This is a genomic window from Kitasatospora acidiphila, from assembly GCF_006636205.1.
In the GTDB taxonomy this organism is placed as follows: domain Bacteria; phylum Actinomycetota; class Actinomycetes; order Streptomycetales; family Streptomycetaceae; genus Kitasatospora; species Kitasatospora acidiphila.
Window position 1 is genome coordinate 6,570,441 of the sequence record NZ_VIGB01000003.1, and the last position, 910,501, is coordinate 7,480,941.

A 910,501-nucleotide genomic window follows, 5' to 3' on the forward strand; every position below is an offset into this window, starting at 1 on the left:
TCGCTCACCAAGGACATGCTGCGCGAGTGCATGCAGCTGTCGCTGCGCCCGGAGGGCCGGATCCTGCCGTCGCCGGTGGACGGCAAGGAGAACCGGGTCTACCGGCTGCCGGTCGGCGTGGTCGGCGTGATCAGCCCGTTCAACTTCCCGCTCTTCCTCTCCACCAAGGCGGTCGCCCCGGCGCTGGCGCTCGGCAACGGCGTGGTGCTCAAGCCGCACCAGGACGCGCCGATCACCGGCGGCACCCTGCTCGCCAAGCTCTTCGAGGACGCCGGACTGCCCGCCGGCCTGTTCAACGTGGTCGTCACCGACATCGCCGAGATCGGTGACGCGCTGCTGGAGCACCCGGTGCCCAAAGCCATCGCCTTCACCGGTTCGGACCGGGTCGGCCGGCACGTCGCCACCGTCGCCGCCTCGCACTTCAAGCGCTCGGTGCTGGAGCTGGGCGGCAACAGCGCGCTGATCGTGCTGGACGACGCCGACGTCGACTACGCGGTGGACGCGGCCGTGTTCAGCCGGTTCGCACACCAGGGGCAGGTCTGCATGGCCGCCAACCGGGTGCTGGTGGACCGCACGGTCCTGGCCGAGTTCACCGAGAAGTTCGTGGCCAAGGTCGCCTCGCTCACGGTCGGCGACCCCAAGGACCCGAACACCCAGATCGGCCCGCTGATCAACTCCACCCAGGCCGACGCGATCAACGCCGAGGTGGACCGCGTGGTGGCCGCCGGCGCCACCGTGCTGCTGCGCGGCAGCTCCGTCGGCACCCTGGTGTCGCCGGTGGTGCTCACCGACATCCCGGCCGAATCACCGCTGCTGCAGCGCGAGTTGTTCGGTCCGGTAGTGATGCTGATCCCGTTCGACGGCGAGGACGAGGCGATCGAGATCGCCAACGACACCCCGTTCGGGCTGAGCGGCGCGGTGCACAGCGCCTCGGTGGAGCGCGGCGTCCGGGTGGCGCAGCGGATCGACAGCGGCATGATCCACGTCAATGACGGGACCATCGCCGACGAGGCGATCGTGCCGTTCGGCGGCGAGAAGAACTCGGGCGTGGGCCGCCTCAACGGCGAGTCCACCGTGGAGGCCTTCACCACCCAGAAGTGGATCTCCATCCAGCACGGGCGGTCGCCCTTCCCGTTTTAGACAAGAGGGGTCCGTTCTGAGGAACGAGCCGTTCTGAGGCTGAGCATGGCTGGGCCTACCATCACAGAAGAGGTATGGATGGGAGGCCCAGCCATGACCAAGCGACCGAAGCCCAGCAGCAGGCTCCGCCAAGGCACCCAGGCCCTGCTGGAGCGGCGCGGCATGATGGCCGCCGCCCCCGGCGGCAAGCCCCGCCCGATCGGGCCGGAGCTGCACACCCAGCTGTCCGCCGCCCAGGGGAAGACCGCCGGCTACGGCAGCTATGCCGCGCTGGCCGGCCAGGCCGGCCGCCGGGTGCCCGAGGAGCGCGCCCACACCGGGGCCCAGCCCGCGCACGTCGAGCTCAAGGGCCACCGGCACCGCGGCGCCGAGCGGCACTCCGCGCACTGAACCCGCGCACGGCTCGGCCCCCGCAGCCCTTCGGGGCGGCGGGGGCCGACGCACGTGTGACTACGGGAAGACCGGCGCGCCGGCCCGCACCAGCCGCCAGGAAACCGCCGCGAAGTCGGCCGGGTCGATCACGCCCTTGGCCTTCACCCAGGCGATCATCGTGTTGCGGATCTCGTCCGAGCTGGTCCACACCTGCTTGGCGGCGGCGACGTGCGGGAAGTTGCCGCCGCCGTTGGCCCGGTAGTTGTTGACGGCCAGCACGAACTGCCCGGCCGGGTCGACCGGCTTGCCCGCGTACGACAGGTTGACGATCCGCGAACCGACCGGCTGCGAGATGTCGATGTCGTAGCCCAGTCCGTAGATCGAGTCGAAGTTGTAGTCCGGGATGCCGTTCTGGTTGGTCAGGGTGTCCGGGTTGACCGGCGCGCCCGGGGCCAGCTGGGCGAAGTACGTCATCGAGAACTCGAGGTAGTCCTTGAGCTGGCTGCCCGTCATCAGTCGGGCCTCCAGGGTGTTCTCGTAGATGTAGAGGCCCGCGACATCGCGCAGCTTCAGCGTGCCGGCCGGGATGTCGGCGGTCCGGTTGAACGGCGCGGCCTGGGCCACCACCGGCAGGTTGGCGTAACTCGTGCCCGCCAGCGCCGCCTTGACGGTGTCCTGCTGCACCCTGCCGATCAGGTCGATGATCGGGGTGTCCTTGAACCGCGCCTGGGCGATCGACAGGTCCACCTTGCTGGTGCCGATCACCTGGTTGACGTAGGCGACCACCTTGTCGTGCTGCTCCTTCAGCAGCATGACGATCTCCTGGTCCTCGTCCACGGTGTTGGAGTTGAGCACCCGGGAGCTGAGCGAGCTGACCGACCAGACGCCCTTCTCGAACTGCACCTCGAAGTCGAACCGGCTCAGCCGCTGACCCCAGCAGAGCGGCTCGGAGAGCACCACGGTCTTGCCGGTCTGCTTGTTGACGACCAGGCGCTGCGGCACCTCCTTGTGGGTGTGGCCGACCAGCACCGCGTCGATCCCGGGCACCTCGGCGGCCATCTCGCCGGAGGCGTCCTCGGGGAACGGGAGCTGGGTGCCGTAGGAGGAGGGCTCGTCGATCCCGGAGTGCGCGGACACGATCACGATGTCGGCGCCCGCGGCCTTCAGCTTGGGCACGTAGATCTTGGCCGCCTCGACGATGCCGTTGAAGGTCATCTGGCCCTGCACGTTGGCCTTGTCCCAGATCGCGATGCCCGGGTTGGTCAGGCCCAGGATGCCCACCTTCAGCGGCCGGCCGCCGCCCAGGTGCAGCGTCTGGATCACGTAGGGCTGGAAGGCGGGCTTCTCGTCCTTGGCGTGCAGCGCGTTGGCGCCCAGCAGCGGGAAGTCCAGCTGCTCCTCGAAGGCCTTGACGGTGGGGATGCCGTAGTTGAACTCGTGGTTGCCCAGCGCCGCCGCGTCGTAGCCGATGACGTTCATCGCGGTGGCCATCGGGTGCTCGGGGGCGTCGTCGCCGGTGATCGGCTCGACCCGGGCGAAGTAGTAGCTGAGCTGGGTGCCCTGGATGATGTCGCCGGCGTCGATCAGCAGGGTGCGGTCCCAACCCACCTCGTCACGCACCTGGTTGACCAGGGTGGAGATCTTGGCCAGGCCGACCGCGTTGTGCTGCGCGTCGGTGTAGACGGCGTCGGTGAAGTAGTCCCAGTTGACGGCGTGGCCGTGCACATCGGTGGTGCCCATCACGGTGAACTTCGCCTTGTGCGGCCCGGGCGGCGGTGCTGCGGCTCGGCCTCGGCCGCCGCAGGCTCGGCGGCGGCCACCGACACCCCCGACACCAGGGCGGCGCCGGCCGCGGTGGCGGCGGTCCGGGTGACGAAGTCGCGGCGGTTCAAGGGCATGGGGTCACTCCAGTGGGGTCGAACGGGTGGTGACACGTGATGACGCGCGTAGAGATACGCGCGTAGAAGTGTGCCCTGAAACCACCCGCCGCGAACAGACCCCAAATATGGACTGGAGGTGACGAGTTCCCGACATCGGGGTGCCGGGAGTTTGACGGTGGCTCAGATCGAGCTGCGGCTAACAGTGCGTCAAGCGGGCCAGCGCATGGTCCACCCGGGACAGGAACTCGTCCGTCGGATCGGTCGCCTGCGGCTCCATCCGCTGCCACAGCAGCGCCCGTTCGTACCAGTCCAGGGTGCTGGTCAGCTGCCGTGCGACGGTGTCCGCGACCTCGTCGGTCGCCGGTACGGCCAGCCGGGCGCCGCACACGGCCAGCAACTGCTGGGCGGCCCGGGCGGCCTCGCTCGGCCAGCCGCCGGGCGCCGGCTCGGCCGAGCGCTCCAGGACCTCGGCACGCAGCACCTCGACGGGAGTGGGGACCAAGAGCCGCTCCTCGACGCCCGGTTGCCGGGTGCCGCCGTCCTGCCCGACCGGAGGCGGGGGCGGTGGCGGGGGCGGGGGCTGCGTGCCGCCCGCGAAGCTCCACCCGAGCACCGCCCCCGCGCCGTACAGCCCCACCGCCATCGCCGCCGTCCAGACCCCCACTCCGGCGGCCAGCCCGCTCACCACGCCGATCGCGGCGCCCCCGCTGCCCAGGTAGTGCGCGCGGCTGCCGAACCAGGAGGCGAGCCGCCCGCCGCCCGGCTCACTGGTAGCCACGGATCTCCTCGAACACGCCGTCCAGCGAACTCGTCAGGGCGTCGAACAGCCGCCCGCCGGTCAGGTCCGCGATGCCCTGCAACTGGTCCTTGGCACCCTCGCCGAACAGGATCGGAAAGACCGGGATCGCCTGCCGGCCCGCTGGCAGCGCCTTGTAGAACGCGGAGAAGTCGCCCGCCGTGGCGCCCTCGTTGCTCTCCCCGTCGGTCATCAGCACGATCGAGGTGAACCGGTCGTCGCCGGCCTGCGCCTGCTGGCCGGCGAGCTCGCGGTAGGCGGTCTCCAGGGTGTCGTAGATGGCGGTGCCGCCGCCGGCCGACAGGCTCCGCACATCGGAGTCGATCGCGGCCAGCTCGTTCTGCGGGTTGTCGGCCGGGACTTGGTGGACCTTCTCCCACTTCACCGCGTCGGCGAAGGAGATCAGGGTGACCTGCTCGCGGTCGCGGAACCCGTCCACGCTGTGGCTGCCGTCCGCGCCGGTGAGCAGGCCGAGCGCCTTCTTCAGGTTCGCCAGCCGATCGCCCGCCATCGAGCCCGAGGTGTCCAGCACGTAGAGCGTGCGGGACGGCCGGCGCAGCTGGTTCTGGTAGGCCGCCAGCAGCCCGTCCGCCACTGGACGGCTGCCGGGGAACGGGAGTTCGGGCCGCCGGTCGGTGCTCAGGCCGGCGCCCGGCTGCACCCCGGCGACCACCGGGCGGCGCTCGGTGGTGTCGGTGATCTTGCGCTGGGTGTCCTGGCGCAGGAGGTAGGCCGTCAGCCGGCTGAACGCGTCCTTGGCCTGCGACGGTGCCGAAGCCAGCAGGGTCAGCGGGTAGTCCGCGGAGACCACGCCGTCGGTCGGGCGGATCACGGTCAGCTGGGCGTCGCCCGGCAGCGTCCGGTTGAGCTCCAGCAGCACCGACTCGTAGTTGACCAGCGCGCCGACCTGGGCGCCGGTGCCGCCCGTCGCGGTGCGCTGGTAGGACTGGGCCAGCCAGCCGGAGGAGCCCGAGGTGAGCTTCTGCCCGGCGAAGAAGGTGCGCAGCGCGGGGGAGGCCTTGGCCACGTCGGCGTCGGTCAGCGCGGCCTGGGCGCCGGAGAACGCCGAGGCCAGCCCGATCAGCGCGGACAGCCCGGAGTTGGACTGGGCGGGGTCGGTCATCCCGAAGGTCAGCTTGCCCTGGCCGACCGCGTCGCCGATCTGCGACCAGCTGACCTTGGCCGGATCCCAGCCGAGGCCGGAGAGCACCGAGGATCGCACCCCGAACGCCACCGGCGAGTCCATCACCGGTGTCTCCGAGAGCAGCTTGCCGGCCGCCGCCTGGTCGAGCCGCAGGTAGCGGTTGGACGGGAACCAGAGCGCGTCGTACGTCCCGTCCGCCCGGCCGGCACTGACCGTGTTCGCGCCGTCCAGGGTGCCGGTGTAGCTGAGCTTGACGGTGACCCCGGTGGCCTTCTGGGCGTCGTCCAGGATCGGCTGCATGTCCTGCAGTTCGCTGCCGCCCAGCACCCGCAGGGTGTACGGCGCGCCGCTCGGCGCGGGGGCGGCGCTGCCGCTGGCGCTGGCGGTCGGGGCCGGCTCGGGCGCGGAGCCGCTGCTGCAGCCGGTGACGGCGGTCAGCAGCACCGCCAGGGCACCGAGGGCGGCGCGGCGCGGCAGGTGGCGGACCATCGGTCGGCTCCTCATCACTGGCCGCTGGGGACGGCGCGGTTGACCAGCTGCTGCAGCAGATCGCTGGTCGGGGGCGGTGGCTGGGAGGTGCCCAGCGACTTCAGGTCGGCCGGGAACTGCTGGTTGTCCTTCTGCTGCAGGTCCTTGGCGAGCAGGCCCGGGTCGCTCTCCGGGCGGAAGCCGAACCGCGCCTCCAGCTTGACCAGGTCGGGGTCGGTCGCCAGCGCGGCGGAGACCCGGGCCGCCTTGGCCGTCAACTCCACGACGGTGTGGTCACTCTGGATGTCGTAGTCCGGATAGATGACGGTGCTGCCGGCCGGCAGGGTGCCGGCCAGTGCCTGCTCGGCGACCTCGGACTCGTATGTCCAGCTGAGCGGGCGTTCGGTGCCGGCCACGAAGTCGCGGAACAACTGGTCACTACTGGACAGCATGGCGCCCTGGTAGCCCATCAGCTTCTGCAGAGCCGGTCCGACCCGGTCGATGTCGCTCTGACTGGCCACCACCTTCTGGCCGTTGCCCAGGTAGGACATCAGCGCCAGGTAGAGCGAGGCCGAGGAGGAGCTGCGCGGATCGGTGGTGGCGATGTAGATCTGGCCGGACAGGCCGGCCGGCCGGTTCTCCTGGCGCGGCAGGCCGGTCCAGGCCGTGCCGGCGGACGCGGCCGCCCAGTAGGCCTGCATGTCCATCACCCACACCTTGTCCTTCTGGGAGGCCAGCCCGTTCTGCTTCATGAAGGCGGCCACATCGGGCGTGGTCAGCACCACCAGCGGGGAGTAGAACGGCCGCACCTTGGTGGTGGTGATCGCGGTGGGGATCGAGTCGGCTGCCACCGAGCTGGCCGGGATGGCGAAGTCGTAGCTGCCGCCCTTGAGTTCGTTCTTCATCTGCCAGGATCCGGCATGCTGCACGCTGACGGTGAGGCCGAGCTTGCTGAAGGCCCGCTGCACCTCGGGGCTGGCGAAGAAGTCCGCCTTCTCGGAGCCGATCAACCCGGTGACGGTGGTCTGCGCGGCAGGCGTCGGCGACGATCCGCAGCAGGTCTTGGTGATCACGATGGCGGCCACGGCGGCCACCAGGGCGAACGCCACCAGGATCCCCACCAACTGCTGCCGACGCATCGGCTCCCCCAAGGTCCGTCGGCCCACGGCCGGTTGTCGGACCCAGAGCGTCCCGCCGGGCGCCGAGCGGCGCCCGTACCGGCGGTGAACCGGAGGTGAACAGCCCTTCACGGATCCGCATCGGACGCCCCTGCTCGCACGCTCAATTCCGGCTGGCGGAAACGGAACTTACCATTCGTCAGAAAGTTCAACGAAGCTTTCAGGTTCGGTCATGTGACCGACCGTCGGAACGTGGTTGTTACGCGCGGGTAGTGCATACTCTCGGAACCATGCGCCGAGCAAAAATCGTCTGCACACTCGGGCCCGCCACGGATTCGTACGACCAGATCAAGGCCCTGGTCGACGCCGGGATGGACATCGCCCGACTCAATCTGAGCCACGGCTCCCACGCCGAACACGAGGAGCGGTACCGCAGGGTCCGCAAGGCCGCCGACGAGGCCGGCCGAAGTGTCGGCATCCTGGTCGATCTTCAAGGCCCGAAGATCCGACTCGACACCTTCGCCGAGGGGCCGGTACTCCTCGAACGTGGCGATGAGTTCACCATCACCGTGGAGGACGTCCCCGGCGACCGCTTCAGCTGCGGCACCACCTACAAGGGCCTCGCCGCGGACGTCGGCCGCGGCGAGCGGATCCTGGTCGACGACGGCCGGGTCAGCCTGGAGGTCACCCAGGTGGACGGGCCGCGGGTCCGCTGCCTCGTCATCGAAGGGGGCCTGGTCTCCGACCACAAGGGCCTCAACCTGCCCGGAGTCGCCGTCTCGGTGCCCGCGCTCAGCGACAAGGACGTCGCCGACCTGCGCTGGGCCCTGCGGACCGGCGCCGACCTGATCGCCCTCTCGTTCGTCCGCAGCGGCAAGGACATCGAGGATGTGCACAGCGTGATGGCCGAGGAGGGGCGCTTCCTCCCGGTCATCGCCAAGGTGGAGAAGCCGCAGGCCGTGGACGCCCTGGACGGCATCGTGGCCGCCTTCGACGGCATCATGGTGGCCCGCGGCGACCTGGGCGTGGAAATGCCGCTGGAACAGGTCCCGCTGGTCCAGAAGCAGGCCATCAAGCTCGCCAGGCGGAACGCCAAGCCGGTCATCGTCGCCACCCAGATGCTCGACTCGATGATCAACGCCTCCCGGCCCACCCGCGCCGAGGCCTCCGACGTGGCCAACGCCGTGCTCGACGGCACCGACGCCGTGATGCTCTCCGGGGAGACCTCGGTCGGCAAGTACCCCATCGAGACCGTCAAGACCATGGGCCGGATCATCGAGGCGGTCGAGGACGACGTGCTGGCCGCCGGCCTGCCGCCGCTGACCACCGGCACCAAGCCGCGCACCCAGGGCGGCGCGGTGGCCCGGGCGGCCGCCGAGATCGGGGACTTCCTGCACGCCAAGTACCTGATCGCCTTCACCCAGTCCGGCGACACCGCCCGCCGGCTGACCCGCTACCGCAGCCCGATCCCGGTGCTCGCCTTCACCTACGAGCAGGCGGTGCGCAGCCAGTTGGCACTCACCTGGGGCGTGGAGACCTTCCTCGGCCCGTTCGTGCCCACCACCGATGAGATGGTCGCCCAGGTCGACGCCCAACTGCTCAGCCTGGGGCGCTGCCAGCGCGGCGACATCGTGATCATCACCGCCGGCTCCCCGCCCGGTGTGGCCGGCTCCACCAACCTGGTGCGGGTGCACCACGTGGGCGAGTTGGACAACTGACCGAACGGCAAAAGGTGTTGGGGCAGTGCGCCGCGCACTGCCCCAACACCCGCTAGCGGCCCGTCAGATGCGCCACGGCCTCCTCCCAGCTGCCGGTGTGCACGGGCAGCGGCCGCAGAGCGGCGGCCAGCGCGTGGACGGCGTCCCCGGCGGCCGGGCGGGCGATCCAGTTGACGATCGACGCCAGCAGCCAGGCCCTGGTCGGCGCGGCGCCCGTCTGGGGCGGCTGGGTCAGCACCGCGGTGACCGCGGCGCCCGGTTGGCCGGGCAGCTGCAGGGCCTCGGGGGCGGCCCGCAGCGTGGTGTAGGGCTCGGGCCGCAACCGCCAGCCGGCCCGCTCCAGTTGCCGGGCGCGTTTGACCAGGTCGGACATCCAGCTGCGGGGGAAGAGCACCGCCTGCCCGCCCTCGCGCACGGCCGCACCGCACAGCAGCGCGATGTCGCCCTGGGGCGCGGCCGCCTGGCGGGCGTAGCCGGCCAGCACGGCCGCCAGGGCCTGGTGCAGGGCCTCGGGGGTGCGGGCGCGGGCCAGCAGCTCGCCGCCGCGGAACAGCAGGTGGAGGGTGCCCGGGCGGTCCACGGTGAGGGTGACCGGCGTGTAGCCGTGGTCGAGGACGCCGCCGGCGGCGGCTTCGGCGATCCGGCGGGCCTCGGCGCCACGCACCGCGATGCCCAGGCGGGTGCCGGCGACCCGGGCGGTGAGGACCGCGTCGACCGGCTCGGCGGCCACGCTGACCGAGCAACTGGTCGGCGCCTCAACGGTGGTGGCGCCAGGATCGGCGCCGCTGAGCGCGACCAGGGCGCGGCTGACCTCGTCGAAGCCGGTGCGGATCCGGGGCGGTCGGCCGGGCGCGAGGTGCACGGCGGTGGGGGTGCCCCGGCTCGCGGCGCGCCGGCCGAGGCGGGTGAGGTGCTCGCGCGCGGGGTGGCGACCGGGCGGCCGAGGAGCCTGGTGTGGTCGGTGGCGGCGCTGGCGCCGGCGATGTCGGCGATGTCGGCGGCGTCTTCGGTGTCGACCAGGAGTACCGAGGCGTCAAGCTGCGTCAGGCTGTGGGCGTTTGCCGCCAGGTCGGCGCCCAGCTGGGTGCAGAAGGCGCAGCCGGCTGCCATCGCCACCACGAGCACCTGATGCGGCACCAGGGTGGCGCAATCGGCGGCGGCCGCCTCCAGGTCGTCCTGGGCGGCGGGGGTGCTGGGCTCATCGCCTCGGGTGACGAAGCCGGCGGCGCGCCACTGGGAGAAGCAGCTCTCGTGCTGGGCGCGGTGTTCGGCAGCGGGGGCCGGCCGCGGAGCCAGCCCAGGGCGGTCGGGCTGAGGAAGGCCGCGGCGGGTCTGCCGGTGTCCAGCAGGACGCCGCCGCTGCCCAACTCGGCCACGACCACCCCGGGTAGCAACTTCATCTACGGCTGCTGACAGAAGCCGCTGAAGCCGTTCTGCGACACGCACACGAGGCCTGGGCAGCAGCCCACGCTCCCCGTGCAGCCTTCTCCTTGGATCCGGCAGGCGGTGGGGGCGATGAAGGAGTCGGTGAAGACCTCCTCGATCGCAGCGATCAGGTCAGCGTCGGGCGCGTCAATGCGCGCCTCTTCCACGTAAGTGAGCATACGTACAGTCTGCTGGACGGCCGCTGGCCAGGTCGATCGCCCACCCGGGTGAAGCGGGTTACTGAGAAGTCAACTCGCCTGTGAGGAAAGCGTGATGATGGTTACTCACGAGAAGTCGGCGTCCTGGTACGCGTCGGCCTGGGCGCGGAACAGGGTCGCGTAGTGGGCGCCCGCCCGCAGCAACTCCCCATGGCTGCCCTCCTCGACCACCCGGCCGCCCGCCAGCACGTAGATCCGGTCGGCCTGCCGAACGCTGCGCAGCCGGTGGGAGATCAGCACCACCGTGCGGCCCGCGAACAACTGCCGCAGCTGCGAGAAGAGTTGGTCCTCGGCCTGGGCATCGAGCGCCGCCGTGGGCTCGTCCAGGATGACCAGCGGGGCATCGCGGTAGAAGGCGCGGGCCAGCGCCAGCCGCTGCCACTGCCCGCCGGACAGGTCCGCGCCCCCGGTGAACTCCTTGCCCAACGGCGTCAGCAGGCCGCCCGGGAGCCCCCTGAGGAAGTCCAGCGCCCCGGCCTGCCGCGCCGCCTCGTGCACGCGATCCAGGTCGGCGGCGGCATGCGGACGGCCGAAGGCGATGTTGTCCAGCGCCGCGAGCCGGTAGCGGGTGAAGTCCTGGAAGACCACCGCCGTCCGCTCGCGATGCGCCGCGAGGTCCGTGACCGCCGTGCCGCCCAGCAGCAGCCGCCCGCTGTCCGGCGGATACAGCCCCGCCAGCAGATTGGCGAGCGTCGACTTGCCCGAACCGTTCACCCCGACCAGGGCCACCACCTGCCCGGGCCGCAGCTCCAGGCTCACCTCCCGCACCGCCGGGCCGTCCGCGCCGGGATAGCCGAAGCACAGCCGCTCGGCGCTCAACGTGCCGAACTCGGCTGCCGGGTCCTGCGGTTGGCGAGGCGTGACCACCCGCGCGACCGCCGGAGCCGTGAAGCTCCGCAGATCGGTCAGGCGCAGCAGGTTCTCGCCGATGCCGGAGAGCATGCCCGCGAAGGTGTTGAGCCGCGCCGACAGCAGCCACACGCCCGCCACCGCCGCCCCGGCCACCGACAGCGGCAGCAGACGACGGCCGGCCGCCCACCACAGGCACCCGACCGCCAGACAGGTCAGCACCGCCCCGACCGCCTGGGCCGCCATCCGGCGCCGGGCGTGCGCCGTCAGCAGCGCCTCGGTGTCGCGGACCTCCCGCGCGTACTCCGCCTGCCAGCGCCCGGTCAGGACCTCGCCCAGATCCAGCGCCCGGATCTCCCTGGCCTCGCCGCGCCCGGTGAGCAGCCGCTCCAGGTACTCCCGAAGCCGCCGGCTCTCCGACAGTCCGTGGTGCAGCTCGTGGTGGGCGCTGCGCTCCCGACCCGCCGCCCTGACTGTCGGCACCGCGCTGACCAGCACCAGCGGCAGCAGCCACCACGCCATGACCACGAACGCACCGCCCACCGCCAGCACCGTCAGGACCGCCTGGAACGCGGTGACCAGCAGGACGACGGCCATGGCCGGCTGGCGGCGCGAGGCGAAGACCGCCCGCTGCAGCCGATCGTGGAAATCCGGCTCCTCGAAGCGCGGCAACTCGGCCGCCACCGCGGCCTCCAGCACCATCCCCGCCACCAGGCGGTCCACCTTGACCGTCAGCACCGCCATCCGCGCCGCCCCCGACAGCCGCAGGGCACCGAACGCGCCCCCCGCCACCAGCAGCACCACCACGGCGGGCACCAGGCCCGGCGACCTCCCCGCCGCCCCCGGACCGTGCGCCAGCACCGACCCCAGCGCCCCCTGCACCAGCACCAGCCCACCGGCCATCGCGCCCGCCAGCAGCACCTGCACCAGCACCACGTGGACCAGGGCCCGCCGGTCGGCCAGCCAGGCCAGCCGGACCGCGAAGGCCGCCGAGGAGACCAGGGTGCCAACCCGCCGTTCAGCCGCCATCGGCCCGCCACCGTTCCGTCCTTCGACCACTGACCACTCGGCCACGCGATCAGAGCAACGACGGGTGCGGGGCCGGGGAAACGGCCTGCGGTTACGAGGAGGTGCGGCCGACCACCGCGGTGCGGGCTATCTGGGTCAGCTTCGCCACCTCGAAGGCGCTGTAGAACCGCCGGCCAGCAGCGAGAACTTCACGCCCTCCCGGCCGCCCGGGCGGCGGAACCCCTCGGGCAGCAGCCGGCGGTAGTGCTCGGCCGCCCGGTGGAAGAACTGCGGCCGCTCGCCCCGGCTGACGCAACCGGCCAGGTCGACACGGACAGGCACCTCCCGGCTGCCGACTCTTGCTGCACTGAACGCGACGGAGCCCGGTCACTCCGGAAGGAGGACGGCGGGGCTCCAGGCGATCACAGCGATGCAATCCGGGCGAGCCGTGTCAGTCGTCCCAGCGCATCAGGACAGGCCGGCCATCACTGAGGTAGCGCGCATGTCCATCCGCCAGTGCCAGGAGTGCGGCGTCATAGCGGTTCTGGAGGCGGGTCCGCAGGCGGCCGCGAACGTGTTCAGCGGGCAGCATGGCGACCTCCGACAACTCGGCGTCGTGGGGCCGGAGCCCGGCGACAGCCTCGGCGCTAATCCGGCCGCCGTCGAATATGAACGCCAGCTGGTCGTCCCAAGGGCCGTGTGGCGGCACCCAGTCCACCACGAGCAGACCCCGCAGCACGACATCGAGCCCAAGTTCCTCCCGCAGCTCCCGCCGCGCTGCCTCCTCCGGCGCTTCATTCGCCTCGACCATGCCGCCGGGAAGGTCCCAACCCTTCTTGTACACCGGGTTCACGACCAGGACCCTCCCTTCTGCGTCCCTGATGATCACATCAGCCGCCGCCCGCTTCCTGGCCTGCTTGGCGTTCCCCTCAGCCAGGTACGCGTACCACGCGTCCGGATCGTCAGGTGTCGGCGCTGGCTTCATGCTCGGCTCCTCCCCGCGACGGCGGCATGATGTCGGCAAGCAGCAGCATGCGTGCTGCGCGTGCTTCACCGAATCGTGCCAGGTGCTCACCTACGGGCCGGTACGCGCGGTGACCAGCCACTCAGGTTGAACCCGCTTGCCGAGGGCGCCGACGGACCTTGACCCCGCGATGTCCTGGCGTTCACCGGACAAGCGCGACTCAAGCGCGTCACGGCTCACCTGACGAGTTGCCCTTCAGCGCTGTCTGCATCGAACGTCTTGAGCAACACGAAGCCCCTGCTGAATCGTTGGGCGATCGCACAGGGGCTTGGTGTCGTGGGGAGTTCGTCAGGCGGCGAAGTCGCCGTCCTTGAGGCCCGCGACGAAGGCGGCGAAGCCGGTGGGGGTGAAGGTGAGGGATGGGCCCTCGGGGTCCTTGGAGTCGCGGACGGGGATGACGCCGGGGAGGTTGGCGGCGACCTCGACGCACTGGCCGCCGTTGTCGCTGTAGCTGGACTTGAACCACTCGGGGTTGGTCAACGGAGTTCCCTTCGTACCTTGCATACGAGCGCTACGGACGCTGCCTGTGACAACGCTTCCGCTTGCAGCTGATGATAGGCCGTCAGTAGCGGTAGCACGGTGTCCGTTTCCCGCTCGAACTGTCCTCGCAGCGCCGACTCCGCGTAGGCGGCCACGGACCGGTCCGGCATGGTCAGCAGACTGACCGGGAGGCTAAGGCTGCGCGCTTCCCCTATGTCGTACGGGGCCACCTGGAAGACCGTGTTAGGCAAATCGGCGAAGGCGAGCAGGTGGTCCAGCTGTTTGGCCATCACGGTAGGACCGCCAACCACTCGACGGATGCAGCTCTCGTCCAGCACCGTATGCACCAAAGGGGCCGGCTGGGCGGTGATCCGGGCCTGTCGCTGCGCAAGCACCGCGAGGCGCTCGTCGGCCTGTGCCTGGGTGATGCTGCCCCGGCGAACCGCCCCGGTTGCGAGCGCCACTGCATACTCCGTTGTCTGCAGCGAGCCGTAAATGACGCCCAGCTCGAAGAGCCGCAGCTCGACCGCCCTCGCCTCGTGCTCCAGGTACTCCGGGAAGCCTCGCAGCAGTGACGTTCGACGGATGTCCCAGAGCATGTCCCGGAACTTGGTTCCCGTGCCAAAAACCTCGTCAACTCTCCGGGCAAAACGGGGAGTTGGAGGCTTCCTGCCAGTTTCCACGGCCGAGATATGTGTCCCCGAGTACCCCAACCGTACGGCCGCCTCATCCTGGGTCCAGCCTCGCTCCTCGCGTGCCCGCCGAAGCTCGGCACCGAAGGCGGCGCGCGGAGACCTGGTCGGATCGAGTTCCAAGCGATTCAAGATCCAATCCCCCTTCATTTCTGACAAGTTGAAGCTGCTCCGACCCTACGGGACAGTGGTTGTCCTCGGTAGCGGAACAACTACGGAGAGGGATCAATTTCGTGCTGCGGCGTGTCGGCCTGCCGACCACAGATATTTCTCAACTCGCTTGATTGACCGCCGATTTGGTGGGAGATCGCGCGCACGGGGCTGCCCGAGCCAGCAGTCCGATCAGGCCTTCGTTCACTCGGACGGCGGAGCGTGTGATCAGGATGGCGATCCCGCCGAGTTCGAACATGTGACTAATTCTCACAAGTTGAAGACCGCACGGCATAGATACCGGCCCCCCAACCTCCTTGCAGTGAAAGGACGTCGTCATGAGCAACCCCACCCCGCCCTTGTCACCCGCCCAGGCCGCCGCCCTGTCCGAGCTGCGCTCCCTCGGGCGCACCCTGGACCGCCAGGTGACCGGGCGCACCGGCGCCACCGCCCCCGAGGTGGATGCCACGCTCCGCCTGATGAAGCAGCTGCACACCGAGATCGTGACCGGGGTCCACAGCGACGCCTAACGGTCGGCAGACTCCCGCAGGGCAGGGCGTCTCTGCGGGTCCGGCCCCTCGCCGGTGGCGTGGGAGGGGTCCAACCCCGCCTCGCGCAATGGGCGTTGACGCGCGGCGGAACCCCGGTCCCGCCCGCAGGCGCCCCCCGTCGCCGGCGGGTGGGACCAATCACCACCACACCGACTCCCGCGTGACCGAGCTTGGGGAAGCAGCCGCGCGGGCCGCCCGCCCCGGTCGCCGCCCCGTGCACGGCGACCGACCGGGGCGGGCTACCACACCCACAGGGGGCGATCCACCACCACTGGAGCAGCACATGCGTCTTGTTCCCATGCCCACCGCGACCGTTGACCACCAGGCCGACGCCACCGGCGAAGGCGGCCTGCTCGCGCTCGTCGTGCGATCCACCTTGCGAACGGCCCGCCACCGCCTGCGTGACCACCTCACCGCTCACGGCCTGGCCTCCGACGACGCCTGCCTGGTGCTTTCCGAGCTCGTCGGAAACTCGCTGCTGCACGGCGGCGAGACCGCCGCCGTCGCCTGGCGCCTGTGCGGCGACCGCCTCCACATCGGGGTCGCCGACGCCGCCGCCCACAGCCTCCCGGTCATCGAGGATGCCTGCACACGTGAGGGGGGCCGAGGCCTCCTCCTCGTCGACCAGCTCACCGAGGCGTGGGGCGTCCGCCCTCTCGGCGCGCTCGGTAAGGAGACCTGGTGCCGTCTGCCGGTCAAAGCGGCTTGAGCGGGCAGCGAGCGGGCCGACCGACCTGGCACGCTTCACCAACCGGGTGCGGATGCACCGCGTTGGTCAGTAGGGGAACTGGGCGAGCTGCCCGGGGCGGGTGCGGAGCACTGCCCCGGGCCGTGGTCAGGACGCGTTTCGGCCGGTCACCGCGGTGCGGGCTATCTGGGTCAGCTTCGCCACCTCGAAGGCGCTGTACGAACCGCCGGCCAGCAGCGAGAACTTCACGCCCTCCCGGCCGCCCGGGCGGCGGAACCCCTCGGGCAGCAGCCGGCGGTAGTGCTCGGCCGCCCGATGGAAGAACTGCGGCCGCTCGGCCCGGCTGACACAACCCGCCAGGTCCAGCACGAACAGGTAGTGCTGGACCATCCGCCGGAACAGGAACGGGCGCACCAGGTCCGCCGCGGTCAGCGACAGCCCGTTCAGCAACTCGAAACTGCGCTCGTACTGGTCGAAGAGGTCGAACTCGCTGGCCCCCGGAGAAGCGGTCGGATGCACCGTCTGGCGGCGCCGCAACTGCACCAGTTCATCCGCCAGCGCCACCGCCCGGCGGGCCCGCAGCAGCGCCTGGTGCACCACCGATATCTCCTCGTAGCGCCCGTCCGGGAACGCCAGCTGGGCATCCATCCACAGCTCGCGGCTGATCAACCGGTCCCAGGCCTGCGCGGGCACCCCGAACACCTCCGGGCGCTCCACTGGCGTGAACGCCGCCGCCCCCAGCCCGCCGAGCACCGCCTGCGCCGCACCCGGCCAGACCCGCTCCCGGTGCAGCCGGGTGTGCCCGAACAGCACCACCTCGGCCTCCGGCTCCGCGCGCAGCCGGTCGGCCAGGGTCAGGAACGCCCCCGGCGTCACCAGGTGGTCGGCGTCCAGGAACAGCAGGTACCGCCCCTGCGCCCGCGCCGCCCCCGCGTTCCGCGCCCGCCCCACCCCGACCGCCGCGTTCAACCGCAGCACCGACACCCGGTCGTCCGCCGTCTGCGCGACCGCCGCCGGCGACTGCGCCGACCGGTCCGCCACCACGATCACCTCGAACCCCCCGAAGGACTGGTCGAGGATCGAATCCAGGCACTCGGCCAGCTGTCCCTGCTGGTCATAGGCGGGAACGACGACGGAGAGGAGCGGCTGCGGCATGAGGCCAGAAGGTAGGTCGCCCCTTGGGCGGTGGCAAGCCGCGCGGGTGCCTAAAACGGGCGCATGGTGACGAACCGTCTGCCCTGCACACGACATCCTCACTTTGCGGGTGGGGAGTCGGCACAGGCTGGGGGATTGCTGGGGGTGGAGATGCGGTGATGCGGGATCGGGTGCGGGACGTCACTCGTCGGGGTGGCGCCGGAGGGAGACCAGAGTGCGCGCGACGACAGGGCGCTTCACTGGCGATTGTGAGTGAGAACAACCGGACCGCGCACGTGCCGTGGAAGCAGCTGCGGCAGGAGATTCTTGGCCGTGCTGGAGCGGGTGTGGAGTACGAGGCCACGAGGGTCCGGGCCGGGACTCCGGCTGGATCAGTACTTGGGGTCGATGTGGCGGTCCAGCAGGGCCACGGAGTCGCGGTGGGCGATGGAGATGTCTGTGCTGCCCGTGGGGCGGTCGCGGGCCTTCCACAGGACGCCGACGGCATCGAGGGTCGCGGTGAACAGGCGCAGGATGTCGGGGGACTTGTTGGTGAGGAAGTAGCGCGGGTACTCGTGGCACCGGGTGATGCCGTTGGTGGTGCAGGTGGCCCAGTTGACGATCCGGCAGCCATCCGCGTGGATCAGGCCGCGGAGCAGGCCCCAGGGATGGGAGTCCACGATGGCTTGCTGCCAAGGGATGAGTGAGACATCGCGCTCGTGCTTGGGGCCCGGCCGTGCTGGGGGAAGAGGCAGGGGAGGTGCTGCGAATAGACCTTGACGTCCTGGCAGCCAGATCGACGGACTCGGCAGGGCGTGTTGTTCGGAAGGACTTCCCGAACTGCTTGTTCGACCGCCTCGATGATGCCCGGCCACTTGTTGTCGCAGGTGATGGTCAGGTGATAAGTCCGCTGCTGCTTGGGACGGAGGATGTGGCCGCCACCCAGGTAGAGACCGAGCAGGTACGCATAAGCACGCTCGTTGAGTTGGTCTCCGTGGCAGACGGGGCAGGTCGAACGCTTGCGCCCGGGAAGCTCGCCGCGCTTTGCTCGGTCACCGTGCTTCCATGAGCCGACCGTGCCGTACGGCACGGCGAGCCGACGTGCGACTTCGGCATTCTTGACGCCGCCGCGGAGAAGCAGAACGGCCTCATCCCGGACCGAGCGATTGGTCATGGGACCAGTGTGGAGCGATGTCGGCCCACGATTCTCGGGAATGATCGAAAATCACCCGAGGCAGTGAACTCCTCGCACTCGGGAATTAAAGGAAAAGTGCCCCGGGTGGGATTCGAACCCACGCTGTCGGTGGTTTGAGCACCGTGTCTCTTCCGCTGGACTACCGAGGCATCCTCAGAATCGAAGGTTTCCCTTGACCCTGTGCGATCCAAACATACCGTGTCTCGGTACCCTCGTGCATGCACCCCCGGCCCGGAACGAGGAGTCACGTGAGCACCGCCGACGAGCAGCCCCAGGCGCTGGAGACCGATTCGTCCCAGATCACCCGGATTGTGATCGCGGAGGACGAGGCGCTGATCCGGCTCGACCTCAAGGAGATGCTGGAGGAGGAGGGCTACACCGTGGTCGGCGAGGCCGGCGACGGGGAGACGGCGGTGCGGCTGGTGGAGGAGCTGCGGCCGGATCTGGCGATCTTCGATGTGAAGATGCCGGTTCTGGACGGGCTCTCGGCGGCCGAGCGGATCCATGAGGCGCACCTGGCTCCGGTGCTGATGCTGACCGCCTTCTCGCAGCGGGAGCTGGTGGAGCGGGCGCGGGATGCGGGGGCGATGGCGTACATCGTCAAGCCGTTCTCCAAGAGCGACCTGGTGCCGGCTATCGAGATGGCGGTCTCGCGCTACACCGAGATGCGGGCGCTGGAGGGCGAGGTCGCGGATCTGACCAAGCGGTTGGAGACGCGCAAGCTGGTGGACCGGGCGAAGAGCGTGCTGCAGACCAAGTTCGGGCTGAGCGAGCCGGACGCGTTCCGGTGGATCCAGAAGACCTCGATGGACCGGCGGATGACGATGGCCGCGGTGGCCGAGGCCGTGATCGAGGAGGGCGCGGCCCAGGACCGCAAGAAGGCCGACGAACAGCAGTAGCAGGAGCGGGAGTTGTCGGCCGGTCGGCGCGGGAGCGCCGGCCGGCCGACGGTTCTCAGTCCTCCCCGAGGTACGACTTGCGCACCGACTCGTCCTGCAGCAGCGCCGCGCCCGTGCCGCTGAGCACGATCCGGCCGGTCTGCATCACATAGCCCTGGTCGGAGAGCGAGAGCGCGGCCTGCGCGTTCTGCTCGACCAGCAGGACGGTGGTGCCGGCGGACTTGAGCTCCACGATGGTCGCCATGATCTTCTGCATCATGAGCGGGGACAGGCCATGGAGGGCTCGTCGAGCATGAGCAGCTTGGGGCGGGACATCAGCGCCCTGCCCATGGCGAGCATCTGCTGCTCACCGCCGGAGAGGGTGCCGGCGGCCTGCTTCCGGCGTTCGCCGAGGATCGGGAAGAGCGTGTAGGCGCGTTCGATGTCCTCGGTGATGCCGGCCTGGTCCTTGCGCAGGAACGCGCCGAGCAGCAGGTTCTCCTCGATGGTCATGCGCGGGAAGATGTGCCGGCCCTCGGGGGAGTGGGCCAGTCCGAGCGAGACGATCCGGTGGGCGGGGATGCCGCCGAGGGCCTGCCCGTCGAATCGGATGCTGCCCGCGGTGGGGCGGAGCAGGCCGGAGAGGGTGCGCAGGGTGGTGGTCTTGCCGGCGCCGTTGGTGCCGATCAGGGTGGTGACCGAGCCCTGGGCGACGGTGAAGCTGATGCCCTTGACGGCTTCGATCTTGCCGTAGGCGACGCGGAGGTCCTCGACCTCGAGGAGTGCGGTGGTCATGCGGAGGGCTCCGTGGATTGTGCGTCCGTGGGCTGTGCGTCCGTGGCTTGAGCGCCTGCGGGTTGCTCGGCGGTCGGCTGCCCGGCAGGTGGCTGCCCGGCGGTCGGCTGCTCGAGGGGCTCGCCGAGGTAGGCGGTGATGACCCGTTCGTCGTTCTGCACGGTCTCCCGGTCGCCCTCGACGATCTTCTGGCCCTGCACCAGCACGGCGGTGCGGTCGCAGAGGTTGAAGATGAACCGCATGTCGTGCTCGATGACCAGGATGGCGATCCCGCGGTCGCGGATGGCGAAGACCAACTCCTCGGCGGCCCTGGTCTCCTGGGGGTTCATGCCGGCGGTGGGTTCGTCGAGCAGCAGCAGTCCGGGTTCGCTGGCCAGGGCGCGGGCGATCTCCAGTTTCCGCTGCTCGCCGTAGGGCAGGTTGCGGGCCAGGTGGTCGGCCTTGTCGGCGAGGCCGGTGAACTCCAGGAGGGCCATGGCCCTTTCGCGGTTGTCCGCCTCGGAGCGGCGGTAGCCGGGGCCGCGGATCAGGGCCGCGAGCAGGCCCTCCTTGGTGCGGGTGTGCCGGCCGACCAGGACGTTCTCCAGCACGGTCATGTTGGCGAACAACCGGATGTTCTGGAAGGTGCGGGCGATGCCGGCCTGGGTGACCAGGTGCGGCTTGGGCGGCAGTACCCGGTCGCGGTAGCTGACGGTGCCCTCGGTGGGGACGTAGAGCCCGGTGAGGCAGTTGAAGAAGGTGGTCTTGCCGGCGCCGTTGGGGCCGATCAGCCCGATGATCTCGCCTTCGCGGACGGTCAGGTCGACGTTGTTGACGGCGGTGAGGCCGCCGAAGCGCATGGTGACGCCGCGGGCGTCGAGGAGCGGGGTGCTACCGGTGCTCATGGGTCACGCCCCTGCCTTGCTGAGGCCGACGGTGTCGGTGGCGGTGCCCTGGGCGGGCAGGTCGGTGTCGTGGAACTCGGCCTGGCGGCGGCGGTTGGCGATGATGCCCTCGGGCGGAAGCGCATCAGCAGGACCAGGGCGACGCCGAAGGCGAGCAGTTGGTAGTTCTGCAGGAAGACGAGCTTGTCCGGGATCAGGTAGAGCAGGGCGGCGCCGAGCAGCGGGCCGGTGACGGTGCCCATGCCGCCGAGGACCACGGCGGCCAGCAGGAAGGCGGAGTTGGGCGGGGCGGAGCCGGCGAAGACGTAGGGGTCGGGGACCACGTTGTAGGTGACGTGGGCGCTGACGGTGCCGGCGAGTCCGGCCAGGGTGGCGCCGAGCGCGAAGGCGATCAGCTTGGTGCGGAACCCGTTGATGCCCATGGCCTCGGCGGCGGTCTCGTCCTCGCGGATGGCGATCCAGGCGCGCCCGATCCGGGAGTTGCCGGCCCGGCTGAAGACGGCCACCACGATCAGGGTGACGATCAGCATCAGGTAGAAGTAGTTGGCGAACCGTCCGATGGTGATCGAGGTGTGGCCGATGTGGTGGACGTTGCCGAGGTTGATGCCGAAGAGGTTGATGTCGGGGATCTGCGGGATGCCGTTGGGTCCGTTGGTCAGCTTGGGTCCTGACGATCCGTCAAGGTTCTGTACGGTGATGTGGAAGATCTCACCGAAGCCGATGGTGACGATGGCCAGGTAGTCGCCGCGCAGTCGCAGGGTGGGGGCGCCGATCAGCACGCCGAACACCAGCGAGACCGCTCCGCCGAGCAACGCGGCCGCCCAGAACGGGAATTGGGTGTGGATGGTGGAGAACTGCGACCCGGAGACCAGGGCGGCCGTGTAGGCGCCGACGCCGAGGAAGGCCACGTAGCCGAGGTCGAGCAGGCCGGTGAGGCCGACCACGATGTTCAGGCCGAGCGCCACGGTGGCGAAGATCAGGATGTTGACGCCGACGTTGGCGTTGTGGTCGTTGCTCTGGGTGAGCGGGAACAGCGCGGCCGCGACGAAGGCGGCGGCCGAGGCGAACGGGCGGTGCCGGCCGAGGAGTTGGGAGAGCCGCTGGGTGGCACCGGAGCGGGCGTAGCTGCCCGCCGCGCAGCCGGCGGCGATCAGGAAGCCGACGAACAGCTCGCCGTAGTCGGTGTCGATCGCGTAGGTGAAGACGCCCAGGCCGATGGCGGCGGTGACGACGATCGCGGCGCGTTCCACCCAGGGGTTGGTGTCGGCCACGGGCGGTGCGGGCCGGCGGTCGGTGGGCAGCGCGAGCGCCCCGAACAGGGCCGGGAGCACGGCGAGTCCGGCGATCACGCCTCCGATGGTGAGGTTGACCAGGCCGCCCAGTTCGTAGCAGATGGCGATCAGGGTGAACCAGGTGGTGGCGAAGGCGGTGAGGGCCAGGCCGCGCAGCGGGCCGGTGTGGCCGGTGGGTGCGAGCACCTTGAGGCCGGGCACGCCGTAGGCGGCGAGGGCCTGGAGGAGCAGCAGGAGCCCGGTGGCGACGGTGAGCCACTGCAGGCCGCCGGGGTAGCCGATGACGGTGAGGTTGCCGGGGAAGCGTTCGGTCCAGGTCCAGTCGAGGAAGGCCGAGGCGGCGGTGAGGACGGCTCCGCCGGCCACCAGGGCGCGGGCCACAGGTGCGGGGACGGTGCCTTCGAGGCGGGCCAGCAGGCCGGCGATGGCGCCGGCGGTGCTGCGCGGGAGGTCGGACAGGCGGCTGCCGGATGCGGTGTTGGTGGTCATCTCTGGTTCTCCTTCGGCCTCAGGCCCGGTCCGCTACGCGTTCGCCGAGTAGCCCTTGCGGCCGCAGCAGCAGGACCAGGATGAGCAGCACGAAGGCCCAGACCGAGGCCCAACTGCCGCCGCCCAGCTGGTGCATGCCGGGGATGTCGGAGATGTAGGCGGTGGCCATGGCCTCGGCCAGGCCGAGCACCAGGCCGCCGAGCATCGCGCCGTAGATGTTGCCGATCCCGCCGAGCACGGCCGCGGTGAAGGCCTTGAGGCCGGCCTGGAAGCCCATGCTGTAGTCGACTTCGCCGTAGCGCAGGCCGTAGCAGACGGCGGCGACGGCGGCGAACAGGGCGCCGATGGCGAACGCGGCGGCGATGATCCGGTTGGTGTCGATGCCCATCAGCTGGGCGGTGTCCGGGTCCTGGGCGGTGGCCTGCATGGCGCGCCCGGTGCGGGACTTCTGCACGAAGACGGCAAGGATGATCATGCAGATGGGGGCGGCGACGATGGTGAACAGGTCACCGGACTGGATGTGGATGCTGCCCAGGTTCCATGGCCCGGCCTGCAGTTGCGGGAAGACCCGGGGGCTGGTGGCCTTGGGGTAGAGGTTGTGCACGGCCTGCTGCAGGCCGAGTGACAGGCCGATGGCGGCGATCAGCGGGGCCAGCCGGGGCGCGGTGCGCAGCGGGCGGTAGGCGAACCGCTCGGCACCGAGGGCGATCAGCACCGATGTGATGGCGCCGCCGATCAGCATCAGCGGCAGGGCGAGCCAGAGGCTGGTGCCGTGGGGTAGTGCGAGATAGACGGTGAGGGCGCCGAAGCCACCGGTCATGAAGATCTCGCCGTGGGCGAAGTTGATGAGCTGCACGATGCCGTACACCATCGTGTAGCCGATGGCGATGAGCCCGTAAGTCGCGCCAAGGAAAAGGCCGTTGGCGAGTTGTTGCGGCAGGGTGTGCACCGCGGCCTCCATGTCGCTGTGGTGGCGTCTCGGGTGGATGAAGGGACGAGGGGCCGCCCGCGCGGGGTGGCGTGGGCGGCCCCGGTGCCGGAGCTGTGGGTCAGCCGCTGTAGGTGCCGGTCTTGACCGCCGCCCACTGGCCGCTCTTGACCTGGTAGACGGTCAGCTGCTTGTTGGTGGTGTCGCCGTACTGGTCGAAGGAGACGTGGCCGGCGATGCCGTTGAAGTCGGCGCCCTGCACGCCCTTGACGACCTGGTTGCGGGCGTCCGCGGGCAGCTTGCCGCTGTTCTGGCTGACGGTCTGGCCGACGGCCTTGATGATGGCGGTGGCCGCGTCGTAGGAGTAGCCGCCGTAGGTGTCGTAGTCGCCGGGGTAGCCGGCGGCCTTGTACTTGGCGATGAAGTCCTTGGCGCTGTCCAGGCTGTTCACCGGCACACCGACCGAGGTGACCAGGTCGCCTTCGGCGCCGGTGCCGGCGGTGGTGATGTACGTCTGGGAGTACATGCCGTCGCCGCCCATCAGCGGGATGTTGTCGCCGGCCGCCTTGAGCTGCTTGGTGATCAGCTCGGACTCGTCGTACTGGCCGCCGTAGTAGAGCAGGTCGGCGCCGGACGACTTGATCTTGGTGACCAGGGCGGAGAAGTCCTTGTCGCCGGTGTTGACGTGGTCGGTGCCGACCACCTGGCCGCCGTCCTTGGTGAAGGAGTCCTGGAAGATGCCGGCCAGGCCGGCGCCGTAGGTCTGCTTGTCGTCCACCACGAAGGCCTTCTTCTTGCCCGCGGGACCGCTGGCGTACTGCGCGGCGAAGGCGCCCTGCAGCGCGTCGGTGGTGGCGGTGCGGAAGTAGGTCGGGAACTGGCGCTTCTTGTCGTTCTTGGCCCAGTTGGGGCCCTGGGTGAGCGCCGGGTTGGTGTTGGACGGCGAGATCTCCACCAGGTTGGCGGTCGCGAAGACCTGCTGCATCGACTGCGCCACACCGGAGTTGAGCGGGCCGACGACGCCGAGCACGCTGCTGTCGCCGACCAGCGCGGTGGCGTTCTGCTGGCCGATGGTCGGCTGCGCCTGGTCGTCCAGTGCCTTGACCTTGAAGGTCACACCGGGGACGGTCTTGTTCTTGTTGGCGTCGTCGACGGCGATCTGCACGCCGTACTGGATGCCGAGGCCGGTTGCGGAGTTCTGACCGGACAGCGGGGCGTCCACCCCGATGGTGACAGTGAGGCCGTTGCCCGACGTGTCACCACCGCTCTTGCTGCCGCCGCGCGAGCCGCAGGCGGTGACGGTGAGGGCGCCGGTCAGGGCGATGCTGAGGACGAGCAGTGAACGATGGCGCACGAGTGGTCCCCTTCAAAGGCTGGCGGTGACTGGCCGTGACTCTAGAGCTCCCCGGCCGACGGGGGCAGGCCTGTGCTACTGCTGTGATTCTTCTGTTATGAGAGACACATGCCCGACGTCTCGAATCGTGATCAATCGGCTGTGGCTCAAGCCGGGCCGAATCATGCGGACCGTTACAAGATCACTCAAGTCGCAAAAAATAAGAGGCAGTAGACGATCCGTCCGATGGCCGGACGATCATGTCCGCCGTGAGTCGACCGGGCACCGCTGTCCGCAATGCGGACATGACGCCGTGCCGGGGGAGTGGTCGAGGGAGGAGCGGGGTACTCGACGGCCGGAGGTGCATTGCCCGAATGTTACGCAGCGTTACGGCTGAGGTATGCGGCTTGCGCTCGGCGCGCATCGGCTGCGGTGTCGTCGCCGGTTCGTGTGAGCCAGTCCCGCGAGCCCCGGACATGCGAAGCGCCCCTTCGTCGGCCAGACCTGCCCAGTGCGGGCGGCGGGCAAACGAAGGGGCGCAGGAAGGTTCGTGTGACGTGCGGTGGGGCTGTTACAGGTCGCGCAGCGCGCAGGTGAGGCGGCAGCTGGTGATCCGGCGGCCGGTGTCGTCGGTGATCGCGATCTCGTAGGTCGCGGCGGTGCGGCCCTTGAAGACCGCGGTCGCCACACCGGTCACCAGGCCGGAGGTGGCCGAGCGGTGGTGGGTGACATTGAGGTCCACGCCCACCGCGTAGCGGCCGGGGCCGGCGTGCACCATCGCCCCTATCGACCCGAGGGTCTCCGCCAGCGCCGCCGAGGCGCCGCCGTGCAGCAGGCCGTACGGCTGCTGGTTGCCCTCGACCGGCATGGTGCCGACCACCCGGTCCGCCGAGGCCTCCACGATCCGGATGTCCATCTTGTCGCCCAGGGTGCCGCCGGTGAACGTGCTGGGCTCGACGCCGAGCTTGGCGAAGTGGTCGAGCACGTCCTGCGGCACGTCCAGCTTCAGGGGGGCGCGGCTGTCGTGCGCGGCGGAGCTCGCGGCGTCGGGCAGCTCGGTCATGGGGGGCACTCCGGGGGTCGAGGGTCCGGCCGCGGGGCACGGCCATTCGTGATCGTAGCTTTCGTGATCGACAGCATTCCATGGTCATGGGGGCGGGACGGCCCGACCGACACCGCCGGCCGGCCGGCCCGGTGGGCCGTGGCTGGTCGGCGATGTCAGTCGGGCCGCCTAGGATCGATGGCGGCAGTTGGAGTCGGCAGGAACGGACGTTGACGTGGCTACGCAGAGTGCGGTGCAGGGCGCGGGCGGTGCTGGAAAGGCGGCCCGGCCCCGGCTGATGCTGCTCGACGGGCATTCGCTCGCCTACCGGGCGTTCTACGCGCTGCCGGTGGAGAACTTCAACACCTCGACCGGCCAGCCGACCAACGCCGTCTACGGCTTCGCCTCCATGGTGGCCAACACGGTGCGGGACGAGGCGCCCAGCCACCTCGCGGTCGCCTTCGACGTCTCCCGCAAGACCTTCCGCTCCGAGCAGTTCCCCGACTACAAGGCCAACCGGGCCACCACGCCCGACGAGTTCCGCAGCCAGGTCGGCCTGATCGGCGAGCTGCTGGACGCGATGAAGGTGCAGCGGCTGGCCATCGAGGGCTTCGAGGCCGACGACATCATCGCCACCCTGGCCACCGCCGCCGAGGCGGCCGGCTTCGAGGTGCTGATCGTCACCGGCGACCGGGATTCGCTGCAGCTGGTCACCGACCACATCACGGTGCTCTACCCCACCAAGGGCGTCTCCGAGCTCACCCGCTACACCCCCGAGAAGGTCGGCGAGAAGTACGGGGTGACGCCCCGTCAGTACCCCGACCTGGCCGCGCTGCGCGGCGACCCGTCGGACAACCTGCCCGGCATCCCCGGCGTCGGTGAGAAGACCGCCGCCAAGTGGGTCAACCAGTTCGGCTCCTTCGACGAACTGGTCGCCCGGGCCGACGAGGTGAAGGGCAAGATCGGCGAGAAGCTGCGCGACAACCTGGAGTCGGTCAAGCGCAACCGGGTGCTCACCGAGCTGATCCGGGACGTCGAACTGCCGCTCGGCGTGGACGACTTGTCCCGTGAGCCGTTCGACCGGGAGGCCGTCGGCCGGCTGATGGAGGCGCTGGAGTTCCGCAACCCCAACTTCCGCGAGCGCCTCTTCAACCTCGACCCGGGAGCCGCCGAGCCGGCCGCCGCGGCCGCCGCCGCCCCCGGCGTCGAGGTCGAGGGCGACCTGCTCACCGAGCCGGGCGCGCTCGCCGCCTGGCTCGCCGAGCACGCCTCGGCCGGGGAGAGGATCGCCCTGGCCTCCGTCTACGACTGGGCGCTGGGCAGCGGCGAGGTGCGCGAGGTGGCGCTGGCCACCGCCGAGGCCGCCGCCTGGTTCGACCCGGCCCAGCTCGCCGAGGAGGACGAGCAGGCCTTCGCCGCTTTCCTCGCCGACCCCAAGCAGCCCAAGGCCCTGCACATCGCCAAGCAGGTGATGCGCGCCTTCGCCGAGCGCGGCTGGACGGTCAGCGGGGTCGCCGCCGACACCGCGCTCGCCGCCTACCTGGAGAAGCCCGGCCGCCGCACCTTCACCCTGGAGGTGCTCGCCGAGGAGTACCTGGGCCGCTCGCTCGCCCCGGCCGCCGCCGCCGAGACCGGCCAACTCGCCTTCGACGCACCGGAGGAGGACGCAACCGCCGGCGCCCAGGCGCTGATGGTGCAGGCCCGCACCGTGCTCGACCTCGCCGAGCTGTTCGACAGCCGCCTCGCCGACGTCGGCGCCGTCGAGCTGATGCACGAGATGGAGCTCCCGATCGCGGCCCTGCTGGCCCGGATGGAGCGCACCGGCATCGCCGCCGACCGGGAGTGGCTGAACTCGCTGGAGCAGCAGTTCGCCACCGAGATCCAGCGCGTCGTCGAGGAGGCGCACGCCGCCGCCGGGCACCCGTTCAACCTGGGCTCGCCCAAGCAGCTGCAGGAGATCCTGTTCGGCGAGCTCAACCTGCCCAAGACCAAGAAGATCAAGACCGGCTACACCACCGACGCCGACGCCCTCACCTGGCTGGCCACCCAGACCGACAACGAACTGCCGGTCATCCTGCTGCGCCACCGTGACCAGGCCAAGCTGCGCACCACGGTCGAGGGCCTGCTCAAGACCGTCTCCCCGCAGGGTCGGATCCACACCACCTTCAACCAGATGGTCGCCGCCACCGGCCGGCTCTCCTCGCAGGACCCGAACCTGCAGAACATCCCGGTGCGCACCGAGGAGGGCCGGCTGATCCGCCGCGCCTTCGTGGTCGGCGAGGGCTACGAGTCGCTGCTGACCGCCGACTACTCGCAGATCGAGCTGCGGATCATGGCCCACCTCTCCGAGGACGAGGCGCTGATCGAGGCCTTCGCCAGCGGCGAGGACCTGCACACCACGGTCGCCTCCTCGGTCTTCCAGGTCGCCCCGACCGAGGTCGACGCCGAGATGCGCCGCAAGATCAAGGCGATGTCCTACGGGCTGGCCTACGGGCTCTCCGCCTACGGCCTCTCCCAGCAGCTCGGCATCAAGCCGAACGAGGCGCAGGGCCTGATGGACACCTACTTCGAGCGGTTCGGCGGCGTGCGCGACTACCTGCACCGCGTCGTCGAGGAGGCCCGCGCCACCGGCTACACCGAGACCCTGCTCGGCCGCCGCCGCTACCTGCCCGACCTGACCAGCGACAACCGCCAGCGCCGCGAGATGGCCGAGCGGATGGCCCTCAACGCCCCGGTCCAGGGCTCGGCCGCCGACATCGTCAAGATCGCCATGCTGCACGTCGACGAGGCCCTGACCAAGGCCGGGTTGAAGTCCCGGATGCTCCTCCAGGTGCACGACGAAATCGTCCTGGAGCTGGCCCCCGGCGAGCGCGACCAGGTCGAGTCCATCGTCCGCGAGCAGATGGCCGGCGCCTACGACCTGCGTGCCCCGCTGGACGTCTCGGTCGGCGTGGGCGCCAACTGGGAGGCGGCGGCGCACTGACGGCACTGTGACGACGGGCCGGGCTCCCTGGGGAGCCCGGCCCGTTTCGCGTGTCGGTAGCGTCAGTAGGGGAGCAGGGCACGGTTTCGTGCAGCTCGTGGTACCGGGGACCCATCTGTCCTCCAGGGGTGCTACTTGCGCGGGTTGGCCCGCCGGGTCGGCTCCGCCGTGGTCGGGTCCTCGGGCCAGGGGTGGCGGGGGTAGCGGCCGCGGAGGTCGGCGCGGACGGCTCGGTAGCCGGTGTGCCAGAAGGAGGCGAGGTCGCCCGTGACGGCGGCGGGGCGGCCGGCGGGGGAGAGCAGGTGGACGGTCAGCGGGGCGCGGCCGCCGGCCAGGGCCGGGGCGGCCTGCCAGCCGAAGAGCTCCTGGAGTTTGACCGCGAGAACCGGATGGTCGCCCGAGTAGTCGACTCTGATCCGTGAGCCGCTGGGCACGGTGATCCGCTCCGGGGCCAGCTCCTCCAGCCGGCCGGCCTCGCCGGTGGCCCAGGGGAGCAGGCGGTTCAGGGCGGCGGCGGTGTCGATCCGCTCCAGGCCGGCGCGGCCGCGGGCCCGGGAGAGCTCCGGCTCCAGCCACTGGTCGGCCGCGGCCAGCAGCGCGGCGTCGTCCACCGCGGGCCACGGGGCGCCGAGTTCGCGGTGCAGGAAGGCCAGCCGCAGGCGCAGCGAGCGGCCGGCCTCGGTCCAGCGCAGCAGCTCGCTGGCGCCCTCCCGGGCCAGGCCCTCCAGCAGCGCGGTCCGCACCAGCGCCGGATCGGGCTTCGGCAGCGCGGCCGCATCCAGCTCCAGTGCGCCGAGCGCCGTCACCCGGCGGGCCGTCAGGTCGCCGCGCCGACTGCCGGGCGGGGTGGCCCAGTGCACCTCCTCGCGGTCCGTCAGCAGGTGGGCGGCGGCGGTGCGGGCGGTCTGCTCGTCGATCACCGCCGCACGCTGGATCCGGGCACTCGGCGCACCCGCCGGACGGTCGGCCACCGCCACCGCCAGCCACGGCGCACCGCCCAGCGCCGACCCCGGCGCCGTCTCGCCCGCCGTGCCCGAGACCATCAAGTACCCAGCGCGGGCGCCGGGTTCGGGACGCGGCGAGCGGGCCCGGGCCACCCGCTCGGGATAGGCGAGCGCCACCACCAGGCCGGCCGCCGAGGCATCGTCAGCCGTGCCGCCGCCGGGAACGCCGTCCAACTGGCTGCGCAGCCGGCGGGTCTCGTCGCGCCAGCGGGCCCGGTAGCCCGCCGGCAGCTCGCCGCCGTCGGCCCGCACCGAGCGCCAGATGCCCGCCAGGTCGTCGCCGAGCGTGCGGGGAGGCTCCTCGGAGAGCAGCGCCACCAGCTCCGCCGCGCGCCGGGCGCCCACCAGTGGTGCGCCGTCGTGCAACGCCCGCGCCAGGCGCGGGTGCAGGCCGGTGCGGGCCAGCAGGCGCCCGCGCTCGGTGGCGCGTCCGGTCGCGTCCACCGCGCCGAGCGCCGTCAGGGTCTGCCGGGCCGCCGTCATGGCGCCCGTCGGCGGCGGGTCGAGCAGCGCGAGGTCGCCGGCGTCCGGGGAGCCCCAGCAGGCAGCCTGGAGGGCGAACGGGGTCAGGTCGGCGAGCGCGATCTCCGGGGTGGGGAAGCGCGCGGCGAGTGCGTCGGCCGCCTCCGGCCAGCAGCGGTACACCACCCCGGGCCCTTCGCGTCCCGCGCGGCCGGCGCGCTGCCGTCCGGCCGCCAGCGAGGCCCGCACCGTCACCAGGGCGCTCAGCCCGCGTGCGTGGTCGGTGCGCGGCTCCCGGGCCAGCCCGGCGTCGACCACGATCCGCACCCCGGGCACGGTCAGCGAGGACTCCGCCACCGAGGTGGAGAGGATCACCCGGCGCCGCTCGCCGGCGGTCAGCGCCGCGTCCTGCACGGCCGCCGGCGCCTGCCCGTGCAGCTGCAGCAGCTCGGCCGGCACCGTGCCGTCCAGCAGCCGGGCCACTCGGGTGATCTCGCCGACCCCAGGCAGGAAGCAGAGCAGATCGCCCTGATGCTCACCGAGCGCCCGCCGCACGGTGGCCGCGACGTGCTCCAGCAGTACGGGGTCGGTGCGGGTGCCCTGCGGCGGCCGCACCGGGCGCGGCGGCGGCGCCCACACCACCTCGACCGGGTACGACACCGCCTCGGCGGTCACCACCGGTGCGCCGCCCAGCAGTTCGGCCCAGGCCGAGGTGTCCGAGGTGGCCGAGGCGACCAGCAGCCGCAGCTCGGGACGGAGCGCCGCGCGGACGTCCAGCAGGAAGGCGAGCGCGGTGTCCGCGTCCAAGTGCCGCTCATGGCACTCGTCCAGCAGTACCACGTCCACCCCGGGCAGCTCCGGATCCCGCTGCAACCGCTGCAGCAGCACCCCGGTGGTGACCACCTCGACCACCGTGCGCGGCCCCACCACCCGGTCGCCGCGCACCGTGTACCCGACGCGGTCGCCCGCCTTCTCGCCGAGCAGCCAGGCCATCCGCCGGGCCGCCGCCCGCACCGCCAGCCGGCGCGGCTCGGCGACCAGTACCCGGCGTGCGGGCGTGCCGTCGTCCAGCAGCCCGGCCAGCGCCAGCGGCACCAGGGTGGTCTTGCCGGTCCCGGGCGGGGCGGCGAGCACGGCCGCACCCTGCTCGTCGAGGGCGGCGGCCAGCGCGGGCAGCGCGGTGCGGACGGGGAGGTCGAGGTTCTTCCGGGCGACGGGACTCACCCGACCAGTATTCAGCCCCGCTGCGTGACGAAGATCGCGGTGCCCGGGATGTGCCGCCCCCGCAGCGGGCTCCAGCCGCCCCAGGTGCTGGTCAGCCGGGCCGGCCACTCCGGCTCCACCAGGTCGAGCAGCGTGAAGCCGGCGCCGACCAGCTCGCGCACCCGGTCGCCCAGGGTGCGGTGGTGCTCGACGTAGCTGGCCCGCCCGGTCACGTCCTGTTCGACGTAGGGCGTGCGGTCGAAGTAGGAGGCGCTCGCGGTCAGCCCTTCGATGCCGGGCTCGTCGCTGAAGGCCCAGCGGATCGGGTGGGTCACCGAGAACACCCACCGCCCGCCCGGCCGCAGCACCCGGTGCACCTCGCGCATCAGCTTGGCGGTGTCGGCGCTGAACGGCACCGCGCCGTAGGCGGAGCAGGCCAGGTCGAAGGAGGCGTCGGCGAACGGCAGCACCGCCGCGTCGGCCTGCACCACCGGTATCCGGGCGGTGCCGCGCTGCTCGTCGATCCGCCGGGAGTGCTGCAGCTGGCGGTGCGAGATGTCCAGCGCCACCGGCCTGGCACCCCGCCCGGCCAGCCAGCGCGAGCACTGCGCGGCACCCGCGCCGATCTCCAGCACGGCCAGCCCGCGCAGTGCGGCGGTCGGGCCGAGCAACTGGGCGTCGGCCTCGTCCAGCCCCTCCGGGCACCAGGTGAAGCGGTCGTCGCCGAGGAAGGCGCCGTGCTCGTCCTGGTACTCGTCGGCGTTGCGGTCCCACCACTGGCGGCTGGCCCGGCTGCTCTCGCCGGCCGCGGCGGGGCGGCGCACGGCGAGGTCGTCGTCGAGCTCGTCGTCGGGGGTGGTGTGAAGGGTCATGGTGGGCCTCGCGTAGGCTATGGGTGCGGAAAGCGCCGCTGCTCGGCACAGCCCCTCGGGGCCGGGTCGGCGGTGGCATCCGGGGTGACTGGGCCCCGAGAGCTGCCCCGCGCATCACGACCTGCCGGTCGGATACGGGCGCAGTTGGAGGATATGGCCTGATCCGTACCGGCCTGGACGGTCTCGTGAACTTCGACGTTGACCGTGCCCGGCTGTCCCCGTATGCTACAAGTTGCGCTGCGGGCCTGCGCGCCTCGGACGGAGCAGGTCGCGCTCGCATCTGTCGAAGACCCCACGGGCTTTTCGGTGGGAGCGAATACGGGCCCCGCGTGGCATTACCTACGACTTCATGTCCGTACCGGAGCCCTTTTCCTAATGACGAGCCCCACCGACACCTCTGTCAGCACCACCCCGCAGGTCGCGGTCAACGACATCGGCGACGCGGAAGCGTTCCTCGCGGCGATCGACGAGACCATCAAGTACTTCAACGATGGCGACATCGTCGAGGGCATCATCGTGAAGGTCGACCGTGACGAGGTGCTCCTCGACATCGGTTACAAGACCGAGGGCGTCATTCCGTCCCGCGAGCTCTCGATCAAGCACGACGTCGACCCGCACGAGGTCGTCTCCGTCGGTGACGAGATCGAGGCCCTGGTTCTCCAGAAGGAGGACAAGGAGGGTCGTCTGATCCTGTCCAAGAAGCGCGCCCAGTACGAGCGCGCCTGGGGCACGATCGAGAAGATCAAGGAAGAGGACGGCATCGTCACCGGTACCGTCATCGAGGTCGTCAAGGGTGGTCTCATCCTCGACATCGGCCTCCGTGGCTTCCTCCCGGCTTCGCTGGTCGAGATGCGCCGCGTGCGCGACCTCCAGCCCTACGTGGGCAAGGAGCTCGAGGCCAAGATCATCGAGCTGGACAAGAACCGCAACAACGTGGTCCTGTCCCGCCGTGCCTGGCTGGAGCAGACCCAGAGCGAGGTCCGCCAGACCTTCCTCACCACCCTGCAGAAGGGCCAGGTGCGCTCCGGCGTCGTCTCCTCGATCGTCAACTTCGGTGCCTTCGTGGACCTGGGTGGCGTCGACGGCCTGGTGCACGTCTCCGAGCTGTCCTGGAAGCACATCGACCACCCGTCCGAGGTTGTCGAGGTCGGCCAGGAGGTCACCGTCGAGGTTCTCGACGTTGACATGGACCGCGAGCGCGTCTCCCTGTCGCTGAAGGCGACCCAGGAGGACCCGTGGCAGCAGTTCGCCCGTACCCACCAGATCGGCCAGGTCGTTCCGGGTAAGGTCACCAAGCTGGTTCCGTTCGGTGCGTTCGTCCGCGTGGACGAGGGCATCGAGGGTCTGGTCCACATCTCCGAGCTGGCCGAGCGCCACGTGGAGATCCCGGAGCAGGTCGTCCAGGTCGGCGACGAGATCTTCGTCAAGGTCATCGACATCGACCTCGAGCGTCGTCGCATCAGCCTCTCGCTGAAGCAGGCCAACGAGTCGCTCGGTGCCGACCCGGCGTCGGTCGAGTTCGACCCGACCCTGTACGGCATGGCTGCGTCCTACGACGACCAGGGCAACTACATCTACCCGGAGGGCTTCGACCCCGAGGCGAACGACTGGCTGCCCGGCTTCGAGAAGCAGCGTGAGGAGTGGGAGCGCCAGTACGCCGAGGCGCAGGCCCGCTTCGAGCAGCACCAGGCCCAGGTCATCAAGAGCCGCGAGGCCGATGCCGAGGCCGCTGCCGAGGGTGGCGACGCGGTTGCCGCCGCTGCCGGTGGCAACTACTCCTCCTCCAGCGACGAGGGCGCCGGCGCCCTCGCCTCGGACGAGGCGCTGGCTGCCCTGCGCGAGAAGCTGGCCGGCGGCCAGAGCTGAACCGCGTAGCTAGCCTGCTCTAGCCCTGTGGGCCCCACCCGGATTCCGGGTGGGGCCCACATGCGTTTCCCGGCGACCGCCTCCGTATTTCAACGGTCATCAGCTCAGCGGTCATCATTTCAGTGACAGGCATTTCGGTGATCATTTTTATGATCATTTCGGGGCTGCTATTCATGCCCGCAGGCCCCGCCCATGATCGTGTTCGTGTGCGGATCGTCCCTGTTCAACTGCGGATTGTGCTGTGACCAGGGGCTCATTGCGTTTTTATGGGTCTTTTAGGGGTGACCACCTAGCTTGGGGGGAGTTACCCGACGGGTTTCCCGCCCCGAAATGCTTAGGCAGACCCGCTTGATGCGCCTCAATGCCACCACCGAGCACCACCTGGCCACGGCGGCCCCAGGCCGCCTGGCCGCCCTCGGCCGCTTCTGCCACCGGCACCGGCGGTGGGTGCTGGCGTTCTGGGTGGCGGTGCTCGCGCTCGGTGTGCTGATCGGCGGCCGGGTCTTCGAGGGCTCGGTCACCCACACCTCCGCCGGCGGGGCCGAGTCGGCTCGCGGGGACGCGATCGTCGCCGCCGCGGATCCGTCGGCGGGCTCCATCACCGCCGTGGTGGGCGGCCGACCGGTGGACGACCAGGCGGTGCGCACGGCCGTCACGGCTGCCGCCCAGGACATCACCAAGCTGCCCGGCGTGCTCTCGGTCGCCGACGCCTACCAGGGCGGCCAGCCGAGTGCGCTGACCGCCGTGGACGGCAACGGCAGCCTGGTGGACGTCCGGATGACCGACAGCGCCACCACGGCGCAGCAGCAGGCGGTCAGCCAGCGGCTGGCGCAGATCCAGGCCCCCGGCACCCAGGTCAAGGTCGGCGGCGACCTGGTGGTGCAGCAGGAGGTCAAGAGCCAGACCCAGTCCGACACCACCTTCGGCGAGATCGTCACCCTGCCGCTGACCCTGGTGGTGATGGTGCTGGTCTTCGGCGGCCTGGCAGCCGCCAGCCTGCCGGTGATCGGGGCCGTCGCCTCGGTGGGCGGCGCGCTGCTGGCGATGTTCGGCTTCAGCCACCTGATGGACCTGGACACCTCGGTGCTGCCGATCGCCACCGTGCTGGGCCTGGGCCTCTCCATCGACTACGCGCTGCTGATGGTCAACCGGTTCCGGGAGGAACGCGGCCAGGGCTCCCCGCCGGCTGTCGCGATCGAACGCACCGCCGCCACCGCCGGCCGCACCGTGGCGTTCTCCGGCCTGACCGTCGCCGTCGCGCTCAGCGGACTCTTCGTCTTCACCAGCCCGGTCTTCTCGGCCGTGGCCGCCGCCGGGGTCAGTGTGGTGGTGATCGCGGTGCTGGCCGCGCTCACCCTGGTGCCGGCGCTGCTCGGGTTCGCCGGGCACCGGATCAAGCCGCCCAAGCACAGCGAGCCGGACGAGGGGTTCTTCGCCCGCACCGTGCGCAAGGTGCAGCGCCGGGCGGTGCCCGTGGCACTGGTGTGCGTCGCTCTGCTGATGGCCGCCGGTGCGCCGTTCCTGGGCGCGAACATGCGCAGCACCGGTGCCGCCGCGCTGCCCAGCGGCTCGGCCGGGCGCCAGGTGGCCGACATCGTCAAGGCGGACTATCCGCAGGCCGCGCCGGCGCCGGTCACCGTGGTGGTGCAGGGCAGTGAGCAGGCCGCCGCGCAGTACGCGGACCAGGTGGTGGCCAAGCTGCCGGGCGTGGCCGGCGTCCGCGCGGTGCAGCCGGTCGACGCGCAGCTCAGCACCGTGGAGGTGCTGGTGCACGGCGATCCGCAGGGCGCGGCGGCCAAGCAGGTGGTCAACGAGCTGCGGGACCACCGCGGCGGCCTGGAGACCTATGTCACCGGGGACGCCGCCAGCGTGGTCGACTTCCAGCACGAGCTGACCAATCGCGGGCCGTGGGCGTTCGGGCTGGTCGCGGTCGGCACCCTGGTGCTGCTCTTCCTGATGACCGGCTCGGTGGTGATGCCGGTCAAGGCCCTGCTGATGAACGTGCTCTCGCTGGGCTGCTCGCTCGGCGCGCTGACCCTGGTGTTCCAGCACGGCTGGTTCGCGAGCACGCTCGGCTTCACCCCGACCGGGGGCTGGAAACCTTCATCCCGGTGCTGGTCTTCGCCTTCGCCTTCGGGCTGTCGATGGACTACGAGGTCTTCCTGCTCGCGCGGATCAAGGAGCTGAAGGACCGGGGGTACGACTGTCGGCGGGCGGTGCAGCTGGGCCTGCAGCGCAGCGGTCGGATCATCACCTCGGCCGCGTTGCTGATGGTGATCGTCTTCGCCGGGTTCGCGGCCGGGCAGATGCTGATGGTCAAGGAGATGGGCATCGCGCTCGCCGTGGCCGTGGCGGTGGATGCCACGCTGGTGCGGTGCCTGCTGGTGCCGGCCGCGATGAGTCTGTTCGGCGAGTTCAACTGGTGGGCGCCGGCCCCGCTGAAGCGGCTGTACCGCCGGTTCGGGCTGCGCGAGCATGTGGAGCTGCCGCCGGTGGAGGCGGGGGAGGGGGCTCCAGGCGAGGCGGGCGTGGCTGCTCCAGTGGTGCAGGGCGCTCGGGTGCCCGCGCCGCGTGGGGCGGTGGCGAGGGCGACGACAGCAGGGTGACCGAGCGCTTGCTCAGCTGGCGGGTGCGGCTGGCGGCCGATCGTGACCAAGCGCCTACTCAGGGCTTCGGGTAGCGGGAGATGCGGCGCAGCAGAGCCATCGCCTGACGGAGCACCAACTGCTCCTCCTCGGACATCTCGCTCTCGATCGCGGCAGCCATCCGGTCCTCGCGCCGCCGCCGCTGCTCCTGCAGCATGGCGATGCCCTCCTCGGTGGCGTGCAGCACCACCTTGCGGCCGTCGGTCGGGTGCGGCTCCTGGCGGATCAGCCCGGCCTCGCGCAACTGGGTCACCGTGCGGGCCATCGACTGGTGCCGCACGTGCTGGTGCTCGGCCAACTCGGCGGTGGTGCGCGACCCCTCGCGCACCAGCAGGCCGAGCGCGGCGGCCTGCGGCTGCGGCAGCGCGGACTCCTCGTCCCGCAGTCGGCGGGCCAGCTCACCGATGGTGCTGCGCACGTCGAAGGCAAGCTGCTGCGGGTCGATCTGGTCGGTCTGGCTGCTCATGGGGGTCACTCTAGGGCGTGCGGTACCGCCGGGTACCTCCTGGCGACCGGGCGACGGCTACGGGCGAGTAGTCTGCCGCTATGCGGAAGATCGGACTGACGGGCGGGATCGGAGCCGGCAAGAGCGCGGTCTCCCAGCTGCTGGCCTCCCATGGCGCGGTGCTGGTGGACTCCGACCTGATCGCGCGCGAGGTGGTGGCCCCTGGCACCCCTGGACTCGCCGCCGTGGTCGAGGAGTTCGGCCCGAGGTGCTGGCGGCGGACGGCTCGCTGGACCGCCCGGCCCTCGGCACCATCGTCTTCGCCGACCCGCAGCGGCTCCAGGCCCTGAACGCCATCGTCCACCCCCTGGTCCGGGCCCGCTCCGCCGAACTCGAGGCGGCCGCCGCCGATGACACGATCGTCGTGCACGACATCCCGCTGCTCGCCGAGAACGGCCTGGAGTCCCTGTTCGAGCAGGTGATCGTGGTCGACGCCGGCGAGGACGTCCGCCTCGACCGCCTGGTCCGCCTGCGCGGCATGTCCGAGGCCGAGGCCCGCTCCCGCATGGCCGCCCAGGCCACCCGCGAACAGCGCCTCGCCATCGCCGACCTGGTGGTGGAGAACAACGGCACCCTGGCCGAGCTGGAGCAGCGGGTCAACGCGGTGTGGGAGCAGCTGACTTCCGGGTGACGGCCAGCTGACTTCAAGCTGGAGGCTGCTCAGCCGGCCGGCTCCAGCAGATCCCAGCGGTTCCCGTACAGGTCCTCGAACACCGCCACTGTCCCGTACGGCTCCTCGCGCGGCTCCTCCAGGAACCGCACACCGGCCGCGCGCATCCGGGCGTACGCGGCGGCGAAGTCGTCCGTGTACAGGAACCAGCCCACCCGGCCGCCCGTCTGGTCGCCGATCCGCGCCACCTGCTCGGGCTTCGACGGCCGCGCCAGCAGCAACCCGCTCTCCGCCCCCTCCGGCGCGACCACGACCCAACGGCCGCCATCGGCACGCGGGGAATCCTCGCGCAGCTCGAAACCGAGCGTGTTGACGTAGAAGGCGATGGCCTCGTCGTAGTCGCGGACGAGGAGCGAAGTCAGGGCGATCACGAGGGTGAGCGTAGAGGAACGACGAGAAGGGCGGCGGCCCGGCGTCGGAGGTTTGCGGCTGGGGGAGCCTAGGCCGGCCAGCCGGCGGTGCCGATGCATGCCTCGTTGCCCTCGGGGTCGGCCAGCACCCAGTGGGACGGTGCGTGGGCGTCGGTCACCAGGCGGCCGCCGGCGGCGATCGCCGCGGCGATCCGGGCCTCGGCCTGGTCGTACGGGAGCCAGACGTCCACGTGGACCCGGTTGCGCTGCGGGCGTGGGGCGTCCAACTGCTGGAAGTAGAAGGGCGCACCACGACGGCGCGGGTCGATCAGGTCCTCGATGCTGCCGGCGCGGTCCTGGTAGCCGAGCAGGGCGCGCCAGAACGGCACCACGGCGGGGAGGGCCAGGGCGTCGACGGTGACCTGGACGGTCTGCACGGCGGACGGCTCGGGCGGGATGCCGAGCCTGCGGGCGATCGCGGAGACCCGCCGGGCCAGCTCGACATGGCGCTCGGTCAGCCCGTAGTAGTCGTCCGCGACCGTGATCAGCCGCACCGTCACGCCGTCGTTCCGCAGGTCGACGTCGGGGTACTGGCCCTCCAGGCCGGCCAACTCGCCGATCTCCTGAACCAGTCGGCTGCCGGCCGCGAACGAGCCGGTGCGGAAGTACGCGCATGCTCCCTCGCCCAGCACGCGCCAGTCCTCAAGACCGGCCCTCTGGTGGAACTCCTGCGGCCTGATGCGCGTGGTCTTGCCCTCGACATGGCTCATGCGGCGACCGTAGCGGTCGGCGCCGACAACGCAGAGCGCCCGGGAGTGGGGTCAGCCTTTGCGCGCCACGCCCGCCCAGATGCCCACCTGGGCGTCCGTGTCGCTCGGCGGCTGCTCGGGGTGCCACAGGGGTGCGGTGACCACGCCGGGGGCGAGGAGGTCCAGGCCGTCGAAGAAGCGGGTGACCCGGGCCTTGGTGCGCAGGGTGAGTTGGGCGGTGGCGGTGCGGTAGATGGCGGGTCCGCGGCTGGTTTCGGGGGCGGGGATGAAGTCGCCGGTGCCGTGGGAGAGGGCCAGGTAGCTGCCCGGGGGCAGGGCGTCGACCAGGGTGCGGACGATGCGGTACGGGTCGTCGGCCTCGTCGATGAAGTGCAGGACCGCGAAGAGCAGCAGGGCGACCGGCTCGCCCGCGGAGAGCAGCTGCCGCACGGTCGGGTCGGCGAGGATGGCGGCCGGCTCGCGCAGGTCGGCCTGGACCACGCTGGTGCTGCCGGGGGCCCGGGAGGAGAGCAGGGCTCGGCTGTGCACCAGCACGATCGGGTCGTTGTCCAGATAGGCGACCTGCGCATCCGGGTGCACCTGCTGGGCGACCTCGTGGGTGTTGCCCGCCGTGGGGATGCCGGTGCCGATGTCGATGAACCGCCGCACCCCGAGCCCGGCCAGCTGCCGCACCGCCCGCTGCAGGAACGCCCGGTTGGCGCGGGCGCTGAGCCGCACCATCGGTCCGAGGGCGAGCACCTTCTCGGCGGCCTCCCGGTCGGCCGGGAAGTTGTCCTTGCCGCCCAGGTAGTAGTCGTACATCCGGGCCGGGTGGGGGATCTCCGGGTAGAGCTCGGCGGGCGGAGGGGCGTCCTCGTCCCAGGACATCCAGCGCTGATCGACGGTCATGGCGGAGTCCCCCCACAGTTGATGACGGTGCGGCGACAGGATACTGGGGGTGGTCAGCGGGACGCCAGTGCCTGTGCCTGTGCCCGGGTCAACCGCCAGACCCGGTCCTCGCCGCTCTCGTTCGGGGCGAGCGGCTCGGTGGCCGGGCGCCGGTGGTGCTCGGTGTAGCCGAGGCGGGCCGGGACGGCGCCGCTCGCCTGGTTGGCCTTGTCGTGGATGATCTCGACGTAGTCGACGCCGGGCAGTTGGAAGGCCTGCTCGGTCAGCGCCCGGGCGGCCCGGGTGGCCACCCCGCGCCCGGTGGCGGCGGGGTGCAGCCAGTATCCGATCTCGCGTGCGTTCTCCGGGGTGTCCTCGCGCCGGAACAGCCCGCAGGCGCCCACGATTTCGCCGTCCAGTGTGATGGCGTAGCTGAACTCCCGCCCGCTGTCCCACTGTTCCGCGCGGCCGGCGAGCCACTCGCCCTGCGCGGCCAGGCTGTGCTCGGCGGCCCAGGGCATCCACGGGCGCAGGTGGTCCAGTGACTCCTCGATGACCCGGTAGAACTCCGGCAGGTCGGCCTGGCCGGCGAACCGGCGCAGCGTCAGGGTGTCGTCCAACTCGATCAGCGCCTGGGTGTGTTCCATGAAGGAGGGGTCCATGCGGGAGGATCGTATACGGGCGGCCCCGGTGGCAACAGGGTCAGCGGGATGCGTACTCAGCGCACGGCGGTCGCGAACACGCCCCGGCCGGTGCTTCCGTCGGGCCAGGTCCACTCGGCGACCAGCTGCGCGGCGTCGCCCGCCGCCTCGCCGGCCCGCAGCACCCGGGTGAGCCGCAGCTCGAACTCCTGGGCGTCGGCGGTGCCGTGCACGGCGACCGTCAAGTCCGGGGTGTCGTCCTCGTCCTGGTCCTGCGGCACCGCCGCACCGTTCAGCAGCGCGCGCAACTGCGCCTGCACCACCGGGTCGTGCGCGCCGTCGTAGAGCCAGCGGGTGCCGAGCACGCCGTGCTCGGAGGTGCCGACCAGAGCCGCCTCGGGCACGCCGTCCAGCGGCTCGCCGCGGTAGCCCATCGGCACCAGGTAGGCGACCGGCTCGGCGCCCGCGGTGTCCACGACCACCACGAACTCGATGCCGATCTCGCCGGCCGGGTCGTCGAGGCGGAACCCGCCCGCCTTGGCCAGCACGGGCGCGCCGGCGCCGGCGAGGTACCAACTCTGCTTCGGCAGCCAGTCGGTGAGCAGCTCCAGCTTGGTGGGCTCCATGCTGGTCTGGTGGATGATCGCCATACGGGTTCCCTCGCGAAAACGGACCACGGCCCACCAGTCGACGGGCCGTGGCCGAACTTATCCCAGGAGCCTGGTCCCGGTGGTCACCAGCTGTCGTTGTTCGTCGCGTTGCCCGAACCGCCGGTGGTGAAGTACTTGTTGCTGCCGGGCTCCCAGACCACCGAGCCGTCCGGGTTCTTGATGAGGTACTTGTACTCGACGTAGGTGTTGGCCGGCAGCGTGACGGTGCCGTTCCAGACCGGGTAGCCGGCCGAGGAGAGCGGGATCGCCTGGCTGGTGTTCCAACTGCCGAGGGCCGGGACCGAGCCGACCACGAAGACGTTCTGGCCGTACGTGGTGGTCTCGTTGACCTTGAAGGTCTGGCCCACCGTGCCCGCGGCGGCGCTCGGGCTGTACAGCGCCACGGCGTCCATGGCCGGGACGGTGACGGTCGCCGTGCCGTTGGCGGCCACGGTGACGGTCGAGCCGGAGCAGGCGCCGGTGGACGGGGTCAGGTCGCCGTGGATGACGTCGCAGTAGCTGCCCGCGGGCAGGCCGGTCGTCACGGTGACGGTCTTGGCGCTGCTCTCGTTGTTGATCGCGATCCAGCCCCGGTTGCCCCGGCTGAACGCGATCAGGTTGCTGCCGTCGTCGTACCAGTTGCCGACCGACTGGCCGGCCGTGGCGTTGTGCCAGCCGACCATGTTGGAAATGCCCTGGTTGCGGTGGGTGCAGAACCAGCCGTTGGAGCAGTCGGTGTTGGTGACGAACCCGTTGGCGTCAGCCGGCGGCGAGTCGTCGCTGTTGGTCCAGGTGAAGCTGGAGTACACCTGCGGGACGTCGTAACCCCAGGCCAGTTCGAAGAGGTTGGCCAGGATGTAGGGCGCGCCGCTCTTGTAGTTGAGGGTGCTGCCGTTGCGCTCGGTGTCGTGGTTGGTCACCATCGAGGTCGAGCTGCCGGGCGGCTCCAGGCCCCAACTCTGGCCGAAGCTCTTGAGGTTGGCGATGCTGCCGGTGAACTGGGCCTTCAGGTCGTCGGCGTAGGTGAACTCGATCACGCTGCCGTTGGACTCGAACGCGCCGGGTGCCAGCGAGCCCGAGCTGCCCGGGATGACCTCCTGGTAGACGTACGGCCGGCTGTTGGTCCAGGAGGTGTTGTGCACCTGGGAGAGGATCGCCGCCATGTCGGCCTGCGCGATGTGCTTGGCCGCGTCCATCCGGAAGCCGTCAGCGCCCGCGGAAACCAGGCTGTTGAGGTAGCCGGCCTCGGCCTGGCGGACGTGGCCGCTCTCGGTGTAGAGGTCCTCCAGGTTGGACAGGTCGCATTCCTGCACCTGCTGGACGTTGTTCCAGTCGTTGATCGACAGGTCCGAATCGGGGCAGTTCGCCGGGTAGGCATGGAAGTCGGAGGAGCTGTAACCCGGCTGGGAGTAGCTGTAGTTGGCGGAGTTGAAGGTGTCGCCGCCGTAGGAGTCGGTGCTGGTGTTGTTGTTGCCGGCCATGTGGTTCAGCACGGCGTCCGCGTACACCTTGACCCCGGCGTTGTGGCAGGCCGTCACCATGGACGCGAACTGCGCGGCGGTGCCCATCCGGCTGTTGAGGTCGTACCCGATCGGCTGGTACACCTCCCACCACGGGTGGCTGCTCTGGTTGAGCCGGATCGAGTCCTGGGGCGGCGCGACCTCGACCGCGCCGTAGCCCTTGGGGCCGAGGACGGTGGTGCACTCGTTGGCCACGGACGGCCAGTTCCACTCGAAGAGGTTGGCGATCACATCGCCGCCGTTGGGGGCAGTGGTCGCATGGGCGGCGGTCGGGGTGCTGAGCGGCAGTACCGCGCCGCTGAGCAGGGCGCCTGCCACCATCAGGGCGGCTCGACCGCGTCGGCGGGCTCGCTTCATGTGGGGGTCTCTCCTGGGCTGGCGGCCCGGCCACGGGCACCGGGTTGCCGGGCAGCGCGAAGCGTCGGCGCAGCGTCGCGCGAGCACACCAGGAGGCCGTGGGGAGCCGAGGGGTGGGGGGTGCCCCGGGCAGGCTTGGGGGACCGCCCGGAGCGTGGCAGGCCGTGCGCCGCGCCGAGGTCCCGCCCGGCGCCGGCGACCGACCGGGAGTCGCACGGCCCGTGGACCGCCCGGCTCCCTCGCCAGTGCGGCGAGCCACCCCGCTGGGGAGGGCAGCCGCCGCGCAGCAGACCTTCTCGCGTGCCGGTGTGGGCGTCAAGGGGGAGTGCAGGTACTTGCCGAAAGTTGCTGCAAATAGTTACACGGCGCCGAGGTGGCCCGAGGCCGGCCCGGAGGGGGGTAGGCGCGTCAGGCGTCGTGCTCCGCATGGTCCAGGCCGGCGGCGCGGGCGGCGAGTTCGAAGAGCGAGGCGTAGTCGGACTCGCCGTGGCCGTGGGCGATGGCGGTCTGGATCAGCTGCTGCACCATCGCGCCGAGCGGCATCGGGACCTCCAGGGCGCGGGCGGCGGCGAGGCCCAGGTCGAAGTCCTTGCGCAGCATGGTGGTGGTGACGGTGGGGGTGTAGTCGCGCTCGGCGAGCGCCCTGCCCTTGTGGCGGGTCACGGTCGAGCCCAGTACGGAGCCGTTGATGAAGTCGATGAAGTCCGCGCGGCTGACCCCGCCCTTCTCGGCGAGCGCCGTCACCTCCACCAGTGATTGGGTGACCATGCCGAGCATCAGGTTGTGGCACAGCTTGACCAGCAGGCTGGTCTGGCCGGGCCCGGTGTACGTCACGGTCGGGGCGATCCGGTCGAGGTGCGGGCGCACCCGCTCGAAGGCCTCGGCCGCCCCTGACGCCACGATGGCCGCCCGCCCCTCCGCCACCATGTCCGGGTTGCCGCTGACCGGTGCGGCCAGGAACGCCACGCCGGCCTCGGCGGCCGCCGTGCTCGCCCGGGCCGACGCCTCGGCGGAGACCGTGGAGAAGTCGACGATGACGGCCGGGCGGTGACCTTCGCGCCCCCGTGCAGCAGGCCGGCGGGCCCGGTGACCACCTCCAGTAGGTCGGCGGAGGCCGTCACCACGACGAAGACGATGTCGGCCTGTTCGGTTAACTCGCCTATGGTGTCGGCGACTTCGGCGCCCTTGTCGGCCAGCGGTGCGGTCTTGGCCCGGGTCCGGTTCCAGACGGTGAGCTTCTCGCCGGCGTCGAGCAGGCGTTCACTCATCGCCACGCCCATCCGGCCGGTGCCGAGCCAGCCGAGGCGGGGCTGCGGGTGGTGCTCCACGGTGGGGCCTCCTTCTCGATGATCTTCTGCGAGGGTGCCCCTATCCAATGCCCGCTCCGAGCAGTCCGACTGACTGATCGTCAATCCGTCGCGCCGTTGCGGGTGACGGCGGGCGCTCGAAGAAGGTTTCCAGGGAGACCGTTGCCTGGGTGCCGTTGACCCCCTCGATCGCGTACAACCGCCGGAGTACGTCCTGGAGTTGCTCGGTGGTGGCGGTGCGCACCTTGACGAGGACGGAGGCGCTGCCCGCGATGATGTGCGCCTCCTCGATCTCCGGGATGGCGGCGAAGGCCTCGGCCGACTCCCCCATCCAGGCCGACGACTCGACCATCACGAAGGCGAGTACGCCGAGCCCGAGTGCCTTCGGATCGACCTCGACGGTCGTGCGCCGGATGACCCCGCGCTCGCGCAGCTTGCGGACCCGCTCGTGGGTCGCACCGGCGGACAGCCCGATCGCCTTGCCCAGGGTCGCGTACGCCTGCCCGGCGTCCTGCTGCAGCAGGGCTATCAGCGCGCGGTCGATCTCGTCGAGGTTCTCCGATGCCATGGGAAAACCATACCGACTTCTGCCATACTCGCCCCGCGTCGAATCACATTCGGCAAACGGCATCAAGGGGTGGACTGTGTCTGGCACGATCAAGCATGGACTGTACGAGATCCTGGACGAGCGCTTCCGTGCCGGGCGGTGCGCCAACGGCGACCACCGCCTGGAGAAGCTCCACGGGGACTGCCGATGGGCGGAGGGCCCGGTCTACCTGCCCGCCTGGCGCCAGCTGATCTGGAGCGACATCCCCAACGACCGGATGCTGCGCTGGGACGAGGCCACCGGCACGGTCGGCGTCTTCCGCATCTCGGCCGGCCACACCAACGGCAACACGCTGGACCGCGAGGGCCGCCTCATCACCTGCGAGCAGGGCAACCGCCGGGTGACCCGCACCGAGCACGACGGCTCGATCACCGTGCTCGCCGACCGCTACCAGGGCAAGCGGCTAAACTCGCCCAACGACGCGGTCGTCCACACCGACGGCTCGATCTACTTCTCCGACCCGGACTTCGGTATCACCAGCGACTACGAGGGCTACCGCGCCGAGAGCGAGATCGGCGCGTGCAACGTCTACCGCATCGACCCGGCCGACGGCGGGGTGCGGCTCGTCGCGGACGGCTTCAGCGGTCCCAACGGGCTCGTCTTCTCGCTCGACGAGCGGCAGTTGTACGTGTCGGACAGCACGGCGGGGCAGATCCGCGTCTTCGACGTGCGCGACGACGGCACCCTCTCGGACGGCGAGGTCTTCGTCCAGGCGCGGGACGGCAGCTTCGACAACATCCGCTTCGACGACGGCGGGCGCCTGTGGGCGGGCGCCTTCAGCGATGGCGTGCACTGCTACGACCCGGACGGCACGCTGATCGGGCGACTGCTCGTCCCGGAGCCCGTCTCCAACCTCACCTTCGGCGGACCGAAGAACAATCGCCTCTTCATCACCGCGTCGACCTCGGTGTACTCCCTGGTCATGGCGGTGACGGGAACCCACCGCGTCGGCAGGCGCCGTTCCTGACGTCCGACGCGGTGGGCCGGTGTTGCCTTACTCCCGATGCTCGCGATTGCTCCCTCTTACTCCCGTCCGGTTCCGTGTTCGCGTGCCGATGCCTGCTCCTGCAGCAGCGCGGAGATCTGGTTGACGTCGCCGACCACGTTGAAGAAGCCCTCGATGTTGGGGGTCGACGCACCGGTGACGCCGATGAAGAAGGTGTGCAGGCAGCCGCCGTCCGTCTTCAAGTAGCCGGCCAGGGTCTGGGTGCCCACGGCGACCTGCTGGTTGAGCTGGTCGAAGCCGACCGCGCTGCCCGGCTTGGAGAAGACCTTGCCCTTCGCGGGGCAGTCGTGGGTGCAGAACATCGCGCCCGAGCCGTCCACGCCCAGGATCGGCAGCGACAGGCGGAAGGCGTCCGCGTCAGGGGTCTTCAGCCAGTAGGCGAGGATCTCGTTGAGGCCGATCGGGGTGGCCCGGTCCGCCGGGTCGCCGCCGCGCCCGTCGGCGAGCTGGAACTGCGTCGGGTCCACGTGCGCGACCTGGCTGAGGAAGTCGTGCTCGATCTTGAAGGCGTCGAAGCAGTCCTTGCTGCCGCGCGAGACCGCCATGTTGCAAAGGGCCAGGTTGGCGCCGAGGTTGTGACTGACCTTCAGGATCAGCTTGGCGTACTGCTGGTAGGGCGGGGAGACGAACGCGGCGACCCGGGGGTCGTTGCCGTACGAAGCGGGCAGCGAGCCCTGCGGGTTGGGGCCGGTCGGCGTAGCGGTGACGGTGACCCCGGCCCGGGCGAGCGCCTCGATCAGCGCGGTGCGGCCGAACGCGTTCGGGTCCTGGACGGGGGAGACCTTGAGGGCCGGCTTCGCATCTGCGGCGATCGTGCCGGACAGGGTGATCCGGGTGCCGTCGGGGGAGGCGGCGACCCGGATGTCCGTCGGCCCGCCGGCTGCCACCGTCCTTACGGTGGAGGTCACTTGGTACGGCGCGACCTGCGGGCGCCAGCTCAGCTCGGCGGGCTGCCCAGCGGCGGTGGGCGTGGTCAGCAGGTCGATCAGGTTGTCGTTGATGATCAGCGGGGTGGGCTGCGGGTCCAGCGCCGGGGGCGTGAACAAGCGCGGGTCGACGATCACATCGCCGTCCACCCGGGTGATGCCCGCGTCGCGCACCTGGCGGGCGAGCTGGTCCAGGCCGGCCAGCGGGTCCTCGGGGGTGAGGGTGGCGCCGGGCAGGTCGTTGGCGTAGGTGTGGTCGATGTCGGTGAAGGCCACCGAGCCGTCCGGCTTGGTGCGCCCACCCATCGTCAGGTCGCCCTGGGCGACCAGCGCCAAGTTCCCGTTGAGCGTTGACCCGTCGCGCGCGCCGACCGCGATGAGGGGCGTGGTGAAGCGGTGGTCCGGGCCCAGGGTGTGCCAGGCGGCCGAGATGGTGACCAGCTTGGCGGTCGAGCCCGGGATGAAGAACTGGTTGGCGAAGCGGGAGTGGACGACCTTGCCGGTCGAGGTGTCGACCTCCAACAGGCCCCACTGCGCGTGCTCGTAGCCGGGCTTGTGCATGATCGCCTCGATGGCCGGCCCGAGGTCGTCGTCCGCTACCGCCGTAGGGGCGGTGGCGGACGCGCCCGCTACCGCCACGAGTGTCGCTGCGGCACCGGCAGCGGCCCAGGCCCGCAGCCGGCCGCGGATCATTGCTCTCATGCGTTCCGCCGTTCCTGAAGTGGAGTCGAGCAAGCCCGGGGCCGGGCGCTCACGGCGGCATGCTACGAACCGGAGTCGCTCACTTTCCGCTGCTGGTAGGTGAACTGACGGTGTGTGGGACGAATGTCATCCGGTCGGTCGAACGGTGCCGGGGTGGCTGGTGCTGCGATACGGCGGCGATATGGCAGCGATCGGGCTGCCGTCAGACTCTCCGCCCGGTGCGACGCGTTGGGGCACGCACCGGTTGGTGGGCGCCTCACGGCAAGTCGAGCTCCTCGCGGGCTGCCGCCACCCAGCGCAGCACGCCGTGGGCTTCGGAGCTTTCGGCCAACTCCGTCGCTTCCTTGAGTAGCGCTGCCGCGTCGTCCCGCCGCTCCTGCTGGGTGGCCAGATAGGCCAGCCCGATCAGATTCGCCGCGACTCCCGGCAGGAATCCCAGATCCCGGCGCAGACCAGTGGACTCCTCAAAGTGCGCACGGGCCTCGTCCAGGCGGCCGGCCATGTGGGCGGCGAAGCCGAGGTGCCGCAGGGCGTAGGACATCGTCAGCCGGTCGCCGGCCCGGGTGGCGAGTTCGAGGGCGCGCTCGAAGGCGGGTACCGCGGTCTTGGCGTCGTCGTGGACCACTTGGTGGAAGGCGCCGACCCAGAACACCGCCTCGCCCTCGCCCCGCACGTCGCCGAGCCGCCCGTACAGCTCTGCCGCACGCTCGAAGAGCTCCAGCTCCCGCGCCTCCTCGACCCGCTCCTCCAGGAAGCGGGCGTGGATCACCCGGCCGCGGGCCAGTGCAAGGTCCGCCTCTACCTCGTCGAGGCTCCGGTCGGCAGACTCCAGCGCACCGCCGTCGCCGCCGAACACGGCACGTTCGTAGAGGAGTCCGGCCTGCTTGATTCGCTCGTCCGCAGTCATGCCGTGATCGTATCGGGCGCAGGTAAGGGAGTTGACGATAAGTCAAGCATGGTAAGGGGTGGAGCAATGGAGCCTTCCATCATCGCGTCGGGCTAGAACAAGAGCCGGTACACCCGGGCAGTCGCGGCCAGCGGTAGCGAGCCCACCCATGCCGACCTCAGGGACCCCTCCCGGTAAACCCCTAAGGGCCCAGTCCTACTCCGTCCATCCCTGAGTGGACGTCAACTCCGTTCGCTGGAGCCTACGTTGTGGTCATGACCGGAATTCGTCGCGCCGCTGCACCAGCCGCGCTCGCACTCGTCCTGGCCCTGCCTGTCGCCGCGGCGGGAACCGCCTCCGCGACCTCCAGCACCACCCCGTCGGTCGCCTCCCCGACGGCCGCCTCGCCGGGAGTCGGCGTCCAGTTGGCGCTGCCCCGCCCGACCGGCCCGCACGCGGTCGGACTCAGCCTCCTGCGCCTGGTGGACGCGGACCGACCGGACCCCTGGGTGCCCGCTGCCGGTCCACGCCAGCTCATGGTGTCGGTCTACTATCCCGCGCGGCCCGGCACCGGCGAGCCGGCACAGTACATGACCCCTGAGGAAGCACGACTACTGCTGCAGCGGCAGGCGCCAGGAGCCGGCATCCCGCCCCAGGCGGTCAGCGACACCCGCACCTGGGCACGGACCGACGCCCGCCCGGCGCCCGGCCACTTCCCGCTGGTGCTGCTCTCCCCCGGCTACACCATGCCGCGCTCCACCCTCACCAGCCTGGCCGAGGACCTGGCCAGTCGCGGCTACGTGGTCGCCCTGGTCAACCACACCTACCAGGACTCGGGAACCACCTTCCCCGACGGCCAGACCCTCACCTGCGGCACCTTCTGCGACCGCCTCCCCGAAGGGTGGCCGCAGGTGAACCAGATCCGGGCCACGGACATGTCGTTCGTCATCGATCAACTGACGGAGCATCACTCGCCCTGGCGCTACGCCCACATGATCGACCCGCAGCGGATCGGCATGGCGGGCCACTCCGTCGGCGGCAGCGCCGCCGCCTCGGCGATGGCGGCCGACCAGCGCGTGCGTGCCGGGGTCGACATGGATGGGACCTTCGACATCCTCATCCCCGCCACCGGCCTGGACCACCGCCCCTTCCTGCTGCTCGGCACCCAGTCCGGACACGCCCCCGGCATTGACCCCGCCTGGGATCGCTCCTGGGCGAACCTGGACGGCTGGAAGCGCTGGCTGACCGTCAGCGGCACCGACCACATCAGCTTCACCGACCTGACCGTCCTCGCCTCCGAGACGAACACCCCCATCCCGGGCGCGACCCTCCCCGGCCAGCGCGCGGCGGAGCTCACCCGGGCCTATGTCGCGGCCTTCTTCGACCTCCAGTTGAAGGGCATCCCCCAGCCCCTGCTCGACGGCCCGTCACCGGCGAACCCGGAGGTCACCTTCCAGCACCCCTGAACGCGGCCGAGCGTGACAGCGCGATCGCGGCGCTACTGGCTCCGGCTTGTCGGGGTGAGACAACCCAACAGCCCCAGCCTGCCCCGCCAACCCCAAGCCTCATGCCTCACCTGCGAAAACCCACCGCTCAAGTCCGGTACGGCAACGGGTTCCGAGAGGATCAGTCAGGCGGGGCGCCGACTGGCCAGCTCCTTCGCCTCCAGGGGGAGCGCGTCGGCGGGCCGCAGCCGCGGCAGCAGGTCCGGCTCCAGGGTCAGGGCGCGGAAGGTGAGTTCGACCGTTACGTCGTGGTCGGGCCGGTGGACGACGGCGATGCGGTCGCCCGCCCGGATCTCGCCGGGGTGGAGTACACGCAGATACGGGCCGGGGCGGGCGGCGGCGGTGAACTGCTTGAGCCAGCCGTCGCGGTCCAGCCAGCCCTGGAACGTCGAACAGGGGATCCGCGGGCAGGACACCTCCAGGACCACGTCCGACCCGATCCGCCAACGTTCGCCGATCAGGCTGTTGTTGACGTCGATGCCCAGAGTGGTGAGGTTCTCCCCGAAAACGCCGTTGGGTAGTGGCCGCCCCAACTCGGCTTCCCAGTCGTCGAGATCCTCACGGGCGTAGGCGTAGACGGCCTGATCGGCGCCGCCGTGGTTCTTCACGTCGTACGCTCGATCGCCGGCGAGACCGACCTCGCCGGTGCCCTTGGGGCCCGGTGCGTGGACGGCGACCGGGCCGTGGACGGGCCGCTTGTCGATGCCCGTGGTGCTGGGGCCCCTCTTCCACGGATTGGACCGGGGCCTGCCGACGTTGAGGGAGAGCAGCATCATCATGGGGTGTGACGGTAGGCGGCCGGCTCAGGTGCCGCGACTGATTTCGGGCGGCCCTCCGAGGGGCGAGTGGGGAGCAGTGGTGGGCGCCTGCACGATGGAAACGTGGAGTGCCCCACGACCTTGTCGTGTGGCCCGGGCTCCTCTGTGTAGCACCCAACATCACGTCGCCGCCATCGTCGCCGCGATGAGCTCGCGCGCCTGCTGGCCGTACACGGCCGAGGACTGGAGCAGGCCGAACGCCTTGCGGAACACCGCCAGCCTGGGCGGCTCCGTGATCGTCTCGGATCCGCGGAAGCCCTCGACTTCGATGCGGCAGTCGTCGAAGAAGGAGAAGCCCTCGGCCGGATAGATCAGGAGCCGGGCGCGGGCCGGGATGATCCCCAGGGTGAGCCCCGGCAGGGTGGTGGCGTCGAGCAGCCGCTGCAGTTGGCCGCGCATGACGTCGGCGCCGCCGATGTTGGTCAGCAGAGCCTGTTCGCCCAGGAGTACGTGGTAGGTGCGTCCTTCCTGGCCGATGTACTGCGCCCGGGCGGTCCGGGCGGCGACGCCGGCCTCGATGTCGTCGGGGATCTCGTGGAAGTCGACCACGAGTCGCAGCATGGCGGCGGCGTACTCCGGGGTCTGGAGGTTGCCCCAGACGACATCCGGGCTATAGCCGACGAAGTCGTGGGTGTTCTTGGCCAGGTCGAGGAAGCCCTGCTGCACGGGACCGGTTCCGGATTGGAGCAAGTTGTCCCAGATGGCGTTCGTGGTAGGGGAGTTTTGCATGTGGGTCATCCTTCTCTGTTGTCTGGTCCACCGCTGCCTCGCACACGGGTGGGACGTCGATAGGGTCGACTTTTCACCGCGCGAGTTCGGCGGCGCGACGGTGGGTTTGGCGCCCGGGCGGCGGTCGGGTTCGGTTTTTGTGGAGCCGGGTTCGGAGGTGGGGCGTTGGTTAGGGTCTCTGTCGTCCCGTGGCCTCGGCACTGCCTTGCAGATCCGTCGGTGGGACTCGGCGAGGGACTGTCAGGCCTCATGGAGTAGTGCGACGGTCCTCTGGATCTCCAGGATGGTGTTGGTGAAGTCGTCAGGGCCGCCGCCCCAGGGGTCGGCTATGCCCGGGGCGAGGGTGTGGACGGGTCGGTTGGGCCCGGCCAGGTACTGCACGGCTTGGGCGGTCTCCTCGTCCACGGCGATCAGGTCGTCGGCCCATGCGAGGAGTCCCTCGTCGAGGATTTGGCCCCGGTGGTGGGTGAGGTCGTAGCCGAGGGCGGCAGCTGCCTCGATCATCAGGGGGTGTGCGGGTTTGCCGACGTGCCAGTTGCGGAGTCCGGCGGAGCGGACGTCGAGGGTGCTGCCGGATTGCTCGGCGATGACGAGGGCAGCGATGGGGGATCGGCAGTGGTTGCCCTTGCAGATCACGAGAACTCTGCGGCGGCGGCTACTCATCGGAGTTCATCCTGGTGATCTCAAAGGTGATGACGCCGAGGGCTTCTTTGTGGGGTGGAAAGATCGCCTGGATGGTGCGCAGTTGCTCGGCTTCTGTGGCATGGGGATTGACGTCCTTGGGGTCCTCGGTGCCGAACATCTCCTTGAAGGTGGGGTAGCGGCCGACTCGGGTGACCCGGGTCAGGCATTCCTCGCCTCGGCAGGTGAAGTTGAGCAGGTCACCGATGCGGATCCGCTTCATGGAGTCGTAGGCGACGCGCACCTCGACGGTCTTCTCGCCGGAGGCGATCAGGTCGAAGTACTGCTTGTAGATCTGGATGTTGCGGGGGCGGCCGTGCGTCTGGAGTTGGTGCTTGGCCGGTTGGCGGGTGGTCATAAGGGATTCCAATGCGGTGGTGGTGTAGGACCGGTAGAAGTGCCTGGGGCTGCTGAGCATCAGCTCGCCGAGCCCCGAGAGCGCTGCCAGGTAGTCCGCTTGCGTGCCGGGCCACGTCGCGGGGTCGAGGAGCCAGCCCGACTGACCGGGGTCCGCAGCGGGCCCGTGACTGGCGGCTTCGCGAAGCAGACTCTTGGAGAGCTTTCCGCCGTCGCTGCCGAGGACCTGCGGGGTGAAGAGCCGCAACGGCAGTGAGCCCGACGGGATGCCAATCGAAACGTGTGCGCCGTCGACGAGTTGGCAGCCGAACGCCCAGTCGCCGCCTTTGACCATGACGTGCAGTGTGCCGTCATCGGGCGGGTACGAGCGCTCCTTGACCACGTTGCGGTACAGCGTCGCCAGGTCCAGGTAGCCGCCGCCGAGCGGGGTGATGTCCGCCTCGTAGCGCCCGTGCTCATGGCACATCGCCTCGAACAGCGCGCCCGAGCCGTCGAGTTCCAGCAGCCGCGTACGGTCGGCATACTTCTCGGTCCACCCGCACACCGGGCAGGGCAGCCGGATGTGCGCGGTGCCGCTGGCCGGAGCGAGCCAGTAGCGGATCTCCTCCAGGTACTCCAGCGTGCGGAGGAACTCGGCGCGGAACTCCGGGGTCGCCTGCTGCTCGGTGTATGTGCTGATGCCGTACTCGACGCCGGTTCGTTGGGTCATCGTGTCGAACAGCGGCGAGTAGTGCTCGGTCACCAGGGCGCGGATGCCATCGTCGGCAAGCTGGTGATGGTATGTCAGCTGGTACTTGCGGCCGTCGGATGTGATGGTTCGTGCCGGGGCGTTGTCGAGCGCAGTGAAGGCGACTGCGACATCGACGCCGAACTCGTCGCGGGCTCGCTCGGCGATTAGGAACGACAGACTCTGCACCAGATGTGTGCCGATGTGCGGACGCCCGTTGATCTGAGTGCCAACGGCGAACTCGATCCGCTCCACCACCGTATCCAGGAGGCGAGGCCGCATGATGTCCAGGGCATCGTTAACGGCGTTGGCCAGCACGGTGTTCGGTGATCTGAGAAGGTCGGCAGTATTCAAGTCGTGCCTCCGCTCTACTCGTGAGCTGACTGGCAGACGGCTCAGTGCTCGTGTCGGTGGCGCATGCACTTTGCATGCACGTGCTGCAAGGCGGTCAATGGCGGCGTTCGGCCCTCCTTATCCGCCAGAGCCCCAGCATGACATCGGGGACACGCATTTGGACACGGCTGGCTCCCCTGTTCGACTCTGCGGGCGAGAAGCCACATTAGGGGTATCGTAGGCCACATTCCATTCCTATTCGCGTATCCGCATAAACTCGTCCGCTCGATCCAGAAGGAAGGCAGTAGCCTCCGCATCTCGCAATGCATGCTCCATGAACAATTCGAACAGTTCGATGTGATAACCGACGTCCTGCGGCGTGCGTAGAACAACCTCCCCGGAGAACAACTCAACGGTCACCAGTCTGTCGTCATAGATAACGAAGATGTTCATGGGGGTGGCGGGGACCTGGACTGTCTGCGGGATGATCGCAATATCCACATTGGCCTTCTCGGATACCTGGGCCAAGTGGGTGGCCTGAGCGGCCATGACCTCTGCTGGTGCGCGGCGCCATCTGATGGCTTGCTCAGTCATGAGGAAGACGAATCTGCGGCGCAGGTCGTCCAAGATGGCTTGACGGTCCATGCGGGCCCGTACGACGCGGGCCACGTCTCGGGCCGGCTCGCTCCTCACCCCAGGTCGGAGCGTTGCAGCGGCGTACTCCGACACGTGCAGCAGCCCGGTTGGGATGGCCGGGAGGAAGTGCCGCATCAAGGTCGATGACTCTTCAAGGGCCTTCAGCTCGGCTTGCTTCTGATGCAACCCGAGACGTGCGTAAGCGCGCCACGCCTTGTAGTCCATATTCGCAGCACGAGCGAGTTCAAGAAGCTCTCGCGCGACTTCCTCAGGAACGTCCAGTGCTGCGAGAATCCGTTCGACGTCGATGACACTCGGGAGTGTATTCCCCGTTTCTATCCGACTGATCTTCGCTTGGCTCATCTGGCAGCGAACGGCTAGGCGGCTACCAGATAGGCCAGACGCCAAGCGGAGGCTCCGAAGAGCCTCCGCTAGGTCTTTCCGCTGGCGTCCTTGGTGTTCAGGATCGAGCACTGTTCCACTCTGCGAAGGAGACGGATTCAGCCAGCGCGAGGTCACGCCAGCGAAGGTATTTCGGGATGTCCGGGTTCTCGATCAGCGTCCGATTGATCTGTGTTCCATCTGGCCGATAGTTCATGTGGACGACAACGGACTCATCGAACATCCAGAAGTCTTGCTCAGGCAGGTCGAGGCTCCGCCTCGTCAAGTCCACGATGCGGTAGTCCTCACCGGCTGCGACGTTGCCCGGGATGCACCACTCGAACAGGTACCGGCTGTAGTCGGTGAGCGGCAGCCGAACCAGCTTGGCGCGGGTCATCACCCGGCCCTTGGCCCGGTGATCCCGGATGCGATCGTGCCAATCGGCATTGAAGCCTTCGGGCAGCGGGTCGCCAGAGAGGAAGCTCGCGAGCGTCTCAGCCTCGAACGGCATCGTGTAAATCTGGTGAGCCTCCAGCCGAAAGGCGGAGTGCTTGAAGTCCCGTAGGTAGCTCTGCCACTCGTCACCGTCCAAGAGCACGGGCAGCCTCCCACAGCACGTTCTCGGGGATGGTCACGATCGCCTCGCCGCCGGGCGTGGTGTGGCCAGTCGTATAGCCCTGGACCGCCAGGGTCCCCGGCTTGTTCGTGGTGAAGATCGTCGGGCAATCGCCGTTGCCGCACTTGTCGTCACCGGACGTCCCACACGGCCCACCGGCGATCACGGTCAGCTTCAGTTCGTCCTCCACTGGCTTCCCCTCCTGTAGTCGTGACAGCACGCTACGGACCGTCCATGCCCTGTTACAAGGGCGGCGTGCTCGTATTCGCGTTCTCGCATAATTCCGTGTCCGGTCAGGAGGAGGCCCCCGCTCGACAGTCGATGCTCTGTCGAGATCGCTGAGTTCGCCGAGTCCCTTGCGAGCGGCGCGCTGCTCGCCAAGGCACGCCTACGCGAGCTGGCGGTGACCGATGGCGGCATAGAGGTCTACTGGTACAACACGTTGCCCGTCGAGCGCATCATCAGGCTGGACACCACCCTCTATGTGGCAGCTTCTCGGCCGCGTGGAAGGGGCACGAGTTCGCTACGTACAAGCTGGTTTGATGGGACGTTGATGGACGCGCACCGAGTCATTTGAGGAGGAGACATTGGCGATCGAGGCCGAGTTGAAGGCGGTCGTGCGAGACCCTGAGGGCGTGATGGAGGCTCTGGAGAAGACCCATGGGTACGGCCGGCCTGAGGTCTACAAGGACACCTACTACGATGCCAGCGACAGTGCGCTCTCGACTGGCGATCGCGAACTGCGGATTCGCACCGTGCACTCGGCAGGCGACACCCGGACCGTGCTGACTTACAAGGGTGCACGGCTGGATGAGGCCTCTGGGTCGAAGCCGGAGCACGAGACCCGTGTCGAGGATGCCGCCGCGGCGCACGCGATCCTGCGAGGGCTCGGCTATCGTCCGGCGATCGAGTTCGAGAAGCGCTGCCGGAACTACACCTTCGACCATGCGGGCCGGCGGATGCTCGCCACGCTCGTGCGAGTGCCTGAGCTGGACGGCACGTTCATCGAGGTAGAGACAGCCGCCGAGACCGAGGTTGAGCTGCCGGAGGCGCTGGCCGCGGTTTGGACCGTGCTTGAGGGTCTAGGGATCGCTGAAGCGGACCTGACGACCGAGCTCTATACGGATGCGGTAGCCGCAGCGCGCTGAGGCGGAGCAGCCTGGCGGATTCGTCTAGAGCTTTGAGTTGCTGCTGGTTGCGATGATGGCCCAGGCGCCTGATCAAGGGCCACGCTGTCGTCTCGGTGGCCTGTTCGCGTGCCGCGGCCATGTACTCGGCCTTGATCTCAACAGACACGCCTACGGCCGTCAGACGTTCCCGCTGCGCTGCCCCGAGCTGTGTTCTGTTCACTCGCCGTACTTGGCCCACCAGTCCGCGAACGGCTCGGCACGCGCCAGGGCGGTGTTCCGATAGGCCAGAAACTCCGCGAGCTGTCCAGGGCCAAGGAACTCGACGCCGAGGTACTTGCCGTTGCCGTCGTAGCTCATTGCGGCCACGGTCTCGTCATCGAACAGCCAGAAGTCCGGTGCCTCGGGGATCGGGTTCTCGCGATCGGTGGTATCGAGAATGAAGAACTCTTCACCGGCCGCCATGTTCCGCTGGTACCCCCACGCGAGTTCGAACCGGAGGTAGTCGGTGAGCGGGCGCGACACGATGTGGACGCGGTACATGCGTTTGCCGGATTGTGTGGCGTTGCTGACGGTCCTGACCCATCCGGCGCTCTTGTACTCGTCCGGCTGCTCCTCGCCGGCGAGGAAAGCGTGGTACGCCTCGATGCCGCCGGACTGGCTGTAGTCGTCCAGGGTTTCCAGGCGGAACGCCTCCCGGTTGAACTCCGAGAACCAGTCCCCGAGGGTTCTAGATGAGGTTGTCACGAACAGCCTTTCGGATGAGCTCGATCGGGATCTCGACCAGCTTCTCGTGTGACGGGATCTGGAGGCCGTGCTCCGTCACCTGCTCGCCCTGCACCGCGAGCGTGCCCCGGTCGGTCAGGTACAGGGTCGGGCACTCGCCGTCATCGCAGGAACCTACAAGCCGTGTCAGTTGCACCGGTGCTCCCTCTGTCGGGTTGCGATGTCGGGTTCGATCCTCTCGGGCTCACTCAGCGAGAGGCAAGGACCCTGAGTTTCCGTTACTGGAAACTGAGTTCTGTTCCGCGTTTGGACGATTCACAAGAAACTCTGGCCAAATGACCACGCAGGACCGACGGGATCGTCGAGGTCGGGTGGGACGTCACCTGGTCCGAAGGTTGGCGATAAACGCCTGCCAGGAGTCAGCCGGGATGACGAGGGCGGGGCCGTTGGGGTCCTTGGAGTCGCGGACGGGGACGTGGCCGGTGATGTTGTCGGCCACCTCGACGCAGTTGCCCTGGTTGGTGCTGTGAGAGCTCTTGCGCCAGGAGAGGTGGCTCAGGTCGATACCGGTCCGATCCGTCTGCATCACTCAAGTTCCTTTGCAATCCGCGTGATCAGCCGTCGCGATGGTTCGATGTCAAGCGCGGCCGCTCGGAGTCGATCGAACACCTCGTTGTACGCCGCGACGTCGACATCTCGCTCAAGGTAGAGGCTACTCGTTTGGTTCTCGGTGTACACCACGTCGAGATCGTTTCGGACGGGGAACTCCAGGATGACGAAGGACCCGTGGACTCCCGGATGCGCGCCGGCGGTGAACGGCGCGACCTGAACGGTGACATGGGGTTGCCTTGAACTGCTGACCAGGCTGTGGAGTTGCTTGGCGGTGATCGTGGGACTGCCGACAATGCGACGGAGGGCGGCCTCATCCACGATCGCCCAAAGCTTCAGCGGATCTTCGCGCCGGAGCGTCGCGTTCTGACGTGCCAGGCGTACGTCGACCAGCGCGTTGATCTCCTCGGTGGAGGTGTCCGGTTGGAGCTGGCGAGTCAACGCCCGTGCGTAGTCGGCGGTCTGCAGAAGTCCCGGCACGAGTGACGAGTCGTAGCTTCGGACTGACGCAGCTTCAGCCTCGAAGCTGATGAACGACGCGTACCGCTGCGACAGCACGTCTGAGTACGGCTGCCACCACATCCGTCGCTTGTTGTCCCGGGCGAGGGCGGCGAGTGCTTCGCGGGTCTCCTGGTCCGTGACCTGGTAGACGTCGAGCAGCTTCTCGATCTCATGGGCGCGGACGCCGGAGCGGCCGGTTTCGACGCGGCTGACCTTGGACTGGTGCCAGTCGAGGCGGGCGGCGATCTCGTCGACGGTGAGTTTGAGTTGGTCGCGGATCTTGCGGAGCTCCGCGCCCAGCATCCGACGACGCACAGTCGGTGTAGCTACCACGTCCGTACCTCCGGGACATCGGTGTGTTGCGTGGGCGGGGCAGTGGCTTGGCTCGAATCGGAAAGTGCATATGACTTTTGACGATGGAGTTGCACGTCACTGTCCGCAGGGAGCATGCTACGTCATGTAGCCGAGGCTGCGGCGGACAGTGACGTTTGTGATCCGTCTGGGGAGTCTTTTTGCCCGGATCCAGTCGCCAGTGGGGGCATGCCCGCGTCCAAATCCCTTCACCTGCACAACTGTTAGGGAGCACCACCATGTCTGAAACCCTGATCCAGCCCGCCCAGGACCCGCAGACCGCAGAGGGGTGGCTCCCCTGTACCGGGCGCGCTCCGTTGCTTGCGCGCCGGGTGTTGCGGGAGTTGCTGGCCAGGGTTGACGGGGGTGGGCGGTTCCTTGAGGACGGGGAGCTGTTGGTGAGTGAGTTGGTGACGAACGCGCTGGAGCACGGCATGCAGGCGGCCGGACAGCGGATCGGGTACACGTTCCGTGTGGAGGGCGACGTCCTGCATCTCGTCGTCGAGGACGAGAGCGAGCAGAAGCCGATTCCGCGTCAGGTGGACGGCAGCCAGGAGTCCGGGCGGGGGCTGCTCCTGGTGGAGGTGCTGGCTGCGGAGTGGGGGTTCGAGCCGCGGAAGGGTGGAGGGAAGCGCGTGTGGGTGAAGGTTCGCTGCGTCAGCTGACCCGCTCGCGCTTGGGTAGCAGCCGCCGCGCCCCCGGTCCCTCCTGGCCCTGCACGTCGTGCGGGTTGTAGAGCGCGCACCGCCCGAGCGACAGACACCCGCACCCCACGCAGCCCGTCAGGTGGTTCCGGAGGCGCTGGAGGTCGGCGATCTGCTCGTCGATGCGGGACTGCCAGGCTGTCGCGACTGGGCGCCACTCCGCGAGGGTGGGGGAGCGGTCTGCTGGGAGGTCGGCCATGGCGTCGCGGGCCTCTTCCAGTGAGAGGCCCACCGTCTGGGCCGCCTTGATGAAGGCGAGCCGCCTGAGGGTCTGCCGGGCGTAGTGGCGGCGGCCGCCCGCCGTGCGTTCGGCGTGGATCAGGCCGAGGTCCTCGTAGTAGCGCAGGGCGGAGTGGGCGATGCCGCTGCGGGCGGCGAGTTCGCCGATGGTGAGGCGGTCACGAGGTGGGACGGTCATGGAAGTGATCTTACTGCTTGACCTCAAGTCGGCTTGAGGTTGCAGAGTTACAGCCATGACCACGACGTACGCGGAGCTCCCCCGCCTGATGGGACGCATGACCGGTGCCGAGAAGCACGGCCCGGCAGCCACCTCGACCCTGGACGCGCTCTGGGTGCTCTACGACCGGGTGCTGCGCGGCACCCCCGGTGACCCCGACCGGGACCGCTTCCTCCTCTCCAAGGGCCACGGCCCGATGGCCTACTACGCCGTGCTCGCCGCCAAGGACCTGATGCCCGAGGAGTGGCTCGACGGCTTCGGCGGCTATGACTCGCCGCTCGGCCACCACCCGGACCGGGTGCTGATCCCGGCTGCCGAGATCGCTTCCGGGTCGCTCGGGCACGGGTTGCCGCTCGCCGTCGGCACTGCGCTCGGCCTCCGGGCCCAGGGGAACCGGGCCGCCATCTGGACCCTGATCGGTGACGCCGAGTTCGACGAGGGCTCCAACCACGAGGCGCTCGCCTACGCCGGCGCGCTCGGCCTGGACCGCCTGCACACCATCGTCATCGACAACTCCTCGGCCAGCCACGCCTGGTCGGGCGGTATCGCGGCCCGGTTCGCGGCTCACGGGTGGTCAGCGGAGACCGTCGACGGCCACGATCACGAAGCTCTGTACGCCGCTTACACCACCCCGCACCCCGGGCGGCCGCACGCCGTCATCGCTCAGGTCGAGCCGAAGAACTAAGGAGCAGAACCAATGGACACCATGCGCGAGCGCTTCATCACCGTCACCACCGAACTGCTCACCGAAGACCCCCGAACCGCCCTGGTGCTGGCCGACATCAGCGCCGCCTCCTTCGGCCAGGCCCAGCAGGCGCACCCCGACCGCGTGCTCAACGTCGGCATCCGCGAGCAACTGCTGATCGGGGTGGCCGGCGGGCTGGCGCTCACCGGGATGCGCCCGATCGCCCACACCTTCGCCAGCTTTCTGGTCGAACGGCCCTTCGAGCAGATCAAGTTGGACCTGACCCACCAGGGCGTGGGAGCCGTCCTGGTCAGCGCGCTGGGCTCCTACGACTGGCCGGCCGGCGGCCGCACCCACATGTCACCCGGCGACGTCGCCCTCCTCGACACCCTCCCCGACTGGACGATCCACGTCCCCGGCCACCCGGATGAGGCCGAGGCTCTGCTCCGCCACGCCGTGGCCGACGGCGACCGCAACGTCTACGTTCGCCTGTCGAACCACAGCAACCACGCCCCGCACCACGCAGAGCCCGGCCGCTTCCTGACGATGCGCCAGGGCTCCGAGGCCACCGTCATCGCCGTCGGCCCGATGCTGGACGCCGTTCTCGCCGCGACCGCCGACCTGGACGTCACCGTGCTCTACGCCAGCACCGTCCGCCCGTTCGACGCGAAGACCCTCCGCGCCACCGGGCACACCGACGTGGTCATCGTCGAGCCCTACCTGGCCGGAACCTCCAACAACGAGGTGCACCAGGCGCTCGCCGATCTGCCGCACCGGGTGCTCGGCCTGGGCGTGCCGAAGGCCGAGCACCGCCACTACGGCAGCATGGACGAGCACCTGCACGCCTACGGCCTGGACGCCGCCGGGATCCGCGAGCAGATCCTCAAGTTCACGACGAAGCAGCAGCCGAAGCAGCAGCCGAAGCAGCAGTCGAAGCAGCAGTCGAGGTGATGACGCAGGAGCGCGGCCCCAGCCAACTCCTGGATACCTCGCCCCAGCTGAGCACCACCTCGCCCGCCGGTAGGTCCACCGGCTTCTCGCCGAAGTTGACCGCGATCCGGAACCGCCCCCGGTGCACGGTGAGCCGGCCGGCCTCCTCGTCGAAGTCGACCCGCACCCGGCTCAGGTCCGGGTCGGCCAGCTCCGGCGAGGACTTCCGCAGCCGGATCAACTCCCGGTACCACTGGAGCAGTTCGGCATGGAGCCCGGTCCGGGTCTCGCTCCAGTCCAGGACGGAGGCCCGCACGGTGGCCGGGTCCTGCGGATCGGGGACCTCCTCCGCCGTCCAGCCGTACGCCTCGAACTCCCGCCGCCGCCCCTGCCGGACGGCCTCCGCCAGCCCGGGGTCGGTGTGGTCGGTGAAGTACTGCCACGGTGTGCTCGCCCCCCACTCCTCACCCATGAACAGCATCGGTGTGAACGGCGAGGTGAACACCAGCGGCGCGGTCAAGGCCAGTTGGCGAGGAAGCAACCGGTCTCCGATCGCCCGGTTCCCCACCTGGTCATGGGTCTGCGCGTACCCGAGCAGCCGCTGTCCGTACGCCACCGGGAACGGCCGCCCGTGGTGCCGCCCGCGGAACGACGACCACGTCCCGTCATGGAACCACCCCCGGGTGAGCACTCGTGCCAGCGCGGCCATCGGCGCCCGCCCGAAGTCGGCGTAGTACCCCTGCGATTCACCGCTCGCCGCCGCGTGCAGCGCATGGTGGAAGTCGTCGCTCCACTGCGCGGTGAGGCCGTAGCCGCCGGCCTGCCGGGGCGAGGTGTGCCGGGGGTTGTTGAGGTCCGACTCGCCGATCAGGAACAGCGGCCGCCCCACCGACGCCGCAAGGACATCCACAGCGGTCGACAGTTCCTCCAGGAAGTGCACCGCGCGGTCGTCGACCAGCGCGTGCACCGCGTCCAGCCGCAACCCGTCGATCCGGTAGTCGCGCAGCCAGGTGAGCGCGCTCTCCCGCAGGTAGGCGCGCACCTCGTCCGAACCCGGCGCGTCCAGGTTCACCGCCGAACCCCACGGCGTCTGGTGCCGCTCGGTGAAGTACGGGCCGTACGCGGGCAGGTAGTTGCCGCTCGGCCCCAGGTGGTTGTGCACCACGTCCAGGATCACCCCGAGCCCCAGCCCGTGCGCCGCGTCCACGAAGTGCTTCAGCCCGTCCGGCCCGCCGTACGGCTCGTGCACCGCCCATGGCGCGACCCCGTCGTAGCCCCACCCGCTGCGCCCGGGGAACGGGCAGACCGGCAGCAACTCGACGAAGTCCACGCCCAGTTCGACCAGATGCCGCAGCCGCTGCTCCGCCGCCGCGAAGGTGCCCTCCCCGGTGAAGGTGCCGACATGCAGCTCGTACACCACCGCACCGGCCAGCGGCCGCCCCCGCCACGTGGACGACGACCACCGGTAGGCGCCGTGGTCCACCAGCCGGCTCAACCCGTCGGGGCCGTACGGCTGGCGGGCCGACCGCGGATCGGGCAGCGCCCGCCCGCCGTCCAGCCGGAAGCCGTAGTCGAGCCCGGCCGGGGCCTCGCCGCGCCACCAGCCGCCCTCGCCGCAGGTCAGCGGATGGGCGGTGCCGTCGACCTCGACGTCGACGCGGCCCGCGGACGGGGCCCAGACCTGGTATTCCACGGTTACTCCTGGATGAGCAGGGCGGCGGCGGTGACCTCGCCGGTGAACTGACGGTCCGTCAACAGATCGCGCCACTGCCCCGGCAGATCGAGCGTAACCGGAGTGGCGCGCTGGGCGAGGGTGTACGGAAGTCGCGGGGCGACGATCGTCAGGTTGGACCCGCGCTGGTACACCACCAGGTGCGGGTCGGCTTCCACCGGCCGGTACGGACCGAGCGGTCTGGGAAGGTGCAGTGCCATCCGGGTCAGCGCCAGCTTGCGGCGGTCGAACTCGGAGAGCTCCGACTCCGGCCGGTCGAACACCACGGGCGCCCGGTTGTCCGGGTCGACCAGGGTGTGCAGCGGCAGCTCCGAACCCTGGTAGAGGTCCGGCACCCCCGGCATGGTCAGGTGCAGCAGCGCCGCCGACAGCGAGTTGGACTGCGCGTAGGGCTCCAGGAGCGCGACGAACTCGCCGATCCGGCTGACGAGTTCGGGCGAGGCCAGAACGGCGCGGGCGTAGCCGGTGACGGCGGCCTCGTAATCGCCCTCCGGGGAGCGCCAGTTGGTGGCCTGCTTTGCCTCGCGCAGCGACTTCAGCAGCACGCCGACCAGCCGGTCAGGCTCGATCGGCCAGGCCGCCACCAGGGTTTGCCAGAGCAGCCATTCGGCGTTGCGGTCGGGCAGACCGCCGGCCAGCTCGGACCAGGCGGCGCACTCCGCCGCCCAGCGGTCGGGCAGCTCGGAGAGCACGGCGAGCCGGCAGCGGGCGTCGGCGCTGCGCTTGGTGTCATGGGTGGAGAGCACCGTCATGGTGTGCGGCCAGTGCTGCTCCATCCACTTGGCCCAGCAGTGGAAGTCGGCCGGGTCCAGGCCGGGGTGGGCCGGGTCGCCGCCGACCTCGTTGAGGCTGAGCAGCGGGTGGTAGCGGTAGAAGGCGGTGTCCTCCACGCCCTTGGCGGCCACCGCCGAGGCGGTCTGGGCGAACCGGGTGCGGAACTCGTCCTTGGCCGGGCTGGAGCCCAAGTGGCCCTGGGTGAGCAGCTCGACGAACTGCTTGGTGGTCTCCGGCACCGTTATGGTCCGCTCGGCGGGGAACGGGTAGGGCCGGTAGACGGTGTAGTGGGTGAACAGGTCGCACAGTGCGGTGCGCACCGCGAGCGGCGTGTGGTCGGCCAACTCCGGTTCCTCGGTGCCGATCCGCTCGGCGAGCCGCACCAGGCGGTTGATCTCGGCGGCCAACTCGCCGTGCGCCACCGTCATTTCGGCCCGGCCCAGGCGGGCTGCCTCGGCCGCGTTGGTGTGCACGTCGGTGTACTGGGCGTAGCGCTCGGCGAGTCGGGCGACGCCCGCGCGGTCGGTCAGCACGCCGTCGATGTGACGCAGTGCGTCATAGCCGGTGGTGCCCGCGCAGGCCCAGTCCGGCGGGAGGTGCTCCAGGCCGCTGAGGATCTTCTCCACCACGGTGTAGGCGCCGTTGCTGCCCTCGGCCAGCCTGGCCAGGTAGCCGCGCGGATCGGCCAGGCCGTCCGGGTGGTCCACCCGGAAGCCGTCGATCACGCCCTCGGAGTGCAGCCGCAGCAGCACCGCGTGGGTGGCCTGGAAGACCTCGGGGTCCTCGACCCGCAGCGCGATCAGGGTGTTGATGGTGAAGAAGCGGCGGTAGTTGAGCTGGCTGTCGGCCAGCTTCCACCAGGCCAGCCGGTAGTGCTGGCGGTTCAGCAGCTCGGTCAGCGGCAGGTGCTCGGTGCCCGGCCGCAGCGGGAAGACGTGGTCGTAGTAGCGCAGGGTGTCCCCGTCGACCTTCAGCTGGTCCAGCACCGCGCCGAGCCGGTCGCCCAGCACCGGCAGCAGGATCCGGCCGTTGTGCGCCGCCCAGTCGATGTCGAACCAGCGCGCGTACGGCGACCGGGGACCGTGCCGCAGCACGTGCCAGAGCGGGGAGTTGAGGGATTCGGGGACCGGCACCGCCATGTGGTTGGGCACGATGTCGGCGATCAGCTTGAGACCGTGCTGCCGGGCGGTGGCGGCGAGCGCGCGCAGGGCGCGCTCGCCGCCGAGCTGCTCGCTGATCCGGGTGTGGTCGACCGTGTCGTAGCCGTGGGTCGACCCCGGGGCGGCCTCCAGCAGCGGGGAGAGGTGCAGATGGGACACGCCGAGCCCGGCCAGGTACGGGACGGCGGCGGCGGCATCCGCAAGCGTGAACGAGGGTTGGAGCTGCAGCCGGTAGCTAGCAGTTGGTGGTGAGATCACAACCCATTGCTACCCGGTCGGCAGGTGCGGCACGACCGGTTTCGCCCGACCGGGTTCAATGACGTCGCTTGACCGGTCGTTGAAGCACCAGCAAGGAGCGGTCGGTCAGCTTGATCTCCTCGCCGGCGTTGAACCGAACCCCGGTACCCGGAGTCGGGAGTGTCGCAAGCGTGGTGTCGACCACGACTTGCCACAGTTCACCGAGATCCCGGGGAACGGTGAATTTCAGCGACTCGTAGTGCGCGTTGAACAGCAGCAGGAACGAGTCGTCGGTGATCCGCCCGCCGCGCCGGTCCGGTTCGGAGATCGCCGCGCCGTTCAGGAAGACCGTCAGCGACTTGGCGTAGCTGGTGGACCAGTCCTGCTCGGTCATCTCCTCGCCGCCCGGGGTGAACCAGGCGATGTCGGTGAGCGCGTCGTTCGCGCTGGCCACCGGCCGGCCGCGGAAGAACCGGCGGCGGCGGAAGACCGGGTGGTTGCGGCGCAGCCAGACCATGCCCTGGGTGAACTCCAGCAGCGGGCAGTCGTGCGGCCAGTGCACCCAGGAGAGCTCGTTGTCCTGGCAGTAGGCGTTGTTGTTGCCCAGCTGGGTGCGGGCCAACTCGTCGCCGTGCGAGAGCATCGGCACTCCCTGGGAGAGCAGCAGGGTGGCGATGAAGTTGCGCTGCTGGCGGTTGCGCAGCTCGTTGACGGCCGGATCGCCGGTCGGGCCCTCGACGCCGCAGTTCCAGGACCGGTTGAACGATTCGCCGTCCCGATTCTGCTCGCCGTTGGCCTCGTTGTGCTTGTCGTTGTACGAGACCAGGTCGTGCAGCGTGAAACCGTCGTGGCAGGTGACGAAGTTGATGGAGGCGATGGGCCGCCGGCCGTCGTGCTGGTAGAGGTCGGAGGAGCCGGTCAACCGGGAGCCGAACTCGGCGAGCGTGGCGTTCTCCCCGCGCCACAGGTCGCGCACGGTGTCCCGGTACTTGCCGTTCCACTCCGTCCACAGCGGTGGGAAGTTGCCCACCTGGTAGCCGCCCTCGCCGACGTCCCAGGGCTCGGCGATCAGCTTCACCTGGGAGACCACCGGGTCCTGCTGGACCAGGTCGAAGAACGAGGACAGCCGGTCCACCTCGTGGAACTGCCGTGCCAGGGTTGCCGCGAGGTCGAACCGGAACCCGTCGACGTGCATCTCGGTGACCCAGTACCGCAGCGAGTCCATGATGAGCTGCAGCACGTGCGGCGAGCGCATCAGCAGGCTGTTGCCGGTGCCGGTGGTGTCCATGTAGTACCGGCGGTCGGCGGCCAGCCGGTAGTACGAGGTGTTGTCCAGGCCGCGCATCGACAGCGTCGGGCCCAGGTGGTTGCCCTCGGCGGTGTGGTTGTAGACCACGTCGAGGATCACCTCGATCCCGGCCGCGTGCAGCGACTTGACCATCGACTTGAACTCCTGCACCTGCTGGCCGCGATCGCCGGACGAGCAGTAGGAGCCGTGCGGGGCGAAGAAGCCGACGGTGTTGTAGCCCCAGTAGTTGGACAGCCCCAGGTCGCGCAGCCGGTGGTCGCGGACGAACTGGTGCACCGGCATCAGTTCGATCGCGGTGATGCCCAGCTTGCACAGGTGCTCGATCAGCGCCGGGTGCGCCAGTGCCGCGTAACTGCCGCGGATGTCCTCGGGGATGCCGGGATGCAGCTGCGTCAGCCCCCTGACGTGCGCCTCGTAGATCACCGACCGGTGGTAGTCGGTGCGCGGCGGACGGTCGTTGCCCCAGTCGAAGTAGGGGTTGATGACCACCGAGTGCATGGTGTGCGGGCCCGAGTCCAGGTCGTTGCGACGGTCGGGCGCGCCGAAGTGGTAGCCGTAGACCGACTCGTCCCAGTCGATGGTCCCGCTCATCGCCTTGGCGTACGGGTCGAGCAGCAGCTTGGCACCGTTGTGGCGGTGACCGCGCGCCGGGTCGTAGGGACCGTGCACCCGGAACCCGTAGCGCTGGCCGGGCTGGATGCCCGGCAGGTACGCATGTCGCACGAACGCGTCGGTCTCACGCAGTTCGACGATCTCCTCGGAGCCGTCGGGCTGCAGCAGGCACAACTCGATGCGATCGGCGCTCTCGGAGAACACCGCGAAGTTGGTGCCCACCCCGTCGTAGGTGGCACCAAGGGGTACGGCTGCCCCGGCCAGACCTGCATATAGCCTCAACTTCCCTGATGTCGAGGGGAGCTGACGCTCCCTCGGGAGTCGGCGCACCGCTGGCTGCGGTATGCCCGGGTGGCGCACGTCACATGTCCGCGCCCCGCCCAGCGTGACGCACGGCACACTGCCGACTGACACACTGTCATTGGCATGGATGCCGCTCCGAGCGCATTCTGACGCCCTTTCGGGGCGCATTAACCCGAACGAGCGGCCAGCCGGAGGGGTTGCCCAGGTCTGCGCCCGTGCTGTCGCAGACCCGTCCTGACGCTCTATCGAGTCGCCCGGCAGCCGGCCGCAACCCGGGCTCGCACTGGGCTGCCCGGCTGCCCGGCCGGGCAGTACCCTTGATCGTCACGTCGCCTCCAGCCGGGGAGGGGCGGCCGAGAGGTGAGGTAGCGCATGGGGTTCCCCGCCGACGACTGGCCGGACGGGCCCCCGCTCGGCTCGGGTTCGAGAGCCGAGGCGCCGACCGTGGTGCTCGGTTCCCCGGGCGGCGGGCGCCTACTGCCTGGTCAGGGGAGCACCGAGGCCGCCGCGCCCGGCTGGACCGGCGAGCAGTGGCAGCGCGCCTACCAGCGGGTCCGGCTCACCGGCCGCGCCTACGTCTGGCTCAACCTCGTCGAGCAGCGGCTGCGCGCCCTGCTCGACCAACTGCTGCGCCCGGTGTACGCCCCCGCGCACGGCGCGGACTGGGTGACCGCCGCCGCCGGGCCGGTCGGCGAGGAGTGGGTGCGCCGGGCCGCCGCGGTGCGCGAGGTCAGCCGGCGCAAGGGGTACCTGCTGGACCCGGCCGACGACGACCCGCTGGTCTTCCTCACCCTGCCGCAGCTGCGCGAACTGATGGTGCAGCACTGGCCGTGCTTCGAGCCGTACCTCGACGACCGGCGCGAGATCGAACTCGCGCTGGACGAACTGGAGGTGGCGCGTCACGTCGTCTCCCGCAACCGCAGCCTGTCGGCCACCGTGCTGGCGCAGACCGAGCGGGCCGCCGCCCGGGTGCTCGGCCTGCTGGACGGGCGGCCGGCGGCATCCGCCGCACCGCCCTCCGACGTCATCGAGGAACTGGTGGCCGGCCGGTTCGCCGATGTCGCCGCGGTGCACGCCGACCGGGTGCGGCTGCAGCGCGACCTACCGGTGGAGGACCTGCTGGAGGGCGCCCGGCGGCTGGACGCGATCGGCATCGGGCTCGGCATGCTCTGTCAGAACTTCACCGGCAAGCGGCTGGTGCGCCTCGCCTCCGACGGCTGCCGGGCCCGGCTGCTCTTCCTCAACCCGGCGAGCAGCGCGGTCCGCCGCCGGGAGCGGGAACTCGGGCTCGGCCGCGGCGAGCTGTCCCGCTCGATCGAGATGAACATCATGCACGTCCGCCGGGTCCGGGCCCGGCTGCGCGACCCGGGCGGCTTCGAGATCCGGGTCTTCGACGAGACCCCGCGGTTCACCGCCTACCTGGTGGAGGGCGCCCGGGTGCCCGGCTCACGGCGGCGCACCGGCGACCTCGGGGTGGTGCAGCCGTACCTGCGCCGGGCGCGCGGGATCGAGTCGCCGGCGCTGGTGCTGCGCGCGGCGGCCGGCGGCGGGGAGGACGGCGAGCAGGGGCTGCTGGACGTCTACCGCGAGGAGTTCGAGGGGGTGTGGACCGACTCCCGGCCCATCAACTGAGGCTCGCACCGGACCCCCCTCTCGTGCCGCGACTAAGGTATGCCTAAGCTAACCTTGGTCGCAGTCGCGGCCCACGCACGCCTAGGGGAGTTCACCACCGATGTGGGACGACGCGTTTCCAAGCTTTCTGATCGGGCTTCGGGAGGGCCTGGAAGCGGGACTCATCGTCTCGATCCTGGTCGCCACCCTGGTCCGCTCCGGTCAGAAGGGCCGGCTGCCGCAGGTCTGGACGGGTGTGCTGGCCGCGATCGCGCTGGCGCTCAGCTTCGGCGCCGTCCTCACCTTCACCGCGGCCAACCTCTCCGGCACCGCGCAGGAGGCCTTCGGCGGCGCCCTCAGCCTGATCGCCGTCGCCTTCGTCACCGCGATGGTGTTCTGGATGCGCAAGTCGGCGCGCAACCTCTCCACGCAGATCCGCGAGAAGGTCACCGCGGCGCTCGGGATGGGCGCCGGCATGCTGGTCGTCACCAGCTTCCTGGCCGTGGGCCGGGAGGGCCTGGAGACCTCGCTCTTCCTGTGGACCACCGCCCGCTCCGCCGGTGAGGCCACCGGCCCGGCGATCGGCGCCGGGATCGGCCTGGTGCTCGCCGCCGGCCTCTGCTGGGGCCTGTACCGCCGGGTGCTGAAGATCAACCTGACCAGGTTCTTCACCTACACCGGCATGGTCCTGATCGTGATCGCCGCCGGGGTGCTCAGCTACGGGCTGCGCGACCTGCAGGAGGGCGGCGTGCTGCCCGGCGGGCACGCCTACGCCTTCGACCTGAGCGGCACGCTGGACGCCGGCTCCTGGTACGCGACGCTGGTGCAGGGCGTCTTCAACATCACCGTCACCATGACCTGGCTGCAGGTGGTCGCCTACGCGGTCTACCTGGCCGTGGTGATGACGTTCTTCGTCCGCGGGGTGCGGGCGGCGGCGCCCAAGGCCGAGGCCAAGCCCGAGCCGGAGGCCGCAGTTGAGGCTGCCGCTGAAATCAAGACAGTTGACGCCACCCCGACCCGCAACCGCTGGCTGCTGCCGGCCGCGCTGGTCACCGTCCCGGCCGTGGCGGCCGGCGTGGTGATCGCGGCCAGCGGCGGCAAGCCGGCCGCCGCCGCCACCGTGACCGTCTCCGACGACAAGACCCAGTGCGGCAAGGGCTTCACCACCCCGCAGCCCGGCCGGCAGACCTTCCAGATGCACAACGCCGGCTCCAAGACCTCCGAGGTCTACCTGGTCAACCCGGCCACCAACGCCGTCTACGGCGAGATCGAGGGCCTGGCCCCCGGCACCACCCGCCCGCTCACCGCCACCATCGGCAGCGGCGACCTGGCCTGGCGCTGCGTGCCCACCGGCGGCGACGCGGTCACCTCGGCGGCCGTCCACGTCACCGGTGGCGGGCAGGACGTCAAGGCGGTGCTGCCGGTCTCCGAGGACGACCTCAAGGGCCCGCTCGACCAGTACAAGGCCTACGTCAACTCCGGCCTGGCCGACCTGCTGACGCTGACCCAGAAGCTGCAGTCCGACGTGCACGGCGGCAACCTCGACGCGGCCCGCGCCGACTGGCCCACCGCCCACCTCAAGTACTCCTCGCTGGGCGCCGCCTACGGCACCTTCGCCGACCTGGACAAGAAGATCAACGGCCGCGCCGACGGCCTGCCGGACGGCGTCAACGACAAGGACTTCACCGGCTTCCACCGCGTCGAGTACGGCCTGTGGCACAACCAGAGCGCCGCCGACCTCACTCCGGCCGTCGACCAACTGACGGGTGACGTTGCCGCCTTGATCAAGGCGTTCCCGACCCAGGACTTCGACCCCGGTGACCTGCCGCTGCGCACCCACGAAATCCTGGAGAACACCCTGCAGTTCGAGCTCACCGGCGACACCGACGAGGGCAGCGGCACCAACCTGGCCACCGCCGAGGCCAATGCCGCCGGCACCCGCGAACTGCTCACCGTGCTGCAGCCGTTGATCCAGGCGCGCAGCCCGCAGCTGCTCGACACCGTCAATGCCGGAATGAAGCGGGTCGGCGACCTGCTGGCCGCCGCCCACCGCCCGGACGGCAGTTGGACCCCGGTGCAGCAGCTCGACCAGCCGACCCGGATGCAACTCAACGGCGCCACCGGCCAGTTGCTCGAAGACCTCGCCCCGATTCCCGACCTGCTTGAGATCCGGAAGTCCGCCTGATGACCAGCCAGCCCAGCTCCACCGGTTCCTGCCCGTTCCCGCACGCGGCCGCCGCCCCCGAGGCCGCCTGCCCGGCCGGTCCCGCGCGCCGCAGCTTCCTGGGCGCCGCGCTCGGCGTCGGCGCGGCCGGCGCGGCGCTGGCCGGCGGTGCCTTCGCGCTCGGCGGCGGCTCGCAGCCGGCCGAGGCGGCGGACGCCGGCGGCGCCAACGGCGTGGTGCCGTTCCACGGCGAGCACCAGGCCGGGGTGCTCACCCCGCAGCCGATGGCCGCGGCCTTCATCTCCTTCGACGTGATCGCACAGGACCGGCCCGCCCTGGAGCAGCTGTTCCACACCCTGACCGAGCGGATCCGGTTCCTCACCGCCGGCGGCACCCCGCCGGACCTGGGCGTCGGCGCACCGCCGGCCGACAACGGGATCCTCGGCCCCACCGTGCCCAGCGACAACCTGACCGTCACGGTCGGCGTGGGCGCCTCGCTCTTCGACGGCCGCTACGGCCTGGCCAAGGCCAAGCCGGTCAAGCTCGCCCCGATGAAGACCTTCCCCAACGACAACCTGCAGCCCGACGAGCTGCACGGCGACCTGTCGCTGCAGATCTGCGCCAACAGCCAGGACACCGTGCTGCACGCGCTGCGCGACATCGCCCGGCACACCCGCGGCGCGATGCAGGTCAAGTGGCGGATCGACGGCTTCCAGAACGCCCCCCGCCCGGCCGGCGCCCAGCGCAACCTGCTCGGCTTCAAGGACGGCATCGTCAACCCCGATGTGAAGTCAGGGCGCGAGATGGACCGCCTCGTCTGGGTCAAGGACGGCATGGGCGAGCCGGCCTGGGCCACCGGCGGCAGCTACCAGGTGATACGGATCATCCGGATGCTGGTGGAGTTCTGGGACCGGGTCTCGCTGGCCGAGCAGGAAAAGATGTTCGGCCGCCGCAAGGACACCGGCGCCCCGCTCGACGGCGCCAACGAGAACGACGCCCCCGACTACGCCAAGGACCCGGACGGCAAGGCGATCCCGCTGGACGCCCACATCCGCCTTGCCAACCCGCGCACCGACAAGACCGACGACACCCGCATCCTGCGCCGCGGCTACAACTACGACCGCGGCATCGACAAGGTCGGCAACCTCGACATGGGCCTGGCCTTCTGCTGCTACCAGCAGGACGTGGTCCGCCAGTTCGAGGCCACCCAGACCCGCCTGATCGACGAGCCCCTGGTCGACTACATCTCCCCGACCGGCGGCGGCTACTTCTTCGTCCTGCCCGGCGTGCGGGATGCCGGGGACTGGCTGGGGCGGGGGATGTTCGCGGCGGCGTGACGGGACGTCAGGAGCCGGTCAGATGCCGGGCAGCTGGCCGGCGCCCGGTGCGTCGACCACTTGGTCGGCGGGGGGTTCCGTGATGGTGACGGGGGAGTTGAAGGCGCTGAGGGTGAGAGTCGTGGTGCCCTTCTTCTCCTGCAGGACATAGGGCCCGGAGTCCACCGAGACGAGGATGGTCGACGTGCTGCCGTCGGCCGAGGTGTCGGTGATCCAGACCGCCTGGTGGCCGTCGGCGGATATCGTGTCGCCCTTGGTCATGGTGCCGCGCCCGTCGATCAGCTTGGAGATCATCGGGTCGAGCTGACACGTACGAAGCATGTCCTTGAGACCCGGAGAGCTGTTCGGGGTCTTGAAGTAGTGGCCTCTCAACCGGTCGGTAGCGGGGTGGAGGGGTACCCGGCCTCCAGCCGCTCCCAGTTCTGGCCGGCCTTGATGACGAAGCTGAGGTAGGGCGCGCCCCCGATGGCCATCGTTCCCGCGCAGTTCCCGGCGAGCTGATCGACGTCCAGGTGCTCGACATCCCCCTTGTCAGCGGGATTGGTGGCGTCCACCTTGAGGGTCTGGATCTTGTCCGTCGCGGTCACAGCGTCGCTGAGCAGGTCGCTGGCCGACAACCCTGCCCAACCTGTCCAGCCCTGCGGCGAGTCCGAGGACGAAGCAACCGGCGTGCCGCTCACGGCGGGTGAGGCGGCGGCCGGTGTGCTCACCGTCGGGCTCGCCGCCTTCTGGCTGCCCGACCCGCAGGCGGCGAGGACGGTTATCAGCGGCAGGCAGAGCAGGGGACGCGGCAGGCGCACGGACAGCACTCCTTCATCGGGCGGACAGCGCACCGGACGCTAGCAGCACCATCACATCTGTGAAGGCGAAATTCGTTCGAACAGGGCCTACCAGCCGGGTTGTCACAGGCAGCCGTGATGATGGACCCCGACGAACCGAGAGACGGGACGAAAGGGGCGCTGGTGATGGGCGAGCTTGACGCGGGGCCGGTGGCGGCGCCGTGGTGGCAGGGGCCGCTGGTGGGCTTCGACCTGGAGACGACCGGGACGGAGCCGGCCGAGTCGCGGATCGTCACGGCCGCGCTGGTGGAGGCGGTCGGCGGGGTGCCGGTGCGCACCACCCGTTGGCTGCTGGATCCGGGGGTGCCGATACCCGAGCAGGCGCGGGCGATCCACGGCATCAGTGACGAGCAGGCCCGCACCCGGGGGCGCCCGGCCGCCGAGGCGGTCGAGGAGATCGCGGCGGCGCTCTGCGAGAAGCTCGGCCGGGGCACCCCGGTGGTGGCGTTCAACGCGCCGTTCGACCTGTCGCTGCTGGACGCCGAGTTGCGGCGCCATCAACTGCCGTCGCTAGCGGAGCGGTTGGCGGGGGAGTTGGTGGCGCCGGTGCTGGACGCGCTGGTGATCGACCGGGCGGTGGACCGCTACCGCAAGGGCTCCCGGGGGCTGCAGCGGGTCTGCGAGGTCTACGGGGTGGAGCTGGCCCACGCGCATGATGCGGCCAGCGATGCGCTCGCCGCCGTGCGGGTGGCGGTGGCGCTGGGCCGCCGCTATCCCGCCGAGGTCGGTGAACTCACCCTGGCCGCGCTGCACGAGCAGCAGGTGCACTGGTACCGCGAGTGGGCCGAGGGCCTGCAGTCCTGGTTGCGTGCCGGCAAGGACCCGCAGGCCGTGGTGGATGCCCGCTGGCCGCTGCGCTGATCCTCGAACAGCCGGTCAGCTGGCCGGGAAGTCGAAGGTGTAGCCCTGCTGGACCAGCCACGGCAGCAGCTGGGACAGCGCCGCGACGCTCTGGGAGCGGTCGCCGCCGCCGTCGTGCATCAGGATGATGCCGCCGGGCTTCAGCTCCGACTTGGCATTGGCCAGGATCTGGTCCACGCCGGGCCGGGCCCAGTCGCGGGTGTCCACGGTCCAGCCGACCGGGCGCAGCCCGTCCTGGGCGGCGATCTGGCGGTTCGCCTTGCTGAAGTCGCCGCCGGGCGCGCGGAACCAGCTGACCTGGGTGCCCGGGCCGCCGGCCGCGACGATCATGTCCTTGGCGGCGGTTATCTCGTAGGTCTGCTTGTCGAGCGAGAGCGTGTGCATCGGCTGCGGGTGGTGCACGGTGTGGTCGCACAGCCGGTGGCCGTCGGCCACGATCCGCTTCACCAGCGCCGGGTTGGCACTGGCCTGCGGGCCGATCTCGCAGAAGGTCGCCTTGACGTGGTACTGGTCGAGCAGGTCGAGGATCTGGCCGGTGTACGGGCCCGGGCCGTCGTCGAAGGTGAGCGCGACGGTCTTGCCGCTGGTCGTGCTGCTCGCGGTGTTGTAGACGATCGAGGTGCCCGGGGCGTCGGGCGCCGGGCGCGGGGCGGCGGCCGTGGTGGCGGGGGCCGGGTCGGCGGAGGGCGATGCCGGGGCGGTGCGGCCGCCGGTGCTCGCCGAGCCGGAGGGAGTCGAGCCGGCGGACGCCGAGCCGCTGGGCGAGCCGCTGGGCGAGCCGCTGGGACTGCCGCTGGTCGGACCCGCCGTGGGCGTGGGGTCGCCGGTGCCCGCCGAGCTCGACGGGTCCACGCCGGCCGAAGCCGTGCCGGCGGACGCCGAGCTCGAAGGGCCCGCGGCCGGAGTGCCGGCGGCCTGGCCGGACCCACCCGAGGTCGGGCCGCATGCGCAGGCCAGGGCGAGCGTGAGGGCTGCCACGCCTCCGGCGGCGGCGCGGCGGAGCACGGTGCGGTGGGTGCGGACCGGCATGCGGCGACTCCTGACGTCATGGGATGGGTTCGGCCGCACCGGAAGTGGTGGCGGCCGCTCCCTACGACGATGACGGCGCGGTCCGCAGTTCCGAAACGCTGAGAGGATTGTGAGAGCTATGTCACCCATCCTGGGAGTTCGCTCAGGATTCGGGTCGGGGTGGTTCCGCAAAACACCTCTTCGGCGCGCCTGCGCGCCGTTCAGAACGCGTGCCAGCGCACCGACCGGTCCGCCTCGCGCAGCGAGGCCACCCGGCGGCGGAATTCGGCCAGCGCGGCCGGATTGCCCGGCACCCGCTGGGCCAGCCAGGCGGTGCCGGCGGTCTCCCGGGCGCCGCGGAGCACCGGGTAGCCGGCCCAGTCCCGCACGTCCCAGCCGTAACTGCGGGTGAACGCGACGTAGTCGGCCTCGGGCAGGCCGTAGCGGTGGTGGCTGACCGACAGCACCACCAGGTCGTGCTCCCGCAGGTCGTCGGCGACCGTCTCCAGGTCCAGCAGGATCGGCCCGTGCGGACCCAGGTGGACGTTGCGTGGCAGCGCGTCGCCGTGGATCACCCCGGTGCGCAGCATCGGCACCAGCTCGGCCACCGCCGGCTGCTGCTCGTCGCGGCGCCGCAGCAGGAACGCCACGTCGGCCGGATCCAGTGCGCTGCCACCGGCCCGCAGCCACCGCTCGACCGGCGCCAGCAGCTCCCGGTGGGGCAGCTGCTGCGGGGCCGGGCCGGGCGGGCCGGGCAGCAGGTGCAGCGCCCGCAGCAGCGGCCCGAGGTCGGCCGCGGCGGCCGGCCGCACCGCCGGCGCCAGGCGGTGCCAGAAGCTGACCGGGTGGCCGTCCGCCGGCTGGTCGACCAGTCCGTCGGCCGGCCGCACCACCGGGATGCCCGCTCCGTCCAGCCAGCGGGCGACGGCCAGCTCGCGCGCGGTGCGCTCGGCCAGCGCCGGGTCCCTGGCCACCTTGGCGACCACGGCGGGGGTGCCGAGGTCGAAGACCGCGTTCTCGCCCAGCGCGAGCAGCCGGGCGCCGGCCGGGTCGGGTAGGCCGGCGGTGGCGCAGGCCTGCGCGAGCAGGGTGCGGGCCCGCGCCTCGTCGAATGGCGGTTCTTGGAGGACGTGCATGCCCACGAACTTACCGGCCGCTCCCAAGATCGAGCACGGCCGGTTGCAGCCGTACTGAAGGTTCGTCAGTTGATCGCGGCCGGCTCCGGGTGCGCTCAGGGGAGGGTTCGAGTCGGTTCGGCCAGCGCAGGTCTTCAACTGAACGCAGCGGGGTGGGAGTTGACCGTTGATCCGGGCGGCGGGCGAGTCCCGCCCGGGTTCCCCTCGGGGAGTGAGGTGGGGTTTTCCCTGGTGTCCGCTCCACCTTGGGTACGGGGAGAACTCCACCCTGAGGGGGAGGGATCTCCACCCGAGGGACGAGGTCCGGGGCGCGGACGGCAGGCCAGGATGGTTGCGGGGCAGTAAGCGGGCCCCTGGGGGAAACGTCACGACGCGGTTCAGGGACGGCACCGGCGCTGGTCATAACTCACTTGCCGGGCGGCCAGTAAGTTCTCGTATGATGCTTCTCCTGATTATCACTTACCTGCCGACCGGCTAAGGTCCGCGACCTCAGCCACAACCCGTCGCCCGGCGTCCCCGTCCCCCAGGGCTGCGGTGAACCCATGCCAGGAGGCATCGGAAGCCATGTTTCACCGAATCGGACAATTCGTCGTCAAGCGCGCCTGGTGGGTGATAGCCGCCTGGGTGGTCGCCGCCATCGCGATCATCGCCACGGCGCCCCAGCTGACCAGCTCCAACGATGAGAGCGACTTCCTGCCGAAGAGCTCCGAGTCGATCCAGGCGGCGAACCTGCAGCAGCAGGCCTTCCCGGCCGCGTTCACGCCCAGCGCCCTGCTGCTCTTCGAGCGCACCGACGGCGGCCAGCTGACCGACCAGGACAAGCAGGCGATCAACAAGGTCACCGACGGCCTGACGGCGGACAACATCCCGTACCTCAAGACCGTCACGCCGGTCTCCGCGAGGGCCGTCTCCAAGGACGGCAAGTTCGGGCTGTCCCAGGTGGCCTTCGACAAGAACACGCCGCAGGCGAAGTACATCGACACCGCCACCAAGGTGCGGGACGGGGCCAGGTCGCTCGCCAACGGCAGTGATGTGAAGGTGCTGTTCGGCGGTCAGGCCGGTCAGAACCTGGACCAGCAGGACTCCTCCAACACCGCCAACACGCTGATCTTCCTCGGCAGCTTCGTGCTGATCGTGGCCATCCTGGCGATCATCTTCCGCAGCGTGATCATCTCGGTGCTGCCGCTGCTGGTCATCATGGCCGTGATCATGCCGACCGCCAAGGCGCTGATCTCCGACGCCGTCAAGCTCTTCGGGCTCAAGGCGAACGACACCATGTCCGCGATCCTGATCGTGGTGCTGCTCGGCGTCGGTACGGACTACTTCCTCTTCCTGATGTTCCGCTACCGCGAGCGGCTGCGAGCCGGGGAGCCGCGCAAGGAGGCCATGGTCAACGCGATCGGCCGGGTCGGCGAGGCCATCGCGTCCGCCGCAGGTGCGGTCACCGTCGCCTTCGCCGTCCTCATCATCTCCAGCCTCGGCATGTTCAAGGCGATCGGCCCGGCGCTGGCCATCGCGGTGGTCACCACCGCCATCGCCTCGCTCACCCTGGTGCCCGCGGTCTTCTCGGTGATCCCGGAGCGAGCGCTGTTCTGGCCCGGCAAGAAGTGGATGCACGAGAAGGACGGGGCCCGCTTCGCCGCCCTCGGTCGCGTCACCCAGCGCCGCCCCGGCATGGTCGCCCTGGTCTCCGGCGGCATCCTGGTCGCGCTCACGCTGGCCGGGCTCGGCTACAAGGGCACCTTCGACCTGGCCTCCGGCTCGATGCCGAAGAACAAGGAGTCGATGGTCGTCCAGAACAGCCTGATGACCGCCTACTCGGCCGGTGCCGCCGATCCGTCGCAGGTGTACGTGACCTCGACCAACGGCTCCCCGCTCGACGCGAGCCAGTTCCCGGCCTACGCCCAGGCGCTGGCCAAGGTCAAGGGCGTCGCCGACGTCTCGCCGCAGCCGCAGGTCAGCGGGGACAAGCTGACCGCCGACTTCACGGTCACGCTCACCGACGACCCGACCTCCAACAAGGCGCTGGACACCATGGACGGCCTGCGCCACACCGCGCACTCGGCCGCCCCGGCCGGCACCAAGGCCCTGGCCGGCGGCATGACCGCGGTCGAGGCGGACATCAACTCGGCGATGGACCACGACTACAAGACGGTCTTCCCGATCGCCGCGCTGCTGATCATGATCATCCTCGGCCTGCTGCTGCGCAGCGCCGTGGCCCCGTGGTACCTGATGGCTTCGGTCGGCCTGGGCTTCGGTGCCACCCTCGGTGCCACCAGCCTGGTCTTCCAGCACATGGCCCACCAGTCCGGCATCATGTTCATGCTGCCGATGTTCATCTACCTGTTCGTGGTCGCGATCGGCACCGACTACAACATCCTGATGATCGCCCGACTGCGGGAGGAAGCCCGCGAGGGTCGCGACGCGCGCACGGCGGCGTACGAAGCGGTCAAGCACGGCGGCCCGACCGTCGGCTCGGCCGGCGCCATCCTGGCGGCTTCCTTCGCCACCTTCATGCTGGCCGGCAACGTGCTGTTCAGCGAGATCGGCTTCTCGCTGGCCTTCGGCATCATCGTCTCGGCCTTCGTGATGGCGATGTTCTTCACCCCATCGCTCACTGCGCTGCTCGGCCGCGCCGCCTGGTGGCCCGGCCACCAGGAGCCGACGCCGGTCGCGCCGGGCGAGTGGACCGAGCGGGACGAGATGGTCCCGGCCCGCTACCGCACCCCGCAGTAGCAGGGGAGCAGCCGGCGCCGCGCACTGGCGCCGCGCCGGCTGCCCCTCGCAGCACCGCTCATGCACGGCGGACGGGCCGCCCCGGGTACTCCCGGGGCGGCCCGTCCGTCTGCGTCACCGGCGGTCCGCCGACCGTCCACCCGGGCGTTGCGCGGCGGACGAACGGCCGCTGACCTGCAGACTTGCCATGGTGCGGATCGAGGGTCCCGGGTGAAAAATTATCCGATCATTTTGACCCGCACCGTGCTACAGTCGAACCAGTTGCAGTTTTGGTTCCCATGAACGTTTGTGTGCGCCTGCTGGTAATCAACCAACAGGCGCATTTGTTTTGTCCGGTGGGTCATCTCCGGATGGGGATCGCGGCGACGCGAGGCACACGCCGTGTGTGCCTCGTTGCCCCAGGTATGTAGAGGAAATCGGTTATGGCTACCGGCACCGTGAAGTGGTTCAACAGCGAGAAGGGCTTCGGCTTCATCGAGCAGGAGGGTGGCGGCCCGGACGTGTTCGCCCACTACTCCAACATCAGCGCCAACGGCTTCCGCGAGCTGTTCGAGGGCCAGAAGGTCGAGTTCGACGTCACCCAGGGCCAGAAGGGCCCGCAGGCCGAGAACATCACCATCGTCGGCTGACCAGCGGCTTCGCTGGAATCGCTTGACACAGCGAAGGCCCGCACCGCTAGGTGCGGGCCTTCGTCCATGCCGCCGCATCGGCCGGGGCGGCGCACTCACTCCTGGCGGCCGAACCATGGGTCAACCCACCGCGGTGACCACGCAGGACGGAGTACTCCCGTATGACCGATCAGGCACGCCCGGCCACCGGCCGTCGGCCCCGCAGCCGACAGGCGCAGGCGCCCCGCAGCGGCCAGGCCACCCGTAACCCGGGCCAGGGCCGCCCCCGCAACTCCGGCACCGCCGCCCGCACCCGCCCGGTGCCCGCCGCCGCCGACTTCACCACCGTGACCGGCACCCCGGCCCGCCCGCCGGCGGCCAGCTTCGCCGAGCTCGACATGCCCAAGGGCCTGCTGTCCGCGCTCACCCGGGAGGGCGTCACCGAGCCCTTCCCGATCCAGTCCGCGACCCTGCCCGACTCGCTGGCCGGCCGCGACGTGCTCGGCCGCGGCCGCACCGGCTCCGGCAAGACCCTGGCCTTCGGCCTGTCGCTGCTGGCCCGGATCGCCGGCGAGCGGGCCGACGCCCGCCGCCCGCTCGCCATGGTGCTGGTCCCCACCCGCGAGCTGGCCCAGCAGGTCACCGACGCGCTCACCCCCTACGCCACCGCCGTCAACGTGCGGATCGCCACCGTGGTCGGCGGCATGTCGATCACCCGGCAGGCCAACGCGCTGCGCCGCGGCGCCGAGCTGCTGGTCGCCACCCCGGGCCGGCTGGACGACCTGATCGCCCGCCAGGACGTGCGCCTCGACGAGGTGCGGATCACCGTGCTCGACGAGGCCGACCAGATGGCCGACATGGGCTTCCTGCCGCAGGTCAGCAAGCTGCTGGAGCAGGTCGCCGAGGGTGGCCAGCGGATGCTCTTCTCCGCCACCCTGGACAAGAACATCGACCGGCTGGTGCAGCGCTTCCTGACCGACCCGGTGGTGCACTCGGTCGACCCGTCGGCCGGCGCGGTGACCACCATGGACCACCACGTGCTGCAGCTGGAGCCGGCCGACAAGGCCTCCGCCACCGCGCACATCGCCTCCCGGGACGGCCGGGTGATCATGTTCGTGCACACCAAGCACGGCGCCGACCGCCTCGCCAAGCAGCTGCTGGCCAACGGCGTCCGGGCGGCCGCGCTGCACGGCGGCAAGTCCCAGCCGCAGCGCAACCGCACCCTGGAGCAGTTCCGCGACGGCCGGGTCAACGCCCTGATCGCCACCAACGTCGCCGCCCGCGGCATCCACATCGACGGCCTGGACCTGGTGGTCAACGTCGACCCGCCGATCGACCACAAGGACTACCTGCACCGCGGCGGCCGCACCGCCCGGGCCGGCGAGTCCGGCACCGTGGTCACCCTGGTGCTGCCCGAACAGCGGCGCGACGTCTCCAAGTTGATGACCGTCGCGGGCATCCGGCCGACCACCACCAAGGTCCGCCCGGGCGATGCCGAGCTGGCCCGGATCACCGGCGCGCGCACGCCCAGCGGGGTCGCGGTCACCATCGCCCCGGCGGTGGCGCCGGAGGCGGCCGCATCCGCGCCCAAGGCGGGCGGCAGCGCCGGCAACAGCGGCAACCGCCGCCGCTCCGGCGCGCGCAGCAAGCTCCCCACCGATGTGGACATCAACGGCAACGCCAAGCAGCGGCGCCCCAAGCAGCGCCTCGGGGGCACCGCGAGCACCCCGAGCACCGGTGGCGGCGGTCGCCGGATGGCGTCCGGCTTCATCGGCAAGGCCAGCGGGTCGCCGGCGCCGGGCAGCGGCTCGAAGAGCGGCTCCAACTACGGCACCGGGCGGCAGCGCCGCAAGGCGAACTGAGGTCGCGAGGCCGATGCGGCTGCCGAGGCCCCTTGTCGAGGCCTCGCTGCCGTCGCACTGAGTCGCACTGAGTAGAACGCCCTGCCTCGCCGTCTTCTGGACGGGGAGGCAGGGCGTTCTGCGTGGGTCGGGGCTGTCAGACGGCGGCCGGGGAGCCCAGCGCGGCCCCCGTGGCGGCCAGCAGCGGGAGGCGGTCCGCCGTCGCCAGGTCACGCGGCGACAGCACCACCAACTGCAGCTCGTCCGGGGCCCGCAGCACGATCTGGTCGAAGCGCAGCGGGCCGAGGCGCTCGTGCTCCATGTCCTTGTAGGCGCCCTTGCGGTCCTGCACCTCGTGCTCGTCCAACCAGGCGGCGGCCTCCGGGAAGTGCTCCCGCAGCCGCGCCAGCAGCGCGGCCATCCGCCGGCCGCCCGCCGTGGCCTCGCCGCCGCGCTCCGCGTAGGCGGACCGCAGATGGGCCAGCGTCCGGCGGCCGTGCCGCTCCCAGTCCACCGTGCGGGCCCGGCCCGGCCGGTGCGCGAACGCCACCCAGGCGAGGTTGCGGTCCTCCAACTCCCAGGCGGAGAAGTCGAACAGCGCCTCGGCTTCCGGGTTCCAGGCGCGCACCGTCCAGTCCGCGTCCATCAGGAACGCCGGGGCCGGGGACTGCGCCTGCACCAGCCGGACCAGTGCGGCCGACAGCTCGGGCGGGGCTGAAAGCGGGTGCGGGGCGGGCTGGTTGCCGGCCAGCCGGAACAGGTAGTCGGTCTCGGCGGCGTCGAGCCGCAGGGTGCGGGCCAGGCTGCCGAGCACCTCGGGGGAGGGGTTGATCTCGCGCCCCTGCTCCAGCCAGGTGTACCAAGTCACCCCGACCCCGGCGAGTACCGCGATCTCCTCCCGGCGCAGCCCCGGCGTGCGGCGCCGCACCCCGGGCGCCATCCCCACCTCGGCCGGCGTCAGCCGGGCCCGCCTGCTGCGCAAGAAGTCGGCGAGCGCGTCCCTGCGCACCTGCCGCCGCTGCTGATCGATCGTCACCACGACCTCCCCCTGGTATCCGACCACCAGTATCCCCGCGCGCCGGGCCGCGCGGCTGCCGCCGGCCCGCCCGATCGAGGCCGTCGAGGCCCTGATCGGCCGAAACCCGGACCGTGCCCCGCAGACCGTCGTTAACCATGGCGACGCTCGGCGGCCCGCCACCGGGACCGCCGAAGCGCCCACCGAAACCGCCACCAAGGAAGCCAGCTGATGACAACTCAGGACAACGCCCGGCCCGCCGAGGCCTCCGGCACCTTCGCCCTCGGCGGCGACCTCACCGTCAACCGCCTCGGCTACGGCGCCATGCAGCTCACCGGCCCCGGCATCTGGGGCGACCCGAAGGACCCGGAGGAGGCGGTGCGGGTGCTGCGCCGCGCCGTCGAGCTGGGGGTGAACCTCATCGACACCGCCGACTCCTACGGCCCGTTCGTCAGCGAGCAGTTGATCCGCAAGGCGCTGCACCCCTACACCGACGGCCTGGTGATCGCCACCAAGGCCGGCCTGACCCGCCAAGGCCCGGACCAGTGGCTGCCCGTCGGCCGACCCGAATACCTGCGCCAGCAGCTGGAGCTGAGCCTGCGCAACCTCGGAGTCGAGCGGATCGACCTCCACCAGCTGCACCGGATCGACCCGCAGGTGCCGCTCGCGGAGCAACTCGGTGCGCTGACCGACCTGCAGCGGCAGGGCAAGATCCGCCACATCGGACTCTCCGAAGTCACCGTGGCGCAGCTGACCGAGGCCCGGCAGTACGCCGATATCGTCTCCGTGCAGAACCTCTACAACCTGGCCGACCGCTCCGCCGAAGCGGTGCTGGAACACGCCGAGGCCCAGGGCATCGCCTTCATCCCGTGGTTCCCCATGGCCACCGGCGAACTCGCCCGCCCCGGCGGCCCGTTGGACGCCGCCGCCAAGCAGCGCGGCGCCACCCCGGCGCAGCTGGCACTGGCCTGGCTGCTGCGCCGCTCCCCGGTGCTGCTGCCCATCCCCGGCACCTCCAGCGTCGCCCACGTCGAGGAGAACACCGCCGCCGCGCTGCTGACGCTGACCGACGCCGAGTTCCAGGCGCTCGCCGACGCCGTCTGAGCCACCCGGCCAGGGGCGGCTCCCCTGGTTCCCATGGATCCCCTGGCTCCCCTGGCTCCCTTGGCTCCCTTGGCTCCCCTGGTGGTGCGACTACCAGTATCCCCACGCACTGCTGCGCCCGCCCGAACCGCACGAGGCTTGGGGAAGCCAAGTGACAAGGGGAGCAAGCATCATGACGAAGAACGTTGTACGCGCCGCGCTGGCCGCCACCCTGGCGGTCACCGGCCTGCTGGCCACCGCGGGGAGCGCCGCCGCCGCGGGGACCGCTACTGCTGCGGCGCCGGCCTCCGTGACGACGGCCTCTGCAACGGTCGGTCAGTACGCCGCAGTGATCAGCGGGCACGGCGACGCGCTGCACCCGGAGAGCGCGAGTTGGGACCCGATCCACCGCCAGTTCGTCGTCAGCTCGATCCACCAGGGCGTGGTGAGCAGGGTCGGAGCGGACGGCACCGCCCGGCCGCTGGTGACCGACCCGCGGCTGGTCTCGGCCCTCGGCGTCAAGGTGGATGCGGCACACGGCCGGGTGCTGGTCTGCAACGCCGACCCGGCGGGCCTGTCGGTGCGCAGCACCGCGCAGACTCCGGGGCACGTCGCGGGGCTGGGCAGCTACGACCTGACCACCGGGCGGCCGCTCTGGTACGTCGACCTGGCCGCGGTCGCCGGTGACGGCGGCCGGCACCTGGCCAACGACGTCGTCTCCGACGCCGACGGCACCGCCTATGTGACCGACTCCTTCGCGCCGATCGTCTACCGGGTCACGGCGGACGGGCACGCATCCGTGCTGCTGCGGGACGACCGGATCGGCGCCGGGCCCGGCCAGTTCGGTCTGAACGGGATCGTGCTGCGCGGTGGGCGGCTCTTCCTGGGCAACTACGCGACCGGCGCCGTCTGGGAGTTGCCGCTGCACCGTCCGCAGGCGCTCCGGCTGCTGGTCGCGGACCCGCGCCTGGCCGGCCTGGACGGGCTGGCGGCCGGGCCGGACGGCAGCCTGGTCGGCGTGACCAACCGGATCGGGGTGGATTCCTCGGGCACGGTGGTGACGGTCCGTCCTGGTGCCGACCGCGGGCCCGCCACGGTCACCGCCCGCCCGTCGGCCGACCCGGCGCCGACCGCCGTCACCCGGGGCCGGGCGGTGCGCTGTGGGTGCTGTCGGGGCGGATGGACATCCTGTTCGGGGGCGGGGTGTCGGACGCGTTCACGCTGCGGCGGGTGTGACGACGGGGTGGCTCGGCGGGGGACCGGGCCGTTCCGAAAATAGTAGCCATGGACATGGTAGCCATGTACTGTATTTGGTGTGAGTACAGCAGCTGAGCGCGCCACGGCGGGGTTCCTGGTGTGGCGCCTGTCGATGAAGTGGCGGGTGGCCGTCGACCGGGCGGTCGCACCCCTGGGCCTGACCCATGCGCAGTACGCGCTGCTGGGGTCGCTGTACGGCATGTCGCGCGCCGGGCTGCAGCCCAGCCAGCGCCGGCTCGCCGACCACACCGGGCTCGAACCGCTGTACGTCTCCAAGCTCGCCCGCGCCCTGGAGGCCGCCGGACTCGTCGCCCGCACCCGGGATCCGAACGACCCGCGCGCCATGCGGCTGGCACTCACCGAGCAAGGGCGCGACGTCACCCGCCGCGCCATCACGGTGGTCCAGGGGCTCCTGGACCAGCTGCTGGCGCCGCTCGGGGGACAGGACGGCCCGCGCGCCCGGCAGTTCACCCACGAGCTGGCGGCCCTGCTCGACGCACCCCTTGATGCACCTCTTGATGCACCTCTTGATCCACACACCGAGAACGACGAGGAGCAGTCATGACCACCACCGCACCCACCACGGTCAACGGCCGGGTCATCGCCCTGGCCCACAACGCCGCGCGAGCCCTCCTGGAGGGCGTGCTGACCCGCCACGGCGCGACCTTCCACCAGAGCGTGACGTTGCGCGTCGTCGTGGTCGCGGGCGGGTCCATCGGCCGCGATGAGCTCGTCGCCGATGTCACCGGCTCGCTGAAGACGGACGAGTCCGTCGTGCTCGGCGTCATCGCGGAGCTGGCAGCCGCGAAGCTGCTGGAAGTGGACCCGGCGCAGGAATCCCGGCTGCAACTCACGGACGCCGGGCGGGAGCTGTACGAGCGCACCACCGCCGAGACCGCCGAGATCACCGCCCGGCTGTACGACGGCATTCCGGCCGAGGACTTGGCCGTCGCCGGCCGCGTGCTGACCCTGATCACCGAGCGCGCGAACGCCGAGCCGGCCGGCGCCTGACCGGGGTGCCGGCCGCGGACCACATCTTCGCGCCGCCCGGCGAGGGCCTGCTCCCGAGCCCGGGGCACCGACTCCCGACCCCCGAGCCGCCGGCGCTGATCACCGCCACGGTCACCGGCTGGCTCGCGAGCGTGACGTTCTAGTGCTGCCGATGCCCTGGTGACCGTGTTTGGCGGTGCGCCACCGGCCGTCGTACAACTGTCGGGTGCCATCGAACGCCCTGCGCCGCCGCTACCTGTCCGCTTGCGCCGCCGCGCCCAGCTACCCGGAGGTCGGCGCCACCGGGTCGGCCGCGCTGCCGCCCGGCTACGCGTGGTTGCGCCGCCGGATCCACCTCGGCCGCGGCGCCGCGGTGCTGGACCGCGCCGGTGCCTATGTACTGGGCTGGGGAGCCCAGTTGGGCTCGGGCTTCGCGGTCTACCCGCCGCCCGCGCGGATCGCGGCCGGCGGCACCGTACTGCTGCGGATCGGTCTGCCCGGGCTGCGGCTGCCCCGGCTGGTGATTCCGTGCCGGGTGGTCTGGACCGTCGAGGAGCCCGACCGGATCGGCTTCGCCTACGGCACGCTGCCCGGGCACCCGGAGTGCGGCGAGGAGTCGTTCGTGGTGAGCATGGACGCGGCCGGCGACGTGTGGTTCGAGGTGGCCGCGTTCTCCCGGCTGGCGGCCTGGTACGCGCGGCTCGGTCGACCGGTGGCGGCCGTGCTGCAGCACCTGGCGATCGAACGCTACTTGCGGGTGGTGGCCCGCGCGGCCGCCGCGGCCTGAAGCACCGGGGGCAGCAGCGGGCCACCCACCGTGTGCGGCACGCGAGTTGAGCCCGGGACCGGGCACGGTCCCGGCCTTAGGACAGCATGTTGATCTTGTACTGCATGATCCGGTAGTTCTTCGGGTCGTACCACTGGCTGACGACGATGTGGAAGTTGCCGAACGTCGAGCCGGGGATGACGAAGCCGCCGTACGGGCTGGCGACGAGGTTGGCGCCCTCCTGGCCCGGGTTACCGGGGAGGATCATGGCCTGCTCCAGCGTCGTGGTCAGGTCCGAGGTCGGGAGGGGGAAGACCATCGCCCTGATCGACAGCGGGTTCATGTTCAGCCAGGTGAGGACGTACTTGCCGTCCATCGCGCGGAAGCACATCTCGCCCCACTTGCGGGTGCCGAACACCGTCGTCGGGGCGGGCGCGTTCCACCGCCAGCCGCCGTTGGCGTAGCCCCACGGCTCGTAGGCGGCCGGATTGCCGAGGCTCTCCTTCCGTACCCGGTGCAGCAGCATGCCCGACTCCACGTCGCGGTTGAAGACCGTGGACAGGACGTAGCAGTAGCCGTCGTCGGCCACGGCGTACGTCTTCTGCTGGAACTGGCCGCCGTGCAGGTCGCCCGGCCACTGGCACAGGTACTCCCAGGTCTCACCGTTGTCGGTGGAGCGCCAGAAGTCGGTGTGGTGGGTGTCGTAGATGACGCCGCGCATGAGGTGCATGTACATCACGCCGTCGACCACGAACGCATCGGACGGGATCGCCGTCGTGGCCTTTTTGCCGACCGGGTTGTGCGGTTCGTCGACGAGGCTCTTGGCGTGGCCGCCGCCGACGCTGCCGTCGATGCGCAGGTTGTTCACGTCCGCGCTGCTGGAGCGCAGGCCGACCGGGGCGTGCCAGTCGCCGGCGCCCACCTGGTCGCCGGCGAAGGTGTCGCCGCAGACGAAGAGCATGGTGCCGTCCGGGCACCGCACGGGGATGCCGAGGTCGGTCCACGGCGAGGCGAACGGACCGGTCTCGACCGGGCCGCTGAGGTTCTTCACCTTGGTGGCGATCGTCGGGCCGGGCGGGTCGTTCGGGCCGCCGGCGAACGCCGCAGGGGCACCCGAACCGATGGCCCCAGCCCCCACGGCGACGCCGAGGCCGATCTTGAGGAGCTTGCGGCGCGAGGGCCCGCCGGTCGTCGCGTCGTTCCCGCCGAACGTCGCGTCATTCCCGCCGAACGTCGCGTCATTCCCGCCGGTCGTAGCGTCGTTCCGGCCCGATGAGTGTGTCATTCTGTCGATGGCCCTTCCGAGTTGAACGAAGTCCTGTGACTTCGAGGCTTCGAATGGATCGCGCACCTCAGTGGCGACGGGGCGCCAATCGAGGCTACGGCGACCCGCTGCCGTGCCGTCGGTCGGTGGACAAACCTTCACTCAAATGAGGTAAGCCTCACGGAAGTTCACGATCCTGACGCCGGGTGGGGACAGCACTCGCCCGCACTCCTGACCAGCGCCCCAAGGGCTGGATGGGCCCCGCGCTGTTACCATCGGCGGCGATTCCATTGGGAGGGGGCGGGCATGGCCGAGACCGACATCCGTAGCGCCGAGGCGGCGATGATCGCGGAGGCGCGCAAGGCGTTCTTCGTGGTGTTCGGGCTACTCGCGCTGGTCTGGGTGGTGCAGTTGGCCAACTGGTCGGAAGGCAACGCCATGGCCCGGCAACTCGGCATCCGCCCGCTGGAGATCGACTCGCTCGGGAAGATCTTCACCGCCCCGCTGCTGCACTTCGGATGGGACCACCTGGAGGCCAACTCCGGCCCGCTGTTCGTCTTCGCCTTCCTGGCCGCCTACCGCGGGGTGGCCCGGTTCCTGGCGCTCACCGCGCTGCTCGCGGTGACCAGCGGCCTGACGGTGTGGATCTTCCAGAACCCGCAGACCGACACGGTGGGCGCAAGCGGGCTGGTCTTCGGCTACTTCGCCTACGTGGTGCTGCGCGGGATCTTCGACCGGCACCTGATCGACAGCCTGATCGGGCTGGTGATGGCGGCCAGCTTCGCCTACCTGGTGTTCGGCGCACTGCCCAGCGCCCCGGGCGGGGTGAGCTGGCTGGGCCACCTGGGCGGGCTGATCGGCGGCTGCCTGGGCGCCTGGCTGCTGCGCGACCGCCGCACGAGTGCCACCGCCGGCCCCGCTGCGGCAACTGGGCCCGCCGCCCGACCTTCGCCCGCCACCTCCGAGCGCTCGGCGCTGCTCAAGGAACTCGACGACCTGGGCCTCTAGGCAGCATCCGGTCGATCAGCGATACCCCCGACTGCTCGGCTGCCTCCGCCGGTTGACCCACCGGACCCGGCCGTTGTGTTTGGCTGCAGACCCCCTGTACACGAGGTCTTCGCAAGGGTGTATGAATGTCCTCCTCGAGCTCAACATACGAGGGGGGAATTCCTCATCATGCGCAAGCGCATGCTCATGCGTGCCGTCGGCATGCTGGCCGGTGCGGGCCTTGCGGCCACCGTCGCTCCTGCGGCCATGGCCGCCCCGGCCCCGCAGCTCCAGAAGGCTCCGGTCACCAAGGACCAGGTCCGCGTCCAGGCACCCCGGACAGCCAAGGTCACCGGGAATGCCACCACCAACGGGCAGCTGACCGCAGGCCAGCAGCTGCTGCCGGGCTCCAAGATCGTCGATAACGACGCGACCCTGGAGATGCAGGCCGACGGCAACCTGGTCATCTACCTGAACACCCCCAGCGGCCAGCACTTCCAGGTGGCCTGGAGTACCCGCACCTGGGGCAACACGGGCGCCTACCTGGTCATGCAGGCCGACGGCAACCTGGTGCTCTACAAGCAGGGCGGTGGCCCGACCACCGGCGGCGCCCTGTGGAGCAGCGGCACCTGGGGTCACGCAGGCGCCCTCGCCGACTTCGTCACCGGAGAGCTGGCGGTCCACATGGCGGGGGCGAACGCCCTCTGGGCCACTGGCACCGGGTACCTGCCGGCGAAGGACGCCGCCGGCCACTACATCGACAGCCCGAGCGACGCCCTCTACAGCAACTGGTCGCTCATCCCCGGCAGCTGGATCGAGTCCACCAACGCCTGGGTGCTGATGCAGGGCGACGGCAACGTGGTGCTCTACCGCAAGCGGGACGGCAAGGCGCTGTGGAGCTCCGGCACCTGGAACAAGTCCAACGTGCGGACCGTGATGGACCCCAGGGGCGTGCTCGCCGTCATCGACAAGAACACGGGCTTCCCCTACTGGGACACCAATACCTGGAACAGCCCGGGCGCCAGCGCGAAGATTCAGTCCGACCTGAACTTCGTGCTCTACACGCCGGGCGGCAGCGCGGTCTGGAACTCCCAGACCTGGGCGCAGTACTGATGGGCAGCAGCGATCGGTAACGCTCCGAGCAGGGCATGACGTGCCCGGGTGCAGCGGCTTCGGCCGCCGCACCCGGGCACGTGCGCTTCTGCGATGCCGTTGAGTCCTTCGATCAGTAGCAGGCGCCACGTAGCTGTCTCCACTGCCATCTGACACCCGATCGGGTGGTCGTACGATCGTCGCCATGACCGCCGCATTGATCCTCATCGACCTGATGCCGCGCATCGTCGCTCTCCCGCTCGCCCCGCACTCCGGGGACGAAGTGCTCATGCGCTGCCGGGAGTTGGCCGAGTCGTTCAGGGCGAGCGGGCGGCTGGTGGTGCTGGTCCGGGTGGAGCGGCCCAACGTCGCCGAGCAGCCGCCGGGCAGCGACTTCGCCGACGGCCTGGTGCAGGACGGCGATGTCGTGGTGGTGAAGCGCACCATCGGAGCGTTCTACGGCACAGGCCTCGACGAGCAGTTGCGCGCGCTGGGCGTGGACACCGTGGTGCTCGCCGGGCTGGTCACCACGATGGGTGTGGAGTCCACCGCCCGGGCCGCGGCTGACCACGGGTACCAGCTGGAGTTCGTCGCCGACGCGATGTCCGGACTGGCTGCTGACGAGCACGAGTTCGCCGTGCAGCGGACCTTCCCGCGCTTCGGCGAGGTGCAAAAGGCCGCGGACTACAGCTGACGGACGCCCACTCAGCACCCGCGCGCGGGTCTCCAGCAGGGAACATCCGGCCCGGTGAACCTTCCGCGCCGGGCCTGCGTCTTACCTGGCGACCGCCACTACATGCCCAGGAGAACAGACCATGGCCGACAGCGACGTTGAGCAGACCGGGGAGCGGGGTTACGCCCCGGGGGCCTGGTGGGCGGAGCTCGGGACGTGGGGGGCCGTCGCACTGATCGTCTTCGGGGCAGTCGCGGCTGTGTGGGTCTTTTTCAGGCTGCCCGGCACCCCAGTGGAACTGGCGTCCGGCTACTACCAGGCCGCCAGGGTCGTCGCCATCGGCCTGGTGACTGTGGGATGCACCTTGCTGGCCCGCCGTCGCGCCCGGGCCGCAGCCATCGAGGATGTGAGCGAGCAGGAACGCGTCTGACGCCACCGGCCGGTGAGCAACGTCGCTGGATCAGCCACGGCAGACAGACCACAGAAGTTGAGGGTGACCGGGCGGCAGTCACCGAGGAGAATCGCTCCATGCGCATTCTGATCATCACCGCCGGATCGCGGGGAGACGTCGCGCCCTTCACCGGCCTGGGGCGCCGCCTGCTGGACGCGGGCCATCAGGTCGCCGTGGCCGCTCACCCGTCCCATGCCGCACTCGTCGGCGGGTGCGGTCTCGACTTCCGGCCGGTGCCCGGAGACCCGCAGGGGCTGATCCGGGACTGGTCCCGGGCGGCGTCGCAGGAGGAGGCCCGGGCACTGAGAAAGGCGTACGCGGACGGGCTCGCCGATGGGGTGGCGGATGCCGTGGCGGGCGGAGCCGACCTGCTGCTCACCGCCTTCGGCCCGGCACCGCTCAGCCGGACGGCCGGCGAAGCGCTCGGCGTCCCCGTCATCGGCACCTATCTCGCACCGTCGTTCGCCACCCGACAGTTCCCGCTGCCCAACACACGGAACACCGACGACCTGGGGCCGGAGGGCAACCTCGCTGCGGGGCGTGACGTGCTGAGGCGCGCGGAAGGGTTCTTCGCGGACGGCGTGACCCGGCTGCGCGCCCGCCTCGGGCTGCCCGCCGACGCGCCCTCGGCAGCGGCGGACATCCGGCCGGTCTTCCACGGCTTCAGCCCACTGGTGGTGTCGCGCCCCGAGGACTGGCCGTCCAGGGTCGAAGTGGCGGGCTACTGGTGGCCGGCGCGGCCGGACCGCTGGCAGCCCCCGACCGAACTGGTCGACTTCCTCCAGGCCGGCCCGCCGCCGGTGTTCATCGGATTCGGCAGCATGGCGGTGGGGGAGGGGGAACGGCTCAGTGAGCTGGTGGCCGCGGCGGTGAAGCGGGCAGGCGTGCGCGCGGTGGTACAGGCGGGGTGGGCCGAGCTGAGCGGCTGCGGCGACGACGTCCTGGCCATCGGCGACGTCCCGCACGACTGGCTGTTCCCCCGCACCGCCGCCGTCGTCCACCACGCCGGGGCGGGTACCACCGCCGCCGGGCTTCGGGCCGGCGTACCCGCCGTGCCCGTACCCGTCATGGCCGACCAGCCGTTCTGGGCGTCCCGGCTGCACCGGCTGGGAGCCGCACCCCGGCCCCTGCCGTACCAGGACCTCACCGCCGAAGCCCTCGGCGACGCGATCACCGCCTGCCTGTCCGACCCGGCCCACCGCCACCGCGCAGCCGAACTCGCCCACGGGATCGCCGCAGAGGACGGCGCCGCTCCGCTGCTCGCCCACGTCGGGTCCTAGGGCGGCGGGTGAACCCGGGGAAACAGGCAGTTCGACCCGGAAGTGGACCTGGTGGGCGCCGACCGGAGCCCCGTGGCACGGCGGGTCTCGTTCGTCGGCTCCATCAAGTGGCTGCTCTCCCCGTTCGACCGCCATGACCTCGCGGCGTTGGTCCGCTCCGCACCGGAGGTGCCCGGCTACACGGAGGACGGGACTGGGCTGGTGGTGGCCTCCCTGTCGGGGACTGCGGAGGACGTCGATTCGGGGGCCGTCGGGCTGCTCTGGGGGCCTGAGCAAGTGATCGGGGCGTGGGGCTGAGTGCGAGAGGGTGAGCGCCTAGCAGGCGAACTCGCCGGTGGCACTGACGAATTCAGGGGGCGGAGTGGGGTCGCGTGCGGAACTGCTGCCGCAACCACCGGGTGTTGTGGACGGCCGCGATGTTCCAAACGGCCTGACCCTCGCCGTAGGGGTCGCCGAGTTCGCGGTGGATGGCGGCGGCTTGGGTGAGGGCCTCGATGGCCTCGTCGAACCGACCCACGGCTCGGAGCGCCACGCCTAGGTTGTTCAGCGCCATGGCTTCGCGGTGGTGGTCGCCGAGTCTGCGGTGAGTGATGGCGGCCCTGCCATGGGCGTCGATGGCTCCGGCGAAGCGGCGAAGCGACTGCAAGGCGCCGCCGAGGTTGTTCAGTGCCATGGCTTCGCGGTGGTGGTCGTTGAGTGCTTGGTGGATGGCGACGGCTCGGGTGAGGGCGTAGACGGCCTCGTCGAACCGACCCACCGCTCTCAGGGCGGGTCCGAGGTTGTTCAGTGCGGTACCTTCACCTTGCCAGTTGTCGAATGCTTGGTGGATGGTGGCGGCTTCGATGTGGGCCTTGACGGCCTCGTCGAACCGATCCACCGATTGCAGGACAATGCCGAGGTTGTCCAGTGTGATGGCCAAGCGGTGGAAGTCCTCGAGTTCGCGGGAGATGGCCAGGTCCCGGGCGTGGACTTCGATGGCCTCGTCGAACCTGTGTGCCTTCCGCAGCGCAACGCCGAGGTTGTTCAGCGCCGCGCCCTCGCCGTCCTGGTCGCCGAGCTCGTGGAAGAGGGCGGCGGCTCTGGTGTGGGCGTCGATGGCTTCGTCGAACCGACGCACCTCCTGCCTGGCGCTGCCCAGGTTGTTCAGCGCTGCGGCTTCGCTGTTCCGGTCGCCGAGTTCACGGTGGATGGCGGCGGCCCTGGTGTGGGCGTCGATGGCCTCGTCGAACCGGCGCGCTGCTGTGAACGTCAGGCCAAGAGCACCCCAAGCGATGCCCTCGCCTTGGCGGTCGCCGAGTTCGCCGCAGACGGCCAGGTCTCTTGTGTGGGCTTCGATGGCTTCGTCGAACCGACGTGCTTCCCGCAGGGCGGCTCCGAGGTAGAGCAGTGCCCTGCCTTGGCCCTCCCGGTCGCCGAACTCGCGGAAGATGGCGACGGCTTCGGTGTGGGCTTCGATGGCTTCGTCGAACTGACGCACTTCCGACAGGGCGTCTCCGAGGTCGTTCAACGCCAACGCCAGAACGGGCTGGTCGCCCAGATCGCGTGAGACGGTCACAGCGGTGGCGGCGACAGTGACCAAGTCCTTGAAGTAGCGGCGGAAGTGCAGGAAACGGCCGAGGAGAAAAGCGAGAGAGACAGCGGTCCGCGGCCGCCCGAGCGCGTCGGCTGTGGTGACGGTGGCGATCAGGTTGAGGCGCTCCTCGCCGAGCCAGGTCAAAGCGTCGGTGCGGTTGGTGAAGCGGGGCGAGGTGGGGCTGGGCAGGGACTTCAGGTGGGTGGTGGCGGCCTCGGTGGTGGTGAGGTAGTGGCTGAGGAGGGCGGTGAGGGCGTCGGCGCGGTGGTCGGTGGTGGCGTGGGCGTGGCCCAGGTCGTTGGCGTAGAGGCGGACGAGGTCGTGGAAGCGCCAGCGGCCCCAGGTGGGGGCGGCGTGGATGAGGTGGGTGAGGGCGAGGTCTTGGAGGAGTTCTTCGGTCTCGTAGGGGTCTGCGGCGGCGAGGTGGGTGGCGGCCTCGGTGGAGATGTCGGGGCCCGGATTGAGGGGGAGGAGGCGGAAGAGGCGGGCCTGCTGATCGGTGAGGCGGCGGTAGGAGAGGTCGAAGGCGGCGCGGACGGCGCGGTCCTTGCGGCGCAGGCGCTTGAGGCGGGTGTGTTCGTCGCTGAGGGCCTGGGCGATGGAGGAGAGGGGGCGGGTAGGGGAGTCGGCGAGCAGGGCGGCGACGATGCGCAGGGCGAGGGGGAGGCCGGCGCAGAGCGTGGCGATGGTGGCGGCGTGCTCGGGGGCGTCGTGGACGCGGGTGTCGGTGGGGCCGTGGGCGTGCTGGAGGGCCTGGGCGAGGAGGGCGACGGAGGCAGTCCCGGTGAGGACGTCGAGGTCGTGGAGGCGGGCGTCGAGGTCGAGGGTGTCGCGGGAGGTGACCAGGGCGCAGGTGGTGCCGTCGGTGGGGAGGAGCGGGCGGGCCTGGTCCTCGCTGGAGGCGTTGTCGATGATGACGAGGATGCGGCGGCCTTGGTCGGCGAAGGCGCTGAGCACACTGCGGTAGAGGCGGGAGAGGTCCTGGAGTTGGGTGGGGATGTGCTCTGGCGGCATGGCGAGGGCGCGTAGCAGGCCGTCGAGGGCGCGCTCGGGGGCGAGGGAGCGCTCCGGGTCGTAACCGAGCAGGTCGACGAAGAGGACCCCGCCGGGGAACCAGTCGGGCTCGCGGAGTGCGCGGGTGGCGGTCTGGACGACGAGTTCGGTCTTGCCGACCCCGGCCAGGCCTGCCACGGCGGTGATGAGGATGGGCGCTGATCGTCCGACTGATGGGGCGTCAGGGCGGCTAGCAGGTCGGCTAGGTGCTGGTCGCGACCGGTGAAGGTGGGGGAGGCGGGCGGCAGCCCGGAGAGGGCCGGGGTGACCTTGGGTGGCAGGGTCACGCTGACATTCTGGCCCTGGATCACCGCGTGGAAGAAGACGCCACCGGTGATGCTGTTCGATATCGACTCCGGCACGGGAACACATTACGGCGGGAGCGGCGCTACGGGCCGCTCCTTACGCGATGGTGAGTCAGATGGCTGTCACAGAACCCGACTTGAGGGCGCCAACGAAGCCGCTGAACGCGCGGGTGGGGAAGGTGAGGGCGGGGCCGTCGGGGTTCTTGGAGTCGCGGAGGGGGACGAGGCCGGCGGGGAGGAGGTCCCGGGAGGCCTCGACGCAGTCGCCGCCGTTCTCGCCGCTGTGGGTGGACTTGAACCAGGTGAGCTGCTTCATGCCCGGAGTCGTTCCAGCGTCAGATGCCGTCGAAACCGGTCAACTTGACGCCGTTGACGAAGGCAGTGAAGGAGGTGGTGGGGAAGGTGAGGGCCGGGCCGTCGGGGTTCTTGGAGTCCCGGATCGGCATCAGGCCGAGGGGGCGCAAGTCGTGCGAGGTCTGGACGCACTGGCCGCCGTTCTCGCCTGTGTAGCTGGACTTGAACCAGGACATGGCGGTCGGCAGTGGCTGGAGTTCGGGGGACACGTTCAGCAGTGCTTCCATGGTGCGGCGGATCAAGTCGACTGACTCGGACGCCGAGAGGGCATCCGCTCGCAGTCGATCATAGGCCCGCGAGAGCCGCTCGATCGCGTCTGGACGACGCGAAAAGTGGCCGCGGTCAACGCTCTCCGAGTAGATCACCTCGGTACCGTTGGGCAGCTCCAGAAGCGTGAAGCCCATGGTGGCGGCCACGCGTTCACCGAGCTCGTCCGGAGCGATCTGCACCACGATGTTGGGGAAGCGCCGGATCACGTCGAGGGTGTGCTTCAACTGACGGATCATCACCAGGCGGCCACCCACCATCCGACGCAGGACGACTTCGTCGATGATGAAGATGGCCAGCGGGCCGTCCTCCAGGAAGAAGCGTGCCTGGCGACTCATTCGAGCTGCTACACGCTGGTCCAGGGTTGGTCCATCCTTGCGGGACGGTCCTCTCGCAAGAAGCGCTCGGGCGTATTCCGGAGCCTGCAGCAGGCCAGGGAACACTGGCGTGGTGCTGGTCGAGCTCGGCCGGGCCCGGCCGGATGTGGTGCGCCGGATCGCGGAGTTGCTGCGTGATGGGCTTGCTGCTCGCGCCCAGCAGCCGAGTTGAGCCTGCCGAGGGCCGCGAGGGCTGAGCAGTGCGCCCGGCCGCCGGGCGCGCAGCCGGTGGCCAGGCAGACGCCGGTGCGGTGGCTGGACGGCTTGCGTGGTCTGGCCTGGTCGACCGGCACGGCGAGAACGGCGGGTGCGGCGTTCGGGTGTCCGAAGCACTCACCCGGTACAACCCTGATCATGCGCGCGTCTGCGGCGGAGGCCTGCCCGCTCGGCTGGCCGAACTGTCCGGTGTGCGCGAGGAAGTGAGCAACCCATGAGCGACCCCAAGTGCGCCCCTGCGCGCGACCCCGAGCCCGAGCCGCAGCCCGGGGCCAGCCCCGACCCCAGCCCCACCCCGAACCCGAGGCCAGCCGGATGACGCTGCAGGTGTTCCGGGTGACCAGTTCGGGCGCCCTGGTCGAGGTCATCCGCAAGAAGGTCTGGCGCGGCGAGTCCTACTGGAAGAGCCCGATCGGCGGCGAGTGGCCGCCGTGCCGCAGCCCGGGGCCAGCCCCGACCCCAGCCCCACCCCGAACCCGAGGCCAGCCGGATGACGCTGCAGGTGTTCCGGGTGACCAGTTCGGGCGCCCTGGTCGAGGTCATCCGCAAGAAGGTCTGGCGCGGCGAGTCCTACTGGAAGAGCCCGATCGGCGGCGAGTGGCCGCCGTGCCGCTGCCCCCGCTGCCTGCCGATGCTGCGCTCCCGGCTGCGCCGCGCGGGGCTGTGCTGACTCGGAGCTGTGCTGAATCGAGGGGTGTGGAGCTGACAGAAGTAGCCGCCCGGCCAAAATGGTTGGGTCGACCGGCATGAGCCAGTGGCTGGTGCCGGTCGGCCCGGACATCGATCGACGGCCAGGTTCTGTCCTGCCGATCACTGGTCGGCGCGTACGCCTTCAACACACCCAGGTCGCGTCAGCTCGTAGACTGTGATGTCTTGGCCAACTCCTCCTTCAACGCCTCAACTTGCGCGCTGAGCTCAGTGACCTGCTGAGATAGGTTGGTTATCGTTCGATGACGAGCGCATCGGCTTCCGCCCGGGTCCTGGCCTGCTTCTCGAGTTCCCAATCGAATTCGATCTTTGTCACGTAAAGGCCCGTAGCCATCTCTACTCCTTTGGGGCTTACTGGTTGTCCGGTCCACCCGGCACGGGGTGCAGGCCCTCCAACGATGGCCGAGGAGCGGTGACCACCTACTCAGATTGAACTCGCCGTGTCGTAGATGCCGAGAGCCGTTGCTCAGAGTGAGCACGCGGCCGGAATAGGCAGTACCCACGGCGCGGGGGCTGCCGAAGCCATCACAGCTGGCTTCGGCAGCCCGGGGACTCTAGACGCGAGCAGGACACGATCGACCGGGGATTCGCTTGCCTCGCGCCTGCCCCGGTTCTTCAGTGAGCCGGGGCCTGGCGTTGGGTCACTCGATGCTGAAGTCGCCCTTGAAGTCGGCGTCCTTCAGACCGCCAGCCGGGAGGCCGACGGTGCAGGCGGCGGCGCCGCCGAGCAGGCTGGTCTTGAGCGTGGCGGTGAAGCTGTGGCCCTTGAACCGGCCCTTGCTCACAACGCCTGACAGATGCCCGGTGTTGAGGCTGGAGCCGTCGATCTGCAGGTTGAGGATGCTGCGGTCCGTCTCGCCGGACTTGTCCGTCCATTCGATCGCGCCGCTGCCCTTGCCTGCGCCCGAGCCAGGGCTCGTCACGCACCCGAGGGGGACGCCGATGAAGCTGGCGGTGAGCTTCGCGCTGCGGATGTCGAATTTGCTGAAGTCGTTGCACTGGCCTTCTTGGCCCTGGTAGCTGACGTCCTGGTCACTGGTGAAGAGCTTCACGCCGGGGTTGAAGTGGATCTGGCCGGAGGCTTCGCAAGAGACTTTCACGTTCGGCGGTGCGGCGCTGGCCGTAGCGGGCGCGGCAAGGGCTGCGCCGATGGACAGCGTGGCGCAGGCAGCGGCGAGGGCGACAAGGCGCGTACGGGAGCGGGGAGTGCGCAGCATGGGTGTTCCTTTCCGGAATGGAGGGAGGTCAGTCGTACAGCCGACCGAGACTCATAATGTGCATACGAACGAGATTTCGGCTGGGTGTTGTTGGGCCAACTGCATTACTCGGGACCGACGGACTCTGAGTAACAGGACATGGCGAGTTCAAGCTGAGTAACAAGCACTACTAGGCCGTGTGTCGAAAGTGGATCTTGAGGCGGTGCATGATCACCGTTCATGGGGCGGGGAGATCTCACGGACAAGCAGTGGGCGGCGCTGGAGCCGTTGCTGCCGAAGGGCGTGAAGGCAGGTCGGCCGCCTGTCTGGTCTCGGCGGCAGTTGATCGACGGCATACGGTTCCGGGCCCGGACCGGTGTTCCGTGGCGGGACGTACCCGTCGAGTACGGGCCGTGGGGCCGGATCTACGACCTGTTCCGCCGGTGGCAACGGGATGGTACCTGGCACCGGGTCCTCATCCAGCTTCAGTCCCTGGCTGACGCGAAGGGTGCGATCACGTGGGGCCTGAGCGTCGACTCCACGGTGTGCCGTGCCCATCAGCATGCGGCCGGGGCCCGGAAGCGGGGTGACCTGCAGAAGGAGTCACCGGGTGGTGTCTTGCCGAGCCCGGTGATCACGGGCTGGGGCGTTCGCGCGGTGGGTTCACCACCAAGCTGCACCTGGCCGTTGAGCAGGGGCAGAAGCCCATGTCGATCGTGGTGACGGCCGGGCAGCGTGGAGACTCGCCGCAGTTCGAACCGGCGCCGGAGAAGGTTCGCGTGCCCCGCATCGGACCGGGCCGGCCACGCGTCTGCCCCGATCGCGTGCGGGCCGACAATGCGTACGCCTCCCGCAGAAACCGCGCCTACCTGCGCCGACGTGGCATTCGCTGCACCATCCCGGACAAGGCCGACCAGGCTCGCAACCGCAAGAGACTCGGCGCTCGCAGCGGCCGGCCACCCAAGTTCGACGCCGAGGACTACAAGGCTCGGCATGCGGTCGAATGTGGCATCAATCGTCTCAGAAGGCATCGCGCCGTGGCCACGAGATACGACGAGCTCGCGGTCCGCTCTGAGGCGACCGTCCTCGTCGCGGCCATCGACGAGTGGCTGTGACCACAAACCCGCACCGCCTTTTCGTTAATCCGTTGCCCAGGGGTCCGGCGGCCAGCTAGGTTCGCCCAGCCGCCCGCATCGGTGCAGGCCGGCGCTGTCGACCAGGAGGTGTGGAGCACATGCGCACGAGTGCCCAGGAGTTGAGCTCGCGTACTGATCCTTGCCACCTCCTCTCGACGGAGACACCTTGTCCCTTCGCATCACCCCACTGACCGACCCCGCTCACGGGCCGCACGGCCGGCGTCTCGCCTGGCTGGCCTCGGACGCGGACTCCATCCCTGCCGGGACCGCCTTCTTGCGCCTGCTCGACGGCGGACAAGAGCACCTCGCCGAGCTCGACCTCCGCGTTCATCCCGCGGAGCGCCGCAAGGGCGTCGGCTCCCGGCTCCTCAACACCGCCGTGGCCACCGCCCGGGACAACGCCCGACGCCGCGTCGTCGCGCAGGCCGAAGCCGGGTCGCCCGGCGACCACTTCCTGGCGGCACGCGGCTTCCGGAAGGTCCTCACCTTCAGGTACACCCGCCTGGCGATGGCCGACGTGGACACCACCGTCCTCGCCGGAATCGTCGAGCGTCCGCACCCCGGCTACCGGCTGACGTCATGGCAGGGAACCGTCCCCGACGACCTCGCCCGGACGTTCGCCGCCTCACGCCGCGCCATGGACGACATGCCCATGGACGACGCCGAGTACGGCACCGTGGCCTGGGACGTGGACCGCGTGCGGGCCGCGGCGAAGGCCGTCGAACAGCGCGGCGACCACCTGCACACCGTCGTCGCCATCGACGCCTCCAACGGCTCGATCGCCGGGTTCACCGAACTCGTCATCCCCGGCAACGGCGCCGGTGACGGCCAGCACTACGGCACGGGCGTGCTGCCCGAGCACCGTGGTCACGGCCTCGGCCGATGGATGAAGGCCGAGTCGATCCGACAAGCCCATAGGGACTATCCGGACCTCGATGGCCTCCTGACCGACACCGCCGACAGCAACGCGCACATGCGACGGATCAACGACGATCTCGGCTACACACCCACGCACACGACACACCAGCATCAGCTCGACCTTTAGCAGAGAACGGACGGGCCGGACCGGGGCATCACCCCGCCCGGCCTGTCCGTGCTTTCGATACACGCCCTAGGACCTGTCCGCCCGATCGTGTGACTATCAAGCGCCCGGGCCGTCTACGAGCGCCACCGGTTGTGGTCGGCCGACGGGACCTGGGAACGGTTGCTCCAGCAGGTGCAGGCCGAAGCGGACACGGCAGGCGACATCGACCGGGACGTTCCGTCGACTCCATGATCGTGCGGGCCTACCAGCACGCGGTCGGCGCCCGCACCGATCCGCCGCCGGCCCTGGCCTCAAAGGGGGCTGGGCAGAGAGAACGCCAGAACGAGACGCCATGGCAGAGCCTCGTCGCCCGCCTGGTGGAGGTGGTGCTGGAGGCGAGGGCCTGGGCGGCTCGCGGGGTGGGTTCACCACGAAGCCGCAGCTGAGCGCAGACGGCCGCTGCCGCCCGCTGTCCCTGGTCGTCACGCCAGGGCAGCAAGGCCGACTGCACGCAGTTCGAGCCCGCGCTGGAGAAGATCCGGGTCCCGCGGACCGGACCGGGAAGGCCCCGCAAGAAGCCCGACAGCCTGGCCGCCGATAAGGCCTACAGCAACGGGCCGTGCCGCGCTTGCCTGCGCGAGCGGGGCATCCGGCATGCGATCCCGGAGAAGACCGACAGCCAGGGCGCCCGCCGTCGCAAGGGCTCACGCGGCGGCCGGCCACCGGGCTTCGACGAAGAGCGGTACAAGAGTCGCAACACCGTCGAACGGGCCATCAACAAGCCCAAGAACGCCAGAGGGGTGGCCACTAGGTCCGCTGCCCTGTCCCGACCTGCCGGGTCGGGACAGGGCCCAAGGCGTCGGGTGTGTGCCTATTACCTCGGTGTGTGCCAGGAGAACTCGAGGATGGCGTCGTTGTAGTCGCTGTCGTCGCCGTTCTCGGCGACGATCACCATCAGGTGGTAGCTGCCGATGTCGTAGGGGCCACCGCTGTTGAGCTTGCTCGGCTTGAAGACACCTGCGCTGTCGCTGTACTCGAAGGTGGCACTGAGCTGGCTCGGCCCGGTGAAGGTCTCCTGCCCACTGACGGTGTTGCGTTCCCCGGTGCCGGTGAACTGGTAGTCAACCGCACGGTCCTTGCTGGTGACCGACACCTTCTGGACGAGACTCGAGTTGGTCTTCGCCTTGACGGTGATCCGTGCGCCGGCGGGGAGGCTGATCTCGGCCTTGTTGCCGTTGACGTAGACGTAGGCGTCGGACACTGGGACTCCTTGGATGTATATCGATGGAAGCCTCTTGGGTGAGGCGTCCTGGGGATGCCCTCGCACCAGCGCGGGCACGGTATCGGCCGGGCCACGGGAGGCCCGAAGAAGGTCGGCCCCGACTGCTTCAGCCGGCTGTGCCCGGAGGCATCACATGCTGACCGGCGCGTACTCACCGACGTAGGCGTCGCGCATGGTCAGCCGCACCTCGGTGAGCCGCGCCTTGACCTCACCGCTCGGGGTCTTCAGCGGAGTGGCGGCGCCCTCGGTGCGCAGCTCGGTGCCGGTGGGCTCCAGGCCCGACAGCTTGCCCGCGAGGCGCATGGATGTGTCCGCGTAGAGCGTCCCGCTCGGCGTGCACAGCTCGAAGTTGGTGTCGAGGTGCAGCTCCGAGGGGAACGCGACGCGGGTCAGGCTGTCCTCGCTGCCCGAGCCCAGCGTGCCGCCGGACGGTCGCGACCAGCTGACCCGCAGCATGACCCGGCCGCCCAGCTCCGCGCACTGGCCCGTGACCGCCAGACGTGCCAACTGGGCCTTCACACCGGCGCCTTCGTCGTGCTTGTCAGGGCCGAACAGCAGGATCTCCGCTCCGGCAGCCAGGTTGTGGTCGCCCGCCAGGTCGACCCGCACGGTCTTGCCACCCACCTCCAGCTCCAGCGTGCCCTCCAGCGTGGTCTGCATGATCAAGGAGGGGTCGACCATGATGGCCATGAAGGGACTCGCGCTCGCGGCGAAGAACAACTTCGGTGTGTCACCTGTGGGTTGGTTCTCGTCGTCGGCCGGGTACCAGGCTTCGGGCAGGGTGGTGGCGCGGAGCACGCCCGGCGCCGCCTGGACGTCGAGTGGTCCGTCACCGGCCGGGCTGCCGAGGTAGGGGACGGACGACGGCTGCAGGAACGGCGGCAGGCCGGAGAAGGTGCCGGACATGTCGATGGCGTTGCGATGGGCCAGCCGCAGCGTGCTGGTCTCCAGGATCCCGAACCGGCGGAGGGAGAGCTCCGCGGGGAAGTTCTTCCCGGGGGAGGCCTGCCTGATGCGGCCCGTGTTGGTCAGGAACGGGTTGGTCAGGACCTGGATGCGGTCGTTCAGCTCGTAGCTGTAGCCCTTGATGCCGACCTCGGGCGCGCTGATCAGCTCGAGGTCGAACTCGGCGTGCCCCTTGTCGTCGACGCGGTGCTCGAAGCCGGGCATGGGCCAGTGGTTCAACTGAGTGAATCCGGAGAGCGGGATCGTCTCCCGGCGCCCTGAGCTGAGGTCCTCGCCGAAGACGACCGTCGCGGCGGCGAGGACATGCGGGCGGTCGGGCTTCGGCCGGACATCCAGCGACTCGTACGTTTCGTTGCCACCGCTCATTGCGGAACCTCCACCATCTGTACGGGCCAGCCGCGAACGAAGCGGGGTCACTGGCGCGCCTTTGGGTCCCAGCAAGGATCATGTGTTGCAGCCGCACGGCGCATGGACACGCCAGGCGAAACCACTCGATCGGGTGATCTTGGAGAGCTGGAGGTTCTGGTCTGACGATCCGTCAGGCAGCTGCTGCCGCCGGGATTCTCGCTTGGTCGTAGCGGGTCAGCAGCAGTCGGGCGACCTCGGGGGCGGCGCCCAGGACGGGCGCGAGCACGTCGGCCCCGGCCTCGGCGGCGGCTGCGGCTATGCGGTCCGGGAGCACACCCGGGGCGAGCAGGTACGGCGCGACGGCGGTGCGCTCCACGCCGCCCCGGGCGCGGAGTTCGGCGAGGGCGTCGGGCACCCGGGGGCCGTTCGCCGACGCGTACGCCACCGCCACCGCACCCCAGCCGTGGCGGCGCTGCCAGTCGGCGGCCAGCGCGCGGGTGGCGGCGTCGGCGGCCGGGTCGGAGGAGCCGGCGGCGGCCAACACCACGCCGGTGGCGGCCCGTCGGGCGAGGTCCAGTCCGGCCTGCGCCAACCGTCGCTCCAGCGCGGCCAGTAGCAGCGGAGAGGGCCCGAGGACATCGGCCACCGGCATCCCCGCCGCGCCCGCGGAGCGCAGCGCGGCGGGGATGTCGTGCTTGGCGTGGTAGGCGCGGTTGAGGAGCAGGGGGACTGCAACGGCCGAGCCGAGCCGCGCCACCACCTGCGACAGGCGCGGCGCGCAGTGGTCCAGGTAGGCGGTGGCCACCTCCAGGCCGGGCCGCTGCGCCCGCACCTCGCTGACCAGGGCGTCGACCGTCGCCGCATGCCGGGGGTCGCGGCTGCCGTGGGCGATCAGGAGGAGCGAGGCGGACATCAGCGCCCGCTCTGCAGCAGGCCGCGGCTGCGCAGCACGCGGTTCTCGATCGGTGTGAAGACCAGCAGATCGATCGCCACGCCGACGACCAGGATGAGGATGATGCCGAGCAGCACACCGGACATGTCGGAGGCGTCGCGCTGGTTCTCCAGGTAGCGGCCCAGGCCGATGCCGAGGTCGGGGGAGGAGGCGATCAGCTCGGCGGCCATCAGGGAGCGCCAGGAGAAGGCCCAGCCCTGCTTGAGGCCGGCCAGGTAGCCGGGCAGGGCGGCCGGCAGCAGCACGTGGCGGGCGCTGGTGAGGCCGCGGGCGCCCAGGGTGCGGCCGGCGCGCAGGAAGAGCGGCGGCACCTGGTCGATGCCGGAGATCAGGCCGTTGGCGATGGACGGGACGGCGCCGAGCAGGATGACGGCGTACATGGCCTGGTCGTTGATGCCGAGCCAGATGACGGCGGCCGGCACCCAGGCGACCGACGGCAGCGACTGCAAGCCGGAGAGCACCGGGCCGACGGCGGCGCGCACGAACTTCACCCGGGCGACGATCAGGCCGATCGGAGTGCCGATGACGACGGCTGCCAGGAACCCGGAGATGCCCCGCCACAGGCTGGTCCAGATGATCGAGAAGAGTGTTCCCTGGTACCAGAGGTCGGTCAGGGAGTGCCAGACGTCCAGCGGGCTGGGCAGCTTGTAGGCCGGGGTGACGTGCAGGCTGTAGACGAGCTGCCACACCGCCAGTACCAGCAGCACGCCCAGCAGCGGCGGCAGCACCTTCTCGCGCAGCGCCTGGGTGAGCGGCACGCGCTGGGTGGTGACGGTCTCCAGGGCGTCCAGGCCCTGCAGTTCGTCGTCCACGCGGGTGGTGGGGGTGGTGTCAGTGCTGGACATGGCGGCGGATCTCCCCACGCAGGTGCTCGGTGATCTCGACGGACAGGTCCGCGACGGCGGCGCTCTCGATCCGGCGCGGCTGCGGCAGGTCGATCCGCCACTCGCGGGCGATCCGGCCGGGGCGGGAGGAGAGCAGTACGACGCGCTGGGCGAGCCGGACGGCCTCGCGGACGTTGTGGGTGACGAACAGGACGGTCAACTGCCGTTCCTGCCAGATCCGGACGAGCTCCTCGTGCAGCAGGTCGCGGGTGATGGCGTCCAGCGCGGCGAACGGCTCGTCCATCAGCAGCACTTGGCTGCCCTGCGCCAACGCCCGGGCCAGCGCGACCCGTTGGCGCATGCCGCCGGAGAGCTCGTGGACCCGCTTGCGGTGCGCGCCGCCCAGGCGGACCAGCTCGAGCAGGCGTTCGGCCTCGGCCTTGCGCTGGTCGCGCGGGGTGCCGTTGAGGCGCAGCGCGAGCTCGATGTTGCGGCCGGCGGTCAACCAGGGGAACAGCGCGTGGTCCTGGAACATCAGGGCGGGCCGGCCGGCCGGGACCTCGATGCTGCCGCTGCTGGGCCGGTCGAGTCCGGCGACCAGGTTGAGCAGTGTGGACTTGCCGCAGCCGGAGGCGCCGAGCAGGCAGAGGAACTCGCCCGGCGCGGCGGTGAGGTTGATGTCGTCCAGGACGGGCGTGGTGCCGTAGGTCTTGTGCACGCCGGCCAGGCGCACGGCGGTGTCGGCAGTGGTGACGGTGGCGTCGGGAGTGGTCAGTGCCGTGCTCATCGCGGGCACCTCCTGGCGTGTGGATGGCGAGCGGGAAGCTGTGCGGGGCCGGAGTCCGGCCCCCGCCCGGCCCCTGTCAGCAGTGGGGGCATCGACGCGGGGCGGGGCGGGGGACGGACGCCGGAGCTACCGGTGCGGTGCGGTCGGCTAGTTGGTGCCGAGGCCGGCGTCGGCGACGGCGGGCCTGCCCGCTTCCTTGAGCACCTTGTCGAGCAGCGTCAAGTCGTAGATCCCGGCGATGTTCGGCTTCTTCAACAGGCCTGCGGTGACGGCGTGGTCGGCTTCGGCCTGCAGGGTCGAGGCCAGCGGGTCGTCGGTGAAGTCGATGCTCTGGAAAGCCGGGGCCAGGATCGCGGCCGGCAGGGCGTTGCCGCCGGCCGTCTTGATCGCGTCATTGGCGTCCTGCTCGGCCTTGGCCGGGTTCTGCTTGATGAAGGCGTTGGCCTTCACCGAGCCGCGCAGCACCGCCTCGACCACGTCGGGGTGCGCCTTGAGGAACTTCTGCGACACGATGATGTTGGTGATCACGAACTGCCGGTCAGGCCACAGGTCCTTCTCGTCGAGCAGGACCTTCGCTCCCTTGGCGACCAGGGTGGAGGCGGTCGGCTCGGGCACCCAGGCGCCGTCGATGGAGCCCGAGCTGTAGGCGTCGGGGGTGACCTTGTTGTCGGTGCGGACCACCGAGACGTCACCGGCGCCGGACTGGGCGTCCTCCTTGAAGCCCTTGGTGGCCAGGTAGTCGAGCAGCGCCACGTCCTGGGTGTTGCCCAGCTGCGGGGTGGCGATCTTCTTGCCCTTGAGGTCGTCCAGCGACTTCACCTTGGCGGGGTTGACGACCAGTTCGACGCCGCCGGAGGCCGAGCCGCCGATGATCCGCAGGTTGGCACCACCGGACTGGGTGTAGCCGTTGATCGCCGGAGACGGGCCGATCCAACCGATGTCGATCGAACCGGCGTTGAGCGCCTCGATCTCGGACGGGCCGGCGTTGAAGACCTGCGTCTTGATCCCGGTGCCGCCCAACTCCTTCTGGAACAGGCCCTCTTGCAGGCCGACCAGCGCGGTGCCATGGGTCAGGTTGGCGAAGTAGCCGATCTTCACCGTGTCGGCCGACAGCTTGGCGCCCGAGGCCGCGGCGGCCGGGGCGGCGTCGTTCTTGGGCGCCTTGGAGCCGTAGCTGCACGCGGTCAGCAGGCTGACGGCGGTCAGGCCGGCCAGGGCGGCGGGCAGTGCGCGTCTGGCGCGGCCGACGCCCAGGCGGGGCCGGGTATGCGTCGTATGCGTCGGGGAGGAGGCCACAGGAGGAGTCCTTCGCTGGAAAAGGGATGAGGGCGGTGGTGCCAGGCACGCCGGATGTCGTCCGTCTGGTGCTCACGGAACAGTCAGGTGCTCCGGTGACGGGGTGTCAGCGACCCCGTCCGGACCCACATCGGCCGATGCCGCCCTGCCCGCTGCCGCGGACACCGCTGCCGATGCGGCCGCCCTCCTTGTCCATGCGCGAGAACGCCTCGCCGGACATCAGACCCAGTCCTCCTCTTGCGCTGCCGGGGCGGTGAGGGCGCCGTCGAAGGCTTCGCCCACCATGCCCGCGGTGAGGGTGCTGCCGTCGGCCGGATCGATCAGCAGGAACGAGCCGGTGCGGCGGTTGTCGGCGTACGCGTCCAGGGCCAGCGGCTCGGCGGTGCGAAGCGTGATGCGGCCGATCTCGTTGACGTTCAACTCGGTTGCGCCCGTGTGCTGTTCGAGTGTGTCGATGTCCAGCTGGTAGGCGACGTCCTTCACCAGGGCGCGCACCGTGCGGGTGGTGTGCTTCAGCAGCACCTTGTCGCCGGCCTTGAGCGCGCGCTCGTTCAGGTGGCAGACGGTGGCCTCGATGTCCTTGGTGGGCACCGGAGTCGGGCCCGCCGCGATCAGGTCGCCGCGCGAGATGTCGATGTCGTCGGTGAGGCGCACGGTGATCGACTGCGGGGCCCAGGCGATGTCGGTCTCCACGCCCAGCACGTCGATGCCGGCCACGGTGGTGGTGTGCCCGGAGGGGAGCACCGTCACGGGGTCGCCGGTGCGCAGCACGCCGGACGCCAACTGGCCTGCGTAGCCGCGGTAGTCGGGGTGCTCGGCGGTCTGCGGGCGGATGACGTACTGCACGGGGAAGCGGGCGGGCTCGTCGCTGGGGTCGCTGCCGACCGGAACGGTCTCCAGGTGCTCCAGCAGGGTCGGGCCCGGGTACCAGTCCATGTGCGCGGACGGCTCGACCACGTTGTCCCCGGCCAGCGCCGAGATGGGGATCGCGATGATGTCGGTGACGCCCAGGGAGGCCGCGTAGCCGGTGAACTCGTCGGCGATGCGCGCGAAGACGTCCTCGGCGTAGTCGACCAGGTCCATCTTGTTGACCGCGAGCACGACGTGCGGGACACGCAGCAGGGCGGCGACGGCGGCATGGCGGCGGGTCTGCTCGACGACGCCGTTGCGGGCGTCGACCAGGACGACGGCGAGCTCGGCGGTGGAGGCGCCGGTGACCATGTTGCGGGTGTACTGCACGTGGCCGGGAGTGTCGGCGAGGATGAACCGGCGCCGGGTGGTGGCGAAGTAGCGGTAGGCGACGTCGATGGTGATGCCCTGCTCGCGCTCCGCCCGCAGTCCGTCGGTGAGCAGGGCGAGGTCGGGGGCGTCCTGGCCACGGCGGCGGGAGGCGTGCTCGACGGCCTCCAACTGGTCGGCCAGCACCGACTTGGAGTCGTGGAGCAGGCGGCCGACCAGGGTGGACTTGCCGTCGTCGACGGAGCCGGCGGTGGCGAAGCGCAGCAGCGAAGTGGCCGTCAGCTCGTGGGTGGTGGTGGTCATGGTTAGAAGTACCCCTCGCGCTTGCGGTCTTCCATGGCGGCCTCGGAGAGCTTGTCGTCGGCCCTGGTGGCGCCGCGTTCGGTGAGGCGGGAGGCGGCGATCTCCGCGATCACCTGGGCGATGGTGGCGGCGTCGGAGTCGACGGCGCCGGTGCAGGACATGTCGCCGACCGTGCGGTAGCGGATCAGGCGCCGCTCGACGGTCTCGCCCTCGCGCGGGCCGCCCCAGTCACCGGCGGTCAGCCACATGCCGTCGCGCTTGAAGACGTCGCGCTGGTGGGCGTAGTAGATCTCGGGCAGGTCGATGTTCTCGCGCTCGATGTACTGCCAGACGTCCAGCTCGGTCCAGTTGGAGAGCGGGAAGACGCGCACGTGCTCGCCGGGGGCGTGGCGGCCGTTGTAGAGCGCCCACAGTTCGGGGCGTTGGCGGCGCGGGTCCCACGCCCCGAACTCGTCGCGCAGGGAGAAGACGCGCTCCTTGGCGCGGGCCTTCTCCTCGTCGCGGCGGCCGCCGCCGAAGACGGCGTCGAACTTGTTGGAGTCGATCGCGTCCAGCAGCGGCACGGTCTGCAGCGGGTTGCGGGTGCCGTCCGGGCGCTCACGCAGCCGGCCCTCGTCGATGAACTGCTGGACGGAGGCGACGTGCAGACGCAGGTTGTGCTCGGCCGCCACGCGGTCGCGGTAGGCGATGACCTCGGGGAAGTTGTGCCCGGTGTCCACGTGCAGCAGCGAGAAGGGGATGGCCGCCGGCGCGAACGCCTTGAGCGCCAGGTGCAGCATCACGATCGAGTCCTTGCCGCCGGAGAACAGGATCACCGGCCGCTCGAACTCACCCGCCACCTCACGGAAGATGTGCACCGCCTCCGCCTCCAGGGCGTCCAGGTGCGAGAGGGCGAAAGGACTGTCGCTGTGCTCGATCGGCTGTGTGGTCGCGGTCGTCACGCGAGGCCCCTCTCGGTCAGGAAGGCGTGCAGCTCGGCGGCGGACTCGGCCACCGAGCGGCCCTGGGTCCGCAGGCGCAACTCCGGCTGCTCCGGCGCCTCGTAAGGGTCGTCGACTCCGGTCAGGCCGGAGATCTCGCCTGCCGCCTGCTTGGCGTACAGGCCCTTGACGTCGCGCTCGGAGCAGAGCCCGACGGGAGTGGCGACGTGGATCTCCAGGAACTCGGCGCCCTGCTCCGCGTGCCGGGCCCGCACCGCGGCCCGGGAGCGGGCGTAGGGCGCGATCACCGGGGCGAGCACCTTGACGCCGTTGCGGGCCAACTTCTCGGCCACGAACCCGATCCGGGTCACGTTGGTGTGCCGGTCCTCCTCGGAGAAGCCCAGGCCCTTGGAGAGGAACTCGCGGATCTCGTCCCCGTCGAGCACCTCCACCCGGTGGCCCTCGGCGCGCAGCCGCTCGGCCAGCGCGAAGGCCAGGGTGGTCTTGCCGGCGCTCGGCAGCCCGGTCAGCCACACCGTGGCGCCGCGCTCACACGGAGCGGCCGAACGGGCCGCCTCCGCGGCGGCCAGGGTGTCGGCTGTGGTCACTTTCACTCCTAAATTAAGTAACGGAAAGAAAGAAAGGCGCAGATCAGTACGGGTGAACGGATGGTGTCGGCCGATCGACCACCATCAGAGACGGCAGTCCATCCACCATCAAAGATGGATGCCGCACTCCTGCTTGCCCGACCCCGCCCAGCGCCCGGCGCGGCCCTCCTCGCCCTCGCCCGGCATGCGGGTGCAGGAGAGCGGCGAGCAGCCCACCGAGGTGTAGCCCTCCCACAGCAGCGGGTTGAGCAGCACGCCGTGCTCCTGGACGTAGGCGTCCACGTCCGCCTGGGTCCAGCGGGCGATCGGCGCGATCTTCACCTTGCGCCGCTTGGCGTCCCAGGCCACCACCGGGGTGTTGGCCCGGGTCGGCGACTCGTCGCGGCGCAGGCCGGTGGCCCAGGCGTCGTAGGCCGTCAGCCCGCGCTGCAGCGGCTCGACCTTGCGCAGCGAGCAGCACAGGTCCGGGTCGCGGTCGTGCAGGGCGGGGCCGTACTCGGCGTCCTGCTCGGCCACGGTCTGGCGCGGCGTCAGGGTGATCACGTTGACCGGCATGGTCGCCGCGACCGCGTCCCGGGTGCCGATGGTCTCCGGGAAGTGGTAGCCGGTGTCCAGGAAGACCACGTCGATCCCGGGCGCTGCGGTGGACGCCAGGTGGGCCACCACCGCGTCCTCCATCGAGGAGGTCACGCACAGCTTGCTGCCGAAGGTGTCGGCGGCCCAGCGCATGATCTCCTGCGCCGAGGCGTCCTCCAGCTCGCGGCCGGCCGCGGTGGCCAGCTTCTCCAGGTCAGTCATCGGTCGTTCCCCCAGTCGAAGGTGCCAGCAGGCCAAGGAACTTGACCTGGAACGCCCGGCGGCAGCCGGCGCACTCCCAGGCACCGTGCCCGCCCTCGGCGGACGGGCGCAGGTCCTCGTCCCCGCAGTAGGGGCAGTAGAACGGCGCGGCTCGCTCGCTCATGCGGCCGCCTCGCAGAGCTCGGCGGTCGCTTCGCGAGACACGCACCTCTTAATGGCTCTCCCCCAGCCTTCGGCCGGGGGGACCCCCATGCTTCGCTCGCTCACGACAGCTGCTCCTCGCCGGCCCGGGCCGCCCACTGGGCGAACCGCTCGCCGTCCGCGCGGTCGGCCTGGAAGCGGGTCAGCAGCCGCTCGATGTAGTCCGCCAGGCCGTCCTTGGTCACTTTGAGCCCGCGCACCTTGCGGCCGAACCCGGCCTCCAGGCCGAGCGCGCCGCCGAGGTGCACCTGGTAGCCCTCGACCTGGTTGCCGTGCTCGTCGGTGACCAACTGGCCCTTGAGGCCGATGTCGCCGACCTGGATCCGGGCGCAGGAGTTCGGGCAGCCGTTGATGTTGATGGACAGCGGCTCGTCGAAGTCCGGCAGCCGGGACTCCAGTTCGTCGATCAGGGTGCGCCCGCGCTCCTTGGTCTCGACGATGGCGAGCTTGCAGTACTCCAGGCCGGTGCAGGCCATGGTGCCGCGCCGGAACGGGGACGGGCTGACCCGCAGGTCCAGCGCCTCCAGACCGGCCACCAGCGCGTCGATCCGGTCCTCGGGCACGTCGAGCACCAGCATCTTCTGCTCGGCGGTGGTGCGCAGCCGGTCGGAGCCGTGCGCGGCGGCCAGTTCGGCGACCTTGCCGAGCAGCGCGCCGTCCATCCGGCCGACCCGGGGGGCGAAGCCGACGTAGTACCGGCCGTCGTTCTGCCGGTGCACGCCGACGTGGTCGCGCCACACGCCGGCGGGCTGCTCGGGCGCCGGGCCGTCGACCAGCTGGTACTTGAGGTACTCGTCCTCCAGCACCTGGCGGAACTTGGCCGCGCCCCAGTCGGCGACCAGGAACTTCAGCCGGGCCCGGTTGCGCAGCCGGCGGTAGCCGTAGTCGCGGAAGATGCCGATCACGCCGCCGAAGACGTCCGGCACCTCGTCCAGTGGGACCCAGGCGCCCAGCCGCACGCCCAACTTGGGGTTGGTGGACAGGCCGCCGCCGACCCAGAGGTCGAAGCCCGGGCCGTGTTCGGGGTGGACCACGCCGACGAACGCCACGTCGTTGATCTCGTGCGCCACGTCCAGCAGCGGGGAGCCGGAGACCGCGCTCTTGAACTTGCGCGGCAGGTTGGAGAAGGCCGGGTTGCCGATGAAGCGGCGCTGGATCTCCTCGATGGCGGGCGTGCCGTCGATGATCTCGTCCGCGGCGATGCCGGCCACCGGGGAGCCGAGGATGACCCGCGGGGTGTCGCCGCACGCCTCGGTGGTGGACAGGCCGACGGCCTCCAGCTTCTGCCAGATCGCGGGCACGTCCTCGATCCGGATCCAGTGGAACTGGATGTTCTGGCGGTCGGTCAGGTCGGCGGTGCCGCGCGCGTACTGCTGCGAGACCTCGGCGATCGCGTTCAGCTGGGCCACCGTCAGCCGGCCGCCGTCGATCCGGACCCGGAGCATGAAGTACTCGGCGTCCAGCTCGTGCGGGTCGAGGATGGCGGTCTTGCCGCCGTCGATGCCCTCCTTGCGCTGGGTGTACAGGCCCCACCAGCGCATCCGGCCGCGCAGGTCGGACGGGTCGATCGAGTCGAAGCCGCGGTGCGCGTAGATCGTCTCAATGCGTGTCCGCACATTGAGACCGTCGTCGTCCTTCTTGAACTGCTCATTGGCGTTCAGCGGGGTGTGGTGACCCATGCCCCACTGGCCCTCGCCGCGATGCCGGGTCACCTTGCGGGCGGCGCGCGGCGCCGGTTCGCTCGCGGGCTGGGCCTCGACCGAGTCGGAAGTGGTGGCCATGTGAACGTCCTTCGGGCAGCAGGCTGATGATCCGATGGCTGCCGGTACTCACGGCTCCGACCTGCGGCGACCAGCGCATACCCGCAGGTGGGCGGGTATCCGGGGCGGCGATCGGGAGCCCTGGGCGCCGGGCGTGACCACGGGCGGCTGGGCTGGCGGCGCGGTGGCGCCGGTGCGGTGCTGGCGGGCTTGGGTCGTGCTCTCAGATCACCGGACAGATGGCGCTGGACACGCGAAGGAGATCGACGTGGAGTCGACCGACCAAGGTGGTTCCGGCGCTGGGCATGGCAAGAGACTCGCATGCCGAACTATCCCCGGTCCACCACCATCCATTATCTGGACTCAAGTGTTCCGAATAGCGGGACGAGTACCCATCTGCCCAGGCAGCGGCGGGTGCCGGGGCGGTCCCGGCGGCGCGAGGGCCGCCGGAGGGGCGGGGGGTGCGGCTGGGGGCGTGCGTTTGGACCCGCCCGATACCTTAGGGGTGTGCAGTCACCAGGTGAGATCAGCAAAACGGCCGCCGAACGGCCCACCCGGCGCAGGGGCAGGGGCGGCCGCCGAGCCGCCCGCCGGTCGACCTGGCGGGCGACCGTCTGGGCGCTGATCAAGGACACCACCAACACCTGCGTCGAGTACCGGGTGACCGGGCTCGCCGCCGAGGCGGCGTTCTTCACCCTGCTGTCGATCCCGCCGCTGCTGCTCTGCCTGGCCGGCACCCTCGGCTACCTCGACGACCTGCTCGGCGCCGGCACCATCCAGAAGCTCCAGGCGGACATCCTCTCGGCCGCCGGGACCGTGCTGTCGCAGTCCTCGATCCACCAGACCGTGCAGCCGCTGCTGAACAGCGTCTTCGCCAACGGCCGGCCCGACCTGATCTCGATCGGCTTCCTGTTCTCGCTCTGGTCCGGCTCCCGCGCGCTCTACATCTTCATCGACACCATCACCGTGATGTACGGGCTGGACGGCAAGCGCGGCATCGTCAAGACCCGGGCGATGTCACTCGGCCTCTACATGGGCGCGCTGGTGATCGGCTCGCTGGTGCTGCCGCTGCTGGTCGCCGGCCCCGGCCTGGTGGTGAACGCGGTGCCCGGCATCGCGGGCGCGGTCAGCGCGCTCTACTGGCCGGTCGCGATCCTGCTGCTGATCGTCTTCCTCACCACGCTCTACCACCTGGCCGTGCCCGTCAGGACGCCCTGGCGCGAGGACATCCCCGGCGCGCTGGTGGCGCTCGGCGTGCTGGTGATCTGCAGCCTGGTGCTGCGGCTCTACCTGGTGCACTCGGTCGAGGGGCCGAGCGTCTACGGCTCACTGGCGGCGCCGATCGCCGTGCTGCTGTGGATCTTCGTGGTCGCGATCGCGGTGCTGATCGGCGCCGCGATGAACGCCGCGATCGACCGCCGGTGGCCCACCGTGGAGACCGCCGACGCCCGCGCCGAGCACGACCGGGCCGCCGAGCAGGCCGCCGCCGCCCTGGTCCGCGAGGCCGGTGCCCGGCGGGCTGCCGAGCGGGCCGAGCTGGCCCGGGTGCTCGGGCTGGCCGACGGCTACGAGGACGGCGAAGGGGACGCCGACGAGGACGAGGGCGACGACGAGGTGCCCAGCGAGTACCCCGAGCGCTGGGCCGACATGTTGGCGCCGACCAACGTCCGCGGCCGCCTGCTCGCCGGCTCCAAGCGCCGCCGCACACCGCCGCCGCCCCCCGACAGTGACCGCCCGAGCCCGGTGGCCCCGGCTGCGCCGCCGCGGCCGGTGCACCCGCCGCAGCAGCAGCCCCAGCCGCCGCAGCACCGGGTGCACGGTGCGGCCGGCACCGCGATGCCCGGACCGGCGGCGCCCGGGCCCTCGTCCGTCCCGCCGGCCGGTCCCGCGCCCGCCGGTGCGCAGGGTGCCCCCGCCCGGCCGTGCCGGCCGCACCCGTCCAGGGCGGCACCGGGGAGCCGGTGGTGGAGCGGCCGGAGCAGCCCTGGGGGTCGGACGGCCGGTTCCCCGGCGAGCGCGGGCCGGTGGACTCGGCGCTGCCCGGGTACCCGCCGCGGCCGCCGTGGGAGGGGCACTGAGACGCGCTGCGGGGTGGCCCGGGAAAGCCGAGCGCAGTGCGGGGTGGCCCGGCTGGGCGCGGTGCCAGGTGTCCTCGGAAAAATCGGATGCGTTCGCGCGGCGCGTGCTCTAAGCTGCCGTCCGCAAGCGATCACCGTACAGGTGATCCACCGTCAGGGCCGGTCCTCGGTCCGGGAGCAGAAACAGGAGGTGGGCCCGATGGCTGTCACCGCGTTCGCCGCTGCCCAGCGCAGCACTCGCCTTCACCTCCACCTCCTCCCGGTTGCCGGCTGACGATCGCTCAGCCCCCGGGAATCTCAGCTCCCGAAGGGCTCACCGCGTTGTTCAACGCACTCTCCACTTCTGCACGTTCCACTTCTGCACGTTCCACCTCTGAAGACCTGCTCGCCGCCTACGGCTGGACCGACCGGCTGACCGAGCAGTTCGCCCCACTCGCCGACGCCGGCCTGGTCGCCGGCCGGCTGGCCCGGGTCGACCGCGGCCAGGCCGATGTGGTGATCGCCGACCCCGAGACCGGCGCCCTCACCACCGTGCGCGCCGACACCCGACCGGTCAGCGGCGGCGAGACCATCGACAACCCGTGCACCGGCGACTGGGTGGCCGTCGACCCGCACGCCGAACCGATGGCCACCCTCGCCGCCCTGCTGCCGCGCAGCACCGCGATCGTCCGCAAGGGCGCCGGCAAGAGCTCCGACGGCCAGGTGCTCGCCGCCAACGTCGACACCGTGGTGATCGCCGTCTCGCTCGCCACCGAGCCCGACCTCGGCCGCGTCGAGCGGTTCCTCGCCCTCGCCTACGAGAGCGGCGCCCAACCGCTGATCGTGCTCACCAAGGCCGACCTGGTCGACGACGCCGAGTACATCCGGGCGGACGTCGAGCAGGTCGCCCCCGGCGCCACCGTGCTGGTGGTCAGCGCCGAGACCGGCGACGGCCTCGATGTGCTGCGCGCCTGCCTGGGCGGCACCGCCGCGCTGATCGGCCAGTCCGGCGCCGGCAAGTCCACCCTGACCAACGCGCTGCTGGGCAGCGAGGTGATGACCGTCCAGCAGACCCGCGACAGCGACAACAAGGGCCGCCACACCACGACCACCCGCGAGATGTTCCCGCTGCCCGGCGGCGGCGTGCTGATCGACACCCCCGGTCTGCGCGGCGTCGGCCTCTACGGCGGCGAAGGCCTCCAGCAGGCGTTCGCCGAGATCGAGGAGCTGGCCGAGACCTGCCGGTTCCCGGACTGCTCGCACCACAGCGAGCCCGGCTGCGCCGTCCGGGCGGCGCTCGAGGACGGCACGCTGGCGCACCGCCGCTGGGACAGCTACCTCAAGCTGCAGCGCGAGAACGAGTGGATCGCGTCCCGCAGCGACGCACGGCTGGCCGCCGAGCGGGAGCGCGTCTGGAAGACGCGCTCCAAGAACGCCCGGGGCAACATCCGCCCCTGGCACGGCAGCCGCGCGCCGAAGTAGGGCCTCGGCCTGCGCGACCCCGGGCGGGGACGGACCTGACGGTGATGTCCGATTCCCGCCAGTCCGGCCCGCCCGGGAGGCGCAGACTGGAGGACGTGATCGACGACGAGACCCGCTACCGGGCAGTGGACAGCAGGGACGCCAGGTTCGACGGCGTGTTCTTCACGGCCGTCACCACCACCGGCATCTACTGCCGCCCGAGCTGCCCCGCAGTCACCCCCAAACGGGTCAACTGCACGTTCTACCCGACCGCGGCCGCCGCCCAGGGCGCCGGATTCCGGGCCTGCCGCCGCTGCCGGCCCGACTCGGTGCCCGGCTCGCCGGAGTGGAACCACCGCGCCGACCTGGTCGGCCGCGCGATGCGGCTGATCGGCGACGGAGTGGTGGACCGCGAGGGCGTCGCCGGCCTCGCCACCCGGCTCGGCTACAGCGCCCGCCAACTGCAGCGCCAGCTCACCGCGGAGCTCGGCGCCGGGCCGATCGCGCTGGCCCGCGCACAACGGGCCCAGACCGCCCGGCTGTTGCTGCAGACCACCGAACTGCCCGTCACCGAGGTCGCGTTCGCGGCCGGCTTCGCGTCCGTGCGGCAGTTCAACGACACCGTCCGCGAGGTGTACGACCGCACACCGAGCGCGCTGCGCACCGAGAGCGGCACCAGACTCGCCACCACCGCCACCCCCGGCGCGCTCAGCCTGCGCCTCGCCTACCGGGGCGCGATCGACGCCGAGCACCTGATGGACTTCCTCGCCCTGCGTGCCGTCCCCGGCGTCGAGGAGGTGGTGGCAGGCAAGCGCGGCATCCGCACCTACCGGCGGACCCTCGCGCTGCCGCACGGCCCGGGCATCGCCGAGGTCGACTCTCCCGCTGAGAGCGGTTCGGCCGCGCGGGGCTGGCTGGACTGCCGGCTGCGGCTGGCCGACCTGCGCGACCTGACCACCGCCGTGCACCGGCTGCGCGCGCTCTTCGACCTGGACGCCGACCCGGAGGCGGTCGCCGAGCAACTCGGTGCCGACCCGCTGCTCGGACCGGCCGTGGCCGCGCGCCCCGGACTGCGCTCGCCCGGCCACGTCGATCCGCATGAACTCGCGGTCCGGGCCGTACTCGGCCAGCAGGTCACCGTCGCCGCCGCCCGCACCCTGGCCGGCCGGCTCGCCGCCCGCTACGGCACCCCGCTGTCCGAACCGAGCGGCGGCCTGACCGCCCTCTTCCCGACCGCCGCCGCCCTCGCCGAGGCCGACTCGGCGGACCTGGCGATGCCCACGGCCCGGCAGAACGCGCTGCGCGGCCTGTGCGCCGCACTCGCCGACGGCAGCGTCCGGCTGGACGCCGGCGTGGACCGCGAGCAGGCGGCCGAGCAACTGCTGGCGCTGCGCGGGATCGGCCCGTGGACGGTCGGCTACCTGCGGATGCGGGCGCTCGGCGACCCGGACGTCTTCCTGCCCAGCGACATCGGCATCCGCGACGGCCTGCGGCGGCTCGGCGCCGCCTCCGACCCGAAGGCCGCAGCCGAGGCCGCCCGCGCCTGGGCGCCGTGGCGGTCCTACGCGGTGCACCAGCTGTGGGCGCTGGCGTCGGCGGGCTGAGCGACAGTCATTGAGCGGGGCAATCAGGGGTGCCGAACCCCGTTCCCGGCAACCGAGTTGGGATCAGGGATCCCGAGTAGCGTTTCCGGTAACCGAGTTGGCCTCAGGGCTCCCGAGTGCCGTTCCCGGCGAGCGCCTTGGCGAGCTGCTCCAGGCCGGGCAGGGCCGCCATCACCGCGTCGTGGTCGGCGGGGGAGAGGGTGGCCAGCGCGGCGGCGATCCGGCGCTCATGGGCGTGCTGCCAATCCGCCAGCTGCTGGTGACCGGCCGCGGTGAGCGCGATCCGCGCGGTGCGGCGGTCGCCCGGATCGGCCTGCCGGTCGACGAACCCGGCCTCCAGCAGCTTGCCGACCAGCCCGCTGACCGTGTTCGGCGCCAGCCGCTGGCGGGCCGCCAACTCGCCCACCCGCAGCGGCGCGACCGCCAGCGTCTGCAGCAGCTCCACCTGCGCCATCGGCAGCGACTCCCACGGGTAGTCGGTGCGGATGCTGCTGCGCAGGGCCCGGCGCAACCGGGTGACCACATCGGTCAGCCGCTGGGCGCGTTCGATCGCGAGCGCCTCGCCGGGGGTTCCGGCGGAGTCGGGGTCATCGGTGGGTGTGCGGTGGGGCGCGGCTGACATGGCCGACAGCGTATCCCGGGAACAGACGGGGTCTCAGTCGGCGTTCCGCCAGCTGAGACCCCGTCTCACGATCGCCGTCCGGTGATCACGTATCGGCTGATCACATGTTGGGTGATCACATGTTGGTCGAGTCCGGGAGCGGCTTGGCCCCGCGCGCGGCCAGCATGTCCGTCATCAGCTGGATCTCCGAGCTCTGCGCCGTCACCATGGACTGCGCCAGCCGCTTCTCAGCCGCGTTCTGCGCCACGTCCACATAGCCCTGGGCCATCTCGACCCCGCCCCTGTGGTGCTGGATCATCAGCTGCAGGAAGAGGACCTCCGCGTCCTTGCCGCTGAGCGAACGCAGCTGGTCCATCTGGGCGTTGGTGGCCATGCCGGGCATCAGCGAGCCGTCGTGCGCCTGGTAGCTCATCGGCATCTTCATCCAGGACATCGGCTGGGCTGCCGAGTTCTGGGTCAGACCCCACTGGTCCAGCCAACCCATCATCATGCCGCGCTGGTTGGCCTGGGTGTTGATGATGTCGAACGCGAAGTTGCGCACCTCGTCGTTACTGGTGCGGTCCCGGACGATGAACGACAGGTCGATCGCCTGCTGGTGGTGCGTCGCCATGTCGCGGGCGAAGCCGGCCTCGGGCGAGTCCGTGGCCGGGGCGGACGCCACCGTGCCGGAGGCCGTGGAGCCGCCCGCCACCAGGGCCGGCACACCGAGGCAGAGCGCGACCGTCGCCGCCAGCGCGGCCGGCCACCAGAGCGTGCGGCGCCGCTTGACCGGCGCCGCCGCCGGCTCCTCGACGGACGCGTCGAGCTCCGCGAGCCCCTCGGGCGTCAGGCCGTCGCCGTCGCTCATCACATCGCCCCCGCACTGCAGGACGCACCGGGCTCCTGGGTCTGCGGGCCCTCCACGTACTTGGTGAAGAACTTCTCGACCCGCGGGTCGGTGGCGCTGTCCACCACCAGCTGGGTGCCCCAGGCGCTGAGCGTGATGGTGCCCGACTCGGTCGGGTACGGGCTCATCATCGAGTACGGGGTCGCCTTGACCTTGTCCGAGAGGACCTTGATGTCGTTCGGGGTGGCCTTGCCGTTGTACGTCACCCAGACCGCGCCGTGCTCCAGCGAGTGAACCGCGTGCTCGTTCTGCAGCGGCTGGGTGTAGACGTTGCCCATGCAGGTCTGCCAGACCGAGTTGTGGTCACCGCCGACCGGCGGGGTCATCGGGTAGTTCACCGTGCCCTGCACGTGGTTGCGGGTCAGGTTGTCCCAGGTCTTCACGCCCGGGATCGGCGCCTTGGCGGCCTCCGCCTTGGCGTGCTGCTTGTTCTGCGCGTCGACGATGATGTACGTGCCGCCGGCGATGGTGCCCGCGACCAGCACACCGGCGATCGAGAAGGCTATGACCTTCATCCGCTTCTCGCGGCGCTGCTCGTCGGCACGCAGCTTGGCGATCCGGTCGCGGCGGTCCGCGGCGGCCTGCTTGCCCGGCCGCACCTTGTTGGAACCGGACGAGTTGGTCTGCTGGGAGGCGGAACCCACGGAAATCTTCCTTGTCCCCGCCGGCGGTAGGGCGCGCGGCGGCATGAGAGGTAAACAGGGCAGGGCAAGACCGCAGGTCAGCCGCGTGGGCCGGGGCGCCGACGGGAGCCGGTGCCACGGCCGCAGGGGCCGGCTGCGGGGGTTCCGCTCAGGGCCGATTGACCTGGAGCAGGTGAAGATCAGGAGTGGGGGCCGGCCAGGCCGCCGCGATCACCGGCACCGCCACGGGCGCCGGGCGGGGCGGGACCAGCCGGGGCAGCGCGGCCGCGACCGGCTGCGGCGGGGCGTTCGGCAGCTGCGCCTGCCGGCCGCACCACGAATCGCCGGAGCAGCCGTGGCCCGGGCCGGGCAGCGGGGCCTCCTTGGAGCACCAGGCCTTCTCGAACGGCACGGAGAGGGTCCGGGCCGGAGCGGCTGCGGGGGCGCTCTGGGTGACAGTGCTCCGAGCGGCGCTGCTCTGGGCGACAGTGCTCCGAGCGGTGCGGCTTCCGGCCGTCCCCGGGGTGGTCCCGGCGGCGGGGCTCCCGGCGGCGGAGCCCGGGGCGGGCGGTACGGCGGCCAGGGCCGAGCCGGCGCAGGGTAGCGCCACCAGCAGGGCGGCCAGCAGACCGATCAGGGACAGGGCCCATGTCACACCACCCGGGCGGCGCGCGAAAGCGGCGCTCCCCGGGGCGGGTTCGACAGGTCCTGGCGCGGTCATGCGCACATATTAGTCAGCCGAATGGGTGAAATGGTCCCCCTGTTAGGGAGCCAGTTTCGGTTTAATCCGATGCTCCGGCTGTTGGCCTGATCCCTATGAAACCCCGGACAGCGCGCCTGCCGGTGGGCAGAATGACCACTGCCCGCCACCCGTTGCCCGTGAGGAGTCGCCAGATGACCGACCAGGGTGGTCCCACCTCGACGAGCTCGGCGGACGCCTGGTGGGGGCGGGTCTACGACGGACCGGCCGGCCGGCTGCCCGACACCCCGAGGCGCAGGGCGGGAACGAGAGCGTCGACGAGTGGTTCGACTCGATCGCCTCGGTCGTCGGGCTGATCGGCCGTCAGCGGGACAGGGACACGGTCGACGCGGCGGAGGCGGTGGAAGCAGTCGAACCCGCTGAGCCCGCCGAGTCTGCTGAGCCCGCTCCTCGGGTGTCCCTCGCCCCCGCTCCTCGGGTCTCCCTCGTCAAGCCGCCCCGCACCCCCAGCACGGCACCGCCGCCACCCGCGGCCCAACCGCCGGCCCCCGCCCCTGCCCCCGCCCCGCACGTCGGAACCCGCCCGCCCACCTACAGCCCCGAACCCACCCTGCTCCCCGCCGCCCCCGAGCAGCTCGCCGCCGTCGTCCCGGACACCGCCCTCGACGGCGCCCAGTACCCGGGGCTCACCCTGCGCGCGGCCTCGATCCGCGGCGACTCCGCCCGCTACCGGGGCGAACCGCGCACCGACGCCCTGCTGCTGACCCGGTTCGGCGACGACCCCGACGGCCTGCTGCTCGCCGTCCTCGGCAGCCGGGCCCGCCTGCCGGCCACCGTCGACCCGCGCACCGCGCCGCCGGCGGGCACCGGACCCGAGCTCGACCTCGGTGCTGCCCCGGCCTCCCACGCCGTCCACCAGGCAGCCACCCATCTCGCCGAGGCAATCGGCCGCAGCCGCACCGAACTCGCCGCCGACCTGCGCACCGGCGCCCGCGACCGGCTCCGCTACGGCCTGCAGCGCCTCACCGCCGGCGCCGCGGCCGGCCTGCGCGGCCCGGCCCCGCACACCGCCGGCGCCCTGCACTGCCTGCTGATCTCCCTCGACCCGCAGGCCACCCACCGCGCCGCCTTCGGCCTCGGCCCGGGCGGCCTCTACCTGCTGCGCTCCGGCCACTGGATCGACGCCTACGCCGCCCGGCTGCTCCACCACCCCGACGGGCAGGACGACCCGGCCCCCGTGCCGCCCGGGCCGCGCCCGTTCCGGTTCCGCCTGGTCCCGGCCACCCCCGGGGACATCCTGCTGCTCTGCTCCCCGGGCCTGGCCGACCCCGTCGCGGAGGAGCCCGCCGTCGGCCACTTCCTCGCCACCCACTGGTCGCACCCCCACCCACCGGGCACCGTGGACTTCCTGCGCCAGATCCAGGTCCGCGCCAAGGGCTACGCGGACGACCGCACGGCCGTCGCCCTCTGGGCCGACTGACGGTGCGTCAACTCTCCCCGTCCACGCCGGTCTCCCCGTCCACACTGATCTCCTCGTCCACGCCGAGCAGCGCCGCCGCCACTGCCCGCACCCGGCTGAGCGACTGCTCCCGGTCCACCCCCGGCAGTCCGATCGCCAGCGGCACCGAGTACCCGTCCAGCACCGCCCGCAACTGCTCGGCCCGCTCCGCCGCCGGCCCGCCCCGGAACGCGCCGGCCGCCACCCCCTCCTCGATCAGCGCCTCAAGATCGGCCTGCCACGGCGCCTCGATCTCCAACTGCCCGGCCCGCAACTCCGCACTCGCGGGCGACCGCCCCCACACCTCCACCCACAGGATCCACCGCGGATCCCCCGGCCCGTCCGCCAGATACAGCTCCGCATACGCCCCGAACCGCTCCCAGGCGCTCACCCCGGCCCGCCCGAGCTCCGCCCGCCGCCGCTCGCCGAGCTGCTCCTCGCTCCACCGCAGCGTCTCCAGCAGCAACTGGTCCTTGCTGCCGAAGTAGTAGAGCAGGTGCCCCGCACTCATCCCCACCTGCTTGCCCAGCCCCGCCATGGTGAGCTTCGCCAGCCCGTGCTCCGCGATCGCCGCCATCGCCACGGCCAGCACCTCCTCCCGCGGTCTCGCGGGCCGCCGAAGACGTGGCGCGGTCATGGTGGGGGCTCCTCGGGGTGGACCTGTGGGGGACTGCCCAGCTTACGGCGCGGGCGTGGAGCTTCCGTTCCGACGTCCGTTCCGACTTCCTGTGGGAGGACGGCCCGACTTCCCACGAGAGGACGACACCCGTTCGGCCTAACGTTGCGCCAAGAGGGTTCGGTCCGTCGGTGATTCGGCTTACCTTGCTGGTGGATCTGGTGGTCCGTCAGGGGAGGAGGCTTCCGTGAAACTGGTGACCCGTGCCGAATGGGGCGCCCAACCGCCCAAGCAGCCCTGGACGTATGTCGCGGGCACTCAGGGCGTGAAGGTCCACTACGAGGGTGATCCGGTGCCTGCGGATCTGGTGAGCCATCACGAGTGGTGCGCGGGCCGGATGCGCGGCATCCAGGCGGCCCACATGGCTGACACCAGCCAGGGCTGGATCGACATCGCGTACACCGCGGTCGCGTGCCCGCACGGCTACGTCTTCGAGGGCCGCGGCCTGCACCACGAGACCGGCGCCAACGGCAACCAGCCGCTCAACCTCGCCCACTACGCGGTCTGCGGGATGGTGGGGAACTCGGGCCTCACCCAGCCGAGCGACGACATGCTCAACGGTCTGCGGGATGCCATCGAGTGGCTGCAGCAGCAGGGCGGTGCCGGGCCCGAGATCAAGGGGCACCGGGACGGGTATCCGACCGACTGCCCGGGCGGCCCGCTCTATGCCTGGGTGCAGCGCGGTGCCCCGCGGCCGGGTGGGGGCGGCGGATCCAGGGGTGGGGCGGCCGCGCCGCCCTGGCCCGGGGAGTACCTGCGGCTGCAGAGCCCGCTGCTCAACGACGACAACGTTCGCACCTGGCAGCAGCGGATGGCGGAGCGCGGCTGGCCGATCAGCGTCGACGGCTGGTACGGCGCGGAGAGTCAGAGCATCTGCGAGCAGTTCCAGCAGGACTGCACCGCGCACGGGTGGCCGCTGACCGTGGACGGCATCGTGGGTGAGCAGACCTGGAACGCGGCCTGGCAGCGCCCGGTGTCCTGAGCCGTCGGCAGGGGAGTTGACGCTCCATCCGGTGATTGTCAGAGGTGGGCCGTAGGGTGCCGCCATGACCAACGCACCTGTTCACAGCGTCGACCTCGAGCTCTGGGGTGAGGGCGACTTCTGGCTGCTCGAGCGCAACAACACCCCCGAGATGACCGAGCACCTGGGCGGTCCGGAGACTGCGGAGCAGCTGGCCGCCCGGCACCAGCGGTATCTTGCGCTCGGGGAGCGGGGGCAGATCTACCGGGTGGTGCTGCCCGGTACGGGGGAGACGGCCGGTTCGATCGGCTTCTGGGAGCACGAGTCGAACGGTGCCATGGCCTGGGAGGCCGGCTGGTCGGTGCTGCCCGAGTTCCAGGGGCGGGGGGTCGCCGTCGCGGCCGCGCGCGCCGCTGTTGAGGCGGCGCGCGCCATCGGGACGCACCGCTATCTGCACGCGTTCCCGAGCGTCGACCACGCGGCGTCGAACGCGGTCTGCCGCAAGGCCGGGTTCGAGCTGGTGGAGACCATCAAGTTCGAGTACCCCAAGGGAAGTTGGATAACGTCGAACGACTGGCGGCTGGACCTGTTGGGGGAGTGAGGCGACCGCAGGCAGGTCCAGCCGCCGCTACCCCTAGCCCTTGCCGCGCGGCCTCGCCTTGCCGCGCGGCCTCGCCTGGCCGCGCGGCCTCGCCTGGCCGCGCGGCCTCGCCTGGGTCAGGGCCGCACCCGCCAGGACGATCACCGCGCCGATCGGGGTCGACCAGCTCATGCGCTCGCCGAGGATGGCGACGCCTGCGACGGCGGCGATGACCGGGATGAAGTAGGTGACCATCTGGCCGGTCGTCGGGCCGACCTCGGCGACCAGGCCGTACTGGACGAGGACGGCCAGCCCGGTGCCGAGCGCGCCCAGGGCGGCGATGGCCAGCAGCGGGAGCACGGCGACGTGGCTCGGCAGCTTGCTGAACAGCGGTGTGACAACGGCCAGTTGGATGGTGGCCAGGAGCAGCTGGGTGCCGGTCAGGGAAAGGTGGGAGTGGCTGGAACCGGCCAGGGTGCGGCGGACGTAGATCCAGCCGATCGGGTAGCTGAGCGAGGCCAGCAGGGCCAGCGCCGTGCCAGCGGCGTTCAGGCCGTGGAAGCCCTGCCAGGCGCCGAGCACGGTCAGCACGCCGAGGAAGCCCAGGCCGAGGCCGGCCACCCGGATGCGCGTCGGACGGTCCTCGGAGAGGGCGACCAGGGACAGGACCATGCCCCACAGCGGTGAGGTCGCGTTGCAGATGCCCGCCAGCGTCGACGGGATGGTCAGCTCCGAATAGGCGAAGAGTGAGAACGGCAGGGCGTTCAGCAGGAACGCGGCAACCGCGAGGTGCCCCCAGGTGCGTGCGCCGCGCGGGAGCCGCTCACGCTTCACCGCCATGGTGGCCGCCAGCACCACGGTGCCGAAGAACAGCCGCCCGAACGCGACCTGCAGGGGCGGGTACCCCTCCGTCCCGATCTTCATGAAGAGGAAGCTGAAGCCCCAGATCAGCGACAGGGCGCCGAAGCGCAGCCGCCAGTCGAGGCGCGGACGGGGGCGCGCAGGGGCGCTGACCTGGGGTCGGGTAGCGGTGGCGGGGCTGGTGCTGCTCATACAGGCAACGATGCTTGCGCCGATCTCGTAGCACAAGCGAGAATTCGAAACCAGTACCTCGTAGTATTGCTAACGTATAGCGGTCGTTGTATGGAACCCGGCCCGTCGCGAGCCATCTGTAGCGAGCCGGACCTCCATGGAGCTGGACCTGTGTGGAGCCGAACCGGGAGCGGGCATGTTGAACCTCGAGCGACTGCGCACCCTTGACGCCCTCGCCCGGCACGGCTCGGTCAGCGGCGCGGCCGATGCGCTGCACGTCACGACGTCGGCGGTGTCGCAGCAGATGTCCAAGCTGGAGCGCGAGGTGGGCCAGCAACTGCTGGCCAAGAACGGGCGGGGCGTGCGGCTGACGGACGCCGGGCGGCTGCTGGCCGAGCACTCGGCGCGCATCCTCTCGCAGGTGGAGCTCGCCGAGTCCGATCTGGACGCGCACCGCGGCCAGGTCATCGGCGAGCTGCGGCTCTCGGCGTTCCCGACCGCCGCGCGCGGGCTGTTCCCCGCCGCGCTGAGCATCCTGCGCGCCCAGCATCCGGCGCTGCGGGTGCGCTCCAGCGAGCTGGAGCCGGAGTCCGGCATCGCGGGCGTGATCCGCGGCGACCTCGATCTCGCAGTCGTGCTCGACTGGTACAACAAGCCGATGCCGCTGCCCGACGGCCTGGTGAAGGCGCCGCTCCTCGACGACCCGGCCGATGTGGCCATGCACGAGGGCCATCCGCTCGCCGGCCGCGACGAGGTGGACTTGGGCGAGTTCGCCGACGATGAGTGGATCACCTGGGGGGAGGGCGAGTTCTGCCACGAGTGGCTGCTGTTCACCCTGCGCTCGCGGGGCGTGGAGCCGGTCATCGGCCACCGCGCCGCCGAGACGCACACCCAGCTCGGGCTGGTCGCGGCCGGGTTGGGCGTGTGCGTCGCGCCCGTGCTCGGGCGCCAGCCGATCCCGCCCGGCGTGGTGACCGTTCCGCTCAAGCAGCGTGTCCGGCGGCACGTCTATGTCGTCTGGCGAGCGGACGCCGACCGCCGCCCGTCGATCCGCGCGGCGGTCGAGGCACTGCGGGCGGCGGCGGAGAAGGTCCCCGCCGGCTAGAGAGCCCATCTGCAGAGCCCGTCCACAGGTCCAATCGTCGCCGGATCGTGTCGAACGCGGGGTGAGCAGCTCATGGCGATCCGTCAACCGGGCGTCCGCGCAAGGGACGGCCGGTCCATCATGGAATCCCGCAGGCCGTACGGAGAAGGGCATGGAGCGCCATGAGCCAGACCCCACCACCCGCTTCCCCCGGTCCGTCCTGGCCCGGCGGGCGGCGCGGTTCGCGGGGGCCGACGCGCCGAACGCAGCGGCCGCACCCGCCGTTCCCGTTGGTGCCGCCGACCCTCCCCGGTGCCAACCCGTGGGGCGATTCGCAGCAGGAGGACGGAGAGATCATGAGCCCGCAGAAGGAGCCCTCCGGGGGCCCGACCAGCCTCCCCGGCGCGCCGCCCCCGCCGCCCGGCCCCCGCAACCCGCCCACGCCGGGTGGCAACCCCAACCCGCCGTCCGAACCACCGAAGGGGTAGCGGGAGCTGATGCCGCCGACCTGCTCCTGCCGTACGTCGGGCATCCGGACTTCGGCGCGGGGTGGCCGACGGAGCCGCAAGTGCCGTAGCGCGGCTGGGCCGAGGGCATAGGAAGCAGGAGAGGCACCACGTGCCTACGTCGCTTCGGAAGACGCCCCGGTCTGCTGGTTGCTGAAGGGCTTTGAAGTGCCTTGTCGCGGCCTCTGACGACTTGCTGCAGCCTGCCGGATAGCCGTGCCTTCTCGGGTCAGGTAATTGGCTGCAGCGAGAAGAACATGTGCATCGTCGCGAGCTTGTCCCAAGAGCCGATTGCATCTCGCACACAGTAGCCCTCGGACACATGCGCCACACGAGGTATTCCCCGGGCAACAGGAGTGGTCGTGGTCGACCTGCAGCCGACACTCGGCATCGGGGAGCTCGCGGCATATCGCACACACTCCGGCCTGACTCGCCAGTAGGTTCTCAAACTCCTGTTGCGTCAAGCCGTACTGACGCTCCAACCAACGTTGCTTCTGCCGGAGGCTGTTTCGACTCGCGTAGTCAGGGTTGTTAGCCCGGTGCTTCTTCGAGTACGCGGCAGCGCAGGGCCTGCATCTGGCTGCAACTCCCCGACTCCTGCCGGCGCATGTGCCGTACTCCGACAGCGGCTTGACCTCTTTGCAGGCAGGGCATCGCTTATGCTGATCGTCTGGGAAGACACTACTTCCCCAGCGCGAGCGTTTCTGAGTCAGATCAGCTGCTGACCCGTGCCGCCTCCATCGCTGCCAGTGCATGGAGCACATGTTTCGTGCCATCGCAGGACGCTCGCACTCATCGATTGTGCAGGTGCTCAATCTATCTTCCAGTCGCAGCCTCAAACTTGAACCGGATGGCCCATCATATTCGTATCTGCGCCTGCCTGTTGTGCCAATCAGTACGTTGACTATCGGCTTGGCCGCCTCGATCAGGCTGAAACCCCAGGATCCCGCGCCGCTCATGGCCGACCTGCATGGCCTGGATCCCGATGAGCAGGTCACACACCGATAGGCACTGTGACCGGCACGACTGCGCTGGAGCTCACGAGACGCCGTGTCAGTGGCCGTGTCAGGACGGTGTCAGACGGGTGACAGGCCCGGCCTGGACAGTAGTGGGCATGAAGAGTTCAGCGATCGCGGTTGCAGGACTGCGGAAGACACACGGGACCAAGGTCGTGCTCGACGGCATCGACTTCGAGGTTGCCGAGGGATCGGTCTTCTCCATGCTCGGCCCCAACGGGGCGGGCAAGACGACCACGGTGAACGTCCTGGCGACGTTGACGAAGGCCGACGCCGGCACGGTGCGCGTCGCCGGGCACGACGTGGTGACCGGGACCAAGCAGGTGCGCAAGGCCATCGGCGTGACCGGTCAGTTCGCCGCGGTGGACGAGCTGCTGTCGGGCCGGGAGAACCTGCAGCTGATGGCGGAGCTGAAGCGCGTGCGCTCCGCCGACCGGGTGGTCACCCAACTGCTGGAGCGGTTCGAGCTGGTGGAGTCGGCGCAGAAGATGGCGGCGACCTACTCCGGCGGCATGCGCCGGAAGCTGGACCTGGCGATGACGCTGGTCGGCAGTCCGCAGATCATCTTCCTGGACGAGCCGACGACGGGCCTGGACCCGCGCAGCCGACGCACGATGTGGCAGATCGTCCGCGAGTTGGTGGCCGACGGCACCACCGTCTTCCTCACCACCCAGTACCTCGAGGAAGCCGACCAGCTCGCCGACCGGATCGCGGTGCTCGACCAGGGCCACATCGTCGCCCAGGGCACACCGGAGGAGCTCAAGCGGCAGGTCCCCGGCGGCCATGTCCGGCTCCGCTTCACCGATCTGTTCGAACTCGACGTGGCGGCGCGGGCCTTGGCCGGAGCCACCCGGGACGACCAGGAGCTGACCCTGCGGGTGCCCAGCGACGGCGGGCCCAGGTCGCTGCGGGCCCTGCTGGACAGGCTCGACGAACACATGATCAACGCCGAGGAGTTCTCCGTGCACACGCCGGACCTCGACGACGTCTTCTTTGCGCTGACCGGTCAGACCACCACGGAGGCGAACGCACGATGAGCACTCTCTCCACGTCGCTCGGCGACTCGGCGATCATGATGCGCCGCAACTTCAAGCACACACTGCGGAATCCGGTCACCGTGTTCCAGGCGGTCCTGTTCCCGATCGTGATCATGCTGATGTTCGTCTACGTCTTCGGCGGTGCTTTCAGAGTCGAGGGCAGGTACATCGACTACGCGGTGCCGGGTCTGCTCGTGATGGCCATCAGCTACGGCCTCGGGCCGACCGCGGCGGCCGTGAACGGTGACATGACGAAGGGCATCATCAACCGCTTCAAGGCCATGGACGTCTCGCACGGTGCCGTGCTGGCCGGGCATGTCGTCTCCACGACGCTGCGCAGTCTGATCGCCGACGCGGCCATCGTCGGCGTCGGCTTCGCGATGGGGTTCCGCCCGCACGCGAGCTTCCTCCAGTGGCTCGCCGCGATCGGCATCCTGCTGCTGCTCGCCTTCGCGACCAGCTGGCTCACCGTCGCCATGGGGCTGGGCGCGAAGACCGTCGAATCGGCGGGCATGGCCACCGTGCCGCTGATCATGCTGCCGTTCCTGAGCAGCGCTTTCGTCCCCGCCAGCTCGATGGGGCCCGGCATCCGGCAGTTCGCGGAGTACCAGCCGTTCACCCCGATCATCGAAACGCTGCGCGGACTGCTGGCCGGCCACCCGGCGACCGGCACCGCCCTGACCGCCGTCGCCTGGTGCGTCGGGCTCGCGATCGTCGGGTACGCGTGGGCGGTCTCGACCTTCAAGAAGCGGGCCTGAGCGCTCAGGCAGCGAGTGTGATCACTCGACAAGAGTGCCTGACCGCTCAAGCAGCGAGCCTGACCGCTCAGGTAGCGAGCCTGACCCTCAACAAGAGAGCGTGACCGCGACCAGCTCGGACCAGCTGGCCTGCTCCCCCTCCCGAGCCGCCTCGGCGAACTTCGCGTCGCCGAGGCGGCGTCGTGCGGTCTGCGTGACCCGGGCCACGTCCGGGTGGGAGCGGTCCGGCAGCCCGCGCACGCCGACGCTCGCCGCGAGCAGCCGCGCGGCCTGCGCGTACTGCTCGCAGCGCAGTGCCAGATCCGCCACCCCGACGAGCGCCTGCGCGATCATCGGCGCGTGCCCCGCCTCGGTCGCCGCCTCGCAGGCCGCCGCGCGGTGCGCCCGGACCTCGTCGAGGTCGTCGGTGAGGTAGCCGAGCAGGTCGTGCCGCATCGCGCGGACGTGCACCCCCTCCGCCTCGTCGCCCATCAGGCCCGTCGCGACCGCGAGTTGCCGGCGCGCCTCCCCGGCGTCGCCGCCCCAACGGGCGAGTTCCGCCTTCGCGAGGGCCAGTTCGGCCAGCGCGTCGGGCCAGGCGACCCGCTCCGCGTACCGCTGCGCCTCGGCGATGGCGGCCGCGCTGGCGTCCTCGTCGCCCAGCAGCCAGTACAGCTGGGCCTGCCGCGACCGCATCCGGATGAGGTCCTCGGTGGCACCGACCTCGGTGACGACCGCGACCGCCTGCTCGTAGTGCTCGCACGCCTCGGCCAACTCGCCGCGCACGGTGATCCGGTCCGCCAGTTCGGTCAGGGCGAACGAGATCCCGAACCGCTCGCCGATCGCCCGGAACTCGGCGAGCGCCGTCTCCAGGTACACGTCCGCGTCCCGCCCCTGCCGGCCGAGCACGATCCGCATCTTGCCCGTCTGCAGCCGGGCCAGTGCACGCACCCAGGGGTCCGCGTCGTCCAGCAGCTCTTCGAACGCGGACAGGACCGACTCGGGTGCCTGCAGCATCCGCTCCAGCGGGACGACGAGCCGCAGCGCCGGGTGGTAGCCCTGACCGCTGAGGCTGAGCCGGTACGCCTGGTGGATCCACTCCGCGACCTGGTGCTGATCACCCCGCCCGGAGCTCGCGAACATCACGATGAGGGCGTACACCGTGGCCCGGACCTGGTCGGTCACCTCGCCGGGCACCTCGGCGGCCGCGGTGAGCAGCTCCATGCCCTCGGCCCGGTGCCCGCCGAGCCACCAGTACCAGCCGGAGCCCGCCGCCAGCCGCATCGCCGCCTGCGCCTCACCCGCCGCGAGCGCGCCGCGCATGGCGGCCCCGATGTTGTCGTGCTCGGCCTCGAGCACGGCCAGCCACTCCAACTGCTCGGCGCGGCGAAGATGCGGCTCCGCGGTCTCGGCGAGCTCGGTGACGTAGGCGAGGTGCGCCCGGCGCGCCGACTCGGCTTCGCCTGCCTCCGCGAGCCGGTGCCCGGCGTACTCCTTGATCGTGCCGAGCATCCGGTAGCGCGGCGCGGCGTGGTCCGCCGTGCGCAGCAGCGACTTCTCGGCCAGCGAGGTGAGCAGTTCGAGCACCTCCTCCGGCTCGACCCCGTCGCCTGCACAGACCCGCTCGGCAGCCTCCAGGCTCGCCCCGCCCGCGAACACCGAGAGCCTGCGCAGCACCGCCCGCTCGGCGTCGGTGAGCAGCTCCCAGCTCCAGTCGACCACCGCGCGCAGCGTCTTGTGCCGGGGCAGCGCCGTCCGGCTGCCGCTGGTCAGCAGGCGGAACCGGTCGTCCAGCCGGTTGGCGAGCTGCTCGATGGACATGGTGCGCAGCCTGGCCGCGGCCAGTTCGATCGCCAGCGGCATCCCGTCCAGCGCGCGGCAGACGCGCACCATGGTCGCCAAGGTGTGGGCGTCGGCGGGCGCGTGGGCGTCGACCGCGAGATCCTTGCGCACCGCGCCCGCCCGGTCCCGCAGCAACCGGACGGCCGGGGAGGACTCCATCGCGGCGGCGTCGGCGTACGCGTCCGGCAGGGCCAGCGGCTCGACCGGCCACAGCGCCTCGCCGGTGATGCCGAGCGGCTCCCGGCTCGTCGCCAGGATCCGCAGCCGCCGGCACTCCCCGAGCACCCGGTGCGCGAACACCGCCGCGGACTCGATCACATGCTCGCAGTTGTCCAGGATCAGCAGCGCCTCCCGCTCGCGGACCGCGGCGATGAGACGGTCCGTCAACTCCGCGTTCGAGGCGCCGCCGAGCAGGGCGTCCCGCAGGCCGAGCCCGGCGAGCGCCGGCTGCGCCACGTCGCTGTCCGCGCCGATGGCGGCGAGCTCCACCAGCCAGGCCCCGTCCGGCAGGTCGCCGGCGCCGAGCAGCGTCCGCGCGGTCTCCGTGGCCAGCCTGGTCTTTCCCGAGCCGCCCGGCCCGACCAGGGTGGTGAGCCGGTGCTCGGCGATCAGCTCGCGGACGGCGGCGACATCGGCGTCCTTGCCGACGAAGGTGGTCAACTCGGCGCGCAGGTTGGTCCTGGGCTCTCCTCGCGGGGCCGCTCCAACTCGCCGCGCAGCAGGGCGACATGCAGCGCGGCCAGCTCCGGTGAGGGGTCGGCGCCCAGCTCGTCGGCCAGCACCTCCCGGGTGCGCTGGTACACCTGCAGCGCCTCGCTGTCCCGCCCGGCCGCGACCAGGGCGCGCATCAGCGCGGCGACGAGCCGCTCGCGCACCGGGTAGGCGGCCACCAGGTCGGTCAACTCCGTGACCAGGGCCGCACCGTGCCCGAGGGCGACCTCCGCGTCGAACCGCTCCTCCCGGGCGGTCAGGCGCAACCCCTCCAGCCGGACCACCGCCGCGTCGAACGCCTCGCTCTCCTGCAGACCGACATCCTGCATGGCCGCGCCGCGCCACAGTTCGAGCGCCTCGCGCAGCAGCCCCACCCGCCCGGAAACGTCCTCGGCGCGGGCCTGGCCGGCTATGACCAGCCGTTCGAACCGCACGGCGTCGACGGCCTCCGGCGCCACCGCCAACCGGTAGCCGTCCGGCTGCCCTCGATCACCCCGTCCGGCAGCACCTTCCGCAACCGGGAAACCAAGCGCTGCAGCGCGTTCGTCGCATCGGCGGGCGGCTGCTCCCCCCAGATCCAGTCGACGAGCGACGCCTTCGTCACCACCTGCCCCGCCCTGAGCGCCAGCGCCACCAGCAGCCCGCGCAACCGCGCGCCCGGCACGTCGGACAGCCCCCCGTCGTCCGTGCGAATCTCCAATGGCCCCAGCATCTTGATCTGCACCCGCCGATTCTGTCACGCCGCGCCCGCCAGGCACCCAGCCGGTAACGGGCTCATCGCCGCACAGCACGACCGATCAGCGTCCCGATGTGCCCCGGGGTGGGAGCGTGGACCACGCGCACGTCCACGCGGACGAAGCCAGCCTCGGTCAAGTACCGCGCCCAGTCCTGTGGTTCGTAGCTGTAGCGGTAGGAGCTCGCAGAGGGCGAAGTAGACGGGGGTGTCGAGGATGACCTGGTGCACGCCGATGTCCACGACCTTGCCCACGCCAAGGTGGACATCGGGGTGTTCCATGGACGCGATCACGTACATCACGGCGTTGCCGAGGATCCGCTCGGCGAGGTCCCGGACCATGACCTCGTCGCGGAGCAGCAGTGCGACCTCGCGGTCCCAGATGGTCATACCGGAGTCGAGGACGTTGACGCTCAGGTGCTGGATGCGGGGCTGCACGGCGTTCAGCAACTCGCGGGGGTCCCGGGTTCGCGTGGTGCCGGGGCTCTGCAGGGTGACGGTCACGATGGTGCTCCTCTGTGAGCGTGGGAGTGGTGTGTTTGGTGTTGCTGGCTCTGACCGTCGGCTGGGCGGCCTGTGGCCAGGGACAATCCGTCACGGAACCGGACGGAGGCGAGGGGGCGTCAGGCGGTCTACGCCTGCGCCTTGGTGGTTACGCGGAGGTCGGCGTGGACGACCTTGCCGAACGGCAGCAGCTCCGCGCCCCAGCGGCCGCGGGTGAGGTGGTTGACCAGGGCAAGCCCGCGGCCGCCTTCGGCGTCGTCGCAGCGGTCCTGGACGAGGACGGGCATCGCGCGAGAACCGTCGCGGACCGAGATCCGGACGCCGGCCTCGGTGGTGCGGTGGATGGCGACGGTCATGTGCTGCCGACAACCGGTCTTCACCGCGTTGCCCACCAGCTCGCTGACGATCAGCTCGGCCGCCTCAACCAGGTCCGGCAAACCCCAGCCGCGCAGGGCGGATCGGATGAGCTGCCGTGCGGCGCGGGCGGACTGCGGTTCGTAGGGGAGGTGAACGCGAAGGTGGTCCGCAGGCAGCGCTGCTGTCAGAGGCGCGGTAGCTTCCGGGGCGCTCGTGGCTCGGGTGAGCATCCCAGACTGCCCGGTCATCCGTCGCTCCCGTACCGGGCCTTCAGCGGCGCCAAGCAGCTCGGGAAAAGGAAATTGTGAGGGCCCCTCAGGGGCGCCGGGCCGTTCATGGACCAGGGATGCGGCGGGCGGGTGGAATCGGCACTGCTCACCAGGGACTCCGGAGGACGGGATGAGTTGGGCTTGGCGACGGATCGCCTTGGAAGGCCGCATTGGAGGCCCGGGGCTGTGCTCGATGCGGACGCGTGCACAAGGGCACTCGACCAGGCCGAGCGCGTTCACGACCTGGGTGGCGAGGTCCACAACGGTGGGTGGCTGCGCTTCGACGGCTCCCGGCTGGCTGAACAGCGGGGGTTGTGCCATCTCGCCCTTGGGCAGATCGACTCGGCGGAGCAGTACCTGTCGATGGCCGTCCGCCAGGGTCTGTCGGCCCGGCGGCAGGGTGCGGTGCTCGCGGATCCGGCGGAGCTGGGAGCCCGTCACGGCGACGCGGACCGGGTGGTGCACTACTGCTCAGCCGCGCTCGTTTTGGCGGAGCGAACCGGCTCCGGCTATATCGCGCGCAGACTGGATGGGCTGCGGGTCCCCTTGCGCCGCTTATGTCCGACCCGCGAATCTCGAATCTCAGCGAGCAGATCACCTATCGAGGAGCGTCATGACTGACACGACTGCGCTGGAGCCCGGCGAGTTCTTCCGTGAGGCGTGGGTGGCTGGAGTGAAGAAGTACTTCCCTGGTGAGCCGAAGGCCGGTTACGTCGCACCGTGGGCCCAGACTCCGGAGTGGGAGCGGCAGGCTGCGGCAGCGGTGTACCGGCAGGTGGCCGAGTTCGTCCGTGTCTCGGGCGGCAGCACCGCCAAGCTGTCCCGCGAGCAGAAGGGGCGTTTCGTCGCGCTGTGCTGGATCGCCCAGATCTTCAAGCACTTTGACAGCCCGAAGCCGGGCTATGTCGCCGACTGGGACGAACTGCCGCAGTGGCAGCGGGAGACGGACAGCGACATCTTCGAGCGGATCGAGCAGGTCATCTGAGTGCCGGGCCAGCTGTGCTGCATCGTGGATCCGGAAGTCGGCCTGACCGACGTTGACTATCTGGCCCTCGCATCCTGGCCGGGGCAGCGCTGATCGTCAGAGCAATGTGGGTGGGCGGAGTTTGCCGCGGCTGATGGCCGGTCAGAACGTTTTTGTTCGGCGGATAGGGCACGGGGGAGCCCTTCACGTCACCCCCTCCGGCCCTCCTCTCCATCCTCACGAAGGGGAACTCCTGATGGGTATCTTCGGGCAGGACTGGGCGTCGTACCAGTCGGCCGCACCAGGCACCAACGGGCTCAGCTTCGCGTTCATCAAGGTCACCGAGGGCCTCACGTACACCAACCCGGAGTGGGCCAGTCAGCGGGACGCGGCGCGCAACGCGGGTCTGGTGGTCGGCTACTACCACTACCCGGACATGCGGAACTCGGCGCAGAGCGAGGCGGATCACTTCCTCTCGATCGCGCAGCCGGCGGTCGGTGAGCTGCTCTGCCTGGACTGGGAGGGCTACGACTCCGCCAACTCGGGTGTCTCGCACGGGAACCAGCTGGCGTACAAGGAGGCCTTCCTGCGGCACCTGAAGGCGTCGGCGCCGCAGCGGCCGGTCGGCATGTACTGCAACGCCGACTACTGGAACAACGTCGACACCACCGGCTACTACCAGGACTACCTGTGGATCGCCACCGAAGGCCGGCCGGCCGGCCAGCCCGGGGTCGGCGCCAACTGGCTGTTCCACCAGTACAACAGCGCCAGCGGTGTCGACCAGGACTTCTGCCACCTCGGCAGCACCGCAGAACTGCGCTCCTGGGCCTCATCGTTCGCGCCCACGCCCACGCCCGCCGGGCACCAGCCGTGGCCCGGCTACGACTTCAAACTCCAGTCGAACGAGATGCACGACGGCAACATCTACAACTGGCAGCAGCAGATGGCCCGCCGCGGCTGGCAGATCACCGCAGACGGCTGGTACGGCCCCGCGTCCGCGAGCATCTGCCGGCAGTTCCAGCAGGACAGCACCGACCACGGCTGGCCGCTGGCGGTGGACGGCATCGTCGGGGCGCACACCTGGGACGCCGCCTGGGAGCGGCCCATCAGCCACTGATCGGAGGGCGGCCGTGGCGGGCGGGTGATCTGGCGCTTGGCGCTATGGCCGGTCGGCGTACCAGTCGACGCGGGTCCGGGGGGTGACCGGCAGGGCCTCGAGTTCGTCGTCGCCCAGGAGCCGCTCAGCGGTCTCCGCAGAGCAGCCGACATAGGTGGACAGCAGGTCGTAGTCGCTGGTGACCACCCAGCTCCGGTCCTGCGGCCACCAGAACTCCGGCCCGCTGGTCCCCACCGCGTCCGCCACCGCCGCCCGCACGGTCTCCAGGTCGGCCAAGGTGGCACGGCGAACGAGCGGCTCCTCCTCGCCCCAGCAGAGGGCCGCGAGGTCGTAGGCGAAGAAGACGGCCTGGTCGCCGGTCACCCCGGCGAGGCAGCGTGACAGCGCCCGCCGACTGCGGTCATCGAGGGCGCCCTCCTCGGTCTGCCACAGCGGGCCGTCACCGTCGCGGTCCTCGGCACGCAGCGACAGGTGGGACAGCTCGGCGTGGAAGGGGACGGCCGTGTCGTCGGCCCACGCCTGCCAGGTGCGACTACGGCCGGACCCGTCCGAGGCCTCGAAACGGTGGAAGATCCGCACGTACGCCTCGAAGCCGCTCGGCACGAGCTCGGCCACCACATGGCCGGGCCCGGTGCCGGACTGTCCCAGCCGATCCTGGAGCCACGCCAACTCCGTCCCGTCGTAGGTCCATTCGCGGGTCTTCGGCACGGCGCCCATTCTGTCGGATCCTGCGGGAGCTGAAGCTCACGCCCTCGGCTGCTGCTGGGTGATGCAGTGGATGCCGCCGCCGTTGGCGAAGATCTCGCGGGCGTCGACGAGTTCGACGGTCCGGCCCGGGTAGGCCTTGCCGAGGATGGTGGCGGCTTCCTGGTCGCGGGGGTCGTCGAAGGCGCAGAGGATGACCGCGCCGTTGGCGACGTAGTGGTTGATGTAGGAGTAGTCGACCGGTTCGCCGTCCGCGTCGTGGATGACGGTGGGGGCCGGGACCTCGATGACCTCAAGGGGGCGGCCTGCGGCGTCCATTGAGGCGCGCAGCAGGGCGACGAGGTCCTGGCAGACGGTGTGGTCCGGGTGGGCCGGGTCGGGCTGGACGTGGGCGAGGACGACGCCCGGGCGGGCGAAGGAGGCGACGATGTCGATGTGGCCGCGGGTGCCGAACTCGTCGTAGTCGCGGGTGAGTCCGCGCGGCAGCCAGATGGCCTTGGTGGTGCCGAGGTGGGCGTGGAGCTCGGCCTCGACCTCTTCCTTGGTCCAGTCGGCGTTGCGGCCCTCGCCGAGCTGGACGGTCTCGGTGACCAGCACGGTGCCCTCGCCGTCGACGTGGATGCCGCCGCCCTCGTTGATCAGGCGGGAGGCGAACCGCTGGACCCCGGTGAGGCCGATGATCTCCTCCGCGATGTGCTGGTCGTTCTCCCAGCGGGCCCAGGACTGGGCGCCCCAGCCGTTGAAGATCCAGTCTGCCGCGGCCAGGCGGCCGCCCGGGCCGAGCAGGAAGGTGGGGCCGATGTCGCGCATCCAGGCGTCGTCCAGCGGGCGTTCGACGATCTCGACGTCCGCGGAGACGTAGTCGCGCGCCGCCTCGGCCTCGCCCACGTTGACGACCAGCGTCACCGGCTCGTAGCGGACGATGGTGTCGGCGACCTTGGCCCAGGCGAGCCGGGCGGCGTGCAGGTCCTCGGCGGAGGAGAAGGTGGGGTTGTCGGTGGGGAAGGCCATCCAGGTGCGCTCGTGCGGGTGCCATTCGGCGGGCATCGAGTAGCCGAGCGAGGCGGGAGCGGTCATCGCAGTGAAGTCCTAAGCGGGGAGGGGAAGTCAGAGGAAGTAGAGGCGGCTGAGCGAGACGCTCTCGGAGGGTTCGGAGCGCAGCGGGGTGCCGTCGAGCGAGACCAGGCCGCTGGCGGCGTCCACGCCGACCTGGCCGGTACGGGCGTTGCGCACCATGTCGCGCGGGCCGATGCCGCGGGTGCCGCGCACGCCCACTCGCCGTCGCCGGGTGGGGAGTTGGTCGCCGTTCTGGACCGCTGCCTCGGCGACGAACGCCACCGAGAGGTCGGCCGCGGTGGCACCGTGGGCGCCGAACTGCGGGCCGAGCACCAGGGGTTCGCAGCGGTCGGTGGAGGCGTTGGGGTCGCCGACCACGCCGTAGGCGGGGAACCCGGCCTTGAGGACCAGCTGCGGCTTGGCGCCGAAGTGGTCGGGCCGCCAGAGCACGAGGTCGCCCAGCTTGCCGACCTCGATCGAGCCGACCTCGTGCGAAAGCCCGTGCGCGATGGCCGGGTTGATGGTCAGCTTGGCGATGTAGCGGAGCACCCGCTCGTTGTCGTCGCCGCTCTCCCGGGTGCCGTAGCCACCGTCGGGGCCGTCCAGCGGGCCGCGTTCGGCCTTCATCTTGCCGGCCATCGCGAAGGTGCGGCGCACGGTCTCACCGGCCCGGCCCATGCCCTGGGCGTCGGAGGAGGTGATGCCGATCAGGCCGAGGTCGTGCAGCACGCCTTCGGCGCCCATGGTGCCGTGCCGGATCCGGTCGCGGGCCATGGCGGCGTCACCGGGCAGGTCGAGCTTGAGGTCGTGGGCCGAGACGATCATGCCGGCGGCCTCGGCCAGCGCGTCCCGGCCGAACGGCAGCGTCGGGTTGGTGGAGGAGCCGATGACGTTGGCGACGCCGGCCATCTTCAGCACGTTGGGCACGTGGCCGCCGCCGCAGCCCTCGATGTGGAAGGCGTGGATGGTGCGGCCTTCGAGCACCGCGAGGGTGTCCTCGACCGACAGGCACTCGTTCAACCCGTCAGTGTGCAGGGCGACTTGGACGTCGTACTCCTCGGCGACCCTGAGGGCGGTGTCCAGCGCGCGGGTGTGCGCGCCCATGTCCTCGTGCACCTTGAACCCGCTGGCGCCGCCCTCGGCCAGCGCCTCGACCAGCGGGCCGGGGTCGGAGGACGAACCACGGGCCAGGAAGCCGATGTTGACCGGCCAGGCGTCGAAGGCGTTGAACGCGTGCCGCAGCGCCCAGGGGGAGTTGACGCCGACGCCCCAGACCGGGCCGAACTCCTGGCCGATGATGGTGGTCACGCCGGAGGCCAGCGAGGCCTCCATGATCCGCGGCGACAGCAGGTGGACGTGGGTGTCGATGGCGCCGGCGGTGGCGATCAGGCCCTCGCCGGAGACGATCGTGGTGCCGGTGCCGACCACCACGTCGACGCCGTCCATGGTGTCGGGGTTGCCGGCCCGGCCGATCGCGGCGATCCGGCCGTTGATCAGGCCGATCGAGGTCTTGACGATGCCCTGGACGGCGTCGATCACCAGCACGTTGCTCACCACGACGTCGCAGGTGTCGCGCACGGTGGCGGCCTTGAGGTGCAGGCCGTCGCGGGCCGTCTTGCCGAAGCCGGCCAGGAACTCGTCGCCGGGGGCCTGGGAGTCGTGCTCGACCCGGACGATCAGGCCGGAGTCGCCGAGCCGGACCCGGTCGCCGGCCCGGGGCCGTGCACGGAGATGTAGTCGTGCGGGGAGATCGCAGTCATGACTCCACCTCCGTGTCATCGAAGTTGATCAGGTAGCCGGTGGCGCGGGCCTTCTCCAGGGCGGCCTCACGGGCGCCGGGCGCGTCCAGCGGGCCGTCCACCAGTCCGGCGAAGCCGATCGCCACCCGCTCGCCGCCGATCGGGGCCAGGCCGACCTCGACGACCTCGCCCGGGTCGAACCGGACCGAGGAGCCGGCCGGGACGGCCAGCCGGGTGCCGTAGGCGGCGGCGCGGTCGAACGCCAGGCGCGGGTTGACCTCGAAGAAGTGGTAGTGCGAGGTGACCGAGATCGGCACCGGCGAGGTGTTGTGGACGGGCAGCACCACGGTCTCCTCCACCGGGTCGTAGCCGGCGCCGGAGCCGGGCAGAGCGGCTCCCGGGCCGTCCTCGCCGAGTGAACCGGCGCCCTGGAAGGGGTCGTTGATCACGGCCAGCCGGGTGCCGTCGTCGAAGACGGCCTCCACCTGGATCACGGTGACCACGTCCGGTACGCCGGGCAGCACGTCGGCGGCGGTCAGCACGGAGCGGCCGGCCTCGATCGCCTCGGCCAGTCGCTTGCCGTCGCGGGCGGCCTCGCAGACGGTGTCGGCGATCAGTGCGGTGGCCTCCGGCACGTTGAGCCGCAGGCCCCGGGCGCGCCGGGCCCGGGCCAGTTCGGCGGCTGTGAAGATCAGCAGCCGGTCCCGTTCGGTGGGGGTGAGTCGCACGGTGCCTCGCTGAGGTCTGAGGTCGGAGGGGCGGGTGGGGAGAGTGGGGCGAATGGGTGTTTAGAACGGCGTTCAAACGTAATGCTGGTCATTGAACCCAAATCGGGTCGCCATGTCCAGCCTTGCCCGGCGCGGCCGGTTCCGCCCGCTGCGATGACCGCTCGGCGTGTCGTCCGGCCCCGACAGGGCTGCGTCCGGCCCGAGTGGGCTGCGTCCGGCCCCGACGGGGCGGGCGCGCGGCCACGGGCGCGACGGAGATCGCGGCGGGGGCGTAGTTGACGAACTGTCAGCAGTACGTCACCTCGCGAGCCCCCGCGCGCACCGTTGCGGCCCAGGGCGGCGGCGCTCACGATGGACGGGAACGAACCGGGCGTAGCTGGGGGGCGTGCCTGATGGACCGTCAGCAGCAGTGGGACACCCCGCACACCGCGTGCGCGCTCCAATGCGCCGTGGCCCCCGCCGACCTGGCCGCGCTGGCCCCGCTGCGGGCCCGGCTGCGCGAGGCGCTGGCCGACTGGGGCCTGGCCGAGCTGGCCGACACCGCCGAACTGCTGGCCAGCGAGCTGGTCACCAACGCCCTGCTGCACACCGGCACCGGTGCCCGGCTGGCGGCCGCCGTCACCTCCGGGAACCGGCTGCGGATCGAGGTCAGCGACGGGGGCACCGGCCTGCCCCGGCCCCGAGCGGCCGACGCGGACGCCACCGGTGGCCGCGGCCTGCTGCTGGTCGACGCACTGGCCGACGACTGGGGGGTGCGGCTGCGCGCCAGCGGCAAGGTCACCTGGTTCGAGCTGGGCGGTTAGCCGGTGCGGGCCCGGTGGCGCCGGCCGCCGCTGCCGGTCGCCATTGCTCCCGCGCCGAACATTCGACAGGATAGTGAGAATGTGTGCTCGGACCTGGCGTCCCGCACCACCACCACTGGACCTGGCATGGGCAGGAGAACCATGGCGACTGAGCCCGAGCCGCAAGGGCCCGCAGGTCGTCGGATCGGCCCGCCGACCCAGGGCGGCCGCCGCCCCGGGCCCCGAGCCACCGGCCACACCGCGGGCCTGACTACCGTCCCCACCACGCTGCCGGCCGTGCAGCCGCTCCCCACCAAGGGCGGCGACTCCACCCCGGAGTGGCTGGAGCCGGCGATGGCCGCCAACGGCATCGGCTCGTTCGACTGGGACATCCGGCGCGACCTGATCGAGGCCGACCATCGCGCCGCCACCATCCTCGGCGTGGCAGGACCCAACCTCAGCCTGAGCTCCGAGGCCTTCCTCGCACTGCTCCACCCCGAGGACGCGCCGGTGGTGCGCCGGCGGGTCGAGCGCGCGGTGGCCGAGCTCGGCCAGTGCGGCGCCTACTACCGCACCGTCTTCCCGGGCGGCGCGCTGCACGCGGTCCGGTTCCGGGGCCGGGTGCTCGCCGACGCGTTCGGCCGGCCCTCCCGGATGGTCGGCTTCATCTGGGACGCCACCGCCGAACTGCACAAGCGCGAGGACGCCGACCGGCTCGCCGCGCTGCGCGAGGACCGCTCGCGGTTCATCAAGGAGGCCGCCCGGGCGCTCTCCGAGGCGGTGACGGTCCGCGACGTGGCGCGGGTCTTCGCCGAGCTGCCGCTGCCCGGCCTGCCACCGGACGGCCTGGTGCTGGCCGCCTTCGAGACCGGCCGACTGCAGGTGCTCGGCGCCACCGGCTACCCCCGGGAGACGGTCGCCAACTACGACCGGATGCCGCTGGAACCGTTCCAGCCGGCCGCCGAGGCGATCCGCAACCGCCTGCCGATCTTCCTGGCCAGCCGCGCCGAGTACCAGGAGCGCTACCCGGAGGCCTGGCCCAAGGCGGCCGCCGCCGGCCGCAGCGCCTGGGCCTTCCTGCCGCTGGTGGCGAGCGGGCGGACCATCGGCCTGTGCGTGGTGAGCTTTGACGAGGCCCGCGAACTGGACGCCGACGAGCGCACCCTGCTCTCCACCCTGGGCGGCCTGGTCGCCCAGTCGCTGGCCCGGGCCCGGCTGCACGACGCCGAGCACGAGCTGGCCGCCGGCCTGCAGCGGGTGATGCTGCCCCGCACCGTGCCCAGCGTCCCCGGGGTGACCACGGCGGTGCGCTACCTGCCGGCCGGCTCCGGGCTGCAGATCGGCGGCGACTGGTACGACGTGGTGCCGCTGCCCGGCGGCCACGTCGGGCTGGTGATCGGCGACGTGCAGGGGCACGACGTGCACGCGGCCGGGATCATGGGCCAGCTGCGGATCGCGCTGCGCGCCTACGCTGCCGAGGGCCACCCGCCGGCCGCCGTGATGGCCCGCGCCTCCCGCTTCCTGGCCGACCTGGACACCGACCACTTCGCCACCTGCACCTACGCCGAGGTCAACGTCGACTACGGCGTCGTCTACGCCGTCCGGGCCGGCCACCTGGACCCGGTGGTGCGCCGCGCGGACGGCAGCAGCGCTGTGCAGAGCGTGGTCGGCGGGCTGCCGCTCGGCCTCTCCGCCGACCAGGAGTACCAGGTCACCCGGTTCAGCCTGGACCCGGGCGAGACCGTGGTGCTCTGCACCGACGGGCTGGTGGAGTCCCGCGCGATGGACCTGGACACCGGGATGAGCCGGCTCTGCGACTCGGTCGCCGGGGACCTGCCGTTCGCCGACGGCGACCCGATTGAGGCGCTGGCCGACCGGATCGCGAACCGCGCCGCCGACTCGGCCGAGCGCGAGGACGACATCGCACTGCTGCTGCTGCGCTGGGACGGCCCCGAGGGCGGGCTCGCGGCCCAGCAGCTGCGCCGCCGGATCGGCCAGGCCGACCTGGCCCGGGTCTCCGAGCTGCGCGGCGAGCTGCGGGACGCGCTGCGCCGCTGGGGCGTCGCCGAACTGATCGACACCGCCGAGCTGCTCGCCTCCGAGCTGGTCACCAACGCGATCCGGCACACCGACCGGGACGCGATGTTCACCGCCCGCCTCTACCGCGAGGACGGCCGCGAACCACGGCTGCGGATCGAGGTCGAGGACGAGTCCGACCTGTGGCCCAAGCGCCGCACACCCGGTGAGCAGGCCTCCTCGGGGCGCGGGTTGATGCTGGTCGAGGCACTGGCCGACTCCTGGGGCGTGGAGCCGCGCGGCTCGGGCAAGCGGATGTGGTTCGAGCTGACGGCGGGCGGCGAGGGGAACTGACGCTGCGTCAGTCGCCGCCCGTCAGCTGTCGGTTGGCTCCGGGCTGGCGGCAGTTGCGTGGGCAGCCGGCGCAGGGGCGGTCCGGGCGCAGCGTGTAGAAGAGGCAGCAACTCACCCGGGAGCGCCGCAGGTCCGGGCCGTCGGCGCGGAAGGAGGCCGCGCCGGCGAAGGGCTCGGCGGGCAGCAGTCCGGTGAGCGCCGCCACGGCCCGCGCCTCCTCGCCCAGCAGCCCGGCGGCGAACCAGAGCCCCTCCACCAGCTCATCGGTGGCCAGCCCCCACAGGGTGCGCGGGCCGCGCCGCAGCTCGGGGCCGAACGCGGCGAAGAGCGGGCCGAGTTGGGCTGCGACGGTGCGGCGCAGGGCTGCGTCCAGGGCGCGCTGGTTCGGTAGCACCAGGGCGCCCGGGTGGCCGGTCGACGGATCGTCCGGCAGGCAGGCGAAGCGCGTCGAGCCACTGCCCAGCACGGCCAACTCGGCAGGGCCGCCCCGAGGTTGGTGACGGCACGCCAGGCGCTCCGGCCCGAGCAGCGGCACCCGCCGCTGCAGCAGCCAGGGCAGCGTGAACAGCAGGCAGAGCGGCCAGGCGTACCGGTGCAGCCAGAAGCCGGCGGCCACGTCCGGGCGCGGCGCGCGGCCGTAGCGGCGCTCGGCGGCGCACAGCTCGGCGGCGATCAGCCGGGCCCGCAGCGCAGGTGAGCCCAGCAGTCGGCGGACGGGCACCCAGCCGTGCTCCAGCCGTCCGTCCAGCCGCACCCGCAGATCCGGGAAGACCCGGGTGAACGCCGGGTAGGCCGTCGCCCAGGGGGCGGGCGGGGCGGCGCTGCGCACGGTCATGGCGAGGCCCCCAACGGGTCGGCCGGTGCTCAGCGCGAGCCCGGGTGCGGCGGAAAACCGATCGGGTGAGGCGCGCACGCCTCACCCGATCAAGTAAGCCTCACCTTACCTGACAGGGCGTCCGATCTCCGCTGGGTCTGGTCCGTCCGGGTGGCCCGCAGCGCGGCCACACGGCGCTGTGGCGCGTGGGTCGCTGCGGGTGGGGCGGCCGGCCGGCCGGGGCGGTGCTGTGCCGAGTGGTCGGGCCGGCCGCGTGGCTCCTCAGTTCGTCCTGCGGCCGCGTGGGGCGCCGGGGCGGGCTCGGGGTGGGGCGCCCAGGGGGGCGCCTGGTGGGCCGCTGGGGGGTGGGGCGGTGTCGCCGAGGCGGCCGACCAGCCAGACCGGCACCCCGCCGAGCGACTGGACCAGCCGCCCGGCTTCGGCGCGCAGTTGCTGGGCCTCGTCCGGCTCGCTGACCTCGGCGAGCGCCGCCAGCGCCGGCGCCACCCCGACCATGAAGCCCAGCTCCTCGCGCAGCCGCAGCGAGGCGGCGAACCCCTCGCGCGCCCGCACCCGGTCGCCGCCGGCCAGCGCCAGCGCGGCCAGGTGCCGCCAGGTCGAGGAGGCCAGCAGGGTGTCGCCGTGGGCCAGCGCGCCGTCATGCGCCCGGCGGTAGGCGATCCAGGCGGCGGTCTGGTCGCGCAGCAGGTTCTCCGCGACCAGCCCCCGTCTGAAGTCCAGCAGCGGCCGGCCGGCCGCGTGCGGCGGCAGCAGCGCCGAGGTGCGCCCGAGTGCGGCCTGTGCTTCGTCCAGCCGGTCGCGCGGGCCGAGCACACTGCCCAGATAGGCGAGGAACCCCCGGGCGCAGGCGGCTGCGGCCCGCTGCTCGGTGCTGGTCACCCCGGCCTCGGCCAGCCGCAGCGCGGCCTCCGCCTCCTCCCAGTGGTCGGCGGTGAACAGGCATTGCTCGATGAGGAGTTCGGCTCGGCATAACGCCGCCCTCGGGTCCCGGTCGGCGGTCGGCGTCAGCAGTTCGGCGGCCTCCTGCCAGCAGGCGCGGGATCTCAGCCGCCAGACCGTGCCGCTGGTGATCTCGTCCAGATGGCCGGCCGTGCCCGGATGAAGCCCCCACCGTGCGGTGGCACCCCTGGCGGCCCGTGATGTTCCGCCCCGGTGCCTCTTCCGCGCGTCTCCCCGCTCAGCGGGGCTGTTCCGTGCTCCGACAACGCCACCTCCTTGTGTGCGTGTCCCACGGGCCTGCGGTGCGCCACGGCGTGGCCGTGGAGCATCGCAATTCAACACGCGACCGAGCTTGTGCACCAGATCACGAGCGCGACGGGTTTTTTCCCGATTCCCGGGCCGCACGGCGTTTACGGAGGTAGATGGCCTGTCAGCGGAGCCGGATTGACGATGGATCAGGAGCTCAACCGGTCAGGACACCCATCCGGCCAGGACGCCCAACCGGTCAGGACGTCATCCGGCCTGGACACCCAACCGGTCAGGACGTCCAACGAGTCAGGACGTCCAGCCGGTCTCCAACAGCGCCTCGGCAGCGCCGTTGATCGGGTGCGGCACCCCGCCCTCGTCCAAGGTGAAGAGGGCGACCAGCAGTTGCTCGCCGCGGACGGTGGCCTGGTGCGAGTAGCCGGACATGGTGAACATGGCGGCGGCCATCTCCTCGGCGTGCAGGGTCTGCAGCCACAGGCACTCCACCGAGCGCAGGTCGGCCTGCTCGGGCCAGGTGTCGACCTGGGCCACCATGCGGCCGGTGAGCAGCGTGACCGCCTCGCGTTCGGTGCCCTCGGCCAGCTCGACCTCCCCGAAGCCGAGCCACTCCAGGTAGCGGGCGGTGGCCAGCACGGCGTCCTGGTTGGAGCGGATCGGATGCGGGCGGAACGGCTGGCGCTGCTGGTGCCGCTCCCGCGAGGTGCCGGACCCCGGGTGGGTCGGCGGGCGCCGGTCCGGTCCGCCGGCGGGGCCGGGCTGCGGGCCGCCCTCGGCGTAGAACGGCGCGGTCGGGGCGTCGGGGCGGGGGCTGCCGAGCGGGCGGGAGGCCGCACCGCGGCGGGGTGCGCGGTCCACCGGCAGCCGCACCGTGGCACCGCAGTTGCAGGTGAACTCGGGCTGCGGCCGCTGGTCGGAGCGGCCGCACTGGGGGCAGCGCATGCTCAGCCAGGAGTCCTCCCAGGAGCGGAACCGCACCTGCACCGGCACCCCGCCGCGCAGCAGCGGCACCTTGAGCGCCGCCCCGCACGGACACGGGAAGGTCGGCGGCTCGTAGACGTGCTCGCGGCGGCAGGCCGGGCAGCGGATGGCTCGCGCGGCGGCCGGGCTGGTGGCCGCCTCCGGTAGGTCCGGAGTGCCGGAACCGGTGAAGTCGTCGGGCAGTTGGTAACCGGACAAGGCACACCGTCCGTTCTGGTGGAGTGGGCGGGTCGCCTCCATCGTCCCCGATCCGGGGCCGCCGCGGCAGTGATTAACGTAATGATCAGGGTGCAATCAGGGTCAAATAGCCCACGTGTTCACGGGCGGCAGCGCGGCCCGAGGTTTCGTCAGCCGCCCCCCTCTTGGACCGCTTCAGTCGACGCCCCAGCGCTCCAGGTCCTCGGGCGTGTCCAGGTCGTCGGGGACGGCGACGTCGCCGCACTCGACCAGCCGCAGCTCGGCCCGGTGGGCGGCCAGCAGCGCGCGGGCGCCGGCGTCGCCGGTGGCCCCGGCGGCGGCCTCGGCGAAGTGGCGGGCGCCGATCAGCACAGGGTGGCCGCGGCGGCCCGCGTAGCCGGCGGCGGCCAGCTGGGCGCCGTCCCGGTGGGCGGCGAGCAGTCGGGCCACCGCGGCCGGGGTGACCCCGGGGGTGTCGACCAGGGTCACCAGGACGGCCGGGCTGCCGGGCGGCAGAGCGGCCAGGCCGGCGCGCAGCGAACCGCCCATGCCGGCGGCCCAGTCGGGGTTGGCGACCACCGTGCAGTCCGTCAGGTCGGCGGCGGCCGCCACCTGGTCGCGGGCCGCGCCGAGCACCACCACGACCGGGGCGCAGCCGCCCTCCCGGACCACCCGGACGGCGTGCTCGACCAGGGGCCGACCGTGCAGGCCGAGGAGCGCCTTGGGGCGGCCGCCGAGCCGCCGCCCGCCGCCGGCGGCCAGCACCAGGGCGGGGACGGCGGGTACGTCGCCGAGTTCGGGCATGCCGCTACTCCGTCCCGCTTCGCCGGGCCGGTCCGGGCATCCGCTGCTCCGTCCCGTCCTGCTGGTCCAGGTAGTCCTCGTAGCAGTGCACCTTGTGGGTGATCACGTCCATGCAGCGGCCCAGCTCGGCCAGTTGGTCGCGCAGCCGCTGCCGGTGCTCCCGCAGCAGCTCCAGGCGCTCCCGCTCGGTGCCGGCGCCGGCACGGGCCAGTTCGGTGTAGCGGCGGATCTCCGGTAGCGGCATGCCCGAACCGCGCAGCACCACGCAGAGGTTGAGCCACTCCACGTCGTGCTCGGCGTAGAGCCGGTGGCCGCCCGCGGCGCGGCGCGGCGGTGTGGCGAGCACGCCTTCCTTCTCGTAGAAGCGCAGCGTGTGGACGCTCAGCCCGGTGCGCTCGGCCACCTGCCCGATGGTCAGATCCATGCTGGTCAGGATAGGCGCCCAGGGCAGGGGCCTTGATCTAGAGCCGACTCTAGTTCCTACAGTTCCCAGGCAGTGAGCGACGCCGGCAAGCAGGGCGACGCCGGCAACAAGGGGGCACCACCATGCGTTACCGCACTCTCGGCGGCACCGGGATCGAGGTCAGCAGCTACGGCCTGGGCACCATGATGTTCGGGTACATCGGCAACGGCGACCAGCAGGAGTGCGCACGGATCGTGCACACCGCGCTGGACGCGGGGATCAACTTCGTGGACACCGCGGACATGTACTCGGCCGGGGAGTCGGAGGAGATCGTCGGCAAGGCGCTGCGCGGGCGCCGGGACGACGTGGTGCTGGCCACCAAGGTGCACTTCCCGCTGACCGAGGGCCCCAACCGGGGCGGCAACTCGCGCCGCTGGATCACCCGGGCGGTGGAGGACAGCCTGCGCCGCCTGGACACCGACTGGATCGACCTCTACCAGGTGCACCGGCCGGACCACACCACGGACATCGAGGAGACCCTCGGGGTGCTCGGCGACCTGGTCCGGGCCGGCAAGATCCGGGCGTTCGGCCACTCCACCTTCCCGGCGGAGCAGATCGTCGAGGCGCAGCACACCGCCGAGCGCCGGGCGCTGCCCCGGTTCCGCACCGAGCAGCCGCCCTACTCGCTGCTGGCGCGCGGCATCGAGGCCTCGGTGCTGCCGGTCTGCCAGCGGTACGGGATGGGCGTGCTGACCTGGAGCCCACTCGCCTTCGGCTTCCTGACCGGCCGCTACCGCAAGGACCAGCCGATCGACCTGACCCGGGGCGGGCCGCGCTCGCCCCGGCCCGGTTCGACCCCGAACTGCCCGTCACGGCCGCCAAGCTGGACGCCGTGGAGCAGTTCACCGAGCTCGCCGAGCAACTCGGCTGCACGCTGCCGGAGCTGGCGATCGCCTTCCCGCTGGCGCACCCCGCCGTGACCTCGGTGATCGTCGGTCCGCGCACCCCGGAGCAGCTGGACGCGCTGCTCAAGGGCGCCGAACTGGAGCTGGACGATGCGGCGTTGGACCGGATCGACGAGATCGTGCCGCCCGGCACCAACCTCTACCACCCGGACGGCGCCTGGACCCACCCCGCCCTGACCGACCCGGCGCAGCGGCGGCGCCTGCCGGGGCAGCGCGCGGCCGCCTGAGCCGGAGCACTGCGGCCGCCTGCACCCGGAGTACCGCGAATTCCTTATAGTGCCGGCGGGGCCTTAGGTGAAAGAGTGTTCGAAGTGACGGAACAATCCACTTCGAGCGGCTCCCTGACCCTGGTGCAGGGCACCGCCATGTACGTCGGCGCGGTGCTCGGCACCGGCGTGATCGCCCTGCCCGCGCTGGCCGCCAAGGTCGCGGGCCGGCCTCGCTGCTCGCCTGGGTGGCCCTGGTGGTGCTCTCCGCGCCGCTGGCGGCGGTCTTCGCGGCGCTCGGCTCCCGCTACCCGGACGCGGGCGGGGTCTCCTACTACGCCCGGCTGGCGTTCGGGCCGCGCGCCGCCGCGGTGACCGGCTGGTGCTTCTACTTCGCCATCCCGTGCGGCGCGGCGGCGGCCGGCCTGTTCGGCGGGGCCTACGTGGCCGCCGCGGTGGGCGGCGGCCAGCTGACCACCGGGGTGACCGCGGCCGTGCTGATGGTGCTGGTCGGGCTCGGCAACACCTATGGCGTCAAGGTCTCCGGGCGGTTCCAACTCGGGCTGGCCGGCCTGCTGGTGGCCCTGCTGGTGGCGGCCGTGGCGACCTCGCTGCCGCACGCCGACCTGGCCCGGCTGCACCCGTTCGCACCGCACGGCTGGGGCGCGGTCGGCTCGGCGGCGGCGCTGCTGGTGTGGAGCTTCGCCGGCTGGGAGGCGATCACCCACCTGGCGGGGGAGTTCCGCTCGCCGCGCCGCGACCTGCCCCGGGCCACCGCGCTCGCGGTGGTGCTCGTCGGTGCGCTCTACCTGGCCCTGGCGTTCGCGGTGATCGTGGTGCTCGGGCCGGGCGCCGCCGGCTCCTCGGCGCCGCTGGGCGATCTGATGGCCACCGGCCTCGGCGGCAACGCCCGCTGGCTGGCGGCCGGGTCGGCGCTGCTGCTCACGCTGGGGGCGATGAACGCCTACTGGGCGGGCGCGGCCAAGCTCGGCGCGGCGCTCGGCCGGGACGGGCAGCTGCCGGCCGGGCTGGCCCGGGGGAGCATGGCGGGGGAGGTGCCGCGGCGCAGCCTGGCCGTGATCACGGTGCTCTCCGGGCTGTCGCTGGGCGCGGTGGAACTGGCGGGCGTCGGGCCGCAGCCGCTGGTGCTGCTCACCACCGGCTGCTTCACCGCGGTCTACGTCATGGGTGTGGCGGCCGCCGTGCGGCTGCTGCCGCGCCGCAGCCCGGCCTGGTGGCTGGCGCTGGTGGCGCTGGCCGCGGTGGCGGTGCTGCTGGTGATGTCGGGCCCGTACCTGCTGTGGCCGCTGCTGCTGGCGGTCGGCGCGCTGGGCTACCAGCGGTACCGGGGACGGGAGATCAAGCCGGGAGTCGGCGAACTCGCCTGAGCGCGGCCAGGTTTGCCGCCGCAGGCGTGGGAAGGTGCCGCGCCCTCGGCCTGCGTTCGTGATCCGCTGACCCGACGCAGCGGCCCGGGACATCTCGTCCCGGGCCGCTGCGTCGGGTGCGTCGTTACTTGGTGGCGACCGGGAGAGCCGTCAGGGCGCGCATCAACGTGCTGTTCCGGTAGCGGAGTTCCTGCGGCTGCCGAGCCAGTCGCAGCTGCGGGAAGCGCTCGAAGAGCCGGCGCAGCGCGATCTCGATCTCCACCCGGGCCAGCGGCGCCCCGACGCAGTAGTGCACGCCGTGGCCGAAGCCCAGCACGCCGGCGTGCTTGCGGGTGACGTCCAGGACCTCGGGCTGCTCGAACTTGTGCGGGTCCCGGCCGGCCGAGCCCAGCGAGAGGACCAGGATCTCCTCGGCGGGGATGGTCACGCCGTCGCTCAGCGGGATCGGCTCCTTGGTGAACCGGAAGCTGGCAATGCTGACCGTGCTGTCGTAGCGCATCAACTCGTCGAAGGCCGACCCGTACAGCTCCGGGGCGCCGGTCAGCTTGGCCAACTGATCCGGGTTGCGCAGCAGCGCCAGGATGGAGTTGCCGATCATGTGCGTCGACGCCTCCTGGCTGGCGACCACCAGCAGGAAGAACATCGCGACCAGTTCCGCCTCGGACAGCGACTCGCCGTCCTCGGTGGCGTGCACCAGGCCGCTGAGCAGGTCGTCCTGGGGCTGTGCGCGCTTGCGCTCCAGCAGCTGCTTGGCGTACTCGATGACCGCGTTGGAGGCGGCCTCCACCTCCTCGGGCGCGTGGTCGGCCCCGACCAGCGTGGTGGCCCAGCCCTGGAACGGCGCCCGGTCCTCGGCCGGGATCCCCAGCAGTTCCGCGATCACGGTGATGGGGATCGGGACCGCGTAGTCGGCCACCAGGTCGATCTCGTCGCGCCCTTCCATCCGGTCCAGCAACTCGTCCACCACCGCGACGATCTGCGACCGGATCTGCTCCACCCGGCGGGTGGTGAACTCCCGGGCCACCAGCTTGCGCAGCCTGGTGTGCTTGGGCGGGTCCGAGTTGAGCATGTGGGCCGTCAGGTCGTCGTTGAAGCTGGTCGACGACTCGTCGGCCCCGAGTGCCTCGCGTAGAGCTGGTTGACCCGTCTTCCGTCCTTGCTGACCCGATCGTCGGCCAGCAGCATCCGCACGTCGTCGTAGCGCGTGACGATCCAGACCTTGACGCCGTGCGGCATCACGATCTCCTTGGCCGGGCCCTCGGCACGCAGCCTGCCGTAGAGCTCGTAGGGCTGGTGAATGAAATCGGCGGCCAGGCGCTCGATCGCCTCTGGACTGCTCATCACTGTGGTCCTTTCCGGACTTACTGAACTCACTTGTCCACGTGGCTGATTGACAGATTCACGGTTCATGCACAGGACCGTCAAGAGGATCGACAGGTGTACGGATACGAACTCATGCAGCGGCCGGACTTGGGTGATTTCGTCCCGGTCGAGGCTGTCGGGTGAAGGGCACTGTATTGACAATGGGCATTCAATTTTGTCATTGACAATGGGCACTCAACTTTTTCCGGTAGTCAATTCGGCCAACAGGAGCTCCAAAAGCGACAGGTGGCCCCGGAGATGCGCGATTGCTGCGAAAAATGCCGGACTGCGGTGCTTTCGCCCGCCCCGCGGTATTCCGATCTCGGTCGGCAAACCCGCCCAAGTGCGCCCGCGTTCGCCCTGACGGGCGCCACAACCCGGGTTCGCCTGCTACGACGGGGAGATGAGCGGATCTCAATTCGTGGCGGCCGGTGCGCCCCTGGCGCCGATCGGCGCCCACTCGATGCTCCTGCTGCTGCTCCAACTCGCGGCGCTGCTGGGCCTGGCACTGCTGCTCGGCCGGCTCGCAGTGCGCCTGGGCTGGCCGGCGGTGGTGGGCGAGCTGGCCGCCGGGGTGCTGCTCGGGCCCTCGCTGCTCGGCGCGCTCGCGCCCGGGGCGGCCGGCTGGCTGTTCCCGCAGCACAGCGAACAGGTCCACATGCTCGACGCGGTGGCCCAGTTGGGCGTGCTGCTACTGGTCGGGATCAGCGGCAGCCACCTGGACGTCGACCTGGTGCGCCACCAGAGCGGCGCCGCCCTGCGGGTGAGCCTCTTCGGGCTGGCGCTGCCGCTGGTCCTCGGCGTCGGGCTGGGGCTGCTGCTGCCCGCGAGCGGCCACACCGATCACGCCGTCTACGCCGCCTTCCTCGGCGTGGCGATGTGCGTCAGCGCCATTCCGGTGATCGCCAAGACCCTGCTGGACATGGACCTGCTCCACCGCGACATCGGCCAACTCACCCTCACCGCGGGGATGATGGACGACGCGGTGGGCTGGGTGCTGCTCTCGCTGGTGACCGCGATGGCCACCACCGGGGTGACCGGCGGCGCCGTGCTGCATGCGGTGCTGGCCCTGCTGGTGGTGCTGGCCGCCGCGGTGCCACTCGCCCGCTGGGTGATCCCGCCGCTGTTCCGCCGGGCCGAACGGACGGGCGGCGCGGGCGTGTTGTCGGCGACCGCCACCGTGCTGATGCTGCTGGCCGCCGCCGGCACCCAGGCACTCGGCCTGGAGCCGATCTTCGGCGCCTTCGTGGCGGGGGTGGCGATCGCCGCCTCCCGCTCGGTCGGGCCGATGGCCCTGGCGCCGCTGCGCACCGTGGTCACCGCGGTGCTGGCGCCGCTCTTCCTGGCCTCGGCCGGACTGCGGATGGACCTGACGGCGCTGGGGCGCCCGATGGTCGCACTGACCGCCGCGGCCGCCCTGCTGGTCGCGGTGGCGGGCAAGTTCGGCGGGGCGTTCCTGGGTGCCAGGGCCAGCCGGCTGAACCGCTGGGAGGCGCTGGCGCTGGGGGCCGGGATGAACGCGCGCGGCGTGGTGCAGGTGGTGATCGCGATGGTCGGGCTGCGCCTCGGGGTGCTGGACTCGGCCGGCTACACGGTGATCGTGCTGGTCGCCGTGGTCACCTCCACCATGGCGCCGCCGGTGCTGCGCGCCGCGATGGCCAGGATCGTCCAAACGCCCGCCGAACTGCGGCGCCGGGAGCGGCAGTTCGGGCAGGCGAAGGAGGTGGAACGGGTGTAGCGCCGGTCAGCGGACCCGCAGGAGCCCGCAGAAGGCCCTCAGGAGGCGGTCAGTGCGGCCGGCACGGACAGCTGGTGGCCCAGCCACTCCAGGGCCGGCGGGATCTCCCGGGACCAGGTGTGGAAGTTGTGGCCGCCGCTGTTCAGCGTGATCGTGGAGAGCTTGGTGGGCGCCTTGAACGCGCCCACCATCTCCTGGGTGGCCTTGTAGTTGTCCTCGTTGTAGCTGGTCGCCAGCAGCAGCGAGACCGGGGCCGCCGGGGCGTTGCGCAGCCGCCAGACCAGGTCGTTCTCCTGCTTCAACTGGGCGCTGCCGCCGAACAGGTCGCCGGTGGTCGGGTCGTTGCTGACCGAGTAGTCGGCGGACAGCGCGACCGCCGCGCCGTAGGCGTCCGGCTTGCGCAGCGCGAACTTCAGCGCGCAGTAGCCGCCGGTGGAGTCGCCCATCGCGGCGTGCGCGGAGGCGGCCGGCAGGATCCGGTAGCCGGTGGCCAGCGCCTTGGGCAGGTCCTCGGTGAAGAAGGTCTCCACCTGCGGGCCGTGCGGCACGTCCATGCACTCGGTGTCCCGGTTGCTCACCAGGGTCGGCCGCATCATCACCAGTACGGTCGGCGGCAGCTTCTTGTCCTGGATCGCCTGGAGCGTGGTGGTCGGCCACTGCATCAGCGTGATCAGCTTCTCCGCCGTGCCCGGGTAGCCGGTGAGCACCAGGGCCATCGGGAACTGCTGCTTGGCGTAGCCGGCCTGGAAGTACTGCGGCGGCAGGTAGACGTAGCCCGAGGTGCTCAGTCCGGACTGCGCGCCGGTCAGGTTGATCTTCTGGATCAGCCCGGAGCGCTCCGGGGCCGAGCCCTGGGTGCTGTAGACCTTCTGCTCGCCGGTGACCGACAGGGCGTTGCTCGGCTTGTGGTCCACCACCGTGCCGGGCCCGCCGGCGGTGCCGAGCAGATCGGTCCAGGAGGTGTAGAACCCGAAGTAGGAGTTGGCGATCAGGCCCATCGCGACCAGCACCAGCACCTGGGTGCCGAAGAACGCGCCGAGTCGGCCGAGCAGCGCCTTCCAGCCCTTGCCGCTCAGCTTCGGCCAGAGCCAGATGGTGGCGACGAAGGCCAGCAGGGCGAGCACGCAGGCAATGATCTGCAAGGGGGTTCCGGTCAGCGCGAGCACCCGGCGATCCTAGTTGACCTTCTGTACCGGCTGCGTCGGGGCTCCTCCCGAGCGGCCGACCAGCCGTGTTGACCGGCCGAACCGGACTGCGGGAGGCTGATCGCGCACGCGCACGCGAGGGCTGCGCACGCGAGGAGTCTTGGGGGGCTGGCTGTCTTGCCCGGTTCACACATGTCCCGTTCACTGCCGCACGCCGCGCTGCTGGTCGGCGCGGTGCTCCTGGTCACGAGCTGCAGTTCCACGCCCGGTCCGCCGCCGAAGCACAGCGGCAACGGCGGCGACGCGATCGGCACCATCACCTCGCCGAGCCCCGATCCCTACGGCTCGACGCTGACCACCTACGTCGGCCCGGTCGACGACGCGCTGGGCAAGCTGACCTCGGCCGGCGGCATGGACGACCTGAACACCGCGCTCGCCGCCCTGCAGCGGGCGGCGGACAGCGGCGCCACCGGACTGCAGGACGCCTCGGTGCCGCCGGCGGTCAGCGACTCCAACCGGCAGCTGGCCGGCGCGCTCACCACCTTGAGCACCAACGTCGACACCGTGCAGGGCGACATGAAGAGCAGCAAGGTCTGCGCGACCTCCTCCGCGCTGGCCGAGGTGGGCGGCATGCAGGGCCTCAAGGACGTGCAGTCGGCGCTGCAGACCATCTCCGGCTCCGGCTACAGCTTCACCTTCACCGTGCCGCAGACCCCCGCCGCGCAGCACCGCGCCCTGGACAACGGCACCGCCGTCCACCAGGGCCAGAACGACGGCAGCGGCGAACTGACCGTCGACAACGGCAACGGCGACGGGGACGCGGTGCTCACGCTCGCGCAGAACGGTCAGTCCGCGTACTCCTTCTACGTGCAGAAGGGCCAGACCGCGAAGATGAACGGGATTCGCGACGGCCACTACGACATCTACTTCGCGGGCGGCGGCGACTGGGATTCGGGCACCAAGAAGTTCACCCAGAACTGCAGCTACACCAAGTTCGACCAGGGCGCCGACTTCACCACCACCGACACCACCTACTCGACGCTCACCCTCACCCTGAAGGCCACCGTCGGCGGCAACGCCACCACCAGCGACGTGCCGCCCGGCCAGTACCCGCAGCCGTAAGCACCACGGCCCCCGCGCACCGCCGTCAGCCGCCGGTGCGCGGGATCCGCCGCTCCCAGTCGCGTTCGAAGAGCACCGCGCCGCCCTCCCAGGCGGTGAGGCGGCTGCGCGCCGTGAAGGCGTCGGCGTCGCAGTCCAGCTCGGTGCCGGCCCGCACGGTGACGTCCCAGCCCAGCTCGGGCCGTTCCAGCCGGATGCTCCAGTCGCAGTGGACGGCGGCGGCCAGCGGGTCGTGCTGCTGGATCCGGTAGTACTCCCGGGCCTCCTCGGCGCGCACCAGGCCGTCCGGCAGGGTCACCGCGCCGCCCTGGTGCGGCGCCAGTTCGATCCGCCACTGCCCGGTCGCCGTGAACTGCTTCAGCACCCGCTCGGGGCGCGGCGCCACCGGGCTGGTGCGCCGCACCGGCGGCGGCGCGGCCTGCTCGGGCTCGGCGAAGACCACCGGGGGCCGGCCGACGTCGGCGGCCAGATGGCGAACCGGCAGGGTGAGCATGCCGTGGCCGGGGTCGACCAGCACGCCCTGGGTGGCCGGCTGCGGCCAGACCAGCGGCCAGTAGGCCGAGGAGAGGGCGAGCCGGAGCCGGTGGCCGACCGCGAGGGCGTGCCCCGTCGCGGCGAGGTCGAACGCCACCTCCTCGACCGCGTCCGGCGGCCACGCCACCGCGAGATCGGTGCCGCGCCGCGCCGCGAGGTTGAGCGCGCCCCGGGTGATCGGCACCGAGCTGCCGTCCGGCGCCACATCGCAGAGCCGGGCCGCGAGTTGGCCCCCGGTGACGCCGCCGGGCAGCCGCACCCGCAGGCGCACAGCGGGCCGGCCCAGCAGCACCAGCGGTTCGGAGAGCGGCGCGCTGTCGAAGCAAACCGAGCGGCCGTCCTCGGCCCGCTGGTCGACCGGCCGGCCGTGCCACGGTGCGTCGGCCCCGGTCTGCTGCGGTGAGCGGACGGTGACGAAGCGCTCCCCGGCGGGGGTGCCGGCGGTGCGCAGCGCCTCGGTCAGGTCGTAGTGGATCTCCCGGACGTCGTCGGACGGCCAGGACTCGTCGCCGATCCAGCGGCCGGCGTCGCGCTCACCGGGTGTGGCCAGCCAGCTGCGCAGCCGGGGCTCGGCCGGCATGCCGGTGTCCTGCCGCCGCAGCCAGTGGTCCCACCAGCGCAGGGTCTCCTGGAGGAACCCGATCGCCGGCCCCGGGTCGCCCTGGTCGGGGTAGCCGGGCCGCCAGGGGCCGATGATGCCGAAGGCCGGCGCGGTCAGCCGCTCCAGCAGCCGCAGCACGGTGTCGGCGCCGGGGCCGGCCCAGCCGGCGACGGCCAGCACCGGCGCGGTGATGGCGGTGAGCGGCGCCTCGGCCCAGAAGGCGTCCCGGGTCTGGTGGGCCAGCCGGCCGTGCAGCGGCGGCTGCAACTCGGCCAGCCGCTCCAGCCACTGGCGGCGCCAGTCCTCGCCGACCCGGACCGGGTCGGGCGGGCAGGCGGCGGCGGCCAGCCGGGCGGTGGCCGCGGCGGGCAGTTCGGCGGCGCGCACCGAGCCGCCGAGGTAGTGGTCGCCGTACCGGTCGTCGCTCGGGCACACGGCGACCACGGCGGCCACCGCGGCCGGTCCCTGGGCGGCCAGTCGCAGCGCGGTGGTGGCGCCGTCGCCCAGCCCGAGCAGGCCGATCCGCCCGTCGCACCACGGCTGGGCGGCCAGCCAGTCGAGCACCGCCAGCCCGTCGGCCGGTTCGGTCTCGCCGCCCTCGGGGCCGGGAACCCCGCCGGAGCTGCCCCAGCCCCGGGCGTCCACCCGCAGCGACGCATAGCCGTGCCCCGCGTACCAGGGGTGGCGCTGGGTGTCGCGCTCCACCGTGGCGTCGCCGAGCCGGTCGGCGCAGTACTCCAGCACCGCCGGCACCGGCTGCTTGGTCACCGGGCGCCAGAGCCGGCCGGACAGCTCCGCCCCGTCCGGCAGTGGGATCCGCACGTCCGCGCGAGTGACCTGGTGGGGGTAGGAGGCGGGGTGGTGCACGGCTGCCTCTCTCCGTTGTCGAAGGTGTCGAAGCACACGGCAGTAAGCCGACCATAGCGGACATACCCCCTCACTACCTGACGAATCGGTAGCAGCCTGCCGGCCAGGGTTGGCCGCTTATTGCGAGAGGCTTGCAAATGCACATGCTCTCGGGGAAGGATGACCCGGTTCCAATCCGTCCCAGAGAGAGCAGAGGCCCGCGCCGATGAGCAGCGCACCCCGTTGGACGGCACGGCTGACCAGGCAGGAGTGGCTGCGCCTGGGCGGCATGGGCGGCTTCATCCTGGCCCTGCACGTGATCGGCTGGTTCACCCTGCTCGCCGTGATCGCCCCGCACCACTACCACGTGGGCACCGAGGTGTTCGGCGCCGGCATGGGCCTGACCGCCTACACCCTGGGCATGCGGCACGCCTTCGACGCCGACCACATCGCGGCCATCGACAACACCACCCGCAAGCTGATGGGCCAGGGCAAGCGGCCGCTCTCGGTCGGCTTCTGGTTCTCGCTCGGCCACTCGTCGATCGTCTTCGGCCTCTGCGCGCTGCTCGCCTTCGGCATCCGCTCGCTGGCCGGCTCTGTGGAGGACGACGGCTCCAGCCTGCACCAGACGACCTCGCTGATCGGCACCGCGGTCTCCGGCACCTTCCTGCTGCTGATCGGCCTGATCAACCTGGGCGCCTTCAACGGGATCCTGCGGGTCTTCCGGAAGATGCGCACCGGCGAGTTCGACGAGGCCGAGCTGGAGGAGCAGCTCGACAAGCGCGGTCTGCTCAACCGGATCCTCGGGCGGGCCACCCGGGCGGTGACCAAGCCCTGGCACATGTACCTGGTGGGCCTGCTGTTCGGCCTCGGCTTCGACACCGCCACCGAGGTCTCGCTGCTGGTGCTGGCCGGCGGCGCGGCGGCCTTCTCGCTGCCCTGGTACGCGCTGCTGGTGCTGCCGGTGCTGTTCGCGGCCGGGATGAGCCTGCTGGACACCATCGACGGCTCGTTCATGAACTTCGCCTACGAGTGGGCGTTCTCCCGCCCGGTCCGCAAGATCTACTACAACCTCACGGTGACCGGCCTGTCCGTGCTGGTCGCGCTGGTGATCGGCCTGATCGAGCTGATCGGGCTGCTGGCCGACAAGTTCGGCATCACCGGCGGTCCGCTCGGCTGGATCGCCTCGCTGGACCTGAACAACGTGGGCTTCGCGATCGTCGGCCTGTTCGTGCTCACCTGGGCCGGGGCGCTGGCCTTCTGGAAGTTCGGCAAGGTGGAGCAGAAGTGGGGGGCCGCACTGCGCGAGCGGGCGCTGCCGGAGGCGGCTGAGGCGTCGACCTCCGGCAGCTGAAACCCCCGCTAGTGCAGGGAGTTGAGCACTGCCTGCGCCATGGCCTGCTCGCCGGTCGCGTTCGGATGGAACGGGACGGCCGGCGAGCCGGGCAGCGCGCCCTCGATCCAGCGGTCGTCGGAGCAGACGTCATGCCCGGCGGTCGGCGTCCGGGTGTCCACGTACGTTGCGCCGTTGGCTGCCGCGGTGCTCGCCAGCATGGCGTTCAACTTGCCCAGGACGCCGTACAGATAGGACACATCGCCCACCGTCACCGGCTGCCTGCCGGCGCAGCTCGCCGCGTCGGCCGGCAGCACCGACGGGTAACCGACCAGCAGCACCCGGGCGCCCGGTGACTTGGCGTGGATCTGCTGGAGGTCGGCGGCCAGTCGGGGCGCGGCACCGTTGATCCGGTCGACCAGGTCGTCCCCGTTGTAGGTCCACTGCCAGTGGAACGAGGACCAGTCCCAGGCCCAATGCCCGTGCTCGTACACGTCCTTGCACGGGGTGCCGCCCGGGTTCACCACCGCGCCGGCGATGCAGGTGGCGATCACGTCGGCGATGCCGAGCGATGAGGTGCCCAGGTCGTTGCCGCCGATCCCCAGAGTGACCAGCGTGGTGCTGGGGGTGAGGGCGTTGAACTGCGGGTCGTTGACCGGGATGCCGAAGTCGGTCTGGGTGCCGGTCAGATCCTTCACCTTGGCGGCCGAGCAGGTCACATCGGTGTAGGAGGCGGCGCCGAGGGCCGCGGCGACCAGGTGGCCGTAGTTGTGGTCGGAGCGCAGGCAGAGCCCGGCCGACTGGTCCGGCACCCCGGCGCCGGCCGCGTAGGAGTCGCCGAGCGCGACGTACGACGGGCCGGCCGAGGCGGCGGCGGGGGTGACGGCGACCGTGGTGGTCAGGGCGGTGGCCAACAGCAGGCCGCCGGCGAGCTTTTGGGCACGTCGCGGCAGTTGGGCACGGCGCGGCTTTTGGGCACGCCGCAGTTTCCGGGCAGGGCGGAGCACAGTTCCTCCTGGGGGAGAGAAACGGGGTCGGTGGGGGTGTGCGGAGCCGCGGCTGCTACCGCAAAGTAAGTTACCGCCAGGTTTCCAAAGCGTCTACAGAACGGCACACGGCATCTACGATCGGAGCACCCGCGAGCCTGGAGGACGCCGCATGGCACTGGACGCCGACGTGATCGTGATCGGAGCCGGCCTGGCCGGACTCGTCGCCACCGCCGAACTGGCCGACGCCGGACGCAAGGTGATCCTGCTCGACCAGGAGCCCGCGGCCTGCCTCGGCGGCCAGGCGCACTGGTCGTTCGGCGGCCTCTTCCTGGTCGACTCGCCCGAGCAGCGCCGGATGCGGATCCGCGACTCCCGCGAACTCGCCTGGCAGGACTGGCTCGGCACGGCCGGCTTCGACCGCCCCGAGGACCGCTGGCCGCGCGCCTGGGCCGAGGCCTACGTGGACTTCGCCGCCGGGGAGAAGCGGGCCTGGCTGCGGGCCCAGGGGGTGCGGTTCTTCCCGGTGGTCGGCTGGGCCGAGCGCGGCGGACTGCTGGCCGACGGACCGGGCAACTCGGTGCCCCGCTTCCACATCACCTGGGGCACCGGGCCGGGCCTGGTCGAGCCGTTCGCCCGCCGGGTGCGCACCGCCGCCGCAAAGGGCTTGGTGGAGCTGCGGTTCCGGCACCGGGTCACCGAACTCGCTGCCACTGCGGGCAGCTTGGACACGGTGCGCGGCGAGGTGCTGGCACCCAGCGCCGTGCAGCGCGGCCAGGCCAGCTCGCGCAGCGCCGTCGGCGCCTTCGAACTGCGAGCCCAGGCCGTCATCACGGCCTCCGGCGGGATCGGCGGCAACCACGAACTGGTCCGCAAGGCCTGGCCGGCCCGGCTCGGCACCCCGCCCACCCGGCTGCTCAGCGGCGTGCCCGCCCACGTCGACGGGCTGATGCAGCAGGTGGCCGGCGCGGCGGGCGGCCACCTGATCAACGGCGACCGGATGTGGCACTACACCGAGGGCATCGAGAACTGGAACCCGATCTGGGAGCGCCACGGCATCCGCATCCTGCCCGGCCCGTCCTCGCTCTGGCTGGACGCCCGCGGCAACCGGCTGCCCGTCCCGCTCTTCCCCGGCTTCGACACGCTGGGCACCCTGGAGCACATCATGCGCACCGGGTACGAGCACACCTGGTTCGTGCTCACCCAGAAGATCATCGAGAAGGAGTTCGCGCTCTCCGGCTCCGAACAGAACCCCGACCTGACCGGCCGTGACATCCGCCAGGTGCTCGGCCGCGCGCTGCCCGGCGCGCCCGCCCCGGTGGAGGCGTTCAAGAAGTACGGCGCCGACTTCGTGGTCGCCGACCGGCTGGACGAGCTGGTGGCCGGCATGAACCGGGTCACCGGGGACTCGCACACCGGTGAGCCGCTGGTCGACGCCGCCGCGCTGCGCCGCCAGATCGAGGACCGCGACCGGGAGCTGGCCAACCCGTTCAGCAAGGACCTCCAGGTCACCGCGATCCACGGCGCCCGCCGCTACCTGGGCGACCGCCTGGTGCGCACCGCCACGCCGCACCGGCTGCTCGACCCCAAGGCCGGCCCGCTGATCGCGGTGCGGCTGCACATCCTCACCCGCAAGTCGCTCGGCGGCCTGGAGACCGACCTGTCGGGTCGCGTGCTGCGCGCCGACGGCTCGGTGCTGGACGGGCTCTACGCGGCCGGCGAGGTGGCCGGCTTCGGCGGCGGCGGGGTGCACGGCTACCGCTCCCTGGAGGGCACCTTCCTGGGCGGCTGCCTGTTCTCGGGGCGCGCGGCGGGGCGGGCGGCGGCCGCGGCCACGGCCTGACGCGCCGGGGAGCTGGAGCCGTGGTGGCGGTCTGATGCGCCCGGGGCTGGGGCGGCGGCCACGGCCTGATGCGTCGGGAGCTGCTGCCCGGGTGGCGGCCTGACGCGTTGTGAGTGGTTCCTCGGGAGAGAATCGTTTTGGAGACCGTTCGGGATCCATCCGTTTGAGAAAGGTCAGGGCCGTATGTCACAGCAGGTCAGGGGCGTCATCGCACCGGGCAAGGGTGAGCCGGTACGGGTCGAGACGATCGTGGTGCCCGACCCGGGGCCGGGCGAGGCGGTGGTCCGGGTGCAGGCCTGCGGTGTCTGCCACACCGACCTGCACTACCGCGAGGGCGGGATCAACGACGAGTTCCCGTTCCTGCTCGGGCACGAGGCCGCGGGCATCGTCGAGCAGGTCGGCGAGGGCGTCACCGAGGTCGCCCCCGGCGACTTCGTGATCCTCAACTGGCGTGCCGTCTGCGGACAGTGCCGCGCCTGCCGCCGGGGCCGGCCGCAGTACTGCTTCGCCACCCACAACGCCAAGCAGCCGATGACGCTGCTGGACGGCACCAAGCTGTCGCCCGCCCTGGGGATCGGCGCCTTCGCCGAGAAGACCCTGGTCGCCGCCGGCCAGTGCACCAAGGTCGACCCGGCCGCCTCCCCGGCCGCCGCCGGCCTGCTCGGCTGCGGTGTGATGGCCGGCCTCGGTGCCGCCGTCAACACCGGTGCGGTCGGCCGCGGCGACAGCGTCGCGGTGATCGGCTGCGGCGGCGTCGGCAACGCCGCCGTGCTGGGCGCCCGGCTGGCCGGCGCCGCCAAGATCATCGCCGTCGACCTGGACCCGCGCAAGCTGGAGCGCGCCCGCGGCCTCGGCGCCACCCACACCCTGGACGCCGGTGACGGCGACGTGGTGGAGGCCATCCGCGAGCTCACGGGCGGTTTCGGCGCGGACGTGGTGATCGACGCGGTCGGCCGCCCCGAGACCTACAAGCAGGCCTTCTACGCCCGCGACCTGGCCGGCACCGTGGTCCTGGTCGGCGTGCCCACCCCCGAGATGACCCTCGAACTGCCGCTGCTCGACGTGTTCGGCCGCGGCGGCGCGCTGAAGTCCTCCTGGTACGGCGACTGCCTGCCGTCCCGCGACTTCCCGATGCTGATCGACCTCTACCTGCAGGGCCGCCTGGACCTGGACGCCTTCGTCACCGAGACCATCGGCCTGGACGACGTCGAGGCCGCCTTCGAGAAGATGCACGGCGGCGACGTGCTCCGTTCGGTGGTGCTGCTCTGATGCGTCAGCTGCCCCCCGAGCCCGAGATCGAGCACCTCGTCACTGCCGGCACCTTCGAACTGGACGGCGGCAGTTGGGAGGTGGAGAACAACGTCTGGATCATCGCCAACGAGGACGAGGCGGTGGTGATCGACCCCGCGCACGACCCCGTCGCCATCGCCGATGTCCTCGGCGAGCGCCAGGTGCTGGCCATCATCTGCACCCACGCCCACAACGACCACGTCAACGCGGCCCCCGAGCTGGCCGCGATCACGGGTGCCCCGATCTACCTGCACCCCGAAGACCTGCCGCTGTGGAAGCAGGCCCACCCCGACGACACCCCGGACGAGGAGCTGACGGACGGTCAGCGCATCGTCGTCGGCGGCCTCTACCTGCACATCCGCCACACCCCGGGCCACACCCCGGGCGGCGTGAGCGTCTACGTCCCGGCGCTGGGCGCGGTGTTCACGGGCGACACCCTCTTCCAGGGCGGCCCGGGCGCCACCGGGCGGTCGTTCTCCGACTTCCCGACCATCATCCGCTCGATCGAGACCCGGCTCTTCGACCTGCCGGGTGAGACGGTCGTGCACACCGGCCACGGGCCGACCACGACCATCGGCGAGGAGCGCCCGCACCTGGGGGAGTGGGTGGCGCGCGGATACTGAAGTAGTTATGACGGGCCGTCAACTCGGTTGAGTTGACGGCCCGTTGGATTTCCTGCGGACGGATCGCGGTCAGGTGGAGCGGACCGCCGTTGGCCGCGGCGTGGTCGACGGCGTCATTCAGTCCTGTTCTCCGGCTGTCCTGGCGCCGGGGCCAGTTGACTCGATGCGCGGGCCAGCAGGTCGATCAGCAGGGCGCGTTCCTCGGGGCTGAAGCCGTCCGCGATCCGCTGCTCGATGGCGACGGCCTTCGCGTCGGCCTGTGCGAGCAGTCGGCGTCCGTCGTCGGTGAGGCGCAGCTCGGCCACCTTGCGGTGCCAAGGGTGCGGCTGGCGGATGATCAGCCCCTTCGCCTCCAGGTTGGTGAGCACGGTGGCGATGGTCTGCGGGGTGACCAGGCAGGCGCGGGCGAGCGCGGCGGCGGAGAGCCCCGGCTGGTCGTCCAGCGTGTACAGCGCGACGTACTGCGGGACCGTCAGCCCGAGCGGCCGGAGCGCCGCGTGCTTGGCCGCCATCAGCTCCTGTTCCACCCGCTTGATGTGCAGCCCGATGCGTTCGGTGAGCGGCATCTCCATGAGGTCGATCGTACGCCACTCGCTCGAACCCTGGCTTGTGACAGAGCTCTGATACATGACAGAGTTCTGCTATCTTTCCGGCATCGCCTGGAATAGCCCGGCATCGCCCGACATCACTCAGCCACGCATCCCTGGAGGCACCCCTTGGCCAGCTGTGAACCGCTTGATCACGTCGTCGCCGGGTCCGGCCCGGGCCTGGTCCTGATCCACGGCACCGGTGCTGACGCGACCTCGAACTGGGGACCGCTCATCGACGCGGTGCGCGACCGGTACACCGTCGTCGCCCCGAACCTGCCCGGCGCCGGCGCCACCCCCGTCGACCTCGCACCGCTCGACCTGGACTCACTCGCCGACCGCGTCGTCGCCACCGCCCGGGCCGCCGGACTGGAACGGTTCCACCTGGTCGGCCACTCGGTGGGCGCCGTCACCGCCACGGCCGTGGCCGCCCGCCACCCCGACGCCGTCACCTCGCTCGTCCTGCACGCCGGCTGGGTCAGGACCACCCAGCGCGAGGCGTTCATGTTCGACCTGTGGGCACGCCTGCTGCGTACCGACCCGGCGCTGCTGGCCCGCCAGTTGATCCTCAGCGCGATGGGCCCCGGCCTCCTCGGCGCCCTCGACGACGCGCAGTTCGCCGAACTGGCCGCGGGCTTCACGGCCATGCTCGACGAGCGCATCCTCGGGCAGATCGAACTCGACACCCGCATCGACCTGCGCGACGCGGTCGGCCGGATCACCGCGCCCACCCTCGTGCTGTCGAGCGCCGACGACCAGATCATCCCGCCCCACCACCAACGCGAACTGGCCGCCGCCATCCAGCAGGTCGACCACCTCCAGGTCCCCGGCGGCCACGGCCTGCCGTTCGAGGACCCGGCGCGGTTCTTCTCGATCATCACCGAGTACGTCGACAAGCAGCAGGCGCAGGGCCAGGTTTGACGCCGCGCGTCGAGGCCTCCACCTGCGCATCCGGGCCATGCCGAGGGTGCCTGCGGGGGCGCTGCTAGCCTGTTCCGCGTGATCGGGAAGGGCACCAGACTGCGGATATCCGGCTTACTGGCGCCAAGCGGTCCGCAGCGGGCCCTCATCGCCGCGAGCTTCGTCAACCGGGTGGGCAACGGGCTGTTCAACACCGCCGCGGTGCTCTACTTCACGCTGGTGGTGCACCTGCCCGCCGCACGGGTCGGTGTCGGCCTCACGATCGCCGGGCTGGTCGGGCTGCTGGCCGGGATCCCGGCCGGGAACCTGGCCGACCGGTACGGGCCGCGCACGGTCTGGCTGACGGCCCTCGCGATGCAGGCCGCGACGATGGCCGCATTCGTCTTCATCCACGGCTGGGTCACGTTCACGCTCATCGCCGCCCTGGACCGGCTGGCGGCAACGGCGAGCGGCGCCGCAGGCGGTGCGCTCATCGCCCGTGCCGGCGGCGAACGCCCGGCCGCCTTCAGGGCGAAACTCCGCACGTTCGTCAACCTCGGCGTGGTTCTGGGCACCCTCGGCGCTGCCTTCGCCGTCTCGGTCGGCACCCGCACGGCATACACCGCGCTCATCCTCGCCAATGCCGCCAGCTTCGCCTGCGCCGGCCTGATCGCCCTGGTCGGCGTCCCCAACTACCAGCCCCTGCCCCGGCCCAAGGAACACCACCGCGGGGCCGTCCTCTCCGACCGGCCGTTCGTCTCCTTCGTCGCGCTCTACGGTGCGATGGGCCTGCAGTACCAGACCGTCTCCCTGCTGCTGCCGATCTGGCTCTCCGCCCACACCGGCGCGCCCCGCTGGACCGTGGCGGCGGTCAACGCCGTCAACAGCGGGGTGTGCGTGCTGCTCCAGAGCAGGATCGGCTCCCGGGTGGAGAGCCCGCGCCAGGGCGGCCGGGCGTTCCGCCTCGCGGGGCTGCTCTTCCTGGTCAGCTGCCCGTTGATGGCCCTGACCGCGGACGTTCCGGTCTGGGTCGCGCCAGTGCTCGCCGTCCTCGCCGTCGGCGTGCACAGTCTCGGAGAGGTGTGGGAGTCATCCGGCGGCTACGCGCTCGGCTTCGGTCTCGCCCCCGACCACGCCCAGGGGCAGTACCAGGGCCTCTTCGGCGCCGGCTTCGACGCCGGCCAGGCCCTGGCTCCGGTGGTCCTCACCACAGCAGTCCTCGGACTCGGACACGCCGGCTGGCTGCTGCTCGGCGCGTTCTTCGCGGCCCTGGGCGCGGCGGGCCCGCCGGTGGCCGCCTGGGCGGAGCGCACCCGCCGCCCGAGCCCTTCGCCGACTCCGGTCGCGCCGACCGCCCGGTGAACCACGCCCGCTGGTCTTCCTGTCGACCTACGGCTGGTGGCCCGGGCAGAGCCCAAGTCCAACTTCGCCTCGGGCTCGCCGATCCGCAGTTGGACCGAGTATCCAGCCATGGCCGCGTAGCGCTTCACGTGTCGGCTTGGTCTCGGGGCGGCCGGACCCGCGGCAGGCCGAAGCCCGCCATCTTTTTCTCCTCGTAGGAGAGGAACCCCAGCTGCCGGTAGAAGGCGTGGTTCCTCCTCCCCTCCGGTGTCGACTCATGGTCGGTGGACAACAGGTCTCCTTACCGACTCGGGCGTCAGGAACGCAAGCGTACTGGCGGCGCTGGTCGACCTCCTGGGCAAGCCGATCGCCGAGGCCAGCGCGCTCTGCATCCCCACCGCGGGGTACGGGGGTCCGGGCGGGCCGTGGCGCTTCATCAGTGGACAGTCCCCCTGCCCCATGACCGGGTTGGGGTGGAAGTCGGTGGGCGTGCTGGAGCTCACCGCGCTGCCCAGTATCGACAAGGAACGCTGGGTCTCCTGGGTCCGAGAGGCAGACGCCCTGCTGGTGAACGGCGGCGACGCGCTGTACCCGTGCCACTGGATGCGGGAGTCCGGACTGGCCGACCTGCTCCCCTCGCTGCGCGACACGGTCTACGTAGGGCTCAGCGCCGGGAGCATGGTGCTGACTCCCCGCATCGGGGAGGAGTTCGTCGGCCGGCAGCCGCCCACCGGTGACGACACCACGCTGGGAGTCGTCGATTTCTCCATCTTCCCGCACCTCGACAGCCCGGATTGTCCGGAGAACACGATGGCCGAGGCGGAACGCTGGGCCGCGAAGATAAACGGCCCGGCGTACGTCATCGACGCTCAGACCGCCATCAAGGTGACGGACGGCGACATCGAGGTCGTCTCCGAGGGCCACTGGAAGCTGCTCAACCCGGCATCATGATGCGGCGGCTGGTCGATTCGAGATGGGATGGTTGGTCGGGAACCGTCTTCCCATCAACACGCGGATCAATAAAGGGATATGAGTAGCAGACTCGCCCTGCTATGGTGCGCCAATGTCATTGATCAAGAAGTTCCAGGTCACCTTTGACTGTGCAGAACCTGAGCGCGTCGGCCGCTTCTGGTGTGAGGTGTTGGGGTACGTCCCACCGCCGGCGCCGGAGGGGTTCGCCACTTGGGAGGATTACGACCGCTCCCAGTCTCCTGAAAAGCAGGGTTCATGGTTCGCCTGCAGTGATCCCACGGGTGAGGGCCCGCGACTGTACTTCCAGCGCGTTCCCGAAGGGAAGGTCGCCAAGAACCGGGTGCACCTTGACGTGAGGGTCGGCACCGGGCTCGTGGGTGAGGAGCGCCTCGCCAAGCTCGAAGCCGAGTGCACACGACTGCTCGCGCTCGGCGCGGTGCGCGTGGAGCTGCTGTATGACGGCCACGATTCGTGCATCGTGATGCAGGACATCGAGGGCAACGAGTTCTGCGTGGACTGAGCATCCTCCGAGCCGGCGAGGTGGGGAGCCGGGCCACACGGTGTGAGGGCCGTTGCCCTTCGGGCGGCAGTCGCGAAGGATCATGCTATGACGCTCACCCCAGCGTGATCCACCGGATGCCCAGGCCGTTGGTGTCGGGGGCGAAGCGGGCGTCGGGCCGGTAGTACTCGGTTGCCGACACCTCGGCGCGGGGCGGTGCCGAGGCGGCCAGCATGCCGGGCAACCAGGCGATCACTACCCGGACATGGGCCAGGAGTTCGCCAACCGTCCATGGCGTACACCGCGTTGGCAGCCGCCACTCGGCCTGCGCCACCCCGGTCATGGCCTGGGTGAGCCGCCCGGCCTCCAGGCGAAACGCCTCAACTACCCGTTCCTGGTTCATGCTGGTCGAGCTACCCGGTGCTGACTCGTGCGCCCTGCGCGCTGGCGGAGCGGCGGCGCCCTTCGGGGCATGGAATTGCTGCCTCTTGGGGAACTCTTTGTCTTTGTCAGGCTTTTGCATTGCTTGGCTGGTTACCGTTCACCACAAGCGGGTTGCGAATGCGACCCACCGGAGACGGAGGTTCAGGTATGCGACGAACCATCAGCAAGCTCGGCGGTATCACCGCTGTCGCGATGCTCGCCGTGGCGTTGGCCCAGCCCGCGCAGGCGGCTCAGAGCAGCAGTGTCACCGCCCGCCCCGCGGACGCCACGGCGCCGGCCTACTTCGAGTTCACCGACGGCACGGACACCTTCGTCATCCAGCTGACCGACCCGACGAGGATCCAGCAGGCCCGGAACGTCCTGGCCGGCGTGGACACCGAGAACGTCAGCGTGATGGGGACGGTCGTCAAGAGCCCGGCTCCGTACAACCAGCAGTGGAACTACCAACTCGACCCGAACTCGGTGAAGTTCTTCAGCATGGCCACCGAGGTGTGCGACGCGAGCATCGCGTACGTCAACGACCACCTGAACGAGGTCGGTGGCGCGTTCCTGCCCAACTCCACCTGGTGCCCTGGCATTCGAAGCTGACGCGCGAGGTCACGGCGCCGTAAGCCGGTACCGTCCGTAGGGCTGAGCGCCCCGGTGGCTGGAGCGGCAGGCGTGTGTGCCGCTCCCTCCGCTGGGGTGCCGCCGTTCGGGTGGCACTTGGGCCGGCCCGGCATGGCTGGGATCCCGCCCTGGAACACCTGCCGGTGAACCCCGACCCCAGCCCCCGGTAGGTCCTCATGCCCGAGAACGAGCTTCCGCGCTTCCTCGCCGCTCTCAGCCCCGCCAGCCTTGAGAAGGTGCGGCAGCAGACTCCCGAGAAGCAGGCGCAGTTGGCCTCGGCCTGGGAGACCGAGCTCGTCGAGGACACCGATCTGGACACGCTCAGCGAGCTGTCCCCGCCGGCGGCGGAGGAGGAGGCGGCCGAGCGGGTGGTGAGGGCCTACTTCCAGGAGTGACCATCTAGGAGTGACCCCGGCCCCGGTTCGACCCCCGCGCCCGGCCGCCCCTAACCTCTGAACCCTGGTCCGAGGGAGGCGGGAGGGCGCGGGTAGTGAGTGGTGTCGAATCCGTCGCCGCCCTGGTGCGACTGCTGCGGGCACACCCGGACACCTGCCGGTGGACCGGCGGCCTCGGCCCTGCGGACCTCGCACGTGCCGAGCGGGAACTCGGCTCCCCCTTCCGCCCTCCTACCGCTACTTCCTTGCGGAGCTCGGCAGTTGCGAGGCCGACGGTACGGACTTCCTCGGCGTCTACCGGACGGCGGCCATGGGGGACACGCTGCTCGGGACGGTCGAGGCGACCCTTGACGCCCGCACCGACGAGCGCTTTCCGCGTGAACTCCTGGTCATCCAGTACGACGGCATGGGCGGCCTGGTGTCACTCGACACCGCACAGCACGACGCGGACGGCGAACACCCGGTCGTCGTCTGGGATCCGGGCTCGGGTGACCGCGGCGGCCCCGAGCGGCTCGCCGACGACTTCGGCAGCTACGCGCTACGGCAGTGCGGCAGGTCGTTGCCCGACGGGTGACCAGGCTGTCATGGCGTCGCTGTCATGGCGTCACCGATGACAGCTGTCATACCGGATTGCTGCTTGCGGACACTGAGGCGCGATCGGCTCCCCGGCCTACCGTTGGGGCCATGGAGATCAGCAAGAACCTCAGCGTCCCGGCCGTCCGCGGTACCCAGTGGAGCGTCGCCCTGCTCGGCGGGCTCAAGCAGGCGGGCGCCTTCCGGGCCAAGGAGCGGACCGTGCACGTCTCGGGGGTGGGCGGCGCCAAGCTGGACCACTCCGACGCCCAGCTGCCCGCCGGTCCGACCCACCTGGTGAAGGCGAGCCTGGTCGGTGGTGCGGAGCTGACCTACCCGGCCGGCGCCTCCGCCGAGGTCGACGCCTTCTCGCTGGTCGGCGGCGTCGACCTCGCCGTCCCGGCGGGCACCACGGTCGAGGTGAGCGGCTTCTCGCTCTTCGGCCCGCGCAGCACGGGCGTGGCCGGCGAGGTGGACGGCCCGGTGGTCAAGGTGCGGTCCTACTCGCTGATCGGCGGCGTCAAGGTCCGCCAGGCGTGACCCCGAGCGGCCGGAGGGCGGCTCAGAGCGTCGCGAGCTGCTCGGTCAGGGTGTCGGTCTGCTGGAAGGTCAGGCCGGCCAGGGCGATGTGGCGCCAGCGGACGGCGCCGTCGGCGTCGAGGATGAAGACGGAGCGGCGCAGGCCGAGGCCGGGGACGGCGATGCCGTAGGCCTTGGCGACGCTGCGCTCGGGGTCGGCGAGCAGCGGGAAGCGCAGGTCGTACTGGCGGGCGAAGGCCTCGTGGCTCTCCAGGCCCTGCGGGCTGATGCCCCAGACGGTGGCGCCGAGGTCGCGGAAGCGGTCCAGGTCCGAGGTGTAGGAGCAGAGCTGCTTGGTGCAGACGGGGTGTTGTCGCCCGGGTAGAAGACCAGGACCAACGGGCTGCCCTTGGCGTCGGCGAGGCGGTAGTCGCGGTGCTCGGCGGTGCCGTCGGTGCTGAGCAGCAGGCCGGGGAGGGTGAAGTCCGGGGCGGGGGAACCGACTTCGGGGGACTTGGCCATCGGAGAATCCTTCGGCAGGCAGGAGAGAGAACGTTCGTTCTCCCAGCGCATGGTAGTACGGTCGCAGCTGTGAGTACACCTTCCCCTGCCCGTGAGCGCCTCCTCGCCACCGCCACCCGCCTGTTCTACGCCGAGGGGATCCACGCGGTCGGGGTGGACCGGATCGTGACCGAGGCCGGGGTCACCCGGGCCACCTTCTACCGGCACTTCCCGAGCAAGGAGGACCTGGTCCGCAGCTACATCCAGGCGTGGGACGCCGGAGTGCGGGCCGAGGCAGCGGCGGCGATGGCCGGCGGGCTGACGGGGGAGCAGGGGCTGGCGTTGCTGGTGAGCCGGCTGGGGCAGGAGATGTGCGGGTCGGGGTTCCGTGGGTGCCCGTTCATCAACGCGGCGGCGGAGTACCCGGATCCGGCGCACCCGGTGGCGCAGGCGATCGTGGCGCACCGGGAGTGGCTGCTCGGGGTGTTCGAGGAGTGGCTGCGGTCCGCCGGGGTGCCCGAGCCGCAGCAGCGGGCCGGGGTGCTGATGCTGCTGCGGGACGGCGCGATGGTGGGGGCCGCGCTCGGGGAGCCGCAGGCGGTCGCGGAGCGGCTGGCGGCGGGGGTGACGGCGCTGGTCGCGGGAGGCTGACGGGCGCCGGTGGGGCGGGCCGTGCGCCTCAGCGGTCGGGACGGCGTCAGCCGCCCGTGCGCCGCAGCAGCCCGCGCACTTCAGCGACGCGGGCGGCACATGCGGTACAGCGTCAGCCGCGCAGGTGTTACGGCGTCAGCGGCGCGGCCCGTACATGATGACGGCGACCCCGGCCAGGCAGATCGCGGCGCCGATCAGGTCGTAGCGGGTCGGCCGGAAGCCGTCGGCGACCACGCCCCAGGCGAGCGAGCCCGCCACGAAGACGCCGCCGTACGCGGCCAGCACCCGGCCGAAGTGGCTGTCCGGCTGCAGGGTGGCCACGAAGCCGTACGCCCGAGCGTCACCACGCCGGCCCCGATCCAGGCCCAGCCCCGGTGCTCCCGGACGCCCTGCCACACCAACCAGGCGCCACCGATCTCCAGCAGGGCGGAGAGCAGGAACAGCACGATGGAGCGGGCGACGGTCATGACCAGCGAGTTTACGGTGTGCCCCGGGGCGGGACGGCGGGACGGCGAGGGGCGGTACGCCCGGACAGGCGGACGGGCCCGGTCGGGTCGGGGGGCTCATGCGGTCGGGACGCGGGCGCACGGACGGTGAGAGGGCAACCAGTTCCGCACCGACGCGGGAGGTTCCCCCATGCGGGCGTCCGCACTGCCGCAGGCGTTCAGCCGACGGCACCAGGCCGACCAGCCGGCCGCGTTCGATCGCGCGGTCCAGATCGGCCCGTGCCACTATCCGGCCCTGGTGCGGGTCGGCCGAAGCGCGGGGGACAGCCTGACCGAGGCCGTCTGCGGCCTGGGTGGGGAGCGCTTCCTGGTGGTCGCGGCGAGCGGGGCACCGGCACGGCAGGTCGCCGAGACGGTGGCCGCGCTGGCCCCGGTCGGCAAGGTGCTGGTGCTGTGCGGTGAGCAGGCGGCGCTGCGGCTGCCCGCGCCGACGGCGGACACGGTGGTGGTCGCGGTCGGCGGTCGGCGGACCGTGCTCTCGGTGCTCGGGTGGGCCCGCCGGAGCCGAGTGGTGTCCGTGCCGACCACGCTCGCGGCGATGTGCGACGCGTCCGTGCTGGACGCGGGCGGCCCGAGCGGCCCGGGTAGCCGGCGCGGCCCGAGCGGCCCGGACGGACCTCGGGCGCCCGCGCTGCTGTGGTGTCGGCCCGACCTGCTGGAAGGCCCGCAGCACGCGGGGCTGTACCCGCTGCTGCGCGATGTGCTGGCCATCTGCCCCTACCACTACGAGTCGGTGGCCCGGCGGCTGCGTGCGGACGGACGGTATGAGCCGGCCGTGCTCGCCTCGTTCGTGGCGCTCTGCCTGGAGGCACAGGCCGGGGTGCTCACCTTCGACCCGTTCGGCCGGGGCCCGGGCTCCGTGCTCCGCTACGGGCAGGGCACCGCGCAGGGTCTGCTGCTGGCGGCGCGGCTGGCCGAGCGGCTCGGGCTGCTGGACGCCGCCGGGGCGGCCGCCCACCTGCGGTTGCTGGCCGCGGCGGGGCTGCCCACCGAGCTCGGGCGAAAGGCCGCGGCAGCACGGGAGTTGGTGTTGCTGCGGGCGCTCGGGAACCCCGGGTGGCCGGCGGATCGATGCTGACCGCCGTCTCGCCGGACGACGTCGACGCGCTGCGCCCGATCGAGCAGCCCGCGGTCCCGGTGGCACGGGCCGCGCTGGTGGCATAACCGGGAGCCCTCGCGCAACCCGGAGCCCTCCCGCCGGCGGGGCTCCCAGCGCGCGGGCCCCTGTGACCGCCGCCCCAGGACCCGGGCATGGCCGTACTCCCGTGCGATTGGGACATCAGGACGGCGACCGTGGACACCACGAGAACCCGACCCCCGTCCCAGCTTGGAGGGCACCGTGCCCACCCTGTGCAAGCCCGCCGTCGCAGTGCCGGAGAACGTCATCACCGTCGAGCAGACGCTGGAGTTCGCCGAGCGCATGCACGCCGACAACCCCCAACTGCCCCTGGCACTGCGCCTCATCCGCAACACCGGCGTCCAGAAGCGCCACATCGTCCAGCCGATCGAGCAGACGCTGGCGCACCCGGGCTTCGAGGAGCGCAACCGCGTCTACGAGGTGGAGTCCAAGAAGCGCACCCCGGCCGTGATCACGTCGGCGCTCGCCAACGCGGACCTGACCGTTCGCGACATCGACGCCATCATCTACGTGTCGTGCACCGGCTTCATGATGCCCTCGCTCACCGCCTGGCTCATCAACGAGCTCGGTTTCCGCTCCGACACCCGGCAGATCCCGATCGCCCAACTCGGCTGCGCCGCAGGCGGTGCCGCCATCAACCGGGCGCATGACTTCTGCCGGGCCTACCCGGACAAGAACGTCCTGATCGTCTCCTGCGAGCTGTGCTCGCTGTGCTACCAGCCCGCCGACGCCGGCGTCGGCAACCTGCTGTCGGACGGCCTGTTCGGCGATGCGGTGGCGGCCGCCGTGGTGCGCGGCAGCGGCGGCACCGGGATGTCCCTGGAGCACAACGGCTCCTACCTGATCCCGCACACCGAGGACTGGATCTCCTACGCGGTGCGCGCCACCGGCTTCCACTTCCAACTGGACCGCCGGGTGCCCGGCACCATGGAGCCGCTCGCCCCGGTGATGCGCGAGCTGGCCGCCGGGCACGGCTGGGACGCCGGTGACCTGGGCTTCTACATCATCCACGCCGGTGGGCCCCGCATCCTGGACGACCTGAGCAAGTACCTCGGCGTCGACCCCGAGGCGTTCTTCACCGACGCCTTCGGAACCGAAGTCGCCTACCGCACCGGCCCGTTCAGCGACCCTGACGGCGACTGGACGGCCCGGCAGCTCGGCGTGCACCCGCGCGCCGAACTGCGGATCGCGATGCTGCGCCTCGGCGGCGGCCTGCAACTGGAACTCTTCGAGTACCAGGCCCCGGGCCAGCGCCGGGAGTGGCCGAAGAACAGCGACTGGGGCGGCCACCACCTGGCCTTCCAGGTCGCGGACATCGACGCCGAGGTGGCCCGGCTGGCCGCCCACCCGGGCGTGCGGGTGCTCGGTGAGGTGGACACCGTCTCCGAGGGCCCGATCAAGGGCACCCGCTGGGTCTACCTCACCGCCCCTGGGGGATGCAGCTCGAACTGGTAACCCCGACAAGCGTGTCGAACGGAGGAGAGGAACCGTGACCGACATCTGGGCCGCCAACGCCCCGCCGCTGGTGACCGCTCGCCGGGACCGCTACGACGCCGACGTCGTGATCATCGGCTCCGGGGCCGGCGGCGCCACCACGGCCTGGGCGCTGGCCGGCAGCGGCGCCCGCGTCCTGGTCCTGGAGCGCGGCGGATTCCTGCCGCGCGAGCCGGAGAACTGGTCGCCGCAGGCCGTCTTCGGCGAGCAGCTCTACCACAACGCCGAACCCTGGCGCACCCCGCGCGGCAAGCGCTTCGTCTCCGCCGCGCACTACTACGTCGGCGGCACCACCAAGGTCTACGGCGCGAGCCTGCCCCGGCTGCGGGAGAGCGACTTCGGCGCGGTCGAGCACTACGAAGGCACCTCGCCCGCCTGGCCGTTCGGCTACGCGGAACTGGAGCCGTTCTACGCCGAGGCCGAGCGGCTCTACCGGGTGCACGGCCACCAGCACGGCGCCGAGCGGCCGGGCGACCCGACCGCGCCGCCGCGCTCCGGCCCGTTCCCGCACCCGCCCGTCGAGCACGAGCCCTATGTGGCCGACCTGGAGCGGCGGCTGCGCCGGCAGGGCCTGCACCCCTTCCCGCTGGAACTCGGCATCGACCTCGCCCCCGGCCGCTCCTGCCTGCGCTGCGGCACCTGCGACGGGTTCCCGTGCCGGGTCGGCGCCAAGAGCGACGCCGAGACCCGGGCACTGCGCCCCGCGCTGCGCCGCGGCAACGTCCGCCTGCTGACCCACACCCGGGTCACCCGGCTGGACACCGACCGGGCCGGCCGGGCCGTGACCACCGTGCACGCCCTGCGCGAGGGCCGCCCGGTGACGGTGACCGCCGGCCGGGTGGTGCTCTCCGCCGGCGCGATCAACTCGGCCGCCCTGATGCTGCGTTCGGCGAACGAGCAGTATCCGGACGGCCTGGCGAACGGCTCCGGCCTGGTGGGCCGCAACCTGATGCTGCACAACAGCAGTGTGGTGGTGGCGGTGGATCCGCGCCGACGCAACCCGGTCACCTTCCAGAAGACGCTGGCCGTCAACGACTACTACCACTCCGGCCCCAGCGGCCGGTATCCGCTCGGCAACCTGCAACTGATGGGCAAGGTGCGCCCCGAGATGCTGCCCGGCGCCTGCCCCCACGGGCTGCGGGCCGGGCTCACCGCGCATAGCCTCGACTGGTGGGTGATGTCGGAGGACCTGCCCGACCCGGACAACCGGGTCACCCTGGCGCCCGACGGCCAGATCGTGCTGCGCCGCGAGCCGACCAACCGGCGCGCCCACCGCGAACTGCTGCGGGCCGCCCGGCGGATGCTGCACCGAGCCGGTTATCCGCTGGTGCTCGCCCACCGGATGGGCATCGACGCGACCGGCCACCAGTGCGGCACCACGGTCGCCGGGCTGGACGAGGCACGCTCGGTGCTCGACCCGCTCTGCCGCAGCCACCAGCTGCGCAACCTCTATGTGGTGGACGGCGGATTCTTCCCGTCCTCCGCCGCCGTCAACCCGACCCTGACCATCGCGGCCCAAGCCCTGCGCGCCGCCCGACTGGGTGGACTGCTCGACTGATGCATCGTCAATAGTCAAGAAGAGCAAGAGAGTTAGCTAGAGATCTAGGAGAGTCATGGCTACCGCAACCGCCGCCGTCGCCCGGTCCGCCGGGCAGGCGTTCGGCATCGAGCGGATCCAGCTCGACGCCCCCCGCCCGCACGAGGTGCTGGTGGAACTGGAGGCCGTCGGAATCTGCCACACCGACCTGAGCGTGCGGGCCGGTCACACTCCGTTCCCGCTGCCCGGCGTGCTCGGCCACGAGGGCGTCGGCACGGTCGCCGCCGTGGGAGACGCGGTCACCTCGACCACCCGCGGTGAGCGGGTGCTGCTCAGCTTCGACTCCTGCGGTGCCTGCCGTGCCTGCCGGGAGCTGCGCCCGGTGCAGTGCCTGCACTGGCAGGCGCTCAACCTGTTCGGCGGCCGCCGCCTGGACGGCTCGGCGGTGCTCTGGGACGACACCGGCCGGTCGCTGCACGGCAAGTTCTTCGGGCAGTCGTCCTTCGCCACCCTGGCACTGGCCTCCGACCGCAACGTGGTGCCGGTGCCCAAGGATCTGCCCGCCGAGGCGCTGACCCCGTTCGGCTGCGGAGTGCAGACCGGCGCCGGCGCGGTGCTGAACGTGCTGTGCCCCGAACCCGGCCACACGCTCGCCGTCTTCGGAGCCGGCGGCGTGGGCCTTGCCGCAGTGATGGCCGCCCGGCTCACCGCCGCCACCCGGATCATCGCCGTCGACCTCCACCCCGCCCGCCTGGAGCTGGCCCGCGAACTGGGCGCCACCGACACCGTCGACGCCCATGAGCAGGATGCCGTGGCGGCGATCGAGGAGCTGACGGACGGTCATGGCGCCGACCGCGCACTGGAGGCCAGCGGCGCCCTCCCGGCGCTGCGGCAGGCGGTCACCGCGCTGGCCGTCGGCGGCGTGCTCGGCGTGGCCGGCGCACCGCCGCAGGGCACCGAGCTCGGCATCGACATCCCGCAGCTGCTGGACCGGGGTCCGCGGATCGTCGGCATCAACCAGGGCGCCAGCCTGCCGCAGCGGTTCCTGCCCGCGCTGGTGGAGCTGTTCCGCACCGGCCGACTGCCGGTGGACAAGCTGGTCCGCGGCTATCCCTTCGACCAGATCGAACGGGCCGCCGAGGACGCATTGTCCGGAGCGGTCGTCAAACCCGTGCTGCAGATGAGCGGATAGTTGCCACTTCGTTACTGATAGTGTTCGACCGTGGACGAGTCGCACGAAGAACAGCAGTCGCACCAGCAGCCGGGCGGCGTCGTCCGGGTGCTGCTCGTCGACGACCACCCGCTCTTCCGCGCGGGTCTGCGGGCCGCGCTGGAGAGCGACCCCGGCGTGCTGGTGGTGGGCGAGGCGGAGTCGGCGGGCGAGGTGCCGGACGCCGTCAAGGCCAACGGGCCCGATGTCGTGATCATGGACATCTCGCTGCCCGACTCCTCCGGACTGGACGCTGCCCGCAGGCTCGCCGAACTGTCCCCGCAACTGCCCGTCCTGATGCTGACCATGGCCGACGACGACGGCAGCCTGCTCGCCGCCCTCCAGGCCGGCGCCCGCGGCTACCTGGTCAAGGGCGCCGGGCGCGAGGAGGTGCTGCACGCGGTGCGCACCGTCGCGGCCGGCGGAGCCGTGTTCGGCGCTGACATCGCCGCCCGGATCACCACGCTGCTCTCCGGCAGCCGGCTGCGCGACGCCGGACAGCTCTTCCCCTCGCTGACCGCCCGCGAGGCCGAGGTGCTCGACCTGGTCGCCCGGGGCCACGACAACCACCGGATCGCCCGCGAGCTGTTCCTCGCCGAGAAGACGGTCCGCAACCACGTCACGCACATCTTCGAGAAGCTCAACGTGGCCACCCGCGCCGAGGCCGTCGCGCGGGCCCGGGACATGGGCTCGGGGACGCCGGAAACGGCCACTGAGGCAGCTCACTGCGTGTCGTGCGCGCTACTCCCGGTCAGGATCGGGACCGCGACCTCATGCGGTCGGGACCGCCGGCCACCGAGGATGGGCCCATACCAGCCAGGGGACCCTTTGGAGGGCGGATGTGTGCGGCGACCAGGACATCGACCGGGCAGAGCGCGGGACCTCGCAACGGCGCAGTGCCACCCGGCACCGGCGGGACCGGTAGCGCGGCGCCGCCCGGCGCGCCCGCCGGAGCCTACGGCGTCTTCGGGCTGACCCTGCTGCTGGGGCTCGGCTGGGTGGTGCTGGCGCTCACCCACCTCGACGACCACGCGCGCAACGCCGACCTCCCCTACTCCTGGGGAACGCTGCTGCTCAGCTTCGGCCTGGGGCTGTCCGGGCTGTTCATCCTCGCCCACCGCTCCGGCCACCCGCTGGGACGGCTGCTGTCGGCCGTCGGCCTGCTCACCATCGCGGGCCGGTTCCTGCTCTTCCTGTTCTCGGTCACCCGGGCCGGCTCCGGCTGGCTCGACCTCGGCATGCTGGTGCTGATCACCAGCGCCGCCGCGCTGATCTTCGCACTGCTGGCCCTGCCGCTCTGGTTTCCCGACGGGCGGCTGCCCGGCGGCCGGATCGGCCGCGGCTACCTGGCGCTGCTGGCCCTGTGGAGCATCGTCCAGGGCTACTACGACCACGCAGGCACCCGCGCCTTCTACGGCGCGCACAACCCGCTGCGGCACGGCGACTGGGCCCGGCTGCACACCCGGCTCGCCGATGCGCTGGACGGCCGGGTCTTCTGGATCGACCTGGCGCTGGTCCTGCTCGGCCTGCTGGTGGCCGCGGTCCGCTGGTGGCGCTCGCCCGGCGCCCGACCCCAGCAGTGGCTGGTGCTGCTGCCCTGGGGCATCTGGGTGACCCTCACCTTCGTCTACAGCAAGCTGAACCCCACCACCCTCGGGTACTTCATCCTCTACTCGGTGGTCGCCGCCATCTGGCCGCTGGCCCCGGCCCTCGGCTTCGCCAGGGACCGCTCCTGGCAACTCGACCGGCAGACCAGGCGGGTCCTCACCAGCTTCACCCTGCTCGCGCTGCTGATCTTCGGATACTTCGTCCTCGCACTCGAACTGCCAAAGATGCTGCCGCGCGCCGACAGCGCCGACGCCCAGCTGATGGCGGGGTGCGCGCTGCTCGTCGGCGTACTGCTGCGGCCCACCACCCGCCTGGTCAGCCGGGCGGTGGAGCGCTTCTACTACGGAGAGCGGGCCCGCCCGTACCAGGTGGCCCGCAAGCTCGCCGAGCGGCTCAGCCAGGCGGCCGGCACCACCGAGGCACCGTCCCTGCTCTGCCAGACGGCGGTGGGCAACCTGGGCCTGCCGGGCGCCCGGGTCACAGTGGCGACCCGTGGCGGGCCGCGCGAACTGGCCGCCCTCGGGGCGACCGGCCCTGGCGCCGAGGTCTTCCCGATCGCCTTCGAGGGCGCGGAGATCGGCGAACTGCACGCCCAGCCCCGCTCCGGGCAGCCGCTGCTCGACCGCCAGGACCGCGTGGTGCTGCGCTTCCTGGTCGACGAGTCGGCACCCGCGATCGCCTCGCTGCGCCTCACCGAGGAACTGCAGAGCAGCCGCAAGCAGCTGGTGCTGGCCCGTGAGGAGGAGCGCAAGCGGCTGCGCCACGACCTGCACGACGGCCTGGGGCCGGCGCTGTCCGGACTGCGGCTGCAGATCGACACGGCCCGCAGCGGGCTGCCGCCCGAGGGGCGGTGGCGGCCTCGCTGCGGACCGCCTCGCTGGGCATCGGCACCGCGATCGACGAGCTGCGCCGGATCACCGACGGCCTGGCGCCCGCCGACCTCGGCCGGGTCGGCCTGACCGGGGCGCTGCGCGAGCTGGCGGGCCGGCTGGACGGCCGCCGGGTGCAGGTGACCATCGAGCTGGCGCCCGACCCGCTGCCGCCGCTGCCGGCCGCCGTGGAGGTCGCCGCCTACCGGATCAGCGGCGAGGCGCTCAACAACGTGCTGCGGCACTCGGGGCCTCGCGGGCCCGGCTGGCGCTGACGGTGACCGACCAGGAGGTCTCGGTGGAGGCCAGCGACGACGGCGAGGGCTTCCCGTCGCACAGCACCTCGACGGGGGTGGGACTGCGCTCGATGGCGGAGCGGGCCGAGGAGCTGGGCGGGAGCTTCACCGCCGCCAATGACGCGCGCGGTGCCGTGGTCCGCGCGGTCTTCCCGCGCGGCACCCCGGCTGAGCGCTTCATCTTTCCCCGGCTTTCCCCGGCTGTCCCCGGCTGTCACATTCCTGCCCCGATCCAGGACCAGGGGCTCATGCCTTCGGGACGCCGCTGCCGCGATAGTCGACGTATCGGCCTTGGTCCGACCCCCAAGGACCAAGGTGCGAGGCAAGGAGGAACGTGATGACATCCACTGCTGCCGGCCCGATTCAGGTGCCGACCAACAAGGCCGACCAGGCCGACGAGCAGTCGCTCCGGACCATGCCGGGCCGCACCGACCCCCAGGGCCCGCAAGAGCCGGTGAAGGAGGGCCAGGCGCCCTCCGGCGGCAGCCCGGTGGCCGAGGACTGCGAGCCGCTCGAAGGCTGCTGACCGCTGCTGACCGACCTGACATCCGAGTCCAGGAGCATTCACACCACAAGAGCATTGCCGAGTCGGCCCCCGCGCTCCCAGCACCGCGGGGGCCGACCCATGCCCGCGCCGCGCACGCTGCCGCCAGCCGGCATCGGTGCTCAATGGGCGGACCCGGAGGGTCCGTTCACTACATCGCGTTTCGGGGTGCTGGCCAGCAGGTCCATAACCGCGCCCGGGAGGACCGTGAACGGCCGCATCATGCCGTCGTCCTCGTCCTCGTCCTCGTGCTCCAGGCAGGTGGCAGTGGTACTTGACATCGTCCCGCTCCCGGGGAGGGGGTCCCTCAGCCTCGCGGCTGAGCCGCTGCGCGCGTGTGCGCTGCGGTGGGACTACTCCCTGCTTCACCGACGACCGCCCGCCCGGGGTGCTCCGTTGAGGTCTTATACCGTCTCCACAGGCTGCAACCGCCAGCCCGGCGGCCAGGATATTGCGTGCTGCGTTCACGTCCCGGTCGTGGTGTGCGCCGCAGGCGCAGTCCCATGCGCGGATGTTGAGCGGCACACTGTCGGCGATAGTGCCGCAGTGCGAGCACAGCTTGGAATGTGAGCTTGTGGAGGAAGTCCCTGCGCCGGTAGGCGATCCGCGCGTGCACGCGGGCTACCTTGACGCGGGCCTTCTCCCGGTTCTTCGACCCCTTGGTCTTACGCGCATGTTCCCGCTGCGCCTTGGCCAGCCGAGCGCGGTCCTCGCGCTCGCACTTCGGGTTGGCGACCTTGCCGTCGGGGTCGGTCAGGCCCTCGATCGGCCGGGACGCGGTCACCAGGCTGGTAATCCCCACGTCGATCCCGACCGCCCCGTCAACAGTCGGCAGAGGCTGGATGCGGAGGTCCTTGCATAGGATCGACACGAACCAGCGCCCCGCGGCATCCCGCCTGACGGTCACAGTGGACGGCCGCGCCCCCCGCGGAATCGGCCTCGACCACACGATGGTCAGCGGCTCGGCCATCTTGGCCAGCGTCAGCTGCCCGTCCCGCCAGCGGAACGCGCTGGTGGTGTACTCGGCTGAGTCACCGGACTTCTTGCGCGATTTGAAACGCGGGTACTTCGCCCGCTTCGCGAAGAAGTTCGTAAAGGCACCCTGCAGGTGCCGCAGCGCCTGCTGCAACGGAACCGACGACACCTCGCACAGGAACGCCAGCTCCTCTGACTTCTTGCACCCGGTCAGCATCGCCGACGTGGCGTTGTAGTTGACCCGCTCACCCCGCTGCCACGCGGCCGTGCGGGCCTCTAACGCCATGTTGTAGACCTTTCTCACATATCCGAACGTGCGCGACAGCTCCGCTGTCTGCGCATCCGTCGGATAGAAGCGGTACTTGAACGCCCGCTTCACGTGAGTCGCCGTCATGGTTCACATGATAACCCTCAGTTTGCGATCAACTACGAACCGTTGGCGGTGGATGCCGGCTTGCCTTGACGGCGAAGCGGCTATCCCTGATCTGCTCCGCAGAAGCCTCGCTTCTCCCCGCAGGCGGGAGGTACCCCCACCCCGGCTGAAGCCGGCGGTATCCACGAAGAACCCAGATGAACCGCCCGGGTAGCGCAGCTGAGTTGGTCGGCCATCCGGACGAGCTGGCCGACGGCTACCTGGACGACGTACTACCAGCCGTGCAGCCATATCGCCCCTCCTTGTGTCGGGTCCCTCCACCCTGCGTCACCGGTTGTCCCTGGTGCATGAGGCGCTGGTCCCAAGGGGTGACCCCGGCGGCCCGGCCGCTCGGTGGTCAGCGGCCCAGCCGTCCGGGGGTCAGCGCCCCGGCCGTCCGGTGTTTCAGCGCCGGGCGGCGACCGCGAGCCGGGCGGCGGAGGTGCCCAGCCCGGTGAGCTCGCCCGCCCAGCCGGCCGTCGGCGCCTCGGCGGCGGCCGCTGCCGGAGCGACGGCGGCCGGGCGGCGCGGCAGCGGCGGATGGGGCACGGCCGGTACCCGGACGGGTGCCGCCTCGGGCACGGCCGCTGCCGCCCTGAGCGCCGGTGCCGCAGCGGGTGCCGTCGCGGCGGTCGGGCTGCCTGCCGCCTCGGCCAGCCGGGCCTGGTAGGCGGCCGGTTGGTGCTCCAGCTCGGACTCCCGGTACCGGAGGATGTCGCGGTGCCAGACGTGGATACCGCTCATCCAGTTGCGCAGATCCTGCACATAGGCCTCCATTTCGGCCCGCTGACCGTCCGTCAGCTGGAAGTCCTGGTAGAGCTGCGGCAGTTCGTTGGTCACCAGGTGCTGGAACTGCTCCAGCCGCGAGTGCTGCAGGTCGCTGACCACCGACAGGGCGTGCGGCAGATCGCAGTTGAGGAAGTTCTGCACCACCAGGACGGCGTTGTGCATGTCGCCCTCGTACTGGATCTCCTTGCGGTGCGAGTAGAGGTCGTTGATCAGCCAGGCGAAGTCGGCGGCCGCGTGCTCCAGGGCCCGGACGGTGCCGGACTCGAAGACCTCGTCCGGCACGGTGCGCTGGTGGGCGAACCGGTTGAGCGCCATGGTCAGGTCGGTGCCGAAGGTGTCCCGGCGCATCTCGATGAAGTCCACCGGATCGGGGATCCGGTTCTCGGCGAGGTTGGCGATCTCCCAGACCCAGCTGCGCAGCATCGAGTTGATGGCGCCTTGGAAGGTGCGACGGGCCTTCTCGTCCATCGGCCCTGCGGTCTTCGCCCACAGCTCGGCGAGACCGCGCTCGATGGCGGTGGCGGGCTCAGGGCCGGCCGCCGGGTCGTCCAGCGGCATGAAGCCGGCCAGCCGCTCGACGCAGGCCTGGGCGCCGGTCACATCGCCGGTGTAGCCGAAGGCGAGCGGGAACCAGTCGTCCCCATAGGTGCCCCAGATCAGCCACTGGGCGGAGAGCAGCAGCTCCTCGGGCGTGGCGTCCGGGTCGAGGCCGGCCGAGCAGAGCGCCAGGTCGTAGTCGCGGAACTTCTTCTCGCTCCACACCCCGGAGTCGGGCACGCCCGGGACCACGTCCAGGTATCCCAGCTCGCGGGCCCAGGTGGTGGAGTCGCGCCGGGCCGACTCCAGATGGGGGCTGCGGCCCGGGGTGAACGGCATCGGGATCTCGGGGCGCTCGTAGGGCGGCAGCACCTGGTAGCGCCGGTGGTCGAACTGCCGCAGCGCGGGCAGGTGGATCAGCTTGCGCAGATCGGCGGCGGCGGTGCCCAGGCCGGTCGGGACCGCCGAGAAGCCCGGCAGCTCGCTGCCGCCGACCAGGCCCTTGTTCATGTAGCGGCTGGACCGCATGTGCCACTCGTGGCCGCCGGACTGCCAGTCCTGCAGACCCTTGGCATAGGCCAGCACCCGGCCCATCTCCGCCATGTCCAGCTGGTGCTGGGCGAACAGCGGCGGCAGCTCGGTGAAGAAGGTGTTCTCGAACTGGTGCAGCCGGGAGCTGAGCATCTCGTTGACCGCGTCGGCGGCCTCCTGGGTGGAGTAGTCGAGGAACCGCTCCAGCACCAGCACGCCGTTGCTCAGCTCGCCCTCGGAGCCGATCTCGCGCTCGTAGGAGAAGAGGTCGTTGCGCAGGTGGACGCCGTCGGAGAAGGTGTCGCGCAGCACCCGCAGCGGGCGGCTGCCGGCCACCCGGGCGGGCACCTCGGCGTTGGCCGCGAACTCCACCAGCCCGGCGGACCAGGGCGCGCCGCCGACCTTGCGGCGCATCTCGATGTACTCCACCGGGTTGGCGACCCGGCCCTTGTTGATGTTGGAGAGCTCCCAGAGCGACTCGTTGAGCAGGTGCTCGGTGGACTCGCGGAACCGGGCCCGCCAGTCAAGCGACATGTGCGGCACGGTGCGCGCCCACAGATCGGCGAGGCCGGCCTCGACCGGGTTGGTCGGCTCCGGGAAGCCGTCGGTCAGGTCCATCGGCATGAAGAGCGGCAGCCGGTCCAGGTACGCCTTGCCGCCGACCCGGTCCAGGGTGCGCTTGAAGATCTCCAGGAAGTGGTCGTCGAAGAAGAACACCCAGACGTACCAGTCGGTGACCAGGTCGAGCGTCTCGGCATCGCAGTCGGGATGGGTGTAGGCGCAGAGCAGGGCGTAGTCGTGGTCCTCCAAGTCCTGGAGCTCCCAGACGCCGCTGCCCTCCAGCATGCCCATCCGGCGGGCCCACGCCCTGGTGTGCTCGCGCGCGCCCTCCAGGTGCGGGTTGAGCCTGGCCGGGTGCGGCAGGTAGAAGTCTGGTAGCTGGAACGGCTGCGCCATCGGAAGATCCCCCCACCGGGAAGTCGGAACGTCGATCTTCCTCATCTTCGGCGGAAGATCGACGTCCGTTAAGCCGCGCACAGCAGCGCGGACCCGGCGTGCGGTTCTCGGTGCACGTGTTCTTTCGAGTGAATTTCCGTCAGATCGGCATGGCCCAGTGAGGAGCCCCCGTGCGGCCTACTGCTTGTAGGTCGTCAGGAACCGGCCGATCCGGCTGATCGCGGTCTCCAGATCGTCGGCCCGCGGCAGCGTGACGAACCGGAAGTGGTCCGGGCGCGGCCAGTTGAAGCCGGTGCCCTGGACGATGTGGATCTTCTCGCGGAGCAGCAGGTCCAGCGCGAACTGCTCGTCGTCCTTGATCCTGTGCACCGCCGGGTCCAGCCTGGCGAATGCGTAGAGGGCGCCCTTGGGCTTGACGCAGCTCACCCGGGCAGCTCGTTGAGCGCCCGCCAGGTGACGTCGCGCTGCTCGGTCAGCCGGCCGTTCGGCAGGGTCAGGTCGTGGATCGACTGGTGGCCGCCGAGCGCCGCCTGCACCGCGTACTGGGCCGGCACATTGGGGCAGAGCCGCATGCCGGCCAGCATGGTCAGCCCCTCCAGGTAGTCCCTGGCGTGCTGCTTGGGGCCGGACACCACCAGCCAGCCGCTGCGGAAGCCGGCCACCCGGTAGGCCTTGGAGAGGCCGTTGAAGGTCAGGGTCACCACGTCGTCGGCGAGCGCGGCCAGGCAGTGGTGCTCGGCACCGTCGTAGAGGATCTTGTCGTAGATCTCGTCGGCCAGCACCATCAGGCCGTGCCGGCGGGCGAGTTCGAGGATGCCGGTGAGCAGTTCCCTGGGGTAGACCGCGCCGGTCGGGTTGTTGGGGTTGATCACCACGATGGCCTTGGTGCGAGAGGTGATCTTGGTGGCGATGTCGTCCAGGTCCGGGTACCAGTCGGCCTCCTCGTCGCACAGGTAGTGCACCGCCTTGCCGCCGGCGAGGCGGACCACGGCCGTCCACAGCGGGAAGTCGGGGGCCGGGACCAGCACCTCGTCGCCGTCGTCGACCAGCGCCTGGACGGCCATCTGGATCAGCTCGGAGGCGCCGTTGCCCAGGAAGACGTCGTTGACGTCGACGCCGGTCACGCCGCGCTGCTGGTAGTACTGCACCACCGCGCGGCGGGCCGGCAGGATCCCGCGGGCGTCGCTGTAGCCGTGCGCCCTGGGGAGGTTGCGGATGATGTCCTGCAGGATCTCCTCGGGCGCCTCGAAGCCGAACGGCGCCGGGTTGCCGGTGTTCAGCCGCAGCACGCTGTGCCCGGCCTCCTCCAGGGCGTTGGCCTGGTCGACCACCGGGCCGCGGATCTCGTAGCACACGCCTGCGAGCTTGCTGGACTGCCGGAACTCCATGACTGAGCCTCCACACCGCCGAACCTGGTTGCTTTGTTCTACCAAGCGAGCACTTGGAAAGTCCAACCTCTTGGCTATGCTGATGCCATGTCACGCCGAAGCTACGACCAGTACTGCGCGATCGCCCGGGCTCTGGACGCGGTGGGAGAGCGCTGGAGCCTCCTGATCGTCCGTGAGCTGCTCGGCGGGCCGCGCCGCTACACCGACCTGCACGCCGACCTGCCCGGGGTGTCCACCGACATCCTGGCCGCCCGGCTCAAGCAACTGGAGGCCGAGGGCCTGGTGGTCCGCCGCCGCCTGGAGCGGCCGGCCAACGCCACTGTCTACGAGCTGACCGAGCGCGGCGCCGCGCTGCACCCGGTGCTGACCGCCCTGGGCGACTGGGGGCTGCCGGCGCTGGGGGAGCAGCGGCCGACCGACGCGGTGCGCGGGCACTGGGTCACGGGCGGCGCGCCGATCGACGGGGTCAGCCCGGCAGGCGCAGCGCCGAGTTGATCCACTCGTGGGCGTCGCCCATGGTCGGGCCCGGGTGCAGGGCGCGGGCCAGCTGCCAGTAGCGGGCGATCACCGGGTGGGTCAGCTCGAAGGCCGCCAGTTCGCGACGGAACGCGGCGTCGTCGACCCGCCCGGCGCCGCGGGCGAACGCCGCGACATAGGCGTCCAGTGCCTCCCCGGGGCCCGGCTCGGCGCCCCGGGCCAGCTCGGCCAGGGCGAGCTGGTAGGCCTCGCTGGTGCCCTCGTAGGTCAGGCTGAGGCTGGGCGTGTCCTTCGCGGCCGGGGTCCGGGCGGCGGCGGCCAGCTTGCGATCACTGCTGAGCGCGTGCAACCGGGCATAGGCAAGCGCCTGTTGAGGCGTCGGCTCGGCGGGCAGCTCCGGCAGCACGGCGTCCACGATCGCGCGCTTCAGTCCGGCCGGCAGCCGCACCGGCAGCACCCGGCGCCAGAAGGCCGCGAAGACATCCATCCTGGGCGCCTCGCGCAGCGCCTCGCCCAGCGTCAGCAACTCCTCGGGGTGCTCCGCCAGAGCGGCCAACGCGGCCTCGCGCCAGCGCAGTTCGGTGAGCTGCCGGGCCAGCTCGGCCCGCTCCCGGGCCAGCGCCTGGTCAAGCGCCACCTCACCGGCCGCCACCTCCCCGGCCGTCGGCAGCGACAGCCCCAGCGCCCGCAACCCGCGAAGCTGCCGCAACCGGGCCAGCGCCGGAGTACCGTAACGCCGGTGGCCGCCCGCGCTGCGCTGCGCGGCGGGCAGCAGCCCCTGGTCCGAGTAGTAGCGCACGGTCTTGACGCTGACCCCCGCCGCCTCGGCCAGCATCCCGATGCTCAGGCTGGTTTCTCCCCCTGGGGGAGTTCCTACGGTCACGCCCATGAGCATATTCGTACTGATTCCCGGGCCTGGCTGGACGGCTGGGCCTGGCAGCAGGTGGCGGCCCAGCTGACTGCCGCCGGACATCGCGCGATCCCCGTCACCCTCGGCACCGCGTCGAGCGACGGACTTGCCGAGCACACTGCCCAGGTCTCCAGGGTGCTGGCCGAGCAGGACGAGCCGGTGGTGCTGGTCGGCCACAGCTACGGCAGCTTTCCGATGCTGGCCGCCGCCGATGCCGCGCCGGAGCGGGTGGCCCGCACGGTGCTGATCGACGCGCCGCTGCCGGAGGACGGCGAGTCGCTGGTGGACATGGTGCCGGAGCAGCGGGCCACCGTGACCGGTGAGTTGGTGCGCTACCCCGAGGTGGCCTGGCTCGACGGCGGCGATCTGCCGGCCGAGATCGCCGAACAGCTGCCCCAGCGGGTGCCGTTCTGGCCCGCCCGCAGCATGACCGAGCCGATCCGGCTCACCGGCGCCTTCAAGAACCTGCCGATGACCGGCATCTTCTGCACCCTCAGCGGCGCCGACCTGCCCCTGGTGCGCGGCCTGCACGCCACCGGCGCGCCCCGGTTCGCCTGGTTGGCCAACCCCGCCAACCGCTACTTCGAACTCCCCAGCGGCCACTGCCCGATGTTCTCGATGCCCGAGCGGCTGGCCGAGGTGCTGGCCGCAGCCGCCCGGGGTGAGGGCGAGCCGCTGCTCGGCGAATAGCGCACGGGTGCTGACGGGCCCGGCGAGGGGAGGGCCCGTCAGCACCCGGTGGCTACTTGATCGAGCAGCCGCCGGCCCGGTTGCTCCACAGCGGCTGCATCGCGAAGGTGCCGGTGGGGAGTGCCACCTTCTGGAAGTTGCTCTCGCAGGTGTCGCCGATCTCCTGGCCCGAGGAGTTGACCCAGCCGGAGCTGGGCTGCGGGTCGCTGATCGACTCGGCGTACTCGTGGCCCTCGACGATGCTGAAGGCGTCCAGCTTGCCGCCGAGTGCGCTGTTCGGGCAGCGGCTGCCGGCCGGGGCGTCCAGCTGGTACGGCATGTTGGTGTAGGAGACGCTGCCGGAGTAGTCGTGGTAGGCGCAGAAGCCCGAGCCGGGCCAGCCGTCGGGAGAGGTGCCGTGCGGGCTGAGCACCACGATCTGCGCATCCGTGTCGCCGGCCACCCCGAAGTGGCTCGCGGCGCGGTCGGCCTCGGCGGCGATGCCGCTCTGCGAGGAGGCGGCGGGGGCCGGGGCCGCGTTGTCCGACCAACTGCCGCCCAGCACCGGGCCGGTGAAGGCGGGTCCGGTGCCGGAAGAGTCGGTGTACTGCGAGGTGATGGCGGACCAGGTGTCCTGGCTGGTGCCCAGGCCCTGGAAGAGCTTGGTCAGATACGTCTGGATGCCGTTGGTGTCGGTGTTCCACTGGCTTCCCCAGAAGTCCAGGTAGACCACCGGGTGGTGCTGTACGGGCCCGCCGTGGTAGCGCATCTGCGAAGTGCTCCGGGTCGGGCTCTGCGGCGCGTAGGCGGCGTGGTGGGCGGGGGAGGCGATCGCACCGGGGGCGGCGGCCAGCTGGGCGGCGGGCACGGCGGTGACGGCCAGGGCGGCCGTGACGGCGGCCAGGGCGCGGCGGACGGAGGACGTGCGACGGAGAGTCATGGGGGCGCTCGCATTCGCGGATCGGGAAAGCACGTGTGGGGGGTGTGCTGCGGCGACTCGGTCCAGATACTGGTGGCCGGCCGCGCGTTGCTCAAGCGCGCGGAGTCGACGTATACACGCCAAGGCGGGAAACCGTCCCGAGGGAGTCGCCGTGACCAACCCCACCCCGACCGACCGCTATCGCGCCGCGCGGGACCTGCTGCTGCGTCAGGAGCCGTTCGCCTGGCCCGAGCTCGGCGAGCGGTTCAACTGGGCCGTCGACTGGTTCGACGCGATCGCCCGGGGCAACGAGCGCACCGCGCTGTGGATCGTCGAGGAGGACGGGCGGGAGCGGCGCCAAAGTTTCGACGAGCTGGCCCGCCGCTCCGACCAGGTCGCCCACCACCTGGCCGGCCTCGGGGTGCGCAAGGGCGATCGGGTGCTGCTGATGCTCGGCAACCAGGTCGAGCTGTGGGAGGCGATGCTGGCGGTGATGAAGCTCGGCGCGGTGATCATGCCGACCACCACCGCGCTCGGCCCCGCCGACCTGGCCGACCGGATCGAACGCGGCCGGGCCCGCCATGTCGTGGCCAACGCCGCCGACACGGCGAAGTTCACCGGAGGCGGCTGCACCAGGATCGTGGTCGGCGGCCCGGTCGAGGGCTGGACCCCGTTCGAGGACGCCTACCGGATCGCCGAGCCGGCGCCGCTGCCCGCCGTCACCGCGCCCGAGGACCCGCTGCTGGTCTACTTCACCAGCGGCACCACCAGCCGCCCCAAGCTGGTGCAGCACACCCAGGTCTCCTACCCCGTCGGCCACTTGACCACGATGGCCTGGTCCGGCCTGCGCCCCGGCGACGTGCACCTCAACATCAGCTCACCGGGCTGGGCCAAGCACGCCTGGAGCTGCTTCTTCGCGCCGTGGATCGCCGAGGCCACCATCTTCGTGCACAACTACACCCGCTTCGACCCGGTGCGGCTGCTGGCCGAGCTGCGCCGGGCCGAGGTGACGACCTTCTGCGCGCCGCCCACGGTCTGGCGGATGCTCATCCAGAGCGACCTGTCGGCCGGTCCGGGCACGCTGCGCGAGCTGTTCGCGGCCGGCGAGCCGCTCAACCCGGAGGTGATCGCCCAGATCGAGCGGCAATGGGGGCTCACCATCCGGGACGGGTTCGGGCAGACCGAGACCACCCTGCTGATCGGCAACCCCCCGGGCGGCACGGTCAAGCCCGGCTCGATGGGCCGTCCGCTGCCCGGCGTGCCGGTGGTGCTGGTCGACCCGGTCAGCGGCAAGCCCGCCGACGAGGGCGAGATCTGCCTCGACCTGGCGCAGCGCCCGGTCAACCTGATGACCGGCTACCTGGACGACGAAGAGCGCAACGCCGCCGCGATGGCCGGTGGTTACTACCACACCGGCGATGTGGCCGCCCGGGACGCCGACGGCTACATCACCTACATCGGCCGCACCGACGACGTCTTCAAGGCCTCCGACTACAAGATCTCCCCGTTCGAGCTGGAGAGCGTGCTGATCGAGCACCCGGCGGTCGCAGAGGCGGCGGTCGTCCCGGCACCCGATCCCACCCGCCTGGCGGTGCCCAAGGCCTATGTCGCGCTGGCGCCCGGCTGGGAGCCGACCCGGGAGACCGCGCTGGCGATCCTGCGGCACGCCCGCGAGAACCTGGCTCCCTATCTGCGGGTGCGCCGGCTGGAGTTCTTCGAGCTGCCGAAGACCATCTCCGGCAAGATCCGCCGGGTCGAGCTGCGCACCCGCGAGGAGCAGGGCGGCGAGCTGTCCGCCGAGTGGCGCGACGACCAGTTCCCGGAGCTCAGGAGCTGAGGACGATCCGGATCCCGACCGTCCCCCCGGTGCCGCGACGCAGTCGGCTGCCCAGCAGCGTCAGCCGCCCGAGCAGGCCGTACTTGCGGGCCAGCAGGGGACGGTACGGGGCCGCGTCGACGATCTCGGCGGTGGCCGGCACCGGTTCGCCGCTCGGGTTGCCGCGCATGTCGCACGGCCCGACCAGCACCTCGGGCCGGCGCCGGATCCGCTTGACCTTCCAGCTGTCGGCGGCCGTCCACACCCCCAGCGCCTGCCCGTCGCGCACCACCCACACCGGGGTGGCCACCGGCGTGCCGTCCTTCTTGCAGGAGGTGATCAGCAGGTACTTGCCGTTCCCCAGCCGGTCCAGCAGCGCGTCATCCATATGCGGACTGTACAGCTGACACAATGCCCTGCGTACCTGCAGCGACACACTGGAGAAGGTGACCGGCTTCGTGACCACACCAGCCGAAGTAGCAGTCGGGCGGCGGATCGCCGAGGAGCTCGGGGTCCGGGAGGGGCAGGTGAAGGCGGCGGTCGAGCTGCTGGACGGCGGGTCGACCGTGCCGTTCATCGCCCGCTACCGCAAGGAGGTCACCGGCGAGCTGGACGACGCCCAGCTGCGCACCCTGGAGGAGCGGCTGCGCTACCTGCGGGAGCTGGAGGAGCGCCGGGCCGCCGTGCTGGAGTCGATCGAGGCCCAGGGCAAGCTGGACGACCCGCTGCGCGCGCAGATCCTGGCCGCCGACTCCAAGGCCCGCCTGGAGGACATCTACCTGCCCTTCAAGCCCAAGCGCCGCACCAAGGCGCAGGCGGCCCGGGAGGCCGGCCTGGAGCCGCTGGCGGACACCCTGCTGGCCGACCCGTCGCAGGACCCGGCCGCGCTGGCCGCGACCTTCGCCAACGAGCAGGTCGCGGACGCCGCGGCCGCGCTGGACGGCGCCCGGTCGATCCTGGTCGAGCGGTTCGCCGAGGACGCCGACCTGATCGGCTCGCTGCGCGAGCGGATGTGGACCCGCGGTCGGCTGGTCGCCAAGGTCCGCGACGGCAAGGAGCAGGACGGCGCCAAGTTCGCCGACTACTTCGACTTCGCCGAGCCCTACACCAAGCTGCCCTCGCACCGGATCCTGGCGATGCTGCGCGGCGAGAAGGAGGAGGTGCTCGACCTCGACCTGTCGCCCTACGAGGGCGAGGAGGCCGACCTGCCGGACGAGCGCGACTACGAGCAGCGGATCGCCGCCCGGTTCGGCGTCGCCGACCACGGCCGCCCGGCCGACAAGTGGCTCGGCGACACGGTCCGTTGGGCCTGGCGCACCCGGATCCTGGTGCGGCTCGGCCTGGACCTGCGCGGCCGGCTGCGCCAGGAGGCCGAGGACGAGGCGGTCAAGGTGTTCGCCGCCAACCTGCGCGACCTGCTGCTGGCCGCGCCCGCCGGCACCCGGGCCACCATGGGCCTGGACCCGGGCTTCCGCACCGGCGTCAAGGTCGCCGTGGTGGACGCCACCGGCAAGGTGGTCGCGCACGACACCATCTACCCGCACCAGCCGGCCAACAAGTGGGACGCGGCGCTGGCCACCCTGGCCAAGCTGGCCAAGGCGCACGACGTCGAGCTGGTGGCGATCGGCAACGGCACCGCCTCCCGGGAGACCGACAAGCTCGCCGAGGACCTGATCAAGCGCCACCCGGAGCTGAAGCTGACCAAGGCGATGGTCTCCGAGGCCGGCGCCTCGGTCTACTCCGCCTCGGCCTTCGCCTCCCAGGAGCTGCCGGAGCTCAACGTCTCGATCCGCGGCGCGGTTTCGATCGCCCGCCGGCTTCAGGACCCGCTGGCCGAGCTGGTGAAGATCGACCCCAAGTCGATCGGCGTCGGCCAGTACCAGCACGACCTCAGCGAGGTGAAGCTGTCCCGCTCGCTGGACGCCGTGGTCGAGGACTGCGTCAACGCGGTCGGAGTGGACGTCAACACCGCCTCCGCGCCGCTGCTCACCCGGGTCTCCGGGGTGACCTCGACGCTGGCCGACAACATCGTGGCGCACCGCGACGCCAACGGCCCCTTCCGCACCCGCAAGTCGCTCAAGGACGTGACCCGGCTGGGTCCGAAGGCCTTCGAGCAGTGCGCGGGCTTCCTGCGGATCCCGGGTGGTGACGACCCGTTGGACGCCTCCGCGGTGCACCCCGAGGCCTACCCTGTGGTGCGGCGGATCCTGGCGAAGACCGGCGGCACCGTCAAGGAGCTGATCGGCAACGGGTCGGCGCTGCGGGCCCTGAAGCCGGCCGAGTTCGCCGACGAGACCTTCGGCATCCCGACGGTCACCGACATCCTGGGCGAGTTGGACAAGCCGGGCCGCGACCCGCGCCCCGCGTTCCGCACCGCGACCTTCAAGGAGGGCGTGGACACCATCGGCGACCTGGTGGTCGGCATGGTGCTGGAGGGCGTGGTGACCAATGTCGCCGCGTTCGGCGCCTTCGTCGACGTGGGCGTCCACCAGGACGGCCTGGTGCACGTCTCGGCGCTGTCCACGAAGTTCGTCAAGGACCCGCGCGAGGTGGTCAAGCCGGGCGACGTGGTGACCTGCAAGGTGGTCTCGGTCGACGTGCCGCGCAAGCGGATCGGCCTGTCGCTGCGGCTGGACGACGAGGCGCAGCCGGCCCGCGGCGGCGGCCAGGGTGGCCAGGGCGGCGGTCAGGGCGGTGGCGGTCGGGAGCGCGGGTCGCGCCCGCCGCGCCAGGACCGGCGCGGCGGCTCGGCGCCGGCGCCCGTGGTGAACAGCGCGATGGCGGACGCGCTGCGCCGCGCCGGGCTGAGCCGTTGAGTCAGCCCGGCCGTTGAGTCAGGCCAGTGACGCGGGGCGGGGCGGTGACCCGCCCCGCTCCGTCATGCCCGGCGCAGTTCGGCGGCGAGCTGGATCAGTTCGGCCCGCCAGGGCTCGGCGCCCATCAGCGCGGCGGCCTCGGCGACCGGCAGGGCCCGGACCTGGACGACCTGTTCGCCGTCGTCCGGGTTGGTCGGCGCGCCGTCCAGCTCCACCTCGGCCCAGCCCCAGAGCCAGGCCTTCTCGGGGTGCGGCTGCCACGGCCGGTAGGGGGCGGGCCGGTCGGTCACCGCGCGGTGCGCGCCGATCCAGACCGGCTCGCCGCACAGCCGCGCGCCGGCTTCCTCGCGCAGTTCGCGGACCAGGCAGTCACGCACCGTCTCGTCGGCCTCGCGGGTGCCGCCGGGCAGGAACCAGTGGCCCCGGTTGTCCTCGCAGACCACCACCCGGTCGCCGATGAAGCCGATCAGGTGAATGTTGGTGATCAGTCCGTCAGGCGGCACGGCGAGGCTGAACTGGGCGTCGATGCCGCCCCACTCCCACCGCTGGGGCGCGAACAGCGCCGGATACCGGTCCTGCGGCGGGCTGATGAGCTCAGGGCTGTTGGTCACCGCTGGATCCTAGTCGCGGCTACCCGTGTGGCGTGAGCGACTACGTACCGTATTTACAACGTATGGTTTCGGTGACGGGTCAGTTGTGGACAGGTGCTGGGAGGCGGAAGACATGGCGGTGCTCTGCAGGCCGGCGACCGAAGTGCCGGAACACGTCATCACCATGGACGACACCCTGGCGATCGCCCGCGACAAGCACCGGGACCACCCGGACCTGGGGCTGGTGCTGCGGCTGATCAAGAACACCGGGGTGCGCAAGCGGCACATCGTCCAGCCGATCGAGCGGACCCTGGCGCATCCGGGCTTCGAGAGCCGCAACCTGCTGTTCTTCGAGGAGGCGCGCAAGCGTGTGCCACGGGTCGTCCAGCAGGCCCTGGACCACGCCGAGCTGACGGCCAGGCAGATCGACCTGATCGTCTTCGTCTCCTGCACCGGCTTCAGCATGCCGTCGCTGACCGCCTGGCTGATCAACGAGATGGGCTTCAACGCGCAGACCAGGCAGCTGCCGATCGCCCAACTCGGCTGCGCGGCAGGCGGCGCGGCGATCAACCGGGCGCATGACTTCTGCACCGCCTACCCGCAGCGCAACGCCCTGGTCGTGGCCTGCGAGTTCTGCTCGCTCTGCTACCAGCCGACCGACCTCGGAGTCGGCCAGCTGCTCTCCGACGGCCTGTTCGGGGACGCGGTCGCGGCCGCGGTGGTGCGCGGCGGGGACCAGGGCTGGGGGGTGCGGCTGGAGCGCAACGGCTCCTACCTGATCCCCGGGACCCAGGACTGGATCTCCTACGCGGTGCGGTCCACCGGCTTCCACTTCCAGCTGGACAAGCGGGTGCCCGGCACCATGGAGCCGCTGGCCCCGGCGCTGGAGGCGCTCGCCGACGAGCACGCCTGGAAGGCCGCCAACCTGGACTTCTACATCATCCACGCGGGCGGCCCACGGATCCTGGACGACCTCAGCCGGTTCCTGGAGGTGCCCGGCGAGGCCTTCCGGCACAGCCGGGCCACCCTCACCGAGTACGGCAACATCGCCAGCGGCGTGGTCCTGGACGCACTCGGCCGGCTCTTCGACGAGGGCACGGCGATCAGCGGGCACCGCGGCATCCTGGCCGGGTTCGGTCCCGGCATCACCGCCGAGATGTCGCTCGGCACCTGGATCGACCGCCGTAGCGAGCGACTGAACTGAACCGAACGGAAAGGCTTTTCGGATGTCCGAAACCGAGCCGGTCTTCTGGACCGTCGACGAGCTGGACGAGTTGGAGTTCGACCCGGTGCTGCACGGCGCGGTGTCCCGGGAGGACCTGGGCCGGATCCGGCTGCCGCACGGCACCGGCCAGGCCTGGCTGGCCGGCAAGTACGCCGACGTCACCAAGGTCACCTCGGACGCGCGGTTCAGCCGGGCCCGGCTGCTGCACCAGGACGTCACCAGGCTGGCGCCCAACCCGATCCCGCTGAACGACGCGGTGGGCTTCGCCGACCCGCCCGAGCACACCAAGCTGCGCCGCGCCGCCTCAAGGGCCTTCACCAGCAAGCAGACCGAGGCCCGGCGGCCGCACTCCGAGGCGCTGGCCGACCGGCTGCTGGACGCGATGGTCCAACACGGCTCGCCGGCCGACCTGATGGAGCACTACTACACCCCGTTCGCACTGCACGGCATGAGCGACCTGATGGGCATCCCGGAGGCGGGCCGCGCGCAGGTCGCCGACTGGACGGTGCAGATCATCACCGCCGCGCGCAGCCCCGAGGAGAGCGAGCGGGCCAAGCAGGAGATCGGCGCCTACCTCGACGGCCTGGCCGAGCAGCGGCACACCGAACCGCGGGACGACCTGCTCAGCCACCTGGTCCAGGGCGAGAAGGACGGCGAGCTGACCCGCGAGCAACTGGTGGCCTTCGCGGTGCTGATGCAGATCAGCGGCATGAACTCGGTGCGCTTCAACAGCAGCACCATGGCCTACATCCTGCTCACCCGCCCGCACTTGTGGCAGCGGCTGCTCGACGAGCCGCAGCTGCTGCCGCAGGCGGTGGAGGAGCTGCTGCGCTGGCTGCCGCACCGCAACGCCACCGGGCAGGCCCGGATCGCCACCGAGGACGTCGAGTTGGGCGGGGTCACGGTCCGCGAGGGCGAGGCGGTGCACTCCTCCTACCTGGCGGCCAACCGCGACCCGGCGGTCTTCGCCGATCCCGACGAGCTGGACTTCGACCGGCAGCCCAACCCGCACCTGGCCTTCGGGCACGGCCCGCACTACTGCGTCGGCGCGACCTTCGCCCGGATGGAGACCCAGACCATGCTGCGCGCCCTGCTGAACCGGCTGCCAGGGCTGCGACTTGCCGTGCCCGCCGACCAGGTGCCGTGGCGCAAGGGCGAGTTGATCCGGGGCCCGCGCGCCCTGCCGGTCACCTGGTGAGCCTCCCGTTGAGCGGGCTGATGCTGCCGCCCGGCGGCGGACGTTCGCTGATCGGGCCGGCCCAGCACGTCACCTTCAAGATCACGGGGGAGCGCAGCACCGTCGGCTCGCTCTTCGAGGTGGTGGTGCCGGTGGGCTTCGACGTCGGCGCCCACCGGCACACCAGGACCGAGGAGTTCTTCTACGTGCTGGACGGCGAGGTGGACATGTTCGCCTTCGAGCCCGAGGTGCGCACCGCCGGCGGCTGGCAGAACTGGCGCTCCGCGAACGGCGAGACGGTGCGGCGCGGCACCCCCGGCGCCCTGATCCACATTCCGCCCGGCTGCCCGCACGGCTTCGCCAACCCCGGGCCCGCTCCCGCCCGGATGCTCTTCCAGGCCGCCCCGCCGCCCGACCACGAGCGCTACTTCGAGGAGCTCTTCGAGCTGCTGGCCGACGGGGCACCCGCGCCCGGCGCCGTGGAGGAACTGCGCCGCCGCTGGGACGTCGAGCAGTTCACCCCGCTGAAGCCGGGGCAGCCGCTGCCCACCGAGCCGCTCGGGCCCGATCCGGCCGGGGCCGGTTCGACTGGAGCTGGCCCAACCGGCGCGGGATGAGGCAGGCTGGGACTGACACTTACTCACGAGTAGGGAGCAGGCCGTGCCGCACACCCACGAGGTCACCAACCAGGTTCCGCTGCCGTACGGGCACAACACCGCCGAGGACCCGGCCATGCTCGCCGCGCTGCACCGGGCCGGGGCCGACTGGGTGCTGCCGGAGCTGCACGAGCTGGGCCGGCTGGCCGGCACCGAGCAGGCCGCCGAGTGGGGGCGCCTCGCCAACGAGAACGAGCCGGTGCTGCACACCCACGACCGGTTCGGCCACCGGATCGACGAGGTCGAGTTCCACCCGGCCTGGCACGAGCTGATGACCATCGCCGTCGAGCACGGCCTGCACGCCGCGCCCTGGCAGGACGCCCGCCCCGGCGCGCACACCGCCCGGGCCGCCAAGTTCTACCTGTGGAGCCAGGTCGAGGCCGGGCACGGCTGCCCGATCTCGATGACCTACGCCGCCGTCCCGGCCCTGCGCACCACCCCCGAGCTGGCCGGCTGGCTGGAGCCGCTGCTGGCCGCCCGGCACTACGACTTCGGCCTGCGCGAGCCGCACGGCAAGCGCGGCCTGATCGCCGGCATGTCGATGACCGAGAAGCAGGGCGGCTCGGACGTGCGCACCAACACCACGGTGGCGCTGCCGGCCGGCGACGGCACCTACCACCTCACCGGGCACAAGTGGTTCACCTCGGCGCCGATGTCCGACGTCTTCCTGACCCTGGCCCAGGCGCCGGGCGGGCTGAGCTGCTTCGTGCTGCCCCGGGTGCTGCCGGACGGCACCCGCAACGCCCTGCGGATCCAGCGGCTCAAGGACAAGCTCGGCAACCGCTCCAACGCCTCCTGTGAGCTGGAGTACGAGGAGGCGGTCGGCTGGCTGGTCGGCGAGGAGGGGCGCGGGGTGCGGACCATCATCGAGATGGTCAACATGACCCGCCTGGACTGCACTCTGGGCGCCGCGGCCGGCATGCGGGTGGCCGTCCAGCGGGCCGTGCAGCACGCCACCCACCGCAAGGCCTTCGGCGCCGAGCTGATCCACCAGCCGCTGATGCGCAACGTGCTGGCCGACCTGTCCCTGGAGTCGGAGGCGGCCACCACCGTCGCGCTGCGCCTCGCCGAGGCCACCGACCGGTCGCTGGGCGGCGACGAGGACGAGGCCGACTTCCGCCGGCTGGCGCTGGCCGTCACCAAGTACTGGACCTGCAAGCGCGGTCCGGCGCACGCCGCCGAGGCGCTGGAGTGCCTGGGCGGCAACGGCTACGCGGAGGAGTCCGGCATGCCCCGGATCTACCGGGAGGCGCCGCTGGTCTCGATCTGGGAGGGCTCGGGCAATGTCGCGGCGCTTGACGCGCTGCGCGCGATGGCCCGCAACCCGCGCTCGGTGGACGCCTACTTCGCCGAGCTGGAGGCGGCAGCCGGGGCCGACCGCCATCTGGACGCGGCCGTCGCCGGGCTGCGCAAGCAGCTCGGCGACACCAGCGAGCTGGAGTACCGCACCCGGCGGGTGGTGGAGCAGATGGCCGTCACGCTGCAGGCCGCGCTGCTGGTCCGGCACGCCCCGGCTGCGGTGGCCGACGCGTTCTGCGCCTCCCGGCTGGGCGGCGACCACGGCGCCGCCTTCGGCACGCTGCCGACCGGGGTGGACACCGAGACGCTGATCAGCCGGGCCGCGATGGTCCAGGCGTGATCGTGCCTTCTGGGGTGGCGGGCCGTCAGCAGGCGGCCCGCTCCTTGATCCAGATCAGCTTCTTGCCGGTCTCGGCCGGGGTGGTGGGGGCCTCCTCGTGCACCCGGTCGAGCCGGTAGCCGAGCTTGCGCGGCACCGCGGCGCTGGCGGCGTTCGCCTGGTCGCAGTGGATCTCCACCCGCTCGACGTCGGGGAGCGCCAGGGCGGCCTCGGTCAGCGCGGCGGCGCCGTTGGTGGCCAGGGAACGGCCGGTGTACTCGCGGGCCACCCAGTAGCCGATCTCGATCGCGCCCGGCCCGATCCGCCGGTGCAGGCCGAACATGCCCAGCACGCTGCCGGGTTGGTCGGCCCGGCCCAGCACGTACATGAAGTCCGTGCCGTCCTCCCAGAGCTGCCAGCCGATCTTGGTCATCTCCCGGGAGCGCTCCAGGGTCGGGGCGGTGGTGGCCCAGGCCATCCAGGGGCGCAGATGCTCCAGGTCGCGGACGATCACCTCGTTGACCGTGTCGGCGTCCGCCAGGGTGCGGCGGCGCAGCACGAAACCGTCGGACAGCTCGAGGAGCTCGGGCGGGCGGGAGGGGGCCTGGGCGATGGTCTGCGTGGTGGTCGGCGCCGCGAGACTGACAGGGCCGTCGTCAGTGTGGTTCATGTCAAGCATCATGGCAGCCGGATCCCCTCGCCGACCACGGAATTCGGGCGGTCGCTCGGCGCCGTCACAGCCGGACCAGCACCTCGTCCAGCTCCTTGCGGTGCAGGTCCGGCACCCGGGCGCCGTCGGCCGGGTAGCCGACCGGGATCACATAGGCGGCGCGCTCCTCGGGCGGGCGCTCGCAGATCTCGTTGAGGAACCGCATGGGGCTCGGCGTGTGGGTGAGGGTCGCCAGGCCGGCCTGGTGCAGGGTGGCCAGCAGCAGGCCGACCGCGATGCCGACCGACTCCTTGGTGTAGTACGGGCGCGGCGTGTCGGGGCCCTTGTGCACCTCGAACACCACGACCACGGCCGGCGCGTCCTCCAGGAACGGCTTGTGCCAGTCGGTGCCGATCGGGGCGAGCGCGGCCAGCCACTCCTCGGAGGCGCGGCGGTCGTAGAACTCGCGCTCCTCGGCCTCCGCCGCCTTCCGCAGCCGCCGCTTGCGCTCCGGGTCGGTGACGACGACGAACCGCCACGGCTGGACGTGCGCACCGCTGGGCGCCGTCGCCGCCGTACGGATCGCCCACTCCAGCACCCCGTCCGGCAGCGGGCGCGGCGAGTAGTCGCGAACGGTCCGCCGCCGGGCCATGACGTCGTGGAAGCTCCGGGCGCGCGCCTCGGCCTGGTCGGCCGGCACGTGCATCGGGGCGAGCGGGACGGTGGGGTGGGACGTCGTCATACCAGCAAGTATGAGAAGCCCCGATGTGGTCTAAACCTCCGTCAAGTTCCCGTCCGCCATGGAGATCCGGCGGTTCACCGCGACCGACTCCAGCATCCGGCGGTCATGGGTGACCAGCAGCAGGGTGCCGGTGTAGGAGGCGAGCGCCGACTCCAACTGCTCGATGGCCGGCAGGTCGAGGTGGTTGGTCGGCTCGTCCAGCACCAGCAGGTTCACCCCGCGCGCCTGCAGCAGCGCCAGCGCGGCCCGGGTGCGCTCGCCGGGGGAGAGGGTGTCGGCCGGGCGCAGGACATGCACCGCCTTGAGGCCGAACTTGGCCAGCAGGGTGCGGACATCGGCCTCGTTCAGCTCCGGCACGGCGGCCCCGAAAGCGGCCATCAGGGTCTCCGGGCCGAAGAACAGCCCGCGCGCCTGGTCCACCTCGCCGACCACGACGCCCGAACCCAGCGACGCCTGGCCGGAGTCCAGCGCCAGCCGGCCCAACAGCGCTGCCAGCAGAGTGGACTTGCCGGAGCCGTTGGCCCCGGTGATCGCCACCCGGTCCGCCCAGTCGATCTGCAGGTCCACCGGCCCGAAGCCGAACTCGCCGCGCTTCAGGACGGCTTGGCGCAGCGTCGCCACCACCGAGCCGGAGCGCGGGGCGACGGCGATCTCCATCCGCAGCTCCCACTCCTTGCGCGGCTCCTCGACCACCTCCAGGCGCTCGATCATCCGCTGGGTCTGCTTGGCCTTGGCGGCCTGCTTCTCGGAGGAGGAGACCGAGGCGGCCTTGCGGATCTTGTCGTTGTCCGGGCTCTTCTTGAGTGCGTTGCGCGTGCCCTTGTCCGCCCAAGACTTCTGCATCCGGGACCGGGCCTCCAGCGAGGCCTTGGTGTCCGCGTACTCCTCGTACTCCTCGCGGGCGTGCCGGCGGGCCCGGGCGCGCTCGTCCAGGTACGACTGGTAGCCGCCGCCGTAGAGGTTGACCTGCTGCTGGGCCAGGTCGAGCTCCAGCACCCGGGTCACGGTGCGGGCCAGGAACTCGCGGTCGTGGCTGATCAGCACGGTGCCGGCGCGCAGGTTCTTGACGAACGCCTCAAGCCGCTCCAGACCGTCCAGGTCCAGGTCGTTGGTCGGCTCGTCCAGCAGGAAGACGTCGTAGCGGGAGAGCAGCAGCGAGGCCAGCCCCGCGCGGGCCGCCTGGCCACCGGAGAGCGAGGTCATCTCCTGGTCCAGGCTGACGGTCAGGCCGAGCGAACCGGCCACCTGCTCGGCCCGCTCCGCGAGGTCCGCGCCGCCCAGGTCCAGCCAGCGGTCCAGGGCGTTGGCGTAGGCGTCGTCGGACCCGGGCGCCTCGGCCACCAGCGCCTCGGTGGCCGCGTCCAGCGCCGCCTGGGCGGCGGCCACCCCGGTGCGCCGCTCCAGGAACTCCCGCACCGACTCGCCGGGGCGCCGCTCGGGCTCCTGCGGCAGGTGGCCCACGGTGGCGGTCGGCGGGCTGAGCGTGATGCTCCCGTGCTCCGGCCGGTCCAGCCCCGCCAGCAGCCGCAGCAGCGTCGACTTGCCGGCGCCGTTCACGCCGACCAGTCCGATCACCTCGCCGGGGGCGACGACGAGGTCGAGTCCGCTGAACAGGGTCCGCTCGCCGTGTCCGGCAGCCAGGTCTTTGGTGACGAGAGTTGCGCTCATGATGGTGTCGATCCTATTGGCTGCCCGGCGAAGTACCGCAGCACCATCGTGACCAGGGCGTCGACGTCGGCATCGGCCATCGGTTCGCCGGTCATGCCCATCCGGTGGAGCAGGGTGCCGACGACGACGTCGATGAAGAAGAGGACCCGCTGCGAGGGCTCGTCGAGCGCGCTCAGCAGGGCCAGCCGGTAGGGCTCCTGCAGTCGCGCGGCCAGGATCTCGCGCAGCGCCGGATCGCTGACGGCGTCGCTGAACACGCCGGCGAACGCGTCGCCCACCCCGGGCTCGCTGATCTTCGCCGCGATCCAGCGGATGGTCGTGGCCAGCAGCTCGGCTCGGCCGGCGCCCTCTCTGAGGGGCGCCGGCCCGAACGCGTCGAGCAAGCAGTCCACGATCAGCTCGCCCTTCGACGGCCAGCGGCGGTAGACCGTCGTCTTCGCCACGCCGGCCCGGGCGGCGATGCGTTCCACGGTGGCACGGGCGTAGCCGAGCTCCTGGACGGTGCGCAGGGTGGCGGTGAAGACCTCGGTGGTGACGCCGGTGCGCGGGCGGCCGGGAGGTCGGGGCGAAGAGGGCATTCCCATACGGTAGCTGGTTTCGCTACCTTGAGTATCGATACCTGAGGTAGCGAAACTACGGGCACCGAGGAGAGACGGCATGAGCCAGGCGATAGCGGCACAGCAGGACTGGGCGACGATGACGGACGAGGAACTGGCCGCCTACCGGGAGGATGAGAACCGCAGGCGCGCGGCGCCCCAGGCGCAGGCGATCACCGGGGTGCCGGATCCAGGTGCGGCGATCGAGTGGCAGGAGCTGGCGCTGCCGGGGCGCCGCCTGCCGGTGCGGGTCTACCGGCCGGTGTCGCTCGGGCACGGCGACCTGCCCCTGGTGCTCCATGTGCACGGCGGCGGGTTCGTGGGCACGGCGGTGCAGAGCGACTGGGTCAACAGCCACCTCGCCGCCCGACTGCCCGCGCTCGTCGTCTCGGTGGAGCACCGCCTGCTCGCCCCGGACACCGCACTGGCGGCCGCGGTCGACGACGGCTGGGACGCGCTTGAGCATGTGGTGCGCCACGCCCACGAGTTGGGCATCGACCCGGCGCGCGTCGCCGTCTTCGGCGAGAGCTGCGGCGGCCTGATCACCGCCCTGACCGCCATCCGGGCCCGCGCGGCCGGCCTCGAGGTGCGGGCACAGGTCCTGGTCAACCCCGCCGTCGATGTCACCGCGACGATGCTCGACCACCCCTCGATCACCGAGCACGCGGTCAGCCCGACCCTCACCCTGCCCCAACTGCGCCTGATGCAGCGGCTCGCCGTCCCGGCGGGAAGCGACCCGCGCACCCTGTCACCGCTGTACGCCGACGACTTGAGCGGCCTCGCCCCGGCGCTGGTCGTGGTGCCGACCCACGACCCGCTCGCCGACCACGGCCGCCGCTACGCGGAACGCCTGCGCGAGGCCGGGACGTCGGTGCGGCTCACCGAGTACCCCGGCGCCGGGCACGCGTTCCTCAGCATGCCGGGCGTGGTGGGCCAGGTCGCCGAGGCCGCACGGGCGGAGGTCACCGAGTTCCTCCGCATGTAGTGGCGGTTCGCCGTGCAGCAGCGGGAGCCGTCACAGCGTCAGGTCGAGCCGTCGGCATGCGTGTTGAGGTGGCTCCCGCAGCCGGTCAGGAGGGATCGGGCCGCACGGTCGGGGCGCCGATCAGTGGCAGCACCATTCGGAAGTGGCCTGGCGTCTCCTGGATCACCTCGAACTCCACGCCGGCCGGGAACTGCACCTGCAGGAAGGCCTCGAGGGTCGCCTTGGGCTCCTTCACCAACGCGCGCAGGAAGACGGGGTCCGCTTGCGCCCGTTCGATCACACGGCGCTCGATGGCCTGCCGGTCGGTGCGCTCGAACAGGGCGTGCCACTGCTTGGCCTTCTGCCGTTCCGCCTCGAGATCGACGACCGCCACGTCGTCCGACGCGGGCTCTGAATCGCAGTTCGGGGCCGTCGCCGGAAGACTGCCCTGGAGGCCCCAGTTGCAGAAGACGTCATGGCGGGTCGCCAGCCCGTCCGGGTTGGTCGTCCGGCCGTAGCCGTCGTCCTGGAACAGCCAGGCGCAGAAATCGGCGGGAGCCTGGCCCGCGAGGTAGTAGTCGGTCGACCCGGTCCCGAGGAAGTTCTCGTAAACGGTCATCCCCGACGCAGTGCACATCCCGCTCGTCGCGGATTCCCAGGTGAAGTAGTAGGAAACGAAGGTACCCGCGCTCCAGGTCTGGCTGAGCCAGTTCTCGATGTACTCGGACGGCGAAGAGTAGTCCCGGCTGTCGACGAACACGCCTTTGGGGTCGCCGAGCACGAGCCACCGCAGCGGCAGCAGGGTCTTGGTGAGCGAGAGCGTGAATTCCGCATCCGCAGCCGTGAGCGCGTCCTCGTAAGGTTTGCTGTGCTTGACGGGCACGGAATACTCCGGGGAGGCCATCGTATAAACCGCGGCCGCCTCCCCGGTCACCGGATTCGTCCAGGTAGTGGTCCAGTTCCCCGGGATGTCATCGTTGATTGCGCCCAGATCGTCCTGGGCTTGCAAGAAGCTCTTGTGGAACCGGTTCCACACGCCGGCCGCCGCACCCTGGAGGCTCGGCGGCGTGTCGGTGACGTAGCTCCAGAACAGGTTCGCCACGGCTGCGGAGAAGAAAGCATTGCCGGGGAAATCGACACCGCCGATACCCCAGGCGGCGTCGTCGAGCAGGTTGGCGACGAAGGTCTGCTCGGGGTCGATGGACGGATCCTCGGACACGAAGTCGTAGACGGTGTTGATGTCGTCCTGCAGGTCGTCGTGGAGGTCCTGAAGCCAATCCATCTGGTTGTCGATGTTCGCCTTCACCGCCGCCAGCTGCTCCGGAGTCGGCGGCGGTGGCGGCTCCTCCTGGAACTCCGTCGTGGTGTTGTCGTCCAGCGTGCCGACGAGAGCGGCCGGCTGCATGTCGCATCCCTGCGTCTGCGAGCGCCGGTAGATGTTGCGTTGAGTCGCCGTCCCATCGGGATCCAGCGGCAGATCGATGAGATCGCGGTGGCCACTGCCGCCTCGCCGCGGATCTCGGGGAGGAAGCCGTGGTGCGCCAGCTGTATCTACCGGACACACCAGTGCTCATGACCCGGTTCGTGGCCCCGGAGGGTGTCGGAGAAGTCATCGACTTCATGGTGCCCATCGCCTCGAACGCCCCTGCCGCCCGGCACCGGCTCACCCGGGTTGCCCGGGTGGTCCGCGGCAGCCTGCCCTTCGAGCTGCTGTGCCGGCCCCGCTTCGACTACGGCCGCGCCTCGCACACGCTCAGCCGCCTCGATGACGGCAGCATCGTCTTCCACGGTCCCGACACCGATCTGCACGTGCAGGCGACCGCGCCGGTTCGACTCCACGCCGACGGCTCGGATGTCTCCGCCCGCTTCACCCTGGACGCCGGTGAGAGCGCCGCGGTGCTCCTCACCGCCGAGACGGGCGAGCGCGGCGGGCAACCGGGCGGGTCGCCGCCGACCACCGAGGAGGTGGCGGCGGCGTTCGACGCATGCCGTGACTTCTGGCTCACCTGGCTGCGGTCCTGCCGCTACAAGGGCCGCTGGCACGAGATGGTCATCCGGTCCGCCATCACCCTCAAGCTGCTCACCTACGCCCCGACCGGTGCCCCGATCGCGGCAGCCACCATGGGTCTGCCCGAGCAGGTCGGAGGCGAGCGCAACTGGGACTACCGCTACACCTGGGTGCGGGACGGCTCCCTGTCGGTGCGTGCGCTCATCGACCTCGGATTCACCGCCGAGGCGAACGCGTTCCGCCGCTGGCTGCGCGAGCGGCTGGAGGCCGACGGCACCGCTACCGGCGAGCTCCTGCAGATCATGTACCGGGTGGACGGCGAGCCGCAGCTGGCCGAGGAGGTCATCGAGCACTTGGAGGGCTATCGGCGCTCCGCCCCGGTCCGGGCCGGCAATGCGGCGGCCGACCAGCTCCAGCTCGACATCTACGGTGAGGCGGCCTACGCCATCGCCCAGTCCGAGGACATCGGGGACGTCCGGGGCTGGCACGTGCTCGCCGAGCTCATCGACTGGCTGTGCGAGCACTGGGACCGCCCGGACGAGGGCATTTGGGAGACCCGCGGGGGCCGCCACAACTTCACCTACAGCCGCCTGATGACCTGGGTCGCCTTCGACCGGGCGATCCGCATGGCCGCCACCCATGCCCGGCCCGCCGACCTCGTTCGCTGGCGCGAAGCCCGCGACGCCGTCTTCCGGCAGATCATCGAGCGGGGCTGGAGCGACAAGCGCGCGGCCTTCGTCCAGCACTACGACACCGACGTGCTCGACGCCTCATTGCTGCTGATGCCCCGCGTCGGGTTCCTGTCCCCGACCGACCGGGACTGGCTCAGCACCCTTGACGCCATGGGCGAGGAACTCGTCAGCGACAGCCTGGTCTACCGCTACGACCCCGCCGCCTCACCCGACGGTCTGCGGGGCTCCGAGGGCACCTTCAGCCTGTGCAGCTTCCTGTACGTCGAGGCCCTGGCCCGCTCAGGGCGCGTCCACCAGGCCCGCTACGCGTTCGACAAGATGCTCACCTACGCCAACCATGTCGGCCTGTTCGCCGAGGAGATCGGCCCCTCTGGTGAGCAACTCGGCAACTTCCCCCAGGCGTTCACCCATCTCGCACTCGTCGCCGCGGCCCTCGCCCTCGACGAGGAACTCGACCGCGCCGAGCGGTCGAGGGCTTAGGGAGTGCGGGTCCCGTGACCGAGGATGCCGCCGTCAGCGGCCACCGCCGTCCAGCGGGAGCGAGTGCCGGCTCGCGGCTGCTGGCGCCGCTCGCGCTGGCGCAGTTCATCTGCAGCTTCGCCGGCTCCAACATGAACGTGATGATCCACGACATCAGCCACGACCTGGACACCAGCGTCCAGGGTGTGCAGGTCGCGATCACCCTGTTCCTGCTCGTCATGGCAGCCCTCATGATCCCGGGCGGCAAGGCCACCGATCGGTTCGGCCGCAAGCGCTGCTTCGTCGCGGGCCTCACCGTCTACGGCATCGGCACCATCCTCAGTGCTGCGGCGCCCGGACTCGGCGTGCTGATCCTCGGCAACTCCATCTTCCAGGGCGTCGGTACGGCCCTGCTCATTCCCCCGGTCTACATCCTCGCCACCCTGCACTTCCCCGATCTGACCTCCCGCGCGCGGGCGTTCGGCGTCATCATGGCCGCCGGCGGGGTCGGCGCGGCCGCGGGTCCGCTGATCGGCGGGCTGATCACTTCCGCGATCAGCTGGCGGGCCGCGTTCGTCTTCCAGGCCCTGATCATCGCGCTGATCATCGCGCTGAGCCGCACCATCGACGACCCGCTGCCGCCGGACCCCACGCGCGCGTTCGACGTCCGCGGGCCGTCCTGTCGGCCGGCGGGCTGGTCCTGATCGTCATGGGCATCCTCGCCGCGGACAACAACCTGTGGCTGACGCTCGGCCTGATCGCCGGCGGCGTCCTCGTGCTGGCCTGGTTCATGCACTGGATCCGCAGTGAGGAGCGCGCCGGAGCGGAACCGCTGCTGTCCACCGACCTCTTCCGCAACCGCACCGCCAACCTCGGCCTGGTCACCCAGAACGCCCAGTGGCTGCTGCTCATGGGCACCTCGTTCACCGTCGCCACCTACCTGCAGGTGGTGCGGGGCTACAACGCCATCCAGACCGGCGTCATCTTCACCGCCGCCACCCTCGGGCTGCTCGCCTCCTCACTCGCCGCGGAACGCCTCGCCAAGCGCCTGCCGCAACGGACCCTGATCACGGCCGGGTTCGCGCTCGCCGTCGTCGGCATCGGGGTCCTGATCGGGTTGGTCGCCGGCTCGCCCAGCCCCTGGGCGTTCGCCCCCGGCCTGCTGCTGATCGGCCTCGGCCTGGGGGTGATGCTCACCCCGTCCGTGAACGTGGTCCAGTCCGCCTTCCCCGAGGAGCAGCAGGGCGAGATCTCCGGTCTCTCCCGGAGCATCTCCAACCTCGGCTCGACCTTCGGCACCGCCATCGCCGGCACCATCCTCGTCGCCAACCTCGGCAAGCACGCCTACGCCGCCGCCATGGCCGTTCTCGCCGTCGCAGCCCTCATCGGCCTCGCCACCGCCACCCGGCTCCCGCGCACCACCCCGACCGCGCACGACCCGGCCGACACCCCGCCGCCCCGACCACGGGCATGAGCGACCGGATCGGCGCACGGCTGGCGGGGGAGCGGCGGGCCGATCGTCCAGGGCCCCTGTCGAACATGGTCTACTTCGACGTCGACCGCCCGATTGACCAACCGGAAGCCGAGGCCATGACGCGACACTGCTGCGACCAGATGACGGACCAGGTCAACTGGCAGTGCGACCAGCACGACGAGCCGTTCTCCTGTCCCGATGCCCTGGTGTACTTCGCGGCCAAGTACCAGGAGTACGGGCTGATCATCCACGATGGCGGTGCTTCGGTCATCGGGATCGAGTTCTGCCCGTGGTGCGGAGGGCGGCTCCCCGAGTCCCAACGGGACCGGTGGTTCCAGGAGTTGGAGAGCCGCGGCATCGATCCGTGGGAGGACGAGGTGCCCGCCGAGTTCGAGGACGAGCGGTGGCTCGCGCTGTAGGTCGGCGCCTTCGGTGACTGCGGTGACTGCGGCGGCTTCGGTGACTTCGCTGACTTCGGTGCGCAGCGGTTCCGGTGCTCAGAGGAGGCGGCGCAGGAGGCGGGACTTGACGGCAGTGAAGGGCGGGTAGGCGAGGCGCAGGGGGTCGGCGAGGAGGGGCTTGTCCAGCACGGACTTGGTGTGGCTGAAGGTGTCGATGGAGTGGGCGCCGTGGTAGCCGCCGAGGCCGCTCTCGCCGACGCCGCCGAACGGGAACCCGGGGACGGCGATGTGGGCGTTGGGGACGCCGAAGGCGAGGGCGCCGGAAGAGGTCTCAGCGGCGAGGCGGCGCTTGGTGGCGGGGGATGAGGTGAAGGCATACAGCGCGAGGGGCTTGTCGCGGGCGGTGATGAACGCGATCGCGGCATCCAGGTCGGGCACGCGGACGATCGGCAGGACGGGGCCGAAGATCTCCTCCCGCATCACCGGAGCCTCCGGGTCGACGTCGGCGAGGACGGTCGGGGCGAGGTAGCGGTCGGCGCGGTCGTGATCGCCGCCGGTGACGATCCGGCCGTCGGAGAGCAGGGCGGTCAGGCGCTCGAAGTGGCGCTCGTTGACGATGCGGCCGTAGTCGGGGCTCTTCGCCGGGTCGGTGCCGTACATCTCGCGGATCGCGGCGGTCAGTTGCCGTTCGAGTGCGGTGGCGGTGTCACCGATGGCGAGGACGTAGTCGGGGGCGACGCAGGTCTGGCCGGCGTTCATGAACTTGCCCCAGGCGATCCGGCGGGCCGCCGTCGCGAGGTCGGTGCCGGGCTCCACGACGACGGGGCTCTTGCCGCCCAACTCCAGGGTGACCGGGGTGAGATGACGGGCGGCGGCGGTCATCACGATGCGGCCGACGGTGCCGTTGCCGGTGTAGAAGACGTGGTCGAAGCGCTGCTCCAGCAGGGCGGTGGTCTCCGGCACCCCGCCCTCGACCACGGCCGCGGCCTGCCGGTCCAGCGTGCGGGGCAGCCAGTGGGCGAGCGCCGCCGAGGTGGCCGGGGCGAGTTCGCTGGGCTTGACCACCGCGCAGTTGCCCGCCGCGAGCGCGCCCACCAGCGGGGCCAGTGCCAGCTGCAGCGGGTAGTTCCACGGGCTGATGATCAGCACGGTGCCCAGCGGCTCGCGCACCGTGCGGGCCCGGGCCGGCTGCAACGCCAGCGGCACCGGGATGCGGCGCGGGCGCACCCAGCGGTCGAGGTGGCGCAGGGTGTGGTCGATCTCGGTGATCGTGAAGCCGATCTCGGTGGTGTACGCCTCGGCGGCGCTCTTGCCGAGGTCGGCGCGCAGGGCAGCGGTGAAGGCGGCCTCCTGCTCGACCAACAGGCGCCGCAGGGCGCGCAGTTGGGCCTTGCGCCAGGCGAGCGGCTTGGTGCGGCCGGTGGCGAAGGCGGCATGCAGGCGGGAGACGGTCGCGGCGGCGTCGGTGGTCGCTGCGGTGTCCGTGGTCGCGGCGGGGCGAGTGTCAGCGCTCATGCTTCGAGCATAAACGAAACGAAACGATTTCGTTTCTGGTTTTGAGTAAACTCTGTGGCATGACCCGCAGCACGTTCCCGTCACAGCCCGCCGAGCCCGAGGCCGAGGCCGGTTCCGCGCCGCGTCGGGGCCGCCCCCGCGACGCCGGCCGGGACCGGGCGCTGCTGGACGCCACGCTGGCCGTCCTGGCGGAGAGTGGCTACGGCGGGTTGACCACCGCCGCCGTGGCGGCCCGGGCGGGCGTGTCGACGGCGACCCTCTACCGGCGCTGGGCGTCCAAGGAGGAGCTGGTGATCGCCGCCGCCGCGCTGCACGGGGAGGGATCGTACGAGCAGCCGGACACCGGCAGCCTCGAAGGCGACCTGCGGGTCGTCCTGCACGACAAGGCCGCCAGCATGACGGGTGAGGGGGGTCGGCTGATCCGGGCCCTGATCGGCGAGGCGGCCCACAACAGCACCCTCGCCGGGGCGCTGGTCACGGCATTCCTCCAGCCGCTGTACGGGAGGGTGGCGGAGGTGGTCCGGCGGGCGGTCGAGCGCGGGGAGATCCCGCCGCTCGAGGATGTTGACCTGCTCGGCGAGGTGGTGGCCGGCCCGGTGATGACGCACTTCCTGCTGACCCCGCAGCTGCCGGAGGACGTCGACGAGACCACGGCCCGCGAGACCGCCGACCGGCTGCTCCCCTTCGCCCTGCGGGCCGTGGGCGGTCGGCCGGCCTGAAGGGCGATCGCCCAGCGCGGACGCGAATGCCCAGAGGGTGACGTGTGAAATACCGGCCTAGGAGTCCGCCGGCCACGACAGCAAACGGCCCTGCGACCAGCAGCGGCCAAGGGCCTCGGCGCGCAGAGCCGACTGCTCGAACACCGCCAGGCCGATGATGCTGTGGCCAGAGGCGCGGCGATCGCCGAATGTCGGAATCGCCGGCGCGACTCCCACTCCCTCCGCCGACACCCACGCCACCGGCCGGCCGCTCGCCGCTTCGTCGAGGCGGTGCAGGAAGCGCAGGCGACTCTCGAGCGAGAAGCGCGACAGCGCCCATGTGGTGGTGACGACGGGCAGGGCGTCCGCAGGCACCTGGGCGAAGGCGTCGGGCAGCACGTCGACGGCATCACCCGTCAGCAGCAGCGGAGGGGCTGTCGCCGCCAAGGCCAGCTCCGCGTCGAGCTTCGCGGCCCGCTCCGGCTGATCGGGCCACACGCAGGCGCGCAACCATCGAGCTTCATCAGGGTCGGTCACGTCCACCGGATCAAGGTCGACACCGACCCGGGCGACCACCTCGGGCATCGCCCGCGTCGGGACGGGCCGGTCTCCCACGATCGAACACGACAACTGCACCGGAGACGATGAGTCGCCCAGTGATTGGCCGTTGCCGTAGGTGATGCCAACGCGATCGACATTGAGATTGAGCCCAGCCGAACAGCCCACGTCGATCAGCCCGACCGTCTTCGCACCCACCCGACGCGCCGCCTCGGCAATGGCCGGATACAGCACGGCGCAGTGTCCGGTCTCGTTCGCCCGGATCCGGCGCCGCGCGGCGATGGCCACGACCGAGTCGGTCATCTCCAGCAGCGTGTCGATCGCCGCGCGGGCGGCAGCGTCGCCATCCGCAGCGGCATAGGCCGCAGCAAGATCCGGGGCACGTCCGGCGAGGGCGAGATCGTGCAGCGCCGCGAGAATCACGGTGGGTTGCCGCTTGCGCGCCGGCGCCGTCTCGATCGCGCGCAGCGCCTCGCCGGACTCACTGATGGCGAGGGCGACGCGCGCGTACAGCGGCGGTGCATCGGCGGCGTCGACCTCACCGAAATGCCGGTACACCTGAGCGAGCGTGCGAGCCCCACGCCCGGGAACGGGGTCTCCTGCGGCAGACTTTGGCATCCGACGACTCTAGCCCCCGTTCACGTCCAGCAGTTGACGCTCCGCCTCACCCCGAGAAGTCGGACCAGAAGATGCCGACGCCCGCCCCGCTCTCGTCCCGTCCGACCAGGATGCTGTCCGAGTTGTACTGGCAGGTGGGGAACACCAAGGTGTTCGCCCCGTTCGCCGGGTCGACCACCACATCGAGCACCGGGGTCCGCGAGCCGGCCTCCTGCTGAGCCTCGAACTGGGCCACGGCGTGTGCCTCCACGTCCTCGGCGTCCGCGAATTCGGCGGTCCGCCGGAGCGCCCAGCCGACCACCAGGTTGTCAGGAGTGCTGGAGGAGATCGCCGAGGCCCGGTCGCTCAGCGCGTTGACGTCTTCCGCCGCCTCCTCCCAAGTCGCCCCCGCCAGGGCCTCCGGCGTCGTCCCGCTCGCCACCAGTGCGACGGCGGAGACGGTGGCGCCCTGCTCGTCGTCCCAGTCGTACGCCAGATACACCTCGTGCAAGCCGTCGGCGACCTCGTCGAACGTGAAGAAGTCACCACCCTCCAGCCCGCACACCGTGATGTTCCCACGGCTCAACAGCCGCCCGGCCAGCGTGAACTCACCCTGGTAGCCGAGGCGTTCCTCGCCCGTCCCCCAGAACGACGGCTTGCTGTTGGCCTTCAGAACCGCTTCGATCGCGTCGATCATCTTCATGGCGGCGAGTCTGGCATCCCCCTCCGACAACCCGGTCGTCACCCCCCGAGGGAACGTGCGATGCGGAATCCCACGTCGTCGACCTGGAAGGTCGGGTGGCTGCGGCGCCGCGCGGAGGCCCGGCAACTCCAGTGTTCATCGAACCAACCGCCGCCACGGAGCACCCGGTAGCTGCCGTAGACCTCGGCGTCGTAGACGTCCCAGCACCAGTCCCACACGTTTCCGAGCATGTCGTAAATCCCCCACGAGTTGGGGAGTTTGCCGCCCACGTCGTGGGGGCGCTCGGCCGAGTTAGCGCGATACCAGGCGATCTCGTCGAGGTCCCCGTAGCGCGGTCCTTCCGTACCGGCACGGCAGGCGTGCTCCCACTCGGCTTCGGTCGGCAGTCGGTACCCGTCGGCGGACGCATCCCACTCGACAGCTTCGCCGTCCGCGCCGAAGTGGTACGCGGGCGTGAATCCCTCGCGCAGGGACAGGGCGTTGCAGAACCGCGCCGCGTCCCACCAGGAGACGCACTCGACGGGCAGTTGGTCCCCTTGGGCGGCACTCGGCCGCCGGCCTGTGATCCGCGCGTACAACGCCTGGGTGACCGGGAACGCCGCGAGTCGGTACGGGGCGAGCTCGACCGACCAACTGCGCTGCGTCCGCCGGTCCGACAGCGTCACCTGCCCCGGTGGGATGGCGATCATCTCGTTGCCCGTCATGACGTCCATGATCATGAGATCCTAGCGAGACCCGCCAGTGCGGAGCGGCAGAACTGTGATTGCCGGCAGCCGGGTGTCTCAACCGTGGCGGGCCGGGGGCAGCGGGAGGTAGGCGACCTCGACGATCTTGCCGCCGGGGATCCGACGCCAGTTCATGCTGGTGGCGGTGGCCTTGACGAGTGCGAGCCCACGGCCGCCCTCGGCGAGGTTCAACCAGTCGTCGTCCTGGGGGAGTTCACCTGCGGCGGGCGGCTCGTCGGAGGAGTCCACCTTCGTCACCGGCCTCACCACCGGCGCGGCGCCCTCCAGCGTCACCGAGTAAGCCCGGATCGTGGCTGGTGGGCGGCCTTGGGGCACAGCGGTACAGCGGTTAACGCTAAGAAGTCATCGTCCAGCGGTGGCGGCCCAGTCGCGTGGAGGAATCGATGCCCCTGCGGGCGATGCGGCGCCGGATGCCTCAGCTGCGTAACCACCGGCGCAGGTGGTCGTAGTCGTAGTCCTTGTCGCCGTGGAGTTCGGCGGGACGTCTTCGGCGTGGTCCGCGGCGGGAGCGGATGGGCGGGATGCCCCGCGCGAGCGGTTCGAGGGCGGCACCGCGGCAGTCGGCTGCAGCCCCCACGACGGCATGCGGTGACGGACTGTCAGTCTCCTTGAGTAGGTACTCGTCATGCGGCGCCGGTTAGGGATACGTATTTCAGCTTTCCCTTATTGGCCAGGTGAGGCCACGTCAGGTTTTCTCGGAGTTGTCAGGTGTGCCTCACATGCAGCACTCATCAGAGCCGGCCTCTCTCGTTCCTTCCCGCCCGGCCGGTTCGCGCTCAACCTGCTCGACACGCGTGTGGAGTCACCTGGTTCACGTGCCGACCCACGCCGCCGAGGCGTCGGATCCCCCTACCCACGAATGGAAGCGCGTTGACCCTGCTGCGCAAGATGCTCACGCCCAGACGAGCGTTGGCCACCGGCGCCGTCGCCCTCGCGGCCTTCTCCCTCCAGCCGACCGCTCCGGCCGCCGCCCAGCCGGTGCCCTTCACCGGCCCCGGTCGGGTGGTCGGCGGAAACCGGGCCGCCGAGGGCGAGTTCCCGTTCGTGGTCCGGTTGTCGACGGGCTGCGATGGTGCCCTCTACAAGAAGGACGTTGTGCTCACCGCCGCGCACTGCGTAGGCGAGACCCGCAACGAGACCAGGATCACCGTCACCGCAGGCAGCGTCGACCTCCAGTCGAGCAAGGCCGTCTCCACCCATTCCACCAAGGTGTTCGAGGCCCCGGGCTACTGGGGCTGGGGCAAGGACTGGGCACTGATCAAGCTCGCGAAGCCCTTCGACCTGCCCACCCTGCCCATCGTCACCAACGGGAACTACGACAAGGGCAATTTCACCATCGTCGGATGGGGCGACGACGGGAGCGGCGACCAGCAGCGTTACCTGCGCAAGGCGACCGTCCCGTTCATCGACGACGCGACCTGCAAGAAAGAGTACGGGGTCAACTTCGTACCCAGCGACGAGATCTGCGCCGGTTTCCTGGGAGGCCATGTCAACACCTGCCCGGGCGACTCGGGCGGGCCGATGTTCCGCAAGGACGACTCCGGCAAGTGGATCGAGGTCGGCATCGTCAGCTGGGGCTCGGGCTGCTCCGCTCCGGGCTACCCGGGCGTGTACACCCAGGTGTCCCATTTCGCCGCCGACATAGCGCGCGCGGCCAGCAGTTTCTGAGCTGCCCGCCCGGGCGCGGCTCCGGGTCGGGCTGGGCGTCGCCGCCGGCCTTCGCGGCGTCGGCCTGGTCGTGTGAGGCCCGGAGTCGGGCCGGCCTGGGCTACAGGCCGATGCCGATCAGGGGGAGTGCCGCGATCCGAACTCCCCCGCCCCCGGCCCCGCCCCGGGGGCAGGCCGGCCTGCCTGGCACGCCGGCGCGATGACCGGGCCCAGGCTCGGGAATTGCGCCGGCGGATGGTCAGCCTGCCCAGCGCGGATCCGAACGATCCGGGCTGTCGCAGGCTTCGCCATGTCCGCTATGCAGACGACCACCTCCTTGGCTTCACCGGACCGAAGGCCGAGGCCGAGCAGATCAAACGGCGCCTGGCCGAGTTCCTGCGCGATGAGATCATTCTGAAACGATCAATAAGGCAAGCAGGGCGACCGTCCGTGCCCGCCGACCCAGCCTTGGGGCGGCGGACACGGTGCTGAAGGCCTGGGGAACCTCACCAGTGGACCGGGTCTCCCGCGTCAACCATCGATCCTGTCAAGCCACTTCGCAGCCGGTTGTGTTAACTTCGCCCAATTATCTTTCCCATGCGATCAGTTGGGGGCATGATGAAACTTCTCCTTACCGACTCGGGCGTCAGGAACGCAAGCATTCTGGCGGCGCTGGTCGATCTGCTGGGCAAACCGATCGCCGAGGCCAACGCCCTCTGCATTCCCACCGCGGGGTACGGGGGCCCGTACGGGGATCCGGGCGGGCCGTGGCGTTTCATCAGTGGCCAGACCCCCAGTCCCATGACCGAGTTGGGGTGGAAGTCGGTGGGTGTGCTGGAGCTCACCGCCCTGCCCAGCATCGACAAGGAACGCTGGGTCTCCTGGGTCCAGGAGGCAGACGTTCTCCTCGTGAACGGCGGCGACGCGCTGTACCTGAGCCACTGGATGCGGGAGTCCGGGTTGGCCGACCTCTTCCCGTCGCTGCGCGACACCGTCTATGTCGGTCTCAGCGCCGGAAGCATGGCGCTGACCCCCCGAATCGGTGAGTATCTCGTCGGCTGGAAGCCGCCCACCGGTGACGACAGCGCGCTGGGAGTCGTCGACTTCTCCATCTTCCCGCACCTCGACAGCGATCCGGAGCGCAGCATGGCCGAGGCGGAGCGGTGGGCCGCCGGGATCAACGGTCCGGCGTACGCCATGGACGCCCAGACCGCCATCAAGGTGACCGACGGCGACGTCGAGGTCGTTTCCGAGGGCCACTGGAGGCTGTTCGACCCGGCATCATGAACGCTCACCCACTTGTCAGTTGGCGTGAGAAGCGTCGGCGGCTCGTGGCCGGACTGAGCCCACGTACCGGTGAGCCAGAAAAGACAGCGGCCGAGTGGCGGCTTGTCCCTGCAGTGGCGTCCACCAGTCGAGGGCTGTGCTCCATCACAGCCTGGTGGCCAGCCAGATGGTCACAGCCGCGGTGGTGGTGAGCCCGAGGTTGAGTGCGATCCGGCGGTCTTCGCCGGTCAGGTGGACGGCGATCGCACCGGCCTGGAGGAGTACGAAGCCGCCGGCCGCGGCCAGTGCCAGCGGGGGCGCGATGCCCGTCAGCGGCGGCAGGATCAGGCCGGTCGCGCCGAGTACCTCGACCGTCCCCAGCGCCCTGAGGGCGGGCAAGGGTATGCGGTCGACCCAGGCCATCATCGGTCGGAGCTGATCGCGGCTGCGGGTCACCTTCAGCGTGCCCGCGTAGAGGTAGAAGAGGGCGAGCAGTCCCGCCACGATCCAGTAGGCGATGTTCATAATTCCCGTTCATGGGTCATCGGTTCACAAGGACCCGTCGGCTGCTTCAGGCGAGGTCGGTGGCAGGCTCGGTCGCGTAGCGGCTCATTGCGTCGACATTGGCCTGCGGCGTCAACGGCCGGCCGCCGGCGAGCCCCGCCGCGAGGTCTCGGAAGTACTGCACGTACAGGTCGGGGGTGAACGTGCTGAGCATGACGGCGGGTTGGTCGGTCAGGTTGGCGAAGGTGTGCGGGGTGCCGGGCGGGACCATCACGAGCGTGCCCGCGGTGGCGTCGTACTCCTCGTCCCCGACGGTGAACCGCACGGTGCCGGAGAGGATGTAGAAGCCCTCGTCGTGCCGGCCGTGGCGGTGCTGCGGCGGTCCCTGGGTGTGCGGGGCGAGGACGGACTCGGCGATCGCGAGGCGGTGCCCGGTGTGGCTGCCGTCCTCCAGGACGCGCATGCGCGTGGTGCCCAGAACGATCGTCTCGCCGTCGCCGGGACCCACCACCGATACGGCGGGGGCGGCCTGCGGCGCGTTGGCCGCTGCTTCTTCGGTCATGCCACAAGTGCACCGCCGGGGGCCTGCCAGTGTCCAAGACCCATCCCGCGGCGCCGATACCCCGTGGGTATCGTTGCAGCGTGGAGCTACGGACCTTGACAGTCAGTCCGTTCTGGACTCTTGGAATTCCACCACGGCCGCGCCGTGCTCGTGAGCCCACTCGGTCAGCACGGCGATCGGCTTCACCAGCGTCCGGCCCAAGTCCGTCAGCACGTACTCGATCTTCCCGGTCTCGGCGTGGCGGTCGACCAGGCCGTACCCCTGCAACCGCCGCAGCGTCTGGGTCAGCACCTTCCGCGAGACTCCGCCGATCAGGTCGACCAACTCGCCGTGCCTGCACGGTTTCCGGCTCAACGCGAACAGCACGACCACCGCCCACTTGTCGGCGATGATCTCGATCGCCAGCCGAGCCGGGCAGTCGGCGAGGAAGACGCTGCCGGGGTACTCACGCATACCCCGACGGTAGCCCGCTGCCAGGAACCCGGAGGTACCTGCCGCCTCACTAGCGTCCAAAGAGTCGACAGCGTCCAAAGCGTCCACGGCGGAAGCTACCGAGCGGGGGAACCGAATGAGGGCAGTAACCGAATGGCCGGGCGGGCGGAAGGTCGTCGCGCTGATCACCGTCGCGTTGGAGCTGTGGTCACCAGGGCACTGGCCCGCCTACGCGCCGATGGCCGCGGCGTGGCCGCTGCCCGGCATCGACGACACCCACAGCACCTCCTGGGCGGACTACGGCGTCACCACCGGCATCTGGCGGCTGCTCGACGTCCTCGGTGACCTGCCCGCCACCGTCGGCGTCAACGGACTGGTGGCCGAGCGGCACCCCGAGACCGTCATGGCGGTCCACGAGGCGGGCCATGAGATCGCCGCACACTCCTGGGCCCAGGACGTGGTGCCCGCGCTGCTCGACGTCGATGCCGAGCGGACCAACATCCGTCGCTGCACCGACATCCTCCGCCGAGTCACCGGCGTTCGCCCGACGGGGTGGATGAGCCCACGCGCCACCGGTTCGAGGCACACCGACGACCTGCTCACCGAGGCCGGCTACCGCTGGACCGGCGACCACGGCGACCACGACCTCCCGCAGATCCTGTCCACCGCTCACGGTCCGCTGGTCTCCCTCATGCACAGCGACCACTCCGACGTCCGCGACGCCGCGGCCGGCCCGTACGCCTACCGCGACCTGCACCGTGAGCTACTGGACCAGCTGCTCGCCGCCCCCGGGCCAGGCGTCTTCCGCCTGACCGTCCACGCCCACGTCGGCGGCCGACCGCCTCCTCGCAGGCATGGTCGGCCGGATCCTCGACCACATCCGTGAGTCCGGCGACGTCTGGGTCGCCACCCACGCCCAAGCGGCCGAACACGTCCTGACACACCAGGGATGAACGCCATGACCCACGTCCTCGTCGTCGGCGGCACCGGAGCCATGGGCAGCCACGTGATCCGCCACCTGCTGGCCACCACCGACGCCACCGTCACCGTCCCCACCCGCCACCCGGAGTCCGCCCACGCCACCGAACTCACCGCCAGCGCGCCCGACCGCGTGCGACTGGTCCACTCCGACCCGGCGGCCCTCGAGGTCCTGCTCGGGACGGCCGACCGCGTGTTCGCCAACACCGACTTCTTCGCGACGGGCAGCGCCGTGGGTGAGTACCGGCAAGGTCTGCACTTGCTGGCCGCCGCGGAGCGGGCCGGCGTGGAGCGTTTCATCTGGTCCTCGTTGGACAGTGCGGTGTCCCTGACCGGCCACCCCGTCCCGCACTTCGACAGCAAAGCCGCCGTCGCCGCCCACATCGACCTGATGCGGTCGGAGGAAATGCTCCGCAAGGAGACCGACGGCTGGTACACGGACCACGTCTCGGTACTGACCACGGCGCCGTACTTCGAGAACCTGCGGGACCGACTCACCCCCCGACCGGACGACCGGGGCGGCCTGACCTTCAGGCTCCCCCTCGGCACCGCCCACTACCCACTCGTCGCCCTCGACGACATCGCCTGGTTCGCCTGCCACATCTTCGACAACTGGCAGTCCTGGGGCGCCCGCGACCTCGCGGTGATCGGCGACAGCCTCACCGGCGACGAGATCGCCGCCACCTTCGCTCGGGTCACGGGCACCCCCAGCACCTACATCCCGATGCCGCACGACGACCTGCGCGCCGCCGTACCCGACTTCGGCCACGACTACGCAGCGATGTTCCAGTTCTTCGCCGACCGTGATCTCTACGCCCGAGACCGGGACATCAACCTCCTGCGCCGCCTGCACCCCGACTTGATGACCTTCGAGGACTGGCTGCACCACACCGGATGGACGGGACGACCACCCACGGTTTGAGACCGATCACGACGGCAGCGCGGAGAGTTGCAAAGAGTCCTTGCAAATGTCATTTGCAACTCGTAGCCTTCGGGCATGGCCGAACAACCGCCTGCCCAAGAGATCACCGATGTCGAGGCGCTGCGCGCCTTCGCGCACCCGATGCGGCAGAAGATCGAGCAATGCCTGCGCCGGGGACCGGCCAACTCGGCCGCTCTCGCACGCGAGTTGGGCGAGAGCACGGGGTTGGTCAGCTACCACCTGCGGCAGCTGGCCAAGCACGGCTTCGTCGAGGAGGTACCGGAGCTGGCGAAGGGGCGGGAGCGGTGGTGGCGGGCGGTGCCGGGGGACCGGCGGTTCCCGCCGTACAGCCGGCAGACGCCGCAGATGCGCGAGGCGCTGACCGAGATGCACCGGCTGAACCTCGCCGAACTGATCGACTCCGCCCGGCGGTTCGAGGAGGCGCGCGACACGCTGGGGCCCTGGGCCGACGCGGCGCTCTTCTCGCGCGCCACGCTCCGGGTCGACCCCGGCCAACTCCGCGCGTTCTTCGAGGAGTACATCGCGCTCCTCTACCGGTACTCGGTCCCGGAGGGCAAGGCAGCGCCCGAGGCGCGGGCCGTGCTCGTCCGGCTGCTCGGCATTCCCGAGATCAACTGACCGCCAGGCCCGAGCGACTGCGAAGGGGGACGCACACCGTGCTGGTCTCGACTCGTTCCGCATTACCGATACGCGCCGTACTGGCCGTCCTGTCCGGGGCGTTGACCGGCGCCCTCCTGCTGCTGGCCGCGCCGGTGGCGTACGCCGGTGGCGACGGGCTGGTCCGCCAGGAGGTCACCTTCCGGGGCGGCGGTGGGCTCCTCCTGCACGGCACCGTCCTCAGCAAGGACGGAGCACCCGGCCCGCGGCCCGGCATCGTGCTCGTCGGCGGCTCGGGTGCCGGGCCCCGGGAGGAGTACCGGCAGGAGGCCGAGGCGTTCGCGCAGGCCGGGATCACCACGCTCGTCTACGACAAGCGGACCGTCGGCTACTCCCGGCTCCACGTGGACTTCGGTCTGCTCGCCGACGACGCACTCGCCGGAGTGCGGCTGCTGCAGTCCAGGAACACGGTGAACCCGCGCCAGGTCGGCCTGTGGGGGTTCAGCGAGGGGGGCTGGGTGGCGCCGCTGGCCGCGTCGCGCTCGGCCGACGTAGCGTTCGTCGTCACCATCGGCGGCTCCGGCTACGACCCGCTGCGCACCCAGGCCTGGAACCTCGCCACACACCTGCGCCACCAGGGGGTGGACGGACCGTTCCGACGCACCGTGGCCGACGCGACCGCTCAACTCCTGGGCTCGGCCGGGCTGTTCCCCGAGGGGGGCTACGACCCCGTGCCGGTGCTCGAACAGCTGCACCGAACGCCGGTGCTGGCGCTGTGGGGTGAGCACGACACGCAGGTGCCGCCCCAGGAGAGCTCGCGGATCTTCCGCGAGACACTGGCCCGCGCGGGCAACCAGCACGCCGTCATCGGCTTCGTCGCCGGCGGTGCGCACAACGGGCACCGTACGACGGACGGGTTCGACCGGATCGGCGGCCCGCTCTTCGACGGCAGGCACCTGGGCGAGCTGGCGCCCGGCTATGCGCAGACCATGACCTCATGGGTGCAGGCCGTGGCCGCCGGCCACCCCCCGGCGTCGAGTGCCGCCCCCGCACCCGGGCAGGCGATCGCCACGACCCCCGTACCGAGCCATGCCTGGTACACCTGGCTTGCCCCGGCGTTGCTGCTTCTCGGCTTCGCCGCCTATCCGGCGAGTGCCGTCCTGCGCCGGGGCCCAGTCCTGCGCCCGGTACGGTGGTTGGCCGTGTTCGGCCTGCTGGCGGTCGTGGCGGCGGTGGCCTGCCCGCTCGCCGTCTTCGTGGCGGGGGACGGTACGGCGGCGCCCGTCGTGTGGGGCCGTCCGGCGATGTGGCTGGTGGTGCAGGGGCTCGCCGTCGCCGTGGTGGTGTCCGCCTGCGTCTCGGCAGCCGCACTCCGGCGCCGACGGGTGGCGCCGAGCCGGGCGCTCTGGCTGCGCCTGGCCCCAGTGGGGCTGGCCGCGGTCGGGTTCGTGCCGTGGGCGGTGTGGTGGGGCGTTGCTCCGTGACGGCCATTGCGGTGAACAGGGGCGCCGAACTGTGCGAGGAAGGAGATCCGCTCACCGCAGCATGAATGACGATCCGTCACCTGGTCGACTCTGGTGCAACGGGCAGGTGGATGGTGTCGCCGGCCGGATCGGAAATAACCCTTTGCGCTTGCGGCGGACCGGGGCGTACCGTTGTTGTCGTTGGTTCGCCGGAAGTCTGGAGAAGGCCGTTGCTCTACTGAGGTCCTGAGACACTGCTCTCGCGCTGAGGATTCGCGCGATTCATGGAGCGTGCCTGCGATCTCGGTATGAGCTGTCCCCGTGCGGACGCCTTCCGTTGCTCTCGCTTCGCCCTCCTGGCGGTGTCTCCCGTGTTGCTCGTTCCCACATTCGCGCAACCTCGCAGGAGGCCCCTATGGCATCACCTACCACCGCGATCCTCTGCACTGACCTCAGCTTCGAGTGGCCCGATGGCAAGCCCGTGCTGGAGAACTTCCACCTGGTCGTCGGGCCCGGCCGGACCGGGCTGATCGGCCTCAACGGGGCCGGCAAGTCCACCCTGCTGCGGCTGCTCGCCGGTGAGCTCACCCCGACTGGCGGAACCGTCCGGATCGGGGGCGAACTCGGTTATCTGCCGCAGGACTTGGCGCTGGACATCGGCCTGCGGGTGGACGAGGCGCTCGGCATCCGGGCGCGGCGGGAGGCATTGCGGGCAATCGAGTCCGGGGACGTCGCCGAGGAGCACTTCGCCGTGATCGGCGACGACTGGGACGTCGAGGAGCGGGCCGAGGCCACCCTCGACAAGCTCGGCCTCGGTGCGCTGGGGCTGGACCGCACCGTCGGCGAACTGTCCGGCGGCGAAGCGGTGTTGCTCCGGTTGGCGGCCCTGCTGCTGGACCGACCCGACGTGCTGCTGCTCGACGAGCCGACCAACAACCTGGACCGCGCCGCCCGCGAACGCCTGTACGAGGCGGTGGAGAGCTACTCCGGTGTGATGGTGATCGTGAGCCACGACCGGGAGTTGCTCTCCTATGTGGACCAGATCGCCGACCTGCGGGACGGCGAAGTCCACTTCTACGGCGGCAACTTCGAGGACTATGAGGCTGCGCTCGCCGTGGAGCAGGAGGCCGCCGAGCGGATGGTCCGGGTCGCCGAGAGCGATGTGCAGCGACAGAAGCGCGAACTCGCCGAGGCCCAGGTGAAGTTGGCTCGCCGGGTGCGCTACGGCAAGAAGATGTACGAGAACAAGCGGGAGCCCAAGATCGTGATGGGCGAACGCAAGCGGCAGGCCCAGGTCTCCGCAGGCAAGCACCGCACCCTGCACGCCGACCGGTTGGCCGACGCCCAGGAGCGGCTGGTCGCCGCGGAGGAGGCGTTCCGCGAGGACGCCGAGATCCGGATCGACCTGCCGCGCACCGAAGTTCCGGAGGGGCGCACCGTGGTGCGGATGACGGACGTCGCGCTGGCGCACGGCGGCACCGTCAACCTGACCCTGCGCGGCCCCGAGCGGGTCGGCCTGGTCGGCGGCAACGGCGCCGGCAAGACCACGCTGCTGCGCACCATCGCCGGTGAACTCGCACCGCTCAGCGGTGAGTTGCTGACACCAGTGACCATCCGCTACCTGCCGCAGCGACTCGACCTGCTGGACGACAAGCTCAGCGTGGTGGACAACGTCAAGGCGCTGGCGCCCGGGATCAGCGACAACCTGGTGCGGGCCCGGCTGGCGCGGTTCCTGTTCCGGGGGCGGCGTGCCGACCGGCCGGCCGGCACGCTCTCCGGCGGCGAGCGGTTCCGCGCCACCCTGGCGGCGCTGCTACTCGCAGACCCGCCACCGCAGTTGCTGCTGCTCGACGAGCCCAGCAACAACCTCGACCTGGCCAGCATGCGCCAGCTCACCGAGGCGCTGGAGTCGTACCGCGGTGCGTTCGTGGTGGTCAGCCACGACGTGCGGTTCCTGCGGCGGCTCGGGCTGACCCGCTGGTTGCAGCTGGACGGTGAGGGGCTGCGGCAGGTGGATCCGATGTAGGAGGCGTAGGAGATGCAGGAGTGGTGATCGGTGCGCCGATCCGTCCCCCGGGCGGATCGGCGCACCGTCCGTTCCGGCGCGGCTACTTGGTGGGTCCGTGCCAGGTCGGGCTGGTCGCGATCGCCTTGACCTGGTCGAGGGTGAGTGCGGGCAGGCTGCGGGTGATCCCGTCGCCCTTGAAGTCGGTGCCGTTGAACGACTCGATCAGGACCATGAGGTGGTTCGGCGTCAGGACCTGGGCCCAGTTGCGGGTCACGCCCTTGTTGTTGAAGGCCGGGTTGTCGGCGCCGGAGTTCAGCTTGTCGCCGTTCGGCAGGACGGTGGCCTTGGTGAACTCGGTGTCGATCGGCGGGCCGCTGTACCGGGTCTGCTGGAAGCCGCTCCAGTCCTCGACGGTCACCCGGACCAGGCTCACCCCGGAGCCGTCGTCGACGGTGAAGGAGGCGAATCCGTCGTCCTTCGCGGGAGCCGCCGCCCCCGTGATCTGCTTCTCGGTCAGGCCGGCCGGCAGCAGCGGGGCGGCGATCCGCAGGATGTCGTCGGTCGGCAGTCCTGCCCACTGGGGATGAGGCGAGTGGTTCTCGGGGGCGTCGTGCGGTGCGGCAAGTGCGGCGCCCACTTGCAGCCAGACCGGGTCAAGGGCGATGGCCTTCAGCTGATCGGCTGTCAGTACCGGCGCGTCGCGGGTCGGGTCGGGGCTCATGGGTGCGCCGGGGCCGGGGAGGTCGCTGGAGCTGGCCGTCACCACGATGCCGTCGGGCCGCTGCAGTTGGACGGCCCAGAGCTGCTCGCCGCCGACGGCCTTGGGGGGCAGGTCGAGGCGCAGATAGCTGCCATCGGGCTGGGCGGTCCGAGTGCAGTTGGTCCAGGCGGGGGAGCAGAGCATGTCCGCCGAGTTGAGGTCCGCCCTCTGGTGGGTGACGGTGATCTCCACCCCGCCCGAGCCCTTGCTGTCCACGACCGTGTAACCGGCCATCGCCTCCTGGATGCCGGACTGGCTGTTGGTCTCGGTGCCCTGGCCGAGCGGCCTGGTCAGTTGGAGGCCGCTCGGCAGTTTCGACTTGAACAGGGCCAGCATCTGATCGTCGGTCATCGGCTTGGGGTCGACGGAGTCGGCCTGCGCAGCGGGGTGGGAGGCGCTGACGGAGGCCGCCGCGTTCAGGTCGGTGGTCGCGCGGTGCGAAGCGGCCGGGCGCAGTTGGACGGCCAGGGTGCCGGCGACGGCCAGCACCGCAACCGAGGCGGTCGCGGCGAGCACGGCGCGGCGGCGCTTGGTGCGCCGGCCGCGCTGGGCGGCGCCGGTGGCCATCAGCTGCACCGGCGGTGCCTCGGAGGCGTCGGCCGCCTCTCGTAGGGCGTTGCTGAAGTCATCCTCAAAAGGCATGGCTAAGGCCTGCTTTCTGATCAGATCTGACAGGACGTGGTCGAAGTCCGCTGGAGCGGAGGGGAGCCGCGCTCAGCGCGGTCCGCCGCTCCCGGTCTGCTCGGCGAGACTGTCGCCGAGCAGGGCCCGCATCCGGTTGAGCGCGCGGTGGGCGCGCGACCGGACGGCGGTGGGGCTCAACTGCAGTGCGGCTGCCGTCTCCTCGACGCTGCGGTCCTCCCAGTACCGCAGCACCAGGACCGCGCGGTCCGAGGCGGAGACGTCCTGCAGCGCGCGCAGCAGGGTGAGCCGGAGGGTCGGATCGGTGTCGCTGACGGCCACTTCGGGGAACTCGAAGGTCACCCGCTCGGTGCTGCTGCGCCGGCGGCGCAGCGAGAGAAAGGTGTTGACCAGCACCGTCTGCGCGTAGCCGGCCGGGTTCTCCACCTTGCACACCCGCCGCCAGCGCACGAACAGACGGCTGAGTGCCTCCTGTACGAGGTCCTCGGCCAAGTGGCGGTCCCCGCCGGTGAGCAGGTACGCCGTCTTGAAGAGGTGACCGCCGCGGGCCGTGGCGAACTCCAGGAAGTCAGGCGGGCCTGGAGTGGCCGGTCCGGTCGTCGGTGAGTGCTTCATGCCTGGCTAACGCGATGGGCTGGTGGGCCTGTTGCAGCCGTTCGCGAGAAAGTTCGATCGCCCTCGCGGGCCGGTACCTCTCCGGTACCCTGAGCGCATGCCAGCACTCAACATCGAGTACACCGAGGCAGAACTGGCCGCGATCCGCGAGGCCGCCGCGGCAGACGGCAAGACCGTCAAAGCGTATGTGCACGATCTGAGCGTGCGTGAGCAGCAGCGCCGAACCTTCGTCAACCATGCGGTGGCGTTCTGGAACGCGCACCTGGAGGAGTTCGACGCCGCCTTCCCCGAGGACGCCCCGGCGGCAAGGCGCACCGCGGCGTGAGCATGCTGCGCGTCGACATCCGGTGGCTGCTCGACGTCCAGGAGCAGGCCTCGCCCGAGGATCTGAGCGTGCGGGACTACTCCGCGCTGCAGGCCGCCGTCGCGCGGCACCGGGTGAACACCGCTCAACTCGGCCATGACGCCGACCCGGCCTGGTGCGCGGCCGCCCTGATGCACACCATCGTGCTGCTGCGCCCGCTGCCGGTGCGCAACAACCTCTACGCCTGCATGGCGACGGCGGCCTACATGCACGCCGCGAAGGAGGGCATCGACCCGCCGTACGGTGCGCTGGTGGAGCTGGCCCGGGACGTGGCCGCCGCCGAGGCCGACATCTTCGCGGCGGCCGACCGGATCCGCTCCTGGCGGATCTGAGACGGGCAACCGGGCAAACGGCCAGGCGGCCAGACGGGCAAACGGCCAGGCGGCCAGACGGCGTTCAGGCGCTCGGGGCGGCTGCCGCTGCCCGTTCCGGCTCGGCGATGGCCGCGGCGGTGTCGCTCACGCCGAGGCGGAGATGGTCGACGTGGTACAGGGCCTGGTCGAGCAGTTCGCAGACGTGGTCGTCGTAGAGGGAGTACACCACCGAGCGGCCCTTGCGGGTGCCGACCACCAGGTCGAGGTTGCGCAGCAGGCGCAGCTGGTGGGAGCAGGCGGACTGCTCCATGCCGACCTCGGCGGCCAACTCGGTTGCCGGGAGCGGGCCCTCGCGCAGGCGGGCGAGGATCAGCAGCCGTGACGGAGTGGCCAGCGCCTGCAGCGTGGCGGCCACCTTCGCGGCGTTGTCCGCCGTGAGGCGGGTGCGCGGGACGCGGCTGGCGGGAGGTGCTCCATGACCCATGCGACTATCGTACGCTGCCTGCTTATGAACACATGAATCGGTGTTCATGTATTCCTGTTACGGTGGTGGGGTTGGACGCTGCCCGCCCACATCCGCGTAAGGACCCCGTCTCGATGTCTTCCACCCTCACCCGCCCGGCGCCCGTCGGCGACGCAGCCGTGCGCGACGCGGCCGCGCCCAGGCGCCGCACGCGGATCTTCGCGCTCCCCGAGGCCCGCTGGGCGGCGGCCGCCCTGGTGCTGTTCCTGATCGGACTGCCGCTGCACCTCCTCGGGGCGCCGGCGTGGGCGTGGGGGCCGCTTTTCGCCCTGGCCTACGCCGCCGGCGGCTGGGAGCCCGGCTGGGCGGGCCTGCAGGCCCTGCGGGAGAAGACCCTGGACGTGGACCTGCTGATGGTCGTCGCGGCCCTGGGGGCGGCGGCGATCGGGCAGGTGCTGGACGGCGCTCTGCTGATCGTCATCTTCGCCACCTCCGGCGCCCTGGAGGCGGTCGCCACCGCCCGCACCGCGGACTCGGTCCGCGGCCTGCTCGACCTCGCCCCGACCACCGCCGCCCGCCTGCTGGACGACGGCAGCGAGGAGACGGTGCCCACCGGGCAACTGGTCGTGGGCGACACCATCCTGGTGCGCCCGGGCGAGCGGGTCGGCGCCGACGGCCGCGTCGTGGACGGCGCCAGCGAGGTTGACCAGGCGACCATCACGGGTGAGCCGCTGCCGGTGGCCAAGGAGGCCGGGGACGAGGTGTTCGCCGGCACCCTGAACGGCACCGGCGTCCTGCGGGTGAAGGTCGAGCGCGACCCGGCCGATTCGGTGATCGCCCGGATCGTGGCCATGGTGGAGGAGGCCTCCGGGACCAAGGCGCCGACGCAGCTGTTCATCGAGAAGGTCGAGCAGCGCTACAGCCTCGGCATGGTCGCGGCGACGATCGCGCTGTTCGCGCTGCCGCTGCTCTTCGGCGCCGCGCTGCAGCCCACCCTGCTGCGGGCGATGACCTTCATGATCGTCGCCTCGCCGTGCGCGGTGGTGCTGGCCACCATGCCGCCGCTGCTGTCGGCGATCGCCAACGCGGGTCGCCACGGTGTCCTGGTCAAGTCCGCCGTGGTGATGGAACAGCTCGGCCAGATCGACGCGGTGGCGCTGGACAAGACCGGCACCCTGACCGAGGGCACCCCGCAGGTGACCGACCTGCGCCCGCTGGCCGCCGCCGGTCTGAGCGAGGAGGAGCTGCTGCGGGTCGCGGCGGCGGCCGAGCATCCCAGTGAGCACCCGCTGGCCCGCGCGATCGTGGACGCAGCCCGCGCCCGCGACCTGGAGATCGCGCCGGCGGAGGACTTCAACTCCGCCCCGGGCACCGGTGTGACCGCCACCGTCGAGGGCAAGGCGGTCGCGGTCGGCAGCCCCGCCCGGCTGTTGGCCGGGCGCACCGACCATCCGGCCGCCGCGGTGGCCGCCCAGCTGGAACAGGAGGGCCGCACCGCGGTCCTGGTGGAGGTCGAGGACAGCCCGGTAGGCGTGCTGGGAATCGCGGACCGGCTGCGCGAGGAGGCCGCCGCCACCGTCACCGCCCTCACCGGCCTGACCGGTGGCACTCCGGTCCTGGTCACCGGCGACAACCCGCGCGCCGCCGCCCGCCTCGCGCAGGAAGTCGGCATCACCGACGTCCGCGCGGGACTGCTGCCCCAGGACAAGGTCAACGCCGTACGGGAGTTGGAGAAGGCCGGGCGCAAGGTGCTGGTGGTGGGCGACGGCGTCAACGACGCCCCCGCGCTGGCCGCCGCCCACACCGGCATCGCCATGGGACGGGCCGGATCCGACCTCGCATTGGAAACCGCTGACGCCGTGGTGGTGCGCGACGAGCTGGCCAGCATCCCCGCGGTCGTGGCGCTCTCGCGCCGGGCCCGGCGCCTGGTGGTGCAGAACCTGGCCATCGCCGCGTTCTTCATCACCGGCCTGGTCGTCTGGGACCTGGTCGGCACCCTGCCGCTGCCGCTCGGTGTCGCCGGGCACGAGGGGTCCACCGTCATCGTCGGCCTCAACGGCTTGCGCCTGCTGGCCGATTCCGCCTGGCGCCGCGCCCGCAACGCGAACGGGAACGGGAACGGGCGCTGAGACGGTGGGTGGTACGGCTGGCCGTGCCACCCACCACGCGCTGGTCACTTCGGTAGCACGAAGCCGGAGTCGTAGGCCGTGATCACCGCCTGCGTCCGGTCACGGGCGCCCAGTTTGGCGAGGATGCCGGCCACATGGGACTTGACCGTCTCCGGGCTCACCACCAGCTCGGTGGCGATCTCCCCGTTGTTCAGGCCGGTCGCCATCAGCCGCAGCACCTGGCCCTCGCGGTCGGTCAGCCGGCGGATCGGTCCGCCGCCGTCCTTGCCGGCGCGGCGCGGGCCGTCCGCAGCGGCGGATGCGGCCCGGTGGGAGGCCAGATCGCGGATGGCGGCCGGGTAGAGGAGGGAGTCGGTGCGGGCCACCAGGCGCACCGCCTGCACCATCTCCTCCGCACTGGAGCGCTTCAGCAGGAACCCGGCGGCCCCGGCCTGCAGTGCCTGGTAGACGTAGTCGTCGTGCTCGAACGTGGTGACCACCAGGATCCGCGGCGGCTCCGGCATCGCGGCCAGGATCAGCTCGGTGGCCCGGATACCGTCGACCTGGGGCATCCGGACGTCCATGAGCACCACGTCCGGTGCGGTTTCGCGCACCAGCGGCACCACCTCGCTGCCGTCGGCCGCCTCGCCGACCACGGTGAGGTCGGGCTCCGAGTCGATCACCACCCGCAGGCCGAGCCGGACCAGCCGCTCATCGTCGGCGATGACCACGCGCAGGGCGGGGGCGGCCGTGTCCGGTGCGCCCGTGCCGATCCCGGTCATGCCGCCCCCACCGGCAGCCAGACCGCGAGCCGCCAGCCGCTGCCGTCGGCCGTGCGGCCGCTCTCGCAGCCGCCGCCGCGCGCCGCCGCGCGCTCGGCCACTCCGCGCAGCCCGCGCCCGCCGCCGGGCCGGCTCGGGCGCGCCGCGCCTATCGGGTTGGTCAGTTCCACGGTCAGCCGTCCTTGGTCGATGTCGAGCGTCAGCGTGGCCGGCACCGAGCCGGCATGGCGCAACACATTGGTCAGCCCCTCCTGCACGATCCGGTACGCCTCCCGGGAGAGCGCATCGGGCAGCGCAGTCACCCCGGGGCCGGTCCGCGCCGCCACCGACACCCCGGCCAGGCTCAGCTGACGGATCAGCAGGTCGAGCGCGGCCAGCGTCGGCCCGCTGGCGTCATGGGCGCCGCCGGTCGGGCGGGCGGTGCCGTCGTCGACGTCCTCGCGCAGGATGCCGAGCACGGTGTCCAGCTCGCCGACCGCGGCCCGGGCCACCTCCTCGATGGCGAGCAGCGCCTCCTCGGCGAACGCGGGATCACGATGCAGCACCCGGCGGGCCGCACCGGCCTGGATCGTCACCGCGGTGAGCGCGTGCCCCACCGAATCGTGCAGCTCCCGGGCCAGCCGGTTGCGCTGCGCCAGCACCAGGGAACGACGCTCCGCGGCGGCCAGCTGCTCGGCCGGCGTCGGGCCGAGCAGCACCGGGGCGCAGCGGGCCAGCAGCGCACCGGCGCCCGCGTTGATCAGCAGCAGCCCGAGCAGCACCGCCAGGCCCAACGGGGGAGTGGGCGGCGGGTGCGCGCCGAGCGCCTGGTGGATCAGCGTGCGCCCGGGGTGGCCCAGGAACCCCAGCGGCGAGACGCAGAGCATCAGAACCAGCGGTGGCACCGCCAGCGACAGCCCGCTGACCACCCCGCCGACCAGCAGGTGCAGCACGAACCAGTGCGCGGTGCGCCGCCGGGCCGCCCAGCTGTGGGCCGGCGTGTGGGCGAACTCCCCGGCGTGGCTGCCCGCCAGTGCCCGGGAGGCGGTGGCCAGCAGCACCCGGGCGACCGGCAGCAGCGCCACCACCCAGGCCATCGGCAGCGCCACCAGCACCGCCAGCAGCTGGGCCACCATGGTGCGCTGCGGATCGGCCTGGCCGTTGACCCCCGGGTTGACGTAGGCCGTGGACACCAGCACCGTGCCGAGCATCCAGAACGGCATCAGCAGCGCGCCGCCCAGCACCAGGTGCACCCAGCGCACCCAGGCCGTGCGGCCCACCAGAAATGCCGTCAACGTTCGCATGGGACCGACCCTACGGCGCCGCAGTTGACCATGCGTCAATCATTTGGTTGATCTCCGCATCCCCCATGCGAGGGAGGGGTTCGAACAGAGCGCGGAGGAGGCTCAGGCCGGCGGCGACCAGCGGTACTGGGTCGCCGTGGTGATCGCCTGGAAGCCGAGCCGGCGCAGGATCGGCGCGCTGTGGTCGGAGGCCTCCACATGCAGATAGCGGTAGCCGTGCTGCTCGGCGATGCGGGCCCGGTGGGCGACCAGCGCACGGTAGATGCCGCGGCCCCGCCAGGCCTTGAGCGTGGACCCGCCGAGCAGGGTGGCGAAGTCGCTGTCCTCGCGCAGCAGCATCCAGGCGCTGCACACCAGGGTGCCGTCGGCGGCCTCGGCCAGCAGGATCGGGATGCCGTCCGGCCGGTCGGCCAGCCGGTCCTTGAGGAGCTTGGCGAGGAAGCCCAGATCCTCGCCCCAGACCTCGGTGTGCTGGTCGGCGATCCGGTCGGCGTCCGCCGGGTCGGTGGTCCGACGGATCGTCACGCCGGCCGGCAGCGGCACGTCGGCAGGCAGCGGCACCCCGGTCGGCAGTGCCACCCCGGCCGGCGGCGCCAAGTCGGCCTGCGGCGTCACGTCGGTCGGCGGCGCCAACTCGGCCGTCACGGCCGCCGTCTCGCCGACCAGCACGGTGCCGCTGCGCCTGGCGGTGAACCCGGCGGCCAGCAGCCGGTCGCCCAACTCGCCAGGCCGGTCGTGGCCGTGGACCCGCCAGTCCACCGCCGTACCGCCCGCGATCTGGCGGTGGATCAACTCGTCCAGCGCGGCCCCCGTCACACCGAGATCGGGCTGCCGGCTGGTGAGGATGCCGCCCGCGCCGCCCCGCACCAACGGGCCGCTTTCGTCTGCCAGCAGCCTGCCCCGGGCATCGGAACTGCGGCGGAACTGGCGGTCGTACAACTCCAGGAGTGCTTCGGGTGTCGTCACCCGAAGGAGCCTACGGGCGGCTGCAACCAGTTTTGCGGACGCGGCAGTTGCTCCGAGACCAGCAGCGCCGCGCCGGCCACCGCGCCGGGCATCAGCAGCACGGTGGCGAACGGGACCAGGAAGGCCAGGACCAGCGGCAGCCCGAAGCCGATCGCCAGCAGCCGGCGACCGCGCAGCCGGTCCCGGGGCGGCACGCCGTGCAGGTCGAAGACGATGCCGGTGAGCTCCACGGTGAGGAAGTACCCGGCGACGCAGAACCCGAGCGCCGGCGCCAGCAACTGGCCGAGCACCGGCACGCAGCCGATCGCGAACAGCCCGACCGAGCACAGTGCGGTGCGCAGCCCGATCCGCACCGCGGCGGCCAGCGCATCGCCGATCCCGATCTCCGGCCCACCGGCCGGCGGCGGCGCCACCGCGCGCACCAACCGCTCGTAGAACGGCTGCCCGATGGCCAGGGTGAGACCGGTGAACGCGACGATAGCGATCAGCACCCCGACGCCGATCAGCAGCGCGGTGGCCACGTCGCGGAACAGCACCCGCTCCCCGGAGCTCCAGTGCGCGGCGAACGGAGTGGCCCAGTTGACGATGTCGCCCGCCCACCAGGCGAGCACACTCAGCGCCACACCGATCAGCACCATCGCGATCAGCGCCGGGAGCAGCCCGAAGAACCACCAGCGCGGCCGCCGTGCGACCCACGCTTGCCCGCGCCACAGCGCGCTCACACCCGTCAGCAGATCAGACATGCGGCTTAGCCTATGGGGCGCCGCTGACCGGCTGCGATGCCAGGACCACGGTTGTTGCGGTTCCGGCACAGTGGCCGGTCCGCGCACCTCCGGGCGCGGCCGCCCGGGCACCCGGGGCACCGTCGCCCGGGTACCCCGGGCGCCGCAGCCCGGGCACTTCGGTCCGGGTATCCCCGGCTCTTGTTACTCGCCGGTCACCGGCATACCATCCGCAGTGTTACAGCTTCACTGTCACGCTCGCGAGGAGGCGATCGCGTGGTCGGTTCCGGGACGGCCGGGACAGCCGGCGCGGCCGGGCCGCTGGCCGGTGTCCGGGTGGTCGAGCTCGCGGGCATCGGTCCCGGGCCGTTCGCCGCGATGCTGCTCGGCGACCTGGGTGCCGATGTGGTGCGGGTCGACCGGCCGAACGGCTCGCCGCTGGCGCAGGATCCGGTGCACGACCTCACCAACCGCAACAAGCGCTCGGTGCTGGTCGACCTCAAGACCCCCGAGGGGGTGCAGCAGGTGCTGGCGCTGGTGGAGCGGGCCGACCTGCTGATCGAGGGCTACCGGCCGGGCGTCGCCGAACGGTTGGGCGTCGGCCCCGAGGCCTGCCTGGCCCGCAACCCGGCGCTGGTCTACGGCCGGATGACCGGCTGGGGCCAGGACGGGCCGCTCGCCACCACCGCCGGCCACGACATCGACTACGTCGCCCTCACCGGCGTGCTCGGCATGATCGGCCCGCCCGACGGCCCGCCGTCGATCCCCGCCAACCTGCTCGGCGACTTCGCAGGCGGCTCGCTCTACCTGGTGGTCGGCCTGCTCGCCGCCCTGCACCACGCCCGCGCGACCGGCGCCGGCCAGGTGGTGGACGCCGCCATCGTGGACGGCACCGCCCATCTGGCCACCCTGATCTGGGGGTTGCTCGCCCAGGGCAGCTGGCACGATGACCGCGGCGTCAACCTGCTGGACGGCGGCGCCCCGTGCTACGACGTCTACCAGGCGAGCGACGGCGGGCACTTCGCGGTCGGCGCGCTGGAGCCGCAGTTCTACGCCGAGTTCGCCCGCCTGCTGGAGTTGCCTGCTGACGCGCCCGGCCAGTACGAGATGAACCGCTGGCCCGAACTGCGCGCGCTGATCGCCACCCGCTTCGCCTCACGCACCAGCGCCGAGTGGCGGACCGCCTTCGCCGGCTCCGACGCCTGCGTCACCGAGGTCCTGACGCTGCGGCAAGCCGCCGCAGATCCGCACCTGGTGGCCCGTGGCACCTATCCGACGTGGCACGGCGTCACCCAACCCGCCCCCGCCCCGCGGTTCTCCGCCACCCCCGGCGCACTGCGGCGCCCGCCCAGCCGGCCCGGCGCCGACACCGCCGAAGTCGCCCGCGACTGGGGCGTTCCCGCACTTGGTCCCGCAGACCGTCCTGGCCCTGCCGAGCGTCATGACCCGCCGACCGTCGTGACTCCGCCCGACCATCCTGACCCGCCGACCGTCGTGACTCCGCCCGACCGTCCTGACCCTTCAGAGAGGCCATCGTGAGCACCGAAGCGTACGTCTACGAGGCGATCCGCACCCCGCGCGGGCGCGGCAAGGCAGGCGGCGCCCTGCACGGCACCAAGCCGATCGACCTGGTGGTCGGGCTGATCCGCGAGATGCGCCACCGGCTGCCCGACCTCGACCCGGCCGCGATCGACGACATCGTGCTCGGCGTGGTCAGCCCGCACGGCGACCAGGGCTCCGACATCGCCCGGATCGCCGCCATCGCCGCCGGCCTGCCCGACACCGTGGCCGGCGTGCAGGAGAACCGCTTCTGCGCGTCCGGCCTGGAGTCGGTCAACATGGCTGCGGCCAAGGTCCGTTCGGGCTTCGAGGACCTGGTGCTGGCCGGTGGCGTCGAGTCGATGTCCCGGGTGCCGATGGGCTCCGACGGCGGCGCCTGGATGATGGACCCGATGACGTCCTTCGACGTCAACTTCGTGCCGCAGGGCATCGGCGCCGACCTGATCGCCACCATCGGCGGCTTCTCCCGTACCGACGTGGACAGTTACGCGGCCGAGTCCCAGGCCCGCGCCGCCAAGGCCCAGGCCGACGGCCTCTTCGACCGCTCGGTGGTGCCGGTGCGCGACCGCAACGGCCTGGTGGTGCTGGAGCGTGACGAGTACCTGCGCCCGGGCACCACGGTGGAGACCCTGGCCGCCCTCAAGCCCGCCTTCGCCACCATCGGCGAGATGGGCGGCTTCGACGCGGTGACGCTGCAGAAGTACCACTGGGTCGAGCAGATCGACCACGTGCACACCGCCGGAAACTCCTCCGGCATCGTCGACGGCGCCTCGCTGGTGGCGATCGGCAACCGTGAGATCGGCGAGCGCTACGGGCTGCGTCCGCGCGCCCGGATCGTCTCGGCGGCGGTCTCCGGCTCCGAGCCCACCATCATGCTGACCGGCCCGGCCCCCGCCACCCGCAAGGCGCTGGCCAAGGCCGGCCTGACCGCCGCCGACATCGACCTGGTCGAGATCAACGAGGCGTTCGCGTCGGTGGTGCTGCGCTTCATGGGCGAACTCGGCTTCTCGCACGAGCAGGTGAACGTCAACGGCGGTGCGATCGCGCTGGGCCACCCGCTGGGCGCGACCGGCGCGATGATCCTCGGCACCCTGATCGACGAGCTGGAGCGCCGCGAGCTCCGCTACGGCCTGGCCACTCTCTGCGTGGGCGGCGGCATGGGCATCGCCACCATCGTCGAGCGCATCTGACCGCCCCCTCACTGGAGTTACTGGAGCTACCTGTTATGAGCGAGCTGACCGTGATCCGCTGGGAGCAGGACCAGGAGGGCATCGTCACCCTCGTCCTCGACGACCCGGACCAGTCCGTCAACACCATGAACTCCCGCTTCACCGAGCAGTTCCAGGAGGTCGTGGCGCGCCTGGCCGCGACCGAGGGCCTGCGCGGCGTGATCCTCACCTCCGCCAAGAAGACCTTCTTCGCCGGCGGTGACCTGCGGATGCTCTCCGCCGTCCAGCCCGAGCACGCCGAGGAGTTCCTCGCCGGCTCGTTGACGCTGAAGCAGGCCATGCGCACCCTGGAGACCCTCGGTGTTCCGGTGGTCGCCGCGATCAACGGCAGTGCCCTGGGCGGCGGTCTGGAACTGGCGCTGGCCTGCCACCACCGGATCGCGCTGAACACGCCGAAGAGCAAGATCGGGTTCCCCGAGGTGACGCTGGGCCTGCTGCCGGGCGGTGGTGGCGTGGTGCGCACCGTGCGGCTGCTCGGCCTGGCCGACGCGCTGCTGAAGTGGCTGCTGACCGGCCGCCAGTACCGCCCGGCGGCCGCGGTCGAGGCCGGCCTGGTCCATGAACTGGCGGACACCCAGGAGGAGTTGCTCGCCAAGGCGCGGGCCTGGGTGCTTGCGAACGAGACCGCTCAGCAGCCGTGGGACGTCAAGGGCTACAAGATCCCGGGCGGCACTCCTGCGACGCCCGCGCTGGCCGCCCAACTCCCGGCCTACCCCGCGAACCTGCGCAAGCAGCTGAACGGCGCCCCGTACCCCGCGCCGCGCAACGTGCTGGCGGCGGCGGTGGAGAGCAGCCAGGTCGACGTCGACACCGCGATGGTCATCGAGGCCCGCTACTTCACCGAGTTGGCGACCGGCCAGACCGCCAAGAACATGATCCAGGCCCTGTTCTTCGACATGCAGGCGGTCAACGCCGGCGCCTCCCGTCCGGCCGGGGTACCGGAGCGGCCGGTGTCCAAGGTCGCCGTGCTGGGCGCCGGCATGATGGGTGCGGGCATCGCCTATGCCTGCGCCAAGGCCGGGCTGCAGGTGGTGCTCAAGGACATGACCGTCGAGGCCGCCGAGCACGGCAAGGCGTACTCCGCCGGGCTGTTGGACAAGGCGGTCGCGCGCGGGCGGAGCACGGCGGAGCAGCGCGACGAACTGCTCGGCCGGATCACGGCCACGGCGGACGTCGCCGACCTGGCGGGCTGCGACGCGGTGATCGAGGCCGTCTTCGAGAACGTCGAGCTCAAGCACAAGGTCTTCCAGGAGGTGCAGGGCGTCGTCGCGCCGGACGCGCTGCTCTGCTCCAACACCTCCACCCTGCCGATCAGCCTGCTGGCGGAGGGAGTCGAGCGGGACGCCGACTTCATCGGCCTGCACTTCTTCTCGCCGGTCGACAAGATGCCGCTGGTCGAGATCATCCGCGGCGTGCGGACCGGTGAGGAGGCGGTGGCCCGCGCCTTCGACCTGGTCCGGAAGTTGGGCAAGACCCCGATCGTGGTCAACGACTCGCGCGGGTTCTTCACCTCGCGGGTGATCGGCCAGTTCATCAACGAGGGCGTCGCGATGGTGGCGGAGGGCGTGGAGCCGGCCTCCATCGAGCAGGCGGCCGCCCAGGCCGGGTACCCCGCGAAGGTGCTCTCCCTGCTGGACGAGTTGACGCTGACGCTGCCCCGCAAGATCCGCGGCGAGGCGCGCCGCGCGGTCGAGGAGGCCGGCAGGGCGTGGGAGCCGCACCCGGCGGACGTCGTCTTCGACCGGATGGTCGAGGAGTTCAACCGGCCCGGGCGCAGCGGCGGCGCCGGCTTCTACGAGTACGACGAGGACGGCCGGCGCGGTCGCCTCTGGCCGGGCCTGCGCGAGCACTTCGCCCGTCCGGACGCCGAGGTCCCGTTCGAGGACATGAAGGAGCGGATGCTCTTCGCGGAGGCGCTGGACAGCGTGCGGTGCCTGGAGGAGGGCGTGTTGACCTCGGTCGCCGATGCGAACGTCGGCTCCATCCTGGGCATCGGCTACCCGGCCTGGACCGGTGGCGTGCTGCAGTACATCAACGGCTACCAGGGTGGACCGGCCGGATTCGCCGCACGGGCCCGGGAGTTGGCCGCCAAGTACGGCGAGCGGTTCGCCCCGCCGGCGATGCTGGAGCGGATCGCCGCCGAGGGCGGGACGTTCAAGGACTGAGCGGGTCGGGCTAGGCATGACGCCATGACGCCGCGGGCGCCCACCGGCATGGTCGGTGGGCGCCCGCGGCGTCGGTGCTCGAGCCAAGAGGTCACGGTGGCACGGGGTCACCGAGTCACGCGGTGTACCCGCCGTCCACGGCGAGGGCGGTGCCCGTGATGTAGCGGCCGCCGGGGCCCGCCAGGTAGGCCACCGCGTTGGCGATGTCGTCGGCCTCGCCGTACTGACCAAGGGCCGTGAGGTCGCGCTGGACCTCGGCACTGTCGCCGTCGGCCGGGTTCATGTCGGTGTCGATCGGGCCCGGGTCCACGATGGTGGCGGTGATGCCGCGCGGCCCCAGCTCCCGGGCAAGTCCCTTGGTCAGCCCGATGAGTGCGGACTTGGCCGTCGCCTGCAGCACGAAGTTCGGGAACGGCACCCGCCCGTTGAAGCACGAGCCGATGCTGATGATCCGCCCGCCGTCGGTCATGTGGTTGGCGGCGGCCTGGGCGGCCAGGAACACCGAGCGGACGTCCACCGCCAGCACCCGGTCCAGTTCCTCGGCGGACACCTCGGCCAGCGGGCCGTAGGTGAGGAAGCCCGCGTTGTTCACCAGGATGTCGAGGCGGCCCAACTCCCGCACCGTCTGCTCCACCGCTTCCGCCGCGGCGTTCGGCCGGGTCAGGTCGGCCTGGATGGCAACGGCCGTGCCGCCGGCCGCCTCGATCCGCTTGACGACCTGGCGTGCCCCGTCCGCCGCCTGCACGTAGGTGAGTGCGACCGCCGCGCCCTCGTCGGCCAGTCGCCTCGCTATCGCCGCACCGATCCCGCGGCTGCCACCGGTCACCAGTGCCACCTTGCCAGTCAGGTCACTCATCGCTTTCTCCTCCGTTGACGCGGGCGTTGACGTGAGCGGTGCGCTCGTTCACACCGGCATGGTAGAAGTTGCCATCAGTGTCAGATTCAAGGTCGAGTGGCGGTTTCAAGCTCAAGCGTCAGTGTCAGACTCGAGTTGAAGTGGCATCAGGTGAGGGGGAGGACATGCGGATCGGTGAGCTGGCCCGGCGCAGCGGGGTGAGTGAGCGCTCCCTGCGCTACTACGAAACCCAGGAACTGCTGCGCGCCGAGCGCACGCCAGGCGGCCACCGGGACTACGGGGAGTGGGCGGTGGACCGCGTGGTCCGGATCCAGACGCTCTACGCGGCGGGCCTCAACAGCAAGAAGATCGCCCAACTGCTGCCCTGCATGAGGGACACGGACGGCCGCCCGAACGAGATCGCCACCCCGGAGCTGGTCGAGGAGCTCTCCGCGGAGCGCGACCGCATCAACCGCATGATCACCGAACTGGTGCGCTCCCGCGATGTGCTGGACGAAGTGATCGACACGGCCTCGGAGACCGCGACCATCGGGGCGGCGTAGCCCGCCTCGGAGTCGCCAGCCACCAGCGGGGAGGAGAACCCGGATGGAGTTGAGGATCAGCCGGATCGTGGGCGCCGCCGTCGTGTTGGCGGTGGCGGGCGCCGCGCTCGTCGGCTGCGACGGCAAGCAGGCGGTGAGCTGCGGCAAGACGGCCATCACCATCACCGGTGACGTGCAGGACTTGACGGATTCGGCCACCAACGTCGGCCAGTTGACCGACCAGGCGCGTCGTCAACGCACCGCCGACGCGCTCAAGAAGCTGAACGACGATGCCAAGAAGATCCACGCCGGCAGGGACAGCGCCAAGGCGGCCGACAGCCTCTCCAAGGCCGTGCAGAACGCCCAACAGGCCGTGGCGGACGGCAAGCAGCCCGATCTCGGGCCGATAGCTTCTGCGGCAGGTGACTTGAGCAAGGCCTGTGCTTCAGCAGGCTGATGCTGGTGACGATGCGTCAGTCGATGTGATCGGGAAGGGTACTGGACACGGTGAACATGTTGGACGAGGTGCTGAGGGGCAACCGCTACCCCGGGCGCGGTGTGCTGTGGTGCCGGACCGGCGACGGCAGCACGCTCGGCGCCTACTTCCTCACCGGACGCAGCCCCGCATCCCAGGCCCGCACCCTCCATCGCACTCCGCGGGGTGAACTCATCGTCGCCCCATCGGACGACTCACGCGCCCAGGACCACCTGCGCCACTACGTCGCCGCCCGCCAGACCGGAGACTGGCTGGTCTTCGGCAACGGAGAGCAGATCGCCATAGTCGCCAACCGCCTCACCGTGGGCCAGACTCCCACCCTGGCCCTGGACGGCCTGGACTACGAGCCGGACCCGCCGATCTTCACCCCGCGCCTGACCGTCATCGCCGACGGACGTGGCGGCGGCCCGGTCTGGTTCGGCGCTGCGCGGCGCAGCGGCGGTGACCGCGCGGCCACCAACCGGATGACCCTGCAAATCAGCGACCTCCAGCCGGGCCAGGGCGTGCTGATGACCACCTACCGCTCGGACGGGCAGGAGATCGCCACCGGCGAGCCGTTCACCGAAGTGTGTACGGGTGCGGAGAACCGCGGTGCGCTGCTGGAGGAGCTGTGGTCCGCCTGGCGCCGCAGCTGCGGGTCGCCGCAGCCGTCTTCGCGCCGGGCGGGCTGGCGCAGGCCGACATCCGGCAGGCGGAGCCGGGGCCGAGCTGACAGGCCGACCCCCTGCCACCGGCGGACTCCCCGGCCTGGACCCTGCCCCGAGGCGGGTGAAGGCGCCCGTTTAAAAAAAATTCGGTCGATCTCCGGCTACCGTGTCGATCTGCGCCCGCGCCGTTCGACCTGGGGTAGAGAGGGTCGAGAGGCGACCCCCGATCAAGGAGAAGGACGATGGCGAAGTACATGCTGATCATGCGAGGCACGGACGAATCCGTCGCGAAGATGATGGAGACGCCCTTCGAGGAGATGCTCGAGACGGTGGGCCGTTTCAACGAGGAGTTGATCCGGGCGGGCGTGCTCGTCGCCGCCGAGGGCCTGGACGATCCGTCGCAGGGCGTGGTGGTCGACTTCAGCGGGGAGACCCCGGTTGTCACCGACGGCCCGTACGGTGAGACGAAGGAGCTGTTCGGCGGCTTCTACGTGCTCGACGTCGCCTCGAAGGAGGAGGCCGTCGAGTGGGCCAAGCGGCTCCCGTTCTTCCCCGGCTCGAAGGTCGAGGTCCGCCGGGTGCCGGGCATCGAGGAGTTCCCGCAGGACAACGAGTGGATCATCAAGGAGCGGGCGTGGCGCGAGCGGACGGGCCAGCTCTGACACCCGGGGCCTGCGACGGCCCGCCGATCGCCGAGTCGGCGCGGCGGGCCGTCGAGGCGGTCTGGCGGATCGAGTCCGCGCGGATCGTCGGCGCGCTGGCCCGCTACACGGGGGACTTCGCGCTCGCCGAGGACGTCGCGCAGGAGGCGCTGGCGGAGGCACTCGTCTCCTGGTCGCGCGACGGTGCGCCGGCCAACCCGGTGGGCTGGCTGCTGGCGACGGCACGGCGGCGGGCCATCGACGCCTTCCGCCGCAGGTCGGCGCTGGACGAGCGGTACGCCATGCTCGCCGGCCAACTGGCCGACGGTGAGTTCAGCTCGGGCGCGGTGGCCTCGCGGGGCGGGTCCGACGACCTGCCGTGGGATCCCGACCGGGTCGACGACGACGTCCTCGCGCTGATGTTCACGGCCTGCCATCCGGTGCTCGCGCCCGAGGCCCGGGTGGCGCTCACGCTGCGCGTGGTGGGCGGCCTGTCCAGCGAGGAGATCGCCCGGGCGTTCCTGGTGCCCGTGCCGACCGTCCAGGCCCGGATCACCCGGGCCAAGAAGACGATCGCCGCGGCGCACGTGCCGTTCGAACTGCCGCCGTCCGAGGAGCGGCGGGAGCGGCTCGGCGGTGTCCTGAGCGTCCTGTACGTGATCTTCACGGAGGGCTCGACGGCGTCGACCGGCGACCGCCTGCTGCGTACCGACCTCGCGTACGAGGCCGTCCGGTTGGCCCGGATGCTGGCCGCCCTGCTGCCCGGTGAGCCGGAGCTGTCCGGGCTGCTCGCGCTGTTCGAGCTCACCGCCGCGCGCTTTCCGGCGCGTACCGGGCCGGACGGGGAGGCGGTGCTCCTGGAGGACCAGGACCGGCGGCTGTGGGACCGCTCCGCGATCCGTCGTGGTCTGGCCGCGCTCGGCCGGGCCGCGGCGGTCGGGCGGGGCCTCGGACCGTACGGTCTGCAGGCCGCGATCGCCGCCTGCCACGCGGCGGCGCCCTCGGTGGGGGAGACCGACTGGGAGCGGGTCGTGCTCCTCTACGAGGCGCTCGGCCGGGTGGCTCCGTCACCAGTCGTCGAGCTCAACCGGGCCGTGGCCGTCGCGATGGCGAGCGGACCGCAGCAGGCGCTGTCCATGGTCGACGAACTGGTCGCCTCCGGCCGCCTGTCGGGGTCGCACCTGCTCCCGAGTGTGCGCGGCGAGCTCCTGGTCCGCCTCGGCCGGACCGCCGAGGCCCGGGCCGAGCTGGAGCTCGCCGCCCGGCTGTGCGGCAACGCCCGCGAGCGGTCGGTGCTGCTGCGCAAGGCGGCGGAGCTGGGGTGACGGCCTGACGTCTGGCGCCTGGCGTCTGACGCCTGACGCTTGATCAGGACGAGGCGCTGGAGCGGGAACTGTGGCGGCGGTTTCGTGGTTGGCGGGAGTGGACCAGGCCGTGCCGCCCAGAGGCGGGGCCACCCCTCGACGGAGAGTGAACGCCGTGCCTTCCAGCTCCAGTTCCAGTTCCAGTTCCACGAACTCGACCGCGCGTGCCACGAGTGTGCTGGCCCGCCCCTTCACCCTGGGCGGCCTCACGCTCCGGAATCGCATCGTGATGGCGCCGATGACCCGCGAGTTCTCGCCCGGCGGGGTGCCGGGCGCCGATGTGGCGGAGTACTACGCCCGCCGGGCGGCAGGCGGGGCGGGCCTGATCGTCACCGAGGGGACGTACATCGGCCACGACTCGGCGGGGACCAGCGACCGCGTCCCCCGGTTCCACGGCGAGGACGCGCTCGCCGGCTGGAGCGAGGTGGCGCAGGCGGTCCACCGTGCGGGCGGGAAGATCGTGCCGCAGCTGTGGCACGTGGGCATGGCGCGCGCCGCCGGTGCGCCGCCCGTCCCGCAGGCTCCGCAGCTCGGCCCCTCGGGGATCTCCATCGACGGCTCGGCGGCGGGCAAGGCGATGACCTCGCAGGACGTCGACGACGTGATCGCGGCCTTCGCCGCCGGCGCGGCCGCCGCCGAAGCCCGCGGCTTCGACGGCGTCGAACTGCACGGGGCGCACGGCTACCTCATCGACCAGTTCCTGTGGGCCCGGACGAACCAGCGCAGCGACGGCTACGGTGGCGACACCGCCTCCCGGGCCCGGTTCGCCGCCGAGATCGTGGCCGCCTGCCGCCAGGCCGTATCGCCGGACTTCCCGATCATCTTCCGGTTCTCCCAGTGGAAGATGGGCGCCTACGAGGCGAAGATCGCCGAATCGCCGCAGGAGCTCGACGCGCTCCTCACCCCACTCGCCGAGGCGGGCGCCGACGCCTTCCACTGCTCGACCCGCCGGTTCTGGCTGCCGGAGTTCGACGGCTCGGACCTCAACCTCGCGGGCTGGGCGAAGAAGGTCTCCGGCAAGGCGACGATCAGCGTCGGCTCGGTCGGCCTCGACGTCGACTTCACCAAGGCGCTGTTCCAGGGTGAGCGCTCCAGCGCCACGGACATCGCGGCACTGCTGGACCGGCTGGAGCGCGACGAGTTCGACCTCGTCGCGGTCGGCCGCTCCATGCTGGGCGACCCCGAGTGGGCCGCGAAGATCCTCAGCGGCCGCGCCGACGAGCTCAAGCCCTTCGACCTGCGGGCACTCGGCACCCTGTACTGAGTCGACGGTCCCGGTCCGCGTCGGCTACGTCCCCACCCCACTCGGCCAGTTCGGCGCCTCGACGACGGTTGCGGTGCTATGGCGAGACCAAGCCGGTCTCGTACGCCGTGATCACCAGATGCACCCGGTCCCGCACCCCCAACTTCGTCATCAACCGGGCCACGTGGATCTTCGCGGTGCCCGGCGCGATGCCCAGTCGCGTCGCGATCTCCTGGTTGGACAAGCCGCGCCCGACGAGCGTCAGCACCTCGCACTCCCGCTCGGTGATGGCGTCCAGCCGTGGCCCGTGCCTTCGGCGCCGCCCCGCGAACTCCTCGATCAACTGCCGCGTCACGCTCGGCGCGATCAGGCCGTCGCCCGCCGCGACCAGCCGGATCGCACCGAGCAGCTCCGGCACCGGCATGTCCTTCACCAGGAATCCGCTGGCCCCGGCTCGCAGCGAACCGAACACGTTCTCGTCGTCGTCGAACGTGGTCAGGACCAGCACTCGGGTGTCGGTCGCCTGACTCGTGATCAGCCGGGTTGCCTCGATGCCGTCGACGCCCGGCATCCGGAGATCCATCAGCACCACATCCGGTGCGAGTTCACGCACCACCCGCACCGCCTCCGCGCCGGTGCCAGCCTCGCCCACCACCTCCAGGTCCGGCGTCCGCGAGATCGCCAACTTCAGGCCCGCGCGGACCAGTTCCTGATCGTCCACCAGGACCGTCCGCACCCTCATACCGGCAGCCTCGCGCTCACCCGGAAGCCGCCCTCCGGCCGCACCTCCGCGCTGAACCGGCCCGCCAGCAGCTCGACCCGCTCGCGCATCCCCGCGATGCCGTAGCCGCCGCCGTCCCCGTCCCCATCCCCGGAAGGCGCCCCGCCCCGCCCGTCGTCCAGCACCTCGATCGCCAACTCCGCCTCCCCGTAGTCCACCGACACCCAGCAGCGCCGCGTGTTCGCGTGCCGCACCACGTTGGTCACCGACTCCTGCACGATCCGGAAGGCGGAGAGCTCGACCTCCGGCGCCAGCGCCCGCCGCCGGCCCTGCCAGCGCACGTCCACCCGCACACCGGACTGCGCCGCGGTCTTCGCCAGCCGGTCCAGGTCCGCCAACCCCGTTGCCGGGCCGGCCTCGTCATGCCGCAGCGTGCCGAGCATCCGACGCAACCCGGCCAGCGTCTGCCGGCTGGTCGCCTCGATCACGCCCAGTGCCTTGTCGACCTCCGCCGGGTCGTCCCCGGCCAGCCGGGCCGCCCCGGACTGGATCGCGATCACGCCGATGCTGTGGGCCACCTCGTCGTGCAACTCCCGTGCGATCCGCAGCCGTTCGCCCTGGACGGCCTGGACGCGCAGACTCTGCGCGTACTGGCGGCGCTGCCGCAGCGAGTTGCCGATCGCCCAGGAGACCACCGTGGCCGAGGCGATCGGAATCGCCGTGTGCGGCGGCGCCAACCAGGTGCCCGTGGCTCCGCGCCAGCCGCACACCTCCACGGCCAGCGCTCCCAGGACCAGCGCGGCCGTGCGCAGTCGGAGCGGGGTGATGGCCGCGATGTGGAGCAGCAGGAGGTCGGTGATCCCGAGGAAGAGCGGCCAAGGCGACCGCCCGAGCGCCACGGTGACCAACGAGGCGGTCAACACCACGCCCAGCACCGGCTCCGGCCACCGGCGGGCGAATCCAAGCGGCGCAGCCATCACGCACGACAGCACCGTCCAGAGCCACCCCGCCCCCCGGAACGCCGCCGGTTGCCGGACGGCGATCTCCACGGCGAGCGCGGCGGCCGCACACCACAGGAGCGCGCTCCACGCCCAGAACGGGACGCGTTCGAGCAGCGGGGGACGCGGCATGGTTCGATCCACGCCGCTGATCGTAGCCACCCGCCCGGCGACCGCCATCGGCGCGCAGACGTATGCCCGCGGGCATACGCCGGGCCCGCAAGATCGGCTCCGCGCGGGACGCCGACCCGCCCTGCAGCGCGGGACCTTGGAGGCACAACCCGTCAACTCCCAACAGGAGCACTTGTGCACCCGAGCACGTCCGCCGCCCGGTCGGTCGGCCTGAACAAGGTCTACGGCGCGGGGGAGACCAGGGTGGTCGCCCTGGACAACGTCAGCGTCGAGTTCCGGCACGGCGAGTTCGCCGCGATCATGGGCCCCTCCGGCTCCGGCAAGTCCACCCTGATGTACTGCATGGCCGGCCTGGACTCGGTCAGTTCCGGCTCCGCCGCCATCGGCGAAACCGAGATCACCACTCTCAAGGAGGCGCAGCTGACCCGCCTGCGCCGGGACCGGATCGGCTTCGTCTTCCAGGCCTTCAACCTGCTGCCGACCCTGACCGCGCTGGAGAACATCACGCTGCCGCTGGACATCGCCGGTCGCGAGCCCGACCAGGAGTGGCTGGCCAAGGTGGTGGCGGCCGTCGGCCTGGGCGAGCGGCTGGAGCACCGGCCGAGCCAGCTGTCCGGCGGCCAGCAGCAGCGCGTGGCGGTGGCCAGGGCGCTCGCCACCCGACCCGAGATCATCTTCGCCGATGAACCCACCGGCAACCTGGACTCCCGCTCCGGTGCCGAGATCCTCACCTTCCTGCGCAACTCGGTCCGCGAACTCGGCCAGACCGTTGTGATGGTCACCCACGACCCGGTCGCGGCGGGCTACGCGGACCGGGTGGTCTTCCTGGCCGACGGCCGGGTCGTCGACGAGCTGACCGCACCGACGGCCGACGCCGTGCTGGACCGGATGCGCCGCTTCGAGGCGAAGGGCCGGACCAGCTGATGTACCGCATCGCACTGCGCAATGTGCTCGCGCACAAGGGCCGGCTGCTGATGACCGCGCTGGCCGTGCTGCTCAGCACCGCCTTCGTGGCCGGCACCATGATCTTCGCCGACTCGGTCGGGGCCTCCTTCAAGAACAGCATCTCGGTGAGCTACACGGGCATTGCGGTCCAGGTCACCGACACCGCCACCGGTCCGGGCTCGGGACCGAAGGACCGCATCGGCGCAACCGCCCCGCTCACCGACGCCACCCTGCGGGCGCTGGCCGACCTGCCGGGCACCGCGACCGCACGCGGCATCGTCACCGGGTTCGCCGGACTCGCCGATCCGCACGGCGGCCTGATCGGCCGTCGGGGCGACACCTACGGCACCAACTGGTCGCCGGGGCCGGGCGGTCTGGACGCCAGGTACCCGATGCTCCAGGGCGCCGGGCCGACCGACGCGCACGGCATCGCCATCGACCGGACGACGGCCGCCAAGCAGCACTTCAAGGTCGGCGACACCCTCCGGCTGGCCGTCACCGGCCCGGTCACGCAGGTGACGGTGACCGGGATCTTCAGCACCGACGACCCCGAAGTGACGGCGGGCGGCTCCCTGGTGCTCCTCGACACCGGCACCGCGCAGCTCTACTACGGCCAACCGGGCCGGTACGGGGCCATCGCGCTCACCGCCAAACCCGGCATCAGCGAGGACCAGTTGGCCGCCCAGGCCGCCCGCGCGGTTCCGCACGGCCGCAACATCAAGACCGAGACCGTCAGCCAACTCCGCTCCGACCAGAGCACGTTGGTGGAGAAAGCGAGCAAAACCCTGGAGATCGTGCTGCTCTGCTTCGCAGGAATCGCGCTCTTCGTCGGGATCTTCCTGATCGCCAACACCTTCAGCATGCTGATCGCCCAGCGCACCCGGGAGTTGGCGCTGCTGCGGGCGCTCGGTGCGAGCCGGCGCCAGGTGCGCCGCTCGGTGCTGATCGAGGCGCTGCTGGTGGGCGGCGCTACCTCGGCACTGGGCCTGCTGCTCGGCATCGGCGTCGGCAGTGTGGGATCCTGGGGCAGCCAGGTGATGACCGGCACGCTGGTGGTCTCGCCCACGACCGTGCTGACCACCCTGCTCACCGGTGTGCTGGTGACCGTGGTCTCCGCCCTGCTGCCGGCCGTGCGGGCCTCCCGGGTCGCCCCGGTGGCCGCGCTCAACGGCATCGAGGCGCCGGCCACCCAGCGCAGCCTGGTGCTGCGCAACGGCGTCGGCCTGGCACTGGCCGGGCTCGGACTGACGGCCCTACTGCTAGGGAGCGCCTGGCACGGCAGGAATGCGTTGTACCTGGTTGCGCTGGGTGCGGTGGTGTTGATGATCGGCGTGCTGGTGCTGACGCCGCTGCTCTCCCGACCGGCGATCGCGCTGGTCGGGCCGCTCTGCGGACGGCTGTTCGGGATCAGCGGCCGACTGGCCCGGCGGAACGCGGTGCGCAACCCCCGCCGCACCGCCGCCACCGCCTCCGCGCTCACCATCGGGATCGCCCTGATCAGCGGGCTGACGGTGATCGGCGGCTCGATGACCAGCGCCATCGACCAGCAGGTGACCGAGGGCATGCGAGCCGACTACCGGGTCAACGCGTCGTTCGGCCAGCCGCTTTCGCCCGCCGCCCTCGCCGCGGTCGCCTCGGCGCCCGGGGTCGCGGCCACCGAGCCGTTGGACGCGGAGATGCTGAAACTGCCGGGCGGAGGCTCCGACCCGCTGGCGGTCACCGGGGTGGACCCGGCAGGGCTGGACCGGCAGATGGTTCCCAAGATGGTGAGCGGATCGACGGCGGCCCTCGGGCAGGGGCAGCTGCTGGTCGAGCAGGCCTCCGCGAGCCGGTCCGGCTGGACGGTCGGCAGCAGCCTCCATGTGGTCTACCCGGACGGCACACCAGGGGAGTTGACGATCGGCGGCATCTACCGGACCTCCGACCTGGAGGGTCCGAGCCTGGTGAGCGAGGCGGTGCTGAGCCCGCACCTCGCGCAGCCGTCCTATGCCGCCGTGCTGGTGAGGGGCACGGGCGGAGCCACCGCGCAGCTGCAGCAGGCTCTGCGGGACGCCACCGGCGACAATCCGCTGATCCAGGTGCAGTCCCGCCACGACCTCCAAGAAGCGTACGCCTCGCGGATGTCCCTGCTGATCGATGTGATGTACGGGCTGCTGGGGATGGCCGTGGTGATCGCCGTGCTGGGCGTGGTCAACACGCTGACCATGTCGGTCTTCGAGCGCCGCCGCGAGATCGGCCTGCTCCGGGCCGTCGGCCTGGACCGGCGCGGGATCCGGCGGATGCTACGGCTGGAGTCGGTGGCCATCGGTACCTTCGGTGCGGTGCTCGGCATCACGATGGGTGTGCTGATGGCCTGGGTGGTGGTGCGGATGTCCAAGGACGCGGTGAGCGATCTGACCACCGTGGTGCCGTACGGCCGGCTCGCCGCCTACGTCCTCGGCGCGGGCGCGGTGAGCCTGCTGGCGGCCCTCTGGCCGGCCCGGCAGGCGACCCGGCCGAGCGTCCTCGACGGGATCGCGACCGACTGACGGGGCGTCGGCTTGCACGTCGTCAGTCACTGGACTTCGGGGGACGTCTGCGACCGGGCCGCCCGCCGGGCTACGGGTGCGCGGCGGGTGCGGCACCGCTGCTGCGCATGCCGAGCCGGCGGGCCAGCTCGTCCTCACCGGCCGAAGTCAGGTGCAGAGCACGGGTATTGGCTGCCCGGGTGATCCATCCGGCGGTGCTGAAGACATCGAGCAGGTCCGCGCCGAGACGCCCGGCCAGGTGGTGCCGTTGCTCGGTCCAGTCCAGGCAGAAGCTCAGCAGCGGGCGCTCCTGATCGTCGGCGAGGTGGCTCTCCGGCACCCCGAGGCCGGTCAGCACCGGTATCGCGGCCGGGCCGAGCCGATACGGGTGCTCCGACTCCGCGGTCTGATCGGCAGTCGGCTCGGTGCCACCCACGGGGACCAGCGCGCCGCTGTTCAGCAGGGCCTCGGTGATGGTGACCCCGAGCAGCCCGGCGGTGTGGTCGTAGCAGACGCGAGCCCGCCGCAGCGCCGCACTGCGGCTGCTGGCGCGGAGCGTCCGCGCCACCGGCTGGGCAGGGGCGAGCGCGGCCAGGCTCTCCATCAGCTCGGCGATCCGGCGGTCGGCGAGCTCGTAGTAGCGGTTCCGCCCCGACGGCCGGACGGTGATCAGCCCGGCCCGGCTGAGCCGGTTCAGCTGGGTGCTGGCGGCCTGGGGAGTGACGCCCGCGTGCTCCGCCAGCACGCTCGCGGGCAGGCTGCCGCCTCCGGCGAGCGCCATGAGGATGCGGGCACGGGTGCCGTTGGCGAACAAGCCCGCCACCCGGGCGATGTCGGGTTCGCCGGTGCGCGCGGGGGAGGTCATGCGGTCATTGTCACCCGGGCACACTTCCACCGGCATGGAGGTGATTCGCTGCCATGGTCGGGGCATGAACGAGACAGTCCACGCCGTGCCGCCACCCGGGAGGCCGACGCCGCAGCCCGCGACGTCGGGCGCCCGGCTTCGTCGACGCGTGCTGGCGGCGACCGGTGTCAGCTATGTCGTCGTCCTGCTGGACGCGTCGATCGTGAACGTCGCACTGAACGGCATCTCCGGCAGCCTAGGCACCGGAATCGACGGCCTGCAGTGGGTGGTGAACGCCTACACGCTCGCCTTCGCCGGCCTGCTGCTGACCGGCGGCACCCTGGCGGACCGCTGGGGCGCCCGCCGGGCCTATCTGGCGGGCCTGCTGCTGTTCACCGCCGCATCCGCCGGCTGCGGCCTGGCGACCGGCCTTCCGATGCTGGCCGCCGGCCGGGCGGTACAGGGCCTTGGCGCAGCGGTCCTGGTACCGGCCGCCCTCAAACTGATCAACCAGGCCCATCCCGAGCCCGAGCTGCGAGCCCGGGCGATCGGGATCTGGATGTCGCTCGGCGCAGTCGCCATGGCCGCGGGGCCGTTGATCGGCGGCGGCCTGATCAGCTGGCTCGGCTGGCGCAGCATCTTCTTCGTCAATGTGCCCATCGGGCTGGCCGGAGTGTGGCTGGCGCGGACCCTTGCCGACCAGCCGGCCCGGTCGCTGCCGCAGCGCCTGGACCTGGTCGGGCAGGGGAGCGCGGTCGTAGCGCTCGGCCTGCCGATCGCCGCGCTCATCCAGGGCCGCGACTGGAGCCCGCCGCTGCTGTGGGCAGCCGTGGCGGCGGCCGCCGTGGCCGCGGCCGCCTTCATCGTCACCGAGAGCCGCAGTCCGCACCCGATGCTCCCGCTGTCGCTGTTCCGCGGCCGCGTGTTCGCGGGTTCCACGGTGGTCTCCGCGACCTCGGCGCTGGTCTTCTACGGTCTGCTGTTCGTCTGCGGCCTCTACTTCCAGCAGATCCGCGGCTACTCGCCGTTCCAGGCCGGGCTGGCGCTGCTGCCGCTGACCGCCACGGTCGCCGTCGGCGGCTTCGGCTCCGCCCGGGCGGCGCGGCTGCTCGGTCCGCGCTGGTCCATGTGCGCGGCCTTCGGCGGTTACGCGCTCGGGGCGCTGGGGCTGCTCGGCGCCACCCGCAGCTCGCCGTACTGGTTGGCGCTCGCGCCGATGGCGGTGATCGGGCTGGCCGGCGGATTCATCTCCCCGGCCGCCACCGCACCGGCCCTGGGCACCGTCGACACGGACCGCGCGGGCATCGCCGCGGCCGCGCTCAACACCGCCCGGCAGTCCGGATCGGCGGTCGGCGTCGCCGCCTTCGGCACACTCGTCACCATCGTCCACCCCTTCACCCGTGGACTGCACGCCGTTCTCTGCGCGATCACCTTCGCTTCCATCGCCGCGGCGGCCGTATGGGCGTACACCTGGCGGCGGTCACGCTAGGCCCAGGAACTCACCCGGCTCACCGAGCATTCCAGGCAGCACGGTTGCGTGGGCGTGGTCGGGTTAACCCCCAACGGCCCAGGGTGGCTTCCCCATTGGCCCGGACCGGAGCGCCCGGTGAGACTGGCGCTTGCGCGCCCCGCCCGCGCGATTCCGTCCTCACACCGAGCCGATCGGGCCACCATGACCACCACCGCAGCCGCTCCCACCACCCCCGTCACGCGAGCCAGGAACGGCGCACGGGTGAGCTGGAGCGTCGTCCTGCTGACCTCCCTCGCAGTAGTCGGGTACGCCGTTGGAAGCTACGCCGATGTCGAACTCCCCATCAGAGCGGGGCACCAGGGGTTGGCCGCGACCTACGCCGAGCGCCCGATCGCCATCCAGGCCGCCTTCTACCTCCACATCGGGATGGCCGCGCTCGCGCTGCTGGTCGGCCCGTTCCAGTTCTTTACCGTGCTGCGCGAACGGTTCCCGGCCGTGCACCGCTGGAGCGGCCGGCTCTACGTCCTCGGGGTCGGTGTCGGATCGGTGGCCGCGTTCGTCATGTCCTTCTTCAACTCGGCGGCCTTCGACGGCTTCTTCGGGTTCGGCGGCCTCGCCGTGCTCTGGGCCTGGACCACCTGGCGCGGATACCGGGCCATCCGCGAGCGCGACGTGCCCAACCACCGTGCCTGGATGATCCGCAGCTTCGCCATCACCTACGCCGCCGTGACGCTCCGAGCCTGGCTCGGTGTCCTCATCGCCCTCCAACTGGCCACCGCGCACGGAACCGTCGACGGCACGCGCGTCTTCGACAACGCCTACGCCCCGCTGCCCTTCCTGGCCTGGCTGCCCAATCTCGTCGTCGCCGAGTTCCTCATCCGCCGGCGCGGACTTCCCTCCTACCGGCTCACCCCGTCTGAGGTCTGACACGCCGTCATGCGGGCTGCGCCGGTGAGCGCACACGTCGTTCTGCCAGCCCGCCGAGAAAAGCCGTTGCGAGTGACCCGTACCGGATGTCTGACTTGATCAGCCACCGATCATGGGACGGAACATGAGCATCTCGCTGCCAACCCCCTCGTTGCACACCGCTCGTCTTCGACTGCGTGCCTTCGAAGACGCGGACGCGGACGACCTCTTCGCACTCCACAGCAACGCCTACGTGCTGCGCTACTGGGACTCGCCGCCGTGGAGCGAACGCGGGCGTGCCGAGAAGTTCATCACGGCCTGCCGGCAGATGGCACAGGAGGGCACCGGGGCACGGCTGGCCGTGGATCGTGTCTCCGACGGGGCGTTCATCGGCTGGTGCAGCCTGAGCGGGTGGAATCCGGACTACCGCAGCGCGTCGCTCGGCTACGTATTCAACGAGGCAGCGTGGGGCCACGGCTACGCGACCGAGGTCGCGCGCGCTCTGCTGCGGTGGGCATTCGACACGCTGGACCTCAACCGCGTCCAAGCCGAGGCCGATACACGCAACGTGGCATCCGCCCGCGTGCTGGAGAAGCTCGGCTTCGTGCGTGAAGGGACGCTGCGGGAGGACTGCGTCGTCAACGGCGAGGTCTCAGACTCGTGGGTCTACGGGCTGCTCAGGCGGGAGTGGCAGCCGTCGTCCGAGCCGGCTCCCGCCCACTGAGTTGCCGCTCGCTCAGTTGACCTGGCCGGCAGGCCGCACGACGAGGCTGCTGATGTCCACGCCTTCGGGTTGGTTGACAGCGAAGAGGATCGTCTCGGCGACCTGCTCGGGGTCAGTGACGGTGCCGCCTCGGGGCAGCCACCGCGCTCGTCCCAGAACGGGGTGTCCACGACCCCCGGGGCCACGAGGGTGACGCCAACGCCGTCCTTGGCCACCAGGAGCCGGACGTTCTCGACCAGGGCGTGCGCGGCCCACTTGGTGACGGAGTACAGGTTGCCGGGCGTGTTCCTGATGCCCGCGACCGAACCGACGATCACGATCCGGCCCTTGGACTCCCTGAGGTGCGGCAGTGTCTCCCGCACCAGCAGAGCCGGGCCGAGGACGTTGGTGAGGACCATGGCACGCATCGCCTGAGGGTCGTGGTCCTCGAGGGTGCCGGGCAGGGAGAACCCGGCGTTGGCGATCACCGTGTCCAATCGGCCCCAGTGGCTCGTGACTTGACGAACGGCCGAGGCGACATGGCTCTCGTCACTGGTGTCACCGCTGATGGTCAGCAGTCGCTCCCCCGCTCCGGTGGAGGCAGCGAAAGCGGCCAGCCGATCAGCATCGCGGCCGGTGATCGCCACGCGGTGACCCTGCTTGATCAGAGCACGGGTCGTGGCCGCACCGATTCCACTCGAACCACCGGTGATCAACGTGACAGGTTCCATGGGACGGCTCCTCACTGGTGACGGCATCGGCGACGCGTCGGGCTGCTGGGACAGACGAAAGCCGGCTGTGAGGTCGGTCGGAGGACACCTCAGCCGTGCCACCGACGGTCAACTGCTGTTGTCGGCCCCGATGCTACTACGCTGCGGAAACCTGTCGACGGAGCCAGTGTGCTGTCGTCGAACGGGCCCACAGCGGACTCGTCGGCCTGGCTGGGGAGTTGAGCACGGTGAGTGGATCGCTGCCCTGTCCGGTCTGACAGGGCAGCGGAGTTCGGATGGGGCGGGAATGACTGGGTATCACGAGTAGCTCTCTGTGGCTGGGATGTGGACGCGGACCTGTGGGATGCCGAGCTCGACCTTGCGGCGGTCGAAGTGCTCCTCGAACTCGGCCCACTCATCGCGCGTGGTCTCGCGGTATTCGTCCTCCGGGCGGACCTGGCGCCGCTGTGCCAGGTGCTCCTGGTAGTGCCGAATGACGTCCTCGTCGAACACCGCCAATGGCGGAGTCGGGTATTGGAACTGTCCGAATGCCTGCCCCATCCGACTTCCCGGGACGGCTGGTTCGCGGCGTAGACGGCCCGGTCGCCGGCTGATGCCTTCTGGGCAACCGGGAAACCCACGCGACCGCTGTCGGCAGGTGATGCGAGACTCGGCCGCATGAAGCCCAATGATCCTAAAGACGACCTGCACCGCTACCTCAAGGCGGCCCGCGAAGCCATCATCTGGAAGCTGGACGGATTGTCCGAGTACGACGTCCGCCGCCCCCTGACGCCGACTGGCACCAACCTCCTCGGCCTCGTCAAGCACCTCGCCAGTGTCGAGCTCGGGTACTTCGGCCCGACTTTCGGCCGTCCGCACAACGAATCCCTCCCCTGGCACGAGGAGGACTCCGAGCCCAACTCGGACATGTGGGCACCCGCCGACGAGTCGCGCGAGGATATCCTCAGCCTCTACTACCGCGCCTGGGCGCACGCGGACGCGACGATCGAGGCGCTGCCGCTCGATGCGATGGGCCACGTCGCGTGGTGGGGCGACGACGGCGACGTGACGCTTCAGCGGATCATGCTGCACATGACGGCCGAGACGAACCGTCACGCCGGCCACGCCGACATCGTCCGCGAGCTGATCGACGGCAAGGTCGGCATGCGGGAGACCAACAGCAACATGGACGGCGGCGACGAGGCCTGGTACCAGGAGTACTGGAACAGGCTGGAGGCGTCCGCCAAGGAGGCCCAGGCCAAGCCGAGCTGAGTTCGTCGCAACGAGAAGAGGAAGTGCAGATAACGGTGCAAGGTCGCCCGGACAGTCCCTAGTCGTCCGCTCGGACCGGGAGCAGCCAGCGGACGGGCCGTATCTGCCGGAGGCCTTCACCGCCAGCCGAGGCCCGATCGTGGCGGATCTCCGCGAAGGGCCTCATCCGCCAGTGCGAGGACGACCTGATCGAAGCAAGGTTCGCCGGGTAGCGGACTCACCTCGGTGTCGCAGAACACCACCGGAATGCCGCGCTGCTCGGCATGTTCGGCGACGACGTCGATGGCGGCCGCCTTGAGCTCCACCAGGTACACGTCCGCGTCCACTTCCGCGAGTTCGGCCTGCAGCCGGTTCCGGTCCGCAAGGGCACCTGTGGCGTGGACCACACAGGTGCCGTATCTCGTCCGCAGGTGGTCGATCATTCCAGGCAGCAGGTGTGGTGCGGCAGTTGTGAAGAATGCGACGCGACGCCCCGACACGTCCGAGACCGGTCGCGGACGAAGTGCGGCCGCGATCAGCGGAACGTCCCGGATCTGGCGGAGGGCCGTGCGCATGGCCCGGACATCGAGCTGCGGATCCGGCAGGGTGAGAACCACCAGGTCGGACACCAGGAGGCGGTACGCGCCCAGATAGCCGAGCACCCGGTCGGGGTCCTGCTCGCCCCCGACCACCAGGATCCGCCGGCGCACCTCCACCGGTGGCAGGACGGTCCCGCTGCCCTCGAACAGAACGAGATCCGGCGAGAGCTGCGCCGCCATCTCGGCCGCCGCCTCGACGTTCGAGGCGAACGGAGCGGCCGCGAAGCCGCCGCCGCAACGTCGTGCCCCTACAGTGGCCACTCCGGCGAGTACCGCGTCCTCAATGTAGTCGGACGCGGCGTGTCGGCCAGAGCGGGACAGCGCCAGGAGGTCGGTCAGGCCCGGTGGAGCGGTCACCACCTCGGGGGCGGCAGGGCCGCCGCGGCCCATGGCGACGACCACGACGTTCCACCGCCCGGCCAGCAAGCGCGCGGTGTGCCCGCTCACGGCGGTCTTACCGATGCGCTTGCCCGTGCCGGCGATGCCGATGGACGGGAGCGCGAACGGAGCCAGCCGTGGCGGTTCGAAGTAGAAGTCCGCTCCCATGTACGCGACTCCGCACGCCATCGCGCGAACCGCGTACGCCATCCGCTCCGGACCGCCGACCACCGGCTCGTCCGACAAGTCGAGGACCAGATCGGCCCCGCAGGCTGACACGGCGTCCGCGATGGTCCCGGTCAGGAGCGGCGCGCCGAAGTCCGGTGTCCCCCGCAGCTTTTCGGCCCCGCCGACGAGCATGGCACCCACTACCCGGCAGGGCAGTGTGCTCAGCGTTTCCCGGACCACCTCGGGATAGTGCTCCCCGTCAACCAGGGCGAGGACCCGCTTTCCCGCCAGGGGTGACGTCAGTCCGCCGATCATGTGACCTCCGGGGAGCGGGCCGTGGCCAGGGTGATCGGCGACTACTATCTCGCCGTTGACGTCGCGCTCCACGGCTGGAGGCGCACAGTGTGGCGCGGCCGAGCCGGGTGGTCAAGGACACTGACCCGAACGAGGGTTGTCGCGGCCTACGATCGGGCTCGCCAGTCACGTCCAGGTCCTGCCACGAGTGAGGCTGCGGCGCGGCGAGCTGGCCCAGCTGCTCTTGGCCGGGTCAGCTCACCATGCTCGCTGACCGCTCGTCAGTTCTGGCTCAAGCGGATGCCGGCGATGACGGACTTGCCGCGGGTGGGGCGGGACTTGACGCCCCAGGCGTCGCTGAGGGATTCGACGAGGAGGAGGCCGCGGCCGGTTTCGGTGTCGGGGGCGGGGCGCTTGAGCGTGGGGTGGGTGGGGGAGGGGTCGGAGACGGCGAGCCAGTAGTGGCCGTCGGCGGTCCAGAAGGAGAGCTCGATCAGCTCGTCCTCGTCGGGGTCGGCGCCGTGGCGGATGGCGTTGGTGACGAGCTCGGTGGTGAGGAGGCGGAGCTCGTAGGAGAGTTGCGTGGGGCAGTGGTCGGGGAGCGCGTCGGCGATCGCGCGCCGGGCGCGCGGGACGGACGCGGGCTCGGAGGGGAAGCGCCAGTGGCGGGGAGGGCGGGGACGGCGACCGTGGCGGTGGGTGCGGTGAGCGAGGTTCCGGGCATGGCTGACTCCTGGTCAGGGCGCGGGGGTGGTTGTGCTGTTGGTTGCGACGGCGCTGCCGGTGGCCTGCCTCCCTGGGCGCGGGCATACCGCTCCCAGGGAGGGCGGGCATGCTCGCGCGGTGCACTTCCGGCGTAGCCGTATGTGACTTGCGTGATACTTACGGTAGAGCATCGGGGAAACATGTTCCACCGGATCCGCCGAGATGGACCAGTGATCCGGAATCGGGGCACACTGGGCGCCATGCACGGAGAGGGGACACATGCCACCCAGGAGTAATCCGACGGCCCGTCAGCAACGCCTCGGAGTCGAGCTTCGCAAGCTGCGTGAGGCTGCAGGGATGTCCACGGAGCAGGCAGCCGCGGTGCTGGCCACGAACCGGACCGTGATCACGAACACCGAGGCGGGTCGACACGGCATCAGCCCCGAGCGGGTACGGCGATTGGCGTGCAACTACGACTGCACGGACTCGGCGTTGGTCGAGGCGCTCGTGCGAATGGCTAGCGATCGCACGGTTGGATGGTGGGAGGAGTACCGGGGGATCCTGCCGCCGACGTTCCTGGACATCGCCGAACTTGAGTGGTTCGCGCGGCGGCTCCGGATGAGCACCATGACTCACATCCCGGGTCCATTCCAGACGGAGGCGTACGCACGCGCCCTGTTCGCGGCGGCGATTCCAGAGCTTCCGCCAGAGGAGTTCGATACTCGGGTGGCGCACCGAGTTCAACGGCGCCAGGTGCTTGATCGAGTCGACCCACCATCGTACGTGGCCATAATTCATGAGGCAGCGCTGCGCATTGAGGTTGGTGGCCGGAAGGCACTGCGCGATCAGTTGTGGAACATCTTGGAACTGTCTGAGCGGGACACCGTTACGATTCAGGTCATCCCGTTCTCGGCGGGAGCGTTCCCCGGCTCGGGGCAGACCATTCTCTATGCCGCAGCTGATGTACCGAGTCTGGACGTCGTGCAACTTGACCGTGCGATCGTCGCAGAGTTCCTGCATGTTGAAGCGCAACTGCGAAAGTTCGCGCTCCAGTTGGATCAGATGGAGCGGGTTGCGTTGTCGCCTGAGGAGACCCGTAGCCTGATCCACAGCATCGCACGCGAGCTATAGGAGACACACCAATGTCCGACATCACTTGGGAGCCCCCGTTCTGCCAGGACTCTGGCAACTGTTTCCGCCTCGGTACCGACACCGACGGCAACGCCTTCATCGCCGTCAACGGCCAGGAGCAGCACGCCATCTCCGACTCCCTCGGCGCCCTCCGTACCCTCATCCTGGACATCAAGGCGGGCAAGGCAGACCATCTGCTGTAGCTGTCAGCAGCAAGCCGGGGCGGGCGTCTATGCCGTAGCCCCGGCTCGTCCCAATGGAGGCGCACTGATGCCCGACATCACGTGGGAAGACCCGTTCTGTGCCGAAGGCAACTCCTGCTTCCGCCTCGGCACCGACCCCGCCGGCAACGCCTACATCGCCGTCAACGGCCAAGAGCAGCACACCATCTCCGACTCCCTCGCCGCCCTGCGCACCCTCATCCTGGACATCAAGGCAGGCAAGGCGGACCACCTCCTCTAGCATCCGCCCTTCAGTTGGATCCGACTGAGCCGGGTTGATCGAGGTTTGTGGTGGGTCATGGTCGTGTGTGGCTCTGGGCGAGCCAGCTCTGTCCGGGTCCGCTCCGCGAGCTGCGGCCGATCAGGTGCTGCGCGAGATGACCATGATGTATTCGCAGGGAGCGTTCGTTCGGTTGGCGAAGCCGTGGTCTGCGTCGGCTCGGAGGAACAGGGAGTCGCCTGCGTTCAGGGTCTCGCTGATCCCGCCGACCGCGACGGTGAGGGTGCCTTCGAGTACCACGAGTTGTTTCTCCGTGCCTGGCGGATACGCGGGCAGGAGCCCGGTGGAGACCTGCGCGGGAAGGTAGTGGACGACCATCTCGGCTCGTCCCGCACCCGGGGCCGCTGACACGATGTGCCGCTCGAAGCCGGTTTCCGGGTCACGGAAAACGGGGCGATCGTTCTTGCGCATGACAATGGCCACGCCGGACGTGGCAGCGGCCGGCGCGCCGATCAGGTCCGAGAGCGACACCTCGAGCGCGTGGGCGATCCTGGACGCGACGCCGATCGTCGGGCTTTTCTCGCCGCGTTCGACCTTGGACAGCATCGCCCGGCTGACCGACGACCGTGTGGACAGCTGCTCCAGTGTCAGACCCGCCTCCTCGCGGTGCCGCCGCACGTTACCGCCGAACGCGCCGGCCAGATCGTCACCTTGCTGCTGTCCGGCGGTGTTTCCGTCTTGCTCGACCACCGTGCTCCTCGATCGATGGGTACCTCGCTGCCCACAAGTGTATGGTTTCTTCTAAAGGAGATCTGATCTTCTATCGGAGATGCACGATGTGCGCCCGACATGACGGAGGGGTTCCATGCGTTTGATCTCAAGTGGCCGGCACCATGCCACGTTCGAGTTCGGCGATCTGCAGGTGGTCTCGTTACGAGACGGGTACATCGACATGCCGCCGACACGGCTCCGCGACGAGGACGGGTGCCCGCTCGATGAGCTGCCGGCCGCCGTCCCGCTTGTCGGCGACAACTTGCGGCTGTCGGTCAACGCCTTCTTCGTCACCGACGGCACGCGGTCGCTCCTCATCGACACCGGCGCGTCCAACGCCTGGCACGACCCCACCATGGGGCTGATCTACGACGCGCTCGACGAAGCGGGGATCGACCGCGCGCATGTCACCGATGTGGCCATCACCCACAAGCACGAAGACCACGTGAGCGGCCTGATCGCGCCGGACGGTTCAGAGGCGTTCACCAAACTGGAGCGCGTGTGGATCGGCGCGGGCGACACCTCGGTGTTCACGGGGCGGCTGGAGCCGATCCGCGACCGGGTCGTACCCGTGTCGGAGAAGGTCGCGATCAACGACTGGACCACCGCGATCCCGACACCGGGCCACACGCCCGGTCACACCGTCTACCACGTCAGGAGCGGCGCCGGCCACCTTCTCGCCTGGGGCGACACCGTTCACGTTCCCACGCTCCAGTTCGATCAGCCGAACGTGTCCTGGGAGCTCGACGGCAACCAGTCCCAGGCCCGCGCCGCGCGAGCAGCCCTCCTCGAACAACTGACCCAGCCACACCACTTCGTAGCCGGCGCCCACCTCGACTCACCCGGCATCGCCCGCGTGACCGCCTCCGGCGACGGTTATGCGCTGGAGTACCTTGCACCACCGATCGGCTGATCGGCTGATAGGGCGGGAACGGCACCACCACGGCGAGCCAGGCGACCAGCTTCGGGACAGCAACGTCGGAGCCGGATCCGTGCCGGAACGGGTGGTGAACGCAGGTCGGTGACACGAGGCTGAACCGTCCAGTCACCGGGAAGCATGTAGTGCCAGCCCGGGCGCTAGGCGGGTGGGGCTGCGACGACGTCCTCCAGTCAGGCGCCGGTGAGCAAGCAGTCCAGGGCCCATCGGTTGGCCGAGTGGGCGATCACCAGGATCCGGCTGCGGTCCCAGCGGGTGGCCAGGTCATGGAGGAACGCGTCGGTGGCTGCGAGGACTTGGCGTTGACTTCCGCTCCCCGCCCTAGGGGGCGGGGATTCCTACCATGGTCGTCTGACCGTCTCGGTGGGTTCCTGCTTCAACGCGCCGTGCCGGAACATGTTCCGGTCTTACCTGCGCTCCACAGGCTGTCACCGCCAGTCCGGCGGCCTTGGCGACGTTGACCGCCGCGTTGATGTCCCGGTCGAGGACGGCCCCGCATGCCCCACAGGTCCACTCCCGGATGTGGAGGGGCTTGGGGCCGTCCTGGACACTGCAGTTGGAGCAGACCTGCGAGGTCGGCTCGAAACGGCCTACGCGGTGGAAGGCGCGCCCGTACCGGGCGGCCTTGTACTCCAGCATCGTCACGAACGCCGACCATCCGGCATCGTGGACGGACTTGGCCAGACGAGTGCGGGCGAGTCCCTTCACCGCCAGGTCTTCCACGGCGACCGCTTGGTTATCGCGGATCAATTCGGTGGAGAGCTGGTGGTGGAACTCGCGCCGCGCATCGGCTACCCGGGCGTGTGCGCGGGCGACCTTGATACGGGCCTTGTCCCGGTTCTTCGACCCTTTCGCCTTGCGGCTCAGGGCCTGCTGCGCCCGCTTGAGCTTCTTCTCCGCGCGGCGCAGGAACTTCGGGCTGTCGATCTTCCGGCCGTCCGAAAGGACGGCGAAGTGGGTGAGCCCCAGGTCGATGCCGACCACGGCGTCCGTCTCCGGCATCCGGGTCAGGTCGTCAGCCGGGTCGGTCTCCACCACGAACGAGCAGAAGTACCGCCCTGAGGCGTCCTTGACCGCGGTCACCGTGGACGGCACCGACGGCAGTCGCCGGGACCACTTCACCCGCACGTCGCCGATCTTCGGCAACGACAGGTCACCGCCCGGCGTGATCGACCAGCGGGCATTGGCGGTGAACCGGATGGCCTGCCGGTTGTCCTTGCGGGACTTGAACCGGGGTGCGCCCATGCGCGGGCGTTTGCCCTTGAGGCCGTCGAAGAAGTTCCGGTAGGCGGCGTCCAGGTCCCGCAGCGACTGTTGCAGCACCACCGCCGATACCTCACCGAGCCAGGAACGGGCCTCGGTCTTCTTCGCCTCTGTCAGGGCCTTCGACAGCACCGCGGGCGGGACGAACGGCAGCCCCGACGCACGCGCGTCCTCGCGGGTACGCAAGGCATCGTTGTACGCCACCCGCGCGCACCCGAACGCTCGGGCCAGTGCGGAACGCTGAGGCCCGTTCGGGTAGAGGCGGAAGGAGTACCGAAGCTGCACGGTGAGCAACCTAGCGGAGGGTACTGACAACAGCACGGACCGTGCTCGTGCGCGGGTCAAAGCACCACTCAGAATCGCTTCACCGCTGGGCCGAAGCTCGGCGCACTGCGATTAGTTCCGGTAGCTCTGGCCGCCGGGGAAGGGATCGTCGATGCGGCGGGTCCGTTGGGCGGCGATCCTGGCGACCGGGGTTCCGTTGAGGTCGCCGTAGTTGCACTCGCGCAGCCGGACGTCCTGGTGGAGCGGTGGCTGGCCATCCGGGAACGCGATCCGTGCTGTCTCCACGGCCCGGTCGAGGTCGGAGGTGAAGACTGCGGCGAAGCCGCCGGTGCGTCGGCGTTCGCCGAGTTCCGCGGCCTGGCGGCGGCCGAGTGCCGAGAGCCGGCCGGGGAGCCAGCCGGTGGCGATGCCCGCCTCGTTGTCGACGGTGGTGGAGTGTGTCTCGTAGACGATCTCTACGGCCATTGCGGCGCTCCCGGGTGCCTCAGTGGGTCAGACCGCTTCGGTGAGCGGCCGACCTCCCCGGTACATGCCCCTTTCGCTGCTGATGCAGGCACGCTGCAGACTCCGCGAAAACCTGTTGGCGAACCGCGGCGGCCGCCTGCTACCTTTCTGGAGGCCGTGCAAGAGACCGAGGAGGTGGTACCCGTGAACGCAGTATCGACATGGGTGCTCCCCTCTGGGGCCACGGTCGGGCGATAGGTCGTCCGGGAGCGCCGTTCAAGAGCACTCCCGAAAGGTACGACCATGAACTTCACTTCCGAGCAGCGCCACGACGACGGCGTCCTCGAACGCGAATTCACCCTCGGCGAGATCCCCGGCACCCTGTGGATGCCCGGATCCGCGTCCGCATCCGCACCGGTCCCGCTGATCCTGATGGCCCACAACAACGGCCTGCCCAAGGCGGAACCCCGGCTGGTGGCCCGGGCCCGGTACACCGCCGCGTGCGGCTACGCGGTGGCCGCCATCGACGCCCCCGGGGGCGGTGACCGGCCCCGTTCCGCCGCCGACGACAAGGCCCGCGCCGACATCCGCCGGGCGATGCAGGCCGGCGAGCCGGTCGATGAGATCTTCGAGTCCTTCGTCGGCCCGCTGGTCGAAAAGGCGGTCCCGGAATGGCAGACCACCCTGGACGCCCTCCTTGCGCTGCCCGAGATCGGCGGCCCGGTCGGGTACTCGGGGTGGACCGCCGTCGGCATCCGGCTGGCGGCGGTCGAGCCGCGCATCGCGGCGGCCGGTCTCTTCGCCGGGGGTTACGTGCCCCGCGCCCAGCGCGAGGAGGCCCGGCAGGTCACCATCCCGCTGCTGTTCCTGCTGCAGTGGGACGACGAAGGGAACCCCCGCCAGCGGGCCCTGGACCTGTTCGACGCCTTCGGCAGCAAGCAGAAGACGCTGCACGCCAACCTGGGCGGGCACACCGGCACCCCGTGGTTCGAGATGGAGGACGGGGACCGGTTCTTCGGCCGGCACCTGAAGTGAGGCCACGCCGGCAGTAGGCAGTAGCCGGCAGATGCACAGCCGCCCCGATCGCGACGGTGCCGCCCATCGGCGGTACCGGCTGGTCGGGGCGGCGCTCGGCCACCAGCACCACCGTCAGCTGGGCCCAGCCATCGGCTGGGCCCAGCCTGCGTGGGCCGCTAGCGCAACTCTGTGGCTGCCGCGCGGAGTTCGTCGAATGCGGCTCGGGTGTGGGTGGCCAACTCGCCGGGGTTCTCGTCGCGGCTGGGGTCGGCCCACTGGCTGAAGCCGAGCCTGAACGCGAGCACGCCGAGTTCGGCGGCCACGTGTGCCGTGGGCTCCGGGACGTCCCGTCGCTTCAATGCCTCGACCATCGCCGCGGCCATGCCGATGCTCTTCAACGCGTTGCGCTCCTGCAACTCCGCGTTCGCCTCGATCGCCGCGTGCAGCAGCGGGCTGATCTCGCGGTTGAACGACGTCATCTCACCGGATGCGCGCTCCAGGCCGGCCGCGACGGCCGTCATCGGTGTCGCGTCCGCGGGGGCGGCATCGATGCCCTCGGCCAGCAGGCGGCTGAGGGCCTTCTGCCCTGCGGTGAGGATCTCCCGCTTGTCGGCGAAGTGGCGGAAGAAGGTGCTCCGCGTGAGCCCTGCCCGTTCGGAGATCTGAGCGACCGTCGTTTCGTCGTATCCCTGCTCGGCGAACAGGCCGAGCGCCGCCACGACCAAGCGCTGTCGGGCATCGGGCTTCCATCTCGGCATATGACCATCCTAGACGATGCGACATGTGTCGCATCAGATGTACAGTGATGGGACACTAGTCGCATCACTCTTTGGAGCTCGCCATGCGCGTCTTCATCACCGGCGGAACGGGCCTGATCGGCTCGGCGGTCGTCGCCGAACTGCTCACCGCAGGCCATTCCGTCACCGCTCTCGCTCGTTCCGACGCCTCTGCGGCGCGCGCCGAAGCCGCCGGCGCCGACGTGCTCCGCGGCGGTCTCACCGACCTCGATGTGTTGCGAACCGGCGCGCAGCAGACAGACGGCGTCATCCACCTCGCCTTCAGCAACGACTTCAGCTCGCCCGAGGCACTCGCGCGAGGGGTCGCCGAAGAAGCCGCCGCACTCGCGGCGCTCGGCGACGCCCTCGTCGGCACGGACCGGCCGCTCGTCACCGTGTCCGGAACGCCCCGGGTGGCGGGTCGCGCATCGACCGAGGAGGACCCGCTGCCGGCGGACGGACCCGTCGCCGGACGCAGCCGGTCGGTGATGGGCGCACTCGCTCTCGCCTCACGCGGCGTGCGCAGCTCGGCGGTACGGCTGCCGCGCACGGTCCACAACCAGGGCCAGGGCGGGTTCGCCGGGCTGCTCACCGGGATCGCCCGCCGCACCGGCGTCGCCGGCTACCCCGGGACGGCGTGCAGCGCTGGCCGGCCGTCCACGCACTCGACGCCGCCGTCCTGTTCCGGCTCGCATTGGAGAAGGCTCCGGCCGGAAGCTCGTGGCACGCCGTCGCCGACGAAGGCGACGCGGTGCGCGACATCGTCGCGGTCATCGGTCGGCGGCTCGACCTCCCGGTCGAGTCGGTGCCGCCGGAGAGCTTCGGTGCCCTCGGCCCGATCTTCGCGACCGACCAGCCCGCATCCAGCAGTCACACCCGCACCGCCCTCGGCTGGGAGCCGACGCACCCGAGCCTGCTCGACGACCTGGAGAACATCGAAGCCTGACACGGCTGACGGGTTGACGGGCCGACGGGCCGACGGGACTTCGCCGGGCGAGGCGGTCAGTGCCGGCGAAGGCCCATCAGGGCCCGGCCGCCGCCAGCCCGGTGAACGTTGCAGGTCAAAGCGCCACCCGTGGGAACGTCATCGCTCGGCGGCCGATGGCGGCAAGGGCGAAGAGCAGCCCGCCCGCCATGAAGAACGGCTCGTACAGCAAGGTCGCGAACCGGTCCATCGCGTCAAGACCGGAGGCCGTACGAGCACCGACGGCCAAGGCCGCCCAGTCCGGAACGGACGGTGCGGCGTGGAGGAGCAGCAGTGCCGCAGTGCCCCACGCGCCGACGGTGAGCAGTCCGCCCGGCACTCGTCCGCCCCAGGGCCGGACGAGTGCCAGGGCCAGCGCAGCGGCCACGGCGCACAGGGGGATGGCAATGATGTCGATGACGAGCAGCGGAGTGTTGCCGCGCACCGAGAGGCCGGCCGGCAGGCCGATCCGGCCGCCGAGGAGCCAGTACAGGTGGACCGCGGAGAAGGCGGCGGCCCAGGTGGCGGCCGCATAGGCGGCGACCCGGGAGAGCGAGCGGGGAAGGCCGATTGCCCGGGTGTCGGCGGTGGCGTGGGTCGCGGTGTCCATGCGGTTCACCCTCGCCGGTCGAGCATGCCGTGCACGTCATCCAGCCGGTGTGTTCCGCTCCCCCGCCAGGGGGAGTCGGACGCATCCGGGGGCGCGACCGCTCGGCGGTAGCAGCTGGGACGCATGCTTGATGACGTCGCCTCGGCGCGGGGCGGCGGTGATGGCCGACGGATGCTCAGGAAACCCGGCGAACCTGGTCGGCCAAGGCACTAGGTACCCGCACGAGCCGTGGCACCCAAGGGCACCTGAGGGCAGCCGCCCCCGCCCCCGCCCTGCCCCAACGTCCCTACCCCGCCCCGCAGTCCGGCTCGTAGCCTGCTTCCATGTACGCCCGCGAGTCCCGTAAGCAGGAAGCCGCCCCCGCCCAGCGCACCGAGGCAGCCGGTACCGTGCGTCGGGGGAGCGGCCCGCCGGATCTCCGCTCCCTCCAGCGCACCGCCGGGAACGCCGCCGTGGTCCAGTTGATGGCCACCTCCAGTGCACCCGTCACGGTGGCCCGGGTGATGGACGAGAAGACGTTCAAGGGGCAGACCGGCGCCCCCGGGCTGCGGTCCAAGTCGGCGATCACCAACGTCGACCAGGCCCTGCGCAGCTTCCACGCCCTGCAGAACCCGTCCCAGCAGCAGCAGGTGACCGCGCTGGGCGCCATCGTGGACGCCTGCCTGACCTACCTCAACGCCAAGCCCAACGGGCAGCGCAGCGCGGGAGTTGAGAACCTGCGCGACCAGGCTGACAGCGAGCGCAGCAATCTGGTGCTGGGCCCGAAGCAGCAGATCCTGTCGCAGGGCGAGCAGCGGTTCCGGGACGTGCTGGCCCAGATCGACGCCGGCCTCGCGATCATCCGGCAACACGACTTCGCCCTGGGCGAGTTCCACCGGCGCAACCTGCCCGAGGACGCGCGGCGCGAGGGGCAGGCCCTCAGTCCGGTGGACTTCCAGCAAATGATCCGCAGCTACATCGACGAACTGAAGGCCCTGCTCGACGACCAGGACCTGCCTGCCGAGACCCACGATGTCATCGAGGAAGTCGTCGGTGTGGCCGACCTGGTGACCACCATGCGGTACCCGACCGGGATGCCCGGCATGTCGGTGAACCAGCCGGCACCGGAGGAACTGGCCGACACCGAGTACTCGTTCAACGTCGACACCCAGGCCCGGGGCGGCACGCCGTTCCTGCTGGGCCACATCACCCATGAGCTGACGCACGTCTCCGCACACCAGGCGTTCAACAGCAGCTCCGTGATGGCCCTGGCGCCTGTCGACACCACCCCGCCGCAGATCGCCCGACTCGCCCAGCAGCGCGCCCAGACCATGAGGGAGCTCCTGGCGCTCCTGAACGCGGACACCACGTTCCACCCCGACCAGCACGACCTGCTGGTGGAGAAGCTCGACTACGGGAAGCAGGGCGGCAAGCTCGGTCGCTACGCGACTACCTTCCGCCAAGCCAACAAGATCAACGATGAGGAGAAGGCCAGGTTGCTGGCCTGGGAGGAGGCGGCCGGCGAGAACTCCGGAACGCTGGTCGAGTACGACACCGTGCTCAACCAGATGCTGGTCTACCTGCACCTGTGGCGGATCGACCAGGCCAACCCGTTCTACGTCCGCCTGCGGTCGGCGGCCGCCGAGGCGACCGCCCGCCGGGCCACCGCGACGCAGTAGCTCCCCGGGTCCCCCAAGCAACCTTCCTCAACCCTGCCGCCGCAACCGCCTGAACGCGGCCGCGAACGACAGTTCGTGCTCCTGCCACACGATGCCCGTCACCGCGCCCAGGATGATCACCACTCCGAGGGCGATCAGCCAGGACATCAGCGAGAAGACCACCCCGATGGGGCCGTACTCCCTCGAGTCCGAGGTGACCATGTCGGAGGCGAAGAACGAGAGCACCACCACCATGCCCAGGTAGTACAGGCCGGTGGCGCAGGCGGACGGGAACAGCTCCCGCCAAGGGATCCGCCCCGCCAGGAGCAGCCACATCGTGAGCCACCAGTACGCCGTGACCCCGACCGTGCCGATGATGCCGAGCAGCACCGGTCCGCCGGCGTGGTGCAACACCGGGGAGGCCCAGGCGGACAGGGCGACGCCCGCCACCAGGACGGCCAGCGCGAGCAGTTGGTGGGGCATGTCCCTGACTCCCCGGCCCTGGAGGCCGAAGATCTGCTGGTAGAGCTCCTGCAGTGCCGCCGCTGCGGCGATGCCGCCCACGACGAAGAACACCGAGGCCGCCCCGGCGACGGCGTTGTTGGTGGCAGTCGAGGAGGCGAACAGGCCCTGGACGTCGGTGGCGGCCTGGTGGTTGAGGCCGAGGCGCCGGGACATCCTGCTCACGGCCGACCGGCCGGCCAGTGCGTCCGCCACGATCATGAACGGGAAGAAGCACAGCAGCAGGGTGGCGGCGAAGAGCATGCCCCGGTTGATGAACCCGAGCGACTGCAGTCGGTTCCAGAGCGTCTCGATCCATGAATCGGCGAACCACTCCTGGGCCGACTCGGCGATCCGGCGCACCTGCCGTACGCCCCAGTGGTCCTCGAACCTCATGACACCGGGTCAGCCCGCTTCGGGCCTTCCGCCGCAGGCTGGCTCCCGCCCCGCGCGGAGCGAGTCGGAGCGTCAGGACGTAGGCGACGACCACCGCGATGATCACCAGCGGCATGACGGTGAGACCGTTGACGCCGAGCAGCAGCGTGGCCAGGAGCACCGAGGTCATCGGGAGCCGCAACATCGCGACCGACATGGCGCCGATGCCCATCGCGAACGCCGCCGTGAGGGGCAACCCGGGCAGGTGGGAGAGCGCCATCCCGCCCGCCGCACCCACGAACATCGCCGGGAAGATCGGGCCGCCGCGGAAGGCGCTCAGTGAGGCGGCGTACGCCAGCGCCTTGCACGCGACGAGCAGGGTCAGCGCACCGGCCGTGTAGTCGGCGTGGTGCGCCAGCAGCGGGCCCATGGCGTTCTGCCCCGAGTAGAGCACCCCGGACGCGCCCTTGCCGGTGCCCTCGGCGTAGGCGATGGCGAGTCCGGCGACCGCCAGGCCCAGCAGCACGGTCACCGGCATCCGGTGCCGCTCCGCCCGCGCCTGCAGCAGGAGGGCCAGCCGCCGGATCCCGGTGCCGAGGAGGGTGGCCGCCACTCCGATCACCAGCGCCCAGCCGAAGCCGGCGATGTCCGGTCGATCGGCGTGCGGCACGCTCGGCAGCATCAGGGAGTAGGTGCCCAGACCGGTCCAGGTGCCCAGGCCGATGAAGATGAGCGAGCCGATGCCGGCGGCGAGCAGGCCGGGAACCAGGACCAGGCCCAGCCTCGGACCGCCGAGTCCGGAAGCCTCCATCAGGAGGAAGGCGCCGAGCAGCGGCGACCCCAGCAGTGTGCTGACGCCCGCGAAGGCTCCGGCGGCGCCGACCACGCCCAGAACCTGTGCGGGGAAGTCCTTGCGCGTCAGCTTGACGGCCAGCACGGCCAGTCCGCTGCTGAGCGCGATCAGCGGGGCCTCGGGGCCGAGGACGGGGCCGAGGGCCAGGGTGGTCAGCGCCGCGACGAACACGCCCGGGAGCTCGATCGGTGCGGGTGCGCCGGACGTCTTCAAGCCCTCGGCCGGCCGGTGGCCACCGGTCCCGGGGAGGTACCGGATGGTCGCGGCGACCAGCACGCCGGCGACGCCGAGCAGCGGCAGCGGCCACCAGGGCGGCGTGCCGTGGAAGCCCAGCCCCCTGGGCAGATCGGTGTAGGTCAGCGACTGCAGCCTGGAGACCAGGGCGAGGAAGCCGTAGGCCGCCGCGGAGATCGGGACCCCGAGGACGGCTGCCAGCACCAGCAGCTTCAGGTAGCCGGCGGTCCGGACCATGGCGAAGGGGTCGGGGGCCGCCGCCCCGACCGCCGGGGAACCGCCGTCGGCCGCCAAGCGAATCGCCTCCTCGCCACCGCTCTCGGGTCTCAGGTCGCCGGTCTCGGGCCGGACGGTCCCAGGTCGCCGTTCTAAGGGCTCAGGGCTCGGGTCGCCGGTCTCCGGTCTCCGGTCTCCGCGAAGGACGCGACGGGCCCGTGCCCACGACGTGCCATCACAGAGCAGCCACCAGCATCCATGGCCACCGGGCGAGCCGACCGCGACGGCCCAGCGATGCGGGGAAGCGTCACGCGAACGGCCCACGCCCGCAGCCAGCTGGCCCACCACCCGAAGGGGAGGCCGCCCGCCCCCGATCGGCCCCCTTCGACTCCGTCACCGTGCGCCGCACCCGCCACTACCCTGAGTGCCATGCCTGCCACCGGAACAGCGGCCACCGCCCGCCCGAACCGCCTGCTCGCCCTCGGCACCCTGCCCGTCGCCGCCGCCGTGCTGACCGCCACGGTCGCGCTCTACCTGCTCCTCGTCGTCTTCGGGAACACCACCGACTTCGGGACCAACCAGCAGTTCGTCCACCACGTCCTCGCGATGGACACCACCTTCCGTGACCGGCACCTGATGTGGCGGGCCATCACCTCGCGCACCCTGCAGGACGTCGCGTATGTCGCGATCATCGTCTGGGAGGCGGCCACCGCCCTGATCCTGATCGCCGCGACGGCCTACTGGCTCCCGGCCCTGCGCCGCCGGCGCGGCTACGCGAGGGCACGCCAGGCCGCCACCCTCGGGCTGGTGATGATGCTGCTGCTGTTCGGGGCCGGGTTCATCGCGATCGGCGGTGAGTGGTTCGCGATGTGGCAGTCCAAGGCGTGGAACGGGCTGGACGCGGCGATCCGCAACATCACCCTGGCGGGGATCACCCTCCTGGTGGTCCAACTGCCGTCCCGCCACTGGGGCGAGACCGACTGAACCCCAGCGCCGAGCGAGCCCCAGCGCCGAGCGAGCCCCAGCGCCGACTGACCCCGCAACCGACTGAACCCGCGCGCCCTTGGGTAGGCCTCCGCACATCCACAACGGGAGGGACGGAGGGAGTCGGCGTGTCGCTGCCGCTGGCGGGTGTCACGGTGATCGCGGTGGAGCAGGCGGTGGCCGCGCCGCTGGCGACCAGGCACCTGGCCGACCTGGGGGCCAGGGTGGTGAAGGTGGAGCGGCCCGACGGCGGCGACTTCGCCCGCTGCTACGACCACAGCGTCAACGGGCTGGCGAGCCACTTCGTCTGGCTCAACCGCGGCAAGGAGTCGGTCACCCTCGACCTCAAGACGGCCGAAGGCCGAGCCGTGCTGGCCGACTTGGTGGCGGACGCCGACGTCTTCCTGCAGAACCTGGCCCCAGGAGCCGCCGCCCGCCTGGGCTTCGGCGCCGCAGAGCTGCGAGCCCGGCACCCCCGGCTCACCACGGTCGACATGTCCGGCTACGGCTCCGGCGGCCCTTACCAGGACAAGCGCGCCTACGACATGCTGATCCAGGCCGAGTCGGGCCTCGCCTCGGTGACCGGTCCGCCGGAGCGGCCGGCCAAGACCGGCGTGCCGACCTCGGACATCGCCGCCGGGATGTACGCCCTGACGGCGACCCTGGCCGCGCTGGTCGGCCGCGCGACCACCGGGCAGGGCAGCGGGATCGAGGTCTCGATGTTCGAGGCGACCGCCGAGTGGCTGGGCCACCAACTGCACTACACCCAGGGCACCGGCCGCTCCCCGGGCCGCGCGGGCCTCTCGCACCCGGCCATCACCCCGTACGACGCCTATCCGACCGCCGACGGCCGCGAGGTACTGATCGGCATCCAGAACGACCGCGAGTGGGCCAGGTTCGCCGCCGGATTCCTGGACCGCCCGGATCTCGCCGACGACCCCGCGTGGTCGACCAACGTGGCCCGGGTGCGCCGCCGCCGGCTGGTCGACGCCCTGGTGGGCGGGCGGACGGCGACGATGACGGCGGACGAGGCGATCAAACGCCTCGACACGCTCGCCATCGCCGCCGCCCGCCTGAACGAGGTCGGCGACCTCCTCCAGCACCCGCAACTCGCCACCCGCGCCCGCTGGCGCACCGTCGCCACCCCCGTGGGCGACGTACGCGCCCTGCTGCCGCCGTTCACCTTCACCGGCGTCGACCTCCCGATGGGCCCGGTCCCGGCGTTGGGCGAGCACACCGACTCGGTGCTGCGGGGGCTCGGGTACGCGGACGAGCGGGTGGCGCAGCTGCGCGGGCGCGGGGTGCTGGGGGAGTAGGGGCGGCGAGGGGGCGGGGCGCGGCAGAGCGTGACAGGCGGCGCCTCCTGGGACTGTGTGGGGTTGTGCGGAAAACGGGACTTCATCAAGTCCGTTCGGCCACTCTTGCGTTGGCGCTGGCGGGCGCGACCTCACGGGGGTGGGCCGCGCCCGCTCACAAGCTCCGACAGGCCCCGCCGACCGGGGCCCGCGAGAACGCCGTTCCTTCAGCAGAGGAGTCACCGTGAGGTTTCGGATCGCCGCGTCGGCCGGTGTGCTGGCGCTCGCCGCGACCAGCAGCCTGTTCAGCGCCGGCAGCGCATCGGCGCTCGCCACGGGCGGCGGGTGCCGCGCCCCGTACTACGCCGACGGCGTGAACACCCAGGCCTGCATCACCTACGACGGCGGGAACAACATCCACGCCGCCGCGTACACCGGCGATGCCGTCCACAACACCATCGACCTGTGTATCAAGATCGTCAACAGCGGAGGCGGGCAGATGGGCCCGACCACCTGCCGTGAGGTCGATGCCTACTACGGGTCGGTGGTGGGCCCGTCCATCACCGCGCCTCCCGGAAACTACTACGGTGTGGCGTGGTTCACCTCGCCCACCTACTACTACGCGGGTGAGTCCCCGGCGGTCAACGTCTCCTGATCCCCGGCGGTAGCTTGCGGGACGTCACCACAACGGCGTGGGGCGCCCGCGTGTTGCGCTGACCTGCACAGCCCTTGACGGCCCACCCGAGCCCCGGTGGGCCGTCAAGGCATCGGTTCCCCGCGGCCCGCACGCCGTCCGAGGCCGGCGGCGGAAGGCCCTCCCGCCTGCCGCCGCCGGCCTCGCAGCGCCGGGCCGCGGGGTGGCCGGCTCGGCGTCGCAGGTTCAGGATGTTCGACTGCCGCCTGCGTGGTCACGTACTCCACACACATCCACACGCGCATAGACTCCAGACGAACCGACAGGCGGCCGCGTGGAGGTGACGGGGCAAGTGCCAAGGCCACAGCAGAGGGGCGGGCCGGATCCGGGGAAGGCCGCGGATCTCGCCGAATTCATCGGCCTGCTGGGAGAGTTGCGGATCTGGGCCGGCCAGCCCTCCTACCGGGAGCTGGCCAAGCGGGTCGGGCCGCTGCTGCGGCCGGCCCGCACAGTCTCGCCGTTCACCGTCGTGGACGCCTTCAAGGTCGCCCGCCGCCGTCTGGACCTGGACCTGGTGGTCGGGATCGTCCGGGCCCTGGGACTGGGTGAGGACGAGGTGGACCGCTGGCGGCAGGCGTGCGTCCGGGTGCACGCCCGGGCCAAGACCGGCGGGCCGACCGGGGTGCTGCGCCAACTCCCGGCCGACCTGGCCACGTTCACCGGTCGCGGCAAGGAGTTGGACGCGCTGCTCGCGGTGGTCGGCAGGGTCGGCACCGCTGGCGCGGCGGCGGTGGTGATTTCGGCGATCGAGGGGATGGCCGGGGTCGGCAAGACCCAGCTGGCGATCCATGCCGCACACCGGTTGGTGCGCGACGGCCACTACCAGGACATGCAGCTGTATGTGAACCTGCGGGGCTTCGACCCGGAGTTGCCGCCCATCGATCCGGCGGCGGTCCTGGACACCTTCTTGCGGCATCTGAAGGTGCCGGCCCAGCAGATCCCCGACGGCCTGGACGAGCGCGCGGCCATGTTCCGCGACCGGATCGACGGCAAGCACGCGCTGATCATCCTGGACAACGCCGCCGACGCGCAGCAGGTGCGCCCGCTTGTCCCGTCCTCGCCGTCGTGCCTGGTGATGATCACCACTCGGCGCAGCCTGATCGAGCTCGATGACGCGGTCGTGACCCAGCTGGATCTGTTCGAGCCCCGGGACGCGGTCTCGTTGCTCGCCCGGATCGTCGGCGCGGAGCGGGTGGCGGCCGAGCCGGAGGCGGCGGAGGCGGTCGTCGAGGCGTGCGGCTACCTGCCGTTGGCGGTCGCACTGGCCGCGGGCCGGCTGCGGTCCCGCCCGTCCTGGAGTCTGGCGTACCTGCTGAGCCGGCTGCGCAAGCACGGCGTGGACGCGGTCAGCACACCGGAGCGGTCGCTCCAGGACGTCTTCAACCTGTCCTACGAGGAGTTGGACCCCCGAACGCAGCGCCTGTTCCGGTTGCTGGCGCTGCACCCGGGGCCGGACTTCACCCCGCCGGCGGTCGCGGCGCTGGCCGAACTGAGCGAGACCGAGGCTGAGTTGCTGCTGGAACACCTTCAGGACGAGCACCTGGTCCAGCAGCAGTCCCCCGGCCGCTACGCCCTGCACGACCTGCTCCACGCTTACGCCGCCGCACGCGCCCGCCAGCACCCGGACGAGGAACGCGCCGCCACGGAACGGGTCTTGAGCTGGTACCTGGCGTCCGTCGATGCCGCCACCCGGCGGATCACACCGGCACGCTACGTACTGCCGCCGGAGCTCGCCCCGAGGGCAACCGCCCCTGCGGAGTTCGACGGCAGCGCCGAGGCGATGGCCTGGTGCGACCAGGAGTACGCGAACCTGCTGGCCGCTGCCGAGCGAGCGGCCGGCATCTCCAGCGGCGACCTCGCCTGGCAGTTGGCGACGTCGACGTCCAAGTACCTGTTCCTGCGCTGCCACTGGCAGGAGAGCCTGCGCGTCCATGAACTGGGACTGGAGGCGGCCGCGGCAACGCACCACTTGGCCGTTGAGGCGTGGGTGCGCGGCACTTTGGGGATGTCCTTGGCCGCGCTGGGTGAACCTGGCCTGGCGGCACCGCAGTTGACCCGGGCCCTTGAGCTGCGGCGCGAGCCCGGCGAGGTGAGCGCTGAGGCGGCGGGCTTCCGCAGCCCGGCCCGAGTCCTCGTCGAGTCACAGGAGTTGGAGGCAAGCCTCGACGGCTCGCTGCAGGCCCTGGAGACGGCCGTCCGCACCGGTGACCGCCAGCGGGAGGGCGCGGCGCTGAACGGCGTCGCCATTTGCCTGTGGGAGCTGAAGCGGCCGCTGGAGGCCATCGACTACCTGCGTCGGAAGTCGGCGCTGCACCGCGCCGACGGCGACCCGATCGGGCTCGGGCTGGCCCTGCACAACATCGCTGAATTCCATGAGACCGTCCAGCGCTACGACGAGGCCCTGGAGGCGCTCCAGGAGGCGCAGGAGATCGCCAGGGCCTGCGGTGACCCGCACGCCGAGGCCGGTGCGCTCTTCGGCATCGCCCGGTGCCTTTCCGCCACCGGGCAGCACCAGGCGGCCCGTCCGGACCTTGAGCGGGCGCTCGCCGTCTTCGAGAGGCTGAGAGCGCAAGAAGCCGGTGATGCTCGTGAACTACTCACCCCTATAACCAAGTTGGCCGATGATGATGAATGATGAAGCGCCGCTGCGGACCGGCGGCACGGCTCAGGTGCCGCCGTTCGACCCGGAGTTGGCCGCCGTGCTGGCCACCGTCGGCCCGGGGGAGCCGCTCACCCTGGCGGGGCTTGAGGCCCGGCAGCAGCGGGACGCCGCGGCGCGGCCCAGGCCGACGATCGGCGAACTCCAGGACGACGGCCGGTTCGAGGTGGTCGAGCTGCGCGCGCCGGCGGCGGACGGGAGCGAGGTCGCCCTGGTGAGCGCCCGGCCCGCCGGAGTCGCCGGACCGCTGCCGCTCCTCTACTACCTGCACGGCGGCGGCATGATCATGGGCAATGCCTGGTCCGTGCTGCCGAGGCTGCTTCGCGAGTGGGCCCTCCCGCTGCAACTCGCCGTCATCTCCGTCGAGTACCGGTTGGCCCCGAAGGCGCGGTACCTCGAACCGGTCGAGGACTGCTACGCCGGCCTGGTCTGGGCGGCCGAGCACGCGGCCGCACTCGGCCTGGACATGGACCGCGTCATCCTCGGCGGCAAGAGCGCCGGCGGTGGACTCGCCGCCGCACTGGCCCTGTTGACCCGCGACCGCGGCGGGCCGGCGCCGATCGGCCAGCTGCTGCTGAGCCCGATGCTCGACGACCGGGGCGACACCTTCTCCAGCCACCAGCTGGCCGACCACGACCCGTGGGACCGGGCCGCCAACGCGGTTGCCTGGCAGGCCCTGCTGGGCGACCGGTACGGAGCCGCCGACCTGTCGCCCTACGCGGCCCCGGCGCGCGCCACCGAGCTGTCCTCGCTCCCCCCGGCCTACCTGGAGGTCGGCTCGGCCGAGACCTTCAGGGACGAGGCCGTGGCCTACGCCAACGCGATCTGGCAGGCCGGCGGCGATGCCGAACTGCACGTCTGGCCCGGCGCGTTCCACGGCTTCGACACCATCGCACCGCAGGCGGCCATCAGCCGGGACGCCCGCGACGCCCGCTCCCGCTGGCTGCGGCGGATCCTCGGACGGTGAACGGTATTAGAGCCGTCACCAGAGCTTGTCGATCTCCCCGGGGTAGAGCTCGATGCGGCTGTGCGGGAACGACGGCCCCGCTTGCCGGCCGGCCGGGGAGAAGAAGTCGGCCATGGTGACTTTGTCGAACCCCGGCCGGTCGCTGGGGAAGGGGGCCCGCGCCGTGCCGCCGATCAGCACGGCGCCGGGCAGCAGCTGCCAGCCCGCGCTCTCATAGAACTCCTGGAGCGGGCGGTCGCAGCTGAACAGGCCGAGGTCGAGCCCCTGGCTGATCATCAACTTACGTGCTGCTGCCACCAGTTGACGGCCGTGTCCGAGACCGCGCGCGGACCGCCGGGTCACCACCGTGCTGAGCCCGCCCGCCCGCAGACGCCAGCGGGCGTGGACGATCTCCTTCGACAGGATGTCCAGCGCGGCCAGCACCACGGGCCCGTCCACCAGCAGCACCGAGTACGGCCGCAGCACGGGGTCGTGCGTCAACGCACCCGCGCCCTGGCCCTCGCCGTCGTCGGACGGCCAGGCCTCGTTCTGCAGCTCCAGCACCTGGGCACGCAACTGCCGGGGCGCGGCCTCCTCCGGGAATGACACGATCTCCATGCGCCAAGTCTGCCTGCCGCCGGGTACGGGCCCGCAGCCGGTCCCGCGCGGCGGGCTCAGACCAGCAGCGGCGAGGTCGCTGCCGCCGCGACCCGCTCCAGGGTGCGGCGTGCGTGCCAGCGGCGAGGAGGACGGTGGCCGCCGGGTCGTTCGACATCCACGGCGCCACCTTCGGGACAGCCTCGGGATCACCCTTCCCGGCGGCGAGGCCGCCCACACCGCCTGCGTGGGCATCGGGCTGGAGCGCCTCGGCTGTGCGTTCTTCTGCCGGCACGGCACCGACCCCGAGCGCTGGCCCGCCACGGTCCGGAGCCTGCTCACGCCATGACGCACCCCGCCCCGCCGGATCCGGTGATCCGGCGGGGCGGGGCGGGCGCTGCGTGGGTCAGGAGGTGCTCAGGCAGGCCTTGAGGCTCACTCCTCGGGCCGGCCGTGATGGTGGTGGTGCTTCTTCTCCAGGCACACCGTGATGGTGAACTCGGCCTCGTCGCTGCGAACCTGGTTGCCGGACGGATCGGTTGCCGTGGCCACCGCAGTGTTGGTGACGTGGCAGGTGTCGGACTGGCCCTTGTCCGCCCGGTCCGCCCGGTCCGTCTTGTCGCAGACGAGGTCGTGCTTGGTGACCCGGTACGTCCCGTGGCAGGTGGTGCTCTGGCCGGGGGCGAGGTGGGTTGCGCTGCAGGTGATCTCGCTGACGTGGTCGTCCTGGACCGTCACGTTGTGCAGCTCGGTGGTTCCGGTGTTCTGCACGTGGTACGTGTAGTGGACGGTGTCACCGACGAAGAACGGGCCGGGCTCGTCGGCCTTCTTGGCCAGGGTGAGGTGCGGCGCCTCGTGCTCGCGCACCCGGATGGTGAACTCGGCCTCGTCGCTGTTGATCTGGTTGCCCGACGGGTCGGTGGCCCCGGCCACGGCGAGGTTGGTGATGTGGCAGGTGTCGGGGTGCGCCGTTTCGCAGCTGAGGTCGTGCTCGGCGATCGTGTAGGTGCCGTGGCAGGTGGTGCTGGCGCCGGGGGCGAGGTCGGTGGTGTCGCAGCTGATGCCGGTGACGTGGTTGTCGGTGATCTGCAGGTTGTGCAGCTTGGTGTTGCCGGTGTTGTGGACGGTGTAGGTGTAGTGGACGGTGTCGCCGACCACGAACGGGCCGGGCTCGTCGGCCTTCTTGGTCAGGGTGAGGGCCGGCGCGTGCTGACGCACCTCGATCGTGTGGGTGGCCTCCTCGCTCTGGACCTGGTTGCCCGAGGGGTCGGTCGCGGTCGCCACGGCGGTGTTGGTGACGTGGCAGCGGCTCGCCTGATCGCAGATGAGGTCGTGCTCGGTGATCGTGTAGGTGCCGTGGCAGGTGGTGCCGGCGCCGGGGGCGAGGTCGGTGGTGTCGCACCTGATGTCGGCGATGTGGTCGTCCGTGACCAGCACGCCGTGCAGTTCGGTGTTGCCGGTGTTGCGGACGGTGTACGTGTAGCGGACGGTGTCACCGACCACGAAAGGCCCGGGCTCGTCCGCCGCCTTGGCGAGGGTGAGGGCCGACGCCTGGCGCTCGCGCACCTCGACGGTGGCCACGGCCTCCTCGCTCTGGGTCTGGTTGCCCGACGGGTCGGTGGCGTGCGCCGTGGCGATGTTGGTGACGTGGCAGACCGCGTCGCCGTTGGTGTCGCAGACGTCGAGGTCGTGCTGGGTGACCGTGTAGCTGCCGTGGCAGGTGGTGCTGGCGCCGGGGGCGAGGTCGGTCGCGTCGCAGCTGATGCCGGTGACGTGGTCGTCGGTGATCTGCAGGTTGTGCAGCTCGGTGTTGCCGGTGTTGCGGGCGGTGTAGGTGTAGTGGACGGTGTCGCCGACGAGGAACGGCCCGGGCTCGTCCGCCCGCTTGGCGAGGCTGAGCTCCGGCGCGTGCTCGCGCACCTCGACGGTGGCCGTGGCCTGGTCGCTGCTGGCCTGGTTGCCACCCGGGTCGGTGCCCGACGCCACCGCGATGTTGGTGACGTGGCACGGGGCGCCGGGCGGGTTGGTCTGGTGGCAGACGTCGACATCGGCTTGGGTGACCGTGTAGGTGCCGTGGCAGGTGGTGCTCGCGCCGGCGGTGAGGTCGGTCGTGCCGCAGCTGATGCCGCCGACCCGGTCGTCGGTGACCAGCACGCCGTGCAGCTCGGTGGTTCCGGTGTTCTGCACGGTGTAGGAGTAGTGCACGGTGTCGCCGACGAAGAACGGGCCGGGCTCGTCCGCGCTCTTGGTCAGGGTGACGTGCGGTGTTCCGACCGGCAGGGTCGCGTCGGTCTCCGGGGAGGTGACGCTCTGGCCGTCCTCGGTGAGACCGGTGGCGGTGGCCGTGTTGGTCACGAAGCCGGCCGTGCCGTCGTCCTGGGTGATCGTGTAGCTGCCGGTGCAGGTGGTGCTGTCACCCGGGGAGCCCACCGGCTGCAGGGTGGTCGACTGGCAGCTGATGCCGGTGACGTGGTCGTCGTTCACCTTGACGTCGTGGAGCACCGCACCACCGGTGTTGCGGACGGTGTAGTCGAAGGCGACCGTCTGGCCGACATGGTAGGGGCCGGAGGTCCGGGTCGCCTTCTCGACTTCCAGACCCGGCGGCTGGTCGAGCGGCACGCTCTCCGAGGACGGCAGCGAGGTGACCGTCTCACCGTCCGAGGTGCCGGTCGCGGTGGCCGTGTTGTCGATGGACCCGTGCCTCACATCGGCGGCCGTGACGGTGTAGGTGGCGGTACAGGTGACCGTCTCGTTGGGTGCCAGCGTCGTGGTGGGGCAGCTCACCGGGCCGATCTTCGGATCGTTGACGGTGAGCCCGTTGATGGTCGTGCCACCGGAGTTGGTCACCACGAACTGGTAGGGCACCCGGGAACCGGCCACCAGGTCACCCGGCAGCGGCTTGACCACCTGCTTGACCAGGTTCAGCCGGGGCAGCGGCTGGTCGGAGGTGACGACCACGTGGCGGATCAGGTGCTCGTCGGTGAACAGGCCGGTGGAGGCGGCGAAGCCGAACTTGTAGGTGGGCGGCACCGGCATCGGGGCCGGGGTGTGGAGCACCTGCTGGAACCCGTGGCCGTCGTTGAAGTCGATGGACACGGTCAGGACCGGGTTGGGCGCCGGGCTGAGCTCGATGTGCACCCGGCGGCGGGACTCCTCCAGCGCGGCCTCGGCCTCCTGCGGGGTGGCACCCGGGGGCAGCGCGGTGGTCGGGCCCTGCAGGCGGCCGGGCAACGTGCTGGGCCAGGGGCTGCTGGTGCTGAAGTTGCTGCTGGTGGCGGTCATGAAGCAGTAGCCCTCGAGACCGTCACCCGGGCCGCGCACCGTGACCATGTTGGCGCCGGGTGCGGGGATGCGGAACCCGGTTCCGGCGGGCGACCTGGGGTTGCAGCCGTTGCCGCGGTGCTCCCAGTCGCCGAAGTAGTTCCCGAGGACGTCGAGGCCGACGCCCAGGTAGCCGCGGTCGACGCCGGGCAGGAACGTGTTGCTGGGGACGTCGTCGGGAAGCTTCTGCGCGTATCCGAGGCTGCCGCCGAAGGCACCCGGGTGGGTCAGCGCGCCATCGCCGTTGACCAGGAAGAACGAGATCCCGTCGGCCGGGGTGTTGGGGGTGGTGCTCCCGTACTGCCACTGGTCGAAGGTGACGTTGAGACCCTCGTTGGCCGGGACCGGGTTGTTGTAGAGGACGGCACCCGACTGGTCGTTCCTGGAGTCCGTCAGCCGCAGGTAGCCGTAGGGGGCGGCGTTGTTGGGCGGCACCGGGCCGATGCCCGGGTCGCAACCGCCGAGCGGGTGATCCCCGGGGGCCGGCGGTGAGGGAACCTCGGCCGCGCCGGTGAGGCAGGCCGACCCGACGCCGGTGAAGTCCGGGGCGTCGACTCCCGTGAAGGTCTCGTTGACCAGGGTGGAGCCGGCGGCCCGGGTCTGGCGCCCGGCGTTCGGCTCGGTCTTCACCAGGTCACGGGTCTTGGGCAGCGCGTGCGCGGTGCCGGTGGCGCCGAACGACAGGCCGATGCCCAGGACCATCGTGAGGGCCGCCGCAGCGAACCGGGATCGGGACCTCCGGACCCGGGGACCGGGCGGGGGTGGGTTCTCTACAGGTCTCATGCCCACTATCGATAGCAGTGACGCCATGTATCGGACACCGCTACAGACCGCTAATGGTTCGTGGGCACCCGGTTGGCGGACAGTCAGCCGTTCAAGCGGCCAGCAGCCCTGACGGCGGATCGGACCGCGACGATTGCCGATCCACCGTCAGACACGCCCGGCCGAGTGCCCTCAGGCGGTGCGGCGCCGGTGGCGCAGCTGCTGGACCAGCGCCCACAGGCCACCGCAGGCGACGAGCAGGGTGGCCGCGGCGCCGACGTAGAAGCCGAAGTCCAGGCCCGTCGAGCTGAGGCAGCGGCGGGCCAGTGCGGCCCGCATGGGACTCGAGGCGTGTGCGGCGCCGCAGGCGCTGGTCCCGAGGTCGACCGCCAGCATGCCCAGTACCACCGCCGAGGCGGTGGCGAGCAGGCCGATGGGTATCGCCGCCCAGCAGACGCCGGTACCGAGGCGGGACCGGCGGGGCCAGGCCGTGGCCAGAGCCAGCACGGTGAGCAGCGCCATCGCCACGGTGGGCGGCCAGATCCACGGTGCCGCCTCCCAGGAGGTCTTGCCGAGCAGCAGGTCCAAGCCCGTGATGGCCTCGCTCTCCCGCCACTGGTCCCACAAGGGCAGTGCCAGCAGCGACACCAGCGAGAGCACTCCGGCCGCCGCGACGGTGATGCGCGGACCGCGATGGGTGGGAGCCGCGCCGGCCGCCGCGCCGAGGGGGACGGTGGCCGCCGGGAACCCCGGCGGGGGGAACTGCGGTGCGTCGTGGACGATGCTGGCCATCACCACGGGGGTCGGGGGCGGCCCGGCGGTCGCCGCTGCGGTCGGAGTGGGCGCTGCGATGGGCGCGGGAGTGGGCGCTGCAGTGGCTGTGGGCGCGGCCCCCGCGGCGACCGCCCGCAGCACGGCCTGGACCTCGTACGTCGAACTCGGCCGCGCGGCCGGGTCCTTGGCGAGCAGCCGCATCACCAGGGCGTCGAGGGCGGCGGGGACGTCGGGGCGGAGCGCACTCGGGGCGACGGGAGTGCGTCGCAGGTGCGCGTTCATCATGGCGAGCGGGCCGGTCTCCTGGAACGGCGGGGCGCCGGTGAGGAACTCGTGCAGCACGCAGCCCAGCGCGTACAGGTCGGAGCGGGCGTCGCCCGGTGCGCCGTCGAACCGCTCCGGGGCCATGTAGGCCAGGGTGCCCATGACTTGGCTGGACTGGTTGGTGCCTTCCATGTAGCGGGCGATCCCGAAGTCCAGCACCTTGACCTCGCCGCCGGCGGTCAGCATCAGGTTCGCCGGCTTGAGGTCGCGGTGCACCACGTTCGCCTGGTGTGCGGCGCCCAAGGCGGCGGCCGTCTGGTCCGCCCAGTCCACCGCCGTCGGCACCGGTGGCGGGCCGTCCGCGCGAAGCCGCGCCGCCAGATTGCTCCCGGCCACGAACTCCATCACCAGGAAGAGCGTGCCGTCGGCCGGGTCCTGCCCGATGTCGTGCACGGTCACCACACTGCGGTGGTTCAGGCCACCGGCCGTGCGGGCCTCCCGGAAGAACAGGTCCACCGAGCCAGGACTCACCTGGTGCGGCAGCAACTTGACGGCCACCGGGCGGCCGATGACCTGGTCCCGGCCCTCCCAGACTTCACCCATACCGCCTCGGCCGATGAACCTCACCAGCTCGTACCGGTCCGCCAGAACCCGCACCCCGCCCGCACCTCCCCGTTTGCGCGGGGCGTTGGGCCCCGCTACGCGAGCCATTCAACCGCACCGGCTCGGTGGGCCGCCGGTTCACGGCCCGCGAGTGGCCACCTTTTTGTGGGTACTTGGCGGTCGATCACGGGTGGGTGAAGCTGATTGCGCGCAGGCGGTGATCAGTTCAGGTGGGAGTCGGGGTGGCGAGGCGTCAGGTGGCCGACCGGGCGGCCGCGAGCTGCTCCAGGCGGCGGTGGCCCCAATCGGAGAGCGGGGCCAGCGCGGTGGCGAGGTCACGGCCGAAACCGGTCAGCGAATAGACGGTCTTGAGCGGCAGCACGTCGTGCACCTCGCGGTGCACCAGGCCGTCCTCCGCCATCTCGCGGAGCGCCTGCGTCAGCACCTTCTCGCTGAGACCCGGCAGCTTCCGGCGCAGCTCGCCGGGGCGCTGCGGGCCGGATTCCAGCAGCCAGAGCAGCACCGTCTTCCACTTGCCGTCGATCACGGCGATCGCGGCGGTCACTCCGCAGACATTCGGGTCCTGAGCTCGACTGCGCGTCACTGTCCATCCTCATATGGGAGTTGAAGCATGTCCGAAAACCTTGACCAGTCTGCCGTCACCGTGCTCGGCCTGGGGCCGATGGGGCGGGCACTGGCCGGCGCGTTCCTCGACGCGGGGCTGCGGACCACGGTGTGGAACCGGACGCCGGGCCGGGACGGGGAGTTGGCCGCGCGGGGTGCGGCCGCTGCGGGATCGGCGGAAGAAGCAGCTGCGGCAGCCGAGTTGATCGTGGTCTGCGTGGTGAACGACGACGCGGTGGACGCCATCGTGCGCCGGCCGGAGGTGGCCGACGCACTGCGCGGCCGCACGGTGGTCAACCTGACGGCCGATACTCCGGGCCGGGCCCGGGAGTCGGCACGGTGGGCGGCCGAGCAGGGGATCCGCTACCTGGACGGTGCGATCATGACGCCGACCACCTCCATCGGCACGCCTGCCGCGGTGATCAACTACGCCGGCCCGGCGGAGCTGCACCAGGAGCTGCGGCCGACCCTGGCCGCGCTGGGCGGGACGCAGACCCACCTCGGCGAGGAGGTCGGGCGCGCCGCTGCCTACGAGATCGCGCTGCTCGACATCTTCTGGACCGCGATGGCGGGTTATGCGCACGCCTTGGCGATCGCGCGGGCGGAAGGCATCGGCGCGCGGGAGCTGCTGCCGTTCGCGAAGGGCATCGGTGCGATCCTGCCGCCGCTCTTCGAACAGGGCGCGGCGGACCTGGACGGCGGCGCCTTCTCCGGTGCGGGCAACCCGATGACCTCGGCGGTGTCATCGATGGCCCATGTCGTGCACGTCAGTGAGGAGCACGGCATCGACGCCGGTGTGATGCGTGCCGCCGAGGCCATGGCCCGTCGCGCCATCGAGCTGGGGCACGGCGCGGACGGCTTCCTGCGGACCGCGGAGGTGCTCGGGCACCGGTAAAGGAGAGGTGGGCCGGCGGTCCGGCCCACCTTCAGCCAGCGGCTAGCAGGTCGGGCACGGCTTGCAGGGCAGCACCTGGACGTTGTCGATCACCGGGCCGGCGTAGCCGGTGGTGGCGCTGGCGAACGAGAGGGTGGTGGTGGCGTTGGCGGCGACGAAGGTGAACTGGCGGCCCACGTAGCCCATGGTGGTGGTGGACTTGCCGGTGATGTTGAAGCTGAAGTCCTGGAAGTCCTGGCCGTCGATGTCGGCGTGGCCGGTCTTGACCGTCGGGCCGACCACCGGGTTGCCGGCCAGGGAATAGGTCACCGTGTAGGTGGTGCCCGGGGTGGTGGTGAAGGTCTGGGCGATGGTGCCGGCGGTGCTGCCGTTCAGGTCCACGGACTGGTCGCCCTCGGCGGCCTGCCAGAAGCCGGCGCCGATCAGGTCGACGTTGCCGCTGGTGACCTGCCACGGGCCGATGCTCTGGCCGGTGCCGGGCTCGGTGAACGAGTTGGCGGGGGCGGTCGGGAACTCGAAGCTGCCGTCGTCGAAGCGGCTGGGGGTGGCGGCCTGGCCCGGGGCGGCCAGCGCGGTGGCGCTGCCGAGCAGCAGGGTGGCGACGGCGAGGGTGGTGCTGGTGCGCGAGAACTTCATGAGTTCCTCCCCAAGGTGTCGCGCTGCGGCGGCCGCTGACCGGCCGCATGCAGAGCATCTACCGTCAGCTCGGGTGATGCCAAGACGGGCGCGGTGGCGCGATGCGGTCGCGCCCTGCGGCCGAGCGCTGGTTGCGCCGGACGGGGTGGTGAATTCAGACGTACACGCCCGTTCGTGCTGCCCGGCACGCCCCCGCACCAGATATCAGTCCGGTACTGATCACGGTCAATCCGCCGACGGAAAGCGGGACTTCATGGCACCATGAGTGCTCGCCATGCGGCGTGATCACCTTCGAGGGGAGGGGAACGGCAGCGTGCCCGACACACCAAGACGCCTGCTGGGCGTCGAGGCCATCGAGGATCTGGTGCGCGACTGCTGGGTGCGCGCCCGGACGCCGGGGGAGCGGCGGCCGGACCGGGAGCTGCCGGTGATCGCCCTGCTCGGCCGGCACGGCAGCGGCAAGACCTCGGTGCTGCGCTACCTGGCGCACCGCGCGTCCACCGCGCCGCAGGCCGGGCACGACTTCGCCGCCGGCACGCTGCGCCCGCACGAGGTGGCGGCGCGGCTGGCGTTCCGGCTCTCGCTCAGCCCCAAGGGGCCGCGCTTCCCCAGGCTGACGCACGGACTGGTGGCCGTCGACCCCGACCTGAGGCTGGACGTGACCAGCCCGGACCGCGCGCGCCGCCAGTTGGAGAAGCGGATGCGGGAGGCCCGGGCCCGCGGCGCCGGCCTGCTGGCCGACGCGCTCTCCGAAGGCGTCGGCCTGCTCAACGACTTCGGCGTGATCCCGGTGCCGGGAGCCGGGCTGCTGGCCGCGCTGCTGCTGCGCGGGCTGGGTCCGCGGCTGCTGAACGCCTCCTCCCGGGCCGGCCTGGAGTGGTACGGCGGCGACCGCGGCCAGCCCGCGCTGGACGCCCTGGTCGCCCTCAACGAGCGGAGCAAGAGCGAGCACCAGGCCGACCAGAACCGGGTGGACCGGCTGCTCTGCGAGGCGTTCCTGGCCGATCTGCGGGCCGCCTACCAACGGCCCGGCGGCGCCGGCCGGGAGCGCAACTGCCTGGTGGTGCTGGACAACATCGACCGCGGTGGCGGCACCCGGTTCCTGGCGCTGCTGCTGGAGGTGCGGGATTCGCTGATGCAGCGCGACGGCGGCGGCTGCGATCCGCTGCTGGCGGTCGCCGCCGCCTCCACCGCGCGGGCCGTGCCGGGGCCGTTCGACCCCGGGCCGGCCGGGCTGCGGATCAGGGACGCCCACCAGGCGTCGTACGCCGACTGGCGGTCCGGCATCCCGCAGTTCCCGGCGGACTCCTCCTGGTGGTGGTACGCCGTCCAGCTGCCGGATCTGACGGCGGGCCAGGTGTCGCGGCTGGCGGCCGCGATCGACCCGCAGCTGCCGGAGGCCACCCCGCTGGTCCACCGCCTGACCTACGGCCACCCGTGGAGCGTGCTGCGGATGCAGCAGGCCGCCGCCCGCATGATCGACCACCAGGACGCCGACAACCGGCTGCGCGGCATCCTGGACTCCGGGCCGGTCGGTCCGGAGGTCACCACCGCCAGGCCGGCGGATGACAACAGGCTGACGCTCCGTCAGGAGTCGCTGCGCTACCTGCTGCAGGACATGGAGGCGGAGCAGCTGGCGGCGCTGGCCACCTGCGCGGCCTCCCGGGACATCGCGTCGGCGGTCAACTCCCCGCTGCTGACCGGGTTCCCGGACCGGATCAGGGAGACCCTGCTGGAGGAGACGGCGGAGCGGCTATGGCTGGTGCCGTCGCTGACCGAGGACGCGGGCACCCGGGGCGGCCGCGGCTCCGGCTATCTGCCGACCACCGGCCGCACCGCCCACCCGCAGCCGCTGCCCGACACCCTGATGCTGCAACCCTGGCTCTGGCTGCTGCTGCTCCGGGAGTTGGCCGCCCGCGGCCCGGGCGGCCCGTATCCGGACTGGGACACCGCACACCAGCGCCTGCACGACTGGCACGCCGACCGCGAGGGCCACCAGGTGAGCGCCCTGTCCCACCAACTCTCGCTCGGGCAGGTCGAGTCGGTCGTCGCGCACCTGGAGGCCGGCCTGAGCAGCCTGCCCACCGAGGCCTGGCTCTACGAGCTGTACGCGATCACCGCGGCGCCGATGCGCGAGCCGGTGGACGCCACGGTCTCCGCCTCGCACCGGGCCGACCAACTCGCCCGCCGGCTGGCCCCCGAGGCCTTCCGCCGGCACCGCGCGCTGGCCCTGCTGGTCACCGCGCTGTGGCTGGCCGTCGACCCGCGCAACCGGCTGCCCAGCGCCCGGCCGGAGCTCAACTTCACCATCAGCGCCTCCTTCCGGGACCTCGCCCTGCACACCCCCGACGCGAACGGCGCCGTGCTGCGCTCCGAGGCCGCCCGCTACGAGAGCCACTCGTTCTGAAGCAGTGAGCAGTCTGGAGGTCCACCGCGATGACACCGCTTTCCTCGAACGACCTCACCGAACCGGAGCCCTGGGACCCGCCGAAGCCCTGGTGGCGGCGGCGCACCGGGGGCACGGCGATGGCGGCGGCGCTCGTCATGCTCGGCACCGGGCTCTACGTGGGGCTGCGCCCGGCGAGCACCAGCTGCGGCGAGGGCCTGGCCAAGCGCGGCGCGAACCACGAGTGCGTCGGACTGACCGACGGGAGCCGCCACTTCAGCTTCACCCCCGACCTGACGAAGGTCTCCGGGCTGATCGCCGCCGAGAACCAGGGGGTGACGTCCGGCAGCACCCCCTGGGTAGGCGTGGTCTACCTGCTGCCCGCCGTCCCCAGCGCGGACGGCACCAGCACCGCCGACTCGATCCGGCATGAGCTCGAGGGCGCCTACATCGCCCAGTACCTCGCCAACCACCGGAACACCAACGGCGACGCACCGAAGATCCGGCTGCTACTGGCGAATCCCGGACACGACGAGGGGCAGCGGGACTACACGCTCGGCCAGATCGAGGCGCACCGCGCCCAGGACCACATCGTCGCGGTCGCGGGGCTGGGCACCAGCACCACGGGCACCAAGGGCACCATCGACCGGATCACCCAGGACGGCCTGGCCGCCTTCGGCTCGGTGATCACCGCGGACGAACTCACCCCGACGCACGGCCTGGTGCGGGTGGCGCCGCCCAACTCCGACGAGGCGGCTGCCGCCGGGGCGTTCCTGCAGTCGTACCTCAAGGACAAGCCGAACGCCAAGGTCCAGCTGGTCAGGGACGCCGTGAAGGGAGACCTCTACAGCAGCTCGCTCGCCGACCAGTTCAAGAAGAACTACCACGCGCAACTGCTGCCGCACGACATGGTCTTCGACTCCGGCGAGCAGGGGGTCTCCACCAACTTCGCCAACCAGATGGCCGGCCTGTGCCAGAACCGGCCCGCCGCGGTGTTCTTCGCCGGCCGTGGCATCGACCTGCCCCAGTTCCTCGCACCGCTCTCGCAACGCCAGTGCGTCGACCAGCAGTTGATCGTGATCGCGGGGGACGACGCGTCACAGGTGACGCAGTCGGCGGGCCGGGAGGAGGTGAAGAAGGCGCTGAGCGTGGGCAACATCCGGCTGCTGTACACCGGCCTGGCGCACCCGGACGCCTGGAAGCTGGCGCCGCAGGTCTACTCGGCCGCCGCCATCGAGCCGTTCACCGCCGGCGGCGAGTTCACCCGGCAGTTCTCCAACGAGGAGCTCTTCGACGGCCAGGCCATCATGGGCCATGACGCGCTGCTGGCCGCCGTGGTGGCGATCCGGGCCGCCGTCTCCGCCAGCACCCCGCCCGACCAGGTCACCGGCTCCACCGTCATCCAGATGCTCACCGCCCTCTACGGGCCGACCGCGATCGAGGGGGCCAGCGGCCTGATCTCGCTGGACAACAACGGCAATCCGGTGAACAAGGCGATACCGATCGTCGAGTTCAAGCCGAACGGGCAGGTCGTCGCGCTCGACGTGTCGTCCAGCACCGGCCAGCCGCCGCAGGCGCAGTAGGCCTCAGCCGTCGCCGGTGCGGGCCGAGCTCTCGGCCAGCGCCTCGGCCAGCGAGCGGTGGAAGGCCGTCACCAGGGCCTGGGTCAGCAGTGGTTCGACCTCGGCGGTGAGCTCCCGCATCCGGTCCAACTCGGCCGGGTCCGACTCGCGTTCGCGCAGCGGCTTCCAGACCGTCTCGCGGAACAGCCGGTGCAGTTCCCGGGCGGTGGCCTGGCTGTGCAGCCGGACCGCCGCCCGGGTGGCCATGATGGTCTCCAGCGGTATCGGCAGGTCCAACACCCGGGCGCCGAGCGGCAGCAGGCCCGGGTCGACCCGGAACACCTCGGGCCGGTCGGTGCGGTGCAGCGCGCCCATCGCCACCAGGCGGTCGAGGTCGGCGCCGCTCAACTGCCGGCCGACCCGCTGCGAGAGCCGCTCGACATCGGCCTCCTCGGCCGACTCCGGAGTCCAGGCGGCCACCAGGGCGCGGTGGATGGCCAGGTCCAGGGAGCCGATGTCCTTCGGGAGTTGCGCGAGGTAGCGCTCGATCGCGGCGAGGGTGAGGCCCTGCCGCTGCAGCTCCTCGATCAGTTCCAGGCGGTCCAGGTGCGCCGCGCCGTACCAGCCGACCCGGCGCGGCCCCAGCTCCGGCGGCGGCAGCAGGCCGCGACCGCTGTAGAAGCGCAGCGTGCGCACCGTGACCCCGGCGCGGGCGGCGAGTTCGTCAACGGTGAGCCGAAGCGGCGCGGTCGGCGGGGTCGCGGGCATCAACGCTCCTGGTGGGACAGTCCTGCTGTGACACTAGCAGTGCCACCCCACCAGGAGTCCGGGCTCAGGCGTGCGCGTAGTACCGCTCGGCGACCTCGGGGTGAGCGCGGCGGTACCCCTTCAACTCGTTCTCGCCGAACTCCGCGAAGAGCGGGTTGGCCGGGTCCTCGGTGGCGCCCGGGGCGGTGTGGGCGTGCGGGAACTCCAGCGGGGCGATGTGGGCGTCCAGGCGCGGGTTGTAGAAGAACGGCACCGAGTAGCGCTCGCGGGCACCGGGCGGGCTGACCACGCGGTGGTTGGTGGCCTTCAGGTAGCCGTCGGTGGCCACCTCCAGCAGCTCGCCCAGGTTGACCACGAAGGCGCCCGGCTTCGGCGGCACGTCCAGGAAGCTGCCGTCCGGCATCTCCACCTGGAGGCCGGGCACCCGGTCGGTGAGCAGCAGGGTCAGGAAGCCGTAGTCCTTGTGGGTGCCGACGCCCTGGCCGCCGCCGTCCGGGGCGCTGCCGGGGTAGCGGACCAGCTTGAGGTGGTGCGCGGGGTGGCCAGCGAAGGCGGTGTCGTAGAAGTCCGGGCGGGCGCCGATCGCGGTGAGCAGCTCGCGCAGCAGCCGGGCGGCCACCTGGTCGAGCCGGTCGATCCAGTGCAGGGCGGCGGTGCGCAGCTCGGGCAGCCGCTCCGGCCACTGGTTGGGGCCCTCCAGCCACCAGTAGGCCGGCTCGCCGGGGCCGGGCCGGTGCTCCGGCAGTTCGGTGCCGATGTCCAGCTGGTCGCGCCAGTCGCTCCGGCCGCCGGTGCGCTCGGCGCCTATCCGCGTGTAGCCGCGGAACTGCGGGGACTTGAGGTTGCTGATCGCCAACCGGTCGGCCTCGGGGAGGGCGAAGAAGGCGTGCATCGCCTCGGTCAGCCGGCTGGTCTCCGCCTCGGTGACGCCGTGGCCGACCAGGTGGAAGAAGCCCACCTCGGTGGCGGCGTACAGCAGGTCCGCGTGGAGTGCGGCGCGCTGCGCGGGGGTGCCGGAGGCGGCGGCGAGGTCGATGACGGGGAGGGTGTTGGTGTGCTGCTGCGACATGAGGGTGCCATCCGCTGGGTGTCGGCCCGGCGGGTCCGGCGGGTGGCCGGTCGGGGTCGGGGGCGCAGCCGTGATGGTGCGGCGCCCCCGGAGCCGGGGTCCTGGAAGAGGAACGGTCTGGGTCAGTGCGAGCAGCGACAGGACATGCTCGTGACGCGGAGCAGGTCCACATGGCGGCGACTGACGAGAAGAGGCACGTTCACCACACTAGACGAGGCAGGGGATAGGGAAGCTTGCGACTTGCATAACATACGCTTATACGGGTGCGTTTTCCAGGTCGTTGATGACCAGATCTGAAAGCCGCAGCTGGTACCAGACTTGGAGGCTGGAGCCGTCCCCGAACTCCTCCGTGAGGATCACCGTGGTGTGCCCGGCGCCACTGCCGCCGTAGCCGACCGTCCAGTCGGTCGGGACGTTCTCGGCCCGGAAGACCGGGTCGGCGTCATGGGTGGCGGCCCACTGGTCGAGCTTCTGGTTGAGCTGGGGGGTCATGTACGCGTGGCGGGCCCGCCGGGCATCCCCGAAGTTGCCGTCGATGACGTCCTGCCGGTACCGGGCGAAGAAGGTGTCGACCTTCTGCTCGGCCGGGGTCAGGGCGCGCTGCCCGGCGGCCGCCGACGGCCGGTGTGGCGGTACGGCGGCGAGGGCCGGCGCGGGGGCCAGCAGGGCGGCCAGGGTCAGGGCGAGGGCCGCCGTGGCGGCGGTGCGAAGTCTCATGCGCACCAGTCTGCGAGCGCCTGGTTACACTCCGTAGGCGGCGCGCTGGCTCTGCGTCGGAAGTCGGCGGGGCCGACTTCCGACACAGGGAGCCACGGCTCAGCTGTTGCCCGACTCCGCGGCGATCTTGCTGCGCACCTCGTTCATGTCCAGGGACTTGGCCTGCTGGATCAGATCCTCGAGCACCGGCGCGGGCAGCGCACCGGGCTGGGCGAAGACCAGGACGTTCTCCCGGACGATCGCCAGGGTCGGGATCGAGCTGATGCCGAAGGCCGCCGCCAGCTCCGTCTGCGCCTCGGTGTCGACCTTGCCGAAGACCAGATCGGGGTGGTCCTCGGCCGCCTTGTCATACACCGGGGCGAACTGCTTGCACGGGCCGCACCAGGACGCCCAGAAGTCGATCAGCACGAACGAGTCCTCGTTCACGACCTCGTCGAAGTTGTCCTTGGTGAGTTCCACGGTAGTCATGGTCGGCCCAACCACCTGGCCGCCGCCGCTATTCCGCGTCCCGGTAGGTCTCCAGCAGCCGCAGCCAGATCTCGCTGACCGTCGGATACGCCGGCACCGCGTGCCAGAGCCGCGCGATCGGCACCTGGCCGACCACGGCGACGGTCGCCGCCTGCAGCAGCTCGCCGACGCCCGGGCCCACGAAGGTGGCCCCGAGCAGCACCCCGCGGTCCTGGTCCACCACCATCCGGGCCCGGCCCCGGTAGTCGTCCGCGTACAGCGAGGCGCCCGCCACCCTGCCCAGATCGTAGTCGACCACCTTGATCGAGTGACCGGCCGCGCGGGCCTCCTCCTCGCTCAGGCCGACCGCCGCCACCTCCGGCTCGGTGAAGACCACCTGCGGCACCGCCGCGTGGTCCGCGGTCGCCGCGTGCGCGCCCCACGGCTCGGTGTCCACAGGGCGGCCCAGCGCACGCGCGGCGATCGCGGCCCCGGCGATCCGGGCCTGGTACTTGCCCTGGTGGGTCAGCAGCGCCCGGTGGTTGACGTCCCCGGCGGCGTAGAGCCAGCCGCCCGGCACGCCCTTCACCAGGCAGCTGTCGTCCACGTCCAGCCAGTCGCCGTCCCGCAGGCCGACGCTGCCCAGGCCCAGGTGGTCGGTGCGCGGCGCCCGCCCGGTCGCGAACAGCGCCTCCTCGGCGAGCAGCTTCCCGCCGTCGGACAGCTCCACCGTCACCTGCGGCCCGTCCCGCCGCACCTCCCGCACCGCGGTGCCGAACCGCACGTCCACCCCGGCGGCCCGCAGCCCGGCGGTCACCAGCTCGCCGGCGAACGGCTCCAGGCGCGGCAGCAGCGCCGAGCCGCGCACCAGCAGCGTCACCGCCGACCCCAGTGCCTGCCAGGCGGTGGCCATCTCCACCCCGACCACGCCGCCGCCGACCACCACCAGCCGGGCCGGCACGGTCCGCGAGCTGGTCGCCTCCCGGCTGGTCCACGGCCGGGCGTCGGCCAGCCCCGGCAGCTCCGGCACCGCCGCCCGGGTGCCGGTGCACACCGCCACCGCGTGCCGCGCCGTCAGCGTCAGCTCGCCGCCCTCCAGGGTGCGCACCAGCACCCGGCGCTCGCCGTCCAGCCGGCCCAGCCGCGGACCAGCTCCGCGCCGGTCCCGTCCAGCCAGGCGACCTGGCCGTCGTCCTTCCAGTGCGAGGCGAAGCCGTCCCGGCGGGCCAGCACCGCCTCGGCGTCCAGCGTGCCGCCGGCCGCCTCCCGGGAGCCGGCCACCGCCCTGGCGGCGGTCAGCGCGGCGGGCGGGCGCAGCAGCGCCTTGCTCGGCATGCAGGCCCAGTACGAGCACTCACCGCCGACCAGCTCGCGCTCGATCACCGCGGTGCTCAGCCCCGCGGCCCGGGTGCGGTCCGCCAGGTTCTCGCCGGTCGGTCCGGCGCCCAGCACGATCACGTCGTACTCGGTGGTCATCCGTTGCTCCCCAGGGGGTCGTTGACGTTATGACCCAATCATCCTCGGCCAGCCGGAGCCTGACGATGACTCAGAGTGCCCTGTGTCGCTGACTCAGAGTGCCTTGTGTCGCTGCAGGATCCCGAAGGCCAGCCAGCCGGGCAGCACCGGCAGCAGCACGGTGATCAGCCGGAACAGCACCACCGCGTTGAGGTTGTTCACGCCGGTGGTCTCCGCCAGCAGCGCCGTGGTGGCCAGCTCCACGCCGCCCACCCCGGCCGGCGTGGGCACCGCCGAGCCGAGCGCGTTGCCCAGCAGGAACGCCACCGCGACCGCCGCGAACTTCGGATGGCCGCCGCAGGCCCGCACGCAGCAGTACAGCGTCCAGGCGTAGGTGATCGAGATCAGCAGCTGGCCGAGCATGCCGAACGCCAGGTGCCCCGGGTGCCGGGCCAGCTGCCGCAGCCGGCCCAGCGAGCCCTCGGTGAGCGGCACCACCTTGCGCAGCGCCCACCGGCGCAGCGTCGGCGCCACCACCAGGGCCACCGCGAGCAGCGCCAGCACCACCAGGCAGGCCATGATCGTCCAGCCCAGCACGGTGTCGTCCTTGGACGAGGTCGGGTCCGGCCGGAAGCCGGTGAGCCAGAGGAAGAAGGCGAGCTGGCCCAGGTGCAGACCAAGCCCGATCAGCTGGCCCGCGCCCACGCTGGAGGCGGCCGGCCCGGGCGCTATCCCGGCCCGCAGCAGCAGCCGGGTGTTCAGCGCCATCCCGCCGAAGCCGCCCGGCGCCACCAGTCGCACGAAGGAGCCGGCCAGCTGCGCCAACCCGGCTCTCGCGAAACCTATCCGCTCCGGCACGAAGCCGAGGAAGCCCATGGTGGCGGCCAGGTAGCTGGCGGCCATGCCCACCACCGACAGCGCCGTCCACCCCGGGTCGACGCCCTCCACCAGGCGGATCGGATCGACCGAGGAGTGCGTGCCCTCCAGGTAGAGCATGACGGCGAAGACCAGCACTCCCGCCACGGTGATCATCGTCCGTGGGCGGAGCCAGGCCGGCCTGCGGACCGATTGCGTCTGCGGTGTCCCCCTTGTCACCGATGCATGGTTTCACGGAGGTAACAGCGTCCGCTTACTCCTCAGGTATGACTTGCGGATAGCCCTGAGGGGTACCTGGGATGGATTCCGGCGCCCCGGGGTGGACTCCGACTTAGCCCCGGGGTGGACTCCGACGCCTCACGCCGCCCTTACCCAGGGGCATGACATACTCCGATCCGTGACCACCTGCCTGACCACCCGGACGCTGCGCGCGCTGTTCTTCGCCGCGCTGGCCGTTCCGCTGGCCGCGGCCGGGCAGGTAGTGGTCACCGGGCGCCCGCTGCCGCTGAACCTGCTGGCCGGCGCCGCCGTGGTGGTCTTCGGCGCCGCGCTGCTGCCGGCCGGGGTCGAGCGGGGCTTCCTGCAGATCGCGGCCCTGCTGCTGCCGGTCGAGCTGCTCCTCAACACCACCTTCAACCTGGGCCAGGACACCTGTGCCCCAGCGCCCGGTGCCGCGCTGCGCGGGCCGTCCCACGGCCTCGACCTGATGGTCTGCGGCGGCGGCTCGGTCGGCGGCGGCGCCGACGGGTTCCTCAACCTGGCGCCCGCCGTGCTGGAGCTGCTGCTGCTCGCCGTGCACGTCACGGTCACCCTGGTCGCCGCGTGCTGCCTGCGGCTGGCCGACGCCGCCCTGGTGCGGCTGCCAGAGCTGGTCGCCGCGCTGGCCCGGCTGGCGGCCCCCGCGCTGCGCGCCCTGCTGCTGCTCGCCCCGCTGCCGGTCCGCCCGGCCCCGGGCGTGCCGCTGCCGGAACCGCGCCCCGAGCACGCCCCGACCGAGGACCTGCCGCTCTCCCCGTCCCGTCGCCGCGGTCCGCCGGCGTCGTTCGCGCTCGCCTGCTGACGCCTCCCCCTGAGCGGGGGAATGCCGCGGGCGTGCGATGCCGACCGCCGCAGCAACCAGCGCTGGTGAACACCACCCCGCGCACAGCTGCCGGCTCCCGACATCCCGCAGCGAACCAGCGCCGGCGCACCCGAGGCCCGGCGCGGACTGGACATCTCCCATGAGCAGCAACGCGAAGAAGAAGCCCACCCACGCCGAGCAGCAGGCCGCCCGCCGGGAGCGGCTGCAGCAGGCCATGCTCGCCGAGAAGCGTGCCCAGCGGACCCGCCGCCAGGTGACGATCGGCGTGTCCGGCGCGCTCGCCCTGCTGCTGGTCGGCGGCGTGGCGATAGCCGTCAACAGCGCCGGCTCCTCGCACTCCGCGTCGACCGCGGCCGCCAGCAGCGGGCCGCTGGTCACCCCGGCCAACACCAGCGGCGACGGCACCGTGATCACCTACGGCAAGCCGGACGCCGCGCACACCCTGGCCGTCTACGAGGACTTCCGCTGCCCGATCTGCGAGAAGTTCGAGACCACCAACGGCGCGACCGTGCAGCAGCTCGCCGACAACGGCGACTACAAGATCGATTACCACCTGGCCGCCTTCCTGGACGACAACCTGGGCGGCAAGGGCTCGATCACCGCGCTGGCCGCGGCCGGCGCGGCGCTCAACCAGAGCGTGGCCGACTTCAAGAAGTTCCACGACGTGCTCTACGCGAACCAGCCGAACGAGCGCACCGACGGCTTCGGCGACGTCAACAAGATCCTCGACCTGGCCGGCAAGGTGCCCGGCCTGAAGACCGACGCCTTCACGGCCGCGGTCAAGGACGGCACCTACCTGCCGTGGGCGCAGAAGGTGGCCGCCGCCTTCGACAGCAGCGGCGTCACCGGCACCCCGACCATGAAGTTCGACGGCAAGCAGCTGAACCTGTTCGACAACCAGGGCACCCCGGTCAGCGCCGACACCTTCAAGCAGCAGGTCGGCGCGAAATGACCAGGGCCTACGGCTGGCTGCTGGCGGTGGCCGGGGCACTGGGCCTGGCCGCCTCCGCCGAACTCACCCTGGACAAGATCCGGCTGCTGGAGAACCCGAACTACGTCCCCGGCTGCAACATCAACCCGATCATCAGCTGCGGGTCCGTGATGCGGACCGAGCAGGCCTCGGTGTTCGGGTTCCCCAACCCGCTGCTCGGGCTGGTCGGCTTCGCCGTGGTGCTGGCCACCGCGGCGGGGCTGGCGGCCGGGGCCAGGTACCGGCGGTGGTACTGGCTGGGCCTGCAGGCGGGCACGCTGCTCGGGGTGGTGATGGTGCACTGGCTGATCGGGCAGTCGCTCTACTCGATCGGCGCGCTCTGCCCGTACTGCATGGTGGTGTGGGCGGTGACCATCCTGCTGTTCTGGTACACCACGCTGGCCAACCTGCGTACCGGAGCCATTCCGGTCTCGGGCCGACTGCGGCCGGTGGTACGGGAGTTGGACCGCTACCACTGGGTGGTGCCGGTGCTCTGGTACGGGGTGATCGCACTCATGGTGCTCAACCGGTTCTGGTACTACTGGCGGACGCTGCTCTGACGGCGGGCGGGCGGCGGTGAACCGTGCGCATACGGTGGGCCGTCCGCCGAGGGCGGGCCGGTTGCCGGTGGTTGCGTCGATTGCGTCGACGCGGCAATTCGTCAACGCGTCAATTCGTCATGGAATTGCGCGGGTTCGGCAACAGGCCCGTCCCGGCGGGAGTGCGAACCGCGGCCCAGGGCATCTGGGTCAGTACCGGAAGGAGTACCCGCCATGCCCCCGAAGTCGCTTCCCAAGCTCACCGCCGTCGCCCTGCTGGCCGGGCTGGCGCTGACCGCCTGCTCGTCCTCGTCCTCGTCAGGCTCGACGCACACCTCCAGCCCCAGCGCTCCGTCGACCGGAACCGGCGGTTCGTCCACGCCGACCGGCGAGGCCTCACAGGTACCGACGCCGGGACGCGGGGCGACCGGAAGCATCAGCTCGCCGGCGGCCCACCCGTCGATCCCGGCCACCGGCGGCAGCCCGGTGGCGGCGAGCGGCCAGCAGTGCACCAGCGCGCAGCTCACCGTCGCCCAGACCGACGAGAACGCCGGCGCAGGCCAGATGGGCTTCACCATCACCTTCACCAACACCTCCGACCGGTCCTGCACCATGGACGGCTACCCGGGCGTCTCCTACGAGGCGGTGGCCGGCAAGCCCACCGGGGCTCCGGCAGCACGCAGTGGCGCCTCGTACCACACCGTGACGCTGGCCCCGCACGGCACGGCCGGCGCCACCTTCCAGGACGCCAACGGCCAGAGCGGCTACGACCCCGGCACCTGCCAGCTCACCGACGCCACCGGCCTCAAGGTCTACCCGCCGGGCGAGCGCACCGCGCTCTTCCTGCCCTGGAAGACCCAGCACTGCACGGGATCGGGGGTGCATCCGGCCACGATCGGCCCGGTCACCCAGGGATGACCGGGTGAGCGCAGACGGCTCCGCGTGTGGTTGAACGCGACCTGGGGTAGACGCGTACCCCAGGTTGGAGCGGCTGGGCAGCCGCGCCACACACGGACGGAGCAATACCATGTCCACCATCCGCCGGGTCGGATTGCTGGCGGCCTCCGGGGCCGCCGCCGTCGCCTTCGCCACCGCCTGCGGCTCCAGCGGGTACCACAGCAGCACCACGCCGCCGCCGAGCGGGCCCAGCAGCACCGCGCCCATGACGCCGTCGCCCGGGCAATCGGCGACCACGGTCAAGGTGACCAACAACGGCAGCCTGAGCCAGATCCTCACCGACTCCAACGGCTTCACGCTGTACCGCTTCGACGTCGACAGCAACAACCCGCCCACCTCCAACTGCAACACCGGCTGCATCGACACCTGGTCGCCCGCCACCGTGACCGGCCAGCCGACCGGCACCGGCGTGGACGCCTCGCAGCTGTCCACCATCACCCGGCCCGACGGCACCAAGCAGCTGACCTTCCACGGCTGGCCGCTCTACCGCTACTCCGGGGACAGCAAGGCTGGCCAGACCAACGGGCAGGCCATCGGCGGCACTTGGTGGGCCGTGACGCCGAGCGGCGGCAAGGCGATGGCGGCCTCCAGCAGTCCGACGGCACCGCCCAGCACCGGCGGCGGCTACTGACGAGCCGTCAGGAAGCGTGAGATGAGGTCGACGTGCGCCAGGACGGGCTCATGACCGAGGAGCGCGGGCAGGCTCCCGGGGGCCGCACCGACGAGGAGCTGATGCGGGCCCTCTACCGGGAGCACGCCGGCCCGCTGCTCGGGTTCGTGATCCACCTGGTCGGCGGCGACCGGCAGCGGGCCGAGGACGTGGTACAGGAGACGCTGGTCCGGGCCTGGCGGCACGCGGACCAGCTGCAGACGGCGACCGGGTCGGTGCGGCCCTGGCTGGTCACGGTGGCGCGGCGGATCGTCATCGACAGCCACCGGCGCACCTTGGCCCGGCCGCCCGAGACCGACGCGGCGCCGCTCGAACTGCTCCCGGCCCCGGACGAGACCGAGCGGGCGCTGAAGATGATGGCGATCACCGACGCACTGGGCGCGCTCACCCGGGCCCACCGCGAGGTGATCGTGGAGACGTACCTCAGGGGCCGCTCGGTCGCCGAGGCGGCGGCCGAACTCGGCATCCCGGAAGGTACCGTGAAGTCGCGGGTGTACTACGCACTGCGATCCCTGCGGGTCGCACTGGAGGAACGAGGGGTGACGTCATGACCGAGTACCGGTCCTGGGCGGACCCCAACGGCCCGGACGATCCCCACCTGGACGTCGGCGCCTATGTGCTCGGCCTGCTGGACGGCGCCGACCGGACGACGTTCGAGACGCACCTCGCCGACTGCCCGCGCTGCCAGGCGGAGGTGACGCGCCTCGGCGCCCTGGAGCCGCTGCTCGCCGAGTACGCGGCCGGCGGCGCGGAGCCCGTGGAGCCCAGCGCGCGGCTGCTGGACGGGCTGCTCGACGAGGTCGCGGCGGGCCGCCGGCGACAGACCGTGCGGCGGCGCTGGCTGGTCGCGGTGGCGGCCGCCCTGGTGCTCGGCGGCCCCGCCGCGACCGCCGTGGTGATGGACGCGACCGTGGCGACCACCGCTACCGCGCCCGCCAGCCCGTCGGCCACCGCGCCCGCCACCGGGCCCCTCGCCACCAGCAGCGCCACCGGCCCCGGCGGGGCCAAGGCCACCGTGGGCGTGGCCCCCAGCGCCTGGGGCAGCACCATCAGCCTGACGCTCTCCGGCGTGACCGGGCCGCGCACCTGCGACCTGGTCGCCGTCTCCGACTACGGCACCCACCAGACCGTCAGCACCTGGACAGTCCCGGGGGGCGGGTACGGAAGCTCCGCCCCGCAGCTCCACATCACGGGCGGCACCGGCTTCGCACCCGGCGACCTGACCCACTTCGAGGTGCGGGATCTGACGACCGGACAGCTCTTGGTCTCCGTCCCCGCGCCGGCTCGCTGACCGATTGTCAGTGCCGACTGCCATGATCGGCGGATGACCACCTTGCGCGCCAACATCAGCGAGTACTGGGACGCCGCCGCTCCCTCCTTCGACCAGGAGCCCGACCACGGGCTCGGCTCGGCCGAGACCAGGGCCGCCTGGGCCGCGCGGCTGACCGACTGGCTGCCCGCCACCCCCGGCGAGGTGCTGGACGCGGGCTGCGGCACCGGCTCGCTGGCACTGCTCGCCGCCGCGGCCGGGCACCGGGTGACCGGAGTGGACTGCGCGCCCGCCATGGTCGCGCGGGCCCGCGCCAAGTTCGCCGCCGCCGGGCTCAGTGGCACCTTCCTGATCGGGGACGCCGCAGAGCCGCCCACCGGAGACGCGAAGTTCGACGTGGTGCTGGCCCGCCACCTGCTCTGGACGCTGCCCGACCCGGCCGCCGCACTGCGCTCCTGGGCCGAACGGCTGCGCCCCGGCGGCCGGTTGGTGCTGGTCGAGGGCCGCTGGCGGCAGAGCGCCGACCCGAAGCCGTATGTGCCGGGTGCCGGCGAGCTGCCCTGGGCCGGTGGCGTCGGAGCGGCCCAACTGGGCGCGTCGGTGGCCGAGTTGGGCCTGCCGGTCCGGGTGGTGGACCTGTCGGGTGACGACGTGCTGTGGGGGCGGGCCGTGGACGACGAGCGGTACGCACTGATCGCGGGGTAGCTGCTCGGGGGCGGCTGGGCGCCCCGAGGCGCTGACCTACCGCTGGTGAGTCATCAGTGGTAGGTCCAGCTCTGGTTGGTCCAGCCGTTGCAGGCCCAGAGCTGGACCTTGGCGCCGTTCTTGCCGATGGTGTTGGTGTCGCCGTCCAAGCACTCCCCCTGGTCGGAGTTCCGCAGGATGGAGCCGTTCCAGGTCCAGGTCTGGTTGGTCCAGCCGTTGCAGCCCCAGAGCTGGACCTTGGCGCCGTTCTTGGGGATGGTGTTGGTGTCGCCGTCCAGGCACTGCATGGCCTCGCCGTTCTGCAGCGTGTAGTACCCGGCCGGCTGGCCCGCGACCGGCGTCCAGTACCAGCTCTGGTTGTCCCAGCCGTTGCAGCCCCACAGCTGCACGACGGCGCCGTTGTTGGGGATCGTGTTGCGGTCGCCGTCCAGACACTGGCCGCCGTCGTTGTTGGTGAACGCCTTGGTGCGGTAGGTGATCTTCGCCGAGTCGGTCCCGGCCGGGAGGGTGCTCGCGTGCGACCCGACGCCGGGGATCTGGTTGGGCGAGGCGACGTCGATGACGGTCCGGCCGGCGGCCGGGTCGGACGACGGCCGGGCGGCGGGCTGCGCCGGAGCGGGGGAGGCGCCCCGACCGCCGGCCTGGGCCGGCTGGCCGGCGGCGGCCAGGGTCAGGGCGCTGGTCGCGACCAGAAGGGCGAGGGAGAGCCGGTTGATGCGCATGGGAGGTCCTTAGCTAGACCCGGAGCGGAGCGGCAATCGATCCGCATACGGTGTTATACGGGTCGGTCAGGACGCGAATCAAGCGAGTCAGAAATAGCATGACGATATGAAAACGACTGGGGTGGCGATGCCGGAAGCACCGCCACCCCAGTGGAGTTGACGCCCGATCAGCCCTGGTCGTCGCCCTCCAGGTCACCCTCCGACTCCAGGAAGGCGGCCTGCAGTTCGGCCAGCAGAGCCGGGTCCGGCTCGGCCCACAGGCCGCGCTCGGCGGCCTCCAGCAGCCGCTCGCTGATGCCGTGCAGGGCCCAGGGGTTGGCGTCGGTGAGGAACTCGCGGTTCACCGGGTCGAGCACGTACTCCTGGGTCAGCCGCTCGTACATCCAGTCCGCCACCACGCCGGTGGTGGCGTCGTAGCCGAACAGGTAGTCCACGGTGGCGGCCATCTCGAAGGCGCCCTTGTAGCCGTGCCGCCGCATCGCCTCCAGCCAGCGCGGGTTGACCACCCGGGCGCGGAACACCCGGGCCGCCTCCTCGGTCAGGGTGCGGGTGCGCACCGTCTCCGGGCGGGTCGAGTCGCCGATGTAGGCGGCCGGCGCCGAGCCGGTGAGCGCGCGGACGGTCGCCACCATGCCGCCGTGGTACTGGAAGTAGTCGTCCGAGTCGGCGATGTCGTGCTCGCGGGTGTCGGTGTTCTTGGCCGCCACCGTGATCCGCCGGTAGGCGGTCTCCATCTCCTCCCGGGCCGGCCGCCCGTTCAGCCCGCGCCCGTAGGCGTAACCGCCCCACACCGTGTAGACCTCGGCCAGGTCGGCGTCGGTGCGCCAGTCCCGGCTGTCGATCAGCTGCAGCAGACCGGCCCCGTAGGTGCCCGGGCGGGAGCCGAACACCCGGACCGTGGCCCGCCGTTCGTCACCGTGCTCGGCCAGGTCGGCCTGCACGTGGGCGCGGACGAAGTTGTCCGTCTCCGCCTCCTCCTGGCCCGCGGCCAACCGCACCGCGTCGTCCAGCAGTGCCACCACGTGCGGGAAGGCGTCCCGGAAGAAGCCGGAGATGCGCAGCGTCACGTCAATCCGGGGACGGCCCAACTCGGCCAGCGGGATGGCCTCCAGGCCGGTCACCCGGCGCGAGGCCTCGTCCCAGACCGGCCGGACGCCGAGCAGCGCGAAGGCCTCGGCGATGTCGTCGCCGGCGGTGCGCATCGCGCTGGTGCCCCAGAGCGAGAGGCCCACCGAGGGCGGGAACGCGCCGTCGTTGTCGGCCTGGTAGCGCTCGACGAGCGAGGCCGCCAGCGCCTGGCCGGTCTCCCAGGCGAGCCGGCTGGGCACCGCCTTCGGGTCCACCGAGTAGAAGTTGCGGCCGGTCGGCAGCACATTGACCAGGCCGCGCAGCGGCGAACCGGACGGCCCGGCCGGCACGAAGCCGCCGCCCAGGGCGTGGATCACGGCATCCAACTCGTCGGTGGTGGAGGCGAGTCGGGGCACCACCTGGCGGGCGGCGAAGTCCAGCACCCGGGCGACATCGGCCGGCAGGCCCTCGGCGGCCTTCTCGACGGCCTCCGGCGCCCAGTCGGCCGCCTCCATCGCCTCGACCAGCTCCCGGGCCTTGGCCTCGGCCGCGTCGGTGGCACCGAGCTTCAGCGCCGCCTCGTCCAGGCCCAGCGCCTCCCGCAGACCCGGCAACGCGCTGACACCGCCCCAAATCTGACGGGCCCTCAGGATCGACAGAACCAGGTTGACGCGCTCCTGGCCGGTCGGCGCCTGCCCCAATACGTGCAGTCCGTCGCGGATCTGAGCGTCCTTCACCTCGCAGAGCCAGCCGTCGACATGCAGCAGGAAGTCGTCGAAGCCGTCGTCCTCCGGGCGCTCGTCCAGGCCCAGGTCGTGGTCCAGCTTGGCGGCCTGGATCAGGGTCCAGATCTGGGCCCGGATCGCGGGGAGCTTGGCCGGGTCCATCGCGGCGATGTTGGAGTGCTCGTCGAGGAGTTGCTCAAGCCTGGCGATGTCGCCGTAGGAGTCGGCGCGGGCCATCGGCGGCACCAGGTGGTCCACCAGGGTGGCGTGCGCGCGCCGCTTCGCCTGGGTGCCCTCGCCCGGGTCGTTCACCAGGAACGGGTAGATCAGCGGCACATCGCCGAGCGCCGCGTCCGGGCCGCACTCGGCGGACAGCGCGGCCGTCTTGCCCGGCAGCCACTCCAGGTTGCCGTGCTTGCCCAGGTGCACGATCGCGTCGGCGCCGAAGCCGCCGTCCGACTGCGCGGCGGCGATCCAGCGGTAGGCGGCCAGGTAGTGGTGGCTGGGCGGAAGGTCCGGATCGTGGTAGATGGCCACCGGGTTGGCGCCGAAGCCGCGCGGCGGCTGCACCAGCACCAGCAGGTTGCCGGCCCGCATGGCGGCCAACACGATGTCGCCGTCCGGGTTGTGGGTGCGGTCCACATAGAGCTCGCCGGGCGCCGGGCCCCAGTGCTCCTCGACCTGCTCGCGCAGCGCGGCGGGCAGCGTGGCGTACCAGCGGCGGTAGTCGGCGGCCGGGATGCGCACCGGGTTGCGGGCCAACTGGTCCTCGGTCAGCCAGTCCTGGTCGTAACCACCGGCGTCGATCAGGGCCTTGATGAGGGCGTCGCCCTCGTGCTCGTCCTCGACGGGATCCATGCCGGGGAACCCGTCCCCGAGGTCCCAGCCTTCCGCCTTCAGGCGGTTGAGCAGCCGGGAGGCGCTCGCCGGGGTGTCCAGGCCGACCGCGTTGCCGACCCGGGCGTGCTTGGTCGGGTAGGCGGACAGGACCAGCGCCAACCGGCGCTCGGCGGGCGGGACATGGCGCAGCCGGGCGTGCCGGACCGCTATACCGGCCACCCGGGCGGACCGCTCCGGGTCGGCGACGTAGACGGTCAGCCCGTCCTCGTCCAACTCCTTGAAGGAGAACGGCACGGTGATCAGCCGGCCGTCGAACTCCGGCACCGCGATCTGGGTGGCGGTGTCCAGCGGGGACAGGCCGTCGTCACTGCCCTCCCACTGCTCGCGCGACCAGGTCAGGCAGAGCGCCTGCAGGATCGGGCGGTCCAGGGCGGCCAGCGCGCCGGCGTCCCAGGCCTCCTCGTCGCCGCCGGCCTGCGCCTCGGCCGGCCGGGTGCCGCCGGCCGCCAGCACGGTCGTCACGATCGCGTCGGCCCGGCCCAGTTCGGCCAGCAACTCCTCCGGAGCCCCGCGCAGCGAGGCACAGAAGTACGGACGGGCCTGGCCGCCGGCCTCCTCGATCGCCGTGCACAGCGCCTCGACGAAGGCCGTGTTGCCGCTCATGTGGTGCGCGCGGTAGTAGAGGACGGCGACCGTCGGACCCTCGGTGCGGGCCGCGGCGCGTTCCAGCGGACCCCAGTCCGGCGCCGACGCCGGCGGGGCGAAGCCGTGGCCGGTGAGGAGCACCGTGTCGGAGAGGAACGCGCCCAGCTCGGCCAGGTTGGCCGCGCCGCCGTGCGCCAGGTAGGCGTGCGCCTCGGCGGCCAGACCGGCGGGCACCGTGGACAGCTCCATCAACTGGGCGTCCGGCGCCTGCTCACCGCTGAGCACGATGACCGGGCGCGGGCCGGCCAGCAGGGCGTCCAGCCCCTCCTGCCAGGCGCGCCGGCCGCCGAGCAGCCGGACCACCACCAGGTCGGTGCCCTCCAGCAGCTCCGGCAGGTCGGCGGGGGCCAGGCGGGCCGGGTTGCCGAGCCGGTAGCCGACCGGGCCGTTGGCGGCCCGGGCGGAGAGCAGGTCGGTGTCGGAGGTGGACAGGAGCAGGATCATGCGGCGGCCTTCCTCGGGGTCCGCGCCCCGGGTGGGAGGGGAGGACGGCGGGAGTTCCTGACTCCCGCGAGCTCAGTGAGCCGCGGTCACAGTGGCGGGACCGCACCGGTTTCGCACCGGTTTCCTCCCCTTGCGCCGTCCATGGCGTGGCCGGACCTGGCGGTCCGTCCGGGCGTCATCCTAGTGGGCCGCCTCCGGGGCCGGGCCAGAGTGGCGAGAAGGCGCTGTCCGGGGGGATATCGCGCCCGGTGCGGCGAGTGGTGCGGCGCCCGGTGCGGCGCCTGGCGTGGCGCCCGATAGCCCGGTTGGTAACCCCGCCCGATATCGCGGCTGGTGGGCCGCCTGGCATGGCGCCCGATATCCCGCCCGGATCCCGGCTGGTGCCCCGCCTGGATCCCGCTTGGACTCCGCCCGGATTGCCAACCTGGGTTGATAACCTGCGGATATGGTCCAGCCCGTGAATGTCGATGACCTGAGCGCGGCGCTCTACGACGGCATCGCCCTGCTCGCTCGGCGGCTTCGCCAGGCGCCCATCCCGGGCGACCTCACGCTTCCCGAACGCTCCGCGCTGTCCCGCCTGGCCCGCGGCGGCCCGGCCACCGCCGCCGCGCTCGCCCGGGCCGAGCAGATCACCCCGCAGGCGATGGGGACCACCCTGAGCGGGCTGGAGGCGCGCGGCCTCGTCGAGCGGCACCCCGATCCGGACGACCGGCGGCGGGTCGTCATGTCGTTGACCGGGGAGGGTGAGGCGATGCTGCTGCGGCGACGGGGTGCACGGTCCCGGCAGCTCGGTGAGGTGCTTGAACGGGGGTTCACCGCAGGGGAGTTGGAGGCGCTGGCGGTGGCGGCGCCGCTGATCGAGCGGCTGGCTGAGGGTATGTGAGCTGCGCGGGGCGCATCCGAGCCGAGCTACGCGGGGTGTATATGACCTACGCGGCGCATATGAGATGTGCGGGGTGTAAGCGAGATGTGCGGGGCGTATGTGATCAACGCTGCCCGCCGGGACGTAAGGATGCTGCGTGGAACCCGACACGATTGACCTCGACGGCCATCGGATCGCCTACCGCCAGAGCGCGGGCCGGGGGCGGGCGGTGGTGCTGGTGCACGGCAACTCCTCGTCCTCCCGGGCCTGGCAGGCGCTGCTGGACGGCCCGTTCGGGCAGCGGTACCGCTGCCTCGCGCTCGACCTGCCGGGGCACGGCGATCGGCACCCGCGTCGTCGGCCGGCACCTACTCGCTGCCCGGCTACGCCGAGGTGCTCGTCCGGTTCGCCGCGGCCCTGGACGCCCGGGACGCCCTGGTGGGCGGGCACAGCCTCGGCGGGCACATCGCGCTGGAGGCGGCCCCGGCGCTGACCGATTGCGCCGGCTTCGCCGTGTTCGGCACGCCGCCGATGGCCACCCTGGAGGCGATGCCGAGCGCCTTCCTCCCCAACCCCCTGGTGAGCGTGGGCTTCACCGCCGAGGTGACCCCGGCCGACGCCCGGGCGTACGCGGCGAGCCAACTCGCACCCGGCTCCGCGCTGCCGGTGGCGCCGATGGCCGAGCAGATCCTCGCCACCGACGGCGCCGCCCGGGCCGGGCTGGCGGCGAGCCTCGCCGCCGGTGCGTTCACCGACGAGGTGGCCATCGCCGCCGGCCTCGACCGCCCGCTGGCCGTCCTGCACGGCCGGGACGAGCAACTGGTCAGCCTTGCCTACCTGGAGTCGCTGCACCTGCCGCCGCTGTGGCGCGGCGCCGTCCAGGTGATCGAGGGTTCCGGCCACTCACCGCAGTTGGAGGCACCGGAGGCGTTGGCGAAGCTGCTCACGGAGTTCGCCGAGTTCGTCGAGTAGCCGTCATCGACACTGTGGACACCATGCCCGGATCCGGTGCGAGCCGTGAGAACCGCGTGGGACACCCGGGCGGGGTGCGGGATGACCCAACAGCGTCGCGCAGCACGGCGCCCCTCGGCCGATCGGGACGCGATCGGCCGAGGGGCGCCGTGTGTTGCTGCGGAACGTGTGGAGCGGAGCCCGCGCCCTACGCGGTGACCTTCTCGCGCTCGGCAGTGGCCGGGGCCGGCTCGGCAACAGCGGTCGGGACGTTCTCGCGCGGCGTCGGGAGGACGGCCATGATCGCGGCGGAGACCACGATGGTGGCCATCCAACCGAGGCCGTACTTGCCGATCGGGGTACCGGCCAGCGGGCCGGAGAACCAGTCGCAGCTGGTGAAGCTGAGACCGGCGAGCAGCGCGACGCCCCAGGCCGTCATCGCCTGCCAGCAGAAGCCGCCGACGTACCAGTAGCGGCTGGTACGGCCGGTGTCCATCAGGGCCTCGGCGTCGTAGCGCACCGCGCGGGAGCGGCGGCGGAACATGTCGACCGCGTAGACGCCGATCCAGGCGGAGAAGGAGACCGCGAGCAGGATCAGGAAGGTGATGAAGGAGCCGAGGAAGCTGGAGGCGACCAGCATCAGCAGGCCACCGGCGACCAGCGAGATCACGGCGTTGATGCTCACGGCCATGGCGCGCGGCAGCTTCACACCCATGGTCTGGGCGGTGAAACCGGCCGAGTACATCGACAGGCTGTTGATCAGCAGCATGCCCACGATCGCGGTGAGCAGGTACGGCACCGCCAGCCAGGTCGGCAGCAGGTCACCGAGGAAGGAGACCGGGTCCTGCGCCTTGGCCAGCCCCGGGGTGGCGACCGCCATCACGGCGCCCATCAGCACCATGGGAACCATCACCAGGCCGGCGCCGGAGACCGTCGCGCCGACGATCCGCTTGCCGGACGCCTGGTGCGGCAGGTAGCGGGCGAAGTCGGGGCCGGTGGGCACCCAGCTGATGCCGCCGGCCGCGATCGTGCCGACACCGGCGACCATCATCGCGGTGGTCCCGGCGGGCTTGGCGAAGACGTCGCTCCAGTGGATGGTGGCCACCAGGTAGGCGAGCACCAGCATGCTGAACAGGCCGAACAGGTAGGTCGACCACTTGTTGCAGATGTTCAGCACCTTGCGGCCCATGCCGCTGACCAGGAAGGTGCAGGCGACGAAGAGCAGCAGGGTGATCACGATGAGTGCGTCATTGCTCTTGATGCCGAAGAGCAGCTTGAGCACGGTCAGCACGGCGTAGGCGCCGGTGACCGCGTTGATCGTCTCCCAGCCGAACCGGGCGATCCAGAGGATCGCGCCGGGGAACAGGTTGCCGCGCACCCCGAAGGTCGCCCGGGAGAGCGTCGCACCCGGTGCGCCGCCCCACTTGCCGGAGACCGAGAGCACTCCGACCAGGCCGAACGACACGACCGCGGCGCACACGGCGACGATCAGGACCTGCCAGAAGTTCAGCGAGTTGAAGACCACCAGGGCCGCACCCATGGTGAGCAGCAGGACGCTGATGTTGGCTGCGACCCAGGTCGGGAAGAGCTCTCTGACCCGGCCGTGGCGCTCATGGTCCGGCACGGGCTCGATGCCGCGGGTTTCGATGGCGCCGCTGGAGTCGGCGGAGGACAGACTGTCCATAGGTGGTTCTCCGGCGAGGGAAACGGGGAATTGGGCCAAAACGGACGTTCTAGGAACTCTACGCGGGTTGCGCAGTAGCGGTCATCGTACTTTCATCCAATCTCGTGGCAAATTCGGTGTTGGTGATGTCACGGTTGGCGACCGTTTGGCCTGCAGCGCCCGCGTGTTGTGCACTCTCCGTGATGGCGGCTATCGCACCTTGTCGCGGCACAGCTCCCGGTCCACGAGGGTGCTCATCGCCTGCTGGGTGTTCTCGTCCCCGTCGTCGGTGGCGAACACCACGGCCGTGCGAGTTCCATCCGGGGTGGCGCCGACCCAGGTCCGGTAGCCGGGCACTCCGCCCGGGTGGGCGAAGCAACTGCCGCCGCAGGACAACGGGAGCTCGCCCAGCCCGAGCCCGTAGTCCGCGCCCAGTTGCGGCGCGGGCACCGTGGTCTTCGTCGCGTCGAGTTGGGCGGGGGCCAGCAGTCGGCCGCTGAGCAGGGCGCTGTAGAACCGGCCGAGGTCGTGCGCGGTGCTGATGATGGATCCTGAGGCATCGAGCACGCTCGGGTTGAGCTGTGTGACGTCGAGGGGGGTGGCGGTCCCGAACGCGGAGTAGCCATGAGCGGGCGGGCCCGGGATGGACGGGTCGGTGCCGGGCGTGGTGGTGGCCGTCAGCCCCAGCGGGCGGATGAGGATGCGGACCGGACAAGGCAGTCCTGGGTGAGGTTGCCGATGTCGCGCCGTGTCCGCTCAGGCGGTGCCAGCGGGGTTCCGCCCGAAGGCAGCCTCGAGAACGGCGGGGACGTCGGCCTCGGGGATGGCGGCGCGTACCTTCGCGAGGACGGCGGGCACGTCGGCGTCGTCGATGACCCCCAGATACTCCTGCCGCAACTGGTGGATCAACTCGACCAGTTCGGGTCGCAACCGCATCCAGGCGCGGGACGTCCGGATCTCGTCCTCGACCTCGTCCATGAACCAGCGCATGACGTCGTACGGGATGTCCACGTGCTGCCCTTGGGAGTTGAAGCAGACCGTCGGCTCCCGGGCCGGGTCCTCATCGGGGACGATCCCGATGATGAGGGCCTGCCGATCCGCGACCAGCCCGAGCTCCAAGTACCAGGCGTCATCGGGGACGGAGTACAACACGGTGAGCGCGTATTCGCCGTTCGGGTGCGTGGTGGGCATGGCCGCATGCTGCCATGCCCGTTGAAGTGGCTGACCCGGAGGGGAGTTGGCCAACTCCGGGATTGGGGGCCGGGCGATGCCGAGCGGGCGCGGTGGACGGCGCTGCCGGCCTCCGTGTCCGGCCAGGGAAATCGGGGTCAGCGAAGTCAGTGGGGGTCGGCTGGTACAGCGCTCCACTTGGCCAGTCGGAGATTGGCCATATCGAATAGACCAGTGGCCAATCTTCGCATGGCATTTGGTTGTTCACGGCCGTCTCGGCCGGCGCCGCGGCTGGGTCAGCCTGGCTTGACCGCCAGCGTCGCAAAATAGTTCGACATGTATTGGGCGGATGCGTTGGATCGGTCCGGTGCTTCTGCGAAGCCGGTGAGGACGAACCCCGCGGCGAGTTGCCCGCCGATCTGGTCGGTGAGGGTGTGGCTGTATTCAAGAGGGGCATCCGCGCCGAACTTCGTGGCGCGTTCCTCGGCGGAGTAATGCGTGACATCGCTGTAGGGCAGCTTGTGCACGACGACCAGCTCGCCACGCTCGTCGAGGGCCTCGTGGTCGAACAAGTACGCATCAGGGTTGAGGAAGCCCGCGAGCAGAGTTCCGCCCGGTCGCAGGACGCGGAAGCACTCATGCCACACCGGTGCCAAGTCGGGTACAAACAAGTTCGAGACCGGGTGGAACACAACATCGAATGCTGCGTCGCCGAAGGCGCCGAGGTCGCGCATGTCACCCAGGACGGTGCGCAGCTCGAGTCCGTCGCGTACCGCCACCATCTGGTCCTGGCCGAGCTGGCGGGGCGAGTTGTCGAACACGGTGACCCGCGCCCCTGCGGCGGCGAGGATCGGACCCTGCTGGCCACCGCCGGAGGCCAGGCACAACACGTCCTTGCCGGTCAGGTCCGTCGGCAGCCACGCGCGGTCGACTGGCTCACGCCCGATGAGAACAATCGACCAGTCGCCCATGCGGGCGCGCTCGACGTCCTCGGCACTCACCGGCCTCGACCACTCGTTGCCCTCCTGGACATACTTGTCCCAGGCTGCCCGATTATGGGCACCGGGGTCGACGACAAGGTCCTGCACGTTTAACTCCCTGCTACAGCCAAGCGGACACCAGCGGTACTGACAGTTCGGTACGGCCAGCCAACACGATCACAGGTGCGGGAAACGGGCAACCCACATCGGGCCGACGAGTCAGAAGCCGCTTTCGCTGTAAGTCCCTTGAGGTTTGTACCCGGTGGGCTTGCGATAGGTTGCCCGACATGACTGGAACCGGATCCGTCCCCTGGCCGCCTGCCCCGATACGGACCGAGCGGCTCGTGCTCCGTGAGTCCGAGGCCCGGGACCGTGCGGCGTTCATCGAGCTGTTCGCTTCACCAGAGGTGGGCACCTACGTCGGTGGCTCCCGACCGCGTGACGAGCTCGAGCGCGCGATGCCCGAGGTGCCCGGGCGGCGCTTCGGCTTCTTCGCGGTCGAGCTCGACGGAACAACGATCGGGATGATCACGCTCGATGGGCGCGACCCGGAGCGTAAGGGACACATCCGTCCGGACGGCGGGGAGCCCGAGCTCGGCTACATGTTCCTGCCGCAGGCATGGGGACGCGGGTACGCCACCGAGGCGTGCGCAGCGGCGCTCGACTGGTTCGCCGACGCGCATCCCGGCGAGCCGGTGGTGCTCTCCACCCAGACCGCCAACGACGCCTCGATGCGCATCGCGGCGAAGCTGGGGTTCACCGAGGTGGAGCGGTTCGAGGAGTACGGCGCCGAGCAGTGGTTCGGCATGTGGTCCCCGGTCACGCCGTCCTGACGCTCCAGGGGTCTGAGGGCTTGGGGGAGCACCACGGTGGCCGACCCGGAGGCGAGTCGGCCACCGTGGTGCTCGGCCGGCTCAGGCCTTGGCAGTGACCCTCGTGTCGAGAGCCTTCGCGTCGAGCTCGGCGAAGAACTCGTCGGCGATGTCGCGCACACGCGGTACGTCGCCCAGCGGCTCGCCCACTATGCGGCCGGCGAGTTCGGTGGCCACGGCGATGACGTCCTCCCGCAGCTCCGCCTCCGCCATGACCCGATCGGCCTCCAACTGCACCTTGGCCGCTGCGACCAACTGCTCCCGCTGCCGCTGCCCCTCGGCTCGCACGGCGGCGATGCGGGCAGCGCCTTCCTCTGCGGCGGCCTGGCGTATCTGGGCCGCCTCATGGCGAGCGGCGTTCAGCTCGGCTTGGTACTGCTCGTAGGTGGCCAGCGCTTCGGCGCGAGCGGCGTCCGCGCGTTCGGTGCCGCCGCCGATGGCGTCCTCACGGGCGGCGAGGGTCTTTTCGATCCGGGGCAGGAGGATCCCGCCGAGCACGGCGAAGATCGCGAAGAAGCAGACAAGGCCGACGACGAAGTCGGCGAGATGAGGCTGCAAGGGTCCCATGGAATTGCATGGTAGTAGTCATCAGTTGGTAAAGGAAGACCGGTGCGTGGTGCCCATCTCTGTTGGGTGGCAAGGTGGCTGACGGAGCGTCATCAGTCGTCAACGTGCGCCGGCGCAGTCGCCGCTGATCAGCAGGCCCTCGCGGCGGCTGACCGGCCGCCCGGCCTCGCCGAACAGCTCCGCACACTGCCCGTGCAGCAGAACCCGTTGCCCGCTGTCGAGCCCCGTGAGAGCATCAAGGGTTCAACGGTCCGTCTCCTTTCCTTTGCGCTTCGCAACGCAAATGAAAGAGTGCGGGCCATTGCCATGCCAACGCTTTTGAGAAATCCACCGAGATCTGCGAACGGCAGGTACCGTTTGATGTACACGCCAGAGTTAACAGAAGCCTGCATCGAGGATGCGAGCAACGTCTTGGTTGCGCCTTCGATGCTGCAAGACAATGACTTGGTCAGGGACTTCTTCGGATCCACGATCACGCCAGAGGAGCTTGCTTCCGGTTCGCCCGACCTCGCGCAGAAGACCGTCTACCTGTGTGGCGATATATCCGGGATCAGCGGCCGCCAACTGCATGCGGCTGCCCGGGTGTTCGTTGTCCGGGAGCTGTCACACGGTTACCGCGAGGACGTCGAAGAACCCTGGACCCTCGTCGACCTCGGCCGAGTCCCCGTCCGTGTACACGGCGTCGGCGTGTACTACCGCCGCTTTTTCGGACTCGGCGCCGATCACTTCGGACGGATCCGTGCCGAGCACGCGTTCCAGTCCCTGACGGAGTCCACCAAGCCCGGAACGGCCCATCGCAGCGGAATCTATCTGACGCCCGTCACGCGAAGCGGTGACGAACTGCATTTCCGCCTGCTCCGGTGCTCCACGAATCTCTCGGGGCCGACCGAGGGCTTTCGCCCGACCGACACGCGCATCGTCGAGGCCCTGAACCGCGAGGCCGCCGCCGTCTTCCGGAACCAGGCACCGCTGAATCACGTCCTCGCTCAGATCTACCACAACACCCGTGCCACGGCCGAGCGCAAGCAGTCCAAGGCAAAGATCTCGGCCCATGCCGACAAGACCAAGGACATGCCCGTCAATGGCGTCATGGCCTTCTGCACCTTCTATGACGGGCTCGACAAGCTGCAGCCGCTGGCCGAAGACGCCTTCGACTACGGTGTGAAGGGTGCCAGCGGGCTGACCAAACTCCACTTTCGCCTCAAGGAGCGGACCGAAGAACCCGACGGGGTCGCGCTCCCTGCGCAGTTCACCCTGACCCTCTATCCGGGCTCCGTGTTCTTCATGCCGCTGTCCACCAACCGCCTCTATACGCACGAAATCCGGCCGGCAGCGTTGGACGCCGAGTTGCTCCCGACCCGCCTGGGATACGTGGTGCGCTGTTCGAGCGCCGAAGCCGTTCACAAGAACGGCCACACGTTCCTCAAAGTGGCCGGAGACCTGGTGGAGCTGGGGCCACCCACGCCGGATGGCATGAACGAGCTGCGCAGGCTGTACGCCGAGGAGAACAGGACTTCGTCCTTCATCGACTACGGCGATGAACTTCTCTTCAGCATGAACACGGGAGACTACATTGCCCCCCGAGTCTAGGATCTCGGATGAGATCCTCTCGTGCACCTTGCCGGCCGAGGATGATCTCTTTGCGGAGCTGTCGGCGTCGGCTCGTTTGGAAGACGTGGGAAAGGGCCGGCGAGGCGCCGTGCTCACCAGGACCGACGAGGCGGGTGGTGTGCCTCTCGTACGTACGACCACTCGGTACGGCAGCCCGACGCAGCGTTTCCAGGCGGTGCACGAGCGGCTGGCGCAACGGGTTCAAGAGCGTGCGGCGCTCCCGGTCGGCTTCAACAACGCTCTCATCGAGAGCTACACGAACGCCTACACGACCATGGGCAGCCATTCCGACCAAGCCCTCGATCTGGCCGACGAGTCGTTCATCGCCGTCTTCTCCTGCTACCGGCATCCCGAAGCGGGCCCGCCGAGGAAGCTGATCTTCGAATCAAAGGGGTCCGGTGGCGAGAAGTTCGAGGTCCCCCTCGCCCACAACAGTGTCGTCGCCTTTTCCGTCGACTCGAATCGGCGACTCAGGCACAAGATCGTATTGGACGCGCCCGCCCAGGCGGCGGACAACCAATGGCTGGGTGTGACTTTTCGAACGTCAAAAACCTTCGTTCGGTTTCGCGACGGACACGCATACCTCCCGCAGGGTGCGCGCCTCATGTCGGCCGACGATGAGCAGAGGCGCGAGTTCTACCGACTGCGGCGCCGTGAGAACCATGAAACGGACTTCGGCTACCCCCTGCTGACGTACACCATCAGCGAGAGCGATCTGATGCCGCCCGTCTGACCTGGATCGCGGGGTGGAGCGGGTGAGCGTACCGGGCCCCCGGAGCGGGGAGGCTCCGAGGGCCCGGGGGTGGGGGTGTCAGCCGCAGTGGGACCAGCCGCTGGTCCAGGAGGTGCTGCCGTAGGAGCCGCCCCACTCCACGCAGGTGCTCGGGGCGTACTCGCGTACCGGGCCGGCGTAGTAGGTGAAGTTGCCCGGGTTGCCGGCGGACGGGCCGCCCTGGACGGCGAGGGTGGCGTTCATGGCGACGGCGCCGCTGGGGTTGGCGGCGAGGGTGGTGGTGCAGTTGGTGCCGGTCGAGGTGTTGTAGAGGAGGTAGACGGTGGCGTCGCCCAGGCTGTGGGTGTCGATCACCGAGTAGCCGCTGCCGCAGACCTGGCCCGCCGTGTACGGGTTGCCGGTGGCGGGGGAGGGGGTGGGCGAGCCGGTGCCGCAGTGGCTCCAGCTGCTGGTCCAGGAGCTGCCCGCGTAGGAACCGCCCCACTGGACGCAGGAGTTGGGGGCGTAGGCGGTCACCGGGCCCGCGTAGTAGGTGTAGTTGCCGGAGTCGCCGGCCGGACTGCCGCCCTGCACGGTCAGGTTGGCGCTCATCGCCGCGCTGCCGCTGGGGCTGTGGGCGAGGGTGGTGACGCAGTTGCGGCCGGTGGCGCCGTTGTACAGCAGGTAGGTGGTGGCGCTGCCGAGGTCATGCGAGTCGATCACGCCGTAGCCGCTGCCGCAGACCTGGACCGGGGTGTAGATGTTGCTGCCCACCGGGCCGGGTGCACCGGAGCCGCCGCCGCAGTGCGACCAGCCGCTGGTCCAGGAGCTGCCCGCGTAGGAACCGCCCCACTGGACGCAGGAGTTGGGGGCGGATTCGGTCACCGGGCCCGCGTAGTAGGTGTAGTTGCCGGAGTCACTGGTCGAGGGGCCGCCCTGGACGGCGAGGGTGGAGCTCATCGCGGTCGCGCCGCTCGGGTTGCCGGCCAGGGTGGTCACGCAGTTGCGGCCGGTGGAGGAGTTGTAGAGCAGGAAGATGACCGCGCTGCCCAGGCTGTGGGAGTCGATCACGCCGTAGCCGCTGCCGCAGATCGTGCTCGGGCTGTACGGGTTGCCGCCCGGGACCGGCGGCGGGTTGTTGCCGGTGCCGCTGGCGACGGGGGTGGTGTAGCCGACGATGTAGTAGCCGTCGCCGGGGTCCACGCTGCTCGGTTCGTCGCCGACCGCCTTCTGGCCCGCGGATATGGTGATGGACGCCACGTGGGAGCTCACCGCGAATCCGGCCATCGAGCCGGTGCCGGTGGTGCCGTCCCAGTCGCCGTTGGCGGTGGTGATCGAGCCGTCGGAGTTCGCCGCGGTCACGATGCCGACGTGGTGGATCGAGGAGTCGTAGATGCTGCCGTACTCGACGGCGTCACCCGGCTGCGGGTTGTAGGTGGTCGAGGTGTGCTGGGTGCCGTTGTTGAACCCGTAGGTCTGGAAGCTCGCGGCGGCGGCGTCCAGGCCGCCCGTGTAGAAGCCGGAGTTCTCCCAGACCCACATGGCGAAGTCGGCGCACCAGTACTCGGGGCCGCCCGAGTAGCCGCCGGAGCAGCTGTGCTCGTACTGGGAGCCGCCGAGGCTGTTGTAGGTCGGGTTGTTGGCACACGTACCGGCGCTCTTGCCGATGTTGGCGGCGGCGAGCGAGGCCGCGTTGCCGCCGGCCGCCGCGGTGGCGGCCGGGGAGTCGAAGAAGGCGAGCAGGCCGGCCACCAGGATGGCGGCGGCCAGCGCGGCTAAGCGGCGGGCGAATTGCTTGAGCTTCACTGTTCGTTCTCCTTGTGGTCCTCGGCTGGAGCCGCGTCGAGGTGTGGGCTCGACGTCTGCGTCGATCGGGCACGGGTGGTGCGAAGGAGTTGCGGGAAGGAGCTGTGCGAAGTGGAGCTGTGGGCAGAGCGCGGGGTTGTAGGCAGAGCGCGGAGCTGAGGCAGCACGTGGAGCTGAGGCAGCACGTGGAACTGGGGCAGCACGTGGAACTGGGGGCGCTCGAGGTGCGATTGGAGCGCGCGCCGGTGGGATTATCGGCACAGGGAATATGAGAAATCGATAGGGCGGCATGTGGAGATATGGATCACGCCGGGTGGAGGGCATACGTCTGGTCGGATGATCGGTATGCTCGCGGCCATGTCACCCTCACTCGCCGCCCCGGAGCCTGCCCGCGAACGCGCAGGTCGGGGCCGTGACGACGCCTGCCCCGGGGCGCTGCGACTGCACGCGGCGGATGACGGGGCGTTGGCGCGGATCCGGGTGCCGGGTGGGCTGCTGACGGCCGAACAAGCGCTTGCTCTGGCGACGGCTGCCGAGGAACTGGGCGACGGGGCGCTGGAGACCACCTCGCGCGGCAACGTCCAACTGCGCGGCCTGGCGGCGGATGCCGGTGCGGAGCTGGCGGCGCGGCTGACCGAGGCCGCCCTCCTGCCGTCGCTGAGCCACGACCGGGTGCGCAACATCGTCGCCACCCCGCTGGCCGGCCTCGACGGCGGCACCGAAGGCGGCATCGACCTGCGGCCGTGGATCCGCGAGCTGGACGCGCTGCTCTGCGCCAGCGACACCGCCCGTGCGCTCTCCGGCCGGTTCCTGTTCGCCCTGGACGACGGGCGCGGTGACGTCGCCGCGCTGGACGCCGACGTGACGCTGATCGCCCGCCCCGACGGCAGCGCCCTGCTGCGGCTCGGCCGCGCCGACTGGTGCGCGGAGGCGGTGGACGGCCCACGGGCCGCCCTGCGGGCCGCCGAGGAGTTCGTCGGCCTGGCCGACGGCGCCTGGCGGGTGCGCGAGGCCGACCCGGACGGCACCCGGCTGGCGGCCCGGCTCGGCCTGACGCCCCGCCCGCTGCCCGAGCTGACCGGCCGTCGGCCCGTGGTCGGCGTCCAGGCGGGCGCGATCGGCGTGGGCCTGCGGTTCGGCCGGGCCACCGCCGACCAGTGGCGAGCCCTGGCAGGCGCGGCTTCGGCGGCCGCGAACGAGCTGCGGGTCACCCCTGGCGCACCGTCCTGCTGCCCGGTGTCGCCCCGGGCATGGCACCCCGGCTCGCCGCCTGGGGCCTGCGCACCGACCCCCGCTCGCCCTGGGAGGGCGCCACCGCCTGCACCGGCGCCCCCGGCTGCGCCAAGTCGCTCGCCGATGTGCGCGCCGACGCGGCCGCAGCGCTGGAGGCCACCCACGAGCCCGGTGCCCTGCCCGTCCACTGGTCCGGCTGCGCGCGCCGCTGCGGCCACCCCGCCGGCGCCTGGGTGGACGTGCTCGCCACCGGACCGAGCGGCTACCTGATCTCCCAACCGACCGGCAGCACAACCGAAGTGACGAATCAACAGATGGCAGCGGCGGTCGCCGCGGCCCGGAGGACCCCGTGATCGAGTACGAGAAGGACGGTGCGGCGATCTACCGCGAGTCCTTTGCCACCATCCGCGCCGAGGCCGACCTCGCCGCCCTCCCGGCCGACGTGGCACAGGTCGCGGTGCGCATGATCCACGCCTGCGGCATGACCGACCTGGTCAAGGACCTGCTCTGGACCCCCAACGTGGTGGCCGACGCGCGCGCCGCGCTGCGCGCCGGTGCGCCGATCCTGTGCGACGTCTCGATGGTGGCCAGCGGGGTGACCCGCAAGCGGCTGCCCGCCGACAACGAGGTGATCTGCACCCTCTCCGACCCGTCCGTGCCGGCACTCGCCGCCGAACTGGGCACCACCCGCAGCGCCGCCGCCATGGAACTGTGGCGGGACAAGCTGGCGGGCTCGGTGGTGGCCGTCGGCAATGCGCCGACCTCGCTGTTCCGCCTGCTGGAGATGATCGAGGACGGCGCGCCCCGCCCGGCCGCGGTGATCGGTGTGCCGGTCGGCTTCGTCGGCGCGGCCGAGTCCAAGCAGGCGCTCGCCGAGCACCCGTCCGGCCTGGAGCACATCGTGGTGACCGGTCGGCGCGGCGGCAGCGCGATCGCCGCCGCAGCCCTCAACGCGATTGCGAGTGAGGTCGAGTGACGGACCGTCAAAGCCCCCAAGGGGCGAGGCTGTACGGGGTCGGGCTCGGCCCCGGCGACCCCGACCTGCTGACCCTGCGGGCCGCCCAGGTGATCGCGAAGGCCGACGTCATCGCCTACCACAGCGCCCGGCACGGCCGTTCGATCGCCCGCTCGATCGCGGCGCCGCACCTGACCGGCGAGCAGATCGAGGAGAAGCTGGTCTACCCGATCACCGTGGAGACCACCGACCACCCGGGCGGCTACCGGGGCGCGTTGGAGGAGTTCTACGAGGAGGCCGCCGCCCGGCTGGCCGTCCACCTGGACGCCGGCCGGACCGTCGCCGTGCTGGCGGAGGGCGACCCGCTCTTCTACGGCTCCTACCAGCACATGCACAAGCGCCTGGCGCACCGCTACCCGACCGAGGTGATCCCCGGGGTGACCTCGATCAGCGCGGCCGCCGCCCGACTGGGCGAGCCGCTGGTGGAGGCGGAGGAGGTGCTGACGGTGATACCGGGCACGCTGCCCGAGGAGGAGCTGACGGCCCGCCTGGCCGCCACCGACTCCGCCGTGGTGATGAAGCTCGGCCGCACCTTCCCGACCGTGCGGCGGGCGCTGGAGCGGGCGGGCCGGCTGGACGAGGCCCGGTACGTCGAGCGGGCCACCATGCCGGGCGAGCGCACCGGCAAGCTGGCGGAGATCGACCCGGACGGCGTGCCGTACTTCTCGGTCGCCGTGCTGCCCAGCCGCATCAACCACCCCAAACCGGAGCCCGAGCAGGGCGAGGTGGTGGTGGTCGGCACCGGTCCGGCCGGGCCGCTCTGGCTCACCGCCGAGGCGCGCGGGGTGCTGGCCGCCGCCACCGACCTGGTCGGCTACACCACCTACCTGGACCGGGTGCCGGTCCGCCCCGGGCAGGTGCGGCACGGTTCGGACAACAAGGTGGAGTCCGAGCGCGCCGAGTTCGCCCTCGACCTGGCCCGCCGCGGCCGCCGGGTCGCGGTGGTCTCCTCCGGCGACCCGGGCGTCTTCGCGATGGCCACGGCCGTGCTGGAGGTCGCCTGCCAGGAGCCGTACCGCGAGGTCCCGGTGCGGATCGTGCCGGGCATGACCGCCGCCCATGCCGCCGCCTCCCGGGCCGGTGCGCCGCTGGGGCACGACTACGCCGTGGTCTCGCTATCCGACCGGCTCAAGCCGTGGACCGTGGTGGCCGAGCGGCTGCGGGCCGCAGCGGCCGCCGACCTGGTGCTGGCGCTGTACAACCCGGGCTCCAAGAGCCGCACCACGCAGGTCGGCCTGGCCCGCGACGTGCTGCTGGAGCACCGTGCCCCGGACACCCCCGTGGTGATGGCCCGGGACGTCGGCGGGCCGACCGAGCGGGTGCGGACGGTGAAGCTGGGCGAGCTGGACCCGGCCGAGGTGGACATGCGGACCATCCTGCTGATCGGCTCCTCGCAGACCCAGGCGGTGCAGCGCGGCAACGGCACCGAGGTGGTGTGGACACCGCGCCGCTACCCGGAGCCGTCGTCGGAGCGGGAGGGCTGAGCAAGCGCTTGGTTGAGGTGCGGCGGTGGCTGAGCGCTTGGTCATCGCCGCGGCGCTGAGCGGACGTTCGGCGCGAGCCCGGCCGGGTGGGGGCCGGCCGGGCTCGGCCCGGAAGCATCCCAAGCGTGGTAGAAACCCATGCCTAGGACGCCCGGCTGCCCTCCCCTGTATGGCAGCCGGATCTGCCCCCTGCCCCTGAGCGTACGGATGGGTGACCACCTGCGGATACCTCATCCGTGCACTCTCACCGCCGCCGGACGCTCACCACTGCACAGCCCACCGCACAGCCGCACCACCGAGATGACGCCGGACCCAGGGGCCCTGAAGGGGCGGCAGCCGAGACCGGATCAGGAGGACCGCAGATGTCCGTGGGGTCGAGGTCCATGGCCGACGAACCGCGGCCGGGGAGTGGCCGGCCCGACGATGGATCGGAGGCCGCCCGCCACAGCGACCGGGTGGACGCCCTGTTCGACCAACTGCGGTTGCAGGCCGACCGGCCCGACGGTCCGGCCCGGCTGGTCGGTTGGCTGGCCCGGCAGTTGGCCGCCGACGTCACCCTCACCGTGCGCGCCCCCGGCACCCCTGCCACCCCCACCCGCCCCGCCCCGCCACCGCACCCCCCGCCCCCGAGGCCTCAGCACCCGCCGGCGCCGCCGAGCGGCTCGCACCGGCCGCCGCAGCGGTGGGCCGCCTACTGAACGGCGCCCCGCTGCCTCCCACCCCCGCAGCACCCGCCACCCCCGACCCCACCGTGCGGCTCTTCCCGATCGGCGGCCGGCACCCCGACGCGGTGCTGGCGCTGCGCCGGAAGGAACCGCTCACCGCCCTCGACGTCCGGCTGATCACCCACACCGAGACGGTGCTGGCCCGTCTGCTCGCCGCCCGCGAGTCCGCCGCCGAGCGCGCCACCCTGCACCAGGTGTCCGCCTCCCTCCGGGTCGCCGCCTTCCAGTTGCTGATGGGCGGCCAGATCACCCTGGCCCGGCGCATCGCGTCGCCGCTGCTCCCCGGTGTCCTGGTGCACGAGCGTGCCCGGGTCTACCTGGTCGACTGCACCACCACCGACCGCAACGTCACCGCCCGGGTGCTCGCCGGCAGCCTCGCCGGCCGGGCGCTCCTGGCGCGCTGCCCGGCCTACGACACCCACCTGGTCGTGCTCGCCCCGCTCCCGCTGGACGCGTCGCTGGACGAGCAAGGCTGGTGCCCCACCGGGCTGGCCCTGCGCGGCGTGGTCGAGCCGCGCCCCGACCACCACCTGGGCGGCAGCACCACGGTGGACCTCGCCCAGACCGCCGACGCCTACCGCGAGGCGTTCAACGCGCTCACCGTGGCCCGCAACCTGCCGCACCGGCACGCCCTTTACCAAGCGCAGACCCAACTCGCCCAGCTGGTCGGCGAACCGGCCGCGGGCTGGGCGGAGCGGCTGCTCGGCCCGGTGCTGGAGCTGCCCCGGAACCAGCGCGACGAGGTGATCGAGACCACCCGCCTGGCGCTCGCCTTCAGCCATGCGCAGACCGGCAAGATACTGGACGTGCACCGCAACACGGTGGCCCGTCGGATCGAACGGGGCGTCGGCCTGCTCGGCCTGGACTGGGGATCGTTCCAGGACCGGGCGCTGCTGGACCTGGCACTGCAACTGCTCACCGAGGCAACCGGGGCAAGCGAGGCAACGGACCAGCGGAGCGCCGGCCGGCGGGTCGGGCTGCCCGAGATCCTCTCCAGCGAGGCGGCCCGGGCCTGGGCGCAGGCGTTCCTGGCCCCGCTGGCCGAGGACCGGCGCCCGCTGCTGCGCACCCTGGCCGGCTGGGTGGCGGCGGGGGCCAACGCCCGCGACACCCAGACCGCGCTGGGGCTGCACCAGCAGACCGTGCTGGACCACCTGCGCACCGCCGAGCGGCTGCTGCAGCGGGAGTTGACGGTGGGCCGGAGCGGCGCGTACGAACTGGCCTGGGCACTGTGGATCAGTGGAGCGGCCGCGCTGCCGAGGTAGCCGCTCCAGTAGACCCTCAGGCCCTCAGGCCCTCAGGCCCTCAGGCCCTCAGGCTGGGAACCCCACCCCGGTCAGCTGCTCGGAAGCGGTCCAGAGCCGGGCCGCCATCGCCAGGTCGGTGGCCGCTCGCGGCAGCCGCGCCGTGCTCGGCGCACCGACGATCTCGAACGGCCCGCCGGGCCCGTAGTACCCGCCGCCGACCACCCGCGCACCGGTCGCCGCCAGCAGGCTGGGCAGCGCGCCCTGTTCCGCGCTCTGCGAACCCACTGGGAGCCGCAGCAGCAGACCGGCGGCTCTGTTCGACTGACGACCGAGGCTCCACTGCCGACCAGAGCTCGACCGGCGACCAGGGCTCGCCTGCCGACCGAGCCGAGGGCCCGAGTTGACCAGATTGGTCCGGGAGAGGCCCGGGTGCGCGGCGGCGCTGAGGATGCCCCAGCGCTGGCGGTCGCTCAGCCGCTGCAGTTCCTGGGCGAACAGCAGGTTGGCCAGCTTGGAGGCGTTGTAGGCGGGCCAAGGGCGGTAGGAGTGCTCGGCGTTCAGATTGCCCAGGTCGATCCGGCCCAGCCGGGCGGCCAGGCTGCTCACGGTGACCACCCGGGGCGTGGTGGCGGCCCGCAGCAGCGGCAGCAGTCGGCCGGTGAGCGCGAAGTGGCCCAGGTGGTTGGTGCCGAACTGGAGCTCGAAGCCGTCCTTGGTGGTGTGCCGGGTCGGCACCGCCATCACCCCGGCGTTGTTGACCAGCAGGTCGACCGGCCGGCCGCGCTCCAACAGGACGTCGGCGAACGAGGCGACCGACTCCAGGTTGGCCAGGTCGACGGTGGCCACCGAGACCGGCCCGGTGGTCGGGGCGTTGGCGCGGATCCGGTCCGCCGCCGCCTCGCCCTGGGCGCCGTTGCGCACCGCCAGCACCACTTCGGCGCCGGCCAGCGCCAGCAGCCGCGCGGTGTGGTAGCCGATGCCGCTGTTCGCTCCTGTGACGACGGCCAGCCGGCCGCTCTGGTCGGGGATCGCGATGTTCCGCCCCCGTGGTCCGGCGCTTTGCTGGGGCGTGGTCCGACGGGCCATCGCAGGCTCCCTTCAGGGCCGAGTGGTAGTTCGAGCAGGACGGTACCTCACCAAAGCCCCAACTCGCCTAGAGCTTCCGACACATCAGTCACCACTTGGACACCGGTGGGCGCGTCGGGGCGCCGTACGAGTACCACCGGCAGGCCCAGTTCACGGGCCACCGCCAGCTTGGGGGCGGTCGCCGCGCCGCCGCTGTCCTTGCTCACCAGCAGGTCGATGCGGTGCTCCCGGAACACCGCCCGCTCGCCGTCCAGCGTGAACGGGCCGCGCTCCAGCAGCACCGTCAGGTCGGCCGGGAGCGGCGGCTCGGGCGGCTCCACCGAGCGGGCCACCAGGTGCACGCCGCTGACCTGAGCGAACTCCGACAACCCGAGCCGCCCGGTGGTCAGCAGCGCCCGCCGTCCCAGCCTCGGCAGCAGGGCCGCGGCGGCGGCCAGCGAATCCACCGAATGCCACCGATCACCCGGGACCGGGACCCAGCTGGGCCGGCGCAGCGCCAGCAGGGGAGTATGGGTCGCGGCGGCCGCCTCGGCCGCGTTCCGGCTGATCACCTGGGCGAAGGGATGCGTGGCGTCGATGAGGGTGTGCACCTGCTGCTCGCGCAGCCAGGCGGCGAGGCCGGCGGCCCCGCCGAAGCCGCCCACCCGCACCTCGCCGGCCGGCAGCCGCGGCTCGGCCACCCGGCCCGCCAGCGAACTGGTCACCCGCACCGACGGCTCGGCCGCCAGTGCCGCGGCCAGCTGCCGCCCCTCGGTGGTGCCGCCGAGGATCAGGATGTGCTTCACGGGTGTCTCCTCGGGGCTTGCTGACGGGCCCTTCGCGGCGGGCCCGGACGAACGAAGGGGTTGGCGTGGCTGAGAGTACGGGTACCGGTGTGGGCGGACGCAGCGGGCAGCTGCGCAGCAGCGGACTGCGCCCCGGGTGGACCACCGGGGCCTGCGCCACCGCTGCCACCACCGCCGCCTACACCGCCCTGCTCAGCGGAGCCTTCCCGGACCCGGTCCGGATCACCCTGCCCAAGGGCCAGCAGCCCGCCTTCGCCCTGGCCGGCGAGCGACTGGCGGACGGCAGCGCGATGGCCGCCGTGGTCAAGGACGCCGGGGACGACCCGGACGTCACCCACGGCGCCGTGGTGCGCTCCACCGTGCGGCACGGCGCGCCCGGCAGCGGCGTGGTGTTCCGGGGCGGCGACGGCGTCGGCACGGTCACCAAGCCCGGCCTGCCGCTGGCCGTCGGCGAGCCGGCGATCAACCCCGTGCCGCGCGAGATGATGCGCACCGCGATCGCCACGGTCGCGGCCGCGCACGGCGGCAGCGGCGATGTGGAGATCGAGATCGCCATCGACAACGGCGCCGAACTCGCCCGCTCCACCTGGAACCCGCGGCTGGGCATCCTCGGCGGGCTCTCGGTGCTGGGCACCACCGGCGTGGTGGTGCCGTACTCCTGCTCGGCGTGGATCGAGTCGATCCGGCGCGGTGTGGACGTGGCCCGGGCCGCCGGACGCACCCATGTGGCCGGCTGCACCGGCTCCACCTCGGAGAAGGTCGCGATCGCCGAGTACGGGCTGCCCGAGGACGCGCTGCTCGACATGGGCGACTTCGCCGGCGCCGTGCTCAAGTACCTGCGCCGCCACCCGGTGCCGCGGCTGACCATCGCCGGCGGCTTCGCCAAGCTCTCCAAGCTCGCCGCCGGCCACCTCGACCTGCACTCCGCCCGCTCCCAGGTGGACAAGGGCTACCTCGCGGGGCTGGCCCGGATCGGCGGCGCCGACCCAGAGCTGGTGGCCGCCGTGGCCGACGCCAACACCGGCTTGCAGGCGGTGCAGTTGTGCCGGGCGGCCGGGGTGCCGCTCGGCGACCTGGTCGCCGAGGCGGCCCGCGCCACCGCCCTCGAGGTGCTGCGCGAGGCACCGGTCGCGGTCGACGTCATCTGCATCGACCGCGCCGGCACCGTCGTGGGCCGCTGCGCACCGGCCGCCAACCGCGCAGCGCACTAGGGCTGGAGGGACCGGTCGCGGTCGCAGGAGTACAGGTGGCTGTCCTGGAACTGCTCCGCGGCCAGCGTGCGGCCCACCATGATGACGGCGGTGCGCAGCACCCCCGCCGCCTTCACCTGGTCCGCGATGTCCGCCAGGCTGCCGCGCAGTACCAGCTCGTCCGGGCGGCTGGCCATCGCCACCACCGCGGCCGGGCAGTCGGCGCCGTAGTGCGGCAGCAGCTCGGCCACCACCCGGTCCACGTAGCGGGCCGCCAGGTGCAGCACCAGCAGCGCGCCGCTGCGCCCCAGGGTGGCCAGGTCCTCGCCCGGCGGCATCGGGGTGGCCTGCTGGGCGATCCGGGTCAGGATCACCGTCTGGCCGACCGTCGGCACGGTCAACTCCCGCTTCAGCGCTGCCGCGGCCGCCGCGAAGGCCGGTACGCCGGGCACCACCTCGTAGGGCACGCCCGCCGCGTCCAGCCGGCGCATCTGCTCGGCGACCGCGCTGAACACCGAAGGGTCGCCCGAGTGCAGCCGGGCCACGTCCTGGCCGGCCCGGTGGGCGGCGACCAACTCCTCGGTGATCTGGTCCAGGTTGAGCTTCGCGGTGTCCACCAGGCGGGCGCCGGGCGGGCATTCGGCCAGCAGCTCGGCGGGGACCAGGCTGCCCGCGTACAGGCACACCTGGCAGCGGGCCAGGGTCCGGGCCCCGCGCACGGTGATCAGATCGGCGGCCCCGGGGCCGGCACCGATGAAGTAGACGGTCACAGGGTTTCTCCTCGCTCCGACCCTCGCTTGACGACGGACCACTGGGTGACCGGCATCGCCTGCCGCCACCCGGTGAACCCGCCCACCGGCACCGCATGTGCGACCGCCAGCTTCACCAACTCTCCACCGTGGCGCCGGTACCACTCGGCCAGCAGGGCCTCCGACTCCAGCGTCACGGTGTTGGCCACCAGCCGCCCGCCCACCGGCAGCGCCGCCCAGCAGGCCTCGAGCAGCCCCGGCGCGGTCAGCCCGCCGCCGATGAACACCGCGTCCGGCGCCGGCAGTTCGGCCAGCGCGGCGGGCGCCGGGCCGGTCACCACGCGCAGCCGCGGCACGCCGAGGGCACGGGCGTTGCGCTCGATCCTGGCGGCCCGGGTCTCGTCCTTCTCCACACTGACCGCCTGGCAACTCGGGTGCGTCCGCAGCCATTCGATGCCGATGCTGCCGGAGCCGCCGCCGATGTCCCAGAGCAGCTCGCCAGGGGTCGGCGCCAGTGCGGCCAGGGTGACGGCCCTAATATGACGCTTCGTCAACTGACCGTCATGTTCGAACAGTTCATCGGGAAGTCCGGGGGTCAGACCGCGGCGCGAAGTGCCGTCGGCGGCCCGGCAGTCCACGGCCACCAGGTTGAGGTTCTCGCCGGCCGGGTGCGGCCAGTCGGCGGCCGTGCCGTCCAGGTGGTGTTCCCGCTCCGCGCCGAGCTGCTCCAGCACCCGCAGCCGGCTGGGCCCGTAGCCGTGCTGGGTCAGCAGCGCCGCCACCAGCGCCGGGGTGTCCGCGTCCGCGCTCAGCACCAGCAGCCGCCGCCCGTCGTGCAGCGCACCGAGCAGGCCCGCCGGGTCGCGGCCCACCAGGCTCACCACCGCGGTCTCCTCCACCGGCCAGCCGAGCCGGGCGCAGGCCAGCGACACGGACGAGGGATGCGGCAGCACCCGCAGCCGCTCGGCGCCCAGCTCCTCGGCGAGGGTCCGCCCGATCCCGTAGAACATCGGGTCCCCGCTGGCCAGCACCGCCACCCGGCGCCCGGCCAGCCCGGCGAACAGGCCCGCCACGGCCGGTCGCAGCGGGGACGGCCAGGCGACCCGCTCGGCCGTCACGTCGGCCGGCAGCAGGGCCAGCTGGCGGCCCCCGCCGACGATCGCCTCGGCCGCGAGCAGCGCCTCCCGCGCCGCGGTGCTCAGACCCGGCCAGCCGTCCGCGCCGATCCCGACCACGGTGATCGGCGGGCGCGCGGTGGGGCTGCTCAACGGGACTCCTCGCAGGTCAGCAGGACGAAGGGGGTGGACCCGGGCAGCCTATCGCCCGGCCGGAATCCATGGCGGGCTGCGTATAGTTGCCCAGGTCACAGTTATCGCCGCGCGAAACACCAGGTGCCTGCCCGTGTTGAGGATCAGCTCCCGCAATGCCCGCTTCCAGCAGTGGCAGTCGCTGCTGACCAACCGGAACAAGCGGCAGCGCGCCCACGAGTTCCTGGTCCAGGGCGTGCGGCCGATCTCGCTGGCCGTCGAGTACGGCTGGCCGATCCACGCCCTGATCCACGACGCCGACCGCAAGCCCTCCGAGTGGGCGGCCAACCTGCTGCGCACCGTGCCGGGGGCCGAGCGGATCGCCATGGCCCCCGATCTCATGGCCGAGCTGGGGGAGAAGAACGAGGCCGCGCCCGAACTGATCGCCGTGGTCGAGCTGCCCGCCGACGACCTGGCCCGGATCCCGGTCTCCCACGACTTCCTGGGCGTCCTCTTCGACCGCCCCACCAGCCCCGGCAACATCGGCAGCATCATCCGCTCCGCCGATGCCTTCGGCGCCCACGGCGTGCTGGTGAGCGGCCACGCGGCCGACGTCTACGACACCAAGTCGGTGCGGGCCAGCACCGGTTCGCTCTTCGCCCTGCCCGCCGTGCGGGTGCCGTCGCCGCGCGAGGTGATGGACTGGGTGACCGCCGAGCGTGCGGCCGGGCACCCGATCGTGCTGGTCGGCACCGACGAGCACGGCGACTGCGACGTCTTCGACTTCGACTTCACCCAGCCCACCCTGCTGCTGGTCGGCAATGAGACGGTCGGCCTCAGCAACGCCTGGCGCGAGCTGTGCGACTACACGGTGGCCATCCCGATGAGCGGGTCGGCGAGCTCGCTGAACGCGGCCAACGCGGCGACGGCGGTGCTGTACGAAGCGTCCCGGCAGCGGCTGGCGGCGAAGCGGGCGGCGCGCACCGAGCGGACCTGAAAGGTCTCCGCGACGGCTTGATCGGCAGATTCCGCCTCGCCCGGGGGCGGGTGGCAGCAGCGCAGCCACCCGCCCCCACGGCTTTCATCAGCCGGTGTTGATGGTCCAGCCCTTGTCGTGGAGGATGATGCCGATCGGCACGTAGTAGACCCCGTGGAAGCACCAGGGCTTCCGCTGCCAGGCATCCGCCGTGGTGAAACCGCCGCAGTCCATGGTGTTGTCGAGAGCGGTGATCACCCCGCGAGCCTGGTCCTTGGTCCAGCCGTTCGACCCCGTGAACACCGGGCCGCCACTGTCGCCGTTGCCCGCGGCTATGCCGTTGGAGTAGGCGAAGTCCACATCCGGCCTGGTGATGCCGTTCTCACCGGTCACGCTGATGTCCGTCTGCCGGATGGAGAGTCCGCAGTGGGCGCCGGAGTTGGCACCGGACGTGCACACCTGGTCGCCGACGTTGTTGCTCCCCCAGCCCGAAACAGGCTTCGAGTAGCCGTTCGTGGCGTTCCACGGTCCGTCGTAGACGCGATTCCCGGAGGGGCTGTTGCCGGGGTCCAGACCGGTGACGTCGTCGGTGGCCGACTCGTTCTCGCTCTTGGCGGTGCCGACGAACGCCTGGCTGCCACCCCAGGTGTAGAAGTTGCCCTTGTCACCGCAGTGGTAGGCGGTGGTGATGAGCTTCTTCCCGTCCGACTTCCTCGTGACCGCGAAGCCGGTCGAGCAGATCGTGCCGGCGAACGTCTTCAGGCCGGCGCCGCCCTGCCACGGAGCCGCGTCAGCCTCACGGGTCGCCGAGGCGTCGATGCTCAGCAGCTGGTACCGGACGTGCGTGTCGACACCGGTGATGCCTTCCGTCGTCGCCTGGACCTCGCGCGTCTTGTCCTGCCGTGTGGCGGAGGACAACGCATCACGCGCATCGAACTTGCCCTGGCCGCGGTCCTCGTCATAGGTCACGTCGAGCCCGCTGCCGTCAACCGCGGGGGCGATGCTGGTTATTCGGGTGGCGGCCGGGGTCACCTTCGACGCCAGGTCGTTCTGCTTCCCGTTCGGCATGAGCTTGTCCCGGGCGGCGTGGAGTTCCGCCTTCGAGTACTTGGCCGGCACTACCTCCGCAGAAATGCCGGTCGGGAGCTTCGCCAGAACTGCCGCCACCGGGGCCGGGACCGCGCCCTTCCAGTGGAGGCGAATGTGCATGTGGGCGGGGTCGACCTCCACCTCGGTGAAGCCCGGTATCTGGGCCCGGTCCGATTCGGACCGTCCGCCGGTGATCTGGTCGACGACCTTGTCGAGCTTCTCCTGGTTGCTCATCAGCTGAGCGTCCTGCAGGGTCACTCCGCGTGCGGGGCTGCCGCTCTGATCATCCGTGAACCCTGTCGCTCCGGCGGGGGAACTCGACGGGGACGCGTCGGCGAGAGCCGGCGACAGGATCGGGGCAGCGGTGAGAATTGCGATGGCGAGAGCCAGTTGTGTCCGGCGCCGTGAAGCTCCGTGATTCATGATTTCCTCCCCAGGCGAACCGTGTCGATTCCATGAAGGAGTCGAGTGGGTGCGACGTTACCAACTGCAATGGAGTGACGACACATTGGGCTCCAAGGTTGCAGGGGCGGCGGCGGAAGCGGAGACGGATGGGGCGACAGGCCGGTTCGAGCGGGCCCTGGTGGGATCGGCGCGCACGGCGGGAAAGTTTTCCGGGACCACCTGATCGGCAGGCTCCGCCGTCGTCCGGAAACAGCCCGTGCGGGGTCTTGAGTCGGGTGCGGCAGGGCGTACAAGCGGACCCTGGAGGGGGAGTCGATCGGCTCCGCCAGAGCCCCGCAGCGCCCCCACTCCGGCCCCCGGCACCCCCGCTGACCAGCACTAAGCTCCAAAGCGCCGACATCGCGAGGAGTTTGCTGATGAACCGTCAGATACGCACCGTCGAGGACGTCCTGATTCTGCTCGACGGCCTCTTCACCCCCGACGCCGACCGCTGGACCCCCAAGGGCGCCGACTGGTGGGACCGCTTCTACGCCGACCGCGACCGGGGCGTCCCGTTCTTCGTCGACAAGCCCGACGAGAGCCTGGTCGGCCACCTGGAGCGCGGCCTGCTCACCGGCGGCCGCGCCCTCGACCTCGGCTGCGGGCCCGGCCGCAACGCCCTCCACCTGGCCGCCCACGGCTACGAGGTGGACGCCGTCGACCTCTCCCCAGCCGCCCTGGCCTGGGCCGAGGACCGCGCCGCCGACCACGCCACCCCGCCCCGCTTCCACCAGGGCGACATCTTCACCGTCGACCTCCCGCACGAGCAGTACGACCTGATCTACGACTCCGGCTGCCTGCACCACCTCCCGCCGCACCGCCGGATCTCCTACCTGGCCCTGCTCGCCCGCCGCCTCGCCCCGGCGGCCACTTCGCCCTCACCGCCTTCGCCACCGGCCACGGCTGTGAGCTCTCCGACGCCGAGTTCTACCGCCGGGGCCGGCTGGAGGGCGGACTCGCCTACACCGCAGACGACTTGCGCCACCTCTTCGCCGACCTGGAGGAGGTCGAGATCCGCCCGATGCGCGAGCAGCCGGCCGAGTCCCCGCTGTTCGGGGTGGACTTCCTGCTGACCGGCCTGTTCCGCCGGGTGCGCTAGTCGGCGTCCGCAGGCCCTGAAGGGAGCCGGCCGGCCTGCCCCGCGGCCGCCAGCAGGGTGGCGGTGAGGCGCTCGGCGGTCGGGGCGTCCAGCGGGCCGTGGCCCAGTACGAAGCGGTACCAGAAGAGGCCGTAGACCTGATCGACCATGAGGTCGAGGTCCGCGCCCGTGGCCAGCTCGCCACGGGCGCGGCCGCGCTCCAGGAGGGCATGGAGGACGGCGCGGCGGGTGGCGGTGTAGCGCTGCAGCAGGTCCGCGAGGTGCGGATCGCGGGCCGACTCGCGCAGCAGCGCTCGCAGGACTGCGCTGGTGGGGTCCTGCTGGGCGGCCTCGAAGGTGGTGGCGACGAAGGAGCGCAGCTCGTCGTGGAGGGTGCCGGCGTCGGGGACGGTGACGTCCTGGCCGGCCCGGTCGATCAGGGCGTCCAGCAGGACGGCGCCCTTGGAGGGCCACCAGCGGTAGACGGTCTGCTTGCCGACGCCGGCCGCGCGGGCGATCGCGTCGATGGTGACCGAGGCGCCGTCGGCGGCCCCGGCCAGGCGCAGCGCCGCGTCGAGGATCGCTTGGCGCGCCGCCTCGTTGCGGCGGCGGCCGGTGTGCGGGCGGGGCTCCGGTGTGTCCATGGGTGGGTCCCTTCTGTCGGTGGCTCGGTGGCTCGGTGGCTCGGTGACTCGCTGGCTTGCGGTGGCTCGGTTGTTCGGTCGCTCGGTGGCTCGGTTGTTCGCTGGCTCGCCGTGGCTCGGTATCTCGGTGGCTCGGTATGGCGGCGGCTCGGCGTCGAGCAGCTTGACAAGACTATAGGTCTCGACAATCATCATTGCCGGGACCAACGGTCTCGACAATTGGGAGGGAACACGATGAGCACTTTCACCGGTCAGCGCGTGGTCGTCATGGGTGGCAGCTCCGGGATCGGGGAGGCGGCCGCAGCGGGCTTCGCCGCCGACGGCGCCGAGGTCGTGATCACCGGGCGCAACCAGCAGCGGCTGCAGGAGGCGGTGGCCCGGATCGGCCACGGTGCCACCGGGCGGGCCGTGGACGCGGTGGACCAGGCTGCGGTGGCGGCCCTCTTCGCCGAACTGGGCGCGGTGGACCACCTGGTGCTGTCGGTCAGCGGTTCGGCGGGCGGCGGTGCCTTCGCCGACCTCGACCTGGCCGAGCTGGCTCGGGGCTTCGACGGCAAGTTCTGGCCGCAGATCCGCTCATTGCAGGCCGCGGTGCCGCACCTGCGCAAGGACGGCTCCGTCACCTTCATCACCGCGGGCTCCTCCCGCTCGGCCTTCCCCGGTACGGCCGGCCTGGCCGCGATCAACGGTGCGCTGGACGCGATGGTCCCGCCCCTGGCCGTGGAGCTGGCACCGCTGCGGGTGAACGCGGTCTCCCCGGGTGTGATCGACACTCCTTGGTGGGACCGGGTGCCCCAGGAGCAGCGCGAGCAGCTCTTCCAGGGGCTCGCCGCCGCCACCCCCGTCGGCCGCGTCGGCCGGCCCCAGGACGTCGCCCAGGCGATCCACATGCTGGCTGCCAACGGCTTCATCACGGGCATCGTGATCGACTGCAACGGCGGCAGCAGTCTGGCGACCGGACGCTGAACCGGCCTCCTCCGGCCTCGTCCGAGCCCGCCGTTCGGCTGGGCCGGGACGCCCATCCACCGCCACCCCCGAACTCCTGTGCTTCATTGACGGCGGGAGGTGTGTCAGGGAACCTTGACGCACATTCCGACTGTGGAAGGGGGCGGCACAGTGGTCTGGGGCGATGAGACCGGCCGTCATGAGGGCTATCTGGCAGCGGTGTTGGCGGACGGCAGCGAGCCGGGGCCGATCGCCGACGGGCGCACCACCTGGTGGCTGTACAACGGTGCGGACGGTCCGCGGGCCGTCGCGGTCCGGGGCGCCTGCAGCTGCGGCTGGCGCGGCACCGACACGCATCCGATCGACTTCGGCAACGACGAGAAGACCGAGGGGACCGGCCGCCGCACCGGCCCGTACGCGGACTGGGAGTACCACATCGACCAGGCCGAGGGCGGGATCCCGCGCGACGTCGAGCAGTTGCTCGCCACCCTGGCGCAGCGCGTCGAGCAACTCTCCACGGCGGGCCAGTCGATGGCGGCGCTGCGGATCACGGCCCAGATGGAGCAGGCCAGTTCGCGCTGCACCTTGGACGCGGTCCGCCTCGCCCGCGCCAACCTCCTCTCCTGGCAGGCGATCGGCAAGTCGCTCGGCTGCAGCCGGCAGGCCGCCCATGAGCGGTTCTCCCGCCGCCTCGGATCCCTTGAGGCCATGCCGGACCCGGAGGACTTCGAGGACTGCGACGACTGAGGGCTGACGACTGAGGGCTGAGGGCTGAGGGCTGAGGACTACCGAGGACTGAGGTCCACCGAGGCGACAACGCACAACCGGGCCCTGGATGATGTCCAGGGCCCGGCCACGGCATTTACCGACTAGCAGTCAGATCAGTTGTGCTGCCCGGCAGTCGGCGCGGCGTTCGGGGTGGAGACCGTCACGATGGGCCACTCGTTCTGGTAGACCTTGAACGGCAGGTCCTTCTCCAGGAGCGGGGTGCCGAGAATGGCGATGCGGGCCAGCACCGCCCCGTTGACGTCGAGTCCGGCGTAGAGGCCGGCCTTGCCGGTGAGGGTGGGCTTGCCGGCGCTGGAGTCGATGGTGACGCTGCCGTTCACCGCCGCGCGCAGGTAGGGCTCGATGGTCGCCTTCACGCCCACCGTGTCGTACAGCGCCACCGAGCCGTCGGCCACCAGGCCGGCCCGGACATTGGCGTTGCCCGCGAACGCGGCCTTGACCGGGGAGACTTCGGTCTTGACCGGCTCGGTGGCGGAGGTCCAGCCGGCGCCCTTGGCGTAGTCGGCGTGGATGCCCCAGTCGCCGTCGACGCTCTGCCCGAGGTCGACGGTGACGGTGCCGTCGGCGGACACCTCGGCGTAGACGGTCAGGTTGAGGACGATCACCACCGGCACCGCGCCGACCATGACGGTGGGGGTGGCGGTGAGGTTGGCGATCGGGATCTTCACCGGGCCGGTGGCGGCGCTGAGCGCGCCGCTGACATGCCAGTTGGCGTGCGCGCCGAGCTCGAAGCCGACCTTGGCCTGGTCGGTGCTGAGGATGCCGTTGGTGCCGTGGTAGCTGAAGTCGACGCTCGGGTCGAGGGCGATCGAGCCCGAGAGGTTGATGGAGCCGCCGCCGGGCAGCGGGACGCTGTCGTTGGCGTCGAGCTGCAGCACGGCCGAGGCGGAGCCGCTGCCGCCGTCGGGCTTCGGCACGTAGGAGGCCTTGACGTCCTTGAGCTGCGGGGTGACCTGGATCTGGTGCGGGTCGAGGGCGGTGCTGATCGCGGCCTTGGCCTGGCCCAGCAGCTCGGAGATGGTGGCGGGCCGGGTGGCGGCCTCCACCTTGCCGTCGCCGGTCGGCTTGACGTCCGTGACGGCGAGCAGCGCGCCGTGCGGGGCGGCCGCCGTGGGCGGGCTGTCGATGATCTGGCCGGGCTTGACCGCTGCCGTGGCGGCGGCCGAGGCCGACGGGCTCGGGGTGCTGCCGGAGCTGGTGACGGCGGCGAGGACGACCGTGCCGGTCTGCTTGTTGTAGGCGTCCAGCTTGAGCGCGGAGCCGCCCGTCGCGACGGGCTTGCCCGAAGGGGACGGGTCGGCCGAGGCGCTCTTCGCGGGCGTGCCGGCGGCGACCGCACGGGACGGGGCCGACGGCGTGGACGCGGCCGGGGTGGCCGGCGACGACGTGGCCGGGTCGGCCGAGGTGGTCGTGGCGGCAGTCGGGTCGACCAGGGTCACGTCCGACGGGCCGGTGATGGCGGACAGCGTGGTGGCGGTCGAGCCGGCCGCGGCCTGGGCGGCGGCCCCGCTGGTGGGGCCGGCGGGCTGGCCGGTCGACGCGGTCGGGTCGCAGGCGCTCAGCGAGAGCACCACGGATGCGGCGAGCGCGGGCAGGGCGATGGTGCGCATGTGCATGCGGAGGGTCACCTTCGGCGTAAGAACAAAGCAGGGAAGAAGAACCGATTCGGCAACCTGGCTCGGGGGTTGGTGGTGGCCGAAACCCGCCGTCGGCCGCCAAGCACACGCCACCAGGCCCGTTGTAAAACTAGAGCCAGTAGTTTTGCCTAAGCGAGAACGTACACTAGCCCGAACCCACAGCTCAAACCCGGGGGAACAGCGCGATCTGACGGGGCGACGAAGTCAGAAGCCGAACGAGAGGACGGGCCGATGGGCAGACCGCCCAGACCGCTGGTGACCAAGGAGCGGATCATGCGGACGGCACTCGCCCTGGTCGACGACGAGGGTCCTGAGGCCCTGTCGACCACCCGGATCGCCGCCCGGCTCGGCGTCAAGGGCCCCTCGCTCTACAACCACATCTCCGGGCGCGACGAGATCCTCGACGGGATCAGCGAGCTCATCGTCGCCGAGATGGACCTCGATCTGAGCATCCGCCCCTGGACCACCGCGCTGGTCACCTGGGCGCGCCGCTACCGTGCCGTCCTCGCCACCCACCCGCACGCCGTGCCGCTGTTCCGCACCCGGCCGGCGCGGTCACCCTCGGCCCTGCACATCTACGCTGAGGCCTTCGCCACCCTGCGCGCGGCCGGCTGGCCCGAGGACCACCTGCTCGCGGTCGTGCACTCGATCGAGAACCTGATCATCGGCTCGCTGCCCGTGCTGACCGCACCGCAGCACCTCCCGCTGCCCGCCGAGGAGTTGCCGCCCGGCCTCGGCCCCCTCCTCGACCCGCCCCCCGACCAGCAGGCCCGCACCTTCGAACTCGGCCTGTCCGCCCTGCTCCGCGGCTTCGAACACACCCTGAAGCGCCTGGACGGCGCTGCCGGGGTCGAACTCCTCGTGCGCCAGGGATAGTTCGGCCGACGATCAGCTCCCGGGCCGGCCACCTATACTGACGGGCATGGCATGCCGCATCAGTGAGCTGGTCATCGACTGCGCCGACCCCGAGCGGCTCGCCGCGTTCTGGAGCGAAGTCCTCGGCTACGTCGAGCTCGACCGGGAGGACGACGGAAGCATCGAGATCGGGCCGCCCGACACCGGCTTCGGCGGCCCCCAGCCCACCCTCATCCTCAGCCCCAGCAGCGACCCTCGGGCCGGGAAGCTGCGGCTGCACATCGACGTCAACGCCACCGACCGCGACCAGGGCGCCGAGTTGGAGCGGCTGCTCGCCCTCGGCGCCAAGCCCGTCGACGTCGGCCAGACCGGCACCGAGAACTGGCACGTCCTGGCCGACCCGGAAGGCAACGAGTTCTGCCTCCTGCACGCCCGGCTCCTGCCCGTCTGAGGCGACGAGCAGACGAGCATCCGGGTCACGCCCGCTGCCTGCGCGGGGCACTGTCCCAGCGCTGATCGTGGCCGTCGCAGGATTTTCGGACAATGGCCACGCGCGGTTCGCCCCGGTCACGGTAGGGCGGCGAACCGAGCGGGAAGACAGCCCTCATGACCTCGCAGACCCCCGACCGTGAGTACCGCGCGCTCATCCTCGACTTCGGGGGTGTGCTGACCGACAACGCCAGCCTGGCGATCCGCGAATGGTGCGTCAGTGAAGGGCTGGACCAGGAGGCCTGGCGCCGAACCCTCGGCCAGAATCCGGATGTTGGCGCCTGGTACCGGCAGCTGGAGCGCGGCACGATGAGCCAGGCCGAGTGGAACCGGCGCACCGCGCCGATCCTCGGCGTCGCCCAACACGAGAACCTGATGGGCCGCGCCTGGGCCGGAGTGAAGCCCTCCACCGGCATGGTCGCCTTGGCGAAGGCCGCACGGGCGGCCGGATACCGGCTCGCGATGCTGTCCAACTCCTTCGGCCTCGACCCCTACGACCCGTACGCGGCCTGCGGCGTATGGGAGTTGTTCGACGTCACGGTGGTCTCCGAACTCGAGGGCATGGCCAAGCCCGACCCGGAGATCTACCAACTCGCCCTGGACCGCCTCGACCTGCCGGGCGAGGCCTGCATCTTCGTCGACGACTATCCGGGCAACCTCCCACCCGCCGAGGCACTGGGCATCACCACCGTGCTGGCCGCCAAGCCCCACCAGGGGACCGTCAGCCGGCTCGGCGCACTGCTGGGACTGGACGCCGCGCTGGCGTGATGTCCGCGGAGGTGCACAACACCCCACCCACTGCCAGGCGTTCGGGTGCTTTGTGCAAAACTCTTCGCATGGATGGCACGAAGCGCTCTCGGATCCTCCTCGCCGCAGCGGCCACCGGCGTCGCGTGTGCTCTCGCGGGCTGCTCCTCGCCCGGATCACCCGCCGGCGGCGGAAACCAGGGCGGCTTCGTCTCCGCCAAGGGCAGTGCCATCGCGACCGTCCCGCTCGGCCAACGCAAGGACGCCCCGGCCATATCCGGCAGCACTCTTGACGGTCCATCGGTCAGCATGGCCGATTACCGGGGCAAGGTGGTCGTCCTGAACATCTGGGGTTCCTGGTGCGACCCCTGCCGCGGTGAGGCCAAGGGCCTGGAGTCACTGTGGGAGAAGTACCGGAGCCAGGGCGTCCAGTTCCTCGGCATCAACACCCGCGACACCAGCCCGGCCAACGCGGTCGCATTCGAGAAGGACAAGGGCGTCACCTTCCCGAGCATCTACGATCCGGATGGCATCCAGATCCTCAAGTTCCCCAAGGGCAGCCTCAATCCGCAGTTCATCCCGACCACACTCGTGGTGGACCGTGACGGAAAACTGGCCGCCCGGGTATTCGGCGGCCAAACCGCCGACACCATCGAGTCGATGCTCCGGCCCGTTCTCACGGAGAAAGGCCAATAGCGCCGGCCGCGCCCATCCACCTGCGGCAACAGGGGTTCAATCCGCTCCCGGGCCGCGTCCGCCGCCTCGCCTCGACCTGCCACGAGATCAATTATCAGACCGGCTTAGAGTCCTTCCTGTGGCGGATCATCAGGATGAGACCAGGGCGGCCTATGACGGGGTCGTCGAGCTGTACGCGTCGCTGTTCGCAGACCGGCTGGAGAAGCAGCCGTTCGGCCGGGCCATGATCGGCACCTTCGCCGAACTGGTGCGCGCGACGGGCAACCCGCGGGCAGCGGACGTCGGATGCGGGCCTGGACATCTGACGGCCATGCTGCACGAACTGGGCCTGGACGCCTTCGGACTCGACCTCTCCCCGGGCATGGTCGACCACGCCCGGCGGGCCCATCCGGCGCTGCGCTTCCAGGAGGCGCGGATGGAGTCCCTGCCGGTCGAGGACGGCGCGCTCGGCGGCGTACTGGCCCACTACTCGATGATCCACACCCCGCCGGGGGAACTGCCGGAGCTGCTCGCCGAGCAGGGGCGCGTCCTGGCGCCGGGCGGTCTGCTCCTGGTCTCCTTCTTCGGGACCGACGGACCGGAACCGGTCCGCTTCGACCACAAGGTGACGCCTGCCTACAGCTGGCCGGTGGACCGCCTCGCCGAACTGCTGGCCGGCGCCGGGCTCGTTCCCTTCGCCCGGCTGCTCCACGACCCGGCCTCCGAACGCGGCTTCGTCGACGCCCACCTGCTGGCCCGCCGTTCGTAGGTCCTGGCCGACCATGCCCGCCGGGCGGTCGACGCACCCCCAGGCGGCCGGCGCGGTCACGGGTGCTGGAAGTCGACCTCCGGGTAGGTCTGCGACGGTCCGTCGAGCAGGGGCTGCGGGGTGCCCTTCAGCTGCTGGTCGAAGAAGGCCGCGACGTAGGTGTGGGTGATCTCCAGGGCTCGGAGCGCGGAGATCGAGCCGTTGGCGCCGGGGATGCCGGCCTCCGTGGCGAGGAGGGGTACGTCGGTGAAGCTGACGTGGGTGGTGCCGGCGATGGTCAGCCAGCGCTTCCAGCCGTCCAGTTGCGGCCAGGCGACACTCCAACTGTGTTCGTCGCCGCCCACGTCGTGGTTGACCGGGTTGCCCAGCAGCAGGAACGGGCGACCGTTGAGGCCGGTGGGCGGTATCGAGGTGTCGATGCTCCCGTCCAGGTCGATCCCGGCCCGCACCCGCTGGTCGGCCACCATGGTGGGGACGGCGGCCGCGCCGCCGATGGAGTGGCCGGCCATGCCGATCCGCTTCGGGTCGATCATGTGCGCGTACGGCCAGGCCGGGTGGCGGCCGACCAGTTGGTCAAGCACGAACGAGACGTCCTCGGCCCGGCTCGACTCGATCGCGGCGGGGTCGTTGGTGGGATGGGTGCAGAGCTCGCAGCCGAGTGTCTGCCCGTCGGGGAAGGTCGTCCCGGAGTCCTCGTAGGTGTGGTCGACGAGGGCGACGACGTAGCCGCGGCTGGCCAGGTCCACGGCCAGACCGGTGAGGGTGGCGCGCGGCAGCTTGAAGCCGGGGGAGAGCACGACCAGGGGGTACTTTCCTTGCTCGGGGCGGGCGTTGTCGTAGGCGTAGGTGCGGGTGTCGACCAGTTCCCGGGCCGGGACGGCGCTGTCGGGAATGTCCTCCATGGCCAGGAACAGCCGGGCCTCCTCGGTGGTCATGTAGGGGGCGGGTTCGCCGCTGTGCGGCCGGGCGGGGTAGTACATCGACACCATCAACTGCCGCGGGCCCGCGGCCGGTACCCAGGGGTCCTGGCGGTGCTCGTCGACGAGGTGCAGGGTGCTGCGGCCGACCGCGTGCGGGCCCGTCGGGCGGGGGAGTTGCAGCTGGACGCTGGACCCGGCAGGGGCCGTCGAGGGGGTGGCAGCGGAGGTCTCGGGGGCGGCGGCGAACGCCGTTCCCGCCGCGGCGACCGGCAGCGGGAGGAGGAGCGCGATCACGGCGGTCGCGGCAGTGCGACGGATTCGAGTCATGATGTGAACGCTAGGGCGGGGAGCGGATTCTGACGTCACCTCAGAGTCGCACAGCGACCCTAGGGAACACGGGATCGGCAGCGGCTGCGGCCCTTAGGGGGCCACTTCTGTTCGTCGATTTCTTTGATCCGCAGCCCACTTGCGTCTCGGCGGATACTGCTGGTTAATGGTCGTCACACACTCGGCCCGCGCCCGGAATCCCGTCGTCCTGCCGCGCCGCACGGCGCCCGCGCCAGGTTGAGCTGTGACCGACAGCCTTGGGGGGCGCCGATGCAACCGACCGATCCGTCGGAACCGGCCGGGGACGGGCCCGCCGCGCCTGGCCCGCGGCCCCCGTCATCGGCCGCACCGCCGATTCCGCCCAAGCCCTGGTTCGCCCCGCACACGCTGAATGTCGCGGTGACCAGGCGCATCCTCTGGATCGGGAACGCGGCCTACCCGCTCGCGGGAATCACCCGGGTCAGCGTCACCGTGATCGTGCCGGCCTACGGCGAGGCGATGCGGCGATTCATGAAGTTCGCGGGGCGCCTCCTGCTCTCCGGGTTCGGCCTCGCCGCGGCGGTGGCCGTCGTGGACCTGGCGAGCCCGAGCCGCTCCAGTGACGACCCGGGACGGCCCGTAGGGTGGATCATCGGTGTGTCCCTGATCCTGCTGGTGCTCTACTTCCTCCTCGACACGTTGCCGGTTCTGCTCAGACGCACGCTCTACGCACTGGCCGTCGACACGGCGGGACCGCCGACCGCGCTGGTCGCCTGGAAGAAGGCGGAGCCCGCGTTCGACTTGGCGCAGGCGATCATCGACGCGATCGAGAACCCGCAGACGGAGTTCCGGCAGTTCATCCACAACACCGTGGTGGACCTGCGGCAGTACCAGTACGGCGACAACGTCAACATCTATGGCGGCCAGGGGAATACGGGGATCATCAAATGAGCAGCGACAACCGCGACGACGGCCCGCGCGTCCACTACGGCGACCAGGTCAGCATCCACGGTGGCAGCAAGCACATCGGCATCCAGCACAACCACGGGCGGGGCGGCGATGAGGGGATGCCGCCCGAGATCGCTGCCATGTTCGCCCAACTCGCCACCCTGGTCACCCAGCTGGCCGCCGACTCCCGGGTCGGCGACGAGGACCGGCAGAGCCTGACCGAGACCCTGCCCGTACTCAGCCAGCCCGCCAGGGCCGAGCGCCGCCACTGGCGCAACACCCTCTACCTGTTGACCAACCTGGCCCGCGACATCGGCGATGCCGCCGCTCCCATGCTGGGCCTGGCCACCCAGCTGATCTCACTGATCCGCGCCTGAGACCGGGCTGCCGCACGGCAGTTCGCCGCTGCGCTCCAGTGCCGGCGCCCGTGTGCTCCAGCCCCAGTGCCGGCTCCAGTGCCAGTGCCGGCGCCGGCGCCGGCGCCAGCGCCCGTGCCTGGCTCCAGCGCCAGTACGAGTCTGCAAGGCGTTGCCAAACGCCGGCGGGGCGGGCCCGAAGGCCCGCCCCGCCGTTGTCAGTTGTGGACCGGTAGCGGCCGGCTAGCGGCCGCTACCAAGCCGGGTCAGTGCAGGATCGCGTGCGAGATGGCGCAGCTGTTGGTGTCGTTGGACCAGCTGGCCTGCTCGGCGTAGGTGCCGAAGGTGCCGAACTTGACGTTGGCGGCGCCGCCCGTGGTGCCGGGGGAGAGCCAGGCGCACTCGTCGGAGTTCTCCTGGCCGTAGTAGGAGCTGCTGCTCTGGTTGTTGGTCCAGCCACCGGCCGGGTTCTGGTCGGACATCATCTCGTGCCACTCGTGGCCGAGGGTCATCGTCCAACCGTCAAGGGTTCCGGGGGAGTTGACGAAGCCGACGCCGCAGCCCGCGCCCGAGTCCATGTTGTAGGGCTGGTTGCTGAACGCGATGTCGCCGTAGGGCGAGTTGACCGCGCCGCCGGTGAGCGTGGTGTCACCGGTGTAGTCGTGCCAGGCGCAGTACTGGCCCTGGTAGCTGTCCGGGTTGGTGCCGTGCGGCGACATGATCACGTAGTAGGCGTCGCGGTTGGCCGCGGCGGTGGTGTTGCCGAAGTGGGAGGCGGCCTTGACGGCCTCCTGGCCCAGCGCGTGGCCCGAAGCGGCGGACGGCGACTTGGCCGAGTTGTCGTACCAGACGCCGGCCAGCACGCCACCGGACTGGTACGGGATGAAGTTGGCGTTCGACGGGCAACTGGTCGCGCCGGCCGAGACGTTCGGGCCGTCACACCACTGGGTCAGGTCGGCCGACCAGGTCTCGCCGCCGGTGCCGATGCCCTTGAACATCTGCTGGGCCGCGCCGGCTCCGCCCTTGCTGTCGTTGGTGAACTTGGCGTTGCCGTTGGAGTCGGTGCTCTTGGTGCCCCACTGGCTGCCGTAGAAGACCAGGTAAACCTTGGAGTGGCCGCTCTGCACGCCGATGCCGTCGATGCCGCCGCCGTAGGACAGCGTCTGGGACCGGTCGCCGCCGTCGCCGTCTTCGCCGCGTTGGCGTGGCCGAGCGTGGGGAACTCACCGTGCCGGGTGTGCTGGCCGGCCGAGCTCGCCTGCGAGGCGTCCTGCGGGGTGCTCGCCGAGGCCGGGGCCTGGGCCGCGATGAAGGCGGCACCGGTGATCATGGTGAGCGAGGCGATTCCGGCAAGGAGCTTGTGGCTCGCACGGCGCTGCTGGGGGTGACCCATGGAATGGTGTCCTCTCTGCGTTGCGCTGACTCTGGGGGAGTCGGCGCAGTCGGCCAGCGTGATCCCCCGTGCGGCTGTCACAGGCGCACGGGGGATCACCAACCGGCGTGGGGGAAAACGTGCTTGAGGAAGTTCACGGTGGATCAGACGAGCGGTGCACCACTTGGCCTCAGGTAGAGAACCAGACTTGTTCAGACCAGGTCAATGCCTTGTACGAAAGACGGAGGCGCCATTACGCATTGCGTTCGCGCCTTCACTGAATCCCACCAAGCACCTAACGAAGCGACGGGCTCTCCTTGGCAGTTGGCGTCGCCGGGTTTGCCGAGCCCGTGACCTGGGAGTGCGACGCCGACGGGCTCGGCGCGGCCGGCGAGCCGCTGGGCGACGGGGAGTCGCAGCCCGGTGCGGGGGAGCCCGAGGGCGGCGCGGACGGGCCGGTCGCACTGGGCGAGGGCGACGGCGTGCCGGTCGGGGTGGCGGACGGGGACGGCGTGGTCGTCGGGGAGGGCGTGGCCGTCGGGGACGGCGTACCGGTCGGCGAGGGCGTGCCGGTCGGCGTGGCCGAGGTGCTCGCCGTGGGCGACGGGCAGCCGGTTGGCGTCGGCGTCGGCGTCGGCGCCGGAGTGGAGGGCGACGGCGAGGCGGCCGTCGGGCTCGCGAACGGCGAAGGGGTGGCGGTGGCCGTGGGCTTCGGCTTGGGCGTGGCCGGCGGAGTGGCGAACGGCGAAGGGCTGGCCGTCGGCGTCGGCGTCGGCGCCGGAGTGGAAGGCGACGGCGACGCCCCGACCACCGGGCCGGGTACGACCGGTGACACCGGTCCGGTCGGCAGCAGCACCGGGCCGGGCAGCGCGGGGCTGTCCGGGCTCGTCGAGACGCCCGTCTGGAAGAACGTCATCCAGGACTTGACGGTGCGAAGGTAGTCGTCGGAGTGGTTGTAGCCGAGGACGGCCTGGTCGAGCTGGGCCGGCACGGCCAGGTCGCGCCCGTCCGCGCACAGGTACCGGCCGGCGGCCAGCGCCGCGTCCCAGATGTTGTTGGGGTCCGCCACACCGTCACCGTTGCCGTCGGCACCCCAGGTCGCCCAGGTGGAGGGGATGAACTGCATCGGCCCGACGGCCTGCGCCCACACCGTGCTCTCGCCGTACTTGCCGCCGTCGCTGTCGGGGATCGCGGCGTTGCCGCCGGTGCCGTCGAGCAGCGGGCCCAGGATCGGCGTGTAGGTGGTGCCGTTGGCGTCGACCCGGCCGCCGTCGGCCTGCCCGGACTCCACCTGGCCGATGCCGGCCAGCAGTTGCCAGGGCAGGTGGCAGTCGGGGGACGAAAGGGCGAGGGACGCCTCGGCCTTGTGGTAGGCGGCGAACACGGTCGCCGGGAGTTGGGCCCCGCCCACGACCGGGACCACCGGCTGCACCGGGCCGGGGCTCGGCGCGCTGCCGGCCGGAGTCGGAGCCGGAGCCGGCGGCTGGGGCAGGCTGCGGTGCGCACCACCGTCCAGCGCCTGCCCGGGTGGCAGGGCCACCGCGCCCACCGGGGATTCGGCACCCAGCGGCGGCGGCGGCGCCGCGGCCAAGGGTGCCGTGGGTGCGGCTACTGCGGCGAAGGTGACGACCGCCCCCGCTGCCCGTAGCACGCGCTTCCGTATCCGCCCAGCCATTCGGTAGTTCCCCTCTCGACGATCACGCGGTCTGTACATGGACGAACCAACGGCACATCAGGTTCCACCCTAGGCGGGCACGGCGACGGCGAGGGCGCCATTGCGCATCCTCGTCCCGGACCGGCACCGCCGGTGAGCTGCTGAGCGGCCCCGGCCTTACGGGGAGGTAAATAAGATTTGGATGCTACTTTCTGCGGATGCTCTTGGATGCCCGTCAGGCTGGCCCCGCTACGGCGGGAGCGCACCCGGACCGCCGCCTTCGCACCCGGTGGGCGCTGGCGACCGCCGTCGTCGGCGGCGCGCTGCTGTTCTGCGCGTTCCCCCCGATCAACGCGTGGCCGCTCGCCCCGGTCGGTGTCGCCCTGCTGGTCGTGGCGGTGGCGGGGCAGCGGATGCGCACGGCCGCAGGCATCGCCCTCGTCTTCTCGCTGGTCTTCTTCGGCCTGCTGGTCCGCTGGCTGTCCGGCAACATCGGCCTGCTGCCCTGGGTGGCGCTGAGCGTCGCCGAGTCGCTGCTGCTGGCCGCGATGACCGCGCCGCTGCCGCTGCTGCTGCGGCTGCGCGGCCGGGTACCGCTGATCGCCCTGTGGTGGACGGCGACCGAGGCGGTGCGCAGCCGCCTGCCGCTCGGCGGGTTCCCGTGGGGGCGGCTGGCGTTCAGTCAGGCCGACTCGCCCGCGCTGGGGTGGGCCCGGGTGGCCGGGGCGCCGGCCGTCACGTTCGTCGTCGCGCTCGTGGGCGCCGCGCTCGCCGGGCTGGTGCTGGCGCCGCCCACGACCCGGCGGCGGCTGTTCGCCGCCGGCTGGTGCCTCGTCGCTCTCGCGGTGTCGCCCGCGATCCCGCTGCCGAGCGCGACCGCCGGCAGTTCGACGGCAGCGGACAAGACCGCGGCCGGCAACTCGAACGCGGCAGACAAGTCCACTGCGGTGCTCTCCCTGGTGCAGGGCAACGTGCCGCGTGAGCGCTCGCTCGCCGAGCAGGCCCGCATCCAGCAGGTGACGAGCAACCACGCCGACGCGACCCTGAAGCTGGCCCAGGACATCCACACCGGCAAGGTCCCGCAGCCGGATCTGGTGCTCTGGCCGGAGAACTCCACCGACTCCGAGCCGCGCACCGACCCGGCCCTGAGCTTCCTGATCGACAAGTCGGTGGCCGCCGTCAACCGGCCGATCCTGGTGGGGGCCATCCTCGACGGCCCGCAGGACCAGACCTACAACGCCGGCCTGCTCTGGGACCCGCTCAACGGCCCCGGCCCCTGGTACGCCAAGCGCCAACTGGTCCCGTTCGGCGAGTACATCCCGCTGCGCAGCCTGTTCGGCGGCCTCGGCGACCTGCAGCTGATCCCGCGCAACTTCACCCCGGGCAGCCAGACGGTCATCTTCAACACCGGCAACATCCACCTGAGCGACGTGATCTGCTACGAGATCGGCTACGACGGGCTGGTCCGGGACGGCGTGCGAGCCGGTGCCAACCTGCTGGTCGAGCAGACCAACGACGCCGCCTTCACCCGCGACGGCAGCCCCGACGAGACCGACCAGCAACTCGCGATGGCCAGGCTGCGCGCCGTCGAGCACAACCGCTCGGTCGCCGTGGTCTCCACCACCGGTGTCAGCGCGGTGATCCGGCCGGACGGCACGGTCGCCGCCCAGACCGGGCTGTGGCAGCAGCAGGCCCTCACCGAGCGCGTGCCGCTGCGGACCGGCCTCACCCTGGCCGACCGGGTCGGCGCCTGGCCGGAGGCGGGGGCGCTCGCCGCGACCGTCACCGCCCTCGCGTGGGCTGGCTACCGCAGCCGTAAGGGCCGCCGCAGCACGGCAGCGGGCTCGGCCGAGGCCGGCGCGCAGGGGTAGGGTGGAACGCATGCCGACGAGTCTTGTCCTCCCACCGCCAGCCGCCTGAGCGGGCGGCCAGGCCACGGATGACGTGAACCCCCGGGTGTCCCGGGGCGGTCGGTGCTGCCCGCAGACGAGAGCACGCGACCATTTCTCGTCCCTGTGGGAGACCTCCTTGTCTGCGACACCCCTGTCGGCTCCGCGTACCCTCACCGTCGGGCGCGGCGTTTGCTACCTGCTCGTCTCCGCCACCTCCTGGGGCACCGCCGGTGCCGCCGCCGCGCTGCTCTACGGGCGCAGCGGCCTGGGCCCGGTGGCGCTCACCTTCTGGCGCTCGGCGGGCGGGGTGGCACTGCTGCTGCTCGCCTGCGCGGTGCGCGGACGGCGGCTGCCGAAGCGGCCACCGTTCAGCCAACTATCCATCAACGGACTTGGATTGACGCTCTTTCAGATCGCCTACTTCGAGGCCGTGGCCGGCACGGGGCTTGCCGTCGCCACCGTGGTGACGCTGGGCGCGGCGCCGGTCCTGGTGGCCCTCGGGGCCCGGGTACTGCTGCGGGAGCGGCTGGGCCTGGCCGGGGCGACGGCGGTGGCCGGGGCGGTCACCGGCCTGGCGGTACTGATGCTGGGCGGCGCGGGCAGCGGGGCGGTGCGGCCGGGCGGGGTCGCCTGGTCGCTGGCCTCGGCCGCCGGGTACGCCTGCATGACGCTGTACGGGCGGCGGTCGGCGCAACGCGGCGTCACCGCCGACCCGTTGGCCAGCACGCTCTACTCCTTCCTGGTCTGCGCGGTGCTGCTGCTCCCGTTCGCGGCCGGCAGCGGACTGCTGCCGCAGGCCGAGGGGTTGGGCCGGACGGTGCTGCTGCTGGTCTACATCGCCGCCGTGCCGACCGCGCTCGGCTACGGCCTGTACTTCGCGGGCATGGCCGTGGTCCGCGCCACGACGGCGTCGGTGATCGCGTTGATCGAACCGGTGAGCGCGGCAGTGATCGCCGTGGCGCTGCTCGGTGAGCACCTGGCGCCGGCCACGGTGGCCGGGACCGGGGTGCTGCTGCTGTCGGTTACGGGGCTGGCGCTCGCGGAGGCACGCCAGGCCGGCGACGGCCGGGCGTAGCACGGGGGTTGTGCCCCGGCGGGCCCGCCGGGGCGCCGTGCTGCCGGGGCGCCGTGCCGCCGGCCCGCCGTGCCGCCGGGGCGCAACCCCGACAGGACTTGCTCGTGGACGGCGGACGATCTGATTTTTGAAATGGGCCGCGGTGCAGGGCTTTGAGTCTCGGATGGATAGTCGGGATGCGCCTCTGGATGGTCGGGATACGCCTCGTGAATGCCGCCGCCCCCCTCCACGACCTGTCACAATGGGTTGCAGCGGCCCTGGGAGGAGATCCGACCTCCAGGGCGACGGGGAAAGCATGGGGATACATGAGCGACATCAGCGTTCACCCGGGTACGCTGCGGACTTCGGCAGACAACCTGCAGACCACGGCCGGACAGGTCGGGCCGGCCGCCGGGCACTGGCTCGACGCCAGTTCGACCGCCGCGGCCTCCATGGCCGGCTGGCAGTCCGGACCCGCGCTCAAAGCCTGCGCGGACAATTGGCAGACGCACATCAAGTCGATCGTCGACCAACTTCATACCTATGCCGGACAGTTGCGTGATTCGGCGCAGTCCTACGACGCGGCCGAGCAGGAGGCCAACCGTCGCATCGCCGAGGCTCTGACCGACCTGAATTCGACGGAGAGCTGATCGTGGACATCGCAACTCTCAAGGCCGCCAACAGCGGTGACGTCGATGCCGCCGCCGGCGGCTGGATGTCCCTCTCCAAGGAGTGCTGGCAGGCCGTCAACGACATCCACGACAACGGTGTCGACCCGCTCAAGGCGAACTGGAAGGACCGCGTCGGCGCCGCCGCCGGTCAGAAGCTCGAGGAGCAGGCCCGCGCCCTGGAGGCCGGTGCCGACATCATGCGCGGTGTCGCCATGGTTCTCGACGGTCTCGGCGCCGAGATCAACCGGGCCCAGCAGCTGCTGAACTCCGCGCTCTCCATGGCCAACGGCTACGGGCTGACCGTCGACGAGGCGTCCGGAACGGTCCACGCGGCCTCCGGCGGCGCGGACTCCTCCCTGGACTCCGTCGTCCAGGAGGTCAACGCCATGGTGCAGGAGGCGCTGCGCGAGGCCACCCAGGCCGACCAGCAGGCGGCCGCCGAACTCCAGAAGCTCGGCAACGCCACCTGCGAGACCGACCCGGACAAGGCGCTGAACGACCTCCAGAACGAGGCCTCCCAGGTTGAGATCAACGAGTACAAGGGCGGCATCCCCGACGGCCAGGACCCGCGCCTGGTCGCCGACTGGTGGAAGGCCCTGCCCGACGACCAGCGCCAGCAGCTGATGCTCTCCAACCCGGTGGAGCTGGCCAACCTCCCCGGCATCCCCGACGACGTGAAGCTGCAGCTGCGCGGTGGCCCCGACGCCAAGTACGACCGGGTCAAGATGGTGCAGTGGGCGCTCGACCACTGGAACGACCACAGCGTCGACAGGTTCGACGACAACTGCACCGACTTCGCCTCCGAGGCGCTGCTCCAAGGCGGCCTCAAGCCCAAGTGGGACTCCTGGTGGGGCTGGCGCGGTGACGACACCTGGGGCCGCAGCGACGACCCGGGCAGCGACTGGCTCTCCCAGCGGACCGACTACTCGAAGAGCTGGGCCGGTGCGCAGAACATGCACGACTTCATGATGCGCCACGGCAGTCAGGAGATCCCGCCGGACCAGGTGAAGCCCGGCGACCTCGTCTACTACGAGGAGGACTCCAGCCAGGACTCGCAGGACGGCAAGGGCGTCATCCACCACACGGCGGTCGTCACGGCCGTGACCCCGGACGGCGACATCCGCTACACCCAGCACAGCGGCGACCAGCGGGACGTCAGCATCGGTGGTCGCATGGACGCCTTCCAGGAGGGGCGCGGCCACCAGAAGCTGCACTTCGTGCGCGTGAATCCGGACTGGTGAGAGACAGTGATCGACGTCGATGTCAATCGGACACCGGGGTGGCTCAAGGCCCGGTACTCCCTGGCCCTGGTCGTTGCGGCCTGGGCATGCACCGTTCCCACGCTGCTGGCGGACGATGACATAGGAGCGCTGCTGCGCAAGTGCCAGAACAGCCCTGGTGCACCGGGCTACGTCCTGCCCCTCGCCTGGGCCGGTCTGGTGCTGGGCATCGGTGCTGTCGGCTGGGGCGGCTGGCAGTTGGTCGCCGTGATGCGGGCCAAGTCGCGCCAGTTCAGCGGCGGGCACGCCCTGCTCTACGCCGTCCTGCCGGTGGCGGCCATCGCCGCGCTGCTCCAAACGGCGGTGCTGCAGACGGCGATCAAGGACTCCCACCCGCGGCCGAGCCCCTGCTTCGGCAGCGCGCGACTGGCGACGGATTGGACTGCGTCGACAACGGGGCTGCCGGGCGCGGTAGTTAGGAATGTGAAGCAGTTGCCGGGGTTGTAGAGGTCGATGGCGCGGCTGCCGTCTCAGGTCATGCCTGGTGATCTGTGCGCTGCCGCGCCAGCGCTGAATCCGCTGTCGTGGACGATGGCAAGCCTGTCGTCCATGCGTCGATGCATCCGCGGTTCAGTCGCCGAGCAGTAGTGCGGCGACCGCCTCCGGGGCCTCGTGCATGGCGTCGTGGCCGGTCGGGAGGTCGTGGACCTGCCACTCGGGATCGGCTTGGAGACGGGTGCGGAGTTCAGCGAACGGCGTCCGGTCCTCCCACCCCGAACAGTAGATGAACTCCCGACGGGGGATCGCGGCGAGCGTGCCGGTGAGCCGGATCGTCTGCAGGAACGAGGCGAAGGGATGCGGGCGGCGGCGGGGATCGCCGCCGCCCGGCGGTCGGACGGCGTAGCCGGTGGCCGCAGCGCCGGTAGCGAACACTTCCCGGAAGTGCTCGTTCGTCGCCGACCAGCACGACTCGCCATCGCGCGGCACGTAGGCGTCGAGATGCACCAGTCGTGAGATCCGGCCGCCGGCGCGATCGGCTGCGGCGGCGACCACCATCCCGGCGTAGCTGTGGCCGACCAGGGTCGCGTCGGTGATGTGGTTGCGATCGAGGTGCCGCAACACGTCGTCGGCGTGCGTGTCGAGGTTGGCGGTCGCGACCGTCGCGTTGTCGTCGTCGGGCCCTAGACCGGTCAGGGTCAGGGCGTGAACGGTGTGACCGGCACGCTCCAGCAGCGGAACCACCGCCTCGAACGACCAGGAGCCCTTCCAAGCGCCGGGCACAAGGACGAACGTCGCCATGAGCTTCTCCTTCTCTCTCAGGTTCTCTCGCAAGCCGCGGCATCGAGGCACGCTGCCTCGATGCCATGTGGTCCGGTCAATCCGGTCGGGCGCTGTGCGCGACCGAAGGCCACGCGGCATGGAAGTAGTGTCACCAGATCAAGGTGTGGCTTGTTACCGATAGGACGCCAACTGATGCCTGTTCACGGCCAACCTCGCCGCAACGCCGGTGTGACGTCGCAAATGTGGCCGACTGGCGGGCGCCACCTCTGGCCGTCCGGCGGAGCAAGCGCACTGCAGTCGCACGCACGGGGACACCTGGTCTACGCAGCCAGCGGCGTCCTGGCAGTTCACACCGAGCGCGGCACGTCGATCGTTCCCGCCAACCGGGTCGCCTGGACCCCCGCCGAGTTCACGCACCACCACCGCGCCCACGGCGACACCGATATGCGGATCGTCTTCCTCGCGCCATCCCTCGCCCGGCTCATACCGGACCATCCCGCCGTGTTCCTGGCCTCCGGCCTCGCCCGCGAGGTCCTGCTCGCCCTGACCAGGCCCCGCGCTTGCGGGGATGCCGCGCCTGACTACAGCCGCTCCGCGCGCTCCCGCCTCCATCGCGTCCTCGTCGATGAACTCCGCGAAGCACCCGAACAGCCACTGCACCTGCCGGAGCCACGGGACGACCGACTGCAAGCCATCGCCCGGATGCTGCACGAGACGCCGGCAGACAACGCCACGCTGGCCGAACTCGGGAAGACGATCGGAGCCAGCAGCCGCACCCTCAGCCGGCTGTTCCGCAGCGAACTCGGCATGACCTTCTACGAGTGGCGCACGCAACTACGCATCCACCACGCACTCGTGCTCCTCGCCGACGGCCACGACACCACCCGAACCGCCTACGCCTGCGGATGGGCCAACCCCAGCAGCTTCATCGCGGCGTTCACCAACATCATCGGCACGACACCGGGCCGTTACCGAACCGGTCCTGGGCCACTGCCCACGCATCTCAACTCCCGGCGGTGGTTGGGTCGTCGGGGTGATGCGCAGTGGTGCGCACGCGCACCCGGACCGATGTGGTCCGCGAGCGGCGGACAGGAGATGACCCCCGGCGTGCCTCGCGATTTCCGCGCAAGGACAGAGTCGAAAAGCGGCCCGGAGCAGTCTGCTCCGGGCCGTTTTCTCGTAGCGGTGACGGGAGTTGAACCTGTGATCGCTGGGTAACCGCGCGGCAGGTCACGACTGGTGAGGCGGTGGTCTCAGGTCGAGACCGGCAAGCGGATGGGGTACTCGAACACCCTCATCTCGTACCTCGAAAGAGGACAGCGTTCCCCAACAAGGCCGTTCGCTGTTAAAGCTGATGAGGTGTTCGGTACGGGCGACCTGTTCCTCGAACTGTGGCGGCGCTACACGCGTGCCGCTCAACTGGAGGGCTTCGCCGAGTTCGCTGACGCCGAGGCTCGGTGTCGGCGGCTGCGGGCGCTGGCGCTGACGGTAGTTACGGGACTTTTCCAAGTGCCGGACTACGCCTGGGCGCTAGCGCTAGCTGCCGTGGAACGTGGTGCCATCACGCGCGCAGCGGCTGAGCAGCGGGTGGAATTCCTGCTGACGCGCCAACAACTTCTGCTGCAGAAGTCGCCACCCATCGTCCATGCCGTGTTGGACGAGAGCTGCCTGGCGCGACCGATTGGCGGTCCAGTCGTGATGGGCAAGCAGTTCGACCACCTGGCTGAGCTAGCAGCCCGACCGAACATCACCATCCAGGTGGCGCCCTTCTCGCTCGCTGAGAACCTACCGTTCACGTTGCCAGTGATCCTCCTCGATCTGCCGGACGGCACCGTAATCGGGTATGCCGAATCGCAGACTCAGGGTCATCTTGAGCGTAGGCGCCAGACCGTAGCGGGATGGGAGAGAGAGTACGATCAGCTACTGGTGGAAGCGCTGCCCAAGGCGCCCTCCCTGGCACTGATTCGCAAAGCTCGAAGGGAGCTTGCTCCATGATCCCTGACCTGTCCAACGCTTCCTGGTTCAAGTCGTCTCACAGCAACAATGGCGGTGAGTGCGTAGAGGTCTCCGCCAGCCTCCCCAGTGCCGTCCCGGTCCGCGACTCCAAGAACCCCGATGGCCCCGCCCTGATGTTCACTCCCGAGGGCTTCGCCGCCTTCGTCCTGGGCGTGAAGCGTGGTGCCTTCGCCGCCACTGTGTGACAGATCGTCAATCTGACTAATCGTCCCCCATGCACGTCACCACGGACCCCAACTCGCCAAATCCGCGACAGACTCCGCCCGTTGAGTTCCACGAGGCGGGGGCATCCCGGGTGGGCGGTGGGAGTCGGCCACCCGGGCGTTCCGGGACGCTCATCAGAACTCCCGACGCCGCCGTGACCCCGCGGCGCCAATACGATGTCGGTGATCACCGTCCGACCAATACCCACGGGGGAACTGATGACGGGTCAGTGGCAGGAACTCAACACACCGGGTGGCATCGAGGCGTACGTCCAGCGGCCGGCGGGCGAGCCGCGGGGTGCGGTGGTGGTCTGCTCGGAGTTGTACGGGGTGAACGAGTACGTGCGCGGGATCTGTGCCGAGCTGGCCGGGCTCGGGTACCTGGCGATCGCGCCGGACTACTACTGGCGCGACGCCCGGCGCACCGAGCTCGGCTACTCGGCCGAGGAGCGCGACACCGGCATGGTGCTGATGCGCGCGTTGGGCCGCGACCAGCTGGTGGCGGACGCCGGCGAGGCACTCGCGTTCGCCCGGGCGGAGGCCGGCGGGCACGGCGTGGCCTTCCTCGGGCTGAGCATGGGCGGGCACATCGCGGTGCGGGCGGCCACCGAGCTGCGGTTCGAGCTGGCGGCCGTCTTCTACCCGGGCTGGCTGCTCAACTCCGGGATGCCGCTGGTCGGTCCGGTGCCGCCGCTGGAGACCGCGGAGCGGATCGCCGGGAACGGCGTCTTCGTGCTGGGCTTCTGCGGCGATCTGGACCACATCCTCCCGCCGGCGGAGTGGCAGGCCGCCGAGCAGCGGCTGACCGAGGCGAAGGTGGCGCACGAGCTGGTCACCTACCCCGGCGCCCGCCACGGCTTCGCCTGTGCCGACCGGCCCGCCGACCACGACCCCGCCAGCGCCGAGGATGCCTGGCAGCGGGTGCGCCGGGCGCTGGCCGAGCACCTGTAGCCCGCCGGTCGGCCGCTCACCGAGTGGGGGTCGTACGCAGACCCCGCCCGCGCGGGGCTGGAGCGCTGGTTGCTCCGGTGCTCCTCGATGGACGATCACCATCTGATGACCCATCGGCTCGCCGGCGGAGAACACCCTACCTGGCGCGGAACGTGACCTCCGGAATCAACGATGGAACGCCCCGTCAGGGGTGTGCGAGCACGTAAGGCCGATCGATCAGCGCCCGGCCGTTGCGATGAGGCGCCGCAGCGCAGCGTGGCCGGGTGGGCCCCAGGTGGGCTTGCCGCCGGGGCGGCCGTGGTCGCCGGCGTCTCCGATGAGGATGCAGGAGAGGGCCTTCAGTACCGCGTAGCCGCGGGCGCGGCGCAGGGTCGCCGCGTCCGGGGTCGGCTGGTACGCGGCGTGGAAGCGGTCGGCGGCGCCGTCCGGCAGCAGGAGCCACGCGGCGGCGAGGTCGCAGGCGGGATCGCCCGCACAGAGGTCGCCGAAGTCGATCACGCCGCAGAAAGTGCCGTCCGCGGTGAGGACGTTGGCCGGATGCAGGTCGGCGTGGAGCCACAGTGCGGGGCCGGCCCAGTCGGGCGCCGCGGCGGCGTCCTCCCATACGGCGCGCACCGCGTCCGGGTCGGGGAGCAGCCCCAGCTCGGTGGCCGAGGCGAGCTGCGCGGCGAACCCCTCGGCGTACTCGGCCAGCGGTCCGCCCCGGTAGCGACCGGCGGGCGCCCCGGTGGGAGCGGGCTGGTGAAGTTCCGTCAGGAAGGCGGCCAAGGTGTCGGCCGCCTCCGCAGCGCGCGTGGCGGGGGCGCGGTCGGCGGGCTCGCCCTGCACCCAGGTGGTGACGATCCAGGGCCGTGGAAACCGCTCGGAGGGCTCACCGAGGCGCTGCGGGACGGGGACCGGCAGCGGAAGCCGCGGAGCGAGGGCCGGCAGCCAGGCGTGCTCTTTGCGCAGCAGTGCATCGGCGGACTCCGTCGCCCAGGGCAGCCGCACGGCGAGGTCGTCGCCGAGCCGCCACAGCTGGTTGTCCCAACCGCGCGCGCCGAGCTGCACGGGGTGGTCGGCCAGGTCGGGGTGCTGGTCGCGCAGCAGCTCCCGGACCAACTCCGCGGTGATGTCCATCTCGGTGTGGGTCATGCGGAGCAACGGTAGTCGGCTGTTGGTAACGAGCGTGTCACAAGCTCAGGCGGGGTGATCCCGCTGATCAGCCTCTTGCATACGAGGTATGCATACTCGGTATGCTGCTTCACAGGGCTCGACGAGTCCCCGCCGACGGCGCGCGCAACCTCCTGTGCCCGCCCATGCCCCGTGATGCCCCGAACCACTGGGACGCGTCCGAGCGAGGTTCCTGATGCAACGTCATCTTCCGCTATCTGCTGACTGGTTGGTGAACACACAATGAGTGGCACTCTCTCCGTGCCGGAGACGGCACCGACCGCCCCGAGACCCCCCGCCGGCAAGGCGGCCCGACCGAACAGCGCTCGGCTCGGCTGGCTGGACGGCCTGCGCGGGATCGCGGCGCTGCTGGTGGCGATCCACCACTTCGGACTGGCGGACTGGATCCCCGGGGGAAAGGACTTCGAGAAGCACTTCGATCTCGGCCTCTATCCGGTGATGCTGTTCTTCCTGGTCAGCGGCTACATCGTGCCCGCCTCGCTGGAACGGCGCGGTGACGTCCGGGGGTTCTGGGTGGGCCGCATCTTCCGGATCTACCCGCTGGTCATCATCGCCGTCACGCTGGCGGCCGTGCTGCTCCCCAAGGACTACTCGGCCGTGCCGTCGCAGGTCACCGACCGCCCGTTCTGGGCGTACCTGGCGAACCTCACGCTGCTGCACGAAATGACCAACATCGCCAGCGCGTTGGGCTCGATGTGGACGCTCTGCTACGAGATGGTCTTCTACTTCTTCGTCAGCGCGCTCTTCGTCAACGGCCGCCACCGCCAGAGCGCCCCGATCTCGCTCTTCTTCGCCGGCGCCGCGCTGCTGCTCGGCGCCTGGTGGAAGCCGCAGTTGATCACGCCCAAGGCGGCGTGGGTGGCTCCCGGCCCGACGCACCACATCATCGCGGCCACCGGGCTGCTGATGCTCACCGGCCTGGTCCTGATCACGCTCGGCCGCCCGCAGCTGATCCGGATCGGCGCCATGCTGCTCGGCGGTCTCGGCGCGGCGCTGCTCTTCATCAACGCCCGCTCCACCTTCTTCGAGAGCATGACGATCCTGGCCACGATGTTCGCCGGCACCGTCATCTTCCGCGCCGAGCAGCGCCAGATCGACCGCAGCCTGGCCTGGATCTGCTGCGCGTTCGTGCTGACCACCGGCTTCCTGGTCGGCTACTTCTACGACAACCCGGATGCCCAGAAGATCACCTGGACCGGCAGCTGGCAGGGCTTCTCCCTCGCCTACGTGGGGGCGTGGGCGACCTTCGGGCTGGGGATGCTGCTGCGCAACCGGCGCTGGCCCCGGGTGCTGACCTGGCTCGGCAAGATCAGCTACTCGGTGTACCTGGTGCACCTGCCGGTCCTCTGGGCCACCTGGTGGTTCAAGGACAAGGTCGTCCACTTCCCGGACAACGGCGCCGGCCGCTGGCTGCTGCCCGCGTTCTTCATCGCGATGGTCCTGCTGTTCAGCGAACTCACGTACCGGCTGGTCGAGATACCCGGCCAGAAGCTCGGCAAGCGGATCGCCGCCGCCCTGAACCGCCGCACCGGCGACAGCGCGGAGGTTTGAACGGGCGCCGATCACCGTTCGGTCAGCACGGATCCGGCCAGACGCCCCGCTCGGACAGGTGGAGCACGAGGGCGGCGATGTTCCAGGCGTCATCCTCGCCGCGGTGGTGACGGCCTTCGAGTCGCCGCCCGGCGATCTCCAAGGCCTGTGCCATACCTGGGCGTTTGCGAAGCCCGTATGCCTCGGTGAAGGCCGCTTTGGCGTTGGTGTGGTGCCGGCCGAAGGGGTAGGGCGTGCGGGTGTCCTGGCACTGCCGGGTGAACTGCTTGCGGTCGTAGTCTCCCCAACTGGCCCACGGGCGGGACCCGGCGTGGTGTTCGGCCGCCAGCAGCCGGCACGCCTCGGCGAAACTCACCCCTTGGTCCACCTCGTGCTGCGTGAGGCCGGTCAACTCGGTGCAGAACTCGCTGACCGTGGACCGGGCGGGACGCACCAGGATCCGATGCCGGCCGAGGCGCTCGGCGGTGGTCAAGTCGACGACGGTCAGCCCGATCTCGATGATCTCGCTGACCGCGCCCGGCGGTTGGGCGCCGGCCCAGCAGGTGGCTTCGACATCCACGACGTTCAGGAGGCGCTCGGCCCCGGTGCTGTCCATGGCGGGAAGCGTAGGGACGAGTGGCGGGCGGGGCACCTGGGTTTTCTGCTGCGGTGCGGATGTGCGCGACCCCCAGGGCACTACGACCTCATGGGTGCCGATCGTGCCGATCGACATGAGTCGAACGTCTGTTCTAGGATCCCTGTCGATCGTGCGGCCAACCGAGGCCGACATCGAGGGGCGGGAGCGACTCGGGCATGGCAGAGATCGTCTTGTTTCACCACGCGCAGGGGCTGACTCCCGGCGTGGTCGGCTTCGCCGACCAGCTGCGGGCGGCCGGGCACGTCGCCCACACCCCGGACCTGTTCGACGGGCGCACGTTCAACTCCATTGACGAGGGCGTCGGTTACGCACGGCAGGTCGGCTTCGACGAGATCACCGAGCGCGGCGTCCGCGCGGCCGAGGGCCTGCCCGGGGGGATCGTCTACGGAGGCTTCTCGCTCGGCGTGCTCCCCGCCCAGAGGCTGGCGCAGACCCGGCCGGGCGCCCGAGGTGCGCTGCTGTTCTCCGCCTGCCTCCCGGTCTCCGAGTTCAGCGCGGCCTGGCCCGGTGGTGTGCCGGTCCAGGTGCACGCGATGGAGGGCGATCCGTTCTTCGTCGAGGACATCGACGCCGCCCGCGCGCTCGTCGCCGGTGCCGCCGACGCGGAGCTGTTGCTGTACCCCGGAGACCAGCACCTGTTCGCGGACGGCTCGCTGCCCTCCCATGACCCGGGCGCCTCCGCGCTCCTGACCCAGCGCGTGATCGAGTTCCTCGACTCCGTCGACGCGCAGTGACTCCCTCTGTTGTGGCGGTCAGTCAGGCGCAGGCGCGCCGGCTGGCCATCTCACGGCAGTTGCTGTCCGGGGCCCGGCCGCCGGCCGGCGCCGAGGGGGTGCGCGCCGTGTGCCGGTCGCTGCGCTTCCTCCAGCTGGATCCGATCAGCGTCGTCGCCCGCAGCCACGAGCTCGTGCTGTGGAGTCGGCTCGGCGCGCAGGGTGTGGCCGCCTTCGACGAGGTGTGCTGGCGCGACCGCTGGCTGTTCGAGTACTGGGCGCACGCCGCGGCCATCGTCCTGTCCGAGGACTACCCCCAGCACCGGGTGGTGATGGACGCCTACCCCCAGCGCGGCGGTGAGAAGATCGACGCCTGGATCGCGGCCAACGACCGGCTCCGCAGGCATGTGCTGGACCACCTCGGCGAAGGCGAGCCCCTGCCCACCGACGCGTTCGAGGACTGCGCGGTGGTCGACTGGCCGTCGAGCGGCTGGACGAACGGCCGCAACGTCGAACGGATGCTGGGGTTCCTCTGGCGTCAGGGCAAGGTGATGATCGCGGCACGGGCCGGCGGGCGGCGGCTGTGGGGGCTCCCCGACGCCTGCCTGCCGCCCGACGTCGTCCGCGAGCCGCTGGCGCCGCGCGCGATGGTGACCGCCGCCGTCGAGCACTCGCTGCGCGCCCGTGGGCTCGCCCGTGCACTGGACGTCAAGCAGTACTTCCTGCCCGATCAGTACGTCGATCTGCCCGGCGTTCTCGACGAGTTGACGAAGCAGGGCCGCATCCAGCCGGTGCGGATCGAGGGCGCCCCGGCGTCCGAGACCTGGTACGTGCACGCCGACTCGCTGAGCCGGCTGGAGGCGATCCGGGTCGGCGACTGGGAGGGGCGCACGGCGCTGCTCTCGCCCTTCGACAACATGATCAACGATCGGCGGCTGACCGGGCGACTGTGGTCGTTCGACTTCCGCAACGAGATGTATGTGCCCAAGGCGCAGCGGAAGTTCGGCTACTACGTGCTGCCCGTGCTGCACGGCGACCAGTTGGTCGGCCGGGTCGCTCCCCGGATCGACCGGCGCCGGCGGGTCCTGGCCATCGAGGGCCTGTGGCTGGAGCCGGAGGTCAAGCCGACCGCGGCGCTGCGCCGGGCGATCACCGCGGAACTCACGGACCTGGCGGCGTTCGCGGGCGCCGATGCCGTCGAGTTCGGTGACCGTGACACGGTGCCCGATCGCTGGCGCTCCACGCTGCTCGGATGACCTGACCGCGTTGCGGCATGAAAGGTCTTCGCCCGTACGGCTGAACCAGTGCATCCCATGGCCTCGTCGGCCGTTAACCAGGCCATGGAGACCAGGACTTGGGCCGGGCTGCTCGCGGGTGTCGCCGTGCTGGTGACGGGGGCGACCCTTGCCCCCGTCGCCGGCGCGGCCGATGCGCCGACCGCGCCGCGCGACCCGTACACCCGCACCGAGCTGTTCTTCGGCACTGAGCGGCCCAATGGCGGTACTGCCGTCACCGACCAGGAGTTCCAGGACTTCATCGACTCCCAGGTCACGCCGCGCTTCCCCGACGGCCTCACCGTCGAGCAGGCGCGCGGCCAGTACCGGGACAGCCACGGCGTGATCGAGCATGAACGGTCTTACGTGATCACGCTGTTGTACCCGACTTCCAAGGGGAGGACGGCCGGCGCCGCAGTCGAGGAGATCCGCCGCGACTACGACCAGCGGTTCCAGCAGGAGTCGGTGGGACGGGTGGACGAGCCGGTCAAGGCGTCCTTCTGAGGCGTCGTTCCAGCGTCCCGGCGTCGTGATCAGAACACGTTGATCGCCCCCGGCGCCCGCTCCGCCCGAGTCAGCGCCCGCAGCATCGCGCCCTGACCGTGGCGCCGAGTGGCCAGGCGGGACAGCAGCGCGAGCACCGGGTCGTAGGCGTCGTCGGCGAACTCGGGCGTGGCCCAGCCGAGGCTGGCCGCCAAGTCGTCCTGATGCACCACCAGTTCCACCAGCCTGGTGGCCAGGAAGTCCTCAAGTCGCAGCGCCCATCCCGTCTGCGGCAGGAACAGCACCTCCGCACCGGTCCGCTTCGCCAACTCGCCGTGCTGCTCGGCAAGTGCGGCGCGGGCCCGGACAACCAGGGGCGCCGGGCCCTCGGTGCCGTGCTGCTCGGCGTGCGCCCGGATGCCCGCATTGGCTTCGCTGTCGAGCGGGGCGCCGATCCAGGCGGCGCGCTCGTAGTGGTCCAGCAGCGGGATCGGCGGCTCGGCGGACTCGGGGGCGGCCAACAAGGCCGAGACGCTGAGGATTTGGTAAGCGAGGTGGCCGGCGAGGGCGCCGACCGTCATCTCCGGCAGCGCGCTTGGTTGCTGCCAGGCTGCGGCAACATCCGGGTGAGCCACGAGAGCTACCGCTTGCTCGGCGGCGCTCAGGTAGCCGGTGATGACGGTCATCGGTCCTCCAGGCTGGTCCGGGTCAACGCAAGGTGGGTACGTCGCCGCCATGTTGCCACTCGACGGTGACTCCGGGCAGGCCGGCGACCCAGGGGGCGACGAGTTCGGCGAGGCGGGCGGGGTCGGGCGGGGTCTGGCCGAGGCCGATCGCGAACCGGGCCGACGTCGGGCCGGCTTCGAAGGGGCGCGGCCAGGCGTGCAGGTCGGGGGAGTCCTCGGCGAGGGCGGCGAGCAGGGTCAGCAGCCGACCGCGCATCCGGCCGAGCAGCTTCTCGAACGCCTCGGGGTCGGCGGCCCGCAGGGAGACGGTCGCCCAGCCCGCGTGGCGGCGGTGCAGTGGCGGGCCGGCCAGCGGCTGGTCGGCAGGATCACCACCGCCTTCCGTCAACTCCCAAGCGCGGTACAGCTCCTGGCCCAGCAGCTCCAGCCCGCCCGGCAGCAGCTGACCCGTGCAGCTGCGGACCGGCTCGGACGGCGTCAGCACGGTGCCGGGCGGGTACGAACCGCCGTCCCCCGCCCCGAGGCTCACCGGCCGCTGCCAGTCCCAGGCCGCCCAGTCGGCGAAGAAGGCGCACCGCAGGGCGTCGCCGTCCAGCTCCGGATGCGCGAGCACCGTGCGGGCCGCCAGCACGGCCCAGGCCACCCCGGGCAGTCCGCCGAACGGCGCGCTGTCCAGGCCGCGTGCCTTGGCCCAGGCCTTCACCTCGCGGGCCAGCCGGGCGAACGCCGGGTGGCGGTCGCCGACGGCCGCGCGCACCGCGTCCGCATCGCTCACCGCACTCAACGCGAGCGCGGCCGACTCCCCGAGCTCGGCGCGCCGGTCCACCGCCTCGGCGGGCGGCAGCGCCCCAGCACTCACCAGCACCAGATCGACGCCGAGCCCGCCCAGCCGGAACCGCAGCCCGGGGACCCGGGCACCGACCACCTCGCGCACGGCGGTGCCCGCAGGCAGGACGGCGGTGAGGCGCTGCTCGATGTCGGCAGGCCGTTCCTCACCCGGCAGCACGGCCGCCAAGTCCAGGTCGGACCCGTCCAGCGCGCACCCCATCCGGCGCGAGCCGACGACCTCCAGCACGGCGCCCGTTGCCGCCAGCGCCCGTGTCACCAGCTCCAGCGCCGCGTCGACCGCCTCCGCATCGGGCTCCCCGCCCGACGGCGGCCAGCCGCCCCGCGCCTCCGGCAGCCACCGCAGCTCGCCCGTGCCCAGCGCGACCACGGCACGCGGACGCATCGGTCCGGCGCCCCGGCGGGACAGCAGCACCACGGCGCCGACATCAGCCCACATGGTGTCAAGATGCCGATCCGCAAAAGAGATCACGGCCTGCGGGTCGCTACTGCGCCCAAGGCTCAGATGCGGGGTGAATCCCGGCGCGCGCCCCCGGCAGCGCGGGAACCGCCGCAGCAGCTCGTCCCGCAGGGCGGCCCACGGCTCCTCGCTGTCGGCCGCCGGGTCGAGCCAGACCGTCGCATCGCCGTGGTGCTTGAAGCTGTGCACACCCGCCAGCCGGGCCGTGAACGGCGCGACCTCGGCGGCGGCCGCCGCGACCAGCGGTGCCGCGCGGTCGAACGCGGACTCCGGGACGAAGCCGAAGAGCAGGTTGACGTGCGGCGGCCAGCGGTGGATCTGGCGGTCGTGCCGGCGGCGCACCTCCTGGATGGCGGGCCACAACTCGTCCGGCGGGAGCCAGGCCACCGCCGTGCGCGCCGTGGGCGCGATGTCGAGCGCGCCGCCCGGCGGGTCGTCCAGATCGAGTTGGCTCGCCACACCGTAATGGTCCGACACGAACAGCCCGTCCGGACCGGCGACGCGCCCGAGCAACTCGGCGGCGACCACGCGCGGGCCGCCGGGGCGCACCAGGATCCGGTCCAGGCGCGCTGCCCGCCCGGTCAGCGAGGAGATCGCGGCGAGCGGGTTGGCGGTCGGGTCGAAGGTCGGGGTGTGTGAGGCCGCGCCGTGCACCTCGGTCCACGCGTCGCGCATCCCCAGCGCCGCTCCTGGTCCCTGAGCTCCCTCGCGGCCGTCATTGAAGTCGCCGAGCAGCAGCAGGTCGCCCGGGGCTCCGGCCAACCCATCGGCCAGCTCGGCTAGTTCACGCTCGCGCTTGGCCGCGCCGTGGTCCGAGTGGTCGCTGCTCAGGTGGGTCGCCGCGACCACCAGCGGGCCGGCGGCGGTCTCCACGGTCAGCGCGGCGACGGCCTTGTGCGGGCCGAGGCTGTGCAGCGCCGCCTCACGCACCGGCAGTCGGCTCAACAGCAGCAGGCCGTGCTCGGTGACGTCCCGACCGTCCGGGGCGCAGCTCACCGTGTAGTCGGCGCGCACCCAGGGCGTGCGGAGGAGGAGGTCGAGCAGGGCGGGCTCGACCTCCTGCAGGGCGATCACATCGGCGTCGGCGGCGGCGAGGGCGGCGAGCAGCAGCGGCCGGCGCTGCGCGGTGGCGATCCGGTTGCTGTCGTAGCGGTCCCACAGGACGTTCCAGGTGACCACCCGTGGACGCAACCCGGCTGTGCCACTTGGGAGTTCGGGAGCCGCCTCGGCCGCACGCCAGGCACCGGCCGCGTCGTCCCACCGGTAGGCCGGGCGGGCGCTGAAGAACGGCGCGCCCAGTCGGCGCGGTTCGCGGGCCCGGCCGGCCGTGCCGCGGTCCAGCACGTCGAGGCCGGTCGCCCGGTCCCACACCAACTCCCCGTCGGCCTCCACGAACAGCACCCGGTGCCAGGGGATGTCGCCGCCCGGCACGAAGGCCGGCAGCGCTATCCGCTTGGGCTCGGCCTGCCGCCGGCTCACCCCGAGCACGAAGCGGGCCGGGTCGAACCGCGGGTCCCAGCGGACCTGGTGGTAGATCTGCTCGCTGGTGCGCATCAGTACTCCTCGGTGAGCTGGGCGTCGCCGAGCGGCCCACCGTCGAGCGGCGCCTCGGCGGATCGCGCGCCACCGATCCGCCCGTCGCAGGACCACCCGTGATCGAACCGCGCGCCGCCGGGCCACCCGTGGTCGAACCGCACGTCACTGAGGGGCCCGTCGTCGATCTGCGCGTCGTCCGTGTCCTCGACCGTGCCGCCCGGCCCGATGTACCAGGTGCGGTGGGCCTCGCCGGGGTAGGGCGGGGTGAACCGGCGTAGTTGGGTGGTGAGGACGCTCTCGGGCACCGGGTGCTCGCGGACGGCGTTGCGGCGGCGCAGCTTGGCCTCGTCGGCGAGCAGCACCGCGTGGGTGGTCAGCGCGTCGCGGCGCTGCGCCACCGCGTGCACCTGGGCGCGCTGGTGCCGGTTGAGCGAGGTGGCGTCCCAGACGACCGTGCCACCGGCCGCCAACGCGGCGTCCAGCCGGGCCAGTCCGTCGCGCAGCACCTCGCCGTTGGCGCGCTGGTCGGCGCGGTCACCCCGGTCGGTCCGCAGTTCGTCCAGTGCGACGAAGCAGTCAACTCCCTTGAGATGCCGGGCGAAGACGCTCTTGCCGCTGCCGGACGGGCCGACCAGCTGGATCAGCCGGGGGAACCGGCCATCCCGCCAGCGCCAGGTGGCGGCCACCGCCTCCGCCGCCGTGCTGAGCCGCCCGGCCGCGAACGCCTCCCGGGCCTGCGCCCAGCAGCGGTCCACCACCTCGGCGTCCAGCCCGGCCAACTCCGCGCGCAGCTCGGTGCGCAGCGGTGCCAGCGGTGCGGGGCCGAGCAGCCCGGCGTCCTCGGCGTGCAGCGCGGACCACTCGACCTGCTCGCGTTCCTCATCGGTTGCCGCGACGGCCGCCGCCACCGCGTGCAGCACTCCGAGGTCGGCCGCGATCGCCAAGCGCCGCAGGCCGGTCGGGCGATCCTGGTCGGGGTACGGCCGCAGCACCCGGTCGTGCAGCCCGACCAGATCGGCGACCCGCCGGGCCAGCGGCATGCCGACGACCGGGGCCAGCCGCCCGGCCAGTCGACTCCGAGGGGTGCCGTGCAGCAGCGCGGCGAGCACGCCGGCGAGCCGGGCGTCTCCCGTGCACCCCAGCACGTCGAGCCGCTCGGCGACCGCGGCCACCCGGCGCTCCGGCGAACCGAGTTCGAGGCCCCCGGTCACTCCGAGTGCCGCCAGCAGCTGGCCCGGCTCGGCCGCCGCGCCGGAGCGGACCGCCCAGAGTGCGGCGGCCGGGCCCAGCTCGTTGGGCACCACGGCCGCGTGCATCCAGTGCGTGCTGGTCTGCACATGGCCGGCCCGGACCCACTTGGCGACCCGCCGCCCGAACTCGGCCCGGGCGAACCCCGCGACGCTGCGCACCACATAGCCCTCCTGGCGGTCCAGGTCGAGCTTCAGGGCCCGCAGTGCCCGTTCGTCCAGCACCCCGCGCCACAGCACCGGCGGCACCGGTATGCCCCGAGCGCGCAGCCAACGAACCGTCAGATCCCAGTCCAGACAGCGGTCCTGACCGTTCCAGACGGAGAACCCGTAGAAGAAGCCGGCCAGTTCGCGGTACGGGATCGAGTGCCGGGCGTACAGGTTCTCGCCGCAGATCCGCCAACCGGCCGGGATGCTCGGGCCGATCCGCCCCTGCAGCGCCTTGACCCAGGTGCGGGACGGGTGGTGCGCGGAGTCCAGCGAACGGGCGTGCAGGCCGTCCTGGTAGAGGGTGGTGTTCTCACCGTCGAGCTTCTCGGTGACCACCACCTCCAGGCCGCGCAGGCCGGACAGGTCACCGGTGCGGACGTCGTCCCCGGAAGCGCCCGGCGACCAGGGCAGGTGGGGCGTCCGGGGATAGTGCGTGCGCATGATCGACTCCGTGAATGGGCGTGGGTGCCACTGTAGGAGCGGACGGAAGGCCGGGCCATCGAAATAACGGGTCCGCCGATCAGTGGTGACGGACCTGTCGAGAGCCCGGCCCGCTCCCCGGGTCAGTCGGCGAGCGGCTCTCCGAACCAGCTGGTGAGCGCCTCGTGAAGCGCCTTCGGGTCCCCGTCGTGGTCGTCGGCTGCCCAAGCCACGTACCCGTCGGGCCGGATCAGCAGCGCCGCGGTCGACTCGCCCGGGCAGTCGGCCCGTTGCACCGCCACGCGGTTCCGCCAGCCGTGCGCCGCCGGTGCGAACCGGCCCTCGGCGCTCAGGTCGAGCAGCAACGGCCGGGCGCTGCGCAGCAGTTCGGCGACTCGTGGGCCGTTCAGCGGCAGCTCGGTGACGAACCGCCCGGCCAACGGGTGTGCGCAGTCGACCGGATAGCGCAGATCGGAGCCCGCCAGCAGCTCGGCGATGCGGCGCGTGTTGGCCGGGTCGGTCAGCAGTTCGCCGAAGAGCGTCCGCAGCGCGGTGACGGCGTGCCCGGGGCCATCAGCGCGAGTTGCGCCTGGGAGTGCATGAAGACCCGCTCGCCGACCGGGCGGCGCTCGCTCTGGTAGCTGTCCAGCAGGCCGGGCGGCGCCCAGCCGTGCACCTCGGCGGCCAGCTTCCAGCCGAGGTTGGCGATGTCCTGCAGGCCGAGGTTGAGGCCGGGGCCGCCGACCGCCGAGTGCACATGGGCGGCGTCGCCGGCCAGCAGCACCCGCCCGCTGCGGTAGCGCTCGGCCAGGCGGGTGTTTCCGCCGCGGTGGCGGCGCAGCAGGTGCGGGCCCGGGCTGGTCGGTGCGGCGAGCGGAAGTTCGGCGCCCAGCACCCGCCCGGCGGCCTCGCTCAACTCCTCGAAGGTCAAGGGTGGTTCGGGAATCTGCTGGGCCTTGGGGGCCTCCTCCCACTCCAGGACGGCGACCAGCGGTTTGCCCGGCTCGACGGCGGCGAAGACGAAGACGCCGCGCTCGGTGCGGTGGTAGCCGGCCGGTGCGATCCGGCCGTGGCCCGGGACGTCCAATGCGCCGGTCCGCTCGTCCACCCAGCCGGCGGGCAGCGTGACATGGGCGGCGCGGTGGACCACCTCGGGCCCGCTCACCCCCGGGAAGGCGATGCCCGCCAGCTTGCGCACGGTGCTGCGCCCGCCGTCGCAGCCGACCAGGTAGCGGGCCCGCAGCCGGTACGGGCCGTCGGGGCCTGCCAGTTGAAGGTCGACTCCCTCCGCGTCCTGCTCGAAGGAGTCGAGCCGATGCCCGCGCCGCACCTCGACGCCCAGCTCCTCGGCCCGCTCGGCGAGCCGGGCTTCCAGCTCGCGCTGCTGCACCGGCAGGATGTGGAGCGGGTTGGGGTCGAGGCCGGTGAGGTCCAGCGGGAACGCGCCGAACATGTAGCCGGGCCTCGGTGTCGGTGCGTCCGGGCACCCGGTGATCCGCTGGTGGAGGCCGCGGTGGTCGAGCAGCCGGACCACCTGACCGACCAGCCCGTTGGCCTTGGGCTCCCTGCTGGGTTCGGTGAGTTGCTCCAGCACCACGGGCCGCACGCCGGCCAGGGCGAGTTCGCAGGCGAGCATCAGACCGTTCGGTCCGCCGCCCGCGATGGCCACGTCGATGATCATTGAATTGTCCCCCAGGGAATTGCTGACGCTTCGTCAGATCAGTGTGGATGACGACGGATCGGGCAAGCCGGCCGCGAGCAGCGCCAGTGCCTCGCGCAGCAGCGCCGTGATCGGCACCGGCGGGTCGCAGCGCAACCACTGGTCGCCGGCCGCCTGCTGGGCGGTGAGCACGGCGGACGCCGTCAGGCTCGGGTAGAGGTCCCGGTCGGCGTCGGTGCCGGTGCGCTCGGCGATCGCCCGGGCGAGCTCGGCCCGCGCGGTGACCGCGACCCTGGCGAACTCGCCCTGCAGGGCGGGCTCGGCCAGCATCCGGCGGACACCGGCGGTCCACTCGGGGCCCGGCTCCTGGTCCGGCGGACCGTACGGCGCCAGCACGGCCTCGGTGATCGCCGCCCAGAGCGGCTCGTCGGCCGGGCGCTCGCGCAGGGCGGCGGCGGCCTGCCGGGTGCGGTCCAGGTGGCGGAAGAGGATCGCCTCGTACTTGCTGGAGAAGTAGTTGTTGAAGGTCCGCGGCGACACCCCGGCCGCCGTGGCGATCTCCTCGACCCGCACGTTCTCCAGGCCGCGCTCGACGGCGAGCCGCAGGGCGGCCCAGCTCAGCGCATCACGAGTGGCCTGCTTCTTGCGCTCGCGCAGCCCGCTCGGGGTGCCGGCGGCGGGATCCGTCGTCATGGCACCACTCTAACGATTCTTGCGAGGAACGCAAGAATGCTCGTCACGCAAGATTGCGGGGTGCGCAAAGTTTGCTCAACCTGACGATCGGTCAGCAGAGTGAAGGCATGGATCAGATCAGCCACTTCCGCCGCGAGAGCGCGGCCTTCGAGCAAGCGATCCGTCGGTCGGCCGAGGCCGAGGCGGCGCCTCTGGTGCCGTCCTGCCCCGATTGGTCGGCCGCCGACCTGGTGCTCCACCTAGGTGCGGTGCACCGCTTGGTGAGCCAGGTGATCACCGAGCGGTCGGCCGTGCCGCCCCAGCCTGACCAGCGCGCCGCCCACATCCCGGCCGACGCCGTCGGGTGGCCGTCCCCGGATCCGGCCGAGCAGCCGTTCCGCGGTCCGGTGGCGCCGGGCCTGGCCGACTGGTTCGCCGCAGGGGCGGCCGAGTTGGCCGAGGTGTTCGCCACCACGCCGCTGGACACCGAGGTGTGGACGTACGGCAACGACCGGACCGTCGCCTTCTGGCTGCGCGTGCAGTGCATCGAGCTGTCGCTTCACCGCTGGGACGCGGAACGGGCGTTGGGCGAGCCGGGCGGCCCGATCGCGGCCGACATCGCCACCGACGCGATCACGCAGAACTTCGAGGTGATGGCGCCGGCCCGCCGGATGATGAAGCAGGCCCCGCCCGGGGCCGGTGAGCGCTACCGGTTCCGGCGCACCGACGGCCCGGAGAGCTGGTCGGTGGAGTTCACCGGCAACGAGGTGCGGCTGGCTCGTCCGGCGGGCGAGGCTGAGGCGGAACTCGCAGGCACAGCAAGCGACTTGCTGCTCCACCTGTGGGGGCGCAGCCCCGCCGAGGAGTTGGCGGTCAGCGGCGACAAGGCCCTGCTGGAGCGCTACTTCACGCTGGTGCCGCACGTCTGAGCTGACACGTGGGCGCCGCCGCCCTTCCTGACCGCAGAGCAGGAAGGGCGGCGGCGCCGTGTGGATCACCCGCGATCGATCGTCAGTTGACGAAGATCGATGGGCTGCCGGCCTGGCTGGAGTCCACGAACGGTCCGTAGACGCCGCTGAAGTAGGCCGTCGAGAAACACGCGCTCGGGCCGGTCAGCTTGTTGAACTGCTGGTTGCTGAAGGTGAGCGAGGAGTTGGAGTTGTTGCCGTTCGAGGACAAGTTGCCGGCCGCCTGGTAGGTGCAGGTCACCGTGCCCAGCAGGGTGTTGAGCACCACGGTCGCCCCGATCGGGCCGGACGAGCCGGCGGAGACGGTGTTGGGGAGGCCGCTGGAGTCACTCATGCTGTCGTTGTACGGCAGGTGGCTGAGGGTCAGGCTCTTCACACCGGTGACGCCCGGGGTGTTCACCACCTTGCAGCTGCCGAGGGTGAAGCCGGTGAGCGAGCCGGAGGCCGTGCCGGGCGCGGTCGGGTTGCTGCCGACCGTGCCGGAGAAGGTGGAGCTGGCACACTGCAGGCCGGTACCGCCCGCGGTGGTGGAGTAGAGGGTCGCGTTGGTGCCGGAGAGCAGCGAGGCGGTCATGGTGTCGCCGACGGCGACCGCGCTGCCGCCCAGGCTGCCGTAGGTCAGCACCGGACCGGCCGCCGAGGCGGGGATCGCGGTCAGGGCCGTGACGGCGGCGGCCGCCAGGGCCACGCCGCCGAGAACCAGGTGGTTTCGCACGAGGGTTACCTCAATTTCTGGGTGGGGGTGGTGTTTCTGTGTGGGGGAGTGGTCTCAGTGGGCCGCGGACGCGTTGAGCGCCGACGACAGGTCGGACACACTGGTGTCCAGGGCCAGTGAGGTGTCGGTCTGGTCGAAGGTCACCGAACCCTTGCCGGCGCCGGCGGGCAGCCCCATCGCCAGGTCGATGATCCAGTCCAGGCTGCCGCCCAGTCCGCAGCCGCTGGCGCCCGGCACGCTGAAGGTGTTGTCCACCAACTCGGCATTGGTGAACGAGGCTTCGAAGGCGCTGTAGCCGTTGGGGTCGCTGTTCAGCGCCAGTGTGCCGGGGTTGCCGGTCATCGGCGTGGCCGGGGCCGGCGGTGCGGTGGTGCCGGTGGTGGGGGAGAGCACGATCGGCGAGCTGTTGGAGCCGATGTAGCAGTCGTCGCCGAAGAGCAGGTTGGAGAGGTGCAGCTTGATCGGCATCTTGAACACCGGGTACGACTCACCGGTTGCCAGCGGGGTGAAGTTCGTTATCGGGCCCGCCGGTTCGACCTGGGCGAAGATGCTGGTGATGCCCGGCAGGAAGTTGATGATCCCCGGGATGGTGATCTGGGCCGCCTGGGCGGTCATCAGCGGGGCGCCGGTCGGGGCCACGGTCGTGTACTGGTTGGCGGTGCTGCCGTCGGGGAAGTTGACCTGGGGAGCGGACTTGTCCCAGTACGCTCCGAACTGCAGCTTGATCGGCGAGGTGAGCGGCACCGTGGTGCTGCCGATGGTGAAGCTTCCGGCGTTGGTCACCGCGACCACGCAGCCGACCTGCAGGTTGCTCGGGTCCTGCATCGCCGGCGCGCTGATCGGGCAGTTGCCCATGCCGGAGTAGATGCCGCCGGGGGTCGCGGCCTCGGCCGGGGTGACGGTGGCGGCCAGCAGGGCGGCCGAGAGCCCCGCCACCACGGCGGCGAGCCGCCGGCGCGTCGGGTGGGGTTTGCGGAGCTGGTGCGGTGCGGAGTGCGGCAGTTCGGTGCGGGGCATGGCAGCGCTCCTCGGGCACGGCGGGTGGGCCGGCGCGGCAGCCGGACCGTCCCGGCGCCACGGGGGTCCGACCACTCAGCCGGGGGATGAGGTTTCGGTCATCGGGTTCGGCGGCTGCCACCGCTTTTCGGCACTTCCTGCGCCATACTGTGTCATCGGCTATTCGACCGCCAACTCACAGGCAGATCTTGCTAGTTGAAGCCCTGGCTCGATTGGAAACCTGGGAAGGTTTTAAACCTGGTCCACGCCAGCGTCAAGGGATGGAGCGGAAGTTGCGGAAGAATCTTGAACTAGACGTTACATCAGGGGACTTGATCCTTCCGGGAGTTCGCAGTGGTCGGGATCCGGCCCGCTCGATCCGACGTGGACCGAGCCGGGTGCCGCCCGAGGTGGTCGCCGCCACCCAGCGCGAGCGGCTGCTGGACGGGGTGGTCCACACGGTGGCCGCCTGCGGCTACGCCGGGGCCCGGGTGAGCGACATCTGCCAGGCCGCCGGGGTGACCAGGCCGGTCTTCTACGAGCAGTTCAGCGGCAAGGAGGAGGCCTTCCTGGCTGCTCACCGGCATGGCTGCGCGGTGGTGATCCGGCGCATGGAGGAGGCCTTCGCGGCCCAGCTGGACTGGTGTGCCGGTGTGCACGCCGCGCTGCGGGTGATGCTGGCGATCCTCGCCGAGGTGCCTGCGTTCGCCACCATGGCGGTGGTGGAGATCGAAGCCGTGGGGCCGGCTGGACGGCTGGCACGGGAGCAACTGCGGGTGCGGCTAAGGCGGTTGTTCTCCGGCTGCCCGCTGGTGCCGGCCGGGATCTCGCGCGAGCTGCTGGTGGACAGCGTGGTCGGCGGCGCCTACTCGACCGTCTACCGCTACATCGCGACCGGTCGACAGGACGAACTCCCGGATCTGCTACCGACGTTGTCGTTCGCGGCAATGGCTCCGTTCCTCGGTCCCGAGGAGGCGGCCGAGCAGGTGGCCGCAGCACAGGCGGCCGGCGTCGGCTGGCGGCGACCGCTGCTACCCTGCACGGACTCTTGACCCTCTGCTTACCCCGAGGTAACTTCTCGGCAGCTGTCTTACCGCCTGATTGATCATCAATTCCTCTGCCAGGGAGGGTGGTTGATCACACGGTGGGAGCGCTGTCCGCGCCAGGGCAACGCGCGCTGTCCATCACAGGTCCTTCACCAACTCCCTGGAGCAGCCATGGCCGAGTCCGTCGAGCCGACCCCCGAATCCGCAGAGCCAACCAGCCCGGCATCCGGTCGAGGCCGAGTTCGTTTGAAGCGAGCCGCCCTGCTGGGGATCCCCGCCTGCCTGGCGGGTGGAGTGCTGATGGCGCTGACCGCGCAGGGCGTCATCGGCGCCCAGTTCGCCATCTCCGGCATGGCCTTCACCGTCACCGCCGACCAGTTGCAGGGCAACGGGTTCGAGCAGTTCGGCGGCCTGGACAACATGATCCCCAACAGCCCGAACGCCGGTAACACCGGCGGCCAGGTGATCGTCGCGGTCTCCGCGATCAAGTCCGCCTCGCTGACCAACCTGTGCCAGAGCGTCAACCTCGGCGGCACCAACCTGAAGATCACCGCGGGCGACAACGGCACACCGGTGACCGCGGACGGCCTGACCACCGACTCCGACCTGCTCTCCGGCGACGCCTCGTTCAACAACATCGAGGTCGGCCGCGACGCCAGCACCTTCGACAAGGCCGGCGTCCAAGGCCCGGAGGGCGTCTTCGGCCAGCAAGCGGACTCGGTGACCATCAACCACCTGCGGCAGGACAACTACGCCACCACCGCCGCCACCTTCAAGCTGCCCAACCTGCACCTCAGCTTCAGCGACACGGGCTGCTGACGAATGGCCGAGCAGACACCGACACCCGAGCCGAGACCGACCGCCGAGGAGGCTCCTGAGCCGATCCTGGGTGCAGGGGAGGCTCGGGGATCCGAGGAGACCGCCTGGATCGCGGCGCCGCCGACCGCCGCGCCGGGCGGAACCGGTGCGGACCCGCAGGCCGCCGCGGCATCGGAGGCCACCGTTCCCCGCCCCGCCTCGGCGGGCGGGGCGGCGGTTGCCGCGAGCACGGCCGACGGGCCCGCACCGGTCGGCGGCCCCGCCGCCCCCGAGGGCGAGCGGAGCTGGGCCGAGGTGCCGACGAGCAAGCAGCGGCGCACCTTCAAGGAGTGGCGCGGCGCCCGCCCGTTCTGGGGCGGGTTGCTGGTCCTCCTCGGCGGGGCCGAGATCCTCTTCACCGAGAAGATGCCGCTGCCGGTGATCATGCACATCGGCATGCAGGGCCTGGCCGGCCTCGCGGTGCCGTCCGTGATGGTCCTGTGCGGCGTGCTGCTGATCTTCAGTCCGGGTCAGCGGGTCTTCTACTCGATCCTGTCGGTGCTGCTCACCCTGGCCAGTTGGATCACATCCAACCTGGGCGGGTTCTTCATCGGCCTGCTGCTCGGCCTGGCCGGCAGCATCGTGGCCTTCGGCTGGGTGCCCAACCAACCCGCCCGGCGCCGCCTGCTGCGCCGCGGCACCCGGCCCAGCACCTCCTGAGCCGGCCCCCGACCTGCCCCCGCGGAGGCCACCCACTCCGCGGGGGCAGGCCCCTGCCCTCAGTCCTTCGCGGCCAACTCGTCGAGGTGGCCGGCCAAGCGCTGCAGCAGCGTCATCAGCTGCGTGAACTCCTCGGCCGACAGGCAGGACATCATCTCGGCCCGCTGCCGCCCGGTCGCCGCATCGGCGCGCCGGTGCGCCGCCGTGCCCGCCTCCGTGAGGGTGATCTGCCCGCCCTCGTCGGTCAGCACCCAGCCGCGCTCGGCGAAGGCGTCGACATGGGGCCGCATGGTCGGCTCGGCGGAGCCGAGGAACGCCGCCATGGTCTCGTCGACCTCGGCCATGGTGAGCGGGCCGCAGGCGATGGTGTTGAGCACCTGCCACGAGCGCCGGTTCAGGCCCTGCTCGGCGAGCAGGGCGCGGAAGCTCGCGTCGATCGCGCCGTCGATGTGGCGCAGCCAGTAGCCGAGCGGGCGCTGCTCGCGGACGTTGGGCAGCGAGTGTGCGGTGGTGGCGGTGTCGGTGGTGGTCATGATGGTGGCTCCCCCTGATGCATGTATTTTTACAATGAATGTAACCTAGCATGCATGTCGAAGAGCAAGCAATCGGAGCAGGACGAGGCCGTGGCCGCGGTCGAGCGGGCCATGGTGGCGATCCGCCGCAGTCAGACCCGCCGGTCGCTGGCCCGGCAGTCACCACCGGAGGGTGAACGGCCCATCGACCCCACGCTGTTCGGGGTGCTCGATGTGATCGAGGGGTGCGCCCGGGCCTGCTCGGTGACGGATGTGGCGGTCAGCCTCGCCGTCGACCAGCCGCGCGCCAGCCGACTGGTGCAGCGCGCGGTGGCGGACGGGCTGGTGGATCGTGAAGTCGACCCGGCCGACGCCCGGCGTACCCTACTCACCCTGTCCGGGGAGGGGCAGCGCCAGTTGGACCTGGTGCACCGGCGGCGCCGACAGGTCTTCGCGCGGGCGATGGAGGACTGGCCGGACGCTGACCGGGTCGCGTTCGCTCGCCTGATCACGGCCTTCGTGGCGGACTTCGCGGCACAACTCTCGGGTGGGGATTAGCAGTTCAGTGCGTTTTTGGTGGTGCTCAGTTCGCGGTGTCCGGGGTGGACTCGCGCAGGCCCAGGGCGGCGGCCAGGCGGTTGCGGGCGGCGAGTTGGCGGGCGATGCGCTGGTCGAGGACGGCCAGGCGGTCCAGGGCGATCCGGCGGCCGCGGTCGCTGGGGGTGCCGGCGGCCAAGTCGCCGTCGAGGCAAGCGGCGAAGGCACTCACGTCCTCCAACGTGAGCCCGGCGTCCAGGAGATGACGGATGTTCCGCACCCTGGTCGCGGTCTGCCCGTCGTAGTCGCGGTAGCCGTTGCCGGCCCGTTCGGAGCGGATCAATCCGGCCTGCTCGTAGTGGCGCAGGGCGCGTGCCGTGGTGCCGGTCGCCCTCGCCAGCTCGCCGATCCGCACCCCGCACCGCCCCGTCGTTCACCCGCACCGATGGCTACTGCCTATCACGCCACACCGCTTGTCACGCCACCACCGCACCGCCGTCGACCGGGAGCACCACGCCCGTGACGAAGGACGCCCGCGGATCGGCCAGCGCCGTGATCGCCCAGGCCACCTCCTCGGGCCGCCCGATCCGCCCCAGCGGCGTGTGCGCCAGCTGCCACTCCCGCACCGCCTCCTGCTGTTCGGCGGTCAGCCCCTGGTGCTCGCCGATCGGCGTCTCGATGCCGCCCGGGGCGACCGCGACCACCCGGATCCCGCGCGGCGCCAGCTCCACCGCCCAGCTGCGAGTCAGCAGTTCCAGCGCCGACTTGCCGGCCGCGTAGACCGAGCTGCGGGCCGGCCAAGCCCGCTGACCCACCGAGGTGCTGACGTTGACCACCACACCGCCGCCTCCCAACTCCACTGCGGGGAGCGCGGCTTGGGTGAGCAGGATGGGCGCGGTCAGGTTGGTCGCCAGCTGGCTGTGGATCAGCGCCGCGTCAAGCGAGCCGAGCCCGCCGCCGCGCACGATCCCGGCGTTGTTGACGACCACGTCCAGCCCACCCGCCAACTCCACTGCCGCCCGCACGATCTGCTCGGGCGCGCCGTCCGCCGTGATGTCGGCGGCCAGCGGCGTGATCAGCGGGTGCCCGGCAGCGGTCTCGGCCAGCGGCTCCGGCCGCCGGCCGACCGCGAGCACATGGGCTCCCTCGGCGGCGAACGCGCGGGCGGTGGCGCGGCCGATGCCGGTACCGGCGCCGGTGACGAGGACGGTGCGGGCTGGGGTGGTGTCCGTGTTCATGGGGCTGATGCTCCAACCCTGCCACCAGCGTCAAGGTCAAGCGGCGCGGGGTGGGGGTGGGGCGGTGCTGGAGCCGGGTGAGCGGTGATGGCGGGTGGGTGGCCGGCAGCCGGGAGCCCGGCCGCCGGTTCTCCCGGTGGTGGGGTGGGTTGGCGCCGGAGCAGCGTGAGCGCCCGAGCTCCGGGGGTTTGGCCATCTGCTCTCCCGGTCACCCGATCTCTCGCCCCCGCCAGCCTGCCACCCCGCTACCCCCGCCGCCTCACCGCCTCACCGCCCCGCCGCTCGGCGCCGCGGCGAAGCCGCTGGCGCCGGTGGTGGGGGCAGCGGGGCGTCAGCCCGGTGGTGGTGCGGGTGTCAGCTGCGCGGTGGTGGTGCGGGCGTCGGCCCCGGCGGGCGGTTAGGCCGTTGCGTTCCTCTCCGTACGGCGGCGCCGCAGTACGGCCGGGGCCGTGGCGAGGACGGCGACGACGAGCAGTGCGGCGGGTGCGGCCAGGGCGCCGAGCGGGCCGGCGCGGTCGACCAGGAGGCCGCCGAGCGAGGCGCCGGCGGCGGCACCCAGGTTGTAGGCCGTGTTGACCCAGGCGCCCGCCTCGGTCCGGGAACCGGTGGGGACCAGCAACTCGACCAGCTGGTAGGCGGTGATCAGCAGCACGTCCGTGACACCCCCGGCGAGCAGCAGCCCCAGTGCGGCGGCCGGGCTCCCGCGCAGCAGTGCGGGGAGGGCGTAGCAGGCGGTGGCGGCGGCGACCAGCAGCAGCGGGCGGCGGGTCAACTCGCCGGGCAGGCCGAGGCGTCCGTACAGCAGCCCGCCGATCACGCCGCCGATCGAGAAGAGCGTGGTGAGCACCCCGGTGGTGACCGTGCCCCAGGCGGCCAGCATCGCCACCTCCATCAGCGACAGGGCCGCCGCCACCGCCAGCACCAGACCGAGAAGCGGCACAAATCCCGCTGCCAGCAAAGGAGTTCGCTGCCTGCCCGGCCGCACCTCGACGTGGCCGGGCACCGCCCGCAACGCGCCCGGCAGCAATCCGAAGCCCACCAGCGCCAGCACCGCGCACACCACCAGCACGGTTGCCGCGGATGACACCGCGATCAACACCCCGGCGAGCACCGGCCCGAGAGCGAAGACCGTCGACTCGGTGGCGGTGTCGAGGCTGAGCATCGACTGCCGCTGCGCCTCGTCGGCCGCGAGTCGGCCCCAGGCCGTGCGCAGCAGCGGCCCGACCGGCGGCGGGCAGGCGCCGGCCAGCACCGCGACGGCCACGACCAGCGCGGTCGGCTGCCGCTCGGTGCAGACGGCGGCCAACAGGAGTAGCAGCAGCGCATAGCAGCCGGCCATCGGCCGCAGCGCTCCCGGCCGGCGTTCGACCAGGCGGGCGCGGAGCGGCCCGAGCAGGGCGGTGGCCAGCCCGGCCAGGCCGACGGCGGTACCGGCCACCGCATAGGAACCGGTGCCGGCCCGAACCGCGAGCAGCATGGGGATGCTCAGCAGCCCGTAGCAGAGCCGGGCCGGCAGGCCGGTGAGGAAGAGGGCGCGCGCTCGGGGCAGCGCGAAGACAGCACGATAGGACGCACTGGACATGGGGATTCTCCGAATACACAGCGCGATCGGCGGTCGCCGGATCGCGCGCGGGCACGACAGATCACCGTCTGGCGCTTGGCGGAGCAAGCGGCCTGACGGTCTGTCAGTGCGGTTCGGAGGCGAACATGAGTGTCAGAGTAGCCGACTAGGGTCACGAAGCGGAAGATCGTTGAGGGAGGTCGGCTGACCATGACGACTTATGTACTGATCCCCGGTGCCGGCGCGGGTCCCTGGTCCTGGCACCTGCTGGCGGACGAACTGCGCCGGCGCGGCCGGCAGGTGGTGGCCGTCGATCTGCCCTGCGAGGACGACGAGGCGGGGCTCGCCGAGTACGCCGACACCGTGGTGCGGGCGGTCGGTGACCGGCGTGAACTGGTGCTGGTGGCGCACTCGTTCGGCGGGTTCACCGCGCCGCTGGTGTGCGACCGGCTGCCGGTGCGCCTGCTGGTGATGCTGCAGGCGCTGGTGCCGGCGCCGGGCGAGACGCCGGGGGAGTGGTGGGCCGACACCGGCCACGCGGCGGCCCGGCAGGCCGAGGATGAGCGCGGCGACTGGGATCCGGACGACACCACGGCGCTCTTCCTGCACGACACACCGCCGGAGGTGGCCGCCGAGCTGCTGCGCCGGGGCCGCGAGCAGTCGGCGACACCGTTCCAGAAGCCCTGGCCACTGGCGGCCTGGCCGGCCGTGCCGACCAGGGTCCTGCTGGCGCGCGACGACCGGTTCCTCCCGGTCGACTTCATGCGCCGGGTGGTGCGGGAGCGCCTGGGCATCACGCCTGACGAGATGCCGGGCGACCACTGCCCGATGCTCGGGCACCCGGTGGAGCTGGCCGATCGGCTGGAGGCCTATGAGTCCGCGCTCTGAGGGAGCCGCAGCTCCAGCACCAGCTTGTCGTGCAGCGGGATTCCGTACTCACCGACCAGCGGGATGGCCGGTTTGACGGTGCGCGCCCGGTCCACCGCACCCGGGTTGACGGCGGTGATCCGCAGGCCACGGCGCTGGTAGAAGCGCAGTGCGTCCAGGTTGTCGTTGGTGGTGACCAGCCAGAGCCGGGCCGCGCCCGCGCGGCCGGCCGCCTCGATCGCGGCGGCCAGCAGTGCGCTGCCCGTGCCGCCGCCGCGGTGCAGGGCGTCGAGCGAGACCACCTCCAGGCCGTCCGCCGACAGCCGGTAGGTGAGCAGGCCGGCCGGTTCGCCGTCGCGCTCGGCCAGCAGGGCCGGCAGCTCCAGCGCGTCGTACCGGTCGCCGTGCACCACGATCACCGTGCTGCCCCAGGAGTCGGCGAGGATCCGCGCAATCACGGCCCGATCACCGGGCCCGGCGGCCCGGATGTGCGGCTCGGTCATGCTCGCCACCTCAGCCAGTAGGTCTGAACGAATGGATCCTGCCCGATATCGGGCAGGATTCTTGGTTTTCTCGGATCGGCCACCTAGGCTCACTGTCCGTGTCCAGCTCTCCTCCTCCAGCGCCGTACGCGGATCTGCTCGCCCACCTCACCCGGACCAGTGCACTTGGGCCCCGGGACGCCGCCCACGTGGTGGCCGAGGTGCTCGCGTACTTCTCCGAGACGACCGCGGACTTCGTGCGGCGGCGGCACGCCGAGTTGCAGGCCCGCGGGCTGACCAACGAGCAGATCTTCAGCCGGATCACCGAGGAGCTGCCCGGCCGTCGGGTCGTCGCACCGGAGCTGTCGGCACGCCAGCTGCGGCGCATCGTCTACGGCTGAGCACGGCCCGGCACCGTCGGCCGCGCACAGCACGACGCAGCAGAGTCAGGTAGTCCGTCCGTCCCTCCACCCACGTCAGGAGCCAGCCCTCACCATGTGCGGAATCGTCGCCTACATCGGTCCCAAGGACGCCACCCCCTTCCTGCTCGAAGGCCTGCAACGGCTGGAGTACCGCGGCTACGACTCCGCCGGTGTCGCGGTCACCGGCAAGGGCACCGGCCTGAAGGTGCGCAAGACCAAGGGCCGGGTGGCCGACCTGGCGGCCGCCATCCCGGCCCGGTTCAAGGGCGGCACCGGCATCGGCCACACCCGCTGGGCCACCCACGGCGAGCCCAGCGACGCCAACGCCCACCCGCACCTGGACAACGCCGGCCGGTTCGCGGTGGTGCACAACGGCATCATCGAGAACGCCGACCAGCTGCGCGCCAAGCTGATCGCCGACGGCGCGGTCTTCGCCTCGGAGACCGACACCGAGGTGCTGGTCCACCTGGTCGCCGCGCACAGCGGTGAGGGCGCCGACCTGGAGGACGCGGTCCGCGCCGCGCTCGCCCTGGTGGTCGGCACCTACGGCATCGCGGTGCTGGACGCCGAGCAGCCCGACCGCGTGGTGGTGGCCCGCAACGGCAGCCCGATCGTGCTGGGTGTCGGCGAGAAGGAGATGTTCGTCGCCTCCGACGTGGCCGCCCTGGTCCGCTACACCCGCCAGGTGGTGCACCTGGAGGACGGCGAGCTGGCCGTGGTCCGCGCCGACGGCTTCCGCACCTTCACCGAGGACGCCCGCCCGACCACCCGCCAACCGTCCACCGTGGACTGGGAGATCGACTCCTTCGACACCGCCGGGCACGCGCACTTCCTGATCAAGGAGATCCACGAGCAGCCCGCCGCCGTCGAGCGCACCCTGAGCGGCCGGCTGGACGAGCGGTTCGCCACCGCCCACCTGGGCGGGCTCAACATGGACGCGCGCGAGCTGCGCGACATCCGCCGCGTCAAGATCATCGGCTGCGGCTCGGCCTACTACGCGGGCCAGATGGGCGCCCAGCTGATCGAGGAGCTGGCCCGGATCCCCGCCGACTCGGAGCCGGCCTCGGAGTTCCGCTACCGCAACCCGGTGATCGAGCGGGACACCCTCTACATCGCGGTCAGCCAGTCCGGCGAGACCTACGACACGCTGGCCGCCGTGCAGGAGGTCAAGCGCAAGGGCGGCCGGGTGCTCGGCGTGGTCAACACGGTCGGCAGTGCGATCGCCCGGGCCGTGGACGGCGGCGTCTACCTGCACGCGGGCCCGGAGATCTCGGTGGCCTCGACCAAGGCGTTCACCTCCACCGTGATCGCGTTCGCGCTGCTCGCCCTGCACTTCGGCCGGATCAACGACCTGTCGCCCGCCGACGGCCGCCGGATCGTCGACGGTCTCAAGGCGCTGCCCGAGCAGATCCGCCAGGTGCTGGCGCAGGAGCAGGAGATCGCCGAGCTGGCCGCCGAGTACGCGGAGTGCGACGGCATGATGTTCATCGGCCGGGTGCGCGGCTACCCGGTGGCCCGGGAGGGTGCGCAGAAGCTGAAGGAGATCAGCTACGTGCACGCCGAGGCCTACCCGGCCTCCGAGCTGAAGCACGGCCCGCTCGCCCTGATCAGCCCCGAACTGCCCACCGTGGCACTGGTCCCGGACGACGAGCTGCTGGACAAGAACCTGACCACGCTGGGCGAGATCCGGGCCCGGGCCGGCCGGGTGCTGGCCGTCGCGCACACCGCGCCCGACGCCAAGTTCGCCAACCACACCCTGCTGGTGCCCAAGAACGAGCCCGAGCTGGACCCGCTGCTGCTGAACATCCCGCTGCAGCTGTTCGCCTACCACGCCGCGGTGGCGCTGGCCCGGGACGTGGACAAGCCGCGCAACCTGGCCAAGTCGGTCACCGTCGAGTAGCCAGCGGGCGGTGCGAAGATCGGCCGACGGCCCTGATAGCTTCAGGGGCGTCGGCCGCCCTCATCCCCCTACCGCGCGCCGGGCCGGTTGCGGCGCCATCGGCGTCGATAGGATGATCTTTGTGCCTCTTGTCTAAACATGTGTCGGAAGGGGTCCCTGATGCGGCGACCATCGTGGGTGCCCGAGGGTATGGACCTGGACCGTCCGGCAGCGGCCCGTGTGTACGACTACTACCTGGGTGGTTCGCACAACTTCGCGGCCGACCGTGAGATGGCACGCAAGGCGATCGAGATGTGGCCCGACCTGCCGTTGATCATGCGGGCCAACCGGGCCTTCCTCCGCCGCGCGGTCACCTACCTGGCCGAACAGGGCTTCACCCGCTTCCTGGACATCGGCTCCGGCATCCCCACCTTCGGCGCGGTGCACGAGGTGGCCCGGGCGATCCAACCGGACAGCCGAGTGGTCTACGTGGACAACGACCCGGTGGCGGTCGCGCACAGCAGGCTGCTGCTGGAGGGCGACAAGCTTTCCACCGTGGTGGAAGCCGACCTGACCGACCCCGCCGACCTGCTGGCCCGGCCCGAGGTGGCCGACCTGCTGGCGCCGGGCGAGCCCGTCGCGCTGCTGCTGATCGCCGTGCTGCACTTCGTCACCGACGAGCAGGAGCCGGAGCGCATCGTGCGCACCCTGCGCGACGCGCTCCCGGCCGGCAGCGCGATGGCCGTCTGCCACGCCTCGCTGGAGGGCCGCCCGGACCAGGCGGAGACCCACCAGGCCCTCTACGACCGCACCGCGACGCCGATGACGATGCGTTCGGAGGAGCGGATCAGCGGCCTCTTCGACGGCTTCCGGCTGGTCGAGCCCGGGGTGGTCTACCTGCCGCAGTGGCGCCCGGACGAGCCCGCCGAGGTCGGCGAGAACCCGGAGCGGATGGTCGGCCTGGTCGGCGTTGGGCTGCTGCCGTGACCAGCCCTGCTTCGCCGGACCTGCCAGGGACGGACCTGCCCGAGACGGACGCCCGCGAGACGGGCGTGCCCGCTGCGGACGCACGCGTGGCGACACCCGCGACGGGCGTGCCCGCGACGGCCGTGCCCGCTGCGAACCCGCCCGCGACGGACGCACCGCCCGGCAGCGTGCCCGCCGACCCCGCCGACCCCGCCGACCCCGCCGACCCCGCCGACCCCGCCGACCCCGCCGTGCCCGCGGACGCCGCCGACCCAGGCGTGCCCGACTCCGAGGAGTGGGCCCGCCTGCTGCGCAGCAGCCAGGGCGCGGCCATGCACCCCGAGGCGCTGCACCGCCTGGTCACCCGCACCACCGCGCTGCTGCACGAGGCGCAGGCCGCCCCGCTGCTCGACCCCGGGCCGGCCGCCGAGGCCGGCGCCGCGCTGGTCGAGGCCCAGTTCACCGACCCCGACCTGCTGGCCCGGGCGATCGGCCTGCTGCACGCGGGCGAGCCCGGGCAGCCGGTGCTCGCCGAGCTGGCCGGCGCGTTCGCCGCCGGCTGGGCGGGCGCGCTGCGCGAGCGCACCCTCCAGGAGCAGGAGGCGATCCGCTTCGCCGCCGACACTGCCCGCCGGGAGGCCGAGCGGGCGCTGCGCGAGTCGGAGGCCCGGTTCCGGGCGCTCTTCGAGTCGGCGGCGATCGGCATCGGCATCGCCGACGTCGCGGGCAACATCCTGGCGGTCAACAAGGCGATGCAGGACATCTTCAAGGTGAGCGCGGAGGAGCTGCAGGGGCGCCGGGTGACCGACCTGGTGCACCCCGAGGACAGCCCGGGCGTCTGGGAGGCCTACGAGGAGATGGTCAGCGGCAAGCGCGAGCACATCTCCTTCGACAAGCCGTACTACCGCCAGGGCGGCGAGGTGGTCTGGACCCACCTGACCAACTCCCTGATCCGTGACGACAACGGCGAGCCGGTCTACCAGGTCGCGATGATGGAGGACGTCACCGACCGCTACCGGCTCCAGGAGCGGCTGCGCCACCAGGCGAACCACGACCCGCTGACCGGGCTGCCCAACCGCTCGGCGTTCTTCGAGCGGCTGGAGGCGGTCTTCGACTCGCCGGAGCCCGGCGCCCGGTTCGGGCTCTGCTACGTGGACCTGGACGGCTTCAAGGTGGTCAACGACAGCCTGGGCCACGAGATGGGCGACCAGCTGCTGGCCGCCGTGGCGCTGCGGCTGGAGTCCGCGCTGCGTCCGCTCGGGCATCTGGTGGCGCGGCTCGGCGGCGACGAGTTCGTGGTGCTGCTGGAGAACTGCCGGGGCGAGCAGGAGGCGGTGGCCGCGGCGAAGACGGTGCTGGCCGCGCTGTCCAAGCCGGTGCCGATCGACGGGCACCGGCTGGCCGTCGGCGCCAGCGTCGGCGTGCTGGAGCGGCCGGTGGCGGCGACCACTCCGCTGGCCGCGGTCCGGGCCGCCGACCTGACCCTCTACCGCGCCAAGGAGGAGGGCCGCGGCCGCTGGACGCTCTTCGACCCGCAGCGCAACGCCCGTTCGGTCAGCCGCTACGCCGTTTCGGTGCGGATGCCGGTGGCGCTGGACCGCGGCGAGTTCTTCATCGACTACCAGCCGCTCTGCCGGCTGGAGGACGGCTCGCTCTCCTCGGTGGAGGCGCTGGTCCGTTGGCGGCACCCGCAGTTGGGCGTGCTGGGGCCTGACGAGTTCATCGGCACCGCCGAGGAGACCGGTCTGATCATGCCGCTCGGCCGCTGGGTGCTGGAGCAGGCCTGCGGCCAAGCGGCCGACTGGGTGGAGCGGTTCGGCGACCGGGCGCCGCATCTCAACGTCAACCTGGCGGTCCGACAGCTCCGCAACGCCGGGCTGGTCGCGGACATCGACCGGGTGCTGCGGTCCACCGGCCTCGACCCGAAGCGGCTGCAGCTGGAGATCACCGAGAGCGCCGTGATGGGCCCCGAGGACGACTCCCTCCGGGCTCTCAACTCGCTTGTGGACATGGGGGTTTCGCTGGCCATCGACGACTTCGGGACGGGCTGGTCGAACCTCGCCTACCTGCGGGACCTGCCGGTCGCCAGCCTGAAGATCGCCGGCTCGTTCGTCAGCGACCTCAAGGAGAGCAGGCGTGAGCAGGTGCTGGGCTGGCGGATCGTCGGCGGCCTGGTGTCGCTGGCCCACACCCTGGGCCTGACCGTCACCGCGGAGGGCGTGGAGAACGCCGACCATGCGGAGCGGCTGCGCTCGATGGGCTGCGACCGGGCCCAGGGCTGGTACTTCGGCCGGCCGTCCCGCCCCGAGGAGATCGTCAAGCGGATCATGGAGTCCAAGTCCGGGCTGCGCTGACGAGGGTTCGCGCCGCATTGCCGAGGCGGGTTGCTACCAGTGCGTTCCCAGCTTTCTCGCAGGAACTCTTGACATGTAGTCATGCGCAGGACAAATTTGCGGGACCCCCACACCTCAGAGGAGCCCGCACATGAAGCTGCCCCTCAGCGGCGCGCTGGCCGTGACCCTGCTCGCCAGCGCCGGCACGCTGGCCGTCTCGGCCCCCGCGCAGGCCGCCCCCGCACCTGCCCGCGCGCTGACCGCTCACGCTTCCACCACCCATCATGCCCCGCATGCCGCGAACGTCACCTTCGCCGGCACCGTGGCGCTCGACGACTGCTCCGGTTCGATCGTCAGGATGCCCAACTCCCAAGGTGCGGACCCGGCCCTGGTGATGACCAACGGGCACTGCCTGGAGTCCGGCATGCCGAACCCCGGTCAGGTGATCACCAACCAGCCGTCCAACCGCGACTTCACCCTGCTCGACGACTCCGGCAACCCGATCGGCGACCTCCAGGCGAGCAGCGTGGTCTACTCGACCATGACCAACACGGATGTGACGATCTATCAGCTCCCCGAGAGCTACGACGACATCCAACAGCAGTACGGCATCAGCCCGTTGACCATATCGGCGAACCACCCGACGGCCGGCACCCCGATCGAGGTGGTCTCCGGCTACTGGCAGGCCACCTACAGCTGCAACATCAGCGGCTTCGTCTACGAGTTGAAGGAGGGCAGCTGGACCTGGAAGGACTCGGTCCGCTACACCTCCAGCTGCAACACCATCGGCGGGACCTCCGGCTCACCGGTGATCGACACCAACACCGGCCTTGTGGTCGCCGTCAACAACACCGGCAACGAGAACGGCGAGCGCTGCACCGTCGACAACCCCTGCGAGGTCGACGCCAACGGCAAGGTCACGGTGCACCAGGGCACCAACTACGCCGAGGAGACCTACGAGATCCCCGCGTGCTTCGCGCCCGGCAACAAGCTGGACCTGACGCTGGCGGGCTGCACCCTGCCGAAGTGACGCCGTCACGCTGCCGCGGGCTCGCGCCCAGGGTTCGCGGGCCCGCGGTGAGCGAGGGGAGCGTCGGCACGTAGTCCCGGCCATCGGTCGGCCGGGGCTGGTGGGGCCGGCTGGGCCGCTGCGAGACTGGCTGACGCACCGTCGGATCGACTGCGGCGGCGCAGTGGGCAACCAGGCAGCGGACAGGCGGGTTCGGCTCGGCAGACAGGCGGACCAGTGGAGAGCGGCACCTTTCGGATGATCGTCGCCAGCGGGTACGACTACGTCGACACCGGGGCCCGCACCGACGAACTGCTGCGCCGCTGGCTCGGCGAGCAGCGCGGCTACGACAGCGCGGCGCTCGGCCCCGGTCGTACCGTGCTGGCTCCCGGGGTGCTGCTGGACGCCGACTCGGCGGCCGGGCGCGAGGGCGCCTACAGCCGCTGGCGGTTGCGCGAGTCCACCGCGGCGGGTGCCGGCCTGCGGCAGACCACCGTGGTGCTGCGCTCCCGGGAGCACGGCGCGGCTCCCTGGATCTGCCTGGAGGTCGAGCACCTGCCGGGTCCGGCGGCGAACTCCGGCGCAGACGACCCGACGGAGCTCGCCGCCGCGCTGCTCACCGAACTGGCCGCGCACGACGGGCCGTCCACCGTCCGCCCCGGGCCCGCGCCGGTGACGGCCGCCGAGGTCGAGCGGGTGGTCGCGGAGCTGTGCCACTCCGAGCGGCGCCTGCCCATCGTGGTGGACGCCGGAGTACTGGACACCGGGGAGCCGGAAGCGGTCGCCCAACTGCCTTTGTGGCAGCCGCTGGTGGGCCTGGCCGTGCTCTACCGGCTGACGGCCGAGGCCGTCCCCGCGTTCAACCGGGCGCTGCCGCACCATCGGATCGCCGGCGGCGGTGTGCGGACCTATCTGCCCGGCCTCGACCCGGCCTCCCCGGTGGACGGCTACCGCCACCCCGCCGTGCACCCGCACGGCCGCCACCCCGACCCGGCCCACACCGCCGCCGTCGTGGCCCGGCTGCCCAGGCGGCTGGCGGCCCGCGCCCCGCTGCCCGCCGAACTGGCCGCCCTGCCCGCGCTGCGCACCCTCCCCAGCCTTCGGCCCCGGCCCCGACCGCCGGCAACGAGTTGGACCAACTCCGCGCCGACCGCGAGGTGTTGACCGCACTGCTGGAGGAGGCCGGGCACGAGGAGGCGGCCCGGCGCGCGGAGATCGGCCAACTGCGCCTGGAGCTGCGGGACCAGGAGGAGTACGCACTCGGGCTGGCCGTGGAGCTCGCCGAGCGCGCCGATGAACTGCGGCGCACCGAGGGCTGGTTGCGGCATCTCCAGCAGCACCTCGCGGGGCTCGGGGAGGCGGCCGAGGCCTATCGCGCACCCGATGCCGAGCCGGCCGGGCCGAGAGGTTTCGCGGCGCTGCTGGAGCGGCTCGGCGAGCTGCCGGAACTGCGGTTCACCGGGAACCGGCGGATCACCGTCGGCCTGGACGCCCAGGCGCTCGGCGAGGACTGGGCGGCGACCGCCTGGGACGCGCTGCTGGCGCTGCAGGACTACGCGGCGGCCCGGCGCTCCGGCGCCGCCTGGCGGGACTTCCTGCACTGGTGCCGCCAACCCCCGCCGGGCGGGCACCGGTTCCCGCCCGGGAAGGTGGTGCGGGACGAGTCGGCGCAGACCGCCGGTCGGCCGGTCTGGCGGCGGCAGCGGACCTTCCCGGTGCCGACCGGGGTCGACCCGGCCGGCGAGGTCTTCATGGGCGCCCACCTGCGGATCGGCGCGGGCAACAGCAAGGCACCCAGACTGCACTTCCATGACGACACCGCCCGGAGCGGGCTGGTCTACCTGGGCTACCTCGGGCCGCACCTGGACAACACGCTGAAGGCCGGCATCTGAGCAGGCCGGCGCCCGGCCGGGGAGCCGCCCCCGGCGTCAGACCGCGCCGAGCATCCGCAGCACCAGCTCGCCGTAGCGGATGCCGAGCTGCTCCGGGGTCTCGGTGCTGCGCTCGTTGTACCAGCGGGCCACGTCGATCCCGAGGCCGGTGATGGCGCGGGCGGCGGTGCGGGTGTGGGTGTCGGTGAAGACGCCGGCCGCGATGCCGTCCTCGATCACCTGCTTGACGGTGTCCTCGATCCGGCGGCGCAGCTCGGCGACGACCGCGAAGTCCTCCTCCGGCAGCGCGCGCAGCTCGTAGTTGACGATCCGCCCGACCGTGTGGCCGCGGGCGTGCCAGGCGGTGAAGTCCTCGACCAGCAGGCGCATCTGCTCGCGCGGCTGGTCACTCTTCGCCACGGCCGCCTCGACCAGCGCCAGCGTGGCGCTGTGGCCCTCGCGGCTGATCTCGGCGAGCAGGGCGGCCTTGGACGGGTAGTGGATGTAGAGCGCGGCCGGGCTCATCCCGGCGCCGGTGGCGATGTCCCGCGTGGTGGTGGCGTGGAAGCCGCGGGAGGCGAAGGATTCGACGGCGGCGCCCAGCAGCCGCCGCGCGGCCTCAGGGCGCTCTCCAGGCCAGTTATCGGCGAAAGGCTGCTCGGTGGTCATGGCCGACATCCTTGCATGATCGGGCCGGGGTGCGGTGTTGACAGTGTGACCTGTGGACAACATGCTAAGCAAGCGCTTAGTCACCCCCGAACGGCGGGTATTCGGGCAGGCGCTGAGTCACAACGAGTCCAGGTGCAGGTCCAGTTTTCGAAGCGAGGTCGACCCATGACGCTGACGTTCAAGGGACAGGTGGCCCTGGTCACCGGAGCGAGCCGGGGCATCGGCCTCGGCATCGCCCGGGAGCTGGTCGACCGGGGTGCCAAGGTCTGCATCACCGCGCGCAACCCCGAGCCGCTCGCCGACGCGGTGCGGGAGCTGGGCGGCGAGGAGAACGCCATCGCGGTGGCCGGCAAGAGCGACGACCCCGAGCACCAGCGGGCCGCGATCGACCGGACCATCGAGGCGTTCGGCCGGCTCGACATGCTGGTCAACAACACCGGCATCAACCCGATCTTCGGCCCCGTGCTGGACACCGACCCGGCCGCCGCCGCCAAGATCCTCGCCGTCAACGTGCTCGGCCCGCTGGCCTGGACCAAGCTGGCCCACCAGGCCTGGATGGGCGAGCACGGCGGCTCGGTGGTCAACGTCTCCTCGATCGCGGGCCTGCGCACCTCGCCCGGCATCGGCATGTACGGGGTGAGCAAGGCCGCCCTCTCCCGCCTCACCATGGAGCTGGCCGGGGAACTCGGCCCCGACATCCGGGTCAACGCGGTGGCCCCCGCCGTGGTGAAGACCAAGTTCGCCGAGGCGCTCTACGTCGGCCGCGAGGACGAGGCCGCCGCGCCGTACCCGCTGAAGCGCCTCGGCGTGCCGGAGGACATCGCCGGCGCGGTCGCCTTCCTGCTCTCCGACCAGGCGTCCTGGATCACCGGCCAGACCCTGGTGATCGACGGCGGCGTGACCCTGGGCGGCGGCCTGTGAGCACCTCTCTGACCGGTCAGCGCTGCGTGGTGACCGGCGCCGGCCGCGGAATCGGTGCCGCACTCGCCGAGGCCTTCGCGGCCGAGGGCGCGTCGGTGGTGGTCAACGACCTGGACGCGACCGCCGCCGCGGCGACCGCCGCCCGGATCGGCGCGGTCGCGGTGCCCGGGGACGCGGCGAGCCGGGACGGCGTGGCCGCGCTGATCGACGCCGCCCGGGCCGAGCTCGGCGGCATCGACGTCTACTGCGCCAACGCGGGCGTCGCGCCCGGCGGGGGGCCGGAGGCGCCGGAGGCGCTCTGGACCGCCGCCTGGGAGGTCAATGTGATGGCCCACGTCCGGGCCGCCGAACTGCTGCTGCCCGAGTGGCTGGAGCGCGGCGGCGGGCGGTTCGTGGCCACCGTGTCGGCGGCCGGCCTGCTCACCATGCTCGGCTCGGCCCCGTACTCGGTGAGCAAGCACGCCGCACTCTCCTTCGCCGAGTGGCTCGCCGCAAGCTACCGGCACCGCGGCATCAAGGTGCACGCACTGTGCCCCCAGGGTGTGCGCACCCAGATCCTGGAATCGGCGGGCGAGTTGGGCCAGGCGCTGATGGGTGCCACGGCCCTGGAGCCGGAGCAGGTGGCGGCGGACACCCTGCGGGCGATCCGCGAGGAGCGGTTCCTGATCCTGCCGCACCCCGAGGTCGCCGACTACTACGCGGCCCGGGCGACGGACACCGACCGCTGGTTGGACGCGATGAACCGGTTGCAGCGCAAGTTCGTGGTGGAGGAGGAGCGGTGAAGGCCTGGCAGGTGACGGCAGCGGGGCTGCCGCAGGACGTGATGCGGCTGGCCGAGGACGTGCCGGAGCCGGTGCCGGCCGACGGCCAGGTGCTGGTCCGGGTACGGGCGGCGGCGGTGAACTTCCCGGACGGCCTGATGTGCCTGGGCCAGTACCAGGTGAAGCCGCCGCTGCCGTTCATCCCCGGCGTCGAGCTCTGCGGCGAACTCCCCAGCGGGGAACCGGTGATCGGCAACCCGGTGGCACCCAGCGGGGCCTTCGCCGAGTACGCCCTGATGGACCGGCGAGCCATCTTCCCCGCGCCTGAGGCACTCGACGACGCCGAGGCGGCCGCGCTGCACATCGGCTACCAGACGGCCTGGTTCGCGCTGCACCGCCGCGCCGCGCTGCGGGCCGGCGAGACCCTGCTGGTGCACGCGGCGGCCGGCGGAGTCGGCAGCGCTGCCGTGCAGTTGGGCCGGGCCGCCGGCGCGCGGGTGATCGCGGTCGTCGGCGGGGCCCAGAAGGCCGCGGTGGCCAAGGAGTTGGGCGCCGACGCGGTGATCGACCGGCACAGCGAGGACTTCGTCGCGGCGGTCCGTGAACTCACCGGCGGCCGGGGCGCGGACGTGGTCTTCGACCCGGTCGGCGGGGACGCCTACACCGGCTCCACCAAGTGCATCGCGTTCGAGGGCCGGATCGTGGTGGTCGGGTTCGCCAGCGGGACCATCCCCACCCCGCCGCTCGGGCACGCACTGGTGAAGAACTACACGCTGCTCGGCCTGCATTGGGGCCTCTACAACACCAAGGACCCGGCCGCGGTGCGGGCCTGCCACGAGGAGCTGTCCGCACTGGCCGCCACCGGGGCGATCCGCCCGCTGGTCAGCGAACGGCTGCCGCTGGCCGGGGCCGCGGACGCGGTGCAGCGGGTGCTGACGGGCAAGACCACGGGACGGGTCGTCATCCTGCCCTGAACCCGGAAACGTTGAGCGGGGAGTACCGACTCGGTACTCCCCGCTCGCTGTTGGGCCCGGGTCAGCCCTGGTACTTGCGCAGCTCGCGGCGGGCCAGCGAGCGGCGGTGCACCTCGTCCGGGCCGTCCGCCAGCCGCAAGGTGCGCAGGCCGGCCCAGAGCTGGGCGAGCGGGGTGTCCTGGCTGACACCGGCGGCGCCGTGCGCCTGGACCGCCTTGTCGAGGATCCACTCGACGGTCTGCGGCACCACGATCTTGATCGCCTGGATCTCGGTGTGCGCACCGCGGTTGCCCACGGTGTCCATCAGCCAGGCCGCCTTGAGCACCAGCAGCCGGGCCTGCTCGATCCGCACCCGGGACTCGGCGATCCAGTCCTGGATCACGCCCTGTGCGGCCAGCGGCTTGCCGAACGCCACCCGCTCGCTGACGCGGCGGCACATCAACTCAAGGGCCCGCTCCGCCACGCCGATCGCCCGCATGCAGTGGTGGATCCGCCCCGGCCCCAACCGGGCCTGGGCGATGGCGAATCCGGAGCCGGGCTCGCCGATCAGATTGCCCGCCGGCACCCGGACGTCGTCGAAGACCACCTCGGCGTGGCCGCCGTGGTCGCGGTCCTCGTAGCCGAACACCGTCATCGCGCGCTTGACGGTGACCCCGGGTGTGTCCCGTGGCACCAGGATCATCGACTGGCGACGGTGCACCTCCGCCTCCGGGTCGGTCAGGCCCATCACGATGAAGATCCTGCACTCGGGGTTCATGGCGCCCGTGATGTACCACTTGCGCCCGTTGATGACGTAGTCGTCGCCGTCCCGGGTGATCAGGGTGCGGATGTTGGTGGCGTCCGAGGAGGCCACCTCCGGCTCGGTCATGGCGAAGGCCGAGCGGATCTCACCGCTCAGCAGCGGCTCCAACCACTGCTTGCGCTGCGCCTCGTCGCCGAACTCGTTGAGCACCTCCATGTTGCCGGTGTCCGGCGCCGCGCAGTTGAGCGCGGCCGGTGCCAACTGGATGCTGCGGCCAGTGAGTTCGGCGAGCGGCGCGTACTGCAGGTTGGTCAGCCCCGCACCGCGCTCGCCAGGCAGGCTGTGCTTGTCTACAAGAAACAGATTCCACAAGCCCTGCCCGCGGGCCTCCTGCTGGAGTTCGCGGATCACGGCCGGAGTCGACCAGTCCGGCTCGACGGTCAGCCGGGACTCGGCCGGGTAGACGTGCTCGGTGAGGAAGGCGGTGAGCTGCTCGCGCAGCGCCTCGGTGCGGGAGTCGAAGGCGAAGTCCATGGGTCTCAGTGCTCCTTGAGGGCGTTCAGGCCGTGCTGGACGAAGGCGGGCACCAGGTCGCCGATCCGGTCGAAGTCGGCTCCGACGGTGCCGCCCTGCTGGAACCGGAAGTGGATGCCCTCCAGCACCACGGCGAGCTTGAAGGAGGCGAACGCCACGTACCAGGCCACCGAGGAGACCTCGCGCCCGGAACCGGCCGCATAGCGGGCGATCAGTTCCGCGCTGCCGGGGAAGCCGGGAGCCAGCGCCACCCCGGGGATGACGCCGTCGAACTGCTCGGCCAGCTCGGTGTACATCACCAGCAGCCCGAGGTCGGTGAGCGGGTCGCCGAGGGTGGACATCTCCCAGTCGAGCACCGCGACGATCCGGTCGTCCGGACCCACCAGTACGTTGTCCAGGCGGTAGTCGCCGTGCACCAGGGTCGGCGCGGGGGAGTCGGGCAGGGTCTCGGCGAGCCGGGCGCGCAGCTCGTCGATGCCGGGGACCTCGCGGCTGCGGGAGGCGTCAAGCTGCTTGCCCCAGCGCCGCACCTGGCGGGCGAGGAAGCCTTCGGGGCGCCCGAAGTCGGCCAGGCCGACGTCCGCCGGGTCGATGGCGTGCAGGTCGACCAGGGTGTCGACCAGGCGGTCGGCCAGCGCGCGGACCCGCTGCGGGCCCAGGGCGGCCAGGGCCGCGCTGTCCCGGTGGGCGGTGCCGTCGACGAACTCCATCAGGTAGAAGGGTGCGCCGATCACCTCCGGGTCCTCGGTCAGCCGCACCGGGCGCGGCACCGGCACCGGGGAGCCGTGCAGTGCGCTGAGCACCCGGAACTCGCGCCCCATGTCGTGGGCGGTGGCCAGCACATGCCCGAGCGGCGGGCGGCGCAGTACCCAGCGCTCGGTGCCGTCGGTCACCCGGTAGGTCAGGTTGGAGCGGCCGCCCTGGATCAGCTCGGCCCGCAGCGGGCCGGTGCCCAGGTACGCCTGGAGCTTCGCAAGGTCGAGTCCGGGGGGATTGTCGGTCATGGCATCCTCGGGGAGTGAGACTGACTAAGCGCTTGCTTAGCCTGTCGCTCCATGCTGGCGATGTCAACGAGCAGTCCGGGAAACACCAGAGCCGCACCAGCCCGAAGGCGGGTGCGGCTCGCGGTGAAGAAGGAGGTCTACTTACCGTCGGAGCGCTTGCGGTGCAGCACGAAGTTCTCCAACGGGCTGATCTTCCCGTCCGGCTGGGCCACCGTGTAGTAGGTCACATGCATGCTGGTGGTCGCGCCCGGGTGGCCGCCGGGGTCCACCGTGAAGGCCGCGAAGCCGTACGAATGGTCCAGATCGCGCACCCCGACCCACGGCGCGTCCTCGTACACGTACACCGGCGTGCGCTTGCCGTTGCCGCCGACCGGGCCCACTCCCGTGATCACCTTGGCCTTGCCGGGCCCGAAGAACTTGCCGTTGGTCGGCGAGGAGGTGCCGCCCCCGCCCAACACCATGTGCACCGTGCCCTGCGAGGTGTCGATCACATCCGTCGCCGTCGCCACCGGATTCGGGGTCAGCGTCTCCGAACCGGACACCACGCCGCGCACCGGCAGCGAGCGCTCGTAGTCGTGCTCGTGGCCGCAGACCACCAAGTCCACCTGGTACCGGTCGAAGAGCGGCCCCCAGTGCTCCCGGACACCCCGGTCGGCACCGTTGGCGTCGGAGGAGCTGATCACCACCTGGTGCATGCAGACCACCACCCAGTCGATCGAGTGGTCAGCCCGGGCCGCCGCCAAGTCCTTCTCCAGCCAGGCCTGCTGGGCACCGCCGCTGTAGCCGTGCACATAGGCGTCGCCCGCGTCCTGGTAGGCCACGTCGTCGTTCTGCAGCACCACCACGTGCACCGAGCCGACCGTGAACGAGTACCACAGCCCCGCGAATTCGGCGTCACCGCCGTTGCCCGGCAGGTCGAACCGGGTCTGGAAGGCGGAGAAGCCGATCGGCCCGTTCGCCTTCTCGTTCTCGTGGTTGCCCGCCGCGGGCATCCACGGCCGGAACCGGGCCGAGCGGGTGTTGTTGGCGAAGAAGCCCTGCCAGGTGCGCAGCCGGTCCGGGGAGATGTTGGCGTAGCAGAGGTCGCCGTTGAGCAGGTGGAAGAGCGGGTCGACCTGCTCGATGCCGGCCACGATGTCCGCCGAGGCCGGCGAGGCGATGCCGCTTGGCACCGAGGTGTAGCCACCCTTGCCGTCGGGCTGCCAGGTGGTGATCGGCACCGCCTGGTCGCCGAAGCTGGTGAACGTGAAGGCCTGCCGCCCGCGCCCCGCGGTGCGGAAGGTGCCCGCGTCCGGGCGGCCGCCGTCGTGCAGTGCGGCATAGGTGTAGTAGCAGCCGGGGCGCAGGTTCTGCATCCGCGCGTGGTGGGTGTAGACGGTGCGGCCACTCACCCCGTCCACGTAGGTGCGGGTCTCGGCGTCCACGGTGCGGCCGAACCCGCCCTCAAGACTGCCCAGTTGAACGCGGGGCCGGCGCACCGGGCCGTCCGTGGTCCAGGAGGCGGTCATCTGGGTGGTCGGATCCGCGCCGAAGGTCAGGTGGAGGCCCTCCACGGCCGGAGCCCCAGCGACTCGGGCCGGGTCAGCAGCAGCGGCGAACCCTGGCCCTGGCCCTCGGCTGACGCATCGTCAGCAGCCGCCGGAGTGGCGGCGAGCAGCGGTGCGGCGGCCAGCGCGGCGCCGCCCACGCCCGCGGTCAACCGCAGGGCGCTGCGCCGGGTCACCGTGCCGCCCTGGTGCTGCTCGGTCGGGGCGTCGCTGGGCTGGTCCATGGATGTCCTCGCTTCCGGGTCGCCGATGACCGCTCACGGTAGGGCGTCCCACCCTCCCGGCGAGTGAACGGCACGCAGCGGTCCCCTGAACCGCGCGGGACGCGTTACAGTAGGGCCCATGCGCACTCGCCTGCTCTGCCTCAGCTGGTGGCCGTCCTAGGACGGCCGCGCATCCACCATGCCCAGGGTCGTCCGGACGGACGGCCCTTCGTTGTGATCCTCGCCGGGGCCGCCGCCGGTCGGCCGCCCACCCGATGACGAGGAGAAAACCGATGCCGCACTCCCACCCCCGCGTGCTCACCGGCGACCGGCCCACCGGCCCCTTCCACCTTGGTCACTACTTCGGCACCCTGCAGAACCGGGTCCGCCTGCAGTCCGAGGGCGCCGAAGTCTTCATCGTGGTCGCCGACTACCAGGTGCTCACCGACCGCGACACGGCCGACCGACTCGCCGAGTACGTCGAGGGCTTGGTGCTCGACTACCTGGCCATCGGGATCGACCCGGAACGCGCGGTGATCTTCACCCACAGCGCGGTGCCGGCGCTCAACCAGCTGCTGCTGCCCTTCCTCAGCCTGATCAGCGCCTCGGAGTTGCAGCGGAACCCCACCGTCAAGGACGAGATCGCGCACTCCCGGCAGTCCGCGGTCAGCGGGCTGATGCTCACCTACCCCGTGCACCAGGCCGCCGACATCCTGTTCTGCAAGCCCGGCCTGGTCCCGGTCGGCCAGGACCAGCTGCCCCACCTGGAGGCCACCCGCACCATCGCCCGCCGCTTCAACGCCCGCTACACGCAACCGGGTTCGCCGCTCTTCCCGGAGCCGCAGGCCCTGCTGTCGGCGGCACCGCGACTGCTCGGCACCGACGGCGGCAAGATGAGCAAGAGCCGCGGCAACGCCGTCTCCCTCGGCGCCACCGAGGACGAGACCGCCACCCTGCTGAGGGGCGCCAAGACCGACGCCGACCGCCGGATCGCCTACGACCCGCTCGGCCGGCCCGAAGTGGCCAGCCTGCTGCTGCTCGGCGCGCTCTGCCAGGGCCGCGACCCGCGCAGCTTCGCCGAGGACATCGGCGACGGCGGCGCCCGCCGACTCAAGACCGAGGTCATCGACGCGGTCAACGACTACTTCCGCCCCATCCGCAAGCGCCGCGCCGAAATCGCCACCGACCGCGCCTACTTGCGCGACGTCCTGGCCCGCGGCAACGCCCGTGCCAACGAGATCGCGGACCGCACCCTGGGGGAGGTGCTGACGGTGATGGGGATGCGGTACTGACCTCATCGGTTCGGTGCTGGCCTCACCCGTGCGGTGCTGGCCTTACCCGCGCGCGATTCACCAGTGCGGAGCCGCCGTGCGATCCGGCAAGTCGGCCAGCACCTCGGGCAGTTCGGTGAAGTAGCCGATGGCGAGCCGCTTGGTGGCGCGGGTCAGGGCGACGTAGAGGTCGCTCAGGCCGCGCGGCGACTCGGCCAGGATGGCGGCCGGCTCCAGGGTCAGCACGGTGTCGAACTCCAGGCCCTTGGCCTCGGCCACCGTCAGCACCGCAGCCCGGGGGTCCAGGCGCAGCTTCCCGCGCAGGGCCCGCGGCACGATCACCGCGCAGCGGCCCGGAAATCGGGTCGCCGCGGTGACCAGCGCGCCCAGTGCCGCCGAGTCGGCCAGCAGGGTGGACCAGGGCTCGATGTCGCCGTCGCGCACCGCGCGCGGCGGTGTCGCGGCGCTGTCCAGCTGTCGAAGCACCTCGGCCGCCGGGCGCGCGATCTCGCTGGGCGTGCGGTAGTTGACCGTGAGCGGGGCCAGTCGCCAGCGGGTGCCGACATAGGGCTCCAGCGCCCGCTGCCAGGAGGATGCACCGCCGCGGTCACCGGTCTGGGCGAGGTCGCCGACCAGGGTCATCGAGCGGCTCGGGCAGCGGCGCATCAGCAACCGCCAGGCCATCGCCGAGAGTTCCTGCGCCTCGTCCACGATGATGTGCCCGTACACCCAGGTGCGGTCGGCAGCGGCCCGCTCGGCGGGGGAGCGCAGGTCCGACGTGCGGTGCCGCTCGGCCAGCCGTTCGGCGTCCACCAGGTCGAAGGCGGACAGCAGTTCCTCGCCGCCGTCCAGGTCGACCGAGCGGGAGCCGTAGGCGATGTCCAGCACCTCCTGGGCGTACTCCAGGCGTTGGCGCTGCTCGTCCGCCTCGCGGGCAGCGGCCGAGGCCTGCTCGGCGAGGTCGGCGCCGAGCAGCTCGGCGGCCTCGTCGAGCAGTGGGACGTCGGCCGGGGTCCAGCCGTGGTCGGCCGCGCGGTGCAGCAGGGCGCGCTCGGCGGCGGTGAACTCCGGTGCGGCGGCGGCGATTCGGCCGGGGTCGCCGAACAGCTCGGTGAGCAGCCGCTGCGGGGTGAGCAACGGCCAGAGCCGGTCCAGGAGTTGCTTGAGCTCAGGGGTGGCGCGCAGGTCCCGGCGGATCTCGGCGAGGTCGCCTTCGTCCAGCAGGCCGGTGCCGCCGATCCGCCGGACGTACTGCTCGGTGAGCGCCGCCACGATCTCCCGCTCCAGCAACGGTCGTGCCGCGTTGTGCAGTTCACCGCTCGCCCGGGCCAGATCGCGGGCCCGGCGGCAGGCGGTGGGCGTCAGCGGCAGGGGCTGCCGCTCGAAGGGGAGTTGCAGGGGTTCCTCGGGGACCCACTGGCGGTCGCGCACCGCCCGCGCCAGCACGTCCAGCATCGCGGGCCGGCCCTTGAGCTCGGCTGCCTCGGCGGTTTCGGCGGCGGTGGCGGTCAGGCCCGGGTAGAGCTCGCCGATGGTGGCCAGCCGCACTCCGGTCTCGCCGAGCGACGGGAGCACCTGCTCGATGTAGCGAAGGAACGCGGGGTTGGGGCCGACGATCAGCACCACCCGACGGGCCAGTCGGTCGCGATGGGTGTACAGCAGGTAGGCCGCGCGGTGCAGGGCGACGGCGGTCTTGCCGGTGCCGGGACCGCCCTGGACCACCAGCACGCCGCGGTGGTCGGCGCGGATCACGGCATCCTGCTCGGCCTGGATGGTGGCCACGATCTCGCCCATCCGGCCGGTGCGGTCAGCGGTGACGGCGGCCAGCAGGGCGGCCTCGCCGGAAACGGCGGACTCGGCGTCCACCAGGTCGAGTCGGTCGAGCTGCTCGTGTTGGTCGAGTTGCTCGTCATGGAGCGCGACCACCCGGCGGCCGCTGGTGGTCAGATGCCGGCGGCGGCGCACACCGTCGCGGCGCAGGGCGGTCGCGGTGTAGAAGGGGCGGGCGGCCGGGGCTCGCCAATCGATCAGCAGCGGGGTGTGGTCCTCGTCGTCCGCGCGCAGCCCTAGCCGGCCGATGTGGTGCACCTGGCCATCCGTCAGGTCGAGGCGGCCGAAGCAGAGTCCCTGCTCCACCGCGTCCAGGGCGGCGAGCTGCGCCCCGAGTTCGACCGCGGTGCTCTCCCGCTCGGCGGCGGCCTGATGGGAGCCGGTGGCCTGGGCGAGCGCTTGGTCACGACGCATGGCGGTCTGCGCACGCAGGGCGTCGAGGCGGGCGTAGGCGGTGGTGACGAACCGTTGCTCCTGGTCGAGCTCCGTCATTGACAGGATCTCCTTGCTGGCGGTATAATCCCTACAGGGACTGTTATGTGAGCCTCCATCAAACATGGCTCAAAGAGTCATGGTAGCCAGGTGGGGGGCTGACGCGTTGCCGCATGCGCGGATTGACTGGGCCCGTCTCGCCACCACCGGGTTCCCGTTCCCCACTGAGACCCCCGTGCGGGAGCTCATCGACGAACTGGCGGCCATGCTGAGCTCGCCCGACCCGGTGGTGCGCGACGACCACGGCTACACCGCCACCGCGCAGTGGGTTCGCGAAGGCCGGCTCGACGGGCAGCTGACCGCACTCGGCGAGGCCGCCGTGGCGCGGTTCGACCACCCCGAGGTGCAGGCGCGCAGCTTCGCGCCGCTGGTGCTGCGGTGCGTGCTGACACGACGCCAGGAGATGCCCGGCGCCGTCGACCAGGCCACCGTCCAGCGCTGGTACGCCGCCTTCGCCCGCTGGTACCCGGCCGAGCCCGACGCCCGCGGCTGGGACGACCGCCTCGGCTGGCTGCATGCCGTCGCCCACGGCGCCGACGCGGCCGCCGCCTTCGCCCGTGCGCTCCCCGAGCACCGCGCCGACATCCTCGACCTCTGCGCCCGCCGGATCGCGGCGGTCGACGCCGAACAGCGGTACCTCCAGTTGGAGGACGCCCGCCTGGCCCGGGCGATCGCCGGCATCCTGCTGGAGCCCGGCCTCACCGAGGCGGAGGCGACCGGCTGGCTCGACGTGCCGGCCAAGGCCTTGGAGGGCGGCGGGCCCGGCCCGGTTCCCGTCTGGGCGTTCAACATCTTCGCCACCCTCCAGGCGCTCCATGTGCAGCTGACGCGCGGCCTGGTGGACGGCGGTGTGCCACCGCATGCGCAGGCGGTGGCCGACCGGGCACTGGAGCTGCTGCGGCTGCCTTGCCCTTGGCTCGCCTGAGCCCCGCATACCCGGCCCGAGAGTGCACGGTCCGGCCACGGAACAGTCACAGGTGTTCGAATCGTCGGTGCGCGGCTCGGTGCGCGGGCCAGCATGCGCACCATGGGTAGAGACCGGTACGTCGACTTCCTCCGCGCCTTCTCGATCTGCCTGGTGGTGCTCGGCCACTGGCTGATCACCGGGCTGGTGCGCGCACCCGACGGGACCATCACGGCACCGGAGCTGCTGGCGACCATCCCCTGGACCCAGTGGCTGACCCTCGGATTCCAGATCATGCCGCTCTTCTTCCTCGCCGGTGGCCATGCGGCGGCCGGCTCCTGGGCCGGCCGGAGCCAGTCCGCAGGCGGCTGGGTGCGGTCACGAGCCCTGCGGCTGCTGGTGCCGACCGCCGGGTACGCGGCACTGGTCCTGCTCGCGGTCGGGATCAGCACCGCGCTCGGGGTGGACCGGCCGACCCTGGCGCTGGTCGGCTGGGCGCTCGGCATGCAGTTCTGGTTCCTGCCGGTCTACCTGCTGCTCAGCGCCGCAACTCCGCTGCTGCACGCCGCACATCGCAGGTGGGGTGTGCTGGTGCCGGTGGCCCTGGGTGCGGCCTCCCTGCTCCTCGGTCACACCCAACTGGCCCCGCTCAACTACCTGTTGGTCTGGGGCACCGCGTACCAGCTCGGCTTCTGCTGGCACGACGGGCAGTTGACCGGGCACCGGCTGACTGCGCCCGCACTGCTGACGACGGGCGCCGCGGCCTTCGCGCTGCTGGTCGGCTTCGGGCCGTACCCGGTCAGCCTGATCCTGGTCACGGGGGAGGCGGTGAGCAACACCAACCCGCCCTCACCCGCCATGCTCGCCTGGGTAGTTGCCCAGACCGGCCTGTGCCTGCTGCTGGCCCCACCGGCCCGGCGGCTGCTGGCGCGCGACCGGATCTGGCGCCTGGTCTTGCCGCTGGGCAGCACCAGCATGACCCTCTACCTCTGGCACATGGTGCCCGTGCTCGCCCTCGCCGCCGCCCTCTACCTCACCGACCTTGCCCCCGAACCCAGTTACGGCTCCAGCCCCTGGTGGCTGCTGCGCCTGCCCTGGCTGCTCCTGCTCGCCGCGCTGCTCCCCCTGCTCCTGGCCGCCCTCACCCCACTGAACCGCCTGCTCGCCCGCCTCCACACCGCCCTGCGCCCCACCGCCCCCGTGGGCCCCGCCGGCCTCGCCGCCCTCACCCTCGGCCTGGCCCTGACCACCGTCGCCCTCACCCGGTGGGCCACCTCCGGCTTCGCCACCGGCGGCACCTTCCCGCTGAGCACGGCGCTGGAGTTCGCCGCTGGGCTGGCGTGCCTGGCACTGGCGGGCTGGAGTCGCGGCCGCGAGAGGAGCCCGGGGCGGGAGTGCGTGCAAGCGGGCGGCTAGCCCTGCCCGTTGAGCCGACGGGCAGGAGGGGCCGGTGGCCGTGGTCGGCCGGGGGTAATCCGGCCGACCACGCGGACTAGTCGACTTGAGCGCGACCACCGAGCCCGAATCCGGGGCCACTGCTCACCGCATTCTGTGCCGTGCGAGGGCCGCACATCCAGCCGGGGATCCAGCAAGCTGCGATGAGTACCGACGCCGCGATGCCGACCATCAGCGTCGGAAGGCCCGGGGAGGGCTTGGTGCGTCGTCGGGCCGACAGGTGGCCGCCGGCCCGGCCGGGTTGGTGCGGATGCGACGACGGGTCTGTGCTGGTGCGGGGGTGATTCTGGTCGCCGCCGTGGTGCATGGACATCTAAAGGTTACCGATGCCTCTCTGCCATATGTCCGATAGTCAGTTGATCACATGGCACTCTATGGCACTCAAAGTGCCACCACCAAGTCAGGGGCAGTCCAGGCACGTTGCTGCTGGTCACGATGACATGCAGGCCCTGCGAGGCCCGAGTGGCGGATGGTGCTAATGGGCCCCGAAAGCGTGAAGCCAGGGCCGCTCGCTGGACCGGCGGCTGCTTGATCCAGTAGCTTGCCGCAGCGAGGCAGTGCCCGCGGGCTCAACCGTGCCTGCCAAGGTGAGGGCGGTCGCGGCCAAGCGGCCGTCAGCCAGATCCAGGCGGTACGGGAGCCTCAGGCGCCGTTCGACAGCATCGGCGATCTGGCGAGGTCGGCGGGCCCGGCGGCACACGGTCCCGACCTCACGCTTCCAGGATCAGCGGTTGGCCAGAGTCCGGATCCTCACCCCTGAAGGATCGCTTTCGCGGAACTCCGGGCCCTCGCAGCCTCCCCATGCTCCCCCAGCCGCGTCAGCAGGTCTGCGAGCGCTTGGAGTGCTTCTGCCTCTTCGTGCTGATGGCGAAGCCGGTGTAGCACTTCCACCGCTGCCGTGAGGTGGAGGCGAGCGCCTTCCAGTTGTCCGACGGCCGCCTCGGCGGTGCCGAGTCCGCGGGCGGCCATGGCACATCCGTGGTCCGCGCCGAGGGCTGTACCAAGCGGCAATGCCTCCTGGTACCAGGAGATGGCCTCCCGGTGCCGCCCGGCGCGGCGGAGCAGGTCACCGATGATGATCAGGCTCTCAAGTTGGGCCCAGCGGTCGCCGGCACGACGGAAGACGTCGAGTGCGGTGCTCGCCAGGTGGTGGGCCCGCTCCCAGTCAGCGGGTAGATCCAGGGCTGCGATCAGGTTCATTTGAGCACCGGCCAGTTCATGAGCAGGCATGATCGGTGCGCCGATGGTGAGACAGCGTTCCAGCACCGCCCGCGCTGAGGCCATCTCGCCCTTCTCCACGAGCAGGTGACCGAGATTGCTGAGCGCGGTCACTTCCAGTCGGGTGTTGCCGATCTGACGGAAGCCGACCAGCGACTCCTCCAGCAGCGCGATGGCCGACTCGTGGTCACCGAGGTAGATCATGATGATGCCCATGTTGTTGCGGATCCGGTCCGCTTGCCGGGAGTTGCCGTAACTCAGGCTTATCGCCAGGGCAGCCTGCTGGGACTTCAGGGCGGCCTGGAAGTCGCCGGCCTTCCCGTTCAGCACACCGGCTTGGGACGTGGCCTCGGCGATCCCTTCCAGATCACCGGCCTGCCTGGCAGTAGCCAGAGCTCGAGGGTTGACCGCCACCGCCTGTGGAAACTGCGCCAAGTGGCCGTGAACGGCGACCAGGTCGAGCAGCGCTCGTGTCTCGGCACGGCCGTCGCCCACCGTATGCCAGTATTCGGCGGCCTCGCTGTGGAGTGTGATGGCTTCTGCCCAGAATCCTTCGGCATCAAGGAAGCCCCCCAATGCATGGGTGAGCCAGGCAGCTTCACGGCCTGCCGGTACAGCCGTTTCTCCTGATGCCGACGGAACGAGACCCCGGCTGCTGTCGGCGGCATGGCGGAGCACGCTGAGTAGTTCGCTGAGTCGGCTGGACAGCCAGTCGCGGACGGCGGCCGGTTCCTGCCATGAACGGGCCCAGGCGGTCGCGGTGAGCTCAGGAGGGATGTCCAGACGGAGTCGGTGGGGGTAGAGCATCCGATCGGCCCGATCGACCGCGTCGATGGTGAACCGGATCAGCCGTGACAGTGCGGCCTGTTCGGTGGCACCGGGGTCGGTCCGATGCTCCAGCCCCGCGGCGAACTCGGCCATGAGGTCGTGGAACGCGTAGTTCTCGGGAACGGGCTCCTGCAGCAGATGGGTTTCGATCAGTTCCTCAAGGGCCCGTTCAGTGGCGGTCAGTGACCTGCCGAGCAATGCTGTGGCGGCGAACTGGTCGAAGCGGGTGCCTGGATAGAGGCTTAGCAGCCGGAACGATTCCTGATGCTCAGCGGATAGCGAGCGGTACGACAGTTCGAGGATCGGTGCCAGATCGCGGCCGGTGTCATGGAGTTCGTCGAGCAGTCGGGTGCTGTGTCGCAACCGTTGCAGTAGGTGCTCAAGGGTCCAGCTCGATCGGGTTTTGAAGCGGGTGGCGACCAGTTCGACGGCATAGGGGTGCCGGAGGCAGCAGTGGACGATCTCCTCGATCTGGGCGGGATCGTTTGCGCGCTCCGGTCCCACCAGCGAACGGAAGAGCTCTGTCGCCTGGCTGACGGGCAGCGCGTCCAGCACGATGTGGTGGGCGCTGGGTAGTTCGTGGAGTCCGCGGCGGCTGGTCAGCAGGATTAGCGACCGGCAGGCCATCGGCAGTAGCTCGCGCACCTGGTCCGCGCCGGCGACGTCGTCAAGGACGACTACGCATTGCCGGTCGGCGAGCAATTGGTGCCAAAGGCCGATGCGTTTCTCATGCTCGGTCGGGATGCTTCGTGGTGGCAGCTCGAAGGCTCGCAGCAGAGCGATGAGTACGGCCTGTGGTGTGAGCGTTCGCTGGGTCGCCGAGTGGGCGTGCAGGGCGACCAGGATCTGCCCGTCCGGGTATCGGCTGCGCAGTTGGACTGCCGCATGCACGGCGAGGCTGGTCTTGCCGGTGCCGCCGAGGCCGCTGATGACGCGCGGGCCGGTCAGTGCGGGGTCGGTGGCCCGCTCCAGTTCTTGCTCGCGGCCGACCAGGGGACGAAGAGTGGGCAGGTTGTTCGGGGCGGCCAGCCAGATCGGCGCCGCGACAATGGAGTCGGAGGTTCGGGGTGCGGCGGGTGCGCCGCCCGGTGGTGCGACCGGCGTGGGGCCGACCGGTGGTGCGACCGGCGTGCGGCCGACCGGTGGCCGGGGGAGGAGCTCGGAGACTGGTACGCCGGCCAGGATGCGCTCGTGCAGCCAGGTCAACTCGCGGCCCGGGTCGGTACCCAGGCGTTCCTGCAGAGTGCGTCTGGCGCGCTGATAGAGAGCCAGGGCTTCGGACTGGCGGCCGGCGCCGTACATGGCGGCCATCAGACGGGCGGTGAGCACCTGATCCGTGTCGTGGAGGGCAGCCAAGGGCGAGAGTTCGGGGATCACGTCTGAGAACCGGCCGAGCCGGAGGCTGATGGTGGCCCGGGTGATGGCGGCCCAGAGATGGGTGGCGTGCATGTCGGCGCGGGCGCCTTGTGCCCACTCGCCGCGAAGGCCGGCCAGTGGGTCTCCTTGCCAGAGCGCTTCGGCTGCGGTCATCAGCGCGATGGCCTGCTCGTCTTCGCCCTGGTCTGCGTAGGCGCGAGCTTGGTTGGCGAGTCGGCGGAACCGGTGGTAGTCCACCTGATGCGGATCGCTTTCGAGGACATAGGCGTGGCCATGGCTGCCGATCGAGACGGTAGGCGTGGCGGGTCCTTCGGTCTCGGAACCGGTTCGGAGGGCGCGCCGGAGCTTCGAGATCAGCGGATAGAGGCTCGCAGCCGGGTCGGTGGGCAGTTGGTCGGCCCAGAGCCGGTCTGCAAGCGTGTCGAGGGAGAGTGGCCGCCCGATGTCGACGGCCAGTGCAGCGAGCAGGCAGCGGAGCTTCTCTGGGCCGAGCTTGCTGCGGTTCCCCGCCACCACCATGTCGACCGTGCCGAGCAGTCGCAGCTCTACCAAGGATCTCTCCCATCGGTCGGGCACCACCCCGCACCGCACATAGCAGAGATGTAGGCGGGGTAGAGAACACTCCACCATGCCTCGCTGGTTGTGCAAAGTATCTGGCGATAATCGATTGAACGGAGCATAAAAAGACGGAAGTTGATCGATTGGAGAGCGACTGGAGGTAGGGCATTCATGGGCCCCTTGACGATCGACATCATGCGGCAGGCGCTCGCACGGGTTGGTCCGGCCGAGCGCTCCAGGCTGGGGTGGATCATCGGTGTGGCCGAGCAGTCGGTGAACCAGGATGATGAGCTGGCCGAGCTGGCGGTGCGTCAGGCTGCTGCGGACACCAGGACGGCGCAGGCCGTGTGGGTGTGGCTCGAGGCATCGACGAGTGTCCGGGTGGACAACGCGATCAGCGGATCCGCTCAGGTCTCGGGGAACGTTCTGCAGGTTGGGGAGGTGCGCGGCGATGTGCATCTGTATGCGCCGGCCGCGTCATCGATCCCGGTGCCACGCCAACTTCCGCCACCACCAGCACAGTTCACTGGCCGACTGGCTGAGCTGGACGCGCTGGACCAGTTGGGAGCCGAGAGTCGGGTGCTGGTGGTGAACGGCCCGGCCGGGGTGGGAAAGACGGCGCTGCTGCTGTCGTGGCTGCATAGTCGCACTGAGAGGTTTCCGGACGGTCAACTCCATGCCGATCTGCGTGGTCACGGCCCCGAGGGCCCCGCCTCGGCCCTGGAGACGCTCGGCGGGTTGCTGCGAGCCTTCGGGGTCGACCGGATTCCGGGGGAAGCCGCTGAGGCCGCTGCGCTCTGGCGCTCGGTGACGGCCGGTAGGCGCATCCTGCTGATGCTCGACAACGCTGTGACCGCCGCCCAGGTGCGCCCATTGCTGCCCGGGACAGCGGACGCGTCAGTCGTGGTGGCAAGCAGAAACAGGCTTACTGGACTGGGAGTTGACGGCGCAGCGTTTCTCCCGGTCGGCCTGCTCGACGAGGTGGCCGCAGCCGGGCTGCTGGAGCGGCGGATCGGCCATCGGCGGGCCCAGGCCGAGCCGGCAGCGGTGGGCCAGGTGGTGGCCCGCTGCGCGGGGCTGGCCCTCGCGGTGTCCCTGGTGGCGGCGCGGCTCGCGGCGCGCCCGCAACTGACCGTGGCAGCCGCGGCAGCCGCACTCGACCGGGAGAACGGACGGCTGGCCGCGCTCCGGCTGGACGGTGAACCTGCCGTGCAGAGCGCCCTGGATGCCTCGTGCGCCAGCCTGGCAGTCGCACCGGCCCGGCTCTACCGGCGCCTCGGAGTGCTGCCGTTCGGCGAGTTCGGCGCCGATGACGCAGCCGCGCTGACCAACGAACCTCCGCTGGTGGCAGAGGAGCTGCTCGACGCGCTGGTCGAAGCCAACCTGGTGGAGGAGCTGGGAGCCGACCGGTACCGCTTCCACGACCTGGTGCGCCTGCATGCCGCGTTGCTGGCACGCGCGCAGGAGTCGGCGGCCGATGCCGAGGCCGCCCTGCGGAGAGTGGTCCAGTGGTACCTGGCCGCCGCCGGTGCCGCGGAGCGGATCCTCACGCCCAGCCACGCTGTGCCGCGTCATGACGACGGCGAGGTGCGGCAGCCCCCGCCGTTCGCCCCGGACGACCAAGCGGCTGCGCTGGCCTGGCTGGACCGGACGCGCACCCAGCTCGCGGCGCTGGTGCGAACGGCCGTGGCCCAGCACTGGGATCAGCTGGCCTGGCAACTCGTCGACGCCATGCACCCGCTCTTCCTGCGCCTGCGCGCCCCGGAACTCGGCGACGAGCTGCACCGCCTGGGCTTGGCCGCGGCCCGGCGGGACGGCGAACCAGCCGCCGTGGCACGGATGCTGACCGATGGCGCGCGCCGCCTCGACAACCTCGGCAAGCCTGCGGAGTCCGGCGCCTGGTACCAGCAGGCCTATGAACTCGCCTGCGACGAAGGCGGTTTGAAGGAACAGGCCCAGGCCCTGCACGGACTCGGCCGCAGCCACCGCTCGGCCGAGCGGTTGACCCAAGCGGAGGCGTGCTTCCGGGAGGCGCTGCGCCTGCGCGAGGCCATCGGCTACCGGCGTGGCGCCGAACTGACTCGGCTGCTGCTGGCGGAGGTGGCGATGGCCAGGGGGCGACCGGAGTCGGCGGTCCCCGAACTGGAGTCGGCCCACCGCACCTTGATGGCGCTGGAGGATCCATACGAGGCCGCCAGGGCGCTGGCCTTCCTGGGGCAGGCGCGGACCGCACTGGGCCGGTTCGACGCGGCGGCGCAGGCGCTCGAGGAGGCCGCCGGGCTCTTCCGGGGGGCGGGGTCAGCGTACTGGGAGGCCCGAGTCCTGGAGCTGTCAGGCCAGTTGGCCGAGGCGAAGGACAACCCGGAGCAGGCGCTGGCCTGCTACCGGGAGTCCCTCGCCCGCTATCAGCAGGTGGGCGCGGCCGACCGCGATCGTCTCAGCGAGGCGGTGCGGCGGCTGGCCGAGTCTGAGGGCTGAGCCGAGCCGCCTCGGCGGCCTGGCGTGATGAACGAGACCGAGGTCAGCGCGTCGGGCACGACTCGCGCCACCAGGCAGGCGTGCAGCAGTGAACCGAGCACTGCGGCCGGCACACCCGTGCTGCCGGGAGTCGGCAGCCAGCGCTGCGGCCGGCCGCGGCACCAGCTGAGCAGGCTGCCGTCCAGCTGGGGGAGGACCAGCACCAGGCAGCCCGGGTAGCGGTCGGCCAGCTCCTCGGGCCGCCGAGTGCAGGCGGTTTCGCTGAAGAGCACGTCGGCGAGGTCCGGTCGGGGGCCCGAGATTTCGGCGGCCAGGTGCTCGTCGGCTCGGCGCGAGACGGTGGAGCCACCGCGCACCGTCAGATGGGCGAGCAGCCCGTCCGGCCCGATCCCATCCAGCACGACCAGCAGGCCGGTCTCATCGGAACCGAGCAAGGCGTTCACCTGATGCATCATCGGATTCCCTTCGGGGCGCTCAGCGGTTCGGGCAACGGAAGCGGTTCGGTCCCGGGGTGATGCGCCGGCTCGCCCAACTCCAGGATCCGGTAGAGCAGTCGGCGCATGTTCGAGTTGAAGGCGCCTGGCTCGGAGGAGATCCGGTCGGCGATCGCCCGGTACCGCTCCGGCCGGTACTGCTCGGCGGCGTAGTCGAGTTGCTGGTCAAGGCGCAGGATGAGCGACAGCGCCGGTGCGGTGCGGGCGAGTTGGGCCCCGGGCGAGTCGCGGTTGACGGAGCGGAACGGGTACTGCGCGATCAGGATGGGCGCGCCGGTCATGCTCCCGTAGAGGGTGACCGAGCCGTGGTCGCCGATGATGAAGTCGGCGGCGATCAGCGCCGGCCGCCAGTCGCACTGCGGGGGCAGCAGGGTGAGACGGTCGCCACCGGCTGCGGCCAGCCACGCTCTGACTTGCCAACTTCCGTGTCCGGCATGGACGTTCGGGTGCACCAGCAGGGCCAACCGATACCGCTCGGCCGGCAGTTCGGTGAGCAGTCGCGGCAGCAGTGCGTCGAGCCGGTGGAACGCCGACCCCAGACCCCAGGTGGACGAGACCAGCACGAACCGCTCACCGTCCCGCAGCCCGAGCGCCTGCCGGTAGGCGGCCCGCTGCCCCAGCCCCAGGGCGATCCGGTCATAACTGGCGTCCCCCACCACCTCGGTGATCGGCAGCGCTTCGGGGCAGAGCTGGGCGAGGGCGTCGTGCTCCTCCCGGTGCGCGACGGCGAAGGCGCGCGGGACGACCCGGCCCTGCCAGGTCAGGTAGCGGCGACCGAGGCCGCCGACGGTGCGAGTGGCGGTGTCCTGCGGCCGGGACAGCTTGATGTGGCCCGCCCCGTGGGGGAGGCGGACGACCGGGCCGTGCAGTTGCTCCATCCCCTGGGAGCCGGCGGTCAGGATCAGGTCGAACCCGGTGCGGCAGGCCTGCTCCCAAGGCAGTACCAAGCCGGCGAGTTCGGTGAGGACGCTCTCCACCCCGCTGTTGAACGCGTGCGGGGCGACCGTGAAGACCACGCTGACCCGCAGGTCGGCGCGGAACAGGTGGAGCAGATCCTGCAGCCGCCGCCCGTAGACCAGGGTGTGGATGACGACCAGGACCTTCTTGCAGTCGGGCAGGGTGCTCCACTGCCCGGGATCACGTTGAACCGGACCGGATCGCTGTTCAACCGGACCGGATTGCCGCTGAGTCGATGACATGACCAATCCCCCTTGGCACATCGAGTGGGCCGCGCTGCTGCGGCCGATGCCAGGTTTGCCGGGGAGCCTGGTGGAAGCCGTGTCGGACCCTTGTCGAATCCTTGCCGCGCAGGCGGTGGTGCGGGAGCCGACCAGCGTGCGAAGGCGCGCGGCCGTGGCGGGGGAGGGCGCTCACCCGGCCGGGGACTCAGCCGCCTGTGCCCGCAGGCGCTTCAGCAGGGCGACGTCGGCCGGGTGGCCGAAACCGGGGGCGGCGGAGCGGTCGGGGGTTTCGAGGATGAAGGGGACGCCGGCGGTGGCGGGGTGGGCGAGGAGGTCGCGGAAGGCGGCGGCGCCGATGTGGCCGTCGTCGATGTTGGCGTGCCGGTCCTTGCGGGCGCCCGCGACGTCCTTGGAGTCGTTGGCGTGGATCAGGCGCAGGCGGCCGGGGCCGGCGGCGTCGGTGAGGGCGTCGAGGGCGGCGGCGACGCCACCGGGGCGGCGAGGTCGTGGCCGGCGGCGAAGGCGTGGCAGGTGTCGAGGCAGACGCCGACCCGGGGGTGCCGGTCCAGGGCGTCCAGGTACTCGGCGAGCTCCTCCAGCCGGGAGCAGAGCGACGCGCCCTGCCCGGCGGTGGGCTCCAGCAGCAGCCACGGCGCGCCGTCGCCCAGCGCGTCAAGTTCGTCGAGCAGCGGCCGCAGATCGGCGCGGACCTGGGCCATTGCGGCCGCCCGCCGGTCGGCGCCGATCGAGGAGCCGGTGTGCACCACCACGCCGAGGGCGCCGATGGCGTGGCCGCGCAGCAGGGAGTGGCGCAGCGAGGCGGTGGACCGCTCGCGGGTGGCGGCGCTGTCCGAGCCGAAGTTGATCAGGTAGGGCGCGTGGACGTAGGCGGGGATGCCCTGCTCGGCACAGGCGGCGCGGAACGCCTCGTCGTGGGCGGGGTTGCCGGCCGGGGTGGCCCAGCCGCGCGGGTTGGCCACGAAGACCTGTACCGCCTCGCCGCCGATCCGCTCGTTGTAGGCGAGGCCGGTGCCGACCAGGCCGCGCCCGGCCACCGGCACATGGGCGCCGATCGGGTTGCGGAGCGGGGGGAGAGCTGCGGCGTTCACCCACCGAGGGTGCCACATGCGGACGAGGCCGCCCCCACGCGGGTGGGGACGGCCTCGTAGCTGGAGCGATCGGCGAGCGTCAGCTCACGGTGTAGCTGTACGGGAGCGCCGCGAGGACGGAACCCGTGGTGCCCATGGTGTTGTTCGCGACCGCAGCACCGGCCGGGCCGGACACCAGGTACAGCACGCCGTGCACGACGCTGCCCTTCTTGCCCTGCGGGGTGATGGTGAGCTGCAGGTTGCCGCTGGCGCCGGGCTGCAGGACCACCGGGGTGACCGCGGGAGCGGAGGCGTTGTAGGCGGCCGCGTACGGGTCACCGGTGCTGGAGGTCAGCGCCGGGTCGAACGCCAGGGTGTGCGCCGAGGCGGTCAGGTTGGAGCTGCCGGCCGGGGCGCCGGCCGCCGGGAACGGGCCGATCTGCTGGACGTAGGTGCCCCAGATGCCGGGGACGATCGGCTGCGCCGAGCTGCCGGAGTCCTTGACCACGGAGACGGTGGAGCCGTCCTGGGCCTTCTTCAGGTCACCGAACAGGTCGGGCGAGCCGGTCGGGCCGCTGAGCTCGAGCTGGGCCGGGGTGGTGGAGCCCGCCACGCCGGTCAGCGCGTCGGTACCCGGCGGGACCATGAAGCCCGGAACCGTGGAGCTGGCGGTGAGCGGCAGCGACACGGTGGCCGGGCCGCCGAGCGGCACCAGCGGGACGTTCACCCGGTTGTTGAGCCGCGGGTCGGCCTGCACCTGCTGCACGGCAGCGGTGTTGTTGGTGTAGTTGACCGTCACCTGGACCGGCTTGCCGGCCGGCAGCTTGGTGCCCGCCGAGTTCGGCAGGCCGGGCGCGCCGGCCTTGTCCTGGTCGAGGCCGACGGTGCCGGTGAAGGGCTGGCTCAGCTCGGCACCGGAGACCGGGTTGAAGATGTTCAGCACGAACCGCCAGCGGCCGGCGGCCGGGTTGACGGTGGTGGCCGAAACCCCGGCGGTGGTGCTGGAGATGTTGCCCTTGGCGTCGAAGACCGCGTTGGACTCGGCGTCGATCGGGGTGCCGTTCGGGCTGATCAGTACGCCCTGCATGACCAGCTTCGGGTCCTTGGCGACCGTCAGGCCGACCCGCAGGTCCTGGTGGCCCTTCGGCACGTCGAAGGCCCAGGCGAAGCTCTGTGCGGGCGAGCCGGCGCGGGCGTTGCCACCGGTGATGTTGCCGGTGAAGGTGCCCGTGTTGCCGTTCAGCGGCACCAGGCTGCGCAGCACCACCGGGACGCTGGTGGTGGTGCCGTTGGAGTTGGAGAGCACGACCGACTCGGTGGCGTCACCGCCGGCCGGCGGGGTGGTCAGCTGCACCTTGAGGGTCTTGGACTGACCCGGCTTCAGGTCGGTGACCTGCGGGCTCACCGAGCCGGCCGGAACGGCCTTCTGGGTGGCGGTGTCCAGCAGCACCGGGCCGGTGAAGCCCGCGGTGCCGGCGGGGGTGTAGAGCACGGCGGTCCACTTGCCGGCCGCCGGGTGCGGGACGTCCACGATGCCGAAGTTGGCCGAGACCGGGCCGCCCTGCGGACGGGTGTTGGTCTCGAAGCGGCCGGACGGGTCCAGCAGGGTCATCCGGACCACGGGGGTCACGGTGGCGCTGCCGTTCTTCTGCGCGGCGCCCTGCCAGGCGATCGACGCGGCCAGCCGGTCGGCGGAGGCCGGGACGTCGAAGGTCACCTTGTGCGCGACCCACGGCGCGCCGTTGGTGGCGTAGGGGAACTGCGGGTCGGTGCTGGAGTTGATCTGCACCGTCTGCTGGGCGTCGCCGAGCGGGGCGAAGGTGCGGGTGCTCGCGGCCACCGTCTGCGGCTTGGAGCTGGTGTTGACCACGGTGACGTCGGCGGTGCGGGTGCTGCCCGGCTGGCCGCTGTCGTCGATCTGACCGGTGGTCACGGCGACGGTGCTGCTCTTCTGGTCACCGGCCGGGGCCTGGTAGCCGCGGGCGGCCTCGACGGCGGCCCGGACGTTCAGCAGACCCGCGCCCTGCTCCTCGGCCGGCAGGCCCAGGTCACCGGCGGTGCCGGTGAGGAGCTTCTTGACCAGCGCGGGCGCCGGGGAGGCGCCGTTGTGGCTGTCCCGGTAGGCCTGGATGACGTCGGCGGCGGCGCCGGCGGTCAGCGGGGCGGCCTGGCTGGTACCGCCGAACGGCTGGATCGGGCTGCCCTTGCCGTTGAAGTCGGTGCACTCGGTGTAGATCGAGACGTCGGCCGAGCAGAGCGCCCAGTCCGACTCACCGGGGGCGACCAGGTCGACGGTGCGCCCGGCCTGGGTGACACCGCCGGACGAGAGCGCCGAGATCCGGTTGTTGGCCCAGGTCCCGTTGGAGAACTGGAAGGCCGCGTAACCGGTCTGGGCGTAGTTCTGGTTGTCCGTCGACGCGCCCGTGGAGATCACGTTGGGGTCGGTCGACGGAGTGCCGACGGTGCCGTTGATGCCCGCGTCGCCGCTGGAGACGGTGACGGTGACACCGGCCTTGACCGCCATGTCGTTGAAGAGCGAGATGGTGTCGTGGGCACCGCTGTCCGGCGTCACGTTGCTGCCGAACGACTCGTTGAGCACGTCGACGTGCGCGACCGTGACCGCGTAGTCGATGGACTGCAGGATCGCCGAGTTCGGGAAGGTCTCGCCACCGGCCTTGAGCGCGACCAGCGAGGCGCCCGGCGAGATGCCCTCGATCCGGATGTTGCAGCCGGCGGGCAGCGGGTGGCTGGCGTTGACGAACTTCGACACGTCGTAGCTCTGCCGACCCTGGGCGACCATCGCGGAGGCGTCCCCGAACGCCTCGGCGTCACCGGCGGGGGCGAAGAAGCCCTGGCCGGAGAAGTCCTGGTAGTCGGTGATGACGTGCGAGCCGTCCGGCCGGATGAAGTCCGGGTTGTTGGGGTCCAGGCCGTCCGCGATGTAGGCGACCTTGACGCCGGTGCCGTCCGCGATCTCGTGCGCACCGGGAGCACCCGCGGTGGACTCGGTGTGCGTCGAGTAGAGCGCCTCGGGCTCCAGCAGCGGCTTGCCGGGGTCGCTGGGGCAGACCGCGTTGGGGTCCTGGGGGTCGCCCTTGGCGACCGACGGGGCGGTGGCGGTCTTGGGGCCTGTGTGGTGCCCTTGCCGGTGCCGGGCTTGGCCGGGGCCGGCGGGGTGACCCGCACGGTCTCGTCGGCGATCACCTGGGCGACGGCCGGGTCGGCCTCCAGCGCGGCGCGCAGCGCCGGGCTGACGGTCGCCGAGAAGGCGTTGCCGACCACGAAGCTCTTGATGTTGGTGCCGCCGCCGGCGCGGACCTTGGCCAGCAGCGGAGCCTGCGCCTGGTTCGCCTCCTTCTTGCGGGCGTCCAGGTGGCCGGCATCGGCCGGGCTGTTGGTGAGCTGGTCCTTGAGAATCACGATCACCGGGGCCGGGGCACCGCTCTCCGAGGTCGCCTGGGCGGCGTTCGGGGCGGGGGTGGCCGGAGCGCCGTTGGCGCTGGTCCCGAAGGCCAGCACGAGCGAGGCGGCGGTGAGGGTGACGGCTGCGAGCTGCGGTTTGCGCCAGCCGATCATGAACGTCCTTTCGTCTGATAAGACGTCAGGAGAGGGTCGTCCAAGTGCGCGTGCGAGGGTCGGACGCACGCGTGCCTCTGGAACGCCTGTCCCGACAAGCTCACGCATTCCATCGTGTCCACGCCCTTTCAGACAAGGGGCTGCCTCAGAAGGAACTGTACCGAGAGCGGAGTTGACTATCCGATAGACGGACAATTGCAGATCAGAGGGGGTGTCGGGATCCCGGCACGCCGTGAGCTTTTGATGAAGATCACGGGATAACCGTTTGGCTGTCCGGAAATATGCCTGACATGGACCTCGGGATGAACCACCGACACGGCAACACCGTCGCGGATGCCCTGCGCCGCTCCGCCGCCCGCACCCCCGACCGCCGGGCGCTGCACTTCACTGCCCAAGCAAGCGGCACTTCCCAAGCGGCTCCCGCCGTCGACCGCAGCTGGACCTACCGCGAGCTCGACCACGCCGTCACCCGGGCCGCCGCCCACCTGCTCGCCCGCGGCCTGCGCCCCGGCGACCGGGTGGCCGCCCTCGGCCGCAACTCCGACGCCTACCTGCTGCTCTTCCTCGCCTGCGCCCGGGTCGGCCTGGTCCACGTGCCGGTGAACTACAACGCGACGGCCGCCGAGCTGCGCTACTTCACCGAGCAGTCCGGCAGCGCCGCGCTGCTGTACGACGACGAGTACGCCGACCTGGTCGCCGCCCTGCCCGCAGGCGGCCCGCTGCGCCACCGGGCCACCATGACCGAACTGCTGACCGTGGCTCAGGACGGGCCGGTCCCCGTGCTCCTCACCTTCGCCCCCGACCACGACCTGGTCCAGCTGCTCTACACCTCCGGCACCACCGCCGCCCCCAAGGGCGCCATGATGACCCACCGGGCGCTGCTCCACGAGTACCTCTCCGCGATCACCGCCCTGGACCTGCGGGAGACCGACCGCCTTCTGCACGCCCTGCCGCTCTACCACTCGGCGCAGCTGCACGTCTTCCTGCTGCCCGGCCTGATGCTCGGCTGCGAGAACCGGCTGATCCAGGCACCCGACCCGGCCACCGTGCTGCGTCTGCTCACCACCGAGCGGCTCACCTCGTTCTTCGCCCCACCGACCGTCTGGGCGGCGCTCACCGCCCACCCCGACTTCGCCGCCGCCGACCTGGGCCACCTGGAGAAGGCCTACTACGGCGCCTCGGTGATGCCCGCCCCGGTGCTGGAGCGGCTGCGCACCGCACTGCCCGGCACCGGCTTCTACAACGCCTTCGGGCAGTCCGAGGTCGGCCCGCTGGCCACCGTGCTGCGCCCCGAGGAGCACGACGCGCGGCCCACCTCGGCCGGCCGCACCGTGCTCTTCGTCGAGGCCCGGGTGGTCCGCCCCGACGGCCGGCCGGCGGGGCCGGGCGAGATCGGCGAAATCCAGTACCGCTCACCGCAGTTGTGCACCGGCTACTGGGACAAGCCGGAGGAGACGGCGGCCGCCTTCGACGCCGACTGGTTCCGCTCCGGCGACCTGGTCCGGCGCGATGCCGAGGGCTACGTGCAGGTCGTGGACCGCCTCAAGGACGTGATCAACACCGGCGGAGTGCTGGTCTCCTCCCGCGAGGTCGAGGACGTGCTCTACGCGCACCCGGCGGTGGCCGAGGCGGCCGTGGTCGGCGTCCCGCACCCGAAGTGGATCGAGGCGGTGACGGCCGTGGTGGTGGCCCGGACCCCGGTCGCCGAAGGGGAGTTGATCGACTGGGCCCGGGAGCGGTTGCCCGCCCACAAGACGCCCAAGGCCGTGCACTTCGCCGACGGGCTGCCCAAGAACGCCTCCGGCAAGGTGCTCAAGCGGGAGCTGCGGGAGCAACTTACCGGCTCCCAGCAGCCGTTCTAGTCAGCCCCCAGCGGCAGCTCCAGCTCGAACCAGACCACCTTGCCGTCCCGGGTGCCGCGGCTGCCCCAGCGGTGCGCCAGCTCGTTCACCAGGTGCATGCCGCGCCCGCCCTCGTCGTCCTCCAGGGCCCGGCGCATCCGGGGCGCGTGGCCGTCCACGTCGGACACCTCCACGGTCAGCACCTGGTGGCGGAAGAGCCGCAGCTCGGTGGGGGCGCCGGCGTGCACCAGGGCGTTGGTGATCAGCTCGCTGGTCAGCAGCTCGGTCTGGTCGATCAGCGCGGCCAGCCCCCAGTCGGTGAGCACCCGGCGGGCGAACCGCCGGGCGTGGCCCACCTGGGCGTGGTCGTCGCGCAGCGACAGGGTGGCGATCCGGTCCGGGCCGATCACCCGGGCCCGAGCCATGATCACCGCGATGTCGTCCTCCCGGTCGCCGGTGACCAGCGCCGCCAGCACCGCGTCGCAGGAGCGCTCCAGCCCGCCGTGCTGCTGCGCCACGATGCGCCGCAGCAGCTCCAGGCCCTCGTCCAGGTCGCGGTCCCGGCGCTCGATCAGGCCGTCGGTGCAGAGCACCAGCAGGCCGTCCGGCGGCAGCCTGAACTCCATGCTCTCGAACGGCACCCCGCCCACCCCGAGCGGAGCGCCCGTCGGCAGGTCGAGCAACTGGACCGAGCCGTCCAGCGCCGTGACGACCGGCGGCACATGGCCGGCGCAGGCGGCGGTGCAGATCCGGTCCACCGGGTCGAGCACCACGCAGACGCAGGTCGCGTACTGGCCCTCGCCGGCCCCCTCGGTGGCGGTGGCGGCCGCATCGTCGAGCCTGCGCAGCACCCGCGCCGGGTCCATGTCAAGGGTGATCAACGTCCGTGCCGCAGTGCGGAGTTGGCCCATGGTCGCGGCGGCCCGCAGGCCGTGCCCGGTGACGTCGCCGACCACCAGCGCCACCCGGCCGCAGGCCAGCGGGACCACGTCGAACCAGTCGCCGCCGACCTCGCTGAGCTGACTGGCCGGCAGGTACCGGTAGGCGACCTCCAGGCCGGGCGAGTCGTGCACCTGCTGCGGCAGCAGGCTGCGCTGCAGGGTCAGCGCGGTGTCCCGCTCCCGGCGGTAGAGGCGGGCGTTGTCGATCGCCACCGCCGCCCGGGCGACCAACTCCTCGGCCAGTGCCTGGTCGGCCGCGCCGAACGGCTCGGGGTTGTTGCGCAGCCGTATGAACTCGGCGCCGCCGAGCACCCGGCCGCGGGCCACCAGCGGGACCATCAGATACGAGTGGATCCCGGAGTCCAGGGCCGGCTGGATCCGGTCGGGGGAGGCCACGATGGTGGCCAGGTTCTCCTCGGTCACCTGGGGCACCAGGATCGAGTGCCCGGTGCGCAGGCTCTGCGCGTACAGTGCGGCCGACTGCGAGCTGCCGCCCACCGGGTCGGCGGCCCCGGTCAGGACCGCGTCGCCGTCGAGCTCGCCGACCGCCACCGCGCGCATGGTGGCCGAGCCGGACGCCGGCAGCGCCGGGGTCTCGTCGCCGAGCAGCACCGCCTCCAGCAGGTCGACGGTGACGAAGTCGGCGAACCGCCCGATCACCACCTCGACCAGCTCCTCGGCGGTGCGTGGCAGGTCCAGGGTGGTGCCGATCCGGCTGGACGCCTCGTTGAGCAGGGCCAGCCGGCCGGTCGCGGCATTGGCCTCGTCCAGGGCGCGCTGGCGGGCCTCGGCGGCCTGCTGCTCCAGGGTGTAGAGACGGGCGTTGTCGATCGCCACGGCGGCCCGGGAGGCCAGCTCGTCGCCGAGGGTGATGTCCTCGGCGGCGAACGACTCGCGCTCACCGCGCCGGGAGTAGACCACGATGCCGAGCACCGTGCCGCGGGCCACCAGCGGGGTGATCCGCACCGAGCGGGAGCGCCGGCCGAGGAAGTCGCGCAGCTGCTCCTGGCTGAAGCCGGTGGCCAGCGGCGGCAGGTCCCAGGAGGGCACCACCACGGTGCGGCCGCCGGTCATCGCCCGGGCGTACGGGGAGGTGGGATCGACCTCGTAGACCGCGTCGATCGGCAGGCCCTCCTTCGGGTAGTCCGAGACGGAGGAGGCCAGCGCCAGCCGGCGCACCCGCACCCCGCCGCCGGGCGGTGCGGGCTCGGCGCCGACCAGCGGGTCCAGCACGAACACCCCGCTCAGGTCCGCCACCCGGGGCACCATCGCGTCGGCCAACTCCCGTGCGGTGGTGCGCAGATCGAGGGTGGTGCCGATGGAGGTGGTGGCGTCCACCAGCAGGGCCAGCCGCTCCTGGGCCCGGGCTGCCCGCGACTCGGCCTGGTAGCGGTCGGTGACGTCGACGATGGTGGAGCTGACCCCGTGCACCTTGCCCGGCGGGTCCTCCAGCCGGAAGTAGGAGGCCGACCAGGCGTGTTCATGGGTCGGGTCACCCGGGGTGATGCCGTGCGAGCGGGCGTCCAGCACCACGTCGCCGGTGTCCAGCACATGGCGCATCACGGCTTCTATCTCGGCGGCGTTGATCCCGGGCAGCACCTCGGTGAGCCGCCGGCCCAGGTGGTCGGCCACCGACGTCCCGTTGATCCGGGCCAGCGCCTCGTTGAGCCGGACGAAGCGCAACTCGTTGTCGTAGACCGCCATGCCCACCGGAGCCTGGCTGAAGAAGCCGTCCAGGACCGCCAGATCGGCCTGGATCCGGCGCAGCGCGGTGACGTCGGAGGCCACCGCGAGCACCAGCGGCTCGCCATCGGGGCCGGTCACCGGGTGGGTGCGGAACTCCAGGTTGACGAAGTGGCCGGCCCGGTGGAGCACCGGGAAGACGCCGGACCACGGCCGCCCGGCCAGGATCTCCTGGAACAGCGCCAGCACCTCGGGGCGCTGCTCGTCGGTGGCCAGCAACCGGGCGGCGGGCTGGCCGACGGCCTCGGCGGCGGTGTGGCCGAGCAGCGCCTCGGCGTCCTCGCTCCAGTGCAGGATCCGCCCGTCCTGCCGGATCAGCGCGGTGGCGATCGGCACCATCTGCAGGCCCCCGGCACGAGCCGGGGCGCCGTCCGCCGCATCGCGGCGGCCGTCGTTGCCGCTCTCCTGCCCGACTGCGTCCATGGTTGCCGCCGTTCGAAGGGGCCTCCCGGGTTGGCCACCCCATTTTCCCACCGGTGGGGCGGGCGGGGCATGGGCGGACGGCGGTGGCAGGCTGGGCCGCATGGAGACCGGGATGAACTTCGAACTGGGTACCGACGGCCCGCGCACCCTGCTGGTGGCGCTGGACGGCTCGGTCACCTCGATGCGCGCCGGGGCCTATGCGGCGGGGCTGGCCCGCCGGCAGGGCAGCAGGCTGATCGCGGTGTACGTGCAGACCGTCGGGGCGCTGGCCGGGATGAGTGCGCTCGCCGTGCAGGCGGCCCGCGAGGGGGCCGAGGCGACCGCCGCCGAGCTGCGGGAGCTGGCGGAGCGGCAGGCCCGGGAGCGCGGCGTCGGGCTCACCTTCGTGACCCGTACCGGCGATCCGTTCACCGAGATCGCCGCACTGGCCGACGCGGAGCGGGCGGACGGTGTGCTGGTCGGGGCCTCGGAGCACCTCGGGCACCGGCTGGTCGGCTCGCTGGCGGTGCGGCTGGTGCGGGCCGGGCGCTGGCCGGTCACGGTGGTGCCGTAGAGCCGGCAGCCCAATGGCCGGCAGTGGGCTGCCGGACCCAGGCGCGGAATAGGCCGTTCGGGCAGCTAGTTGTATAGTGCATCTTAAAGGTTGCACTTAACACCTTTTGGCTCAGCCGTATCGGTTGCAATAGCCAACTAAGCCTCCGAAGGGACGCGCCTGGCATGACCGCCTCCACCCGGCACCCACTCACCCACCTCGTCAGCCACCTGCTCACCCCGCTGCTGATGTGCCTGGGCATGGCGCTCGCCTACCAGGGCGCCTTCCACCAGCCCGCACCGCACCACCTCAAGGTCGCCGTGGTCGGCAGCAGCCCGCAGTCCCAGGCGCTGGCCGCCGGGATCCAGCAGAAGGCGGGCAGCGCGCTGGACATCAGCACCGTGCCGGACCGGGCGGCGGGCGCCCATCAGATCGAGCAGCGGCAGCTGGTCGGCGCTTTCGTGCCGGACCCCAGGAATCCCGAACTGCTGGTCGCCACGGCCAACTCGGACTCCTCCAAGACCGCCGTCCAGGAGGTGTTCACGCAGGTCGCCGACGCCCAGGGGGTGCCGATGAAGACCACCGACCTGGTGCCGACCTCCAGCGGCGACCCGACCGGGCAGGGCATCTTCTTCCTGCTGGTGGCGCTGAGCGTCGGTGCCTACGGCAGCGTCGCGGTGATCGGGGCGGCAGGGGCCGCGCTGTCGATGCGCGGCCGGGCGCTGGTCGGCCTGGCCGTCTCGCTGGCGGTCAGCGTGATCGGGATCGTCGTCGCCGGGCCGGTCTACCACATCGTGGACCACCACCAGGTGGCGGTCTGGGCGCTCGCCTGGCTCTACTCGGCCGGCATCGTCATGATCGGCACCGGGCTGCACAGCTTCCTGAAGCGCTGGACCACGCTGACCCTGATGGTGCTCTTCGTGATGCTCAACTTCACCAGCTCCGGCGGGGTGTTCCAGCCCGCGCTGCAGCCCGGCCTGTTCGGCTGGCTGCACCGCTTCTACGACGGCGCCGGGTTCGTCGAGGGCACCCGGTCGATCCTCTACTTCGACGGCGGCGTCGGCCTCGGCGGGCGGGTGCTCTCGCTGGCGCTCTGGCTGGTGGCCGGCCTGGCGCTGGTGGCCGCCGGCGGCTGGTACGAGCGGCGGGCGCGGCTCGCGGCGCAGCGGGCCGCGGCTCGGCCGGCCCTGGCGGTGGTCGACGGGGCCGAGGAGGAGATGGAGGAGGCGGTCGGCGTCTGAGACGACCGCGCCCGGCCGTCGAGCCGGGTGCCGGCGGGTGGCCGGCCCGGTGCCTGAGCCGCCGGGACGGTCACCCGCCGGCACCCGGCAGCGGCAGCAGATGGCGGGAGCCCAGGTGCCCCACCCAATGCCGGTGGCACTCCGGGCAGGCGGCGCCGCCGCCCGTCGAGTACGGGGAGGCAGCCGGGATGCCGGCTTTGGAGAAGGCCTCCCAGTCAGCCCCGTCCTCGTCGCGGTAGTGCATGACGTCGTAGTCGGCGGCCCACTGGTGCCAGCAGTGTCCGCAGGTGAACTCGACGTGTTCCACAGCCAGTTCGGTGATCATGGCGGTGCTCCTAGGGCCCGGGGCGGCCGCGGTGCGGGCCAACGGTGCGGAACGTCCCGTACCGGTCATGAAACTCCCATCCCCGGTCCGAGGCAAGGCCTGGCCGGGCGCCCGGCGACGGCGTACAGTGCGGCGATCGCGCCCCGCGGCGCTGACAGCGAGTCACCTGCTGAACTAGGATGAACAGCATCGATCACTGCGTCCGCGCGTGCTGAAGTGGTGCGGGGGCGGCCCTGGAGGTGAGGGATGTCGGAGTCCGAGGCGCGGGGAACGACGCTGGCCGAGAAGATCGACGGCCTGTTCCGGGTGGTGCGTCGTCCCAACCGTGAGCAGTACAGCCACGAGGAGGTCGCCAAGGCCTGCCGGGAGGCCACCGGCGAGACCTTCTCCGCCACCTACCTGTGGCAGCTGCGCACCGGCCGGCGGGACAACCCGACCAAGCGCCACCTGGAGGCGCTGGCCCAGTTCTTCCAGGTCCCGGTGGCCTACTTCTTCGACGACGAGCAGGGCGCGGCCATCGCCCAGGAGCTGGAACTGCTCGGCGCGCTGCGCGACGCCGGGGTGCGCAGCGTGGCACTGCGTGCCGTCAACCTCTCGCCGGAGGGGGTGGGCACCATCAGCGACCTGATCGACGTGATCGCCCGTCGGGAGGGCTCGGGCGGCGGCAAGTAGCGCGACCGGGGCGGGGGAGGGACTGCGGTGCGGTTCGGGGTGGACTTGGTGCGCTTGCGGCAGCGCCGCCGGCTCTGGCGGCGATGTCAACAGCGGGTGGCAGACCTGGAGTTACCCGATCCCTTCGACGCGGTGGCGTTCGTCCGGCTGCTCGCCGTCCGGCGCGGCAGGCCGATCGAGCTGATCCCGGTCACCGCGCGCCCCACCCTGCCCTGCGGACTGCTGATCACCACCGACCGGGCCGACTGCATCGTCTACCTGGCCGACACCACCCCGCTGCACCAGCAGCACATCCTGCTGCACGAGGCCGCCCACCTGCTCTGCGGCCACCACGAGAACGCCGAGGCCCGACTCGGCGCCGCCCAGGCCCTGCTGCCCAGCCTCTCCGGCGCGCTGGTCACCCGGGTGCTCGGCCGCACCGTCTACGCCGAACCGCAGGAGCAGGAGGCCGAGCTGGTCGCCTCGCTGATCCTGCACCGGGTCCAGCGCCAGGACGCCTGGCCGCCGGTGACGCCGAGCCAACTCTCCTGGACCGACTCGGTGTTCGGCCTCTCCGACGCCCCGCCGCGGCGCCATGTCTGACCCCGGCCCGGCCGACCTGGCCGCCTACCTCTCCGCCGCGGTCTTCCTGCTGCTCGCCGGCCAGTGGATCGCGGCCGCCCGCACCCAGCCCGACGAGCAGGCCAAGCGCTACGCGATCGGCTTCGCCCTCTGCATGGGCGGCGGGCTGGTCGCGCGTGCCCCCGCCACCCTGACCGCCCTCGGCCGGCTCGGCGGTGGCCCGTATCCGGGGGCACTGGCCGGCGACCTCCTCAAGACCGCCGCCGGCGGCCTCCTGGTGCTGCTCGCGCTGGCACTGCGGGTCCGGGGCGAGCCGGAGAGCCGGCTGCGGACGCGCCGCCTGATCCGCCGGCACGGCGCCGCCGCCGTCACCGTGTCGGTGCTGCTCGTGCTGCTGCTCTACGCCGCCCATCCCGCCGTGCGCGGCGACAGCCTGGTGGTCCACGGCACCGGCCGCTGGCTGCTGGCCGGCTACGACGCGGTGTTCGGCGGCTACGCGGTGTGCTGCCTGGCCGTGCTGAGCACCGTGCTGGCCCGGCAGATCCGGCGCGCCGACGCCGGGCTGCTGCGCACCGGCCTGTGGCTGATGACGGGCGCAGCCGTGGTCGGCGTGGCCTGGAGCCTGTGGACCCTCGACGACCTGATCCCGGTGCTGCTGCGCGGCCGCCAGGACAACGGCGAGGACATCCCCTCCGACGTGCTGGGCGCGATCTGCGCCGTGTTCGCGGTGAGCGGCGCCACCGTCACCGTCTGGGGCGCCACCCGCTGGGGCGCCCGGATCACCGCACCGGCCCGCTGGCTCCGGGCCCGCCGCCGCTACCGGGCGCTGGAGCCGCTCTGGTCCGCCCTGCACACCGCCGTGCCCGGCATCGCCCTGGCGCCCCGACCGGGCCGGCGGCCGCCGCTGCGGACCGCCGAGTTCGCGCTCTACCGGCGGATCATCGAGATCCGGGACGGCCAGCTCGCGCTGCGCCCGTACCTGCAGCCGCAGCTGCCCGAGTGGCTGGCGGCCGTCGAGCCCGGCGGGGAGCCGGACGGCGCGGTGCTGGAGGCGGCGGCGCTGGCGGCCGCCCTGGAGGCCCGGCGGGCGGGCCGGCCGGGCGGCGAACCGGCGGGGCCGGGCTGGGTGCCGCAGCCGGTGCCCGGCACGGTGGCCGCCGAGGCGGCCTGGCTGCTCCAGGTCGCCGCGGCCTTCGCCGGCTCGCGGCTGGTGGCCGAGGTGCGGCAGCGGGCCCGGGCGGCCTGATGGATCGTCAGTAGGTGCCGTTGAGCGTGCCGGTCGGGGGAGCGGGCGACTCGGGGTCGTCCGGGAGGTCGGGCGGCTCGGGCAGCTCGGGGCGGGCGGGAGGTCGGGCTCCTGCGGGAGCTCCGGTGGCTCGGGCAGCTCGGTGGGATGCGGTAGATCCCTGAGGTGGGGAAGGTCGGTGAGGTGGGGCAGCCGCGGGATGTCCGGCGGCTCGCCGAGCTCCGGCAGCTCCGGCGGCTCGGGCAGCTCTGGTGGCTCGGGCAGGATCGGCATGCGGGGCCTCCGCTCGGCTCGGACGGTCCGTCACATCCTGCTGTCCGGGGCCCGCTTCGGCAAGGCCCGCCCGTGATCACCGGGACGCTTGCGGCGGCGGCCCGGCGGGTTCACGCTGGTGGATGAGGTAGGAGGCACACCATGCGCAACCAATGGGATGTCGAGCTCAGCTTCGAGGAAGACGGCGTGAACACGCACTGTGACGCCCGGCTGGTCGGAACCAGGGCGCCGTCCCTGCACGGCCACGGCGACGCGGTCCGCAGCGCCGAGGACCGGCCGCTGGCCAGGATCGGCGAGGAGGTGGCCGCCTGGCGCGCGTTGGACGACCTCTCGCACAAGCTGCGGGCGCAGGCGTCGGGCGAGATCCAGGACGAGGGCCACCGGCCCGGGTACCTGGTCTACTGATCGGGCCGTGCCCGGGCATGATGACTCGGGTGCTTCATGGCCTGAGTGGCTTCGTAGCTCGCTCGAGTGGCTTCACGGCTCGGGACGAATGACGCCGGCCGCCGAGGGCCGCCCACCGGACCGCGCCGGCGGACCCGAGGCAGCGGGGTGAAGGCTGCTCGGGCCCGGGCGGGTCGGGTGGTTCGGCCCCCGACGGCCAGGGTGTCCGGTCGGGCGGTCGGCTTGTCCCTCCCACATGGGACCCGGCCCCTGTACGGGGCCGGACCGGCCGTCCGACCGTGCTCTGGTGCGGGCTCCGTCAGCGCGCCGCCTGCTGCGGGGTGAGCCAGCTGTTCTCGTCCACGCGGCGGCGGTGCGGGATGGTCGCGGTGGTCATCGCGATCTCCTCCTGAGGGTCCGGACGGTCGGGGGGCTACTTGATGTTGGGCGGCGGGCAGTACCAGTCGCCCCAGCTGGTGTCCTTGATCACGATGGGGGTGGGGCACTGGACGCTGTCCGTGCCGCCGGCCCGGGTGGTGCCGCCGTGGTGGGTGGCGGCCTGGGCGGTGGCGGTGGCGCCGGTCAGCAGCGTGCCGACGAGCAGCAGCAGCGCCAACCCGCGGCGGGAGTTCGAGGCCATGGGCCAGCTCCTGATAGTTCGAGAACGTCACACGATCGCCCGCCGGACCGGTGCCTGCGGGGCGATGTCCGGACGGCGGGACCATTGACACCCCGTCCGGATATCGACTAGTCCACCCCGCCGAGTGGCCGGTGGTCCAGAGGTGATCAATGGCAATAGCGTGCATGGCAGGTTAAGACGGGGGTCGCATACAGGGGTGAATAGTGCAGAACGGGACAGACTTCGGTCAACTACCAGTGCTTGACGAGGTGTCACTGCGGCTCTTCGACCAGGTGCTGGCCAGCGGGGGGCTCGACCGGCAGGCGGCGGCCGGCACCGCGCCGGTCGCGGGCCTGAGCCGGGTACAGCTCGACCACGCCACCGAGGTGCTGCTCGCACTGCGGTTGCTCCGTCCCGCGCCCGGGCGGCCCGACCTGCTGATACCGACCAGCCCGGAGGCCGCGGCGGCCGAGGCGGTCGGCCCGCTGGAGGCGCGGATCGCGGCGGCCAGCACCCGGGCCCAGGCCACCCGCGACCAGTTGCAGGCGCTGATGCCGAAGTACCGGTCCGCGCTGCGCGAGCGCGGCCGGCAGGCGGGCGGCGACCGGCTGCCGGACCTGCCGACCGTCTCGGCGATGCTCGGCGAGGAGTCCGCCCGCTGCCAGAAGGAGGTCTTCACCATTCAGCCGGGCGGCGGCCGGCAGCCCGGCCGGCTCGCCGAGGCCGTCAACCGGGACCTGGCGATGCTGGACCGCGGCATCCGGATGCGCACCCTCTACCAGCACTCGGCACGCAGCAACCTGGCCACCCAGGGCTACGTCGAGACCCTCACCACCGCCGGCGCCGAGTACCGCACCGCCGCCGAGCTGCCCGACCGGGCGGTGGTCTTCGACCGGGCGGTGGCCTTCCTGCCGGCGCGCGCCGAGGGCGGCTCCGGGGACGGCGCCGTGCTGGTCCGCGACCCGGACATCGTCGCCTACCTCTGCCGGGTCTTCGACCAGCTCTGGGCCACCGCCACCCCGTTCACCGGCGGATCCGAGGCGGCCTACCGTGCGGTCGGCGACGATCTGCGGCGAGCCCTGCTCGGGATGCTCGCCGAGGGTGCCAAGGACGAGGTGATCGCCCGCCGACTCGGCATGTCGCTGCGGACCTGCCGCCGGCACATCGCCGACGCGATGCTGGCGCTCGGCGCGGAGAGCCGGTTCCAGGGCGGCGTGCTGGCCGAGCGCACCGGGCTCACCGGTCCGGAGGTGGCGGACGCCTAGCGCTCCCGCGCCGGAGGTGGCGGACGCCTAGGCCTCAGTGGCCGCCCTTGGGGCGCTGGCAGCCGGTGCCGTCCGCGTAGCCGGCGTAGGCGTCCACGGAGTCGCTGCGCGGGTTCAGCTGGCCGTCCAGGCAGATCGGCGCGTGGTCGATGGTGAAATACACGTCGTCCTGACCCATCGTGCTGAGCTGCACCGTCGCCGGGGCGTAGCCGAGCGCGCTCAGCCGGGCCCGCACCGAGGCGGGGGTGATGTCCGGCTGGGTGCGCAGCGGCTCCAGGGCGGCCCGGACCTTCGCCGCCTCGGCCAGGCCCTGGCAGCGCTCGGCGCCCTGCAGCGGGAGCTGGTCCTGGAAGCGGTGGTTGTCCGCGTAATTCGGCGGCGCGTCGCCCGGGCCGTCGGTGGGCGGCGGGGTGGGGGAGCCGCTGGGGTCCACCGGCCAGGTACTCGTCGGTATGGCCGAGGGGGTGGGCGACGGTGACTCGCCGGGGCAGAGCTGCTGCGGGGTGGGGCTCGGGGTGGGGCTCGGGGAGGTGGTCGGGGAGGTGGTCGCGGGCAGGGCCTGGCTCGGATCGCCGTCGGCCCGCTGGTGCCCGCAGGCGGTCAGGGCGAGCAGGGTGGTCAGCAGAGGCAGGACGAGCCGGGTTCGGATCATGTGAAGATCCTGCCTGACATGTGGTCAGCTGCGACTGGTGGGATGGGTGTTCGAGGTGGTGTCCACGAAGAGCGCACCCAGCGCGGCCACCGCCGCGATCAGCGCGGGCATCGCGCCGCTGTGTGCGGGGTAGAGCAGCATCTCCACGCCCGCCACGACCCCGGCGACCAGTGCGGCGCCCGCCATCAGCACCCAGAGCCAGGGGTGGGTCGGCGTCTGCGGATTGGTCACCAGCCCCAACAGCCCCGAAACCAGCACGGGCAGCACCAAGTTGACGTTGGTCAGCTGGGCGCGGGTGTCCAGCGAGAGCAGCACCAGGAAGACCATCAGCAGGAGGTAGGCCCCGACCAGCAGTGACGGGGCCACCCGGGTCACCACGGTGGGCCACGCCGGGGCGCCGCCGGTCGGGGCGCCGCTGCCCCGGGTCGGACTGCTCATGCGCCCACCTCGCAGGGCTCGGCGAACGCTTCGCAGTACGCGCGCCTCTTGATGATGACCCCTCCCCCAGCCTCCGGCCGGGGGGACCCCCACCGCTCGGTCATGTGCCGCCCGCCCCTCCCTGGCGGGCGGTGCGCACACCACGCTCGGCCAGCCGGCCGCGCACCTCGACCAGGTACCGCGCAGCCTCGCCGACCGTGGTGATCGCCCCGATCCGATGCCGCACCTGCTCGTGCTGGTCCGGGTGCAGCCGGGCGTGCAGGATCGCCGCGGTCTCCACGAAGCCCCGCATCGTGGCGGTCAACGGCCGCTCGGCGACGGCGGGATCGGCCACCGCGGCCAGCCGGTCGTCGTCCATCCGGCTGTCGTCCATCTGGGGGCTCGAGTCGGCCGGGTCCGGCAGGGTGCGCGGGGCCGGGCGGGGCGCGCGGGCGGACAGCAGGTGGGTGAAGTGGTTGGCGTGCCGGTCCCGCTGGGTCAGCGGCTCCAGCCCGAACAACTGCTCCACGGTGGCCAGCAGCGAGCCGTGGTCGTACTGGGTGTGGTCGACCAGGTTGCAGTTCTGGCCCGGCACCCCCGGCGAGCGCAGATCGGGCACCCAGGGCGAGACCACCACCGCCGGCACCCGCACGCCCTGCCGGTCGAACCGGAAGCCGTGCGCGTTGTTCTCCGGGTCGATGACGTCACCGGGCGGCACCGCGGTCGGTGGCGGCACGTGGTCGTAGAAGCCGCCGTGCTCGTCATAGGTGATCACCAGCACGCTGGACTCCCAGTGCGGGGACTGCCGGATCGCCTCGTAGACCTGCTTGATCAGCGCCTCGCCGCGGGTCACGTCGTCCAGTGGGTGCTGGCTGCTGCCGCCCTGGAAGTCGGCGCCATGGGTGAGCACATGGCCGTAGGAGGGCTCGATGAAGGTGTAGGCGGCGTCATAGCGGCGGCGGCTCAGATGGCCGGCCAGGTCGGCGACGTGGTGGTAGCGGGTGAGCAGGACGGGCAGGTCCATCCCGGCCAGCGCCGAGACCTGCGGCAGCGCGTCGCCGGAGTACACCCGCCAGGGCAGGCCCTTGGCGTCCAGGGCCTCGTAGATGGTGCCGTGCTCGAAGTGGTAGCCGGCCAGCTTGGAGCCGATCGTCTCCAGCGGGTCCGGGCTGCGGTCCAGGCCCGCCGAGCTGGCCGCGTGCAGGAAGAACCGGTTGGGCCAGGTGGGGCCGGGCAGCGCGGAGAACCAGCGGTCGCAGAGCGCGAACTCCCGGGCCAGCATGGCGAGTACGGGCACCTGCCGGTCCGTGAAGCACGCCATCACGGCCCCCAGGTCGGCGGAACTGTGCTTGACGGCAGCCTCGTTGGCGTAGTTCTGGACGAAGCCGCTGAGGTCGATCGGCGGGTACTCGCCGCTGTACGTGCAGCGGTCGTCGTGCGGGCTGCCGCTGATCGGCGTACCGGCCAGCTGGAGTTGGACGTCGCAGAACTCGTGCGGCGGGTCGACCGGCAGTACGAACGGCGCGCCGAGCCTGATCCGGTAGTCCGTACCCGCGTGGCTGTTGCGCTGCTCGCCCGGGCCGTCCACGGTGGTGGCCGCACCGGTCACCGGGTCGATGCCGATGCCCGGGCGCAGCTCGCCGTCCGGGCTGACGGCCCCGGTGGCGGCGCCGAGCATGTGGTCGAACGAGCGGTTCTCCAGGACCAGGACGAAGACGTGCTGGATCCGCTCCGAGACGGTGCCTTGGAGCCGGCCGGGCAGCAGCCAGGAGGCGCCGGTCAGCGCCCAGTAGAGCAGCCAGCCGGCGAGACCGCAGGCCGCCTCCGCCAGGCGGCAGCCGAGCTCCCCGAGCCCCGCCGGGACCACCCGCAGGCCGGGCCCGGCCCGGCGCCAGTCGGCCAGCCGGTGCCGGGCGGCGACGCACCAGCCGACGCCGCCCTCGACCAGCCGGGCCCGCCACCGGTCCCGCCTGCGCAGCAGGGCGACCCGGGCGGATCCGCAGCACCGGCCGCGCTCGTTCTCCGCCACGCCCGCCCTCTTTCGCTCTTCGGATTCTGACGCCCTGTCAGCCCAGCAGCTTGAGACGAGCCGCGGCAACGGACCACGCCGGTGGCCGGGCGGCGGTGCGTCCGTTCGGCGGCTCGACCGGGCGGCCGGTGCCCCGTTCGGCGGTGCGGCGAGCGCGCCTGGCGAGCGGCGGGGCCGGTGGACGCCTACCGTGGGCCGCCACTGCCCACAGGGCCTGCCACTCCACCGGGGGTGCCATGACGCCACTCGCCGCCACCCAGCTGCGCCTTGACGCCCAGCCCGTCGACTACGCCCTGCTTGCCCTCTACTTCGCGCTGGTGCTGGGCATCGGCACCATGGCCCGCCGCTCGGTCTCCGCCAGCCTGGACTTCTTCCTGGCCGGCCGGGCGCTGCCCGCCTGGGTCACCGGCCTGGCCTTCATCTCGGCCAACCTGGGCGCCGTCGAGATCTTCGGCATGACCGCCAACGGCGCCCAGTTCGGCATCCCGACCGTGCACTACTACTGGATCGGCGCCATCCCGGCCATGGTCTTCCTCGGCCTGGTGATGATGCCCTTCTACTACGGCTCCAAGGTGCGCAGCGTGCCCGAGTTCCTGCTGCGCCGGTTCGGCCGATTCGCCCACCTGGTCAACGGATTGAGCTTCGCCCTCGCCCAGGTGCTGATCGCCGGCGTGAACCTGTACGCCCTGGCCACCGTGGTCAACCTGCTGCTGGGCTGGCCGCTCTGGGTGTCGGTGCTGGCGGCGGCGGCGATCGTGCTGGCCTACACCACGCTGGGCGGGCTCTCGGCGGCCGTCTACAACGAGGTGCTGCAGTTCTTCGTGATCGTGGCGATGCTGGTGCCGATCACCCTGGTCGGGCTGCACAGGGTCGGCGGCTGGGACGGGCTCACGCACCGGATCCGCGCCGTGAACGCCGACGCGGAGCTCCAGCTGCACTCCTGGCCGGGCACCAATCTGACCGGGATCGAGAACGCCACCCTCTCGGTGCTGGGCATCGTCTTCGGCCTCGGCTTCGTGCTCTCGTTCGGCTACTGGACCACCAACTTCGCCGAGGTGCAAAGGGCGTTGGCCGCCCAGGACATGTCGGCGGCGCGGCGCACCCCGCTGATCGGGGCCTACCCCAAGGCGCTGATCGTGCTGGTGATCGTGATCCCGGGCATGCTCGCCGCCGTGCTGTCACCGGAGTTGGCGGCGTACAAGGCGAGCGGAGGCACGTTGAACAACGGGGTCACCTACAACAACGCGATCGAGCTGCTGATCCGCGACCTGCTGCCGAGCGGGATGCTGGGGGTGGCGATCACCGGGCTGCTGGCGGCGTTCATGGCGGGCATGGCGGCCAACGTCAGCTCGTTCAACACCGTTTTCACATACGACATTTGGCAGTCCTACGTGGTGCGGGACCGCCCCGACCAGTACTACCTGCGAGTGGGGCGGCTTGCGACCGTTGCGGGCTGTGCGATCGCGGTCGGCACCGCCTTCATCGCCAGTGACTACAACAACATCATGGACTACCTCCAGACGCTCTTTTCGTTCTTCAACGCGCCGTTGTTCGCCACATTCGTTTTGGGCATGTTCTGGCGCCGCACCAGCCCGGTGGCGGGCGGGGTGGGGCTGTTGGTGGGTACGGCGTCGGCGGTGACCATCGACCAGCTGAACCGGCACCACGTGCTGCACATGTCCGGGCAGGGTCCGAGCTTCGTGGCGGCGAGCGCGGCGTTCGTGATGGACATCGCGGTGAGCGTGCCGCTCTCGCTGGCGACTCAGCCCAAGCCGGACAGTGAACTGGGCGGGCTGGTCTGGGCGTTGACGCCTCGGGTGCGGAGCAAGCCCGATGCCTGGTACCGCTCGCCGGGGCTGCTGGCGGGCGGGGTGCTGGCGCTGGCCACGGCACTGAGCATCGTCTTCTGGTGAGGGAGGCTTGGGATGTTCTTCGATCTGCGCCTGATCATCGCGTTCCTGTTCGCCTGCTACGGCGCCGTGTTGACGGCTCTGGGCGCTGCGGGCACCACGGAGGCCGACCGGGCGAAGACGGGCGGCTGGAACGTCAACCTGTGGGTGGGCCTGGCGATGCTGGGGTTCGCGGCGGTGATGGGCCTCTGGGCGGCCCTGCGCCCGATCCAGCCGCCCGATGGAGAGGGCGATGGCGAGGCGGAGTAGCGGAGGCAGCCGCAGTTCGGCCGCCACGCTGGTCACGGCCCTCCAGGAGTGGCCGTGACCAGCACGATCGACTCCCCTTCCAAGGCGTCAGTTCAAGCCGCAGACGCTGTTCACCGCCTGGAGGTCCTCAATGCCGGCTCCAAGCTGGGTAGTGGCGACCTGGGCTGCGACGACGTCCGGGTGTACCCCGTCGGTGCTGAAGTCGCTCACGCTGGAGTTCCATCCGATAAGGGTGCCGTTTCCGGCACTCTGCTGGGCATCAGCCAAGCTGTTCAGCGCGTCGGCCCGGTTCTGCAGCGCGGACTTCACCTTCGGATCGGTCGCTTCAGCGGCGGCGCCGCTCAGGCCGGTTGCCCGCTGGTGGTAGTAGGGGACGAGGTCCATCGGTGTCCGTGCATCCGTCTTGTTCTTGGGATCAACGACGCCAATTGCGCTGTTGCAGCCGGCGGGTTTGCCGGAACCGCCGTCGCCGCTGGTTGCTGCCACGGTGATGCCGGCCGCGCCGCCGGCCACGACGATGGCGGTTGCGACTGCCAGGGCGGGTTTGGCTTGGGCCAGTTTGAGCGCGTGGCGGCCGAAGCGCGCGATGCGTTGGGTGAGGTGGCCAGTGGAGGCCGGCGTGTGGCCGGTTGCGGCGGCCACGATGTTCTGGCCGGGGCCGGACGCCAGGATCGCCAGGGCGGCGGCCGCAGTGATGGCGTCGCCGTCCAGCAGTCTGCGGGTCTGTTCTCCGGTGTGGAGGTAGAACTCGACATCGGCCTGGGCTCCCGCCCGAGTAGCTGCGAGTTGGCCCAGTGTGTAGAGCTTGAGGGCTGCCTGCCGATGGCCGGTCTGGAGGGCCAGTGGTGCACTCGCGCGAACGAACCGGGACGCGGTGGCCCACTGTTGGGCGTCGTTGAGCCGGTCTGTGATGGCCAGCAACAGGTGTGGATCGGGCGGCGACAGGAGCGGCTGGGGGCCGCCCGAGGCAGCCTGGGTGGTCGATCCTGGGCGGGAGAGCGCTTCCAGGATGCCGCCTGCGGCCGTCGTGGGCGAGGCCGGGCCCCAGCCTTGGGACCGTACGGCTTCGGCGGCATCCGCGGTGATCTGGTAGCAATCACCCTGGGAGGTGACCAGGCGCCGGTCGTACAGTTCCCGATCGACCCCGCTGGTCTGCAGGTTGCCGGTGACGGGGGCGAACCAGTGCGGTGACAGGGGTGTGCCGAAGGTCTCGAGTGCGACCAGGACCTGCCGGGCGGGTTCGCTCAGTGCCACGGCGAGGATCTCGGCCTGCTCCGCTGGGCTGACGGTTGCAGGATCGGTCGGACCGGGCTGCTCGAAGGGCTCCTCGCTGGTTCTGGCGCGCCAGCCGTCGGAGCTTCGAATGAACGCGGCGTACTGGAGAAGGCGTTGCGGTAGGCCCTCGGCCATGGCGTAGGCCTGGTCGAACTGAAGGTTGCGCAAGCCGATCGGGCCGAGTCGTAAGCCGAGTTCAGCGCTGAGGAGTTCGGCTGCGGCTGCGCGGGTCAGCGGTTGGACGAGATGAGCTGCCTCGCGGTCAGGCAGGGTCTCGTACTGGGAGGTGATGAGGAAGGTGCACTTGGGGAACGTCTCCAGGAGCCGGGAGAGGCTCTCGGTGCTGAGTGTGCAGTCGATCAGTGTGATGTGCGCCGACAGCTCACGGACAGCGGCACGTAGCTCAGCTTCATCGACCTGGCGGAGGAAGAGCTGGCCGTAGAGCAGTCTGGCCAGACGGTCGTACAGGTCGGCAAGGGTCTCCTGCTGCCCGGTCTGCGGCACCAGCACGGTACCCCGGATGCCGCGTTGCGCCAGGCGCCCGTTCACGGCCAGAGCGATCGCCTGCTTGCCAGTGCTCGGGCGGCCGTACAGCTGGACGCTGTGCTGGACGGTCAGTTGGTCGACCACTTGCGTCACGAGCTCGTCCCGGCCGAACAGTTCGGCCCGGGCCGGTGGGGTCAGCTCCGGGAGCCGGCGCACCGGCAGCTCCAGCACGCTGGGTGTGGCGACGAACCCGCCTTCCACGTAGATGACGTTCGTCGTGTAGTGCCCGATGCTGACGATGCCCCGTTGGTCGCCCTGGACCACGACCGAGCTGGCGGCACCGTCGTTTTCGCTCGGCGAACCATGCCGCCCTGACTGGTGCTCAGGGACTGGGACCGGGTTCATCGGGTCGGTGCTCATCGGCGCTGCACATTCACTGCTTGGTCACCAGTGGAGATGATGCCGGAGTTCGTTCCGCCTACCGCGACACTCCGATCACCGGCCGCGTGCACGGTGGCACCCGGGGGCAGCAACTCGGCCAACTCGGCGGCGAATTGCTGGTCACCGACGAGTACCTGCCTGATCTGGAAACGCAGTGCGGCGAGCGCGTCGGGATCACCGCCGGCCTCCGCAAGGTCGGACACCGCATTGCGCACCGGCACCGGCTCAGGGCGCCGCCGCAGGATGCGGTCGAGCAGGCGCTGGCCCAACCGGATGGTCTCATCGGCCGCTGCGTCCTCGGCCCTGGTCAACACACCGGTACCGTAGGCCCCGACCGCCGCTGAGATGGCTGGCACGATCTGGCCGAGCAAGGCGTCAATCTCAGGCACTACTGCTCCCTCTGATAGAAGCTGTCCCGAGACTGAGCGTAGCGCGGCGCACACGTGCGCGGCAGGGCAAATGACACGAACGCGGCAACATGGTAGTTGAGCGCGCGAGCCCGTCCCGTGGCGCGGCGGCGTCAGTGTGGGCGGAGCGGTCGGGATCCACGAGTGTGGCGGGCTCGAACCGCCGCGTGTGCGAGCGGAGCCCGGAATGAACGAAGGCAAGGAGATCAGCACTCCTTGCCACTCTCAACTTATAGCGCACCGGGGGCCTTGCGGCAAGGCCCTGGTCATGCCGCAGAATCTCCGCTCGAAGCCACCACCTGCGGACATGGGGGACCCCTTGACTGACCTGATCGACGTGATCGTTGTCGGCGCCGGACCGACCGGCATGATGCTGGCCGCGGAGCTGCGGCTGCACGGGGTGCACGTCGTGGTGCTGGAGAAGTTGGCCGAGCCGACTCCGGAGACCCGTGGCCGCGGCCTGCACGCGCGCAGCGTGGAGCTGATGGACCAGCGCGGCCTGCTGGAGCAGTGCCTGGCGGTCAGTGAGAAGTTCCAGATCGGCGGAATGTTCGGCGGCGTCCACAAGGCGTGGCCGGAGGGGATCGACACGGCTCATCCGTACGGTCTGGCCATGCCGCAGCCGGCCACCGAGCGGATGCTCACCGAGCACGCCCTGGAACTCGGTGCCGAGATCCGGCGGGGCTGCGAAGTGGTCGGGGTGAGCCAGGACGAGGACGGGGTGACCGTCGAGCTGGCGGACGGCACGCGGCTGAGCGCGCGGTACCTGGTCGGGTGCGACGGTGGCCGCAGCGCGGTGCGCAAGCTGGTCGGCATCGGCTTCCCCGGCGAGCCGGCCACGGTCGAGACGCTGCTCGGCACCATGGAGCTGGCCGAGGATCCGGAGACGGTGGCCGCCGTCGTCGCGGAGGTCCGCAAGACCCAGTTGCGGTTCGGCATCATCGACGAGGGGGACGGCGTGCACCGCGTCATCGTGCCCGCCGCGGGAGTGACCGAGGACCGCACGGCTCCGACGACCTTCGAGGAGTTCAAGCAGCAGCTGCGGGCCGTCGCGGGCACCGACTTCGGTGTGCACTCGCCGCGTTGGCTGTCCCGGTTCACCGACGCCACCCGGCAGGCCGACCGCTACCGGGCGGGCCGGGTACTGCTGGCGGGCGACGCGGCGCACATCCACCCGCCGACCGGCGGCCAGGGCCTCAACCTCGGCATCCAGGACGCGTTCAACCTGGGCTGGAAGTTGTCCGCCACGGTCAACGGCTGGGCACCGGAGGGACTGCTCGACAGCTACCACGCCGAACGGCACCCGGTGGGCGCCCGCGTACTGGACAACACCCGCGCGCAGATGACGCTGCTGGGGACCGAGCCGGGCGCGGTCGCGCTGCGGGAGCTGTTCTCGAAGCTGATGGACTTCGATGAGGTGAACCGGTACGTGACCGGGATGATCACCGCGGTCGACGTCCGCTACGACCTCGGCGAGGACGACGGTCATGAACTGCTCGGCCGCCGCCAGCGTGACGTGCAGCTGAAGCAGGGGCGCCTGTACGGGCTGATGCACGGCGGCCGCGGCCTGCTGCTCGACCAGACCGGCCGGCTCTCGGCGGCGGGCTGGGCGGACCGGGTGGACCACGTCGTCGACGTCAGCGAGGAACTGGACGCCCCCGCCGTGCTGCTGCGGCCGGACGGCCACGTGGTGTGGGTGGGCGAGGACCAGGGGGAGCTGCTTGACACTCTGGCGAAGTGGTTCGGTGCTGCCGCCAGTTGATCCGCGTAGCAGGGGGTGGGCGGCCGGCACCGCCCACCCCGCTAGGCGTCAGACGGTGCGGGCCAGCCGGTCCGCCATCAGCTTGATGAACCGCGACGGGTCACTGGGCTGACCGCCCTCGGCGAGCAGTGCCATGCCGTAGAGCAGCTCGGCGGTCTCGGGCAGCCCCGGGTCGTCCGCGCGCTCGGTGTGCGCCTGGTTGAGGCCGGTGACCAGCGGGTGGCCCGGGTTGAGCTCCAGGATCCGCTTGGCGCGCGGGAGTTCCTGGCCCATCGCCTTGTACATGGCCTGCAGCGCCGGGGTCGCGTCGAAGGTGTCCGAGACCACGCAGGCCGGCGACACGGTCAGGCGGGTGGAGAGGCGGACCTCCTTGACCTCCTCCCCGAGCTGCTCGGTCATCCAGCCGAGCAGCCCAGCGAACTCCTGCTGCCGCTTCTCGCGTTCGCCCTCGGCCTCCGGCGTCTGGTCGTCCGAGCCGTCCAGGTCGATCTCGCCCTTGGCGACCGAGCGCAGCTGCTTGCCGTCGAACTCCGGGACGGCCTCCACCCACAGCTCGTCCACCGGGTCGGTGAGCAGCAGCACCTCGATGCCCTTGGCCCGGAACGCCTCCATGTGCGGGGAGTTCTCGATGGCCTGCCGGGAGTCGCCGGTGAGGTAGTAGACGTGCTCCTGGCCCTCCTTCATCCGCTCCATGTACTCGCGCAGCGTGGTCGGCTTCTCATCGTCGTGAGTGGAGGCGAAGGAGGAGACGGCGAGGATGGTCTCGCGGTTCTCGCCGTCGCTGAGCAGGCCCTCCTTGAGCACCCGGCCGAACTCCCGCCAGAAGACGGCGTACTTGTCGGCATCGCCCGCCATCAGGTCCTTGACGGTGGAGAGCACCTTCTTGGCCAGCCGGCGGCGCATCAGCTGGATCTGCCGGTCCTGCTGGAGGATCTCGCGGGAGACGTTGAGCGACAGGTCCGCCGCGTCCACCACACCCTTGACGAACCGCAGGTACGGCGGCATCAGCGCCTCGCAGTCGTCCATCACGAAGACGCGCTTCACATAGAGCTGGATGCCGCGCTGGTAGTCCCTCGTGAACATGTCGTGCGGCGCGCGCGACGGCACGAACAGCAGCGCCTGGTACTCGAAGGTGCCCTCGGCCTGCAGCCGGATGGTCTCCAGCGGCTCGGTCCAGTCGTGGCTGAGGTGCTTGTAGAGCTCGTGGTACTCCTCGTCCGACACCTCGTCACGGGAGCGGGCCCACAGCGCCTTCATGGAGTTGAGGGTCTCCGGCTCCGCCTGCTCGCCGCCCTCGGCCTGCTCCTCGCCCCCGGCCGGGACGGCCATCCGGATCGGCCAGGTGATGAAGTCCGAGTACTTCTTGACGATCTGCCGGATCTGCCACGGCGCCGCGTAGTCGTGCAGCTGGTCCTCGGTGTCGGCGGGCCGCAGCTTCAGCGTCACCGAGGTGCCCTGCGGCGCCTCGTCGAGCCGCTCCAGCGTGTAGCTGCCCTCGCCGGTCGACGACCACCGGGTGCCCTCGGTCTCCCCGGCCCGCCTGGTCACCAGCACGACCTCGTCGGCCACCATGAAGCTGGAGTAGAACCCGACCCCGAACTGCCCGATCAGCCCCTCCGCCGCCCCGGCGTCCTTGGCCTCCTGCAGCTCCTTGACGAACTTCGCGGTGCCCGAGTTGGCGATGGTGCCGATGAGGTGGATCACCTCGTCGTACGACATGCCGATCCCGTTGTCCCGAACGGTCAGCGTCCGGGACTCGGGGTCGGTCACCAACTCGATGTGCAGGTCCGACACATCGGCACCCGCCGCCTCGTCCCGCAGTGCCGCGAGCCGCAACTTGTCCAGCGCATCCGAGGCGTTGGAGATCAGCTCGCGCAGGAACACGTCCTTGTTCGAGTAGATCGAGTGGATCACCATCTGCAGCAGTTGCCGCGCTTCCACCTGGAACTCGAACGTCTCAGTCGCCATGACCGGCGCTTCCTCCTGGCTCAACAAAGGGACACGTACTGCTGAGCACTGTAGATCAGCGACGGGTGGTAGGCGCAGGGTTGGCGCGGATCGGGCCGGGATGGCCAGCGCGGACCAGACCGCGGCGTCACGTCGGCATGACGGGTGTGAGCAGCGAGATCTGGCGCTGGACGCCGTCGTCGCCGCCGAGTTCGGGGAAGTGGCGGGCGTCGCGGGTGCAGAGGGCGGCGAGTTCGGCCTCGCGGTTCATGGCGGCGTAGGGGCCGGTGCCGAAGGGGTGGTACTCGAAGGATGGTCCGGCGTACTCGTCCCACTTCTGGCCGTGCACGGTGTGCCGGCGGCCGGTCGGGGTGCGGGTGAGCAGGTCGGCGACGGGGTAGAGGATGCCCTGCATGGCGGCGACGAAGAGCCGCTCCAGGTGGTAGCGGGCGCTGTGGCCGTTGTCCTGCATGTCGTCGGTCGGGTGGGCGTAGAGCGTGTCCAGCAGGTGCATGGTGTAGGTGAAGGCGGCGTTGAAGAGCGTCATCAGGTCCCAGAGCGGCTCGGTCGGCCAGGGCTTGTTCTGGTCCTTGCGGGCGTAGTCGGCCACTTTGGGGTTCTTGGCGAGCATCGCGACCGCGAGCGGGCTGTCGATGTCGACCTCCTTCTCCGGTTCGCCGTCGCCGATCCCGATGCCTTCCACCCGGTTGTAGATCCGCTCGAACTTGACGTAGTGGGAGTACTCCTCCAGGCCGTCCCGTGGGCTGATCGGGTTGCGCGGCACCGTGCCGCCCGACTTGGGGCTGCCCTCACCCTGGTCGATGATCTCGTTGAGGGCCTTCAGTGCGCTCTTCAGATCGGTCACCACCACGGTCTTGCCGCCGCCGTTCTGGTTCCAGTAGCCCCGCTGGTACTGGCGGTTCGCGCCGGCCTTGTTCCAGGTGATCTTGAGGAAGTTCTCGGTCAGCGCCTCGAAGAAGTCCACCTCGGGCCAGTGGGTGCGGATGTGCCGCAGATGGGGGCTGCGTAAGCCGACCCCGAAGCCGAGCCGCCGGGTGTCGACCGGGGCGACCTCAGGGACGGGGACGGCCTCAGGCACTGGTGCGGTCGTACTCGGGCACCAGGTAGTCCGGGTAGCCCTCGCCCGGGGACGGGCCGAAGGCCAGCTGCGCGTCGTACATCCGGGCCTCGAAGAGCTTGCGGGCGGTCTTCCAGACGCTCTTGCCCTTGTACGGCCCGCCGGCGAAGACCCGGCTGACGTTGATCGGGCTGGCGCAACTGCCGTTCCAGCGGCAGGCCTGCTCACCGGGGTGGGCCTGCTCGAAGTCCGAGCCGGCGTAGCCGCAGCCGCCCCGGCCGCGGCAGGCGCCCTCACCGTGGCAGACGTGCTGCGCGGTGGCGCACTGGCCCATCCCGGCCATCGGCGCCGTGCCCGCGAACCGTTCGACAACGGACTACACGTGCATTGTCGGGACGGGCGGCGCGGCGGCGCACCCGGGACACGGCCGGGTTCGCCCGGATGGCGGTGACCGGGGGACGGCGCTCGGGCGCCCCCGAGCAAGGGGGGCCCGCGCAGGGCGGCACCCGCGCAAGGGACACCCGCGCAGGGCGCGCGCCCGACGGACCGCGCTAGCGGAAGGCGCCGAGCCGGCGCATCACTGCTCGCGCAGGTCCCGGACGCGGCGGATCTTGCCGACCGAGCGCTCCAGGGTCTCGGGGTCGACGACCGCCGCCTCGACGGAGACGCCGATGCCGTCCTTGACCCCTTGGGTGATCGCCCGGGCGGCGGCCGCACGCCGCTCGGGGCCGACGCCGGGAGAGCGGGCCTCGACCTGGACGGTCAGGTGGTCCATCCTGCCGCGTCGGGTCAGCAGGAGCTGGAAGTGCGGGGCGACATCGGGGGTGCGCAGCACGATCTCCTCGATCTGGCTGGGGAAGAGGTTGACCCCGCGCAGGATGATCATGTCGTCGCAGCGGCCGGTGATCTTCTCGATCCGGCGGAACGCGGGCCGGGCGGTGCCGGGCAGCAGCCGGGTCAGGTCGCGGCTGCGGTAGCGGATCACCGGCAGCGCCTCCTTGGTCAGCGAGGTCAGGACCAGTTCGCCGCTCGTACCGTCGGGCATCACCTCGTCCGTGAGGGGATCGACGACCTCCGGGTAGAAGTGGTCCTCCCAGACGTGCAGTCCGTCCTTGGTCTCCACGCACTCCTGGGCGACGCCCGGCCCGATCACCTCCGACAGGCCGTAGATGTCGACGGCATGGATGTCCATCCGCTCCTCGATCTCGCGGCGCATCTCCTCCGTCCACGGCTCGGCACCGAAGATGCCCACCCGCAGGGACGTTGAGCGCGGGTCGACGCCCTGGCGCTCGAACTCGTCCAGCAGGGTGAGCAGATAGGACGGGGTGACCATGATGATCTCGGGCTTGAAGTCCTGGATGAGCTGCACCTGGCGGGCCGTCATGCCGCCCGAGGCGGGGATCACCGTGCAGCCGGCCCGCTCGGCGCCGTAGTGGGCGCCCAGGCCCCCGGTGAACAGCCCGTAGCCGTAGCTGATGTGCACCTTGTGCCCGGGACGGCCGCCGGCGGCGCGGATGGACCGGGCCATCAGATCGGCCCACCTCGACAGGTCGCCTTCGGTGTAACCGACCACCACCGGACGGCCCGTGGTGCCGCTGGAGGCGTGCAACCGCCGGACCTGGTCCATGGGGACGGCGAACATGCCGAACGGGTAGGTCTCGCGCAGGTCCGCCTTGGTGGTGAACGGGAAGCGGGCCAGATCCTCAAGGGTGCGGCAGTCGGCGGGAGTCACCCCGGCCTTGTCGAACTTCCGGCGGTACAGCTCGACGTTGTCGTAGGCGTGCCGCAACGTGGCCTGGAGGCGGGTGAGTTGGAGCTCCCCCAGCTCCTCCCGCGAGATCCGCTCGGCGTCGTCGAGCAACTCGGCGGGGAGGGGTTCGCCGAGGCGGGTGGGCTGCTCAGTGCTCATCGCGCTGCCTTTCTCCATGCCGACGTGCCGAGGCGCCGACGTGTCGACCCGCCGACAATGCCGACGTGCCGACTCTCAGTGCTGCTCGCCCCGTTCGGCGTGCTGTCCGTCGCCGGTGCGCCGGTTCGGGATGCTCCGGCTGCGCCCGCGGAACTCCGCGACCACCTCGCCTTCGCGCCGCACGGTCACGTCGTAGATCCCGCTGCGGCCGAACCGGACCCGCTCCTCGGCGGTGGCCACCAGCACGTCGCCCTGGTGCACCGGTGCGACGAAGGTGATCTCCGCGCCGGCCGCCACGGTGACCGGCCCGTGGCTGTTGCAGGCGCAGGCGAACGCGGAGTCGGCGAACAGGAAGAGGTAGCCGCCGTGCGCGATCCGGTGTCCGTTGACCATCGCGGGCGTCACGGTCATCCGCAGCACCGCGCTCCCCGTGCCGTGCTCCAGCAGCTCGATCCCGAGCCGGGTCGACGCCTCGTCAGCGCCGAGCATGGCTTCCACGGGGTTCACGCCGACCGCCACCCTGACCACCGCCTGACTTCTGACCCGCCTTCCGGCCCGAGTTCCGAGCCGGCTTCCGAGCTGACTTCCGAGCTGACTTCCGAGCCGATTTCCGCCCTGGCTACCGACCGACCATTCGGTCTGTATGCGGCAAGGACAAGTAATCCAGCTGTACCACCGCAAGTCAAGGGTCCGAGCGGCACGCCGCGGCGGGCCCGCCACCCGAGGGGTGACGAGCCCGCCGTCCGGCGGTCGTCGGTGGTCGGCGGTCAGGCGCCGAACTCGCCCTTGTGCACGCCCTTGAGGAACGCCCCCCACTCGGTGGCGGTGAACCGCAGGGCGGTCAGCTGCGGGTTCTTGGAGTCGCGGACCACGACGGCTCCGCCGGTCAGCTCGGCGATCTCGACGCAGTCCTTGCTGTCCTTGCTGTAGCTGCTCTTGTGCCAGGCGAGGCCGGTCAGGCTGGCTCCGTACAGGTCCGCCTTGTTCAGCTCCGACATGATGACGCTCCTCTCTCGTGCCTTCTCTCACTGGCTCATTGGTCACCGGCTCGTCGGCCGGTCGGTTCTCTGACTCACCAAGTCAGACGATCACCATCGAGTCGCCGAACTCGTAGAAGCGGTAGCCGCGCGGGATGATCTCCGTCCGGTAGATCTCCGGCAATCGGTCGCCGCCGACCAGGCTCGCGGTCAGCTGCAATTCGGAGCTCGTCGGCATGTGCAGGTTGGTCATGAAGGCGTCGCAGGAGCGGAACCGGTGGTCGGGCTCGATGATCAGACCGGTCCAGCCGTGCCCCGGCCAGACCCGCCCGGTGTCGTCGGTCACCGTCTCCAGGGTCCGCATCACGGTGGTGCCGCAGACGACCACTCGTCCGCCGGCCCGGCGCCGGGCGTTTATCGTGTCGGCGGTCTCGATCGGCACGTCATAGTGCTCCGCGCCGGGGAAGTTGCCGCGTTCGTCGGCCGGCGTGCGCGCGGTGCCCTCCGGTAGGAGCGGCTCGGTGACGCCCGCGGTCTCGCGAAGCCAGGTGGCGAGCCGCACGACGCCCCATTTGACGCCGATGTCCAGCGTCACCTCGGCCACCGCGACGCCGAGTTCGGTCAGGCGCCGTAACAGCTCCGGGGTGAAGTGCCGCCCGGCCGAGGGCAGCATGATGCCGCCGGGGCGGGTCGCATAGACGTTCTGGTAGTACTCGGGGCGGGGCTCCGAGCCCAGGTAGTGCGGGTAGAAGAGCGCGGCGGTCCTCTCCAGGGCCTCGGGCCCGGGCGGCGTCAGCATGATGCGCCATTCGCCGGGCGTCTCCTCGCGGATGAGGCGCCCGGACAGCCGCTCACCGCCGGAACCTTCGCAACCGTCGGAGCCTTCGAACGAGAACTCCTCACCGGGGCGCCGGTCCGGCTCCGCGGCCACCACCTGGGCGTGCCAACTGCCGTCCTCCATCGGCGAGTACACCTGCACCACGGCCTGGCGCCCGCGATCGTCCGTGCCGCGCAGCACGGACGGCAGGACGCGCGAGTTGTTGAGCACCAGGACGTCGCCCGGCCCCAGCACCCCGGCGATCTCGAAGAACCGCCGGTGCTGGACCGTGCCGTCCCGGCGGTCCACCACGACCATCCGCGCGTCACTGCGGGCGCCGCCGAGGGCTTCGACCGGCTGCTTCGCCACCAGCTCCGGCGGTACCCTGTAGGCCGGTTCGCGGGCCGGTTCAGGGGCCGGTGCAGGGGCCGGTTCGGCATCCCGGATCACGTCGTACCCCTTTCGGGTCCAGAACGCGTTGCGACCGGTGAGCAGGTCGTGCCGTCGGCCGCCGGGCCTCTTCCAGCATGCGCCCGCCCCGCGCGCCACCGCATCTCGGCCCTTGGAAGGTCCGAACGACCGAACCGGGCCGACTACAGCCGTCCTCCGGCGGTGTCGGCGGACAGCCGCTGCGCCAGGTACACCGGGATGACGGAGAGCAGGACCAGCACCGCGGCGACCACATTGACCACCGGGGCCTGGTTGGGCCGGGCGAGGTTGGCGTAGATCCAGAGCGGGAGCGTCTGGACCCCGGGCCCGGCGGTGAAGGTGGTCACCACGATCTCGTCGAAGGAGAGCGCGAACGCGAGCAGTCCGCCCGCCAGCAGCGCCGCCCGCACGGCGGGGAGGGTGACGTATCGAAAGGTCTGGAAGGAGTCCGCGCCGAGGTCGGCCGAGGCCTCCTCCGCCGAGGGCGACAGCCGGCGCAGCCGGGCGATCACATTGTTGAAGACCACGACGATGCAGAAGGTGGCGTGCCCGATGACGACGGTGAGCAGCCCGAAGCCGATGCCGGCCGGGCCGAGCACGGTGCGGAACGCGGCGTTGAGCGCGATGCCGGAGACGATGCCGGGCAGCGCGATCGGCAGGATCACCACGAACGACACCGCGTGCCGGCCGAAGAAGCGGTACCGCTGGACGGCGAAGGCGGTCATCGTCCCGAGGACCAGTGCCACCAGTGTTGCCCCCGCGCCGGCTCGCAACGAGGTGAGGAGCGCGCTGCGGGCGCCCTCGGACTGCCAGGCCCGCGCCCACCACTCGGTGGTGAGCCCGGTGGGCGGCCAGGCGAAAGAACGGTCCCTGTTCAGCGAGTTGATGAGCACCAGCAGCAGCGGCAGGTAGATGACGGCGAGCCCGGCGGCCATGGCCGCACGCAGCGCGATCCGGGTCCAGCGCGAGAAGATCACTGGTGTCCGCCTCCTACAGCGAGTCCAGGGCGCCGGTCCGGCGCACGGCGAGCAGATAGCCGATGATCATCGCCACCGGCACACAGGACAGGGCGGCGGCCAGCGGCAGATCGAGCGTCACGTTGTCGGCGATCGCGGTGCCCAGCATCTGCGTCTTGCCACCGACGATCTGGACGGCGATGTAGTCGCCCAGGCTCAGCGAGAAGGTGAAGACCGACCCCGCGAACACCGAGGGCAGCACCAGCGGCAGCACGACCGAGCGGAAGGTCCGCCCGGCCCCGGCCCCCAGGTCGGCCGAGGCGTCGAGCAGGTTGGCCGGCAGGTTCTCGAGTCCCGCGTAGATCGGCAGGATCATGTAGGGCAGCCACAGGTACGCCAGCACGATGACGACCGCCGCCGTGCCGTACCCGGGGCTGCTGATCCCGACCGGCTTGCCGAGCCAGTCGAGGACGCCGCCCTGGCTGAGGATGACCCGCCAGGCGTAGGCCTTGACCAGGTAGCTGGCCCACAGCGGCGTCAGCACGGCGACCACGAGGAGCTTGCGGGTGCGCGGCCGGGCGATCCGGGCCATGTAGAAGGCCATCGGGAACGCCACCACGGCGTCGACCACCGTGACGGCGGCGGCGATGCCGAGCGTCCGCAGCGCGATCGTCCGGTAGACCGGTTCGGTGAACACGGTGCTGAAGTTCGCGGTGTTCCAGACCCGCACGATGTTGTAGGTGAAGTCGTCGACCGTCCAGAAGGCCGAGAGGAACAGGACGGCCAGCGAGCCCAGGTAGGCGAGCACCAGCCAGGCCATCGGCGCCGCCAGCAGCAGCGTCAGCCGCAGTCCGGCGTGCCGGTGCAGGACGGCGGCCGCCCGTCGCACGACGCCCCGCCGCACGGGAGGGGCGGCCACGTCGGTCGCCATCGATCAGCCCTTGATCTCGGTCCACGCGGCGGTCCAGGCGGCGTAGTCGGTGCAGGTCGCGCCGCGGCCGTCGAGGCAGTTCTTGATCGGGGTGGTCCAGTAGTAGACGTTCTTCCAGTACGCGTCATCGGCGGCGTGGAAGGTGGTGCAGAAGTTCTTGTCCGTGGTCTGGTCGCAGGCCTTGGCGTTGGACGGCGCCTCGCCGAACCACTGGGCGACCTGGGCGTTGACCTTCGGCGAGACGATCCAGTTCATCCACTGGTAGGCGCAGTCGGGGTGGGCGGCCTTGGACGACACCATCCAGGTGTCCGACCAGCCGGTCGCGCCCTCCTTCGGCAGCACCGCCTGGACGGGAGCCTGGTCGGTCTGCGCCATGTTGGCGATCACCTGCCAGGTGGTGCCGACGACGGTGTCACCGGTCTTGAACGAGTTCTCCGACTTCTGGTAGTCGCTCCAGTATTCGCCGATCGCCTGGTGCTGGGTCTTCAACAGATCGACCGCTGCCTTGAGTTGGGCGTCGTCGAGGGCGTAGGGGTTCTTGATGCCGAGCTCCGGCCTGGTCTTCATCAGGTACAGGGCCGCGTCGGCGATGTAGATCGGCGAATCGTAGGCGGTGACGTGCCCGGAGTAGGCGGAGGCGCCGTCGAAGACCACGCTCCACGAGTCCGGCGCCGGCGAGACCTTGTCCGTGCGGTACATCAGCAGGTTGGCGCCCCGGCCGTGCGGGATGCCGTACATCCGGCCGTCGACCGAGTTCCACGGCTGGTTCTTGAGGCCGGGGTAGATGTCTGCGTAGTTCGGGACCAGGCCGGTGTTGACGGGCGCGACGTCGCCCGCCGCGATCAGCCGGAGCGTCGCGTCGCCGGACGCCGAGACCGCGTCGTACTGGCCGGTCTTCATCAGCGAGACCATCTCGTCCGAGGTCCCCGCGATCTTGGTGTTGACCTTGCAGCCGGTCTGCTGCTCGAAGGGGTGGACCCAGTCGACGCGCGCACGGTCTTTTGCCGTGGGGTTCTGCGGTGCTACCGGAACTAATCGCTCCACCGGGCTTCAGCCCGGTGGAGCGATTCTGAGTGGTGCTTTGACCCGCGCGCGAGCACGGTCCGTGCTGTTGTCAGTACCCTCCGCTAGGTTGCTCACCGTGCAGCTTCGGTACTCCTTCCGTCTCTACCCGAACGGGCCTCAGCGTTCCGCACTGGCCCGAGCGTTCGGGTGCGCGCGGGTGGCGTACAACGATGCCTTGCGTACCCGCGAGGACGCGCGTGCGTCGGGGCTGCCGTTCGTCCCGTCCGCGGTGCTGTCGAAGGCCCTGACAGAGGCGAAGAAGACCGAGGCCCGTTCCTGGCTCGGTGAGGTATCGGCGGTGGTGCTGCAACAGTCGCTGCGGGACCTGGACGCCGCCTACCGGAACTTCTTCGACGGCCTCAAGGGCAAACGCCCGCGCATGGGCGCACCCCGGTTCAAGTCCCGCAAGGACAACCGGCAGGCCATCCGGTTCACCGCCAATGCCCGCTGGTCGATCACGCCGGGCGGTGACCTGTCGTTGCCGAAGATCGGCGACGTGCGGGTGAAGTGGTCCCGGCGACTGCCGTCGGTGCCGTCCACGGTGACCGTGGTCAAGGACGCCTCAGGGCGGTACTTCTGCTCGTTCGTGGTGGAGACCGACCCGGCTGACGACCTGACCCGGATGCCGGAGACGGACGCCGTGGTCGGCATCGACCTGGGGCTCACCCACTTCGCCGTCCTTTCGGACGGCCGGAAGATCGACAGCCCGAAGTTCCTGCGCCGCGCGGAGAAGAAGCTCAAGCGGGCGCAGCAGGCCCTGAGCCGCAAGGCGAAAGGGTCGAAGAACCGGGACAAGGCCCGTATCAAGGTCGCCCGCGCACACGCCCGGGTAGCCGATGCGCGGCGCGAGTTCCACCACCAGCTCTCCACCGAATTGATCCGCGATAACCAAGCGGTCGCCGTGGAAGACCTGGCGGTGAAGGGACTCGCCCGCACTCGTCTGGCCAAGTCCGTCCACGATGCCGGATGGTCGGCGTTCGTGACGATGCTGGAGTACAAGGCCGCCCGGTACGGGCGCGCCTTCCACCGCGTAGGCCGTTTCGAGCCGACCTCGCAGGTCTGCTCCAACTGCAGTGTCCAGGACGGCCCCAAGCCCCTCCACATCCGGGAGTGGACCTGTGGGGCGTGCGGGGCGGTCCTCGACCGGGACATCAACGCGGCGGTCAACGTCGCCAAGGCCGCCGGACTGGCGGTGACAGCCTGTGGAGCGCAGGTAAGACCGGTACTCGTACCGGCGCAGCGCGTTGAAGCAGGAACCCACCGAGACGGTCAGACCACCGTGGTAGGAATCCCCGCCCTTTAAGGCGGGGAGCGGAAGTCAAAGTCCCGCGCATGCCGATGTCGTTGCGCGGTCTGCTTCAGGACAACGGCCTCGGCCTGCGGCTGCGCACCGGCGCCGCCGGTGCCGACCGCATCGTCCGCTGGGTGGCGGTGACCGAACTCGCCGATCCGACACCGTGGATGACGGGTGGCGAACTGATCCTCACCACCGGCCTGCGCCAGCGGACCACCGCGGCGCAGACCGCCTTCGTCCAGCGCGTGGCCGCCGCCGGCGCCTCCGGGATCGGATTCGGCACCGGCCTGAGCCACACCGCGGTGCCGAGGGCGACGGTGGCCGAGGCCGAGCGGCAGGGCCTGGCCGTACTCGAAGTCCCGTACGAGACGCCGTTCATCGCGATCAGCCGCCTGGTCGCCGAACGGCTCGCGGCCGAGGACCACAGCGCCCAACGGCGGCTGGTGGACCAGCACGACCTGCTGGTCCAAGCGCTGCTGTCCGGCGGGGGCCTGACTGCGCTGCTGCGGATCCTGCGGCGCTGCTCCGGCGCCGAGGCCGCCGTCATCGACCGCCACGGGACGGTCCTCGCCGCCGCCCCGGAGCGTGCCGATGCGCTGGTCGAGGAGGTGCGGGCGGCCGGCCTTGAGCCCGCGGGCGACCCGGGGCGCGGCGGCCCGCTGTGCCTGCCGGTGCTGGTCGACGGAGCCGTCACCGGGTTCCTCTGCCTGCGGGCGGCCGGCGACGCGGCGGACGTCCTGCCGTACGCGGTGCGACTGATCGGCCTGGAGCTGGCACGCCGTCAGGCCCGGCTGGCCGGGCGGCGCGAACTGGTCGGCCAGGTGCTCGAAGACGTCGTGCGGGACGTGATCGCACCCGCGGCCGCCGAGCGCCGGCTCGCCGCGCTGGGGCTCGACGTCAAAGCCGCCCACCGGGTGGTGCTGGGCTGCCTGGCGGCCGACGCCCCCGGGTCGGAGGAGGGCCGGCGGTTGGCCCGGCTGCCCTGGACCACCACGGGCCGCCCCGGATCCCCCGAGCCGGTGCTCACCGCCGTGGTCAACCGGTACCTCGTCGCCGTGCTCCCGCAGACCACCCCAGTCGACGAGCCGGCCCGGCGGATCGGCACCGCGCTGTCCGCCCTCGATGCCCGCGCCTCGGTCGGCATCGGCGGCTGCTACCGAGGCGTCGACGGCCTGCGCTGGAGCTGGTTCGAGGCCCAGGCCGCCCTGGCCAAGGGCCCCGGAATCCACGGCGGCGATCCGCTCGACCTGCCGCGCCTGCTGCTCGCCCACCCCGATCTGCCGCTCAAGCAGCTCGGCGCGGAGGTGCTGCGCCCGCTCACCGAGTTCGACGACGACCGCCACGGTGACCTGGTCCTGACGCTGCGCGCCTACCTGGCCGCGGACTGCTCGGTCCAGGCGGTCGCCGACCAGCTCTACGTCCACCGGAACACCGTCCGCTACTGGCTGGACCAGATCGAGCGCCTCACCGGCCGCTCCCTGCAGTCCCTGCAGGACCGCTTCCACCTCTGGCTCGCCCTGCTGGCGGCCTACCCCGACGGCGGCCGCTCGGCCCCGGCGTAGTCGGCGCCATAGCCATGGAAAACACAGATGACCTGATTAGCAAGCTAATCAGGTCATCTGACTTGTGTCCGAGGGGGGACTTGAACCCCCACGCCCGATAAAGGGCACTAGCACCTCAAGCTAGCGCGTCTGCCATTCCGCCACCCGGACTAGGTGGTCCGCTCGGCCTGAGTAGTACCCGTTTCGGTTACCGCTCGTCGGCCGCGCTGACATGGATAACTGTAGCAAAGAACGGTGCGGGGTCCCAAAAGCCTGGGGGAGTGGGGTGGCTGGGGGTGGACGGCTGGGATCGGGGAGGTTCGGCGCGAGATGCCCTTGGGGTGGCGGGGTGACTGGGAGAGGATGGCCGGAAGCGCGGTCAGAGCGGCCGGTGGACGAGGAGGGCGCATGAGCGAGTCGACGGTGGCGGGTGGGGCCCGGGTGAACGGCGAGTCGGAGGTCGCCGATATCTGCCGTGACCTGATCCGGATCGACACCAGCAACTACGGCGACAACTCCGGGCCCGGCGAACGGGCGGCGGCCGAGTACGTCGCCGAGCAGCTGGCCGAGTTCGGCGTGGAGCCCACGATCATCGAGTCGGCCAAGGGCGGGCCTCGCTGGTGGTGCGGATCGAGGGCGAGGACCGGTCGCGGCCCGGGCTGCTGATCCACGGGCACACCGATGTGGTTCCGGCCAACGCCGACGACTGGACGCACCACCCGTTCTCCGGCGAGATCGCGGACGGCTGCGTCTGGGGCCGCGGGGCCGTGGACATGAAGGACATGGACGCGATGACCCTGGCCGTGGTCCGCGACCGGCTGCGCACCGGGCGCAAGCCCCCGCGCGACCTGGTGCTGGCGTTCCTGGCGGACGAGGAGGCCGGCGGCAGCTACGGCGCGCGGTTCCTGGTGGACAAGCACCCGGGGCTCTTCGAAGGCGTGACCGAGGCGATCGGCGAGGTCGGCGGCTTCTCCTTCACGGTCAACGACAAGGCGCGGCTCTACCTGGTCGAGACGGCCGAGAAGGGCATGCACTGGATGCGCCTGACGGTCGAGGGCCGGGCCGGGCACGGCTCGATGATGAACGACGACAACGCCATCACCGAGCTGTGCGAGGCGGTGGCCCGGCTGGGGCGGCACGAGTTCCCGCTGCGGATCACCAAGACCGTCCGCTCCTTCCTGGACGAGCTGTCGGACGCGCTGGGCGTGCCGCTCGACCCGGAGAACATGGACGAGACGCTGCGGATCCTCGGCGGCATCGCCAAGATGATCGGCACCACGCTGCGCAACACCGCGCAGCCGACCATGCTGGGCGCGGGGTACAAGGTCAACGTGATCCCCGGGCAGGCCACCGCGCACGTGGACGGGCGGTTCCTGCCCGGGTACGAGGAGGAGTTCCTCGCCGAGCTCGACCGGGTGCTCGGCCCGCGCGTGAAGCGGGAGAGCCTGCACTCGGACAAGGCCATCGAGACCAGCTTCGACGGCGCGCTGGTGGACGCCATGCAGCAGGCGCTGCGGGCGGAGGACCCGATCGCCCGGGCCGTGCCGTACTGCCTCTCCGGCGGCACCGACGCCAAGTCGTTCACCGACCTCGGCATCCGCTGCTTCGGCTTCGCGCCGCTGCAGCTGCCGCCGGAGCTGGACTTCGCGGGGATGTTCCACGGCGTGGACGAGCGGGTGCCGGTGGAGGGTCTGAAGTTCGGCGTCCGGGTGCTCGACCGGTTCATCGACGCCTGCTGAGCAGGGGTTCCCGCGCCGGGAGCCGACCATGATCTCCTCTGATGTTCCGTCAATCTCCTGAGCTGGTTATCACCGGCATGAGTGAGAAACCAACGGCCACCGTCCCCCGTTCGGCGGTGGCTCGTTCACTCATTTGGCGGCACGGGTGACCGAGCCGCTCGGATGATCAGGAGGAATGGATGAACGTCAAGAAGATCGCTGCCGTGACCGTCGCCGCCGGTGGCCTGATGCTGGGGCCGCCGGTGCCGCCGCCGCGGCCGGGGGTGCCGGCGCGGAGGGCGCCGCGGTGGGCTCGCCCGGCGTGCTGTCCGGCAATGTGGTCCAGGTGCCGGTGCACATCCCGGTCAACGTCTGCGGCGACACGATCAACGTGATCGGCCTGCTGAACCCGGCGTTCGGCAACACCTGCGTCAACCAGTAGGCCCGGCGATTGCTGTGGGGCGGTCCCGCTTCGGGATCGCCCCACTTCTCATTTCAATCCACCCGATCGGGTGATGTGCCTCCGGATGGCTCAACCTTTTCGAGCATGGCTCGTTGAATTGTGGGCGGCAAAAGCATTCGTCGGAATTTCCGACCGTCACATGACAGGGGTATGTATGCGACAGGTGGCCAAAAAAGGGATCCTCACGGCGGTAGCCACCGGTACCGTGCTGGCGTCCGCAGGGGGCTACGCCTATGCGGCGGCCGGCGCTTCGGGTGCGGCGGCCGGCTCGCCGGGCGTCGCCTCCGGGAACAGCGTCCAGGTGCCGATCGAGGTTCCGATCAACGTCTGCGGCGACACGATCGACGTGGTCGGCGCGCTCAACCCGGCGTTCGGGAACCAGTGCGCCAACACCAGCTCGTCGGGTCACCACCACGGTGGGGACCAGAACGGCCCCGGCGGTCACGGCAGCACCGGCGGTTCGGTGGCCGGCAGCTCGGCCTCCGGCGTCGCCAAGGGGTCACCGGGCGTCGGCTCCGGCAACAACGCCCAGGTCCCGGTCGACGTGCCGGTCAACGCCTGCGGCGACTCGGTCGACGTGATCGGTGCGCTCAACCCGGCGTTCGGCAATGAGTGTGCCAACACCTCCGTCAGCCAGGGTGTCCACACCCCGCCGCCGGCCCCGACCCCGCAGCAGTGCACCGGCGGCTGCGACACTCCGCCGCCGGCGCCGCCCGCTGCGAACGTGCCGCCCGCTTCGAACGTGCCGCCGGGCACCTCGGTGTCCGACACCCACGGAACGCCGATCGCGCGGTCGGCCGCACCCGGGACCACCCAGGTGTCGGCCGAGTCCGCACCGGCCGCCACCAAGTTGGCCTACACCGGGGTCAGCGGCCTGGACGTACTGGCTCCGGCGGGCCTGGGCCTGCTGCTGGCCGGCGGCGTGCTCTACCGCAAGGGGCGCAGGGCCTCCTGACGGGGCTCCCGGGGGCGGGGAGTGCGTGCCTACCCGCCCGCAACCGGGCCTCGCCCGCGAGGGCAACCAGGCACGCACTCCCCGGCGGCCGACGGCTACCGCCGGCGGCCGGCGGTCACCAGCTGCGGACCTGCCGGATGATCCGACGCCGCAGCCGGACCGTGCGGCTGCCGTCCGGATAGAGCCGCAGCCGGTCCAGCTCCCAGTGCCCGTACTCGGCGTGCTCGGTCAGCAGCTGTCGGGCCGCATTGCGCGTGGTGCCGCGCGGCATGCGCAGCGACTGGTACTCGTACTCGGGCTGCCGGACCAGCTTCGGTGGGGTCAACGTCGCCTCCTCAGCGTTGCCTGCTGCGTTCTGTGCTCGGCTTTGTCTGCTCGGTCTGTCTGTTCGGTATGTCTGCTCAGTGCTGTCTGCGGGCAAGCCTACGACTTGCCAGTGACAGTGACACCGGCCCTGCGGCAAGCCCGCGGGAGCCGCGCCGGGCCTGCGGGAGCCGACCCGGGGCCGACCGCCGCCAGGGCGCGACACGCCCACCCGGGGCACCGTCCTGACCGGTCACGCGCCATTCTCCCGGTTCGGCGAACTGATGCGTAATCAATTCCCGAGGGCGGAACCAGGAAACGCCGTGGCGGGCACAGAAGCGCACGCTTCGGACATCGCGGGTCAAGTTGCCGGGCTTTCGCAAACTGAGACGGTAGCCCCTGTGCACCACGGGCCCGGGTGCGGATAGCGTCTGTCCCATGTCTGATGCCGCGCAGCTCAACCGGACCGAGGTACGCGAAGCCGCCGAGGCGGTCAAGGCCGCCATCGACCGCCATTTGGAAGCGGTGTCCAGCACCACCACCGCAGACGATCCCGCGGTCTTCGCCGCCTACGAGGAGTTGGCTGCGGCGGCCATCCACTACGACCAACTGCTCTACGAGGTCTATGACGAGGTGACCCCGTTCGAGGTCCCCGGCGACGGCGGCCCGGGCAGCTACCAGGGCCCGGAGGAGCCCGAGGCGATCAGCGTGCTGATCCGCCGCGACTACCGGATCGCCGACCCGCGCCGGCTGCGCGCGCAGGCCGAGCGGGTGGACTCCTCGCTCGAATCGGCCGAGCGCGGCGGCCAGGGGGTGACGGCGGCCGCGGTCGGCGCGGTCTTCGGCGAGTACGAGCCGGACGAGATCGCCGCCCGGGCCGAGGAGTTCGGCCTGGAGGAGGGCGACGCCACGATCTGGGTGGCGGCCACCGATCCGACCGACCCGGGGAGTGGCTCGCCGAGCCGTTCGACAGTCCGGACCCGCACCTGCTGCTCTGCCGCTTCGACGTCAGCGAGGTGTACGACGAGGAGGACGGCCTCGGCTGACCGAGGACGCAAGACGTCGGGGCGGCTCCCGCGATCGTGACCGGGAGCCGCCCCAAACACTTCTGACGATGCGTCAGCCCCGTGTGTCAGCCCTGCGGGGCGTTCTCGGTCAGCAGGGCGCGCAGCCGGGTGGTGCGCGGCGTGGCGGGGCGCTCGGCCACGGCCTGGGCCAGTGCGGGACCGGCCGCGTGCACCACCGAGAGGTGCCGCTCGGCCCGCCCGAAGGCGGTGTAGACCCACTGCCGGGTCAGCCCGGGGCCCGCCTCCTCGGGCAGCACCACGACGGCCGCCGGCCAGCGCCGCCCGGCCGCCTGATGGACCGTCAGCGACCAGCCGTGCCGCAGCCGGTCGACCTGGGCGGGCGGCAGCACCAGCTCGCTGCCGTCGGCCAGGGCCAGCCGCAGGCCGTCCCGGTCGCCGCCCAGTACCCGCCCCGGATGGTTGATCCCGGGCAGCGGCGAGTAGACCACCCGGTCGCCCGGGTCGAAGCCGCCGAACCGCCCGGGGCCGGGGTTCAGCCGGGCCTTGACGGCGGCGTTGAGCGCCCGGGTGCCGGCCGGGCCGCCGTGGCCGGGGGTCAGCAGCACCGTCTGCTCGGCGGGGATGCCCAGCGCACGCGGAATCGACTCGGTGAGCAGTTGCACGGCCCGGTGCACCGCTTCGGCGGACTCGCGGGCGGTGACGATCACCACCTCCTTGTCCGGCGCCTCCACGGTGGTCAGCTCGCCGACGCCGATGCCGGAGACCAGCTCGCCGATCGGGCCGAGGTCGGGGGTGCGGGAGGCCACCTGCGGGCACACCTTGGCGGCCAGCAGGTCGGCGAACAGCCGCCCGGGGCCGGCCGACCAGAGCTGGCCCGGGTCGCCGCTGAGCACCAGCCGGGTGCCGTCGGCCAGCGCCTCGACCAGGGTGGCGGCCTGCTCCAGGTCGAGCAGCGGGGCGTCCTGGACGATCAGCAGGTCCAGCGCCAGGGCGCCCTCCTCGGTGCGCTCGACGGTGCCGGGGCGCAGCAGCTCGGCGAGGGTCAGCGACTCGGGCTCGCCCAGGGCGTCGCGGCCGTACTCGGTCCAGGCGGCGGCCCGGGCCCGCAGGCCGAGCGCGCGGGCGGCGCGCAGCAGGGCGGCGAGCTCACCGCGCGAGGCGGCGTCCCCGGTGTGCAGCACCAGCGGGCCGGTGGCGACGGCGCGGATCAGCGCGGCGGCCGAGGCGGAGCCGGCCGCGCCGGCGGCCGCCTCCCAGTCGGCCTCGCCGGGAGCACCCGGCTCGCCCTCGGGGGCGGAAGCCTCGACCGGCGTCGGCGATTCCTCGACCGGTGTCCCGAAGGTGGAGAGCAGCCGGGCCAGGCCCTCGGCGGCCTCCTCCTCGGCCTGTGCCAGCCGGTCCAGCGCCAGCAGCAGCCGCATCGGCGGCTCCTCGTCCTCGCCGACCTCGCGGGCGCCCGGACCGGTCTCCTCCTCCTGGAACGGCAGCACCCGGCCGTCCTCGACGGCGGCCTGCACCGCCTGCTCCGGGTCGGGCAGGCCGAGCTTCTCCAGCCCGGCGCGCAGCTCGTCGGCGGTCAGCGCGGAGTGGCCGCGCAGCGCGGCCTGCTCCAGCAGCCAGATGGCCAGCGCCCGGCCGCGGCGCGGGTCGTCGGGGCCGGCAGCGGGGCCGAGCAGCGCCTTGGCGAAGCCGTCGGCCTGCTCGGGGCGCACCCCGGGCAGCGCCAGCAGGGCCCACGGGTCCTGCTGGAGGGTGTCGGGCGCCTGTTCGCCGAGCGTGGTCAGGGCGGCGTGCGCCAGCTGGTCGGCGGCCGCAGCGGGCGCTCCGCCGTGGGTGAGCAGCTGCACGGTGGCGCGCAGTGCGTCGGCCGGGAGCTCCAGCCGGGGCGCGGCCGCCGGCTCGGGCGCGGGCGCCGCGGTGGCCGGGGCGTCGGGAGCGGCGGGGGCGTCGGCCGGGGAGCCGGGCTTCGCCGGCGCGGGGCGTGACGGTGCGTCGGGGGTGCGCCGCTCCACGGCCCGCACGGCCTCGGTCAGCGCGGCCAGCTCGGCGGCGCGGCGCGCCGGGTCCACGGTCCGGGGTGTGAAGCCGGTGACGCCCGCCGCGGGGCCCTGGCCGCCCGCCGGCCGCTCGTCGGCGGCTCGGGGCTCGGGCACCGGCGTCTCGGCAGCGGCGGCCGCCTCCTCCGAGGGAGCCTGCGCGCCCCCCGCGTCCGGCTCCGGGCCGTCGGCCGCCGGTTCGTCCGTCTGACTCACAGTTGCTGACTCACAGTTCGTTCCAGTCCTGATCAGGGTAGCGACGCACCGGCGCCGAGATGTCGTCGAGCGCACCGCGGATCTCATCCGGAAGCGTAAGCGCCTCCACCGACAGCGCCGTGTGCAGCTGGGTGGCGGTGCGCGCACCCACGATCGCGGCCGCCACCCCTGGCCGGTCCCGGACCCAGGAGAGCGCCACCGCCAGCGAGCTGCTGGCCAGGCCGTCGGCGGCGGTGGAGAGCGCGTCCACGATCCGCCGGGACCGCTCGCCGAGATAGGGCTGCACATACCCGGCGAGGTGCGGCGAGCTGCCCCGGGAGTCCTGCGGAATGCCGTGGCGGTACTTGCCGGTCAGCACCCCGCGCCCCAGCGGTGAGGAGGCGAGCAGGCCGATCCCGGCGTCCAGCGCGGCGGGCAGCGCCTCGCGTTCGGCGCCGCGCTGCAGCAGCGAGTACTCCAGCTGGGTCGCGGCCAGCGGCACCCGCCCGGGCGCGGCCAGCTGCCAGGTGGCGGCCTTGGCCAGCTGCCAGCCGCAGTAGCCGGCCACCCCGGCGTAGCGGGCCCGGCCGGAGGCGACCGCCAGGTCCAGCGCGTGCATGGTCTCCTCGGTCGGGGTGGCCGGGTCGAAGGCGGGCACCTGCCAGAGGTCCACGTGGTCCGTGCCGAGCCGGCGCAGCGAGGCGTCCAGGGCGGCCAGCAGGGCGCTGCGCGAGGAGCCGCCGGCGGCCGCGGCACCTCGGGTGCCGGGCCCGGTCGACGCGCCGGCCCGGGTGGCGATCACCAGTTCGGAGCGCGGGACCAGACCGTCCATCAGCCGGGCGAGCAGGTGCTCGGCGGCGCCGTCGCCGTAGAGGTCGGCGGTGTCCACCAGGGTCCCGCCGGCGTCCACGAAGGTCTTGAGCTGCTCGGCGGCCTCGGCTTCGTCGGTGTCCCGGGTCCAGGTCATGGTGCCCAGCCCCAGTCGGGAGACCCGCAGGCCGGTGCGGCCCAGATTGCGTCGTTCCATGGGCGCAGGACCCCCTCACTCTTGGTGACCATGATCGTAACCGTCGCTCGCAGCAATGTGACGCTCGCCACGCCTACCCGTCGGTAGCAAGACCGCCGGGGCCACGGCTACCGTGGCCCGCAACGGCCCCTCGGGAAAGGCGTGCACGTCATGCGACTCGGCATCAACCTCGGCTACTGGGGACTCGGCATGGACGCCGACAACATCGCGGTCGCCCAGGAGGCCGACCGGCTCGGCTACGCGGTCTGCTGGGCCGCGGAGGCGTACGGCTCGGACGCCGCCACGGTGCTCGCCTTCGTCGCCGCCAGGACCGAGCGGATCGACGTGGGCTCGGCGATCTTCCAGATCCCGGCCCGGACCCCGGCGATGACCGCGATGACGGCGGCCACCCTGGACGCGCTCTCCGGCGGCCGGTTCCGGCTCGGCCTCGGGGTCTCCGGCCCGCAGGTGTCGGAGGGCTGGTACGGCGTCAGGTTCGACAAGCCGCTCGGGCGCACCCGGGAGTACGTGGAGATCATCCGCAAGGCGATGTCCCGCGAGCGGCTGACCCACCAGGGCGCCAACTGGACGCTGCCGCTGCCCGGCGGCCCGGGCAAGCCGCTGAAGCTGACGGTGCATCCGGTGCGCGAGCACATCCCGCTCTACATCGCCGCGATCGGCCCGAAGAACCTGGAGCAGACCGGCGAGATCGCCGACGGCTGGCTGGGCATCTTCTTCTCGCCCGAGCACGCCGAGCTCTCGCTCGCCCCGCTGCGGGCCGGCCGGGCCAAGGCCGGGCTGACCCTCGACGGCTTCGACCTCTGCCCCACCGTCAGCATCGCGGTCGGCGAGGACGTCGCGGCGGCCGCCGACTCGCTGCGCGACCACGCGGCGCTCTACATCGGCGGGATGGGCAGCAAGGAGAAGAACTTCTACAACCAGCTGGCCTGCCGGATGGGCTACGAGGAGGCCGCTGCCGAGATCCAGCAGCGCTACCTGGCCGGCGACAAGCAGGGCGCGGCCGCAGCCGTGCCGCACGACCTGATCGACGCCTTCGCCCTGCTCGGCACCAAGGAGCGGATCGCCGACCGGCTGCGCGCCTACGCCGACGCCGGGGTGACCACCCTGACCCTGGCCCCGACCGGCTGGACCCTGGACGAGCGGGTGGCCGCGCTGCGCACCGCGGTGGACGCCATGGAGCTGGCGGGGCTGGCCTGACGGCGCCCGGTCACAGCCAGCCGCCGCGCTTGAACAGCCGGTGCAGGATGCCGCAGACCAGGGCGGTGGCGCCGATCGCCAGCGGGTAGCCGTACGGCCCGGCGGAGGCCTGGCCGGCGAGCGCGTACCCGCTCAGCAGCAGCGGGGGGACGGCCAGCGCCACCCAGGCGCCCAGCCGGCGCAGCTCACCGCTCGGCAGCTCGGCGTGTGGCGGTTCGCCACTCGGCGGCTCGGCGTGTGGCAGTTCGCCGCTCGGCGGCTCGGCGTGCGGCGGCTCGTCGTGCGGTGCCCGGGCGGGCCCCGGTTCCTGCTCGGCGTGCGGCGCCCGCCCGGGTCTCGGTTCCTGCTCGGCGTGCGGCACCTGCTCGGGTCGGGGTGCCCGCTCGGCGTGCGGCACCTGCTCGGATCCCGCTGCTTGCACGGGCTGCGGTGCCCGCCCGGGCTGCGGTGCGGCACCCGCCCCGCATTCGGCCGCCAGCTGCTCCGCGCCCGCCCGCAGGCCGGGCAGCGGCCCCGCGGCGAGCTCGCGCAGCGGCGCCAGCGCCTGCCGGGCCGCCGCGCGCAGCACCCGGGAGCCGGGGTCGGCCGCGAGCGCCGTCAGGCAGCCGTCGACGGTGGCGGCGCAGACCTCGTGGAGAACGGCGGTGGGTCCGCCGGCGAGCAGGCGCGGCTGCCGCTCCAGGCGGGCCCGCAGGCCCCTCATCGGTCCGCTCGGGCCATGGCGGACCGTCAGCACGAAGGACTCCCCGACCAGCACCAGCAGCTGACCGGTCGTCAGTGCGTGCTGCCGCCCCGCAGGCCGTTCGACTGTGGGCAGCACCACCAGCAGCGCCTGCGGATAGCGGGTCACCCCAGCGGCCCGGGGCGTTCGCAGGGCCTGCGCCACCAGCGCGGCCGGCAGCCCGGCGACCGCTCCCACCTGCGCGAACTCCGCCTCGCCCGGCTCCGCCAGGCCGATCCAGAGGAAGCCGTCGTCCGGCGCGGCGGTGCCGGGGCCGGCCAGGCGACGGCCGTCCCGGTAGCGCGCCGAGTCCACGATCACGGCTCCCATTCTGACGGCCGGTACCGCCCGGGGCCCGGAGCGGCTCGCGGCCACCGTCTAGGCTTGGGGCATGCCCACACTGCTGCTGGTACGCCATGGCCGGTCGACCGCGAACTCCGCCGGGATCCTCGCGGGTTGGACCCCGGGCGTGGATCTGGACGAGACCGGCCGGGCGCAGGCCGCCAAGCTGGTGGAGCGGCTGGCCGGGGTGCCGCTGGCGCTCGCGGTCAGCAGCCCGCTGGAGCGCTGCCGGCAGACCCTGGGGCCGCTGCTGGCGGACCGGCCCGAGCTGGGCGAGCCGACCGTGGACGACCGGCTGGGCGAGTGCCACTACGGGGACTGGACCGGGCGCCCGCTGCGCGAGTTGGCCACCGAGCCGCTCTGGCGCACCGTGCAGGACCACGCGTCGGCCGCGGCCTTTCCGGGCGGGGAGTCGCTGCGGGCGCTGAGCCACCGCACGGTGGCGGCGGCCCGGGAGTGGGACGAGAAGATCGCCGCCGAGCACGGGCCGGACGCGGTGTGGATCGCCTGCACCCACGGCGACGTGATCAAGGCGATCGTGGCCGATGCGCTCGGCCTGCACCTGGACCACTTCCAGCGGATCAACGTGGATCCCGCCTCGATCACCGCGATCCGCTACACCCCGCTGCGGCCGTTCGTGCTGCGGATGGGCGACACCGGAGACCTCTCCGGCCTGCGCCCCAAGCCGTCCGGCGCGAGCACCGGCGATGCCATGGTCGGCGGCTCCACAGGTGCGGACGCCGTAGGGTGAAAGCGCACCCGTAGCCCGTTCTCAAGACACCGTTCTTCACACCACCGGAGCGAGAGAGTGCCCCGACAGGTCTTCTTCTACGACCAGCCCGAGCGGTTCGTGGCCGGCACCGTCGGCCAACCCGGCTCGCGGGCGTTCTTCCTGCAGGCCAGTGCGCGCGGCCGGATCACCAGTGTGCTGCTGGAGAAGACGCAGGTGGCGGCGCTCGCCGAGCGGGTCGACGAGGTGCTGGACGAGGCGCTGCGGCGCAGTGCCGGCCAGGCTCCGATCCCGGCGATCGCGCCGTCCGAGCTGATCGACACCGCGCCGCTGGACCTGCCGCTGGAGCAGGAGTTCCGGGTCGGCACCATGGCGCTGGCCTGGGACGCCACCGACGGCATCCTGGTCGTCGAGGCGCAGGCGGTGCTGGAGGACGCGGAGGACGACGAGGCCGCCGAACTGGCCTTCGACGACGAGGAGAACGGTCCCGACCTGCTGCGGGTGCGGCTGAGCGGGGCGATGGCCCGGGTGTTCGCCAAGCGCGCGCTGGACTTGGTGGCGGCCGGCCGCAAGCCCTGCCCGTTCTGCAACCTGCCGCTCGACCCCGAGGGCCACCTGTGCCCGCGCCAGAACGGTTACAAGCGCTGAACACCAACCAGGACAGCCCCGAAGCCGAGGCCGAGGAGCCCGCGGCCGAGATACCCGACGCCGACCCGGTGGCCGCCGCCGCGCTGGCCGCCGACGTGCCGGCCGCCCTGGAGCTGCTGCGCTCCGGTGAGCTGACGGTGCACGGGCAGCTCACCGACGCCTCCAACGCCGTCCTCTACTGCTCCAGCACGTTGAACGGCGTGTCCGCGCTGTGCGTCTACAAGCCGGTCCGCGGTGAGCGCCCGCTCTGGGACTTCCCGGACGGCACGCTGGCCGGCCGCGAGGTGGCGGCCTACGAGCTGGCGGCGGCCACCGGCTGGCCGCTGATCCCGCCGACCGTGCTGCGGGACGGGCCGTTCGGCCCGGGGATGGTGCAGATCTGGGTGGAGCCGGACCAGCAGGCGGCCCCGCTGCTGGCTCTGCAGGACCCGAGCGGCCCCGAGCCGGGCTGGCTGCCGGTCGTCGAGGCCGAGGTGGGGGAGGGCCGCCGGGCGCTGCTGGTGCACGCCGACGACGAGCGGCTGCGCCGGCTGGCCGTGGTGGACGCGGTGCTCAACAACGCCGACCGCAAGGGCGGCCATCTGCTGCCGGCCGCCGATGGCCGGATCTACGGCATCGACCACGGGGTGACCTTCGCCACCAGCGGCAAGCTGCGCACCCTGCTGTGGGGGTGGGCGGAGCAGCCGCTGACCGAGGAGGCGGTGGAGATGCTCGGCCGGCTGGCCGCCGAGCTGGACGGCGCGCTGGGGGCCCGGCTGGCCGAGCACCTGACGGCCGTTGAGCTGACGGCCGCTCGGGAGCGGACCGCCGAACTGCTGCGCAGCCGCAGGCATCCGGTGCCTTCACAGGAGTGGCCGTCGATCCCCTGGCCACCGGTCTGAGTCACCGTGGCGGTCGGCCGGGAATTATTCCCGGCCTTGCGACCTTCATGATCGAGGCTGCTCGTTTCAGCCGTTTCTGCTGACTGGTTAGCCCCTTAAATGATCGGAAGGTTAGAGTCCTTTCCATGCATGCCTGGCCCGCTTCCGAGGTTCCCGCCCTACCCGGTCAGGGACTCCCGCTCCGTATCCACGACACCGCCACCGGAACCGTCCGGGAGCTGGTGCCCGAGGGTGACACCGCCCGGATCTACGTCTGCGGCATCACCCCGTACGACGCCACCCACCTGGGCCACGCCGCCACCTACAACGCCTTCGACCTGGCTCAGCGGGTCTGGCGGGACGCGGGCTACCGCGTCCACTACGTGCAGAACGTGACCGATGTCGACGACCCGCTGCTGGAGCGCGCGGTCGCCACCGGTCAGGACTGGACGAAGCTGGCCGAGCGTGAGACGGCACTGTTCCGCGAGGACATGACCGCCCTGCGGATCCTGCCGCCCGCCCAGTACATCGGCGCGGTCGAGTCGATCCCGTGGATCGTCCCGCTGGTCAAGAAGCTGCTCGCGTCCGGCGCCGCCTACGAGCTGGACGGCGACATCTACTTCTCCATCGAGGCCGACCCGCACTTCGGCGAGGTCTCCGGCCTGACCCGGGAGCAGATGCTGCCGATCTTCGCCGAGCGCGGCGGCGACCCGGACCGCCCGGGCAAGCGCCACCCGCTGGACGCGCTGCTCTGGCTCTCGGCCCGCCCGGGCGAGCCCGCCTGGGACACCGAGCTCGGCCACGGCCGCCCCGGCTGGCACATCGAGTGCGTGGCCATCGCGCTGGAATACCTGGACATGGGCTTCGACATCCAGGGCGGCGGCAGCGACCTGTCGTTCCCGCACCACGAGATGGGCGCCGCGCACGCCCAGACCGCCACCGGCACCCACCCGTTCGCGCGGGCCTATGTGCACGCCGGGATGGTCGGCCTGGACGGGCACAAGATGTCCAAGTCCCGCGGCAACCTGGTCTTCGTCTCGGCGCTGCGCCGCGAGGGCGTGGACCCGGCGGCGATCCGCCTGGCGCTGCTCTCCCGGCACTACCGCAGCGACTGGGAGTGGACCAAGGAGGTCCTGGACGCGGCCGTCGAGCGGCTGGCCCGCTGGCGGGCCGCGGTCTCCCGCCCGGACGGCCCGTCGGCCGAGGTGCTGCTCGCCGAGGTGCGCGCCGCGCTCGCCGACGACCTGGACGCGCCCGCCGCGCTGGCCGCCGTGGACCGCTGGGCAGCGCTCCAGGCCGCCGAGGGCGGCAGCGACACCGGCGCGCCGGGCCTGGTCTCGCGCACCGTGGACGCCCTACTGGGTGTCGCGCTGTAAGGGCAACTGACAGCTTGTCAGGCGAGGGGCCGCCGATCCGACACCGGATCGGCGGCCCCTCGCCGTTGACCTGCGGATTTCGCGGCCGAAACGGGTCTTGGGCGCGGAATGCGTGCGATCGATCGTCCGGACGGATTGGTTCCGTCGCGGGCATTGCCTTCACCGCACGGCAGCCGCCAGCATATGGGCCACTTTCGCCGCTCCTTGATCCGGAGGGTGGTCCTCGTGCCGCAAGCACCAAAGAACCCTGGCCTGAAGGCCGATGTCCTCGGCGCCGCCGACACCGTCGTGATGGCGGTGGCCGGCAGCGCGCCCGCCTACTCACTGGCCTCCACGACCGCCGTACTGGCCGGCACCGCCGGGCTGATCGGCCCGGCCGCGCTGCTCTGGTGCGCCATCCCGATGCTCGGCATCGCCTGGGCCTTCAACTACCTGGGCCGCCTCGACGTCAACGCCGGCGCCAGCTACTCCTGGGTCGGCCGGGCGCTGCACCCGGCGCTGGGCTTCCTGGCCGGCTGGTCGCTGGTGGTCTCGGCGACCATCTTCATGGTGGCCGGCTCGCTGCCGGCCGGGCAGTACACCCTGTCGCTGTTCTCCGACTCGCTGTCGCGCAACACCTGGGCGGCCACCGGGGTCGGGGCCGGCTGCTTCCTGGTGATGGCCGGCCTGGTGCTGCTCGGCGCCCGGATCACCGCCCGGGCGCAGTGGATCATGACGGGGGTGGAGGTCGCGATCCTGGCCGTCTTCGGCATCGCGGCGCTGGTGCACGGCGGGCACGCGGCCCGGTTCTCCTGGAGCTGGCTGTGGGGCTTCGGGCACTTCGGCGGGGTCAAGGGGTTCGCGGCGGCCGCGCTGGTGGCGGCCTTCTACTTCTGGGGCTGGGACGTCACGGCCAACCTCAGCGAGGAGACCACCGACAGCCGCCGGAACTCCGGAATCGGCGGGCTGATCGGGGTGCTCGGGGTGTTCGCGCTCTTCGAGATCGTCACCATCGCGGTCAATCTGATCATCAGCCAGCAGGATCTGACGGCCAAGGACGCCCCGCCGTTCCTCACCACCCTGGGCGACACGGTCTGGCCGGGGGCCGGCGGCAAGATCATGGTGCTGGCGGTGATGCTCTCCACCATCGCCACCCTGGAGACCACCCTGATCCAGGTGACCCGCTCGCTCTTCGCGATGGGCCGGGACCGCACCGTGCCCGCAGTCTTCGGGCTGGCCCACCGGCGCTGGCAGACGCCCTGGGTGGCGCTGGCGGTGGTGGTCGTGGTGTCGCTGGGGCTCTTCGTGGGCTCCAACGCGCTGGGCTCGGTGAGCAAGATCCTCACCGACGCGGTGGCCGCGATCGGCCTGCAGATCTCCGTCTACTACGCGCTGGCCGGGCTGGCGGTGGTGATCGCCTACCGCAGGCTCATCCTGCGCTCGGTGGCCAACGCGGTGTTCATCGGGGTCTGGCCGCTGGCCGGGGCGCTCTTCATGGCCTTCCTCTTCGTGGAGAACTGCCGCAGCCTGCCGGGCACCCAGCTGGCCATCGGGCTGGGCGCGCTGGCCGTCGGACTGCTGCCGATGGCCTGGTACTGGATCGCAGGGAGCGCCTACTACCGGCGCGGTCCGGGCTTGGCGGCGTCCAGTGGCGGGGTGTCCGGCAAGGGGGTGTCCAGCGACGCGGTGTCCAGCGACGGGGTGTCCGGCGGCGGTGCCTCGACCGGGGCGGGCGGTGCGGCCTCCTCGACGGGCGGCGCGGGCGGCGCGGGCGGGGCGGCCTCCTCGACCTGATCCCGGGCTTGCGCGATCCGGGCCCGGGCCTTCTCCACCTGGGCCTGGGTCGCGCTGTCCAGGAACCGCAGCAGCTCGACCGGGAACGGCAGCACCAGCGTGGAGTTCTTCTCGGCGGCCACCTCCACCACCGTCTGCAGCAGTCGCAGCTGGAGCGCGGCCGGGGTGGCGCTCATGATGTCGGCCGCCGCGGAGAGCTGCTTGCTGGCCTGGAACTCGCCGTCCGCGGTGATGATCCGGGCCCGCCGCTCACGGTCGGCCTCGGCCTGCCGGGCCATCGAGCGCTTCATCGACTCGGGCAGCGCGACGTCCTTGATCTCCACGCGGTCGATCTCGATGCCCCAACCCAGCGCCGGACTGTCCAACATCAGCTCCAGACCCTGGTTGATCGGCTCACGGTTGGCCAGCAGGTCGTCCAGCTCGCTCTTGCCGATGATCGACCGCAGCGAGGTCTGGGCGACCTGGGAGATGGCGAACTGGTAGTCCTGCACATTGACGGTGGCCTTCACCGGGTCGACCACCTTGAAGTACACCACCGCGTCGACCCGGACCGTCACGTTGTCCCTGGTGATGCCCTCCTGGGCCGGCACCGGCATGGTGACGATCTGCACGTTCACCCGGCGCAGCCGGTCGGCCACCGGCATCAGCATCACCAGGCCCGGCGGGCGGAGCTGCTCGCGGACCTTGCCGAACCGGAACACCACCCCGCGCTGCCACTGCTGGACCACGCGCACACTCGTCGAGGCCACCAACGCGCTGAGCACGACCACTGCGACCAGCACTCCGACGACCACATCCAGGACCACCATGGCGTCACCTCGGCCACTCCCGGTTACCGGACTTCCAGGGTAAGTCCGGTGGCGGGCCGATGCGGGCCCCCGAAGGCGGGCCCTCGACAGGCTGCCGCGGCCCGGTAGTGGTCTAGACCCTTGACAGGATACGGTCTGGACCGGTGCACTGGTCCGGGCCGATGGCCGGCGGCTGCCCGGCGCCGGTCATCGGCCGTCCCCTACAAGGGAATTGACGCCGCGTCACGCCGTGTCAGTCGCGCGAGGAGTCACCCTTGCCGTCGGCGTCATGGTCCTCGCGGTCCTCGCCGTCGGTCTCGCCGTCCTCGTCCTCGTCCTCGCCGTCGTCCTCGGCCGACCCGTCGCCGGGAGCGGACGCGTCCCCCGACCGCCCGGTGCTGGCCCGGCCGCCGCTCGGCTTCTCGCCGCCCGGCCCCTGGTTGTCCCGCCGCCGCAGATAGCGCTCGAACTCGCGGGCGATCGCCTCGCCGCTGGCCTCCGGCAGCTCCGCGGTGTCCTGGGCCTCCTCCAGCTGCTGCACGTACTCGGCCACCTCGCTGTCCTCGGCGGCCAGTTGGTCCACGCCCAGCTGCCAGGCCCGGGCATCCTCGGGCAGCTCGCCCGGCGGGATCCGCAGATCCAGCAAGTCCTCCAGCTTGTTCAGCAGCGCCAGGCTGGCCTTGGGGTTGGGCGGCTGCGCCACGTAGTGCGGCACCGCGGCCCAGAGCGTCACGGCCGGCACGCCCGCGTGCGCGAACGCCTCCTGCAGCACCCCGACGATCCCGGTCGGGCCCTCGTAGCGGCTCTCCTCCAGATCCAGCCGACGGGCCAGCGCGGCGTCCGAGGTGACCCCGCTGACCGGCACCGGACGGGTGTGCGGGGTGTCGCCGAGCAGCGCACCCAGGATCACCACCAGCTCGATGCCCAGCTCGTGCGCCAGGCCGAGCAGCTCGTTGCAGAACGACCGCCACCGCATGCTGGGCTCGATCCCGCGCACCAGCACCAGATCCCGGGTGGTCGGCTCGGTCACCCGGACCACCGACAGCCGGGTGGTCGGCCAGGTGATCCGCCGCACCTTGCCGTCCATCCAGATCGTCGGCCGGTTGACCTGGAAGTCGTAATAGTCCTCGGCATCAAGGGCGGTGAACACCTTGCCGCCCCAGGTCTCGTCCAGATGACCCACCGCCGTGGAGGCGGCATCGCCCGCGTCGTTCCAGCCCTCGAAGGCACAGACCATGACCGGGTCGATCAACTCGGGAACATCTTCCAGCTCGATCACCCAGCGTCTCCCTCCGCGCGTGGAACGCCTCGTTCCACGGACCCTACCTGCCCAGCCTACGGGCTTTGATGCCCCTCGGGTTCCGGCTTCGGCAACTGCGCCGGCCGCCCCCGTCAGGGCTCGTACTGGAACGGGGTGGTGACGCTCAGTGCGGTGAAACCGAGCCGCTCCAGGATCGGCCGGCTGGTCTCGCGGGCGTCCACCTGCAGATAGCGGTAACCGCGGGCAACCGCCTGCGTCGCACGGTGTGCGACCAGGGCCCGGTAGATGCCGCGCCCGCGCCAGGCGGGCACCGTGCCGCCGCCCCACAGGCCGGCGAACGAGACGCCCGGCAGGGTCTCCATCCGGGCCCCGCTGATCGGCTCGTCCCCGGCCATCGCCACCACCACGCTGAGTGTCTGCGGCGCCTCGGCCAGCCGGGCCAGCAGCTGGTCCGCCATCCCCGCGGCCCGGTCCGGCTCGCCGAAGGCCCGCGCCTGGGCCTCGCCGAGCAGCCGGATGCCGGCCTCGTCGGTCTCGGTGCGCAGCCACACCCCCTCCGGCAGCACCACCGGCACGGCCTGGGCGGCGCTCTCGGCCACCATCAGGGTCTCCGGCTCCTCGGCGACCAGGCCGGCCGCGCGCAGCCGGTCGGCCAGGTCGGCCGGTCGGTCGTGGCTGTAGTGCTTCCACTCGAAGGCCCGGCCGCGCTCGCCGAAGTAGCGCAGCTGCTCGGCGATCGCGGCGTCCGCCCCGGCCTCGTCCAGGCCGGACCAGAGCACCGCCGACCAGCCGAGCTCGCCGCCGTCCTGCCGGACCACCCCGCCGGCCCGGTCGACCACCGCCCCCACACCGTCCGGCGCCACCTCGCGGCGCAGCTCGCGGTCGTACTGCTCCAGCACCCGCTGCTTGTCCATCACCTGCTGCTCGTCCATGCCCGCACCCCAACACCTGCCGGTCGGCGCGGCAACCGGATTTCCGCGGGCCCGCGCGCGGGTCAGACCCCGATGACGGCCGCCAGCACCGCCGCGGTGTCCCGCAGGTCGGGCAGCACCACATCGGCGCCTGCGGCCGCCAGCTCCGCGGCCGACACCATCCCGGTGGCCACCGCGACCGCCCGGGCGCCCACCGCCTGGGCGGTCGTCACATCGCGCACCGTGTCCCCGATGATCACCGTCTCGCTGCCCCGGAACCGGCGGCCCAGCACCCGCTCGGCCCGTGCCCAGGCATGGGCGGGCAGGTCGGTGCGCTCATAGGCGTCGTCGCCGTAGGCGCCCAGCCGCAGGTCCAGGTGTTCCGTCAAGTCGAAGGCGGCCAGCTTCAGTTCGGCCAGCACCAGGAGGTTCCCGGTCAGCACCGACTGCCGCACTCCGCCGTGGGTGGCCAGCGCGCGCAGCGCCTCGCGGGCGCCGGGCAGCGCATGGCCCTCGTCGGCCAGATCGGCGGCCCGGTCCTGCATCTCCGCCACCAGCAGGTCCAGGTAGCCGGCCAGCAGCCCGTCGCCCGGATCCAGGTCGTGCGCCCGCAGCAGCTCGGTGGCGGCGGCCGTCTCGGTGCGGCCGTAGTAGCTCCAACTACGGGTCAGCGGCAGCCCGGTGGCGCGCTGGAAGGCGGCGGCGACGGCGCGCCTGGCCACCGTGCCGCCGTCGATCAAGGTGTGGTCGATGTCCCACAGCACCAGCAGCTCGCGTTCCATGGCCCCTCCGATCCCCGATGGCCGCCCCTCACCGCGGCCCCCCAGCCCCGATCATCGCGCACCGCGGCCACCGCCGCCCCCGACGGCGCGCTGGCGAGCCGCGGCTTTGCCCGACGACCAACAGGCTGCTGGATCCCGTGATGCCGATCCGGCGATGACATCGAAATTCGACGAGAATCGAACTATCGTGGCCGCATGACGACTTCCGACCAGACTGCCACGACTCAGAACGGCCCGACCAAGGTCGACTTCTACTTCGACCCGATCTGCCCCTTCGCCTGGATCACCTCCCGCTGGATCCTGGAGGTCGAGAAGGAGCGCGACCTCGACCTGACCTTCAAGGTGATGAGCCTGTCGGTGCTCAACTCCGGGCGTGACGACCTGCCCGAGCAGTACCGCGACCTGCTGCAGCGCGGCTGGGGCCCGGTGCGGGTCTGCATCGCCGCGGCCGAGCAGCACGGCGTCGGGGTGCTGCGCGACCTCTACACCGCGCTCGGCACCCGGATCCACAACGGGGACAACAAGGACTACCAGGTGGTGATCAAGGAGGCCCTCGCCGAGGTCGGCCTGCCGGCCGAGCTGGCGGCGGCGGCCGACGGCACCGACTGGGACGAGGCGCTCAAGCGCAGCCACCACGAGGGCATGGACCCGGTCGGCGAGGACGTCGGCACCCCGACCATCCACATCGACGGGGTGGCGTTCTTCGGCCCGGTGCTCACCGCGATCCCGCGCGGCGAGGAGGCCGTCAAGCTCTTCGACGGCGCCCGCCTGCTGGCGAGCTACCCGAAGTTCTTCGAGATGAAGCGGACCCGCACCGGGGACCTCGACTTCAGCTGAACCCCTGCTGGGAAGGCCCGGCGGCGTGCGTGCCGCCGGGCCCGTCGCGCGTCAGCCGGCCAGCTCCGCGGCGAGGAAGGCCACCGTGCGCTCCACCAGGGCCGGCACCTCGGGGTAGCCCTCGAAGGCGTGCTCCGCGCCGGGCACCGGCACCAGCTCGGACCGCCCGCCGGCGGCCAGCAGCGCCTGGTGCAGCCGCTCGCTGTGGGCCGGCGCGACGATGGTGTCGGCCGTGCCGTGCAGCAGCAGGAACGGCGGCGGATCGGCCGGCACTTGGGCCACCGGGCTTGCCAGGGCGACGAGTTCGGGCAGGTCGACCGGGCGGCCGCCGAGCAGTCGGCCCTCCGAGGAGTCGGCCTGCTCCGGGTGGCGCACCGCCATGTCGGTGATCGGGCACCAGCCGGCCACCGCCCGCACCGCGCCGTCCGCGAAGGCGGCCAGCGCGGCGATCGCGCCGCCCGCCGACTCGCCCCAGAAGCCGATCCGCCCGGCGTCCAGGCCGAGTTGCCCGGCGTTGCGCCGCAGGAACGCCAACGCCGCCTGGGCATCCTCCAGTTGGGCCGGGAACCGGGCCTCACCGGAGAGCCGGTAGTCGATGGTGGCCACCGCCAGCCCGGCCCGGGTCGCGGCCCGCCAGAACGCGTCCGGCGTCAACGCCTCGGACGGGTAGCGCCGGTCGCCCCACTGGAACCCGCCGCCGTGCACCCAGGCCACCACCGGCGCGGGCCCGGGGCCCGGGGGAACGCGCAGGTCGAGCAGTAGCGGCCGGAAGCCCCGCAACTCGGCGTACGCCAGGCCCTCGTACACCTGTCCGCCGTCGTCGGTCTGACGCGGCGTCACCATCGAGAGGTCGTCAGTCATGCGCAGCAGCGTAGATCAACTCAGGCACCAGTCCTGCCGGTAGGACGCCCAATCCTGTTCGCTGGCCGAGAAGTCCGCGTAGACGGCCACTCCGAAGGCCTGCCGGCCCGGCGACTGCCGGCTCAGCCCCAGCCGCACCCCGCGTATCGCCGCCGGCACGGTCTCCGCCGAGCCGCGGTGCCCCCACTCGTCGGCGTAGTAGGCGGGCAGGCCCATCAGCAAGTCCACTGATTCCGGAGTGACTTGGAGCGCCAGCTCGGTCTGCTGGGCGACATAGCCGCCGTACAGCGAGGGCAGTGGCATCGCGGTGTCGTAGGACATCACCGCGACCTGCTCCACCCTGCGGGTCACCTGCCCGAAGTAGTCCTGCGACCACCACTTCGGGTGGCCGGTCAACGACCCTGCCGCGGCGTGCAGTTGGGGGAGGGGGTCGATCTGCGGGGCCGCCACCGAGAGCGGTGCGCCGCGGGCCGCCGTCACCGCGTGCACCTGGTCGAGCAGCGTCAGGAAGCCGGGTGAGCCGGACTGCACCGGCTCCAGGTCGAAGTGCACCCCGTCGAAGCCGGCGTCCAGCACCTGCCTGGCCGCACCGGTGATCCGCTCCCGCACCGCCGGGTCGTCCAGGTGCAGCCCGGCCGGCTTCTCGGGGCCACCACGTCACCGAGCCAGGCCTGCACCCGCACCCCGGGCAGCTCCCGGTGCACCGCGTCCACCAGCTGCCGCGCCTGCGGATACCGCTCGGCCGGCAGCGAGCCGTCGTCCGACAGCGGCCCGGCGTGCACGAAGACGTCCCGGATGCCGCCGCGCAGCAGCTGCGGCAGGCCCGCCAGATCGGCCGGCCCCTTGCGCCCGTCCACCCAGGCGTGCCCCAGCCAGGCGGCGTCCCGGCCCCGGCTGCGGGCCTGCGCGGCCGGGGTGCCGCTGTCGGCCCGGCGCAGCGCCAGACCGGCCGCCGCGACCGGCAGCACCAGTAGCGCGGCCAGCACCGCCGCGACCACCGCCAGGCGCCGTCGACGCCGCGCAATCCACGCGCGGACCTGCCGCAATACCGGCACGAACATCCATCCCCCCTCACTCGAACGGCCCACCATGCGGGACGCTCTACGACGCCGGCCGCTGAGCCGGATACCCTGGCCGGGTGCGTCCCCGTTCGGGGGGACCGCATAGCCGACAGCCGTCGCACCCAGGGAGATGCCCCATGGCCACCAGTGTCCCCATTTCCGCCCAGCAGTCCCGAGCGGACGCCCTGCGAGCCGCCCTCGCCAGTCGAGTGGTCGTCGCCGACGGTGCCATGGGCACCATGCTGCAGGCGCAGAATCCGACGCTGGCGGACTTCCAGGAGCTGGAAGGCTGCAACGAAGTCCTCAACGTGACCCGTCCCGACATCGTGCGCTCGGTCCACGAGGCGTACTTCGAGGTGGGCGTGGACTGCGTCGAGACCAACACCTTCGGGGCGAACTTCGCGGCGCTGGGCGAGTACGACATCGCCGACCGGATCCACGAGCTGTCCGAGGCCGGCGCCCGGATCGCGCGCGAGGTCGCCGACTCGTACGACGACGGGCGCACCCGCTGGGTGCTGGGCTCGATCGGCCCCGGCACCAAGCTGCCGACCCTGGGCCACATCTCCTTCGAGACCGTGCGCGAGGGCTTCCGGCAGAACGCGGCCGGCCTGATCGCCGGCGGCGCCGACGCGCTGCTGGTGGAGACCAGCCAGGACCTGCTGCAGACCAAGGCCGCCGTGCTGGGCTGCAAGCAGGCGATGGCCGGGGCCGGGGTGGACCTGCCGCTGGTGGTCCAGGTGACCGTGGAGACCACCGGCACCATGCTGCTCGGCTCCGAGATCGGCGCGGCGCTCACCGCGTTGGAGCCGCTGGGCATCGACTACATCGGCCTGAACTGCGCCACCGGCCCCGAGCAGTACAGCGAGCACCTGCGCTACCTGTCGAAGAACGCCCGGATCGGCCTGTCCTGCATGCCCAACGCGGGCCTGCCGGTGCTGGGGAAGGACGGCGCGCACTACCCGCTCTCGCCGGTCGAACTGGCCGACGCCCAGGAGACCTTCGTCCGCGAGTACGGGCTGTCGCTGGTCGGCGGCTGCTGCGGCACCACCCCCGAACACCTGCGCCAGGTCGTCGAGCGGGTCCAGGGCCGCCCGATCACCGCCCGCGACCCCAAGCCCGAGCCGTCCGCCGCCTCGCTCTACCAGCCGGTGCCGTTCCGCCAGGACACCTCGTACCTGGCGATCGGCGAGCGGACCAACGCCAACGGCTCCAAGAAGTTCCGCGAGGCGATGCTGGCCGGCGACTGGCAGGCCTGCGTGGAGATCGCCCGCGACCAGATCCGCGACGGCTCGCACCTGCTGGACCTGTGCGTGGACTACGTCGGCCGCGACGGCGTCGCCGACATGCGCGAGGTCGCCGGCCGCCTCGCCACCGCCTCCACCCTGCCGATCGTCCTGGACTCCACCGAACCGGCCGTGCTGAAGGCCGGGTTGGAGATGCTCGGCGGGCGCGCGGTGCTCAACTCGGTCAACTACGAGGACGGCGACGGCCCCGACACCCGGTTCGGCAGGATCGCTCAACTCGCCCGCGAGCACGGCGCCGCCCTGATCGCGCTCACCATCGACGAGAGCGGCCAGGCCCGCACCGCCGAGACCAAGGTGGCGATCGCCGAGCGGCTGATCGAGCAACTCGGCCGCGAATACGGCATCGCCGAGCAGGACATCCTGATCGACTGCCTGGCCTTCACCCTGGCCACCGGTCAGGAGGAGTCCCGCCGCGACGGCCTGGAGACCATCGAGGCGATCCGCGAACTCAAGCGCCGCCACCCCGACGTGCAGACCACCCTGGGCCTGTCCAACATCTCCTTCGGCCTCTCCCCGGCCGCCCGCCAGGTGCTCAACTCGGTATTCCTGCACGAGTGCGTGCAGGCCGGCTTGGACTCGGCGATCGTGCACGCCTCCAAGATCCTGCCGATCGCCCGGATCCCCGAGGAGCAGCGCGAGGCCGCCCTCGACCTGGTCTACGACCGCCGCCGCGACGGCTACGACCCGCTGCAGCACCTGCTGGCCCTCTTCGAGGGCGTCAGCTCGGCCTCCGTCAAGGCCTCCAAGGCCGAGGAGCTGGCCGCCCTCCCGCTGGACGAGCGCCTCAAGCGGCGGATCATCGACGGTGAGCGCAAGGGCCTGGAGGCCGACCTGGACGAGGCCCTGGCGCAGCGCCCGGCCCTGGAGATCGTCAACGAGACGCTGCTGGACGGCATGAAGGTGGTCGGCGAGCTGTTCGGCTCCGGCCAGATGCAGCTGCCGTTCGTGCTGCAGTCCGCCGAGGTGATGAAGAGCGCGGTCGCCTACCTGGAGCCGCACATGGAGAAGTCCGACGATGAGGGCAAGGGCACCATCGTGCTGGCCACCGTCAAGGGCGACGTCCACGACATCGGCAAGAACCTGGTCGACATCATCCTGTCCAACAACGGCTACACCGTGGTCAACCTGGGCATCAAGCAGCCGGTCTCGGCGATCCTGGACGCCGCGCAGGAGCACAACGCCGACGTGATCGGCATGTCGGGCCTGCTGGTCAAGTCCACCGTGATCATGAAGGAGAACCTGGAGGAGCTCAACCAGCGCAAGCTGGCCGCCCGCTTCCCGGTGATCCTCGGCGGCGCCGCCCTCACCCGCGCCTACGTCGAGCAGGACCTGCACGAGGTCTACCAGGGCGAGGTCCGCTACGCCCGGGACGCCTTCGAGGGCCTGCGGCTGATGGACGCGCTGATCGCGGTCAAGCGCGGCGTGCCCGGCGCCGCCCTGCCCGAGCTGCGCCAGCGCCGGCACGCCCGGGTCGAGGTGGCGGAGCCGGAGGAGGTCAACCTCGGCCAGATCCGCTCCGACGTGGCCGTCGACAACCGGGTGCCGACCCCGCCGTTCTGGGGCGACCGGATCGTCAAGGGCATCCCGTTCGCCGACTACGCCTCCTGGCTGGACGAGGACGCGCTGTTCAAGGGCCAATGGGGGCTGAAGGCGGCCCGCACCGGCGAGGGGCCGTCCTACGAGGAGCTGGTGGAGACCGAGGGCCGCCCGCGGCTGCGGATGTGGCTGGACCGCCTCCAGACCGAGGGCCTGCTGGAGCCGGCCGTGGTCTACGGCTACTTCCCGGCCGCCTCCAAGGGCGACGACCTGATCGTCTACGGCGAGGACGGCAGCACCGAGCGCACCCGCTTCACCTTCCCGCGCCAGCGCCGCGGGCGGCGGCTCTGCCTGGCCGACTTCTTCCGCCCCGAGGAGTCCGGCGAGCGCGACGTGGTCGGCCTCCAGGTGGTCACCATGGGCAACAGGGTCTCCGAGGCCGCCAACGAGCTGTTCCAGGGCAACGCCTACCGCGACTACCTGGAGCTGCACGGCCTGTCGGTGCAACTCGCCGAAGCCCTGGCCGAGTTCTGGCACGCCCGGGTGCGCTTCGAGCTCGGCTTCGGCGACGAGGACCCGCAGGACGTGCGCGACATGTTCGCCCTCAAGTACCGCGGCGCCCGCTTCTCGCTCGGCTACGGCGCCTGCCCCGAGCTGGAGGACCGCGCCAAGATCGCCGAGCTGCTGCGGCCCGAGCGGATCGGCGTGGTGCTCTCCGAGGAGTTCCAGCTGCACCCCGAGCAGTCCACCGACGCCATCGTCATCCACCACCCTGAGGCGAAGTACTTCAACGCGCGGTAACCCGCTCATCACGTCCCCTTCGCTGAACTGCGCGTATGCTGTATGGCCCCCGTCTTCCCGGGCGGGGGCCCAGCGCGAAGGGGAGTGCCGCATGACCACGGTCGACACCACCACCACGGCCCTCGGCGAGGGCGGCCCCAGCGGGTTGCAGGCGGTGCTGGTCGACATGGACGGCACCCTGGTGGACACCGAGGACTACTGGTGGCAGGCGGAGTCCACGCTCTTCGCCGAACTCGGCCACCCGCTCGACGACACCCACCGGGCCCAGCTGGTCGGCGGCCCGATGACCCGGGTGATCGACTACCTGCTCGGCCTCACCGGGCTGGAGATCAGCCCGGCGGAGCTGGCCGACCGGATCAACGGCCGGTTCGTCGAGCTGCTGGACGGCGGCGCGCCGCTGATGCCCGGCGCGGCCGAGCTGCTCGCCCTGCTGCGCGAGCACGCCATCCCGGCCGCGCTGGTCTCCGCCTCGCACCGGCGGATCATCGACCTGGTGCTGAAGAACCTCGGCGACCACCCGTTCGCCTTCTCGGTGGCCGGCGACGAGGTGGCCAGGACCAAGCCCAACCCGGACCCGTACCTGGTGGCCGCCGCCCGGTTCGGCGCCGACCCGGCGCGCTGCGTGGTGATCGAGGACGCCCCGCTCGGCGTGCAGGCCGGCGAGGCGGCCGGCTGCCCGGTGATCGCGGTGCCCTCGGTGGCCCCGGTGCCGGCGGCGCCCGGCCGGGTGGTGCTGGGCTCGCTCGCCGAGCTGGACCTGGAGCTGCTGCGCTCACTGGTCCCGGCACAGGTGTGATGCTCGTCTCGTTGCGATCCCCTGGACGGGACGTCAGCTCTCTGCCGTACCCGGCAAAACAGGACAGAGCTGGCAACTCGTCGACTGCGGTGATCTTTGATGCGAAAGCGTGTCCGCTGACCGGTCGGCCGCTCGCCCACGATGTGGCAGGCTGCTGCGGTCTGTCCTGAACGCCATGGCAGCCCGCCGACCGGCCTCCACCCGCGGCCCCGGCCCTCGGCTGCCCACCGGCAGCCCTCGGCCGGCCACCGCACGGAGAAGGAACGCATGACTTCAGCCATACGACGCGCCCCCGGCCGACTCGCGACCCTGGGCTGTGCGGCCCTGGTGGCCACCACCCTGGCCGGCTGCGGCTCCGTCAACTCGATCACCGGCAGCGGCAGTAGCAGTTCCGGCCCGATCACCCTGGGCACCACCGACAGCATCGCCGTCCTCGACCCGGCCGGTGCCTACGACCTGGGCTCCTGGATGATCCTGGAGAACACCTTCCAGGGCCTGCTGCGGTTCCCGGCCGGCGCCACCACCCCGGTCCCGGACGCGGCGCAGTCCTGCCAGTTCACCGGCGCCGACGCGATGACCTACGACTGCGTGCTGCGCCAGGGCCTGACGTTCTCCAACGGGCACCCGCTGACCGCCGCCGACGTGGTGTTCTCGATCAACCGGATGAAGCAGATCAAGGACGTGAACGGGCCGTCCTCGCTCTTCGACAGCGTGAAGTCGGTCGAGGCCAAGAGCGACAGCGAGGTGGTCTTCCACCTCTCCGAGGCCGACGCGGTGCTCCCGGACAAGCTGGCCAGCGCGGCCGGTTCGATCGTCGACCACCAGGTCTTCCCGGCCGACCACGAGCTGCCCAACAGCCAGCTGATCGGCTCCGGCCCCTTCGCCATCGACTCGGTCGACGAGGCATCAGGCAACGGCGGGGTCAAGGAGATCAGCAAGATCAGCCTCTCCGCCAACGCCAAGTACAAGGGCGACCAGACGGTCCAGAACAAGAAGTTCGACGTCCGCTTCTACGGCAAGCCCGACCAACTGAAGACCGCCCTGGACAAGGGCGACGTCGACCTCACCGACAACAGCCTGGACCCCAACGTCTCCGCCCAGCTGCTCACCAACCAGCAGAGCGGCGGCAAGGGCGACATCCACGTCACCCAGACCGACAGCAGCGACACCCGGTTCCTGGTGTTCAACACCAAGGACCAGACCGTCGGCCAGCAGGCCGTCCGGCAGGCGGTCGCCCAGCTGATCGACCGCCAGGCGCTCGCCCGCGACGTCTACGCGCACACCGTGCAGCCGCTCTACTCGGTGGTCCCGGCCGGCATCGCCGGCCACAACACCGCCTTCTTCGACAAGTACAACGACCCCGACGTCACCAAGGCCAAGCAACTCCTGGCGGCCGCCAAGATCCCGACGCCGGTCAAGTTCAGCCTCACCTGGTCCCGTGCCCGCGCCCAGGGCGCCGAGGGCGCCGAGCTCAAGAAGCAGCTGGAGGCCAGCGGCCTGTTCCAGGTGACGGTCAACGAGGAGTCGGACTGGAGCAACTTCAAGAAGGGCTGGGCGGACGGCAGTTACCAGGCCTACACGGTCGGCTGGAGCGCCGACTACCCGGACCCGGACGACTTCGTGGTGCCGCTGGTAACCAGCGGCGGCGCCTTCCACAACGGCTTCGACGACCAGCAGATCGACCAGAAGCTGGTGCCCGAGACGCTGCACGAGACCGACCGCTCGCAGGCCGCCACCACCTTCGGCGCGATCCAGACCGAGCTGGCCGTCCAGGTGCCGATGGTGCCGCTCTTCCAGGAGAAGTCGTTCTTCGCCTACCACGCCAACATCACCGGCGTGGAGAACACCACGGACTCCACCGGCGTCTTCCGGTTCGGCGAGATCGGCCGCCACTGACACTGCGCCGGTCACAAGGCCGGTAGCAAGAGGGTCCGTCCGGATGCCCGGACGGACCCTCGACGCGGCTTTACGGGATCACATCGCGCCCGGCCGCACCAGCCCGCTCTCATAGGCGAACACCGCCGCCTGCACCCGGTCACGCAGCCCCAACTTGGTGAGCACGTGCCCGACATGGGTCTTCACCGTGGTCTCGGAGACGAACAGCTCGGCGGCGATCTCCGCGTTGGACAGCCCCTTGGCGACCAGCCGCAGCACCTCCATCTCCCGCTCGGTCAGCGCGCCGAGCGCGGGGGAGGGCGCCTCGTCCCCGGACGGCAGTCTGGTGGCGTACATGTCCAGCAGCCGGCGGGTGATCGACGGCGCCAGCATCGCCGCGCCGTCCGCCACCACCCGGATCGCCTGCACCAGCTCCTCGGCCGGTACGTCCTTCAGCAGGAAGCCGCTGGCTCCGGCCCGCAGCGCCTCCACCACGTACTCGTCCAGGTCGAAGGTGGTCAGCACCAGCACCTTCACCGGACCGTCCCGCCCCGGGCCGGCGATCCGGCGGGTCGCCTCCACGCCGTCCATCCGCGGCATCCGGATGTCCATCAGCACCACGTCCGGCTGCAGCGCCCGCACCTGCTCCAGCGCCTGCTGGCCGTCGCCGGCCTCGCCCACCACCACCAGATCGCTCTCCGCCTCCAGGATCATCCGGAAACCGGTGCGCAGCAGCGGCTGGTCGTCGACCAGCAGCACTCGGATCGTCACCTAAGACTCCTTGCTCGACATGCTCGTCACGGTCTTCTGCAGGGGGAGCGGGTACGGCGGCGGAGTCCCCCCGAACTCCGGGCAGCTCTTCTGATGGTCGCACCAGTCGCACAGCCGGTTGCGGGTGGCCGGGAACTCGCCGGTGGCCACCGCCCGGCAGATCGCCTCCCACAGTGCCAGCAGCTTGCGCTCCACCGAGCGCAGATCCGCCTCGTCCGGGTCGTAGGTCACCACCTCCCCGGCACCGCCCAGGTACACCAGCTGCAGCCGCTTGGGGATCACGCCCTTCCAGCGCCACACCACCAGGGCGTAGAACTTCATCTGGAACATCGCCTTGCCCTCGAAGTCCCGCGAGGGCGCCCGGCCGGTCTTGTAGTCCACCAGCCGCACCTCACCGGTGGGCGCCACGTCCACCCGGTCGATGTAGCCGCGCAGCTTCAGCCCCGAGTCCAGCACGGTCTCCACGTAGAGCTCCCGCTCCACCGGCTCCAGCCGGGTCGGGTCCTCCAGCCGGAACCAGTGGCCCAGCAGCTTCTCGGCGTCCCCCAGCCAGCGGGCCAGCGCCTCGCCGTCCAGACCCTCGGCATCCAGCGCCTCGGCGTCCGGGCCCTCGCCGTCCAGACCCTCGGCGTTCGCCGCGGCCGCCGGGAACAGCCCGGCCAGCTCCGGACGTTCACCCAGCAGGCGTTCCCACTGCGGGCGCAGCAGCGACAGCGCCCGGTCCGGGGTGCGCTCCACCGCCGGGTGGTCGAAGAGCCGCTCCAGCACGGCGTGCACCAAGGTCCCGCGCGTCGCCGCCGCGCTCGGCGGCTCCGGCAGGCGGTCGATCACCCGCAGCCGGTAGAGCAGCGGGCAGGTCAGGAAGTCCCCGGCACGCGACGGGGACAGCCCGCTCGGCGGGAGGGCCGGACGGGCGGTGTCGGTCTGCTGCATGCCCCGACCCTATGGGGTCCGGCTGCCATCCGGCTCACAGCCCGCTCACAGCGAGGCCGACGCCGGAACTGGGTAGGACTTCGGCAGGGGGTCTCCGACATCCCTGGACGCCATCACGTAGCGTTCGAGTACGGCACGTAGCGTTCGGGAGCAGAGTGGCCGACAAGACGGAACCCAGCGGGGACCACACGACCGGTGAAGGGGCCATGGTGAGCGACACCACGGGGCAGCAGACCTCCCAGGAGCCACCGCCGCAGCCCGGCGGCCCCGGACACGACCACCGGCCCGGTGGCCCGAGCGGCCCCGGCGGCCCCGGACACGGCCACCGGCCCGGTGGCGGCATCCTGATGGGCCGGCCGTTCGGCGTGCCGATCTACGTCGGCCCGTCCTGGTTCCTGATCGCCGCGCTGATCACCTGGCTGTTCGGCCGGCAGCTCGCCGACGTCCTCCCCGACCTCGGCTACACCCGCTACCTGATCGCCTTCTCCTTCGCCGTCGCCTTCTACGGCTCCGTGCTGATCCACGAGCTCGCCCACACCCTGGTCGCCCTGCGCTACCGGCTCGGCGTCCGCAGGATCCAGCTGCAGTTCTTCGGCGGCGTCTCCGAGATCGAGAAGGAGGCCGAGACCCCCGGCCGGGAGTTCTGGCTCGCCTTCGTCGGCCCGCTGCTCTCGCTGGCCATCGGCGGCATCTGCTGGCTGCTCACCGGCCTGGTCCGGTTCGACACCGTGCCGGGGGTGCTGCTCGCCGGCCTCACCGTGGCCAACCTGGTGGTCGCCGTCTTCAACCTGCTGCCCGGCCTGCCGCTGGACGGCGGCCGGATGCTGCGCGCCGTGGTGTGGGGCGTCACCGGGCGGCCGATGACCGGCACCGTCGCCGCCGCCTGGAGCGGCCGGGTCCTCGCCCTGGTGGTGCTCTTCGGCCTGCCGCTCTGGGGCAACGCCCAGCACGGCAGCCGGCCCGGCACCGGCGAGTCACTGCTGAACACCAGCCTGGCCGCGGTCCTCGCGGTGGTGATCTGGAGCGGCGCCGGCACCGCCGTCCGCAACGCCCGGCTCAAGGAGGCGCTGCCCCGGCTGGGCGTGCGCGACCTCACCCGGCGCGCCGTGCAGGTCACCGCCGACACCCCGCTCGGCGAGGCGCTGCGCCGCGCCCGCGAGGCCCAGGCCGGCGCCGTGGTGATCAGCGACGGCCACGGCGACCCGATCGCCCTGGTCAAGGAGGCGGCCGTGCTCCAGGTGCCGGAACACCGCCGCCCCTGGGTGGCCGCCGGCGCCCTGGCCCGCACCCTGGAACCCGGCCTGCGGCTCGCCGTCGACCTGGACGGCGAACAACTGCTCGCCGCCCTGCGGACCACCCCCGCCAGCGAGTACCTGGTGGTCAACCCGGACGGCGGCGTCTACGGGGTGCTGGCCGTCGCCGACGTGGAGCGCCGGCTCAGCGCCGTGCTCAGCCGCCACTGACCATGGCAGTGGTCCGGGACGGCACCCGGTTCGCTATAGGATTGTCCGCATGTCCGAACCGACCGGTGCCACCCGCAGGCGGGGGCCATTCAAGGTCGGGGACCAGGTTCAGCTGACCGACCCCAAGGGCCGTCACTACACGTTCACGCTCGAAGCCGGGAAGAACTACCACACCCACAAGGGTGCGTTCCCGCACGACGAACTGATCGGCGCCCCCGAGGGCACCGTCGTTCGCACCACGGGAAACGTGCCCTACCTCGCGCTGCGACCCCTGCTCCCCGACTACGTCCTGTCCATGCCGCGCGGTGCGGCCGTCATCTACCCCAAGGACGCGGGGCAGATCCTGGCCATGGCCGACATCTTCGCCGGCGCCCGGGTGGTCGAGGCCGGCGTCGGCTCCGGCGCGCTCTCGACCTACCTGCTGCGCGCCGTCGGCGACACCGGCCTGCTCGCCTCCTACGAGCGCCGCCAGGACTTCGCGGACATCGCCCGGGGCAACGTCGAGCGCTACTTCGGCGGCCCGCACCCGGCCTGGAAGCTCACCGTCGGTGACCTCCAGGACAACCTGGTCGAGACCGACGTCGACCGGGTCATCCTCGACATGCTGGCCCCCTGGGAGTGCCTCGACGTCGCCGCCAAGGCGCTCGTCCCCGGCGGTCTGATCTGCTGCTACGTGGCCACCACCACGCAGCTGTCGCGCACCGTCGAGGCCCTGCGCGAGCACGGCGCCTTCAACGAGCCGCAGGCCTGGGAGACCATGGTCCGCACCTGGCACCTCGAAGGCCTCGCGGTCCGGCCCGACCACCGCATGATCGGCCACACCGGCTTCCTGCTCACCGCCCGCCGGCTCGCCGACGGCGTCGAGCCGCCGATGCGCCAGCGCCGCCCCGCCAAGGGCGCCTACGGCGAGGACTTCGACAACGACAAGCCGAAGCTCAGCCTGGCCGAGCGCGCCGCCGCCCGGGCCGCCGCCAAGGCCGCCACTCCGGTCATCGACCAGGACTGAACCCCGCCGGTTCACCTGAAGGCCCATCGGAATCCGATGGGCCTTCAGCGTGTCCGGGTCTGTGCGAGTCGCATTCGTACGCACTGCCACTGATGTGCGACGATGCTCCCCACACGCAGACACCCCGGCCGGTGGAGGGGACCTCTTTTGCCCAACGCAGCGGACGTCGTGAGCCACACCTCCCAGTCCGGGCCGGCGGCCCGCTCGGGTTCCTGGCGCTGGCTCGCGGTCGCGGCCGGCTGCGCCGCCCTGGTGACCGGCACCATGGCCGCCGCCCCCAGCGCGCACCTGGGCGCCGCGGCGCCCGGCCCCGCCGCCGGCAACGGCACCCCCACGGCGCTGCCCGCGGCCGCCGCCCCCGACGCCGCCAAGGCCGCCCTGCCGCTCGACTGCGGACCGCTGCCCACCACCGTCACCCTCAGCTTCGCCGCCGACCTCGGCGACGGCACCCCCGCCACCATCGCGGCCGCCCACTGCGCGGCCGGCGCCGGTGCCGCCCCCGACGGCGTCTTCGCCATCACCGCCGGCCCCGGCGGCACCCTCCAGGTGCACGACGTCCTGCTCGACTGGCACCAGGGCTACACCGTCACCCGGCTCGCCCTGCGCGCCGACGGCACCATCACCGCCCAGGCCCGCGGCTACTCCAGCGCCGACGTACCGCGCTGCTGCCCGGACCTCGGAGTGGAACTCGACTGGGCCCGGCACGGCGCCGGCTTCACCCGCACCGAGCACAGCGTCCCGTCCACCACCACCTGACGCAGTCCTGACGATCAGTCAGCAGTCGAACGGCGCCGGACGCTAGTCGGCGTCCGGGCCGTACACCTCCACCCGGTCGGACACCCGCCGCACGTGGATGCAGTCGCCCGGGCACTCCCGCGCCGAGTCCACGATGTCCTGAAGCAGCGTCAGCGGGACCGGCGCCGTCTCGCCCGGCTGCTGGCGCAACTCGTCGTCCTCGCCCTTCACATAGGCGAGCCCGTCGATGTCCAGCTCGAAGACCTCGGGCGCGTACTGCACACAGATACCGTCACCGGTGCACAGGTCCTGATCGATCCACACCTCAAGCGGCTCGGCGGCATCCGCCCCACTGGTCACTGACATCGGTTCCTGCCTACACAACGGTCACGATCGGGTATTGACTCGCTCGACCCTACCTCCCGGCCGCTTTCCGAGCGTGTGCGGTGGGTATCCACCTGCCAGAGGGGAAGCACACTCGGGTGAAGATCGGACACACCCCTTCCGTCTTTCTTGATCTAGGGGTTTACACGACCCCTGGTACAGGTAGGGTCTGGAAGCATCCCGCTCCCCGGAGGAGGTGAGGACCGTGGCAGCCCACGATGACGACTACAACCGCAGTGCCGGAAAGCCCGCCCGTGGTTCCGACGAGGCCGCACAGCTCTCGTACCTGGAGCAGGAGATCGCCGTGCTGCGTCGCAAGCTGGCCGAAGCCCCGCGCTCTTCGAGGGTCCTCGAGGACCGCATCGTCGAGCTCCAGACCAACCTGGCCGGCGTGACCGCCCAGAACGAGCGGCTCGTCGCCACCCTGCGCGAGGCCCGCGACCAGATCGTGGCCCTCAAGGAGGAAGTCGACCGGCTCGCCCAGCCCCCCGCCGGATTCGGCACCTTCCTCACCAAGAACGAGGACGGTACCGCCGACATCTTCACCGGGGGCCGCAAGCTCCGCGTCAACGTCAGCCCCACCATCGAGCTGGACGACCTCCAGCGCGGCCAGGAAGTGCTGCTCAACGAGGCGCTGAACGTCGTCGACGCCTTCGAGTTCGAATCCGTCGGCGAGCTGGTCACCCTCAAGGAGGTACTGGAGGACGGCGAACGCGCGCTGGTCACCGGGCACACCGACGAGGAGCGGGTGGTGCGGCTCGCCGAGCCGCTGCGCGGGATCACGCTGCGCCCCGGCGACGCCCTGCTGATGGAGCCGCGCTCCGGCCACGTCTACGAGGTCGTGCCCAAGGCCGAGGTCGAGGAGCTCGTCCTCGAAGAGGTCCCGGACATCGACTACCGGCAGATCGGCGGCCTCGGCACCCAGATCGAGCAGATCCGCGACGCGGTCGAGCTGCCCTACCTGCACGCCGACCTCTTCAAGGAGTACGAGCTGCGCCCGCCCAAGGGCGTGCTGCTCTACGGTCCGCCCGGCTGCGGCAAGACGCTGATCGCCAAGGCGGTGGCCAACTCGCTCGCCAAGAAGGTCGCCGAGGTCACCGGGCAGCCGCAGGGCAAGAGCTACTTCCTCAATATCAAGGGCCCCGAGCTGCTCAACAAGTACGTCGGCGAGACCGAGCGGCAGATCCGCCTGGTCTTCCAGCGGGCGCGCGAGAAGGCCAGCGAGGGCACCCCGGTCATCGTCTTCTTCGACGAGATGGAGTCGCTCTTCCGCACCCGCGGCTCCGGCGTCAGCTCGGACGTGGAGAACACCATCGTCCCCCAGCTGCTCGCCGAGATCGACGGTGTCGAGGGCCTGGAGAACGTCATCGTGATCGGCGCCTCCAACCGCGAGGACATGATCGACCCGGCGATCCTGCGGCCCGGACGTCTCGACGTCAAGATCAAGATCGAGCGCCCGGACGCCGAGGCCGCCAAGGACATCTTCTCCAAGTACCTGAAGAACTCGCTGCCGTTCCACCCCGACGACCTCAAGGAGCACGACGGCTCGCTGGACGCCACCGTCGCCGCCATGATCCAGTCGGTGGTCGAGCGGATGTACGGCGAGACCGAGGAGAACCGCTTCCTGGAGGTCACCTACGCCAACGGTGACAAGGAAGTCCTCTACTTCAAGGACTTCAACTCCGGCGCCATGATCCAGAACATCGTGGACCGGGCCAAGAAGATGGCGATCAAGGACTTCCTCGACCACGGGCAGCGCGGCCTGCGCGTCTCCCACCTGCTCGCCGCCTGCGTGGACGAGTTCAAGGAGAACGAGGACCTGCCCAACACCACCAACCCGGACGACTGGGCCCGGATCTCCGGCAAGAAGGGCGAGCGGATCGTCTTCATCCGCACCCTGGTCACCGGCAAGCAGGGCGCCGAGTCCGGCCGTTCCATCGACACCGTGGCGAACACCGGGCAGTACCTCTAACCCGCCGCCCGCACCAACCGCGGCTGACGGCCCCGACGCTCCGTCAGCCGCGGTGCCACCCCAGGGACGTCGGAGCCCCGCCACCCGGCGGGGCGACGGGCAGCACCGGGCAAGGAGGGCCGGATGACCGTAAGGCGCGTGATGGGCATCGAGACCGAGTACGGCATCTCCGTACCCGGCCACCCCAATGCCAACGCCATGCTCACCTCGTCCCAGATCGTCAACGCCTACGCGGCGGCGATGCACCGGGCGCGCCGCGCCCGCTGGGACTTCGAGGAGGAGAACCCGCTGCGCGACGCACGCGGATTCGACCTCGCCCGCGAGGTCGCGGACGCCAGCCAGCTCACCGACGAGGACATCGGCCTCGCCAACATCATCCTCACCAACGGCGCCCGCTTCTACGTCGACCACGCCCACCCCGAGTACAGCTCGCCCGAGGTCACCAACCCGCGCGACGCAGTGCTCTGGGACAAGGCCGGCGAGCGGATCATGGCCGAGGCGGCTGCCCGCGCCCTGGAACTGCCCAACGGGCAGACCATCCACCTCTACAAGAACAACACCGACAACAAGGGCGCCTCCTACGGCACCCACGAGAACTACCTGATGCAGCGGGCCACCCCGTTCGCCGACATCGTCCGCCACCTCACCCCGTTCTTCGTCTCGCGCCAGGTCGTCACCGGCGCGGGCCGGGTCGGCATCGGCCAGGACGGCGCCGCCCACGGCTTCCAGATCAGCCAGCGCGCCGACTACTTCGAGGTCGAGGTGGGCCTCGAAACCACCCTCAAGCGGCCCATCATCAACACCCGCGACGAGCCGCACGCCGACGCCGAGAAATACCGCCGGCTGCACGTCATCATCGGCGACGCCAACCTCTCGGAAATCTCCACCTACCTCAAACTCGGCACCACCTCGCTGGTGCTCGCCATGATCGAGGCCGGCTTCATCGCGGTCGACCTCGCCGTCGACCAGCCGGTCCGCACCCTGCACCGGGTCTCCCACGACCCCTCGCTGCAGCACCTCATCACGCTGCGCAACGGCCGCAAGCTCACCGCCGTCCAGCTCCAGATGGAGTACTACGAGCTGGCCCGCAAGTTCGTCGAGGACCGCTACGGCCACGACGCCGACGAGCAGACCAAGGACGTGCTGATCCGCTGGGAGGACGTGCTCTCCCGGCTGGAGCGCGACCCGATGAGCCTGTCCAAGCAACTCGACTGGATCGCCAAGCGGGAGCTGCTGGAGGGCTACCGGCAGCGCGACGGGCTGGACTGGGACAACCCCCGGCTGCACCTGGTCGACCTGCAGTACAGCGACGTACGGCCGGAGAAGGGGCTCTACAACCGGCTCGTCGCACGCGGCCGGTTCGAGCGCCTGGTGACCGAGGACGAGGTGCTGCGGGCCGTCCACGAGCCGCCGGACGACACCCGGGCCTACTTCCGCGGCCGCTGCCTGGAGCAGTACGCGGAGCACGTCGCGGCGGCCTCCTGGGACTCCGTGATCTTCGACCTGCCCGGCCGTGACTCGCTGCAGCGCGTGCCCACCCTGGAGCCACTGCGCGGCACCCGTGCCCACGTCAAGGACCTGCTGGACCGCTGCCGCACCGCCGAGGACCTGGTCCGGGTCCTCTCCGGTGGGTGAGTGATCCGCTACCTTGAGTGAAATATCGGCTGACGGGGAATCATCCTGGTGGGGCCCAGGCGTTCCACCAGTACTACCGACCGACGATGCAAAGGGGTGAGGGGCATGGCGACCAAGGACACCGGCGGCGGTCAGCAGCGGGCCAACCGCGCCACCGAGGACACCGAAGAGCAGGCCGCAGACGTCCAGCAGTCCGACGAGCTCCAGGAGCGCCAGGACAAGCTGAGCGACGACGTGGACGCGGTACTCGACGAAATCGACGAAGTACTCGAGTCGAACGCAGAGGACTTCGTCCGGGGCTTCGTTCAAAAGGGCGGAGAGTAATTAGCATCCGAACTGCATTCCGAGGCGCATTGTCCGAAATGCAAGCGGACACTGCCCGCCGCTGATTCCGCGAGGAATCGGCCCCGATGGAACGGGCTGCAGGCGTGCTGTCGCGCGCCTGCAGCGCGGGCTGTTACGGCCTGCGCCGGCTGTGCCGCCTACTGCTAGGCCTGCCGGGGGTCGACAACCGGTGCAGGCATTTCGCAAGGAATCACGGCCGCTCCGAGGCGCACCTTCAGGCAATGCTCCGGGATCAGTGCCACCTCTGTCCGATCTGTCAGGACAGTCGAGCCGAGCATGTGGATCACGACCACGAAACGGGTAGGGTCCGTGGCATCCTCTGTTTCGCGTGCAACGCGGCGCCGGGGCAGATGAGGGATCGGCCCGACGCGCTCCGGCGGGCTGCCGACTACCTGGAAGGAATCGTGTGGAAGCCAACATTCGTGGCACCGGGCGTCTACCGGCTGCCTTCCTCACCCCCGGACATTCCTCCTTCATGGAGTTCCTGGCTGAGCACTCGCCCGAGCTCCTCCCCGGGCGGCGCAAGCTCCCCGAGGGGCTGACCCTGGAGGCGCCGCACGGCACCACCATCGTCGCCGCGGTCTTCGACGGCGGCGTGGTGATCGCCGGTGACCGCCGGGCCACCATGGGCAATGTGATCGCCCAGCGCGACATCGAGAAGGTGTTCCCGGCCGACGAGTACAGCGCGGTCGGCATCGCCGGCACCGCGGGCCTGGCCGTCGAGATGGTGCGCCTGTTCCAGTTGGAGCTGGAGCACTACGAGAAGATCGAGGGCACCACCCTCTCCCTGGAGGGCAAGGCCAACCGGCTGACCACGATGATCCGGGGCAACCTGGGCATGGCGATGCAGGGCCTGGCCGTGGTGCCGATGTTCGCCGGCTACGACCTGGACCTCGGGCGCGGCCGGATCTTCACCTACGACGTCACCGGCGGCCGCTCCGAGGAGCGCGGTTTCGCCGCCACCGGCTCGGGCTCGGTCTTCGCCCGCGGCTCGCTGAAGAAGCTCTACAGCCCGGAACTGACGGCCGATCAGGCCGGCGTCCTGGTGATCCAGGCGCTCTACGACGCGGCCGACGACGACTCCGCCACCGGCGGCCCGGACCTGGCCCGCAAGATCTTCCCGATCGTCTACGTGATCACCGGCGAGGGCCTGCGCAGGCTCTCCGAGGAGGAGGTGGCGCGGATCGCGGTGTCGGTCACCGATGAGCGCCGCACCCGCCCCGACGGCCCGCAGGCCCCGCTCCAGTAATCCGCCACCGCTCCCCGGCGCCCGCAGCAGGGTGAGGGAGCCCGAACCAGAAGGGACGACCGCCGGTGTCCACACCGTTCTACGTCTCGCCCCAGCAGGCCATGGCGGATCGCGCGGAGTACGCCCGCAAGGGCATCGCGCGCGGCCGCAGCGTGGTGGTGCTCACCTACGCCGACGGCATCGCCTTCGTGGCCGAGAACACCTCCCGGGCGCTGCACAAGGTGTCCGAGATCTACGACAAGATCGCGTTCGCGGCGGTCGGCCGCTACAACGAGTTCGAGAACCTGCGGATCGGCGGGGTGCGCTACGCCGACCTGCGCGGATACTCCTACGACCGGGCCGATGTGACGGCCCGTGGCCTGGCCAACGTCTACGCCCAGACGCTGGGCACCATCTTCTCCTCGGTCGGTGAGAAGCCGTACGAGGTGGAGCTGATCGTCGCCGAGGTCGGCCAGAGTGCCGACGACGACCAGATCTACCGCCTCACCCCGGACGGCTCGGTGGTGGACGAGCAGAACTCGGTGGTGGTCGGCGGCAACGCCGACTCGATCGGGAACTACCTGGGGCAGCGCCACCAGGTGGGCATGAGCCTGGCCGAGGCGCTGAAGCTGGCCGTGGAGTCGCTGGCCCGGGACCCGAACGGCGGCACGCCGAGGTCGCTGACCCCGGAGCAGCTGGAGGTCGCGGTGCTGGACCGGGTGCGCCCGCAGCAGCGCAAGTTCAAGCGGATCCTGGGCCCGCAGCTGGGCCGGCTGCTGAGCCAGGACCCGGGCGACGCAGCGGCGGCCGACCAGGCGGAGCCGGAGTCGTCCGAGGACGAGTAGGCGGCCCGGGCGGCGGTGGGGTGCGGCGCCGAGCGTGCCGCACCCCACCGCCGCGCCCGTTTGTTCGACTGATTTCGGCATCCGTCGGATCGTGATTCGATTGGCGTGGCGGAAACGGTTTCAGAAGGCCTTCGGAAGCGTAAAGTCCCTGCATGGACCGCCGAATTTTCGGGCTGGAGAACGAGTACGGCGTCACGTGTACGTTCCGGGGACAACGGCGTCTGTCTCCGGACGAGGTGGCCAGGTACCTCTTCCGCCGCGTAGTTTCCTGGGGCCGCAGCAGCAATGTGTTCCTGCGCAATGGCGCTCGCCTGTATCTGGACGTCGGTTCGCACCCCGAGTACGCCACTCCGGAGTGTGATGACGTCGTCGAGCTGGTGACGCACGACAAGGCCGGCGAGCGGATCCTCGAGGGTCTGCTGGTGGATGCCGAGCGGCGGCTGCACGAGGAGGGCATCGCCGGGGACGTCTACCTGTTCAAGAACAACACCGACTCGGCCGGCAACTCCTACGGCTGCCACGAGAACTACCTGGTGGCGCGGCACGGCGAGTTCTCCCGGCTGGCGGACGTGCTGATTCCGTTCCTGGTGACCCGCCAGCTGATCTGCGGCGCGGGCAAGGTGCTGCAGACCCCGCGTGGCGCGGTGTTCTGCGTGAGCCAGCGGGCGGAGCACATCTGGGAGGGCGTCAGCTCGGCGACCACCCGGTCCCGTCCGATCATCAACACCAGGGACGAGCCGCACGCGGATGCCGAGCGCTACCGCCGGCTGCACGTGATCGTCGGTGACTCCAACATGTCGGAGACCACCACGCTGCTGAAGGTGGGCGCGACCGACCTGGTGCTGCGGCTGATCGAGGCCGGCGTGGTGATGCGCGATCTGACGCTGGAGAACCCGATCCGGGCGATCCGCGAGGTGAGCCACGACCTGACGGGCCGTCACCAGGTGCGCCTGGCCAACGGCCGGGAGGCGAGCGCGCTGGAGATCCAGGAGGAGTACTACGCGAAGGCGCTGGAGTTCGCCGACCGCAAGGGCCTGAACGAGGGCACGGTGGGCCGGGTGCTGGAGCTGTGGGGCCGCACGCTGGAGGCGGTGCGCACCGAGGACCTGTCCAAGGCCGGGACCGAGATCGACTGGATCATGAAGTACCAGCTGATCGAGCGGTACCGGGAGAAGCACCAGATGAGCATGTCGAACCCGCGGATCGCGCAGATCGATCTGGCCTACCACGACATCCACCGCCGCCGCGGGCTCTTCTACCTGATGCAGAACAAGGGCCAGGCCAAGCGGGTGACCACCGATCTGAAGGTCTTCGAGGCGAAGTCGGTGCCGCCGCAGACCACCCGGGCCCGGCTGCGCGGGGACTTCATCCGCCGGGCGCAGGAGCAGCGCCGTGACTTCACGGTGGACTGGGTTCACCTGAAGCTCAACGACCAGGCGCAGCGGACGGTGCTGTGCAAGGACCCGTTCCGGTCGGTGGACGAGCGGGTGGAGAAGCTGATCGCGGGAATGTGAGCCCTTTCTCCGGCCGGCGTGCCCCGTCCTCCCTGAGGTCGGGGCGCGCCGGCTCTAGTCTGGTCACGTTTACTGATCCGTAAATGTGACTGACAGTGAGGTCGCCGTGCGCCGCAGAGCCGGGTTGCTCGTTCTCCTGCCGATGCTGCTGCTGGCCGCGTGCAGCAGCAGTTCGCCCGTGAAGAGCGGGCCGTCGCCGGTGCCGACGTCATCGGCGCCGTCGGTGCCGACTCCGGTGGGGTCGGCGTCCCCGATGCCGACGGTGAGCGGGCCGGTGGGCAGCAAGGCGACGATCACACTGCCGCCCGGGCAGCCGACCGGCCAGTTCGTGGTGACCACCGCGATCGAGGGCGACGGGCCGACGGTGAACCGGGGCGACTGGGTGACGGTCAGCTACACGGCGAAGGACTGGACGTCGGGCAAGGACGTGCAGGGCTCCTATGACGCCGGGGCGAAGCCGCAGCTGTACCAGGCCGGGATCGGCCAGCTGGTGCCGGCGTTCGACCAGACCGTGGTGGGCAAGAAGGTGGGCAGCCGGGTGCTGGTGGTGGCGCCGCCGTCGGCCGCGTTCGGCAGCTCCACCAACCAGCAGCTGGGGGTGGGCAAGGACGACACCGTGGTGTTCGCGCTGGACATCCTGCAGGCGGTGCCGCAGGACTCGGTGGTGTCGGGGACGATGACCCAGCCGCCGGCGAACCAGCCGCAGGTGAAGGACAACGGCAAGGCCGCGCCCACGATCACGATTCCGCCGAACACGCCGGCGCCGTCGGATCTGCAGACCAATGTGCTGATCAAGGGTGACGGCAAGCCGGTGCAGGCGGGCCAGTCGCTGGTGCTGCAGTACACCGGGGTGCTGTGGAGCAACGGCCAGCAGTTCGACTCCTCGTGGAGTCACGGCGGGGCGCAGGTGCTGCAGATCGGCACCGGCAGTGTGATCGCCGGGTGGGACAAGGGCCTGGTGGGCCAGCCGGTGGGCAGCCGGGTGGAACTGGTGATTCCGCCGTCGCAGGGTTACGGCGGACAGGCACAGAACGGTATCCCTGCGAACTCGACCCTGGTCTTCGTGATCGACATCCTGGAAGCTGTGTAGCCGCGGGACGTCCACCGTGGTGCGCTAGCTGTCACGCGGGCGGGTACTCCTGGTGTGTCATGAACACCTGGTGAGTGCCCGCCTTCATGGCAAGCTGCCATACTGCTGGCGATTCGCACAGCGTCCAGTGATCCAAAAGGCGAGGATGGGGAGAAATGGCTGAGAATCCGTCGGACCCGACCGAGGCCGACAGCGCGAGCGGGCCGCTCGCCGACCCGGTGGTCTCCGGCCCGGGGACATCGACCGCGGGGCGAGAGTCGATCGTGGTTCCGCCGGCGATTCTCGCCCAGCAGGCGGGCTGGTCGGAGCCGGGAACGGACGTGCCGGGCCCAGCGGCCCCGAAGTCGGCCGAGCCGCAGGTCTTCGCGTCAACGGTGCGCAAGCAGCAGACCTCCGAGGCCGACTACGAGAACGTGGGCAGCGGTGGCAAGCTGGGTGTGGTGCTGGGCGTGGTGCTGGCCGTGCTGCTGGTCGGCAGCGGCATCGGCCTCTACGTGGTGAACAGCGGCAGTGACAGCAAGAGCACGGCCGCGGACAGCGCGACCAGCCAGCCGTCCCAGACCCCGTCCAAGACCCCGGTGCCGCCGGTCAAGACGGACGCCAAGGTGCTCCCGCAGGTCTCCGGTGACTTCGGCAAGAAGGCGGACATCGCGCTGCCGTCGCAGCACTCGGACGGCTCCTTCGTGGTGAAGCCGCTGATCCAGGGCGACGGCGCCAAGGTGGGCAAGGGCGACTGGGTCTCGGCCACCTACACCGCCAAGGACTGGACGACCGGCAAGGACATCCCGGGCTCCTACGACCAGGACCAGGGCAAGCCTCAGCTGTTCCAGGCGGGCCTGGGCAACCTGATCCCGGCGCTGGACTCCGCAGTGGTGGGCCAGAAGGCGGGCACCCGGGTGCTGGTGGTGGCCCCGCCGGCGGCGGGCTTCGGCGACCAGGGCAACCAGAAGATGGGCGTGGGGCCCAAGGACGACATGGTGATCGTCGTCGACATCCAGCGGGCCAACGCGCCGGGTGCCCGGGTGAGCGGCGACGTGACGCCGCCGCCGGCCGACTTCGCCGCGGTCAAGGTGAACGGCGACGGCAAGGCCGACACCATCACCCCGCCGGCGAACCCGGCCGACCCGAGCGACCTGAAGACCTCGGTGCTGATCCAGGGCAAGGGCCCCAAGGTGGAGAACGGCGAGCTGGCGGTCGTGCAGTACACCGGCGTGACCCTGAAGGACGGCAAGGAGTTCGACTCCTCGCTGGACAAGAAGACCGCCTTCAGCTTCGTGGTCGGCGGCGGCAACGTGATCCAGGGCTGGGACAAGGGCGTGGCGGGCCAGAACGTCGGCAGCCGGATCGAGTTGGAGATCCCGGCAGCCCAGGCCTACGGCGCGAACCCGCCGCAGGGCAGCAACATCCCGGCCAACGCCTCGCTGGTGTTCGTGGTGGACATCCTGGACGCCGGGATCGGCCAGCCGGCCCAGGGGTGACAAGATAGGGGCTGACCGGCCGTTCGGGGCGACCCGTGGCCGGGCCTGATCAACGTGGGCGGCGGACAGCCGTACGGTGGTTCCCGAGGGAGCCTTACCTGCGGCGGTCCGCCGTCCTGTTGTTGCTGAGACGATGAGATGAGGCAGTTGTGAGCCAGAAGACGAAGCCGGAGATCGACTTCCCCGAGGGCGCGGCCCCGGCAGACCTGGAGATCACCGACATCGAGGTGGGCACCGGTGCCGAGGCCAAGCCCGGCATGATGGTCGAGGTGCACTACGCCGGCGTGACCTTCGAGACCGGTGAGGAGTTCGACGCCTCCTGGAACCGCGGCTCGACCTTCAAGTTCCCGCTGGGCGCCGGCCGGGTCATCAAGGGCTGGGACGAGGGCGTCGTCGGCATGAAGGTCGGTGGCCGCCGCAAGCTGGTCATCCCGGCCCACAAGGCCTACGGCAACCAGTCGCCGAGCCCGGCGATCCCGGCGGGTTCGACCCTGATCTTCGTGGTCGACCTGATCAACGTCTGACCATTCCGGTCTGACGATCCGACCGGTTGCTGACCGGTCCAGGGGCGGCGGTGACGGGTGCGAGCCCGGCGCCGCCGCCTCGGCTTTCGCCGCGGGTCCCGCTACCGGTACGGTCGAGGCCGCCGGGCTCACCCGGTATGGGACGACTATGAAGGGTCAGCGATGGCGATCGCCAAGGCAGAGCGGCTGATGAACCTCGCCCTGTGCCTGATGAACACCAGACGTCCGCTCTCCAAGCGGGAGCTGCGGGAGTCCATCGAGGCCTACCGGGAGGCCTGGGCGCAGGGCAGCGAGGACGCCTTCAACCGCATGTTCGAGCGGGACAAGGACGACCTGCGCGAGCTCGGGCTGGTGATCGATGTCGACGAGAACACCCTGGACGGCGAGGCCGGCTACCTCGCCCGCCCGGACCGCAACCGGCTGCCGGAGATCGCACTGGACGCCGAGGAGGCGGCCGCGCTGAGCCTGGCCGCCAGGGTCTGGCAGCAGGCCCGGCTGTCCGGCGCGGCCAGTGGCGCGCTGCAGAAGCTGCGGGCCGCCGGAGTGCCGTTCACCGAGGCGTCGGCGGGCACCGCGCTGGAGCCCTACATCCCGGTGCGGGAGGCCGCGTTCGAGCCGCTGCTGCTGGCGGCCCGGGACCGGCGGCCGGTGAGCTTCGACTACCGCAAGGCGGGCGCCGCGGTGGTGGAGCCGCGCTCGGTGGAGCCCTGGGCGCTGGAGTGCTGGCGCGGCCACTGGTACCTGGCCGGCTGGGACCGGGACCGCGGTGCCTCCCGGGTGTTCCGGCTGAGCCGGATCGCGGGCAAGGTGCGCTCGCGGCAGGGCGCGTTCACCGCGCCGGTGCCCGAGCACGTGGACGTGCGCGCCACCGTGGCCCGGTTCGCCGGTGAGGGCGCGACCGCCACGGCCACCGTGAAGCTGCGCCGCGGGTCCGCCTACCCGCTGCGCGCCAAGGCCCTGGCGGAGCGTCAAGTCGACGCCGACTGGGACGAGTTGGAGATTCCGTACGGGCGCGGGCTGGCCGCCGACCTGTCCGAGTATGGTCCGGATGTGGTGGTGCTGGCGCCGCAGGAGCTGCGCGCCGAGCTGATCGAGCGGCTGCGCGCGGTGGCCGGACTCGCCGTTGAGGGATTCGCAGTGGAGGGGGAGCGGGCATGAGCAACGCGATCGACCAGACCCGGCGGATGCTCTCGCTGGTCACCTATCTGCGCGAGCGGCCGGGTGCCGAAGTCGCGGAGGTGGCCCGGGCGTTCGGGATCAGCGAGCGTGAGCTGATCGCCGACCTCAATGTGCTGCCGATGTGCGGCACCAGCTTCCGCGGCGGCGACCTGCTGGACATCGACACCGACGGCGAGCGGATCTGGTGGCACAACGTCGACGACGTGGCCCAGCCGCTGCGGCTGGCCGCCGACGAGGCCACCGCGCTGCTGGTCGCCGCCCGCGCCGTGGCCTCGCTGCCCGGCCTGCGGGACCGCGACCGGCAGGCGCTCACCCGCGCGGTCGCCAAGATCGAGAACGCGGCGGGGGAGAGCGCCGAGGGCAGCGCCCGGGTCGGGGTGACCTTCGAGGCCGAGGGCCAGGTCTTCGCCGACATCGACCGGGCGCTCAGCGAGGGCCGGCGGATCTGGCTGCGCTACTACTCGCACGGGCGCGGCGGCATGACCGAGCGCGAGGTGGACCCGATCCGGCTGCTCACCGAGGGCCACACCTACCTGGACGGCTGGTGCCGCACCTCGGAGGACCGCCGGCTGTTCCGGCTGGACCGGGTGGCCGAGATCAAGGTGCTGGACGAGCCCGCCGACCCGCCCCGGCTGGAGCCGCGCGACCTCTCCCAGGGCCTGGTGAACCCGGCCGCGGACGACCCCGAGGTGGTGGTGGAGGTCGGCCCCGGCGGGCGCTGGGTGGCCGAGTACTACACCCACGACCTGGCCGAGGAGCTCCCCGACGGCGGGCTGCGGATCACCCTGCGCAGCTCCGACCCGTCCGGCCTGCGCACCCTGGCGCTGCGGCTCGGCGCGGACGGGCGGATCGTGCTGCCCGCGCCGCTGGCCGAGCAGGCGCGTGCGGCGGCCCGGGCGGCGCTGGCGGGCTACGAGGCCGCCGAGTGACCGAGGACGACGAGGCGGGCGAACCAGCCACCCGGTTCAAGGTCTACTGCTCGCAGTGCCGGGAGAAGGTGGAGCTGCCGGCGGCCGCGTTCCGGCTGGCGCTGGGCGCCACCAAGGAGCGCACCTTCTACAGCTTCACCTGTCCGGAGTGCGGCGCAGCGGTGCGCAAGACGGCCGGCGAGAAGATCGTCGAGGCGCTGACCGGCGCCGGAGTGTCGACGATGCGGCTCGTGCCGATCGAGAGGTGACGGAACATGACCTGGGTCCTGCTGGCGGTGGTCGGCCTGGCCACCGCTGGGCTGCTGGTGCTGGGAGTGCTCGCGATGCGGGTGTGGGTGGACGTGCGGGGGTTGGCCCGGCAGGTCGACACGGCCTCGCGGGCGCTGGCCGGCGCGGCCGAGGAGGTCTCGGCGGCCGCCGGCACGCGGTGACGGCAGCCGGGAAACCCATGACTTCACCTGCTGGTGGCCACCGGGGGTCTCCTGCCGCCGTGGCGCGCGGGTTAGGCTCTCCTGTGGCCTCGGTGCAGCTCTCGTCCGGAAGTAGGTAGTCGCGTATGGGCAGGGTCCTGGGATTCCTCATCATCATCGCGATGGCGGCGATCTTCTTCGGTGCCAAGCGGCTGCCCGACCTCGCCCGGTCCGCCGGGCGGTCCATGCGCATCCTCAAGGCCGAGACCGCGGCGCTGCGCGAGGAGTACACCCGGGAGGCGAGCCCCACCGCGGACACCGAGCCGGCCCGGATCGTCAAGGCCGCGCCCGGTGACACCGCCACCGCCCGGCCGGTCGCCGAGCCGTCCGTCGGCGGCGAGCGATGACCGCGCTCAACCGATGGTCCCGTGGCCGCCGACCGGCGGGCCGCGCCGCAACGAGTTCTGAGGATCGGGGTTGAGCAAGTCTCCCAAGCCGCCGAAGACCGCCGACGGACGGATGTCCCTCGGCGATCATCTGCGCGAACTGCGGAACCGGCTGGTCAAGGCGGTGCTCGCGGTGGTGGTCTGCACCATCGCGGCGGCGTTCTTCAAGGACCGGCTGCTGCACTTCCTGATGAACCCGCTGCCCGCCTGCCTGCCGAACGGGCAGCCCAAACCGGGGATGAAGCACTGCGCGCAGGTGGCGGTGATCGGTGTCACCCAGCCGTTCAACCTCACCCTCAAGGTCTGCCTGCTGGCGGGCCTGGTGGCGGCGGTGCCGATCTGGCTCTACCAGGTCTGGGCGTTCGTGGCGCCGGGCCTGCACAAGCACGAGAAGCGCTACTCGCTGACCTTCCTGGGGCTCGGCACGCCGCTCTTCCTCGGCGGCGTGACCTGCGCCTACCTGCTGATGCCGACCACCTTGGAGGTGCTCGGCTCGTTCACCCCGATCGGGGCTCAGCAGATCATGCCGGTGGAGAACTACCTCAACATCGCCACCCGGATGCTGCTGGTCTTCGGCCTGGCCTTCGAGTTCCCGCTGCTGCTGGTGATGCTCAACCTGGCCGGGGTGCTCTCCGGCAAGCGGATGCTGGGCTGGTGGCGCGGCATGGTGATGGCCATCACGGTCTTCGCGGCCGTCGCCACGCCGAGCGCCGACCCGGTCAGCATGCTGGCCCTGGCCTCGCCGATCTGGGTGCTGTACTTCGTGGCGGTCGGCTTCTCGCTGCTCAACGACCGGCGTCGGCGCCGCAACAACCCGGATGCCGAGCTGTCCGACGAGGAGGCCTCGCACGTGGACCTGTCGGTGGCGGCGGTGGCGGGTGCCGAGTCGGTCGGCGCCTCCGCCCCTGAGCTCGCCTCGTCGGCTCCGCTGGCCTCGGCGGCGCCCGCCCGTCCGGCGGAGGCCTGGGGGCATGTGGACGACGACGTCACCTGAGATGTCGGCGGTGTCTGACGGTGCCCCGGTCGCTGCGGCGGCCGGGGCACCGCTGTCTGTGCGGGGAACCTGCGCCGCCCCGGGGATGTCTGGGGAGGGTGTCTTGGCAGGGTCTTGGCAGGCGCTCCACCATGTGACATATTACTGACGTGCCCACAAGACCAACCCACGACGTCGTGGTGATCGGCGCCGGTGTCGTCGGTGCCGCCTGCGCGTTCTACGCCGCCCGTGCCGGGCTCTCGGTCGCCGTCGTCGACCGCGGCCCGGTGGCAGGGGGACCACCGGGGCGGGGGAGGGCAATCTGCTGCTCTCCGACAAGGAGCCCGGCCCGGAGCTGGAGCTCGCCAAGCTCTCCGCGCTGCTCTGGCTCGAGCTCGCCGCCGAACTGGGCGAGGCCTTCGAGTACGAGCCCAAGGGCGGGCTGGTGGTGGCCGCCGACCCGGCCGGGCAGCAGGCCCTGGCCGCCTTCGCCGCCAAGCAGCGCGCCGCCGGAGTGACCGCCCACGAGGTCACCGCCGACCGCCTGCCCGACTACGAACCGCACCTGGCCCCCGGCATGGCCGGCGGCTTCCACTACCCCGAGGACGCCCAGGTGCAGCCGGCCCTGGCCGCCGCCCACCTGCTGCGCGCCGCCGTCCGGGCAGGCGCCGCCCTGCACCTGGACGAGCAGGTCACCGCCCTGCTCACCGGGCCCGGCGGCACGGTGCGCGGGGTGCGCACCGAGCGCCGCGAGCTGGCCGCCGGCGCGGTGGTCAACGCGGCCGGCACCTGGGGCGGGCAGATCGCCCGGCTGGCCGGCGTCGAGCTGCCGGTGCTGCCCAGGCGCGGTTTCGTGCTGGTCACCGAGCCGCTGCCCAAGGTGGTGCGGCACAAGGTCTACGCCGCGGACTACGTGGCCGACGTGGCGAGCGGCTCGGCCGCGCTGCAGAGCTCCGGCGTGGTCGAGGGCACCCCGTCCGGCACCGTGCTGATCGGCGCCAGCCGGGAGCGGGTCGGCTTCGACCGCACCCTCTCGGTTCCGGCCGTGGGTCGGCTGGCCCGGCAGGCGGCGGCGCTCTTCCCGTTCCTGACCGACGTCCGGGTGCTGCGCGCCTACCGGGGCTTCCGGCCCTACCTGCCGGACCACAAGCCGGCGATCGGCGCCGACCCCCGGGCGCCCGGGCTGCTGCACGCCTGCGGTCACGAGGGCGCCGGCATCGGGCTGGCCCCCGCCACCGGCCTGCTGATCGCCGAGCAGCTGACCGGCCGCCGCCTGTCAACCGCCGACCCGGTGGACACCGCCCCGTTCCGTCCCGACCGCTTCGCCTGATCCCGAGGACGTCATGCGCCGAACCCCCGCCAGGCTGGCCGCCGCCGAGCCCGAGCCCGCCCACACCATCGAGTTCGACGGCCGCCCGATCCCCGCCCTGCCCGGGCAGACCATCGCCGCCGCACTCTGGGCCGAGGGCATCGTGGCCTGGCGCCGCACCCGGAGCACCGGGCGGCCGCGCGGCGCGTTCTGCGGGATCGGCGCCTGCTTCGACTGCCTGGCCACCGTCAACGGCCGCCCCAACCAGCGCACTTGCCTGCTCCCGGCGGAGCCCGGCGACATCGTCACCACCCAGGAGGGCCACGGCCATGCCGACCTCGCCGTCTGATGCCGGCCTCGCAGACCCGTACGACCTGGCCGTGATCGGCGCCGGGCCGGCCGGACTCGCGGGCGCGGTGGCCGCCGCCGACCAGGGCCTGCGCTGCGTGCTGCTCGACGCCGGAGCCCGACCCGGCGGCCAGTACTACCGGCACCCGGCCCCGGGCCTGCGGGCCGCCCGCCCCGACCGGCTGCACCACCACTGGCCGGTCTTCGCCGACCTCGCCGAGCGCCTCGCCGCCCACCGCGAGGCGGGTCGGATCGACTACCTGGCGCACCACCACGTCCACCTGCTGGAGCGGCGCGAGCCCTGGCGCCTGCACGCCGCCACCGGCGCCGACGGAAGCGGCAGGGCCACCCTGCGGGCCACCGCCGTGCTGCTGGCCACCGGCGCCTATGAGCGCCAACTGCCGTTCCCCGGCTGGACGCTGCCCGGGGTGGTCACCGCCGGCGGTGCGCAGGCGATGCTCAAGGCCGGCCTGGTGCTGCCCGGGCGGCGGATCGTGGTGGCGGGCAGCGGCCCGCTGCTGCTGGCCGCCGCGGCCTCGCTCACCGCGGCCGGGGCCGAGGTGCCGGCGATCGTCGAGGCCTCCACCTACCTCGGCTACGCCCGCCGCCCCGGGGTGCTCGCCGCCACCCCCGCCAAGCTGCTGGAGGGCGTCACCCATGGTGCGGCGCTGGCCCGGCACCGGGTGCGGCTGCGCCGCGCCAGTGCCGTGGTCGAGGCGCACGGGGGCGAGAGGGTGGAGGCGGTGACCGTGGCCCGGCTGGACGCCGACTGGCGGCCGCTGCCCGGCACCGAGCGGCGGATCGACTGCGACGCGCTGGCGATCGGTCACGGCCTGGTGCCGCAGCTGGAGCTCGCCGCCGAACTGGGCGCCGCCACCCGCGTGGTGCCGGACGGCACCGTGGCGCTGCGGGTCGACGCCCGCCAGCTCACCAGCGTGCCCGGGCTCTGGGCGGCCGGCGAGACCTGCGGCGTCGGTGGTGCCGAACTGGCGCTGGCGGAAGGCGAGTTGGCCGCACTGGCGATCGCCGGCCGAGCGCCGGCGACCACCCTGCTCTCCCAGCGCCGCCGACTGCGCGCGTTCGCCGAGCTGATGGCCGCCGCCCATCGGCCGGGGCCCGGCTGGTCCGACTGGCTGCGCCCGGAGACCGAGGTCTGCCGCTGCGAGGAGGTGACCGCCGGGGCCATCGGCGAGGCGGTCGAGCGGCTCGGCGCCACCGACGCCCGGACCGTCAAGCTCCTCACCCGGGCCGGCATGGGCTGGTGCCAGGGCCGGATGTGCTCCCCAGCGGTGGCTTGCCTGGCCGGTACGGCCGAGCCGGTCGCCGACTCCCGTCCACTCTCCTGCCCGGTCCTGCTCGGCGACCTCGCGGCGCTGCCGGAGGACTGATCCGGGCTCTGCTTCGATCCGGGCTCCAGTCGGGCGTCCGTCCGTCAGGATCCGCCAGGCCCCCACGTGCCCTCTTGTGCGCGTTCTGGCAACTCTATAAAATGTCACACCTCATCAAGGAGATGCTCTCGTGACCAACCCCACACACGACCGCACCCGCCCCTGGCGCGGCATCATGGTCGCCACCGCACTGCCGCTGCGCGAGGACCTGTCCGTCGACTACGACGCCTACGCCGAGCACGTCCGCTGGCTGATCGACAACGGCTGCGACGGCGTCGTCCCCAACGGCTCACTCGGCGAGTACCAGACCCTCACCGCCGAGGAGCGCGCCCGCGTCGTCACCACCGCCGTCGAGGCCGCCGGTGACGGCGCCAGGGTGATGCCCGGCGTCGCCGCCTACGGCAGTGCCGAGTCCCGCCGCTGGGCCGAGCAGGCCGCCGAGGCCGGCGCCGGCTCGGTGCTGCTGCTGCCGCCCAACGCCTACCGGGCCGACGCCACCGCGGTGCGCGCCCACTACGCCGAGGTGGCCAAGGCCGGCGTGCCGATCGTGGCCTACAACAACCCGATCGACACCAAGGTCGACCTGGTGCCCTCGCTGCTCGCTCAGCTGCACGCCGAGGGCAGCATCGTCGCCGTCAAGGAGTTCAGCGGCGACGTCCGCCGGGCGTACGAGCTCGCCGAACTCGCCCCCGGCCTGGACCTGCTGATCGGCGCCGACGACGTGCTGCTGGAGCTGGCGCTGGCCGGCGCGGTCGGCTGGATCGCCGGCTACCCCAACGCGCTGCCGCAGGCCACCGCGGCGCTCTACCGCGCCGCCGTCGCCAAGGACCTGGACACCGCGCTGCCCCTCTACAAGTCGCTGCACTCGCTGCTGCGGTGGGACTCCAAGACCGAGTTCGTCCAGGCGATCAAGCTCTCGATGGACATCGCGGGCCGCGTCGGCGGTCCGGTCCGGGCACCGCGCGTGCCGCTGACCGGGGACATCGAGACGGCGGTCCGCGCGGCCACCGAGAAGGCGCTGGCCGACGGGCTGCGCTGACCGCTCTGGGTACCTGAGGTATCCGAGGTACCTGAGGTACCTGAGTTAGTCCAGTTCTCCGAGTTACCCGAGTTCTCTGAGTTCTCCGACGAAGGGTCAGCATGCGTACTCGCCATGTCTTCCACGCCGTCGACTCGCACACCGAGGGCATGCCCACCCGGGTGATCACCGGCGGGTTCGGGGTGATCCCCGGCGCCACGATGGCCGAGCGCCGGGTCCACTTCCAGCAGCACATGGACCAGTTCCGCACCCTGCTGATGTACGAGCCGCGCGGCCACGCCTCGATGAGCGGTGCGATCCTGCAGCCGCCGACCCGCCCCGACGCGGACTACGGGGTGCTGTTCATCGAGGTCTCCGGGCTGCTGCCGATGTGCGGGCACGGCACCATCGGCGTCGCCACCGTGCTGGTGGAGACCGGCATGGTGCCGGTGGTCGAGCCGGTCACCACCGTGCGCCTGGACACCCCCGCCGGCCTGGTAACCGCCGAGGTGCAGGTGGAGAACGGTGCCGCCACCGCGGTCACCATCCGCAACGTGGCCTCGTACTCGGTCGAACTGGACAGCAAGATCGAGGTGCCCGGCTGGGGGAGTGTCGGGTACGACCTGGCGTTCGGCGGCAACTTCTACGCGATCCTGCCGCTGGCCGAGTTCGGGCTGCCGTTCGAGCGGGCACGCAAGCAGGAGATCCTGCAGGCCGGGCTCGCTCTGATGGAGGCGATCAACACCTCCGAGCAGCGCCCGGTGCACCCGCTGGAACCGTCCTTCCACAGCGTGCACCACGTCTACCTGGCCGCTCCCGGCTCGGACGCGGCGCACTCGCGGCACGCCATGGCCATCCACCCCGGCTGGTTCGACCGCTCGCCGTGCGGCACCGGCACCTCGGCCCGGATGGCCCAGCTGCATGCGCGCGGCCAACTCCCGCTGGAGCAGGACTTCTTGAACGAGTCCTTCATCGGCACCCGGTTCATCGGCCGACTGGTCGAGGAGACCGAGGTGGCCGGCCTGCCCGCGGTGATCCCCACCGTGACCGGGCGGGCCTGGGTCACCGGCACCGCGCAGTACTTCCTCGACCCGACCGACCCGTTCCCCGGAGGATTCCTGCTGTGACCGCCGAGACCGTTGCCACCGCTGCGACCGCTCGTGTGAGTGTTCCGTCGTACAACCCCGCGGATCCGACCGACCTGGTGGTCGAGGTCCCGGCCGCCGGCGCCGATGGCGTGGCGGCCGCCGTCGAGCGGGCCCGGGCCGCGCAGCCGGGCTGGCTCGGCGCCGGGGCCGCGGCCCGTTCCGCCGCGCTCGACCGGGCCGCCGACGCGATCGCCGGGCACGCCGGCGAACTGGCCGAGCTGGTGCTTCGCGAGGTCGGCAAGCCGCTCTCCGAAGCACGCGGCGAGGTGGCCAGGACCGTGGCCATCCTGCGCTACTACGCGCAGGCGCCCTACGCCGCCACCGGTGCCGTACACGAGACGGCGGCCGGCGCCGGGCTGCTCTTCACCAAGCGGCGACCGCACGGGGTGGCCGGTCTGGTCACGCCGTGGAACTTCCCGCTGGCGATCCCGGTCTGGAAGCTCGCCCCCGCGCTGGCCGTGGGCAACACCGTGGTGCTCAAGCCCGCGCCTGAGGCCACCGCCTGCGCGCTGCGACTGGCCGAACTGCTGGACCTGCCGGCGGACGTCCTCACCGTGGTGCCCGGCGGCGCGGTGGAAGGCAGCGCCCTGGTCGCGGCGGCCGACGTGGTGTCGTTCACCGGCTCCACGGCGGTCGGCGGCTCGGTGGTGCGCACCAGCGCGGAGCGCGGCGTGCCGGTGCAGGCCGAGATGGGCGGCGTCAACGCGGCCATCGTGCTGCCCGGCGCCGACGTCGAGCAGGCCGCCGCGCACCTGGCGTACGCCATCGCCGGCTACGCTGGCCAGAAGTGCACCGCCACCAGCCGGGTGATCGCGGTCGGCGACACCTACCAGCCGCTGCGCGAGGCACTCGGGAAGGCGCTGCCCGCGGTGGAGAGCGGCCCGGTGATCTCCGAGGCCGCGCGGGACCGGCTGGTCGGTGCGATCGGCTCGGCGCTGGCCGGCGGGGCGCTCGCCGTGACGGGTTGCCAAGTGCCGGACCGAGCGGGCTGGTTCATCGAGCCCACGCTGCTGGAGGGGGTGCCGCAGGGGCACCCGCTGCTGGGCGAGGAGTTCTTCGGGCCGCTGGCCGTGCTGCTGCCCGCCGCCGACCTGGACGAGGCCGTCGCCCTCGCCAACGGCAACCGGCACAGCCTCTCCGCGTCCGTGCACACCGCCGACCTGGATGCGGCGCTGGCCGCCGCCGACCGACTCGCGGCCGGCATGGTGCGGATCAACGCGCCGTCCAGCGGGGTCGACTTCCACCTGCCGTTCGGCGGCTCCGGGGCGGCCTCGTACGGGGCCAAGGAACAGGGGCAGGCGGCGCTGGAGTTCTACACCGCCAGCCGCACCGTCTCGCTGCTGCCGGCGGGGACTGCCTGATGGGTGGGGGCGGTGGCCTGGGCGGCGGTGGCGGCCTGGGTGATGGCGGGTCGGTGAGTGGTGGTCCGGTCAGTGGCGGGCCGGTGAGTGGCCGGTTGGTTGTCGAGACCGTCGACTACCACACGGCCGGGGAGCCCTTTCGGATCGTGTCGGCCGGGCTGCCGCCCATCGCCGGGGACACCGTGGCCGAGCGCCGGGCCATCGCCATCGGTGCCGGCGGCGAGCCGACCGACCCGCGGCCCAGCGCGCTGGACACAGTGCGCCAACTGCTCACCAGGGAACCGCGCGGACACGTGGGGATGTACGGCGGTTTCCTGGTGCCACCTGACGACGACGAGGCGCACCTCGGCGTGCTCTTCTTCCACAAGGACGGCTACTCCACCGCCTGCGGGCACGGCACCATCGCGCTCGGCGCCTGGGCGGTGGACAGCGGGCTGGTGGCCGCGCCGGACGACGGGCGGGCGCAGGTCCGGATCGACGTGCCGTCCGGCCGGGTGACCGCCGTGGTGCACCGGGCTGCCGGGCGGACCACGGCGGTGACCTTCCGCAACGTGCCCACCCGGGTGCTGGCGCGGGGGGTGCGGGTGAGCGGGCTGTCGGGTGGGTCGGTGCTGGTCGACCTGGCGGACTCGGGGGCGGTGTACGCCTCCGTGCGGGTGCCGGAGGTGTCACTGAGCACACTGCCGGAGCTGACCGCGCTCGGGCGTGAGATCCGTGGTGCACTGCTCGACCGCTACGAGCTGTACGGGGTGATCTTCCACCAGGAGTTGGCCGACGGTCCGTCAGGTCTGGTGCAGCGCAACGTCACCGTCTTCGCGGACGGCCAGATCGACCGCTCGCCGTGCGGTTCGGGCACCTCGGCCCGGCTGGCGCTGCTCGCCGACGAGGGTGCGCTGCGGCCCGGACAGGAGCTGCGGCACGAGTCGGTGATCGGCAGCGTGTTCACCGGGCGGGTGGTCGGTGAGCGCGACCGGGCGTACCTGACCGAGGTGACCGGCCTCGCGCACCGCACCGGCGAACACCGGTTCGTGCTCGATGGGCGGGACGAGTTGGGGACGGGGTTCCTGCTGTGACGCGGTCCGTTCCCGGGGGAGTTGGCGGGGCCATCGGCAGGGCCACCGGCAGGGCCGGAGACTCGGCTGGGGTGCCTGGGGTGCCTGGGGTGCCTGGGGTGCCTGGGGTGCCGGTGCGTCTGAGTCCGGCCGACGCTGTTGTGGCGCTCACCGAGGTGCTGCGGGGCGGCCTCGATCCGGAGGCCTGCCCGGCCCGGCTCGGGGTGCCGGTGCCGGCCGGGGAACTGCTGCTGATGCCGGCCGCGACCGCCGAGTACGCCGGTGTGAAGATCGCCGGTGTGGCACCGCAGAACCCCGAGCGGGGCCTGCCCCGGATCACCGGCAGCTACCTGCTGCTGGACGGAACGACCCTGCTGCCGCTGGCACTGCTGGACGGCGCGGCGCTCACCGCACTGCGCACCCCGGCCGTCACCGCGGTGGCCCTCGACCGCCTTGCCGCACCCCGGGCCGCACACCTGGTGCTCTTCGGGACCGGTCCGCAGGCCTACGGGCACCTGGACGCGCTGCGTGCCGTACGTCGACTGGAGCGGGTCACCGTCGTCGGGCGGCGCCACGGTCCGGTGGCCGAGCTGCTGGACCACGCCGAGCGGCTCGGATTGGTGGCCGTGCGCGGTACGCCGGACGCGGTCGCCGACGCCGACCTGGTGGTCTGCTGCACCACCGCCACCGAGCCGCTCTTCGACGGTGCGCTGGTCCCCGACCACGCCGCCGTCGCCGCAGTAGGCTCGCACTCCCCGACCGGGCGCGAGGTCGACACCGTGCTGGTGCGGCGATCCGCCTGCTACGTGGAGGCGCGCGCGGTGGCGCTGCGCGAGGCGGGAGACCTGCTGCTCGCGCTGCCGCCCGAGGTCGCGGCGGTGCCGGCGGCTCGGGAGCAGGCCGCGCGGGGGTGGATGAACCTGGCCGAACTGGTCGCCTGCACAGGGGGCGGCGCTGCTGGGGGCGGCGGGGCGCACGGCGGCGGGGCGCACGAGGGCGCGGCGTACGACGGCGCGATGTCGGTGCCGATGGACCGGCCGCGCTTCTTCAAGAGTGTGGGGATGGCCTGGCAGGATCTGGCGGTGGCCGCAGCGGCGTACCGCGAGTGGGGTGGGCGTGCGGACCAGGCGTCCTGGACGGTCGGTGGTGGCCCCGGCGTTCCCTGATGGCTCGTCAAGCGGCATGATGGATCGACCGTGAGCGCCCGAAGAAACGTGACATTGTACACTGGTGCTCCGCACCATCCGGAGGACCGCAGTGACCGAGTCAAAGCCCCGCCCCCTCATCTCCGTCCAGGAACGCCTGCGCGACCAGGTCGCGCACGCCCTGCGGGCTGCGCTCATCTCGGGTGAGCTGCGCCCCGGCGTGGTCTACTCAGCGCCTGCGCTGGCCGCCGACTTCGGGGTCTCGGCCACCCCCGTGCGTGAGGCGATGCTCGACCTCGCCCGCGAAGGCCTGGTCGAAGCGGTCCGCAACAAGGGCTTCCGGGTCACCGAGATGACCGAGCGCGACCTCGACGACTACACCGGGATCCGCGCACTGATCGAGGTCCCGACCGTCGGCCGGGTCACCAGCACCGCCAGCAGCGAGCAGCTGGAGGCACTGCGCCCGGTGGCCGAGGAGATTGTGGCCGCTGCGCGCAAGCACGACCTGATCGGCTACCTGGAGGCGGACCGCCAGTTCCACCTCACCCTGCTGGGCCTGGCCGGCAACGCCCGCCTGGTCGAGGTCGTCGGCGACCTGCGCAAGCGCTCCCGCCTCTATGGCCTCACCCGCCTCGACCAGCGCGGTGAACTGGTCTCCTCCGCCGAGGAGCACCTGGAGCTGCTCGACCTGATGCTTTCCGGCGACGCGGCCGCCGCCGAGGCCTGCATGTCCCGCCACCTCGGCCACGTCCGCTCCCTCTGGGCCGACCCGGTGGCCGACTCCGCCGCCGGGCCCGACCCGGAGAAGCCGGCGCTGCGCCTCGGCACGCGGTAGGTCCTGGCAGGTCGAGCCCGAGCTGACGCCCTCCTCCTAGGGCTGCCATGAGCGATGAGGAGGAGGCGACAGCGGGCGGGACGAGGGTGTGGGCGCCAGGAACCAGGAAGGCCCCCATCGTGGCAGTGGTGTCGTGGCAGCGGTGGCAGGGACTTGCGGTGGGTGGGCATGCGGACGTCTTCGATCTGAGCGGAGCTCCGCCGCAGGGTTGGATGCATGCCGTCTTCAACGGCGGCCCATACGGTGAAGACATCGGCCGATGCGTGCCCGGCCCGCCGGCGCCAGTGAGCCTCACGGTTCCGCTGCCGGAGGGCGGTGAATTCGGCTACCGGCTATGGGCGGTCGGCTCGTGGTCGCAGCCGGGTGACCCGATCGCCGTCTACGACGAGACCGGTCCGGTACCTGAACTGCCGCTGTCGGAGCTTGAGAAGTCCTGGCTCAACCGCCGTGCGAGTTCGTAGCTCTACGCCCTTCGGCCCCCTGGCTCGATGGTGCCGCGCTAGCGCGTTGCGTACTCCACGGCGACGCTGAGCACAGCGAGGCCACCGAAGGCCAGCGCGAGGGTAGGGTGTCCGGTGGCGCGCAGGGCCAGCGCGGCGACCGCGAACACCGCTATTTTGATGACGACTTGAGCTACCAGCGGTAGCGTGAACTTCGGCCCGCCTGCGGCCAGGAACAGACCCCAGGTCAGCCCCGCCAACGCCGGGGCGCCGATGCCGAGCAGAATGCGCGCGGGGGTGCTGCGACCGGTCTTGAAGCCCCAGTAGCAGAGTGCGGCCAACAAGCCCATTTCCAGGGCGAATGCGAGTCCCGCGTTGGCGACTGTCAGCGGCGTCCAACTCCGGCCGGCGCTCGGGCCGGGTGCGGCGGTTCTCATCTCTGCTCCCCCTGATACCGCGCCCGGGCGGGCGCCGATCGCTACGCAAGTGACGCCGATCGCTGCGCGAGTATCGCAGGGCGGTATCCGGAACTCAATCGGTTACGTGAGTGCTGCGGCGACGGCTGGTGGCCGACGTGGAGGCACCGGCTACCGGTCGACGTAACGGACACCGTGGGAGGTCCGGCCTATCGGCTGCGGAGATCCGCGACACGGGCTGTCGACGGCCGAACGGCGGGCCGCACGCTGCGAGTTCGCGGCAGCACCCGGGGGCGCCTGACTCCTTCGGCTGTGAGCCAGGTGCCCCGGCCAGGTGCCAGGTGCCAGGTGCCCCGGCCCGGTGCCGGGGGCCGGTTGTGGGTGGAGCCAGCCAGGACCCCCGCTGGCCGCCGTCGCCTCCTCATCCCGTCAGCCTCCCGTCGTGCATCTCCAGGACGCGGTGGGTGCGGCCCAGCAAATCGTGGTCATGGGTGACCATGACGGTGGCGGTCCGGTGCTGCTCGGTGACCTCGGCCAGGAGCTCCACGATCTGACGGCCGCGCTCGTGGTCCAGGGCGGAGGTCGGCTCGTCCACCAGGAGCACCGAGGGATCGCCGAACAGTGCTCTGGCGATGTTCACCCGTTGGCGCTCGCCGCCGGACAGCTGATGCGGGCGGCGTTGCTGCTTCGGTCCGGTGAGACCGACGGAGGCGAGGAGCGACTCCGCGCGGGCCCGCGCGGTGGCTGGGCGTTTCCCTCGTAGGTGGGCGACGACCAGCAGTTGCTCGACGGCGGTCAGCGAGGCCAGCAGGTTGGACTGCTGGAAGACGATGCCGAGCCGCTCCCTGCGCAGCGCCGTGCGGGCGGCAGGGCTGAGGGCACCCGCGTCCTGATCGTCGATCAGCACCTGGCCGCGGTCGGGAGTGAGGAGGGTGGCGGCCACCGCCAGCAGGCTGGACTTGCCGGAGCCGGACGGGCCGGCCACCGCGACGAACTCGCCGGGGGCGACCCGAAGTTCGACGTCGTCCAACGCGGTCAGGCGCTGCTCGCCGTCGGGGTAGGTGAGGGTGACGCCGCGCAGGGCGAGTCCGGTACGGGTGGCCACGGTGGCCGGGGCGGTGAGGGAGGTCACGGCTGGACCCTTTCTCTGGCTGACCCCACGGAGGGGGTGACGAGGATGGGGTTGGTGACGGTGGGCATCGGGGAGGCGGAGTCGGCGAGGCTGGAGGTCGGGAACGCGAGGCTGGTGCTCATCGGCTGGCCCCGAGGGCGGTGAGCGGGTCGACGGCGGTGATGCGGCGGACGGCCAAGGCAGCGCCGAGCAGGCCGAGCAGCACCATCACGGCCACGGGAACGGCCACGCTGACCGCGCTCAGATCGAAGGGCACGGCGGCCGTGGCGACGACCCCGCCGACAGCGCCGGCGGCCCCGCCCAGCAGCGCCCCGCCCAGCAGGACGGCGGCCGCCTGGGCCAGTGCGTCCCGAACGAGGTAGCCACTGCCGGCTCCGACCGCCTTGAGGATCGCGATGTCCGGCTTGCGCTGGACCGTCCAGACGGTGAAGAACGCCCCCACGACCAAGGCGCTGACCGCGAACAGGAAGCCCTGGATCAGCTGCAGGCTGCCCTGCTCGGCCGAGTACCCGTCGATCCCGGTCACCGCGTCGTCCAGCGTGACGGCCTTGGTGTTCTGGGCCCGGTCGACGGCGCTCGGATCAGCCCCGGGCGCCAGCGAGACCGCCAGGGCGGTGGGCTGGCCCTGACCGGTCACCGCCTGCCAGGTGGCCAGCGTGGTCCAGACGGTCGGCGCATGGGCGTAGGAGCGGTCGGCCGTGATCGCGGCGATGGTCAAGGTACGCGCGCCCACCCGCACCTGTTCGCCCACCGTCAGGTGGCTGGACGCGGCGATGCCGGAGCCGACCGCGACCTGCCCGTCGGTCGGGGCGGTGCCGGAGGTGAGCGGCGGCAGCAGGGCGGACGGTGCACCGAGCACGCTCACCGAGGTGGCCGAGCTGGTACCGGTGAGGCGCGTCATCGCCAGGCCGATCCCGGCCGCCGAGCGCACCCCGGGCGCCGCTGCCCACCCGGCCTGTTGTTCAGGGGCCACCGTGCTGGAACTGAACGAGACGGTGGGGGTGGCCCCCGGAGGCGAGCCGAAGACGATCCGGTCGGCCGGCAACCGGGCGACGGTCGAGGAGGCGGCCGATGCAAGACCGCCGGTCAGCCCGTAGAGGAAGACCACCAGCGTGGTGATCAGGGCCACCACGGTGCCCATCAGGGCGAACCGGCCCCTGGCGAATTGGATGTCACGCAGGGCGACGAACATGGGTGCTCTCCCCGGATCGAGGCGGTCGATTGGACTGCATCCACTCTTCCGTTCGACCGGCTGCCCCGGTATCGATGAGAAGGTTTGTATGGAGCCCCATCGTTTGATGGAGCCTCGAATCCATCAAACGATTGATGCTGTGGCGCGTGGATCGTCGCAGGCCAGGCCGTACCCTCGGATCCGTGAACCGCTTCGACCACTCCGCTCCCGCCGCCCCGGTGCCCACCGGGCACGCGGCGAGCACGCCCGCCCTGCGGATGATGAACCTCGCCCTGCACGGGCTGTTCTTCACCCTGCTCGTGGTGCTCGTGGTGCGCGGGCTGGTCACCGGCGGGCTCGGGCAGACCAGTCTGCTGACCGCGATCACGCTCGGTTCGCTCTACGGCCTCGGTGGGGTGGGCCAGCGGATCCGGGCCGACCGCCGGTTGGCCGGCGCCTGGCTGGTCGGGGTGCTGGTGCTCTGGACCGGGCTCACGGTGGTGCACCCGGAGTTCAGCTACCTCGCATTCCCCCTCTACTTCGTGCTGCTGCACCTGCTGTCCGTCGTGCTGGCGGTTCCGGCCGTGCTGGGGGTCACCGGGATAGTGGTGGCGGCCCAGGCGCAGACCGCCGGTGGGCTGACGGCGGCCAAGGTGGTCGGCCCGCTGGCCGGGCTGGCAGTCGCGGTCCTCACCGCCGCCGGCTATGCGGCGCTCTACCGGGAGAGCCGTGCCCGGGCCCGCGCGGTGGACGTCGCGATGCGCATGGTTCAGGAGGTGACCGAGACCCGCAATGAGCTGGCCGAGAGCCAGCGCGCCGCCGGCCGGCTGGCCGAGCGCCAGCGCTTGGCGGCCGAGATCCACGACACCTTGGCGCAGGGCCTGTCCAGCATCGTGCTGCTGGCCCGCTCGGCCGAGTCGGCGCTGCCCGCGGATCCGTCCACCGCCGCGGAGCGGATCGGCGAGCTCGGGCGTACGGCGGCGGAGAACCTCGCCGAGGCCCGCCGGTTCGTCCGGGAGCTCACCCCGCCGGCTCTGGAGGAGGCCAGCCTGAGCGAGGCACTGCGGCGCTTGGCCGAACGTCGGGGCGCCGACTTCCATCTGGAGGGCGAGCCCTGTCCGCTGCCGGTGGAAGCGGAGGTGGCGCTGCTGCGGTTGACCCAGCAGGCACTGGCCAATGCGGTGCAGCACGCCCAGGCCACCCGGATCGCGGTCACCCTGAGCTACTTGGATGACGAGGTCACGCTGGACGTCTTCGACGACGGGGTGGGCTTCGACCCGCATGCACACCGCACCGGAGAGCAGAGCGGCTTCGGCCTGCACGGGATGCGTGAACGAATGGTGGCGCTCGGCGGTCTGCTGACAGTCGAGTCGGCCCCCGGCGAGGGCACGGCGGTGGCGGCCGCCATACCGATCCCGGCGGTCGACCTGCCGGGTGGCGAGCAAGAGAGCAGTGAGCCTGCGGGCACGGTACGGGTCGGGAGTCGGCCCAGCGACAAGGCCCCGACGCTCGACGGGGAGTGGTCCGGCGGGCAGGAGCCGCCGCGTGGTGGGGCAGCAGACCGTGGGGAGCTGACGGCTAGCGGCGCCGTGCCGGCCACCGCTGACTGGACAGTCGGTGATCTTGCCGCGGAGGCCCTGGGCTTCGGCGGTGGGGTCGACCTGGACGGGGTGGTCCAGGGACCGGCGCCCGCGCCGCACGCTGATGGGGAGCACGCGGTTACGGGCTCCGAGCCAGGCGCACGACATGACGACCACCACCGCCGCGATGCGAGGCGACTCAAACCCACCCCGCCCATCGTCACCAGGCTGATCATCGGCCGCTTGGTACCGCGTCGGCGACTCCGAGGCATGCTGATCCGCGAGCGGAGTCACTCGTGATCCGGGTCCTGCTGGTGGATGACCACCCGGTGGTCCGGCGCGGGCTGCGCGCGATGGTGGACGAACTGCCCGAGTTGTCCGCCGTCGGCGAGGCGGCAGACGGTGCCGAGGCGCTGAGCCTGCTGGCGGAGCTGGCGGAGAGCGGCCAACCGCGGCCGGACGTGGTGCTGATGGACCTTCAGATGACGGGCGGCATGCACGGCGTCGAGGCCACCAGACGGATCACCGCGCTGCCGGACCCACCGGCCGTGCTGATCCTGACGACCTACAGCACCGACGCCGACATTCTCACCGCGGTCGAGGCCGGTGCCACCGGTTACATGCTCAAGGACACCCCGCCGGACGAGCTGGTGGCGGCCGTGCAGGCCGCAGCCAGAGGGGAGACGGTGCTGGCGCCACCGGTCGCGGCCCGGTTGCTTGGTCGAGTTCGTGACGGGAGGCCGACGCTGTCGCCACGGGAGGCGGAGATCCTGCAGCTGGTCGCCGAAGGTCTGCCGAACCGGCAGATCTCCAAGCGGCTCTTCATCAGCGAGGCCACGGTGAAGACGCACCTGGTGCACATCTTCGAGAAGCTCGACGTGGACAGCCGTACGGCGGCCATTGCCGCAGGGTTGGCAGCAGGGTTGATCCGGCCGACCTGACCTGACTCGAAGTCAAGCGGGGTCGGCCGGACGCTCGGGGGGTGGCCGGCCTGGTGCACCGCACTGGGCGGCTCTGGGGCCCGCGCAGTGCACCGTGCCGGCAGGCTTGGTGGGCCGCGGCGGGCACAGCACTGGTGGCCCGGCGCACCGCGGCGGGCAGTGCTGGGCGGCGTAGGCGGCAGCTGCGGTGCCCGGGCACTCGGCCCGCTGGGCGGCTGGCCGGCGACCGGCCAACGGGCCGTCGCGGGCCCGGGGTTGGGCGTGCGGGGCAGCGTGCCAGCGGTGCGTGGCCCGCGGGTGGTGCGTGTCGGTTCACGTCGGCCTGCTTGCCGTCAGCGCCGGTGGCCGGTGGCTCCCACGCCTTCGCTGGCCGCTGCGTCCGTTCCTTGGCTAGCGGTTGACCGCCAGCCGCCAGCCGCCAGCCGCCAGCCGCCAGCCGCCCGCCGCCAGCCGCCCGCCGCGCCCGCCGACCCCGGCAGCTCGCCCCTGCGGCTTCGCCACCGTGCTCGCTCGGACGAGGCTTGGCGCTGCCAAGGTCACCCGCTCGCTACGGCACGATACGTCGCCAGTTGCGGCACAGCTTCGCTCGCGGCGTCAGCGGTGAGGCGGCGGCCTCACGCTGCGTCAGCCGCGAGCGAAGCGGGGTGCGGGTCGGGTCAGGCAAGGGGCAGCTCAGCACCGTCGGGCGGCGCCGAGGGGGCACCGACCGGGTGTCAGCCCTTGGTCACGCAGTTGTTCGCCGCGTTGGACCAGAGACCCTGGAGGTCGAAGCTACCGGTGGAGAGCTTGACGAACGAGTCCATGTTGACGCAGGCGTCGCCGATCTCGCCGTTGCCACCGTTCCAGCCGATGCTGGGCCAGAAGTCGGTGACCGTCTCCGCGTACTCGTGGGTCTCGGTGGACTCGATGCCGGAGAGCGCGCGGCCGTCGGTCAGCGTGGTGCAGCCGTCGATGCCGGTGTCGGGGACGTAGGGCATGTTGGTGTAGGCCAGCGTGCCGTAGGACGAGCTGGTCTTGTCGTGCCAGGCGCAGAAGCCGCTGTTCGGGAAGCCGTCGGGGTGGGTGCCGGTGGCGGAGAGCACCACGTACTGGGCGTTCAGGTTGGGCGCCTGGGTCTTGTTGCCGAAGTGCCCGGCCGCCTTGACCGCCTCGGCCCCGATCTGGGCCGCGGTGGCGCTGCCCGGCGCGGCGGCGGCGTTGTCGAACCAGACGCCGGCCAGCGGGGAGCTGGTGGGGTGCTGGACGTGGGTGCCCTTGCTGCCGCAGGTCACGGTGCCCTTGGCGACGCCCTCACAGTACTGGTCGAGGATGGTGCCCCAGGTGTCCTGGGTGCCGTAGAGGCCCTTGAACATGGCCTGCATGTCGGGGGCGACCCCGGCCGGGTCGTTCTTCCATTGGGAGCCCCAGAAGACCAGGTAGACCTTCGGGGTGGGAGACACGACACCCTGGCTGGCGCTGGAGCCCACGCTCAGGGTGCTGCCGCTGGTTGCTGTGGCAGCCGCGGTGGTGTGCCCGTGCAGCGGCTTGACCCCGAAGTGGGTGGGGCTGGCCGAAGCCGGGCTGCTGCCCGCGAAGCCGGCGACGGCGAGGGCGGCGGTGCCGAGGACGGCGAGCGCGCGGCTGGCGGAGGCAAGTGGGCGAATGGACATGGGGGAGTCCTCCCGGAGTGAGGGCGCGGTGCAGGACACGCGAAAGATGGGGGTGCGTGTGGTGCAGCCGCAACCCAACCAGTTCGCCCGGGAAGGCGTCTATACCTAAGACATGACAAGACGACAGATTTTACTGACGCGACACAAGGGAACGGGACTTTGTGCTGACAAAGCGGGCTGCATCAGCAGAATCTGATGCAGCCCGCCAGATAGGGGAGTTGGGGGCGGTGGGAGTCGCTTCAGCAGACGGGGATCGTCACCGTCAGCGTGAACCGGTGCGGGTCCGGGTCGGCCGGTGCCTCCTGGGTGATCGTCACTGGAATGCTGGTGCCGGGCTGGGCGTCCGGGTCGACCTGGAGCGCGAAACCTCGGTTGTACTGGGACCAGGTGTTGTTGACGATGTCGTTGCAGGTCGCGGTGGTCCCGTCCGGCGAAATGGTGCACGGGTTGTAACTCGGGGTGCTGCTCAGCCACTTGGAGCCGGCCGGCAGCGTGGCGGTCAGGCTGCCGCGCCACGGGTAGTCGGTGGACGGGCCGAGGTTGCGCTCCACGATCTCGAAGTCTGCCGGGTTGCCGGGTGCAGCCGGCTTGGGCGGCCGCCACAGCTCAAGTGCCGCGTTGGTGACGGGGGCTGAGGTGTCGAAGCTCCAAGTCGCGGAGTTGTCATCCGGGTTCTGCGTCGAGTTCCAGGTGACCACGGCCGTGCCGCCCGAGTAGCTGCGCGGGCCGGGTGTGGTGCTGATCGTCTTGGCGAAGATCTGCGAGGTCTCGCAGCCGCCGGGTGCGAGACTCTTGGCGACCGGGAAGCGGATCCAGTTCCAGCCCCCGTCCACCGGGCCGCTGTGGCTGGTGGTCAGGGTCAGGCCGGGGTCGCCGGGGCCGTTGACCACCAGGGTCGCCGACGTCGGCGTCTCGGTGCCGTTGTTGCACACGGTCACCTGGACGGTCCCGACGGCGCCCGGGGCGGTCGGGGGCGAGGGCGGACTGACGCTGACGCTGAGGTCCTTGCTGTACGCGGACCGGCGGGCGCCCGCACCGGAACGCAGTGCGGGGCCGACCAGCTTGCGCGGCGCGGTGCCGACGGTGGGGGGCAGTACGTAGAGGCCGGTGAGGTGGTCGGCCTGGTCCGCCCCGCTGGGCTGAGGAGCCTGACTGCCGGGAGCCGATTGACCAGGCTGCGTGGCCTGAGCGGTCTGAGCGTCTTGCGTGGCCTGACCGGCTTGCACGGCCTGCCCGGCCTGCGCGGGCTGCGTGGATTGCGTAGGTGTGGCAGGTGGTGCGGCCGCCTGCGCGGCCTGGGTGAGCGGGAGCGGCAGCAGCACGGCCGCCGCGAGTAGAGCGGGGATCCGCATGGGGGAACTCCGAGGGGACGAACTCCGAGGAGATGCTGAGATGAACGTCGTCGTTCGCTTGCGAAACTACGCAGCGGCAGGGCGGATCGCTCTGCGCAGTTACTCCGCCCGGTGGCCTGCGCAGGTGTGGGAGGATCGCGCAATGCCCTCACACGACCTCTCGCCGCCCGCCGTCACCCGTGGCGGGCGAGCTCAGGTGCTCGCCGCGGCGGCCGAGCTGTTCACCCGCGACGGCTATGCGGCCACCACCACCCGGGCCGTCGCCGAACGGGCCGGCATCCGGCAGTCGACGCTCTACCACCACTTCGCCAACAAGGACGACATCCTGGCGACGCTGCTCGAAGGCACCGTCGCCCCCACCGCCGCCTACGCGGAGCGGCTGCTGACCACCGCCGAAGCGGTGCCCGGCGCGCGCTTGTGGGCGCTGGTCCGGTTCAACACGGAGCTGCTGCTCGGCGGCCTGTCCAACCTCGGCGCGCTCTACCAGCTGCCGGAGGTGCGCGGTGAGCGGTTCGCCGGGTTCCGCCAGACCCGCTGCCGCCTCGCCGCGGCCTATCGCGAGCTGATCTCCCCGCTGCAGCCGCTGCCCGAGGCGGAGCTGCGGCTGCGCGGCGAACTGGTGCTTGGCCTGGTCGAGGGGGCGGTCGCGGTGGCGCGCGGGTGCAGCGAGCAGGACGCCGCCGAGGTGCCCGCCGCAGCAGCGGACGCCGCCGTACGGCTCGCCTCCGACTACGGCTGCCCGGCCGAGCACCTGGCCCTGCTCCGAGCGGCCGCACTCGCCCTCTGAGCGGGCGAACACTTCGAGCGGGCGAACACTTCGAGCGGGCGAAGACTTCGAGCGGGCGACCCCTTCGAGCGGGGCGAACCTTTCGAGTGGGCCAACGCTGCAAGTGGGCGATCCCGATCCCTGCGAGTGGACGATCCCTCCGATCACGCAAGCCCTCAGGGCGCGTGATCGCTCTGAACGGGCGCTCCGAGCAGGCGACCCCTTCGAGCGGGGCGAACCTTTCGAGTGGGCGAGTCCTCCGGGCGCGCGATCGCTCTGAGACGGGCGAGTGCTCCGAGCAAGGCGGTCCCCCCGAGCATGTGAGCCCCCGGGCGCCCGACCCCGGCGAGCTAGCGATGCCCGGCTGCCCGCCCGCCGGTGCTGACGGTTCGTAGAGTAAGGACATGTTCACCCTCCAGGACGTCGCGCTCCCCATCCTCGCCGCGCCCATGGCCGGCGGTGCCTCCACCCCGGAACTGGTGGCGGCCGTGGCCGCTGCCGGCGGCTTCGGCAGCCTGGCCGCGGGCTATCGGACAGCCACGGCGATGAGTGAACAGATCGCCGCCACACGGAAGTTGACCGACCGTCCGTTCGGCGTCAATCTCTTCGTCCCGGCGGCCAGCGACCCGGCCGTGCTGGCGGGGCTGCCCGCTTACCGGGAGGAGCTGCGGCCGGACGCGGAACGGCTGGGCGCCCGGTTGCCCGAGGAGATCCCGGCCGATGACGAGGACTGGGCCGCCAAGATCGCCGCCCTGCTCGCCGACCCGGTGCCAGTGGTCTCGTACACCTTCGGGCTGCCGACCCCCGCCGAGGCCGAGGCGCTGGCCGCGGTCGGCACTGCCCAGGTCGCCACCGTCACCAGCGTGGCCGAGGCCAGGGCCGCGGCGGAACTGGGGATGTCCGCGCTCGCCGTGCAGGGGCCGGAGGCCGGGGGCCACCGCGGCACCCACAGCGTGGCGGCCGCGCCCGGCACCGAGCCGCTGCTCACGCTGCTCGCCGAGGTGCGGGCGGCCGTCGGCCTGCCGATCATCGCGGCCGGCGGGATCGGCGACGGGCCCGCGATCGCGGCCGCCCTGACCGCCGGCGCCGCAGCCGTCCAACTCGGCACCGCCTACCTGCTCGCCGACGAGGCCGGCACCGCTGCCGGGCACCGGGCGGCCCTGCGGTCACCGGAGTTCACGGAGACCGCCATCACCAGGGCGTTCACCGGGCGGGCGGCGCGCGGGCTGCGGAACTCGTTCATCGACCGGCACGCCGGCCGGGCACCCTACGCCTACCCGGAGGTGCACCACCTCACCGCCCCGCTGCGCCAGGCCGCCTCCCGGGCCGGGGATGTGCAGTCGATGCACCTGTGGGCGGGTACGGCGTTCCGCAGCGCCCGTCCGGGGCCGGCCGCTGAGATCACGGCCGAGCTGTGGCGGGCGGTCTGAGCTGCGGTATTCATGAGCATTCAGCTGCGCGAGGGGGCCGGGGCCGGGTAGCTGAACCAGTTCTTAACCACCCGTCAGGCACACTGCTGACGGCCCGGCAGCGCGCCGGATCGCGGCGCGGTCGGCGAGGCGCGCCCGGATCAGTATGAGGACGGTCTGGTGACCCTCACGAACGATGCTCCGCAGGTGGACGGCGTGGGCGCCGATGACGAGAGTGGGCCCGGGGGCAATACCCGGCTCACCACCGTCACAGGTGTGCTGCTGGTGCCGCTGCTCGCCGTCCAGGGCTGGACCATCCTGTCGATCAGCCGCCTGGTGGCGGTCCATGTGTTCGTCGGGCTGCTGCTGCTCGGCCCGGCGTGCCTGAAACTCGCGAGCACCGGCTACCGCATCGTCCGCTACTACCTGGGCGCCCGGTCCTACCGCCGCCAGGGTGCGCCACCACTGGTGCGGCGGCTGCTCGGCCCGCTGGTGGCGGCCAGCACGGTCGGCCTGCTCGCCACCGGGCTGACCCTGGCGCTGGTCGGCCAGGACACCGCCGGGCCGGTCCCGGTGCTGTTGCTGCACAAGCTCATGTTCCTCGGCTGGATCAGCGTCACCTCGCTGCACGTCCTGCTGCACCTGCCCCGGCTGTTCGCCGCCACCCGGCGCCGTCTGGCCGGCCAGGCGCTCCGGATTCCGGGTGTCGGCCGCCGCTGGGCGGTGGTGGCGGTGGCCCTGGCCGTCGGTACGGCCCTCGCCTTCGCGGGCGAGCACCTCGCGAGCGCCTGGCAGCTGGGCTGAGCGGGCCGGGCTGGGCTGCGCTGACCGGGACCGGGCCGGGCCGGGCTGAGCGAGCCGGGCGCGCCGGTCGTCAGCGGCCCCTGGCTCAGCCGGAGGGAGCCGCGCCGGCCCGCGGCGCCCGCCGTTCGCGGCGCGAGCCCCGGGAGGCCGCCGACCCGGCGGGCAGGCGGAGCAGGGCGGTCAGTCCGCCGCCCGGGGTGGGCTCCAGCGCGACCCGCCCCCCGTTGGCGGTGACCAGCCGGTGCACGATGGCCAGCCCCAGGCCGGTCCCGTTCGGGCGCCCGGCGTCGAAGCGGCGGAACGCGCGCTCCCGGGCGGCGCCGTCCATCCCGGGGCCGTTGTCCACGACGGACAGCAGCACCTCGCCCTGCTCCGGCTGCCGGCCGGTCTCGATCGCAACCAGCCCGCCGTCCGGCACGGCCTCCAGCGCGTTGGCGAGCAGGTTGTCCAGCACCTGTTCCAGGTCCCCGGCCGCCAAGTGCGCAGTAAGCCGGCCCGGGCCGCCCGCCGTGAGCCGCACACCGCGCTCCTCGGCCACCGGCTGCCAGGCGCCGATGCGGTCGGCGATGACCTCGTCGACGGCGACCGGAGCCGGCCGGGGCACCGCGTTCTCCGCCCGGGCGACGGCGAGCAGGCCGTCCACCAACCGGGACAGCCGGGCCACCTCGTGCTGCGCCCGGGCGAGTTCCTGGGCGGTGGTGTCGTCCCCGGCATCGGCCGACAGCAGGTCCAGGCGCAGCCGCAGCGCGGTCAGCGGGGTGCGCAACTGGTGCGAGACATCGGCGATGACCGCGCGGTGGCCGTGCACCAGGTTCTCGGTGCGGGCGGCCATGGCGTTGAAGGTGGCGGCCAGGCGGCGCACCTCCGGCGGGCCCTGCGACACCGCCGCGCGGGCTTCCAGGTCTCCCTCGCCCAAGCGCCCGGCGGCCGTGTCGAGGTCGGCCAGCGGGCGCCCGACCCAGCGGGCCAGCCGGACGGCGACCAGCACGGACGCGCCGAGGGCACCCAACCCGCACAGGCCCAGCCAGCTCCAGATCGTGATCAGCCGGTCGTTCAGATCGTCGGTCGATCGGGAGAACGCCAGCGCCCCGGCGGGCGGCACGCTGTCCCCGATGGGCACGGCGAGGGTCAGCCGGCCGTCCCGCGGCACGGACTGCTGCCGGCCGCCGCCCAGCGCCTGGGCGAGCACGCCCGGCGGCAGCACCGCCCGGCACGGCGTGGACAGCACCTCGACCCCGTGCGCATCGAACACCTGGGCGCACTCGCCGCGAGCGGCGGCGGCCGAGAGCTGCTCGGCGGCATCGGCGTCGGAGCGGTGGTCGGACAGGTGCTCCTCGGCCGCCGCGGCGATGGCGCGGGCCGTGGCCGCCGTCTGCCCCCGGAACGAGTCGCGCTCCCGGTCGCTCATCGAGATGCCGAGCGGCACCACGGCCAGCACCAGCAGCGCTGTCACCAGGGCCAGCACGCTCAGCGCGATGCGCCGGGTCACGGCGCGGAATCCCGAGCAGCGGCGGTGGCGGTAGCGGTGGCCGGAGCAGCGGCGGTAGCGGTGGCCGGGGCAGTAGCGGTGGCCGGGCCGCCGAGGGCGGCGGGATCGCCGAGCCGGAAGCCCCGGCCGTAGACCGTCTCGATCAGCCCGTCGACGGCCAGTTTGCGACGCAGCGCCGCCATGTGGACGTCCAGCACCTTGGTCGGTCCGTACCAGTGCGCGTCCCAGGCCCGCTCCAGGATCACCTGACGGGTCACGACCCGCCCCGGATCGACGGCCAGGCAGTGCAGGATGTCGAACTCCTTTGGCGTCAGCGCGACTTCCTGGCCGTGCACGCTGACCCGGCGGGTGCGCGGGTCCACCGTCAGCGGGCCGTGCACCAGCAGTTCGCTGCCGGTCGGACGGGTCCGCCGCAGCACCGCGCGCAGCCGGGCCAGCAGCTCCGCCAGCCCGAACGGCTTGACCAGGTAGTCGTCGGCGCCCTCGTCGAGTGCCGCGACCCGGTCGGCCTCCTCCCCGCGGGCGGTCACCACGATGATCGCGGCATCCGACTCCCGGCGCAGCCGGCGGCAGACCTCCACACCGTCCAGGTCGGGCAGCCCCAGGTCGAGCAGCACCACGTCGGGCACCGGTCGCGCCCTGAGCGCCTCGGCCCCCGTCCCGGCGTGCCGGACCGCGTACCCCTCCCGGCCGAGCCCCCGCCCGAGCAAGGCGGCGATGTCCTGGTCGTCCTCGACGACCAGGACGGACAGCGGTGCGCAGTGTGCCGCGGCTTCGGTGACCTGTGCCATCGGGCCAGCGTAGAGCGCGCGACAGGGGCGGCCGGCGGGGGCTTCGGCGGGGCGGGCACCGGCATCGTGACGTCCCGGCCGGGCCCGTCCCGCCGTGGTGTTCCGTCAGCCGGCCCGCAGTGCCTGGATCAGCCAGGCGGCGGCACCTGCGGTGTCCGACGGCGCACCGTCGGCCGTCGGCCAGCCGTTGATGATGCCGAGCAGCTGCCAGTACCGCTCGTACCGCGAGTCGGTGGTCGCCTCCAGGGTGGCCAGCAGCCAGCGGCGGAACTCGGCGTCGCCGGTGCGGCCGACCAGTTCGGCGTACGCCCCGACCAACTCGTCCAGCACGGGCCGGGCGTCGGGTGAGTCGGGGGCGATGCCGGCTGCCACGGCGGCGGCGACCCGGTCGGTCAGCAGCGCCGCCATGCCCCGGGAGGCGTCGCCCGGCGGCGTACCCACCTCCGCTGCCGAGTGCGCCTGGGCGGTGGCGGCCCGCCGCAGGCCGGCCCGGAAGTCCTGGTCCTGCACCAGCTCGGCGAGCTCCACCCAGGCGTCGGTCTGCTGCTGGCTCGGGTCGGCGGGCAGTTCGGGCATCGCGCCCCGCAGCATCGGCAGGAAGTCGGGGGCCAGATCGAGGTCGCGGAAGGTGTCGTCGATGAAGTCGTTGATCAGGTTGCGTCGTTCGGCATCGGAGAGCCGGGCGAGCTTGTGCATGAGTGCGATCTCCTCGGGTGTGGTGGTGCCCCGCTCGGCCACCGTCCGCAGCACGGCCCGGTGCAGCTGCATCGCGCGGATCCGGGTGTCCAGGGCGGCCGCGTGTGCCTCGGCGACCTCGGCGAGGGTCAACTCGCTTGCCAGCACCTTGTGCACGGTGGCGAGGTCCACGTCGAGGTCGCGCAGCGTACGGACCAGGCCCAGGCGCAGCAGTGCGTCGGGACCGTAGAGCCGGTAGCCGGCGGGGGTTCGGTCGGCCGGCGGCACCAGCCCCTCGTCGGACCAGTACCGGATCGTCTTGACCGTCAGTCCGGTCAGCCGGGCCAGTTCGCCGATGGTGAGGAGGGGGGTGTCGTCGGGCATGTCCACCACTGTCCGGTCTCCTGCCGCTGGAGGGTCAAACCCGCTTTCCTGGCGGGGTCAACCCGCCTTCCCGGGGGCCTCGTGGGGCAGTCAGTCCCGCTTGCGTCGCTGGAGGACGATGAACCAGACCAGCCCGAACAGCGCCAGGCCCGACGCCACGTAGAAGTTCAGCCGCAGACCGAGGAAGTACTGCGAGGGGTCGACGCGGATCGACTCCTCGAAGATGCGGAACGCCGAGTACCCCATCACATAGAGGGCCATCAGGCTGCCCGGTTGGAGCCGCTTGCGGTTGCCGAGCCAGATCAGCAGCGCGGCCAGCGCCAGGTCCCAGATGAGCTCGTAGAGGAAGGTGGGGTGGAAGGTCGGGTCCTGGAGGTAGCCGGGGGGCCGGTAACCGGGGTCGATCTTCAGGGCCCAGGGGAGGTTGGTGGGGCCGCCGAAGAGCTCCTGGTTGAAGTAGTTGCCGATCCGGCCGATGGCCTGGGCGATCAGCAGGCACGGCGCCAGCGCGTCCATCATGCCGGGCACACTGGCGCCGGCCCGGCGCACCCGCCAGATGCCGACGGCGGTGGCCAGCGCGACCCCGCCCCAGATGCCGAGCCCGCCCTCCCAGACGGCGAACGGGCCCCACCAGTGCGGCGGAATGTACTTGGGCGTGGTCAGGTCGAAGTAGAGCCGGCCGCCGATGATTCCGGCCGGCACGCACCACAGGGCGACGTCGTCCACCAGCGCCGGGTCGCCGCCCGCCACCCGCCAGCGGTGCCGGCCGAGGGCCACGGCGAGGCCGATGCCCACGATGTAGCTCAGGGCGTAGAAGTGGATGAAGAGCGGCCCGAGATGGAACCCGTTGGTGGGCGGGGACGGGATGGCGGCAAGCAGCATGTGGTCGAGGTTATCGGCGGCGCCTGGGGTGGCCGGCCCGCCCTCGGCCGTCATGGACGGCGAGGGCGGGCCGGCCGGTGTGGCGTCAGGCCGGGAGCTGCGCCTCGATGGCCGCGACGACGGTGGCGTCCTCGGGCTCGGTGCGCGGGCGGAACCGGCCGACCACGTCGCCCTCGGCGGAGACCAGGAACTTCTCGAAGTTCCAGGTCACGTCACCGGCGTTGCCCTCGGCGTCGGCGAACCGGGTGAGCTCGACGTAGAGCGGGTGGCGCTGGTCGCCGTTGACGTCGGTCTTCTCCAGGAGCGGGAAGGTGACGCCGTAGGTGGTGGAGCAGAAGGTCTGGATCTCCTCGGCGCTGCCCGGCTCCTGGCCGGCGAACTGGTTGCACGGCACGCCGAGCACCGTGAGCCCGCGGCTGCCGTACTGCTCCTGCAGCCGCTCCAGGCCGGCGTACTGCGGGGTGAGGCCGCACTTGGAGGCGACGTTGACGATGAGCACGGCCTTGCCCTTGTAGGCGGCCAGCGAGGTGGGCTCGCCGGACAGGGTGCGCAGGGGGATGTCGTAGAGGCTCATGGGAGGCCCTTTCGAGGCGGGACGCTGCTGGTGGGGCGGAACGCGTACCACGGTAGTCGCACGGTGTGACGCGGGGGAGGGCAGCCCGATGCGGGATCAACTTCCCTGCCGGTGCTGCCGCGAGGCCTGCTCGCGGAGGGCTTCGACGAGCGTCGTCACATGGGGCCGGTCACTGCGGCCGATCGCGGCGACACCGATGTGCCGGACCGGTCCCGGCGGCTTGACCGGGACGGTGCGAAGGCCGGGGATCTCGGGGCTGAGCGCGATGAAGGGGATCAGGGAGACGCCCATGCCCGCGGCGACGAGCGAGCGGGCGAAGAAGTAGTCGGTGGTGGTCCCGCGCACGTCCGGAGCGAAGCCGGCGCGCTCGGCGTAGCGGCGCAGGTACGCCTCGGTCTTCAGGCAGCCGAGCACCCAGGGCTCGGCCGCCAGCTCGGCGAGGTCGAGCACATCGCTGCCGGCCAGCCGGTGCCCCCGGGGTAGGACGACGTGCAGGGGGTCTTCCAGGAGCGGGGTCCACTCCAGGCTGGAGTTGGGGCCCGGTCCGAGGGGCAGCGGACCGTCGAAGTGGTAGGCGAGCGCGACGTCCACGGCGCCCTGGCGGACGAGCGGCAGGGCGTCCTCCGGCTCGCTCTCCCTGACGTGCAGCACGGCGCGGGGGTGGGCCGCCATCAGCCGGGTGAGGGCGCCGGGCAGCAGGAGCCGGCCGCCGCTGGTGAAGGTGGCGACGGTGAGCTGTACGCGGCCCGTGCTGAGCCGGTCGACCTGCTGCTTCGCGTGCTCGAGCTCGGCGGCGACGGATTCGGCGGCGCCGACCATGATCCGGCCGGCCTGGGTCAGGGTGACGCCGCGGGTGCTGCGGGCGACGACCTGGGCGCCGAGGCTGCGCTCCAGGGCGGCCACGTGCTGGGAGACGGCCGAGGGGGTGAGGCGCAGCGCGGCGGCCGCCTGGTTGAAGCTGCCGTGCTCCGCCACCGCCCGCAGGACGCGGAGCCGCTGCACATCGATCAACAGTCTGCCTTAATACGTTTCCAGCAAGTCAGTACTTCTGCTGATGACCATAGCTCTCCAGGATGGGGGGCATGCAAGCGATCTGCGTCATCGGCGGAAGCCGGTACTTTGGGAAGCTCCTGGTGAAGCGCCTTCAGGCGGCGGGCCACCAGGTCACTGTGATCAACCGCGGCTCCGCCCCGCCGCCCGCCGGAGTCGAGCACCTCGTCGTCGACCGCGATGACGAGGCCGCCCTGATGGCCGCGCTCGGCTCCCGCAGCTTCGACGTGGTCGTCGACCAGGTCTGCTACACCCCGGTGCAGGCCGCCATCGCCGCCCGTGCCTTCGCCGGCCGTACCCGGCGCTACGTCATGACGTCCACGATCGAGGTCTACGACCCGGCGAGCGCCGCGCTGCCGGCGCTCCCGCCGGGCGCGCCGGTGCCGGAGGAGCTCGTGGATCCGGCCGACTGGCTGGTGGCCGCGGACCTTCCCTGGCACGACGAGGCGTACCTGGAGGCGCACTACGCCGAGGGCAAGCGCCAGGCGGAGGCCGTCCTCACCCGCGCCGGCGGCTTCGAGTTCGCCTCGGTGCGCAGCGCGCACGTGCTGGGAGGCGGCCCGCAGGAGTTCACCGGCCGACTCGCGCACTACGCCGAGCGCATCGCCCGGGGCGAGGAGATCGCCGTGCACGCGAAGGCGCTGCCCACGGTGTTCATCCACTACGAGGAGCTGGCGGAGCTGCTGCGGTGGGCGGCCACCGCCACCGACTTCACCGGTCCGCTCAACGCCTGCTCCCACGGCCCGCTCGACGTACACGGCCTCGCCGCGATCATCGCCGCGCAGGTCGGCCGGGCGCCCGTCGTCCGGACCGTCCAGGCGGGCGAGGAGGCGTCGCCGTTCTCCTTCGACCGCCACTACGCGATGAGCAACGCCCGCGCCACGGAGCTGGGCTTCTCGTTCTCCCGCACCACCGACTGGCTGCCCGGCGCCGTCGCCGAAGCCCTCACCGACGAACCGTCACCCAACGCCTGAGGAACGGAGCGACCATGCAGTACCGCACCATCGCGGACACCGTCGTCAGCGCCATCGGCCTGGGCGCGATGCCGCTGTCCATCGAGCACCGTCCGGACGAGACACGGGCCATCGCCACCGTCCACGCCGCCCTGGACGCGGGTGTCACGCTCATCGACACCGCCGACAGCTACCACTGGCACGCCGGCGAGGTCGGCCACAACGAACTGCTGATCGCCCGCGCCCTGGCCCGCTACGGCGGCGACACCTCCGGCATCCTGGTCGCCACCAAGGGCGGCCGCGGTCGCCCCGGCGACGGCAGTTGGACCGTCACCGGCACCCCGGAACACCTCAAGCAAGCCGCCGAGGCCTCCGCCAAGCGCCTTGGCGTCGACGCGATCGGCCTCTACCAGCTGCACAAGCCGGACCCCGCCGTGCCCTGGGCGGAGTCCGTCGGCGCGCTGCGCGAGCTGCTCGACGCCGGCACGATCCGCGCTGCCGGGATCTCCAACGTCACCACCGCCCAGATCCGCGAGGCACACGCGATCCTGGGGGACGGACTCGCCTCCGTGCAGAACCAGTACTCGCCGGCCGTGCGCGACAGTGAGGCGGAGCTGCGGCTGAGCACCCGGCTGGGGCTGGCCTTCCTGCCCTGGAGCCCGCTGGGTGGCATCTCGCACAGCTCCCTCGACGGCCCGTCCGGCCCCACCTCCGTCGGCACCGCGTTCCACCGCATCGCGGCCGACCACGGCGTCAGCCCGCAGCAGATCGCCTTGGCCTGGCTGCTCGCCCGCTCCCCGGCGGTGATCCCGGTACCGGGAGCCAGCCGTCCGGTCTCCATCACCGACTCGGCCAGGGCCGCGGAGCTCGAGCTGAGCGCGGAGGAGCTGGCGCGGCTTGAGGACGCCCTGCCGGGGTGAGGTGCCGTACCGGTAGTGCCCTAACCCTGCGCGAAGACGGCCGCGATGACGACGACGGTGATGACGAGCCCGAGAACGACCCCGAGCACTCCCGGGCTGACCCGATCGCGGAGCTGCTTCGGCGGCGGGGTGCGGGCTTCCTGCCCCGCGCTCAGCTCCCACCAGTTGACGACCCGCTGGAAGTCCGTCTCGAAGTCGGGGTACGGGTAGAGGGCGTTGTGGGCGAGCCCGGGCAGGGAGCGGCGCCGCCCGTTCTGGAGGAAGATCCGAGGCGCATACGTCGTTCCGGACTGGCTGCCGGTCTCGCGCACGTCGATCCAGCGGATCTCGTCCCAGGAGTAGGTCTTGCCGGACCCGAAGCCCCAGCAGATGGTTATGCCGGCGGCTCCGACCGTGGTCCAACTCCGGGACGAGACGTAGACGCTGGCAACGACGAGCGCGACGGTGCCGCCGAGCACCCAGCAGGCGCCCGTCAGACCGAGCCGGGGAGCGACGAGGATTCCTTGGAGGGCGAACAGGACGCTCAATATCGCAGCGTTCCGCCAGGACGGTCGAAGGCGGTCTCTGCCTCGGAAGATCAGCTCGTTCACCGGCTGCACACTACGTCATCTCGGCTTGAGCAGATGGCCCGGCTGCCGCTGGCGGGCCGAGCCGCGCGGGTTCAGTCGGCGTCGAGCTGGTGGTCGGCCCAGACGTAGCTCTCGGGCAGCAAGTCGATGATGGGGACGGCACGGAGGCGGTCGGGTGCGCCGACGATGACGTTGATGGTGGGGAAGTAGTCGAGCAGAACCTGACGGCAGCGGCCGCACGGTGGCACGACCCCGCGCTCGCGGTCGCCCACGGCGACGATGGTGTCCAACTCGTAGGCGCCCTGGGCGGCTGCGGTGCCGATGACGACCAGCTCCGCGCAGGGGCCTCCGGTGAAGTGGTAGGCGTTCACCGCGGTGACGATCCGGCCGTCGCGGGTGCGGGCTGCGGCCGCCATGGTGTGGTTGTCACCCCGGCAGCGGGTGCGGGCGACCTGCGCCGCGGCGTCGATGAGCTCCTGGTCGACATGGGGGTCTGCGTGGTCATCTTCTTCTCGGCTTTCACTTTTCACTGGGAGTCAGGCGACGTTGCCCCGGATGAGGAGGGTGCGCAAGCGATTATCGGAGCCGGCAGGCTGGACGGGATCTCGGACGCCTGCCACTGAAGGCGCCTGGAACTGAAGGTGCTTGGAGCGGGTGCCGGGCTCACCAGTCCTCGACGGCGGCGAGGATGCGGTCGTGCACCAGCGCCACATGCGGGTTGGCGGACTGCCCGGGACGGGTGACCAGGAAGGCCGTCGTCCAGGTCGGCGAGCCGTGGGTGCCGAACGTGGTCGTCGACGGCAATCTGGTGACCGGCCAGAACCCCTCCTCGTCGGCCCCGCTGGCTGCGGAGCTGCTGAAGAAGCTGGCCTGACCACCGATCACCTTCCGTACGCACGCATCGAGGTACACCATGCCCGTTTCCAGCCGTGAGTGGCAGCTGATCGCCCGCCCGGTCGGCGAGCCCGCGCCGGCGGACTTCGCCCTCACCACCGTCACCGTCGCCGACCCGGAGCCGGACCAGGTGCTGGTCCGCAACACCTGGCTGTCCGTCGACCCTACATGCGCGGCCGGATGAACGAAGGCCCGTCCTACATCCCGCAGTTCGAGCTGGGCGAGACCATGACCGGCAGCGCGGTCGGCGTGGTCGTCGCCTCCCGGGCCGAGAACGTGCCCGTCGGCGCGACCGTCTCCCACTTCAACGGCTGGCGCGAGTACACCGTCGTCGACGCCCCGGCCGTGCGGGTGCTGGACACCGCGCTCGCCCCCGCCCAGGCGTACCTGGGCGTGCTCGGCACCACCGGCCTGACCGCCTACGCGGGTGTCACGGACACCGCCCGGTCAATCAGGGCGACGTCGTCTTCGTCTCGGGCGCGGCCGGGGCCGTCGGCTCGGTGGCCGGGCAGCTGGCGAAGAAGCTCGGCGCCGCCAAAGTCATCGGCTCAGCCGGCGGCCCGGAGAAGGTCCGCCGGGTCGTCGAGCACTTCGGCTTCGACACGGCGATCGACTACCGGCAGGGCGACCTGCCCGCGCAACTGGCCAAGGCCGCGCCCGAGGGCATCGACGTCTACATCGACAACGTCGGCGGTGACCACCTGCAGGCGGCCCTCGGCCGGATGAACCTGCACGGCCGGGTCGCCATGATCGGCGCGATCTCCGTGTACAACGCCACCGAACCGCCGCCCGGGCCGAACACCCTGCCACTGGCGATCGGCAAGCGCCTCACACTGCGCGGCATGAACGTCGGCGACCACTTCGACCTGTTCCCCGAGTACCTGGAGCGGGCGGCGGCCTGGCTCGCCGACGGCTCGCTGCGCGCGGACGAGACCCTGGTCGACGGCATCGAGAACACCCTCGGCGCGTTCCTCGCCATGATGCGCGGTGCCAACACCGGCAAGATGCTGGTCCGGCTCGCCCAGGACTGACACGGGTATCAGGGGAGCAGGCTGCGGCCCATCAGGATGTCGTCGACGTACTGCCCGTCGAGCAGGAACTCCTCGGGGCAGACGCCCTCGACGGCGAAGCCGCAGCGCTCGTACAGGCGGCGGGCCGGCTGGTTGTGGCCGAGCACGCGGAGCGTCATCCGGCGCGCGCCCTGGTCGCGGGCGGACTCGCAGGCCGCTTCGACCAGGGCGCGCCCGATGCCGTGGCCACGGGCCGCCGGGTCCACCACGAGTCCCTGGACCTGCCGGACGTGCTGGTTGGTCGCCAGCGGGGTCGGTGGCACCTGCCGGATGAAGCCGACCACCCGGCCGTTCCGTTCGGCCACCAGGTACTGGTCAGGCGACCGCTGGTCGGCGAAGAGGGCCGCGTTCACGGCGGGCCGAGGTGTCACGTCGCTCAGCCAGGACCAGGTCAGGTGGTTGAGCTCGGCCAGCACGCTCTCGTCCGCCAGGACGGCTTGGCGGACTATCAGATCTGCTACGGACATGACGGCATGCTAACCACACGGCACCGCCCGGACGTTCGGCAATCGTCGGGTTCGGTCCGGACCGATGGGTCGTGATCGGCTGATGGCGATGGCTGCGGCGCAGTGGTCCACTGGAAGCTGACCATCCCTCGGCCTCCCGGTAGGAGCAGCGACGTGCACCAGCTCGGCTATGGCGACATCAAGGCCGCCCGCGATCGGATCGCCGGACGCATCCGTCCCGTCACCGTGGTCCCGGCGGACCTCGGCGGACCGGGTGAGGTGTGGCTGGCCCTGGAGTTCATGCAGCACACCGGGTCGTTCAAGGCGCGGGGCGCGCAGAACTTCATCCAGGCGCACCGAGACGCCGGCGCGCTCCCCGAGCTCGGGGTGACCATCGCGTCGGGCGGCAACGCCGGGCTGGCCTGCGCGTGGGCCGCCCAGCGGCAAGGCGTGCGGGCCACGGTCTTCGTGCCCGAGACCGCGCCGGCGGTGAAGGTCGCCCGGCTCCGCGGCTATGGCGCCGAGGTGCGGATGGTCGGCTCGGAGTACGCGGAAGCCCTGGCCGCCTGCGAGGAGTTCGCGGCCGCCACCGGAGCGCTGGCCGCGCACGCCTACGACCACCCGCTGATCGCGGCCGGGGCCGGCACGCTGCTGGAGGAGATCCAGCAGCGGATTCCGGACCTGGACACCGTGCTGGTCGCGGTCGGCGGTGGCGGCCTGTTCGCCGGGGTGGCGACGGCCGCCCGGCAGCACGGCATCCGCACGGTCGCCGTCGAACCCGAGAACTGCCGTGCGCTGCATGCCGCGATCGAGGCCGGTCGGCCGGTCGACGCCCCAGTGGACTCGGTCGCCGCCGACTCCCTCGGGGCCCGCCGCGCTTCTGTCATGGCCCTGCACGTCGCCCAGCAGGGTGGTGTGCGGTCGGTGCTGGTGACGGACGACGAGATCGTCCGGGCCCGCCAGTCGCTGTGGGAGCAGTGGCGGTTGGCGGTCGAGCACGCCGCCGCCACCGCGCTTGCGGCCCTGACCGGCCCGGCCGCCGCACCGGACCGCGGCTACCGGCCGGGTGCCGGTGAGAAGGTCTGCGTGGTGCTCTGCGGCGCCAACACCGATGCGGGCACGCTGGTCCGGCCCGCGAGCTGACCGGAGCGCCGGTCGCCGGGCGCGTCGCGGCGCGCCCGGGATCGGGTTGCTCCGGTGCCGTGAGGGCAGCTGTGGGGCACCTGTGCAGATGCTGTCATATGCCAAGTGATCATGACGAAAGCCCGTGCAGTCACTCGAACGGGAGTAACGTAGCGCCCCGACGCGGTCACCGGGCGAAGCGGTGACCATGGCACGTCGTGCTGTCCAGTGAAGGGATGTGCGGTGCCGGAGATCGACGGGATGCTTGTCGAAGTCATGACAATTTCCGGTGCGCGCGGCGCTAGCCTGGTGGACTGGACGAGTGGGCTGGCGCTCGCCGTCGCGGGGGAGGGGCCGGGCGGCGACCATGCCCACGGGGCCGCCGACGTCGCGGAGTTGGCGCGCGTGGTCATGCTGCAGCCCTCGTTCGCCGACCCCCTCGCCGATGACCCGGGCGCCGAGGACGTGATCGTCAGCACGCCCGACCGGTACCACCTGATCCGGTTCCTGACGGCCGGGTTCGACGCACGGCTGCTGCTGCACCTCCAGCTGGACCGCGCCGCCGGGAACCTCGCCCTGGCGAGGCGCCAACTGGCCGTGGCAGCCGAGGGATTGGCGGCGGACCGATGACCGCGGTGACCATGCCGGCCTCCGGGGTGCCGAGTTCGCCGGCCGGGCGGCCGCTACCGAGGCGCCGGTGGTCGCGGAACCGGTATCCGGTCGGTGCCTTCGAGGCGGCGCTGGCGGAGCTCGGGGCGCGAGGAGCCGCAGGGGCCCTGCGAGGACCGAGCGGGACCGTCTGGCTCTCGGACGGCGCGGTCGCGGGGGCGCGCAGCCCACTGGTCGCCGATGTCCCGTTCGGCTCTCCGACCCGGCGGCCTTTCGAGGCCGAACTCGTTTGGCGGGAACGGCTCCTGGATGCCGCCTACTACGCATTCGGCCAGGTCGGCGGCGAGTTCGAGTTCCACGCCGCACCGACGCCGGACGGCCTGACGCGCACCCTTCCGCTGGAGGCGCTGCGCCAGGCGATCGGGCGTCGACGGGCGCTGCTCGACCAGGTGCTGGCCCGGCCCGACCTGGACACCGCCCCCGTCGTCGCCGCCGAGGTCCGCCCGGGAATGCCACCCGGGCGCCGCCTGCAGGCCGTACTGGCAGCCACCGACGGCCAGTTGACACCACCGCAGCTGGCGGCCCGGCTCGGCCGCTCCGTCTTCGGAGTGCTGCTGGACGTCCGGCTGCTCGCCGCGGCCGGCCTGCTGCGCCTGCCGCCCCGCCCGCCCGCCGAGCCGCCCCGATCCGGGGCCGCCGCGGCGCCAGATCGTCCACCCGTCGATCCGTCAGATCCGGACGTGGCCATGCTGCTTCGGATTCGAGCCGCCCTGGAGGCCCGGCTGTGAGGCTCCCGCTCACCCCCGTCGACCGCCGAAGCCCGTCATGAAGCGCGCCCTGCGGCAGCTATCAGGAAGGAGGCAGGCCATGTCACCCGTACTCGACTCGGCCGCCCTGCCGGACATCATGGGTGAACTCAAGGAAGTGCGGGCGAGACTGCCGCAGCTCACCGGCGTGCTGCTGGCGACGGTCGACGGCCTGGTCATCGCGCACGACGCCGACGGTGTCGAGCCGGAGGGTGTCGCCGCGCTGACCGCCGCCGCGCTGGGCGTCGGCGCCCGACTGGCCGAAGCCACCGGCCAGGGCGCCCTGTTGGAGCTCCTCAGCCGCGGCGAACGCGGTTACACCGCCACCTACGCCGCCGGCGCCTTCCTTGTGCTCACCCTGTTCACCGGGCCGGACGTCAATGTCGGCCTGCTGCACTTCGAAGCCCGCCGGGCCGGCAGCCGGATCGCCGCGCTCGCCGACGCGCAGCTGCGCCGGGCACCGGTTCCCGGCTCGCCGCTCGGTGTCTGACGGGACGTCAGACACCGTCTCTGTTCTGCACCACCTTGCCCACGACCTCGAAGGAAACTCTCCCATGACTAGCACTGACCTCGCCCTGAAGGACGCGATGAGCAGCATCGAGGGCGCGATCGGCGTCGCCCTGGTGGACTACAACAGCGGCATGGCCCTCGGCACGCTGGGCGGGGGCGAGCTCGACCTCGCCGTGGCCGCAGCCGCCAACACCGACGTGGTCCGGGCGAAGGTGCGCGCGATAGAGATGCTGAACCTCAACTCCGCCATCGAGGACATCCTGATCACGCTCACCGACCAGTACCACCTGATCCGCCCGCTCACCAGCCGCTCCGGCAAGGGCTTGTTCCTCTACCTGGCGCTGGACCGCAACCGGGCCAACCTGGCGATGGCCCGCCACCAGCTGCGCCGGATCGAGGGCGACTTGGAGGTCTGAGCGGGCCGCCAGCACTGTTGAGGCCCGGTCATGGAGTCGCTGCGTCCGCCGCCGGCTTGCGAGTTCGGACGAGTGCCGACACCATGACCGCGCCCGCTGCCACCGCGCCGGCATGCAGCAGGGCGGCGACCGCGAGGTTCTCCGGCAGCGTCGCACCGGCAGGACGCGCCGTCGCCAGGTACAACGTGATCGCCAACTTCCAGCCGCTCCACGCGAACAGCGAGCCCGTCCCCAACCACCCAGCCGTCAACGGCACCCAGCGGGACAGCCGGACGGGCCGCCGTCGGCCGATCACCCAGGTGGCGGCCGCGGCCGTGACCGCCCACGACCCGCACACCCCGTTCAGCAGACGCCAGTCGATGTCCCGGGCCGCCGGGTGCGCGATCCCGGCCGGGCCGCCGATCGCCCAGTAGAGCCAGACCAGGCCGATCGCCGCGCCCGCGCCCGCTGCCCACAGCACCCGGCGCGGGCCGCCCGCGCGGCCGTCACCGACCCGGCCGGCGAACGCGTCCGGCCAGCGCCGCCGACAGTACGCGGGCAGGGCGACCACCAGGCCAAGGCCCATCCCCACGAAGCTGGTCTGGATCATCGCGGCCTCCCAGCCGGGCATCGACGCACCCTGGTTGCCGGACGCCTGGCCACCGCCGGAGTTGCCGCCCGAGCCGCCGCCCAGCAGTGCGTCCAGCGCGACGTACGGCAGCATGGCGACCAGGAACCCCGAGCCCACCCAGGCGACGAACGCCACCAGCGGGCCCTTGATGCGCATCCCCCAGGGTCGGACGAGTGCGAGAGCCATGCCGATCCCCAGCCCCGCCATGCCGATCGTTGTGGTGTTGAGCACCACCCACCCGGCCAGGCTGAAGCCCGCACCGATCGGCAGCAGCCCCGCGATGGCGCCGACCACCCAGCAGACCTTGATCACCGTGTAGGGCGCCATCACCAGTGCCGCCCCGTATGCGGCCAGCCGACCTGCTCTGTCGAACCGATCCATCGGGGATTCCTTCTCTCCGTTGCGGGAACCCCACCTTCACCGTCCGCCTCACCCTGCCGCGTCGTGCCCGGGTCGTATCCCCATCCCCCGCCAGGGTGAGCCGGGGTCCTCGGCCGTGGCGCCGTGTGACGCTGTGCGGCGGCCGGCAGCGGAAGGCCGCCGCCGCACGGCGCCGTCGGAACTCGCCCTGCGTCAGCGCCCGTTCTTGCCGAACCGGGCGAGTGCGTCCAGCACGGTCTGCCGCATGGTGGGGCTGCCGGTGTGCCCCGCCTCGTCGATCACCTTCAACTCGGCGTCGGGCCAGACCCGGGCCAAGTCCCAGGGACCCTTCAGCGGGCAGCCCAGGTCGAGCCGACCCTGCACCATCACACCCGGGATACCCGCCAACCGGTGGGCGTCGCGGATCAGTTGGCCGTCCTCGAGCCAGGCGTTGTTGGCGAAGTAGTGGGCGCAGATCCGGACCAGGGCCAGCAGTGCGTCGTCCGGCCGGTTGCTGTACGCGCCCGGATGGCCGAGCGCCTCATGGGCGATCACCGCGTCCTCCCAGGCGCACCAGTCGCGGGCCGCTTGCAGGCGGACCGCCTGATCCGAATCCGGGCTGTTCAGCAGCCGGTTGTAGGCGGCGACCAGGTCGCCGTCCCGGTCCGCGGCGGGCAGCGCGTCGCGGAACGCCTCCCAGGCGCCGGGCAGCAGCGGGCGCAGCCCGTTGTAGAGCCAGTCGATGTCCTCCTGCCGGCCCAGGAAGCTGCTGACGATGACGATTTCGGACACCCGCTCGGGATGGCGCTGGGCGTAGGCGAGGATCAGGGCCGAGCCCCAGGAGCCGCCGAACAGCAGCCAGCGCTCGACGCCGAGGTGCTCGCGCAGGTGCTCCATGTCGGCGATCAGGTGGTCGGTGGTGTTGTGTTCGAGGCTCACGGACGGATCGGAGGCGTGCGGCAGGCTGTCACCGCAGTTGCGCTGGTCGAACCGGATGATGCGGAAGTCCTCGGGGTTCAGGCCCGAGGTCCGGCTGCGGCGTCCGCCGCCGCCGGGGCCGCCGTGCACGTTCAGCACGGGCTTCCCGTCGGGGTTGCCCAAGGTCTCCCAGTAGATCCGGTTGCCGTCGCCGACATCGAGCAGGCCGTGTTCGTGCGGTCCGGTCAGCTCGTACAGGGGCTGGTCCATGGCAGTCTCCTCCTGAGGTCACGAATCCTGAGGTCACGAAGGGCGAACTTGCCAGGCTAGCCAGTGATTTGACCGATGTCGCGCGAATTTGTCCGGGCATGGCCAGGCGCGGCCCCGGGTGATGACCCGGGACCGCGCTGTCATGGTCTGACTGGTCGTCAGTCGATGGTCGCGCTGGTGTCGTAGCCGCAGCCGGCGGTGCTGCCGCTGGAGCAGCTGCAGAACGCCCCGGCCTCGTCGGCGCCCAGGTACGACAGCTCGGTCTCCATCAGCTGGAGCTCAAGGACCTCGTTCATGTGGTTCCTCCCTCTCTCGGTCGGTGCAGGGCAGGCCTGCGACCTGGCGGTTGCCCGGTGGCCCGGGACATCTGTGGTCCCACGGGGGACTGGTTTCGCGGTGCGGCTCAGTGTGGTCAGCGGTGCTCAGTGGTGGTCAGCGGTGCTCAGTGGTGGTCGGCGGCGCTCAGTGGTGGCCGGCGGTGCCGACGAGGCCGTCGAGGGTGAAGAAGGCGTCGCGGCGGTCGTCCAGCAGTCGGGTCAGGGCCAGCAGCACGCCCGCCGAGCCGGACCACAGGTCGGCGCTGTACCTGGCGAAGTACTCGCCGTGGAAGAGCACGCCGGTGGGGTGTTCCACGGCGTAGCAGAAGAGCCGTGCGGCGGCGTCGAACGCTGCGGCCCGCCCGGTTGCGGAGCCGGTGATGGCCGCGTGCTCGGCGAGCGAGTACACCAGCCCGGCCCGGCCCTCGTAGAGGCCGCCGTAGATGGTCGTCGGGACCGACGACGGAATCAGCGACTCGGCGACGGCTGCCGCCAACTCCTCGTCACCGTACGGCAGATAGCGCGCTGCCACGGTGGCGAAGCCGGCCGAGCCGCGGCCGAGGTAGATGAACCGGCGGCCGTCGATGCCGGAGACGGGGAAGCTCAGGCCCAGGTGGTCGTAGGGGACGGCGCGGGCGCGCTCCTCGGCGAGCAGGGCGAGGCCACGGGACAGGGCGCGGTCGTCGGCGGTGAGGTGGTGCAGGTAGTAGTCGAGCAGTGCGATGCCCGGTCGTCCGTGCAGCAGGCCGGTGGTGTCGTTGTCGCCGAGCAGCGGCGCGAGGTCGGCGCCTTCCGGGACGCGGGCCCGGAGTTCCTGGGCGAGCAGCAGGTGCTTCTCGTCCCGGTCGTGGCCGTGCAGCGCCAGGTGGGCCAGGGCCACGCCGGCGGTGCCCTCGGCGAGGGTCGCCCGCTCGGCGAGGAGGGGGTGGCTGCGGGCGGCTTCGAGCAGCGTGCGCGCCTCGTCGAGCCGGCCGTGGTCGGCGAGCACCCAGGCGATGCCGGCGAGTCCGGTGTGCAGGCCGGGCGGGAGCTTCTCCGGCTCCCGGAGGGCATCGTCGGCCAGTCGGCTGACGATCGCGGGATCCGCCTGCCGCCCCGCCAGCCGCAGGGCGTGCAGCACGCCGGCGGTGCCGTAGGCCACGCACAGCGTGTTGCTGAGGTAGCCGCGCGGCACGGTCGGGAAGACCGGGGTCCTCTCGGGCGCGGCCATCGCGAGCAGGGCGTCGGCGGTCCGGTCGCGCAGCACCCGCAGGTGCTCGGCGGGGGAGGCGGCGACCTCCTCGGGCGTGGGGAGGTCGCTGGGGATCTGCGGGTCGACGAAGCGGGTCGCCGCCTGCCAGAGGTGCTCGCGGGCGCGGGTGATCTGCTCGGTGGCCGGTCCCGGCTCGGTGGCGGGCCTGGTGGCGGCGAGCAGGTGGTGGAGTGCGGTCGGCTGCTGCTGGGTGACGTAGTGCATCGGCCCGAGCAGCAGCAGTTGGGCGATCGCCGCGAATCCGAACTCGTCGAGGAAGCGCGGATCCTTGGTGTTCCGCTCGCGCAGTCCCTTCTGGGCGACGCTCGGGAAGTAGCCCGGCGTACCCATCCGGTCGAGCGGGCCGTCGATCCGCCCCGCGCTCTCGAAGTCGACCAGTCGCACCACGTCCTGGTCGTCGACCATGACGTTGTTCGGACTGACGTCCACGAACGCGAACCCGGCCGCGTGCAGGCGCTCCATCTGCTCGGACAACTGCTGGAAGATGCGCAGGCACCGCTCGTAGTAGCCGGATATCTCGGCGCTGTCGGCGCCGGTGTGGAAGTACGGGAAGTTGTTCAGCACCCAGCCCTGCAAGGACTGGCCCGCGACCAGACTGGTCACCAGGTAGGAGTTCTCCCACCGCTGGAAGTGCGCGAGTGGTTCGGGTGCGAATCCGGGAACCGCCTCATGGAGCGCCCGCAGGGTGTCGTATTCGCGCTGGAGCCGTTCCACGGCGGTGGTTCCGGACCAGTGCAGCCCGGTGTGCCGGCGGGCTTCCTTGACGAAGACGGTCGCTCCGGTCGCCGCCTGCTCGGCGAGGAACGCACCGCCGCCGTTGGCGTGCCGCAGCACCTTGGTGAAGCGCAGCCCCTCGAAGCTGACCTCCTTCGGTGCGGATGGCCCGGCAGTGGACGGCTCGGGTGCGAACGGGTCCTGAATGCCGTCGGGCAGTGCGAAGTTGAGCCTGCGTTCGTCGGGGACAAGAGCGCCGTCGGGGGCCTCGACCAGCAGTTGGCGGGTCCCGTCCGGGCGGATCCGGGCGATCTCGGTGAACGCCCCGTAGCGGTAGGCGACCACCGACCCGTCGCGGAAGCGCCGGTCGCCGAGGATGTGCGGCCCCTCCTCGCCCTCCAGTGCGTCCGCCAGGGCCGTCATCAGCGCGCGGGCGGTCTCGACGTCCGGCGGGTAGACGGCCATGAACTTGCCGCCCTGGACGCGCGGGCCCTGCTTGTGGTGGACCCAGCCGAAACTCATCCAGTTCCGCAGGTACTTGAACGCGACGCCGTGCTCGACGCAGATGGCCGAGGCGATGTCGAGGACGTGCTGCGCGCGCTTCGGGGCCGCGGAGACGTGGACCTTCCAGCCCCGGCTGGCCCGGATCCCCTCCTGGGGCGTGCAGACCTGCCAGATGCCCTTGGCCTGCGTCGACCACGAGGCGGGCAGCTCGCACGGGTGGTATTCGGTACCCGCAGCGGACGGGTCCGCCTCATCCAGTGGGCGGTAGAACATCTCGTCGGCGACGAGATAGGGGATCATTTCCATGAAGGTCGGCCCCAATCGTCTGCTGGAAATGGCAGAGCGGTCCATCGCGGTGATGCCTTGGCGGCGGCGATGGGTGACAGGTAATCAGGGCCCGATCGAACTCGTCAATGGTGTTGGCGCCGGTTTGTTAATGCTGCACGGAAGGACATTATCGGTGCGTATTTTCCCGCGCGAGGTGAACCCCTGCCACGAGTACGGCCGTTACCGCTGGTCGTATGAGCGGTAACGGCCGTAACGGATTCGACCATTCATCAGGTTCGAATGCGGCGGATCCGAAATCGGTGCGTCAGTCGGCGGTGTCCTGGGGCGGCTGCTCCACCGGGGCGGCGGCTTCGGACGGGCGGCGACGGCGGCGGATCAGCAGGGCGGCGAGGATCAGCAGCGCGCCGATGATGCCGGCGATGATCGGCAGCGTCGTGCCGGCCAGCTCGATGTCGTCCCGGCCGTTCTTCGCGTCATTGGCGGCGGAGTTCACGGCGGCCGGGGTCTGCTGGTAGGTGGCGTCGACGACCGGCAGCAGCGGGATGAGGGTGCCGTTCGGGGCGGTGACCGCGGCCGTGCGCTGCTGGGCGCGCTTGACGTCGATCACGGCGCCGGTCTCCGGCTCCACCCAGAAGGTGTCGTTGCCCTGCAGGGTGTATGCCAGCGGTGCCGGATCGCCGAGCGTCGGGAGCAGCGTCGTCAGCTCCTGCTGCTGGGCGGGGGTCAGCGGGCCGAACTGGACGAGGAGTCTGAGCAGGCTCTGCGGCAGCGCCTTGGGCAGGCCGGCCAGCACCTGGCTGTCGGTGATCCGGCTGCTGGGGATGGTCGCCTGGAAGACGTAGGTGTTCAGGCCGGAGCGCTGCTCGGAGTGGCTGTAGGCCACCGGGACGGTGGTCGCGCTCTCCGGGACCCAGCCGGTGTAGGTCTGCTTCTTCGTGCCGAACGGGAAGCTGATCGTCAGACCTTGGGCGTCGACCACCGACCAGCTGCTCGGGTGGCTCGTCACGGGCTCCAGGCTCTTGCGGTCCACCGCGTACTGCCAGGTGGTCTGCTCGACCTGGGTGCCCGCGGCCGTGGTCGTCCGGGCGTCGCTCACCAGGGCGGAGTCGTCCGAGGTCTTCAGGACCTTGACGTTGCGGTTGATGGCGAGCGGCACGTTGTGCTTGACCGCGCCCACCAGGTTGCCCTGGGCCAGGGCCTGCTGGTCGAGCAGGGTGTTGAAGGTGCCGGCCAGCGGGCGCTGGACGTTCACGTCGTCGGGCAGCCGGGCCACATAGGTGGGAGTCACCCAGAACGCGGTCAGGAACGCGCCCGCGATCAGCAGCGCGCCGATCAGCACCGCGCCGTAACGGAGGATCATCGCTCGTCGCATAGCCGACACGATCCTCCGCACCGGGGTCCGTTCTCCGACAGGACCGGGGTGTCGGCGGGGAACCGGCCCACGGTTCAGCCATTCGGTCCCCTGCGGGGGTGGGCGACCCGTCCGACCCCGCAGGGCCGCCCACCGCTTGGCGAGCCGTCAGCCCAGCAGTTCCCCCATCCACTGCTCGATCCCGGCCACCGTCCTCGGCAGCGCGCTGGACATCAGCCGCGCGCCGTCCTCGGTGATCACCAGGTCGTCCTCGATCCGGACGCCGATGCCGCGCAGCTCGGGCGGCAGGGTCTCGTCGTCGGGCTGCAGGTAGAGGCCGGGTTCGACGGTGAGCACCTGGCCGGCCTCCAGGACGCCGTCGAGGTAGGTCTCGTTGCGGGCCTTGGCGCAGTCGTGCACGTCGAGGCCGAGCATGTGGCCGCTGCTGCAGAGGGTGTAGCGGCGGTAGAGGCCGCTGTCCTCCCGCATCGCCTCCTCGGCGGAGACCTTCAACACGCCCCAGTCGTGCAGGCCTTCGGCGATCACCCGCATCGCGGCCCGGTGGAAGTCGCGGAACGCGGCACCCGGGCGCAGCGCGGCGATCCCGGCGTCCTGGGCGGCCAGCACCAGTTCGTAGACCTGGCGCTGCACGGGGGTGAAGGTGCCGCTGAGCGGCAGGGTCCGGGTGATGTCCGCGGTGTAGAGGGTGTCGGTCTCCACGCCGGCGTCGAGCAGCAGCAACTGGCTGCTGTCCAGCGGGCCGTCGTTGCGGATCCAGTGCAGCACTCCGGCGTGGGCGCCGGAGGCCACGATGGTCTCGTAGCCGGTGCCGTTGCCCTCGGCGCGCGCCCGCAGGTTGAAGACGCCCTCCAGCCACCGCTCGCCGCGGTGGTGCCGCAGGGCGGTCGGCAGCGCCCGGACCACGTCCTCGAAGCCCAGCGTGGTGTGGTCGACGGCGAGTTGCAGCTGGTCGACCTCCCAGGCGTCCTTGATCAGGCGCAACTCGCCGAGCACGGGCGCCAGTCCGTCGCTGAGTCCGAGCTGCGCGTCCACCGACGGGTCGACGCCGGCCAGCAGCCGCACTCCGCCGCTGGGGGCCGGCCCGGCGAGCAGCTTCTCCAACTCGTCGAGGTGCGCGGTGCGCAGGCCGGTGAGCTGGGCGGACTCGCCCAGGTCGGGGCGGCGGCCGACCCAGAACTCGCCGTAGCGGCGGTCGCGGTAGAACTCGTCCGAGGAGCCGTCGCGGGGCGAGCGGGGGCGCAGGTAGAGGACCGGCTCGTGCCCCTCGGGGCCGCTGGGCTCCAGCACCAGCACATTGCCGGCCTGGTCCTCGCCGGTGAGTCCGGTGAGCCAGGCGTAGCCGGTGTGCGGGCGGAACCGGTAGTCGCAGTCGTTGGTGCGCACCTTCAACTGGCCCGCAGGTATGACCAGTCGGGCGCCGGGGAAGTGGGTGGAGAGTTTGGCGCGGCGGGCGGGCAGCACATCGTGGCCGGCCACCCGGGCGTCGGCGGGCAGCGGAGTGGCGGCCCAGCCGCCGGCCATGAAGGCGGCGAGGGCCGGGGAGATGGGTAGGTCGTGGCTGCCGACGTTGGGCGGGGTGGGCTGCGAGGTCACGGGGGCATCTCCTCCAGGTGCGGCTTTTGTCCGATGGGGTGGTCCTGATCTGCGTCTTTCGGTGTGCACGGCAAGGGAGTTGAGACTCCGTCCGGATACGTCTGGATAACGGAGCCGCCCAGCCCTTGCTAGTGCAATTTCACATTACTATGTTACGGGTCACACATCGAAGGCGGCTACCCCATGGGCGGACCGCCCGAGTTCGCGGCCCAAACTCGGCCCCCCATCGCGGAGTTGCACATGACCAGGCGTACCCACGCCGCCCTCGCGGCGGCGATCGCGGCGACACTCACCCTCGGCCTCGGGGCGTGTTCCAAGAGCAAGGACAACAGCAGCGACCAGGCCTCCAACGGCGCCGGGCTGACCACCCAGGGAGACGGGATCATCGGCGGTACGCCGGTCAAGGGCGGCACCCTGCACATCCTGTCCAACCAGGACATCTCCCAGCTCGACCCGGCCCGCAACTGGACCGAGCCCGAGATGGACTTCGGCATCCGGCTGCTCTACCGCACGCTGACCACCTTCAAGGCGGTGCCGGGCAAGGACGGTCTGCAGATCACCGGCGACCTGGCCACCAACACCGGTGAGGCCAGCGACGGCGACAAGACCTGGACGTTCCACCTCAAGGACGGCCTCAAGTACGAGGACGGCACCCCGATCACCACCGCCGACGTCAAGTACAACGTCGAGCGGTCCTACGACCCGGACCTCTCCGGCGGGCCCGACTACGCCAAGAAGTACCTGGTCGCCCCGGCCGGCTACAAGGGCCCGCTGAAGGGCCAGGAACTCGGCAACGACTCGATCGAGACGCCGGACGCGAAGACCATCGTCTTCCATCTCAAGCGCCCGGTCGCCGAGTTCGGCTACACCGTCACGCTGCCCACCTTCGCCCCGGTGCCCAAGGCCCACGAAGGCGGCACCACCTACGGCAACCACGTGTTCTCCTCCGGCCCGTACAAGGTGGAGAGCTACGACCGCGGCAAGCAGCTGACCCTGGTCCGCAACACCAACTGGGACCAGTCCACCGACTCGGTCCGCAAGGCCTACCCGGACAAGATCGTGATGGACCAGTCCGGCAGCCCCGAGGGGATCGCCGACCGCCTGATCGCCAACCAGGGTGACGACCAGAGCGCCATCATGTACGCCGACATGTCCGCCGCCAAGGTGGCCGACGTGATCACCAACCCGGACGTCAAGGCCCGCCTGGTCAGCGAGAACGAGAACTGCACGGCGATGGTCACGCTGGACACCAGCAAGCCGCCGTTCAACAACCAGAACGCCCGCCTGGCGGTCGAGTACGGGATCGACAAGGAGGCCTACCAGTCGGCCGTGGGCGGCCCGGCCCTGTCCGACATCGCCACCACCTACCTGCCGCCCTCGCTGACCGGCGGCACCGCGATCGACCACTTCAAGATCCCGACCGCCGGCGACCCGGACAAGGCCAAGCAGTACCTGGCCCAGGCCGGAATGAGCGGCGGCTTCTCCACCGAGCTCACCGCCGACAACGCCCAGAAGGGCCAGGCCGAGGCGGTCCAGGCGGCCCTGAAGAAGATCAACGTCAATGTCACCCTCAACATCGTCGACGCCAGCGTGGCCACCTCGACGATCGGCGACAAGAGCCGGCAGACCGGGATGTCCCTCAACGGCTGGTGCCCGGACTACCCGTCCGGCGCCACCTTCCTGCCGATGATCTTCGACAGCCGGATCATCACCGACACCGGCAACAACGGTGACACCAGCCGGTTCGCGGACCCGGCGGTGGACGCCGAGATCGACCGGATCCAGAGCCTGACCGACACCAACGCGGCCAACCAGGCCTGGAACGCGCTGGACGCCAAGGTCATGGACGAGGCCCCCGCGATCCCGGTCACCTGGCAGAAGAAGCCGCTGCTGGTCGGCTCCAACATCGCCGGCGCCTTCGGCAGCCCGATCTGGTCGGCGGAGATCGACTACGCCACCATCGGCCTGAAGTCCGTCAAGTAAGCACGAGGGACTGCGAAAAGGTGACCACCACCGTTCCTGCCGTGCAGGAGCCGGCCGAACGTCAGGACCAGGCCCCGGCCTCGCCCTGGCGCTCGGCCTGGCGCCGCCTGCGCCGCCGCCCGATCGCCATGGTCGGCCTCGGCATCATCGTCTTCTTCGTGCTGGCCGCGCTGCTCGCCCCGGTGCTGACCGGGATCTCCGGGTGGGGGCCGACCGACACCGACAAGCACGCCGTCGACCCCTACCTGGCCGGCCTGCCGCGCGGCAGCTTCGGCGGCGCGGGCGTCGACGGCCACTGGCTGGGCGTGGAGCCCGGGCTCGGCCACGACATCTTCGCCCGGCTGCTCTACGGCGCCCAGGTCTCCCTGCTGGTGGCCTTCAGCGCCGCCCTGCTGATCACCCTGGTCGGGGTCACGCTGGGCGTGGTCGCCGGCTACTTCGGGGGCAAGACCGACATGGTGATCAGCCGGTTCATGGACATCATGATGTCCTTCCCGAGCCTGATCTTCATGATCGCGCTGCTCTCGGTGGCCAAGGACGTCAACCGGGTGCTGCTGCTGATCATCGTGATGAGCCTGTTCACCTGGCCCTACATCGCCCGGGTGATCCGCGGTCAGACCATCTCGCTCAAGCACCGCGAGTACGTGGAGGCGGCCCGGGCCAGCGGCACCGGCAGCGCCCGGATCGTGCTGACCGAGATCCTGCCCAACCTGACCAGCACGATCATCGTCTACATCACCCTGGCGATCCCGACCCTGATCGGCTCCGAGGCGGGTCTGACCTACCTGGGCGTCGGCGTCCAGCCGCCGACCCCGTCCTGGGGCCAGATGATCGCCGACTCCGAGCTCTACTACAAGCTCGACCCGATGTTCTTCATCCTGCCCTGCGCCTGCCTGTTCCTGGTGGTGCTCGGCTTCACCCTGCTCGGCGACGCACTGCGCGACGTCCTCGACCCGAAGGGCGGTAACGGATGACCACCTTCCTGCTCCGCCGGCTCGCCGGAATCGCCCTCACCCTGCTGGTGATCTGCGCGGTCACTTTCACCATCTTCTACCTGCTGCCGAACGACCCGGCCCAGGCGTTCTGCGGCAAGGACTGCACGCCGGACCACGTGGCGCAGGTGCGCCAGCAGATGGGTCTCGACCAGCCGCTGATCGTGCAGTTCGGCAACTACGTCTGGGCGATCTTCGCCGGCCGCACCATGGGCTCCGGCAGCTACGCCGTGCACTGCGGCTTCCCCTGCTTCGGCTACTCCTTTCAGACCGGCATGCCGGTGTGGAGCATGATCACCGACCGGCTCCCGATCAGCGTCTCGCTGGCCATCGGCTCCGCCGTGCTCTGGCTGGCCATGGGCCTGCTGACCGGCGTGGTCTCCGCGCTGCGCAAGAACGGCTGGGTGGACCGCGTCCTGATGATCGGCACCATCGGCGCCGCCGCCATGCCGGTCTACTTCACCGCGATGCTGCTGCTCTACTTCTGCTGCTCGCAGCTCGGCCTGATCCCCTATCCGCGGTACGTCGACTTCACCAGCGACCCGGTCGGCTGGGCGCAGAACATGCTGCTGCCCTGGATCACCCTGGCACTGGCCACCGCGGCCATGTACGCCCGGATGACCCGCAGTTCGGTCCTGGAGACGCTGAGCGAGCCGTTCGTGCGCACCGCCCGGGCCAAGGGCCTGCGCGAGCGGCGGGTGGTCAGCAAGCACGGGCTGCGGCCTGCGCTGACCCCGGTGGTCACCATGCTCGGCATGGACCTCGGCGGCCTGCTGGCCGGCGCGGTCATCACCGAGCAGCTCTACGGCCTGCCCGGGGTCGGCAAGCTCTTCGCCGACGCGCTGCACAAATCCGACCAGCCGGTGATCATGGGTGTCACGCTGGTGGCCTCGTTCTTCATCGTCTCGTCCAACCTGGTCGTGGACGTCCTCTACGCCTGGATCGACCCGCGAGCGAGGCTGTCGTGACACTGCTCGAAGTCCGCGACCTCGCGGTTGAGTTCAACACCCCCGACGGAACCGTCAAGGCCGTCAAGGGAGTCGACTTCTCGGTGGACCGGGGACAGGTGCTCGGCCTGGTCGGCGAGTCCGGCTCCGGCAAGTCCGTCACCTCGCTGGCCGTGATGGGCCTGCACCGCGGCGCCAAGGTGACCGGCTCGGTGATGTTCGACGGTACTGAGCTGATCGGCGCCGCGCCGGAGGCGGTGCGCAAGCTGCGCGGCCGCCGGATGGCGATGGTCTTCCAGGACGCGCTGACCGCGCTGCACCCGTACTTCACCATCGGCGACCAGATCGCCGAGGCGCACCGGGAGCACTTCGGCTCCAGCCGCAAGACGGCGTGGGCGCGGGCGGTGGAGGTGCTCGGCGACGTCGGCATCCCCGAACCGGCCCGCCGCGCGGGGGAGTACCCGCACCAGTTCTCCGGCGGCATGCGCCAGCGCGCCATGATCGCGCTGGCCCTGGCCTGCGAGCCCGACCTGGTGATCGCCGATGAGCCGACCACCGCGCTCGATGTCACCGTGCAGGCCCAAGTGCTCGACCTGCTGGTCAAGTTGAAGGACGAGCGGGGGCTCGGCATCATCATGATCACCCACGACCTGGGGGTGATCGCCCGGATCGCCGACGAGGTGCTGGTGATGTACGGCGGCTCGGCCGTCGAACAGGCCGGTGCCGACACGCTGTTCACGGCCCCCCGGCACCCGTACACCCGCGGCCTGCTGGAGTCGCTGCCCCGACTCGACGCCGAGGGGGAAGAACTGCGTGCGATCCCCGGCAGCCCGCCCTCGCTGCTCGCCCCGCCGCCCGGCTGCGCCTTCCACCCGCGCTGCGCGGTCTACGCCAAGTCCCCCCACCAGGGCTGCACCGCCGAGCGCCCGCCGCTGATCGCGGTGGCCGAGGCCCACCGCAGCGCTTGCAGCCACCCCGAGGTGACCGAATGACAACCCCTCTGATGCAGGTCAGCGGCCTCGGCATGACCTACCCCGCGCGCCGCCGGGGCGCCGGGATCAAGGCGGTGGACGGGCTGGACTTCGAGGTCCGGGCCGGCGAGACGCTCGGCCTGGTCGGCGAGTCCGGCTGCGGCAAGTCCACCACCGGGCGGATGCTGGTCCGGCTGCTCGATCCGACAGCGGGGCGGGTGCGGTTCGAGGGCCAGGACATCGGCAACCTGAGCCAGCGCCAACTGCGGCCACTGCGCGCCAAGTTGCAGATCATCTTCCAGGATCCGTTCGCCTCGCTGAACCCCGGCAGACCGTGCAGCAGATCATCAGCGCGCCGCTGCGCGCCCAGGGTGTGCCAAAGGCCCAGCAGGTCAAGGAGGTTCGGGAGCTGATCCAGCTGGTCGGCCTGGCCCCCGAGCACCTGGAGCGCTATCCGCACCAGTTCTCCGGCGGACAGGCCCAACGCATCGGCATCGCAAGGGCGTTGGCCACCCGGCCGGCGCTGGTGGTGGCCGACGAGCCGGTCTCCGCGCTGGACGTCTCCATCCAGGCGCAGATCGTCGGCCTGCTGGAGCGGCTGCAGCGGGAGCTGGGGGTCGCCTATGTCTTCATCGCGCACGACCTGGCGGTGGTCAAGCACATCAGCCACCGGGTCGCGGTGATGTACCTGGGCCGGATCGTCGAGATCGGCGACAAGGAGCAGGTGTACGCCAACCCGGCGCACCCGTACACCAAGGCCCTGCTCTCCGCCGTGCCGCTGCCGGATCCGGCGGCGGAGCGGAACCGGGAGCGGATCGTGCTGCTCGGGGACCCGCCGAGCCCCGCGAACCCGCCGAGCGGCTGCACCTTCCACCCCAGGTGCCCCAAGGCGCAGGAGATCTGCCGCAGTGAGCCACCGCTGCTGCAGCTGACCTCCGGTGCCGGGGAGCGGCAGGTTGCCTGCCACTTCCCGGAGCACCCGTAGAACTCCCGGCCGGGCGCGGTGGGGACCCTCATGAGGACCGCTCCCGGCCGGGCTCCATCTTTTCGGACTCCATCTTTTTTGGGCTCCATCTCTTTGAAGCACATGGCAGCATCGCTTCGGACAAGTGCAACGTGAGAGGGCACACCATGAACCCGCCCGACCCCATCGAGGGTGCCGCCGGACTCTTCGCGCTGGACCCGACCGTCGCCCACCTCAACCACGGCTCCTACGGCGCGATGCCGATCGAGGTGAGCTGGGCCCAGGACGCCTTCCGGGCCGAGCAGGAGGCCGACCCGGACGCGTTCTTCTGGGAGCTGCCCGGCCGGGTCGCCGCCGCCCGCACCGCGCTCGCCCGGCTGCTCGGCGCCGACCCGGCGGGCCTGGCGCTGCTCAGCAATGTCACCGAGGCGGTCGCGGTGGCACTGGACAGCATCCCGTTCGCGCCGGGTGACGAGATCCTGGTGACCGACCACGGCTACGGCGTGGTCAACCTGGCCGCCGAGCGGCGCGCCGCCGAGTGCGGCGCGACCGTGCGCACCGTGCCGGTGCCGCTGGATTCCGCCGACCCGGCCGAGGCGGTGCTGGCCGCCGTCACCCCGCGCACCCGGGCGGCCATCCTGGACAAGATCACCTCGCCCACCGCCCGCGAGCTCGCCACCCCGGCCCTGCTGCGCGCCCTGGCCGACCGCGGCGTGGTCACCCTGGTGGACGCCGCGCACGCACCTGGCATGCTGCCGGTGGCACTGGACGTCGAGCCGGCCGACTTCTGGTTCGGCAACCTGCACAAGTGGGCCTTCGCACCGCGCCCGACCGCCCTGCTCGCCGTCTCCGCACCCTGGCGCACCCGGGTGCGGCCGCTCACCTACTCCTGGGAGCACGCCGGCGGGTTCCCGGGGAACGTGGAGTGGCGCGGCACGGCCGACTACACCGGCTGGCTGGCGGCGCCGGCCGCCCTCGCGCTGCTGGAGCGGCTGGGCCTGGACCGGGTGCGCGAGCACAACGCCCGGCTGGCCGGCTACGGGCAGCGGCAGCTGGTGGAGCGCGCCGGCCTGGCGGCGCTGCCGCTCAGCCCCGGGGTGGCGATGGCCGCCGTGCGGCTTCCCGCCGGGGTGGCCGAGGTCGAGGAGCAGGTGCGCCCCTTGATGGAGGCCGTGCGGGACCGGCTCGGCGCCCGGGTCGCCGTGCGCCCGTGGCCGGGTGGCGGGGTGCTGCGGGTCAGCGCCCAGGTGTACAACCGGCCCGATGAGTACCGGACGCTGGCCGACGGGCTGGCCAAGCTGCTGACCGCGCTCTGAGCGCTCGGACCTGCGGGGGCCAGACGCCCGGGGCTCAGACCTCCGGGGTTCAGATCTCCAGGGCGGCTTCCAGGAGCCTCAGCTGATGGCGGGACATCGCCAGGTTGGAGCGGCTGCGGGCCAGCGCCAGGTACAGGAACAGCCCGCGGCCGTTCTGCTTGGTCAGCGGCCGGATCAGGTGGTACTGGCCGGTCAGCGTGATCAGGATGTCCTCGATCTCGTTGTCGTGCAGTTTGAGCAGTTCCATGGTGCGCATCTTGGCCCGCACCACGTCGGTGTTCCCGGCGGCGGCGACGTCCAGGTTCAGCTCGCCGCCCTCGCCGCCGAGGGTGCCCAGTGCCATTCCGCTGCTGTAGTCGACCAGGGCGACGCCGATTGCGCCGTCGATGGTCATCGCTTCCTTGAGTACGGTCTCCACATCCACCACGGCCGGTCCCCTTTTCTCCCTATTTCCACTGATCGGTGCCCATGACTGTAGGGAGCGCGGCAACGGTGCGTTGACCGTTGAACACAGCTGAGCGAATTCGATCAAACGCATATCAAAAGCGACCGCGAGTGGCGGGCAAAACGGTGTGATCGATGTCAGTCCGGGCGGGTAACCTCAAGCTCAGATGGACCATCAGCACAACACCCGTGACCCCAGGAGCAGCGCCCTGTCCGCCGAAGAGATGAGCCCCGCCGAGGCCTACTCGGCCGCCCGCCGCCGCGCACAGGAGCAGGCCAGTGCGCTGTACGGCTTCCAGGAGCTCTACGACTTCCCGCTCGACCCCTTCCAGATAGAAGCCTGCGAGGCGCTGGAAGCGGGATCCGGCGTGCTGGTCGCGGCTCCCACCGGCTCCGGCAAGACCATCGTCGGCGAGTTCGCCGTCCACCTGGCCCTGCAGAGCGGCCGCAAGTGCTTCTACACCACGCCGATCAAGGCGCTGTCCAACCAGAAGTACGCCGACCTGGTCAAGCGCTACGGCGCCGCCAAGGTCGGCCTGCTCACCGGTGACAACAGCGTCAACGGGGACGCGCCCGTGGTCGTGATGACCACCGAGGTGCTGCGCAACATGCTCTACGCCGGTTCGCAGGCCCTGGACGGCCTCGGCTACGTGGTGATGGACGAGGTCCACTACCTCGCCGACCGGTTCCGCGGCGCCGTCTGGGAGGAGGTGATCATCCACCTCCCGGAGTCGGTCACGCTGGTCTCGCTCTCGGCCACCGTCTCCAACGCCGAGGAGTTCGGCGACTGGCTGGACACCGTGCGCGGCGGCACCAAGGTGATCGTCTCCGAGCACCGCCCGGTGCCGCTCTGGCAGCACGTGATGGCCGGCAACCGGATGTACGACCTGTTCTCCAACCCGGACGTGGACGGCCGGCCCAAGGGCAACCAGAAGAACCCGGCCAAGGCCGTCAACCCCGAGCTGGTCCGGCTGGCCCGCTCCGAGGGCGACCGCAACCCCCGGTTCGCCGGGCGCGGCCGCGGCCGCACGATGCCGAACGGCCGCCCCAACCGGATCTGGACCCCGGGCCGGGTGGACGTGATCGACCGGCTGGACGCCGAGGGCCTGCTGCCCGCCATCACCTTCATCTTCAGCCGGGCCGGCTGCGAGGCCGCCGTGCAGCAGGTGCTCGGTTCCGGCCTGCGGCTCAACAGCGAGCAGGAGCGCCGCCAGGTGCGCACCATCGTCGAGGAGCGCTGCGCCGCCATCCCCGACGAGGACCTGCACGTGCTCGGCTACTTCGAGTGGCTGGACGCGCTGGAGCGCGGTGTCGCCGCCCACCACGCCGGCATGCTGCCCAGGTTCAAGGAGGTCGTCGAGGAGCTCTTCCTCCAGGGCCTGGTCAAGGCGGTCTTCGCCACCGAGACGCTGGCGCTCGGCATCAACATGCCGGCCCGCTCGGTGGTGCTGGAGAAGCTGGTCAAGTGGAACGGCGAGAGCCACGCCGACATCACCCCCGGTGAGTACACCCAGCTCACCGGCCGGGCCGGGCGGCGCGGCATCGACGTCGAGGGCCACGCGGTGGTGCTCTGGCAGCGCGGCATCAACCCGGAGGCGCTGGCCGGCCTGGCCGGTACCCGCACCTACCCGCTGCGCTCGTCCTTCAAGCCGTCCTACAACATGGCGGTCAACCTGGTCGCGCAGTTCGGCCGGCACCGCTCCCGGGAGCTGCTGGAGACCTCGTTCGCCCAGTTCCAGGCGGACCGCTCGGTGGTCGGCATCGCCCGCCAGGTGCAGCGCAACGAGGAGGGCCTGGCCGGCTACGAGGAGGCGATGACCTGCCACCTCGGCGACTTCGACGAGTACATGAGCCTGCGCCGGCAGCTGAAGGACCGGGAGAACGAGCTGGCCCGCGAGGGCAGCAGCCAGCGCCGGGCCGCCGCCGTCGAGTCGGTCGAGGCGCTCAAGCCGGGCGACGTGATCCATGTGCCGACCGGCCGCTTCGCCGGCCTCGCGCTGGTCCTCGACCCGGGCCTGCCGCCGGTCACCCGCAGCCGGGCCGGCCTGCGCGGGCCCCGAACTCACCCAGACTATGACGACGGCCCGCGCCCGGTGGTGCTCACCGCCGAGCGCCAGGTCAAGCGGCTCGCCATGATCGACTTCCCGCATCCGGTGGTCGCCATCGAGCGGCTGCGGATCCCCAAGTCCTTCAACCCGCGCAGCCCGCAGTCCCGCCGCGACCTGGCCTCCACGCTGCGCACCAAGGCCGGCCACCTGGAGCCCGAGCGGTTCCGCAAGGGCCGGGCCGCCGCCGCCGACGATCCCGAGATCTCCCGGCTGCGCACCGAGTTGCGCGCGCACCCGTGCCACGGCTGCAACGAGCGCGAGGACCACGCCCGTTGGGCCGAGCGCTACCACCGGCTGCACCGCGACACCGAGGTGCTGGAGCGCAAGATGCGGTCCCGCACCCACACCATCGCCCGCACCTTCGACCGGGTCTGCGCGCTGCTCACCGACCTCGGCTACCTGTCCGGCGACACCGTGACCGCCGACGGCAAGCGGCTCGGCCGGCTCTACGGCGAGCTCGACCTGCTGGCCTCCGAGTGCATCCGCGAGGGCGTCTGGAAGGGCCTGGCCGCCGCCGAACTCGCCGCCTGCGCTTCGGCGTTGGTCTACGAGTCCCGCCAGGCCGACGACGCCGGCGCGCCCCGGGTGCCGGAGGGCAACGCCAAGGAGGCGCTCGGCCGGATGGTCCGGATCTGGGGCCACCTGGACGCCTTGGAGGAGCAGCACCGGATCAACACCGCCGAGGGTGTCGGCCAGCGCGAGCCCGACCTGGGCTTCGCCTGGGCCGCCTACCGCTGGGCGCTCGGCCACAGCCTGGACCAGGTGCTGCGCGACGCCGAGATGCCGGCCGGCGACTTCGTGCGCTGGACCAAGCAGTTGATCGACGTGCTCGGCCAGATCCAGGACGCGGCCGGTGAGGACGTCGAGCTGCGCGCCACCGCCCGCAAGGCGGTTGACGGGCTGCGGCGCGGCATCATCGCGTACTCCTCGGTGGGGTGACCACCGGCTCGGTGTGACGACGCATGAGGGCCCCGGGATCTCCCGAGGCCCTCATGCGTAAGGCGTCAGCCGAGCTGGAAGGTCGCCTCGACCGGGTAGTGGTCGCTGGGCGAGTTGGTGTCCAGCTGGCCGGCGGTCCAGCCGGCCTGCGGGTCGAAGTCGGCCTTGACCTGCGGCAGCGCCACCGGGGTCGGGCGGCCCGCGGCGTTCAGGTAGCCGAGGTAGTCCAGGTCGTCGCGGTAGTCGACCGGGAAGGTCTCGATGCCCGCCATGTACTGGCACCAGGCCGAGACGGTGCAGTCCATGGTGGTCAGGCTCTGGCTCGGGTCCAGTGCCGGGGTGCCCAGCACACCGCCCACCGCGCTCTGGGCGTTGGCGTAGTCGCCGCGCGACTGGCCGTGGTAGTACTCCACGTTCAGGTCGCCGCCGAACAGCACCGGGGCGCTGCTGCCGACGATCCCGTTCACCCAGGAGCGGATCTCGCCCAGCTGGGCGAGCCGGGTGGCCTGGGTGGTGTCGGTGGAGGTGTCCGACTCGTCGGCCTGCAGGTGGGTGCCGGCCACCCAGGTCTTCACGCCGCCCTTGTCGACCTGGACCAGGGCGGCGCCCTTGTCGGCGTGGTAGTCCCAGGTGCCGTAGGTCGAGTTCGAGAAGACGTGCTGGTACTGGGCGGTGATCGGGTACTTGGAGAGGATCATCGTCCCGCCGTTGATCACGAACGGAGAGCTGGAGCAGTTGCCGCTGGTGCCGTTCCAGTCACCGCCGGAGCAGGTGCCGCCGACCACCGGGGTCCGGTACGGGTAGAGGTCGGCCAGCTTGCTGTTGATGTCGCTGATCGAGGAGTCGTTGAACAGCTCGTCCAGGATCACCACGTCGTCGTTGTGCTGGCGGATGATCGACTCGACCACCGGGGTGCGGGTCGAGGCCTGCTCGTTCTGGCTCCAGTCGACCACGGAGGTGCCCAGGTCGACGTTCCACGCGAAGACGGAGAGGGTGCTCCCGCCGGCGGGGGTGGCGGCGGAAGCGGACTGGGCGGTGCCGCCGAGCAGGGCGGTCATGGCGGCGGTGGCGGCGAGCGCGGTGGCGGTGCGGCGCAGGGTCATGGGGGTTCGGCTCCGTGGGGACGAGGGTGAGCAGTGCATGACGCCCGGAACCGTAGCTACTCGTCGGTACATCGGTAAGAACGAGAGTCGACGAATTGTCGGCGGAAACGTGTCTGTACAACGCGGGTCTGCCGCGAGGGCAGCTGTCTGGCCAACATTGACGGCTGGTCAGGGGCCCTGCGGCCCGGTCAGTCGAAGGTGCCGAGCGCGTCGTCGAGGGACCGCAGGCCCGGGTTCGCGCGCGGGCCGTACTCCCACGGGCTGCGGTAGTCGGCGGCCGTGCCGCCCCGGTTGACCTCCAGCCGGGAATCGGGGCCGAGGTCGACGGCGTCCGGACCGGCGGCGAAGCCCCAGCCCGGCGGGAGCACCAAGCCGACCCGGTCGGCGATGTCGGCGGCGAAGGTGACCGCGTCGCCGTGGGTCGGCGCCGGGCCGGAGGGGTCGTAGCGCAGTTCGCGGCGGTCGGCGTGCCGCTTCCACTCGGTCAACCGGGCGTGGGCGAGCTGGTACTCGGCCATGCCGACGTCCCAGCCGCGGCAGTAGTGGAAGCCGTGGGCCGCCGCACTCTCGTCGGAGAGGACCCCCTCGGGTGCCAGGCCGGTGCGGATCTCCTGCCCGAGCTCGTCGACCAGGCCGACCATCACCCGGCCGGCCGGGTCCGGCGCCAACCAGTGGCCGTCGTCGAGGAGTTCGGCGGCCTCCGGGGTGAGCGGCCGGCCCAGGTCGACATAGAGGTAGAGCTTGCACGGCGGCCGCACCGCGATGTCGCGCCGCGCGCGGTCGGCGCCGGTGTCGACGGCCACCGCCAGCTCGGTGCACTGGCCGTGCAGGTAGCGCAAGGCGCGGTCGTAGGCCCAGCGCCAGTGGTCGTGCTCGTACCAGGGCCGGGTCGCGCCGGCGTCCTCGTCCGGGGCAGGTCGGCGGGCGGGACGGCGAAGGCGAGCCGCCCCAGTTCGTCCACGTGGTCGACGGCCACCGGCTCGTGCTGCCGGGCCTGCGGGTCCCAGCGGCTGAGCGGCGGGTGCCGGGGCGGTTCGAAGGCCAGCAGGAGCCGCCAGTCCTCGGCCTTCGCGCGGTCGAGGCGGATGACGCTGCCCGGGACGGGCTCGCCGCGGGACGAACGCACCGTGCCGCCCAGCTGGACCCGGAACATCGCGTCGGTCGCGACGTCCGGGCGGGGCAGCTCGGCGACGTCGGAGTGGAGCTCGACCACGGCCGGGCGCAGGCCGATCGTGGCGGGCTCGATCCGGTCCTTCGCCACCCGGTGGATGTGCTGGTGGCAGGCCCGGTAGTGCCGCTCGGCCATCCAGGCGAAGTCGCCGAGCACGGCTGCCTGACTGGGGCCGTCGCCGGTCGGCCGGACGTTGCAGGTCACCGGGTAGCCGCCGTGCGGCGCGGAGCCCAGCTTCTTGATGGCGGCGTCCTCGAGGTGGAAGCGGCAGCGCAGGGTCAGCCCCTGCCGGTCGAGCACGGTGTGGCCCGCGATCCTCGGATCCCCCTCGATCCGGAAGTAGTCGTCGAGATGGAGCTTGCCGTGCCGGGGGCTGTCCGCCGAGCCAGGGATCTCCACGATCTCCAGGCCGCCCGGGTAGTCGGCCCGCTGGCCGAAGAGGTGGAGCGCGGGCGCCACCCGGATCAGGCTGAGCCCGTCGGCGTGGCCGCGGTCGGTGTCGGCCGCAGCACCAGCCGCGGCGCGGCGCCGAGCACCGTGATCCGCACCTCCTTGCTGGCGACCCGGTGGAGCTCCTTGGTGCGGCCCGTCCTGGTGTTGCGCACCACCACGTCGAGTTCGGCCCGCACCTCGATGCGGTGGTCCTCGTGGCTCCACTTGGAGCTGATCACGACCTGGGTGTTCGGCGGCGGCGCCGGCTGCGCCTGGGCGGGGGAGAGGAACTCGGTGCGCCCGTCGGCGAAGGAGTACCGCATGGCGGGGTCGTGCTTCTCCGCGATCACCGCCGGCGCCTCCCGCTCCGCCACGTCGTGCAGCAACGAGCGCGCCTTGAAGGGATGTTGGTGACCGTACGGCTCCACCACGTGGTCCAGCACCCAGTCCTGCGGGCTGACCGAGACCTGGTACTCGGCGAACACCAAGTCGACGCCGTCGCCCCAGAGATGGGGATGGTCATCCGGATAGTGCCCACGAGTGCGGACGGACGGGCTGACCCGCACGGTGAGTTCCGCCGTCGGCTCCTGCCGCCGCCGCCTGCGGCGGTGTTGCCGCACGGGTGGCACAACTACCGCGGGGGCCACGGGCGTTCGATGGACGTCTGCAGGGACCGCGGACTCCAGATGGGCGGCGAGCGGGTCGCCGGTCGGCTCCACGGGCGGCCCGGCCGGCGCGGCGCGCTTGCGGCGGTGCCGCAGCAAGGCCAGCGCACCGAGCAGGGCGGCCAGCGCCGCGGCCGCACCGGCCGCCACCGGTGCGTAGTTGGTGTGCTGGCCGCCCGTGGACGACGGCGCGGCCGCCCCGGCGCCCCGGGTGAAGGAGGTGCTCTGCGGGTCCGAACTGACGTTGTTCTGGGTGTCCCGCGCGATGACGGTCACCTCATGGGTGCCGGCCGGCACGTTGTCCAGGAGCAGATCGCTGAGCGTGCTGCCGGTCTGCGCCTGGCCGTCCAGGGTCCAGTCGTAGACCAACTGCGCGTCCGAGGCCTGCCCCGAGACCTTCGTACTGCACACCACATGGCCGGTAGCCTGCAACGAGCTGGTGTCGCAGGACAGTTGGGTGGTCAGCGTGGGCGTGGCGGGAGCGCTCGCGGCGGTCGGGCAGGCGGGCACCGACTGCAGGGCCGCATCGGTCTGGGTGGCGACCTGGTTCATGGTGTCGGGCGGCAGCGCCTGCGAGCTCCCATCGGCGTTGACCACCTGACCGGCGTCGGTGTACACGGAGTAGCAGCCGCGGCTGAACAGCAGGGTCGGCACCGCGCCGGTGCTGCCACCGCCGAACTGCTCGCCCGCTTCGCCGTAGGTCGTCTCGGGGCGCGCCGGGTCCGACGGGTTGGTGCCGGGCGCGGAGGCGAAGGCGCGGGCCTCGGCAGGGCTGTTGTAGAGCGTCACCGAGACGGTCCCGCCGGTCGAGTAACCCCCCGCGGGGGCCGGGTCGGTGGTGTAGATCCGCCTGGTGCAGCTGTTGCCGGCCTGCACGGGCACGGGGGAGGTCGACCCTCCCGCGACCGGCGGCAGGCCGGACGGCAGCAGGGTGCACAGGTCGGTCGGGTTGCCGGTGTTGGCGATCGCGCGGCCCGGCGCGACGCCCAGCGTGAGAAGTGCGCAGACCGCTCCGGTGGCGAGTCCCCGGAGCAGCGCTGCGCGCACGGCGGCCACCGGCTCAACGGGCGCCGGCGAGCGTGTAGGGCACGCCGTCGACGGTCAGTTGGAGGTCGTACGACGGTGAGCCGCTCTGGCCGTTGTGGATGGTGCCGCTCAGGTCGTACGGGACTTGGGTGGCGCCTCCGCCGCCCGGGGTGGTGTCGGTCTCCGTCGTGGTGCCGGAGCCCTGGACCGTGCCGTCCTGCTGGAGCGAGGCGTCCATCGGGCCGTCGGAGAAGTGCTGGGGGCTGGCCACACCGTTGAGCGCCAGCGGGGTGTTCACCACGAACAGGATGCGGATGCTCCCGGCCTGGCTCACGGCAGGACCGCTTGGATCGCTCACCTTGGTGACCGCGACGTAGCAGTCCGGAGCGACGCAACTGGTCCCGCTCACCGTGCCGTTGTACGTCCCGTCGATGTTGAAGGACGACGGGTTGGTCGAGGAGTTGCCGCCGTTGCCGCTGCCGCTGCTGCCGCCCGGGGTGGTCAGACCCGGCTGCTGCGGAGCCGTGCTGGCGGGCGGCGGCCTCGGCGGCGAGGACTTGCTCAGCTGGGTGTAGGCGAGGATGCCGCCGCCGACCAGCAGCAGCCCGACCAGGCCGCCCAGCAGGATGGTGCCGAGGCTGTAGCCGGAGGCGCCCGCTGCGGTGGCCGTGCCGGCACCGCCGGCGGTGATCTCGGGGAGGTGCTGCTCGATCTGCGGGGCCTGGGTCTCGATGATGGAGCCGACCTCGGGCAGCCACCCCTCCGCCGAGGACGCGGTGCCCTCCAGCGCGGCGGGTACCTCGCCTCCCGCTGCGGCGGTCTCGGAGGCGGCGGTGGTGCCGTACTGGATGGTCTGCGCAGGCATGTTGGGGCCGGGGATTCGCCCCGCATCGGCGATGGTGTTGGCGATTGTCTGGCCCGCCTGCTCGGCGACCGCCGCAGACTGGGACGCCTGCGGAACGATCCCGCGTGCCTGCAGGAAGCTTTCGACGCTCTGGTAGGGGCTGTTGGGACCCATGTAATCCCGGATCACCCGCTGGAGATCCGCGCTGGAGCTCGCGTTCTTGGCCTGCTGCAGCAACTGGCCGATCCGGTTGGCCTGTTGGGCCACATCGTCGGCCTCTCGGCCGATTTCGGTGAGACCCTGCGTCAGGTTCGACTGGTTCCAGCCCAAGACGTCGTGCGCCACCTTCCCGTAGCGCTGGATCGCGGTTGGGTCGCGCACCAGATCGCGCGCCTGCATCAGCATCTGGCTGCGCACGTACTGCAGGCCCCGCAGCCGGCTCTGCAGATCGTAGATCAGGTTCAGCTGCAAGGGGTCCATGGTCGTCTAGCCCCCAGTCCCCGGTTGGCCGGCCCCTGCGGAATGAGGTTGGTCGGGAACAGTCGCATACCGTCGTAGACCACCCACTGGCCGTTCTCCAGGTCGAGGATCCACACCACGCCGTCGACCTCCACCACGCCGGCCGGCGCGGCCCGGCGGCGGAAGGTCGCGAAGTCGATCCGCTCGGCCCGCAGGTCCGCCAGCAGGCCCTCGTAGACGGCGACCGCCCGGTTCAGCGCGGCCATCGTGGCCGCCATCTCGGGGTCGACCTCCGCATCGGGCGGCGGGTGGGTCCGCGGCGGCGGCTGCGCCGGCTCGGCGGGCTGCGCGGGCTCGGCGGGTTCGGCGGGCTGGAGAGCGACCAGGCGGCGGCCGTCCACCCAGCCCTGCCGGCCGTCGGCACCCGCCACCTGGGCCCAGCCGTCGGGCCGCAGCTCGGCGACCCGCACCGGCAGGCCGGCCGCCAGGCTGTCCACCTGCGCGGTACGGCCGTCCGGGACCTGCCAGACCGGCAGGCCTTCGTCAGGGACGACGTGGGTCGCGGTGAACGGACCGGCGCGAGGGGCGGCCGTCGGCTCGCCCTGCTGGGCCGCCGCCTTCATCCTGGACTGGTCGGTATTCGGCCTACGCATCCGCTCGACCCTTCTCGGTCCCCTCCACCCTCCCACCGATCGTCGCGGCAGGTCCAGCCCTCAGGCCGGGGTACGGGCCAGGGTTTCCAGCAGGCGGGTGAGGGAGGTGCCGAGGCCCCAGCGAGTGGCGAGCTCCTCCAGGGCCATCGGGTCCAGCGGCTCGGCGGGGAGGGCGGGGTCGAACGCGGGGAGCGGCACGTCGGTGGCGACCCGCACCACCGCCGGGGCGACGTCGAGGTAGGCGCCGGCCTCGATCAGGTTCTTGCGACGGGCCGGGGTGAGCTTGGCGCGCGGGTCGGTGGCGGCGGCCCGGATGGCGGCCAAATCGCCGAAGTCGGCGATCAGTTGGGTGGCGGTCTTCTCGCCGATGCCCTTCACACCCGGCAGGCCGTCGCTCGGATCGCCGCGCAGCACGGCGAGGTCGGCGTACTGGGCGCCGGTGACGCCGTACTTCTCCCGCAGCAGCTCATCGGTGGTGACCTGCGGCGAGCCGACGCCCTTGAGGGGGTAGAGCACCTGGACGCAGCGGCCGTCGTCGACCAGCTGGAACAGGTCGCGGTCGCCGGTGACGATCTGCACCGGACCGTCGGCACGGGTGGCCAGGGTGCCGATCACATCGTCGGCCTCGTAACCGGGCACGCCGACACGGGCGATGCCCAGGGCGTCCAGTACCTGCTCGATGATGGGCACCTGCGGCGCGAGGGTGTCCGGCACCTCCTCCTCACCCGGCTCGCCCTCGGGGGCCACCCGGTGGGTCTTGTAGCTGGGGATCAGGTCGACCCGCCACTGCGGGCGCCAGTCGGCGTCCATGCAGGCGACCAGCTGGTCGGGGCGGTGGTCCTGGACCAGCCGGGTGATGAAGTCCAGCAGTCCCCGGACGGCGTTCACCGGAACGCCGTCCGGGGACTTCATGGACTCGGGCACACCGAAGTACGCCCGGAAGTAGAGGCTGGCGGAGTCGAGGAGCATCAGACGCGGTGCGGTCACGCCTCGATTATCCCGGGTGCCGCTGTCAGTCGGGCAGCCGCACCGCCGCACCGCCGTCTCGGCTGACCCGTCAGTCGGGCAGCCGCACCGCCGCGCCCGACACCCGCACCCGCGGGTCGCCGGCGTGCAGCTCGACCCGCAGCTCGCCCGGGCTGCCCATGTCCTCGCCCTGATGGAGGGTCAGCGCGGCCTCCTCGGGCACCCGGCCCAGCTCGCGCAGGTAGGCGCCGAAGGCCGCCGCGGCGGCGCCGGTCGCCGGGTCCTCGAAGACGCCGCCGACCGGGAACGGGTCGCGCACGTGGTAGACGGTGGCCGAGGCGGGCCAGACCAGCTGGAGGGTGATCAGCTGATGTGCCGTCATGAACGCGGTCAGCCGCTCGACGTCGTAGTCCAGCTCGGCCAGCCGCTCCCGGGTGCCGGCGGCGAGCACCAGGTGCCGGGCGCCGGCGTAGGCGACCCGGGCGGCAGTGTGGGGTCCAGCTCGTCGGCGGACCAGCGCAGGGCGGCCAGCGCCTCGGCCAGCTCGGCCGGGGTGATCTCGGCGGTGTGCGGTTCGACGCTGGTCAGCGTGGCCCGCAGCACCGCGTCCGGGCCGGCGGCGACCGCGACCGGCACGGTGCCGGCGTTGGTCTCGAACACCAACTCACCCGGCCCGGACCGCTCGGCCACCGCGACGGCGGCAGCGATCGTGGCGTGCCCGCAGAACGGCACCTCCATGGCCGGCGCGAAGTACCGCACCCGGTAACGCCGTTCGCCCAGGTCAACCAGGAAGGCGGTCTCGGGGTAGCCGAGCTCGGCGGCGATCCCGAGCATCTGCCGATCCGTCAGCCCATCGGCGTCAGGGACCACACCGGCCTTGTTGCCGCCGGCCGGGTCGGTGGTGAACGCCGCGTAGCGCAGGGTTTCGATCATGGTTGGTGAGCTTAGCCGTGGAGAGGGCGGCGGCCCAGGCCCACCTCAGGCCGGCTGTTGTGGTGGTCCGATGTGTGGCCCCTGAGGACCGGCCGGCCGGGCTCAGTGCGGGTGGGGCCCGCTGCGGTGGACGGGGCCGTGGGAGTCGGCGCAGTGGTCGGGGATGGCGCTGGGGCGGCGCCGGCGTCGGTGATCTGCAGGAGGGCCTGGTTGTCGTCCTCGCCGATGTGGTCCACCTGGAGGGTGGCGTGGGTGATCGCGTACTCCTCGCGCAGGCGGCGTTGCAGGTCGCGGCGGACCGCGTGGCAGTCGCCGCCGGGGGCCACCAGGATGTGGGCCGACAGGGCGGGCTGGCCGGAGGTGATCTCCCAGACGTGCAGGTCGTGGATCTCCTCCACCTGCTCGGACTCCACCAGCCGGTCGGCCAGTGCGTTCGGGTCGACTCCGGCGGGGGCGGCCTCCAGGAAGATCCGCGCGGAGTCCCGGACCAGGCCGATCCCGGCCCGCAGCATCAGCAGCACCACGATCAGCGAGGCGATCGCGTCGGCTTGGACGAAGGAGGTGGTCAGCATGATCAGACCGGCCACCGCGGTGGCGATGAACGCGTAGAGGTCGGTCAGCACGTGCTGGAACGCGCCCTCCACGTTGAGTGAGCTGCGGTTGGCCTTGGACATGCACCAGGCCGCCGCCAGGTTCACCACGATGCCGACCAGCGCGGTCACCAGCACCAGCGCGCCGTGCACCGGCGGCGGGTTGACCAACCGCTGGACGGATTCGAAGCCCAGCCAGAGCGAGAGCACCAGCAGGGCGACGCCGTTGGCCTGGGCGGAGAGGATCTCGGCGCGCTTGAGCCCGTAGGTGTAGCCGCCGCGGGCCGGCCGGGCGGCCAGCCGCATGGCGACCAGTGCCAGCACGATCGAGGCGGCGTCGGTGAGCATGTGCGCCGCGTCCGAGATCAGGGCCAGTGAGTGGGCGGCGAAGCCGATCACCACTTCGACGGCCATGAAGGCCACGATCAGGACGAGCGCACTGGTCAGCCAGCGGCGGTCGGCGTCGGCCGCTACGCCGTGCGAGTGGCCGTGACCGCCGTGCCCGTGAGCGTGCTCGTGCTGGTGCGCATCGTGGCCCGAGTGGCCTGAGTGGTCCGAGTGGTCGAGGTGGCCGGCCATCGCGTCGTCTCCTGAAACGCCGAAGGTGGTCGAGGACGGGTGCCCTGCACGAAGTGAACCCCAGATCGGAGAAAGATCCAAAGGCTGCATTGGTGACCGTTGTCGTTCCGGATTCGCCTGGGGCGGACAGGGTGCGAGCGGCCGCCTGGCAGGCACTCTCACCGTAATCTCATACGAATTGAACGGATTGTGCCGCTCAGTTGATTTCGCGTTTATCCGTCGGCCCATACATTTTCTGGTGTGAGCGACGCGAAGATTCCTGCCGGGTGGTACCCGGACCCCAAGGACACCACCACGACACCCCGGCCCGAGCGCTGGTGGGACGGCACCGGCTGGACCACCACCACCCGCCCCGGCCCTGGCGCGCCCGAGCCGGGCGCCGACCCCGACGGCGAGCCGACCGCGGTGCTGGAGGGCACGGTGCCGGCGGACGACGGCACCGTGCGCTACCCCGGGCCGCCGACCGGCTTCACCGACACCACGGAGCACCTGGCTGCCGGGACGGACTACCTGTCCGGCTACCCGGAGGCGGCCCCGAAGAAGCCCTCGCTGTTCGGCCGGATCGGCCGCAAGGCGCTGGTCGCGGCCGCCGTCGCCGGGGTGCTCGGGCTGGCGATCGGCTCCGGGGCGACCTACCTCGCGGTGGGCCACCACGACCACGACCACCAGCAGGCCGCCGCTCCCGCCCCGCAGAACACCTACCCGGGCCCGGGCCACCACCGCGGTCCGGGCGGCGGCAACGGCACCGGCGGCGGCAACAGCGGCGGTCAGGGCAACGGCAACGGCAACGGCAACAGCGGCGGCCAGGGCAACGGCAACGGCAACGGCAACGGCAACAGCGGCGGCCAGGGCAACGGCGGCGGCATCCCCGGCCTCCCCGGCCTCCCCGGCCTCGGCGGTGGCATGCCCGGCTGGGCGACGGCACCCAGGCGATCGACATGGCCGACGGCATCTCGCTGCCGATCCCCAGCGGCTGGCAGGGCGGCACCACGAGCGCGGGCTTGGCCGCCCTGCAGATCGGCAAGTACACCTGCCCCGGCAGCAGTGCCGGCAACAACAGCAACACCACCTGCACGCTCGGCGGGGTCAACACCGCCCAGGTCGACGGCACCGACCCCAAGGCCGCGGCGCAGCAGGACATCCAGAAGGTCGCCTCGCAGTCCTACGGCCCGACCATCAAGTCCCACCAGGAGCTGAAGTCCGAGCCGGTCACCGTCGCCGGCCGCAGCGGCTACCTGATCCGCTGGCAGGTCGACGCCCAGCAGGGCAACAACGGCACCGTGCAGGACGTGGTGTTCCCGACCGCCGACGGCAAGCACCTGGTCGCGGTCCAGTTCGGCTTCGACATCGCCGACAAGGCCCCGGCGCTGTCGACGATGGACACCATCGTCAGCGGGATCAAGGACTTCAGCGGCTCCGGCGCCGGCTCCTCCGGCAGCCCGTCCGGCGGTGCCTCTGGTGGCTCCAATACCTGATCACCGCAGCGTAGTTGACGCACCGTCGGGAAGCCGGCGGTGCGTCAGAGTGCGTCAGAGGAAGGTCCGCCCCTCACCCCGGTAGGTCGGCACCGTGGCCACCACCCGGTCGCCGTCCACCAGGTGCAGCTCGGCGAACCGCTCGCACAGCTCGCCGGCCTTCGCGTGCCGGAACCAGACCCGGTCGCCGACCAGCAGGTCGTCGGCGGCCGGGCCGAGCAGCGGCGTCTGCACCTCGCCGGCGGCCTCCTGCGGGTCGTAGCGCAAGCCGGCCGGCAGATAGGGCTCGGGCAGCCGGTCCGGGCCCGCCGGCCCCGAGGCGGGGTAGCCGCCGCCCAGCACCGTGACCACCCCGACCCCCGGCCGCCGCACCACCGGCTGGGCGAACAGCGCGGCCGGCCGGCCCCGGAACGAGCGGTAGTTGTCGAACAGCCGCGGCACATAGAGCCCCGAGCCGGCCGCCACCTCGGTGACCGCAGCCTCCGCCGCCGTCCGCTGCACGCTCCCGGTGCCGCCGCCGTTGACGAACTCCAGCTCCGCCACCCGCCGCACCGCGCGCACCACGGCGGCCCGCCGGTCGGTCAGCTCGGCGCCGGCCTTGGCCTGCATCAGCCGCACCAGTCGTGATCTCACCGGCCGGCCCGCGATCTGGTCGCCCACACCGGCGATGTGGCCTTCGTAGGCCATCAGGCCGACCACGGTGAAGCCCGGCCGGCGCTGCACCAGCTCGGCCAGCGCCGCGACCTGCTCGGGGGAGTGCAGCGGGGAGCGGCGGGAGCCCACCCGCACCCGACCGCCGAGCAGCCGCAGCGAGGTGTCCAGCTCCAGGCAGACCCGCACCCGCTCGCTACCGGTCCGAGCCGCGTCGATCAGCTGCAGCTGCGCCGGGTCGTCCACCAACACGGTGATCCGGGCGGCCAGTTCGGGGTCGCCGGTGAGCTCGGCGAAGCCGGCGCGGTCGGTCGACGGGTAGGCCAGCAGCACATCGGTGGCGCCGCTGCGGGCCAGCCAGATCGACTCGGCCAGCGTAAAGCTCATCACCCCGGCGAAGCCGTCCATCGCCAACACCCGGTCCAGCAGCGCCCGGCAGCGCACCGACTTGCTGGCCACCCGGACCGGCTTGCCGCCGGCCCGGCGGACCAGGTCGGCGGCGTTGGCGTCGAAGGCGGCCAGGTCGACGATGGCCAGCGGCGCTTCCAGATGCGCGGTGGCACGGTCGTAGCGCGCCCGGTCAGCGGTGCGCGAGGTCACCGGCGGGGCCGTCGGAGCAGTGGTCAACTGGGCCATGCGCGCAGGGTTTCACACGTCCGCACCGCTGAACAGGCCTCGGCCGCGAACGGGGACAGCTGCGAACGGACGTCGGCCGCGAACGGGGGACAGCGGCGAACGGACGTCGGCCGCGAACGGGGGACAGCGGCGAACGGACGTCGGCCGCGAACGGGGGACAGCTGCGAACGGACGTCGGCCGCGAACGGGCGACAGCGGTGAACGGGCGACAGCGGCGAACGGACGTCGCCCGCGAACAGGCCTCAGCCGACCACGGCCGCCCGGACGCAGAGGATGTCGGGCAGGTGCGAGGCGAGCAGGTGCCAGCTGTCGCCCTCGTCGGCGCTGGCGTACAACTCGCCGTTGCGGTTGCCGAAGTACACCCCGGCCGGGTCGGCGTCGTCGCAGCGCAGCGCGTCCCGCAGCACCACGCCGTAGTGGTCGTCGTCCGGCAGCCCCTGGGCGAGCGGGTGCCAGTTGCCGCCGCCGTCCTCGGTGCGGTAGATCCGGCAGCGCTTGCCGGGCGGCATCCGCATGTAGTCGGCCTCCAGCGGGGCCAGGTAGGCGGTGCCGGCCCGGTGCGGGTGGGCGGCCACCGCGAAGCCGAACACCGCGGGCAGGCCGCTCTCCATCGGCCGCCAGTTGGCCCCCGCGTCGTCGCTGCGGAACACCCCGCCGTGGTTCTGCAGCAGCAGCTTGTCCGGGTCGGTCGGGTCCGGGGCGATCTTGTGCACGCACTGCCCGAACTCCGGGTACTCCTCGGGCAGGAAGCTCGTCCTGATCCCGGTGTTGGACGGCGCCCAGCCCGCCCCGCCGTCGGTGGAGCGGTAGACGCCGCCGGAGGAGATCGCCACGGTCAGCGCGTCCGGGTCCCGGGGGTCCGTCAGGATCGTGTGCAGGCCCTGTCCGCCGAAGCCCTCGCCCCACTGCTCGCGCTGCGGGTGCGTCCAGAGCGGTTCCACCAGGCTGAAGGTCTCGCCGTGGTCGGTGGAGCGGAACAGCGCGGCCGGCTCGGTCCCGGCGTAGACCACGCCCGGCGCCTCCGGGCCGGCCGGCTGCAGCTGCCAGAGCCGCACCAGCGAGGCACCGGTGTGCTCGGGGAACTTCACCGCCGGCCGTTCCGGCTCGTTCCAGCTGGCGCCCAGGTCGTCCGAGCGCCACACCGACGGGCCCCAGTGGTTGCTGTCGGCGCCGACCAGCACCCTGGTCCGGCCGCCGCGCCGGTCGATGCCGATCGCGTAGACCGCGTTCATCGGAAAGTGCGGGCCGGTGAACGCCCAATCGCGCCGGCCGTAACTGCGGGCCAGGAACAGGCCCTTCTGGGTGCCCACCGCGAGCAGTACCTCGGTCATGGCCACCACTGTGCGCCGAGCGCCTGCGACCAGCGGCTAGGCTCGCCGGGTGGACAGTGGGAACGAGCTCAAGAACATTCCGGACCCCGGCTTCGCGGGCGACGACGGCGGTGCCGACCCGGCGCTGACCGCCGCGCTCGCCGCCTTCGCCGCCGATCCGGCCACCGAGCCGGCGCTGCTGCGCGTGCTGCGCGGGGCCCGGCTGATGGTGCCGATCGTGGCGCTGCTCGGCGAGGTCGAGGTGGACGCGCACGGCCACAAGCACGAGAAGACCAGCGACATGGCGGTGCCGGTGATCCAGGCGCCGGACGGCCGCCGGGCGCTGCCCGCCTTCACCTCGCTCGCCGCCATGTCCGCCTGGCGCGCGGACGCCCGCCCGGCGCCGGTGGCGGCGCCGCAGGCCGCCATGACCGCCTACTCGGAGCAGGCCGACACCCTGCTGATCGACCCGGCCGGCCCGGTGACCTACCTGCTCACCGGCGCCCGGCTGCGTGCGGTGGCCGAGAACCGCGACTGGCTGCCGCCGGCCGAGGACCCGGACGTCCGCACCGCGCTGACCGCGCTGCTGGCCGCCGAGCCGCAGGTGCTGGGGGCCCAGCTGCACCCGGGCACCGAGACCGACGCGGTGCTGGCGCTGGCGCTGGCCGACGGGGCCCCGGTGGCCGAGGTGGCGCAGCGGCTGGCCGGCGCGCTGGCGGCCGACCCGGTGCTGCGGGTCCGGCTGGCCCGCGGCCTCGACCTCGCGCTGCTCCCCGCAGCGGCCGCGGGGAGCGGCTTCTACCAGCGCGCCTGACCGAGTCCCCGGCGCGCTGGGAACCGGACCTCAGGAGTAGACCGGCCCGGTGAACTTCTCGCCCGGGCCGGCACCCGGGGCGTCCGGCACGACCGAGGCCTCCCGGAACGCCAGCTGCAGCGAGCGCAGCCCGTCCCGCAGCGGGGCGGCGTGGAAGTTGCTGATCTCGGGCGCACCGGCGGTGACCAGCCCGGCCAGCGCGGTGATCAGCTTGCGGGCCTCGTCGAGGTCCTTGTCCTTGTCGCCGCCCTCGGCAAGCCCGCACTTCACCGCCGCCGCACTCATCAGATGCACCGCGACGGTGGTGATCACCTCGACGGCCGGCACCTCCGCGATGTCGCGGGTCAGGTCGTCGAAATCGGGCTCGCTGCTCACGCCAGGCTCATTCCATCAGGTTGTATCGGTACTCCTGGAGGGTACAAGGACGCGATGGCGACAATCCGTCCCGCCATCGTGTACAGTTCTTAGCGACCGGCCTGGCGCTTCATCGTGCCCGGCCAGCAAGTGGAGGCTCCACTCCGGCAACTCGCAAGAGTAGCCCGACAGTCTCCCACCCGATCGGCCTCGCGGTCGACGGGTCCGGTCCGCGACCGCGGCCAGTGACGGCCGAGTGTCGCCAGTGATGTCCTTGGTCGGACATCCCGGTTGTGTGGAGCCCTGCTTGCTAGCGAGCGGGGCTTTTTTCGTGCCGCGGTGCCATGCAGTACCGCAGCACGCATGAAGCCCCGCCCAATGGTCGAAGTCCACTACGTGCGACCGCCCCCTGACGGCCGCATCGCAGAAGGTGCAACCGAGGAGGCCCCATCAGCACCGAGCCCCGCATCAACGACCGGATTCGCGTCCCGAGGTGCGACTCGTCGGTCCCAGCGGCGAGCAGGTCGGCATCGTGCCGCTTGCCAAGGCGCTGGAGCTTGCGCAGGAGTACGACCTCGACCTGGTCGAGGTCGCGGCGACCGCCCGGCCGCCGGTGTGCAAGCTCATGGACTACGGCAAGTTCAAGTACGAGTCGGCCATGAAGGCCCGTGAGGCGCGCAAGAACCAGGCGCACACGGTCATCAAGGAGATGAAGCTCCGGCCGAAGATCGACCCGCACGACTATGACACCAAGAAGGGTCACGTCGTCCGGTTCCTCAAGCAGGGCGACAAGGTCAAGATCACGATCATGTTCCGCGGTCGTGAGCAGTCCCGCCCCGAGCTGGGCTTCCGACTGCTGCAGCGGCTCGCCAACGACGTCCAGGACCTGGGCTTCGTGGAGAGCTCGGCCAAGCAGGACGGCCGTAACATGATCATGGTTCTCGGCCCGCACAAGAAGAAGACCGAGGCGATGGCCGAGGCCCGTGCGGCGCAGGACGCCCGCAAGGCCGAGCGCCTGGGCCGGACCACCGGCCCGGCCGACACCGCCGAGGATGACGACGACGCCGCCGCTGCTGAGGCCACTGCCGCGGACGCGACCCAGGACCTGGCGGAGGACGGCGTCGACGACGACGCCGCCGACGCCGAGCAGGCCGCCGAGGTCGCCCAGGACGCCTGAGCCCCAGGGGCTCCGGCCGGTCTTGAGTGATCCGGCCACCGCGGTACCGGGGCTCCCGCCCCGGTGACCGGAGAACCCCCAGCGCTTGGGCCCGTGTGCGTTAAACCGCGCGGGCCCAGGCGGACCGACGAGGAGATACGGCGACATGCCGAAGCAGAAGACGCACAGTGGCGCGAGCAAGCGCTTCAAGATCACGGGCTCTGGCAAGGTGCTGCGCGAGCGCGCCGGCAAGCGCCACCTCCTGGAGCACAAGCCCTCCACGCTGACCCGCCGTCTGACCGGCACCGCCGAGATGGCTCCCGCGGACGCCAAGAAGATCAAGAAGCTTCTCGGCAAGTGATCGCCCGCCGCGGCCTGACGGCTGCGGAGCCCGGCAGATCCTTCCCGACCGATACGAAGACGGACCACGTGAAGTAGTCCGTGGTCCAACCCAAGGAGTAATGAAGTGGCACGCGTCAAGCGGGCAGTGAACGCCCACAAGAAGCGCCGGGTCATCCTGGAGCGCGCCAGCGGCTACCGTGGCCAGCGCTCGCGCCTGTACCGCAAGGCCAAGGAGCAGGTCACCCACTCGCTCGTTTACAACTACAACGACCGCAAGAAGCGCAAGGGCGACTTCCGTCAGCTCTGGATCCAGCGCATCAACGCGGCCGCTCGTGCCAACGGCATGACCTACAACCGCTTCGTGCAGGGCCTGAAGGCCGCCAGCATCGAGATCGACCGCAAGATGCTGGCCGAGCTGGCCGTCAACGACCCGAACGCGTTCGCCGCGCTCGTCGAGGCCGCCCAGAAGGCGCTGCCGACCGACGTGAACGCGCCGAAGGTCGCCGCCTGATCGGCGTCGTAGCTCAGTAGACCCGCAGGCTCCCCGGGAGCCTGCGGGTCTGCTTGTTGACGGGTCCGCCCGTTCCAACCGGGTCCACCAGAAAGCGAACCATGGCCAGCACCGACACCCCCCTGCTCAGCTCGCTCCGCTCGCCGCGGGTGATCGCCGCCCGCAAGCTGGCCCGGCGGGCCAGCCGCGGCAAGGAGCGCCGCTTCCTCGCCGAGGGACCGCAGGCGGTGCGCGAGGCGGTGGCCTACGGGCTGCTCCCTGGCTCGGGTGACCACGCCGTGGTCGAGGTCTACGCCACCCCGGAGGCCGCCGAGCGGCACGCCGAGATCGTCCAGTCGGCCCTGAACGCCGGCCTGCCGGTGCTGACCGCCACCGACGAGGTGATCGCCGACATCTGCGACACCGTCACGCCGCAGGGCATCGTGGCGCTCTGCCGGTTCCTCGACACGCCGTTCGAGGAGGTGCTGCGCCGCCGGCCCAAGCTGGTCGCGGTGCTGGCCAACGTGCGCGACCCCGGGAACGCCGGCACCGTGCTGCGCACCGCGGACGCGGCCGGCGCGGACGCCGTGGTGCTCACCGACGCCTCGGTGGACCTCTACAACCCCAAGGCGGTGCGCGCCTCCGTGGGCAGCCTGTTCCACCTGCCGGTCGCCGTCGGGGTGCCGGTCGAGGAGGTGGTGGCCCGGCTGCGGGAGACCGGGGTGCGGGTGCTGGCCGCCGACGGCGCGGGGGAGCGCGACCTGGACCAGGAGCTGGACGAGGGCACCCTGGGCGCCCCGACCGCCTGGATCTTCGGCAACGAGGCCTGGGGGCTGCCGGAGCAGACCCGCGCACTGGCCGACGAGGTGGTGCGCGTCCCCATTCACGGGCACGCCGAGAGCCTGAACCTCGCCACCGCCGCCGCCGTGTGCCTCTACGCCTCCGCTCGCGCCCAGCGTTCGCCCGCAGGGTGTCGCGAGTCGGCCACCGGGCGCTAGGGTCGTCCCAGGCGGGGGCCTGGATGTGCGCGAGTCGTGTGGGATCGGGAGGACGCCCATGAGCGGCGGCGAGGATCGGCCCATGGCCGCCGGGGAAGCGGTGTCCGGCCTCGGTCTTGAGGGCCTGCGGCCGGACGACCTGCCGGACGGCCTGGTGATCGCCGACCGGAACGGCCTGGTGGTCTGCTTCAACGCCGCCGCGGCCCGGCTCACCGGGATCAGCCCGCAGGCCGCCCTCGGCCGCCCGCTGGACGAGGCCCTGCCGCTGGAGGACCTGGACGGCCGCCGCTGGTGGCAACTGACCGATCCGTACGGCGGGTTGGCGATCCGCAGCCGGCAGCCGGAGCGCAATCTGCTGCTGCCCGGCTCCAACCGCGAGGTGCTGGTCTGCGCCCAGTACGTCCGCGAGCGCGCCAAGGGGCCGGTGTGCCGGCTGGTGGTGGCACTGCGCGGCACCGAGGCCCGGCAGCGCACCGAGCGGGCCCACGCCGAGCTGATCGCCACCGTGGCGCACGAGCTGCGCTCCCCGCTGACCAGCGTCAAGGGCTTCACGGCCACCCTCCTCAACAAGTGGGAGCGGTTCACCGACGGCCAGAAGCGGGTGATGCTGGAGACCGTGAACGCGGACGCCGACCGGGTCACCCGCTTGATCGCCGAGCTGCTGGACATCTCCCGGATCGACGCCGGGCGGCTGGAGATCCGCAAGCAGGTGGTCGACCTGGCCGTGGCGGTGCGCCGGCAGGTGGCGGGCAAGGTGGCCGCCGGGACCCCGGCCGAGCGGTTCGACATCCGGCTCGCCGAGGGCCTGCCGCAGCAGTGGGCCGACCCGGACAAGGTCGACCAGGTGCTGGCCAACCTGCTGGAAAACGCGGTGCGGCACGGTGAGGGAACTGTCACCATCGAGGTGGCGCCGGCCAAGGAGATCGTGGAGCCGGCCAGTTGGGAGCACCCGGGCACGGCGCCGCGGGTCGTGGAGGGAACGGCGGTCACCGTGAGCGACGAGGGCAGCGGCATTCCGGAGGAGTCGATGCCGCGCGTCTTCACCCGCTTCTGGCGCGGTTCCAAGCGCGGCGGGACGGGCCTCGGCCTCTACATCGTCAAGGGCATCGTCGAGGCGCACGGCGGCACCATCCGGATCGACCGGGGGCCCGGCGGCGGCGCACGGTTCCGATTTATCCTGCCCGCCGGGGTGCCCGAGTTCATGGTCTGACAGGACCTGCTGCACGGGCCCGGCGGGCCGTCCCCAACCAGGGCAACCACCGGGCGCGACTACACTCGACCTGGTGTAACGCCACCAAGACGAGCAGGAGCACGGGAAAACATCGAGATGTCGGCACCCAACAAGTCCTACGACCCGGTGGAGGTCGAGGCATTGAAGCCCGAAGAGGTCGAGCGCGCCCGTGACGAGGCGGTCGCCGCCTTCGCCGCCGCCGGCAGCCTGGAGGAGCTGAAGCAGGCCAAGGTCGCGCACACCGGCGACCGTTCCCCGCTCGCGCTCGCCAACCGCGAGATCGGCGCGCTGCCGCCGCAGGCCAAGGCCGCCGCCGGCAAGCTGATCGGCCAGGCCCGCGGTGCGGTCAACAAGGCCCTGGCGCAGCGTCAGGCCGAGCTGGAGGCCGAGCGCGACGCCCGGGTGCTGGTCGAGGAGGCGGTGGACGTCACGCTGCCGTACGACCGGGTGCCGCGCGGTGCCCGCCACCCGCTGACCACGCTGGCCGAGCGGATCGAGGACACCTTCGTCGCGATGGGCTACTCGATCGCCGAGGGCCCCGAGGTCGAGGCCGAGTGGCTGAACTTCGACGCGCTCAACCTGGGCCCGGACCACCCGGCCCGCTCCATGCAGGACACCTTCTTCGTGGCCGCCGCCGACGGCTCGGCCGACTCCGGCATGGTGCTGCGCACCCAGACCTCGCCGGTGCAGATCCGCACCATGCTGGCCAAGGAACCGCCGCTGTACGCGGTCTGCCCGGGCCGGGTCTACCGCACCGACGAGCTGGACGCCACCCACACCCGGTGTTCCGCCAGGTCGAGGGCATCGCGGTGGACGAGGGCATCACCTTCGCCGACCTCAAGGGCACCATCGAGCTGCTGGTCTCCAAGCTGATCGGCGACGAGCTGCCGCTGCGCTGGCGTCCCTCGTACTTCCCGTTCACCGAGCCGAGCGCCGAGGTCGACCTGCTCTGCTTCGTGTGCCGCGGTGAGAGCGTGGGCAACCCGGACCGCCCGTGCCGCACCTGCTCCTCCGAGGGCTGGATCGAGCTCGGCGGCTGCGGCGTGGTCAACCCGCGGGTGCTGGTGGCCTCCGGGGTGGATCCGGAGCGCTTCAGCGGGTTCGCGTTCGGCCTGGGCCTGGAGCGGATCCTGATGAACCGTCACAACGTCGCCGACATGCGCGACATGGTCGAGGGTGACGTCCGTTTCACTCTCCCGTTCGGGGTGGAGATCTGATGCGCGTCCCGCTTTCCTGGCTGCGCGAGTACGTCGACCTGCCGACGACGGTCACCGGTCGCGAGGTCGCCGAGAAGCTGATCCAGGCCGGCCTGGAGGTCGAGACCGTCGAGCAGCTCGGCGCCGACCTCAAGGGCCCGCTGGCGGTCGGCGAGGTGCTCTCCATCGAGGAGCTGACCGGCTTCAAGAAGCCGATCCGCTACTGCATGGTCAACGTCGGCGACGCCAACGGCACCGGCGAGCCGCAGGAGATCGTCTGCGGCGCGCGGAACTTCAAGGTCGGCGACAAGGTGGTCGTGGTGCTGCCCGGCGCCGTGCTGCCCGGTCCGTTCCCGATCTCGGCCCGGCAGACCTACGGCCGCACCTCGGCCGGCATGATCTGCTCGGCCCGCGAGCTCGGCATGGGCGATGACCACGACGGCATCATCGTGCTGCCGGAGCACTACGAGCCCGGCACCGACGCGATCGAGCTGCTGCAGCTGGTCGACGAGGTGCTGGACATCGCCGTCACCCCCGACCGCGGCTACTGCCTGTCGATGCGCGGCGTGGCCCGGGAGGCCGCCGCCGCCTTCGGGCTGCCGCTGGCCGACCCGGCGCTGCTGGACACCCCGCCGGCCAACTCCTACGGCTACCTGGTCAAGGTCGCCGACCCGGCCGGCTGCGACCGCTTCGTGGCCCGCACCGTGACGGGCGTCGACCCGGCCGCCAAGTCGCCGATCTGGCTGCAGCGCCGCCTGCAGAAGATGCACATCCGGCCGATCTCGCTGACCGTCGACATCACCAACTACGTGATGCTGGAGATCGGTCAGCCGCTGCACGCCTACGACCGGAACCGCGTCTCGGGCGCGATCACGGTCCGCCGCGCGGCCGCCGGCGAGACCCTGACCACCCTGGACGGGGTCAAGCGCAAGCTGTCCGACGAGGACCTGCTGATCTGCGACGAGTCCGGCCCGATCGGCCTGGCCGGCGTGATGGGCGGCGCCTCGACCGAGATCCTCGACCCGGTGGCCGACCCGGAGACCGGCCAGGTCACCGGCACCACCGAGGTGATCATCGAGGCGGCGCGCTTCGACCCGGTCGCCATCGCCCGCACCGCCAAGCGGCACAAGCTGCCCTCCGAGGCCTCCAAGCGCTTCGAGCGCGGGGTCGACCCGGAGGCCGCCCGGGCCGCCGCGCAGCGCGCCGTCGACCTGCTGGTGCTGATCGCCGGCGGCACGGCCGAGGCCGGGGTCACCGACATCGCCGCCCCGCACCCGGTGCGCATCATCACCATCGCGGCCGATCTGCCGGACCGGGTCGCGGGCACGCCGTACGGCCGGGAGACGGTCGCCCGCCGGCTGCAGGAGGTCGGCTGCACGGTGATCGGGGCCGACCTGCTGGAGGTCACCCCGCCGACCTGGCGCCCCGACCTGACCGACCCCAACGACCTGGCGGAGGAGGTCATCCGGCTGGAGGGCTACGACAACGTGCCCGCCCGGATGCCCCAGGTGCCGCCGGGCCAGGGGCTGACGGCGGCCCAGCGGATGCACCGCCGGATCGGCGTGGCGCTGGCCGGGGCCGGCTACGTCGAGATCAACGCCTACCCGTTCATCGGCGACGCCGCCTTCGACGACCTGGGCCTGGCCGCGGACGACGTCCGCCGCCGCACCGTCAAGCTGGTCAACCCGCTGAACGACGAGGAGCCGGCGCTGCGCACCACGCTGCTGCCGGGCCTGCTCGGGGCGCTGCGCCGCAACGTCGGCCGCGGCAACACCGATCTGGCGATCTTCGAGACCGGGCTGGTCTTCCTGCCCGACGCACAGGCGAAGGTGGCGCCGCGCCCGGCCGTCGACCGGCGGCCGACCGACGCCGAGCTGGCCGAGCTGGACGCCGCGCTGCCCAAGCAGCCGCGCCATGTCGCGGTGGCGCTGGCCGGGGAGCGGCTGCCCTCCGGCTGGTGGGGCAAGGGCGGGCAGGCCGGCTGGGCGGACGCCGTGGAGGCGGCCCGGGTGGTGGCGCGCGCGGCCGGCGTGGAGCTGGCGGTGCGTCAGGGCCAGAACGACCCCTGGCACCCCGGGCGCTGCGCGGAGCTGCTGGTCGCCGGCACCGACCGGGTCGTCGGCTACGCCGGCGAGCTGCACCCGCGGGTGGTCAAGTCGCTGCACCTGCCGGAGCGCACCTCGGTGATGGAGCTGGACCTGGACGCGCTGGCCGCCGACGGCGAGCAGCGGGTGCAGGGGCCGACGGTGTCCACCTTCCCGGTGGCCACCCAGGACGTCGCGCTGATCGTGGACAGCGAGGTCCCCGCCGCCCAGGTGGAGGCCGCGCTGCGGGACGGCGCGGGCGAACTGCTGGAGGCGATCCGGCTGTTCGACGTCTTCACCGGTGAGCAGGTGGGCGAGGGCAAGAAGTCGCTGGCCTACGCGCTGCGGTTCCGGGCCACCGACCGCACGCTGACCGCCGACGAGGCCTCCGCCGCCCGCGAGGCCGCCGTCGCCACCGCCGCCGAGCGGACCGGCGCGGTGCTGCGCGGGGCGTAACCGCCGCCAACACCCGTGGGGCCCCGGCCGGTTGGCCGGGGCCCCACGCTGTTTCACGCGGTGAGGAACGAGATGGCCGCCGGGAGCAGGGCCGGGGCGTGCAGCACGTCGTAGTGGGTGGCGCCGGGCAGCACGGCGAGCCGGGAGACCGGGCGGTCCGCGGCGGCCCAGCCCGCGTCCCGCTGGCCGCCGCCGAGCAGCCGCCAGAACTCGACCATGTGCGCCGGGGTGATCGAGTCGGCGTCGGCGAAGGCCAGCAGGGTGGGCACGTTGAGGGCGGCCACCTCGGTGGACCAGTCGTACTCCTGGGTCAGCAGGTCGCTCATCTTGGTGTGCAGCAGCGGCCAGTCCTCGGGGCGCGGCGCGACGGCGGCGTAGGTCTGGTAGATCGGGGAGGGCTTCATGGCCTCGGCCGACTCCGGGCCCATCTCGCCCATGGCCTCCAGGATCTCCGGGTACCAGCCGGACCGGGCGAACGCGATCGAGACCACCACCAGGCGCCGGACCAGCTCCGGGTGCTGGATCGCGGTGCGCAGCGCGGTGGAACCGCCGAACGAGTAGCCCAGCAGATCGGCCCGGCCCAGGCCGAGGTGCTTGATCAGGGCGGCGATGTCGTCACCCAGCGTCTGGTAGCGGATCGGCCGGTCGACGTCCGCGGTGCGGCCGTGGCCCTGCAGGTCGACCGCGATCACCCGGCGGTGCTCGGCCAGCGCCGGGATCAGCGGCGCGACCATCTCGGTGGAGCCGAGGCCGCCGTGCAGCAGCACCAGCGGCTCGCCCGAGCCCTGCTCGGTGTAGTAGAGGTTGACTCCGTTGACCTCGGCGTAGCTCATGCGTGTGCCCTCTCCAGGCGGGTGGTCGGCTCTTCCGGGAGAGTGGACGGACGGCGGCGACCGAACTCATCGGTCGCCGCCGTCTTTCTCGGGAAGGTTTTTTCGAGCGTCAGTCCAGGACGGCCTGCTCGACCAGCGCCGGCCGGGGCGGTCGCGCCGTCGCCGCGGGCGTGCGGCCGCCCCGGGCGACGGCCAGGAAGGTCAGCCCCGCGCAGACCGGGTAGCTCCAGGCGAGCGCCACCAGGTACCAGGGCAGCGCGGTACCCGGGGCCAGGTGGGCGGCGGCCTTGCCGGCGGCCGGCACCATCCAGCTGCCGGCGGCCACCAGCCAGGCGGCGATCGCCAGCTGCCCGGCCCGGCTGCGCCGGATCGGCCCGTGCGCCAGGCAGATCAGGGTGGGCAGGCACCAGACGTAGTGGTGGCTCCAGGAGATCGGGCCGAGCAGCAGCCCGAGCAGCTGGACGGTGACCACCATGGCGAGGGTCTCGCCGCGCCGGGTGGCCGCCCGCAGCGCCAGCAGGCCACCGGCCAGCGCCGCGAGCGCCAGCACGCAGTAGAGCACGGACAGGCCGCCGTCATGGCCCAGGGTGCGGGCGACGGCGCCGCGCAGCGACTGGTTCTCGAAGGAGGCCACCTGGCCGACCCGGCTGGTGTCGTAGAGCTCGTGGAACCAGTACTCGGAGGAGTCCCTGGGGTCGATCGCCCAGGCCGCGCCGACGGTGGCGAAGAAGACCACCGCCGACCAGACGGCCGCCCGCCACTTGCGGGCCGCCAGGAAGTACAGGCCGGTGACGGCCGGGACCAGCTTCAGCCCGGCGGCGATGCCGACGCCGGCACCGGCCGCGGCTGACCGGCCGCGGGTCAGGCCGACCAGCACGATCGCGGCCAGGATCAGGTCGATCTGCCCGAGGCCCAGGCTGTGCCGCACCGGCTCCAGCCAGAGCGCCAGGGCCGTCCAGAGCATCGCGGGCCGGCGCGGCTCCCGGTGGCCGAGCAGCCGGAACGAGCAGTGCACCACCAGCCACAGCGCGCCCAGTGACAGCAGGTGCCAGACACCGGCCGCGACCGGCCAGGGCAGCGCGGCCAGCGGCAGGAAGACCGCCGCCGCGAACGGCGGATAGGTGAACGGCAGCGGCTGGGCGTGCGGGTCCGAGCGGTGCAGCTTGAAGTCGTAGAGCGTGCCGTGCAGCAGGCTGGGGGAGCCCTGGTAGTAGACCTTGAGGTCGAACATGTCGGCGCCCAGCACCGTGATCACCAGATGCACCGTCAGTGAGACGGCCAGCACCCAGCCTGCTCGGCGCAGCAGCGCCGCCCGGAACGCCGAGAGCCGCCCTTGCGGCGTGGTCATGAGCACACTCGGCCTTCCCCGATCTGTTCTGTTCGGGTACCACAGTACCGACCGGGTCGGGCCCGCCCGGTGGGCGAGCCCGACCCGGTCGGCGCTCGGTCAGGCCGTGGCGGTGTAGTCGTAGAAGCCGCGGCCGGACTTGCGGCCGAGCAGACCGGCGTCGACCATCCGGGAGAGCAGCGGCGGAGCGGCGTACAGCGGCTCCTTGTACTCGGCGTACATGCTGTCGGCGATCGAGGCGATGGTGTCCAGGCCGATCAGGTCGCACAGCCGTAGCGGGCCCATCGGGTGGGCGCAGCCGGCCTCCATGCCCTTGTCGATGTCGGCGGCGGTGGCCACGCCCGACTCGAACATCCGGACGGCGGCGAGCAGGTACGGCACCAGCAGCGCGTTGACCACGAAGCCGGCCCGGTCGCGGGCCCGGATCGGCTCCTTGCCGAGCGCCTCGACCGCGAAGGTCTCGATCCGGGTGGTGGTCTCGGCGGAGGTGGTCAGGGTGGGGATCACCTCGACCAGCCGTTGCACCGGCGCCGGGTTGAAGAAGTGCAGGCCGATCACCTGCTCGGGGCGACTGGTGGCGGCGGCCAGCTTCACGATCGGGATCGAGGAGGTGTTGGAGGCCAGCACCGCGTCCCGGCGGGTGACCACCTGGTCCAGGGTCTGGAAGATCTTGACCTTGATCTCCTCGATCTCGGCGACCGCCTCGACCACCAGGTCGCGGTCGGCGAAGTCGGCCAGCTCGGTGGTGAAGGTGATCCGGCCCAGCGCCTCGTCACGCTGCTCGACGGTGAGCTTGCCGCGCTTGACGGCGGTGTCCAGCGAGTTGCCCACCCGGGCCCGGCCGAACTCCAGCGCCTCGGCACTGGCCTCCGAGACCATCACGTCCAGTCCGGAGCGGGCGAAGACCTCGGCGATGCCCGACCCCATGAGGCCGCAGCCGACCACCCCTACGCGCGCGATGTCGCTCACTCAACTTGCCTTTCCGAAGTCCGGATGGGCGGGATCGCCGCCCGGCCGGCTCGACCGTTGTCGCTCGACCGTACTACCTGGCACGCCTCGGTGGGGCCAGTGCCCCACGCAATCGGCCATTACGCCGTTCGAATGACGCCCATTCGAATGATCGCGGCAGCCGGGCCCGTGTGGTCCGGCACCGGGGTCCGGCCCGGCCGCGCATGCTGTCCGGGACAACCGGGCCGGGCGGTCGGCATCCGGTAGGCGGTGGAGGGAGCGGCGATGCGCAGCGGCACGTTGGAGGGGCAGGTCGCGCTGATCACCGGGGCCGGGCGGGGCATCGGACGGGAGATCGCGCTCGGGCTGGCCGCCGAGGGCATGGCCGTGGGGCTGGTCGGCCGGACGCTGGAGACCCTCACCGGGACGCTCAAGGCCTGCGCCAAGGAGGGCGCCCGGGGGATCGCCGTGACCGTCGACGTGACCAAGCTCGGCGCGGTGCGCGAGGCGGTGCGCAGCGTCGAGCGGGACCTCGGGCCGATCGACCTGCTGGTCAACAACGCCGGTCAGGTGGACCGGACCGAGGTGCCGATCTGGGAGGTCGACGCGGGGCAGTGGTGGCAGGTGATCGAGGTCAACCTGCGGGGGCCGTTCAATCTGCTGCGCAGCGTGCTGCCCGGCATGGTGGCCCGCCGCCGCGGCCGGGTCATCAACCTCAACTCCGGCTTCGCGGTGCGGCCCGACGGCCACTACACCGCCTACGCCACCTCCAAGGGGGCGCTGCTCCAACTCTCCGACAACATCGCCGACTCGCTGGCCGCCCACCACGTGGTGGTGCTGGACGTCAGCCCCGGGGCGGTGGCCACCGACATGACGGCCGGCATGCCGATGTTCAAGGACAGGACGGAGTGGAACAGCATCCCCTACATGGTGGCGGTCGCCGTGGACGCCGCCCGTGGGCGCTTCGACGCGCTGCACGGGCGGTTCATCCACGCCGGTCGCGACGACCTGGAGCAGTTGGTGGCGCAGGCCGAGCGGATCCGCGCCCTGGACGCCCGCACGCTGCGGCTGCGTCCGTACGGCGACGACGATCCGCTGGCCTGATCCGCCGGCTCGGCCGAGCCGGCTCAGCCGGCGGCCGACTCCGCACCGAGGAAGACGTAGGCGGCCAGCGCGGGCCGGTCGCTGCGGTTGTGCCAGGCGTGCCGGGTGCCGCGCTGCACCACGCAGCTGCCGGCCGTCAGCTTGGTCTCGGTGCCGTCCTCCAGCTCCAGGCACAGCTCGCCCTGGAGCACCACCATCAGATCGACGGTGTCGGTGGCGTGCCGTCCGGCCTCGTCGGGGGTGATCGCGGCCAGCATGCCCGGGAAGGTCTGCTCGACCTCGGCGAACAGCTCCGCCGGATCGCCCTCCGGGGCCGCCGCGGCGCCGTCCGGCGGCCAGTTGACCACCACGAAGCGGAAGGCGCCCGGCTCGGCCGGGAAGTACGGCTCGAAGCTCGCGGCCTCGGAGCCGGTGCCGACGGCGGGCGTGCCGTCGGCACCCCACACCCGGAAGAACTCATAGCCGGGCATCGCCCTCAGGACGACCGGGTCGACCGGCCCCTGCGCGTCCACCACCGACGAGCCGTCGGCGCGACGGCCGGCGACGAACCGCTGTATCTCCATGGTTCTTCCTCCTGAGGATGGGTCGGTCAGTCAGCCTGAGTGGTGCAGTCGGGCCGGCAGCAGGGCCGCGACGGCGGCGACGGCCAGCAGCAGGGCGACCGCCGAGACCAGCATGGACAGGTGCATGCCGGCGATGAAGCCCGAGCCGCTGGCGGCCAGGGCGCCGAACACCGCGACCCCGATCGCACCGCCGATCTGCCGGGCGGAGTTGAGGATGCCCGAGGCCAGGCCGGCCCGCTCGTGCTCCACCGACTCCAGCATCGCGGTGGTCAGCGGCGGCACCGCCAGCCCACCGCCGATGCCCAGCGGCACCAGCAGCACCAGCACCAGGGCGATCGCGGTGTGCCGGCCGACCACCAGCAGCGCCAGCAGGCCGGCGGCCTGGATCAGCACCCCGATGATCAGCGGCAACCGCGGCCCGAACCGGTTGGTCAGCCGCCCGGCGGTCACATTGACCACGGTGGTGAAGGCGGTCATCGGCACGAACATCAGACCGGCGCTCAACGGCGAGGCCCCGCGCAGCTGTTGGAAGTACAGCGTGAGCACGAAGACGAAGCCGTAGTAGCTGAAGTTCAGCGCGAAACCGGTGCAGGTGCAGAGCGCCACCGCACGGTGGCGGAACAGGCTGAGCGGCACCGCCGGGCGCTCCTGGCGGCTCTCGATCACCACGAACGACACCGCGCAGACCACGAACACCAGCAGCGCGAGCAGCGTGCCGGTCGCGGTCCAGCCGTGGGCGCCGCCGTTGATCACCGCGAAGACCAGCCCGGCCAGCGCCGCCACGGCGGTGAACTGGCCGCCGAGGTCGAGCGAGGCGGTGCCGGGGCGCGACTTGGGCGCCTTGACCAGTCCGGCCAGCGCCGCGATCCCGACCGGCAGGTTGATGAAGAAGATCCACCGCCAACCCAGCCCGTCGGTGAGCGCGCCGCCGACCACCGGTCCGGCGGCCACCGCGACACCACCACCGGCGGTCCAGAGCGCGATGCCGCGGGCCCGGCCCGCCGGGTCGCCGTAGGCCTGCCGGACCAGCGAGAGCGAGGCCGGCAGCATCACGGCCGCCGCCGCGCCCTGCACCGCCCGGGCGGCGATCAGGGTGCCCAGGTTCGGTGCGAAGCCGCAGATCGCGGACATGACGGTGAACATGGCCAGACCCCAGCCGAACGCCTTGGAGGCGCCGATCCGGTCGGCCACCGACCCGGCCGAGAGCAGCAGGGCCGCGAAGACCAGGGTGTAGGCGTCCACCACCCACTGCAGTCCGGAGACCTGATTGCCCCACTGCCGCCCGATGGCCGGCAGCGCCACGTTGACCACCGTGGTGTCGAGCGTGGTGATGAAGAACCCCAGACAGGCGACCGCGACCACCAGCGGGCCGGTGGCGCCGGCCTGGGTGGCGGCGGGGGACGCTCCCGCCTGGGTGTCCTGTTGGGTTCCTGGTTGTGTGGTCCGGTCCATGATGCCCCTTCAGCGGCCGGGGCCGCTGCTCGCGGTGGTTCGTCGGTGCTCCGCGCTAGCCCTGTGGCCGCGCGGCGGTCATGGGCGCGAAGGCCTCCAGGGCCTTCGTGACCCGGGTGCGGGCGGCCTCGGGCGTGATGTCCGGGCCGACGATCGCGGGATCGAAGTTGAAGTCGAGGAAGATCTCGGTGGCGCCCGCCTCCCAGCAGCGGTGGAGGTCCTCGACCACCTGCTCGAACGGGCCCCGGAACAGCTCGCGTTCGCCGTCCGGGCGCAGCGCCTGCTGGTCGGTGTCGAGGAACGTGGTGGCCCGCACCACCACCCGGAACGCCTCCGGGTCGCGGCCGGCCTTCTCGGCGGCGGCCCGCACACCGCGGGAGGCGGTGGCGATGTCGCTCAGGGTCACGAATCCGGGGCTGACCCAGCCCTGGGCCACCCGCCCGGCCCGGGCGAAGGCCTCCGGGGTGGAGCCGCCGAGCAGCAGCGGGAAGGTCTCCTGGTCCGGCCGCGGCCGCACCAGGGTGCGCGGAAGCTCGGTGAACTCGCCCTTGTACTCGGCGATTTCGCCTTCCCACATGCGCCGCATGACCTCGGCGTACTCCAGCATCCGGGCCACCCGGCGGCCCATCGGCACCCCGGCGGCGATGAACTCCTCCTGGGACCAGCCCTGGGCGAGGCCGACGTCGAGCCGGCCGCCGGAGATCCGGTCCAGCTGGATCAGCTGCTTGGCCAGCATCGCGGGCGCGGTGAACGGCGCGTTGATCACCGAGAAGCCGAGCCGCACCCGGCTGGTAACGGCGGCGACCTGGGCCAGCGTGGTGACCGGCTCCGCCACACCGTGGTTGAAGGCCGGCTCGAACTCGGAGGTCCACTCGGCGTCGTCGGTGGAGAGCGGGAAGAGCAGGCGGCTGAACGTCCACAACGAGTGGTAGCCGAGCTCCTCCGCCAGCCCGGCGATCCCCTTCTGGTTGTCGGGAGTCGCCCAGGCGCCCGAGAGCGGCACGCCGACTCCGAGCAGTCCGGTCTGAGCAGTCGTCATCAGGCTTCCCCCTCGCTGGGCGCGAACCGCATTTCCGCCGGCACCTGCTCGGCGTAGGCGTAGGTGTCGTAGAGCTCACGCAGCACCGTGATCTTGCCGTCCACCACCTGGAACATGCCGTAGTAGTGGTTGGTGTAGTCGGCGCCGTTCGGCAGGACCATCTTGCTCAGGTACTCGACCAGCGCCCACTGCGGATCGGCGAAGGCCTCGCTGCGGACCACCGGGAGGTCGATCTCCTTCATGACGGCCGCGACCCCGGTGTAGAGGGTGCGGACCTGGTCGCCGACCAGCCGGGTCGGGGCGCCGGGCGGGGCGAGCGGCATGTCCATCACCACGTCGTCGGCCAGGCAGGCGAAGGCGGCGTCCAGGTCGCGGGCGGCGACCGCGGCCAGGAAGGTGCGGGCCACCTGCTGGGCCTCGCCGCCGGGTCGGGCCGCCACCGCCGCATCGCCGCTGCGCCAGAGCACGGTGTCGGTGATGCCGGCTATCCGCCAGCCGTCCCCGGTGCGGCGCAGGTCGAAGCGGTAGTGCCCGCTGGTCTCCACCCGCGGGTCCCGGTCGACGGCCGAACCGACCAGCCGCAGCTGGTACTTGGCCGCGCAGGTGGCGGTTCCGTCGGCGTCGGCCTCGACCAGGTGGTCGGTGATCTGGCGGTGGATCGAGCGCGCCCGGCCGACCTGCGCGGACCAGTCGTCCACCAACTGCTGCCGGGGCACGGTGAACTGCTCGCCGGGCGATCCGGCGACCACCTGGTCGGTGAACAACTCGGCGAGGGCCGACCAGTTCTGCTGGTCGAACAACCACCCGAATCTCGTACACAACTCGACGATGTCGTTCCGGTCGAGGGAATCCTGTGACTTCTGCGTCATGTGCTGCTCCCTTCGGGAGTCCGCCGGTCAGGCGGGCGCCAGGTGCGGTGCGGCGAGGGCTGCTTGTGCAGTGGAGAACCCTGCGGGGTCGAGGCAAACAGCCCGTGCCTGACACAGTCAAGTTCTTGGTCAAATCAGATGGGCAGAAATCCGGTTACGAGGTCCAACTATGCAAGATAACTCAATACTTGGTCACATTGACGCGTTGTCAAAGATTTTGTCTATGCTTGGCTTGTGGTGAGTCGGCCGTGGTGCGCCCTCGGGTGGCCCGGCCTCAGTTTCCGCACTTCCCCACTTCCCCGGAGGGAGACATCGTGTCCGACCTCATCCGCCCTGAGAAGGTCACCTTCACCAGTGGTGGTACCAAGCTCGTCGGCAACCTCTACCGTCCGACCGCGGCCGTGGCCGCCCCCGCGCCGGCCGTCGTGGTCACCGGCACCTGGACCTCGGTCAAGGAGCAGATGGCCGCCCGCTACGCCGCCGGGCTGGCCGCTGCGGGCTACACCGCACTCGCCTTCGACTTCTCCGGCTCCGGTGAGTCCGACGGGACGCCGCGCGACTGGGAGAACCCGGCCGGCAAGGTGGCGGAGATCGCCGTCGCCGCCGACTTCCTGCGCTCGCTGCCCGGCGTGGCCGCCGACCGGATCGGCGGCCTGGGCGTCTGCGCGGGCGCCGGGTACACCGCGGTGGCCTCCGCACGCGGCGCGGGCTTCCGGTCGCAGGCCATGATCGCGCCCTGGCTGCACAACGCCGAGGTGCTGGCGGGCCTCTACGGCGGCGCGGAGGTGGTCGCCGGGCTGATCGCGCGCGGCGAGGCGGCGGCCGAGAAGTACCGGCAGACGGGCGAGGTGGACTACGTGCCGACCGCCAGCACGGAGGACGAGCGGTCGCCCATGTACGGCAACTTCGACTACTACCTGGACAGCTCCCGGGGCGCCGTCCCGCAGTGGCCCAACCGGTTCGCCGTGCTCAGCTGGGCCGACTGGCTGACCTTCGACCCGATCGCGGTGGCCCCCGAGGTGACCGTCCCCACCCTGCTGGTGCACAGCCGGGAGGCCGCGATCCCGGAGGGTGTGGAGCGCTTCCACGCCGGCCTGACCGCGCCGAACGAGCTGCACTGGCTGACCGGTGGCCAGTTCGACTTCTACGACAACGAGCCGAGCGTGACCGCCGCCCTCGACCTGGCGGCGGCGCACTTCGGCCGCACGCTCTGACGGCGGCTCACCAGCCCCACCGGCGGCCGGTCAGCTGCACAGCTGACTGGCCGTCACCGCGCTCAGGCCGCGCTGCCGCAGCGCGTCCAGCACCGCCGGCAGGGCGTCCACGGTGCCCTTGTGCCCCATGTGCAGCGCCACCACCGAGCCCGGCTTGATCCCGCTCAGGATCCGCCGCTGCACCGCCTCCGCGCCCGGGTCCGCGTAGTCCATCGGATCCAGGTCGTAGGAGAGGCAGTGGTCGTAGCCGGCCTTCTTCGCCTGCTTCCTGACCACCGGGGTGGCGAACTGGGCGGCGGAGGGGCGGAACCAGCGGCCGATCGAGCCGGTGAGCGCCCGCAGCCGGTCCGCGCAGCCGCTGATCTCGGCATAGACCTGGTCCGGGCCGAGGGTGGCCAGGTCCAGGTGGTTCAGGGTGTGGTTGCCCAGCTCGTGGCCGCCGTCCAGGATCCGCCCGGCCAGCTGCGGCTGCTGGTCCAGCCAGCTGCCGACCACCAGCACGGTCAGCCGCGCGCCCCGCTGCTCGGCGGCCGCCAGCAGCGCCATGGCCAGCGCCGGGTCGCCCTGGCCGTGGAAGGTCAGCGCCACCTGCGGGCGGTCGCGCGGCCCCGAGACCACCTCCTGCGGGGTGTTCGGGGCCAGCGCGGGCAGCGCCGCGGCGAACGGCGGGGCGCTGCCCGGCGAGGTGGGGCTGGCCGTCGGGCTGGCGTGCGGCATCCGGTTCGGATCGAGCGGCGAGCCGCCGTTCGGCTGCGGATCGGCCGAGTGCGGCCCGCCGGCGCCGGTGGCGGCCTCCTGGCCGCAGCCGGTCAGCAGCTCGCCGGCCGCGGTCAGGGTGGCCAGTTGGGCAGTGGTGCGCAGGATGCTGCGGCGGTCGACTGTCATCGACAACCAGCATAAATACGCTGGAATCGGACAGCGATCCGAACGTCGGCGGTCCGTCAGGCCCGGACGCCCTGGCGGGCGTCGCTCGGCTCGATCCGGAAGACGCCGTAGCCGAAGCCGTTCGCCCTGATCAGACGGTCCGTCACCGCCGCGCCGCGCACCACGAGACCGGTGACCGGGCCCACCGGCTCGGTCGGCACCAGCTCCACCGGCTCCCGCCGCGGATTGACCACGACCAGGTGATGGCGCCCGCGCCGGTAGACGAACGGATAGCCGTCGTGCAGCACGGTCACGCTGCCACCGGTTCCGAGCTCGGGCGTGTCGCGGCGCAGCCGGATCAGCCGGCGGACCTGCTGGAGCAGCGAGTCCGGGTCGGTGCGCTGGGCGGCGGCGTCGGGCCGGGCCGGGTCCGGATCGATCGGCAGGTAGAGCGCGGCCGGATCGGCGGTGGAGAACCCGGCGTTCGGCGCGGCGTCCCACTGCATCGGGGTGCGCGAGCCCTGCCGGGCCTCGGTGCCGAGCTGGCTGCCCTCCTTCTCCGGCAGGCCCGGCACGTAGCGCATCCCGATCTCGTCGCCGTAGTAGATCACCGGCAGGCTGGGCCAGCTGAGCAGGAAGGCGAACGCGCAGCCGACCTGCTCCCGGGTGCGCGGGCCGCAGACCAGCCGGGAGAAGTCGTGGTTGGCGGTGGGCAGCGCGACCAGGCCGTGCCCGTCGACGGCCCGCTCGGCCTCCTGCCAGGCGGCCAGGAACTCGGCCATCGAGCCGCCGCCCGCCGGATCGAAGTAGCAGGGCTCGCCGTGCGCCCAACTGCCTTGGCTGCCGGTGCCGTTGTCCCAGAGCGAACGCAGGCCGCGACCGGTGAAGTGCAGGAAGAAGTCCGCGTGGAAGCCGGCCGGGACGGACCGGGCCGGGTCGCCCCACTCGGCGATCAGCACCCGGTCGGAGTAGTGCTCGTCCAGCCAGTCGCGCAGCTCGCGCCACAACCGGGCGGTCTGGGCGTGCTCCGGGTCGTCCTTGACCAGGGACGAGGCCATGTCCACCCGGAAGCCGGCCACGCCGAGCTCGAACCAGTGCGCCATGATCTCCCGCAGCGCCGCCCGGTTGGCCCGCGGACCCGGGGCGTCCACCGGGCTGCGCCAGGGCTCGGCCGGGTCGGTGCGGGCGTAGCCGAAGTTGAGCGCGGGCTGGATCGGATAGAAGTTGGCCCGGTAGAAGCCGCCGCGGCGGCCCTGGTTGGGGATCCAGGAGTGCACCGGGGCGGTGATCCGGTCCGACCAGATGTATCGGTCGTCCGCCGGGTCGTGGACGGCCTGCTGGAACCACGGGTGGCGGTGCGAGGTGTGCCCGGCCACCAGGTCGAGCAGCAACCGGATGCCGCGCTCCCGGGCGGCCGCCACCAGCGCGACCAGGTCGGCGTTGCTGCCGTAGCGCGGATCGATGGCCAGGTAGTCGGCGACGTCGTAGCCGGCGTCGCCGAACTCGGAGGCGAAGCACGGGCTCAGCCAGACCGCGGTGACCCCGAGGTCGGCGAGGTGGTCGAGCCGGGCGGTCAGCCCGGGCAGGTCGCCGATCCCGTCACCGTCGGAGTCGGCGAACGACTGCGGGTAGATCTGGTAGAGCACGGCCTCGGCGAACCAGTCGGGCACGGACACGGGGGCGGTCATCGCACGGCCTCCAGGAGCGGGTGGACGGCTACTGACCGATGATGCGTCAGTTCTCCTGGCGGCGCGGCCGGTTCGCCGATTTGCCGAAGGGCTCTCAGGTCTCGCGCAGGCCGGTCAGGTGCGCGAACACCACCACGTTGGCGGTGTAGTCGCTGCGCTGGCGGTCGTAGGCGCCGCCGCAGGTGATCATCCGCAGCTGGGCGTCCTTGGTCTTGCCGTAGACCCGGTCGTCCGGGAACGCGTCCTTGGCGAAGACCTCCACGCTGTCCACCGTGAAGGTGGCGGTCACCTTGTCGTCCCGGTCGATGTCCACGGTGTTGCCCTGGGTGAGCGTGCTCAGACCCCAGAAGACCGCGGGCGCGGTCTTGGTGTCGACATGGCCGAGCACGATCGCCGGGCCCTTGTTGCCCGGCACCGTGCCGCCCTGGTACCAGCCGACCAGATTGGTGTCGCTCGGCGGCGGGGCGTTGAGCACCCCGTCCGGGCCCAGGTCGAGGCCGGTGAACGGGGCGTTGACGCCGATCGCCGGAATGGACAGCCGGACCGGCTTCGCATCCGGCACCACGATCGCCGGGGAGGTCCGCCGGGCGGTGGCCGAGGCCTGGGCGCTCGGGCTGCCCGCGGCCTGCGCGGCGGCCTGCGGCAGCGGCGGCATCGCCGGGCGCGGGTCCGCCGAGCGGTGGATCATCAGCAGGCCGAGCAGGCAGGACAGCAGCGCGGCGAGCAGCGCGTTCCGGCGCCGACGGCTCAGCTTGTCGTTGAACGGAGCGGGATCGCCGTCGGGCGGAACCTGGAGGCGCATGGCCGGACCTTTCTGGGCGTGCGTGCGGCGTGCGTGCGGCTTGCGGGCGGCTTGCGGGCGGGCGGCGTGCGGAGGCCGTGGGCGGGAGCACCGCCGCGCGCCGGGCCCGAGGGGACGGGCGGGCCGGCGCGCGGGGCGGGTGGTCCGGCCGGGGGAGACCGCCGGCCGGACCACGTGCGGGGTGGCTACTGGGCGCCCGCGGACTTGCGGCGGCGCAGCGCGACGAAACCGACGATCAGACCGCCGGTCAGCAGCACGGTGCCGGTGGCCAGGCTGTTGTCACCGGCCAGCGCGCCGAAGCCGCCACCGGTGTGCACGCCGCCGTGCGGGCGCTGGTCGGCGTTGGCCTGGTCGTCCGCGGGGGCGTTGTCCTTGGCGGTCAGCCCGCTGAGGTCCTTGTCGGCGACCTGCTTGTCGTCCGCCTTGAGGCCGCCGAGCTTCTGGTCGTCGAGCGACTTCTGGTCGGTGAGCTGCTTGTCGTCCGACTTCTGGACGCCGAGCTTCTGGTCGTCCAGCTTCGGGCTGCTGAGCTTCTGGTCGTCCAGCTTCTGGCCACTGAGCTGCTGGTCACTGGCCTTCATGTTGTCGTCCACCGTCGCCCCGGAGGTCGGGGCCCCGGAGATCGAGGCCGCAGAGGACGGGGCCGCCGAGAACGAGGACGCCGAGGACGGGGCCGCGGAGAAGGAGGCCGCGGAGGACGGGGCCGCGGAGAACGAGGCCGCGGAGGACGGGACCTCGGAGACCGCGCCGCCGGGCGTGGTGTCGGCGAAGGCGATGGCAGCCGGAGCCAGGCTCAGCGCAGCAGCGGTGAGACCGGCGAGGGCGAGGTGCTGTACACGACGCATGGTGTGGATTTCCCTTTCCAACGCGCACACGGACGGGCCGACAGTCGGTCGGCGGGGGACATCCGCGGGCTTCTGCTCCACCGTCAGCTGCCGGGCGGTCGGCTGCCACTACATTGCGTGCGAACGTGTGACGGTGCGTCCACATGGGCGGAATTCCCGTTCACCGTCCGTGAGCGAGTGCGGCCCGGCGGGTGCATCCTGGAGGGGTACCAGTGGAGGTGATGGTGATGACGAAGACGCTGGTCGGATGGCACATCGAGGTGGAGTTCATGGAGGAGCCCCCGCACACCGCGGCGGCGGCCATGCTCAGACTCCCGGACGGACGGGAGCTGAGGGCACGCGGCGACACCAGCCGCCACCCCTCCGACCCGGAGCAGTTGCGGGTCGGCGAGGAGGTCGCGGCGGCCAGGGCACTGCAGGAGCTGGCCCGGCAGCTGCTGGACAAGGCCCACATCGAGATCGACGAGCTCGGGAAGGTGCCCAGCTATCCGCTGTGACCGCCGGTGACCAACCCGGCGGGCGGCCCGGTCCCCGGACCGGGCCGCAGCCGTGTCCACGGCCGGTCGCGCCGAGCTGACGAGTCAACATGACGGGGCCTGGGTACGGTCCCCGGGCATGAGACACCACCGGTTACCCTCGATGGCGGTCATCGCCACCGTGCTGTTCGCTTTCGCCGCCGCGCTGCTCGGCCCGGTCGGCACCGCCTGGGCGGGCTCCGTGCACAACGGGGCCAGCCAGCCCGTCTACTCCTACACCGACGCCATCCGGGAGAGCGTCTGGGTCGACACCGGAACCGTGGTCGACGGCGCGCCCGTCCGGGTCGCCGCCGACATCATCCGGCCCCGGGAACCGGCCGCCCACGGCCGCCGGATACCCGTGATCATGGACGCCAGCCCGTACTACTCCTGCTGCGGGCGCGGCAACGAGAGCCAGGTCAAGACCTACGACGCCAACGGCCAGCCGGTGCAGTTCCCGCTCTACTACGACAACTACTTCGTGCCGCGCGGCTATGCGGTGGTGCTGGTCGACCTGGCCGGCACCAACCGGTCCGACGGCTGCGAGGACGTCGGCGGCCCGCTTGAGGTGGCCGGTGCCAAGTCGGTCATCGACTGGATCAACGGCCGTGCCACCGCGCACAGTTCGCGCACCGGCGGCACCGAGGTCAAGGCCTCCTGGGCCGACGGCTCGGTCGGGATGATCGGCAAGTCCTGGGACGGCACCATCGCCAACGGCGTGGCGGCCACCGGCGTCGACGGCCTGAAGACCATCGTGCCGATCTCCGCGATCAGCTCCTGGTACGACTACTACCGCTCGCAGGGCGCGCCGCTCTACCCGGGCACCCCCGCCGACCTGGCCGGCTACGTCGAGGACCCGGCCACCACCGCGCGCTGCGCCACCACGCAGGGCGAGTTGGCCGCCGGCGCCCCCTACAGCGGCGACTGGACCTCGTTCTGGCAGCAGCGCGACTACGTGGCCAATGCGGACAAGGTGAAGGCCAGCGTCTTCGTGGTGCACGGCCAGCAGGACCTCAACGTCCGTACCGTGCACTTCGGGCAGTGGTGGGACGCGCTGGCCGCCCGCGGGGTGCCGCGCAAGATCTGGCTCTCCCAGACCGGCCACGTCGACCCGTTCGACTACCGGCGCTCGGCCTGGGTGGACACCCTGCACGGCTGGTTCGACCACTACCTGATGGGCGTCGACAACGGCATCGACCGCCAGCCGATGGCCGACATCGAGCGCGCCCCCGACCAGTGGTCCACCGACGCCAAGTGGCCCGCCCCCGGGACCCGGTTGACCACCGTGCACCTGAACCCCGGTACCCTGGGCGGCAGTTCCACCAACTCTGGCACCACGGCCTTCACCGACGACCCGAGCCGCGACGAGAACGCCTGGGCCGCCGACGTCGACCGCAGCACCCCCGACAAGACCGTGTTCAGCACCCGGGCGCTCGACCACGACGTGCGGATGTCCGGCAGTGGCGACCTGACCCTCACGGTCGGCTCCAGCACCACCAGCGCCCATCTGAGCGCGGTGCTGGTGGACATCGGGCCCGCCGCGATCCGCAACTACCTGGGCTCGGGCGAGGGGATCAGCACCCTGACCACCCGCTCCTGCTGGGGCGAGGGCACCCCGGGCGACACCGGCTGCTTCCTGGACACCGCCGCCGACACCTCGCAGGTCGGTGCCACGGTCTTCAGCCGCGGCTGGATCGACCTCGGGCACTACGCCTCGCTCGACCACGGCCGGCCGCTCACCCCGGGCACGCCGTACCGGATGACCGTGCACCTGTCGCCGACCGACCACGTGGTCCCGGCCGGGCACCGGCTGGCGCTGATCGTGGCCGGCACCGACAACGGCCTGATCGACCCGCCGGACACCAAGCCGACGCTCACCGTGGACCTCAGCCACTCCGAGCTGCGGCTGCCGCTGGTCGGCGGGACCGGCGCGCTGCCGGCCGGCCAGCAGCCCAGGGCGGCGGCGAGCCAGGCAGCGCCGCTCGCCGTTCTGACGGGTCGCCAACCGGCCGATCTGCGCTGATGGGTTGAGGGTGGGGGCGGCCTCGATCGGCCGCCCCCACCCGGGCCGTCACGGCGCGAGCTGCTCGCCGGTCGCCGCCCGGCGCACCGTGATCGCCTCCATCGGGCAGAGCTCGGCGGCCTCCACCACCTCGTCCAGCGCGTCGGTGCGCGCCCGCAGCGGGCGGGCCCGGCCGTCGCTGAGGGCCAGGTCATCGGGGGCGCTGGCCACGCAGAGCCCGGTACCCGCACAGCGCAGCCGGTCCACGGACACCGTCAGGCCGCCCTGCTCGCCCTGCTGGGCGTCCTGGGCGCTCACCAGGTGGCCGGCAGGGTCAGCGGGCTGCGGGTGAGCAGGCCCCGTCGCCACTCGATCTGCGCCACCGGCACCGCCAGCCGCAGCCCCGGCAGCCGGCGGGCCAGCCGGTGCAGGGCCAGCTCCAGCTCCATCCGGGCCAGCCAGGCGCCCAGGCAGTGGTGCGGGCCGGCGCCGAAGGTCAGGTGCGGCGTGCCCACCGGGTTGAACAGCTCCGCCTGCCAGTCGGCCGGGTAGACCTGCGGATCGTGGTTGGCGCCGAAGGTGTCCGCGGCCACCACCGCGCCGGCCGGGATCAGCACCCCGCCGATCTCCACGTCCTCCTTGGCCCGGCGCAGCAGCCCGGGCAGCACCTTGTTCTCGCCGAGCGGCACGCTGCGCAGCAGCTGCTCGGCGGCCGCGCCGGCCTCGTCCTCGCCGCCGGCCAGCTGCTCCCAGGCGTCCCGGCCGTCGCCGAGCAGGTAGACCAGCGCGTTGCCGAGCGAGGTCATGGTGGTCTCGTGGCCGGCCACCACCAGCCCGATGACCAGCCGCACGATCTGGTGCTCCGTCACCTCGCCGTCCTCGTCGGCGGCCAGCACCAGCGAGCTGACCAGGTCGTCGCCGGGCTCGGCGCGGCGCTTGGCCACCAGGGCGGTGCCGAAGGCGAGGAAGTCGACGATCGCGTCCTGCACCTGCTCCGGGGTGTAGGCGGAGGCGGAGAGCGCATGGTCGCTCCAGTAGGCCAGCCGCTTGAGGTCCAGGCCGTCCAGGCCCATCAGGCGGCTGATCACGGCGACCGGCAGCGGGCGGGAGAAGGCGCTGATCAGGTCGGCGGGCTGGGCGGCGTCGCTCAGCCGGCTCACCAGGTCCTCCACCACGGAGGCGACCCAGGGCCGCCAGCGGGCGATGGCGCGCGGGGTGAAGGCGCGCTGCACGGTGCGGCGCAGCCGCTGGTGCTCCTGGCCGTCGAGGTTGAGCAGCCCCTCCGGGTCGTCCAGCAGGTTGGGGTAGGGGGTGAGCGGGGGTGCGTCGGGGGCGTACAGGTGGCCCGGTCCAGGCGCGGATCGGTGAGCACCTGGCGCACGTCGGCGTGGCGGCGGACCAGGTAGACCGGGGTGCCGGTGAGCAGGGTGGTGAGCTCGGGCGGGCCGGCCTGCATCGCCTGGCGGCAGTGCAGCGGGATGAGGGCTTCGGTGGGTGCGGCGTCGCTGGGGTCGAGGGACACGGGTTCCTCCGGGAGTAGGCCTGGCTACTGACGGTAGACGGCAGATCACTCCTCAACCAGGGGGCGTTATCGGCCAGTTGAGGGCGCGCGGCACTGCGCCGGGCGCCGGTTTGCCGGTCTGCGGGCGGCGGGCGCATCGTGGAGAAAGGATCAGGAGGTGCCTGCGGTGGACGAGGCGGTGATTCGCACAGCGGGACTGACCAAGATCTATCCGAAGTCCGAGACCCCGGCCGTCGACGGACTGGACCTCCAGGTGCGCCACGGCGAGCTGTTCGGCCTGCTCGGCCCCAACGGCGCCGGCAAGACCACCACGGTGGGCATGCTCACCACCCGGGTGGTGCCGACCGCCGGGCAGGCCTGGATCGGCGGCATCGACGTGGTCGGCCGGTCCACCCTGGTCAAGCAGGTGATCGCGGTGGTCTCGCAGCAGAACACCCTGGACCGCTCGCTGACCGTGCGGGAGAACCTGTTCTTCCACGGCCTGCTGTTCGGCTACTCCCGCCGGTCGGCCCGCCGCACCGCCGACGAGCTGCTGGACCGCTTCCACCTCGCCCGCTGGGCCGACTCCCCGGTCCGGGCGCTCTCCGGCGGCATGGCCCAGCGGCTGATGGTGGCCCGGGCGATCTTCCACCGCCCCGCCGTGCTCTTCATGGACGAGCCGACGGCCGGCCTGGACCCGCAGAGCCGACTGGCCCTCTGGGAGATCCTGTCCGGGCTGATCGCCGAGGGGCAGACCATTCTGCTGACCACCCACAACATGGAGGAGGCCGATCAGCTCTGCGACCGGGTGGCGATCATCGACCATGGCCGGATCCTGGCCCTGGACAGCCCGGCCGCGCTCAAGCAGGCGGTGGACGCCGACACCGTGGTGACCGTGCAGGCACCCGGTGAGCCCGCCGAGCTGGCCCGGCTGCTGGCCCGCGAGGTCGACGGGGTCAACCGCACCCGGCTGCTGCCCGGCGGGGTGGAGCTGCAGGTCACGGTGGCCGGCAGCAACCGGCTGCTGCCGCGGGTGCTGAACGCGGCCGAGGGCGGCGGCTTCCAGGTGGCGGACCTCTCGGTGGCCGCCCGACCCTGGAGACCGTCTTCATCAGCCTGACCGGAAAGGAACTGCGGGACTGATGGCCGTCGACAGGATGATCACGGTGACGCCGGCGCGGTCGGTGCCGGCCGCCTCCCGCTCGGCGCTGAGTGCGCTGATCCAGCGCGATCTGCGGGTGCTGTTCAAGAACTTCGGCGAGTTCGCCGGCCGGACCCTGATGCAGCCGCTGCTGCTGGTCTTCGTCTTCCTGTACGTCTTCCCGACCATCGGGCAGGGCGTGGGCAGCGGCGGCGGCCGGACGGGGGAGTCGGACTTCGCGACCGTGCTGGTGCCCGGGGTGGTCGCGGTGACCATCATGTTCCAGGGCATCCAGTCGGTGGCGATCCAGCTCTCCCAGGAGTTCGGCTACACCCGGGAGATCGAGGACCGGGTGCAGGCGCCCTGCCCGCTCTGGCTGGTCGCGGTGTCCCGGGTGCTCTCCGGGGCCACCCAGGGCATGATCTCGGCGGTGCTGGTCTTCCCGATCGCCGCAGTGGTGCACGCGCCCGGGGTGCACGCCCGGCTGTCGGTGCACTGGTGGGTGGTGGTCACCCTGATCCCGCTGGCCTGCCTGGCGATGACCTCGCTCGGGCTGGTGCTCGGCACCACCTTCGAACCGCGCAACATCGGGTTGATGTTCGGCTTCGTGGTGCTGCCGCTGGTCTTCCTGGGCGGCACCTACTACCAGTGGACCAAGCTCTCCGCCGTCCACGTCGGCGGCTTCCACTGGCTGCAGGTCCTGGTGCTGGTCAATCCGCTGATCTACATCGCCGAGGGCATGCGGGCCGGGCTCACCGACACCGAACACATGCACCTCTATGTCGTCTACCCGGTGCTGATCGGCTTCTGCGTGCTCTTCCTCAGTCTCGGGCTGCGGAACTTCCGGCGCCGGGTGCTCTCTTGAGGCGCGCGCTCTCAAGGCTTGCGAGGGCTCGCGTTCTTGAGGCTCGCCCGCACGGTCTCGCGCAGCGCCGCGGCCAGGTCGCCGTCGCCGGTCGGCTCCAGGAAGAGCTCGCGGGTGAGCAGCGCCGCGAGGTGCTCGGGCGCCAAGCCGCCCTCCCGGCCGGTCAGTTGATGGACCACCCCGACCCCGCGCAGGGCGGCGCCGAGCGCGGCCGGCGGGAGTCGCAGCACCGTCGGCGGGGTGGGCCGACCGGCTGCGGCGGCGAGCTCGACGAGCAGCTGACGCCACGTCAGATTGCCGTCGGCGATGGGCAGATCGGCCCCGGATCCGCTCTCCAGCGCGTCGGCGGTGGCGCGGGCCACGGTGCCCACGGTGGTGACCGCGGTGCCGCCCGGCGGGGCCGCCAGCGGAGCCCCGGAACGCAGCCAGGGCACCAGCGGGGCGACCAGGGGCCGCCGCCCGGGCGTGGCACCGAAGACGAACGGGATCTCCAGCACCGCCACCGGCAGCTCGGGCCCGGCCGCCGCCCGGGCCTGCGCCGCCTGCGCCACCCGGCTGCGGATGTACGGATGGCGGGCGGCCAACCGCAGCTCGGGCCGGCGGCGGTGGAACGCCGTGAAGTAGGAGCCGTGCAGCACCGCCCGCTCCACCCCGACCCGGCGGGCGGCCGCCAGCAGCCGCCGCACCGGTGCCACATTGTGCGCGTGGAAGTGGGCGGCGGCCGGCCGGCGCGGCGTACTGCGGTCGTCGGCGCCGGTGGCGAACACCACGCCCTGGTGGCCGTCGAGCAGCTCGGCCCACTCGCCTTCGGTGAGCCGGTCGACGTCGCCCGTCAACCGGCCCGGATCGGGCGACGGCGTACGGGAGAGCACCGACACCGCATGGCCCCGGGAGGCCAACTCGGCCACCACGTGGTGGCCGAGGAACCCCGTACCGCCGATCACCAGTACCCGCATGCGGGTGAGGCTACTGGGCGCCGAACCGCTCGCGCCAGGCCGCCAGGTCCTCGTCGGTGATCTTGGCGAAGAGCACCGGGGGGACGGTGAACGAGGTGCCGGCCGGGACGAAGTCCAGCGCGGCGGCCTGCTCCTGGCTGACCCAGGTGGGCTCGACGGCGGTGTCATCGGTGGCGAAGACCGCGCGCATCGCGGCGGCGCTGGCCGGGATGAACGGGGCCGACAGCACGCCGTAGAGGTGGATCAGCTGCATCGCCGTGCGCAGGGTCAGCGCGGCGCCCTCCGGGTTGGTCTTGATCTCCAGCCAGGGGGCCTTGGACTCCAGGTAGACGTTGCCCGCGCTCCACAGCGCGCGCAGCGCCTGGGCGGCCTTGCGGAACTGCAGGGTGTCCAGGTGGCCCTCGTACTCGGCGAGCAGGCCGGCGACCTCGGCGCCCAGCGCCCGCTCGGCCTCGCCCGGCGCGTCCCCGGCCGGGACGGTGTCGCCGAACCGCTTCAGCGAGAAGGAGAGCACCCGGTTGACGAAGTTGCCCAGGGTGTCGGCCAGGTCCTTGTTGACCGTGGACGAGAACAGCTCCCAGCTGAAGCTGGTGTCGTCCGACTCCGGCGCGTTGGCCATCAGGAAGTAGCGCCAGTAGTCGGCGGGCAGCAGCTCCAGGGCGGCGTCGGTGAAGATGCCGCGCTGCTGGCTGGTGGAGAACTTGCCGCCGTAGTAGTTCAGCCAGTTGAAGGCCTTGACGTAGTCGACCTTCTTCCACGGCGCGCGGGTGCCGAGCTGGGTGGCCGGGAACATCACCGTGTGGAACGGGACGTTGTCCTTGGCCATGAACTCGGTGTAGCGCACGTCGGTGGTCTCGTACCACCAGGACTTCCAGTCCCGGTTGGCCGGGTCGGCGTCGGACCACTCCTTGGTGGCGCCGATGTACTCGATCGGGGCGTCGAACCAGACGTAGAAGACCTTGCCCTGGGCGGCCAGCTCCGGCCAGACGTCGGCCGGGAGCGGTACGCCCCAGTCCAGGTCACGGGTGATCGCCCGGTCGTTGAGGCCCTCGGTCAGCCACTTGCGGGCGATCGAGGAGGCCAGCGTCGGCCAGTCCTTGCCGTTCTCGTCGATCCAGGCCTCGACCTCGCCGGCCAGCTTGGACTGCAGCAGGAAGAGGTGGGTGGTCTCGCGGACCTCCAGCTCGGTGGAGCCGCTGACCGCCGAGCGCGGGTTGATCAGGTCGGTCGGGTCCAGCAGGCGGGTGCAGTTCTCGCACTGGTCGCCGCGGGCCTTGTCGTAGCCGCAGTGCGGGCAGGTGCCCTCGATGTAGCGGTCCGGCAGGAACCGGCCGTCGGCGATCGAGTAGACCTGGCGGATCGCGCGCTCCTCGATGAAGCCGTTGGCCTTCAGCTCGCGGGCGAACTCCTGGGTGATCTCGCGGTTCTGCTGCGAGGAGGAGCGGCCGAAGTAGTCGAAGGAGAGCGCGAAGCCGTCGTAGATCGCCTTCTGGGCGTCGTGCTGCTCGGCGCAGAACTCCTGGACCGACTGGCCGGCCGCCTTGGCGGCGAGCTCCGCCGGGGTGCCGTGCTCGTCGGTGGCGCAGATGTAGAGCACCTCGTGGCCGCGCTGGCGCAGGTAGCGGGAGTAGACATCCGCCGGGAGCATGGACCCGACCATGTTCCCCAGGTGCTTGATCCCGTTGATGTAGGGAAGCGCGCTGGTGATCAGGTGTCGAGCCATCCGGGGAAGCTCCTTCATCTAGGTGGCGCCACCCGGCTCGTGCGCGGGCCGGGCGGGCAGTCGGCGGCCATCGCCGAGGATGGAGCCATTCTATCGGCCGGGACGTGGGCATCCGTACCGGCTGGTCAGGGGTGCACGGCGGGGTGTGCGCGCGGCCCCCGGGCTGAGGAGCTCGGGGGCCGCGGCGTGGGGCTGAGGACGGGTCAGGGCTGGGGGACGTTCGGGGGTTCGGGCCGGTCCAGCTGTAGATGTAGTTGGTCTGGCCGTCCCTCCACGAGGTGTACGGGGCCGGGTTGACGTCCATGCACTGGTTGGCGTCGTCGGCCGCGTTCTGCGACTGGGCGGTGGTGGGCATGGCGGTGGGCACGGGCGCCTGCGGGGCGCTGCCGCCGCCTGCCGCGCCGAAGCTGTCGCCGCTGTTCCAGTCGGTGCCGACCCGCAGGGTCACCGAGGTGCCCGACTCGCCGGACTGCTCAAGGGCCGAGTCCGGCAGGCCGAGCGCGGCGGCCACGGTCTTGGCCGAGTCCGCCTTGTTGGCGGGGTAGAGCAGCTTGGTGGGCGCGTTGGCGACCTTGGTGCCGTCCGCTGAGGCACGGGTGAAGCCCTGCTGGACCAGCGCATCGGTGATCGCCTTGGCACGGCCGGTGACTCCGCTGGAGTTCTGCACCTCGACGTGGATGGTCGACTTGTCGACCGCGACGGAGGGCGCGGCGGCGGCCGGGGGCTGCTCGGCGCGGCCTGGGAGGGCGCGGCCGGAGCGGGGGAGTTGGCGGACGGCGGCGCGTTCTTGTCGAGCGGCACGTCGTTGACGATCATCTGGAACAGCTTCTGGGAGTCCGGGGAGGTCTCCACCAGGTTGTTCTTCGGGTTCCTCGGGTCCGGCACGTACTGCCACGGCATGGTGACCGTGGTGATCCGGTTGGTCGGGACCTTGTTGAGCTCCAGCGCCAGGCTGGTCAGCGCGCTGACCGTGGCGAGGCTCTTGTCCACCGTGAGCGCACTGGTGGCGGCCTGGGCCAGGTCGTTGAGCTTGACCGGGTTGGCCAGGGTGCCGGCCGACTTGAACTCGCGGATCATCGAGTTGATGTAGAGGTGCTGGGCCTGGGCGCGGCCGATGTCGGAGCCGTCGCCGAAGGCGTGCCGGGTGCGCAGCCACTCCAGGGCCTGCTCGCCCTTGATGGAGCGGGTGCCGGCCGGGAGGACCAGGTGGGAGCCGATCTCGTGGACGGTGCCGTCCGGGTCGTGCGTGATCTGGTCGTCCTTGACGTTCTCCTTGGTGCACACGTTCACACCGCCGATGGCGTCGGCCATGCTCACCACACCGGAGAAGTCGACCATCATGTAGTGGTCGATGTGGATCTGGGTGAGCAGCTCCCAGGTGTCCACCACGCAGCCCGGGTCGTTGACGTTGAGGCTGTCGGTGATGATCGTGTGCCGGGCCTTGAGGACCTTGCCGTTCTTGTCCTTGCAGTCCGGGATGTTCACCTGGGTGTCACGCGGGATGCTCATGATCGAGGCGTTGCTGCGGTCCGCCGAGAGGTGGACCAGCATCTCCACGTCCGCGTGCGGGGCGCTGTCCTCGCAGGCGCCGCCGAGCTGGCAGTCCTGGGAGCTGTTGCGGCCGTCGGAACCCAGCATCAGGATGTTCAGCGGCTTGCGGCCGAACGCGTCGGCCTTGGAGTCCGGGGCGAGGGCGGAGCCGCCGTTGTTCAGGTTGCCCTTCTTGATGTTGGAGTTGAGCTCCTGGATGTAGAGGTAACCGCCACCGACCGAGACCAGCAGGGTGAGGCCGACCCCGTAGGCGGTGTACTTCAGCGCCCGCCTGCGCTTGGCGGCCTTGGTCAACGGGGCCTTGCGGCTGCGGGCGCGGCCGCCGGCCGCCGCACCGCCGGTGCCGCTCCCGGTGCCACCGCCGTTGCCCGCGGCCCGTCGGCCGCGTCCGCCCTTCGAGGGCTGCTGGGCAGCGCGGCGAGCGGCGGCGCGGCCGCCTTCCGCCGGGCTGCCGCCGGTCGGTTGACCATCGGTTGAGCGGTTACCGTCAAGCGTCATAGGTGTCCACCAAGCGGGCTTTGCCAGGTCCTCCCTGGACTCTTGGCGGGAGACTATATCAATTCGAAATCATAGGTTTATGTGAGGATCCTAAGTTTCTGGGGACCCTGTGAAGGCCTTGTACATGAACTTCCTACCCGCAGGTATCCCCAACGTACACAACGGTGTTGACGTCTCTGGCAGTGGGAGCGGTTCATGGCTGACGGCAAGTACGCCCGGGTCGAGCGGGAGCGGCGGTTCCTGCTGGCGGGGGAGCCGGATCGGCGGGCGGTGACGGCCACCCGCCGGCTCACCGACCGCTACCTCACCGGCACCAGGCTGCGGCTGCGCGAGATGGTCCACCTGGAGACGGGGGAGGCGGTGTACAAGCTGACCCAGAAGCTGCCGGGTGACCAGCCGGACTGGGGGTTGACCACCACCTGCTACCTCTCGCCCGCCGAGTACCGGGTCTTCGCCACCCTGCCCGGTGCCGTGCTGGCCAAGACCCGCTACAGCGTCCCGCCGTTGGGCATCGACGTGTTCGACGCCCCGCTGGCCCCGCTGGTGCTGGCCGAGGCCGAGTTCGACAGCGAGGCCGAGGCGCGCGCCTTCCGACCGCCGGCCGGTGCCATCGCCGAGGTCACCGCCGACCCCCGTTTCACCGGCGGCCGCCTGGTCACCGTCGAGCCGGGCGAACTGCGCGGCTGGCTCGCGGAGTACGGCCTCCAGCTAGCGGTCCTCCAGTAATAAGGACCGGGTCAGGCGCCGGCCACCGGCGGCGTGATCAGCTCCTGGACCCGGGTCCAGCAGGCCCGGTCGGCGGCCACCAGCAGGCCGGTGCGGTCGTCGTCGGGGCGGTAGGGGGAGCCGTCGAGGCGCTGGGCCACGGCGCCGGCCTCGGTGGCGAGCAGGGCGCCGGGGGCGTGGTCCCACGGGAGGGTGCGCTGGTAGCGCAGGAAGTCCACGGCGCCGGTGAGCAGGCGCGGGTAATCGACGCCGGCCGCCTTGGCGCCGCTCTCCACCAGGGCGAAGCGGGACCGGACGGTCTCGATGTGCTCCCGGATCGCCGGATCCAGGTACTTGGTCAGCGCGGCGCCGCGGATCTGCTCGGGCTCGGCGGGCGCCGGCTCGCGGTGCAGCCGCACCCCCGAGCTCCAGGCGCCGCCGCCGAGCTCGGCGGTGAACTCCTGGCCGAGCGCGGGCTGGACGATCCAGCAGGCCACCGTGCGCCCGCCCCGGACCAGTGCCGCCTGCACCGCGTACTCGGGGCGGCCGGCCACGAAGTTCGCGGTGCCGTCCAGCGGGTCGACCACCCAGGCGGCCGGGGCCTCGTGCAGCGCCCGCAGCAGCCCGGGGTCGGCGGCCGTCGCCTCCTCGCCCACCACGGGCGCGTCCAGCAGTTCGCGCAGCCGCCGGGTGATCAGCTGCTCCGCCTCCCGGTCGGCCACGGTGACCAGTTCGCCGGGGGACTTCTCGGTGATCTCACCGGCTGCCAGCGCCTGATAGCGCGGCAGGATCGCGGTGGCGGCGGCTTCGTGCAGGATCTCGGTCACTTTTTCCATGTACATGGCAACCCAGGGTAGCGGCGTCAGTGGTCAGCCGTCGCCTCGGCGGTGGCCGACAGCAGGCGGGCGGCTGTACTTCTTCAGAACGGACGGCCAAGAGCAAGGAGTTCAAGGCCACGGCCGTACGGGCAGCGAGCGCGCCCGCCCCGGGCATACCACGTCATGTCACGGCTTGGCCAGGAACTCCTCGACCAGCCGGTTGAGTTCGGCTGCCTGCTGGTACGGCATGCCGTGGTGGGTGACCCCGGGGAGCAGGACCGTCTGAGCGCCGGGCAGCAGCCGGGCGGCCCCGGCCTGAACGGCGCGGGCGTCGTGGCAGCGGCTCTCGGCGGCCAGCAGCACCAGGGTGGGCGTCTGGCAGCCCGCCAGCTGCGCCGCCTTGGGGCGGGGTGGGATGACGAACTTGGCGCGCGGGAACTCGGCGGCCCGGCCGTAGAGTTCGAGCCAGGCCGGGTCGAGCTCCCGGCCGCCGGTCTCCCATGCGAGGAAGCGCTGCGCCCGCGCGGCGCTGGGCCGGGCCAGCATCGGCAGCGCGTGCAGCAGATAGCCGATGCGGAAGCCGGCGAAGACCTGGGTGGGGTCGAGCAGCGCCATCCGGCGCACCCGCCGCGGACGGCTCAGCGCGTAACTCATCGCGATCCCGGCGCCGTAGGAGTGCGCGAGCAGGTCGGGGGCGGTCAGCGACAGGCCGTCGAGCACGCCGTCCAGCCAGGTGTGCAGGTCCTCCACCGTGCGCAGCGGCCGCTGTCCGGGGCGGCTGAACCCGGCCTCGCCGATCCGGTCCACCGCGTAGAGCCGCCGGGTGCGGGCGAGTTCGGCGGCGTTGGCGAACCAGACGGCCGAGGTGGTGCTGCCGCTGTGCTGGAGGACCAGCGGCTCGCCGTCACGCGGCCCGCAGGCGGTGACCACGGTGGTGCCGAACTCCGAAGCCAGCTCGATCCGTTCGACCGGCACCCGCCAGCGCTCCAGGACGGCTTCCTGGGCTGACTGGCATCGGCGCTGCTGATCGGTCATGGTGTAGCCCCCTTGAGGGAGATATGTTGCTGGGCAAGTATCTCGCTGAGCGAGAGAATAGCCCTGGATCGCCGAGAGCAGGAGATGGGTCAGCAGATGAGTCGGACACCGAACGCCGGGCCGGAGTTCGCAGTGGTGCACCAGCTGCGCGCGGTCACGGTGGAACTCGACTTGCTGGGCGGGGAGTTCGCGCAGCGCAACGGGCTGCACCCGACCGATCTGCGGGCCCTGATCTGCCTGCTGGACGCGGCCCGCTCCGGCGCCCCGGCCACCCCCGGCTGGCTGGGCGGTCAGCTGAAGCTGAACTCGGCCGGCACCACGGCCCTGTTGGACCGGCTGGAGCGGCTCGGCCTGGTCCGCCGCACCCGGGACGACAGGGACAGGCGGCGGGTCCTGCTGGTGGTGGAGGAGCGGGCGGTGGTGCTCGGCGAGACGTTCTTCGGCCCGCTGATCGGCGCGCTGGTGGGCATGCTGCGGGACTTCACGCCGGACGAGGTCGCCGTGGTGCAGCGGTTCCTGGGCGGGGTCGCGGAGTTGGTGGCGCAGCGGCGCCAGGACGGTTGACCGCCGGGGCCGGCGCCGGCGGGGGGAGCGACAGCGCCGGCCCTGGCGGTCAGGCCACCTCGGTCTCCAGGGCCAGCAGTTCCGCGACGGTCTGCCGGCGCCGGATCAGCTTGGCCTGCCCGCCGTCGACCAGGACCTCGGGCAGCAGCGGGCGGGAGTTGTAGTTGGAGGACATGCTCGCCCCGTAGGCCCCGGTGTCGTGGAAGACCACCAGGTCGCCGATCTCGGCCCGGGGCAGCGGGATCGGCTCCACATCGCCCCCCTCGGCCTGGGTGAAGACATCGCCCGACTCGCACAGCGGCCCGGCGAGCACAGTGTCCCGGACCGCCTCGGTGCGGGCCTCGCCGCCCGGCGCGAGCACCGAGACCCGGTGGCTGCTGCCGTACATGGCGGGTCGCATCAGGTCGTTGAAGCCGGCGTCGACCAGCACGAAGTGGTTGCTGCCGACCGGCTTCTGCGCTCGCACCTCGCTGACCAGCGCCCCGGAGCCGGCCACCAGGAACCGGCCCGGCTCGATCTCCAGCCGTACCGGATGGCCGAGTTCGCGCACCAGCTCCTGGCGGGCCGAGTCCCACAGCCGGAAGTACCGCTCGGTGTCCACCTCGGGCCGGCCGGGGTGGTACGGCACCGTCAGACCGCCGCCGGCCGAGATCGCCCGCACGTCCCGGTCGCTGAGCCGCACCTGCTTGACCATGGTCTCGCAGACCGCCTCCAGGTGGCCGTAGTCCACTCCGGAGCCGATGTGCATGTGCAGGCCGATCAGCTCCAGGCCGTAGCGGTCGACCAACTCCAGGCTCTGACCCAGGTGTTCGTGCCAGATGCCGTGCTTGCTCTGCTCGCCGCCGGTGTTGGTCTTGCGGCTGTGCCCGTGTCCGAAGCCGGGGTTGATCCGCAGCCAGACCGGGTGCCCGGGAGAGGCCGCGCCGAGCTGCTCCAGCATCTGCGGGGAGCCGGCGTTGACCGGCAGGCGCAGCTCGACCACCCGGCGCAGGGTGGCCCGGTCCAGCAGGTCGGCGGTGAACACCACCGGCTCGTCGGCACCCTGCACCTGGTAGCCGGCGGTGAGGGCACGCTCGATCTCGCCCAGCGAGACGGCGTCCACCAGCACGCCCTCGGTCCGCATCAGGCGCAGGATGTGGGTGTTGGAGCAGGCCTTCTGGGCGAACCGGATGACGTCGAAGCTGCGCAGCCGGGCGATCTGGGCGCGGATCCGGTCGGCGTCGTACACCCAGGCCGGGGTGCCGTACTGCTGGGCGACGCGGGCGAGCCGCGGTCCGCTCAGCGGGTCGGTGGGCTCGGCGGTCGCGGCGTACGGCGCGGTGGTCACTGGTGGGTCCTTAGGGCAGGGTCGGGGGCGGCGGGGTGCCCAGCGCCGATCCTGCGCGATCGAGTGGCGGGTGCGCTCGGCTGTCCACTTCCTGGACCGTACTCGGGGCCCGCGGCGGTGGTGAAATCGCTCTCCGGGGCCCCGATCGCGGTGTTTCGGCCCAGGCGGCGGACCGGCGGAACATGTCCGTGCGCGGGCCGGTGCGGGGTGGATGAATCCCAGTCGGGCGCGGCGAGGTCGGGAGAAAATTTTTCGGGGCCGACGGCGGCGACCGGGTTCCGTCGGGCGGCCTCACGTATCGTGCCGGCCAATTTCGACATGCCCCGTCAAAACCCTGCGCACCGAAACCCTGCTGCACTGCGGTACAGGAATTCCGGGCGACAACCGCGGTATTCCGTGAATGGCCGGTGGAACCGGAATTCGCCCCGTGACCTGCGAGGTCGGCGGGGGCAATGCGGAGAAATGGACAATTCCACAGACTGGCCCGCGTCCAGTCTAGCCTGTCGAGCCGTCACTCGGCGTTCGACTATCCAGTCTTGACGGTTGAACGTCACCTCCGTCCTTAAGGTGACGTTTCAACTTGGTGACCAGAGGTGACGGTACGTCAACAAGCGGCCCGGCGAGCGCTACGCGGCTTCGTCACAAAGGAGTTCAGCATCCGATGAGTGTCGGCAAGATGGTCGACACTGTGTCAGGTCGCTTGTAGTTTGTGGGTCGAATTCGCGGGGACTCACTCACGGCGGCCCGATCCGCTCTCTGGATCGCGGGGATGAGGGAGCCCAGGAAGGGATGAAATGATCACCGGTACCGAAGTGGCGGCGCGGCCACTTCTTCTCCTGGTCGCGACGGGCCTGCGGTCGTACCGCGAGTACCTGCTCCGATCGATCGGCACGGAGTTCCGGATACACCTGTTCCACACCGTGGAGCCCACCTGGGAGCAGGAGCATCTGAGCGGTTGGACGGTGGTCCCCGACACCCATGACGGCCCCGGGATGGCCGCCACCGCCGCTGAGCTGCACCGGGAGCAGCCGTTCGACGGAGTCCTCTGCTGGGACGAGGGCCGGATCCACGCGGCCTCCCACATCGCCGAGGCGCTCCAGCTGCCGAACGGCGACCCGGCCGCGATCTGGCGGATGCGCGACAAGGGGCAGACCCGCCGGGCGCTGGACGCCGCCGGCCTGCCCCAGCCCGCCTCGATCCCGGTGACCACCGAGCAGCAGGCGCTGGAGGCCGCCGCCCGGATCGGCTACCCGGTGATCCTCAAGCCGCGCGGCTACGGCGCCAGCATCGGCGTGATCCGGGTCGACGGCCCGGAGCAGCTCAGCGCGGGCTTCGCCTTCACCAGCGCGGCCACCCTGCCCGACCCGATCGTCTTCGACTCCGCGGAGCCCTACCTGGTCGAGGAGTGCGTGGTCGGTGAGGAGATCAGCGTCGACTCGGTGGTGCAGGGCGGCAAGGCCGCCCCGCTGTTCATCGGCCGCAAGGTGGTCGGCTACCCGCCCTACGCGGAGGAGATCGGCCACCGGGTCGAGGCCACCGACCCGCTGCTCGCCGATTCCGGCTTCGCCGACCTGCTCACCGACATCCACGCCGCGCTCGGCTTCACCGACGGCTGGACGCACTGCGAGTTCATGCTCACCGCCGACGGCCCCAAGCTGATCGAGGCCAACGGCCGGCTCGGCGGCGACCTGATCCCCTACCTCGGCCGGCTGGCCACCGGGATCGACCCCGGCCTGGCGGCCGCCCGGGTGGCCTGCGGCCTGGCACCGGAGGTCACGGCCACCCGCTCGCAGGCCACCGCGATCCGGTTCTTCTACGTCGCCGAGGACGACACCACCATCGGCGCCATCGGGTTCGACGAGGAGCGGCTGCCCGCCGAGGTCGACCGGGCGGTGGCCATCGCCGCTCCCGGCGCGGTGTTCTCACCGCCGCCGAAGGGCACCCTGGTGGGCCGGATCGCCTACGCCACGGTCGCCGCCGACTCCCGGCAGGCCTGCGACCGGGCGCTGGACGCAGCCGGCGCCGCACTCGTCGTCACCCCGGCCTGAGCGGGGCCCACCGATGGAGAGACCTGCCGAACGATGAGCAAGAAGGCGAAGACCGCCGGCCCCGGGCCGTGGAGCACCTTCGTGCAGTCACCGATCGCGGTGAAGGCGATCCTGGCCGGCGTGGTGATCAGCCGGCTGGGTGCGTTCCTCAGCATCTTCCTGGTGCTCTACCTGACCTCCCGCGGCTACTCGGCCGACCAGGCCACCCTGGCGCTCGGCGGCTACGGCGCCGGCCAGGTGCTCGGGATCCTGGTCGGCGGCGCGCTGGCCAACGCGCTGGGCGCGCGCAACGCCACCGTGCTGAGCATGACCGGCTCGGCGCTGCTGCTGGTGCTGGTCTACTACGTCAACAGCTTCCCGCTGATCGTCGCCTCGGTGGTGCTGGTCGGCCTCTTCCAGGCCATCTACCGGCCCGCGTCCTCAGCGCTGCTGTCCGAACTCACACCGCCCGACCGGCAGGTGATGATCTTCGGGATCTGGCGGCTCGGGCTCAACCTGGGCACCACGCTCTGCCCGCAGCTCGGCTTCCTGCTGTTCCGCCTCGGCGGGCACGGCTACGCGATCCTGTTCTGGGGCGAGGCGGTGGTGGCGCTGGCGTACGGCGTGATGGCCTTCGCCACCCTGCCGCGCAAGTTGCGGCAGCGGCCCGCCGAGCCGGTGCCGGCCGCGGCCAAGGCCAAGACCGAGGTCAAGGCGCCCAAGGAGAGCTATCTGCAGGTGTTCAGGGATACCCGCTACGTGTTCTTCCTGCTGGCCACGCTCGCCAACGCGATCATCTACACCCAGTACCTCTCGACCCTGCCACTGGACGTCACCCGCGCGCATGTGGACGTCTTCTGGTACAGCCTCGCGGTCTCGGCCAACAGCGTCATCGTGATCCTCTTCGAGCTGCCGCTGACCAAGTTCACCCAGAACTGGCCGATCAAGATCAGCGCGGGCTGCGCCTTCGCGCTGGTCGGCCTCGGCGAGGCGTGCTACGGGCTGCCGCTGGGTGCGGCGGTGATCCTGATCGGCACCCTGATCTGGACGTTGGGCGAGATCCTGGGCGGCCCCACCATCTTCGCGTACCCGGCCATCGTCGCCCCCGAGCGGCTGAAGGCCCGCTACATCAGCAGCTTCCAGGTGATGTTCAACGCCGGCACCGCGATCGGGCCGGTGATCGGCGGTGTGCTCTTCCAGCAACTCCACCACGGCGTCTGGCCGGTGGTGGCGGTGTTCGCGGTCTTCTCGACCGTCTTCGGGGCGCTCGGCATGAAGCCGGTCCGGCCCGTGGTCGACGCCCGGCAGCCGGCGGCCGAGGCCGAGCCGGTCACCGAGGGCGTCTGACGACCCGCGCTGCGGCGGGTCCTTCCTATCCAACGCGGCTCCGGCGGCGCCGTGCGGCCACCCCGCACGGCGCGGCGCCGACCAGCCGGCGCCGATGCGTACAACTCCGGGCTCCGCGACATGGCGCCCGGTGACGGTTCTGGGACAACAGCTGCCCGGGGGCACGGATGAGAACTGTGGAGCAGATACCGATCGACGCAGTGCAGTCGGGCGACTCGCCCCGCTTCCAGGGGGTGGACGAGGAGCACGTGCGGCGGCTCGCCGAGACCGACGCCGAACTGCCGCCGATCCTGGTGCACCGCGCCACCATGCGGGTGATCGACGGCGCGCACCGGCTGCGCGCCGCCCACAGCAAGGGCGCGGACGCCATCACCGTCGAGTTCTTCGACGGCACCGAGGCCGAGGCCTTCATCCTCGGCGTGCAGGCCAATGTGGCCCACGGCCTGCCGCTGTCGCTGGCCGAACGCAAGGCGGCCGCCCGCCGCATCGTCGAACTCCAGCCCGAGTTGGCCGACCGGGCGGTGGCCCGCGCCACCGGGCTGGCGGCCAGCACGGTCGGGGTGATCCGCCGTCAGGCCATCGGCGAGGGGGCGCGCAGCGGCAGCCGGTTGGGCCGCGACGGGCGGTTACGGCCGGTGGACGGCGGCGAGGGCCGGCGGCGTGCCGTCGCGGTGATCCGGGACAGCCCGGACGCCTCGCTGCGCGAGATCGCCCAGGCCGCCGGGGTGTCGCTCGGCACCGCGCACGACATCCGGGCCCGGCTCGACCGCGGGGAGGACCCGCTGGGCCGCCCCGAAGCGGCGACGGCCGAGCCGACCGCCGAACTGGCCGCGATGCGCCGGATCGCCACCGAGCCGGCCACGCCCCGGCAGACCAGGCCTGAGCCGTTCGCCGGCCTGGAGAGCCTGCGGCGCGACCCCTCGCTGCGCTTCACCGACCACGGACGGGCCCTGCTGGTCTGGCTGCACCGGCGGCTGGTGGTGGTCGGCGAGGCGGAGGGCGAACTGGACAACATCCCACCGCACCTGCTGCCGGTGGTCGCCGAGCTGGCCCAGGAGTGTTCGGACATCTGGCACAACCTCTCGCTCGAACTCCAGTACCGCGCCCGGCAGATCGGCTGATCCGATGGAACTGCGCGACGACCGCGGGATCGCGGTGATCGGTGGCGGCCTGGCCGGTGCGGTGCTCGCCTGGCGGTTGACCCGGATGGGACACCCGGTCACGGTGCTGACCGGCGGTGCCACCGTCGCCCGGGATGCCACGGCGGTGTCGGGCGGCCTGGTACGGGCCTTCGAGACCGATCCGATGGCGGCCAGGGCGGCCGCGCTCAGCCTGGCCGAGCTGCGTGCCGATGCCGGGCTGCGCGAGCTGGCCGGCTACCGGGAGTTCGGCTCCAGCTATCTGCTGCCGCCCGGCAGCACCGAGGCGGCGATCCGGCCCGTGCTCGACCTGGTCGCTGAACTACTGCCTGGGTGCGCCGAGTTGATGGATGCCGCCGGGCTGAAGGCCTTTCGCGGGTTGCCGCCCGGCACCCTGGCGGTGGTCGAACCGGCCGCGGGCTGCCTGTCACCGGCCCGGCTGCGGGCGGGGCTGCTGGCGGCGGTCGAGGCGGTGGGCGGCACGGTCCGCGCCGAGGCGGTGACGGCGCTCGCGCCCGACGGCGAGCTGCGCACCGCAGCGGGCGGCGGCGAGCGGTTTCGTGCGGTGGTGGTCGCCGCCGGGCCGTGGACGCCGCGGCTGCTGCGGAGTTGGGGGCTGCCCGATCAGGGGCTGCGCGCCAAGCAGATCCAGTACACCCTCGGCAGTGCCAGTCAACTCCCGCCCGGGTTGGGCGCGTTCGTGGACGAGACCAGCGGCCTCTACGGCCGCCCGGACGGCCCGCACCGGATGCTGCTAGGACTGCCCACCGACCGCTGGGACCTGGACCCGGGCGCCATCACCCCGCTGCCCGAGCTGTCCGCCCAGGTGGCGGCCTGCGCGGCCGAGCGGCTGGGCCTGGCCGACTGGCCCGGCCCGGATGCCAGGACGGCCACCGCGGCCGACTGCTGGGCCCCGCCAGACGGCCCCGGCGGGCTGCTGCTGCGCCGACTGCTGCCGCACGGCCCGCTGTTCACCTTCACCGGCGGCACCGGCGGCGCGGCCAAGACCGTGCTCGCCAATTCCCGCGACGCCGCGACCGCGCTCGCCGAGGCCTTCCCGGCCTCCTGAAATTGTCAAGCGGTCGTCAACTCGCTGTAAATTTCGTTCAGTTGAACGCCTTGTCCGAGAAAAATCGAGCTGACTAGCATTCAGCTGCAATCACCCGCCACCCGCCCGAGGCAGCGTTGCCCGGGGTGGTTCCCACATTCTCAGAAAAGGGGATGGCTTTGGCACGCCAGGACGTTGAACTGCTCGCCATCGGCGCCGGGCCGGCAAACCTCGCCCTGGCGGTGGCGCTGGAGGAGCTGGCTCCGGCCGGCCTCGCCGAGGGCACCGTCATCGCCGAGCGGTACGACTCGGTGGTGTGGCAGCGCGGCATGCTGCTGCCCTGGACGCAGAGCCAGGTGTCCTTCCTGAAGGACTTGGTGACGCTGCGCAATCCGACCAGCCGCTTCTCGTTCGTCAACTACCTGCACAGCGTCGGGCGGTTGGACGAATTCATCAACCTGGGGACGTTCACGCCCTATCGGCAGGAGATCTCCGGCTATCTGCAGTGGGTCGCCGACACGCTCGCCAAGGTGCGGATTCACTACGACCGCCGGGCGGTCGCGATCGCCCCCCGGCACGGCGCCGGCGGCCGGCTGGAGGGCTGGCTGACCAGCTTCGCCGACGGCAGCGAGATCCACTCCCGCGACCTGGTGATCGGCGCCGGGCGGGACTCGCGGATCCCCGCCGAGTTCGCCGCCCTGCCCGCCGACCGGCTGATCCACAGCGCCGACTACTCGGCCCGGATCGCCGCCCTGGACCCGGCCGGCAAGCACCGGTTCGCGGTGATCGGCGGCGCCCAGAGCGCGGCCGAGCTGCTCTGGGCCGTCCACCAGGGTTTCCCGGCCGCCGCGACCACCATGGTGATGCGCTCCATCGGCCTGAAGAACTACGAGTCCAGTAAGTTCACCAACGAGATCTACTACAGCTCGTTCATCGACCAGTTCTTCCAGGCCACCGGCCCGGCCCGGGACCAGCTGCTTCGCGAGATGCACCTGAGCAACTATGCGGGCCTCGCCCCGGCGATGCTGGACACGCTCTACCGGCAGCGCTACCTGGAGCGGCTCAGCGGCGACGAGCGGCTGAAGCTGATCACCATGACCGACATCACCGCCACCCGCTTCGAGGGCGACGAGGTGGTGCTCACCCTGACCGACCGGCTGACCGGCACCAGCACCGAACTGGCCGCCGACTACGTGCTGTTGGGCACTGGCTTCGACAGTCGGATGCCGGCCCTGGTGCGCGGCCTGGCCGACCGACTGGGCCTGGCCGAGACCACCGTCGACCGCAACTACCGGCTGTGCGTGCCCGGCACCGAGGACGACCCTCGGTCTATCTGCAGGGCGTCAACGAGGCCACCCACGGCATCTCCGACTCGCTGCTCAGCGTGCTGGCGATGCGTTCCAGCGAGATCGTCGGCGACCTGCTCCAGCACCGGATGGGCACCGGCCTGCTCGCCGACGTCGCCTGAGACCTCCCGAACCGAAAGCAGAACCCGCCATGACCATGGAAATCCGCCCGCTGAACCGCGACGGGCTGACCTTCGAGTACGACCTGTACACCCAGCGCCTGGTGCCCTGGCCGCTGCTGAACGCGCCGTTCGAGGGCTGCTGGTCGATCGTCGAACCGGGCACCTCCTCGCGCCCGCACGAGCACCACGAGTATGAGATCTGGATCGCCGCCAAGGGCGAGGGCGAGATCGAGGCCGACGGGGTGCGCCGCCCGTTCAAGGCCGGCGACGTCGTGCACTTCACGCCGCACACCGAGCACTTCGCCCTCAACCCCAAGGGCGCCGACGGCAACCTGGAGTTCTACTCGATCTGGTGGGACACCGAGCTGGCCGTCGCCTTCCTGGACCAGCACCAGGCGAGCGCCGAATGACCGAGCACACGCCGACCGAGCGGGCAGTGATCGACCATGCAGTGACCCGTCCGAGGATCCTGATCGCGGCCACCCCGACGCCCAACGGCGACCTGCACGTGGGCCATCTGGCCGGCCCCTACCTGGTCGGCGACATCTACGCCCGCTACCTGCGGGCCGCCGGCGCCCCGGTCACCTGGACCACCATCACCGACGACAGCCAGACCTACGTGGTGGCCAGCGCCGCCCGCAAGGGCACCAGCCCGGCCCGGCTGGCGGCCGCCTCCACCGCCGCCATCGAGCGCACGCTGCGCGGATTGGCCATCGAACTCACCAGGGGCACCGAGCAGTTGCTGCCGCCGGTGGACGCCCGGTACCGCGAGGCGGTGACCGAGTTCGTCGCCGCGCTGCACGCCGCAGGCCGGCTGCGGGAGCGCACCGTGCGGCTGCCGTACGCCGAGCAGTCCGGGCGCCACCTCTACGACGGCCTGCTCACCGGCGGCTGCCCGGCCTGCGGCGCCGGCAGCAACGGCGGCGCCTGCGAGGACTGCGGCACGCCCAACAACTACGACGAACTGCGGGATCCGCGCAGCACGTTGGACCCGCAGGAGCCGGTGTCGATCCGCGAGGAGCGGATCCTGGTGCTGCCGATGGAGGAGTACCGCGCCGAGCTGGAGGCGCACTTCGCCGAGGTCACACCGCGCTGGCGCCCGCACCCCAAGCAGCTGATCGAGCAACTGCTGTCCCGGCCGCTGCCGGACATCCCGGTCACCGTGCCGGGTGGTTGGGGCGTGCCGGCGCCGTTCGCCCCGACGGCGGGGCAGATCGTCTACCCGTGGGTGGAGGCGATGCCGGCCTCCATGTACGCCACCTGGTGGGCCAACGGACAGGACCCGGCGCTGCCCTACGACCACTACTGGCGGGCCGAGCAGGGCGCCGAGCTGGTGTTCCTGCACGGCTTCGACAACACCTACCACTGGGGCCTGCTCGACCTGGTGCTGCTGCTGGCGCACGGCGACCGCTACATCCGGCCCAGCGCCAACGTGGTCAACGAGTTCTACGAGCTGGAGCACGCCAAGTTCTCGACCAGCCGCAACCACCTGATCCGCGGTACCGAGCTGATCGAGGAAGGCGTGCCGCGCGATGTGCTGCGCTTCCACCTGGCGCTCACGCTGCCCGAGCGGGCCCGCACCAACTTCACCCGGGCCGAGCTGGCGCTCTTGACGGACCGTCAGCTCATCGCACCCTGGCGCGAGCTGGGCGATGCGCTGGACGCCGCACTGGCCGGGCACGACGGTGCTCCGCTGCCGGTCTCCGCGGCGGCCCAGGCCCGGGTGGCGGCCCTCGCTGCCGAGCTGCGCGCCAGCTTCGAGCCGGGCGCCTTCAGCGTGGCCCGGGCCGCCGCACGGCTCTCCGAGCACCTGGCCGAGCTGCGCGAGCAGGCCGCCGCGGGAACCGAGCCCGGCGATCTGCTGGCCGGGCTGCGGGCGTTGCTCGCCTGGTCCGCGCCGATCCTGGTGGACACCGCCGAGGCGGCCCGGGCGGCCGGCATCGACCTCGGCCTGACCGCCGGCCCGGTCCCCGACAAGATCGCCCCGTTCCGGTTGCCCCGGCTGCCGGTCGGTCCAACCGGCTTCGCTGCCACGCCAATCGAGGCGTCGACCGAGGCGCCAATCGAGGCGTCGTTCGAGGCGTCCGTTAACGCCAAGGCGCCAGTCGAGGCGCTGGTTCAGGAGAAGGACGACCGCTCATGAAGCTGCTCGCCATCGAGAGCTCCCAGAACAAGGAGTACTACAAGTCGCGCTACCAGCAGGTGGTCGACCTGGGCGTGGACCTCTACGTCCTCAACGGCGAAGGCGATCCGGAGTTCTGGCCGGCCGACCGCTACCGGATCGCGGGCAGCCGGGAGGCGACCAAGCTGGTCGAGTCGGCCGAGGACTGGCACCGCACCGAGCGGTTCGACGGCGTGATCACCTTCAACGAGGCGGGCGTGATCGCCGCCGCCGTGGTCGCCGACGCGCTCGGCCTGCCCGGCATCGGGGTGGAGACGGCCAAGGCCAGCCGCAACAAGTACCTGATGCGGCAGGCACATGAGCGCGGCCAGGCGGCCCACCCGCGGTTCCGCTACGTCACCTCCGCCGATGAGGCGCAGGCCGCGGCCGCCGACTTCGGCTACCCGGTGATCATCAAGCCGACCCTGGGCGCGGCCAGCAACTTCGTCTTCAAGGCCGACAGCGCCGAGGAGTTGGCCGAGCGCTACCAGCAGGCCAGCGAGGGCCTGGGCGGCATGTACTGGTCGCGCGCCGAGGTGGCCGGCCTCGACCTGGGCCCGGACGGACTGCTGGTGGAGTCCTTCCTGGACGGCCGGGAGTTCCTGATCGAGGCGCTGGCCTGGGACGACGAGGTCTACCTCGGCTCGGTGGTGGACCGGATCACCCTGGAGGGCGCGACCTTCGACGACGACGTGCACCACGCGCCGACCTCGATGAGCGCCGAGGACCTGGCGGCCGTCCACGAGGTGGTCAAGGCCGGCCTGCACGCCCAGGGCCTGCGCCGCAGCGTCGCGCACGCCGAGGTGCGGTTCCACCAGGGCAAGCCGTACCTGCTGGAGATCGCGGCCCGGGTGGGCGGCGGCGGGTTGGACGAGATCGCCCGGCTGACCGCCGGCTACGACCCGATCAAGGCCGTCGTCGACGTGGCGCGCGGCGTCAAGCCCGAGGTTCGGCACTACCAGCCGACCGGCACCCACATCACCGCGATGTGCCTGATCAGCGAGGAGAGCGGCACCATCCGGGAGATCCGGGTGCCCGAGGAGGTCAGCTCCTGTGACCAGGTCTTCCTGCTGAAGCTGACCGCCCGGCCGGGTGACGTCAACATTCGCCCGCCGCACGGAAATTCGATCCTCGGTTTCCTCGGCACCACAGGCACGTCGTACCGGGAGGCGATGGACACCATGACCGACTTCGCCGACCGGATCAAGGCCACGGTGGAGCCGAAATGAGCGATCGGGAACCTGCCATCAACGCCGAGTCGAGCGGCCGGGAGGTCGTCGTCGACGCCGAGGCGACCGGCCAGGAGCTCGCCGGCAAGGTCGAGGTGAGCGGCCGGGGGCTTGCCGTCAGCGACGAGCTGAGCAGCCGGGAGCTCGCCGTCAGCGACGAGGTGAGCGGCCGGGAGCTCGCCGTCAACTACGACGGCCGGCGGTTCCGGCCGGTCAGCGAGGACCCCGAGGAGGCCGGTCGGTCGGCGCTCTACCGCCAGCAGGGCGATCTGCTCTGGGGCGAGTTCAGCGGCGGCGACACCCGCCGGGGCGTGCTCAACGGCATCTGCCGGCCGGACGGCACCCTGGAGTTCGCGTACTCCATGGTCAAGGCTGACGGTCAAGTGGTCATCGGCCGCTGCCAGTCCGAGCCGACCACCCTCCCGGACGGCCGGATCCGGCTGTACGAGGTGTGGGAGCGCTACGGGGCGCACGCCGCCAGCGGCGTCTCCTACCTGGAGGAAGTGCCCTTCCCGCGGCAGCGGACCGGTGACGCGGGCCCGCCAGGGTCCGATGCCTGAGCTGATCGAGGCCGTCCAGCAGGCGGTGGCGGCCGGCGAGGCACCGGCCGTCGACGTCCGGCTGGCGCTCGCCCAGAGCACCGACACCGACCTGCTCGCCGCCGCCGGGCGAGCCCTCGCCGGGCTGCGCGACCCGGGCGGCGAACTGCGCCCGGTCCGGCTGCTGGTGCTGGCCGACTGCCCGGCGGGGCCGTTCCCGGACCTGCTGCGGGCCGTGCTGGTGGCCGCCGGTGCCCGGCCCGAGCCGGTCGAGCCGACCGAACCGACCGAACCGACCGGGCCGGCCGAGTCGGCCGAGTCGGCCGCCGGCGGGCTCGACGCCGGGTTCGATGCCGGGCTCGCCGAGGCCGGCGCCGAGCTGGTGGTGGGCCTGCTCGACGAGCGCTACTTCCTGCCGGACCGGTTCGACCTGACCGATCCGGCCCCGCTCGGCCCGCACCTGGCCGACCGGCTGGACCGGCTGGCCGGGCTCGCCGAGGCCGCCTTGGCCGGCGGCACCGACACCCTGGTGCTGCACACCGTCCCGCTGCCCCGGCGGCTGCGGGACACCGTGGTCGGCCTGCGTGCCCGCGGTGGGCTCACCCGCCACTGGCAGCGGCTGAACGCCGGACTGCTCGACCTGGCCGAGGCCGACGGGCGGATCGAGGTGGTCGACCTGGCCGGACTGCTGGCCACCGCTCCCACCGCGGCCCGCTCCGGCGCCACCGGCTGGACCGACGCGGCGCTGCTGCTGCTGGCCCAGGAGGTCCGCCGGGTCGCCCAGACCCGGCTCGGCCTCTCCCGCCGACTGCTCGCGCTCGGCCCGGAGGCCTCCCACTGGCCGGTGGAACTCGGGCGCTGCGTCAAGAGATTGGCCGAGCAGGGGATCCACCTGGTGCCCACCGACCACCACACGCCCGACCCGGTGGAACGGGTGCTCAGCGAGCGCCCCGAAGTCCTGATCAACGCCGCCGCGTTCTCCCGGCGGGTCGTCAACTGGGCGCCCAAGGCCGGGAATCTGCGCCGCAGTGCGGAGTCCCTGGGCCTGGGGGCCGACGCGCTGGTCTTCCTGACCGAGTCGGACTTCGAACGCGGCCACGTCGCAGCCGAGTTGCCCGAGGTGGCGGTGGTCGACAGCGGCGGCGACCCGGCCCGGCTGGTCGACGAGCTGCTCGGCCACGGCTGGTTCGACCTGCTCTGACCCTCAGCTCGCCACCCCTCGGTTCGCGACCCTCGGTTCGCCACCCCTCACGTCTCCACTCCCACCGTAAGGATCACCGCCATGCCCGTCACCGAGGTCATCAACCCGCAGCCGGCACCGCAGCCCGCACCGCCCCGGACCGCCCGGCCGCGCCGGCTGCTGATGTGCCGTCCGAACCACTACGACGTGTACTACTCGATCAACCCCTGGATGCACCCCGAGAAGCCGGTCGACACCGGCCTGGCGGTGCTCCAGTGGGAGCGGCTGCGCGAGCTGTACATGTCGCTGGGCCACACCGTCGAGGTGATCGACCCGCTGCCCGGCCTGCCCGACATGGTGTTCGCCGCCAACGGCGCCACTGTGGTGGACGGCAAGGTGCTGGCCGCCCGGTTCCGGCACATGGAGCGCACCGCCGAGGGCCCCGGCTACCTGGCCTGGTTCCAGCGCAACGGCTACCAGGACGTGCTGTGGCCGGAGTTCATCAACGAGGGCGAGGGCGACTACCTGCCGGTCGGCCGCCGGATCCTGGCCGGCACCGGCTTCCGCACCGACCAGCGCTCGCACTACGAGGCACAGGAGTTCTTCGGCATGCCGGTCACCAGCCTGACCTTGGTCAACCCCCGCCACTACCACCTGGACACCGCCCTCTCGGTGCTCTCCGACACCGAAATCATGTACTGGCCCGAGGCGTTCACCCGGGCAGCCAGGCCGTGCTGCGCGAGCTCTACCCCAACGCGGTGCTGGCCACCGCCGACGACGCCGCCGCCTTCGGCCTCAACGCCTTCAGTGACGGCTACAACGTGCTTCTCCCGCAGGCGGCTTCCGGCCTGATCGAGCAGCTCAAGGCGCGCGGCTTCAACCCGATCGGCGTCGACCTGTCCGAACTGCTGCTGGCCGGCGGCAGCGTCAAGTGCTGCACCCTCGAACTGCGCGACCGCGCCTCCTGAGTGATCCCGAGAGCTCTCGAGAACTCCCGAGAACTCCCGAGAGCCGCTGAGATCTTCTGAGAACTCCTGAGATGGGAACCGATGATGACCGACCGTGTGAGCCTCACGGAGGACTACCTGAAGCGGGTCAAGGCCTCCGGCGCCACGGCCCGTGAGCTGATCGGGCGGATGCCCGAGTCCAAGCAGCTGACCACCTTCTACGGCAACGACTTCCTCTCCCGCCCCCTCTTCCTCGGCCACCAGGAGAAGGTGCGCCTGGAGCACGACATGCGGGTCTGGCACGACGCGGTCGAGAGCCTGCCGGACCGCCTCTTCGACGGCGACCTGGGCGCATTCGCACGCGCGGTCGGGATGACCGAGGTGCAGGTCTCGGCGGTGCTGAAGGGCCGCGGTGAGCGGATGACCCGGCAGTCCCGGGCCGACCTCTACTGCACCGAGGACGGCGAGTTCAAGATGCTGGAGTGCAACCTCGGCAGCGCGCTGGGCGGCATGGACAACGGCGACATGGCCGCCGCCCTGCTGGAGCACCCGGTGCTCGCCGAGTTCGCCGCCGAGCACCGGCTCGGCTACGTGGACACCACCGAGGTGCAGGTGGCCAACACCCTGCTGGAGTCCGGCTACGCCCGCACCGACAAGCCGGTTGTGGCGCTGGCCGACTGGCCGACCAGCTACCAGACCCTGGAGTCCTACAACCGGCTGCTCTGCGAGCGCTGGGGCCGCTACGGGCTGGAGGCCTACGCTTGCCACATCGGCGAGTTGGAGGTCCGGGACCGCCGGGTCCGGCTGGACGGCCGCCCGATCGACCTGGTCGTGCGCTGCTTCATGATCGAGGACATCCTGGAGTCGCCCGAGGCGCCCGCCCTGATGGCCCCGGTGCTGGAGGCCGCCGAGGCCGGCTGGGTGCGGATCTTCACCCCGATGGAGACCGAGGCCTTCACCAGCAAGGGCGCCCTCGCGATGCTCTCCGACGAGCGCAACCGGAACCTGTTCTCCGCCGCCGAGCTGGAGAGCCTGGACCGGCTGCTGCCGTGGACCCGGATGGTCCGCGACGACAAGGTGACCCTGGAGGACGGCTCCCGGGTCGACCTGCTCGGCTACGCCCTGGACCACCGCGAGTCGCTGGCCCTCAAGCCGACCCTGTCGTACGGCGGTCGCGGTGTGGTGCTGGGCTGGGACCAGAAGGTCACCGCCGCGCAGTGGGAGCAGGAGGTCCGTTCGGCGCTGGACGGCCCGTACCTGCTGCAGCGCCGGGTGGACCCGGCCATCGAGTACTTCCTCGACCCGCAGGGGGAATGGACGCCGTGGCTGGTCTCCTGGGGGGTGTTCAACGGGGTGGACGGCTTCGGCGGGTGCCTGGCCCGGGCCGTGCCGGTCTCCTCGGGCGTCGGCGTCATCAACGTCAGCGGCGGCGCGCTGGCCTCCTCGCTGCTCTACGAGCTGCCGCCGGAGGACTGACCCGTCGCGCCGGCCCGCCGGCCGAGCCGTCAGCCGAGCTCGTCGTGCACCGCCAGCACCATCAGGTAGTGGCGGTGCACGGCCTCGCGGTCGGCCGGTTCGGTGACCGAGTCGGTGTTCAGGCGGTCGATCATCTCGGCCTGGTCGAGCAGCACCGGGCGCTGCTCGGCGGCCACGGTCGCGTGCATGATCTCGGCCAGCGCGTCCAGCTGGCGGATCAGCACGGCCGGCATCCCGACCGCGGCCTGCCGGATCTTCTCGAAGGAGCGCTCCACCAGCCGTTCGTAGCTCACCGGTTGGGCGATCACCCGGATCCGTCCGTCGTCGTCCCGGTGCACCGGGTTGGGCTGCCACTGGACGGCGATCCGGCACAGCCCCTCACCCAGCCAGTCGACGCAGGTGAGCGCGGTGAAGGTGTCGTTGACGGCGGTGGAGAGGGCGCGGATCGCGATCTCCACCAACTGGTCGACGGCGAAGGCCATGTCCTGGGCCAGGGTGCGCGAGGGACCGGTGAGGTGCGCCCGGGCGAAGCTGCGGGCCAGCGCGGGGGCGGCCTCGGCGGGCCAGACGGTGGCCAGCTGGTGCCCCTGCACCAGGAAGTGGCCGGGGCGGTGGTCCAGCCGGATCACCGCGTCCAGCTCCTGGGCGATCCGCACCAGGCTGCGGTGCCGGACGAACTGCAGATAGCCGCTGGCCGGCGCCGGGACCGGGGCGCCGGCCGCGTCCAGCCGCGCGTTCAGCTCGTCCGCCGACGGCCCGCGGGTCACCGAGCCGGCCCACTCCGGCTCCCCGGCGCCCGCCTCGATGGCCTGGGAGAGCTCCGCCGCGATGCCGGCGATCACCTGGGGCAGCTGGATGGAGACCGCGATGTGGTGGATGAAGTAGATCAGCACCGCCAGGTCGGCCAGCACCAGCACCATGCAGACCGTGATCGACAGGTGCGGCACGAAGTCGCCGTGCGAGGCCGGCCCGATCGAGATCAGCGCCAGCATCGCGTAGACGAAGGTGGCCACGAAGGTGCCCAGGGTCAGCTGGGTGGTGCGGTCCCGGATGAAGACGCGCAGCATCCGCGGCCCGAACTGGGTGGACGCCAGGGTGAGCGTCACGATCATGATCGAGAAGACCACGCCCACCACGGTGATCAGCGAGGCGGCGATGGCCGCCAGGATCTGCCGGGCCGCGTCGGCGGTGCCGCTGATCACCCACGGCGGCAGGGTCAGCGAACCACGGTAGGCGGCGCGGTCCAGCCACCAGGTGACGAAGAACAGCGCGGCGGCGAGCACCACCTCCAGGATCGGCACCAGCCACAGGTTGGTCCGCAGCGCCTCCCGGCGCCACTGCGACTCCAGGTGCACCCGGCTGATCATCCTTCCAGCGTAGGCAGTGGCGCTGGTGATCGCAGGCTCAGCCGCAGGTGGCGGGACCGCAGGCGGCGGGATCGCAGGCTCAGCCGCAGGCGGCGGGGGAGTCGGGCAGCTCGGCGGTGTCCAGGGCGGCGGTCAGCCGGTTGATCCGGTCGCGAAGCTCGGCGACCTCGGCCACGTCCAGGCCGGTGGCGGCGGCGATCCGGCCCGGCAGGCGGGCGGCCTGCTCGCGCAGCGCGGCGCCGGTGGCGGTGGGCCGCACGGTGACCGAGCGCTCGTCCACGGCGCTGCGCTCCCGGCGCACCAGCCCGTTCGCCTCCAGCCGCTTGAGCAGCGGCGACAGCGTGCCGGAGTCCAGCCGCAGCTGCTCGCCGATCTGCTTGACGCCCAGCTCGCCGTGCTCCCAGAGAACCAGCATCACCAGGTACTGCGGGTAGGTCAGGCCGAGCTCGGAGAGGACGTCGCGGTAGAGCGCGTTGAAGGCGCGGGAGGCGGCGTGCAGGGCGAAGCAGATCTGGTTGTCCAGGCGCAGCCAGCTGTCGTCCACCAGGTCCTCGGTCATGGGACCAGCGTACCAATGCGGGCGAATTAGTTGCGCACAACTGAATTGTGTGATGCCATTCTGGTGGCACGAACGCACGAGACGCACCACTCGACTCGATCCGATCCGCGGATCCGATCCGACGAAGAAGGACGGTTACCCCATGACCGCGCTGTACACCGCCGTCGCCACCGCCACTCACGGCCGTGAGGGCCGCGCCGTCAGCTCGGACGGCCTGCTGGACGTCCAGCTGGCGCTGCCCGTCGCGCTCGGCGGCAACGGCCAGGGCACCAACCCCGAGCAGCTCTTCGCCGCCGGCTACGCCGCCTGCTTCGCCAGCGCCCTCGGCCTGGTCGGCCGGGAGGCCAAGGTGGACACCTCCGAGGCCGCCGTCACCGCGGAGGTCGGCATCGGCAAGGACGACACCGGCTTCGGCCTGTCCGTCGTGCTGCGCGTCGAGCTGCCCGACGCCATCGACCAGGCCACCGGCCGCGCCCTGGTGGAGCAGGCGCACCAGGTCTGCCCGTACTCCAAGGCGACCCGCGGCAACATCGCGGTGGAGCTCGTCATCGAGTAGTCGGCCTGACCTGACGGGCTGTCAGGTACTGTCGAACGCGAACCGCCCGGGTGCGAGAGCTGTGCTCGCACCCGGGCGGTTCGGTGTCCGTGAGTCTTCGGTGCTACGGCTTGCGGGCCACCGCCGCCGCGGCCAGCCGCAGCACGGGGTTGTCGCTCAGCGCGGGGGTGTCGGCCTCGGGGCGCCACTCGGAGACCGTGACCACGCCGGGGTCGACCAGCTCCAGGCCGTCCAGGAACGCCGCCACCTGCTCCAGCGAGCGGAACTGGGCCCGCCCGACGCCCTGGCGCAGCACCGCCTCGGCGGCCGCCGCCTCGGGGTCGTCCCCGGCGGCCAGCAGGTGGTGCACGAAGACGTAGCTGCCGGACGGCAGCGCGTCCACCAACTCCCGCAGCAGGCGCGCCGGTTCCTCCTCATCCAGGACATAGTGCAGGATCCCGCAGAGCAGCAGGCCGACCGGCTGCTCGAAGTCGATGTGCGCGCGCAGCCCCGGATCGGCCAGCAGCTCGGCGGGCTTGCGCAGATCGCCCTCGACCACGACGGTCCGCTGGTTGTCGGCCAGCAGCGCCCGCGCGTGGGACAGCACGATCGGGTCGTTGTCGACGTACACCACCCGGGTTTCGGGGGCGGCCGACTGCGCGATCTGGTGCACGTTGTCGGCGGTCGGCAGGCCGGAGCCGATGTCCACCAGCTGCCGCAGCCCCGCCTCGGCCACCAGGTGCCGCACCACCCGCCGCAGCACTGCCCGCTGCGCCCGCACCCCGAGGTGCACCTCCGGCAGCATCTCCTCGATCCGCCGGCCCAGTTCGCGGTCCGACGGGAAGTTGTCCTTGCCGCCGAGCAGGTAGTCGTAGACGCGCGCGATGTTGGGTGCGGGGGCCTCGGCGCCCGGGGGCTGCCAGGTGGCGGGGGGCTGCTGCTCGGGCACGTCACTCTCCGTTCCGTCTGGTTCGCCGCGTGCGTGCGAGGTCTCGCCGAGCGGTCCAGGCGCGGAAATGATCTCCGATCAGACGGGCGCTGGCAATGGCCAGTTCGATCGCTCGGCACGGCTGGGTCAGTTGCTCGGCACGGCCGGGCTGCGCCGAGCCGAACAACTCCCGTCAGTCCGCCCGGGTTGCCCGGGTCGCCCGGACCAGCCAGGCCGTCGCGGCCAGGCAGAGCGCCGACACCACGCTCAGCACCACCGGCACCGCCCGGATCCCCGACCACTCGATCGCCTTGCCCAGCGCCGGACCCGCCGCCACCCCGCCCACCATCGAGGCGGCGATCACCAGCGCCCCGGCCCGCTGCGCCCGCGGCGCCGCCCGGTTCAGCCAGGGCAGCCCGGTCGGGAAGATCGGGGCGATGAACAGGCCGACCCCGGCATAGGCGTAGGGCGCGGCCGGACGCACCGTGGCCAGCAGCAGGCAGACCGTCATCCCGGCGCAGGACACCGCGATGATCGCCTGCGCCGAGAAGCGCAGTGCCAGCGGCGCGACCAGGAACCGGCCCAGCGTCAGCATCAGCCAGTAGACCGAGGTGGCGGTGGCCGCCAGGCCGGTCGCATAGCCGATGGTCTCCAGATGGGTCGGCTCCCAGCCGCCCACGCCCGCCTCGATGCCCACGTGCAGCACATAGAGCAGCACGAAGACGCCCAGCACCGCGGCCAGGCTGCGCCCGCGGGCGTCAGCCGGGCCGGGCGCCTCGGCAACCCGCTCGGTCTCGCCCACCCCGCGCAGGCAGAGCGCCAAGGGCAGGCACGCCACCGCGAACACCAGGAAGACCACCGGGTAGTGGCGCACCCCCACCGCGCCCACCAGCACCGGGCCGAGGATCGCGCCGATCCCGAAATGGGCGTTGAGGATGTTGAGCATCGCCGTGGAGCGCTGCCCGAAGCCAACCGCGAACAGCCGGTTGAGGCCGTAGTCGATCCCGCCGAAGCCCAACCCGGCCAGCAGCGCGGCGCCCAGCGCGGGCGCCCAGGACGGCGCCAGCGCGAACCCCGCCGCGCCGAGGGCCATCAGCAGGTGCGAGGCGGCCAGCACCCGGCGGTTGCTGATCCGCCCGTACACCCGGTCGAAGAGCAGCACCCCGGCCACCCCGCCCACGAAGTGCGCGCTCAAGGCCAGCCCCGCCGCCGACGGGGAGAGTCCGAACTTGGGCCGCAGCCCCGGGATGGCCGGCCCGTAGAACGCCTGCAGCGCGCCGATCAGTACGAAGGCCGCGCATGAGGCCACCACGGCGGTGCGGCTGAAGACTCCGGTGCTGCCGGCCGTTGGCCTCTCCACTGTCACTGCTTCGGTCACGCGCTCTCCAGATGGCGGCCCACGATCTCATGGGCGAAGGACATGATGGTTCCCTGCGGACTGATGCCGGAGGCTCCCGGCAGCACGCTCGCGTCACACAGGTGGAGATTGGCCAGGCCGTGCGGCCGACCGCGATCGTCACAGACACCGCCGCGCTCCGGCAGCGCCATCCGGCAGCTGGCCATGCCGTGGACGGAGACCAACTCCCAGTCTCTGGGCCGCACTTCGGAACAGAACCGGTCCACCTCGGCGGCGTTGCGCAGGGCCGGTGCCGAACTGCTGGGTGGCAGCAGCTCGATGGCCCCCGCGGCGAACAGCAGTCGCGCGGTGCGGCGGAACGCCAGCCGCAGCGCATGGTGGTCGGCCCGGGTCAGCCCGTGCCGCAGCAGCGGTGCGCCGCCCACCGCCCCGAGCAGCGTGGCCGACCCCTGCATCCGCACCTGGGTGGTGTACATCCCCAGGTGATCCCACTGCTCCAGCAGCGAGTTGACGGTCTTGGGAGAGCGTCCGGCGAGCGCCGCGCCCAGCCCGCCCCGGGTCAGGTTGGACGGCATCACCAGCAGGCCGAGGTCGGAGAACTCCTGCACCTGGGCGGTGAACATGGTGCCCTGGTGGGCCTTTACCGGTCGTCGGAACCTGGCCACCGTCCGCAGGTTGAGGTGCAGCGCCAACTGCCGTCCTGCCGTGCGCCGTTGGATTCCGCTGCGGCGCAGCAGCACCGGCGTGCCGATCGGGCCGGCCGCCAGGAAGACGGTGCGCGGGCGGTAGCGCACGGCCCGCCCGTCGGCGGCGGTGGCCTCCACGGCGACCACCCGGCCGCCGGTGTGGACGATCCGGCGCACCCGCACTCCCGCCTCGATCACCGCGCCGGCGGCCTCGGCGCGCGGCAGATAGCTGAGCGCCATGCTCTGCTTGGCGCCGCTCGGGCAGCCCGTGGCGCACTGGTTGCGGTGTCGGCAGCCCGACACCACGCGCTGCGGATGCTGCCAGCGCCAGCCCAACTGCTCGGCGGCCCTGGCCAGTAGCCGGGAGTCCGCGTTGCCGTCGCCGTGCTGCTGGACGATCATGCCGAGCCGCCGGGCCACCTCGGCGAAGTGCGGGGCCAGGGCGACCTGCCGGTAGCCGCCGTAACCGGTCCAGGCGGCCCAGCGATCCAGCAGCGCGGCCGACGGCTCCCAGAGCAGACCGCCGTTGACCACCGTGGTGCCGCCCACGCAACTCGCCTCGCCATAGGCGATGGTGGGGGTGCCGAAGATCGCGGTGGCGCCCGCGTTGCGGTAGAGCCGGCGCATTGAATCGGCCGGGGCGGCGGCGGCCAACTCGGCGGTGGAGACCCGCGGTCCCTCCTCCAGCACGGTCACCGACCGCCCCGCGCGGGCGAGTTCCAACGCGGCGACCGAGCCGCCCGCACCCGAGCCGACCACCAGGGCGTCGCAGTCGATCAGGTCGCTCATCGGGTGCCCCCGGTGAGTACCCGCACGGCCGGGCGCTCGGCGGGCACCGTGCCGTCCAGCGCGCCGTACAGCGCCAGCGCGGTGGTTACCCGCAGCACCTCGGCGTATACGGGGACCCGGCGCAGCCTTGCCATGGTCTGACTGATCGTCAACTCATCGGCGGTTCTCGGGTCTCGGTGCGCGATCAGGCGGAAGGCTAGCGGGAAGAGCCGCAGTGCGGCAGCCACCGTCCAGCGGTAGCCGGCCGGCATCCGGGCCAGACTCAGTGCCGTGTGCCGCACCGCCCGGTCACCGGACGCAGTGGGCCGCAGCGCCTCGAACTCGGCCGCCCAGCAGACCGGTAGCCCAGAGGCGCGCAGGGTGGTGGCGAGCCGGCTCATCCGGTCGCCTTCTCCCGCACCAGGCCGGCCAGCAGCCGGACCGGCCCCTGGTCCAGCACCTCGTCCAGCGCGTTCAGGAAGAGCTCCGCCTCGTCCGGGCCGGCCACCAGCGGCGGCGAGACGATCAGCGCGATCAGCCGGTTGGAGCCGAAGAAGGTGAGGATGCCGTGGTCCCGGTAGAGAGCCGCGATCACCGCGGCGGTGAGCAGTTTGGACAGTGCCTGCGGATCCTTGGCGGCGCTGGTCGGCAGCATCGAACGCAGCGCGTCGGGCAGCTTGGGACCGGGGTTGAGGAAGACCCCGTGCAGTGCGCCGCGCCCCTTGACGTCGTGCACCAGCCGCGGGTGCCGGGCCGCGAGCTTCGCCAGGCCGGTGCCGAGCAGCTCGCCCAGCTCCCGGGCCCGGCCCGGGAAGTCCTCCTCCACCGCGACGGCGACCGCCTCCAGCGCGGTGGCCGTCTCCTCGCCGAAGCCGTAGTAGGTGGTGCTGTGCAGGGTCGCGTCCGACAGGTTGTCGTAGGCGGCCCGGAAGATCGGCTCGCGTGCGATGTAGCCGGAGATCGAGGCCTTGCCGCCGCCGAAGGACTTGGAGGTGGTCACGATGTCCGGGACCAGGCCCGGGTGGTGCATGAAGTGGAAGAGCGCACCCGTCTTGCCCCACCCGGTGTACACCTCGTCGAAGATCAGCACGATGTCGCGCTCGGTGCAGATCCGCCGCACCTCGCGCAGGAAGCCCGCCGAGCACTCCCGCAGGCTGGAGGCGCTGAACGGTTCCAACAGCACGGCGTAGACGTCGCTTTCGCCATCGGAGGCGGTGTGCCGGTCCAGTGCCAGCAGGAACGACGCCAGGTCGTCGTAGCCGAAGCTGTCGGTGCCGGGGATCTGCGGGTACGGGAAGTGCAGCTCGGGCGAGGCGGTCAGGCTGGCCGCGCCCAACAGCTTGCCGTGGAAGGCGATGTCGCTGTGCAGCACCGTGCCGCGCCGCCCCTGGTGGTACTTGTAGGCCAGCTTGACCGCGCCCTCCACGGCCTCGGCACCGGAGTTGGGGAAGTAGCTGACGGTCAGGTCACCGGGCAGCAGCGCGGCCAGGTTGTGGCCGAGCGCCGCCACGTAGGGCGAGAGGTAGTTCTTGTGCACCTCCATCCGGCGGGACTGCTGGAACCGCTGCCGGGCCCGCAGGATCCGGGGGTGGTTGTGGCCGTGGCTCAGCACCCCGACGCCGCCGGTGAAGTCCAGGATCCGCCGCCCGTCCCGCAGTTGGATCCAGCAGCCCTCGGCATGGTCCACCAGATCGCGGCCGAAACCGAAGGAGCCGATCAGCGAGACCTGGCTGCGGCTGACGTGGCGCCGGTAGAGCTCGTGGACCTGGTCGGTGGTCAGCTGCTCGGCCTGGTCGATGGTGATGAGCCGGCCGCTGGTCGGCTCGGGTACGAGTTCAGCCACGGGAACTCCCGGTGGCGAGGGGCTGCGTGGTCGGTGCGGGCCGGCGGTCGGCGATCAGCCGGCCGACCCGCCGGCCGTCCCGGACCGCGTAGTTGATGCCCCGGTCCTCCGGGAACACCTGCGCCATGCCGGCCAGGTAGAGGCCGCCGACCGCCGACTCCACGGCGGGCATGGTCCGGGTGTAGTGCGGGGTGATCACCGGCTGGGCGTACTCGGCCCGCCAGACGTGGTAGCGCTCAACCCAGGAGCGGTCGAACCGGGGGAACATCCGCTGGATGTGCGGCAGGCTGTACTCGAAGACCTCCTCGTCGGTCATCGTGTACAGCGAGGCGTCGGTCGGCAAGTACTTGGAGAGGTAGACGATGTGCCGGCCGCCGTAGCGCTCCGGCCGGTCCAGGTTGGTGTGCTCGATCACGCCGACATAGGGGAAGCTCGGGTCGTTCACGTTGAGCCAGTAGGTGTCGGAGAGCCGGCGGCTGTTCTCCAGCACCAGGCACACGTTGCCCAGGTAGTCCACCGCCCGCCAGCGGCGCAGCAGTTCGGGCAGCGCCGGGTGGCCGTGGGCCTCCGGCCGGTCGAGCAGTTCGGCGGCAGCCTGCGGGGCGCAGGTCAGCAGCACCTGGCGGGCCGGGTGGAACTTGCCGCCGGCCAGCACGCCTTGCACACCGTGGCCCGCCAGGACGCCTGGTACGCCACCGTTCGCCAGCCGGACCGCCTCGACGGCCTGCCCGGTGCGGAACTCCACGCCCAGCGACTCCAGATGGCTCCGGAACGCGGACAGCAGGGCCTCGCAGCCGCCCTTGAGGTAGTAGAGCGTCTCCTTGCCGGCCTTGGTCCGGCTGCCGCCGCGCAGATGGAGCTTGGTCCACATCCAGGTGGCGCCCACCTGGTCGGCGTACTTGCCGAACTTGCCCTCCAGCAGCGGGCGCCAGACCACCTCGTAGACCCGCCGCCCGCCCAGTGAGATCAGCCACTCCTCGGCGGTTCGTGACTCCAACTCCCGCCAGTGCTTGACCCGTTGGGCGCGCAGAGCCATGATGCCCAGGCGGATCCGGTCGGAGATCGCGAGCGGGGCGAAGCGCAGCACGTCGAGCGGTGCCGAGAGCCGGTAGACGTTGTTGGCGTAGTAGACGCCGGTGCGGGTCTCGTGCGCCTCCAGCAGGTGCGAGATACCCAGACGGGCGCAGAGCTCCAGCATCTCGTGGTCGGAGGAGAACCAGTGGTGGTAGAAGCGGTCCAGCCGGTGCCCGTCGGCCTCGAAGGTGCCGGCCAGGCCGCCGATCTCGGGTGCGGCCTCGATGACCCGGCAGCGCAGGCCCTGGCCGGCCAGCTCCAGCGCGGCGGACAGGCCGGTGAAGCCGGCGCCGACGATGACCACGTCGACCGGGGGTTCGCTTTCCAGAGGCTCGGTGGTCATTGCTTCGGCGTTCACGGCTTCGGTGGTCATTGCTTCGGTGTTCTCGGCTCCGGTGTTCATTGCTTCGGCGTCCACCGCCTTGGTGTTCACCGCTTCGGCGTTCGTTCCTTCGGTACTCAAGGGGGTGTTCAAAGGGTGACCCTCTCGACGATGGGCAGCGGGCTCGCGGCCCGGTCGAACCGTTCTTCGATGACATAGCCGGGGCGGTCCTGCACCTGCCGGAACACCGTGTGGAGGTACTCGCCGAGGATGCCGATGGCCAGCGCCTGGACGCCGAACTCGGCCGGACGCACCAGCAGTCGGGCATCCCGGCGGACGACGGCCGTGGTCAGCCCGCCGGCCAGCGCCGCGGCCCCGAGACTGGTGGACAGCCGCAGCGGCGCGATCGACCCGGACAGCAGTCCGCGGCGGGAGAGCGCGAGCATCCGGCGCAGGGTGTACTTGGACTCGCCGGCCACCCGCGGGGCGCGGTCGTACTCGATGCTGGTCTCCGTGAACCCGAACCAGCTGACGGCGCCGCGCAGATAGAGGTCCTTGTCGCGGATCCGGACCAGCTGGTCGACCACCTGACGGTCCATCAGACGGAAGTCGCCGGTGTCCACGGCGGTCGGGTGATCGGAGAGTGCGTTCAGCAGCCGGTAATAGGCGTAGGCGGTGGCCTTCTTGAAGGCGGTCTCGCCGTCCCGGCTGCGCCGGCGCGCGGAGACCACCGACCACCCTTCGCGCCAGCGCGCGGCCAACTCGGGGATCAGCTCGGGCGGATCCTGCAGATCGGCGTCGATCACCACGACGGCGTCGCCGACGGCCTCCCGCAAGCCGGCCAAACACGCTGCCTGGTGGCCGAAGTTGCGGCTGAAGCGGATGGCTCGCACGGTCGGGTCGCGGCGTGCCAGTGAGACCAGCAGCTCCCAGGTTCCGTCGGAGCTGCCGTCGTCCACATAGATCTGTTCGCAGGTGTAGCCGTTCATGCCGCGCAGGGTCGCGGCGAGGCGGGCGTGGGTCTGGTGCAGGGCCCCCGTTTCGTTGAAGCAGGGGATCACGATGCTGAGCGTCGGCGGTCTCTCGTCGAAGACTCGTGTCTTCGGCACGGCTCACCTCTCAAGGGGATCGGTGGGCGGTGACGGCCCACTCCCGCGTCGCACCGCACGCCGCCCCGCGGGCAGGCCGGCCGGCTCCGCGTGGGAGCGCGGTGGCAGGCGGCCGCCGGGGCGATGTGGTGTGCGGTAGGGGAGTGGGCGTCCTGGACTTCGAACAGGCAGGTCTGCTCTAGGCGACCGACCGGGCCGCGGCGGACTCCGATGTCCGGCGGCCGGGGAAGATCTCAACGCGTCTGTACAATTTCACATTGTCCGAGTGTTCGTCAACGTTGGATTCTGATCGACTGGTTCCGGTCGCAGGGGGTCGAGATTCGGCTCGTGCTGTTGTTTCCGCTTGACGGGTCGACGGCCATGGCGATCCGGCCGCCCCGGAGGACCTGAATCCATCACAATCGAACAAGTCCAAACATGCTCGTGATCTTCACCTGGCCGGCACGAGCCCGGGCATGGCGGCCGCCTGATCGCCAGGACGCGCGGCAGGATGGTGACGCGTCATCGGGACGGGTGCGCCAGGGTGCTTCGGCGGGTGGCGGGCCCGGCACCGGACCGCCCCGACCTCAGGAGCTGCGCCTTGGACCTCACCCCGCCCAGCCGTGCCACCGGCGACGCTCCCGGCGGGCCCGAGCTGGACGAGGCCGCCCAGTTGGCCGAGCGCCGCCGCTGGCAGGCGCTGGGGGTCTGCCTGCTCGTCGGGTTCATGAGCCTGCTGGACGTCTCCATCGTCAACGTCGCGCTGCCCTCGATCGAGCGAGGACTCGGGGCGAGCGAGGCCGACCTCTCCTGGGTGCTCTCCGGCTATGCGCTCACCTTCGGCCTGACCCTGATCCCCGCCGGAGTGCTCGGCGACCTGTGGGGACGGCGCACCGCGTTCCTGGTCGGCCTGGTGCTGTTCGCGGTGTCCTCCGCCGCCTGCGGGCTGGCCCCCACCGCCACGGCGCTCGTCGTCTCCCGGCTGGTCCAGGGCATGGCCAGCGGTCTGCTCGGGCCGCAGATCACCGGGCTGATCCAGGAGATGTTCAGCGGCCCCGCCCGAGCCCGCGCCTTCGGCTACTTCGGCACCACGGTCGGCCTGGCCACCGCCGTCGGACCACTCTCCGGCGGGCTGCTCATCAGCCTGGCGGGCGGTCAGAGCAGCTGGCGGTGGGTCTTCATCGTCAATCTGCCGATCAGCGTGGTCGCCTTCGTACTGGCCCTGCGGCTGATCCCCCGCAGCACCGGCGGCGGCCTCGCCGCGGGCGGCCGCCGCCGGGTCGACCTGGTGGGCGTGGCGCTGCTGGCCGCCGGACTGCTCGCCATCCTGCTGCCCCTCGTCCAGGCGCAGCAGTGGAAGGGCGCGACGAAGTGGCTGCTGATCCCGCTCGGCGTCCTGCTGCTGGCCGGCTTCGTCGGGTGGGAGCGGCGCTGCCGGCTACCGCTGGTCGACCTCTCGCTGTTCTCCCTCCGCAGCTACCGCTACGGCGTGCTCCTCGGCCTGCTCTACTTCGCCGGGTTCACCCCGATCTTCTTCATCTTCACCCTCTTCCTGCAGCGCGGCCTCGGCTACAGCGCCCTCCAAGCCGGCGCGGCGATCACGCCGTTCGCGATCGGCTCGGGCGTCGCGGCGACGGTCGGGGGCCGGCTGGTCAGCCGGCACGGCCGCACGGTGATCATCGTGGGCCTGGTCGCCGTGATCATCGGCACCCTGGCAACCGCGCTCGCCGTCCACGAGGTCCCCGGGCACGCCGCCGCCCTCGCCACCGCCGCACCCCTGGCCCTCGCGGGCATCGGCTCCGGGCTGACCATCTCGCCCAACGTGACCCTCTCCCTCGCCCCGGTCCCGGTCGCCCGCGCAGGCACGGCCGGCGGCGTCCTGCAAACCTCCCAGCGCCTCGGCACCGCCATCGGCGTCGCCTGCATCGGCGCCGTCTTCTTCGCCCACCTCGCGCAAGACGGCAACTGGGCGGCCGCCTTCCAACTGGGCGTCCTGGTCGCCACCGCCTTCGAGGCCACCGCCCTGCTGTGCGCGTTGGCCGACGCTCGCCGGCCCTGACGCCCTCCTACTTCCTTACCTCCCGACCGCCCCGTCCGCCTGCTCCCGCAGGATGTCGGCATGCCCGGCATGCCGCGCGGTCTCCTCGATCATGTGCACCAGAATCCAGCGCATCGACCGCGGCACCCCGTTCTTCCCAGTCGCCCGCGCCGCCACCTGCCCCAGGTCACCACACCGCGCGATGATCGCATTCGACCGCACCACCGCCGCCCGATACCCGGCGACCACCGACTCCTCGGTGTCCTCCGCCGCCAACTCCATCCCGAAGTCCGGCACTTCCTCCTCAGCGCCGTCAAACACCCACTCAAACCAGTACATCTCGGCCTCAGTCAGATGCTTGACCAGCCCCAGCAGATTCGTCCCCGACGGCACCCCCGGCACACGCGCCAGGTCCCCCTCCAGCCCCTGCGCCTTGGCGACGACGCCCTCACGCAGGTAGTCCAGGAAGGCCAGCAGGGTGGCCTTCTCGTCAGAGTCCACAGTCGGCGGCTTGACATCGGCGCTGGCGGGGCGGGTGTTGGTGTCGGTGCGCAGTTGATCATCAGTCACGGGTGCACCCTAGGGGTGCTACGGAGGACGGCGCCAGGCCGGGTCTCCGGCGTGCCTGTCGTGACTGCTGCTGACATCGTGCGCACTGGATATACGAAAGCGATTCAGCCAAAGGGCTCGGCCTTGTCCTACCGCTGTAGGGGCTCACCAAGGCAGGGGCTTCCTGTTGTATAGCAACTGCCCTGTAGGCCCGTCATCTGGCAGGGTGGCGAGCCAGATTGGAGTGTCGGCTCCTTCGCTCGGGACGCGCTCGGTCTCTCCGTATGCCATCCGGGTATTCATGCGACCGGGTGATGCCGCATTCACCAGGATGCCGGTGCCTTCGAGTTCAGTGGCGAGGATTCGGGTCAAGGCGTTCAGGCCAGCCTTGGAGACCCGGTAGGAGACATTGGTGTCCGCCATTGTGGCCAAGGATCCCATGTGGCTGGAGATGTTCACGATCCGCCCGTAGCCGTTGCGTTGCATCTCGGGGATGGCGGCCGCGCATACTCGCCATGCGCCGAGGAGGTTGGCGTCGAGGGTGGCGTGGATCTTCTCGAAGTCAGGGGCGGAGGCATGCTGGCCGCGGTCGATGGCGATGCCGGCGTTATTGACCACGACGTCGAGTCGGCCGTGGAGTCCGGCGATGTCCGCGATTGCACGGGCAATACTGGCGGGGGAGGTGACGTCGAGTTGGTGCGCTGAGACGTCGAGCCCTTTCGAGCTGAGCGCTGCGGCCTGTTCATGACCGGCACGGTCGTCCCGTGAGCCGATCACGACATGGAGGCCCTGCTCGGCGAGGCCTGTGGCAATGGCCAGACCGAGGCCGCGGTTCCCACCGGTGACCAGAGCGATGCGCTGTGGGAGAGAGTGACTCATGCGGTAAGTGTGGCGAGTTGGCTGTCAAGATAGATCAGCCGATGGTCGGACTTTGCGAGCTGGAGTTTCTCGCGAACTCGCAGGGCTCTGACGATGTTCCGTTGTGAGGGCGCCTCGTGGATGAGGTCCAGTGCTGATGTCAGGAGTTCTGCCGCCTGCTCAGTCTCCCCGAGAAGGACCTGCGCGGAGGAGGCACGGACGATGTAGGTTGCGCGGTCACGGACCTTGTTGTCAGGCATGAGAGCGAGCGCTGTTGTGAAGCTTCGCTCTGCTTCAGATGCCCGTTGAAGGTCGAGGTGGCAGGTACCGACCTGGGCGTGGAACTCGGCCTCATCGAAGTACTTCGTCCAACTGGGTTCGGCGTCGGTCACCGAGATGCGGCCGAAGGCTCGGTCGGCCGAGACCAACGCGCGGTCACAAGCCGCCCGGTTGCCGAGGGCGGCTTCGGCGCGGGCCTGGCGCAGCATCAGCATGGCTTCTGTTCGCGGAGCTGCGCGAACAGCGCCTTCTGCCGCGCTGACGGCCAGTCCGAGGGCCTCCTGTAGGCGGCCGAAGTCGTAACACTGCAGGCTCATCGACTTGAGGATGTTCGCGCCGATCGCGCGGTCGTCGCTGGTGTGGGCGGCGTGTAGAGCCGATAGCCAGTATCGCTGGGCTGCGGCATGCAGGCCAGCGTCGAAAGAGGCGAATCCGGCGATCCTGCCGAGTTCAGCAGCGAGGCGGTGAAGGCGTCGGCCAGCGGCTGCGGAGTAGGAAGACTTGGCGAGGATTTCCGTGACGATGCTCAACTCGGCGTCCATCAGTCGTCGAGCCCGCTCACCACCAGCCGCGGCTTCCAGAGCACGCAGTCGCGGCAGTCCCTCTTCCATCTGCGTGACCAGCTCATCACTTGCCCGGCCCCCGGCCAGGACAGAAGTCAGGGCCGGCGTCTCGATGTTGAGCCAATCATGCGCCAGGCCGATCAGAACCGGCCCGGTCAGTTTCATGAATCCCCGGCGATCCAACACGGCGTGCTCCAGAGCGTGTTCCAGTGACTGCAGGCTTCCATGTACGTTCCAAGGAAAGCACGCCGGGATGGGATCGCCATCCGGTAACCACCCAGGCCAGCCGAGTGTCGTAACGCGGTCCGCTGAGACCTCGAGCTCGGCGGCTAACGCCAGTTGGCTCGGCAAGTCTGGCACCACGCCACGGTGCTCCCAACGCCATGCCTTCTCGCGGCGGGCTGCCGCGTTCCTGAGGCGTTTCGCGACCACATCAACGACGTCCTGGTACGTCCAACCGCGGACCTCGCGGACATAGCTGAGGGGATGAATGAGCACATCCTCGGACCTACGGTTCATCGTGGACCTCCCTGTCCGTGTCCGAGAGTAGTACTGCGATCACTCAAGGGTCAGCCTATCGGTCGGGTTGAGCTCCGGTTCCCGGGGCGGAGGCTACAACGAGACAACAGCCAGGGTGTGGCACCCGCCAGCTGTGGAGCGGTTGGCTGGTTGCGCACGCCAGCAGGTCGGCGCCCCTACCCAAAAGGGATCGGGGCGCCGCGTATCACCAACGTGCCGATGGCACAGGTGAGCTGGCGCTACATCGGGCCGTCGACCTGCGAGGGCGGCAGAGGCCGTCGGGAGAGTCATGTCCATTTTCCCACCCCGGGCTGGAGGCTGACCGAGTGCGAGGAGGAGGTGAGCAGATGCCGTCGCGGGAGACGACCAGCGGAACCGGGGCGGTGCCGACGCTGGTCTTGGTGGCGGACCGGCCCGCGAGAGGAGCCCAGGTGGACTGCGGCATCGCGTCCGGTCCGATGGCTGCGCGAACGGCCCGACGGGCAGTTCGGGATGAGTTCGGTGCGTGCGTCCCGTCGAGTACGGCCGCTGATCTCGAACTGATCGTGGCTGAGTTGGTGGAGAACGCCAGCAAGGTCACGGAGGTGGGTGAGCCCGTCCACCTCGGCGTCCGGGCGATCGGTACCGACCTGCTGATTGAGGTCACTGACTCGTCGGAGCTGACCCCGGTCCGTCGCTGTGCCTCGGAGCTGGACGAAGGCGGGCGCGGTCTCCTCCTGGTACAGGAGCTGACCAGCCTGTGGGGCTGGCACCCGGTGGAGGGCGGAAAGGTCGTCTGGGCGGTGCTCTGAGTGGGCTCCGGCGACCGACAAGCAGCACGTCGTTACGGGCTTCGAGGCCCGCACCAAGCAACCAGGAAGGAGTAAGCCAGTGAATCAAGCAACTGTCTTGGCCGCGCTGCAAGGCGATGCGCCCGATAGCGCCCTTGCCGAACTCGCTGCCGGCCCCCGGGCCATCGACTGTCCGGACCTCGGGAACGGGCGCCTCGTCTTCCCGCGCTACCGGGAGGTCCGCCACCTGCTACGGGACCCGGCCTTCATCTGCGCCCCCACTGCGGCGGGGATGCTCAGCGCGCTGCCGGCGGAGCTGCGTGAACTGCTGGCCCCGGTCGCGTCCTGGGTGCTGTATGCGGACCCGCCGCTGCATCCGAGGCTTCGGACCTTGATGGCCAAGGCATTCAGCCCACGGCGGATCACCGATCTCCGGAGCACCATCGTGCGGACCGCCGACGCCCTTGTCAGTGAGTTCGCCACGAAGGGCGGTGGTGACGCCGTCACCGAGCTGGCCGAGCCTCTGCCGGTACGCACCATCAGCGCCCTTCTCGGCATCCCGGAGGCCGACCAGGGCGTCGTCAAGGCATGGTCGGACGACGTGGTGCTGGTTGCAGAACCGGAATTGACGGAGGATCGGCAACAGCTCGTCGCTCTCGCTTGGCAACGCCTCGCCAGGTATTTCGAAGGCGTTGTCGACGAGCGCCACGCCAGGCCTGGCAATGACATCATCTCCGGGCTGGTACAGGCAGAAGCCCAGGGCGACCGCCTGACCACCGAGGAGATCACCGCCAACTGCATCGCTCTGCTCGTCGGCGGCCACGAGACGACCAGCAGCCTGATGTCCAGCCTCTTCATCGCGGCGGCGGCCCACCCGGAGCATCGTGAAGCAGTTGTCATCGATGACACGTTCGCCGCCGGCTTCGTCGAGGAGGTCCTCCGGCTCGATGGACCGTCGAAGATCACGGCACGTGCGGCCGTCTACGACACCGACGTCTTCGGCATTCCGGTGGTCGCCGGGCAGCGCCTCGTTCTGCTCCAGGCCTCCGCCAACCGGGATCCGGAAGTCTTCGCCTTCGCAGAGGAGTTCCGCCCCGAGCGGCACCCCAACCCGCACCTCGGGTTCGGCCATGGACCGCACGCCTGCTTCGGTGCGGCGTTGGCCCGCATGCAGGCCACCGCGCTGCTCCAGGCATTCATGCGCGAGTCGGAGGCGCTCAGCATCGACCGTGCGGGAGTCCGTTGGAGGTCGTCTCAGGTCCTGCGGTCCGCAGCCCGCATGCCGGTGACCTCCAAACGCGTGTTGGGAGGCACCGCGTGATCCTCACCGGTCCCTTCATCACCCAAGAGGTACGGGCCGGCCGGATCATCATCGAGCCGTTCGACCCTGAGGCCGTCAACCCGAACAGCTACAACTACCGCCTCGGTAAACGCCTCAAGCGCTACGACCAAAGCGAGGGCCGGTTCGTCGAGCTGGAACTGCCCGGGAACGGGTACGTCCTCAGCCCCCACCGGATGTACCTCGGTCACACCGTCGAGACCATCGGCAGCTCCGTCTACGCCATGTCGCTGATCGGCCGCAGCTCGATGGGACGCCTGGGCCTGTTCCTGCAGCTGTCTGCCGACCTCGGTCACACCACCTCCTGCCACCGCTGGACGCTGGAGATCGTGGCCACCCGCCCGATCCGCATTTATCCCGGCATGGTCGTCGGCCAGGTTTCCTTCTGGTGCAACGCCGGGACCATCCGCCCGACCCCGGCGCTATACGCCACCTTCAACGAGCCCTGCGAGTCACGGATCGGAGCACCCGAGTGATCCTCACCGGACCGGAGATCGCCAAACAGGTCGGCAGCGGCCGCATCACCGTGGCGCCTTTCGACAACTCCCGCTGCACCACCAACTCCTACGACCTCGCCCTGGGCCGGCGTCTTGCCCTCTACCAAGACGAGGTCCTCGACCCCCGTCGTGAGCCGGCGTACGAACTGCGCGACATCCCGGACGACGGCTACCTGCTCGCCCCGGGCGACTTCGTGCTCGCCGAGACGGCCGAGCAGATCGGAAGCGACAACTACGTTCCGCTGATCCACGCGAAGTCGGGTACCGCCCGCCTCGGTCTGTTCGTCCATGTCACCGCCGACCTCATCGACCTCGGTTTCGTCGGCTGTTCCACGCTCCAGCTGTACGCCACGCTGCCTGTCCGGATCTGGCCGGGCATGCTCATCGCTCAGGTCACGTTCTGGGTGCCGTACGGCCCGATCGAGCTCTACCAGGGCAAGTACCAGCACGCGGATGGCCCGCAGGTCTCGCGCAGCTACCAGGACCACCCAGGGGTGGCGAATGGCTGAGAAGCCCGGCACCGGATTCGAGCTCATCCAGCGGCAGGCCGCTTGCACCTTCGCGGCTCGGGCACGAATCGAAGCCGTAGCTCCGTTCCACGGCGCCGACGCCCGGGAAGCCGGGCTGGCTGCAGCCGGCGCTCTGGCAGACCTCACCGAGTGCGCGGGCACCGACGAGTTGGACGGACTCCTCATCGAGCTCACCGACGCCCGCCACGGCTTCAGCCTTGAGACCGTCGCCGTGACCACTCGCGAGGTCCTCGTGGGACTGCTGGAAGCAGACGGCAATGATGCAGCGGAGGCACTGAGCAACGCCGGCGCGGAACACTGGTGGCTGACCCTGTGCGGCACCCGGTGGTTCGCTCTGGCATTCGCCCCCTGCTATCCGGCCGACTCGCCCCGGTTCACCCTCGGCTCCCGTTCCACCTTCCTGCTTCTGCAACCGGTGGCCTCCTTCGACCGGCACGCGACGCCCCGAGGCTCAGTCATCGCCGAGGAAGTACGGCAGATGATCCGCCACGCGTATGCCTCTGTGGGGTGCCCGTACGACACCGACCTCGCCCGGCAGGACGTCGAGGCACTCAAGTTCGTGTGGCCTCTCCGTCAGGGCGACGCCCCGGTGCAGTGGTGGCGGAGCGGTACCGGAGGCCGGAGGGAGCCGGCGTGAGATCAGTTGTCGGCTACAGCCTGCTCGCCGCGCAGATTGCGGCAACTCATGCCGCATTCCCGAGGACTACTTGGGACGCCCCAGGGGAACTGCTCGACGCGGCGCGCGCGCTTTTCGCCACGGATGCCGGTGAAGCACCGGAGGGTGCTGAGGACCTGCTCGCCGGAATCGCCAGCCTCCTCGCCCACGGCCCCTACCCCGCAGTGCAGCTCCACGGTCACACCAGCGGTTCCACGCTGCCGACCGCCATCCGTCCGGAACGGCCGTACGGACCTCCCGAGGAGGACGTGCTCCTCCATGCGATCAGCGTGGCCAGGCCTCCGGGGACAGAGCCCTGGCCCTCAGGTCCGGCAGACCTGGTGCGGCTCGGGCGGGTGACACCCGTGCTGACCGGGGCCATACCGTGCCGCACGGTCGTGCTGAGGGCTGCCGCGGCTCGCTACTTGCTGCGCCGCCTGCTGCCCACTGATGACGCTCAACGGCGTTGGCTATTACGACGGATTGCCTGGCTCCTCGATCCTCGTAACGACGACGCCGGCTCGCTCCTGCTCCGGCTCATGGGGCCGGAGGACCCGCTGGTCGCCCACTTGGGCGATCACCTTCACCAGGCGAGTCAGCCGGGGGTATCCGAGCCGTTCCCATTCTCCGAACGGCAGGACGGACAGATCGAGGACGGCGTGATCCGCCGCGGTGGACGGATCCTCGCCCTCCGCAAGCACCGCTGCATCAGCTTCGCCGATCTGCATTGGGACAGTTGCACGGAGCAGCTCGCTATCGGACGCGACCTGGCCGCAGGGCTACGAGCCGGAGACCTGGTGGCCGTTCGCGGGACCCAGGGGGTCAGCAGCACCGGTCAGCCCACGGTGTTCGTATCGCATCTGGAACGCCATCAGTCCGGCGCTCTTCGGGCCGTTCCCGAGGCTTCTGCTGCGAGTACAGCGCTGCGGTTGACACGTACGCACCTGGCCGATGGCGGATTCACCGAGGTGATCACTCCAATACTGACGGACAGTTACTTCGGCGGCGCGGCACGCCCTTTCAGCACGTGGGCCGCCGCAGCGGAACGCCGTCAGTACCTTCGTGTCACCACCGAGCTCGCCCTGCTGGACATCATCGCCTCCGGAACGAGCCGCTGCTACGAGATCGGCCCCAGCTTCCGCAACGAGGGCCTACGAGGGCAGCCGGCCAAGGAGTTCCTCATGCTGGAGGCGTATGCCGCAGACCTCGACCTCGCGAGCATGACGGAGTACGCGGTCACCCTCATCAGCAGCGTGACCGCGCAGCGGGGACCGTTGCGCAGACTGTCGTTCGACGATGCATTCAGAGAGCTCTCCGGCGTGGATCCGTCAGACGCTTCGGCGATCCACGCCCTGGCCATCGAGCGGATCCCTGTCACCGCCGCCCGCACCGACGACCCCGACATCCTGGCCCGCCGCCTGTGGCGCAGCACCCTGCGGCACCGGTTGCAGGGGTTCGTGGCCGTTGAGAGCATTCCCGGCCCTGGCTCACCGCTGATCGCCGGAACCGGGCGGGCCGCCCAGCGGATTTGGCTGTATGTCGACGGCCTTGAAGTGGCCGAGGTCAGCCGCAACGAGCTCGATCCCGGGGTGCTCGCTGATGCCTTTCAGCGGCAGTTCGCCCATGACCCGCGTCCCGTCCACCGCGACTACCGGCAGGTTATCGCCATGTTCGAGAGCGGTGTCCCGCCCTGCGCCGGCCTTGGACTGAGCGTCACCCGGCTGGTGCAGCTTGCTCGCCGGGACGGCCTGCCACTGACTGTCCCCTCGCCTCGAACGGAGCAGTTGCAATGAAATCGCCCACGACCGCCGCTGACTTGGACCAGGCTGAATGGCTGGCTCGCAACCAGGCGATGTGGGATGCGCGCGTCCCGCTTCACACGGCCAGTGATTGGTACGGCCTCGACGGCTTCCGAAACGGCGGCGTCGCGCTGGACGACCTGGAGCTGGCCGGAGTTGGCGACGTTCGAGGCCGGAGCCTGCTGCACCTCCAGTGCCACTTCGGCCTCGGCGCCCTCTCCTGGGCCCGGCTCGGCGCCGACGTCACCGGTATCGACTTTTCGACAACGGCCATCGCCCAGGCTCACGCGTTGGCCCGGGAGTTGGACGTGCCGGCGCAGTTCGAACGGGCCGAAGTGTCCACCTGCCGACTCGGCCGCACCTTCGACATCTGCTTCACCTCCTGGGGCGTCCTCATGTGGCTCCCCGACCTCAGCGCCTGGGCGCGCACCATCGCCGAACACCTGCGACCAGGGGGCGAGTTCTTCCTCGCCGAAGGGCACCCGCACCTGTTCATCTGGGACGACGAGCGCGACGGCGCCGGCTACCTGCCCCGCAACCCGTACTTCCGCCACCGCGAACCCGTCGTCGACGCCGAGGCCGGCACCTACGTCGACGACGGCCAGCGGATCGGACACGCGCAGTACCGCTGGAACCACCCGCTCTCCGAGGTGGTCACGGCTATCGCCGACGCCGGACTGCGCATCACCGAGCTCACCGAACACCCCCGCCTGCCCTGGCGACCGCTGGCTTGGATGGTTCCCGACCGGCGGCCCGGCTGGTGGCGCATCGACCGCGACCCGTTCCCGCTCAGCTTCACCCTCAAGGCCGTCAAGGAGAACGCATGAGCACGACCTCTTCCCGCCCTCGCCTCTGGCCGATTTCCAGGATCCCGCGAAGCGCCGACGACGTATGGTCGGCCGCCTACCCGGACTTCGTCGCGATGGTCAACCAGACCAACGTGATGCCCGGCGCGTACGCCACACTCAACACCTGGGCGCTGCACTCCCGGATGGGTCAGAACTCCACCGTTCTCGATGTCGCCTGTACCACCGGCTTCTCCTCCCGGGAACTTGCCCACCTCACCGGATGCAGTGCGACCGGGTTCGACCTGTCCGCCGACTCCGTAGCGCTCGCCCGGTACAACCACCACGACACCGGCCACGATCTGCGGCTGGAGTATGTCCAGGCCGACGGGACCACTTACGCCCCGCACCGCACCTTCAGCCACATCGTCGTCGGCGCGGCTCTCGGCTTCTTCCCCGACCCCGCGGCCATGGCCGCGCGGCTCCCGCACCTCCTGAACGACGGCGGCTACGTGCTCGCCTCGCCGTTCTGGAGTAGCAAACCGCTGCCTCCGGACGTCGCTGCGCTGCGCCGCGACGTCTTCGGTATCAGCAGCCCCATGGAGACCTGGGAACAGGCACGGGCACTCTTCAAAGGACTCGACGTCCTATACCAGGCCGACCACGCGCTTGCGCCCGAGAGCGATGCCGATATCGAGCACTACAGCGTCTCCACGGTCGACCGAGTATGCGAACAGTCCGGCGTCGAGGACCCGCTCGTACGAGCGGCGATGCTCTCCCGGCTGTGCTCGATCAAGCGAGCCACCAACCGGCTGCGCGAGCACCAGAGCTACTCGGTCCTCGTTCTGCGCTACAACGCGAGCACCTACCCCCGCCGCTTCGTCGAGCTCTTCTGATCAACGGCTGGGAACCATCCGAGACGAAGGTGCACCAAGTGATCGTCTTTGTGAACGGCCCGTTCGGCGTCGGCAAGAGCACCACGGTCCGCATCATCGCGGACGACCTCCCGATGCGCTGGTCATCGACCCGGAGAAGGTGGGGCACATGCTGTGGTCGCAGCTGCCCGACCAACTGCGCACCGAGGAGTTCGAGCTGGAGCCGGTCTGGCCGGCTCTGACCCGCTGCCTGATCGAGGAGGCGGCGGGGGCGTACGGCCGGACACTGCTCGTGCCCATGACCATCGTCCGGAGTGCCGTCTTCGCGCAGATCGTCGGGGCGTTGAGCGAACAGGGGCACGATGTGCGGCACTTCACCTTGCTCGCCGATGCTGTGACGATCCGGGACCGCCTCCGTGCCCGGGGCGAAGGCCCGGACAAGTGGGGTGAACTCAGTTGGGAGGGCCTGCAAGTCGAGCGCTGCCTCGCCGCGTTGGCCGAGCCGCTGTTCGCCACGCACCTGGAGACCATCGGGCGCGCGCCCCGGGCCGTGGCGGACGAGATCCTCAGCCGCACCGGCCTCCGCCGATAGCCCGATACCGCGGCGTAGCAGCGAATGGGAGTGGGGCGGGGCCGGTGCCGGCCCCGCCCCACTTGGTCACGCCACGCTCAGCAAAGACCTGATGCGTTCCGTGCCGAGAGCCAGCAGGAGGGTGGGAAGCCGCGGACCGGTGTCCCGTCCGACGAGCAGCGTGTACAGCAGCGAGAACAGCGAACGTTGAGCAGCTTTCAGCTCCGGCGTTGCGGGTGCGTCCAGGGCCAGGCCCGCCTGCAACTTCGGCACCCCGTACACGAGCGAGGTCAGCCCGGGCAAGGACCAGTGCTCGTCCAGCCCGTCGAGCAGGAGCTTCAGCGCCTCGCGTTCGGTTGGCGACAACTGTCCCAGCCTCGCGCGGTCGGGCTCCGTCCGAACCTGCGTGTGCTCCTCGGCGGGAACGTAGCCGGTCACCCACGCCTCTGCGCGGTCGAGCCGGGGCCGGACCTGGTCCAGGTCCGCCAGTGGCGTGTCCGACGTGAAGTCCCGCAGGATTCGGAGCGTCTGCTCCTCGTCGCCAGTGGTGATGTCCAATACCGAGGCGAGTGTGCGGAACGGCAGGACCAACTCGGTGCTCGGCAGCGTTCGGGTTGCGGAACCGATCGAGCGCTCCCGTACTGCCAGCTCGGTCAGCTCAGCCTGCCCGGCGGCGACCTTCCGGCCGAGTGCGTCCCACTCGTCATACAGCCGGTTGACCTCCTGATCGAAGGCCACAGTGATCGCCTGGTTGGGCTTCCGCCGGGCGTACAGCCACCGGAGCAGAGGTGCTTCGACGATCTGCAGGGCGTCGGTGGGCGTGGGAGCGCCACCGGCCGATCCGCTCATCTTGGCGGCACCGCTGATGCCGACGAACGAGTAGCCGAGGTAGGAGGGCGGTTCGCCACCGAAGACCTCCCGCACCAGCTGGGAACCGACGGTGAAGCTGGAACCGGGGGAGGAGTGGTCGACCCCGCCGGCCTCGAACGTGACGCCCTCGTACGCCCAGCGCATCGGCCAGTCGACCTTCCAGACCAGCTTGCCCCCGTTCCCCTCGGAGAGCGCGAAGCCGTCACTGTGCCCGCACTGGCAGCTGTAGCGGATCTCAGTGCTGTCCTCGTCGAAGGAGCTGATTGTGGTCGTGTCCCGCCCACATGCCGCGCAGTACGGCTTGTACGGGTAGTAGATGTTGCCGGCGGGACCGTCGCCTTCGTCGTCGTCCGGCTCGGGTTCTGCGGCCTGTGTCTGCTTGGTGCGGTAGCGTCCGAGGACGGCGTCGATCCGCTCGCGGTTCCGCATCGCATGAAGGATCTGCTCGCGGTAGGCGCCGGACGCGTACATCTCGGTCTGGCTGATCTCGGTGACCTCGACACCCAGCTCAGCCAGCGCTGCCCGGAACGGAACCTTGAAGTGCTCCGCCCAGTTCTCGTGTTCACCGCACGGGTCGGGAACGGCGGTCAGTGGACGCCCAATGTGCTCGGCGAACGAGGCGGGCAGTCCGGCCGGGACCTTGCGCAGCCGGTCGTAGTCGTCCCAGGACAGGATGTGCTTGCACTCCAGCCCACGACGCCGGATCTCGTCGGCCACGAAGTGCGGGACCATGATCTCGCGAAGGTTGCCCAGGTGGATCGGACCGGACGGACTGACACCAGACGCACAGACCAGGGGCGAGTCGGGGCCGCGGCGTTTGCCCTCGGCGATGACCTGGTCCGCTGCCGCGACCACCCAATCGCCTTGCTTCACGCCTGCCACGTTCTGCCTCCTCAGTCGATGTCGCCCGGTAGGACAGAAGAAGGATACGGGTATGTAGGGAACGGAAGCTGGCCAAGCACCCGAATGGACCTAGCGTCGAGGCGATTTGACTGCGCGTCATCCCGCCTTTGCTCGCACCGCCCTACCTGCGTGGCCGGGGTGCTGCTGGCCATCATGAAGACCTTTCGGGGCGAGCCAGGGGTCGTCGCGCCCCGGCGGCGCTTCTGGTCAGTATGAGCCGCTGGCCCCGCTCGCCAATGTGGCCTGAGCAGCCCTGAAGGGGCAGGTCACTCATCTGTGGCCCAGGAGAGGTGTTCGCCAGGCAACTCGCTGGGTGCAGTGCCACCAGGCGGCCATAAGGAGTGCGGCGGCCAACGATATTCACCAGGGGTCCGCGCTCAGTAGTGATACCGGAGCTTGAGTGCGGCTTCGAGATCCTCGCGCGGGACATTGAGTGCTGAGGCTAGGACATGCATGCCCAGTCGTGGCGGTACGGCGTTGCCGATCTGCTGGGCAATGACGCTACGCACACCGGGAGTATCCACGTCGTCGCCGTTTACGCGCCGCCACGGATAGTCGCGCGGAAAAGTTTGGAGTACTCCCAGCTCGGGGAGTGTGAACACCCCGCGGTCCTTACCATCCCAGGTGAGCTTGTTGCGTGAGGCCTTACCGGTCACAGTGGCGGAAGGCTCGTCATAGCGGCGCCGGCCTCGTGCCTTCGGGTCGCCGCCGGTGCCGTAGTTGGAAATCACCTCGAAAGGTTCCGTCCGTCCGAGCGCCTCCTGCATCGTCACCCAGGGCTCCCGCACCGTCACCCCGGGAAGGAGTGAGGGGCCCCCACACCGCGAGCCACTCCCTTCTTGTGACGGTGGTGGGTCGGCGCGGGAAGCTTTGGCATCCCGTGCAGCTGGGCACCGTTGCCCGCCCAGCGGGCGATCAGAATGGCGCGACGACGGGTCTGGGGAACCCCGAACTCCTCAGTGTGGAGGATCTCCGGGTCGGCTACGACATATCCCTTGTTCTTGAGGATCTCCCCGAACGCCTGCCAGACCGGGAGCACCGTGCGAACCTGTTCCAGGACGATCGCCTGGTAGGGCCGCCCATCGAAGATTGCTTGAAGGGCCCATCGCAGGGGCTCCAAGACCAGGCCGGTGCGTTCGTCACTGAGCTGCTTCAAGTCGTCGCGGATCTTCTCGAACTCATCCTCGTGAGAATCGGGTTGAGCCTCGGCGTAACGATTCGCGAATTCAAGAACTTGATCGAGTGCAGCCCTTCCCAGGCCGTTCCCGGCGACGGAGAAGGTCTGGCAGGGCGGCCCGCCGGCCAGTACATTGGCGTCGGGGAAATCGCGCGGCTTGAAAGCGCGTACATCCCCGGGCGTCGTCGGAAGATCGGCCGCCATGCGCGTCGCGCACGCGTCGTCGTCCCATTCGATACCGCTGGCCACCGGAATGCCGAGTGCCTGTGCTGCTACGTCCAGCCCGCCCGGGCCGGCGAACAGGTCGATGATCTTGAAGGGCGCAGGCACGCGGTTTCCTTGCGGTTCGGGAGGAGTGGGGAAGGCCGCGGACCATGCCCGGCCCTCCCACGTCACAGACACAGGTCGGCCCCCTATGCTAGCCGGCGAGAGCGGTTCTACGAACCGGATCGACGGTCAGTGCTGCCTACACCGACTCGGCAACCTTGAGTGCGCGGGCGATTGCTAGCCCCACTGCCTGCGCGAGCGGCGGCGGCAGGGCATGGCCGACCTGCCGATATTCGGCGGTCTTGCCGCCTGCGAGCTGCCAGCCGTCGGGGATCGCCTGGATCATCGCTGCCTGTCGCACCGTGAGCTTGGGATGTGCGTCAGCTGGGAAGTCGGCGTCCGGGGGCGCATCGGCCAGGCTGTTGCCGTTGACCCCCAACGCGGCCCAAGCTCGTTTGCTTCCGGTCGGGCCCAAGTCTGCTCCGCCTCGGTTCTCCGAGCCGCCTACGAGCGCTGGTGCCAGTCGATCAGCCTGTGCGGCCCAGGCGTCGGCGCCTGGCCAGCCGTGGCTGGCCATGGACGCTTTGAGTACGTGGCCGACGGTCGGCGCGGGCATGCCGGTGGGCTCCGGCCAGCAGAAACCGGAACTGAAAGGCTCCAGGAGAGCGACGAGGAATCCGCTTTTTCGGTGTTGAGGTACACCGAAATCGGCGGCGTCGAGTACCGCCCAGTTCGAACGGTAACCCGCTTGTGCCAGCCCGGTTTCGATCCGAGAGCGGTCTGCTGCGAAATCCGGACCTGTGACGAGTTCCGGCAGGTTCTCAAGAAGGACGGCTTTGGGGCGGATCAGAGTCACAAGCCGAAAAGCGGCCTCGAGCACCTTGCGCGGCTCTTCGTCGTCGGTCCTGCGTACCGCAGCCGCCGACTTGATTCGAGGCAGGCCGCCGCTGAGCAGGTCTACCTGAAGTGCCATCAGGCGTCGAGGGTCGAGGTCGCGGATGTCGATGCAGTGCACCTCCCACTGAGGGCGGTTGAGGGAGAGTGTCGAGCATGCCTTGGGATTGCTGTCGACCAGCAGGATCGGTTCGAAGCCTGCCCGTTCGAGCCCGAGGGCCTGGGCGCCTGACCCGGCGCAGATTTCCAGCGAGGAGAGCAGTGACGGCGTCTTGAGCGGTGGCTCGCCCGCCAGTCGCGCGGTGGATCGTGCCTGCGCCGGGACCTGCACGGACATCTGGCCAGCGGTGTCCGGCGCAGGAGACGATGATGTCGCGATGGGCTCGCCAAGTAGGGCGGCCACCGTTTCCTGTGCGACTGCCTGGAGTTCTTCGTCGAGCGCGGCTTCCTCGACTCCATCGAAGAGGACGAACGGGGCGAGTCGCAGCATCCTCATGAGAAAATCGCGAAGGGTCGCTCGTTCGTTCAGGCCGTGCAGGTCGAGCGTGTTCCACACTCGCAGAATGGCCCTGACCGTATGTGGGCTGCCGCCGAGCGCCGCTCGGCGGGCGTAAATCTGATCGAAGGCGGACTCGCCGAGGATTCCCAGTGCACCATACGGGTCTGGGGCTGCCGACGAGTGCACGAGCTGTGCCCGCCACCACAGGCGCCCGAAGACGTGCCGTGTGATGTCCGTCCCGAGGACGCGATCCCGGGGCGGTTCGGGATAGCGCCAGTAGGCCACGTCCGGGAGTAGGACCAGGGAGAGGAAGGCCCAGACGTCCCGCGCTGCGGCTTCGGCAGGGACCAGTCCCATCTCGGAGTGCAGCAAAGCCGCCAGTCGGAGGTCGAACTCGGCGTTCCGTGCGCGTCCGGCCGGCTCCGGGAAACCGGCATCCGTGGCGAGGCTCAGTACCAGCTCACGCAGCTGCAGGAGTTGCGTCGCGGAGACTCGGTCACCACCCGTCGCAACGTACACCGCGGAGTCGTGGGACGCAGCCACCCGCTCGGTGAGCTGGGCAAGGGAGAGTTGGCGATATCCGTCGAACAGGTGACGCGCCTGACCGGAGAGCAGTCGGGGGTAGAGATAACTCATCGAGACACCTCGAAGATCTTCACAGCTTCCTGGATTTCCGAGGCGAACAGGCTGGGTGACTGCTGTCGACGCAGCCGCATGTCGCTGATCGAGCGCCCCGGAAACAGCCGCTCGAATAGCGTTGCCAGGGTTGCCCCGAGTGAATCAGAGGAAAATTCGGCGTCGTCTACGAACTCGTCGTCTGACAGCGCGTGCTCGATCATCGTCCGGGCGGTATCCGCGTACACCGCGGACAGCACGATTCTGTCGACCTCTCGCGGCTTGCCCGCCCGCTCGAAGGCCTCGGTGACGGTTGTGTTCCGCTCGTTGACCAGCAGCAGAAGCGAGCCCATGGTTGCGCTCTCCAGATTGCCGCTGATCTGCAGGTGCCAGGCCGCACCGTCCGGGAAGGAGGTGCGCCCGAAGTCGATCACTGCCATCGGGAATTGGGATGCGTCGCCCTGAAGCCTCAGGGCCGAGCGGTCACTCCACAGGATCGATCCGGCCCGGCGTGGCGAGGCCGGCCGGCCGTCGCCTCGGCGTTCACCGAGTAGTAAGGCCGTGTCCAAGAAGAGGAGTCCGCCCAGAACAGATCCTCGAAGACGTACGTCGAGAGAGACGGGTACGACGCCGCTGCCAGTCAGCCGGATCTGCTGGGCCGGGCCTCTGAGGTTGGAGCCGGTAGCCGTCCAGACGACCGCCAGAACGAGCACGGCTTCGGGCGGTAGGCCCGCTTGGGAGCGTGCTCGGTCCTGGTCGATTCGGACGGTTCGATGCAGATGCAGATCCGTCTGGTAGTCCCAATCGGGCACCGCCTCCGGCAGGGGGATGCGGCCGTCGTCGGTAACCTGCTCCCAGGGCTCGGCCTGGACGACGGTTTCGGACGGGATCCGGTACGGGAGAGCTCGACGGCTCATCGAGTCTTCACCGCCTCGACTTTGACATCGATCTCGGTCATGGTGTCCGGAGCAGGACGGACCACCGCCCGCCAGACGGCATCACTTCCGTCGATCTCGATTGATGCGTCGGCGTGGAAGTCCCCCGCAGCGTTCTGCCAGCCCACCAACTCCGGCCGCTGAGCGCCCAGGGGCGGATCCGATTCTCGGCCGTCGCCTGGCAGTACGACCGCCAACTCAACGCGGACACGCTGGCGTCCGGGCACCGGCAACTTGAACTCCTGGACGAGAAGGGTGCTTTCCGCATCGTCGTCGTAGTAGGGATCGCCGAGATACTGCACGCGGGGGCGCCTACGAGGGGCGCTACTACCGGGGCCGTTCGCGGTGCCTGGGGCGGCACCGCCTCCTGAGCTGAGCTCTTGGGACGATCGAGGGGAGGTGGGTTCTGTGGCGGCCGGCGCGTAGCCCTGATCGGCCGGTTCCGGGTGCTCGTCCTCGTCGGTCTCCGACGGGCGGGTCACCGTGCTGCCGGGGCGACCGTAGTCGGTGGCCCCGCCAACACCCCAAGCACCGCCGACAAGCCCCGAGAAGAGCGAACTTGCCGCTCCCAAAGCGACCTTGGCGGCCCCGGAACGGGTCGTTCCGCCAAGTGAGAGCAGGCCGTCGATCTGTTCTCGGATGCGCCGGAACGTCATATTGACGAACGTACTGTCGGGGTGGTCGAGCGATTGATGATTCCAGGCGTCGTGCGTCGGCGGCTCGGCCCGCGCATACACGTCGTCCATGCCGGGGTCTGCCCGGAACACACCGGCGTAGCCCTGGTGCACGCTCGGCGGTTTGGGGCCTGGGTGGTAAGTGACGACCAACTCGGCAGGACGCATGAGGCAGACGTGGTGGACAAGGTCTTCGATGTCCACTAGGCGGGATGCGCTGCTGGGTTCCAAAGGCGGCATGATCCGAGTGACCAGTCCCAGCCTGCCGAGATGCTTCTTGGGCCGGCGGCACTCGAGATCTGTGCCGTTCGAGCCGCGCATGGCCTCGTAAGCGGCGACGAACATGTCGAGCGGCCGGGTTTCCCGTGGGTCGGGGACCGGGCGGTCCTCGCCATCGCAGGCGATGCTGAAGCGCATTGCGGGCCGTCCGTCGTCGGTGGCGATCATCTTCGGCCACAGATGCCAGGCCATGGTCTCCGCGAGGTAATCTGCCGCAGCGACGGGCTCGTAATCTTCAAGGTTGGGATCGATGACCACAATGGTGGTGCCGGTCTCCTTCGTGCCGAAGGGCCTGAGACCAAGACGCCGGGCCATCGCGTCGGCCTCGGCCCCCACCATGGGTTCTACGACATCTTGTGAGGCGTCGCCCCACCAATGCCTGCCGGTATACCGACGCTTGCCGGTCGGCTCCGAGGCGACATAGCTCTTCCACATGGCGCAGCCGATGAGCCTGGTCTCGTAGGCGTCTTCGTCAGTCCGGCAGCGTGTGTGGACCAGGATCGTCCCGCACTTGGAGAGCAGATAGAAGATGCCTTTGCCGAAGCCGTAGGTGCCACCGCCGAGAGCCGTGTTGCGTGGTTCGCCGATGTTGCGGATGAACGACACGAAATCGCGGTCGTCACCGATGGCGTCATCGGCTCTGGTGGGGCCGCCGAGGCCTTTGGTGCCCCGATCCGAGATCGACATGACCCGGATCAGTCCCCGCATCAGCGAGTCCCGCAACGGGAGATGGGTGCTCGTCGGTGCTCCGCCGAGCAGCAGTTCACGCCACTCGCGTACGTGCGCCGGGCCAACCGCCCTCAAGTCGATTCGATAGTCGACCGGTTCGGAGGAGCCCACCAAGCGCGCGTCCCAGCTGTTCTGAGCGGACTCGCGCACCAGGATGGTGAGCAGGTCGAGCTCGGGACGGCCGAGTTGGTTACGGATGCCCTCGGCGGCGCTCGCACCTTCCGGTGGGAACGGCTGGGACAGCCAGCGGGGCTCCGTCACACGGACTCCTGGGTCATGGTGTCGATCACGTTGGATACGGTGTCGTGTGTCAACGGCACGGGGCGTTTCCCGGAGAGGTCGATCGTGTACTCGACGTCTTGCACCGTCACCGGTACGCCGGCCGCGGTGAGGGTATGGCTCGTCAGCCCCGGGAAGTCGGCATCGACTCGGTACCAGGCCTCGTCGGTGGCCATGAAGCGCACGTCTCGGTAGTGGTGAGAGTCGGATGAGTGGTAGCCGGCCGAGGCGAGGAGTTCGAGGAGCGCACTCTCGTCGTCGCAGAGCCGAAGAGCCCGTTCGATCGACTCGATGAAGCCGGTGCCGATGCCCTGAGCAGTGGTTCGTTGGAGACGGAACCAAGCTAGGTAGAGGACACCTCCCGCCGGTGGCTCCAGTTGGTCGAGCCCATGGATCCGTGGTCTGCGTCCGGTGCCGATGGCGGTGGATTTCACCTCTATGGCGATGGTCGCCGCGGTGAAATCGTGCCGGTGACCGTGTGGAGCGCGCCAGAGTCGATGGGCACTCGGGTCGGCTTCCAGAAGGCGTCGAAGCAGCAGCAACTCCCCGAACAGACCGGCGAGTTGCTCGGGTCTCAGTATCCTGCCGCCGGTGCGGAAAAGTGCTCGCCAACGGTCGAGCACGTGGTAGAGGGCTTTGACCGGGGTTTCCGACATGCTCTCGGTCACAGCCACAACGTCTGCGCACAACTCTGTGAACAGATCATTGAAGTCGTCTCGTAGGCAGCCGAGATCCGCATACGTCTGATAGACCTCAGCGTCCTCCAAAGGCCGCTTATGCAGTCGAAGCACGGGCCCGTCAAGGCCGGTGCGAACCTTCTGATGCGAGTGGATCGGCACCAGGAGATGGCGGTGGCCGTCATGGTCGACCCCCACGGCCAAGGGGCCGCGGTCGGTGGTCACCGGCAGGTCGGAGACTCGCAGGCGCCTGTCACCGCCGGCCTGTTCGGCCTCGAGAGCCGCCCAGTGCCGCTCGATGGCCTCCCGGAGCACGCCGTCGGTCATGCGGCCTCACCGTCGAGAAGGCTGTAGTCCTCGTCCTCGATCTGCACTCCGGAGAGGTCGGCGGAGATGTAGACCCGCTTCTCGACGGTGCTGTCCCCGTTTCCGGGGGTGGGGAAGACCAGGCCGATGCCGATGACGTGCTCCTCGGCATTCAACGGCTCACGCTGCTGCCTGGAAGCGCCGGGCGGCGAGACCTTGTCGATCGGGTAGAGGACCAGCAGGCCGTGGTTGGGGAACTGACGTTGCCGCTCGGCCTTGATCTGCTCCTCTGTGAGCTTCTCTGTATCGCCTGCCAGGTCTACGGCGGCGTCGCGCCGGCTCATCAGCGTCTTGATGTCCGCGAAGTCGGGGCTGGTGGTGGTGACCCGGGAGCGGCTGATCCGGCCGACCGTGATGCCGTAGGCGAAGGTGAGGGTCTGGTCCTCGGCACCTTCGGGCTGGCCGACGACGGCGATGTTCCACCTGCCGAGCGCCCCGGCAGCTCGGACACGCTTCTTGATGTAACCCGTGAGTAGCTCTCCGTCGGCTTCCGACTTCTCGTGGAACTGATACGACGAGAGGAAGTCGGTCACGAGATCGTGCGGCACGTCGCGGAAGATGTAGCGACCGTCATCAGGGCGTTCCTCGATACGCACGGAGTGAGTCTTGGCCGCTGCCACAAGTGTGCGCGCGGCGGCGAGGTTTCCGTTCAACCAGTCGGCGCCTGTGTGGAAGCAGTGGGTCTGGATACGCCGCCCGCCGTAGGAGGAAGCTGCCACGACGGCGTCTTTCATCTTGGCAGCTGCTGTGACACGCATGGCAGGGTGCGTGCGAAGGCGAACGGCGAAGGTGAGCGGCGTTTCGTTCTCCGTCATGTAGAGGTCGATGTCGCGACGCATTTCGGCCTCGACGGTCGCGATGTGACGGAACCACTCGGAGAGCTCGTCGGTCATCCAGATCCGCGGAAGGTCTGCGTACCCGTTCCGAAATCCGAACCAGCGGCCCATCTGTAGAAGCGTGTCATATGCCGACACGGAGCGAACGAAGTAACTGACCGACAGGCCTTCGAGAGTCAGACCCCTGGAGAGGGTGTTGCCCCCCACTGCGATCGCCACGACAGGGCCGTTTTCGTAGTCCAGTCGAGCGTCACTGCTCGAGTTGTCCATGATGATCCGGCAGTTCTTGAGGACACCGGCGAGTTCCGGAAACAGCTGATCGAACTCCACCTTCGTCTCGTGGAAATCCTCCGCCGCGACGCGCGCGGTCTCGTGATCCCACAGCTCGCGAAGCCGTGCCACGAACTCGGGGTCTGCCAGGGCCTTTTCGGATCGGTCACGGAGGTGCACCAGTGGTCGTTCGAAGCTGTTGTGCACCACTGTGTTGACGCTGGTGTGAATCAACATCGTGTTGTGCGGATTCCCCGAGCCACGGACCCGACGGGCGGCTGTGGCCAGCCAGAAATACTCGACTGCTTCGCGAAGGGTGTCGGTGATGACCGGCTCGAAGTCCTCGACGTCTGCCTTCGTTGCGGGGCGCACATACGGCACGTCCTCCGTCGGGATGGACCGGATCATGTCGTAGCCGTCATCGACCTGCTCCGGGTCTTCATCGTCGAGCGCATAGCGTCCGAAGAGGACTTCGGTGCCGAAATGCCTATCAGGCTTCGGTAGGTTGACGATGAAGTCTTTGGGATAGAGATCCTGGGCGCTCGGATCGATCAACAGGTTGGCGAACGGAGAAGCGGTGTAGCCGAGGTAGGCGCACTTCGGCAGACTCTTCATGATCTTCAAGATCAGGGGGTTGATCGAGCTCGTCGCCACGGTTGCTTGGTCGGCCTCGTCGTCGATGATCAGTGCCGGGCAGTCCTGCAGGTACTCTGACGCCTGATCGAGCCAGCGCTCGAGCTTGCGCAGCACTGTGGCGTTCTTCTTCACCACACACAGCACGTGTGTCTTGTTGCTCTTGCCGAAATACGAGGCCGGGTTTTCCTGGGGGGTGAAGTCTTTGTCGAGCCCGGTCAGTTGCGACCACGACGTGGGATTCGGCTCTACGAGCTGCTGAACCAGCCGGGCCTGCGTCTGACGTCGAAGACCGTTGTGGACGCCCGCGAGGACGATGAACAACTTGTAGCCGCGATCGGCGGCCTTCGCCATGACCGACGTGAAGTTGGTCGTCTTGCCGGACTGCACATAGCCAACCACTAGCCCACGGGTGGAGAAGGACCGTTCCCGCGGGTGGTCGAGGAGCGACATGATGCGATAAGTGGAGTCATCGAGACTCTTGACTGCCTGCTCCGACCACCCGTCCTTGCTCAGGAGCGATGAGATCGCCGGCCAACACTTGTCCTTGGACTGGACACCCGTGTACCAGGTCTCGCGGGCCCCGTTTTCGACGACACGCGGTTCTTCGAGCTCCCTGACGCGAATAGCTTCCTGCTCGTGCCGGTCTCGGATGCCCTGGATGACGTCGGGACCGATACCGAACTGCTCAAGCCGCTTGATCGCGTCTGCCGGGGTGAACGTGTCGAGAAGCGCCTTGAACGTGTCGTACATTCCGTCGAATTCATCGGTCATAGCTGTCGACCGTTCCCCGATCTCGCTTGATGATGCCAATACTGTTCATTGAAAGTGCCTCGGACGTGACGTCAAGGGCCATCACCCCGTCGCTCAGTCCGATCACGACCAGCCCGTCGACTTCCGCGATGGAGAGTGCTGGAGAACGAACGGGAATGACCCGCACCGCCTGCGGGTCGAACGGGACCCAGAACCGAACCGTGCGGTCGTCACCTGCCGTCACCAGAAGGGTTCGCCCGTTCCTCACGATCGCCCTGACGGCCATGACTGGCGCCGTGTGGCCCTCGTGAACGAAGACCGCTTCACCGGTTTGCGGATCCCAAAGGCGAACGGTGCGGTCGTCGCCGACGGAGGCGAGCAGAGTGCGATCGTCCAACGGCACGGCACACATGGCGGAGGCCTTGGCTAGGCCTTCGAAGGTCCATCGGACCTTGTCGGCCTCCACATCCCAGAGACGGATGACATGCCCGCCACCGTCCTTGGGGAGGCGCTCGCCTGCGGCCGCCAGCAGGGTACGCCCACGCGTCGAGAGCGCGCACAGTGCGCTGATCCATGTCGTTTCATTGTCCAGAGTGTGCAGTGGCTCGACACCATCGGGCTCCCACAAGTGAACCGAGCCTCCGTCACCCCCGGTAATCAGCACGGGTCGACCATCGAGAGACAGCGCACAGAGGGCGTTGATCCCGCCGGGGGGCGTGAAGCGATGAAGTGGATCAGCCGCACCGGCGTCCTGAAGGTATGCCTCACGGGCATCGGCAGTGACAAGTAGGGTGCGGTCACTCGTAGGGAGGGTGCAGAGGGATCTGATCGTCCGGTCTTGAGGATTCTCGACAGTGCGCTGCACGTCTCCAGACTCCGGATCCCACCACTGAACGCCGGTGTCCTGTCCGGCGGTCACCACCAGCGGTCGGCCCTTCACCGGGGCGGTGCACACTGCTGTCACGCGACCGGTAGGGCCATCGAGCCTGCCGGATACCGAACCGGCCCCCGGATCCCAGACGCGAACCATGGAATCGTTACCGGCCGTCACGATCAGTGGGTCGCCAGCCACCGAGACGGCACAGGCTGCCAGAACCCGGCCACTATGCCCCTCAAGCTTGCCACGCGGCGCCCCGGTCCTCGGATCCCACATGCGGACCATGGAATCATCACCCGCGGTCACGATCAGCGGGCGGCCTTCTGTTGTGATGACGCATGCGGCATTGACCCAACCGTCGTGCCCTTCGAGTACATGTGCCGCTTCGCCGGACTTCGGATCCCATAGTCGTATCGTGGAGTCGGTCCCAGTCGTAACGAGCAACGTCCGGTCCTCAAGGTCGACGGCACATACTGCCAGCACTGGACCCGCATGCCCCTCTAGAGCTCCACGAAGTTCGCCGGACTTCGGATCCCATAGGCGCACCACGGAGTCGTTGCCAGCGGTCACGAGAAGCAGGTGGCCTTCGATCGTGATGGTGCATGCGGTGTTGACCCAACTGCTGTGGCCCTTGAGGACATGTACTGCTTCGCCGGACTTCGGGTCCCACAGGCGAACGGTGGAGTCCTTTCCGGCAGTTGCGAGTAGTGTCCGGCCGGGCAGCTGAACCGTGTGCATGGCCCTGACCTCACCGGTGTGCCCCTCGAGGGTGCGCCGGACCACTCCGGACTCGGGATCCCGGAGACGAACCACCGAGTCGTGCCCGGCGGTTACGAGATGGAGTCGCCCGTCGACCGAGACGGCGCACAATGCCTGAGCCGAGCCCTCCAGGACTCGCAGTTGGTCTCCGGTATCGAGGTTCCAGAGACGGACGGTACCGTCGTTCGCGGCGCTGGCGAGAGTGGTGTGTCCGTGCGTCGGCAGTAGGCAGAGTGCGCTGATCCAGTCACCGTGACCCTCGAGAACAGTCTCTTCCAAGTGCGGTGACCCGGCAGCCCAGACTGCCAGGTACGGCGCGCGAAGCCCGGAATCGCGATAACCCCGGCCGAGGCGTTCCCGTGTCTCCGTGACGCTGAAAAGGGCCGTGCGCTCTTCCGGCGTGGCGTCGAGCGCTTGCGGGGTCATGCGTAGCAATCGGCTGCGGTTGCGTCCTGCGGCCGTGGCCGAGGCCTTCGCGGCTGGTACCAGCCGACGAAGGTCGGCATGGAGGGCATAGACGTCGTCTTTGAGCAGAATGTCGATGACACCGCCGCGCGCTGCGTGGTCCGGCAACGAGCGGAGCAGGTAGTCGGGAGCACCTTCCCAACCCGCGTCGCTACCCACGTGCTGGAACGCTACAGCGATGGCACGTTCATCGGCGCTCGACGCCTCGGCCGGGCATCGGGAGACGAGCGCATCATTCAGGGCTTGGTGGAACAGCCTGAAGGCGCTTGCGTTAGCGGCGCCCTCACTCGACTCGATCAGAAAGTTCGCCGCTGCGGATCGGGCGAATGCCCGCAAGCTGCCCAGACTAGGGGTGTGATGGGTCAGGGCTCCCACAGCGGTGCGCCATAGATCGAGCGTCAGCCCCGGGGACTCCGCGTAGGCCAGCGCGGTGAGGACGTCGCCAGCAGGAACGCCGTCCAGCCGGGGCAGGAAAGCGAGGTATGCCCGGAGTGCCGCGTCGACGGTCGGTGTGAACGAGATCGAGATCGGATCGACCGCGGCGCGGTCGTGCAGGCCGTGGGAGCGCGCGACCAGGCCGGCGATCAGGAAGTTGCATTGTGCGATTGTGGCGATCCGTTCGGCCACGGCCTCGGCTGCACGGCGCTCGCTGTATGGGCTGTCCGAGCGCTCGTCGCCGAGGAGCTGAAGGGTCGCCAGCGTGTAGGCAACCAAGTCCTCCTGCTCGAAGTACGCGGGGCTGTCGAGGTCCAGGACTTCGAGGGCGCTGCCGAACGGCACGATGAGGTCTCCCTCGCCGTCCACACGCCGGCTACCAACCACCACCCGCACGCCGAGGTCGGCACACGTCTCCGCCAGGGGGATCGCGACGGCTCTCAAGATGGCCCGCGCATCGTCGGGCGTCGCAGCTTCGTCGAGAGCGTCAACCACGACCGCGAAGGTGCCCGGAGGCCTCCCGCCCAGCGCAGACCTCACGAGAACAGGCAACTCGTCAACGTCGCTCGGTAGTGCGGCGGAGGCGGCAGAGGCGACCTCACAGGCGATGTCCAGTGCCGTCTTGCCCTTGGCGTGGATCGCGCAGGCGACGGCTCCCTCCGGTGCTCGGAGCGCATCGTCCTCGGGTGGGAGGGTCGCCGCGATCCGCTGATCAGCGGTCGTGACGATCCGGCCCAGCACCGCGGATTTCCCGACCCCGGGGGAGCCGGTTACCACCAGGACCTGTCGACGGTCTCCGGCCGAGCGGGTGATCCAGTCGATGATCGTGGTCAGCGCCGCCACACGGCCACGGAACCGGAAACCCCGCTCGGCGTCCGTACTGACACCGCGGGCACGGGGACGCCAGTGCCGACCTGCTTCGGGATCTTCGGTGAGTGTCCAGCCCCATTCGGACAGCGCAGCGTCGCCCGCGTCCTCGACGGCCCAATCGGTGAGCAGTTGAAGTTTTTCATCCGGCAGGTAGTCGGCGATGGCCCACATACTCAACGCCCGGGCCTCATCGGTGCTGGGCCGCGCCTGCCCCACGATGCCAACGACAGCCTGATGAGCCGCCGACCAGAGCGCGGCTCCGCTGTCGCCATGATCGAGGCGGCGGCCGCTGCTGTTCAGGCGGACCCAGCCGTAGGAAATCGACTCACCGATTCGTCCTTCTGACGAGTCTCCCAGGTCGTCGGGGAAGCCGAAAGACCACCAGGAACCGCCGACGAGATCACTCGGTTTCGGTCTACGCAACGGCGCGGCGAACTCCTCAGCCACCGGCTCCTCGAGGACCAGGAGTGCGACGTCCTTCACTTTTCGGGCAGCCGGATCGGGAGCCACTGCCCGTACGACCTTGATCCGCCGGTGCATCAGCTCGTCGGCTTTCGGGAACGCTACCCACAGCTGAGCGGGTTGGCCGTGCTGCGGGAAGACCACGTGAGCGCAGGTAAGCACTCGGTAGGCGTCGACGAGGACTCCCGAGCCGACCGGTTGGTCGCCATCGAGTCCGGACTTGTGGACGGCCGCTACCCAACTGTCCATCCGCGGTCGGCGGTTGTCCTGGGGAGCCATGCTCATTCCTGACCGCCGGCCTCGTCTCCTGTTTGGTCGCTGCCCGGTCGCCATATGAGCTTCACACCGAAGTTGGCCTCTGTGGCGGCCTTGGCGACCACCCAGTTGGTTGAGCCGTTCACCTTGATGCCGAAGGAGACCTCGACCTCCGACGGTCGAAGCCTCACGGCTTGGTCCAGGACAGCTCGCGCGGCTTCTACAGCCGGCCACACGGAATCGCGGACCCGGCCGAGGATCTGCTCGGCACCGACCTGCTGGTACCCATCCGTCGGTTCGATCTCGAAGTGCACCACCGTGCCCGAATCCAGCTCGTATGACACCACCTGAGACGCCACGGGCCCCCCTCTGCTAGCTCTCTGCTGCGAAGACGTTACAGGCAACGCCGGGGTTGTGAAGAACCGATGGTGTGTTCGGCTTCGCTGCAGGGGACGTTTCGCTCTGAACGTACCTCTCGATGGTGTTTAGGTCGGGGCTGCGGCCTCTCATGCGCAGCAGGAGGGGTAGATGGTGCCGTGCCGCAGCTTGAGGTCGACATCGGCGGTTAACGCCGAAGCCCGACGGGTCCGTATCGTCGGAGTCGGAAGGTATTCGCGGTAGTCGAGGGATGGCCGGTGACGGTGAAGATCACGAGCGGGTCGTCGAAAGCGCCCGTGTCCGACCGCTCCTGGCGTCCGCGCCCGGGACTCGACAGAGCGCAGCGATCACGGGAGCAGGACCGTGCGGCCGGTGGCCCCGAGCGGCGTCTCGTGGATGCCGGCGGCGGGCGCTTCCGGCCGGCAACCGTCGAGTTGAAGGTGGCCAGTCGCACCGGACGCGTCACGGCCGTGCTCCGGTGGTCCGTCGACGGCCGAGCGACTCGCGTACCGCTCGGAGAGGTCGATCAGCCCACTCGTGCCGCAAACCTGAGGGACGGGTGGCGGCTGGCGGAGGCGTCCGGGCTTGTCGCGAAGGTGCCGGCAGCTGAGGGCTCGTGGGCGTCGTCGGCCGGGACCCGGAAGTCGATGCGGGGGAACAAAGGGAAAGACACCAAGCCAGAGCTGCGGCTTCGATCGCTCCTGCATCGAGAAGGACTCCGGTACCGGGTTTCGACTCGGCCGGTGCCAACACTCCGTCGTACGGCGGACATCGTCTTCCCGAAGGTGAAGGTGGCAGTCTTCGTAGACGGTTGCTACTGGCACGGGTGCGCCGAGCACCGGACCATACCCGCGACGAACCGTGACTTCTGGTTGCAGAAGATCGAGGGGAATCGAGCCCGGGATGCCGAGACGGTTCGGTTGCTCGAGGAGGCAGGTTGGAAGGTGCTTCGGGTGTGGGAGCACGTGGCGGTGGAGGACGCCGCTCGCCTGGTCATCGAGCTCGTCAAGAGTGCACGGCAGTCCGACGCTTCGGGCAAGTGATTCAGAGGCCGAACTCCGGGATGGCGACGGGCCCTCGGGGAGGCGGCAGGAGATCCACTTGCCGAAGGGGGTGCGGGTGATGGTCCAGTCGGGGGCGAGGGCGTCGAGGATCCAGAGGCCGCGGCCCGTTTCGTGGTCGGCGTTGTCGGGGGAGCGGCGGCGCTTGCGGGGGATGGTGGTGGCGAGGGGGTCGTGGACGTCGACTTCGGTGTGGTCGGCGGTGATCGCGACGCGCACGATCACCGGGGCCGAATCGCCGCACTGGCGGACGACGTTGCCGATCAGCTCAGTGACCACGAGGTTGATGTGATCGGTGTGGCCGGGGTCCGTGCCAGCCCTGGTCGCGACCTTGGCCACGCAGCGGCGAAGCGCTCGAAGGCGCTGTTGGCTGGTGCTCATGTGCAGGGTGAAGAAGTCCGCGCCGGTGACGAGGTAGTAGCCGGGGTCGGTGGTGTCCGGCGCCGAGGTGGGCGAGTCGACGCAACGGATGGTGTGCATGGGCGTGCTCCGCTCGAAAGGGCCGCTGTCGCAAAGGGGGGTGAGGGTCCAAGGCGGGATGCGGACAGCGACATGTGGAACTCGGTGCGCTTGGTCTATTACGCACTGCGATCGTGAGACAGCATGAGCGGCCGATGGGGCTCGGGGGAAATATTCCCGGGCTAAGTCACCCAAAGGAGTTACCTGGGGCGTTGTCTGACATCTCCGTCATGTCAGACTCTCCCGCATGGCGCGGAAAAAGTTCCTGGTGCCCCAGTCGGTGTACCGCCGTCAGCTGTCCAGCAGGCTCAGCGAGTTGAGGGAGCTTGATGGGCGGACGCTCGCCGAGGTCGCCCAAGTGATCGAGATACGGCAGGGCTCGCTGAGCCGGATCGAGAACGGCGATCGCGGTACGACACCCATCGTGGTCAGGGCTTTGCTCGACTGCTACGGGATCAGCGACGCGCAGGCCCGCGAGGAGCTGCTCGACCTCGTCCGGGCCGACCAGGCGCAGCGTCAACCCTGGTGGCGCAAGCACTCGGCCGTCATCAACACCACCCAGTACGGCGGCTACTTGGCGCTTGAGGACAGTGCCATTTCGGTGAGAACGTATGGCGCGATGCTCGTTCCGGGCCTCTTGCAGACTCGGGAGTACGCCCACCTCGTGATCACTGAGATGCGTCCCGATCTGACTGAGCGTCAAGTGGTCGAGCTGGTCGAGGTTCGCATGAGACGCCAGCAGGAACGGGTGGCGAAGGGCCTGAAGATGTGGGCAGTGATCGACGAGGCGGCACTCGCGCGTCTCAGCGGATCACCAGACATCCTCGGTGGGCAGCTCGAACATCTGCTGGCCATCAAGCCGCCAATGAACGTGACGGTCCAGCTGCTGCCGTTCCCGGCCGGGATCCACCCGGGTCAGTACGGATCGTTCATTCACATGGAGTTCGCCGCGCCCAACCCGGATGTGGTGTGGGTGGAGAGCCTGACCAACTCGGTGTGCTTCGAGGACGAGGGAGACGTTGACCGATACGCCGAAGCGTTCGACCATCTGAGGGCCCGCGCTCTCGGTCCTCCGCAGAGCCGAACCAGACTTCGGAGCATGCTCAAGGAGCTGTAAGTGTCCAAGCCCAACCCCGCCGACCTCGACTTCTCCGATGCCGTCTGGGAGAAGTCCCCGTTCAGCGACGGAGGGAACGACTGCGTGGAGTTCGCCGCGATCGGGTCCTTCATAGCCGTCCGTGACTCCAAGAACCCCGAACAGGCGCCGCTCGTCTACACCCGCGGCGAGATCCGCGCCATGATCCTCGGCGCGAAGGCGGGTGTGTTCGACCACCTCGTTTGACGCCGGGCGAACGATCCGGGTCGGTCTCAGCTCGTGGCGAGGCCGGCCTCCCCGTGCCCGGGTCAGCTCTCGTAGTGGCTCGGGGGGAAGTCCGGGCGGTCCTTGCGGTGGGTGTGGGGGGCGCTCTGGACTTCGCCCTCGGCTACCTCGCGGTCGAGTTCGGTGGCCTCGTTCTGGTAGTCGGCGTCGGGGTTGTCGGGGGCGGTGGGGAGGCCGGCATCCTCGCGGTCGGTTTCGGTGCGCTGGTCGAGTTCTTCCTCGTCCGGGCGGCGGGGCATGCCGCGGGGGTGGCCGGTGTCGGGGTTGCCCTCGATCTGCTTGTTGGACTTGTGGTGGTGGGCCATGACGGTCACCTCGGGTGTGTAGGGCCTCTCTCCACTCAAACGTGCTGGTGGGGGGCCCGCAAGCGGGCGAGTCGCGTGGCAGGGGGTGGGGGAGCCGCTTAGCCTGGCCGGGGGTCCGCACGGCCGAAGGGTGAGTGTTGTGAACGCCTCCGATGACGAGCAGCAGCTGGAGCACCGGGTGGGGCCCGTGCCGACCGGGGAGCCGGAGTTCGAGCCGTATCACCATCCGGCGGCCGGCTGGGGGGCCGCGAAGAGCGTCACCAAGGTGCTGCTGCGGGAGCGCGAACTGGTGGACGGGCCGCGAGCGGTCATGAAGATGAACCACGAGAACAGCGGGTTCGACTGCCCCGGGTGCGCCTGGCCGGACGACACCAAGGGCCTGAAGCTGGACATCTGCGAGAACGGCATCAAGCACGTCACCTGGGAGATGACCGGCAAGCGCGTGGGCCGGGAGTTCTTCGCGGAGCACACGGTCAGCGAGCTGTTCGGGTGGAGCGACTTCGCGCTGGAGGATCAGGGCCGGCTGACCGAGCCGATGGCGTACGACCCGGAGACGGATCGCTATGTGCCGATCAGCTGGAAGGACGCCTTCGAGGTGGTCGGGGCGGCTCTGAGGGGTCTGGAGGACCCCAACCAGGCCGCCTATTACACCTCCGGGCGCCTCGGCAACGAGGCCACCTTCCTCTACCAGCTGATGGCCCGCGAGCTGGGCACCAACAACCTGCCCGACTGCTCCAACATGTGCCACGAGGCCAGTGGCCGGGCGCTGCAGGCGTCACTCGGCACCGGGAAGGGCACGGTGGACCTCAAGGACTGGGAGGCCACCGACGCGCTGTTCATCATGGGCGTCAACGTGGCCTCCAACGCGCCCCGGATGCTCACCTCGCTGGTCGAGGCCCACCACCGCGGCGCGAAGATCGTGCACATCAACCCGATGGTCGAGGCGGCCGCGCGCAAGGCGATCGTGCCGCACGACTTCATGGACATGGCCCTGTTCAAGTCGACCCGGACCGGCAGCCTGAACCTCCAGGTGCGGATCGGCGGCGACATGGCGCTGCTCCGGGGCATCGCCAAGGCCGTGCTGGAGCAGGCGCAGTCGGATTCCAAGGCGCTGGACGTCGAGTTCATCGAGCGCCACACCACCGGTTTCGAGGAATACAAGGCGCTCTGCGAGACCACCTCCTGGGAGGAGATCGAGCGCCAGTCCGGCATCGCACGGTCCGAGATCCTCAAGGCCGCCCGGATCTACCGCGACGCCGACCGCAGCATCATCAGCTGGTGCCTGGGCGTCACCCAGCACGAGCAGGGTGTCAGCACGGTCCGGGAAATCGTCAACTTGCTGCTGCTGCGCGGCAATCTGGGTCGCGAGGGGGCCGGCCCGTCCCCGGTGCGCGGTCACAGCAATGTGCAGGGCAACCGCACCTGCGGCATCGACCACCGGCCCGCCGAGGAGTTCCTGGACCGGCTGGCGGAGGTCTGCAGGATCGACCCGCCGCGCAAGCACGGCCTGGACACCGTCGGGACGCTGCGGGCGATGCAGCGCGGCGAAATCAAGGTGTTCGTGGGCATGGGCGGCAACTTCGCGCTCGCCGTGCCCGACAGCCCGCTGGCCTACCGGGCGCTGCGCAGCTGCGACTTGACCGTGCAGGTGAGCACCAAGCTGAACCGCAGCCATCTGGTGCACGGCAAGCGGGCGTTGATCCTGCCGTGCCTGGGCCGCACCGAGAAGGACCACCAGCGCGGCGGGCTGCAGAGCACCTCCGTCGAGGACTCGATGAGCATGGTGCACCTGTCGGTCGGAATGAAGAAGCCGGCCTCGCCGCACCTGCTGTCCGAGCCCGCCATCATCGCCGGCATGGCCCGCGCCGCACTCCCCGAGAGCGAGACCCCGTGGGAGTGGTACGTCGAGGACTACGACCGGATCCGCGACACCATGGCCAGAGTCCTGGACGGCTTCGAGGACTTCAACCGCCGGGTACGGCTGCCGCTCGGCTTCCGGATCAAGCAGCCGGCCCGCGAGCTGGTCTTCCTCACCCCGTCCGGGCGCGCCGAGTTCTCAAACTCACCGCTGCCGGACGTGGTCCCGGAAGCGGGCATGCTGGCGCTGGGCACCATGCGCTCGCACGACCAGTGGAACACCACCATCTACTCCGACAGCGACCGCTACCGCGGCGTCAAGAACCTGCGCGAGCTGGTCTTCATGAACAAGCACGACATGCGCGAGCGCGGGATCGGAAAGCTCAAGCCGGTCGACATCGTCGCGCACGCCCGCGACGGCAGCACCCGCTCGCTCAGCGGCTACCTCGCGATCCCGTACGACCTGCCGCGCGGCAGCGCACTCGGGTACATGCCGGAGATGAACGTGCTGTGCGCGCTCGGCGATTACAGCACCGAGAGCGACCAGCCGATCATGAAGCACCTCAAGGTCAGTATCACCGCTGCCGGTTGACCGTCACCGCTGCCGGCTGAGTCGTTCCAGTAGGAGGTAGGCGCGCTGCTCGGCGGCCGCGAGCCGGGCCGGGTCGATCTCGGCCGGCCACAGCTCGCCCGCCGCCGCGCTGTCGGCCGCCCGCAGCTCCACCACCGCCGAGGCCAAGTCCGCTTGGATGGCGGGGAGTTGCTGCTCAGTGCGATGGGTCAGCGCCTGTTCCGCACGGTCGGTGGCCTCCCGGCAGGCCGCCAGCGCCCGCTGCACCCGGACCGCCGCCTGGTCGTGGACCACCAGCAGGGCGCAGAGCAGGCCGACGGTGATGCCCAGCACGCTGCCCAACGCCCGGTCGTGGAGCAGCCGTTCGGTGGAGGTCGGGGAGGCGAGATCGGAGAGCAGCAGCGCCAACGGCGTCAGGAAGACCACGCCCAGGCCGTAGTTGCGCGCGACCAGGTACTCCAGCAGGAACTCCAGTGCCACGATCACCAGCACCAGCCAGGTCGCCGTCGGATGCAGCGCCAGCACCGCGAGTGCGATGGCCAGCCCGGCGGCCGTGCCCAGGGTGCGCTGGACGGCCCGCTGCGCCGCGGTGCGGACGTCGACCGAGTGCAGCACGGCGGCGGCCGAGATCGCGGCCCAGTAGCCGTGCCCGAGGTCGAGGGCCAGCGCCAGAGCGCCCGCGATCCCGGCGCCCAGCACCATCCGCAGCGCCGGGACCACCAGCACCGCCAACCGGCTGTGGTGACTGCGCTGCCTGCCGGTCAGCAGTTCCGCGGCCCGCAGTTCGGCGGCGGACCGGGTGCCGGGATCGGCCGACGCCCTGGACCAGTGGGCCCGAGCCGCCGTCACGGGCACCGACAGCTGCGGCAGCAGCGCGGGCGCCCGGCGGCGCCAGTCCGCCAGCAGCCGGGCCTGCCGGCGCAGATACGGTGCCAGCGCGGCGAAGTCCGTACGCGGCCGGCGGGCGGAACCGATCAGCAGCGACCACGACAGGTCGGCCAGGTGCAGGCAGAGCCCCGGCCGCTCGTCCGAGCGCGCGGCGGCCGTCGGCGGTGCGCTGCCGAGCGACTGGTACGCCTGCAGCACGGCCACGGTCGCCCGGGCCCGATTGCCGCTGCCGTCCAGCAGGTCGGCGACGGCGTGCAGCGCGGCGGCCACGGCGAGCCGCTGCGGATGCTCCGGGCTCACCAGCCGGCCGGCCATCGCCAGCGCCCAGGCCAGCGCGGCGCCGAGCGCGGCGGCGGCGATCTGCGGGAGCAGCTCGGCCGGGTCGGGTGAGCCGTTGGCCGCCACCGCGAAGGAGAACAGCAGCATCACCGCGCCGAGCCCGCCGAGCCGCGCCGCGTCACAGGCGAACTTCGCCAGCCCCGCCACCGCGGCCATCGCCAGGACCACCAGGGCCGCCCCGAGGCCGCCCGCGTGCGGGTGCGCCGCCGCGGCCAGCGCGGAGCCGCCGGCCACGCACGCCGTCATCGCCAGCGCGACCACCGCGAGCACCGGACCGCGCCGCCGGTACGGCAGGTTGCGCCCGAAGGTGGTGGTGAAGGCGCCGAGCATCGCGTAGACGGCCAGGTCGGCGTGCCCGCTCAGCACCAGCGGCAGCGCCGGCAGGGCCATCGCCAGCGCCGCCCGCAGCGCGAACAGCGCGGCACCCTCGACCCGGTGCAGGGCGAGCGCGCCGCGCGGCGAGAGCACCCGCACCAGCGCGCGCCGCCAGCCGCCCGCAGGCGCTGCAAAAGGGGGCATATCGGGTGTATAGCACCGGTCCGGGGAGTCTGCCGCCACAACGCCGCAGGAGTCCGCCGGTACGACGCCGCAGGAGTCTGCCGGTACGACGTCGCGGGAGTCTGTCGTCACCACAACGCGGGAGCCTGCAGTCACAACGCAGCGAGAGTCCGCCGTCACAGCGCCGCGCTCACTCCGGGGACGATCACAGCGCCGCGCTCACTCCGGGGACGATCACAACGCGCCGCGCTCACTCGGGGGACGCACCGGGCAGCTGCTCCAGCACGGACGCGAGGGCCAGCTGCCGGGCGGTCCGGGCCAGTGCGCGGGCCATCACCGAGGTCGGCTCCCGATCGCTGATCACCAGCCCGATCGGCACCGACCGGCTGGGCTCGACCAGCGGCACCGCCCGCATGCCGTGCGGCACGCCGAACACGTGCAGCCAGGCGTACGGCACGATGCTGGCCCAGCGACCGGTCCTGACCTGGGCGAACAGCGCCGCCACCGAGTCGGTCTCCACCCTCGGCTCCGGCCGCAGCCCGGCCTCGGCGAACACCTCGTCGATCACCCGCCGCCCCTGCATCGAGGGCGACAGCAGGCAGAGCGGCAGCCTGGACGCCTCGGCCCAGGTCGCGGTCGGCCGGTCGGCCAGCTCGTCGACGGCGCTGGTGAGCAGCACATGCCGTTCCTGGTAGAGCGGGACTGTCTGGAACCCGTCCCCGAGCTCGTCGGTGAGGTACGTGATCCCGGCGTCGAGTTCGAAGGTGCGCAGCCGCCGCTCCATGTCCGTGGAGCGCAGGTCGGTCAGCAGCTCGACGGTGGCCAGCGGATGCGCCGCGCAGAACGGGCTGGTGAGCAGCGCGGCGGCGCCGGAGGCGGTCGGCACCGAGCCGATCCGCAGCCGCCCGGTCAGGCCGCTGCGCAGGGCGCCGACCTCGTCGCGCAGCGCGTCCCGGTCGGCCAGGATCCGCTGCGCCCGCAGGACGATGCGCTCGCCCTCGGGGGTGAGGCCCTGGTAGCTGCGGCCGCGCCGCACCAGCGGCACGTCCAGCTCCTCCTCCAGCTTGCGGATCGCCTCGGACAGCGCGGGCTGGGAGACCGAGCAGGACTGGGCGGCGCGCGCGAAGTGGCGCTCCCGGGCCAGCGCCACCAGGTACTCGAGTTGGCGGAACAGCATCCGGGTCAGCCCACCGGCACGGGCTGCAGCCGCTCGGTGCCCGTGTAGACGTTCATCGAGGTGCCGCGCAGGAAGCCGACCAGGGTCAGCCCGCTCTCCGCCGCCAGATCGGCGGCCAGCGAGGACGGGGCGGAGACCGCCGCCAGCATCGGGATGCCCGCCATCACCGCCTTCTGCACCAGCTCGAAGGAGGCCCGGCCGCTCACCATCAGGATGGTTTCGCGCAGCGGCAGCAGGCCCTCCCGCAGGGCGTGGCCGACCACCTTGTCCACCGCGTTGTGCCGGCCGACGTCCTCGCGCAGCACCAGCAGTTCGCCGTCGGCGCTGAACAGGCCGGCGGCGTGCAGGCCGCCGGTGGCCTCGAACACCCGCTGGGCGGCCCGCAGCCGGTCGGGCAGGGCGGACAGCACCTCGGGGGTGGTGCGCAGCGGGTCCTCGGCGACGGTCCAGGCCGCGGTGGTGCGGACCGCGTCCAGGCTGGCCTTGCCGCACAGCCCGCAGGAGGAGGTGGTGTAGAAGTTGCGCTCCAGCGACGCGTCGGGGGCGGCGACGCCCGGGGCGAGGGCGACGTCCACCACGTTGTAGGTGTTGCCGCCGTCCGCCGTGGCACCGGCGCAGTAGCGGATGCCCGCCACCTGGTCGGCGCGGTGCAGCACGCCCTCGCTCACCAGGAACCCGACGGCGAGGTCGAAGTCGTCGCCGGGCGTGCGCATGGTGACGGTGAGCGGACGGCCGCCGACCCGGATCTCCATCGGCTCCTCGGCGGCGAGGGTGTCGGGCCGCTCGGAGAACGCGCCGTCCCTGAAGCGCAGCACCCGCCGTCGCGCGGTCACTCGGCCCATCGTTCGCTCCTTCTGTCCTGCGGGTCCTACGCCCTACGTCCTGCGGGTCCTACGCCCTGCGGGGGTGCCGTCGCTGTGCAGCCTATGGCGCTGTGAAGCCTAAGGCTCAGGCGGCGGGGGTCGGCTCCAGGCGGACCACGATGGCCTTGGAGGTCGGGCAGTTGCTGACGTCGGCCGTGCTGTCCAGCGGGACCAGCACATTGGTCTCCGGATAGTACGCGGCGGCCGAGCCGCGGCTCGCGGGGTAGGCGACCACCGTGAAGCCCGTTGCGCGCCGCTCGACGCCGTCGCGCCACACGCTCACCAGGTCCACCACCGCGCGGTCGGCGATGCCGAGCTCCGCCAGGTCGTCCGGGTTGACCATGACGACGCGGCGGGCGTTGTGGATGCCGCGGTACCGGTCGTCGAGTGCGTACGGGACGGTGTTCCACTGGTCGTGCGAGCGCAGGCTCTGCAGCAGCAGATGGCCCTCGGGCACCAGCGGCATCTCGAAGGCGTTGCGGCTGAACACCGCCTTGCCGCTGGGGGTCGGGAAGGTGCCGTGGTTCACCGGGTTCGGCAGGTTGAAGCCGCCGGGCTGCCGGACCCGCTCGTTGAAGTCCTCGAACCCGGGCACGACTCGGGAGATCCGGTCGCGGATCGCGTCGTAGTCCGCCTCGAACTCCTCCCAGGGGATGGCCGGTTGCTCGCCGAGGGTGAGACGGGCCAGTCGGGAGACGATCGCGACCTCGCTGAGCAGCTGCGGGGAGGCCGGCGGCAACGTGCCGCGGGAGGCGTGCACATCGCTCATCGAGTCCTCGACGGTGATGAACTGCTCGCCGCTCGCCTGCACATCGCGGTCGCTGCGGCCCAACGTGGGCAGGATCAGCGCGGTTTCGCCGCAGACCGTGTGCGAGCGGTTGAGCTTGGTCGAAATGTGCACCGTCAGACGGCAGTTGCGCATCGCCCGCTCGGTGACGGCGCTGTCCGGGGTGGCCCGGACGAAGTTGCCCGCGACTCCCACGAAAACCTGAGCGTCGCCGTCCAGCATCGCCTGGATGCCCCGCACCGCGTCAAGGCCGTGGTGCGACGGCGGGGTGAAGCCGAACTCGCGGCCCAGGGCGTCCAGGAACGGCTGGGGCATCTGCTCCCAGACGCCCATGGTGCGGTCGCCCTGCACATTGCTGTGGCCGCGCACCGGGCAGACGCCGGCTCCGGGCTTGCCGATGTTGCCGCGCAGCATCAGGAAGTTGGCGATCTCCCGGATGGTCGCCACGCCGTGCTTGTGCTGGGTGATGCCCATCGCCCAGCAGACGATGGCGCTGCTGCTGGCCAGCACCCGCTGGTGCACCTGCTCGATCTCGGCGCGGCTCAGTCCGGTGGCGGCGTGGATGTCGTCCCAGGAGATCGAGCGGGCGTGGGCCGCGAACTCCTCGAAGCCGGTGCTGTGTTGCTCGATCCAGGCGTGGTCCAGCACCGTTCCCGGCGCCGCGTCCTCGGCCTCCAGCAGCAGCTTGTTGAGCGCCTGGAAGAGGGCGAGGTCGCCGCCGGCCCGGATGTGCAGGAACTGGTCGGCGATCGGGGTGCCGCGGCCGATCACACCGCGCGCCTTCTGCGGGTGCTTGAAGCGGATCAGGCCGGCCTCGGGCAGGGTGTTGACCGCGACGATCCGGCCGCCGCGCAGCTTGGTCTCCTCCAGCGCGGAGAGCATCCGCGGGTGGTTGGTGCCCGGGTTCTGGCCGACCACGAAGATCAGGTCACTGTTGTGGATGTCGTCCAGCGAGACGCTGCCCTTGGCGATGCCCAGCGACTGGCGGAGCCCCCAACCGCTGGACTCATGGCACAAGTTGGAGCAGTCCGGCAGGTTGTTGGTGCCGTACGCGCGGGCGAACAGCTGGAGTAGGAAGGCGGCCTCGTTGTTCAACCGGCCGGAGACGTAGAACAGCGCCTGGTCGGGGGAGTCCAGCGCCCGCAGCTCGCCGGCGAGCAGACCGAGCGCCTCGTCCCAGCCGATCGGCTCGTAGTGGGTCGCGCCGGGGCGCTTGACCATCGGCTCGGTGAGGCGGCCCTGCTGGTTGAGCCAGTAGTCCGACTTGCCGTCCAACTCGGCGATGGAGTGCTCGCGGAAGAAGTCGGCGTGGATCCGGCGCGAAGTGGCCTCGTCGTTGACGTGCTTGGCGCCGTTCTCGCAGTACTCGTTGCGGTGCCGCCGGCCCGGCTTGGGCTCCGGCCAGGCGCAGCCCGGGCAGTCGAAGCCCTTGACCTGGTTGACGTTCAGCAGCGTCAGCGCGGTGCGCCGGACCGACGTCTGGGAGAGCGAGTACTCCAGCGCATGGGCCACCGCGGGCAGGCCGGTGGCCCAGGTCTTGGGCGGGGTGACGGTGAGGTGGTCGCTCGGGTCCTCGTTGCCGGTCATCGTCCGCACCGTCCTTGTCCGCTTCCGCAGCTCTCCCGCTGATTTCCCGCTGCGGTTCCGCTGCGGTTCCGCAGTGGCTTCCGCGCATCCGCCGACGAGAGTTTCCGCGCATTCGAGACGGCATGTCAAAGAGGTGGCAGCGATGGTGTGATAAGCGGTGCCTATCACGAAGTGGGTTCGGGGTGAGTGAAGGGGCGGCTGGCGATAGGCGGCACCGATCGAGCGGCTAGTGCTCTCGCTCTGGCTGGAAATGGCGAGAGCCCCGCGCCATGTGGCAGCGGGGCTCTCGGGTGGTGCGCCCGGGCGTGGAGCGGCCCTGCGGCCGTCATCGACCCCGCAGGCCAAGCAGGGGCACTGCACCAAATCCATAGCGGGGACTACTGGTTGGCCGCCTGCCAGGTGCCGGTGGCCCAGAGGGCGGCGCCGTCCTTGCGGTAGACCACCAGGTTGCTGTCGGTCTGGAAGACCGCACGGGCACCCGGGTTGCCGTAGGTGCCAGTGGCCCACACGTCGGGTGAGTAGGGCTTGCTGATGACGAGGTTGCCGTCGTTCTGCATGGCCGCCACGGTCCCGCCGGAGCCGGCGGTGCCGGAGCTCCAGATCGCCGCGGAATCCCGCTTGCGGTAGACCACCAGGTTCCCGTCGTACTGCATGACCAGCCAGGCATTGGGCGACTGAGCCCACTGGCCGCGGTTGACGTAGCCGAGTGCCGTCGGATCCTGGCCGGGCTGCACAGAGGTCTCCGGGCAGTACTGCGAGCCCACCTCCCCGGTGCCCGAAGTCCAGCCGATCCCGTTCACGGTGGGCACGTAGAGCTGGCCGTCCGCCAGCATCCTGGCCGAGTTGTTGCCGCCCCAGGTCTGGCTGCTCCACAGGGCGCCGCCGGTGCTCGTGCCGCCGCCCTGCTTGTAGACCACGAAGTTGCCGTCGGTCTGCGAGACGGCGTAGGCGCCGGGGTTGCCCCAGGTCCCGCTGCTCCAGATCGCCGGGCCCTGGGAGCCGTCGTCCTTCAGCAGGTAGACGACCAGGTTGCCGTCGGCCTGCATGACCAGCCGGGTGACCGGGTTCTGGCCGGGCAGGCCGCCCTGCATGGTCTGGTCCTTGCCAGGGCTGTCGACGGACTGGCCCGGGTCCAGACGCTGCACGGTCAGGCCTGCCGGGCTGCCTCCGAACTGGGTGGGCGTCTGGCAGGTTGCCGTCGCGGCATGCGCGGATCCCGTGCCGGCGGCCAGACCGACGGCCATGAGCAGTGTTCCGATGGCGCTGCTGAGAGCGCGATGACGCTTGCTGATTGGTGCCCCCCTTGATGAGCGGCCTGAGAGTGGGCCGCAGTGTCGATCGCACGCCGCCGAGACCGTATCGGCGTGGCGCTTGCCCGCATAGTCATACACCGTCAGGTAGATCAGCTACGTGGCCGGGTGATCTTGCCAGCCGGTTGTCTGGGCGCGGGACAATCGACGGCGAGGACAGCCACGAGTCGAGGAGTGCCTATGCCCGAGCCCGAGCCCATGCCCGAGTTCGAGCCCGAGCCCATGCCCGAGCCCCTGTCCCAGCCCGAGTTCGACGCGCTCGTGCTGGCCGGCGGCGCCGCCGAGCGGCTGGGCGGGGTGGACAAGCCGGGCCTGACGGTCGGCGGGCGCAGCATGCTCGACCGGGTGCTGGAGGCCTGCGTCGATGCGCGGACCACCGTCGTGGTGGGTCCTGAGCGCGAGACCGGACGAGGGGAGGCCGGGCCGGACGCCGTGACCTGGACCCGTGAGCAGCCCCCGGGCGGCGGGCCGGTCGCGGCAGTCGCGGCCGGGCTCTCCCTGGTGACCGCCGAGCGAGTGCTGCTGCTCGCCGCCGACCTCCCGTTCCTGGACCGCCGCACCGTGCAACGGCTGCTGACGGCACTGGACGACGCCGAGGCCGTGATGCTGGTCGACGCCACCGGCCGGGACCAGCCGCTCGCCGCCGCCTACCGCACCGCCCCGCTGCGCGCCTCGCTCGCCGCGCTGGGCGCGCCCGCCGGCCGCCCGCTGCGCCGCCTGGTCGCCCCACTGGACACCGCACGGCTGGCCGACCCGACGAGGCGGCCTACGACTGCGACACCTGGGAGGAACTCGCCCACGCCCGCGAGCGGGAGAGCGAGCGGGAGATCGAGCGGGAGACGACGACGCCCGGCGACTGATCAGGCCTGCTGCCGCCCCTGCCCGATCGACACCACCGTCGCGCTCATCCGGCCGCCGGGCGTGTCGTACTCCACCGTCTCCCCGGCCCGGCGGCCGAGCAGGGCGAGCCCGAGCGGGCTGTCGTCGGTGACCAGGGAGTCGTCCATCTCGTTGGCGATCTCGCTGATCTCGAAGGTCTCGGTGACGCCGTCCGCGAACCGGAGGGTGACCGCGCTGCCCATGCCGACCGTGCCCGTCCGGGGGCTTCCGGCGATGGCGCCCTCCGTCAGCCGCCCCTCGATCTCGCGGATCCGGCGGTCCAGCCGCGCCAGGTCCGAGACCCGCTGCAGTTCGTCGGCCTCGTCGGCCCGATCACCCACACCCTCCCCGCCCCGCAGCGTCGCGGCGACCGCCGCGCGTTCGGTGCGTGCGTCGGCGAGTTCTGCTTCGAGCGCTCGGCGGGCTTCGGGGCTGATCGGCGCGGGGCCGGCGGGTCCAGTGGTCACTTCTGCTCCCGTGGTGTCGGCAGGGCAGTCGGATGAAGCGGCACAAATGGGTTATGACGGAGCATATCGCCCGGTCGCGTCACGGCGCTACGGCGTCATGGCGCCCGGGGCAGGTGGTGCTCGACGACGGGTGGTGCTCGACGGTGCCGTCCAGCACGCTGAGTTGGTAGCCACCATGCCGCGACCAGGTACGACGAGAGGGTGAGACCCGATGGAGACGACCCCCGGGCCCGACATCGAGCACGATCCCGAGGTGATCGCCGCGCGGGTCGCCGACCGCCGGGCGCAGCTCGGCCTCAGCCCGGAACAGTTGGCGCGCGACGCGGGCATGTCGCCCCACTATCTGGAGATCCTGCTTAAGGCCGGACCGGCGTTCGACTCGGCCGGCTTCATGCGGATCGCGTCGGCTCTCGGGCTGTCGTACGGGGAACTCCTCGAAGGGCGCGCCGAGTTGCCGCCGGGGCGCAGTGCTCCCGCGCCGCATCCGGCGGTCATCCGGCTCACCGAGGATGAGTGCTGGGACCTGCTCGGCACCCATGGCGTGGGCCGGATCGCCCTGCCCACGCATCCCGGCCCCGCCGTGTTCCCGGTGAACTACGCGGTCGACCGGAAGACGATCGTCTACCGGACCGACCCCCGGGCGGCGACCGCGGTCCACGACGGCACGGAGGTGTCCTTCCAGGCCGACCGCATCGACGAGCAGCACAGCCATGCCTGGAGCGTGCTGCTGATGGGCACCGCCGAACGAGTGACAGATCCGGACGAGGTGCGGCGACTGCGGGACGAGGCCCTCGCACAGCCATGGGCCGGTGGGGAACGGCCGCTGTGGATCCGCATCCGCCCCGGCCAGGTCACCGGCCGGCGGGTCACCAGCCTGCGGGGCGCCACCTGACCGGCCCCGCACGTGAGGCAGTGCGGCGAGCGGTGTCGCCCCCTGCTGGCGGACCAGGGCGCCCGGGCGCAGCGTGGAGTGTGTCCGACGACCCGGTGAGCGTGTCGGACCAGATGAGCGTGTCGGACCCGATGAATGCGTTTGACCCATGAGTGCGTCCGAGCGATGAGGCGAGGTGAACGGAATGACCGAGGCGGAGTCGGCACCCCCGAGAGTGGTGGTCGGCATCGACGGCTCGCCCTCCTCGCGGGCCGCGCTGCGCTGGGCGGTGCGCTACGCCGAGCGGATCGGCGGCACCATCGACGCGGTCGGTGCGATCGAGGTCCCGATGGACTACGGCTGGGGAGCGCCGGCCGTCGACACCCGGATGGACGAAGAGCTCGCGCGCCGGAACTTCGATACCGAGCTGGCGGAGACCCTCGGCGGGCAGCCACCGGTGCCGGTGCAGCGGCTGATGGTCCGGGGCAACCCCGCCGACGCGCTGATCTCGGCGGCGGACGGTGCGGACGTGCTGGTGGTCGGCAACCGGGGCCGCGGCGCCTTCGCGCGCGCCCTGCTGGGCTCGGTCAGCCAGCGCTGTGCCGTCCACGCGTCCTGCCCCGTGGTGATCGTCCGGCCGGAACACGCGGACTGAGCGGCCGGGCCCGAAGAAGGTCAGGCCCGAAGAAGGTCAGGCCCGAAGAAACTGATCGAGTCACTTCCGTCGGAAACCGCCGGGGGCACCCCTCGACTCCAGCCTCCGCCGACCCGCTATCGCGCGCACCCGGCCCACCGTGCGCACCCGGCCCACCGCGCGCACTCCGCCCGCCGGTGCGCACGATGGAGAGCGGGGCCGCACGGCCGAGCCCCGACCGCTGAAGGAGCGCCGAAGGAGTGCAGCGATGGCAGCTGGCGTGCGTGGTGGCGGCACGCCCGGCCCGGTTGCCGAGCGGGCGCGGTCGAGCGACCCGTGGCACCTGCGCTTCGAGGGGTTCGAGCCGTCGGAGGAGGGCGTGCGCGAGGTGCTCTGCGCGATCGGCAACGGGTACCTGGTCAGCCGGGCCGCCGCGCCCGAGTCGCACGCCGACGGCATCCACTACCCCGGCACCTACCTGGCGGGCGTGTACGACCGAGCCGCCTCACCCGTCGGCGACCGCGAGGTGGTCAACGAAGACCTGGTCAACTGCCCTGACTGGCAGGCGTTCTCGTTCCGTCCGACCGGCGGCGAGTGGTTCGCGGGGCCGCCGGCCGAGCAGCGGCTCGACCTGGACCTGCGCCGCGGAGTGCTGACCCGCGAACTGCTGGTGGTGGACGGCAGCGGGCGGCGCACCCGGCTCGTCCAGCGGCGGATCGCCAGCCAGGCGCAGCCCCATCTGGTGGCGCTGCAGACCGAGTTACGGGCGGTGAACTGGTCCGGGACCGTCGAGATCCGCTCAGCGCTGGACGGCACCGTGGCCAACACCGGTGTCGCCCGCTACCGGGGCCTGACCAGCCGCCACCTGCGCCCCGACGGGCAGGGCCGGACCGACGACGGGGTGTTCTGGCTCCAAGTGGTCACCGAGAACGCGCCGTTGGCCATCGCGCTGGCCGTCCGCCACCGGGTGCACCAGGACGGCACTCCGCTGGACGTCGAACGGACCGCCGAGCTGCGCCCCGGCTGGGCCGCCGAACTGCTCACCCTGCAACTGGCCGCCGGCCGGCCGGTCACCGTGGAGAAGACCGTCGCCGTCGCCACCTCGCGGGACCCGGCCATCGGAGCACCGCGGCGGGCCGTCCAGTGGCTGGCCGCCCGGGCAGCCGACTTCGCCGAGCTGGCCGCCGCCCACGCCGCGCGCTGGGCCGAACTGTGGCGCCGCTGCCGGATCGAGGCCGACTTCGACGGCGCCATGGCACTCCACCTCAACCTGTTCCACCTGCTGCAGACCTACTCCGAGCACTCCACCGACCTCGACGCGGGCATTCCGGCCCGAGGGCTGCACGGCGAGGCCTACCGGGGGCACATCTTCTGGGACGAGCTGTTCGTGCTGCGGGTGCTCAACCTGCGCTTCCCGGAGCTGGCCCGGGCGGTGCTGCGCTACCGGCACCGACGCCTGTACGCCGCACGGCAGTTGGCGCGGCAGGCGGGGCTGCGCGGGGCGATGTACCCGTGGCAGAGCGGGACCGACGGCCGCGAGGAGTCACAGCGCCTGCACCTCAACCCGCTGTCCGGCCGCTGGCTGCCCGATCACACCCACTTGCAGCGCCACGTGGGATCGGCCATCGCGTACAACATCTGGCAGTACTACCAGGCGACCGGGGACCTCGACTTCCTGGCCACCACCGGCGCCGAGATGCTGCTGGAGATCGCCCGCTTCTGGTCGGCCGGTGCCCGGTGGAACCCGGAGCGGGAGCGCTACTCCATCCGCGGGGTGCTCGGCCCCGACGAGTACCACGATGCCTACCCGTGGGCGGACCGCCCGGGACTGGACGACAACACGTACACCAATGTGCTGGCCTCCTGGGTGCTGGCGCGCGCCCTGGAGTGCGTCGAGCTGCTCCCCGGGTACCGCCGCGCCGAACTCCTGGAGCGGCTGGCCCTGGGCGGCACCGAGCTGGACCGCTGGCAGGAGGTCGGCCGCCGGCTGCACGTGCCGTTCCACGACGGAGTGCTCAGCCAGTTCGACGGCTATGAGCGGCTCGCCGAACTCGACTGGGACGGCTATCGGCGACGCTACCCCGACCCGCGGCGGCTGGACCGGATCCTGGAGGCCGAGGGCGACAGCGTCAACAACTACAAGGCCTCCAAGCAGGCCGACGTGCTGATGCTGGCCTACCTCTTCTCCCCACCGGAGCTGCGCGACCTGCTGCGCCGGCTCGGCTACCCGGCCGACGAGGAACTGCTGAGCCGCACCACCGAGTACTACCTGCGCCGCACCGTGCACGGGTCGACCCTCAGCGCCGTGGTGCACGCCTGGGTGCTGACCCGGGTCGACCGCGGCGGCTCCTGGCGGTTCTTCCGGGACGCGCTGACCAGCGACCTTCTCGACCTGCAGGGCGGCACCACCGCCGAGGGGATCCACCTCGGCGCCATGGCCGGCGCGGTGGACCTGCTGCAGCGCTGCTACACCGGCCTGGAGCTCCGCGACGACGCCCTCTGGCTGGACCCGCAGCTGCCCCCCGAACTCGGCAGCCTGGCCCTGGACTTGCACTACCGGAGGCACTGGGGCATCCGGATCGCCGTGAACCGCCACACCGCCACGGTCAGCCTCCCGGCCGACCACCAGACCCCGGTGCCGGTCCGCTTCCGCAGCACCACCGTGCTGGTCCCGCCGGGCGGCAGCCACACCTTCGCCCTGTGAGCCACCATTCCTCGGGCATGGCCGGGGACCCTGAGCTTGCCAGCGCCTTCACCGAGTCGGAGTAGGGGGCTCTGCTAGTCCTGCATCCAGTTGCCCACGTAGCGCAGGACCATGTACCAGGTCGACCTGGGGTTCTCCAGTGCGGTCGGGTCGGCGGCGCGCATCAGTTCGAGCAGCCGCTCCTCGGCGCCGTCCGGGTCGAGGCCGTCGCCGTCGGCTTCCGGATCGTAGTTGTCGCGCTCGACCTCGAGAGCGTGCAGGAAGTACGCCAGGGCGTCGACGCTGCTGTTCAGGCGGTGCGGAGCACCCCCGTCGGGGATGCAGTACACGACGCCGGTCACCGTATCCACTATCACGTCGTCGAGGGCGATGCCGCCGAGCGTCAGCCACACCGACATGTCGAACGGACACGCGGGATACCGCTCCGCGACCCGCTGCCAGGCCTCGCCTCCGATCAGCACCTTGCCGTCCGCAAGGCGCTGATCCGACTCGAACCACCCCACGCGGTCGGGAAGGCCGACGTCCCGCAGGAAGGCGCGCGTCGGCGCGTGGGCGATCCCGGCCAGTACATCGTCCGCCGAGGTGAGCAGATCCTCTGGGGCGAAGACCGCCGCCATCCGAGCACGGTCGATCAGCGGGCCCATGCCCCGCCCCCTTCCCCGAGACGCACCGAACTGCTGAACGCCGAAACGCCCGGAGTGGGTGTCCACTCCGGGCGTTCCGTGCCGGTGGGCCTAACAGGACTTGAACCTGTGGCCTCTTCCTTATCAGGGAAGCGCTCTAACCGTCTGAGCTATAGGCCCTTGCCGCGCGGAAACGTTAACCGACCGACCGCTGGTCCCACAAATTCATTCCGCCTTCCGCATCACTTCGGGGATTCGTCACGCCTCCCGCTCGCGCTCCTTCTTGAGCGGAGCGCTCCGCTCCGATAGGGTCGATGGCTCCGGAAGCCCTTCGACCGACCCTGGAGGTTCCATGACAGCGACGACCCGGCCCACGGCCCTGGTGACCGGCGGCAGCCGAGGCATAGGCGCGGCTACTTCCCGCGAGCTCGCCGCTCGCGGGTACCGCGTGGCCGTCAACTACTTCTCGAACCGGGATGCGGCCGAGCAGGTGGTCGCCGCCATCGAGGAGGGCGGCGGCGAAGCGTTCGCCGTGCAGGCCGACGTGTTCGACCCGGGCCAGGCGGCGGAGCTGATCCGGCGCTCCGCACCCGACGGGCGCCTGGACGTCCTGGTCTGCAACGCCGGTGCCGGCTTCACGCCCACCCCCGTCCTCGACCTGCCCTGGGACGACTTCAAGGCCAAGCTGACGAACGAACTCGGTTCCGCCTACACCCTCACCCAGCAGGCGTTGGCGATCATGGGCGCCCGGGGGCAGGGTCGGATCGTGTACGTCTCCAGTGCCGTCGCCGATGGCCCGCCCGCCCCGGGCATGGCGGCGCACGGCACCGCCAAGGCCGCCCTGAACACCTTCGCCCGCTTCGTCGCCTTCGAGGCCGGTCCGCTCGGTGTCAACGTCAACGTCGTGGCGCCCGGCTTCGTGCGCACCGAGGCCAGCGCCCACATGCCGCAGGAGCTGCAGCGGCGGCTCGCGGAGCGCACTCCGCTGGGCCGGGTGGCCGAAGCGGAGGACGTGGCCCGGGCGATCGCGATGCTGGTCGGCGAGCAGGCGGGCTTCGTCACCGGCGAGGTCCTCACCGTCGACGGCGGCCACGGCGTGGCCCGGATGTAGAGGAGTCCATCGCCATGAGTGACATGCGAACCGGTGCACCCCGCGGACGGCGGCGGGAGGCGGACGACAACGACCTGCGCCTCCTTCAGGCCGCGCGCGAGGTCTTCGCGGAGCAGGGTTGGGAGGCCCCCGTCTCGGCGATCGCCCGCCGGGCCGGGATCGGCATGGGCAGTCTCTACCGCCGCTACCCCAGTAAGGAGCAACTGGCCCAGCGGATGCGGATCGTGGGCATGGAGCAGCTGATCGCCCTGGCGGACACGGCTCGCGCCGAGGAGAGCGAGCCCTGGGCCGCCTTCGCCCGCTTCCTGCACGACGCGCTGTCCGCCCAGGGCCTCGGCGCTCCGCTGCTTCCGGTGCTCGGCGGCCGACTGCCGGCCACCGATGAAGTCGACGCCACCGCTGACCGGTTGAGGACCGCGTTCGACGCCCTGGTGGGGAGCGCGCATCGAGCCGGGGTGCTGCGGGCCGACTTCACCTCCGCCGACCTGCCGCTGCTGCTCGAACACCTCACTGCCAGGCTCCCCGTCCCCGCCGAACGTGCCGCCGAGCTGAATCTGCGCCATCTCGACGTGGTCCTAGGGGGGTTGCGCACCTCGGCCACCAGTGCGCCCACCGCGCTGCCGGGCCCGGCGCCGGACTGGGCGGAGCTCCGAGAGCTGTGGAACGCCCCGGCGGGGTGACCCGGCACCGTCCCACTTCCCCCCATGAGGAGCACACCATGCAACCAGCTTCGAACACCCCGACCGACCGGGACCGGACCCACCTCCTGGCGGCCATCGACCTCGCGGGCCGCGCGCGCGAGCGCGGCAACCATCCGTTCGGCGCGCTGCTGACCGACGCGACCGGGAGCGTCCTGCTCACCGCCGAGAACACCGTGATCACGGAGCACGATGCCACCGGCCACGCGGAGACCAACCTGGTCCGGCTGGCGTCGCGCACGCTGGCGCCGGATCAGCTCGTCGGGGCCACGCTGTACACCAGCACCGAACCGTGTGCGATGTGCTCGGGCGCGATCTACTGGAGCGGCATCCGGCGGGTGGTCTACGCGCTCGCGGCGACGGAACTGAACGTCATCGCCGGAGCCGACCCCGAGGAGCCGCTGCTCGATCTGCCGTGCCGTCAGGTCTTCGCGGCCGGCGGGAACACGGTCGAGGTGTCGGGGCCGTACCTCTACGACGAGGCTGCCGAGGTGCACCTCGGGTACTGGGGGTAGCACCCACCGGTTCATTCTGACGGTCCGTCATTCGCCTTCCGGGCGGGGTGGCCAGGCGTCGGGGGAGAGGACTCCGGTGGCGTAGGCGCGGGCCACCAGGGCGGTGCGGTTGGGGACGTGCCAGCGGCGGGTCAGGCGGGTCAGGTGGTAGTTGACGCCGTCGACGGTCAGGTCGACCTCCCTGGCGATCTGGGCCGTGGTGGCGCCGCGGGCCGCCGCGGCGAGGATGCGCGCCTCGACCGGGCTGACCCGCTCGGTCGGCCGGGCCGCCGGTGCGGTGGCCGAAGGACCCGGGGTGCGCAGCCACAGCAGCAGCTTCGGGTCGTCGTCCGGCAGGTCGCTGACCGGCTCGATGGTCAGCTCGCCCCGGCGCTCGGTGCCGTCGGCGGCGGTCCACAGCACCTCGATCGGGTACTGGGAGCGGCGCTGCAGTCGGACGGCTTCCATGACCGGGCGCAGTGGTCTGCGGCCCTGCGGCCGGAGCAGCTCCAGGACCTTCCGCCCTCTCAAGTGACCCGGTAGTGCTCCTAGTTCGGCACCCATCGCCCGGTTGGCGACGTGGACGACGCCGACCGTGTCGCACACCGCGATGGGCAGCGGCAGATGGTCGAACAGCATCAGGAACCGGTTGCGCCAGAGGATCGCGAGCTCGCGCGGGTCCTCCGGGAGCGCCTGGCTCGGCGGCTCGCCCGCTTCAAGACCCATATCGGCATTCCGATCCTTGGTGCGTGCCACATCTGACGCCGTGTAGGCAAGAACCCCGCCGCCGCTGGCACTACAGAATCATGTAGTCCGGCGGGACGCCAAGCCGCCTCGGGAAGCTCAGAGTGGATAACGGCCGCCGACGGATCCACCCGTCCGCGCGGCACTGGTGATCTCCTACTGCGGAAGGCGACCCGCGTCATGACCGAGACCTTGCTAACCCCGCATGCCGTCAGCACCGACGGCCCGATCCCCGTGGTGGACGTCTCCCAGGCCGGCCCGGCCACCGCGCCGATCCTGCGCTTCATGGGGCTGGCCCGGCAGTACGGTCCGGCCTTCGTCCAGCGCATGCACGGGAACGACCTCGTGATGGTCAGCAGCCTGGAGCTGGCCACCGAGCTGGCGGACGAGCGGCGGTTCGCCAAGGGCATCGGAGCCGGTCTGCTGAACGTCCGGGAGTTCACCGGGGACGGCCTGTTCACCGCCTACAACGAGGAGCCCAACTGGCTCAAGGCCCATGACATCCTGATGCCGGCCTTCGCGCTCGGCTCGATGCACACCTTCCACCCGGTGATGCTGCGGGTCGCCCGCCGCCTGATCGATTCCTGGGACCGCCGGGCGGCCGCCGGTGAGCCCGTGGACGTGCCGGGCGACATGACCCGCATGACCCTGGACACCATCGGACTGGCCGGGTTCGGCTTCGACTTCGGCTCGTTCGAGAGCGCCGAACCGCACCCGTTCGTCGAGGGCATGGTGCGCTGCCTGGAGTGGGCGATGACGCGGATCTCCCGGGCGCCCGGCGTCGACTACTCCGAGCGGGACGAGGCGTTCCGGGCCGACGCCGACTACCTCGCCTCGGTGGTCGACGAGGTGATCGCCGCCCGCACCAAGGGTGCGACCGATGACGGAGGCCGGGACCACGTCCAGGACCTGCTGGGCCTGATGCTCGAGGCCACCCACCCGGCCGACGGCACCACGCTGGACCCGGAGAACATCCGCAACCAGGTGATCACCTTCCTGATCGCCGGCCACGAGACCACCTCCGGCATGCTCGCCTTCGCCCTCTACCACCTGGTCAAGCACCCGACCGCGCTCCGGCTGCTCCAGCAGGAGGTGGACGGGCTGTGGGGCGACCAGGCCGACCCGGACCCGTCGTACCAGGACATCGCCCGCCTGCGCTACACCCGCCAGGTGCTCCTGGAGACGCTGCGCCTGTGGCCGACCGCGCCGGCGTTCAGCCGGCAGGCCCACGAGGACACCCTGCTCGGCGGTCGGATCCCGCTGCGGGCCGGCCAGCCCGTGCTGGTGCTGACCCCGATGCTGCACCGCGACCCGGTCTGGGGCGACAACCCGGAGCTGTTCGACCCCGCCCGGTTCGACCCGGAGCTCGAGGCGGCCCGCTCCCCGCACGCGTTCAAGCCCTTCGGCACCGGCGAACGCGCCTGCATCGGACGGCAGTTCGCCCTGCACGAGGCCACCATGCTGCTCGCCATGCTGGTCCACCGCTACCGGCTGATCGACCACACCGACTACCAGCTGGCGATCAAACAGACCCTCACCATCAAGCCCGACGACTTCACCCTCACCCTGGCCCGGCGCACGCCCACCCCGGCACCGCGCACGCCCGTGGCCCACCCGGCGGCCGCCCAGGGCCAACCGGCCGACGACGCCGGCCTGCCCGCCCGGGTCCGCCAGGGCACCGGGGTGCTGCTCCTGCACGGCTCCAACTACGGCGCCTGCCGCGAGTTCACCCGGCAACTGGCCGACGCCGCCGCCGAGATCGGCTGCGACACCGCCGTCGCCCCGCTCGACGCGCACACCGGCGCGCTGCCCACCGACCGGACCGTGGTGATCACCGCGGCCTCGTACAACGGCCAACCCACGGACGACGCGGCGGCCTTCACCGGCTGGCTGGAGACCGCGGCCGAGGGCGCCGCGGACGGCGTGGACTACGCGGTACTCGGCGTCGGCGACCGCAACTGGGCCGCCACCTACCAGCGCATCCCCACCCTGATCGACGACCGGCTGGCCGCGCTCGGCGGCACCCGGCTGCTGGAGCGGACCGAGGCGGACGCCTCCGGCGACCTGGCCGGCACGGTGAAGGCGTTCACCGCCGCGCTGCGCACCGCCCTGCTGGAGCGCCACGGCGACCCCGACAGCACCACCACCGCACCCGAGCGCGACGGCTACCGGGTCACCGAGGTCACCGGCGGCCCGCTGGACGCGCTGGCGGCCCGGCACGGCATGACCGCGATGACCGTCACCTCGGTCGACACCCTCACCGACCCGGCCTACCCGAGGGTCAAGCGCCTGGTCCGGCTGGCGCTGCCGGACGGCGAGACCTACCGCACCGCCGACCACCTCACCGTGCTCCCCGCCAACGACCCCGCCCTGGTCGAGCGCGCCGCCCGGGTGCTGGGCGCCGACCCGGACACCCTGCTCAACATCGTCGCGCCTCGCCGCACCGGCCTGGCCGTCGACCGGCCGCTGACCGTGCGGGAGTTGCTCACCCACCAGGTCGAGCTGCAGGACCGCCCGACCGCCGACCGGCTGGCCACCCTGGCCGAGCTCAACCCCTGCCCGCCCGAGCGGGCCGCGCTGCGGGCGATAGCCGCCGACGACCCCGGACGCTGCTCGACCTCATCGAGGACCACCCGGCCCTGCGCGAGGCCCTGACCTGGCCCGTCCTGCTGGAGCTGCTGCCCCCGATCCGGCCGCGCCACTACTCGGTGTCGTCCTCGCCGACCGACGACCCGCACCGGATCGACCTGATGGTCTCCCTGCTCGAAGCCCCCGCCCGCTCGGGCCGCGGCACCTACCGCGGCACCGGCTCCGGCCACCTCGCGCGCATCCGGCCCGGTGACACCGTCCTCGCCCGGATCCAGCCCTGCCGCGAGGCGTTCCGGATCGGCCACCGCACCCCCGTGATCATGATCGCCGCCGGCACCGGGCTGGCGCCGTTCCGCGGCGCCATCGCCGACCGCCGCGCCCTGCTCGCCTCCGGAGCGCAACTGGCCCCGGCCCTCTGCTACTTCGGCTGCGACCGCCCGGACGCCGACTACCTGCACGCGGACGAGCTGCGCGCCGCCGAACTGGCGGGGGCGGTCTCGATGCGCCCGGCGTTCAGCGAAGCCCTGGCGAACGGGCTGCGTTTCGTGCAGCAGCGGATCGCGGCCGAGGGCGCGGAGGTGTGGCAACTGCTGCAGTCCGGCGCCGAGGTGTACGTCTGCGGAGACGGCGCCCGGATGGCCCCCGGCGTGCGGGACGCCTTCCAGGCGCTGTACCTGGAGCACACCCTGGGCGCCGACGAGGCCGCCGCCCGGCAGTGGCTCCAGGAACTGGTCGACCAGGGCCGGTACGTGGAGGACGTCTACGCCGGCTGACGGCCCCTGGCACCGAGCACCGGCCCTGCCGCATCGAGTCGCCGCACCTTCCCCGGCCGACCACCAGGCCGACAGGGCCGGTCCTGTCCCCCTCAGCTGCCCAAGCCGACGCCCCTAGCCGTTCGCCAGTCGGAACTCCTGGTTGCCGAACCGCACTTGGTCCCCGGCGCGGACCCGCACGGCGCCCGCGATCCGGTGCCCGTTCACATGCGTGCCGTTGGCCGAGCCGAGGTCGTACAGCACCCAGCCGTCGCCTTCGCGCCGCAGTTCGGCGTGGCGCCGGGAGACCGAGGAGTCCTGAAGTCGCAGTCCGGAGCCGGGAATCCGGCCGATGGTCAGCGTCCGGGCCCCGGCCTGCGGCAAGTTGAGGCCGGGCAGCCGCGCGGTGCGCCAGGCCCGGACGAGCCGCGCCCGGAACCCGGAGACCCGACCCACCGTCCGCAGCAGGAAGGTCTCCAGCGGCCGGCCGAGCGGGAGGCCGGCCAGCGCCGCGTCCAACTCGGCGCGGCTGGTGGCGTGCAGGACGAGTTCCATCCGGCCGAGGAAGGTGTCGTGCGACAGCCTGCCGCTGCTCGCACCGTCCCGCAGCACCTCGAGCGCCCGCTCCCGATCGGTCTCGGACGGCCGGACCTCGTACGTCGGGAACTCGGCAGGCCTCATGCGCCGATTGTCGGCGCCGTCGTGCCCGGCCGTCCAGCGTCCGGCCGCAGCTGTGGCAGTTCGAGGACACTACGGGCCCACCTGCCCGCTGCGGCCGCTCCGCCAAAGGTCAACATGGTTGACCTTTTTGCCCGCCACCCATACCGTCTTCGACGTCGCCCGCACCGTCACGCATCTCATCTACACCGGCGCGCTGACCCGCCATCCGAACCTGCGCATCATCCTCCCGCACGCGGGGGGAGCCGTGCCCGCGCTCGCCTGGCGGATCTCCGCCTTCGCCGCGCAGCCCGCGCTCACCCCCGGAGCGCACCTCAGCCCCGAGAGCGTCATGGCCCAACTGCGCGGCCTCTACTACGACGTGGCCCTCGGTGCGAACCCCCACTCGCTGTCCGCCCTGCTGGAGCTGGCCGACCCCGGGCACCTGCTGTTCGGCACGGACCACCCCTTCAGCCCCGAGCCCCTGATCACCGCCAACAGCCGTGGCCTGGCCGACTATCCGGGTTTCAGCGACCACACCCCGCGTGCCATCGCCGCCGACAACGCACTGCCGCTCTTCCCGCAGCTCGCCGCCCGCCTGGCACCGCTGACCGGGTGAGGTCAGCCGATGAGCCGACGGCCCCGCTCGAAGAAGGCCAGCAGGCCGTCCACACCGCCGAGTTCACCGACCGCGGCCGCCGCCCCGAACGGCGCGTTCCAGTACTTCCCCTGCTGCGGGACGGGCGGGCCGACGTAGGCGTACGGCTCCGCCTGGAACTCGTCGCCCGGGGAGACCCCGTAGTCGACCCCGGCCACGGTCACGGCGATGTCGAAGTGCTCTGGCCAGATGACCGGTTCCGTCCCGGGGAAGCCCAGGCGCAGCGCCGCATCGCCGACTGCGAAGGCATGCGCGAGCAGATGCGCCGACTGCGGCTCGGCCTCGATCACGTCGTCGGGGCCGACACCGGAGCCGCCCTGGTAGAGCCCTTCGGGCGCACCGGGCACCACCCCGATCGCGGCCCCCAGCGCGGCACAGCTGGTCCGCTCCAGGAAGAGGCGCTGCCCGGGCACCACCAGGTCCGCGCCGACGACCTGCACGTTCGGCTCGGTCACGGTGGCGAAGCCGCCGAGGGCGCAGCGCAGCCTGATCGTGCCGCTGCTGCGGAACTGCGGGCCCGCCATCACCAGCTCCGCGACGGCGTGCAGTGCGCGGCGGGTGCGAGCGAGCGATTCGATGTCCATGGCGACATGGTCGGACCCCGGACCCGGACACATACTGGAACCATGGCGAAGAACACCCGTCCGCCGCAGAGCCGCTCCTCCATCACGGTGAAGGGTCGAACCGTACGGTTGCGCACGATCGGAATGGCCGTCCTGGCGGTACTCGCCGTCTGGTTCATCGCGGCCAACACCGGCTCGGTCTCCGTCCGGCTCTGGGTCGCCACCGTGACGCTCCCGCTCTGGGCGGTCCTGACCGTGACACTGGCTACCGGGCTCGTGATCGGCTGGTTCCTGGCCCGCCGCGGGCCGAAGGGCGACCGGCCCCAGCGCTGAAACGGAGCCTCCTGCGGATTGCGCGTCCGCGCATCCGCAAACGGCTTCGTAGTTGCCCGTAGTGCGGTGTTAGAAATGACGCATGGTCGAATACGCCGACCGAATCCGGACCGTATCGAAGCAGTCGCCGAATGCGAAGAGGGGCCTTCGGAAGAAGTCCCGCAGCGTTGCCGGACAGGTATTCATGCTGCAGGTCGCGGTCGTGCTGCTGCTCGTCCTCGGGGCGATCCTGGCGCTGGTCCTCCAGGAGCGGAACTACAGCGACACGGAGGCCCGCAACCGGTCGGTGGCCGTCGCGGAGTCGTTCGCGCATGCGCCCGGGATCATTCCGGCGCTCGAGTCGCCCGACCCGTCGGCGATCCTGCAGCCGCTGACGGAGGCGGCGCGCGGACCGGCCGGCGTCGACTTCATCGTGATCATGAACACCCAGGGGATCCGCTACACGCACCCCATCCCGAGTGAGATCGGCAAGCACTTCGTCGGCACGATCGGTCCCTCCCTGGACGGCCATGTCTACACGGAGAGCGTGTACGGACCGCTCGGGCACGAGGTCCAGGCCATCGTTCCCGTCACCGCACCCGACGGGAAGGTCGTGGGCCTGGTGTCGGCCGGGCTCAAGGTCAACCACGTCACCACCGCCGGGAACCGGCAGCTGCCCGTCATCCTCGGGGCCGGCGCCGCCGCACTCGCGGTGGCCACGACCGGGACCGCCCTGGTGGCCAGGCGGCTGAAGCGGCAGACGCTCGGCTTGGGGCCGGAAGAGATGACCCGGATGTACGAGCACCACGACGCCGTGCTGCACGCGGTCCGGGAGGGCGTGGTCATCGTCGGGCAGGACGGGCGGCTGCTCCTGGCCAACGACGAGGCGAGGGAGCTGCTGGGACTGCCGGCCGATGCGGAGGGCCGGCACCTGGGCGAACTGCGGGACCTCGACCCGGACGCCGCGGAACTGCTGCTGTCCGGCAGGGTGGCCACGGACGAGGTGCTTCCGGCGGGCGGCCGGCTGCTCGTGGTGAACCAGCGGCCGACCGACCGCCACGGCGGCGGGATGGGAACGGTCGCGACGATCCGCGACTCCACCGAGCTCCTGGCGCTGTCCGGCAAGGCCGAGGTGGCGGGCAACCGCCTCGCGCTGCTCTACGAGGCAGGCGTCGGCATCGGCACGACCCTCGATGTGGTGCGCACGGCCGAGGAGCTGGCACGGGTCGCCGTTCCCGGCCTCGCGGACTTCGTCACCGTCGACCTCGCCGACCCCGTGCTGCAGGGCGACGAGCCCACCGGCACCGGGAAGGACCTGCGGCGCGTCACGGTCCACGGGATCCGCGAGGACGATCCCTTCTACCCGCGCGGCAGGCTGATCGCCTTCATCCCGTCCAGCCCCCAGGCCCGGGGCTTCGGCAGCGGGCGTTCGCAGGTGGTTCCCGACCTCTCGGCCGCTCCCGGTTGGCAGGCCCAGGACCCGGACTGGACCAGGCAGATCGTCGACTACGGGGTCCACTCACTCATCACCACTCCGCTGACGGCGCGCGGCATCATCCTGGGCGTCGCCAACTTCTGGCGGGCGCAGAAGCCCGAGCCGTTCGACGACGAGGACCTGGCGCTGGCCGAGGAACTGGCCGCACGGGCCGCCGTCAGCATCGACAACGCCCGCCGCTACACCCGTGAGCACGCCATGGCGGTCACGTTGCAGCGCAGCCTGCTGCCGCGCGCCCTCCCGGAGCAGAGTGCCCTCGGCGTCGCGCACCGCTACCTGCCCGCACAGTCGGGAGTCAGCGGCGACTGGTTCGACGTGATCCCCCTGCCCGGCAGCCGGGTCGCCCTCGTCGTGGGCGACGTCGTCGGCCACGGGCTGCACGCCGCGGCCACCATGGGCCGGCTGCGCACCGCCGTGCACAACTTCTCCACCCTCGACCTCCCGCCGGACGAGTTGCTCGGCTACCTCGACGAGCTGGTGGACCGCATCGACCAGGAGGAGACCGACAGCGGTACCGGCACCGGCGTCACCGGAGCCACCTGCCTGTACGCGATCTACGACCCGGTCTCCCGGCTCTGCAGCATCGCCCGGGCCGGACACCCCGCACCCGCGCTGCTCGGGCCGGACGGCAGCGTCGTCTTCCCGGAGCTCCCGATCGGCCCGCCGCTGGGTGCGGGCGGCGGGATGCCGTTCGAGACGGCGCAGGTCCACCTGGACGAAGGCACCCAGATCGTCCTGTACACCGACGGGCTGATCGAGGACCGCACCCGGGACTTCGACATCGGCATGGAGCTCATGCGCCAGGCGCTCTCCGGCCGCCAGGACCGGTCGCCCGAGGAGAACTGCCAGGCCCTGCTCGATGACCTGCTGCCGGCCCGCCAACAGGACGATGTGGCGCTGCTGATAGCGAAGACGCGGGTGCTCGGCGCGGAGCGGGTCGCCGATCGGGAGGTGCCGTTCGATCCGGCCGCCGTCGCCGACATCCGGGCGTGGACCGCCGCGAAGCTGGACGAATGGGGCCTGGCCGACCTGGAGTTCAGCACCGAGCTGATCCTCAGTGAACTGGTCACCAACGCCATCCGCTACGGCTCGCCGCCGGTGCGCCTGCGGCTGCTGCGTGATCGCGGCCTGACCTGCGAGGTGGCCGACGGCAGCAACACCTCTCCGCACCTGAGGTACGCGGCGACGATGGACGAGGGCGGCCGCGGGCTGTTCCTGGTGGCTCAGCTCACCAAGCGCTGGGGCACGAGGTACTCCCCGCAGGGCAAGATCATCTGGGCGGAGCAGTCGCTGCCCCCCTCGGCCACCGATTCGGACGAGAGCGGCTAGGAACGCGGCTCGCGGGGCGGGAACGGCCGTTCCCGCCCCGCGAGCCCGTCAGCGGTGCTGCCTCAGTACCCGATGCTCACCCCCCGCACCGTGTGCACGTCCGTGTAGCCGCCGGTGGCCCCGGAGAACCCGGTCAGCACATTGGCCGGCAGCGTGACGGGGGTGTCGATCACCTGCTTGCCGTCGATCGCCACCTGTAGGTGACCCGCCGGGGTGGTGGTCACGTCGACCGTGTGGGTGCCCTGGCGCAGCTGCGGCACGGTGGTCGAAGTCGCCGCGTACTGCAGGCGGTTGTTGACGGCGCCGGTGGCGACCGCGACGAAGTTGTTCGACGGGTCGCCGGTGTGCCTGATGGTGTCCAGCACCACGGCCACACCGGGCAGTCCGGCGTACCCCATGCCGCCGCCCGAGCCGCCGAGCGCGGTCGGGCCGGCCTTGGACGCGTCCAGCAGGACGAAGGCCAGGCCGTCGGCGCCGGTGCCGTTGCCGATCTGCGCGGTGAAGTGGGCGTGCAGGTTGGCGGAGGCGACCGGGGTGGCGGCGAACGCGCTGCCGGCCTGGTTGGCCACCGCCTGGGTGAGCACCAGGTCGGTGCCGGACATCGCGGCCGAGCCGTTGTAGGTCCAGCCGCCCAGGCCGGGCGGGGCCACCGCGTAGCCGTTGGCCTGGATGTTCACGTCGCGGACGGTGTGGATGTCGTCGAGCCCGCCGGTGCCGCCGGTGAAGGCGACCAGGGCGGCCGGCGGCAGCGTGGGCACGCTCGCGTTGAGCACCTGCACGCCGTCGACCGACGCCGTGAGGGTGGTGCCGCTGACCGAGACGGAGACCGCGTGCGGGCCGGAGCGCAGGTTCGGGACGTTGGTCGCGGTCTGCACGAAGCCGGTGCCGCCCTTGACCGTGATCGCCATGTAGTTGCCGGACGGTGCGCCGGTGGCCTTGAAGGTGTCCATGGTGACGGCCACGCCGGTCAGGCTCTGGTAGCCGAGCCCGCCGCCGGACCAGCCGAGCGACTTGGCCGTGTTGGCGGCCGGGTCCAGCAGCGCGAAGGTCTGGCCGTCGGCGCCGTTGCCGCCGCCGATCACCGAGGTGAAGCCGGCCGTCAGCCCGTCGGTCAGCACCGGTGTCGGGTAGACCGCGGAGCCGGCCTGGTGGGCCACGGCCTGGGTGAGCTGCAGGTCGGTGCCGGACAGCGCCGCCGAGCCGTTGAGCTGCCAGCCGCCCGCGCCCGGCGCCGGCACGGTCACCCGGGTGGGCGTGGTCGGCGCGGTGGCGGTCGCGGTCAGCGTGACGGGCTGCGGGCCGCGGCCGTCGTCGGAGGTGATCTGGTAGGTGCCGGTGACGGCGCCGACCGCCGTGGGCGTGACGCTGACGGTCTGGTGGATCACCTGCCCGGGGCCGAGCTGCTGGCCCTCGGCCACCGGTTTGATCGCCGCGAACGGGGCGGCCGGCGGGGCGGCTTTGGTGATGGTCAGCGGGATGTTGCCGGTGTTGCTGATGTCGAAGGACCGCAGGGCGGTCTGACCGACCAGCATCGAGCCGAAGTCGGTGCCGGACGGAGTGAGGGTGAGCACGGCCTGCCCGACCACCGCGCTGCCGGTCAGGTTCAGGGTGGCGGTGCCGCTCGTGCTGGTGACGGCGAGCGAACCGGTGTCGCTCCGGGCGGCGGTCGGGGCGTAGGACACCTGCACGATGAGCGACTGCTTGGGCTGCAGCACGGTCCCGGCCGGCGGCAGGTCACCGGTCTGGAACGGCGAGTCGGGCGCCGTGGTGGCCAAGACCGTCTCCGCGGTGCTGCCGGTGTTGGTGAAGGTCGCGCCCAGCGTCTTGGTGAGGCTGGTGGGCAGCTCGCCGAAGTCCAGGGCGGCCGGTGTGACGGTCAGCCCGGGGTGCAGGCCGTAGCCGCTCAGGCCCACGCTGAGCGTGCCGGCGTCGGTGGTGAGGGCCAGTTGGCCGATCGCGCCGGCAGGGCTGGTCGGGCTGAACGATACCGGCACGCTGAGGGTCTGACCCGCCGTCAGGGTCGTGGGGAGGACCGGATTCTGCGGCGCGGCGAAGGGCGCGCTGGCGGTCAGCGCCGAGACGGTGACGGTCCGGGTGGCGGTCACGGTCACCGTGCCGTTCGCGGTGCTGCCCACCGCCACGTCGCCGAAGTCCACGGCGGTGCCGCTCAGCGCGGCGCCGGACGGGCGGCCGAAGGCGAGCAGGTGGCCGTCCCGGGTGCCGACGAAGACCCGCCCGCTGTCGGTCGCGGGGACGGCGAACTTCGAGGCGGTGCCGATCGGCGCGGAGTAGCGCAGGTTCAGCACGCCGTTGACCGGCACCGCGTCGTAGGCGCGCAGCTGGCCGTTGGCGCCGTTGGCGCCGTCGCTGTACTCCACCCAGACCAGGGCGGTCGACGGGTCGGTCCCGCTGGAGGTGACGATCGGCGAGCCGGAGGAGTAGCCGAAGGTGCCGCTGCTGGTGCCGGTACTGGTCAGCGCGGGCTGGCCGGAGCCGGTGGTGCCGTAGGCCAGGGCCCGCAGCGGCGCGTTGCTGCCGACCGTGTAGATGAACGGGCTGGTGCCGCCGAAGGCCGCCGGGTGGCCCCAGACGCCCTCGAACGGCCCGCTGGTGCCGAGCACCGCGTCGGTGCCGTTCGGGCCCTGCGAGCGGCCGCCGAGGTTGTCGCGGTCGAGCAGGAAGATCCGGCCGTCCTTGCCGACCGTCACCATCAGGTGCGGATGGGCGGTGGTGCCGAAGGCCGGGCCGGGCAGGCCGATCGGGCCGCCGGAGCCGAAGTCGGTGTCGTTCTGGTCCAGCACGCTGGCGTTGGACGGGCTGAAGAAGTCCTGCGCGGACATCGAGCCGTCGCCGTTGACGCCGACCCGCACCAGCGACTCGGCGAGCTGGCCCGGCGGGCTGGTGCCGGGGCCGGGCGCGGGGGAGACGCCGTTCCCGGTGGTGACGAAGATCCGTCCGGCGCCGTCCGAGACCGGGCCGCCGCCGCTCTGCCAGATGCCGGCCTTGGCGCTGGACGAGGCGTCCTCGGTGGCCCACAGGGTGAGCGCCCGGCTGGTGGTGTTGATGCCGGCCAGGTAGCCGACGTAGTTGCCCAGGTCGCAGTGCGAACCGAAGGCCGCGTAGACCGTGCCGCCCATCAGCAGCAGGCCGGGGCGCTGCATCGCGTAGAGCGGGTCGAAGGTGCGGCCCGGGTTGTTGACCGGCGAGCCCTGCACGGTCACCGGCCAGCCGGGGCGCTCCGCGCCGGTGGTCGCGTCCATGGCGTGCACGTACCAGTGCGGGTGCGAGCTGTCCGGGCCGTCGTTGACCTTGGCGGTCAGGTAGACGGTGTTGGTGGCGCTGTCCACCACCGGGGTGCCGGTCACGCCGATGTTGGGCGTCAGGTCGCCGCAGCCGAGCACCGAGGCGGGCCACGGCGAGCCCAGGTCGCGGGACCAGGTGGTCGCGCCGCTGGCCGCCGCGACGCCGTAGACCTTGTCGTTCTCGGTGGCGACCACCACCGTGCCGCCGGTGACCACGGGTTGGGCGTAGACCTGGCCGTCGACGGCGGTGGAGAACTGCCGGCCGAAGTCGGAGCCGGCCACCTGGGAGGGCGTCAGGCCCGGCTCGTTCTGGTCCCAGCCGGTCCGCAGGGTGTCCTGCGAGGCGGTGGCCTCGTCGGCCACCGCCGGTGCGGCCAGGGAGAGTTGACCGGAGGTCAGGGCTATGCCGAGGAACAGCGCGCTGGCGAGTAAGGCACTCAGCGGGCGGGAGGGCGGTTTGGGCATGGGTGTCCCTTCTGGCGGAGCATCGGTGACGGGGTTATGGATGGACGGTGAAGGCGACCTCGGTGAACCGCGCCTGACCGGTGTTGCCACGGGACTTGAGCGCCAGCACGGCCGCCGCCGCACAGGCCGGGGCGGTCGAGTCGACGCTGAGCGGGCGCCAGCTGCTGCTGCCCGCAGGCAGCGGCGGCGACTCGTCCTCGCCCAGGTAGCTGCCGTTGCGGTCGAACCAGGTGATCGCGATGGTGCTGCGCCCGGTCGCGTGCACCCCGCGCGCCCAGGCGGTCAGCCGCACCCGCTGGCCGGCGGCGGTGGGCTGCTCGACCGGCTCCACCATGAAGGACGGGCTGCGCCCGGCACCGCCGGAGGTGCCGCTGAGCACGGCGCTGCCCGGCGTCCGGTGGCCGTCCTGCGAGTCCCAGAACGCCTGGGCGGCGGAGGCGTCGTGGGGGGTCCAGTCGTCGGGGGTGCCGTCCTGGCCGCCGGACAGGTCGCCGTTGAAGTCGGTGCCGATGCCCGGGCCGGTGAACTGGGCGCGCAGCGAGGCAGCCGCCGGCTTCTCGCTGCCGTCGGCCCGCAGCAGGCCGAAGTCCAGGTCCTCGGGGGCCCGGGAGGCGCCCTGCGGCACGTCGCCGGGGGAGATGTCCTGGAAGATCCAGGGCGCGGCGGCGGGCAGGCCGGCCGACCTGGCGGCCCACTCGACCGTGCGCAGGTACAGGTCCTGGGCGGCCTCGGCCTGGGCCTGCGCAGCGCCGTCGCCGGGGCCGGTGGCGGTGCCGGTCTCGCCGATGTAGAGCGGGGCCGGCGCGACGACCGCCTCGGCGGCCTCGAAGACCGCGCGGGCGTAGCCGGCCTCCCCGTAGTAGTGCAGGTCGTAGAAGTCGGGCGGGTCGTCGGCCAGCGCGTCGCGCAGCGCGGCCAGCCGGGCGACCGGGTCGGAGCCGGTCACCGAGACGGTCACCGGGATGCGGCCGGCGGCCTGGCGGACCACCGGCAGCTCGTGGCGCACCCAGTCGGCCGCCGCCCGGTCGCCGGGGTCCACCTCGTTCTTCAGCTCGACGAAGGCGATCCGCGGGTCGTCGCGGTACGGATCGAGCACCCCGTGCGCCCACCGGTCACTGCCGACCAGGTCGGGGTAGTCGTCCCACCAGTCGAACAGGGTGAGCTGGACGGCCAGGCTGTGCCGGGCCGCCAGCTCGATCGCCTGCCGTAGCTCGGCCAGCCGGGCCGGGTCCGGGGTGGGGTAGCCGAAGGTCTCCGCATGGACCATCAGCCGCACCGCGTTGGCGCCCAGCCCGTTGATCCGGGCGAAGTCCGAATCGATCCGGCCCGGATGCCAGTCCTGCCACATCCGGCTCCACGGCGCCTGCGCCGGGTAGTAGCTGAGCAGCTTGAGGCCGGCCAGCCGGGAGCGCGCGGCGAACTGCCGCGCGCTTGACCGCGGATCGGCGTCCGGGCCGGTGGCGGCCGCCTGCCACGGTGTGCAGGCGGGCACGGCGGTGGCATGCCGTGCCGCGCCGCCGCCGGTGCCGTCCGAGTCGGCGAAGTGCACCGCCAGCGCGGTCAGCAGCGCCACCACCAGAAGCAGCACCGGCCACCGCCGGCCCTTGGCGAATCTACGAGTCACCATTGCGCGGCCGGTCAGCCCTGCCGGGGGCGCCCCAGCGCGCGGTAGGTCCAGCCCGCCGCGCGCCAGCGGTCGGCGTCCAGGCAGCTGCGGCCGTCGACCACCCGCCGCTCCGCCACCAGGCTGCCGAGCCCGGCCGGGTCGAGGTCGAGGAACTCCTGCCACTCGGTCAGCAGCAGCACCACATGGGCGCCTTCGACGGCCTGCTGCGCCGAGCCGGCGTAGGAGAGGCCGGGGAAGGTGCGCTTGGCGTTGGCCATCGCCTGCGGGTCGTACACCCGCACATGGGCACCGGCCAGTTGCACGGCGGCGGCCACGTGCAGCGCGGGGGAGTCGCGCACGTCGTCCGACTCGGGCTTGAAGGCCGCGCCCAGCACGGCGACCCGCCGGCCGAGCAGCGAGCCGCCGGCCTGCTCCCGGGCCAGGTCCACGGTGCGCACCCGGCGGCGCATGTTGATCTCGTCGACCTCGCGCAGGAAGGTCAGCGCCTGGTCGGCGCCGAGCTCGCCGGCCCGGGCCATGAACGCCCTGATGTCCTTGGGCAGGCAGCCGCCGCCGAAGCCGAGCCCGGCGTTGAGGAACCGGCCGCCGATCCGCGGGTCGTAGGCCAGCGCGGCGGACAGCTGCGAGACATCGGCCCCGGCCGCCTCGCAGACCTCGGCCATCGCGTTGATGAACGAGATCTTGGTGGCCAGGAACGCGTTGGCGGCGGTCTTCACCAGCTCCGAGGTAGCGAAATCGGTGACCAGCAGCGGCACTCCGGCGTCCAGCAGCGGGGCGTAGACCTCCCGCAGGGTCTTCTCGGCCTGCCCGGAGGCGGTGCCGATCACCAGCCGGTCGGGCCGCAGCGTGTCGTCCACCGCGTGACCCTCGCGCAGGAACTCGGGATTCCAGGCCAGTTCGACGTCGGCCCCGGCCGGGGCCAGCTGCCGGATCCGCTCCGCGAGCGCGGCCGCGGTGCCCACCGGCACCGTCGACTTGCCCACCACCAGGCAGGGTTGGTCGAGCAGCGGTGCCAGGGTGTCGGTGGCGCCGTGCAGTTGGCTCAGGTCGGCGGCGTACTCGCCGTGCTTCTGCGGGGTGCCGACGCAGAGGAAGACCACCTGCGATCCGGCCACCGCACGGGCCGGGTCGGTGGTGAACTCCAGTCGGCCCGCAATGATCTGACGCTGCATCAGCTCGGCGAGGCCGGGCTCGTAGAACGGCACCTCACCGGCGGTCAGCCGCTCGATCTTGGCCTGGTCGGTGTCCAGCCCGACGACCTGGTGACCCAGCTCGGCCATGCAGGCCGCGTGGGTCGCGCCGAGGTAGCCGGTGCCGACGACAGTCATCCTCATCGCTGACTCACTTTCTGCGGGACGGGGGTCTGGTGGGCGCGACGGCGCGCCAGCACCTCGGTGAACAGGTCGAGCACCTGGGGAGCCACCACCTCGACGGTGAAGGCGGCGGCCCGCTCCCGGCCGCGGTCGCCGAACCGCGCGCGCTCCTGCGGATCGGCGAGCAGCCGGTCGATCGCGTCGGCCAGGGCCTGCGGATCGGACGGCGGCACCAGCAGGCCGGTGACGCCGTCCTCGACGACGTCCCGCAGCCCGCCGACGGCGGAGGCCACCACCGGGCGGCCGGCCAGCATCGCCTCCACGGCGACCTGCCCCAGCGGCTCCTCCCAGACCGAGGGCACCACCGCCACCGAGGCGCGCCGCCAGGCGGCCATCACCTGCGCGGACGGCACGTCGCGGACCACCGTCACCGCCGGGTCGTCGATCGCCGGCGTGTCGGCCCGTGGAGTGCCGATCAGCACCAGCGGCACCTTGTGCCGCAGCCGCCGGTGCGCCTCCAGCAGCACGTCGACACCCTTGTGCGGCCCGAGAGCCCCGACGAAGAGCAGATAGCCGTCCTCGGCCGGCAGGAAGTCGGGGCGGGGCGTGGTCTCGGCGAGCTCGGCGATGCCGCGCGGCACCATGCTGGGGATCACCCGCAGGTCGGTCTCGGGCAGCAGTGCCGCCTGGGAGGCCGTCGCCACGGCGGTGCTGATCGCGATGTAGGCGTCGGCCCGGCCGTGCAGCGCCCGGGAGGCGTGCAGGCCGCCGGCCAGCGCGACGCCCTTGACGGTGCCGTAGCCGGCCGCCGCGCACTTGACGCACTTGGCCAGCGCCGGGCCCGAACAGGGGCCGGTGTCCTGCTGGTTGGTCTTCTTGGCGCAGCTGAGCCCGTAGTCGTGCAGGGTCACCACGTGCCCGGGAGCCTCGGCCGCGCGGCGGAACAGCGGGAAGTACGAGTACTGCAGCCAGCTGTGGCTGTGCACGATGTCGGGCTTCAGCCGTCTGACCGCCGCCCGCAGCGCGGCCAGCGCCCCCGGGTCCGGCACGGTCGGGTGGAACGGGCGCGAGGCGTCCGCGTAGAGGCCCGACAGCCGCCCCGACCAGCTGGGCACCCGCTCGACCCGGACGCCGTCGATCACCTCGCTGGTGGGACGGTCGCCGATCCGCAGGGTCAGCACGGTCACCTCGTGGCCGTGCCGGACGAACTCGGTGGAGAGGGACTCGACATGGCGTTCCAGGCCGCCGATGGTCGGTCGGTAGAAGTCGGTGAGCTGGAGGATCCGCACGGGTGACGGCCTTTCAGTCGTTTCGGTCTTTGGGCGGCAGCAACCGCCGGTGGAACACCAGAACGGCCAGGGCGCCCACCAGTTGGGCGCCGAGCCAGGAGACGCCGGCGCCCAGGATGCCGAGCGGTGGGGTGCTGAACCAGGTGCCGGCCACCGCGACCGCCGCGATCACGGCGTTGAGCGCGGCCGCCCGGTTCAGCAGCCCGCGGACCCGCAGGGTGGCGACCGCCACATTGCTCACCGCGTCCGGGAACGCCGACAGCACCAGCACCACCAGCAGCCCGTACCCCTGCCGGTAGCCCGCACCGAAGATGCCCAGCACCGGGTGGCCGATCGCGCACAGCACCCCCGCCGGCACGGCGATCGAGGCGACCGTGACCCCCAGCGAGCGCAGCGCGATCCGCCGCAGCCCGCCGCGCTGATGGCTGCCTTCGGCGAACAGTGCGGAGGAGACCGCCGGGCTGATCATGAAGATGGCGCTGCCGATCATCCAGGTGATGTAGAAGGCGGCATTGGCACTGGCCCCGAGCCGCGCGGTCACCGCCACCGGCAGCAGATAGGTGGGCACCAGACCCGCCACACTGATCGCGTGGTGGCCCAGCGCCGGGCGGGCCAGCAGCACCAGCTCGGCCCCGGCCGCCCGCAGCGGCACCCGGCCCAGCGGCCGCACCCGGCGGTGGCAGAGCAGCAGCCCTGCCCCGGTGCCCAGCAGACCGCTCAGCGACCAGGTCAGCAGCAGCCCCATCGCCCCCGCCTCGGGCACCGCCACGGCGACCACCGCCAGCCCGCCCAGCTTGGCCACCGCCGTCGCGGTGTTGCGCACCAGCATCAGGCCGGCCCGGCGCTCCGCGATGAACAGGTAGTCGAGCACGCCCGAGCCGGTCCAGCCGGCCGCGCCCAGCACGAACCAGAGGGCGAACCACGGGTCGCGGGTCAACGGGCCCAGCGGGGCGACCAGCAGCCCCAGCGGGAGCTCCGCCACCGCGGCCACCAGCAGGGTGCCGCCGGTGGTGGCCGCCAGCGTGGCCACCACCGTGAGCCGCCACTGCTCGGCCGTCGCGCGCTGCGGCAGCCGGGCGATCAGGCCCACCCCCGCGCCCAGGTGCACCACCAGCGAGATGATCACCAGCGCGGAGGTCGCCGCCGAGCCGAGACCGACCTCGGTGCTCGGCATGATCCGCGCGGCCAGTGTCCAGTAGCCGTAGCCCAGGCCCGCGTTGACCACGGTGGTGGCCATGATGCCGAGGCTGTTGACGGTCAGCGAGCGCAGCGCGCCGCGATCCGACGGCTTGCCGGTGTGCCGTTCGCCGATTGACGATCCGTCAGTTGCCGGCTCGTCGGCTGACGGCTGCGCGGACGGCAGCGAGGCCTCGGGCAGCGGGGCCTCAGCCGTCGCCACAGCCGCTCCCCTCCCTGGTCCTGAGGTACAGGTCCACACTGCGCAGCTGCTCCGACCCGCGGCTCAGCCGCAGCTCCACCCGGTGCAGGCAGCCGCCCTGCGGCACCGTCACCTGCAGCCGGGCGGTGCCCTGGCCCGGGGTGGTGCTGGTCAGCGGGGCCGGGGCGCTCCAACCGGCGCCGTCCACGCCGGCCGACACCGTCAGCCCGGCCAGGTCCGCCGGGCGGGTGGCGTCCGCCACCACCGGGATGTCCAGGCGCTGCCCGGCGGTGCCCGGCAGCACGCCCGGCACCCGGGCGTACGGCGCGCCCAGCGAGAACGACAGGTAGGGCTGCTGCGGTGTGGTCGGCAGCTGAGCGGCGACCGCCCAGAGCAGTGCCGCCGCGGCCAGCACGCTCGCCCCGTACACCGCGTGCCGCCGCCCGCCCGCCAGCAGCTCGGGCAGCCGGGGCCGCTCGGCGCGGCGCTCCAGCAGGCAGAGCGGCAGCAGCACCGTGCTCACCGCGAGCGGCAGCACGGCGAGCCGCACCCGGCCCAGCACCGCGAAGCAGAGCAGCCCGGCCACGATCAGCGCCACGATGCTCAGCAGCACGCAGAGCGGCGTCAGGAACCGCCCCGCGCCGCGCGCCAGGCCCAGTCCGGCCGCCAGGCTGCGCCCCGGCGACCAGAGCAGCACCGGCAGCACCAGCACGGCCCGGGCCGGGCCGCCCGGCACCGCCAGCTCGCCGATCAGCGCCAGCAGGACCAGGCCGGCCTGCGCGGCGAACAGCGGCAGTGCGGACCAGCGGCCGTTGCGGCCGGTGCCGCCGATCGTCTCGGGTGTGCTGGTCATCGCGCCTCCCCGGGGACGGTTGCGTGGATCGCCTTGAAGTCGAAGCGGTAGATGGCGTAGGCGTCGCTCTCGTAGACCTTGGTGGTCCACGGCAGGTAGTTGTAACGGTCCAGGTTCTGCACGCCGATCGGGCTGGTGCCGCCGAACGCGAACGGCTCGTCCGGCTCGAAGTACACGCCGATCTCCGGCAGTTGGGTCGCGGTCCGCTTGTCGATCACCAGGTAGGTGTAGTTTGACGAGTCCAACTCGCGGACCAGGAACGGCGTTGGCGGCGTCGAGTTGAAGTACAGGTCGTAGGTCGGGAAGCCCTTGGCCGGCTGGGCCGGTTCGGCATCCGCCTCACGGACCAGCACCAGGCCGGTGTAGCGGTCGGAGACCACGTGCAGCTTGGCCCCCAGGTGCGCCTTGAACCAGGCGGCCGTGCCGACCGCCTCGGCGGTCACCGAGCGGGTGTCGGAGCCGAAGACCGGGGTGCCGGGGAACCGGTAGTCCTCGTCCAGCCCGGCCGCCACATTGCCCATCAGTGCATCGCCGGCCACCAGCACCGCCACCAGCGCGCCGGCCCGCCAGCGCCGCCCGCGCAGCTCGCCGAGCCGGTCCAGCGCCAGGACCAGCACCGGGGTGAGCAGCACGCCCAGCCCGATCCAGGTGAACCCCCAGGTGCGCCGGGCGCCCTCGGCCCCGAACTCCACCATGATGAACGGCAGCGACGGGAAGTAGAGCAGCCCGAACAGGCTCAGGCCCAGCATCAGCGGGTCCCCGCCGAACAGCCCGCCCGGCTGCCGGCGCCGCCGCCACAGCGCCCAGGCGGCCAGCGCGAAGCTCAGCAGCGGGACGGTGAACGCCGTGTACCGCTCGTAGAACGGCTCGGTGCTCGCCTTGAAGAGCGACCGGGTGCCCTTGCCGCCGGAGAACATGTGCAGCAACTGCTTGGCGCCGCCGCCCATGTACGGGGAGAGGTAGGCGAAGGTCGCCGGGGCGGCCAGCACCAGCCAGAGCACCCCGGCGCCGCCGACCAGCAGCGCCACCGTGCCGATGGTCACCGCCTTCTCGCGCGGCGCGGTGCCGCGCAGCGCGGCCACCATCGCCACCACGGTGAGCAGCGCCAGCAGCGCCGTCATCAGCACCGTGGTCAGGTGGTGGGTCGGCACCGCGCCGCAGCCGGCCAGCACCGCGCCGACCGTCCAGCGCAGCCGCTCCGGCCGCTCCTTCGCCCGGTGCGCCTTGGCCAGGCAGGCCAGGCACCACAGGAAGAACGGCATCGCCAGCGACTCGTAGGCGTACTCGGTGTCGAAGTAGATGAAGCTGGAGTTCAGGCTGTAGACCAGCGCCACCAGGGCGCCCGCGCGCAGCGAGCCGAACAGCGCCTCGCCGAGCAGGAACGCGCCGAACAGCGCCAGCACATGGGCGACGACCATCACCACCAGGGCGCTCTGCCAGACCGTCAGGCCGGTGGCGTCGCTGATCGAGGCGGTGACGATGTGCAGGCCGGGGAACCGCGCGACGATGCCGATCAGGTGGTTCTGCGCGAACAGCTGCCCGTTGGCGGCCAGGTCGGTGGCCTGGCGCCAGTGCGCGATCTCGTCGTGGAACAGCGGCTGCCCGGGATTGCGCAGCAGCTTGGGCACGTAGCTGAACAGCCCGTAGCCGAGCAGCCAGCCGATCCGCACCCGCGGCGCGACTTGACGGGCCGTCAGAACGACTGCGGCGGGGCAGAAGAAGAGCAGCATGCCGGCCCAGAAGACCGCGTAGTGCGCGGTGTCCGCGCTGTCGGTGGCCGCCATCGAGAAGGCGACGGCGATCAGCACCGCACCGGCGGTGGCGGTCAGCCACAGCACCGCCCAGGCGAGCGGCGAACCGAACCGCGGTGCGCGGTGGTCCGGCCTGGCCGGCGGGCTGCCCGGCGGCCCGTCGGGCGTGGGGGCGGACTCCTCGGCGAGCAGGGTCGAATTGCTCATGCCGCCACCTCGCGGTAGACGCCGACCAGTTGGGCCGCGACGGCGTCCCAGTCGGGGATCTCCTCGCTGCCCGGAGCGGGTGGTCCGGCCAGGCAGTCGGCCAGTCGGCGGGCCAGCTCGGTGGGCGTGGCACCCTCCGGCACCAGCCGCACCGCGCTCGCCGCCGGCAGCTCCGCGTGCGCCGGGATGTCCGAGAGCACCGCCCAGGCCCCCGTGGCCAGGGCCTCGGCCGGGGCCAGCCCGTAGGCCTCGTGCTCCGACAGGCTGCACAGCACCGCCGCGGTCCGCAGCCAGCGGCGCAACTCCAGGTCACCGACCCGGCCCAGGAAGCGGATCCGCGCCCCGGCGCCCGTGCCCGCCGCCAACCGCTCCAGCCGCGACCGGTCCGGCCCGTCCCCGATGATCACCAACTGCGCTTCGGGATCCGCAAGCCGGCCGAACCCCTCGATCACCCGGTCGACCCGCTTGTAGCGCTCCAGCCGACCGACGCTGAGCACCGTGGCCGGTTCGTCGGGCAGTGGCGCCGCCGCGAGCAGCGCCCGGCGGTCCACCGCGTTGGGCACCACCGCGACCTTGCCGGCCGCCGCGGGGAAGTCCCGTGCGAACAGCTCGGCTTCCGGCCGCGAGACGCACAGCACCGCGCGGGCCCGGCCCGCCGCGGCCCGCCCGGCCGGCCGGTAGGCGCGGTGCAGCAGCGCCCGGGCCGCCGTGTGGCCGGTGCCGTGGTAGTGCGGCGTCAGCACGAACGGCACTCGCAGGCCGCGCAGTTGCAGGGTCAGCGCGGCGCCCACCCCGGTCAGCGCGTGGTAGCTGTGCCCGTGCACCACGTCGAACGAGGCCGCGTGGCGGGCCAGATGACGGTAGAGGCCGGGCGCCGTCCGGTAGTTCTCGGCGCGGTTGGCGGCGAACCGCCGCACCAGCACGCCGTCTTCGGTGCTGACCGCGGGGCCCGTCGGGCGGGGCTGCTGGGCGAGCACCTCCACGCTCAGCCCCGCCCGCACCAGGGCCCGCGCGGTCTGCGCGACCACGGCCTCCACGCCCCCGGGGGTCGGCGGGTACCCCGGGCTGACCAGTGCGAGCCTCACCGTTCCCCGCCTTCCGCCCGCGCGGTGCCGATGACGGCCTCGACGTTCCGTTCCCAGCTGTGCGGGTCGGAGAAGTGCTCTCCGGCCATGGTGACCACCTTGCGCAAACCTTCCAGTAGTGCGTCCACGTCCTCCGGCGGCACCAGCACCGCCCCGGGGTAGTCCCCGACCGCCTCCACCAGTCCGCCCACCGAACTCAGCACCACCGGCAGCCCGTTGCTCATCGCGATGTGCAGCGGACCGCTCGCGGAGGAGCGCCGGTAGGGCAGCACCAGGGCGTCGGCCGCGGCGAAGTGGGCCTTCGCCTCCTCGTCCGACACATAGCGGTTGACCAGCGTGATCCGGTCCCGGTAGGGGGAGTTCTCGATCATCCGGATCGGCTCCACGCACCCCTCCCAGGTCTCGCCCACCACGGTCAGCCGAACTCCGTCGATCTCCTCTGGGGAGAGCCGGTCGAAGGCCGAGATCAGCAGGTCCAGTCCCTTGTACGGCCGGATCAGGCCGAAGAAGAGCAGCCGGCACGCGCCGTCGGTGGGCGGCACCCGCTCGACCGCGTAGTGGTCGAACGGGCCGTGCGACACCACGGTGACCGGCCGGCCCGACAGGTCGAACAGTCCGCGCAGCAGCTCCTCGTCGTACGCCGAGTGCACCAGGAAGGCGTCGGAGCGGCGCAGCAGCGCGGAGAGCAGCCAGCGGGTGTAGCCGGCCACGAACGGGATCCGGATCTCCCCGGTGTCCTGCACCTCGTGGAACTCCACCACCACCCGGGCGCCCAACGCCCTTGCCGCGACCGCCAGTACCAGGTAGGTGTGCGCCACGGTGCCGGTCCACCACTGGAAGACGATGGTGTCGGGCCGGTTGCGGCGCAGCCGGCGCAGCGCGATCAGCAGGCTGGGCAGCCAGAACCAGTCCACGCCGTCGTAGACGTCGACCCGCTCGTCGTAGTCGATGGCCGCCACCTTCACACCCACCCGCTTGCGGCCCGGGTAGAGGAACGCGGGCAGCAGCCGGCGCATCAACAGGGCCGAGACCTCGGCGTCTTCGGCGAGCGCGCCGGCCAGTCGGCAGGTGTAGTGGCTCAGCCCGCCGGTGAACCGCCAGCCCGAGCCCACCACGCACACCCTCGGCCGGCGTTCACTGCCCGCCATGGATCCCCTCCTTGCCCTTGCTGTCGGTGCCCTTGCCGCTGACGCCCTTGCCGTCGGTGCCTGCGCTGTTGGTGCCTGCGCTGTTGGTGGCTGTGCTGTTGGTGCTCTCGCCGCGGATCCGGTGCCGCGCGGCTTCCCGGCGGACCCCGGCGACCGCCGCCGCGGCCGCATAGGCGGTGTAGCCCGCCCGTGACCGAGTGCTGGGCCCGCAGACCGTGAACTCCGGGTGCTGGACGATCTGTTCGCTCCAGCGCAGCTTGGCGACATCCGGGCCGAGCGACAGGTTGAACTCGCCACGCCCGTACCGCACCGCGTTCTCGGCGGCCGTCAGCTGGAGCAGCGTCACCGGACTGACGCTCCACCAGTCCGGGTCGACCCCGCTGACGCCCAGATAGCCGGCGCCCGGTGCGTGCAGCACCAGCAGCGCCGCCACCGGCCGGTCCTCGACGTCCAGGGTGAGGATCTCGGCCCGCCCCTGCTCGGCGAGCAGCGGCAGCACCTCGGCCAGGAAGTCGCGGTGACGCGGGTCGGCCAGCACATCGCCGTGCCGTCGGCGGCCCGCCAACTGTGCGCGGGCCGCGTGCAGTTCGGCCAGCCACGGCAGTGCTCGGGCCACCTGTGACGGACTGCGGTGGGTGGTGACCGTCCACTCCCGGCCGCTGCGGTTCAGCCGGTTCCGGCCCCGCCGCACGCTCTCCTTGACATTGCGCTTCAGGCCCGGCCGCAGCGCCTCGACCGAGGCCGGCAGCGGCAGCACCACCGAGGGGCGGGTGGTCCGGTGCCGGATCAGTCCGCGCAGCGCCACCGGACCGCTCAGCCATTCGGGTTCCAGCCAGCCCTGCTCGGCGCCGAGCGGCAGGTCCAGCCAGTCCCACTCCGCCGAACGCCCGCACCAGTGCCGCACCACCGCGCGCAGCACCGTCCGCGCGTCCTGCGTGGCGCAGAGCACCGCCGGCAGCTCGGTCAGCTCGTCGTGCCGGCCGGCGCCCAGCAGGTGTACGGTCCGCAGCGCCGGGCCGAACCGGCGGAGATAGCAGGGCGCCACGCCGACCAGTTCCGGGCCGCGCTCGACGGCCAGCACATTGAGCTCCCGCTCACTGCTGAAGTGCCGGGCCCAGACTTCGGACCACTCCGGAGCGGCGTACGGATTGCGGGAGTTGACGCGCTGGTGCAGGGCCCGCCAGGGCTCGCGCAGGGCCGCCAGCCCGGCGAAGTCGCCGATCCGACGGACCGTCAACTCCCCTTCCCGCCGCTCCCCGTGGCCACCCCGGGGGCGTCCCTCCCATGCGCCGGTCCGCTCGCCGGTCACATCGGTGACGTGCAGCCGCATCAGGCCACTCCACTGGACGCCTGCTCGTCGGACGGGGCGCCCACCGCCGCCGGCCGGTTCTCGTGCACGGCCGACGGTCCGTTCCCCGCCGCGTCCGCCGCGTCCGTCGCGGCGTCCAGCAACTCCGCCATGCTCCGCGGGCCGCGCCCGAACCGGACCCGGCCCAGCGTGACCAGGCAGCCGAACCCGTCGCGCCAGGTGAGCTTCTTGCCCTCGTTGTGGGAGCGGCTGTGGTAGCTGATCGGAACCTCGAACGGCCGGATGCCGAGCCGCAGTAGACGAGCCGTCAGCTCGCTGTCCAGGCCGAACCCGGTGTCCTGCAGCCGCAGCGCCCGGAACAGGCCGAGCGGCACCAGCTTGAGGCAGGTGTGCATGTCGGCCAGGTGCGCGTCGAACAGCACGTTCGCCGCCAGCGTGGTCATCTTGTTGCCCATCGCGAACCGGTACGACTGGTAGACCGTGTTCGCCCCGAACAGCCGCGCCCCGTAGACCACGTCGCAGCGTCCGGCCAGCACCGGTTCCACCAGGCGCGGGATGTCGGCGGGGGCGTACTCCAGGTCGGCGTCGAACGGCAAAACGTGGGTGCCGGAGGCGAGCTGGGCGGCCGTCAGCAGTGCGGCACCCTTGCCGAAGTTGCGTGGATGGCGGTACGTGATCACCCGTGGGTCGTCGATCTGGGCGATGTGCAGGGGAGTTCGGTCGGAGCTGCCGTCGTCCACGATGATCAGCTCGATCTCGAACGGGTAGTCCTGGGACAGCAGCGCCTCGGCGACCGCGGCGATGGTCTCTTCCTCGTTGTAGGCCGGCATCAGCAGCGAGAGCTTGACCGGCCCCTCACCGGACCAGGCACGGCCGGACCGTAACCGGCGACCGGCGGCTCCGCGGAGCGCACCGGTCCCATCGGCCATCCCGGGAGGGGCGGCGGCGATGTGGGTCGCGGTCGCGCGTATCGGCTTCATGAGGCCTCCACTGTCCATATCACTGGGGTCGGACCTTCTTTGGCGCATTCTTGGCCTCCGGGGCCGCCGCCTAAGGCATTCGAAAACGACGGATGGCGGTGGCGCCAGGTGGGGGTGGATGTCGACGAGCATCTGTCAACGAGCTTTTCGGACAAGCGATTGCCGACGGGGGTATGCCGACGAGCGTTTGCCGACTGGGGTTTGCCGGCGGGCGTGCGGAGTCGAGGGGGCGGGTTCTGGTGCGGGAAAAAGGCAGGCGGAAACAAGCCACGGAACAGACGGAAAGCAGAATGCGAGCACGCCGAACACGCCCACGGCGCCAGGGAATTCCGCCACACCGCAGTCGCGGACGTCGCGGGCGGGTGCGGCGGGTGACTAGGAGTATCGCGGTCGGCCGGGCGGCCCGGCGCAATCAGCCGCTGAACGAGAGCCCAACGGCCGATGACACCCTGACCTGCTCGCCTCTGACCGCTGCTGACGGATCATCAGCTAGGTGCTCGGCCAGCACGGCAGGGCTCGGCGCTGGTCCTGGGCGCGCCGTGCAGTGCGCGCGGCACCAATACCGACAACGGTTCTCCGCATGCCGATGGTGTTGATGAGCGGCGAAGATCGACATTTGCGCGACATTCCCAGATGCCCCCCGGGCTTATGGCGGGACGTGCGACGGAGCCCTCCCTCAGGGCCTCGTCCGCCTGTCAGCTTCCCACGATGGTGATGAAGAGGCCGCGTCCATGTGTTACAGGCATATGACATTCCCTTCACCAGGGATCGGCCCTTCGCCAGCTGCCTGTCATCCTTGCAGTCGCCGCACGGGAAAACCAGTAAATCAGGTGATCTCGTAAATCAACGCGTTCCTGATAGCCGGACAAAACGGTCACAGGTTAACTGGTGTCACTGTGGTACGCGAAGTGGTCATGGGGTGACACCAGTATCTTGCCGTCACCCCACGACGCGGTCACATCAAGGTGCTTGGAGTGTCAGGACGGTGGAGCTGGTGTGCTCTGAGTGGCGACGCCGCCCATGACCGATCACCAGGGCACGGACGTCCCGTCCCAGGAGAAGAAGCCGCCGGTGGGACCGCCGTCCGGCAGCAGGGCCAGACGGAGGGCGCCCTGCGCGGCCTCGGCCGGATCGCCGCCGGCAGCGGCCGCCCGGGCGTTGAGATCGGTGGCCCGCAGGCCGGGGGCGAGCGCATTGACCTTGAAGCCGTCCTCGGCCAGCGTCTGCGCGTAGAGGACGGTGAGGGCGTTGAGGGCGGCCTTGGACGACCGGTACGCGGCGGCACCGCCGCTTCCCGGGGGGAACTGGGGGTTGGGGTTGGTGCTCCAGGTCAGCGAAGCGGTGCCACTGGAGATGTTGACGATGCGCGGGTGCGGGGAGCGGCGCAGGGCGGGCAGGAAGGCATTGGTCACCGCCACCACCCCGAACACATTGGTCTCGTAGGTGCGCCGGTACTCCTCGACCGCGGTGTCGACCGGCAGGGCGAGCGACGGTGAGATGCCGGCGTTGTTGACCAGCACGTCCAGGCGCTCCACCTGAGCCGCGGCCCGTGCGATGCCGTCGGGATCCGTCACGTCGAGGACCAGCAGGCGGGCCCCGGCACCGATCTCCTCGACGGCCCGCCGGCCGCGCTCGGCGTCGCGTGACCCCATGTACACCGTGAGGCCCTCGGCGGCGAGCAGCCGGGCGATGTGCTTGCCGATGCCCTTGTTGGCACCGGTGACCAGAGCTGTGCGTTCGTTCATGGCAACCACGCTTCCCCGGTTGTGGATAGCCTGCCAGGGACAGCCTGTACCAGGCAGTGGGAGGAGGCGACATGGTGCGCCAGGAGCTGGCCCACTTCCTGCGGGACCGCCGCGCAGCCCTGCGTCCGCACGAGATCGGCCTGGCGGCGACGGGCACCGCCCGCCGCACACCGGGCCTGCGCCGCGAAGAGGTGGCGGAGCTCGCCCACATGTCGGTCGACTACTACACCCGGCTGGAGCAGGCCCGGGGGCCGCGGCCGTCGCCCCGGATCCTGGACGCGCTGGCCCACGCGCTGCGGCTCACACCGGCCGAGCGCGACCACCTGTTCCGCCTGGCGGGCTCGACCGTGCCGCCCGGCACCAGCATCGTGCGCGGGGTGCGCCCGCACGTGGCCCGGATGCTGGAACGGCTGCCGGAGACCGGTGCCATCGTTACCGACGCCGCGTACGACGTCGTCGCCTGGAACCCCCTGGCCCGGGCCCTGCTCGGCACCGACCCCGCAGGAGGGACGACCAACCTGGCCCGGCGCCGCTTCCTGGGCGGGCGGCGGACGTACGAGAGCTCCAGCACCGAGGAGTTCGGGCACATCGTGGTGGCGCGGCTGCGCCGGGCCGCGGACCGCTACCCGCACGACCCCCGGCTGGCCGCCCTGCTGGCCGAACTGCACGCCGGCAGTGCGGAGTTCCGGCAGATCTGGGAGACGCGCCCGGTGCACGCCCCCGGGCACCGCACCAAGACCCTGGACCATCCCGAAGCCGGTGCGCTGCGGTTGAACTGCGACGTGCTGCTCGTGCCCGAGGACGACCAGGAGGTCGTCCTGATGACGGCCGACCCCGGATCACCAGCCATGCGGGCCCTGCGCCGACTGGTCGGGCAGGCGACCTGAAGCGCAGGACGCGCACCGGTCTCCACAGGTGCCCTCTGCGGTGAGCGGCATCACCCTCAGGCGCACAGCGCCGGCTCCCGGACGTCGCGCTCGGGGACTGCCTCCGCATCCGTCTCTGCCTCTGCCTCTGCCTCTGCCTCCACGGTCTCCGTCGCCTCCGCCGTCTCCCGGCCGCCGGTACGGGTGGCGCCGGCGCCCGCGATCACCACGAGGATGACGCCGACCGCCGGTGCCGGGCCGGGGATCTGGCCGAGCACCAGGATGCCCATCACCAGCGCGATCGCCGGCTCCAGGCTCATCAGGGTGCCGAACGCGCCCGCGGTGAGGCGGCGCAGTGCGAGGAATTCGAGGGAGAACGGCAGCACGGTGCTCAGGGCGGCCAGCCCCAGCATGACGAGGACCAGCGGCCAGGTCGCATGGCCGAGTTCGGACGGCGCGGCGACCAGGGCGGCGATCACGCCGGCCACGGGGAGCGAGACGGCCAGTCCCTTCAGCCCGGTGACCCGGTCGCCGACGCGCTGGGTCAGCAGGATGTACCCGGCCCAGCAGGCCGCCGCGCCGAGTGCGAAGCCGAGGCCGGCCGGGTCGATCCCGCCGTGCCACGGCTCGGTCAGCAGGACGACGCCGACGGCGGCCGACGCGGCCCAGCGCCTGCGCCCGCCGCCGGGGCGGAGGAGGGAGACGGCGAGCGGGCCGAGGAACTCCAGCGCGCTCGCGGTGCCCAGTGGGATGCGCGCGGCGGACAGCATGAAGAGCAGCACCATGCCGGCGGTCACCAGGCCCAGCAGGGCGCAGGCCAGCAGGTCCCGGCCGGCGAAGTCGCGCGGGCGCGGGCGGATCAGCACCAGCATCAGCAGGCCGGCCCAGGCCAGCCGCAGTCCGGCCGTGCCCACCGCGCCGAGCTGGGCGAAGAGCGGTACGGACAGGGCCAGCCCGAGCTGGACCGAGGACATCGCCGCCATGGCCATCAGGGCTCCGCCCTGGGCGGTGCGCAGGTGCGGGCGGGTGGAGGAGGGAGGGGCGACGGCTTCCAGCGGGCTCATGGGCACCAGTACATGACGCGTGTACCGTTTCCGTCCACGTGCCGATCATGGACAATCCGTTCGCGAAAGCTGAACAATGGCCGGATGGACACACGGCGGCTGCAGATCCTGGCGGAGTTGTCCCGGCTGGGCTCGATGCGCGCGGTCGCGGATGTGCTCGGCATCACCACCTCGACGGTCTCGCAGCAGATCGCCGCCCTCTCCCGCGAGATGGACACCGCGCTGATCGAGCCCGCCGGGCGGCTGGTCCGGCTGACGCCGGCGGGCCGGCGGCTCGCCGAGCACGCGGTGACGATCCTCGCCGCGGTCGAGACGGCGCACCGCGACCTGGCCCCGGGAGCCGAGCCCAACGGCACCCTGCGGGTCGCGGGCTTCGCCACCGCCATCCGCGGATACCTGCTGCCCATCGTGGTCGACCTCGCCGCGACCAGTCCGCAGGTCCACGTCCTCATCCGCGAACACGAGCCCGCCGAGTCGCTGGAGCTGCTGGCCGCCGACGAGGTGGACCTCGCGCTCACCTACGACTACAACCTGGCCCCGGCCGCCGACGATCCGACGGTCAGCGCGACCCCGCTGTGGACCGCCAGGTGGGGGCTCGGCGTGCCGGCCGACGCCGAGCCGGGCGACGGGACGACGCTGGACGTCTTCGCCCGCTTCCGGACGCACGACTGGATCGTCAACTCCCGCAACACGGCGGACGAGGAGGTCATCCGCACGCTCGCCTCGATGGCGGGGTTCCGGCCCCGGGTCACCCACCAGGCCGACAGCCTCGACCTGGTGCAGGAGATGATCGCGGCGGGCCTGGGCGTGGCGCTGCTGCCGGTCGACTTCCCGACCCTGCCCGGCGTGCGGCTCCTCCCGCTGGCCACCCCCGACGTCGAACTGCGCGCCTACGCGGTGGCCCGACACGGGCGCCTCGACTGGCCGCCGCTCGCGCTGGTGACCGACCTGCTCAACGCCACCGCGAGCCGCTGACCCTCGATCGCGCGCAGGGCCCGACCGTTCCCGTCGATGACCTCCTTCCCTTGGCGCCCCTAGGGCGCCTTGGGGAAGGGCAAAAATTTACTTTTCAACCTTAACATCGATGATATTCGGCCAGTTTGATCTACGAATCGCAGGTGTGTCAGGGTGTCCCTGGCGCGCCGTTACCGACAGGTAACTCGCCGTGCCAATCATGTGCGGACGCCTGCGGAGGGAGCGGCGGGCGTCGCGCGCCATAGCCGGAGACCGCACACGGGGGCAGTGCGTGCGGTCCGTCCGGCCGGCGGCCCCGGCGCTCACCGGAAGGGCTGCCCATTCAACCTGGAAAGCGTGGGGTGCGATGCGGAATCGTGGTGTCGATGTGGCGAGCTTGCGCAGCGAGCTCGAAGACCTCTGGGAGCGGCGGGACGAGGTCTCGCTGCAGTCCGCCGAGGCGGTGGCCGCCGTCGACGCGGCGATCGACCTGCTGGACACCGGCCGTGCGCGGGTGGCCGAGCTGATGGACGGTCAAGTCGTGGTGCACGACTGGCTGAAGAACGCGATCCTCCTGCTCTACAAGCAGGCGTCGCCGCAGGTCTCGCAGTTCGGCCCGTTCCAGTGCGCCGACAAGATCCCGCTGAAGTCCCGGATCGACGGCTCCGGGGTCCAGGTGTCGCCGGGTGCGGTGATCCGGCGGGGCAGTTACCAGGAGCCCGGCGTCGTGGTGATGCCGAGTCACATCGGTATCGGCTCCTACGTCGGCGAGGGCACCTTGGTGGACTCCTGGGTCGGCATCGGCTCGTGCGCCCAGATCGGCCGGAACGTCCACCTGTCCGGCGGGGTCGGGCTGGGCGGCATGATCGAGCCTCCCATGGCCAAGCCGGTGGTGATCGAGGACGACGCCTTCATCGGCGCCCGTTCGATGGTCTACAGCGGGGCGCGGGTCGGTGAGGGCGCGCTGCTGGGTGCCGGAGCCCTGCTGACCGACACGATCCCGGTGATCGACGCGGCCACCGGGGAGGAGCTGAGCCGCGGCGAGGTGCCGCCGTGGACGGTCGCCGTGCCCGCCAGTCGTCCGCGCGAGTTCGACGGCGGCACCTTCGGCCTGCCCTGCCTGCTGGTGATCAAGCACCTCAAGAAGGGTGAGCGGCACGACAAGGCCAGGCTCAACGACGCGGTCCGCACGTAGGGCCTCTCTTATGGATCATGCCGGGCGCGCGACGCCGGAGCACGCACCTCGCTGCGTTGTCGTCGGTTGCCTATGGCCCCCAGCCTTCGGCCGGGAGGTACCCCCACCGCATGGACGCCCTCCTCCGCCTTGCGATGCACGCACTCCAACGCCGCGCGCTGATCCGACCTGATCCATAAGAGAGGCCCTGGCCGCCGGTCATCCTCTGACAACCCCGGGCAGCGCCGCCCGTCACCCCGCCTGCTGACGACTTCCCAAGGAACCCTCACCATGCCTGCCACCGGCATCATCCCCCTGTTGGCCCGTCACCCTGAGCTCAGGGAGCTGCGGTCCCGTCTGACGGCCTTTCTGGACACCCACCTGCCCGCGCCGGTCTGCGAGGGGGACCCCCGACCCGACTGGCTCGCCCTGCGGGCTCACGCATCGGCCGCCGGGCTCACCGGCATCGACGTCGCCTCCCCAGACGAGCCGGACGAGCCGGGCGGCGAGCCGGGCGCGACCGGTCGGGTGGCCCAGGGCATGGCCATGTTCCTTGCCGGACAACGGGATTGCGACGCCCGTGAGATCTTCAGCACCGGCCACGCCGCGATGCCGCTGCGCTACGGCTCGCCCGCTCTCGCTCGCCACACCCGCGAACAGGTCGTCACAGCAGGCAAGTTGGTGGGTATCGCGGCCAGCGAGCCGCACTCGGGCTCGGACCTGCGGGGCTTTCGCACCGTACTGGTCGACCACGGTGACCACTTCACGCTGTCGGGCTCCAAGGGCCTGATCAGCCGGGTCGAAGAGGCCTACGGCTTCGTCGTGTTCTGCAAGCTCGTCGACCGGCAGGACGTCGACCGGATCGACCTGCGGACCGTGCCGCTCTCCGCGGTCTGGGTCCCGATGGACGCCGCGGGCGTGCTCACCGAGACCACCGACCCGCTGGGCATGCGCGGATGGAGCTTCGGCCACCTGCACTTCGTCGACACCCGGCTGGACAAGGACTTCCTCCTCGGCGAGCCCGGCGACGGCCGCCGGATCTTCGACGCGCACTTCTCCGCCTGGCGGTTGATGATGTCCCTGGTATGCCTCGGCGCCGCCGCGGCAGCGATCCAGGAGTCCGCGGACCGCACCCGCAGCCGCACCGTCGGCCGGATGCCGCTGGCCGGCATTCCCTCCGTCGCCGCCCGGCTGGGCACCGCCGCCGCCGAGGTCGAGGCCGCCACCGCCTGGTGCTTCGCACTCCTGGAGCGCATCGACCAGGGCGAGAGCGACGTCGCCGCCTGCTCCGCCGCCAAGGCACTGGCCACCGACGCCGCCTACCGTGCCGTCGACCTCGCCCTCCAACTCCACGGCAGCGAGGGCTACACCAAGCAGACCCCGATGGAGAAGCGACTCCGCGACATCCGCGGGCTGCGCATCGCCGACGGCCCCAACGACACGCTCTACAGCGTGCTGGCCCACTCCCTGCTGACCGAGGAGCAGCAGCCGGGGGACCAGCAGCCCGAGGAGCAGCCCGCAGCCGTCGAGCTCCTCGCCCACCACTGAACCGAGGCGCAAGGAACCGCAGATGCCAGCCACCCCGCCAACCCGAACCGAAGTCATCGAAATCATCGAAGAGTTGGGGGCCGCACCCGATCGGGAGGTGCTGGTCCACCAGGGACGGTCCACCACCGCCCGGGACCTTCGCGACCTCACCCACCGCCTGGCACGGGCCATGCACGCCCAGGGCATCGACCGCCGGCACACCGTCACGCTGCTGAGCGGCAACCTGCCGGAGGCCGTCGCCGCGCGCTACGCCGCCAACCTGGTCGGCTGCCGGGTCAACCAGCTCTACAGCAAGCTGCCCGCCGAGACGCAGGCCGTCATGGTCCGCGACGTCGAGACGCACGCGCTGATCGTCGATCCCCGCCACGCGGACCGGGCCGCCGAGATCACCGAGCGCGCGCCCGTCGGGGCGCTCCTGGTCCTCGGCCCCAGCACGGTGGGAACCGACCTGCTGGCACTCGCTGCCGCCCAGCCGGCCGACCCGTTCCCGAGCCGGGCCCGGCCGCAGGACGTCCGGACCATCCGCCACTCCGGCGGCACCACCGGCCACTCCAAAGGGATCTGCATCAGCTACCAGCAGGTCCGCCGGTTCGGCCCCGACCTGCCCGGTGACCCGTCGCACCCGCCGCGGCTGCTGGTCTGCACCACCATCGCCCACGCCGCCGGACAGATGATCGACAAGGTGCTGCGGGCCGGCGGCAGTGCGGTCCTGCTCGACGACTTCGACGCGGGCACCGTCCTGGCGGCGATCGAACAGGAACGCATCACCGATGTGTTCCTGATGCCGCCACTGCTCTACCAACTGCTGGACCACCCGCGCTCCGAGCGCACCGACACCAGCAGCCTGCGCCGCATCACCTACGGCGGCTGCCAGGCGTCACCGGCCCGGCTCACCGACGCGATCCGGCGCTTCGGCCCGGTGCTGGTGCAGCTCTACGGGCAGCACGAGGCGGGCATCGTCAGCGTCCTCGATGCCGCCGACCACGATCCGAGCCGTCCGGAGCGACTGCGATCGGTCGGCCGGATCACGCCCGGCTACCGGGTGGCGATCCGCGACGAATCGGGCCGGGACCTGCCCGCCGGTGCGCGCGGCGAGGTCTGCGTCAGCTCGGACAGCCTGATGCTGGGCTACTGGAAACAGCCGGAGTTGACCGCCGAGGTGCTCAAGGACGGCTGGCTGCACACCGGCGACATCGGCTACCTGGACGACGAGGGCTATCTCTACATCGTCGACCGGCTGAAGGACCTGATCAACACCGGTGGCGGCCATGTGTACACCTCCGAAGTGGAGGACCTGCTCAACTCCCACCCCCAGGTGGGCCAGAGCGCGGTCTTCGGCGTCCCTGACGCCAACCAGGTGGAACGCGTCCACGCCGTCGTGGTGCCCGTCCCGGGCGCACGGCTCGACGCGGACGAGCTCCGCAACCTGGTCCGCACCCGGCGTGGCCCCCTGCACGAACCGGCCCACATCAGCTTCCTCCCCGCACTCCCGCTCACCGACGCCGGCAAACCCGACAAGAAGCTCCTCCGTCGGCAGTCAAGCTGAGACCGGACGGCCCGGGGAGTGCGCGGGCACGGGGGCTGTGCTGCGGCGCTGTCCAGCCCTGCGGTGCCCGTCTACGATGACCTTGCAGGGCAGTAGGGGTGCGGCACGCTTGGGAGGGCGCAGTGACGGCAGCCGGATCGGGAGCTCCGAGCGTGGCCGAACGGATCGAGCGGCTCTTCCAGACCATCCGCCGGCCCAACCGCGAGGCGTACAGCAACGAGGAGGTCGCCCGGGCCTGCCGGGAGGCGACCGGCGAGAGCTTCTCCGCCGTCTACCTCTGGCAGCTGCGCACCGGGCGCCGGGACAATCCGACGAAGCGTCACCTCGAGGCGCTGGCCCAGTTCTTCCAGGTGCCGGCCACCTACTTCTTCGAGGTCGAGTCGGGTGACCGGATCGCCGACGAGCTACTGCTGCTCGGGGCGCTGCGGGACGCGGGCGTCCGGGACGTCGCGCTGCGCGCGGCGACGCTGTCGCCGCAGGGGCTGACCACGATCAGCGACCTGATCGAGGCGATCGCCCGCCGCGAGGCCGAGGCCGCGGCGCCCAAGGCGAAGGCACCGGCAGCGGAAGCGCCGGCGACACCTGCAAAGACGTTGACCGAAAAGGAATCTGACGCCGCGTCGGGGCAGGCCGATCGGCGGAGGCGGCGGTGACCGGGGCGGAGCGGCGCAGGTTGTGGCGGCGATGTCGGCGCCTGGTGCGCACCCTTGAGCTGCCGGAGCCGTTCGGACTGCCCGCCCTGGCCGAGGTGCTGTCCGAGCGGCTGGGCCGCCCGGTCGAGTTCCTGCCGCTGCCGGCCGGTTCCCTGGGCACCTGCGGCGTGCTGGTGAGTACGGACCGTGCCGAGTACATCGGCTATCCGACCGGCACCACGGTGCTGCACCAGCAGCACATCGTGCTGCACGAGGTGGGGCACCTGCTCGGCGGCCACCAGGACACCACCACCACGCCCGTCGACTCGGCTGCCCTCGGCGTGCTGGCGCCGCACCTGTCCACGGAGTTGGTCCGCCGGATGCTGGGGCGGGACGTGTACAGCGACGTGCAGGAGCGCGAGGCGGAGCTGTTCGCCTCGCTGGTCCTGCACCGGCAGGCCGGCCGTCGACCGCAGCCGGGCCCGCCCGGCGTCGCGCAGCGCAGCGAGGCGGCGGCGAGGCTCGACGCGCTGTTCGGGAGCCCGGTGCGGCAAGGGGGCCCGGCGCGGCAAGGCAGTCCGGTGCGCCAGGCAGGGTCCTGGTCCGCCGATGAGTGATCGGCGCGGTGCGTGATCCCGGCGATCGAGTGCCTGGCGGGTGTCATCGCCCTCGTCGGTGCCGGGCATAGGGCCTGGTACTGGCGGGGCTGCCGCCTGCGGCCCGGCCGCTGGTCGTTGGTCGCCTTCGCGGCCTGCATCGGGCTGGCCCTCGCGCTGCTGGGGATCGGCGAACTGCCGGCTCCGGTAGTGCCGGACGGTTCGCCGATCAGCCGGGCGCTGCCGCTGGTGACCTCGGAACTCAAGCTCGCGGCCTGCTGCTTCCTGGTACTGATGGCCCACGCGCTGGGGCCGCCGGAACTCCGTCGCGCCCGGGTCCGCCGGCAGGTCGCCGGAGCGGGACTGGTCATGCTGGCAACCGCCGCGCTCTACCAGGCCGCCGGGGTGACTCCGGTCGGATCGGTGCTCACCGTGCCGACCGGCGGGCGGGCGGACCTGGCCGCGTCCAACCTCGTGTTCACGGCGTACAGCGGCTGGTGCGTCGCCCTGTTCACGGCGGTGGTGTACCGCGCGGCGCGCCCGCTGGGCCCCGGCCTGCTCCGGACCGGCCTGCGACTGGTGCTCAGCGGCGGGGTCTTCGGGCTGGTCTGGGTCGGATTGAGCGTGGTCCCGCTGATCTCGGGTCTGCGCACCGGTCGGCAGGACACCGGTGAGGACGCGTTCTCCGCGCCCGCCGCCTTCCTCACGCTGGCCCTGGGCCTGGGTGGTGCCACGCTGACCGCCTGGGAGCAGCGGGCGGCCGCGCCGCTGCGCCTGCTGCGAGCCCGGCGCAGCTACCGGCGGATCGGGCCGCTCTGGTCGGCGCTGCACGCCATCCGCCCCGAGATCACCCTGGAGCCGCCGAACGCGGGGATCGGGCGGCGCGGGAGCACGGAGTTCGCGCTCTACCGGCGGGTGATCGAGATCCGCGACGGGCAACTGTGGCTGCGCGCCCACCTGCATCCGCAGGTGCCGCAGTGGGCCGCCGAGGCGTGCGCAGCCGAGGCGGGCGGGAGTGGGACGGGCGACCGGCGTCGTGCTGCGACCGTGGAGGCCGCCGTCCTCGCGGCCGCCCTGGAGGCCGCCGCGGTCGGCCACCGCTACCCGAGCGCGCTGACCGAGGGCTATGTGCCGCCCGCGCTGCTGACCGACCTCGAAGCGGAGACGGCCTGGCTGGTGATGGTCTGCGAGGAGTTCACCGGGTCCCGGGTGGTCGCGGAGGTCCGGCGGCGGGTGCGGGCGGAACTGGGCCTTCCCGCAGCCGCGGGATAGCGGGCAGGAGCGGAGCGGGCAGCTCCGGCGGTGTTCCCCGCCGGTCGCTCCAGGCCGCGGCCCCGCCCATTAGCTGAAGTGACTGGATTCAGTCGTACATTCATATGAGTTAACGCCCAAGGGCTTGTGAGCGCCGTCCTGATCCCCCCAGAGTGTGACCCGCTCCGATCACCGGATGCCCGTCCCATGGGAGGTTCGATGCTCAGCTCTGTTCTTCGCCCCTCGACCCGGCGCCTGGGGGCCCTCGCGGCCCCGCTGCTCGCGCTCGCCACTCTCGGCCTGGCCGCCCCGGCCCACGCAACCGGCACGCTCAGCGTCAGCGGCTACTGCGAGGGCGAAGGCAACAGCGTCTTCACCTGTGACGCCACCGCGAGCGGCGGCAGCGGCAACTACGCCTACCAGTGGACCCCGCAGGGCTTCTCCGGCATCATCGCCGGCCAGGGCACCCCGTCGCTCTACAGCCACTGCCCGCCCTCCACGGCGGACCGCGTGAACCTGACCGTCACCGACCTCACCACCGGTGCCACCGGCACCGACCAGTTCGGGTTCTACTGCTACGTCATAGCGCCGTAACCGCCGCCACCCGTTGCCGTACGCACGGACCGTGCGTACGGCAACAGGCTCCTGCCCGGCGTTACCGCATCACACCGAGACCTGGGCGCCCATGATGACGCACCGGTCACTGGGGAGCCCGAAGTACGCCACGGGGCTGCTGGTGTTGTTGGCGATGGTGATGAAGAGCTTCTTGCGCCAGCGCCGCATGCCCGGCGCGTCGCTCCTGATGATCGTCATCCGCGACAGGAAGTAGGACACCTCGTCCACGTTCAGCCCGTGGATCTGGCCCGCGTCCGGGTGCTGCGAGGCGAGCCGCAGGACCTGCGGGATGTTCGGCTCGTCCATGAAGCCGAAGCGCGCGGTGAGGTGCGTGATGCCGTCGTCGCTGTGGCCGAGGTCGTCGAAGACGCACCGCTCCGCCTCGGGTACGTGCGGCTCCCGTTCCACCACGGCCGACAGGATGACCACGTTCTTGTGCAGGGTGTGGTTGTGCTCGACGTTGGCGCGCAGGGCCAGCGGGGTGGTCTCGGCGTTGGCGTTGAGGAACACGGCGGTGCCGTCGACCCGGTGCACGGGCGGCTCCATCGCGTCGACCTCGTCGACGAACGCGCGCAGCGGGCCCTCCAGCGCCGTCCGGTTCGGGGTGACGATCTTCCGTCCCCGCTGCCAGGTGATGAGGATCGTGAAGACCGAGAACGCGACCAGCAGCGGCAGCCAACCGCCGTGCACGACCTTGGTGAGGTTCGCCGCGAAGAACGCGACCTCGCTGGTGAGGAAGACGACGGCGCCGAGCACGATCATCCAGAGCGGCTTGCGCATCATGACGCGGGCCACGGCCAGGAAGAGCACGGTGTTGAGCACGAAGGTGGCGGTGACCGCCGAACCGTACGCGGCGGCGAGCGAGGCGGACGAGCCGAAGCCCAGCACCAGGGCCACGACTGCGCCGAACAGACCCCAGTTGATCATCGGCGCGTAGACCTGGCCGACCTCGTGCTCCGAGGTGTGCTTGATCGTCAGGTGGGGGAGGACGCCGAGCTGCACCGCCTGGCGGGTGACGCTGAACGCGCCGGAGATGACCGACTGCGAGGCGATGACGGTGGCAACGGTGGCGAGGATCACCATCGGGAACTGCGACCAGCCCGGCATCAGCAGGAAGAACGGGTTCGAGATCGCCGACGGCGAGCGCAGGATGAGCGAGCCCTGGCCCAGGTAGTTGAGTGTCAGGGCCGGGAAGACGATGAAGAACCAGGCACGGTGGATCGGCGCTCGGCCGAAGTGGCCCATGTCCGCGTAGAGCGCCTCGGCACCGGTCACGGCCAGCACGACCGAGGCCAGCGCGACGAACGCGATCATCCCGTGGTTGACGATGAACTGCACGCCGTACACCGGCGACAGCGCCTTGAAGATCGCCGGGTGGCCCGCCAGCTCGACCGCGCCGGCGGCGCCGATGACGAGGAACCAGACGGTCATGACCGGGCCGAACAGGTTGCCGACCAGGTTGGTGCCGTAGCGCTGCAGCGCGAAGAGCACCACCAGCACCGCGATCGTCAGCGGGATCACGAAGTCGCTCAGACCCGGTGCCGAGACCTTCAGCCCCTCGACCGCCGACAGCACCGAGATCGCCGGGGTGATCATCCCGTCGCCGTAGAACAGCGACGCCCCGAAGATCCCGAGCGCCACCAGGATCACCTTGCTGCGCACCGACTTGAAGTGCAGCTTCTGGACGAGGGCGGTCAGCGCCATGATGCCGCCCTCGCCGCCGTTGTCGGCGCGCATGATGAACGTGACGTACTTGACCGACACGATCAGGGTGATCGCCCAGAACACCAGCGAGATGACCCCGTACACCTGGTCCGGCGTCGTCCCGACGGCGTTGTTGTCGGCAGTGAAAACAGTCTGGATCGCATACAGCGGACTCGTGCCGATGTCACCGAAGACGACTCCCAGCGCACCGAGAGTCAGAACTGCCATGCCAGGGCGGAGGCTGCGGGGTTTGTTGCCATCGGGCGCGCCGCCGGGGTCGGTGGCAGTGGGGCTGTCGGGCGCGCTCTTGGCGGGTTCTATACGCATAATGAGCGACGATGATACGCACGGCGCGATCGGGGGTGGGGCCCCGGTCTCGGAGAACAGACAATTGGCCGATGGCCCCCATCTCCCGCAATCCGTTCACGGCTCCCGGCAGACCGAGCAGGGGACTTTGGCGCGCACTCGGGGAGGTGACCGGTGGCGCGCTGCTGATGGTCCTCACCCAGCAGGTCCTGGGAGGCCGAGGGGCGTCCGGCGGGATTCAGTTGCTCCTCGGCGCCGTCGCCCTCGTCCTGCTCGCCGTCCGCCGCCGCTTCCCCACGATGAGCCTGCTGGGCATCTCCGCCGTCGTGGGCCTGCTGCCCACCGCCGGGCTGCCGGCCGCCATCACCGCGTACAGCACGGCCAAGCACCTGACGGCCCCCCGGCGCCGGAGCGCCGTGCTGCTCGCCTCGACCGTCGTGGCGACGCTGGCCTGCGCTGCTTTTGCCCCGGGCACCGGGCTCGGCAGCCATCCGTTCGGGCTCGCGGTCGGCGCCGTACTCGCCGCCACCACGTTGATCGTGCCGGGACTTCTCGGCAGCTCGGGCGGACAGGAGGACCGGCTGCTGCGGGCGCTGCGGGACCGTGCCGCCGCCGCGGAGGCGGCCCGCCGGATAGCGGACAGCGAGGCCCGGACGCATGAACGGTCCCGGATCGCCGCGGAGATGCACGACCTGATCGGCCACCGGCTCAGCCTGATCTCGCTGCACACGGGCGGCCTGGAGATGGCACTGCAGAAGGAGTCGCCCGAACTGCGCGACGAGGCAACCCTGGTGCGCCGGGCCGTCGCGGACGCGATGCGGGAGCTGCGCGAAGTGCTCGGTGTCCTGGGCCCGTTGGGGCGGGACACCGGGACCGACGCGCTGACCGACACCACGGGTACCCGGTCCGACGTCGAGGCGCTGGCCGAGGAGTCGCGCAGCGGCGGCATACCCGTCGAACTCACCTGGGACGGCCCCGACTTGAACGACCGCGCGGCCCAGGTGCGGCGTGCGGTGCACCGCGTGGTGCGCGAGTCGCTGACCAACGTGCACCGGTACGCCGCCGGAGCCCGGGTCACCATGCTGGTCACCCACACGGACAGCCGTGTGGACGTGCTCGTACGCAACGGGGTTCCGCCCGTGGCCCCGGAGGCGGAGACCGGCCTGGGCTCGGGACGCGGCCACGTCGGACTGCGGGAACGGGTGGCACTGCTCGGCGGCACCCTGGAGGCGGGCCCGACGCCGGCCGGTGGCTTCGCGGTGACGGCACGGATCCCGGCGCAGCCGGACCCGGGAGCGAGCCTGGCCGCCGCGGGCGCCGCGCCGCGTGAATCGCCGTCCGAGCCGCGCTCCGGCCACTCACCCGCCGGTGTCCAACACCGTGCCGTGAAAGCCCTCAGCGGGCTCCTCGGCCTGATGGGCGTGGGCGTGCTGATGGTGTGTGGCCTCGTGTTGGTCAGCCACGCCTCCCCGCAACCCCACCCGCGCAATCACCAGCCGCCCCGGATCGGGATGTCCCGCACGATGGTGGAGGAGTCCGTGTACGGGGACAACACGGCGGCGCGCGCGGCGGCGGCGGGTCGGGAGCCGGCCCACCCGGAGTCCGCGACGAGCTGCATGTACTCGACGTACTCCTTCGAGGACGCGACGCCGCCGGCCGAGGGCGCCGGTCGTGCGAACTCCGCTGCCGCAGGCGCTGCGGAGGGCCCCGATCGCCTCGAGATCACCCGGTTCTGCTTCCGTGGCGATACGTTGGCCACGATCGACCGCTTCACCGTACCCATGGTGTCGCGCACGCCACCGTGGGAGTCCCGATGACCGACCTTTCCGCTTCCGACCGCCGCCCGGTCCGGGTCCTGCTCGCCGACGACGAGGAACTGATCCGGCACGGCGTCCGGCTGATCCTGCGTCATGCCGAAGGCATCGAGGTGGTCGGCGAGGCGGCGAACGGCGAGGAGGCCGTGCGGGTCGCCGGCGAGACCCGTCCCGACGTGGTCCTGATCGACATCCGGATGCCCGTGCTCGACGGGCTCGCCGCGATCGAGCGGCTCCTCGCCCTGTGCCCCCGGCCGCAGGTCGTCATGCTCACCACGTTCGGCGACGAGACGAACGTGACGCGCGCGCTGCGGTCCGGTGCCACCGGCTTCCTCCTCAAGGACGAGGGCCCGCAGGAGCTGATCAGCGCGGTACGGGCCGCCGCCGCGGGCGACGCGGTCCTCTCACCCAAGGTCACCCGCACCGTCATCGAGCGCATGCTCGACGGCGATGCCGGCAGGCCGGGCCCCGAGGGGGCGTCAGCACCGGCCTCCGGTCCCGTCCCCGAACAGCGGCTGGCAGCGCTCACCGGCCGGGAACGGGACGTCCTCGCCCTGCTGGGCCAAGGCCTCGCCAACGCGGAGATCGGCCGTCGGCTGGGCATCGGCGTGGGCACGGTGAAGACCCACGTCAGCGCCGTCCTGGTGAAGACGGGCACGGACAGCCGGGTCCAGGCGGCGGTCCTCGCCCACCGCGAGGGGCTGCTGTCCTGAGCAGCAAACCGGCACGCCGTCGCTGCCTCTGCCGAAGGGCAGAGACGACCGTCCGCCCCGAGGACCACGCGCGCGCCCGGGCCCGACCTTCGACAGACGCCGCAGTCACGCCCTGAGGCTGACGGTTCGCCGGCACGGCGCACCGAGGATGAGAAGCAGCTACCCAATCTCATCCCGCAACCCCGGAGCTGACATGTCGATGCAGGCAGCCGCGCCCGTGCCCGCCCACTCCTCCACGGGTCCCGCCGCCGCCCGGGCCACCGGGCTGTGCAAGGTCTACGGCCAGGGCGAGACCCGGATCGTCGCCCTGGACTCGGTCTCGGTGGAGTTCGGACGCGGTCGGTTCACCGCGATCATGGGGCCGTCAGGCTCCGGCAAGTCGACGCTGATGCACTGCATGGCGGGTCTCGACTCGGTCTCGGCAGGCTCCGCACAGATCGGCGACACCGAACTGTCCAGCCTGAACGACCGACAGCTCACCCGGCTGCGCCGGGACAGCGTCGGTTTCGTCTTCCAGGCGTTCAACCTGCTCCCCACGCTGACGGCGCTGGAGAACATCACGCTGCCGATGGCCATCGCGGGCCGCAGGCCGGACCAGCAGTGGCTGGACACGGTCGTTGCGACCGTCGGCCTCTCCGGGCGACTGGGCCACCGCCCCGCTCAGCTGTCCGGCGGCCAGCAGCAGCGTGTCGCCGTGGCCCGCGCCCTCGCCTCCCGACCGGAGATCATCTTCGCGGACGAGCCGACCGGCAACCTGGACTCCCGGGCCGGCTCCGAGATCCTGGGCTTCCTACGGGACTCCGTACGGGAGTTGGGCCAGACCATCGTGATGGTCACCCACGACCCGGCGGCCGCCGCCTACGCCGACCGCGTGGTCTTCCTCGCCGACGGCCGACTCACCGGCGAGCTGCTCGCACCGACCGCCGAGGGCGTCCTGGACCGGATGAGGCAGTTCGACACCGGGGCCCGCACGAGCTGACCCGCCCGCCCGCTCCCCGCGCCGACCTCCGCCACGCACCCAGAAGTTGGGACCACCACCATGCTGCGTACTGCCCTGCGCAACGTCTTCGCGCACAAAGCCCGATTGGTCATGACCGCCCTCGCGATCACGCTCGGCGTCGCCTTCGTCTGCGGCACGCTCGTCTTCGGCGACACCGTCGCCCAGGCCCTTCGCGGCGCCTCCGCGAAGAACCTCAAGGACGTCGCCGTATCCGTACAGGCCGCATCCCGGCGGAACCCCGACAGCGAGGCGGACGACACCCGGTCCACCGCGCTCACCAGCGAGCTCGCCGACAAGGTCCGTGCGGTGCCCGGCGTCACCTCCGTGCACCCCGTCGTCAACGGCACCGCCACCCTGGCAGCCAAGAACGGCCGACCGGTGAACGCCGACAACAGCTGGCAGAACCTGGCGACCAACTACTCACCGGACACACCGGGCACGGACCGCGACAGCCGTTTCCCCATCAGCGCCGGACGCGCCCCCACCGCCGGCGCAGAGCTGGCTCTGGACCGGCGTACCGCCGAGAAGGCCGGCTACCGCATCGGTGACTCCGTCCGCTTCGCCACCAAGGGCCCCACACTCACCAAGACGCTGGTCGGCACCGTCACCACCGACGACCCGCGCGTGACCGCAGGCGGCAGCCTCGCGCTCTTCGACACCCGCACCGCACAGCAACTCTTCCTACAGGCAGGCCAGTTCGACGAGTTGGCCGTCGGCTCAGCACCCGGCACCGACAATCAGGAACTCACCAGCAAGATCCGCACGCTGCTGCCCGCCGAGGGCATCACGGTCACCAGCGGAGCCCAACTCGCGCGCGAGCAGGCGGAGCAGATCGCCGAGAAGACCAAAGCGCTCACCCGGATGCTCCTGGCCTTCGCCGGACTCGCGCTGTTCGTCGGCGTCTTCGTCATCGCCAACACCTTCACCATGCTGATCGCCCAGCGGAGCCGTGAGACCGCGCTGCTGCGCGCCGTAGGGGCCTCGCGCCGCCAGGTCGTCCGCGCGGTCCTCGCCGAGGCCGGGCTGCTCGGACTCGGCGCCTCCGCAGCCGGCATCGCGCTCGGAATCGGCATCGCGACCGCCCTGACGCCGCTCCTCAACGCGAGCGGCGCGGGCCTGCCGGACGGCCCGCTGGTCATCTCCACCGGCGCGCTCCTCCAGTCCCTCCTGGTCGGCGTCGGCGTCACCGTGCTCGCCGCCTGGCTGCCGTCCCGCAAGGCCGCGAAGGTCGCACCGATGGAGGCGCTGAGCACCGTCGACCAGACGCCGCCCAGGCGCAGCCTGGTGCTCCGCAACAGCCTCGGCGGGCTGCTCACCGGCGTCGGCGTCCTCACCATGCTGTACGTCTCCACGCGGACGGACGGGGCCGACGCCAACCTCAAGACCGCGGGACTCGGCTCCGTGCTCGCGTTGACCGGCATGATCGTGATCGCACCGCTGCTGTCCCGGCCGCTGATCCGGCTCGCGGGGGCGGTCACCACCCGACTCTTCGGCGTCAGCGGCAAGCTCGCCAAGGAGAACGCGCTGCGCAACCCGCGCCGCACCGCCGCCACGGCCTCCGCCCTGATGATCGGGCTCACCCTGATCACGGGCCTGAGCGTGACCGGCAGCTCCATGAACGCCGCTCTCAAAGCGGCGACGACAGGTGACCTGACCGCGGACTACAAGGTGACCAACACCAGCTTCCTCGGCCTCGACCCCGCACTCGGCGCGAAGGTCGCCGAAGTCCCGGGCGTCGCGGAATCGGTGCCCGTCGCGACCGCAACCCTGGGTGTGCGGGGCGAGTTCGCCGAGCTCACCGGCGCGGACCCGCAGCGGCTCGGCAAGGTCACCGACCTGAAGTTCAGCAGCGGCTCACTCGCGGACATCGGCCCCGGCAAGGTCGCGCTCTGCGACAAGCTGGCCAAGCTCACCGGCCTTTCGAAGGGCGACACCTTCCAGGGCTCGCTGGGCTACGGCCACGGCCACGGCAAGAAGGAGCTGACCGTCGTCGGTGTCTACCAGCAGTCCCGCGTCGTCGGCGGTGCCATCGGCACCATGGACGACGCCCTGCCGTACGCGGACCGGGGCAAGCTCGACAGCATTCTGGTCAAGGCCGCGTCCGACCGGAACACGGGCGGCCTCGACCAGGACATCCGCAAGGCCCTCGGCGACAGTCCGCTCCTCCAGGTGCAGAACCAGGAGCAGTTGACGAAGGCGCAGTCCGGCCAGACCGGTGCGATGCTCAACATGATGTACGGCCTGCTCGGCATGACCGTCGTCATCGCAGTGTTCGGCGTCATCAACACCCTGGCCATGTCGGTCTTCGAGCGGACCCGGGAGATCGGGCTGCTGCGCGCGATCGGCCTCGACAGCAGGGGCGTCAAGCAGATGGTGCGTCTGGAATCGGTGGTGATCTCGCTGTTCGGCGCGGTCCTGGGCATCGGCACGGGGATCTTCCTGGCCTGGGCGTGCGGCAGCCTCACCAAGGCCTCGCTCTCGCAGTACGAGACGGTGCTGCCCTGGCCGCGGCTCGGCCTGTTCCTGCTGCTAAGCCTTGCGATCGGGGTGCTGGCGGCGGTCTGGCCGGCCCGGCGGGCGGCCCGCCTGAACATGCTGCGGGCGATCAACGCGCAGTAGCGCATCCGGCCACGGAGGAAGGCGCCTGGAGCGCGAGAGGACCCGGGAGCGTAGCCAGCTCCCGGGCCCCTGTGTGCCGCCCAATTGCGCACGCCGGCACGTTTAAGGGTCGCGGATCAGATTGAAATCGACGCGTTCTGCCTTTGAACTACCGTGCCACGGAGCGGCACAGACAGGACTTGAACCTGCATTCGTCGATATTCGTCCACACCCGGTCGATCCGGCGTTCGGCGGCGAATGCTGAGACTGGAGCGAGAGTCTGAGCTTGATGGAGCCTGCCTCTACCCGGCTTGGGCTACCCCGGCCGGTGGTGCCGGGGGGAGGATTCGAACCTCCACTGTGACTCCTGGTCAGCTTCAACATCAGTGTCAGCTTTTCGCGCCGCGCAGCGCCCCCGCCCGGTTTCCCGGAACGGGTTCTCGGCGCGCTCGGCGCACCCGCCCGGCTCCCCGGACGGGCGATCATGAGGCTACCGGAACAGGTAGCCGAAGACGGCGTCACCCACCCGCTGGTCGGTGACCTCCACCGCGTTGGCCTCCTCGCGGGCGAACTTGACCGCCTGCTGGAGCTTCTCCACCCGCTCGGCGAGCTCGTTCACCCGACGGGCAGGCAGCGCACCGGAGAACTTGACCGTGGTCCAGTAGCCGACCGCGATGTCCTCGTAGTAGACCTCGACCTGGGCCGGGTGCTTCTCGGTGGCCTCAGCCTTGACGTGGTTGCGCGGCACCTTCTTGGTCCGGATGGTGCGCACCGGCTCGGTCTTCCAGGAGTCGGTCGACGGGTCGAGGTTCCAGGACTCGGAGGCGTCCAGCACCGGCAGCTTCTTCACGAACGTGAACAGATCGGTGAGCTGCTTCTCCAGGAAGAGCAGGTACGGGACCGGCACCCGGGCGAGCAGCACCTGGCCATCCACCACCACATCCGCACTGGCGCCGACGTTGGCCCAGTCCTTGGTGGCCGTCACGTCGAACAGCCGGGTGAGGGTGCCTGCGGTGGACCGCAGGATGTCCTCGGCCTTCAGCTGCACCCGGGTCGACTCCGGCGGCAGCTGCTCACCCTCCTCGTCCTTGGGCTGGTACGTGCGGGAGATCCCGGCCAGCAGCGCGGGCTTCTGCAAGTCCTGGTGGGCCTGCGTCAGCTCCTGGAAGGACTTGGACTTGACGCCCTTTTCAACGGCGATGATCTGGTTCAGCTTTGCCACGTCGAGGACGCTACCAGTGCCGAACTGGCGAGCGACACTGAATTGTTGATCGAGTAGCTGTCCCGTAGGTCTCCAGCGCAGCGGTGGTTCGGCCCGCGGCCGGCTTGGGTCCGCGGCATGCCACTGGTCCAGAATCAGGGCATGGACGTCCCCAAGCTGCTGGAAGCCGCCTCCCTGCTGGTCCCCGAAGAGGTCGCCACCGAGAACGACATCACGGTGAACGACATCTGGGAGTACCTCACCCACGATGAGTGGGAGGTGGCGCTCGGGCTGCTGGAGGACCTGGGTGACGTCCACCCGCTTCCCCTCGGCTTCTGGGAGACTCTCGCCACCGCTGCCGAGCAGCTGCGCCTGGAGACGAGCTCGGCCTGGTGCCGTTGGCGCTGCTACGAAGCCCGCCACGGCGTCATCCGAGCCGACCTCACCCTCCGACCGGCCGGCGAGGCCCGCCGGCAGACGCCCTTTTCGGGGGCCGGCGTCCTTCGGCCGATGTGGAACGTCGGACATCGAACACCGACCGGCGAACCGGCCCTGAACATCGCCCGTCTCTGGGTGGAGTTCACGCCCTTCATGGAGCCCGGTGGGCGAGCCACGGTGCGATTGGCACCTCTCGACCCCGCACAGTGGCAGCACCTTCAACCCGGCCAAGTGATCACCATGCATGAGGACCGATCGGTGGCCGGAACGGCAGTCGTCCTGGAACAGCGACTGGTCCCGGCAGTTGAAGCTGCAGTAGGAGGCGCCGACTGAAGCCGCCCCTGGCCGTCAGCTGGAGATCGCAGCCGTTGCGGCACGGGGTGCGGCCGAGCCCGTCGTGGTGGTCTCCGTTCGCGCTTCCGAAGCCCGGTGGAGCGCGAGCAGCGCCTCGTAGCGGCGCAGCACGTCGTCGCGGTCGGCCGGCTCCGGTACGGACGCCTCGCAGCAGTGCCAGATCATCGTTCCCTGGTCCATCAGGACCCGGCGCCGACGCGGGACCGTGGTCTGCTCCATGACGCGGCACAGGGCGTCGAGTTGACGGATCATCACGGCCGGCATGCCGGTCGAGCACTGGCGGATCTTCTCGAAGGCGCGCTGGACCAGGCGGTCGTAGTCGGCCTGGTAGGCGATGACGCGGATCCGGTCGGCGCGGTCGCGGTGGACGCGCTGCGGGTGCCAGCCGTGGGTGATCCGGCAGAGGCAGTCGCTCAGCCAGTCGATGCAGGTCAGCGCGGTGAAGGTGTCGTTGACGGCGGGGGAGAGGGCGCGAATGGCGATCTCCACCAGCTGGTCGAAGCCGAACGACACGTCCTGGGTCAACGTGCGGTACGGCCCGGTCACCTGCACCCGCGCGAGCTGCGCCGCCAGCCGGGGCGCGGCGGTGGGCGGCCAGACCACGGCCAGTGGCTGCCCCTGTACCAGGAAGTGGCCCGGGCGGTAGGGCAGATGGAGCACCGCGTCGGCGGCCTCGACGAGGCGGACCAGCTCGTTGTGCTTCAGGAACTGCAGGTAGCCGGTGGCCGGAGTCGGTATCACCGTCCCCGACTCGTCGACCGTGCGCAGCAGGTCGACGGCCGTGGGTCCGCAGTCGGCGCCGGTCGGGGGCTCGCGGTCGGCGCCGCTCTGCGCCTCGATCGCCCGGGTCAGGTCGTCGGCGATGACCGCGATGACCTGCGGCAGCTGGATCATGGTGGCGATGTGGTGGATGAAGTAGATCAGCAGCCCGAGGTCGACCAGGGTGGAGGCGAGCGCGACGGTGATCGACAGGTGCGGCACGAAATCGCCGTGCGGACCGGGGCTTATCGCGACCAGGACCAGCACCGTGTAGAAGAAGGTGGCCACGAAGGTGCCCAGCGTCAGCTGGGTGCCCCGGTCGCGTATGAAGGTGCGCAGCATCCGAGGCCCGAACTGGGTGGAGGCCAGGGTCAGCGCCACGATGGTGATCGAGAAGACCAGCCCGACCACCGTGATGAGCGCGGCGGCGATGGTCGTGAGGATCTGCCGGGCACCGTCGGCCGTCCCGCTCAGCACCCAGTCGGCGAAGGAGAACCGGCCGTCGTAGGCGGACCGGTCCAGTGCGATGGTGCCCGCGAAGAGCAGCGCGAAGAGCAGCGCCTCGACGGCCGGCACCAGCCAGAGGTTGGTGCGCAGCCGCTCGCGACGCCAGGAAGACCCACTGAAGGAGGTGTTCTGGCGAACTGTCGGGAACGGTGTGACGGGCACGGGTGAAGCTCCTCTGGGCAGGACGTCGTCCACTGCCGACCAGGCTTCCCGGCGCACCGTCCACCGAGCCTACCCGAGCTGCCGCGGTTGGTCGCTGACTTGGCCATGGCCGTGGTCGGTTGCATGGGTTTCGTCAAATCGGCTTGGCGGGACAGAGGAACCTCGGCGACCGAGCCGGTGTGTCGATCATCGACCACCACTTCGCCACCAAGCAGTTCGTCCGGCACGAGGAGCGCGAGCAGAAGCACGGCCGCGGCTGCCCGGCCGACTGGTCCGCGATCGTGCCGGCCACCAGCGGGTCGACCACGCCGGTCTGGCAACGCCGCTACGAGCCGACCCGAGTGCACCCCAACTTCGCACCACAGCCGCCGCTTTGGCCGCCGGGCCGGACAACACGCCATGCCACCCCTGACTCATCGCAGACCGATCGCAGCAGTGCCCCTGCCGTTGCCACAAGGTCGGGCGTTACGACCCCGTCAGGAACGGGCCCGGGAGCGCCAGGAGATCGTCAGGGATCCACGGCTCCCGGGCACCGCCGCGTAGCGTCAGCTGCGAGGAGGGTTCCGCCCCGCTCGTGGAAGGACGGGGCGGAATCCGGCCGATGGCTCGTTCTCAACTCGGTGGTCCACACCGGGTCCGCATCGGCGGCCAGTGTTGAGGGAGGGGGCGCTGCGACGGGTGAAAGCCGCGCCGCGCCCCCGGCACACTCCACTCAAGCGGCTTTGACCGGCTGGCGCATGGTGTCGAGTGCCGCCCCGGCCTGCTCGGCCAGGGTGACGACCAGGCGGGCCTGCCGGGACGGCTTGGTGCCCGGGTGGGTTCGAGCATGAACCGGCCGATGTACCGGCCGCTGCCGCCGGGGCGTCGCGCGTCGGGCCCGCCTGCAGGCGATCCTGGCGAGCGATGGCGAGTGGTGAGTTGGGGCACCCCGCCGTTGGGCTCGGTCACCGGCCGTGGGCCTCTCGGGTGGCCGCCGTCAGCCAGGTCAGGTACCACTCGCGGAAGCCGAGCCGCTGGTCGGGGGTACGGGCAAGCGATTGGAGGGGACCGTCCGCCGCTCCGAGGTCCACCCACATCGTGCCGCGCTCCGGGCCGGTCACCACGAACCAGTCGAAGTAGCCGCATCCCTCATGGCTCAGGCAGACCGCGCCTGCGGTCAACGCCGCGCTGAGCGCCTCCCATTCGTCGTCCCGGGCACGGAACGCCGCGCGGAACGCGGGCTCGTCAAGGAAAGCGCTCTCGACCGGTTCGCGAGCGTCGTGAGCCGCGCGGAGGCGGGCTCGTTCTGCTGGGGAGGGGAACGGCTGGGGCAGCAGAGAGTTGTCACTGCGTACCCCGTGTCCCTCGTTCCAGGCCCAGCCGCGTTCGTCGCGCTGCAGTGGGTACAGGCCGTAGTGCGGACCGGCCCCGCCTGCGCCCACCTCGAGCAGGAAGCTGCGGTAGTCCGCGGGAAGGCGGACACCGAACTCCTGCTCGGCTTCCGCCACTTCGGCCTCGCTCAACGGCGGCAGCAACTCGAAGCGGTGCCCGCGCGCGCCGAACACCTGTGCCGCGTTCGGGGCCTCGCGCAGTGCCAGGACCCGCTCGCGGACGCCGGACCAGGTGGTGGGGTTCATGCCGCTGCTCCACTTCGTCGTACGCCGGCACAGCCCGTCAACGAGCCGATGCGGACACTGCCGGTGGGGAAGCCGGCCTCGAAGCCGACCAGCGCGTTGAGGGTGAGCCGCTGGACAGGTCGGACGAAGCGGATCCGGCTGCCGACGAACGGCGCGAGCGGGAAGTCGGCCGGGGCGTCGCCGACCGTCACGTGGCCGAGCTCGTCCATGTCGTAGGGCTCGTGCGGCTCGTCGGGCTGGAGGTCGAGGTGGTGGTCCAGGGTGTGGAAGCGGACGGTGCCAAGCCCATCCAGCGCCAGCCACATGTGCAGCAGTTCCGGCGCGTCGGAGGGCTCGCGCGCGTGCAACCACGAGCACACCACACGGTCCAGTCGCCGACCGACCAGGTCCCCCGGGATCACCATGGGCGTGATCGTGTCAGGCGGATGCGCGGGCGGGCAACGGGATTGGCGCCTACAGCTGGTCGCGTCGGCGGGTCAGGTAGGCCGTCTCGGCGGTGTTGCCTGCCAGCGCGATCGCCCGGTCGTACGCCGCCCGCGACTCCTCGCTGCGGCCCAGTCGGCGCAGCAGGTCGGCGCGGGTGGCATGGAAGGCGTGGTAGCCGGCCAGCGGCAGATCGTCGATGTCCGCCAGTGCGACGTCCGGGCCGTCGACCAGGAAGGCGCGGGCGATCTCGGGCACGGTGAGCCCGCCGACCATCCACAGGGTCAGCGCCACCCGCGCCTCCATGGCGAGCGCGGGGTGGCAGCAGGTGAAGACGAGGCGGAGCCGGTCGTCGTCGATGGTGCCCAGCGGCTCCGGGGTGTCGGACAGCAACAGCGCCTCCCGCTGCTTCTCCTCCCGCCTGGCCTCGCGCCGGAGCCGGTCGATGGCCTTGCGGTGGGCGGTGGTGGTGAGCCAGGCGCCTGGATTCGCCGGGACGCCGTCGACCGGCCATCGCTCGACGGCGCTCGCGAACGCCTCGGCGGCCATCTCCTCGGCGACATCGAGGTCGCCGAAGCGCCTGGCCAGGACAGCGACCACCCGGGCCCACTCCTCGCGGTGGGCCCGGACGATCACCTCGTCCACAACGGTCATGCGATGCCCAGGAACGGCCGGAGCTCGACCCTGCGGTTGCAGGCCTTCGACGCCAGGCCGGCAAGCCGGAGCGCCACGTCGAGGTCGGGGGCCTCGATGGCCCAGAAACCGCCGACGAACTCCTTCGACTCGATGTAGGGGCCGTCGGCGAACACCGGCTCCCCGTCCCGGCCGTCGACGACGGTGGCCGTGTCGGGCAGGGCGAGGCCGCCGCCGAAGACCCAGTGGCCGTCGGCCTTGAGCTGCTCGTTGAAGGCGTCGACCGCGGCCATCTCCTCCGGGGTGCCGTCGTAGTCGGCCGGGCCGGCGGCGATAACGGAAAACAGATAGTGCGCCATCGGGATCATCTCCTGTCGTCGGGTGGCCGCCCTCGGGCCACCTTTCACCCTTACTACGAACGCCGCCGCCTGGATCCGACACACTCCGCCGAGATTTCCCTTTCCAGCATCGCGAACGGCCCCGATGGCAGTGGCACCGGCTGTCCACCCGCCGAGATCAACAGGGAGGCTTCAGCATGCGCAGCGCACCCGTTACGGGTTGGCAGCTGTCGCCGGGCGCGACGGCCGGGTGCCTGGCCTCACGCGGCCAGGCATCCTCGGGGGCCGTCGCCGGCACAGCGGCGCTGAGGGCGAGTTCCCAACTCACCGAAAACGTCTCGCGATCGCGGCCGCGATCGCGTCCGGTGCGTGTTCCTGGATGAAGTGCCGTGCACCCGGCAGCTCGACCACGTCGACATCGGCGAAGGACTCACGAATTCGCGGGATGCAGGCGTTCGGACGGAACACCATGTCCCGCATGCCCCATACCACCAGGACCGGCTTGTCGCCGAGCAGGACGGTTACGTCCCGGGCGAGTTGGTCCAGTAGGGGCCGCGCGGCGCGGATCTCCCTGGGCATCATGGCGAGTCCGCGCCGGGTTTCCGCGGTGGGCTGCACCGCACGATAGTGGTCGGCCTCGGCCGCGGTGAGCTTGCGCCCCAGCTCTGCGAGCAGGACGCGCTCGACCAGGAAATTCCCTTCGAGTATCCGCCGCTGCATCGGACGGCTGCTCATGATCATGCTGAACGCCCGGTTGGCCATCGCCTCGATCGGCCAGAACTGGGTGTTGCCCAGCACGATCCCCCGCAGCCGATCCGCGCGCGCGGTGGCCGCGCCCAGGCCGATGGGTCCGCCCCAGTCCTGTCCCATCAGAACGAAGCCGTCGAGCCGCAGGTGGTCGATCAGCTCGCCGAGGATCGCGGTGTGCTCGGCGATCGTGTAGCCGAAACCCGCGGGGCGTTCGGACAGTCCGAAGCCCAGATGGTCTACGGCGATGCACCGGTACCGGTCGCGTAGGGCCGTCACGATGTGCCGGTAGAGGAAGCTCCACGTCGGAGCGCCATGACAGAACAGGAGCGGCGGCCCGGCTCCCTCGTCGATGTAATGCACCCGGCCGACGGACGAGTCGAACCAGCGCGACTCGAAAGGGTACAGACTCCCGTCGGGAATGAAGTCGATCAGCATCGGACCCTCCCTCGACTGTCACACTACACGTGTAGTAGCCGAATGCGGCAGGCTCCGCCGAACTTGTCGGACCAAGCCAGGGGATCGGCGCTCCCAGTCAAACGAGAGGGCGTGCGGCGGCGGGGCCTTCGAGGGTCAGCCGGACGGCTTCGTCGTGAAGAGCGGCGGCGCTGATGACCGCGACCGTCGTCTCACCGATCGCGGCGGTGGTGACCAGGTAGTCGCCGTACGAGACCCGGTTCGCGTCAACCACCGTGCCGTCCACCACGAGCTGACCTCTTCCGACGCTCAACTCGCCCGGCAGCCGCAGCCATTCGCCGGGCTCCAGGCGCTTCCCGTCGGGCAGCAGGAGCGCCCCTTCGGACAGGACCTGGCCGCCGGGCAGGGGGATCAGCCCGTGGGCGAGGCGTTGACGAGGAAGTTGTAGAGGATCGACTCGGGATCCGGAGCCGAGAACACGCGAACAGGCGGGATCCGGTGGGTGATGACCTGCACCAGGTTGTTGCGGTCCGCGTCGTAGTACCCGACCTCCAGCTGATGGAGCACGTCGTCGGCCGCCAACCAGCCTGACAGACGCTGCCATTCCGGCCGGGGCCGGGCGAGGACGGCTGCCGGTCGGCCGAACTTCCACAGGCTCTCCGCCCACATGGGATCAGCAAAACCGTGACGGTCGAACCTGTCGGACATGACGGCTCCTCAGAAGCTCGCAGAAGCAGGCGCGATCCCTGTCCATCATGACATCGCCCTGGCTTCCGTGCCTGCGGCGGGCCGCATCCCGCGCGCGGTCGCCAGCCTGCACGAGGTGACCCGGGGAACGGAGTGGTCCGCCCCGCCCGGCTCCGGTGCACCCTCCCGCAATCGGGTGCCAGGCACGCGCCGCGGCGCTCATGAGAATTGGTGACGGTACGCCAGGCCGCGCCGAGGGTGAGCATGGTGGTGGCGGCAAACGAACCGGCCTGCGACACCACGTCAGGTGAGGGACCTGCGGATGTGAGTGCAGGTCAGGGCCCGGCGCAGGCCCACCTGCGTGGATTCTGTAGGTTTCCTGGGAGTGCCATTGTTGTCATGGTCACGTGCTTCTACTCTCTTGCGCAGCCGCTTAATTGACCGGCCTCCGACACCCCCACGGCGTCGCAGGCGGGCGCGGCCGGCCCGCGGGCACCCCATGCCCGCACGGTCTTCCCCCACTTGGTGCGCTGCTTGGTGCACCGCACAGAGGAGCACGTCTTTGCGTACCCCCATGACCCCGAAGGGCCGACGCACCACGCTGGCCCTCACCGCCGCGACCGGTCTGGCGATCGCCGGCCTCGGTCTCGGCACCCAGGCCGCCTCCGCCACCACGATGGCGGCCGGCAACGCGGCCCACAACGTGACGTTCACCCGATCCTGCGCTGTCCCGCAGCACGCCGGCTACCTGGCCTGCAACGCGCTGCACGTCACCGGCGGAAGCACCGTCAGGACCCGGCTCGCGCACCCGGCCGCCGCCAACCGCACCGCCGCCGCGCAGGCCGCCGCCACGGTCTCCGGCTACGGCCCCGCCGACATCCAGAGCGCGTACAACCTCGCCTCCGCGGCCGCCTCCAACGGCGCCGGCGAGACGGTGGCGATCGTCGACGCCCAGGACGACCCCAACGCCGAAGCCGATCTGGCCGCCTACCGCAGCCAGTTCGGCTTGCCCGCCTGCACCACCGCCAACGGGTGCTTCAGCAAGGTGGACGAGAACGGCGGGACCAACTACCCCTCTCCCGACTCCGGTTGGGCCGGCGAGATATCGCTCGACCTGGACATGGTCAGCGCCACCTGCCCGAACTGCAGCATTCTGCTGGTCGAGGCCAACACGGCCAGCACCCAGGACCTGGGCACCGCGGTGAACAAGGCGGTGGCGCTGGGCGCCAAGTTCGTCTCCAACAGCTACGGCGGCTCGGAGTCGGCCGACGAGACGTCGGCTGACAGCTCGTACTACAACCACCCGGGCGTCGCGATCACCGCCTCGGCGGGCGACAGCGCCTACGGAGTCGAGTACCCGGCGGCCTCGCCGTACGTCACCGCCGTGGGCGGCACCTCGCTCACCAAGGACTCCAGCGCGCGCGGCTGGAGCGAGTCGGTCTGGGGTACCAGTGCCTCCGAGGGCACCGGTTCGGGCTGCTCCGCCTACGAGGCCAAGCCGAGCTGGCAGACGGACAGCGGCTGCGGCAACCGCACGGTGGCCGACGTCTCCGCCGTCGCCGACCCGGCCACCGGCGTGGCCGTGTACGACACCTACGGCGCCTCCGGCTGGCAGGTCTACGGCGGCACCAGCGCCTCCTCGCCGATCATCGCGAGCGTCTACGCGCTGGCCGGCAACCCGGGCGCGAACACCACGCCGGCCGCCGACCTGTACGCCAACACCTCCGCGCTGAACGACGTCACCACCGGCTCCAACGGTGACTGCGGCTCCTACCTGTGCACCGCAGGCCCGGGCTACGACGGCCCGACCGGGCTCGGCACCCCGAACGGGACCGCGGCCTTCAGCGGCTGACTGCTGTCCGCTTCCCGTCCGCTTTCCGTCCGATTCGTGTCTGATTCCCGTCCGAGTCCTGTCTGATCCACCAGCGCCAGCCGAGTGACCGGCCGGCCACCGCGCGAAGCCTCCCGGCCGCACGCGGTGGCCGGCCTTCGCCGTTGGACATGTTGAAAGTTGACCATCCGTCACTGGCTGTGGATCGGGACTCCACGGATGGTGTCCATCTCGGCCGTTCGAGGGTGGCCGACTCGCCGAGGCGGTGGGGCTGCCGCGTTCGGCGCGCCGGTGCGGGGTGGGATGGGAGTGAAGTCGAGGGGTGACCGTGGCAACCGCGAGGGCGGGATCCGGCCACGGGGACGGTCGTGGCGGGTGGCTGCCGCCCGCCCCTCAATTGTGTCCATGACAAGCTCCTGTGCTGATACTGCCGAGTCCGTCCGGACAGTCGACCAAAGGAGTTCGATATGCGTACTCGCAGTGTTCTCAAGGCAGTTCTCGGCACCGTCGCGGCCGCGGCGCTGGTGGCCGGCAGCGCCCCGCTCGCCGCCGCCGTCGCCCCGGCCGCCACCGCGCCCGTCGTCGCCGGCAATCCCGCCGCCGACCCGGGGTCCGACCTGCTGCTTCTGACGGTGGCGGCGACCGCCCCGAACACCGCCACCGCGACCCGCACGGTCATGCTCGACTGCGGCGGCGCGGCGCCGGCCGGGGACCACCCCGACGCCGCGGCCGCTTGTTCAGAACTGCTGGGCGCGCAGGGCGACTTCAGCGCCCTGGTGCCGTCCCACACCTTCTGTCCGGAGCTCTACCTGCCGGTCACCGCGACCGCCACGGGCCTGTGGGGAGCTCAACCCATCGCGTACCAGCAGACGTTCACCAACGAGTGCGCGCTGTGGCGCGCAACCGGACGGGTCTTCGCATTCTGACCGACGCCGCAGGTAGGTGAACGGCCCGGCGAGCGCGGCCGGCGACGGGGATTCCCCGGCCGCCGGCCGCGCTCGCCGGAACGTTCCCTCATCCAGCGGCACATGCGATCGCCCGGTGTTCGATCTTCGGAAGACCGAATCGCTGACGGCGGGCCACATCCCGACCCCGCCACGGCAGCAGACGGCAAGTGCCTGCACATCCTCCGCATCGATCCGGTCGCCGGTCCCGTTGTCCAACGCATCTTCAACGAAGACCTGCGCGGCCGAGGCATCTTCGCGCTCGCCGAGAGCCTGACCCGCGACGGGCTCTTGCCGCCCTCGGGTCACGACCGCGCCCGCAACCCCCAGCGCGACGGGCGCGCCCGGGGCAAGTCCGCTGTGCGCGCCATCCTGGTCAACCCCCGCCAGGTGATCTCAATGTCAGTGCGTCCGCGCCGTGCCGGCAGTGGTAGGGGAGGCGGTTCCCGACGACGGGGCGGGCCCGACCCACCAACACCGCCAGGGAGTGTGGATCACATGGCGCTACGGCGTGCCGTCGGCGGACGGAAGGCTCTGCTCGGTCCACAAGGTCTTGCCGGTGGCGGTGTAGCGGGTGCCCCAGTGCCAGGTGAGCTGGGCGATGATGAACAGACCGCGCCCGCCCTCGTCGTCTGTGGCGGCATGGCGCAGGTGGGGTGAGGTGTGGCCGGTGTCGGAGACCTCGCAGATGAGGGTCTCGTCGCGGATGAGGCGGACGTGGATCGGTCCGCTGGCGTAGCGGATGGCGTTGGTGACCAGTTCGCTGACGATGAGTTCGGTGGTGAACCCGAGCTCCTCCAGGCCCCAGTCGCACAATTGTCCGGTGGTCGCGGCGCGGGCCGTGCCGACCGCCGCGGGATCGGGGGCCAGCTCCCAGTCGGCCGTCTGCCGGGCGCTCAGTCTCCGGGTGCGGACCAGGAGCAGGGCCGCGTCGTCGTCCACCGGCCCGGGCAGCAGCGCCGCCAGGACGCGGTCGCAGAGCTCTTCCAGGGAACGACCGGGCAGGGCGAGGACACCGGCCAGCCGGCCGAGGCCGACGTTGACGTCGTGGTCCGGGGCATGGACCAGGCCGTCGGTGAAGAGCGCGAGCAGGCTGCCTTCAGGCAGGTGGAGTTCGGCGCTCTGGAAGGGCGGCCCGCCCGTGCCCAGGGCCCGGCCCGGCGGCAGTTCGGGGTAGCTGACGGTGCCGCCGTCCGGCTGGACCACGGCGGGTGGCGTGTGGCCCGCGCGGGCCATCGTGCACCGGCCGGAGACCGGGTCGTAAACCGCGTACAGGCAGGTCACCCCGAGGGCTTCGTCGCCCCCGTGTTCCCTGGCGGTCTGGACGACCACGTCGTCGAGCTGCGAAAGCAGATCATCCGGGTCGAGGTCCAGCCGCGCGAGGACGCGCACGCTCGTGCGCAGCCGGCCCATCGTTGCGGCGGCGCGCAACCCGTGGCCGAGCACGTCCCCGACGACCAGACCGACCCGGGTACCAGAGAGCGGAATGGCGTCGAACCAGTCGCCGCCAACCCCGGACCGACTGTCCGCGGGTACGTACCGGCTCGCTGCCTCGACGGCCGTCAGCCGCGGCAGGTGCTGCGGCAGCAGGCTGCGCTGCAGACGGAGGGTCGCAGTGTGCTCACGGGTGACCAGCGGCATCAGCACCACACCGATCAGCAGGGCGCCGAGGCCGAAGACGGTCACCCCGCCGGTTCGGCCGATCAGCGGCAGGTCGACGGATGTGGCGCCGAACCCGGGATCGGCGTAGACGTCGAAGGCGGCGTAGCAGAACAGGGCGAGCATCACCAGCCCGCCCAGCCCGGGCAGCAGGCCCTTGAACAGGAAGTCCCGGCGGCTGCGGGTGAGCACCCTGCGGTAGTACCAGACGCAGGCGAAGCCGGTCAGGCCGTAGTAGAACGCGATCGCGAGCCCGACCGAGTCGATGGAGTCCGCGAGGATGTGGCGGCTGACGGACGTCAGCAGGACCAGGAACCCGACGGAGACCAGGCCCATGCCGACGGTCGACCAGATCGGGGTGAGGTACCGGCGGTGCAGACGCGCGAACTGTGAGGGCACGGCCTTGTGCGCGGCCATGGAGAAGACCGTTCGGGCCATCGGCAGGATGGTGGTCTGGGTGGAGGCGGCGGCCGAGGTCAGCACCATGAGGATCAGCAGTTTGCCGAGGAACCGGCCGGCGCCCTCGCTGCCGAAGACCGTGCCACCCAGGCCGGAGAGCACGTCCCCGGAACTCGCGGAGTTGCCCAGCCCGATGCCTCGGGTGCCGACGCCGGCGAATGCCTGGGCCGAGGTGGCGACCAACCCGAAGACGAACAGCAGCAGCACGGTCGAGATGACCACCGCACGCCCCGGGGTGTGCCGGGCGTCGGCGGTCTCCTCGTTGACCGTCACGGCGGTGTCCCAGCCCCAGTAGAGGAACACGGCGGCGAGGATGCCCGAGGTGAACGCCCGTCCGGAGGAGACCTCGAAGGGGTTGAACCAGGAGGCGGAAACATGGATCGCGGTGGGCGGGTTGCCGGTGTAGACCTTGACCAGCGCGGTCACGGCGAATAGCAACAGCACCGCCACCTCAAGGCACAGCAGCCAGCGCTGGAGGGCCGCCGAGACCTCGATGCCGACGTAGCAGACCGCGGTCATCACGGCGATCCAGACGACTCCGGCCACGGTGGTCCACAGCCGGTTGGCCGCCAGCGAGTCCAGCCCGACCAGCCGGAAGCCGTACACACCGGCGATCTCCGCGAGGCTCGCCATCACGATGACGTTGGCGACGATGATGCCCCAGCCACCCATCCAGCCGGCGCGGGGTCCGAAGGCGCGGGTGGCCCAGGCGAAGGTGGTGCCACAGTCCGCGTTCGCGGCGTTGAGTTCCCGGTAGGCGTACGCGATCAGCAGCATCGGGACGAACGCCAGCATGGTGACGATGGGAGCCTGCAGACCGACTCCGGCCACGATCAGGCCGAGCGTGGCAGCGAGGCTGTACGCCGGGGCAGTGGACGCCAGGCCGATGACAACTGAGGAGAACAGCCCCAGGGCACCGGCTTTCAGCCCTTTCGCACCAGCGCCCGAGCCGGGCGCGAGCGGCGAGGCAGATGAGATGGCACGACTGGAGAACCTCACAGTTCGCCTTCGCCAGGAGGCATTGCGAGCACCATTTTCCCCCGGGCATGGTGCGGCTTGCCAGCCAAGGGGTGATCACCGCAGCTCAAGCTGCAGTAGCACCCAACGAACCACGTTGGGTCTAGGGGCACCGGGGCAGAATTCGAACCTACGTTCACTCGGAAGTCGAGCCAGGCGCTCCACCGCAGGGCTTCCCGGTGCCCATGAGCCGGCTGTGGGCCCGGGGCGGAGTCTCGGGTGGGACAGGCGTGCCCGGACGGGCCACCATGGGAAGCAGACCGCGCGGGCCCGCCCCGCCGGTGCGGACGAGGTGGTGTGCGGTGAGTACGTCCCGGCCCGAATCCGGGCGGATCGAATCGACGGGCACCGAGCCGCCCGACGACGCCTTCGACACCGTCGAGGCGCTCGGCCAGTTGCTCCGGACGGCCCCGAACGCCTCGGTGCGTACATCGGCGGACTCTACCTGCTCTCCGAGGACGGGCAGCTGCTGGAGCTACTGATGACCCTCGGGCCCGCCCGGCAGTTCACCCGGCCCTGGCAGCACGTGGGGATGGCCGCGCCGATCCCGGTGGCCGACGCTGCGCGCGACGGCCGGGTGGTCTGGGCCGCCGGACCGGAGGACCTGGCCCGCCGGTACCCGCAGGTCGCGCTCGCGATGCCGTACGCGTTCTGCCTGGGCGCCGTGCCGCTGGTCTCGCGCACGACGACGTACGGCGTAGCGTTCTTCATCTGGCCGGCCGCACACCCCACCGAGCTGTCGCCCGGCGAGCAGCGCGGGCTGACCGAGCTCGCCGCGCAGCTGGCCGGGCTGCTGGCGGCGGCGGCCCGGTCCGGCCGTCCGGTCCGCCCGGGGCCGCGGCCGGTGCCGGTCAACCCACCGGCCCCGGCCGACACCTTCGCCGCCGTGACCGGGCGACTACCGGAGGGGCTCTGCGGCATCGGGCACGACGGCCGACTCAACCTCGTCACGCCGACCGCGGCCGAACTGCTCGGCAAGCCGGTTGAGCAACTGCTGGGCGTCAAGCCGTGGTCGGCGCTGCCGTGGCTGCGCGACCCGATCTACGACCACCACTACCGCGCAGCGGTGATCAGCGGACAGGCCACCTCGTTCATCGCGGTGCGGCCGCCGGACCGGTGGCTCTCGTTCCGGCTCTTCCCGGACGCGAACGGGCTGACCGTGCGGATCGACATGGCCGCCGCCACCCAGCGGGACCCATCGGCCCCCCAGGTCACCGCCGAGCCGCACCCGCACACCCGCCCCGGCGCGCTGTACCACATCCTGCAGCTGGCCAGCGCGCTGACTGAGGCGACCACCGTGCAGGACGTGGTGGGCATGGTCTCCGACCAGATCGTGCCGGCCTTCGGCGGCCGGGCCGTCGCGATCCTGATGGCCGAGAGCGGCAAGCTGCGGATCGTCGGCCACCGCGGCTATCCGCCCGGGCTGGTCGACCAGTTCGACGGCACCCCGCTGACCCAGTCCACCCCCGGCGTGCAGGCCTCGACGAACCCGGTGCCGGCCTTCTTCGAGAACCGCGCCGAACTGGAGCGGCTCTACGCCGGCCGCCGCGAGACCCAGGACGGCATGGCCGCCTGGGCCTACCTGCCACTGGTGACCTCCGGTCGGCTGATCGGCACCTGCGTGCTCGCCTTCGCCGAGCCGCACCGCTTCAGCCTGGAGGAGCGCGCGGTACTGACCTCGCTCGGGGGCCTGATCGCACAGGCGCTGGACCGCGCCCGGCTCTACGACACCAAGTTCGAATTCGCCCACGGCCTGCAGGACAGCCTGCTGCCGCACGCGCTGCCGGTGGTGCCCGGTCTGGCCACCGCCGCCCGCTACCTGCCCGCCAGCGAGGGCATGGAGGTCGGCGGCGACTTCTACGACATCATCCCGGTGGACGGCGACGCGGTGGCCGTGGTGATCGGCGACGTGCAGGGCCACAACGTGAACGCCGCCGCGTTGATGGGCCAGATCCGTACGGCCGTGCGCGCCTTCGCCACCGCCGATGCCGACCCCAGCACGGTGCTCGCCCGCACCAACCGCCTGGTCCTCGACCTCGGCACCACGCTGCTCGCCAGCTGCGCATACCTGCGGGTCCAACTGGGCAGTCGGGAGGCTTGGTTGGCCGACGCCGGCCACCCCGCCCCGCTGCTGCGCGACCCCGACGGCCGGGCCCGGCTGCTCAACCCGGCGATCGGCATGGTGCTGAACGTCGACCCGGGCGCCGACTACCCGCAGGTCCGGGTCGCGCTGCCGGTCGGCAGCACCCTGCTGCTGTACACCGACGGGCTGATCGAGACTCCCGGCACCGACATCGGGCAGGCCCAGACGATGCTCGCCGCGGCGCTGGCCCGGCACGGGGCGGCACCCCTTGACCAGCTGGCCGACACGCTGATCGGCCAGGCCGGCCACGCCGACCACCGCGCCGACGACATCGCGCTGCTGCTGATCCGCTCGGTGCCGGGCCGAGAACCGGGAAAACCGGCGTCGGCTGCCTCCGGCCCCGAAGGATGCCCGGAGTCGACCCCTGAGAACTCGTAAGACGCTGCGGCACGACCTGCCTGCGCCGGACGCGCGATTGTCCGTTCCCCGCAGCCGATTGAGCTGGTCCGCGCTCAACGGGCGGTCGACGGCCAGGAACTCGTAGTACTGATACTCACTCAACGGAACTGCTCCACCGCGCTCACGGGACTGCCAGGACTGATGCGGCCGGGCACTGTCAGGATGCCCACCGGCAGAACGCCTCGATCCACTCCGCACCTTCTGGCACGGGCGACGGAAGCGGCAGGTCGCGCGTCCCAGTTCGGTTACTCGATGGCCTCGGTGGGGTGCACGACACAAGGCCTGGGCACGTACTCGTCGTCGAACTCGTACGGCCGCGGCACCTCCGTTCGTGCACGAGGCCGGGTGCAGCGGTCCCAGGTCCCGACCCGGGCACGACACGGTGTGCGGGCGCGGGCCGGACGGTGGAGACTGGCAGGGTGAGTGAGAACCGATATCGCGGATGGGCGACGCTGATCGATCGGGGGTTCGAGATCGTGGTCCATGCAGATCTGGCCACTCGCGGCTCGCCCGGCGGCCCACTGAGCTGGGGTGGGCACGTTCAGGCGGATCGGGACGAGGACTTCGAGCTGATGGAGAAAGTCCGCGAGGGTCGCCTGCGGATGCCGGAGGGCGGCGAAGCCGCCTTCGTCGAGGTCGCCACCGACGGTTCCGGCGGCCTGGATATCGTCGGGCGCAGTGCGGCACCCTTCTGAGGGTTTGAGCCGGCGAGCCCCGCGAGCAGTGCCGGCACCCGTACCGCCCGCAAGACAGCCGGAGGCCGTTCAGCGCCACTGCCTAGCCTGCGCGTTTCACTTGGGGCCCTGTCCGGATCATGAGCGGGAACGCGAAAGTGCCTTCTGCGCTGGGAAGATGAGGCTTGTCGAAGGTCTCTGTCAGCCCAGCGGGAAGGCACTTTCTACGTGCACACTACCGGGTCACGTCCCCGGCTCGTCGTCTCCGCCGACGGGCGCGGGGTCGTCAGCCACGCCGGATCCCGGCTGCTGGCCGATCTCGCCGACGCCACCGGCCTCACCCGCGCCTTCAGCGAGGCCCTGCGCCGGCTTCGTCCGCGCGGCACCGGCCACGATCCGGGCCGGATCGCGGTCGACCTGGCGGTGATGCTCGCCGACGGCGGCGAGGCCATCGCCGACCTGACCCTGCTGCGTGACCAGCCCGAAGTCTTCGGCCCCGTCGCCTCCACCCCGACCGCCTGGCGGCTGCTGGCCGGTATCGACCCCGCCGCGCTCAAAGCGTTGCGCGCGGCCCGCGCCGCCGCCCGCGAGATCGCCTGGCTGCAGGCCGGTGAGACCCGCCACGGCATCCCCGCTGCGCAAGCGGGCGGGCGCGAACTACCAGGCCTGGTCCTGGACATCGATGCCACTCTGGTCACCTGCCACTCCGAGAAGGAGAACGCGGCGCCGACCTACAAGCGCGGCTTCGGCTACCACCCGCTGCTGTGCTTCCTCGACAACACGGGCGAGGCCCTGGCAGGTGTGCTGCGGCCGGGCAACGCCGCCGCGAACACGGCCGCCGACCACATCGCCGTGCTCGACGCCGCGCTCGCCCAGATCCCCGACGCCCACCGCCACGGCACCGAGATCCTCGTCCGCGCCGACAGCGCCGGCTCCGCCAAAGCGTTCCTGGCCCACATTCGCGCCCTGCGCTCGCGCGGGATCCACGCGTCGTTCTCCGTCGGATGGTCCATCACCGAGCCGGTCCGCCGGGCGATCCGCCACCTGCCCGACCGTGTATGGCATCCCGCCCTCGAACAGGACGGCTCCCTGCGCGACGGCGCCGAGGTCGCCGAGCTGACCGGCCTGGTCAACCTGCCGGGCCTGCCCGAGGGCACCCGGATCATCGTCCGCCGTGAACGCCCGCACCCCGGCGCCCAGCTGTCTCTGTTCGACCTGGACGAGGGCATGCGCCACCAGATCCTCCTCACCGACACCCCCACGGCCAGGGCTCCCTGCAACTGCTGGAGGTCCGCCACCGCGCGCACGCCCGTGTCGAGGACCGGATCCGTTGCGGCAAGACCACCGGATTCGGCCGCTTCCCCTCGCGTCACTTCGCCATCAACACCGCGTGGCTGGAGCTGTCCCTGACCGCCATCGACCTGCTTGCCTGGACTCAAGCCCTCCTGCTGGAGGGAGAGTTGGCCACAGCTGAGCCGAAGAAGCTCCGTTACCGGGTGCTCCACGCCGCCGCCCGCATCACCCGCGGCGCCCGCCGACTGCACCTGCGGATCGCCGCCACCTGGCCCTGGCGCCACGACCTCGCGCACGCATTCACCCGACTGCAGGCCCTGCCCCGGCCCGTCACCTGACCCGACACGACCACCCTGACCGCCCACGAACCGAGGACCTTGGAGACACCGGCCGCCGCGTCGGGCACTCGCCATGCCCAGCACCCGAACCTCGGCCCTCGGACCGCTGCCAACACCGTCAGCCCGACTCAGCCAACCCCAAGCGAAACGCGGAGGCTAGGCATCGCACCGACCTGCTCGGCCGTCGCACCGTCGACCATCGCGAACCGCACGAGCGCGCCACCGTCGGTGGGCGTCACGGCGACGGCGACCGGGAGTTCACCCGCGGCCTCCATCCGGTAGATGACCTCCTCCAGTACTGCGACGAGCAACAGGTCACCGGTATCGGAGGTCAGCTCGCGCTCCCGGGTGACGCGGGGTGGCTCCGGGGGAAGAGTTCGGCGAAGCTGCCGACCATGCCGCGCACCGTCTGGGAGATGCACTCCTCACGTGTGGGTTCGCACGCCTCGATGCGCAGATCGGCGGTGTGCGGCACGCTCCGGCGGCCGCGGGGCTGCGAGGCCCGCGCGTGGTTCCGCCACCCTGTCACTAAGTCCTCCCGGGTCATGACCCGGTGTGGAGGATCCGGCTACGCCTTCGCCTTGGCGACGACGGTCACCAGAGTCTCCGCGAAGGCGGGCAGGTCGGCCGGCTTCCGGCTGGTGATGAGCACATTCGGCCCGCTGGTGCAGATGTGGACCTCCTCGTCGACCCAGTGGGCGCCGGCGTTGACGAGGTCGGTACGCACGCTGGGCCAGGAGGTAAGGGTGCGTCCGCGTACGACATCGGCCTCAACGAGCGTCCACGGGGCGTGACAGATCGCAGCGACCGGCTTGCCCGACTCGAAGAACGCACGTACGAAGCCCACGGCTCGCCGGTCGGTCCGCAGGAAATCCGGGTTCGCCACCCCGCCGGGCAGCACCAGAGCGTCGTACCTGTCGGCGCTCACCTCGCCGAGCACGTCGTCGACCTTGAAAGTGTCGGCCCGGTCGAGGTGGTGGAAAGCCTCCACCCGTCCCGCCTTGGTGGATACCAGCCGTGGAGTGCCGCCTGCTTCGGCGACTGCCTGCCACGGCTGGGTCAACTCGATCTGCTCGGCGCCCTTGGGTGCCACGAGGAAGGCCACGGTCCTGCCCTGCAAGGTGATCAAGGAGACCCGCCTTCTTCCCGCGCATCGGTCCCGGTAGCGGTCAGACCCTCCCTTCCAGGATGCGCTACCGGGGCGGTCCTGCGAACGATCCCGGCCCGGTAGCCGGTCGGCCGGCAACGTCCCGCCAGACCCCGGGCACGGCGAGGGTGGAGAGTGCGAGGGCGCCCGAGCCGGCCAGGGCGGTGGCGATCCGGCGGACCACCAATCGCCGTCCGTGCTCCCGTTCAGCCCGCGAGCAGCCCTCGCCCCGGTCGTGGAACGCCCGCGTGTGGTGCTCGCTGGGCACCATCACACCGCCATCGCCCAGACGTAGCCGAGCCATTCGCGCACGTGCACCGCGATCAGCCCGCAGGCGTCCGGTCATTCCCGCACGGCGAGGGAGGTTGATGGTGTGTCACCAAGGGGTTTCTCAACCAGCCCGCCACGCGCTGGACCTCGAGATCGCCGCCGCCCCCGAGCTCTGGCGGCCGCGGGCGGCTGCTCGGCGTAGGCGGGCTCAGGTCGGGTAGCCGTACCGTCCGTGCAGCCGGACGAACCGAGCCATGGTGAGGATCTGTCGGGCTGCAGCCCCGAAGCGGTGCGCTGGAAGGACACGACCTGCTCCTCGCCGCCCGGACCGATGGGCTGGACCAGGCGGCCGCCGAGCCGAAGCTGCTCGATCAGCGGTGGAGGGACATCGGGGAACGCCGCCGAGACGAGGATGGCGTCGTACGGGGCGCGGTCCGGTACGCCGCGGCTGCCGTCCCCGAGGCACAGCTCCACATTGCGAATGCTCTGGCGGGCGAGGTTCCGCCGGGCCTGCCGAACCAGCTGCGGCCACATCTCGATGCTCACGACGTCTGCGGCCAGCCGAGCGAGCAGAGCGGTTTGGAAGGCCAGGCCGGTACCGACTTCGAGGACGTGTTCGTTCCCGGTGAGTGCCAGGCCGTCGATCATCCTCGCGGAGAGTGAGGGCTGGGTGGTCGTCTGCCCGTTCGCGATCGGGATGGGCTCGTCGAGGTAGGCAAGGGCACGGTAGCGGGCAGGGACGAAGCCTGCGCGCGGCGTCGCCCGCAGGGCCCCGAGCAGGCGCTCGTCGCGGATGCCGGTTTCCCGGGCGGCCTGGACGAGATTGTCCGCTTCGGGGAAAAGGTCTCCGGTCACGTCCACTTCCCTGACATCCGCCGGAGAGCGAGCATGCCGTCCGGGCCGAGATCGATTCTTGAGCCGAAGCCGCGGCTGACCCGGTCGAGAACCTTCCGTCGCCATGCGGAGTCTTCGGGCAATGCGTGCTCAAGGCGCGCCTGCCGAGCCTTCACGGGTGCCATGCGGGCGTCGACCAGCTTTCCGGTGTCCGGCTCCACCGAGGCCAGGTACAGCAGCCGCAGGTCGTTCCGGTACTGCTCGAAGCCGGTGATGCCCTCGTAGTCGTCGATGAAGTCGCCGCAGCCGTAGAGGATGAGCTTTCCGCGGTAGACCTCGGTTGGGTGGGGATGGTGCGCAGAGTGCCCGTGCACCACGTCGACACCGCCGTCGACCAGCGCGTGCGCGAAGCGGATTTGAGCGTGGGGACGGCGTAGCCCCAGGTGGACCCCCAGTGGATCGAGGCGACCACGACGTCGCCCGATCGCTTCACCCGCCGCACTCGATCGGTGACGTCGGCCGCGTCGGTGTCCGACTCCTCGGATACGAAGTCGATGCCGGCCCGATCCTCGGCCGCGGCCCACGCCTGCGGAATCCCGCTGGACGCCGTCCCGAACGAGAAGGCCAGGGCCCGCCTGCCATCGTCGAGTGCGACGATGGCGGGTTGCCGCGCCGCGGCCGCGGCCGCGGCCGCGTCCCGGCCCGCCCCCACCGCCGGCAGCCCCGCGCCCGCCAAAAGGTTGGCCGGAGTCATCCGGTAGTGCACGTCCTTCGCCGGCGCGAAGTCGTCGCTTCGGGTAACGCTCGTCTCCAGATTCAGCAACCGGACCTCGGGCGCGGCCTCGTCGAGCAGCCGCACGACCTCCCCCAGGACCAGGAGAAGCCGACCGGGCGAGGAATCGGACCGTTCACGGCCTCCGCCCACTCGACGTAGGCAAGCGCATCCCGGACGTACGACTCCCGCAGCCTCGGATCACCGGGGTGCGGAAGGATCTGGTCCACGCCGCGCCCGAGCATCACGTCGCCGCAGAGAAACAATCCCACCGGGTCAGTGCCCATGACTCAAAGCTACGCCCTGTTCGGCTTACTCCGAGCTTCGAGCCAATCCGTTGGCCGACTACGGGAGGGGCAGGTTGATGTTCATCCGTTCGGGTTCATCATGCTGATTTCCCGTTTTCCGGACGCGCTGGCGGCTATTCCGACAACTGAGGTAGGCGCGCGGGTAGGAGGTGTCGGCGATGCCAGCGAAAGCTACGACGCCAATACCAACTACTCTTCCTCATAACCCGGTTCACTTACTGGGGGAGTGGCTGGCGCGTTCTCCCGGCCGCGACCTGCGACCGGCCGTCCGCAGTCAGGTGGTCTGCGGTTCGCCTTCTACGGGCGGGTGTCCACCGAGGACCACCAGGATCCGGCGAGCTCTCGGGCGTGGCAGCTCCTGCAGGCGCAGGCCCTGATAGCAGGGCACGGCAGGATCGTGGCGGAGTTCTTCGACATCGGCCACAGTCGGACCCTGCCGTCGGCGCGTCGGCCGCAGGCCGCCGCCCTTTTGGTGGCGATGGCTGATCCTGAGCGTGAGTTCGACGCGATCGTGTTCGGTTCCAGCGAACGGGCCTTTCACGGAAGCCAGTTCAGCGTGATGGCGCCGCTGTTCGAGCATTACGGCGTCGCGGTGTGGGTCCCGGAGCTGGGCGGTGCGGTGGACCCGCTTATCGCTGGGCATGAGGAGCTGATGATCCTTCTCGGCCTCCTGGCCAAACGCGAGATCACCCGCACGCGAATAAGGGTGCGAACTGCCGGGGCTGTCCAGACGCGGGAGCAGAGACGGTACTTGGGTGGCCGACCACCCTACGGGTACCGCCTGGTCGATGCCGGCCCCGCACCCGAACCGGGCATGGGCCCGGCGAGGAGTTCGATTGCAGCGTCTCGATGTCGATCCTCACACGGCTCCGATCGTGCGGTGGATCATCGTCCAGCGCTTGGCCGGGTGCAGCGTCGCGCGGAGCACCCGCGGCCTGAACGATCGGCCATCCCGTGTCCTTCGGCTGCCGATCCCGATCGCAACGCGCACCACAGCGGCGAGGGATGGACGTTGACCACGGTGCGGGCCGTCCTGGCCAACCCCCGGTACACCGGGCGGCAGGTGCGGAACCGGCAGCGCACCGACCACGAGCTGCTCGACCCGGACAACACCACGTTCGGCCACCGGGCTCCAGCGCCCCTTCGCACCCGGCGCTGGTCAGCGAGCCGGACTTCGTCGCGGTCCAGAACCTCCGGGTAGCACGCGAAGGCGTCCCGGGCCGCGTGTACCTGCTGGCTGGGCTGCTGCGCTGCGGCATGTGTGGCCGGCTGATGGACTCGTGCTGGTCCCATAACCGACCGGCCTACCGGTGCCGAACGCTGCCCACAGAGCAGGAACCGCGTACCAGATGTGTGTCCGAGGGGTGTGCCAACCCATACGTATATGCCGCTACTGTCGGGACAACTGACAGTGCCTTAGCGGAATCGCTGCAACTGGCTAGGCCAACTGCAGATATGGTGCCTGCCGCGGATGGCGGCGCGCAATGACGGCAGCTCGGTTTCACCCGTTCGAGTGTGATGGGCGGCCGCTGACCATCGCCATTGGCTGCGTTTCCTGGCGACGGGCGGCTGCGGCAGCCTAGGGAGGAGGGCTTGCGCCGTGTGGCAGCCACTCTTCGGCGGGAGGCGGTGCTCGGGTCACGCCAGCATGGTTTGTCATGGCGTCGACTCAGTCGTCAGGATGTACTCCGAGCAGGTGGGGATACGGAGACGTGGCCTGATCCGTCCAGCGGCAGATCAGGGCTGGCCGAGCGCTTGTGCTTCTGCCCGATGAGCCAGGTTCGCGGCGGTGACGCGCCACTGAGTGGGAGGAACGTGCCGGGTTATGGCCCGAGTGACCGTCAAGGTGCCGAGGCAGCGAGCCCTGCCGCCGCTCGCGGCTCCGGAGGCCGTTTCGTGGACCACCGGGCTGTTCGACGGTGGGTGGGCCACCGTCTTCCTACCGGAGGAAGTGGCCCGTCACGGACGGTTGTTCCTGTGGCGGCCCGACGACGCCTGGGCCGATGCCGCTGCGGCGCCGCAGCCCGCGGTCGGTGTCGACGCACGCTCGGTCGAGCTGGTGCTGCCACATGGACGCTCGGTGCGCCGCCGCGTCGTCCCGGGCTTCGCGGTGGAGGTCGCCGCAGCGCTGCCCGCGCTGCTGACCGCCGACCCCGGTCACCGTCACCCTTCCGTCTGCGCGTGGGCCGGCGCCACGCGATTCGCCCTGGCACTGCTCGGCGATGGCCGCCTCTATCCGGGGCTCAGCCCCGAGGGGTACGACACGTGGCGGGCCGGACCGTACGATGCCGGAGACCGCCGGGCCCTGGACGAGTTGGCCGCCGCCTTTCCCCCTCATGCCCACTGCCTGCCGCAACCGGGGCCCGCGCTGCTGCGCATCGCCGCGCCGGCGTCGATCCTGCGGGCATTCTGCGACGCGGTGGCCGACACGCTGGCCCGCACGCCGGCCGCGCCGCTGGCGGTCGGTGAACTTCCCTATGCCTGGAGGGAAGTCCGCCCGCTGCCGCAACTGCGTTCCTGGGCCCAGGAAGTGGAGGCTTCGCTCGTTGCCGACGTCTCGGTGTCGTTGCGGGTGGACCCGCCCGAGGGCCGCCGGAAGCAGTTCCGTGCCGTGCTGCAGCTCCACACCGCGCAGGACCCCGCCTTGGTGGTCGAAGCGGGCCAGGCGTGGGCCGATCCTGCGGAGGCCGAACGGTTGCTCGGCCCGCGTGCCGAGACTGAGATGCTGCTGGCGCTGAGGCGCGGCGCCCGTGCCTGGGAGCCGCTGGGTCGGCTGCTCCGGGACGCCGCGCCCGACCAGTTGCGGTTGACCGATGACGAGGCGTTTGAGTTGCTGGGTGATGCCACCGACGAGCTGGGCGCGGTCGGCATCTCCGTGCACTGGCCGCGCGAGCTGGTGAAGGCCCTCACCGCGCAGGCGGTGATCGGGCGGCACACCGCCCCGGGCAGCACTGCCTGCGGCCTGCTCGACGCGGATTCGCTGCTCGAGTTCAGCTGGCAGATCTCGCTCGGTGGCGAGGAGCTGACCGAGGCGGAGATGGACGCCCTGGCCGAGGCGCGCCGTCCGCTGATCCGGCTGCGCGACCAGTGGGTGGTCGCCGATCCGCGCCTGGTGGCCCGCGCGAAGCGCCGGCGATTGGAACCGCTTGGCCCGATGGACGCGCTCACCGCCGCACTGACGGGGAGGTCGAGCACGAGGGCGAGCCTGTTCCCTGCGCGGCGGTCGGCGCGCTCGGCGAGCTCGTGGCCCGAATCCGCGACCCCGAAGCCGGGGCGGCCGTCGAGCAGCCACCTGCCCTCAAGGCCACGCTGCGCGACTACCAGCGCCGGGGCCTGGCTTGGCTCGCGCAGATGTGCGAGCTCGGGCTGGGCGCCTGCCTCGCCGACGACATGGGTCTCGGCAAGACCGTCACCCTCCTCGCCCTGCACCTGCACCGCCAGGCCGACCCGGGGACGGCCGGACCCAGCCTGGTGGTCTGCCCGGCCTCCCTGCTCGGCAACTGGCAGCGCGAGGCGGAGAAGTTCGCACCCGGTACCCCCGTGCGCCGGTACCACGGCGGCGGACGGCACCTGGAGGACCTGGCCGGCGACGAGATCGTGCTGGTGACGTACGGGGTGTTGCGCCGGGACCGGGAACGGCTGGCCGAGGCCGACTGGTCCCTGGTCGCCGCCGACGAGGCCCAGCACGTCAAGAACCCCTACAGCACCACGGCGCGTGAGCTGCGCGCCCTGCCCACCCGGGCTCGCGTCGCACTCACCGGCACCCCGGTCGAGAACAACCTCTCCGAGCTCTGGGCCCTGCTGGACTGGACCACGCCAGGTCTGCTCGGCTCGCTGGCCACCTTCCGCGAACGCCACGCGCGGGCCGTGGAGTCCGGCGAGGACCCCGCGGCCGCCGAACGGCTCTCCCGCCTGGTGCGGCCCTTCCTGCTGCGCCGCAAGAAGACCGACCCCGGCATCGCCCCCGAGCTGCCGGCGAAGACCGAGACCGAGCGGATCGTCCAGCTCAGCACCGAACAGGCCTCGCTGTACGAGGCCGTGGTCCGCGAGACCATGGAACGCATCCGTGAGGCTGAAGGCATCGCCCGCCGCGGTCTGGTGCTCAAGCTGCTCACGGCGCTCAAGCAGATCTGCAACCATCCCGCGCAGTACCTGCGCCAGGCCGGACCTCTCGACGGCCGTTCCGGCAAGCTGGACGTCCTGGACGAACTGCTCGACACGATTCTCGCCGAGGGCGAGTCGGTGCTGGTCTTCACCCAGTACACGCAGATGGCCAAGCTGATCGAACGTCACCTCACGCAGCGCAGGATGACACCGCTGTACCTGCACGGTGGGACCCCGGTGGCCCGGCGCGAGGAGATGGTGGCGGCGTTCCAGGCAGGAGACGACCCGGTCTTCCTGCTATCGCTCAAGGCGGCCGGCACCGGCCTCAACCTCACCCGTGCGACCCACGTGGTGCACTACGACCGCTGGTGGAACCCGGCGGTCGAGGACCAGGCCACCGACCGCGCCTACCGGATCGGACAGGACCGACCGGTGCAGGTCCACAAGCTGGTCGCCGAGGGCACGGTGGAGGACAAAGTGGCCCGGCTACTGGAGAGCAAGCGCGCCCTGGCCGAGGCCGTCGTCGGCTCGGGCGAGGCCGCGCTGACCGAGCTGGGCGACGATGACCTGGCCGAACTGGTGTCCCTCAGGAGGCAGTCATGACGCCGACCCGCCGAGCACCTACCCGCGGGGCCCGCGCGTTCGCCGCCACCTGGTGGGCCAGGCGTGGGTGACCGCGCTGGAGGACTCCACCCTCGACTCCGGCCGCCTGGCCCGGGGCCGCACCTACGCTCGCAAGGGCATGGTCGGCACGATCGTGGTCGCACCCGGACAGATCAAGGCCCCGGTACAGGGCAGCCAGCCGCGCCCGTACCGCTCGGCGCTGCACATCCCCGTACTGACGGGCGGTCAGTGGGACACCCTGCTCACCGCTATCGCCGCGCGGGCCGGGCACGTTGCCGCACTGCTGGACGGCGAGATGCCCGCCGAACTGGTCGAGGACACGCGAGCCGCGGGCGTGCCGCTGCTGCCCGGACCCACCGAGCTCGACCCCGAGTGCTCCTGCCCCGACTGGGGCTACCCCTGCAAGCACGCCGCCGCACTGTGCTACGCGATCGCCGCGCGCATCGACGACGATCCCTTCGTGCTCTTCGCCCTGCGTGGCAGAGGCCGCGACCAGGTCCTCGGCGAGCTGCGCGAGCGGCGCCAGGCCGAACGACCGGCCGCGCAGGAGACCCCGGCCGGAACCCCGGCCGCTGCCGCGTACGCGCGCTGGGCCCAGGCACCGACCAGCCTGCCGCGGCCGCGCGTGCCCGAGGGCCGCTCTTCGGCCAGACGGTCGGAATCCCGGCTGCCGGTCGATCCCCCTGCCGCCTTCGGGCTCACCCGAGCAGACCTCGAACGCCTCACTGCCGACACAGCCGCCCGCGCCCGAACCCTCCTCGCCGGAGACCACACCTCCCTCGCGCTGACACAGCGCCAGGACGCGGTCCGCCTCACCGCCACCCAACGCCATCTCGCATGGTTCCAGGGACTGCAGGCCGGTACCGGACTGCGCCCCATGGAGCTCGCCCGGCTCACCCGAGCCTGGCGCTACGGCGGCGCGGTCGGGATGGCCGTCGCCGAGGAGCCCGGCCCCGCCGACCCGGCCGTCATGGCCTCGGCCCGCACCGCGGTGGCCGAGGCGCTCGCGGACATGGCATCGGAGGGAGGCCCAACACCGCTGAGAGGCTGGCGCAACCGCCTTACCCTCGGCGACACGGGCCTCCAACTCCGTCTCGGTCCGGATGGCCGCTGGTACCCGTACCGGCAGGAGAACGGCGACTGGTGGCCGTGCGCCCCGGCGACAAGCGACCCGGTCTCCGCTCTGACCACCGCCTGGGAACGCTGACTCCAGGACATCGAACGGCTTTCTCGCCATCCGCTTCGGGACGGTCTGGCGCAGCGGCTGGTGGGATGTCGCAGGAGCGCGGGAAGCGTGCCGGTACGCGGGAATCAGCGTCGCCACCCGTGCTCGTCCCGCGTGCCGTGTCGGCGGGCGCGGCGGTGCCCTGGCGGCCGAGTTGCGCGGCCCGGGCAGCCCTCCCGTAGGGGGACTTGCACCATCGGCCACTGGGGAGTGGGCGTCGGCTGCTCGCTGGTTGGGCGAGGGGCTATAGCGGGTAGCGCTGGGCGGTGCGCCGACCTCAGCCGCTTTTGGGCACACCACAGGGCCGGCCGCCCAGCCCACGGAACGTATGAGCCGACCGGGGAGGCCGGGCGGCAAACGCCACGACGGTGATGGTGATGCTAGTTCGGTTCCAGCCTGGTGCCCGTTGCGCAGTGGTCATGGCCCACCTCAGGGCCGAGTGATCATGTCACTACTATCGGATAGTCTGTCGAGTATCGATTTGATCGCCGAGCGTAGTGGGGGCGCGTGCCAGGGGCGGAGCTTGCGGAGCGTCTGGTTGCTCTGCACGAGGGGCAGATCGACAGTGCCAGGGTGGTGCTGGAGTTCCGTCGTAGTGCGGTGCTGGTGCCGACCCGGGGTGGTGAGCCGTTGGCGGCGGACCTCGGCGGGGTCCAGTGGCTGTATGCGTTCACGGGCGAGGACGCCCTGATGCGGTATGCGCAGGCCGGCGAACTGGGGCCCGAGGTGCCGTATCTGACGGTCTATGGCTGGCGGCTGATGGATGTGGCGGTGCCGGCGATGGGTGTTCCGGCGGGGGTGGCCGTGGATGTCGCGGGGCCGGCGCCGTTCCTGCTGCCGCCGGTGCGCGGGGTCGTTCCGGATGCGGTGGCGGTGGATCGTGGCTGACTCCTACCAGGTGGACCCGACCGCGCTGAGCGACACGGCGAACGGGATCAAGGAAGCCATCGGTGAGTTGAAGAAGCTGGGGATCGTCGAGGGCGCCGAGGTCGGCCGTGGCTTCTCCAACATCGCTCTGACGGGGATGCAGGTCGGCAACGGCGGCCTGCAGAGCGCGTTGCAGAACTTCTGTGACCGGTGGAGCTGGCAGGTGCGGCGCCTGGTGCACGACGGCAACGACATCGCGCAGAAGCTCCACTTGTCGGCGGGGAGGTACTACGACCAGGAGCAGTACATGTCGGGTGCGTTCAAGGACCTCGCGAACGCGGCGATCGGGAACCCGGATCTGACGGACAAGCAGGTGGAGGGGGAGTCCTGGGACACGGTGCTCGGGAACAATCCGTACACGCAGATCCGTGGTGCGGACTATTCGCAGCAGTCCTTCAACCAGGCGATGTTGGACAGCAAGGCGGCCTGGGAGTCGACGGGGGCCGACATGTTGAACAGTGATCCGCGGTTGAAGGCGCTGAACGCGTTGACACCGAACGGCGCCGCCGTGACCGGCGATGAGGCGAAGCGTCTTGAGGCCGAGGCCGAGAAGAATCGGGCGTTGGCCCAGCAGATGGGGGATCACCACTGATGGGGCTGCTCGACTCGGTCGGCAATGACCTGAACGACTTGTACAAGGACGGCAAGAAGGCGGCCGGCGGGGCGGTCGAAAGGGGGACGCATCTGGTCGGTGACGGGCTGGACGCGGTCGGTCTGCACGATGCCGCGCACACGGTGGACAACTACGGCGACAAGATCGCCGACAAGCTGGGTGCGCAGATCCCCGAGTTGCAGCTGGGCCAGACCGACGACCCGAAGCAACTGGTGCACGGCGATACCAAGGCCATCGGGGAGTCGGCGACGCACCTGCAGGTGTTCCACGATGCCTTCGAGTCGACCGGCAGCGGGCTGCGGGCGATGGACAGCGACCATTGGCAGGGTCAGGCCGCGGAGGCGTTCCGCGCCAAGTTCACCCCGCACCCGGCGCAGTGGTTCGCGGCGGCGGACGCGTGTGACGCGGCGGCCAAGGCGCTGGACCAGTACGCGCAGACCGTCAGTTGGGCGCAGGACCAGGCCAAGCAGGCAATCGACGCCTACAACGCGGCGAAGGCAGCCCAGAAGCAGGCGCAGGACGCGTACAACACGAGCGTCGACACCTACAACAAGGCCCTCAAAACCTACGACGACGCCACCAAGAGCAACAACCCCAACCCGGGGCCCAAACCGACCGATCCGGGCACCTTCAAGGACCCGACCGGCGATCAGTTCACCCACGCCCAGGACCTGCTGAACGGCGCCCGCTCGGCCCGGGATACGGCGGCCGCGACCGCGGCTGCGGCGCTGAAGACCGCCATGGACGCGGCCCCGCCGGAGCCGAGCATGGCCGAGCGGTTGAAGCTGGACGCGTCCGACCTGGTCCAGGGAGAGAATGTCGCCAGGGATCACTTCGGCGGCGGCATCATCAAGGGCGCGGCCGGCATCGGGGACTTCATTCGCGGCATGAACCCGACGGACATCTACAACATCACCCACCCCGCCACCTACATCGACCACGTCAACCAGGTCGCCGCCGGCCTGATCAAGACCAGCAACCACCCCACCCAACTGCTCTCCTCGGTAGTCGGATCCGGCTGGGGCTCCGACCCCTTCGAAGCCGCCGGCAATCTCACCACCAACCTCGCCTTCGGCGCCGTCACCGGCGGCGGTGGCGACGTAGCAGCGGCCGGCACCGATATCGCCGGGAACACCGCCCGAGACGCGGCCGAGAACGCGGGCGCAAATGCTGCCAAGGACGGGGCGGAGAACGCGGGCGGCACCGCGGGCCGCGACGCCGTCAAGGACCCCAACGTCCCCGGCCGCGGCAAGGACGACCGGGTCTGCGACGGCGACCCGATCGACATGGCCACCGGCCACATGACGCTGTCGCAGACCGACGCCCACCTCGCCGGCGTCCTCCCGCTGCTCTTCACCCGCACGCACGACTCGCACTACCGCGCCGGGCGTTGGATGGGCCCGACCTGGGCCTGCACAATGGACGAGCGCCTGGAGATCGACGCCGAGGGCGTCGTCCTGCTCCAGGGCGACGGCATCGCCCTGGCCTACCCGCACCCCGCACCAGGCGCTCCGACCCTGCCGAGCACGGGCGCCCGTTGGCCACTGGCCCTGACCTCCGAGGGCTTGTACACGGTCACCGACCCGATCTCCGGCCGCATACGTACCTTCCGTCGCGACCCGGTCCACCCTGCCCTCGCCCCGATCGACACCATCGTCGACCGGGCCGGCCACTGCCTGACGTTCGACTACGACTACGACGGTGCCCCGGTCGGCATCCGCCACAGCGCTGGCTACCACCTGGAAGTCGACGTCACCGACTCCCGCATCACCGCCCTCCGCACGGCAGGGCTCGAACTCGTCCGCTACGGCTACACCGACGGCCACCTCACCGAAGTCACCAACTCCTCGGGCCTGCCGCTGCGGTTCGAGTACGACGACCTCGGCCGGATGACCGCCTGGATCGACCGCAACGACTCGCGCTACGACTACGTCTACGACGACCAGGACCGCTGCATATCCCAAGGCGGCTCCGGAGGACATCTATGCTGGCACTACGACTACCAGCCAGGTCTTACCATTGTCACGAACTCCCTTGGTGCGGTACAGCGATATGAGATAAATGAGCTGCACCAGGTGACGGCCTCCACGGACGCGCTTGGGCATGCCACGCGGTTCGCCCGCGACCGCTTCCACCGCCTTATTGAGGTGGTGGACCCGCTCGGTCACGCAACTCGGTTCGAGTATGACGAATTGGGCAACGTGACCACCGTGGTTCGTCCTGACGGAGCACAGTCCTCCTCTGTCTACGGGCCCCTCGGCCTCGCCACCTGCGTGGTTGACCCCGACGGTTCAGTCTGGCGCCGGAGTTACGACGACCGGGGCAACTGCACTGCTCTGATCGACCCGACTGGGCTGGTAACCCGATTCAGTTACGACGCTGCCGGCCACCTCGCTGCAGTAACGGACTCACTTGGCCACAGGACTTCCACTAGGTGCGATGCAGCTGGTCTGGTAGTCGAGGCAGGGGACAAGCTTAGTGGTGTGACTCGGTTCCAGCGCGACGAATTCGGCCGACCTATTGCGGTGTCGGATCCGCTAGGGAACACGACCAAGCTTGTCTGGAGCATCGAGGGGCGTCTAATCTCGCGGACTGCACCCGACGGTGCAACCGAAGAGTGGACCTACGACCCCGAGGGGAATGTTGTCGCACGGAGGGACCAACTCGGTGGAGTCACGGTCATGGGCTACACGGACTTCGACCTCCTTGCCAGCCGTACTACTCCTGACGGCGCCCGGTACACCTTCGAGTACGACGCCGAGCTCCGACTCGTTGAGGTAACCAGTCCCCTGGGTCTCAAGTGGCATTATCGGTATGACGTGGCAGGCCGTCTGACGGCTGAGACGGATTTCGATGGCCGAACGCAGGTCTACAGCTACTTTGCCGACGGCCGGATTCAGAGTCGCACCAATGCAGTCCGTGAGACCGTGGCATACACATACGATGCCGTTGGCAGGGTTGCCACCAAGGATGTCCAGGGTGCGGTCACGTCATATGCCTACGACCTGATGGGGCGGCTGGTCTCGGCGGTAAGTTCCGGTGTGGAGTTGATCCGCGATTACGATCGACTTGGCCGCCTGACCGCGGAGACCGTCAATGGCCGCACCCTTGCGATTGAGCGCGATCAGATCGGGCGGCGTCGGGTACGGCGAACACCATCGGGCGTGACGAGCAACTGGGGATTCGATGCGACAGGTGCTCTGAAGACGCTGACAACCGCGGGACGGACTATGAAGTTCACCCGTGATGCTGCAGGGCGCGAGATCTGCCGGGAGCTCGGAAATGACGTCAGCCTGGCCCAGTCTTGGGACAGTTCTAGCCGCCTGACTGGTCAGGTGCTGTCCAGCAGGAGCGACGCAGATGTGAACGGGCTCTCGGCTTTGCTGCAGCGCGAGTACAGCTACCAAGCCGACGGAAGCCTAGTCGGCATCACGGATCAGAGCTCGGGAACCCTTCGTTTCATATTGGACCCCATAGGTCGAATTACCTCGGTCCGAGGGTCTATGGGGGTCGAGGAGTATGCTTACGACGGTTCAGGAAACCTCACCGCTACCGGGCGAGTCGGCCCCACAGGACCAGGGTCTGCTGTCCCCGGCGAGTTTTCTTATCAGGGTACTCGCGTCCGTCAGGCTGGAAACTTGCATTTTGAATACGACGCCCAAGGACGCGTTGTCCGCCGTAGGCGGAAGAGGGTCTCACGTAAGTCCGACGTCTGGCACTACACGTGGGACGCCGAAGACCGTTTGACATCTGTTGTCACCCCCGATGGTCAGCGTTGGCGCTATCTCTATGATCCATTCGGTCGGCGCATTGCGAAGCAACGCACAGATGACGATATGAGTGTAGTCGAGTGGACCGACTTCACATGGGACGGAAGCTCGCTGATTGAGCAGGTTGCAAACAGTCCTGCGCTTCCTGGGCCGTACACGATGACATGGGAATATGACGGATTGCGTCCGTTGGCCCAGCTGGAAATGATCATTGGCGATTCGGAGGAGCAGGATCGGCAGCACTATTTTGCCTTCGTCACCGACCTTGTGGGAACTCCAACGCATCTAGTCGATCCAGCGGTATCCAAGGCGTGGTCCGCCCGCACGAGCCTCTGGGGTGATACGACTTGGCCGGCTGATGGTGCTACCTCTACGCCCCTTCGGTTTCCAGGTCAATATTATGATCCTGAAACGCAGCTTCACTACAATTTCCACCGCTACTACGATCCAGCCACTGCCCACTACCTGACTAATGACCCACTCGGATTGCGAGCTGCGCCTAATACCAGGGCGTACGTTCACAACCCGACCACCTGGGCGGATCCATTGGGGTTGGCGCCGGATGACTGTCCTATCACGCCGACGACGAATGGTGGTAGTTGGGACCCTGCCGAGGCTCCTTATCTCTACCGTGGCGTCCCCTATGCGGATGGCACGGATCCGATCGCGTGGCAGCGAGCCTACGAGAACGCCCTCCAAGGCAGGGCTGAGCCTAATGGCACCAACATGGATGTTCAGAGGCACGTCGGTGGTAACACGGAGGATAGCGGCTACACCTCCTGGAGCACCGATTATGAGGACGTGGCGCTCGACTACAGTAGGGAAGGAAATGGACCCGGCGTAGTCCTGCGGATCCCCAATGCCGACGGCACCGGGTATTTCCGGGTCCCCGGCGTCAACTACGTCGAGGACTACGCTAGCGAGTTGGAGGTCACCATCGGCGGGACCGTGCCTGATGCTGAGATAAGTGTGAACGGAGGACCATGGACCCGGCTCGAGCGGTGAGGCTTGTCCGTCAGGCGATCGCAGACGGCATCTGCGATCCCGGCGTCGCTGGCCTCCTTGCCGGAGAGATATCGGCAGACTGCTCACCCGTGAGGGTCGACTCCATGCGACGGATCTACGAGAAGCGACTACGCCGGAGCGCCTCCGACGCCCGGCACCTCGATGCCACCCGTGCACTGGTGGACTTCCTGCACAGCGTCCAAGGCGACACCCTGGCGATGATCACCATCGATGGCGGGACCAATGGCTACGAGATGTTCCTTTCGGGCGCCGACGTCTCTCGCATCACCTTCTGGATGAAGATGTTCAGCCGCCCGCCCGGGTAACAGTTCCCTCGGGCTGCCCTTCGACGGCCACTGTTCGGCCGTCGCCTGGTCAGCGTAGTACTTCGCTTCGTACTCGTCGGGGCTGAGGTAGCAAGGCATATTTGGAGAGCGGCGGGTGTTGTAGCAGCCGCCGATGTAGGCGAACAGGGCCAGGTCGACCTCGGTGCGGATCGCGAAGGTGGTGCGGCACACGCATTCGGGAACCACTCACGGTGCTTCGCCTGTCCGGCATGTTGGAAGCTCTCGATGCCCGCCTGGCCCAGGCCCAGGGCGGCGAACTCGGCCCCCGACGACGAAACGTATGTCCTGACTCTGTGTAGGCCGCGGGCTGCCACGTGCGGGTTGCGGCTGGCCCGAAGTGCATTCGCCGAGGTCCCGGCCGAGAGCGGGCGGCCGGCGGATAACCTGACGGCGTGATCGGACATCAGCGGGCGGCCGGAGCCGTGGTCGGTTCTGCCGTGGGGGACGCCCTAGGGGCCCCGTTCGAGTTCGGCCCTGCCGGCACGTACTCCGCGCGGTTTCCCCTGCCAGGATCCGACGACGAGATGTGCGGGGGCGGTGGCTGGGAGGCCGGCGAGGCCACCGACGACACGCAGATGGCCGTCCTGGTCGGCGAATCCCTCCTGGAGCACGGTGGGTTGGAGCTGCCGGACATCTTCGCCCGCTTCCAGCGCTGGGCCGTGTCCGAACCCAAGGACATCGGGCTGCAGACCGAGGACGTCCTGACCAACGGCATGCCCTGGAACGTGGCCGCAGCCGTCCACTTCCAGGTCAACCTACGCGCTGCCGGCAACGGTTCGCTGATGAGGGCGGCGACCTCGGCGGTGTACTTCGCCCGCAACGGGCGCCAGGTGACCATGGATGCCGCCCGCAAGATCGCCGCCCTGACCCACGGCGACAGCGCGGCTTGGGAAGGCACCGCCATCTTCCACGAGTTGGTTCGGCTGGCCTTGGAAGGCGACGATCCCTTGGCCGCCCTCCCGGAGATCCTTACTCACGTCGATCCGCACCATCGTGACCGCTACGCCACCGTCCTCGCGCCCACCTGGCACCCGGATGACGCCACCGAGTTCAACGGCGCCGTCTGGCCCTGCCTGGGCTCTGCCGTCTGGGCAGTGCGCACCACCACCTCCTACGAGGACGCCGTGCGTATGGCGGTCGACCTCGGCGGCGACACCGACACCGTCGCGGCTGTCACCGGCGGTCTCGCCGGTGCGATCTACGGCCTCAACGCTATCCCCACCCGCTGGACCGAACCACTCCACGTGCCTTTGCCCGGCTACGGAGGACGGGTACTGCGACTGCCGGAACTCCTCGACCTCGCACACCGTCTCGCCGCCTGAACCACCCCGGCTCATTTGATCGCCGGCCTTGCCGAGTAGGGCCTATGACATCCCTTACCCGGCGCCGCAGCCACCGTGAGCTGACTCGCGCTGGTCAGCCCGTCAGATGCTACGGCTCCGCCTGCGTGCTGCTTGAACTCACGGTTCGCCAGTTGGGCCGAGCAGTAGCGAGTCCGATGCGCAGGGCTTCTGGTCGAATTTCACCCGTTCGTGACGTCACATCCGGGCGAGCCTCGCCTGGCTGGTGTCGGCGGATCCATGCTCGGAGCACGGTGTTCGATCGTCGGCCTGCGGGAGGAGAGGTCAACCGTGGTGATGGGCCGTTCGGCGAGCGGGGGCGCGCATGTTGTGCCAGATGCAGGGCCAGGTGCTTTGGCCATGTGGGCGCGTGAACGTGGAGGGACGACCCAGGCCCAGACATCCGAGAAGGCCGGGCTTCGGTTCGCGTTCTACGGCACGGGTCTCCACCGAGGACCATCAGGACCCCGCCACCTCGCGTGCCTGGCAGCTGCTGAGGGCCGAGTCCCTGGTCTCAGGCCACGGCCGTATCGTCGCGGGGTTCTTCGACGTCGGCCACAGCCGTTCCCTGCCATGGGCGCGTCGTCCCGAGGCCGCCCAGCTCCTCGCCGCCATGGCCGATCCGGACCGGGCTTTCGACGCGATTGTTATCGGCTCCAGCGAACGCGCTTTCCACGGTAACCAGTTCAGCGTCATGGCCCCGCTGTTCGAGCACTACGGGGTTGCCGTGTGGATCCCCGAACTGGGCGGCGCGGCGGACCCGGCGATCGCCGGCCACGAGGAGCTGATGGTTCTTCTCGGCATCCTCGCCAAGCGCGAGATCACCCGGACCCGGATCCGAGTCCGCTCCGCGATGACGGTCCAGGCCCGCGATCAGGGCCGCTACCTGGGCGGGCGACCACCGTACGGGTACCGGCTGGTCGACGCGGGCCCGCACCCCAACCGGGCCTGGGCCCTTCGCGGCATGCGCATCCGGCGCTTGGACGTCGATCCGGAGTGTGGGCCGATCGTCAGGTGGATCTTCGCGCAGCGCCTGGCCGGGCACAGCATGGCCCGGATCACCCGCGCCCTCAACGACACGGCTGTCCCGTGCCCCTCGGCCGCCGACCGTGACCGCAACCCGCACCGCAGCGGCGACCGGTGGACCGTGACCACGGTGCGGTACGTCCTGGCCAACCCCCGCTACACCGGCCGCCAGGTCTGGAACCGCCAGCGCACCGACCACGAGCTGATCGACCCGGACAACACCACCCTCAGGACCCGGGATGTCATGCGCTGGAACAGCCCCGAGGACTGGGCCATCTCCCGCACTCAGGCACACCCCGCGCTCGTCACCGAGGCCGACTTCGTCGCCGTCCAGCACATCCGCGCCGCACGCGAGACCGCCCCCGGCCGAACCTACCTGCTGGCCGGGCTCCTGCGCTGTCGAATCTGCGGCCGCCGGATGGAGTCCTGCTGGGCCAACCAGCGCCCCGGCTACCGCTGCCGGCACGGCCACACCAGTGCCACCCCGAGGCCCGACCGGCCGCGCAACGCCTACGTCCGCGAGGACAGCATCCTGCCGCACCTGGCCGCCCTCGCCATCCGGCTCACGACTACCACGGCTGGCGCCGTCTCACCTGGTACGGCTGAGGCACCGAGCGTCGCCGACTGCATCGGGTACCTCCGTCACAGCAACCTGACGCTCACCTACGACCCGGAAGCGCAGACCCTGATCGCCAACACCGACCGAGAGGGGGAGAGGATTTTCATCGGCTGACTGCCGCCCCGAGGATCACTAGCACTAAGGAGCAGGGAGGGAGCTAAAGACCGAACGCCCGTACCTGGCCGACGACCTGGTACGGGCGCTAAAAACCGCTGCCGGAAACCCCGGAAACATGTACAGCGTGTGTGTCCGAGGGGTGTGCCAACCCATACGTATATGCCGCTACTGTCGGGACAACTGACAGTGCCTTAGCGGAATCGCTGCAACTGGCTAGGCCAACTGCAGATATGGTGCCTGCCGCGGATGGCGGCGCACAATGAGGGCAGCTCGGTTTCACCCGTTTGGGTGGGCTGGCGGGCGACGGGCACGGCCGGCTTCTTGCCGCCGCTCGGCAATCGGCCAGGGTACGGTTCGATGGAGGCATCGTGACTGACATTCGAGCCGTCGCGTCTCGCGGGGCGCTCCGCGATGGTGAGATCTGCTGGCTGTCGGCGCGCTCCGTGGCCGGGAGCCCGGCTGCGGCGGTGCCAAGGCTGGTGTCGTCAAGCCCCGCCGTGCGCAGGAGCCGCGGCAGCGTGCGAATGCCCACCGGTCGAGCACGCGCGATCCCGAAAGCGGCATTAACTGGGCGTTTCGCCCCTGATTTCGGAGGTCAGGTTCCGCGCCAGGTGGGGGTGGCTTCGCCGGTGAGGCGGCGGGTCATCAGGTTGATCATCGCGACGTGAATCATGGCTTCGGAGCGGGCCGGGAGGGCTTCGTAGTCGCGGACCAGGCGCCGGTGGTTCATGAGCCAGCCCAGGGTTCGTTCGACGACCCAGCGGCGAGGTTGGACGACGAATCCCCTGGTGGCGGGGTCGCGTTGGACGATCTCGACGGCGATTCCAAGGGTGGCGCCGTGCTCGACGACGGCGTTCTTGTAGCCCATGTCGGCCCAGGCCTTGCGGAGCGTGGGATGGTCGGAGGCGACCTGGGTCAGCAGTTGCCGGCCGGAGGTGCCGTCCTGGACGCTCGCGGCGGTGACCAGCACCGCAAGGAGCAGGCCGATTGTGTCGGTGATGATGCTGCGCTTGCGTCCGATGATCTTTTTGGCGGCGTCGATGCCCTGGGTTGTGGCGGGGACGTTGGTGGAGGTCTTGACGCTCTGGGAGTCCACGATGCAGGCCGTTGGCTCGGGGTTGCGACCCTCGGCCGTGCGAACGAGACGCCGTAGGAGGCCGTTGAGCTGGGCGAACACGCCGTCCTTCTGCCAGCGGGCGAAGTAGGCGTACACGGTCTGGTGGGGTGGGTAGTCGTGTGGGAGGTAGCGCCAGGGGATGCCGGTTCGATCGACGTAGAGGATCGCGTCCAATAGGTCGCGCAGGTCGTGTTCGGGCGGGCGGCCGAAGGCGAGGGCGCGCGGTGCGGGCCTGGCGCCAGGCGGTCAGGGTGGGTTCGATCAGGGCCCAGCGGGCATCGGATAGGTCGCTCGGATACGGTCGACGAGCCGTCATGATGTATGCGTACTGCTGAACTTCCCGTCTGCCCAGGTGATTCGACGTTGGGCGGACGAATGCGGCTCAGGTCTACTCCTTGGGATGAGACAGGAGAAAGTACGCACTCCCGGCGTCATTTCGTAGACAGGCGACCCTGCTGCCACTTCGTGCACTACGGTCACCGCGGGCGGAGCGGACACACAGCCGGAGAATCATCACCAAGCAATGCACTCAGGGGCGAAACGCCCAGTAAGAAGTCATCTCATTTGGTGAGTCGGCGGTAGCAAATGAGAGTGGCGGCGATGCCGGCGAAGGCGAGGAAGTGTTCGGCCTTGCGTTCGTATCGGCGGTGGAGACGCCGGCATCCGGCGAGCCAGGCGACGGTGCGCTCGACGGTCCAGCGGTGGCGTCCCAGGCGCTCGGAGGACTCGATGCCGCGGCGGGCGATGCGCGGGGTGACGCCGCGGGACCGGAGCCATCGGCGCAGGTGGGTGTAGTCGTAGGCCTTGTCGGCGTGGAGCTTGGCGGGGCGACGTCGGCGTGGTCCGCGTCGGGAGCGGACTGGCGCGATGCCGCGTACGAGCGGTTCCAGGGCCTGGCTGTCGTGCAGGTTCGCCCCGGAGATGCCGATCGACAGGGGTAAACCGGTGCGTTCAGTGACCATGTGGATCTTTGACCCGTACCTGCCCCGATCGACAGGATTCGGACCTGTCAGCTCCCCCTTTTCGCGGCCCTCATGTTCACCGAGTCGACCGCGCACCGCGACCAGTCCAGGTCTCCTCGGGCGCCCAGCTCGTCCAGGACCAGGCGGTGCAGCTTCGCCCACACCCGGGCCGCGCTCCACTCTGCGAAGCGCCGGTGTGCGGTCGGTCCGGACGGGCCAAAGCACGGTGGGAGCTGGGCCCATGTGCACCCGGAGGTGGCCACGAAGATGATCGCGGCCAGCACTTCACGGTCGCCATGGCGACGCCGCCCGCCGCCCTGCGGGCGGGCCGGCGCAGCCGGGACCACCCGCTGGAACAGCTCCCACAACCCGTCCGGCAACAACCGCTCCACGATCGTCACGACCGCAGCCTACCGACCCAAATGAGATGACTTTGTAGTCGTCGGCAGCCGGCGCGCCAGGCGACGGTGCGCTCCACCGTCCAGCGGTGGCGTCCCAGGCGCTCGGAGGATTCGATCCCGCGGCGGGCGATGCGCGGGGTGATGCCGCGGGACCGGAGCCATCGTCGGTACAGCGGAGTGCCGACACCTCGCTTCGCGGGCTCTGCGACCAGCGCCTCAAATGCCCTCGGCCAGCACGACTTCTCTTCGAAGTACCGAGTGCTCCTGCTCACGCGTTATACGCCCACGGGTAGCAGCGTAAGGAGTGGCAATGACTCAACGGAGCGACGATATCTCCCGCGCGATGCCGGGTCGATTCCGGGCATTGAGGTTGCCCCAACCCGGACACCGGCGAGGGCGTCGATCAGTGAAAGGCTACTTCCTGCTGAAGAGCGGATCCGTCTCTTCGTGGAGCACGCCCCCGACCACCGGCATCCTTGTCCTGGGATCCCCTGGCGGCAACGTCGCGACGACCTGAGGCATTGAGATCCTTGGCACCGTGTTGCCTGGTTGTGCCATAAGGAACTCAAGCGAGGTCCCGTAGGCCACGCCGGCCACGCGCGCAAAGACAGCACACGTCGCGCACATAGGGCATGGCTCGGCCGTCGCCACCAAGACGGTCATGGAGGCGGCAGTAAAGCTGCCTTTGTTGATGCTGTACCCCCGGAGCGCATTGAGCTCCGCATGTGCCGACGGGTCGGCGCCGCCGGTATTCGCCGCCCTCCAGACGATCTCACCATTGCCCACGTCGACAAGTACGGCGCCGTAGCCGAATGAATGAGCCGCCCCCTTCGCAACGTCGATCGCTGCGCGCATTGCTGTGTCGAGGTTCCTGCGCACGGGCTCCGGCAATGCGTCGGGCGGCGAGGTGGGGAACTCGGGCTGGAGCGGCAGCTTCGTGGGCGGTGTGCACTGCTGGATGGGTGAGGCCTGCGCGTCTGCGCGCGCCTCACCCGAGAGCGACAGCGCCCCAACGGCACTAATGAAGAGCGCGCCTTGACGCAGCGCCTGGCGGCGATCGACCGAGTGTGGCATCGACGTCGTCATCGGACATCTGACCCAAATAGGCCAAAAGGCTGCGGTGTGGGTGCTCCCGAACATGCCGCAAGTCCCATTGCATCCGACTTCGCGCAGCGCTTGCCGCCCTCGACGACGAGATCACGGTATTCCATGATCATCCCCTCTCGATTCTCGACTATGACTGATGCCTGAAGTAAAGCCTTTAAGCCTTTCTGCATCCCCGTCGCTCGGACGCCCGGAGAACGGGAAGACGTCGCAGGGGTCAGGCACGGCCCCGATGCCCGCCATGCTGGGGTGCGGGGCGCAAGTCCGGACTCGATCCTGAGGCACTCAGCTGTGGCTGGCTGTCGTGCCACGAACGTGCCACGACGAGTGGCACGTAACGGTCAACCAAGTGGTGCGGATAGAGGTTTGTCCAATCCGGGAAGAAGACGCTCTCCGGACCTCGGCTTCGATGCAGCGGGCGGCGCGTCGGGCTTCTCGATCGAGCCGGAGGCCCGTCCGGAAGATCCTTCAGTGACACCGCCAGGCCCCCGACGCCGGTCAGGGCGCGCCCGGTGCAAGGTCACATAAAGAGCGGATCCGTCTCTTCGTGGAGCACGCCCCCGACCACCGGCATGTTCGGCAGGGGGCCCGTCGCGACGACCTGAGGCATCGAGATCCGGATCGGCATGCGGGTGGGTGGATGTCCGATGAGGAACTCGAGCGAGGTTCCGTACGCCACGCCGGCCACCCGCGAGAAGATGGCACACGTCGCGCACATAGGGCATGGCTCGGCCGTCGTCACCAAAACAGTCTTATGCAGAGCCTCCCCATCGGGGTGCAAGAGGCCGAAGTTCCGGAGCACATTGAGCTCCGCATGATTCGTTCCGGGGCCGTCGCCCCCCTTCGCCTCCGCGACGATCCGACCATCATCCACGTTGACCAGTACGGCGCCGAATCCGCGGAACCGCGGTGCCGGCGACACCACTTTGATCGCTGCGCGCATTGCTGTCTCGAGGTTCCTGCGCACGGGCTCCGGCAATGCGTCGGGCGGCGAGGTGGGGAACTCGGGCTGGAGCGGCAGCTTCGTGGGCGGTGTGCACTGCTGGATGGGTGAGGCCTGCGCGTCTGCACGTGCCTCACCCGAGAGCGACAGCGCCCCAACAGCAGCAATGAAGAAGGCGCCCTGACGCAGCGCCTGGCGGCGATCGACCGAGTGTGGCATCGACGTCGTCATCGGATATCTGACCCATTTAGCCCAAAAGGCTTCGGTGTGGGTGCGGGTACTCCCGGGCATGCTGCAAGCCCCATTGCATCCGACTTCGCGTAGCGCTTGCCGCCTTCGACGACGAGATCACGGTATTCCACGATCATCCCCTCTCGATCCTCCACCCACGCCGGGTCGCGTCTGATTTGGCGGGCCTTGGTGCTTAACTCAACGTATCGGTGGTTCAGTAGTGCGACTTAAGTGTCGCGCCCGGGTTCCACTCGTTCGGGTGGGGTCGGCGCGGTCATGAACACACCCTGGCCGTGTATGGCAGTTGTCGTCCTCGATCGGCCTCTGTGACATGCAGAGACTGAGCTGCAGGCGGTGAAGCCTCGACCTCCACGACAGTCAGGCCGCCTGGCTCGCCGGCTGCCGACGACTACATCGCCGCTACGAACGCAAGGCCGAACTCTTCCTCGCCTTCGCCGGCATCGCCGCCACCCTCATCTTCTACCGCCGACTTACCAAATGAGATGACCTCTAACTGGGCGTTTCGCCCCTGAGTGCATTGCTTGGTGATGATTCTCCGGCTGTGTGTCCGCTCCGCCCGCGGTGACCGTAGTGCACGAAGTGGCAGCAGGGTCGCCTGTCTACGAAGTGACGCCGGGAGTGCGTACTTTCTCCTGTCTCATCCCAAGGAGTAGACCTGAGCCGCATTCGTCCGCCCAACGTCGAATCCCCTGGGCAGACGGGAAGTTCAGCAGTACGCATACATCATGACGGCTCGTCGACCGTATCCGAGCGACCTATCCGATGCCCGCTGGGCCCTGATCGAACCCACCCTGACCGCCTGGCGCCAGGCCCGCACCGCACGCGCCCTCGCCTTCGGCCGCCCGCCCGAACACGACCTGCGCGACCTGCTGGACGCGATCCTCTACGTCGATCGGACCGGCATCCCCTGGCGCTACCTCCCACACGACTACCCACCCCACCAGACCGTGTACGCCTACTTCGCCCGCTGGCAGAAGGACGGCGTGTTCGCCCAGCTAAACGGCCTCCTACGGCGTCTCGTTCGCACGGCCGAGGGTCGCAACCCCGAGCCGACGGCCTGCATCGTGGACTCCCAGAGCGTCAAGACCTCCACCAACGTCCCCGCCACAACTCAGGGCATCGACGCCGCCAAAAAGATCACCGGACGCAAGCGCAGCATCATCACCGACACAATCGGCCTGCTCCTTGCGGTGCTGGTCACCGCCGCGAGCGTCCAGGACGGCACCTCCGGCCGGCAACTGCTGACCCAGGTCGCCTCCGACCATCCCACGCTCCGCAAGGCCTGGGCCGACATGGGCTACAAGAACGCCGTCGTCGAGCACGGCGCCACCCTTGGAATCGACGTCGAGATCGTCCAACGCGACCCCGCCACCAGGGGATTCGTCGTCCAACCTCGCCGCTGGGTCGTCGAACGAACCCTGGGCTGGCTCATGAACCACCGGCGCCTGGTCCGCGACTACGAAGCCCTCCCGGCCCGCTCCGAAGCCATGATTCACGTCGCGATGATCAACCTGATGACCCGCCGCCTCACCGGCGAAGCCACCCCCACCTGGCGCGGAACCTGACCTCCGAAATCAGGGGCGAAACGCCCAGTAAGACCGTGTCCTATGTGGTGTTGGCTCACCGCCTACCCTGGTGCCGATCGCACCGATGCGACGCCTCCACAGGGTGGCGTGCTGACAAGCACGTTCACGGATGCACGTGGGCGGGTCAGCGCGCTGTGGCAGTACCAGTCGTCGACGGTGACCGGGAACGCGAGCGACGCGGACGTCACCAGCTACCAATACACCCTCAGCGGTCAGCCGGCGGGGCGGACGGATGCGGCGGGCAACGCCTGGACGTACACCTATGACCTGCTCGGGCGACAGACGAAGGCCAGTGACCCGGACACCGGGACCACGCAGACCTTCTACGACGCCAACTCCCGTGTCGACCACACGATCGACGCCAAGGGCAACACCCTCGCCTACACCTACGACCTGCTGGGCCGCAAGACCGGCATGTACAACGGCAGCATCGCGCCCGCCAACGAGCTGGCGTCCTGGACATACGACACGCTCGACAAGGGGCAGTCGACCTCCTCCACCCGGTACGTGGGCGGAGCCGGCGGCCAGGCCTACACCAGCGCGATCACCGCGTACGACAACGCCTACCGCGCCCTGGGGACAAGCGTCACCATCCCTCCAGCGAAGGCGCGCTGACGGGCACGTACACCACCACCAACACGTACAACCCGGTGCTGGGAACGGTGAAGACCACCACCTACCCCACCCATCCCGGGATGCCGGCCGAGACGGTGGGCTACAACTACGGCTACACCGGCGTGCTGACCTCGGACGGAGGCAACGACTACCTGGTCGACAAGGTCATCTACGACGCCTACGGCCGGCCGACCCGCACCACACTCGGGGCACCCGGTGCGGAGGTCGTCTCGACACAGCAGTACGACGACGCCACCGGGCGGGTCCTCAACTCCTGGGTCGACCGGCAGACCGGAACCGTCTCCGCAGACCAGACCACCTACACCTACAACCCCTCCGGCCAGATCACCTCGGCCAGCGACAACCAGGACGCCACCACCACCGACAACCAGTGCTACACCTATGACTACCTGGGCCGCCTGACCAACGCCTGGACCGACACCCAGGGCACCGTCACCCGCCCCACCGGCACCTGGACCGACAGCTCAGGCGCCCAATTCGGCACAGGCACCTCGGTCTCCGTCCCCAACGTGGGCACCTGCACCAACGCCAACGGCCCCGCCAAGCCCAGCAGCGGCGGCTTGAGTATCGGTGGTCCAGCGCCGTACTGGCAGACGTACGGCTACGACAGCACCGGCAACCGGACCACCCTGGTGCAGCACGACATCACCGGCAACAGCACCAACGACACCACCACCACCCAGACGTTCAATGCACCGAAGACGCTCAACACCCCGACCAGCGCGCCGAACACGGGCGGCGGCCCGGGCGGTCCGCACGCGCTGCTGTCCACCAGCACCAAGTCGGCGTCCGGCACCACGGCGTCGAGTTACCAGTACGACCCCTCGGGCAACACCACCGCCATCACCAGCACTTCGGGAACGACCACGCTGTCCTGGGACGGCGAGGACCACCTGGCCTCGGTGACCGCCACCAGCCAAGCCAGCGGCACCAGTTACCTGTACGACGCCGACGGAAACCAGCTGATCCGCCGCGACCCGGGCAAGACCACCCTCAACCTCGGCTCGGACGAGCTGACCTTGAACAGCGACGGCTCACTCAGCGACGTGCGCTACTACCAGGCGCCGGGCGGCATGACGGTGACCCGCACCAGCACCGGCGGCAACGCCGGCACCCTGATGTACCAGGCGGCCGACCCGCACGGCACCAACAGCGTCCAGATCACCGCCGACACCACCCAGGCCGTCACCCGGCGCCGGATGGACCCGTTCGGCAACCCCCGCGGCACCCAGCCGCAGGCCAGCGCCTGGGCAGGCGACAAGGGCTTCGTCGGCGGCACCCTCGACCCCGCCACCAGCCTGACCAACCTCGGCGCCCGCGAATACGACCCCGTCCACGGCCGCTTCCTCAACCCCGACCCCATCCTCGCTGCCGCAAGCCCGCAGCAGTGGAACGGCTACGCCTACAGCGGCAACGACCCGGTCGACAGCAGCGACCCGACCGGCCTGTGCCCAGCCGACCTTTGCGGCATCGGCACCCCCATCGGCGGCACCGGCAGCAGCCCGGACAACCCGACCCGCTACGTCACCACCCCAAGCGCCGGCACCGGAGACGGCAACAGCGACGTCGGCTACGGCGACAACTCGGTTGACAGCCAGACCATGTCCGACTTCGTCACGTCCGCCCATAAATACCGCAATGGAGATAAAGGAGTCCGCTCGGGGACGAGCCACAAGGAATTTAGCCGCATAGCCAGAATGGTGAACCCCGACACCACGCCGGGCTGGGCCGCCTTCCAGATGTGGAAATATGGGGCGACTGACGAAGAAATAAAATACTTCCTTGCCCATATGCCCGAGTTCCTGGATTGCAGCAGCAAGGGCGCAGACAATGTGCTTGGCGACATGTGCGACTCCCCATTTGGGCTGTCACCCGCCGGCACCTTCTCCGAAGCAGCCATGGGCCTCGCCGCCGCCGACCCAGAAGGCGACGGTGATGCTGCTGCAGCCGCTGGCAGGGCTGAGGAGGACGCCAGTGGCAAGCTCCGCCCAGTAGATGAGACTGGTGAGTCCTCAGCCGCCCGCGACCTGCGCGAATGCCTCTACGGGACAAACAGCTTCATCGGCAGTACTCCCGTGCGGCCAGGTCGTCCGCCCAGCGTCCGCTCGATCCGGGTTCTGATCCTGCGCTTGGTGCGGGAGAACCCGGCGTGGGGGTACAGATCCATTATGGAGCGCTGGGTACAGACCTGCCGCCACGAACTCCTGGACCGGACCCTTATCTGGAACGAACGCCACCTGCGCCATGCCCTGCGCGAGTCCGAACACCACCACAACGCGCACCGGCCCCATCAGGCCATGAAACCAGGCAGCGCCCCTGCGTGCGGTCCCGAACCGATCACCGATCCCAGGCGAATCGCCAGCCTGGACATACGCCGCCACGACCGACTCGGCGGAGTGATCCACGAGTACCGTCATGCCGCTTGACCCGGGAGGATGAGGGTTTCGGCAGGCGCAGAGTTCGCGCAGGTGATGGGCGTTGCACAGGGCATGGGAGGCGCCGGTGTAGGTCTTGTAGGGCTTCCAGCCGTCGTGGACCGCGGCGCCGGTGAACGCGGGCCAGGCCAGGAACCGGGCAGCTTCATCGTGTTCACGGATTGCGGTGATCAGGGAACGCATGCGCGGCACGCTAACGGCCCGTCTGCCGGGGCGGCAGCTGCCAGTCGAACGGCCACAAGTCCGTCTGCCACGAGCCGGTCGCGGCCAGTGCCTCGGCGTTGGAGGGAGTGCGCAGCAGGCAGCGGTGGCGCAGCAGTTCGCGGCGCTCAGTGGCAGTCAGCAGTCCGCGGGGGAGACCACGGTCCCCGGGATCGTCGATGTCGGCCTGGGCATCGGCGTTGACGCGCTCCTCCTTGCTTGTGCGGTAGTCGAGGCGGAAGTCGGTGCGCCACTGCGAGTTGGACCCCCAGCCGTGGGAGAGATCGACCGTGGGCCGGTGACGGCGCAGGAAGGTCCAGTAGAGCGGGGAACGGTCCGCCACGCCCCGCTCGGCGTGGTGCGCCCCGGCGCGGATCCGCACACCCGCGCGACTGAACATCAGAGGACCCGACCACAGGCCCGGCCAGACGACCTCGGTGATCCGGATCGGCTCGTCCGGGTCCGCTGCCTCCTCGACCTCGACGATCTCGCGCAGGAACGGGTCGAAGACGCCGGTCTCCTCGAACGGCACCATGCCCAGGCGGCCGAGCAGTTCGAGGTAGTGCTCCAAGTCGAGCATCGGCCACAGCTCGAGCAGATGAAGCTCATGAGCCCAGGCCGCAGTGGCCCCGGACTCGGGGGAGGCTGGAAGGCGAGAAGGAGGACATCGCTGACGCGGCTCAGCGCGTACAGCTCCCAGAGCAGATCCTGACGGGCATCAGCTGGACCGTCGAACGTCGGCCTGCAGAGGCGAGCGCCGGCACCGGCCAGCTCCGTCAGGTAGCCCGGCGCAGCCCGAGCGAGCCAAGGAGATACCACCTGCGTGTAGGCGTGGGCGCCGTCATAGTCCCTCAACGCTTCGAACAGCTCTCGCGCGTCCACGACCTCCTGCTCCTGATCCATGCGCGAAGCGTAGTCATGCCCGCTGCGGTCGACCGATCGATTTCTGTGAACTGCTTTTCCGTCAAAGTGTTGCCCCGGATGGGGAAGGTGTCGCGGATTGTGGATCACGCCTGCGGGGAATCGCTTCCCGAGTACCGCTGATGAGCGGATGGTGCGCGCTCCTACGGTCGTGAGTCGCGTAGGCACGAGGCATGGGGGAGGGCCGAGTGGCGGCCAAGAAGTCGGTGGCGCAGCAGTTGTTTGCGGCGTACCAGGCGAAGCAGAAGGCCAAGGCCGCTGAGCTGAAGCGGGAGCAGGCGGAGCAAGCGCGTCTGGCACGCAAGGCGGAGCAGGACAGGCAGCGACGCGAGCGCCAGACGGCGGACAAGCTGGCCAAGGAGCGTGAGCGGCTGCTCATCATCGGGGAGAAGGAACTCGCCCGGCAGCAGGCGGCGCAGGAGCGTGACGCTGCTCGCGTCGAGCGGGAACTCGCGAAGAGGCTGGCGGAGCGCGAACGGGCTGCGAAGCTCGAGGAGCGGGAGCGTGAGAAAGCGGAGCGGGAAGCAGTCCGGCAGCGGCAGGCAGCGGAGCTGGAGGAACTGCGTGGATCGGCGGTGCGGCACACCGAGGAGGTCCGCTCGCGGGTCGAAGAATTGGAGTCGATCCTGCTGAACCGGCCCGGCGACGTCGGCGCCTACCGCCGTCGAGCCGAGCGACGCCTGGCGGAGGCGGGTCCGGAGGCGTTCGCCGCGGCGGTCGAGGACCTGCTGGTCCGCTCCCCGCTACCCGAGGGGTGCCGTCCCTCGGTGCGAGCGGCCTACGCACCCGAGGCGAAGCAGCTGCTCCTGGAGGTCGACCTGCCGGGGCAGGGCATCATCCCGCAGGCGGCCGAGTTCCGGTTCGTGGCCCAGCGCAAGGAGGTCGTCGTTCAGCCGCGCAAGGAGGCTGAGGCCAAGGACCTCTACCGGCGGCTCCTTGCCCGACTGGCCCTGCACGCCATCGAGGAGGGCTTCGCGGTCACCGCACCGGCCCTGGTCGACTCGGTCCTCTTCAACGGTCACGTGCAGACCAAGGACCGGGCGACGGGGCGTGCGATCCACCCGTGCCTGGTCAGCGTCGTCGCGGAGCGCGACAGCTTCGCCGAGTTGGTGCTCGACGAGCGCGAGCTGGACCCGGCGCTGTGTCTGCGCCACCTGAACGCGATCGTCTCCCAGCACCCTTATGACCTAGAGGCGGTCGCACCGGTGGCGGTCTTCGACCTGACGAAGTACCAGTTCATCGAAGAGGTTGATGTGGCGTCGACGCTCGACAGCCGCCCGGACCTGGTTCAGATGGACCCGTTCGCCTTCGAGCACCTGGTCCGTCAGCTCTTCGAGGCCAGGGGACTCGAAGCTTGGACGACCCAGGCGAGTCGGGACGACGGCGTGGACGCGGTGGCGATCAACCGTGATCCGCTGACCGGAGGGCTGTGCGTCATCCAGGCCAAGCGGCTGAAGACGACGGTTCCCGCCGATGCGGTGCGGGCGTTGTCCGGCGTCATGGAGGACAAGGCCGCGGCGAAAGGAATCCTGGTCAGCACGGCGTGGTTCGGCAAGGCAAGCGTCGACTTCGCGCACCGCAACGGTCGCATGCAGCTGATCGATGGCAGGGAACTCAAGTCGCTGCTCAAGGAGTACCTGGGGATCGACGCCCTTCTCGGTCTCCCCAAGGTCCCACCTGGCTGGAAGCCGCAAGACCTGCAGTGAGCTGCGGGCTGCCCGTACCGACGCTGACCTGAGCAACTGCCGACCCGCTCAAGTGAAATACGGGAGGAGCGCGCGAGGATCGGCCCCGTGGCTTTGGAAAAGGGCTGACGACGGTGCTGGTGCTCGGGCATGCTCCGCGTGATGAACGGTGAATCGGACGAGCAGTGGGCGTACGCGTCGGTCGGGACGCTGGAGGGACTGGTGCAGCGCGGGCGTGGCCTTGGCGCGTTGTCGGCGCCGGGCGATCCGGCGGCAGGCCAGCTGGTCTACGACTGTGTCCGGCGCGATTGCCGCTGGGACTCGCAGGTAGACGAGCGCCATCTCTACCTGGCGAGACTGATCCGGGACCTGGAGCTGCCGCTGGAGCCGGTCTTCGCCTTGCTGGCGGGTGACGAGGACGAATGCGAGCGGGCCACCAGGGTGCTGGAACTGCTCGCCTTGTCCGGGTCGGTGGAGGCCCGACAGGTCCTGAGGTCGTACATCCGTGAGGGCGAGCACTGGGTGGACGTGCTGGAGTCGGTGGCGGGGTGCTGGCCGGTCGAATGGTGGGACGACCTGGCCGGTCTCGCCCGCTCGCGGCTTGTGGGGGACGAGCCCCTGCTGTGGCGCTCCGAACCGTGGGTGCGCTGGCAGCTCGGGCAGCGGAGCGCCGCGCCGCGTGCCGATCGTCCGGTCGTCGGCGCCGAGGCAGGACTGAGTGGTCGCCAACTGCTCCAAGTGCTCGGCGATCCCGGCGCGCCAGACGGTGCGAAGGTCGGCGCCCTGTGGGCGCTGACTGAGCGTCCGCCGGAGCCGGGGCTGATCCCCATGGTGCCGACGCTGCTCACAGCGGACGGTAGGCGGCCTCTGCCGTTGCTGTCACGCGCGGTCGACCGACTCGGTGCCCTTGCCGTGCCGGCCGCCCGTGAGTGGGCGACGGACCCGCGGCAATGGCTGTCCTGGACCGGGATGATGGTGCTGGCTGAACACGGCGACACAGCAGACCTTCCTGTTCTCATCGAGGAGTTGAGCGCGCACTGGACGGTGCGCGACTGGTGCGGTCCCGACCGGCTGGCGGCCGGCCTTTCGCGCTTCGGGCCCCAAGCGGCCGAAGCCGCTCCACTACTGCGCCGCTTCTGGCTGCACACCCCGCACTCGTACGAGCGGCTGGCCTACCTGAAGGCGTTGGCGGCCATCGACCCGGCGGGGATGGAGCATGCGTATTTCGAGTCCCTCTGGGACTGCGAGTCGGACGCCCGCCTGTTGGGCATTGCTTCAGCGCCCGACATGTTGCCGGTGTGGGAGCGGCTGGCTCAGCTGCGGGACGACCCGATGGAGGAGCCGGAGGTCAGGTCCGCGGCTGGGGAGCGGCTGGTAGCCCTCGACGGGTGACGCAAGATCAGCTCGGCGAATCAAATGGCGTGTTGGTTCCGTGGCCAGGCCGGGCAGATCGGCAAGTTGATGTTCATCCATTCGGGTTAATCATGCTGATTTCCTGTTTTCCTGACGCGTCGGCGGCTATCCCGACAACTGGGGGTAGGCGTGTGTGTAGGAGGTGTCGGCCATGACAGCGAGAGCAACGACGCCGACCCCAACTACTCCACCTCATAACCCGGTTCACTCGCTGGGGGCGTGGGCTGACGCGTTCTCCCGGCCTCGCCCCGGGGTGGACCGTCCGGAGTCAGGTGGTCTGCGGTTCGCGTTCTACGGGCGGGTCTCGACCGAGGATCACCAGGATCCGGTCACGTCTCGGGCGTGGCAGCTCCTGCAAGCCCGGGTCCTGATAGCCGGTCACGGCCGGATCGTGGCCGAGTTCTTCGACGTCGGTCACAGCCGGACCCTCCCATGGGCTCGCCGGTCGGAGGCTGCGGCGCTTCTCGCCGCTGTGGCCGACCCGGACCGGGAGTTCGACGCGATCGTGGTCGGCTCCAGCGAACGGGCTTTCCACGGCAACCAGTTCACCGTCATGGCGCCGCTGTTCGAGCACTACAGCGTCGCGGTGTGGATCCCGGAGCTCGGCGGCGCAGCCGACCCGAGGATCGCCGGGCATGAGGAACTGATGGTCCTGCTCGGCATCCTGGCCAAACGCGAGATCACCCGAACCCGCATACGAGTACGCACTGCCATGACTGTCCAGGCGTGGGAGCAGGGCCGCTATCTGGGTGGCCGACCGCCCTACGGCTACCGTCTGGTCGATGCCGGACCGCACCCGAACCGGGCATGGGCCCGGCGCGGCGTTCGCCTGCAGCGCCTCGACGTCGATCTGGATACTGCGCCGATCGCGCGGTGGATCTTCACCCAGCGCCTGGCCGGGCACAGCATCGCTCGGATCACCCGTGGGCTGAACGACGCGGCCATCCGGTGCCCGTCGGCAGCCGACCCCGATCGCAACGCGCACCGCCGCAGCGAAGGGTGGACGTTGACCACGGTCCGGGCGGTCCTGGCCAACCCGCGCTACACCGGGCGGCAGGTGTGGAACCGGCAGCGCACCGACCACGAGTTGCTCGACCCGGCCAACACCACGCTCGGCCACCGGGAGGTAATGCGTTGGAACACCCCGGACGAGTGGGTCATCTCCACCGCCGCGGCGCACCCGGCGCTGGTCAGCGAGACCGACTTCGTCGCGGTCCAGGGTCTGCGGGTAGCCCGTGAGGGAGTTCCGGGCCGTGTGTACCTGCTGGCCGGGCTGCTGCGCTGCGGCCAGTGCGGCCGGCTGATGGATTCGTGCTGGTCCCATGGCCGACCGGCCTACCGGTGCCGCCACGGCCGCTCCAGCGCCACCGGACCCCGAGCCGACGGCCGCGTCCGCAACCTGTACCTGCGTGAGGACCATGTCCTGCCCCACCTGCCGGCTCTCTGGATCAGGCTCACTCACCCCGAGGACACGCCGGAGCGCCCACACAGGGAGCTGCTCCTGCCTACGAACGAGGAGATGACTGCGCGGCTGCGTGCCGCCGGTCTCACACTGACCTACGACCCCGCAGGCAGGACCCTGACCGCGGACACCCCATCAAGAGAAAGGATTGCCATCGGCTGACCGCCACCACCCGGCCCGCTTAGCGCGAAGCCAGCGAGAAACGACGAACGCCCGCTCCTCGCCGAAGGCCAGGAACGGGCGCCGATGGACACTGCCCGCAGAGCGGGAACCGCATACCAGATGTGTGTCCGAGGGGGGACTTGAACCCCCACGCCCGATAAAGGGCACTAGCACCTCAAGCTAGCGCGTCTGCCATTCCGCCACCCGGACTGGGTGTGTGCCTTGGGGGTTTTGCGTGGTCCCCGTGGCGACAGAGAGAACATTAGCAGGCTTTTGGAGTGGGTCTCACCTGCGGGTTCCCCGGGTGGGGTGGGGGTGGGGTGGCTGGGCGAGGCGGGGGGTGAACGGTTCTGCGGGCGGGTGAGGTGGCTGGGTGGACATGGGGCGGTCAGATGTGGGCGTAGGTGGGCGAAAACGGTCTGGCGGGGGCAAGTTTCTCGACCTTGCGTGGCCGGCTGGGCAGCTCTCCTAGCCTCGGGGGGCGAAAGGGGAGCCTTGAACGGAACGCCCCGTTCCCCGGCGACCCGAGTTCCTCAGAAGGGTGGCAGGACGTGGAGCGGACCAGCGTGACGGCGATCAGCCTCACCGAGGTCGAGCAGCCGGACGGCGAACGGGTCGGGGACGGCGAACGGGGCGGTGGCGCCGGACCGGACGGCGTGTGGCGGATGGCGGCTGCGGCGCACGAGTCGTCGGTGCCCCGGATCAGGCATGCGGTGCGCGATCTGCTGCGGGCCCGCGGGCTGGTCGGGGAGCGGTACGCGGATGTCACCGACGGAGTGCTGCTGATCGTTTCCGAGCTGGTGACCAATGTGGTCGCGCATGCCGCGCTGCTCACCCCGGAGGTGGTCTGCGAGCTGGCGATCGGGGACGGTCAGGTGCGGGTGGCGGTGGAGGACGGCCACCCGCACCGGCCCAAGGCGGTGAAGAGCGACGAGGAGCAGACCGGTGGGCGCGGGCTGATGCTGGTGAAGAGCATCAGCCTGGCAGCGGGCGGCTCCTGCGATGTGGAGCAGACCGGGAGCGGCGGCAAGGTCATCTGGGCCGCGCTGCCGCTCCCAGGCGTGGGGAAGGAAGGCTAGGGGAGCGTCCTCACCAGTCGTGGCCCGCGATCTCGCGGATCCCCGGCAGTGCCGCCTCGAAGACGGTGTTGAACCAGACCGAGAAGGGCTTCTCGGTCTGCAGCTGCTTCAGCTCCTCGGCGGTCACGAAGCGGGTCGAGTCGACCTCCTCCGGGGCCGGCCGCAGCTCGTCGGTCATCAGGCCCACGAACAGGTGGTTCCACTCCCGCTCGATCAGCCCGGAGGCCTCGTCGGGCAGGTCGTAGCGGACCGTGCCGGCGGCGCAGAGCAGTGCGGGGGCGGCGCCGAGCTCCTCGGCGACGCGGCGGGCCGCGGCGACGAACGGCGGCTCGTCGGGGTAGGGGTGGCCGCAGCAGGTGTTGGACCAGACGCCGGGGGAGTGGTACTTCCCCAGCGCCCGGCGCTGCAGCAGCAGACGGCCCTGCTTGTCGAAGAGGAAGACCGAGAAGGCCCGGTGCAGGCGCCCGGGCTGCTGGTGCGCCCAGAGCTTCTCCGCGGTGCCGATGGTGACGCCCTGGTCGTCCACCAGTTCCAACAGGATCTCGGGCGCTCCCGCGTCGGCTCCGCCAGCGGAGGTCGCAGAGGCTGCGGAGGTCGCGGAGTCCGCGGCGGCGGCCAGGCTGGTCGGTCGGCTCTCGGGCATTGGACCTCTTTCGGCACGGGGACCGGCGCCGCTACCCGGATGCGTCAGACGCACCACCCGGGCAAGCCCCCCCGGTCCTATGAACGGGAACAGTTAAGGCAATGAGCAACTAATAAGCGAGCGGCTGCTCAAGCGAGCGGGCGCCCCCGCCCCGGAACGGACCGGGTACGGAGGGCTTCGGATGCCCAAGTCTGCCGCATGCCCGGCGCGCGCGGACGGATTCGACGCACAAGCCCGGTACCTGGGCGCTTCCATGGGGCGCACGCCCACATGTGCGCCCCATGGGTCGAAAATTCGTCCACAGATCGTGCACCAGTCGGTCACTCGGCGTGCGGCTTGCCCGACCAGCGTTCGGGCTGGTCGAGGGAGTCGCCTACCATCACTGATGGCATCGCCCCGGCCTGTGGCGGCGGCTCGCCGCCTCTGGCGGCCGCATTGGCCCCTCGGCCGGGGTGATCCGGATCGGGTTCGCGTCCGGTCCGATGGTCCGACCCCGGTCCGTCAGACCACCTCCGGTCTGTCAGACCACCTACGGTCTGACCGGCCACCTCGCTCTGGCAAACCGCCCCGGTCTGCCAGGCCGCCCCTGGCCTGGCAAACCGCCCCCGGTCTGGCACACCACCAAAGCACCCCCCCGGCCCGACGAACCACAGGAGACCCCGCATGATCGGCCTCGTCCTGGCAGCCGGAGCCGGCCGCCGGCTGCGCCCGTACACCGACACGCTCCCCAAGGCGCTGGTACCGGTGGACGGCGAGAAGACCGTGCTGGACCTCACCCTGGGGAACTTCGCCGAGGTGGGCCTGCGGGAGGCGGTGATCGTGGTCGGCTACCGCAAGGAGGCGGTGGCGGAGCGCCAGGAGGCCCTGGAGCAGAAGTACGGCGTCAAGCTCACCCTCTGCGAGAACGACCGCGCCGAGGAGTGGAACAACGCCTACTCGCTCTGGTGCGCCCGCGAGTACTTCCACGAGGGCCTGCTACTGGCCAACGGCGACACCGTGCACCCCGCCTCGGTGCAGCGCACCCTGCTGGACGGCAACGACCGCATGATCACCGAGGGGCGGGCGCCGGGCATCCTGCTGGCCCTGGACACCGTGAAGAAGCTGGCCGACGAGGAGATGAAGGTCGTCGTCGATCCGGTAAAGGGTGTGCAAAGGATCACCAAGCTGATGGACCCGGCCGAGGCGACCGGCGAGTACATCGGCCTCACCGTGATCAACCCCACGGCCGCCGCCGACCTCACCGACGCGCTGCGCACCACCTACGAGCGCGACCCGCAGCTCTACTACGAGGACGGCTACCAGGAGATGGCCGACCGCGGGCTGCGGATCGACGTGCAGCCGATCGGCGAGGTCGCCTGGGTCGAGGTGGACAACCACGAGGACCTCGCCAAGGCCCGGGAGATCGCATGCCGGTACTGACCAGGCTGGTCCCCTCCCCGCTCTTCGTGGAGATCCGGCACGGCGCCCTCGACGCGCTGGCCGGCATCCTCGCCGACCAGCGGCTCTCCAGCGCCGGCCGGATCGCGGTGGCGATCAGCAACGGCACCGGGGTGCGGCTGCGCGAGCGGCTGGAGCCGCAGCTGCCGGCGGCCGACTGGTACGAGGTGGACGACGGCACCCTGGACGCCGCGGTGCGCCTGGCCGAGGCGATGCGCGGCGGCCACTACGACGTCCTGGTGGGCCTGGGCGGCGGTAAGATCATCGACGCCGCCAAGTACGCCGCCGCCCGGGTCGGACTGCCCGTGGTGTCGGTCGCCACCAACCTGGCGCACGACGGCATCTGCTCTCCGGTGTCGATCCTGGACAACGACGCGGGGCGCGGCTCCTACGGTGTGCCCTCGCCGATCGGCATCGTGGTCGACCTGGACGTGATCCAGCAGGCCCCGGAGCGGTACGTGGCGTCCGGCATCGGTGATGTGGTCTCCAACATCTCCGCCTGCGCCGACTGGGAGCTGTCGCACCGGGTCACCGGTGAGGCGGTGGACGGGCTGGCCGTCGCGATGGCCCGCTCGGCCGGGGAGAACATCCTCCGGCACCCGGGCGGGCTCCCGGAGACGGACCTGCTGACAGCGCTTTCGGAAGCACTGGTACTGTCCGGCATCGCAATGAACATCACAGGCAGCAGCCGGCCCTCGTCGGGTGCCTGCCATGAGATCTCCCATGCCCTGGACGTGCTCTATCCCAAGCGTTCCGCCCAGCACGGCGAGCAGGTCGGCCTCGGGGCCGCCTTCGCCAGCCACCTGCGGGGCGACCGCGAGCTGACCGGGCTGATCGTCGCGTGCCTGCGGACCCACGGGCTGCCGGTGACCGCCGATCAGATCGGTTTCACCGAGGCGGAGTTCACCGAGGCGGTGCACTACGCTCCGAATACCCGTCCGGGTCGCTTCACCATCCTCGAGCACCTTGACCTCTCCCCAACAGCCATCAGGGACGCGTACGCCGACTATGTCCAAGCCGTCAACTGCTGAGTCCCGCTCAGCCACCCGCCCCCCGGTCGACCTCACGGTGCGGCCCTCGATCGAGGAGCTGCGCGCCGTCATCCATCCCGAGGGGATGTTGCAGCGCCGCAGCGCCGAGCACTGGGCGGGGCGGCTGTACATGCGGAAGATCTCGCTGCGGATCACCCGGGTGCTGTCGACGGTCACCGCGATCACACCCAACGGCCTGACCTACCTGATGATGTTCACCGGCATCCTGGCCGGCATCGGGCTGGTCATCCCGGGCATCGCCGGCGCGATCGTCGGTGCCGTGCTGATCCAGGTCTACCTGCTGCTCGACTGCGTGGACGGCGAGGTGGCCCGCTGGCGCCGGCAGACCTCGCTGACCGGGGTCTACCTCGACCGGGTCGGCCACTACATGTCGGAGGCCGCGCTGCTCACCGGCCTGGGTCTGCGGGCCGCCGACCTGTTCCACCGCAACGGCCTCCACAGCCACTGGGCGTGGGCCTTCCTGGGCACCCTGGCGGCGCTCGGCGCGATCCTGATCAAGTCGGAGACCGACCTGGTGGACGTGGCCCGGGCCCGCAGCGGCATGACCGCGGTGGAGGACAGCGCCTCGGTGCCGCGCTCGTCCTCGGTGGCCAAGGCCCGCCGCGTGGCGTCCCTCCTCAAGTTCCACCGGCTGGTCGGCGCGGTCGAGGCCTCGCTCTTCATCCTGGCGGCTGGGATCGCCGACCAGGTGCACGGCGGGCTGTTCTTCACCCGTCTGGCGGTTGTGGTGCTGGCGGCCATCGCCATGCTGCAGACCGTGCTGCACCTGCTGAGCATCGTCCTCTCCAGCAGGCTGCGATGAGCGCCGCCACCACCGCGTCGAACAGCGGAGAGGACGCGACCGCGGCGGACGAGTTCAAGCTCGGCGCGGTGATCATCACGATGGGCAACCGCCCGGCCGAGCTGGCCGCGCTGATCGACTCGGTGCTGGCCCAGGAGGGCCCGGCGGTCGAGCTCGCGGTGGTCTCCCAGGGTGTCCCGATGCCGCCGGTGCCGGCGGGCGTGCGCACCGTCGAGCTGCCGGAGAACCTCGGCATCCCGGGCGGGCGCAACGTCGGCATCGAGCTGTTCGGCCCGAACGGGCGGGACGTCGACGCGGTCCTCTTCCTGGACGACGACGGCAGCCTGCCCCGCACCGACTCGGCCCGGCTGCTGCGCGAGGCCTTCACCGCCGACCCGGAGCTCGGCATCGTGAGCTTCCGGATCGCCGACCCGCAGACCGGTCACACCCAGCGCCGCCACGTGCCGCGGCTGCGGGCCAGCGACCCGTTGAAGTCGTCGCGGGTCACCACCTTCCTCGGCGGCGCCAGCGCGGTCCGCTCGACGGTGTTCGAGCAGGCCGGGCAGCTGCCCGCCGAGTTCTTCTACGCCCACGAGGAGACCGACCTCGCGTGGCGGGCGCTGGACGCCGGCTGGTCGATCGACTACCGCGCGGACATCGTGCTGCACCACCCCACCACCTCGCCGGCCCGGCATGCCGCCTACTTCCACAATGTGGCGCGCAACCGGGTCTGGCTGGCCCGGCGGAACCTTCCGGCCCCGTTGGTGCCTCTCTACCTGTGCACCTGGATTCTGCTCACTCTGGTCCGCCGGCCCTCGGGGGAGGCATGGAAGGCATGGCGGGAAGGGTTCCGGGAGGGCTGGCGCACACCTGCGGCTGAGCGGCGGCCCATGCGATGGCGTACTGTATGGCGATTGACCAGGCTGGGCAGACCGCCGGTCATCTGATCGCCCGTTCGGCGGATCATCACACCGCCGCTCGGGCAATACCCGTGATCCGCTGGGACTCCGGTTCCAAGCCCATTCCGGACCCGGCGACTGCCCCCGGCCAGCAGCCGGACTTCCGATTCGTGAAGGACGAATGTGTCGACAGTGAGTGAACCAGTCAACCTCTCCCTCCCCGGAGGTGTTGATACCGGGCTGACCCCCAAGCAGCTCGCCGATAAGTACGGCCTGGCGGTCAGTGGGGCCCGGCCCGGACTGTTCGCCTACACAAAGCAGCTGTGGGGGCGGCGACACTTCATCATGGCGTTCGCCACGGCCCGCCTGGTGGCGCAGTACACCACCGCCAAGATGGGCCAGGTCTGGCAGGTCGTCACTCCGCTGCTCAACTGCGCGGTGTTCTACCTGGTCTTCGGCGTCATCCTGAAGAACCGCGGTGACATGCCCTACTACATCCCCTGGATGTGTATCGGCGTGTTCATCTTCCAGTTCACCCAGAGCGCCATCCAGTCCGGCACCGGGGCGATCTCGTACAACCTGGGCCTGATCCGGGCGCTGCACTTCCCGCGCGCCTGCATGCCGATCGCCTTCACCGTGATCCAGCTGCAGCAGCTGCTGATCTCGATGGTGGTGCTGGTCGGCATCGTGCTCGGCTTCGGCTACCCGCTCTCGGTCGACTGGATCTACATGGTTCCGGCGCTGGTCCTGCAGTCGATGTTCAACACCGGCCTGGCCCTGATCATGGCCCGGATCGGCGCCAAGACCAGCGACATCTCGCAGCTGATGCCGTTCATCCTGCGCACCTGGATGTACACCTCCGGCGTGATGTACAGCATCGCGGACCACGTCGACAAGTGGTCGCCGTTCTGGCGCTTCGTGATGCAGGCGAACCCGGCGTCGGTCTTCATGGAGCTGGTGCGGCACGCGATGATGCCGACCATCTACAGCCCGCACAGGTACCCCGGCCACAACCAGGTGCTGCCCCACCACATCTGGGCCATGGCCGGTGTCTGGGCCGTTGTGTTCTTCGTCATCGGATATGTCTTCTTCTGGAAGGCGGAGGAGGAGTACGGCCGTGGCTGACACCACCCTGACCACCGACCGCGAGGAGCGCGACGCCAAGGCGATCGCGGCCGCCAAGGAGACCCGCGTCCCGACCGTCGTCGTGGACGACGTGCACATCGTCTACAAGGTGCACGGCGCCTCGGCCGGCAAGGGCAGCGCCACCTCCGCGCTCTCCCGCCTGATCAGCCGCAAGCGCTCGCCCGCCATCACCGAGGTGCACGCCGTCCGCGGTGTCACCTTCACCGCCTACAAGGGTGAGGCGATCGGTCTGATCGGCTCCAACGGCTCCGGCAAGTCGACCATGCTGTCGGCGATCGCCGGCCTGCTGCCGACCGCCAAGGGCGCGATCTACACCCACGGCCAGCCGTCGCTGCTGGGCGTGAACGCGGCGCTGATGGACGACCTGACCGGTGAGCGCAACGTGGTGCTCGGCTGCCTGGCGATGGGCATGAGCCCGGCGCAGGTGAAGGAGCGCTACCAGGACATCGTGGACTTCTCGGGCATCAACGAGAAGGGCCAGTTCATCAACCTGCCGATGCGCACCTACTCGTCGGGCATGGCGGCCCGCCTGCGGTTCTCGATCGCGGCGGCCAAGACCCACGACGTGCTGCTGATCGACGAGGCGCTGTCCACCGGTGACCAGGCGTTCCAGCGGCGCAGTGAGGCCCGGATCCGCGAGCTGCGCAAGGAGGCCGGTACGGTCTTCCTGGTCAGCCACAACAACAATGCGATCCGGGACACCTGCGAGCGGACCATCTGGATCGAGACCGGCGAGCTGATCATGGACGGCCCCACCGACGAGGTGGTCGGCATGTACGAGCGCGGCGAGCGCCCGTAGTACGCACACGGCGGAGTACCTCGCAGCGGGCCGCACAGGCCCCATGACACCGCGCGGAGCCGGTGTTCGGACGTCCCCAGGGCGGCCCGGGCACCGGCTCCGCGCGTGTGCGGCCGGGTGTGCTCCGGGTGTGTGAGCCGCGCGAGTGAGCACGATCGGCGCGCCGGGGGGCGGTCTTTTCGACAGGTGGCCGAAAGTGAAAGGGTGGGGCCCCAGGAGCGGTGTGGTTCCGCCCCCGGGGGAATATCCGAGTCGATTCCATGGTCAAGACCGGTGTAGAACGGGGGAGTGACGGAAGTGACGGTTTCGGCTCAGGCCTCGGCGCGGGCGCAGGACGCCGCGGTGGGGGGCACGCTCGACAAGGCGGCGCGGGAGAACTTCCCGGTGGCTCCCGGCTTCCTGCCCGCGGCCTGGCGGCACGATCTGATGGCGGTGTACGGCTTCGCGCGACTGGTGGACGACGCCGGCGACGGCGATCTGGCCGACCCCGCCCAGACGGCCCGGCTGCTGGGCGCAGCCACCCCTTCGGAGCAGTCGGACGATACGACTTTCAGACTCGGCCTGCTGGACGCCATCGAACGTGATCTTGACCGCGCGTTCGAGGCCGCCCTGCCCGGCGCCGCCGGCGAGCCGGTGCGCCACCCCCTGATGCAGGCCCTGGTCCCGATGATCCGCAACCACGACGTGACCCCGGAGCCGTTCCGCAAGCTGATCGAGGCCAACCGGGTGGACCAGACCACCACCCGCTATCCGACCTTCGACAGTCTGATCGGCTACTGCACGTTGTCGGCCGATCCGGTAGGGCGCCTGGTGCTCGCTCTGGCGGGCGTCGCGACCCCCGAGCGGATCGCTCTGTCGGACCGGATCTGCAGCGCACTCCAGGTGATTGAGCATCTACAGGACGTTGCCGAGGACTACGCCCGAGGGCGGATCTACCTGCCCACGGAGGATCTGGAGCGGTTCGGGGTGGCCGAGGCCGACCTCGGGCGTTCCACTGCGAGTGGCAGTATTCGGGAGCTGGTCGCGTTCGAGGCCGCCCGGGCTCGGACCCTGCTCGACCAGGGGGCACCGCTGGTGGGTACCGTTCGTGGCAGGCTCCGGCTGCTGCTGGCGGGTTTCACCGCCGGCGGGTACGCCGCGCTGGCGGCCATCGAGGCCGCCGGGCACGACGTCCTGGCACAGCAGCCCGAGCCCGACAAGCGCCGCCTCGCGATGAAGGCGGCGGCCATCTTCGCGAAGGGAAGGTGAACGCCCGAGTGGCGGCATCACCACTGGCGTCGGCACCGGTCATGGCGGCGTACCGCTACTGCGAGGCGGTCACCGCCCTGCAGGCCCGCAACTTCAGCTACGGGATCCGGTTGCTCCCGGAGCCCAAGCGGCTTGCCATGTCCGCGCTCTACGCGCTCGCCCGCCGGGTCGACGACATCGGCGACGGCGAGCTGGCGGCCGACCGCAAGAAGGAGCAGCTGCTGGCCACCCGGGCACTGCTGGACGAGATCCGGGCCGGCAGCGTCACCGAGGAGGACACCGACCCGATCAAGGTGGCGCTGGCCGACGCGGCACGGCGCTTCCCGATCCCGCTGGACGCCTTCGACGAGCTGATCGACGGCGTCGAGATGGACCTGCGCGGCGAGGAGTACCAGACCTTCGAGGACCTCAAGGTCTACTGCCGCTGCGTGGCCGGTTCGATCGGCCGGCTGTCGCTGGGCGTCTACGGCTGCGAGGACCCCAAGCGCGGCGCCGAGTACGCGGACACCCTGGGCCTGGCCCTGCAGCTCACCAACATCCTGCGCGACCTGCGGGAGGACGCCGGCAACGGCCGCACCTACCTGCCTGCCGAGGACCTGGCCAGGTTCGGCTGCGAGCAGGGCTTCGCCCAGTCCACCCCGCCGGCCGGCGCCGACTTCACCGGCCTGATCGCGTTCGAGGCGGCGCGGGCCCAGGGGTACTTCGAGGAGGGCCTGCGGCTGCTGCCGATGCTGGACCGCCGCAGCCGGGCCTGTACCGCCGCGATGGCGGGGATCTATCACCGGCTGCTAGGACGGATCGCGGCCGAACCGGAGTCGGTCCTGCGCGGCCGGGTCTCACTGCCGGGCTGGGAGAAGGCCTATGTAGCACTCTCCGGGCTGGCCGGAGGCCGTTCGTGACTTTCCACGCCAATCGGCAGCCAAGCCGGTGGGATAAGTGGGAAGATCACGAACGAACCAAGTAGCAGCTAGGAGGCGAGATGACCGGGGAAACCGGGAACGGCGGCACGGCCGTGGTGGTCGGCGGCGGCCTGGCCGGGATCACCGCCGCGCTGCGACTGGCCGAGGCGGACGTCAAGGTCACCCTGCTGGAGGCGCGACCGCGGCTCGGTGGGCTGGCCTTCTCGTTCCGCCGCGGCGAGCTGACCGTGGACAACGGCCAGCACGTGTTCCTGCGCTGCTGCACGGCCTACCGCGGCCTGATCGCGCGGCTCGGCGCGATGGGCCAGATGGAGATCCAGCCGCGGCTGGAGGTCCCGGTGCTGTCGGTGCGGGAGTCCGGCTACCGGCTCGGCCGGCTCAGCCGCACACAGCTGCCGGTGCCGCTGCACCTGGCCGCCAGCCTGGCCGGCTATCCGCACCTGGCCCCCGCCGACCGCCTGCGGGTGGTGCGCGGGGCGCTGGCGCTGCAGCGCCTCGACCTGGCCGACCCGGCGCTGGACGCCGTCTCGTTCGGCGCCTGGCTGCGCGCCCACGGGCAGAACGACCGGACCATCGCCGCGCTGTGGGACCTGGTCGGGGTGGCCACCCTGAACGCCAGGGCCGACGAGGTCTCACTGGCCATGGCCGCGATGGTCTTCAAGACCGGTCTGCTCTCCGAGAACGGCGCCAGTGACATCGGCATCGCCAAGGTGCCGCTGGGCGCCGTGCACCATGACGTGGCCGGGCGTGAGCTGGCCGCCGCCGAGGTGGCGGTCCGGCTGCGGACCAAGGCGGTGGAGCTCAAGTCGGACGCCGAGGGCCGGCACACCGTGCGGCTGGAGAACGGCGAGCTGCTGAGCGCCGACACCGTGGTGCTGGCCGGCGCCCAGGACACCGCGTCGGCGCTGCTGCCGGCGGACGCCATCGCCGGACAGCACCGGCTCGGCGAGCTCGGCTACGCGCCGATCCTCAACGTCCACGTGGTCTACGACCGCCCGGTGCTGCGCCGCCCGTTCTTCGCGGCGCTCGACTCGCCGGTGCAGTGGGTCTTCGACCGCACCGAGCACTCGGGCGTGGCGGCCGTCCACCCCGGTGCCCAGTACCTCGCGCTCTCCCAGTCGGCCGTCCGGGACGAGATCGACCTCCCGGTCGCCGAGCTGCGGGCCCGCTACCTGCCCGAGCTGGCCCGGCTGCTGCCGCCGGCCAAGAGCGCCGAGGTGCTCGACTTCTTCGTCACCCGGGAGCGGACCGCCACCTTCGACGCGGCCCCCGGCACCGGGGCGCTGCGCCCCGGCCCGGCGACCCGGGTGCCCGGACTGCTGCTGGCCGGCTCGTGGACCGCCACCGGCTGGCCCGCGACGATGGAGGGCGCCGTGCGCAGCGGCCACGCCGCCGCCGACGCCGCGCTGGCCGCCGCGGGCCGCCGGGCCCCGGTGGACCGCGGTGACGGGCGGTGGCCGCGATGACCGCACCATCGATCGGGCCGAGCGCCGCCACCGTCCGCACGTCCACCAAGAACACCAGCACTACGGCCCATGGAGAGGGAACACTCGTGGAGGCACGTCCCAGCATGTTCGCGGGCGCGACGGCCCAGGCCGAGCCCGTCTCGGTACCGGAGCTGCTGGCCAGAGGCCGCACGCTCTGCACTCCGCCGCTGCGCTCGGCAGTGGCCCGGCTGGCGTCCCCGATGGACGCGGTCGCGGCCTACCACTTCGGCTGGACCGACCAGGCCGGCAACCCGGTGGCTGGGGACGGCGGCAAGGCGGTCCGCCCGGCGCTCGCGCTGCTCTCCGCGGAGGCGGCCGGAGCTCCCGCACCTGCCGGAGTACCCGGTGGCGTGGCCGTTGAGCTGGTGCACAACTTCTCGCTGCTGCATGATGATCTGATGGATGGTGACGAGACTCGTCGGCACCGGGCCACCGCCTGGACGGTCTTCGGACCGGCGCAGGCGATCCTGGTCGGCGATGCGCTGGCCACCCTCGGCACCGAGGTACTGCTGGACGCCGGGCGCAGCGGGGCGGCCACCGAGGCCGACGCCGCTCGCGCCGTGGCCCTGATCACGACCGCGACCCGCAAGCTCATCGACGGTCAGGCCCAGGACCTCTCCTTCGAGCACCGCGACGCGGTCACCGTCGCCGAGTGCCTGGAGATGGAGGGCAACAAGACCGGTGCCCTGCTCGCGGCCGCCTCGGCGATCGGCGCGGTGCTGGCCGGCGCGGACGACCGCACCTCGGACGCGCTGCAGCGCTACGGACACCACCTCGGGCTGGCCTTCCAGGCCGTCGACGACCTGCTCGGCATCTGGGGCGCCACCGAGGTCACCGGCAAGCCGCACTGGGGTGACCTGCGGCAGCGCAAGAAGTCGCTGCCGGTGGCCGCCGCACTGGCCGAGGGCGGCGCCGCCTCCCGCCGGCTGGCCGAGCTGCTCGCCGACCCGCACGGGCGGGGCGAGGAGTCCGAGGAGGTGCTGGCCGGCCGCGCCGCGCTGATCGAGCAGGCCGGCGGCCGGGCCTGGACCCAGGAGGAGGCACGTCGTCAGCACAGCACCGCGCTGGCCGCACTGGACGAGGTGCCGATGGCCGACGAAGTCCGTGAACGTTTCGTCGCCCTCGCCGAATTCGTCGTGGTACGAGAGAGGTGACAGCAAGTTGACAGCAACCGCGGACGGCCGGCTCGACCCTGAGTACGATTCCGAGCCGGTCGCGGTGGAGGAGCGGCCCCCCGGGTCGGCCGATCCGGCCGGATCCTGGCGGGAGCCGGAGAGCGCGGCGGCCGTAGGGGGGCGCGCCGCGGAACCGGGTGAGGAACCGTCACCCCTGGACCGCGCGACGATCGAGGACAGCCTGCGCCGGGCCACCGAGCACCTGCTGTCGCTGCAGGACGACGAGGGCTGGTGGAAGGGGGACCTGGAAACCAACGTCACCATGGACGCCGAGGACCTGTTACTACGGCAGTTCCTCGGAATCCGCACTGCGGAGCAGACCGCGGCCACCGCCGAGTGGATCCGCTCACAGCAACGCGAGGACGGCACCTGGGGGACCTTCCACGGTGGCCCACCGGAGCTGTCCACCAGCGTGGAGGCGTACGTCGCCCTCCGCCTGGCGGGGGACGACCCCGAAGCCCCGCACATGCGGGCCGCCGCCGAGTACGTGCGGGGCGCCGGCGGAATCGCCGCAACCCGGGTGTTCACCCGGATCTGGCTGGCCCTGTTCGGCTGGTGGCCCTGGGAGCGGCTGCCGGAGATGCCACCGGAGATCATGTTCCTGCCCAAGTGGCTCCCGCTCAACATCTACGCCTTCGGCTGCTGGGCCCGGCAGACCATCGTGCCGCTGACCGTGGTCTCCGCCCTGCGCCCGGTCCGCCCGGCCCCGTTCGCACTGACCGAGTTGCACACCGACCCGGACAACCCCTTCCCCCTGCGCCCGCTGGCCCCGCCGACCACCTGGGACGGCTTCTTCGAGCGCCTCGACATGGTGCTGCACGCCTACCACAAGCGCGCGGTCCGCCCGTTGCGCCGGCTGGCGCTCAACCAGGCCCGCCGCTGGATCGTGGAACGCCAGGAGGCGGACGGCTGCTGGGGCGGCATCCAGCCCCCGGCGGTCTACTCGCTGATCGCCCTGCACCTGCTGGGCTACGAACTCGACCACCCCGTCATGCAGGCGGGCCTCGCGGCCTTCGAGCGGTTCACCGTGCACACCGAGGACGGCGCCCGCTGGCTGGAGGCCTGCCAGTCCCCGGTCTGGGACACCTGCCTGGCCACCATCGCGCTGGTCGACGCCGGCCTGGCACCGGACCACCCGGCGCTGGTCAAGGCGACCGACTGGATGCTCGGCGAGGAGATCACCACCAGGGGCGACTGGTCCGTGCAGCGGCCCCAACTGCACCCGGGCGGTTGGGCGTTCGAGTTCCACAACGACACCTACCCGGACATCGACGACACCGCCGAGGTGGTGCTGGCGCTGCGCCGGGTGGCCCCCAGCCACCCGCGGCCGCAGCTGGTGGCGGCGGCCGCGGACCGCGGGGTGACCTGGAACCTCGGCATGCAGTCCAAGAACGGCGCCTGGGGCGCCTTCGACGTGGACAACACCAGCACCCTGCCGAACAAGCTGCCGTTCTGCGACTTCGGCGAGGTGGTCGACCCGCCGTCGGCCGACGTCACCGCCCATGTGGTGGAGATGCTGGCCGAGGTCGGCATGGCCGACGACCCGCGCACCCGGCGCGGCGTCGAGTGGCTGCTGGCCAATCAGGAGGCTGACGGCTCCTGGTTCGGCCGCTGGGGCACCAACTACATCTACGGCACCGGCTCGGTGCTGCCGGCCCTGGTCGCCGCCGGCCTGCCCGTCTCCGATCCGGCGATCCGGCGCGCGGTGCGCTGGCTGGAGGAGCGGCAGAACCAGGACGGCGGTTGGGGCGAGGACATGCGCTCCTACGAGGACCCGGAGAAGTGGTCCGGCCGCGGCGACTCCACGGCCTCGCAGACCGCCTGGGCGCTGATGGCGCTGCTGGCGGCCGGCGAGGGCCCGGACGGGCGCTACGCGCCGGGCGACGGCCGGGGCAGCGCCGCGGTCGAACGCGGGGTGCGCTGGCTCGCCGCCACCCAGCTGCCCGAAGGCAGCTGGGACGAACCGCAGTTCACCGGGACCGGGTTCCCGTGGGACTTCTCGATCAACTACCACCTGTACCGGCTGGTCTTCCCGGTCACCGCGCTCGGCCGCTACCTGCACGGCAACCCCGTGCTCGGACAAGCGGGGAGGGCCACGTGACAGCTCCAATGCTCGTGCTCTGCGCGCTGGCGCCCGAGGCATGGGCGCTGCGCGGCGGGGACTGGGCGAACGGGCTCGGCGGCCGCCCGGTGCTGGCGCGCATCGGGATGGGCCCCACGAAGGCGGCACGGACCGTCAGCAGCCTGCTGGCAGCGGGCTCCGAGGCGTACAGCGCGGTGGTCCTGACCGGATTCTGCGCGGCGGTGGCGCCGGGAACAAGACCGGGAGAGGTCTTTGTTGCCGACAAGGTGCAATCCGCATCGGGCCGTTCAACTGCTACCCGGCAGCCCGAGGCGCTCGCCCAGGCCCTGCGCTGCCTGGGCCTCGGTGTGCGGGTCGGTGCGCTGCACTCGGCGGACCACGTGGTGCGCGGCCCGGAGCGCCGCTCGCTGCACCAGGCCGGGGTGACCGCGGTGGACATGGAGTCGGCCGCGGTGCTCGAGCGGCTGCCGGCGGACCTGCCGGTGGCGGCCGTCCGGGTGGTGGTCGACACCCCCGAACGCGAACTGCTCCGGTTGGGAACGCTCCCGTCCGGGCTGCGCGCCTTCCAGACCCTGCGGGCCACCGTGCCCGCCCTGCTCGGCTGGCACCGCGCGGTCGCCGCCGAGCCGCACGTTCCGCATGCTTTCGATACTTCCCTGCCGACGCCGACGATCTCTCAGGAGGCGAGCTAGCCATGGCCATGCCGCTGCGCCAGACCTTGCGAGTCAGTTCCTATCTCTTGCACCAGAAGCTCATCAAGCGGGCCGAGAAGTTCCCGCTGATCGTCGAGCTGGAGCCGCTGTTCGCCTGCAACCTCGCCTGCGAGGGCTGCGGCAAGATCCAGCACCCGGCCGGGGTGCTCAAGCAGCGGATGCCGGTCGCCCAGGCGGTCGGCGCGGTGCTGGAGTCCGGCGCCCCGATGGTCTCCATCGCGGGTGGCGAGCCGCTGATGCACCCTCAGATCGACGAGATCGTCCGCCAGTTGGTGGCAAAGCGCAAGTATGTCTTCCTTTGCACAAACGGGCTCCTGTTGCGCAAGAAGTTGGACAAGTTCACTCCTTCGCCGTACTTCACCTTCACGGTGCACATCGACGGGCTGCGCGAGCGTCACGATGAGTCGGTGGCCAAGGAGGGGACCTTCGACGAAGCGGTGGCCGCCATCAAGGAGGCCAAGCGCCGTGGGTTCCGGGTCAGCACCAACAGCACCTTCTTCAACACCGACTCCCCGCAGAACGTCATCGACGTGCTCAACTTCCTCAATGACGACCTGAAGGTCGACGAGATGATGCTGTCGCCCGCCTACGCCTACGAGAAGGCCCCCGACCAGGAGCACTTCCTGGGCGTCGACCAGACCCGGGAGCTGTTCCGCAAGGCCTTCGCCGGCGGCAACCGCAGGCGCTGGCGGCTCAACCAGAGCCCGCTGTTCCTGGACTTCCTCGAGGGCAAGGTGGACTTCGAGTGCACCGCCTGGGGGATCCCGAACTACTCGCTCTTCGGCTGGCAGCGCCCCTGCTACCTGATGAGCGACGGCTACGTCCCGACGTACCGCGAGCTCATCGAGAAGACCGACTGGTCCAAGTACGGACGGGGCAAGGACCCGCGCTGCGAGAACTGCATGGCGCACTGCGGGTACGAGCCGACCGCGGTGCTGGCCACCATGGATTCGCTCAAGGAGTCCCTGCGGGCGGCTCGCGAAACCGTGATGGCCTCCCGCTGAGTCGGCGGCCCGGCGCGCACATGCAGGAGTGCGCGCCGGGCTTGACCATGGCATCAGGACTACCGCACAGCAAGGATGAGTCGAACCCATGACCGCGATCTCGCTCGGCATTCCGTCTCTGCCGCTGAAGCCGCTCGCCACTCGCCGGGTGTCCCGGCAGATCATGGTGGGCAATGTGCCGGTGGGTGGTGACGCGCCGGTGTCGGTGCAGTCGATGACCACCACGCTGACCGCCGACGTCAATGCGACGCTGCAGCAGATCGCGCAGCTGACCGCCTCGGGCTGTCAGATCGTGCGGGTGGCGGTGCCGTCCCAGGACGACGCGGACGCGCTGCCGATGATCGCGAAGAAGTCGCAGATCCCGGTGATCGCGGACATCCACTTCCAGCCGAAGTACGTGTTCGCGGCGATCGAGGCGGGGTGTGCGGCGGTCCGGGTGAATCCGGGCAACATCAAGGCGTTCGACGACAAGGTCGGTGAGATCGCGAAGGCGGCGTCCGAGGCGGGCACCCCGATCCGGATCGGCGTCAACGCGGGTTCGCTGGACAAGCGGCTGCTGGAGAAGTACGGCAAGGCGACTCCGGAGGCGCTGGTGGAGTCGGCGCTGTGGGAGTGCTCGCTGTTCGAGGAGCACGGCTTCCGGGACATCAAGATCTCGGTGAAGCACAACGATCCGGTGGTGATGATCAATGCGTACCGGCAGCTGGCGGCGGCGTGCGACTATCCGCTGCACCTGGGTGTGACGGAGGCCGGGCCGGCGTTCCAGGGCACGATCAAGTCGGCGGTGGCGTTCGGTGCGCTGCTGTCGGAGGGGATCGGGGACACGATCCGGGTCTCGCTGTCGGCTCCGCCGGTGGAGGAGGTCAAGGTCGGCATCCAGATCCTGGAGTCGTTGAACCTGCGTCAGCGCGGTCTGGAGATCGTCTCGTGTCCGTCCTGCGGGCGGGCGCAGGTGGACGTCTACAAGCTGGCGGAGGAGGTCACCGCGGGCCTGGAGGGCATGGAGGTGCCGCTCCGCGTCGCGGTGATGGGGTGTGTGGTGAACGGTCCGGGGGAGGCCCGGGAGGCGGACCTGGGTGTGGCGTCGGGCAACGGCAAGGGCCAGATCTTCGTCAAGGGCGAGGTCATCAAGACCGTGCCGGAGTCCAAGATCGTCGAAACCCTGATCGAAGAGGCCCTGCTGCTCGCCGAGCAGCACCAGGCCCAGGGCGGACCAGCAGGCGTGCCCGCGGTCATCACCGCAGGCTGATCCCAGCAACTCCGGTGGTCCGACCGGCCCCCGGCAACCTCGTACACACCTGAGCGCACAGAGCCGAAAGGTGGAGTCATGTCACTGCTGTCCGCTGTCCACGGACCGGCCGATCTCAAGCGGCTGCCGGCCAACCGGCTGCCCGAGCTGGCCCAGGAGATCCGGGACTTCCTGATCGAGGCGGTCTCCAAGACCGGCGGCCATCTCGGCCCCAACCTGGGCGTCGTCGAGCTGACCATCGCCCTGCACCGGGTCTTCGACTCGCCGAACGACCGGATCCTCTTCGACACCGGACACCAGTCCTACGTCCACAAGCTGCTGACCGGCCGCCAGGACTTCAGCCGGCTGCGGGCCAGGGGCGGTCTGTCCGGCTACCCGTCCCGCGCCGAGTCCGAGCACGACGTGATCGAGAACTCGCACGCGTCCACGGTGCTCAGCTACGCCGACGGCATCGCCAAGGCCCACCAGATCCAGGGCCGCACGGACCGCCAGACCGTTGCCGTGATCGGCGACGGCGCGCTCACCGGCGGCCTGGCCTGGGAGGCGCTCAACAACATCGCCGAGGCCCAGGACCGCCCGCTGGTCATCGTGGTCAACGACAACGAGCGGTCCTACGCCAAGACCATCGGCGGCCTGGCCAACCACCTCGCCACCCTGCGCACCACCCAGGGCTACGAGCGCTTCCTCGCCTGGGGCAAGGAGGCGCTGCAGCGCACCCCGGTGGTCGGCCAGCCGATCTTCGAGGCGCTGCACGGCGCCAAGAAGGGCTTCAAGGACTCCTTCGCGCCGCAGGGCATGTTCGAGGACCTCGGCCTGAAGTACGTCGGGCCGATCGACGGCCACGACATCGGCGCGGTGGAGTCCGCACTGCGCCGGGCCCGCGGCTTCGGCGGCCCGGTGATCGTGCACTGCCTGACCGTCAAGGGCCGCGGCTACCGGCCCGCCGAGCAGGACGAGGCCGACCGGTTCCACGCGGTCAACGCCATGGACCCGTACACCTGCCTGCCCATCTCGCCCTCCGGCGGCACCTCCTGGACCTCGGTGTTCAGCGAGGAGATGCTCGAGGTCGGCGCCCAGCGGCCGGACGTGGTGGCGATCACCGCGGCGATGCTGCAACCGGTGGGCCTGGCGCCGTTCGCCAAGGCCTTCCCGAAGCGCATCTTCGACGTCGGGATCGCCGAGCAGCACGCCGTGACCAGTGCGGCCGGCCTGGCCACCGCCGGGCTGCACCCGGTGGTCGCGGTCTACGCGACCTTCCTCAACCGGGCCTTCGACCAGGTGCTGATGGACGTCGCGCTGCACAAGCTCGGCGTCACCTTCGTGCTCGACCGGGCCGGGGTCACCGGCAATGACGGCGCCTCGCACAACGGCATGTGGGACCTGTCGGTGCTTCAAGTGGTGCCGGGCCTGCGGCTGGCCGCCCCGCGCGACGCCGAGCAGCTGCGCACCCAGCTGCACGAGGCCCTGGAGGTCGAGGACGCGCCCACCGTGCTGCGCTTCCCCAAGGGCGAGGTCGGCCCGCCGGTGCCGGCCGTCGAGCGGGTCGGCGGCGTGGACGTGCTGCAGCGCACCCGGGTGCCGGGCCGAGCGGGCCAGCAGATCCTGCTGGTCTCGGTCGGCGCGATGGCCGGCGCCTGCCTGGACGCCGCCGCCCTGCTCACCGCCGACGGGTTCGCCACCACCGTGGTCGACCCGCGCTGGGTCAAGCCGGTCGACCCGGCGCTGATCCGGCTCGCCGCCCAGCACACGCTGGTGGTGACCGTCGAGGACAACGGCCGCACCGGCGGGGTCGGCGCTGCCATCGCCCAGGCGCTGCGCGACGCCGAGGTGGACACCCCGCTGCGAGACCTCGGCCTGCGCCAGGAGTTCCTGGACCACGCCGGCCGCGGCGAGATCATGGAGGAGGCGGGCCTGACCGGTACCGGCATCGCCGCCCAGGCCGCCGCCTACGCCAAGCACCTGCTGCCCGAACGAGGAGTGAACGAACCCCGTGCCAGCTGACCGCCCGACCAACGCCCTGGACCTCGCCGCCCTGCTCGCCGAGCGCGGCGATGAGCGGTACGAGCTGCACGCCCGGTACCTCAATCCGCAGCTGCCGCGGATGCTGCACACCATCGGCTTCGACAAGACCTACGACCGCGCCGCCGGTCCGTTCTTCTACGACGCCGAGGGCAACGAGTACCTCGACATGCTGGCCGGTTTCGGCATCTTCGCGCTGGGCCGCCACCACCCCGTGGTGCGCGACGCCGTCCAGCAGGTGATGGACCTCGACCTGCCGGACCTGACCCGGTTCGACTGCCCGCCATTGCCCGGACTGCTGGCCGAGAAGCTGCTGGGCTTCGCCCCCGGCCTGGACCGGGTGTTCTTCGGCAACAGCGGCACCGAGGCGGTGGAGACGGCGATCAAGTTCGCCCGCTACGCCACCGGGCGGGGCCGGATCCTCTACGCCGACCACGCCTTCCACGGCCTGACCACTGGCTCGCTGTCGATCAACGGCGAGGGCGGGTTCAAGAAGGGCTTCGGCCCGCTGCTGCCGGACACCGCGATCCCGCTGGGCGACCTGGGCGCGCTCCAGCGGGAGCTGCGCCGCGGCGACGTGGCGGCGCTGATCGTCGAGCCGATCCAGGGCAAGGGGGTGCACCAGGCCCCGCCCGGCTGGCTGCGGGCCGCCCAGGAGCTGCTGCACGAGAACAAGGCGCTGCTGATCTGCGACGAGGTGCAGACCGGGATCGGCCGCACCGGCACCTTCTTCGCCTACCAGGCCGAGGAGGGCGTGCAGCCCGACCTGGTCTGCGCGGCCAAGGCGCTCTCCGGCGGCTATGTGCCGATCGGCGCCACCCTCGGCAAGAACTGGATCTTCGAGAAGGTGTACTCCTCGATGGACCGGGTGCTGGTGCACTCGGCCAGCTTCGGGTCGAACAACCAGGCGATGGCCGCCGGCCTGGCCACCCTGCAGGTGATCCAGGACGAGAAGGTGGTGGAGAACGCCCGGGTGGTCGGCGAGGTGTTCCGCTCCCGGCTGGCCGCGCTCACCGAGAAGTACGAGCTGCTCGCCGACGTGCGCGGGCGCGGGCTGATGATCGGCATCGAGTTCGGCCGGCCGAAGTCGCTCAAGCTGCGTACCGGGTGGACGGCGCTGCAGGCCGCCCGGAAGGGCCTGTTCGCCCAGATGGTGGTGGTCCCGCTGCTGCAGCGGCACCGGATCCTCACCCAGGTCTCCGGAGACCTCCAGGAGGTGATCAAGCTGATCCCGCCGCTGATCATCACCGAGGCCGAGGTGGACCGCTTCCTGGACGCGTTCTGCGACGTGATGGACGACGCGCACCGCGGCAGCGGCCTGATGTGGGACTTCGGCAAGACCCTGGTGAAGCAGGCGGTCGCCAACCGCTGACCGCTACAGCTCCACCCGGCGCCGGCGGATCACCACGTAGAGGTCCACGGCGGCGAACAGCGTGAGCACGAAGCTGACCACCGCGAAGCCGACCAGGGTTCCCTGAGAGGGCACTCCGGTCGGCTTCGCCAGTGCCGCGAAGATCGCGAAAGTGGCCGTCATCAGGGCGAAGAACGGGGTGAAGATCACCGACAGCAGGAACCGCAGCTTCAGGTCGCTGCGCGCGAACCGGGGCTCGGTTCCGCTGCGCCAGCGGCGCGGGGTGGTCGCGTAGCGCATGGTGCGCACCTCCGTCCGTCTCTGGCAAGGCAGTGCCCGGACAACTCCAGGCTAATCCGGAGTAACCTCATGAGCCGAGGCGAACGGGCCGCGGTCGGGGCAGACCGGGGGCGAGGAGCGGAGGAGCGGCGTGAGCATCGCGGTGTGCACCATCTGCACCGGGACCGGCCGACTGGCCGGCCTGCAGTGCCGGACTTGCAAGGGCACCGGGACCACCGAGCGGGACGGCGGCGGCAACTGCTTCCTGTGCAGCGGCACCGGAACGTACACCCGCTACCGGGTCTCCGCCGACGGCAGCAAGCAGGCCTACCGGGAGGAGCCCTGCCGGACCTGCGACGGCACCGGAACGATCACTGGAAGCCACTCGGCCGACGCTTGATCGTCCGTCAGTTCGCCCTTTCTGATGTACGGTCAAACCGCTACCGTGGACGTACTCTTCGTATCCGATGCGAGGTCGCCCATGGTCGTCACCGACACTTACTTCCGGTACTGCGCCTCATGCGGTACGCCGGTCAGCGAGGGTCCGGAAGGCGGCTATGTCTGCGGGGCCTGCTTCCACGTGGTGGAGCCGCTGGGGGCGGACGCGGCGCGCAGGCGGCGCCGCGCCGAGCGGGCCGCCATGGTCGCGGAGGCCGCCCGGCTGCGGGCGCTGCGGCAGTTCTAGCGGCTACCGCTTCCTGGCCACCACGGCATAACCCGGTGCCCACACATCGGCCGCCCCGGCGGATTCCGGACGCCACTGGGGGATGACCACCAGGCCGGGCTCGACCAGCTCCAGGCCCTCCAGGAACCGCTCGATCTGCGCGCGGGGGCGCGGGGTGGCCTGGGCGGCCGCCCTGCGGTAGACCTCCTTCCCGGCCTCCGTCTGGGCCGGGTCGCCGAAGTCGCCGGTGCCGTGCGACATGATCAGGAAGCTGCCCGGGGCCAGCGCGTCCAGCAGCGTCTTCACGATCCCGTACGGATCCTGCTCCTCGTCTATGAAGTGCAGCACCGCGATCAGCATCAGCGCGATCGGCCGGTCGAAGTCCAGCGCCTCGCGCACCTGCTGGTCGGCGAGGATCGCGGCCGGGTCGCGCAGGTCGGCCTGCAGGGCCAGCGTCCGGCCGTGCGAGGGGCCGGCCATCAGGGCCCGGGCGTGCGCGAGCACGATCGGGTCGTTGTCCACGTAGACCACCCGGACCTGCGGGTCGACCTGCTGCGCCACCTCATGGGTGTTGCCCTCGGTCGGGATGCCGGTGCCGATGTCCAGGAACTGGTCGACGCCCTGCTCGGCGACGAAGCGCACGGCGCGCTGCAGGAACGCCCGGTTGGCCTTGGCGGCCTCCGGGATGCCCGGGGCGATCGCGATGATCTGCTCGGCGGCGGCGCGGTCGGCCGGGAAGTTGTCCTTGCCGCCCAGGAAGTAGTCGTAGATCCGGGCCGGGTGCGGAATCTCCGGTCGCAGGTCGGTGGCCGGCGGGGGCTCCTGGGCCAGTCCTGTGCCATCCAGCTGGTGTTGTCAGCCATCGTCGCTCCCGCCCTCATCGGTGATGTGGGAGCAGCATAGACAGTGGGCGATCAGCTGTCCGACGGTCCGTCAGATTTTCGGCGGACGGTAACCATGACGACCACCATGAGAATTCACTCGCAATTCCCGTTGACTGCCTGGGAGCGAGCCGTAAAACGTCAACAACTGACACGACCCTGGTCACCGGATCGGCATCGTGACCAGGGTCGCTACGCAGGACGGACTAGTCGAGCGGGCCGCCCGCGACGTAAATCACCTGGCCGCTGACGAAACCGGCGCCCTCGCTCACCAGGAACGAGATGGTGTGGGCGATGTCCTCCGGAACACCCACCCGCTGCACCGGGATCTGGGTGGCGGCGGCCTCCTTGAAGGCCTCGAACTCCATGCCGACCCGGGCCGCGGTGGCGGCCGTCATGTCGGTGGCGATGAAGCCCGGGGCCACCGCGTTGGCGGTGATGCCGAACTTGCCCAGCTCGATCGCCAGGGTCTTGGTGAAGCCCTGCAGACCGGCCTTGGCCGCCGAGTAGTTGGCCTGGCCGCGGTTGCCCTGGGCGGACGAGGACGAGAGGTTGACGATCCGCCCGAAGTGGGCGTCCACCATGTGCTTCTGCACCGCGCGGGTCATCAGGAAGGCGCCGCGCAGGTGCACGTTCATGACGGTGTCCCAGTCCGACTGGGACATCTTGAACAGCAGGTTGTCGCGCAGCACACCGGCGTTGTTGACCAGCACCACCGGGGCGCCGAGCTCGGTCGCGATCCGCTCCACGGCCGCCGCGACCTGGGCCTCGTCCGACACGTCCGCACCCACCGCGAGGGCCCGGCCGCCGGCCGCGACGATCTTGTCGACGGTCTCCTTGCCCGCGCTCTCCTCCAGGTCGACGACCGCGACGGCGAAGCCGTCGGCGGCGAGCCGGAGCGCGGTGGCGGCACCGATGCCGCGGGCGGCACCGGTGACGACGGCGACCCTGTGCGTGCTGGTCTGCTCGGTCATTCGGAGTACTCGTCTCTACTCGATTCGGGGTGCAGTTACCCTACCGGCGAGTAGTAGAGCGGAGAAGAGCGCCCGCCGGTTGAATGCTCAACTCCTTGGCGTGGGACGAATTACGACAAGTACACCGAACATCCGTCTACTATCCGCCCCTGCCTGCCGCATTGCGGCCTCCGTTTGTATAGTGTGCGCCAGCAGCCGTCGGCTGCACGGCGGAGCTCCCCTCGAAAAGGGTCGACATCACTGCGGTTGATGGCGATTCGCTTGGGGGAGGCCAGCGCGCCGCTACTGCCCCGCCCGGGTGTCCCACAGCACGCCGGGTGTGACATCAGGACGGATTCATGGTGCTGGGGGAGATCCCGACGACCCGCGTGCCCGGCAGACTGCAGCAGTCGCCCGGGCACCTCATCCGCGTGGCCCAGCAGGTGCACACCCGGCTGTGGTCCGAACACGTGGGAGCCGAACTGACGGCTCCTCAGTTCGCGGTCCTGCTTGCCCTCGCTCTCGAACCGGGCGCCGACCAGCGCACGGTGGGGGAGCGGGCCTCGCTGGACAAGGCGACGATGGCCGAGATGGTCGCTCGGCTGGTACGGCGTGGCCTGGTGCTGCGCCGTCGCGATCCGGCGGACGGCCGGCGCAAACTGCTCGCGCTCTCGCAGAACGGCGCCCAGGCGGTCCGAGAGGCCACCGGCGGCGTGGTGCGGGTGCAACGCATGCTGTTCGAACCGCTGTCGGGTGAGGAACAGCTCGAACTGGTAAGGGTGCTGGCCAAGATAGCCCGGCTGGAGCCGGCCGCCGTCGCCTCGTTGACGGACACCCGTCCGCTGCTGGATGCCCAGCGTGCGGTCGGGTACCTGATCCGGGTTGGCCAGCAGGTTCACACCAAGCTCTGGTCGGAGTACGTCGGTTCGGAGCTGACGGCACCTCAGTTCGCGGTGCTGGACGCCCTGGAGACCGAGCCGGGCGCCGACCAGCGCACGGTCGGCGAGCTCGCCTCGCTGGACAAGGCGACGATGGCCGAGATGGTCTCGCGACTGGTCCGCCGCGGTCTGGTGCTGCGCCGGCGCGACCCTTCGGATGGACGGCGCAATCTGCTCTCGCTCTCGCCCACCGGTCAGGAGCTGTTGCACAGCGCCGCGGCCGGGGTGGCGCAGGTCGAGCGGCAGCTGCTCGAACCGCTCGACCAACTGGAGCGCCAGCGGGTGCTGGTGCTGCTGACGAAGGCGGCCAGGCTCGCGCCGCTGGTGTAACGATTCGTCAGCCCAGTGACCATGAGGGGTACTGGCCGACACACGTATGAGCGCCCCTTGTTGCTCGGGGCGCTCATACGATTTTTCACTGGTTGGCGAACAGTCATCCCAGTGAGGCGAACGGCCGTGCCCGCCGAGGGGTGCTCAACTCGGCGGGCGGCACCGTCAGTTCCAGTCGAAGCCGGACGGGTCCGGGCCGAGCCGCTTGCCGGTGGCGCTGCCGTCGATCGCGGCGAGGTCCTCGGCGTCCAGCTCGAAGCCGGTGACGTCGAAGTTCTCCCGGATCCGGGACGGCGTGACGGACTTCGGGATCGCGACGATGTCGTGCTGCAGGTGCCAGCGCAGCACCACCTGGGCGACCGTGCGGCCGTGCTTGGCGGCGATCTTGGCGAGCACCGGCTCGGCGAGCAGCGCACCGCCCTGGCCCAGCGGGCTCCAGGCCTCGGTGGTGATGCCGTGCTCGGCGTGGAAGGCACGCAGCTCGCGCTGCGGGAAGTGCGGGTGCAGCTCCACCTGGTTGATCGCCGGGACCACCGAGGTGGTCTCGAACAGGTGGGTGAGCTCGGCCTGGCCGAAGTTGGAGACGCCGATCGCCTTGGTCCGCCCGCTGGCGAGCAGCTCCTCGAAGGCGGCCCAGACGTTGCCGTAGCTGCCGTGCATCGGGCGCGGCCAGTGGATCAGGTACAGGTCGAGGTAGTCGGTGCCGAGCCGGGCCAGCGAGGCGTCGAACTCGCGCAGCACGGCGTCCCGCCCGGCCTGGCCCGACCAGTCGCGGGTGCCGCTGTTCCACAGCTTGGTGGTGAGGAACAGCTCCTCGCGGGGGACGCCGGCCTGCCGGATGCCCTCGCCGGTGCCGGCCTCGTTCTCGTAGATCGCGGCGGTGTCGATGCTGCGGTAGCCGGCCTCGATCGCGGTGCGCACCGCGGCGGCCGCCTCCTCGTCCGGAACCTGCCAGACGCCGAAGCCGAGCTGCGGGATGACCACGCCGTTGTTCAGGGTGATGCCGGGGATGCTGCTCACGAAGGTTTCGCGCCTCTCGTCCTGGTTCGGTGGTTTCGTTCAGTGAACCAATGAGATGGCCGTGATGTTCCCGGGTACCGGACTGCGGGTCACCCGTCCAGGTGAGTCGGCGTCCTCCGAACGAGGGACGGGGTGGTGCTTCGGTCGATCTTCGTGGCACCAGGGCGCAGACTTGCGGTGTGACGAGGAATCCGGGCCGTCAGTTCGACGGCAGGAAGAAGAGCGACATCGCGGGCGTCCCGACCAGCATCGTGGTCGGTGTGGTGACGGCCCTGCTGGCGCTCTGGTTCCTGCTGGCCAACCTTGAGAGGGTGAAGATCCAGTTCTGGTTCTTCACGGTGACCGCGCCACTGTGGATCGCGCTCGCCGCGACGCTGCTGATCGGCGGCGTGCTCGGCTGGGTGCTCAAGGGGCGGCGCGAGAACCGGTAGGGGCCGGACGAGGGGAGGGGGCCGGGTGACCAGCGCACCGTTCACCCCGCTGATCGAACTCAGCGGGGTCAACAAGCATTTCGGTGAACTGCACGTGCTGCAGGACATCGACCTCACGGTGGGCCGCGGCGAGGTGGTGGTGGTCATCGGCCCGTCCGGCTCCGGCAAGTCCACGCTGTGCCGGGCGATCAACCGGCTGGAGCCGATCGAGAGCGGCACCATCACCATCGACGGCCGGCCGCTGCCGGCCGAGGGCAAGGGGCTGGCCCGGTTGCGAGCCGAGGTCGGCATGGTCTTCCAGTCCTTCAACCTGTTCGCCCACAAGACGGTGCTGGAGAACGTGACGCTGGCCCAGCTGAAGGTCCGCAAGCGGGCGAAGGACGAGGCCGAGACCCGGGGCCGGGTGCTGCTGGAGCGGGTCGGCCTGCTGGCGCACGCCGACAAGTACCCGGCCCAGCTCTCCGGCGGCCAGCAGCAGCGGGTGGCGATCGCCCGGGCGTTGGCGATGGATCCCAAGGCGCTGCTCTTCGACGAGCCCACCTCCGCGCTCGACCCGGAGATGATCACCGAAGTGCTGGACGTGATGCGCTCGCTGGCCGCGGAGGGGATGACCATGGTGGTGGTCACCCATGAGATGGGCTTCGCCCGGGCCTCCGCCAACCGGGTGGTCTTCATGGCGGACGGCCGGATCGTCGAGGACCGGGCTCCCGAGGAGTTCTTCGCCCGCCCGGAGAGCGAGCGGGCCCGCGACTTCCTCTCCAAGATCCTCAAGCACTGAGGGGGCGACAGGTGCGCCGTCTGCTGCTGCTCCCGGTCACCGTGCGCCGTCTGCTGCTCCCGGTCGCCGCGCTGCTGCTGGCTGCCCCGCTGACCGCCTGCGGCAAGGACGGCACCCCGCCGACCAAGGGGCCCAAGCCCGGTTCGCTGCCCAGCTACCCGGTCGCCGCCGCGGTCGGCACCGCCGGCTCACCCACCCTGGCCGCCGCCAGGGCCCGCGGCCACCTGGTGGTCGGCGCCAAGGAGGACCAGCCCTACCTGGGCGAGAAGGACCCGGCCAGCGGCGTCTACTCCGGCTTCGACATCGAGATCGCCAAGATGGCCGCCGCCTCGCTGGGCTTTCGCGGCGACCAGGTGCAGTTCAAGACCATCGCCTCGGCCAACCGGGAGACCTCGCTGCAGAACGGCCAGGTCGACTACTACGTCGGCACCTACACCATCAACGACAACCGCAAGAAGCTGGTCGGGTTCGCCGGGCCGTACTTCGTCGCGGGGCAGGGCCTGCTGGTGCGCAAGCACGAGAGCGGGATCAACGGGCCGCAGGACCTGGCCGGCCGGACGGTCTGCTCGGCGGCCGGCTCCACCCCTACCAGCGGATCCAGCAGCACTACCCGAAGGCCAAGTTGGTCGGCTACGACACCTACTCCGCCTGCGTCGACAATCTGATCACCGGCCAGGTGGACGCCGTCACCACCGACAACGCCATCCTGCAGGGGTACGCCGCCAAGGCGCCGGACGAGCTGAAGCTGGTCGGCCAGCCCTTCTCCACCGAGCCCTACGGCATCGGCAGCCCGCGCGGCGACACGGTGCTGCGCAACCTGCTGAACGACGCGATCGCGCAGCACGAGCAGAACGGCGACTGGAAGAAGGCCTACGACGCCACCCTGGGCCTGTCCGGTGTGCCGGCCCCCACCCCGCCCGCGATCCAGCGGTACTGAGGAGCGGCGCCCATGAACGTCCTGACCGCCAACTGGTCCATCTACTGGCACGGTTTCATCGGCACCCTGGAGCTGACGGCGGTGAGCGCGGCCCTGGCACTGGCCCTCGGCGTGCTGATCGCCGGCTTCCGGGTCTCCCCGGTCCCGGCGCTGCGGGGCTTCGGCCTGGTCTGGGTGACCCTGCTGCGCAACACCCCGCTCACCCTGCTGTTCTTCATCGTGGTGCTGGGGCTGCCGAGATTCGGCATCTCCTTCCCGTTCTTCACCTTCGCGGTGCTCGCCCTCGGCTGCTACACCTCGGCGTTCATCTGCGAGGCGCTGCGCTCGGGCATCAACACCGTGCCGGTCGGCCAGGGCGAGGCGGCCCGCAGCCTGGGCATGACCTTCGGCCAGACGCTGTCCCTGGTGGTGCTGCCGCAGGCGGCCCGCGCGGTGGTGGCCCCGGTCGGCAGCCTGCTGATCGCGCTGGCCAAGAACTCCGCGATCGCCGGGTCGTTCAGCGTGGTCGAGCTGCTCGGCACCTATCGGCCCATCAACGAGCTGGGCTACAGCATCATCTGGACCTTCGTCTGGATCGCGGTCGGCTACCTGGTCATCACGCTGGCGATCAGTGTCGTCTTCAACCTGCTGGAACGACGACTGGCGGTGTCCCGGTGACCTCCCTGGCGGCGGCCAGCGCGCTCTACGACATCCCCGGGCCGAAGACCCGCGGCCGGCACCGGCTCTACAGCCTGCTGGCGCTGGTCGGGATCGCCGGGCTGCTCTCCTGGGTGGGCTATGAGCTGGTCGACACCGGCCAGTTCAGCTACACCAAGTGGAATCCCTTCCAGTACAAGGGAATTCAGCGGCTGCTCTGGCACGGGTTGCTCAACACCCTGAAGGCGTTCGGGCTGGCGGCGGCGTTCGCGCTGGCATTCGGGGTGCTGTTCGCGGCCGGCCGGCTCTCCGAGCACCGGCCGGTGCGCCGGTTCAGCACCCTGGTGGTGGAGTTCTTCCGGGCCATGCCGCTGCTGGTGATGATCTTCTTCATCTTCGTGGCGATGAAGGTGCAGCCGCTCTGGGCGCTGGTGGCCGGGCTGACCCTCTACAACGGTTCGGTGCTGGCCGAGGTGTTCCGGGCCGGCATCCTGGCGGTGCCGCGCGGGCAGCGGGAGGCGGCCTACGCGCTGGGCATGCGCAAGACCCAGGTGATGCGGCACGTGCTGGTGCCGCAGGCCAACCGGGCGATGCTGCCGAGCATCATCAGCCAGCTGGTGGTGGCCCTCAAGGACACCTCGCTGGGGTTTCTGATCACCTATGAGGAGTTCCTGCACGCCGGCAAGTTGATCGCCACCAACCTCGACTACGACCTGCCGTTCATTCCGGTGGTGATGGTGATCGCCCCGGTCTACATCGGCATGTGCCTGCTGCTCTCCTGGTCGGCGTACGCGGTCGAACGACGGGGGCGACGCAGTGTTCGACTGCGGGGCGGCCCGGCGGTGGCCCCGGCGGGGGTGCCTATGGGTTCGCCCCCTGAGGTGGGGGAACACCCGGTGGGTCAGGTCTGATCATCTAATCAGCTGTTCTTGGGGCAGATCCGATAGCCCAAAATTCTGCTTATGATTGGGCATGCTTGACTCCCGGCACATCCGGACCTTCCACGAGGTCGTGAGTAGCGGCTCGTTCACCGCCGCGGCCCGTGCGCTCGGCTACACCCAGCCCGCTGTGACCCAGCAGATCCGCGCGCTGGAGCGGGAGGCCGGGGTGCCGCTGTTCACCCGGGACGGCCGCCGGATGAAGCTCACCGAGGCCGGCCAGACCCTGGCCCGGCACGCCGAAGTGATCCTCGGCAACCTCGGCGCCGCCGCCCAGCAGCTCCAGGCACTGGCCCGGTTGCGGGCCGGCCGGGTCCGAGTCTGCGCCTTTCCCAGCGCCAACGCCACCCTGATCCCCGAGGCGATGGCCCGGCTGATCGCCGAGCACCCAGATGTGCGGGTCGAACTCCAGGAGGCCGAGCCGCCGGAGTCGGTCAACCGCCTGCTGGCCGGCGAGTGCGACATCGCCCTCTCCTTCAGCTACCCGGGGATCCGCACCGAACTGCCCCCGGACGTGGTCGAGGTGCCGCTGATGGAGGATCTGCTCACCGTGCTGCTGCCGGTCGGCCATCCGCTGGCCCGTCGGCACGCCGTCCGGCTGGCCGAGCTCGCCCAGGCCCGCTGGGTGGCCGGCTGTCCGCGCTGCCGCGCCAACTTCCTGCACATCTGCGCCGACCAGGGCTTCGAGCCGGACATCGTCTTCACCACCGACGACAACCTGGCGCTGCAGAGCCTGGTCGCCGCCGGGGTCGGCCTGGCCGTGGCGCCCTCCCTGGTGCTCTCCTTCCTCTGCCACCGCAAGGTCACCGGCCGGGCCCTGGAGCCCCATGTGCGCCGCCAGGTCAGCGCCTTCGTACTGCGCGGGCACCTGCCGCTGCCCGCCACCGCGGTGGTGCTGGCGGAACTTCAGAGGGCCGGGGCCAGCCGGGTCGGTTGCTGACGGTGCGTTGGTTTCCGAGGATCCATAAGCGCAGTTAGGCAACCGCCAACTTGCGCTCCTTGGACGCGCCACCCCCGCACGACGCACCCTGCTCGCCATGACGACGACTACCACGGAGCGCCCCGACAGCGGGCAGCTCACCCCCGAGGCACAGGCCCTGATCGCCGACACCCGGGCCGTGGTGGCCCGAGGCCTGGCCCCGACCTCACGGCCTACCTGGTCGGCGAGCGGCTGCGCGAGCGACTCGGCCGGCCGGACCTGCTGACCGCCGCCCAGTGCGAGCCCGACCCCGAGCGCTACCGGCAGCACCTGCTGCACACTGAGGAGGACGGCAGCTTCTCGGTGATCGCGCTGGTCTGGCTGCCCGGGCAGCGCACCGGCATACACGACCACGTCTGCTGGGGCGTGGCCGGCGTGCACCAGGGCCGGGAGACCGAGCGCCGCTACCGGCTGGTGCCGGACGGGTCCTGCGCGCAGCTGCTGCCCGCCGAGGAGCTGGTCAGCGACGTCGGCTCGGTGAGCGCCTTCACCCCGCCCGGCGACATCCACCGGGTCCGCAACGCGGGCAGCGACCTGGCCATTTCCATCCACATCTACGGCGCCGACGTCCGGCGCCTCGGCAGCAGCGTCCGCCGGATGTACCCGAGTCTGGCGGGCGAACAGGACTGATGAGCTTCACTCGTACCCAGCCGCACCCGGCGGCCTCCCTGTCCGGCCTGCGCCGCCGCCCACCGGCCGCACTGCCCGGGCTGCTGCTGGCCGCCCTCGGCGTGACCGCGGCCATCCTGGTGCACGACGCGGTCCCGGCGGTGCCGATGCTCACCGCCTCGGTGGTGCTCGGCATCGTGGCCGCGCAGCTGCCGGGCAGTCGCCAGCTGGTGCAGGGCGCGGCCAAGGTCGGACTGGGCGTCGCCGCCAAGCGGCTGATGCGGGTCGGCGTGGTGCTGCTGGGCCTCAAGCTGAGCCTGTCCGACGTGGCCGGGCTCGGCTGGGCCACCGTCGCCCTGGTGCTCACCGTGGTCGCAGCCACCTTCGCCGGCACCTGGTGGCTGGGCCGCCGCCTCGGCCTGCCCGGCGACCAGCCGCTGCTGGTCGCCACCGGCTACTCGATCTGCGGTGCCTCGGCGATCGGCGCGGTCAGCCAGGTGACGGGCAGCGAGGAGGAGGACATCGCCGGCTCGGTGGCGCTGGTGACCCTGTGCGGCACGCTGGCGATCGCAGTGCTGCCGGTGCTGCACGCCCCGCTCGGCCTCGACTCGGTCGGCTTCGGCCGCTGGGTCGGCGCGAGCGTGCACGACGTCGGCCAGGTGGTCGCCACCGCGCAGACCGCGGGGCCGACAGCGCTGCGCCAGGCCGTGCTGGTCAAGCTGATGCGGGTGGCCCTGCTGGCCCCGCTGGTGGCCGGCCTGGGCGTGGCGACGCGGCGCGGGTGGCTGGCGCGGCGCACCGAGCCGGGAGCGGGCGGGAAGCGGCCGCCGGTGCTGCCGCTGTTCGTGGCCGGCTTCCTGGCGATGATCCTGCTGCGCAGCACCGGGGTGCTGCCGAGCGCGCTGCTCGACGACGCCGACCAGGTGCAGCAGCTGGTGCTGGCGGCCGCGCTGTTCGGCCTGGGCGCGGCGGTGAACCTGCGGACGCTGGTGCGCACCGGCGGGCGGATGGCGGCGCTGGGGCTGGCGTCCTGGGTGATGGTGGCCGGGGTGTCGTACGCGGGGGTGCTGTTGACGGTCGGCTGACTCCGGACGGCGGGCGCGGGCTTCGCGGCGGGTGGTGGACCCGGGTGCGGAGCCCGCGCCGTTTGCGTCTGCCGGCTTCGGGTGTCGGCTGCATGTGACGGCTTCGCGTGCAGCCTCGTCGCGTCAGCCGAACGGGTCGGCGGCGGTGCGGGTGCCGAACGGGTCGGCGGCGGGGGCGGGGGCGCCGGCCTGAGTGGGGACGCTCGCCTGGGCGGGGGTGCTTGTCTGGGGGGCGAAGGGGTCGAAGTCGTCGGGCGGGATCATGACGGGGGTGCCCTTGGTGGCCGGGGCCGGTGTGGTGGTCTCGGCTGGTGTGGCGGCTTCGGTGGGTTGGGGGGCGAAGGGGTCGAAGTCGTCGGGCGGGATCATGACGGGGGTGCCCTTGGTGGCCGGGGCCGGTGTGGTGGTCTCGGCTGGTGTGGCGGCTTCGGTGGGTTGGGGGGCGAAGGGGTCGAAGTCGTCCGGCGGGATCATCACCGGGGTGCCCTTGCCGGGCGGGGGCGGCGCGACCGGGGCCGGTGGCGCGGCGGGGGCGGCACTCTTGGTGGGCGCCGCCGTGCCGCGGGTGACCGTGCCGAAGGGGTCGGCGGGCTGGTTGGCCATCACCGTGCCGAACGGGTCGAGCGGCACCGGCTTGGGCTCCGGCTCCGGTTCGGGCACCGGCTCGGCGGCTACGGGCGCGGCGGGCACGGGCACGGGCTCCTTCGGCTGCGCAGCGACCGGCTCCACCGCTACCGGCTCGGCAGCGACGGGCTCCACCGGAGCAGCGGCAGCCGGCTCAGCGGCAGACGGCGTGTTCGGCGGCAGCGTCGGCATGGGTGGCACCACCGGCGCGGGAGGCGGGGTGGGTGCGGTGGGTGCGGTGGGCGCGGGAAGCGGGGTCGGCGGCGCGGCGGCAGGCGGGTTGCCGGCAGCCGTCACTACCGCTGCGTCCGGCACCGCCAGCGGCGCGACCGTCGATCCCCCCGTGCCCAGCCGCGCGGCCGCCGCCGCCCGCCCGTCCACGCCGTCCCAGCCGAGCTCGATGCTCCGCAGTACCCGGGCGAAGAGGGCGGCATAGCGCTCCCAGTCCTCGCCGTGCGCCGTGCCCAACTGGACGGTGAGCAGCGACGCCCCGTCGGGCAGCGGCAGGAAGGCCTGCGCCACCGAGGAGACCAGCCAGTGGCGGGCGCCGTCCGCGGCCAGCGTGGCGGGCACCGCCCCGGTCCGCCCCTGGACCAGCACCACCGCGGGCCCGGACGGCAGGATCACCGTCCACACCTCGGCCTGCGGCCGGGCGGTGGCGAGTTCGGCGGCCAGCTCGGCGATCGGCGTCACGTTCGGCTGCAGCGAGACCACCAGCGAGGCGTTGCTGGGCCGGCCGTCGATCTCCACGGCTGCCACCCCGGCGTACCGCACCCCGGCGGCTGCGCTGTCGTCGGCCAGCACGGCGTTGAGCACCGCCCAGTCCCGCCACGCCGACGGGCCGTCAGCAGCGAACAACTCCTCTGCCACCTCGGCGAGTTGCTCGGCCAGCGCTGCGTCGTCACCGCGCACGCTCAGCGCGTGGAAGGCCGGCGGCACCAGCAGCCGCACCTCCACCCCGGTGCCGGCGGCCAGCTCGGTGGGGGTCAAGGTGTGCTGCCCGGAGGCGAGTTCGGCGAGCGGGGCGGCGAACGGCGGCCGCAGCCGGGCGGCCGACGGCTCGGCGCTGACCGGCAGTTGGAACGCGGCGGCCGACAGGCTGCCCGCTTCACCGCGCACCGGCCCGGCGCCGTAGTGGTCGAGCAGCAGCGCGGCGGTGCCGCTCGCGCCGGCGGTGGCCGGTGCGGTGGCGCAGGAGACCACCGTGCCGACGCCGGGCAGCGCCAGCCGGCCGGGCCCGCGCAGCGTGAGCCAGGTGTCGAAGAGCGCCCCGCGCGGCGTGCCGGCCTCCAGCGCGGCGGCCTGCTGCCGGACCGCGCCGGCGCCGAGCAGCGCATCCGTGAATGAGTCCAGGGTGGCGGAGATGAGTTCGGCAGGTGTGCCGGCGGCGATCGCCGCCGCTCCCGTCGCCCCTACTGTGTCAGCCGTCGCCGTCCCGCCTCCGTAGGCGTCCTGCGTCATGGTCCGCAGCCCCCGATCGTGCTCGCCGTAGTGCTCCAAGCTGTTGTATCAGACGGCTCGGGGGTCATTCGGCCTCGCCGTCGGAGTCGGCCGCCAGCGCGCCCAGGGTCTCGGCCAGGCCCGGAACCTGGAGCAGGCCGGCCAGGTCGCGGAGCAGGGCGGCGGTCGGGGTGTCCGGGCGTTCGGCGGCGAGGTAGCCGGCCAGGGCCGGGCCCAGCGCCGGCTCGCGGGCGGCGGTCACCACCAGGCCGGCCACGAAGTCCTGCACCAGCCGTTCGCCGACCAGTTCGCGTGGTTCGCGCTGCTTGTCGGCGAGCCACTCGAGGGCGGTGATCTCGGCCCGGGCGATCCAGGCGCGCACGGTCAGCCGGAGTTGCGGGCTGGGGTCGGGCAGCGCCAGGTGCCGCAGGATCTGGTCGTGCGCGGCCTGCCGGACGTCGTCGATCACGGCGTTGGTGCCGGGGCTGGCCGCCACCGAGCCACCGCGCAGCAGCGCCGCGAAGCCGGGGCCGTGCGAGGCGACGAAGTCCAGGTAACGCGCCATCACCCGGGCCAGCCGCTCGGAGAGCGGGCCGGTCGGCGCCTCCTCGAAGCGCCCGGCCAGCTCCTGCCCGGCCCGGCGCAGCGACTCCTCGTAGATCGCCTGCTTGCCGGGGAAGTAGTGGTAGACCAGCGGCCGGGAGGCGCCCGCGGCGGCGGCGATGTCGTCGATCGACACCTCCTCCGGCGGCCGGATGCTGAACAGCTCCAGGGCGACGGCGATCAGCTGCTCGCGCCGCTCGTCCACGCTGAGCCGGCGCCGCGGCTGCGGTTTCGGTGTCTGCGCGGCGGCTGCGGCGGGCGTACGAGAAGCCATGCGCGCCAGCCTATCCGGCCGGTCAGAAGCTGACGAAAGTGTGACGTGGCGCCCCCGGCCCTGTTCGGACGCCCACCGCGGTGGCGACAATCGATGCCGTGAACGACAACCCTGAGTCCCGCGGCACGCCGGTGGGCCGCCGGCTGATGCTCGGCGTGATCGCGCTGGGCGCCGCCGGGGTGGCCGCCGGGCCGGCGCTCTCCAACTCGCTGGACTCGCTGCTCTCCGGCCTCTCGCGGCAGGACCCGACCGGCCTGACCGGTCTGCTGCCCAACGCGGGCGGTTTCCGCTACTACTCGGTGACCGGCCCGGTGAAGCCGGTGGCGGCGGCCGACTACCGGTTGACCGTCGGCGGCCTGGTCGACCGCCCGGCCGGCTACGGCCTGGCCGACCTGCAGGCGCTGCCGCAGCACCGGATCGTGCACGACGTGCAGTGCGTGACCGGCTGGCGGGTGCCGGCGACCCCGTTCGAGGGGGTGCGGCTGGCCGACCTGCTGGACGCCGCCGGGGTGCGCTCGGGCGCCACCGCGGTGCACTTCAGCTGCTTCGACGGCAGCTACACGGAGAGCCTCACGCTGGACCAGGCCCGCCGGGACGACGTGCTGGTCGCGCTGAAGATGCAGGACCAACCGGTGAGCCACGACCACGGCGGCCCGGTGCGGCTCTATGTGGCGCCGATGTACTTCTACAAGTCGGCGAAGTGGCTGAGCGGGATCACCGTCACGCCCACCGTGCAGCGGGGCTACTGGGAGCAGAACGGCTATGACGTCGATGCCTGGGTCGGGAAGTCGAACGGGCGGGACGATGCGCCCACCAGCTGACGCCACCCGACTGGCCCGGTTCACCCGGGCCGAGCGCTGGGTGCACCGCTGCACCTCGGCGCTGATGCTGCTCTGCATCGCCACCGCCGCCTGCCTCTACCTGCCGCAGCTGGCCGTCCTGGTGGGCCGCCGCCGACTGGTGACGACCGTGCACGAGTGGGCGGGCCTGCTGCTGCCGGTGCCGCTGCTGCTGGGCCTGGCCTCCCGGGCGCTGCGCCGCGATCTGGGCCGGCTCAACCGGTTCGCGCCGTACGACCGGGAGTGGCTGAGGGCGGTGCTCTGGCGCAGCTACCACCGGCCGGCCGGCAAGTTCAACGCCGGGCAGAAGCTCTACGCGGGTTGGATCGCCGGCGCGGTGGTGGTGATGCTCGGCACCGGGCTGCTGATGTGGTTCACCGGCCTGGCGCCGCTGGCCTGGCGCACCGGCGCGACCTTCGTGCACGACTGGCTGGCGCTGGCGGTCGGCGTGGTGGTGCTGGGGCACCTCTGGATGGCGCTGCAGGATCCGGAGGCCCGGCGCGGGATGCGCACCGGCAGCGTGGACCGGCGGTGGGCCACCCGGGAGCACCCGCGCTGGGAGCCGGCCGACGACGAACAGCAGGCCGACGAAGACCACCTGGCCGACGAGGAACAGCAGGCCGACGAGGAACCGGCGGCTGACGGGGCTCAGCCGCCCGGCGACGGTCGGCCTGCCGGTGGCGGTCAGCCGAGCTCGCCGCGCAGCTCCAGATAGCGGTGCCAGGCCTCCAGCCCGTCCGGGACGAACTGCCACTCGCCCGCGGCCAGCCGCTCGGCGATCTCCTCCTCGGTGAGCCAGCCGTGCCAGTCGATCTCGCTCTGCTGCGGGGTTACCGGGCCGGTCCAGGTCGCGGTGTACATGTCGCAGAACCAGCCGAAGCCGTCCTGCTCGAACAGGAACTTGAAGGCCGGCTCGACGGTGATCCCGGTCACGCCGAGCTCCTCCTCGGCCTCCCGGACGGCCGCGTCCGCGTAGCTCTCGCCGGCCCCGACCACCCCGCCGACGAAGACGTCGTACGTCCCGGGCCCGTAGAGCTTCCACGGCGCCCGGCGGTGCGTGAACACCCGCCCCTCGGCGTCGCGGACCAGCACCGCGGCGCAGCGGTGGGTGAGCCGGCGCCGGTAGACCTCGCCGCGGGTCACCGTGTCGATCACCCGGTCCTGCTCGTCCACTACGTCCACTAGTTCTTCAGTCGGGTCGCTCATGGCCATCAGACTAGAGTGCGATGGCGAACGACAGTGGCTGGATGCGGAAGAGGCGGCACGCGGTGGTGGAGATCTGGGGCGAGACGGCCGAGGGGTACGAGGCGGTCCGGGACGCGTTCGCCCGCAACTTCCGCGACTTCGGCGAGCTGGGGGCCGCATTCGCGCTCTATGTGCGCGGCCGCAAGGTGGTCGACCTGTGGGCCGGTGACGCCCGGCCCGAGGTGGACGGCCGGCCGGCGCCCGCGATCGGCTGGACCGCCGACACCGCGCAGGTGCTGCGCTCGGTCACCAAGGGCCTCACCGCGGGGGCGGCCCTGCTGCTGGCCCAGCGCGGTCAGCTGGACCTGGACGCCCCGGTGGCGAGCTACTGGCCGGAGTTCAAGGCGGCCGGCAAGGAGCGGATACCGGTGCGCTGGCTGCTCTCGCACCGGGCCGGGCTGCCCGCCCTGGACCGCCAGCTGCGGGTCGAGGAGGTGCTCGCCTGGGATCCTGCGGTGGCGGCGGTGGCCGCCCAGGAGCCGTTCTGGGAGCCGGGCACGGCGCACGGCTACCACCCGTACACCTACGGCTGGTTGGTCGGCGAGGTGGTCCGCCGGGTGAGCGGGCGCAGCGTCGGCCAGTACTTCGCCGAGGAGATCGCCCGGCCGCTCGGCCTCGACCTGTGGATCGGCCTGCCGGCCGGCGCGGGCGCCCGGGTCGGCCGCCTCGTCGACCTGCCGGCGCCGCCGGCCGCCAACGGGTCGCCGAGCCTGCGGCTGCGGCCCAAGCGCACGGTGGTCGAGGCCTACCAGGACCCGGCCTCGCTGACCGCCCGCGCCTTCGGCGTGGTGGGCCCGCAGCTGGACCTCAACGACCCGGCCGCGCAGGCCGCCGAGATCCCCGGTGCCAACGGCATCGGCACCGCCCGCTCGGTGGCCCGCTACTACGCGGCCCTGATCGGCGCCGGCGACGGCCGCGCCGCCACCGCGCTGTTCACGCCCGGGACGCTGGCCGAGGCGATGGGCCCGGCCTCGGACGGCCCGGACCGGGTGCTGATCGTCAACTCCCGCTTCGGCCACGGCTTCTTCCGGCACGGCCCGACCTCCCCGATGACCTCGCCGGCCGCCTTCGGGCACCCGGGGCGCGGTGGCGCGCTGGGCTTCGCCGACCCCGAGCTGGGGCTCGGCTTCGGCTACGTGACCTGCGGGATGCAGCCGGGGGTGACCGGCGACATCCGCTCGCGCAACCTGATCGCGGCGGTGCGGGAGTGTGTGAACTGACGACCCGTCGACAAGGGGTGGCGGACCGTCAGTTCACCTAGCGGGGCCGCCCAGCGGTCTGCTCCGACCGGTAGCGGACGGTGCGGCCCTCCCAGTCGAGGTATCCGCTCACCAGGGCCACCATGCCGTCGGCATAGCGCCGGGCGGTCTCCTCCTGCGCCGGGTCGAGCTCCAGGGAGCGGTAGGTGTGCGGGAGTTCGTCCAGCAGCTGGGCCATCCGGTCCGCCTTCAGCTGCACCTCGGCGAGGGCCAGTGCGCTGGCCTCGTCCAGCGTGCAGTCGCGTTCCCGCTGCACCACCATGACCAGGTTGTTGACGTCCCCGCGCGGCACCTCCTGCTGGTAGGAGTGCACGTCATTGCTCAGCGGGGCGATGTCGGCGGCCAGTTGGCGCAGCTCGCGCAACGCCGGGCTGTGGAAGGCGGTGGGGCAGACCTCGAACCGGCCGACCCGCTCCACCGTGTCGAGCACCGTCTCCATCGCCGAGGTGCCGCGGCGCAGGAACAGGAAGGGCGTCCGGTCGGGTGCCGCACCGGCCAGCCGGCTGGCCGCCTCGGCGGGGTGGCTGGCGAGGTAGCTCTCCCAGCTGTAAGCCGCCCTGGCCAGCCAGCGCGGTGACATGCCCTGGCTGATCCGCTGCCAGATGGACTCGAACCCGCGGACGCAGGGCGAGTCGGCGGGGGCGGGGGCACCGTGCAGCACCGCGATCAGCTGGTCGCAGAGCTCGGCGCTCTCGGCCGGGTGCCGGCCCAGCGGCCCGTCGAACTCGTCGTCGAAGATGAAGTAGAAGCCCATCAGGTCGGTGGCGAGGGCCAAGTCCTCGGCGGCGCAGTCCGGGTAGGTGAGGGCGGTCAGATCGGCCACGTCCCACCGGGCGTAGGAGGTGGCGCTCATCCGGCTGCCGAGCATCCGGAACTCCTCCATCCAGCGCCGGTGGTGGGCCTCGGCGCCGGCCCGGTGGGGATTGCGGCGATGAGGGTAGTGCACGTCGAGGATCATCGCATCGGACATCGGACTCCCGGGGGCGTGAAAAAGGAGGATCGGCAGACGACGGCACCGCAGGGGTTGCCCGTCGTGCTCGGCAGGGCCGCCGCACCCACGGGCAGCGGAGGCTATCCCATAGCACCATCAGATGACACTGATGTCGCAGCAATTGCCCATGGCGTCCCGATTTGAATCATCATCAGACGGCGGACCTGCGCAAAGCGGCCGCCAACCGGCCCGGGCGACGATAATCTCAAGGCCAGATCACGCATTGCGGCGGTGGAGGGGACCGAGGGTGACCGAACACGGGAGTGCGGACGCGCGGCACGAGCCGGCAGAGCTGGAGCAGCCCCACCTCTACGAGCGGGAGAGCGCGCTCCAGGACGCCCAGCAGGCGCTCGACCGGCTCCGGGTGGAGTACGCGGCCGGCGGTGTCGAGCTCGGTTCCCTGCTGCTCTACAGCGGCAAGGCCGGCATGGGCAAGACGACCATGCTGCAGCAGATCCGGGCGCTGGCCGGCGCCCAGGGCATCACGGTGCTGAGCGGACGCGCCGGTGAGCAGCGCATCAAGGAGCCGTTCCACCTGCTGCGCCAGCTGTTACTGGGCGAGCTGAGCGCGCTGTCCACCGGGCAACTCGACGAAGTGCTGGGCGAATGGCACGCGGTGGCCGGCCCCGCGCTGGGCCTGGTGCCGCCCACCGGCGAGGACCTCGACCCGCAGAGCGTGCAGCAGGGCCTGGACGTGGTGATGACCCAACTGGCCCGGGTCCGCGCGCCGCTGGTGATGCTGGTGGACGACCTGCAGTGGGCCGACCAGGAGTCGCTGGTCTGGCTGGAGTCGCTCGCGGTGCGCTGCCCCGAACTGCCGCTGCTGCTGGCGATCGCCTGGCGCACCGGCGAACTGCCGGACCGGGTGCGGGGGTTCAGGTCCCTGGTGGCCGGCAACTCGCACCGGCACCTGGAGTTCCAGGGCCTCACCCCGCCGGCCGTCGGCAAGTTGGTCCGGGAGGTCTTCCAGGACGCCGAGGACTCGTTCATCCGCCAGGTCTGGGCGGTCACCGACGGCAACCCGTTCCTGGTCAACGCGCTGCTGGCGAAGGTGCGCGAGAGCGGCATCGAGCCGGTGCAGGAGAACATGCCGCTGCTCCACGACCTGGCCGCCGAGGCCCAGGGCATGGACAGCGACTACTGGATGGGCAAACTGAGCATCGAGGCCCTCAAGTTCGCCCAGGCCGCCGCGATGCTGGACACCGAGATCCTGCCCCGGGTGGCGACCAGGATCGCCGCGCTCAGCCCCGCCACGGCGGCCGCCGCGATCGCCGAGCTGCGCCGCCACCAGGTGCTCACCGGCCCGGCCGACGGTCCGCTGGAGTTCGTCCACCCGCTGCTGGCCACCTCGCTCTACCAGTCGATCCGCCCGGCCATCCGCACCGCGATGCACGGCAAGGCCGCGGTGGAGCTGGAGAACGCCGGCCGCCCGCTGGTCGAGTCCTCCCGCCATCTGCTGGAGACCTACCCGGACGACGAGCGGGAGGTGGTGGTCAAGCTGCGCCGGGCGGCCCGCGAGCACCTGGCGGTGGGCGCCCCGGACGCGGCGGTGCGCTGCCTGGAACGCGCCCTGGCCGAACCGCCGGAGGACGAGATCCGGGCCCGGGTGATCTACGAGCTGGCCTGCGCCACCCTGCTCACCGACCCGATCGCCACCGCCAACCAGCTGAAGCTGGCCCTGGACACCGTTCCCGGGCTGCCCGCCGACCTGCGGGTGGACGCCGTCTTCCGGCTCTCCGAGGTGCTGGCCCACAGCGGCCGGCTCGGCGAGGCCACCGATCTGACCCTGGCCGAGGCGCAGCGCACCGATCCCGGCCCGGGCCGGACCAGGCTGGCCGTCGCGCACTTCATGTGGGCCGCCTTCCAGCGCGACGAGGCCGACGGTCCTGGCCGCTCCTCCCGGCTGGCCGACCTCGCCTCCGGGATGCCCGGCGACGACGTCAACGCCCGTGCCGCCCGGGCCCTGCGCGCCTGGGACCTGACGTTGCGGGGCAGCAGCGTCACCCGGGTGCAGGCGCTGCTCGACTCGGCGCTCGACCAGGGCCGGCTGCCCGCGGAGCTGGGCTGGACCACCAACCCCTGGGGCCTGGAACTGCCCGGCATCATCGCGCTGACCCACATCTACACCGACCGCCTGGACCGCGCCGAGCAGCTGATCGACGACGCCATCTGGGCCTTCGGCGTGGCCGGTTGGGAGGGAGCCCATCTGGGGATCGCCGTCTTCCTGATGGGCCTGGCCAAGTTCCGCCGCGGCGCGCTCGCCGAGGCCGAGGTGGAGCTGCGCAACGCGCTGCGGATCGCCCGCCGGGTCGGCCCCGATCTGCCGCTGCAGTGGGACGCGGTCGGCGTGCTGGCCGACACCCTGCTGGCCCGCGGCCGGGTCGAGGAGGCCCGGAAGCTGGCGGCCGACTACTCGTTCGCCCCGCCCTACCACCCCGACGCGATCGTGCTGCCGGACGCGGCCACGCTGTACGGCAAGCTGCTGCTGGCCCAGCGGGACCGGGAGGGGGCGGTCGGCGTGCTGCGCGGGGTCGGCGAGCAACTCACCGCGCGCGGTTGGCACAACACCATCTGGGCGCCGTGGGCCGGTCACCTGGCCCAGGCGCTGTACCCGGAGCGGCCCGAGGAGGCCAGGGAGCTGGCCGAGTGGCACGTGCAGCGGGCCCGGATCTTCGGTGTCGCCTCGGCGGTCGGCAGCGCACTGCGGATGAACGCCGCCGTGGTCGAGGGCCAGCTGGCGGTGGTGTGCAATGCCGACGGGCTGGTGCACCGGGCCCGGCGCGAGCTCAACGCCGCCGGGCTGCGCCCCAACCTGCCCCGCAGCACCGGGCGGGACGCGCTCAGCCGGAACGAGTGGCGGGTCGCCGAGCTGATCGTGGACGGGCTGACGCCCTCCCAGATCGCCGAGCGGCTCGACGTCTCGGTGAGCTTGATCAACCGTCGGATCGCGGCCGTGCACCGCAAGACCGGCAGTGACGTGGAGGGGCTGGCGGCCGCCCTGGGACTGGCCGTCGAGCGTCCGGATTCCGACTGAGGCTTCAAGAGCGGGCCCTAGGCTGAGCCCGAACCATCCAGGCATTCCAGGAGGAGCAAGCCATGTCGGTACAGGTCAGCCAGGCCGTGCTGGACCACGGCGGAGCCGGTGCGGCGATCGAGCGCTGGACACTGAGCAGTGGTCAGATCGAGGTCTCAGTACTGTCGTTGGGCGCCACCCTGCACACCGTCCGGGTGCCGGACCGCACCGGCGCCCTCGCCCAGGTGCTGCTGTGCAGTGAGCGGCTGCAGGAGATCCTGGGCCCGGCCCGGCACTACGGCGCCACCGTCGGCCGGTACGCCAACCGGATCGCCGACAGCCGGATCACCCTGGACGGCGAGGAGCACAAGCTGCTGCCCACCGGCCACGGGGTCACCCTGCACGGCGGCCCTGAGGGCTTCGCGGACCGGCTGTGGACCGGCGAGCCGGTGACGGAGGGCGAGCGGGCCGGGGTGCGGCTGCGTCTGCACAGCCCGGACGGCGACCAGGGGTTCCCCGGTGCGCTGGACGTCGAGGTCAGCTACCTGCTCGACCCGAGTGGTGAACTCGCCATCGAGTACCGGGCGGTGACGACCCGTCCGACCGTGATCAATCTCACTAATCATGCCTATGTCAACCTGGCCGGCGAGGGCCGGGGCGACGTCCTGGACCACCTGCTGACCCTGGAGGCGGACCACTTCACCCCGACCGACGAGCGGCAGATCCCCACCGGCGAGTACCAGCCGGTGGCCGGCACGCCGTTCGACTTCCGCACCGCCCGGCCGATCGGCGAGCAGCTCTACGAGGAGCATCCGCAGCTGGCGATCGCGGGCGGCTACGACCACAACTGGGTTCTTCGTTCGCCGTCGAAGGATGGCCGTCCGGTAAGGGCCGCGCTGCTCGAAGACCCGCTCACCGGGCGGCGGTTGGAGGTGCTCACCACCGAGCCGGGGATCCAGGTCTACACCGCCAACAGCTTCGCCGGCGCGGTGACCGGCCCGAGCGGCACGGCCTACGGCCCGTACGCCGGCGTGGCCCTGGAGACCCAGCACCACCCCGACTCGCCGCACCACCCCGACTTCCCCAGCACCGAGCTCCGACCGGGGGAGGAGTTCCGCTCGGTGACCCTGCTGAGGTTCTCCTGCTGACGGGGGGCCGTTTGTTGTTGGGACACGCGGTATGACTAGTATCACTCCGTCAAAGTTCTTATCACAGACGGCGTGTAGCCCCCCGGGCGAGCCGTTCAGTCTCTAGGAGAACGCCCTGCGCGCGCGTAGAGCCTCCCGTGCCCGACGCCCTCGGCTGAGCCTACGCACAGCCCTGCTCGTCCTGGCCATCATTCCCAGCCTGGCGGTCGCCGCACTCTGGGCGGTGACATCACTTCAGACGCTGTCGGACTATCAGCGACAGGCAGCAGAAGAGGGGTTGGCGAGTAGGACAAGCCAGCCAGCCACCCAGGTGCTGTTCAACCTGCAGGCGGAGCGCCGACTCACCGCCGACCAACTGGCCAAGCCCGGCAGCTCGTCCGATGCGCTGGCCGCCCAGCGGCGGCTGACCGACGCGGCGATCCGGGACTTCCAGGCCAAAACCGCGTCGGCCAGTACGGACAACGTTCCGGCTGAGCTGCGCACCGCACTGCAGGCCGCCCGCTCGTCGCTGAACGACCTCGCGCAGCACCGGTCGGGGGTCGACGCGGGCAGCGCCGACCCGCAGGCCGAGTACAGCTACTACACCGCCGCGACCACCTCCGACCTGGAGCTGTTCACCGCGTTCAGCCACCTGGACGACGGCGACGTCTCCTACCAGAGCCGAGTGCTGGTGAGCTACTTCTGGGCCGTCGAGATGGTCTCCCGCGAGGATGCCCAGCTGGCCCGCGGCTGGCCCACCGGTCAGCTCCCCCAGGACACCTACTCGTCCATCCTGCTGCAGATCGGCGCCCAGGCCTTCGTCTTCCAGCAGGAGATCTCCCCCCGACTGCCCGCCAAGGAGGCCGCGGCCGCCCAGAAGCTGATCGTCAGCCCCGGCTGGCAGAGCAAGACGGCCATCGAGCAGAGCCTGCAGCGCCCGGTCACCGCGGACCGCAGTGGCATGGTGGGCCTGCCGGCGCAGGCCGAACAGTGGCGCGCCGCGATGGATTCGGTGGTGCCGCAGGCCTACGCCCTGGCGAGCACCCGCAGCGCCGCCGTGCGCGCCCTCGGCCAGCAGGACGTCGACAGCCTGCTCACCAAGGTGACCACCACCAGCCTCATCGGCCTGGCCGCCGTGGTCATCGTGGTCATCACCAGCTGGCGGCTGACCCGCTCGCTGCGCCGCCGGATCGTCGACCTGCAGCAGCAGGCGGGCGAGCTGGAGCGCACCCTGCCCGAGATGGTCGACCGGCTCGCCCGTGGCGAGCAGGTCGACCTGGAGGCGACCGCGCGGCAGATCGGCGGCGAGCCCCGGACCAGCGGCGGCGACGAGCTCGACAAGCTCGGCCAGGCCCTGACTCTGGCCAGCAACAGCGCGGTCGGCGCTGCCGTCCGGCAGGCCGACCAGCACCGCGGCTTCGAGAAGCTGCTGCAGCGCATCGCGCGCCGCACCCAGCTGCTGATCGGCCTCCAGCTGAAGACGCTCAACGAGATGGAGCGCCGCCACGAGGACCCGGAGGTGCTCGAAGGCCTCTTCGACCTCGACCACCTGACGGCCCGTCTGCGCCGATACGAGGAGAACCTGGTCATCCTCGGTGGCGGTCAGCCGCAGCGCCGCTGGCGCAAGCCGGTCCCGCTGCTGGACGTGCTGCGCTCCGCCCAGGGTGAGGTGCAGGACTACCGACGGATCATGATCGACGTCGAGGGCAACCCTTGGCTGTCGGAGCGCGCGGTCGGCCCGGTGGTCCACGTGCTCGCCGAGCTGATGGAGAACGCCGCCACCTTCTCCAAGCCGCCGTCCCCGGTCGAGGTGCGTGCCGCCCTGGTCGGCCGCGGCCTGGCGGTCGAGGTCGAGGACCGCGGCCTGGGCATGGAGGCCGCGCAGTACGACGCGGCCAACTCGCTGATGCGCAGCGCCCCGCGCATGGACGTGCTGGCCCAGGCCGACGACGTGCGACTCGGCCTCTACGTGGTCGCCCGGCTCGCCGCCACCGCCGGCCTGTCGGTGGAGTTCCGCCCCTCGGCCTTCGGCGGCACCCGCGCCGTGGTGCTGATCCCGGGTGAGCTGGTCGCCCAGAACCCCAACGCGCCCTACGGCTACCCGACCGCGGTGCCGGACCTCCCCGCGGAGCCGCTGCCGGTCCGCTCCGCCGCCGGCGAGTACACCGAGGAGGTCTACAACGAGTTCGAGGCCGATTTCAGCTCGACCGACTACCAGTCACCCGACGAGCAGCAGCCGCTCGACCACTGGACCGAGCCCTTGGAGCCCGTGCCCGCACCCCGCCCCTCCTGGGGCCACGCCGGTCCCGACCACGAGCGGACCGCGCCCGCCGAGCCCCCGCTGCCCCAGCGGTCCCGCGGGGCGAGCCTGGCAGCCGAACTGCGCACCGTGCCGACGAACGCCACCCCCGAGGAGGCGGCGCCGACGCGGAACCGGTCGGGTGCCACCATCGGAGCGTTCCAGCGCCGCTCGCGCGCGGCCCGCTTCGGTGAACCGACCGGCGAAGTCACGCCGTTCCCCAACCCGACGGCATACTCCAACCCGACGACCGAGGACCAGTCATGACGCGCACCACCGCCACCCATCAGGATCTGGACTGGCTGCTGGACGGGCTTGTCGACTCGGTGATCGGAACCAGACACGCGGTGCTGCTGTCCGACGACGGCCTCGTGGTCAGCAAGTCCCGCGGTATCGACCGGGCCGACGCCGAGCGGCTGGCCGCGGTGGCCACCGGGCAGCAGAGCCTGGCCCGCGGTGTCGGCACGCTGTTCGGCGGCGGTTCCGTGCACCAGGTGATCGTGGAGCTCGCCGAGCTGTGGCTGTTCATCACCGCGGCCGGCCAGGGCACCCACCTCGCGGTGATCGCCTCCCAGGAGGTGGACGCCGAAATGATGTCGCTGGCCATGCACACGCTGGTCCAGCAGGTAGGCCAGAAGCTCGGGACACAGCTGCGGGGGCAGTCGGATGAACGCGCACTGGAGCGAGGACGACTTCGAGTACGGTGACGACGGCGCGGACTCGATGGTCCGCCCGTACACCATCACGCGGGGTCGGACCATGCCCGAGCGCGACGACCTCACCCTGATCACCGTGCTCAGCACGGTGGCGTCCGCCATCGTGCCGGGCCGGCGGCTGCAGCCCGAGCACCGGCTGATCCTGGACCGCTGCCGCTACCCCGCGGCGGTGGCCGAGGTGGCGGCCGACCTCAACCTGCCGGTCTCGGTCACCAAGATCCTCTTAGGTGACCTGATCGCTCAAGGCCTGCTGACGGCGCGTCCCCCGTTGGCGGTCGCCAAGGTCAGCGGCGGCGTGGACCTCGCCCTGCTGACCGCCGTACGTGACGGACTGCGGAGACTGTGATGACGAACGATCAGGCGGCCCCGGCCGCCGTCAAGATCCTGATCGCGGGCGGCTTCGGGGTGGGCAAGACCACCCTGGTCGGCTCGGTCAGTGAGGTGACCCCGCTGCGCACCGAGGAGTACCTCACCAAGGCCAGCGTCGGGGTCGACTCGCTGGATGGGGTGGGCGGCAAGGACACCACCACCGTGGCGCTGGACTTCGGCCGCATCACGATCAGCCCCGAACTGGTGGTCTACCTGTTCGGCACCCCGGGCCAGGAGCGCTTCTGGTTCATGTGGAACGACCTCGTCCAGGGTGTGCTGGGCGGTGTGGTGATCGCCGACACCCGTCGGCTGGAGAGCAGCTTCGCCTCCATCGACTTCTACGAGAGTCGCGAGATCCCGTTCGTGGTGGCGATCAACTGCTTCGACGGCTTCAACACCCGTTCGGAGATCGAGATCCGCACCGCGCTGGACCTGGACCCGCACGTGCCGGTGCTGATCGGCGACGTGCGCACCCGGGCGTTCGCCCGTGATGTGCTGCTCGCCCTGGTCGACCACCTGATGTCGCCGGCGCTGGTCTGAGCCGCGCGACGCCGAACGGCTGCCCCGGCACCCCCTCGCGGGGGCGCCGGGGCAGCGGGCGTTTCGGCCCTTGCCGGGCTGACGGTCCGTCAGTTGTGTTGCCAGGCCACCGAGAAGTCGGTCGCGGAGCTCAGCGGCGAGGTGGTGGCCTTGGCCGGGCCGCCCTGGGTGGCCATGGCGATCCGGGCGGGGGAGAAGGTGCCGATGGCCTGGCCGTTGGCCGTGGCACCGCCGAACTGGACGGTGCCGAAGTCGGTCAACGGCAGCACGCCGGTGCTCGACGAGGGCGCCTCGGCGATCACCTCGGCGGAGGCAAGCCGGGCGCTGCGCAGCGTCTTGTGCACGGTGTGGCTCCAGTTCTTGGTCTGGTCGCTGAGGACCAGGGTGAACTGGCCGCCGGCGCCGGCCAGCACCGAGGCGGAGAGGTGGTCGCCGGGTGCCACCGGGTCGCTGAAGTCGACCGGGTAGGCGGGGTACATCTCGTACCAGGCGGCGTAGCGCGGGGAGCCGCCCGAGCAGTCCGCCATGGTGCCGGTCTGCTCCACCGTGCCGCTGCCGTCGCCGTCCAGGCCGGCCCAGAAGCTGGACCAGGTGTTGGTGGCGTCGCAGTTCGCCGCGGGCTGCACCCAGTTGGCGTGGACACTGGTGAACCGGTGCCCGGTGGCCGCGTATCCGGCCCAGTTGACGCTGGTGGCGTTCAGCGGATCGCCCTGCGGGTCGGTGGGTCCGGAGTCACTGAGGATCATCGGTGCGTCGAGCGCCGGCGACTGCGCGAGCACCGGGGCGGCGTAGCCGAGCAGGGCGGTCAGGGCGGCGGAGAACACCAGGGTGCGGCGGATGGCGGGCATGGCACGGCTCCAGAGGATTGGTTGACGATGCCCGGACAACGGTAGGTCAGCGAACCATCACACCTGATCTGACAGGTATGCAAATCCGCCTGATTTCACCCGATTGGTAGCGTCGGCTGACACGCCGTCGGCCCGCCCGCCGGAATCAGCGGGACGGGCCGATGGCGTGTGGGTCAGCCGCGCACGGTGCCGGTGACCTCGCCGAAGCCGATCCGGACGCCGTCCGCGCCCGGGGCGGTGGCGCTGATGGTGACCGTGTCGCCGTCCTGCAGGAAGGTCCGGGTGGAGCCGTCCGCCAGGGTGAGCGGGTCGCGGCCGTTCCAGCTCAGCTCGATCAGCGAGCCGCGCTGGTCGGCGGCGGCGCCGGAGATGGTGCCGGAGCCGTAGAGGTCGCCGGTGCGCAGCGAGGCGCCGTTCACCGTGGTGTGCGCCAGCATCTGGGCCGGCGACCAGTACATCCCGGCGTACGGCGGCCGGGAGACCACGCTGCCGTTGAGCTCCACCACCAGGTCGATGTCCAGCCCCCAGGGCTCCTTCTCGACCAGGTAGGGCAGCGGCTGCGGATCCTGCGCCGGGGTGGCGGTCCGGGCCGCCTGCAGGGCGGCCAGCGGCACCACCCACGGCGAGATCGAGGTGGCGAACGACTTGCCCAGGAACGGGCCGAGCGGCACGTACTCCCAGGACTGGATGTCGCGCGCGCTCCAGTCGTTGAGCAGCACCGCGCCGAACACGTGGTCGGCGAAGTCCGCCACGCCGACCGCTTCGCCGAGCGCCGAGCCGGCGCCGACCACGAAGCCGAGCTCGGCCTCGATGTCCAGGCGGGCCGAGGGCCGAAGACCGGCGCCGGGTCCTGCGGGCCCTTGCGCTGGCCGTTCGGGCGCCGGATCTCGGTGCCGGACACCACCACGGTGCCCGCCCGGCCGTGGTAGCCGACCGGCAGGTGCTTCCAGTTGGGCAGCAGCGCCGCGGCGTCCGGGCGGAACATCCGGCCCAGGTTGGTGGCGTGCTCCTCGGAGGCGTAGAAGTCGACGTAGTCGGCGACCTCGATCGGCAGCTGCAGCCGCACCTCGTCGATCCGGTAGAGGTTGGCCTCGACCAGCCGCCGCTCCTCCTCATCGGTGAGCAGCCCGGTGACCCGCTCGCGCACATAGGCCCACTCGCCGGGCCCGCGGCGCATGAACCGGTTGAGCGAACCGGTGGCCAGGTCGGCGCCCAGCGGGGTGCCGGCCCAGATCGCGGCGAGGTCGAGCACGTGCTCGCCGATCGCCACCCCGACCCTGGGGGTCTCGGCTCCCGGCGGGGTGAAGACGCCGTACGGCAGGTTCTGCACCGGGAAGGGGGAACCCTCGGGACCGGGATCCAGCTCTGCTTGCTCACTTGCTCACACCGTCCTGCGGGCCGCGCCCGCTCCAGCTCCACGCGTACACACCGTCATCGCTCGCCCGCCCGGCCTCGGCGACCTCCAGCGGGCGGAAGGTGTCCACCATCACCGCCAGCTCGTCGAAGAACTCGGCGCCGATCGACCGCTCATAGGCACCCGGCTGCGGGCCGTGGGTGTGGCCGCCCGGGTGCAGCGAGACCGAGCCCTGGCCGATGCCCGAGCCCTTGCGCGCCTCGTAGTCCCCGCCGCAGTAGAACATCACCTCGTCGCTGTCCACATTGGAGTGGTAGTACGGCACCGGGATCGACAGCGGGTGGTAGTCCACCTTGCGCGGCACGAAGTTGCAGATCACGAAGTTGTTGCCCTCGAAGACCTGGTGGGCCGGCGGCGGCTGGTGGATCCGGCCGGTGATCGGCTCGAAGTTCGCGATGTTGAAGGCGTACGGGTAGAGGCAGCCGTCCCAGCCGACCACGTCGAAGGGGTGGCTGGGCATCGTGAAGACGGTGCCCGCGATGCCGCCCGGGCCGTTGCCGCGGTGCTTCACATAGACGTCGGTGTCTCGACTGTCCCCCTCCTCGCCGACCAGCAGCGGCGCCGAGGGCCCGCGCAGGTCGCGCTCGCAGTACGGCGCGTGCTCCAGCAGCTGGCCGTACTTGGAGAGGTAGCGCCGGGCCGGGGTGATGTGGCTGTTGGCCTCGATCGCGTAGAGCCGCAGCGGCTGGTCGCCGCCGGGCAGCCAGCGGTGCGTGGTGGCCCGGGGGATGACCACGTAGTCGCCCTGGCCCACGGTGAGGCTGCCGAAGACGGTCTCCACCACCGCCTCGCCGGACTCCACGTAGACGCACTCGTCGCCTATGGCGTTGCGGTAGAGCGGGGACTCCTGCCCGCAGGCCACGTAGGCGATCCGGACATCGGCGTTGGCGAGCACCACCCGGCGGCCGCGCACCGCGTCGGTCTGCCGCCACTGCTCACCGGGGAACAGGTCGTGCAGCTTGAAGTGGTAGGGCTTCAGCGGGTGGTTGGCCTCCGCCTTGGCCTCCGGCAGTGCCCACACCCGGCTGTCCACCAGGGCGGACGGGATGGCGCGGTGGTAGAGCAGCGAGGAGTCGGAGAAGAAGCCCTCCTCGCCCATCAGCTCCTCGTAGTAGAGGCCGCCGGCCTCGTTGCGATGCTGGGTGTGCCTCTTCGGCGGCACCGTGCCGACGGTGCGGTAGTACGCCATGCTTCGCCTCCTGAGCGACTGACGCCCTGGACTGCACCGGCCAGGGCGGGCCCGCGCGTGGGGTGGCGTGGACCACTGCCATCCCATGGCCAGCGGCCCGACGGTGTCAAGGACCCCTGGCCAGGCATCTGCCCTCGTCAAGACGCGTGACGGCAACCCTTGGGACACGCGGATGTAACGATCCCCCGCTTCTTGCAGAAAATTGCTGCAAGAGCTTTCAGATCACCTTTCGGCGCTGTTACGTTCCTGCCCAAGCCCGATGGCGGCACCTGTGCGGTCGGCGTCGCGGGGCCAGTATCGTCCCCCTCTTCCCTAATCGGGCACCCACCCCCCACCGTTTCACCTAGGAGCTCTCATGCGGCGTGGCATCGCGGCCTCCGCTCTCGTTGCGGCCCTGGCCGTCACCCTCGCAGCCTGCGGCAGCAGCGGTTCGAGCGGCGGCTCGGCTCCGGCCGCCGGCGCGTCGGTCGACCCGAGCACGGTCAGCGGCAGCGTCACCTACTGGGACACCTCCGACGCCAAGGCCGAGGCCCCGACCTACCAGGCCGTGATCGCGGACTTCGAGAAGAAGTACCCGAACATCAAGGTCAACTACGTCAACGTGCCGTTCGGCGACGCCCAGAACAAGGTGAAGAACGCCTTCTCCACCGGCTCCGGCGCGCCCGACGTGATCCGCTCCGAGATCGCCTGGACCCCCGAGCTGGCGGCCGACCACTACCTGCTGCCGCTGGACGGCACCTCGGCCCTGGTCAGCGCCGACGACTTCCTGCCCAACCCGGTCGCCGCCACCAAGTACGACGGCAAGACCTACGCCGTGCCGCAGGTCACCGACACCATGGCGCTCTTCTACAACAAGAAGATGTTCGCCGCCGCGGGCATCGCCACCCCGCCCAAGAGCATCGACGAGCTGAAGACCGACAGCGCGCAGATCAAGCAGAAGCTCGGCAAGACCGGCTTCTACCTGCGCGGTGACGACCCCTACTGGAGCCTCTCCTTCCTCTACGGCGAGGGCGGCGACCTGGTGGACGCCAACTCCAAGACCGTCACCGTCGACAACGCGGCCGGCGTCAAGGCGTTCAGCACCATCAAGGACCTGGTCGACTCCGGCGCCGCCAAGACCTCGGTCACCGACGGCTGGGCCAACATGATGTCGGACTTCCAGTCCGGCAACGTCGCGATGATGATCAACGGCCCCTGGTCGCTGGCCACCATCAACAGCGGCGGCGGCGAGTTCACCGACAAGTCCAACCTCGGCATCGCCGTGGTCCCGGCCGGCAGCGTGACCCAGGCGGCCCCGCAGGGCGGCCAGTCCTACGCGATCTACGCGGGCAGCAAGAACACCGCCGCCTCCCAGGTCTTCGTCCAGTACATGGCCTCGCCCGAGGCGCAGGCCAAGATCTTCCAGGGCACCGGCGCGCTGCCGACCCGCAAGTCGGTCTGGGCCGAGCCGGCGATCGCCGACACCGACGAGGCGAAGTTCTTCAAGGACGCCATCGACAAGGCCCACCAGCGCCCGTGGATCCCCGAGGGCGGCACCCTGTTCGACCCGTTGAAGACCGAGTACACCGCGATGCTGTCCGGCAAGGAGAGCCCGCAGACCGCGGCCAAGAACACGGGCGACGCCTACCGCAAGAACCTCGGCTGGAAGTAAGGACGAGTCAGGGCATGGCTGCCGTGGACACCACCACAGGCCGGCCCGGTGCGCCGGCCGCGGGCGGGGACACCCCCGCCCGCGGCCCGCGGCGCGCCGCCGGCACCCCCGCCGGGCGACTGCGCCTGGCACTGAGCAAGCACTGGTACGCCTGGACGCTGGTGGCCCCGGTCGCCATCGTCATCGCGGTGATCGTCGGCTATCCGCTGGTGCAGGGGATCTACCTCTCCACCACCAACGCCAACGACCAGAACAGCGAGAAGCAGATCGGGCAGTTCCTGCACATCCCGGCCACCTACAAGAGCGTCGGGCTCGGCAACTACACCGACATCCTCTTCGGTGCGAACACCACCTTCTGGGCGCGGCTGGGCTGGACCGTCAGCTGGACGGTCGCCTGCGTGGGCATCTCGTTCCTGATCGGCCTGGCACTGGCGATCATGCTGAACCGCCAGGTCCGGTTCCGGGCGCTGTACCGCACGCTGCTCATCCTGCCCTGGGCGGTGCCGGCCTTCGTGTCCACGTTCAGCTGGCGGTTCATCATGAACCACGACCGCGGCTTCCTGAACCACGCCCTGCAGGCGCTGGGGCTGCCGGCGGTCGACTGGCTCAACGACCCGAGCATCGCTCAGATCTCGGTGATCATCGTCAACATCTGGCTGAGCTTCCCGTTCGTCATGGTCGCCGTGCTCGGCGGTCTGCAGTCGATCCCCGCCGAGCTCTACGAGGCGGCCGAGATGGACGGCGCCACGCCCTGGCAGAAGTTCTGGTACATCACGCTGCCGGCCCTGCGTCCCGTCAGCAGTACCGTGATCCTGCTCAGCACGATCTGGACCTTCAACATGTTCCCGGTGATCTTCCTGCTCACCAACGGCGGGCCGGGCGACAGCACCCAGCTGCTGGTCACCTACGCCTACAACAAGGCCTTCACCGGCATGCGGCAGTTCGGTGAGTCGTCCGCCTGGGGCGTGATCATCCTGTTGATCCTCGTGGTGTTCGCCGTGTTCTACCGGCGCTCGCTGCGCAAGCAAGGCGAGGTGTGGTGACCGTGGCCAAGAACAACGCGGTACAGGGCAGGAAGCGCTCCCTGGGAGCCTCCGCCGCCCTGCACGCCGGCCTGATCGCGGCCTCGGTGATCTCGGCCTTCCCGGTGCTGTGGATCTTCCTCACCTCGCTCAAGCCGGCCGGGCACGAGACCAGTTCGAAGTTCGTCGACCACCCCAGCTTCGCGGCCTACGGCGACCTGCTCAGCCACACCAAGTTCCTCACCTGGTTCGGCAACTCGGTGCTGGTCGCCGGCTGCACCACGGTGGTCGGCTGCTTCCTCGCCGCCACCACCGGCTACGCGGTCAGCCGGTTCCGGTTCCCCGGCATGCGGCCGGTGATGTGGACCCTGCTGATCACCCAGATGTTCCCGGTGGCGATCCTGATCGTGCCGCTCTACCAGCTGCTGGCCAAGCTGCAGTTGCTGAACCAGCCGACCGGCCTGATCCTCACCTACCTGACGATCGCGGTGCCGTTCAGCGCCTGGACCATGAAGGGCTACTTCGACACGATCCCCACCGAGATCGACGAAGCCGGCCGGATCGACGGCCTCAACCCCTTCGGCACCTTCTGGCGGCTGATCCTGCCGCTGGCCCGCCCGGGCCTGGCGGTCACGGCCTTCTACAGCTTCATCACCGCCTGGGGCGAAGTCGCCTACGCCACCCAGTTCATGACCGGGACGGACAAGATGACCCTCTCGGCCGGCATGCAGACGTTCGTCAACCAGTACAGCGAGAACTGGTCGATGATGTCCACGGCCTCGGTCCTGATCGCGATCCCCGCGGCCGTCGTCTTCCTCCTGGTCCAGCGTCACCTGGTGGCGGGTCAGACCGCCGGCTCCGTCAAGTAGCCACTTCCCAGCACCTCTACGTCCCCAAGGGATCTGCTCTCCATGACCCAGGCTTCCACGACCCGAAGCGCGGCCGACACCTCCCGGCCCGTCCTCGCCACCGCCGGCACCCCGGCAGCCGGCGAGCCCAGAGGCTGGTGGCGGGACGCGGTCATCTACCAGGTGTATCCGCGCAGTTTCGCCGACGCCAACGGCGACGGCATGGGCGACCTGCCCGGCATCCGCAGCCGTCTGCCGCACCTGCGCGACCTCGGAGTGGACGCGGTCTGGCTCTCCCCGTTCTACGCCTCGCCGCAGGCCGACGCCGGCTACGACGTGGCCGACTACCGCGCGGTGGACCCGATGTTCGGCACCCTGCTGGACGCGGACGCGCTGATCCGCGACGCCCACGCGCTGGGCCTGCGGATCATCGTGGACCTGGTCCCCAACCACTCCTCCGACCGGCACGAGTGGTTCCAGCGCGCGTTGCGCGAGGGCCCCGGCTCCCCGCTGCGGGACCGCTACCACTTCCGCCCCGGCCGCGGCACCGACGGCGAACTGCCGCCCAACGACTGGGAGTCCATATTCGGCGGCCCGGCCTGGACCCGCACCGAGAACCCGGACGGCACCCCGGGTCAGTGGTACCTGCACCTGTTCGCCCCCGAGCAGCCCGACTTCAACTGGGACAGCCCCGCGGTCGCCGACGAGTTCCGCTCGATCCTGCGGTTCTGGCTGGACATGGGCGTCGACGGCTTCCGGGTCGACGTCGCGCACGGCCTGGTCAAGGCCCCCGGCCTGCCCGACCTCGGCACCCACGACCAGCTCAAGCTGCTCGGCAACGACGTGATGCCGTTCTTCGACCAGGACGGCGTGCACGAGATCTACCGCGCCTGGCGGAAGATCCTCGACGAGTACCCGGGCGAGCGGATCCTGGTCGCCGAGGCCTGGACCCCCACCGTCGAGCGCACCGCCAACTACGTGCGCCCCGACGAGATGCACCAGGCCTTCAACTTCCAGTACCTGTCGACCTACTGGGACGCGGCCGGGCTGCGCGAGGTGATCGACGCCTCGCTGGACGCGATGCGCCCGGTCGGCGCGCCCACCACCTGGGTGCTCTCCAACCACGACGTCACCCGGCACGCCACCCGGTTCGGCAACCCGCCCGGCGGCACCCAGCTGCGCACCCCCGGCGACCGCGAACTGGGCCTGCGCCGGGCCCGCGCCGCCACCCTGCTGATGCTGGCGCTGCCCGGCTCCGCCTACCTCTACCAGGGTGAGGAGCTCGGCCTGCCGGACGTCACCGACCTGCCCGACGAGGTCCGCCAGGACCCCTCCTTCTTCCGCGCCAGCGGCCAGGACGGGTTCCGCGACGGCTGCCGGGTGCCGATCCCGTGGTCCGGTGACGCGGCGCCCTACGGCTTCGGGCCGGTGGCCCAGGGCCCGAGCTGGCTGCCGCAGCCCGCCGAGTGGGCCGCGTTGAGCGTCGAGGCGCAGACCGGCGACCCGAGCTCCACCCTGGAGCTCTACCGCAGCGCGCTGGCGATCCGCCGGCAGCGGCCGGAGCTGGGTGCGGGCGACCGGGTCCAGTGGCTGGACGCCCCGGCCGGGGTGCTGATGTTCCGTCGGGGCGACTTCGTCTGCACCGTCAACACCACAGGCCAGCCAGTGGAGTTGATGGTCCCGGGGACGCTGCTGCTGAGCTCCGTCGAGGACCGGCAGCCGGGTGTGCTGCCCGCGGACAGCACCAGCTGGTGGGCGGTGTGACATGGTTGCAATAGGCTCTGGGCTCGTGACTACGGCGCGACTCTCGGACATCGCGGCGCAGGCTGGGGTCAGTGAGGCCACCGTCAGCCGCGTCCTCAACGGCAAGGCGGGTGTCTCCGCGACCACCCGCCAGACCGTGCTGGCGGCTCTCGACGTGCTCGGCTACGAGCGGCCGACCCGGCTGCGCCAGCGCAGCGCCGGGCTGATCGGGCTGATCACCCCGGAGCTGAGCAACCCGATCTTCCCGGCACTGGCCCAGGTGATCGAGCAGGTGCTCAGCCGGCACGGCTACACCCCGGTGCTCTGCACCCAGACCCCCGGCGGGTCCACCGAGGACGAACTGGTCGAGATGCTGGTGGACCGCCAGGTCGCGGGCATCGTCTTCGTCTCCGGGCTGCACGCCGACACCACCGCCGACCACGACCGGTACGCCAAACTGACGGGCCGCCAGGTGCCGTTCGTGCTGATCAACGGCTACAGCGAGAAGATCGCCGCGCCGTTCATCTCGCCGGACGACCGGGCCGCGATGTGGATGGCGGTGCAGCACCTGGCCGAGCTCGGGCACGAGCGGATCGGCCTGGCGGTCGGGCAGCGCCGCTTCGTGCCGGTGCAGCGCAAGATCGAGGGCTTCACCGCCGCGATGCGGTCGGTGCTCGGGGTCGCCGCCGAGGAGGCCGAGCAGCTGGTGCACTCCACCCTGTTCAGCGTGGAGGGCGGGCACGCGGCCGCCGGCGCGCTGCTCGACCAGGGCTGCACCGCGATCGTCTGCGGCAGCGACATGATGGCGCTGGGCGCGATCCGGGCGGTGCGCCAGCGCGGGCTGAGCGTGCCGGGAGACGTCTCGGTGGTCGGCTTCGACGACTCGCCGCTGATCGCCTTCACCGAGCCGCCGCTCACCACCATCCGCCAGCCGGTGGAGGCGATGGCCACCGCCGCGGTGGACGCGCTCCTCGAGGAGGTCGGCGGCCAGTCCACCCAGCGGACCGAGTTCATGTTCCAGCCGGAGCTGGTGATGCGCGGCTCCACCGGAGCCCGGCCGCGATAAGAGTCCATCTCAGTGCCGCTCAGCGGGTGCCGCCGGCCCTTCGGGGTCGGCGGCACTTCGCGTTCCGCGGGCGGGCGGTCGGCCGCTCGGCCGGTCAGCTGGTCGGCCGGTCAGCCGCTCTCGGCGTCGCTGCGCCGCTCGTGGGTGAGCCGGCCGGCATCGTCGGCCTCCCCGGTGCGGGCCTCGGTCCGCCGGGAGCGCGCCAGATAGTCACGGACGATCAGTTCGACCGCGTCCTGCGGATTGCCGGCGCCGCTGAGCATCATCACGTCGATGGCCAGATCGGCGTCCAGGCTGACGGTCACCTTGGGCTTGGGCACGGGTTCTCCTCGGGTCTGCCGGAGCCCTCAGCATGCCGCGTGGCGCCGCGCCCTGCCAGGGCCCGACCGGGACGGCCGAGGGCCGCCCCACGTGCGGGAGGCGGCCCTCGGCTGCTTTCGGTGCGCGGCGGGTCGGGGCCCGCCGGCGGTGCGGCGGGTCAGACCCGGCCGGCGAAGTCCGGGGTGTAGTTCGAGATGGTCTCGTACTTCACGCCGGCGCTCGGGTTGGCGGCCTCCACGAACTTGCCGCCGCCCACGTACAGGCCCACGTGGTAGACGCCGGAGTCGCTGCCGTTGCTGGACCAGAAGAGCAGGTCGCCCGGCTGCAGGCTGGCCAGCGACACCCGGGTGGAGGCGGCGGCCTGGTCGGCGGCGATGCGCGGGATGGAGACGCCGGCCTGGGCCATCGCGGCCTGGGTCAGGCCGGAGCAGTCCCAACCGCCGTTGCTGCTGCCGCCCCAGACGTAGGCCTGGCCGACCTTGGACTCCGCGAAGCTGACCGCGGCGGCGAAGGCACCGGTGGCGCTCTGGGTGCTGGTGGAGCTGCTCTGCAGGCTGGTGGTGCGGGCCGGGAGCGAGGCCGGGGCCGGGGTGGCGGCGTCCGAGGAGTCGTCAGCGTTCTTGGCGGGCGCCGCGGGGGTGGCCACGGCGACCGTGCCGAGGTCGAGCTTCTCGCCCGGGTAGATCCAGTTCGGGCCCTGGGTCAGCACCGACTTGTTGAGGTCGTAGAGCTTCTGCCAGCCGCCGTCCACGTTGTGCTTCTGGGCGATGGTGGACAGCCAGTCGCCGGGCACCACGGTGTAGGTCTCGCGGTCGGCGTGCTGCGCCGGGGCGGCCTTCGGCGCCGGAGCCTGCTGCTGCGCCGGGGCGGCGGGGGCAGCCGGGGCGGCGGGGGTCGGCGCCGGGGTGCTGCTGGTGCTGCCGGCGCCGGTGTCGACCTGCGCCGGGGCGCCGCCGGCGGTCAGGCCCGCCTGGATGGAGCAGACCGGCCAGGCGCCGGGGCCCTGGTCGGCGAGCACCTTCTCGGCGACGGCGATCTGCTGGTCCTTGGTGGCCAGGTTGGCCTGCGGGGCGTACTGGGTGCCGCCGTAGGCCGCCCAGGTGGAGGAGGTGAACTGCAGGCCGCCGTAGAAGCCGTTGCCGGTGTTGATGCTCCAGTTGTTGGTGCTCTCGCAGGCGGCGACCTTGTCCCACACCGAGACCGGCGCGGCGGAGGCGGTGGTGGCGGTGATGCACGGCAGGGCCAGGCCCAGGCCGAGCAGGCCGGTGGCGGCAATCGCGCGCTTGGCGTTGCGGGGACGGTTCGTGCCAGTCGTGGGCAGCATGAAGACGCGTTCCTCTCCTACGCCTACGAGGTGAGCTGTCGGATTCGGGCTGGAGTTGCCCGGCCGTGCGTGCACGGCTTCACCCCAAGCCCCGGTCTCCCGGGGCGGCTTACCTGGGTCCCCCGCTCCTGCCGTGGTTGCGTTTTCGCGCCGCCAGCAGGGTCGGTGGCAGGACTCGGCGTCCGGTCTGCTGGGTCCGTGTGACCACGAACGGGGAGCACGTTAGACAGACATAAGAAGGAATCGCAAACAGCTGTGAGTGACATCACACAGTATTCACTTGACCTTCAAGATCGCGATGTGCCGGTAGCTGATGGAGTGTTGGGTCGGGAACCGGCAACTGGGTTGTTCGCCAGCGAAGTTGCCGCTCTTTCAGGCTGATGGGCCGTTCAAAATCCGAGGCCCTCGCAGGAGGCTTTCCCGGCAACTTCCAAGGGACTTGAAGGTGCTCTGACAGGTACTCGTTACCAATTCGAGACCGGCGGCCTGACGGGGTGCTAGAAGGGTCAAAACGGACAGATACGGGCAGATTGACGAACCTTGTGAAGGCATGCCCACGAACTGAGCCCCTGCCAGTGGGGCCGGCGGGTGTCGGCGGGTGTCCGGGCATGCGAAAGGCCCCGTCCGCGTCCCAGGGGGACGTGAACGGGGCCAGCCGGACTGCGGGGGCTCAGGCCTCCTCAGAAGCCTCTCCAGCGGGCTGTGCGGGGAGCTGCGGGCCCTCCGTGACCGGGTCGGGCTCGGCGGGCTCGGGCAGCGCGGCCAGGTACACCGAGGCGATCAGCTGACCGACCGTCGGGTAGGCGCCGATCGGCGCGGCGCTCGGGCAGCCGGTCTCCTCGGCGGCGGCCAGCAGCGCCTCGCCGCTCACCTCGGGGCCGATCACCAGCGGGGCCAGGGCGGGCCGCTGCGAGCCGGTGGCCCGCAGGTGCTCGACGGCGCCGGCCACCGAGCCGGGCACGTCCAGGGCGGCGGCCACCACCGGCACCGCCAGCCGGGCCGCGAGCAGCACGCCGGTGACGCCGGCCGCCGCGGCGGCCTCCTCGCCGCCCACGGTGGTCAGCACCACGCCGTCGGCGGCCGTGGCGATGGCGAACAGGCGGGCGCGGTCGGCGCGGGCCAGGCCGGCCTCGGAGAGCCGCACGTGCACCGCCTCGGCCAGCAGCGGGTGCGGGCCGAGCGGCTCGGTCACCTGCGCCCCGGTCTCGGCGGCGAGCTGGTGCAGCCCGGCCAGGAAGTCATGCGGTCCGGTGACCAGCGGCACCAGCACCGGGGCGGGCAGGCCCAGCTCGGCGGCCCGGGCCACCAGGTCGGCCACGGTGGGGGCGGCGTGGCCCGGCTGTGCCTGGGGAGCGTCCTGCTCGTCTCGCTCCTGCTGGGCCGCCGGCTCGGCGGCCGTGGTCGGCAGCCAGCCGGCCAGCATTTCGATGCCGGGCTGTTCGCCGCGGATCACCGAGATCAGCTCGTCGACCACCGCCACCGCCTCGGGCGTCGCCTCGGCCGGCACCGCGAGGACCAGCGGCGCCGCGCCGACCGGGACCTCGGGGCGCTCGGGACGGCGGTGGCGCCCCCGTGCTCGGGAGCCTGGCGTGCGGACGGGCAGTTGTGCGCCCGGGATGGCTGCAGTGCTCATGGCGCAGAATCGTAGGACATACGCGTGATCAGTCCGCATCGGGCTGCCGGTCGATTGCCCGCCGTCCGGCTCCGCTCCGCCGATGGCCAGGCCCGGCGTCCGGAAAACCGGCCTCTCGTTCCATTGATGTGACGGAGTGTGAGGGTTCGGATGCGAACTCGACCGTGGAATGGGCCTGTCAATGGCCGAACCGGTCAGAGGGTCGTGGACGTCCCCTGACACGGGGTGACGATCGAAGAGCTGAATCACCCTCAAATGTCCAGTTCTGTCTGGCGGATTGTGTCGGTTTGGCGAGGGTTTGTCACATCAAGTTCCTGACGGTGCACGCGCAAAATCGCATGCCGATGCACGTGCATTAGCGTTATCATCACGACAAGTAAGGCATTCGCCCTGCCCGTACGAGCCGGAGGCGGCCGGCGGCCGGAGCGGTCGGGCGCCGAGCGCTATGAGCACTCCAGCTCTTGGGAGAATTCGATGCACCACACGTACAACGGCATGCCCGCGGCAGACCTCGAAGGCGTGGTCTGGCAGAAGAGTCGCCACAGCAACTCCAAGGGCAACTGCGTGGAGCTGGCGGCCCTCGATGGTGGCGCCGTCGCCATGCGCAACTCGCGCTTCCCGGACGGCCCGGCCCTCATCTACACCCGGGACGAGATCGAGGCGCTGCTGCTGGGTGTCAAGGACGGGGAGTTCGACCACCTGGTCGCCTGATCCCCGAGCCACCGTCAGGCCGCTTGCCGGGCCTGCCGATCGGACTGGGCGCCGCCGCGGCACAGGGGAGTCTGCGGCGGCGTTTCGCATGTCCTCGGCGCCCCTTGTCGGTTGGACCCCCGGGTTGGCTGCGCAGTTCGGCCGCGCGGTTCGGCTGCTCGCTCCGGCAACCGCAGGCTGGACCCGCGGGTCGGCCCCGGGAACGCGAAACGCCGCGCGACGGCGCGGCGTTCGGTCGGGCGGATGGGCCCGTCAGGCTGAGCGGCGGTGACGTCCGATCGACGCGGCGTCAACTGCCGCGGAGGACAGCGAAGTCGGTGCCCCTCGGCCTGGAAAACGGCCCAGACCACCTTGCCGGTCCCGGAGGCCAGCGGGTGCCAGCCCCAGGAGCGGCTGAACGAATCGACCAGGTGCAGCCCCCGGCCCGACTCGGCCACGAAGTCGGCCTCCCGGGTGACCGGCCCCTGGCAGCTCGGATCGCTGACGGCGCAGACCAGTTGGTCCCCCCGGTGGACCAGGCTGATCCGGATCGGCAGCCGGCCGTCGACCGGGCCCGGCTGGATCGGGAACGGCTGCCGGCCCGGCAGGTCCGCCGCGGTCGGCTGGCCGATCGCGTGCCGCAGCGCGTTGGTGACCAACTCCGAGGCGACCAGGGCGACATCGTCGAACATGTCGCCAAGGCCCCAGCGCTGCAGGGAGGTTCTGGTGAAGTCGCGGGCGGTCTTCACCGCGTCATAGCGAGGGGGGAGCGTGCAGGTGACCACGTCAGGGTCGATGGCAAGCGCCGTACCGGTGCCCATGAAGAGCTCCTCCCATAAGGGGGCGGACACGGCTGGACCCGGCGGGGTCATGCCGGTCACCTCCGACTCGCTCGGCCGCTTCGCCATCGCCTCGACCGGATGCATGGGGTCGACGACGAAGCCCGCGGGACTGTCACAGGGGGCGTGCAACTGCACGTGCACCATCGTGCTCTGTGCTCACGGCGGATGCAAGAGTCGATTCACGTGCAGTCGCACTATTGGCATATGCAGACGCCGGATGCACGTGCATCCGTACGTGCTGATGGATGTGCCGATGGACGTGCCGATGCAAAATTGGTAGATCCTTGTACTGGTACAGGCACTGTGAGCGGCCGGATGATGGCAGACTGTGCGCTGATTTCCTGAGTCGGAGGTTCCAACGGCATGACCACAGTGCAGCCCGGCGGCGGTTCGATGGTGCGCCGGATCCTCCTGGGCTCCCAGCTGCGCAGGCTGCGGGAGGCCCGCGGCGTCACCCGCGAGGACGCCGGCTATGCCATCCGCGCCTCGGAGTCGAAGATCAGCCGGATGGAACTCGGGCGGGTCAGCTTCAAGGAGCGCGACGTCGCCGACCTGCTGACCCTCTACGGCGTGACCGACGGCGAGGAGCGCGAGTCGCTGCTCGGCCTGGTCCGCGAGGCGAACAAGTCCGGCTGGTGGCACAGTTTCAGCGATGTGCTGCCGGGCTGGTTCCAGACCTACGTGGGCCTGGAGGAGGCCGCCTAGCTGATCCGCACCTACGAGGTGCAGTTCATCCCCGGCCTGCTGCAGTCCGAGACCTACGCCCGCGCCGTCTTCACCCAGAGCAGCCCGGCGCTCAGCGAGGAGGAGGTCGAGCGCCTGGTCGGCCTGCGGCTGCGCCGCCAGAAGCTGCTGGCGGAGGGTCAGGGCCCGCGGCTGTGGGCGGTGATCGACGAGGCGGCGCTGCGCCGGCCGGTCGGCGGGCCGAAGGTGATGCGCGGCCAGCTCCAGTACCTGATCGACATCGCAGAGCAGCCCAACGTGGTGATCCAGGTGATGCCGTTCCGGTTCGGGGCGCACGCCGGGGAGAGCGGCGCCTTCAGCATCCTGCGCTTCCCCGAGCAGGACCTCGCCGACGTGGTCTACCTGGAGCAGCTGACCAGCGCGCTCTACCTGGACAAGCGGGACGACGTGGACGCCTACGTGCAGGTGATGGAACGGCTCTGCGTGGACAGCCTCACCCCGGAGAAGACCACCGACCTGCTGACCTCGATCCTGGCCGAGAGCTGACCCGGCGACCCGGTCAGCCGGAGGCCAGGTGCGCCCAGTCCGGCCGACCGGGACTGCCGCCCTCCGGTGGTCGCCCCAACTCCCAGGGCAGGCCGTAGCGGGCGAACAGGTCGGCCCGGATCGGCGGCAGCGGGGTCTGCGCGCCGGGAAGCAGCACGCCGATGCAACCGCCCATCAACGCGCTGCGCAGCACCGCGTGTTCGGCGGCCGGATCGGGCGCGCCCCAGCCCGCCAGCACCTCCCGCAGGATCGCGCCGAGCTGCTGCTGCTCCGGGTCCTGGACGAAGCCGCCGATGTCCGGGTCGAGGATCAGCGCCAGGTGCGAGCGCATCACCCGGGGTGGTCCAGTGCGGTGTGCAGGATCTGGTCGATCGCCGCGGCCAGCCGCTGCGGTGGTGAGGCGTCCGGCGGCAGTTCGGCGAGTGCGGCGGCCAGCTCCAGGTGCATCAGCCGGTGGGTGGCGGACTGCATCAGCAGTCGTTTGCCGTCGAAGTAGTAGGAGACCAGTCCGCGGGCGAGCCCGGCGCGTTCGGCGATGTCGGCAAGTGTGGTGGCGGCGTATCCGCGCTGGTCCACCAGTTCCACCGTGGCGCGCATCAGCCGGCGCCGGGAGCGCAGTCGCATCTCCTCGTTGACCGATTCCCCGCGAGGTGCCATCGTGTCAGCTCCGTACGTTGGTTGGCTCTGGGTCAATTTACGCTGACCGAGAGTGGCCGACCTGCACCCGAGGCGATGGCTGGTGCGGGTCCGTACGGGGCCGGTGTCGGTCTCACCAGAACGGGGGACTGGTGAGACCGACACCCACCGAACGGCGCGGTGGCGCCGGTTCGGTGGGTGTCGACCTCGGGAACTGCCGGTCCGTCAGACCCGCTCCTTGAGGGCCGCCCCGGAGTCGGCCCGCCGGTAATCGTAGTCCGGCACCGGATGGTGCACCCCGGCCCGTCGGCGGTCCAGCAGCGCACCGACCGCGGTGATCAGCAGGCCGGCCAGCGCCACCACCGTGACCAGCACCAACGCCGGTCGGTAGCCGTTGAGTTGGTCATGCGCGCTGGTGCCGCCGTGGCTGCCGGCGGTGAGCACGGCGGTGGTCACCGCCAGCACCAGGGCGTTGCCCACCTGGATCGCGGTGTTCACCAGCCCGGAGGCCAGGCCCTGCTCCTCGTCGGCCACGCCGTTGGTGGCGGCGATGTTGACCGAGGGGTAGAAGAGCGCGAAGCCGATGCCGAGCAGCAGCATGGTCGGCAGCACCAGGCCCAGGAAGGTGCCGTGCGGGCCGAGCCGCAGGAACAGCGCGTAGCCGATGAGCATCGCCAGGCTGCCCAGCGGGAGCAGCCGGCCGGTGCCGTAGCGGTCCACGATCGCGCCCATCTTGGTGGCCGAGAGGGCGACCAGCGCGCCGGCCGGCAGCAGCCCGAAGCCCATCTGCAGCGCCGACCAGTGCAGCGTCCGCTGCAGGTAGAGGGCGATGATGAACTGGAAGCCGGCGTACGACCCCATCAGCAGGAACGCGGTCGAGTTGGCCCGGGCCACGGCGCCGTTGCGGAAGATGCCGAGCCGGACCAGCGGGTGCGCGGTGCGCTGCTCGATCACCAGGAAGGCGGTCAGCAGCACCGCGACCGCGACCAGCGAACCGATGGTCCGGGCCGTCGCCCAGCCCACGCTCTGCGCCTCGGTGACGGTGAATACCAGCAGCAGCAGTGCCGCGGTGCCGGTGATCGCGCCGAGCACGTCATAGCCGCCGTCGCCGCGCTCATGGGCGTGCTTGGGCAGCACCCGCAGCGCGAAGACCAGGGCGATCACGGCCACCGGGACCGGCATCAGGAACGTGCAGCGCCAGTTCAGCGAGGTGAGCAGGCCGCTGAGCACCAGGCCCAGCGAGTAGCCGCTGGCGCCGCAGGTGGTGAAGATCGACAGTGCCTTGTTGCGGGCCGGGCCCTCGGGGAACGTGGTGGTGATGATGGAGAGCGCGGCCGGGGCGGTGAATGCGGCGCTGGCGCCCTTGAGGAAGCGGGCGCCGATCAGCAGGCCGCCGTCGTCCAGCACACCGCCGAGCAGCGAGGCGCCGGCGAAGACGGCGAGCGCGATCAGGAACACCCGGCGCCGGCCCAGCAGGTCGGCGGCCCGGCCGCCGAGCAGCAGCAGCCCGCCGTAGCCGAGCACATAGCCGGAGACCACCCACTGCAGGGTCGACGTCGACAGCTTCAGGTCGGCGCCGATGGACGGCAGAGCGACGCCGACCATGGAGACGTCCAAGGCGTCCAGGAAGAGCGCGGCACAGAGCACGATCAGGGCGCCCCAGAGGCGTGGGCTCCAGGGGTCGGTTCCGGACGGTGCGTCAGTTGTCTGCGGTATCCGGTCGGTTGGTGGGGTGTGAGTCGGCATGGGCAAGACACTACATGCACGTGCAATCAATGCAAGTAGATTTAATGCCGTTGCATATTGTTCATGTGCATGTGATAAGGTCGGCGCCGTGTCCGACATTGACGCGGCCGAGTCGGCCGACCTGGTCGCCGCCTGGCGCGAGCTGCTGGCTCGTCACGCGGCCACTGCCTGCGCCCTGGATCGTGAGCTGGGGGAGCGCTTCGGGCTCGGCATGAGCGAGTTCGAGGTGCTGGAGCGGCTGGCCGAGACGCTCGGCGACTGCCCCGGGAAGCTGCGGGTCCAGGAGCTCGGCGAGAAGGTGCATCTGAGCCAGAGTGCGCTCTCCCGGCTGATCGGCCGGCTGGAGAAGGGCGGCCTGGTCGAGCGCCACATGTGCACGGAGGACCGCCGGGGCGTCTTCGTGCTGCTTTCGGACGAGGGGCGGCAGCGCTACCAGGAGGCCAAGCCGCTGCACCGCTCGGTGCTGCGGCAGACCCTGGTGGAACGTCAACCAAGCTGCGGCTAGCGGTTCTTGGGGTTCCGGTGGGGCCCTGGGATCGCTAACGCACGGGATCGCTAGCGCAAGCTGGGATCGCTGACGCACGGGATCGCTAGCGCAAGCTGGGATCGCTGACGCACGGGATCGCTGACGCAAGCTGGGATCGCTGACGCACGGGATCGCTGACGCAAGCCGGGATCGCTAACGCAATGCACCCAGCCCCGGCGCGGCCGCGAGCAGCAGCACGGTGGCCGGCGCGGCCAGGGCCAGCAGGGTCAGCCGCAACCGGGTGCCCACCGGCAGCCGCGGCTCGCCCGCCAGCAGCCGGTCCACCCGGCGCGGCGCCTGCGCCAACTGGCCCGGCCCGTGCGCCCCGGAGCAGCCCTCGAACACCCCGCGCCCGGCGTTGATCTCGACCATCGCGTGTGCCGTGGTCATCCGCCCGTGCCGGCGGGCCGCCAGGTCGTCGGCCGCCAACTCCACCAACTCGCCCACCTGGTCGCGGAACGCGGTGAACACCGCGACCCTGGGGAAGCCCGCGGCAAGCGCCTGCGCGCCCTGCGACAACCAGTGGTGCCGGGCCCGCACATGGCCGCGCTCATGACTGAGCACCGCCTCCAACTCGCGGTCGGTCAACCGGCGCAGCGCACCCGTGGTGACCACCAGCCGGGACTGCGGGCCGGGCAGCGACCAGGCGTCGGGGCGGCCGTTCTCCAGCACCACCAGCCGTTCCCGGCGGGCCGGCGGCAGCCCGATGCCGGCGGGCAGTTCCGGTGCCCGGTGCGCCAGTTCACGATGCCGGCTCTCCCGCAGGGCCCGGGCCGCGCGGATCTCCCGGACCAGCGAGACCGCCGTCCACACCCCGCCGAGCGCCAGCAGCGCCGCGCACAGCCGGCCCCAGCCCTCGGTGTCGACCAGCTCGTAGGCGGCCTCCACGCCGGGCGGCGCGCCGGTGAAGACCATGGTGCGCACGGCGGGCAGCGCGGCCGCGACCGAGAGCAGCAGGCCCAGCGCGCAGCACAGCAGCACCGCCACCACCAGGCACTGCCAGACCAGCAGCGCCAGCACCGGTTCCCGGTCGACCCAGCGGGCCCGGGCCAGCAGGAGGGGCCCGCCGGTGGCGAGCACGAATCCGAGCAGCAGCAGGCCGAGCAGGGCCGTCATGGCAGCAAGTCCCCCCTGAGGGAAGGCGCGACAGAACGCTGCGCTCAATCTAGGCGCTCACCCCGGCGCGCGGAACCATCGGCCCCCGGCCGTGACCAACACCACCACGTTGCGTCAGCTGCCGTCGGCGCCCGAGTGGCCGCCCGCCTCCTCAGAGCGCCAGCAGCATCGCGAACATGCCGATGCCCATGGCGAGTCGGCAGGCCTGCGGGGCCGGTCCGCCGCCGGTGGCCACCCCGTCCGCCGTCAGCAGCCGGCTGCCGGACCAGAGTGCGTAGCCGCCGAAGTAGAGGAGCAGCAGGCCGGTCAGCGGCGGCAGCCCCATGGACATCACCATGCCCGGATGCCGCTCGGGGGCCCGCATCGCCAGGGCCATGTAGACCATCGCCGCCGCGCCGACCGCATGGTGCAGCTGGTGCGCCCGCTGCCCGTCGGCCCGGCGGCCGAGCGCGGCGGTCAGCGCGCCGGCGCCCAGCAACCCGAAGAGCGCCACCCAGAGTGAGGCCGGCAGCCGGTCGCCGAGCGTGATCATCGCGGCGGTGCCCAGGCCCATCGCGGCCTCCGCCGCGTCCGAGGAGCACGCCCCGTGCCCACCGCGGCCGCGCAGCCGCAGCAGGCACAGCACGCCGGTGGCGGTGGTGAGCAGCGCCAGCAGCCAGCTCAGGACGGCCGGTCCGTGCATCGCTCGCCCCCTCCGGGCCGCCGGGTGCGTTCCACCGGCGGCGTGTCACCACGATCGCGCGGCGTGACGGCCATGAGCAGGGCGCGCGCGGGGCGCACGGAGGTGCGGGCTCCGCGGAGGTGACGCAGCGCCCGCCGGGGGAGGGCCAGTTGAGCCCGTCGGCTGGCGGGCGGGCGGACCTGCGGTGACGCTCGAACGGGGGTGATCGGCACCTGCGGACCGCAGGGTTTGCGGCCGGCCGGCGAGGGGTCCGCAGTTTCTCTCACCTGCCCCCCTTGAACAGGAGAACCTTTCGTCCTTATCGTGTTCTTGACTCAATACCTTCTGTCGAAGCAGGTCTCCCATGCAGAATCTTTCGTCGAAGCCCACCGCGGCGACCGACCTTCCGGCGGCGGCCCTGGCCGAGCACCCCGCCTGGTTGCGCCTCAAGGACGCCGTCGAGACGCTGCGCCCGCTGCAGTCGAAGGACGGCTCGATCGACCTGAACACCGTCCAGCGCTCCACCGTGGACCCGCTGCTGGACACCGTGCTCGGCGCGATCCAGGAGCTCGCCCCCCTCTTCCCGCACGACGCCGCGTACCTGGAGGCCGTCCAGGTCGACCTGCGCAAGTGGGCCGGCACCGGCTACCGGGAGCCCGACTTCCTCGATTCCCTGCTGGCCTTCCAGCCCGCCGCCGAGCGCGTCGACGGCCTGCCGCACCTGGTCGTCTTCCCGATGTACACCCAGAACGGCAACCCGGACCGCAACCTGGAGGCCGTGCTGCTCAGCGTGGTCTGGCCGGACTGGCTGGCGGAGCTGGAGCGCACCCGCTTCGACAACCCGATGTTCGTGCCGATCACCTTCACCGACTTCACCGCCGGCTACGACACCAACTCGGCCGTCCTCTTCCCGGAGACCGTGGCCGTCCGCAAGGCCCCCGAGCGCTTCACCTGGGGCGGCATCTTCTGCGACCGCGAGGCCGCCCGGTTCCGCGCCGTCTCCGAGTCCGCCGTGCGGCTGCTCGGCCTGGAGATCCCCGAGGACGCCGCCGAGCTGATCTCGGACCAGGAGCGCTCCCAGCAGACCTTCGTGCTCTGGGACCTGGTCCACGACCGCACCCACAGCCACGGCGACCTGCCGTTCGACCCCTTCATGATCAAGCAGCGCAGCCCGTTCTGGATGTACGGCCTGGAGGAGCTGCGCTGCGACCTGACCGCCTTCAAGGAGGCCGTCCGACTGGAGGCCGAGGGCTACCCCCAGGGCCGCGACGTGCAGTACGCGATCATCTTCGACCGGATGTTCCGCTTCCCGGTCACCGGCGGCCGGGTGCGCAACTACGACGGCATGGGCGGCCAGCTGCTCTTCGCCTACCTGCACCAGCACGACGCGCTGCGCTGGCGCGACAACAAGCTGAGCATCGACTGGGACCGCGCCGCCGAGGTCACCAACGCGCTCTGCGGTGAGATCGAGGCGCTCTACCGGGCCGGCATCGACCGCCCCAAGACCGCCCACTGGATCGCCGCCTACCAGCTGGTCTCCAAGTACCTCACCCCGCACCCCGCCTCCACCTGGGCCAAGGGCCCCGAGGCGCTGCCGCTGGACAGCGACGCCAAGACGCTCAACAAGGCGCTCTGCGACGCCGTCCACCCGGACGAGTTCCCGCTCAGCATGTTCTACGAGGCCCTCGCCAAGAAGCTCCGCGGGGTCATCGCCGCCACCACCGGCATCACCGGCAACGGTCCTAAGGAGATCGCCGCATGAGCAACCCCACCGCTGACCTGACCGGCAAGGTGATCGTGGTCGCCGGCGCCAGCGGCCCGGCCGGCCAGGCCGTGCTGCGCCGGGTCGCCGCCGGCGGCGCCGTGGTGATCGCCGCCGACATCGACCAGCAGCGCCTGGACGCGGCAGTCGACCAGGTGCGCGCCGCCGTCCCCGGCGCCACGGTGCACGCCCAGGTCATCGACCTGCTCGACCTGGAGCAGGTCAAGGACTGGGCCGACCGCCTGGAGGCCGAGCACGGCCACGTCGACGGCCTGTTCCACCTGGTCGGCGGCTGGCGCGGCAGCAAGACCTTCACCGACACCAAGCTCGAGGACTGGGACTTCCTGCACAACACCGTGCTGCGCACCCTGCAGCACACCTCGCTGGCCTTCCAGCCCGCCCTGCTGCGCAGCACGGACGGCCGCTACGCGATGATCGGTGCCGCGGCCGCGCACAAGCCCACCCAGGGCGGCGCCGCCTACACGGCCGCCAAGGCCGCCAGCGAGGCCTGGACCCTCGCCATGGCCCACTCCTTCACCAAGCAGACCACCGACCCGGACGGCACCCCCACCGCGGCGGCCGTCATCCTGGTGATCAAGGCCCTGCTCACTCCCGAGATGCGGGCCGAGAAGCCCGAGGCCAAGTTCACCGGCTTCACCGAGACCGCCGACCTGGCCGACCACCTGGCGGACCTCTGGTCCCGCCCCGCAGCAGAACTGAACGGACAGCACCTGTGGCTGACAGCCCAATGAGCAACCCCACCGACGCAGTGCGCCACCACGACCCCGCCGCCCGCGGGTTCGCCAGCGACAACTACGCCGGTGTCCACCCGGAGATCCTGGCCGCCATCGCCCTGGCCAACGGCGGCCACCAGATCGCCTACGGCGAGGACCAGTACACCGAGCACCTGCAGAGCGTCTTCAAGCGGCACTTCGGCGACCGCGCCGAGGCCTACCCGGTGTTCAACGGCACCGGCGCCAACGTGGTCGCGCTGCAGGCCCTGCTCCCGCGCTGGGGCGCCGTGATCGCCGCCGAGAGCGCCCACATCAACGTGGACGAGTGCGGCGCGCCGGAGAAGATGGCCGGCATCAAGCTCCACCTGGTGCCGACGCCGGACGGCAAGCTCACCCCCGAGCTCATCGACCGGCAGGCCTACGGCTGGGACGACGAGCACCGCGCGTCGCCGCTCGCCGTCTCCATCACCCAGAGCACCGAGCTCGGCACCCTGTACACCGCCGACGAGGTCAAGGCGATCTGCGACCACGCCCACGAGCGCGGCATGCTGGTGCACATGGACGGCTCCCGACTGGCCAACGCGGCCGCCACGCTGGGCCTGCCGTTCCGCGAGTTCACCACCGAGGCCGGCGTCGACGTGCTGTCCTTCGGCGGTACCAAGAACGGCCTGCTGTTCGGCGAGGCCGTGGTGGTGCTCAACCCCGAGCGGGTCCGCAACATCAAGTACCTGCGCAAGATGTCGATGCAGCTCGCCTCGAAGATGCGCTTCGTCTCGGTGCAGTTCGAGGCGCTGCTCACCGGCGACCTCTGGCTGCGCAACGCCGGCCACGCCAACGCCATGGCCAAGCGCCTGGAGACGGCCGTGCGCGGCATCGACGGCATCACCGTGGTCCGCCCGGTGCAGGCCAACGCGGTGTTCGCGATCCTGCCGCGCGAGGTCAGCGAGCGGCTGCAGAAGCGCTACCGCTTCTACTTCTGGGACGAGCACACCGGCGAGGTGCGCTGGATGACCGCCTTCGACACCACGGAGGAGGACATCGACGCCTTCGCCGCGGCGATCGCGGAGGAGATGGCGCGGTAGTCCTCCCGAGGACCCGGACCGCTGGCCGCTGCTACTGGATTGGTTGATCCAGCAGCAGCGGCCAGACCGCGTCCTGGGCCTGCGACGCCCAGACCATGTCGCCGTGGCCGAAGCCCGGCGCCACCCGGTAGTCCACCCGCGCCCCGCCCGCCCGGATCAGCCGGGCTCCCAGGTCATGGTCACCGCGGCCCAGTCCGCCATTGACCCAGACCACGTCGGCGCGGATCGCCGACCAGTCGATCCGGTACACCTCCTCGCGACCGGCCCAGAGCGCGGCCAGGTCCCGCAGCATCGCCAGCGGCTGCACCCCGCTGCCCAGCTCCGCCATCGCCCGCGCCCAGACGTCCAGGTCCAGCGACTCGCCGCCGGCGCTGTGCCCGCGGTGGTAGATCCAGTTCACCGGGCCCGGCAGCTCACTGGTCCTGGTCAGTGCCAGGGTCAGCCGCTCCCGGACCTCCGGGCTCCCGCCGGTGGCAGAGAAGGCGGCGAAGGCGGCCTTCAAGCCGGGGTCGAGGAGCAACTCGCCCGCTGCGAGCCGCCGCTGGAACTCGTCGCAGAGCGCGGCCGCCCGAGCGGACCAGTCGGGCTCGGTCTCCGGGTCGTACGGACCGGTGGTGTCCAGCACCAGGACCCGCCCGGCCGCACATCCCGACTGCGCTGCCAGGTCGAGTGCCAGCGCGGCGCCCGCCGAGTGGCCGAGCAGGTCATAAGGCAGGCCGAGGTACTCGTCGACGGCGGTGAGCACCCGCTCGACATCGGTGCGATGAGCGGCCAGGCCCCAGTCGGCGGCCTCGCGGGCGTCGGCCGCGTCAGCGGCGTCCTCGCGCGGGGTGACGCCGATGGGCAGATAGCCGGCCGCGGCGAGGAACTCCGCCAGGCTGCGGTCGCCGGCGGTGGCGAAGCTGGCGCGGGCGTTCAACCCGCCGCCGGGGAGGAGGACGACCACGCGGTGCGGCTCGACGACCGCGCTCGGAAACACCTCGACCGCCACCGGGAACTCCCGGCAGACCTGGACGAGCGCCTCGACTGCTTCGGCCAGCTGTTCTGACAGCCGTTCTGTCATGTTCACGAATCGACCCTCCCTCGGACTGCTGCCAGAATGCCCGAGGCCCGATTTGCTTGTGGCGGCTGGGTGCCCGTACAGTTCCTGAGTCGCCGCGAGAGGGGCGGCAGAGCGGATCGGCAAAGTGAAACTCCGATAAATCGGAGTGAAACTGATCTGATAAGCTCTACGAAGTAAGAACGAAGCGCCCGGAGGGGCCACGGAAGTGGCTGCGAAGGAAGCGTCCGTTCCTTGAGAACTCAACAGCGTGCCAAAAGTCAACGCCAGATATGTTGACATCCCCGGCCTTGATCCTTCCGGATCGGGGTTGGAGATTCCTTTTGAAATAAACACTAGCGAGGACGCAGTGCACGGGGCCGCCCTATTCCGGTGGTTGCTGTGCCGCTCTGCGCGAGTGTCGACCGGCCGCTTTTAATTAAGCATGGCCGAGTATACATTCACGGAGAGTTTGATCCTGGCTCAGGACGAACGCTGGCGGCGTGCTTAACACATGCAAGTCGAACGGTGAAGCCCTTCGGGGTGGATCAGTGGCGAACGGGTGAGTAACACGTGGGCAATCTGCCCTGCACTCTGGGACAAGCCCTGGAAACGGGGTCTAATACCGGATACGACCTGGAGCCGCATGGCTCCGGGTGGAAAGCTCCGGCGGTGCAGGATGAGCCCGCGGCCTATCAGCTTGTTGGTGGGGTAATGGCCTACCAAGGCGACGACGGGTAGCCGGCCTGAGAGGGCGACCGGCCACACTGGGACTGAGACACGGCCCAGACTCCTACGGGAGGCAGCAGTGGGGAATATTGCACAATGGGCGAAAGCCTGATGCAGCGACGCCGCGTGAGGGATGACGGCCTTCGGGTTGTAAACCTCTTTCAGCAGGGAAGAAGCGCAAGTGACGGTACCTGCAGAAGAAGCACCGGCTAACTACGTGCCAGCAGCCGCGGTAATACGTAGGGTGCGAGCGTTGTCCGGAATTATTGGGCGTAAAGAGCTCGTAGGCGGCCTGTCGCGTCGGATGTGAAAGCCCGGGGCTTAACCCCGGGTCTGCATTCGATACGGGCAGGCTAGAGTGTGGTAGGGGAGATCGGAATTCCTGGTGTAGCGGTGAAATGCGCAGATATCAGGAGGAACACCGGTGGCGAAGGCGGATCTCTGGGCCATTACTGACGCTGAGGAGCGAAAGCGTGGGGAGCGAACAGGATTAGATACCCTGGTAGTCCACGCCGTAAACGTTGGGAACTAGGTGTTGGCGACATTCCACGTCGTCGGTGCCGCAGCTAACGCATTAAGTTCCCCGCCTGGGGAGTACGGCCGCAAGGCTAAAACTCAAAGGAATTGACGGGGGCCCGCACAAGCAGCGGAGCATGTGGCTTAATTCGACGCAACGCGAAGAACCTTACCAAGGCTTGACATATACCGGAAACGGCTAGAGATAGTCGCCCCCTTGTGGTCGGTATACAGGTGGTGCATGGTTGTCGTCAGCTCGTGTCGTGAGATGTTGGGTTAAGTCCCGCAACGAGCGCAACCCTTGTTCTGTGTTGCCAGCATGCCTTTCGGGGTGATGGGGACTCACAGGAGACTGCCGGGGTCAACTCGGAGGAAGGTGGGGATGACGTCAAATCATCATGCCCCTTATGTCTTGGGCTGCACACGTGCTACAATGGCCGGTACAAAGGGCTGCGATACCGTGAGGTGGAGCGAATCCCAAAAAGCCGGTCTCAGTTCGGATTGGGGTCTGCAACTCGACCCCATGAAGTTGGAGTTGCTAGTAATCGCAGATCAGCATGCTGCGGTGAATACGTTCCCGGGCCTTGTACACACCGCCCGTCACGTCACGAAAGTCGGTAACACCCGAAGCCGGTGGCCTAACCCTTGGGAGGGAGCCGTCGAAGGTGGGACCAGCGATTGGGACGAAGTCGTAACAAGGTAGCCGTACCGGAAGGTGCGGCTGGATCACCTCCTTTCTAAGGAGCACATAGCCGGATGCGAGCGAATGTCTCGCACGGTTGCTCATGGGTGGAACGTTGACTATTCGGCACACAGGGTTGGTTGTCTCCTAGTACTGCTTCGGCGTGGAACGGGTTCAAGTGATCGGGTGTGTCGGGCACGTTGTTGGGTCCTGAGGGAACGGCCGTAAGGCTGGAACCTCGGTGAGCCGGTCTCATGCGAGATGCCCCGTTGCGGGTGTTGAGTGTGGGTGTCTGGTCGTTGTTTGAGAACTGCACAGTGGACGCGAGCATCTGCGGCCAAGTTTTTAAGGGCGCACGGTGGATGCCTTGGCACCAGGAACCGATGAAGGACGTGGGAGGCCGCGATAGGCCCCGGGGAGCTGTCAACCGAGCTTTGATCCGGGGGTGTCCGAATGGGGAAACCCGGCAGTCGTCATGGGCTGTCACCCATACCTGAACACATAGGGTATGTGGAGGGAACGCGGGGAAGTGAAACATCTCAGTACCCGCAGGAAGAGAAAACAACCGTGATTCCGGGAGTAGTGGCGAGCGAAACCGGATGAGGCTAAACCTTGAGCGTGTGAGACCCGGCAGGGGTTGCGCTTGAGGGGTCGTGGGATTTTTCTTGATCGGTCTGCCGGCCGGTCGGCGAGTCAGAAACCGTATGGGTAGTCGAAGGACATGCGAAAGGTCCGGCGTAGAGGGTAAGACCCCCGTAGACGAAATCTGTACGGCTCGCTTGAAGAACACCCAAGTAGCACGGGGCCCGAGAAATCCCGTGTGAATCTGGCGGGACCACCCGCTAAGCCTAAATATTCCCTGGTGACCGATAGCGGATAGTACCGTGAGGGAATGGTGAAAAGTACCGCGGGAGCGGAGTGAAATAGTACCTGAAACCGTGTGCCTACAAGCCGTGGGAGCGTCGTTGGTCGGCTTGCCGGCCAGCCGTGACTGCGTGCCTTTTGAAGAATGAGCCTGCGAGTTTGCGGTGTGTAGCGAGGTTAACCCGTGTGGGGTAGCCGTAGCGAAAGCGAGTCCGAATAGGGCGATACAGTTGCATGCCCAAGACCCGAAGCGGAGTGATCTAGCCATGGGCAGGTTGAAGCGCGGGTAAGACCGTGTGGAGGACCGAACCCACCAGGGTTGAAAACCTGGGGGATGACCTGTGGTTAGGGGTGAAAGGCCAATCAAACTCCGTGATAGCTGGTTCTCCCCGAAATGCATTTAGGTGCAGCGTCGCGTGTTTCTTGCCGGAGGTAGAGCACTGGATAGGCGATGGGCCTCACCGGGTTACTGACCTTAGCCAAACTCCGAATGCCGGTAAGTGAGAGCGCGGCAGTGAGACTGTGGGGGATAAGCTCCATGGTCGAGAGGGAAACAGCCCAGAACACCGACTAAGGTCCCTAAGCGTGTGCTAAGTGGGAAAGGATGTGGAGTCGCAGAGACAACCAGGAGGTTGGCTTAGAAGCAGCCACCCTTGAAAGAGTGCGTAATAGCTCACTGGTCAAGTGATTCCGCGCCGACAATGTAGCGGGGCTCAAGTACACCACCGAAGTCGTGTCATTCACAGAATACGCCCAACGGCGCTGTGGATGGGTAGGGGAGCGTCGTGTGCCGGGTGAAGCGGCCGAGGAATCGAGTCGTGGACGGTATACGAGTGAGAATGCAGGCATGAGTAGCGATACAAGAGTGGGAAACTCTTGCGCCGATTGACCAAGGGTTCCTGGGTCAAGCTGATCTGCCCAGGGTAAGTCGGGACCTAAGGCGAGGCCGACAGGCGTAGTCGATGGACAACGGGTTGATATTCCCGTACCCGCTTTGAAGCGCCAACGGCGAACCTCTGAATGCTAAGGCCGTGAAGCCGCCCCGGAGTCTTCGGACAAAGGGGAGTGGTGGAGCCGCCGGTCCAACAGGGTAGTAGCTGAGCGATGGGGTGACGCAGGAAGGTAGTCCAGCCCGGGCGGTGGTTGTCCCGGGGTAAGGGTGTAGGGCGTTGCGTAGGCAAATCCGCGCGACATGTGCCTGAGACCTGATGCCGAGCCGATTGTGGTGAAGTGGATGATCCTATGCTGTCGAGAAAAGCCTCTAGCGAGTTTCATGGCGGCCCGTACCCCAAACCGACTCAGGTGGTCAGGTAGAGAATACCGAGGCGTTCGGGTGAACTATGGTTAAGGAACTCGGCAAAATGCCCCCGTAACTTCGGGAGAAGGGGGGCCCCTCCTGGTGATGGCACGTGCTGCCTGAGCTGGGGGTGGCCGCAGAGACCAGCGAGAAGCGACTGTTTACTAAAAACACAGGTCCGTGCGAAGCCGTAAGGCGATGTATACGGACTGACGCCTGCCCGGTGCTGGAACGTTAAGGGGACCGGTTAGCTCTGATTCGTCGGGGCGAAGCTGAGAACTTAAGCGCCAGTAAACGGCGGTGGTAACTATAACCATCCTAAGGTAGCGAAATTCCTTGTCGGGTAAGTTCCGACCTGCACGAATGGCGTAACGACTTCTCGACTGTCTCAACCATAGGCCCGGTGAAATTGCATTACGAGTAAAGATGCTCGTTTCGCGCAGCAGGACGGAAAGACCCCGGGACCTTTACTATAGCTTGATATTGGTGTTCGGTTCGGCTTGTGTAGGATAGGTGGGAGACTGTGAAGCAGCAACGCCAGTTGTTGTGGAGTCGCCGTTGAAATACCACTCTGGTCGTGCTGGATGTCTAACCTGGGTCCGTGATCCGGATCAGGGACAGTGTCTGGTGGGTAGTTTAACTGGGGCGGTTGCCTCCTAAAGGGTAACGGAGGCGCCCAAAGGTTCCCTCAGCCTGGTTGGCAATCAGGTGTTGAGTGTAAGTGCACAAGGGAGCTTGACTGTGAGACCGACGGGTCGAGCAGGTGCGAAAGCAGGGACTAGTGATCCGGCGGTGGCTTGTGGAAGCGCCGTCGCTCAACGGATAAAAGGTACCCCGGGGATAACAGGCTGATCTTCCCCAAGAGTCCATATCGACGGGATGGTTTGGCACCTCGATGTCGGCTCGTCGCATCCTGGGGCTGGAGTAGGTCCCAAGGGTTGGGCTGTTCGCCCATTAAAGCGGTACGCGAGCTGGGTTTAGAACGTCGTGAGACAGTTCGGTCCCTATCCGCTGTGCGCGTAGGAGTGTTGAGAAGGGCTGTCCCTAGTACGAGAGGACCGGGACGGACGAACCTCTGGTGTGCCAGTTGTTCTGCCAAGGGCATGGCTGGTTGGCTACGTTCGGGAGGGATAACCGCTGAAAGCATCTAAGCGGGAAGCCTGCTTCGAGATGAGCACTCCCACCTCCTTGAGAGGGTAAGGCTCCCAGTAGACGACTGGGTTGATAGGCCGGATGTGGAAGCCCTGTGAGGGGTGGAGCTGACCGGTACTAATAGGCCGAGGGCTTGTCCTCAGTTGCTCGCGTCCACTGTGTTGTTCTGAAACAACGACCCCACCGCATAGGCGGTGGTGCGGCCGATAGTTTCATAGTGTTTCGGTGGTCATAGCGTGAGGGAAACGCCCGGTTACATTCCGAACCCGGAAGCTAAGCCTTACAGCGCCGATGGTACTGCAGGGGGGACTCTGTGGGAGAGTAGGACGCCGCCGAACAATTCTTCAGAAGAAGCCCCCACCTAATATTCGGTGGGGGCTTCTTCGTTTTTCTGCCACAATCCAGGCCGTGACCGAGAACCAGCTCATAGAGCCCAGTGAGTACGTCCGCAGCCTCCCCATCGGTGAGCGGATCCCCCTGCCGACCGACGGCATCCCGTTCTGGGATGTCTTCCCGTACGAGGGCGACATCCAGATCAAGGTCCTGGAGCCGCCGGTGCTGCCCGAGCCGCCGCGGAACGGTGAGCACGGCACCGAGGACTGCTTCACCTGCAAGCGCGGTGAGGACGACCCGACGGTGATCTGGGCGAACGAGAACTGGATGGTCCGCACGGTCTCCGAGCCGGCCGCGCTGCCCGCGATGCTGATGCTGGTCCCGCGTGCTCACCACGACCTCGTCGATCTGCCGCCCGAGCTGGCGGTGGAGATGGGCGGGATGATCCAGCGCGTGGAGCGAGCGATCCTCTCTCTCGGCGGGATCGCCCGGGTGCATGTCAACCGGTGGGGCGACGGCGGCGCGCACCTGCACTGGTGGCTGATCGCCCGTCCCGAGGGCATGATGCAGCTGCGCGGCACCTGTCTGCCGCTCTGGGACGACGTGCTGCCCAAGCAGTCGCCCGAGGCCTGGGCGGAGACCAACCGCCGACTCGCCGAGGCGCTGACGGCCGACGGCCGGTAGCCGCGATCGGCAGGTGCACCAAGACGCCTGATGGCGTGTCACCAGTCGCGGTGACACGCCATCAGAACCGTGCTGAAGCGGCTGAAGGGCTCAGGCTGAGGCGTTCAACCGCTGACCGCGGCGGCCCGCCGCGCGGCCTTGGCGGTGGCCTCGGCCTCGTCCAGGGCCTCCGCCTCCTCCAGAGTGGGTGCAGTGCCGCCCAGGTGGGCCGGCAGCCACCAGGAGTCCTCGGAGCCCTTGGGGCGCGCCGGGTACTCGCGCTGGGCGCGGTCCAGCATCTCGCTCATCGCGGCCCGCAGCCGCCGGGTGACCATCACCGGCTTGTCGGTCGGCGTCAGGTGGATCGGCTCGCCGATCATGATGGTCACCGGCACGTGCCGCTTGGTGAGCGTCTTGGGCCGGCCCTTGGTCCAGAGCTGCTGGGTGCCCCAGAGGACCACTGGCAGCAGCGGGGCGCCGGCGTCGGCAGCCATCCGGGCGGCGCCGGTCTTGAACTTCTTCAGCATGAACGAGCGGCTGATGGTGGCCTCGGGGAAGACACCGACCACCTCGCCGGCCCGGAGCGCGCTCACGGCGGCGTCATAGGCGGGCTGCCCGTCGGTGCGGTCCACCGCGATGTGCTTCATGCCGCGCATCAGCGGGCCGGAGATGCGGTGCTTGAAGACGTCGTCCTTGGCCATGAAGCGGGTCTTGCGCTTGGCCACCTTGAAGGCGCCCATGCCGGCGAAGATGAAGTCCAGATAGCTGATGTGATTGCTCACCAGGACCGCGCCGCCGGTGGCGGGGACATGCTCGGCACCCTGGATGTCGAACCGCACGTCCAGTGCCTTGAAAGCAGCCAGCGCTGTCCGGATCACCGGTGGGTACACGAATTCTGCCACGGTCAGCCCTACGTTCTTCCGACGGGCCCTGGCCCGGTGGGACGGCCACCCGGGTCGGTGCTGCGGCAGGCCGGGGCGCTGGGCCGCGGCACGCCGCGGCTGCCACGGGTGATTCTGCGATGAATAGTCCCTCGCGAAGGGGTGTCCTGTCACCCGAGAGGACAGGGCCGACGGGAGATTGTCGTCACACCCGTCGGCACCGGCGTACCGTGACGGTGCAAAGGCGCGCTGGACAGGCGTGCGAAGGCGTCCCGGACGGGCGTACGAAGGCACCCTGGGCAGGCATGCTAAGACGCGCCGGGCGGGCGCGGGGAGAGGGATCGGTCGTAGTGGGATCAGGCGTAGTGGAGCTGTCGGCCGCGGAACTCGGCGCAGGTGTCGTGCTGGGGGAGCGGGCCACCCTGGTGCAGTTCTCCACCGCCTTCTGTCAGCCGTGGCGGGCCACCCGCCGGGTCCTCGCCCAGGTCGCGGCCCTGGTGCCGGGCGTGGCGCACGTGGACATCGACGCGGAGCAGCACCTGGAGCTGGTGCGCCGCCTGGAGATCCTTCGCACCCCCACCACACTGGTGCTGGACGCGCACGGCACCCTCGTCCACCGGGCTGCCGGGCAGCCGCGCCGGGCCGCCGTGCTGGCCGCCCTCGCGGACGCGCTCTGACCTGCGCTCTGACCGGGGAATTCCCGGTGGGTTGCCCCTTGTGGAGTGGAGAGCTTCGTCACAATGATCAGGGGATACGGAGCCCCGTTATTGCGGCAAGATATGGGCGACCGGTATTTAGATACTGACGAGTAACCAGAGCGGGATGCTGCCGAGTATGCTGCCGGAAGTGCCGGTCGGGGCAGCAGGAATGCGCTGTCCGAAGCGGGTGCCATCATGTGCGCTCCCGCCCGTTGCACCGCCGCAGCCGCCGGACGAGACCAGTACAGGAGACAGGCCGTGAGCTTGAGGATCGTTGTCTGTGTGAAGTACGTGCCCGATGCGACCGGTGACCGTCGCTTCGCGGACGACACCACCACCGACCGGGACGCCGTGGACGGCCTCCTGTCGGAGCTCGACGAGTATGGCGTCGAGCAGGCGCTGCGGATCGCCGAGGCGTCCGGTGACGCCGAGGTGACCGTGCTGACCGTCGGCGGCGACGACGCCCGGGACGCGCTGAAGAAGGCCCTCTCCATGGGTGCCGACAAGGGTGTCCACGTCAACGACGACGACATCCACGGCTCGGACGTGATCGCCACCTCCGCCATCCTGGCCAAGGCTCTGGAGAAGACCGGCTACGACCTGGTCGTCTGCGGCATGGCCTCGACCGACGGTGGCATGGGCGTGCTGCCGGCGCTGCTGGCCGAGCGTCTGAACCTGCCGCAGGTCACCCTGCTCTCCGAGGTCTCGGTCGAGGGTGGCGTGGTGAAGGGCCGCCGCGACGGCGACGCCGCCACCGAGCTGGTCGAGGCCAACCTGCCGGCCGTCGTCTCGGTCACCGACCAGTCGGGCGAGGCCCGCTACCCGTCCTTCAAGGGCATCATGGCCGCCAAGAAGAAGCCGGTCGAGGACCTCGACCTGGACGACCTGGGCATCGATGCGGACGAGGTCGGCTTGGCCGGCGCCTGGACCGCCGTCGAGACGATCACCGAGCGGCCGGCCCGCACCAAGGGACCATCGTCAAGGACGAGGGCGAGGGCGGCAAGCAGCTCGCCGCGTTCCTCGCCGAGCAGAAGTTCATCTGACCCGCCGTTCGGACCCCACGTTCCGTCAGGAGACAAAACATCATGGCTGAGATCCTGGTCCTCGTGGACCACGCCGACGGCGCCGTCCGCAAGCCCGCGCTGGAGCTGCTCACCCTGGCCCGCCGGATCGGCGAGCCGTCCGCGGTCGTCCTCGGCGCCGGTGCGGCCGCCGCCGACATCGCCGCCAAGGCCGCCGAGTTCGGCGCCGCCAAGGTCTACGTGGCCGACGGTGCCGAGTTCGCCGACTACCTGGTCGTGCCCAAGGTCGACGCGCTCACCCAGATCGCCAAGGCCTCCTCGGCCGCCGCCGTTCTGGTCACCTCCTCCGGTGAGGGCAAGGAGGTCGCCGCGCGCGTCGCGCTGCGCCTCGGCTCCGGTGTGATCACCGACGCCGTCGACCTGGAGGCCGGCGCGGACGGCCCGGTCGCCACCCAGTCGGTCTTCGCCGCCTCGTTCCAGGTGAAGTCCAAGGTCACCAAGGGCGCGCCGGTCATCACCGTCAAGCCGAACGCCGCCGCCCCCGAGGCCGCCCCGGCCGCCGGCGCGGTGGAGAACGTCACCGTCGAGTTCACCGGCAACGCCGCCAAGGTCACCTCGCGCAACCCGCGGGTCTCCTCGGGCCGCCCGGAGCTGACCGAGGCCGCGATCGTGGTCTCCGGTGGCCGTGGCGTCGGTGCCGCCGAGGGCTTCGGCGTCGTCGAGGAGCTGGCCGACGCGCTGGGCGCGGCCGTCGGTGCCTCGCGCGCCGCGGTGGACGCGGGCTGGTACCCGCACAGCAACCAGGTCGGCCAGACCGGCAAGCAGGTCTCCCCGCAGCTGTACGTCGCGGCGGGCATCTCCGGTGCCATCCAGCACCGGGCCGGCATGCAGACCTCCAAGACCATCGTCGCGATCAACAAGGACGAGGAGGCGCCGATCTTCGAGCTGGTCGACTTCGGCGTCGTCGGCGACCTGTTCGACGTGCTGCCGCAGCTGACCGGCGAGGTCAAGGCGCGCAAGGGCTGATCCCCGCGAAGCTGGTGCCGCAGGGCGCGCTCCCCGTCACGGGGGCGCGCCCTGCGGCCGTTAGAGTGCCGATGTGAACCTCTTGACGGCACTTCAGGACGGCCACGGCGACACCGCCGACGCGCTGCGGATCGACGGCCGGGCGCTCAGCCGCGAGCAACTGCTCGGCGCGGCCGGCGCGGTCGCGGCCCGCGTGGGCGGGGCCCGGGCGCTCGCGGTGCTCGCCCGGCCGAGCGCGGAGACCGTGGCGGCGGTGGTCGGCGGACTGCTGGCGGGGGTGCCGGTGGTGCCCGTCCCGCCGGACGCCGGGCCGATGGAGCGGGCGCACATCCTGCGCGACTCCGGCGCCGAACTGCTGGCCGGTGCCGACGGGCCGTCCGAGGAGCCGGGCATCGAGGCGCTTGCGGTGGACCTCGGCGAGCGGCACGACTACGGCGGCCCCGAGCCCGCGCCGGAGCGCCCCGCCTTCGTGCTCTACACCTCCGGCACCACCGGCCCGCCGAAGGGCGCCCTGCTCTCCCGGGCGGCGGTCGCGGCCGACCTGGACGCCCTGGCCGAGGCCTGGGCCTGGACGCCGGACGACACGCTGGTGCACGGACTGCCGCTGTTCCATGTGCACGGGCTGGTGCTCGGCGTGCTGGGCGCGCTGCGGATCGGCAGCCGCCTGGTGCACACCGGCCGCCCGACGCCGAAGGCCTACGCCGAGGCGGCCGGCAGCCTCTACTTCGGGGTGCCGACGGTCTGGTCCCGGATCGCCGGTGACGAGGCGTCGGCCCGGGCGCTGGCCGGGGCCCGGCTGCTGGTCTCCGGCAGCGCGCCGCTGCCGGTGCCGGTCTTCACCCGCCTGACCGAGCTGACCGGACTGCGGCCGATCGAGCGCTACGGCATGACCGAGACCCTGATCACCGTCTCCACCCGCTGGGACGGCGAACGCCGGCCCGGCAGCGTCGGGCTGCCGCTGCCCGGGTGGCCACCCGCCTGGTGGGCGAGGACGGCGCACCGGTGCCGGCCGACGGGGAGAGCGTCGGCGAGCTGCAGGTCAGCGGGCCGACCCTGTTCGACGGCTACCTCAACCGGCCGGCGGCCGACGCCGAGGTGCGCACCGCCGACGGCTGGTTCCGCACCGGGGACGTCGCCGTCATCGGCCCGGACGGGTTCCACCGGATCGTCGGCCGCGCCTCGGTGGACCTGATCAAGAGCGGCGGGTTCAAGATCGGCGCGGGCGAGGTGGAGGCCGCGCTGCGGGACCACCCGGGGGTAGCCGACGCCGCCGTGGTCGGGGAACCCGACCCGGATCTGGGCCAGGCCGTGGTCGCCTTCGTCATCCCCGCCGGGCCGGTGACGGGCGATCAGCTCACCGCGTTCGTCGCCGAGCGGCTCTCGGTGCACAAGCGGCCGCGCCGCGTGGTGCTGGTCGACGAGCTGCCGCGCAACGCTATGGGCAAGGTGCTCAAGAAGCGGCTGCTGGAGGGCTAGGCGCGTTACCCGTGAGGTCGGGGACACGGCTGGCGGGTGGTGCCCTCCGAGTGGGTGATGGTGCGTGTGGCGCGACCTCAGGGCGGGTCGCAGCGGCGTCGGTCCTGGAAGGGTGGCATGCGGACAATGCGGTGCTGCTCGGACGGAGCCGGAGGCGATCATGGGCACAGGACGCGGCTGGAGCGGAGGCCGAGGGCCCGCCGTGGCGGCGATCGGGACGCTGTTACTCGCAGCGGGGTGCGGTGGCGGCGGAGGCGGTGGTGGCGCGACGCAGACGACGGCGTCGCCGTCATCGCCGACCGTGACCGGCACACCTGTGCCGCTGGCCACGCTTTTCCCCGGCAGCTCGTCGGGGGGCGGCAGCAAGGCCGTGACGGTGCCGAGCACCCACGTCCGCGATGTGACCGCCGCTTCGCTCACGATGGGCGGGTCATCAAAGGGCTCCGACGCGACCAGCGGGGTCAAGCTGGGCGCGGCGAGCATCACCGGTGACGCCGACTTCCAGCTGACCAACGACCAGTGCCAGGGCCGCACGCTAGGCCCGGCGGACACCTGCACGCTCTCGATCGCCTTCGCACCCGTCGTGGTAGGGATGCGCAGAGCGGAGGTTGCCGTCCCGTTCTCGCAGGTCGGCGGTGCGAGCGGCCAGACGTACCTGGTCCACCTGTCCGGGGAGGGGACGTCCCCGTCCAGCACGTCGACCGGCCCGACCGGCGTTCCGACCAAGAGCCCGACCGGCATTCCGACGGAGCGTCCGACCGGCACCGGTGCCGCGACCACCTCGACCTCCTGAGCGGCTCAGCCCAGCACCTCCACCCGGATGCTGTCGTCGTCGGGCAGCACCACCGCCAGATCCTCGGGACCGCGGCTCATGTAGGAGACCAGGTAGTAGTGCGAGCCGGACTTCGCCAGTTGCCGGAAGCCCAGGTACCGGTAACGGAACGGCTCGGAGCTGCCGAGGTCCTGCTGCTCGATGCCCACCGCGTCATTGGGGACGTGGGTGCGGGAGTAGATGAGCAGCTTGGTGCTGCCCGGGAAGTGCGCGGCCGCGTCCTGCGCGGCGTTGGAGCGGGCGGCCTCGTACGCGTAGCGAGAGGTGGCGAAGAACAGGCTCAGGGTCAGCATGCCGACCAGGACCACGCCGCTGCCGACCAGCAGTACCCGGTGGTCGTCGCCGTGGTGCGGCTGCTGCTGGGTGAGGTGGTCCCGGTACACCCGGAGCGCGAGTAGTCCCAGCATCGCGCCCGCACTGACCGCGAGCGGGATCAACAGGTCCCGCTGCCAGTTCGTGGGCAGCCGGTCAAGGACGTCGCGGGTCCACCACGCGGGCTGCAGATAGACCAGGAAGCCCAGCGCGAGCAGCACGGCGGCCGCGGCCAGCAGGACCGCGACCACCCCGCGCGGCGTCAGCCGGGTGCCGGGCCGCCGCAGTCGACGTCCGATCAGGCGGTAGAGCAGCAGCAGCGCGAGCCCGCACCACAGCAGCACCCACAGCGGCAGGAAGATCGCGTCCGGGCTGCTGACCAGGTAGTTCTGGCGCGAGATCTGGAGGTCGCCACTCGGGACGCCGAAGTACCCGTAGTACGCGGCGGTGTAGGTGCTGCCGAAGTAGTAGAGCAGGCCGACGACGAGCGAGCCGGGCGCGACCACATAGGCAAGTTTCTGCAGGAACGACCTGGTGCGGTCCGAGTCCGTGGACGTGGGCGGCTGGTTCGCTGCCGGTCGGCTCCGCACCGGTCGTACCATCACACGTCCATCCTTCGTGGGCCGTTCCTCTGACGCTAATCCTGCGTCGGACCGGCAGCCGGCGCACGCGGGGGATGGGGTAGGTGTTGAGGAGGCGGCTGCTGGAGGGTCAGGCGATGTAGTTCGGCGGCCGGTCGGCACCCTGGGCGGCGCGTAGCCGGGCCGGGTCGACCCCGAGCGCGCTCAGCCAAGACCAGGGGGTGCGGACGGCCGGCTCGGCGGAGAGCTCGGCCTCGGCGGCGGCACGGCGGAGGGAGCGGACCAGCTCGATGGGATCGCGGTGGGCCCGTTCGAGCAGGTCGGCGGGAGAGTCGACGCCGACGGTGTGCAGGAGGTGCAGGGCGCCTGGGCGGTCGAGGTGGGGGTGCAGTCCGGCGAGCAGGGCCAGCTCACGAAGCCGTTCGACCTCGGCGAGCGAGACTTTCAGCTGCGTGGTCAGCATGCCCGCGCGTCCGGTGTGTCGGTCTCGGCCCGAAGGCGCTGCGAGCTGGTGATTCCGGCGTCGGCGAGCCTCTGCCGGACGGTGCTGAGCGCGGCCAGGTCGAGGAACTCCGTGGGTGGCAGCCCGACCAGGTTCCGGAAGCCCGGATCAGTGCGCAGAGGGGCCAGGCAGGGATCCTCCTGGGCGGCGGCCCTGGCCTTCTCGCTGATGAGTGCGAACCGCAGGTCCTCGACGGCCTTGCCGGCCCAGTCCTGCCTCCGCGTGGTCATCAGCAGGAAGCAGTCGAGGCAGGCGTGATCAAAGGCAAGCCGGGGTGACAGCGGATCGCGGCGGTGCGGATGCTGCCAGGTGTCGAACTCGGTGAGGGGATCCGACTCCAGGACCTCGATGCAGTGCAGCAGGTTCTGGGCGAACGGCCGCATTCGGTCGCGCAGTTGCTGGAGGTAGCGAACATCGGATTCCTGCCCGCATTGGTCGTACAGCGCTGTGGCGACCGCCTTTGCCCTGCGTAGTGCATGCTCAGCGGTCCGCCCGCTCGCGAGGTAGCCGTAGAGCCGGTGAGTGGCGCTGCTGTAGTGGATCCGCAGCAGCAGCCCGGGCCACTGGTCCAAGTCCTCGATGTCCTGCTTCACGTACTCGGTGTACTCGTCGAGCGCCGCGGCGAAGGCCAGGTGGTCCTGCTCCGCGGCGGGAATCCGGTTGTTGACGGCCCAGAGGAACTCGAACCTCGCCAGGACGTAGTGCGGATCCAGATCAGTGGCCTGGCCGAGCAGGGAAACCGCCAGGTCGGGGGCGTCGATCAGCGACTTGCTGGTGGCGATGACCTGCAGGGCGACGCTGCGCCAGTCCCGCGCACCGTACAGGCTGTGCCGCAGATCCAGGTGGCACTGCCGTAGTTCCACAAGGACGAATGCGGCGGCGCCGGTGAGCAGCTGCGCCCTGGAACGTGCCAGGGCAGCCTGGACCTCCACGGTCTCGCTGCTGCCGCCGGCGAGCGGGAGCCCCAGGTCCTGGCGGCTGAAGATGGCGCTCCCGGCCGGCTGGCCGTTTCGCAGGATGGTGACCGCCACCCGGTTGTCGTCCACCAGGTTGGCCCTTGCCCGCCAGGTGAGGTCTGGCCGGAGCGCGAAGTAGAGCTGGGCCAGGGCGCCGAGGACCTTGCCAGTAGGGAGAGCGCTGAGCTGATCGCCGCTCAGACTGGACAGCGGCGTGGTGTCCGAGAACTGGATGACGCTGGTGCGCCGCTCGATGCCCAGGCTCTGCATCCGGGTGAGCAGGTAGTTCGTGGACGCTGCGTCAGTGCTTCCGTCAGGCCTGTGTACCTCGACCTGAAGGCGCAGCCGTTGTCCCCAGGCCGCACCGGTCAGCAGTACCCCGAACAGAAGCAGGACCGTGTAGGCCACCAACAGCCGCTCGTAGGCAGTGCTCAGGCCGGTCCATGCCAATAGCAGGCCGAGCCCGAGGACGACCAGCAAGGAGATCAACAGTAGACGCCAGTCCTTCAGGACCCGGCGGCTCTTGGGGTGCCACACCGCCCAGCCGGCGCAGCCGGCGATGTCAACGGCGGCGGACCAGACGAGCGCGGCGGTGGCCACAACGATGGCGAAGGCCAGGACCAGAGCAGCGAGGAGCAGACAGCCGTGTGGCACATAGGGCATGAACATCGGGTAGACGGGGAGCATGACCGCCCCGTGGAACAGCAGCAGTCCGCCGATCCAGCTCAGTGACCTCCGGCGCCGGTCGGTCCAGGCAACCGACTTGGCCTTGACCAGCCAGCGCGAGGACACGCTCGCCGCCGCCAGCAGTACCGCGAATCCGATCGCGATCGGCAGCAGCAGCTTCCAGATCGGCTGGACCCAGTCGTCGTAGAAGTAGTCCCAGTTCGAGGAGGCCGTGGGCAGTGCGTGGCCGCGCAGGGCGACAAGCCGGTCCAGCCCGGCGACGGCATCCTTGTTTCCGCCGTCGGCGCTGAGCGCGGCATTGAAATCGGTCTCCGCGCTGCCCAGATGGCCCGCACGCAGGGCCCGTTGACCCTCGGCGACCCAGTGGTCGGCCAGTAGCCGGTGCTCGTGGACCTGCCGCAGACCTGCAGCCGCGCAGACTCCGGTCACGACCGGTGGAACCGCGCTGAAGACCTCCTCCGCCCGATCCTGGTCACCGTCGTCCACGAACTCCTCGGCGGTGGCGCACATGGTGCCGGGGTCGGGGGAGGGTGAAGCGATAGCCGACGGCACCGGCTGGGCGCGGGGTTCATCGGCCACCGCCGGGGAGGTCGGGAGCACGCAGCAGGCCAGCGCCAGCAGTGTGGTCGCACCCAGCAGCGGGAACCGTCGCGCCATCGCCTGCCCTTCGTCGGCCGGGCTATCGCTCGTCAACAAACGAAGGTATGACCGGGCGGCGCGCGGCGCCCGTCGACCGCGCGCGTCGGGCTGACGAGCCATCGTGTCCGGAGGGCCCGTGGGTGGTGGCGTCCGGGTGACTGATCGTCAGATAGGGTGCTCGGTCAGACGACGCAGGGGCGCGCCGGGGCGTGCGCGCCCGCGTGCGAGGCGGCGTGTGGCGCACGCGTGCCACTCCGGTGTGGCCGCGCATCGGATCGTCAGGTATGAGAAGTCGGGCGGTGGGGGTACCACCCGAACGGGTGCCGGGCTGCCCCGCAGTGGGGGACCGGGCTGGGCCGAGGTCAGGGGATGTCGTGATCGTCTGGGTCAATGGGACGTTCGGTGCGGGCAAGAGCAGTGCCTGCCGGGAGCTGGTGGAGCTGCTGCCGGGCAGCACGCTCTTCGACCCCGAGGAGGTCGGCTACGCCCTGAAGCAGTGGCTGCCGGCCCGGCGGCTGGCCGAGGTCGCCGACTTCCAGGACCTGCCGTCCTGGCGCCGCCTGGTGCCCGAGGTGGCCGCGGCCATGCTGGACGAGGCCCCGGGCACCCTGGTGGTGCCGATGACCCTGCTGCGCGAGGCCTACCGGGACGAGATCTTCGGCGCCCTCGCGGCCCGGGGCATCAGCGTGCACCACTTCGTGCTGGACGCTGAGGAAACGATCCTGCGCAGCCGGATCACGGCCTGCGAGGAGTACCCCGGCAACCCGGAGGCCAGCGCCCGCACCCGCCGCTGGCGCCTGGACCACCTGCCCGACTACCGCGCCGCCCAGGAGTGGCTGCACCGCGACGCCCATGTCGTGGACACCGCCGACCTGACGCCTCGTCAGGTCGCCGAGGCCCTGGCCGCGCTGGTCAAGGACGGCACCGCCCGCTGCCCGATCGTGCGCAGCTCCACGGCCCGCGGCGACACCGTGGCCGCCGCGGTGCTGCTCTTCGACGAGCAGGACCGGGTGCTGCTGGTCGACCCGGTCTACAAGCCGGCCTGGGAGTTCCCCGGCGGTGTGGTGGAGCTCGGCGAGGCGCCCACCGACGCCGGTGTGCGAGAGGTCGCCGAGGAGCTCGGCCTGGAACTGGAGCCCGCCGCCCTGCGGCTGCTCGCGGTGGACTGGGAGCCGGCCACCGACGACCGGCGCGGCGGCCTCCGGCTCGTCTACGACGGCGGCCGGCTGACGCCGGGTCGGCGGGCCGCGCTGCGGCTGCCGCCCGACGAGCTGCGGGCCTGGCGGCTGGTCAGCGCGGCGGAGGCGGCGGACCTGCTGCCGCCGAACCGGCACCGCCGGCTGCTGGCGGCACTCGCCGCGCGCAGCGGCGACGCCCCGCAGTACCTGGAGGCCGGGCAACCGGCGGCGCTCGGCCTGCCCGCGGGGTCGACGGCGGGGTGAGGCGGTGGGCGGTCGGCGGTGGTGCGTTCGACGGCCGCGGTCCGGCGACCCGCAGGGCCGATGGCCGGGTAAGTCGGTGGCGGTCGGCGGTGGTGCTCGGCGGGACTGCGGGGTCGACAGCGGGCTGAGGCGAGGGCTCGACCGTGGTGGGAGGCGGGTGCGTTCGGCGGCGTGGTGGGCCACCATGGGGACGTGCCGTTCACCTTCAGCCATCCGGCCGCCGTGCTGCCCCTGCTGCGCGGGCTGCGGGGCCGGGGGCCGCTGATCGCCTCCGGCCTGGTCGCCGGCTCGATGGCGCCGGACCTGCCGTTCTTCGCCGCCTCCTGCCACCCCGGGCTGTTCCGGCACGGCGCCCTGACCCACCGCTGGTGGGCGGTGCCCACGGTGGACGTCGCCCTGGCCGGTGCCATGGTGCTCGGCTGGCGGACCGCGTTGCGCCGCCCGCTGCTCGGCGCCCTGCCGGTGCCCTGGGCGGCCGCCGCGCTGGCCGCCACCGCCGACCGCGGCGAGCCGCCCCGGGCTGCGGCCTTCGCGCTCTCGGCGGCGATCGGCGCCGCCAGCCACGTCGGCTGGGACGCCTTCACCCACCCCGGCCGGGCCGGTGTGCGCCTGCTGCCCGCGCTGACCCGCCCGGTGGCGGGCGTGCCGCTCTGCACCCTCGCCCAGTACGGCGGTTCCGCCCTCGCCCTGGCCGGCCTCGGCCGCCACCTGGCCCGCGAACTGCGCGCCCTGCCGCCCGCCGAGCAGCTGCCGCCACCTGCCGGCGGCCGTTACCGCCGTGCCCTGCTCGGCGCGTCCGCCGCGCTGGGCGCCGGGCACCGGGTGCTGCGCGGGCGGCGCCGCCCCGGCCGGACGGGCCTCGACGACCTGGTGTCCGACCTGTGCTTCGGTGCCGGCGCCGGGGCGGTGGCCGGCGCCCTGGTGCTGAGCGCGGTCGACCGGGTGGGGAGCGGCCGGTACGTGCCGCGGGCGTTCGGCTAGCCGCGCGCCACCGGGGATCGGCCTACTTCCCGAACGCCTTCGGGTAGTCGCGCAGGAAGAGCGCCTCGGCCAGGGCCATGTGCTCCAGCTCCGCCGGGTCCAGGCTCTCGTTGAGCGCGTGGATCTGGGTGGTCGGCTCCTCCACGCCGATCAGCACGATCTCCGCGTCCGGGTAGAGGCCGGCCAGCGTGCTGCAGAGCGGGATCGAGCCGCCCATGCCGGCCATCGCCAGCTCCGTGCCGTAGGACTCGCGCATCGCGCCCTTCAGCGCCTCGTAGGCGGGACCGGAGGTGTGGGCGCTGAACGCCGAGCCGATCGAGCCGGCGGTGACCGTCAGCTGGACCTGCCAGGGGGCGACCGACTCCAGGTGGGCGATCAGCGCGTCCTGCGCGGCCTTCACGTCCATGCCCGGCGGCACCCGCAGGCTGAGCTTGGCCCGCACGCCGGCCTGCACCGAGCTGGTGGAGCCGACCACCGGCGGCACGTCGATGCCGAGCACGGTGACCGCCGGGCGGGCCCACAGCCGGTCGCCGATCTCGCCGGTGCCGATCAGCTCGACGCCGTCCAGCACCCTGGCGTCCGCCCGGAAGCGGTCCTCGGGGTAGCTGACGCCGGGCCAGGTCTGGTCGCAGGGCAGGCCCTTGACCACGGTGCCGCCGTGCTCGTCGTAGAGCGAGTCGAGCATCCGGATCAGCGCGGCCAGCGGGTCCGGCGCGGCACCGCCGAACTGCCCGGAGTGCAGGTTGCCCTCCAGCGCGCGGACCTCCACGGTGACGTCGCAGACGCCGCGCAGCGAGGCGGTGGCGGTGGGCTGCCCGGCCGCGAAGTTGCCCACGTCGCCGATGATGATCGCATCGGCGGTCAGCAGCTCCGGGTGGGCCAGCGCGTACTGCTCCATGCCGCCGGTGCCCTGCTCCTCGGAGCCCTCGACGATCACCTTCAGGTTGACCGGCAGCGCCCCGCCGGTCTCGCGCAGCGCCCGAACCGCCGTCAGGTGCATCAGGATGTTGCCCTTGCAGTCGGCCGCGCCGCGCCCGTACCAGCGGCCGTCGCGCTCGGTCAGCTCGAACGGCGGGCTGGCCCAGCCGGCGGCGTCCAGCTCCGGCTGCACGTCGTAGTGGGAGTACAGCAGCACCGTCGGAGCGCCGGGGGCGGCGAGCAGCTCACCGTAGACGGAGGCGGTGCCGTCCGGGGTGTCCAGCAGCCGAACGTTCGTCAGGCCCTCGGCCCGCAGCGCGTCGGCCACCCACTCGGCGGCGGCCCGGCACTCCTGCTCCAGCCCGAGCTGGGGGTCGGCGATCGACGGGAAGGCGACCAGCTCGGCCAGCTCCTGGCGGGCTCGGGGCATCAGGGCCCGGACGGCGGCGGCGAGATCGGGTTCGGTCATCGGGGTCTCCGGATAGATGAGGGGTCCAACTGCCCGTCGAGCATAGGTGGCGCTCGCACGGGTGCGCGGGCCGTGGTGGGGTGGACTGCCGTGTCGGCGCATAAGATGACTCGACGTGAGAGATTCCGGTTACGCGCCCGAGCCAGAGCACACCACGCCCGCCGATCAGACCGGCGACGACCGAAGCGCGGCCGGCGACACCGAACCCGATCCACTGGACGGCGGGACTGAACCCGACGCGCTGGACGGCGGGGCCGAACCCGACGCGCTGGACGGCGGGGCCGAACGCGATCCGCTGGACGGCGTCTGGGACGTGGTGGTGGTCGGTTCGGGTCCGGCCGGCTCCTCGGCGGCCCACGCGGCCGCCGGGCAGGGCCGCCGGGTGCTGCTCCTCGACAAGGCCGAGCACCCGCGCTACAAGACCTGCGGCGGCGGGATCATCGGGCCGTCCCGGGACTGCCTGCCCGACGACTTCAAGATCCCGTTCCAGGACCGGGTGAACGCGGTCACCTTCGCGCTGAACGGCCGCTACCACCGCACCCGGCGCTCCCGGCGGATGCTCTTCGGCCTGGTCAACCGCACCGAGTTCGACCAGCGGCTGGCCGAGGCGGCCCAGCAGGCGGGTGCGGTGCTGGTCACCGGGGTGACCGTGACCGGCGTCGAGCAGGGCGGCCCGGACCGGCGCACCGTCGCGGTGACGCTCGCCGACGGCCGCTCGGTGCGGACCCGCGCGGTGGTCGGCGCGGACGGCAGCGCCAGCCGGATCGGACGGCACGTCGGGGTGACCTTCGACCAGATCGACCTGGGCCTGGAGGCCGAGATCCCGGTGCCCGAGCGGGTGGCCCGCACCTGGGAGGGGCGGATCCACCTGGACTGGGGGCCGCTGCCCGGCTCGTACGGCTGGGTCTTCCCCAAGACCGACTCCGGCACGCTGACCGTCGGCGTCATCTCGGCGCGCGGCGACGGCGAGCAGACCAAGCGCTACCTGGCCGACTACATCCGCCGACTGGGCCTGGCCGAGTTCCGGCCCGCCGTGGAGTCCGGGCACCTGACCCGCTGCCGGGCCGAGGACTCGCCGCTCTCCCGGGGCCGGGTGCTGGTCGCCGGGGACGCGGCCGGGCTGCTGGAGCCGTGGACCAGGGAGGGCATCTCGTACGCGCTGCGCTCCGGGCGGCTGGCCGGGGAGTGGGCGGTGCAGGTGGCCGAGGCGGGGACGCCGCAGGAGGTGCGCCGGCAGGCCCTCAACTACGCGTTCGCGGTGAAGGCCGGGCTGGGCGTGGAGATGCGGGCCGGCAAGGTGATGCTGGCCGCGTTCGAGCGCCGGCCGCACCTGTTCCACCTGGCGATCTGCCTGATCGGGCCGGCCTGGCGGGCGTTCGCCCAGACCACCCAGGGCCACACCACCTTCGCCCAGATCCTGCGCCAGTACCGGGCCGCGCGGCGGCTGTCGGCGTGGGCGGCGCGCTGACCACTGGTCGCGGGTACTCCCTGGGGAGTACCCGCGACCACCCCGGCGGGCTGATGCCGGGCCGGGGTGACCTCGCCTAGCCTGCGCACATGAGCACCTCGGACCTCCGCAACCCGAGCGACCCGGACCGCGCCGGATGAGCGGCGAGCAGCCCTGGCACGGGCCCGGCCCCTGGCACGGGCGCGGCCCCTGGCGGTTCCCGTGGGTCCGGGCGGGCTGGCCGGTGGCCTCCTCGGCGGTCATCGCCGTCATCCAGGTGGTGGGCAGCGGCGCCGCCGCACGCCACCAGGTGCCGCCGCGCCATGCGCTGGACGCCTTCGGGTACCTGCTGCTGCTGGCCGGGCCGGCGCTGCTGGTGCTGCGCCGGCGCCGGCCGGTGGTCGCGGTGGTCGGCACCGGGGTGGTGCTGCTGGTCTACCTGGTGGCCGGGTACCCGTACGGCCCGGTCTTCGCCAGCTTCGCGGTGGCCTACTGCGTCGCCGTGCGGCTCGGGTACCGGCGGGCGGCCTGGGCGACCCTGGGCGGCGTCTACCTCGGGCACCTGCTGCTGACCTTCGCGATGCCGGCGGGCTGGCTGCCCGGCACCGGGCACGGCGGCTGGTGGCAGGAGCTCGGTGTCACCGCGCTGGCGCTGCTGCTCGCGGCCGTCGCCGAGCTGGTGCGGTTCCGCTTCGAGCAGATCGTGGCCCGCCGGACCGCCGAGGAGGCCGCCGCGCGGCGCCGGGCCGACGAGGAGCGGCTGCGGATGGCCCGCGAACTGCACGACATCCTGGCGCACAGCATCTCGCTGATCCATGTGCAGGCGGGGTGGCGCTGGAGCTGATCGACGACCAGCCGGAGCAGGCCCGCTCGGCGCTGGTCACCATCAAGGCGGCCAGCAAGGAGGCGCTCGGCGAGGTGCGGCAGGTGCTCGGCACGCTGCGCGGGCCCGGCGCGGCCGCACCACGCCGGCCGGCGCCGGGGCTGGACCGGCTGCCGGAGCTGGTCGAGCAGGCGGCGCACGCGGGGCTGACCGTGGCGGTGCGCAGCAGCGGCACGGCGCGGGCGCTGCCCGCCGGGGCCGGGCTGGCCGCGTTCCGGATCGTCCAGGAGGCGCTGACCAACGTGATCCGGCACTCGGCCGCCCGCCGGGCCGAGGTGCTGCTCGACTGGACGGTGCCCGAGGGGCTGACCGTGCGGATCGACGACCCGGGCCCGGCCGCGCAGCCCGAGCCGGCCGAACCGCCGGGCGGCGGCAACGGGTTGGCCGGGATGCGCGAACGGGCCGAGGCGCTGGGCGGCACCCTGGCGGCGGGGCCGCACCAGGGCGGCTTCCGGGTGCTGGCCTGGCTGCCGACCGGGTTGACGGCTGACGGATGGCGACGGGACGGGGCTGACCGATGATCAGGGTGCTGCTGGCGGACGACCAGGTGCTGGTCCGGGCGGGCTTTCGGGCACTGCTGGACGCGCAGCGGACATCACCGTGGTCGGCGAGGCCGACGACGGCGAGGCGGCGGTGCGGCTGACCGCCGAACTGCGACCTGACGTGGTGCTGATGGACATCCGGATGCCCGGGACGGACGGCCTGGAGGCCACTCGGCAGATCACCGGCTGGCCCGAGCTGGCCGCGGTCAAGGTGGTGGTGCTGACCACCTTCGAGTTGGACGAGTACGTCTTCGAGGCGCTGCGCGGCGGCGCGGCCGGCTTCCTGGTGAAGGACACCGAGCCGGCCGACCTGCTGCGCGCGGTGCGGGTGGTCGCGGCCGGCGACGCGCTGCTCTCGCCGGGCGTCACCCGGCGGCTGATCGGCGAGTTCGCGGCCCGGTCCAAGGCGCCGGCGGCGACTGCGGGGCCGTCGCTGGACGTGCTGACCGAACGCGAACGGGAGGTGCTCACCCTGGTCGGGATGGGGCTGTCCAACGACGAGATCGCCCGCCGGTTGGTGGTCAGCCCGCTCACCGCGAAGACCCATGTCAGCCGCACCATGGTCAAGCTGGCCGCCCGGGACCGGGCCCAACTGGTCGTCCTCGCCTATGAGTCGGGCCTGGTCAGGCCGGGATGGCTCGGCTGACGGGGCGCGCTGCGCGGGCTTCGCACCGGAACGCCATGTACATGTCTGGCAACGGAAGGTAGTCTCGGGTCTGCGATCGCCGGAGGACTCTGCCACGGCAGCCTTGCTGAAGGAGAGCACTTATGGAGCGCAAAAAGGTCCCAAGAGTGATCGAGGGCACCCACACCTTCGTCATCGACCCCTCTGTCGTCGAGGTGCTGGACGTCGACGCACTGGACATCGATGCGTTGGAGGTCGACGCGGACGACGGCGACACGAGGCACCTCGGTGCGAGCGGCCCCGGTGCGGGTGACCTCGGTGCGAGCGGCCACGGCGCGGCCGGCCACCGCTCGGAGGGCACGGCCGACGACGACGGCTCGGCCGCCTGACGGTCCGTCGGCTCCCCGCCTCCCCCCTGTGGGCGGGGCGCCGACGACCCGGCCAGCCGGCGCGGCCCGGCGGCCGGGTAGCTGGGCCGCACCGGCTCAGCAGGCCGAGCCGCGCGGCCAGCTGTAGCGGCCGTCGATCCGGTACCGCCCGGGCGCGCTGGTGGTCAGCCTGGTCCAATCGCCGTCCTGGCGCAGGCAGGCGCCGGCCGGGCCGTGCACCACCAGCCACGGCGACCAGGGGATCCGCACCGTGACCGAGCCGGCCGCCGGCACCGTCAGCGCCACCTCGCCGTCGTCGGCGTGCTCGATCGCGGCCGGGGCCGGCACCATCGGCTGGGCGTCGGTGAACCGGAACAGCTGCCAGTGCTGGTCCTGCCAGACCGGCTCCAGCCACGCGGGACGGGCGCGCACCACGGCACCCTCCTTGGTGCCGGCCACGTCCAGCCGGCCGGTGGCAGCACCACGTACCGCACCGACCACTGCTGCAGCCAGTCGTGGTAGCGCGCGGCGGTCAGCGAGCCGTCGTAGAAGAACGGATTGCGCTCCACATCCGCCTGGCGGTTCCAGCCGCGGGCCAGTTCCACCGTGGGCAGCAGGCGCCAGGACTCCCAGTGGTCCAGCCTCGGCACCGCCTCCACCCGGGCCTGCTCCGCGTGCAGGGCGCGCAGCTCGGCGAGCAGCCCGTCGGCCTGGTTCGCGGGCGGCGCCTGCGGGATGCCGACGACGTCCGCGTTGACCGTCCACCCCAGGGCGAGCGCGCAGGTGACCGCCAGCGCCACCCGGCGCGGGCGTCCGGCCGTGCCCCAGGTGTCCGAGCAGACCATGGCGAGCAGCACCACGCCGCCGAACAGCAGCCCGAGCCGCTGCACGTTCCCGCCGATCGGGCTGGTGACCAGGGCGGTCAGGACCGTGCCCGCCGCATAGAGCCAGCTGCCGATCCGCACCGCCCGCCACCCGGCCGGGCTGAGCAGCGCGATCGCGACCGCGAACAGGGTGGTGATGATCACCGTGGAGAGCGGGATCGGATAGACCCCGTCGAACGGGAACGCCAGGCTCGGGCCGATCACCAGCACCGGCGGCGGCACCCCCAGCGCCACCGCGACCCGGCGCCGCCCGCTGAACAGCAGCGCCGCCGCCAGTACCTCGACGAACAGTCCGGCCACCGGGCTGCCGATGGTGGCCAGCGCCGCCAGGGCGGCCACCCCTGCCAGCCGCCACCGGCCGACCGCGCGGCCGGGCCCGGGCAGCGCCGCCACTGCCGCGGCCACCGCGAACGCCAGCCCCACCGCGAAGGTGACCCGCCCCGCGATGACGTTCGCCGCCATCGCGAACGCACCCCAGAGCGCCACCGGCAGCGGCCGGCGCACCGCGGGCAGCCGCCGGACCAGCACCGCCAGCAGCGCCGCCGCCACGACCGCGGCGGCCACCCCGACCGCCGGCACCCCGACGGCGGCCATCAGATACGGCGTCAGCGCGCTGTACGAGACCGGATGCACGCCGCCGTACCAGCCGAAGTCGTAGGCCGCGCCGGGGTGCCGAGCCGCGAAGTCGGCCCAGGCCCACTGGGCGGAGAGATCCCCCACCGGCCCGGCCAGCCGGCAGGCCCAGCCCACCCCGAGCAGCAGCGCCAGCGCCGCGGCCGCCCAGACCGGAGTCCAGGCCCGGTGGGTCGGGGCAGCGCGCGGTGGCGCCTGGCGCTGGTCGGGCACCGGTGCGCCGGTGGGCAGTCCGGCCGGCGCGGTCGCGGCACTCTCGTCGTTGATCACGGCCAGAACGTTACGTGGTCGACGGCAGGGCCCGTGGCGCAGTCCTGATGGTCGGTCAGGTGGGCTTCCCGCTCCGGGCGGCCGCCGAGTGCCTCACTCGAATGGGCTAGCAGGAGGCCCCGGTCACGGCCTGATCGGCGCAGCGTGGAGGTACCGGACCCGACTTTGCCCAAGGAGGTAAACGGTATGTCTGTCCTGGAAACCTATGACTTCGTGGTCCCTGGTGAAGGGGACCAGGAGGCTGTGCGCCACCTGGTCGCCACCAGCGAGGCGTCCAAGTCCAGCGGCCCCGGCTCCGCCCAGGGCGCCGCGCTGCTGCTGCTGGCCGGTGCGCTGCTGCTCGAAGCCGGCCCGCGCAAGGAGGAGCCGATCGAGGACGCCTACGTCGGCATGGTCCAGAACCTCGCCTGCGCGGCGGCATTCTAAGAGGACCCGGAAGCCCCGTGTCCATCAACCATGAGACGGTGTCTGGTGCGGTCGACTCGGCCGCCCAGACACTGGCCGCCGAACTGGTCGAGGCGATCAGCGGCACGGCTGACGGGTTCAGCCTGCATCGCAAGATCGCCCAACAAACCGAGCCTGTGCCCGCACTGGCCGCCATCCGAGTGCTCGGTGCCGATGTGCTCAGCGCCTACCTGTTGGCCGACCACGCCTTCGCCGACGCCGACGCCGAATTGGTGCACGCTGCCGTCGGCGCCTTCCCCGCACCGCCCGGCACCGCACCTGATGGCGCGCTCTGGGCGTTGCGCGACCGGGCGCTGACCACGGCGCTGGCCGAGCTCGGCGTCGCCGCCGACGGCTGGCCCGGATTGGCCGGAACGACCGTCGAGCCGCCCGAAGCAGCGCACTGGGCGGCCTGGTCAGGCGAGCTGGTCCGCTGCTCCTCGCTGGCGCTGCCCCCGGTGGCCAGCCCGTTGCGCGAGCAGGCCCGCCGCCGCCGGCTCGACCTGGTGCGCGGTGTCAGCCGGGCGCTGCTGCGGCGCGACTACCCGAGCGCTGCCAAACTGACCCGCTGGCTGGCTCTTGACGAGCGGCAGGTTCCCGAGCCGCTGCTCGCTCCGGCCCTGGAGCAGCTCGAACACCTTGCCGCTGGCCAGCCGCGCACCATGCTGGACGTCACGCTGGCCCGACGCTTCTCCCGAGGGGAGAGCTGAATGGACGTCACCACCGTCCGTCAGGCCCAGCAGGTCGCGGATCAGGCCCTGGCCTGGCTGGGCCGGATGCGGGCGAACTTCGCGCTCCCCAGGGACGTGCCGCACTGGGAGATCGACGGGGACTCCCTCAAGGCGATCTCCGAACTTGCGATGGCGGCGGCGATCATTCGCCGCGAGGCGGTGGCCGGGCCGCAGACCGCGCAGACCGCCGACGAGCTGCTCGACTTCGCCTGGCGTGAGTTCGGTTCCGGAGAACTGCTCCACACGCTGCAGCAGCACACCCCGCCGGCCACCCACCCGACGGAGATCTATTCGGCGTTCACCATGGCCGGCCTGCGTCACCAACTGCTGGAAGAGCTCGCCGCGTACCTGGCCGGCCTGCGCGCGGCCGCCGTCACCGAACACGTGCCCAACCGGCGGCTCGCCGTGCTGGCCGCCCGGCGCCGGCTCGGGCTGCCGGACCCGCCGGACGTGCCCGGTCTGATCGCCCAGACCTGGCTGGGCGGCACCCCCGAACCATGGATGCTGGACACCTTCAACGCCTACGGCGTCACCCACACCGTCTTCCACCTCACCGACTGGGCCGCGAACCCGGACGGCCTCGACCCACGGCTGCAGGAGTACCTGCACCGCTGGCTGCCGGTCTGGGTGGAGGTGTTCACCGAGACCCGCTCCTGGGACCTGCTGGGCGAGCTGCTGATCGTCGACGTCTGCCTCTCCGAACCCGACTGGTACCCGCATGCCTGGGAGCAACTGGCCGCAGCGCAGCACGAGGACGGCATGGTGCCCAATGGCGTCACCCGCCCACCCAGCGACCCGGACCGGGCCTTCCGCAACCACCACCACCCGACCATCGTGGCCGCCGTCGCCGGCACCCTGACCGTCTCCCGGGCCCTGGCGGTGGCGTCATGACCGCCGCCACCGGTACCGACCTGGCTGACCTGCTGGCCGGCCAGACCGCCGCGCTGCTCGCCGAACGGCAGGTGCCCGGCCTGGCCGCGGCCGTCGTCCAGGGGTCGGAGCAGGAGCTGCTCACCGCCGGCTGGGCGGCCGCCGGGCGGCTGGTCGGCCCCGGCACCACGTTCGCCCTCGGGTCGCTCACCAAGACCTTCACCGGCCTGCTGCTCGCCGACATGGCCGAGCGCGGCGAGGTCCGCTACCACGACTCGATCTCCGTCCACCTGCCCGGCTACGCGGCGCCGGCCACGACGGTCACCCTGCTGGAGCTGGCCACCCACACCAGCGGCCTGCCCAGGGTTCCGCCCAGCCTCTACCGGCGCGGCGCCCGGCACTGGCTGAGCAACCCGTACCGCCGCTACCGCCCGCAGGACCTCTACCACGACACCGCACGGCTGCACTCCAGGCGTCGGGGGCAGGTCCGCTACTCCACCTTCGGCGTCGGCCTGCTCGGGCAACTGCTCGCCAATGCCGCCCGCACCGACTACGCGACCCTGCTGACCGAGCGGGTGCTGCGACCGCTGGGCATGCGGGACACCCTGGTCGCCGGGCCGCACGAGCTGCTGCCGGGGGCGGCCACCGGCTACCACCACGGCCGCGCCGTCGAGCACTGGACGTTCGACGCCCTGGTCGGCGCCGGCGCGATCTACACCAGCGGCCCCGACCTGCTGCGCTATCTGCAGGCCCAGCTGCGGCCCGAGTCGGTGCCGGAGCTGACCGCCGCGCTGATGGCGAGTCAGCAGGAGCGGGCACGGCCGGAGCACGGCGCCAACCAGCTGGCGCTGGTGTGGAACCGGCGGGAGACGGACGGCCGGACCCTGCTCTGGCACACCGGCGGCACCCGCGGTTTCACGGCCTACCTGGGGTTCAGCCCGGAAGCGCAGGCCGGTGCGCTGGTGCTGGCCAACGCCGGGCCCACGCTGCCGCAGCCGGTGGTACGGGCCGGACGCCGACTGCTGAAGGCCGTGGTGTTCTGAGCCCGGTGCGGTCCCGTTGACCGTGGTGTTCCGAGCCCGGTGTGGTCCAGTCGACCATGGTGTTCTGAGCCGGGGCATGCCAGAGTCTTTCCAGTTCGTCCGACCCACCCTCACATCGGATTACTGGAAGGCAGGTCCCACCCTGATGACCAGCGCACCCGCAGGCCCGCTCGTCCGCGTCAGCACGGCCGGCTCCGTCACCACCCTGGAGCTCGACTCGCCGCACAACCGCAACGCGCTCTCCACCCGGTTGATGGCCGAACTGACCGAGGGCCTGGCCCAGGCCGCCAAGGACCCGCAGGTGCGGGCCGTGGTGCTCGGCCACACCGGCAAGGTGTTCTGCGCGGGCGCCGACCTGTCGGAGGCGACCGGTGACGACCCGACGGTCGGGCCGCGCGGCCTGGTCGACCTCCAGCGCGCCATCGTGGAGTGCCCCAAGCCGGTGATCGCCTACGCCAACGGGCACGTCCGGGCCGGCGGGCTCGGCCTGGTCGGCTCGGCGGACCTGGCGATCGCCGGACCGGCCTGCACCTTCGCCTTCACCGAGGTGCGCCTCGGCCTGGCTCCCGCGGTGATCTCGCTGCCGCTGCGGCCCAAGCTGGAGCCGCGCGCCGCGGCCCGCTACTACCTGACCGGGGAGACCTTCGACGGCGCCGAGGCGGCCCGGATGGGCCTGGTGACCATCGCGACCGACGAGCCCGAGCAGGCGCTCGCCCAGGTGCTGGACGCCCTGCGGCTGGCCTCCCCGCAGGGGCTCGCCGAGACCAAGCGCTTGGTCAGCGCCGAGGTGCTGGCCTCGTTCGAGGCCGACACCGAGGCCCGGGTGGCGCAGTCCGCGCGCCTGTTCGGCTCACCCGAGGCCCAGGAGGGGATGCGGGCGTTCCTGGAGCGCCGCCCCGCGCCGTGGGCGGTGCCCGGCGCCTGACCCGGTGACCTGCTGTGATGTTCGTCCCCCGGCGCCCGGGCGGGCGCCGGGGGCGGCTACGGTGTGCGCATGCCCTTTGCCGCCCGCCTGCTCGCCACCGTCCGCACCCGGGCCCGCCACGCCACCGGGCGGGCCGTGCACCGGGGCTGGCGCTGGGTGCAGACCCGCGGCGCGGTCAGCAGCGCCAGCCCGGGCCCGTACCGGTTCGGCGAGTTGGGCGACGGCAGCACCCTGGCCTTCCCGACCGGCACCATATTCAACGAGAGCTCGATCAGGATCGGCCCGTTCTGCATCATCGGCGAGCGGGTCACCCTGTCGGCGGGGTTCCTGCCGGGCCTGGACCTCGGCCCGGAGCCGGTGATCACGATCGGCGGCGGCTGCGTGATCGGCCGGGGCAGCCATCTGGTGGGCCATCAGTCGATCGTCCTCGGTGACGACGTCTGGACCGGCCCCAACGTCTACATCAGCGACCAGGCCCACGAGTACCGGGACACCACGCTGCCGATCGGCAAGCAGTGGCCGCGCAACGAGCCGGTGGAGATCGGCTCCGGCAGCTGGATCGGCACCGGCGCGGTGATCCTGCCGGGCGCCCGGCTGGGCCGCAACGTTGTGGTGGCCGCCGGCTCGGTGGTGCGCGGCGAGATCCCCGACTACAGCGTGGTGGCCGGCGCCCCCGCCAAGGTGGTGCGCAGCTTCTCCGACGTCGACGGCTGGCAGCCGCCGTTCCGGCACGCCGCGCCCACCCCGCTGCCGGACGGCATCACCGCCGAGCAACTGCGCGCCCTGGTCGGCTGGGACCTGCGGCCGCCGACGGGGGCGTGACCACGATGACGAGCAGTGTCGAGCTGCGGCCCGCCGAGCCCGGTGACCTGGAACCGATCGTCGAGCTGCGGGCCGTGGTGATGCGCCCCGACCTGGAGCGCCTGGGCCGCTACGACCCGCACCGGGTCCGGCAGCGGATGCGCGACGCCTTCCAGCCCGAGCACACCAGCGTGATCCTGGTGGACGGCGCCTTCGCCGGGAGCGTCGCACTCCGTCCGGCCGACGACGGGCACTGGCTGGAGCACTTCTACCTCGACCCGACACTCCAGGGGCGCGGCATCGGGACGGCCGTGCTGGCGCGAGTCCTGGCGGGCACCGGACTGGTCCGCCTCAACGTCCTGCAGGGCAGTCCGGCCCGCCGGCTCTACGAGCGCTTCGGCTTCGCGCAGGAGCGGGCGGACCCGGTGGACGTGTTCATGGTGCGGGGCTGAGGAGCCGTCAACTCGCTCACAGGATGAGCACCGCGCAGGGGCCGGCCGTGGTGGGGGTCGGGGCGGTGCCGGGGTGGGTGATCAGGGTGGCGTCGAGGGTGGTCAGGTCGATGGCCAGTTGGGGGCGGCCGGGGGCGGGGTGCAGGGTGGCCGGCGGGTGCAGGGTGATGGCGGGGTCCGGGTGGCGGGTGATCAGGTTGAGTGCGGTGACCGGGCCGCCGAGCAGTCGGCAGGCGGTGGCCGCGCCGCCCGGGAAGGCGAAGGGCTGTAGCGGCCGTACCACGACCGGTGGTGCGTCCCCGATGGTGAGCTCGATGCCCTCGCCGGACACCACCGTGAGGATCCGCCGCTGGTCGGGGAAGGCGGAGAACGGGCCGCCAGCGGCGATTTCCGCGAGGCTGACGCGCGAGTAGTCGGTGCTGACGACTTCTCGCGTCACCCCGCCGCCGTTGCGCCAGGGGGTGGGGTGACGGTCGGCCGCGCGCAGGTGTTCAACAGGCATAGCGGGCACCTTAACCGGCTACCGCCGCCACCAGTGGCGCAGGCGGGCGATGGGGCGCAGGCGGGCGGGCCCGGTCGCTCCCTGCCGGAGCATGGCGAGGCCGTTCCACCGCGGGTCGTCGGGGGAGAGGGCCGGCGCCCGGCGCTGCGCCTGGGCGCGGATCTCCTGGTGGGCCTCGTAGGAGGTGACGCGCATCGAATGCTCGAAGGCGACCAGTGCACCCTGGAGCGCCGAGCCCGCACTCCCGCGCCGGCGCACCACACCCCGCAGCCAGGTCAGCACGCCCAGCAGCGCGAGCAGCGCCCCGAAAACGATGAGGTCGGGCAGTAAGTCGCTCATGCCCGCTCAACTCCTCAGCGTGCGACCGAGTTCCGCGAACTGGCGGGGCCGGCAACCAGGTTGCCGCCGCGTCGGTCAACTCCTGGCGGCCCGCGGGCGGTTGACCACGAGGGAGAGGCCGGCCGCGCCCGCGCCTGCGGCGGCCACGGTGGTGAGGGCGAGCGGCAGGCTGGCGGCGTCGGCGAGGAACCCGATCACCGGCGGACCGATCAGCATGCCCCCGTAGCCGAGCATGGAGGCGGTGGCCACGCCGTGCGGGCCGCCGGTCTCGCCGGCCCGGCCGATGGCGAGCGGGAAGAGGTTGGAGAGCCCGAGGCCGACCAGGACGAAGCCCAGCAGCACCACCGGCACCTCCGGGGTGAGTGCGGCCACCAGCATTCCCGCGCCGGCGAGCAGGCCGCCCGCGACCATCAGCCGGGCCGGCCCGAACCGGATGGACAGCCAGGTCCCGGCCAGCCGGCCGGCGGTCATCGCGAACGCGTAGGTGGCGTACCCGAACGCGGCGACGGCGGCACTCGCGTGCGCGTCGTCGGTCAGGTGCAGGGTGGCCCAGTCCGCCAGCGAGCCCTCGCCGTAGGAGCTGCAGAGCGCGGTGAGGCCGAGCAGCAGCACCAGTAGGCGGGCGTGCGGCGCTCGGACGCCAACGTCGACCCGATCGACTTCCCGCGCGCCAGCACCCGCGCTCGTGCCAGCACCCGCGCCCGTGCCAGCCCCAGCACCTGCGCCACCACCCGCGCCCGTGCCAGCGCCCGCGCCCGGGTCGGCCGCAGCCCCCGGTGCCCCGCGCAGCAGGACCGCCCCCGCGAACCCGGTGACCAGCAGCCCCAGCAGGCCGCTCAGCGTCAGCGCCCAACTGGCCGTCAGCGGCCCGGCGAGCAGCCCGCCGACCGCCGCGCCGAGCAGCCCGCCGAGGCTGTAGCCGGCGTGGAAGCTGGGCATGACGGGCCGTCGCAGCTCGGCGACCAGCTCCACGGCGGCGCTGTTCATCGCGACGTTGGCCGCGCCGTAGCCCGCGCCGAACAGCAGCAGCACCGCGCCGAGCACCGGGACCGAATGGGCGTGCGGCGGCAGCATCACCGCCGCGCTGAGCAGCGCGAGCGAGGCCACGGTGGTGGGCCGGGTGCCGAACCGCAGGCAGAGCCGGCCGATCAGCGGCATGGTCGCGACCGCGCCGGCCGAGACGCAGAGCAGCGCCAGCCCGAGGGTGGAGTGCGAGGCGTGCACCTGGGCGCGCACATCGGGGATTCGCACCACCCAGGCGGCGAACAGAAAGCCGTCGACGGCGAAGAACGCGGTGAGCGCGAGCCGCGCAGCCGTCCAGGCCGAGGGGTCTGCTGAGCCGTTCGGGTGAGATTCGAGGAGGTGTGACCGGGCGGGCTTTTTGTTTAGGAGCGGCACAAAGTCAGAATAGAGGAGTGCCGAACACCTCGACAAGCCGATTCGAGCCGGTCCGCCGGACCGCTCCGGACCGTGGCCGCAGCCTGCTCGGCCCGGCCCTGGAGCTGATCCACACCGGCCGGGCCCCCACCCGGTCGGCGCTCACCGCCGCGCTCGACGTCACCCGCGCCACCGCCGGGGCGATCGCCGCCGAGCTGGCCGCGCTCGGCCTGGTCACGGTCGACGCCCACCCGATCGGCAGCGGGCGCGGCCGCCCCTCGCACCGGCTGGCCCCGGCACCCGACGGACCGGTGGTGCTGGCCGCCCAGGTGCACGCCGACGGGCTGTCGGTCGCGCTCGGCGGGCTGGGCGGCGTGCTGAGCGGGCGCGGCGGCACCCTCGGCGAGGCCGTCTACCACCCGCTGCCCGCCAGTACCGAGCCCGAGCAGGTGCTCACCGCGATCGCCGCCGCCGGCGCCGAACTGGTCCGCGCCGACCGCCGCCGCTGCCTGGGCGCAGCCCTCGCCCTGCCCAACCCGGTCCGCGAACCCGAGGGCACCGCCCTGGCGGCGCTGACCTTCGGCTGGCCCGGCGGCACCCCGGTGGCCGAGCTGTTCGCTGCGGCGGTCAACGCACAGGACCTGGGCCCGAGGACCCGCCACCCGCTGCCCACCGCGGTGGGCAACGATGCCACCAGGTTGGCGTCGTTGCCCACCGCGGTGGGCAACGACGCCAACCTGGTGGCACTCGCCGAGCACCGGCACGGCGCCGGTCGGGACGCCCGCCACCTGCTGCTGGTCACCTCCGGCCACCGCGGGGTCGGCGGCGCCCTCGTGGTGGACGGGCGGCTGCACACCGGCAGCGCCGGACTCGCCCTGGAGGTGGGGCACTTGACGGTGGACCCGCTCGGCCGGCCGTGCCCGTGCGGCAACCGGGGCTGCCTCAACACCGAGACCGACCCGGAGGCGCTGTTCGCCGCCGCCGGCCGCACCCCGAACCCGTCGCTGCCGCTGCTCGACCAGGCCCGTGAGCTGGCCCGCTCGGCCGACCGGGATCCGGTGGCCCGGGCAGCCGTGGACCGGGTGGTGGACCGGCTGGGGCTCGGCCTCGCCGGCCTGGCCAACATCCTCAACCCCGACCGGATCGTGCTCAGCGGACTGCACCAGGACCTGCTGGAGGCGGCCCCCGAGCGGCTGCCCGAGGTGCTCACCCGGCACAGCCTCTGGGGGCGCTGCGACCAAGTACCGGTGGTCGCCGCGCAGTTGTGCCACGCCGGGCTGCTCGGTGCGGCGGAGCTGGCCTGGGAGCCGTACCTGGCGAACCCCCAGGAGGTACTGGCGAAGTAGCCGGACACCGGCTCGCGTACTCCCCGGGTGGTAGCCGCAGTGCCGCCGCCGGGGCGACGCGCCAAGGGGTGGGCCGGCGGGACGCTCAAGGGGACAGGTCCGGTGGAGGCCGGGCCGACCCCGAGGAGATGGATCCCCATGCACACGACCGCCGCAGCCACGGTGCTGGCCACGCACGCCTGGCACCCGTGGTTCCTGTTCTTCCCGTTCTTCTGGCTGCTGTTCCTGGTGATCGTCTTCGTGGTGCTGCGCCGCACCGTGTGGCGCCGGGGCGGCTGCTGGGGGCCGTACCAGGCCGGCCGGCAGGGCCCGCTGGCGGTGCTCGGTGAGCGCTATGCCCGCGGTGAGATCGACGAGGAGGAGTACCGGGCCCGTCGGGCCGTGATCATCGAGAACCCGGGTGGGGGCGCCGGTGCGTCAGGCTGACCGACGGCTGCCCGACGGGGCCCTCCCCCGGTTCGTCCGGGGGGAGGGCCGTAGTCGACCGGCCGTCAGTCGTCGTCGTGCAGACGGGTGGTCAGGATGTTCGGGTGCGGGTCCTTTTTGAAGTAGGCGGCGCTCGCCACGTACACGGTTCCGTCGTGGATCGCGAGGGACGTGGGGTTCTCCAGGCCGGTCAGGGGGAGCGCGGTCCAGCAGCCGTCGGGGCGGACCCGGACCACCTCGTCGGAGCCGTTGACGGCGGCGAGGATCTCGTCGCCGTGGCCGGTGAAGGTGAAGTCGTCGATCGTGTCCAGCCCGGTCGCCCGGACCTCGACGGCCCCGGCCCGGTTGCCCGGCAGCACGGGGAGGTGCAGGATCGTGCCCTTGCCGGAGTTCGTGACCCAGACCGCGTGGTCGTGGATCTTCAGGCCGTTCGCGCCGAAGCCCTTGGCCCCGAGCTCCGGTGCCGAGGCGAAGGCGGTGGGCGTCCCACCGGTGCTGGGGACCGTCCAGACGGTGCCGACCAGGTCGCCCGCGTCGTCGGTCCGGGCCGCGCTGTCGGTGATGTAGAGCTGCCCGCTCCGCTGGTCCAGCGCCAGGCCGTTGGGCAGGCTGTCGGCAGGCAGCGGGGCGATGAGCTCCGGAGTCGTCGTGCCCGGGCGGAGCCGGTAGACCCCGGTCACGGCGTCGTTGTCGTTCTGACCGGCGCGGTAGGCGTAGCCGGAGGCGTAGAGGAAGTACAGCGTTCCGTCCTGGGTCCGGACCAGGCCCATGGTGACCGGGTGGCCCAGGAGCGGCGTGCTGCCCCCGCCGTTGTCCGGCAGCGGCATTTCGGCGAGGATCTGCGGCTCGCCCTGGCCGGTCACCCGGACGACCTGCCGGGCGAGGGAGAAGGTCACGTCGACGCTGCCGTCCGGCTCCGCCGCGATGTTCTCGGGCGTCTGCCCGGCGGTGAACGTGAAGTCCGCGAAGTGGGCCGAGTCGGCGGGCGCCGCGGCTGAGGCCGAGGCGGAACCGAATGTTGCGGCAACTCCCACGACCAGGGTGAGAGCAGTCACTCGTGCCGCTAACTTCTTCAAAGTCGCTCCATCGATGATGCGGTGACCATGGGTGATGGGCACCGGAATCCATATCAGAGCACTGAAGCTATCAGCCGTGCCTGGGTCGGGAGTTGAGGCCCTCGGTGCAGGAGTCCGGGGGATAAGTGGAACCTGTACCTCTCAAAACGACTACTTTCCGTTACAATAGATCACATGACAGAAACCCTGGGAAGCGCCCTGGACGTGGACCGCTCCGACGCCGACTACCGCCGCTGGCTCAAGGAAGCGGTACGAAGGGTGCAGGCCGACGCCAACCGCTCCGCCGACACGCACCTGCTGCGCTTCCCGCTCCCGGCCGACTGGGGCATCGACCTCTACCTCAAGGACGAGTCCACCCACCCGACGGGCAGCCTCAAGCACCGGCTGGCCCGCTCGCTCTTCCTCTACGGGCTGTGCAACGGCTGGATCAGGCCCGGCAAGCCGGTGATCGAGGCGTCCAGCGGCTCCACCGCCGTCTCCGAGGCCTACTTCGCCAAGCTGATCGGCGTCCCGTTCATCGCGGTGATGGCCCGCAGCACCAGCCGCGCCAAGATCGAGCTGATCGAGTTCCACGGCGGCAGCTGCCACCTGGTCGACAACCCGGGCGAGGTCTACGAGGTCTCGGCCCGCCTGGCCGCCGAGACCGGTGGCCACTACATGGACCAGTTCACCTACGCCGAGCGGGCCACCGACTGGCGCGGCAACAACAACATCGCCGAGTCGATCTTCGCCCAGCTGAGCCTTGAGCCCCACCCCGAGCCCAGCTGGATCGTCGCCACCGCCGGGACCGGCGGCACCTCGGCGACCATCGCGCGCTACGTGCACTACCAGCAGTTCGACACCCGGATCTGCGTCGCCGACCCCGAGAACTCCTGCTTCTTCGCCGGCTGGGTCAACCACGACCCGGACGCCAGCGTGGCCACCGGCTCCCGGATCGAGGGCATCGGCCGCCCCCGGATGGAGCCCAGCTTCGTGCCCGGCGCGATCGACCGGATGATGAAGGTGCCCGACGCCGCGTCGATCGCCACCATCCGGGTGCTGGAGCGGGTGCTCGGCAAGCGGGCCGGCGCCTCCAGCGGCACCGGCCTGTGGAGCGCCCTGCGGATCGTCGCCGAGATGCGCCGGCGCGGCGAGCGGGGCAGCGTGGTCACCCTGATCTGCGACCCCGGCGACCGCTACCTCGACAAGTACTACTCGGACGCCTGGCTCGCCGAGCAGGGCCTGGACATCACGCCCCATCAGGAGGCGCTGGAACGGTTCCTGGCCGGTGCCGCCTGGTCGGAGTGACCGCAACTCGGGCCACGGCCGCGCCCGTTCAGGCGATGACCAAGTCCCGGATGTACTCCCGGGCCGACTCCGCCGCCGCCTCGGGCAGCTGGGAGTCGGTCACCCAGGTGTCCACCTCGGCCAGCTCGGCGAAGGTGGAGAGCCCGACCACGCCCCACTTGGTGTGGTCGGCGACCACCACCACCCGCCGGGCCGAGGACACGAAGTTGCGGTTGGTCTCGGCCTCCGCCAGGTTCGGCGTGGAGAGCCCGGCCTCCGGGGCGAGCCCGTGGGTGCCGAGGAACAGCAGGTCGAAGTGGAGCGAGCGGATCGCCCGGTCGGCGATCGGCCCGACCAGCGAGTCCGAGGGCGTGCGCACCCCGCCGGTCAGCACCACCGTGGTGCCGCCCGCCTCGCCCTGCCGCTGGGCCCGCTCGAAGACGTCCGCCACCCGCACCGAGTTGGTCACCACCGTCAACTGGCCCACCGCCACCAGGTGCTGGGCCAGCGCGAAGGTGGTGGTGCCGCCGGAGAGCGCGATCGCGCTGCCGGGCGCCACCAGCGCCGCGGCGGCCCGGGCGATCTCCTCCTTGGCGGACAGCTCCAGCGAGGACTTCGCCTCGAAGCCGGGCTCATGGGTGCGGGCCTCCTCCACCGGCACCGCGCCGCCGTGCACCTTCTCGATCGCGCCGACCTTGGCCAGGGCGTCGAGATCCCGGCGGATGGTCATGTCGGAGACGTTCAGCCGCCGGGTCAGCTCATTGACCCGGACTCCACCACGCCGGCGAACCTCGTCCAGGATCAGTGCCCGGCGCTGCTCGGCCAGCAGGTTGCTGTTGTCGGCCACGTCCTATCGCCCCGCCTCGTAGATCTTTCAATGGGATCATCCTGCCACGAGTCAGGCCGGGTGCGGATGCGGGAGCGGGAGGTCGGCCGGAACCAGGAGTTGGAGGTCCTCGGTGGACGGGTCGGGCAGCTGGGCCACACGCATCGCGTGCCGCTCCACCATGGTCTCGAAGACCTGCCGGGCGGTCCGCCCGTTGCCGAAGTTCGGGCCGCGGTCCAGGGTGGCGAAGTGCTTCAGCAGCGCTGCGGCCGTGGCCTCGGCCAGCTGGTACTGGTGCTCCACGCACTGGGTGCGGGCGATCTCCAGCAGCTCGGCGTCGGTGTAGTCGGGGAACGCGATGGTGCGGGAGAACCGCGAGGACAGGCCCGGGTTGGCGGCGAGGAAGCGCTCCATCTCGGCGGTGTAGCCGGCCACGATCACCACCACCTCGTCGCGGTGGTCCTCCATCAGCTTCACCAGGGTGTCGATCGCCTCCCGGCCGAAGTCCCGGGCGCCGTCCTCGGGCGCCAGCGTGTAGGCCTCGTCGATGAACAGCACCCCGCCCCTGGCCTGGTCGAACGCGGCCTGGGTGCGGATCGCGGTGGAGCCGATGTGCTCGCCGACCAGGTCCACCCGGGCCACCTCGATCAGGTGCCCGCGCTGCAGCACCCCGAGCGAGGCCAGGATCTCGCCGTACAGCCGGGCCACCGTGGTCTTGCCGGTGCCCGGGGAGCCGGTGAAGACCAGGTGCCGGCGCAGCGAGGGTGCCTTGAGCCCGGCCTGCATCCGGCGCCGTCCCACCGAGATCAGGTCGATCAGCGTGCGCACCTCCTGCTTCACGGTGGCCAGGCCGATCAGTGCGTCCAGTTCGGCCAGCGCCTCGTCGGCCGGGCGGCAGTCCGGGATCGGCGAGATCTGGGGCGGGGCGACCAGCGGCGGGCCTGCCGAGGTCAGCTGGGCGGCGCGCTGGGCCGGCAGCTCGGCGGGCGGCGGCGGGGCCACGTCGTCCGAGGTGCAGCCCTCGGCGATCGGGCCCGGCTCGGAGAACTCGAAGCCGGCCCGGCGGTTCTGCTCGGCCCGGCAGCGGGTGAGCACCGTCCGGCAGCCGTCGATCACATGGAAGCCGAAGCCCCTGCCCTGGATCGCCCGGCACTCCTCGAAGCTGCCCCGGCCCTGGGCCGAGACGTAGACCGCGGCCTCCGCGCTGCCGCGCACCACGCAGCCGCGCAGCACCGGATCGGCGCCCTTGGTGACGATCACCCCGGTGGCCACCTCGGCGATCTCGCAGTCGGTGAGCTGGCCGCCGCTGCCGTGGTCGCGGAACCAGAGCCCGGTCCCGGCCTCCTGCACCCGGCAGCGGGCCAGTTCCACCGTGGCGCCGGAGCTGACCGACACGGCCGAGCTGCGGATCCGGCTGAACGAGGTGTCGATGACGGTGGCCCGGGAGTCCCGGTCCAGCACGAAGAGTGCGTCCGGCAGGTCGTGCAGCGCGCAGTCGGTCAGGGTCAGCTGGGCGCCGTCGCTGACCCAGATCGCCGGGTAGTCACCGGTGCTGTCCTCGATCTCGCAGCCGGTGGCCGCCACCCGGGTGCCCGGGTCCCAGATCGACAGCGCGCCGCGCCCGAACGCCCGCACGGTGCTGCGCTCCATGGTCAGCGCGGCCCGGCCGCGCAGGTCGGCGGCGTTCTCCGGCAGGTCGTGCAGCCGGCACTCGGTCAGCTCCAGCTCGGCCTCGGTGTCCAGGGTGAGCCCGTTGCCGGTCACCCGGTGGATCTCGCAGTCCGTCAGCCGGCCCACCGCCCGCGACTCCGCCTGCACGCCGCTGCCCCGGATCTCGTAGATCTCGCAGCCCGTCAGCTCGGCCAGGCTGCCCGCGTCGCTGAGCAGCACGCCGGCCCCGGCCGCATGGTGCAGCCGGCAGCGGTGCAGCCGGGCGCCGGAGCCCTCAAGCACCGCGAGCCCGGCCTGCCCGGCGGCCGACACCTCGCACTCCTCGAACCGCGCCACTGCCTCGCCGCGCAGCCGAAGGCCCAGGCCCGAGGGGTTGGCGACGGTGCAGCCGGTGAGCAGCACCTCGGCCTGGTCGGTCACCTCGATGCCGACCGCGGCATGCCCGTCCACCCGGCAGCCGACCAGGCCGGCGGTGGCCTTCGGTCCGGCGATCAGCACCGCGGGGGCCGAGCTGTCGCAGCCCTCGATCACCAGGTCGCGCACGGTGGCGCCGGCGGTCACGGTGAGCGCGGTGCCGGACGGCGGGTCGATCCGCACGGTGCCGGGGCCGTCGGCCGTGACCACGTGCACCGGCTTGTCGAGCACCACGTTCTCGCGGAACACGCCCCGGCGCACGGTGACCGTGTCACCCGCTTCGGCGACGGCCAGCGCCTCGGTCAGCGTGGCATATTCCCCGGCGCGCCGCCGCCAGCGGGAGCCGCTGTCCTGCGTGACCCGGACCCGGTTCTCACTCATGACGCTCGGTCGTCCCGCCTTCCCGCTGCTCGACCTGTGCTTTCGTCCGGCCCACCGTAGCGTGCTCGGCTGAGTCGGCTATGCCGCTGGCAATCGCTCGCCGCGGGACAGCACGGTCACTTCGTCGCCCAGCCGGAGGGTGCCGAGTGCGTCGCCCGTCACCCCGTCGGGTCGCTCGGGGATCAGGTTGACGCCGAAGGCCGCCTTCTTGTCGAACCGGCGGCGCTTCTGCAGGGTGCGCAGCGGCTCGGCGCCGCGCCGCTCGCCGGCCTCCTGGTCGATGGTGGTGACCACGCAGCGGCCGCACAACTTGACGGCGCGGAAGGTCAGTTCGCCGATCCTGAGGCGGCGCCAGTGGTCCTCCTCCCAGGGCTCGGTGCCGTCGATCACCACATTGGGCCGGAACCGGGAGACCGGCAGTGCCTCGCCGCCGCCGGCCACCAGCCAGTCGTTGAGGGCCGCCAGCGACGCGGTGGTGACGGCCAGCAGCGGGTAGCCGTCAGCCATGCTCACGGTTTCGCCCGGCTCGCCGAACGCCGGGTCGACCGGCCGGGCCCGCGGGTCGGCCAGGTGCAGCAGGCGCAGCTCGGGGTCGCCGAGCCGCTCCCGGAACCAGAGTTGGGCCTTCTCGTCGGCCTCGGCGGCGGCGAAGGCCCAGCCGAAGACCTCACCGCGGACCGACGGGGTGCGGGGCACGGGCACGTGCAGGGTCGCGCCGTCGGGGTCGGTGATCAGCAGGCCGCCGTCCGCCGCCGGCTCGGGGCGGAAGCCGGCCAGCGCGGGCAGGTCCCGCTGGGTGATGGCGAGACCGGAGGGCCGGGCCAGCATCCAGCGCCGGTCGCCGTGCAGGCCCCACGGCTCGACCACCGCTTCCCGAGGGCTCAGCCGGTACAGCGACTTGACGGGGTATCGGTGGAGTTCGAGCAGTGCAGGCATATCGACATCCTGCCAGGCTAGGCTCACCGAGTCGTCGTCGGGTAACGCGCGTAGCGGACCCGGCAGGGTGCCAGGAGCGGCCCTAGATGCGAGGACCGCCCGGCAGGCCTGTGGTGGCGTGCCGGGCGGTCCGTCGATGACCGTCCCCCTCGGTCGGCTGACCGTGTCGCTCGGTCAGTAGACCTGTCCCGGGTAGGGCTGCTGCTGCTGCGGGTAGGGCTGCTGCTGGCCGAACTGCATGGTCGGCTGCGGCGGTTGGGGTTGCTGCTGGCCGGGCTGCTGGAAGAACTGCTGCGGCGGCATCGGCCGCACCGGGGCCATCGGCGCCTGGCCGCCGGGCGCGGCCGGGCGGAACTGGCCGGGCTGCTGGTCCCAGGCCTGCGGCGCGGCCGGCTGCGGATAGCCGGGCGGCATCGGGGCACCCGGCACCCGCGGGGCGGGCACGTAGCCCTGGCCGGGGTAGCCGGGCGCGGGCGGGGCGGGCTGGTAGCCGCCACCGGTGCCCGGGCCGAGCGCGAGGCGGGCCGGCGGCAGCGCCGGCAGCAGGCTGGTGGACTCCATCGCCGGGGCGTAGGCCTGGGCGTAGGAGGGGGTCGCGGCCGGAGCCGGCGGCAGGGCGGCCGGCACGTTGATCGGCGCGATCTGCGGGACTCCGCGCTCTGCGACCAGACTGTCGTAGATGGGCGTGCCCGACGAGAAGGACGGAGGGTAGTAGCCGCTTCCGTCGTAGGAGCGGGGCGAGGTCATGGGCATACCGTAAGCCCAGAATGCGCCCCTGAGGAGACTGGGAGGGGTGGTAGTTCGAGATGTTTACGCACTCTTCGCCAGTGCAAACTCCTCGAATGACCGGAGATCGGACATATCGGCAGCGCTTTCCGGACATTCTATGAATTTCCTGGGAGTGTGCGCCCCGCGCTCCGGGGGCGCACACCGGCGCGCGATCAGCTGCGCTGAGCGGTCTGAGCAGGCAAGCCCGGCAGCCCCGCCACCTCGGAGGTGCAGAACGAGCAGCGCAGGGCCGCGGCTGGAATCCGGCTCAGGCACTGCGGGCAGTCGACCTTGGCCGGATCGGCCGCCTTGGGCTTCTCCAGCCTGGCCTGAAGCTTCGTCACCGGCACCACCACCACGAAGTAGATGACCGCCGCGACCAGCACGAAGCTGATCAGCGCGTTGAGGAAGGCGCCGTACGGGAAGGTGGTGCCGGCCACTGTGAAGGACTCCTTCGAGAAGTCGCCCACCGCGCCGGAGGCGACGCCGACCAGTGGGGTCAGGAACGCGGTGACGAACCCGGTGACCACGGCGGTGAAGGCCGCCCCGATGACGATACCGACCGCCAGGTCGACCACGTTTCCACGCAGCAGGAAGCTGCGGAACCCTTTCAGCACGGCTCTCTCCAGGGGTCTGTGCGGGGCGACGGCCGCCCGCTCTGCAGCGGCCATCCTGGCCACCGCCGAGACGCCCGGTCCACCCGACGTCACTCGCACCAGTGGTTTCTGGGTATCGAAGTTGACGGTCCGTCGGATGCTTTGGACACGCACGCGCCGGACCGGCCACCGGCGCCGCCGCTGTCCGGCGGTCGGGCGGATCGGCAGCCCCGTTCGGGGGAACCCCGGAATGTCGGCTGGAGCCGCTCACGGGCGGTTTGACACGGTGCGCCCATGACACCTGTTGCTCGTGCCGCCGCCGTGCTGGCCACCGCGGTCATCGGTCTTGCCGGAGTACCGACCCAGGCCACCGCCGACGGCACCTACGCCCCGCTGAACCACCCCCAACCCGTCACCCAGGCCGACACCCGTGAGGTCGTCGAGTTCTTCTGGTACGGCTGCAGCCACTCCCAGGCGCTGGAGAAGCCGCTGGAGGACTGGGCCGCCAAGCAGCCCAAGGACGTCGTGCTGCGCCGGATCCCGGCGGTCTGGTCGAGCGCGCCGGACCAGGACGTGGAGCGCGCGCACGCCCGCCTCTACTACACACTCGAACGCCTCGGCCAGGTGGACCGGCTGCAGCTCTCGGTCTTCCAGGCGGTGCGGGACCAGGGCCTGGACCTGACCACCGAGGGCGCGGCCGCCCAGTGGGCCGAGCAGCACCAGGTGGACCGCGGTCAGTTCACCGCGGCCTACGAGTCGCCCCAGGTGGCCCAGGAGGTCGAGCAGGCGCCGCAGGAGATGGCCCGCTACGAGGTCAACGAGATCCCGGCCGCCATCGTGCAGGGCGCCAACCAGACCACCCCGAGCCGGACCGGCAGTGCCGAGCAGATGGTGACCGTCGTCGACCAGCTGGTGTCCCAGCTGCCGGCGCAGTCCGAGAAGCACCAGGTGCCGATGAAGTCGGGGCTACCGCCTAAGTGAGTTTTGATGGTTAGATTCGAGGTGTCAGGACGACGCTCGAATCCAAGGGGGCGGCCACCATGGCCGAGTTGCGGATGCCGCAGGTCCACCACCGTTTCGCCGAGGTCAACGGCTTGCGGATCTTCTACCGGGAGGCGGGGGAGCCGACGGCGCCCACCCTGTTGCTGCTGCACGGGTTCCCGGCTTCCTCGCACCAGTACGCCCGGTTGATCGACGCACTCGGCGCGGACTACCACCTGGTCGCCCCCGACTACCCGGGCTTCGGGCACAGCGACTGCCCGGACCCGGCCGAGTTCGACTACCGGTTCGACAGCCTGGCCGACGTGATCGAGGGCTTCTGCAAGGCCCTCGGCCTCGACCGGTTCGCCCTCTACGCCTTCGACTTCGGGGCGCCGGTCGGCCTCCGGCTGGCCGTCCGGCACCCGGAGTGGATCACCGGTCTGGTGGTCCAGAACGGCAACGCCTACCTGGAGGGCCTGTCGCCCGCCGCGCAGGCCATGACCGCCAACCGCCCCGGCGTGCCCGGGGCGGAGCGGGCGGTCCGGCAGATCCTCACCGCGGAGGTCACCCGCGACCAGTACGAGGGCGGCACCGGCGACCCGTCGCTGGTCAGCCCCGACGGCTGGACCATGGACCAGCACTTCCTGGACCTGCCCGGCCGCAAGGAGATCCAGGTCGAACTGGCCCTGGACTACCACAGCAACCTGGCGCGCTATCCCGAGTGGCAGCAGTGGCTGCGCACCCACCGGCCGCCGGCGCTGATCCTCTGGGGCGTCGGCGACCCGTTCTTCGTCGAGGCGGGGGCCCGCGCCTACCTGCGGGACCTGCCGGACGCCGAACTGCACCTGCTGGACACCGGCCACTTCGCGCTCGAGGAGAAGCTGCCCGAGATCGCCCCGCTGGTCGCCGCCTTCCTGGACCGGCAGCCCCGCTGACGGTCCGTCAGTAGGTCCGTCCCTTCCAGGCCGCGCCACGGCCGAGGTAGTGCTGCACCGCCGAGTCCACCGTCATCAGCAGGTAGAGCAGGGCGGTGAACGGCAGCAGCAGCGCGGCCGGGGCCGGGCGGTCGTAGTAGCGGGTCATCGGCAGGTACGTCCCCGTCATCAGCAGCCAGGCGGCGGCGCCCGCGAGCAGCACCGGCAGCTGGCCGGTGGCCAGGCCGACCGCGGTGGCGAGTGGCGGGACCAGGTAGATCAGCGCCAGGCCGAGCACCGTCCCCAGCAGCAGGGGCGGCGAGTGGCGCAGCTGGGCGTAGGCGCTGCGGGAGACCATCCGCCACAGCGGCCCGAGCCCGACGTAGGGCCGCACGCTGCGGACCGTCAGCTCCGGGTCGCGCTCGGCCAGCCCCAGCCAGGTGCGGCCGCCGGAGCGCTTGACCGCCCGGGCCAGCGACACGTCGTCGATCACCGCGCCGCGGATCACCGCCACCCCGCCGGCCCGCTCCAGGGCGTCGCGGCGGACCAGCGAGCAGCCGCCGGCCGCCGCGGCGGTGCGCGAGCCGGGCCGGTTGCTCCAGCGGAACGGGTAGAGCTGGGCGAAGAAGTAGACGAACGCCGGCACGATCAGCCGCTCCCAGCCGGTCTCGGTGCGCAGCCGGGCCATCTGCGAGACCAGGTCCAGCCGCTGGGTCTCGGCGCCGGCCACCAGGGCTGCCAGCACGCCGGGGCCGTGGGCGATGTCCGCGTCGGTGAGGAAGAGCAGCTCCGCCTCGCCGGCCAGCTCCACCCCGTGCCGCACCGCCCACAGCTTGCCGGTCCAGCCGGACGGCAGCGGCGGGGGCGTGGTCACGGTCAGCGGCAGGCCGCCCGCCTCGGCCAGCCGGCGGGCCGTCTCGGCGGTGCCGTCGCTGCTGTGGTCGTCGACCAGGATCACCCGGGCCCGGCCGGGGTACTTCTGCGCCAGCAGGCCGGGCAGGCTGCGGGGCAGCACCTCGGCCTCGTCGCGGGCCGGGACCACCACGGCCACGTCGGGCCATCTGGCGGGGTCGATCCGGTGCGGCGGCAGGCGCTGGTCGGTGCGCCAGAAGAAGCCTTGGCCGACGGTCAGCCAGCACCAGCAGGCCGCGGACAAGAGGGACACGATGATCCAGAACGGCGTCACTCCCGCAGTCTGCCGCAGTGGCGCGGCCCGGATGGGCCACATCGCCGGATCGGCTAGGGTCAATCACTGTGAAGATCGCACTGATGGACTCAGGAATCGGGTTGCTGCCCGCCACGGCGGCCATTCGTGAGCTGCGCCCGGATGCCGACCTGGTGATCTCCAACGACCCGGACGGCATGCCCTGGGGTCCGCGCACGGTGGCGGACCTGACGGAGCACGCGCTGTTGTGCGCCCGCGCGGCGGCAGCGCTCGAGCCTGACGTGCTGGTGGTGGCCTGCAACACCGCGTCGGTGCACGCGCTGGACGCCCTGCGCGCCGAACTGGAGCCGCGGATTCCGGTGATCGGGACGGTGCCGGCCATCAAGCCGGCGGCCGCGTCCGGTGGCGCGGTGGCGATCTGGGCCACTCCGGCGACCACCGGCAGCCCCTACCAGCGCGGCCTGATCGCCGAGTTCGGCGGCACCGCGGACATCACCGAGGTGCCCTGCCCGGGACTGGCGGACGCGGTCGATGCAGCCGACGAGGCCGCCATGGACCGCGCGATCGCCGCCGCTGCCGCGCTCACCCCGGTCGGCACCACCACCCTGGTGCTCGGCTGCACCCACTACGAACTGGTCGCCGACCGGATCCGCGCCGCATTGGCCGGCATCGCCGTGCCGGACCTGGTGATGCACGGCTCGGCCGCCGCGGTCGCCGCCCAGGCGCTGCGCCGCTTGTCGCCCGAGACGCTGGCCGGCACCGGCGGCGGCACCCTGACGGTGCTGACGAGCGGCCGCCCCGGCACCCTGCCGGCCGCGGCCGCCGCCTACGCCGAGGGCCAGGCCCTGCTCGCCGTCCCGGTGCGCTGACGCCCACGGGGCGCGGCGAGGGGGCTTGGCTGCGGCGCCGAGCTGTGCGCTGGCCCTCAGGGCCGCGCGGCAGGCTTGCCCGTGCGCGGAGCTCACAGGCCGCGCCGGGGGCTTGGCGGTGGCGCTGGGCTCAGAGGCCGCGCCAGCGCCTGACGGCCGGCTGCAGGCCCGACAGCACCGCCTCGAAGTGGTCCCGGGGGCAGCTGGTGTCCACCGACAGCCGGCTCACCCGCAGTGCCTCCCTGGGCAGTCGTCGGTTCAGCCGATGATCGGTCAGGAACGCCGCCCGATAGCCCAGCTCGGCCAGCACCCGGGCGGCCCGCGGCTCATGCCCGCCGCCCGGGTAGGCGAACGCGGTGGGCGCCGCGTCCAGCCAGGCGGTCAGCTCCCGGTGCGCGCTGCGCAGCTCGGTCGCCACCGTGGCGTCGTCGCACCGCCCGAGCTCCGGCGCGCCCAGGCTCTGGCTGCCGATCGCCACCCGCCCGGCCAGCAGTCGCCGCAGGTCCTGCGGGGTCAGGCGCTGGCGGCGCGGGGCCTGCGCGGTGGCGCTGACCCGCAGCTCGTGCATGCTGCGCCGGCGGTCCGGGTCGGGCAGCGCGGCCAGCTGCTCCAAGCGGTCGTACCGGGCGTCCGGCACCAGGGCCCGGGCCTGGCCGCGGTGGGCCAGCAGGAAGGCGGCCTCGTCACGCCAGGACGGCCGGTCGGTGCCGATCAGCTCGGTCACCACGAAGGCCACCGCCGGCAGCCCCCGGGCGGTCAGGGCGGGCAGGGCGTGCTCCAGCACGTTCCGGTCGGCGTCGTCGAAGGTGATCAGCACGCTGCGCGGCGGCAGCGGCCGGCCGACCGCCACCGCCTGCTCCAGGGCCGGCAGCGAGATCGGCACCGCGACCTGGCAGAGCCGGTCCAGCTGGGCGCCGAAGGCCCGCTGGTCGGTGACCCGGCTGTAGGCGAGCACGGCCAGCCGGCGGGCGGCGTGCGCGCGGAACAGCGGATGGGCGGGGAGTGGCGCAGCCAGTGCACCAGGCGGTCGGCGGCGGGCACGGCGGTGAGTGCGGGCGCGCGCAGTGGCATGAGTGCGCTGCCACGCAGCGCGGAGGACGTCAGGTCCGGCGTGGTCGTGTCCGATCGCGGCACGGTGCTCCCCAGGCGAGGCCGGGCTGACCCGGCGTGTGATCCCTCGACGCAGTGCTGACTCCTGCGCCGCGCGGATGGTTGTACGCGGTGGGGCGGACATTTTCGGCCTCCCTCGGCCCTCGGCCCAGGGAGCCCGGTGCAAGGCCGAGGGAGGCTCAGACCTTGCGCTGTCTGTACATCTCTTCGGCGGCGTCGACCACCGCCGCCAGGTCGCCGCCGGCCGAGGCGGTGGCGACCGCCGCGACCGCGCCCTCCACGAACGGTGCGTTGGCGAACCGCACCGGGAACGGCAGCCCGTGCTCGTCCGCCCTGGCCAGCAGCGCCAGCACGGTGCGCACCGCGCCCGGCAGGTCGGCCAGCACCGCCACCCCGTGCCCCTGGTCCACCCGGCGGGCCGCGGCGGCGATCAGCAGCGCGCTGCTGCCCAGCCCGTCCCCCGGTTGCCCGCCGGTGGCCGCCACCGCTGACGGGTCGTCGGTCTGGGCCAGCGCCCGGGCCAGGTCGGCGGTCTCCTGGGCCAGCTCGCGGCTGTGCGAGACCAGCACCACGCCGACCCGGCCCAGCGCCGCCGAGCGGGTCGGGGTCTGGCTGGGCACCCGGGTGGCCGAGGGTGCCTCCCCGATCGGGATGACGTCCGCTCCGGCCCCGCCTCGCGGGGAGATCTGCCCCATCGGCTGCTCCCAGTTCTGCCGCGTCCTGCCGTCCGGTTCCTGCCACGGCCACTCTCCCAAACCCGGCCCCGCCGAGCCCGCCGCCCGCGCCGGGGGGCGTGGAAACCGCACCCCGGCCCACGGGTCGGCCGATACGCTGGCGGTCCTGAAACACCGTCCGGGAGGAGCACCACCAGTGGCAACGGAAACGGGTAGCGGCGAGGCCGCAGCGGGCGCCGAGGCCGTCGCACCGTCCCCCAAGCCCAAGTTGGACACCACGGGGGCCGAGTGGCTCTCCGCCAGGCAGGAGGACGGCTCGCCGGGCGATGTGCAGATCGCCTTCGTGGACGGCTACATCGCGATGCGGGACGGCCGGTTCCCGGACGGGCCGGTGCTGGTCTTCACCCAGGCGGAGTGGGACGCCTTCGTGCTCGGCGCCCAGGACGGCGAGTTCGACCTGGACTGAGTCGAGCGGGTGCGGCCGGCTGACACCCCGTCGGCCGGTCCGCGCCGGCTCCCCGGTCCGCACCGGCTCCGCGGACGGCTGGAATCCGGGCCGGCTCCGACGGCTGATGGATCAGACAGGCAGACGCCGTGCCGACCGCCCCCACGCGGTCGTGCACGGCGTCTGCTGTGCTACCCGGCTCGCGACGCCGGGCGTCCTCCCGCGGTTCCCCGGGTCGACTGCGCGCGCAGTCGGCCGTCGCCGGGAGGTGGCGGCGGGGCAGAGCCCTGGCCGCCGGTGCTCGGGATCCGAACGCCCCCACGCGTCGGTGTCCCGGGCGTGGCCCGCAGGTGCGACAGAGTCGGGGAACCCACGAGCCAGGCTTTGGGTGAAGGGTGCTTCAGGTGAATGGTGTGCTGAACTTGCAGCCGTCGCACGACGATGTGCCATAGCGGGGGACGCGAGCGCACGCGAATGCGCCACAGCAGGCCACCCCCACATGGACAGGTCCACAGCAGCTGCCGTACATCCGCGACCGTAGCCCGGACGGTTGCTCAGCGTCAACATTCGTCTCGGAGCGTGGAGCCAACGCGTCTGTGAACCGCCTTCGAACGTGGTTCGAACGAGCCAGCTCGGCCTGCCCGGTGCGGCGCGCGCCGAGCGGACACGTACCATGGCGGCATGTCTTTTCTCCGCCGACGTTCCGGCACGCCCGCGGGCCCGGACTTCGACGTGCTCGCCATGGACCCGGGTGACTGGCCGGGGCTCTTCGGCGCCGCGATGATGTCCGGCCCGGACGGCTCGTGCCAGGGATCTTCCTGCGCTACGACCTGTTCGGCGGCCGGGGCCCCGCGATGTTCATCGGCAACCTGCCGGAGGGCTCGCCGGCCCGGGACACCCCCGACAGCGTGCCGTTCGAGGTCAGACAGCTGCTCGCGGCGCTGGAGATCGAGGAGCCGGTGGACTTCGTGTCGGCCGAGGACTTCCCGGTGATGCTCCGGGACGACCTGCTGATCGTGAAGAAGATCAAGGTCTCCGAGGAGCGGGTGTTCTGCGCCCAGTTCGACCGCAGCGACCAGGTGCAGGTCACCATCGCCTCCTGGGACCGGCCGATCGCGGACGATCTGTACCAGCTGCTCAAGCCGCTGCCGGCCGATCTCTTCCAGCAGGGCTGACGGCAGGGCCGAATCGGGGCCGGGAGGCTGTTGCACGCCTTTCGGCCATTCCGCACGCCCCCGTCACGCGTACGCCCCCCACCGCGCGACGCGCCCCCGAGTCGGCCGTCGCGATCCAGTCGGCCCCCGGAGGCAGTGAGCCATGACCAGCACCCCGACCGACACCCAGCCGCCCGTCGCGGCCGCGCTGCGCGGGCTGCCCCGGGTGGTGGACCTGCTGGCGGCCCGCGCCGAGGAGCACGACCGGGACGCCACCTTTCCGTACCAGGGCGTCGAGGCGGTGCACGAGATAGGCCTGCTGACCCTGACGGTCGGCCAGCAGTACGGCGGCCCCGGCGCCGGCCTGGCCGAGGTCGTCGAGGTGCTGGCCGAACTCGGCCGCGGCGATGCCTCGGTGGCCCTGCTCGCCGCCAACACCCTGCTGCACCACGCCGAGCAGGCCCGCACCGGCGGCTGGCCGAATCCCGTCTATCGACGCCTGCTGACCGAATCGCGCCGCGGCCCGGCGCTGGTCGCCGCGGTGGACGCCACCGCCGATCCGCTGATCGCCCGACCCGGCCCATGGGGTTCCCCCGGGCCGAAGGCCCAGGGAGGCTGGCGGCTCAGCGGCCGGCTGACCGGCTGCCCGGGCGTCGAGGCGCTGGCCTGGCTGGCGGTCCGGATCCGCACCGCCGAGCCCGAGCCGCGCACCGGCACCTTCCTGATCCGCGCCGAGAGCCCCGGGCTCGAGGTCGACCCGGTCGGCGACCAGCTCGGGCTGCGCGCCGCCACCTGCCACGAACTGCGGTTCACCGAGGTGGCGGTGCCCGCCGAGCTGGTGACCGGACTGCGCCGGGATGACGTCGAGTCGGCGACCACCACCGCCTGGCGGGACCTGGCGCTGGCCGCCGTACAGATCGGCGTGGGCCGGGCCGCGCGCGACTGGCTGGTGGGCTTCCTGAGCCGGCGCACGCCCGGCGGTACCGGCGAGCCGCTGGGTGCGCTGCCGCGCTACCAGGCCGCGCTGGGCGAACTGGAGGGCGCGCTGATCGGCGCGGAGGAGCTGGTGGCGGGGCTGGCCGGCCGGATCGACGCCGGTGACGAGGCCGCGGTGGCCCGGACCGGACCGGCCCACCTGCTGGTCTGCCGCGCGGTGGTCGACGCCGTCCGGGCGGCCGTGGAGCTCACCGGCAGCGCCGGCCTGAGCCGCCGTCAGCCGCTCGAACGCCAGCTGCGCGACGCGCTCAGCGGCCCGGTGCACGGCCGCCCCCCGCAGGCCGTGCTGGAGACCGCCGGGCGCGCCGCGCTGGACCGCGGGTAGCCGTGCCCCACGGGGCCGGGCGGCTCAGCGAGTCCCCACAGCGGCCCGGACCGCGCGCCGCGCCAGCGCCGCGTCGTCGTACAGCCGACGGATCATCAGCCGCTGCTCCTCACCGGCGCCCGGCACGTCGTAGATCCGCAGCTCGCGCATCAGCACCAGCACCAGGTTGACCAGGAACGCGTCCCGGGCCAGGGTGCCGCCGACCTGCGCCAGCTGGCTGATCTGCCGGCGTGCGGCCGTGTCCGCCGAGAGCACGCTCCACAGCACCGCCAGGTCGTAGCCCGGCAGGTACCAGCCGGCCTGCTCCCAGTCGAGCAGCACCGGGCCGGACGGCGCCAGCATGATGTTGCTCAGCAGCGCGTCGCCGTGGCAGAGCTGCCAGCCGGTGTGCGACAGGCCGTGCAGCAGCTGGCGCAGATCGCCGGCGTCCCGGTCGGTCAGCTGGCCGACCGAGTGGTAGCGGCTGATCTCGAACTGGTAGTCCAGCGGTGCCTGGAAGACGTCGGTCGGCGGGCGCCAGAGGTTGAGCGCGCGCACCGCGCCCAGCATGGCCCGCACCTCGCCCGGGGTCGGCGCGTCGGCCGGGTGCCGTTCGAGTGCGGCGATCCGGCCCGGGATCCGCTCGATCACCAGCACGCAGCGGTCGTGGTCGGCGGCCACCAGGCGGGGCATCCGCACCGGCGGGCGGTGCCGCACGAAGGAGCGGTAGACGGCGACCTCGCGGCGGAACCGCTCCACCAGGAGCGCCCGGTTGTCGCCCTGCACGGCCTGCGGGGAGAGGCACTTGGCGACCACGGGGGTGCGCCCGATCAGCCCGGTGATCAGGATGTGCGCCGCATCCTCGCGCAGCACCTGACGCGCCGAGAACGCGGGACATATCCGCGTGATGTGGGCCAGCGCGGCCCGCACCGACGGCGCCGCCAGTGCGGCGTTGTCGACCCGGCCCCACCCCTCGGAGACGGGGACCGACTGGGGCGCACGGGGGCGCAGCAGGCGCTCACCGGCGCGCGGGATGAACCCCGGTGCCTCGATGCGCCCCACCGGGCGGGCTGGGGGGAGAGCGGGCTTCAGCCCGGGCCGGCGGACCGTCCCGGCGGCCGGTGGCCGTGGCGCGGTTCCGATCCGGGACGCGGTGGGGGAAGTCGCTGAGGAGTACATGAGGGGGCGGATTTCCCTTCCTTGCCGATGGCATATGACGGCCAAGGCGGGGGCCCTGGCAAGGTCGACTGGCAGCGTGCGCCGGGGCCACAGGGGAGTGCGCCGGCGCACCAAGGAGTGCGGATCCGAGCGGTCGCCACCCGCGCTGGGTGGGGTGGGCGGGCGACCGCGCCGGGGGAGCCACCCGAGCCGACCCCGGCCGGCCGGACCGCTCGGCGCATCCTGGGGAAATGCGCCGGTCGGACCGGTCGGCCGGGAGCGGCGCCAGGCGCGCCACCCCTTTGCGCCACCCCTGCCCCCGGGCCGCCGAAGCGGTCCGCGGGCGGCCCCGAGAGGTCGTGGAGCCCGCATTTCCGGGCCAGTTGGCCCGGTGCGTGGTGGCGCATCTCTACCTGACACCCATGCGGGCATGGCTTGCCAGTTGGCGCACCCTGGCGAAGCCTGGCGAATGCTCGCGTGGCACATGACAGCTCGTTAGGCTCGAACTCAGCCGAGACCCTGGGGCTTGAGAGTGGGCAAGGGACCCAACATCCGACTCGCCGATCTGTTCGAACTGACCGGATGGTCGAAGGGTGAACTGGCTCGGCTGGTCAACCGGCGAGGCGCGGCGATCGGACAGCAGCAGCTGTCCACCGACACCTCGCGGGTGCGGCGGTGGATCGAGCGGGGCGAGATCCCGCGCGACCCGGTGCCGGCGCTGTTGGCCGCCGTGTTCACCGAGCGACTCGGCCGTGTCGTCTCCATCGAGGACCTCGGCCTGACCCGGCAACGGCGCAGCGGTGCGACCCCCGCAAGCGGGGCCGCGACCCCGGAGCCGGATCGTACGGCAGAGATCCTCACCGAGTACACCGGAATGGATCTCATGCTCAACCGACGCGGACGCACCGAAGCCGGCCCGGAGTTGCCGGGCGCCGGCGTCATCCCCGACTCGCTCTACTCCTGGCTCTCCGGAGCCTCCGCCGCCCAGGCCGCGGCCCGCCCGGGCCCGCGCCAGCCGATCACCACCGGCGCCGCCCGCCTGATCGTCGACGTCTATGAACCCGGCCCGGCCGGAGCGGAGGAGGTCGCGGCGCTGGAGCACTCCTTCGAGGTGTTCCGGGCCTGGGACGCCTCACGCGGCGGCGGGCTGCAGCGCAAGGCCGTGATCGGCCAGCTCAACGAGGTCGGCGGGCTGCTGACCCACCGTCATCCGCCCGAACTGGCCCGCCGGCTCTGGCTGGTGGCGGCCAACCTGGCGGTGCTGGCCGGCTGGATGTCCCACGACGTCGGCCTGGAGCGCACCGCCCAGCGGTACTTCGTGATCGCCGCGCAGGCCGCCAAGGAGGCCGGCGACCGGCCGCGGGCCGGCGAGGCGATCTCCCGCAGCGCGCGCCAACTGCTGCACCACGGCCGGGGTGCGGAGGCGCTGGAGCTGATGCGGTTGGCCCGGGCCGGCGCGGGGGACGGCATGGCGCCGCGCACCCGGGCGATGTTCAACACCGTGGAGGCCTGGGCCCAGGCCACCCTGGGCAACCGCACGGAGGTGTCGCGGCTCCTCGGTGAGGCCGAGGAGTACTTCGTGCTCGACTCGGCGGAGCCGCAGCCGGCCTGGATGCAGTCCTTCAACGAGTCCGAGCTGCACGGGATGGAGTTCCTGGTCTACCGCACCCTGGCGGAGCACGACCCGCGCGCGGTGCGGCCGGCGCTGACCCACGCCGCCGCGGCGATGGGGCTGCGGGCCGTCAAGGGCAGGAGCGGTCCACCCTGCTCGACCTGGTGACGCTGGCCTCCGTGCAGTGGCTCGCCGGGGAGCCGGAGGCCGCCCACGAGTCGGCAACGGCCGCGCTGGCCAAGATCGGTGACACCTCGTCGCACCGCACCTGGGACCGGCTGCGCCGGATGTACCGGCTCTCCGAGCCGTTCGCGGGGAGCGGGCGGTGGCCGAGCTGCGGGCGCAGATCAGGGCGGCGGTTCCGCCGAGCCGCCGCCCTGCCGGATAGCCCCCTCGGGGCTCAGATGTTGTCGACACCCGCGGTGTGCACCTGGTCCCAGGCCTCCTGGACGTAGCGCTCGCGCTCCACCAGGGTCAGGGCCGGGAAGTACTCCTTCAGCCGCTCGACCACGACGTTCTCCGGCTCGTGGCACTCGTGCAGCAGGAACGCAGCCTTGTGAAGAATCTGCTTGTCCATCGGAACGGTCCTCCCTTGGTGCAGGTCCGCCCTGTTGCCGACACTGCGGCCGACAGCATATGTGCGCTGGTCGGCAAGCATTCGGCGGGGGCAGGCAAGACGCCGTCCGGCCGGGGCGGGCCCCGGCCGGACCGCGTTGGGGACCATCGGGCGCCTTGTTCGGACGCGTTGCGCCCATTGTGCTCAGAGTGCGTTGAGGACCATGCGCAGCGCGACCACCTGGCCGTCCGTGCCCCGGTCGGCCCGGCCGGTGCAGGCCACGGCCCGCGCGCCCGGCGAGCCGGCGACCCGCAGCACGCCCGCCACCGGGCGCCCGTGCACCAGGGCCTCGGTGACCATCCGGCGCAGCACCGGACGGTCCTCGGGCAGCAGCTGGCCGGGCAGCTCGTCGAGGGCGAGCGGGCCGAGCGCCGGGTCCCTGGCCAGCAGCTGGTAGGCGGCCGGGGACCACCGCACGGCGTCCCGGACCAAGTCCCACTCGACGGCCGCCGCCTCCTGGACCGGGGCCGGTGCGGCCGCTGTACGGAGCGGATGGTGGCTCATCGGCCGTCCCGTCGGTGAGGTTCGGATGGCGGTTGCTGTGAGACGACTGTCTCACAAGATCACGCAGCGTGTGGGCGGAATGACAGAGCTGATTGGAAATCTCATCTGGCATATGCCAAACGTCGAAATTCGACCGGTCGCGGCACTGTGTGCATACCGGGCAGGCAGGCGGTAACCTACGGTGCTTCCGGCGCCCGGGCGCCCGTACGACCAGACCAAACAGACCCCGGCGACGGAAATCCCGTTGCCACGACGACCGCCGCAACGGATGCTGACCTCATGTTCGAGCCCGTGATAGCCCCCAGTGCCAGCCTCCTCGGCTTGCTTCAAAGAGGACGCGGCGACGGGCAGCTGCATGCGCTCGCAGCCGACCGTGACGAAGCGATCGCCGCCCTCGAGGAGTGTGTCACCAGCGACCCGCGCAGCGACTGGCAGGTCGAGAACCGCTCCCTCTACTACGCCCGGGTCTACATGGACCTGGAGGCTCCGCTCGGCGGCATCGAGCGGCATCTCAACTGTCCCGACGACTTCACCGACCCCGACGACAACCGCACCGGCCTGGCCCTGTCCGTCCTCGGCCACTTGGCCGGCTACGGCCGCCGGGACGCGCTGCTGCTGCTCCGCCAGTACGCGGCCACCGGCACCAACTGGGCCTGGGCGCTGGACGAGTTGGCGCTGCGCGACGACGACGCGGCGCTGCTCGCGCTGGCCCCCGCCGTGCTGCGGCGGTTCCCCGCCGACCCGCAGGGCGAGGCCGAGTTGCGGGCCGCGATCCGCGGCGCCTACGAGCCGCGGCCCTGGCGGCTCTGGGCTGCCCAGCACCCGCGGATCGCCGCCGCCGGCGAGCAGTCCCCGTTCGACCTGTGGCAGCGGCAGTTCCAGCGCCCGGCGGTGACGCCCGGCTGGAGCGTGGCCGATGTGCTCGCCTGGGCCGACCAGTGCGAGCCGGAACCGGGCGCGGTGGAGCGCCGGGCCGCCGCCGCGGCCCGCTGTCTGGCCGCCGTCGCCCGTCCCGAGGACCGCGAACTGCTGCACGCCGCCGCCCGCGACGGCGCCGAGGGCCCGCGCCGGGCCGCCCTGCGCCACCTGGCCGACCAGGACGATCCCGCGCTGCCCGCGCTGATCGAGGCCGCCGCGGCCGCCGCCGACGAGCGAGTGGTCGCCGCCGCGCTGGACACCGTGGGCCGGATGCGCGGCTCGCAGGCGCTGCCGGCCGCCCGCCGCTGGGCCGACCCGGCCACCGGTGGCACGGACAGCGCGCTCGGCGAGGCCGCGATGCTGCTGCTCGCCGACATCGGCGAGGCGTGCGACGCGCCCGCGGTGGTCACCGGGCTGCGCCGCTGGCTCCAGGTGCACGGGGTGCGCGGCGCCGGACTGGCCGCGCTGGTCGACGGCGCGGGGCGGCTGGCCGCCGCCGGCGCCGTGCCGACGCTGCGGCACATCTACGGCGAGGCCGCCTCGTCCGACCTGCGCGGCCGGGCCGCCCAGGCGCTGGCCCTCACCGACCCCTACTTCGCCTGCGGGCCCGCGGTGGAGTGCCTGTGGGACTGCGAGGAGGCGACCCGTGAGCTGGCCGCCCGCCATGTGGTGACCACCGGGGACGCGCGGGTGCTGGAGCGGCTGCGCCGGCTGGCTGCTGATCCGGCGGAGGAGGCCGAGGTGCACGCGGCGGTGCGGGGGCGGCTCACGGCGCGGGATCGCTGAGGAGCGACTCGTGAGTCGGCCGGGCGCCACGTAGTGCCCGCTGGGGTCGCCCGGGTGCGGGTGCGGGTGCGGCTGCGTCGGCTGGCTGCTGATCCGGCGGAGGAGGCCGAGGTGCACGCGGCGGTGCGGGGGCGGCTCACGGCGCGGCCTCGCCAGGGATCACATCGGCCAGGGCGCAGGCGATGTTGTCCGGCCCGCCCGCCCGGTTCGCCAGGTCGACCAGCTGCTGCACGGCCCGCTCGGGGTCGGCGACGGTGCTGAGCACCGTGTGCAGGTGCTCTTCGCGGACCACCGCGCTCAGGCCGTCCGAGCAGAGCAGGTAGCGGTCGCCGGCCCGGGCGGTGAGCAGCGTCAGGTCCGGCTTGCCCGGGGCGGTGCTGGTGAGCGCGCGCAGCAGCAGGGTGCGCTGCGGGTGTGAGGCGGCCTCGGCCGGGGTGAGCCGGCCCTCGTCCACCATGGTCTGCACCAGCGTGTGGTCGTGGGTGATCCGGAACAGTTCGCCCTCGCGCAGCAGGTAGGCGCGGGAGTCGCCGATGTGTACCAGGGCCAGCTGGTCGCCGCAGGCCAGCAGCGCGGTCAGGGTGGTGCCGATGTCCTCGGGCGTGTCGGCGACGCTCTCGCGCACCGCCTGGTCCAGCGCGTTCAGCAGCCCGCCCGGCCCGAGCGCCGCCGGGTCGACGGCGCGCAGGGCGGCGATCGCGGCGCCGCCCGCGCTGGGGCTGCCGTAGCCGTCGGCGACCGCGAGCAGGCCGGCGTCGGCGTAGGCGGTGTCGTCGTTGCGCTCGCGTACCCGTCCCAGGTCGGAGCGGGCGGCGCAGCGCAGCGTCAGGGCGCCGGTCAGCACCGGGGGGCGGCCGCGCAGGTGGTCGACCAGGTGGGTGACCAGCTCCTGGCGGGCCGTCGTCTCGGCCAGCACCTGCCGCCAGTAGGCGGTCAGCTCGTCGGCGGCCAGATCCGGCGGCAGCTCCAGCACCCGGCGGATCCGGGCCAGCGGCACGCCGATCCGCCGTAGATGGGCGACGAGGCGGGCCGGTTCGAGCTGCTCGGGCCGGTAGTAGCGGTAGCCGGAGACCCGGTCCACCCGGTCCGGGCGCAGCAGCTCCAGCTCGTCGTAGAGCCGCAGCGCCTTCGCCGACAGCCCGCAGGCCCGCGCGAACGCCCCGATGGTCAGCTCCGCCATCCGTTTCCCCCCTTTGCGGATGCCGCTCATGCTGGACCCTCACCCTGGGGGAGGGTCAACCCGCGGTCGGTATGAACCGTACCGGGGTGCCCGGGCGGGCCTGCGCGGCGGCCGGTAGGTCGGCCTCCGGCACCACGCCGATCACCGGGTAGCCGCCGGTGGTCGGATGGTCGGCCAGGAACACCACGGGCTGCCCGTCCGGTGGCACCTGCACCGCGCCCAGCACCATGCCCTCGCTCTCCAACTCAGCGTGCCGCGCCCGGATCAGGGCCGGCCCCTCGGTGCGCAGCGCGATCCGGTTGCTGGCCGTGGCCACCCGGTAGCGGGCCCGGGCCAGCGCGACCAGTGAGCCGGGCAGCAGCCAGTCGGCCCGGGGGCCCGGCAGCAGCCGCAGCACCAGCTCGGTGGGCATCGCGGGCAGCGGCACCAGCTCGGCGGCGGGCGGGCCGTGGGTGGTGCCGACCGGCAGCCGGTCGCCGTCACGCAGCGGCGGCGGGCCCAGGCGCGCCAGCAGGTCGGCGGAGCGGCTGCCGAGCACCGGCGGCGGGACCAGACCGCCGGCGACCGCCAGGTAGCTGCGGACGCCGGCGTCGGCGGGGCCGACGTCCAGAGTCGCGCCGGCCGGGAGGAAGACCGGTGCGCCCCAGGCGGCAGGTTGGCCGTTGACGGTGATCCGGGCCGGGGCACCGGTGACGGCGACCAGCAGCGGGGTGCCGGTCGCGGTCACTGCCACGCCGCCGAGGGTGGTCTCCAGGACGGCGGCCCCGGGGGCGTTGCCGACCAGCCGGTTGGCGGCCAGGTAGGCGGGGTGGTCCAGGGCGCCGGCGCGGGGGACGCCGAGGTGGGCGGTGCCGTGGCGGCCGTGGTCCTGGACGGTGGTGAGCGGGCCGGCGCGGGTGATCAGCAGTTCAGGCATCGGCGGAACCCGCCACCGGCACGAAACGCACCCGGGTGCCCGGGGCCAGCAGCGCGGCGGGCTCGCGGGCGGTGTCCCAGAGCCTGGCCCCGGTGCGCCCGAGCAGCTGCCAGCCGCCCGGTGAGGCGCTCGGGTACACCCCGGTGTAGCGGCCCGCCACTGCCACCGAGCCGGCCGGCACCGAGGGGCGCGGGGTGGCCCGGCGGGGCACCGCCCGCTCGGGCGGCAGCCCGGTCAGGTAGCCGAACCCCGGTGCGAAGCCGCAGAACGCCACCCGGTACTCGATCGCGCTGTGCAGGCGGACCGCGTCCGCCGCGCTGACGCCCCAGTGGGCGGCGACGTCTGCCAGGTCGGCGCCGTCGTACACGGTCGGCAGCTCCACCAGTGGGCCGTCGGCCGGCGCGGTGGCCGCCACGGACCAGCCGGCCAGCAGGTCGGTGAGCGCGGCCGGCTGCGGCACGCCGTCGAGCAGCACGGTGCGCGCGGCCGGCACGATCTCGGTCGGCCCGCCGCCCAGGGTGCCGTCCGCCCGGGCCGCCAGCAGTTGGGCGTACAGCGCGCCGACCTGCTCCGGGTCGTCGACCTCCAGGAGCAGGGCGTGCTCGCCCATCCGGCGAATGGTCAGGTCATGAGCTCTGATAATGGCCCCCATTAATAATGGTCCAAATTAATAATGGCTCGCATTAATGCTGCTGTGCCCGCTTTCATCGATTTCACCGAGGGCTCTCGTTGCCAGCTCTCATTAATGGCTCCCATTAGCCGCACCAAGGGCTCCCGTTAGGCGCACCGGGGGTCCGCCGCTAGGCGCATTAATGGCTCGCATTACGTGAAGGCCTCCACCCGGATCCCGGCGGAGGCCAGCGCGCCGCGCACCCGCCAGGCCAGCTGGGCGGCCCCGGGCGTGTCGCCGTGCACGCAGAGCGAGCGGGCGTCGATCGCCACCGGCTCGCCGCCGATCGCCGTCACCAGGCCGTCCCTGGCCATGCCGACCGCGCGGGCGATCACCGCCTCCGGGTCGTGCACCACGGCGTCGGGCTCCTTGCGCGGCACCAGGGTGCCCGACCAGGTGTACGCGCGGTCGGCGAACGCCTCGGTGACCACCGGCAACCCGACGCCCTCGGCGACTTCGAGCAGCCGGGAGCCGGGCAGCCCGAGCACCGGCAGCGGGCCGTCGCAGACCGCCCCGGCCCGCAGCACCCCGGCCACCACGGCCTCGGCCTGCTCGCCGTCGGCCACCACCCGGTTGTACAGCGCGCCGTGCGGCTTGACGTAGCTGACCCGGGAGCCGGCGGCCCGGGCGAACACCTGCAGCGCCCCGATCTGGTAGGCGACCTCGTCGGCCAGTTCCTCCGGCGGCACCTCCATGGCACGGCGGCCGAACCCGGCCAGATCGCGGTAGGAGACCTGGGCGCCGATCCGCACCCCCCGCTCGGCGGCCAGCGCGCAGACCCGGCGCATCGTGGACGGGTCGCCCGCATGGAAGCCGCACGCCACGTTGGCGCTGGTGACCACTGACAGCAGTGCCTCGTCGTCGGTCAGCGTCCAGCGTCCGAACCCTCGCCGAGGTCCGCGTTGAGATCGATCACCGCACCGGTCACGCCGACTGCCTCCCACTGTCAGAGCTGCTGCGGATCGCCTGAGGGGATCGTAGGGCTTTCCGGGGCTCCCGGACCGCCTCGGCCACTCCCTTGGCGGACCGTCGGCCAAGGTCCGCCAGGCTGCCGGGCCCGTCAGGCGGTCGCGACGGCGGCGGCCGCCCGCGCCGCGTCGAGGCGTTTGATGCCGCGCAGCACGATCAGCAGCGGCACCGCCCCGACGATCCCGAACGACATGTCGACACAACTCCAGAAGAACGGGATCCCCCGCACCGGCCCGCAGATCAGCGCCAGTGGCACGATCCCGGCGCAGGCCCCGAGCGCCCACCGCACCACGAACACATTGCGCACCGGATCGCGCAGCGGTCCCCAGAACGCGCCGGCGATCACCAGGTGCGCGAACGCAAGCCAGTCGGTGCCGTAGGCGAGGAACGGGTAGCGCTGGTCGGTCTCGGTGATCCCGGTGTGGATCCGCTCCAGCCAGTCGAGTACCGGCCCAGGTGTGGGCAGCCGATGGGCTGCGTCGACCAGCAGGGTGCTCTCGGCGTGCAGCGGGAACGCGGTCAGGCCGCTCAGTGCCAGGCAGACGATGAAGATCCACAACCAGCGGCGCACCCGCCGCAGCTCGACGCTCCCGGTCTCGGCCGTCCCTGCGGTCCCGGTCGGCCCTGCGGTCTTGGCCATCCGTGCGGTCCCGGCTGTCCTCGCGGTCTCGGCCGTCCCTGCGGTCTCGGTCATCAGAGATCCCCTCCTGAGTAGACGTCCAGCACTCTAGGGGTAGTTTTGAACGTGTTCAACTCTGCTGAAGCCGCTGGGTAAACCGGTGCAACAACCCCGTTTCGGACACTGTCCCCGGCTGGCCCTAGGCTTGTCCCCCGTGACCGTCATCGCCGCCCAATCCGCCGAGCCCGAGCTCAGGCCCGCCGCGGCCGCCCGCCCCGCGCCGGGGCCCGCGGCCGACGAGGGGCTGGCCCGCCGCCTCAAGGCGCTGGCCTGCACCGCCCCGCTGCACGACCTGGACAGCCGCAAGGTCAACCTGGCCGGCGAGTACGGCGGGTACGCGATGGCCGAGGTCGGGCTCGCCGCGATCGACCTGGTCACCCTGAACATGGACTTCGACACCGGCGCCGACCGGGAGACCGTGCTCTCGCGCCTGCTGCCCCGGGTCGCCGCCCAGCACCCCGAGCGCCCGGCCGCCGAGCACCAGCGGGTGGCCCGCTGGGTGCTGGAGTCGCTGATCAACGTCGGCAGCGTGGACCGCGGTTTCCGCGCGGTCTACGGCACCTTCGGCGCGGACGGTGGCTATGTGCGCCGCGACTACGACTTCAAGCTGATCGAGGAGGTGCCGGGCCCGGACGGCGGCGTCTACCTGCGCACCACCGACGAGGCGGTCAACGTCCTGGTCGGAGCGCTGGACACCGATGTGACCTCCGCTCAGATCGCCGCCGAGGTCAAGCTGGAGGTGCTGATCCGGCGCGGCCGGCTCGCCGACGCCCAACTCGCCGCCGAGCAGGCCCGCTACCGCACCGTGCAGTACGCCGAGACGCTGCGCCGCGCCCTGGAGGCCACCCGTCGCAACGTCCGCGCCGTCGACTGGATGCAGGCCGTCCCCGACCTGATCGACGAGGCGCTGGAGCACATCGCCGACCGCTACCGGCACGAGAACGCGATCCTCACCAATATCCGCCGGGCCCGCGACGAGGCCGAGGGCGCGGACCACAAGCGCCAGGCCGCCGAGCTGGTCGACATCGTCAAGGACTGCATCCGCCGCCACACCCAGCTGCAGACCAGGCTGCTTGAGGCCGGGCCGCTGTTCCGTGCCGAGCAGGACCGGCAGGCCTTCGCCGCGCCCACCGCCCGCGCCGGCATCGACCTCTACGGCCAGCTGCTGGCCCCCGTGCTTGAGTTGCCGATCGAGCAGGCGATCCGGCCCACCGACGCCTTCTTCGGGCGCGGCATCGGGTTGCGCAGCCCCGCCGTGGTGCGGCTGACCGACCTGGTGGAGCTGCTGCTCACCCCGCCGGTGGAGCGGGAGCACCTGGGTGTGGAGCTGCCCGATCCGGATCTGGTCGCCAC

General features: G+C 71.3%; 794 protein-coding genes, 4 tRNA genes, 3 rRNA genes, 66 pseudogenes and 2 riboswitches (2 of these 869 only partly in view). Of the genes and pseudogenes, 455 read left to right on the forward strand and 412 right to left on the reverse strand.

The window, feature by feature from the left end; translation table 11 throughout:
* Positions 1-1,140, forward strand: the 3' portion of a protein-coding gene (locus E6W39_RS31065) for an aldehyde dehydrogenase family protein (protein WP_141636317.1). It extends 318 nt beyond the left edge of the window; only the last 1,140 of its 1,458 coding nucleotides appear in the window; the start codon falls outside the window, past its left edge; it ends in the stop codon at positions 1,138-1,140.
* A gap of 93 nt (positions 1,141-1,233) precedes the next feature.
* The gene (locus E6W39_RS31070) at positions 1,234-1,530 is read left to right on the forward strand and encodes a hypothetical protein (protein WP_141636318.1); all 297 of its coding nucleotides are present in this window, start codon (positions 1,234-1,236) and stop codon (positions 1,528-1,530) included.
* Positions 1,531-1,590: 60 nt separating this feature from the next.
* Here E6W39_RS31070 and E6W39_RS31075 read toward each other — a convergent pair.
* From E6W39_RS31075 to E6W39_RS31090, 4 genes and pseudogenes are all read right to left on the reverse strand, one after another.
* A pseudogene (locus tag E6W39_RS31075) lies at positions 1,591-3,410 on the reverse strand (bifunctional metallophosphatase/5'-nucleotidase).
* Between the two features lie 178 nt (positions 3,411-3,588).
* Positions 3,589-4,170: a hypothetical protein gene (locus E6W39_RS31080; protein ID WP_141636319.1), complete on the reverse strand. Its 582-nt coding sequence runs from the start codon at positions 4,168-4,170 to the stop codon at positions 3,589-3,591.
* Positions 4,157-5,821, reverse strand: a complete 1,665-nt coding sequence (locus tag E6W39_RS31085) for a substrate-binding domain-containing protein (RefSeq protein WP_141636320.1) — start codon at positions 5,819-5,821, stop codon at positions 4,157-4,159. Before E6W39_RS31085 ends, E6W39_RS31080 begins: the two co-directional genes overlap by 14 nt.
* Positions 5,822-5,835: 14 nt before the next feature.
* Positions 5,836-6,939 (reverse strand): hypothetical protein, encoded by a 1,104-nt coding sequence (locus E6W39_RS31090; RefSeq protein WP_141636321.1) that lies wholly within the window; start codon positions 6,937-6,939, stop codon positions 5,836-5,838.
* 269 nt (positions 6,940-7,208) lie between these two features.
* Here E6W39_RS31090 and pyk point away from each other — a divergent pair, with 269 nt between their 5' ends.
* Positions 7,209-8,636: a pyruvate kinase gene (gene pyk, locus E6W39_RS31095; protein WP_141636322.1), complete on the forward strand. Its 1,428-nt coding sequence runs from the start codon at positions 7,209-7,211 to the stop codon at positions 8,634-8,636.
* Positions 8,637-8,688: 52 nt separating this feature from the next.
* Here pyk and E6W39_RS39855 read toward each other — a convergent pair whose 3' ends face one another.
* Positions 8,689-9,498 carry a hypothetical protein gene (locus E6W39_RS39855; protein ID WP_181799516.1) on the reverse strand — a complete coding sequence of 270 codons (810 nt, stop codon included), beginning with the start codon at positions 9,496-9,498 and terminating at the stop codon, positions 8,689-8,691.
* Between the two features lie 92 nt (positions 9,499-9,590).
* Here E6W39_RS39855 and E6W39_RS31105 point away from each other — a divergent pair, with 92 nt between their 5' ends.
* Positions 9,591-10,049 carry a hypothetical protein gene (locus E6W39_RS31105; RefSeq protein WP_141636323.1) on the forward strand — a complete coding sequence of 153 codons (459 nt, stop codon included), beginning with the start codon at positions 9,591-9,593 and terminating at the stop codon, positions 10,047-10,049.
* Here E6W39_RS31105 and E6W39_RS31110 read toward each other — a convergent pair.
* From E6W39_RS31110 to E6W39_RS43755, 7 genes and pseudogenes are all read right to left on the reverse strand, one after another.
* Positions 10,037-10,240 carry a hypothetical protein gene (locus tag E6W39_RS31110; RefSeq protein ID WP_141636324.1) on the reverse strand — a complete coding sequence of 68 codons (204 nt, stop codon included), beginning with the start codon at positions 10,238-10,240 and terminating at the stop codon, positions 10,037-10,039. The two genes, E6W39_RS31105 and E6W39_RS31110, sit on opposite strands and share 13 nt — an antisense overlap.
* 105 nt (positions 10,241-10,345) lie before the next feature.
* Positions 10,346-12,157: an ABC transporter ATP-binding protein gene (locus E6W39_RS43185; RefSeq protein ID WP_141636325.1), complete on the reverse strand. Its 1,812-nt coding sequence runs from the start codon at positions 12,155-12,157 to the stop codon at positions 10,346-10,348.
* Positions 12,158-12,292: 135 nt separating this feature from the next.
* Entirely contained in the window at positions 12,293-12,478 is a 186-nt protein-coding gene (locus E6W39_RS39860) for a hypothetical protein (RefSeq protein ID WP_181799517.1), read from the reverse strand.
* Between the two features lie 109 nt (positions 12,479-12,587).
* Positions 12,588-13,121, reverse strand: coding sequence for an NUDIX domain-containing protein (locus tag E6W39_RS31125; RefSeq protein ID WP_141636326.1), 534 nt, complete (start codon positions 13,119-13,121; stop codon positions 12,588-12,590).
* A gap of 327 nt (positions 13,122-13,448) precedes the next feature.
* Positions 13,449-13,664, reverse strand: coding sequence for a DUF397 domain-containing protein (locus tag E6W39_RS31130; RefSeq protein WP_141636327.1), 216 nt, complete (start codon positions 13,662-13,664; stop codon positions 13,449-13,451).
* Entirely contained in the window at positions 13,637-14,239 is a 603-nt protein-coding gene (locus E6W39_RS31135; RefSeq protein WP_323809165.1) for a DUF5753 domain-containing protein, read from the reverse strand. Before E6W39_RS31135 ends, E6W39_RS31130 begins: the two co-directional genes overlap by 28 nt.
* Positions 14,240-14,266: 27 nt before the next feature.
* Positions 14,267-14,482, reverse strand: a pseudogene (locus E6W39_RS43755) (helix-turn-helix domain-containing protein); the annotation flags it as partial.
* A gap of 338 nt (positions 14,483-14,820) precedes the next feature.
* Here E6W39_RS43755 and E6W39_RS31140 point away from each other — a divergent pair.
* Positions 14,821-15,012, forward strand: a complete 192-nt coding sequence (locus tag E6W39_RS31140; RefSeq protein WP_141636328.1) for a hypothetical protein — start codon at positions 14,821-14,823, stop codon at positions 15,010-15,012.
* A gap of 319 nt (positions 15,013-15,331) precedes the next feature.
* The gene (locus E6W39_RS31145) at positions 15,332-15,742 is read left to right on the forward strand and encodes an ATP-binding protein (RefSeq protein ID WP_141636329.1); all 411 of its coding nucleotides are present in this window, start codon (positions 15,332-15,334) and stop codon (positions 15,740-15,742) included.
* A gap of 126 nt (positions 15,743-15,868) precedes the next feature.
* On the opposite strand, the gene E6W39_RS31150 is transcribed toward E6W39_RS31145, so the two are convergent.
* The 4 genes from E6W39_RS31150 to E6W39_RS31160 all read right to left on the reverse strand — a co-directional run bounded on the left by E6W39_RS31150 (position 15,869) and on the right by E6W39_RS31160 (position 18,199).
* A complete protein-coding gene (locus E6W39_RS31150; RefSeq protein WP_181799518.1) occupies positions 15,869-16,876 on the reverse strand; it encodes a glycosyltransferase family A protein in 1,008 nt (335 codons plus the stop codon).
* Positions 16,877-17,247: 371 nt separating this feature from the next.
* Positions 17,248-17,535, reverse strand: a complete 288-nt coding sequence (locus E6W39_RS43760) for a hypothetical protein (protein ID WP_323809110.1) — start codon at positions 17,533-17,535, stop codon at positions 17,248-17,250.
* A complete protein-coding gene (locus E6W39_RS31155; RefSeq protein ID WP_323809111.1) occupies positions 17,499-18,029 on the reverse strand; it encodes a hypothetical protein in 531 nt (176 codons plus the stop codon). Before E6W39_RS31155 ends, E6W39_RS43760 begins: the two co-directional genes overlap by 37 nt.
* 97 nt (positions 18,030-18,126) lie before the next feature.
* A tRNA-Leu gene (locus E6W39_RS31160) sits at positions 18,127-18,199 on the reverse strand.
* Positions 18,200-18,298: 99 nt separating this feature from the next.
* On the opposite strand from E6W39_RS31160, the gene E6W39_RS31165 reads away from it, so the two are divergent.
* Positions 18,299-18,949 (forward strand): ANTAR domain-containing response regulator, encoded by a 651-nt coding sequence (locus tag E6W39_RS31165; protein WP_141636331.1) that lies wholly within the window; start codon positions 18,299-18,301, stop codon positions 18,947-18,949.
* A gap of 55 nt (positions 18,950-19,004) precedes the next feature.
* On the opposite strand, the pseudogene E6W39_RS31170 reads toward E6W39_RS31165, so the two are convergent.
* The 6 genes and pseudogenes from E6W39_RS31170 to E6W39_RS31195 all read right to left on the reverse strand — a co-directional run bounded on the left by E6W39_RS31170 (position 19,005) and on the right by E6W39_RS31195 (position 25,712).
* Positions 19,005-19,723: pseudogene (locus E6W39_RS31170) on the reverse strand (ABC transporter ATP-binding protein).
* Positions 19,720-20,607 (reverse strand): ABC transporter ATP-binding protein, encoded by an 888-nt coding sequence (locus tag E6W39_RS31175; protein ID WP_141636332.1) that lies wholly within the window; start codon positions 20,605-20,607, stop codon positions 19,720-19,722. The pseudogene E6W39_RS31170 and the gene E6W39_RS31175 overlap by 4 nt, the downstream one beginning before the upstream one ends.
* A 3-nt stretch (positions 20,608-20,610) precedes the next feature.
* Positions 20,611-22,388: pseudogene (locus tag E6W39_RS31180) on the reverse strand (branched-chain amino acid ABC transporter permease).
* 19 nt (positions 22,389-22,407) lie between these two features.
* The gene (locus E6W39_RS31185) at positions 22,408-23,337 is read right to left on the reverse strand and encodes a branched-chain amino acid ABC transporter permease (RefSeq protein ID WP_141638051.1); all 930 of its coding nucleotides are present in this window, start codon (positions 23,335-23,337) and stop codon (positions 22,408-22,410) included.
* A gap of 100 nt (positions 23,338-23,437) precedes the next feature.
* Positions 23,438-24,670 (reverse strand): branched-chain amino acid ABC transporter substrate-binding protein, encoded by a 1,233-nt coding sequence (locus E6W39_RS31190; protein WP_141636333.1) that lies wholly within the window; start codon positions 24,668-24,670, stop codon positions 23,438-23,440.
* A 550-nt stretch (positions 24,671-25,220) separates the two neighbouring features.
* Positions 25,221-25,712 (reverse strand): PaaI family thioesterase, encoded by a 492-nt coding sequence (locus E6W39_RS31195; RefSeq protein WP_101379858.1) that lies wholly within the window; start codon positions 25,710-25,712, stop codon positions 25,221-25,223.
* A 277-nt stretch (positions 25,713-25,989) separates the two neighbouring features.
* Between E6W39_RS31195 and polA the strand changes: the two genes are divergently transcribed.
* Complete coding sequence (gene polA / locus E6W39_RS31200; RefSeq protein WP_141638052.1) at positions 25,990-28,674, forward strand: DNA polymerase I; 2,685 nt, start codon at positions 25,990-25,992, stop codon at positions 28,672-28,674.
* A 131-nt stretch (positions 28,675-28,805) separates the two neighbouring features.
* On the opposite strand, the gene hrpB is transcribed toward polA, so the two are convergent.
* Both hrpB and E6W39_RS31210 read right to left on the reverse strand, forming a co-directional pair.
* The gene (gene hrpB / locus E6W39_RS31205) at positions 28,806-31,364 is read right to left on the reverse strand and encodes an ATP-dependent helicase HrpB (RefSeq protein WP_141636334.1); all 2,559 of its coding nucleotides are present in this window, start codon (positions 31,362-31,364) and stop codon (positions 28,806-28,808) included.
* 11 nt (positions 31,365-31,375) lie between these two features.
* A complete protein-coding gene (locus E6W39_RS31210; protein ID WP_141636335.1) occupies positions 31,376-32,215 on the reverse strand; it encodes a class I SAM-dependent methyltransferase in 840 nt (279 codons plus the stop codon).
* Between the two features lie 375 nt (positions 32,216-32,590).
* On the opposite strand from E6W39_RS31210, the gene rpsA reads away from it, so the two are divergent.
* The 3 genes from rpsA to E6W39_RS43190 all read left to right on the forward strand — a co-directional run bounded on the left by rpsA (position 32,591) and on the right by E6W39_RS43190 (position 36,687).
* Positions 32,591-34,081 (forward strand): 30S ribosomal protein S1, encoded by a 1,491-nt coding sequence (rpsA, locus tag E6W39_RS31215; protein ID WP_101379853.1) that lies wholly within the window; start codon positions 32,591-32,593, stop codon positions 34,079-34,081.
* A gap of 351 nt (positions 34,082-34,432) precedes the next feature.
* Complete coding sequence (locus tag E6W39_RS31220; RefSeq protein ID WP_181799519.1) at positions 34,433-36,268, forward strand: MMPL family transporter; 1,836 nt, start codon at positions 34,433-34,435, stop codon at positions 36,266-36,268.
* A complete protein-coding gene (locus E6W39_RS43190; RefSeq protein WP_181799520.1) occupies positions 36,193-36,687 on the forward strand; it encodes an MMPL family transporter in 495 nt (164 codons plus the stop codon). The genes E6W39_RS31220 and E6W39_RS43190 overlap by 76 nt, the downstream gene beginning before the upstream one ends.
* 58 nt (positions 36,688-36,745) lie before the next feature.
* Here the strand turns inward: E6W39_RS43190 and E6W39_RS31230 are convergent, their stop codons facing one another.
* Positions 36,746-37,192 carry a MarR family winged helix-turn-helix transcriptional regulator gene (locus E6W39_RS31230; RefSeq protein ID WP_141636338.1) on the reverse strand — a complete coding sequence of 149 codons (447 nt, stop codon included), beginning with the start codon at positions 37,190-37,192 and terminating at the stop codon, positions 36,746-36,748.
* A gap of 80 nt (positions 37,193-37,272) precedes the next feature.
* On the opposite strand from E6W39_RS31230, the pseudogene coaE reads away from it, so the two are divergent.
* Positions 37,273-37,862, forward strand: a pseudogene (gene coaE / locus E6W39_RS31235) (dephospho-CoA kinase).
* A gap of 29 nt (positions 37,863-37,891) precedes the next feature.
* Here coaE and E6W39_RS31240 read toward each other — a convergent pair.
* The 9 genes and pseudogenes from E6W39_RS31240 to E6W39_RS31275 form a co-directional block, all read right to left on the reverse strand.
* Positions 37,892-38,272, reverse strand: coding sequence for a VOC family protein (locus E6W39_RS31240; RefSeq protein ID WP_228718431.1), 381 nt, complete (start codon positions 38,270-38,272; stop codon positions 37,892-37,894).
* A gap of 68 nt (positions 38,273-38,340) precedes the next feature.
* Positions 38,341-39,021: a VOC family protein gene (locus E6W39_RS31245; protein ID WP_141636340.1), complete on the reverse strand. Its 681-nt coding sequence runs from the start codon at positions 39,019-39,021 to the stop codon at positions 38,341-38,343.
* Between the two features lie 51 nt (positions 39,022-39,072).
* Positions 39,073-39,888, reverse strand: coding sequence for an SAM-dependent methyltransferase (locus E6W39_RS31250; protein WP_141638053.1), 816 nt, complete (start codon positions 39,886-39,888; stop codon positions 39,073-39,075).
* Between the two features lie 74 nt (positions 39,889-39,962).
* The gene (locus E6W39_RS31255; RefSeq protein WP_228718432.1) at positions 39,963-40,550 is read right to left on the reverse strand and encodes a GNAT family N-acetyltransferase; all 588 of its coding nucleotides are present in this window, start codon (positions 40,548-40,550) and stop codon (positions 39,963-39,965) included.
* A gap of 56 nt (positions 40,551-40,606) precedes the next feature.
* The gene (locus tag E6W39_RS31260) at positions 40,607-41,179 is read right to left on the reverse strand and encodes a maltokinase N-terminal cap-like domain-containing protein (protein WP_141636341.1); all 573 of its coding nucleotides are present in this window, start codon (positions 41,177-41,179) and stop codon (positions 40,607-40,609) included.
* A gap of 83 nt (positions 41,180-41,262) precedes the next feature.
* Complete coding sequence (locus E6W39_RS31265) at positions 41,263-43,056, reverse strand: carbohydrate-binding module family 20 domain-containing protein (protein WP_141636342.1); 1,794 nt, start codon at positions 43,054-43,056, stop codon at positions 41,263-41,265.
* A gap of 408 nt (positions 43,057-43,464) precedes the next feature.
* Entirely contained in the window at positions 43,465-44,091 is a 627-nt protein-coding gene (locus E6W39_RS40550; protein ID WP_267286776.1) for an NAD(P)-dependent oxidoreductase, read from the reverse strand.
* A 68-nt stretch (positions 44,092-44,159) separates the two neighbouring features.
* Positions 44,160-44,336, reverse strand: a pseudogene (locus E6W39_RS43195) (NAD(P)-binding domain-containing protein); the annotation flags it as partial.
* 88 nt (positions 44,337-44,424) lie between these two features.
* A complete protein-coding gene (locus E6W39_RS31275) occupies positions 44,425-44,931 on the reverse strand; it encodes an Lrp/AsnC family transcriptional regulator (protein WP_141636343.1) in 507 nt (168 codons plus the stop codon).
* A gap of 76 nt (positions 44,932-45,007) precedes the next feature.
* Here E6W39_RS31275 and E6W39_RS31280 point away from each other — a divergent pair, with 76 nt between their 5' ends.
* A complete protein-coding gene (locus tag E6W39_RS31280; protein WP_228718433.1) occupies positions 45,008-45,937 on the forward strand; it encodes an SMP-30/gluconolactonase/LRE family protein in 930 nt (309 codons plus the stop codon).
* A 56-nt stretch (positions 45,938-45,993) separates the two neighbouring features.
* Here the strand turns inward: E6W39_RS31280 and dacB are convergent, their stop codons facing one another.
* Positions 45,994-47,604, reverse strand: a complete 1,611-nt coding sequence (gene dacB / locus E6W39_RS31285) for a D-alanyl-D-alanine carboxypeptidase/D-alanyl-D-alanine endopeptidase (protein ID WP_141636345.1) — start codon at positions 47,602-47,604, stop codon at positions 45,994-45,996.
* 256 nt (positions 47,605-47,860) lie between these two features.
* Entirely contained in the window at positions 47,861-48,511 is a 651-nt protein-coding gene (locus E6W39_RS31290) for a tetratricopeptide repeat protein (protein WP_141636346.1), read from the reverse strand.
* 254 nt (positions 48,512-48,765) lie between these two features.
* Here E6W39_RS31290 and E6W39_RS31295 point away from each other — a divergent pair, with 254 nt between their 5' ends.
* Positions 48,766-49,956 (forward strand): alpha/beta hydrolase family protein, encoded by a 1,191-nt coding sequence (locus E6W39_RS31295; protein ID WP_141636347.1) that lies wholly within the window; start codon positions 48,766-48,768, stop codon positions 49,954-49,956.
* A 164-nt stretch (positions 49,957-50,120) separates the two neighbouring features.
* On the opposite strand, the gene E6W39_RS31300 is transcribed toward E6W39_RS31295, so the two are convergent.
* The 7 genes from E6W39_RS31300 to E6W39_RS31335 all read right to left on the reverse strand — a co-directional run bounded on the left by E6W39_RS31300 (position 50,121) and on the right by E6W39_RS31335 (position 55,463).
* Positions 50,121-50,771, reverse strand: a complete 651-nt coding sequence (locus tag E6W39_RS31300; protein ID WP_141638055.1) for an MOSC domain-containing protein — start codon at positions 50,769-50,771, stop codon at positions 50,121-50,123.
* 162 nt (positions 50,772-50,933) lie between these two features.
* Positions 50,934-51,542, reverse strand: coding sequence for a DUF5753 domain-containing protein (locus tag E6W39_RS31305; protein ID WP_141636348.1), 609 nt, complete (start codon positions 51,540-51,542; stop codon positions 50,934-50,936).
* A 240-nt stretch (positions 51,543-51,782) separates the two neighbouring features.
* The gene (locus E6W39_RS31310) at positions 51,783-52,205 is read right to left on the reverse strand and encodes an arsenate-mycothiol transferase ArsC (RefSeq protein ID WP_141636349.1); all 423 of its coding nucleotides are present in this window, start codon (positions 52,203-52,205) and stop codon (positions 51,783-51,785) included.
* Entirely contained in the window at positions 52,198-53,661 is a 1,464-nt protein-coding gene (locus E6W39_RS40560) for an ASCH domain-containing protein (RefSeq protein ID WP_220140286.1), read from the reverse strand. Before E6W39_RS40560 ends, E6W39_RS31310 begins: the two co-directional genes overlap by 8 nt.
* A 234-nt stretch (positions 53,662-53,895) precedes the next feature.
* Complete coding sequence (locus E6W39_RS31325) at positions 53,896-54,795, reverse strand: helix-turn-helix domain-containing protein (protein ID WP_323809112.1); 900 nt, start codon at positions 54,793-54,795, stop codon at positions 53,896-53,898.
* Positions 54,737-55,255: a DUF6879 family protein gene (locus tag E6W39_RS31330; RefSeq protein WP_141636351.1), complete on the reverse strand. Its 519-nt coding sequence runs from the start codon at positions 55,253-55,255 to the stop codon at positions 54,737-54,739. The genes E6W39_RS31325 and E6W39_RS31330 overlap by 59 nt, the downstream gene beginning before the upstream one ends.
* Entirely contained in the window at positions 55,239-55,463 is a 225-nt protein-coding gene (locus E6W39_RS31335; protein WP_228718434.1) for a hypothetical protein, read from the reverse strand. The genes E6W39_RS31330 and E6W39_RS31335 overlap by 17 nt, the downstream gene beginning before the upstream one ends.
* Positions 55,464-55,860: 397 nt before the next feature.
* Here E6W39_RS31335 and cyaB point away from each other — a divergent pair, with 397 nt between their 5' ends.
* A complete protein-coding gene (gene cyaB, locus E6W39_RS31340; protein ID WP_141636352.1) occupies positions 55,861-56,421 on the forward strand; it encodes a class IV adenylate cyclase in 561 nt (186 codons plus the stop codon).
* Positions 56,422-56,619: 198 nt separating this feature from the next.
* Here the strand turns inward: cyaB and E6W39_RS31350 are convergent, their stop codons facing one another.
* The 4 genes from E6W39_RS31350 to E6W39_RS31365 form a co-directional block, all read right to left on the reverse strand.
* Positions 56,620-57,147: a DUF6879 family protein gene (locus tag E6W39_RS31350; protein WP_141636353.1), complete on the reverse strand. Its 528-nt coding sequence runs from the start codon at positions 57,145-57,147 to the stop codon at positions 56,620-56,622.
* Positions 57,131-57,322, reverse strand: a complete 192-nt coding sequence (locus E6W39_RS31355; protein WP_141636354.1) for a hypothetical protein — start codon at positions 57,320-57,322, stop codon at positions 57,131-57,133. Before E6W39_RS31355 ends, E6W39_RS31350 begins: the two co-directional genes overlap by 17 nt.
* 183 nt (positions 57,323-57,505) lie before the next feature.
* Positions 57,506-57,712 (reverse strand): DUF397 domain-containing protein, encoded by a 207-nt coding sequence (locus E6W39_RS31360; protein ID WP_141636355.1) that lies wholly within the window; start codon positions 57,710-57,712, stop codon positions 57,506-57,508.
* Complete coding sequence (locus E6W39_RS31365) at positions 57,712-58,539, reverse strand: helix-turn-helix domain-containing protein (RefSeq protein WP_141636356.1); 828 nt, start codon at positions 58,537-58,539, stop codon at positions 57,712-57,714. Before E6W39_RS31365 ends, E6W39_RS31360 begins: the two co-directional genes overlap by 1 nt.
* Before the next feature lie 287 nt (positions 58,540-58,826).
* Here E6W39_RS31365 and E6W39_RS31370 point away from each other — a divergent pair, with 287 nt between their 5' ends.
* Positions 58,827-59,252, forward strand: a complete 426-nt coding sequence (locus E6W39_RS31370) for an ATP-binding protein (RefSeq protein ID WP_141636357.1) — start codon at positions 58,827-58,829, stop codon at positions 59,250-59,252.
* On the opposite strand, the gene soxR is transcribed toward E6W39_RS31370, so the two are convergent.
* Entirely contained in the window at positions 59,245-59,709 is a 465-nt protein-coding gene (gene soxR, locus E6W39_RS31375) for a redox-sensitive transcriptional activator SoxR (RefSeq protein WP_141636358.1), read from the reverse strand. The genes E6W39_RS31370 and soxR overlap by 8 nt on opposite strands.
* A gap of 55 nt (positions 59,710-59,764) precedes the next feature.
* Between soxR and E6W39_RS31380 the strand changes: the two genes are divergently transcribed.
* The gene (locus E6W39_RS31380; RefSeq protein ID WP_141636359.1) at positions 59,765-60,433 is read left to right on the forward strand and encodes a thiamine pyrophosphate-dependent enzyme; all 669 of its coding nucleotides are present in this window, start codon (positions 59,765-59,767) and stop codon (positions 60,431-60,433) included.
* A gap of 12 nt (positions 60,434-60,445) precedes the next feature.
* Positions 60,446-61,384, forward strand: coding sequence for a transketolase family protein (locus tag E6W39_RS31385; protein ID WP_141636360.1), 939 nt, complete (start codon positions 60,446-60,448; stop codon positions 61,382-61,384).
* On the opposite strand, the gene treZ is transcribed toward E6W39_RS31385, so the two are convergent.
* The 3 genes and pseudogenes from treZ to glgX form a co-directional block, all read right to left on the reverse strand.
* On the reverse strand, positions 61,323-63,056 hold the full coding sequence (treZ, locus tag E6W39_RS31390; protein ID WP_141636361.1) for a malto-oligosyltrehalose trehalohydrolase: 1,734 nt from the start codon (positions 63,054-63,056) through the stop codon (positions 61,323-61,325). The two genes, E6W39_RS31385 and treZ, sit on opposite strands and share 62 nt — an antisense overlap.
* Before the next feature lie 2 nt (positions 63,057-63,058).
* Positions 63,059-65,287, reverse strand: coding sequence for a malto-oligosyltrehalose synthase (gene treY / locus E6W39_RS31395; RefSeq protein ID WP_228718435.1), 2,229 nt, complete (start codon positions 65,285-65,287; stop codon positions 63,059-63,061).
* A gap of 55 nt (positions 65,288-65,342) precedes the next feature.
* Positions 65,343-67,459: pseudogene (glgX, locus tag E6W39_RS31400) on the reverse strand (glycogen debranching protein GlgX).
* A 403-nt stretch (positions 67,460-67,862) separates the two neighbouring features.
* Here glgX and E6W39_RS31405 point away from each other — a divergent pair.
* The 3 genes from E6W39_RS31405 (at position 67,863) to efeB (ending at position 72,602) form a co-directional block, all read left to right on the forward strand.
* Positions 67,863-69,122: an SAV2148 family HEPN domain-containing protein gene (locus tag E6W39_RS31405; protein WP_141636362.1), complete on the forward strand. Its 1,260-nt coding sequence runs from the start codon at positions 67,863-67,865 to the stop codon at positions 69,120-69,122.
* Between the two features lie 100 nt (positions 69,123-69,222).
* Positions 69,223-71,286 (forward strand): iron uptake transporter permease EfeU, encoded by a 2,064-nt coding sequence (efeU, locus tag E6W39_RS31410; protein WP_141636363.1) that lies wholly within the window; start codon positions 69,223-69,225, stop codon positions 71,284-71,286.
* A complete protein-coding gene (efeB, locus tag E6W39_RS31415; protein WP_141636364.1) occupies positions 71,286-72,602 on the forward strand; it encodes an iron uptake transporter deferrochelatase/peroxidase subunit in 1,317 nt (438 codons plus the stop codon). Before efeU ends, efeB begins: the two co-directional genes overlap by 1 nt.
* Positions 72,603-72,620: 18 nt before the next feature.
* On the opposite strand, the gene E6W39_RS31420 is transcribed toward efeB, so the two are convergent.
* Both E6W39_RS31420 and E6W39_RS31425 read right to left on the reverse strand, forming a co-directional pair.
* Positions 72,621-72,896, reverse strand: coding sequence for a hypothetical protein (locus E6W39_RS31420; RefSeq protein ID WP_220140288.1), 276 nt, complete (start codon positions 72,894-72,896; stop codon positions 72,621-72,623).
* A 74-nt stretch (positions 72,897-72,970) separates the two neighbouring features.
* The gene (locus E6W39_RS31425) at positions 72,971-73,402 is read right to left on the reverse strand and encodes a hypothetical protein (RefSeq protein ID WP_141636366.1); all 432 of its coding nucleotides are present in this window, start codon (positions 73,400-73,402) and stop codon (positions 72,971-72,973) included.
* Positions 73,403-73,567: 165 nt separating this feature from the next.
* Here E6W39_RS31425 and E6W39_RS31430 point away from each other — a divergent pair, with 165 nt between their 5' ends.
* On the forward strand, positions 73,568-74,302 hold the full coding sequence (locus tag E6W39_RS31430; protein ID WP_141636367.1) for an exonuclease domain-containing protein: 735 nt from the start codon (positions 73,568-73,570) through the stop codon (positions 74,300-74,302).
* Between the two features lie 15 nt (positions 74,303-74,317).
* Here the strand turns inward: E6W39_RS31430 and E6W39_RS31435 are convergent, their stop codons facing one another.
* Together E6W39_RS31435 and E6W39_RS31440 are read right to left on the reverse strand one after the other, a co-directional pair.
* A complete protein-coding gene (locus E6W39_RS31435; RefSeq protein WP_141636368.1) occupies positions 74,318-75,331 on the reverse strand; it encodes a polysaccharide deacetylase family protein in 1,014 nt (337 codons plus the stop codon).
* Positions 75,332-75,531: 200 nt separating this feature from the next.
* Positions 75,532-76,446 (reverse strand): phosphotransferase enzyme family protein, encoded by a 915-nt coding sequence (locus E6W39_RS31440; protein WP_141636369.1) that lies wholly within the window; start codon positions 76,444-76,446, stop codon positions 75,532-75,534.
* Positions 76,447-77,010: 564 nt separating this feature from the next.
* On the opposite strand from E6W39_RS31440, the gene E6W39_RS31445 reads away from it, so the two are divergent.
* The 3 genes from E6W39_RS31445 to E6W39_RS31455 all read left to right on the forward strand — a co-directional run bounded on the left by E6W39_RS31445 (position 77,011) and on the right by E6W39_RS31455 (position 81,652).
* The gene (locus E6W39_RS31445) at positions 77,011-79,182 is read left to right on the forward strand and encodes an MMPL family transporter (protein WP_141636370.1); all 2,172 of its coding nucleotides are present in this window, start codon (positions 77,011-77,013) and stop codon (positions 79,180-79,182) included.
* Positions 79,183-79,604: 422 nt separating this feature from the next.
* Positions 79,605-79,811, forward strand: coding sequence for a cold-shock protein (locus E6W39_RS31450; RefSeq protein ID WP_101379809.1), 207 nt, complete (start codon positions 79,605-79,607; stop codon positions 79,809-79,811).
* 161 nt (positions 79,812-79,972) lie between these two features.
* Positions 79,973-81,652: a DEAD/DEAH box helicase gene (locus E6W39_RS31455; protein ID WP_141636371.1), complete on the forward strand. Its 1,680-nt coding sequence runs from the start codon at positions 79,973-79,975 to the stop codon at positions 81,650-81,652.
* A gap of 136 nt (positions 81,653-81,788) precedes the next feature.
* On the opposite strand, the gene E6W39_RS31460 is transcribed toward E6W39_RS31455, so the two are convergent.
* On the reverse strand, positions 81,789-82,667 hold the full coding sequence (locus tag E6W39_RS31460; RefSeq protein WP_181799521.1) for a helix-turn-helix transcriptional regulator: 879 nt from the start codon (positions 82,665-82,667) through the stop codon (positions 81,789-81,791).
* A 210-nt stretch (positions 82,668-82,877) separates the two neighbouring features.
* Between E6W39_RS31460 and E6W39_RS31465 the strand changes: the two genes are divergently transcribed.
* The 6 genes from E6W39_RS31465 (at position 82,878) to E6W39_RS31485 (ending at position 86,763) form a co-directional block, all read left to right on the forward strand.
* Positions 82,878-83,750, forward strand: coding sequence for an aldo/keto reductase (locus E6W39_RS31465; protein WP_141636373.1), 873 nt, complete (start codon positions 82,878-82,880; stop codon positions 83,748-83,750).
* Between the two features lie 172 nt (positions 83,751-83,922).
* Complete coding sequence (locus tag E6W39_RS31470; RefSeq protein ID WP_141636374.1) at positions 83,923-85,008, forward strand: SMP-30/gluconolactonase/LRE family protein; 1,086 nt, start codon at positions 83,923-83,925, stop codon at positions 85,006-85,008.
* A gap of 36 nt (positions 85,009-85,044) precedes the next feature.
* Complete coding sequence (locus E6W39_RS31475) at positions 85,045-85,551, forward strand: MarR family winged helix-turn-helix transcriptional regulator (RefSeq protein WP_141636375.1); 507 nt, start codon at positions 85,045-85,047, stop codon at positions 85,549-85,551.
* Positions 85,548-85,997 (forward strand): MarR family winged helix-turn-helix transcriptional regulator, encoded by a 450-nt coding sequence (locus E6W39_RS31480; protein WP_141636376.1) that lies wholly within the window; start codon positions 85,548-85,550, stop codon positions 85,995-85,997. The genes E6W39_RS31475 and E6W39_RS31480 overlap by 4 nt, the downstream gene beginning before the upstream one ends.
* 5 nt (positions 85,998-86,002) lie before the next feature.
* Positions 86,003-86,140, forward strand: a complete 138-nt coding sequence (locus tag E6W39_RS39865; RefSeq protein WP_181799522.1) for a hypothetical protein — start codon at positions 86,003-86,005, stop codon at positions 86,138-86,140.
* A gap of 62 nt (positions 86,141-86,202) precedes the next feature.
* Positions 86,203-86,763, forward strand: a complete 561-nt coding sequence (locus E6W39_RS31485; RefSeq protein ID WP_228718436.1) for a DUF1990 family protein — start codon at positions 86,203-86,205, stop codon at positions 86,761-86,763.
* A gap of 76 nt (positions 86,764-86,839) precedes the next feature.
* Here E6W39_RS31485 and E6W39_RS31490 read toward each other — a convergent pair whose 3' ends face one another.
* Positions 86,840-88,027 (reverse strand): DUF4185 domain-containing protein, encoded by a 1,188-nt coding sequence (locus E6W39_RS31490; protein WP_141636377.1) that lies wholly within the window; start codon positions 88,025-88,027, stop codon positions 86,840-86,842.
* A 285-nt stretch (positions 88,028-88,312) separates the two neighbouring features.
* On the opposite strand from E6W39_RS31490, the gene E6W39_RS31495 reads away from it, so the two are divergent.
* The 6 genes from E6W39_RS31495 to E6W39_RS31520 all read left to right on the forward strand — a co-directional run bounded on the left by E6W39_RS31495 (position 88,313) and on the right by E6W39_RS31520 (position 92,786).
* On the forward strand, positions 88,313-89,014 hold the full coding sequence (locus tag E6W39_RS31495; protein WP_141636378.1) for a rhomboid family intramembrane serine protease: 702 nt from the start codon (positions 88,313-88,315) through the stop codon (positions 89,012-89,014).
* Between the two features lie 168 nt (positions 89,015-89,182).
* Positions 89,183-90,106 carry a hypothetical protein gene (locus tag E6W39_RS31500; RefSeq protein WP_181799523.1) on the forward strand — a complete coding sequence of 308 codons (924 nt, stop codon included), beginning with the start codon at positions 89,183-89,185 and terminating at the stop codon, positions 90,104-90,106.
* A 184-nt stretch (positions 90,107-90,290) separates the two neighbouring features.
* Positions 90,291-90,779 carry an isochorismatase family protein gene (locus tag E6W39_RS31505; RefSeq protein ID WP_141636380.1) on the forward strand — a complete coding sequence of 163 codons (489 nt, stop codon included), beginning with the start codon at positions 90,291-90,293 and terminating at the stop codon, positions 90,777-90,779.
* A gap of 121 nt (positions 90,780-90,900) precedes the next feature.
* Complete coding sequence (locus tag E6W39_RS31510) at positions 90,901-91,188, forward strand: hypothetical protein (RefSeq protein WP_141636381.1); 288 nt, start codon at positions 90,901-90,903, stop codon at positions 91,186-91,188.
* A gap of 98 nt (positions 91,189-91,286) precedes the next feature.
* Positions 91,287-92,489: a glycosyltransferase gene (locus tag E6W39_RS31515; RefSeq protein WP_141636382.1), complete on the forward strand. Its 1,203-nt coding sequence runs from the start codon at positions 91,287-91,289 to the stop codon at positions 92,487-92,489.
* Between the two features lie 51 nt (positions 92,490-92,540).
* Positions 92,541-92,786 (forward strand): hypothetical protein, encoded by a 246-nt coding sequence (locus E6W39_RS31520; RefSeq protein ID WP_220140289.1) that lies wholly within the window; start codon positions 92,541-92,543, stop codon positions 92,784-92,786.
* Between the two features lie 52 nt (positions 92,787-92,838).
* Here E6W39_RS31520 and E6W39_RS39870 read toward each other — a convergent pair whose 3' ends face one another.
* From E6W39_RS39870 to E6W39_RS31545, 3 genes are all read right to left on the reverse strand, one after another.
* Positions 92,839-95,253, reverse strand: coding sequence for a tetratricopeptide repeat protein (locus E6W39_RS39870; protein ID WP_181799524.1), 2,415 nt, complete (start codon positions 95,251-95,253; stop codon positions 92,839-92,841).
* 279 nt (positions 95,254-95,532) lie between these two features.
* Entirely contained in the window at positions 95,533-95,736 is a 204-nt protein-coding gene (locus tag E6W39_RS31540) for a DUF397 domain-containing protein (protein WP_141636383.1), read from the reverse strand.
* Between the two features lie 19 nt (positions 95,737-95,755).
* Positions 95,756-96,484, reverse strand: a complete 729-nt coding sequence (locus E6W39_RS31545) for a DUF397 domain-containing protein (protein ID WP_220140290.1) — start codon at positions 96,482-96,484, stop codon at positions 95,756-95,758.
* A 640-nt stretch (positions 96,485-97,124) separates the two neighbouring features.
* On the opposite strand from E6W39_RS31545, the gene E6W39_RS31550 reads away from it, so the two are divergent.
* Positions 97,125-97,304, forward strand: a complete 180-nt coding sequence (locus E6W39_RS31550; RefSeq protein ID WP_141636385.1) for a hypothetical protein — start codon at positions 97,125-97,127, stop codon at positions 97,302-97,304.
* Positions 97,305-97,983: 679 nt separating this feature from the next.
* Here the strand turns inward: E6W39_RS31550 and E6W39_RS31555 are convergent.
* Positions 97,984-98,559, reverse strand: a complete 576-nt coding sequence (locus tag E6W39_RS31555) for a hypothetical protein (RefSeq protein ID WP_141636386.1) — start codon at positions 98,557-98,559, stop codon at positions 97,984-97,986.
* 219 nt (positions 98,560-98,778) lie between these two features.
* Here E6W39_RS31555 and E6W39_RS31560 point away from each other — a divergent pair.
* The 3 genes and pseudogenes from E6W39_RS31560 to E6W39_RS44320 all read left to right on the forward strand — a co-directional run.
* Positions 98,779-99,653 (forward strand): IS5 family transposase gene (locus tag E6W39_RS31560; RefSeq protein WP_407658512.1). Its coding sequence is split into 2 segments (ribosomal slippage): positions 98,779-99,168 and positions 99,171-99,653, totalling 873 coding nucleotides; the frame shifts between segments, so codons are not numbered across the junction.
* A 187-nt stretch (positions 99,654-99,840) separates the two neighbouring features.
* Complete coding sequence (locus E6W39_RS31565) at positions 99,841-100,719, forward strand: GNAT family N-acetyltransferase (RefSeq protein ID WP_141636387.1); 879 nt, start codon at positions 99,841-99,843, stop codon at positions 100,717-100,719.
* 479 nt (positions 100,720-101,198) lie between these two features.
* Positions 101,199-101,618 (forward strand): annotated as a pseudogene (locus E6W39_RS44320) (transposase); the annotation flags it as partial.
* Here the strand turns inward: E6W39_RS44320 and E6W39_RS31575 are convergent.
* The 13 genes from E6W39_RS31575 to E6W39_RS44325 form a co-directional block, all read right to left on the reverse strand.
* Positions 101,573-101,959, reverse strand: coding sequence for a fucose-binding lectin II (locus E6W39_RS31575; protein WP_181799525.1), 387 nt, complete (start codon positions 101,957-101,959; stop codon positions 101,573-101,575). The pseudogene E6W39_RS44320 and the gene E6W39_RS31575 sit on opposite strands and share 46 nt — an antisense overlap.
* Positions 101,960-102,109: 150 nt before the next feature.
* Positions 102,110-103,312: a DUF6004 family protein gene (locus E6W39_RS31580; protein WP_141636389.1), complete on the reverse strand. Its 1,203-nt coding sequence runs from the start codon at positions 103,310-103,312 to the stop codon at positions 102,110-102,112.
* Between the two features lie 172 nt (positions 103,313-103,484).
* Positions 103,485-104,207, reverse strand: coding sequence for a sirohydrochlorin chelatase (locus tag E6W39_RS31585; protein ID WP_181799526.1), 723 nt, complete (start codon positions 104,205-104,207; stop codon positions 103,485-103,487).
* Entirely contained in the window at positions 104,207-105,091 is an 885-nt protein-coding gene (locus tag E6W39_RS31590) for an ABC transporter permease (protein WP_141636390.1), read from the reverse strand. The genes E6W39_RS31585 and E6W39_RS31590 overlap by 1 nt, the downstream gene beginning before the upstream one ends.
* Complete coding sequence (locus E6W39_RS31595; RefSeq protein ID WP_141636391.1) at positions 105,078-105,857, reverse strand: ABC transporter ATP-binding protein; 780 nt, start codon at positions 105,855-105,857, stop codon at positions 105,078-105,080. Before E6W39_RS31595 ends, E6W39_RS31590 begins: the two co-directional genes overlap by 14 nt.
* Before the next feature lie 147 nt (positions 105,858-106,004).
* Entirely contained in the window at positions 106,005-107,111 is a 1,107-nt protein-coding gene (locus tag E6W39_RS31600; protein WP_141638063.1) for an ABC transporter substrate-binding protein, read from the reverse strand.
* Positions 107,112-107,372: 261 nt separating this feature from the next.
* Complete coding sequence (locus tag E6W39_RS31605) at positions 107,373-108,695, reverse strand: sulfate adenylyltransferase subunit 1 (RefSeq protein WP_141636392.1); 1,323 nt, start codon at positions 108,693-108,695, stop codon at positions 107,373-107,375.
* A gap of 2 nt (positions 108,696-108,697) precedes the next feature.
* Positions 108,698-109,636 carry a sulfate adenylyltransferase subunit CysD gene (gene cysD / locus E6W39_RS31610; protein WP_101379787.1) on the reverse strand — a complete coding sequence of 313 codons (939 nt, stop codon included), beginning with the start codon at positions 109,634-109,636 and terminating at the stop codon, positions 108,698-108,700.
* The gene (cysC, locus tag E6W39_RS31615; RefSeq protein ID WP_407658513.1) at positions 109,633-110,223 is read right to left on the reverse strand and encodes an adenylyl-sulfate kinase; all 591 of its coding nucleotides are present in this window, start codon (positions 110,221-110,223) and stop codon (positions 109,633-109,635) included. The genes cysD and cysC overlap by 4 nt, the downstream gene beginning before the upstream one ends.
* 108 nt (positions 110,224-110,331) lie before the next feature.
* Positions 110,332-111,021, reverse strand: coding sequence for a phosphoadenylyl-sulfate reductase (locus E6W39_RS31620; RefSeq protein ID WP_141636393.1), 690 nt, complete (start codon positions 111,019-111,021; stop codon positions 110,332-110,334).
* Positions 111,014-111,184, reverse strand: coding sequence for a hypothetical protein (locus E6W39_RS39875; protein ID WP_180356398.1), 171 nt, complete (start codon positions 111,182-111,184; stop codon positions 111,014-111,016). The genes E6W39_RS31620 and E6W39_RS39875 overlap by 8 nt, the downstream gene beginning before the upstream one ends.
* Positions 111,185-111,284: 100 nt before the next feature.
* Complete coding sequence (locus tag E6W39_RS31625; protein ID WP_141636394.1) at positions 111,285-113,003, reverse strand: nitrite/sulfite reductase; 1,719 nt, start codon at positions 113,001-113,003, stop codon at positions 111,285-111,287.
* A gap of 202 nt (positions 113,004-113,205) precedes the next feature.
* Positions 113,206-113,289, reverse strand: a complete 84-nt coding sequence (locus E6W39_RS44325) for a putative leader peptide (RefSeq protein ID WP_329492070.1) — start codon at positions 113,287-113,289, stop codon at positions 113,206-113,208.
* A 200-nt stretch (positions 113,290-113,489) separates the two neighbouring features.
* On the opposite strand from E6W39_RS44325, the pseudogene E6W39_RS43765 reads away from it, so the two are divergent.
* The 3 genes and pseudogenes from E6W39_RS43765 to E6W39_RS31640 all read left to right on the forward strand — a co-directional run.
* Positions 113,490-114,764, forward strand: a pseudogene (locus tag E6W39_RS43765) (YihY/virulence factor BrkB family protein); the annotation flags it as partial.
* A gap of 617 nt (positions 114,765-115,381) precedes the next feature.
* Positions 115,382-116,521 carry a ribosome small subunit-dependent GTPase A gene (gene rsgA / locus E6W39_RS31635; RefSeq protein WP_181799759.1) on the forward strand — a complete coding sequence of 380 codons (1,140 nt, stop codon included), beginning with the start codon at positions 115,382-115,384 and terminating at the stop codon, positions 116,519-116,521.
* A gap of 44 nt (positions 116,522-116,565) precedes the next feature.
* The gene (locus E6W39_RS31640; protein WP_141636397.1) at positions 116,566-118,104 is read left to right on the forward strand and encodes an AlkA N-terminal domain-containing protein; all 1,539 of its coding nucleotides are present in this window, start codon (positions 116,566-116,568) and stop codon (positions 118,102-118,104) included.
* A gap of 103 nt (positions 118,105-118,207) precedes the next feature.
* Here the strand turns inward: E6W39_RS31640 and E6W39_RS31645 are convergent, their stop codons facing one another.
* The 4 genes from E6W39_RS31645 to E6W39_RS39880 form a co-directional block, all read right to left on the reverse strand.
* Positions 118,208-118,726: a MarR family winged helix-turn-helix transcriptional regulator gene (locus tag E6W39_RS31645; RefSeq protein WP_141636398.1), complete on the reverse strand. Its 519-nt coding sequence runs from the start codon at positions 118,724-118,726 to the stop codon at positions 118,208-118,210.
* Positions 118,727-118,841: 115 nt separating this feature from the next.
* Entirely contained in the window at positions 118,842-119,573 is a 732-nt protein-coding gene (locus tag E6W39_RS31650) for a DUF305 domain-containing protein (protein WP_141636399.1), read from the reverse strand.
* Positions 119,573-120,256: a DUF3105 domain-containing protein gene (locus tag E6W39_RS31655; RefSeq protein ID WP_228718437.1), complete on the reverse strand. Its 684-nt coding sequence runs from the start codon at positions 120,254-120,256 to the stop codon at positions 119,573-119,575. The genes E6W39_RS31650 and E6W39_RS31655 overlap by 1 nt, the downstream gene beginning before the upstream one ends.
* 148 nt (positions 120,257-120,404) lie before the next feature.
* Positions 120,405-120,956, reverse strand: a complete 552-nt coding sequence (locus E6W39_RS39880; RefSeq protein ID WP_181799527.1) for a hypothetical protein — start codon at positions 120,954-120,956, stop codon at positions 120,405-120,407.
* Between the two features lie 220 nt (positions 120,957-121,176).
* On the opposite strand from E6W39_RS39880, the gene E6W39_RS43200 reads away from it, so the two are divergent.
* A complete protein-coding gene (locus E6W39_RS43200; RefSeq protein ID WP_141636402.1) occupies positions 121,177-122,415 on the forward strand; it encodes a protein phosphatase 2C domain-containing protein in 1,239 nt (412 codons plus the stop codon).
* 7 nt (positions 122,416-122,422) lie between these two features.
* Here the strand turns inward: E6W39_RS43200 and E6W39_RS31670 are convergent, their stop codons facing one another.
* Positions 122,423-123,070 (reverse strand): TetR/AcrR family transcriptional regulator, encoded by a 648-nt coding sequence (locus E6W39_RS31670; protein ID WP_141636403.1) that lies wholly within the window; start codon positions 123,068-123,070, stop codon positions 122,423-122,425.
* A gap of 226 nt (positions 123,071-123,296) precedes the next feature.
* On the opposite strand from E6W39_RS31670, the gene E6W39_RS31675 reads away from it, so the two are divergent.
* Positions 123,297-124,091 (forward strand): peptidoglycan recognition protein family protein, encoded by a 795-nt coding sequence (locus tag E6W39_RS31675; RefSeq protein ID WP_141636404.1) that lies wholly within the window; start codon positions 123,297-123,299, stop codon positions 124,089-124,091.
* Positions 124,092-124,155: 64 nt separating this feature from the next.
* Positions 124,156-124,671 carry a GNAT family N-acetyltransferase gene (locus tag E6W39_RS31680; RefSeq protein WP_141636405.1) on the forward strand — a complete coding sequence of 172 codons (516 nt, stop codon included), beginning with the start codon at positions 124,156-124,158 and terminating at the stop codon, positions 124,669-124,671.
* 33 nt (positions 124,672-124,704) lie between these two features.
* Here E6W39_RS31680 and E6W39_RS31685 read toward each other — a convergent pair whose 3' ends face one another.
* Positions 124,705-125,703, reverse strand: coding sequence for a DMT family transporter (locus E6W39_RS31685; protein WP_181799528.1), 999 nt, complete (start codon positions 125,701-125,703; stop codon positions 124,705-124,707).
* Positions 125,704-125,878: 175 nt separating this feature from the next.
* Here E6W39_RS31685 and E6W39_RS31690 point away from each other — a divergent pair, with 175 nt between their 5' ends.
* A complete protein-coding gene (locus tag E6W39_RS31690; RefSeq protein WP_141636407.1) occupies positions 125,879-126,787 on the forward strand; it encodes a LysR family transcriptional regulator in 909 nt (302 codons plus the stop codon).
* 601 nt (positions 126,788-127,388) lie between these two features.
* Here the strand turns inward: E6W39_RS31690 and E6W39_RS44330 are convergent.
* Positions 127,389-128,231 carry an endonuclease VII domain-containing protein gene (locus E6W39_RS44330; protein WP_141636408.1) on the reverse strand — a complete coding sequence of 281 codons (843 nt, stop codon included), beginning with the start codon at positions 128,229-128,231 and terminating at the stop codon, positions 127,389-127,391.
* 155 nt (positions 128,232-128,386) lie between these two features.
* Here E6W39_RS44330 and E6W39_RS31700 point away from each other — a divergent pair, with 155 nt between their 5' ends.
* A complete protein-coding gene (locus E6W39_RS31700; protein WP_141636409.1) occupies positions 128,387-129,325 on the forward strand; it encodes an ATP-binding cassette domain-containing protein in 939 nt (312 codons plus the stop codon).
* Entirely contained in the window at positions 129,322-130,083 is a 762-nt protein-coding gene (locus tag E6W39_RS31705) for an ABC transporter permease (protein ID WP_141636410.1), read from the forward strand. Before E6W39_RS31700 ends, E6W39_RS31705 begins: the two co-directional genes overlap by 4 nt.
* An 87-nt stretch (positions 130,084-130,170) precedes the next feature.
* Here E6W39_RS31705 and E6W39_RS31710 read toward each other — a convergent pair.
* The 3 genes and pseudogenes from E6W39_RS31710 to E6W39_RS31720 all read right to left on the reverse strand — a co-directional run bounded on the left by E6W39_RS31710 (position 130,171) and on the right by E6W39_RS31720 (position 134,397).
* Positions 130,171-133,339 (reverse strand): annotated as a pseudogene (locus E6W39_RS31710) (BTAD domain-containing putative transcriptional regulator).
* 12 nt (positions 133,340-133,351) lie between these two features.
* Positions 133,352-133,852 (reverse strand): hypothetical protein, encoded by a 501-nt coding sequence (locus tag E6W39_RS42165; protein ID WP_228718438.1) that lies wholly within the window; start codon positions 133,850-133,852, stop codon positions 133,352-133,354.
* 128 nt (positions 133,853-133,980) lie between these two features.
* Complete coding sequence (locus tag E6W39_RS31720; protein ID WP_323809166.1) at positions 133,981-134,397, reverse strand: ATP-binding protein; 417 nt, start codon at positions 134,395-134,397, stop codon at positions 133,981-133,983.
* A 267-nt stretch (positions 134,398-134,664) separates the two neighbouring features.
* Between E6W39_RS31720 and E6W39_RS31725 the strand changes: the two genes are divergently transcribed.
* The 3 genes from E6W39_RS31725 to E6W39_RS31735 all read left to right on the forward strand — a co-directional run bounded on the left by E6W39_RS31725 (position 134,665) and on the right by E6W39_RS31735 (position 136,559).
* Entirely contained in the window at positions 134,665-135,099 is a 435-nt protein-coding gene (locus E6W39_RS31725) for a hypothetical protein (protein ID WP_141636411.1), read from the forward strand.
* Entirely contained in the window at positions 135,092-135,463 is a 372-nt protein-coding gene (locus E6W39_RS31730; protein ID WP_141636412.1) for a hypothetical protein, read from the forward strand. Before E6W39_RS31725 ends, E6W39_RS31730 begins: the two co-directional genes overlap by 8 nt.
* 235 nt (positions 135,464-135,698) lie before the next feature.
* Complete coding sequence (locus tag E6W39_RS31735) at positions 135,699-136,559, forward strand: GH25 family lysozyme (RefSeq protein ID WP_141636413.1); 861 nt, start codon at positions 135,699-135,701, stop codon at positions 136,557-136,559.
* Positions 136,560-136,601: 42 nt separating this feature from the next.
* On the opposite strand, the gene E6W39_RS31740 is transcribed toward E6W39_RS31735, so the two are convergent.
* The 4 genes and pseudogenes from E6W39_RS31740 to ureA all read right to left on the reverse strand — a co-directional run bounded on the left by E6W39_RS31740 (position 136,602) and on the right by ureA (position 140,787).
* Positions 136,602-137,267, reverse strand: coding sequence for a hypothetical protein (locus tag E6W39_RS31740; protein WP_141636414.1), 666 nt, complete (start codon positions 137,265-137,267; stop codon positions 136,602-136,604).
* Positions 137,268-137,303: 36 nt separating this feature from the next.
* Positions 137,304-138,341 (reverse strand): agmatine deiminase family protein, encoded by a 1,038-nt coding sequence (locus tag E6W39_RS31745; protein WP_141636415.1) that lies wholly within the window; start codon positions 138,339-138,341, stop codon positions 137,304-137,306.
* Positions 138,342-138,371: 30 nt separating this feature from the next.
* A pseudogene (locus E6W39_RS31750) lies at positions 138,372-140,080 on the reverse strand (urease subunit alpha).
* Entirely contained in the window at positions 140,077-140,787 is a 711-nt protein-coding gene (gene ureA, locus E6W39_RS31755) for an urease subunit gamma (RefSeq protein WP_141636417.1), read from the reverse strand. Before ureA ends, E6W39_RS31750 begins: the two are co-directional and overlap by 4 nt.
* A gap of 392 nt (positions 140,788-141,179) precedes the next feature.
* Here ureA and E6W39_RS31760 point away from each other — a divergent pair, with 392 nt between their 5' ends.
* Both E6W39_RS31760 and E6W39_RS31765 read left to right on the forward strand, forming a co-directional pair.
* The gene (locus E6W39_RS31760) at positions 141,180-141,590 is read left to right on the forward strand and encodes an ATP-binding protein (RefSeq protein ID WP_141636418.1); all 411 of its coding nucleotides are present in this window, start codon (positions 141,180-141,182) and stop codon (positions 141,588-141,590) included.
* Between the two features lie 141 nt (positions 141,591-141,731).
* Entirely contained in the window at positions 141,732-143,939 is a 2,208-nt protein-coding gene (locus E6W39_RS31765; RefSeq protein WP_181799530.1) for an ATP-binding SpoIIE family protein phosphatase, read from the forward strand.
* Positions 143,940-143,946: 7 nt separating this feature from the next.
* Here the strand turns inward: E6W39_RS31765 and E6W39_RS31770 are convergent, their stop codons facing one another.
* The 5 genes from E6W39_RS31770 to E6W39_RS31790 all read right to left on the reverse strand — a co-directional run bounded on the left by E6W39_RS31770 (position 143,947) and on the right by E6W39_RS31790 (position 148,363).
* On the reverse strand, positions 143,947-144,774 hold the full coding sequence (locus E6W39_RS31770) for an iron-sulfur protein (RefSeq protein ID WP_141636420.1): 828 nt from the start codon (positions 144,772-144,774) through the stop codon (positions 143,947-143,949).
* Between the two features lie 261 nt (positions 144,775-145,035).
* The gene (locus E6W39_RS31775; RefSeq protein ID WP_228718750.1) at positions 145,036-145,854 is read right to left on the reverse strand and encodes a hypothetical protein; all 819 of its coding nucleotides are present in this window, start codon (positions 145,852-145,854) and stop codon (positions 145,036-145,038) included.
* Between the two features lie 414 nt (positions 145,855-146,268).
* Positions 146,269-147,156 (reverse strand): hypothetical protein, encoded by an 888-nt coding sequence (locus tag E6W39_RS31780; RefSeq protein ID WP_228718439.1) that lies wholly within the window; start codon positions 147,154-147,156, stop codon positions 146,269-146,271.
* A 174-nt stretch (positions 147,157-147,330) separates the two neighbouring features.
* Positions 147,331-147,939 carry a nucleotidyltransferase family protein gene (locus E6W39_RS31785; protein WP_141636421.1) on the reverse strand — a complete coding sequence of 203 codons (609 nt, stop codon included), beginning with the start codon at positions 147,937-147,939 and terminating at the stop codon, positions 147,331-147,333.
* A gap of 4 nt (positions 147,940-147,943) precedes the next feature.
* Positions 147,944-148,363 (reverse strand): MerR family transcriptional regulator, encoded by a 420-nt coding sequence (locus tag E6W39_RS31790; protein WP_141636422.1) that lies wholly within the window; start codon positions 148,361-148,363, stop codon positions 147,944-147,946.
* Between the two features lie 122 nt (positions 148,364-148,485).
* Between E6W39_RS31790 and E6W39_RS31795 the strand changes: the two are divergent.
* Positions 148,486-149,534: pseudogene (locus tag E6W39_RS31795) on the forward strand (aldo/keto reductase).
* Between the two features lie 227 nt (positions 149,535-149,761).
* Positions 149,762-150,901 carry an APC family permease gene (locus tag E6W39_RS31800; RefSeq protein WP_267286716.1) on the forward strand — a complete coding sequence of 380 codons (1,140 nt, stop codon included), beginning with the start codon at positions 149,762-149,764 and terminating at the stop codon, positions 150,899-150,901.
* Positions 150,902-151,025: 124 nt separating this feature from the next.
* On the opposite strand, the gene E6W39_RS31805 is transcribed toward E6W39_RS31800, so the two are convergent.
* Both E6W39_RS31805 and E6W39_RS31810 read right to left on the reverse strand, forming a co-directional pair.
* Positions 151,026-151,970 (reverse strand): cytochrome P450 family protein, encoded by a 945-nt coding sequence (locus E6W39_RS31805; RefSeq protein WP_141636423.1) that lies wholly within the window; start codon positions 151,968-151,970, stop codon positions 151,026-151,028.
* An 8-nt stretch (positions 151,971-151,978) separates the two neighbouring features.
* Positions 151,979-152,242: a hypothetical protein gene (locus tag E6W39_RS31810; RefSeq protein ID WP_141636424.1), complete on the reverse strand. Its 264-nt coding sequence runs from the start codon at positions 152,240-152,242 to the stop codon at positions 151,979-151,981.
* A gap of 424 nt (positions 152,243-152,666) precedes the next feature.
* On the opposite strand from E6W39_RS31810, the gene E6W39_RS31815 reads away from it, so the two are divergent.
* Entirely contained in the window at positions 152,667-154,001 is a 1,335-nt protein-coding gene (locus tag E6W39_RS31815; RefSeq protein WP_141636425.1) for a cation:proton antiporter, read from the forward strand.
* A gap of 38 nt (positions 154,002-154,039) precedes the next feature.
* Here the strand turns inward: E6W39_RS31815 and E6W39_RS31820 are convergent, their stop codons facing one another.
* Positions 154,040-155,167: an alpha/beta hydrolase gene (locus E6W39_RS31820; protein ID WP_141636426.1), complete on the reverse strand. Its 1,128-nt coding sequence runs from the start codon at positions 155,165-155,167 to the stop codon at positions 154,040-154,042.
* A gap of 171 nt (positions 155,168-155,338) precedes the next feature.
* Here E6W39_RS31820 and E6W39_RS31825 point away from each other — a divergent pair, with 171 nt between their 5' ends.
* On the forward strand, positions 155,339-156,268 hold the full coding sequence (locus E6W39_RS31825) for a hypothetical protein (protein ID WP_141636427.1): 930 nt from the start codon (positions 155,339-155,341) through the stop codon (positions 156,266-156,268).
* Between the two features lie 25 nt (positions 156,269-156,293).
* Here E6W39_RS31825 and E6W39_RS31830 read toward each other — a convergent pair whose 3' ends face one another.
* Positions 156,294-158,270, reverse strand: a complete 1,977-nt coding sequence (locus E6W39_RS31830; protein WP_141636428.1) for a CocE/NonD family hydrolase — start codon at positions 158,268-158,270, stop codon at positions 156,294-156,296.
* Positions 158,271-158,475: 205 nt separating this feature from the next.
* On the opposite strand from E6W39_RS31830, the gene nicT reads away from it, so the two are divergent.
* Positions 158,476-159,603 (forward strand): Nickel transporter NicT, encoded by a 1,128-nt coding sequence (gene nicT, locus E6W39_RS31835; protein WP_141636429.1) that lies wholly within the window; start codon positions 158,476-158,478, stop codon positions 159,601-159,603.
* Between the two features lie 8 nt (positions 159,604-159,611).
* Here the strand turns inward: nicT and E6W39_RS31840 are convergent, their stop codons facing one another.
* Entirely contained in the window at positions 159,612-160,589 is a 978-nt protein-coding gene (locus E6W39_RS31840) for an SGNH/GDSL hydrolase family protein (protein ID WP_141636430.1), read from the reverse strand.
* Positions 160,590-160,740: 151 nt separating this feature from the next.
* Here E6W39_RS31840 and E6W39_RS31845 point away from each other — a divergent pair, with 151 nt between their 5' ends.
* From E6W39_RS31845 to E6W39_RS31855, 3 genes are all read left to right on the forward strand, one after another.
* Positions 160,741-162,411 (forward strand): FAD-binding dehydrogenase, encoded by a 1,671-nt coding sequence (locus E6W39_RS31845; protein ID WP_141636431.1) that lies wholly within the window; start codon positions 160,741-160,743, stop codon positions 162,409-162,411.
* A gap of 183 nt (positions 162,412-162,594) precedes the next feature.
* On the forward strand, positions 162,595-163,680 hold the full coding sequence (locus tag E6W39_RS31850; RefSeq protein WP_141636432.1) for an S-(hydroxymethyl)mycothiol dehydrogenase: 1,086 nt from the start codon (positions 162,595-162,597) through the stop codon (positions 163,678-163,680).
* A complete protein-coding gene (locus E6W39_RS31855) occupies positions 163,680-164,324 on the forward strand; it encodes an MBL fold metallo-hydrolase (RefSeq protein ID WP_141636433.1) in 645 nt (214 codons plus the stop codon). The genes E6W39_RS31850 and E6W39_RS31855 overlap by 1 nt, the downstream gene beginning before the upstream one ends.
* Positions 164,325-164,437: 113 nt before the next feature.
* Here E6W39_RS31855 and E6W39_RS31860 read toward each other — a convergent pair whose 3' ends face one another.
* Positions 164,438-164,896 (reverse strand): MarR family winged helix-turn-helix transcriptional regulator, encoded by a 459-nt coding sequence (locus E6W39_RS31860; RefSeq protein ID WP_228718440.1) that lies wholly within the window; start codon positions 164,894-164,896, stop codon positions 164,438-164,440.
* Positions 164,897-165,040: 144 nt separating this feature from the next.
* On the opposite strand from E6W39_RS31860, the gene E6W39_RS31865 reads away from it, so the two are divergent.
* On the forward strand, positions 165,041-165,832 hold the full coding sequence (locus E6W39_RS31865) for an alpha/beta fold hydrolase (RefSeq protein WP_141636434.1): 792 nt from the start codon (positions 165,041-165,043) through the stop codon (positions 165,830-165,832).
* Positions 165,833-165,910: 78 nt separating this feature from the next.
* Positions 165,911-167,173 (forward strand): MFS transporter, encoded by a 1,263-nt coding sequence (locus E6W39_RS31870; protein ID WP_228718441.1) that lies wholly within the window; start codon positions 165,911-165,913, stop codon positions 167,171-167,173.
* Between the two features lie 124 nt (positions 167,174-167,297).
* Here E6W39_RS31870 and E6W39_RS39890 read toward each other — a convergent pair whose 3' ends face one another.
* Positions 167,298-167,444: a hypothetical protein gene (locus E6W39_RS39890; RefSeq protein ID WP_181799531.1), complete on the reverse strand. Its 147-nt coding sequence runs from the start codon at positions 167,442-167,444 to the stop codon at positions 167,298-167,300.
* On the opposite strand from E6W39_RS39890, the gene E6W39_RS31875 reads away from it, so the two are divergent.
* Together E6W39_RS31875 and E6W39_RS31880 are read left to right on the forward strand one after the other, a co-directional pair.
* Complete coding sequence (locus tag E6W39_RS31875) at positions 167,420-168,103, forward strand: Type 1 glutamine amidotransferase-like domain-containing protein (RefSeq protein WP_141636435.1); 684 nt, start codon at positions 167,420-167,422, stop codon at positions 168,101-168,103. The genes E6W39_RS39890 and E6W39_RS31875 overlap by 25 nt on opposite strands.
* Positions 168,104-168,215: 112 nt before the next feature.
* Entirely contained in the window at positions 168,216-168,644 is a 429-nt protein-coding gene (locus E6W39_RS31880; RefSeq protein ID WP_141636436.1) for a VOC family protein, read from the forward strand.
* Positions 168,645-168,738: 94 nt separating this feature from the next.
* Here E6W39_RS31880 and E6W39_RS31885 read toward each other — a convergent pair whose 3' ends face one another.
* Positions 168,739-169,026, reverse strand: coding sequence for a maleylpyruvate isomerase N-terminal domain-containing protein (locus tag E6W39_RS31885; protein ID WP_228718442.1), 288 nt, complete (start codon positions 169,024-169,026; stop codon positions 168,739-168,741).
* A gap of 188 nt (positions 169,027-169,214) precedes the next feature.
* Between E6W39_RS31885 and E6W39_RS31890 the strand changes: the two genes are divergently transcribed.
* From E6W39_RS31890 to E6W39_RS31905, 4 genes are all read left to right on the forward strand, one after another.
* On the forward strand, positions 169,215-169,655 hold the full coding sequence (locus tag E6W39_RS31890) for a BP74-related protein (RefSeq protein WP_228718443.1): 441 nt from the start codon (positions 169,215-169,217) through the stop codon (positions 169,653-169,655).
* 197 nt (positions 169,656-169,852) lie between these two features.
* Positions 169,853-170,071, forward strand: coding sequence for a hypothetical protein (locus E6W39_RS31895; RefSeq protein WP_141636437.1), 219 nt, complete (start codon positions 169,853-169,855; stop codon positions 170,069-170,071).
* A 160-nt stretch (positions 170,072-170,231) separates the two neighbouring features.
* Positions 170,232-170,645, forward strand: a complete 414-nt coding sequence (locus tag E6W39_RS31900) for an SMI1/KNR4 family protein (protein ID WP_181799532.1) — start codon at positions 170,232-170,234, stop codon at positions 170,643-170,645.
* Positions 170,646-170,755: 110 nt separating this feature from the next.
* Entirely contained in the window at positions 170,756-171,184 is a 429-nt protein-coding gene (locus E6W39_RS31905; RefSeq protein ID WP_141636439.1) for a hypothetical protein, read from the forward strand.
* A 22-nt stretch (positions 171,185-171,206) separates the two neighbouring features.
* On the opposite strand, the pseudogene E6W39_RS31910 reads toward E6W39_RS31905, so the two are convergent.
* Positions 171,207-171,685 (reverse strand): annotated as a pseudogene (locus E6W39_RS31910) (peroxiredoxin).
* A 69-nt stretch (positions 171,686-171,754) separates the two neighbouring features.
* On the opposite strand from E6W39_RS31910, the gene E6W39_RS31915 reads away from it, so the two are divergent.
* Positions 171,755-172,315, forward strand: coding sequence for a TetR/AcrR family transcriptional regulator (locus tag E6W39_RS31915; protein ID WP_141636440.1), 561 nt, complete (start codon positions 171,755-171,757; stop codon positions 172,313-172,315).
* A gap of 135 nt (positions 172,316-172,450) precedes the next feature.
* Here E6W39_RS31915 and E6W39_RS31920 read toward each other — a convergent pair.
* A pseudogene (locus E6W39_RS31920) lies at positions 172,451-172,782 on the reverse strand (YnfA family protein).
* Positions 172,783-172,951: 169 nt separating this feature from the next.
* On the opposite strand from E6W39_RS31920, the gene E6W39_RS31925 reads away from it, so the two are divergent.
* The 9 genes from E6W39_RS31925 to E6W39_RS39900 all read left to right on the forward strand — a co-directional run bounded on the left by E6W39_RS31925 (position 172,952) and on the right by E6W39_RS39900 (position 181,499).
* Positions 172,952-173,899: a dehydroquinate synthase/iron-containing alcohol dehydrogenase family protein gene (locus E6W39_RS31925; protein ID WP_141636441.1), complete on the forward strand. Its 948-nt coding sequence runs from the start codon at positions 172,952-172,954 to the stop codon at positions 173,897-173,899.
* A 261-nt stretch (positions 173,900-174,160) separates the two neighbouring features.
* The gene (locus tag E6W39_RS31930; protein WP_141636442.1) at positions 174,161-175,414 is read left to right on the forward strand and encodes a VOC family protein; all 1,254 of its coding nucleotides are present in this window, start codon (positions 174,161-174,163) and stop codon (positions 175,412-175,414) included.
* A gap of 34 nt (positions 175,415-175,448) precedes the next feature.
* Positions 175,449-177,011: a GMC family oxidoreductase gene (locus E6W39_RS31935; protein WP_141636443.1), complete on the forward strand. Its 1,563-nt coding sequence runs from the start codon at positions 175,449-175,451 to the stop codon at positions 177,009-177,011.
* Positions 177,012-177,066: 55 nt separating this feature from the next.
* Positions 177,067-178,182 carry an NAD(P)-dependent alcohol dehydrogenase gene (locus E6W39_RS31940; RefSeq protein WP_141636444.1) on the forward strand — a complete coding sequence of 372 codons (1,116 nt, stop codon included), beginning with the start codon at positions 177,067-177,069 and terminating at the stop codon, positions 178,180-178,182.
* A gap of 30 nt (positions 178,183-178,212) precedes the next feature.
* Positions 178,213-179,175, forward strand: a complete 963-nt coding sequence (locus E6W39_RS31945; protein ID WP_141636445.1) for a response regulator transcription factor — start codon at positions 178,213-178,215, stop codon at positions 179,173-179,175.
* Entirely contained in the window at positions 179,097-180,767 is a 1,671-nt protein-coding gene (locus E6W39_RS31950) for a sensor histidine kinase (protein ID WP_141636446.1), read from the forward strand. Before E6W39_RS31945 ends, E6W39_RS31950 begins: the two co-directional genes overlap by 79 nt.
* The gene (locus E6W39_RS31955; RefSeq protein ID WP_141636447.1) at positions 180,659-180,952 is read left to right on the forward strand and encodes a sensor histidine kinase; all 294 of its coding nucleotides are present in this window, start codon (positions 180,659-180,661) and stop codon (positions 180,950-180,952) included. The genes E6W39_RS31950 and E6W39_RS31955 overlap by 109 nt, the downstream gene beginning before the upstream one ends.
* A gap of 2 nt (positions 180,953-180,954) precedes the next feature.
* Positions 180,955-181,311, forward strand: coding sequence for a hypothetical protein (locus E6W39_RS39895; RefSeq protein ID WP_181799760.1), 357 nt, complete (start codon positions 180,955-180,957; stop codon positions 181,309-181,311).
* Positions 181,311-181,499 (forward strand): hypothetical protein, encoded by a 189-nt coding sequence (locus E6W39_RS39900; RefSeq protein ID WP_181799761.1) that lies wholly within the window; start codon positions 181,311-181,313, stop codon positions 181,497-181,499. Before E6W39_RS39895 ends, E6W39_RS39900 begins: the two co-directional genes overlap by 1 nt.
* Before the next feature lie 140 nt (positions 181,500-181,639).
* On the opposite strand, the gene E6W39_RS39905 is transcribed toward E6W39_RS39900, so the two are convergent.
* From E6W39_RS39905 to E6W39_RS31970, 4 genes and pseudogenes are all read right to left on the reverse strand, one after another.
* On the reverse strand, positions 181,640-181,798 hold the full coding sequence (locus E6W39_RS39905) for a hypothetical protein (RefSeq protein WP_181799762.1): 159 nt from the start codon (positions 181,796-181,798) through the stop codon (positions 181,640-181,642).
* A 52-nt stretch (positions 181,799-181,850) separates the two neighbouring features.
* Positions 181,851-182,886 (reverse strand): annotated as a pseudogene (locus tag E6W39_RS31960) (RNA-guided endonuclease InsQ/TnpB family protein); the annotation flags it as partial.
* A 423-nt stretch (positions 182,887-183,309) separates the two neighbouring features.
* On the reverse strand, positions 183,310-185,718 hold the full coding sequence (locus E6W39_RS31965) for a terpene synthase family protein (protein ID WP_181799533.1): 2,409 nt from the start codon (positions 185,716-185,718) through the stop codon (positions 183,310-183,312).
* 177 nt (positions 185,719-185,895) lie between these two features.
* Positions 185,896-187,106 (reverse strand): annotated as a pseudogene (locus E6W39_RS31970) (pyridoxal phosphate-dependent aminotransferase).
* 87 nt (positions 187,107-187,193) lie between these two features.
* On the opposite strand from E6W39_RS31970, the pseudogene E6W39_RS31975 reads away from it, so the two are divergent.
* Positions 187,194-187,544, forward strand: a pseudogene (locus tag E6W39_RS31975) (winged helix-turn-helix transcriptional regulator); the annotation flags it as partial.
* 28 nt (positions 187,545-187,572) lie between these two features.
* On the opposite strand, the gene E6W39_RS31980 reads toward E6W39_RS31975, so the two are convergent.
* Positions 187,573-188,418, reverse strand: a complete 846-nt coding sequence (locus E6W39_RS31980) for a helix-turn-helix domain-containing protein (RefSeq protein WP_407658516.1) — start codon at positions 188,416-188,418, stop codon at positions 187,573-187,575.
* On the opposite strand from E6W39_RS31980, the gene E6W39_RS31985 reads away from it, so the two are divergent.
* The gene (locus tag E6W39_RS31985) at positions 188,323-189,183 is read left to right on the forward strand and encodes an alpha/beta fold hydrolase (RefSeq protein ID WP_141636450.1); all 861 of its coding nucleotides are present in this window, start codon (positions 188,323-188,325) and stop codon (positions 189,181-189,183) included. The genes E6W39_RS31980 and E6W39_RS31985 overlap by 96 nt on opposite strands.
* A 52-nt stretch (positions 189,184-189,235) precedes the next feature.
* On the opposite strand, the gene E6W39_RS39910 is transcribed toward E6W39_RS31985, so the two are convergent.
* Positions 189,236-190,102, reverse strand: a complete 867-nt coding sequence (locus E6W39_RS39910) for a hypothetical protein (protein ID WP_181799536.1) — start codon at positions 190,100-190,102, stop codon at positions 189,236-189,238.
* 151 nt (positions 190,103-190,253) lie between these two features.
* On the opposite strand from E6W39_RS39910, the gene E6W39_RS31995 reads away from it, so the two are divergent.
* Entirely contained in the window at positions 190,254-191,918 is a 1,665-nt protein-coding gene (locus E6W39_RS31995; RefSeq protein ID WP_228718444.1) for an AMP-binding protein, read from the forward strand.
* Here the strand turns inward: E6W39_RS31995 and E6W39_RS32000 are convergent.
* Positions 191,908-192,285 (reverse strand): PPOX class F420-dependent oxidoreductase, encoded by a 378-nt coding sequence (locus E6W39_RS32000; protein WP_141636452.1) that lies wholly within the window; start codon positions 192,283-192,285, stop codon positions 191,908-191,910. The genes E6W39_RS31995 and E6W39_RS32000 overlap by 11 nt on opposite strands.
* A gap of 58 nt (positions 192,286-192,343) precedes the next feature.
* Between E6W39_RS32000 and E6W39_RS32005 the strand changes: the two genes are divergently transcribed.
* The gene (locus tag E6W39_RS32005) at positions 192,344-194,713 is read left to right on the forward strand and encodes a Tex family protein (RefSeq protein ID WP_228718445.1); all 2,370 of its coding nucleotides are present in this window, start codon (positions 192,344-192,346) and stop codon (positions 194,711-194,713) included.
* Between the two features lie 62 nt (positions 194,714-194,775).
* Here the strand turns inward: E6W39_RS32005 and E6W39_RS32010 are convergent, their stop codons facing one another.
* A complete protein-coding gene (locus tag E6W39_RS32010; RefSeq protein ID WP_228718446.1) occupies positions 194,776-195,324 on the reverse strand; it encodes an NUDIX hydrolase in 549 nt (182 codons plus the stop codon).
* Between the two features lie 112 nt (positions 195,325-195,436).
* Between E6W39_RS32010 and E6W39_RS32015 the strand changes: the two genes are divergently transcribed.
* The 4 genes from E6W39_RS32015 to E6W39_RS32030 are packed head-to-tail and all read left to right on the forward strand — an operon-like array spanning position 195,437 to position 200,000.
* Positions 195,437-196,507, forward strand: coding sequence for a type III polyketide synthase (locus tag E6W39_RS32015; RefSeq protein WP_141636453.1), 1,071 nt, complete (start codon positions 195,437-195,439; stop codon positions 196,505-196,507).
* Positions 196,508-196,529: 22 nt separating this feature from the next.
* A complete protein-coding gene (locus tag E6W39_RS32020) occupies positions 196,530-197,726 on the forward strand; it encodes a cytochrome P450 (RefSeq protein WP_141636454.1) in 1,197 nt (398 codons plus the stop codon).
* Between the two features lie 20 nt (positions 197,727-197,746).
* Positions 197,747-198,322, forward strand: a complete 576-nt coding sequence (locus E6W39_RS32025) for a cupin domain-containing protein (protein ID WP_141638071.1) — start codon at positions 197,747-197,749, stop codon at positions 198,320-198,322.
* 43 nt (positions 198,323-198,365) lie between these two features.
* On the forward strand, positions 198,366-200,000 hold the full coding sequence (locus E6W39_RS32030; RefSeq protein ID WP_141636455.1) for an isovaleryl-CoA dehydrogenase: 1,635 nt from the start codon (positions 198,366-198,368) through the stop codon (positions 199,998-200,000).
* A gap of 25 nt (positions 200,001-200,025) precedes the next feature.
* On the opposite strand, the gene E6W39_RS32035 is transcribed toward E6W39_RS32030, so the two are convergent.
* From E6W39_RS32035 to E6W39_RS32050, 4 genes are all read right to left on the reverse strand, one after another.
* Positions 200,026-200,649 carry a GNAT family N-acetyltransferase gene (locus E6W39_RS32035; protein ID WP_181799537.1) on the reverse strand — a complete coding sequence of 208 codons (624 nt, stop codon included), beginning with the start codon at positions 200,647-200,649 and terminating at the stop codon, positions 200,026-200,028.
* Between the two features lie 64 nt (positions 200,650-200,713).
* On the reverse strand, positions 200,714-201,370 hold the full coding sequence (locus tag E6W39_RS32040) for a nitroreductase family protein (RefSeq protein WP_141636457.1): 657 nt from the start codon (positions 201,368-201,370) through the stop codon (positions 200,714-200,716).
* 30 nt (positions 201,371-201,400) lie between these two features.
* On the reverse strand, positions 201,401-203,038 hold the full coding sequence (locus E6W39_RS32045) for an ABC-F family ATP-binding cassette domain-containing protein (protein ID WP_141636458.1): 1,638 nt from the start codon (positions 203,036-203,038) through the stop codon (positions 201,401-201,403).
* Positions 203,035-203,616 (reverse strand): TetR/AcrR family transcriptional regulator, encoded by a 582-nt coding sequence (locus E6W39_RS32050; protein WP_141636459.1) that lies wholly within the window; start codon positions 203,614-203,616, stop codon positions 203,035-203,037. Before E6W39_RS32050 ends, E6W39_RS32045 begins: the two co-directional genes overlap by 4 nt.
* Positions 203,617-203,695: 79 nt before the next feature.
* Here E6W39_RS32050 and E6W39_RS32055 point away from each other — a divergent pair, with 79 nt between their 5' ends.
* Positions 203,696-204,619 carry an alpha/beta hydrolase gene (locus E6W39_RS32055; RefSeq protein WP_141636460.1) on the forward strand — a complete coding sequence of 308 codons (924 nt, stop codon included), beginning with the start codon at positions 203,696-203,698 and terminating at the stop codon, positions 204,617-204,619.
* Between the two features lie 85 nt (positions 204,620-204,704).
* Here the strand turns inward: E6W39_RS32055 and E6W39_RS32060 are convergent, their stop codons facing one another.
* On the reverse strand, positions 204,705-206,003 hold the full coding sequence (locus E6W39_RS32060; RefSeq protein ID WP_141636461.1) for a hypothetical protein: 1,299 nt from the start codon (positions 206,001-206,003) through the stop codon (positions 204,705-204,707).
* A gap of 167 nt (positions 206,004-206,170) precedes the next feature.
* Between E6W39_RS32060 and E6W39_RS32065 the strand changes: the two genes are divergently transcribed.
* From E6W39_RS32065 to E6W39_RS32075, 4 genes are read left to right on the forward strand one after another with little or no spacing between them, the layout of a single operon-like run.
* Complete coding sequence (locus E6W39_RS32065) at positions 206,171-207,778, forward strand: glycoside hydrolase family 15 protein (protein ID WP_228718447.1); 1,608 nt, start codon at positions 206,171-206,173, stop codon at positions 207,776-207,778.
* Between the two features lie 14 nt (positions 207,779-207,792).
* A complete protein-coding gene (locus tag E6W39_RS42170; protein ID WP_228718448.1) occupies positions 207,793-208,461 on the forward strand; it encodes an MFS transporter in 669 nt (222 codons plus the stop codon).
* A gap of 5 nt (positions 208,462-208,466) precedes the next feature.
* Complete coding sequence (locus E6W39_RS42175; RefSeq protein WP_267286717.1) at positions 208,467-209,231, forward strand: MFS transporter; 765 nt, start codon at positions 208,467-208,469, stop codon at positions 209,229-209,231.
* On the forward strand, positions 209,228-209,650 hold the full coding sequence (locus tag E6W39_RS32075; protein ID WP_323809115.1) for a DUF6980 family protein: 423 nt from the start codon (positions 209,228-209,230) through the stop codon (positions 209,648-209,650). The genes E6W39_RS42175 and E6W39_RS32075 overlap by 4 nt, the downstream gene beginning before the upstream one ends.
* Before the next feature lie 78 nt (positions 209,651-209,728).
* Here the strand turns inward: E6W39_RS32075 and E6W39_RS32080 are convergent, their stop codons facing one another.
* Entirely contained in the window at positions 209,729-211,147 is a 1,419-nt protein-coding gene (locus E6W39_RS32080) for an aldehyde dehydrogenase family protein (protein ID WP_141636462.1), read from the reverse strand.
* Positions 211,148-211,206: 59 nt separating this feature from the next.
* Between E6W39_RS32080 and E6W39_RS32085 the strand changes: the two genes are divergently transcribed.
* A complete protein-coding gene (locus E6W39_RS32085) occupies positions 211,207-211,866 on the forward strand; it encodes a TetR/AcrR family transcriptional regulator (protein WP_141636463.1) in 660 nt (219 codons plus the stop codon).
* A 57-nt stretch (positions 211,867-211,923) separates the two neighbouring features.
* On the opposite strand, the gene E6W39_RS32090 is transcribed toward E6W39_RS32085, so the two are convergent.
* From E6W39_RS32090 to E6W39_RS32110, 5 genes and pseudogenes are all read right to left on the reverse strand, one after another.
* On the reverse strand, positions 211,924-212,961 hold the full coding sequence (locus tag E6W39_RS32090) for a DUF2332 domain-containing protein (protein ID WP_220140291.1): 1,038 nt from the start codon (positions 212,959-212,961) through the stop codon (positions 211,924-211,926).
* Between the two features lie 106 nt (positions 212,962-213,067).
* A complete protein-coding gene (locus E6W39_RS32095; protein ID WP_141636465.1) occupies positions 213,068-213,703 on the reverse strand; it encodes a hypothetical protein in 636 nt (211 codons plus the stop codon).
* 38 nt (positions 213,704-213,741) lie between these two features.
* Positions 213,742-214,416, reverse strand: coding sequence for a formylglycine-generating enzyme family protein (locus tag E6W39_RS32100; RefSeq protein ID WP_141636466.1), 675 nt, complete (start codon positions 214,414-214,416; stop codon positions 213,742-213,744).
* Between the two features lie 69 nt (positions 214,417-214,485).
* A complete protein-coding gene (locus E6W39_RS39915) occupies positions 214,486-214,686 on the reverse strand; it encodes an ATP-binding protein (RefSeq protein ID WP_181799539.1) in 201 nt (66 codons plus the stop codon).
* A 106-nt stretch (positions 214,687-214,792) separates the two neighbouring features.
* Positions 214,793-214,996, reverse strand: a pseudogene (locus tag E6W39_RS32110) (IS5/IS1182 family transposase); the annotation flags it as partial.
* A gap of 341 nt (positions 214,997-215,337) precedes the next feature.
* On the opposite strand from E6W39_RS32110, the gene E6W39_RS32115 reads away from it, so the two are divergent.
* The 3 genes and pseudogenes from E6W39_RS32115 (at position 215,338) to E6W39_RS32125 (ending at position 217,383) form a co-directional block, all read left to right on the forward strand.
* Positions 215,338-216,117, forward strand: a complete 780-nt coding sequence (locus tag E6W39_RS32115) for a S1 family peptidase (protein ID WP_141638073.1) — start codon at positions 215,338-215,340, stop codon at positions 216,115-216,117.
* A 186-nt stretch (positions 216,118-216,303) separates the two neighbouring features.
* Positions 216,304-216,522, forward strand: a pseudogene (locus E6W39_RS43770) (maturase); the annotation flags it as partial.
* 192 nt (positions 216,523-216,714) lie between these two features.
* Positions 216,715-217,383, forward strand: a complete 669-nt coding sequence (locus E6W39_RS32125; protein WP_141638074.1) for a Type 1 glutamine amidotransferase-like domain-containing protein — start codon at positions 216,715-216,717, stop codon at positions 217,381-217,383.
* 144 nt (positions 217,384-217,527) lie between these two features.
* Here E6W39_RS32125 and E6W39_RS32130 read toward each other — a convergent pair whose 3' ends face one another.
* The 3 genes from E6W39_RS32130 to E6W39_RS32140 all read right to left on the reverse strand — a co-directional run bounded on the left by E6W39_RS32130 (position 217,528) and on the right by E6W39_RS32140 (position 218,881).
* Positions 217,528-217,887: a DoxX family protein gene (locus E6W39_RS32130; protein WP_141636468.1), complete on the reverse strand. Its 360-nt coding sequence runs from the start codon at positions 217,885-217,887 to the stop codon at positions 217,528-217,530.
* A 46-nt stretch (positions 217,888-217,933) separates the two neighbouring features.
* Positions 217,934-218,428, reverse strand: coding sequence for a cupin domain-containing protein (locus tag E6W39_RS32135; protein ID WP_141636469.1), 495 nt, complete (start codon positions 218,426-218,428; stop codon positions 217,934-217,936).
* A gap of 102 nt (positions 218,429-218,530) precedes the next feature.
* Positions 218,531-218,881 (reverse strand): winged helix-turn-helix transcriptional regulator, encoded by a 351-nt coding sequence (locus tag E6W39_RS32140; protein ID WP_141636470.1) that lies wholly within the window; start codon positions 218,879-218,881, stop codon positions 218,531-218,533.
* Positions 218,882-218,996: 115 nt separating this feature from the next.
* Here E6W39_RS32140 and E6W39_RS32145 point away from each other — a divergent pair, with 115 nt between their 5' ends.
* The 5 genes from E6W39_RS32145 (at position 218,997) to E6W39_RS32165 (ending at position 224,867) form a co-directional block, all read left to right on the forward strand.
* Positions 218,997-219,746, forward strand: coding sequence for a polysaccharide deacetylase family protein (locus E6W39_RS32145; RefSeq protein ID WP_228718449.1), 750 nt, complete (start codon positions 218,997-218,999; stop codon positions 219,744-219,746).
* 72 nt (positions 219,747-219,818) lie between these two features.
* Positions 219,819-220,760: an NmrA family NAD(P)-binding protein gene (locus tag E6W39_RS32150; protein WP_141636471.1), complete on the forward strand. Its 942-nt coding sequence runs from the start codon at positions 219,819-219,821 to the stop codon at positions 220,758-220,760.
* A gap of 75 nt (positions 220,761-220,835) precedes the next feature.
* On the forward strand, positions 220,836-221,399 hold the full coding sequence (locus tag E6W39_RS32155; protein WP_141636472.1) for an ArsR/SmtB family transcription factor: 564 nt from the start codon (positions 220,836-220,838) through the stop codon (positions 221,397-221,399).
* A gap of 38 nt (positions 221,400-221,437) precedes the next feature.
* Complete coding sequence (locus tag E6W39_RS32160) at positions 221,438-222,862, forward strand: alpha/beta hydrolase family protein (protein WP_141636473.1); 1,425 nt, start codon at positions 221,438-221,440, stop codon at positions 222,860-222,862.
* A gap of 394 nt (positions 222,863-223,256) precedes the next feature.
* Entirely contained in the window at positions 223,257-224,867 is a 1,611-nt protein-coding gene (locus tag E6W39_RS32165) for an ABC-F family ATP-binding cassette domain-containing protein (protein WP_181799540.1), read from the forward strand.
* 82 nt (positions 224,868-224,949) lie between these two features.
* Here the strand turns inward: E6W39_RS32165 and E6W39_RS32170 are convergent, their stop codons facing one another.
* Both E6W39_RS32170 and E6W39_RS32175 read right to left on the reverse strand, forming a co-directional pair.
* A complete protein-coding gene (locus E6W39_RS32170; RefSeq protein ID WP_141636474.1) occupies positions 224,950-226,251 on the reverse strand; it encodes a hypothetical protein in 1,302 nt (433 codons plus the stop codon).
* A 72-nt stretch (positions 226,252-226,323) separates the two neighbouring features.
* Positions 226,324-226,866 carry a SigE family RNA polymerase sigma factor gene (locus E6W39_RS32175; protein WP_141636475.1) on the reverse strand — a complete coding sequence of 181 codons (543 nt, stop codon included), beginning with the start codon at positions 226,864-226,866 and terminating at the stop codon, positions 226,324-226,326.
* 97 nt (positions 226,867-226,963) lie between these two features.
* Here E6W39_RS32175 and E6W39_RS32180 point away from each other — a divergent pair, with 97 nt between their 5' ends.
* Both E6W39_RS32180 and E6W39_RS32185 read left to right on the forward strand, forming a co-directional pair.
* Complete coding sequence (locus E6W39_RS32180) at positions 226,964-227,191, forward strand: hypothetical protein (protein ID WP_181799541.1); 228 nt, start codon at positions 226,964-226,966, stop codon at positions 227,189-227,191.
* A 2-nt stretch (positions 227,192-227,193) separates the two neighbouring features.
* Positions 227,194-227,562, forward strand: coding sequence for a toxin Doc (locus tag E6W39_RS32185; RefSeq protein WP_101379698.1), 369 nt, complete (start codon positions 227,194-227,196; stop codon positions 227,560-227,562).
* Between the two features lie 64 nt (positions 227,563-227,626).
* Here the strand turns inward: E6W39_RS32185 and E6W39_RS32190 are convergent, their stop codons facing one another.
* Positions 227,627-228,028 (reverse strand): ArsR/SmtB family transcription factor, encoded by a 402-nt coding sequence (locus E6W39_RS32190; RefSeq protein ID WP_141636476.1) that lies wholly within the window; start codon positions 228,026-228,028, stop codon positions 227,627-227,629.
* A 113-nt stretch (positions 228,029-228,141) separates the two neighbouring features.
* On the opposite strand from E6W39_RS32190, the gene E6W39_RS32195 reads away from it, so the two are divergent.
* Positions 228,142-230,136: a heavy metal translocating P-type ATPase gene (locus tag E6W39_RS32195; protein WP_141636477.1), complete on the forward strand. Its 1,995-nt coding sequence runs from the start codon at positions 228,142-228,144 to the stop codon at positions 230,134-230,136.
* 44 nt (positions 230,137-230,180) lie between these two features.
* On the opposite strand, the gene E6W39_RS32200 is transcribed toward E6W39_RS32195, so the two are convergent.
* The 4 genes from E6W39_RS32200 to E6W39_RS32215 form a co-directional block, all read right to left on the reverse strand.
* Positions 230,181-230,897: a response regulator transcription factor gene (locus tag E6W39_RS32200; protein ID WP_141636478.1), complete on the reverse strand. Its 717-nt coding sequence runs from the start codon at positions 230,895-230,897 to the stop codon at positions 230,181-230,183.
* Entirely contained in the window at positions 230,894-232,180 is a 1,287-nt protein-coding gene (locus E6W39_RS32205; RefSeq protein WP_141636479.1) for a sensor histidine kinase, read from the reverse strand. Before E6W39_RS32205 ends, E6W39_RS32200 begins: the two co-directional genes overlap by 4 nt.
* 102 nt (positions 232,181-232,282) lie before the next feature.
* The gene (locus E6W39_RS32210; RefSeq protein ID WP_141636480.1) at positions 232,283-233,146 is read right to left on the reverse strand and encodes a GNAT family N-acetyltransferase; all 864 of its coding nucleotides are present in this window, start codon (positions 233,144-233,146) and stop codon (positions 232,283-232,285) included.
* A complete protein-coding gene (locus tag E6W39_RS32215) occupies positions 233,143-233,889 on the reverse strand; it encodes an EI24 domain-containing protein (RefSeq protein WP_141636481.1) in 747 nt (248 codons plus the stop codon). Before E6W39_RS32215 ends, E6W39_RS32210 begins: the two co-directional genes overlap by 4 nt.
* A 300-nt stretch (positions 233,890-234,189) precedes the next feature.
* Here E6W39_RS32215 and E6W39_RS32220 point away from each other — a divergent pair, with 300 nt between their 5' ends.
* The 3 genes from E6W39_RS32220 to E6W39_RS32230 are packed head-to-tail and all read left to right on the forward strand — an operon-like array spanning position 234,190 to position 238,822.
* Positions 234,190-235,407 carry a CaiB/BaiF CoA transferase family protein gene (locus tag E6W39_RS32220; protein WP_228718754.1) on the forward strand — a complete coding sequence of 406 codons (1,218 nt, stop codon included), beginning with the start codon at positions 234,190-234,192 and terminating at the stop codon, positions 235,405-235,407.
* On the forward strand, positions 235,404-236,618 hold the full coding sequence (locus tag E6W39_RS32225) for an acetyl-CoA C-acetyltransferase (protein ID WP_141636483.1): 1,215 nt from the start codon (positions 235,404-235,406) through the stop codon (positions 236,616-236,618). The genes E6W39_RS32220 and E6W39_RS32225 overlap by 4 nt, the downstream gene beginning before the upstream one ends.
* A 35-nt stretch (positions 236,619-236,653) precedes the next feature.
* Positions 236,654-238,822, forward strand: coding sequence for an FAD-dependent oxidoreductase (locus tag E6W39_RS32230; RefSeq protein WP_141636484.1), 2,169 nt, complete (start codon positions 236,654-236,656; stop codon positions 238,820-238,822).
* A gap of 115 nt (positions 238,823-238,937) precedes the next feature.
* Here the strand turns inward: E6W39_RS32230 and E6W39_RS32235 are convergent, their stop codons facing one another.
* Positions 238,938-239,678, reverse strand: coding sequence for an SDR family NAD(P)-dependent oxidoreductase (locus E6W39_RS32235; protein ID WP_141636485.1), 741 nt, complete (start codon positions 239,676-239,678; stop codon positions 238,938-238,940).
* Between the two features lie 164 nt (positions 239,679-239,842).
* Between E6W39_RS32235 and E6W39_RS32240 the strand changes: the two genes are divergently transcribed.
* The 6 genes from E6W39_RS32240 (at position 239,843) to E6W39_RS32265 (ending at position 244,611) form a co-directional block, all read left to right on the forward strand.
* A complete protein-coding gene (locus E6W39_RS32240) occupies positions 239,843-240,220 on the forward strand; it encodes a MerR family transcriptional regulator (protein ID WP_141636486.1) in 378 nt (125 codons plus the stop codon).
* Positions 240,221-240,287: 67 nt separating this feature from the next.
* Positions 240,288-240,656 (forward strand): hypothetical protein, encoded by a 369-nt coding sequence (locus E6W39_RS32245; protein WP_141636487.1) that lies wholly within the window; start codon positions 240,288-240,290, stop codon positions 240,654-240,656.
* A 56-nt stretch (positions 240,657-240,712) separates the two neighbouring features.
* A complete protein-coding gene (locus tag E6W39_RS32250) occupies positions 240,713-241,603 on the forward strand; it encodes an IMP cyclohydrolase (RefSeq protein WP_228718755.1) in 891 nt (296 codons plus the stop codon).
* The gene (locus E6W39_RS32255) at positions 241,585-242,004 is read left to right on the forward strand and encodes a YciI family protein (protein WP_141636488.1); all 420 of its coding nucleotides are present in this window, start codon (positions 241,585-241,587) and stop codon (positions 242,002-242,004) included. The genes E6W39_RS32250 and E6W39_RS32255 overlap by 19 nt, the downstream gene beginning before the upstream one ends.
* A complete protein-coding gene (locus E6W39_RS32260) occupies positions 241,977-243,308 on the forward strand; it encodes an RNA polymerase sigma factor (RefSeq protein WP_141636489.1) in 1,332 nt (443 codons plus the stop codon). Before E6W39_RS32255 ends, E6W39_RS32260 begins: the two co-directional genes overlap by 28 nt.
* A gap of 154 nt (positions 243,309-243,462) precedes the next feature.
* The gene (locus E6W39_RS32265) at positions 243,463-244,611 is read left to right on the forward strand and encodes an NADH:flavin oxidoreductase (protein WP_141636490.1); all 1,149 of its coding nucleotides are present in this window, start codon (positions 243,463-243,465) and stop codon (positions 244,609-244,611) included.
* A 76-nt stretch (positions 244,612-244,687) separates the two neighbouring features.
* On the opposite strand, the gene E6W39_RS32270 is transcribed toward E6W39_RS32265, so the two are convergent.
* Complete coding sequence (locus E6W39_RS32270; protein ID WP_141636491.1) at positions 244,688-245,332, reverse strand: response regulator; 645 nt, start codon at positions 245,330-245,332, stop codon at positions 244,688-244,690.
* Positions 245,329-246,453: a sensor histidine kinase gene (locus tag E6W39_RS32275; protein WP_228718450.1), complete on the reverse strand. Its 1,125-nt coding sequence runs from the start codon at positions 246,451-246,453 to the stop codon at positions 245,329-245,331. Before E6W39_RS32275 ends, E6W39_RS32270 begins: the two co-directional genes overlap by 4 nt.
* A gap of 162 nt (positions 246,454-246,615) precedes the next feature.
* Between E6W39_RS32275 and E6W39_RS32280 the strand changes: the two genes are divergently transcribed.
* Together E6W39_RS32280 and E6W39_RS32285 are read left to right on the forward strand one after the other, a co-directional pair.
* A complete protein-coding gene (locus E6W39_RS32280; protein WP_141636492.1) occupies positions 246,616-247,365 on the forward strand; it encodes an ABC transporter ATP-binding protein in 750 nt (249 codons plus the stop codon).
* Complete coding sequence (locus tag E6W39_RS32285; RefSeq protein WP_141636493.1) at positions 247,365-249,914, forward strand: ABC transporter permease; 2,550 nt, start codon at positions 247,365-247,367, stop codon at positions 249,912-249,914. The genes E6W39_RS32280 and E6W39_RS32285 overlap by 1 nt, the downstream gene beginning before the upstream one ends.
* 70 nt (positions 249,915-249,984) lie before the next feature.
* Here E6W39_RS32285 and E6W39_RS32290 read toward each other — a convergent pair whose 3' ends face one another.
* Entirely contained in the window at positions 249,985-250,758 is a 774-nt protein-coding gene (locus E6W39_RS32290; RefSeq protein WP_141636494.1) for an ArsR/SmtB family transcription factor, read from the reverse strand.
* A 64-nt stretch (positions 250,759-250,822) separates the two neighbouring features.
* On the opposite strand from E6W39_RS32290, the gene E6W39_RS32295 reads away from it, so the two are divergent.
* From E6W39_RS32295 to E6W39_RS32305, 3 genes are all read left to right on the forward strand, one after another.
* Positions 250,823-252,226, forward strand: a complete 1,404-nt coding sequence (locus tag E6W39_RS32295; protein WP_141636495.1) for an MFS transporter — start codon at positions 250,823-250,825, stop codon at positions 252,224-252,226.
* Positions 252,227-252,409: 183 nt separating this feature from the next.
* On the forward strand, positions 252,410-253,135 hold the full coding sequence (locus tag E6W39_RS32300; protein ID WP_141636496.1) for a DUF2306 domain-containing protein: 726 nt from the start codon (positions 252,410-252,412) through the stop codon (positions 253,133-253,135).
* 124 nt (positions 253,136-253,259) lie between these two features.
* Positions 253,260-253,838: a GNAT family N-acetyltransferase gene (locus E6W39_RS32305; RefSeq protein WP_141636497.1), complete on the forward strand. Its 579-nt coding sequence runs from the start codon at positions 253,260-253,262 to the stop codon at positions 253,836-253,838.
* On the opposite strand, the gene E6W39_RS32310 is transcribed toward E6W39_RS32305, so the two are convergent.
* Together E6W39_RS32310 and E6W39_RS42180 are read right to left on the reverse strand one after the other, a co-directional pair.
* Complete coding sequence (locus E6W39_RS32310; protein ID WP_323809116.1) at positions 253,781-254,548, reverse strand: SDR family oxidoreductase; 768 nt, start codon at positions 254,546-254,548, stop codon at positions 253,781-253,783. The two genes, E6W39_RS32305 and E6W39_RS32310, sit on opposite strands and share 58 nt — an antisense overlap.
* Positions 254,549-254,845: 297 nt before the next feature.
* Positions 254,846-255,088, reverse strand: a complete 243-nt coding sequence (locus E6W39_RS42180; RefSeq protein WP_228718451.1) for a hypothetical protein — start codon at positions 255,086-255,088, stop codon at positions 254,846-254,848.
* 117 nt (positions 255,089-255,205) lie between these two features.
* Here E6W39_RS42180 and E6W39_RS32320 point away from each other — a divergent pair, with 117 nt between their 5' ends.
* Entirely contained in the window at positions 255,206-255,799 is a 594-nt protein-coding gene (locus E6W39_RS32320) for a DinB family protein (RefSeq protein ID WP_141636498.1), read from the forward strand.
* 116 nt (positions 255,800-255,915) lie between these two features.
* On the opposite strand, the gene E6W39_RS32325 is transcribed toward E6W39_RS32320, so the two are convergent.
* Positions 255,916-257,310 carry a 2,3-diphosphoglycerate synthetase gene (locus tag E6W39_RS32325; protein ID WP_141636499.1) on the reverse strand — a complete coding sequence of 465 codons (1,395 nt, stop codon included), beginning with the start codon at positions 257,308-257,310 and terminating at the stop codon, positions 255,916-255,918.
* A gap of 188 nt (positions 257,311-257,498) precedes the next feature.
* The gene (locus E6W39_RS32330) at positions 257,499-257,831 is read right to left on the reverse strand and encodes an ATP-binding protein (protein ID WP_141638078.1); all 333 of its coding nucleotides are present in this window, start codon (positions 257,829-257,831) and stop codon (positions 257,499-257,501) included.
* 370 nt (positions 257,832-258,201) lie between these two features.
* On the opposite strand from E6W39_RS32330, the gene E6W39_RS32335 reads away from it, so the two are divergent.
* From E6W39_RS32335 to E6W39_RS32345, 3 genes are all read left to right on the forward strand, one after another.
* Entirely contained in the window at positions 258,202-259,053 is an 852-nt protein-coding gene (locus E6W39_RS32335) for a helix-turn-helix domain-containing protein (RefSeq protein ID WP_141636500.1), read from the forward strand.
* Between the two features lie 11 nt (positions 259,054-259,064).
* A complete protein-coding gene (locus E6W39_RS32340) occupies positions 259,065-259,256 on the forward strand; it encodes a hypothetical protein (protein ID WP_141636501.1) in 192 nt (63 codons plus the stop codon).
* 67 nt (positions 259,257-259,323) lie between these two features.
* Positions 259,324-259,515, forward strand: a complete 192-nt coding sequence (locus E6W39_RS32345) for a hypothetical protein (protein ID WP_141636502.1) — start codon at positions 259,324-259,326, stop codon at positions 259,513-259,515.
* 120 nt (positions 259,516-259,635) lie between these two features.
* Here the strand turns inward: E6W39_RS32345 and E6W39_RS32350 are convergent, their stop codons facing one another.
* Entirely contained in the window at positions 259,636-260,244 is a 609-nt protein-coding gene (locus tag E6W39_RS32350) for a helix-turn-helix domain-containing protein (RefSeq protein ID WP_141636503.1), read from the reverse strand.
* Positions 260,245-260,359: 115 nt separating this feature from the next.
* Here E6W39_RS32350 and E6W39_RS32355 point away from each other — a divergent pair, with 115 nt between their 5' ends.
* Entirely contained in the window at positions 260,360-261,178 is an 819-nt protein-coding gene (locus E6W39_RS32355; RefSeq protein WP_141636504.1) for an MBL fold metallo-hydrolase, read from the forward strand.
* 345 nt (positions 261,179-261,523) lie between these two features.
* Here E6W39_RS32355 and E6W39_RS32365 read toward each other — a convergent pair whose 3' ends face one another.
* Together E6W39_RS32365 and E6W39_RS32370 are read right to left on the reverse strand one after the other, a co-directional pair.
* On the reverse strand, positions 261,524-262,750 hold the full coding sequence (locus E6W39_RS32365) for an RNA-guided endonuclease InsQ/TnpB family protein (protein ID WP_141638079.1): 1,227 nt from the start codon (positions 262,748-262,750) through the stop codon (positions 261,524-261,526).
* Between the two features lie 111 nt (positions 262,751-262,861).
* A complete protein-coding gene (locus E6W39_RS32370) occupies positions 262,862-263,215 on the reverse strand; it encodes a histidine phosphatase family protein (RefSeq protein ID WP_141636505.1) in 354 nt (117 codons plus the stop codon).
* 282 nt (positions 263,216-263,497) lie between these two features.
* Here E6W39_RS32370 and E6W39_RS32380 point away from each other — a divergent pair, with 282 nt between their 5' ends.
* Positions 263,498-264,229 carry a dienelactone hydrolase family protein gene (locus tag E6W39_RS32380; protein WP_141636507.1) on the forward strand — a complete coding sequence of 244 codons (732 nt, stop codon included), beginning with the start codon at positions 263,498-263,500 and terminating at the stop codon, positions 264,227-264,229.
* A gap of 158 nt (positions 264,230-264,387) precedes the next feature.
* Here the strand turns inward: E6W39_RS32380 and E6W39_RS32385 are convergent, their stop codons facing one another.
* On the reverse strand, positions 264,388-264,969 hold the full coding sequence (locus tag E6W39_RS32385) for a TetR/AcrR family transcriptional regulator (protein ID WP_141636508.1): 582 nt from the start codon (positions 264,967-264,969) through the stop codon (positions 264,388-264,390).
* A gap of 83 nt (positions 264,970-265,052) precedes the next feature.
* Between E6W39_RS32385 and E6W39_RS32390 the strand changes: the two are divergent.
* Positions 265,053-265,933: pseudogene (locus E6W39_RS32390) on the forward strand (SDR family oxidoreductase).
* Positions 265,934-266,048: 115 nt separating this feature from the next.
* Here the strand turns inward: E6W39_RS32390 and E6W39_RS32395 are convergent.
* Positions 266,049-266,561: a DUF3995 domain-containing protein gene (locus E6W39_RS32395; protein ID WP_141636509.1), complete on the reverse strand. Its 513-nt coding sequence runs from the start codon at positions 266,559-266,561 to the stop codon at positions 266,049-266,051.
* A gap of 323 nt (positions 266,562-266,884) precedes the next feature.
* Here E6W39_RS32395 and E6W39_RS32400 point away from each other — a divergent pair, with 323 nt between their 5' ends.
* Entirely contained in the window at positions 266,885-268,219 is a 1,335-nt protein-coding gene (locus E6W39_RS32400) for a hypothetical protein (protein WP_141636510.1), read from the forward strand.
* A gap of 27 nt (positions 268,220-268,246) precedes the next feature.
* On the opposite strand, the gene E6W39_RS32405 is transcribed toward E6W39_RS32400, so the two are convergent.
* Together E6W39_RS32405 and E6W39_RS32410 are read right to left on the reverse strand one after the other, a co-directional pair.
* Positions 268,247-269,095, reverse strand: a complete 849-nt coding sequence (locus tag E6W39_RS32405; RefSeq protein WP_141636511.1) for a YhjD/YihY/BrkB family envelope integrity protein — start codon at positions 269,093-269,095, stop codon at positions 268,247-268,249.
* A gap of 31 nt (positions 269,096-269,126) precedes the next feature.
* Positions 269,127-270,398: pseudogene (locus E6W39_RS32410) on the reverse strand (chloride channel protein); the annotation flags it as partial.
* A 408-nt stretch (positions 270,399-270,806) separates the two neighbouring features.
* Here E6W39_RS32410 and E6W39_RS32415 point away from each other — a divergent pair.
* The 5 genes from E6W39_RS32415 (at position 270,807) to E6W39_RS32435 (ending at position 276,976) form a co-directional block, all read left to right on the forward strand.
* Positions 270,807-271,361, forward strand: a complete 555-nt coding sequence (locus E6W39_RS32415) for a DUF2165 domain-containing protein (RefSeq protein WP_141636512.1) — start codon at positions 270,807-270,809, stop codon at positions 271,359-271,361.
* Positions 271,362-271,489: 128 nt separating this feature from the next.
* Positions 271,490-272,677 carry a CaiB/BaiF CoA transferase family protein gene (locus E6W39_RS32420; protein WP_141636513.1) on the forward strand — a complete coding sequence of 396 codons (1,188 nt, stop codon included), beginning with the start codon at positions 271,490-271,492 and terminating at the stop codon, positions 272,675-272,677.
* 223 nt (positions 272,678-272,900) lie between these two features.
* Positions 272,901-273,311, forward strand: a complete 411-nt coding sequence (locus E6W39_RS32425) for a hypothetical protein (protein WP_141636514.1) — start codon at positions 272,901-272,903, stop codon at positions 273,309-273,311.
* A 331-nt stretch (positions 273,312-273,642) separates the two neighbouring features.
* Positions 273,643-275,985 (forward strand): ATP-binding protein, encoded by a 2,343-nt coding sequence (locus E6W39_RS32430; protein ID WP_141636515.1) that lies wholly within the window; start codon positions 273,643-273,645, stop codon positions 275,983-275,985.
* Entirely contained in the window at positions 275,972-276,976 is a 1,005-nt protein-coding gene (locus E6W39_RS32435; RefSeq protein WP_141636516.1) for an alpha/beta hydrolase, read from the forward strand. The genes E6W39_RS32430 and E6W39_RS32435 overlap by 14 nt, the downstream gene beginning before the upstream one ends.
* A gap of 15 nt (positions 276,977-276,991) precedes the next feature.
* Here the strand turns inward: E6W39_RS32435 and E6W39_RS32440 are convergent, their stop codons facing one another.
* Positions 276,992-277,573, reverse strand: coding sequence for a GNAT family N-acetyltransferase (locus E6W39_RS32440; RefSeq protein ID WP_141636517.1), 582 nt, complete (start codon positions 277,571-277,573; stop codon positions 276,992-276,994).
* A 109-nt stretch (positions 277,574-277,682) separates the two neighbouring features.
* On the opposite strand from E6W39_RS32440, the gene E6W39_RS32445 reads away from it, so the two are divergent.
* On the forward strand, positions 277,683-277,901 hold the full coding sequence (locus tag E6W39_RS32445; protein WP_141636518.1) for a hypothetical protein: 219 nt from the start codon (positions 277,683-277,685) through the stop codon (positions 277,899-277,901).
* 86 nt (positions 277,902-277,987) lie between these two features.
* Here the strand turns inward: E6W39_RS32445 and E6W39_RS32450 are convergent, their stop codons facing one another.
* The 3 genes from E6W39_RS32450 to E6W39_RS32460 all read right to left on the reverse strand — a co-directional run bounded on the left by E6W39_RS32450 (position 277,988) and on the right by E6W39_RS32460 (position 283,880).
* Entirely contained in the window at positions 277,988-281,575 is a 3,588-nt protein-coding gene (locus E6W39_RS32450) for a DUF7507 domain-containing protein (protein ID WP_141636519.1), read from the reverse strand.
* 252 nt (positions 281,576-281,827) lie between these two features.
* Positions 281,828-283,330 (reverse strand): serine/threonine-protein kinase, encoded by a 1,503-nt coding sequence (locus tag E6W39_RS32455; protein ID WP_141636520.1) that lies wholly within the window; start codon positions 283,328-283,330, stop codon positions 281,828-281,830.
* A 199-nt stretch (positions 283,331-283,529) separates the two neighbouring features.
* Positions 283,530-283,880, reverse strand: coding sequence for a winged helix-turn-helix transcriptional regulator (locus tag E6W39_RS32460; RefSeq protein WP_141636521.1), 351 nt, complete (start codon positions 283,878-283,880; stop codon positions 283,530-283,532).
* A 27-nt stretch (positions 283,881-283,907) separates the two neighbouring features.
* On the opposite strand from E6W39_RS32460, the gene E6W39_RS32465 reads away from it, so the two are divergent.
* The gene (locus E6W39_RS32465; protein WP_141636522.1) at positions 283,908-284,795 is read left to right on the forward strand and encodes an NAD(P)-dependent oxidoreductase; all 888 of its coding nucleotides are present in this window, start codon (positions 283,908-283,910) and stop codon (positions 284,793-284,795) included.
* A gap of 42 nt (positions 284,796-284,837) precedes the next feature.
* On the opposite strand, the gene E6W39_RS32470 is transcribed toward E6W39_RS32465, so the two are convergent.
* A complete protein-coding gene (locus tag E6W39_RS32470) occupies positions 284,838-285,431 on the reverse strand; it encodes a choice-of-anchor C family protein (protein ID WP_141636523.1) in 594 nt (197 codons plus the stop codon).
* A 313-nt stretch (positions 285,432-285,744) separates the two neighbouring features.
* Here E6W39_RS32470 and E6W39_RS32475 point away from each other — a divergent pair, with 313 nt between their 5' ends.
* Together E6W39_RS32475 and E6W39_RS32480 are read left to right on the forward strand one after the other, a co-directional pair.
* Positions 285,745-287,838, forward strand: a complete 2,094-nt coding sequence (locus E6W39_RS32475) for a P-loop NTPase family protein (RefSeq protein WP_141636524.1) — start codon at positions 285,745-285,747, stop codon at positions 287,836-287,838.
* A 29-nt stretch (positions 287,839-287,867) separates the two neighbouring features.
* Positions 287,868-289,400: a type 1 periplasmic-binding domain-containing protein gene (locus tag E6W39_RS32480; protein ID WP_141636525.1), complete on the forward strand. Its 1,533-nt coding sequence runs from the start codon at positions 287,868-287,870 to the stop codon at positions 289,398-289,400.
* A gap of 3 nt (positions 289,401-289,403) precedes the next feature.
* On the opposite strand, the gene E6W39_RS32485 is transcribed toward E6W39_RS32480, so the two are convergent.
* From E6W39_RS32485 to E6W39_RS32510, 6 genes and pseudogenes are all read right to left on the reverse strand, one after another.
* Positions 289,404-290,147 carry a MerR family transcriptional regulator gene (locus E6W39_RS32485; RefSeq protein ID WP_141636526.1) on the reverse strand — a complete coding sequence of 248 codons (744 nt, stop codon included), beginning with the start codon at positions 290,145-290,147 and terminating at the stop codon, positions 289,404-289,406.
* Between the two features lie 64 nt (positions 290,148-290,211).
* Positions 290,212-291,216, reverse strand: coding sequence for an isopenicillin N synthase family dioxygenase (locus E6W39_RS32490; RefSeq protein ID WP_141636527.1), 1,005 nt, complete (start codon positions 291,214-291,216; stop codon positions 290,212-290,214).
* A gap of 255 nt (positions 291,217-291,471) precedes the next feature.
* Positions 291,472-291,933 (reverse strand): hypothetical protein, encoded by a 462-nt coding sequence (locus tag E6W39_RS32495; RefSeq protein WP_141636528.1) that lies wholly within the window; start codon positions 291,931-291,933, stop codon positions 291,472-291,474.
* A gap of 99 nt (positions 291,934-292,032) precedes the next feature.
* Positions 292,033-292,401 (reverse strand): thioredoxin family protein, encoded by a 369-nt coding sequence (locus E6W39_RS32500; RefSeq protein ID WP_101379615.1) that lies wholly within the window; start codon positions 292,399-292,401, stop codon positions 292,033-292,035.
* 28 nt (positions 292,402-292,429) lie between these two features.
* Positions 292,430-293,856 (reverse strand): annotated as a pseudogene (locus E6W39_RS32505) (dihydrolipoyl dehydrogenase family protein).
* A 93-nt stretch (positions 293,857-293,949) separates the two neighbouring features.
* Positions 293,950-294,858, reverse strand: a complete 909-nt coding sequence (locus tag E6W39_RS32510) for a lysylphosphatidylglycerol synthase transmembrane domain-containing protein (protein WP_181799542.1) — start codon at positions 294,856-294,858, stop codon at positions 293,950-293,952.
* 250 nt (positions 294,859-295,108) lie between these two features.
* Here E6W39_RS32510 and E6W39_RS32515 point away from each other — a divergent pair, with 250 nt between their 5' ends.
* The 8 genes from E6W39_RS32515 (at position 295,109) to E6W39_RS32550 (ending at position 300,903) form a co-directional block, all read left to right on the forward strand.
* Positions 295,109-295,771 carry a hypothetical protein gene (locus tag E6W39_RS32515; protein WP_141636530.1) on the forward strand — a complete coding sequence of 221 codons (663 nt, stop codon included), beginning with the start codon at positions 295,109-295,111 and terminating at the stop codon, positions 295,769-295,771.
* A 160-nt stretch (positions 295,772-295,931) separates the two neighbouring features.
* Positions 295,932-296,744, forward strand: coding sequence for a DsbA family protein (locus E6W39_RS32520; RefSeq protein ID WP_181799543.1), 813 nt, complete (start codon positions 295,932-295,934; stop codon positions 296,742-296,744).
* Positions 296,741-297,322 (forward strand): vitamin K epoxide reductase family protein, encoded by a 582-nt coding sequence (locus E6W39_RS32525; protein WP_141636532.1) that lies wholly within the window; start codon positions 296,741-296,743, stop codon positions 297,320-297,322. The genes E6W39_RS32520 and E6W39_RS32525 overlap by 4 nt, the downstream gene beginning before the upstream one ends.
* Positions 297,323-297,535: 213 nt before the next feature.
* Entirely contained in the window at positions 297,536-298,219 is a 684-nt protein-coding gene (locus tag E6W39_RS32530) for a DUF4232 domain-containing protein (protein WP_141636533.1), read from the forward strand.
* Between the two features lie 109 nt (positions 298,220-298,328).
* Positions 298,329-298,889 carry a hypothetical protein gene (locus tag E6W39_RS32535; protein WP_141636534.1) on the forward strand — a complete coding sequence of 187 codons (561 nt, stop codon included), beginning with the start codon at positions 298,329-298,331 and terminating at the stop codon, positions 298,887-298,889.
* Between the two features lie 50 nt (positions 298,890-298,939).
* Positions 298,940-299,479, forward strand: coding sequence for a sigma-70 family RNA polymerase sigma factor (locus tag E6W39_RS32540; RefSeq protein WP_141636535.1), 540 nt, complete (start codon positions 298,940-298,942; stop codon positions 299,477-299,479).
* Complete coding sequence (locus E6W39_RS32545) at positions 299,476-300,219, forward strand: zf-HC2 domain-containing protein (protein ID WP_141636536.1); 744 nt, start codon at positions 299,476-299,478, stop codon at positions 300,217-300,219. Before E6W39_RS32540 ends, E6W39_RS32545 begins: the two co-directional genes overlap by 4 nt.
* Before the next feature lie 33 nt (positions 300,220-300,252).
* Positions 300,253-300,903, forward strand: a complete 651-nt coding sequence (locus tag E6W39_RS32550; protein ID WP_141636537.1) for a class I SAM-dependent methyltransferase — start codon at positions 300,253-300,255, stop codon at positions 300,901-300,903.
* A gap of 53 nt (positions 300,904-300,956) precedes the next feature.
* Here E6W39_RS32550 and E6W39_RS32555 read toward each other — a convergent pair whose 3' ends face one another.
* Together E6W39_RS32555 and cobN are read right to left on the reverse strand one after the other, a co-directional pair.
* A complete protein-coding gene (locus E6W39_RS32555; RefSeq protein WP_141636538.1) occupies positions 300,957-301,625 on the reverse strand; it encodes an RICIN domain-containing protein in 669 nt (222 codons plus the stop codon).
* A 167-nt stretch (positions 301,626-301,792) separates the two neighbouring features.
* On the reverse strand, positions 301,793-305,407 hold the full coding sequence (cobN, locus tag E6W39_RS32560; RefSeq protein WP_141636539.1) for a cobaltochelatase subunit CobN: 3,615 nt from the start codon (positions 305,405-305,407) through the stop codon (positions 301,793-301,795).
* 46 nt (positions 305,408-305,453) lie between these two features.
* Positions 305,454-305,564: riboswitch (cobalamin riboswitch) on the reverse strand.
* A 300-nt stretch (positions 305,565-305,864) separates the two neighbouring features.
* On the opposite strand from cobN, the gene E6W39_RS32565 reads away from it, so the two are divergent.
* A complete protein-coding gene (locus tag E6W39_RS32565; protein WP_323809119.1) occupies positions 305,865-306,290 on the forward strand; it encodes a MarR family winged helix-turn-helix transcriptional regulator in 426 nt (141 codons plus the stop codon).
* A 246-nt stretch (positions 306,291-306,536) separates the two neighbouring features.
* Positions 306,537-307,241: an alpha/beta fold hydrolase gene (locus tag E6W39_RS32570; protein ID WP_141636541.1), complete on the forward strand. Its 705-nt coding sequence runs from the start codon at positions 306,537-306,539 to the stop codon at positions 307,239-307,241.
* Positions 307,242-307,428: 187 nt separating this feature from the next.
* Here E6W39_RS32570 and E6W39_RS32575 read toward each other — a convergent pair whose 3' ends face one another.
* The 4 genes from E6W39_RS32575 to E6W39_RS32590 all read right to left on the reverse strand — a co-directional run bounded on the left by E6W39_RS32575 (position 307,429) and on the right by E6W39_RS32590 (position 311,141).
* Positions 307,429-308,904, reverse strand: a complete 1,476-nt coding sequence (locus tag E6W39_RS32575; RefSeq protein ID WP_141636542.1) for a purine-cytosine permease family protein — start codon at positions 308,902-308,904, stop codon at positions 307,429-307,431.
* A gap of 189 nt (positions 308,905-309,093) precedes the next feature.
* Entirely contained in the window at positions 309,094-309,603 is a 510-nt protein-coding gene (locus E6W39_RS32580; protein ID WP_141636543.1) for a serine hydrolase domain-containing protein, read from the reverse strand.
* Positions 309,604-309,639: 36 nt separating this feature from the next.
* The gene (locus tag E6W39_RS32585) at positions 309,640-310,074 is read right to left on the reverse strand and encodes a hypothetical protein (RefSeq protein WP_141636544.1); all 435 of its coding nucleotides are present in this window, start codon (positions 310,072-310,074) and stop codon (positions 309,640-309,642) included.
* A gap of 275 nt (positions 310,075-310,349) precedes the next feature.
* Positions 310,350-311,141 carry a class I SAM-dependent methyltransferase gene (locus tag E6W39_RS32590; RefSeq protein WP_141636545.1) on the reverse strand — a complete coding sequence of 264 codons (792 nt, stop codon included), beginning with the start codon at positions 311,139-311,141 and terminating at the stop codon, positions 310,350-310,352.
* A 179-nt stretch (positions 311,142-311,320) separates the two neighbouring features.
* Here E6W39_RS32590 and E6W39_RS32595 point away from each other — a divergent pair, with 179 nt between their 5' ends.
* Positions 311,321-311,866 carry a GNAT family N-acetyltransferase gene (locus E6W39_RS32595; RefSeq protein WP_141636546.1) on the forward strand — a complete coding sequence of 182 codons (546 nt, stop codon included), beginning with the start codon at positions 311,321-311,323 and terminating at the stop codon, positions 311,864-311,866.
* An 81-nt stretch (positions 311,867-311,947) separates the two neighbouring features.
* On the opposite strand, the gene E6W39_RS32600 is transcribed toward E6W39_RS32595, so the two are convergent.
* Entirely contained in the window at positions 311,948-312,472 is a 525-nt protein-coding gene (locus tag E6W39_RS32600) for a F0F1 ATP synthase subunit B family protein (RefSeq protein WP_141636547.1), read from the reverse strand.
* Between the two features lie 360 nt (positions 312,473-312,832).
* Between E6W39_RS32600 and E6W39_RS32605 the strand changes: the two genes are divergently transcribed.
* Entirely contained in the window at positions 312,833-314,062 is a 1,230-nt protein-coding gene (locus tag E6W39_RS32605) for a hypothetical protein (protein ID WP_141636548.1), read from the forward strand.
* Complete coding sequence (locus tag E6W39_RS32610) at positions 314,046-314,816, forward strand: alpha-ketoglutarate-dependent dioxygenase AlkB (protein WP_141636549.1); 771 nt, start codon at positions 314,046-314,048, stop codon at positions 314,814-314,816. Before E6W39_RS32605 ends, E6W39_RS32610 begins: the two co-directional genes overlap by 17 nt.
* Positions 314,817-314,894: 78 nt before the next feature.
* Here E6W39_RS32610 and E6W39_RS43205 read toward each other — a convergent pair whose 3' ends face one another.
* A complete protein-coding gene (locus tag E6W39_RS43205) occupies positions 314,895-316,601 on the reverse strand; it encodes a CHAP domain-containing protein (protein WP_181799546.1) in 1,707 nt (568 codons plus the stop codon).
* Between the two features lie 357 nt (positions 316,602-316,958).
* Between E6W39_RS43205 and E6W39_RS32635 the strand changes: the two genes are divergently transcribed.
* The 5 genes from E6W39_RS32635 to E6W39_RS32655 all read left to right on the forward strand — a co-directional run bounded on the left by E6W39_RS32635 (position 316,959) and on the right by E6W39_RS32655 (position 322,323).
* The gene (locus tag E6W39_RS32635) at positions 316,959-318,104 is read left to right on the forward strand and encodes a cobalamin biosynthesis protein CobG (protein WP_456152134.1); all 1,146 of its coding nucleotides are present in this window, start codon (positions 316,959-316,961) and stop codon (positions 318,102-318,104) included.
* Between the two features lie 79 nt (positions 318,105-318,183).
* Positions 318,184-318,810, forward strand: a complete 627-nt coding sequence (locus E6W39_RS32640; RefSeq protein WP_141636550.1) for a precorrin-8X methylmutase — start codon at positions 318,184-318,186, stop codon at positions 318,808-318,810.
* Entirely contained in the window at positions 318,807-320,333 is a 1,527-nt protein-coding gene (locus E6W39_RS32645; protein ID WP_141636551.1) for a precorrin-2 C(20)-methyltransferase, read from the forward strand. Before E6W39_RS32640 ends, E6W39_RS32645 begins: the two co-directional genes overlap by 4 nt.
* Positions 320,334-320,716: 383 nt before the next feature.
* The gene (locus tag E6W39_RS32650; protein WP_141636552.1) at positions 320,717-321,031 is read left to right on the forward strand and encodes a hypothetical protein; all 315 of its coding nucleotides are present in this window, start codon (positions 320,717-320,719) and stop codon (positions 321,029-321,031) included.
* Positions 321,016-322,323, forward strand: coding sequence for a helix-turn-helix domain-containing protein (locus E6W39_RS32655; protein WP_141636553.1), 1,308 nt, complete (start codon positions 321,016-321,018; stop codon positions 322,321-322,323). Before E6W39_RS32650 ends, E6W39_RS32655 begins: the two co-directional genes overlap by 16 nt.
* A gap of 48 nt (positions 322,324-322,371) precedes the next feature.
* Here E6W39_RS32655 and E6W39_RS32660 read toward each other — a convergent pair whose 3' ends face one another.
* Both E6W39_RS32660 and E6W39_RS32665 read right to left on the reverse strand, forming a co-directional pair.
* Entirely contained in the window at positions 322,372-323,391 is a 1,020-nt protein-coding gene (locus E6W39_RS32660) for an SDR family oxidoreductase (protein WP_141636554.1), read from the reverse strand.
* A gap of 47 nt (positions 323,392-323,438) precedes the next feature.
* The gene (locus tag E6W39_RS32665; RefSeq protein WP_141636555.1) at positions 323,439-324,176 is read right to left on the reverse strand and encodes a cobalt-precorrin-6A reductase; all 738 of its coding nucleotides are present in this window, start codon (positions 324,174-324,176) and stop codon (positions 323,439-323,441) included.
* Positions 324,177-324,241: 65 nt separating this feature from the next.
* Here E6W39_RS32665 and E6W39_RS32670 point away from each other — a divergent pair, with 65 nt between their 5' ends.
* Positions 324,242-325,387 (forward strand): cobalt-precorrin-5B (C(1))-methyltransferase, encoded by a 1,146-nt coding sequence (locus tag E6W39_RS32670; protein WP_141636556.1) that lies wholly within the window; start codon positions 324,242-324,244, stop codon positions 325,385-325,387.
* Here E6W39_RS32670 and cobM read toward each other — a convergent pair.
* On the reverse strand, positions 325,384-326,136 hold the full coding sequence (gene cobM / locus E6W39_RS32675) for a precorrin-4 C(11)-methyltransferase (protein WP_101379586.1): 753 nt from the start codon (positions 326,134-326,136) through the stop codon (positions 325,384-325,386). The genes E6W39_RS32670 and cobM overlap by 4 nt on opposite strands.
* The gene (gene cbiE, locus E6W39_RS32680) at positions 326,133-327,383 is read right to left on the reverse strand and encodes a precorrin-6y C5,15-methyltransferase (decarboxylating) subunit CbiE (protein ID WP_141636557.1); all 1,251 of its coding nucleotides are present in this window, start codon (positions 327,381-327,383) and stop codon (positions 326,133-326,135) included. The genes cobM and cbiE overlap by 4 nt, the downstream gene beginning before the upstream one ends.
* 133 nt (positions 327,384-327,516) lie before the next feature.
* On the opposite strand from cbiE, the gene E6W39_RS32685 reads away from it, so the two are divergent.
* Positions 327,517-328,359, forward strand: a complete 843-nt coding sequence (locus E6W39_RS32685; RefSeq protein WP_407658520.1) for an RNA methyltransferase — start codon at positions 327,517-327,519, stop codon at positions 328,357-328,359.
* 87 nt (positions 328,360-328,446) lie between these two features.
* Here E6W39_RS32685 and E6W39_RS32690 read toward each other — a convergent pair whose 3' ends face one another.
* Entirely contained in the window at positions 328,447-329,661 is a 1,215-nt protein-coding gene (locus E6W39_RS32690) for a S1 family peptidase (RefSeq protein WP_141636558.1), read from the reverse strand.
* 587 nt (positions 329,662-330,248) lie between these two features.
* On the opposite strand from E6W39_RS32690, the pseudogene E6W39_RS32695 reads away from it, so the two are divergent.
* Positions 330,249-330,970 (forward strand): annotated as a pseudogene (locus E6W39_RS32695) (class I SAM-dependent methyltransferase).
* On the opposite strand, the gene E6W39_RS32700 reads toward E6W39_RS32695, so the two are convergent.
* Positions 330,967-331,593: a TetR/AcrR family transcriptional regulator gene (locus tag E6W39_RS32700; protein WP_141636559.1), complete on the reverse strand. Its 627-nt coding sequence runs from the start codon at positions 331,591-331,593 to the stop codon at positions 330,967-330,969. The pseudogene E6W39_RS32695 and the gene E6W39_RS32700 sit on opposite strands and share 4 nt — an antisense overlap.
* Positions 331,594-331,827: 234 nt before the next feature.
* On the opposite strand from E6W39_RS32700, the gene E6W39_RS32705 reads away from it, so the two are divergent.
* Entirely contained in the window at positions 331,828-332,559 is a 732-nt protein-coding gene (locus E6W39_RS32705; RefSeq protein ID WP_220140292.1) for an SDR family oxidoreductase, read from the forward strand.
* A 150-nt stretch (positions 332,560-332,709) separates the two neighbouring features.
* The gene (locus E6W39_RS32710) at positions 332,710-333,285 is read left to right on the forward strand and encodes a hypothetical protein (RefSeq protein WP_141636560.1); all 576 of its coding nucleotides are present in this window, start codon (positions 332,710-332,712) and stop codon (positions 333,283-333,285) included.
* 134 nt (positions 333,286-333,419) lie between these two features.
* On the opposite strand, the gene E6W39_RS32715 is transcribed toward E6W39_RS32710, so the two are convergent.
* Positions 333,420-334,943, reverse strand: coding sequence for a hypothetical protein (locus tag E6W39_RS32715; protein WP_141636561.1), 1,524 nt, complete (start codon positions 334,941-334,943; stop codon positions 333,420-333,422).
* Between the two features lie 252 nt (positions 334,944-335,195).
* On the opposite strand from E6W39_RS32715, the gene E6W39_RS32720 reads away from it, so the two are divergent.
* The 5 genes from E6W39_RS32720 to E6W39_RS32740 all read left to right on the forward strand — a co-directional run bounded on the left by E6W39_RS32720 (position 335,196) and on the right by E6W39_RS32740 (position 338,498).
* Positions 335,196-335,840: a TetR/AcrR family transcriptional regulator gene (locus tag E6W39_RS32720; protein ID WP_181799547.1), complete on the forward strand. Its 645-nt coding sequence runs from the start codon at positions 335,196-335,198 to the stop codon at positions 335,838-335,840.
* A gap of 46 nt (positions 335,841-335,886) precedes the next feature.
* Positions 335,887-336,270, forward strand: a complete 384-nt coding sequence (locus E6W39_RS32725; RefSeq protein ID WP_141636562.1) for a VOC family protein — start codon at positions 335,887-335,889, stop codon at positions 336,268-336,270.
* Positions 336,271-336,425: 155 nt separating this feature from the next.
* Positions 336,426-337,076, forward strand: a complete 651-nt coding sequence (locus E6W39_RS32730; protein ID WP_141636563.1) for an HAD family hydrolase — start codon at positions 336,426-336,428, stop codon at positions 337,074-337,076.
* Positions 337,076-337,750 carry a TlpA family protein disulfide reductase gene (locus E6W39_RS32735; RefSeq protein WP_228718452.1) on the forward strand — a complete coding sequence of 225 codons (675 nt, stop codon included), beginning with the start codon at positions 337,076-337,078 and terminating at the stop codon, positions 337,748-337,750. Before E6W39_RS32730 ends, E6W39_RS32735 begins: the two co-directional genes overlap by 1 nt.
* A 118-nt stretch (positions 337,751-337,868) precedes the next feature.
* Positions 337,869-338,498, forward strand: a complete 630-nt coding sequence (locus E6W39_RS32740) for a class I SAM-dependent methyltransferase (protein WP_141636564.1) — start codon at positions 337,869-337,871, stop codon at positions 338,496-338,498.
* Positions 338,499-338,554: 56 nt separating this feature from the next.
* Here E6W39_RS32740 and E6W39_RS32745 read toward each other — a convergent pair whose 3' ends face one another.
* The gene (locus E6W39_RS32745; RefSeq protein ID WP_141636565.1) at positions 338,555-339,745 is read right to left on the reverse strand and encodes an alpha/beta hydrolase family protein; all 1,191 of its coding nucleotides are present in this window, start codon (positions 339,743-339,745) and stop codon (positions 338,555-338,557) included.
* A 399-nt stretch (positions 339,746-340,144) separates the two neighbouring features.
* On the opposite strand from E6W39_RS32745, the gene E6W39_RS32750 reads away from it, so the two are divergent.
* Positions 340,145-340,675: a DUF6232 family protein gene (locus E6W39_RS32750; protein WP_141636566.1), complete on the forward strand. Its 531-nt coding sequence runs from the start codon at positions 340,145-340,147 to the stop codon at positions 340,673-340,675.
* Positions 340,672-341,049 (forward strand): hypothetical protein, encoded by a 378-nt coding sequence (locus E6W39_RS32755; RefSeq protein WP_141636567.1) that lies wholly within the window; start codon positions 340,672-340,674, stop codon positions 341,047-341,049. The genes E6W39_RS32750 and E6W39_RS32755 overlap by 4 nt, the downstream gene beginning before the upstream one ends.
* Before the next feature lie 245 nt (positions 341,050-341,294).
* Here E6W39_RS32755 and E6W39_RS32760 read toward each other — a convergent pair whose 3' ends face one another.
* Complete coding sequence (locus E6W39_RS32760; protein WP_181799548.1) at positions 341,295-342,155, reverse strand: hypothetical protein; 861 nt, start codon at positions 342,153-342,155, stop codon at positions 341,295-341,297.
* Here E6W39_RS32760 and E6W39_RS39930 point away from each other — a divergent pair.
* Positions 342,141-342,416 carry a hypothetical protein gene (locus tag E6W39_RS39930; protein WP_181799549.1) on the forward strand — a complete coding sequence of 92 codons (276 nt, stop codon included), beginning with the start codon at positions 342,141-342,143 and terminating at the stop codon, positions 342,414-342,416. The two genes, E6W39_RS32760 and E6W39_RS39930, sit on opposite strands and share 15 nt — an antisense overlap.
* A gap of 279 nt (positions 342,417-342,695) precedes the next feature.
* Here E6W39_RS39930 and E6W39_RS32765 read toward each other — a convergent pair whose 3' ends face one another.
* Complete coding sequence (locus E6W39_RS32765; RefSeq protein WP_228718454.1) at positions 342,696-344,051, reverse strand: lytic transglycosylase domain-containing protein; 1,356 nt, start codon at positions 344,049-344,051, stop codon at positions 342,696-342,698.
* Between the two features lie 221 nt (positions 344,052-344,272).
* Between E6W39_RS32765 and lnt the strand changes: the two genes are divergently transcribed.
* From lnt to E6W39_RS32790, 5 genes are all read left to right on the forward strand, one after another.
* Positions 344,273-345,925 carry an apolipoprotein N-acyltransferase gene (gene lnt / locus E6W39_RS32770; protein ID WP_141636569.1) on the forward strand — a complete coding sequence of 551 codons (1,653 nt, stop codon included), beginning with the start codon at positions 344,273-344,275 and terminating at the stop codon, positions 345,923-345,925.
* A 157-nt stretch (positions 345,926-346,082) separates the two neighbouring features.
* Entirely contained in the window at positions 346,083-347,021 is a 939-nt protein-coding gene (locus E6W39_RS32775; RefSeq protein WP_141636570.1) for a DMT family transporter, read from the forward strand.
* Positions 347,022-347,326: 305 nt separating this feature from the next.
* Positions 347,327-347,650 carry a type VII secretion target gene (locus E6W39_RS32780; RefSeq protein ID WP_181799550.1) on the forward strand — a complete coding sequence of 108 codons (324 nt, stop codon included), beginning with the start codon at positions 347,327-347,329 and terminating at the stop codon, positions 347,648-347,650.
* Between the two features lie 2 nt (positions 347,651-347,652).
* Positions 347,653-348,912 carry an amidase domain-containing protein gene (locus E6W39_RS32785; RefSeq protein WP_141636572.1) on the forward strand — a complete coding sequence of 420 codons (1,260 nt, stop codon included), beginning with the start codon at positions 347,653-347,655 and terminating at the stop codon, positions 348,910-348,912.
* Positions 348,913-348,918: 6 nt separating this feature from the next.
* On the forward strand, positions 348,919-349,398 hold the full coding sequence (locus tag E6W39_RS32790) for a hypothetical protein (RefSeq protein ID WP_141636573.1): 480 nt from the start codon (positions 348,919-348,921) through the stop codon (positions 349,396-349,398).
* A 123-nt stretch (positions 349,399-349,521) separates the two neighbouring features.
* On the opposite strand, the gene E6W39_RS32795 is transcribed toward E6W39_RS32790, so the two are convergent.
* Positions 349,522-350,190 (reverse strand): alpha/beta fold hydrolase, encoded by a 669-nt coding sequence (locus tag E6W39_RS32795; RefSeq protein WP_141636574.1) that lies wholly within the window; start codon positions 350,188-350,190, stop codon positions 349,522-349,524.
* A 174-nt stretch (positions 350,191-350,364) separates the two neighbouring features.
* Here E6W39_RS32795 and E6W39_RS32800 point away from each other — a divergent pair, with 174 nt between their 5' ends.
* The 4 genes from E6W39_RS32800 (at position 350,365) to E6W39_RS32815 (ending at position 353,342) form a co-directional block, all read left to right on the forward strand.
* Positions 350,365-351,390 carry an AraC family transcriptional regulator gene (locus tag E6W39_RS32800; RefSeq protein WP_228718455.1) on the forward strand — a complete coding sequence of 342 codons (1,026 nt, stop codon included), beginning with the start codon at positions 350,365-350,367 and terminating at the stop codon, positions 351,388-351,390.
* A gap of 21 nt (positions 351,391-351,411) precedes the next feature.
* Positions 351,412-352,167 carry a helix-turn-helix domain-containing protein gene (locus tag E6W39_RS32805; RefSeq protein ID WP_323809122.1) on the forward strand — a complete coding sequence of 252 codons (756 nt, stop codon included), beginning with the start codon at positions 351,412-351,414 and terminating at the stop codon, positions 352,165-352,167.
* Positions 352,164-352,373 carry a DUF397 domain-containing protein gene (locus E6W39_RS32810; protein ID WP_141636576.1) on the forward strand — a complete coding sequence of 70 codons (210 nt, stop codon included), beginning with the start codon at positions 352,164-352,166 and terminating at the stop codon, positions 352,371-352,373. The genes E6W39_RS32805 and E6W39_RS32810 overlap by 4 nt, the downstream gene beginning before the upstream one ends.
* Positions 352,374-352,610: 237 nt before the next feature.
* Complete coding sequence (locus E6W39_RS32815) at positions 352,611-353,342, forward strand: dienelactone hydrolase family protein (protein ID WP_181799551.1); 732 nt, start codon at positions 352,611-352,613, stop codon at positions 353,340-353,342.
* Between the two features lie 216 nt (positions 353,343-353,558).
* Here the strand turns inward: E6W39_RS32815 and E6W39_RS32820 are convergent, their stop codons facing one another.
* Positions 353,559-354,476: an aminoglycoside phosphotransferase family protein gene (locus tag E6W39_RS32820; protein ID WP_141636578.1), complete on the reverse strand. Its 918-nt coding sequence runs from the start codon at positions 354,474-354,476 to the stop codon at positions 353,559-353,561.
* A gap of 261 nt (positions 354,477-354,737) precedes the next feature.
* Between E6W39_RS32820 and E6W39_RS32825 the strand changes: the two genes are divergently transcribed.
* A complete protein-coding gene (locus E6W39_RS32825) occupies positions 354,738-356,066 on the forward strand; it encodes an acyltransferase family protein (RefSeq protein WP_141636579.1) in 1,329 nt (442 codons plus the stop codon).
* 22 nt (positions 356,067-356,088) lie between these two features.
* Here E6W39_RS32825 and E6W39_RS32830 read toward each other — a convergent pair whose 3' ends face one another.
* Positions 356,089-356,661, reverse strand: coding sequence for a 3'-5' exonuclease (locus E6W39_RS32830; RefSeq protein WP_141636580.1), 573 nt, complete (start codon positions 356,659-356,661; stop codon positions 356,089-356,091).
* Positions 356,662-356,858: 197 nt separating this feature from the next.
* On the opposite strand from E6W39_RS32830, the gene E6W39_RS32835 reads away from it, so the two are divergent.
* From E6W39_RS32835 to E6W39_RS32845, 3 genes are all read left to right on the forward strand, one after another.
* Entirely contained in the window at positions 356,859-357,437 is a 579-nt protein-coding gene (locus E6W39_RS32835; RefSeq protein ID WP_141636581.1) for a dienelactone hydrolase family protein, read from the forward strand.
* An 11-nt stretch (positions 357,438-357,448) separates the two neighbouring features.
* Positions 357,449-358,672, forward strand: a complete 1,224-nt coding sequence (locus E6W39_RS32840) for a winged helix-turn-helix domain-containing protein (RefSeq protein WP_181799552.1) — start codon at positions 357,449-357,451, stop codon at positions 358,670-358,672.
* An 84-nt stretch (positions 358,673-358,756) separates the two neighbouring features.
* Positions 358,757-359,194 (forward strand): DUF3574 domain-containing protein, encoded by a 438-nt coding sequence (locus E6W39_RS32845; protein ID WP_141636583.1) that lies wholly within the window; start codon positions 358,757-358,759, stop codon positions 359,192-359,194.
* A 29-nt stretch (positions 359,195-359,223) separates the two neighbouring features.
* Here the strand turns inward: E6W39_RS32845 and E6W39_RS32850 are convergent, their stop codons facing one another.
* The 6 genes from E6W39_RS32850 to E6W39_RS32870 all read right to left on the reverse strand — a co-directional run bounded on the left by E6W39_RS32850 (position 359,224) and on the right by E6W39_RS32870 (position 366,931).
* Complete coding sequence (locus E6W39_RS32850; protein ID WP_141636584.1) at positions 359,224-359,859, reverse strand: maleylpyruvate isomerase N-terminal domain-containing protein; 636 nt, start codon at positions 359,857-359,859, stop codon at positions 359,224-359,226.
* Positions 359,860-359,881: 22 nt separating this feature from the next.
* Positions 359,882-362,719, reverse strand: coding sequence for a poly(A) polymerase (locus E6W39_RS32855; protein WP_141636585.1), 2,838 nt, complete (start codon positions 362,717-362,719; stop codon positions 359,882-359,884).
* Entirely contained in the window at positions 362,719-364,599 is a 1,881-nt protein-coding gene (locus E6W39_RS32860) for an RNA ligase family protein (protein ID WP_141636586.1), read from the reverse strand. The genes E6W39_RS32855 and E6W39_RS32860 overlap by 1 nt, the downstream gene beginning before the upstream one ends.
* Positions 364,600-364,721: 122 nt before the next feature.
* Positions 364,722-365,018 carry an aromatic-ring hydroxylase C-terminal domain-containing protein gene (locus E6W39_RS42195; protein ID WP_228718456.1) on the reverse strand — a complete coding sequence of 99 codons (297 nt, stop codon included), beginning with the start codon at positions 365,016-365,018 and terminating at the stop codon, positions 364,722-364,724.
* Positions 365,019-365,098: 80 nt separating this feature from the next.
* Positions 365,099-366,259, reverse strand: a complete 1,161-nt coding sequence (locus tag E6W39_RS32865; protein ID WP_228718457.1) for an FAD-dependent monooxygenase — start codon at positions 366,257-366,259, stop codon at positions 365,099-365,101.
* Positions 366,260-366,292: 33 nt separating this feature from the next.
* On the reverse strand, positions 366,293-366,931 hold the full coding sequence (locus E6W39_RS32870; protein WP_141636587.1) for a TetR/AcrR family transcriptional regulator: 639 nt from the start codon (positions 366,929-366,931) through the stop codon (positions 366,293-366,295).
* A 107-nt stretch (positions 366,932-367,038) separates the two neighbouring features.
* Between E6W39_RS32870 and E6W39_RS32875 the strand changes: the two genes are divergently transcribed.
* Positions 367,039-367,839: a maleylpyruvate isomerase family mycothiol-dependent enzyme gene (locus tag E6W39_RS32875; protein ID WP_141636588.1), complete on the forward strand. Its 801-nt coding sequence runs from the start codon at positions 367,039-367,041 to the stop codon at positions 367,837-367,839.
* Between the two features lie 82 nt (positions 367,840-367,921).
* On the opposite strand, the gene E6W39_RS32880 is transcribed toward E6W39_RS32875, so the two are convergent.
* Both E6W39_RS32880 and E6W39_RS32885 read right to left on the reverse strand, forming a co-directional pair.
* Positions 367,922-368,593, reverse strand: a complete 672-nt coding sequence (locus tag E6W39_RS32880) for a Tat pathway signal sequence domain protein (RefSeq protein WP_141636589.1) — start codon at positions 368,591-368,593, stop codon at positions 367,922-367,924.
* Positions 368,594-368,647: 54 nt separating this feature from the next.
* Positions 368,648-369,610, reverse strand: coding sequence for a hypothetical protein (locus E6W39_RS32885; RefSeq protein ID WP_220140293.1), 963 nt, complete (start codon positions 369,608-369,610; stop codon positions 368,648-368,650).
* A gap of 377 nt (positions 369,611-369,987) precedes the next feature.
* On the opposite strand from E6W39_RS32885, the gene E6W39_RS32890 reads away from it, so the two are divergent.
* The 3 genes from E6W39_RS32890 (at position 369,988) to E6W39_RS43775 (ending at position 372,153) form a co-directional block, all read left to right on the forward strand.
* Positions 369,988-370,641 carry a TetR/AcrR family transcriptional regulator gene (locus E6W39_RS32890; protein ID WP_228718458.1) on the forward strand — a complete coding sequence of 218 codons (654 nt, stop codon included), beginning with the start codon at positions 369,988-369,990 and terminating at the stop codon, positions 370,639-370,641.
* Between the two features lie 165 nt (positions 370,642-370,806).
* Entirely contained in the window at positions 370,807-371,454 is a 648-nt protein-coding gene (locus tag E6W39_RS32895) for a DUF6230 family protein (protein WP_141636591.1), read from the forward strand.
* 3 nt (positions 371,455-371,457) lie between these two features.
* Complete coding sequence (locus tag E6W39_RS43775) at positions 371,458-372,153, forward strand: DUF6114 domain-containing protein (protein ID WP_220140294.1); 696 nt, start codon at positions 371,458-371,460, stop codon at positions 372,151-372,153.
* Positions 372,154-372,212: 59 nt separating this feature from the next.
* Here the strand turns inward: E6W39_RS43775 and E6W39_RS32905 are convergent, their stop codons facing one another.
* Entirely contained in the window at positions 372,213-372,686 is a 474-nt protein-coding gene (locus tag E6W39_RS32905) for a MarR family winged helix-turn-helix transcriptional regulator (RefSeq protein ID WP_141636592.1), read from the reverse strand.
* Positions 372,687-372,740: 54 nt separating this feature from the next.
* Between E6W39_RS32905 and E6W39_RS32910 the strand changes: the two genes are divergently transcribed.
* Positions 372,741-373,223, forward strand: a complete 483-nt coding sequence (locus E6W39_RS32910; RefSeq protein WP_141636593.1) for a MarR family winged helix-turn-helix transcriptional regulator — start codon at positions 372,741-372,743, stop codon at positions 373,221-373,223.
* Between the two features lie 25 nt (positions 373,224-373,248).
* Here E6W39_RS32910 and E6W39_RS32915 read toward each other — a convergent pair whose 3' ends face one another.
* The 3 genes from E6W39_RS32915 to E6W39_RS32925 all read right to left on the reverse strand — a co-directional run bounded on the left by E6W39_RS32915 (position 373,249) and on the right by E6W39_RS32925 (position 376,022).
* A complete protein-coding gene (locus E6W39_RS32915; protein WP_141636594.1) occupies positions 373,249-373,617 on the reverse strand; it encodes a MerR family transcriptional regulator in 369 nt (122 codons plus the stop codon).
* Positions 373,618-373,678: 61 nt separating this feature from the next.
* Positions 373,679-374,440, reverse strand: coding sequence for an SDR family NAD(P)-dependent oxidoreductase (locus tag E6W39_RS32920; RefSeq protein WP_181799553.1), 762 nt, complete (start codon positions 374,438-374,440; stop codon positions 373,679-373,681).
* Positions 374,441-374,837: 397 nt separating this feature from the next.
* On the reverse strand, positions 374,838-376,022 hold the full coding sequence (locus E6W39_RS32925) for an MFS transporter (protein WP_141636596.1): 1,185 nt from the start codon (positions 376,020-376,022) through the stop codon (positions 374,838-374,840).
* A 189-nt stretch (positions 376,023-376,211) separates the two neighbouring features.
* On the opposite strand from E6W39_RS32925, the gene E6W39_RS32930 reads away from it, so the two are divergent.
* Positions 376,212-376,889, forward strand: coding sequence for an alpha/beta fold hydrolase (locus E6W39_RS32930; RefSeq protein ID WP_141636597.1), 678 nt, complete (start codon positions 376,212-376,214; stop codon positions 376,887-376,889).
* Here E6W39_RS32930 and E6W39_RS32935 read toward each other — a convergent pair.
* Entirely contained in the window at positions 376,871-377,371 is a 501-nt protein-coding gene (locus tag E6W39_RS32935) for a GNAT family N-acetyltransferase (RefSeq protein WP_141636598.1), read from the reverse strand. The genes E6W39_RS32930 and E6W39_RS32935 overlap by 19 nt on opposite strands.
* Before the next feature lie 98 nt (positions 377,372-377,469).
* On the opposite strand from E6W39_RS32935, the gene E6W39_RS32940 reads away from it, so the two are divergent.
* The 7 genes from E6W39_RS32940 to E6W39_RS43210 all read left to right on the forward strand — a co-directional run bounded on the left by E6W39_RS32940 (position 377,470) and on the right by E6W39_RS43210 (position 385,851).
* A complete protein-coding gene (locus E6W39_RS32940) occupies positions 377,470-377,751 on the forward strand; it encodes a hypothetical protein (RefSeq protein ID WP_141636599.1) in 282 nt (93 codons plus the stop codon).
* Positions 377,752-377,845: 94 nt separating this feature from the next.
* Positions 377,846-379,672 carry a glutamine--fructose-6-phosphate transaminase (isomerizing) gene (glmS, locus tag E6W39_RS32945; protein ID WP_141636600.1) on the forward strand — a complete coding sequence of 609 codons (1,827 nt, stop codon included), beginning with the start codon at positions 377,846-377,848 and terminating at the stop codon, positions 379,670-379,672.
* Between the two features lie 159 nt (positions 379,673-379,831).
* On the forward strand, positions 379,832-380,638 hold the full coding sequence (locus E6W39_RS32950) for an SAM-dependent methyltransferase (RefSeq protein WP_141636601.1): 807 nt from the start codon (positions 379,832-379,834) through the stop codon (positions 380,636-380,638).
* Positions 380,635-382,971: a putative bifunctional diguanylate cyclase/phosphodiesterase gene (locus E6W39_RS32960; RefSeq protein WP_228718459.1), complete on the forward strand. Its 2,337-nt coding sequence runs from the start codon at positions 380,635-380,637 to the stop codon at positions 382,969-382,971. Before E6W39_RS32950 ends, E6W39_RS32960 begins: the two co-directional genes overlap by 4 nt.
* A gap of 130 nt (positions 382,972-383,101) precedes the next feature.
* A complete protein-coding gene (locus tag E6W39_RS32965) occupies positions 383,102-383,980 on the forward strand; it encodes a S1 family peptidase (RefSeq protein ID WP_141636603.1) in 879 nt (292 codons plus the stop codon).
* A 237-nt stretch (positions 383,981-384,217) separates the two neighbouring features.
* Positions 384,218-385,123 carry a hypothetical protein gene (locus E6W39_RS32970; protein WP_220140295.1) on the forward strand — a complete coding sequence of 302 codons (906 nt, stop codon included), beginning with the start codon at positions 384,218-384,220 and terminating at the stop codon, positions 385,121-385,123.
* A complete protein-coding gene (locus E6W39_RS43210) occupies positions 385,090-385,851 on the forward strand; it encodes a hypothetical protein (protein ID WP_141636605.1) in 762 nt (253 codons plus the stop codon). Before E6W39_RS32970 ends, E6W39_RS43210 begins: the two co-directional genes overlap by 34 nt.
* Positions 385,852-385,887: 36 nt before the next feature.
* Here the strand turns inward: E6W39_RS43210 and E6W39_RS32980 are convergent, their stop codons facing one another.
* Complete coding sequence (locus E6W39_RS32980) at positions 385,888-386,499, reverse strand: TetR/AcrR family transcriptional regulator (protein WP_141636606.1); 612 nt, start codon at positions 386,497-386,499, stop codon at positions 385,888-385,890.
* Positions 386,500-386,664: 165 nt separating this feature from the next.
* Between E6W39_RS32980 and E6W39_RS32985 the strand changes: the two genes are divergently transcribed.
* From E6W39_RS32985 to E6W39_RS32995, 3 genes are read left to right on the forward strand one after another with little or no spacing between them, the layout of a single operon-like run.
* The gene (locus E6W39_RS32985) at positions 386,665-387,420 is read left to right on the forward strand and encodes an SDR family oxidoreductase (RefSeq protein ID WP_101379531.1); all 756 of its coding nucleotides are present in this window, start codon (positions 386,665-386,667) and stop codon (positions 387,418-387,420) included.
* Positions 387,417-388,202 (forward strand): SDR family NAD(P)-dependent oxidoreductase, encoded by a 786-nt coding sequence (locus tag E6W39_RS32990; RefSeq protein ID WP_228718460.1) that lies wholly within the window; start codon positions 387,417-387,419, stop codon positions 388,200-388,202. Before E6W39_RS32985 ends, E6W39_RS32990 begins: the two co-directional genes overlap by 4 nt.
* Complete coding sequence (locus E6W39_RS32995) at positions 388,199-389,155, forward strand: NADPH:quinone oxidoreductase family protein (RefSeq protein ID WP_141636607.1); 957 nt, start codon at positions 388,199-388,201, stop codon at positions 389,153-389,155. Before E6W39_RS32990 ends, E6W39_RS32995 begins: the two co-directional genes overlap by 4 nt.
* Positions 389,156-389,216: 61 nt before the next feature.
* Here E6W39_RS32995 and E6W39_RS33000 read toward each other — a convergent pair whose 3' ends face one another.
* From E6W39_RS33000 to E6W39_RS33015, 4 genes are all read right to left on the reverse strand, one after another.
* Positions 389,217-390,431 carry an acyl-CoA dehydrogenase family protein gene (locus E6W39_RS33000; protein WP_141636608.1) on the reverse strand — a complete coding sequence of 405 codons (1,215 nt, stop codon included), beginning with the start codon at positions 390,429-390,431 and terminating at the stop codon, positions 389,217-389,219.
* Positions 390,432-390,436: 5 nt separating this feature from the next.
* A complete protein-coding gene (locus E6W39_RS33005; RefSeq protein WP_141636609.1) occupies positions 390,437-391,435 on the reverse strand; it encodes a phosphotransferase family protein in 999 nt (332 codons plus the stop codon).
* A 137-nt stretch (positions 391,436-391,572) separates the two neighbouring features.
* Positions 391,573-392,988: a purple acid phosphatase family protein gene (locus E6W39_RS33010; RefSeq protein WP_141636610.1), complete on the reverse strand. Its 1,416-nt coding sequence runs from the start codon at positions 392,986-392,988 to the stop codon at positions 391,573-391,575.
* Positions 392,970-393,206 (reverse strand): hypothetical protein, encoded by a 237-nt coding sequence (locus tag E6W39_RS33015; RefSeq protein ID WP_141636611.1) that lies wholly within the window; start codon positions 393,204-393,206, stop codon positions 392,970-392,972. The genes E6W39_RS33010 and E6W39_RS33015 overlap by 19 nt, the downstream gene beginning before the upstream one ends.
* A 272-nt stretch (positions 393,207-393,478) precedes the next feature.
* Between E6W39_RS33015 and trpS the strand changes: the two genes are divergently transcribed.
* Complete coding sequence (gene trpS / locus E6W39_RS33020) at positions 393,479-394,477, forward strand: tryptophan--tRNA ligase (protein WP_228718461.1); 999 nt, start codon at positions 393,479-393,481, stop codon at positions 394,475-394,477.
* Between the two features lie 57 nt (positions 394,478-394,534).
* On the opposite strand, the gene E6W39_RS33025 is transcribed toward trpS, so the two are convergent.
* Positions 394,535-396,778 (reverse strand): HelD family protein, encoded by a 2,244-nt coding sequence (locus E6W39_RS33025; protein ID WP_220140296.1) that lies wholly within the window; start codon positions 396,776-396,778, stop codon positions 394,535-394,537.
* Positions 396,779-396,953: 175 nt separating this feature from the next.
* On the opposite strand from E6W39_RS33025, the gene E6W39_RS33030 reads away from it, so the two are divergent.
* The gene (locus E6W39_RS33030; RefSeq protein WP_181799554.1) at positions 396,954-397,703 is read left to right on the forward strand and encodes a DUF2785 domain-containing protein; all 750 of its coding nucleotides are present in this window, start codon (positions 396,954-396,956) and stop codon (positions 397,701-397,703) included.
* A gap of 102 nt (positions 397,704-397,805) precedes the next feature.
* Positions 397,806-399,098 (forward strand): acyltransferase family protein, encoded by a 1,293-nt coding sequence (locus E6W39_RS33035; protein WP_141636614.1) that lies wholly within the window; start codon positions 397,806-397,808, stop codon positions 399,096-399,098.
* Between the two features lie 789 nt (positions 399,099-399,887).
* On the opposite strand, the gene E6W39_RS33040 is transcribed toward E6W39_RS33035, so the two are convergent.
* Positions 399,888-403,112 carry an AfsR/SARP family transcriptional regulator gene (locus E6W39_RS33040; RefSeq protein WP_181799555.1) on the reverse strand — a complete coding sequence of 1,075 codons (3,225 nt, stop codon included), beginning with the start codon at positions 403,110-403,112 and terminating at the stop codon, positions 399,888-399,890.
* Positions 403,113-403,289: 177 nt separating this feature from the next.
* Between E6W39_RS33040 and E6W39_RS33045 the strand changes: the two genes are divergently transcribed.
* On the forward strand, positions 403,290-405,596 hold the full coding sequence (locus E6W39_RS33045) for an ATP-binding protein (protein WP_141636616.1): 2,307 nt from the start codon (positions 403,290-403,292) through the stop codon (positions 405,594-405,596).
* Here the strand turns inward: E6W39_RS33045 and E6W39_RS33050 are convergent.
* From E6W39_RS33050 to E6W39_RS33065, 4 genes and pseudogenes are all read right to left on the reverse strand, one after another.
* Positions 405,524-406,039 carry a hypothetical protein gene (locus E6W39_RS33050; protein ID WP_141636617.1) on the reverse strand — a complete coding sequence of 172 codons (516 nt, stop codon included), beginning with the start codon at positions 406,037-406,039 and terminating at the stop codon, positions 405,524-405,526. The two genes, E6W39_RS33045 and E6W39_RS33050, sit on opposite strands and share 73 nt — an antisense overlap.
* Positions 406,040-406,047: 8 nt before the next feature.
* Complete coding sequence (locus E6W39_RS33055) at positions 406,048-407,289, reverse strand: hypothetical protein (RefSeq protein WP_141636618.1); 1,242 nt, start codon at positions 407,287-407,289, stop codon at positions 406,048-406,050.
* A gap of 171 nt (positions 407,290-407,460) precedes the next feature.
* Positions 407,461-408,398: pseudogene (locus E6W39_RS33060) on the reverse strand (deoxyribonuclease IV).
* A gap of 61 nt (positions 408,399-408,459) precedes the next feature.
* Positions 408,460-411,159 (reverse strand): S8 family serine peptidase, encoded by a 2,700-nt coding sequence (locus E6W39_RS33065; RefSeq protein ID WP_228718462.1) that lies wholly within the window; start codon positions 411,157-411,159, stop codon positions 408,460-408,462.
* A 1,078-nt stretch (positions 411,160-412,237) separates the two neighbouring features.
* Between E6W39_RS33065 and E6W39_RS33070 the strand changes: the two genes are divergently transcribed.
* Positions 412,238-413,797 (forward strand): fatty acyl-CoA synthetase, encoded by a 1,560-nt coding sequence (locus tag E6W39_RS33070; protein ID WP_141636619.1) that lies wholly within the window; start codon positions 412,238-412,240, stop codon positions 413,795-413,797.
* Here E6W39_RS33070 and E6W39_RS33075 read toward each other — a convergent pair.
* Positions 413,794-416,883: a SpoIIE family protein phosphatase gene (locus E6W39_RS33075; RefSeq protein ID WP_141636620.1), complete on the reverse strand. Its 3,090-nt coding sequence runs from the start codon at positions 416,881-416,883 to the stop codon at positions 413,794-413,796. The two genes, E6W39_RS33070 and E6W39_RS33075, sit on opposite strands and share 4 nt — an antisense overlap.
* A gap of 112 nt (positions 416,884-416,995) precedes the next feature.
* On the opposite strand from E6W39_RS33075, the gene E6W39_RS33080 reads away from it, so the two are divergent.
* Positions 416,996-417,436, forward strand: a complete 441-nt coding sequence (locus E6W39_RS33080; protein WP_228718463.1) for a universal stress protein — start codon at positions 416,996-416,998, stop codon at positions 417,434-417,436.
* A 164-nt stretch (positions 417,437-417,600) separates the two neighbouring features.
* Positions 417,601-418,656 carry an ABC-2 transporter permease gene (locus E6W39_RS33085; protein ID WP_141636622.1) on the forward strand — a complete coding sequence of 352 codons (1,056 nt, stop codon included), beginning with the start codon at positions 417,601-417,603 and terminating at the stop codon, positions 418,654-418,656.
* 70 nt (positions 418,657-418,726) lie between these two features.
* Here the strand turns inward: E6W39_RS33085 and E6W39_RS33090 are convergent, their stop codons facing one another.
* Positions 418,727-418,981 carry a hypothetical protein gene (locus E6W39_RS33090; protein WP_141636623.1) on the reverse strand — a complete coding sequence of 85 codons (255 nt, stop codon included), beginning with the start codon at positions 418,979-418,981 and terminating at the stop codon, positions 418,727-418,729.
* Between the two features lie 246 nt (positions 418,982-419,227).
* Here E6W39_RS33090 and E6W39_RS33095 point away from each other — a divergent pair, with 246 nt between their 5' ends.
* The 4 genes from E6W39_RS33095 to E6W39_RS33110 all read left to right on the forward strand — a co-directional run bounded on the left by E6W39_RS33095 (position 419,228) and on the right by E6W39_RS33110 (position 422,138).
* Positions 419,228-419,653: a helix-turn-helix domain-containing protein gene (locus E6W39_RS33095; RefSeq protein WP_141636624.1), complete on the forward strand. Its 426-nt coding sequence runs from the start codon at positions 419,228-419,230 to the stop codon at positions 419,651-419,653.
* Positions 419,654-419,749: 96 nt separating this feature from the next.
* Complete coding sequence (locus E6W39_RS33100) at positions 419,750-420,235, forward strand: ParH-like protein (RefSeq protein WP_228718464.1); 486 nt, start codon at positions 419,750-419,752, stop codon at positions 420,233-420,235.
* Positions 420,228-421,460 (forward strand): MAB_1171c family putative transporter, encoded by a 1,233-nt coding sequence (locus tag E6W39_RS39935; RefSeq protein WP_181799556.1) that lies wholly within the window; start codon positions 420,228-420,230, stop codon positions 421,458-421,460. The genes E6W39_RS33100 and E6W39_RS39935 overlap by 8 nt, the downstream gene beginning before the upstream one ends.
* Before the next feature lie 414 nt (positions 421,461-421,874).
* Complete coding sequence (locus tag E6W39_RS33110; RefSeq protein ID WP_101379512.1) at positions 421,875-422,138, forward strand: dsRBD fold-containing protein; 264 nt, start codon at positions 421,875-421,877, stop codon at positions 422,136-422,138.
* 412 nt (positions 422,139-422,550) lie between these two features.
* Here E6W39_RS33110 and E6W39_RS33115 read toward each other — a convergent pair whose 3' ends face one another.
* The gene (locus E6W39_RS33115) at positions 422,551-422,757 is read right to left on the reverse strand and encodes a hypothetical protein (RefSeq protein WP_141636625.1); all 207 of its coding nucleotides are present in this window, start codon (positions 422,755-422,757) and stop codon (positions 422,551-422,553) included.
* 203 nt (positions 422,758-422,960) lie between these two features.
* Here E6W39_RS33115 and E6W39_RS33120 point away from each other — a divergent pair, with 203 nt between their 5' ends.
* Positions 422,961-424,001: a DUF6879 family protein gene (locus E6W39_RS33120; RefSeq protein WP_141636626.1), complete on the forward strand. Its 1,041-nt coding sequence runs from the start codon at positions 422,961-422,963 to the stop codon at positions 423,999-424,001.
* Positions 424,002-424,035: 34 nt separating this feature from the next.
* Here the strand turns inward: E6W39_RS33120 and E6W39_RS33125 are convergent, their stop codons facing one another.
* From E6W39_RS33125 to E6W39_RS33135, 3 genes are all read right to left on the reverse strand, one after another.
* Positions 424,036-424,653, reverse strand: a complete 618-nt coding sequence (locus E6W39_RS33125; RefSeq protein ID WP_141636627.1) for a hypothetical protein — start codon at positions 424,651-424,653, stop codon at positions 424,036-424,038.
* Between the two features lie 24 nt (positions 424,654-424,677).
* Complete coding sequence (locus E6W39_RS33130) at positions 424,678-425,091, reverse strand: hypothetical protein (RefSeq protein ID WP_141636628.1); 414 nt, start codon at positions 425,089-425,091, stop codon at positions 424,678-424,680.
* Between the two features lie 100 nt (positions 425,092-425,191).
* The gene (locus tag E6W39_RS33135; protein ID WP_220140297.1) at positions 425,192-427,099 is read right to left on the reverse strand and encodes an alkaline phosphatase family protein; all 1,908 of its coding nucleotides are present in this window, start codon (positions 427,097-427,099) and stop codon (positions 425,192-425,194) included.
* 236 nt (positions 427,100-427,335) lie between these two features.
* Between E6W39_RS33135 and E6W39_RS33140 the strand changes: the two genes are divergently transcribed.
* Positions 427,336-429,012: a sodium:solute symporter family protein gene (locus E6W39_RS33140; RefSeq protein WP_141636629.1), complete on the forward strand. Its 1,677-nt coding sequence runs from the start codon at positions 427,336-427,338 to the stop codon at positions 429,010-429,012.
* A gap of 12 nt (positions 429,013-429,024) precedes the next feature.
* Entirely contained in the window at positions 429,025-429,258 is a 234-nt protein-coding gene (locus tag E6W39_RS33145) for a hypothetical protein (protein ID WP_141636630.1), read from the forward strand.
* Between the two features lie 87 nt (positions 429,259-429,345).
* Here the strand turns inward: E6W39_RS33145 and E6W39_RS33150 are convergent, their stop codons facing one another.
* Positions 429,346-431,439 carry a hypothetical protein gene (locus E6W39_RS33150; protein WP_141636631.1) on the reverse strand — a complete coding sequence of 698 codons (2,094 nt, stop codon included), beginning with the start codon at positions 431,437-431,439 and terminating at the stop codon, positions 429,346-429,348.
* Complete coding sequence (locus E6W39_RS33155) at positions 431,436-431,831, reverse strand: hypothetical protein (RefSeq protein ID WP_228718465.1); 396 nt, start codon at positions 431,829-431,831, stop codon at positions 431,436-431,438. Before E6W39_RS33155 ends, E6W39_RS33150 begins: the two co-directional genes overlap by 4 nt.
* Before the next feature lie 364 nt (positions 431,832-432,195).
* Here E6W39_RS33155 and rox point away from each other — a divergent pair, with 364 nt between their 5' ends.
* A complete protein-coding gene (rox, locus tag E6W39_RS33160; RefSeq protein WP_141638090.1) occupies positions 432,196-433,629 on the forward strand; it encodes a rifampin monooxygenase in 1,434 nt (477 codons plus the stop codon).
* A 48-nt stretch (positions 433,630-433,677) separates the two neighbouring features.
* On the opposite strand, the gene htpG is transcribed toward rox, so the two are convergent.
* The 10 genes from htpG to E6W39_RS33205 form a co-directional block, all read right to left on the reverse strand.
* Positions 433,678-435,597 (reverse strand): molecular chaperone HtpG, encoded by a 1,920-nt coding sequence (gene htpG / locus E6W39_RS33165; protein ID WP_141636632.1) that lies wholly within the window; start codon positions 435,595-435,597, stop codon positions 433,678-433,680.
* 127 nt (positions 435,598-435,724) lie between these two features.
* The gene (locus E6W39_RS39940) at positions 435,725-436,675 is read right to left on the reverse strand and encodes a ferritin-like domain-containing protein (RefSeq protein ID WP_181799557.1); all 951 of its coding nucleotides are present in this window, start codon (positions 436,673-436,675) and stop codon (positions 435,725-435,727) included.
* Entirely contained in the window at positions 436,668-436,997 is a 330-nt protein-coding gene (locus E6W39_RS39945; protein ID WP_181799558.1) for a hypothetical protein, read from the reverse strand. Before E6W39_RS39945 ends, E6W39_RS39940 begins: the two co-directional genes overlap by 8 nt.
* 234 nt (positions 436,998-437,231) lie before the next feature.
* A complete protein-coding gene (paaK, locus tag E6W39_RS33175; protein ID WP_228718466.1) occupies positions 437,232-438,563 on the reverse strand; it encodes a phenylacetate--CoA ligase PaaK in 1,332 nt (443 codons plus the stop codon).
* 75 nt (positions 438,564-438,638) lie between these two features.
* Positions 438,639-439,052, reverse strand: coding sequence for a hydroxyphenylacetyl-CoA thioesterase PaaI (gene paaI, locus E6W39_RS33180; RefSeq protein WP_141638091.1), 414 nt, complete (start codon positions 439,050-439,052; stop codon positions 438,639-438,641).
* A gap of 278 nt (positions 439,053-439,330) precedes the next feature.
* Positions 439,331-439,561 carry a DUF397 domain-containing protein gene (locus E6W39_RS33185; RefSeq protein WP_141636635.1) on the reverse strand — a complete coding sequence of 77 codons (231 nt, stop codon included), beginning with the start codon at positions 439,559-439,561 and terminating at the stop codon, positions 439,331-439,333.
* 82 nt (positions 439,562-439,643) lie between these two features.
* Positions 439,644-440,906, reverse strand: coding sequence for an S-adenosylmethionine:tRNA ribosyltransferase-isomerase (locus tag E6W39_RS33190; protein WP_141636636.1), 1,263 nt, complete (start codon positions 440,904-440,906; stop codon positions 439,644-439,646).
* 44 nt (positions 440,907-440,950) lie between these two features.
* On the reverse strand, positions 440,951-441,721 hold the full coding sequence (locus E6W39_RS33195) for an ABC transporter permease (protein ID WP_141638092.1): 771 nt from the start codon (positions 441,719-441,721) through the stop codon (positions 440,951-440,953).
* 55 nt (positions 441,722-441,776) lie between these two features.
* Positions 441,777-442,673 carry an ABC transporter permease gene (locus tag E6W39_RS33200; RefSeq protein ID WP_141636637.1) on the reverse strand — a complete coding sequence of 299 codons (897 nt, stop codon included), beginning with the start codon at positions 442,671-442,673 and terminating at the stop codon, positions 441,777-441,779.
* 3 nt (positions 442,674-442,676) lie between these two features.
* Entirely contained in the window at positions 442,677-443,717 is a 1,041-nt protein-coding gene (locus tag E6W39_RS33205; RefSeq protein WP_141636638.1) for an ABC transporter substrate-binding protein, read from the reverse strand.
* Between the two features lie 97 nt (positions 443,718-443,814).
* Here E6W39_RS33205 and E6W39_RS33210 point away from each other — a divergent pair, with 97 nt between their 5' ends.
* Both E6W39_RS33210 and E6W39_RS33215 read left to right on the forward strand, forming a co-directional pair.
* Positions 443,815-445,041: an RNA-guided endonuclease InsQ/TnpB family protein gene (locus tag E6W39_RS33210; RefSeq protein ID WP_141638093.1), complete on the forward strand. Its 1,227-nt coding sequence runs from the start codon at positions 443,815-443,817 to the stop codon at positions 445,039-445,041.
* Between the two features lie 29 nt (positions 445,042-445,070).
* Positions 445,071-446,594 (forward strand): PucR family transcriptional regulator, encoded by a 1,524-nt coding sequence (locus E6W39_RS33215; RefSeq protein ID WP_141636639.1) that lies wholly within the window; start codon positions 445,071-445,073, stop codon positions 446,592-446,594.
* 65 nt (positions 446,595-446,659) lie between these two features.
* On the opposite strand, the gene E6W39_RS33220 is transcribed toward E6W39_RS33215, so the two are convergent.
* Positions 446,660-446,744: transfer RNA gene (locus tag E6W39_RS33220), tRNA-Leu, on the reverse strand.
* A 237-nt stretch (positions 446,745-446,981) separates the two neighbouring features.
* Here E6W39_RS33220 and E6W39_RS33225 point away from each other — a divergent pair.
* From E6W39_RS33225 to E6W39_RS43780, 3 genes and pseudogenes are all read left to right on the forward strand, one after another.
* Positions 446,982-448,312 (forward strand): annotated as a pseudogene (locus E6W39_RS33225) (M20/M25/M40 family metallo-hydrolase).
* Positions 448,313-448,491: 179 nt separating this feature from the next.
* Positions 448,492-448,733: pseudogene (locus tag E6W39_RS33230) on the forward strand (chaplin).
* Positions 448,734-448,908: 175 nt separating this feature from the next.
* The gene (locus E6W39_RS43780) at positions 448,909-449,709 is read left to right on the forward strand and encodes a chaplin (RefSeq protein ID WP_141636640.1); all 801 of its coding nucleotides are present in this window, start codon (positions 448,909-448,911) and stop codon (positions 449,707-449,709) included.
* A gap of 115 nt (positions 449,710-449,824) precedes the next feature.
* Here E6W39_RS43780 and E6W39_RS33240 read toward each other — a convergent pair whose 3' ends face one another.
* Positions 449,825-450,019 carry a DUF5703 family protein gene (locus tag E6W39_RS33240; protein WP_220140391.1) on the reverse strand — a complete coding sequence of 65 codons (195 nt, stop codon included), beginning with the start codon at positions 450,017-450,019 and terminating at the stop codon, positions 449,825-449,827.
* A gap of 431 nt (positions 450,020-450,450) precedes the next feature.
* Between E6W39_RS33240 and E6W39_RS33245 the strand changes: the two are divergent.
* Positions 450,451-451,058, forward strand: a pseudogene (locus E6W39_RS33245) (hypothetical protein).
* Positions 451,059-451,144: 86 nt separating this feature from the next.
* Here E6W39_RS33245 and E6W39_RS33250 read toward each other — a convergent pair.
* Together E6W39_RS33250 and E6W39_RS33255 are read right to left on the reverse strand one after the other, a co-directional pair.
* Entirely contained in the window at positions 451,145-453,379 is a 2,235-nt protein-coding gene (locus E6W39_RS33250; protein ID WP_141636641.1) for an AAA family ATPase, read from the reverse strand.
* Positions 453,303-454,298: an aldo/keto reductase gene (locus E6W39_RS33255; protein ID WP_141636642.1), complete on the reverse strand. Its 996-nt coding sequence runs from the start codon at positions 454,296-454,298 to the stop codon at positions 453,303-453,305. Before E6W39_RS33255 ends, E6W39_RS33250 begins: the two co-directional genes overlap by 77 nt.
* A 150-nt stretch (positions 454,299-454,448) precedes the next feature.
* Here E6W39_RS33255 and E6W39_RS33260 point away from each other — a divergent pair, with 150 nt between their 5' ends.
* A complete protein-coding gene (locus E6W39_RS33260) occupies positions 454,449-455,495 on the forward strand; it encodes an LLM class F420-dependent oxidoreductase (RefSeq protein WP_141636643.1) in 1,047 nt (348 codons plus the stop codon).
* 10 nt (positions 455,496-455,505) lie between these two features.
* On the opposite strand, the gene E6W39_RS33265 is transcribed toward E6W39_RS33260, so the two are convergent.
* Positions 455,506-456,537 carry a CorA family divalent cation transporter gene (locus tag E6W39_RS33265; RefSeq protein WP_181799560.1) on the reverse strand — a complete coding sequence of 344 codons (1,032 nt, stop codon included), beginning with the start codon at positions 456,535-456,537 and terminating at the stop codon, positions 455,506-455,508.
* Between the two features lie 70 nt (positions 456,538-456,607).
* Between E6W39_RS33265 and E6W39_RS33270 the strand changes: the two genes are divergently transcribed.
* The 5 genes from E6W39_RS33270 to E6W39_RS33290 all read left to right on the forward strand — a co-directional run bounded on the left by E6W39_RS33270 (position 456,608) and on the right by E6W39_RS33290 (position 461,945).
* Positions 456,608-457,309 (forward strand): histidine phosphatase family protein, encoded by a 702-nt coding sequence (locus tag E6W39_RS33270; protein ID WP_141636645.1) that lies wholly within the window; start codon positions 456,608-456,610, stop codon positions 457,307-457,309.
* Between the two features lie 57 nt (positions 457,310-457,366).
* Positions 457,367-457,936, forward strand: coding sequence for a DUF3090 domain-containing protein (locus E6W39_RS33275; protein WP_101379469.1), 570 nt, complete (start codon positions 457,367-457,369; stop codon positions 457,934-457,936).
* Positions 457,906-458,817: an SCO1664 family protein gene (locus E6W39_RS33280; protein WP_141636646.1), complete on the forward strand. Its 912-nt coding sequence runs from the start codon at positions 457,906-457,908 to the stop codon at positions 458,815-458,817. The genes E6W39_RS33275 and E6W39_RS33280 overlap by 31 nt, the downstream gene beginning before the upstream one ends.
* 125 nt (positions 458,818-458,942) lie before the next feature.
* Complete coding sequence (gene mshC, locus E6W39_RS33285) at positions 458,943-460,172, forward strand: cysteine--1-D-myo-inosityl 2-amino-2-deoxy-alpha-D-glucopyranoside ligase (protein WP_141636647.1); 1,230 nt, start codon at positions 458,943-458,945, stop codon at positions 460,170-460,172.
* 291 nt (positions 460,173-460,463) lie between these two features.
* Complete coding sequence (locus tag E6W39_RS33290; RefSeq protein WP_141638094.1) at positions 460,464-461,945, forward strand: APC family permease; 1,482 nt, start codon at positions 460,464-460,466, stop codon at positions 461,943-461,945.
* Between the two features lie 275 nt (positions 461,946-462,220).
* Here the strand turns inward: E6W39_RS33290 and E6W39_RS33295 are convergent.
* The 4 genes and pseudogenes from E6W39_RS33295 to E6W39_RS33310 all read right to left on the reverse strand — a co-directional run.
* A pseudogene (locus E6W39_RS33295) lies at positions 462,221-462,754 on the reverse strand (SPFH domain-containing protein); the annotation flags it as partial.
* 232 nt (positions 462,755-462,986) lie between these two features.
* Entirely contained in the window at positions 462,987-464,012 is a 1,026-nt protein-coding gene (locus E6W39_RS33300) for a PAC2 family protein (RefSeq protein ID WP_141636648.1), read from the reverse strand.
* Between the two features lie 113 nt (positions 464,013-464,125).
* Positions 464,126-464,908: a GNAT family N-acetyltransferase gene (locus E6W39_RS33305; RefSeq protein WP_141638095.1), complete on the reverse strand. Its 783-nt coding sequence runs from the start codon at positions 464,906-464,908 to the stop codon at positions 464,126-464,128.
* 80 nt (positions 464,909-464,988) lie between these two features.
* Positions 464,989-465,687 (reverse strand): HAD family hydrolase, encoded by a 699-nt coding sequence (locus tag E6W39_RS33310; protein WP_141636649.1) that lies wholly within the window; start codon positions 465,685-465,687, stop codon positions 464,989-464,991.
* 195 nt (positions 465,688-465,882) lie between these two features.
* Here E6W39_RS33310 and E6W39_RS33315 point away from each other — a divergent pair, with 195 nt between their 5' ends.
* Positions 465,883-466,524, forward strand: a complete 642-nt coding sequence (locus E6W39_RS33315; protein ID WP_141636650.1) for a mycothiol-dependent nitroreductase Rv2466c family protein — start codon at positions 465,883-465,885, stop codon at positions 466,522-466,524.
* 51 nt (positions 466,525-466,575) lie between these two features.
* Here E6W39_RS33315 and E6W39_RS33320 read toward each other — a convergent pair whose 3' ends face one another.
* Together E6W39_RS33320 and E6W39_RS33325 are read right to left on the reverse strand one after the other, a co-directional pair.
* Positions 466,576-467,385 carry an alpha/beta hydrolase gene (locus E6W39_RS33320; protein WP_141636651.1) on the reverse strand — a complete coding sequence of 270 codons (810 nt, stop codon included), beginning with the start codon at positions 467,383-467,385 and terminating at the stop codon, positions 466,576-466,578.
* Between the two features lie 15 nt (positions 467,386-467,400).
* Positions 467,401-468,446 (reverse strand): annotated as a pseudogene (locus E6W39_RS33325) (hypothetical protein).
* 137 nt (positions 468,447-468,583) lie between these two features.
* On the opposite strand from E6W39_RS33325, the gene metH reads away from it, so the two are divergent.
* The 3 genes from metH (at position 468,584) to E6W39_RS33340 (ending at position 474,779) form a co-directional block, all read left to right on the forward strand.
* Positions 468,584-472,087, forward strand: coding sequence for a methionine synthase (gene metH, locus E6W39_RS33330; protein WP_141636652.1), 3,504 nt, complete (start codon positions 468,584-468,586; stop codon positions 472,085-472,087).
* Positions 472,088-472,178: 91 nt separating this feature from the next.
* The gene (locus E6W39_RS33335) at positions 472,179-472,883 is read left to right on the forward strand and encodes an HAD family hydrolase (RefSeq protein WP_141636653.1); all 705 of its coding nucleotides are present in this window, start codon (positions 472,179-472,181) and stop codon (positions 472,881-472,883) included.
* Positions 472,884-473,150: 267 nt separating this feature from the next.
* Positions 473,151-474,779 (forward strand): ABC transporter substrate-binding protein, encoded by a 1,629-nt coding sequence (locus E6W39_RS33340; protein WP_141636654.1) that lies wholly within the window; start codon positions 473,151-473,153, stop codon positions 474,777-474,779.
* Between the two features lie 78 nt (positions 474,780-474,857).
* Here E6W39_RS33340 and E6W39_RS33345 read toward each other — a convergent pair whose 3' ends face one another.
* Positions 474,858-475,529: a response regulator gene (locus E6W39_RS33345; RefSeq protein ID WP_101379459.1), complete on the reverse strand. Its 672-nt coding sequence runs from the start codon at positions 475,527-475,529 to the stop codon at positions 474,858-474,860.
* On the reverse strand, positions 475,530-476,462 hold the full coding sequence (locus E6W39_RS33350) for a RecB family exonuclease (RefSeq protein WP_141636655.1): 933 nt from the start codon (positions 476,460-476,462) through the stop codon (positions 475,530-475,532).
* Positions 476,463-476,668: 206 nt separating this feature from the next.
* Between E6W39_RS33350 and E6W39_RS33355 the strand changes: the two genes are divergently transcribed.
* The 3 genes from E6W39_RS33355 (at position 476,669) to E6W39_RS33365 (ending at position 479,687) form a co-directional block, all read left to right on the forward strand.
* The gene (locus tag E6W39_RS33355) at positions 476,669-477,925 is read left to right on the forward strand and encodes a site-2 protease family protein (RefSeq protein WP_323809124.1); all 1,257 of its coding nucleotides are present in this window, start codon (positions 476,669-476,671) and stop codon (positions 477,923-477,925) included.
* Positions 477,926-477,974: 49 nt separating this feature from the next.
* Positions 477,975-478,931, forward strand: coding sequence for a tRNA (adenine-N1)-methyltransferase (locus E6W39_RS33360; protein ID WP_141636657.1), 957 nt, complete (start codon positions 477,975-477,977; stop codon positions 478,929-478,931).
* A 168-nt stretch (positions 478,932-479,099) separates the two neighbouring features.
* Complete coding sequence (locus tag E6W39_RS33365) at positions 479,100-479,687, forward strand: hypothetical protein (protein ID WP_141636658.1); 588 nt, start codon at positions 479,100-479,102, stop codon at positions 479,685-479,687.
* A gap of 42 nt (positions 479,688-479,729) precedes the next feature.
* On the opposite strand, the gene E6W39_RS33370 is transcribed toward E6W39_RS33365, so the two are convergent.
* Complete coding sequence (locus E6W39_RS33370) at positions 479,730-480,032, reverse strand: ferredoxin (protein ID WP_101379455.1); 303 nt, start codon at positions 480,030-480,032, stop codon at positions 479,730-479,732.
* Positions 480,033-480,255: 223 nt separating this feature from the next.
* Here E6W39_RS33370 and arc point away from each other — a divergent pair, with 223 nt between their 5' ends.
* The 7 genes and pseudogenes from arc to pafA all read left to right on the forward strand — a co-directional run bounded on the left by arc (position 480,256) and on the right by pafA (position 487,589).
* Complete coding sequence (gene arc, locus E6W39_RS33380; RefSeq protein ID WP_141636659.1) at positions 480,256-482,022, forward strand: proteasome ATPase; 1,767 nt, start codon at positions 480,256-480,258, stop codon at positions 482,020-482,022.
* Between the two features lie 123 nt (positions 482,023-482,145).
* Entirely contained in the window at positions 482,146-483,657 is a 1,512-nt protein-coding gene (dop, locus tag E6W39_RS33385; protein ID WP_141636660.1) for a depupylase/deamidase Dop, read from the forward strand.
* Between the two features lie 105 nt (positions 483,658-483,762).
* Entirely contained in the window at positions 483,763-483,981 is a 219-nt protein-coding gene (locus tag E6W39_RS33390) for a ubiquitin-like protein Pup (RefSeq protein WP_141636661.1), read from the forward strand.
* Between the two features lie 242 nt (positions 483,982-484,223).
* Positions 484,224-484,340: pseudogene (locus E6W39_RS43225) on the forward strand (endonuclease domain-containing protein); the annotation flags it as partial.
* Between the two features lie 68 nt (positions 484,341-484,408).
* A complete protein-coding gene (gene prcB / locus E6W39_RS33400; RefSeq protein ID WP_141636662.1) occupies positions 484,409-485,251 on the forward strand; it encodes a proteasome subunit beta in 843 nt (280 codons plus the stop codon).
* Positions 485,252-485,316: 65 nt separating this feature from the next.
* The gene (gene prcA, locus E6W39_RS33405; protein ID WP_141636663.1) at positions 485,317-486,075 is read left to right on the forward strand and encodes a proteasome subunit alpha; all 759 of its coding nucleotides are present in this window, start codon (positions 485,317-485,319) and stop codon (positions 486,073-486,075) included.
* A gap of 152 nt (positions 486,076-486,227) precedes the next feature.
* Positions 486,228-487,589, forward strand: coding sequence for a Pup--protein ligase (gene pafA / locus E6W39_RS33410; RefSeq protein ID WP_141636664.1), 1,362 nt, complete (start codon positions 486,228-486,230; stop codon positions 487,587-487,589).
* Between the two features lie 69 nt (positions 487,590-487,658).
* Here the strand turns inward: pafA and E6W39_RS42210 are convergent, their stop codons facing one another.
* Positions 487,659-487,874: a hypothetical protein gene (locus tag E6W39_RS42210; protein WP_228718471.1), complete on the reverse strand. Its 216-nt coding sequence runs from the start codon at positions 487,872-487,874 to the stop codon at positions 487,659-487,661.
* On the opposite strand from E6W39_RS42210, the gene E6W39_RS33415 reads away from it, so the two are divergent.
* The 19 genes and pseudogenes from E6W39_RS33415 to E6W39_RS33500 all read left to right on the forward strand — a co-directional run bounded on the left by E6W39_RS33415 (position 487,864) and on the right by E6W39_RS33500 (position 504,683).
* Positions 487,864-488,679, forward strand: a complete 816-nt coding sequence (locus tag E6W39_RS33415; RefSeq protein ID WP_228718472.1) for an FKBP-type peptidyl-prolyl cis-trans isomerase — start codon at positions 487,864-487,866, stop codon at positions 488,677-488,679. The two genes, E6W39_RS42210 and E6W39_RS33415, sit on opposite strands and share 11 nt — an antisense overlap.
* A gap of 155 nt (positions 488,680-488,834) precedes the next feature.
* Positions 488,835-490,157: an FKBP-type peptidyl-prolyl cis-trans isomerase gene (locus E6W39_RS33420; protein WP_141636665.1), complete on the forward strand. Its 1,323-nt coding sequence runs from the start codon at positions 488,835-488,837 to the stop codon at positions 490,155-490,157.
* A gap of 149 nt (positions 490,158-490,306) precedes the next feature.
* A complete protein-coding gene (locus E6W39_RS33425; protein WP_141636666.1) occupies positions 490,307-490,681 on the forward strand; it encodes an FKBP-type peptidyl-prolyl cis-trans isomerase in 375 nt (124 codons plus the stop codon).
* 162 nt (positions 490,682-490,843) lie between these two features.
* Positions 490,844-491,839, forward strand: a complete 996-nt coding sequence (locus tag E6W39_RS33430; RefSeq protein WP_141636667.1) for a helix-turn-helix transcriptional regulator — start codon at positions 490,844-490,846, stop codon at positions 491,837-491,839.
* The gene (locus E6W39_RS33435; protein WP_101379446.1) at positions 491,836-492,789 is read left to right on the forward strand and encodes a helix-turn-helix transcriptional regulator; all 954 of its coding nucleotides are present in this window, start codon (positions 491,836-491,838) and stop codon (positions 492,787-492,789) included. The genes E6W39_RS33430 and E6W39_RS33435 overlap by 4 nt, the downstream gene beginning before the upstream one ends.
* Positions 492,786-493,037: a hypothetical protein gene (locus E6W39_RS33440; protein WP_101379445.1), complete on the forward strand. Its 252-nt coding sequence runs from the start codon at positions 492,786-492,788 to the stop codon at positions 493,035-493,037. Before E6W39_RS33435 ends, E6W39_RS33440 begins: the two co-directional genes overlap by 4 nt.
* Positions 493,038-493,043: 6 nt before the next feature.
* Positions 493,044-493,220 (forward strand): hypothetical protein, encoded by a 177-nt coding sequence (locus tag E6W39_RS39950; protein ID WP_180356361.1) that lies wholly within the window; start codon positions 493,044-493,046, stop codon positions 493,218-493,220.
* Positions 493,221-493,345: 125 nt separating this feature from the next.
* Positions 493,346-493,606: a twin-arginine translocase TatA/TatE family subunit gene (locus E6W39_RS33445; RefSeq protein ID WP_141636668.1), complete on the forward strand. Its 261-nt coding sequence runs from the start codon at positions 493,346-493,348 to the stop codon at positions 493,604-493,606.
* A gap of 112 nt (positions 493,607-493,718) precedes the next feature.
* Positions 493,719-494,639 carry a twin-arginine translocase subunit TatC gene (gene tatC, locus E6W39_RS33450; RefSeq protein WP_141638097.1) on the forward strand — a complete coding sequence of 307 codons (921 nt, stop codon included), beginning with the start codon at positions 493,719-493,721 and terminating at the stop codon, positions 494,637-494,639.
* Positions 494,640-494,818: 179 nt separating this feature from the next.
* Positions 494,819-495,813, forward strand: a pseudogene (locus E6W39_RS33455) (NAD(P)/FAD-dependent oxidoreductase); the annotation flags it as partial.
* Positions 495,814-495,961: 148 nt separating this feature from the next.
* Positions 495,962-496,276: a (2Fe-2S)-binding protein gene (locus E6W39_RS33460; protein WP_141636669.1), complete on the forward strand. Its 315-nt coding sequence runs from the start codon at positions 495,962-495,964 to the stop codon at positions 496,274-496,276.
* Positions 496,257-497,663 (forward strand): FAD-dependent oxidoreductase, encoded by a 1,407-nt coding sequence (locus tag E6W39_RS33465; protein WP_141636670.1) that lies wholly within the window; start codon positions 496,257-496,259, stop codon positions 497,661-497,663. Before E6W39_RS33460 ends, E6W39_RS33465 begins: the two co-directional genes overlap by 20 nt.
* A 175-nt stretch (positions 497,664-497,838) precedes the next feature.
* On the forward strand, positions 497,839-498,702 hold the full coding sequence (locus E6W39_RS33470) for a dihydrodipicolinate synthase family protein (protein WP_141638098.1): 864 nt from the start codon (positions 497,839-497,841) through the stop codon (positions 498,700-498,702).
* Positions 498,703-498,803: 101 nt separating this feature from the next.
* Positions 498,804-499,808, forward strand: a complete 1,005-nt coding sequence (locus E6W39_RS33475) for a proline racemase family protein (protein WP_141636671.1) — start codon at positions 498,804-498,806, stop codon at positions 499,806-499,808.
* Positions 499,805-501,190, forward strand: a complete 1,386-nt coding sequence (locus E6W39_RS33480; RefSeq protein ID WP_323809125.1) for an aldehyde dehydrogenase family protein — start codon at positions 499,805-499,807, stop codon at positions 501,188-501,190. Before E6W39_RS33475 ends, E6W39_RS33480 begins: the two co-directional genes overlap by 4 nt.
* Complete coding sequence (locus E6W39_RS33485) at positions 501,190-502,263, forward strand: proline racemase family protein (RefSeq protein WP_141636672.1); 1,074 nt, start codon at positions 501,190-501,192, stop codon at positions 502,261-502,263. The genes E6W39_RS33480 and E6W39_RS33485 overlap by 1 nt, the downstream gene beginning before the upstream one ends.
* A gap of 107 nt (positions 502,264-502,370) precedes the next feature.
* Positions 502,371-503,408 (forward strand): ornithine cyclodeaminase family protein, encoded by a 1,038-nt coding sequence (locus E6W39_RS33490; RefSeq protein ID WP_228718474.1) that lies wholly within the window; start codon positions 502,371-502,373, stop codon positions 503,406-503,408.
* 91 nt (positions 503,409-503,499) lie between these two features.
* Positions 503,500-504,222 carry a GntR family transcriptional regulator gene (locus tag E6W39_RS33495; RefSeq protein ID WP_141636674.1) on the forward strand — a complete coding sequence of 241 codons (723 nt, stop codon included), beginning with the start codon at positions 503,500-503,502 and terminating at the stop codon, positions 504,220-504,222.
* 119 nt (positions 504,223-504,341) lie between these two features.
* Positions 504,342-504,683, forward strand: coding sequence for a hypothetical protein (locus tag E6W39_RS33500; RefSeq protein ID WP_141636675.1), 342 nt, complete (start codon positions 504,342-504,344; stop codon positions 504,681-504,683).
* 38 nt (positions 504,684-504,721) lie between these two features.
* Here the strand turns inward: E6W39_RS33500 and E6W39_RS33505 are convergent, their stop codons facing one another.
* The 3 genes from E6W39_RS33505 to E6W39_RS33515 form a co-directional block, all read right to left on the reverse strand.
* Entirely contained in the window at positions 504,722-505,099 is a 378-nt protein-coding gene (locus E6W39_RS33505; protein ID WP_141636676.1) for a YrdB family protein, read from the reverse strand.
* Between the two features lie 400 nt (positions 505,100-505,499).
* A complete protein-coding gene (locus E6W39_RS33510; RefSeq protein ID WP_228718475.1) occupies positions 505,500-506,210 on the reverse strand; it encodes an ABC transporter ATP-binding protein in 711 nt (236 codons plus the stop codon).
* 118 nt (positions 506,211-506,328) lie between these two features.
* The gene (locus tag E6W39_RS33515) at positions 506,329-507,402 is read right to left on the reverse strand and encodes an ABC transporter permease (protein WP_141636677.1); all 1,074 of its coding nucleotides are present in this window, start codon (positions 507,400-507,402) and stop codon (positions 506,329-506,331) included.
* A gap of 182 nt (positions 507,403-507,584) precedes the next feature.
* Between E6W39_RS33515 and E6W39_RS33520 the strand changes: the two genes are divergently transcribed.
* Both E6W39_RS33520 and E6W39_RS33525 read left to right on the forward strand, forming a co-directional pair.
* Complete coding sequence (locus E6W39_RS33520; RefSeq protein ID WP_228718476.1) at positions 507,585-509,261, forward strand: sensor histidine kinase; 1,677 nt, start codon at positions 507,585-507,587, stop codon at positions 509,259-509,261.
* Positions 509,258-509,902 (forward strand): response regulator, encoded by a 645-nt coding sequence (locus E6W39_RS33525; RefSeq protein ID WP_101379431.1) that lies wholly within the window; start codon positions 509,258-509,260, stop codon positions 509,900-509,902. Before E6W39_RS33520 ends, E6W39_RS33525 begins: the two co-directional genes overlap by 4 nt.
* A 713-nt stretch (positions 509,903-510,615) precedes the next feature.
* Here E6W39_RS33525 and E6W39_RS33530 read toward each other — a convergent pair.
* Together E6W39_RS33530 and E6W39_RS33535 are read right to left on the reverse strand one after the other, a co-directional pair.
* A complete protein-coding gene (locus tag E6W39_RS33530; RefSeq protein WP_141636679.1) occupies positions 510,616-511,551 on the reverse strand; it encodes a hypothetical protein in 936 nt (311 codons plus the stop codon).
* A 239-nt stretch (positions 511,552-511,790) separates the two neighbouring features.
* Positions 511,791-512,903 (reverse strand): COG1361 family protein, encoded by a 1,113-nt coding sequence (locus E6W39_RS33535; protein WP_141636680.1) that lies wholly within the window; start codon positions 512,901-512,903, stop codon positions 511,791-511,793.
* A gap of 142 nt (positions 512,904-513,045) precedes the next feature.
* Here E6W39_RS33535 and E6W39_RS33540 point away from each other — a divergent pair, with 142 nt between their 5' ends.
* The 3 genes from E6W39_RS33540 to E6W39_RS33550 all read left to right on the forward strand — a co-directional run bounded on the left by E6W39_RS33540 (position 513,046) and on the right by E6W39_RS33550 (position 515,882).
* Positions 513,046-513,690, forward strand: coding sequence for a TetR/AcrR family transcriptional regulator (locus tag E6W39_RS33540; protein ID WP_141636681.1), 645 nt, complete (start codon positions 513,046-513,048; stop codon positions 513,688-513,690).
* Positions 513,691-514,073: 383 nt separating this feature from the next.
* Entirely contained in the window at positions 514,074-515,099 is a 1,026-nt protein-coding gene (locus tag E6W39_RS33545; RefSeq protein ID WP_141636682.1) for a nitronate monooxygenase, read from the forward strand.
* Positions 515,100-515,258: 159 nt separating this feature from the next.
* The gene (locus E6W39_RS33550) at positions 515,259-515,882 is read left to right on the forward strand and encodes a hypothetical protein (protein WP_141636683.1); all 624 of its coding nucleotides are present in this window, start codon (positions 515,259-515,261) and stop codon (positions 515,880-515,882) included.
* Positions 515,883-515,967: 85 nt separating this feature from the next.
* Here E6W39_RS33550 and E6W39_RS33555 read toward each other — a convergent pair whose 3' ends face one another.
* The 6 genes from E6W39_RS33555 to E6W39_RS33580 all read right to left on the reverse strand — a co-directional run bounded on the left by E6W39_RS33555 (position 515,968) and on the right by E6W39_RS33580 (position 521,688).
* On the reverse strand, positions 515,968-517,371 hold the full coding sequence (locus E6W39_RS33555; protein ID WP_141636684.1) for a HAMP domain-containing sensor histidine kinase: 1,404 nt from the start codon (positions 517,369-517,371) through the stop codon (positions 515,968-515,970).
* Positions 517,368-518,162 carry a response regulator transcription factor gene (locus E6W39_RS33560; protein ID WP_181799561.1) on the reverse strand — a complete coding sequence of 265 codons (795 nt, stop codon included), beginning with the start codon at positions 518,160-518,162 and terminating at the stop codon, positions 517,368-517,370. Before E6W39_RS33560 ends, E6W39_RS33555 begins: the two co-directional genes overlap by 4 nt.
* A gap of 105 nt (positions 518,163-518,267) precedes the next feature.
* Entirely contained in the window at positions 518,268-519,221 is a 954-nt protein-coding gene (locus E6W39_RS33565; RefSeq protein WP_220140298.1) for a MerR family transcriptional regulator, read from the reverse strand.
* Positions 519,222-519,311: 90 nt separating this feature from the next.
* On the reverse strand, positions 519,312-520,103 hold the full coding sequence (gene lgt / locus E6W39_RS33570) for a prolipoprotein diacylglyceryl transferase (protein WP_181799562.1): 792 nt from the start codon (positions 520,101-520,103) through the stop codon (positions 519,312-519,314).
* A gap of 85 nt (positions 520,104-520,188) precedes the next feature.
* Complete coding sequence (locus tag E6W39_RS33575; protein WP_141636687.1) at positions 520,189-520,677, reverse strand: glutathione peroxidase; 489 nt, start codon at positions 520,675-520,677, stop codon at positions 520,189-520,191.
* A gap of 96 nt (positions 520,678-520,773) precedes the next feature.
* Complete coding sequence (locus E6W39_RS33580) at positions 520,774-521,688, reverse strand: LysR family transcriptional regulator (protein ID WP_141636688.1); 915 nt, start codon at positions 521,686-521,688, stop codon at positions 520,774-520,776.
* Between the two features lie 71 nt (positions 521,689-521,759).
* Between E6W39_RS33580 and E6W39_RS33585 the strand changes: the two genes are divergently transcribed.
* On the forward strand, positions 521,760-522,701 hold the full coding sequence (locus E6W39_RS33585; protein WP_141636689.1) for an NAD-dependent epimerase/dehydratase family protein: 942 nt from the start codon (positions 521,760-521,762) through the stop codon (positions 522,699-522,701).
* Positions 522,702-522,715: 14 nt separating this feature from the next.
* Positions 522,716-523,600, forward strand: a complete 885-nt coding sequence (locus E6W39_RS33590) for an aldo/keto reductase (protein ID WP_141636690.1) — start codon at positions 522,716-522,718, stop codon at positions 523,598-523,600.
* A gap of 20 nt (positions 523,601-523,620) precedes the next feature.
* Here E6W39_RS33590 and E6W39_RS33595 read toward each other — a convergent pair whose 3' ends face one another.
* A complete protein-coding gene (locus E6W39_RS33595; protein ID WP_141636691.1) occupies positions 523,621-524,127 on the reverse strand; it encodes a hypothetical protein in 507 nt (168 codons plus the stop codon).
* A gap of 134 nt (positions 524,128-524,261) precedes the next feature.
* A complete protein-coding gene (locus E6W39_RS33600) occupies positions 524,262-524,699 on the reverse strand; it encodes a cytidine/deoxycytidylate deaminase family protein (protein ID WP_141636692.1) in 438 nt (145 codons plus the stop codon).
* A 227-nt stretch (positions 524,700-524,926) separates the two neighbouring features.
* On the opposite strand from E6W39_RS33600, the pseudogene E6W39_RS42215 reads away from it, so the two are divergent.
* Positions 524,927-525,043 (forward strand): annotated as a pseudogene (locus E6W39_RS42215) (type 1 glutamine amidotransferase domain-containing protein); the annotation flags it as partial.
* A gap of 39 nt (positions 525,044-525,082) precedes the next feature.
* Positions 525,083-526,094, forward strand: a pseudogene (locus tag E6W39_RS33610) (NADP-dependent oxidoreductase).
* A gap of 8 nt (positions 526,095-526,102) precedes the next feature.
* Here the strand turns inward: E6W39_RS33610 and E6W39_RS33615 are convergent.
* Positions 526,103-526,600 carry a GNAT family N-acetyltransferase gene (locus tag E6W39_RS33615; protein ID WP_141636693.1) on the reverse strand — a complete coding sequence of 166 codons (498 nt, stop codon included), beginning with the start codon at positions 526,598-526,600 and terminating at the stop codon, positions 526,103-526,105.
* 153 nt (positions 526,601-526,753) lie between these two features.
* Here E6W39_RS33615 and E6W39_RS33620 point away from each other — a divergent pair, with 153 nt between their 5' ends.
* The 5 genes from E6W39_RS33620 (at position 526,754) to E6W39_RS33640 (ending at position 530,042) form a co-directional block, all read left to right on the forward strand.
* Positions 526,754-527,722: a threonine/serine dehydratase gene (locus tag E6W39_RS33620; protein ID WP_141636694.1), complete on the forward strand. Its 969-nt coding sequence runs from the start codon at positions 526,754-526,756 to the stop codon at positions 527,720-527,722.
* A 222-nt stretch (positions 527,723-527,944) separates the two neighbouring features.
* Positions 527,945-528,331 carry a hypothetical protein gene (locus tag E6W39_RS33625; RefSeq protein ID WP_141636695.1) on the forward strand — a complete coding sequence of 129 codons (387 nt, stop codon included), beginning with the start codon at positions 527,945-527,947 and terminating at the stop codon, positions 528,329-528,331.
* On the forward strand, positions 528,328-529,098 hold the full coding sequence (locus tag E6W39_RS33630) for a transcriptional regulator (protein WP_141636696.1): 771 nt from the start codon (positions 528,328-528,330) through the stop codon (positions 529,096-529,098). The genes E6W39_RS33625 and E6W39_RS33630 overlap by 4 nt, the downstream gene beginning before the upstream one ends.
* A 79-nt stretch (positions 529,099-529,177) precedes the next feature.
* Positions 529,178-529,606, forward strand: coding sequence for a roadblock/LC7 domain-containing protein (locus E6W39_RS33635; protein WP_323809126.1), 429 nt, complete (start codon positions 529,178-529,180; stop codon positions 529,604-529,606).
* A gap of 64 nt (positions 529,607-529,670) precedes the next feature.
* The gene (locus E6W39_RS33640; RefSeq protein WP_101379408.1) at positions 529,671-530,042 is read left to right on the forward strand and encodes a hypothetical protein; all 372 of its coding nucleotides are present in this window, start codon (positions 529,671-529,673) and stop codon (positions 530,040-530,042) included.
* 28 nt (positions 530,043-530,070) lie between these two features.
* On the opposite strand, the gene E6W39_RS33645 is transcribed toward E6W39_RS33640, so the two are convergent.
* The 4 genes from E6W39_RS33645 to lanKC all read right to left on the reverse strand — a co-directional run bounded on the left by E6W39_RS33645 (position 530,071) and on the right by lanKC (position 535,287).
* Positions 530,071-531,033 carry a hypothetical protein gene (locus E6W39_RS33645; RefSeq protein WP_141636698.1) on the reverse strand — a complete coding sequence of 321 codons (963 nt, stop codon included), beginning with the start codon at positions 531,031-531,033 and terminating at the stop codon, positions 530,071-530,073.
* A 192-nt stretch (positions 531,034-531,225) separates the two neighbouring features.
* Positions 531,226-532,200, reverse strand: a complete 975-nt coding sequence (gene pip, locus E6W39_RS33650) for a prolyl aminopeptidase (protein ID WP_141636699.1) — start codon at positions 532,198-532,200, stop codon at positions 531,226-531,228.
* 158 nt (positions 532,201-532,358) lie between these two features.
* Positions 532,359-532,496 (reverse strand): hypothetical protein, encoded by a 138-nt coding sequence (locus tag E6W39_RS39955; protein ID WP_180356358.1) that lies wholly within the window; start codon positions 532,494-532,496, stop codon positions 532,359-532,361.
* 166 nt (positions 532,497-532,662) lie between these two features.
* Positions 532,663-535,287 carry a class III lanthionine synthetase LanKC gene (gene lanKC, locus E6W39_RS33655; RefSeq protein ID WP_141636700.1) on the reverse strand — a complete coding sequence of 875 codons (2,625 nt, stop codon included), beginning with the start codon at positions 535,285-535,287 and terminating at the stop codon, positions 532,663-532,665.
* Positions 535,288-535,291: 4 nt separating this feature from the next.
* Here lanKC and E6W39_RS33660 point away from each other — a divergent pair, with 4 nt between their 5' ends.
* The gene (locus E6W39_RS33660; RefSeq protein WP_141636701.1) at positions 535,292-535,519 is read left to right on the forward strand and encodes a hypothetical protein; all 228 of its coding nucleotides are present in this window, start codon (positions 535,292-535,294) and stop codon (positions 535,517-535,519) included.
* Between the two features lie 60 nt (positions 535,520-535,579).
* On the opposite strand, the gene E6W39_RS33665 is transcribed toward E6W39_RS33660, so the two are convergent.
* A complete protein-coding gene (locus tag E6W39_RS33665; protein WP_181799563.1) occupies positions 535,580-536,635 on the reverse strand; it encodes a porin PorA family protein in 1,056 nt (351 codons plus the stop codon).
* 159 nt (positions 536,636-536,794) lie between these two features.
* A complete protein-coding gene (locus tag E6W39_RS33670; RefSeq protein WP_181799564.1) occupies positions 536,795-538,240 on the reverse strand; it encodes an aminopeptidase P family protein in 1,446 nt (481 codons plus the stop codon).
* A 240-nt stretch (positions 538,241-538,480) separates the two neighbouring features.
* Between E6W39_RS33670 and E6W39_RS33675 the strand changes: the two genes are divergently transcribed.
* The 6 genes and pseudogenes from E6W39_RS33675 (at position 538,481) to E6W39_RS33700 (ending at position 545,413) form a co-directional block, all read left to right on the forward strand.
* Positions 538,481-540,223 carry an ABC transporter substrate-binding protein gene (locus tag E6W39_RS33675; protein WP_141636703.1) on the forward strand — a complete coding sequence of 581 codons (1,743 nt, stop codon included), beginning with the start codon at positions 538,481-538,483 and terminating at the stop codon, positions 540,221-540,223.
* Positions 540,224-540,243: 20 nt separating this feature from the next.
* On the forward strand, positions 540,244-541,197 hold the full coding sequence (locus E6W39_RS33680) for an ABC transporter permease (RefSeq protein WP_228718477.1): 954 nt from the start codon (positions 540,244-540,246) through the stop codon (positions 541,195-541,197).
* The gene (locus E6W39_RS33685; RefSeq protein ID WP_141636704.1) at positions 541,194-542,183 is read left to right on the forward strand and encodes an ABC transporter permease; all 990 of its coding nucleotides are present in this window, start codon (positions 541,194-541,196) and stop codon (positions 542,181-542,183) included. The genes E6W39_RS33680 and E6W39_RS33685 overlap by 4 nt, the downstream gene beginning before the upstream one ends.
* Positions 542,180-543,154, forward strand: a complete 975-nt coding sequence (locus E6W39_RS33690) for an ABC transporter ATP-binding protein (protein WP_181799565.1) — start codon at positions 542,180-542,182, stop codon at positions 543,152-543,154. Before E6W39_RS33685 ends, E6W39_RS33690 begins: the two co-directional genes overlap by 4 nt.
* Positions 543,151-544,118, forward strand: a pseudogene (locus E6W39_RS33695) (ABC transporter ATP-binding protein). The gene E6W39_RS33690 and the pseudogene E6W39_RS33695 overlap by 4 nt, the downstream one beginning before the upstream one ends.
* Positions 544,119-544,264: 146 nt before the next feature.
* Positions 544,265-545,413, forward strand: coding sequence for an aminotransferase class V-fold PLP-dependent enzyme (locus tag E6W39_RS33700; protein WP_141636705.1), 1,149 nt, complete (start codon positions 544,265-544,267; stop codon positions 545,411-545,413).
* 49 nt (positions 545,414-545,462) lie between these two features.
* On the opposite strand, the gene E6W39_RS33705 is transcribed toward E6W39_RS33700, so the two are convergent.
* The gene (locus E6W39_RS33705; protein ID WP_407658644.1) at positions 545,463-545,807 is read right to left on the reverse strand and encodes a hypothetical protein; all 345 of its coding nucleotides are present in this window, start codon (positions 545,805-545,807) and stop codon (positions 545,463-545,465) included.
* Positions 545,808-546,024: 217 nt separating this feature from the next.
* Between E6W39_RS33705 and E6W39_RS33710 the strand changes: the two genes are divergently transcribed.
* A complete protein-coding gene (locus tag E6W39_RS33710) occupies positions 546,025-548,904 on the forward strand; it encodes a DEAD/DEAH box helicase (protein ID WP_141636706.1) in 2,880 nt (959 codons plus the stop codon).
* A 65-nt stretch (positions 548,905-548,969) separates the two neighbouring features.
* Here E6W39_RS33710 and E6W39_RS33715 read toward each other — a convergent pair whose 3' ends face one another.
* From E6W39_RS33715 to E6W39_RS33750, 9 genes and pseudogenes are all read right to left on the reverse strand, one after another.
* The gene (locus tag E6W39_RS33715; protein WP_141636707.1) at positions 548,970-550,007 is read right to left on the reverse strand and encodes a sphingomyelin phosphodiesterase; all 1,038 of its coding nucleotides are present in this window, start codon (positions 550,005-550,007) and stop codon (positions 548,970-548,972) included.
* A 188-nt stretch (positions 550,008-550,195) separates the two neighbouring features.
* Positions 550,196-550,675 carry a hypothetical protein gene (locus E6W39_RS39960; RefSeq protein ID WP_181799566.1) on the reverse strand — a complete coding sequence of 160 codons (480 nt, stop codon included), beginning with the start codon at positions 550,673-550,675 and terminating at the stop codon, positions 550,196-550,198.
* On the reverse strand, positions 550,648-551,637 hold the full coding sequence (locus E6W39_RS33720; RefSeq protein WP_141636708.1) for a hypothetical protein: 990 nt from the start codon (positions 551,635-551,637) through the stop codon (positions 550,648-550,650). The genes E6W39_RS39960 and E6W39_RS33720 overlap by 28 nt, the downstream gene beginning before the upstream one ends.
* A gap of 5 nt (positions 551,638-551,642) precedes the next feature.
* The gene (locus E6W39_RS33725; RefSeq protein WP_141636709.1) at positions 551,643-553,331 is read right to left on the reverse strand and encodes a hypothetical protein; all 1,689 of its coding nucleotides are present in this window, start codon (positions 553,329-553,331) and stop codon (positions 551,643-551,645) included.
* A gap of 4 nt (positions 553,332-553,335) precedes the next feature.
* Complete coding sequence (locus tag E6W39_RS33730) at positions 553,336-554,616, reverse strand: hypothetical protein (protein ID WP_141636710.1); 1,281 nt, start codon at positions 554,614-554,616, stop codon at positions 553,336-553,338.
* Entirely contained in the window at positions 554,607-555,257 is a 651-nt protein-coding gene (locus E6W39_RS33735) for an SH3 domain-containing protein (protein ID WP_141636711.1), read from the reverse strand. The genes E6W39_RS33730 and E6W39_RS33735 overlap by 10 nt, the downstream gene beginning before the upstream one ends.
* A gap of 60 nt (positions 555,258-555,317) precedes the next feature.
* Positions 555,318-556,226, reverse strand: a complete 909-nt coding sequence (locus tag E6W39_RS33740; protein ID WP_141638104.1) for a 5'-3' exonuclease — start codon at positions 556,224-556,226, stop codon at positions 555,318-555,320.
* 88 nt (positions 556,227-556,314) lie between these two features.
* A pseudogene (locus E6W39_RS33745) lies at positions 556,315-557,156 on the reverse strand (PhzF family phenazine biosynthesis protein).
* Between the two features lie 102 nt (positions 557,157-557,258).
* Positions 557,259-558,325: pseudogene (locus E6W39_RS33750) on the reverse strand (cation diffusion facilitator family transporter).
* 240 nt (positions 558,326-558,565) lie between these two features.
* Between E6W39_RS33750 and E6W39_RS42220 the strand changes: the two are divergent.
* Both E6W39_RS42220 and E6W39_RS42225 read left to right on the forward strand, forming a co-directional pair.
* Positions 558,566-558,685 (forward strand): annotated as a pseudogene (locus tag E6W39_RS42220) (DUF2510 domain-containing protein); the annotation flags it as partial.
* Between the two features lie 578 nt (positions 558,686-559,263).
* Complete coding sequence (locus tag E6W39_RS42225; RefSeq protein ID WP_228718794.1) at positions 559,264-559,800, forward strand: hypothetical protein; 537 nt, start codon at positions 559,264-559,266, stop codon at positions 559,798-559,800.
* Positions 559,801-559,854: 54 nt separating this feature from the next.
* Here the strand turns inward: E6W39_RS42225 and E6W39_RS33760 are convergent, their stop codons facing one another.
* Both E6W39_RS33760 and E6W39_RS33765 read right to left on the reverse strand, forming a co-directional pair.
* Positions 559,855-561,051, reverse strand: a complete 1,197-nt coding sequence (locus E6W39_RS33760) for an alanine racemase (RefSeq protein ID WP_141638105.1) — start codon at positions 561,049-561,051, stop codon at positions 559,855-559,857.
* A 278-nt stretch (positions 561,052-561,329) separates the two neighbouring features.
* Complete coding sequence (locus tag E6W39_RS33765) at positions 561,330-562,418, reverse strand: WD40/YVTN/BNR-like repeat-containing protein (protein ID WP_141636713.1); 1,089 nt, start codon at positions 562,416-562,418, stop codon at positions 561,330-561,332.
* Between the two features lie 49 nt (positions 562,419-562,467).
* On the opposite strand from E6W39_RS33765, the gene E6W39_RS33770 reads away from it, so the two are divergent.
* Positions 562,468-563,211 carry an SseB family protein gene (locus E6W39_RS33770; RefSeq protein ID WP_141636714.1) on the forward strand — a complete coding sequence of 248 codons (744 nt, stop codon included), beginning with the start codon at positions 562,468-562,470 and terminating at the stop codon, positions 563,209-563,211.
* Between the two features lie 30 nt (positions 563,212-563,241).
* On the opposite strand, the gene E6W39_RS33775 is transcribed toward E6W39_RS33770, so the two are convergent.
* Positions 563,242-563,586, reverse strand: coding sequence for a DUF1844 domain-containing protein (locus E6W39_RS33775; RefSeq protein WP_101379387.1), 345 nt, complete (start codon positions 563,584-563,586; stop codon positions 563,242-563,244).
* 428 nt (positions 563,587-564,014) lie between these two features.
* On the opposite strand from E6W39_RS33775, the pseudogene infC reads away from it, so the two are divergent.
* The 7 genes and pseudogenes from infC to pheT all read left to right on the forward strand — a co-directional run bounded on the left by infC (position 564,015) and on the right by pheT (position 571,518).
* Positions 564,015-564,742 (forward strand): annotated as a pseudogene (gene infC / locus E6W39_RS33780) (translation initiation factor IF-3).
* A gap of 145 nt (positions 564,743-564,887) precedes the next feature.
* Positions 564,888-565,082, forward strand: coding sequence for a 50S ribosomal protein L35 (rpmI, locus tag E6W39_RS33785; RefSeq protein WP_101379385.1), 195 nt, complete (start codon positions 564,888-564,890; stop codon positions 565,080-565,082).
* A gap of 105 nt (positions 565,083-565,187) precedes the next feature.
* A complete protein-coding gene (gene rplT / locus E6W39_RS33790; protein ID WP_101379384.1) occupies positions 565,188-565,574 on the forward strand; it encodes a 50S ribosomal protein L20 in 387 nt (128 codons plus the stop codon).
* A 101-nt stretch (positions 565,575-565,675) separates the two neighbouring features.
* The gene (locus tag E6W39_RS33795; RefSeq protein ID WP_141636715.1) at positions 565,676-566,551 is read left to right on the forward strand and encodes a TrmH family RNA methyltransferase; all 876 of its coding nucleotides are present in this window, start codon (positions 565,676-565,678) and stop codon (positions 566,549-566,551) included.
* Between the two features lie 82 nt (positions 566,552-566,633).
* Positions 566,634-567,761, forward strand: a complete 1,128-nt coding sequence (locus E6W39_RS33800; RefSeq protein WP_228718478.1) for a sensor histidine kinase — start codon at positions 566,634-566,636, stop codon at positions 567,759-567,761.
* A 117-nt stretch (positions 567,762-567,878) separates the two neighbouring features.
* Positions 567,879-568,999, forward strand: a pseudogene (gene pheS, locus E6W39_RS33805) (phenylalanine--tRNA ligase subunit alpha).
* On the forward strand, positions 568,999-571,518 hold the full coding sequence (gene pheT, locus E6W39_RS33810; protein ID WP_141636717.1) for a phenylalanine--tRNA ligase subunit beta: 2,520 nt from the start codon (positions 568,999-569,001) through the stop codon (positions 571,516-571,518). Before pheS ends, pheT begins: the two are co-directional and overlap by 1 nt.
* Before the next feature lie 53 nt (positions 571,519-571,571).
* Here the strand turns inward: pheT and E6W39_RS33815 are convergent, their stop codons facing one another.
* The 3 genes from E6W39_RS33815 to E6W39_RS33825 all read right to left on the reverse strand — a co-directional run bounded on the left by E6W39_RS33815 (position 571,572) and on the right by E6W39_RS33825 (position 574,668).
* Entirely contained in the window at positions 571,572-572,351 is a 780-nt protein-coding gene (locus tag E6W39_RS33815; protein WP_141636718.1) for an alpha/beta fold hydrolase, read from the reverse strand.
* Positions 572,352-572,460: 109 nt separating this feature from the next.
* A complete protein-coding gene (locus tag E6W39_RS33820) occupies positions 572,461-573,699 on the reverse strand; it encodes a glycosyltransferase 87 family protein (RefSeq protein ID WP_141636719.1) in 1,239 nt (412 codons plus the stop codon).
* Positions 573,700-573,798: 99 nt separating this feature from the next.
* Complete coding sequence (locus tag E6W39_RS33825) at positions 573,799-574,668, reverse strand: 3-hydroxybutyryl-CoA dehydrogenase (protein ID WP_141636720.1); 870 nt, start codon at positions 574,666-574,668, stop codon at positions 573,799-573,801.
* Between the two features lie 264 nt (positions 574,669-574,932).
* Between E6W39_RS33825 and E6W39_RS33830 the strand changes: the two genes are divergently transcribed.
* The gene (locus tag E6W39_RS33830) at positions 574,933-575,751 is read left to right on the forward strand and encodes an SDR family NAD(P)-dependent oxidoreductase (RefSeq protein ID WP_141636721.1); all 819 of its coding nucleotides are present in this window, start codon (positions 574,933-574,935) and stop codon (positions 575,749-575,751) included.
* A gap of 23 nt (positions 575,752-575,774) precedes the next feature.
* Here the strand turns inward: E6W39_RS33830 and E6W39_RS33835 are convergent, their stop codons facing one another.
* The 4 genes from E6W39_RS33835 to E6W39_RS33850 are packed head-to-tail and all read right to left on the reverse strand — an operon-like array spanning position 575,775 to position 579,674.
* Positions 575,775-576,314, reverse strand: coding sequence for a cupin domain-containing protein (locus E6W39_RS33835; protein ID WP_141636722.1), 540 nt, complete (start codon positions 576,312-576,314; stop codon positions 575,775-575,777).
* 30 nt (positions 576,315-576,344) lie between these two features.
* Entirely contained in the window at positions 576,345-577,766 is a 1,422-nt protein-coding gene (locus E6W39_RS33840; RefSeq protein WP_228718479.1) for an MFS transporter, read from the reverse strand.
* Positions 577,767-577,821: 55 nt separating this feature from the next.
* Positions 577,822-578,805 (reverse strand): LLM class flavin-dependent oxidoreductase, encoded by a 984-nt coding sequence (locus E6W39_RS33845; RefSeq protein ID WP_141636723.1) that lies wholly within the window; start codon positions 578,803-578,805, stop codon positions 577,822-577,824.
* Entirely contained in the window at positions 578,805-579,674 is an 870-nt protein-coding gene (locus tag E6W39_RS33850) for a nuclear transport factor 2 family protein (RefSeq protein ID WP_141636724.1), read from the reverse strand. Before E6W39_RS33850 ends, E6W39_RS33845 begins: the two co-directional genes overlap by 1 nt.
* 314 nt (positions 579,675-579,988) lie before the next feature.
* On the opposite strand from E6W39_RS33850, the gene E6W39_RS33855 reads away from it, so the two are divergent.
* Positions 579,989-580,888 carry an alpha/beta hydrolase gene (locus tag E6W39_RS33855; protein ID WP_220140300.1) on the forward strand — a complete coding sequence of 300 codons (900 nt, stop codon included), beginning with the start codon at positions 579,989-579,991 and terminating at the stop codon, positions 580,886-580,888.
* A gap of 30 nt (positions 580,889-580,918) precedes the next feature.
* Here E6W39_RS33855 and E6W39_RS33860 read toward each other — a convergent pair whose 3' ends face one another.
* The 4 genes from E6W39_RS33860 to E6W39_RS39965 all read right to left on the reverse strand — a co-directional run bounded on the left by E6W39_RS33860 (position 580,919) and on the right by E6W39_RS39965 (position 585,087).
* A complete protein-coding gene (locus E6W39_RS33860) occupies positions 580,919-581,773 on the reverse strand; it encodes a polysaccharide deacetylase family protein (protein WP_141636725.1) in 855 nt (284 codons plus the stop codon).
* Positions 581,774-581,829: 56 nt separating this feature from the next.
* Positions 581,830-583,440: an alpha-amylase family glycosyl hydrolase gene (locus E6W39_RS33865; RefSeq protein ID WP_141636726.1), complete on the reverse strand. Its 1,611-nt coding sequence runs from the start codon at positions 583,438-583,440 to the stop codon at positions 581,830-581,832.
* A 94-nt stretch (positions 583,441-583,534) separates the two neighbouring features.
* Entirely contained in the window at positions 583,535-584,242 is a 708-nt protein-coding gene (locus E6W39_RS33870) for a class F sortase (protein ID WP_141636727.1), read from the reverse strand.
* Positions 584,243-584,427: 185 nt separating this feature from the next.
* Positions 584,428-585,087 (reverse strand): hypothetical protein, encoded by a 660-nt coding sequence (locus E6W39_RS39965; RefSeq protein ID WP_181799567.1) that lies wholly within the window; start codon positions 585,085-585,087, stop codon positions 584,428-584,430.
* 221 nt (positions 585,088-585,308) lie between these two features.
* On the opposite strand from E6W39_RS39965, the gene E6W39_RS33885 reads away from it, so the two are divergent.
* Together E6W39_RS33885 and E6W39_RS33890 are read left to right on the forward strand one after the other, a co-directional pair.
* Entirely contained in the window at positions 585,309-585,584 is a 276-nt protein-coding gene (locus tag E6W39_RS33885) for a DUF1876 domain-containing protein (protein WP_141636729.1), read from the forward strand.
* 118 nt (positions 585,585-585,702) lie between these two features.
* Positions 585,703-587,625: a Xaa-Pro dipeptidyl-peptidase gene (locus E6W39_RS33890; protein WP_228718482.1), complete on the forward strand. Its 1,923-nt coding sequence runs from the start codon at positions 585,703-585,705 to the stop codon at positions 587,623-587,625.
* Between the two features lie 48 nt (positions 587,626-587,673).
* Here E6W39_RS33890 and E6W39_RS33895 read toward each other — a convergent pair whose 3' ends face one another.
* Together E6W39_RS33895 and E6W39_RS33900 are read right to left on the reverse strand one after the other, a co-directional pair.
* Positions 587,674-587,922 carry a ferredoxin gene (locus E6W39_RS33895; RefSeq protein ID WP_181799568.1) on the reverse strand — a complete coding sequence of 83 codons (249 nt, stop codon included), beginning with the start codon at positions 587,920-587,922 and terminating at the stop codon, positions 587,674-587,676.
* Positions 587,919-589,060: pseudogene (locus tag E6W39_RS33900) on the reverse strand (cytochrome P450). Before E6W39_RS33900 ends, E6W39_RS33895 begins: the two are co-directional and overlap by 4 nt.
* A gap of 223 nt (positions 589,061-589,283) precedes the next feature.
* On the opposite strand from E6W39_RS33900, the gene E6W39_RS33905 reads away from it, so the two are divergent.
* Together E6W39_RS33905 and E6W39_RS33910 are read left to right on the forward strand one after the other, a co-directional pair.
* A complete protein-coding gene (locus tag E6W39_RS33905) occupies positions 589,284-590,225 on the forward strand; it encodes an ABC transporter ATP-binding protein (RefSeq protein ID WP_220140301.1) in 942 nt (313 codons plus the stop codon).
* Positions 590,226-590,247: 22 nt separating this feature from the next.
* Positions 590,248-591,111: an ABC transporter permease gene (locus tag E6W39_RS33910; protein WP_141636731.1), complete on the forward strand. Its 864-nt coding sequence runs from the start codon at positions 590,248-590,250 to the stop codon at positions 591,109-591,111.
* 11 nt (positions 591,112-591,122) lie between these two features.
* Here E6W39_RS33910 and E6W39_RS33915 read toward each other — a convergent pair whose 3' ends face one another.
* The 4 genes and pseudogenes from E6W39_RS33915 to E6W39_RS44340 form a co-directional block, all read right to left on the reverse strand.
* Positions 591,123-592,067 carry an NAD-dependent epimerase/dehydratase family protein gene (locus tag E6W39_RS33915; protein WP_141636732.1) on the reverse strand — a complete coding sequence of 315 codons (945 nt, stop codon included), beginning with the start codon at positions 592,065-592,067 and terminating at the stop codon, positions 591,123-591,125.
* Between the two features lie 10 nt (positions 592,068-592,077).
* Positions 592,078-593,790: a methionine--tRNA ligase gene (gene metG / locus E6W39_RS33920; protein ID WP_141636733.1), complete on the reverse strand. Its 1,713-nt coding sequence runs from the start codon at positions 593,788-593,790 to the stop codon at positions 592,078-592,080.
* Between the two features lie 481 nt (positions 593,791-594,271).
* Positions 594,272-594,946: pseudogene (locus tag E6W39_RS44335) on the reverse strand (LytR C-terminal domain-containing protein); the annotation flags it as partial.
* Positions 594,910-595,839, reverse strand: a pseudogene (locus E6W39_RS44340) (LCP family protein); the annotation flags it as partial. The pseudogenes E6W39_RS44335 and E6W39_RS44340, both read right to left, overlap by 37 nt.
* 195 nt (positions 595,840-596,034) lie before the next feature.
* Here E6W39_RS44340 and E6W39_RS33930 point away from each other — a divergent pair.
* On the forward strand, positions 596,035-596,565 hold the full coding sequence (locus E6W39_RS33930; RefSeq protein WP_141636735.1) for a CYTH domain-containing protein: 531 nt from the start codon (positions 596,035-596,037) through the stop codon (positions 596,563-596,565).
* A gap of 11 nt (positions 596,566-596,576) precedes the next feature.
* Here the strand turns inward: E6W39_RS33930 and E6W39_RS33935 are convergent, their stop codons facing one another.
* Positions 596,577-597,386 carry an inositol monophosphatase family protein gene (locus tag E6W39_RS33935; protein WP_141636736.1) on the reverse strand — a complete coding sequence of 270 codons (810 nt, stop codon included), beginning with the start codon at positions 597,384-597,386 and terminating at the stop codon, positions 596,577-596,579.
* Between the two features lie 162 nt (positions 597,387-597,548).
* Positions 597,549-598,397, reverse strand: coding sequence for an alpha/beta fold hydrolase (locus E6W39_RS33940; protein ID WP_141636737.1), 849 nt, complete (start codon positions 598,395-598,397; stop codon positions 597,549-597,551).
* Between the two features lie 96 nt (positions 598,398-598,493).
* Between E6W39_RS33940 and E6W39_RS33945 the strand changes: the two genes are divergently transcribed.
* Complete coding sequence (locus E6W39_RS33945) at positions 598,494-598,961, forward strand: MarR family transcriptional regulator (RefSeq protein WP_141636738.1); 468 nt, start codon at positions 598,494-598,496, stop codon at positions 598,959-598,961.
* Positions 598,962-599,010: 49 nt separating this feature from the next.
* On the opposite strand, the gene lysA is transcribed toward E6W39_RS33945, so the two are convergent.
* Positions 599,011-600,288, reverse strand: coding sequence for a diaminopimelate decarboxylase (lysA, locus tag E6W39_RS33950; RefSeq protein ID WP_141636739.1), 1,278 nt, complete (start codon positions 600,286-600,288; stop codon positions 599,011-599,013).
* A gap of 794 nt (positions 600,289-601,082) precedes the next feature.
* Here lysA and E6W39_RS33955 point away from each other — a divergent pair.
* The 12 genes and pseudogenes from E6W39_RS33955 (at position 601,083) to E6W39_RS34010 (ending at position 614,849) form a co-directional block, all read left to right on the forward strand.
* Positions 601,083-602,336, forward strand: coding sequence for an ATP-grasp domain-containing protein (locus tag E6W39_RS33955; RefSeq protein WP_141636740.1), 1,254 nt, complete (start codon positions 601,083-601,085; stop codon positions 602,334-602,336).
* 33 nt (positions 602,337-602,369) lie between these two features.
* Positions 602,370-603,662: an MFS transporter gene (locus E6W39_RS33960; protein WP_141636741.1), complete on the forward strand. Its 1,293-nt coding sequence runs from the start codon at positions 602,370-602,372 to the stop codon at positions 603,660-603,662.
* A gap of 176 nt (positions 603,663-603,838) precedes the next feature.
* Positions 603,839-604,783 (forward strand): ParB/RepB/Spo0J family partition protein, encoded by a 945-nt coding sequence (locus E6W39_RS33965; protein ID WP_141636742.1) that lies wholly within the window; start codon positions 603,839-603,841, stop codon positions 604,781-604,783.
* Positions 604,784-604,787: 4 nt separating this feature from the next.
* Entirely contained in the window at positions 604,788-605,870 is a 1,083-nt protein-coding gene (locus E6W39_RS33970; RefSeq protein ID WP_141636743.1) for an FAD-dependent oxidoreductase, read from the forward strand.
* 158 nt (positions 605,871-606,028) lie between these two features.
* The gene (locus E6W39_RS33975; RefSeq protein ID WP_228718484.1) at positions 606,029-607,513 is read left to right on the forward strand and encodes a SidA/IucD/PvdA family monooxygenase; all 1,485 of its coding nucleotides are present in this window, start codon (positions 606,029-606,031) and stop codon (positions 607,511-607,513) included.
* Positions 607,419-607,727: a cupin domain-containing protein gene (locus E6W39_RS33980; protein WP_228718486.1), complete on the forward strand. Its 309-nt coding sequence runs from the start codon at positions 607,419-607,421 to the stop codon at positions 607,725-607,727. Before E6W39_RS33975 ends, E6W39_RS33980 begins: the two co-directional genes overlap by 95 nt.
* Positions 607,724-609,460 carry a class I tRNA ligase family protein gene (locus tag E6W39_RS33985; protein ID WP_228718488.1) on the forward strand — a complete coding sequence of 579 codons (1,737 nt, stop codon included), beginning with the start codon at positions 607,724-607,726 and terminating at the stop codon, positions 609,458-609,460. Before E6W39_RS33980 ends, E6W39_RS33985 begins: the two co-directional genes overlap by 4 nt.
* On the forward strand, positions 609,457-610,707 hold the full coding sequence (locus E6W39_RS33990; protein ID WP_141636744.1) for an ATP-grasp domain-containing protein: 1,251 nt from the start codon (positions 609,457-609,459) through the stop codon (positions 610,705-610,707). The genes E6W39_RS33985 and E6W39_RS33990 overlap by 4 nt, the downstream gene beginning before the upstream one ends.
* Entirely contained in the window at positions 610,704-611,267 is a 564-nt protein-coding gene (locus E6W39_RS33995; protein WP_228718489.1) for a hypothetical protein, read from the forward strand. The genes E6W39_RS33990 and E6W39_RS33995 overlap by 4 nt, the downstream gene beginning before the upstream one ends.
* The gene (locus tag E6W39_RS34000; RefSeq protein WP_141636745.1) at positions 611,260-612,447 is read left to right on the forward strand and encodes a hypothetical protein; all 1,188 of its coding nucleotides are present in this window, start codon (positions 611,260-611,262) and stop codon (positions 612,445-612,447) included. Before E6W39_RS33995 ends, E6W39_RS34000 begins: the two co-directional genes overlap by 8 nt.
* 81 nt (positions 612,448-612,528) lie before the next feature.
* Positions 612,529-613,394 (forward strand): annotated as a pseudogene (gene ddaH, locus E6W39_RS34005) (dimethylargininase).
* A 96-nt stretch (positions 613,395-613,490) separates the two neighbouring features.
* Positions 613,491-614,849, forward strand: a complete 1,359-nt coding sequence (locus tag E6W39_RS34010; protein ID WP_228718490.1) for a hypothetical protein — start codon at positions 613,491-613,493, stop codon at positions 614,847-614,849.
* A 29-nt stretch (positions 614,850-614,878) separates the two neighbouring features.
* Here the strand turns inward: E6W39_RS34010 and E6W39_RS34015 are convergent, their stop codons facing one another.
* Together E6W39_RS34015 and E6W39_RS34020 are read right to left on the reverse strand one after the other, a co-directional pair.
* A complete protein-coding gene (locus tag E6W39_RS34015) occupies positions 614,879-616,216 on the reverse strand; it encodes a DUF2254 domain-containing protein (RefSeq protein ID WP_141636746.1) in 1,338 nt (445 codons plus the stop codon).
* 79 nt (positions 616,217-616,295) lie between these two features.
* Positions 616,296-616,775: a MarR family winged helix-turn-helix transcriptional regulator gene (locus tag E6W39_RS34020; protein WP_141636747.1), complete on the reverse strand. Its 480-nt coding sequence runs from the start codon at positions 616,773-616,775 to the stop codon at positions 616,296-616,298.
* A gap of 142 nt (positions 616,776-616,917) precedes the next feature.
* Between E6W39_RS34020 and E6W39_RS34025 the strand changes: the two genes are divergently transcribed.
* Entirely contained in the window at positions 616,918-617,331 is a 414-nt protein-coding gene (locus E6W39_RS34025; RefSeq protein WP_101379345.1) for an organic hydroperoxide resistance protein, read from the forward strand.
* Between the two features lie 103 nt (positions 617,332-617,434).
* On the opposite strand, the gene E6W39_RS34030 is transcribed toward E6W39_RS34025, so the two are convergent.
* The 7 genes from E6W39_RS34030 to E6W39_RS34060 form a co-directional block, all read right to left on the reverse strand.
* Complete coding sequence (locus E6W39_RS34030; protein WP_181799569.1) at positions 617,435-618,259, reverse strand: SAM-dependent methyltransferase; 825 nt, start codon at positions 618,257-618,259, stop codon at positions 617,435-617,437.
* Positions 618,260-618,431: 172 nt separating this feature from the next.
* On the reverse strand, positions 618,432-619,616 hold the full coding sequence (locus E6W39_RS34035; protein ID WP_228718492.1) for an MFS transporter: 1,185 nt from the start codon (positions 619,614-619,616) through the stop codon (positions 618,432-618,434).
* Complete coding sequence (locus tag E6W39_RS34040) at positions 619,613-621,070, reverse strand: GMC family oxidoreductase (protein ID WP_141636749.1); 1,458 nt, start codon at positions 621,068-621,070, stop codon at positions 619,613-619,615. The genes E6W39_RS34035 and E6W39_RS34040 overlap by 4 nt, the downstream gene beginning before the upstream one ends.
* Positions 621,067-621,450 carry a hypothetical protein gene (locus E6W39_RS34045; protein WP_141636750.1) on the reverse strand — a complete coding sequence of 128 codons (384 nt, stop codon included), beginning with the start codon at positions 621,448-621,450 and terminating at the stop codon, positions 621,067-621,069. Before E6W39_RS34045 ends, E6W39_RS34040 begins: the two co-directional genes overlap by 4 nt.
* On the reverse strand, positions 621,447-622,892 hold the full coding sequence (locus E6W39_RS34050; RefSeq protein WP_228718493.1) for an aspartate aminotransferase family protein: 1,446 nt from the start codon (positions 622,890-622,892) through the stop codon (positions 621,447-621,449). The genes E6W39_RS34045 and E6W39_RS34050 overlap by 4 nt, the downstream gene beginning before the upstream one ends.
* The gene (locus E6W39_RS34055) at positions 622,885-624,429 is read right to left on the reverse strand and encodes an NAD(P)/FAD-dependent oxidoreductase (RefSeq protein ID WP_220140302.1); all 1,545 of its coding nucleotides are present in this window, start codon (positions 624,427-624,429) and stop codon (positions 622,885-622,887) included. Before E6W39_RS34055 ends, E6W39_RS34050 begins: the two co-directional genes overlap by 8 nt.
* 8 nt (positions 624,430-624,437) lie before the next feature.
* Positions 624,438-625,397 (reverse strand): glycosyltransferase family 2 protein, encoded by a 960-nt coding sequence (locus E6W39_RS34060; protein WP_141636751.1) that lies wholly within the window; start codon positions 625,395-625,397, stop codon positions 624,438-624,440.
* A gap of 580 nt (positions 625,398-625,977) precedes the next feature.
* Between E6W39_RS34060 and E6W39_RS34065 the strand changes: the two genes are divergently transcribed.
* Positions 625,978-627,435 carry an MFS transporter gene (locus E6W39_RS34065; protein WP_407658529.1) on the forward strand — a complete coding sequence of 486 codons (1,458 nt, stop codon included), beginning with the start codon at positions 625,978-625,980 and terminating at the stop codon, positions 627,433-627,435.
* 15 nt (positions 627,436-627,450) lie between these two features.
* Here E6W39_RS34065 and E6W39_RS34070 read toward each other — a convergent pair whose 3' ends face one another.
* The 3 genes from E6W39_RS34070 to E6W39_RS34080 form a co-directional block, all read right to left on the reverse strand.
* Complete coding sequence (locus E6W39_RS34070; protein WP_228718494.1) at positions 627,451-627,984, reverse strand: DinB family protein; 534 nt, start codon at positions 627,982-627,984, stop codon at positions 627,451-627,453.
* A 144-nt stretch (positions 627,985-628,128) separates the two neighbouring features.
* The gene (locus tag E6W39_RS34075; RefSeq protein WP_141636753.1) at positions 628,129-628,842 is read right to left on the reverse strand and encodes an SDR family oxidoreductase; all 714 of its coding nucleotides are present in this window, start codon (positions 628,840-628,842) and stop codon (positions 628,129-628,131) included.
* Positions 628,839-630,182: a tetratricopeptide repeat protein gene (locus E6W39_RS34080; RefSeq protein ID WP_141636754.1), complete on the reverse strand. Its 1,344-nt coding sequence runs from the start codon at positions 630,180-630,182 to the stop codon at positions 628,839-628,841. Before E6W39_RS34080 ends, E6W39_RS34075 begins: the two co-directional genes overlap by 4 nt.
* 458 nt (positions 630,183-630,640) lie before the next feature.
* On the opposite strand from E6W39_RS34080, the gene E6W39_RS34085 reads away from it, so the two are divergent.
* From E6W39_RS34085 to E6W39_RS34125, 9 genes are all read left to right on the forward strand, one after another.
* On the forward strand, positions 630,641-630,973 hold the full coding sequence (locus E6W39_RS34085; protein ID WP_323809168.1) for an ATP-binding protein: 333 nt from the start codon (positions 630,641-630,643) through the stop codon (positions 630,971-630,973).
* 79 nt (positions 630,974-631,052) lie between these two features.
* The gene (locus E6W39_RS34090; RefSeq protein WP_141636756.1) at positions 631,053-632,273 is read left to right on the forward strand and encodes a cytochrome P450; all 1,221 of its coding nucleotides are present in this window, start codon (positions 631,053-631,055) and stop codon (positions 632,271-632,273) included.
* Positions 632,270-632,767, forward strand: coding sequence for a dCTP deaminase (locus E6W39_RS34095; protein ID WP_141636757.1), 498 nt, complete (start codon positions 632,270-632,272; stop codon positions 632,765-632,767). Before E6W39_RS34090 ends, E6W39_RS34095 begins: the two co-directional genes overlap by 4 nt.
* Positions 632,764-633,297: a dCTP deaminase gene (gene dcd, locus E6W39_RS34100; RefSeq protein WP_141636758.1), complete on the forward strand. Its 534-nt coding sequence runs from the start codon at positions 632,764-632,766 to the stop codon at positions 633,295-633,297. The genes E6W39_RS34095 and dcd overlap by 4 nt, the downstream gene beginning before the upstream one ends.
* Positions 633,290-633,955, forward strand: a complete 666-nt coding sequence (locus E6W39_RS34105; protein WP_141636759.1) for a hypothetical protein — start codon at positions 633,290-633,292, stop codon at positions 633,953-633,955. The genes dcd and E6W39_RS34105 overlap by 8 nt, the downstream gene beginning before the upstream one ends.
* The gene (locus tag E6W39_RS34110; protein ID WP_141636760.1) at positions 633,952-635,766 is read left to right on the forward strand and encodes an amino acid--tRNA ligase-related protein; all 1,815 of its coding nucleotides are present in this window, start codon (positions 633,952-633,954) and stop codon (positions 635,764-635,766) included. The genes E6W39_RS34105 and E6W39_RS34110 overlap by 4 nt, the downstream gene beginning before the upstream one ends.
* A complete protein-coding gene (locus E6W39_RS34115; protein WP_141636761.1) occupies positions 635,763-636,599 on the forward strand; it encodes a class I SAM-dependent methyltransferase in 837 nt (278 codons plus the stop codon). The genes E6W39_RS34110 and E6W39_RS34115 overlap by 4 nt, the downstream gene beginning before the upstream one ends.
* Positions 636,596-637,453, forward strand: coding sequence for a class I SAM-dependent methyltransferase (locus E6W39_RS34120; RefSeq protein ID WP_141636762.1), 858 nt, complete (start codon positions 636,596-636,598; stop codon positions 637,451-637,453). Before E6W39_RS34115 ends, E6W39_RS34120 begins: the two co-directional genes overlap by 4 nt.
* A gap of 148 nt (positions 637,454-637,601) precedes the next feature.
* Positions 637,602-638,024, forward strand: a complete 423-nt coding sequence (locus E6W39_RS34125; protein WP_141636763.1) for a hypothetical protein — start codon at positions 637,602-637,604, stop codon at positions 638,022-638,024.
* A gap of 66 nt (positions 638,025-638,090) precedes the next feature.
* Here the strand turns inward: E6W39_RS34125 and lysS are convergent, their stop codons facing one another.
* From lysS to E6W39_RS34175, 10 genes are all read right to left on the reverse strand, one after another.
* Positions 638,091-639,755 carry a lysine--tRNA ligase gene (gene lysS, locus E6W39_RS34130; RefSeq protein ID WP_141636764.1) on the reverse strand — a complete coding sequence of 555 codons (1,665 nt, stop codon included), beginning with the start codon at positions 639,753-639,755 and terminating at the stop codon, positions 638,091-638,093.
* Positions 639,756-640,153: 398 nt separating this feature from the next.
* Entirely contained in the window at positions 640,154-640,549 is a 396-nt protein-coding gene (locus E6W39_RS40575; protein WP_141636765.1) for a DNA cytosine methyltransferase, read from the reverse strand.
* Positions 640,550-640,566: 17 nt separating this feature from the next.
* The gene (locus tag E6W39_RS40580; protein WP_141636766.1) at positions 640,567-641,283 is read right to left on the reverse strand and encodes a DNA cytosine methyltransferase; all 717 of its coding nucleotides are present in this window, start codon (positions 641,281-641,283) and stop codon (positions 640,567-640,569) included.
* 136 nt (positions 641,284-641,419) lie between these two features.
* Positions 641,420-643,249, reverse strand: coding sequence for a DNA cytosine methyltransferase (locus tag E6W39_RS43785; protein WP_220140303.1), 1,830 nt, complete (start codon positions 643,247-643,249; stop codon positions 641,420-641,422).
* Positions 643,246-644,145, reverse strand: a complete 900-nt coding sequence (locus tag E6W39_RS40590; protein ID WP_220140304.1) for a hypothetical protein — start codon at positions 644,143-644,145, stop codon at positions 643,246-643,248. The genes E6W39_RS43785 and E6W39_RS40590 overlap by 4 nt, the downstream gene beginning before the upstream one ends.
* Complete coding sequence (locus tag E6W39_RS34155) at positions 644,142-646,106, reverse strand: hypothetical protein (RefSeq protein WP_141636767.1); 1,965 nt, start codon at positions 646,104-646,106, stop codon at positions 644,142-644,144. Before E6W39_RS34155 ends, E6W39_RS40590 begins: the two co-directional genes overlap by 4 nt.
* A complete protein-coding gene (locus E6W39_RS34160; protein WP_141636768.1) occupies positions 646,103-647,128 on the reverse strand; it encodes a PD-(D/E)XK motif protein in 1,026 nt (341 codons plus the stop codon). The genes E6W39_RS34155 and E6W39_RS34160 overlap by 4 nt, the downstream gene beginning before the upstream one ends.
* A complete protein-coding gene (locus tag E6W39_RS34165) occupies positions 647,125-649,680 on the reverse strand; it encodes a Z1 domain-containing protein (protein ID WP_141636769.1) in 2,556 nt (851 codons plus the stop codon). Before E6W39_RS34165 ends, E6W39_RS34160 begins: the two co-directional genes overlap by 4 nt.
* A complete protein-coding gene (locus E6W39_RS34170) occupies positions 649,670-653,806 on the reverse strand; it encodes a trypsin-like peptidase domain-containing protein (protein WP_181799570.1) in 4,137 nt (1,378 codons plus the stop codon). Before E6W39_RS34170 ends, E6W39_RS34165 begins: the two co-directional genes overlap by 11 nt.
* A gap of 2 nt (positions 653,807-653,808) precedes the next feature.
* Positions 653,809-654,126, reverse strand: a complete 318-nt coding sequence (locus E6W39_RS34175; protein ID WP_228718495.1) for a CU044_2847 family protein — start codon at positions 654,124-654,126, stop codon at positions 653,809-653,811.
* Between the two features lie 681 nt (positions 654,127-654,807).
* Here E6W39_RS34175 and E6W39_RS42240 point away from each other — a divergent pair.
* Positions 654,808-655,203 carry a very short patch repair endonuclease gene (locus E6W39_RS42240; RefSeq protein ID WP_267286778.1) on the forward strand — a complete coding sequence of 132 codons (396 nt, stop codon included), beginning with the start codon at positions 654,808-654,810 and terminating at the stop codon, positions 655,201-655,203.
* 60 nt (positions 655,204-655,263) lie between these two features.
* On the opposite strand, the pseudogene E6W39_RS34185 reads toward E6W39_RS42240, so the two are convergent.
* Positions 655,264-655,701 (reverse strand): annotated as a pseudogene (locus E6W39_RS34185) (ATP-binding protein); the annotation flags it as partial.
* Between the two features lie 226 nt (positions 655,702-655,927).
* Between E6W39_RS34185 and E6W39_RS34190 the strand changes: the two are divergent.
* Together E6W39_RS34190 and E6W39_RS34195 are read left to right on the forward strand one after the other, a co-directional pair.
* Positions 655,928-656,797 (forward strand): helix-turn-helix domain-containing protein, encoded by an 870-nt coding sequence (locus E6W39_RS34190; protein WP_141636771.1) that lies wholly within the window; start codon positions 655,928-655,930, stop codon positions 656,795-656,797.
* A complete protein-coding gene (locus E6W39_RS34195; RefSeq protein WP_141636772.1) occupies positions 656,798-657,022 on the forward strand; it encodes a DUF397 domain-containing protein in 225 nt (74 codons plus the stop codon).
* Between the two features lie 62 nt (positions 657,023-657,084).
* Here the strand turns inward: E6W39_RS34195 and E6W39_RS34200 are convergent, their stop codons facing one another.
* Complete coding sequence (locus E6W39_RS34200) at positions 657,085-657,366, reverse strand: hypothetical protein (protein ID WP_141638121.1); 282 nt, start codon at positions 657,364-657,366, stop codon at positions 657,085-657,087.
* A 139-nt stretch (positions 657,367-657,505) separates the two neighbouring features.
* On the opposite strand from E6W39_RS34200, the gene E6W39_RS34205 reads away from it, so the two are divergent.
* Positions 657,506-659,815 (forward strand): FdhF/YdeP family oxidoreductase, encoded by a 2,310-nt coding sequence (locus tag E6W39_RS34205; RefSeq protein WP_141636773.1) that lies wholly within the window; start codon positions 657,506-657,508, stop codon positions 659,813-659,815.
* 3 nt (positions 659,816-659,818) lie between these two features.
* Here the strand turns inward: E6W39_RS34205 and E6W39_RS34210 are convergent, their stop codons facing one another.
* The 5 genes from E6W39_RS34210 to E6W39_RS34230 form a co-directional block, all read right to left on the reverse strand.
* Positions 659,819-661,540 carry an FUSC family protein gene (locus E6W39_RS34210; protein WP_141636774.1) on the reverse strand — a complete coding sequence of 574 codons (1,722 nt, stop codon included), beginning with the start codon at positions 661,538-661,540 and terminating at the stop codon, positions 659,819-659,821.
* Positions 661,541-661,769: 229 nt separating this feature from the next.
* Positions 661,770-662,696, reverse strand: a complete 927-nt coding sequence (locus E6W39_RS34215; RefSeq protein ID WP_141636775.1) for a LysR family transcriptional regulator — start codon at positions 662,694-662,696, stop codon at positions 661,770-661,772.
* A 5-nt stretch (positions 662,697-662,701) separates the two neighbouring features.
* Positions 662,702-663,538, reverse strand: coding sequence for a formate dehydrogenase accessory sulfurtransferase FdhD (gene fdhD, locus E6W39_RS34220; protein ID WP_141636776.1), 837 nt, complete (start codon positions 663,536-663,538; stop codon positions 662,702-662,704).
* Between the two features lie 106 nt (positions 663,539-663,644).
* Positions 663,645-665,933: an FdhF/YdeP family oxidoreductase gene (locus tag E6W39_RS34225; protein WP_141636777.1), complete on the reverse strand. Its 2,289-nt coding sequence runs from the start codon at positions 665,931-665,933 to the stop codon at positions 663,645-663,647.
* Between the two features lie 377 nt (positions 665,934-666,310).
* The gene (locus tag E6W39_RS34230) at positions 666,311-667,177 is read right to left on the reverse strand and encodes a hypothetical protein (protein ID WP_141636778.1); all 867 of its coding nucleotides are present in this window, start codon (positions 667,175-667,177) and stop codon (positions 666,311-666,313) included.
* 264 nt (positions 667,178-667,441) lie between these two features.
* On the opposite strand from E6W39_RS34230, the pseudogene mobA reads away from it, so the two are divergent.
* Positions 667,442-668,064: pseudogene (gene mobA, locus E6W39_RS34235) on the forward strand (molybdenum cofactor guanylyltransferase); the annotation flags it as partial.
* Between the two features lie 39 nt (positions 668,065-668,103).
* Here the strand turns inward: mobA and E6W39_RS34240 are convergent.
* Positions 668,104-668,589: a GreA/GreB family elongation factor gene (locus E6W39_RS34240; RefSeq protein WP_141636779.1), complete on the reverse strand. Its 486-nt coding sequence runs from the start codon at positions 668,587-668,589 to the stop codon at positions 668,104-668,106.
* 211 nt (positions 668,590-668,800) lie between these two features.
* On the opposite strand from E6W39_RS34240, the gene E6W39_RS34245 reads away from it, so the two are divergent.
* From E6W39_RS34245 to E6W39_RS34255, 3 genes are all read left to right on the forward strand, one after another.
* Positions 668,801-669,481 (forward strand): helix-turn-helix domain-containing protein, encoded by a 681-nt coding sequence (locus tag E6W39_RS34245; protein ID WP_141636780.1) that lies wholly within the window; start codon positions 668,801-668,803, stop codon positions 669,479-669,481.
* Positions 669,482-669,665: 184 nt separating this feature from the next.
* On the forward strand, positions 669,666-670,115 hold the full coding sequence (locus E6W39_RS34250; protein WP_141636781.1) for a universal stress protein: 450 nt from the start codon (positions 669,666-669,668) through the stop codon (positions 670,113-670,115).
* Positions 670,116-670,362: 247 nt separating this feature from the next.
* Positions 670,363-672,798: a glycoside hydrolase family 65 protein gene (locus tag E6W39_RS34255; RefSeq protein WP_141636782.1), complete on the forward strand. Its 2,436-nt coding sequence runs from the start codon at positions 670,363-670,365 to the stop codon at positions 672,796-672,798.
* A gap of 74 nt (positions 672,799-672,872) precedes the next feature.
* Here E6W39_RS34255 and E6W39_RS34260 read toward each other — a convergent pair whose 3' ends face one another.
* Complete coding sequence (locus tag E6W39_RS34260) at positions 672,873-673,442, reverse strand: SUKH-4 family immunity protein (RefSeq protein ID WP_141636783.1); 570 nt, start codon at positions 673,440-673,442, stop codon at positions 672,873-672,875.
* Between the two features lie 85 nt (positions 673,443-673,527).
* Positions 673,528-673,601: transfer RNA gene (locus tag E6W39_RS34265), tRNA-Ile, on the reverse strand.
* A 172-nt stretch (positions 673,602-673,773) separates the two neighbouring features.
* Between E6W39_RS34265 and E6W39_RS34270 the strand changes: the two genes are divergently transcribed.
* Genes E6W39_RS34270 through E6W39_RS34280 form a run of 3 tightly spaced genes read left to right on the forward strand, consistent with a single transcriptional unit; the run spans position 673,774 to position 675,745 of the window.
* On the forward strand, positions 673,774-674,532 hold the full coding sequence (locus E6W39_RS34270; protein WP_141636784.1) for an SDR family oxidoreductase: 759 nt from the start codon (positions 673,774-673,776) through the stop codon (positions 674,530-674,532).
* Positions 674,533-674,546: 14 nt separating this feature from the next.
* Positions 674,547-675,212, forward strand: coding sequence for a TetR/AcrR family transcriptional regulator (locus E6W39_RS34275; RefSeq protein ID WP_141636785.1), 666 nt, complete (start codon positions 674,547-674,549; stop codon positions 675,210-675,212).
* Between the two features lie 38 nt (positions 675,213-675,250).
* Positions 675,251-675,745: a nucleoside deaminase gene (locus E6W39_RS34280; protein ID WP_141636786.1), complete on the forward strand. Its 495-nt coding sequence runs from the start codon at positions 675,251-675,253 to the stop codon at positions 675,743-675,745.
* 27 nt (positions 675,746-675,772) lie between these two features.
* Here the strand turns inward: E6W39_RS34280 and E6W39_RS34285 are convergent, their stop codons facing one another.
* A complete protein-coding gene (locus E6W39_RS34285) occupies positions 675,773-676,450 on the reverse strand; it encodes a PAS domain-containing protein (protein WP_141636787.1) in 678 nt (225 codons plus the stop codon).
* A 198-nt stretch (positions 676,451-676,648) separates the two neighbouring features.
* Between E6W39_RS34285 and E6W39_RS34290 the strand changes: the two are divergent.
* Positions 676,649-679,830, forward strand: a pseudogene (locus E6W39_RS34290) (bifunctional cytochrome P450/NADPH--P450 reductase).
* A 114-nt stretch (positions 679,831-679,944) separates the two neighbouring features.
* Here the strand turns inward: E6W39_RS34290 and E6W39_RS34295 are convergent.
* The gene (locus E6W39_RS34295; protein ID WP_141636788.1) at positions 679,945-680,490 is read right to left on the reverse strand and encodes a DUF1707 and FHA domain-containing protein; all 546 of its coding nucleotides are present in this window, start codon (positions 680,488-680,490) and stop codon (positions 679,945-679,947) included.
* Between the two features lie 127 nt (positions 680,491-680,617).
* Between E6W39_RS34295 and E6W39_RS34300 the strand changes: the two genes are divergently transcribed.
* Positions 680,618-681,085 carry an amidohydrolase family protein gene (locus E6W39_RS34300; protein WP_181799572.1) on the forward strand — a complete coding sequence of 156 codons (468 nt, stop codon included), beginning with the start codon at positions 680,618-680,620 and terminating at the stop codon, positions 681,083-681,085.
* A gap of 2 nt (positions 681,086-681,087) precedes the next feature.
* On the opposite strand, the gene E6W39_RS34305 is transcribed toward E6W39_RS34300, so the two are convergent.
* Positions 681,088-681,708, reverse strand: coding sequence for a hypothetical protein (locus E6W39_RS34305; protein WP_141636790.1), 621 nt, complete (start codon positions 681,706-681,708; stop codon positions 681,088-681,090).
* Positions 681,709-681,750: 42 nt separating this feature from the next.
* Between E6W39_RS34305 and E6W39_RS34310 the strand changes: the two genes are divergently transcribed.
* Entirely contained in the window at positions 681,751-682,020 is a 270-nt protein-coding gene (locus E6W39_RS34310) for a LapA family protein (protein WP_141636791.1), read from the forward strand.
* Between the two features lie 184 nt (positions 682,021-682,204).
* The gene (locus tag E6W39_RS34315; RefSeq protein WP_228718497.1) at positions 682,205-684,823 is read left to right on the forward strand and encodes a SpoIIE family protein phosphatase; all 2,619 of its coding nucleotides are present in this window, start codon (positions 682,205-682,207) and stop codon (positions 684,821-684,823) included.
* A 62-nt stretch (positions 684,824-684,885) separates the two neighbouring features.
* On the opposite strand, the gene E6W39_RS34320 is transcribed toward E6W39_RS34315, so the two are convergent.
* The 12 genes from E6W39_RS34320 to E6W39_RS34375 form a co-directional block, all read right to left on the reverse strand.
* Positions 684,886-688,590 (reverse strand): choice-of-anchor D domain-containing protein, encoded by a 3,705-nt coding sequence (locus E6W39_RS34320; RefSeq protein ID WP_141636793.1) that lies wholly within the window; start codon positions 688,588-688,590, stop codon positions 684,886-684,888.
* 34 nt (positions 688,591-688,624) lie between these two features.
* Complete coding sequence (locus tag E6W39_RS34325; RefSeq protein WP_141636794.1) at positions 688,625-690,217, reverse strand: glycoside hydrolase 5 family protein; 1,593 nt, start codon at positions 690,215-690,217, stop codon at positions 688,625-688,627.
* Positions 690,218-690,228: 11 nt separating this feature from the next.
* Positions 690,229-691,551, reverse strand: coding sequence for a UDP-glucose dehydrogenase family protein (locus E6W39_RS34330; RefSeq protein ID WP_141636795.1), 1,323 nt, complete (start codon positions 691,549-691,551; stop codon positions 690,229-690,231).
* A complete protein-coding gene (locus E6W39_RS34335) occupies positions 691,548-692,819 on the reverse strand; it encodes a glycosyltransferase family 4 protein (protein ID WP_141636796.1) in 1,272 nt (423 codons plus the stop codon). Before E6W39_RS34335 ends, E6W39_RS34330 begins: the two co-directional genes overlap by 4 nt.
* A 13-nt stretch (positions 692,820-692,832) precedes the next feature.
* Positions 692,833-694,218 carry a lipopolysaccharide biosynthesis protein gene (locus tag E6W39_RS34340; protein ID WP_141636797.1) on the reverse strand — a complete coding sequence of 462 codons (1,386 nt, stop codon included), beginning with the start codon at positions 694,216-694,218 and terminating at the stop codon, positions 692,833-692,835.
* Positions 694,205-695,050, reverse strand: a complete 846-nt coding sequence (locus E6W39_RS34345; RefSeq protein ID WP_141636798.1) for a hypothetical protein — start codon at positions 695,048-695,050, stop codon at positions 694,205-694,207. Before E6W39_RS34345 ends, E6W39_RS34340 begins: the two co-directional genes overlap by 14 nt.
* A complete protein-coding gene (locus E6W39_RS34350; RefSeq protein ID WP_141636799.1) occupies positions 695,047-697,008 on the reverse strand; it encodes a DUF2339 domain-containing protein in 1,962 nt (653 codons plus the stop codon). Before E6W39_RS34350 ends, E6W39_RS34345 begins: the two co-directional genes overlap by 4 nt.
* Positions 697,005-698,093: a glycosyltransferase family 4 protein gene (locus E6W39_RS34355; RefSeq protein ID WP_181799573.1), complete on the reverse strand. Its 1,089-nt coding sequence runs from the start codon at positions 698,091-698,093 to the stop codon at positions 697,005-697,007. The genes E6W39_RS34350 and E6W39_RS34355 overlap by 4 nt, the downstream gene beginning before the upstream one ends.
* A complete protein-coding gene (locus E6W39_RS34360) occupies positions 698,090-699,241 on the reverse strand; it encodes a glycosyltransferase (RefSeq protein WP_141636801.1) in 1,152 nt (383 codons plus the stop codon). The genes E6W39_RS34355 and E6W39_RS34360 overlap by 4 nt, the downstream gene beginning before the upstream one ends.
* On the reverse strand, positions 699,228-700,571 hold the full coding sequence (locus E6W39_RS34365) for a GNAT family N-acetyltransferase (RefSeq protein ID WP_141636802.1): 1,344 nt from the start codon (positions 700,569-700,571) through the stop codon (positions 699,228-699,230). The genes E6W39_RS34360 and E6W39_RS34365 overlap by 14 nt, the downstream gene beginning before the upstream one ends.
* A complete protein-coding gene (locus E6W39_RS34370; RefSeq protein WP_220140305.1) occupies positions 700,571-701,530 on the reverse strand; it encodes a glycosyltransferase family 2 protein in 960 nt (319 codons plus the stop codon). Before E6W39_RS34370 ends, E6W39_RS34365 begins: the two co-directional genes overlap by 1 nt.
* A 1,028-nt stretch (positions 701,531-702,558) precedes the next feature.
* Entirely contained in the window at positions 702,559-703,275 is a 717-nt protein-coding gene (locus tag E6W39_RS34375) for an SDR family oxidoreductase (protein WP_141636803.1), read from the reverse strand.
* Positions 703,276-703,346: 71 nt separating this feature from the next.
* On the opposite strand from E6W39_RS34375, the gene E6W39_RS34380 reads away from it, so the two are divergent.
* A complete protein-coding gene (locus E6W39_RS34380) occupies positions 703,347-704,162 on the forward strand; it encodes a helix-turn-helix transcriptional regulator (protein WP_141636804.1) in 816 nt (271 codons plus the stop codon).
* Positions 704,163-704,218: 56 nt separating this feature from the next.
* Here E6W39_RS34380 and E6W39_RS34385 read toward each other — a convergent pair whose 3' ends face one another.
* Positions 704,219-705,205: an EamA family transporter gene (locus E6W39_RS34385; RefSeq protein WP_228718499.1), complete on the reverse strand. Its 987-nt coding sequence runs from the start codon at positions 705,203-705,205 to the stop codon at positions 704,219-704,221.
* A gap of 84 nt (positions 705,206-705,289) precedes the next feature.
* Here E6W39_RS34385 and E6W39_RS34390 point away from each other — a divergent pair, with 84 nt between their 5' ends.
* The 8 genes from E6W39_RS34390 to E6W39_RS34425 all read left to right on the forward strand — a co-directional run bounded on the left by E6W39_RS34390 (position 705,290) and on the right by E6W39_RS34425 (position 713,500).
* A complete protein-coding gene (locus tag E6W39_RS34390; protein WP_141636805.1) occupies positions 705,290-706,180 on the forward strand; it encodes a LysR family transcriptional regulator in 891 nt (296 codons plus the stop codon).
* 376 nt (positions 706,181-706,556) lie between these two features.
* Positions 706,557-707,354 (forward strand): 2,3,4,5-tetrahydropyridine-2,6-dicarboxylate N-succinyltransferase, encoded by a 798-nt coding sequence (locus E6W39_RS34395; protein WP_220140306.1) that lies wholly within the window; start codon positions 706,557-706,559, stop codon positions 707,352-707,354.
* Between the two features lie 270 nt (positions 707,355-707,624).
* Positions 707,625-708,881 (forward strand): acyl-CoA dehydrogenase family protein, encoded by a 1,257-nt coding sequence (locus E6W39_RS34400; protein WP_141636807.1) that lies wholly within the window; start codon positions 707,625-707,627, stop codon positions 708,879-708,881.
* Positions 708,882-708,903: 22 nt separating this feature from the next.
* Entirely contained in the window at positions 708,904-710,427 is a 1,524-nt protein-coding gene (locus E6W39_RS34405) for an AMP-binding protein (RefSeq protein WP_141636808.1), read from the forward strand.
* Positions 710,428-710,579: 152 nt separating this feature from the next.
* Positions 710,580-711,080 (forward strand): XRE family transcriptional regulator, encoded by a 501-nt coding sequence (locus E6W39_RS34410; RefSeq protein WP_228718500.1) that lies wholly within the window; start codon positions 710,580-710,582, stop codon positions 711,078-711,080.
* A gap of 44 nt (positions 711,081-711,124) precedes the next feature.
* On the forward strand, positions 711,125-711,676 hold the full coding sequence (locus E6W39_RS34415; protein ID WP_181799574.1) for a ParH-like protein: 552 nt from the start codon (positions 711,125-711,127) through the stop codon (positions 711,674-711,676).
* A gap of 12 nt (positions 711,677-711,688) precedes the next feature.
* A complete protein-coding gene (locus tag E6W39_RS34420) occupies positions 711,689-712,927 on the forward strand; it encodes an MAB_1171c family putative transporter (RefSeq protein ID WP_141636811.1) in 1,239 nt (412 codons plus the stop codon).
* Positions 712,928-713,125: 198 nt separating this feature from the next.
* The gene (locus E6W39_RS34425) at positions 713,126-713,500 is read left to right on the forward strand and encodes a hypothetical protein (protein ID WP_141636812.1); all 375 of its coding nucleotides are present in this window, start codon (positions 713,126-713,128) and stop codon (positions 713,498-713,500) included.
* Between the two features lie 69 nt (positions 713,501-713,569).
* On the opposite strand, the gene E6W39_RS34430 is transcribed toward E6W39_RS34425, so the two are convergent.
* The gene (locus tag E6W39_RS34430; protein ID WP_141636813.1) at positions 713,570-715,453 is read right to left on the reverse strand and encodes a potassium transporter Kup; all 1,884 of its coding nucleotides are present in this window, start codon (positions 715,451-715,453) and stop codon (positions 713,570-713,572) included.
* A gap of 245 nt (positions 715,454-715,698) precedes the next feature.
* Between E6W39_RS34430 and E6W39_RS34435 the strand changes: the two genes are divergently transcribed.
* The 4 genes from E6W39_RS34435 (at position 715,699) to E6W39_RS34450 (ending at position 721,677) form a co-directional block, all read left to right on the forward strand.
* Positions 715,699-717,348, forward strand: a complete 1,650-nt coding sequence (locus E6W39_RS34435) for a histidine kinase (RefSeq protein ID WP_228718502.1) — start codon at positions 715,699-715,701, stop codon at positions 717,346-717,348.
* On the forward strand, positions 717,345-718,058 hold the full coding sequence (locus E6W39_RS34440; protein WP_141636815.1) for a response regulator: 714 nt from the start codon (positions 717,345-717,347) through the stop codon (positions 718,056-718,058). The genes E6W39_RS34435 and E6W39_RS34440 overlap by 4 nt, the downstream gene beginning before the upstream one ends.
* Before the next feature lie 193 nt (positions 718,059-718,251).
* Entirely contained in the window at positions 718,252-719,037 is a 786-nt protein-coding gene (locus E6W39_RS34445) for an ABC transporter ATP-binding protein (protein WP_228718504.1), read from the forward strand.
* A 60-nt stretch (positions 719,038-719,097) separates the two neighbouring features.
* Complete coding sequence (locus tag E6W39_RS34450) at positions 719,098-721,677, forward strand: ABC transporter permease (protein WP_141636817.1); 2,580 nt, start codon at positions 719,098-719,100, stop codon at positions 721,675-721,677.
* A gap of 308 nt (positions 721,678-721,985) precedes the next feature.
* Here the strand turns inward: E6W39_RS34450 and E6W39_RS39975 are convergent.
* Positions 721,986-722,076 (reverse strand): annotated as a pseudogene (locus E6W39_RS39975).
* A 70-nt stretch (positions 722,077-722,146) separates the two neighbouring features.
* Positions 722,147-722,878 (reverse strand): DUF7873 family protein, encoded by a 732-nt coding sequence (locus E6W39_RS34455; protein WP_141636818.1) that lies wholly within the window; start codon positions 722,876-722,878, stop codon positions 722,147-722,149.
* A 141-nt stretch (positions 722,879-723,019) separates the two neighbouring features.
* On the opposite strand from E6W39_RS34455, the gene E6W39_RS34460 reads away from it, so the two are divergent.
* Positions 723,020-723,628 (forward strand): hypothetical protein, encoded by a 609-nt coding sequence (locus E6W39_RS34460; protein WP_141636819.1) that lies wholly within the window; start codon positions 723,020-723,022, stop codon positions 723,626-723,628.
* Positions 723,629-723,643: 15 nt separating this feature from the next.
* Here E6W39_RS34460 and E6W39_RS34465 read toward each other — a convergent pair whose 3' ends face one another.
* The gene (locus tag E6W39_RS34465) at positions 723,644-725,077 is read right to left on the reverse strand and encodes a DUF2254 domain-containing protein (protein ID WP_141636820.1); all 1,434 of its coding nucleotides are present in this window, start codon (positions 725,075-725,077) and stop codon (positions 723,644-723,646) included.
* Between the two features lie 179 nt (positions 725,078-725,256).
* Between E6W39_RS34465 and E6W39_RS44345 the strand changes: the two genes are divergently transcribed.
* Complete coding sequence (locus E6W39_RS44345; RefSeq protein ID WP_181799575.1) at positions 725,257-725,907, forward strand: nitric oxide synthase oxygenase; 651 nt, start codon at positions 725,257-725,259, stop codon at positions 725,905-725,907.
* A gap of 114 nt (positions 725,908-726,021) precedes the next feature.
* Here the strand turns inward: E6W39_RS44345 and E6W39_RS34475 are convergent, their stop codons facing one another.
* The 7 genes from E6W39_RS34475 to E6W39_RS34500 all read right to left on the reverse strand — a co-directional run bounded on the left by E6W39_RS34475 (position 726,022) and on the right by E6W39_RS34500 (position 729,959).
* The gene (locus E6W39_RS34475) at positions 726,022-726,693 is read right to left on the reverse strand and encodes an SMI1/KNR4 family protein (protein WP_141636822.1); all 672 of its coding nucleotides are present in this window, start codon (positions 726,691-726,693) and stop codon (positions 726,022-726,024) included.
* Positions 726,690-727,097, reverse strand: coding sequence for a hypothetical protein (locus tag E6W39_RS34480; protein ID WP_141636823.1), 408 nt, complete (start codon positions 727,095-727,097; stop codon positions 726,690-726,692). Before E6W39_RS34480 ends, E6W39_RS34475 begins: the two co-directional genes overlap by 4 nt.
* A 49-nt stretch (positions 727,098-727,146) precedes the next feature.
* A complete protein-coding gene (locus E6W39_RS34485; protein ID WP_141636824.1) occupies positions 727,147-727,770 on the reverse strand; it encodes a sigma factor in 624 nt (207 codons plus the stop codon).
* Positions 727,767-728,108 (reverse strand): YciI family protein, encoded by a 342-nt coding sequence (locus E6W39_RS34490; protein ID WP_141636825.1) that lies wholly within the window; start codon positions 728,106-728,108, stop codon positions 727,767-727,769. Before E6W39_RS34490 ends, E6W39_RS34485 begins: the two co-directional genes overlap by 4 nt.
* 303 nt (positions 728,109-728,411) lie before the next feature.
* Positions 728,412-729,272 (reverse strand): haloalkane dehalogenase, encoded by an 861-nt coding sequence (locus E6W39_RS34495; RefSeq protein ID WP_141636826.1) that lies wholly within the window; start codon positions 729,270-729,272, stop codon positions 728,412-728,414.
* A gap of 97 nt (positions 729,273-729,369) precedes the next feature.
* Positions 729,370-729,525, reverse strand: a complete 156-nt coding sequence (locus tag E6W39_RS39980) for a hypothetical protein (protein ID WP_181799576.1) — start codon at positions 729,523-729,525, stop codon at positions 729,370-729,372.
* Positions 729,526-729,662: 137 nt separating this feature from the next.
* Complete coding sequence (locus E6W39_RS34500; protein ID WP_141636827.1) at positions 729,663-729,959, reverse strand: hypothetical protein; 297 nt, start codon at positions 729,957-729,959, stop codon at positions 729,663-729,665.
* A 553-nt stretch (positions 729,960-730,512) separates the two neighbouring features.
* Here E6W39_RS34500 and E6W39_RS34505 point away from each other — a divergent pair.
* Positions 730,513-731,790 carry a S53 family peptidase gene (locus E6W39_RS34505; RefSeq protein WP_141638124.1) on the forward strand — a complete coding sequence of 426 codons (1,278 nt, stop codon included), beginning with the start codon at positions 730,513-730,515 and terminating at the stop codon, positions 731,788-731,790.
* Between the two features lie 446 nt (positions 731,791-732,236).
* Positions 732,237-732,695: an SSI family serine proteinase inhibitor gene (locus E6W39_RS34510; RefSeq protein ID WP_141636828.1), complete on the forward strand. Its 459-nt coding sequence runs from the start codon at positions 732,237-732,239 to the stop codon at positions 732,693-732,695.
* Between the two features lie 522 nt (positions 732,696-733,217).
* On the opposite strand, the gene E6W39_RS34520 is transcribed toward E6W39_RS34510, so the two are convergent.
* Positions 733,218-735,830, reverse strand: a complete 2,613-nt coding sequence (locus E6W39_RS34520; protein ID WP_228718505.1) for an amino acid permease — start codon at positions 735,828-735,830, stop codon at positions 733,218-733,220.
* A gap of 320 nt (positions 735,831-736,150) precedes the next feature.
* Between E6W39_RS34520 and E6W39_RS34525 the strand changes: the two genes are divergently transcribed.
* From E6W39_RS34525 to E6W39_RS34540, 4 genes and pseudogenes are all read left to right on the forward strand, one after another.
* Entirely contained in the window at positions 736,151-736,330 is a 180-nt protein-coding gene (locus tag E6W39_RS34525) for a hypothetical protein (protein WP_141636829.1), read from the forward strand.
* Positions 736,330-738,369, forward strand: coding sequence for a SpoIIE family protein phosphatase (locus tag E6W39_RS34530; protein ID WP_141636830.1), 2,040 nt, complete (start codon positions 736,330-736,332; stop codon positions 738,367-738,369). The genes E6W39_RS34525 and E6W39_RS34530 overlap by 1 nt, the downstream gene beginning before the upstream one ends.
* A gap of 440 nt (positions 738,370-738,809) precedes the next feature.
* Entirely contained in the window at positions 738,810-739,085 is a 276-nt protein-coding gene (locus E6W39_RS39985; RefSeq protein ID WP_181799577.1) for a DUF4873 domain-containing protein, read from the forward strand.
* A 207-nt stretch (positions 739,086-739,292) separates the two neighbouring features.
* Positions 739,293-740,695: pseudogene (locus E6W39_RS34540) on the forward strand (IS1380 family transposase).
* A 128-nt stretch (positions 740,696-740,823) separates the two neighbouring features.
* Here the strand turns inward: E6W39_RS34540 and E6W39_RS34545 are convergent.
* The 5 genes and pseudogenes from E6W39_RS34545 to E6W39_RS34565 all read right to left on the reverse strand — a co-directional run bounded on the left by E6W39_RS34545 (position 740,824) and on the right by E6W39_RS34565 (position 744,005).
* Entirely contained in the window at positions 740,824-741,006 is a 183-nt protein-coding gene (locus tag E6W39_RS34545) for a hypothetical protein (protein WP_141636832.1), read from the reverse strand.
* A gap of 257 nt (positions 741,007-741,263) precedes the next feature.
* Positions 741,264-741,824: a type 1 glutamine amidotransferase domain-containing protein gene (locus E6W39_RS34550; RefSeq protein WP_228718506.1), complete on the reverse strand. Its 561-nt coding sequence runs from the start codon at positions 741,822-741,824 to the stop codon at positions 741,264-741,266.
* A gap of 64 nt (positions 741,825-741,888) precedes the next feature.
* Complete coding sequence (locus E6W39_RS34555) at positions 741,889-742,113, reverse strand: hypothetical protein (RefSeq protein WP_181799578.1); 225 nt, start codon at positions 742,111-742,113, stop codon at positions 741,889-741,891.
* Between the two features lie 71 nt (positions 742,114-742,184).
* Positions 742,185-742,967, reverse strand: coding sequence for a protein-L-isoaspartate(D-aspartate) O-methyltransferase (locus tag E6W39_RS34560; RefSeq protein ID WP_228718508.1), 783 nt, complete (start codon positions 742,965-742,967; stop codon positions 742,185-742,187).
* Positions 742,964-744,005 (reverse strand): annotated as a pseudogene (locus E6W39_RS34565) (CapA family protein). The gene E6W39_RS34560 and the pseudogene E6W39_RS34565 overlap by 4 nt, the downstream one beginning before the upstream one ends.
* Positions 744,006-744,423: 418 nt before the next feature.
* Between E6W39_RS34565 and E6W39_RS42245 the strand changes: the two are divergent.
* The 10 genes and pseudogenes from E6W39_RS42245 to E6W39_RS34620 all read left to right on the forward strand — a co-directional run bounded on the left by E6W39_RS42245 (position 744,424) and on the right by E6W39_RS34620 (position 759,740).
* Positions 744,424-745,227 (forward strand): recombinase family protein, encoded by an 804-nt coding sequence (locus tag E6W39_RS42245; protein ID WP_228718509.1) that lies wholly within the window; start codon positions 744,424-744,426, stop codon positions 745,225-745,227.
* A 71-nt stretch (positions 745,228-745,298) separates the two neighbouring features.
* Positions 745,299-745,514 (forward strand): hypothetical protein, encoded by a 216-nt coding sequence (locus E6W39_RS42250; protein WP_267286779.1) that lies wholly within the window; start codon positions 745,299-745,301, stop codon positions 745,512-745,514.
* A gap of 337 nt (positions 745,515-745,851) precedes the next feature.
* Positions 745,852-748,733: pseudogene (locus E6W39_RS34580) on the forward strand (DEAD/DEAH box helicase).
* Between the two features lie 67 nt (positions 748,734-748,800).
* Positions 748,801-749,961 carry an SWIM zinc finger family protein gene (locus E6W39_RS34585; RefSeq protein ID WP_228718512.1) on the forward strand — a complete coding sequence of 387 codons (1,161 nt, stop codon included), beginning with the start codon at positions 748,801-748,803 and terminating at the stop codon, positions 749,959-749,961.
* 525 nt (positions 749,962-750,486) lie between these two features.
* Positions 750,487-750,867 (forward strand): SseB family protein, encoded by a 381-nt coding sequence (locus E6W39_RS34590; RefSeq protein ID WP_141636836.1) that lies wholly within the window; start codon positions 750,487-750,489, stop codon positions 750,865-750,867.
* A gap of 10 nt (positions 750,868-750,877) precedes the next feature.
* Complete coding sequence (locus tag E6W39_RS34595; RefSeq protein WP_141636837.1) at positions 750,878-751,498, forward strand: hypothetical protein; 621 nt, start codon at positions 750,878-750,880, stop codon at positions 751,496-751,498.
* A complete protein-coding gene (locus E6W39_RS34600; RefSeq protein ID WP_141636838.1) occupies positions 751,498-756,294 on the forward strand; it encodes a putative T7SS-secreted protein in 4,797 nt (1,598 codons plus the stop codon). Before E6W39_RS34595 ends, E6W39_RS34600 begins: the two co-directional genes overlap by 1 nt.
* 104 nt (positions 756,295-756,398) lie before the next feature.
* Positions 756,399-756,620: a hypothetical protein gene (locus E6W39_RS34605; RefSeq protein ID WP_141636839.1), complete on the forward strand. Its 222-nt coding sequence runs from the start codon at positions 756,399-756,401 to the stop codon at positions 756,618-756,620.
* 413 nt (positions 756,621-757,033) lie between these two features.
* On the forward strand, positions 757,034-757,963 hold the full coding sequence (locus E6W39_RS34615; protein WP_141636840.1) for an ADP-ribosylglycohydrolase family protein: 930 nt from the start codon (positions 757,034-757,036) through the stop codon (positions 757,961-757,963).
* Between the two features lie 631 nt (positions 757,964-758,594).
* On the forward strand, positions 758,595-759,740 hold the full coding sequence (locus E6W39_RS34620) for a recombinase family protein (RefSeq protein WP_228718513.1): 1,146 nt from the start codon (positions 758,595-758,597) through the stop codon (positions 759,738-759,740).
* A gap of 598 nt (positions 759,741-760,338) precedes the next feature.
* Here the strand turns inward: E6W39_RS34620 and E6W39_RS34625 are convergent.
* From E6W39_RS34625 to E6W39_RS34645, 5 genes and pseudogenes are all read right to left on the reverse strand, one after another.
* A pseudogene (locus tag E6W39_RS34625) lies at positions 760,339-761,176 on the reverse strand (IS5 family transposase).
* A gap of 244 nt (positions 761,177-761,420) precedes the next feature.
* Positions 761,421-762,217, reverse strand: a protein-coding gene (locus tag E6W39_RS34630) for an IS5 family transposase (protein WP_141638127.1) whose coding sequence is annotated in 2 segments (ribosomal slippage) — positions 761,421-761,872 and positions 761,872-762,217 — 798 coding nt in all. Because the reading frame shifts where the segments join, the coding sequence is not laid out codon by codon here.
* 2 nt (positions 762,218-762,219) lie between these two features.
* Positions 762,220-762,378 (reverse strand): annotated as a pseudogene (locus tag E6W39_RS40595) (IS5/IS1182 family transposase); the annotation flags it as partial.
* A gap of 259 nt (positions 762,379-762,637) precedes the next feature.
* Entirely contained in the window at positions 762,638-763,309 is a 672-nt protein-coding gene (locus tag E6W39_RS34640; RefSeq protein WP_181799579.1) for a deaminase, read from the reverse strand.
* A gap of 538 nt (positions 763,310-763,847) precedes the next feature.
* Positions 763,848-764,501, reverse strand: coding sequence for a nucleoside deaminase (locus E6W39_RS34645; protein WP_181799580.1), 654 nt, complete (start codon positions 764,499-764,501; stop codon positions 763,848-763,850).
* A gap of 385 nt (positions 764,502-764,886) precedes the next feature.
* On the opposite strand from E6W39_RS34645, the pseudogene E6W39_RS34650 reads away from it, so the two are divergent.
* The 4 genes and pseudogenes from E6W39_RS34650 to E6W39_RS44350 all read left to right on the forward strand — a co-directional run.
* Positions 764,887-765,003 (forward strand): annotated as a pseudogene (locus tag E6W39_RS34650) (IS5/IS1182 family transposase); the annotation flags it as partial.
* 244 nt (positions 765,004-765,247) lie between these two features.
* Positions 765,248-766,087 (forward strand): IS5 family transposase, encoded by an 840-nt coding sequence (locus E6W39_RS34655; protein ID WP_181799581.1) that lies wholly within the window; start codon positions 765,248-765,250, stop codon positions 766,085-766,087.
* 108 nt (positions 766,088-766,195) lie between these two features.
* The gene (locus tag E6W39_RS34660; RefSeq protein ID WP_181799582.1) at positions 766,196-766,723 is read left to right on the forward strand and encodes an RHS repeat domain-containing protein; all 528 of its coding nucleotides are present in this window, start codon (positions 766,196-766,198) and stop codon (positions 766,721-766,723) included.
* A gap of 1,220 nt (positions 766,724-767,943) precedes the next feature.
* Positions 767,944-768,180 (forward strand): annotated as a pseudogene (locus E6W39_RS44350) (RHS repeat-associated core domain-containing protein); the annotation flags it as partial.
* Between the two features lie 576 nt (positions 768,181-768,756).
* On the opposite strand, the gene E6W39_RS43240 reads toward E6W39_RS44350, so the two are convergent.
* On the reverse strand, positions 768,757-769,371 hold the full coding sequence (locus E6W39_RS43240) for an IS66 family transposase (protein ID WP_267286780.1): 615 nt from the start codon (positions 769,369-769,371) through the stop codon (positions 768,757-768,759).
* 1 nt (position 769,372) lies between these two features.
* Entirely contained in the window at positions 769,373-769,960 is a 588-nt protein-coding gene (locus E6W39_RS34675) for a hypothetical protein (RefSeq protein ID WP_141636847.1), read from the reverse strand.
* Between the two features lie 514 nt (positions 769,961-770,474).
* Between E6W39_RS34675 and E6W39_RS40600 the strand changes: the two genes are divergently transcribed.
* Both E6W39_RS40600 and E6W39_RS34685 read left to right on the forward strand, forming a co-directional pair.
* Entirely contained in the window at positions 770,475-772,007 is a 1,533-nt protein-coding gene (locus tag E6W39_RS40600; protein ID WP_220140307.1) for a restriction endonuclease, read from the forward strand.
* A 129-nt stretch (positions 772,008-772,136) separates the two neighbouring features.
* Positions 772,137-773,378: a hypothetical protein gene (locus tag E6W39_RS34685; protein WP_228718514.1), complete on the forward strand. Its 1,242-nt coding sequence runs from the start codon at positions 772,137-772,139 to the stop codon at positions 773,376-773,378.
* A gap of 289 nt (positions 773,379-773,667) precedes the next feature.
* Here the strand turns inward: E6W39_RS34685 and E6W39_RS42255 are convergent, their stop codons facing one another.
* The gene (locus E6W39_RS42255) at positions 773,668-773,817 is read right to left on the reverse strand and encodes a hypothetical protein (RefSeq protein WP_228718515.1); all 150 of its coding nucleotides are present in this window, start codon (positions 773,815-773,817) and stop codon (positions 773,668-773,670) included.
* A 54-nt stretch (positions 773,818-773,871) separates the two neighbouring features.
* Between E6W39_RS42255 and E6W39_RS34690 the strand changes: the two genes are divergently transcribed.
* Positions 773,872-775,023, forward strand: a complete 1,152-nt coding sequence (locus tag E6W39_RS34690; protein ID WP_228718517.1) for a recombinase family protein — start codon at positions 773,872-773,874, stop codon at positions 775,021-775,023.
* A 125-nt stretch (positions 775,024-775,148) separates the two neighbouring features.
* Here E6W39_RS34690 and E6W39_RS34695 read toward each other — a convergent pair.
* Positions 775,149-775,233: transfer RNA gene (locus E6W39_RS34695), tRNA-Leu, on the reverse strand.
* Positions 775,234-775,688: 455 nt separating this feature from the next.
* On the opposite strand from E6W39_RS34695, the gene E6W39_RS34700 reads away from it, so the two are divergent.
* Entirely contained in the window at positions 775,689-776,102 is a 414-nt protein-coding gene (locus E6W39_RS34700) for an ATP-binding protein (protein WP_141638130.1), read from the forward strand.
* Between the two features lie 10 nt (positions 776,103-776,112).
* On the opposite strand, the gene idi is transcribed toward E6W39_RS34700, so the two are convergent.
* Positions 776,113-776,745: an isopentenyl-diphosphate Delta-isomerase gene (gene idi / locus E6W39_RS34705; RefSeq protein WP_141636849.1), complete on the reverse strand. Its 633-nt coding sequence runs from the start codon at positions 776,743-776,745 to the stop codon at positions 776,113-776,115.
* Positions 776,746-777,408: 663 nt separating this feature from the next.
* Between idi and E6W39_RS34710 the strand changes: the two genes are divergently transcribed.
* The 16 genes from E6W39_RS34710 to E6W39_RS34785 all read left to right on the forward strand — a co-directional run bounded on the left by E6W39_RS34710 (position 777,409) and on the right by E6W39_RS34785 (position 796,129).
* Positions 777,409-778,164 (forward strand): phosphocholine cytidylyltransferase family protein, encoded by a 756-nt coding sequence (locus E6W39_RS34710; protein ID WP_101379216.1) that lies wholly within the window; start codon positions 777,409-777,411, stop codon positions 778,162-778,164.
* Complete coding sequence (locus E6W39_RS34715; protein WP_141636850.1) at positions 778,152-779,213, forward strand: iron-containing alcohol dehydrogenase family protein; 1,062 nt, start codon at positions 778,152-778,154, stop codon at positions 779,211-779,213. Before E6W39_RS34710 ends, E6W39_RS34715 begins: the two co-directional genes overlap by 13 nt.
* 85 nt (positions 779,214-779,298) lie before the next feature.
* Positions 779,299-780,036 carry a CDP-alcohol phosphatidyltransferase family protein gene (locus E6W39_RS34720; protein ID WP_181799734.1) on the forward strand — a complete coding sequence of 246 codons (738 nt, stop codon included), beginning with the start codon at positions 779,299-779,301 and terminating at the stop codon, positions 780,034-780,036.
* Positions 780,033-780,962 carry a glycosyltransferase family 2 protein gene (locus tag E6W39_RS34725; protein WP_141636852.1) on the forward strand — a complete coding sequence of 310 codons (930 nt, stop codon included), beginning with the start codon at positions 780,033-780,035 and terminating at the stop codon, positions 780,960-780,962. The genes E6W39_RS34720 and E6W39_RS34725 overlap by 4 nt, the downstream gene beginning before the upstream one ends.
* 135 nt (positions 780,963-781,097) lie before the next feature.
* Complete coding sequence (locus tag E6W39_RS34730) at positions 781,098-782,039, forward strand: ABC transporter permease (protein WP_141636853.1); 942 nt, start codon at positions 781,098-781,100, stop codon at positions 782,037-782,039.
* A complete protein-coding gene (locus tag E6W39_RS34735; RefSeq protein WP_407658542.1) occupies positions 782,032-782,859 on the forward strand; it encodes an ABC transporter ATP-binding protein in 828 nt (275 codons plus the stop codon). The genes E6W39_RS34730 and E6W39_RS34735 overlap by 8 nt, the downstream gene beginning before the upstream one ends.
* A 297-nt stretch (positions 782,860-783,156) precedes the next feature.
* Positions 783,157-784,107, forward strand: coding sequence for a squalene synthase HpnC (gene hpnC, locus E6W39_RS34740; protein WP_228718519.1), 951 nt, complete (start codon positions 783,157-783,159; stop codon positions 784,105-784,107).
* 41 nt (positions 784,108-784,148) lie between these two features.
* Positions 784,149-785,006: a presqualene diphosphate synthase HpnD gene (gene hpnD, locus E6W39_RS34745; protein ID WP_101384863.1), complete on the forward strand. Its 858-nt coding sequence runs from the start codon at positions 784,149-784,151 to the stop codon at positions 785,004-785,006.
* A gap of 80 nt (positions 785,007-785,086) precedes the next feature.
* The gene (gene hpnE / locus E6W39_RS34750) at positions 785,087-786,493 is read left to right on the forward strand and encodes a hydroxysqualene dehydroxylase HpnE (protein WP_141636854.1); all 1,407 of its coding nucleotides are present in this window, start codon (positions 785,087-785,089) and stop codon (positions 786,491-786,493) included.
* A gap of 104 nt (positions 786,494-786,597) precedes the next feature.
* Positions 786,598-787,668, forward strand: coding sequence for a polyprenyl synthetase family protein (locus E6W39_RS34755; protein WP_141638132.1), 1,071 nt, complete (start codon positions 786,598-786,600; stop codon positions 787,666-787,668).
* Positions 787,669-787,675: 7 nt separating this feature from the next.
* Positions 787,676-789,790 (forward strand): squalene--hopene cyclase, encoded by a 2,115-nt coding sequence (gene shc, locus E6W39_RS34760; RefSeq protein WP_267286719.1) that lies wholly within the window; start codon positions 787,676-787,678, stop codon positions 789,788-789,790.
* The gene (locus E6W39_RS34765) at positions 789,787-790,464 is read left to right on the forward strand and encodes a phosphorylase family protein (RefSeq protein ID WP_228718521.1); all 678 of its coding nucleotides are present in this window, start codon (positions 789,787-789,789) and stop codon (positions 790,462-790,464) included. Before shc ends, E6W39_RS34765 begins: the two co-directional genes overlap by 4 nt.
* A gap of 2 nt (positions 790,465-790,466) precedes the next feature.
* Positions 790,467-791,489 (forward strand): adenosyl-hopene transferase HpnH, encoded by a 1,023-nt coding sequence (gene hpnH, locus E6W39_RS34770; RefSeq protein ID WP_101379208.1) that lies wholly within the window; start codon positions 790,467-790,469, stop codon positions 791,487-791,489.
* An 88-nt stretch (positions 791,490-791,577) separates the two neighbouring features.
* Positions 791,578-792,738, forward strand: coding sequence for a flavodoxin-dependent (E)-4-hydroxy-3-methylbut-2-enyl-diphosphate synthase (gene ispG, locus E6W39_RS34775; protein WP_141636855.1), 1,161 nt, complete (start codon positions 791,578-791,580; stop codon positions 792,736-792,738).
* Between the two features lie 78 nt (positions 792,739-792,816).
* Positions 792,817-794,739, forward strand: a complete 1,923-nt coding sequence (gene dxs, locus E6W39_RS34780) for a 1-deoxy-D-xylulose-5-phosphate synthase (RefSeq protein WP_141636856.1) — start codon at positions 792,817-792,819, stop codon at positions 794,737-794,739.
* Complete coding sequence (locus tag E6W39_RS34785; protein ID WP_181799583.1) at positions 794,729-796,129, forward strand: aspartate aminotransferase family protein; 1,401 nt, start codon at positions 794,729-794,731, stop codon at positions 796,127-796,129. The genes dxs and E6W39_RS34785 overlap by 11 nt, the downstream gene beginning before the upstream one ends.
* Before the next feature lie 3 nt (positions 796,130-796,132).
* Here the strand turns inward: E6W39_RS34785 and E6W39_RS34790 are convergent, their stop codons facing one another.
* Entirely contained in the window at positions 796,133-796,408 is a 276-nt protein-coding gene (locus tag E6W39_RS34790; protein ID WP_141636857.1) for a DUF6343 family protein, read from the reverse strand.
* 130 nt (positions 796,409-796,538) lie between these two features.
* Here E6W39_RS34790 and E6W39_RS34795 point away from each other — a divergent pair, with 130 nt between their 5' ends.
* Both E6W39_RS34795 and E6W39_RS34800 read left to right on the forward strand, forming a co-directional pair.
* Positions 796,539-796,787: a hypothetical protein gene (locus E6W39_RS34795; protein ID WP_101379205.1), complete on the forward strand. Its 249-nt coding sequence runs from the start codon at positions 796,539-796,541 to the stop codon at positions 796,785-796,787.
* 81 nt (positions 796,788-796,868) lie between these two features.
* Entirely contained in the window at positions 796,869-797,072 is a 204-nt protein-coding gene (locus E6W39_RS34800) for a hypothetical protein (RefSeq protein ID WP_141636858.1), read from the forward strand.
* Positions 797,073-797,075: 3 nt separating this feature from the next.
* On the opposite strand, the gene E6W39_RS34805 is transcribed toward E6W39_RS34800, so the two are convergent.
* Positions 797,076-797,897 (reverse strand): SAM-dependent methyltransferase, encoded by an 822-nt coding sequence (locus tag E6W39_RS34805; RefSeq protein ID WP_141636859.1) that lies wholly within the window; start codon positions 797,895-797,897, stop codon positions 797,076-797,078.
* A 241-nt stretch (positions 797,898-798,138) separates the two neighbouring features.
* Positions 798,139-798,906, reverse strand: a complete 768-nt coding sequence (fabG, locus tag E6W39_RS34810) for a 3-oxoacyl-ACP reductase FabG (RefSeq protein ID WP_141636860.1) — start codon at positions 798,904-798,906, stop codon at positions 798,139-798,141.
* A gap of 338 nt (positions 798,907-799,244) precedes the next feature.
* Here fabG and E6W39_RS42260 point away from each other — a divergent pair, with 338 nt between their 5' ends.
* Positions 799,245-800,153, forward strand: a complete 909-nt coding sequence (locus tag E6W39_RS42260) for a MarR family winged helix-turn-helix transcriptional regulator (protein WP_228718522.1) — start codon at positions 799,245-799,247, stop codon at positions 800,151-800,153.
* Positions 800,154-800,318: 165 nt separating this feature from the next.
* Here E6W39_RS42260 and E6W39_RS34820 read toward each other — a convergent pair whose 3' ends face one another.
* Complete coding sequence (locus tag E6W39_RS34820; RefSeq protein WP_141636861.1) at positions 800,319-801,173, reverse strand: aldo/keto reductase; 855 nt, start codon at positions 801,171-801,173, stop codon at positions 800,319-800,321.
* A gap of 179 nt (positions 801,174-801,352) precedes the next feature.
* Here E6W39_RS34820 and E6W39_RS34825 point away from each other — a divergent pair, with 179 nt between their 5' ends.
* From E6W39_RS34825 to E6W39_RS34860, 8 genes and pseudogenes are all read left to right on the forward strand, one after another.
* The gene (locus E6W39_RS34825) at positions 801,353-801,604 is read left to right on the forward strand and encodes a LapA family protein (protein ID WP_101379200.1); all 252 of its coding nucleotides are present in this window, start codon (positions 801,353-801,355) and stop codon (positions 801,602-801,604) included.
* Between the two features lie 49 nt (positions 801,605-801,653).
* On the forward strand, positions 801,654-802,382 hold the full coding sequence (locus E6W39_RS34830) for an amino acid ABC transporter ATP-binding protein (RefSeq protein WP_141638137.1): 729 nt from the start codon (positions 801,654-801,656) through the stop codon (positions 802,380-802,382).
* A gap of 41 nt (positions 802,383-802,423) precedes the next feature.
* Positions 802,424-803,319 (forward strand): annotated as a pseudogene (locus tag E6W39_RS34835) (glutamate ABC transporter substrate-binding protein).
* 12 nt (positions 803,320-803,331) lie between these two features.
* Positions 803,332-803,976 (forward strand): amino acid ABC transporter permease, encoded by a 645-nt coding sequence (locus E6W39_RS34840; protein WP_141636862.1) that lies wholly within the window; start codon positions 803,332-803,334, stop codon positions 803,974-803,976.
* 5 nt (positions 803,977-803,981) lie between these two features.
* Complete coding sequence (locus E6W39_RS34845) at positions 803,982-804,866, forward strand: amino acid ABC transporter permease (RefSeq protein ID WP_141638138.1); 885 nt, start codon at positions 803,982-803,984, stop codon at positions 804,864-804,866.
* A gap of 61 nt (positions 804,867-804,927) precedes the next feature.
* On the forward strand, positions 804,928-805,833 hold the full coding sequence (locus E6W39_RS34850) for a LysR family transcriptional regulator (RefSeq protein ID WP_141636863.1): 906 nt from the start codon (positions 804,928-804,930) through the stop codon (positions 805,831-805,833).
* A gap of 97 nt (positions 805,834-805,930) precedes the next feature.
* Positions 805,931-806,502, forward strand: a pseudogene (locus E6W39_RS34855) (cysteine dioxygenase).
* Positions 806,502-807,566: a YeiH family protein gene (locus E6W39_RS34860; protein ID WP_141636864.1), complete on the forward strand. Its 1,065-nt coding sequence runs from the start codon at positions 806,502-806,504 to the stop codon at positions 807,564-807,566. Before E6W39_RS34855 ends, E6W39_RS34860 begins: the two are co-directional and overlap by 1 nt.
* A gap of 123 nt (positions 807,567-807,689) precedes the next feature.
* Here the strand turns inward: E6W39_RS34860 and E6W39_RS34865 are convergent, their stop codons facing one another.
* Together E6W39_RS34865 and E6W39_RS34870 are read right to left on the reverse strand one after the other, a co-directional pair.
* Complete coding sequence (locus E6W39_RS34865; RefSeq protein ID WP_141636865.1) at positions 807,690-809,690, reverse strand: hypothetical protein; 2,001 nt, start codon at positions 809,688-809,690, stop codon at positions 807,690-807,692.
* 25 nt (positions 809,691-809,715) lie between these two features.
* Positions 809,716-810,507 (reverse strand): TetR/AcrR family transcriptional regulator, encoded by a 792-nt coding sequence (locus E6W39_RS34870; RefSeq protein WP_141636866.1) that lies wholly within the window; start codon positions 810,505-810,507, stop codon positions 809,716-809,718.
* Between the two features lie 146 nt (positions 810,508-810,653).
* Here E6W39_RS34870 and E6W39_RS34875 point away from each other — a divergent pair, with 146 nt between their 5' ends.
* Together E6W39_RS34875 and E6W39_RS34880 are read left to right on the forward strand one after the other, a co-directional pair.
* On the forward strand, positions 810,654-811,328 hold the full coding sequence (locus E6W39_RS34875) for a molybdopterin-dependent oxidoreductase (protein WP_141638139.1): 675 nt from the start codon (positions 810,654-810,656) through the stop codon (positions 811,326-811,328).
* Positions 811,312-811,911, forward strand: a pseudogene (locus E6W39_RS34880) (cytochrome b/b6 domain-containing protein); the annotation flags it as partial. The gene E6W39_RS34875 and the pseudogene E6W39_RS34880, both read left to right, overlap by 17 nt.
* A gap of 119 nt (positions 811,912-812,030) precedes the next feature.
* Here the strand turns inward: E6W39_RS34880 and E6W39_RS34885 are convergent.
* On the reverse strand, positions 812,031-812,552 hold the full coding sequence (locus E6W39_RS34885; protein WP_228718524.1) for an NUDIX hydrolase: 522 nt from the start codon (positions 812,550-812,552) through the stop codon (positions 812,031-812,033).
* Positions 812,553-812,572: 20 nt separating this feature from the next.
* On the opposite strand from E6W39_RS34885, the gene E6W39_RS34890 reads away from it, so the two are divergent.
* Positions 812,573-813,811, forward strand: coding sequence for a serine hydrolase domain-containing protein (locus tag E6W39_RS34890; RefSeq protein ID WP_228718526.1), 1,239 nt, complete (start codon positions 812,573-812,575; stop codon positions 813,809-813,811).
* 37 nt (positions 813,812-813,848) lie between these two features.
* On the opposite strand, the gene E6W39_RS34895 is transcribed toward E6W39_RS34890, so the two are convergent.
* Positions 813,849-814,820 (reverse strand): terpene synthase family protein, encoded by a 972-nt coding sequence (locus tag E6W39_RS34895; RefSeq protein ID WP_141636869.1) that lies wholly within the window; start codon positions 814,818-814,820, stop codon positions 813,849-813,851.
* 268 nt (positions 814,821-815,088) lie between these two features.
* On the opposite strand from E6W39_RS34895, the gene E6W39_RS43245 reads away from it, so the two are divergent.
* From E6W39_RS43245 to E6W39_RS34925, 6 genes are all read left to right on the forward strand, one after another.
* Positions 815,089-817,875, forward strand: a complete 2,787-nt coding sequence (locus E6W39_RS43245) for an ATP-binding protein (protein WP_181799584.1) — start codon at positions 815,089-815,091, stop codon at positions 817,873-817,875.
* Positions 817,876-817,937: 62 nt separating this feature from the next.
* Positions 817,938-819,002: an aldose epimerase family protein gene (locus tag E6W39_RS34905; RefSeq protein ID WP_141636871.1), complete on the forward strand. Its 1,065-nt coding sequence runs from the start codon at positions 817,938-817,940 to the stop codon at positions 819,000-819,002.
* Between the two features lie 277 nt (positions 819,003-819,279).
* Positions 819,280-821,547: a sensor histidine kinase gene (locus E6W39_RS34910; RefSeq protein WP_220140308.1), complete on the forward strand. Its 2,268-nt coding sequence runs from the start codon at positions 819,280-819,282 to the stop codon at positions 821,545-821,547.
* On the forward strand, positions 821,544-821,987 hold the full coding sequence (locus tag E6W39_RS34915; protein ID WP_141636873.1) for a roadblock/LC7 domain-containing protein: 444 nt from the start codon (positions 821,544-821,546) through the stop codon (positions 821,985-821,987). Before E6W39_RS34910 ends, E6W39_RS34915 begins: the two co-directional genes overlap by 4 nt.
* Positions 821,947-822,342, forward strand: a complete 396-nt coding sequence (locus E6W39_RS34920) for a DUF742 domain-containing protein (RefSeq protein WP_141636874.1) — start codon at positions 821,947-821,949, stop codon at positions 822,340-822,342. The genes E6W39_RS34915 and E6W39_RS34920 overlap by 41 nt, the downstream gene beginning before the upstream one ends.
* Positions 822,342-822,905 (forward strand): GTP-binding protein, encoded by a 564-nt coding sequence (locus E6W39_RS34925; RefSeq protein ID WP_141636875.1) that lies wholly within the window; start codon positions 822,342-822,344, stop codon positions 822,903-822,905. The genes E6W39_RS34920 and E6W39_RS34925 overlap by 1 nt, the downstream gene beginning before the upstream one ends.
* An 89-nt stretch (positions 822,906-822,994) precedes the next feature.
* On the opposite strand, the gene E6W39_RS34930 is transcribed toward E6W39_RS34925, so the two are convergent.
* From E6W39_RS34930 to E6W39_RS34940, 3 genes and pseudogenes are all read right to left on the reverse strand, one after another.
* Positions 822,995-823,753, reverse strand: a complete 759-nt coding sequence (locus E6W39_RS34930; protein ID WP_220140309.1) for a G1 family glutamic endopeptidase — start codon at positions 823,751-823,753, stop codon at positions 822,995-822,997.
* 173 nt (positions 823,754-823,926) lie between these two features.
* Positions 823,927-825,116, reverse strand: a pseudogene (gene fahA / locus E6W39_RS34935) (fumarylacetoacetase).
* Between the two features lie 10 nt (positions 825,117-825,126).
* Positions 825,127-826,356, reverse strand: a complete 1,230-nt coding sequence (locus E6W39_RS34940) for a homogentisate 1,2-dioxygenase (protein WP_141636876.1) — start codon at positions 826,354-826,356, stop codon at positions 825,127-825,129.
* A gap of 355 nt (positions 826,357-826,711) precedes the next feature.
* Between E6W39_RS34940 and E6W39_RS34945 the strand changes: the two genes are divergently transcribed.
* The 5 genes from E6W39_RS34945 to E6W39_RS34965 are packed head-to-tail and all read left to right on the forward strand — an operon-like array spanning position 826,712 to position 832,686.
* Positions 826,712-828,007: an extracellular solute-binding protein gene (locus tag E6W39_RS34945; RefSeq protein WP_141636877.1), complete on the forward strand. Its 1,296-nt coding sequence runs from the start codon at positions 826,712-826,714 to the stop codon at positions 828,005-828,007.
* Positions 828,008-828,021: 14 nt separating this feature from the next.
* Positions 828,022-829,050 carry a carbohydrate ABC transporter permease gene (locus tag E6W39_RS34950; RefSeq protein ID WP_141636878.1) on the forward strand — a complete coding sequence of 343 codons (1,029 nt, stop codon included), beginning with the start codon at positions 828,022-828,024 and terminating at the stop codon, positions 829,048-829,050.
* Positions 829,047-829,898, forward strand: coding sequence for a sugar ABC transporter permease (locus E6W39_RS34955; protein ID WP_228718528.1), 852 nt, complete (start codon positions 829,047-829,049; stop codon positions 829,896-829,898). Before E6W39_RS34950 ends, E6W39_RS34955 begins: the two co-directional genes overlap by 4 nt.
* Positions 829,899-829,940: 42 nt before the next feature.
* Complete coding sequence (locus E6W39_RS34960; protein ID WP_141636880.1) at positions 829,941-831,641, forward strand: glycoside hydrolase family 13 protein; 1,701 nt, start codon at positions 829,941-829,943, stop codon at positions 831,639-831,641.
* 1 nt (position 831,642) lies between these two features.
* Positions 831,643-832,686 (forward strand): LacI family DNA-binding transcriptional regulator, encoded by a 1,044-nt coding sequence (locus E6W39_RS34965; protein WP_101379178.1) that lies wholly within the window; start codon positions 831,643-831,645, stop codon positions 832,684-832,686.
* A gap of 110 nt (positions 832,687-832,796) precedes the next feature.
* Here the strand turns inward: E6W39_RS34965 and E6W39_RS34970 are convergent, their stop codons facing one another.
* The 3 genes from E6W39_RS34970 to E6W39_RS34980 form a co-directional block, all read right to left on the reverse strand.
* Positions 832,797-833,006: a hypothetical protein gene (locus tag E6W39_RS34970; protein WP_141636881.1), complete on the reverse strand. Its 210-nt coding sequence runs from the start codon at positions 833,004-833,006 to the stop codon at positions 832,797-832,799.
* A 158-nt stretch (positions 833,007-833,164) separates the two neighbouring features.
* Positions 833,165-834,331: a transglycosylase family protein gene (locus E6W39_RS34975; RefSeq protein ID WP_141636882.1), complete on the reverse strand. Its 1,167-nt coding sequence runs from the start codon at positions 834,329-834,331 to the stop codon at positions 833,165-833,167.
* A gap of 7 nt (positions 834,332-834,338) precedes the next feature.
* Positions 834,339-834,483, reverse strand: a riboswitch (cyclic di-AMP (ydaO/yuaA leader).
* A 518-nt stretch (positions 834,484-835,001) separates the two neighbouring features.
* Positions 835,002-835,964, reverse strand: coding sequence for a hypothetical protein (locus E6W39_RS34980; RefSeq protein ID WP_228718530.1), 963 nt, complete (start codon positions 835,962-835,964; stop codon positions 835,002-835,004).
* Between the two features lie 474 nt (positions 835,965-836,438).
* Here E6W39_RS34980 and E6W39_RS34985 point away from each other — a divergent pair, with 474 nt between their 5' ends.
* Positions 836,439-836,675, forward strand: coding sequence for a DUF397 domain-containing protein (locus E6W39_RS34985; RefSeq protein WP_101379175.1), 237 nt, complete (start codon positions 836,439-836,441; stop codon positions 836,673-836,675).
* A gap of 14 nt (positions 836,676-836,689) precedes the next feature.
* On the opposite strand, the gene E6W39_RS43790 is transcribed toward E6W39_RS34985, so the two are convergent.
* Positions 836,690-837,631: an ATP-binding protein gene (locus tag E6W39_RS43790; protein WP_323809128.1), complete on the reverse strand. Its 942-nt coding sequence runs from the start codon at positions 837,629-837,631 to the stop codon at positions 836,690-836,692.
* A gap of 258 nt (positions 837,632-837,889) precedes the next feature.
* Here E6W39_RS43790 and E6W39_RS34995 point away from each other — a divergent pair.
* Positions 837,890-838,726 (forward strand): annotated as a pseudogene (locus tag E6W39_RS34995) (helix-turn-helix domain-containing protein).
* A 13-nt stretch (positions 838,727-838,739) separates the two neighbouring features.
* On the opposite strand, the gene E6W39_RS44355 reads toward E6W39_RS34995, so the two are convergent.
* The 3 genes from E6W39_RS44355 to E6W39_RS35005 form a co-directional block, all read right to left on the reverse strand.
* Entirely contained in the window at positions 838,740-839,057 is a 318-nt protein-coding gene (locus E6W39_RS44355; RefSeq protein ID WP_407658551.1) for a hypothetical protein, read from the reverse strand.
* Positions 839,057-839,383: a TetR/AcrR family transcriptional regulator gene (locus tag E6W39_RS44360; RefSeq protein WP_407658552.1), complete on the reverse strand. Its 327-nt coding sequence runs from the start codon at positions 839,381-839,383 to the stop codon at positions 839,057-839,059. The genes E6W39_RS44355 and E6W39_RS44360 overlap by 1 nt, the downstream gene beginning before the upstream one ends.
* Positions 839,384-839,587: 204 nt before the next feature.
* Positions 839,588-841,108, reverse strand: coding sequence for an MFS transporter (locus E6W39_RS35005; protein ID WP_141636883.1), 1,521 nt, complete (start codon positions 841,106-841,108; stop codon positions 839,588-839,590).
* Between the two features lie 88 nt (positions 841,109-841,196).
* Here E6W39_RS35005 and E6W39_RS35010 point away from each other — a divergent pair, with 88 nt between their 5' ends.
* Complete coding sequence (locus E6W39_RS35010; protein ID WP_228718531.1) at positions 841,197-841,613, forward strand: MarR family winged helix-turn-helix transcriptional regulator; 417 nt, start codon at positions 841,197-841,199, stop codon at positions 841,611-841,613.
* Positions 841,614-841,787: 174 nt separating this feature from the next.
* On the opposite strand, the gene E6W39_RS35015 is transcribed toward E6W39_RS35010, so the two are convergent.
* Positions 841,788-842,750 (reverse strand): M56 family metallopeptidase, encoded by a 963-nt coding sequence (locus E6W39_RS35015; RefSeq protein WP_141636885.1) that lies wholly within the window; start codon positions 842,748-842,750, stop codon positions 841,788-841,790.
* 151 nt (positions 842,751-842,901) lie between these two features.
* A complete protein-coding gene (locus tag E6W39_RS35020; RefSeq protein WP_141636886.1) occupies positions 842,902-843,432 on the reverse strand; it encodes a DUF5134 domain-containing protein in 531 nt (176 codons plus the stop codon).
* Between the two features lie 343 nt (positions 843,433-843,775).
* Here E6W39_RS35020 and E6W39_RS35025 point away from each other — a divergent pair, with 343 nt between their 5' ends.
* The 3 genes from E6W39_RS35025 to E6W39_RS35035 are packed head-to-tail and all read left to right on the forward strand — an operon-like array spanning position 843,776 to position 846,989.
* A complete protein-coding gene (locus E6W39_RS35025) occupies positions 843,776-845,173 on the forward strand; it encodes a DUF6421 family protein (protein WP_141636887.1) in 1,398 nt (465 codons plus the stop codon).
* Entirely contained in the window at positions 845,170-845,925 is a 756-nt protein-coding gene (locus tag E6W39_RS35030) for an SDR family NAD(P)-dependent oxidoreductase (RefSeq protein ID WP_141636888.1), read from the forward strand. The genes E6W39_RS35025 and E6W39_RS35030 overlap by 4 nt, the downstream gene beginning before the upstream one ends.
* Positions 845,922-846,989 (forward strand): threonine aldolase family protein, encoded by a 1,068-nt coding sequence (locus E6W39_RS35035; protein ID WP_141636889.1) that lies wholly within the window; start codon positions 845,922-845,924, stop codon positions 846,987-846,989. The genes E6W39_RS35030 and E6W39_RS35035 overlap by 4 nt, the downstream gene beginning before the upstream one ends.
* Positions 846,990-847,020: 31 nt before the next feature.
* Here the strand turns inward: E6W39_RS35035 and E6W39_RS35040 are convergent, their stop codons facing one another.
* Positions 847,021-848,058, reverse strand: a complete 1,038-nt coding sequence (locus E6W39_RS35040; protein ID WP_181799585.1) for a hypothetical protein — start codon at positions 848,056-848,058, stop codon at positions 847,021-847,023.
* A 430-nt stretch (positions 848,059-848,488) separates the two neighbouring features.
* Between E6W39_RS35040 and E6W39_RS35045 the strand changes: the two genes are divergently transcribed.
* The 4 genes from E6W39_RS35045 to E6W39_RS35060 all read left to right on the forward strand — a co-directional run bounded on the left by E6W39_RS35045 (position 848,489) and on the right by E6W39_RS35060 (position 854,285).
* Positions 848,489-850,010: ribosomal RNA gene (locus tag E6W39_RS35045) — 16S ribosomal RNA — on the forward strand.
* 280 nt (positions 850,011-850,290) lie between these two features.
* A 23S ribosomal RNA gene (locus tag E6W39_RS35050) occupies positions 850,291-853,409 on the forward strand.
* Between the two features lie 80 nt (positions 853,410-853,489).
* Positions 853,490-853,606 (forward strand): 5S ribosomal RNA (rrf, locus tag E6W39_RS35055).
* The 16S, 23S and 5S rRNA genes sit together here, the layout of an rRNA operon.
* A 70-nt stretch (positions 853,607-853,676) precedes the next feature.
* Positions 853,677-854,285, forward strand: a complete 609-nt coding sequence (locus E6W39_RS35060) for an HIT family protein (protein WP_220140310.1) — start codon at positions 853,677-853,679, stop codon at positions 854,283-854,285.
* Positions 854,286-854,389: 104 nt separating this feature from the next.
* On the opposite strand, the gene E6W39_RS35065 is transcribed toward E6W39_RS35060, so the two are convergent.
* Positions 854,390-855,166: a lysophospholipid acyltransferase family protein gene (locus E6W39_RS35065; protein WP_141636891.1), complete on the reverse strand. Its 777-nt coding sequence runs from the start codon at positions 855,164-855,166 to the stop codon at positions 854,390-854,392.
* A gap of 284 nt (positions 855,167-855,450) precedes the next feature.
* Here E6W39_RS35065 and E6W39_RS35070 point away from each other — a divergent pair, with 284 nt between their 5' ends.
* From E6W39_RS35070 to E6W39_RS35090, 5 genes and pseudogenes are all read left to right on the forward strand, one after another.
* Positions 855,451-855,822, forward strand: coding sequence for a thioredoxin family protein (locus tag E6W39_RS35070; RefSeq protein ID WP_228718533.1), 372 nt, complete (start codon positions 855,451-855,453; stop codon positions 855,820-855,822).
* Positions 855,823-856,101: 279 nt separating this feature from the next.
* Positions 856,102-856,886 (forward strand): annotated as a pseudogene (locus tag E6W39_RS35075) (electron transfer flavoprotein subunit beta/FixA family protein).
* A gap of 42 nt (positions 856,887-856,928) precedes the next feature.
* Positions 856,929-857,891 (forward strand): electron transfer flavoprotein subunit alpha/FixB family protein, encoded by a 963-nt coding sequence (locus tag E6W39_RS35080; RefSeq protein ID WP_101379162.1) that lies wholly within the window; start codon positions 856,929-856,931, stop codon positions 857,889-857,891.
* Between the two features lie 73 nt (positions 857,892-857,964).
* Positions 857,965-859,367: pseudogene (locus E6W39_RS35085) on the forward strand (acyl-CoA synthetase).
* Positions 859,368-859,668: 301 nt separating this feature from the next.
* The gene (locus tag E6W39_RS35090) at positions 859,669-860,160 is read left to right on the forward strand and encodes a hypothetical protein (protein WP_141636893.1); all 492 of its coding nucleotides are present in this window, start codon (positions 859,669-859,671) and stop codon (positions 860,158-860,160) included.
* A gap of 5 nt (positions 860,161-860,165) precedes the next feature.
* Here the strand turns inward: E6W39_RS35090 and E6W39_RS35095 are convergent, their stop codons facing one another.
* The 3 genes from E6W39_RS35095 to E6W39_RS35105 form a co-directional block, all read right to left on the reverse strand.
* Positions 860,166-861,101 (reverse strand): hypothetical protein, encoded by a 936-nt coding sequence (locus E6W39_RS35095; protein ID WP_141636894.1) that lies wholly within the window; start codon positions 861,099-861,101, stop codon positions 860,166-860,168.
* Positions 861,102-861,222: 121 nt separating this feature from the next.
* Positions 861,223-861,555 carry a hypothetical protein gene (locus tag E6W39_RS35100; protein WP_141636895.1) on the reverse strand — a complete coding sequence of 111 codons (333 nt, stop codon included), beginning with the start codon at positions 861,553-861,555 and terminating at the stop codon, positions 861,223-861,225.
* Positions 861,549-863,930 (reverse strand): hypothetical protein, encoded by a 2,382-nt coding sequence (locus tag E6W39_RS35105; RefSeq protein WP_141636896.1) that lies wholly within the window; start codon positions 863,928-863,930, stop codon positions 861,549-861,551. Before E6W39_RS35105 ends, E6W39_RS35100 begins: the two co-directional genes overlap by 7 nt.
* Positions 863,931-864,250: 320 nt before the next feature.
* Here E6W39_RS35105 and E6W39_RS35110 point away from each other — a divergent pair, with 320 nt between their 5' ends.
* The gene (locus E6W39_RS35110; RefSeq protein ID WP_141636897.1) at positions 864,251-865,318 is read left to right on the forward strand and encodes an NUDIX hydrolase; all 1,068 of its coding nucleotides are present in this window, start codon (positions 864,251-864,253) and stop codon (positions 865,316-865,318) included.
* 192 nt (positions 865,319-865,510) lie between these two features.
* Positions 865,511-866,299: a DUF4184 family protein gene (locus E6W39_RS35115; protein WP_181799586.1), complete on the forward strand. Its 789-nt coding sequence runs from the start codon at positions 865,511-865,513 to the stop codon at positions 866,297-866,299.
* A 22-nt stretch (positions 866,300-866,321) separates the two neighbouring features.
* Here E6W39_RS35115 and E6W39_RS35120 read toward each other — a convergent pair whose 3' ends face one another.
* Positions 866,322-867,686: a dipeptidase gene (locus E6W39_RS35120; protein WP_141636899.1), complete on the reverse strand. Its 1,365-nt coding sequence runs from the start codon at positions 867,684-867,686 to the stop codon at positions 866,322-866,324.
* 241 nt (positions 867,687-867,927) lie between these two features.
* Between E6W39_RS35120 and E6W39_RS35125 the strand changes: the two genes are divergently transcribed.
* The 4 genes and pseudogenes from E6W39_RS35125 (at position 867,928) to E6W39_RS35140 (ending at position 871,572) form a co-directional block, all read left to right on the forward strand.
* On the forward strand, positions 867,928-869,154 hold the full coding sequence (locus E6W39_RS35125) for a geranylgeranyl reductase family protein (protein WP_407658646.1): 1,227 nt from the start codon (positions 867,928-867,930) through the stop codon (positions 869,152-869,154).
* Between the two features lie 136 nt (positions 869,155-869,290).
* Positions 869,291-870,537: pseudogene (locus tag E6W39_RS35130) on the forward strand (sensor histidine kinase).
* Positions 870,534-871,204 (forward strand): annotated as a pseudogene (locus E6W39_RS35135) (response regulator). Before E6W39_RS35130 ends, E6W39_RS35135 begins: the two co-directional pseudogenes overlap by 4 nt.
* A gap of 122 nt (positions 871,205-871,326) precedes the next feature.
* Positions 871,327-871,572, forward strand: a complete 246-nt coding sequence (locus E6W39_RS35140) for a hypothetical protein (protein ID WP_141636900.1) — start codon at positions 871,327-871,329, stop codon at positions 871,570-871,572.
* 96 nt (positions 871,573-871,668) lie between these two features.
* Here the strand turns inward: E6W39_RS35140 and E6W39_RS39995 are convergent, their stop codons facing one another.
* Positions 871,669-871,902 (reverse strand): hypothetical protein, encoded by a 234-nt coding sequence (locus E6W39_RS39995; protein ID WP_181799587.1) that lies wholly within the window; start codon positions 871,900-871,902, stop codon positions 871,669-871,671.
* Positions 871,848-873,338, reverse strand: coding sequence for an MFS transporter (locus E6W39_RS35145; RefSeq protein ID WP_141636901.1), 1,491 nt, complete (start codon positions 873,336-873,338; stop codon positions 871,848-871,850). The genes E6W39_RS39995 and E6W39_RS35145 overlap by 55 nt, the downstream gene beginning before the upstream one ends.
* 186 nt (positions 873,339-873,524) lie before the next feature.
* Here E6W39_RS35145 and E6W39_RS35150 point away from each other — a divergent pair, with 186 nt between their 5' ends.
* From E6W39_RS35150 to E6W39_RS35180, 7 genes are all read left to right on the forward strand, one after another.
* Positions 873,525-873,764: a hypothetical protein gene (locus E6W39_RS35150; RefSeq protein WP_141636902.1), complete on the forward strand. Its 240-nt coding sequence runs from the start codon at positions 873,525-873,527 to the stop codon at positions 873,762-873,764.
* 17 nt (positions 873,765-873,781) lie between these two features.
* Positions 873,782-874,492, forward strand: coding sequence for a hypothetical protein (locus E6W39_RS35155; RefSeq protein WP_141636903.1), 711 nt, complete (start codon positions 873,782-873,784; stop codon positions 874,490-874,492).
* A complete protein-coding gene (locus tag E6W39_RS35160) occupies positions 874,493-875,404 on the forward strand; it encodes a DUF6895 family protein (protein ID WP_141636904.1) in 912 nt (303 codons plus the stop codon).
* A complete protein-coding gene (locus tag E6W39_RS35165) occupies positions 875,401-876,426 on the forward strand; it encodes a serine hydrolase domain-containing protein (protein ID WP_141636905.1) in 1,026 nt (341 codons plus the stop codon). The genes E6W39_RS35160 and E6W39_RS35165 overlap by 4 nt, the downstream gene beginning before the upstream one ends.
* Before the next feature lie 145 nt (positions 876,427-876,571).
* Complete coding sequence (locus tag E6W39_RS35170) at positions 876,572-877,351, forward strand: enoyl-CoA hydratase family protein (RefSeq protein ID WP_141636906.1); 780 nt, start codon at positions 876,572-876,574, stop codon at positions 877,349-877,351.
* A gap of 69 nt (positions 877,352-877,420) precedes the next feature.
* On the forward strand, positions 877,421-878,173 hold the full coding sequence (locus tag E6W39_RS35175) for an acyltransferase (RefSeq protein ID WP_141636907.1): 753 nt from the start codon (positions 877,421-877,423) through the stop codon (positions 878,171-878,173).
* Positions 878,174-878,178: 5 nt separating this feature from the next.
* Positions 878,179-878,604 carry a GNAT family N-acetyltransferase gene (locus E6W39_RS35180; RefSeq protein ID WP_141636908.1) on the forward strand — a complete coding sequence of 142 codons (426 nt, stop codon included), beginning with the start codon at positions 878,179-878,181 and terminating at the stop codon, positions 878,602-878,604.
* A 16-nt stretch (positions 878,605-878,620) separates the two neighbouring features.
* Here the strand turns inward: E6W39_RS35180 and E6W39_RS35185 are convergent, their stop codons facing one another.
* The 3 genes from E6W39_RS35185 to E6W39_RS43250 all read right to left on the reverse strand — a co-directional run bounded on the left by E6W39_RS35185 (position 878,621) and on the right by E6W39_RS43250 (position 880,843).
* A complete protein-coding gene (locus E6W39_RS35185) occupies positions 878,621-879,106 on the reverse strand; it encodes a HutD/Ves family protein (protein ID WP_141636909.1) in 486 nt (161 codons plus the stop codon).
* 18 nt (positions 879,107-879,124) lie between these two features.
* Positions 879,125-879,445 (reverse strand): hypothetical protein, encoded by a 321-nt coding sequence (locus tag E6W39_RS35190; RefSeq protein ID WP_181799588.1) that lies wholly within the window; start codon positions 879,443-879,445, stop codon positions 879,125-879,127.
* A gap of 75 nt (positions 879,446-879,520) precedes the next feature.
* Complete coding sequence (locus tag E6W39_RS43250; protein ID WP_141636910.1) at positions 879,521-880,843, reverse strand: MFS transporter; 1,323 nt, start codon at positions 880,841-880,843, stop codon at positions 879,521-879,523.
* 17 nt (positions 880,844-880,860) lie between these two features.
* Here E6W39_RS43250 and E6W39_RS35200 point away from each other — a divergent pair, with 17 nt between their 5' ends.
* Complete coding sequence (locus tag E6W39_RS35200) at positions 880,861-882,168, forward strand: ROK family protein (RefSeq protein WP_141636911.1); 1,308 nt, start codon at positions 880,861-880,863, stop codon at positions 882,166-882,168.
* Between the two features lie 138 nt (positions 882,169-882,306).
* Entirely contained in the window at positions 882,307-882,594 is a 288-nt protein-coding gene (locus tag E6W39_RS35205) for an SHOCT domain-containing protein (protein WP_141636912.1), read from the forward strand.
* A gap of 65 nt (positions 882,595-882,659) precedes the next feature.
* Here the strand turns inward: E6W39_RS35205 and E6W39_RS35210 are convergent, their stop codons facing one another.
* Positions 882,660-883,649: a hypothetical protein gene (locus E6W39_RS35210; protein WP_228718535.1), complete on the reverse strand. Its 990-nt coding sequence runs from the start codon at positions 883,647-883,649 to the stop codon at positions 882,660-882,662.
* Positions 883,650-883,844: 195 nt separating this feature from the next.
* Here E6W39_RS35210 and E6W39_RS35215 point away from each other — a divergent pair, with 195 nt between their 5' ends.
* Positions 883,845-884,957 carry a PLP-dependent cysteine synthase family protein gene (locus E6W39_RS35215; protein ID WP_141636914.1) on the forward strand — a complete coding sequence of 371 codons (1,113 nt, stop codon included), beginning with the start codon at positions 883,845-883,847 and terminating at the stop codon, positions 884,955-884,957.
* 28 nt (positions 884,958-884,985) lie between these two features.
* Here E6W39_RS35215 and E6W39_RS35220 read toward each other — a convergent pair whose 3' ends face one another.
* The 5 genes from E6W39_RS35220 to mscL form a co-directional block, all read right to left on the reverse strand.
* A complete protein-coding gene (locus E6W39_RS35220) occupies positions 884,986-885,783 on the reverse strand; it encodes a DeoR/GlpR family DNA-binding transcription regulator (RefSeq protein ID WP_141636915.1) in 798 nt (265 codons plus the stop codon).
* Between the two features lie 51 nt (positions 885,784-885,834).
* The gene (locus E6W39_RS35225; protein ID WP_141636916.1) at positions 885,835-888,228 is read right to left on the reverse strand and encodes a right-handed parallel beta-helix repeat-containing protein; all 2,394 of its coding nucleotides are present in this window, start codon (positions 888,226-888,228) and stop codon (positions 885,835-885,837) included.
* Between the two features lie 78 nt (positions 888,229-888,306).
* Positions 888,307-889,164, reverse strand: coding sequence for an MOSC domain-containing protein (locus tag E6W39_RS35230; RefSeq protein ID WP_141636917.1), 858 nt, complete (start codon positions 889,162-889,164; stop codon positions 888,307-888,309).
* A gap of 174 nt (positions 889,165-889,338) precedes the next feature.
* The gene (locus tag E6W39_RS35235; protein WP_141636918.1) at positions 889,339-889,911 is read right to left on the reverse strand and encodes a DUF6643 family protein; all 573 of its coding nucleotides are present in this window, start codon (positions 889,909-889,911) and stop codon (positions 889,339-889,341) included.
* Positions 889,912-890,105: 194 nt separating this feature from the next.
* Complete coding sequence (gene mscL / locus E6W39_RS35240) at positions 890,106-890,549, reverse strand: large conductance mechanosensitive channel protein MscL (protein ID WP_141636919.1); 444 nt, start codon at positions 890,547-890,549, stop codon at positions 890,106-890,108.
* 273 nt (positions 890,550-890,822) lie between these two features.
* Between mscL and E6W39_RS35245 the strand changes: the two genes are divergently transcribed.
* Together E6W39_RS35245 and E6W39_RS35250 are read left to right on the forward strand one after the other, a co-directional pair.
* The gene (locus tag E6W39_RS35245) at positions 890,823-891,509 is read left to right on the forward strand and encodes a thiol:disulfide interchange protein DsbA/DsbL (protein ID WP_141636920.1); all 687 of its coding nucleotides are present in this window, start codon (positions 890,823-890,825) and stop codon (positions 891,507-891,509) included.
* Positions 891,510-891,568: 59 nt separating this feature from the next.
* Positions 891,569-892,444: an alpha/beta fold hydrolase gene (locus E6W39_RS35250; protein WP_141636921.1), complete on the forward strand. Its 876-nt coding sequence runs from the start codon at positions 891,569-891,571 to the stop codon at positions 892,442-892,444.
* 7 nt (positions 892,445-892,451) lie between these two features.
* On the opposite strand, the gene E6W39_RS35255 is transcribed toward E6W39_RS35250, so the two are convergent.
* Positions 892,452-893,651, reverse strand: coding sequence for a glycosyltransferase (locus E6W39_RS35255; protein WP_141636922.1), 1,200 nt, complete (start codon positions 893,649-893,651; stop codon positions 892,452-892,454).
* 26 nt (positions 893,652-893,677) lie between these two features.
* On the opposite strand from E6W39_RS35255, the gene E6W39_RS35260 reads away from it, so the two are divergent.
* Positions 893,678-894,457 (forward strand): glutamate racemase, encoded by a 780-nt coding sequence (locus E6W39_RS35260; RefSeq protein ID WP_141636923.1) that lies wholly within the window; start codon positions 893,678-893,680, stop codon positions 894,455-894,457.
* 130 nt (positions 894,458-894,587) lie between these two features.
* Here the strand turns inward: E6W39_RS35260 and E6W39_RS35265 are convergent, their stop codons facing one another.
* Complete coding sequence (locus tag E6W39_RS35265) at positions 894,588-895,412, reverse strand: polysaccharide deacetylase family protein (RefSeq protein WP_228718537.1); 825 nt, start codon at positions 895,410-895,412, stop codon at positions 894,588-894,590.
* 334 nt (positions 895,413-895,746) lie between these two features.
* Positions 895,747-896,262 carry a PTS-dependent dihydroxyacetone kinase phosphotransferase subunit DhaM gene (locus E6W39_RS35270; protein WP_141636925.1) on the reverse strand — a complete coding sequence of 172 codons (516 nt, stop codon included), beginning with the start codon at positions 896,260-896,262 and terminating at the stop codon, positions 895,747-895,749.
* Positions 896,263-896,437: 175 nt separating this feature from the next.
* Here E6W39_RS35270 and E6W39_RS35275 point away from each other — a divergent pair, with 175 nt between their 5' ends.
* The 3 genes and pseudogenes from E6W39_RS35275 to E6W39_RS35285 all read left to right on the forward strand — a co-directional run bounded on the left by E6W39_RS35275 (position 896,438) and on the right by E6W39_RS35285 (position 899,161).
* Positions 896,438-896,707, forward strand: a complete 270-nt coding sequence (locus E6W39_RS35275; protein WP_101379129.1) for a DUF397 domain-containing protein — start codon at positions 896,438-896,440, stop codon at positions 896,705-896,707.
* Positions 896,708-897,367: 660 nt separating this feature from the next.
* Positions 897,368-897,861 (forward strand): annotated as a pseudogene (locus E6W39_RS35280) (hypothetical protein).
* Positions 897,862-898,003: 142 nt separating this feature from the next.
* Positions 898,004-899,161: an acyl-CoA dehydrogenase family protein gene (locus tag E6W39_RS35285; protein ID WP_141636926.1), complete on the forward strand. Its 1,158-nt coding sequence runs from the start codon at positions 898,004-898,006 to the stop codon at positions 899,159-899,161.
* 24 nt (positions 899,162-899,185) lie between these two features.
* On the opposite strand, the gene E6W39_RS35290 is transcribed toward E6W39_RS35285, so the two are convergent.
* Positions 899,186-900,319 carry an aminoglycoside phosphotransferase family protein gene (locus E6W39_RS35290; protein ID WP_101379126.1) on the reverse strand — a complete coding sequence of 378 codons (1,134 nt, stop codon included), beginning with the start codon at positions 900,317-900,319 and terminating at the stop codon, positions 899,186-899,188.
* 511 nt (positions 900,320-900,830) lie between these two features.
* Here E6W39_RS35290 and E6W39_RS35295 point away from each other — a divergent pair.
* Positions 900,831-902,298 (forward strand): annotated as a pseudogene (locus E6W39_RS35295) (DNA-binding protein NsdB).
* Positions 902,299-902,310: 12 nt separating this feature from the next.
* Here E6W39_RS35295 and E6W39_RS40000 read toward each other — a convergent pair.
* Positions 902,311-902,487, reverse strand: a complete 177-nt coding sequence (locus E6W39_RS40000; protein ID WP_181799589.1) for a hypothetical protein — start codon at positions 902,485-902,487, stop codon at positions 902,311-902,313.
* A gap of 183 nt (positions 902,488-902,670) precedes the next feature.
* Positions 902,671-903,030 (reverse strand): hypothetical protein, encoded by a 360-nt coding sequence (locus E6W39_RS35300; protein ID WP_141636927.1) that lies wholly within the window; start codon positions 903,028-903,030, stop codon positions 902,671-902,673.
* A 279-nt stretch (positions 903,031-903,309) separates the two neighbouring features.
* Here E6W39_RS35300 and E6W39_RS35305 point away from each other — a divergent pair, with 279 nt between their 5' ends.
* Positions 903,310-904,734, forward strand: coding sequence for a HEAT repeat domain-containing protein (locus E6W39_RS35305; RefSeq protein ID WP_141636928.1), 1,425 nt, complete (start codon positions 903,310-903,312; stop codon positions 904,732-904,734).
* Positions 904,735-904,870: 136 nt separating this feature from the next.
* Here the strand turns inward: E6W39_RS35305 and E6W39_RS35310 are convergent, their stop codons facing one another.
* The 5 genes and pseudogenes from E6W39_RS35310 to E6W39_RS35330 all read right to left on the reverse strand — a co-directional run bounded on the left by E6W39_RS35310 (position 904,871) and on the right by E6W39_RS35330 (position 909,163).
* On the reverse strand, positions 904,871-905,914 hold the full coding sequence (locus tag E6W39_RS35310; protein ID WP_141636929.1) for a MerR family transcriptional regulator: 1,044 nt from the start codon (positions 905,912-905,914) through the stop codon (positions 904,871-904,873).
* A 55-nt stretch (positions 905,915-905,969) separates the two neighbouring features.
* Positions 905,970-906,830 carry a 5-oxoprolinase subunit C family protein gene (locus E6W39_RS35315; RefSeq protein ID WP_141636930.1) on the reverse strand — a complete coding sequence of 287 codons (861 nt, stop codon included), beginning with the start codon at positions 906,828-906,830 and terminating at the stop codon, positions 905,970-905,972.
* Positions 906,823-907,440 (reverse strand): 5-oxoprolinase subunit B family protein, encoded by a 618-nt coding sequence (locus tag E6W39_RS35320; RefSeq protein WP_141636931.1) that lies wholly within the window; start codon positions 907,438-907,440, stop codon positions 906,823-906,825. The genes E6W39_RS35315 and E6W39_RS35320 overlap by 8 nt, the downstream gene beginning before the upstream one ends.
* 212 nt (positions 907,441-907,652) lie before the next feature.
* A pseudogene (locus tag E6W39_RS35325) lies at positions 907,653-908,416 on the reverse strand (LamB/YcsF family protein).
* Between the two features lie 144 nt (positions 908,417-908,560).
* The gene (locus E6W39_RS35330) at positions 908,561-909,163 is read right to left on the reverse strand and encodes a hypothetical protein (RefSeq protein ID WP_323809129.1); all 603 of its coding nucleotides are present in this window, start codon (positions 909,161-909,163) and stop codon (positions 908,561-908,563) included.
* A 139-nt stretch (positions 909,164-909,302) separates the two neighbouring features.
* On the opposite strand from E6W39_RS35330, the gene E6W39_RS35335 reads away from it, so the two are divergent.
* Positions 909,303-910,501, forward strand: partial view of a hypothetical protein gene (locus E6W39_RS35335; protein ID WP_228718539.1) — the 5' portion only. The gene runs 322 nt beyond the window's last position; 1,199 of the gene's 1,521 nt are visible here — the first part of the coding sequence; the start codon lies at positions 909,303-909,305; the stop codon falls past the right edge of the window.

Excerpts from the sequence above, each read along its gene's own strand:
- E6W39_RS33505 (WP_141636676.1), bottom strand. The coding sequence starts at position 505,099 with ATGAGAACCGCCGCACCCGGCCCGAGCGCCGGCCGGAGTTGGACGCCG.
- E6W39_RS33545 (WP_141636682.1), top strand. The coding sequence starts at position 514,074 with ATGTTCACCCTCCAGGACGTCGCGCTCCCCATCCTCGCCGCGCCCATG.
- E6W39_RS34210 (WP_141636774.1), bottom strand. The coding sequence starts at position 661,540 with ATGCCCCCTTTTGCAGCGCCTGCGGGCGGCTGGCGGCGCGCGCTGGTG.
- E6W39_RS34105 (WP_141636759.1), top strand. The coding sequence starts at position 633,290 with ATGGCTGAGAAGCCCGGCACCGGATTCGAGCTCATCCAGCGGCAGGCC.
- E6W39_RS32270 (WP_141636491.1), bottom strand. The coding sequence starts at position 245,332 with ATGAGGGTGCGGACGGTCCTGGTGGACGATCAGGAACTGGTCCGCGCG.
- E6W39_RS31815 (WP_141636425.1), top strand. The coding sequence starts at position 152,667 with ATGAGCGGATCTCAATTCGTGGCGGCCGGTGCGCCCCTGGCGCCGATC.
- E6W39_RS31670 (WP_141636403.1), bottom strand. The coding sequence starts at position 123,070 with ATGACCGCGCCACGTCTTCGGCGGCCCGCGAGACCGCGGGAGGAGGTG.
- E6W39_RS33085 (WP_141636622.1), top strand. The coding sequence starts at position 417,601 with ATGACCGCCTCCACCCGGCACCCACTCACCCACCTCGTCAGCCACCTG.
- E6W39_RS35150 (WP_141636902.1), top strand. The coding sequence starts at position 873,525 with ATGTCTGTCCTGGAAACCTATGACTTCGTGGTCCCTGGTGAAGGGGAC.
- E6W39_RS33930 (WP_141636735.1), top strand. The coding sequence starts at position 596,035 with ATGGCTGACGGCAAGTACGCCCGGGTCGAGCGGGAGCGGCGGTTCCTG.
- E6W39_RS32800 (WP_228718455.1), top strand. The coding sequence starts at position 350,365 with ATGCCTGTTCACGGCCAACCTCGCCGCAACGCCGGTGTGACGTCGCAA.
- E6W39_RS35225 (WP_141636916.1), bottom strand. The coding sequence starts at position 888,228 with ATGAGTGAGAACCGGGTCCGGGTCACGCAGGACAGCGGCTCCCGCTGG.
- E6W39_RS31745 (WP_141636415.1), bottom strand. The coding sequence starts at position 138,341 with ATGACCGCTCCCGCCTCGCTCGGCTACTCGATGCCCGCCGAATGGCAC.
- E6W39_RS32930 (WP_141636597.1), top strand. The coding sequence starts at position 376,212 with ATGACGACTTATGTACTGATCCCCGGTGCCGGCGCGGGTCCCTGGTCC.
- E6W39_RS31905 (WP_141636439.1), top strand. The coding sequence starts at position 170,756 with ATGGAGATCAGCAAGAACCTCAGCGTCCCGGCCGTCCGCGGTACCCAG.
- metH (WP_141636652.1), top strand. The coding sequence starts at position 468,584 with ATGGCCACCAGTGTCCCCATTTCCGCCCAGCAGTCCCGAGCGGACGCC.
- E6W39_RS34790 (WP_141636857.1), bottom strand. The coding sequence starts at position 796,408 with ATGCGCTACGCGACCACCCCGCGCCGCTGGCGCAGCGGAACCGAGCCC.
- E6W39_RS32855 (WP_141636585.1), bottom strand. The coding sequence starts at position 362,719 with ATGCGCACCAGCGAGCAGATCTACCACCAGGTCCGCTGGGACCCGCGG.
- E6W39_RS34310 (WP_141636791.1), top strand. The coding sequence starts at position 681,751 with ATGGCGAAGAACACCCGTCCGCCGCAGAGCCGCTCCTCCATCACGGTG.
- E6W39_RS31435 (WP_141636368.1), bottom strand. The coding sequence starts at position 75,331 with ATGCCGGTCCGCACCCACCGCACCGTGCTCCGCCGCGCCGCCGCCGGA.
- E6W39_RS31880 (WP_141636436.1), top strand. The coding sequence starts at position 168,216 with ATGTCATTGATCAAGAAGTTCCAGGTCACCTTTGACTGTGCAGAACCT.
- E6W39_RS32200 (WP_141636478.1), bottom strand. The coding sequence starts at position 230,897 with ATGACCGGGATCGGCACGGGCGCACCGGACACGGCCGCCCCCGCCCTG.
- E6W39_RS31690 (WP_141636407.1), top strand. The coding sequence starts at position 125,879 with ATGTTGAACCTCGAGCGACTGCGCACCCTTGACGCCCTCGCCCGGCAC.
- E6W39_RS33660 (WP_141636701.1), top strand. The coding sequence starts at position 535,292 with ATGAAGGTCGGCCCCAATCGTCTGCTGGAAATGGCAGAGCGGTCCATC.
- E6W39_RS33890 (WP_228718482.1), top strand. The coding sequence starts at position 585,703 with ATGAGACACCACCGGTTACCCTCGATGGCGGTCATCGCCACCGTGCTG.
- E6W39_RS34490 (WP_141636825.1), bottom strand. The coding sequence starts at position 728,108 with ATGGCGCACTATCTGTTTTCCGTTATCGCCGCCGGCCCGGCCGACTAC.
- E6W39_RS35270 (WP_141636925.1), bottom strand. The coding sequence starts at position 896,262 with ATGGGGCAGATCTCCCCGCGAGGCGGGGCCGGAGCGGACGTCATCCCG.
- E6W39_RS33195 (WP_141638092.1), bottom strand. The coding sequence starts at position 441,721 with ATGGCCGCCGGGCTCGCCGTCATCTACCTGCCGCTGCTGCTGGTGCTC.
- E6W39_RS34380 (WP_141636804.1), top strand. The coding sequence starts at position 703,347 with ATGGTGCGCCAGGAGCTGGCCCACTTCCTGCGGGACCGCCGCGCAGCC.
- E6W39_RS31310 (WP_141636349.1), bottom strand. The coding sequence starts at position 52,205 with ATGAGTAGCCGCCGCCGCAGAGTTCTCGTGATCTGCAAGGGCAACCAC.
- E6W39_RS39880 (WP_181799527.1), bottom strand. The coding sequence starts at position 120,956 with ATGACCGCGCCAGGACCTGTCGAACCCGCCCCGGGGAGCGCCGCTTTC.
- E6W39_RS35205 (WP_141636912.1), top strand. The coding sequence starts at position 882,307 with ATGCACACGACCGCCGCAGCCACGGTGCTGGCCACGCACGCCTGGCAC.
- E6W39_RS33045 (WP_141636616.1), top strand. The coding sequence starts at position 403,290 with ATGGGCCCCTTGACGATCGACATCATGCGGCAGGCGCTCGCACGGGTT.
- E6W39_RS31125 (WP_141636326.1), bottom strand. The coding sequence starts at position 13,121 with ATGAAGCCAGCGCCGACACCTGACGATCCGGACGCGTGGTACGCGTAC.
- E6W39_RS44355 (WP_407658551.1), bottom strand. The coding sequence starts at position 839,057 with ATGCGCTCGCACCTGGCGCTGATCCTCGACCCGGACATCGGCGGCTTC.
- fabG (WP_141636860.1), bottom strand. The coding sequence starts at position 798,906 with ATGACCGAGCAGACCAGCACGCACAGGGTCGCCGTCGTCACCGGTGCC.
- E6W39_RS33260 (WP_141636643.1), top strand. The coding sequence starts at position 454,449 with ATGCGACTCGGCATCAACCTCGGCTACTGGGGACTCGGCATGGACGCC.
- E6W39_RS42175 (WP_267286717.1), top strand. The coding sequence starts at position 208,467 with ATGGGCATCCTCGCCGCGGACAACAACCTGTGGCTGACGCTCGGCCTG.
- E6W39_RS33340 (WP_141636654.1), top strand. The coding sequence starts at position 473,151 with ATGACTTCAGCCATACGACGCGCCCCCGGCCGACTCGCGACCCTGGGC.
- E6W39_RS31605 (WP_141636392.1), bottom strand. The coding sequence starts at position 108,695 with ATGACCACCACCACCCACGAGCTGACGGCCACTTCGCTGCTGCGCTTC.
- E6W39_RS34875 (WP_141638139.1), top strand. The coding sequence starts at position 810,654 with ATGCTCGGCGTGATCGCGCTGGGCGCCGCCGGGGTGGCCGCCGGGCCG.
- E6W39_RS34255 (WP_141636782.1), top strand. The coding sequence starts at position 670,363 with ATGGCAGCTGGCGTGCGTGGTGGCGGCACGCCCGGCCCGGTTGCCGAG.
- E6W39_RS32490 (WP_141636527.1), bottom strand. The coding sequence starts at position 291,216 with ATGTCGCAGCAGCACACCAACACCCTCCCCGTCATCGACCTCGCCGCC.
- E6W39_RS35015 (WP_141636885.1), bottom strand. The coding sequence starts at position 842,750 with ATGACGGCCCTGCTCGGCCTGCTGCTGCTCGGATTCGTGCTCGCCACC.
- E6W39_RS34360 (WP_141636801.1), bottom strand. The coding sequence starts at position 699,241 with ATGGCGGGCAGTGAACGCCGGCCGAGGGTGTGCGTGGTGGGCTCGGGC.
- E6W39_RS42225 (WP_228718794.1), top strand. The coding sequence starts at position 559,264 with ATGGCCGACGGCATCTCGCTGCCGATCCCCAGCGGCTGGCAGGGCGGC.
- E6W39_RS31860 (WP_228718440.1), bottom strand. The coding sequence starts at position 164,896 with ATGGAGATGCCGCTCACCGAACGCATCGGGCTGCACATCAAGCGGGTG.
- E6W39_RS33475 (WP_141636671.1), top strand. The coding sequence starts at position 498,804 with ATGCGTACTCGCCATGTCTTCCACGCCGTCGACTCGCACACCGAGGGC.
- E6W39_RS39900 (WP_181799761.1), top strand. The coding sequence starts at position 181,311 with ATGACATCCACTGCTGCCGGCCCGATTCAGGTGCCGACCAACAAGGCC.
- E6W39_RS34940 (WP_141636876.1), bottom strand. The coding sequence starts at position 826,356 with ATGGCGTACTACCGCACCGTCGGCACGGTGCCGCCGAAGAGGCACACC.
- E6W39_RS32355 (WP_141636504.1), top strand. The coding sequence starts at position 260,360 with ATGCGTTTGATCTCAAGTGGCCGGCACCATGCCACGTTCGAGTTCGGC.
- E6W39_RS31735 (WP_141636413.1), top strand. The coding sequence starts at position 135,699 with ATGGGTATCTTCGGGCAGGACTGGGCGTCGTACCAGTCGGCCGCACCA.
- E6W39_RS32100 (WP_141636466.1), bottom strand. The coding sequence starts at position 214,416 with ATGGACGTCATGACGGGCAACGAGATGATCGCCATCCCACCGGGGCAG.
- E6W39_RS32820 (WP_141636578.1), bottom strand. The coding sequence starts at position 354,476 with ATGACCCACACCGAGATGGACATCACCGCGGAGTTGGTCCGGGAGCTG.
- E6W39_RS31765 (WP_181799530.1), top strand. The coding sequence starts at position 141,732 with ATGGCGACTGAGCCCGAGCCGCAAGGGCCCGCAGGTCGTCGGATCGGC.
- E6W39_RS34325 (WP_141636794.1), bottom strand. The coding sequence starts at position 690,217 with ATGGTGACTCGTAGATTCGCCAAGGGCCGGCGGTGGCCGGTGCTGCTT.
- idi (WP_141636849.1), bottom strand. The coding sequence starts at position 776,745 with ATGCCCGAGAGCCGACCGACCAGCCTGGCCGCCGCCGCGGACTCCGCG.
- E6W39_RS33270 (WP_141636645.1), top strand. The coding sequence starts at position 456,608 with ATGCCCACACTGCTGCTGGTACGCCATGGCCGGTCGACCGCGAACTCC.
- E6W39_RS31895 (WP_141636437.1), top strand. The coding sequence starts at position 169,853 with ATGCCCGAGAACGAGCTTCCGCGCTTCCTCGCCGCTCTCAGCCCCGCC.
- E6W39_RS33565 (WP_220140298.1), bottom strand. The coding sequence starts at position 519,221 with ATGCCCGACGACACCCCCCTCCTCACCATCGGCGAACTGGCCCGGCTG.
- E6W39_RS31790 (WP_141636422.1), bottom strand. The coding sequence starts at position 148,363 with ATGGATCTGACCATCGGGCAGGTGGCCGAGCGCACCGGGCTGAGCGTC.
- E6W39_RS34245 (WP_141636780.1), top strand. The coding sequence starts at position 668,801 with ATGGAGACGACCCCCGGGCCCGACATCGAGCACGATCCCGAGGTGATC.
- E6W39_RS31505 (WP_141636380.1), top strand. The coding sequence starts at position 90,291 with ATGACCGCCGCATTGATCCTCATCGACCTGATGCCGCGCATCGTCGCT.
- E6W39_RS33080 (WP_228718463.1), top strand. The coding sequence starts at position 416,996 with ATGAACTTCGAACTGGGTACCGACGGCCCGCGCACCCTGCTGGTGGCG.
- E6W39_RS33590 (WP_141636690.1), top strand. The coding sequence starts at position 522,716 with ATGCAGTACCGCACCATCGCGGACACCGTCGTCAGCGCCATCGGCCTG.
- dacB (WP_141636345.1), bottom strand. The coding sequence starts at position 47,604 with ATGAGAGCAATGATCCGCGGCCGGCTGCGGGCCTGGGCCGCTGCCGGT.
- E6W39_RS34025 (WP_101379345.1), top strand. The coding sequence starts at position 616,918 with ATGACCGCGCTGTACACCGCCGTCGCCACCGCCACTCACGGCCGTGAG.
- E6W39_RS33870 (WP_141636727.1), bottom strand. The coding sequence starts at position 584,242 with ATGCGCCTCCAGGTTCCGCCCGACGGCGATCCCGCTCCGTTCAACGAC.
- E6W39_RS31700 (WP_141636409.1), top strand. The coding sequence starts at position 128,387 with ATGAAGAGTTCAGCGATCGCGGTTGCAGGACTGCGGAAGACACACGGG.
- E6W39_RS33705 (WP_407658644.1), bottom strand. The coding sequence starts at position 545,807 with ATGACCATCGACGGCGCAATCGGCGTCGCCCTGGTCGACTACAGCAGC.
- E6W39_RS32205 (WP_141636479.1), bottom strand. The coding sequence starts at position 232,180 with ATGCGAACGTTGACGGCATTTCTGGTGGGCCGCACGGCCTGGGTGCGC.
- E6W39_RS34480 (WP_141636823.1), bottom strand. The coding sequence starts at position 727,097 with ATGGTGATCCCGGGGGACCTGGTCGGTCGGCGACTGGACCGTGTGGTG.
- E6W39_RS32175 (WP_141636475.1), bottom strand. The coding sequence starts at position 226,866 with ATGAAGCACTCACCGACGACCGGACCGGCCACTCCAGGCCCGCCTGAC.
- E6W39_RS35070 (WP_228718533.1), top strand. The coding sequence starts at position 855,451 with ATGCTAAGACGCGCCGGGCGGGCGCGGGGAGAGGGATCGGTCGTAGTG.
- E6W39_RS34510 (WP_141636828.1), top strand. The coding sequence starts at position 732,237 with ATGCGTACTCGCAGTGTTCTCAAGGCAGTTCTCGGCACCGTCGCGGCC.
- E6W39_RS31595 (WP_141636391.1), bottom strand. The coding sequence starts at position 105,857 with ATGAGCACGGCACTGACCACTCCCGACGCCACCGTCACCACTGCCGAC.
- E6W39_RS33700 (WP_141636705.1), top strand. The coding sequence starts at position 544,265 with ATGAACCCGCCCGACCCCATCGAGGGTGCCGCCGGACTCTTCGCGCTG.
- E6W39_RS34685 (WP_228718514.1), top strand. The coding sequence starts at position 772,137 with ATGCTCCGCGTGATGAACGGTGAATCGGACGAGCAGTGGGCGTACGCG.
- E6W39_RS32850 (WP_141636584.1), bottom strand. The coding sequence starts at position 359,859 with ATGACCGTCATCACCGGCTACCTGAGCGCCGCCGAGCAAGCGGTAGCT.
- E6W39_RS34125 (WP_141636763.1), top strand. The coding sequence starts at position 637,602 with ATGCTGTGGTCGCAGCTGCCCGACCAACTGCGCACCGAGGAGTTCGAG.
- E6W39_RS44325 (WP_329492070.1), bottom strand. The coding sequence starts at position 113,289 with ATGCCCAGCGCCGGAACCACCTTGGTCGGTCGACTCCACGTCGATCTC.
- E6W39_RS32845 (WP_141636583.1), top strand. The coding sequence starts at position 358,757 with ATGGAGACCAGGACTTGGGCCGGGCTGCTCGCGGGTGTCGCCGTGCTG.
- E6W39_RS34085 (WP_323809168.1), top strand. The coding sequence starts at position 630,641 with ATGGCTGCGCGAACGGCCCGACGGGCAGTTCGGGATGAGTTCGGTGCG.
- E6W39_RS31770 (WP_141636420.1), bottom strand. The coding sequence starts at position 144,774 with ATGACCGTGCGCAGCGCCGCCCCGCCCGCCCCCTGGGCGACGGCCTAC.
- E6W39_RS32340 (WP_141636501.1), top strand. The coding sequence starts at position 259,065 with ATGTCCGACATCACTTGGGAGCCCCCGTTCTGCCAGGACTCTGGCAAC.
- E6W39_RS32015 (WP_141636453.1), top strand. The coding sequence starts at position 195,437 with ATGGCGGTGCTCTGCAGGCCGGCGACCGAAGTGCCGGAACACGTCATC.
- E6W39_RS40600 (WP_220140307.1), top strand. The coding sequence starts at position 770,475 with ATGGGGGAGGGCCGAGTGGCGGCCAAGAAGTCGGTGGCGCAGCAGTTG.
- E6W39_RS32970 (WP_220140295.1), top strand. The coding sequence starts at position 384,218 with ATGATCGTCGCCAGCGGGTACGACTACGTCGACACCGGGGCCCGCACC.
- E6W39_RS31890 (WP_228718443.1), top strand. The coding sequence starts at position 169,215 with ATGCGACGAACCATCAGCAAGCTCGGCGGTATCACCGCTGTCGCGATG.
- E6W39_RS34440 (WP_141636815.1), top strand. The coding sequence starts at position 717,345 with ATGACCGACCTTTCCGCTTCCGACCGCCGCCCGGTCCGGGTCCTGCTC.
- E6W39_RS31370 (WP_141636357.1), top strand. The coding sequence starts at position 58,827 with ATGTCTGAAACCCTGATCCAGCCCGCCCAGGACCCGCAGACCGCAGAG.
- E6W39_RS31490 (WP_141636377.1), bottom strand. The coding sequence starts at position 88,027 with ATGACACACTCATCGGGCCGGAACGACGCTACGACCGGCGGGAATGAC.
- E6W39_RS43185 (WP_141636325.1), bottom strand. The coding sequence starts at position 12,157 with ATGGCGGCTGAACGGCGGGTTGGCACCCTGGTCTCCTCGGCGGCCTTC.
- E6W39_RS32860 (WP_141636586.1), bottom strand. The coding sequence starts at position 364,599 with ATGCGCACGCACTATCCCCGGACGCCCCACCTGCCCTGGTCGCCGGGC.
- E6W39_RS39935 (WP_181799556.1), top strand. The coding sequence starts at position 420,228 with ATGTCTGACCCCGGCCCGGCCGACCTGGCCGCCTACCTCTCCGCCGCG.
- E6W39_RS33315 (WP_141636650.1), top strand. The coding sequence starts at position 465,883 with ATGACGACTTCCGACCAGACTGCCACGACTCAGAACGGCCCGACCAAG.
- E6W39_RS35315 (WP_141636930.1), bottom strand. The coding sequence starts at position 906,830 with ATGCCTGAACTGCTGATCACCCGCGCCGGCCCGCTCACCACCGTCCAG.
- E6W39_RS32370 (WP_141636505.1), bottom strand. The coding sequence starts at position 263,215 with ATGGCCGTAGAGATCGTCTACGAGACACACTCCACCACCGTCGACAAC.
- E6W39_RS35320 (WP_141636931.1), bottom strand. The coding sequence starts at position 907,440 with ATGGGCGAGCACGCCCTGCTCCTGGAGGTCGACGACCCGGAGCAGGTC.
- E6W39_RS33885 (WP_141636729.1), top strand. The coding sequence starts at position 585,309 with ATGGTGATGACGAAGACGCTGGTCGGATGGCACATCGAGGTGGAGTTC.
- metG (WP_141636733.1), bottom strand. The coding sequence starts at position 593,790 with ATGGCTCGACACCTGATCACCAGCGCGCTTCCCTACATCAACGGGATC.
- E6W39_RS32895 (WP_141636591.1), top strand. The coding sequence starts at position 370,807 with ATGGCCGAGTCCGTCGAGCCGACCCCCGAATCCGCAGAGCCAACCAGC.
- E6W39_RS33865 (WP_141636726.1), bottom strand. The coding sequence starts at position 583,440 with ATGACCGCCCCCGTGTCCGTGCCCGACTGGTTCGCCGAGGCCGTGCTC.
- E6W39_RS32470 (WP_141636523.1), bottom strand. The coding sequence starts at position 285,431 with ATGAAGTTCTCGCGCACCAGCACCACCCTCGCCGTCGCCACCCTGCTG.
- E6W39_RS34985 (WP_101379175.1), top strand. The coding sequence starts at position 836,439 with ATGCACCACACGTACAACGGCATGCCCGCGGCAGACCTCGAAGGCGTG.
- E6W39_RS33960 (WP_141636741.1), top strand. The coding sequence starts at position 602,370 with ATGAGCAAGAAGGCGAAGACCGCCGGCCCCGGGCCGTGGAGCACCTTC.
- E6W39_RS32730 (WP_141636563.1), top strand. The coding sequence starts at position 336,426 with ATGACCTCGCAGACCCCCGACCGTGAGTACCGCGCGCTCATCCTCGAC.
- nicT (WP_141636429.1), top strand. The coding sequence starts at position 158,476 with ATGAGCAGCGCACCCCGTTGGACGGCACGGCTGACCAGGCAGGAGTGG.
- E6W39_RS32520 (WP_181799543.1), top strand. The coding sequence starts at position 295,932 with ATGAGCAGCAACGCGAAGAAGAAGCCCACCCACGCCGAGCAGCAGGCC.
- E6W39_RS39995 (WP_181799587.1), bottom strand. The coding sequence starts at position 871,902 with ATGGTGCCGGCCCCGGCCGCGATCGAGCACGCCGACGACGGCGAGGTG.
- E6W39_RS32700 (WP_141636559.1), bottom strand. The coding sequence starts at position 331,593 with ATGGACACACCGGAGCCCCGCCCGCACACCGGCCGCCGCCGCAACGAG.
- pafA (WP_141636664.1), top strand. The coding sequence starts at position 486,228 with ATGGACCGCCGAATTTTCGGGCTGGAGAACGAGTACGGCGTCACGTGT.
- E6W39_RS31140 (WP_141636328.1), top strand. The coding sequence starts at position 14,821 with ATGAGCAACCCCACCCCGCCCTTGTCACCCGCCCAGGCCGCCGCCCTG.
- E6W39_RS32215 (WP_141636481.1), bottom strand. The coding sequence starts at position 233,889 with ATGTCTGATCTGCTGACGGGTGTGAGCGCGCTGTGGCGCGGGCAAGCG.
- E6W39_RS33065 (WP_228718462.1), bottom strand. The coding sequence starts at position 411,159 with ATGGTCGCCCAGGGTCGGCAGAGCTACGACGTGTCGAAGTTCGTCAAC.
- E6W39_RS32480 (WP_141636525.1), top strand. The coding sequence starts at position 287,868 with ATGACACCGCTTTCCTCGAACGACCTCACCGAACCGGAGCCCTGGGAC.
- E6W39_RS40000 (WP_181799589.1), bottom strand. The coding sequence starts at position 902,487 with ATGGACAAGCAGATTCTTCACAAGGCTGCGTTCCTGCTGCACGAGTGC.
- E6W39_RS32745 (WP_141636565.1), bottom strand. The coding sequence starts at position 339,745 with ATGACTCGAATCCGTCGCACTGCCGCGACCGCCGTGATCGCGCTCCTC.
- E6W39_RS31855 (WP_141636433.1), top strand. The coding sequence starts at position 163,680 with ATGCGTCAGCTGCCCCCCGAGCCCGAGATCGAGCACCTCGTCACTGCC.
- E6W39_RS31465 (WP_141636373.1), top strand. The coding sequence starts at position 82,878 with ATGACAACTCAGGACAACGCCCGGCCCGCCGAGGCCTCCGGCACCTTC.
- E6W39_RS42240 (WP_267286778.1), top strand. The coding sequence starts at position 654,808 with ATGCGGGGGAACAAAGGGAAAGACACCAAGCCAGAGCTGCGGCTTCGA.
- pheT (WP_141636717.1), top strand. The coding sequence starts at position 568,999 with ATGCGCGTCCCGCTTTCCTGGCTGCGCGAGTACGTCGACCTGCCGACG.
- E6W39_RS33185 (WP_141636635.1), bottom strand. The coding sequence starts at position 439,561 with ATGTCGGAGCTGAACAAGGCGGACCTGTACGGAGCCAGCCTGACCGGC.
- E6W39_RS32150 (WP_141636471.1), top strand. The coding sequence starts at position 219,819 with ATGACCCACGTCCTCGTCGTCGGCGGCACCGGAGCCATGGGCAGCCAC.
- tatC (WP_141638097.1), top strand. The coding sequence starts at position 493,719 with ATGTCCCTCGGCGATCATCTGCGCGAACTGCGGAACCGGCTGGTCAAG.
- E6W39_RS34040 (WP_141636749.1), bottom strand. The coding sequence starts at position 621,070 with ATGAGCGACCTGATCGACTGCGACGCCCTGGTGGTCGGCTCGGGTGCG.
- E6W39_RS33940 (WP_141636737.1), bottom strand. The coding sequence starts at position 598,397 with ATGACCGATCAGCAGCGCCGATGCCAGTCAGCCCAGGAAGCCGTCCTG.
- E6W39_RS31810 (WP_141636424.1), bottom strand. The coding sequence starts at position 152,242 with ATGAGCAGTCCAGAGGCGATCGAGCGCCTGGCCGCCGATTTCATTCAC.
- E6W39_RS32050 (WP_141636459.1), bottom strand. The coding sequence starts at position 203,616 with ATGCCCTCTTCGCCCCGACCTCCCGGCCGCCCGCGCACCGGCGTCACC.
- E6W39_RS34720 (WP_181799734.1), top strand. The coding sequence starts at position 779,299 with ATGTTGCAGCGCCGCAGCGCCGAGCACTGGGCGGGGCGGCTGTACATG.
- E6W39_RS33955 (WP_141636740.1), top strand. The coding sequence starts at position 601,083 with ATGATCACCGGTACCGAAGTGGCGGCGCGGCCACTTCTTCTCCTGGTC.
- E6W39_RS33850 (WP_141636724.1), bottom strand. The coding sequence starts at position 579,674 with ATGACGCAGAAGTCACAGGATTCCCTCGACCGGAACGACATCGTCGAG.
- E6W39_RS32935 (WP_141636598.1), bottom strand. The coding sequence starts at position 377,371 with ATGACCGAGCCGCACATCCGGGCCGCCGGGCCCGGTGATCGGGCCGTG.
- E6W39_RS32885 (WP_220140293.1), bottom strand. The coding sequence starts at position 369,610 with ATGCCCCGCACCGAACTGCCGCACTCCGCACCGCACCAGCTCCGCAAA.
- polA (WP_141638052.1), top strand. The coding sequence starts at position 25,990 with ATGCTGCTCGACGGGCATTCGCTCGCCTACCGGGCGTTCTACGCGCTG.
- E6W39_RS32715 (WP_141636561.1), bottom strand. The coding sequence starts at position 334,943 with ATGCACATGCGCACCATCGCCCTGCCCGCGCTCGCCGCATCCGTGGTG.
- E6W39_RS33090 (WP_141636623.1), bottom strand. The coding sequence starts at position 418,981 with ATGATCACCGAACTGGCTGTGGAACACGTCGAGTTCACCTGCGGACAC.
- E6W39_RS31145 (WP_141636329.1), top strand. The coding sequence starts at position 15,332 with ATGCCCACCGCGACCGTTGACCACCAGGCCGACGCCACCGGCGAAGGC.
- E6W39_RS31130 (WP_141636327.1), bottom strand. The coding sequence starts at position 13,664 with ATGCAAGGTACGAAGGGAACTCCGTTGACCAACCCCGAGTGGTTCAAG.
- E6W39_RS33795 (WP_141636715.1), top strand. The coding sequence starts at position 565,676 with ATGGCCAGCACCGACACCCCCCTGCTCAGCTCGCTCCGCTCGCCGCGG.
- E6W39_RS33815 (WP_141636718.1), bottom strand. The coding sequence starts at position 572,351 with ATGAGCTACGCCGAGGTCAACGGAGTCAACCTCTACTACACCGAGCAG.
- E6W39_RS32125 (WP_141638074.1), top strand. The coding sequence starts at position 216,715 with ATGAAACTTCTCCTTACCGACTCGGGCGTCAGGAACGCAAGCATTCTG.
- E6W39_RS31255 (WP_228718432.1), bottom strand. The coding sequence starts at position 40,550 with ATGGACCCCTCCTTCATGGAACACACCCAGGCGCTGATCGAGTTGGAC.
- E6W39_RS39945 (WP_181799558.1), bottom strand. The coding sequence starts at position 436,997 with ATGGCCGGGATGGGCCAGTGCGCCACCGCGCAGCACGTCTGCCACGGT.
- E6W39_RS33360 (WP_141636657.1), top strand. The coding sequence starts at position 477,975 with ATGTCCGAACCGACCGGTGCCACCCGCAGGCGGGGGCCATTCAAGGTC.
- E6W39_RS32985 (WP_101379531.1), top strand. The coding sequence starts at position 386,665 with ATGACGCTGACGTTCAAGGGACAGGTGGCCCTGGTCACCGGAGCGAGC.
- E6W39_RS32190 (WP_141636476.1), bottom strand. The coding sequence starts at position 228,028 with ATGGGTCATGGAGCACCTCCCGCCAGCCGCGTCCCGCGCACCCGCCTC.
- E6W39_RS32535 (WP_141636534.1), top strand. The coding sequence starts at position 298,329 with ATGTCCACCATCCGCCGGGTCGGATTGCTGGCGGCCTCCGGGGCCGCC.
- E6W39_RS32920 (WP_181799553.1), bottom strand. The coding sequence starts at position 374,440 with ATGAACACGGACACCACCCCAGCCCGCACCGTCCTCGTCACCGGCGCC.
- E6W39_RS33140 (WP_141636629.1), top strand. The coding sequence starts at position 427,336 with ATGACGCCACTCGCCGCCACCCAGCTGCGCCTTGACGCCCAGCCCGTC.
- E6W39_RS33355 (WP_323809124.1), top strand. The coding sequence starts at position 476,669 with ATGGTGAGCGACACCACGGGGCAGCAGACCTCCCAGGAGCCACCGCCG.
- E6W39_RS34405 (WP_141636808.1), top strand. The coding sequence starts at position 708,904 with ATGCCAGCCACCCCGCCAACCCGAACCGAAGTCATCGAAATCATCGAA.
- E6W39_RS33320 (WP_141636651.1), bottom strand. The coding sequence starts at position 467,385 with ATGACTGACGACCTCTCGATGGTGACGCCGCGTCAGACCGACGACGGC.
- E6W39_RS34000 (WP_141636745.1), top strand. The coding sequence starts at position 611,260 with ATGCCTGAGCTGATCGAGGCCGTCCAGCAGGCGGTGGCGGCCGGCGAG.
- E6W39_RS32575 (WP_141636542.1), bottom strand. The coding sequence starts at position 308,904 with ATGGACAGTCTGTCCTCCGCCGACTCCAGCGGCGCCATCGAAACCCGC.
- E6W39_RS31640 (WP_141636397.1), top strand. The coding sequence starts at position 116,566 with ATGTCCGATTCCCGCCAGTCCGGCCCGCCCGGGAGGCGCAGACTGGAG.
- E6W39_RS33535 (WP_141636680.1), bottom strand. The coding sequence starts at position 512,903 with ATGCGGATCCCCGCTCTACTCGCGGCGGCCGTGCTGCTGCCGCTCCCG.
- E6W39_RS34345 (WP_141636798.1), bottom strand. The coding sequence starts at position 695,050 with ATGACCAGCACACCCGAGACGATCGGCGGCACCGGCCGCAACGGCCGC.
- E6W39_RS34925 (WP_141636875.1), top strand. The coding sequence starts at position 822,342 with ATGACGAACGATCAGGCGGCCCCGGCCGCCGTCAAGATCCTGATCGCG.
- E6W39_RS33675 (WP_141636703.1), top strand. The coding sequence starts at position 538,481 with ATGACCAGGCGTACCCACGCCGCCCTCGCGGCGGCGATCGCGGCGACA.
- E6W39_RS33110 (WP_101379512.1), top strand. The coding sequence starts at position 421,875 with ATGCGCAACCAATGGGATGTCGAGCTCAGCTTCGAGGAAGACGGCGTG.
- E6W39_RS33200 (WP_141636637.1), bottom strand. The coding sequence starts at position 442,673 with ATGGCGACCGACGTGGCCGCCCCTCCCGTGCGGCGGGGCGTCGTGCGA.
- E6W39_RS33000 (WP_141636608.1), bottom strand. The coding sequence starts at position 390,431 with ATGGACTTCGCCTTCGACTCCCGCACCGAGGCGCTGCGCGAGCAGCTC.
- E6W39_RS33615 (WP_141636693.1), bottom strand. The coding sequence starts at position 526,600 with ATGTCCGTAGCAGATCTGATAGTCCGCCAAGCCGTCCTGGCGGACGAG.
- E6W39_RS34270 (WP_141636784.1), top strand. The coding sequence starts at position 673,774 with ATGACAGCGACGACCCGGCCCACGGCCCTGGTGACCGGCGGCAGCCGA.
- E6W39_RS33765 (WP_141636713.1), bottom strand. The coding sequence starts at position 562,418 with ATGACCGAGGTACTGCTCGCGGTGGGCACCCAGAAGGGCCTGTTCCTG.
- E6W39_RS32145 (WP_228718449.1), top strand. The coding sequence starts at position 218,997 with ATGAGGGCAGTAACCGAATGGCCGGGCGGGCGGAAGGTCGTCGCGCTG.
- E6W39_RS33005 (WP_141636609.1), bottom strand. The coding sequence starts at position 391,435 with ATGACCGACAATCCCCCCGGACTCGACCTTGCGAAGCTCCAGGCGTAC.
- E6W39_RS32540 (WP_141636535.1), top strand. The coding sequence starts at position 298,940 with ATGACCGAGGAGCGCGGGCAGGCTCCCGGGGGCCGCACCGACGAGGAG.
- E6W39_RS31590 (WP_141636390.1), bottom strand. The coding sequence starts at position 105,091 with ATGTCCAGCACTGACACCACCCCCACCACCCGCGTGGACGACGAACTG.
- E6W39_RS34945 (WP_141636877.1), top strand. The coding sequence starts at position 826,712 with ATGCGGCGTGGCATCGCGGCCTCCGCTCTCGTTGCGGCCCTGGCCGTC.
- fdhD (WP_141636776.1), bottom strand. The coding sequence starts at position 663,538 with ATGGGCCGAGTGACCGCGCGACGGCGGGTGCTGCGCTTCAGGGACGGC.
- E6W39_RS31150 (WP_181799518.1), bottom strand. The coding sequence starts at position 16,876 with ATGCCGCAGCCGCTCCTCTCCGTCGTCGTTCCCGCCTATGACCAGCAG.
- E6W39_RS32040 (WP_141636457.1), bottom strand. The coding sequence starts at position 201,370 with ATGACGACGTCCCACCCCACCGTCCCGCTCGCCCCGATGCACGTGCCG.
- E6W39_RS34495 (WP_141636826.1), bottom strand. The coding sequence starts at position 729,272 with ATGCTGATCGACTTCATTCCCGACGGGAGTCTGTACCCTTTCGAGTCG.
- E6W39_RS32155 (WP_141636472.1), top strand. The coding sequence starts at position 220,836 with ATGGCCGAACAACCGCCTGCCCAAGAGATCACCGATGTCGAGGCGCTG.
- E6W39_RS34390 (WP_141636805.1), top strand. The coding sequence starts at position 705,290 with ATGGACACACGGCGGCTGCAGATCCTGGCGGAGTTGTCCCGGCTGGGC.
- E6W39_RS34960 (WP_141636880.1), top strand. The coding sequence starts at position 829,941 with ATGACCCAGGCTTCCACGACCCGAAGCGCGGCCGACACCTCCCGGCCC.
- E6W39_RS35305 (WP_141636928.1), top strand. The coding sequence starts at position 903,310 with ATGTTCGAGCCCGTGATAGCCCCCAGTGCCAGCCTCCTCGGCTTGCTT.
- E6W39_RS31220 (WP_181799519.1), top strand. The coding sequence starts at position 34,433 with ATGCGCCTCAATGCCACCACCGAGCACCACCTGGCCACGGCGGCCCCA.
- E6W39_RS31585 (WP_181799526.1), bottom strand. The coding sequence starts at position 104,207 with ATGTCCGCCTCGCTCCTCCTGATCGCCCACGGCAGCCGCGACCCCCGG.
- E6W39_RS35170 (WP_141636906.1), top strand. The coding sequence starts at position 876,572 with ATGACCAGCGCACCCGCAGGCCCGCTCGTCCGCGTCAGCACGGCCGGC.
- E6W39_RS32660 (WP_141636554.1), bottom strand. The coding sequence starts at position 323,391 with ATGGCCCGTCGGACCACGCCCCAGCAAAGCGCCGGACCACGGGGGCGG.
- E6W39_RS35020 (WP_141636886.1), bottom strand. The coding sequence starts at position 843,432 with ATGCACGGACCGGCCGTCCTGAGCTGGCTGCTGGCGCTGCTCACCACC.
- E6W39_RS32250 (WP_228718755.1), top strand. The coding sequence starts at position 240,713 with ATGTTGGACGAGGTGCTGAGGGGCAACCGCTACCCCGGGCGCGGTGTG.
- E6W39_RS34905 (WP_141636871.1), top strand. The coding sequence starts at position 817,938 with ATGTCGGTACAGGTCAGCCAGGCCGTGCTGGACCACGGCGGAGCCGGT.
- E6W39_RS31850 (WP_141636432.1), top strand. The coding sequence starts at position 162,595 with ATGTCACAGCAGGTCAGGGGCGTCATCGCACCGGGCAAGGGTGAGCCG.
- E6W39_RS32595 (WP_141636546.1), top strand. The coding sequence starts at position 311,321 with ATGACTGGAACCGGATCCGTCCCCTGGCCGCCTGCCCCGATACGGACC.
- E6W39_RS34895 (WP_141636869.1), bottom strand. The coding sequence starts at position 814,820 with ATGTCCGATGCGATGATCCTCGACGTGCACTACCCTCATCGCCGCAAT.
- E6W39_RS32605 (WP_141636548.1), top strand. The coding sequence starts at position 312,833 with ATGTACACGCCAGAGTTAACAGAAGCCTGCATCGAGGATGCGAGCAAC.
- E6W39_RS34475 (WP_141636822.1), bottom strand. The coding sequence starts at position 726,693 with ATGAACCCCACCACCTGGTCCGGCGTCCGCGAGCGGGTCCTGGCACTG.
- E6W39_RS34920 (WP_141636874.1), top strand. The coding sequence starts at position 821,947 with ATGAACGCGCACTGGAGCGAGGACGACTTCGAGTACGGTGACGACGGC.
- E6W39_RS33485 (WP_141636672.1), top strand. The coding sequence starts at position 501,190 with ATGGGTGGGGGCGGTGGCCTGGGCGGCGGTGGCGGCCTGGGTGATGGC.
- E6W39_RS31480 (WP_141636376.1), top strand. The coding sequence starts at position 85,548 with ATGACCACCACCGCACCCACCACGGTCAACGGCCGGGTCATCGCCCTG.
- E6W39_RS34385 (WP_228718499.1), bottom strand. The coding sequence starts at position 705,205 with ATGAGCCCGCTGGAAGCCGTCGCCCCTCCCTCCTCCACCCGCCCGCAC.
- E6W39_RS31250 (WP_141638053.1), bottom strand. The coding sequence starts at position 39,888 with ATGTCCTGGGACGAGGACGCCCCTCCGCCCGCCGAGCTCTACCCGGAG.
- E6W39_RS32415 (WP_141636512.1), top strand. The coding sequence starts at position 270,807 with ATGCCTGCCACCGGAACAGCGGCCACCGCCCGCCCGAACCGCCTGCTC.
- E6W39_RS34870 (WP_141636866.1), bottom strand. The coding sequence starts at position 810,507 with ATGGCTTCTCGTACGCCCGCCGCAGCCGCCGCGCAGACACCGAAACCG.
- E6W39_RS33335 (WP_141636653.1), top strand. The coding sequence starts at position 472,179 with ATGACCACGGTCGACACCACCACCACGGCCCTCGGCGAGGGCGGCCCC.
- E6W39_RS32170 (WP_141636474.1), bottom strand. The coding sequence starts at position 226,251 with ATGCCTTTTGAGGATGACTTCAGCAACGCCCTACGAGAGGCGGCCGAC.
- E6W39_RS33150 (WP_141636631.1), bottom strand. The coding sequence starts at position 431,439 with ATGAGCACCGACCCGATGAACCCGGTCCCAGTCCCTGAGCACCAGTCA.
- E6W39_RS34260 (WP_141636783.1), bottom strand. The coding sequence starts at position 673,442 with ATGGGCCCGCTGATCGACCGTGCTCGGATGGCGGCGGTCTTCGCCCCA.
- E6W39_RS32795 (WP_141636574.1), bottom strand. The coding sequence starts at position 350,190 with ATGGCGACGTTCGTCCTTGTGCCCGGCGCTTGGAAGGGCTCCTGGTCG.
- E6W39_RS31540 (WP_141636383.1), bottom strand. The coding sequence starts at position 95,736 with ATGAAGCAGCTCACCTGGTTCAAGTCCACCCACAGCGGCGAGAACGGC.
- E6W39_RS32310 (WP_323809116.1), bottom strand. The coding sequence starts at position 254,548 with ATGGAACCTGTCACGTTGATCACCGGTGGTTCGAGTGGAATCGGTGCG.
- E6W39_RS33560 (WP_181799561.1), bottom strand. The coding sequence starts at position 518,162 with ATGGCACAGGTCACCGAAGCCGCGGCACACTGCGCACCGCTGTCCGTC.
- rpmI (WP_101379385.1), top strand. The coding sequence starts at position 564,888 with ATGCCGAAGCAGAAGACGCACAGTGGCGCGAGCAAGCGCTTCAAGATC.
- E6W39_RS35285 (WP_141636926.1), top strand. The coding sequence starts at position 898,004 with ATGACCAGCACCCCGACCGACACCCAGCCGCCCGTCGCGGCCGCGCTG.
- pip (WP_141636699.1), bottom strand. The coding sequence starts at position 532,200 with ATGGACCAGCCCCTGTACGAGCTGACCGGACCGCACGAACACGGCCTG.
- E6W39_RS31680 (WP_141636405.1), top strand. The coding sequence starts at position 124,156 with ATGACCAACGCACCTGTTCACAGCGTCGACCTCGAGCTCTGGGGTGAG.
- E6W39_RS32345 (WP_141636502.1), top strand. The coding sequence starts at position 259,324 with ATGCCCGACATCACGTGGGAAGACCCGTTCTGTGCCGAAGGCAACTCC.
- E6W39_RS34315 (WP_228718497.1), top strand. The coding sequence starts at position 682,205 with ATGCTGCAGGTCGCGGTCGTGCTGCTGCTCGTCCTCGGGGCGATCCTG.
- E6W39_RS34640 (WP_181799579.1), bottom strand. The coding sequence starts at position 763,309 with ATGACGACGTCGATGCCACACTCGGTCGATCGCCGCCAGGCGCTGCGT.
- E6W39_RS33420 (WP_141636665.1), top strand. The coding sequence starts at position 488,835 with ATGGCTGAGAATCCGTCGGACCCGACCGAGGCCGACAGCGCGAGCGGG.
- E6W39_RS31380 (WP_141636359.1), top strand. The coding sequence starts at position 59,765 with ATGACCACGACGTACGCGGAGCTCCCCCGCCTGATGGGACGCATGACC.
- E6W39_RS34080 (WP_141636754.1), bottom strand. The coding sequence starts at position 630,182 with ATGAACCGTAGGTCCGAGGATGTGCTCATTCATCCCCTCAGCTATGTC.
- E6W39_RS42180 (WP_228718451.1), bottom strand. The coding sequence starts at position 255,088 with ATGGGGCAGGCATTCGGACAGTTCCAATACCCGACTCCGCCATTGGCG.
- E6W39_RS32435 (WP_141636516.1), top strand. The coding sequence starts at position 275,972 with ATGATGATGAATGATGAAGCGCCGCTGCGGACCGGCGGCACGGCTCAG.
- E6W39_RS31070 (WP_141636318.1), top strand. The coding sequence starts at position 1,234 with ATGACCAAGCGACCGAAGCCCAGCAGCAGGCTCCGCCAAGGCACCCAG.
- E6W39_RS32600 (WP_141636547.1), bottom strand. The coding sequence starts at position 312,472 with ATGGGACCCTTGCAGCCTCATCTCGCCGACTTCGTCGTCGGCCTTGTC.
- E6W39_RS31085 (WP_141636320.1), bottom strand. The coding sequence starts at position 5,821 with ATGGTCCGCCACCTGCCGCGCCGCGCCGCCCTCGGTGCCCTGGCGGTG.
- E6W39_RS31500 (WP_181799523.1), top strand. The coding sequence starts at position 89,183 with ATGCGCAAGCGCATGCTCATGCGTGCCGTCGGCATGCTGGCCGGTGCG.
- E6W39_RS34280 (WP_141636786.1), top strand. The coding sequence starts at position 675,251 with ATGCAACCAGCTTCGAACACCCCGACCGACCGGGACCGGACCCACCTC.
- E6W39_RS33630 (WP_141636696.1), top strand. The coding sequence starts at position 528,328 with ATGACCGCGGTGACCATGCCGGCCTCCGGGGTGCCGAGTTCGCCGGCC.
- E6W39_RS34370 (WP_220140305.1), bottom strand. The coding sequence starts at position 701,530 with ATGAAGCCGATACGCGCGACCGCGACCCACATCGCCGCCGCCCCTCCC.
- E6W39_RS33015 (WP_141636611.1), bottom strand. The coding sequence starts at position 393,206 with ATGGACCAGCCCAGCGACGCCCCGACCGAGCAGCACCAGGGCGGCACG.
- E6W39_RS31155 (WP_323809111.1), bottom strand. The coding sequence starts at position 18,029 with ATGACCAATCGCTCGGTCCGGGATGAGGCCGTTCTGCTTCTCCGCGGC.
- E6W39_RS32835 (WP_141636581.1), top strand. The coding sequence starts at position 356,859 with ATGGCAGAGATCGTCTTGTTTCACCACGCGCAGGGGCTGACTCCCGGC.
- E6W39_RS32255 (WP_141636488.1), top strand. The coding sequence starts at position 241,585 with ATGGCGAAGTACATGCTGATCATGCGAGGCACGGACGAATCCGTCGCG.
- E6W39_RS31295 (WP_141636347.1), top strand. The coding sequence starts at position 48,766 with ATGACCGGAATTCGTCGCGCCGCTGCACCAGCCGCGCTCGCACTCGTC.
- E6W39_RS32925 (WP_141636596.1), bottom strand. The coding sequence starts at position 376,022 with ATGTCCAGTGCGTCCTATCGTGCTGTCTTCGCGCTGCCCCGAGCGCGC.
- E6W39_RS33530 (WP_141636679.1), bottom strand. The coding sequence starts at position 511,551 with ATGTCCATTCGCCCACTTGCCTCCGCCAGCCGCGCGCTCGCCGTCCTC.
- hpnH (WP_101379208.1), top strand. The coding sequence starts at position 790,467 with ATGGCCATGCCGCTGCGCCAGACCTTGCGAGTCAGTTCCTATCTCTTG.
- E6W39_RS35300 (WP_141636927.1), bottom strand. The coding sequence starts at position 903,030 with ATGAGCCACCATCCGCTCCGTACAGCGGCCGCACCGGCCCCGGTCCAG.
- E6W39_RS32555 (WP_141636538.1), bottom strand. The coding sequence starts at position 301,625 with ATGCGCATCAACCGGCTCTCCCTCGCCCTTCTGGTCGCGACCAGCGCC.
- E6W39_RS33445 (WP_141636668.1), top strand. The coding sequence starts at position 493,346 with ATGGGCAGGGTCCTGGGATTCCTCATCATCATCGCGATGGCGGCGATC.
- E6W39_RS34930 (WP_220140309.1), bottom strand. The coding sequence starts at position 823,753 with ATGCCCGCCATCCGCCGCACCCTGGTGTTCTCCGCCGCCCTGACCGCC.
- E6W39_RS31940 (WP_141636444.1), top strand. The coding sequence starts at position 177,067 with ATGGCTACCGCAACCGCCGCCGTCGCCCGGTCCGCCGGGCAGGCGTTC.
- E6W39_RS32550 (WP_141636537.1), top strand. The coding sequence starts at position 300,253 with ATGACCACCTTGCGCGCCAACATCAGCGAGTACTGGGACGCCGCCGCT.
- E6W39_RS32725 (WP_141636562.1), top strand. The coding sequence starts at position 335,887 with ATGGCATGCCGCATCAGTGAGCTGGTCATCGACTGCGCCGACCCCGAG.
- E6W39_RS31555 (WP_141636386.1), bottom strand. The coding sequence starts at position 98,559 with ATGCTGCGCACTCCCCGCTCCCGTACGCGCCTTGTCGCCCTCGCCGCT.
- E6W39_RS39875 (WP_180356398.1), bottom strand. The coding sequence starts at position 111,184 with ATGAGCGAGCGAGCCGCGCCGTTCTACTGCCCCTACTGCGGGGACGAG.
- E6W39_RS34215 (WP_141636775.1), bottom strand. The coding sequence starts at position 662,696 with ATGCTGTTCCGCCAACTCGAGTACCTGGTGGCGCTGGCCCGGGAGCGC.
- E6W39_RS35160 (WP_141636904.1), top strand. The coding sequence starts at position 874,493 with ATGGACGTCACCACCGTCCGTCAGGCCCAGCAGGTCGCGGATCAGGCC.
- E6W39_RS33945 (WP_141636738.1), top strand. The coding sequence starts at position 598,494 with ATGAGTCGGACACCGAACGCCGGGCCGGAGTTCGCAGTGGTGCACCAG.
- E6W39_RS34305 (WP_141636790.1), bottom strand. The coding sequence starts at position 681,708 with ATGGACATCGAATCGCTCGCTCGCACCCGCCGCGCACTGCACGCCGTC.
- E6W39_RS33460 (WP_141636669.1), top strand. The coding sequence starts at position 495,962 with ATGCGCCGAACCCCCGCCAGGCTGGCCGCCGCCGAGCCCGAGCCCGCC.
- glmS (WP_141636600.1), top strand. The coding sequence starts at position 377,846 with ATGTGCGGAATCGTCGCCTACATCGGTCCCAAGGACGCCACCCCCTTC.
- E6W39_RS32075 (WP_323809115.1), top strand. The coding sequence starts at position 209,228 with ATGAGCGACCGGATCGGCGCACGGCTGGCGGGGGAGCGGCGGGCCGAT.
- E6W39_RS33715 (WP_141636707.1), bottom strand. The coding sequence starts at position 550,007 with ATGACCCTGCGCCGCACCGCCACCGCGCTCGCCGCCACCGCCGCCATG.
- E6W39_RS32305 (WP_141636497.1), top strand. The coding sequence starts at position 253,260 with ATGAGCATCTCGCTGCCAACCCCCTCGTTGCACACCGCTCGTCTTCGA.
- E6W39_RS32300 (WP_141636496.1), top strand. The coding sequence starts at position 252,410 with ATGACCACCACCGCAGCCGCTCCCACCACCCCCGTCACGCGAGCCAGG.
- E6W39_RS32130 (WP_141636468.1), bottom strand. The coding sequence starts at position 217,887 with ATGAACATCGCCTACTGGATCGTGGCGGGACTGCTCGCCCTCTTCTAC.
- E6W39_RS35005 (WP_141636883.1), bottom strand. The coding sequence starts at position 841,108 with ATGCCGACTCACACCCCACCAACCGACCGGATACCGCAGACAACTGAC.
- E6W39_RS35030 (WP_141636888.1), top strand. The coding sequence starts at position 845,170 with ATGAGCAACCCCACCGCTGACCTGACCGGCAAGGTGATCGTGGTCGCC.
- E6W39_RS32530 (WP_141636533.1), top strand. The coding sequence starts at position 297,536 with ATGCCCCCGAAGTCGCTTCCCAAGCTCACCGCCGTCGCCCTGCTGGCC.
- E6W39_RS34485 (WP_141636824.1), bottom strand. The coding sequence starts at position 727,770 with ATGACCGTTGTGGACGAGGTGATCGTCCGGGCCCACCGCGAGGAGTGG.
- E6W39_RS34445 (WP_228718504.1), top strand. The coding sequence starts at position 718,252 with ATGTCGATGCAGGCAGCCGCGCCCGTGCCCGCCCACTCCTCCACGGGT.
- E6W39_RS35330 (WP_323809129.1), bottom strand. The coding sequence starts at position 909,163 with ATGACCGAGACCGCAGGGACGGCCGAGACCGCGAGGACAGCCGGGACC.
- E6W39_RS34555 (WP_181799578.1), bottom strand. The coding sequence starts at position 742,113 with ATGGTGCCCAGCGAGCACCACACGCGGGCGTTCCACGACCGGGGCGAG.
- E6W39_RS34505 (WP_141638124.1), top strand. The coding sequence starts at position 730,513 with ATGACCCCGAAGGGCCGACGCACCACGCTGGCCCTCACCGCCGCGACC.
- E6W39_RS34120 (WP_141636762.1), top strand. The coding sequence starts at position 636,596 with ATGAGCACGACCTCTTCCCGCCCTCGCCTCTGGCCGATTTCCAGGATC.
- E6W39_RS34605 (WP_141636839.1), top strand. The coding sequence starts at position 756,399 with ATGCGACGGATCTACGAGAAGCGACTACGCCGGAGCGCCTCCGACGCC.
- E6W39_RS31470 (WP_141636374.1), top strand. The coding sequence starts at position 83,923 with ATGACGAAGAACGTTGTACGCGCCGCGCTGGCCGCCACCCTGGCGGTC.
- E6W39_RS31885 (WP_228718442.1), bottom strand. The coding sequence starts at position 169,026 with ATGAACCAGGAACGGGTAGTTGAGGCGTTTCGCCTGGAGGCCGGGCGG.
- E6W39_RS39950 (WP_180356361.1), top strand. The coding sequence starts at position 493,044 with ATGACCTGGGTCCTGCTGGCGGTGGTCGGCCTGGCCACCGCTGGGCTG.
- E6W39_RS35215 (WP_141636914.1), top strand. The coding sequence starts at position 883,845 with ATGACAGAAACCCTGGGAAGCGCCCTGGACGTGGACCGCTCCGACGCC.
- E6W39_RS31580 (WP_141636389.1), bottom strand. The coding sequence starts at position 103,312 with ATGAGCGGTGGCAACGAAACGTACGAGTCGCTGGATGTCCGGCCGAAG.
- E6W39_RS32830 (WP_141636580.1), bottom strand. The coding sequence starts at position 356,661 with ATGGACAGCACCGGGGCCGAGCGCCTCCTGAACGTCGTGGATGTCGAA.
- efeU (WP_141636363.1), top strand. The coding sequence starts at position 69,223 with ATGTGGGACGACGCGTTTCCAAGCTTTCTGATCGGGCTTCGGGAGGGC.
- E6W39_RS34500 (WP_141636827.1), bottom strand. The coding sequence starts at position 729,959 with ATGTCCGACAGGTTCGACCGTCACGGTTTTGCTGATCCCATGTGGGCG.
- E6W39_RS33305 (WP_141638095.1), bottom strand. The coding sequence starts at position 464,908 with ATGGACAAGCAGCGGGTGCTGGAGCAGTACGACCGCGAGCTGCGCCGC.
- E6W39_RS31515 (WP_141636382.1), top strand. The coding sequence starts at position 91,287 with ATGCGCATTCTGATCATCACCGCCGGATCGCGGGGAGACGTCGCGCCC.
- E6W39_RS32055 (WP_141636460.1), top strand. The coding sequence starts at position 203,696 with ATGAGCCAGGCGATAGCGGCACAGCAGGACTGGGCGACGATGACGGAC.
- E6W39_RS32195 (WP_141636477.1), top strand. The coding sequence starts at position 228,142 with ATGTCTTCCACCCTCACCCGCCCGGCGCCCGTCGGCGACGCAGCCGTG.
- E6W39_RS35290 (WP_101379126.1), bottom strand. The coding sequence starts at position 900,319 with ATGTACTCCTCAGCGACTTCCCCCACCGCGTCCCGGATCGGAACCGCG.
- dxs (WP_141636856.1), top strand. The coding sequence starts at position 792,817 with ATGTCACTGCTGTCCGCTGTCCACGGACCGGCCGATCTCAAGCGGCTG.
- E6W39_RS32235 (WP_141636485.1), bottom strand. The coding sequence starts at position 239,678 with ATGAGTGACCTGACTGGCAAGGTGGCACTGGTGACCGGTGGCAGCCGC.
- E6W39_RS33585 (WP_141636689.1), top strand. The coding sequence starts at position 521,760 with ATGCAAGCGATCTGCGTCATCGGCGGAAGCCGGTACTTTGGGAAGCTC.
- E6W39_RS32140 (WP_141636470.1), bottom strand. The coding sequence starts at position 218,881 with ATGCGTGAGTACCCCGGCAGCGTCTTCCTCGCCGACTGCCCGGCTCGG.
- E6W39_RS34425 (WP_141636812.1), top strand. The coding sequence starts at position 713,126 with ATGCTCAGCTCTGTTCTTCGCCCCTCGACCCGGCGCCTGGGGGCCCTC.
- E6W39_RS31290 (WP_141636346.1), bottom strand. The coding sequence starts at position 48,511 with ATGACTGCGGACGAGCGAATCAAGCAGGCCGGACTCCTCTACGAACGT.
- E6W39_RS33255 (WP_141636642.1), bottom strand. The coding sequence starts at position 454,298 with ATGGAACGACGCAATCTGGGCCGCACCGGCCTGCGGGTCTCCCGACTG.
- E6W39_RS35230 (WP_141636917.1), bottom strand. The coding sequence starts at position 889,164 with ATGCCTGCACTGCTCGAACTCCACCGATACCCCGTCAAGTCGCTGTAC.
- E6W39_RS33035 (WP_141636614.1), top strand. The coding sequence starts at position 397,806 with ATGGGTAGAGACCGGTACGTCGACTTCCTCCGCGCCTTCTCGATCTGC.
- E6W39_RS42250 (WP_267286779.1), top strand. The coding sequence starts at position 745,299 with ATGGACTCGTGCTGGTCCCATAACCGACCGGCCTACCGGTGCCGAACG.
- E6W39_RS34840 (WP_141636862.1), top strand. The coding sequence starts at position 803,332 with ATGAACGTCCTGACCGCCAACTGGTCCATCTACTGGCACGGTTTCATC.
- E6W39_RS31845 (WP_141636431.1), top strand. The coding sequence starts at position 160,741 with ATGGCACTGGACGCCGACGTGATCGTGATCGGAGCCGGCCTGGCCGGA.
- E6W39_RS32450 (WP_141636519.1), bottom strand. The coding sequence starts at position 281,575 with ATGGTCCTGGGCATCGGCCTGTCGTTCGGCGCCACCGGCACCGCGCAC.
- E6W39_RS33645 (WP_141636698.1), bottom strand. The coding sequence starts at position 531,033 with ATGGATCGGTTCGACAGAGCAGGTCGGCTGGCCGCATACGGGGCGGCA.
- E6W39_RS33835 (WP_141636722.1), bottom strand. The coding sequence starts at position 576,314 with ATGGAGATACAGCGGTTCGTCGCCGGCCGTCGCGCCGACGGCTCGTCG.
- E6W39_RS32385 (WP_141636508.1), bottom strand. The coding sequence starts at position 264,969 with ATGCCGAGATGGAAGCCCGATGCCCGACAGCGCTTGGTCGTGGCGGCG.
- E6W39_RS33370 (WP_101379455.1), bottom strand. The coding sequence starts at position 480,032 with ATGTCAGTGACCAGTGGGGCGGATGCCGCCGAGCCGCTTGAGGTGTGG.
- E6W39_RS33915 (WP_141636732.1), bottom strand. The coding sequence starts at position 592,067 with ATGCGGGTACTGGTGATCGGCGGTACGGGGTTCCTCGGCCACCACGTG.
- E6W39_RS35100 (WP_141636895.1), bottom strand. The coding sequence starts at position 861,555 with ATGCTGACCACGCAGCTGAAAGTCTCGCTCGCCGAGGTCGAACGGCTT.
- E6W39_RS31195 (WP_101379858.1), bottom strand. The coding sequence starts at position 25,712 with ATGACCGAGCTGCCCGACGCCGCGAGCTCCGCCGCGCACGACAGCCGC.
- E6W39_RS31090 (WP_141636321.1), bottom strand. The coding sequence starts at position 6,939 with ATGCGTCGGCAGCAGTTGGTGGGGATCCTGGTGGCGTTCGCCCTGGTG.
- E6W39_RS33910 (WP_141636731.1), top strand. The coding sequence starts at position 590,248 with ATGGCCGTCGACAGGATGATCACGGTGACGCCGGCGCGGTCGGTGCCG.
- E6W39_RS34700 (WP_141638130.1), top strand. The coding sequence starts at position 775,689 with ATGGCGGCTGCGGCGCACGAGTCGTCGGTGCCCCGGATCAGGCATGCG.
- E6W39_RS34250 (WP_141636781.1), top strand. The coding sequence starts at position 669,666 with ATGACCGAGGCGGAGTCGGCACCCCCGAGAGTGGTGGTCGGCATCGAC.
- E6W39_RS33840 (WP_228718479.1), bottom strand. The coding sequence starts at position 577,766 with ATGGACCGGACCACACAACCAGGAACCCAACAGGACACCCAGGCGGGA.
- E6W39_RS32870 (WP_141636587.1), bottom strand. The coding sequence starts at position 366,931 with ATGACGACGGATCCCGCCGCCGGCACCCCGAGCGGGCTGCGCGAGCGC.
- E6W39_RS33820 (WP_141636719.1), bottom strand. The coding sequence starts at position 573,699 with ATGACCACGCCGCAAGGGCGGCTCTCGGCGTTCCGGGCGGCGCTGCTG.
- E6W39_RS32545 (WP_141636536.1), top strand. The coding sequence starts at position 299,476 with ATGACCGAGTACCGGTCCTGGGCGGACCCCAACGGCCCGGACGATCCC.
- E6W39_RS32500 (WP_101379615.1), bottom strand. The coding sequence starts at position 292,401 with ATGACTACCGTGGAACTCACCAAGGACAACTTCGACGAGGTCGTGAAC.
- E6W39_RS31405 (WP_141636362.1), top strand. The coding sequence starts at position 67,863 with ATGGGGTTCCCCGCCGACGACTGGCCGGACGGGCCCCCGCTCGGCTCG.
- E6W39_RS33250 (WP_141636641.1), bottom strand. The coding sequence starts at position 453,379 with ATGAGATCCGCGGTGCGCTCGACGACATCTCGGCGCCGGTGCGTCGCT.
- E6W39_RS33935 (WP_141636736.1), bottom strand. The coding sequence starts at position 597,386 with ATGTACATGGAAAAAGTGACCGAGATCCTGCACGAAGCCGCCGCCACC.
- E6W39_RS31430 (WP_141636367.1), top strand. The coding sequence starts at position 73,568 with ATGGGCGAGCTTGACGCGGGGCCGGTGGCGGCGCCGTGGTGGCAGGGG.
- E6W39_RS33390 (WP_141636661.1), top strand. The coding sequence starts at position 483,763 with ATGGCGACCAAGGACACCGGCGGCGGTCAGCAGCGGGCCAACCGCGCC.
- E6W39_RS43785 (WP_220140303.1), bottom strand. The coding sequence starts at position 643,249 with ATGAGTTATCTCTACCCCCGACTGCTCTCCGGTCAGGCGCGTCACCTG.
- E6W39_RS31300 (WP_141638055.1), bottom strand. The coding sequence starts at position 50,771 with ATGATGCTGCTCTCCCTCAACGTCGGCAGGCCCCGGTCCAATCCGTGG.
- E6W39_RS32810 (WP_141636576.1), top strand. The coding sequence starts at position 352,164 with ATGATCCCTGACCTGTCCAACGCTTCCTGGTTCAAGTCGTCTCACAGC.
- E6W39_RS33635 (WP_323809126.1), top strand. The coding sequence starts at position 529,178 with ATGTCACCCGTACTCGACTCGGCCGCCCTGCCGGACATCATGGGTGAA.
- E6W39_RS32085 (WP_141636463.1), top strand. The coding sequence starts at position 211,207 with ATGACCCGCAGCACGTTCCCGTCACAGCCCGCCGAGCCCGAGGCCGAG.
- E6W39_RS33435 (WP_101379446.1), top strand. The coding sequence starts at position 491,836 with ATGAGCAACGCGATCGACCAGACCCGGCGGATGCTCTCGCTGGTCACC.
- E6W39_RS34165 (WP_141636769.1), bottom strand. The coding sequence starts at position 649,680 with ATGACCGATGAATTCGACGGAATGTACGACACGTTCAAGGCGCTTCTC.
- E6W39_RS32060 (WP_141636461.1), bottom strand. The coding sequence starts at position 206,003 with ATGCAGCCGGCCGCTCTCGTCGGCACGCTGGACGACAACACCACGACG.
- E6W39_RS33095 (WP_141636624.1), top strand. The coding sequence starts at position 419,228 with ATGTCGGAGTCCGAGGCGCGGGGAACGACGCTGGCCGAGAAGATCGAC.
- E6W39_RS32705 (WP_220140292.1), top strand. The coding sequence starts at position 331,828 with ATGAGCACTTTCACCGGTCAGCGCGTGGTCGTCATGGGTGGCAGCTCC.
- E6W39_RS33430 (WP_141636667.1), top strand. The coding sequence starts at position 490,844 with ATGGCGATCGCCAAGGCAGAGCGGCTGATGAACCTCGCCCTGTGCCTG.
- E6W39_RS34190 (WP_141636771.1), top strand. The coding sequence starts at position 655,928 with ATGGCGCGGAAAAAGTTCCTGGTGCCCCAGTCGGTGTACCGCCGTCAG.
- E6W39_RS34320 (WP_141636793.1), bottom strand. The coding sequence starts at position 688,590 with ATGCCCAAACCGCCCTCCCGCCCGCTGAGTGCCTTACTCGCCAGCGCG.
- paaK (WP_228718466.1), bottom strand. The coding sequence starts at position 438,563 with ATGAGCACTGAGCAGCCCACCCGCCTCGGCGAACCCCTCCCCGCCGAG.
- E6W39_RS32720 (WP_181799547.1), top strand. The coding sequence starts at position 335,196 with ATGGGCAGACCGCCCAGACCGCTGGTGACCAAGGAGCGGATCATGCGG.
- E6W39_RS31420 (WP_220140288.1), bottom strand. The coding sequence starts at position 72,896 with ATGATCTCCAAGCTGATCGACGGGCGCGGCACCATGACCAAGGGCGAC.
- E6W39_RS33025 (WP_220140296.1), bottom strand. The coding sequence starts at position 396,778 with ATGACGGAGCTCGACCAGGAGCAACGGTTCGTCACCACCGCCTACGCC.
- E6W39_RS32650 (WP_141636552.1), top strand. The coding sequence starts at position 320,717 with ATGGCCGACGAACCGCGGCCGGGGAGTGGCCGGCCCGACGATGGATCG.
- E6W39_RS32020 (WP_141636454.1), top strand. The coding sequence starts at position 196,530 with ATGTCCGAAACCGAGCCGGTCTTCTGGACCGTCGACGAGCTGGACGAG.
- E6W39_RS39905 (WP_181799762.1), bottom strand. The coding sequence starts at position 181,798 with ATGTCAAGTACCACTGCCACCTGCCTGGAGCACGAGGACGAGGACGAG.
- soxR (WP_141636358.1), bottom strand. The coding sequence starts at position 59,709 with ATGACCGTCCCACCTCGTGACCGCCTCACCATCGGCGAACTCGCCGCC.
- E6W39_RS34015 (WP_141636746.1), bottom strand. The coding sequence starts at position 616,216 with ATGATCAGCCGGGTGCACCTGGAGTCGCAGTGGCGCCGGGAGGCGCTG.
- E6W39_RS34850 (WP_141636863.1), top strand. The coding sequence starts at position 804,928 with ATGCTTGACTCCCGGCACATCCGGACCTTCCACGAGGTCGTGAGTAGC.
- E6W39_RS34230 (WP_141636778.1), bottom strand. The coding sequence starts at position 667,177 with ATGGCCGTCGGTCTGGCCGCCGGCACGGGATCCGCGCATGCCGCGACG.
- E6W39_RS34710 (WP_101379216.1), top strand. The coding sequence starts at position 777,409 with ATGATCGGCCTCGTCCTGGCAGCCGGAGCCGGCCGCCGGCTGCGCCCG.
- E6W39_RS34430 (WP_141636813.1), bottom strand. The coding sequence starts at position 715,453 with ATGGCAGTTCTGACTCTCGGTGCGCTGGGAGTCGTCTTCGGTGACATC.
- mshC (WP_141636647.1), top strand. The coding sequence starts at position 458,943 with ATGCATGCCTGGCCCGCTTCCGAGGTTCCCGCCCTACCCGGTCAGGGA.
- hpnD (WP_101384863.1), top strand. The coding sequence starts at position 784,149 with ATGGCGGCGTACCGCTACTGCGAGGCGGTCACCGCCCTGCAGGCCCGC.
- E6W39_RS35185 (WP_141636909.1), bottom strand. The coding sequence starts at position 879,106 with ATGCCTGTTGAACACCTGCGCGCGGCCGACCGTCACCCCACCCCCTGG.
- E6W39_RS32045 (WP_141636458.1), bottom strand. The coding sequence starts at position 203,038 with ATGAGCGCAACTCTCGTCACCAAAGACCTGGCTGCCGGACACGGCGAG.
- E6W39_RS34365 (WP_141636802.1), bottom strand. The coding sequence starts at position 700,571 with ATGCGGCTGCACGTCACCGATGTGACCGGCGAGCGGACCGGCGCATGG.
- E6W39_RS34295 (WP_141636788.1), bottom strand. The coding sequence starts at position 680,490 with ATGAGGCCTGCCGAGTTCCCGACGTACGAGGTCCGGCCGTCCGAGACC.
- E6W39_RS34375 (WP_141636803.1), bottom strand. The coding sequence starts at position 703,275 with ATGAACGAACGCACAGCTCTGGTCACCGGTGCCAACAAGGGCATCGGC.
- E6W39_RS31550 (WP_141636385.1), top strand. The coding sequence starts at position 97,125 with ATGACGCTGCAGGTGTTCCGGGTGACCAGTTCGGGCGCCCTGGTCGAG.
- E6W39_RS32755 (WP_141636567.1), top strand. The coding sequence starts at position 340,672 with ATGAGCAGCGACAACCGCGACGACGGCCCGCGCGTCCACTACGGCGAC.
- E6W39_RS32035 (WP_181799537.1), bottom strand. The coding sequence starts at position 200,649 with ATGAACCACACTGACGACGGCCCTGTCAGTCTCGCGGCGCCGACCACC.
- htpG (WP_141636632.1), bottom strand. The coding sequence starts at position 435,597 with ATGGCGACTGAGACGTTCGAGTTCCAGGTGGAAGCGCGGCAACTGCTG.
- E6W39_RS34620 (WP_228718513.1), top strand. The coding sequence starts at position 758,595 with ATGGCCGATCCGGACCGGGCTTTCGACGCGATTGTTATCGGCTCCAGC.
- E6W39_RS32230 (WP_141636484.1), top strand. The coding sequence starts at position 236,654 with ATGAGCGAGCTGACCGTGATCCGCTGGGAGCAGGACCAGGAGGGCATC.
- E6W39_RS34450 (WP_141636817.1), top strand. The coding sequence starts at position 719,098 with ATGCTGCGTACTGCCCTGCGCAACGTCTTCGCGCACAAAGCCCGATTG.
- E6W39_RS44360 (WP_407658552.1), bottom strand. The coding sequence starts at position 839,383 with ATGGCACCTCGCGGGGAATCGGTCAACGAGGAGATGCGACTGCGCTCC.
- E6W39_RS34275 (WP_141636785.1), top strand. The coding sequence starts at position 674,547 with ATGAGTGACATGCGAACCGGTGCACCCCGCGGACGGCGGCGGGAGGCG.
- E6W39_RS31760 (WP_141636418.1), top strand. The coding sequence starts at position 141,180 with ATGGACCGTCAGCAGCAGTGGGACACCCCGCACACCGCGTGCGCGCTC.
- E6W39_RS31210 (WP_141636335.1), bottom strand. The coding sequence starts at position 32,215 with ATGACCCTTCACACCACCCCCGACGACGAGCTCGACGACGACCTCGCC.
- E6W39_RS34225 (WP_141636777.1), bottom strand. The coding sequence starts at position 665,933 with ATGACCGGCAACGAGGACCCGAGCGACCACCTCACCGTCACCCCGCCC.
- E6W39_RS33845 (WP_141636723.1), bottom strand. The coding sequence starts at position 578,805 with ATGACGACTGCTCAGACCGGACTGCTCGGAGTCGGCGTGCCGCTCTCG.
- E6W39_RS33075 (WP_141636620.1), bottom strand. The coding sequence starts at position 416,883 with ATGGACGCAGTCGGGCAGGAGAGCGGCAACGACGGCCGCCGCGATGCG.
- E6W39_RS35120 (WP_141636899.1), bottom strand. The coding sequence starts at position 867,686 with ATGACCGAACCCGATCTCGCCGCCGCCGTCCGGGCCCTGATGCCCCGA.
- E6W39_RS33740 (WP_141638104.1), bottom strand. The coding sequence starts at position 556,226 with ATGCTCCTCGACTCCGCCAGCCTCTACTTCCGGGCGTACTTCGGTGTG.
- E6W39_RS32780 (WP_181799550.1), top strand. The coding sequence starts at position 347,327 with ATGAGCGACATCAGCGTTCACCCGGGTACGCTGCGGACTTCGGCAGAC.
- E6W39_RS31620 (WP_141636393.1), bottom strand. The coding sequence starts at position 111,021 with ATGACTGACCTGGAGAAGCTGGCCACCGCGGCCGGCCGCGAGCTGGAG.
- E6W39_RS33665 (WP_181799563.1), bottom strand. The coding sequence starts at position 536,635 with ATGATCCTCCGTTACGGCGCGGTGCTGATCGGCGCGCTGCTGATCGCG.
- E6W39_RS34200 (WP_141638121.1), bottom strand. The coding sequence starts at position 657,366 with ATGGCCCACCACCACAAGTCCAACAAGCAGATCGAGGGCAACCCCGAC.
- E6W39_RS32000 (WP_141636452.1), bottom strand. The coding sequence starts at position 192,285 with ATGGATGACGCGCTGCTGGACCGGCTGGGGAACGGCAAGTACCTGCTG.
- E6W39_RS31445 (WP_141636370.1), top strand. The coding sequence starts at position 77,011 with ATGTTTCACCGAATCGGACAATTCGTCGTCAAGCGCGCCTGGTGGGTG.
- E6W39_RS32635 (WP_456152134.1), top strand. The coding sequence starts at position 316,959 with ATGTCACCCTCACTCGCCGCCCCGGAGCCTGCCCGCGAACGCGCAGGT.
- E6W39_RS32095 (WP_141636465.1), bottom strand. The coding sequence starts at position 213,703 with ATGAAGATGATCGACGCGATCGAAGCGGTTCTGAAGGCCAACAGCAAG.
- E6W39_RS35165 (WP_141636905.1), top strand. The coding sequence starts at position 875,401 with ATGACCGCCGCCACCGGTACCGACCTGGCTGACCTGCTGGCCGGCCAG.
- E6W39_RS34075 (WP_141636753.1), bottom strand. The coding sequence starts at position 628,842 with ATGAGTCACTCTCTCCCACAGCGCATCGCTCTGGTCACCGGTGGGAAC.
- E6W39_RS33985 (WP_228718488.1), top strand. The coding sequence starts at position 607,724 with ATGACCGAGCACACGCCGACCGAGCGGGCAGTGATCGACCATGCAGTG.
- E6W39_RS34115 (WP_141636761.1), top strand. The coding sequence starts at position 635,763 with ATGAAATCGCCCACGACCGCCGCTGACTTGGACCAGGCTGAATGGCTG.
- E6W39_RS33710 (WP_141636706.1), top strand. The coding sequence starts at position 546,025 with ATGGACCATCAGCACAACACCCGTGACCCCAGGAGCAGCGCCCTGTCC.
- E6W39_RS31360 (WP_141636355.1), bottom strand. The coding sequence starts at position 57,712 with ATGCAGACGGATCGGACCGGTATCGACCTGAGCCACCTCTCCTGGCGC.
- E6W39_RS31265 (WP_141636342.1), bottom strand. The coding sequence starts at position 43,056 with ATGAAGCGAGCCCGCCGACGCGGTCGAGCCGCCCTGATGGTGGCAGGC.
- dop (WP_141636660.1), top strand. The coding sequence starts at position 482,146 with ATGACCGTAAGGCGCGTGATGGGCATCGAGACCGAGTACGGCATCTCC.
- E6W39_RS32905 (WP_141636592.1), bottom strand. The coding sequence starts at position 372,686 with ATGACCACCACCGACACCGCCACCACCGCACACTCGCTGCCCAACGTC.
- hpnE (WP_141636854.1), top strand. The coding sequence starts at position 785,087 with ATGACCGGGGAAACCGGGAACGGCGGCACGGCCGTGGTGGTCGGCGGC.
- pyk (WP_141636322.1), top strand. The coding sequence starts at position 7,209 with ATGCGCCGAGCAAAAATCGTCTGCACACTCGGGCCCGCCACGGATTCG.
- efeB (WP_141636364.1), top strand. The coding sequence starts at position 71,286 with ATGACCAGCCAGCCCAGCTCCACCGGTTCCTGCCCGTTCCCGCACGCG.
- E6W39_RS32335 (WP_141636500.1), top strand. The coding sequence starts at position 258,202 with ATGCCACCCAGGAGTAATCCGACGGCCCGTCAGCAACGCCTCGGAGTC.
- E6W39_RS32815 (WP_181799551.1), top strand. The coding sequence starts at position 352,611 with ATGACGGGTCAGTGGCAGGAACTCAACACACCGGGTGGCATCGAGGCG.
- E6W39_RS34530 (WP_141636830.1), top strand. The coding sequence starts at position 736,330 with ATGACCCTCGGGCCCGCCCGGCAGTTCACCCGGCCCTGGCAGCACGTG.
- E6W39_RS44330 (WP_141636408.1), bottom strand. The coding sequence starts at position 128,231 with ATGAGCGGCGCGGGATCCTGGGGTTTCAGCCTGATCGAGGCGGCCAAG.
- E6W39_RS31175 (WP_141636332.1), bottom strand. The coding sequence starts at position 20,607 with ATGAGCACCGGTAGCACCCCGCTCCTCGACGCCCGCGGCGTCACCATG.
- E6W39_RS32395 (WP_141636509.1), bottom strand. The coding sequence starts at position 266,561 with ATGGACACCGCGACCCACGCCACCGCCGACACCCGGGCAATCGGCCTT.
- E6W39_RS42260 (WP_228718522.1), top strand. The coding sequence starts at position 799,245 with ATGGTGCTGGGGGAGATCCCGACGACCCGCGTGCCCGGCAGACTGCAG.
- E6W39_RS43780 (WP_141636640.1), top strand. The coding sequence starts at position 448,909 with ATGCGACAGGTGGCCAAAAAAGGGATCCTCACGGCGGTAGCCACCGGT.
- trpS (WP_228718461.1), top strand. The coding sequence starts at position 393,479 with ATGCCGCACTCCCACCCCCGCGTGCTCACCGGCGACCGGCCCACCGGC.
- E6W39_RS32185 (WP_101379698.1), top strand. The coding sequence starts at position 227,194 with ATGCTGCGCGTCGACATCCGGTGGCTGCTCGACGTCCAGGAGCAGGCC.
- E6W39_RS32735 (WP_228718452.1), top strand. The coding sequence starts at position 337,076 with ATGTCCGCGGAGGTGCACAACACCCCACCCACTGCCAGGCGTTCGGGT.
- E6W39_RS34645 (WP_181799580.1), bottom strand. The coding sequence starts at position 764,501 with ATGACGACGTCGATGCCACACTCGGTCGATCGCCGCCAGGCGCTGCGT.
- E6W39_RS39910 (WP_181799536.1), bottom strand. The coding sequence starts at position 190,102 with ATGACTCTCCGTCGCACGTCCTCCGTCCGCCGCGCCCTGGCCGCCGTC.
- E6W39_RS33685 (WP_141636704.1), top strand. The coding sequence starts at position 541,194 with ATGACCACCTTCCTGCTCCGCCGGCTCGCCGGAATCGCCCTCACCCTG.
- E6W39_RS32240 (WP_141636486.1), top strand. The coding sequence starts at position 239,843 with ATGCGGATCGGTGAGCTGGCCCGGCGCAGCGGGGTGAGTGAGCGCTCC.
- E6W39_RS35175 (WP_141636907.1), top strand. The coding sequence starts at position 877,421 with ATGCCCTTTGCCGCCCGCCTGCTCGCCACCGTCCGCACCCGGGCCCGC.
- E6W39_RS32875 (WP_141636588.1), top strand. The coding sequence starts at position 367,039 with ATGGATCAGATCAGCCACTTCCGCCGCGAGAGCGCGGCCTTCGAGCAA.
- E6W39_RS32180 (WP_181799541.1), top strand. The coding sequence starts at position 226,964 with ATGCCAGCACTCAACATCGAGTACACCGAGGCAGAACTGGCCGCGATC.
- E6W39_RS33970 (WP_141636743.1), top strand. The coding sequence starts at position 604,788 with ATGGAACTGCGCGACGACCGCGGGATCGCGGTGATCGGTGGCGGCCTG.
- E6W39_RS32910 (WP_141636593.1), top strand. The coding sequence starts at position 372,741 with ATGTCGAAGAGCAAGCAATCGGAGCAGGACGAGGCCGTGGCCGCGGTC.
- E6W39_RS32380 (WP_141636507.1), top strand. The coding sequence starts at position 263,498 with ATGAACTTCACTTCCGAGCAGCGCCACGACGACGGCGTCCTCGAACGC.
- E6W39_RS32025 (WP_141638071.1), top strand. The coding sequence starts at position 197,747 with ATGCTGCCGCCCGGCGGCGGACGTTCGCTGATCGGGCCGGCCCAGCAC.
- E6W39_RS31685 (WP_181799528.1), bottom strand. The coding sequence starts at position 125,703 with ATGAGCAGCACCAGCCCCGCCACCGCTACCCGACCCCAGGTCAGCGCC.
- E6W39_RS34755 (WP_141638132.1), top strand. The coding sequence starts at position 786,598 with ATGTTCGCGGGCGCGACGGCCCAGGCCGAGCCCGTCTCGGTACCGGAG.
- E6W39_RS34860 (WP_141636864.1), top strand. The coding sequence starts at position 806,502 with ATGAGCTTCACTCGTACCCAGCCGCACCCGGCGGCCTCCCTGTCCGGC.
- E6W39_RS32965 (WP_141636603.1), top strand. The coding sequence starts at position 383,102 with ATGAAGCTGCCCCTCAGCGGCGCGCTGGCCGTGACCCTGCTCGCCAGC.
- E6W39_RS35140 (WP_141636900.1), top strand. The coding sequence starts at position 871,327 with ATGGAGCGCAAAAAGGTCCCAAGAGTGATCGAGGGCACCCACACCTTC.
- E6W39_RS32285 (WP_141636493.1), top strand. The coding sequence starts at position 247,365 with ATGTACCGCATCGCACTGCGCAATGTGCTCGCGCACAAGGGCCGGCTG.
- E6W39_RS33310 (WP_141636649.1), bottom strand. The coding sequence starts at position 465,687 with ATGGAACGCGAGCTGCTGGTGCTGTGGGACATCGACCACACCTTGATC.
- E6W39_RS31365 (WP_141636356.1), bottom strand. The coding sequence starts at position 58,539 with ATGCTGGGCGCGGAGCTCCGCAAGATCCGCGACCAACTCAAACTCACC.
- E6W39_RS34045 (WP_141636750.1), bottom strand. The coding sequence starts at position 621,450 with ATGAGCCGGCTCGCCACCACCCTGCGCGCCTCTGGGCTACCGGTCTGC.
- E6W39_RS35035 (WP_141636889.1), top strand. The coding sequence starts at position 845,922 with ATGAGCAACCCCACCGACGCAGTGCGCCACCACGACCCCGCCGCCCGC.
- E6W39_RS39965 (WP_181799567.1), bottom strand. The coding sequence starts at position 585,087 with ATGCGTCGTGTACAGCACCTCGCCCTCGCCGGTCTCACCGCTGCTGCG.
- E6W39_RS34965 (WP_101379178.1), top strand. The coding sequence starts at position 831,643 with ATGGTTGCAATAGGCTCTGGGCTCGTGACTACGGCGCGACTCTCGGAC.
- E6W39_RS35080 (WP_101379162.1), top strand. The coding sequence starts at position 856,929 with ATGGCTGAGATCCTGGTCCTCGTGGACCACGCCGACGGCGCCGTCCGC.
- E6W39_RS33215 (WP_141636639.1), top strand. The coding sequence starts at position 445,071 with ATGCCGATGTCGTTGCGCGGTCTGCTTCAGGACAACGGCCTCGGCCTG.
- E6W39_RS31135 (WP_323809165.1), bottom strand. The coding sequence starts at position 14,239 with ATGCTCTGGGACATCCGTCGAACGTCACTGCTGCGAGGCTTCCCGGAG.
- E6W39_RS33990 (WP_141636744.1), top strand. The coding sequence starts at position 609,457 with ATGAAGCTGCTCGCCATCGAGAGCTCCCAGAACAAGGAGTACTACAAG.
- E6W39_RS31450 (WP_101379809.1), top strand. The coding sequence starts at position 79,605 with ATGGCTACCGGCACCGTGAAGTGGTTCAACAGCGAGAAGGGCTTCGGC.
- E6W39_RS31305 (WP_141636348.1), bottom strand. The coding sequence starts at position 51,542 with ATGCAAAACTCCCCTACCACGAACGCCATCTGGGACAACTTGCTCCAA.
- E6W39_RS34675 (WP_141636847.1), bottom strand. The coding sequence starts at position 769,960 with ATGCTCGACTTGGAGCACTACCTCGAACTGCTCGGCCGCCTGGGCATG.
- E6W39_RS31260 (WP_141636341.1), bottom strand. The coding sequence starts at position 41,179 with ATGGCGATCATCCACCAGACCAGCATGGAGCCCACCAAGCTGGAGCTG.
- E6W39_RS32320 (WP_141636498.1), top strand. The coding sequence starts at position 255,206 with ATGAAGCCCAATGATCCTAAAGACGACCTGCACCGCTACCTCAAGGCG.
- E6W39_RS32295 (WP_141636495.1), top strand. The coding sequence starts at position 250,823 with ATGAACGAGACAGTCCACGCCGTGCCGCCACCCGGGAGGCCGACGCCG.
- E6W39_RS33055 (WP_141636618.1), bottom strand. The coding sequence starts at position 407,289 with ATGTCATCGACTCAGCGGCAATCCGGTCCGGTTGAACAGCGATCCGGT.
- E6W39_RS43775 (WP_220140294.1), top strand. The coding sequence starts at position 371,458 with ATGGCCGAGCAGACACCGACACCCGAGCCGAGACCGACCGCCGAGGAG.
- E6W39_RS34020 (WP_141636747.1), bottom strand. The coding sequence starts at position 616,775 with ATGACCGAGGACCTGGTGGACGACAGCTGGCTGCGCCTGGACAACCAG.
- E6W39_RS35190 (WP_181799588.1), bottom strand. The coding sequence starts at position 879,445 with ATGAGCGACTTACTGCCCGACCTCATCGTTTTCGGGGCGCTGCTCGCG.
- lanKC (WP_141636700.1), bottom strand. The coding sequence starts at position 535,287 with ATGATCCCCTATCTCGTCGCCGACGAGATGTTCTACCGCCCACTGGAT.
- E6W39_RS34330 (WP_141636795.1), bottom strand. The coding sequence starts at position 691,551 with ATGAGGATGACTGTCGTCGGCACCGGCTACCTCGGCGCGACCCACGCG.
- E6W39_RS35180 (WP_141636908.1), top strand. The coding sequence starts at position 878,179 with ATGACGAGCAGTGTCGAGCTGCGGCCCGCCGAGCCCGGTGACCTGGAA.
- E6W39_RS34885 (WP_228718524.1), bottom strand. The coding sequence starts at position 812,552 with ATGAGCGACCCGACTGAAGAACTAGTGGACGTAGTGGACGAGCAGGAC.
- E6W39_RS31230 (WP_141636338.1), bottom strand. The coding sequence starts at position 37,192 with ATGAGCAGCCAGACCGACCAGATCGACCCGCAGCAGCTTGCCTTCGAC.
- E6W39_RS33350 (WP_141636655.1), bottom strand. The coding sequence starts at position 476,462 with ATGCAGCAGACCGACACCGCCCGTCCGGCCCTCCCGCCGAGCGGGCTG.
- E6W39_RS33465 (WP_141636670.1), top strand. The coding sequence starts at position 496,257 with ATGCCGACCTCGCCGTCTGATGCCGGCCTCGCAGACCCGTACGACCTG.
- lgt (WP_181799562.1), bottom strand. The coding sequence starts at position 520,103 with ATGCTGCTTGCCGCCATCCCGTCCCCGCCCACCAACGGGTTCCATCTC.
- paaI (WP_141638091.1), bottom strand. The coding sequence starts at position 439,052 with ATGCTCGGCGCTGACGAGGCGTCGACCCGGCTCGGGATCGAGCTGCTG.
- E6W39_RS31110 (WP_141636324.1), bottom strand. The coding sequence starts at position 10,240 with ATGCTCACTTACGTGGAAGAGGCGCGCATTGACGCGCCCGACGCTGAC.
- E6W39_RS34975 (WP_141636882.1), bottom strand. The coding sequence starts at position 834,331 with ATGCTGCCCACGACTGGCACGAACCGTCCCCGCAACGCCAAGCGCGCG.
- E6W39_RS31705 (WP_141636410.1), top strand. The coding sequence starts at position 129,322 with ATGAGCACTCTCTCCACGTCGCTCGGCGACTCGGCGATCATGATGCGC.
- E6W39_RS31455 (WP_141636371.1), top strand. The coding sequence starts at position 79,973 with ATGACCGATCAGGCACGCCCGGCCACCGGCCGTCGGCCCCGCAGCCGA.
- E6W39_RS32165 (WP_181799540.1), top strand. The coding sequence starts at position 223,257 with ATGGCATCACCTACCACCGCGATCCTCTGCACTGACCTCAGCTTCGAG.
- E6W39_RS33540 (WP_141636681.1), top strand. The coding sequence starts at position 513,046 with ATGCCCTCACACGACCTCTCGCCGCCCGCCGTCACCCGTGGCGGGCGA.
- E6W39_RS40590 (WP_220140304.1), bottom strand. The coding sequence starts at position 644,145 with ATGAGCCGTCGAGCTCTCCCGTACCGGATCCCGTCCGAAACCGTCGTC.
- E6W39_RS34715 (WP_141636850.1), top strand. The coding sequence starts at position 778,152 with ATGCCGGTACTGACCAGGCTGGTCCCCTCCCCGCTCTTCGTGGAGATC.
- E6W39_RS32065 (WP_228718447.1), top strand. The coding sequence starts at position 206,171 with ATGACCCGGTTCGTGGCCCCGGAGGGTGTCGGAGAAGTCATCGACTTC.
- lnt (WP_141636569.1), top strand. The coding sequence starts at position 344,273 with ATGCTCTTGGATGCCCGTCAGGCTGGCCCCGCTACGGCGGGAGCGCAC.
- E6W39_RS33145 (WP_141636630.1), top strand. The coding sequence starts at position 429,025 with ATGTTCTTCGATCTGCGCCTGATCATCGCGTTCCTGTTCGCCTGCTAC.
- E6W39_RS34350 (WP_141636799.1), bottom strand. The coding sequence starts at position 697,008 with ATGAGCAATTCGACCCTGCTCGCCGAGGAGTCCGCCCCCACGCCCGAC.
- E6W39_RS31495 (WP_141636378.1), top strand. The coding sequence starts at position 88,313 with ATGGCCGAGACCGACATCCGTAGCGCCGAGGCGGCGATGATCGCGGAG.
- E6W39_RS31275 (WP_141636343.1), bottom strand. The coding sequence starts at position 44,931 with ATGGCATCGGAGAACCTCGACGAGATCGACCGCGCGCTGATAGCCCTG.
- E6W39_RS32495 (WP_141636528.1), bottom strand. The coding sequence starts at position 291,933 with ATGAGACTTCGCACCGCCGCCACGGCGGCCCTCGCCCTGACCCTGGCC.
- E6W39_RS32950 (WP_141636601.1), top strand. The coding sequence starts at position 379,832 with ATGCGGCGACCATCGTGGGTGCCCGAGGGTATGGACCTGGACCGTCCG.
- E6W39_RS31645 (WP_141636398.1), bottom strand. The coding sequence starts at position 118,726 with ATGTCAGCCGCGCCCCACCGCACACCCACCGATGACCCCGACTCCGCC.
- E6W39_RS31825 (WP_141636427.1), top strand. The coding sequence starts at position 155,339 with ATGTCCCGTTCACTGCCGCACGCCGCGCTGCTGGTCGGCGCGGTGCTC.
- E6W39_RS32400 (WP_141636510.1), top strand. The coding sequence starts at position 266,885 with ATGTACGCCCGCGAGTCCCGTAAGCAGGAAGCCGCCCCCGCCCAGCGC.
- E6W39_RS32485 (WP_141636526.1), bottom strand. The coding sequence starts at position 290,147 with ATGCCCGCGACCCCGCCGACCGCGCCGCTTCGGCTCACCGTTGACGAA.
- E6W39_RS32825 (WP_141636579.1), top strand. The coding sequence starts at position 354,738 with ATGAGTGGCACTCTCTCCGTGCCGGAGACGGCACCGACCGCCCCGAGA.
- E6W39_RS33735 (WP_141636711.1), bottom strand. The coding sequence starts at position 555,257 with ATGCGTAGGCCGAATACCGACCAGTCCAGGATGAAGGCGGCGGCCCAG.
- E6W39_RS31440 (WP_141636369.1), bottom strand. The coding sequence starts at position 76,446 with ATGCACGTCCTCCAAGAACCGCCATTCGACGAGGCGCGGGCCCGCACC.
- E6W39_RS32980 (WP_141636606.1), bottom strand. The coding sequence starts at position 386,499 with ATGACCACCGAGCAGCCTTTCGCCGATAACTGGCCTGGAGAGCGCCCT.
- E6W39_RS31385 (WP_141636360.1), top strand. The coding sequence starts at position 60,446 with ATGGACACCATGCGCGAGCGCTTCATCACCGTCACCACCGAACTGCTC.
- E6W39_RS34655 (WP_181799581.1), top strand. The coding sequence starts at position 765,248 with ATGACGGCTCGTCGACCGTATCCGAGCGACCTATCCGATGCCCGCTGG.
- E6W39_RS32405 (WP_141636511.1), bottom strand. The coding sequence starts at position 269,095 with ATGAGGTTCGAGGACCACTGGGGCGTACGGCAGGTGCGCCGGATCGCC.
- E6W39_RS32115 (WP_141638073.1), top strand. The coding sequence starts at position 215,338 with ATGCTCACGCCCAGACGAGCGTTGGCCACCGGCGCCGTCGCCCTCGCG.
- E6W39_RS32440 (WP_141636517.1), bottom strand. The coding sequence starts at position 277,573 with ATGGAGATCGTGTCATTCCCGGAGGAGGCCGCGCCCCGGCAGTTGCGT.
- E6W39_RS35255 (WP_141636922.1), bottom strand. The coding sequence starts at position 893,651 with ATGTGGCCCATCCGGGCCGCGCCACTGCGGCAGACTGCGGGAGTGACG.
- E6W39_RS35250 (WP_141636921.1), top strand. The coding sequence starts at position 891,569 with ATGGCCGAGTTGCGGATGCCGCAGGTCCACCACCGTTTCGCCGAGGTC.
- E6W39_RS32525 (WP_141636532.1), top strand. The coding sequence starts at position 296,741 with ATGACCAGGGCCTACGGCTGGCTGCTGGCGGTGGCCGGGGCACTGGGC.
- E6W39_RS33995 (WP_228718489.1), top strand. The coding sequence starts at position 610,704 with ATGAGCGATCGGGAACCTGCCATCAACGCCGAGTCGAGCGGCCGGGAG.
- E6W39_RS34980 (WP_228718530.1), bottom strand. The coding sequence starts at position 835,964 with ATGAGCACTGCAGCCATCCCGGGCGCACAACTGCCCGTCCGCACGCCA.
- E6W39_RS32135 (WP_141636469.1), bottom strand. The coding sequence starts at position 218,428 with ATGACCGAAGAAGCAGCGGCCAACGCGCCGCAGGCCGCCCCCGCCGTA.
- E6W39_RS34285 (WP_141636787.1), bottom strand. The coding sequence starts at position 676,450 with ATGGGTCTTGAAGCGGGCGAGCCGCCGAGCCAGGCGCTCCCGGAGGAC.
- rpsA (WP_101379853.1), top strand. The coding sequence starts at position 32,591 with ATGACGAGCCCCACCGACACCTCTGTCAGCACCACCCCGCAGGTCGCG.
- E6W39_RS34460 (WP_141636819.1), top strand. The coding sequence starts at position 723,020 with ATGGACGTCCCCAAGCTGCTGGAAGCCGCCTCCCTGCTGGTCCCCGAA.
- E6W39_RS33130 (WP_141636628.1), bottom strand. The coding sequence starts at position 425,091 with ATGAGCAGTCCGACCCGGGGCAGCGGCGCCCCGACCGGCGGCGCCCCG.
- E6W39_RS31980 (WP_407658516.1), bottom strand. The coding sequence starts at position 188,418 with ATGCTGGCCGAGGCGGCGGGGGTCAGCGTCAAGACCGTGCGCTACTAC.
- E6W39_RS31625 (WP_141636394.1), bottom strand. The coding sequence starts at position 113,003 with ATGGCCACCACTTCCGACTCGGTCGAGGCCCAGCCCGCGAGCGAACCG.
- E6W39_RS31650 (WP_141636399.1), bottom strand. The coding sequence starts at position 119,573 with ATGAGCGACGGCGACGGCCTGACGCCCGAGGGGCTCGCGGAGCTCGAC.
- E6W39_RS35245 (WP_141636920.1), top strand. The coding sequence starts at position 890,823 with ATGACACCTGTTGCTCGTGCCGCCGCCGTGCTGGCCACCGCGGTCATC.
- E6W39_RS31805 (WP_141636423.1), bottom strand. The coding sequence starts at position 151,970 with ATGCTCAACTCGGACCCGCCCAAGCACACCAGGCTGCGCAAGCTGGTG.
- E6W39_RS31965 (WP_181799533.1), bottom strand. The coding sequence starts at position 185,718 with ATGGCGCAGCCGTTCCAGCTACCAGACTTCTACCTGCCGCACCCGGCC.
- ispG (WP_141636855.1), top strand. The coding sequence starts at position 791,578 with ATGACCGCGATCTCGCTCGGCATTCCGTCTCTGCCGCTGAAGCCGCTC.
- E6W39_RS35025 (WP_141636887.1), top strand. The coding sequence starts at position 843,776 with ATGCAGAATCTTTCGTCGAAGCCCACCGCGGCGACCGACCTTCCGGCG.
- E6W39_RS33115 (WP_141636625.1), bottom strand. The coding sequence starts at position 422,757 with ATGGCCTCGAACTCCCGCCGCGGGTTGGCGCTGCTGCTGCTCGTCGGC.
- E6W39_RS31730 (WP_141636412.1), top strand. The coding sequence starts at position 135,092 with ATGACTGACACGACTGCGCTGGAGCCCGGCGAGTTCTTCCGTGAGGCG.
- E6W39_RS34600 (WP_141636838.1), top strand. The coding sequence starts at position 751,498 with ATGGGGCTGCTCGACTCGGTCGGCAATGACCTGAACGACTTGTACAAG.
- E6W39_RS35310 (WP_141636929.1), bottom strand. The coding sequence starts at position 905,914 with ATGGCGGAGCTGACCATCGGGGCGTTCGCGCGGGCCTGCGGGCTGTCG.
- E6W39_RS33860 (WP_141636725.1), bottom strand. The coding sequence starts at position 581,773 with ATGACAGTCGACCGCCGCAGCATCCTGCGCACCACTGCCCAACTGGCC.
- E6W39_RS32865 (WP_228718457.1), bottom strand. The coding sequence starts at position 366,259 with ATGATCATCGACGTGGCCATCGCGGGCGGCGGACCGAACGGTCTGATG.
- E6W39_RS33640 (WP_101379408.1), top strand. The coding sequence starts at position 529,671 with ATGACTAGCACTGACCTCGCCCTGAAGGACGCGATGAGCAGCATCGAG.
- E6W39_RS33830 (WP_141636721.1), top strand. The coding sequence starts at position 574,933 with ATGCGCAGCGGCACGTTGGAGGGGCAGGTCGCGCTGATCACCGGGGCC.
- E6W39_RS32080 (WP_141636462.1), bottom strand. The coding sequence starts at position 211,147 with ATGAGCGCTGACACTCGCCCCGCCGCGACCACGGACACCGCAGCGACC.
- E6W39_RS35235 (WP_141636918.1), bottom strand. The coding sequence starts at position 889,911 with ATGACCTCGCCCCGCTCCTACGACGGAAGCGGCTACTACCCTCCGTCC.
- E6W39_RS32465 (WP_141636522.1), top strand. The coding sequence starts at position 283,908 with ATGTCCGAAAACCTTGACCAGTCTGCCGTCACCGTGCTCGGCCTGGGG.
- E6W39_RS39955 (WP_180356358.1), bottom strand. The coding sequence starts at position 532,496 with ATGAACGAGGTCCTTGAGCTCCAGCTGATGGAGACCGAGCTGTCGTAC.
- E6W39_RS34725 (WP_141636852.1), top strand. The coding sequence starts at position 780,033 with ATGAGCGCCGCCACCACCGCGTCGAACAGCGGAGAGGACGCGACCGCG.
- E6W39_RS32690 (WP_141636558.1), bottom strand. The coding sequence starts at position 329,661 with ATGAGCAACCAGGAGAAGCTCGACAAGGTCGTCGACCAGATCACCGGC.
- E6W39_RS31785 (WP_141636421.1), bottom strand. The coding sequence starts at position 147,939 with ATGCCCGAACTCGGCGACGTACCCGCCGTCCCCGCCCTGGTGCTGGCC.
- E6W39_RS33070 (WP_141636619.1), top strand. The coding sequence starts at position 412,238 with ATGAACCACCGACACGGCAACACCGTCGCGGATGCCCTGCGCCGCTCC.
- E6W39_RS34890 (WP_228718526.1), top strand. The coding sequence starts at position 812,573 with ATGGCGAACGACAGTGGCTGGATGCGGAAGAGGCGGCACGCGGTGGTG.
- E6W39_RS33470 (WP_141638098.1), top strand. The coding sequence starts at position 497,839 with ATGGTCGCCACCGCACTGCCGCTGCGCGAGGACCTGTCCGTCGACTAC.
- E6W39_RS34800 (WP_141636858.1), top strand. The coding sequence starts at position 796,869 with ATGGTCGTCACCGACACTTACTTCCGGTACTGCGCCTCATGCGGTACG.
- cobN (WP_141636539.1), bottom strand. The coding sequence starts at position 305,407 with ATGATCCTGCTCCTGTCCACCTCCGACACCGACCTGCTCTCCGCCCGG.
- E6W39_RS34160 (WP_141636768.1), bottom strand. The coding sequence starts at position 647,128 with ATGACCGACGGCGTGCTCCGGGAGGCCATCGAGCGGCACTGGGCGGCT.
- E6W39_RS33290 (WP_141638094.1), top strand. The coding sequence starts at position 460,464 with ATGGCGGTGGCCGGCAGCGCGCCCGCCTACTCACTGGCCTCCACGACC.
- E6W39_RS31510 (WP_141636381.1), top strand. The coding sequence starts at position 90,901 with ATGGCCGACAGCGACGTTGAGCAGACCGGGGAGCGGGGTTACGCCCCG.
- E6W39_RS32585 (WP_141636544.1), bottom strand. The coding sequence starts at position 310,074 with ATGCCCACCACGCACCCGAACGGCGAATACGCGCTCACCGTGTTGTAC.
- E6W39_RS34915 (WP_141636873.1), top strand. The coding sequence starts at position 821,544 with ATGACGCGCACCACCGCCACCCATCAGGATCTGGACTGGCTGCTGGAC.
- E6W39_RS34170 (WP_181799570.1), bottom strand. The coding sequence starts at position 653,806 with ATGGCTCCCCAGGACAACCGCCGACCGCGGATGGACAGTTGGGTAGCG.
- E6W39_RS31245 (WP_141636340.1), bottom strand. The coding sequence starts at position 39,021 with ATGAGCCATGTCGAGGGCAAGACCACGCGCATCAGGCCGCAGGAGTTC.
- E6W39_RS31925 (WP_141636441.1), top strand. The coding sequence starts at position 172,952 with ATGCGGGCGTCCGCACTGCCGCAGGCGTTCAGCCGACGGCACCAGGCC.
- E6W39_RS33125 (WP_141636627.1), bottom strand. The coding sequence starts at position 424,653 with ATGATCCGAACCCGGCTCGTCCTGCCTCTGCTGACCACCCTGCTCGCC.
- E6W39_RS34950 (WP_141636878.1), top strand. The coding sequence starts at position 828,022 with ATGGCTGCCGTGGACACCACCACAGGCCGGCCCGGTGCGCCGGCCGCG.
- E6W39_RS32290 (WP_141636494.1), bottom strand. The coding sequence starts at position 250,758 with ATGACCTCCCCCGCGCGCACCGGCGAACCCGACATCGCCCGGGTGGCG.
- E6W39_RS34400 (WP_141636807.1), top strand. The coding sequence starts at position 707,625 with ATGCCTGCCACCGGCATCATCCCCCTGTTGGCCCGTCACCCTGAGCTC.
- E6W39_RS33800 (WP_228718478.1), top strand. The coding sequence starts at position 566,634 with ATGGCCGCCGGGGAAGCGGTGTCCGGCCTCGGTCTTGAGGGCCTGCGG.
- E6W39_RS33515 (WP_141636677.1), bottom strand. The coding sequence starts at position 507,402 with ATGTTCGTCGCCCTGCGTGACATCCAATTCGCCAGGGGCCGGTTCGCC.
- E6W39_RS33575 (WP_141636687.1), bottom strand. The coding sequence starts at position 520,677 with ATGAGCCTCTACGACATCCCCCTGCGCACCCTGTCCGGCGAGCCCACC.